Here is a 914854-nt window from a genome sequence, read left to right on the forward strand (position 1 = left end):
GAGGGTGACGCTCGGATCAGCGGTGACCGCGAGGTCGAAGGTCCCCTGAAGCCAAGCCAGTTCGAAAGGCTCGTCGTAGTAGATGACGCCTCCGACATCCAACGCAATCGCACTGTGTCCAGTCATAGCAACCCGCTCCCGTATTTCACATACGTCGCGCCGAGAGTATTGCACGCGTTTCACCGGGGTCGTCGTCCGAAGGCCGGGGAATCGCCTTCGGCGGCCAGAGTCTAGTCAATTCACTATTCTCCGGCTAAAGGCGATGCCCTATTCCGGGAAGGAACGTATCGTACTCGTCGAATACCTGACGAAAGGAGCCGCCGTATGGGGGCCGTGGAAACCGTGATCGACGAGGAGCTCGTCGCAGCCTTCCGGGACGACGGATTCGCATCGCTGCCGCGGCTCGTGGACGACGCGGAGCTGGAGTGGCTGCGCGGGGTCTACGACCGTCTGTTCTCCGAGCACGCCGACTTCGCGACGGGCGACTACTTCGACATCGCCGCCCGCCAGGATTCCGACGGGCCGGCCCGGCTGCCGCAGATCGTGCGCCCCGAGAAATTCGCGCCCGAACTGGTCGAGAGCGAGCACTTCAAGCGCTGCCGGGCGATCGCCGCGCGGCTGCTGGACGTTCCCGAGGACGAGCTCGACTTCTACGGGCACGCCATCCTGAAGCCGCCGCACTACGGCGCCGAGACGCCCTGGCACCAGGACGAGGGCTACATGGACCCGCGCTGGCACCGGCGCGGGCTCAGCGTGTGGACCACGCTGGACGAGGCCACGGTGGAGAGCGGCTGCCTGCACTACCTGCCCGGCGGCCACCTGGGCCCCGTCCTGCCGCACCGGCACATCGACGACGACGACCGCATCCGCGGGCTGGTGACCGACGCCGTGGACCCCGCCGCCGGGGTGGCCGTCCCGCTCGCCGCGGGCGAGGCCGTGGTGCACACCCTGCGGGCCCCGCACTACGCGGGCCCCAACGGCACCGGCCAGACCCGCCGGGCGTACGTGCTCGTCTTCATGGGCCCGGTCGAAGAGGTGGCCGACCCCGAGCCGCGCCCCTGGCTGGACACGCACTGACGACGTGCCGGGGTCCGGGCGGCGCACCCGCTCCGGACCCCGGCACCTCACTTCCAGGTCACCCCGGAGAGCAGCCTGCGGTACTGCTCCACATACCGTCCGGCGATCTCCACGTGGCCCCACAGCCGGACCGCCTCGCGCCGGACCTCGTCGGGCGACGGCAGCCCGTCCAGCACCCGGCGGGCCTCCTCGGGCGTGAAGTCCGTCCCGTAGGCCACGACCTCGCCGACCGACGGCACGATCTCCGCCAGGCAGCCGTTGCGCGTGCCCACGACGGGGGTGCCGCTCACCGCGGCCTCGGAGACCACCGTGGCGCCCGGTTCGCACCAGATGCCGCCCCACGGCCCCTCGACCGCCTGGGACATGGCGAGCACCGCGTGCGCGGAGGCGAGCAGGTCGAGCCGCCGTTCGGCGCCCACCTCCCCGATCACCTCGACGGTCGAGCCGTACCGGGAGGTGATCTCCGCGAAGTAGTCGGGCTCCCAGGCCGGCCCGGCCAGCACCAGGCGCCGGCCGCTCGCCGCCGCGAACGCGGCGGCCTCCAGCGCCCCCTTGTGCGGCGAGATCCGGCCCATGAAGAGCAGGAAGTCCTCCTTGGGCACCGCGTCCGCGGCCGACCGGTAGCGGGCCGGGTCGACGGGGATCGGGATGACGGGCGCGTCGTCGCCGCCCCCGCAGTGCGCGCGCTGCGCCCGGGAACTGTAGGTGCAGCCCGCTGGGTTGACCGCCCGGGTGGTGAAGTGGTGCGAGCTGATGAACGCGGTGCCGGGACGCAGCCCGGCCGGGCCGATCAGGCCGCCGCTGTGGTCGTGGACCACGTCGACGTCCGACTCCCGCAGCCACCGCTGGATCTCCTCCGGCTCGCCGACCGGCACGACGGTCAGTCCCGGGGCCCCCGCCGGGCTGCCCGGGGCGCCCAGCAGGAAGACCTCGTGGCCGAGTTCGAGCAGCCCGTCCATCAGGTTGGCGACGACCCACTGGATCCCGCCGTACCCCTGCGGCGGCACGGTGATCCACTCGTCGCTCCCCGGGACCCGGAGCGGGATGTTGACCAGCGCGACCTTCAACGGCCTCATCGGGAAGCCCCCTTCGCGCCCCGGGCCCGCAGCGCGCGGTGGCTCCGGCGCCGGGACCGCATGGTCGGCACCCGGCCGGCGAGCCAGCGCAGCGCCTCGGCCGTCTCCCGCGCCCCCGTCGCGGCCGGCACGCGGCCGACGACGCTGTGGCCCCTGAGGTCCGCCACCAGCCAGCGCCCGGCCAGCCGGGCGGCCTTCGCCGGATGCCAGTCGATGTCCGTCAGGAGGTAGTAGTAGCGGTTGCGCCGCATGTGGACCCGGCTGTACTCGCTGGGGACGGCGGCGCCTCCGCCGCCCCGGTGCTGGATGCCCAGGTCCAGGTGGAGCGCCACCCGCCAGCCCGCCCAGCGGGCCCGGCGGCACAGGTCGGTCTCCTCGTAGTAGGTGTGCAGCACCTCGTCGAAGAGCCCGGTCTCGCGGAGCATCGCGGTCCGGGCGAACAGCGCCGAACCCTGGACGTAGGCGTGCTCCAGCGTGCGCGGGGCCCGGCCCTCGGCGGGGCCGGCGGTGGAGGGGTGGGCGATCCCGTCGCCGGCGAAGGCGTGCTGCTCGCCCAGCCACAGGACCGTGTGCGTCCAGTCGTTGAACTCGTCGAGCGCCGTGGAGTCGGCGTCGTAGCGGTACTGGAGCGGGCCGAGGATGCCGTACTCCGGCCACTCCTCGGCCACTTCGGTGAGGCCGCGCACCAGGCCGGGCGGGGTCCAGGTGTCGGGGTTCACGAGGAACACGTAGTCCGCGCCGGACTCCAGCGCGCGGCGCATGCCGACGTTGTTCGCCCCGGCGAAGCCCAGGTTGCGGTCGTTGCGGATGACCGTCGCCCGGGGGTACTTCTCCCGCACGTGCTCGACGCTGCCGTCCGCCGAGTCGTTGTCGACGTAGCAGACCTCCAGGTCGATGCCGGTGGTGTCGCTGTCCAGCAGGGAACCGAGGCACCGGTCCAGCCAGCGCAGCTCGTTGGTCCCGACGGTGATCGTCACGACCTTCGGCCGGCGCTCGGCGTCCATCTTCTCTCCCGTTCTCGTCACGGCCCGGTCCCGTCCGGTCACTTCAGGACGGCGCGGATCGCGTCGGTCAGCTGGTCCCCGTTGGGCAGCAGCGCCTGGTCGAGCACCAGCGCGTAGGGGATGACCGCGCCGTCCGGCCGGGTCACCCGGCGGGGCGGGGCCACCAGGTCGAACTGCTCGGCGGCGGTGGCCAGGACCTCGCCGGCGAAGCCGCTCATCCGGTTGGCGTCGTCGATCACGACGAGCCGGCCCGTCTTCCCGGCCGACGCCCGGATCGTCTCCCAGTCCACCGGGTAGATGGTGCGCGGGTCCACGACCTCGATCGACGCCTCGCCGGCCATCGCCTCCGCGACGGCCAGGGCGGTGTGCACGCACTGGCCGGTGGCGACGACGGTCACGTCCTCGCCCGCGCGGTGGATCCGGGCGGAGCCGAGCGGTACCGGGCCGAGCTCGCCGGTCACCTCCTCGACCGTGCCCATCAGCGCGCTCGGCGCGAAGACGGCCACCGGGTCGGGGTCGCGCAGCGCGGAGAGGAGCAGGCCGTAGGCGTCCGAGGCGGTGGCGGGCAGCACGGTCTTGATGCCGACGTGCGCGAACAGGCTGTAGGGGTGGTCGGAGTGCTGGCCGGCCATGCCGGAGCGCGAACCGGAGCCCGGCACCAGGTAGGTGACGGGGACCTCCACCTGCCCGCCGGTCATCAGCGAGAACTTGTGCGCCTGGTTGGCGATCTGCTCGAAGACCAGGTACAGCAGCGACGGGATCTGGTACTCCACGACCGGGCGCTGCCCCGCCATCGCCGCGCCGGTGGCCAGGCTGGTGAACGCCTGCTCCGACAGCGGCGTGTCCACGACGCGCCCGTCGCCGAAGCGCTCGTGCAGGCCCTTGGTGGTCTGGGTCAGCCCGATCCGCACGTCTTCGCCGAAGACGCAGACGCGGTCGTCCCGCGCCATCTCGTCGTGGAGCGCCTGGTTCAGCGCGGTGATGTACGCAAGTGCACCCATCAGATCATCACTCCGGGCCGTGTCGTCGTGCCGTCGGCATACAGGTGGTCCAGCGCCTCGTGGGGCTCGGGGGCCCGGCCCGCGCGGGCGAACTCCACGGCCTCGTCGATGAGCGCGGTGATCTCGGCGTCGACCGTGCGGACGGTCGCGGCGTCCACCCGGGTGCTCTGGGTGCGCAGCGGGTCGCGGGCCCGCCAGTCGCCGACCTCGGCGTCGTCCCGGTAGTTGAGCGCCACCTGCTCCTCGTAGGAGTGGTGGCCGTGGAACCGGTACGTCCGGCACTCCAGGTAGGCCGGGCCGCCGCCCGCGCGGCAGCGCTCGACGGCCTGGGCGGCCGCGTCGGCGACGGCCTCGGCGTCCATCCCGTCCACCGCGCGCGCCGCCAGGCCGAACGCGGCCGCCCGCTCCACCGGGTCGCCGGCCAGCGCCCGGCCGACCGGCAGGCTGGTCGCGTAGCCGTTGTTCTCGCAGACGAACACCACCGGGAGCCGCCACAGGGCCGCGAGGTTGAACGCCTCCAGCACCACGCCCTGGCTGAGCGCGCCGTCGCCGAAGAAGGCGACCGCCACCCGGTCCTCGCCGCGCTGCTGGAAGGACCAGGCCGCGCCGGCGGCGATGGGCGCACCCGCGCCGACGATGCCGTTGGCGCCGTAGACGCCGAGGCCGACGTCGGCGGCGTGCATCGAGCCGCCGCGGCCCCGGTTGAGGCCGTCGGTGGTGCCGAGCAGCTCGGCCAGCATCCGCTTGGGGTCGGCCCCCTTGGCGAGGACGTGGCCGTGCCCGCGGTGGGTGCTGGCGACGACGTCGTCCTTGGTGAGCGCCGCGCAGACGCCGGCGGCCACCGCCTCCTGGCCGATGTAGGGGTGGATGCCGCCGACGATCTCGCCGGTGAGCGACATCGCCAGGCAGCGTTCCTCGAATTCTCTGATCAGGCGCATCGTCCGGTAGAGCCGGACGGCACGTGACTCGGCGCCCATCGCCGGTCCCCCTTCTCTCGTGGTCATCGGCTGAGCGTGGTCATCGGCTGAGCGTCCGGTAGCGGCGCACCGACAGCGGCATGAAGATCACGAGCAGCAGTACGGGCCAGGCGACGGCCAGGGCCACGGCGTGGTCGGTGACCCAGGAGTCGCCTCCGACGCCCGGGTTGCCGAACAGCTCACGGCAGGCGGACACCGTGGACGACAGCGGGTTCCACTCCGCGATGTGGCCCAGCCAGCCGGGCATCTTCTCGGGCGATACGAAGGTGTTCGCCAGCATCGTCAGGGGCAGGAGCGGCACGTACGCCGCGCCCGCGGCGTCCGGGGGCAGCAGCAGGCCCAGGTAGATCCCGACCCAGATGAGCGAGTAGCGCCAGAGCAGCAGCAGGCCGAGCGCGGCCAGCGCCTTGCCGGGGCCCTCGTGCCAGCGCCAGCCGACCAGCAGTCCGCAGACGAGGAGGATCGTCAGCTCGATCAGCGAGCTGAACATGTCGGCGAAGCTGCGGCCCAGGGCGACGCCCGACTGGGCCATCGGCATCGAGCGGAACCGGTCGGTCACCCCCCGGGAGACCGCGCTGGTGACGGCCAGCATGCTGGTCACGACGCCGAACATCATCGCCTGCCCGAACAGGCCCGGCATCAGGAAGGCGCGGTAGTCCCCGCCGCCCTCGACCGACATGGCGCTGCCGAAGACGTAGCCGAAGACCACCGTCATGATCGGGAACATCATGCAGTAGAAGATGAGTCCGGGGTTGCGGCGCCAGTTGATCATGTTGGCGCGGCCGACCACCCAGCCATCGGTGACGGCCCACCGGGCCCTTCCCAGCGCGGCCATCATCCGACCGGCTCCTTCCTTCGACCGGCACGGTTGGTCACGTGCAGGAACACGTCGTCGAGCGTCGGGCGGCGCAGCGACACGTCCGCCACCTCGTGGCCGCGGTCGCGCAGCGTCCCCACGATCTCCACGAGGTCCCCGACCCGGTCCCGTACCGCCGCGTCGACGCGGCGGGTGTCGGCGTCCACCTCGGGCTCGGTGTCCGTGAGGCGGGCGACCTCGGCCGCGGCGGCCGCGAGGTCCGCGCCGGGGGCCAGGGTCACCACGATCCGGTCGCCGCCGACGAGGGACTTCAGGGTCTCGGGCGTGCCCTCGACGACCCCGCGTCCCGAGTCGATGACCGAGATGTGGTCGGCGAGCCGGTCGGCCTCCTCCAGGTACTGCGTGGTGAGGAGCACGGTCGTGCCCTGGTCGACCATCGAACGGACCATCTTCCAGACCTCGTTGCGGTTGCGCGGGTCGAGGCCGGTGGTGGGCTCGTCCAGGAAGAGGACCTTGGGGACGGTGAAGAACCCGGCGGCCAGGTCGAGCCGGCGCCGCATACCGCCCGAGTAGTGCTTGAGCCGCTTGTCGGCGGCGTCCGTCAGGTCGAACTGCTCCAGCAGCTCGTCCGCGCGGCGCCGGGCCTCCTTGCGGCCCACGTGGTACAGGCGGCCCCACATCTCCAGGTTCTCGCGGCCGGTCAGGATCTCCTCGACCGCCGGGTACTGGCCGGTGACCCCGATGTTCCGGCGCACCTCGGCGGGCTCGCGGGACACGTCGTGGCCGGCCACCACGGCCCGGCCGCCGTCCGGCTTGAGCAGGGTGCTGAGGATGCGCACCGCGGTCGTCTTGCCCGCGCCGTTGGGGCCGAGCAGGGCGCAGACGGTGCCCTCGGGCACGACGAGGTCGAACCCGTCCAGCGCCGTCCCGGTCGGGTAGGTCTTGCGCAGGCCCTCGGCGACCAGGGCGGCGTTCGCCGACCCGCTCATGCTCCTCCTTCGGAGATCAGTTGGGACGGGTCGGCGGCGTTCATGAACGCGCTCAGCGCCCGCAGGTGCTTGGCGGGCTTGGCCCAGTCCAGGCTGTCGCACCACTCGGCCAGGTCGGCCAGCTCGACGGTCGCCCGCCGCTTCTCCTCGTCCGGGAGGTTGGCGACGGAGTAGTCGTCGGGCCACTGCACGACGTTGGCGAGGTCCGCGTCGAGGCCCTCCTCGCGGGCGAAGTGCAGCAGGTCCCGCAGCCCCCACAGGTTGAGCCGCTGGGGCGCGACCTGGAGCCAGAGGTTCACCTCGGTCTTGGCCCGGCGGACGTTGGCGACGAACACGTCCCATTTCGCGGGCTGCCGGATGCGCTCGAAGACCTCGCCGACGCCGTCGCAGGAGGCGCCGATCCCGACGCTCTTGAAGTGCGGGAAGCGGTCGAAGACCTTCTCCGGGAGCACCGTGAGGTTGGAGTTGTAGACGATGTCGACGTTGCCCGCGTTGCCGGTCTCGATCAGCAGGTCGAGCATCGCGAAGTGGCCCGGCTGCATGAACGGTTCACCGCCGGCGAAGTACAGCCGGCGGATGAGGTGGGCGTTCTCGCGGAGCGTCGCCCACAGCTCCTCGTCCTCGCGGTACGGGTCGATCACCGCGGACGACCACGACGGCCGCTTCTTGGCGCCCCAGCCGGAGCTGACCGGGTAGGCGCACATCACGCACCGCAGGTTGCAGGTGTTGCCGAACCGGATGTCCAGGAAGAACGGGAACTCGTCGAACGAGCCGTCGGGGGCGGTCCGTTCGGCCAGGTCGGCGAAGTCCACCGTGTCGGCGAACCGCTCGTTGATGCTCTGCCGGTACGAGGTCGCGCCCCGGTCCTCGCGGTGGTAGCAGTAGTCGCACGCGGACACCCGCTCGCCGGCCAGCATCTTCAGCCGGGTGCGCCGCATGTTGGGGCTGTTGAACGCCTCCGTCAGCCCGCGTACCTCGTCCGGGTTGTCCTTGGCGTAGCGGGAGTTGGGCGCGCAGCCGACGGCGTCGGCGTTGAGCTTGAAGACCGGCTCGTCCACGGACTCGTACAGCTCGTTGTGGTACATGGAGTCGTCCACGCAGCACCGGCCGTAGACGCCGTCGATGGAGGCGCACATGTGGATCCACGGCAGCACGCACATGGTGGGGCTGGGCGGGGGCTGGGTCATTTCGCGTCCCTCTCCGGCGTCTCCGGTGCGCTCGGCTTGGTGGCGGTCAGCAGGATGTCCAGGTAGAAGGGCTCGGCCGGGCCCTCGACGCGTCCCAGACCGCCGAAGACGCGGTCCAGGTAGTCGTCGACGAGGCGCGGGCGCAGCCGGTCGGCCAGCGTCAGGGTGCGCAGCAGCAGTCCCACCGGCCCGCCGGCCGGCCAGCCGTGCTGCCGGCCGTGGTAGCGCAGCAGGAGCAGCAGGCCGCGGGGGCCGCAGGTGAGCTTGACCGCGCGGTCCACCGTGAACCCGGACCGCTCGGCCTGGGCCGCGAGCCCGTCGGCCGTCCAGCGCCACAGGTCCTGGCCGCCGTGCTCCTCCCACACCCCGTGCGTGGACAGCACCAGCTTGCCGCCGGGCCGCAGCAGCCGGAGGGCCTCCCGCAGGTGGGTGTCCGGGTCCGTCACGTGCTCCAGGACCTGGGTGGAGAGGATCCCGTCGAACGAGCCGTCCGGCAGGGCGCTCAGGCCGTCCGCGTCCAGCTCGTGGTCGGCGGTCAGGTCCTCGCCGCCGCGCATCTCGGCGGTCTCCAGCTCGGCGCCCGGGAGCAGGCCGCGGTAGGGCGACGTGCCGGCGCCGAAGTCGAGCCAGCGGCCGGACGCCCCGCGGAGCTCCTCGGCCAGCGCGTCGCGGAGGTCGAGCAGGTGGGCGTAGGCCCAGTCGCCGGGGCGCGGGTCGGTCCGCTCGCGGTAGCGCTCGGCGACGATCTCGTCGTGGGTGGGTTCGCGGCGCGGGCGGGCCGGGGCTCCGGTGAGGGCCCCCACCAGCGGCAGCCGGTTCAGCAGGCTCACCACCGCCAGTACTCCTCGTGCGGGAACCGCAGGCCGGAGATGGCGGGGGACTCGTCCCACAGCCGGTACTGCTCCGCCGGGCGGTACGCGAAGGGCTCCTCGCCCCGGTGCTCCTCGGCCGCGGCCCGCTGCTCCAGGCAGGAGCGCAGCACCTGCTGCTTGAGCCCCACGTACTCGGGGGTGTGCGGGCCGAGTTGGCGCTCCACCTCGCCGGGCCGGTACTCGTAGTAGACGACCCGGCGCTGCTTGCCGACCACCGCGGGGGCGCCGTGCAGGGTGAGGATGTTGTGGAACAGGGCGTCGCCCGGCTCCATCACGGCGGGGACTGCCCCGGTCGTGTCCCACTCGGTGGCGTTCATCCGGTCGGCGGTCTCGGTGATCCGCTCGTCGTCCCAGTAGTTGGACTGCGGGATGGCCCAGACGCAGTTGTCCTCGGGCGCCGGGTCCAGGTAGACGCCCACGTCGATGACCCGGCCGCCGCCGGTGACGGCGACGGCGTCGCGGTACATCTGGCCGTCGCGGTGCCAGGCCAGCCGGGGCGCGCCCGCCGGGGTCTTGAACACCATGCTGTCCCAGGTCGGGATGAAGTTGGGGCCGACCAGCGACTCCATGGCGCCCAGCAGCAGCGGGTGGCCGGCGAGCCGGGCCAGTACCGGGGACTTGTCCATGACGTACTCGATGCGGACCGGGGCAGCGTCGGGGTCGTCGGGCTCCAGCGTCCAGATGGTGTCGTGCGGGGACCGGGTGCGCCAGGCGTCGTCGATCAGGCCGGCCGCCGCCTCCTGCGCCGCCTCCAGTTCGGCGGGGGTCAGCAGGCCGCGCACGGCCAGCACGCCCTCGCGCCGGAAGGCGGTGATGTGCTCGGGGAGCAGGCCGGTCTTCCGGATGTGGCATTCGGGGACCGCGGGGGAGGGGCGGGAGGGGGCGGGTGTGTCGGTCACGACGGATGCACTACTCCTCGTGGGAACGGGTGGGCAGGGGCCCGCGGGCGGCGACGAAGTACCACTGGGTGCGCAGCTCGGCGGCGAAGGCGGCCCGGTCGAGGCCCGGCTCCGCGGCCAGCCAGCCCGCGAGGGTGTGGATCGTGTAGCCGAGGTCGTCGACCAGCAGGGCCCACAGGTCGTCGCTGGTGGTGCCGTAGTCGCGCATCGCGTGGTCGCCGCCGTGCTCGAAGACCACGACGGGGGACTGCCGGCGCAGCAGCTCGGCCGCCCCGCGCAGGGCGCCCACCTCGCCGCCCTCCACGTCCACCTTCACCAGGTCGACGCGGGCGTCGGCCGGGACGACGTCGTCGAGGCGGACGGTGTCCACCGCGATCTCCACGAGCGTCTCGTCGGCGCGGTCGTACGGCCGGCGGCGCAGGCCGCTGTAGCCGGGATTGGAGACGACGTGGACGAAGCTGTCCCGGCCCTGGGCGTCGGCCGCGGCGGCCTGCCACACCGTGACCTCGGGGAAGTCCCGGCGCAGCCCCTCCGCGTAGTGCGGCAGCGGCTCGACCGCGAAGTGCCGGCCCTCGGGGGCGGCCCGGCGCATGTGCGCGAGGATCTCGCCGCCTCCGGCGCCGATGTCCAGGCAGCCGGAGTCGGGGGCGCAGACCCGCTCGATGATCTCGACGGTGAGCTCGTCGTACCACTCGTTGAGCCGGTCGACGGGTATCGGCTCAGCCACCGCGGACCGTCCTCTCCGAGCGCGCGAGCGGGGTAAGGGACTTCACGCGGTCGCCCCTTCGTCGTCCCTGCGCAGGGTGAGGAAGCAGACGCCGCCCTGGTCCACCAGCGACCCGGGGACGGGCGTCAGCCCGGCCTCCGCCGCGAGCTTGCCGACCACGTCGCTGCCGAGCCAGGACATGAAGCCCTTCACGGCCACCGGGTGGGCGCCCGGGTAGCTCGCCACGTACTCGTGGAACTGCGGCCTGGTGACGTCGCCGAAGTCCAGGTAGTTGAAGAGGAACCGGCCGCCGGGGCGCAGCACCCGGCGGATCTCGCGCAGGTAGAGGTAGACCTCGAAGGCGTTCAGGTGGATGAACACGTTCAGCGCGAACCCGGCGTCGAACGAGGCGTCCGGCAGCCCGGCCAGGTAGTCGTTCCGAATGTGGTGGTACTCGACGTTCGGGACGCCCGCGCAGGTGGCGCGGGTCTTGTCCAGGAACGACTGGCTGACGTCCGCGCAGAGCAGGCTGTTGACCCGGGGCGCCAGCTCGCGGGCCATGACGCCCTCGCCACTGCCGATCTCGAACAGGTCGACGCCCTGGTGCAGGGACAGCGCCTCCGTCAACTGGCCGATCCGCTCGGCGCGGTCGCGCAGGTACTCGTCGCGCGGCTGGTAGCCGGCGAGCCGCACCTGCATCCCCTCGGCGTCGTCCCACTCCCAGACGACGTTGAGGTCCTCGACGCTCCGCGGCATGCGCACGCCCTTGCCGGCCGGTGTCTCGCTGGTCATGCCGCCTCACTCCTGATGTCGCTCGTACCATGGGCGCCGTCGCGGGCCGTGTCCCGCGGGTAGGCGGTCTGCCACCAGTCGAGGGTGCGCTTGATGCCCTCGGCGAGCGGCACTTCGGGCTGCCAGCCCAGCTTCGTCCTGGCGGTCTCGATGTCGGGGCGGCGCCGGCCGGGCTCGTCCTCCGTGGGCGGCCGGTACTCGGTGCGCAGCTCCACGCCCGCGTGCGCGGCGATCGCCTCCGCGATCTCGCGGACGGTCATCTCGCCGGTCGCGCCGAGGTTGACCGGCCCCGGGAAGGACGACTCCATCAGCGCCATCAGCCCCCGCACGGTGTCCTCGACGTAGCACAGCGAACGGGTCTGCTCGCCGGTCCCGTTGATGGTGAGGGGCAGGCCGGCGAGTGCCTGGTCGATGAAGGTCGGCACCACCCGCCCGTCCTCGCGCCGCATCCGCGGGCCGTACGAGTTGAACAGCCGGGCGATGCCGGTGTCCGCGCCCAGCGTGCGGGCGTAGGCGGCGGTCAGCGCCTCGGTGAACCGCTTGGCCTCGTCGTACACCGACCGCGGGCCGATCGGGTTGACGTTGCCCCAGTAGCTCTCGGGCTGCGGGTGCTCCAGGGGGTCGCCGTAGACCTCCGAGGTGGAGGCGACCACGAAGCGGGCGCCGTGCTCGACCGCCAGCCGCAGCGCGTTCTCGGTCCCGGCCGAGCCGACGCGCAGCGTCTCCAGCGGCAGCGCCAGGTAGTCCAGGGGGGACGCCGGCGACGCCAGGTGGACGACGTGGTGGACCGGTCCCTCGACGGAGAACGGCTCGGTCACGTCGGCCCGCAGCAGCGTGAACCGCTCCTCGTCGGCCAGCGCCTCGACGTTGGAGGCCCTGCCGGTCGACAGGTTGTCCACGGCGATCACCGACAGGCCCCGCTCGACGAGCCGTTCGCACAGGTGGGAGCCGATGAAGCCGGCGCCCCCGGTGACGACGGCCCGCTGGCCCTTCTCGAGTCCGATCGTCACGCGACCCTCCGAACCTCGTTGGCGTTCCTGACGGTCTCGGCGACGTCCTCCGCCGTCAGCCCGCCGTCCGCCACCAGGCGCTCCAGCAGCCCGGCGACCGCGGCGGGCGAGGGCGCCCGCTCGACGCCGTCCCGGAGCTTCTCCGCCGCAAGGCGGTAGCGGTGGTCGAACAGCGCGCCGCGCAGCGCCTCGTCGATCTTCTCGGCGGTGGCCTCGAGGCCGGAGAGGGTCACCGTGGCGCCGGTGGGGTCGACGCGGCGGCCGCAGACCAGCGTGTCGTAGTTGAGGGCGAGGGAGAGCTGGGGGATCCCCGCCACGATGCCGTTCATGTAGCAGTTGGCGCTGCCGTGGTGGATGAGCAGGTCGCAGTAGGGGAGGATCAGCTCCAGCGGGCAGTTGCGCAGCAGCCGGACGCCGTCGGGCAGCGAGCCCAGCCGCTCCACCTGCTCCGGCGGCGCCGTGAGCACCACCTCGGCGCCCTGCGCCACCGCCGCGTCGATGGCGTGCCGCAGCGCGGGGACGTCGGAGCCGAAGATGCCCGACGCCGAGTTGCCCCAGACGACGCAGACGCGCTTGCCGCGGATCGGGCCCAGCTGCCAGGGGTCGGCCGACTGCGCGCCGTTGTACGGCACGTAGCGCATGGGCAGCCGCAGCGCGTCGCCGAGCGGCGGGATCGCCGAGTCCGGCGAGGGGTCCACCGCGTACCGGATCCGGTCGCGGCCCCAGTCGACCCCGTACTTCTCGAAGCACGACAGCGGGTCCGCCGAGACCAGGTCGAGGCCCGGCTCGGTCTCCACGGTCCCGATGAACCCGGGGGAGACGTAGACGCTGGGCACACCCCGGAGGGCGGCGACCAGGGCGCCCTCGACGGCCATGATGTCGTGCACCACGAGGTCGGGCTTCCAGTGGTCGCCGAAGCTCACCGCGTTGTCGTAGCTGCGCTGCACCGCGTCGATCGACTTCTGCCAGAAGTCCCGCAGGTCGGAGGCGTCGAAGTCGTTGAGCGACTCCATCGGCTCCCCGGTGAACGGGTGCAGCGGCAGCGGCCGCGGGCCGGACTGCGGCGGCGTGTACATGGCCTGCACGTAGAACGCCAGCCGCGCGCTCTCCATCATGTCCGGCGCGTCCAGCACCGGGACCGGCATCAGGCCGGCCGCGGCGACCCCGCGCACCTGCGACGGCGGGCACGCCACGCGGATCTCGTGCCCCGCGCCGCGCAGCGCCCAGGCCAGGGGCACCATGCACATGTAATGTCCCGCCCAGTTCGAGGCGGTGAACATAATCCTCATCCGAAAGACTCCCTGACCTGCCGTTCGATGTCTGCCTGGCCTGCGGCTCAGGGCGCCGGCGGTGCGGCCGGGTCGGCGTACTCGATGACGATGGTCCGCCGCCAGCGGCCGCCGGCGTTCGGGCCGGAACCGTGGACGAGCCGGACGTCGTGCACCACCACGTCGCCCTGGCTCACCGGGACCTGGACGACGGGCCCGGCGGCGCGGACCTCCGCCACCACGGCGTCGTCGGGGAGCAGGTGCGACCCCGGGACCGCCGTCAGGCAGCCGTTCTCCGGGCTCGCGTCGTCCAGGCAGATGCTCAGGTTGCAGACCGTGCGCGGGCCGACGTTGACGCGGTCGCGGTGCCAGGGCACCTCGGCGGCCCGGTACGGCTCCTTGAGGACGAGCGCGTAGGCGGTGGGGACGACCGGACCGTCCACGAACGCGGACGCCAGCGCGGCCAGCTCCTCGCGGTGCAGCAGGTCCCGCTCCGGCGCCCAGTCCTGCTTCTCCAGGTTGTGCACGCGGTAGAGGACGGGGCGCTCGTCACCCTCGACGGGGAAGTTCCAGTAGTCGTCGGAACGCAGGCCCTCGTCGGTGAAGCGGGCGATGAGCCGCTCGGCTCCCGCCTTGAGGCGCCCGATCGCGTCCGGGTCGAGGACCGGGCCCGCGTTCGCGAAGCCGTCCCGCCGGAACCGCTCGATCGCCTCGGCGCGGTCGTGTGTCGCCGTGGTCATGGGGTCATCCACTCCCTTTCGGTCCCTTCGCCTCGTCCTCGTCGTGTCACGGGCGGGGCACGCCGGGCTTGCGGGCGGCCGTGACGATGTTGCAGACCTCGGGGGTGACCCGCTCCTGGAGGACCTCGACGTCGGTGAAGCCCGCCCGCTCCAGGGCGCGCATCAGGGACGGCCGGTCCAGCCAGCGCACGTCGACGCTGAGGCCGCGGGCCTGCGGCTCGGGGTGGTCCTCGCGGACCGGGTGGAACGCGTAGCCGTCGACGACGTCCAGGCCCTCCGAGCTGCCCCAGTAGTGGGTGGAGAGGTAGAGGCAGTCGGAGACGGAGCCGATGTCCGCGAGCAGCTCCCAGGGACGCTGCACGTGGTAGAGGAGGCCCGCGCACAGCGTGGCGTCGAAGTGGCCGAGGGCGGCGAAGTCCATCGACTCCACGTCGGCGAGGCGCAGTTCGACGTTGGAGACGCCGTGCAGCTCCATGACGAACTCGGCGCGGCGCAGGTTCTCCTCGCGGCCCTCCAGGGCGAGGATCTCGACGCCCGGCTGCCCGGCCATCGCCAGGGTGTCCGCGCCCTCCAGCGCGCCCAGCTCCAGGACCCGCTTGGCCTGCGGGAACGCGCCGAAGAAGGCGTCGGCCCGGTCCTGCGGGGGCTGGCTCAGCAGGTAGTCGCGGGTGGACGCGGTGGCGTACCGGACCCCGTTGTAGACGAAGTCGTTCACCCACGGCTCGAGCTCGCGTACCCGACGCTGGATTTCAAGATCGTTCACTGCGGTGTTCCTCCACTATCAGGTGCGTTGCGGCGCGGGACGGGCTGGGGGCGGCCGGAAAAGGGGGGAAGGGGGAAGGAGGGGCGGGCTCAGCGGCCGGCGGCGCTGAGCCGGTCGGCCACGCACTGCGCCCACTCCGGGACGTGCTCCCCGCCGATCTCGATGTCGAACGAGGGGCTCAGCTCGGCGGGGCCGACGGAGGCGGCCCAGGCGGCGGTGCGGGCCAGGCCGTCCGCCAGCGGGGTGTCCGCCCAGTCGCCGAAGACCTCGCGGGCCTCCTCGGTGGCGGTGTAGGCGACCATCACCTCGTCGCGGGCCGGCAGGTGGGCGATGGGGTGGTCGGGGGCGCCGGCCGCCCGGCGCACGGCCTGGGCGAGCTCCAGCACGGTGTTGGTGCGGGACGAGCCGACGTTGAAGGCCCGGCCCCAGGCGGCCTCGGTCTCGGGGGCGCGGACGATGACGTCCACGATGTCCTTCACGTAGCTGAACGCCCGGACCTGGCCGCCGTCGCCGTACACGGAGATCGGCTCGCCGCGCAGGATCTGGTTGAAGAAGATGGCGACCGCGTTGCGGTACGGGTCGCGCATGTTCTGCCATTCGCCGTACACGTTGTGCATGCGGAAGGCCGTGAAGGGCAGGCCCTGGGTGCGCATGGTCGTTTCCAGCTCGCGCTCGACCGTGAGCTTGGCGTTGCCGTAGCTGTCGGCCGGGACCGGGATCGACGACTCCCGCATCGGGGTCTCGCCGTGGCCGTACACCGCGACCGAGGAGGCGAAGCAGAAGAAGGAGACCCCGTGGTGCAGGGCGGCGTTGATGAGGTTCACGCTGCCCATGACGTTGGTGCCGTAGTTGAGGCTCTTGACCGAGTGGCTGATGGCCTCGGCGGCGAACGCCGCGAAGTGGAAGACGCGGTCGAACCGCTGCTCGGCGAAGAGCTTGTCGACCAGCTCCGCGTCGGTCACCGAGCCGACGAACAGCTCCGCACCGTCGGGTACGCGCTCGGCGCTGCCGCCGCTGAGGTCGTCGAGGACCGACACCCGGTGCCCGAGGCCGAGCAGGGCCTCCGCCACGTGCGAGCCGATGAAGCCGGCTCCGCCGGTCACCAGACAGTGCGCCATCAAAAACTCCTGGATGTCACGCGAAATGGGGATTACGTCAGGGAAGGGGGACGCCGTGAGCGGCGCCCGGTGCGGCGGCTAGCCGACGACGGCCGGTGCCGCGGCCCCGGAACGGGCGCGCTCGTTGAGCGGCTCCCACCAGTCCCGGTTCTCGGCGTACCAGCGCACGGTGTCGGCCAGGCCCTGCTCGAAGGGCACCTGGGGCGTGTAGCCGAGTGCGCGGAGCCGGGCGTCGGAGAGCGAGTAGCGCCGGTCGTGGCCCTTGCGGTCGGCCACCCGCTCGACCCGGTCCCAGTCGGCGCCCAGCGCGTCCAGCAGGTGCCGGGTGAGCTCCAGGTTGGTCAACTCGGCGGTGCCCGCGATGTGGTAGACCTGCCCCGGCAGGCCGCGCTCGGCGACCAGCCGGATGCCGCGGACGTGGTCGGAGACGTGCACCCAGTCGCGGACGTTGCCGCCGTCGCCGTACAGCGGGATGCCGTGCCCGTCCAGCAGCCGGGTGGTGAACAGCGGGACGACCTTCTCCGGGAACTGGTAGGGCCCGTAGTTGTTGCCGCACCGCGTCACGCTCACCGGCAGCCCGTGGGTCCGGGCGTAGGCCAGGGCGACCATGTCGCCGCCCGCCTTGGAGGCCGCGTAGGGCGAGTTGGGCGCGATCAGCGCGTCCTCGTCCCAGGAGCCGGTCTCGATGCTGCCGTACACCTCGTCGGTGGAGACCTGCACGATCTTGCGCGTGCCGGCCTCCATGCACACCTGCATCAGGGCCTGGACGCCCAGCACGTTGGTGCGGATGAAGGGGGCCGCGTCGGCGATCGACCGGTCGACGTGCGACTCCGCCGCGAAGTTGACCACCAGGTCGTGGCCGGGGACGACGTCGGCGAGCAGCCCGGTGTCGCAGATGTCGCCGTGGACGAAGGTGTACCGGCCGGCGACCGGGTCCAGGTTGGCCGGGTTGCCGGCGTAGGTCAGCTTGTCCAGCACGGTCACCCGCGCCGGGCCGCCGTCCCGGATCAGTTCGCGCACGTAGTGGGAGCCGATGAAGCCCGCCCCGCCGATGACGAGGACGCTCCTGCCCCGCTCCGCGCCCGTGCCGCCGTCCCGCTCGTCCTCGCTGCCCGCCATCACCGTCGCGTCCCCCGTTTCCGCAATCCCGCTCAACAGCCGACCCGGACCCGGCTGTGGTCTCCCAGCACCAGGCGGTGCGCGGTCGACGTCCGGGGGGCGGCGTTCACCTCGGTCTCGCGGCCGATCACCGAGTCCTCGACCCGGGCGACGCCCTCGATCGAGGCGCCGCGCAGGACGATGGAGTACTGGATCTCGCTGTGCGTGATCCGGCAGTTCCCGTCGATGGAGGTGAAGGGGCCGACGTAGGAGTCCTGCACCACGGTGTCCGGGCCGATGACGGCGGGACCGACGATGCGGGATCCGGTGACCTTCGCCCCGGCCTCCACCACGACGCGGCCCACGAGCTCGCTGGCCTCGTCCACCTCGCCGTCGACGCGTCCCTCGACGGTCTCCAGCACGTGGCGGTTCATCTCCAGGACGTCGTCGACGCCGGCGATGTCCTTCCAGTAGCGGTCGATGACCGTGGAGCCGACCCGGTGCCCCTGGTCCACCAGCCACTGCACCGCGTCGGTGATCTCCAGCTCGTCGCGCCAGGAGGGCTTGATGCCGGCCACGGCCTCGTGCACCAGCGGGCTGAAGGCGTACACGCCGACGATCGCCAGGTCGCTCCGCGGGTCCTGGGGCTTCTCGACGACGGCGGTCACCCGGCCGTCGACGTCCAGTTCGGCCACGCCGAACCGGCGCGGGTCGTCGACGCGGGCGAGCATGACCTGCGCCGCGGCCTTGTCGCGGCGGAAGTCCTCGACGAAGTCGACGATGCCGTCCACGACGTAGTTGTCGCCCAGGTACATGACGAAGTCGTCGTCGCCCAGGAAGTCACGGGAGATGAGCACGGCGTCGGCCAGCCCGCGCGGGGCGTCCTGCTGGAGGTAGGTGACGTTCAGCCCGAACTGCGCGCCGTCCCCCACGGCGGCCCGGATCTCCGTGGCGGTGGCCCCGACGACCATTCCGACCTCGGATATCCCGGCCTCCTTGATGGAATTCAGCACATAGGAGAGAACGGGGATATTGGCCACCGGAATCAGCTGTTTGGCCGAGGTGTGCGTGATCGGGCGCAATCTCGAACCGACCCCGCCCACCAATATGAGCGCCTTCATATCCCGCACCTTACGATCAGCGTCGTTGGCTCGACTCGTTTCAAGGGAACTCCAGGTGGCATTGGCTTTCTCCGCTCAAGAACGATCGTAGTGGCGCGTCCTTCGGGTTTTCCCTAGGTTTCGGGGCCGATGGCGGCGGGGTATTCACCCCCGCCTCCATACCCCTTGGAGCACGTCGCACCGTTCGTGAATCAGGACGCCGGGACGTCCTCGGCCGGGACCTCGGCGAGCCGCTCGGTCAGGTGGTCGGCGATGTCGCGGATGGTGGGCAGCTTCCAGAAGACGTTGGCGGGCACGTCCCGGCCGACGCGCTTCTCCAGCCGGCGGCGGACGACCACCGTCATCACCGAGTCCAGCCCCTGCTCCACCAGCGGGCGGCGGACGTGCAGGTCCGCAGGGGCCAGCCGCATCTCCTGCGCGATCTGCGCGCGCACCTCGTCGAGCACCCGCTGCCGCAGCTCGTCCGGCGCCAGGCCCGCGAACGACACCGCGTCCGCGTCCGCCTCCCGGCCCGGCTCGTCGGCGGCCGGCGCGGCCGGCTGCTCGACCACCGGGTAGCGCAGGCCGCGCAGGCTCGCCACCGGGCGGCCGTCCCCGTCGGTGACCAGGGCGTGCACGGTGTCGGTGACGCCGGGATCGAGCACGACCTCGACCGTCGCCGCGTCCGGGGGCGTGCCGTGGACGGTGATCTCGTCCACCTGGACGACCATGCGGAGTTGGGGGAGGCCCATGAAGGCGGCGGGCGCGATGGACATCACGGCGTCCAGCAGCGGGGCCCAGGAACCGGTCTCCGGCGAGGCGACGCGGGCGTGCAGCACGCCGAAGCCGGCGGACAGGCTCTCCACGGTCCAGTCGAAACCGGTCGAGGGCACGCCCACCTCGGCCAGCCGCCGCGCGACCAGGCCGGGATCGGCGGGTTCGAGCCGGTGCTCGGCCGGGTCCAGCAGCGTGCGCGACGCCAGGGCGGCGAGATCCGGCGCGGCGGTGCCGGACGCGCAGTGGACGAGCCAGGCGGGGTTCGGCTCGGACGCGTCCGCGACCGTACGGGAGGCCAGCCGGACCACGTCGCCCTCGTGGACGACCTGGATCTGCCGCTGACCGGCCGTGAGCACCGGGTGGGTCATCGTCATGTCCCGCAGGGCGCGGGGTTCGCCGTCCTCGGCCGCCGCGGTCAGGAACGTGACCGCCAGCACGGCGGCCGGGACGATCTCCACGCCATTGAGGGCGTGGCTGCCCGGGTACGGGCGGCTGTCGTCGTCCAGCGTGCTGTGCCACAGCCTCAGTTCGCTGCCGGCCACGGCCGCGGGGGTGCCCAGCAGGGTGTGGGACGCGACGTCGTGGCCGCGTCCTGCCGTCCGCGACCCGGCGATGGAGCGCCAGAGCGAGCGGTGCTGCCAGGGGTACGGCGGCAGGGTCGCCAGGTCCCCGTTCGGCTGGAGCGCCGGCCAGTCCACGGTCACGCCGTGGCAGTGGGCCGCGCCCACGGCCGCGTCGAAGGTCCGCGCCTCGGGCTTGTCGCGCCGCAGCGTCGTGCCGACGAACACGTCCTCCACGCCGCGCTCGGCCAGCGTCTCGTGGACCGAGTGCGCGACCACGGGGTGCGGGGCCAGCTCGACGAACGCCCGGTGGCCGTCCTCGGCCGCCGCGGTGACCGCCGCGGCGAGCCGCACCGGGTTGCGCAGGTTGGCCGCCCAGTACGCGCCGTCGGCGGCCATCGCGGCCCGCGGGTCCGCGAGCGCCGTCGTGTAGAGGGGGGTGTGCGGGGTGCCCGGCCGCAGCTCGGCGCAGGCCGCGCGGAGCCGGTCGAGCAGCGGGTCCATGTGCGGGCTGTGGAAGGCCACGTCGGAGGCGACCCGCCGGACGACCAGCCCCTCGTCGGTCCAGCGGCCGACGACCTCGTCGACCGCCTCCGGGTCGCCCGAGACGACGGTGGACGACGTCGAGGACGCGATGGCGGCGACGACCGCGCCGTTCCCCGCGAGCCGCTCGGCGACCTCGTCGAAGGGCAGGTTCACCATGGCCATCGCCCCGCGCCCGGCGGCCTCGCGCAGCAGCAGCGACCGGCGGCAGATCAGCCGGGCCCCGTCGGCCGTGGTCAGTACGCCGGCGGTGACGGCGGCGGCGATCTCGCCGACCGAGTGGCCGATGACGGCGGCGGGCTCGACGCCCCGGGACCGCCACAGCGCGGCGAGTCCGAGCTGCATCGCGAAGATCATGGTCTGGGCGCGGTGGACCTCGGTGTGGTCGCCCTCCAGCAGCGTCTGCCGGGGCGAGAACCCGATCTCCTCCTTGAACACCGGCTCCAGCTCGTCGATCGCCGCGGCGAACACCGGCTCGGACTCCAGCAGTTCCCGGCCCATCCCGGCCCACTGGGAGCCGTGGCCCGAGAACACCCAGACGGGACGGGCGGTGTCCGGCAGCGCCGCCCCGGTGACGACGCCGGGCGCCGGCTCCCCGGCGGCCAGCGCGCGCAGCCCGGCGGCCAGTTCGCCGCGGTCGGCCGCCACGACGGCCGCCCGGTGGGCGAGCGGGGAACGCCGGTGGGCCAGGGTGTGCCCGAGCGCGGCGGGGTCCAGGCCCGCCTCGACCCGCTCGGCGAGCGCGCCGGCGCCCGCGCGGAGCGCCTCGGGGGAGGCGGCGGAGAGCGGGAACACGGTCCCGGCCGGCTCCGGCGCGGGACGGGCGGGCGTGGGGGGCGCCTGCTCCAGGACGACGTGGGCCACGGTGCCGCCGTAGCCGAAGCCGGAGACGGCGGCGCGGCGGGGGTGCGGGCGCTCGGGCCAGGGCACGGCCCCGGTGGCCAGCCGGATGGCGTGGCCGTCCCAGTCGATCTCGGGGTTGGGGTCGCCGTCCAGCAGGGTGGCCGGGATGTGGTCACGCCCCAGGGCGAGGACGGCCTTGATGACCCCGGCGACGCCCGCGGCGCCTTCCAGGTGGCCGATGTTGGACTTCACCGACCCGACCACGCACGGCTCGCCGCCGGCGCGGTCCGCTCCGTAGACGGCGCCGATCGCGCCGATCTCCATGGGGTCGCCGAGGCGGGTGCCGGTGCCGTGGGCCTCCACGAAGTCGACGGTGCCGGCGTCGACGCCCGCGGCCGCCAGGGCACGCCGCATGACGTGCTCCTGGGCCTGACCGCAGGGGGCCATGATGCCGTTGGTGCGCCCGTCCTGGTTGACCGCGCTGCCGCGCAGCACCGCCAGCACCCGGTCGCCGTCGCGTTCGGCGTCCGCCAGCAGCTTGAGGACCAGCACGCCGCAGCCCTCGCCCCGGCCGTAGCCGTCGGCGGACGCGGAGAACGGCTTGCTGCGGCCGTCGGGCGCCAGTGCGCCGGCCGTGCCCAGGGCGATCGTCTGGCCGGGCGACACCAGCAGGTTGACGCCGCCGGCCAGCGCCACGGAGCACTCGCCGAGCCGCAGGCTCTGCGCGGCGGTGTGCAGCGCCACCAGGGAGGCGGAGCAGGCGGTGTCGATGGAGAGGCTGGGTCCGCGCAGGTCGAGCGCGTGCGAGACGCGGTTCGACACGGCGCACACCGCCGCGCCGATCCCCGTCCAGGCGTCGATGCCCGGCAGGTCCTCCAGCCGGCCGGCGCCGTAGTCGTAGGTGCAGACGCCGGCGAACACACCGGTGTCGGTCCCCGCCAGGGTGTGCGGCGCGATGCCCGCGTGCTCCAGCGCCTGCCAGGACACCTCCAGCATGAGGCGCTGCTGCGGGTCCATCAGCTCGGCCTCGCGCGGGGAGATACCGAAGAACTCGGCGTCGAAGCCCGCGATGTCGCCGTCCAGGTAGCTGCCGGCGCGGATGGCCTTCCGCAGCGCCGCGTCGAAGCGCGGGCCGAAGTCCCGGTACTCCTCCCAGCGGTCGGTGGGCATGTCGCCGACGGTGTTGCGGCCGGCCGCCAGCAGGTCCCAGAACCCGTCGGGGGATTCGACGCCGCCGGGGAACCGGCAGCCGATCCCGACCACGGCCACCGGGGGAAGGGAGTCTGCCGGGTGTGCGAGGGGTGTCACGGGCGTGTTCCGTTCGTCGTTGCCGGTATTCGTCATGCGTCCCAGTCCGGCGATTCGAGAACCTGAAGGACGGCGCTGGACACCACGAGGCCGGGAGCGGTGGCGAGTTGCAGGACGTGGTCGCCGGGGGCGAGCTCACCGGTCCGTACGAGGTGTTCCATGGAGAGCAGGTGGTCGCTGGCCCCGCAGTGGCCGATGCCGCGGCCGAACTCCCAGGTCGAACGGGACAGCGGCAGCCCCCAGGCCGCCATGCAGCGCTGTTCGACCACTTCCCGGGAGTAGTTCATGAAGGAGACGCGGGCGACGTCCGCCATGCCGATGCCGGCCCCCGCCAGGGCGCGCTCGGCGATCTCGGTCATGTGGTCCTGGATGTCGGCCATCGCGAGGGAGGCGGGGCTCCGGGTGGCGAACTGCTGGCCGATGCGGGCGCTGAAGTCGGTCGGACGGCCCCGGGTGATGCTCGGCGGGAACAGCGGCTCGTCGCCCCGGTGCAGCGACTCGATCTCCGGCAGGCCCTTGGACGCCAGCGAGCACAGCCGGGCGAAGCCGGGCCGCTTGGTCAGCACCAGGGCCGACGCGGCGTCGCCGCCGATGAAGCCGGGACCCATCCGCCACCGGTCGACCAGCGGCGTGCCGTAGTTGTCGGCGGCGACGATCAGCGCGCTCGTGCGGTCCGGATCGGCCCGCAGGTAGGCGGCGGCGAGTTCCAGCGCGCTGAAGACGCCGTTGCAGCCCTGCCGGATCTCCAGGGCGAGCATGTCCCCGCCCACCAGGTGCCGCTGCAGGTACGCCTGCGGCGGCCAGCCGTCGGGGCCCTGGTGCCAGGTGCTCGCGTACAGCAGCAGATCGAATTCCTTCGGCGATCCGCCCCACCGTTTCACCGCCTGCTGCGCCGCCCGCAAGGCCATTTCCGGAGGGGGGATGTCGCCGGCGACGGCGACCCCGCCGAGTTCGTGCGCCTCGGCTTCCTCGGCCGGATAGAGGCCGCGTTCCACGGCCCATTCGACGCTCACCACGGGCGGTACGAATACGCCGAGAGCACCGATGTACAGGTCGGCTATCTGCACCAACCCACCTCCCTGTTTTCAGGTTTACTGGACCGGCGCGCACAGCAGGTCATTCCGTGCCGATCATAGTCAGCGACCCGTCGGCATTTTTGAAGGAATCACCTAGACCTCGCCCGGCAATTCGTGTTCTGAATTCGTTTTCCGCCGGGTCCCGTTCAGCGGGCCACGGCCGCCGCCTTCGCGGGAGCGGGCGCGGCGCGGCGCGCCTCCGCGCGGTCCAGCAGGTCGAGCAGCGGAGCGGTCATGACGGTGGCGCACAGGGTGACCACGACCAGCATGGTGAACAGCGCCGGCGACAGGACGCCGAGGTCGAGTCCGATGGTGAGGATCACCAGCTCGGTCAGCCCGCGGCAGTTCATGAGCACGCCGATGCGCAGGGCGTCGACGCGTTCCACCGACATCAGCGCCGCCGCGGCCGCGCTGCCCGTCAACTTCCCCGCGACGGCGACGAGGAGGGCGACACCGGCCCACACCCACAGGGCCCCGCCGCCGTCACCGAGCCGCAGCAGGTCGGTCTTCACCCCGACCGAGGCGAAGAACGGGGGCAGCAGCACGGCCGTGACGAGTTCCTGCAGTTTGCCGCGGGCGTTCTCCAGGACCGGCGTCGACTTCGGGCAGACGGCACCGAAGAGGAAGGCGCCGAAGATGAGGTGGATGCCGATCAGCTCGGTGGCGACCGCCGACAGCAGGACGCCCGGGATGATCAGGGTGAGTACACCGCCGTCGGCGAGCCGGCGCTCGGGCCGTTCCAGGAGGCGGCGCAGGGCGGGGCGGACGACCACCACCATGACGCCGAAGAAGGCCGCGGTCAGCGCGAGGGTGCGCAGCACGCCCAGCGGCGAACCGCCGCGCAGCAGCGCGACGACGCCCGCGAGCAGCAGCCAGCAGGCGAGGTCGGCGGTGGCCGCCCCCACGATGGCGTACGCGCCCGCCCGGGACTGCAGCATGCCGCGTTCCATCAGCAGCCGGGCCAGTACGGGGAAGGCGGTCACGCTCATGGCCAGGCCCAGGAACAGGGTGAACGGCAGGAAGCCGACGCCCTCCGGGGCGTAGCCGGTGTACAGCGCGTACCCCAGGCCGCAGCCGAGCCCGAACGACAGGCAGACGCCGACGAGTCCCACGGCGACGCCGGTGCGGCCCGTGTCCTCGTGCCGGGTCTCGCCGAACTCCATGCCGATCAGGAACATGAACAGCGCCAGCCCGATCTGGGCGACGAGGTTGAGGTACGCGTGGAGGGCGGCGGGGAAGAGGGCGTCGTAGGCGCGGGGGGCGACGAGGCCGAGCACCGAGGGGCCCAGGACGATCCCGGAGACCATCTCGCCCACCACGCGCGGCTGCCCCAGGTACCGGCTCGCCAGCGTCCCGAGGCCCCGCGCGACGGCCACCACCACGGCGAGGGCGAGCAGCAACCGCCACGCCTCGACGGGGGGTCCGCCCCGCGCGGCGCCCCCGGACCCGGAGTGCCCGCCGCCCTTGCCCGCGGCGCCGTGCCACAGCAGCAGGCCCGCGGCCAGCAGCGGCAGCACCGACAGCAGGCAGATGGCGAGCGGGCGGGCGCCGCGCGTTCTCATCCCCGGCACCGCGTCACACCACTTCCAGGGCGGGCAGCGGGAAGACCAGGTTGCCGCCGGCCGCCAGGAAGTCGCGTTCCCGGGCGACCATCGCGTCCCGGTAGATCCACGGGAGGACCAGGAACCGGTCCGGCTCCAGCGCCCGGGCCTCCTTCTCGGAGACGATCGGGATGTCCGTGCCGGGCGTGAAGCAGCCGAACTTGTCCTCGTTCACCTCGGCGATGCACGGCAGGAGCGTCTCGTCCAGGCCGCAGTACTGGAGGATGACGTTGCCCTTGGTGGAGGCGCCGTACCCGAGGGTGCGCAGCCCCTTGTCCCGCGAGGTGGTGAGGAAGTCCACGAGCCGGTCGCGGGATTCCTCGGTCCGCCGGGCGAACTCGGCGTAGGGCAGGTCCGTCTCGCCGGCGCGGATCCGGGCCAGGGCCGGCTCGTTGACCTCGCGCGGGGAGTCGCGCCGGGCCAGGACGAGCGAGAGGCTGCCGCCGTAGACGGGGGTCAGCTCGGCGTCCACGACCTTCAGGCCGGTGCGTTCGGCCATCCACTCGATCTGGCGGAGCCCGTAGTAGTCCAGGTGCTCGTGGCAGACGACGTCGTAGGCGGCGGCGTGCAGCATCGACGGCAGGTAGCTCTGCTCGGTCACCCAGATCCCGTCGTCCGTCAGGACGCGGCGGATCTCGCGCATGAAGTCCATGGGACGGGGCAGGTCGTAGAACATCGCGATCGAGGTGACGACCTTGGCGCGGCGCTCGCCGAGCAGTTCGGCGGCGAAGAAGTCGGGGATCAGCTCGGCGCCCGGCGGGTAGGTCTCGGCGAAGACGGAGGCGGCGGGGTCCACGCCGACCAGGGCGGGGCCGCCCGCGGGGTAGGCCGACAGCAGGGTGCCGTCGTTGCTGCCGATGTCCAGGACCAGGTCGCCGGGGCCGAGGTCGACCAGCCGGGTGATGGCGGCGACCTTGCCGCGCAGGTGGTCCGCCATGGAGCGGTTGAGGCTGGACCGGTAGCCGTAGCCCTCGCCGTACATGAGGTCGAAGTCGGCGGTGTGCCGGAGCTGCACCAGCTCGCAGCCGGCGGGCGAGCAGCGCACCAGCTCCAGCGGGACGTACGGGACGTCCTCGCCGCGGGTCCGCGGGAACACCCCGGTGAGTGCCTGCGGACCGAGGTCGAGCACGGGCAGCAACTCGGTGTTGTCGCAGATCCGGCAACGGTCGATCACCGTCGAGTGACCGGTCGTGGTCATGATTCTCCAGTCAGTGCTCTGCTACGGGCCCCGAGCCAGCCGATGACATCCGCGGCGTCCGGCCAGTCGGGCCGGCTGACCAGGGGGAACTGGTCGTCCTTCCGTGTGCCGGCGAAGACCGAGCGCGAGCCGACCGCGTCCCTGATCTCCCGCAGGCTGACCGTCGTCCGCGCGCCCACTTCCCACAGGCCCTCGGCGTCGAGGTGGGACGCGATCCAGCGGCCGCACCAGTCGACCGGCGCGAAGCTCTGCCGCGAATCGCCGTGCGCGTAGACCGGCTGGTCCCCGAGGAAGTCCATGAGGACGCCCTTGGTGTTGGCGTCGCCGTACATCGGACCCAGGCGGACGATCAGGTGGTCCGCGCAGAGTTCCTCGGCCTCGGCCCGGTTCCTGCCGTAGGGGGTGTCCGGTTGGGTGCGCGCGGAGATGGTGCTGATCTGCACGAAGCGGCCCCACTCCCAGTCGCGGAGGAGCGCCCGGGTCTTGTCGACGGTCTCGCGGCGGTCCTCGTCGGGGTGCTGCCGGGCCCAGTAGCGCCGGGACGGGCAGGCCGTGTTGACGAGGACGTCGAAGGGGCCGCTGCGGCGGGCCTCCTCGTAGGTCGCACGGGTCACGGGGACCGCCGCGGATCCCAGCGCCCGGGTGATGGCGGTGCCGACGAAGCCGCCGGCGCCGACCACCGCGACCCTCACCTGCGCTCCAGGGTGTGCGGCAGCGGCTCGACCTGGACCAGCGGCGGGTCGCACTCGTCCCAGGGCTTGGTGAGCATGGCGATGAACGTCAGCGGCGTGATGGCGTGGACGGCGTGCATGATCCCCGCGGGCGTCCTGGTGCAGATGCCGCGCGAGACGTGGATGAACTCTTCCTCGCAGTTCGGGTCGTCGGCGTCGTCCTTGGTGACCAGCACGCCCGAGCCCTCGACGAAGAGCAGGTATTCGACGAAGTGCGGGTGGTAGTGCAGACCGCGCACCTTTCCCGGGTACAGGTGCAGCATATTGAATTCCAGGATGGGCTCCGGGGGAACCCAGGTGAAAATTCCGCCGCGACCGTCCCGCACCGTGTCCAGGTTGCAGGTCGGTTGGAGCACCTCGATTTTCATGCCGTCTCCCCTCGTTCCGCCACAGATTCGCAGGCGTTGAGGATAAGGCGTACATGTATGAGGAATTTGCTAGTCCTGCGGGCCGGCGGCCCCGGGTCCGGCCGTCGGCCCGCTGCGGGCGCCGCGTGCACCCGGATGCCCTACCGCCCCGTTACCTGGGGTTATGCGGCCAGAACGGACATGTGGCGGTGTGGGTCGCGGGCGGTGCGCCCCGTCGGTCGTATGAGTGTGGGATGCCGGAATACATCCCATTTGCTCGAACAATCCAATATCGGAGAACGGCGGCTTCCACTTGTACAAAAGTCCACTACTCGCCGTGTTGAACTTGTGGGTAGAAATGGACCCGCCGCCGGCCCCGGGGTCCGCCGGGCGCTCTTCCCTCTCAGCGCTTGCCCGGGTCCGTCTTCGGCACTCCACCCTTCTCGGCACTCTTCCCCTCAGGGAGTACCAGGTGACCACTGCACCCATGACGTTATCCACGCTGGACGCCAAGATCATGGAGCGCATCGCCGCAGGTGAGCGCACCACGTGCATCGCAAACAAGCTCTACCTCAGCCGGCAGGGTGTCGAGTATCACGTCAGTAAGATGATGGACCGCTTCCGGGTGCCCAACCGCACCGCGCTCGTCGCCAAGGCGTACGCGCTGGGAATCCTGGGATCGGAGGCGTGGCCCCCCAGGGTTCTGCAGGATCGCATCAATTGAGCCGCCGCCGCGGGCGATAGCGGGCGGCTTCGTAGCCGAGGTGGACAAAACGCGCATACGGCCGATGTGAGTTTGTCGAAACCGGCTTTGATGCCGCCCGCTGCCGCAGTGGCGCAGGACGGGCGTGAAGTCCCCTTCCTGGCAACGGAATTGTCGCCGACCCACAGGGTGCAAGCCGCCTTGTCCGACGCGCCGGCCCACCCCGCGCATATCGGTTGGCAACACCAAGGAACCTGGCCGTGGATGCGATAAGATGATCCGAGTGGGTTATGTCCAGGGTCATTCGTCGCTTAGGTGGTAGTGCGGCGCGACTTCATTGTGCGGCGGTGGCCTTTCGGTGCCGCGGTACGTGATGCGTCGGATGCTCTCAGGGGATGCAAGGACCACAGGCTCATACGGGGGGCCACTTTGCTGTATTCCGAATGCGACACGGGTCATTCCGTCGGCGATGTCGGGGACGCCGGCGATGCCGACGACCGAGTCCTCGACGAGGAGCGGTTTCCCTGGCTGGAAGGGCTGGGCCAGGTGCATCTGCTCTCCGAGCGCGAGCTCCAGGTCTTCTCCCTGCTGAGCCATGGCTACTCCAACCGCGAGATCGCGGCGTTCCTCGGGGTCACCGAGCGCACCGTCAAGGCGCATATGGCGCAGATCCTCGCGAAACTCAGGGTCGAGTCCCGCCTGCAGGCCGGACTGGTCGCCTTCGCCCACGGGCTCACGGGCTCGCCGACGCCTCCGCCGCCCCACCGTGGCGCTGTCTCCGGCGGTGCCGTCTCCGGTGTCCTGCCGGGGTCAACCTCCCTGCACGGTAAGGGAGTCGGCCGCTAGACCCGCGCCAGCCCGGGCACCAGCTCCTCGACCTTGCGCCGGAAGGCGGCCGCGAGCAGATCGTGCCCCTCCTGGTTGAAGTGCAGCGGGTCGAGGTGCCTCGGCTCCACGTACAGGTGGGCGGTCTCGGGGCCGGCGAGGCTCGGACCGTGGACGTAGTGGAGGTTCTCGTCGCCGTCCGCGCGCAGCAGCTCGACCACCTCGCGGGTCTGCTCCCGGACCTCCACCAGCGACAGGTACCCGTCCCCCTTCAGCGGGTCGTGCCACGGGGAGTGGTGGTGCGACGCGATGAGCAGGGGCGTCGAGGGGTGCCGCTCCCGGATGATCCGGATCATGCCGATCAGGTTGGGCCGGTAGGTGAACTGGTTGAGGGCCCGGGTCCCGTAGATGTTGATGCCGACCATGCACGTGATCAGATCGGCGGGCAGATCACGGAGCAGTGTCGCGAAGAGCGGCTGGAGGTAGCAGCCCGCCCCGATCGCCAGTGACGTGAGATCCAGGCCGAGTTCCGTGGCGACGGTCGCGGTCCAGTTCCGGCTGGGCGACAGGGCCCCCCGGCCCTGGGACTCGGAGGAGCCGTAGTGGACCCAGCGGGGCGCGCTGGTGGTGTCCGCGCTCACCTCGGCGTCCGCCGGCACCTCCACCCCGTGCAGGGTGAACTGGTTCAGACAGGGCAGCCACAGCTCCACGAGACGGCCGGCGCCGGCGCCCGGCAGGGATCCGACGTGGCAGGTGTGGATCCCCTGGTCGGTCACCAGCGGGAGACTGGCGACCGGCTTGCCGTCCACGCGCACGTCCACCTGCGGGTTCTCGGGCGGACCCGGCATCTCGTGGGCGGGCCGGGCGGCGTACCGGAAGGCGAACCCCGCCGCGTCCGTGCGGAAAGTGATCCGTACCCCCGACGGCATCGCGGCGCGCCCCACGCTGCCCTCGGGAAAGAACAGATGCCGTTCCTGAAAAGGTATTCGCCAGGGCAGTATTCCGCCGTCGACCTCCTGGAGGGAGACCGCACCGCGATAGGTCAGTACCGGGTCGTCCGCCCGAATGAGGCGCCCCGCTTCCAACATCCGTCACCTGTCCAGTCGTTCCGTGGCCGACGCACCGAACACTAACAGCAGCCAATGCAGTCAGGGCCGTTGATTCTCTAGTGCATTTCTTAGAAAGCGGTTCCTACAATGAATCCCGATACCGGCACTCCCCAGTGCCCCTCCAACGGAACGCAGCCATACCTGGAGTGACTGTGGACAAGAAAGAGACCGCGGACCGGGGCACTCCCGGGCAGCGTCCCATGGTGGTGGCGGTCTGTGCCTTCCGTCTGGAGAACGTGCGCCGGCATCTGCGGCACAACCTCGACCAGTTGAACGGCGACGAATACCTGGTCCTGCTGGACCGGCCGGTCACCCCGGAGGCCGAGAAGGTCGCCGCCCAGGTGAACGAGGGCGGCGGGACGATGCGCGTCCTCGGCGCCACGAACGGGCTGTCGGCGTCCCGCAACACGGTGCTGCGCGAGTACGCCGGGCGGCACATCCTGTTCGTCGACGACGACGTGCGCCTCGACGCCTCCGCCGTGGACGCCGTCCGCGCCGCGTTCCGCGCCGGGGCGCACGTGGTCGGGGCCCGGCTGCGACCGCCGCACGACATCGGCCGGCTGCCCTGGTTCCTGTCCTCCGGCCAGTACCACCTCGTCGGCTGGCACCGAGCCCGCGGTCCCGTCAAGATCTGGGGCGCCTGCATGGGCGTCGACGCCGACTTCGCCCACCGCCGGGGCCTCACCTTCGACCTGGGCCTCAGCCGCACGGGCGGCAACCTGCAGTCCGGCGAGGACACCACCTTCATCGCGCTGATGAAGGAGGCGGGCGCCGTGGAGCGCCTGCTGCCCGAGCACGCGGTCGTCCACGACATCGACCCCGGCCGGCTGACCCTCCGCTACCTCCTGCGCAGGGCCTACTGGCAGGGGCACTCGGAGGCGCGGCGCCACCAGTCCGTCGCGGGTCTCCGCAAGGAGCTGGACCGGCACCGCACCGCCCCCGAGTCCCGCTGCACCCCCCTGCTGTTCTGCCTGTACGGCGCCGCCACCGCGATCGGTGTCGGCCACGGCCTCCTGCTGCGCCTGCGCGGCAAGTGACGCCCCGGCGGGCGGCGGACCGGGGGCCCTGACGACCCCCGGCCCGCCGGGTCAGGCCCGCTGCCGGACGGGCGAGCCGGAGCGGACCCAGTCGTAGGTGGCGGCGATGCCCTTCTCCAGCGGGACGGACGCGGTCCAGCCCAGGTCGGCGGCGGCGCGGGAGACGTCCAGCGTGCTGTGCTGGATCTCGCCCGGCCGGCGGGGCGCGAAGCGGGGACGCAGCTCGCGGCCCGAGGCGGCGGCGATGTGGTCGAGGACCTCCAGCACCGTGCTCCCCTTGCCCGTGCCGATGTTCCAGACGCCGGGCGCGGGATGCCGGAGGGCGGCGAGGAACGCCTCGGCGACGTCGCCGACGTACACGTAGTCGCGGGTCTGCGTACCGTCGCCGAACACGGTGGGCACCTCGCCGTCGCGGGCCAGCCCGCAGTGGATGGCGATGACGCCCGCCTCTCCGCCCGGGCTCTGCCGGGGCCCGTACACATTGCCGAGCCGCAGCACGCTGTGCCGCGTTCCGTGCAGCCGGTTGAAGAGGCCGACGTACTGCTCCGCGCAGTACTTGGCGGTGCCGTAGGGGGCGCCCGGACCGGGCAGCGTGTCCTCGCCGGTCGGGACCGGGACGCCCTCCCCGTAGAGGGCCCCGCCGGTGGAGGCGAACACCACCCGCGCCCCGACGGCCCGGGCCGCCTCCAGCACGTTGATCGTCCCCTCCACGTTGACCCGCGCGTCGGCGGCCGGGTCGGCCACCGAGACCCGGACGTCGATCTGCGCCGCGAGGTGGCAGACGGCGTCGGGGCGTACGGACCGCACCGCCTCGCCGAGGGCGGCGGCGTCGGCCACGTCGACGCGGCGCAGCTCCGCCCGCGGGTCCAGCCGCTCCGGATCGCCGGTGGTCAGGTCGTCCAGGACGGTGACCTCGGCCCCGGCCTCCAGAAGGGCGTCGACGAGGTGCGAGCCGATGAAGCCCGCCCCTCCGGTCACCAGCAGACGCGTTCCGTCCGGGAACCCCGGGAACATGGACATGGCCGCCCTTCCTCGCAACTACAGCATCGGAGAGCGCCGATCCTAAGGCGGGACGCGTTCGGGAAAACCTCAGAGATTCCGCCCGGACACCGACCCGGCAACCCCGTTTCACCTGGGACGATGGACATCCCGGACGCGCCGGTGCCGTGCGGGCGCCGGTGGCGGCGGCGGGCTTCGCCGGGCGCGGCATATGATCGCAGAAGGGCCGCGACGGAGGCGGTTCCGAGTTGCTGGGAGTGGACAGGTGAGTTCGTACCGCCACGCCGTCGAGCGGAGCGACAGCTCCGATCTCGCCTGCGGCGTCGTGCTCCACTCCGCGCCGGGCTACCCCGCCTTCCCCGTCCGCCTGGCGACCGAGATCTTCCTGCGGGCGCAGGCCAGGCTCCCCGACGACGGCCCGGTGACGCTGTGGGACCCGTGCTGCGGCAGCGGCTACCTCCTGACGGTGCTGGGGCTGCTGCACCGCCGCGCGCTGCGGCGGGTGATCGCCTCCGACGTGGACCCCGCCCCGCTGGAACTCGCGGCCAAGAACCTCGCCCTGCTCTCCCCCGGGGGACTGGCCGCGCGCGAGGCCGAGCGGCGTGAGCAGAGCGAGCGCTTCGCCAAGCCCGCGTACCAGGAGTCCGCGGATGCCGCCCGCAGGCTGCGGGACCGCCTGGAGGCGGACGGCGGCGCGCTGCCGTACGCCGTCGGCGCCGCGGACGTCTTCGATCCGCGTTCGCTGTCCGCCGTCGTGGCCGGGGCCGCGCCCGACGTCGTCCTGACCGACCTGCCGTACGGCGAGCGGACGCACTGGGACGGCGCGGTGCCCGGGCAGCCGGTGACCGGCATGCTGCGCTCGCTCGCGTCGGTGCTCCCCGCGCACGCGGTGATCGCCGTCACCGACCGCAGCCGGAAGATCCCGGTGGCTCCGGTGCCCGCTCTGGAGCGGCTGAAGATCGGGACGCGGTCGGCCGTGCTGGTCCGGGCGGCCGACGTGCTGGACGCCTGCCCCTGAGCGCCGGGCGGGAACGGCGTGCCGGGTCCCGAACGGTCTGAGGCGCTGGGATTTTCCCCAGTTCCTTTTCCCTAGACTCACCACGCCAGGATGGCTTCACGTGTGTTCTTGGGAGGGCGGAATGGCGGGAGCCCGGGTGCTCATAGCCGGGAATTTCCATTGGCAGGCGGGGTTCAGCCAGACCGTCGCCGCCTATGTGGAAGCGGCGGGTGAGGCGGGCTGCGAGGTCCGGGTCAGCGGTCCCCTTTCGCGAATGGACGAGCAGATCCCGCGACACCTGCCGGTGGAGCCGGACGTGCGGTGGGGAACGCACCTGGTGTTCATGTTCGAGGCCCGGCAATACCTCTCCGACGAGCAGATCGAACTCGCCGGCTCCATTCCCCGCCACCGGCGCCTGATCATCGATTTCGACGGCCACTGGGGCGGTGTCGCCACCGCCGGCGACAGTTCCGTCGGCACCCACCCGGTCGAGCAGTGGCAGCGGCTCTACTCCACGCTCGGCGATCTCGTCCTCCAGCCCAAGGCGGGCCCCCTGCCGGACGGGGCGGAGTTCTTCCCGTGTTTCGGAATGCCCCGCCTGGTACGGCACCCCCTGGAACTCGGCCGCGAGCGGGACTGCGACCTCCAGTACATCGGCAGCAACTGGGGGCGGTGGGAGCCGTTCCTCGAGGTCGTGGAGGCCGCCCGGCGGGCCCGGCTGCGGCGGATCCGGGTCTGCGGACGGTGGTGGGACGGGGAGACCTGCCCCGGGTTCGAGGACATCACCTCCGCCGAGCCGGAACGGCTGGCCGGCGTCGACGTCCGGCCGCCGGTGCCGTTCGGGCACGTCGTCACGGAGATGGGCCGGTCGGTGATCACGCCGGTGCTGGTCAGCCCGCTCGTCGCCGACACCGGGCTGCTCACGGCCCGGGCCTTCGAGACCCTCGCGTCCGGCTCGCTGCCGGTGCTGCCGGCCGCGGCGGAATTCATGTCCTTCCTGTACGGCGGGGGAGCCGAACCCCTGATGCTGGGCCCGGACCCCGCCGCGACGCTGGGCCGGCTGGCGGGCGAGTTCGAGCGGCACGCGGAACTCGTGGGACGGATCCAGGAGCAGGCGCGCGCCCGCTACAACTACCCTCGGCTGCTGGGGGAGTTGCTGGCCTTCTTCCGCTGACCGATCCGCTGCCGGACGGTCTCGTAGAGGACCGCGGTCGCGGCGTTCGCGGCGTTCAGCGAGCTCGCGGAGCCGGTCATCGGGATGCTGACCGTGTGGTCGCACAGCCCGCGCCAGGTGTTGCTGAGCCCGGCCGTCTCGTTGCCGACCAGCAGCAGGGTCGGCTGGGTGAAGTCGAAGTCGAAGACGTCGCACTCGCCGTCCTCGTCCGTGCCGACCAGCACGATCGGCGTCCCGCCGGCCCGGCGGGCCTCCACCCACTCCATCACCTCGGCCGGCGACGGCACCCGGACGGCGGGCAGGGAGAACAGCGAGCCGGTGCTCGACCGGACCGACTTGGGGTCGTAGACGTCGGCGGCGTGCCCGGCCACGATCAGGCCGTGGGCGCCCAGGGCGTCGGCCGAGCGGATGATGCTGCCGATGTTCCCCGGGCTGGTCGGCCGGTCGAAGAGCACGCCCAGGAAGTCCTCCCGGACCGGGATCCGGCCCAGGTCGTCGGCGGGCATCTCCACGACGGCGATGACCTCGGGCGGGGCCTCGCTCTTCTCGCCCAGCTCCATCATCAGGTCCGAGGCCATCGCGACCTGCTCGGTCCGCACCGTGCGGAGGAGTTCCTTCGCCCACTTCGAGAGCTGCCGCTGCCCGTCGAAGAGGAGCGTGTGCACGGGCCAGCCCTGCTCCACCGCGAGCGAGATCGGGCGGACGCCCGTCACCAGGAACTCACCGGCACGCGTCCGCTTGTTGCGGTTGCCGAGCAGCGCCTGCCACTGCTGGAAGCGAGCGTTGCGTGAGGTGATCCGCCGAGCCGCCGGCATCCGCACTCCCTGTGATCTTGCCGTTTTCGCGCGAGCTTATAGCCCGGCCGCCCACCGGCCGAGCCCGGCCCACGCCGCGCCGGGCGCTACAGAAAATCCCAGGCCAGAGACTCTGGCCTGGGATTCTTTGGAGCCGCCTGCGGGATTTGAACCCGCGACCTACGCATTACGAGTGCGTTGCTCTGGCCAACTGAGCTAAGGCGGCAAGCTGCCGGGCCGAAGACTGGCATCAGCAGCGGAACTCAGTCTACACAGGTCCGGAGGGTGCTCCGTACCAGGTGGTCCTATGGGCCGATGAGCGGGCCGGGGCGGGCCGGTCGCGGGGCGGGGGCGGACGGGGTCAGGAGCAGCGGAGGCCGGAGCGTGGGGCGGTGCCGTTGAGGAGGTACGAGTTGATCGCGGAGTCCACGCAGGCGCTGCCGCGGGTGTACGCGGTGTGGCCGTCGCCCTCGTAGGTGAGGAGGCGGCCGGAGGAGAGCTGGGAGGCGAGGGAGCGGGCCCAGGGGTAGGGGGTCGCGGGGTCGCGGGTGGTGCCGACGACGAGGATGGGGGCGGCGCCGCGGGCCGTGATGCGGTGCGGGTGGCCGGTGGGGTGCGTGGGCCAGTAGGCGCAGCTCAGGGAGGCCCAGGCGAGGGCTTCGCCGAGCACCGGGGAGGCTTTGCGGAACGCCGGGAGGGCGTGGCGGACGTCGTCCGGGCCGTGGAAGGCGGACGGCGCGTCCAGGCAGTTCACGGCGGCGTTGGCGGCCATGAGGTTGGAGTACGAGCCGTTCGCGTTCCGCTCGTAGTAGGCGTCGGAGAGGGCGAGGAGCACGGAGCCGTCGCCGGCGGCGGCCAGGGCCAGGGCCTTGCGGAGGACGGGCCAGCCGGCCTCGTCGTACATGGCCGCGATCACCCCCGTCGTCGCCAGCCCCTCGGTCAGCCGGCGGGACTGGCCGGTGGGGAGCGGACGGGCGTCGACCCGCTCCAGGAACGACCGCAGGCGGTTCCCGGCGTCCGTCGGCCCGGAGGTGCCCAGCGGGCAGTCCGCGTGCCGCGCGCAGTCGCGGGCGAAGGCGGTGAACGCGGTCTGGAAGCCGGCCGTCTGCTCGCGGTTGACGCGCTCCGCGTCGAGCGACGGGTCCAGCGCGCCGTCCAGTACCAGCCGGCCGACGCGGGAGGGGAAGAGCTCCGCGTAGGTGGCGCCGAGGAAGGTGCCGTACGAGGCGCCGACGTAGTGCAGCCTGTCGTCGCCGAGCAGGGCCCGCAGGACGTCCATGTCCCGGGCCGCCTCGACGGTGGAGACGTGCCGCAGCATCCTGCCGGAGCGGGAGGCGCAGCCGTTGGCGAACTTCTTCAGGTTGGCCACGAAACGGCGGGTCTCCGTGGCGTTCCTGGGGGTGGGGTCGGACTGGGCGTAGGCGTCCATCTCGCCGTCCGACAGACAGGTGACGGGGGCGCTGCGGCCCACTCCGCGCGGGTCCACGGCGACGAGGTCGTAGCGGGCGCGGACGGACGACGGGTACTTGGCGGCGGCGTGCCCTTGGAGGTAGCCGATCGCGGACCCGCCCGGCCCGCCTGGGTTGACCAGCAGCGATCCCAGGCGTTTGCCGGGCCCGGCGGCCTTTTTGCGGGAGACGGCGAGGGTGATGTCCCCGCCGCGGGGGAGGTGGTAGTCCAGCGGGACCTTCATGCCCGCGCACTCGAACGCGGCGCTCTTCCCGCCGCCGCAGGAGCGCCAGCGGAGCTTCTGGGCGTAGTACGGGCGCAGGGGGTCCGCGAGGGCGGCGAGGTCGGTGTCGGCGGTGGCGGGTGCGGCCTCGGTGGCCCCGATGGCGGCTGCCGGGGCGGACGCGCCCGGTTCGTCGCGGTCTCTCGGCGCGGCGGCGGCCGGGCCGGGCCCGCCGGCGGCCAGTGCGGAGAGCAGGAGGGCCGCGGTGGCGGCCAGGGTGCCGGAGGTACGGAGCATGCGGCTGGTGTCCATCGGCAGGTCCCTCTGTGTGGCAGACAGGTGGGCGTGCGGCGTACGGCGTGCGGCGACCACCGGGGATGCGGTGGTTCTGGCCGCTTACAGGCGGATTCGCGTGGTTGCGCGAGCCGTACCGGGCCGGGCACGGGTGTACGGAGCGTATCCGGACGCATACCGGAAAGGGGTCGTATGAACGGTCAGGTCGGCTCGTACGAGTGAGGATTCACTCGGGTTGTGGTGCCCGCGGGCCTCCTGTGCTGGGCCGGTCGGCGGGGGCGGGCGGAGGAGGGGTGCCGATTTCGCGAACCTCTTGACTCCGGGCGTATAGGGAGCAAACTGGTCATACACCAGCCAACGGTGAGAGCCGCACCGTCGATGGAGACGTCCATCGGCCCGAGTGACCCCCATCTCGTCGACTGGCCAGGCCCCCGGGAGGGTTCCTGCCGGGATCGGTGCAGCGGGCGACGGCCCGGGTACGCGGTCCGGCGTGGAGCACCGGGGGCTGTCGTCTGCCCCGGGGCAAGGGGAATCTTTTCTTCCGTCGGAGAGGCTGTCCACCCGCCCTCTCGGCACTCTCAAGTGGCCTCCGCTTACCGTTCGTTGGCGGCGTGCGCGGGCAGGGTGCCGCCCCCCGTCGGAGCCCTGGCCGCGGCTCCGCATAATGGCGCGGTCGGTGACAGCGGGACCCGGACGGCACCTTGCCGCCGGGCGGGGCGCCGACGCGATATCGGGGGGAACATGTCACGCGATCACGTCATCGCGCCGCACCGCCATGCCGCCGGACCGGAGGGCGGGTACGGCGTGCCCGGTCCCGAGGGCCGCCTCACCGCGGCCATCGCGCTGGAAGGCGTCGGCAAGTCCTACAACACCACCGGCGCCTCACCCGCCGTCCGCGCCCTCGACGACGTCTCCGTGACGTTCGGGCGGGCCACGTTCACCGCCGTCATGGGCCCGTCCGGTTCCGGCAAGAGCACGCTGCTTCAGTGCGCCGCCGGATTGGACCGGCCGGACGCCGGCCGGGTCCGGGTGGACGGCACCGAGCTGGGGCCGCTCTCCGAAAAGGAGCTGACAGAGTTCCGGCGCGAACGGATCGGTTTCGTCTTCCAGGCGTTCAACCTCCTCGGCTCCCTCACCGCCGCCCAGAACGTCGGCCTCCCGCTCCGGCTCGCCGGCCGCCGCCCCGACCGGCGGGCGGTGCGCGAGGCCCTGGCACAGGTCGGGCTGGCGGGGCGGGAGGAGCACCTGCCCTCCCAGATGTCGGGCGGACAGCAGCAGCGCGTCGCCATCGCCCGCGCCCTGATCGCCAAGCCGCAGGTCGTGTTCGCGGACGAGCCCACGGGCGCCCTCGACAGCGGCAGCGGCCGGACCGTCCTCGAACAGCTCCGCACCCTCGTCGACGTCCAGGGCCGTACGGTCGTCATGGTGACCCACGACCCGGGGGCCGCCTCCTGGGCGGACCGGGTCCTCTTCCTCGCCGACGGGCGCATCCGCGACGAACTCCACGGCGCCGGCGCGCAGCGGATCGCGGAACGCATGGCCGCTCTCGAACCGGCGCGCGCCCACGGCACGCCCGAGCGGCCCGCCGCCGACGGCACGGGGAGCCCCCGTTGAGCGGCGGCAACGGCTTCCGCCGTACGGACGCGCCCCACGACACGGCCGGTGCGCCGCGCGGGCTGCCCTTCGCCCTGCTGCTGCCCGTCGCCGCCGCCTCGCTGCGCAAGCGGTGGACCGCCTTCGCCGGCTCGTTCGCCGCGCTCGCCCTCGGCGTCGCCCTGATCGGCGCCACCGGCCTGCTCACCGAGGCCGCCGCGGACATCGAGAGCCCCGACCCGGCCGCCCCTTCGCTGAAGAAGCTGCTCACCTTCACGGCGGGCGTCTCCGGCTTCGTCTCGGTCTTCGTCGTCGCCTCCACGTTCGCGTTCGCGGTGGCCGCCCGCCGTCGCGAGACCGCTCTGCTGCGGGCCGTCGGGGCCACGCCCCGGCAGGTCGGCGGGCTGGTGCTGGGCGAGGCGCTGCTGGTCGCGCTGGTGGCGTCCGGCTGCGGCGCCCTGCTGGCGCCGGTCCTCGCACCGCTCCTCGCCGACTGGCTCGTCCGGCGCGGCGTCGCCCCCGGCGGCTTCTCCGCGCCCACGACGCCCGGACCCCTGCTGACCGCGGTGGCCGTCGAGGTCGTCGTCGCCCTGCTGGGCGCCTGGGCCGCGGCCCGGCGCGCGGGGCGCGTGCGCCCCACCGAGGCGCTCGGCCAGGCGGCCGTGGACCGGGGGCGCACGACCGTCGGCCGGATGCTGTGGGCCGTCCTCGCCCTCGCGGTCGCGGTCACCGTCCCGCTGCTGCTGGCCGCGATGCCCGAACCGCTGCGCCGCGACCCCCAGTTGCGCGATCCGCGCAACCTTCCCGACTGGGCCCTGGTCTGCGACCTGCTGGCCATCACCACGGTGGCCCTGCTGGCCCCGCTGCTGGTCCCGCCGCTCGTGCGGCTCCTCACCCTGCCGGTGCGGCTGTCCGCCGGCGCGGTCGGCCTGCTCGCGCGGCAGAACGCGCTCACGGCCGTCCGCCGGACCGTCTCCACGGCCACGCCCGTCTTCCTCGTCGTCGCCCTCGCCGGCAGCGTCGTGGGCTCCACCGCCGCGTTCGCCGAGGCGCGCGACGAGCAGACGCGGGCGGCGCTGCGGGCCGAGTACGTCCTGGAGGCGGACGGGCCGAACGGCATCCCGCCCGAGTTCCCCGTCCCGGCGACCGAGGACGACCGCGACGAGGACGCGGACGCGACCGGAGGGGTCGCGGGGAAGGGCGGGAGCGGCCGGGCGGACGGCGGCCGGCTGGGCGCGTTCGGCCGGATGGGCGGCCACGACCGGATGGGCCTGTACGTCAGCGCCGTGGCCGACACCCCGCTGACCGGGCTCGACGGGGGTACCGGGGACGCGGCGGCGGGCGCGGCGGTCACCACCGCCACGGTGGTCGACGGCGACATCACCCGGGCCTGGGAGCTGCCGGCCGAGGCCGGCTCGCTCGCCGACCTCAGGGGGCCCGGGACGGTCGCGGTCTCCGCCGGGCTCGCCAAGAGCCGGCACTGGCGGCTCGGCGACCGCCTGACCGCCGGTCTCGCCGACGGCACGAAGGCCACCCTGCGGGTGGTCGCCGTCGTCCGTACGCCGCTGAGCCTGTCCGAAGTCCTCGTCCCCTACGCGGCGGTGGCGGACCACGACCGGTCCCTGCGTGCCAATACGGCCTACGTGGCCACCGATGCGCGGGCGTCCGTCTCGTTCGCCTTCGAGGCGGGCTCCGGCGGGAAAGGCGCCGGTGGTGTGCGGGTGACGCCCGCCGAGGAGTGGACGGGCGGCAACGACAGCCCGCAGAACCGCTACTTGTGGATCGCCCTGGCCGCCATCCTCGGGCCGGCCGTGCTCTATGCCCTCATCGCCGTCGTCAACACGATGGTCATGTCCACCGCCGACCGCCTCCGCGACTTCGCGACCCTGCGGCTCACCGGCGGCAGCGACCGCCAGGTCCTCGGGATGGTGGCCGGGGAAGCGGTCCTCACGACGGCGACGGCGGCGGCTCTCGGGCTGCTGGTCACGCTGGTCACCCAGGCGACGACGGCGTGGCTCTACAACCGGTGGATCGACGGCGCGGCCGTCCCCGCCCTCCGCCTCCCCTGGACGGTGACCTGCGCCGCCGCCGGTACGTGCCTCGCCCTCGCCCTGCTGGCCTCGCTCGTCCCGGCCCGGCTCGCCCTGCGCGGGCGGGCGTTGGACGCGGCCGGCGGGCGGGAGTGACGCCTCCGGGATGATGCCGGTACCGCACTCGAAACCGCACGTCGGGAGGAAATGGCCGCAGGTGTCCCCGGGCGTGGCCGTGGGCCATGGGGCGGATGGGGGCGCGGGGACCGGCGCACCGGCGCACGGTCGGAATGCCGGCCACCGGCCCCGGGCAGACCGGCGGGACGGCGCCCGAAAGCTCCGGCAGCGCCGCGAGAGGAGCTCACCATGCAGCGCGTCCCCCACGTCCTCCGTGCCCTCGGCGGCCCGCGCGGCATCCGCGTCCGCCGTGTGCTGACGACGGCCGCCGCCACCGCTCTGCTCGGCCTGAGCGGCGTCGCCCTCGCGGCTCCGGCCCAGGCCGAGGCCGACGTGCACCTCTTGGGCGGTGTCGCCGACGCGGTCATGAACGGAACCCTCACCGCGCAGGTGCTGCGGACCGACGTCCTGCATGTGATCAACCCGTTGCAGGGCATCATCTGATGCGGCCGGGCCGGCCGGCGACGCCGGCCGGATTCCCCTCCCTCCCGTTGCCGGGCGCTCCCTCCTTCGCGATGATCACGTTTCGCAGCGATTCGATCACGCAGAGGACTGGAGATCGGACATGGCATTCCGCATCGCGCTCCGCACCGCCGCCCCCGCCCTGGCGGCCGTCGCGCTGAGCCTCGCCGTCGCCCAGGGCGCCCCGGCGTCCGCGACGGAGCACGGGGCCATACCGGCGCCCACGGCCCCGAGCGCGGCCCCCGCGCACCCGTCGGCGAGGCAGACCGCTCCGGCCGACGACAACCCGTTCCGCGCCATGGAGTTGGACGGCCTGAAGGCGGAGTTCCGCTTCATGTGCCCGGCCGGGCGCTGTGTGGGCTACTGGTCGCTCGCCCTCACCGAGGACCGGCTCAAGCGGCACTACCAGGGCGGGGAGTTCTTCGCCTACGCGCCCGCGAAGGGCGAGTTCGGCTTCTTCCTCGACACCGACGTCGCCTACCGCACGGTCAAGGACCCGCGGCGGGTCCGGCTGGTCGACAGCGACTTCACCCGCCGGAACCCGCGCGTCGAGATCCGCTACGGCGACCCGGACCGGCCCCGCGCGGCGGAGGTCGTCGCCACGGCCACGACGTGGATGTGACGCGACCGCGAACCACCGGGACGGGCCCCGCCCCGCGACCGCGAACCACCGGGTGAGAGCCCGCCCCGCGCCCCAGACCCGCCCTTACCCCTCCCGGGCGGCGAACGCGCCGCCGGCGCCGAAGACCCGCTCGGCGAAGCGCTCGCCGATGCGGCGGTGCCCGGCGTCGTCCGGGTGGATACCGTCCGGCAGCGGCACCTCGGCGAAGTCGGCCTCGCCGTAGAGCGCGAGGCCGTCCAGGTAGTGCAGGTGCGGATCCTCGGCCGCCCGCTGCGCGGCGATACGGGCGAGCTCCTCCCGGATGACGGTCAGCGTCAGCCGGGTGGGGTCGGACGGGTCGCCGAGGGCCCGGAAGGTCATCCGGTTCCCCTCGAACTCGGGCATGAGCGGCCCGGGGGTGTGCTCCTGGACCGGGCAGAGGATCGGGGACACCAGCAGCAACGGCACATCCGGGTGCCCGTCGCGGATGGTGTCGAGGAAGCCGTGGACGGCCGGGGCGAAGGCGCGCAGCCGCATCAGGTCGGTGTTGGCCACATTGATCCCGATCTTGACGCTGATCAGGTCCGCGGGCACGTCCCGCATCGTGCGCGCCATGAACGGGTCGAGCAGGGCGTTGCCGCCCAGCCCGAGGTTGACCAGCTCCACCCCGCCCCGGGCCGCGGCCAGCGCCGGCCAGGTCGCGGTCGGTTCCGTGGCGGCGGAGCCGTGGCTGACGGAACTGCCGTGGTGCAGCCACACCCTGCGGCCCCGGTCGGGAACGGGCTCCACCGGCGCGTCCGTGCGGAGGGCGACGAGTTCCGTCGTCTCGTCGTGCGGCAGCCAGATCTCGACGTCCTTCGGCTCCCCCGGCAGCCCGTCGAACCGGAGGGTGTCGGACGGGCCGGGGGTGACGGTGGCGGGCCCGGACATCATGTCGACCGTCCGCACGTCGCCGCCTTCCGCGCTCGCCCGCCCGGCCGGACGGCCGTCGACGAGCAGGACGTACGTCCCGGAGGGGCGCGGCGGCAGCCCCGGGTACACGGTCTTCGTGGGCAGCACGTCCAGTTCGACGGCGGTGGCGGCGGTCCGGAAGGCCAGCCGGACGCCGGAGGGCTGGGACTCCATCGTCAACAGGCGGTCGTCCGGGAACCGCTGCCGGACTCCGGCCGGCAACCGGTGCGGCAGCAGCCCGCGTTCGGTGCGTTCCAGCTCCAGGGCACCGCGCAGGATGCGGGCGTCGATCGGGGTGGTGATCCAGTCGGTCACTTCAAATCTCCTCACGGGGCGTCACTGCGCGGGGCCGCCTTCCTGAAAGGGGCGTGCGGCCGGCCCGCCCCTCCGCCCGCCCTCCGGTCGCGGAGAGTAGGACGTCATCACCCTAAGCGGCCCCACTGACATCGCCCGGCCGCCCGGCCGCCGCGCGCTGCGCGGCCTTGATCCGCGGCTCCGCCCAGTCCAGCCAGCCCAGGTACCACTCGGCGAAGGTGAGGCGGTCGGCCCCGCGCCGCCGCATGCGCACCAGCCCCTCCCCGATCGCGCGCACGTCCTCCCACATCAGGCCGCGCTCCTCGCCGGTCACGACGAGCAACGAGTAGTAGCCGCAGCCCTGGTGGCTCACGGTCAGCGAACCCCAGGTCAGCTCGGCGTCGAGCTCGTCCCACCGCGCGTCCCAGGCGTGCCAGGACCGCCAGAACGTCTCGTCGTCGGCGTACGCCTCCCGCCGCGGCTCGTTCTCCTCGTGCTCGTCGAGCAGTTCCTGGACCGGCCCGGGCCGGAAGGGCCGGGCCAGGCGGGGCGCCTCGTCCGGCGCCGCGCCCCGCTCACCGGTCAGTTGGGCGCTCAGCGGGAACACGCCGTAATCGGGGCCTGCGCCGCTCGCCCCCACCTCCAGGAGGAACGAGCGGTAGTCCGCGGGGAAGGTGACGTTCAGGCGCTCCTCGGCGCGCGCCAGTTCGGCCTCGGTGAGGGGCGGCGCCAGCTCGAAGCGGTGGCCGCCGTCGAGCCAGACGGCCCCGAAGACCTGGTCCATCACCTCCGGCGTCGACCGGAGGGCCAGCACCCTCTCCCGTACGCCCGCCCATATGTCCGTCATGCCGGCCGACGTTACCGGGCCCCGTGCGTCCTTCACATCCCGGTTTCGCCGGGTGTGGACCCGACGCCTCCCGCGCTCCGCTTCCCGCCCGGGACGGTCCCGGCGTGCTCGGCCAGGAACTCTTCCCAGGTGCGGGTGCCGAACGACGCCCCCTCCAGGGACAGGTTCTCGGCCGCGCGGTAGGCGCGTCCGACCTTCCCGGGCAGGCGTACCGGCAGCATCGGCCGCCGCTTGCCCCGCGCCCGGAGGTAGCCGCGGGCGAGTTCGCCCATGCTGTGGACGGCCGGGCCGGCGAGGTCGGGTACCAGTCCGGCGGGCTCGCCGAGGGCCAGTTCCACGAGCCGCGCGGCCACCTCGCGGGCGTCGACGGGCTGCATCCGGATGCCTCCGGGTACGGGCACCACCGGCATCTTCGTCATCGTGCGCACCGCCTTCAGCACCAGGTCGTGGAACTGCGCCGCCCGCAGCGTCGTCCACGGCAGGCCCGACTCCGCCACGGCCCGCTCGGCGCCCAGCTTGGACCGGAAGTAGCCCAGTGGGACCCGGTCCGCGCCGATCACCGAGATGTACACGAAGTGCCGCACCCCGGCCGCCGCGGCGGCCCGGACGAGGTTGCGGGTCGCGATGTCGTCGCCCTTCGGGCCGCCGGCGAGGTGGAGGACGGTCTCGACGCCCTCCAGCGCCGCGCCGAGCGCCCGGTCGCCGTCCCGGGCGAGCAGGTCGCAGGCGACGTACTCGACCCCGTCCGCCGACTCGCGGGCGTGCCTGCTCAGTACGCGCACCTCACGGCCCGCCCGCCGCAGGAGGGGCAGGACGTGGCCGCCCAGCGTGCCCGTGCCGCCGGTGACGAGGATGGGTGACGTCATGACTGCTCCACTGTGCTCGGACCCGGAAGCGGAACCCCCGGGCGCGTCCGCCGGTTTCGGTGATCTACTTCTCTGACCCGCGGGGGAAAGGGAATGTGACAGGTGGACGAGAGCGATTTCTCAGCCGTCCGGTTCGAGGAGCACCGGAGCCGGCTGCGCGCGGTGGCGTACCGCGTGCTGGGCTCCGTGAGCGAGGCCGACGACGCCGTTCAGGAGGCGTGGCTGCGCTTCGACCGGACGGACGTGAGCGAGGTGGAGAACCTCGGCGGATGGCTGACGACCGTCGTCGCGCGCGTCTGCCTCAACGTCCTGCGCGCCCGCGAACACCGCCGTGAGGACCCGCTCGACGCCGTACCGCACCAGCCCGATCCGCTCATCGGTCGGGAGGACGCGCCCGACCCCGAGCAGGAGGCGCTGCTGGCCGACTCGGTGGGGCTGGCGATGATGGTGGTGCTGGAGTCGCTGGCGCCGGCGGAACGGCTGGCGTTCGTCCTGCACGACATGTTCGCCGTGCCCTTCGACGAGATCGCGCCGTTGCTGGAACGTTCCGCCGCGGCGACGCGCCAACTGGCCAGCCGGGCCCGCCGACGCGTCCGGGGCCAGGCGCCGGCGCCCGACCGGGACCTCGCGCACCAGCGCAAGGCGGTCGACGCGTTCTTCGCCGCGGCACGCGACGGCGACTTCGACGCCCTCGTCGCCGTCCTCCACCCCGACGTCGTCCTGCGCTCCGACGGCGGCGCCGCCCGGGCCGGCCGGACGACCGTCCTGCACGGCGCCCGCACGGTCGCCTCGCAGGCGGTCACCTTCTCGAAGCTCTCGCCGTTCGTCCGCCCGGTGCTGGTCAACGGCACCGCCGGTGTCGTGGTCGTCATGAAGGGGCGGCTGCTGTCGGTCATGGCGTTCACGGTGGTCGACGGGCGGATCGCGGCCGTGGACGTGCTGATGGACCCCGAGCGGCTGGCCGGGCTCGACGTGCCCGAGGTGGGCGACGAGCGGGGCGCCCCGCCCGTCGGCTAGCCCGCGCTCGACGGATTCGGCAGCTCCGTCCACAGGTCGCCCGGCGCGCCTGTGGACAGCCGCATGGCCGTCAGGGCCTTCGCCGGGAGGGGGGCCGTCCGGAGGGCGTGGACCTCCGGGCCCGGGGGGAGGTCCCGGGTCGCGGCGTCCAGGAGCGCCGCGAGGGCGGGGGTGTCACCGGCCAGGGGGGCCAGGGCGCCGGTGACGAGGCAGCCGACGACCTTGCGGCGGAGGACGGCCGCGTCGTCGGTCAGCAGGCGTCCGGTCAGCGGGGGAGCCGGGATGCCGTGCCGGGCCAGCCGTGCGGGGCTGATGCGGATGTCGGCCAGGTCGCGGTAGACGAGGCGCAGCGGGCGGTCGTCCCGGTCGAGGACGACGAGGAGGTTCTGGCCGTGCGCCTCCAGGGCCACCCCGGTGTCGAGCAGGTCCAGGCAGACGCCGAGCGCCAGGCGGGCGAAGGCGGCGGCCCGCGCCGGACGTTCACCGGCCGGCCGGGAAGCCAGCAGCGCCGGCAGGACGGCCACCGGGACGACGCGTTCGCCGGCCGCCGCGTCCCCGTACCCGTACGGCGACTCGCGCAGCACCGCCGCCAGGTCGGCCGTGCCCGCCCCGGCCGCCGCGAGCGTACGGGCGATGTGCAGCCGGCCGTCCAGCCGGCGGGCGACGCGATCGGTGAAGTCCGAGGTGGCGAGGGCATGCGTGACGGAGTAGGGCGAGATGTCCCGTACCGCCGAGGTCAGTTGGGTGGTGACCGCCGTCTTGACGTGCACGTCCCCGCCGATGTCGAGCGTGCGCAGGGACAGCAGGGGGTGTGCCGCCGGGCCCGGACGCGACGGCCGGCCTCCGAGGACGTGCTCGGTCTGCCAGGGATGGGTGGGTATCAACAGGTCGGTCCCGTCCCGCAGTTCGCTCGGCCAGGCCCCCGTCACCGTCCCGTCCGCCACGGCCGTCAGGCGCAGCTCCACCACCGGCCGGTGCTCCGGCGCGTACGCCAGCTGTTCGGCGGCGGAGAAGCCGGGGCGCGCGCGGCAGGCCGGGTGGTAGGGGTGGCCGTCCGTCGGCCACTGCTCCCATTCCCAGGGGGACCGGACGGCGAACGGCGTGCCTCGTCGGTCGCGCGCGGCGCGGGAGAGGGCCAAGGAGGCGGCGCTGTGGTCGAGTTCGGCGGCGAGGCGCGGCCCGTGCGGCAGGCCGAGTGCCGCCGACACGTCGGCCATGAGCTCCGCCGGGTGGTCGTGGTGGGCTCCGCCCAGCTCCAGCGCGGTGACAGTGGTGGCGGTCGACCAGGGGTCGGAAGGCGGGCCGTGCAGCCGCCGTCCGTCGGACAGGCGCAGGGTGACGCCGTCGGGGCCGTCCGCGCGGGCCGTGACCCAGGGCAGGGGCTCGTGGACGAGGCCGCGCCACAGGCGGGTCAGTACGGACGCCCGCGCTCCGGGCAGGAACGCGCCGTACGCGGACGCCAGGTCGGGCGCGGCGACGGCGAGTTCACTGGCGAGTAATCGCTCGGCGGAGGTCCGGCACACGCGCATGTCCTACCGCAGGGGAACACCCTCCACACATACTGATGGCCGATGAATGCACTCACCCGGGCCGCTGACGCGCTGGCCGTGACGCCACTGCTCAACTGTCTGCTCAGAGAAGCCGCCGAGCCGGTCGGCCTGCCCGAACCGGCCGGAACCGCCGCTTCCCCGGCCGTGCCGCCGGGCGAGGGCACGGACGCGGTGGCCGGGCCGGGCGTGCCGGTGCCCCCGGCCCCCGCCGGTCCCCTGCCTGCCACGGTCCCGGCGGCCCACACCACCCGAAGAGCGGCCCTCACGGCACCGGCGCCGCTCGTACCCGCCGCTCTTCCCTTCCTGTCCGCCCCGCACGCCGTGTACCGACTCCGCGCCACCGGACGCCTGTTGCGCGTCCGCGCCGGCCACCGTCCGTCCGCGCCCGAGCTGTGGACCGGACGCGGCTGGCGGCTCCTGCCCCACGCCGCGCTGGTGTCCCTCGCGGCCCAGGAGATGCGCGCCGCCACCGGTACGCCGAACCGCTCGCTGCCCGCCGAAATGACCGCGAGCAGGGCCGCGGTGGAGGCGGTCCTGGCCGCCCGGGCGCACGCGGCGCCGCCCGAGGATCCATGGTTGCGGTCCGAGCAAGCGCTCGTCATGGGGCATCCCTTCCATCCGGCGCCGAAGGCGCGCAGCGGTGGCGGCCCGCCCGCCGCCTGGCTGCGGTACGCGCCGGAGGCGTACGCCCGCTTCCCGCTCGTCCTGCTCGGCGTCCGGGAGGACGCGGTCGTGGAGGACGGCGACACCCGTGCGCTGGACGTCCTGGGCGCGGCGCCGCCCGGTTACCGGCTGCTTCCCGCCCACCCCTGGCAGTTCGAACTCGCCGCCGGACGCCCCGAGATGCGGGCGGCGTTCGCCGACGGGCGGCTGGTCCGCCTCGGCCACACGGTCCGGCAGGGGCGTCCCACGGCCTCGGTGCGCACGGTGTACGTGCCGGGGGAGCCCCCGGGCGGGGCCGGGGCGCGGCGCCGGCCGGACGGACACCGCCTCCCGAGCGCCCCGCATCCCGCGCCCGGCCCCCCGGCGACCGCCGGGGACCTGTTCCTGAAGTTCAGCCTGGACGTCCAGATCACCAACGACGTCCGCCGCATGCGCCGCCACGAGCTCCGCCACGTCCGCCGCACCGATCCCCTGGTCACCGCCGCCTTCGCGGCGATGGACGGCCCGGCGGCCTGGCTCAGCGAACGCTGCTACCGCACCGTCGACGGCCTCTTCGAGACCTGCGCCGTCCTCGTCCGGGACGGGCTCTCCCGGCACCTGCTCCCGGGCACGACCGCCGTCCTGGCCGCGGCGCTCGCCGAGGGCTTCGACGGCAACCCCCTGGACCGGATCACGGATCCGCTGCCCTGGTGGGCCGCGTACGTGCGGTGCGTGGTGCCGCCCGTGCTGGAGGCGTTCGCGCGGTACGGCGTCGTGGTGGAGTGCCACCTGCAGAACACGCTGATCGCCGTGGACGCGGCGGGCACCCCCGTGCAGTCGGTCTTCCGGGACGCGGAAGGGGCCAAGGTGCTCACCGAGATGCCGCGGGCTCCGGCGTGGCGGCGGCTCGCCTACTGCCTGGTCGTGAACAACCTCAGCGATGTGGCGGGTGCGCTCGCCCAGCGGTTCCCGCGCAGCGGCGCGGAGTTGTGGGCCGTGGCCCGGGAGGAGTTCGAGCGCTGCGACGCCCTGCCGGGCCTTCCCGTCCTCCCCGAACTCGGCGCGCTGCTCGCGTCGCCCACCCTTCCCGGCAAGGCCAACCTGCTCTCCCGCTGGATCGGCGCGGACGGTACCGACCCCCGCTACCTCCCCGTCCCCAACCCGCTCGTCCCGCACTCGGGTACCGCACTGAGTCCGGCGCGCGCCGCCTCGCGCGGCCGTCCGCCGTCGTCCGCTCCCTGACTCCAACCAGGCGTAGGTGCAAGGGATTCGCACCTGATCAGCGGTGGTACGACGGTGGTGGCTGCGATCGAATCCACGTGCCATGGTGGGCCCCATGGCACGCTCTCACGCTCACGCGCACGGCCATGACCACCCGCCCCACGGCCGTCCGTCGCCCGGCCGAGTCCCGCTCGCCGACCGCGTCCGGCGAGCGCGGCACCGGGCCGCCCACGTCCTCGCCCCCCACCACCACGACGCCGCGGACAAGGTCGACCCGGCGATGGAGGCGTCCCGCGAGGGGATGCGCACGCTGTGGTGGTCGCTGGCGGTCCTGGGCGTGACATCGCTGGTCCAGGGGGCGGTCGCGGCCGTGTCCGGGTCCGTGGCGCTGTTCGGCGACGCGGTCCACAACGGGGCCGACGCGCTGACCGCCGTCCCGCTGGGCATCGCCTTCCTCCTCGGGCGGCGGGCGGCGAACCGGCGCTACACCTACGGCTACGGCCGTGCCGAGGACCTGGCGGGCGTCGCGATCGTCCTCACCGTCGCCGCGTCGTCGGCGCTCGCCGCCTACCAGGCGGTCGAACGGCTGCTGAGTCCGCGGCCCCTCGACCATCCGTGGGCCGTGGCGGCGGCGGCCCTGGTGGGGTTCGCCGGCAACGAGGGCGTGGCCCGGTACCGCGTCCGCACCGGGCGGAGAATCGGTTCGGCGGCCCTGGTCGCCGACGGGCTGCACGCCCGGACCGACGGCTTCACCTCCCTGGCCGTCCTGTTCGGCGCCGCCGGCACCGCTCTCGGGTGGCCCGCGGCGGACCCGGTGGTCGGGCTGCTGATCACCGTCGCGATCCTCCTCGTCCTGCGGGACGCGGCCCGCGAGGTGTTCCGGCGGCTGATGGACTCCGTCGACCCGGAGCTGGTGGACGGCGCGACGCGCGCCCTCCGGGCGGTGGAAGGGGTGCGCGAGGTCGGGCAGGTGCGCATGCGGTGGGTCGGGCACGCCCTGCGCGCCGAGGTGGACATCGTCGTGGACGCCGAGCTGAGCGTGGTGCGGGCCCACGAGCGCGCGGTCGCGGCCGAGCACGCCCTCCTGCACGCCGTGCCCCGGCTGGTCGCCGCGACCGTGCACATCGACCACACCACCCCCGGCGCCGGGGCGGACGCCGCCGTCGCCGACCCGCACGCCGCCCTGGCCCACCACCTCACGGCGTAGGGCCGCCGGCTCCGGTTCGGTTCCGGACGTGCCACGTGGCCGGGGCGCCCCCGGAGCGCCATTGGCGCTTGAGGCGCCGGTACGCCTCGGGGTGCCCATGGCGCGCTCGTGGCGCACCTCCGCACAACCCCTCCGGCGGGAGGGGAAGACGTGTGCGAGGGGAAGGTTCGTCACTAGAGGTTCACGTACCGTAATCGACCGATGATGGAGGACGGCCATGGCCCTGATCCCTGTTCCCGGCTCGAAGCAGAGCCCGCGGCAAAGCCCGGCGCCAAGCCCGCGCCAGGAGTCGAGCCCGAGCCCGGGGCCGCGTGGCGCCCACCTCAGCGTGGTGGGCCCTCCCGCCGCCCTCGTGCCCGTGCGGGGCGGCGTCGCGGCCGGGCCCGACCGGGGGCCGTCCCGGGTCCGCCCGGGCCCGGCACGCCGGGCGAGCCCGCCCCCGAGGCCGGGCCCCGGGCCTCTTCCGTCCCCCGGAATCAGGCGCTCGGGCGCCCGCGTGCGACCGGTGGGGCGCGGTGTGACGATGGTGATCGGGGGTGTGTCCGGAGTGAGTTCATGCTGAGCGGCTGGAAGAGGGTGCTCCCATGACCGGCATGAAGAGCTGGAACGTACAGATCAGCATCAAGGAGAACGCCGAGACGGTGAACGCGGAGGCGCGGCTGAGCGGAGCCGCCGCCGGCACGATGGTCGGCGAGGGGGTGGCCCGCTGCAACCCCGCCGACGAGAACGTGCCGGAAATCGGTGACGAGCTCGCCGTGGCCCGCGCCATGTCGTCGCTGTCCCACCAGTTGCTGAACACGGCGGCCACGGACATCGAACGCCACACCCACAAGCCGGTCCGGGGGCTCGGCGTCTGAAGGCCGGTGCCGCGAACGGGCGCCGCACCACCGGAGTGCCGCGGATCCCGGCGTGCGGGGGCCACGGCCGCGTGCCAGTCTGACGACTCGGGGCGGGCAGGGGAGGGACACGGGAGGGGGCACGCAGGAGCAGGCGGCAGAAAGGCCGGCGCATGAGTGGCACCAAGTCCTGGACCGTGAACATCAGCATCAGCGAGCACGACCACGTCGTCACCGCCGAGGCCCGCCTCTCCGGCAAGCCCCCGGGCCCGATGGTCGGCGAGGGCACGGCCCGCTGCCATCCCGCGGACGAGAACGTGCCCGACATCGGCGACGAGCTGGCCGCCTCCCGGGCCCTGCACGTACTGGCGGACCAGCTGCTCGACATCGCCGTCAAGGACATCGAGCGGCACACACACGAACGCGTACGGGGAATCGAACCCTGACCGCTGTTCTCCCGCCGAGGGCGCGCACCGCGCCTCCTTCCGCGCGCCCCCGCCCCACCCCCGCGAGGCTTCGGCGAGGGGTCACCTACTTGGGTGAACAGCTCTGGTGCGTTCGACAGAGACCTGTTTCATTTACACGGGTAAGTCCACAAATCGAGTGAATCATCCGGGTATAGGTGTGGCGTGCTTGCCCCTGCGGAATCGGTCTGTAGATATCGGCGCGCCGCCAAGGCCGTGCCCTTGGGTATGGGGAGTGCTTCGCATGACCACTGAGGAATCCGAACGGACGTGTCCCTTCCGTCACGATGAAGCGCTGGAACCTGACCCGTTCATGGAGCGGATGCGGACCGAGGCCCCGGTCGCCAAGGTCCGCATGCCGTACGGCGAGGGTGAGTGCTGGCTGGTGACGCGGTACGAGGACGTTCGTACGGTCACCCAGGACCGTCGCTTCAGCCGGGCCGCGCTGATCGGGAAGGACTTTCCGCGCATCACACCGGCGCCGATCGCCCAGTCGGAGGCGATCAACCTGATGGACCCGCCGGCGCTGAGCAGGCTGCGCCGCCTGGTGACCACCGGGTTCAGCAACAAGCAGGTGGAGGAGCTGCGGCCGAAGACGCAGCAACTCGTCGACAAGCTGCTGGACGCCATGGAGGACGAGGGCTCACCCGCCGACGTCGCCCACCACCTGGCGGGGAAGCTGCCGCTGATGACCATCTGCGAGCTGCTGGCCGTCCCCATGGAGGACCGGCCGCAGCTGCGCGCCTGGGCCATGGCCATGATGTCCATGAAGCCCGCGGACAAGGAGGCGGCGGCCGAGGCCAAGGCCGGCCTCCGGCGGTACTTCGCCGGCCTGACGGCCGAGCGGCGCCGCAACCCCGGCAGCGACCTGCTGAGTTCGCTGGCCACGGCGCGGGTGGGCGACGAGATGCTGGACGAGAAGGAGCTCGCCGTCATGGGCATGCTCCTGCTGGTCACCGGCCACGACACCAGCACCTACGAGATCTGCAACATCATCTACACGCTCCTGACCCACCCGAAGCACCTCGCACAGCTCCGGGAGCGGCCCGAGATCATGCCGCGGGCCCTGGAGGAGCTGCTGCGGTACATCCCGTTCCGCCAGGGCGTCGGCATCCCCCGGGTGGCACTGGAGGACGTCACGTTCAACGGCGTGACGATCCCGGCCGGGGACGTCGTGCACGTCTCGTACCTGTGCGCCAACCGCGACGAATCGGTCTACGAACGCGCGGACGAGCTGGACTTCGACCGTGAGGACCCGGTGCCGCACATGACCTTCGGCCACGGCTCCCACCACTGCCTCGGAGCCCACCTGGCCCGGATGGAGCTCCAGATCGCCATCGGCACGCTCATCAACCGTTTCCCCGAACTGCGCTTGGCCGTACCGGCGGAGGAGGTGCAGTGGAACACCGTGTCGATCTGGCGTTATCCGCTCACCCTGCCGGTCGCCTGGTGAGGAGGCCGACCATGGCGACTCTGTGCAGACCGGCCATCGCCGTCCCCGAGCACATCATCACCAGGGAAGAGACCCTGGAACTGGCGCGCACCCTGCACGCGGACCACCCGCAGCTGGAGCTGGCGCTGCGGCTCATCGGCAACACCGGGGTCCAGACCCGGCACCTGGTGCAGCCGATCGAGGCCACCCTCAAGCATCCGGGCTTCACCGCCCGGAACAACCTCTACGAGGCGGAGGCCAAGGCGCGGGTGCCCGATGTGGTGAACCGGGCGCTGGAGCACGCGGAACTGACCGTCCGGGACATCGACATGATCGTGTACGTGTCCTGTACGGGCTTCATGATGCCCTCGATGACCGCGTGGCTCATCAACACCATGGGTTTCAGGAGCGAGACCCGCCAACTGCCCATCGCCCAGCTCGGATGCGCGGCGGGAGGGGCGGCGGTCAACCGCGCCCATGACTTCTGCAGCGCCTACCCCGGGTCCAATGTGCTCATCGTGGCGTGTGAGTTCTGCTCCCTGCTCTACCAGCCCACCGACCTCGGAGTCGGCAACCTGCTCTCCAACGGCCTGTTCGGCGACGCCATCGCCTCCGCCGTGGTCCGCGGGGACGGCGGTACGGGAGTGAAGCTCGAGCGCAACGGTTCGCACTTGGTGCCGGACACCGAGGAGTGGATCTCCTACGGGGTGAAGGACACCGGGTTCCACTTCATCCTGGACAAACGGGTGCCGGGCACGATGGCCATGCTGGCCCCGGCGATGCGGGAGATGGCCGAACCGTACGAGTGGGACGTCTCCGAGCTGGACTTCTACATCGTGCACGCGGGCGGTCCCCGCATCCTCGACGACCTCGGCAAGTACCTGCGGCTGGAGCAGTCGATGTTCCGCTACAGCCGGCAGACGCTGGTCGAGCGGGGAAACATCGCCAGCGCGGTCGTCTTCGACGCGCTGGAACGGCTGTTCCAGGACGGCGGCGCCGAGCACGCGGCGCGCGGTGTGATCGCCGGCTTCGGGCCGGGCATCACCGCCGAGATCGCCCTGGGCACCTGGTCGGGCGCGGTCACCGGCAACGGCCACCGCGCCCGCAAGACGTCCGCCGACCGGAACTCTTCCGTGACACTGCCGGCCTGAGCGGACGCGGGAGCGCGGGTCACCTTCCCTCTCGGTGCCCCGCGCTCCTCGCTGTGCCGACGGCTCAGAGGTCGAACTCGGAGGGCGCGATGCCCACGGCGAAGCACGCCTCGCGCACGACGGCCTGCTCCTCCTTGTCGAAGTCGCCGTCCGCGCCGCCGATGACGATGCCGATCTGGATGACGGCACGCGCCTCGGTGGGCTTCTTCTGGACCTTGCCGATGGTCTGGAGCAGGCTCACCTTGCCGAAGTCGAAGTCGGCGGCCAGCTTCTGGCAGTAGTCCGTGAACTTCGCGTGCAGGTCGTCCGCGGGGAAGTTCTGCAGCACCTCGTTGGTGGCGATCAGCGAGGCGACGCGCTGCCGCTCCGAGGCGTCCACCGAACCGTCGGCCGCCGCCACCAGCGCGCACATCGCCATGCTCGCGTCGCGGAACGCACCGCTCTTGAGGTCGTTCTTCTTCGCGACCAGCTGGCCCTGCATCGTCGTGGCCGATTCCTTGAGCCGGTCCCAGAGCGCCATGTGCGTTTCTCTCCTTGTGAAAACGGGGGTAGCACTGGCAGAACTGACCGGAAGGCAGAGAAGTTCCCCCCGGGACGACGCGTCCCCGCCGTGGCGCCCTCGGCGCCCTCGGCGCCCTCGACGGGCCCCGTCACCCCTTGCGCGGACCGCCGGCCGTCACCCCGCCGCCAGCGGATCCAGCACCATCGGCTTGACCTTCCCCTCCATCATCGCCCCCAGCCCCAGCACCGAGCAGTGGTCCGGGTTGGCCGCGATGTGCACGGTCATGCCCGTCGCGTCCTCGATCATCGTGTCGAGCCCCGGCATCAGCGCGCTGCCGCCGGCCAGCATCACCCCGCGCGTCCCCAGGTCCGCGACCAGGTCCGGTGGGCAGTCCCGCAGGACGCGCCCTATGGCGTCCAGCACGACGGTGAGCGGTGTGCGCACCGCCTCGCGCACATGCGCCGTGCTCACCAGGACGGTACGGGACAGACCCGTCGCCACGTCCCGGCCGCGGACCTCCGTCTCGGTGCCGCCGCCCAGCCGGTCCGCGCGGAGCGCCATGTGCAGGGGGTACAGGCCCTGGGTCGGCAGCATCAACTGGTGCTCGCCGCGCAGGTGCTGGACGATCGCGTAGTCGATGGCGTCCCCGCCGACCTGCACCTTCTCGGCCGCCACGATGGAGCCGAGGGAGAGCACGGCCACCTGGGTCGAGGCCGCGCCGCAGACGATGATCATCGTGGCCTCGGGCAGCTCGACCGGCAGTCCGCAGCCGACGGCCGCCGCGACCAGCGTGTCCACCAGCTCGACCCGGCGGGCCCCGAGGCCGGTCAGCGTCTCGATGGCCGCGCGCTGCGCGATCGGCTCGGCGTCGTGCGGCAGGCAGACCGCGGCCCGCAGCAGCGGCCTGCGCCGCCAGGCGCGCCGGAGCTTGTCGCTGATCAGGTGGCGCAGCATGCGCTGGGCCATGTCGATGTCCACGACCGTGCCGCCGGAGACCGGGCGGACGACGCGGATGTGGGCCGGCGTCCGCCCGGCCATGCCCTCGGCGAGGGCCCCGACGGCGATGAGCGAGCCCGTCCTGGTGTTGACCGCGGCGATGCTCGGCTCGTCGACGATCAGGCCGGTGTCGCGGGCGTAGACGCGCGTGCGGGACGCGCCGAGGTCGACGGCGATGGTGCAGCGGCTCAGCTGGGCGAGGCTGAGGGTCATCACGGGCTCATCTCCCCGGCGGCGGTGCGGTGGCGCGGGACCGCCGAACGGCGGCCCTCACGGCCCATCGTGCGGTGTGGCACGGCGCGTCGCCCGCCGGAGTGCGCCACTCGGAGGAGCGGCCCCGCCGCGGGCGGGCGCACCGGGGCACACGGAGGTGAACACCCCCGTCGCCCACCTCCGCGGCCCCGGTGCGAAGAAGTCTGCCAGGGGGGTCTGACAACGCGTCCGACCTGCGGTTCCAGTAGGGCAGGGCGGTTTCGGGCCGGATCGTGGCCGAGGCGCCGTTCCGGCGCGCGCCCGGCCCCCGTCCGTCCTACGCTCGGAGCATGAGCGCGTCGAAGAAGGAACCGGGGGGTCCGACGGCGTGGCAGGTCGCCGCCGACGTCGAGGGCCGCCCCGCGGACCGCACCTGCGGCCACCTGGCGCAGATCCGCCCGGTGACCCCCAACACCCCGGAAGGCTGCGAGGAGTGCCTGCGCATCGGGAGTACCTGGGTGCACCTGCGCGAGTGCCTCGTCTGCGGGCACGTGGGCTGCTGCGACAGCTCGCCGCACCGGCACGCGAGCGCGCACGCGCACGGCACGCCCGGTCACGACCTCGCGCGCTCCATCGAGCCGGGTGAGGACTGGGCCTGGTGCTACGCGGACGAGCTGCTGCTCCTCCCGTCGTAGCTGACGGCTTTGTAGAGGGCGCGTCGGCACAGGCAGCGAACGACGGCCAGGTCGCGGAGTACGGACCGTCCTCGGGGCCCCCGCACCTCATCGTTAATGAAAACCATTTCCACATGCTACCCCTGGCCATGCCCGTCCCGGATGGGTGCGTACCGGACAAATGGCCGAGAGGTGCCATTGTGGGCGGAACGCTCCGTCTTCGACAATCGGTACGCGGCGGACGCTCGGGCGGGTCCGCCGGGGACGGGGGCGGCATGGACACCGAGGTGAGCGTCATCGGCCTGGGGGCCCTGGGGTCCGCACTGGCCGGCGCGTTCCTGGCGGCGGGTCACTCGACGGCGGTCTGGAACCGGACGCGTGCCAAGGCGCTGCCGCTCGTCGCGCGGGGCGCGGTGGAGGCCGCGTCGCCCGAAGCGGCCGTCGGCGCCGGGCCGCTGGTCGTCGTCTGCCTGCCCACGTACGACGTCGTGCGTGAGGTGCTGTCGCCGTGTGCCGCCGGGCTCGTGGGCCGGACGCTGGTCAACCTCACCTCCGGCTCGCCGGCGCACGCGCGCGACGCCGCCGGCCGGGCGCGCGAGCTGGGCGTCCGCTACCTCGACGGCGCCGCCCTGGCCGCGCCGTCCTGGGTGGGCCGGCCGGACTCCCTCCAGCTCTACGGCGGGCCGCGCCCGGTCTTCGAGGCGCACCGCGGCGTGCTGGCCGCCCTCGGCGACCCGGTGTACCTGGGCGACGACCCGGCCCTGCCCGCCGTCCACGACATCGCGCTGCTCGGCCTGCTGTGGTCCGCGCTCACCGGCTGGCTGCACGGCGTGGCGCTCACGGGCGCGGACGGGCCGGGCGGCGGGGTGTCCGCGACGGCCTACACGGCGGTCGTCGGCCGCTGGATGCCGACCGTCGGCCGGCTGATGGGCGAGTACGCCCGGCAGGTCGACGCGGGCGCCTACCCGGCCGGGGGGTTCCCGCTGGACCAGCACCTGATGCTGATGGGGCTGCTGGAGCACGCCGGGGAGCTGCGAGGGGTGGAATCCGGTCTTCCGCAGGCGTTCCTCGGGCTGGCCGGGCGCGCGGTGGAGGACGGGCACGGCGCCGACGGATACGCCCGCCTCATCGAGTACGTCCGGGGGCGCGCCGGCCGTTGACGGCCGCGGGTCGCCCTGACCCCCGTCGGCGCGTACGGGTGTCGGCCCGGGCACCCTTCCGGTCCACGAGCCCGGCTCCTCCCGAACCCCCCTTCCGGAAAAGGCCGTTCCGTACCCCTCGAATACGGCCGGGAAGAGGACGGAACGTGGTCGCGATACGGAAGTGACGCGCGGCGACGCGAAAGGGGCGGGCCGGAGGGGGAGGCGCCGGAAAGGGCCGGCCGCCGGATGAATCACGCGCCGCGGCGTTCCGCGCGCTATCCGGAGGATTTGCGTCAATGACCGCCGCGACAGCGGCAATTGTCCCGGGCAAGCGGAAATGGGCAGCGGAAATCGGCCTCGCGACGTAGTGGTGGCGCCACCCTCAGTGCACGTGCATCTGCTCGTGCCGGGGAATGTGAACCGCGGCTATGATCCGAAGAAGTTGCCATCCCCGTAAACGAATGGGGATGCCCCCTGCGGCGATCCGGGAGACTCCAGTGCCACACGTCTACAACGGCATGGTTGCATCGGGCATCGATGGAGTCGTCTGGCGGAAGAGCCGGCACTCCAACTCACAGGGCTCCTGTGTGGAGTTCGCGAAGTTGCCGGGTGGCGGGGTTGCCGTTCGCAACTCCCGCCACCCGGATGGCCCCGCTCTCATCTACACCCCCGCGGAGATCGAGGCCATGCTGTTGGGCGTCAAGGACGGTGAATTCGACTACCTGGTGGGCGAGTGACCGCGGAATGCGGTTATTCGCGCGGCAGCCGGAACAGCGCCCAGACGACCTTGCCGTGCAGTGCGCCCGCCAGGGGGTGCCAGCCCCAGGCGTCGCTGAACGAATCCACCAGCAGCAGTCCGCGCCCGTGCTCGTCGCCGGGGGCCGCTTCCCCCGCGAGCGGCCCCTCCTCGCTCGGATCGCGTACCGCGCATACCAGCCGCGTCGTCCACCGCATCAGGTGCAGGCGTACGGGGGGCTCATACCCCCCGTCGACGTGGGCGGTCGGTGTGGCGTAGCGCAGGGAATTGGTCACCAGTTCGGAGACCACCAGCGCCACGTTGTCGAAGATGTGCTGGACCCCCCACTGCGACAGGGTGATTCCGGTGAACCGCCGCGCCGTACGGACGGCTTCGAAGCGTGGCGGCAGGGCGCAGGAGGCGGAGTTCGACACCGCGGATGAGTCGAACCGGGGCAGCCCCCGCCAGACGGGGGAGAGCACAGTCGATCCTTCGGTACCCATCCGAGGCACTCCTGCAATCGTGGACGTGACGTGCACGTGTGCGGGCTCCATCGTTTCCGATGCGCAGGGCGGATGCAAGGGCAGATGCACGTGCACGTGGGGGATTTGGGGGCGCACAAGGGGATTGGGGGGCAATTATTCCTACGCCCCTCGCCGTAGCGTGTCCGTCGTTGGCCGGTATCCGTAACCGGATGTGCACACAACGATGCCCAGGGGTGGCAGACTTCGGCGCCGAGGGGGGAGCGGGGGTCACCCTCGGAAGGGTGAGCGGCACGGCGGACAGGCAGTCCGGACCAGACCGGAAGGAAGGGTCGACGAGATGACCACGAGCGAGTCGAGCGGTTCCGTGGTGCGCCGCATACTCCTCGGCTCCCAGCTGAGGAAGTTGCGCGAGTCCCGGGGGATCACCCGCGAGGCGGCCGGGTACTCGATCCGCGCGTCCGAGTCGAAGATCAGCCGCATGGAACTGGGCCGGGTGAGCTTCAAGACGCGGGACGTGGAGGACCTCCTCACCCTCTACGGCATCCACCGGGAGACCGAGCGCGAGGCGCTGCTCGGCCTGGCCAGGGAGGCCAACGTCGCCGGCTGGTGGCACAGCTACGGCGATGTACTGCCCAGCTGGTTCCAGACCTACGTCGGCCTGGAGGGCGCCGCCTCGCACATCGGGATCTACGAGGTGCAGTTCGTCCACGGCCTGCTCCAGACCGAGGGCTACGCGCACGCCGTCGTCGTCCGGGGCCAGCCCACGGCCGACCCGGCCGAGGTCGAGCGCCGGGTGTCGCTGCGCATGGAGCGGCAGAAGCTGCTGTTCTCCGAGCGGGCGCCGCACTTCCACGCCGTTCTCGACGAGGCCGCGCTGCACCGCCCGTACGGCGACGCGGACGTGATGCGCGGACAGTTGCAGCACCTCATCGACCTCTCCGAGCAGCCCAACGTGACCCTCCAGGTGATGCCCTTCCGGCACGGTGGTCACGCTGGTGAGAGCGGGGCGTTCACGGTGCTCCGCTTCCCCGAGTCCGACCTGCCGGACGTGGTGTACCTGGAGCACCTCACGGGCGCCCTCTACCTGGACAAGCCGGACGAGGTCGCCCAGTACGAGCGCGTCATGGGCCGGCTGCGCGCGGACAGCCTCTCCCCGTCGGGAACGCGCAACCTCATGCGGCGGATGCTCCAACTCGCTTAGCTCGTCAGTACGATGACGGGCAATCAGCAAGTCTGAACCAGCCCGGCCGGACGGCCGGGCTCCGGCAGACAGGGATGACGCATGTCGTACTCCGCCGCGTTCAAGGACCTCGCGTACCAGTACATCGACGGCCGCTGGCGGCCCGGTACGGGATCGTGGGACATCGTCGACTTCAACCCGTACGACGGGGAGAAGCTCGCCTCCATCACAGTGGCCGGCGTGGACGAGGTCGACGAGGCGTACCGGGCGGCCGAGCGCGCCCAGGCGGCGTGGGGGAGCACCAACCCGTACACCCGGCGGCTCGTCTTCGAGCGCGCGCTGCGGATCATCGACGACCACGAGGACGAACTCGCCTCGGTGATCATGGCGGAGTGCGGCGGGACGGCCCTGAAGGCCGGCTTCGAGCTCCACCTGGCCCGGGAGTTCCTGCGGGACGCGATCCAGATCGCGCTGCGCCCCGAGGGCCGCATCCTGCCCTCGCCGGACGACACCCGCGAGAACCGGCTCTACCGGCTGCCGGTCGGGGTCGTCGGCGTGATCAGCCCGTTCAACTTCCCGTTCCTGCTGTCGCTGAAGTCCGTCGCCCCCGCCCTGGCGCTCGGCAACGCGGTGGTGCTCAAGCCGCACCAGAACACGCCCGTGTGCGGCGGCGGGCTGCTCGCCAAGGTGCTGGAGGACGCGGGGCTGCCGCCCGGGGTGCTGAACGTCCTGGTCACCGACATCGCGGAGATCGGGGACGCGCTGATCGAGCACCCGGTGCCCAAGGTGCTGTCGTTCACCGGCTCCGACAAGGTCGGCCGGCACGTGGCGACCGTCGCCGCCTCGCACTTCAAGCGGGTGGTGCTCGAACTGGGCGGCAACAGCGCACTGGTCGTCCTCGACGACGCGGACGTGGACTATGCCGTGGACGCGGCGGTCTTCAGCCGGTTCATCCACCAGGGGCAGGTCTGCATGGCGGCCAACCGGGTGCTGGTGGACCGCTCCGTGCTGGACGAGTTCACCGAGAAGTTCGTGGCGAGAGTGAAGTCCCTCAAGGTCGGCGACCCCTCCGACCCCGCCACGCACATCGGCCCCCTGATCAACTCCGGCCAGGCGGAGGCGATCACGTCCCTCGTGGAACAGACCGTCGCGGACGGTGCCACCGCCCTCGTCCGGGGCCGCACGGTCGGCACCCTGGTGGAGCCGAGCGTCCTCACCGACCTCCCCGAGGACTCCCCCGTCCTCCGCCAGGAGATCTTCGGGCCCGTCGCGCTGATCATCCCGTTCTCCGGCGAGGAGGAGGCCCTGCGGATCGCCAACGCCACCCCGTACGGGCTGAGCGGCGCCGTCCACACCAAGGACGTCGAACGCGGTGTCCGCTTCGCCCAGCGGGTGGAGACCGGCATGATCCACGTCAACGACGGCACCGTGCACGACGAGGCGATCGTGCCCTTCGGCGGCGAGAAGCACTCGGGCCTCGGGCGCCTCAACGGCGACGCCATGGTGGACGCGTTCACGACCACGAAGTGGATCTCCGTGCAGCACGGGCGCAGCGCGTTCCCGTTCTGAGCACCCCAAGGCCGCCAGTAGGTCAGTGGTTGACCTACTAGCGGCCTACTGTTGTTCCGTCAGCGCGAAGCGACGGAAGGATCGGTGGGGTCCCATGCCTACTCATGTGATCGAGAAGGACGTCAGTGACGAGCGAGGCACTCTGCTGGCCTTCGTGGACGCCCAGCGCGGCGGCGTCCGGCGGGCGCTCCTCGGCCTGACGGAGGAGCAGGCCCGCTCCCGTCCCAGCGCCAGCGAGATGTCCCTGATCGGCCTGCTCAAGCACGTCATGGTCGCGGAACGGGGCTGGCTGGAGCTCGCGAGCGGCACGGGCGACCCCGACCCCGACAAGGCGGAGAAGCGCTTCGTGGCGGCCTGGCACCCGGACGAGAGCGAGACGGTCGCCGCGCTTCTGGCCGCCTGGGAGGAGCAGGCCGCCGAGGTGGAGCGGTTCGTCCGCGCCCTGCCCACCCTGGAGGACACCTTCGCCCTCCCGCCGGCCCCCTGGTTCCCCAAGGACGCCCGGGTGTCCATGCGGTGGTTCCTGCTGCACCTGGTCGAGGAGATCGGCCGGCACGCCGGGCACGCGGACATCATCCGCGAGTCGATCGACGGCAGGACGGCGTTCGAGCTGGTGGACGCGGAGCGGCGGCAGGCGGACTGACGCCCGCGGAACGGCCGGGGCGCCCGCGCCCGCCCGCGCCCCGGCCCGCCGCCTAACCTGGGACGGCAGGTGCGGCGGAGACGGTGGAGAGGGGCGGGGCGGGATGTCGGCGATCCGGCTGCTGGTGTTGGGGGCGGTCCGGCGGCACGGCCGCGCCCACGGTTACCAGGTGCGCGCCTCCCTGGAGTTCTGGGGAGCGCACGAATGGTCCCAGGCGAAACCGGGGTCGATCTACCACGCGCTGAAGGCCATGGCCGGACAGGGCCTGCTGACCGCGCACGACGCCGCCCCGAGCGAGGCGGGCGGCCCGCCGCGCACCGAGTACGAGCTGACGGAGACGGGCGAGGCCGAGTACTTCCGCCTGCTGCGGCACGCGCTGTCCGACCACGACCGGAAGATCGACCACCTGACGGCCGGGGTGGGCTTCCTCGTCGACCTCCCGCGCGACGAGGCGATCGCCCTGCTCCGGCGGCGCGTGGCCGCGCTCGAAGCCTGGCGCACGGAGATCCACCGGCACTGGCCCGCGCCCGGCCAGGGCCACCTCGCCGAGGTCCGGGGCCTCTGGCTGCACACGGTGGCGACGGGCGAGGAATGGGCCCGCGACCTGATCGAGCGCCTGGAGGCGGGCGCGTACGTGATGGCGGGCGAGGGCGACCCGTGGGCGGGGGTCGCCACCTCGCCGGAGTGAGGCGCGCGGCGGCGCCTCCCGCACGGCCCGAGCCGGCCGGCGGACGTCGGGCTTGCACCTCACGCCACGTGACCCCGCACCGTGGAACACGTACGGCAGAAGGAGCGCGGACGTGAGCTACAGCGTGGGACAGGTCGCCGCCGTCGCCGGCGTGACCAAGCGGACACTGCACCACTACGACGAGATCGGGCTGCTCGTGCCGAGCGGGCGCAGCCACGCGGGGCACCGGCGGTACGAGGACGCCGATCTCGACCGGTTGCAGCGGATCCTGTTCTACCGGGAGCTCGGGTTCCCGCTCGACGAGGTGGCGGAACTCCTGGACGACCCGGGCACCGACCCGATGGCGCACCTGCGGCGCCAGCACGGGCTGCTCACCGAGCGGATCGCCCGGCTCCGGAAGATGGCCGCCGCCGTCGAACAGGCCATGGAGGCACGGAAGATGGGCATCAGGCTGACCCCCGAGGAGAAGTTCGAGGTCTTCGGCGACGTCGACCCCGACGCACACGCGGCCGAGGCGGAACGCCGCTGGGGCGGTGGCGACCCCTACCGCGAGTCGCGGCGGCGCACCGCCGCGTACGGCAAGGAGGACTGGCTGCGGATCAAGGGGGAGACGGACGAGCTCAACGCCCGGATCGCCGCGCTGCAGGCCGAGGGCGCCTCCCCGGAGTCCGAGGCGGCCATGGACCTGGCCGAGGAGCACCGGCGGTTGATCGGCCGGTACTTCTACGAGTGCTCCTACGAGATCCACACCGGGCTGGCGGAGATGTACGTCGCGGACGAGCGGTTCGCGGCGACGTACGAGGCGATCCGGCCGGGGATGGCGGCCTTCCTCAGGGACGCGATCCTCGCCAACGCGGTCCGGAGGATCTGAGCGGAGGGCACGGGCGGGGGCGGGGCCGCCGAGCTCCGGCGCCCTCGCCCGCCGCGGGGGCCCCGGCCCGTCACGAATGCGGAGCGATCACCACCGCCGTGCCGTACGCGCACACCTCCGTGCCGACGTCCGCCGCCTCGGTGACGTCGAAACGGAACATCAGCACCGCGTTGGCGCCCCGGGCCCTGGCCTGCTCGACCAGGCGCTCCATCGCCTGGTTCCGGGTCTGGACCAGGGTCTTGGTGAGGCCCTTGAGCTCACCGCCGATCAGCGACTTCAAGCCGGCGCCGATCTGGCTGCCGACGTGCCGGGAACGCACCGTGAGGCCGAAGACCTCACCGATCACGCGCTCGACCCGGTAACCCGGCACGTCGTTCGTCGTGACCACGAGCACATCGGCCTGCTCGTGCTGACCGCCGCCATACTCGTCGATCCCCATCCCTGCCCACCTTCGTCCGTTCGGTCCGTACGGAGATTCTTCCGTCTGACGGGCGGGACGCACCCCGGCGGCGCGGGGTTGCCCCGACCGGGCGAAGCGCGGCGGCCGGCGGGGGCGCGGGCCCTGAGGGGCGAGCGGGGGGAGTGCGGGCGGTGACGACTGGAACCGGAGGGTTCCCGGTCGCGTTGCTACCGTTGAGCGGCACGCCTTCTCCCCCCGCCTGTGCCCGGGCCTCGCACGAGCCTGCGCCCTCGACCCAGGAGCCTGTCACCGTGACCCCCGTGACCACACTCGCGCTCGGCCCCCAGTGGCTGGACGCGGACTACCTGATCGGCCAGTTCGGCCTGCTCGGTGTGCTGGCGATCGTCTTCGCCGAGTCCGGCCTGCTGATCGGTTTCTTCCTCCCGGGCGACTCGCTCCTCTTCACCACGGGTCTGCTGGTCACCACGGGCAAGCTGGACGACTACCCGCTGTGGGCGGTGTGCGCCATGGTCGTGCTGGCGGCCGTCCTCGGCGACCAGGCGGGTTACCTCTTCGGACGGAAGGTGGGCCCCGCCCTCTTCCGGCGCCCGGACTCCAGGCTCTTCAAGCAGGAGAACGTCGAGAAGGCCCACGACTTCTTCGAGAAGTACGGCCCGAAGTCCCTGGTCCTGGCCCGGTTCGTGCCGATCATCCGCACCTTCACGCCGATCATCGCCGGCGTGAGCCGGATGAACTACCGCTCGTTCCTGATCTTCAACATCATCGGCGGCACCCTGTGGGGCGCCGGTGTGACGCTGCTGGGCGCGGTGCTCGGCAAGATCGAGTTCGTGCGGACCAACATCGAGATGATGCTGGTCGCGATCGTGCTGGTGTCGGTTGTGCCCGTGGCGATCGAGTTGCTGCGCGCCCGGTCGAAGTCGCGCGAGGAGGGCCCGGCGCCCGACGCCGACGGGGTGCCCAGCGGGCCGCAGCCGCCCCGCCAGTACACCGAGGTGCCGCCGCACTACCAGGACGTGCAGCCGTATCCGCTGCCGCAGTCCGAGCAGCAGGGGAAGCGGCAGCAGCGGCAGTCGGGGAAGCGGCAGCCCGCGCCGGAGCCGGGGTCCGCGCCGCAGCCGGGGTCCGCGCCGCGGCCGGGATCCGCACCGCGGCCGGGGGCGGCCCCGCAGCCGGGGGCGGCGCCGTGGTCCGGGGCGACTCCGCAGCCGGGAGCCGCTCCGCAGCCCGGGCCCGCGTCGAGGCCCGGCCAGGCGCCGGGGCCCGCGCCCCGGCCCGGCCAGGCGCCGGACGCCGCGCATGACGTACGGCCCCCGCAGGCGGCCCCGTACCCGCAGCAGCCGGGTCCGTACCCGCCGGCCCAGTACCCGCAGCAGCCGGGTACGTACCCGCCGGCCCAGTACCCGCAGGCTCCGCAGCCTCAGCAGAATCCGCAGCCCGGGCAGTACCCCTACACGCCGGCCGCGCACACGGCACCCGCCCCGCAGAGCCCGCAGGCCGGGCAGTACCCCTACGCGCCGGCCGCGCAGGCGGCGCCCGCCCCGCAGAGCCCGCAGGGCCTCCACACCCCTGCGTACTCCCCCTACCCTGAGCCCCACCAGCCCGCGCAGCCGCAGCAGCCCCTTTATGGAGGCCAGCCGCAGCACGCGGAAGACCCCCGGTACTCCCAGCCTCCACAGGACACGCGGGGCGCGCAGCCCTCCCAGGACGCGCACGACCCGCACGACCCGCAGGACCCGCACCGGGGCCCCCGCGGCCGGCACGCGCGCCGCTGACACCCCGTCCCGCCGCCTCCCCGGGCGTTCCCCTGACCGTCCCCTGACCGCCCCTGCCCGTCCACCCGCGAGGGTCCGCTCACCCACACACCCACCGAACTTCACACGCGTCTCTCCACCCCCACTGGGCACTCGTACTCCTGATCGGGCATGGTTGACCTGGGCAGGAGGCGTGGAGGAGCGCGTGGTGGCTGATCGGCAGCGGGGCGGCGGCCCACCGGATCCGGGCGAGGACCGCAAACCGCAGAGCGATGAGGCGCACAGCGCGTTCACCCCGCCCCTCGGGGTGCCCGTGCCCGCGCCGCCGGAAGACGAGCACCCGACGTCGGAGTTCGCCGTCCCCGACGGCGTGGCCGAACCGGAGGACCGACGTCCGGAGGGATCGGCCTTCAGCCGGCCCGCCTCCCTCTCGTACCCGGAGATCACCCCGCCGCTCGGCACCCCCCTCGTCAGCCTCACCAAGGACGCGCCCTGGCAGGACCGGATGCGGACCATGGTCCGGATGCCGGTCGGCGAGCGGCCGCTGCCGGAGCGCGCGGTCAAGGAGGAGGAGACCGGGCCGGCCGTCCCGCGTGTGCTCGACCTGACCCTGCGCATCGGCGAGCTGCTGCTCGCGGGCGGCGAGGGCGCCGAGGACGTCGAGGCGGCGATGTACGGCGTCGCGCACGCGTACGGGCTGCACCGGTGCGAGCCGAACGTGACGTTCACCTTGCTGTCCGTCAGCTACCAGCCGCCCCTCGTGGACGATCCCGTCACCGCGAGCCGCACGGTGCGCAGGCGTGGCACCGACTACACCCGTCTCTCGGCCGTCTTCCGTCTCGTCCACGACATCACGTCCCAGGGGCTCACCCTGGAGGAGGCGTACCGCGGCCTCGCCGAGATCCGCCGCAACCGGCACCCGTACCCCGGCTGGGGGCTGACGCTGTCCGCCGGGCTGCTCGCCGGCGCGGCGAGCATGCTGGTCGGCGGCGGGGTCGTGGTGTTCCTCGCGGCGGCGATGGGCGCCATGCTGGGCGACCGGCTGGCGTGGCTGGCCTCGGGGCGCGGGCTGCCGGAGTTCTACCAGTTCGTGGTGGCCGCGATGCCGCCGGCGGCGATGGGCGTCGCGCTCAGCACCGCCCAGAACCACGTGCACGTACAGGCGTCCGCCGTGATCACCGGTGGGCTGTTCGCGCTGATCCCGGGGCGGGCGCTGGTCGCGGGCGTCCAGGACGGCCTGACCGGCTTCTACATCACCGCCTCGGCCCGGCTGCTGGAAGTGGGCTACCTGATCGTCGGCATCGTCTGCGGCGTGATGATGGTGCTCTACGGCGGTGTGCGGATCGGCGGCACCACACTCGACCCGGAGGCGGCGCTCCAGCGCCAGGAGCGGCCCGTCGTGCAGATCGTCGCGTCGATGCTGCTGGCCTTCTCGTTCGCCGTCCTGCTCCAGCAGGAACGTCACACCGTGCTGTACGCGACGCTCAACGGCGGTGTCGCCTGGGTGGTGTACGGGGCGCTCGCCGACACCGGCCGTCTCGACCCGGTGCCCGCCACGGCCATCGCCGCCGGGCTGGTGGGCCTCTTCGGCCAGCTGCTCGCGCGGTACCAGTACACGTCGGCGCTGCCGTACGTCACGGCGGCGATCGGGCCGCTGCTGCCCGGTAGCGCGGTGTACTTCGCGCTGCTGAACTTCGCCAAGAACGAGCTGGACACCGGCATGGCCAGCCTCACCAAGGCCGCGGCCCTGGCCCTGGCCATCGCCATCGGGGTGAACCTGGGGTCGGAGGTGGCCCGGATGTTCCTCGTGGTGCCGGGCGGGGCGGCGTCGCGGCGCGCGGCGAAGCGGACGCGCGGTTTCTGACCCCGGGGCGCCCCGGAAACGCGGACGCGCGGCCTCCGAGGAGCCCTCCGGGGCCCTCAGGAGCCGCGCGTTCCGTATCGGCGCGTCAGATCACCACGGATCAGTGGTGCGAGCCGCCCGCGGCCTCCAGGCGCTTGTAGGACGCCTCGATCTCGGCCTCGGCCTCCGCGCGGCCGACCCACTCGGCGCCCTCGACCGACTTGCCCGGCTCCAGGTCCTTGTAGACCTCGAAGAAGTGCTGGATCTCCAGGCGGTCGAACTCCGACACGTGGTGGATGTCGCGCAGGTGCTCGACGCGCGGGTCGTTGGCCGGGACGCAGAGCAGCTTGTCGTCGCCGCCCGCCTCGTCCGTCATGCGGAACATGCCGATGGCGCGGCAGGTGATGAGGCAGCCCGGGAAGGTGGGCTCGTCCAGGATGACGAGGGCGTCCAGCGGGTCGCCGTCCTCGCCGAGGGTGTTCTCGACGAAGCCGTAGTCGGCGGGGTAGCTGGTGGAGGTGAAGAGACGGCGGTCCAGACGGATGCGACCGGTCTCGTGGTCCACCTCGTACTTGTTCCGCGAACCCTTCGGAATCTCGATGGTGACGTCGAACTCCACGAGTGGCTCCTTCATGATCAACACATACGTCTGGTGATTAAGTGTCCCCTACGCAGGTGTGTGGTGGCGAAAGGGGCTGGTCCGTCATGCCCGGGAGCGTCCGTCGGCAGGTCCGGTGGTGGCCTGCCGCCTTGCCGCCGCGGTCCGGTACCGGGCGGTTCGTCGCCGCCGCCACCGCGGTGGGACTGCTCGCCGCGGCCGGGGCGGTGGCCGCCGCCGGCCCCTGGGACGGCGGACAGCGTACGGCCGAACGGGTACGCGCCGCAGCCGCCGACCGGGGGGCGTACGCCCGGGGCGCCCCCTACGGGTCCTCCCTGGCCGGGCCGGTGCTCGCGGGGGTGCCGGAGGCGCCTTCCGGTGGGCCCGGCGAGGCGCGTGGGGTCGGCGGGGCCGGCGGTTCCGGCGGGGCGCCCGCCGCGGCCGGTCTCGCCGCCGCGCTGGAGCCGCTGCTCGCCGACGCCGCGCTGGGCCCCCGCGTCTCGGCCTCCGTCGTCGACGCGGCCACCGGCGAGCGGCTGTTCGGCTCGAACGAGGCCGCGGCGGTCACTCCCGCCTCCACCGTCAAACTCGCCACCTCCGCCGCGGCGCTCTCCGCGCTCGGCGCGGATCACCGCATCGAGACCGCGGTGACGCTCGGGGCTGACGGGATCGTGCTCGTCGGCGGCGGCGATCCCACCCTCACCGCCCGCCCCGCCCCTCCCGGCCGGGAGCCCACCGGCCTCCCCGCCCTGGCCGACGCCACGGCCCGCGCGCTGAAGGCGCTCGGCACGGACCACACGGCGCTCCGGTACGACGTCTCCCGCTACACCGGGCCCGTACCGCACCCGATCGGCCCCAACGAGAACCTCGCGCCGGTCAGCGCCCTCATGGTGGACGAGGGCCGGCTGGACGACAGCGACCACGGCCCCGCGGACCGGACGGACGACCCCGCCGGGGACGCCGCACGGAAGTTCGCCGCCCTGCTGGGGGAGCGGGGGGTACGCGTCGAGGGCGAGCCCGCCGAGGGCCGCTCGCCCGCCGGCGCCCGGCGGCTGGCCGCCGTCTCCTCCGCCCCGCTCGCCGACCTCGTCGAGCGGGCCCTGACCCAGAGCGACAACGACATCGCCGAGGCACTGGCCCGGCAGACCGCCCTCGCCGACGGACAGCCGGCGAGCTTCGAGGGCGCGGGGCGGGCGGTGGCCGCCCGGCTGGCGCGGCTCGGCCTGCCGATGGCGGGCACCCGCTTCGCCGACGGCAGCGGCCTGGACCGGGGTGACCGGGTATCCGCCGACCTCCTGGCCCGGCTGCTGGCCCGCGCCGGTGATCGGGGGGCGCCCGAGTTGCGGGCGGTGCTCACGGGGCTGCCGGTGGCGGGGTTCAGTGGGACGCTTCAAGGTCGCGTGGCCGGCGGCCGGGGGGTGGTGCGGGCCAAGACGGGCACGTTGACCGGGGTGAACGCGCTGGCCGGGACGGCGGTCGCCGGCGGCGGGCGGTTGCTGACCTTTGCCTTCCTGGCCGATGGGACAGCGGATTCGGAGGGGGCGCAGCGGGCGTTGGACGGGTTGGCGGCGGCGGTGGCCGCCGCCCGGTGAGGAGGCCCCGGTCCCGCCCTTCCACCGTTTCTCGCGGGGGCCGCGCCCCCGCACCCCCGGACGGGCTGAAATCAGCCCGTCCGGTGTTTGAGGACGAGCGGCGAAGCCGCGAAAAGCGGGGTCTGGGGCGCAGCCCCAGGAAGCGGCGAAGGGGTGGGGCCGGGGCATCCACCCCCCTCCGCAACCGCGCCGCACCACGTACCGTGAACCCATGACGAGCATCGGTGGTGCGGAGATGGTCGACTGGAAGCTCGCGGTGGCGACCGCGACGCGGCTCGTGCGGCCGGGGCCGGAGGTGAGCCGGGACGAGGCCCGCGCGGTGGTCGCGGAGTTGCGGCGGCACGCCAAGGCGTCGGAGGAGCACGTCCGGGAGTTCACCGGGATGACGCCGTCGGGCGCCGGATCGGATACCCCGGTGCTGGTGGTGGACCGGGCGGGCTGGATCCGGGCGAACGTCGCCGGGTTCCGGGCGGTGCTCGGACCGCTGCTGGAGAAGATGGAGAAGCGCCGGGGCGGCCTGCCGGGCGGCGCGGTGCTGGGCGCGGTCGGCGGCAAGGTCACCGGCGTGGAACTGGGCATGCTGCTGTCGTTCCTGGCCTCGCGGGTGCTGGGCCAGTACGAGACGTTCGTGCCGCCCACCCGGGACCTGCCGGGCGGTGCCGGCGGCGGCCGGCTGCTGCTGGTGGCGCCGAACATCGTGCACGTGGAGCGCGAACTGGAGGTCGACCCGCACGACTTCCGGCTGTGGGTCTGCCTGCACGAGGAGACGCACCGCACCCAGTTCACGGGCGTGCCGTGGCTGCGCGACCACATCGAGGGCGAGGTCCAGGCGTTCCTCGCCGAGACCGACATCGACCCGGCCACCCTGCTGGAGCGGCTCCGCGAGGCGCTCCAGGCGCTGGCCGGCGGGCGTCCGCCGGAGGACGAGGGGGAGCGGGGCGGGCGCAGCATCGTCGAGCTGGTGCAGACCTCCGCCCAGCGGGAGGTGCTGGGGCGGCTGACGGCGGTGATGTCCCTGCTGGAGGGGCACGCGGACTACGTCATGGACGGGGTGGGGCCGCGGGTCGTGCCGTCCGTGACCGAGATCCGGGAGAAGTTCCAGCAGCGGCGGGCCAGCGGCGCGGGCCGGCTCGACCAGGCGCTGCGCAAGCTGCTGGGTCTGGACGCCAAGCTGCGGCAGTACCGTGATGGCGAGCGGTTCGTCCGGGCGGTGGTGGACCAGGTCGGCATGGAGGGCTTCAACAGGGTCTGGACCTCGCCGAACACCCTGCCGACCAAGGCCGAGATCGCCAAACCCGCGGACTGGGTCGCCCGGGTGCACAGCCGGTCCGACGGCTGACGCGTCCACGCCCCTGACGGACGAACGCTCCCGTAATCACCCGTCCGAGGGACCGTGTGCCAGGGGTGGGCGTGCGATGCTCGGGTAAAGGCTCGTCTCTGTCACCATCTACGCACACAGCGTGACGGCGCAGCCCGCACGTCCCCACAACCCCTTCCCGTCAGCTCCTCGTTGGAACGATTGGACACTCGGACATGGGTCCACACCCCGCGGTCGCGGCGATACGCCTGGCGGTCCGCCGCGTTCTCCACGACGTCCTCACCCTCGCTCCGTCCGAAACCGCAACCGGAAGCGCCCCCGGCGGCTCCAGGCCCCCGCTCGTCCTGGCCGCCTGCTCAGGCGGCGCCGACTCCATGGCGCTCGCCTCCGCCCTCGCCTTCGAGGCCCCCCGGCTCGGCCTCCGCGCCGGCGGCGTCACCGTCGACCACGGCCTCCAGGAGGGCTCCGACCTCCGCGCCGCCGAGGTGGTGAGCCGCCTCCTCGCCCTCGGCCTCGACCCCGTCGAGGCGCTCCCCGTGACCGTCGGCCGGGAGGGCGGGCCCGAGGCCGCCGCCCGCGACGCCCGCTACGCCGCCCTCGACGAGGCCGCCGAACGGCACGGCGCCGCGGCCGTGCTCCTCGGCCACACCCGCGACGACCAGGCCGAGACCGTCCTCCTGGGGCTGGCCCGCGGCTCCGGCACCCGCTCGCTGTCCGGGATGGCCGTGGCCTCCGGGGTCGGGGGCCGCTACCGCAGGCCGTTCCTGGGGCTCGACCGGCAGACCGCCCGCAAGGCGTGCATGGTGCAGTCGCTGCCGGTCTGGGACGACCCGCACAACGCCGACCCGGCCTACACCCGCTCCCGGGTCCGCCACGAGGCACTGCCGGTCCTGGAGAAAGCGCTGGGCAAGGGCGTCGTCGAGGCGCTGGCCCGGACCGCCCAGCTGTCCCGGGACGACGCGGACGCCCTCGACTCCTGGGCCGTCGCCGTGGAGCCGTCCGTCCGGGACGACACGGGCGCGCTGGAGGTCGCCAAGCTCTACGCGCTGCCCCCCGCCGTCCGCCGCCGGGTGCTGCGCCGGGCGGCCATCGAGGCCGGTTCCCCGGCTGGTTCGCTCTTCGCCCGGCACATCGAGGAGGTCGACCGGCTGATCACCGGCTGGCGCGGCCAGCGGGCCATCAACCTCCCCGGGCGCGTCGCGGTCCACCGGCATGGTGGCAGACTGGTCCTTCGGCAGGGCTGAATCGAACGACCGTGAGTGACCGCGGGCAGGCCCGGCCGGACCCTGGCCGGGCGGCAGGCGCCCGGACGGCCGGATGAGCCCCAATCGAACGAGAGTGGCGCGGGTGGACGAGAAGGACATGGGCACCGACCTCAAGTCGGTGCTCATCACCAAGGAAGAGATCGACGCGAAGCTGGCCGAGCTGGCCGCGAAGATCGACGCGGAGTACGCGGGCAAGGACCTGCTCATCGTCGGTGTCCTCAAGGGCGCCGTGATGGTGATGGCGGACCTGGCGCGCGCGCTGTCCAACCCCGTCACCATGGACTGGATGGCCGTGTCCTCCTACGGCGCGGGCACCCAGTCCTCCGGCGTGGTCCGGATCCTCAAGGACCTCGACACCGACATCAAGGGCAAGCACGTCCTGATCGTCGAGGACATCATCGACTCCGGCCTGACGCTGTCCTGGCTGCTGTCGAACCTCGGCTCCCGCGAGCCGGCGTCCCTCAACGTCGTCACCCTGCTGCGCAAGCCGGAGGCGGCCAAGGTCGCCATCGACGTGAAGTGGGTCGGCTTCGACATCCCGAACGAGTTCGTCGTCGGTTACGGTCTCGACTTCGCGGAGAAGTACCGCAACCTGCCCTTCGTCGGCACCCTCGCGCCGCACGTCTACGGCGGCTGACCACCCCCGACCAGGGCGGACGGCATTCCCCCCGAAGGGCCCGGCGGTCGCCGGGCCACCGGGAACCCCTCACGGTTTTCCGCCGTTGGAGGAGGGGAAGACGGATTTGTTGACCGTCTGCGGCGGCGTCGGGTGACAATGCTGGGGTACCGTCCGAAGGTCAGTCTTTTCAAGCATTCTTTAGCAAGCACCGCAAGCAAGTACTGCAAGGTCGAGCAGAACACCGTACGCACAGGCACCCCGACCGAGGGGCACCGTGCCTCACTGTGGCAGGAGGGACGGGGCGCTCGCGCCCCGTATGGATGGACGTGAAGCGCTACTTCCGTGGGCCGGTCATGTGGATCGTGCTGGCCGTCCTCGCCGTGGTCGTGTTGATGCAGGTCGTCGGCTCGTCCGGCGGCTACAAGTCGGTGGACACCAGTCAGGTTGTCGCGGCCATCCGTGACAACAGGGTGAAATCGGCCGAGCTGACCACGGGCGACGAAAACAAGATCAAGGTCGAGCTCAAGAGCGGCCAGAAGATCAAGGGCAGCAGCAAGGTCCAGGCGAACTACATCGGCGACCAGGGCGTCCAGCTGTCCGCGATGCTCCAGAAGGCCGTCGACCAGAAGGACAAGGACGTCCTGCCCGAGGGCTACAACGTGGCGACGTCCAAGCAGAACCCGTTCATCGGGGTGCTGCTGTCCCTGCTGCCCTTCGTCCTCATCGTCGTCGTCTTCCTGTTCCTGATGAACCAGATGCAGGGCGGCGGCTCCCGGGTGATGAACTTCGGGAAGTCCAAGGCCAAGCTGATCACCAAGGACACTCCGAAGACGACCTTCGCCGACGTGGCCGGGTCCGACGAGGCCGTCGAGGAGCTCCACGAGATCAAGGAGTTCCTCCAGGAGCCCGCCAAGTTCCAGGCCGTGGGCGCCAAGATCCCGAAGGGTGTGCTGCTCTACGGCCCGCCCGGTACCGGCAAGACGCTGCTGGCGCGCGCCGTCGCGGGCGAGGCCGGTGTCCCGTTCTACTCGATCTCCGGTTCCGACTTCGTCGAGATGTTCGTCGGTGTCGGTGCCTCCCGGGTCCGCGACCTGTTCGAGCAGGCCAAGGCCAACGCTCCGGCCATCGTCTTCGTCGACGAGATCGACGCCGTCGGCCGGCACCGCGGCGCGGGCCTCGGCGGCGGCCACGACGAGCGCGAGCAGACGCTCAACCAGCTGCTCGTCGAGATGGACGGCTTCGACGTCAAGGGCGGCGTCATCCTGATCGCGGCCACCAACCGGCCCGACATCCTCGACCCCGCGCTGCTCCGCCCGGGCCGCTTCGACCGGCAGATCGCCGTCGACCGCCCGGACATGCAGGGCCGCCTGGAGATCCTCAAGGTCCACCAGAAGGGCAAGCCGGTCGCCCCGGACGTCGACCTCGCGGCCGTCGCCCGCCGGACCCCCGGCTTCACCGGTGCCGATCTCTCCAACGTGCTGAACGAGGCCGCCCTGCTGACGGCCCGCAGCGACAAGAAGCTGATCGACAACCACATGCTGGACGAGGCGATCGACCGCGTCGTGGCCGGCCCGCAGAAGCGGACCCGGATCATGAGCGACAAGGAGAAGAAGATCACCGCGTACCACGAGGGCGGTCACGCCCTGGTCGCGGCGGCCTCGCCCAACTCCGACCCGGTCCACAAGATCACCATCCTGTCCCGGGGCCGTGCGCTCGGCTACACCATGGTGCTGCCGGACGAGGACAAGTACTCGACCACGCGCAACGAGATGCTCGACCAGCTGGCCTACATGCTGGGCGGCCGCGCGGCCGAGGAGCTGGTCTTCCACGACCCGACCACGGGCGCCGCGAACGACATCGAGAAGGCCACCGCCACGGCCCGCGCGATGGTCACCCAGTACGGCATGACCGAGCGGCTCGGCGCGATCAAGTTCGGCTCCGACAACTCCGAGCCCTTCCTGGGCCGCGAGATGTCGCACCAGCGCGACTACTCGGAAGAGGTCGCCGCGCTGGTCGACGAAGAGGTCAAGAAGCTGATCGAGACCGCGCACAACGAGGCGTGGGAGATCCTGGTCGAGAACCGCGACATCCTCGACAACCTCGTTCTGGCCCTCCTGGAGAAGGAGACGCTGAACAAGGAGGAGATCGCCGAGATCTTCAAGCACGTCGTGAAGCGCCCGGCCCGCCCGGCGTGGACCGGCTCCTCGCGCCGTACGCCGTCCAGCCGCCCGCCGGTGCTCTCCCCCAAGGAGCTCGCCCCGAGCAGCAACGGCGCCGCCGGCACCACCGGCGTCGACTCGGTCGAGCTGCCGGAGGACCTCCGCCCGGAGTGAACCGCGCCGCAGGGCCCGGAATGGATGCCGCGTCTCCCAGGTTCTAGCCTGGGGGCGCGGCATCGCGCATGTGTGCGCGCTCCTCCGGCCGGGTGAAGGGCCGAGTGGACGGGGGAGGGCCGCCGAACGGCGCGTACGCACGAGAGAACGAGGCAACATGATCGATCCGGTGACCCTGGACGGCGAGCGAGCCATCGGGCCGTTCGACGAGAAGCGGGCCGAGCAGGCGGTCCGCGAGCTGCTGATCGCCGTCGGCGAGGACCCGGACCGCGAGGGTCTGCGGGAGACCCCCGCCCGTGTGGCGCGCGCGTACAAGGAGATATTCGCCGGCCTGCGGCAGGAGCCGGCCGACGTGCTGACCACCACCTTCGACCTGGGCCACGACGAGATGGTGCTGGTCCGGGACATCGAGGTCTACAGCACCTGCGAGCACCACCTCGTCCCGTTCCACGGCGTGGCGCACATCGGCTACATCCCCGCGACCAGCGGCAAGATCACCGGTCTGTCGAAGCTGGCCCGCCTGGTGGACGTCTACGCCCGCCGTCCGCAGGTGCAGGAGCGGCTCACCACGCAGATCGCGGACTCCCTGGTGGAGATCCTGGAGGCGCGCGGCGTCGTCGTGGTGATCGAGTGCGAGCACATGTGCATGTCGATGCGGGGGATCCGGAAGCCCGGCGCGAAGACGATCACGTCCGCGGTCCGGGGCCAGCTGCGGGACCCCGCGTCCCGCGCGGAGGCGATGAGCCTCATCATGTCGGCGCGCTGAGCCGGCGTCCCCGGAAACACGAAGGCCGCCCGCTGTGCCGCGGGCGGCCCGGAAGAGGCTTCGGGGACGGATCAGGCGCTGAGGCGGCTGCCCATCCACTGGAGGGTGCCGGGGATCTCACGGCGCCAGGTGTTGAAGTTGTGACCGCCGCTCTCCAGGATCATCGAGGAGACCCGGGTGGGGTGCTTCGCGGCGAGGTCGATGAACTTCATCGTGTCCTTGTAGTTGTGCTCGCCCTGCTTGCTGCTGGTGACCAGCATCGAGATCTTGGGCAGCGGCTTGTTCTTCAGCCGCCAGATCAGGTTGTTCTCCTGCTCCAGCTTCTTGCTGCCGCCGAAGAGGGAACCGGTCGTGGGGTCCTGCGGGGCCTTGTAGTAGCCGGACAGCGCGGCGGCGGCGCCGTACGCCTCCGGGTGGCGCATCGCGAGCTTCAGCGCGCAGTAGCCGCCGGTCGAGTCGCCGATCATGCCCCAGTTGGCGGCCTTGGTGCCGATCCGGTACTGCTGCGCCATGGCCTTGCGCAGGTCCTTGGTGAAGAACGTCTCGGTCTTGGGGCCGTCGGGTATGTCCATGCACTCCGTGTCCCGGGGCGGGGCGACGGTCGGCCGCATCATCACCAGGATGGTGGGCTGCATCTTCTTCTCTTTGGCCAGCTTGTGCGCCGTCTGCGGGTAGTGCAGGCCCTTGATCAGCGCCTCGGCGGTGCCCGGGTAGCCGGTCAGCACGACGGAGGCCGGAAAGGTGCGCTTGGCGAACTCGGGCTGGAAGTACTCCGGCGGCAGGTACACGAAGGCCGGGCTGGCGATCCGCGACTCGGGCCCCTGGATGTTCACCTTCTCGATCCGGCCGGCCACCCGGGGGACGGAGGCCCGGGGCACGTTCACCTGCTGGGTGCCGACCACCTGGACCCGGTGGGCGCCCGAGCTGTGGTCCACCACCACGCCCTGGTCCTGCTCCTGGCCGAAGAGGTCGGCCCAGGAGGCGTAGAAGCCGAACGAGTAGTTCGCGTAGAGGCCGATGGCGGCGAACAGGGACAGCTGGGTGACGAGCAGCATGCCGACGCGGCCCAGGATGGAACCCACGCTCTTCTTGCCGAGCCGCGGCCAGAGCCAGACGGTACACGCGAAGAGCACTACCGCCAGCACGGCGGCCAACAGCAGAACTGTCTTGCTGGTGAGACCCATGAGGTGCTTTCTGCCGAGCGACCCGGCAACGGGTCGCGGAATGGTTACTTCTATCCGGGCCCGCCGCCGGCGGAACCTCCGCCCCTGAACCGTCGTCCTACAGGGCGCACATTGTCCGGAGCGGTACGGCCAGATGCCGTATGCCCACTCGACATGGACGACGGGAAGAGATGTCTGTCAGGGAAGATGGCAAAAAGTCCGATGGGGTTCCTTCGGGTCCGAAGTGGCTGTCGGTGCTTGCCCGCATGGCCAAGGGGCCTCGGCCGGAGCGTGTTCCGGCCGTCGTAGGCACGGTCGCGGCGGTCATCGGTCTGATGGACATCGCCGCCGGCGTCATCCCGCGCTTCCGCTTCAGCAAGATCCACACCTTGGCGGAGGTGCTGCCGGGTGCCGTCACCCAGCTGGCCGCCGCCGCGTCGATCGTCGTCGGCATCCTGCTGCTGATGCTCGCCCACGGCCTCAAGCGCGCGAAGTCCCGTGCCTGGTGGGCCGCGGTCATCGTGCTGCCGGTGGGCGCCGCCGCGCACCTTATTTACCGCCACTCCATCGTGGGCGCGGTCTTCTCGCTGCTGCTCTTCGCCTACCTGGTGCGGCACCGGAACGCGTTCACCGCGCTGCCCGACCCGCGCAGCCGCTGGAAGGCGCTGGCCAACTTCATCCTGATGGGTGGCGCCAGCTTCGCCCTCGGCTGGGTGATCGTCGGCTCGCACCCCGACCAGATGGTCGGCGACCCGCCGGTGCTGGAGCAGATCGAGCACGTCCTGTGGGGTCTGTTCGGCTTCGAGGGCTCGATCCGCTACACCGGCGGCGTGGACTACGTCGTCGGCTACTCCCTCGGCGCCCTCGGCCTGCTGACCGTCGCCACCACCGCGTTCCTGGCCTTCCGGCCGGAGTACCCGGCGGCCGTCCTCACCGAGGAGGACGAGGACCGGCTGCGCGAACTGCTGGCCAAGCACGGTGACCGCGACTCGCTCGGCCACTTCGCGCTCCGCCGCGACAAGAGCGTCGTCTTCTCCCCGTCCGGCAAGGCCGCCGTCTCCTACCGGGTGGTCTCCGGCGTCATGCTCGCCAGTGGCGACCCGATCGGCGACGTCGAGGCGTGGCCGGGCGCGATCGAGAAGTTCATGGAACTGGCCAAGCGCCACTCCTGGACCCCCGCCGTCAACGGGTGCAGCGAGACCGGCGGCGAGGTCTGGACCCGCGAGACGGGTCTGGACGCCCTGGAGATGGGCGACGAGGCCATCGTCGAGGTCGCCGACTTCAGCCTCAGCGGCCGGGCCATGCGCAACGTCCGCCAGATGGTCAAGCGCATCGAGCGCAACGGCTACAGCACCAAGGTCCGCCGCGTCGGTGACCTGAGCCCCGAGGAGCTCGCGGTCGTCCAGCAGGCCGCCAACGCCTGGCGCGACACCGAGGAGGAGCGCGGCTTCTCCATGGCGCTCGGCCGGATCGGCGACCCCAAGGACCTGGACGCGATCATCGCCACCGCCCACAAGGACGTCGAGGAGGGCGAGAACGCGCCCTTCGGCGACCTGCGGGCCATGCAGCACTACGTGCCGTGGGGCAAGGACGGCAGCTCCCTGGAGCTGATGCGGCGCGACCGCAGCGCCGACCCGGGCATGAACGAGCTGCTGATCGTCGCCTTCCTCCAGGCCGCGCCCGAGCTGAAGATCAAGCGCCTGTCGCTGAACTTCGCGTTCTTCCGCTCCGCCCTGGAGCGCGGCAGCAAGCTGGGCGCCGGACCGGTGGTCCGGATCCAGCGCGGGGTGCTGATCTTCCTGTCGCGCTGGTTCCAGATCGAGTCGCTGTACAAGTTCAACGAGAAGTTCCGGCCGCGCTGGGAGCCGCGCTTCATCGTCTTCCCGAACAGCCGCGACCTGCCGCGCATCGGCTTCGCGATGATGCAGGCGGAGGGCTTCCTGGAGCTGCCGCGGCTGCTGCGCCGCCGCCCGGCGCCGCCCAAGCCGAGCTTCGACGAGGACGCGTCGGTGGAGCAGGCGGAGGTCACGCGCGCCGCGTGAGCCGCGCCCGCCGGACCCTGTGAGAGCCCTTCCCGGAACCGCTTCCGGGGAGGGCTCTCGCCGTGTCGGCCGGTCGTCGCCGCCGGGGACCCACGGCCTACGCTGGTGGGCATGAGTACCTTGCACGCTCGTATCGGGCCCGTCGGTCTGCCGCGGTGGGACCGCTGTGCGGTGATGGGCGTGGTCAACGTGACGCCCGACTCGTTCTCCGACGGCGGCCGCTGGTTCGACACCGCCGAGGCGGTCAAGCGGGGCCTGGACCTCGTCGCGGGCGGTGCCGACCTGGTCGACGTGGGCGGTGAGTCCACCCGGCCGGGGGCGCTGCGGGTGGACGAGGCCGAGGAGCGGCGCCGGGTGGTCCCGGTCGTCCGGGAGCTGGCCGGGGAGGGCGTCGTGGTCTCGGTCGACACGATGCGGGCCTCGGTCGCGGAGGCCGCCCTGGAGGCCGGTGCCGGGCTGGTCAACGATGTGAGCGGCGGGCTGGCCGACCCGGCGATGGTCCCGATGGCGGCGCAGGCCCGGGTGCCGTTCGTGGTCATGCACTGGCGCGGCTTCAGTGAGGACATGAACAGCCGGGCGGTCTACGGTGACGTGGTCGGCGAGGTGGTCGACGAGCTGCGGCGGCGGGTGGACGCGGTGGTCGCGGCCGGGATCGAGCCGGAGCGGCTGGTGATCGACCCCGGTCTGGGCTTCGCCAAGAACGCCGGGCACGACCTGGCCCTGGTCGCCCGGCTGGACCGGTTGCGGGCGGAGCTGGGGCTGCCGCTGCTGGTCGCGGCGTCGCGCAAGCGCTTCCTGGGCCGGGTGCTGGCGGGCCCGGACGGCACCCCGCCGCCGGCCCGTGAACGGGACGCGGCGACCGCGGCGGTCTCGGTGCTGGCGGCGCGCGAGGGCGCGTGGGCGGTGCGCGTGCACGAGGTGGGCGCGAGCGCGGACGCCGTGCGCGTGGTGAGCGCCGTGGACGCCGCGCGCGCCGGAGCCCCCGAGGGGGCGGTGTGAGCTCGGCGCGCACGGACGCCGAGCGGGTCGAGCTCGCCAACACGGCCCTGTACGAGGCGGTGGAGCGCGGCGACACCGAGGCGATGCGGCGGATGTGGCTGGACGACCCCGGTACCGAGGTGTCCTGTGTCCATCCGGGCTGGCCGGTGCTGCGCGGCCGGGGCGAGGTGCTCCGCTCCTACGCGCTGATCATGGCGAGCACCGACTACATCCAGTTCTTCCTGACCGACGTCGAGGTGTCGGTGGCCGGTGACACGGCCCTGGTGACCTGTACCGAGAACATCCTCAGCGGGGCGCCCGCGGAGTCCGAGGGCGAGCTGGGGCCGCTGGTCGGCCAGCTGGTCGTGGCGACCAATGTGTTCCGGCGGGTGGGGTCGGAGTGGAAGGTGTGGTCGCACCACGGGTCGCCGGTGCTGGCGGGCCGGGAGGACGAGGAGTACGGGGAGCGCGAGGAGGGCCCGGAGGATCTGGACGGGGGGCCCGGGCCGGTCGGGCCGCTGAGCTGAGGGGGCCGGCAGGTCGGCCTTCTCCGGTGCGGAGGGGCCCGGCGCGTCATCGCCGCGCGTCAGTGTGATGGATCCGTGACCACTCGTTCGAGCTGCTTCCCGGACGGGTATGGGTGCTCATACGCCGGCCGGGGAACGCGGCGGACGCCGGTGACCAGCGTCACAGCCGTTCCCGGGCCGGGGCACCCGCGCCCGGGCGCTGTCGGTGCTCGCAGGTAGATTCGAGGTTGGGTATCCCGGTCGAAGGCCGGGGACGGGTGACGTTCCGGCCGCCGCCGGACGTCCCTCCCCCGTGGCCGCGAGGGCACGGGAGGTACCCGTCACCGACGACCAGCAGGAGTGATTCGTGTGGACCGTGTCGCGCTGCGCGGCTTGAAGGCTCGCGGGCACCATGGGGTCTTTCCCCGAGAACGCGAGGAAGGCCAGACCTTCGTCGTGGATCTCGTGCTGAGCCTGGACACCCGGCCCGCCGCGGCCGGCGACGACCTCACGAAGACCGTCCACTACGGCATCGTGGCCGAGGAGGTCGTCGGCATCGTGCAGGGCGAGCCGGTCGACCTGATCGAGACCCTCGCCGAGCGGATCGCCGCGCAGTGCCTGAAGCACGACCCGGTGCGGGAGGTCGAGGTGGTCGTGCACAAGCCGGACGCCCCGATCACCGTGCCCTTCGACGACGTGACCGTAACGATCACCCGGAGCCGAGTATGAGCAGCAGCGACCCGACCGTGCAGCCGGTGCCCGCCTCCGTGGTGGAGCAGGTGGACGCCGCCGATGTGACCCTGAGCAATCCGCAGTGGGCCGTGCTGTCGCTCGGCAGCAACCTGGGCAACCGCCTGGAGACGCTGCAGGGAGCCGTCGACGCCCTGGAGGACACGCCCGGCCTGCGGGTGAAGGCGGTCTCCCCGGTCTACGAGACCGAGCCCTGGGGCGTCGAGCCCGGCTCCCAGCCGTCCTACTTCAACGCGGTGGTGCTGGTGAAGACCACTCTCCCGCCGGCCTCGCTGCTGGAGCGCGGGCACGCCATCGAGGAGGCGTTCGAGCGCGTCCGCGACGAGCGCTGGGGGCCGCGGACCATCGACGTGGACATCGTCACCTATCAGGACGTGATTTCCGACGATCCGCTGCTGACGCTTCCCCATCCGCGCGCCCACGAGCGTGCCTTTGTGCTGGTTCCGTGGTACGACGTGGATCCGGATGCTGTTGTTCCGGGGCGTGGGCCGGTCGCCGACCTGCTGGCCGGGCTCGCCCGCGAGGGCGTACGGCCGCGGGTGGACCTGGAACTCCGGCTGCCGGAATAGCCGTTGGGCGAGTGGCGGCACGGGCGCCATGGAATGGGTACGGCTGGCTGTGTATGACGACGACGAGGGGCTGACGGCTCGGTGAAGCAACTTCGGATCGGGGTGCTGCTCGGCCTGTTCGCCGCGGCCGGAGTGCTGTCCTGGGCCGGTGCCCGGCTCTGGGACGCCTTCGGCACGTTGCCGAGCGTGCCGGTCGCGGCGCCGATCGTGCTGGCCGTCATCGCCGTCGTCCTCTTCGCGACGGCCGTCTCGCTCCGCGCCCGGCTGCGCGCGCAGCGCGAGCGGCGCCCCGGCGCCAAGGGCGTCGACCCGCTGCTGGCGGCCCGGGCCGTGGTGTTCGGCCAGGCCAGCGCCCTGGTCGCGGCGCTGGTGTCCGGCGCGTACGGCGGGGTGGGGGTCTTCCTGCTGCTGGACGGCATGGAGACCGACGCCCGGCGGGAGCAGACGATCTACGCCGGGGCCTCGGTGCTGGCCGGGGCCTGTGTGGTGGCCGCGGCGTTCTTCATGGAGCGGGTCTGCAAGCTGCCGGAGGACGACGACGAGGGGCCGGGGGAGGGGAAGCCCGCCTAGGCCCTGCCGGGCCGGGTCGCCCCGCCGCTCAGCTCGCGGTCGCCCGCAGGTCCCCGCCGGGCGGCTCCGTCCGGTCGGCCCGCCGTGCGTCGTCCCCGACCGAGCGGCGCAGGGCCCCGTGCAGGCTTGTCGGGGTGAGGACGCCGAGGAAGTGGTCCCTGCGGTCGCCGTCGAGCACGGCGATCCACCCGGCGTCGTGCTGCAGCATGGTGCTGAACGCCTGCTTCAGCGACGCGCCCACGGGCAGCCACGCCTCCATGCGCCGGGCGTGGTCCCGCACGGTGCCGCCGTTCGCGTGGACGATCGAGTCCGCGGCCACCCAGCCGTGCAGCTTGTCGCCGTCGTCGAGGACGACGGCCCAGTCGGCGTTCTCGCCGGCGAGGACGCTGAGGGCGGCCTCCACCGGGTCGTCCAGGTGGACGACGGGGGGCTGCTCCAGGTCGTCGCGTTCGATCGGGGTGACGGAGAGCCGCTTCAGTCCGCGGTCGGCACCGACGAAGTCGGCGACGTAGGGCGTGGCGGGGGCGCCGAGCACCACCGAGGGCGCGTCGAGCTGCTCGATGCGGCCGTGGCCGTAGACGGCGATGCGATCCCCCAGCCGGACGGCCTCCTCGATGTCATGGGTGACGAAGAGCACGGTCTTGCGCACCTGTGACTGAAGTCGCAGGAATTCGTTCTGCAGCCGTTCGCGGACGACCGGGTCGACGGCGCCGAACGGCTCGTCCATCAGGAGGACGGGCGGATCGGCGGCGAGGGCGCGGGCGACGCCCACGCGCTGCCGCTGGCCGCCGGAGAGCTGGTCGGGGTAGCGGCCGCCGTGCACGGCGGGGTCGAGGCCGACGAGCTCCAGCAGCTCCGCGGCGCGGTCCCGGGCCTTCTTCCGCTGCCACCCGAGCAGGTGCGGCACGGTCGCGGTGTTGTCGAGCACCGTCCTGTGCGGGAACAGCCCGACCTGCTGGATCACATAGCCGATGCGCCGGCGCAGGGCGACCGGGTCGGTCTCCGCGATGTCCGCGCCGTCCAGCAGGATCCGGCCCTCGGTGGGCTCGATCAGCCGGTTGACCATCTTCATCGTGGTGGTCTTGCCGCAGCCGGACGGTCCGACGAGCGTGACCAGCTCGCCCTCCGCCACTTCGAAGGACAGGTCGTCCACGGCGGTCGTGCCATCGGCGTAGCGCTTGGTGACGTGCTCGAATCGGATCACGCCCCCCATTGTTGCCACATCCTTCCCCGTCATGACGTGCCGGAGCCCTGGCTGTGCGACGGCCCACAGGCGATTGTCAGTGGTGGGCGTTAGGGTCGCCAGTAACCGTCGGTGAAGGCCAAGGGGGAGGTGAGCGCGCATGGCGGGGCAGGGCGGCAATTGCCTGATCGACAACGACTGGATCTGCGGCGAGTACGTGCGGACGCGGAGCCATGAGCTCGTGGACGCGACCCTGCAGCACATCGGCATCACGCTGGCGTCCGTCGGCATCGGGCTGCTCGTCGCGTTCCCGCTGGCGCTGGCGGCCCGCCGCTGGCGCGGGGTGGCGGGCCCGGTGCTCGGGCTCACCACGGTGCTCTACACGGTGCCGTCGCTGGCGATGTTCTCGCTGCTGGTGCCGGTCTTCGGGCTCTCGGCGGCCGTGGTGGTCACCGGTCTGGTGCTCTACTCGCTGACGATCCTGGTGCGGAACATCCTGGCCGGGCTGGCCGCCGTGCCGGAGGAGGCCCGTGAGGCGGCGCGCGGCATGGGGTACGGGCCGATACGGCTGCTGTTCGGGGTGGAGCTGCCGCTCGCCCTGCCGGCGGTGATGGCGGGGGTCCGGATCGCCACCGTGTCCACGGTCTCGCTGACCACCGTCGGCGCGCTCACCGGGTACGGAGGGCTGGGCAACCTGATCTACGAGGGGCTGCACAGCGTCTTCAAGGCCCAGGTCCTGACCGCCTCGGTGCTCTGTGTCCTGCTGGCCGTCGTGGCGGACGTGCTGCTGCTGGGGCTCCAGCGGCTGCTGACGCCTTGGGCGAGGAAGCCGCGGGCGCGCCGGGGAGCCGGTAGGTCCGGGGGAGCCGGGGAAGCGCGGCCTGCGCGCAATGAGCGGAAGAAGGCGGTGGCCTGATGGACGTCGTCTCCAGGACGTGGACGTGGCTCGCCACCGGATCGCACTGGTCCGGACCGGACGGGGTCTGGCACCGGCTCGCCGAGCACCTCGAACTGACCGTGGTGTGCCTGGCCCTCTCCTGCGCCGTCGCCCTGCCCCTCGCCGTCGTGCTGGGGCACACCGGCCGGGGCGGCGCCCTCGCCGTCAACCTCTCCAACGCGGGCCGGGCCGTGCCCACGTTCGCGGTGCTGGTCCTGCTGACCCTGGGCCCGCTGGGTACCTACGACTCATGGCCCACCGTCATCGCCCTCGTCCTCTTCGCGATACCCCCGCTGCTGACCAACGCCTATGTGGGCATGCGCGAGGTGGACCGCGACGTGGTGGAGGCGGCGCGGGGGATGGGGATGTCGGGCCGGCAGGTCATCGGCCGGGTCGAACTGCCCTTGGCCATGCCGCTGGTGATGACCGGGGTGCGGTCGGCGGCCGTGCAGGTGGTCGCGACGGTCTCCATCGCCGCGATCGTCGGCGGCGGCGGACTGGGGCGGATCATCACCGCGGGCTTCCGGCTCACCGACACCCCGCAGGTGGTGGCCGGTGCCGTATTGGTGGCCGCCCTCGCGCTGGTGGTGGAAGGGGCGTTCGTACTGCTGGAGCGCTGGCTGGGACGTCGGCGGCGGCGTGGGACCGCCGGGGCGGACCGGATACCCGGCGCGCCCGGTGCCGACGCCGGACCGGTCACCGCGAGTGCCGCCTGAGCGGGAACGGCGTGGCCGGGCGAGAGTTGACGGCCCGTCAGCTGATGCAACGTCATAAACGGGACGCCCGGGCATGCCGGGTGACGGCCGCGCCGGGCGTCCGCCGACATGGATGGAGTGCCGCATGACCAGCACCACCCCGCGCCGTGCGCGGACCGCCCGCGCCGCGCTGGCGGCGGCGGGAGTCGCCGCCCTGACGGCGGGCCTGGCCGCGTGCGGCGGGGACAGCCTGGAGAAGTCCGGGGGCGGTGACGGGGGATCCAGTGCGTCGGGCCGGGGGTCCCTCGTGATCGGATCCGCTTCGTTCACCGAGTCGAAGGTGCTCGCGGAAATATACGCGGGCCTGTTGAAGGACGCCGGATATTCCACCTCGATCAAGACGGTGGACGCGCGTGAGCTGTATGAACCGGCGTTGGAGAAGGGCCAGATCGATGTCGTCCCGGAGTACGCGGCGACGCTCGCGGAATTCCTGAACAAGAAGCAGAACGGGAAGGACGCCCCGCAGGTCGCCTCCGCCGACTCGGACACCACGGTGAAGGCGCTGCGGAAACTCGCCGAACCGCGGGGACTCAAGGTGCTGGACGCCGGCCGTGCCGTGGACCAGAACGCGTTCGCCGTGTCGGCCGAGTTCGCGGGGAAACACCAGCTCAAGACGCTTTCGGACCTGGGCGCGTCGAAGGAGTCGGTCAAGCTCGCGGCGGGCGACGAGTGCACCGAGCGGCCGTTCTGCAAACCGGGTCTGGAGAAGACCTACGGCATCCGCGTCGCGGGCATAGACCCCTTGGAGGTCGGCAGCACCCAGGCCAAGCAGGCGGTGAAGAACGGCAAGGACCAGATGGTCCTCACGACCACCACGGACGCCACGCTGGAACAGTTCGGTCTTGTCGTGCTCAAGGACGACAAGAAACTGCAGAACTCCGACAACGTGCTGCCGGTGGTGAATGCGCGGAAGGCCGGTTCACCGCAGGTCGTGGAAGCGCTCGGCAAACTCAACAAGGTGCTGACCACGGAGGACCTCACCGAACTCAACAAGAAGGTGGACGCCGAGCGGCTCAAGCCGGCGGATGTGGCCGCGCAGTACCTCAAGGACAAGGGGCTGCTGGGGAAGTAGGGGCCAACCGGGAGGCGAGTAGGGGACAAGTAAGATCAAGGGAACGGTTTGGTGCCGGAGTCACACTTTCGTCGCAACGCACGGTAAGTTTCTGGCCATGCCACGAGGACGCCACCGCCATTCCACATCCCTGCACCGGCTTCTTCCCTCTTCGCTGGTCGCCGCGACCTCGGTCGCCTGCGCGGCCGGAGCCTGGACAGTGGGCGAAACGGTCGTCATACGCGGCCTCGCCGCGGGTGCCGCCGTGGCGGCCGTGGTCGGCTCGGTGCTGATGCGCCGTTGGGACCGGTCGGCGGGCAAGCGGGTCGCCCAGCTCACCGCGGCCCGCGCCCGCGACGAGTGGAAGACGGACGAGCGCCTCGCCGAGCTCGAGACGGACCTCGAGGAGACCCGCCAGGCCAGTGCCCGCCTGGAGGCCAAGCTCCGCGGCAAGCGCGCCGAACTGGCCCGGCTCCGGACCGAGCACGCCGACCTGCTCCGTCGTTACGCCACCGCCGAGACCGAGCGGGCCAGCGCCCTTGAGGGGCGCCGGCTGCTGGAGACCGAGCGCTCCGCGACCGGGACCGCCGGTGGTGACGACGAGAAGGCCGGGGTGCCGAAGGCCGCGCGGGCGCTGGAGACCGCCATGCAGGCCCGTTCCCTGGTGCAGGCCCGGTCGGACGGGCGGGTCGGGGAGCGCGCGTACCGCCGGGCGGCGGACGCGCTGCGGGATCTGGCGCGGAACGGTGCTGTGCAGCGGGAGGCTGAGGAGCGGGCTTCCGCTTCGGCCTCTGCCTCTGCTTCCGCCTCTGCTTCTCCTTCTGCCTCCGTTTCGGGTCCTGTGGTGAGCGCGGCGGCTGCTTCCGGGGCGGCTGCTCCCGCGCCGACGACTTCCGGGTCTGTTGCTTCCGCTCCGGCCGTTCCGGCGCCGGCTGTTCCGGAGCCCGCCGCGCCCGCCGCCGCCGCGCCCGCCGCCGCCGCGCCCGCCGCTGCCACGCCCGCCGCCACGCCCGCCGCCACGCCCGCCGCCGCGCCCGCCGCCGAGGGCGGCGCGGCCCTGGCCGTGCGCGACGCCCGGCCGGCCATGCCCGTGCGGCGGCCCGCGCCTCCCGTGCAGCGGCCCACGGGTGGGTTCGACTTCTTCGGGGCGCGGCGTCCGGCGAAGCGGGTCGCCGCTGTCGCGGCGGAGGTCGCCGTGGAGGAGCAGGACCTCGCCGACGTGGTGGGCGAGGAGGCGTTGGCCGCCGGGCGGGTGGCCGACGAGCGGGTCATCGATCTGACGGCTCATGACGAGACCGAGCAGATCGATGTGGCGGAGCTGCGCGACGCGATCTGAGGGGCGAGGGGGCGGGTGAGCGGGCGGGTGCGCCTGCGGCGGGCTGTGCCCCTGTCCCGCCCTTTCACCGTTTCGTGCGGGGGGGCAAGCCCCTCCCACACCCCCCGCAGCGCGCTGCGCGCGCTGTCCTCAAACGCCGGACGGGCTGGACGGCCCCTACTTGTCGATGTCCCCCACCACGAAGAACAGCGACCCCAGAATCGCCACCATGTCCGCCACCAGCGTCCCGGGCAGCAGCTCCACCAGCGCCTGGATGTTGTTGTACGAGGCGGACCGCAGCTTCAAGCGGTACGGCGTCTTCTCGCCCTTGGAGACGAGGTAGTACCCGTTCAGCCCGAGCGGGTTCTCCGTCCACGCGTACGTGGCGCCCTCCGGAGCCTTGAGGACCTTGGGGAGGCGCTGGTTGACCGGGCCGGGCGGGAGGTCGGACAGGCGGTCGAGGCAGGCGTCGGCCAGGGCGAGGGAGTTGTGCGTCTGGTCGAGCAGGCACTCGAAGCGCGCCAGGCAGTCGCCCTCCTCGCGGGTGACGACCTTCAGGACGTCGGCCAGCTCCCCGTAGGCCAGGTACGGCTCGTCGCGCCGCAGGTCGAAGTCGACGCCGGAGGCCCGGGCGATGGGGCCGCTCACGCCGTACGCGTGCACGGTCTCGCGGGACAGGACGCCGACGCCGCGCGTCCGGCCGCGGAAGATCTCGTTGCCGAGCACCAGGCGGTCGTGGACGTCCATGCGGGAGCGGACCTCGGCGATCGCCTGCCGGGCGCGGCCGGTCCAGCCGGCGGGCAGGTCCTCCTTGAGGCCGCCGACGCGGTTGAACATGTAGTGCATCCGGCCGCCGGAGACCTCCTCCAGCACCGCCTGGAGCACCTCGCGCTCGCGGAAGGCGTGGAAGACGGGGGTGATGCCGCCGAGCTCCAGCGGATAGGAGCCCAGGAACATCAGGTGGTTGAGGATCCGGTTCAGCTCGGCGAGCAGGGTGCGGAGCCACACCGCGCGCTCGGGCACCTCCATGCCCAGCATGCGCTCGACGGCCATGACGACGCCGAGCTCGTTGGAGAACGCGGACAGCCAGTCGTGGCGGTTGGCGAGCATGACGATCTGGCGGTAGTCGCGGGCCTCGAAGAGCTTCTCCGCGCCGCGGTGCATATAGCCGATCACCGGCTCGGCGCTGCGGACGCGCTCCCCGTCGAGGACGAGGCGCAGCCGCAGCACTCCGTGGGTGGAGGGGTGCTGCGGGCCGATGTTGAGCACCATGTCCGTGCTCTCCGCCGCGCCGCCGATGCCGACTGTCGTCTCCGTCATGGGAACAGTTTCTCAGCCGGGCCAGGGCGGTCGCGCGCTCGTGTCCTCCGTGAGGAGCTCCGCGCACTCCGGGCCGACGGGCTGGAGGAGCCAGCGGAAGCCGCCCATGCCGCCCGGTGAGGTCAGTTCGCCGGCCTCGCTCGCCGCGCCCAGGGCCCGGACGTAGGCGGCCGGGTCGGAGGAGGCGAGGGCGAGCGGCGGCCGGCGGCCGTCCACGCCGAGGGCCCGGAGCGCGGCGCGCTGGCTGAGCAGCGTCGCGCCGGGCCCGGCGCAGGCGTCGAGGGCCACGTGGGCGGTGATGTCGCAGCTCCCGTCGGGTACCGGGCGGACCTCCCGGCCCTCCCGGAAGCCGGTGAGGCTGCCGAACGGCGGGCGGGTGGCGCTCTCGTGGGCGTAGTCGGCGGCGACCGCCAGGCCGGACCGCAGGGTGCCGACCGCGCGGGACCACGCCTCGTCCCGCGTCCGGCCGATCTCCGCGCGACTGCCCGGCGGCGCGCCCTCCAGCGGCCACCAGCGGGCCAGCCAGTCAGCGTCGGCGCCCGACACCGGGTCGCCCGGCAGCTCCTCGCCGTCCTCCTGGACGAGCACCAGGCGCGGGGTGCCGCCGCCGTCCGTCTCGACGACGTCCACCGGGACGTTGTCCAGCCACTCGTTGGCGAAGAGGAGCCCGGTCACCCCTTCGGGTGGCGCGTCCCGCCAGACGACACGCCCGTCGAGGCCGTCCGGGCGGTCGGCACGGTCCACGGCGTACGGGCGGAGCCGGCCGGCCAGCGCGGGCGGGCACTGCGCGAGCACCCCGGTGATCAGCTCGCCGCGCCCGGCGCCCATGTCGACGAAGGCGAGCTCCTCAGGCGACCCCAGGGCGCTGTCGACCCTCCGCAGCAGCTCGGCGATCGCGCCCGCGTAGAGCGGGGAGGCGTGCACGGCGGTGCGGAAGTGGCCGGCGGGGCCCTCAGGGCGCCGGTAGAAGCCATGGGGGCCGTAGAGGGCGGCTTCCGCCGCCGCCCGCCAGGTGCGCGTCCCGGATGTCATGTCCCCACGCTATGCGCCTTCGGCGGTCGGCAGCCCGCCGCTCCCCGCCGTATCCCCGTCGTCCCGCCGCGTCCCTCCACCTTGGGGAGTAGGCGGAGCGGACCGGGATCGATCGCCGGAGGGACCCCGGCACACGGGCGGGGTGCCTACGCTGGGTGACGTGCACCGCCTCTACGAATTCCTCCGCAGACACCCCACAGGTGTGGACAGCTTCTGGGCCGTGTTGCTGCTGGGGCTGTGCGCCCTGACGCTGACCGAGAACGCGATGCGGAGCCCGGGGGAGCGGGTCGCCGCGGTCGGCGTGTCGCTGCTCATGTGCACGGTGGTGGCGCTGCGCCGCCGGATGCCGGAGAAGATGCTGATCCTGGCGATCGTCGTCGGGCTGGCCCAGCTCGCGTTCGACGTCGAGGTGAACCTCTACGACGTCCCGATGCTGGTGATCGTCTACACGGTGGCGTCCGGCCCCTGCCGCTGGGCCTCCCGGGTGGCGCTGGTGGGCGGCGTGCTGGCGCCCGTGCTGTATTTCTGGCGCTGGCCCGACACGACGAGCGATTCCCTCACTCATGACCTCTTCGGTCTCGCCTTCGGCGCCTTCCCCTTCCTCCTCTCCTGGGTCCTCGGCGACCGGATGCGGACCCGCCGCGCCTACTGGGACCAGCTGGAGGAGCGCGCCGCGCGGCTGGAGAAGGAGCGCGAGCAGCAGGCGAAGATGGCGGTGACCGCCGAGCGCGCCCGGATCGCCCGCGAGCTGCACGACGTCGTCGCGCACAACGTGTCCGTCATGGTGGTGCAGGCGGACGGCGCCGCCTACGTCCTCGACTCCTCGCCCGAGCAGGCCAAACAGGCGCTGGAGACCATCTCGGGCACCGGCCGCCAGGCGCTCGCCGAGATGCGCCGGCTGCTGGGCGTGCTGCGTACCGAGGACGGCTCCGCGCCGGCCGGCGAGTACGTTCCGCAGCCCGACGTCGAGCAGATCGAGGAACTCGTCGAGCAGGTGCGCGGCGCCGGCCTGCCGGTCGACTACCGGGTCGAGGGCAGCGCCCGGCCGCTGCCGAGCGGCGTCGAGCTGACCGCCTACCGCATCGTGCAGGAGGCGCTGACCAACACCCGCAAGCACGGCGGCCCCGACGCCGGCGCCAGCGTCCGGCTCACCTACTTCGACGACGGGCTCGGGCTGCTCGTCGAGGACGACGGGCGGGGCGCGCAGCACGAGCTGTACGAGTCGGGCGGCGCCGACGGCATGGGTCACGGGCTGATCGGGATGCGGGAGCGCGTCGGCATGGTCGGGGGCACGCTGGACGCGGGGCCGCGTCCCGGCGGAGGATTCCGGATCAGTGTGCTCCTGCCCGCCAAACCGGGCCGCTGACCACGCCCACCGGTGCGTTTGCGAGAGTTCGGTGGGACAGTTCATTTGGGGAAAGGGAACCTCCGCATGGCGATCCGCGTGATGCTCGTCGACGACCAGGTGCTGTTGCGCACCGGCTTCCGCATGGTGCTGGCCGCGCAGCCCGACATGGAGGTCGTCGCCGAGGCGGGTGACGGCGTGGAGGCCCTGGAGGTGCTGGCGGGCACCGAGGTGGACGTGGTGCTGATGGACGTCCGGATGCCGCGGATGGACGGGGTGGAGGCCACCCGCCGCATCTGCGCCCCCGAGGACCGCGAGCGGGCGCCCAAGGTGCTGATCCTCACCACCTTCGACCTCGACGAGTACGCGTTCTCGGCGCTCAAGGTCGGGGCCAGCGGCTTCATGCTCAAGGACGTGCCGCCCGCCGAACTGCTGGGCGCGATCCGCTCGGTGTACAGCGGCGACGCGGTGGTGGCCCCCAGCACCACCCGCCGCCTGCTGGACCGCTTCACCCCCATGCTCCCGGGCAGCGCCCGCGAGCCCGCCAACTCGGAGATCGACCGCCTGACGGGCCGTGAGCGCGAGGTGATGCTGCTCGTCGCCCAAGGGCTCTCGAACGGCGAGATCGCGGCGCGCCTGGTGCTCTCGGAGGCCACGGTCAAGACGCACGTCGGACGCATCCTCACCAAGCTGGGGCTGCGGGACCGGGTGCAGGTGGTGGTGATGGCCTACGAGAGCGGCCTGGTACGGGCCGGGGGCGGCGCGGGCTGAGGCACGCCGCCGGACCGCGGGCTCACCGCCCGGCCCTCACCGCCCGGCCGCCGCAGGACCCGCCGCGTCACGGATGTCGCTCACACCGCGGGGAACGCGTCCCCGCTCACCAGTTCCTTCACCGCCACCACCAGGTCGGGTGTGCTGGGATGCGTGGGCTGCGCGGGGTGGGCGAGGTACACGGTGGCCGGCCGTGCGTCGGCGATCCGGACGAAGCGCACCCCGGGGTGGGTGTGGCTCTCGGCGGTGCCCGCGGCGGCGACACCGATGCTGTCGCCGACGGAGATGACATTCAGCCACTCGTCGACGTCCCGCACCGCGGCCCCTGTCGCCGGCCGCCGCGTGTCCTCCCACAGGGCCGGCCCGGAGGTGCTGTCCTCGCGCCACAGAGTCAGCGTCTCGCCGGAGAGCTCGGCGAGGGTGACCTCCGGCCGGGTGGCCAGCGGGTGGTTGTCGGGGAGGGCGGCGAAACGGTCCTCCGTGTAGAGGGGGAGGACGCTCAGCCGCGGGTCGCCGGGGTCGGCGCGGACCACGGCCGCGTCGGTCTCGCCGGTGGCCAGCCCGGCGGTGCCCCCGTCCCGGCGGCGGAGCTCCAGCGGGACGTGCGGGTGGTCGCGCCGCCAGGACCGCAGCAGCGGGACGGTGGACCGGCCGAGCACCGCGCACGAGTAGCCCAGGCGCAGCGGGCGGGAGACGGCGGCGGTGTCGGCGAGGGCCGCGTCGACGTGCGCGAGGATCGCCCGGCCGTGGTCGTACAGCGTGCGCCCGGCCGGGGTGAGGGCGAGCCGGCGGGAGGAGCGGTCGACCAGGGTCACGCCGACGTGGTGCTCCAGCCGGGCGAGCGTGCGGGACAGGGCCGGCTGCGTCAGATGCAGCCGGGCGGCGGCGGCCGTGACCGTGCCCTCGTCGGCGATGGTCACGAGGGCCCGCAGATGACGCAGTTCCACATCCATGCGTGTGGAGCATAGTGCCTGCCCAGACGGCATTTCCGGGCGTGTGGCGGGGTCCGTACGGTCGGGTGCGGCAGCCAGTCCGCATCTCATGACCCCAGGGAAGAGAGTCCCCGTGAAGATCCTCCTCGTCGGTGCCTCCGGCACCATCGGCCGCGCCGTCCACACCGTCCTGACCGGGCGCGGCCACCAGGTGGTGACCGTCGGCCGCACCGGCGGCGACCTGCGCGCCGACGTCTCCGACCCCGCCGCCGTCACGCGGCTCTACGAGCAGGTGGACGGGCTGGACGCGGTCGCCGTCGCCGCCGGTGACGCCGTCTTCGCGCCGCTCGGCGGGCTGACGTACGACGACCTCGCCGCCACGCTCCGCACCAAGGCGCTGAGCCAGCTCGAACTGGTCCGGCAGGGCGCCCGCCATATCGCCCCCGACGGCTCGTTCACGCTGGTCACCGGCATACTCACGCACGATCCCATCCCCGCGGGCGCGGCCGCCGCGGCGGCCAACGGTGCCGTCGACGCCTTCGTCCGAGCGGCGGCGGTGGAACTGGCGCCGCAGCGGGTGAACGCCGTGAGCCCGGGCGTCGTCGCGGAGTCGGCGGACGCGTACGACAGCGCGTTCCCCGGCATGGAGACCGTGCCGGCCGAGCGGGTGGCGCGGGCGTACGTGCGGTCGATCGAGGGGCGGCTGACGGGGCGGACGTTCCGGGTCGGGTACTGACCGGGCGGATCGCCTAGCGCAGGACCCCCTCCAGGAAGTCGCTCCCCAGCCGTGCCACCGTCGTCAGGTCCAGCTGGTGCAGGACGTACCGGCCCCGCCGCCGGGTGGTGATCAGGCCCGCCTTCTTCAGCACCTTGATGTGCCGCGACGCCTCCGGCGCGCTGATGTTGTGCTCGGCGGCGAGCTCGCCGGTGGTGCAGGCGCTGCGCGCCAGCCACCGGCACATCCGCAGCCGCATGGGGTGCGCCAGGGCCTCCAGCCGGCGTTCGATCAGCTCCAGGGAGGCGGGGCCGGCCGCCTCCGGGGAACCGATCGGGTAGAAGATCACCGGGCGCCACGCGGGGGCGTAGAGCACCAGGAGGTGGGGCCAGCCGAGGGTGGTCGGCAGCAGGGTGAGGCCGGCGCCGACACCGGCCGCCGGGCCGAGGGCCGTGGCCCGGCCGGACGTCAGCTTGTCCACGTGGATACGGGCGCCGGTCGCGTCCTCCTCCAGCGTGACGGCGGGGGACACCTCGGCCAGCGCCTCGCGCAGTCCCTTGCGCCGCAGGATCTCCGACTTGTGCCGGGCGTCGGCCGCGAGCGTGAGGGCGCCCCGGCGCCAGACGTCCGCGAAGAACGCCTCCTCGCAGTCCTCGAACAGCCGGCGCAGCCAGGTCCGGACGCCCTGCGGGTCGTCCAGGGTGCGGCGGGCGAACTCCAGTTGGCGCGGGCCGCGGGCCGCCGCCCGTTCCAGGGCCCGGCCGCGGGCCGCCGCGTCGCGCAGCGGTGACGCGCTGCCCGGGGAGTAGTAGTTGGAGCAGGTGAGTTCCAGCGCCGCCGAGACGTACTGCTCGTCGTCGAGCCGGTCGAGCAGGTCCAGCTCGTCCTTGAGGGTGGCGCCCGGGCGGCCCCCGGTGTCCGGCAGGGCGGCGAAGGCTCCGAAGATGTCGGAGATCACCGTCGTCCACAGGAAGTCCGCCTCGCAGAGCCGGTCCGCGAGGTCCGGCTTGAGGCCGGCCAGGGTGGCCGTCACCCAGCCGTGCAGGCCGGGGTGGTGCCGGGGCTCCCGCAGGGCGTGCAGGGCGTGCCCCAGTTCGGCGAGGGGCGACGCGGCGAAGACGACACGCTCGGGCGGCAGGCCCGTGACGTCGATCAACAGGCTCATGCCCCTCATTCTGGGCGCTCCGCGAGGCGGTTCCCGATCGATTGACGGTCCGCGTCAATCGACGCGCACCGGGGCGGGGTCGCGTCGCACCGTGGAGGCATGGACGCGACACAGCAGCAGATGTTCGACAGCTACCGCGCGGCCCGGCGGGGCGAGGCCGCCCCGCCCGCGCCGGGGACGTACGAGATGGAGACCGTCCGGCAGATCCGGTTGTGGCGGGAGTTCCTGGCCGTACTGGACGGGCGGGTGAAGCGGGTGAAGCGGAGGAGACGGGGGCGGGCGGCGCGGCGGCCCGCCGACGCGGCGGTGCCCCGGGTGCAGGCGGGGTGCCGGGGGTCCGTGGGGTGCTGAGCCCGCCGTGAGGGGGCGGGCGTGGACGGCCGTGGACGGGCGCGGCGCCGTACGGGCGGCGGGCCGGGCCCCCGACGGCAGCCGCGAGGCGGCACCGGTGCGCGTCGCGCCGCGTGCCCATCCCAGCCCCGTCCCGGCCCACCGCGGAGCGTCTCGGCTCCGGCCGTCCCGGCGCGCATCCCGGACCGCCTCGGCCCTGACCGCCCCGGCCCACCCCGGAGCGTCTCGGCCCCGGCCGTCCCCTCGCGTACCCCGGACCGCCTCGGCTCCGGCCGTCCCACCCCAAAGCGTCTCGGCTCCTACCGTCCCTTCGCGCACTCCGGAGCGCATCAGCCCCGGCCGTCCCCGCCTTCCCCGGAGCGTCTCGGCTCCGGCCGTCCCGGCGTGCCCGGGAGCGTTCCGGCCGGGCCGCCCCGGACCGCCCCGGCGGACGTCCGATCCGGTCCCGAGGGCGGCCCCGAACGCTCCCTCACCGGCCCGCCGCCGTCCTCCTCGCGACCGATCGGGAGCGCGTAGCATGACAGCGGAATCGTCCGGTACCCCCGCGGACTGGAACGGAAGGCACCCCGCCGCGTGAACGCACAACCAACCCCCGACCGGCCGAGCCCGCAGGACCGGCCCGCCCGCCTGACGGTCGGCGTCGTCGGCGCGGGCCGGGTGGGCCCCGCCCTCGCCGCGTCGCTCCAGCTCGCCGGGCACCGTCCCGTCGCCGTCTCGGGCGTCTCCGACGCCTCGCTGCGGCGCGCGGCCGAGATCCTGCCGGGCGTCCCGGTCGTCCCGCCCGCCGAGGTGCTGGCGCGGGCCGAACTGGTCCTGCTCACCGTCCCGGACGACGTCCTCCCGGGGCTCGTCGCCGGGCTGGCCGAGACCGGGGCCGTCCGCCCCGGACAGCTGCTCGCGCACACCTCGGGACGGCACGGCGCGGCCGTGCTCGACCCCGCGACCAGGGCGGGAGCCCTGCCGCTCGCCCTGCATCCCGCGATGACCTTCACCGGTACGCCGGTGGACGTCCAGCGGCTGGCCGGCTGCTCGTTCGGCGTCACCGCTCCCGAGGAGCTGCGGCTCGCCGCCGAGGCGCTGGTGATCGAGATGGGCGGCGAGCCGGAGTGGATCGACGAGGCCGCCCGGCCGCTGTACCACGCGGCCCTGGCCATCGGCGCGAACCACCTGGTCACCCTGGTGGCCCAGGCCATGGAGCTGCTGTCCGCGGCCGGCGTCGGCAACCCGTCCCGGATGCTCGGCCCGCTGCTCGGCGCGGCCCTCGACAACGCCCTCCGCAGCGGTGACGCCGCGCTGACCGGCCCGGTCGCACGCGGTGACGCGGGCACCGTGGCCGCCCACGTCACGGAGTTGCGCCGGCACGCGCCGCAGGCGGTCGCCGGGTATCTGGCGATGGCCAGAACGACCGCGGACCGCGCTCTCGCGCACGGCCTGCTCAAGCCGGAGCTGGCGGAAGACCTGCTCGGCGTCCTCGCCGACGAGGCGAACGCGGCGGGCGGCACGGGTGGGGCAGGCGGGACGAACGGCCCGGACGGAACGGCCGGTTCCGGCCCGGTGGACGGAGGAGAGCAGTGACCATGGGGACCATCCGGCTCGTACGGGACACCGCGGAGCTCCAGGCCCTCCCGCGCGACCCCGCGGCCCGCCGCGCCGTCGTCATGACCATGGGCGCCCTCCACGAGGGCCACGCCACCCTGATCCGCGAGGCCCGCCGGCTCGCCGGGCCCGACGGCCAGGTCGTCGTCACGGTCTTCGTCAACCCGCTCCAGTTCGGCCCGAACGAGGACCTGGACCGCTACCCCCGCACGCTCGACGCCGACGTCGCGCTCGCCGCCGAGTCGGGCGCGGACGCCGTGTTCGCGCCTTCCGTCGCCGAGGTCTACCCGGGCGGCGAGCCCGAGGTGCGGATCAGCGCCGGGCCCATGGGCGAACGCCTCGAAGGCGCCCACCGCCCGGGCCACTTCGACGGCGTGCTGACGGTCGTCGCCAAGCTGCTGCACCTCAGCCGGCCGGACACCGCCCTCTTCGGGCAGAAGGACGCCCAGCAGCTCGCGATGATCCGCCGCATGGTCCGGGACCTCAACTTCCCGGTGGAGATCGTCGGCGTGCCGACCGTCCGCGAGGCCGACGGTCTGGCCCTGTCCAGCCGCAACCGCTACCTCTCGGCCGCCGACCGGACCTCCGCCCTGGCCCTTTCGCGGGCCCTGTCCGCCGCGGCCGACGCCGCCGACCGCGGCCCGTCCGCCGTCCGCGAGGCCGCCCGCGCGGTCCTGGACGGCGCGGCGACCCTGGAGCCCCCGGTCGTCCTCGACTACCTGGCGCTCGTCGATCCGGCCGACTTCACCGAGGTGCCCGCCGGCTTCACGGGCGAGGCGGTCCTCGCGGTCGCCGCCCGGGTCGGCACCACCCGCCTCATCGACAACATCGTGCTGGACTTCACCCTGGGGGAACGGTCATGACCGGTATACGACTCGCGGCTCCGCGGCCCGGCTGGTCCGTCGACGCGGACGTCGTCGTCATCGGGTCGGGCGTCGCCGGACTCACCGTCGCGCTGCGCAGCGCGGCCGCCGGCGCGCGGGTCGTGATCGTCACCAAGGCCCGCCTCGACGCCGGTTCCACCCGCTGGGCCCAGGGCGGTATCGCCGCCGCCCTCGACGAGGGCGACACCCCCGCGCAGCACCTCGACGACACGCTCGTCGCCGGCGTCGGCCTCTGCGACGAGCAGGCCGTCCGCACGCTCGTCACCGAGGGCCCGGACGCCGTCCGCCGGCTGATGGCCACCGGCGCCCGCTTCGACGCCGACCCCGCCACCGGCGAGGTCCAGCTGACCCGTGAGGGCGGCCACCACCGCCGCCGCATCGTGCACGCGGGCGGCGACGCGACCGGCGCCGAGGTCTCGCGCGCGCTGGTCGCGGCCGTCCGGGCGGCGGACATCCGGATCATCGAGCACGCCCTCGTCCTCGACCTCCTCAAGGACGCCGCCGGCCGGGCCGCCGGCGTCTCCCTGCACGTCATGGGCGAGGGGCGGCACGACGGCGTCGGCGCCGTCCGCGCCCGGGCCGTCGTGCTCGCGACCGGCGGCATGGGCCAGGTGTTCGCCGCGACCACCAACCCCGCCGTCTCCACCGGCGACGGCGTCGCCCTCGCGCTGCGCGCCGGCGCCGAGGTCTCCGACCTGGAGTTCGTCCAGTTCCACCCCACCGTGCTCTGGCTCGGCCCGGACGCCGAGGGCCAGCTGCCGCTGGTCTCCGAGGCGGTCCGCGGCGAGGGCGCCCACCTGGTCGACGCCGACGGCGTCCGCTTCATGCTCGGGCAGCACGAACTCGCCGAGCTGGCGCCGCGCGACATCGTCGCCAAGGGCATCATGCGCCGGATGCGGGAGACCGGCGCCGACCACATGTTCCTGGACGGCCGGCACTTCGGCGCCGTCATGTGGGCCGAGCGCTTCCCGACCATCCTGGCCGCCTGCCGCTCGCACGGCATCGACCCGGTGACCGAGCCGATCCCGATCGCCCCCGCCGCGCACTACGCGTCCGGCGGCGTCCGCACCGACGCGCACGGACGGACGACCGTGCCCGGCCTGTACGCGTGCGGCGAGGTCGCCTGCACCGGCGTGCACGGCGCGAACCGGCTGGCGTCCAACTCGCTGCTGGAGGGCCTGGTCTTCGCCGAGCGCATCGCGGCGGCCGTGGCCGCCGACGAGACCGTGCCCGGCGAGCCCGTACCGGCGGACGGCCCCGGCGAACCGCTCGTCGCCCCCGAGGACCGCCACACGATCCAGCGGATCATGACCCGGGGCGCCGGGGTCCTGCGCTCCGCCGCCGGCCTCGCCGAGGCGGCGGACCGCCTCGACGCCGTCCGCCGCGCCGTGCACACCGACGGCAAGAGCGCCGAGCCCGGCACCGAGGCGTGGGAGGCCACCAACCTCCTGCTGGTCGCCCGCGTCCTGGTCGCCGCCGCGCTGCGCCGCGAGGAGACCCGCGGCAGCCACTGGCGCGAGGACCGCCCCGACCGCGACGACGACCGGTGGCGCCGCCACCTCCTCGTCACCCTCCGCCCGGACCGTACGCTTGCGGTCTCCACCACGGAGACGGCCGCCTTCCCCCCGGTTTCCCCCGCTTCCCCCTCTTCCCCGCATCCCGCACCGAGGAGCACCGCGTGACCACGCCCGACGACCTCCAGTACCGGCTCACCACCCTGACCGACGAACCGGGCTGCGGCGGCGACTGCGCCTGCGGCGAGGGGGCCTCCGCCTACGAGTGCGGGCTCGACAGCGGGCTCGCGGCGCTGCTCGCGGACGCCGGTCTCGACCCGCTGCTGGTCGAGGAGATCGCGCACATGACCGTCGAGGAGGACCTCGACGGCGGCGTGGACGTCACCTCGGTGGCCACCATCCCCGAGGACGCCGTCGCCACCGGCGACTTCACCGCCCGCGAGGCCGGCACGGTGGCCGGGCTGCGCGTCGCCGAGGCGATCCTCTCCGTCGTCTGTACCGACGACTTCGAGGTCGAGCGGCACGTCGAGGACGGCGACCGGGTCGAGGCCGGGCAGCGCCTGCTGTCCGTCACCACCCGCACCCGCGACCTGCTCACCGCCGAGCGCGGCATGCTCAACCTGCTCTGCCGCCTCTCCGGCATCGCCACCGCCACCCGGCTCTGGGCCGACGTGCTGGAGGGCACCGGCGCGGAGGTCCGCGACACCCGGAAGACGACGCCCGGCCTGCGCGCCCTGGAGAAGTACGCGGTCCGCTGCGGCGGCGGCGTCAACCACCGGATGTCGCTCTCGGACGCCGCGCTGGTCAAGGACAACCACGTGATCGCGGCGGGCGGCGTCGCCCAGGCGTTCCGGGCCGTCCGCGAGCGGTTCCCCGAGCTGCCGATCGAGGTCGAGGTCGACCACCTGGAGCAGATCCCGCCGGTTCTCGCCGAGGGCGCCGACCTGATCCTGCTCGACAACTTCACCGTCGAGCGGACCCGCGAGGCCGTCGCCCTCGTCGCCGGCCGCGCCCGGCTGGAGTCCTCCGGCCGGCTCACCCTGGCCAACGCGCGCGAGTACGCGACCACCGGTGTGGACTACCTGGCCGTCGGCTCGCTCACGCACTCCTCGCCGATCCTCGACATCGGCCTGGACCTGCGGCAGCAGGAGGGTGCTGCCTGATGCTGCTCACCATCGACGTCGGCAACACCCAGACCGTCCTCGGCCTCTTCGACGGCGACGAGATCGTGGAGCACTGGCGGATCTCCACCGACCCCCGGCGCACCGCCGACGAGCTGGCCGTCCTCTTCCAGGGCCTGATGGGCCGCCACCCGCTGCTCGGGGACGACCTGGGCGACGGCATCGAGGGCATCGCCATCTGCTCCACCGTCCCGTCGGTGCTGCACGAGATGCGCGAGGTGACCCGCCGCTACTACGGCGACGTCCCGGCCGTCCTCGTCGAGCCGGGCGTGAAGACCGGCGTGCCGATCCTCATGGACAACCCCAAGGAGGTCGGCGCGGACCGCATCATCAACGCGGTCGCGGCGGTCGAGCTCTACGACGGCCCCGCCATCGTGGTCGACTTCGGCACGGCCACCACCTTCGACGCGGTGAGCGCCCGCGGCGAGTACGTGGGCGGGGTGATCGCGCCGGGCATCGAGATCTCCGTCGAGGCGCTGGGCGTCAAGGGCGCCCAGCTCCGCAAGATCGAACTGGCCCGGCCGCGCAGCGTGATCGGCAAGAACACCGTCGAGGCGATGCAGTCCGGCATCATCCACGGCTTCGCCGGCCAGGTGGACGGCGTCGTCAACCGGATGGCGCGGGAGCTCGCGGACGACCCCGACGACGTCACCGTCATCGCCACCGGCGGCCTGGCGCCGCTGGTGCTCGGCGAGGCCACGGTGATCGACGAGCACGAGCCCTGGCTGACGCTGGTCGGCCTGCGGCTGGTGTACGAGCGGAACGTGGCGCGGGCGTAAGACGGGCCGGAACGGGCGGGGGCGTGTTCGAGCCACGCCGCAGGGGCCGCGCTAAGCGAAAATTGTCCGTTTAGCACTTAAAGTCGGCCCATGCCTACGCCCTATGGATCCCACGGCGGCATGGCGTTCAGCGCCGACGAGCTGCGCGTGCTCCGCCGTGCCCTCGCCATCGCCCTCCAGCCCCGCACCGAGAACGCCGAGAAGCAGAGCTGCCTCCGGCTCGCGCAGGCCGTGGACGAAGCGGCCAGGGAAGGCGGCAGGCTGCGCGCCTTCCTCCGCGCGGACCTCGCCCGCTACCGCGCCGCCCTCCCCGGCACCGCGCCCGGCTACGTGGAACGCCTCCAGGACGCCCTCGCGGCCGGCCACCGCCCCGGGGCGGAGGACCTGGCCGCCCTGCGCGCCCTGTGCGCCGCCCCGGCCGGCGCCGCCGAGACGGGCCGCCGCCGGTCCCTCCTCCAGCGCTGCGAGCGGCTCGCGGAGACCGCGGTGCGGACCCGGCTCGCCGACTGCACGGCTCCCGGCCCCCGCGCCGCCGCGAGCGCCGTCCTGGACGCCCCCGCCGCCGTACCGGCCGTACCGGCCGCCCGGCCGCGGAGGGGCGCGCACGACGCGCTGCCGCCCGAGGCCGGCCCGGAGGGGCCAAAGCCGGGCGCCCGGCCGGCCGCGAAGCCCGGTCCGGCGCCGGGCCCGGCGCCCGGTTCCGAGCGGCCGAAGACTCCCCCGGCACCTCCTCCCAAGGCCCCGCGGCCCGGCGGCCGTCCCATCCCGACCCCCGGTGAGGTCTTCCCGCCGCGCCGCAAGCCGGCGCCGCCCCCCGAAGCGGCCGGTCACCGGGGTGCCGGGTGCCGGGCGGAGGTCCCCGGCGGGTCGCCTTCGGCGCGCGCGTAATCTGGACGGGGCGCCCGGCCGCGTCCGGGCCCTCCGGGCGCAGCGCGCCCTTCCAGACCCCTCCCACCCAGAAGGAGCCGACGGCCATGGACTATGTCGCCGCGCTCGTCCCGCCCGTGGTGATGGCGATCGCCTTCACCGCGCTGGTCGTGACGATCGTCAAGAGCCAGGGCGGTGCGAACAAGGCCAAGGAAGACGCCATCGTCGACGCCATGGCCCGCGCCGAGGCCGCCGGCGGTTCCACGGAGGCGAAGACCGCGGGAGCGTGAACCGCGCCGGAAACCCGGCGGTGGACAGGGCGTGCGGCCCGGGGAGTATTTCCCGGGCCGCACGCCCTTTTCGCGGGCCTCTTCTCCGTCGGCTTCCCGGCCGCGCGGGCCGGAGCCCGATAAACCGGCATTCGAGACATCTCCCACTATTATTCGCGTGTGGTTCGACGCCTCGGTGATCTGGAAGACGCCGTCATGACGCGCGTGTGGGAGTGGAACCGGCCGGTCACTGTTCGAGAAGTCCTCGAAGACCTTCAGCAGGAACGGTCGATCGCCTACACCACCGTCATGACCGTAATGGACAACCTGTATCAGAAGGGCTGGCTGCGCCGGGAAGCCGAAGGCCGGGCCTATCGATATGAGGCGGTGTCCAACCGGGCCGCCTACTCGGCCGCACTGATGAACGAAGCCTGGTCCGTGAGTGACAACCCCGCGGCCGCTCTCGTCGCCTTCTTCGGCATGATGTCGGCCGAACAACGGGAAGCCCTCCGGGACGCGATCCGCGTCGTCCAACTCGGTCGGCCCGGCGAGGAGGAGCCGCCGCCGGGGCGATAGCGTCCGCTTATGCCCGCAGCTTCCGAACCGGCTTCCGGCCGGCCCGCCCCGGCAAAAGTCCTCACCGTCCGCAGGGCGCGGACCTCCGATGTGCCCGCCGTGCGCCGGCTCATCAACACCTACGCCCGCGACCGCATCCTCCTCGACAAAGCCACGGTGACCCTTTACGAGGACATCCAGGAGTTCTGGGTCGCCGAACGCGACGAAGACGGTACCGTCATCGGATGCGGCGCACTGCACGTGATGTGGGAAGACCTCGCCGAGGTCCGCACGCTGGCCGTCGACCCCACGGTCAAGGGCGGCGGTGTCGGGCACGCGGTACTCGACAAGCTGCTGCAGACGGCGCGCTGGCTGGGGGTGCGGCGCATTTTCTGCCTCACCTTCGAAGTCGAGTTCTTCGCCAAGCACGGCTTCGTCGAGATCGGTGAGACCCCGGTGGACGGTGATGTCTACAGCGAGCTGCTGCGCTCCTATGACGAGGGTGTTGCCGAGTTCCTGGGTCTCGAACGGGTGAAGCCGAACACCCTTGGCAACAGCCGGATGCTTCTGCATCTGTGATCGCCGGTCCCTATGTCCGAATCGCGCCCCTATCGTGCCGTCCTGGAAGCCGTGGTTCCCGTGCGGAAGGGCGACTGAACCTTCCCCGGGGGTTTGTGTTTTTCCGGGAAAGGCGGTTTGCTATTCCTCCGTAATCCCTTTTCTGCTGATGAAAGGAATCCCCCCGTGGCGCAGAAGGTTCAGGTCCTTCTTGTCGACGACCTCGACGGCGGCGAGGCGGACGAGACGGTGACGTTCGCTCTGGACGGCAAGACGTACGAGATCGACCTCACCACCGCCAACGCCGACAAGCTGCGCGGGCTGCTGGAGCCGTACGCCAAGAACGGCCGTCGTACCGGCGGTCGCTCGGCGGGCCGCAGCCGTGGTGGCCGCGCCGCCTCCGCTGGGGCGAGCCAGGACACCGCGAAGATCCGCGCGTGGGCCAAGGAGAACGGTTACAACGTCAACGACCGGGGCCGTGTCCCCGCCGAGATCCGTGAGGCGTACGAGAAGGCCAACGGCTGATCCCCCGTCGGCCCCCTGCGCGACCGTCCGGCGCGCAGCAGCCGGGCTCGGTGGCACTCCGTGGCCGCCGCGCTCACCAGCCGTACGTAATCGGGGGCGAGCCTGCCGCCCCCGAGGCCGGTCACCGGAAGTGTCGGCTCCAGCTCGCGACCAGGCCGGGGAGGCCGCAACCATACGGCCTCCCGCGGATCGGAAGGGCCCCTTTCCCGGGGTTTCCCCTCTCCCGGGGTTTCCGGGTATTCCCGGCTTTCCCGGGCCGCGCGGTTTTCGCGGTCCTCATGGGCCACCGGGGCATCCCGGTCCGGTCGGGCCGTCGCATCGGTTCCCTTGGTCCCACCGGCTCCGTCGGTTCCGCCGGCTCCGCTGGGTCCGCTGGTACGCGACCGGGGAAACCGGGCGCCCACGGGTGCCGGCGCGGGGATCCGGCCGCCGGAGCCCAGCGCCGTGAGGTCCAGGGCGATGCCGTCCCACTCCAGCCAGCGCAGCAGCTCGGGCAGTTCGTCCGCGCTGCCCACGGCGGTCAGGAACCACAGCGTCCCGGCCCGCCGGTCGAGCGCCACGGGCCCGGTGGGGCGCACCCGCGCCAGCACCGCCACGCCCGCGTCCGCGGGGAGGCCCAGGGCGTCGAAGCGCAGCCCGGTCGGCAGCCCGAGCGGTTCGCCGTCGGTCGTGGGCCAGCCGAGCTCGCGCTCGTACCAGCGCCGCCGGCGGTCCGCCGGGAGGATGCCGGTGAGGTCTTCGGCGACGCCGTCGGTGGCGTCTCCGCGGCGGGGTTTCGGCAGGGCAGGGGCCATGAACGGTGCAACTGAGCCGACCCCTTGAGGTTACGCGCTGTCCGTAATTGGGCACTCTCCGTACAGGAGGAGCGGGGCGCACAAGCGCTCCGGGTAGCGCGAGGGTGTTCGCCCGTAGCGGAGTGCGCCGGCCCGCGCCGCATGGAGCGTGCGCCCCTGGGGGTAGGGATCCCACCATGGGGAGAGGCGGTACCGCAGGGCTCGAGGCGCGTCCGCCGGGAAGATCCGGGGGTGCGGCCGGTCCTGCCGGACCAGGGGTGCGTTCGCCATCGGCGTAGTGGCGGTGGGCGTATATGCCTGGCCTGCGGGAACATCGTCTCCCACCATCGGGTTGGAGGAGTTGTCGGCTGTTCGGCAGCAGGTTTCCCCGTCGACGCGGGGGTGATCCGGACGGATGTCGGCAGTTGGAATGAGCTGTCCCGTCCCGCGGGACTAGCATGCGGAAGGACAGGGAGGGGACCGACCCCTTACTGCCTGACCGCTCTGAGGAGCGATTAACGATGTTCGAGAGGTTCACCGACCGTGCGCGGCGGGTTGTCGTCCTGGCTCAGGAAGAAGCCCGGATGCTCAACCACAACTACATCGGCACCGAGCACATCCTCCTGGGCCTGATCCACGAGGGTGAGGGTGTCGCCGCTAAGGCCCTGGAGAGCCTCGGGATTTCGCTCGAGGCGGTCCGCCAGCAGGTGGAGGAGATCATCGGCCAGGGCCAGCAGGCCCCGTCCGGGCACATCCCCTTCACCCCCCGTGCCAAGAAGGTCCTGGAGCTGTCGCTCCGCGAGGCCCTCCAGCTCGGCCACAACTACATCGGTACGGAGCACATCCTGCTCGGCCTGATCCGCGAGGGCGAGGGCGTCGCCGCCCAGGTCCTCGTGAAGCTGGGCGCCGATCTGAACCGGGTGCGGCAGCAGGTCATCCAGCTGCTCTCCGGCTACCAGGGCAAGGAGGCCGCCACCGCCGGCGGTCCGGCCGAGGGCACGCCCTCGACCTCGCTCGTCCTGGACCAGTTCGGCCGCAACCTCACGCAGGCCGCCCGCGAGTCCAAGCTCGACCCGGTCATCGGGCGCGAGAAGGAGATCGAGCGGGTCATGCAGGTGCTGTCCCGCCGTACCAAGAACAACCCCGTCCTCATCGGCGAGCCCGGCGTCGGCAAGACCGCCGTCGTCGAGGGACTGGCCCAGGCCATCGTCAAGGGCGAGGTGCCCGAGACCCTCAAGGACAAGCACCTCTACACCCTGGACCTGGGCGCCCTGGTGGCGGGCTCCCGCTACCGCGGTGACTTCGAGGAGCGCCTGAAGAAGGTCCTCAAGGAGATCCGCACTCGCGGCGACATCATCCTGTTCATCGACGAGCTCCACACGCTCGTCGGCGCGGGTGCCGCCGAGGGCGCGATCGACGCCGCCTCGATCCTCAAGCCGATGCTGGCCCGCGGCGAGCTGCAGACCATCGGTGCCACGACGCTCGACGAGTACCGCAAGCACCTGGAGAAGGACGCCGCGCTGGAGCGCCGCTTCCAGCCCATCCAGGTCGCGGAGCCGTCGCTGCCGCACACGATCGAGATCCTCAAGGGTCTCCGCGACCGGTACGAGGCGCACCACCGCGTCTCCATCACCGACGAGGCCCTGGTCCAGGCCGCCACCCTGGCCGACCGCTACATCTCCGACCGCTTCCTGCCGGACAAGGCGATCGACCTGATCGACGAGGCCGGTTCCCGGATGCGCATCCGCCGGATGACCGCGCCGCCGGACCTCCGCGAGTTCGACGAGAAGATCGCCGACGTGCGCCGGGAGAAGGAGTCCGCGATCGACTCGCAGGACTTCGAGAAGGCCGCTTCCCTCCGCGACAAGGAGAAGCAGCTGCTGGCCGCCAAGGCCAAGCGGGAGAAGGAGTGGAAGGCCGGCGACATGGACGTCGTCGCCGAGGTCGACGGCGAGCTGATCGCCGAGGTCCTGGCCACCGCCACCGGCATTCCGGTCTTCAAGCTGACCGAGGAGGAGTCCTCGCGGCTGCTGCGCATGGAGGACGAGCTCCACAAGCGCGTCATCGGCCAGAAGGACGCCATCAAGGCGCTCTCCCAGGCCATCCGGCGCACCCGTGCGGGTCTGAAGGACCCGAAGCGTCCGGGCGGATCGTTCATCTTCGCCGGCCCCTCGGGCGTCGGTAAGACCGAGCTGTCCAAGACGCTCGCCGAGTTCCTCTTCGGCGACGAGGACGCGCTGATCTCCCTCGACATGTCGGAGTTCAGCGAGAAGCACACGGTCTCGCGCCTCTTCGGTTCGCCCCCCGGTTACGTGGGCTACGAAGAGGGCGGCCAGCTGACCGAGAAGGTGCGGCGCAAGCCGTTCTCGGTGGTCCTCTTCGACGAGGTGGAGAAGGCCCACCCGGACATCTTCAACTCGCTGCTGCAGATCCTGGAGGACGGTCGCCTGACCGACTCCCAGGGCCGGGTCGTGGACTTCAAGAACACGGTCATCATCATGACGACCAACCTCGGCACCCGGGACATCTCCAAGGGCTTCAACCTGGGCTTCGCCGCCCAGGGCGACGTCAAGACCGGCTACGAGCGGATGAAGGCCAAGGTCAACGAGGAGCTCAAGCAGCACTTCCGGCCCGAGTTCCTCAACCGCGTCGACGACACGGTGGTCTTCCACCAGCTCTCGCAGGAAGACATCATCCAGATCGTCGACCTGATGATCGCCAAGGTGGACGAGCGGCTGCGCGACCGCGACATGGGCATCGAGCTGAGCGGCGACGCGAAGCAGCTGCTCGCGAAGCGCGGCTACGACCCGATCCTGGGCGCCCGCCCGCTGCGCCGGACGATCCAGCGCGAGATCGAGGACATCCTCTCCGAGAAGATCCTCTTCGGTGAGCTCCGGCCCGGCCACATCGTGGTCGTCGGCACCGAGGGTGAGGGCGAGGAGAAGAAGTTCACCTTCCGCGGCGAGGAGAAGTCGGCCCTGCCGGACACCCCGCCGGTGGAGCAGGCGGCCGGCGGCGCCGGTCCGAACCTGTCGAAGGACGCGTGAGGCGGCGCGTAGCGCCTGCTTAACGCCTAGTAGGGCTGCCGGCCCCGGGACCGTGTGAACGGTTCCGGGGCCGGTGGCTTTATGCGGCGGGCCGGCCGTTGACGGTCAGGCGGTCGCCGAAGCGGTGGGGGTCGAGGACGGTCGGATGGCCCTTGAGGCTTGCGACCTCGATTTCGAGGTCCGGTTCGCCGAGCAATGCCGAGAGGTCGAGAGCCTGCTCGGCGTCGTCCCGCTCGTCTTCGATGCGAACCTTCCGCAGCTCTGGGAAGCGACGACGAAGATCGGGCGCCAGGGCGGGTTTGTCCATTACCAGGGTGAGTAACTGGATGCCGGGCAGGCAGTCCCTCTCGTCCAGATCGTCGAGGGTCTTCTCCAGTAGTCCCAGTTCGGTCAGGTGCGGCCGTTCACGCAGGTGTTGGAGTGCGCGTGACTCTGCCGGTTCCGCGTAGAGGAACAGACCCTTCAAGTTCGGCGGGATCACAAGACTGCCGAGCCGCAGCGCGTTGGACGAGAACACGGTCAGATGCTCAAGACCGGGCGGCAGGTCCGGGAAACGCCCGTCGTTGTCGGCAAGGTGGTCGAGCGACAGGGTGCGGAGGCCGACGAGACTCGGAAGCACGGTCAACGCGGTGGAGGGCAAACGGTGGTTGACCAAAACCAGTTCCGCCAGGTTCAGCTCGGCCAGCGCTGACAGATCTTTCACCATGGGGCAGTACCGGATCGACAGCTCTTCGATCTCCGGATGGTCACGCAGCAGGTCGAGGTCGGCGAGTGAGTTGTTGCGGCTGAGCGAGAGCTGTCGCATGGTGCATCCCCGCAGGGCCGTCCGGAGGCTTTCCGTGTCGTAATCCCCGGAGATGAACAGCCTGTCGATGCGACCGAGGCGCGGCAGGTGGACGAGCTGGGAACGGCGGAAGACGCGCACGCCCATGTCGTCGAATCGCATGCCCGCGAGGACCTCTTCCGCGAACTGCGGCGTGTCCAGATAGGGCCACGACGCGACGATTTCCGCGCGGACGTCCCGGGCGCCGAGTCGGCCGTAGCGCGCCAGGTGGGAAAGTCCGGCGTCGCCGAGCTGCCTCAGCACCTGTACATATCCGACGGCCTCCGCCGAATCCAGGCCCTCCGGCTCGGGAATCACGGCCAGGGCGTCCGGACCCAGCGAGGCCAAGTGGATGACCTCCACATCGGTGCGGGGAGCGCCCATCGTCCTCAGCCTTTCCCACACCACGTCGTGCAGGCTGTCGTCGAGCGCCCCCGCGCTCATCGCGCACTCCACGGCGAGGGTGCGCAGTGCGAACTGGGCCTCCCGTTGCCCGGCGGCTTCACCGGCGGCCACGAGCCCCGAGATCACCGCTTCGGTCTCACGGCGGTTGCAGTGCCCGATGACCAGCCGGATGACGTCCTGCCACTGTTCCTCCGCGGCGTGGTCGAGCAATTCCTTCAGGCAGTCGGAATCCTGGAATTCCTTGGCCGCGAGGAAGTCCTGGAACGTCCGGTGGATGAACTGGATGGAATCCGGTGACCGTTCCTGCAAGAGGCCGCTGCGATTCAGCAAATGACCCATCAGGGCGTCTGCCGTGTACGACCTGACCTGTCGCAGGCTGCGCATGGCCAATTCGATCTGCCGGGCGCCCTGTTTGCGGGTGAGTTCCGTCTGCCGGTTGCGGACGAGCCAGATGGCGATGTGCTGGAGGAGCTGCTGGGCGTCCTCGGCCTCCAGTTCGATGCCCTCCGGGGCGCCGATGCCCCGGCGGGCGTCGCGGTTGCCGAGGAGCATGGCGAGGGCCGAGTGGTAGAGGGTCCAGCGGGTGTGCGGGAGGAGTCCGCTGCGGCGGCGGTGGAGGGCGCATATGACGGCGCAGAGGAGAGGGGTGCGGGCGAGGTCGCTGAGGGTCTTGTTGCGCTGGAACTCGGAGGCGAGCTTGCGTTCCAGGTCGTCCAGTCGGGTGCGTTCCTCGCCGTGCTTGCCCAGGCGCGCCGCGTTGTGCCAGGCCCTCACGAACTCCTGGATGTCGCCGTCGCTCATCGGCAGCATCCGCAGCTCCTGGAAGTCCTGCCACTCCAGCCAGCCGTCCTCCACGGCGCGCGGGCGGACGGTGACCAGGCAGCGGGTCAGCGGGTAGCGGCGCAGGAACTCGTCGAGCCACTGGCGGGCGGGTGCGCGGTGCTCGCGGGGGAGTTCGTCCAGGCCGTCGACCAGGAGCAGGACCCGGTTGGCGTCGAGCATGCGGCCCGCCCAGCCGTCGGGCATGCCGTCCTCCTGGATGGCGATGCCGGGCAGCTGGGCGGGGGAGGGGCTGGTGATGCCGAGGGCGGCCAGGCGGCGCATGGGGACGACGAAGGGGACGAGCCCGTTCAGGGCGGCCAGCTTCCTCGGCAGGGTCTGGCACGCCGCGTGCGAGGCGAGCCACCACACGAGCGTCGTCTTGCCCGCGCCGGCCTCGCCGCGCAGGATCGCGCGCGGGTGCAGCGCCAGCAGGTCCTCGACGCGGCGGGGCTCCTGCGGGGCCCGGACGCCGTCCCGGCCCGGGGCGGCCTCCGCCTGGAGGCTGAGGTACGCCGTGTCCAGGTCCCAGCGCCTCTCGTGCTCGCCCAGATCGTCGAGGCCGAACACCTCCAGCTGCCCGTAGCGGGCCTTGACCGCCTTCGCGTAGCGCGCCTCGAACGCGAAGTCGTCGACGCGCGGGTGATGCAGCGGGACGGGGGCGGGGGCGTCGGGCCAGTGCTCGGCCAGGGCCGCGGCGAAGCCCGGTTCGCCGAGGATGCGGAACAGGGGGACGGACTCGATGGCGGAGTGCTGCCAGCCCTCCCGGTCCTCCGCCACCACGCCGACGAGCAGCGGCCCGGCGTACACCGGGCCGCCGGAGAGGCCCGACCAGGGCGATGTGCCCGGGCGGGACGGAGCCGGCGGGTGGTGGTCGGTGCGGAGGACGCACCGGCCGCGTATCCGGGCCGCGCCCGGGGTGAGCGTCCCCGGGACCTGGGCGATGTCCAGGTCGCCGAGCGCGGACCGTTCCACGTCCGGGAAGCCCAGGACCTGGCAGCCCGGCACCGGCTCCCGGGTGGAGAGGACGCCCCAGCGCAGCGGCGGCAGCGCTTCCGCGTCCACCAGCGGGCGGCGGGTCCGGAGCAGGGCCGCGTCGCCGGCGTCGGGAGTGCCGCGCCAGAGGACGTCGCAGGGTGTCGGCGCGGCGTTGCCCAGGGCGACGGCTTCCACCGGGGTGTCGCCGTCCAGGACGTGCGCGCTGGTCAGGACGAGGTCCGGCGTGAGCAGCACGCCGCTGCCCTGCCGCGCCCCCAGGACCGCGACGACGCGGTCCTCCGGCGTCACTGCCCCGGCTCCACCGTCCCGAAGTGGGACACCCCGCCCGGCCGCTGGTTGCCGACCTTCCAGCCGGTGCCGGTGCGCATGTCCTTCGGGGTGAGGGTGAAGGTGACCTTGTGGGTGCGGGAGGAGCCGCGGGTGGCGTCGGTGCCCGCGTCGACGACCCAGGCGCGGACCTTGCCGGAGCCCTTGAGCTCGCGGCGCATCTCGATGCCGAACTCCATGGTGATGTCGCCGACCTCGAAGCCCAGGTCCTTGCCCTCGCCGGTCGCCGCGGCGCTGGTCAGGCCGGTGCGGATGGCCTCGACGGCCTCGGCCAGTTCGATGCCGTCGAAAGGTGATGCGTCGGTCATGTCGTGAGTCCCCGGGGCGTCGCGGTGCGTGGGCGTTTGCTGACCGGGAGCGTACCGGCGGCCGGGGGGCTTTGGTCCCGAAACGGACGAGTTGGTGGTGCCGCTCCGGTGACAAGGCACACAGGCCAATTCGGGAGTACTACGCGCTTTAGCAGGAAAGAAGGCTCCGGAATTGCGGGAAGCGTGCCCGGTATTCCGGGGGATGGGGGGCCGGACGACTTTTCGGTTTCTACTAGGGGTGGTCGTAGAAAGGCCACTTGGAGCGGTTGGGAAGCGGCGGCTATCAAGGTAGGGCGATCCCGGTCCGCAGCCGGGATCGATTCCTGTCCTGGAGGTTTTTCTTTATGTCGAAGCGCAACGTTTTCCGTACCCGCCGCACCGCCACCACTCTGGCCGTCGGCCTGGGCGCGTCGCTGGCACTGGGTGCGGGCGTGGCGCTGGCCGCGGAGCCCGTCGTCCACGGGGTCTCCGTGCTGTCCGCCGACTCCGCGACCGCCTTCGGCGAGTCGCTGAAGGCGCAGGCCGAGACGCAGAAGAAGGTCGCCGACAAGGAGCGCGCCGAGAAGGCCGCCAAGGCCGAGCAGGCCAAGCGCGCGGCCGACAAGGAGCGGGCCGACCGGTCCCAGGTCCGGAACCTGGCCGATGCCTGGGTGAAGCCGGTGGACGAGTACGTCATCGGTCAGCCGTTCGGCAAGGACGGCAACATGTGGGCCAACAAGCACAGCGGCCAGGACCTGGTCGTGCCCAGCGGCACCGCCGTGAAGGCCGTGCACAAGGGTGTCGTGGTGAAGGCCGGTGCGAACGGCGGCGGTGACGGTGCCGCGTACGGCAACGCCATCGTGATCAAGCATGACGACAACACGTACTCCCAGTACGCGCACCTGTCGTCCGTCGCCGTCCAGGTCGGCCAGAGCGTGACCGCCGGCCAGCAGATCGGCCTGTCCGGCTCCACCGGCAACTCGTCCGGTCCGCACCTGCACTTCGAGATCCGGACGACCCCGAACTACGGCTCCTCCGTCGAGCCGCTCGGCTTCCTGAGCGGCCACGGCGAGAAGCTCTGACGGACGGCGCGACGCCGACGGGCGGGGAACCCCACTTCACGGGGTTCCCCGCCCTTTCCGCGTGTCAGGGGGCTGTCGTCGCCGTGGTCAGGGTCTTGGCCGGGCCGCCGCCCGCCCGCGCCTCCAGCTCCCGCAGGACCGCCAGCTCGACGACGTCGATCCCGCCCTCGGGGCGGACCACCGCGACGCCGCGGGCCTCGGCGGTCGTGAGGAGGCCGTGCACCACCGCCGGGCTGCCGAGCAGGAACGCGAGTGGGTACAGGCTCGCCTCGCAGCTCTTCTTCCGGCCGAGCGCGCCCCGGTAGACGATCTCCCCGGGGACGAGCACGTTCTGGACCGTGCCCGTCTCGTCCGCGCCGCGCAGGCGGCGGAAGAGGAGGGTGGTGAGGGCCTCCGCGACCCGGTCCAGGACCCAGTCGCGGCCGGGGACGGCGATCAGGACGCGCCGCACGCCTTCGAAGGCGCCGTCGATGACGTCCTTGGTCAGCGAGCGGTAGCCGCCGACCATGCGGATCTCGACGACCTTGTCCCAGGGGATGTCATCGCCGTCGAAGCCGACGGAGTCGGGGCCCACGCACACCGCGCCGAACCGGTCGAGGAGCCGGAGCGGCTTCGCCAGCGCCGCCGGGACCAGCGGGTGGCTGCCGATCAGGGTGCCCAGGGACACCTTCCAGGGCCGGGTGGCCGGGGCGTCCGGGGCGCCGAGGCGTTCCAGGGCCTCCATGACCCAGTCGCCGCCGGCGGCCAGCCGGTCCCGGCCCGCGTCCGCCGCCGTCCGGCCCGCCGTCGCGGAGCGGCCGGCCGCCTCCCGCCCGGCCGCCGCGGCGCGCTCGGCCGCGGCCTTCCCGGCGCTCGCCGCCTGGGTCAGCGCTCCGCCGACGTTTCCGAGCCGTCCCTTGATGCCCATCAGTTCCCCCTGGTGGTGCGGCGCCCGTCCGTCCGGCGCCCTCGGTTCAGCCCGCAACTGTAATGGCGATCATGAGCGGGACGACCCGTACCCCTGGTGACACCCACGGGGGCGGACGATCAGTCCGGCACCCGGATGATCGGGAACGTCCCCGTGCTCGTCGGCGACGACTCCGGCAGCCACAGCACCGCGATCGCCCCGCCGCCGCCCGCCGCCTCCGGGTCCGCGTTGCGGAAGGTGAGGCGGGCGCCGAGCACCCGGGCCTGGCCCGCCGCGATCGTCAGACCGAGGCCGTGGCCCTTGCCGGCCCGGTCCTCGCTGCCGGTGCGGAAGCGGCTCGGGCCCTCCCGCAGCAGGTCCTCGGGGAAGCCCGGGCCGTGGTCGCGGACGCGCAGCACGCGGCCCTCCACGGTGACCTCGATGGGGCCGCGGCCGTGTTTGGCGGCGTTGGCGAGCAGGTTGCCGAGGATGCGCTCCAGCCGCCGGGGGTCGGTGTTGACGTAGGCGTGGCGGACGACGGTGACCCGTGCCTCCGGCGAGAAAGTCCGCACCCGGCGCACCACGAACTCGCCGAGTTCGATCTCCTGCATCTCGGCCCGTTCGGCGAAGCCGTCCAGCCGGGCCACCTCGAGGACGTCCTCGACGAGGGTCCGCATGGCCTGGGCGCGGTCCCTGACCAGTTCGGTGGGGCGGCCCGGGGGCAGCAGTTCGGCGGCCGTCAGCAGGCCGGTGACGGGGGTGCGCAGTTCGTGGGCGATGTCGGCGGTGACCCGCCGTTCCGCCTCCAGGCGGTCCTGGAGGGCCTGGGCCATGCCGTCGACGGCGCGGGCGAGGTCGTCCGTCTCGTCGCGCACCCGGCCGCCGATGGCCTCCCGCACCCGGACGTCGCGGTCGCCGTCGGCGAGCTTGCGGGCGGCGGCGGACGCCTTGCGGAGCCGGCGGGAGAGCTGGCCGCCGATGAGGATGCCGAGCGCGCAGCCGCCGAGGACGACCGAGACCGAGCCGATGATCAGGGCCCGGTCCATCTCGTCGAGGATCTTCAGCCGGTCCTGGAACGGCTGGTGCATGGAGAGGATCTTGCCGTTGGCCAGCGGGACCGACGCCCAGACCTGCGGGGCGGAGCCGCCGCTGTCCTGGACGAAGGTGGCGCGCTGCCCGAGGGCGGCGGCCTCCCGCAGCTGTTCGGGCAGCGCGGGGTCGTCGACCTTGGCGTGCAGCGTGGTCCGGCCCTGGCTGGTCCGGTAGTAGCGCTCGGCCAGCTGGATGCGCTGGTCCATCACGTCCCGGCTGCTGTTGATCATGGAGGCGCGGGCGGCGTTGTGCACGACCAGGCTGAGCGCGACGGCGATCAGCGCGCCGACGCCGGCGATGGCGAGGCTGACCTTCCAGCGCAGTCCGCTGCGGAGGGTGAGGTTCACCATGGCGCGCGGGGCTCCTCGGGGACCGCGTCCATGCGGAGGGGCGCGACGCGGAGGGGTGCGACCTGGTGGGGGCGGGTCACGAAAGCTCAGCCTCTGAGTTTGTAGCCGAAACCGCGGACCGTCTCGATACGGTCCTGACCGATCTTGCCCCGCAGCCGCTGCACATGGACGTCCACCACGCGGGTGTCGCCACCCCAGCCGTAGTCCCAGACGCGCTCCAGCAGCCGGTCACGGGACAGCACGGTCCCCGGGGCCGACGAGAACTCCAGCAGCAGCCGCATCTCGGTCGGGGTGAGGGCGACGGGCGCGCCGCCCTTGCGGACCTCCATGCCCTCCGTGTCGACCTCCAGGTCGCCGAAGCGCAGCAGGCCGCCGCCCTCGATGCCGCCGTGCTCGTCCCCTCCCGAGGCCCCCGCCGCGCCGCTGGCGTGGCCGAAGCGGCGCAGCACCGCGCGTATCCGGGCGACCAGGACGGCGCCGTCGAAGGGCTTGGTCACGTAGTCGTCCGCGCCGGCCTCCAGGCCGAGGACGACGTCGATGCTGTCGGCGCGCGCCGACAGCATGATGACGGGGACGGTGGACTCGTCGCGGATGCGCCGGCAGAGGCTGACGCCGTCCAGGCCGGGGACCATCACGTCGAGCAGGGCGATGTCGGGCCGCCGCTCCCGGAACCGCTCCAGGCCCTGGAGCCCGTCGGGCACGGCGGTGACGACGAAGCCGTCCCGTTCGAGGGCGAGCTGCGTCGCTTCGCGGATCACATCGTCGTCCTCGACGAAGAGCACATGCGTATCGGCCACGCCGCTCCCAGCCCTCCTAGCCCGAATTCTCGCTCTTGCCCGTGCTGCCGCCGACCTTGCTGAAGTCGGTGTGCGTGCGTCCGGTCTCCCGGAACCTGCCGTCCGACCAGTGGTAGGTCACCTCGTCCTCGCCCGAGGGGTCGGCGACCGGGTCGCCCGACCCGTAGATCTGCGAGGTGATCAGCAGGTCCCCGCGGTCGATGTCGGCGTAGACGGGCGACTGCTCGGACGAGAACACATTCTCGTACGAGTCTCCCTTGGCACGGTACACATAGGAACCGATGCCGATGGCGTCGCCGCAGGTCAGGATGTTCACGACGACGTCGTCCCGGGAGCCGCCGGTCAGCTGCCCGTAGATGACGTCGACCGGGTACTGGTCCTTCACGCACGGCTTGAAGTTCTTCTTGACCGCTTCGCTGATCTTCGGATCGGATTTGATCAGCGCGGCGGCGTCGATCTTCCGCCGGGTGGGCGGCGCGGACGGCGTCGTGGTGCGCGTCTCCGCCTTCGCCGCCGACTGCGGCTGGGCGGGGCCCTCCTTGCGGACGCCCTCGCTGCTGGTGTTGCAGCCCGCGAGCAGCAGTCCGGCGACCGCCGCGAACGCCGTGACCGTCCCGCCGGCGATCAGTGCGGGACGGGTGGGTCGCGTGGCCGGATCGGTCCGGCCGGCCTTGTCGCCGATCGCCTTTCTCAGGCCGCGCACCGTTCCTGCCCCCGCTCGTGACGATCGAGGGCGTGGAAGTCCAGGTCCCGGTTCTCCAGCTCCTGGCGCAGCCTGGCCAGCGCCCGGTGCAGGGTGCTCTTGACCGTGCCGGTCGACATGCCGAGCGCCTCCGCCGTCTCCTCGGTGCTCATCTGCTCCCAGTGTCGCAGGACGACGACGCTGCGCTGCTTGGGCGCCAGGACCCCGAGGACGTCCATCAGCAGCGCGCGGTCGGCGTGCTGCTCGGTACCGTCCTCGACGCTCGCGTCGGGAAGCTGCTCGGTGGGCACCTCGTCGAGCTTACGGGCCCGCCACCACTCCGTACGAGTGTTGATCATGACACGGCGGAGGTAGGCGTCCGCGAGCGACTTGTCCGCTATCCCGTCCCAGCGGCCGTAGGTGCGGACCAGCGCGGTCTGGAGCAGGTCCTGAGCGTCGATGGGGTCCGGGACGAGCCGCCGCGCACTCCGCAGGAGAGCGTCCTGACGGTTGCGTACGTACTCCTCGAAGTCCAGAACCTTGCCGCTGCTGGCCATACTCGCAGCCTCCATTCCGCTTGCGTCCCCGTGCCTGCTGGTGCGCGCCGGACGGTCCTCCAGCACGGAGAGGACGCTACGGAGGAGCTGTTGCGACGCGATGTGCAGCAGCACTGCGGCTGGTGCACAGCTGTCCATAGGTTGTGTAACAGGAGGGGGGTAAGGGCAGCTCTGTCCGATTCACAGGGGGGCGGAGACGGGCTCCGCTACGTCAGCGGCAGCCGGTAGGTGCCGTCCTCCAGCGGTTCCACCAGCCCGTCCGCCACCAGCCCGTCCAGGGCCCGGGCCCGCTGCACGGGCTCGTCCCAGACGGCGTCCAGCGCCTCCTGCGGCACGGGGGCCACCGCCTCCCGCAGCACCGCCAGCAGCTTGCCGCGCACCTGGCGGTCGGTGCCCGCGTACGTCTGGCCGCGGCGCGGCGGCCCGTCGTGCTCGGGGGAGCCGGCGGCGCGCCAGGCGCAGCGGTCGGCGATCGGGCAGCGCCCGCACACCGGCGTGCGGGCCGTGCACACCAGCGCGCCCAGCTCCATGGACGCCGCCGCCCAGCGGGCGGCCACCGCCTCCTCGCCGGGCAGCAGCTCCTGGGCCAGCCGGCGCTCGGCGGCGGTGGTCGCGTTCGGCGGGTACTGGACGCCGGTGACCGCCCGGGCGAGGACCCGGCGCACGTTGGTGTCCAGGACGGCGTGGCGCCGCCCGTACGCGAAGGACGCCACGGCGGCGGCCGTGTACTCGCCGACGCCCGGCAGGGCCAGCAGCTCGGCGTGGTCGTCCGGCACCACGCCGCCGTGCCGCTCGGTGATCGCCGTCGCCGCGGCGTGCAGCCGCAGTGCCCGGCGCGGGTAGCCGAGCCGGCCCCAGGCGCGGACGGCCTCACCCGGCGGCTCGGCGGCCAGGTCGGCGGGGCGCGGCCAGCGGGCGAGCCACTCCTCGTACACCGGCAGGACGCGGTTGACGGGCGTCTGCTGGAGCATGAACTCGCTGACCATCACGCCCCAGGGGCCGGCCTCCGGGCGCCGCCAGGGGAGGTCCCGGGCGTGGGCCTCGAACCAGGCGATCACCGGGAGGTGCAGGGCGGATTCGGAGGCGGTGGTTCCGGGGCCGGGGGCCGGCTTGGGCGGGGCGGGAGTCGTAGTCATGGCGTTCCGATCCTGGCACGGGGGCGCGCGGGGTGAGAAAACGCCGACTTCAGGGGGTGCTCCGGGGTTTGGTGAGGGGGAGGGGTGGAACGGGGCGGGCGCGGGGGTCTCGTACGGGTGATCCCTGGCGGCCCGGGGCCCGCCGGACGGTCCGGCCGCCGACCATGGAGCCGTGGAAGGCCGCCGTGAAGCCCCGCCCCTGGTCCGCTGCCGCGCGTGCGCGAACCCGCTGTGGTGGGACATGACGCCTGTCCCCGGCCTGGCGCCGGGCTGGTACTGCTCCGCCTGCAAACACCCGCCGGAGCGCTACCGCAACACGGCCGCCGCCGCTCCGCTCTGCCCCGAGGGGTGCCCGAGCGCGATCGTCGAGACGACGGCGAGCGGGAGCCGGCGCTTCATCTGCCACCGGTCGTAACGGGGTGTGACGGGGGCGGGTCGGTTCGGGTCCGTGCCGGTGGGGGGCCGGGCGGGTCCGGCGGTGGGGGCCGGGTCGGTTCGGGTCCGGCGGTGGGGCTCGGCCGGTCTGCGGCGGCGGGGGCGGATGGGGTCCATGACGGAGACTGGGCCCATGACGGAGACGCACACCGGTCCGGTCGCCGGCCCGCCGCCGGAGATCCGCGCGGCCCTCGACGCGCACACCACGCTCACCCTCGCCTATGGCGACGACGACGGTCCGCAGGCGTGCGCGGTGCTCTACGCGGTGCGCAACCCGCCGCCGTACGAGCCCGGTTCGCCCGGTGAAGACCGCGGAGAGGACGAGATCTCCCTCGTCTTCGTCACCTCCACCACCACCCGCCACGGCCGTGCCCTCGCGTCCGGGAACGCCCGCGTCGCGTTCACCGCGCAGCGCGACGGCCAGGAATGGACCGCCCTCACCGGCGTCCAGGGGCACGGCTCCTGCCGCCTCCTCGCCGGCGCCGAACGCGCGGCGGCCTGGGACGCGTACCGCACCCGCTTCCCCTACGTGGAGCGTTCGGAACGGCTGCGGCAGGCGATGGACCGGGCCGAACTCTGGGAGCTGCGCCCCGACTGGCTCCGACTCGTCGACAACGGACGGGGGTTCGGGCACCGGACGGAATGGCGCCGGCAGGACCCCCGCGACTGAAGGGGCGTGAGATTTGCGGCGTGAAACGACAGAAAGGCGTGCCCTGTCGGTCGGATGATGAGAAAAGTAAGCACTCATACGGCGGGTACGGGGTGGAGCCCGGCCGGATCTCTCGTAGAGTTTTCGCGTGGGATCACTGCGCAATCCGATCGGGCCGCTTCCCTCCTCCATCTACTGGCGCCGGAGGGGAGTTGCGCTTGCCGTGCTCGGCCTCCTGGCCCTCCTGGTGGTGTGGCTGCTCACACTCGGCGGCGAGGACGGGTCGTCCGACGGCAAGAACGGCGCGTCCAAGGGCGGCAGCGACTCGGGCGGTGCCACCATCACGCCCGGACCGACCCCTTCCGGGCCGCATTACAGCCAACGGCCGGGCGGCCGTGACGAGTCGAACGGCGCCGGCGGCACGGGAAGCAGCGGTGGCAGCGGTGGTTCCGGCCAGGACCAGAGCGGCAGCGTCGGCGGTCTCGGCTCCGTCGGCGGCGGCAGCGGCGGCGGGGCCGGTGGTACGGGCGGTGGCTCGGGCGGCGGCGCCGGTTCCGCGGGTGGTGCCGGTGGTTCCGGTGGTACGGGCGGGGGCTTCGGTGCGGGACCGGCCGCGGGCGTGCTGGGGGCCGGTGACGCCAAGGTGCTGGCCAAGGGCGCCTCGGTGCCTGACTGCACGTCAGGCTCGTTCCACGTGACGGTACGCAGCGTCAAGGGCTCCTACGGCCCCGGCGAGCGGCCGAAGTTCGAGATCGTGCTCAAGAACACCGGCAGCGGCGCCTGCAAGGTCGACATCGGCTCGCCGACCGCCGTCCTCAAGATCACCGACCCGGCCGGGACGCAGCACGTCTGGGCCTCCGACGACTGCCCGCGCGGCCGCGGTGAGGTGCTGGTGGAGGTGCCCGGCTCGGGCGAGACCAAGCGCACCCTGGAATGGGACCGCAAGCGCAGCGCCCCGCAGTGCGCCGTCCCGTCGGCCGGCGCGCCGGCCGCGGCGGGTACGTACCGGGTCGAGGTCAAGATCGGGGGCGTGGTCGACCGCGGGCAGTTCGTCCTGGACAAGGGCTGAGCGTCCCGGGCAGGGGCTGAGCGTCCCGGGCAAGGGCGGCGCGTTCCTACGGCGAGAGGGGGGTCCCGGCCGGGACCCCCCTCTCGCCGTCGTGTCTCAGGTCCTACACGTACCGCTCGAGGATCGACGACTCCGCCAGGCGGGACAGCCCCTCGCGGACCGAGCGGGCGCGGGCCTCGCCGACGCCCTCCACGGCCTGGAGGTCGTCCACGCTCGCGGCCAGCAGCTTCTGCAGCCCGCCGAAGTGCTCCACCAGCCGCTCGATGATCGCGCCGGGCAGCCGCGGCACCTTCGCCAGCAGACGGTAGCCGCGCGGCGAGACGGCCGAGTCCAGCGTCTCCGGCGAGCCGCTGTAGCCCAGGGCCCGCGCCACGATGGGCAGTTCGAGGAGCTCGGTGTGGGTGAGCGAATCGAGCTCGGTGAGCGCCTCGGGGACCGTGCGGGTGCGCTTGGCGGTCGGCTCGGGAACGTAGTCCCGGACGACCAGCTCGCGCTCCGGCTCCACGCCCGCGATCAACTCGTCGAGCTGGAGGGAGAGCAGACGCCCGTCGGTGCCCAGTTCGACGACGTACTCGGCGATCTCCGTGGCGATGCGCCGCACCATCTCCAGGCGCTGCGAGACCGCGGTGACGTCCCGGACCGTGACCAGGTCCTCGATCTCCAGGGCGGAGAGCGTGCCGGCCACCTCGTCCAGCCGGAGCTTGTACCGCTCCAGGGTGGCCAGCGCCTGGTTGGCGCGGGACAGGATCGCGCCGGACTCCTCCAGCACGCGCCGCTCCCCGTCCACGTACAGCGCGATCAGCCGCATGGACTGGCTCACGGAGACGACGGGGAAGCCGCACTGGATGGAGACCCGCTGCGCCGTGCGGTGCCGGGTGCCGGTCTCCTCCGTCGGGATCGACGCGTCCGGCACGAGCTGCACACCCGCCCGGACGATCTTGGTGATGTCCTTGTCGAGGATCAGCGCCCCGTCGAGCTTGCACAGCTCGCGGAGCCTGGTCGCGGTGAACTCCACGTCGAGGACGAAACCGCCGGTGCACATCGAGTCGACGGTCTTGTCCATGCCGAGGACGATGAGCCCGCCCGTATTGCCGCGAAGAACGCGCTCAAGCCCGTCGCGCAGGGCCGTGCCGGGCGCGACGGCGCTCAGCGAGGCGCGCATCAGCCCGTCGGCATGGGAGCCACCGGAGCCGCCCCCGGCCCTGCCGGGGCCCGATGCCCGGTCGTTGGCTGCCACTGCACTCCTCCGGTCGCATGGTCAACGGTGGCCGCGGGCCGCCCCCGCGCCCCCGTTTCCGGTCGCGTGCTGGGGGAGGGCGGGACCAGGGGAAAGTCTACTGGCGCCGAGCCGATTGAAGAGGGGCGTCCTCCGGCCGGGCCCGCGACGCGGTCTTCCCGCCGCCGTCGCCCCCGCCGCCGTCCGCGCCGTCACCTCCGCCGGACCGGCGCCGGCCGCGGGGGAGTACCCGCAGCGCATCGCCTATGTCGGCGACCTCCAGCACCCGCATCCCGGCGGGCACCTTGCCCGGATCCGACGGCACCAGGGCGTGGGTGAAACCGAGCCGGTGCGCCTCCGCCAGCCGGCGCTGGACGCCCGTGACCCGCCTGACCTCGCCCGCCAGCCCCACCTCGCCGATGGCCACCAGGTTCTTGGGCAGCGGGGTGTCGCTCGCGGCGCTGGCCAGGGCCAGGGCGACGGCCAGGTCGGCGGCCGGCTCGGACAGCTTCACGCCGCCGACGGTCGCGCTGTAGATGTCCCGTTTGCCCAGGGCGCTGATGCGGCCCCGCTGTTCGAGCACCGCCAGCATCATCGAGACGCGGGACGTCTCCAGGCCCGAGGTGGTGCGGCGGGGCGACGGGATCTGCGAGTCCACCGTGAGCGCCTGCACCTCGGCCACCAGCGGGCGGCGGCCCTCCAGAGTGACCGTCAGGCACGTGCCCGGCACCGGCTCCGCCCGGCGGGTGAGGAACAGACCGCTCGGGTCGGCCAGGCCGATGATGCCCTCGTCGTGCAGCTCGAAGCAGCCGACCTCGTCCGTCGCCCCGTAGCGGTTCTTCACGCCCCGGACCAGGCGCAGCCGGGCGTGCCGGTCGCCCTCGAAGTGCAGGACGACGTCCACCAGGTGCTCCAGCAGCCGGGGCCCGGCGATCGCGCCGTCCTTCGTCACATGGCCGACGAGGAGCGTTGACATCCCGCGCTCCTTCGAGGCGCGGATGAGAGCGCCGGCCACCTCGCGCACCTGGGCCATGCCGCCGGGGGCGCCGTCGATCTCCGGGGAGGCGACGGTCTGCACCGAGTCGAGGATCAGCAGCGACGGCTTGACGGAGTCCAGGTGGGCGAGGACGGCCGACAGGTCCGTCTCGGCCGCCAGGTACAGGTGCTCCGAGAGCGCGCCGATGCGGTCCGCCCGCAGCCGCACCTGGCTCGCCGACTCCTCACCCGTCACGTACAGCGTCCGGTGCTCGTCGGACGCCGACTTCGCCGCGACGTCCAGCAGCAGCGTCGACTTGCCCACGCCCGGCTCGCCCGCCAGCAGCACCACCGCCCCCGGCACCAGCCCGCCGCCCAGCACCCGGTCGAGCTCAGGGACGCCCGTACCGCGCGCGGTGGCCTGCCGGCCGTCCACCTGGCCGATGGGCAGCGCGGCGGACGTGACCCGCCCGGGCGCGGTCGTCCGCACGGCGGGCGCGCCGTACTCCTCGACCGTCCCCCACGCCTGGCACTCCGGACAGCGGCCGAGCCACTTCGCGGTGGTCCAGCCGCACTCGGTGCAGCGGTAGGAGGGTCGGTCCTTGGCGGACGAACGAGAGGTACGGGCAGCCATGCGAGTCACCGTAGCGGCAACCACTGACAACGCTCCGGCGCTCTGTTGTTCGGTGCGGGGGCGTGGGGGGTGATCCGGGGGCTGTGGGCGGGGGCGGGGGGCGTCCCGCGTGGCCTGTGGGCGGGGGTGGACGGGGCGTCCCGCGTGGCCTGTGGGCAGGAGCGGGCGGCGCGTCCCGCGTGGCCTTCCGTGGCCCGTGCGGTCGCCTGCCGGCGTCCCCCGCCACCCGCCCGAACCGGCTCATGCCGCACGCGCCCGGCGCACCCCGCCGTCCCCGCGCATCCGCCCCGCCCCGGCGTGCCCCGGCGCGCTCCGCGCCGTCGAGTCGCCCGGAACGTACCGATACAGCGGCCCTTCTCAGGATGAGCTCCCCCGTACGGGGTAAACCCGACCGAGCGCCGCGAAGCGCCCATCCGGGTCCCCCTACGGTCGCCGGAATGATGACGAGCAGGTATGAGCAGCCCCCGCACGCCCCCGGCGGGTCCCGGCCGCCCCACCGCGCGGCGGACTCCCCGCGGCCCTCGGTCGTCACTCCCGACCCGGACGACCCGCCGCCACCCGTGGTGCCCCACCTCCACCTCTCCCGCGTGGCCCCCTACCTCAACGGCCTCTACACGTACTGCCTGTTCCTCCTCCGCGAACCCGACACGGCGACCTGCGCGCTCGCCGAGGCCCTGGCCCTGGCCGAACGCCGCGCCGACCGCGCCCCCTACGGCCCGGCCAGACCCTGGCTGTACGCCCTGGCCCGCTGGGCCTGTCGGCGGCGGCTCGCCGCCGGCCCGGCGGCGCCCCGGTGGGCCCCCGAGTCCGACCCCCTGGCCTGGCCGGAGGCGGCGGGGACCGACACGGTGCAGCGCGAGGCCCTGGAGCTGTCCGTGCGGCACGGTCTGCCGTCCGACGCCGTCGCCGCCGTGCTGCGCCTCGAACCGGAGATGGCGCGGGCCCTGCTCGCCGGTGCCGCCTGCGAGGTCGAACGCACCCGCACCGCCCTCGCCGTCGCCGCCGCGGGCCGCTGCCCGGCCGTCGCCCGCTTCGCCGGCGGAGGGGGCGCCCGGGTTCCGCTCGGTCCGGCCGCCCGCCGCGAACTGGTCCGGCACGTGGACGAGTGCCCCGGCTGCCGGCGTACGGCGGAGCGGGTGACCGCGGGCGCCCCCTGGCCGGGCACCACCGCGTCCCGCGCGGAACTCCCCCTGTTCGAGGCCCCCCTGGCCGCTCTCCAGGCCGCCCTGCGGCACGCCCGCGCCACCCGCCCCGGCAGCCCGCGCTACGACCGCGAGGGCTTCCCGCTGCCGCCCGCCGACCGGTCGGGCCGCCGCAACCGGCTGCGGCACCGCGCGGTCACCACCACCGTCGTGGCGACGGTCGCCGCCGCGCCCGCCCTGGCGCTGTGGGCCGCCTACCGGGAGACGCCGTCGGGCGGCCGGCCCGGCGCGGAATCGGGAGAGGGCGCCGTCACGGCCGACGACGCGCCCGCCGACGATCCCGAGCGCCCCTCCCGGGCGCCCGCCGACGACGCGGAACGTCCCCCGCGCGAGCCCGTCGCCGGTCCGGGCGACGGTGGTCGGGAGGCGGGGCGCGCCGAATCCCAGGAGTTCGGTGATTCCGGCGTTACGGGTGCCACAAGATCCGTCGGCGGCAACAGCGGCAACAGCGGTACTGGCAGCGGCGCTGATGCCGCTCGCGGCTTCGACAGCTCCGGCAAGCCCGATATCGCCGGGCCCCCCGGAGCCCCCGCTCAGTCCGCGGCCTTCGCCACCTCAGGCGCCACGGACGCGACCGTCTTCACCGCCAGGACCGCTGCCGCCGACGCGACCGCCTCAGGCAGCGTCACCGCCCCGGCCTCCGTCACGCCACCGCCCGCCGCACGCGGCGTCGCGCCTACGGACCGGGCCCCTTCGGCCGTCACTCCCGCGGCACCGCGCCGCGCCGCCGCCCGCCCGGCACCGTCCGCCAGGCCCGCCCCGCCCGGCTCGTCCGCGCCGTCCGGCCCCTGGCCCGGCTTCGGGCGGCTGACCGTGGCGGCCCAGCCGAGCGGTCAGGACACGCTCGTCACGGTCACGGCCGTCGGCGGAGAGGTGCACTGGGCGGCCACGCCCGGCGCGGCCTGGCTGCGCCTCGGCCGGACGGGCGGTGTGCTCCTGCCCGGCCGCTCCCTGACCTTCACGGTCGCCACCGACCCCGACCGGGAACCGGCCGACCCCTGGCGGACCCAGGTCCGCCTGGCCCCGGGCCCCGCCACGGTGCCGGTCGACGGACCGGGACGGCTCCGCCGGACCGAGACCATGTAGACCGAGACGTGCGAACCGAGGCCGGGTGAGAAGCGCCAGGGGGCGGCAGCCGCCGCCCCCTTCCGGCGGGCACCCGGCCCGGCAGCGGCACGCGCCCCGCGCGAGGCCACCCGCCCGCGCACGCCGGGCGGACCTTGACGCGGGGCCCCGCTCAGCCCCGCCCGGCCGTCGATCAGTCGATCGGCGGCTCCCACCAACCCGCCCCCGCCCCCGGCAAGCGCCGGCGCCTCACCCCACCGGATCCGCCGGGTGCGGAGCCATCGGCAGCAGCGAAGCCATCCGCTCCTCGCACAGCTCCACCAGCCGCGCGTACCCCTTCTTCCCCATCAGTTCCACCAGCTCCGCCCGGTAGCTGACGTACACCGGCTCACCGGCCCCGTGCGCCGAGCGCGCGGAGGTGCACCACCAGTGGAGGTCGTGGCCGCCGGGACCCCAGCCCCGTCGGTCGTACTCACCGATGGTGACCTGGAGGACCTGGGTGTCGTCGGGCCGGTCGATCCAGTCGTACGTCCGCCGGACCGGCAGCTGCCAGCACACGTCCGGCTTGGTCTCCAGCGGTTCCCGGCCCTCCTTCAGAGCGAGGAGGTGCAGCGCGCAGCCGGCGCCGCCCGCGAAGCCGGGGCGGTTCTGGAAGATGCAGGAGCCTTTCCACCGGCGCGTCTGCCGTTCGCCGTCCTCGTCGAGCTGCGTCCAGCCGGCCGCCGAGGTGCCCTCGCCGTGGAACTGCCAGACGTCGGGGGTGAGCCGCGCCACGTGGCCGGCCACCCGCCGCTCGTCGTCCTCGTCGGAGAAGTGCGCGCCCAGGGTGCAGCAGCCGTCGTCCGCCCGGCCCGCCTTGATGCCTTGGCAACCGCTGCCGAAGACGCAGGTCCAGCGGGACGTCAGCCAGGTCAGGTCGCAGCGGAAGACCTGTTCGTCGTCGGCCGGGTCCGGGAACTCGACCCAGGCACGGGCGAAGTCGAGCCCGACCTCGTCGGGGACGCTCTGCTGCTTGGCGGCGGGCTTCGCCTTCTTCGTCTTTGCCACACCTCAAGCCTATGTGTCCCCACCGGTCCCAGTAGCGTGCACGACATGAGACTCGGTGTCCTGGACGTGGGATCGAACACGGTCCACCTGCTGGTGGTGGACGCGCACCCCGGCGCCCGCCCCCTGCCCGCCCACTCGCACAAGGCCGAGCTGCGCCTCGCGGAACTCCTCGACGGCTCCGGGGCGGTCACCGACGCCGGCGTCGAGCGGCTCGTGGACGTCGTCCGGGACGCGCTGCGGGCGGCCGAGGACAAGGGCGTCGAGGAGGTCCTGCCGTTCGCCACCTCCGCCGTCCGCGAGGCGCCCAACGCCGACGCCGTCCTCGCCCGCGTCCACGAGGAGACCGGCGTCCGGCTGTCGGTGCTCTCCGGGGAGGAGGAGGCGCGGCTCACCTTCCTCGCCGTCCGCCGCTGGTTCGGCTGGTCGTCCGGCAAGCTGCTGGTCCTGGACATCGGCGGCGGCTCCCTGGAGATCGCCTCCGGGCAGGACGAGGATCCCGACGCCGCCGTCTCCCTCCCCCTCGGCGCGGGCCGCCTCACCTCCTCCCACCTCCCCGACCCGCTGCCCGCGCCCGAGGACGTCCGGGAGCTGCGCCGCCACGTCCGCGCGGAGATCGCCCGGACGGTCGGCGAGTTCGCCCGGCTGGGCGCCCCCGACCACGCGGTCGCCACCTCCAAGACGTTCAAGCAGCTCGCCCGCATCGCCGGAGCCCCGGGCTCCGGCGCCGGCCTGCTCGCCCAGCGCGTCCTCACCCGCAAGGCGCTGGAGGAGTGGGTCCCCCGGCTGGCCGCCATGACCCCCGAGGAGCGGGCCGCGCTGCCCGGCGTCTCGGCGGGCAGGGCCGCGCAGCTGCCGGCCGGGGCGCTGGTCGCGGAGGCCGCGATGGACCTGTTCGGGGTGGACGAGGTCGAGCTGTGCCCGTGGGCGCTGCGGGAGGGCGTCATCCTGCGGCGCCTGGACCACCTGCCCACCGTGTGACGCCTGGACCACCTGCCCGCCGTGTGGCAGGCGGAGCGCTCGCACGTCGTGTGACGGCTCGAGATCACCTGTGTCCGCCGTGTGACAGCTGGACCACCTGCCCGCCGCGTGACGGGCGGTCGTACGCTGTCCTTCGTGACAGAGCCAGTGGTGCGCATCCCGGATGCGAAGGTCGCCCTGTCCACGGCCTCGGTCTACCCGGAGTCCACGGCGACGGCCTTCGAGATCGCCGCCCGTCTGGGCTACGACGGTGTCGAGGTCATGGTCTGGACCGACCCGGTCAGCCAGGACATCGACGCCCTGCGCCGGCTCTCGGACTACCACCGGATGCCGATCCTCGCCGTCCACGCGCCCTGCCTGCTGATCACCCAGCGCGTCTGGTCGACGGACCCCTGGGTCAAGCTCCAGCGGGCGAAGGCCGCGGCCGAACGGCTCGGCGCGAGCACGGTCGTCGTCCACCCGCCGTTCCGCTGGCAGCGCTCCTACGCCCGGGAGTTCGTGCGCGGCGTCTGGCGGATGGCCGACGAGACGGACGTCCGCTTCGCCGTGGAGAACATGTACCCGTGGCGCTACCGCGACCGCGAGCTCCTCGCCTACGCGCCCGACTGGGACGTCACCAAGGACGACTACCGGCACTTCACCGTCGACCTCTCGCACACCGCGACGGCCCGTACGGAGGCGCTCGACATGATCGCCCGAATGGGTGACCGGCTCGCGCACGTCCACCTCGCGGACGGCAACGGCTCCAACAAGGACGAGCACCTGGTCCCCGGGCGCGGCAAGCAGCCCTGCGCCGAGCTGCTGGAGCGGCTGGCGGTCAGCGGCTTCGACGGCCACATCGTCGTCGAGGTCAACACCCGGCGGGCCATGTCGGCCGCCGAGCGGGAGGCGGACCTGGCGGAGGCGCTGGCCTTCACCCGGCTGCACCTCGCCTCGCCGACGGGCGCGGCCCGGCCGTGACCGAGTCCTCACCCCCGCCCAGACGGCGCGGCCGGCCGCCCCGCGCGGAGGCCGGGAACGGTCCCGGCGCCCGGGAGCGCATCGTCGCCGCCGCCCGCGCGGAGTTCGCCGAGCGCGGCTACGACAAGGCGTCCATCCGGGCCATCGCGCGGGGCGCGGACGTCGACCCCGCCCTCGTCCACCACTACTTCGGCCCCAAGGAGCAGGTGTTCGCGGCGGCCGTGGAGGTCGCCTTCGCGCCCGCCCTGCCCGCGCCGGACGTCCTCCTCGAAGGCGACCGGGAGCACGCGGGCGAACGCATCACCCGCTTCATCCTCGGCGTCTGGGAGAACCCCGTCACGCGCGAGCCGGTCCTCGCCATCCTCCGCTCGGCCGTCGCCAACGAGACGGCCGCCGGTGTCTTCCGCGACCTCGTCACGCACCGGCTGATGCTGCGGATCGCCGGGGGGCTGGGCATCCCGGACGCGCAGTTGCGCTCCGAGATCGCGACGGCGCACCTGGTGGGGGTGGTGATGCTGCGGCATGTGATCAAGGTGGAGCCGCTGGCGTCGGCGAACTTCGAGGATGTGGTGCGGATGGTGGCACCGGCGGTGCAGCGGCATCTGGACGGGGGGTAGGCCGCGCTCCCTCCGGCCGGCCCGCCGGGGGTGCCCTCGCCGGGGGAGGGACCGGGGCGCATCTCACATCCCGGAAACCGTGTCCGGATCACGGATCCCCCACGTACCCTCGAACCCACACCACGACGAGCGGAGCGAACATGCCCGAGCTGAGGTCCCGTACCGTCACCCACGGCCGCAACATGGCGGGCGCCCGAGCCCTTCTGCGCGCCGCGGGTGTAGCGCGCGAGGACTTCGGCAAGCCGATCATCGCGGTGGCGAACAGCTTCACGGAGTTCGTGCCGGGGCACACCCACCTCCAGCCGGTCGGCCGGATCGTCTCGGAGGCGATCAAGGCGGCGGGCGGCGTGCCGCGCGAGTTCAACACCATCGCCGTGGACGACGGCATCGCCATGGGCCACGGCGGCATGCTCTACTCCCTCCCCTCCCGCGACCTGATCGCCGACTCGGTCGAGTACATGACCGAAGCGCACTGCGCGGACGCGCTGATCTGCATCTCCAACTGCGACAAGATCACGCCGGGCATGCTGATGGCCGCCCTCCGCCTGAACATCCCCACGGTCTTCGTCTCCGGCGGCCCCATGGAGGCCGGCAAGACGACGCTCGTCGACGGCACGGTCCGCACCAACCTCGACCTGATCAGCGCGATGTCGGAGGCCGTCTCCGAGTCCGTCTCGGACGAGGACCTGGCCCGCATCGAGGAGGCCGCCTGCCCCACCTGCGGCTCCTGCTCCGGCATGTTCACCGCCAACTCCATGAACTGCCTGGTCGAGGCGCTGGGCCTGGCCCTCCCCGGCAACGGCTCCGTCCTCGCCACGCACACCGCCCGCAAGGAGCTGTACGAGGCCGCCGGCCGCACGGTCGTCGAGATCACCCGCCGCTGGTACGAGCGGGACGACGCGACGGTCCTGCCGCGTTCCGTCGCCTCCCTCGCCGCCTTCGAGAACGCGATGGCCCTCGACGTCGCGATGGGCGGCTCCACCAACACCGTCCTGCACCTGCTGGCCGCCGCCCAGGAGGCCGGACTCGACTTCGACATGGCCCGCATCGACGCCGTCTCGCGCCGCGTCCCGTGCGTCTGCAAGGTCGCGCCCAACGGCTCGTACCACATGGAGGACGTGCACCGGGCCGGTGGCATCCCCGCCATCCTCGGCGAGCTGCACCGCGCCGGGCACCTGCACGAGGACGTGCACAGCGTGCACGCCGACTCGCTCGCCGAGTGGCTCAAGCGCTGGGACGTGCGCGGGGGTTCGCCCGCGCCCGAGGCCGTCGAGATGTTCCACGCCGCCCCCGGCTGCGTCCGCTCGGCCGAGGCGTTCTCGCAGTCCGAGCGCTGGGAGACGCTCGACCTCGACGCCGCGAACGGCTGCGTCCGCGACATCGCCCACGCCTACTCCGCCGACGGCGGCCTCGCCGTCCTCTACGGCAACCTCGCCGAGGACGGCTGCGTCGTGAAGACCGCCGGTGTCGACGAGTCGATCTGGACGTTCGAGGGCCCGGCCGTCGTCGTCGAGTCCCAGGAGGAGGCGGTCGACGCCATCCTCACCAAGCGCGTCAAGGAGGGCGACGTGGTCGTCGTCCGCTACGAGGGCCCCAAGGGCGGCCCCGGCATGCAGGAGATGCTCTACCCCACCTCGTTCCTCAAGGGCCGCGGCCTGGGCGCCAAGTGCGCGCTGATCACCGACGGCCGCTTCTCCGGCGGCACCTCGGGCCTGAGCATCGGCCACGCCTCGCCCGAGGCGGCGTCCGGCGGCACGATCGCCCTCGTCGAGGACGGCGACCGCATCCGCATCGACATCCCGTCCCGGAGCATCGAACTGCTGGTGTCCGACGAGGACTTGGCGGCCCGCCGCGCGGCCCTCGGCGGCGTCTACGCGCCCCGGAACCGCGAGCGCAAGGTGTCGCAGGCGCTCCGGGCGTACGCGGCGATGGCGACCAGCGCGGACAAGGGCGCGGTGCGGGACATCACCAAGCTGGGCTGACCGGCCCGTCCTCCGTGTACCGCGCACGCGGGTGATCCGCGCGGGTGACGGGACATGGAGGACGGCCGCCGGGCAAAACGTTCACGCATGGCACCGAGTGGACGCGACCAGGACCGTACGGACGACAACCCCTCCCGTTGCGCACGACCGCCGCGCCGCGTCGCCCCGCTGGCCGTCTGCGGCGCGGCCGCGGCCGGCCTGCTCCTCGCCGGGTGCGGGGACGACGGCGGGAAGGCCGCCTCCCCATCGGCCGCCGGCTCGCCGTCCGGCTCCCGGGCGCCGACGGTGACGGGCCCGAGCCCCGCCCCCGAACGGCCGCTCACCACGGACCAGGCCGAGCGCAAGGCGCTGGTCCCGGCCGCGAAGGCCGACTGGGAGCAGGCCGCCCGGGCCGCGACCGGCGACGTCACGGGCGGCAAGCTTCTCGCCGTCGAACTGAAACGAGCCCCGGACGGCGGGCCCGAGTGGCACGCCGAGGTCGCGACGGCCGACGGGACGTCCCACTCCGTCGTCGTCGACGGCGTCACGGGCAAGGTCGTGAAGTCGTCCGCCGACACCGACCAGGACAGCGACGACAAACACGAACGCGCCGACCACCTCAAGGCCGCCCGCGTCACCCCGCGGGACGCGGCCACGACGGCCACCGGCCGGAGGAAGGGGACGGTCACCACGCTCGAACTCGAGACGAGCGACGAGAAGACCGGAGGAGGCGGGAAACTGATCTGGAAGGTGGACGTCGTGACCCCGAACGACTGGAACAAGACCACATACGACATCGACGCGGCCGACCGGGCGGTCCTGCGGGAACACGTCGACCACGACTGACGCACCGGGTCGGGCCGCGCGGCGCGGGAACGCACGCTGCCGGGCTGCCGGTGCCGGGCTGACCGCGCCGGACCGGGCCCGCCGGGCATAGACGGCGGCGCACCGGCCATGTCACGACTGCCGGCACCGCCGCGCGGGGACCATCGGCGCCGCCCACCGACCGCCGACGCCGCGCACCGACCGCCGGCACCGCGCGGCGACCGGCCCGCCGCGACCGGTGGGCCCGCTGCCGTACCTCCGGCGACGACCGCCGCTGGCGGACCTCCCGACGCCGTACGTCCGGCGACCGGCCGCCGCGACAGCCGCCGCGGACCGGCCTTCCGACGGCGGCCCCTCAACGCCAGTGCTCCGGCTCCCGCCCGTTCAGCGCGAACACCGTTCCGTCGGGCGCGGAGCCGTACACCTTCCCGCGCGCCGCGACCGGCGGCGGCAGCACCCCCGGGAAGCCCTGCCCGGCCTTGGCGAGCCGCGGCTTCGTCTGGCCGAGCAGTTCGCCCCCGAGCGCGTCCACCGCTATCAGCCGGCCGTCCGCCGCCGAGAAGTACACCCTGCGGTGGTCGGCCACCAGGGCCGACGCGTTGGCCACCGACGTCTCCGTCCGCCACAACTGCAGCCCCCGCTCGGTGTCCACCGAGGTCAGCCCGCCGTCGTTCGACAGCACGTAGACGGCGTCCCGCCGCGCCACCGCGCTCGCCGCGATCACCGGCGCGCTCAGCAGCACCCGGCGCTCGCGCCGCGCCGCCGGGTCGTAGCGCACCACGGCGGAGACCCGGTTGTCCGTGTCGGAGGCGGTCAGGTAGAGCCCGCCGTCCCACCGGGCGCCGACGACCGACAGGTTGCCGTTCGCCGTCCACTGCCACAGTGTCTTGCCGGTGAGCGGGTCGAGGGCGACGACCCGCGTGGACCGGCCGTTGTCCGACGGCGTGACGGCGTAGGCCGGGCCGGTGCCGTAGGAGGAGAAGACCGGGGTGCGGAAGCCGGGGACGCCGTGCCGCCAGCGCTCCTTGTGGGTCCGTGCGTCGAGCGCGGTGACCGTGCCGTCCTCGGCGACCAGCAGGACCGTGTCCTCCGCGAAGAAGACCCGTCCCCGGTACCGCGACACGTCACCGGCCCAGCGCTGCCGCCCCGAGGCGGCGTCGAGGGCGAGCAGCCGGCGGCCGTCGGCGGACAGGACGTGCACCAGGCCGCCGGCGACGACGGGGGCCGCCAACGCGTCCGCCCGCCGACCCGTCTCCTCACGCCGCCACGCCACCGTGCCGTCGTAGCTGTTGATCCGGACGGCGAGGAGCCCGGGAGCGGAGCAGTACAGAGCGTCCTCGGAGTGGTCGCAGAAGGCCGGACGGGCCTCGCCCGGCTTCCCGGGCGGCTTTCCCGGCAGCGGGACCTGCCACGGCTGCCAGACGGTGCTCGCGGCGGTGGCCCGGGTCTGGAGCGGCTCGTCCTCGCCGTCGGCCTGCCGGACGGCCCATCCGGCGCCCACGCCGAGCGCGACGGTCGCCAGCGCCCCCACCGCGAACCAGGTGACGCGCCGCCACCGGGGCCGCGCCGCCGGTGGCTCCTCGTCCGTGCCGCGCGCCGCGCCCTGGGCGGGAAGGCGGGCGGAGTGGGTGACGGGAGTGTCCGACCGCGGGGGCCGCGCCTCCGCCCGGGGCGGTCGCAGGGCGCGGCGGGGAGGCCGGGGCGGCGGCTTGTACGGGACGTCGGGCAGCCGGGGCGCGACCTCCGGCAGCCAGGAGGGAGCGAGCCGACCGCCCGGCGCGGGCTCCGGCAGCCGGGACATGATGACGTCCGGCGTCGGCCGCAGCCCGGGATCCTTCGCCAGGCAGTCCCTGAGCAGCGGTACGAGGTCCTCGGGCACCCCCTCCAGCTCCGGCTCGTCGTGCACCACCTGGTACGCGACGAGGTACGGGCTGTCGGACGCGAACGGCCCGCGCCCGGTCGCCGCGTGGACGAGCACCGACGCGAGCGCGAACACGTCGGCCGCCGGCCCCACTTCACGCGGCCGCTGGAACTGCTCGGGCGCCATGAACGGTGGGGTGCCGACCAGCTTCCCCGTCTCCGTCCGCAACTCGCTGTCGTACGGCCGGGAGATACCGAAGTCGATGACCTTCGGCCCGTCCTCGGAGAGGAGGACGTTGCTGGGCTTCAGATCGCGGTGGACGACCCCGGCCCGGTGGATGTCGCGCAGCGCCTCCGCGAGCCCCGCCGCCAGCCTGCGCACCTCGTCCGGGGGCAGCGGGCCGTTCCGCTTGATGTACGCGGCGAGGGTCGGCCCGGCGATGCACAGCGTCGCCATCCACGGCCGGTCGCAGTCCGGGTCGGCGTCCACGACCGGCGCGGTGAACGCGCCGCTGACCCGTCGGGCCGCCGCCACCTCCTGCCGGAAGCGCGCCCTGAACTCCGGGTCCGCCGCGTACTCGGCGTGCACGACCTTGACGGCGAGCCGCAGCCCCGAGGGCGAGTGCGCCAGGTGGACGACGCCCATGCCGCCCGCGCCGAGCCGACCCTCCAGGCGGTACCGGCCCGCGTACTCCGGATCCTCCGCTTCCGGGCCGTTCCCGGTATCGCGCAGCGGCGGCATTCCCCACCCCCGTGTCGTGTCGGCCGCATAGGCGGCTTGCGGAGCCTAATCGATGGGGCACCTGTTGCCCGGGAGGACGTGCCCGACCTTGCTAGCCTGCGCATGTCATCGGCCCGTCAACAACAGTCTTTTGACGGTCATTTCGAAACAGGGGAGGGCCCACTATGGCCAGCGAAGAGATCGTCGAGGAGCGGGCCCGAAGCACGGCCGAGGACGGGACGGTCGTCACCGAGGCATCGTCCGCTTCATCCATACCGTCCGTCCAGGCCGCGGCGGAGGCCGTTTTCTATCCGCTGGCCCCCGGATACCAGGTGAACGTGCGGAGCGGCCCCAGCACCAGCAGCCGGTTGGTCAAGATCCTCCCTCAGAACACCAGCGTCGCCATCCGCTGCCAGACGCGCGGCGAGACCGTCTCGGGCCCCTGCGGTACGACGAACATCTGGGACAACATCGCGCCGGGTCAGTATGTATCCGACGCCTATGTGAAAACCGGAAGCAGCGACTTCGTGACGGTCCGGTGCGCGTGACGATCGATATTGATCGACACGGACGCGGGGTCCCAGCAGGTCAATAATCGGCGCATGAGCACCCAGAAGCGGACAACACCCTCCGCCGGCCCGCCGGAGCCCGAGCCCATCCGGTTCTTCGGAACGACCTGGGTCGAGCACGGCGGCGGCTACGCCTGGCGCCGCGCCGCCGTCGCCGTCGGCGGACTGGCGGCGGCCGTGGCGGGCGCCCTGCTCCTGCGCCTCGGCTACCAGGGCCTCGCCATCGCCAAGGTGGGCGGCCTGGTGAACGTGATCGTGGTGGTCGGGGTGGCCGTCTGTACGGCACTCGCCTTCCGGCGCACATGGGAGGGGTTCGTGCGGGGTGGGGAGAGGCGAGGGGGAAGTGGGGCTGGGGGCCGGGCGGGGAGTGGGGAGTCGACCCAGTCTCTGATGGTGATCGGCTTCATCGGCGTCTTCCTGGCCTGGTCCCTCCGGGCACTCCAAGAGGCCCCTGGGGAGAACCTGCACCGGCGGGAGTACGAGGAGCGGGTGCGGCGCGCGGGCGGGAAGCGGTCCGTGAGGGGCGGGAAGTAGTAGGGACAGCGGCGGGGGCGTGGGGGCGCATGGGAGTGCGTGGGAGCGGGTGGGGGGTGGCTGGGGGGTGGCACGAGCACTCCTGAACCTCGTGTAGAGTTCTTCGAGTTGCCACGGCGTCCGCGAGGAAGCCGGGGCGGCGCTTCACGCCACTCGGCGGGATCCACTACTGCACGGCCCCTGAACGGGATGGATTTCGGCATGCCGGAATTCGTTTCGATTCAGGCCCGGGGCTCCGATTAGGAGCCGCGGGGGAAATCCGGTAAAGTAGTGATCACGCCGCAAGGCGAGAAACAAACCCCGCCAACAGGGGATCGGATTTCGAATCCGGGCCGGAAACGGAACGGAAAAGGATCTGGTAAGGTTGGAAACACCGAAGGGAAGCGCCCGGAGGAAAGCCTGAGAGAGTCTCTCGGGTGAGTACAAAGGAAGCGTCCGTTCCTTGAGAACTCAACAGCGTGCCAAAAGTCAACGCCAGACTATAAAACAACCCCGTCCACGGATCCTTGTGGTCCTGGATGAGGTTCCTTTGAAAAACACAGCGAGGACGCTGTGAACGACCGGGCCTATTCCGCCTGGTCGTTCCGCTCTCGTGTGTGTGCACCGGATTACCGGTAAACATTCACGGAGAGTTTGATCCTGGCTCAGGACGAACGCTGGCGGCGTGCTTAACACATGCAAGTCGAACGATGAACCTCCTTCGGGAGGGGATTAGTGGCGAACGGGTGAGTAACACGTGGGCAATCTGCCCTGCACTCTGGGACAAGCCCTGGAAACGGGGTCTAATACCGGATATGACTGCTGAGCGCATGCTCGGTGGTGGAAAGCTCCGGCGGTGCAGGATGAGCCCGCGGCCTATCAGCTTGTTGGTGGGGTGATGGCCTACCAAGGCGACGACGGGTAGCCGGCCTGAGAGGGCGACCGGCCACACTGGGACTGAGACACGGCCCAGACTCCTACGGGAGGCAGCAGTGGGGAATATTGCACAATGGGCGAAAGCCTGATGCAGCGACGCCGCGTGAGGGATGACGGCCTTCGGGTTGTAAACCTCTTTCAGCAGGGAAGAAGCGAAAGTGACGGTACCTGCAGAAGAAGCGCCGGCTAACTACGTGCCAGCAGCCGCGGTAATACGTAGGGCGCAAGCGTTGTCCGGAATTATTGGGCGTAAAGAGCTCGTAGGCGGCTTGTCGCGTCGGATGTGAAAGCCCGGGGCTTAACCCCGGGTCTGCATTCGATACGGGCAGGCTAGAGTTCGGTAGGGGAGATCGGAATTCCTGGTGTAGCGGTGAAATGCGCAGATATCAGGAGGAACACCGGTGGCGAAGGCGGATCTCTGGGCCGATACTGACGCTGAGGAGCGAAAGCGTGGGGAGCGAACAGGATTAGATACCCTGGTAGTCCACGCCGTAAACGTTGGGAACTAGGTGTGGGCGACATTCCACGTCGTCCGTGCCGCAGCTAACGCATTAAGTTCCCCGCCTGGGGAGTACGGCCGCAAGGCTAAAACTCAAAGGAATTGACGGGGGCCCGCACAAGCAGCGGAGCATGTGGCTTAATTCGACGCAACGCGAAGAACCTTACCAAGGCTTGACATACACCGGAAACATCCAGAGATGGGTGCCCCCTTGTGGTCGGTGTACAGGTGGTGCATGGCTGTCGTCAGCTCGTGTCGTGAGATGTTGGGTTAAGTCCCGCAACGAGCGCAACCCTTGTTCTGTGTTGCCAGCATGCCTTTCGGGGTGATGGGGACTCACAGGAGACTGCCGGGGTCAACTCGGAGGAAGGTGGGGACGACGTCAAGTCATCATGCCCCTTATGTCTTGGGCTGCACACGTGCTACAATGGCCGGTACAATGAGCTGCGATACCGCGAGGTGGAGCGAATCTCAAAAAGCCGGTCTCAGTTCGGATTGGGGTCTGCAACTCGACCCCATGAAGTTGGAGTTGCTAGTAATCGCAGATCAGCATTGCTGCGGTGAATACGTTCCCGGGCCTTGTACACACCGCCCGTCACGTCACGAAAGTCGGTAACACCCGAAGCCGGTGGCCCAACCCTTGTGGAGGGAGCCGTCGAAGGTGGGACTGGCGATTGGGACGAAGTCGTAACAAGGTAGCCGTACCGGAAGGTGCGGCTGGATCACCTCCTTTCTAAGGAGCACATAGCCGACTACGAGCGAATGTCTCGTACGGTTGCTCATGGGTGGAACGTTGACTATTCGGCACAGTTTCAAAGGACTTGTTAGTACTGCTTCGGCGTGGAACACAGGGTCTTGCGAGGCTGGGTCGGGCACGCTGTTGGGTGTCTGAGGGTGCGAGCGTGAGCTTGTTGCCTTCTGCCGGCCCCGGTAAAGGTCCGCCTGTTGGTGGGTTGTGACGGGTGGCTGGTCGTTGTTTGAGAACTGCACAGTGGACGCGAGCATCTGTGGCCAAGTTTTTAAGGGCGCACGGTGGATGCCTTGGCACCAGGAACCGATGAAGGACGTGGGAGGCCGCGATAGGCCCCGGGGAGCTGTCAACCGAGCTGTGATCCGGGGGTGTCCGAATGGGGAAACCCGGCAGTCGTCATGGGCTGTCACCCGCTGCTGAACACATAGGCAGTGTGGAGGGAACGCGGGGAAGTGAAACATCTCAGTACCCGCAGGAAGAGAAAACAACCGTGATTCCGGGAGTAGTGGCGAGCGAAACCGGATGAGGCCAAACCGTTTGCGTGTGATACCCGGCAGGGGTTGCGCATGCGGGGTTGTGGGATCTCTCTTCTGTCGTCTGCCGGCGACGGGACGAGTCAGAAACCGTAGTGATAGGCGAAGGACATGCGAAAGGTCCGGCGTAGAGGGTAAGACCCCCGTAGCTGAAATCATTGCGGCTCGTTTGAGAGACACCCAAGTAGCACGGGGCCCGAGAAATCCCGTGTGAATCTGGCGGGACCACCCGCTAAGCCTAAATATTCCCTGGTGACCGATAGCGGATAGTACCGTGAGGGAATGGTGAAAAGTACCGCGGGAGCGGAGTGAAATAGTACCTGAAACCGTGTGCCTACAAGCCGTGGGAGCGTCGCACAGGGAGCTTGCTTCTTGTGTCGTGACTGCGTGCCTTTTGAAGAATGAGCCTGCGAGTTTGCGGTGTGTTGCGAGGTTAACCCGTGTGGGGAAGCCGTAGCGAAAGCGAGTCCGAATAGGGCGATTGAGTAGCGCGCCCAAGACCCGAAGCGGAGTGATCTAGCCATGGGCAGGTTGAAGCGGAGGTAAGACTTCGTGGAGGACCGAACCCACCAGGGTTGAAAACCTGGGGGATGACCTGTGGTTAGGGGTGAAAGGCCAATCAAACTCCGTGATAGCTGGTTCTCCCCGAAATGCATTTAGGTGCAGCGTCGTGTGTTTCTTGCCGGAGGTAGAGCACTGGATAGGCGATGGGCCCTACCGGGTTACTGACCTTAGCCAAACTCCGAATGCCGGTAAGTGAGAGCGCGGCAGTGAGACTGTGGGGGATAAGCTCCATGGTCGAGAGGGAAACAGCCCAGAGCATCGACTAAGGCCCCTAAGCGTACGCTAAGTGGGAAAGGATGTGGAGTCGCAGAGACAACCAGGAGGTTGGCTTAGAAGCAGCCACCCTTGAAAGAGTGCGTAATAGCTCACTGGTCAAGTGATTCCGCGCCGACAATGTAGCGGGGCTCAAGCGTACCGCCGAAGTCGTGTCATTGCAGTACGTACCTCTAACGGGGACTGTGATGGGTAGGGGAGCGTCGTGTGCCGGGTGAAGCAGCCGCGGAAGCGAGTTGTGGACGGTTCACGAGTGAGAATGCAGGCATGAGTAGCGATACACACGTGGGAAACGTGTGCGCCGATTGACTAAGGGTTCCTGGGTCAAGCTGATCTGCCCAGGGTAAGTCGGGACCTAAGGCGAGGCCGACAGGCGTAGTCGATGGACAACCGGTTGATATTCCGGTACCCGCTTTGAAACGCCCAATATCGAATCAGGCGATGCTAAGTCCGTGAAGCCGTTCCGGACCCTTCGGGGAATGGAAAGTGGTGGAGCCGACGATCCAGACTTGTAGTAGGTAAGCGATGGGGTGACGCAGGAAGGTAGTCCAGCCCGGGCGGTGGTTGTCCCGGGGTAAGGGTGTAGGCCGTGTGGTAGGCAAATCCGTCACACGTTAAGGCTGAGACCTGATGCCGAGCCGATTGTGGTGAAGTGGATGATCCTATGCTGTCGAGAAAAGCCTCTAGCGAGTTTCACGGCGGCCCGTACCCTAAACCGACTCAGGTGGTCAGGTAGAGAATACCGAGGCGTTCGGGTGAACTATGGTTAAGGAACTCGGCAAAATGCCCCCGTAACTTCGGGAGAAGGGGGGCCATGTCCGGTGATGGGATTTACTCCTTGAGCTGGGTGTGGCCGCAGAGACCAGCGAGAAGCGACTGTTTACTAAAAACACAGGTCCGTGCGAAGCCGTAAGGCGATGTATACGGACTGACGCCTGCCCGGTGCTGGAACGTTAAGGGGACCGGTTAGCTTGGATTCGTCCAGGCGAAGCTGAGAACTTAAGCGCCAGTAAACGGCGGTGGTAACTATAACCATCCTAAGGTAGCGAAATTCCTTGTCGGGTAAGTTCCGACCTGCACGAATGGCGTAACGACTTCTCGACTGTCTCAACCATAGGCCCGGTGAAATTGCACTACGAGTAAAGATGCTCGTTTCGCGCAGCAGGACGGAAAGACCCCGGGACCTTTACTATAGCTTGATATTGGTGTTCGGTTCGGCTTGTGTAGGATAGGTGGGAGACTGTGAAGCATGCACGCCAGTGTGTGTGGAGTCGTCGTTGAAATACCACTCTGGTCGTGCTGGATGTCTAACCTGGGTCCGTGATCCGGATCAGGGACAGTGTCTGGTGGGTAGTTTAACTGGGGCGGTTGCCTCCTAAAGGGTAACGGAGGCGCCCAAAGGTTCCCTCAGCCTGGTTGGCAATCAGGTGTTGAGTGTAAGTGCACAAGGGAGCTTGACTGTGAGACCGACGGGTCGAGCAGGGACGAAAGTCGGGACTAGTGATCCGGCGGTGGCTTGTGGAAGCGCCGTCGCTCAACGGATAAAAGGTACCCCGGGGATAACAGGCTGATCTTCCCCAAGAGTCCATATCGACGGGATGGTTTGGCACCTCGATGTCGGCTCGTCGCATCCTGGGGCTGGAGTCGGTCCCAAGGGTTGGGCTGTTCGCCCATTAAAGCGGTACGCGAGCTGGGTTTAGAACGTCGTGAGACAGTTCGGTCCCTATCCGCTGTGCGCGTAGGAGTCTTGAGAAGGGCTGTCCCTAGTACGAGAGGACCGGGACGGACGAACCTCTGGTGTGCCAGTTGTTCTGCCAAGGGCATGGCTGGTTGGCTACGTTCGGGAGGGATAACCGCTGAAAGCATCTAAGCGGGAAGCCTGCTTCGAGATGAGGACTCCCACCCACTTGATGGGGTAAGGCTCCCAGTAGACGACTGGGTTGATAGGCCAGGTGTGGAAGACCGGTAACGGTTGGAGCTGACTGGTACTAATAGGCCGAGGGCTTGTCCTCAGTTGCTCGCGTCCACTGTGTTGGTTCTGAAACCACGAACAACCAATATGCCGGTTGTTGATATGTTTCATAGTGTTTCGGTGGTCATAGCGTTAGGGAAACGCCCGGTTACATTCCGAACCCGGAAGCTAAGCCTTTCAGCGCCGATGGTACTGCATGGGGGACCGTGTGGGAGAGTAGGACGCCGCCGAACTAAATGTGAAGAAGAGCCTCGGGCTCGGATTGTGAAAGCAATCCGGCCCGGGGCTCTTCTGCGTTTCCGGCGCCATTTCCGGCGCCCTATTCCGTTCGTCACGCCATCCGCGCCCATTCCTCTCGCCGTATCGCCCCCAGCAACGGCTCGCCCCGCGCCAGCCGCCCCACCTCGTCCACCGCGAACGCGCCCAGCCGCCGGACTTCGTCCCCCTGACAGCCGGCGATATGCGGCGTGAGGAAGACGTTCGGGAGGGTGAGCAACGCATGGCCGGCGGGCAGGGGTTCGGGGTCCGTGACATCGAGGAAGGCGTCCAGGCGGCCCGACGCGCATTCCCGTACCAGCGCGTCCGTATCGACGAGCGTGCCCCGCGCCGTATTCACCACAGTGGCGCCGTCCGGCATCAGGGCGAGGCGCTCGGCGTTCAGCAGACGCCGCGTTTCGGGGAGTTCAGGGGCGTGCAGCGTGACGATCGAGCTGGTCGCACACAGGGTGTGGATATCGGTGAGCTCGGCGCCCAGCCGCTTGGCGTCCACGGCGGAGACGTATGGGTCGTACAACAGGATCCGGTATCCCGCCTCCGAACCGTGCAGCCGGGACAGCACGCGCCGGCCGATCCGTGACGCCCCCACGACCCCCACCGTCCGGCCGTCCGCCCCCTCCCGCGCCCCGAACGCCGGCCACCACCCCGCGCGGTAGCCCGCCGCGGTGCCGAGGGCCCGCTTCGCCGCCAAAGCGATCTGGGCGTACGCGAACTCGGCGACAGGGCCGGCGTTGACGTCGGCGGCCGAGGAGACGGTGAGTCCCCGCTCCCACACCGCGGAGGTGACGATCGTCCGCACCGAGCCCCCCGTGTGCACCAGTGCCCGCAGGCGGGGCGCCGCCGCAAGCGTCTCCTCGTCCAGGACCAGGGTCGTGCCCCAGCCGGTGACGACGACGTCCGCGTCCGCCAGGGACTCGACGGGCGTCGCCCAGGCCGCGAGCCGCTCCAGCAGCTGCGGAGGCAGTATGGCGGCGCCGTGCCGCTTGCCCATCGCCACCCATACGCGTAGTTCCGTCGCCACCGTCACCTAGCGCGCTCTGCCCGCCCCTCCTGTGGGGGAAACGTCTGCCGTGGTTCCAGAGGGTGAGAACCCGCCATCGTCTTCGTATCGGCTCAGCCGGTCAGGGTGCGGCGGGGCCAGCGGGTGCGGGCCTGTTCCTCGGAGCGCATCAGGGCCAGGGTGGGCAGGCCGAGTTCGGCGCCGTCCTCCAGGAGGTCCGGGAGGAGGGGCAGCGGGGCGACGGCCGCCACGTCGTCCAGGACCAGGGTGAGTGGTGGGTCGAGCCGACCGGAAGGTGACCGTTCGGCCACGCCCCGGCCGCGCTCGACCACGTGCGCGGTGAGTGCGGTCAGCAAGGGCATCGCACCCGGGCGGGTGCGGGGATCCTCAATCGCCTCACCCACCACGTAGAGCGTTCCCATCTCCGCGGCGAATGATTCCAGCGCGAGCACATCCGACCGATTTGGATTGCACGCGTCGCGAATGTGGACCGAAGACAGCGCATTGAGGGCGCGGGCTGTCAACTCCTGTGCCATGTCTCTTCGTTCCGGGTGTCCGGTCAGCGCGGACTCCAGTTCGCCCGCCGAACCGGCCGCCGCCTTGGGGCTGGTGCGGAGGATCCGTACGGGTTCGTGGGCCGAGGTGCCCTGGGCCCAGCGGTGCACCTGCCGGAACGGGCGGCCGTCCACGGCCGCCGCGTGCAGCCAGCAGCCCAGCAGTGTCTCCGCCGTCTCGGCAGTCAGTGAGTCCAGGGCGCTCAACGGGCGGACGGGCGCGAGGAGCGCGTTCGCGCGGGCGGCGGCCGTGGCGCGGGACTCGCAGCCGGCGGACGGGTTCCAGCGGAGCCGGTCGGGAGTGTCGAGGAGGTGTCCCGGGTCGAAGACGTGGACCGGGCCGAGCTTCGCCCGGGAGTCCTTGGTGTCCGCCCACAGTTCGGGATCGCTGGTGGTGACCAGCACCGGTCCGGCGGCCTCCAGGATGGCCCGGGCCGCCGTGGACCGCCGGTCCGTGCCGTAGACGAGGCGTGGGGGTGTGGCGGGCGGGCGCGGGGAGGGGACGTGGGGAGGGTGGTTGTTCGTGAGGGCGTCGCTGCTGGTGGGCGGCGCGGGGAGGGGTGTTGGCGCGGATTCCGGGGAGGCCGGAGCTGCCGGTGCGGTCTCCGTGGGCGTGGGCGGCTGCGGTGCCGTCGGTGCCGCGGGCGCCGGGGCCTGTTGGGATGTCGTTGCCGTGGGTGTCCGCCGGGGTCCCGCCGGCCGGGGCTCCGCCGTGGGCGGCGCCTCTGCGGTCACCGGCGTGGCCGCCGCCTCCGCGTGCCCCGGGGCGCCGCCCCCTGCTCGTACCGCCGCGTCCTGCTGGGCACGCCGGTCCCGTCGGACGCGGCGCCAGCGGGTCAGTGTGCCGAGCGCGAACACCAGCAGCACCACGGCCACCAGCGCTTCGCTGATCACGATGCCCCAGAACAGCCCGTACCCCGACAGCTCGTCCGGCGGGGTGTCCGGCCAGGCGGCGGACAGGTCGCGCGGGTCGGACATCAGGTGCCGTAGCGCCAGGGGCGTGCGGGTGAGGGTGACGGCCTCGGGCCAGCGGCCGTGCGTGAAGAAGCCCGCCAGGCCGGTCGCCGACCACAGCAGCACCGTTATCCCCAGCAGGAAGGCGAAGGCGCCGACCAGCAGGCCGTCCGGCACCCCGCCGGTGCCCCGCTCCCCCGGGGGCCGCGAACCCTGCGCCACGGTCAGGCCACCGTCGACCGGGGCGTCGTGCCAAACACCTCGTCCGGGTCCGGATACCGTTCGCGCGCCGTCGCCGCGCGGTCCGCCGCCGCCCGTTCGGGGGCCGGGCCGCGGTCGATGACGCCGTCCTCGGTCATGGCGCGGTCGGTGTAGACGAGCGGGCGTTCGGCGTCCGTGATCAGGTGTTTGACGACCTGGACATTGCCGTTGACGTCCCAGACGGCGATGCCGGGGGTGAGGGTGGGGATGATCTCGACGGCCCAGCGGGGGAGGCCGAGGACCCGGCCGGTGGCGCGGGCCTCGTCCGCCTTCTGGGCGTAGATCGTCCGGGTGGAGGCCATCTTGAGGATGGCCGCCGCCTCCTTGGCGGCCGCGCCGTCGACGACGTCGGAGAGGTGGTGCACCACGGCGACGAACGACAGGCCGAGTCGGCGGCCGAACTTCAGGAGCCGCTGGAAGAGTTGGGCGACGAAAGGGGAGTTGATGATGTGCCAGGCTTCCTCGACGAGGAAGATGCGCTTCTTGCGGTCCGGGCGGATCCAGGTGTGTTCGAGCCAGACGCCCACGATCGCCATGAGGATGGGCATGGCGATGGAGTTGCGGTCGATGTGGGAGAGGTCGAAGACGATCAGCGGGGCGTCGAGATCGATGCCGGCGGTCGTCGGCCCGTCGAACATGCCGCGGAGGTCGCCGTCGACCAGGCGGTCGAGGACGAGCGCGACATCCAGGCCCCAGGCCCGTACGTCGTCTATGTCGACGTTCATGGACTCCGCCGACTCGGCCTCCGGATGGCGGAGTTGTTCGACGATGTCCGTCAGCACCGGTTGCCGGTCGGTCACCGATTCGTTGACATAGGCGTGGGCGACCTTGAGCGCGAAGCCGGAGCGTTCGTCGAGGCCGCGGCCCATGGCGACCTCGATGATCGTGCGCAGCAGGGCGAGCTGGCCGGTGGTGGTGATGGACGGGTCGAGCGGGTTGAGCCGGATGCCGCCGTCGAGGGCGGCCATGGGGTCGAGCCGGATCGGGGTTATGCCGAGCTGCTGTGCGATGAGGTTCCACTCGCCGACGCCGTCCTCGCCCTGGGCGTCGAGGACGACGACCTGCCGGTCGCGGAACCGGAGCTGCCGCAGGACGTACGTCTTCTCCAGCGCCGACTTGCCGTTGCCGGACTCGCCGAGCACCAGCCAGTGCGGCGCGGGCAGTTGCTGGCCGTACAGCTGGAACGGGTCGTAGATGTAGCCCTTGCCGGAGTACACCTCGCGCCCGATGATCACGCCGGAGTCGCCCAGGCCGGGCGCCGCGGTGGGGAGGTAGACGGCCTGCGCCTGCCCGGTGGAGGTGCGGACGGGCAGGCGGGTCGTCTCCACCTTCCCGAAGAGGAAGCTGGTGAAGGCGTTGGTGATGGCGGAGAGCGGATCGAGCACGGCGGTCGCCCCTAGGTCTAGCGTCGTCTGCGGCGTCTGGCGTTCATGGGCCGGTCGTGCCGGTGGTGCCGGTGGTTCTGGAGGTCCCGGTGGTCCTGGTGGTGGCGGTCTCGCCGGTTTCGCCGGTTCTTCCGGGCGTATCGGTCATCGTCGGATGCCGGTCGCGAACGGCAGCGTGTTGACGAAGGCCCGGTGGTGTTCGCGGTCGCACCACTCCAGCTTGAGGTAGCTCTTGCCGGCCGACGCTCTTATGGTCCGCTTGTCGCGGGCCAGTTCCTCGGGAGAGCGGGACGAGACGGTGATGTACCCGACGAGGTTGACGCCGGCGGCGCCGCTGGCCAGGTCCTCGCCGCGCTGGTCGACGCGGGAGTGGTGGGCGACGTCCCGCGGGTCGACGACGCGGTTCATCTTGGCGGCGCGGGAGGCGTCCGCGTCGTCGTTCGTCTTCTCCGTGAGCATCCGCTCGATGGCCACGTCGGTGGGCTCCAGATCCATGCAGACGGCGACGGTGCGGATCACATCCGGGGTGTGGACGAGCAGCGGGGCGAGGAAGTTGACGCCCACCGGGGTCATCGGCCACTCCTTGATCCACGCGGTGGCGTGGCACCACGGCTCGCGCGTCGACGACTCGCGGGTCTTCGCCTGGAGGTACGTCGGCTGCATGGCGTCGAGCTCGGCCGGCCAGGCGTTGCGCTGGGTCATGGCCTGGATGTGGTCGATGGGGTGGTCGGGGTCGTACATGGAGTGCACCAGCGACGACAGCCGGCTCTGGCCGAGCGGCTGGCGGACGCGGATGTCGGCCTCGGCGAGCCGGGCGCAGATGTCCGTCAGCTCGCGGGCCATGACGACGGCGAGGCCGCCGTCCCGGTCCAGCTTCCGCTTGCCGCCGCCGTGCCGGGAGGCGCGGGCGATGGCCTGGGCCTCGGCGGAGAGGTCGCGGGTGTAGTGCATGCAGGCGACGAGGTAGGCGCGGTGCTGCTCGGAGGAGGTCGAGACCATCGACTGCAGCTGGTCGTAGGACTCCTTGAGCCACTCCGGCGACTTGTCGTCACCGCGCCGCTCGACGTCCTTGGCGTGCGCGTCGGGGTCGGCGGGCAGGGTGCGGGCCAGCATCTGGAGGCGGGTGACGTAGCCGTCCCCGTTGGCGACGTGCTTGAGCAGCGTGCCGAACCGTTCGACCAGGGCCTCCTGGTCCTCCGAGTCGCGCAGACCGACGCCGGGGCCCTCGATCTCGATCGCGGCGGTGACGGTACGGCGGTCGGCGTGCAGCAGGACGGCGATCTCGTCCGGGCCGAAGGGGGCGGACAGCCAGTTGATCCGGCCGATGCCGGGCGGCGGGCCGACCTCGACCTCCCGCCCGTCGAGCCGGGTGCCGGCCTCGACGGCGGCGGAGCGGTAGGTGACGCCGCGGCGCAGGGTGCGCTTGTAGCTGCGGTTGATTTCAAACCATTTGTAGAAGGTGCGCTGCTTGTAGGGCACGTAGACGGCGGCGAGCGCGAGCGCGGGGAAGCCGGTGAGCGTGAGGATCCGCAGCGGCAGGATGGGGACCAGCAGGCCGCACATCATGCCGAGGAAGGCCCCCGCGATGATCAGTCCGATCTCACCGGTCTCCCGGTTCTTGCCGACGACCGCGTTGGGCCGGGCCCGGCCGATCAGATACGTACGGCGGGCCGCGACCGGCGGGGACTGCGCCTCGATCGTCAACTCCGCTCACCTCCAGAGGTATTGCCGTTGTTCTGTGCCCGCGGTGCCGGGGCGGCGGGGGCCGCGGGGGCGCCGCCGGCCGGTGCTCCGCCGCCCGCGCTCGGTGGGCGGCGGGCGCTGTGCGCGGCGACGCCGCCGGAGACGGGGTTGGCCGGACGGGCGGCCTGGGTGCCGCCTCCGCCCCCGCCCCCGCCCCCGCCTCCGCCGCCGCGGGCGCTGTGGGTGGTGATGCCCTGCTTGACCAGGGTGGCGGGGGAGGAGATCACTGCCGCCGCCTGGCGGGACGCGGCGTCCCTGCTGGCGTTGCGGCTGCTGATGATCTCGTCGCCGAAGCCGGGGACGAAGCGGTAGATCATCGCGCTCGAGAAGATGGCGAGGATGATGATCGCGAGGCCGGAGACGACGGCGGAGAGTTCCTTCGGGCCCTGCCCGGAGGAGAGCGCTCCGGCGAGTGCCAGCACGATCACGATGATCGGCTTCACCAGGATCACCGCGATCATGATGCCCGCCCAGCGGCGGACGTGCCCCCACATGTTCTTGTCGACGAGTCCCGAGTAGACCGCCGTGCCGAGCAGCGCGCCCGCGTAGAGCAGCGCCGCCCTGATCACCAACTCCAGCCAGAGCACGCCGGCGGCGAGCACGGAGACGAGGGAGACGACGATCAGCATGATCGGTCCGCCGCCGATGCCGTTGCCTTGCTTGAGCGCTTGTGAGAACGCGTTGAAGAACTGGTCGTTCTTCGCGCCGGTGCCCGAGGCGATGGCCTCCGTCACGGCGTCCGTGGCCTGTACGACGGTGTAGAGGATCAGCGGGGTGAAGGCGGAGGCCAGCACCGTCAGCCACAGGAAGCCCACCGCTTCCGTCACGGCCTCGGTGAACGGCACGCCGCGCACGGCGCGCTTGGCGACGGCCAGGAGCCAGAGGACGAGCGTCAGGATCGTCGACGCGGCGAAGACGACGGCGTACTGGCGGAGGAAGGTGCTGTTCGTGAAGTCCACGTTGCTCGTGTTCTTCACGGCTTCCGAGAGCTTCTCGACCGTCCACTGCGCGGCTTCGGCACAGCCTTTGGCCAGGGCGGCGGCGGGGTCGAGGGCGGTGGCGGTGTCGGGGGGGCCTTTGGGGGCCTTGTCGGTGGGGGATTGGCAGTATTGGCGGGCGGGGCCGCGGATGAGATCACACGGATCGGATCCCGCGCTCGCTGAGGGAGAGCCGCTGGCACCCGGGCTGGGGGTCATGCTGCCGCCGGGACTCGGTGTTGCGCTGGTGCCCGGCTTGGGCGACGTGGTGCTGCCCGGCGTCGGTGTGGGAGTGGGGGCGGCGAATGCCCTCGCCGAAACCAGCACGGCGGTCGTCTGCACGCCGGCGAGAAGGGCGGTGAGCGACAGGGCGCGGCGGTGACGGCTAGCGCGCATAGGTGAGTCCCCCGAATCCCTTCACCGCATCCGACATCTCCTCTGCGGAGGAGGCGGTCTGGTCACGCCCGACAGGTGCTGGACCGTCCTTCTGGGTGAAGTCAGTGATCTTCCAGTCCTTGCCGGTCCAGCTGAATTCGAAGGTGTTGGTGTACCAACTCTCGGCAACGGGGGTCTTCGACCCCTCGCCGGCGATGCCGAACAGCGCCGAGTACCAGACGGCGACGCTCGCTCTGTCGCCTTCGTACTTGACGATCCGGGTGCCCACCGGGTTCGCGCGGGAGATGAAGGTCATCCCCTTCGGCGGGTTGGCATTGGAGTCGAGCCCGATGCGCTTGAGGAACGCTTCGTCCGCGTAGAGCTTGTCGAGCGGGCCGCGTCGCTTCTCCGCCACATCGGGCGTGTATACGGCGTCGAGGATCCGGAGGCGCGAATCGCTCTTGTACATGTCGGTGGAATTCAGGGCCACGGCGAAGTTCGCCGCGGCGGACTGCACGCCCTGTTCGTCGTGCGCGAACCCCGACGGAATCCCCCCGTTCTTCTCCTCCACCGGCTTCACCCCCGACGGTGCCGTCGCGCTGCTGCCGCCCTTCGCCGAGTTCTCGTCGTCGCCATGCGACGACTTGTCGCCGCCCCGGTTGGCGAAGGCGATGGCGGCGACGAGGAGGACGACCACCGCGACGATGGTGATGAGGTTCCGGCTGGGGCGTACCGGGCGGCGTTGGGGGGCGTAGGGGTCGACCTCGCCCTCGGGCAGCCGGGTGCGGGTCAGATGGTGGTCGTCGGCGTCGTACCCGCCGTAACCCCCGCCGTCGCCGCCGGAGCCCTGACCGCTTCGGTAGCCGTCGTCACCGAGACTCATCGCGTGCCTGCTCCCTCATGCGTCGTCGCGGGCCTGCCGCCATGAGACGACGGTAGCGGTGCGGACGGTTTCCGGGGGGAGGGCGTGAGGGAGTGAGGGGGCATCAGGAAGCAGCCTTGGGTGGGGGGACCCGCGGGTGAGCGGGTTCGCGCGGGGTGGAGACGCCGTACGGGCGCGCCGGGGCGGGGGCGCGCCGGGTGTCCGCCGGCCGGGGCGGCCGGGTCCGGCGGACACCGGATCACACGGCCATGCCGTAGACGATCGTGAACAGCGTGCCGAGCGAGCCGATGATGAACACACCGGTCAGCCCCGCGACGATGAGGCCCTTGCCCTGTTCCGCGCTGAAGGTGTCGCGGAGCGCCGTCGCGCCGATGCGCTGCTTCGCCGCGCCCCAGATCGCGATGGCGAGGCAGAGCAGGATCGATACGGCCATGATGACCTCGATCATCACCCGGGCCTCGCGGCCCAGGCTGCCGAAAGGCCCCCAGTTTGGGGCGATTCCGCCGATAATGGTGTTGATGTCGCCTTTTCCGGCTGCCAAGAACATTCGTAACTCACCGCCCCTAGAGGGTAGTTGCGCCGCCCCTGCCGCACGGCAAAGGTCGGTACCTATCTTCGCTGACGATGCCGCACTTGTATGTCGACTTGGCGGCATTTTTTGACGGAACCCGCATATGCCTGCGGCATCTCCGGTCGGCGTGGCCGCCCGGCTCGGCGGCCGTTGTCAGTGGGTAGCTCTATGGTGACTCTGTGTATCACGCATGCCCACGGCGGGCAATGGGCGTGAGGGCGGGGGGTGTACGGATGTTCGGGGATCCGCTGGTGTGGTCGGTAGGCTGTGGGGGCCGCTCTCGCACGCGCCGCAGGGGGCGGTCGCGGGGCTGGTTCATCGCGTTCATCGCACTCATCGCATGGTTCGTGGGGTGCGTCGAGTTCAAGGGTGGTAGGGGTGCTGGTTGCCGAACGCTACCGGCTGGGGGAGCTGCTCGGCCGGGGCGGTATGGGCGAAGTCTGGCGCGGCCAGGACGAAGTGCTGGGCCGTCAGGTCGCGGTCAAGCTGCTCCTTGGCGACGACGGAGACGACTCCGCTGCCCAGCGTTTCCGGCTGGAGGCCCAGACGGCGGCCCGGCTGAATCACCCTCAAGTGGTGTCGGTCTACGACTTCGGCTCCTGGGACGGCCGCTTCTACCTGGTGATGGAGTTGGTGAACGGCCCCAGCCTGGCCCAGCAGCTGGCCGCCCGCGGTCCGCTCTCGCCGGCCGGGGTGGCCGACGTCGCCGCGCAGGCCGCGGCGGGGCTGGCGGCCGCCCACCAGCAGGGCGTCGTCCACCGCGACGTGAAGCCGGGCAACCTCATGCTCGACCGCAGCGGCACCGTGAAGATCGGCGACTTCGGCATCGCCCGCTTCGTCGACGAGACGTCGGCCGGGCTGACCCGGGCCGGCCAGATCGTCGGCACGAGCACCTACCTCGCGCCCGAGCGTGCGCTGGGGCGCGTGGCGGGTCCGGCGTCGGACGTCTACGCGCTGGGGTGCGTTCTCTACCACTTGTTGGTCGGGCAGCCGCCGTTCTGGGCCGAGAGCCCCACCGCGCTCCTCTACCTCCATGTCGACACCCCGCCCACGCCGCCGAGGGAGCACCGGGCCGACGTGTCCCAGGCCCTGGACGGTTACCTCCTGCGCATGCTCGCCAAGGAGCCGGAGGAGCGGCCTTCGGCGCGGGAGGTGGCCGACTGGTTCGCGAGCGGCGCCTGGCGGAGCGACCGGCAGCCGCCGGTCCAGGAGCAGCCGCCGCTGCCCGCGGGGGTGCCTGTGGGGATGCCCGTGGGCGCCACGTCCTCGCCACCGCCGGCGCCTGCAGCCCCGCCGTACGTGCCCCCGGCGGGTCCGCCCGCCGGGCCTCCGCCGGGCATGCCCGGCTCCGGCCACGACCCGATGCTCCACCAGGAGAGCGTGACGACGTACGCCCTCCCCGGCTCCCCGGCGACGCGCTCGACTACCGCCTTGTCCGGGCACCGCCGGGCCGACGCCGGCCGGTCCCGGACGGGGCACGGGACGCGCGGCGGCAAGGGTCTGCGCAGTCCGAAAGCCGTGGCCGGTGCGGTGGCGGGCGTGGTGGCCTTCGTCGTGGCGGCGGTCATCGGGGCGTCCCTGTTCGCCTCCGACGGCGGCGACGACAACGGGGTCCGCCCGGGCGGCGGGCAGACCGGGGAGATGAGCGAGGGACTGCCGCAGGACGGCGGTGCCGCGGACAAGACCCGGCATGTGACGCCGGCCGCGACACCGGCACGGGAGCCGCGGAGCGAGGGGAGCGAGGCGAAGAAAGGGAAGAAGGGGGGCCACCACGGCTCGGCCCGGCACGACCGGCACGATCTTCGCGGCAGTGGCGCGGATGGCGCGGATGGTGAGGACGACGCGGATGACGGGGACGACGGCGACTGACGCCCCGGGGGACGGGGGCGACGGCGCCTGACGACGGGGATGGCCGGTGGCGACGGCGACCCGCGACGGGGGTGACGCGGGCAGCGAGGGCTGACGTTCGGGGCGGCGGGCCTGACACCGGGCGCTGCCCGGGCGCTGCCCGGGCGCTGCTCCGACGCCGGCCGGGTGCTCAGACGTCCTCGACGAAGTGGTCGAACTCGCCGGCCCGCACGCCCAGGACGAACGCCTCCCACTTGCGTTCCGTGGTGATGACCACCTTCTCCGGCGTGAGGTTCTCGCGGAGGTAGACCTGTCCCTCGCCATCGAACGCGACCTCGAGGTACGTGGTGTCCGTCGGGTCGTCGGTGGCCGGGATCCAGTTCAGGCCGTCCGGTACGCGCTGCGGCACGATGTCCCCACTCCCTCGTTCCTGGTGCGACGCTGACGTCCGCTCACCATAGAGGAGTTGGGGGAGGGGGAGGGTCAACGGAGGCCGGCCGGTTCGCGGTCTGCGGCGGGAGCGGGGCAGCTCTGTGCCCGGCCCCTGAGCCGGCGGAGCATCCGGGCGTCCTGGAAGCCGACGGCGCGGGCCGCCGATTCCACCGTCGAGCCCTGGGCGATGAGGTGTTCGGCGTGCTCGACGCGGAGTTCCTGTTGGTACCGGAGGGGCGTTAGCCCGGTGGCGTGGGTGAAGTGACGGGTGAGCGAGCGCTCGCTGAGCCCGACGGACGACGCCAGCTCGGAGAGGCGGAGGGCGGAGGTGTAGCGGGCGTCGATGAGGTCCTGCGCGTGGTGGACCGCGTCGCTGAGGTGCGCGCGGTGCCGCAGCATCGCGCTGTGCTGCTGGTCGTCGCCGTTCCGCCGGGCGAAGACGACCATCTCCCGGGCGACCCGAGCCGCGACGGCCGCGCCGTGCCGGAGGGCGACGAGGTGGAGGGCGAGATCGATGCCGCTGGCGATTCCCGCTGAGGTGATCACCCGTCCGTCGGTCACGTACAGCACGTCCCGCACCACGTGCGCCTTCGGGTAGCGCCGCGCGAGTTCGTCCTGGACGTCGTGGTGCGTGGTGCAGCGCCGGCCGTCCAGGAGGCCGGCGCGGCCCAGGGCGTCCGCCCCCGCGCAGATGCTGGCCACCGTGCCGCCCGCGTCGTGGTGTTCGACGAGGCGGTCGAGCAGCGCCCGGGGGACGTCCACCCGTTCCCGGAGGCCCTTGGTGCGCCAGCCGGGGACCACCACCAGGTCGTCGGGCGTCAGCTCCGGCCACTCGGTGCCGGCGCGCAAGGTGATGCCCTGGGCCGTCGGGACGTCTTCCCGCTCGCTCACGTACGTGATCCCGTAGGAGTGCCCGAGATCGTCGGCCGTGGAGAAGACCTGAGCGGGTCCCGCGAGGTCCAGCAGGTGGAGCCGCGGCACGAGCAGGAAGACGACGCGGGTCACGATCCGGTCAGCTCCTCGGTCAGCTCGTCGACGGTGGCGATCCGCGCGAACCGGCCCGCCAGGACGTACTCGGTGCGCGCCACGATCGCGTCGGTCTGCAGCGTACGCGGGTCCGCGAGGATCTCCTCCAGCGTGCGGCCCTCCGGGGCGTCCGGGTGCTCGATCGGGTGCGTGGCCGTCGCGTCCGTCACGAACGTCACGTCGTACCCCAGGTCCGACGCCACCCGGGCCGTCGTCTCGCAGCACTGCTCCGTGCGGATGCCGGTGATCAGGACCTCCCGCACGCCCTGCTGGGTGAGGTACTGCTGGAGGTTGGTGGTGGTGAAGGCGTTATGCGACGTCTTGACCAGCACGGGCTCGCCCTCCGCCGGCTCCAGCCCCTCGATCGGCCGGTTGAAGCCGCGCTCGGGGTCGAAGACGGTGCCGGAGCCCGGCTCGGAGTGCAGGATCCAGACGACCCCCTCGCCCTTGGCCCGCTGGGCCGCCAGCAGGCGGTTGATCTTCTCGACGATGTCGGGGTTGTGGGTGGCGGCCCAGTTGGCCCGCTGCCGGAAGGATTCCTGGACGTCGATCACGATGAGTGCGCTGTTCATGGCTTCATCCTGCGGCGCGACCGCCTGCCGGCTGAAGGCTTGATCGGGTCCGGACCCGGAACGATCCGGTCACCGTCCGCTGGGGCTGTCCAGGTGCCCGCTCCGGGCCCGGGCGAGGAGGGAGCGGAGGGCGGCGGGGGTGAGGATGAGGACGGTTCCGGGCTCGTCGCTTTCACGGAGGCGGAGGGTGCTTGCTCCGCTGGCCGCTATCTCTACGCAATCGTGATTGCCTTGGCCGCTGCTGAAGCTTGACTTTGTCCATGGCGAACCTGACACGTGCCTCTCCTCACAGGGCATACAGCAGGTGCTGGATAAGACCGAACGAGTCGCGCTCGGCATAGGACTTGCGTTCGAGGGTGAGGGTAACGGGTGGCAGCGCCGTTGACGCCAATCGATCGAACGCCTGGGTGTACTGAGCCAGATGTGATTCCTGTGTGAGGAAGGAAGACGTCACCGGGTGCTCGACACAGACTGTGCTCAATTCGGGCACTCCGGCCTGGAGAATGATGAACGGCGTGCCGGGGAAGGCTGGTGACAACGCGGCGTGAAATGGCAGCAGTTGGACCGTCACGTTGGGTAGTTGAGCCATTTCGGCAAGGTGGATGAGCTGGTCGCGCATCACCTCCGCCGGCGCGAACCTCATGTGCAGGGCCGTCTCGTGGATCACAGCGTGGAACCGCAGCAAACCTGACCGAACGGCATCCTGCCGTCGCAACCGGAATTCGACGTACTTTTGGAGGAGCGTCGGATCGGTGTCCTGCTCTACGCCTTCAATGAGTCCCTGGGCGTAGTCGGGTGTCTGTAGCAAGCCAGGCACGTACAGCCATTGGAAGGAGCGGCACGACACAGAGGTGGACTCCATCTCGGCCAGATCGCGTGCGTGCACGCTGTGGCTCTGCTTGAACTCCGACCACCAGCCGCGGCCCGTGGCGCGGTTCATCTCCACGAGGGCTTCGCGGTAGGGATCGCTAGTGCAACCGTAAAGCGTCAGCAAGGTGCACAGCTTGTCCTCGGGAATGGCTGTTCTACCGGTCTCGATGTGGCTCATGTGGGCGCGACCCAGCCCGGCGTGGCTGCCGGCCTCGGTGGCGGACAGGCCGCTGGCTTCACGCAGCTTGCGCAGTTCCTCGCCCAGGCGGCGCTGGCGTTGGCTCGGGTTGGCGCGTAGGCCCATGGGTTCGTTCCCCTTCGCGATCACGCGAAGTCTGCCGCGCCCGGCGGGCGTTGGTCCACTCGTTGGGGCGAATGTGCGTGATCTGGTTGAGCAAGCTAAACCCCGTCCTCTAGCTTCGTCGCGACCGCCCTTCCCGCCGCCGTAAGCCGGAAGCGCACCGTCGAGCGGAGCCATGTGCGTCGACGGCAATGCCACCGCATGAGACGGACGGGCACCGGTGAACCCAAGGAGTCACGCATGTGTCCCATCACCACCCTGGCCCCGGCCGCCGACCCGCACCCGCCCCTCCGGCCCCGTACCGACTTCTCCCTCGCGTTCCCGCCCGCCCCGGCGTGGGTGGGCGTCGCGCGGGAGGCGGTCCGGACGGCGATCGGGGACGTGCACACGCCGGAACTGACGGAAATGGCCATGCTGCTGACGTCCGAGTTGGTCACCAACGCGATCGACGCCTGCCGCCGCACGGGATGTCCGGCGCCGGTCGGGCTGCATGTGGAGTGGGCGACGGGTGGGGTGCGGGTGCTGGTGCGGGACGACGCACCGGGTTTGCCGGTGCCGGTGCCGCCCCGGCGGTGGGAGCCGGACGAGCGGCCGGAGCGCGGCAACGGCATGCTGATCGTCGGGGCGTGCGCCACGGACTGGGGGGTCTGCCGGCATGGGCCGGGGACCGGGAAGACGGTCTGGTTCCAGCTCGGTTCCTGACTCGGTTCCCGAGGGGCCCGCGCGGCGTGTGTGATCTTCGTCCACGGTGTTCTCCCGACCCCTCCCGGGGCGCCCCGCCTGTGGCAGAGTCTGGCGCGTGGATCCCCTGCGCCCTCACGACCCCCCGACCATCGGCCCGCACACGCTCCTCGCCAGGCTCGGCAGCGGTGGCATGGGACAGGTGTACCTGGGCAGGTCGCCCGGCGGCCGGCAGTTGGCGATCAAGGTGATCCGGGAGGACTTCGCCCAGTCCGGGGACGCGGCGGCGCGCTTCCGGCGCGAGGTGGAGACGGTACGGGCGGTGCGCAGCGCGTACACGGCGAACCTGGTGGACGCCTCGTTGGAGTCGGCGCCGTACTGGCTGGCCACCGAGTACGTCCCGGGCCCGACGCTGACGCGGGTGACGGGCGAGCGGGGGCCGCTGCCGGCGGAGACGTGCTTCCGGCTGTTCGCGGCGCTCGCGGAGGCGCTGGCGCAGGTGCACGAGCACGGGATCACCCACCGGGACCTGAAGCCGCACAACATCATCCTGTCGCCGGTCGGGCCGAAGCTGATCGATTTCGGGATCGCTCGGGGTGCGGAGCAGACGGCTCTCACGCGGACCGGTGTCGCGGCGGGTACCCCTGGTTACACCGCGCCTGAGGTCATCACCCGGAACGAAGTGACGTTCGCCGCCGATGTGTTCGCGCTCGGCGCGACGATCGCCTGCGCGGCGACGGGGCGGCCGCCGTACGGCGAGGGTTCGCTGGAGTCCGTCGTGTACCGGGTCGTGCACGGGGAGGTCGACGTCGACGGGGTCGAGCCCCGGCTGGCCGAGCTCGTCCGGGCCTGTACGGCGGCGGATCCGGGGGCGCGGCCGGCGCTCTCCGAGGTGATCGGGCGGTGCGGTGTGACGTCGTCGCTCGTCGACGATCCGGTGTACCGGGGGTTCGCCGAGCTCGGGGAGCGGGCGCCGGAGGACGTGTCGGCGGCGGTGGCGGCGGGCCTGATACCTCAGCGGCCCGTGGGGGCCGCGGGGGCGGCGGGGGGCGCGTACACGCCCACCTACGCCCCGACGTACGTACCGCCGCAGCCCCCCGAGCCGTCCCGGCGCCGCTCCCGGCGGGGGTTGTGGATCGGCGCGGGGGCGGGTTCGGTGGCGCTCGGGGTGGTCATCGGGCTGGTGGTCGCCCTGCCGGACGACGGCGACCGCAAGCCGGAGGCCGGCGCGGGTCCGTCCGGGCAGCCGGCCGCCGTGTCCTCCGGGCTGCCCGCCGGTACCCCCGGACCGGCCGGGAAGCCGAGTGGCGCGCCGCGGAGCTCCTCGTCCGCGAGCGCCCCGCCCACGGGTGCCGCGCCGCCCGCGGGGCCCAAGGAGGAGCCGAAATACATCGAGGCCACGAATCCGAACCGGGACTTCTGGAGCCCGGCCGGCGGATCAGGCATGGGCAGTTGCAACATGCCGTCCGAGGAGCGGAGCGAGTACTTCCAGGCGGGGATCCCGGCCATCGCCAACCCGGCCGAAGGGCCGGTGGTGACCGCCGACGGCGGGGGGATCTCGTTCCGCCTCAAGTACGCGGATCCGAAGCTGGAAAGGCCGTATTACGTGTCGGTGGCGGTGAAGCCGCCGCATGAGATCGATCCATCGACCGGTAAGGCGTCCCGGTTCACCAACCTCGGTATGGGATACACCAGTACCCCCGTCGACCTGTTCGCCGGTGGCGACCCGACGAAGGGCGTCGAGCTGAAGTACCCGGACGACTTCCGGGGCATGCGGGACGGCAAGCCCTCCGCTCCGGCCGTGCCGTTCCACGCCGACCCGGGCGACTGGACGGTGATCTTCTACCACGTCAAGGGGCCGAAGGAGTACGCCAGCGTGATGTGCCGGGGATTCACGGTGCGGTAGCGCACGACTGCCCTCCGCTGCCTTCCACTGCCCTCCGCGCGCACCGGCTCACGCCGGTCCCGTACGGACGGGACGAACGCGCTCCTCCGTTCTGTACCTTCGGCCAAAGCCTCGCGAACCGCGGGTATATGACGCCGCGCTGGGGGAGTATTGCCGGGTGCGTAAGTGGTGGGTGGGCATCGGTATCGGTATCGGGCTGGGCATGAGCCTCCTCGGGCTGCTCTTCTTCGCGACGTTCACCATTGCCGGCAACATCGCGGGTGGGGCCCGGGGCGCCGTGGGCCTGGCCAAGGGCGCGGTTCCCGTGGAGTACCAACCGCTGATCGAGAAATGGGGCAATCTCTGCCCCGCCATTTCGCCGCCGCTGCTCGCGGCCCAGCTCTACACCGAGAGCAACTGGAATCCGAAGGCGCGGAGTCCCGCCGGTGCGCTGGGGATCGCCCAGTTCATTCCCGAGACCTGGGCGCAGTACGGGGTGGACGCCAACGGCGATGGAAACCGGGACATATGGGAACCGGCCGACGCCATCGCCTCGGCCGCGACCTACGACTGCGCCCTGGCGAAGGACGTCAAGGGCATCCCGGGCGACGCCACGAACAACATGCTGGCCGCGTACAACGCCGGCGCCTACCGCGTCATCAAGGCCGCGGGCGTCCCCGCGATCAGCGAGACCCAGGGCTACGTCAGATCCATCCGCGACCTCGAGAAGAGCTTCGCACGGCCCGTAGGCCGTGTGGCTCCCTCGCAGCAGGCCGCCGGGGCGATCTACTTCGCGCAGGAGCAGCTGGGGAAGCCGTACCTGTGGGGCGGGGAGGGGACCGCCGCGGACGGGGGGCGGTTCGACTGTTCGGGGTTGACGAAGGCGGCTTACGCGTCCGTCGGGATCGAGTTGCCGCGGGTCGCGAACGACCAGTGGAACGCCGGGCCGCACCCGAAGCGGGACGAGCTGATGCCGGGGGACCTCGTCTTCTTCGCGCACAATCTGAACGACCCGCGATCCATCCATCACGTGGGGCTGTACGTGGGCGGCGGTTACATGATCAACGCGCCGCACACGGGTGCCGTGAACCGGTTCGACAAAATCGACACGCCGGATTACATCGGTGCCACGCGCGTGACGGACGCGGGGGCGAAGGCGTTGCCCAGGGCGAACGGCGTGTGAACCCTGGGCCTCCTGCTCCGCCCCTGGTCACCCTTGGATAACGTCCTGGTGATCATTGAGTGGAGAGCGGAACGCCGGGTCGGACGGGCGCGTTCCATGGGGGTGGGCGAGCCGCGCCCCACCATGGGCGCACGGACCACGGGGGTTTGGCAGCTGCACCGAGCTACAGGCGACAGATAAGGGGGCACCACATGCCCGGACACGAGGCGGTCCATCCCCTGGCGGAGGCCAAGGGAGGCTCGTCGGGCCCCGACGTCAGCCTGCTGTACGACATCAACGGGCTGGCCAAGGACGCCCCGGGCTGGTTCGACCACACGATGGAGTTCGTCGGCGAGTACGGAATCGTCATCGGACTCGGCTTACTGATGGTCTGTGCGTGGTGGAGCGTGCGCCGCGGCCCGGACGCCCCCGGGGGCGTCGCCGCGCTGCTGTGGGCGCCCCTGGCGGCCGGTCTGGCGCTGCTGGTCAACGTGCCGATCCGCGGCTTCGTGCGGCGACCCCGCCCGTTCCTGGAGCACCAGGGGCTCGACGTGCTGGTCAAGGGCAAGACGGACTTCTCGTTCGTCAGTGATCACGCCACGCTCACCATGGCGCTGGGCGTCGGGCTGTTCGTGGCGCACCGCCGGTACGGGCTGGTCGGGATCGGCCTCGCCTTCCTGGAGGGGTTCTGCCGGGTGTTCATGGGGGTGCACTACCCCACGGACGTGATCGGCGGCCTGGCGCTCGGCACCGCCGTGGTGCTGCTGCTGGCGCCGCTGGCGATGATGCTGCTGACGCCGCTGGCCGGGTGGGTCGCCGCGTCGCGGGCCGGGTGGCTCGTACGGTCGCGGAGCGCGCCCGCGCCGGTGGCGCTCCCGGAGGAGCCGGACGGTGCCGGGGTCACGGGGCGTCAGCCGCAGCGGCACGACAAGGGGTTGGCCGCGTAGGCGGCCCGTACGGGCGCGGCCCCGGACCGCTGAGGAACAGCGGTCCGGGGCCGCGCCCGTCTCACAGCGCCTGCGGGAAGTCGAACACGCGCTGCGGGTCGTACTGCCGCTTCAGCTTCGTCAGGCGGTCCGCCGCGTCCCCGTAGTAGGCCCGGCGCCAGTCCTTCAGGCCCGCGTCCGCGTAGTTCTGGTAGGCGGCGCCGGACGCGTACCGGCGCATCGCCGTGTGGACGCCGTCCAGCCAGGCGACCTGCGGGCCGCCGGACGCCGAGGCGCCCCACGAGGTGAGGTACTGGGCCAGGAACCGCGAGCGGCGGTGCACGAACGCCGTGTCCAGCGGCTTGACGCGGTTGACCGCGCCGCCGAGCGCCGTGAGCTGGATCGATCCGCCGCCGCCCCCGCCCTTGCGGCCGAACCGCTCGGTCTGGTCGAGGAGGGTGCGGATGCCGGCCGCGTTCAGCGAGCGGTCGTAGAAGTCGGAGCGCGCGGCGTACGTCTCGCGGCCGAGCTTGCCGGCCTTGTCGCGGCCCGGGGTGCGGCCGGGCAGGTGGGACTGGGCGAGAGTGAGGTCGGCGACGCCCGCGTAGCGGCGCATGGCGTCCAGGTACGAGCGGCTGCGCACCGAGATGCTCGCCTTGCCGCCGCCGACCTTGGCGGCCAGCTTGTCCAGCGCGTTGGCGAGGCCGCTCTTGGTACCGAGGGAGAAGGCGGCGACGGCGATGCGCGGGGTGCGGCCGGGGGTGACGGACAGGTCGCAGGCGGACCAGATCTCGTCGGGCTGGGTCGGCCCCCACTCCTGCCAGGCGCGGAGGACGTCGGCGGCCTTGGCCCAGGGCCAGGAGACGTAGCCGGTGACGCCGTCGCCCACCCGGCGGGTGCGGAAGCGGAGTTCGGTGACGACGCCGAAGTTGCCGTTGCCGGCGCCGCGCAGGGCCCAGAAGAGGTCGGGGTTGCGCTTGGCGTCGCACTCGACGGTCTTGCCGTCGGCGGTGACGAGGGTGGCGCCGGTGAGGCTGTCGCAGGTCAGGCCGTACGCCCGGGAGAGGACGCCGTGGCCGCCGCCGAGGGTGAGGCCGGAGACGCCGACCGTGGGGCAGGAGCCCGCGGGGATGGTGACGCCGCTCGCCGCCAGGCCGGTGTAGACGTCGATGAGCTTGGCGCCGGCGCCGATGGCGGCGGAGGACGAGGTGGGGGTGCGGATGGTCCTCAGCCGCGAGACGTCGAGCACGAGCCGCCCGTCGCCGCCCGACCAACCCGCGTAGCTGTGGCCGCCGTTGCGTATGGACACCGGTATGGAGAAGCGGCGGGCGAAGGAGAGGCAGGCGGCTATGTCCTGGGTGCCCGCGACGTAGGCGACGCCGGCCGGGCGCTGCCCGTCGTAGCGGGTGTTGTACAGCTGCCGGGCGGTGACGTAGTCGGCGTCGTCCGGGCGGATGATGCCGCCCTTGAGGCCCTTGCCGAGGGCCGTCCAGTCGGCCGCCCGCACCTTGGCGGAGCGGGCGGTGGTGCGGGCCGCGGTGGCCGTCGGGGCCGCGGTCGCGGTGCCGCCCGCGAGGGCGGGCGCGGCCCAGGCCGCCGCCGTCAGTCCCGTCGCCGCCGTCAGCAGTGTGCGCCTGTCCATGGTGCGTTCGCCCCCGTTGTTCCCGTGTGCCCTGATCCCCGTTCCGACGTAAGGAACAGATGATCAGGGCGGGGGAACGGTTCCCGGGCGGGGGCGAGGGGGTCAGTGGCCGGTCTGTGCCAGGTGGCCGTCGGCGTCGGTGCGGGCCTGGGAACGGGCCCGGCGGGCCGGGCCGAGCCAGCCGCAGGTGCAGCGGGCCGAGCAGAAGGCGCCGCGTTCGCTGGTGCTGACGTGGTGTTCTGGGGCGGCGGGGGACGGTATGGAGGGCCGCGCGGAGCGCTGTGCTGGGTGCGTCTCGGACACACCACCACGCTACCGGTCGGGCCGGCCCCCGTCCGCCGCCTTCCGCGACCGTGACGGCGGCCGGGACGCGGTCGTTGGAAGAGAACAGGTTCCACCAGCGCGCGGCAGGGAGCTGACGGTCATGGCGGTGCAGGGGCACGGACGCGGGGCCGCGGTGGCCACGGCGGTGGCGGGCGGCCTCGCCCTCGGTCTGCTGGTGACGGGCTGCGCCGAACTGGAGCCGGGCGACGGGTCGCGGGACGCCCTCGGCGTCGGGCACGGCGGCGTCGGGCGGGCGGTGCGGACGGCCGACGAGGCCCGGCCGGGAGGGGCGGTCGAGGCGCTGCGCGGGGTACCGGAGGCGCTGGCCGCGGCGGGCGGCGCCCGGGTCCGTACCGTCATGGAGACGGAGAGCGGCGGGACGCGGCTGACGATCCGGGGCGTCGGCGTCTACGACTTCGCGCGGCCGGCCGGGAGGTTGACGGTGCTGGTGCCCGAGGACGCCCGGGGGGACGCCGAGCACCGGCCGATCACCGAGGTGTTCACGCCGGGCGCGCTGTACATGCGGAACCGGGGCGCGGGCGTCCCGGCCGACAAGTGGGTCCGCCTCGACACGGGTGCCCTCGCCGACGGCGACCTCCTCACCAGCGGGGCCACGGATCCGCTCGCGGCGGGCGAACTGCTCGGTGGCGCGCGGGAGGTCGCGTACACGCGCGACGAGGGCGTGGACGGCGCCCCCGTGCGGCACTACTGGGGGAAGGTCGACCTGGCGGAGGCGGCGCGCCGGGCGCCGGCCCGCGACCGGGCGGCGCTGGCCGCGGCGGCGAAAGGGTTCTCCTCGGGGACCGTGGCCTTCGACGCCTTCCTCGACGACGCGGGCCGGGCGCGCGTCCTGCGGTACCGGTTCAGCGTGGCGGAGGAGGCGGAGCGGGCCGCCCGGCCCTCGTCCGGGCCGTCGTCTCCCGGCGCCGGCGGGCCGATGACGGTGGTCTCCACCGTCGAACTCACCTCGTACGGATTCGCATCCGACATCCGTCTCCCGGCGCCCGCCGATATTTATGCGGGGACGGTCGCCTCACCCCGCAAATAGCGGAGCCGGAGCCGGTTGGCCATGGAAATGGTCCTTCTGTGCCATGCGCGGCGTGTGTACCGATCACTAATCTGGAAACCGGACCCTCGTAAGACGCCCGGCCGGTTCGGCCGGCCGGAGGCCAGTGAGTTACTCCCGTACCAGACACGCAAGGCCCGAGGAGGTGAATCACGTGGTTTCGCGGCGCGGTTCGGCACCCGGTCCGGATCCCGTGGCCCTCATCGAGATCGACCTCTACGGCGAGTTGATGATCGCCGCCACGGGCGCGGCCGAGGATCGGCTGAGTCCGGACCGGATCGACGAGGTGCTCAGAGTCGTACGGCCCCGGTCCCGGCGGTCGGCGCCGCCGGGGGACGCGGACGGCTGAGACGGGGGGCGCTTCGGGGCGGCGCTTCGGAGCGATGGCGTTCCGGGGTGGCGGCTCGTACGCCCCCGGCTCCGGCCGCGAGCCACCCCGCCCGGGCGGGGCTCAGGACCGCAGTAGCCGCGCGATGGCCGCCGTCGCCTCGGCGACCTTGGTGTCGATCTCGTCGCCGCCCTTGACCGCCGCGTCGGCGACGCAGTGCCGCAGGTGCTCCTGGAGCAGCTGGAGGGCGAAGGACTGCAGCGCCTTGGTGCCCGCGGAGACCTGGGTGAGTATGTCGATGCAGTAGACGTCCTCCTCGACCATGCGCTGGAGGCCGCGGATCTGGCCCTCGATCCTGCGCAGTCGCTTGAGGTGCTGGTCCTTCTGGTGGCTGTAGCCGTGGGGGCCGTGGTGCGTCCCGGCGCTGTGAGCATTGTCGCTTCCGGTGGCCCCGGCGGCTCCGGTGGTCTCCGCGGCGGGAGCGGGTCCGCCGTGGCAGGACGCCGCGGCCGGTTCGCCGGTGCCGGCCGCTGTCGTTCCCGTGGTGGTCATGGCGTCCTCCGTTGTCCCGCGCGTTCCGCGCCGTCGGGCGGCACGTCACCGTCCGTTCGGGGGCGGTGCCGCGGTGCGTCCCGTGTGGCTGTCCGGCTTATACCCCATGTGCATACCCCTACCGGGTATATGTTACCGAAATCCCCGGCGCACGGCCGTGGAGAGGGTGGTACCGGCTTGGTGTGCACTCTGCCCGATGGGCGACACTGAGGGAATGCCAGTTAGCTGTGGCCGGATGATGCGCCTAGCATCAACGAGACCGAATCCGCTGCACCCCGAGGATCCCACGTGCGCTTTCGTCTGACCCCCAGGGAGACGAGCTTCTACGACATGTTCGCCGCGTCCGCGGACAACATCGTCACGGGCTCCAAGCTCCTGATGGAACTGCTCGGTGCGGAGCCGTCCGCCCGGGCCGAGATCGCCGAGCGGATGCGGGCAGCGGAGCACGCCGGGGACGACGCGACCCACGCGATCTTCCACCAGCTGAACTCCTCGTTCATCACGCCGTTCGACCGCGAGGACATCTACTCCCTCGCGTCCTCGCTCGACGACATCATGGACTTCATGGAAGAGGCGGTCGACCTGGTCGTCCTCTACCAGATCGAGGAACTGCCGAAGGGCGTCGAGCAGCAGATCGAGGTCCTCGCGCGAGCCGCCGAGCTCACCGCCGAGGCCATGCCGAACCTGCGCACGATGACCAACCTCACCGAGTACTGGATCGAGGTCAACCGCCTGGAGAACCAGGCCGACCAGATCCACCGCAAGCTGCTCGCCCACCTCTTCAACGGCAAGTACGACGCCATCGAGGTGCTCAAGCTGAAGCAGGTGGTGGACGTACTGGAAGAGGCGGCGGACGCGTTCGAGCACGTCGCGAACACGGTCGAGACCATCGCGGTCAAGGAGTCCTGACCTCCGGTGGATACGTTCGCACTTGTCGTGACCATCGCGGTCGCGCTCGGATTCACCTATACCAACGGCTTTCACGACTCCGCGAACGCCATCGCCACCTCGGTCTCCACGCGGGCGCTGACCCCGCGCGCGGCCCTGGCGATGGCGGCGGTCATGAACCTCGCCGGTGCCTTCCTGGGCAGCGGTGTCGCCAAGACCGTCAGCAAGGGCCTGATCGAGACGCCGGTCGGCGACAAGGGGATGGGCATCCTCTTCGCCGCACTGGTCGGCGCGGTCGTCTGGAACCTGGTGACCTGGTACTTCGGTCTGCCGTCGTCGTCCAGTCACGCGCTGTTCGGCGGCATGGTGGGCGCGGCGCTCGCGGGCGGGACGACCGTCATCTGGTCGGGCGTCGTCGAGAAGGTCGTCATCCCGATGTTCCTCTCGCCGTTCGTCGGCCTGGTCATCGGCTATCTGGTGATGGTCGTGATCATGTGGATGTTCCGGAAGGCCAACCCGCACAAGGCGAAGCGGGGCTTCCGGATCGCCCAGACCGTCTCCGCGGCGGGCATGGCCCTGGGGCACGGTCTGCAGGATGCCCAGAAGACGATGGGCATCGTGGTGATGGCCCTCGTCATCGGTGACGTCCAGGACAAGGACGCCGCGATTCCGCTCTGGGTCAAGCTGGTCTGCGCGATCACGCTGTCGCTGGGGACGTACGCGGGTGGCTGGCGCATCATGCGGACGCTGGGGCGGCGGATCATCGAGCTGGACCCGCCGCAGGGGTTCGCCGCCGAGACGACGGCCGCTTCCGTGATGTACACGGCCTCGTTCATGTTCCACGCGCCGATCTCCACGACGCATGTGATCACTTCCGCGATCATGGGTGTCGGGTCCACTAAGGGGCCGCGGGCCGTGCGGTGGGGTGTCGCGAAGAACATCGTGATGGGCTGGTTCATCACCATGCCGGCCGCGGCGATCGTCGCCGCGCTGAGCTATTGGATCGTGCAGCTCGCCTTCGGGTGATCTCCGCTGTCGAACGGATCGGGCCCGCCCCCTGCCACCCAGGGGGCGGGCCCTTTTCGCTCCGCGGCGGCACCGCCATGCAGCGCCGCGGGGCGAGTCGGTGGGGTTGCCCCGGGCCCGCCCTTTCGCCGTTTCCCTGGGGGCTGCGCCCCCAGACCCCCCTTTTCGCGGCTTCGCCGCTCGTCCTCAATCGCCGGACGGGCTGAACAGTCAGCCCGTCCGGCGATTGAGGACGAGCGCGCGGAGCGCGGTTTCGGGGGTGCGGGGGCTTGCCCCCGCGAGAAACGGTGAAAGGGCGGGACCGGGGCACCAGCCGCCCGCAGGGCCTACCCGAAGCGCCCCGAGATGTAGTCCTCCGTCGCCTGCACCGACGGGTTGGAGAAGATCCGCTCCGTGTCGTCGATCTCGACGAGCTTGCCGGGCTGGCCCACGCCCGCCAGGTTGAAGAAGGCCGTGCGGTCGGAGACGCGCGCCGCCTGCTGCATGTTGTGGGTCACGATGACGATCGTGAACCGTTCCTTCAGCTCGCCGATGAGGTCCTCGATGGCGAGGGTGGAGATCGGGTCGAGGGCCGAGCAGGGTTCGTCCATCAGCAGGACCTGGGGTTCGACGGCGATGGCGCGGGCGATGCAGAGGCGCTGCTGCTGGCCGCCGGAGAGGCCGGCGCCGGGCTTGCCGAGGCGGTCCTTGACCTCCTTCCAGAGGTTGGCGCCCTGGAGGGACTTCTCGACGATCGCGTCCAGTTCGGACTTGCGGACCCGGCCGCCGTTGAGGCGGATGCCGGCGGCGACGTTCTCGTAGATGGACATGGTCGGGAACGGGTTGGGGCGCTGGAAGACCATGCCGACCGTGCGGCGGACGGAGACGGGGTCGACGCCGGAGCCGTAGAGGTTCTCGTCGTCGAGCATCACCTTGCCCTCTACGCGTCCGCCCGGGGTCACCTCGTGCATTCGGTTGAGGGTGCGCAGGAAGGTGGACTTGCCGCAGCCGGAGGGGCCGATGAAGGCGGTCACCGAGCGGGGTTCGACGGTCATGGAGATGTCGTCGATGGCCTTGTGGGCGCCGTAGTAGGCGGAGAGGCCGCTGACGTCGATGCGCTTGGCCATGGGATCACTTCTGCTTTCGGTATGGCGGTGCGGTGGGGCGGGAGGAAGACGGTCAGCGACCGGCCTTGGGGGCCTTCCAGCGGGCGATGCCCCGGGCCACCAGGTTGAGGATCATGACGAAGGCGATCAGGACGAGGGCCGCTCCCCAGGCGCGGTCGTAGCTGGCGTCGTTCCCGGCCGCCCACTGCTCGTAGATGTAGTACGGCAGCGAGGACTGCGCCCCCTCGAACGGGTTGTTGTTGATCGCCTGGGAGCCGAAGACCAGCAACACGATGGGCGCGGACTCGCCGGCGACGCGGGCGACGGCGAGCATGACGCCGGTGGCGATGCCGCCGATGGCCGTCGGGAGGACGACCTTGAGGATCGTCCGCCACTTGGGCACGCCCAGGGCGAGGGACGCCTCGCGGAGCTCGTTGGGGACGAGCTTGAGCATCTCCTCGGTGGAGCGCACCACCACGGGCATCATCAGGATCGCCAGGGCCATCGAGCCGGCGAAGCCGGAGTACCCGTTGTCCATCATGATGATCCAGAAGCTGAGGATGAACAGGCCGGCGACGATCGACGGGACGCCGGTCATCACGTCCACGAAGAACGTCACGGCCCGCGCGAGCCGGCCGCGGCCGTACTCCACCAGGTAGACGGCGGTCAGCAGGCCCACCGGCGCGGCGATGGCGGTGGCGATGCCGACCTGCTCCAGGGTGCCGATGATCGCGTGGTAGACGCCGCCGCCGGGCTGGATGGTGAGCACGCCGGCCATGGAGTGCGAGAGGAAGCCGCCGTCGAGGACCTTGGAGCCGCGGGCGATGGTCTCCCAGATCAGCGAGACCAGCGGGACGACGGCGATCAGGAAGCACATCCAGACCAGGCTGGTGGCGAGCCGGTCCTTGGCCTGCCGGCGGCCCTCTACCCGGGCGGTGAAGCCGTAGGTCAGGGCGACGTAGAGCACGGCGGCGATCAGGCCCCACTGCACCTTGCTGTCCATCCCGGCGCCGAGGCCGATGCCGCAGCCGATGGCGAGGGCGAGGGCGGCCAGGGCGGCGGGGGCCCAGCGCGGCAGCCGGGGCCGGTGCAGGCCGGGGGTCGGCTCGGACGCGTCGTCGGCGGTCGCGGGACGGTTCATGGTCACGTCGCTCACGAGAACTCCTTGCGGCGGGCGATGATCATCCGGGCCGCGCCGTTGACCAGCAGGGTGAGGAGGAACAGGACGAGGCCGGAGGCGATGAGCGCGTCCTTGCCGGTCTCGCCGGACTCCTTGAAGCTGCTCGCGATGTTCTGGGCGAAGGTGCCGCCGCCCGGGTCGAGGAGGCTCGTGGAGATCAGGAAGCTGGGGGAGAGGACGGTCGCGACGGCCATCGTCTCGCCGAGGGCGCGGCCGAGGCCGAGCATCGAGGCGCTGATGACGCCGGAGCGGCCGAAGGGCAGGACCGCGGTCCTGATGACCTCCCAGCGGGTGGCGCCGAGGGCCAGGGCGGCCTCCTCGTGCATCTTCGGCGCTTGGAGGAAGACCTCACGGCTGACGCTGGTGACGATCGGCAGGATCATGATCGCCAGCAGGATGCCGATGGTGAACAGCGAGCGCGCGGCGCCGTCGTGGTACGCGAGGACGCCGGTCCAGCCGAAGTACTCGTCCAGCCAGCCGTAGAGCCCGCCGAGGTGCGGCACGAGGAACAGGGCGCCCCACAGGCCGTACACGATCGACGGCACGGCGGCCAGCAGGTCGATGACGTACGACAGCGGCGCGGCCAGCTTGCGCGGCGCGTAGTGCGAGATGAACAGCGCGATGCCGACGGCCACGGGGACGGCGAGGACCATCGCGATCAGCGAGCTGACCACGGTGCCGAAGGCGAGGACCGCGATGCCGAAGACCGGCGGGTCGGCGTTGGCCTTCCAGTCGAACGTGGTGAGGAAGTTGCCCTCGTCGACGGAGAGCGCGTGGGCGGCGCGGACGGTGAGGAAGACCGCGATGGCGGCCATGATCACCAGGAGGAGGACGCCGGAGCCGCGGGAGAGCCCGAGGAAGATCCGGTCGCCGGGGCGGACCGTGCTCTTCGACTTCTTCGTCCTGGTCCCCTGCGCGGGGGCGGGCTCGGCCGCCGAGGGGTCGGGGGAGGCCGGGCCGGGTGGCCGGTCGGCCGGTGCCGGGTTGGTTATGTCCATGTCCTTCACGGAATTCTCCGGTCTGCGGGGCCGGACGCGCTGTGCGTCCGGCCCGTGGCGCGGCGGTGCACCGGATCGTGCGAACGCCCGCGGGGGAGCGGTCGCACGGGGGTTCAGGAGAGGCTCGCGACGTTCTCGCGGACCTTCTTGGCGATCTCGGCGGGCAGCGGCGCGTAGCCGAGCTGCTTCAGCACGGACTGGCCGTCCTCACTGGCGATGTAGGTGAGGAAGGACTTGGCGGCCGGCAGCGTCTCGGCCTTGTTGCCCTTGTCGCCGATGATCTCGTAGGTCACCAGGGTGAGCGGGTAGGCGCCCTCGGCCTTGGTGGTGTAGTTGAGCTTGAGCGCCAGGTCCTTGCCGGTGCCGGTGATCTTGGCCTCGGCGATGGCCTTGGACGCGTTGTCCGGCGTGGCCTCGACCGGGGCGGAGGCGCCGGTGTTGAGCTTCACCGTCTTGATGCTGCTGGCGGTGGCGTAGGACAGCTCGAAGTACGAGATGGCGCCCTGCACCTGCTTGACCTGCGAGGAGACACCGGCCGAACCGTCCGCCGCCTGGCCGCCCTTGGGGGCCCACGCCTTGGCGGGCGCGTACGGCCACGAGTTGCCGGCCGCGGCCTTGAGGTACTTGGTGAAGTTGTCGGTGGTGCCCGACTCGTCCGAGCGGTGGAACGCCTGGATCTTGATGTCCGGGAGCTTGGCGTCCTTGTTGAGCTTGGCGATCGCCTCGTCGTTCCACTTCTCGATCTTGCCGTCGAAGATCTTGGCGAGGGTGTCGGCGTCGAGGACCAGGTTGTCCACGCCCGGCAGGTTGTAGCCGACGGCGATGGGGCCGCCCACCATGGGCAGGTTGATGCCCTGACCGCCCTTGACGACGTCCTTGGACTTGGCGACCTCCTCCGGCTTCAGCGGCGAGTCGGAGCCCGCGAAGGCGGTCTTGCCCTGGAGGAACTCCTGGATGCCGGCGCCGGATCCGGTGGCCTTGTAGTTGATCTGGATGTCCTTGCAGGCGGACATGAAGTTCTTGACCCACAGGTCCATCGCGTTCTTCTGCGCGGACGAGCCGGAGGCCAGGAGCTGGCCCTTGCCCTCGCACTTGACGTTCGACGCGGTCTTGGCGGTGCCGTTGCCCCCCTGGCCGCTGTCGCTGTTGTCGTCCGAGCCGCACGCCGTGAGGACCAGGGCGCCGGAGACGGCGATGGCGCCGAAGGCGACGGCCCGGAGCCGGTTCTTGCGCTGAAGCTTCACTTTCGGGTGTTCCTTCCGGGAGCCGCCGCTGGGGCGGCGTGCGAGAGGTATGTGGTGCGGTGTCGGGATTCTGCGGTGTCCGGTCGTGGGTGCGGAGTGGCCGCACACGGGTGGCGACCGCCCAGCCCCTGTTCTACGGCCGAAATTAAGCAGATCAGGTGAAGCCGTCGAAGGAGCGAGGTGAACGAGGGGTGAACCTCGGCCGTCAGGGCGGTGGCAGCGGGCGGGGCCACGGGACCGCGGGATTCGGGGCGGCGGCACCGAATGAATCGCGCCAGCGCGGGATTCCGGACAACTGTGACGCAGATCTCTGTCGGTTGGGCCGCCCCCGTGACACGATCCGTTCCGCGCGTTGCGGCATGTGAGGACGTGGCGTTCGAGTCGCGGAGGTATCCGGTGGGGCGGAACGGCGGAGCCGTTGGTGGCGTGGGCAGGGACGTCGCGGGAGGCGCGCGGACCGGCAGACCCGAGCACCGGACGCCGGTGTTCCGCAGAGTGGTCGTCGCGACGGCCGTCGTCTGCGCCGCCGTGACCGCCGGCGCCGCGCTCCCGCAGGCCGCCTGGGCCGACCCGGCGCCGCCCACGAAGAGCCTGGAAGAGGTCCACCAGGAGGTGGAGGCCCTCTACCGCAAGGCCGAGTCGGCCACGGACGCGTACAACGCGGCGGACGAGCAGAGCCGGCTCCAGGAGAAGAACGTCGGCGACCTCACCAAGCAGGTCTCCGCCGCCCAGGAGCGGGTGCGCGAGCTCAAGGACCGGGTCGGCGAGCTGGCCCGCACCCAGTACCGCACCGGCGGGCTGGCGCCGTCCACGCGGCTGTTCCTGGCCCGCTCGCCCGAGGAGTTCCTCGACGCGCTCGACACCACCCGCCGGGGCCAGGACGCCACCCGCCGGCTGCTGACCGAGACGGAGTCGGCCAAGGCCGAGCTGGAGAAGTACGTCAAGGCCGCCGACGAGCGGTGGAAGCGGCTCAAGGACGAGCGGAAGAAGAAGGACGAGGCGAAGAAGGAGATCGAGGCCCGCCTCGACGCCGCGAAGAAGCTGGAATCGCGCCTGGAGGAGAAGGAGCGCGAGCGGCTGCGGCAGATCGAGGAGGAGAAGGCCCGCCAGGCGCAGCGGACGTGGCTCGCCTCCGACGCCCTCAAGGGCGTCTCCCTCAAGGACGCCGGGTCGGCCACCGAGATCGGCCGCCGCGCGGTCGCGTTCGCCACCGCGCAGATAGGCAAGGACTACGTCTGGGGCGCCGTGGGCCCGGACACCTACGACTGCTCCGGCCTCACCTCCCGCGCCTGGGCGACGGCCGGCCTCGGGATACCGCGCACCTCGCAGGAGCAGTGGCGGCAGCTCCCCAAGGTCGACGTCCGGGACATGCGCCCCGGCGACCTCATCATCTACTTCTCGGACGCCAGCCACGTCGCGATGTACGTCGGCGACGGGATGATGGTGCACGCGCCGCGGCCCGGCCGGCAGGTGACGATGGCGGGGGCGGGGTCGATGCCGATCCTCGGAGTGGTGCGGCCGGGGGCGTGAGGTCGGGGGGTGCGTAACGGCGGTCACGTAACGCCCGTCACCTAACGGGGGGCATGTAGCGGTCGTCACGTAACGCCCGTCACGTATCGGCAATCACGTAGCGGTCGTCACGTAACTCCCGTCACGTAACGGCGATCACGTAATGGCCGTCACGTAACTCCCGTCACACGAGCGGCAGCACGTGAGGCGGGCCACGTAACCCACGTCACCCGGCGCCCGTTTCGCGCTCCAGAGCGGGCTTCGCACGGACTTCGGGCGACCGTGTGGCCCGTTCTCGTACGTACGTGTGCGACGTGACGTTTCTCATGACGTTTTCCTCCCGGCCCGCCCCAAAAGCGGTGTTGGCGACGGCATATGACGGAGGCGGGTGGCTCCGTACCATTCCGTTCGCCCGCGGCCTGCCGCTACTGTCGCGTCGGGCGCCGCCGACCTGCTGCGGCGTCGCCCTCGGGGGTGGGGCGCCTCCCGGCGATCGCCGGGGGAGGAAGGAAACCGACGTGATGCCCGTATCCGCACCCGGCCCGGTGGTGCCCGCCACCGGACCGTCCGACGGCGGGCTGACCCTGCTCGTGATCGAGGACGACCCGGCGGGGTCGCTCTCCATGCCCGAGCTGGCCGACATGACCGTGGTGGCCGGCAAACCGGTCCGCATCCGCACCGCCCGCAACCTCACCGAGGCGGAGCGGCTGCTCACCCACGACGTCCAGTGCATCCTCCTCGACCTCGCCCTGCCCGCCGGGGACCCGGCCGGCGGCGACCCCGACGCGCCCCGCGACGAGCTGGAGACCCTGCGCCGGGTGCTGCGGCTCGCCCCACGGCACGCCGTCCTCGCCCTGACCTCGGAGAACGACGCCGAGCGGGCCGCCGAGGCGGTACGGGTCGGCGCGCAGGACTACCTCTTCCGCGACGAACTGGACGGCCGGGTGCTCAGCCGCGCCATCCGCTACGCCGTCGAGCGCAAGCGCGCCGACCTGGCCCAGCACCAGCTCACCGAGTCCCGGCTGCGCGCCCAGGAGAACGCCCGGCTGGAGCGCGGCCTGCTGCCCCACCCGCTGCTCGCCGGATCCGACCTGCGGTTCGCCGCCCGCTATCGGCCGGGGCGCAGCCGCGCCCTGCTCGGCGGTGACTTCTACGACACCGTCCGGACGCCCGACGGCACCGTCCACGCGATGATCGGCGACGTCTGCGGGCACGGCCCCGACGAGGCGGCGCTGGGCGCCGAACTCCGGATAGCCTGGCGGGCGTTGACGCTGGCCGGGCTGCACGGCGCCGAGCTGCTCGGCGTCCTCCAGGAGGTCCTGGAGCACGAGCGCGCCGACGAGGAGATCTTCGCGACCCTCTGCACGCTGGACATCGCGCCCGACGGCCGCTCGGCCGCCCTCCACCTGGCCGGACACCCGGCCCCGCTGCTGGCCCGCCCCGGCGAGCCGCCCTGCCTGCTGCCGCAGGACGACGGCGGTCCGGCCCTCGGCCTGCTGCCGTCCGCGCGCTGGCCGCGGCTGGAGGTGGCGCTCGGCGACGCCTGGAGCCTGCTGATGTACACCGACGGCCTGATAGAGGGCCGGGTGGGCGGCCCGGAGGGCGGGGCGCGGCGGCTCGGGCAGGAGGGGATGATCGAGATGATCGCCCGGCAGATGAAGGAGGGGCTGTCGGGCGAGGAGCTGCTGGACGCGGCGGTCACCGAGGTGCGGGCCCTGAACGGCGAGGAACTGACGGACGACCTGGCGGTGTTGCTGCTGGACCGCCTCGGCGGCTGAGGGCTCCGGACGCGGTCAGCGGCCGCCGTTGAACGGCCCGTACGGCCCGTCGGAGCTGGAGCCCCGGCGGCGCGGGCCGCGGCCGGTGACCTGCTTCAGGGCCGGGCGGACGTCGACGAAGTAGACGATCGTGGCGACCAGGCCCAGGATCGGCAGGAAGCCCCACACGCCCAGGAACAGGTTCACGGCGACGGCGATGCCGAGGATGATCAGCCAGAAGCCCTTGTTCTGCTTGTCGGCGGCCCGGTAGGCGTCCTCGCGGTGGAAGGCCGCGTTCACGAAGGCGGCCACGGCGAAGACCAGCAGGCCCAGGGACACGAAGGCCCAGATCGTGTTGAAGCTCTGCACCAGCATTGCCGCCCACCTCTTGTCCGTCCGTGCGCTGCCTGACGTCGCCCGTGCTGCCCACCGTACTCGGGGAACGGCCGGAAGGCGGGGGAGGTGCCCGGATCTCCCGGCCGTTCTCCCGGCCGTTCGCGCGCGCCGCTACCGACCGTGCCGGCCCGTCACGCGTCGGACTTGGCGTCCCCGGCGTCGTCGGCCTTCTTGGCGGCGGCGGTGCGCTTGGTGCCGCTCCGGCGGGCGGCGGGCTTGGCGTCCTTGTCCGCGGCGGCCGTGTCGGCCTTCGCCTCCTCCTTGCCGGACGCATCGCCCTTGCCGGACGCCTCCGCCTCGTCGGACGGCTCGGTGGCCACCGGGATCTCCGCGACGTCGGCGGGCTGCTCGCCGCGCCACACCCGTACGGCCTCCCGGCCGCGCTCGGCCAGCTTCTCGAAGGTCTCGCCGCCCCGGGCGGCCAGCCCGACGGCCTGTCCGACGCCCTGGAGCGCCAGGTCCTGCGCGGTCTGCCCGAGCTTCTTCAGATCGCCGTCGAGCGACCCGACGAGCCCGGTGACCTTGGCCGTGACCTGCGCCTGAGCGTCCTTGGCCTGCTTGCTCACCCGGCCGCCCAGCTCCTTCGGGTCGGTCTTCCGCAACTGCTCGAGCCGCCCGGGGGCCTCGGCGACCACCTGCCCGAGCTTCTCGGCGGCGAGGTCCGCGGCACCGGCCGCGGCGTAGGCCGTGTCGGTGGCGGCCTTGCGGATGTCCTGGGTGGTGATGGCCATGCGATGGGTCTCCCGTCTCGCGATACGGCCGCCCCGGAAGGGGTCAGCCGGAGGGCTTGCTGTCGTCGTCTTCCGCCGGACCGTTCTCCTTGCGGAACGAGTCGTAGATGTCCAGCAGCACCTGCTTCTGCCGCTCGGTGATCGAGGGGTCGGCGAGGATCGCACTGCGCACCTCCGCCTCCTCCCGGGCCCGCTCGTCGAGGATCCCGGCCTGCACGTACAGCGTCTCCGCGGAGATCCGCAGCGCCTTCGCGAGCTGCTGCAGGATCTCCGCGCTCGGCTTCCGCAGGCCGCGCTCGATCTGGCTGAGGTAGGGGTTGGACACCCCTGCCGCGTCGGCGAGCTGACGCAGCGTCAGCTGCGCGCTGCGCCGCTGCTCGCGCAGGTACGCGCCGAGGTTGCCGACGTTGAGCGATGCCATGCGGCCGATGCTGCCGCATCTTGCTAACTTTTGCAAGCGACCTGCTTGCAGGTGTTGTCCGTCGCGGACGCCCTCGTGCGGCTACACGGAAGCGCGGTGGTGGTGATCCGTCCCGCTGAGGGCGGTTAGGCCGCCGGTCCAGGACCATCTGATCGCGTCCCGATCAGGCCGGGAGTTGGCCGTGGCCCTGGAGGGCGAAGCGTCGACCGTCAACGGCGGTGGTGACAGTGACGGATATGGCGGGCGATGCCGGCGCGTCCGCGGTTGCTGTCGTGAGCTGACCGCATCCCTTGTGAGGTGCGATGGCTTGCGGTGGTTGCCCTCCCGCACCCGCGCGGCGTCGGCGACGGCCGGGCCGGCCGGCATCGGGCCGCGGCGGACGGCCACCCCCGCGGCCCGGAGACCGCCGCGGCGGCAGTGCCGCGGCCGATGATCACGTCGTGCCGTCCGGGGGCGTGCGCCCCGGTCTCGTGGTGGCCGGCGGATCCGCCACGCTTTACCCAGCCGCCACCCGGCTCTCGGCCGATCGCCCGGAGCGTCCGTGCGGGTCTCAGGGCCCGCGCCTCGGCCGGGCGGGCGACGCCGTCTCAGCGTCCGCCCAGGCTGCTCCCCCCGTCGACGTCGAGGACGTGGCCGGTGATGAACCCCGCATCGTCGGAGAGCAGGAACGCCACGGCCGCCGCGACCTCGTCGGGAGTGCCCAGGCGTCCCAGCGGAACCGACGCGATCGCCCTCCGCTCGCCCTCACTGCCGGCCGGCCGCGCCCGGCGGAACAACTCCGTGGCCGTCGGGCCGGGCGACACCGCGTTGGACGTGATGCCGTCCGGGGCCAGCTCCAGCGCCCACGACCGCGTGCACCCCACGAGAGCGCTCTTGGCCGCGGCGTAGGACGTACGGTCCTTCGCCCCGTACGTCGCCCGCGAAGTGATGTTCACGATCCGGCCGAAGCGCTCCGCGCGCATCCCGGGCACGAGCGCCTGGACGATCTGGACCGAGGCGCGCAGGTTCAGGTCCATCACCTGCCGCATCACCGCCAGGTCCAGTTCTTCGATGGGCTGGGGGTGGGCCGTGCCCGCGTTGTTGACCACTCGGCACACCGTGCGCCCCCGGGTGACCTCCTCCAGCATGCGCGCGGTGTCCTCGGCGTCGGAGAGGTCGCACCGCAGGAACGTGCCGGGGAACTCCTCCTCGGGCGCGCTCCGCGCCACACCGATGACCCCGTACCCCGCATCCGCCAAACGCCGGGAAACCGCCCACCCGATGCCCTTGCTCGCGCCGGTGACCAGAACGTCCTTCATGCCGCCGCTCCTCAAACGCCCGCAGTTTTCCGGCCGCCGCTCGTCCTGCCCCCTCGTCGACGGCCACGTACACCACGGCCCCCCACCCGACGCTCCTCCCGGCCGACGGTGTGGGCGGTGGCCGCGGTGATCGATTCCGAGCATAGGGCGGGCGTCGGACGGCCCGTCAATCGCCGGGCACCGACGCGGCGGTCAGGCCGCCGGGCCTTCGGCGGGCGCCGGGACCAGCCTGCGGACGGTCAGCGGCTCCGCGAGGATCTCGTCCAGCACCTCGACCACATGCCGGAAGTGCGGGGTGGCGAAGTGCTCGTCGAGCGCCTCCTGGCTCGTCCACTGCTCGACGATCACCATGCGGGCGGGGTCGTTCGGGTCGGCGTAGGGGCGGTAGGCGAGGCAGCCGGGTTCGTCGAGGGACGGCTCGATCATGGCTTCCAGGGCGGTGCGGAGCCGGTCCTCCTTCCCGGGGGCGGCCAGGCATTCGGCGACGACGAAGAGGGTCATGTCAGGTCTCCCAACCATGGAAGGTGTTCGGAACGATCAAAGACGATCGGGTGAGGTCACGGGCGGGCGGGTCCGGTGCCCGCGCCGGTCGTGGTGATGGCGGTGGCGATCTCCTCCAGGTCCGCCGCCGTCAGCCGCAGCGACGCCCCGCCGATCCAGCCGTCGATCTGGCCGGGCGTGCGCGCCCCGGCGATGGCACCGGTGATGCCGGGCCAGGCCAGCACCCAGGCGAGGGCGGTCTCGGCGACGGTGGCGCCGTGCCGCGCGGCCACCGGCCGCAGCGCGTCGGCGAGCCGGAGGTTGGCGGCGAGGCCGGTGGTGAAGTCGTGGTGGTCGGCCCGCCAGTCGTCGGCGGGGAGGCGTGCGGCGCGTTCGGCGGAGAAGGCGCCGGTGAGCAGGCCGGACTGGAGCGGGGAGTAGGCGATCACGCCCGTTCCGTGGGCCTGCGCCCAGACGATCTCGTCCGCCGCGGAGCGGTTGATCGCGGAGAACGGCGGCTGGACGACGTCGACGTGGGCGATCCGCTCGGCGGCGGCCAACTGCTCGGCCGAGTGGTTGGACAGGCCGATCGCCCGGACCTTGCCCTCGGCCTTCAGATCGGCCATGACCTGCCAGTACTCCTCCAGCGGGGTGGCGTTCGGCGAGACGGCGCCGAAGCCGCCGCCCGCGTACTCCAGCGACTCGCCGGTGTCCGGGTAGTGCACCTGGTAGAGGTCGATGTGCTCGACGCCGAGCCGGCGCAGCGAGCCTTCCAGCTCCCGGCGGACACTGGCCGGCTCCATGACCCGGCGGGGCGCGGCCTCCGGGTGTTCCGGGTCCCAGACCAGGCCGGCCTTGGTGAAGAGGTACGGGCGGTCGGCCGCGGGCAGGCCGGCGACGGCCTTGCCGACCAGCTCCTCGGCGTGGCCGAGGCCGTAGACGGCGGCGGTGTCGATCCAGTTGACGCCGGAGGCGACCGCGTGCCGGATCGCGGCGACCGACTCGGCGTCGTCGGTGGCGCCCCAGGCGAAGCGCCAGCCGGCGCCGGCCACGACCCAGGAGCCGAAGCCGAGGCGGGTGATCTCCATGCCGGTGGTACCCAGGGGGAGGGTGGGGAGCGGGGTGCTGGTCATGTCAGGGCTCCTCGTTGGAGTGGCGGTGCGGGCCGGGGTGTGTCCCGGTGGCCCTCACTCTCGCCGCGCGACGGCGGCCCACCCAGTGGCAGCCGGTGCCTGGGCACGGCGTGACCAGGCTCGGCCGGCGACAACGGGCGGACGGAATGGCGATACTCGGCGCATGGCACTGGACAGACGGGCGGAGTTGGGCGAGTTCCTGCGGTCCCGGCGGGCACGGTTGCGCCCGGCGGAGCTGGGGCTTCCGGACTACGGGGGGCGGCGCCGCGTCCCCGGTCTGCGCAGGGAGGAACTGGCCCGGCTGGCCGGGGTCAGCGTCGATCACTACGTCCGCCTGGAGCAGGGGCGCACCCTCCACTTCTCCGAGGCGGTCCTGGACGCGGTCGCCCGCGCCCTGCGCCTGGACGCGGTCGAGCGCGAGCACCTGTACCGGCTGGCCCGACCCTGGTCGGACGCCGACCGGCCGGACGGGTCCGCGCCCGCCCAGCGGGTACGACCGGGGCTGCGCCGGCTGCTGGACTCGGTGGCGGACGTGCCGGCGTACATCGTCGGGCGCAACACCGACGTCCTGGCGTGGAACCGGCTCGCGGCGGCCCTCATCACGGACTTCGGCGCCCTGCCGCCCCGGCAGCGGAACCTGGCCCGGCTGGTGTTCCTGGACGAGGGGGTGCGCGGCCTGTACGCCGACTGGCGCGGCAAGGCGAGCGACGTCGCCGCGTACCTCAGGCTCGACGCGGGGCGGCACCCGGACGATCCGGAGACGGCGGCCCTGATCGCCGAACTGTCCGCCGCGAGCCCGGAGTTCAGGGAGGCGTGGGCCGAGCACCGGCTCAAGGACAAGACGCACGGCCGGTACCTCTACCGGCATCCGGCGGTCGGCGAACTGGACCTGGGATTCGAGGCGTTGCGGTTGCCCGACGATCCGGACCAGGCGCTGGTCGCCCACACGGTCGAGGAGGGATCGCCGTCCCAGACGGCGCTGCGGCTGCTGGCGGTGTGGACTCCGGAGGGGATGTCCACCGGGCGGTGAATTCGCCACGACGCGCGGTGGACTCGGTACGAGGCCCGGTCACGCCGTCGCCGCCAGCGCGAGCGAGGCGGCGGCGAGCGCGAAGTAGGTGCCGGGGAACGCGATGTTGTGGAAGACGCGGGCGCGAACGTGTGTGATCAGGGCGCCCGCGTAGAACAGGACGAGTCCGACGGCGGCCGCGAACCCCAGCGGGCGGACGCCGAGGAGGCCCAGGAGGAGGCCGGCGGCGCCCGCGGCCTTCAGGGTGGCGAGCACGGGGACCCACGACCGCGGGACGTGCACCTCGGCCGAGTTGGCGAGGACGAAGTCGAGCTTGGCGTAGTCGCCCGCGGCGATGGCGGCGTTGGCGGCGATCGTGAGGACGGTGACGACGACGTATGCGGTGACCATGCGGATGCGGTTCCGTTCGGGGGAGGCGGGGCGAGGGCGGCGCCGGCCCTCCCAGCGTCCGTCGCGGTTCCGGTTGGCGTCCAATACCCGCGTCCATAACCTGACGGAATGGATGTCGACACCCGTCTGCTCCGCTCCTTCGTCGCCGTCGCGGAGGAAGGGGGCGTCACCCGCGCCGCCGAACGGCTGTACGTCTCCCAGCCGGCGCTCACCAAGCAGATCAAGCAGCTGGAGCGGCGGCTCGGGACGCCGCTGTTCACCCGTTCCCGCGCGGGCATGACGCTCACCGGGCCCGGGCGCGTCCTCGCCGAGCGGGCGCCCGAGCTGCTGGCCCGCTGGGACGCGGCGGCGCGCGAGACCCGGCGGGCGGCCGGGCGGGCCGCCCGCGTGCTGCGCGTCGGCTTCCTGGCCAGCGCCGCCAACGAGGCGACCCCGCGCATCGTCGCGGAGTTCGCCCGCCGGCGGCCGGGCTGGCGCGCCGACATGCGGCAGGCCGCCTGGTCGGACCCGTCCGCCGGGCTCATCGACGGCGACGTCGACGTGGCCCTGCTGCGGCTGCCCTTCCCCGGGCAGGAGGCTTTGTGCGTCGAGGAGTTGTTCGACGAGCCGCGCTGTGTGGCCCTCGCCGCGGGGCATCCGCTCGCCGCGCGGGAGCGGATCGCCTTCCGCGAGCTGTGGGACGAACCGTTCGTCGCCGCGCCGCCGGAGACCGGTCCCTGGCGGGATCACTGGCTGGCCGCCGACGAGCGGGAGGGCCGGCCCGTTCGGGTCGGCGCGGTCACGGATCAGCCGGACGAGTGGCTCAGCGCGATCGCCCACGGGTACGGCGTCGCGCTGGCGCCCGAGTCGGCGGCGCGGTTCTACGCGCGGCCCGGGGTGGTGTACCGGGCGGTGAGCGGGGTGAGTCCCAGCCGGGTGGGGGTGGCGTGGGGGATGGGGGAGGAGGGGGATTCGGTGGTGGGGGAGTTCGTTCGGTGCTGCTTGGAGGTGGGTGGGTGAGGGGTGCCCCCTCCGGGGGAGTTTGAGGTCATCGCCCGAAGGGCGCTTCGGGGGTGCGGGGGCTCGCCCCCGCAAGAAACGGCGAAAGGGCGGGGCCGGGGCATCCTCCCCCCGGGAGGAGCGGCGCATCACGCCCAGTGCCACGACGAGCACCACCCCCGACAGCACGGCCACGCCGACAAGCACCCCGTACAACCCCTGCGTCACCGCCTCCCCGACCGCCCCCCGCACACTCGCGGGCAGCTCCGCCAGGGACGCGGGAGAGAGCCCGTCCCCGCCGGTCAGCCGGTCGGCCGCCGGAGCGCCGAGGCGGGTGGCGAGTTCGTCGCTCATGCGGCTCGTGTAGACGGCGCCCAGGACGGCCGTGCCGAGGGTGCCGCCGATGGTGCGCAGGAGCGTGACCGTTCCGGCGGCGGCGCCCATGTCGCGCGGGGGCGCGCTGCGCAGGGTGGTGAGGGTGGCGCTCTGCGAGACCGTGCCCAGCCCCAGCCCGAGGATGGCCGTCAGCGCCGAGGCGACGGGCGTCGGGGTGCCGGCGTCGAGGGTGAACAGCAGCAGCGCTCCGGCGGACATCAGGACGCCGCCCACGATCGGGACCAGGTGCCGGCGGCGGAGCCGCCCGTCGAGCCGGCCGACCGTGAGCTGCGCGGTGAGCATGCCGAGCATCAGGGGCAGCAGCAGCGTGCCGCCCGACGTGGACGAGGCGCCCCGCGCGAGTTGCAGGTACTGCGGGAGGTAGCTGATGACGGCGAGCAGGGCGGCGCCGCCGAGGAAGCTGAGGATCTGCGCCGAGAGGAAGGCCCGGCTGTGGAACAGCCGTGGCGGGATGACGGGTTCGGCCGCCCGCCGCTCCGCCCGCACGAACCCGGCGAGGGCCGCCGCGGCGACCGCGCCGAGGGCGGCGGTCTGCGGGGACAGCCAGGCGTAACGGGTGCCGCCCCAGCTGCCGAGCAGGGTGAGGGCGAGGATGGCGAGGGTCAGCAGCGTGATGCCGGCGACGTCGACGCGGGCCTTGATCCGTTCGGCGGGCAGCCGGACCCCGGCCACGGTCGCCACGAGGACCACCGCGCCCACGGGCAGGTTGACGTAGAAGGCCCAGCGCCAGCCGACGTGGTCGGTGAGGAACCCGCCGAGCAACGGGCCGCCGACGAAGGCGACCGGCATCATCACACCGACCACGGACTGCGAACGGCCCCGGTCCTCCGGGGCGACCAGGACGCCGATGACGGACAGCGCCCCGACCATCAGGCCCCCGCCGCCCAGCCCCTGGACCGCGCGGAAGGCGATCAACTGCCCCATGTCAGCCGCCAGTCCGGACAGCGCGGAGCCGGCCAGGAAGAGGACCACGGAGGCCAGGAACGCGCCCTTCCGGCCGTAGAGGTCGCCGAGTTTGCCCCAGAGCGGGGTGGCGACGGAGGCGGTGAGCAGGTAGGCGGTGACCACCCAGGAGAGGTGGTCGACGCCGCCGAGGTCGCCGACGACCGTGGGGAGCGCGGCGCTGAGGATCTGGCCGTCGAGCGCCGCCAGGAAGATGCCGAGCATCAGCCCGAAGACGCCGAGGCGGGGGAACGGCCGGGGCGCGGTCCCCGGTCCGTCCGCTGGAGTGGTGGTCATGGGTTCCCCCCGAGTGGTTGACGGTGGTGCCCGCGGGGCGGGCGGGGCTCAGGCGGCGGTCGCGGCGTAGGGCGCGGCCCGTCGCGCGGCCCGCAACGCGTGGGCCCACCAGGCCAGTCGGTCGAGCTGGGACGCGGCCGCGGCCTCGGCGCGGCGGTCGGTGAGGCGGCCGTCGGCGTCGAACGGGCCGTCGGCGAGGTGGAAGGAGACCGTGTCGCGCAGGGTGGCCGCGTCGAGTTCGGCCAGGACCGGCCGCAGTTGTTCGACGGCGCGCAGGCCGCCGGACCGGCCTCCGTAGGAGACGAAGGTGACCGGCTTGGCCTGCCATTCCCGGTGGTGCCAGTCGATGGCGTTCTTCAGGGAGGCCGGGAAGCTGCGGTTGTACTCCGGCGTGACGATGACGAAGCCGTCCGCCGTCGCCAGCCGGGGCGAGACGGCGGCGAGCAGTTCCGCGGTGCCTTCGGGGGCGGGTCCGCCGAAGGCGGGGAAGACGGTGGGCAGCGGGGTCTCGACGAGATCGACGAGATCGGCGTCCATGTCGTCCCGTTCGGCGAGGCGGCTCATCACCCAGCGGGCCACCACGGGGCCGAAGCGCCCTTCCCGGGTGCTGCCGTTGAGGACGGCGATGCGCAGGGGTTCGGCGGAGCTGTCTGTGTACGTCGTATCCATGGGCGTACAACGTACACATCGATGTGTACGGCGTCTACTGTTGATACGCTGTACGCGACATGCGGCGGCAGGTCACGGAGCGCCGCCACGACGAAGGAGCGGCGAATGGCGGACGCGAGCGGTGCCGACGGCGCCCCCAGCCTGTGGGAACGGCTCGAACGGCCCGCGCCCGCGCCGCGTCCGGCCGCGCTCACCCCCCGGCGCATCGCCGCCGCCGCGGTCGCCATCGCCGACGCGGAGGGGCTGGAGGCCGTCACCATGCGCCGGCTCGCCGCCGACCTCGGCGTGGCCCCCATGGCCGCGTACCGCTACGTGTCGGGCAAGGACGAACTCATCGCCCTCATGGTCGACTTCGTCCACGGCGAGCTGGAGCTGCCGGACGCCGGGGACGACTGGCGGACGGTCGTGCGCGCGGTCGCCCTGCGCACCCGCGCCCTGACGCTGAAGCACCCGTGGACGGCGCGGGCCGACCACCTCTCGCTCACGCCCAACCAGTTCGCCGTCTCCGAGCGCGTCCTCGCCGCCCTGGAGGGCCTCGGCCTGGACGCCGACACGAGGATGGCCGTCTACCGCACGGCCTCCGCGTATGTGCGCGGCGCCGTCGACTCCGAGATCGGCCTGTCGCTGATGATGCGCAAACGGGGCTGGAACACGGGCGACGAGGCCCGGGAGGGGCTGGCCCCCGAGATGACCTGGCTCATGGGCACCGGGCGCTACCCCGCGACCCACCGCTACTTGGCGGAGGCCCAGCGCAAGGACGACGCGGAGTGGCGGTTCGAACTCGGCCTGGACTGCGTGCTCGACGGCATCGCGGCCCGGCTGGGCATCTGAGGGACCGGGACCGCGCGGCCGACCTGACAGTCTCGCGGACGGTCGCCGGACCACCCCTCCCGCCGGCGCTACGATGCCGCCGCATGATCATGCGCAGACAGGACGGGTACGAACTCTCGACCGATCCCGACCGCCTTGACGTCGGTCTCGTCCACCACTGGCTGTCCACCGACGCGTTCTGGGCGATCGGCCGCAGCCGGGAGACCGTCGAGAAGGCCGTCGCCGCCTCCCTCAACTTCGGCGTGTACGACCCCGAGGGCCGGCAGGCGGGGTACGCGCGGGTGGTCACCGACCTGGCGACCTTCGGCTGGCTCTGCGACGTCTACGTCTCTCCCGGCCACCGCGGCCTCGGCCTCGGCGCCTGGCTGGCGACGGCGGTCCGCGACCACCTCGCCCCGTACCGGCTGAAGCGCCTGCTGCTCACCACCAAGGACGCCCACGGGCTGTACGCCCAGGTGGGGTTCGTGCCCGTCCACGACCCGGACGGGCTGATGATGATGAGCTTCGAGAACGACCCGCTCCCGGGCGCCGCCGGCTGACGCCCGGCCGGGGTCAGGCCGCCGAGTCCGCCGACGCGTCCGGGGGCAGCATGCGGCGGACGGCCCAGGCGCCCAGCGGGGCGAGGGCGGCGTACAGCTCGTGCCCGTCCTCGGTGAGCGAGTAGTCGACCTTGGGGGGCACGGCGTCGTGCACCCGCCGGCGCACGATGCCGTCCGCCTCCAGCTCGCGGAGCTGCTGCGTGAGGACCTTCTCGCTCACGCCCGGGAGGGACCTGCGCAGGGCGCCGAACCGGCGCGGCTCTTCCCGGAGTTCCCAGAGGATGAGCACCTTCCACTTGCCTTCGATCACATGCATGGCGGCGTCGATCGGACAGTGGTACGGCATCAGCTTGGTCATGGGTCCATCGTGCCGCAACGCTCCCGCTCCACGCGCCGGTCAGACGGTGTACGGGCGGGCCTCCCGGGCCTCCCGGAGCGAGACGGCCCACCAGGTGAGCTGGTCGAGGAGCACCTTGGCCGCCCCGGCGGCCCGGTTCCCCGCCTCCTCGTCGAGGTGGCGGCCGGAGGCGTCGAACGCGCCCCACGGGCTGTGGAAACTGACGGTCTCGCGGATGGTGACGGCGTGCAGCTCCGCCAGGACCGGCCGCAGGTGCTCGACCGCCCGCAGGCCGCCGGACAGCCCGCCGTAGGAGACGAACGCCACCGGCTTGGCCCGCCACGGGGTCGCGTGCCAGTCGATCAGGGTCTTCAGCGAGGCCGGGTAACTGTGGTTGTACTCGGGCGTGATGATGACGAACGCGTCGGCCCGCTCCAGCCGCGGCGACACCGCGCCGAGCAGCGCCGCGTCGTCCGCGTCCGGCTGGGGGCTGAGCCGGGCCGGGAGCGGGAGTTCGGCGAGGTCGACGACGTCCGCGTCGATGTCGTCGCGCTCGGCGAGGTGGGTGCCGAGCCAGTCGGCGACGGTCGGGCCGAAGCGGCCGTCGCGGGTGGAGGCGACGATCACGGCGAGGCGGTAGGGGGCGTGCGACATGGCGGTTCCTCGGGTCGGTGGGAGCGGACGGTGGTGCGGCCCGGCGCCGTGGGTACCGCGGGGGCGACGGGGCGACGAGGACGAGCTTGAAGCCTCAAGTTCGCTTGAGGTCAAGCCGTGTGCCTGCCGTCCCGTCCTCCGGTCAGAAGATGTCGGGGCACCACGGGCGGCGCGGCGTCCGCAGCAGCAGATCCGCCCGCGCGGCGGCCCCCGGCCGCTCCTCGGTGACGGACCCGGCCGCCACCAGCCGTACGGCCGACTCGTCGCCGAGGTACAGGGAGCCCAACGCGCCCGCCCCGAGCGTGAGATCGGCGTCCCGCGACGTGGCCGAGCAGACGGCCCCCTCCGGCCCGGCCTCCAGCAGGTACCGTCCGGCGGCGTACCCGTCCGGGTCGGTGACCTTCAGGACGAGGGAGCCCTCGGCGGCGTACGTCCGCGCCTCGAGCAGCGCCGGCACGTCGAGCGGGCGCAGCCAGAGGAGGTCCGCCTGGGTGGTGAGCCGGGCGGCGCGGGGGTCCGGCAGCAGCAGCGGCATGAGGTCGTCGGGCGCGCGGTCGCGGGTGGTGACGGTGGTGATCCAGTCGACCGAGAAGAGGTAGTGCCACAGGGCGCGTTCGGCGGCCGGGGAGACGGCGATGAGGTCGCGCACGACGGCCTTGTTCTCCGGCTGCATGGCGGTCCACTGATCCTCGACGCCGTAGGTGAGCAGGCCGTCCACGCGCCCCTCCGGGGACCGGTACAGCACATGGAACGGCTCCTTCCAGCCCATGGGGCTGGGGAGGTCGCCGGTGGCGAACCGCCACCACCGTTCGGTGCGGTCGACCACGCCGTGGCGCTGGGCGCGCAGCCGTTCGTGCAGGCCCGGGCCGTGTTCGCGGACGGTGGCGCCGTCCGCGAAGTCCACCCGCCCGCCGCACTCCGGGCCCGCGTACCGCCGGTCCAGCGCGCTGCGGGTGATGTGCACCTCCCAGGCGGCGGAGGTGGTGGCGGGGCCGAAGCCGAACCGCCCGTAGATCGGGTACTCGGCGGCGACCAGGGTCGCGGCGGCGTCCCCGCGCTCCTTGGCGGCGGCTAGGTCGCGCGCCATCATCCGGCTGAGCACGCCACGCCTGCGGTGCGTGGGGGAGACGGTGACGTTGGTGATCGCGTTCACGGCGGGCTGCGCGCCGCCGGGCACCGTCAGCCGCTGCGGGTGGCTGCGGAACGTGCCGACGCAGCGCCCGTCGTCGAAGGCGCCCTGGGTGCGCGCGAGGTCCATGCCGGCCGCGCGGACCTCCACCTCCTCCTTGTCGGGCGTGGGGGCGGTGAGGAAACCCGTGCGCATGGCGGTGACCCAGGAGGTCAGGTCGCCGTCGTCGATCGTCCGTATCTCAAGTGCCATACGGCGTACGGTAGGCGGGTGCTGCGGGGGAGCGCCCCTGAATTTCGGGGGCGCCACACCGGCCTCAGGAGCGCCATATCGACTCTCTGGGGCCCCTGGGCCACGCATGCCTCAGGGGCGCCCAGCGGCCTCACCGCAGGCGCTCAGAACGCCGCGCGGATCTCCCCGACGCGTTCGCCGCCGCCCAGCAGCGGCGCGTCGGCGATCCGGGCGAGGACGGGCGCCTCGACGCCCGCCAGCTCCAGCGCGCGGGCCAGCACCGGGCCGAGGGCCCGCAGCGAACCGTCGTCGATCTTGAACGCCAGTGCCCGGCCGTCCGGCAGGGCCACCGCCTGGACCGCCTCCGCGCCCATCTTCGACAGCGCGCCCGGCACCTCGCGCATCAGCCAGGTGTCGGGGCGGCGGGTGCCGGCCACGTACTCCGGGTGGGCGCGCATCGCGTCCGCCACCCGCCGCTCCGGCGAACCGGGCTCGGCGAGCACGAAGTGGCGGAAGGCGCGGGCGAGACCGGTGAGGGAGACGGCCATCAGGGGCGCCCCGCAGCCGTCCGTGCCGACGTGCGCGACGCGCTCGCCGCTCGCCTCCTCGACGGCGGCCAGGGCGAGCCGCTGGAGGGGGTGCTCGGGATCCAGGTACGAGTCCACCGGCCAGCCGTTGGCGGCGGACGCGGCGATCATGGCGGCGTGCTTGCCGGAGCAGTTCATGGTGACCCGGTCCCTGACCCGGCCCGCGGCCAGGTACGCCTCCGCCTCGGCGGGGTCCAGCGGCAGGTCGGGCGGGGTCTGGAGGTCGCCCTCGGTGAGCCCGAACTCGTCCAGCATGGTGCGGACCAGCTCCAGGTGGAACGTTTCGCCCGAATGGCTCGCCGCCGCGAGGGCCAGCCGCTCCCCGGAGAGTTCCAGACCGGCCCGGAGGACGGCGGCGGCCTGCATCGGCTTGTTGGCGGAGCGCGGGAAGACCGGCGCGGAGGGGTCGCCGAGCGCCAGCTCCACACCGCCGTCCGCCCCCAGCACCACCAGCGAGCCGCGGTGCCGGCCCTCGACGAAACCGGACCGGACGACCTCGGCGAGGACCGGGCGTATCGCGACGTCGTCCGGCGCGGATATCGCGGGCAGGGAAGGAGTGGAGGTGCTCATGGGCCGGGCCTTCCGGGGGCGGGGACCGCCCCCGGGTGTCACGGGAGCAGGTCGTCTACTTGCGCTTCTCCTTCACGGTACCTGCGCGCGATCTCCGCACCGCAATCGTCCGCCGTGCGCTGGAGCTGCCGGCGCCGCTCGGAGACGTGCCGCTCGTAGGCCGCGAGCCGGGCCAGCCCCGCCCGCAGCTCGGCGTCCGTCCGGGCGGCCAGGTCCGACAGGGCGACCTCGCCCAGCATGTCCTCGGCCAGCCGCCGGTACTCCTCGGCGTGCGGCGTCCCCAGCGTCACGTGGCGGGCGGAGGAGCGGTGGGCGGACGGATCGTCCGTGAGGATCTCCGTCAGCCGGTCCACCAGCAGCCGGCGGTCGGACGACGGGGTGCCCGGCGCCGCCCGGCGCTCCAGCTCGGCCCGCAGGATGTCGATACGGCCCTGGAGCAGCCGCCGGACGTAGCTGAGGTCCGCCTCCTCCCGCCGGGCCTCCTTGCGCACCGCCCGCAGCTCCGCGAGCCGCAGCTCGCCGAGCTGCCGCACGGGAACGTCCGCGAGCCGCCCGGACCGCTGGCTCGGCGGCCTCGCGTGCAGACTGTCCACGGCGTCCCCGGCTTCCGATGCCTTCGCCCTGAGCGCCTCAAGTGTCTTCTCGAGCGTCTTGGGCGTCTTCTCGGGTGTCTTGAGGTGGTGCTCGATCGGTGTGGTCATGCGGCTCCGTCCCCTCGCGCCGGGTGCGTACGGAACGCTGTGCCCGCATATCGCACCGCCTGCACGCATCGTGCCACTGTGCCCCGCCCGGCCGCAGGCCGTCTCCACCCGAACGGCCCTGAAGGGGGCGGCCCGACGGCGCCCGGCATCATGGACGGCATGCGTGCTGTGGTGCAGAGGGTGAACGGGGCGTCCGTCGTCGTGGACGGCCGGACGGTCGGCGAGATCGTGGGCGAGGGGCTGTGCGTGCTGGTCGGGGTGACCCACGACGACACCCCGGAGAAGGCGGCCCAGCTCGCCCGGAAGCTGTGGTCCGTCCGGATCCTCGCCGACGAGAAGTCCTGCTCCGACGTGGGCGCGCCGCTGCTCGTGGTCTCCCAGTTCACGCTTTACGGTGACGCGCGGAAGGGGCGGCGGCCCACCTGGAACGCGGCTGCTCCGGGCCGCGTGGCCGAGCCTCTGGTGGATGAGGTGGTGGCTCGGTTGCGGGAGTTGGGGGCGTCGGTGGAGACGGGGGTGTTCGGCGCCGACATGAAGGTGTCGTTGACGAACGACGGGCCGTTCACGGTGCTCTTGGAGGTGTGAGGGGGGAGGGCCCGCCGGACGGGCCGGATACAGCCCGTCCGGCGTTTGAGGACGAGCGGCGGAGCCGCGAAGGGGGGTCTGGGGGCTTGCCCCCAGGAAACGGTGAAAGGGCGGGTCCGGGGCACCCTACGGCTCGACCACGACCTCCTGCGCCGCCGCCGTCCCCTCGCCCACGACCAGCGCCGCGTCCACGGGAACATTCCGTTTCACGAGGGCGAGCGCGATCGGCCCCAGCTCGTAATGCCGCACGGCAGTGGTCACGAAGCCGAGCTGCCGCCCGTCAGGCCCGTCCGAGGCCAGCCGCACCGGCGCCCCGTGCCCCGGCAGGTGGACCTCGCTCCCGTCGAGGTGCAGGAAGACGAGCCGCCGCGGCGGCTTCCCCAGGTTCTGGACGCGGGCGACGGTCTCCTGGCCTCGATAACAACCCTTTTGCAAATGAACAGCCGTGCCGATGAGGCCGAGCTCGTGCGGGATCGTCCGGTGGTCCGTCTCCCGGCCGAGCCGCGGGCGGTGGGCCTCGACGCGGAGGGCCTCCAGGGCGAGGACGCCGGCGGCGGGACCGTGTTCCGCCGCGAAGGACTCCAGCCGCTCGCGCGGCAGGAACAGGTCGCGCCCGTGCGGCGTCTCGCGGACGACGACGCCGTCGGGGGCCTCGGCGATGGAGCCGGCCGGCAGGTGGACGACGGCGATCTCGTCGGTGCGGTCGGCGACCTCCACCCGGTAGAAGAACTTCATGCTCTCCAGGTAGGCGAGCAGCGCCTCCTGGGTGCCGGGTTCCACGTGGGCCCAGACGGTCGTGCCGTCGTCGACGAGGGAGAGGGCGTGTTCGATGTGGCCGTTGGCGGTGAGGATCAGCGCCTCGGTGGCCTGCCCGGGCGGCAGCTCGCTGACGTGCTGGGTGAGCAGCAGGTGCAGCCAGCTCAGCCGGTCGTCGCCGGAGACGGCGATCACTCCCCGGTGGGAGAGGTCGACGAAGCCGGACCCGTCGGCGAGCGCGCGCTGCTCGCGGAACGGGTCGCCGTAGTGCGCGGCGACGCCTTCGTCCGGGCCCTCGGCGGGGACGGCGCCGGGCAGCGACAGCAGAGGGCTCTTGGATTGACGCAGCATGGGCCCAGCCTACGACTCGCGCGGGCGGGGGCCGAGGCCCGTACGGTCCGCCCTAGGAACCGGCCGGTGCCTTGCCCGAGGCGCAGGCCCGGCACCGTCCGAAGATCGCGAAGTGCTTCATGTCCGTCTCGAAGCCGAACTCCGCGCGCAGCCGCTCCGTGAAGTCGGCGGCCACCGGCAGACCCGCCTCGATCACCCCGGTGCAGTCCCGGCAGACCAGGTGTATGTGGTCGTGCCGGTCCGCGAGGTGGTACGTGGGGGCGCCGTGGCCGAGGTGGGCGTGGCTGACCAGGCCGAGCTCCTCCAGGAGCTCCAGCGTCCGGTAGACGGTGGAGATGTTGATGCCGCCGGCCGTCTTGCGGACCTCGGTGAGGATGTCGTCCGGCGTCGCGTGCTCCAGCCGGTCCACCGCTTCCAGCACGAGCTGACGCTGGGGCGTCAGCCGGTAGCCGCGCTTGCGGAGATCGCTCTGCCAGTCGGTGTCCACCACACCTCCAGTCTAGGCGGGTCAGTCTTCCCCGACCCCCTTCAGGTAGCCGGCCAGGGCCGCGATGGCGTCCGGGTTGCGCGGGCTCTCCACGAGGTCCACGTAGTCGAGGACGAAGATCCGCTTGTTCTTCACGGCGGGGACGTCGGCCAGCGGCGGGTAGGAGAGCAGGAACTTCCGCTTCTCCTCGGCGGTGACGTCTCCGTAGTTGTTGATGACGATGACGTCGGGCCGCCGGTCGACCACCGTCTCCCAGCCGACGGTGGTCCAGGTGTCCTTCAGGTCGCTCATCACGTGGTCGCCGCCGGCCTTGGTGATGATGTCGTGCGGGCCCGCGTAGGCGCCCGCGGTCACCGGCTTGTCGCGGCCGTCGTCGTAGAGGAAGACCTTGGGCCGCTTGCCGTCGGCCGGGATCGCGGCCTGCGCGTCCGCGACCTTCTTCTTGAACCCGGCGACGAGCTTCGCCGCCCGGTCCTCGACGTCGAAGATCTTCCCCAGGGTGGTGAGGTCGGTGTAGAGCGCCTCCAGCGGCGGCATCACGCCGCGCTGCTTGCCGCTGCCGCTGCGGCAGGACTCGGTGAGCACGTACGAGCCGATACCCAGCTTCCTCAGCGTGGCGGGCGTGAAGCCGTCGCCCTCGCCGAAGCCGTAGTTCCAGCCGGCGAAGACGAGGTCGGCCTTGGCGTCGAGGACCATCTCCTTGTTGATCTGCTTGGTGGACAGCCGCTTGACCTTGTCGTAGCCGTCCTTCCAGGGGATGTCGTCCTTGCGGCTGGTCTTGTAGTCCGGCGCCACGTAGCCGGCCATGTGGTCCTCCAGGCCGAGCGCGAACATGATCTCGGCGATGCCCACGTCGTTGGTCACCACCCGGCGCGGCGCCTTGTCGTACACCGTCTTCACACCGCAGTTCTCGATGGTGACGGGGTAATGGCCGGACGCCGGGGCCTTCTTGGCGTCGTCGGTCTTCTCGTCCACCTGCGCGCCGCAGCCCGCCAGGGCGAGGGCGGCGGTCAGGCAGACGAGGACGCGGGGGGTGCGCATGGCTCGCATGGCGGGGCTCCTGAGGACGAGGGATTACCGGGGGAGGCGGTCGAAGAGGAGTTGCGGGACGCCGGACACCGGGTGGGGCACCCGGTGCGCCCGGACGCCGAAGACGTCGGCCAGCAGCCCGGCCGTCAGCACCTCGTCCGGCGGCCCGGACGCGACGAGCCGCCCGCCGTGGACGACGTACAGGACGTCACAGTGGGTCGCGGCCAGGTTGAGGTCGTGCAGCGCGGCGAGCACGGTGAGCCCGGAGTCCCGTACCAGCGCGAGGACTTCGAGCTGCTGGCTGATGTCCAGGTGGTTGGTCGGCTCGTCCAGGACCAGCACCCGCGGCTGCTGGGCGAGGGCGCGCGCGATCAGGACGCGCTGCTTCTCGCCGCCGGAGAGGGTCAGGAAGCCGCGGTCCGCGAGGTGCCCGGCGCCGACCCGCGCCAGGGCCGCCGCGCAGACCTCGGTGTCCTCGCGGGAGGTGCGGCCGGCCGCCCGCTGGTGCGGCAGCCGGCCCATCGCGACGACCTCGGCGACCGTGAAGTCGAACTCGCCGCCCGACTCCTGCGGCAGCGCCGCCAGCCGCCGGGCGCCCTCGCGGGCGGTGAGACCGTGCAGGTCGTCGCCGTCCAGCAGCACCCGGCCGTACGTCGGCCGCAGTGCGCGGTAGACGCACCGCAGCAGCGTCGACTTGCCGCTGCCGTTGGGGCCGACGACGCCGACGAACTGCCCGCTCTCCGCCCGCAGTTCCACGTCCCGGACGAGCCGGGCGCCGGCCACCTCGACCGACAGGTCCTCGATGTCGACCCGCATCAGGCCCCTCCGAAGGTGTAGCCGCGCCGGCGCATCAGCAGGATGAAGCAGGGCACGCCGATCAACGCCGTGATCACCCCGACCGGCAGTTCGACGGGCGCGAGCAGCAGCCGCGAGACGACGTCCACCCACACCAGCAGCACCGCGCCCAGCAGTGGCGCGACGGCGAGGACGCGGCGGTGGTCGGCGCCGACCAGCATCCGGGTGGCGTGCGGGACCATCAGCCCGACGAAGCCGATGGCGCCGCTGACGGCCACCACGGCACCGGTGACGGCCGCCACCACGACGAACAGCACCCGGCGCCGCCGCTCGGGGTCCACGCCGAGCGCGGACGACGTCTCGTCGCCCATGGCCAGCACGTTCAGGCCGCGCGCCGACCACAGCAGGTAGCCCAGGCCCAGCAGCACGGCCCCGGCGGCGATCGGCACGGACTGCCAGCTCGCGCCGCCCAGGCTGCCGAGCAGCCACATCATCGCGGAGCGGGCGGCGTCCCCGCGGTCCGCGCTGAAGACCATCAGGGTGGTGATCGCGGAGAAGCCGTAGTACATGGCCGTCCCGACCAGCACCAGCCGCAGCGGGGTCAGCCCGTGCCCGGTGCCGCGGGCCGCCGCGTAGACCAGGGCCATCGAGGCGAGCGCGGAGAGGAACGCGGCGCTGGACAGCGCCCAGACGCCCAGCGAGCCGAGCACGCCGAAGAGGAGCACCGCGTTGGCGCCGACGGCGGCGCCGGAGGAGATGCCGAGCACGAACGGGTCGGCGAGGGCGTTGCGGACCAGCGCCTGGGTGGCCACGCCGACGGCGGCGAGCCCGGCGCCGACCACCGCCGCCAGCAGGGCGCGCGGGAAGCGCAGCTCCCAGACGATGGTGTAGGCGGAGACCTCGTCCGCCCCGATCCTGCCCCCGGTCAGCCCCGCCCCCAGGTAGCGCAGCACCCGCCCCCAGCCGATGCCGGAGGAGCCGAGGGCGACGCAGCAGAGCAGGGAGCCGAGGAAGACCACGGTCAGCCCGGCGAGCAGGGGTGGCAGCGGGATCCGCCGTGCCGGTGCGGGTGCGGTGGTGCCGGGCGGGGCGTGCGCGGTGGTCGCCAAGGGGGACGCCTTCGGCTCGGGCCGTGGGCCCGGGCACGCGTGCCCGTAGGAGCCCCACCGCGCCGCGGGGGGCCTCCCCTCGCAGTCCACGGCGAGTTGTCAGGAGCTGACACCGCCGCGGGTGATCGGGCTCGCGGAGCACTCCTCAGTGCTCCGCCTACCGTTGCGGGTCAGCGCCGGACTTCGACCGGACTTCCCCCGCGGGGCGCTTCGTACGGCAGCCTGGGCTTACGGCTGCTCGGGGTTGTAGGGGGTGCCGTCCGGGCGGAAGAAGGAGACGCCGTCCGGCAGGTCGTCCGGCAGGTTCCGCGCCCACTCCTCCAGAGCGGCCACGTCGGCGGTCTTCTTCAGCTGCGCGGACATGTACGGCCGCAGCGGCACCTCGGGGGTGGCCTTCTCGCCGACCCACATCAGGTCGCCCTTGACGTACCCGTAGAGGCGCTTGCCGCCGGAGTACGGGCCGGACGCGGCGGTCCGTGCGACCGCGTCCGTGACGATGTCGATCTGCGGCTTCTTGTCGGCGAGCTCGCCGTACCAGACCTCGACGACGCCCTGGTCGCGGATCATGACGACCTCGACCTGGCGGTTCTTGTCGATCCGCCAGTAGCCGCTCTCGGTCTCCAGCGGACGGACCTTGTTCCCCTCGGCGTCGAGCACCCAGCTGCGCGAGACGTACTCCAGGAAGTCCCGGCCGTCGTGGGTGAAGGTGACTTCCTGCCCGAAGTTGCACTTCTCGGCGCCCGGGAAGTCGGCGACGCCCGCCCCCTCCCACTTGCCGAGGAGGAAGACGAGGGGCACCAGGTCCCGGTGGAGGTCGGACGGAATCTCGATCATGGGCTCAGCTCAGACGATCTGTAGGGGGTGGTCAGGGAGGCTCAGCGCTGGCCCTGGTACAGCTTCTTCCAGGTCAGCCCGGCGAACGCGAGGACGCCGACGGCGACCAGGACCAGCAGGGTGGTGAAGACTGCCTCAAGCACGAGCGCGCTCCTCGGTCGGAGTGAGGGGTTACGGACCTGCGACGAGTCTAGTCGGCCCGCTGCGGATCGGCGGTGTGAGGTGGTACGGCCCCGGGACGGCCCGGTCGTGGGGCGCCCGGCCTACAGTGATCCCATGCGGAAGAAGCTCGTGATCAAGGTGACGGCGGGCGCGGACGCGCCCGAGCGGTGCTCGCAGGCGTTCACGGTGGCGGCCGTCGCCGTGGCGAGCGGCGTCGAGGTCTCGCTGTGGCTGACCGGGGAGTCGTCCTGGTTCGCCCTGCCGGGGCGGGCGGCGGAGTTCGAACTGCCGCACGCGGCGCCGCTGCCCGAGCTGATCGACGGCATCCGGGCGGGCGGCGGCATGATCACCGTCTGCACGCAGTGCGCGGCGCGGCGGGACATCGAGGAGAAGGACCTGATCGAGGGCGCGCGCATCGCGGGGGCCCAGGTCTTCGTCGGCGAGGCCATGGCGGACGGGGTGCAGGCGCTGGTCTACTGACCGTCCGGCCGGTCGTCTACTGGCCGTCGCGTTGGTCGTCGCGCCCGCGCCGGTCGTCCAGCTCGTTCCACCAGCGGTCGGACTCGGGGTCGCCCGTCTCCTCGTCCCACCAGCGGTCGTCGGGGCCCCTGCGGTTGGCCACGATGGCCGCCACCGGGGGGATGACCATCGCGAACAGGCACATGCCGATGGCGGCGGGCACGGACCACAGCCGTACGACGGCCCAGGCCAGGACGAACATCCCGACGCACGTGCCCATCATGGCGAAGTACAGGTGACGCCGCCGCGCGTACATGCTTCAACGGTACGGCGGGGGCCGGGCGCCGTACAGCGCGCGCGGCCCGTCCGGGGGCGCGCGGGCGGGAGAGCGTGCCGGAGGGCCGCACTCCGCCATCAGGTCGTCCAAACCCCGGGGTGCGGCCCTCCGGCCGTCCGGCGCGCGGGGCGCCGTGCTTTATGCGGCGCGCCCGCTCAGACGGCGATCGCCACCTCCGCCAGCCCACCGGGCTGCGCGACGACCGTACGGTCGGCGGTCGCGCCCGGGACGAGGGCGCGGACCGTCCAGGTGCCCTCGGCCGCGTAGAAGCGGAACTGCCCGGTCGCGGAGGTGGGGACCTCCGCGGTGAACTCGCCGTCGCTGTCCAGCAGGCGCACGTAACCGGCGACGGGCACGCCGTCACGGGTCACGGAACCCTGGATGGTCGTCTCGCCCTGCTTGGCCGTCGAGGCGTCGGGGCCGCCGGCCTTGGCTCCACACATGCTGCGTACCTTTCCTCGTTCGTGCTGTCGTCGGGCGGGTCAGTTGGCGCCGAGCTCGATCGGCACGCCGACGAGGGAGCCGTACTCGGTCCACGAGCCGTCGTAGTTGCGGACGTTGGGCTGCCCGAGCAGCTCGTGCAGGACGAACCAGGTGTGCGCCGACCGCTCGCCGATCCGGCAGTACGCGATGGTGTCCTTCGTCAGGTCCACGCCCGCGCCCTCGTAGACGGCCCGGAGTTTGTCGTCCGACTTGAACGTGCCGTCGTCGTTGGCCGCCTTGGACCAGGGGATGTTGCGCGCCGTCGGCACGTGGCCCGGGCGCTGCGACTGCTCCTGCGGGAGGTGGGCGGGGGCGAGCAGCTTGCCGCTGAACTCGTCGGGGGACCGGACGTCCACCAGGTTCAGGTTGCCGATAGCGGCCACCACGTCGTCCCGGAACGCGCGGATCGAGGCGTCCTGCGGCTTGGCCTTGTACTCGGTGCGGGGCCGCTGCGGGACCTCGGCGACCAGGTCGCGGGAGTCCAGCTCCCACTTCTTGCGGCCGCCGTCGAGGAGGCGGACGTCCTGGTGGCCGTAGAGCTTGAAGTACCAGTAGGCGTAGGCGGCGAACCAGTTGTTGTTGCCGCCGTAGAGGACGACCGTGTCGTCGTTGGCGATGCCCTTCTCGGACAGCAGCTTCTCGAAGCCCGCCTGGTCGACGAAGTCGCGGCGGACCGGGTCCTGGAGGTCCGTCCGCCAGTCGATCCGGATGGCGGACTTGATGTGGTTCTTGTCGTAGGCCGAGGTGTCCTCGTCGACCTCGACGATGACGGTCTTGGGGTCGCCTGCGTCGATGCGGGCCTGGAGCCAGTCGGCATCCACCAGGACGTCATTGCGGCTCATGCTGTTCTCCTCCGGGGCAGTTGCTGAGGTACGCCAAGGGCGTGCCGGGCGCCGGCACATGGCGGTGATGCGGGAGGGGGGCCGGAGCGGCCGGCCGAAGAGGGGGCGGAGCCCCGTCAGGCACGACGACACAGCATGGCGGCCACACGGCACAGGTCGACTGCCCGCCGCTTGGTGAGATCCGCCTGTCGCCTCATGGTGCGATCGTAGGGAGGGTGGGGGAGGGGTGTCACCGGTGTGTCGGTATATGAGACGGACCGTCTCATTTTTCGTCCGTCCGGCACTTGAGGACGAGCGGCGAAGCCGCGGAACGGGGGTGTGGGGCGTCAGTCCCGGGAAACGGCGAAGGGGTGGGGCCGGGGCTCATCCCGCCAGCCGGACACCCGTCCCACCGAGCGTGATCTCCACACCCTTCTCATTGGTCTCGACCTTCTCCAGCTTGATCCCCCGGGGCAACCCGGTGATCTCCCGCTCGAAATCCGTCTTCGAGCGGATCAGCCCCTCCAGCCCCGGCAGATCCGAAGGCACCTTCTCCGCGTGCACCCGCACCCGCGTGTCCCCCGCCAGGCTCACCGTGGACACCACACTCCGCTTCACCACGCCCATCGGCAGCGGGATGCTGCCCGTCACCTTGACCCGGCTGGTGCCGGACGCGTCCTTGCCGCCGTAGCCGACAGTGATGCCCTGCCCGGCGATGCGGCTGAGGTCCTCGTACGAGATGTGGGCCGTGCCGGTGGCCCGGTCGGCGACGGCGGAGGTGAAGCTGCTGTCGACGCGGACACCGTGCAGGGTCGCGTCGAAGTCGCTGACCCGGATCGACTTGTCGCCCGTGCCGGCCGTGACACCGCCGTCGAGCGAGACCTCGACCTCGTCCAGCTTGGAGTCCGCCACCTGGGTCAGGAACGGGAAGCCCTTGATGGAGACGTCGGGCTTGCCCGACATGTTCTGGCTGCTCTGTATCTTGCCCGCCGCCTCGTCCTCCACGTACCAGACCGCCACACGGTCGGCGGCGACGAAGAGGCCGCCCAGGATCACGACGACGATCAGCAGGGTGCGTATGGCGCGCATCGGGTGACGTTCCCCCAGGGTCGGTTCGGGCCTTGCCGTTCCGGCGAGCCTACCCAGCCGGTCGTCGGGCAACGGTGGTCCTGACGACCATGGAGACGGCGAAGGGCCGCCCCCGGTTCTCCGGGGACGGCCCACCGTGACGGGTCACACGGCCCGCCGAACCCTTCGGGGCGCGTCAGAAGAGCGCCCGGCCCATGACGTAGACCGCCGGGGCGGCGAGCGCCAGCGGCAGGGCGACACCCGCGGTCATGTGCACGAAGCGCGACGGGTAGTCGTAGCTCGCCACCCGCAGGCCGACCAGCGCACAGACGCCGGCCGCCAGGCCCAGGAGGGCCGCGGAGCCTCCGGTGTGCGTCAGCTGACCGCCGAGCACGCCCGCGCCCGCCGCCGCGAGCAGCGCGACGACCGGGGAGGCCATGGACGGCAGCGGCAGCGCCCGGGCCAGGACCGTGACGGCCACGGCGATGCCGCCGACCACCACCGCGTCCCGGTCCGCGGCCAGGTGACCGGCCGCGAGGACCGCGAGGACGGTCGAACCGCCGGCCGTCGTCAGCCCGTACAGCCGCTCGTCCGGCGAGGCGTGGCTGCGGAGCTGGAGCATGACCACCAGCAGCAGCCAGACGCCGAGGGTGCCGAGGACCACCGTGGGGGCCCGCTCGGCCTTGACGGCCAGCAGCCCGGCGTCGGCGACCAGGCCGCCCAGGAACGCCAGCGCGATGCCCTGGCGGGCGGGCCACATCCCGTTGAGCCGGAACCAGCCCGCCGCGGTCACCGCCTGGAGCAGCACCACCGGGACGGCCAGGGCCGCCTGGCCCAGGGGCGCGGCGAGCGCCACCAGCGCGGCCAGGACGGCCGTCAGCAGCGCGGGCTGGAGGCCGGGCGACAGGATCTGCGGCCGGCCCTCCGCCTTGGCCTTCTCCGCGGCCGTCATCGGCCGCTCCGGTTTTCCGGCGACGGCCGGCACCGGCGCGGGCACCGCTCCCGGCCCGCCGTCGGTATCCGTCGCGTACGCGGTGGCCGGCGCGGACCGCCGGTGCTGCGGCCAGGCCGCGGCGTCGGCGTCCGGTCCGGCGGCACCGGCCCAGGCGGGGGCGTGGGCGGGGTTGTGGGCATGGTCGTGGGCAGAGGAAGGTGCGGCGGGCTGGGACCCGTACGACGGCTCGGCCACCGGCAGCTGCTGCTGCCATGCCTGCGTCTCCCAGGTCTGGGCCTGCCAGGTCTGCGTCGGCTGGTCGTCGGCGGGCGCCCAGCCCTGCTGCCCGCCGGCCGTGGGCCAGGCCGTCCCGCCCTGCTGCTGCGCCTGGGCGTGCTGGTGCGGGTGCTGATGCTGAGGGGCCTGCTGGTGCATCTGCGGATGCTGCGCCTGGGGGTGCTGTGGCTGCGGGTGCTGCGGCTGCTGCTGGGGGTACGCGTAGCCGTACGCGCCGCCGTCCGTCGAGCCGTCGGCGGCTCGCGGGTCGTAGGCGGCGTAACCGTCGTGCCCGGTGCCGCCCTGGTGCGCGCCGTCCCGGTGGCCGTTTCCGTCGTACTCGCCGTACCCGGCGTACGGGTCCCGTGGCTGGTACGGGTCGTGGTACTGGTCGCTCATCGTGCCCTCATCGTGCCGGTGTCACCCTCCTGCGAAGGGCGGGAGCACTTCGACCGTGCCGCCCTCGGCCAGCTGGACCGTGGTGTGCGCGCGGGTGCCGACCGGGTCGCCGTCCACGAGGAAGGAGCAGCGCGCGAGGACCCGCGCGAACTCCGGGCGCTCCGCGTGCCGCTCCCGGGCGGCGGCCAGCGCGTCGGCGAGCGTCGGTGCCGCGTAGGGCTCCTCGGCCGTGCCGGCGGCGGCCTTCGCCGCGGCCCAGTACCGGATCGTGCCCGTCGGCACCGTCCGGCCGGGGGGCCCCGGTCGTGCCGTGTCTGCGGTCGCCACGGCCACCCCGCTTTCACGTCTCGGTTCCATGTGCAATCGGCTGCGTCGTCGCCGCTTCTTCCGCCTCCATGATGACGGGTACCGGGCCGCCCCCGGCCCCCGGCCGCGAAATCCGGACGGAATCCCGGCGAGAACCCGGAGGTAATGGCGGTGGATTCCCTTGGGGCGGCTGGGAATCCGGGGGAAACGGCGGGCGAAAACCGGGGGATCGGACGAACGGCGTTCGCATAGGCTGCTCGTGTGCTGGTACGCCTACTCCGAGTCCGAATGAAGCGCTACTCCCGCCCCTTGGCGCTGGTGGTGCTCCTTCAGCTCGTCCAAACCCTCGCGACGCTCTATCTGCCCACGCTCAACGCCGACATCATCGACAAGGGCGTGGTGAAGGGCGATACCGGCTACATCCTCGGCACCGGCGGGGTGATGGCGGCGGTGGCCCTCGTCCAGCTCGTGTGCTCGCTCGGCGCGGTCTACGTCGGCGCGCGGATCGCCATGGGCATCGGCCGGGACCTGCGCGAGGAGGTCTTCGACCGGGTGCAGTCCTTCTCGGCCCGCGAGGTGGGCAGGTTCGGGGCGCCCTCGCTGATCACGCGTACCACCAATGACGTCCAGCAGGTCCAGATGCTGGTCCTGATGTCGTTCACGCTGATGGTGGGCGCGCCCATCATGTGCTTCGGCGGCATCGTGATGGCCCTCAAGCAGGACGTGCCGCTGTCCGGCCTGCTGCTGGCCATCGTGCCCGTGCTCGGCGTCGTCATCGCGCTGACTGTCCGGCGGCTGCGCCCGATGTTCAAGGACGTGCAGGAGCGGGTCGACACCGTCAACCGCGTCCTCCGCGAGCAGATCGCCGGCATCCGCGTCATCCGCGCGTTCGTCCGCGACAAGCACGAGCGCCGGCGCTTCCGCGCGGCCAACACCGCGCTGATGGACGTCTCGCTGCGCTCCGGGCGGCTGGCGGCCGTCATGTTCCCGGCCGTGATGCTGATCGTGAACGCGGCCTCGGTCGCGGTGCTGTGGTTCGGCGGGCACCGCATCGACAGCGGCGACATGGAGATCGGCGCCCTCACCGCGTTCCTCAGCTATCTGATGCAGATCCTGATGGCGGTCATGATGGCCACCTTCATGTTCATGATGGTGCCGCGCGCGGAGGTCTGCGCCGAGCGGATCCACGAGGTCCTGAGCACCGACACCAGCGTGGTGCCGGCCGCCGCGCCGGTCACCGAGCTGCGCGCGCACGGCCACCTCGAACTGCGCGGCGCCGGCTTCCGCTACCCCGGCGCCGAGGAGCCCGTCCTGCGAAACGTCTCCCTGGTCGCGCGCCCGGGCGAGGTCACCGCCGTCATCGGCTCCACCGGCAGCGGCAAGTCGACGCTGCTCGGGCTGATCCCGCGGCTCTTCGACGCCACCGAGGGCGAGGTCCTGATCGGCGGCGTGGACGTCCGCGAGGCCGATCCCACCCTCATCGCCCGCACGGTGGGACTCGTCCCGCAGAAGCCCTACCTCTTCTCCGGCACGATCGCCTCCAACCTCCGCTACGGGCGGCCCGACGCGACCGACGAGGAGCTGTGGGCGGCCCTGGAGACCGCGCAGGCCCGGGAGTTCGTCGAGGCCATGGAGGAGGGGCTGGAGGCCCCCATCGCGCAGGGCGGCTCCAACGTCTCCGGTGGCCAGCGCCAGCGCCTGGCCATCGCCCGCACCCTGGTGCGCAAACCTGAGATCTACCTGTTCGACGACTCCTTCTCCGCGCTCGACTACGCCACCGACGCCCGGCTGCGGGCGGCGCTGTCCCGGGAGACCGGGGACGCCACCGTCCTCGTCGTGGCCCAGCGCGTCTCCACCATCCGCGACGCCGACCGGATCGTCGTCCTGGACGAGGGCCGCGTCGTCGGCACCGGAACCCACACCGAGCTGATGGCCTCGAACGAGACCTACCGGGAGATCGTGCTGTCCCAGCTCACCGAGGAGGAGGCCGCGTGAGCACTCCGGCGAAGTCCCAGCGGTCGACGGGGCCCGAGCGGCCCGGACCGCCGACCCCCGAGGACTCCGGACCGGCTTCCGCCGCCGGATCCGCCTCCGCTACCGGACCGGCTTCCGCCGCGGGACCGGCGGAGTCGGGCGGGCACCAGGAGCCGGGCGGGCAGCCCGCGAAGCAACCGGGGAAGCAGCCCGGGAAGACCGCTCCGGCCCGGCGGGGGCCCGCGCCCGCTTCCGGCATCGCCCGCTTCATGGGCGGCCAGCCGACCGAGAAGTCCGCCGATTTCAAGGGCTCCGGCCGTCGCCTGTTCGCCCGCATGGGCCCCGAGAAGCACATGCTCTGGGCCGTGCTGCTGCTCGCGGTGGCCAGCGTCGCGATGTCGGTGACCGGCCCCAAGGTCCTCGGCCACGCCACCGACCTCATCTTCGCCGGTGTCGTCGGACAGCAGATGCCGGCGGGCACCACCAAGGACCAGGCCCTCGAGGGGCTGCGCCACAGCGGTCACGGCAACATCGCGGACGTCCTGTCCGGCGTCGACTTCACCCCCGGCCAGGGCATCGACTTCGGTGCCGTCGGCACGGTGCTGCTGTGGGTGCTGCTGATCTACATCGCCGCGTCCCTGTTCGGTTTCCTCCAGGCGCGGGTCGTCACCGTCGCCATCCAGCGCACCGTCTTCCGGCTGCGCCAGGACGTCGAGGAGAAGCTGGGGCGGCTGCCGCTGAGCTACTTCGACAAGCAGCAGCGCGGCGAGATCCTCTCCCGGGCCACCAACGACATCGACAACATCGCCCAGACCTTCCAGCAGACCCTGAGCCAGATGATGGCCTCGGTACTGACCATGGTCGGCGTGCTCGCGGTGATGTTCTGGATCTCCTGGCTGCTGGCCGTCGTCGCGCTGATCACCGTCCCCGTCTCGGTGTACGTCGCCACGGCCGTCGGCAAGCGCGCACAGCCGCAGTTCGTCTCCCAGTGGGCGTCGACCGGCCGGCTCAGCGCCCATGTCGAGGAGATGTACACGGCCCACTCGCTGGTGAAGGTCTTCGGCCGGCAGGAGGAGTCCGCGGCGGTCTTCCGCAAGGAGAACGAGGAGCTCTACCGGGCCAGTTTCAAGGCGCAGTTCATATCCGGCATCATCCAGCCCGCGATGATGTTCGTCGGCAACCTCAACTACGTGCTCGTCGCCGTCGTCGGCGGGCTGCGGGTGGCGAGCGGTTCGCTGTCGATCGGCGACGTCCAGGCGTTCGTCCAGTACTCGCGCCAGTTCAGCCAGCCGCTGATGCAGGTCGCCTCCATGGCCAACCTCGTCCAGTCCGGCGTCGCCTCCGCCGAGCGCGTCTTCGAGCTCCTCGACGCCGAGGAGCAGTCCCCGGACGACGACGAGCGGAAGCTCGGCCGGGTCCGCGGCGAGGTCGCGTTCGAGAACGTCTCCTTCCGCTACGACCCCGACAAGCCGCTCATCGAGGACCTCTCCCTCACCGTCCGCCCCGGCCAGACCGTCGCCATCGTCGGCCCCACGGGTGCCGGCAAGACCACCCTGGTCAATCTGCTGATGCGGTTCTACGAGGTGAACGGCGGCCGGATCACCCTCGACGGCACCGACGTCGCGACCCTCTCCCGCGAGGAACTGCGTTCCCACATCGGCATGGTCCTCCAGGACACCTGGCTGTTCGGCGGCACGATCGCCGACAACATCGCCTACGGTGCCGACGGGGCCACGACCGAGCGGATCGTCGAGGCGGCCAAGGCCACCCACGTCGACCGCTTCGTCCGGACGCTGCCCGACGGCTACGACACGGTGATCGACGAGGAGGGCGGCAACGTCAGCGTCGGCGAGAAGCAGCTGATCACCATCGCGCGGGCGTTCCTCGCAGAGCCCGAGATCCTCATCCTGGACGAGGCCACCAGCTCGGTGGACACCCGCACCGAGGTGCTCATCCAGCAGGCCATGGCCGAACTCCGCTCGGGCCGCACCAGCTTCGTGATCGCCCACCGGCTGTCCACGATCCGCGACGCGGACGTGATCCTCGTGATGGAGTCCGGGCGGATCGTGGAACAGGGCGATCACGAGTCGCTGCTGGCGGCGGACGGCGCCTACGCGCGGCTGTACGCGGCGCAGTTCGCCCAGCCGGTGGCGGAGGACGCGTAGGGGCCGCGCCCCGGGATCCGCACTCGCGGGGGAGAGGGCGTGGCCGGAGCCCGCTACCCCGCGGCCACCCACCGGGCGATCCGCCGTAGCAACGGCATCGGCGCGGCCGTCTCCGCATGACCGAACCCGGGTTCGATCCACAGCTCGGTACTCGCCGGATCCCCGGCCGCCGCGAGTGCCCGCGGGTGATCGAGGGGGAAGTACGGGTCCCGGTCCCCGTGCACGATCAGCAGCCGACGAGGGGCGATCGACGGCACCGCCCCCACCGGCGGCACCGGCACCGGATCCCACTCCCCGGAGTGCACCCGTGTCCGCAGCGCCCAGCGGGCCACCGCCCGGCCCGCCGGGCGGGTGACCGCCCAGTGCAGCCGCCGCATCGGGGCCGTGCCCCGGTAGAACCAGCGGGCGGGCGCGCTCACCGACACCACCATGTCGGCGTGTGCCCCCGTGCGCCCCTCGTGCTTTCGGCCGGTCTCCGGGAGGTACAGGCCACCGTGGCGCAGTGCCACGGATCCGCCCATCGAGAAGCCGACCGTCGCCACCCGCTCGTACCCCAGCCGCCGGGCCCAGCCGACGGCCGCGGCCAGGTCCAGCACCTCCCGGTCGCCGACGGTGGAGTGGCCACCCGAACGGCCGTGTCCCCGGAACGAGAACGTGATCACGCCCGTGTACTGGGCGAACACCCCGGCCGCCCGGCGCAGCGCGGGCCGGTCGAGGGCCCCTGTGAAGCCGTGCGCGAGCACGACGGCCGGGGGCCGGGGGCCCTTCCCGGACAGCGGCGGTCCGGGCTGGTGGGCGGCCTCCACCCGGACTCCGTCGGCTGTCAAGAGGACGATGCGATGACCACCCGAAGTGATCGACGAAACACAAGGTCGGGCAAAGTCGTCGGCGCCCGGGAAAGTCATGTGGGCTATTCTGCTGCGCAGAGAGGATCCGGGCAGAGTCGCCCCCGGGTCCTTTTGTGCATTCGGACGTGCGCGCCCCGCGGACGACCGGGCGCACGCGTGCTTCCGGGCGCGCACCCGCACACTCCCCCAGCACCACGCCTGGGTGGTACCCCCGTCGCAGGGACCGAGGAGGAACCGACGCCATGGGCGAGCGAAGCGCGCAGGACAGGAACGGCAGGACCGACGCCAGGCCGGGGGAGAGGACGGACAGCGGGGCGGGTGACCGTCGATGAGCTCCCTGCTGCTGCTGACCAACGCCCTCCAGCCCTCCGCCGAGGTGCTGCCCGCGCTCGGGCTGCTGCTGCACAGCGTCCGGGTCGCCCCCGCCGAGGGCCCCGCGCTGGTGGACGTGCCGGGGGCCGACGTCATACTGATCGACGGCCGGCGGGACCTTCCGCACATCCGCAGCCTCTGCCAGCTGCTGCGCTCCACCGGCCCGGGCTGTCCGCTGCTCCTCGTCGTCACCGAGGGCGGCCTGGCCGCCGTCACCGCCGACTGGGGCGTGGACGACGTCCTCCTCGACACCGCCGGTCCCGCCGAGGTGGAGGCCCGGCTGCGGCTGGCCATGGGCCGGCAGCAGATCTCGACGGACGACAGCCCCATGGAGATCCGTACCGGCGACCTGTCCGTGGACGAGGCGACGTACAGCGCCAAGCTCAAGGGGCAGGTGCTGGACCTCACCTTCAAGGAGTTCGAGCTGCTGAAGTACCTGGCCCAGCACCCGGGCCGGGTCTTCACCAGGGCGCAGCTGCTCCAGGAGGTGTGGGGCTACGACTACTTCGGCGGCACCCGGACCGTGGACGTCCATGTGCGGCGGCTGCGGGCGAAGCTGGGGCCCGAACACGAGTCGTTGATCGGGACCGTCCGGAACGTCGGCTACCGGTTCGTGCTGCCGGAGAAACCGGACAAGAGCGAGAAGGCGGACGCCTCCGCTCCGGCGGCCGAACGGGCGGCGGAGCCGCCGGCGAGGACCCCCGACCCGGAGGCGCCGGCCCCCGGCCGAACAAAGAGTCCGCGACCGGCCAAACGGTAGGTGGACCCGCGTAGACTGCCGCGCGTGGCCAAGGTGACGCGGGACGATGTGGCGAGACTGGCGGGGACATCCACCGCGGTGGTCAGCTACGTCATCAACAATGGACCGCGCCCGGTGGCACCGGCGACGCGGGAGCGGGTGCTGGCCGCGATCAAGGAGCTCGGCTACCGGCCAGACCGGGTGGCCCAGGCGATGGCCTCCCGTCGGACGGACCTCATAGGTCTGATCGTCCCGGACGCCCGCCAGCCCTTCTTCGCGGAGATGGCGCACGCGGTCGAACAGGCCGCGGCCGAGCGCGGCAAGATGGTCCTCGTCGGAAACTCCGACTACCTCGACGAACGCGAAGTGCACTACCTGCGGGCCTTCCTGGGCATGCGGGTCTCCGGCCTCATCCTGATCAGCCAGGGCCCGAGCGAGCACGCCGCCATAGAGATCGACGCGTGGGACGCCCGCGTGGTCCTCATGCACCGCCGTCCCGACGCGATCGACGACGTGGCCGTGGTGACGGACGACATCGGCGGCGCCCAGCTCGCCACCCGGCACCTCCTGGAGCACGGCCACCCCTACGTCGCCTGCCTCGGCGGCACCGAGCACACCCCGGCCGTCGGCGACCCGGTCACCGACCACGTCGAGGGCTGGCGCCGGGCCATGCGCGAGGCCGGCCGGTCCACCGAGGGCCGGCTCTTCCACGCCCCCTACAACCGTTACGACGCCTACAAGGTGGCCCTGGACCTGCTGTCCGGCCCCGACCGCCCGCCCGCCGTCGTCTGCGCCACCGACGACCAGGCCATCGGCGTGCTGCGCGCGGCCCGGGAGCTGCGCATCGACGTCCCCGGCGAGCTGGCCGTCGCCGGCTTCGACGACGTCAAGGAAGCCGCGCTCACCGACCCGCCGCTGACCACCGTGGCCTCCGACCGGCAGGCGATGGCCCGCTCGGCCGTCGACCTGGTGCTCGACGACGGCCTGCGGTTCGCGGGCACGCGGCGGGAGCGGCTCAAGCAGTTCCCCTCGGCGCTGGTCGTCCGGCGGTCGTGCGGGTGCGGCGGGGAGTAGCGGACCGCCGGGCCCCCGGCACCGCCGCGGCCACCACGGGCCGCGCCATCGCTTCCACCGATCTCGCAGGCTCCGTCGGCCCTCTCGGCCGCGCCGTCCGCGGGGCTCCCGCCCCCACGGTCGTCGGCGCCCCCCGCCCGTACCGTTCACGGCCGCAGCCGTGTCTGGACGAGGGCCTGCGAGCCGTCCGTGCGCCAGTCCGGCCGTGCGGCGTCCAGCCGGTCCACGGTCTCCTTCGGGAGGCCCACGGCCACCTCGGACTTCAGGGTGCGGAGCGCGACGAGCGAGCCGGGCACACCGGCCACGGCGTCGTCGAACGGGCGGTCCGCCGGCCAGGCGCGGTCGCCCACCAGGCGCCGGTAGTTGAGGTCGCCCTTGTACACGCACAGGCCGGCCTGGGCGAGGCCGGCGCGGAGGTCGGCGGGCATGTCGGCGAATTCGACGGGTGAGCAGAAGAAGGCATGGGTGGCCTGCCGGAGCCGGCCGGTGGCGGCGGCCTCCCGGAGGCGCCCGGCCGCCCGGCCCGCCTCGCCGCGGAAGGCGGCCATGCGCGTCAGGCAGTCCCGGACGTCCGAGGCCGTGGCGTCGGAGACGTAGTACGGCCGCGGCTTGACGTGCAGCACCACGGACGTCGCGCGTCCGGTCGTCAGCAGGTGGTCCATGAGGAGGAGGTCGGCGAGGAGCTCCCGGCCCGCGTTGTCGAGGATCACGTGGACGTCACCCGGCGGGCGTCGGCTGACGTGCTTCCACAGCGCCTCGGCGTCGTCCGCGAGCAAGGGGGCACCGGAGGCCCCCGGGCCGTCCGCCACCGGATCGCCGCCCGTGGGGTCACCGCCCGTGGGGTCACCGCCCGTGGGGTCACCGCCCGTGGGGTCACCGCCCGTGGGGTCGCCGTCCGTGGGGTCGCCGTCCGTGGGGGTGGTGACCGCCTGGACCAGCTGGAACCCGAGGTCGGCGCGGTTGCCGTAGAGGGAGGCCAGGACCAGCGCGCGGAACGCCTCGTCGGGTGGCGCGCCGGCGAGTCCGTCGAGCCAGGCGGTGTCGGATTCCAGCGCGGGATCGGTCAGTTCGGCATTCTTCATGGGTGCGAACGGATCGACGCCCTGCCATGGCCCGGGGGAGAAGTGGTCGACGCACTCCAGCAGGCGCAGGTAGAAGTAGCTCTCCGCCCACAGGAACGGCACCTCGCTCCACGGCCGGCCGAAGTAGCGCCGGTCCCGGGCCGCCCAGGGGGCGGCCGCGGCCGTCTCCGGTGCCGGCGGCCGGACCCTGCCCGTGCGGGACTCGTCCAGCAGGGCGTCCAGCCGCGCACGCTGCTCCGGCCCGTACGGATTGCCCTCGCACAGCCGCCGGACGAGGGCGGGGTGCCGCTCGTGGAAGACTCCCCAGCCGTAGGCGCCGGGATCGGCGATGCCGTGGGTGGGGGCTGGGGCGTGGGCGGGAGCCGTGCCGTTCGCTTTCGTCGACGTCATCGCTTTCATCGCCTTCATCGACTTCGTTGCCATCATCGTCCTCACTCCTCGAACACGTCGAACACTCCGAGCGCGCTTCCGGGCCCGTCCCGGGCGCTGCGGGGAAACCGAACGGGTGGGGAGGAGCGGGGAAGAGGACCCGCTGCTCCCGGAGCCGTCCCTGCCCCTCCGCACCATCAGGATGCCCACCGGAAAGCGCCGTATCGCCCGTTCGGACCATGACGGAACCCTGTCAGGGGCGCTCAGGGTCGCCCGTGCGCCCCACGGCCGTGCGGGCCGTGCCGGACTCGTTCCGGGGTGGTGCCGGGGCGATGCCGGAGTGGTGACAGCGCATCCTTCTGGCGAGCTTTTCAGCGCTCACTCAGACTGTTCTCATGAACAGGGAGGACAGTCATACATATGACGACGGAGAACCCCCGCCCGAGCGGTCACCAGCACCCTGAGTCCCCCCGCGCCTACCCCGCCCCGCCGGCCCGGCCGCCGCAGGGCCCGGTGAGCACGCCGGACGGTTCCACCGTCTGGCCCGGCGGCGCCATGGGAAGCGGCGCCGACGGGAGCGGTGCCCACGGCGGCGGCGCGTACGCCAACGCCACCGGCGTGCACCGAAGCGGGCCGTACGCTCCCTTCGGCCCCGCGAGTCCCACCCCCGACGGCTACAGCGGTGGCCACAGCGGCCACAGCGGCCACGGCGGTGACGGCGGCCACGGCGGCTACGCCACCTTCGGCGCCCCCGCCCCCGCCCCCGAGCCGCCCCGTCGCCGCCGAGGTGCCCGTACCCTCGTCGCCACCTGCGCCCTCGTCGCCGCCCTGGTCGGCGGCGGGTCCGCCGCGCTGGTCTCCGGTCTGACCGGCGGCGGGAGCGACACCGGCCGGCCCACCCCGGTGCAGAACGCGGCCAGCCGCAGCGCGGGGGTCAGCGCCGTGGCCCAGGCCGTCAGCCCCAGCATCGTGGAGATCAAGGCGGCCACCTCCGGCGGCCGGTCCACCGGCTCCGGCGTGATCGTCAGCGCGAGCGGTGAGGTGATCACCAACAACCACGTCATCGCCGGCGCGGACACCGTCCAGGTCACCCTCCACGACGGCACCACCAAGAGCGCCAAGGTCGTCGGCACCGACCCCGGCAAGGACCTCGCCCTGATCAAGATCGAGGGGGCGAACGGCCTCAAGCCCGCCAAGCTCGGCGACTCGAGCAAGCTCCAGGTCGGCGACCAGGTCGTCGCGATCGGTTCGCCCGAGGGCCTCACCGGCACCGTCACCAGCGGCATCGTCTCCGCCCTCAACCGCGAGGTCACCGTGCCCAAGGAGCAGGGCGGCGGTGGCCGGCAGCGCGACAACGGCCCCCAGTGGCCGTTCGAGTTCGGCGGCGAGCAGTACAACGGCGACACCGGTTCGTCCAAGACCACCTACAAGGCGATCCAGACCGACGCCTCCCTCAACCCGGGCAACTCCGGCGGCGCGCTCATCAACATGAACGGCGAGATCGTGGGCATCAACTCGGCCATGTTCGCGCCCGGTTCCGGAGGCGGCGGCTCGTCCGACTCCGCGGGCAGCGTCGGCCTCGGCTTCGCCATCCCGGTCAATGACGTCAAGGCCGACCTGGCCGGCCTCCGCGCGGGCGGCAGCGGCGACTGAGCGGTGGCTACTGTGCGGCGGCGACTGAGCAGCAGTGACTGATCGGCGGTGACCGAGCAGCAGCGGCTGACCAGCGGGTCCCGAGCCGCAGACAGCCGCATGGGTAGCTGGGATACCGGCGGACCGGCCGCCGGCCGCCCGGGCGACCGCCGAGACGCCCGCCGAGCCGAGGCGCTTGCCGGAACCGGAAGGAGCCTCAAGCGCCCGCCGGAGGAAGCCGTGGCGAGCGCCGGCAGAACCCGACCCGAGGCGACCGCCGAAAGAACACGTGAGGAACGTCGATGAGCTCCGCCGACCCGTCCGCGTCCACGACCGCGCCCACCCGCATCCTGGTCGTGGACGACGAGCCCGCCGTCCGCGAGGCGCTGCGCCGCAGCCTCGCCTTCGAGGGGTACGGCACCGAACTGGCCGTCGACGGCCTGGACGCGCTCGCCAAGGTCGCCGCGTACGAGCCCGAACTGATCGTCCTCGACGTGCTGATGCCCCGCATGGACGGCCTCACCGCCGCCCGCCGGCTGCGCGCCGCCGGCGTCACCACCCCCATCCTCATGCTCACCGCCCGCGACACCGTCGGCGACCGCGTCACCGGCCTCGACGCCGGCGCGGACGACTACCTCGTCAAGCCGTTCGAACTCGACGAGCTGTTCGCCCGCATCCGCGCCCTGCTCCGCCGCAGCGCGTACGCCGCGCCCGCCGCGCCCGAGGAGACGCACGTCCTCGCCTTCGCCGACCTGCGCATGGACCTCGACACCCGGGAGGTCACCCGCGGCGCCCGCCATGTGGAGCTGACGCGCACGGAGTTCACCCTCCTCGAACTCTTCCTCGCCCACCCCCGTCAGGTGCTCACCCGCGAGCAGATCCTCAAGCACGTCTGGGGCTTCGAGTTCGAGCCGTCGTCCAACTCCCTCGACGTGTACGTGATGTACCTGCGCCGCAAGACCGAGGCCGGCGGTGAGCCGCGCCTCGTCCACACCGTGCGCGGCGTCGGCTACGTCCTCCGGGCGGACGGGGCGCATAGTACGGATGGCGCGCCTGGCGCCCACGGTACGGACGGCGCGGAACGACCGGGCGGCACCGAATGATCAAGCGTTTCCGCCGGCTGCCCCTCCGCTCCCGGCTCGCCCTGCTGACGGCCGCGGCCGTCGCCGTCGCCGTCGCGGTGGCCGCCGGGGCCTGCTGGATACTGACCAAGGAGCAGCTCGAACAGCAGCGGGACACCACGCTGAGCCGCCAGAAGGTCGCCGACGACTACGTCCAGGGGCTGCTCGACCGGTGCGGCACCCGCGTCCCCGACAAGCTCGTCTCCCCGTCCCCGTACACGATCCAGGCGGTCACGGCCGACGGCGTCGCCTGCACCGAGCTCGGCCGGTCCCCGGTCCGCGTCGGCGTCGAGGACCTGGCCGTCGCCACCGGGCGGCTGGACGACACCCTGCACGACGCGCGGGCCGACGACGGCACCGAGATGCGCGTCGCCACGTCCCGGGTGACGCCCGGGATCGCCGTGATGATCGCCCAGCCCGTGAGCGACATCGACCGGCCCATGAACGCGCTCGCCATCGTCCTCGTCGTCACCGCGGGCATCGGCGTGCTCGGCGCGGCGGCCATCGGCCTCGTCATCGCCCGCGCGGCCCTCCGCCCGGTGGACCAGCTCACCGGTGCCGTCGAACACATCGCCCGCACCGAGGACCTGGCCGTCCGCATCCCCGCGGAGGGTGAGGACGAGATCGCGCGGCTCTCCCGCTCCTTCAACTCCATGACGGCCGCGCTCGCCTCCTCCCGGGTCCGCCAGCAGCAGCTCATCGCCGACGCCGGCCACGAGCTGCGCACCCCGCTCACCTCCCTGCGCACCAACATCGACCTGCTCGTCCGCAGCGAGGAGACCGGCCGGGCCATCCCGCCCGAGGACCGCAAGGCGCTGCTCGGCAGCGTCAAGGCGCAGATGACCGAACTGGCCGATCTCATCGGCGATCTCCAGGAGCTCTCCCGGCCCGACAGCGCCCCGGGCTCCGCTCCCGTCCAGGTCGTCGGGCTGCACGAGGCGGCGGCGCGCGCCGTCGAACGCGCCCGGTTGCGCGCCACCGGGCTTACGGTGACGGCGGAGCTCGACCCCTGGTACGTACGTGCCGAGGCGCCCGCGCTGGAGCGCGCGATCGTCAATCTGCTCGACAACGCGGTGAAGTTCAGCCCGCCCGGCGGGGAGATCGAGGTCCGGCTGTCCGGCGGCGAGCTCACCGTCCGGGACCACGGGCCGGGCATCCCCGCCGAGGAACTCCCGCACGTCTTCGACCGCTTCTGGCGCTCCCCGTCCGCACGCGGCCTCCCCGGGAGCGGGCTCGGCCTGTCCATCGTCGCCCGTACCGTCCGCCGCGCCGGCGGCGAGGTGGGCCTCCGGCCGGCGGAGGGCGGCGGCACGGTGGCCGTCGTCCGACTGCCCGGGGCGGCGGTGGAGCCGCCCGCGGACGTACCGGGGGCGTAGACCGCCAGGGCCGCGGGCAGGGCCGGCGGTCTACGCCGACGAGATCCGCCGCCGGGCCGACGACTCCTTCGGCGCCGGCGCCTTCCTGTTCCTGCGCCCGGGCTACACGGAGAACCAAGGCGCTGACGGCGGCCGTACACGAGGCCCAGGGCCGCCACTTGAGCCACCCAGGGGCGCGCGGCGCCGCTCGTTCTCCCGCCGGGCGGCGCTTCGGCATGCGCCGTGCGCCGTGGCGAATGGGGAAGAACGCGAGTTCGCAAGGGAACAGTTGACCGCGCCAGGGATCGAATGAGTGATCGCCAGCCGAAGACGGCACGCGCCGCACACGGCGGTCCTACGTTCGGCTCATGGTCACATCGCAACACGAGGCATCGCACAGGATCTTCCAGGAGCGGCCACCTCTCCTGGCGCCGGTCTTCCGGCTCCTGGGCGTCCGTATGCCTCCTGAGAGGTCCGTGGAGATCCTGTCACCCGACCTCACGGAGATCAGACCGCTGGAGCGGCGCGTGGACAGCCTGCTGCGCGTCGAACCGAGCGACGGCAGCGGCACCTTCCTGGTGGCGATCGAATCGCAGGGGCGCAAGGACGCGGACAAGGTGGTGAGCTGGGCCTACTACCTGGCGTTCCTGAAGGCGAAGTACACCTGTCCGGTGGTGCTCCTCGTGTCCTGTCAGGACAAGGCGACCGCGGACTGGGCCGCCGGGCCGTTCCACCTGGGGCCGGAGAGCTGGCGCTCGCTCTCGGTGCGTCCGCTGGTCCTGGGGCCGGGGAACGTTCCGAAGATCCTCGACGCGGAGGAGGCGGCGCGCGACCTGACGCTCGCGACATTCTCCGCGATGACGCACGCGCGGGACCCCGGGATCCCGGACATACTGAAGGCACTGGCAAGCGCCCTGGGGTCGGCCGACCGGGCTGTCGCCCCCTACTACGTGGAGCTGTTGGACGTCGCCCTGGGAGACACCAAGGCGAGGGAGACCTGGAGGAAGCTCATGACCATCCGCACCTACTTTCCCGGACGCGGGACCATCATCGAGGAGACGCTCCAGGAGGGCATGGCCAGGGGCCGGGCCGAGGAGCGCGCAGAGCGAGCCCAGGAGCGCGCCGAGACGGTGCTGCGCATGCTGGAGATCCGTGGGATCACCGTGCCGTCGGAGGTCCGGGAACGCGTCCTCGGCTGCTCCGACTTGGAGGTGCTGGGCACGTGGGTGGATCGCGCCTGCACCGTCTCCCGGGCCGAGGAGGTCTTCGGCGGCCAGGAGTGAGGGTGGCCGTGTGCCGTCGGGACGGAGGCACCCGATGGCTTTGATTCCGGAAGACTGGGCCTGAGGGCCCACTGACGTCGCCCCGCGCCGGAAGGATCCGCCGCGGGGCGACGTCACGGACGGTGCCGTCGTCCGGCGGCTACTTCACGACCGTGATCCGGTCCGCCCGAGGCGGGGAGAGCGGGCTGGTCTTGGACGAGTGCGCGCCCAGGTAGGCGAGGAAGACGTCCAGGTCCGACGCGCCGACGCGCTTGTTCTTCGCCTCCTTGAAGGTGACGAAGCCGTCACCGCCGCCCATCAGGAACTCGTTCGCGGCGACGCGGTACGTCTTCGCCGGGTCGATCGCCGTGCCGTTCAGCTTCACGGACGAGGCGACGACGCGGTCGGCGCCGGTCTTCGTCAGGTCCAGGGTGTAGGTCAGGCCCTTGCTGATCTGCAGGATCTTCGGCTGGGGGCCGTTGACCGCGCCGCTGACCTGCTGTTGGAGGACCGAGATGATCTGCGCGCCGGTGAGGTCGGCGGTCTGCATCATGTTGGTGAACGGCTGGACGGTGAACGCCTTGCCGTAGGTGACGACGCCGTCGCCCTCGCCGCCCGCCGCCTTGTAGGCGAGGTCGGAGCGGATGCCGCCGGGGTTCATGAAGGCGATCTGGGCGCCGCCCTTGTCGGCCGGGGCCAGGGCTTCCAGCTGGGAGTCGGCGATGACGTCGCCGAGCGGCTTCTCGTACGCCTCGGAGCCGCGGCCGTTGATGTCGGCGCTGATGTAGCCGACGGGCCGGTTCGCGATCGGGGCGGCGAGCGCGTTCCAGCGGGCGATGAGGGAGGTCATGTCCGCGGCCTTGGGCCGGTCGCGGTCGACGACGTGGTTGGTGGCGTGCGGCCGGGTGACCGGGGTGCGGACGATGTCACGGGTACGGCGGTCGTACGTCAGCGTGGTGTCCGTGTACAGCCGGCCGAAGGACGCGGCCGAGGTGACCGTGCGCGGGTTGCCCGCCGGGTCGGGGATGGTGCAGGCGTACGCCTGGTGCGTGTGGCCGGTGATGAAGGCGTCGACCTTCGGCGTGACCTTCTTGGCGATGTCGACGATCGGGCCGGAGATGCCGGCACCGGCGCCCGGGCTGTCGCAGTCGTCGTTGTACGCGCCCGAGGCGGGCATGCCGCCCTCGTGGACGAGGGTGACGATCGCCTTGACGCCCTGGCGGTCGAGCTCCTTGGCGTACTTGTCGATGGTCGCGACCTCGTCGGCGAACTTCAGGCCCTTGACGCCCTCGGCCGTGACGACGTCGGGGGTGCCCTTGAGGGTGAGGCCGATGATGCCGATCCGCACACCCTTGTGCCGCCAGATCGTGTACGGCTTGAGGATGGGCTTGCCGGTCTTCTCGTCGGTGACGTTCGCGGCGAGGTAGGGGAAGTCCGCGCCCCGGAACTTCTTGCCCTTCTCGAAGCAGCCGTCCTTGGGGTGGCAGCCGCCGCGCTGCATCCGCAGCAGCTCGGCCCGGCCCTCGTCGAACTCGTGGTTGCCGACCGAGGTGACGTCGAGCTTCAGCTTGTTGAGCGCCTCGATGGTGGGCTCGTCGTGGAAGAGGCCGGACATCAGCGGGCTGGCGCCGATCATGTCGCCGGCCGCGGCGGTGATCGAGTACTCGTGCCCCTTGCGGGCAGTGCGGAGCGCGTCGGCCAGGTACTCCATACCGCCCGCGGGTATGACCTTCTTCGTCCCGTCCTGCTGCTTCTCGGTGACGGTGCCGGACGAGCCCTGCGGCGGCTCCAGGTTGCCGTGCAGGTCGTTGAAGGACAGCAGCTGGACGTCGACGGTCCGGCCGTGGCCGTGGCCATGACGGTGGCCGTGGCCGTGCGGGGCCGCCGCCCCGGCGGGCGCGGCGGCGAGGACACCGGCGGTGGCGGCGAGGACGGCGGCGCTGGCGGTCAGCCGTCTCGCGAGGCGCTTCCGTGGCGGCGTCGCGTGCATGGGTTCCCCTTTGTGGATGTTCGTGCCGGTTTGGCGGATGCCGGGTGATGCGGTCTGCCGCAGCCTACGGTCAACGCGCGTAGTGCGCAGGAGGCTTGAGGTGACGAATCGGTAGCGCCCGGGCGTTTCCTCCGTGCCGTACGCCTCGGGCGCCCGGCCCTGCATCCCGCCGCACCCCCGCCACGCACCCCCCGCCACGCACCCCCCGCCACGCACCCCCGCCCCGGTGCCGGCCGCGGCATAGGCTCGGTGCCATGACTGACGAGTGGAAAGACGACAGCGGGCGGCGCCGGATCGAGGTGCTGGACGAGCCGGCGCCCGAGCTCGCGCGGGACGTGCTGCGGCTGATCGCGGAGGCCGCCGCGGCCGACGGCCGGCAGGCCGTCTCCGAGCAGGGCCGGCTCCAGCTGAAGGGCGGCCGGCCGGGCGTCCGGCACCTGCTGCTGCACGAGGTGACCGATGGCGCCGAGGTCCTCGCCGGATACGCGCAACTGGAGGACACCGACCCCGTCGAGGCGCCCGCCGGCGAGCTCGTGGTGCACCCGGACCACCGGGGGCGCGGCCACGGCCGGGCGCTGGGCAACGCGCTGCTGCGGGAGTCCGGCAAGCGGCTGCGGGTCTGGGCGCACGGCGGCCACCCGGCCGCACGCCACCTCGCGCAGGTACTGGGGATGAGCCTGTTCCGCGAGTTGCGGCAGATGCGGCGTCCGCTGGGCGACCTGGACCTCCCCGACCCCCGGCTCCCCGAGGGCGTGACCGTCCGCACCTTCCGGCCCGGGGACGACGACGCGGCCTGGCTCGCCGTCAACGCCGAGGCGTTCGCCCACCATCCGGAACAGGGCTCGCTCACCCAGCGCGATCTGGACGACCGCAAGGCCGAGGGCTGGTTCGACCCCGAGGGCTTCTTCCTCGCCGAACGCGACGGCGCGATCGTCGGCTTCCACTGGACGAAGGTGCACGCCGAGGAGGGCCTCGGCGAGGTGTACGTCGTCGGCATCCGGCCCGGCGCCCAGGGCGGCGGGCTCGGCAAGGCCCTGACCACCATCGGCCTCCGCCACCTCGCCGCCGCCGGTCTGCCGACGGCGATGCTCTACGTGGACGCGGACAACGGGCCGGCCGTGGCGGTGTACGAGCGGCTGGGGTTCACGGTCCACGAGACGGACCTGATGTACCGCACGGAGTCCTGACCGATGTACCGCACGGAGTCCTGACCGCGATCCGGGCCACGGCCCCGACCGTCATCGGGACCGCGGTCCGAGACGTGTGTTGACGAAGGAAGCGGAGTGACGTCATCCTGCTTTCACTAGGCATTTAGTGGAATAAGTCAGTGGAAGCAGGGTGAGGGCGTGGTCGAGTTCCGCATCGACCGCCGCAGCGGCGTCGCTCCCTACGTCCAGATCGCCCGGCAGGTCGAACAAGCGCTACGGCTGGGGCTGCTGATGCCGGGTGACCAGCTCCCCACCGCCCGCGAGGTCGTGGCGGCCACCGCCATCAACCCCAACACCGTCCTGAAGGCGTACCGCGAACTCGACCGCGCGGGCCTGGTCGAGGCGCGCCCCGGGCTCGGCACGTTCGTCCGGCGCTCCCTCGCCCGGCCGGGCGCCGCCGCGGACTCGCCACTCCGCGCCGAGCTGGCCGGCTGGGCCGAGCGGGCCCGCGCGGCGGGGCTCGACCGGGACGACGTCTCCGCCCTGGTGACGTCCGTCCTGGACGAGTGCTTCGGCGGAGCGCCCCCCGGCGGCCCGTACGCCACCCACTCCACCGGCAACGCCACCCACCACGCGAACACCACCGACCACATCCACCACGCCGACGAGGGGACCGGATGACCGACCTGACCTACGTCCCCGGCGGGACCGCCGTCGAGGCGGCCGGGCTGGGGGTGAAGTACCGGCGTTCCTGGGCGCTGCGGGACTGCTCCTTCCGGGTGCCCACGGGACGGGTCTGCGCGCTCGTCGGCCCCAACGGCGCCGGGAAGTCGACCCTGCTCTCCGTCATCGCGGGGCTGGGGCGGCCGGAGTCCGGGCGGCTGGAGGTGCTGGGCGGACCGGTGGGGCACCGGGGGACGCGGCCCCGGGTGGCGTACCTGCCGCAGGACAAGCCGCTGTACCCGCGGTTCACCGTCGCGGACACGCTGAGCATGGGCCGCGAGCTCAACCCCGGCCGCTGGGACCAGGCGGCGGCGGAGCGCCTGGTGCGGGCGGGGAACCTGCCGCCGCACGCCCGCGTGGGCGCGCTCTCCGCGGGCCAGCGCACCCGCGTCGCGCTCGCCCTGGCCTTCGGCAAGCGCCCCGACCTGCTGCTGCTGGACGAGCCGATGGCCGATCTGGACCCGCTGGTGCGGCACGAGATGACGGCGGCCCTGATGGCCGAGGCCGCCGAGCACGCCACCACGATCGTGCTGGCCTCGCACGTCCTCGCCGAGCTCGACGGCGTCTGCGACTACCTGTTGCTGCTGGGCGGCGGCCGGATCCGGCTGGCGGGCGAGGTCGAGGACCTGGTCGGCGTCCACCGGGTCGTCGTGGGCCGCCATGAGGGCCCGGGGCTGCCCAAGGCGTTCGAGGCGCACACCGTCGTCTCGGCGCGGATGACGGGTCGTCAGCTCACCGCCGTCGTCCGCCCGGAGGGCCCGATCGCGGGCCGCTGGGAGACGTCGGAACCCACTCTGGAGGACCTGCTCCTCGCCCACCTCCGCGCCCCCGACGTCCCCCCGCTGCTCACCCCGAGCGCCGAACCCCGGTCCGGGAGGGCCGCCGCGTGACCACCACTGTGTCCCCCGCCTCCTCACCCGTACCCGCCGCCTCCCCCGCACCGGAGGCCGGACGCGGCGGGTTCCGCCCGCGCGGTTTCGTCTGGCTCGTCCTGCGCCAGCACCGGCCGACCCTGGTCGTCCTGGCGCTGTTGCTGGTCGCCGAGCTGGTGCAACTGGCGCTGCTGGGGTACTTGTTGCGGAAGGACGCGGACGTCCGCGCCCTCGCCGACCTCTGTGCCGGCGATGCTCGGGAGTGCGCGGAACGCTGGTCCCCGGCCGCCGATTTCCGTGCCGGATACGGTGACGCGCTGCACTTCAATGGGCTGCTGGTGCAGTATGTGCCACTGCTGGCGGGCTTGTTCACCGCCGGTCCGATGGTCGCCCGGGAGTTGGAGAGCGGTACCTGGCGGCTGGCGTGGACCCAGTCCCTCCCGCCGGCCCGCTGGCTCGCGGCCAAACTCGCGGTGCCCGCGGTGCTGGTGCTCGTCGGGGTGTCGCTGATGTCGGCGCTCTACACCTGGTGCTGGACCGCCGTACCCACCGAACTGCTGCCCGGCCAGCGCTGGTACGACTCGTTCGAGATGCTCGGGCCGATGCCGGTCGCCAACGCCCTGTGCGGCGTGGCGTTCGGCGCGCTCGCGGCGCTGGCGACCCGGCGTACAGTGCCGGCGATGGCCGTGACCCTGGTGGGATACGGAGCCGTGCGCTCCGTGTTGGGTTACGTCCGCCCCCATCTGTGGCCCCCCACCCGGACGGTCTCGCTCGGCATGCCGGGATACCCGAACGACGGCACCTGGGTGCTCGGTCGCGGCATGCTCACTCGTTCGGGGGAACGCATCTCGGATGACGCGTGCGGCATCGGGGTCTCCCCTGAACGCTGTCTGGCCTCGCACAACGCCGACCGCTGGTACCTCGACCACCACCCGCCGGGGGACCACTGGCCCCTGGCGTGGCTGGAGGCGGGCGTCCTCGCCGCACTGACCGCGGTCGCCGCCTGGGCCGCGCTGCGGTGGGTACGGCACGTCGTGCCGTAGGGACCGTCCGCCCTTGAGGCGCCCGGTCACCCCCGGGAGGCTCCCGGGTTCCCCGCACGCCATGTGGGCGTTACCCGTGATTCAACCGCGGTTGCCAGTCTTGCGGAATGCAGCCGGTCGCCCCCCACGCACGACAACGCAGGCCACGCGCCGCCGCGGTCGCCGCCGTGCCCGCCCTCCCGGACGAGCGGAACAATGGGGGTATGGCAGATCCTCCGGCGTTCTCGCGCCCCCAGGAGGCGGAGCGGCCGTCCGGCGACCGGTACGCGGGCCCGCGCCCCGGCGGCTTCCCGGCCGCCGCGCACCGGCCGGGCCCGGTCGCGCCGGACATCCCCGAACCGGAGCCCGACCTGGACGCCGACCTCGACGGATACGGCGAGTACGACGCGTACGACGGCCACGGGCCCGCCCCCTACGCGGAGGCCCGCCCGGCGGACGCCGGGATCGACTACGCGGACGGCTACGACGACCGCGAGGAGGACGCGGACCGCGACGGCGAGCCGCTGCCCGAGAACCGCTTCCTGGACCGCGAACGAAGCTGGCTGGCGTTCAACGAACGAGTGCTGGAGCTGGCCGAGGATCCGGCCACCCCGCTCCTCGAACGCGCCAACTTCCTGGCGATCTTCGCGAGCAACCTCGACGAGTTCTTCATGGTCCGCGTCGCCGGCCTCAAGCGCCGCATCGCCACCGGCGTCGCCACCCGCTCCGCGTCCGGCCTCCAGCCGCGCGAGGTGCTGGAGCTGATCTGGACCCGCTCCCGGGAGCTCATGGCCCGGCACGCCGCCTGCTACCAGCAGGACGTCGCCCCCGAGCTGGCCGAGCGGGGCATCCACCTGATCCGCTGGTCCGAGCTGACCGAGAAGGAGCAGGCCCGCCTCTTCACCCTCTTCCGGCGGCGGATCTTCCCCGTCCTCACCCCGCTCGCCGTCGACCCGGCGCACCCCTTCCCGTACATCTCCGGGCTGTCGCTCAACCTGGCCGTGGTCGTCCGCAACCCGGTCAGCGGGCACGAGCACTTCGCGCGGGTGAAGGTGCCGCCGCTGCTGTCGCGGTTCCTGGAGGCGTCGCCGCAGCGGTACGTGCCGCTGGAGGACGTGATCGCGGCGCATCTGGAGGAGCTGTTCCCGGGGATGGAGGTGCTGGGGCACCACATGTTCCGGGTGACGCGCAACGAGGACCTGGAGGTCGAGGAGGACGACGCCGAGAACCTGCTCCAGGCGCTGGAGAAGGAGCTGATGCGCCGCCGCTTCGGCCCGCCGGTGCGGCTGGAGGTCGAGGAGTCCATCGACCCGTACGTCCTCGACCTGCTCGTCCGCGAGCTGAAGATCTCCGACGCGGAGGTGTACCCGCTGCCGGGGCCGCTCGACCTCACCGCGCTGTTCCACATCGCGGCCCTGGACCGGCCGGAGCTGAAGTACCCCACGTTCGTCGCCGGGACGCACCGTGACCTGGCCGAGGTGGAGTCCGCGACGGCACCGGACGTGTTCGCCGCCCTGCGCGAGCGGGACGTGCTGCTCCACCATCCGTACGACTCGTTCTCCACCTCCGTCCAGTCCTTCCTCGAACAGGCCGCGGCCGATCCGGACGTTCTCGCCATCAAGCAGACGCTGTACCGGACGTCCGGCGACTCGCCGATCGTCGACGCGCTGATAGACGCCGCGGAGTCCGGCAAGCAGGTGCTCGTCCTGGTCGAGATCAAGGCGCGTTTCGACGAGCAGGCGAACATCAAGTGGGCGCGGAAGCTGGAGGAGGCCGGCTGCCACGTCGTCTACGGGCTCGTCGGCCTGAAGACGCACTGCAAGCTGTCGCTGGTGGTACGGCAGGAGGGCGACACCCTCCGACGGTATTCGCATGTGGGAACAGGCAACTACCACCCGAAGACCGCCCGGCTCTACGAGGACCTGGGGCTGCTCACCGCCGACCCCCAGGTGGGCGCCGACCTGTCCGACCTCTTCAACCGGCTCTCCGGCTACTCCCGCCGGCAGACCTACCGGCGGCTGCTCGTCGCCCCCCGCTCGCTCCGCGACGGCCTGGTCGCCCGCATCGCCCGGGAGGTCGCCCACCGCCGGGACGGGCGGCCGGCCTCCATCCGGATCAAGGTCAACGCGATGGTGGACGAGGCGGTGATCGACGCCCTCTACCGCGCCTCGCGCGCCGGGGTCCCGGTGGACGTGTGGGTGCGCGGCATCTGCGCGCTGCGGCCCGGGGTGGTCGGCCTGTCCGAGAACATCCGGGTGCGCAGCGTCCTCGGCCGGTTCCTGGAGCACTCTCGGGTCTTCGCCTTCGCGAACGGGGGTGAGCCCGAGGTGTGGCTCGGCAGCGCCGACATGATGCACCGCAACCTCGACCGGCGCATCGAGACGCTCGTCCGGGTCACCGACCCCGCGCACCGCGCCTCGCTCAGCCGGCTGCTGGAACTCGGCATGTCCGACCGGACCGCGTCCTGGCACCTCGGCCCGGACGGCGGCTGGACCCGGCACGCGACCGACGCCGACGGCCGGCCGCTGCGCAACGTCCAGGAAATCCTCATCGACGCCCGGAGGCGCCGGCGTGGCACAGCGACCCCGTGACACCTCGGGCGCCCTCACCGCGGCCGGGGGGCGGACCGACACGACGACGGACCCGGTCGGCGCGCCGCCGCCCCAAGCGCGCCGCGCGCCGGACGGCGGGGGCCGGCCCCCGCACGGCACCGGCAGCGCCGCCGACGTCCTCGCCCGCTACCTCCACCAGCAGGCGACGGAGTTCCTGCGCGGCCTGCGGCTGCACGGCGACAGCGGGCACGGCTCCGGAACCGCGGCGGAGGAGGCGGCCGAGGCCGTCCGGCTGCTGCGCGGCGCCGCCCGCCGCATCGCGGGGGCGCTCCAGGTCTTCCGCCCGCTGACCGAGGTGCCCTGGACCGATCAGTTCCGGTCCGAACTCGGCTGGCTGACCGAGACCTTGGGGCGCGAGTACGCCTGTGCGGCGCGGCTCGCCCGGCTGCGGGGCGCGCTGCACCGGCTGTCCGGCGCGGCCGAGGCCGGGAGCGCCGCCGCACCCGCCGTGGGCGCCGCGCGCGCCGGCGCGCTGCTGGAACGCCAGCTCACGCTGGCCCGGACGCGCGCCCACTCGGCGGCGCTCCAGGCGCTCGGCTCTACGCGCTTCCACGCGGTCGCCGACGCCGTCGCCGTCCTGTCGACCGACCCGCCGCTCGACTCCGCCGCCCACGACCTGCGGGCCCCGGAGGCCCTGCCGCTGCTCGCCGAGCAGAGCCACCGGCTGCTCCTGGAAGCGGTCGACGCCCTGCCACTGGCCGCCGCCGGCCTGCCCTACAACGCCGAGGCCCTCTCCCACGGCCTCGCCGACGCGGGCGTGCCCGCGGCCGAGGGCCGGCAGGACGCCCCCTGGCACCAGGTGCGGCTGCTGGTGCGGCTGCGCCGGTACGCGCAGGAGGTGCTCGACGAGCAGCACCAGACGGAAGTGGAACCCGGCCTCACCATAAGGCTGTTGAGCGCCGGCCAGGCCCTCGACCGCCACCGCGACGCGGCCGAGGCCGCCGCCTACGCCGCTGCCGCCGCCCGCACCCCCCGCATCGCCCCGGCCACCGCGTACGCCCTGGGCGTGCTCCACGCGGACCAGCGGTACGAGGTGGAGGCCGCGCGCTTCGCCTTCGGCCGGGTCTGGCAGCGGATGGGGGTGCCTTCCCGGTGAAGCCCGTACGGCCGCCCGCCGGGGCGGAGGACGCGGTGGTCCGCGCGGCGGGCTGCGTCCTGTGGCGGCGGACCCCCGGGGGCGGCGTCGAGCTCGCCCTCGTCCACCGGCCGAAGTACCTGGACTGGTCGTTCCCGAAGGGCAAGCTGAAGCGCCGGGAGGACGCGCGGGCGGGGGCGCTGCGGGAGGTCCGCGAGGAGACGGGGATGGACTGCGTCCTCGGGCCGCCCCTCCCGACGTCCCGCTATCCGGTCGCGGACGGGCGCCTCAAGGAGGTCCGGTACTGGGCGGCGCAGCCTGCCGGCGGCGCTTTCGCTCCCAACCGGGAGGTGGACCGGCTGGCCTGGCTCAGCCCTGACGAGGCGCGGAACCGTCTGACGCACGACCGGGACCGGGGGTTGGTGGACGCGCTGCTGGCGGCCCTGGGGGCGGAGTAGTCCTCGAGTGGCTGCGAAGCCGCGGTACCGGGTCTCCGGTGACCCGCGCCTTCGCAGCTGTGTTCACCGGATGCCCACCGGCTCATCCGTGACGCCGGACCGCCGATCTCACTTGGCCGCCCACGACTGGCTGGGAGAGCCTACGCACTCCCACACCACGAGGGGGACGCCGTTGCCGCCGACCCCCATGGCCGAGTCGATGCACAGGCCGGAGGCGTTTCTGATGGCTGACGGCGCGCTGGTGTTGAGGGTCCAGTTCTGGCTGGGCGACCCGTTGCAGTCCCAGAGGACGACCCGCGTGCCGTGGGTCCTGGCACCCGTGGCGCCGCCCGCGACGTCCAGGCACTTGCCGCCGATGGTCAGAGTGCCGGATCCGGTACTGCTCCACTTCTGGTTCGCACCGCCGTTGCAGTCCCAGAGGGCGACCTGGGTTCCGTTGGTGGTGACGTAGCCGGGGTCGTCCATACAGCGGCCGGATACGCCGGACACCAGGGTGAACGGTGAGGCGACCGCTGCTTTCGCCTGCCCTTGGGCGCCGTTGCCGACCGCGGCGGCGGGCAGGGTTCCGCATGCCAGCGCGGCCACGCCGAGCGCTGTTGCGACGATGAACCCGCGGGCTTTTGCCTGAGAGGTGAGGTTCACGACAGTCACTCCTTCTCCGAGGAGTCCCCTGTTTGCACGGGGAGTGATTTCACAACAGCGCATTCCGGTTACTGCAAACAGGGGGCAAGCGCGCGTTTCACCCGAACGGTGCATCAGTGCGCTTATATGTGCCGTTTCGCGAGGGACGGCCAAGCGTCCGGAGCGCGCACCCGCCAGGCCCCCGCCGAGGGACGGACCGGGGCACCTCACCCCCGCGGGGCCACCGCCTCCCACCGCACCGTGACCTCCCCCTGCCGCCACCGCCGCACCCCGTCGGCCACCGGCCAGTCCCCGGCGAGGGACGACACCGACCTGATCCACCGCTGCCGGGCCCCCAGCGAAGCGTAGGGAGCGGCAGCGGCCCAAGCCCGATCGAAATCGCGCAGAAAAGCATGCACGGGTTCCCCCGGCACGTTCCGGTGGATGAGCGCCTTGGGCAGCCGCTCCGCCAGATCCGACGGAGCGCCCAGCGACCCGAGCCGGGTCGCGAACGTGACCGTCCGCGGCCCCTCCGGGCCGAGCGCGACCCACACGTGCCGCCGCCCGATCTCGTCGCAGGTGCCCTCGACGAGCAGCCCGTCCGGGGCGAGCCGGGCGCACAGCCGCGCCCAGACGGCGGCGACCGAGTCCTCGTCGTACTGCCGCAGCACGTTCGCGGCCCGGATGATCAGCGGTCGGCGGCCGGCCGCGAGGGGCACCTCGAAGCCGCCGTGGGCGAAGGCCAGCCCGTCCCGTTCGTAGGGCACGGCCGCGGCCACCCGCGCCGGGTCGATCTCGACGCCGACCACCCGGGCGTCGGCGCGCACCCGGCGCAGCCGGTCCAGCAGCTCGACGGCGGTCCAGGGGGCGGCTCCGTAGCCGAGGTCGACGGCGACGGGGTCGGCGGCGCGGCGCAGGGCGGCGGCGTGGGTGGCGGTGATCCAGCGGTCCATCCGGCGCAACCGGTTCGGGTTGGTCGTGCCGCGGGTGGCCGTCCCGACGGGGCGGTGCGGCGGGGCGGGGGCGGGTCGGGCGGCGGCCATGTACCGAGCGTAAGCGCTTCCGCTTCGGCGCCGGTCCGTGAGGGTCGCATCACTCTTTGGTAAAGGAGGGAAGGGGAATCCCCGGCCCCGTGTTCGAAGGGTTGACCCCTGCATCAGGCCCCCTGGATCAAGCCCCCTGACGCATCAGACCCACGCACGCCCCCCACAGGCGGACGGAGGACCCGAACGGTGAGCCAGTACGCACCCCGGCGCGGCACGCGCCGCACCCGTACGCATGGCAGCCCCTTCTCCCGGCCCCAGCAGTTCCTGCGCCGCGCGCAGGGCCGGCTGCCGCGCCGCGTCGCGATGCTCAGCGTCCACACGTCGCCGCTGCACCAGCCCGGCACGGGCGACGCGGGCGGCATGAACGTCTACATCGTCGAGCTCGCCAAGCGGCTCGCCGCGCTCGGCATCGAGGTGGAGGTCTTCACCCGGGCGACCACCGGGCAGCTGCCGCCCGCCGTGGAGCTGGCGCCCGGCGTCCTCGTCCGGCACATCGACGCGGGCCCGTACGAGGGGCTGGCGAAGGAGGAGCTGCCGGCCCAGCTGTGCGCCTTCACGCACGGGGTGACGCAGGCGTGGGCGGGCCACCGGCCGGGCTACTACGACCTCGTCCACTCGCACTACTGGCTGTCCGGCCACGTCGGCTGGCTGGCGGCCGACCGCTGGGGCGTGCCGCTGGTGCACGCGATGCACACGATGGCCAAGGTGAAGAACGCGGCGCTGGCCGAGGGCGACACCCCGGAGCCGCAGGCCCGGGTGATCGGCGAGACGCAGATCGTCCGCGCGGCCGACCGGCTGATCGCCAACACGGAGGGGGAGGCGGAGGAGCTGATCCGGCACTACGACGCGGACCCGGACAAGGTCGCCGTCGTCCACCCGGGCGTCAACCTGGAGCGGTTCCGGGAGGCCGACGGCCGGGCCGCCGCCCGCGAGCGGCTGGGGCTGCCGCAGGACGCGCTGGTCCCGCTGTTCGCCGGCCGGATCCAGCCGCTGAAGGCGCCCGACGTGCTGCTGCGCGCGGTGGCCGAGCTGCTGGACCGCCGGCCCGCGCTGCGGTCCCGGATCGTCGTCCCGGTGGTCGGCGGTCCGAGCGGCAGCGGCCTGGCGAAGCCGGAGGAGCTCCAGAAGCTGGCCGCCCGGCTGGGCATCGCGGACGTGGTCAGATTCCGTCCGCCGGTCGACCAGGAGCGGCTCGCGATGTGGTACCGCGCGGCATCCGTGCTGGTGATGCCCTCGTACAGCGAGTCGTTCGGTCTGGTGGCGGTGGAGGCGCAGGCGTGCGGCACGCCGGTCGTCGCGGCGGCGGTGGGCGGGCTCCCGGTGGCGGTCCGGGACGGGACCAGCGGTTTCCTGGTGGACGGGCACGACCCCGTCGACTACGCGCGGGCGCTCGAACGCTTCGCGGACGCGCCGGAGCTCGCGGACACGATGGGCGCCGCGGCGGCGGCGCACGCCCGGTCCTTCGGCTGGGACACGGCCGCCGCCGCCACGGCCGCCGTGTACACCGAGGCGATCGGCGAACGGCGGCGTCGCCTACGCTCGTCGCATGTCTGAACGGCACATGTCCGACGCGAGGACCGTCATCGAGCGCACGCTCGCCGAGGCCGCGATCGAGTGGGAGAGCCCGGCCGACGGCACGTACGTCGTGAAGCTGCCCGGTACCCGCAAGCTGTCGACGACCGTGTCGCTGGTCGTCGGCAACCACTCCCTCTCCGTCAACGCCTTCGTGGTGCGCCGCCCCGACGAGAACCACGAGGCGGTGCACCGCTGGCTGCTGGAGCGCAACACCCGGCTGTACGGCGTCGCCTACGCGGTCGACCACCTCGGTGACGTCTACCTCGTCGGGCGGCTGCCGCTGGCGGCCGTGACGCCGGAGGAGGTCGACCGGATCCTCGGCGTGGTGCTGGAGAACGCGGACGGCAGCTTCAACACCTTGCTGGAGATGGGGTTCGCGAGCGCGATCCGCAAGGAGTACGCGTGGCGCACCGCGCGGGGCGAGTCCACGCGCAACCTGGAGGCGTTCGGGCGGCTGACGGGGGAGGGGCGCACGGAGGCTGACGGCCCGTCGGCCTGACGCCCCCTCAGGCGGACTGCGGCGCGGGCCGTTCCTCCCGGTTCGCGCCTCCCGCGTACACCGCGTCCATGGCGCCCTCCTCCGGCAGGTTCCGGGTCAGCAGCCAGTAGCCGGCCGCCGCGAAGGTGCCGATCACCGCGCACCCGGCCCAGAGCACGTCGGCGCCGAACTCCTCGATGACCGCGCCGCCCGTCAGCGGCGCGACCAGGGCCGACAGCGTCCAGGACAGCGAGAACACACCCTGGTAGCGGCCCCGGGCGTGGCGCGGCGAGAAGCGCACCACCATGCCGGACTGGGTGGGGGCGTTGACGATCTCGGCGAGCGTCCAGACGGCGATGGTCAGCGCGAAGAAGCCGACCGAGCCGGCGAACGCGGTCAGGCCGAAGCCGTACCCGGCGAGCAGGGCGGAGAAGACCAGCAGCATCCGGGGGTCGCGGCGTTCGATGAGGCGGGTCACCGGGATCTGGAGGGCGACGATCATGATGCCGTTGACGGCCATGACCATGCCGTAGTCCTGGGTGGAGAGCCCCGCCCGGCCCATCGCCACCGGCAGCGCGACCGAGCTCTGCGTGAAGAGGAGCGCGACCAGGAAGGCCAGGCCGGTGACGCCCATGAACCGCCCGTCGCGCAGGACCGTGCCCAGCCCCACGGCGGGCGCCGCCTCGCCGGCGGCCGACGGCGCGGCCGGCTCGGGCCGCGACTCGGGGAGCGTGAAGTAGGCCAGGACGGCGCAGGCCAGCGTGATCGCGGCCTCGCCGAGGAAGCCGGCCAGGTAGCTGTACTCGGCGACGAACCCGGCCGCCGTGGAGGAGATCGCGAAGCCGAGGTTGATCGCCCAGTAGTTGATCGAGTACGCCCGCAGCCGGTCCTCGGGCCGGACGATGTCGGCCATCATCGCGGTGACGGCGGGCCGCGAGGAGTTGCTCGCCAGTCCCACCAGGAAGGCGGCGCCGGAGATCGACACGGGGTCGTGCACGAAGCCGAGCAGCGCCACCGAGGCGGCCGTCCCGACCTGGGCGATCATCAGGGTGGGCCGCCGTCCCAGCCGGTCGGTCAGCACCCCCGCCCCGACCGAGGCGATCACCCCGCCGAGGCCGTGCAGGGCGGCGACCAGCCCGGCGAAGAACGCGGAGTAGCCGCGCTCCAGCGTCAGGTACAGGGCGAGGAAGGTGGCGACGAACGAGCCCAGCCGGTTGACCAGCGTGCAGAGCCACAGCCACCAGAACGCGCGGGGGAGTCCCGCCACGCTTTCCCTCGCCGCTCTGCCCATCCGCGTCATCACGCGTCCGCCCCCCTGTGGTAAGTGTCCTCTCGGTGCTCCGCACATTACGAGCGTCTGGCGTGGGCACGCCATTCAATTGACGGGGTGCGTCAAATGACGCCGTGAGCGGCACCCCGGGCCCGTCGATTACGCTCAAGGGCATGGCCGACGCACCGTACAAGCTCATCCTCCTCCGCCACGGCGAGAGCGAGTGGAACGCGAAGAACCTGTTCACCGGCTGGGTGGACGTCAACCTGAACGAGAAGGGCGAGAAGGAGGCCGTCCGCGGCGGAGAACTGCTCAAGGACGCCGGCCTGCTCCCTGACGTGGTCCACACCTCCCTCCAGAAGCGCGCCATCCGCACCGCGCAGCTGGCCCTGGAGGCGGCCGACCGCCACTGGATCCCCGTCCACCGCTCCTGGCGCCTGAACGAGCGCCACTACGGCGCCCTCCAGGGCAAGGACAAGGCCCAGACCCTGGCGGAGTTCGGCGAGGAGCAGTTCATGCTCTGGCGCCGCTCCTACGACACTCCGCCGCCCGTCCTGGAGGACGGCTCCGAGTTCTCCCAGAGCGACGACCCGCGCTACGCCTCCATCCCCCCGGAGCTGCGCCCCCGCACCGAGTGCCTCAAGGACGTCGTCGTCCGCATGCTGCCGTACTGGTACGACGGCATCGTCCCGGACCTGCTGGCCGGCCGCACCGTCCTCGTCGCCGCCCACGGCAACTCGCTGCGCGCCCTGGTCAAGCACCTGGACGGCATCTCCGACGCCGACATCGCGGGCCTGAACATCCCCACCGGCATCCCGCTCGCCTACGAGCTCGACGCCGACTTCCGCCCGGTCGTCCCCGGCGGCACCTACCTCGACCCGGAGGCCGCCAAGGCCGCGATCGAGGCCGTGAAGAACCAGGGCAAGAAGAAGTAGCCCGGCGGCCGGAAGCATCCCGGTGCGGGCAAGGGCCCCCGAGGCGGCGTCGGCCGCCCGGGGGCCCTTCCCGTGAGTGACGTGGACGAGGCGTGTCAGCCGCAGCCTCCGCCGCACTGGCAGGAGCCGCCCTGCTGGCAGCCGCAACTGCAGCTCGGACCGCACTGGCATCCGCTCATCGCGGGTGCTGCGGGGGCCACGCGCTCAGGGATGTTCGCGAGAGAACCGGTCATGCGGTACCTCCTCGATGGTGGTCTGCCACAGACCACTCAACGCTCACCCGGCGTCCGTCGTCAATGCGCTCGGTGTACGAGTGTGTGGGCGCACCGGGTGCGTCAGGGGGCGTACGGGCGCACGCGGGGTATCACGAACTCTCCCCCGCGCCGGGGGCGCCCGCCGTCTGGTTGAGCTCGTCGGCGTGCTCCCCGGTGACCAGGTAGACGACGCGTTTGGCGACCGAGACGGCGTGGTCGGCGAACCGCTCGTAGTAGCGGCCCAGCAGGGTCACGTCCACGGCCGTCTCGATGCCGTGCTGCCAGCGGTCGTCCATCAGGTGCTGGAAGAGGGCGCGGTGCAGCAGGTCCATGGCGTCGTCGTCCTGCTCCAGCTGGAGCGCGAGGTCCACGTCCTTGGTGATCAGCACCTCGCCCGCCTTGGCCATCAGCCGCTGGGCGAGCTGGCCCATCTCCAGCACCGTGGAGTGCAGGTCGCGCGGGACCGCCGTGTCCGGGAAGCGCAGCCGGGCGAGCTTCGCGACGTGCTGCGCGAGGTCGCCGGAGCGCTCCAGGTCGGCGCTCATCCGCAGGGACGTGACCACGATCCGCAGGTCGGTGGCGACCGGTTGCTGCCGGGCCAGCAGCGCGATGGCCCGCGCCTCCAGGTCCCGCTGGAGGTCGTCCACCTTGCTGTCGCCGGCGATCACGGCCTCCGCGAGCTTGAGGTCCGCGTCCAGGATCGCCGTCGTGGCACGCCCTATGGCGGAGCCGACGAGCCGCGCCATTTCGACCAGCCCGTCGCCTATCGAGTCCAGCTCCTCGTGGTACGCGTCCCGCATCGTGTCCTTCTCTCGCTTCGAGTGGTGCGGCGGCCGGGCCGTGCGTTCGGTGATTCTCGGGCCGCCCGGTACCACGATCCGGCCGGAACGCGACGGGTGTCGACCCCCGGAGTGAACCACCGCCGACCTCAAGGTGAACTCTCGGCAACGTGTGTTCGAGGCGCCCCCCATTTGGCTGTGGGGCTGTCGGTGCCCCCGCATAACCTGGAGGCATGAACGTGGACGCGGCCGTCGCCGCAGCGGCAGCCCTCGCCGGCCTGTGCACCGGTGTGATCGCCATGCTGGCGTTCCGCTGGAGCGAGCGCGACCAGGCGCGCCCCAGCCGCAGCTCGCTGCACACCGACGCGGTCCTGCCGCCCGGTGTCGACACCGTCCTGTCCGTGCTGCGGTCCTCCGCCGTCGTCCTCGACGAGGGCGACGCGGTCGTCAAGGCCAGCTCGGCGGCGTACGCCCTCGGCCTGGTGCGCGGCGGCCGGCTCGCCGTGGACGCCATGCTCCAGATGGCCCGCGACACCCGCCGCGACGGGGAGATACGCCAGGTCGAGCTGGACCTGCCGCGCCGCGGCACCGGCCGGGGGGAGGCCCTCGCGGTCTCCGCGCGGGTGGCGCCGCTGGGCTCCCGCCTGGTCCTGCTGCTGGTCGAGGACCTCACGGAGGCGCGCCGCATCGAGGCCGTCCGCCGGGACTTCGTCGCCAACGTCAGCCACGAGCTCAAGACCCCGGTCGGCGCGCTGTCCCTGCTCTCCGAGGCCGTGATGGACGCCAGCGACGACCCCGAGGCCGTCACCCGCTTCGCCGGCCGGATGCAGATCGAGGCCACCCGGCTGACCAACCTGGTCCAGGAGCTGATCGACCTCTCCCGGGTGCAGAACGACGACCCCCTGGAGGACGCCGAGCCCGTCCGCGTGGACGAGCTCGTCGCCGAGGCCGTCGACCGCTGCCGCCACCAGGCCGGCACCAAGCAGATCACCATGGCCTCGGGAGGCGCCGCCGGCCTGCACGTCTGGGGCAACCGGGGCCAGCTCGCAGCGGCCCTCGGCAACCTCGTCGAGAACGCCGTCAACTACAGCCCCGCCCGCACCCGCGTGGGCATCGCCGCCCGCCGGGTGGCCGCGCCCGGCGGCGATCTGATCGAGATAGCCGTCACCGACCAGGGCATCGGCATATCCGAGAAGGACCGCGAGCGGGTCTTCGAGCGCTTCTACCGCGTCGACCCCGCCCGCTCCCGCGCCACCGGCGGCACCGGGCTCGGCCTGTCGATCGTCAAGCACGTGGCCGCGTCGCACGGCGGCGAGGTCACCGTCTGGAGCGCAGAGGGCCAGGGCTCCACCTTCACCCTCCGCCTCCCGGAGGCGGGCGTCGGCCGCGACCGGCTTCGCCTGCGCCGCCTGGACACCGACGATCCCCAGGACGCGGCCGAGGCGACGGGCCACCTCCACGGCCTCGCCACGCCGGAACCGCACCGGTGAGTCACCCGCGCCCCGCGCGCCCCGCCGTCTTCTTCCGCCCGCACCGCCAGAACGAGATCCGACCGGAGGTCGCCCCGTGACCCGAGTGCTCGTCGTCGAGGACGAAGAGTCCTTCAGCGACGCGTTGTCCTACATGCTGCGCAAGGAGGGGTTCGAGGTCGCCGTCGCGGCCACCGGCCCCGAGGGCCTGGAGGAGTTCGAGCGCAACGGCGCCGACCTCGTCCTGCTCGACCTGATGCTGCCGGGCCTGCCCGGCACCGAGGTCTGCCGGCAGCTGCGGGGACGCTCCAACGTGCCCGTCATCATGGTCACCGCGAAGGACAGCGAGATCGACAAGGTCGTGGGCCTGGAGATAGGGGCCGACGACTACGTCACCAAGCCCTTCTCCTCGCGCGAACTGGTCGCCCGCATCCGCGCGGTGCTGCGCCGCAGGGGCGAGCCGGAGGAGGTCGCGCCCGCGGCGCTGGAGGCGGGCCCGGTGCGGATGGACGTGGACCGGCACGTCGTCACCGTCGGCGGTGCCAAGGTCGACCTGCCGCTGAAGGAGTTCGACCTGCTGGAGATGCTGCTGCGGAACGCCGGGCGGGTGCTGACCCGGATGCAGCTCATCGACCGGGTGTGGGGCGCCGACTACGTGGGCGACACCAAGACGCTCGACGTCCACGTCAAGCGGCTGCGCGCCAAGATCGAGCCGGATCCGGGGGCCCCGCGCTACCTGGTGACCGTGCGCGGTCTCGGCTACAAGTTCGAACCGTAGGCCGCGGGCTCACGCGGACCGGCGGGCGGGGCCCGGAGCCGACGGCTCCCGGGCCCCGCCCGCGTTCACGACCGTGTCCGACGGGCCGGGCCGGCTCAGTGCTCGGCGTCGGGCGCCGCCGGGGTCTGGCGTTTCTTGTCGGCCTTGTCGCCCTTGTTCTGGTCGCCGGTCTCCGGCTTCCCGTCCTTCTTGGACTTGTCCTCGGCCTTGCCGGACGCCGGGGCGGTGGCGCCCGCCGGCTTGCCCTGCTTGCCGCCGCCCGGCTTGCCCGGCTGCGGGGACTGCGAGGTCTGCGGGGACTGGGAGGGCTCCGCCGGGCCCCAGTCCTTGAAGTAGCTGGTGGCCGGGACGACGAAGGCGCCGACCCGCACGTCACCGGTGCGGCTGAAGACGAACGACAGCTGCTGCTGCGCGCCGTCCTTGAGGCTCTCGCGGCCGTTCGGCAGGACGGCGGAGGCGTTGCCCTTGCCGCCCAGCGTCACCGAGCCCCCGGCCGGGACGACGACCGGGCCGCTGCCCTTGGCGCCGGTGAGCTGCACCGTGGCGTTCTTGCCGGGCAGCTTGACGGCGGTCAGCGTCTGGTCCTGGGTCCCGTTGTTGAACACCTGGCCCGTGATCACGGCCGGGCCGGTGGCGGTCTGCCCCGGCTGGGTGACCACGTTGACGTTCTGGAGCTTGATGTCACCGACGGAGGCGGCGGCGTTGTCCGGCTTGACCTGCAGCGTCTGCGCGCTGTTCCCCGCCCCGCAGGCGGAGAGCGAGACGATCGAGAGCGCGAGGACGGTGGCGGCGAGAGCGCCGCGTCGAAGGCTGCTGCTCACGGCGGCGGCATCTCCTTGGACGAAGTAAGAGGTGTGTCAGCGCGCTTAGGTTACCGAGCCGTCGCGTGGCCCCCGCACCCGACCCGCCCCTCAAGGTCCACTCGGCCGCCGAGCGTCCTACCACCGGCTTATCGGAGGAGCAGCCCGATGGATTATCGGTAAGGAATGTGAGTGGTGAGGGGGAACGAGTTACGGAATTGATCAAGTTCGGCTTGATCAATTCCGTAATGCGCGCGCGGAACCTCCCGCCGCCCCGAACGGAGTACCGGAACTGCCGCGACCGGACCCCGGCAAAACGGGACGTTCGACCGCTCGCGAGCCCGTCCCGGTACGTGTAACGTGCCCGTTTCGCTTGCCCCGGACAACCGCTCCGACCTGCGAATACCTGCTTCCGGAACCCCCGCGCAGCACGTCCCGGCCGTTGTTGTCAAGCCCCGAGATATGCCCTGACCTGCGGAAACGCCATTCAGAACGAACACTTCCCGTGTTAGACTGGATAGCCACGGAAGGGGTACCTGTCACATGACGTTCAAGGTTGGCGACACCGTGGTCTATCCCCATCACGGGGCCGCGCTGATCGAGGCCATCGAAACTCGCCAGATCAAAGGCGTGGACAAGACCTACTTGGTGCTGAAGGTCGCCCAGGGTGACCTGACGGTTCGGGTGCCGGCGGACAATGCGGAGTTCGTCGGTGTTCGCGATGTGGTCGGCCAGGACGGGCTCGACCGGGTCTTCGAGGTCCTTCGGGCGCCGTACGCCGAAGAGCCCACGAACTGGTCCCGCCGCTACAAGGCGAACCTCGAGAAGCTCGCCTCCGGCGATGTGATCAAGGTCGCCGAGGTCGTGCGCGACCTGTGGCGCCGGGAGCGCGAGCGCGGTCTGTCCGCCGGTGAGAAGCGCATGCTCGCCAAGGCCCGCCAGATCCTGGTCAGCGAGCTCGCCCTCGCGGAGAACACGAACGAGGACAAGGCCGAGGCCCTGCTCGACGAGGTCCTCGCGTCCTGACGCACACCTGACGCTCAGGTGCCGGCTCCCCGCCGCACAGCAGAAGTGCGACGCAGAGGTCGCGACGTGGAAGTGCCGCGGTGCCCGCCGACGAACGAAAGCTCGTCCGACGGGCGCTGCGGCATCTCTGCTCCGGCCGGGGCCGGTGTTTCCCGCCCGTGCCACCCATGGTCCGTACCATCGCGCCGAAGGCCCGGTGCGCGGACGCCGGTGGGCGAGCGGCCGGACCAGTCGTTCACGGAAGGGGCTGGTCACGGTGAGCGCCCGGCACGTTCCCGAGCCCTGCGCGCTCGGGGTTCCCCCAGGCCATACCCAACTCGGCCGAGGAAGCAAACCTGAACGCCAACGCGATGTCTGATCGAGCCACTGTTCCCGACGGTCCGGAGCCGTACGGCGCCCCCGAGGCCCCCGCGCCCCGCACCGCCGCGGTGATCCCCGCGGCCGGACGCGGCGTCCGGCTCGGCCCCGGCGCGCCCAAGGCGCTGCGCGCCCTCAGCGGCACCCCCATGCTGGTCCGCGCCGTCCGCGCCATGACCGCCTCCCGGGCGGTCTCCCTGGTCGTGGTCGTCGCCCCGCCGGACGGCGAGGCCGAGGTGCGGTCCCTGCTCGACGACTTCCCGCTCGCGGGCGACCGCACCGAGGTCGTGGTCGTCCCCGGTGGCGCGACCCGGCAGGAGTCCGTGGGCCTGGGCCTGAAGGCGCTGCCCGACGACGTCGGGACCGTCCTCGTCCACGACGCGGCCCGGCCGCTCGTCCCCGTCGACACGGTCGACTCCGTCGTCGCCGCCGTCCGCGCCGGTCACCCGGCCGTGGTGCCGGCCCTGCCGCTGGCCGACACGGTCAAGCAGGTCGCCCCGCGGGACGCGGCGGACGCGACGGCTCCGGAGACGGTCACCGGCACCCCCGAGCGCGCGCTGCTGCGCGCCGTGCAGACCCCCCAGGGCTTCGACCGGCGCACCCTGGACGCGGCCCACGCGACGTTCGAGACGGCCGCCCGCGAGGGCGACGGCGCCACCGACGACGCCGGGATGGTCGAACGGCTGGGCGTCCCCGTCGTGGTCGTCCCCGGCCACGAGGAGGCGTTCAAGGTGACCAGGCCGCTGGACCTGGTGCTGGCCGAGGCAGTGATCGCCCGGAGGAGGGCCAATGACGGTTTTTAGCCCGGGGACCCTGCCCCTGGTGGGCATCGGCACGGATGTGCACGCCTTCGAAGAGGGCCGCGAGCTGTGGTGCGCGGGTCTGCTCTGGGAGGACGCGACGCATGGCCTCGCCGGCCACTCCGACGGTGATGTCGCCGCGCACGCGGCCTGCGACGCGCTGTTCTCCGCCGCGGGCGTCGGCGACCTGGGTGCCCACTTCGGCACCGACCGGCCCGAGTGGTCCGGTGCCTCCGGCGTGACCCTGCTGGCCGAGGCGGCCCGCATCGTCCGTGCCGAGGGCTTCGAGATCGGCAATGTGGCGGTGCAGGTCATCGGCGTCCGCCCGAAGATCGGCAAGCGGCGGGCCGAGGCGCAGCGCGCGCTGTCCGAGGCGGTGGGCGCGCCGGTGTCCGTCTCCGGGACGACCTCCGACGGGCTCGGCCTGACCGGCCGCGCGGAGGGTCTGGCGGCGGTGGCGACGGCGCTGGTGTTCCCGCGCTGAGCGGTTGGGGCGTCACGCCCCGGTACGACGCCGCACTGGCATACCGTGATCCGGTACCCACACTCCGTCGCGCGCGCGCCCGCCCGGCGCGCGCCCGTCTCTCGAGGGAAGGGCCCCGGATGCTCTCGGACGACCTGAAGCAGTACCTGGACGACAATCCCGCCTTCGTCACCGTCGCGACCGTCCAGCCGGACGGCAGCCCGCAGCTGTCCGTCACCTGGGTCAAGCGGGACGGCGACGACCTGCTGATCTCCACGACCGTCGGGCGCCGGAAGGAGAAGAACCTCCGCCGCGACCCGCGGGTCACCGTCCTGGTGAACCCGCCGAACGCCCCCTACACCTACGCCGAGGTCCGCGGTACCGCGGAGCTGACCACCGAGGGCGGTCAGCAGCTCATCGACGAGCTGTCCCGGAAGTACACGGGCAAGGCGTACGCGGACTTCAACCCGGACGCGAAGAACGACGCCCAGCGGGTCGTCGTGCGGGTCACGCCCCGCAAGGTGGTCGGCAATCTCTGAGCGGCCCTGCGCGCCCGCCGGGGAACGGCGGGCGCGTCCGCGTGTCCGTCAGCCGCCGTCGCCCGTCCCGGCGCCCACGCGGCCGGACTCGGCCGGTTCGAAGGGCTTGGGGTGGCGGGGCTCCTGGAGGATGGTCAGGCCGCTCTGCGGGTCGGGTGTGCGGAGGGCGGGGACGGTGGAGTTGCGGCGCATCTCCTCCATGCCCTGCTGCATCGCGCGCCGCAGGCGTTTGCCCACCGGGCGTTCGACGCACCGGTGGATCAGCCAGGCGGCCGTCAGCATCACCGCGATCAGGCCGGCCACCAGCGGGTACGGCGGGATGTGCGAGCGCAGACCGTGGATGACGGTCATGCCGATGTACTGGTGGATGAGGTACAGCGGGTAGGTGAGCGCGCCGGCGGTGGTGAGCCAGCGCCACTGGATCCGGTCGAAGTAGCCCAGCGCGATCAGCGCCATGATCACGAAGGCCGCGAACACCATCAGCTTGGCCGGCCAGGTGGGGATGCTGTTGTTGGTGTTGTCGGCGACCCGCTTCGGCACCCCGTGCAGCGCGATCAGCAGGGAGACCGTGACGATGGCCCACAGCAGTGCCGTGGGCTTGAAGCGGTGCATCAGGTAGAAGGCGATGCCGGCGACGAAGTAGGGCGTGTAGAGCGTCGGGGCCCACATCTCCAGCAGCTTGCTGCCGGACTGCGGGGCGACGACCGCCGCGACGGTCCAGACGCCGCAGAACAGGACGCACTTGCGGTACGTGACGCCGGTGGCCACCACGATCGCGAAGAGGACGTAGAACTTCAGCTCGATGAACAGCGTCCAGTAGACGCCGTCCACGTCCCACACCCCGAACGCCTCCTGGACCATCGTGAGGTTGGTGAGGACGACGTCCCAGTTCTCCACGCTGCGCACCTGCGGCCACAGCGTGATCACCCCGGCGGTGAGGAGGACCGCGAACCAGTAGGCGGGGTAGATCCGGGAGACCCGGGAGACCACGAAGTCGCCGAGCGACCGCCCCCAGGTGCTCATGCAGATGACGAATCCGCTGATCAGGAAGAAGACCTCGACCCCGACGAAGCCGTAGCGGGTGACCGTCCGCAGGACGGGGAAGACCTTGTCCGGGTGCTGGTCCCAGCCGCCGCGCAGGGCGGTGTAGTGGAAGACCACGACCATGAGGGCCGCCACCAGACGGAGCCCGTCCAGTACGGCGAGCCGGGGTGCCGGGCGCCGGACGGCGAGTGGGGCGCCGTCGAGTTCACCTCGCCTGGCGAAGCGCATGTCGTCCTCTTCCGTGGGCTAGTCGGATCGTCATACAGAGCGGGGGTGTGCGGGAATGCTGACACAGAGGACGTGCGCATGGCTGCGACCGTGGTCTCCTGTCTCTGTTTTTCTCCACCGTCTCCCCTGGATGGTGGTATTCATCCACGCCCCTCGCCGACGGTTCGGTGACGGCCGGGTGACCGGACGGTGCCGGTGGCACCCGGCGGCCCGGCTCCCCGTCGTACGGCGGCGCGCCGGAGCGCGTCGCCGAGCCGGCGGGCCAGCGGGCGCTCGATCACCCTGTGCACCAGCCAGGCGGCCGTCAGCGCCCCCGCCAGCAGGAGGGGGAGCAGCACAAGGCGCGGAAGGTGTCCGTCCGCGTGCCGGATGACCACCCACCCGACGCGCTCGTGGAGCAGGTAGAGGGGATAGGTCAGCGCACCCGCGGTGGACAGCCAACGCCAGTCGAGCCGCCGTGTCCACCCCAGTGCGACCGCCATCACGGAGAGGTAGAACACGGCGACCAGGGCGAGGGTGGGCCAGTGGGGCACCCGGTGGCCCATGTACGCCTCCGCGCGGCGCTCCGCGACCAGCAGGTCGTGCTGGGCGATCAGGAAGGTGCCGCCCACGATCAGCCAGAGGAGCGGGGCCGGGCGGAAGCGGTACATCAGGTAGAAGGCGATGCCCGCGATGAAGTACCAGCAGTCGTAGGGCAGCAGGACGCGTTCGAGCAGCGGGTCGCCGGTGGCCCGGGCGACGACCGCCCCGGCGCCCCAGAGCCCGCAGAAGGCCACGACGCGCCGGTAGTCGAGCCCCTTGTGGACGACGAGCGCGAACAGCAGGTAGAAGCGGACCTCGATCCAGAGGGTCCAGTACACGCCGTCGACCGGTTCCACTCCCAGGGGGTCCTGGAGCATCGTGAGGTTGACGGCGACGTCCTGGAGGGCGGTCGGGGAGTTGACCACCGGCCACAGCCGGACGACGAGGGCGACCAGCAGCACCGCGAACCAGTAGGCGGGGAAGAGGCGGGTGATCCGGGAGACGGCGAACTGCCCGACGCCCTTGCCCCAGCCGCTCATGCAGATCACGAACCCGCTGATCAGGAAGAAGAGCTGGACGCCCAGCCAGCCGTAGGAGGCCGGCAGGTACGCGGTGGGGAAGAGGGCGCGGGCGGAGCGGTGGCCCCAGGCGCCGCTGTCGAAGGCGATCCAGTGGTAGGCGACGACCATCAGCGCCGCGCACAGCCGCAGCCCGTCCAGGGCGGCCAGCCGGCCCGGGCGGCGCGCGGGGGGTGCCGGTGGCCGCTCCCGGGGTTGGGGGTGGTCCTGCTGTACCGGCAGAGTGGAGTGCAACGCCCCTCCTGGTGTCCGCGGCGCTCCGGTCCCGAGGTGTGCCCGGGAAGTTACCACGCGGAATTGCATTTTTGCCGCAAAACATTAAATAGCGGGCAAAGCGTGCCGGAGGGTCGCGCGCGGACCGCTCCGCGCCCGGCCGCGCACGCCCCCGAGGGCACTCGGGGTCCGGATCAGGGTCCGATCCGGGTGCCGGGCGCCCGGGGCACTGCCGCGGGCCCACTACCCTGGTTCCGTGACTATTCGCCTGTACGACACCAGCGCCCGGCAGATCCGTGACTTCTCCCCGCTCGTCCCGGGCTGCGTCTCGATCTACCTGTGTGGCGCGACCGTGCAGGCCGCGCCGCACATCGGCCACATCCGGTCGGGGCTGAACTTCGACATCATGCGCCGCTGGTTCGCCTACCGCGGCTACGACGTGACGTTCGTCCGCAACGTGACCGACATCGACGACAAGATCATCAAGAAGGCCGCCGAGCAGAACCGCCCCTGGTGGGCGATCGGCTACGAGAACGAGCGCGCGTTCAACGCCGGCTACGACGCCCTGGGCTGCCTGCCCCCCACCGTCGAGCCGCGGGCCACGGGCCACGTGCCCGAGATGATCGAGATGATGCGCGGGCTGATCGAGCGCGGTCACGCCTACGCCGCGGACGGCAACGTCTACTTCGACGTCCGTTCCTACGCCGACTACCTCCGCCTCTCCAACCAAGAGCTGGAGAACCTGCTCCAGCCGTCCGGCGAGGGCGAGACCGGCAAGCGCGACCCGCGCGACTTCGCCATGTGGAAGGCGGCCAAGGAGGGCGAGCCCAGCTGGGAGACGCCCTGGGGCCGCGGCCGTCCGGGCTGGCACCTGGAGTGCTCGGCCATGGCGCACAAGTACCTGGGCACCGCCTTCGACATCCACGGCGGCGGCCTCGACCTGATCTTCCCGCACCACGAGAACGAGATCGCCCAGGCCAGGGCCTTCGGCGACGACTTCGCCGCCTACTGGGTGCACAACGCCTGGGTCACCATGAGCGGCGAGAAGATGTCCAAGTCGCTGGGCAACTCGGTGCTGGTCTCGGAGATGGTCAAGGAGTGGCGCCCGATCGTCCTCCGCTACTACCTGGGCACCCCGCACTACCGCTCGATGATCGAGTACAGCCCGGAGGCGCTGCGCGAGGCCGAGTCGGCGTTCGCGCGGATCGAGGGGTTCGTGCAGCGGGTCGTCGAGAAGGCGGGTCCGGTGGAGCCCGCGACCGAGGTGCCGCCCGCGTTCGCCGAGGCGATGGACGACGACTTCGGCGTCCCGCAGGCGCTGGCCGTGGTGCACACCACCGTCCGGCAGGGCAACGCGGCCCTCACCGCCGACGACAAGGAGGGCGCCGTCGCCCGCCTTGCCGAGGTGCGGGCGATGCTCGGCGTCCTGGGCCTGGACCCGCTGGACGAGCGCTGGTCCGGCGGGGACCGCGGCGACGACCTGCACGGCGTGGTCGACTCGCTGGTCCGGATGGTGCTGGAGCAGCGCCAGGCGGCCCGCGTCCGCAAGGACTACGCCACCGCCGACGCCCTCCGCGACCAGCTCCAGCAGTCCGGTCTCGCGATCGAGGACACCCCGTCCGGCCCGCGCTGGTCGCTGTCCTGAGCGCCGGTCGCCGTCCTGAGCGACACTTTTCGTACGTACGTCTACTGAGCCGCGGCCAGCGGCTCTGGCAGTGAAGAAACAGGTGACCCCATGGCCGGCAACAGCCAGCGCAGGAACCGCCGCACGTCCAACAAGAAGGGCGCGACGGTCGGCAGCGGCGGCCAGCGGCGCCGGGGGCTGGAGGGTAAGGGCCCGACCCCGCCCGCGCACATGCGCAAGGGCCACAAGAAGAACCGCGTCGCCAACGCCCAGGCCAAGCAGGCGGCCCGCCGCCCGGCCCCGCGCCGCGGCGGCCCCAAGGGCACCAACGAACTGGTCGTCGGCCGCAACTCGGTGGTCGAGGCGCTGCGCGAGGGCGTCCCCGCGACCACGCTCTACGTCCAGCAGTACCTGGACAACGACGAGCGCGTCCGCGAGGCGCTCCAGCTCGCCACGGACAAGGGCCTCAACCTCATGGAGGCCCCGCGCCCGGAGCTCGACCGGATGACCAACGGGCTCAACCACCAGGGCCTGGTCCTCTCGGTGCCGCCGTACGACTACGCGCACCCCGAGGACCTCACCGCGGCGGCGCGGGCCGACGGCGAGGACCCGCTGATCGTCGCCCTCGACGGCATCACCGACCCGCGCAACCTCGGCGCCGTCGTCCGCTCCGTCTCCGCCTTCGGCGGGCACGGCGTGGTCGTGCCCGAGCGCCGCGCGGCCGGTATGACGGCCAGCGCGTGGAAGACCTCGGCCGGCACCGCCGCCCGGACGCCCGTGGCCCGCGCCACCAACATGACGCGGATGCTGGAGGCGTACCAGAAGGAGGGCCTGATGGTCGTCGGCCTGGCCGCCGACGGCGATGTCGAGCTGCACGAGCTGGACGCCCTGGAGGGCCCGGTCGTGATCGTCGTGGGCAGCGAGGGCAAGGGCCTCTCCCGACTCGTCGGCGAGACCTGCGACTTCCGGGTGCGGATCCCGATGCCGGGTGGCGCCGAGTCGCTGAACGCCGGTGTCGCGGCGGGCGTCGTGCTGTACGAGGCGGCGCGCCGCCGGGCGTGACGCCGCGGTCGCGGTAGCGCGTCGTCCGCACGGGCCGGACGGGCCGGGATTCCGCCCGTCCGGCCCTTGCGGGCGCGCTTGTTGTCCGCCTTGACGGGTCTCGGACACCCGTGTCGGTCAAGGCAGTGTCCTAAGCTCCGGTCACTCGGTTAGATGAGCGTGGACACCAGAACACCCCGCACACCTACGGGGGGAAGCTCTTCCGGGTACGACGACCAGCCCGCGCTGAGTACGGTGAAAGTCCCGTCCGACCCCGCGCAGGTCTCCGGCAACCACCTGAGCTTCCGCGTGCAGCTCGCGCGTCCCCCGCACGCCGCCGCCCGGCACTACGCCGGAGTCGCCGCCGACACGGCGCAGCTGCCCACCGTCAAGGGCCCGGCCAGGCGCCGGGCCCCCGTGGTGTGGAGCGGGCGGGCCGAGCCCGGTGACGCGGCGCCGACCCGGCTCCTCGACGCCGTACGGGAGTCCGGGGCCGCCCGTACCGCCGGCGGCGGCGAGGCCGGGGCCACCCAGGTCCTGCCGCGGATCGGCGTCGACGACGCCCCGACCACCGTCATCGGCCCCCGTGGACCGCTGGAGCCGGGTGAGCCGCTGCTCAGCGGCATCCGCCCGACCCATGGCGCGTTCGACGAACAGCCGTACGGCCACGGCGAGTTCGACGTCGGCGAGGACGGCTGGTCCGACGAGGACGACGGGGAGGACCGGGACTCCAGGAACGACGGCCGCGACGCCCTGCTGCACGCCTACTACCCCGGGCGCCGGATGAACCTGGGCGTCGTCCTGCTGCCGCTGCGCGTCTTCCTCGGGCTGATCTCCGTCTACGCCGGCATGGGCAAGCTCTGCGACCCCGTCTACTTCGACGGCGGCAAACGCGGCTCCATGGTCACCTGGCTGACCTCCCTGCACCCCTGGCCCGCCGCCGCCCCGCTCCGGGAGCTGGCGCTGGCCCACCCGGTGGGCGCGGGCCTGACCGTGGCCTTCCTCCAGATCATCGTCGGCGTCCTCACCATCTTCGGCCTCTGGCAGCGCCTCGCCGCCGCCATCGGCGTCCTGCTCTCGGCCACCCTGCTGGTCACGGTGAGCTGGCGGACCGTGCCGGTCTACGACGCGCCGGACATCATCTACCTGGCCGCCTGGAGCCCGTTGGTGATCGCGGGCGCCCCGGTGTACTCCGTCGACGGCCGGCTCGCCGGCGAGGCGTGGCGGCGGCTGGGTCCGCGGGCCGGGATCGGGCAGCTGCGGCGGCGGGTGCTGCGCCGCGGCACGGTCATGGCGACGGTGCTCATCGGCCTTTCCCTGCTGGTCGGTTCGACGCTCGGCGGGGCCGTCCGCTCCTCGCGGCCGGCGCCGGCGCCGGGTCCGTCCGCCCCGCCGGTCAACAACCTGCCCGGCTCGCCGCTTCCGCAGCGTCCGTCGGCCGGCTCCTCCCCGCGCGGCGGGGCGCACGGCTCCGCGACGCCGGGGACGCCCCGGCCGAGCGCCACGGGCCGGAAGTCCCCGTCGCCGAGCGCGAAGCCGGCCGTCCCCGGTTCGGTCAAGACACCGACCGGAGCGGCGACTTCAGGCCATGCGGAGGCCGGCACCGGCGGTCCCCGCCCCGCGACCCGGACGCCCCACCAGCGTCCCGCCGCCCCGGCGGCACCGCACAGCCCCTCGGGCGCCGCGACCACCGGCGGTTCGGGCGGCGGTGGGACGACGTCGGGCGGCACGGGAACGTCCGGCGGCTCGACGGGCGGGGGCGGCGCCCTCGGCGGTCTCCTGGGCTGACACCGGTATCGCGCGCCGCGGCCCCGCACCCACTCGGGTGCGGGGCCGCGGCGCGTGGTGCGGGCGTCAGCCGGCGAGTTCCCGGGCCGCCTCCGTCAGGTCCTTGGCGGTGTCGATGGCCCGCCAGTAGGCGCCGTGCGGCAACGGGTAGCCGGCCAGCCGCCGTTCCCGGGCCAGGCGGGGGAAGGTGGTGCGCTCGTGGTCGCCGCGCTCGGGCAGCAGCTCGGCGAAGCCCGCCGAGAAGACGTAGACGCCCGCGTTGATCAGGTAGGGCGAGGGCGGGGCCTCGATGAAGTCCAGGACGTGCCCGAACTCGTCGGTCTCGACCGCGCCCCAGGGGATCCGGGGCCGGGCCAGGGCGAGGGTCGCGGTGGCGTCCCGCTCGTGGTGGAAGGCGGCCATCTCGCGGAGCGAGAACCGCGTCCAGATGTCCCCGTTGGTGGCGTACCAGGGCCGGTCCGGGTGGGGGAGCGAGGCGGCGGCGTGCCTGAGGCCGCCGCCGCGGCCGAGCGGCTCCTTCTCGACCACCGTCGTCACCCGCAGCGGGAGGTCGGCCGACGCGAGCCACGCCTGGAGCACCTCGGCGAGGTGGCCGCAGGAGACGACGGCGTCGGTGACGCCCTCGGCGGCCAGCCAGGCCAGTTGGTGGCCGATGATCGGCATGCCGGTGCCGGGGATCTCGACCATCGGCTTGGGGCGGTCGTCGGTGTAAGGGCGAAGCCGTGACCCCTGGCCTCCGGCCAGGATCACGGCTTGCGCGGGTGTGGGGACGGGGTGCGTGCCGGTCATGCCCCGCACGATATGCCGTGCCGCGGGGTGCGGTGCGACCGGCCGCCGCCGGGGGCGGGAGGGCCGTCAGTGGCCCTGGGCCACCCCGGAGGCGTACGAGGTGTCGCAGACCGGGCGCGAGTACGCCTGGGCCTTCTTCGCGGAGTGGTACTTGGCGACGGCGGCCTGGCCGAGGACGCGGGCGATGTCGACGCAGTAACGGGCCAGCGAGGGACGGCCGTTGGTGGCGACCTGGAGGTGGGTCAGGGCCACTCCGGGGTTCTTCTCCTGGAGCTCCGTGAGCAGCTTGTCGCGCAGCACCTCATGCGGGGCGCGGGCCCTGGCCTGGCTGGAGGCGGCGTCCGAGGACGCGGTGAGCACCTGCGACTCGGCGTTGGGCGCCGCCCACGGGACCCGGGTGACGGCGAGGGTCCCGGAGAGCACCATGACGACGGGGAGGACGAGGGCGAGGGTTCTGCCGATGCGGCGGGCGGCCTGGTTCATGCCGCAGATGGTAGCGAGGCGTAATGAGACCGCGACATTTAGTCACCCGATCGGGTGGCATTACCTCGGCCCTTCGGTGGGAAGGGTTGACGCCCGGGCGGCCGGACCTGGGGCGGGCGGCCCGAAATCGGTGACGCGTCCGGTTGACGGGCCGTGAGGGCCGCCGTGCCGCCCGCGCCGGGGCGGCACGACGGCGTGAATCAATCGCTCAGCCGCTCGCCCGACGAGGTCGAGAACACGTGCAGCTCGCCCGGGCGGGGGACGACGTGCAGGGCCGAGCCCTTCTCCGGCACCCGCCGGCCGTTGACGCGGACCACCAGGTCCTTCTGCTCGCCGCCGACCTCCGCCGTGCCGTACACGTAGCCGTCGGCGCCCAGCTCCTCGACCACGTTGACCGTGACGGCCAGGCCGGCGGGGGCGTCGGCGGCCTCCTTGCTCAGCGTCCGGGCCGTGTCGCCGTTCTGCTCCACGACGTCGAAGTGCTCGGGCCGGACGCCGACGGTGACCGTCCGGTCGCCCCGGTCGGCCGCGGCGGCCAGCGCCTCCCGGGAGACCGGCACCACGCTGTTGCCGAACTTGACGCCGCCGTCGGTGATCGGCACCTCGACCAGGTTCATGGCCGGGGAGCCGATGAAACCCGCGACGAAGAGGTTGGCCGGGCGGTCGTACATATTGCGCGGCGAGTCGATCTGCTGGAGCAGCCCGTCCTTGAGCACCGCCACCCGGTCGCCCATCGTCATGGCCTCGACCTGGTCGTGGGTGACGTAGACGGTGGTGATGCCCAGGCGCCGCTGGAGGCCGGCGATCTGGGTGCGGGTCTGCACGCGCAGCTTGGCGTCCAGGTTGGACAGCGGCTCGTCCATCAGGAACACCTGCGGCTCGCGGACGATCGCCCGGCCCATCGCCACGCGCTGCCGCTGGCCGCCCGAGAGCGCCTTCGGCTTGCGGCCCAGGTACTCGGTGAGGTCCAGGATGCGCGCCGCGTCCTCGACCTTCTGCCGGATCTCCGCCTTGGGCACGCCCGCGATCTTCAGGGCGAAGCCCATGTTGTCGGCGACGGTCATGTGCGGGTAGAGCGCGTAGTTCTGGAACACCATGGCGATGTCCCGGTCCTTCGGCGGCAGGTTGGTGACGTCGCGGTCGCCGATGCGGATGGAGCCGCCGTTGACGTCCTCCAGCCCCGCGAGCATCCGCAGCGAGGTGGACTTTCCGCAGCCCGACGGGCCGACCAGGACGAGGAACTCGCCGTCCTCGATCTCGATGTCGAGCTGGTCGACGGCGGGCTTGTCGGCGCCCGGATAGATCCGGGTCGCCTTGTCGTACGTGACCGTGGCCATGGTGGTGGGTCCCTTCACCGGCAGGAACGTGCCGGACGATCCGAGTAGAGGGAGCGGTGCTGAGTGGTCCAGTCCAATGTGGACGGGATGCGGTGACGGTACCTGGGGAGCGGGCCGTTGTCAGCAGGTCGCGGTCGCGAAAATTGGGGGGAGCGGCGGGGCTGTCTCCGGTTAGACTGCTTCCGCGCGCTGCCGCGTGCCGCCTTAGCTCAGCTGGCCAGAGCACCTGTCTTGTAAACAGGGGGTCGTCGGTTCGAATCCGACAGGCGGCTTCTTGCCGCGCACAGCACGAAGCCCGGGCCTTGGCCCGGGCTTTGTTGTGCCCCGGTCCCGCCCTTTCACCGTTTCTTGCGGGGGCAAGCCCCCGCACCCCCGAAGCGCCCTGCGGGCTCTCCCAGAGGGGCCTGGGGGCGCAGCCCCCAGGAAACGGCGAAAGGGTGGGAAGGGGGCGGAACTACCGCCGACCGGAGTACGAGGCGTGGTCCTCGTACGAGTCCGTGCCGGCGTAGGGGGTCGGCTCCGCCTGACGCGGAGCGTCCTGGTGGCCCGGCCACCACGCCTTGTGCCCGAGCAGCGACGTGACCGTCGGCACGAGCAGCATGGCCATCACGAACGCGGTGAGCAGGATGCCGAAGGCGACCGCGAAGCCCATCTGCTGGAGCATGGAGTTCTCGGCGAGCAGCAGCACACCGAACGTACCGGCGAGGATGATCGCCGCGGAGGCGACCGTCGGGGCCGACTGGGCGACCGCGGTGCGGATGGCCTCGCGCGGGGCCACGCCCTTGCGGACCTCCTCACGGAGGCGGGCGACCATCAGGATGTTGTAGTCCGTGCCGATCGCCACCACGAAGAGGTAGATGATGATCGGCAGCATGAACAGCATGCCGTCCTCGCCCTTGAGGTCCTGGAACAGCCAGACCGTGGAGCCGAGGGTGGCGCCGAAGCCGAGGGCGACGGCGATCATCAGGTACAGCGGGGCGACCAGGCTGCGCAGCAGCAGGCCCAGGATCAGCATGATCGCCAGGCCGGCGACCGGGAAGACGACCTTGTAGTCGTGCTGGACGGCGTTCTCGATGTCGGTGAGGACCGCCGAGGTGCCGCCCACCAGGGCCTCGCTGCCCTTCGGGGCCGCCTGGTGCGCCGTGTCGCGCAGCTCGCCGCCGACGAGCTTGATGGCCTCGTCGTGGTTGGGCTTGGCCTTGGTGACCACGCTGAACTGGACGACGGACCCGTCCTTGCTGGGGACGGCCGGACTGACCTTGTCCACGCCCTTGACGGCCGCGAGCTTGCCGCGGAACGCCTCCAGCTCGCCCTTGTCGAGCCGTGCCCCGTCCTTCGCCTTGACGAACACCATGGCCGGGTCGGCCTGGCCGGCGGAGAAGCCCTTCTGGAGGTCCTTCATCGCCTGGACGGACTCCAGCTTGTCGGGCAGCTGGCTGTCCATGTCCCACTGCGACTTGAAGCCGAAGGCGCCGACCGCGAGGACGGCGAGCACCACCGTGGAGAGCGCCGCCACGATGCCCGGGCGCCGGGAGACCAGGCCGCCGACCGCGTTGGCCGTGCGGTTCTTCGGGGTCTTCTTCCACGCCTTGGACGGCCAGAACGCCTTGGTGCCGAGCAGCGAGAAGACGGCGGGGACCAGCGTCAGGGCGGCGATCAGGGTCACGCCCACGGCGATCGCCAGGGACGGGCCCAGGGCCTTCATCATGCCCATCGTGGACAGCAGCAGGGCCAGGAACGAGGCGATGACCGCGCCGGCGGCGGAGGCGATGGTCTCGCCCACCCGCGCGACCGCCTCGGCCAGGGCCGTCTTGGGCTCCTCACCCTTGCGCAGCAGCTCGCGGTAGCGGAACAGCAGGAAGAGGATGTAGTCGGTGCCCACGCCGAAGAGCACCACGATGAGGATCGGGGTGACGCTGGCGTCGGCCTTCAGCCCGCCGACGTCGGCCGCCGTGCCGATGAGGCCGTTGGCCACCGAGGTGACGAGCAGGATGATCAGGACCGGCAGGATGGCGATGAGCGGGCTGCGGAAGATGGCCAGCAGCAGCACGATGATGAGGACCAGCGTGGCCATCATGATCATGCCGTCGGTGTCGCCGGACTGCTCCTTGGAGTCGAGGTTGGACGCCGCCGAGCCGGTGACGCCCAGCTTCAACTGGGTGCCCTTCAGCAAGGGTTTGGCGTCCTTGCGGAGGGACTTGATCGACTCCATGACGGTGTCGTCCGACCAGTTCTTCTCACCGGAGTAGATGTTGGCCAGGGCTATCTCGCCGTTGGGCGAGACCGCTTCCGGCCCGGTCGTCACCTTGGATATCTTCTTGTAGTGCTTGTCCTGGAGGGCGGCGGCGACCTTCGCCACGTCCTGCTTGTCCTGGGCGGTGAGCTTCCCCCCGTCGGAACGCTTGAAGACGCCCACGGCCGCGGCCTGTTCGTCCTGGGGGAACGCCTTCTCCTGGACCTTGCCCGCCTGCACGGACTCGTAGTGGGACGGAAGGAACTCCGCCTGGTCCGTGGTGGACTTCAGACCCGGCGCCAGGACACCGAGGGCCACGGCTGCCACGACCCAGGCCAGGATCGTGAGCCAGGGCCGGTGGACGGCGAACCGCCCGACTCGTCGGAACATGGTGTGGAGCTCCCCCTTGGAATTGCGTGGATCTATCGGAACACTGAGTGGATACTGATCGGGTGGTGCACGGGTTCGACGCGGCCCGGCGGAGGGTACGGATGTCCGAACGGGCATCCCTACGCTAGGGATGCTCTTTACCTGGGTCCAACGATTACTCGAGGAATCAGGGGAAAATCGGTCCTGGGGTGGGGTCGTCTCCTCCCCTCGGAGGAGAGGCGTCTCACCCGTGGGGTAGAGATCACCTGCCGAACGCCTCCACCCGGATTACGCTGCCCCCATGGCGATCACGTCGATGGAAGCGTCCTCCCGCCCGCTGGGCCCGGAGCACTACGCGGCCCGGATGGAGCGCGCGGCCCGCTCCGCCGCCCAGGCCGGCATGGCCGGACTGATCATCGCGCCCGGCCCCGACCTGGCCTGGCTCTGCGGCTACCACCCGCCCGTCACCGAACGTCTCACCGCGCTGGTGGTGACCCCCGGCCGCAGGACGCTGCTGCTGGTCCCCGAGCTGGAGCGGCCCGACGCGGAAAAGGCGCCCGGCGCCCCGGCGTTGACCGTCGTCGGCTGGCGGGACGCCGAGAACCCCTACGACGCGCTCGCCGCGCACCTCGAACCGCAAGGCCGCTACGGGGTGTCCGACAACACCTGGGCGCTGCACCTGCTGGCCTTCCAGCGGCTGCGCCCCGGCGGGGCCCACGCCGCCCTGACCGAGGCGCTGCCCATGCTGCGCGCGGTCAAGGACGGGTACGAGGTCGAGCGGCTGGCGGCGGCGGGCGCGGCGGCCGACGCCACGTACGAGGAGATCGTCCGGCTGCCGTTCGCCGGGCGGCGGGAGCGCGAGGTGGCCGCCGACCTGGACCGGCTGCTGCGCGAGCACGGCCACCAGCAGGTGGACTTCACCATCGTCGGCTCGGGTCCCAACGGCGCCAATCCGCACCACGAGGCGGGGGACCGGGTGATCCAGGACGGCGACATGGTCGTGATGGACTTCGGCGGCCTGATGGACGGTTACGGCTCCGACACCACCCGTACGGTGCACGTCGGGGAGCCGGGTGCCGAGGAGCGCAAGGTCCACGACCTGGTCCGGGAGGCGCAGCAGGCGGCGTTCGAGGCCGTCCGGCCGGGGGCCGCCTGCCAGGACGTCGACCGGGCCGCCCGCCAGGTGATCGCGCGCAACGGCTACGGCGAGTACTTCGTCCACCGGACGGGCCACGGGATCGGCGTCACCACGCACGAGCCGCCGTACATGGTCGAGGGCGAGCACCTGACGCTGGTGCCGGGGATGTGCTTCTCGATCGAGCCCGGGATCTATCTGCCGGGCCGGTTCGGGGTGCGGATCGAGGACATCGTGGTCTGCACGGAGGACGGCGGGCGGCGGCTGAACACGACGGGCCGGGAGCTGCTCGTCGTGGCGTGACGCCGGTCCTACGGGCGGGTCCGGCGCGGCTCCCGTTCCGTCCGGGTCCCGCGGGGGCCGCCCTCCGGCGCCCGGTCGCCGTGGCGCGGGGCCGGGGCCGTGATCACCAGCCAGGCCACCGCCGAGGCGGCCAGCATGATCACCGAGGCCCAGGCCAGCCCGACGTGGAAGCCGTGCACCACCCCGTCCTTGACGATCGCCGAGCGCGCCGCCGGTGTCACCGGCCCGGTGGCCGCCGCCGATTTCAGGTGCGCGGCGACGTACGAGCCGGTGGTGGCGGTCGCGATGGTGTTGAGCAGCGCGGTGCCGATCGAACCGCCCACTTGCTGGCAGGTGTTGACGGTGGCGGAGGTGACGCCGGAGTCGTTCGGGTCGACGCCCTTCGTCGCGGTGTCCATCACCGCCACGAAGATCAGGCCCAGGCCCAGGCCGAAGAGGATCGTCGACGGCAGGACGTGCACCGCGTAGTCCGCCCGCACCGGCAGGGACGTCAGCAGGAACAGCGCGACGGCCGCCAGCAGCGTCCCCGGCGTGATCAGCAGCCGAGGCGGCAGCCGGTGCAGCAGCCGGGAGGCGATCTGGGTGCTGGTGACGATGATCGTGGCGGACATCGGCAGGAACGCCAGGCCGGCCTCGACCGGCCGGTAGCCGAGGACGAGCTGGAAGTAGTACGTCATGTACAGGAACATCCCGAACATGGCGATCACGGCCAGGCCCAGCGTCAGGAACGCCCCCGCCCGGTTGCGGTCGCGGACGACGCGCGGCGGCAGCAGCGGGTGGCGGGCCCGGGTCTGCCACCAGCCGAACAGCGCCAGCAGCGCCACGCCGCCGACCAGCAGGGTGAGCACCCGGGGGCTGTCCCAGCCGTGCGGTTCGGCCTCGCTGCACCCGTAGACGACGGCGACCAGGCCCGTACAGGCCAGGAGGACGCCGCGCAGGTCCAGCCGGGTGCGCCGTTCGGGGCGGTGGTCGTGCAGGGCCCACAGGCCGCCGGCGAAGGCGATGAGGGCGATCGGGGCGTTGACGTACATGCACCAGCGCCAGTCCAGGTACTCGGTGAGCAGACCGCCCGCGAGCAGTCCGACGGCCGAGCCCGCGCCCGCGATGCCGCTGTACACGCCGAACGCCTTGCCGCGCTCGCGCGGGTCGGTGAACGTCGTCGTGAGCAGGGAGAGCGCGGAGGGCGCCAGCAGGGCGGCGAAGACGCCTTGCAGCGCCCGCGCGCCGAAGAGCTGCCAGTCCGTGTGCGCGGCGCCGCCCAGTGCCGAGGCGACGGCGAAGCCGATCAGCCCCGCGAGGAAGGTCCGCTTCCGGCCGACCAGGTCCGCGATCCGGCCGCCGAGCAGCAGCAGCCCGCCGAAGGCCAGGGTGTACGCCGTGATCACCCACTGCCGGTTGGTGTCCGACATCGACAGGTCGCGCTGGGCGGACGGGAGGGCGATGTTCACGATCGTCGCGTCGAGGACGACCATCAGCTGGGCGAGGCCGATGAACACCAGGCCCCACCAGCGGCGGGGGTCGGTGGCGGGGGAGGCGGCGGTGATCGGTTCGGATGTGGGGCTCATCGCGGAACCTCGCGGCCATGGGGTGCGGAAGCTCTCGGATCAGCCTAGGCGCTGGGGGTGCCGGCCGCCTCTTGAGGCACCTGGGCCCCATGGGACCCGCCGGTCGTCACCCGCGCGTCACACGCGCGGGAAGCGGCTCTGGAGCGTCCAGACGACCGGGTTGTCCGCCAGGCCCTCGTGCATGTCGGAGAGGTCGGCGATCAGGTCGTGCAGGAAGTCCCGGGCCTCCCGGCGGAGCGCCCGGTGGTCGAGGACGAGCGGGGGCTCGTCGGCGGGGACCCAGTCCGCGGTGACCTCCACCCAGCCGAAGCGCCGCTCGAAGAGCAGGCGGTCGCTGGACTCGGTGAAGTCCAGTTCGGCGTACTGCGGGGCGGCCGACCGGGAGCCGCGCGGGTCGCGGTCCAGCTCCTCGACGATGTCGCACAGCGCCCAGGCGAAGTCCAGCACCGGCACCCATCCCCAGGCTGTGGACAGCTCCCGGTCCTCCTTGGTGTCGGCGAGGTAGACGTCGCCGCAGAAGAGGTCGTGCCGCAGGGCCCGGACGTCGGCGGTGCGGTAGTCCGTCTGCGGCGGGTCGGGGAAGCGGCGGGAGAGCGAGTAGCCGAGGTCGATCACGTCCCCGATGGTGTCACGACGCCCGTGCCCCCGGCGCGGCGGCCGGGGGCACGGGATGCGGTCCGATCGTGCGGTGGGACTACTTGACGTTGATGGCGGACCAGGCCGCCGCCACCGCCTTGTACTCCGCGCTGTTGTTGCCGTAGAGCGACGCGGCGGCGTTCAGGGTGCCGGTGCGCGCCTTGGCGTAGTTGGTGTTCGAGGTGAACTGCGTGGTCAGCGCCTTGTACCAGATCTTCTGGGCCTTGTCCCGGCCGATGCCGGTGACCTTGGACCCGTCGGCGGTCGGGCTGTCGTAGTCCACGCCGTTGATCGTCTTCTTCCCGCTGCCCTCGGAGAGCAGGTAGAAGAAGTGGTTGGCCGGGCCGGACGAGTAGTGGACGTCCACCCCGCCGATGCCGGAGTACCAGCTGTCCTTGGACTTGCCGTCCTTGCTCGGCTTGTCCATGTAGCGCAGCGGCTTGCCGTCGCCGTAGATGTTGATCTTCTCGCCGATGAGGTAGTCGCCCACGTCGGTCTTGTTGTTGGCGTAGAACTCGACGGCGGTGCCGAAGATGTCGCTGGTCGCCTCGTTGAGGCCGCCCGACTCGCCGCTGTACACGAGCTTGGCCGTGGCGGCGGTGACGCCGTGGCTCATCTCGTGGGCCGCCACGTCGAGGGCGGTGAGCGGGTTCTTGTTGTTCTGGCCGTCGCCGTAGGTCATGCAGAAGCAGGAGTCGGACCAGAAGGCGTTCACGTAGCTGTTGCCGTAGTGGACGCGGGAGTAGGCGGCCTTGCCGTCGTTGCGGATGCCGTTGCGGCCGAAGACGTTCTTGTAGAAGTCCCAGGTCACGGCCGCGCCGTAGTGCGCGTCGACACCGGCCGTCTGCCGGCCGCCGCCCCAGGTGTCGGTGCTGTTGGTGAACAGCGAACCGGTGCCGGACGTCCCCTGGTTGAGGTCGTACGTCTTGTGGCCGCCGCGCGCGCCGTCGTTGAGCTGGTACTGGGAGCCCGACTTGGTGGTGGTCAGCGGCACGGTGCCGCTGTAGGTGCTGGTGCCGGTACCGGTCTCGATGGCCTCGTACTGGTACAGCTTCTTGCCGGACGCCGCGTCGGTGATCACGTGCAGCTCGCTCGGGGTGCCGTCCTTCTGCACGCCCGTGACCACGGTCTCGTACGCCAGGACCGGCTTGCCCTGCGCGGCCCAGACGACCTTGCGCGGCGCCTGGCCGTCCGCCTTGGCGGTCTTCTGGTCGGCGGCGGCGCTCAGCGCCGACTTCTTCGCCGCGGCCGGGGCCAGGGAGGCGTCGGTCGAGGGCAGGGCTATGGTCGCGTCGTTCGCCTTGGTGACCGAGCGTCCGGCCTTCGCCTCGTGGACGATCAGGTCGCCGCCGAGCACGGGCAGCCCGTCGTAGGTGCGCTCGTAGCGCGTGTGGACGGTGCCGTCGGCGTCCTTGACGACGTCGCGGGCGATCAGCTTCTCCTTGCCGCTCAGGCCGATCTTGGCGGCGGTCGCCGACGCGCCGCTCTGGGCCTCCTGGATGGCGGCGGTGCGCTGGCTCGCGGAGAGCGTCAGTGGCAGCCCTCCGCTGTCACGGTCACCCGAGGCGCTCGCGCTGCCCGTCTGCACGCCGACGACGACCATGGCCGCGGAGGCGACGAGGGCGGCGGCACGCAGGGCCGTGGTGCGGGGGGTGGCGGTGAGTCTCAACTCTGTCTCCTCTGAGGGGGGTTGCGGGCGGCACGGGGTGTGAGCGGCCCGCTGGTGGTGAGAGGTGCAGGAGCGAATGGAGGAGAGCGTGCCAGCAACTGACCGTTTTTGACAGGGGCGCAACAAGGATGTGATCTGCTGTTATCTAAAAGGGGTCAGTTCCGGTCGGAGTTCAGAGTTTGGGTTTAGAAAAGGCAGAGTTGGGGCTGTAGTGGCGCGAGTGACACCTGTGACGTGTCGCGAAGCCCCGCCGGGGAAGGGGAGTTCGGGGGGATTTCGCCCCACCTGCCGAGCCCCTGCCGGATGGCTCGGCGGCGCCGCGGGGACGACCGCGGCCGGGCCCGGACGAAGGAGGCGGAGTGCAGGTCAGGACCTACGCGGAGGGGTGCGTTCCGGCGGAGTTGGCCGCCCGGGCGGACGCGCTGCGCGCCCAGGTGTGGGCCGGCGGCGGACCGCCCGACCCGGCGCTGCGCCCGGTCGCGATGCTCCTCGTCTCACCCGAGGGCGAGGTGGCGGCGGCGCTCGACGTCCTGACGAAGGAGATCGAGCACGAGGGCGCGCGCTACCGCGCCGCCGGGCTGAGCGCGGTCGTCACCGACCGGGCCCGGCGGGGCCGTGGGCACGGGCGGCGGCTGGTGGCCGCCGCCCGGGAGTGGATCGCCGCGGACGGGGCGGACATCGGGCTGTTCACCTGCGACCGGCCGCTGCGGCCCTTCTACGAGAGCGCGGGCTGGGAGGCGCTGGAGGGCACCGTCCTCGTCGGCGGGACACCGGGTGATCCGTTCCCGAGCGATGGTCCGGGATTCGACAAAGTCACCATGGCCGGATTCTTCACCGCCCGGGCGCGGCGGGCGGCGGGGTCGTTCCGGGGGCGCCGGATCGGTTTGTACCCCGGGGAGATCGACCGGTTGTGGTGAGCGCGTTCGCTGGTGAGCGCGTTCGTTGGTGAGCGCGTCCATACACGCACGCACCGGACGGGCGTGATCGGCCCGTCCGGTGCGTGCGTGTACGGGGGAGGGAGCGGCGGGGCGCCCTACGGCTGCCCGTCCGTGGGCGGCCGGTTGCCCAGCTGCTCGTCGATCTTCCGCTGGGCGGCGTCGACTTGGCTCTGGTACTTGTTCCCGGTCTTGGCATCGAAGGCGTCACCGGCCTTGTCGACACCCTGCCGGGCGGTGTCCTCGTGGCCCTTGAGCAGACCCTTGAGCTTGTCGAGCATGGACATGGGCGTCCTCCTTACGCATGCCTGACCTACCCAGGATCACCGCATTCGCCCCGGTCCGCACTCCGGCGGCGGTGGCGGGCGCCGTATCCGTCGGGCCCGTCCGTCCCGTGTCCGCCGCCCGCGTCCGTCAGCGCCCGCCCCAGGGCACGTCGCCCGACCGGTCCTCGGGTCCGATCGTCGGGTCGAGGAGCGACTCGTACGACCCCGTTCCCCGGCAGTGCCGGCACTGGCCCGTGCGGTGCACGGTGTCGGCCGGGCCGCGGAACGGGTCGGGGCCGGGGTTGTGGGCGAGCACGCGGGGGACGAAGCCGGATCCCTGGCACCAGTGGCAGACCGGGTGCGGACGGTGGCCGTCCGCGTCGTCGTCGCCGGGCTCGGGGGCGGGCTCCTGGGGTTCCTCGCTGTCGGCCATCGCGTCCGATGATGACGCCGGGGGGCCCGGCCGTCCCGGGAAGGGGAGGCGTTTCATCCGTACGGGGAGCCGCGGGGACGGCCCGGACTGCCGTGAAGAGGGCCGCAGGCACCGCGCCTCAGTGGAACTGCCCGGGCTCGTAGTCACCGGCCGGCTGCCGGGTGATGATGTTCAGCCGGTTCACCGAGTTCATGAAGGAGACCAGCACGGCCAGGGCGGTGAGCTGTTCCTCGTCGTAGTGCTCGGCGGCCTTCGCCCACACCGCGTCGCTGACGCCCGTGGCGGCGTCCGCGACCCGGGTCCCTTCCTCCGCCAGCTCCAGCGCGGCCCGTTCGGCCTCGGTGAAGACCGTCGCCTCCCGCCATGCCGCGACCAGGTTCAGCCGCACCGGAGCCGCACCCGCGGCGGCGGCCTCCTTGGTGTGCATGTCGATGCAGACGGCGCAGCCGTTGATCTGGCTCACGCGCAGCGCCACCAGCTCCTGCGTCTCGGCGGGCAGCGGCGAGTCCTTGAGCGCCCGGCCCACCGCCATGAACTGCTTCATGATCTTTCCGGCGGTCGGGCTGGCGAAGTAGTCCAGTCGCGCGTTCATGGCGTGCTCCTCCGTCGTCGTCGGTGACTTCACCCTTGGTGACTTCACCCTTGAGACGAGGCGGCCGGGCACCCTGTGACACGAGCGGATGTGATCCACGCCCCACGCCCCGCTGCCGCCGAGCGGTTCCGGGGGGGTGCCCCTATCTGTTTCGTCAACCCTGGCGGGGCTGGTTCGTAGGGGTTCGTGCTGGTTTTCGGGAACGTCCCGCGAAGCGGGATGTTCCCGGCGGCTCGGGTGCGGTGCGGGCAGGGCGGTGGCCGGCGTGGCGGGGGTGGCCGTGCCGGTGACGGGATGGAGCGGGCTGGAAGAGGCAGGGGGTGGGGTGGGTGTCAGGCAGCGAGGTCGAGGGCGCGGGGTTCGTAGAGGGTGCCGTTGCGGATCATCGCGTGGATGACGTTCACGCGTTGCCGGGCCAGGCGGAGGATCGCCTGGGTGTGAGTCTTGCCGCGGGTTCGCTGGCGGTCGTAGTAGATCCGCGAGGACGGGTCGCTCTTGCAGCCGGTCGCGGCGAACGCGGCCTGGAACAGGGCGCGTTTGAGGAGCCGGTTGCCGCGGTGGGGAGCGTGCTCGCCGCGGATGGAGGTGCCCGAGGACTTCGTTGCGGGGGCGAGTCCGGCGTAGGAGGCGAGGTGTCCGGCGGTGGGGAAGCCGGTGCCGTCACCGATCGCGACGATCACCGCGGCGGTGGTCCTGACGCCCATGCCGGGCAGGGACGTCAGGAGGTGGAAAAGAGGGAGGGCCTCCAGCAGGGCGGCGATCTCCTGCTCGGTGGCCTGTCGCTGGGTGTGGGCGGCGGCGAGCTGAGCGGCCAGGCCCGGAACGATCAGCGCGGACGCCTCGGTGCCGGGAACGACGAGAGTCTGCTCGGCCAGCGCGTCGGAGATCTCCCCGGCCAGCTGCTTCGCCTTGCGCGAGCCGTGCGCTTTGAGCAGGGCCTCGCAGCGGGCCCGGCCGAGTCTCTTCAGCTTCGCCGGGGAGCCGTGCCGGGCCAGGAGGGCTTGGACGTAGGGGTAGGCCAGGCGCGGGCCGAGCACGCGTTCCAGGGAGGGGTGGATCTGGGAGAGCAGGCCGCGCAGCCGGTTGGTGGTGCGGTTCACCTCGCCGGCCAGGTCGTTGTCGTAGCCGGTGAGCATGGTCAGCTCGGCCAGTACCTCGTCGTCACGGTCCACCGCGCGCAAGGTGTGCGGCATGGTCCGGGCGGTCTCGGCGATCACGAACGCGTCGCGGGCGTCTGTCTTGGCCTCACCGGGATGCAGGTCGGCGGCCCGCCGCATCGACAGTCCCGGCAGGTAGGCCACCCGGCACCCGCTCGCGCGGGCCACCGTCAGCGGCAGCGCGCCGATGTTGGCGACCTGGTCCACGATCACCAGGACGGTACCGAACTTCGCCACCAGCTTGGTGAACAGCTCCAGCAGTTTCGGCTCGGTGTTGGGCAGCCGCTTGTCGTGCACGGTCCTGCCGTCCCCGGTCCGGCCGTGGGCGTGGTGGAACTCCTTGCCCAGGTCCAGGCCGAGGAAGAGATCTGTCGCGGTCGTGTCGACCATGTGCGCGTGCCCCTCGCCACTCGTCTCCCCAACTCCCGGCCGTCCCTGCGGCACCACACGCCGGCAACCACGTTACGCAGACATGCCACCCGTGAAGCGGTCCGGCATTGCGCCGAACCAGAGTGGTCGTCAGGCCCCTCATCAGCGGTCAAGCGGTGCCCCGAAGCCCGGCGGCAACACCCCCCAGGTCATGTACTTCGACAGGGGGCACACAGCCATACCGAGCCCGGGGGCCAGGCGCCCCGTTGCGGGGCCACGGAAAAGGTAACGGGTGCCTCTATGTCTTTCGTCAAGCGAGGCGGGGGGTTCGGGGTTCGTAGAAGGTGCCGTCGCGGAGCATCGCGAAGAGCACGCTGATGCGGTGCCGAGCGAGGCGGAGAAGGGCCTGTGTGTGGGTCTTCCCTCTGGCCCGGCACTTGTCGTAGTAGGTGCGGGAGGAGTGGTCGTGCAGGGCGGCGAAGGCGGATAAGAACATCGCGCGTTTGAGCTGGCGGTTGCCGCCTCTGGGCGCGTGTTCGCCGTGGATCGAGGTGCCCGACTGCTTCGTGGCGGGGGCGAGGCCGGCGTAGGAGGCGAGGTGGGCGGCGGTGGGGAAGCTGGTGCCGTCGCCGACGGTGACCAGCAAGGTGGCGGCGGTCCTGACCGCGATCCCCGGCATCGAGGTCAGGACCTTTGAAAGAGGGTGGGCCTCCAGCAGGGTGCTGATCTGGGCTTCCAACGCCCGGCGCTGTTCGTGGACGGCGGCCAGGGAGCGGGCCAGGGACGGGAGCACGACGTCGAGGGTGCCGGTCCCGGGAACGACGACGGTTTGTTCGTCGAGTGCGTCGAAGACCTCGTTGATCAGCCGCTCGGCCATGCGCGGGGCCTTGGGTCGCACCAGCTCGACGAGCCTGCGGCGTCCGGCTTTCCGCAGGGCCTGCGGGGAGCCGTAGCGTTCGAGCAGCCAGGTGACGGCCTGGTGGTCGAGCCGGGGCCCGAGGACTCGTTCCAGGGACGGGTGGAACTGGGTGAGCAGGCCGCGGATCCGGTTGGAGGTGCGCGTGGCCTCGGCGGCGAGATCCTGGTCGAAACCCACCAGCACGGTGAGCTCGGCGGTGACCTCATCCGTCAGCTCCAGCGAGCGCAGGGTGTGCGCCATCGTGCGGGCGGCGTCCGCGATCACCGCGGCGTCCTTCGCGTCGGTCTTCGCCTCGCCCGGGTAGAGGTCGGCGATCCGCCGCATCGCGAGTCCGGGCAGGTAGGCGACCTTGCAGCCGGTGTCGCGGGCGACTGTCAGAGGAAGGGCTCCGATGGAGGCGGGCTGGTCCACGATCACCAGGACGGTGCCGAACTTCGCGGCGAGCTTGTCGAAGACGGCCCGCAGTCTGGGTTCGTTGTTGGGCAGTTGTTTGTCGAAGACTTTCTTGCCGGCCGGGGTGAGCCCGTGGCCGTGATGGGCGCTCTTGCCGACGTCCAGGCCGAGGAAGACGCCCACGTCTTCGGTGTCGATCACCGTGCCCCCACTCGTCGTTGCGGTGCCGGCCTGTGCGTCGGGGCCGTTCTCGCGCATCCACGTTATGCAGACCTGCCGCCCGCGAACGATCGGGCATTGCGCCTGATCAGGCGGTGGTCGGGCCTCTCATCAGCGTCTCCGACGGCACCCCTCGGGCCCGGTGACACCACCCCCCAGGTCATCGACTTCGACAGGGGGCAACAGTCATGCCGGGCCCGGAGGCCAGCGGCCCTCTTGCAGGACCAGGGAGAACATAACGGGGCGGGCGCGGAGCGCGAAGCCCCCTCCGGCGGAAGGGGGGCTTGGGTTCTAGTGGTCGTCGCAACACCCCAGCTCAGGGGATGCGATGGACTTCAAGATCCGTGAGAGCCGCAGGGAACAGGGCCCACGGAAGCTGCACCGGGAACGGGAGGAATACTTCCGGCTCGTGCAGCTGGGATTCGGTAACGCGGAGGCGAGCCGACGCGTAGGTGTCAACCCTCGGACCGGCCGTGAGTGGCGCAACGGCCGGCCCGAGGGCCGCAGGAAGCCGCCGAGGCTGCCCGCACACGCTGTGCGGGCGCCCTCGCTGTCGTCCCGGTACCTGACCGAGACCGACCGGATCCACATCGCCGACCGGCTGCGGGAGAAGGCATCGGTGCGGGCGATCGCGGCCGAGCTGGGCCGCAGCCCCTCCACGGTCAGCCGCGAGATCCGCCGCAACCGCCACCCCGTGGGCGGGCAGTACCGTCCCCACGCTGCCCAGGCCCGCGCCGATGCCCGCCGGCCCCGCCCCAAGCAGGGGAAGATCGCCCGCAACCCGGCACTCCGGGACTTCATCCAGCGCCACCTGAGACGGCGGTGGAGCCCGGAACAGATCTGCAACGCTCTGCGGGCACAGTTCCCGAACCGGCCGGAGATGCACGTGGTCCACGAAACCGTCTACCAGGCCCTCTACATCCAAGGACGCGGCGAACTGCGCCGCGAAGTGGCCCGCTCCCTGCGAAGCGGCCGGGCCATGCGCAGGCCACAGCGCCAGGCCGCCTCGCGCCAGCCGCGCTTCACCCACCCCATGGTCATGATCAGCGAACGCCCCGCCGAGGCCGAGGACCGGGCGGTGCCCGGCCACTGGGAAGGCGACCTGATCATCGGCAAGGACAGCGGTTCCGCGATCGGCACCCTGGTCGAGCGCGCCACCCGCTACGTGATGCTGGTCCATCTGCCGGACGGCCGCGGTGCCGAGCAGGTCCGCGACGCGCTCCAGGAGACCGTGCAGCGGCTTCCCACCCACCTGAAACGGTCCCTGACCTGGGACCAGGGCAGCGAGATGGCCGCCCACCACGCTTTCACCATCGCCACTGATGTCCCGGTCTACTTCTGCGATCCCGCCAGCCCCTGGCAGCGCGGCTCGAACGAGAACACCAACGGCCTCCTGCGGCAGTACTTCCCCAAGGGCACCGACCTGTCCGCCCACAGCCGTGAAGACCTCGACGCCGTCGCAGCCGAGCTCAACGGCCGCCCACGCAAAACGCTCGGCTGGGAAACCCCAGCCGAGCGCCTGCATAAACTGCTTGCGGCCTGATCAACACGACCACGTGTTGCAACGACCCCTAGAAACCGCCGGGGCCGGAGGGGGCTTCGTACGCGTACGGCGGCTCAGCGGCGAGCGGGTCCTCAGACGTTGACGCCGAAGTCCTGGGCGATGCCCTGGAGGCCGGACGCGTAACCCTGGCCGACGGCGCGGAACTTCCACTCGGCGCCGTTGCGGTAGAGCTCGCCGAAGACCATGGCCGTCTCGGTGGCCGCGTCCTCGCTCAGGTCGTAGCGGGCGATCTCGGCGCCGCCGGCCTGGTTGATGATGCGGATGTAGGCGTTGCGCACCTGGCCGAAGTTCTGCGAGCGCGCGGTGGCGTCGTAGATGGAGACCGGGAAGACGATCTTGTCGACGTCGGCCGGGAGAGCGGCCAGGTTGACGTTGATCTGCTCGTCGTCGCCCTCGCCGGCGCCGGTGGTGTTGTCACCGGTGTGCACGATGGACTGGTCCGGAGTCTGCTTGTTGTTGAAGAAGACGAAGTGGGCGTCCGAGTAGACCTTGCCGCTGGGGTTCACCGCAATCGCGCTCGCGTCGAGGTCGAAGTCCGTGCCCGTGGTGGTGCGGACGTCCCAGCCGAGGCCGACGGTGACGGCGGTCAGGCCCGGGGCCTCCTTGGTGAGGGAGACGTTGCCGCCCTTGGACAGGCTTACAGGCATGGGGGTGATCCCTTTCTCGTCGACTCGCGGACCGCGTGCTGCTGCCACGCGGTCCCGTCACCCGGGATAACGCCGACGACGGGGGGCGGGGTTCCATCCCGCTTTACTTTCTTTACCACTTTCTGACGACGGGTCGGGGCGGCGGCCCCCGCCCATGGCGCGGAGCGGGGCAAATCGAGGTGACGCGGGCGGACCGGGCGGGGGACGATGGGGGCATGTCCGGTCCCCACGTCATCCGCGGTGCCGTCAGCCTGCCCGAGGCGGAACTCGTCTGGCGCTTCTCGCGCTCCTCCGGGCCGGGCGGGCAGCACGTCAACACCAGCGACAGCCAGGTGGAGCTGCGCTTCGACCTCGCCGCCACCGAGGCCCTGCCCGCGGTGTGGAAGGAGCGCGCCCTGGAGCGGCTCGCGGGCCGGCTGGTGGGCGGGGTGGTGACCGTACGGGCGTCGGAGCACCGTTCGCAGTGGCGCAACCGGGAGGCGGCGGCCGTCCGGCTGGCCGCGCTGCTGGCCGAGGCCACCGCGCCGCCGCCGAAGCCGCGGAAGCCGACGCGCATACCGCGCGGCATCAACGAGCGGCGGCTGCGGGAGAAGAAGCAGCGCGCGGAGACGAAGCGGGGGCGCTCCGCGCGGGACTGGCGCTGACGTCCGCGCGGGACTGGCACTGACGTCCGCGCGGGACTGGCACTGACGTCCGCGTCGGGCGCGACCCGGCGCGCGCTCACGACAGGTGCCGGTACCGCCCCTTGAAGTACGTCAGCGGCCCGCTCTCCGTCGTCGAGGCGGCGGCCTTCAGGACGCGCCCGATGAAGAGGGTGTGGTCGCCCGCGACCACTCGCTGTTCCGTCCGGCACTCCAGGACCGCGAGGGCGCCCCGGACGAGCGGGGAGCCGGAGAGCTCGCCGCGGTCGTGCGGGAGGTCCTCGAAGAGGAGCCGGTCGCTGACCCGTCCCTTCATCGCGAACCGTCCGGCGACCTGCCGCTGGCCTTCGGCGAGCAGGGACACCGCCCAGAGGGGCTGTCGGGCGAGCAACTCCTCCATCCGGGAGTCGTTGCGAACGCTCACCATCACGAGGGGTGGGTCCAGGGATACGGAGAGGAACGCCGTCGCCGTCATGCCGACGTCCTCGCCGCGCGGGCCGTCGTCGGGGTCGTGCGCGGTCACCAGGACCACGCCCGCCGCCAGGCGGGCGAGGGCGGCGCGGAATTCCTCGGCGGTCACACCGTCAGCATGCGGTATGCGGGCCTCGGTGGGCGAAGTCGTCTGCAACACACGACGCACGCTAGCCGCCCGTGACGAACCACTGCATCGGGCTGCGGGACCAGGACCCTCTTGGTAATGGGGACTAGGCCCTCCGTAGTCCCGCGGACATCGGGACGGTTTCCCGGCTCGCTGCTCGTTCACGTGTTCGCACCGCCTCTGACCTCGTCGATCTCCTCACGAAATCCCGGATTGGGTGCCGAAAAACGCGGCAGGCTCTGCCTTATTTGCGGACCAGAAACGTAGGACGACTGCGAACGCAAGGTAAGGGGCGTCGTTACGCACTGTGACATGAGTCACAGAAGGCCCTATTTGTTGACCCTGTGTACCGAGTTGTCAGCTCCCTGTGATTCAGTGGCCGTGTAATCGGACGACAAGAAAATCTGGAGAGTCGCTGTCGAGGTCTCGGGGGAGAGCGAGCTATGGACACCGAGTCGGAGCCGTATGTGCGTCTGACGACCCTGCGGCAGGTTCACCAGGCGGTGGCGGATCTGAACACCGCCCGCAGCCTCGCGGACACCTTGCAGACCGTCGCGGAGGGCGTGGTGAACGGGCTCGGCTACGAGCTCGCGGCGGTCAACCTGGTCCGCCCGGACGGTGACCTCGTGGTCGCCGCCGTCGCCGGGAGCGCGAGTGCCGAGGCGTTCCTGTCCGGCCGGGTCGGTTCGCGGGTGTCCTGGGAGCGCCGGCTCAGCATGGGCGAGCGCTGGGGCGAGCTGCGCTTCATCCCGTACACCGAGGGCTGGGTCCTCGACGACGACGACGTCCCGCAGTGGCGCACCACCGGCCCCGCGCCGCGCTTCCCCGACGAGTGGCACCCCATGGACCGCCTCCTCGCGCCCATGTACTCGGCCGGTTCGGCCGGCGGCGAGCTGCTCGGCGTGATCTCCGTCGACCGGCCGCGCAACGGCCGCCGCCCCGGCGCCTGGGGCCGCGAGGCGCTGCAGATGTACGCGTTCCAGTCCGCGATCGCGATCAGCAACGCCAAGCTGCGCGCCAACATGCAGCGCGCCCTCGTCCGCCTGGAGCGCGAGCAGCAGGCGCTGCGCGCCAGCGAGGAGAGCTTCCGGCAGGCGTTCGAGTACGCGCCCAGCGGCATGGCCATCGCCGAGCTCGGCGGCGACCAGCACGGGCGGCTGCACCGCGCCAACGACGCCCTCTGCCGGCTGCTGGGCCGGTCGGCCTCGCAGATGCGCCGCTACTCGTTCTCCGACCTCGTCCACCCCGAGGACATCGGCACGCTGCTCCGCACCTCCGCCGAGGGCGGCCGGGCCGAGCTGCGGCTGCGCCGCCGGGACGACACGTTCGTCTGGGTCTCGCTGCGCAACTCGGTGGTCGCCGACGCCGCCGAGGGGCCGCGCTACCTGCTCACCCACGTCGAGGACATCGAGGACCGCAAGCGGCACGAGCTCCAGCTCGCCCACCGCGCCAGCCACGACTCCCTCACCGGCCTCCCCAACAGCGCCGAGTTGCGCGCCCGGCTCAGCAGCCGGCTGTGCAGCCGGCCGCCCGGCAGCGAGCCGCAGCACGCCACGGCCGACCACGGGCCGTTCGGGCGGCTGGAGGGCTTCGACGAGGTCGTGGGCGTCGGGGACCCCTTCGGAGGCCCGTTCGGCGAGCCGCTGGGCATACCGGGCGGCATACCGGGCGGCCCGGGGAGCGTCCCGGGCGGTGACGGCGCGTACGGGCACGACCGCGCCCCGGACCCGCTCGCCGACGAGCGACCACCCGGCGGCTACCGGCCGGGCGACTACGCCGTCGGGGACTACGGCATGGCCGACTACCCGGCGGGGGCGGGGGCGGGCGACTACGGAGCGGCTTACTCCGGCTCCGGCGGCTACGACCACCGCGACCACCACGTGCACACCGTCCCGCTCGACGAGGACAGCGACGAGAGCGAGAAGGGCCTCGCCGTCCTCTTCTGCGACCTGGACGGCTTCAAGTCGATCAACGACCGCTTCGGGCACCACACCGGCGACGCGGTCCTGATCGAGGTCGCCCGGCGGCTCAGCAGCGGCGTCCGCGACGGCGACACCGTGGCCCGGATGGGCGGCGACGAGTTCGTCGTCCTCGCCGACGGCCTCGGCCGCGCCGACGCGGAGGACCTGGCGGTCCGGCTGCGCAACGCGATCATCCCGCCCATCCGGGTCGACGGCCGGGCGGTGCGCGTGGGGGCGAGTTTCGGCATCGGCTGGGCGGGCTGCGGAATGTCCGCCGACGAGGTGCTGCGCTCCGCCGACCAGCGGATGTACGTCGAGAAGCGGTCCCGCGCCCGGGCCGGTCGGCGGGCCGGGTGACCGGCCGGTAGCCCCCGCGCCAGGGCGTGCCCCTTGCCGCACGGGGTAGGCTGCGCCGATGCGGCACCGCCGCCGGACCGTGGTGGCCGAACCGGCCTCGACAGCCGCGGATCCGGTACACGAACGTGGGTGCCGGACGGCACATTCACGTGGGGAGTGACAGGGGATGACGGCCGGTAACAACGGCAACGGCAAGCCGGAGGACGAGGACCCGTTCGGTTACCTGTACCGCTCGGAGGGCGGCGACCAGGGCACCGACGCGGCTGCGTCCGCACCGCAGCCCGGCGTCCCCCGCACGTCGTACAACCAGGTCCGGCCGGTCGGCTCACGCCAGTACACGCCGCAGCAGGGCGGCGGTACGTACGGCGCGGGCATGCCCGCCCCCCAGCAGCCCACCCCGCACTACGCCGCCCCGGAAACCCTCCCCGGCGGCGCCCCCCGCCACCCGGGCCCCCCGCCCGGCGCTCCCGGCCCGCAGCGCCCGAAGCGGCGCGGCCTGCTCATAGCCGCGATAGCCGTGGTGGTCGTGGTCGCCGGCGGCATCGGCGCGGCGGTGTACGCGAACCAGGGCGACGGGGACGACGGCAAGAACAACACGGCGCAGCAGACGCCGTCGGGCAAGCCGTCGGAGAGGCCGGAGAAGAAGGACGGTAAGGACGACGAGAAGAAGCCGTCCAACAAGCCCGTCCTGGACCTCGACCGGTCCGCCGCGTCCCTGCGTCTGGGCGGTGGCGCGTCCACGGCCAAGAGCGTGAAGGGGGCGCCGTCGGAGGGGGGCGTCTACGTCGTCATGAAGCCGGGTGCTTCGATCGAGTGGAACGACGTGACGGTCAATGGCGAGGGCCGCTACACGGTATGGCTCGACTACGGCGCGCCTGGCGGGGACGTGGCCGGCACGCTGTGGATCAATGGGGAGAAGCTGACCACCGCGAAGCTGAAGAGCTGGTCCGGAACCGACTGGTCGCACACCTTCAACTGGGTTTCGTTGAAGGGCGGCAAGAACGACATCAAGCTGACGTGCGACTCGGGGAACTGCAACGCCAACGTTGCCCGGATCAGGGTGTTCCCGGGAGAGGTTTCGAAGGCTCCTTAGCCGCACCCGGAACTTGGTGGCATCGTGCGTCGCGGTCAGGCTTCTTTGAGCAGGCGGTTGATGAAGTCGCGGGATGTGGCTATATCGAGGGCCTGCTCGCGGAGGTAGTTGAACGCCGTGTCGTAGCGCACGGTGTGCGTGTCCTCCTCCAGGTAGAAGGACGTCGTCAGCGGTTCGATCGCCACGACCGGCTGTCCCTCGTCGAAGTGGAAGACGGTGTAAGCGCCGCTGACACTAGTGTGTGCGCCAGCGGCGAACGGGATGACGCGGACCTCTACGTTCGGCATCTCCGAAGCATCCAGCACTCGCTTGAGCTGCTCACGGAGTACTCCGGCTGCTCCCACTCGGCGCCTCAGGCATGCCTCGTCGAGCACGCAGCGCATCATGAGCGGCGGCACGGACGCGTCGCCGGACCGGCGTTGTACCAGGACCTGCTGCCGCTTCATGCGCAGCTCGGCGAAGGTTCTCTCCTGGCGGGCGGTGTACCAAGCGCAACTGCTCTCGATGACGGCGCAGGCGTAATCCCTTGTCTGGAGCAAGTCCGGAACAGTCAGTGCTGCGTAGGCGTCGGCCTGGCTCGCCAGGTCTTCGAGCTCGATGAGGTCGGCGAGAGAGTCGTGGATGACATCACCGTATTGAGTGAACAAGCCCTTCCGGCGGTTCGCCTCGGCCAGCTTCTCAAGTTTCCGGAGCTCCGCGATCCGCGCTTCGTCCTCAATGCCGTACACGCTGAGGAATTTGTCGAGGTTGGCGCGTAGCTTGCCGTTCTCGATCTTGCTCAGGCTCGGTGAACCCGAGATGCCGAGCAACTTGACGGCTTGCGCGAGGCTCAGGCCGGCCCGGATCCGCATGGTCCGCAGCTCCGCCCCGAGTCGTCGACGCATCAGGGTGGGCGTGGCGTCCGTCAAATGATCACCTCCCGATTCACGGCGCCCGACGATACGGCAACCGTCAGCCTCTGTACGCCAATTCACTCTTTGGGGCCAAGTGTGAAAATGCAACGTTGCAGCGGGGATGTGCGGTACCCCAAGGTGGTTCTCAGGCGCAGGTTCAAGCCACCTGGGGGTGTGCGCAGTGACATACAGAGCAGGCAGCTACATGGTCGACGTCCGCGACGGCCGGCTGGCTCAGGTGGCGGAGGCCGCCGACGGCCTGGTCCGCGTACGGAGCCTGAACGGCGGCGGGGAGCCGTGGACCGTCCCGCCCACCGCCCTCCGCCTCGCGACCCGGGAGGAGCGGCAAGCGGCCGGGCTGCGCCCGTACCAGACCGGGTGCGACGAGTGCGCCGCGCTCGACGTGGTCAGGAAGGCGGCCGGGGGCGGGGACGCCACCGCCGCCGTGTACACGCACTGGATCGTGGCGCACTCCGCGTCCGCGATGGGGAGGGGCAACTGATGCGAGCCGTAGGACGCTTGATCCGCCACTGCGGGCACCGCTCCGGCTGGGAGCGGGCCGCAGGCGAGGAGCGCTGTCGCGACTGCGGTGCCCGCCGCTTCACGGACTACGCCGCGCTGCTGATGCCGGAACGCCCGGTGGCGGCGGCCACCCCACCACCCCGCGACCCGACCCGCGCGGACCGCGCGGCCGCGGCCCTCATCGCGCACGGGCTGCACCGCCTGAGCCGCTGGGGCACCAGCGCGGCCACCTGGCGGCTGGCCGTCTGACAGCGTCGCGGCGGGCGAATACGGGCCGGGTGATCAAGGCCACATCGGCTGACCCGGGTGCCGTACGATCGCTGTGCTGCGGCATTGATGCGGCAGGGCGATTGGAAGCGCACGCGCTGGAGTGGTATCAGGAGCGGGAAGGGCGTAGTTGGTGAGCTACGCGTACCGCGTCGCGTAGACCCCTGAGGCGCGTGCCGATCTCGTCAAGCTGGATGAACAGCTTGCGAAGACCGGCAGTGCCGGGATTTCCGCCGAGATCGCCCCTGCCCCTTACGGGGGCTTGTCAGTGCCACGGCCCATGGGCGGGGGTGAGTGGGACCGAACGGCTTTGGTCGCCATGTCGGCCGTTCGCTATGTCGTTTCGGATGGGGAGGGCGTCGACCCGCCGACCATCACCATCGTGCGCGTCATCAACCGGGGAGCGTCCTGACCTTCAGGCTGCGGTGCGTGGCCCGGCCAGAGCGTGCAGGAACCGCTCCACCGTCGCCGCCATCGCCTCCCGCGCGGGAGCGAGGTAGCGGCGGGGGTCGACCGTCGACGGGTGCGCCTCCAGGAAGGCGCGGACGGCGCCGGTGAAGGCGGTGTTGAGGGCCGTGCCGACGTTTACCTTTCGGATGCCCGATGCCACCGCGCGGCGGAGTTCGGCGTCCGGGACGCCTGAGGAGCCGTGGAGGACGAGGGGGACGGGGACGGCATCGCGGAGTTCCGTGATCAGCGGGTGGTCCAGGGTCGCCGTGCGGGTCGTCATCGCGTGGGTGCTGCCGACCGCCACCGCCAGGGCGTCCACGCCCGTGTCGGCGACGAACGCCGCCGCTTCCGTCGGGTCCGTGCGGACGCCGGGGGTGTGGGCGTCGCCCGGTTTGCCGCCCACGCGGCCCAGTTCGGCTTCCAGCCAGAGGCCGCGCGCGTGCGCCCAACGCGCCGCTTCCGAAGTCGCCTTGACGTTGTCCGCGTAGGGGAGCGCCGACGCGTCGTACATGACCGACGAGAAGTCGTGCGCGCTCGCCGCGTGCAGGAGGTCCACCGATTCGACGTGGTCGAGGTGGAGGGCCAGTGGGACGGCGGAGGCGCGGGCGACGGCCGCGGTGGCGGAGGCGATCGGGGCGAGGGCGCCGCCGTGGAACTTCACGGCGTTCTCGGAGAGCTGGAGGACGGCCGGGCGCCCGGCCGCCTCCGCGCCGGCGGCGATGGCCTCCGCGTGCTCGACGGTGATGACGTTGAACGCGGCGACGGCCGCGCTCGCGGCGCCTGCGGCGCCGGGGGCGAGGAGGTCGGCGGTACGGGCCAGGGGCATCGGCTCAACTCCCGTGCGCGAGCGGGCGCGGGCCGCCACGACGTCCCGTCGTCCTGTCTGCTGGTGGGTGGGGCGCTGTCGATGGGGGCGGGGGTGCGTGGTCCGTTCGGGGCGTCGGAACCGTCGCGCGGGCGCGGGCGTCGCGGACGGCCGTCCCGCCCCGCACGAGACTCACACCGTCACCACCTTCACCAGCGGCAGCGCCGCCTCGTACGCGTCCGCGTCGAACTCGCCCGCCACCGGGGCCCGGACCGTCGCCGCCGAGACGGCGATCGCGCGGCGGAGGCGGTCGGGCCAGGGGAGGCCCTCCAGCCAGGCGGACAGGAGGCCGGCCACGGCGGAGTCGCCGGCGCCCGTCGGGTTGCCCTTGAGGCGGGCGGGTGGGGTGGCGCGCCAGGTGCCGTCGGGGGTGATGGCGAGCATGCCGTCGGTGCCGAGGGACGCGGCGACGGCGTGGGCGCCCCGGCGGCGGGCGTCGAGGGCCGCGCGGACGGGGTCGGTGGAGCCGGTGAGGGCGGCGAGTTCGGCGGCGTTCGGCTTGACGATGTCGGGGCGGGCCGCGACGCCGCGTCGCAGGGGTTCGCCGGAGGTGTCCAGGAGGACGGGGATGTCGCGGGTGCGCGCCTGGCGGATCAACTGCGCGTAGGCGCCCACCGGGACGCCCGGCGGGAGGCTGCCGCACAGGGCCACTGCCCGGGCGTCGTCCAGGAGTTGGGCGTAACGAGCCGTGAAGGCCGCCCACTCCGCCGCGGTGATCGCCGGGCCGGTCTCGTTGAGCTGGGTGGTGTCGCCGGTGCTCGCGTCCACGACGCCGACCGTGCGGCGGGTGGAGCCGGCGATCGGGACGAGGGCGTCGGTCAGGCGGCCCGCCGTGTCGGCGGCCGTCGTGGCCAGGAGCGTGCGGAGGGTCTCGCCGGTCGGGCCGCCCGCGAAGCCCGTGACCGTGGTGGCGTGGCCCAGCCGGGCCAGCACCCGGGAGACGTTCAGGCCCTTGCCGCCCGGCCGTTCGACCGCCTCGGCGACGCGATGGGAGGTGTGGGGACGCAGCCGGGGGACCCGGTAGGTCAGGTCGAGCGCGGCGTTGAGCGTGACCGTGAGGATCATCGGCGCCTCTCTCGGACCGGTCCGCGGGGACCCAGTGGGGACACGATTGCGCGAGCGATCATGCCAAAACAGCGGCGGCAGGCCCAGTCCCCGGACCTGCCGCCGTTCCCCAAGGAGAGGACGAATCAGCGCACTTCGGGGCGGACCAGCCATTCGCCCTTGCGCATGACGCCGACGAGTTCGAACGCGCCGTCGAGGACGACGAGGTCGGCGTCCTTGCCCGGTTCCAGGGAACCGACGCGGTCGGCGACGCCCAGCAGCCGGGCCGGGTTGGCGGACAGGGCGGCGACCGCGTCCTCGACCGGCAGCCGGTCGACGGTCACCGCGCGGCGGAACGCCGTGTCCAGGGTGAGGGTCGAGCCGGCGATCGAACCGGCCGTCGGGCCGTCCGCGATGCGCGCGACCGCGTCCTTCACCTCCACCCGCATCGGCCCCAGCGCGTACATGCCGTCGCTCATGCCCGCCGCGCCCATCGCGTCCGTCACGAACGCGACCCGGTCGGCGCCCGCGCGGGCGAACGCCAGCTCCAGGACGGCCGGGTGCAGGTGCGTCCCGTCGTTGATCAGCTCGACGGTGACCCGCTCGTCCTCCAGCAGCGCCGCGATCGGCCCGGGCGCGCGGTGCAGCAGCGTGGGCATGGCGTTGAAGAGGTGGGTGGCGACGGTCGCGCCCGCCTCGATGGCGTCGAGCGTCGCCTCGTACGTCGAGTCCGTGTGGCCGACGGCCGCGACGACGCCCAGGTCCGCGAGCATCCGGACGGACTCCAGGCCGCCGGGCAGCTCGGGGGCGAGGGTCATCATCCGGGCCGTGCCGTGCGCCGCGTCGACGAGCTTGCGGACGTCGGCCGGGTCCGGGTCGCGCAGCAGCTCCGGCTGGTGGGCGCCGCAGCGGTGCGGGGAGATGAACGGGCCCTCGAAGTGGACGCCCGCCAGGTCGCCCTGCTGGGTCAGCTCCGCGAGGACGGCCGCCTGCCGGGCGAGGTCGTCCAGGTCGCCGGTGACGGTGGAGGCCACCATCGTCGTCGTGCCGTGCGCGCGGTGCGCGCGGACCGCCGTCAGGGCCTCCTCCGGGTCGCCGGACGAGAACGAGGCGCCGCCGCCGCCGTGGACGTGCATGTCCACGAAGCCGGGGACGATCCAGTGGCCGGTCAGGTCCCAGGTCGGCGCCTCCTCGGCGGCGTCCGCGACGACGCGGGTGCCCTCCACGGTGACGCGGCCGTGCTCCACCACCCCGGTCGGCAGCACGACACGGGCGCCGTCGAGAACCGTTCGTTCGACCATCAGGCGGATACCTCCGTGGATTCCGTGGGTGCCGTGGATGTTGTGGCTGCCCGGGCGGCCAGCAGGTCCCGGGCGAGCAGGCCCGCGCCCAGGCAGCCGGCGGTGGCCCCGAGGGCCGCCGGGACGATGAGGGGGAGTTTCTGGAACGTGAGGCGCTCCGCGACGGCGGCGCGCAGCGGGCCGAACAGCGTTTCGCCCGATTCGGCCAGCCCGCCGCCGACGATCAGCGTACGGGGGTCGAGCAGCGTCAGCCCGACGACGAGGCCGTCGGCGAGCGCGTCCACCGCCTCCTGCCAGACGCGGTGGGCGCGGGGGTCGCCGGCCTCGACGGCGCGGGCGCAGGCGGCGGCGTCGGCCGCCGGGTCGCCGCTCGCGGCGGCCCAGGCGCGGCCCACGGCGGCGGCCGACGCGAGCGTCTCCAGGCAGCCGCGGCCGCCGCAGCCGCATTCCGGGGCGTCCGGGCCGCGGCGTACGGCGATGTGGCCGATCTCCCCGGCCGAGCCGTTCGCGCCCTCCTCGACACGGCCCTGGATGCCGATCGCGCCCGCTATGCCGGTGCCGAGGGCCACGAAGAGGAAGCGGTCCGCGCCGCGGCCGGCGCCGAGCCTGCCCTCGGCGAGGCCGCCCGTCCTGACGTCGTGGCCCAGGGCCACGGGGGTGCCGCCGAGGCGGCGGCTCAGGAGGTCGCGGAGGGGGAGGTCGCGCCAGCCCAGGTTGGCGGCGTAGACGGCTGTGCCGGTGGTCGTGTCCACTACGCCCGGGACGGCTATGCCTGCCGCTGCCGGGGGCTCGCCGAACTCCTTCTCGGCCCGGTCGCGGAGTTCTTCGGCCAGGTCGAGGATGCGGGTGACCACCGCGTCCGGGCCCTGGTCGCGGTCTGTGGGGCGGAGGGTTTCGTGGACGAGGGTGGTGTCCGCGCCCATGAGGGCGGCTTTTATCCCGGTGCCGCCCACGTCGAGGGCGATGACATGTTTCACCCGGACAGTTTCGCGCGTGGGGGTGGGAAAGGTCTAGTCCACTGTTCGACGGGTGCGGGATGGGGGCGCCTGCGGCGGGCTGTGCCCCGGTCCCGCCCTTTCACCGTTTCGTGCGGGGGCGAGCCCCCGCACCCCCGAAACCGCGCTCCGCGCGGTTGTCCTCAAACGCCGGACGGGCTGGATAGTCAGCCCGTCCGGCGTTTGAGGACGAGCGGCGGAGCCGCGAAAGGGGGGTCTGGGGCGGCAGCCCCAGGAAACGGCGAAAGGGCGGGACCGGGGCACCCTCAAACGCCGAGCACCACACTCCGGGTCAGCCCCCGCGGCCGGTCCGGGTCCAGCCCCCGCGCCTCCGCCACCGCCACCGCGACCCGCTGCGCCCGGACGAGCTCGGCCAGTGGGTCACTCGGCGCGTGGACGAACGTTCCGCCGGCCGCCGTCACGGCCTCCTCCAAACCACCCGGCACCGGCCCGAAACCCCACGTCACCCGCCCCGCACCGGCGATGGCCACCGGCCCGTGCCGGTACTCCATCGCCGGATACGCCTCCGTCCAGGCCCCCGCCGCCTCGCGCATCTTCAGCGCCGCCTCCTGGGCCACGCCGTACGCCCAGCCCCGCCCCAGGAACGACCACTGCGAAGCGGAGAGCAGCGCGGCGGGCAGCGGCTCCGCGACGGCGGTGGCCGCCTCGTCGGCGGCCCGCAGCACCGCTTCCCTCCCGCCGGGGAGGGCGGCCCGCAGCAGGGCCAGGGCGGTCGTCGCGAACCTCGTCTGGACGACGGACTCCTCGTCCGCCCAGTCCAGCACCGCGAGCGCGTCGGCCGCGTCCCGCACCGGCGTGGCCGGGTCGGCGGTGAGCGCCAGCAGCGGCGCGGTGCCGCGGAGGGCGGCGAGCAGGTCCAGGACCTCCGTCGTGGTGCCGGAGCGGGTGATCGCCACCACCCGGTCGTAGCGGCGGGCCGTGGGGAACTCGGACGCGGCGAACGCGTCCGTCTCGCCCTCGCCCGCCGCCTCGCGCAGGGCCGCGTACGCCTGCGCCATGAACCAGCTCGTGCCGCAGCCGGTGACGGCGACGCGCTCGCCGGGCCGGGGCAGTCCCTCCGTGGCCGGGACGGCGTCCGCGGCCCGGCGCCAGCAGGCGGGCTGGGTGGCGAGTTCCGCCGCAGTGCGCGAGGTGGTGGGTGGTACGGCCATGACCTGGGCTCCTTACGGTGTGCGTGAGCGATCCGTGAGTGATCCGTCCGTGTCCCACCGTGGATAGCAGCCCGCCGCCCGGAGGGGGAAGGGCGAGGCCGGAGCGAGCCCCTGTTCGAAGAGCCTTTAAGGTGGCGCGGGAGAACGTGCGGAGCCTGTGGCTCCCGCGGCCCCCACCGGGCAGGCCGTCCGCATCACGGCCGGGGACGCGCGCAGGGGCACGGCACGGGCACGGCACGGTCACACGGGTCACAATCACAAGGGCGGAAAGCAAGTGCAGCGGCGGCGGTTCTTGAGTCTCTCGGCGGCGGGTGCCGCGACGGCGGCGATGGTGCCCGCACTCTCGGCGTGCGGGAGCGGAGGTCCCGGGGGCGGCAAGAAGACGCTGCGCCTGGTCGCCGCCGAGTACGGCGACGGCAAGCCGGAGAACAGCTCCAAGAAGTACTGGGACTCGGTCGCCCGGACCTTCATGGGTGACCACAAGGGCGTCAAGGTCGAGGTCGAGGTCTACAGCTGGACCGAGGTCGACAAGAAGGTCGCCGACATGGTCGCCCAGGGCAACGCCCCGGACGTCGCGCAGATCGGCGCGTACGCCGACTTCGCCGCCGCCGGCAAGCTCTACAGCGCCGACCAGCTGCTCTCCATATCCACCCAGGCCGACTTCATCGCGTCGATCGCCCGCGCGGGCGAGGTGCACCGGACGCAGTACGGCCTGCCGTTCGTCTCCTCCACCCGACTGCTCTTCTGCAACGAGACGCTGTTCCGCAAGGCCGGGATCATCAAGAAGCCCGAGAGCTGGGCCGAGGTCCAGACCGCCGCGACGAAGCTGAAGGCCGCCGGGGTGAAGATCCCGTTCGGGCTGCCGCTGGGTCCCGAGGAGGCGCCCGCCGAGACCATGCTGTGGATGCTGGGCGGCGGCGGTGGCTACACCGACAAGAACGGCAGCTACACCATCCGCTCGCAGCAGAACGTCCGGACGTTCGAGTGGCTGCGCGACGAGCTCGTCGGCAAGGAACTCACCGGCCCCGGCAACCCCGCCCGTACCAACCGCCAGGACCTCTTCGACGCCTTCTGCAAGGGCCAGGTCGGCATGCTCCACGGCCACCCCAGCCTGATGCAGCAGGCGGAGGCGGCCGACATCAAGTACGAGATGATCCCGCTCCCCGGTATCGACGGCAAGGCGAAGTCGACGATGGGTGTCGCCGACTGGGTCATGGCCTTCAAGACCGCACCCCGCAAGGAGGTCGGCCTCTTCCTGGACTTCCTCTACGGCACCCAGACCGTGCTCGACTTCACCGGCAAGTACGACCTGCTGCCGGTGACCACGTCCGCCTCCCGGCAGATGCGCAAGGACGACTCGAAGCGGTCGAAGAAGCTGCGGCCGTTCCTGGACCCGCTGCCCCAGGCCGAGTTCTACCCCGCCGACAAGACCTCCTGGGCCAAGGTCAGCAAGACCATCAAGGAGAAGATCGGCGGCGTCGTGCAGAAGGGCGCCGACGTGGCCGGCATCCTCGACGAGATCCAGCGCGAGGCCGACTCCACGGACGGCGTGGCGCGCTAGGTACGGAGGCGGGCGGGGCCTGGGGGACGGAGGCCGTCCGGGCCCTTCCCGCCGTCGCCTACGCTGGACCGCATGGAAGACAGGCCCCTCTCCGAGCGGGACGTGGCCGTGCTCGCCCTCGAACGGCGGTCGTGGCCCGGCCCCGGCGCCAAGGAACGGGTCGTGCGGGAGCGGCTCGGCATCACGCCCACCCGCTACTACCAGCTCCTCAACGCCCTGCTCGACGATCCCCGGGCCCTGGCCCACGACCCCGTCACGGTCAACCGGCTGCGCCGGCTGCGCGAGGCCCGGCGGGCCCGCCGCTGACCGGCGGACGTACGTCCCGCCCGGAACCCCACTTCGTGAACCCCTGAGGAAATCGGGAAGCGCCCGACTCGACGGCGCGCGCCTGGGTAGGGTCGTCGGCATGGGCAGCCACCCCCTTCCGGAACCCGTGACGTCCGCCGGGCGCGAGGGCCTCGCCGCGCTCCTCGCCCGGCCCCGCCGCGCGATCGTCGCGCTGGACTTCGACGGGACGCTCGCCGAGATCGTCCCCGACCCCGAACGCGCCCGGGCGCACCCCGCGGCCGTCCCCGCCCTCGCCCGGCTCGCGCCGCACCTCGACTCGGTGGCGGTGATCACCGGCAGACCCGCCGGGGTCGCCGTCCGCTACGGCGGCTTCGCCGGGGTGCCGGGCCTCGAACGCATGGCCGTGCTCGGCCACTACGGCGCCGAACGCTGGGACGCGGCCACCGGCACCGTCCGCTCACCGGCCCCGCACCCGGGCATCGCCGCCGTCCAGGCCGAACTGCCCGGCGTGCTCGACGCGTCCGGCGCCTGGCACGGCACCTGGGTCGAGACCGCGCCCATCGAGAACAAGGGCGGCCGGGCCGTCGCCGTCCACACCCGCCGCGCCCCCGACCCGCAGGGCGCCTTCCGGGCGTTGGAGAAGCCGCTGGCCGAACTCGCCGCGCGGCACGGGCTGATCGTCGAGCCCGGGCGGCTGGTGCTGGAGCTGCGCCCGCCGGGCATGGACAAGGGCGTCGCCCTCGCCGACCACGTCCGCGCCACCGGCGCCGACTGCGTCCTCTACGCCGGGGACGACCTCGGCGACCTGGCCGCCTTCGACGCGGTGGAGCGGCTGCGCGCCGACGGCCTGACCGGCGTCCTGGTGTGCAGCGGCAGCACGGAGGTCACCGAACTGGCCGAGCGGGCGGACCTGGTGGTGGACGGTCCCAAGGGTGTGGTGGCGCTGCTGGAGGCGCTGGCGGACGCGGTGACGGGTGAGGCGGGCGGCGGGACGGGCGGGGCCGAGGACTGACGCGTCCGCGGACCCGTTCCCTTTCCCTCGTGCGCTCACGCCCTCGTACCTGTCCCGACCCCCGTCCGTCCGCTCGGCACCGTCCGCCGGGGCGTCCTCTCAGCCGTCGTCCGCGTCGGCCCCCTCCCGGCGCCCCTTCCCGTCGTCCTTGACGCCGACCGCCGCCAGCGCGGTCGTCCAGTCCCGGGCGATGGCCTGCTGCGCCTTCCGCAGGTCCGCCTTGCCCGAGCAGATCGCGTTCTTCAGTTTGGTCTCGACGACGTCCTTGGGGTTGTTGGGGCCCGCGCCGTCCTTGTGGCCGGGGGAGGGCGGCTCGACCCACAGGTTGCGCGGGTCGTTGGGGTCGCCGCCGAGCTGGAGGCTGATGAGGTGGTCGTACTCGGCCTCGCGCAGCGACTTCTTGTAGCCGTAGGAGGCGGCGTTGGCGGTCTTCTCGCGATTCGTGATGTTCGTGGGCGGCCTGATGTCCTTGGTGTAACCGGCGCGGCAGATCGTCGTCTTCAACGTGTCCGGGGTGACCTTGGGATTGGTCGCCCCGGGGGTGCACTTGGGGTCGGGCAGCGGCTCCTTGGCCGCGGTGTAGCGGTAGGCGCACGTACCGGGAGCGGGCTGCTTCTGCACGGTGTACGAGGACTGGGGGCCCGGCCCGGCCGGCACCGACCCGTCGCCGGACCCGGCGGAAGGGGCCGGTCCGCCGGGCGCGGCGGACCCGGAGGGCGAGGCCGTGGCGGAGGCCGCGGCCCCCTTGTCGGCCTTGGCGTCCGACTTCCCGTCGTCGGAATCGGACGAACAACCGGTCGTGGTCACGGCGAGGACGGCGGCCGTGGCCGCCGCCAGGGCGGCCCAGCGCGGTGCGATCGACATGCCCCATGACTACCCGCCCGCACCGCTCGTCAGCCGGGCGGCCGAAGCACACCGGCGCGCACGGGAGTCCGCCACACGCCCCGCAGCCCCTCCCGCCCCTGCCCTCCGGCGCTACAACGCCCGCAGCGCGTCCAGCTGTTCGACGAACCAGCGCGCCGGCGGCAGCGCCGTCGCCGCCGCGGCCAGCCGCTTCGACCGGTCGGCGCGCTGCCCGGGGTCCATCAGCAGCGCCTCGTGCAGGGCGCGGGCGGTGGCCTCGACGTCGTACGGATTGACGACGATCGCGTCCGCGCCCAGCTCCGCCGCGGCCCCCGCCTCCCGCGAGAGCACCAGCGCGCAGCCGTCGTCGGAGACGACCGGCACCTCCTTGGCGACCAGGTTCATCCCGTCGCGGATCGGGTTGACCAGGGCGACGTCCGCCATCCGGTACGCCGCGAGGGAGCGTGCGAAGTCGTCCTTGACGTGCAGGGCGACCGGCCGCCACCCGGGCGTCCCGAACTCCTCGTTGATCCGCTCGGCGACGCGCTCGACCTCCGCCGTGTAGTCGCGGTAGACGGCCAGGTCCTGCCGGGACGGGTACGCGAACGCGATGTGCACGACGCGCTCGTGCCACTGCGGGTGGTCCTCCAGGAGCCGCCGGAAGGCGTGCAGGCCGCGGACGATGTTCTTCGACAGCTCGGTGCGGTCCACGCGGACGATCGTCCGGCGGCCGGGCCCGACCTGCTCGCGCAGCGCGGCCATCCGCTCCTCGACGTCCGGGCGGTGGGCGCGCTCACGCAGGAAGGCGGCGTCCGCGCCGAGGCCGTGGACGCCGAGCAGGGTCGTCCGCCCGTCGAGGCGCACGGCCGCCGCCGTCCCGTCGTCCGCGCGGACGATCTCCGCGCCGAGGACGTCCGCGCAGCAGGCGGCGAACGCGTCGGCCCAGCGGCGGGTGAGGAACGCCGCGCGGTCGCCGCCCAGGACGCCGCGCAGCACCTGCGCGGCCACGTCGTCGGGGAGCAGCCGGTAGTACTCCGGCGGCGCCCAGGGGGTGTGCGAGAAGTGGCCGATGCGCAGGTCGGGGCGGCGCTCGCGGAGCAGGGCCGGGACCAGCGTCAGGTGGTAGTCCTGGACGAGCACCACGGCGCCCTCGGCGGCCTCCTCGGCGAGCGCGTCCGCGAAGGCGGCGTTGTACGTCTCGTAGGCGGCCCACTGCTCGCGGAACCCGGCGTCGAAGACGGGCTCCAGGGGCGTCTGGTAGAGCAGGTGGTGGACGAACCACAGCACCGAGTTGGCGATGCCGTTGTACGCGGCGGCGAAGGTCTCGGCCGGGACGTCGAGCATCCGCACGCCGTATCCGCCGGTGTCGGCCGGGTCGAGCCGGCGGCCCGCGCGGCGGGCGGCGAGCCGGTCGCCCTCGCCGAGCGCGGCGCAGACCCACACCGCGCCGGAGTCCGTACCGATGGCGCTGAGGCCGGAGACCAGGCCACCGCCGCCCCGGCCGGAGGTCAGGGTGCCGTCCTCGGCGACCCGGTAGGAGACCGGGCCGCGGTTGGACGCGACGACGATGGGGGCGTTCTGCACGTGCTCAGCGACCATGACGCGAGCCTTGCCACGCCGCCATCCGCTCAAACGTACGCCTCCCCCTGTCCGCGTACCCGTACCCCTACGCCGCGCGGTGCCGCGCGTACTCCGGGACCTGGGTCATCGGCGGGCGCTCCTCGGTGTCCACCGGGTACGTCCGCGGGACGAAGCCCTCCGCCGTGCGCTCGAACTGGGTCAGCTCCGGGCGGACCAGCGGCTCGCGGCCCAGCCGCAGCTGGGCGGTGCGGTAGATGGCGGCGGCCATCCGGCCCAGCGCCCGTCCGTCCTGGTGGCGGTGCTTGCGCACCCCGACGTCGACCTGGGCCAGCGCGTCCAGGCCCACCGTGTGCAGCGCGTCGACGAGCAGGCCGAGCTCCACCCCGTAGCCGACGGGGAACGGCAGCCGCTCCAGCAGCGAGCGCCGGGCCGCGTACTCGCCGCCCAGGGGCTGCACGAAACCGGCCAGTCGCGGCCAGTGCAGGTTGAGCAGCGGGCGGGCCACCAGCTCCGTCACCCGGCCGCCCTGGCCCGCCGCCTCGCCCAGCGGGCGGTCGTACATCGCCTTGACGAAGTCCACGTCCGGGTCGGTCAGCAGCGGGCCGACGATCCCGGAGACGAAGGCGGACGAGAAGTCGCGCAGGTCGGCGTCGATGAAGCAGACGACGTCGCCGGAGGTCACCAGCAGGGACCGCCACAGCACCTCGCCCTTGCCGGGGACGGCGGGCAGGCCGGGGAGCACGGCGTCCCGGTGCTCGACCCGGGCGCCGGCCGCGGCGGCGACCCGGGCCGTGCCGTCCGTCGAACCGGAGTCGAGCACCACCAGCTCGTCGACGAGCGGCACCTCGTCCGTCATGAGGTCGCGGCGGATCGCGGCGGCGATGTCCCCGACCGTGGCCTCCTCGTTCAGCGCGGGCAGGACGACGCTGACCGTGGTGCCCGTCGCGCGCTTCGCGGCGAGCAGCCGGTCGAGCGGGCGGTCCGCCGCGGTCCAGGACCGCCGGGACAGCCAGCGCTCCACCTCTTCCAGCACGTGAACGACTCCTCGCTTGTCACCGGTGTGTTGGTCCGTCTCGCGGTGCGGACCGGCCCTCTCGCCGTGCCGCACCTTCCGATACAGTCTTGAACAACGCGGAGCGCGCCCGTATGTCGGGGGTGCCGCGCGCACAAACGCCTGGGCCCCGCCCAGTGCCATACCGCTCATCCAGAGGGGCAGAGGGACACGGCCCGTTGAAGCCCCGGCAACCCTCCAGCCGGTCTCCTAGTGAGGCTCCCGGCGGGGAAGGTGCCAATTCCGTCTCGTGGCGAGGTTCGCCACGGGGAAGATGAGGAGAAAGGGCCTCGCCTCCATGGCTGTGCAAGCCGTCGAACGCGCTACTTCCTTCGGTCCCGCCGTCGCGCTGTCCTGCCGCGAGTGCGGCGAGCGCGTCCCCCTCGGACCGGTCTTCGCCTGCACCTCCTGCTTCGGCCCGCTGGAGGTCGCCTACGAGCTGCCGCTCGGCGACCCCGAGGGCCTGCGGCGGCGCATCGAGTCCGGCCCCGCGAACATCTGGCGGTACGCGCCGCTGCTGCCCGTCCCCGCCGACGTCGCCTCCCGGCCCAACCTCCGGCCCGGCTTCACCCAGCTGGTCCGGGCCGACAACCTCGCCCGCGAGCTGGGCGTGACGGGTGAACTGCACGTCAAGGACGACTCCGGCAACCCCACCCACTCCTTCAAGGACCGCGTCGTCGCGGTCGCGGTGGAGGCGGCGCGCGCCTTCGGCTTCACCACCCTCTCGTGCTCCTCGACCGGCAACCTGGCCGGCGCGGTGGGCGCGGCGGCCGCCCGCGCCGGGCTCCGGTCCTGCGTCTTCATCCCACACGACCTGGAGGCCGGCAAGGTCGTCATGGCCGCCGTCTACGGCGGCGACCTCGTCGGCATCGAGGGGACGTACGACGACGTCAACCGCTTCTGCTCGGAGCTCATCGGCGACCCGCTGGGCGAGGGCTGGGGCTTCGTCAACGTCAACCTGCGCCCCTATTACGGCGAGGGTTCCAAGACCCTCGCCTACGAGATCTGCGAACAGCTCGGCTGGCGGCTGCCCGACCAGCTCGTCGTCCCCATCGCCTCCGGCTCCCAGCTCACGAAGATCGACAAGGGGCTGCGGGAGCTGATCGCCCTCGGGCTGGTGGAGGACCGCCCGTACCGGATCTTCGGCGCCCAGGCGGAGGGCTGCTCCCCGGTCTCCCGCGCCTTCAAGGACGGCCAGGACGTGGTGCGCCCGGTCAAGCCCGACACGATCGCGAAGTCCCTGGCCATCGGCAACCCGGCCGACGGGCCGTACGTGCTCGACATCGCGCGGCGCACGGGCGGTGCCGTCGAGGACGTCACGGACCCGGAGATCGTGGACGCGATCCGGCTGCTCGCCCGTACGGAGGGCATCTTCGCGGAGACGGCCGGGGGCGTGACGGTGGGCGTGACGCGGAAGCTGCTGGAGGCGGGGGTGCTGGATCCCTCGCTGACGACCGTGGTGCTGAACACCGGGGACGGGCTGAAGACGCTGGACGCGGTGGCGGCGGGGCCGTCGGTGACGATCCGGCCGAGCCTGGGGGCTTTCCGGGAGGCGGGGCTGGGGTAGGGGGAGCGGCCCCGGTCCCTCCCCCCAGAGGAGGCGCCCCCAACGGGCTGAATCGTGCACCCACGCACCACACCACTCACAAGAAAGCAGAGCACCCCCATGAGCGTCACCGTCCGCATCCCCACCATCCTCCGCACCTACACCGACGGCCGCGCCGAAGTCCCCGCCCAGGGATCCACCCTTTCCGAGGTGATCGGCGACCTGGAGAAGAACCACCCGGGCATCGCCGCCCGCCTCCTCGACGACGCCGGCAAACTGCGCCGCTTCGTCAACGTCTATGTCAACGACGACGACGTCCGCTTCGAGGGCGGTCTGACGGCGGCGACCCCGGACGGCGCGGGCGTTTCGATCATCCCGGCGGTGGCGGGCGGCTGAGCGTCCGGGAGGCAGGAGTCGCGCAGAACCGGGAATCGCCCCGACCGCTAAGCGGACGGGGCGATTCCGTCTGTTGAAGCGCGATACAGTTGTGGCGTTCCCCCTCCGGTGTCAGAGCCGAACGCATATGAGAACCCGTCAAGTTGCGCGCGAATTACGCGCGCGAATTGTCGGGTTGGCTGGCCTATGTCCGGCCCGACTTGCCCTGGAACATCCCCTGTTGGGTGGTTATCGACGCTCGGCGACGCCGGTATTTCTCGTCCGTCTGACCTGTTGCAGACGGCATCCGTGCAGATACATTCAGCCGCGGTCGACGCGTTCCGGCGCACACCCCTCGGTGTCACAAGGGGTGAGGTCTGACCCGGGTCCGCGAAGTGCGGTCCTGCGCAAGGGCCAGTAATAGGGGAGTTAGGCATGGCTCAGGGCACCGTCAAGTGGTTCAACGCGGAGAAGGGGTACGGCTTCATCGCGGTCGACGGTGGTGCGGATGTTTTCGTCCACTACAGCGCGATTCAGATGGACGGCTACCGCACCCTGGAAGAGGGGCAGCGGGTCGAGTTCGAGATCTCGCAGGGCCAGAAGGGACCTCAGGCCGACATGGTGAAGGTGACCGCCTGACCGCGGCGCATCGACCACCGATCGCTCAGTCTGCCGAAGGGGTCCGCACCGGGAGGTGCGGACCCCTTCGTCGTGCCCGGCCGTGACGTCCGGCCTTGCCGTGCCCGGCTTCGTCGCGTCCGGTCGTCCGGTCACCCGACCGGGCCGGCGGCGCGGGGAGTGCGCCCGGGTCCGACGGGGAAGGGTCTCCGGGGTGCCTCCGGGATGACCTCCGGGACGACCCGGAGGAGTCTCCGGAATCCGTTCGAAACAAGGCCCGGAACCCCTCCGGGACGGTGTCCGGGACCACCCCGGTCTTCGGAGGGACGCTTGCACTCGGAGGTGCCGAGTGCTAATCATTGGCTTAGCACTCTCCGAGTGAGAGTGACAGACTTGGACCGTCGGTGAGGTCCACGAGCCCGGCGGGGCAAGGAACCGCCGAGCGTGTGGACCGTCCGTCGCGGGCGCCTGCGCGGTCCGGAGCAATCCACCCCCAGTCCGGGAGGACCACTTCACATGGCCAAGATCATCGCGTTCGACGAGGAGGCGCGGCGCGGCCTTGAGCGCGGTATGAACCAGCTCGCCGACGCCGTCAAGGTCACCCTCGGCCCCAAGGGCCGCAACGTCGTCCTTGAGAAGAAGTGGGGCGCCCCCACGATCACCAACGATGGTGTCTCCATCGCCAAGGAGATCGAGCTGGAGGACCCGTACGAGAAGATCGGCGCCGAGCTGGTCAAGGAGGTCGCGAAGAAGACGGACGACGTCGCCGGTGACGGCACGACGACCGCGACCGTCCTCGCCCAGGCGCTGGTCCGCGAGGGTCTGCGCAACGTGGCCGCCGGCGCCAACCCCATGGCCCTGAAGCGCGGTATCGAGAAGGCCGTCGAGGCCGTCTCCGCCGCCCTCCTGGAGCAGGCGAAGGACGTGGAGACCAAGGAGCAGATCGCCTCCACGGCCTCCATCTCCGCCGCCGACACGCAGATCGGCGAGCTCATCGCCGAGGCGATGGACAAGGTCGGCAAGGAAGGCGTCATCACCGTCGAGGAGTCCCAGACCTTCGGTCTGGAGCTGGAGCTCACCGAGGGTATGCGCTTCGACAAGGGCTACATCTCGGCGTACTTCGCCACCGACATGGAGCGTATGGAGGCGTCCCTCGACGACCCGTACATCCTGATCGTCAACTCGAAGATCAGCTCGGTCAAGGACCTGCTGCCGCTCCTCGAGAAGGTCATGCAGTCCGGCAAGCCGCTGCTGATCATCGCCGAGGACGTCGAGGGCGAGGCCCTGTCGACCCTGGTCGTCAACAAGATCCGCGGCACCTTCAAGTCCGTCGCCGTCAAGGCCCCGGGCTTCGGCGACCGCCGCAAGGCCATGCTCGGCGACATCGCCATCCTCACCGGTGGCACGGTCATCTCGGAGGAGGTCGGCCTCAAGCTGGAGAACGCCGGTCTCGACCTGCTCGGCCGCGCCCGCAAGGTCGTCATCACCAAGGACGAGACGACCATCGTCGACGGTGCCGGTGACAGCGACCAGGTCCAGGGCCGCGTCAACCAGATCCGCGCCGAGATCGAGAACAGCGACTCGGACTACGACCGCGAGAAGCTCCAGGAGCGCCTCGCGAAGCTGGCCGGCGGCGTGGCCGTCATCAAGGCCGGTGCCGCGACCGAGGTCGAGCTCAAGGAGCGCAAGCACCGCATCGAGGACGCCGTTCGCAACGCGAAGGCGGCCGTCGAGGAGGGCATCGTCGCCGGTGGTGGCGTGGCCCTGCTCCAGGCCTCCCAGGTGTTCGAGAAGCTGGAGCTCGAGGGCGACGAGGCCACCGGTGCCAACGCCGTCAAGCTGGCCCTGGAGGCCCCGCTCAAGCAGATCGCCGTCAACGGTGGTCTCGAGGGCGGCGTCGTCGTGGAGAAGGTCCGCAACCTGACCGTCGGCCACGGCCTCAACGCCGCGACCGGCGAGTACGTCGACATGATCGCCGAGGGCATCATCGACCCGGCGAAGGTCACCCGCTCCGCCCTGCAGAACGCCGCCTCCATCGCGGCGCTCTTCCTCACCACCGAGGCCGTCATCGCCGACAAGCCGGAGAAGGCCGCCGCGGCCGCTCCGGGCGGCATGCCCGGTGGCGAGATGGACTTCTGAGCCGACCCGGCTCACCAGTCCCGAGGCAGACGGACCGAGGGCGGCATCCCCATCACGGGGATGCCGCCCTCGGGCGTTTCCTGGGGAAGCCGAAGAAGTACGTGGCGAGGAAGCCGGCCGCGTACCCGACCAACAGCCCCGCCGCGTACACCACTACCGCCTCGACCGGCCCTTGGTCCCCTCTCAGCAGTGGGAACAACGCCCAGCCGGAGGGTCCGATCGCCGTGGCGCCCACCGTGCCGCCCCCGCCCTGCGCCATGAAGCCCACGAACCCGCCGCCGAAGGCGCCTCCCACACAGGCCGTCGCGAAGGGCCGCCCCAGCGGCAGCGAGACCCCGTAGACCAGCGGCTCGCCGACGCCCAGCAGCCCGGCCGGAAGGGCCGAACGCACCGTGCGCCGCACCGAGATGTCATCCGGCAGCCGCAGGTAGACAGCGACCGCCGCTCCCACCTGGCCCGCGCCCGCCATGGCGAGGATCGGCAGCAGGACCGTGCTGCCCCGCTCGGCGATCAGGGTGGCGTGGACCGGGATCAGCGCCTGATGCAGCCCCAGCATCACCAGCGGCAGGAACAGCCCGCCGAGCACGAACCCGGCCACGGCACCCCCGTGCGACAGCAGCCAGTCCGCGAACCACCCCACCGCGCTTGACGCTTCACCCGCCGCCCACATCAGCCCGTACAGCGTCGCCAGTCCCGGCAGCAGCACGGTGAGCGTGGGAGTGACCAGGACGTCCAGCGCCTCGGGCACGACGCGCCGGCACCCCCGCTCCACGGCCACCGCCAGCAGCGCCGCGGCCAGCGCCCCGAGGACTCCGCCCTGCCCGGGCGTCAACCCCCGTCCGAACACCTCCACTTGCGCCAGCCCGGGCCAGACGGCCACGGCCGCGACGGCGCCGCCGAGGACCGGCGTGCCGCCGAACTCCTTCGCCGTCCGGTACCCGACGAAGACGCCGATCAGCGACATGAACCCGGACGCGACGGCGTTCAACGCCGGCACGAGGGCGGGCGCCCACCGGAGGTTGGCGAGCAGGCCGGCGAGGCCGGCGATGACGCCGCAGCCGATCAGGGCGGGGATGAGGGGGACGAAGATCCGGGTGACGCGGCGGAGGGTTTGCCTGGTGGGGGCGGCGGTCCGCGCCTGGCGTTCGGCACGGAGGGCCGCGGCCACCCGGGTGACCGTCCCCGGGCCCAGGACCACCTGGACGGCCGTGCCGTCCATGACCACTCCGAGGACGCCGGGTGTGGCCCGGAGTTCCGCCGACCGGACGAGGGCGGGGTCCACGACGTCCACGCGGAGGCGGGTCATGCAGTGGGTGACGGAGCGGAGGTTGGCGGGGCCGCCTAGGAGGGGGAGGAGGAGGGTGGGGGTGAGGTGGGGGTGCTCGGTGGGCATGGGGGATGTGTGCCACGTGGCGGTGCCGTTTGTAACGGGTGGGGTGCCCCGGTCCCGCCCTTTCACCGTTTCTTGCGGGGGCCGGCCCCCGCACCCCCTGAAACCGCGCTCCGCGCGGTTGTCCTCAAACGCCGGACGGGCTGATTCCAGCCCGTCCGGCGTTTGAGGACGAGCGGCGGAGCCGCGACAAGCGGGGTCTGGGGCGGCAGCCCCAGGAAACGGCGAAAGGGCGGGACCGGGGCTCACCTCTCCCGCGCCGCCTCCAGCGCCGCCCGCAGATGACCCCCGGCCTCTTCCAGCAGCCGGCCGGCGGTGGCGGCGTCCACCCCACTCAGCAGCACCAGGATCGCGTGCTTCACCTCTCCGCCCGTGGCCGTCAGCGCCGCCTCGATCTCGGCGTCGTCCGCCCCCGTCGCGAGCGCGACGATGTGCCGGGAACGAGCCCGCAGCTTCGCGTTCGAGGCGCGGAGGTCGACCATCAGGTTCCCGTACGTCTTGCCGAGGCGGATCATGGTGATGGTCGAGATCATGTTGAGGACGAGCTTCTGGGCGGTGCCGGCCTTGAGGCGGGTGGAGCCGGTGAGGAGCTCGGGGCCGACGACGACCTCGATGGGGTGGTCGGCGGCGGCGCCCAGCGCGGAGTTCTCGTTGCAGGAGAGGCCGACGGTGAGGGCGCCGGCCGCGCGGGCCCGGGTGACCGCGGTGACGGCGTACGGGGTGCGGCCGGAGGCGGAGACGCCGACGACCGTGTCGTCGGGGGTGAGGCCGAGCGCGGCGAGGTCGGCGGCGGCGGCCTCCGCGTCGTCCTCCGCGCCCTCGACGGCCGTCAGCAGCGCCTCCGGGCCGCCGGCGATCAGTCCGACCACCCGGCCGGGCTCGGTGGCGAACGTCGGCGGGCACTCGCTGGCGTCCAGCACCCCGAGCCGTCCCGCCGTGCCCGCGCCCGCGTAGACCAGCCGGCCGCCGCGGGCCATCCGTTCGGCGGTCGCGTCGATGGCGGCGGCGATGGCGGGCAGCCGGCCGGCGACGGCGGCGGCGACCGTCGCGTCGTCGGCGTTCATGACGGTCGCGATGTCCAGGGTCGGCAGCCGGTCGATGTCCGCCAGCTCGGGGCGGAACGCCTCCGTGGTGAGGTGCGCGAGCTGGGCGCGGAGGGCGTCCAGGGCGGGGGTCGACGGCATGGTGGCCTCGCTCGGTCTCGGTCAGCGCGGGTCGGGCCGCGCGGCGTGGCGGTGGACGAGTGCCTCGTAGGAGGCGGAGAGGGCGGGCGCGGCCCGCTCGTAGGTCCGCTGCGCGACGCCGATGAACAGGCAGTCCACGACCAGCAGCTGGCTGGTCCGGCTGGACATGGCCGCCGGGCGCAGTTCGCTCTCCCGGGCCGTGGACGTGGCGAGGACGTGGTCGGCGTACTGGCCGATGCCGCCGGCCGGGTCGCCGGTGACGGCGACGGTGGTGGCGCCGTGCTCGAAGGCGACCCGCAGCGGTTCGACGACGTCGGTCGTCCGGCCGGAGTGGGTGATGGCGATGGCGACGTCGCCGGAGCGGAGCTGGACGGCGTTGGTGACGGCGAGGTGCGGGTCGGCGGGGGCGTGCGCGATCACGCCGATGCGCAGCAGCTTCTGGACGAGGTCCTGGCCGACGAGGTTGGACGCGCCGATGCCGTAGACGTCGACGCGCCGGGCGGCGGCGACCGCGGCCACCGCCGCCTCCAGGGCGGTGGTGTCGAGCCCGGCCGCCGTGTCGGCCAGGCACTGGGCCTCGTCGTGCGCGAGCTTGGCGACCACGCTCGGCAGCGGATCGTCCACGGCGATGTCCGCGGTGACCGCCGGGGCGCGGCCCGCCGCCCGCTCCGCGGCCAGGGCGGCGAGCGCGAGGCGCAGCTGGCGGTAGCCGGGGTAGCCGAGCACGCGGGCGGTGCGGACGACGGTGGCCTCGCTGGTGCCGGTGCGCTGGGCGAGTCCGGTGACGGTCAGGGCGGCGGAGCCCGCCGGGTCGGCGACGAGGGCGTCGGCGACCCGCCGCATGGAGCGGGTCATGGTCGGCGCGAGCGTACGGGCCTTGGCGGCGAGCGCGCCGGGAACGGGCGGGGTGACGGGCCTGTGCAGCGGCGGTGGGAGACGGCGTTCGGCGCTTTCCTTCGGATCGCTGCTCACCCGTTGAAAGGTATTTTCAGCCGGATGTGCCGTCAACCTTTCGCGTCCCGGACAATGGTGCACATGGAGCTCGAACAAGCACTGCACGCGGCCCGGGCGCTCGTCCTCGACGACCTGACCGCCGGGGGCGTGGCCGAGCCGGACGTGGTCTCGCTGGTCGAGGACGCGGTGGCCGGCCGGCGGTGGTGGGTCGAGCAGTGGCCGGAGGGCGTGTCGTTCGTCGCCGGGCTGATCGCCCAGGACGTCCAGGACGCGCTGCTGGAGCGGCATGGCCGCTGGCCGCTGTGCCCGGTCTGCACGGACTCCGGGGACCCGCACGCCCTGGAGGTCGAACCGGAGCTGGGCCCGGACCCGCACTGGGCCTGTACGAAGCAGGCGGTGATCGTGGCGCCCGTCGGGCATCTGGCGTCGGCCCTGCGCGGCTGACGGCGGCCCGGCCGGGACGGCGGAGCGTGGAATCGAAGGCGATCGGGTGACGCTTTACATCGACCCGCCGCAGTGGCCGGGGCACGGCCGTATGTGGTCGCACCTGGTGAGCGACGTCAGCTTCGACGAGCTGCACGCCTTCGCCGCCCGCATGGGCCTGCCCGGGCGGGCCTTCGACGGCGACCACTACGACGTGGCGGCGTCCTCGTACGCGGAGGCGGTGCGGCTCGGCGCGGTGGAGGTGCGGAGCCGGGACGTGGTGCGGCTGCTGAGGGCGGCGGGGCTGCGGAGGCGGAAGCGGCCGGGGGCGCGTCCGGGGTGAGTCCGATGGGGTGAGGGGGCGTGCCCGGGCTGAGGTCCGGCCGGGGGAGGGGCGCGCCCGGTGCGGGCCCGCGCTACGTGGTGAGCAGCGCGAGCTCCGTCGTGAGGTTGTGCCGGGCGGCGCGCTCCCACCGCTCGTACCCCCGCGGGGTGCGGAACAGCCGCGGCAGGTCGAGCAGTTGGCGCAGGACGGCCGCGCGGCCGGCCCGGAACGCCTCGTCCGGTACGAAGCCGTACTCCTGGCGCACCTCCGCCGCGTAGGTCGCGTACGCCTCGGGCGAGCCGCCCAGGACGGCGAGATCGGCGTCGCACAGCAGCTCGCCGTTGCGGTCGCCGGGGGCCGGGTCGTGGCCGACGGTCAGCAGGACGAGCCGGACGACCTCGGCGGTGACGTCCTCGGGCATCCCCAGTTCCGCCAGGGCGCGGCCCGCGAGCCGGGCGCTGCGCTCCTCGTTGGTGGAGCGTTCGGGCAGGTAGACGGCGTCGTGGAACCAGGCGGCGAGCCGGACGGCGGCGAGGTCGCGGTCCGTTTCCGCATGCTCGGCGAGTTCGTCGACGCGGTCGAGGACGGCGGTGAGGTGGGCGGTGGTGTGGTAGCGGCGCTGCGGCTCCGACCAGCGGGTGAGCAGGTCGGCGGCGTAGCGGGCGGGGTCCGGGCCGCCGGATTCCGGATGGTGGGTTTCGGGGCCGTCGGAATCCGGGTGGTCGGACTCTGGGCCGCGGGCCGTGCGGACGGCGTCGGCCCAGCGGGCTTCGAGGGACGGGTCGGCGGAGGTGGCCATGGGGCCATTGTGGGGGAATCGAGGGGTCTGCTTCCTCGGCGGGCGCCGGTGTGGCACCCTTGTTACATGTCTAGACCAATTCTCGAAGTGATCGCGCTGGACGCGGCGGACGCGGTGGCGGCGCGGACCGGTGGGGCCGACCGGTTGGAACTGGTCAGCGACATGGCGGCCGACGGCCTGACCCCCTCGCTGGAGACCTTCGCGCGGGTGCGGGAGGCCGTCGACATCCCCGTCCGCGTGATGCTGCGGTCCTCCGACGGCTTCGGGGCCGGCGGCGCGGCGGAGCTCGACGCGCTGTGCGCCGCGGCGGGGGCGCTGCGGGCGGAGGGCGCCGAGGAGTTCGTCCTCGGGTTCCTCGGCGAGGACGGGCGGGCGGACCTCGCCGCCGTCGACGCGCTGTGCGACGTGATCGGGCCGGACGCCCGGTGGACGTTCCACCGGGCCATCGACCGGGCCGCGGATCGGGACGCGCTGCGGAAGCAGCTGGCCGATCGGCCCGGTCTCGACACGTATCTGACCGCCGGGTCTCCTTCCGGTGTGGACGACGGGCTCGCCACGCTGCTGGCCGAGGCGGCGCGGGGGGACGAGCCCGGGTACGAGCCGCGGATCCTCGTGGGCGGCGGGCTCAAGTTGAAGCATGTGCCGGTGCTGTTGGAGGCCGGTATCGACGGGTTCCACATCGGTGGGGCGTCCCGGCCGGGGGGTTGGGACGCGCCGGTGGATGTGGCGGCGGTGCGGGCTTGGCGTGAGGTGCTCGGGGGGTAGGCGGGGTGGGGGTGCCCCGGCCCCTCCCCCAGAGGGGGGCACCCCCACTTCGCCGTTCCCTGGGGCTGCGCCCCAGCCCCCTGAGCGCGGCTTCGCCGCTCGTCCTCACACGCCGGACGGGCTGACCAGCCGCGTTTCCTCCGCGGCCTGCGGGCGGGGCGGCCGCCGGACCGTCCCCAGCGTGACGGCCACCGCGCCCGCCATCGCCACCACCGACACCACGGGGAACCACCGCCCCCCGAGCACGTCGATCGCCGTGCTCCCCACCACTCCCGCCGCCGCCAGCCCGAGGTAGAGCGCGCTGCTGTTCAGCGACATCAGCAGGGGTGCGCTCGGCGGATCGACGGAGACCAGGCGGTGCGGCAGGGCGACGGCCATCGACCAGCCGACGAGCGGGCTGACGGCGGCGTAGCAGAGTGCCCCGGGCATCGAGCCGGAGAGCAGCGGCAGGGCCCCGTACGCGAGCGCCCCGAGGACACCACCGGTGAGCAGGACCGCGCGGACGCCCAGCCGGTCGACGAGCCGGCCGCCCAGCCAGTTGCCCGCCATCGATGCGAGGCCGGACACCAGCAGGATCAGCGAGAGCCGGTCCTGGTCGCCGCCCGTGGCCGGGCGGACCGCCGTCGCCAGGTAGATGTAGACGGAGTTGACGGCGACGAAGACGAGGAACGTCGTGAACGTCCCCGCGATCACTTGGCGGTTGCGAAGCGGCGCCAGGCGTTCCCGTATGCCGGGTGCGGCCGTCGCGGTGGGCAGGTCGCGCAGCAGCGCGGCGAGGCCGGCGAGCGCGGCGCCGCCCAGGGCGGTGACCAGCCACATCGTCCAGCGCCAGTCGGCGCGTCCGAGGTAGGCGCCCAGGGGGACGCCGAGCACGGTGGCCACGGTCATGCCGCCGAGCACGGTGGCGATGGCGCGCCCGCGCCGCTCCGGCGGGACGAGGGTGGTGGCGACGGCGTTGGCCGTCGGGGTGTAGAGCGCGGCGCCGGCGGCGGCGAGGATCCGGGTGGCGAGCAGTGTTCCGTAGCCCGGGGCGAGCGCGCTGAGCGCGTTCGCCAGCGTGAAGACCGCGAGCGCGGTGAACAGCACCCGCCGCCGGTCCCAGCGCGCGGTCACCGTGGCGAGGACGGGCGCGAGGAGCGCGTAGGCCAGGCCGAAGACGGTGACGAGCTGTCCGGCGGCGGCGAGGGAGGTGTCCAGGTCGTCGGCGATGCCGTCGAGGATGCCGGTCATGACCATGGAGTCGGTGCCGACGGCGAACGCGCCGAGGGCGAGCAGGAACAGGCGGAGACGCACGGGAGTCCTTCCGGGCAGTTCCGGGCAGGTAAGGTTGGACGTGCGTCAAACAATAGAGATTGTTGGATGACTGTCAAACGGAAATGGCGGCCGGGCGGGCCTCAACTCCTGTGAAGCGGCGCCCCTGTGACGGAAGGTGGGAACGGTGACGACTGTGGAGGGAGAGCTGCTGCCGCAGCCCGACGCCGAGGACATCCGGCTGGAGAAGGTCCTCAACGCGCTGGGGGACCCCGTCCGCCTGCACCTGTTCCGCGCCTTCGCCACCGACGAGCAGTGCGACTGCGACGGCGCCCGTCTCGGCCTCGGCCACCTGCACAAGTCGACGCTCTCGCACCACATGCGCGTCCTGCGCGAGGCCGGAGTCACCTCTACGCGCGCGGTCGGCCGCAACCGCCACGTCGCCCTGCGCCGCGCGGACCTCGACGCGCGCTTCCCGGGGCTGGTCGACGCGTTGCTGGCGGCGGGCGGGGAGGGCGGCGGCGCGGCGGACACCGGAGCCGGTGGCGAGGCGGGCGCCGGGGCCGGCGGAGCCGGGTGACGGCTGCCGGCCCGGGTGCGCCGCCCCCGCCGCCTACTCGGGCCGCCCGTCCTGGGCGACGGCGGCGATCAGGCCCTGGATCGGGTCCTCGCCGTCCTCGCCCCCGCCGATCGCGGCGGCCTCGGCGCTGCGCGGGAACATGGCCCGCTCGTACGCGGTGAGCGCGGCCTCGACGTCGCCCGGGTGCGCGGCGAGAGCCTGGCCCAGCTCGGCGCCGTCGAGCATCGCCAGGTTGGCGCCCTCGCCGTTCGGAACCGCGAGGTGGGCGGCGTCACCGAGCAGGGTCACCCCCGGCACCCGCTCCCAGCGGTGTTCGGCCCGCAGGGCGTAGAGGGGGCGCAGGACCGGCGCGACGTCGCTGTCCGTGATCAGCGCGGTGAGCTCCGGCGCCCAGCCGTCGAACTCCCGCGCGATCCGCTCGGTGGCCGCGGCGGCGTCGGTGAAGTCGATGCCGGCGAACCACTCCAGCGGCTCGACCACGCCCACGTAGGCGTGCAGCGTGTCGCCCTTCTCCCGGTGCGCGAAGATCTCCCGGCCCGGCTTGGCCGCCATCATCGACCCGCCGCCGACCGTCTTCGCGACGGCGGCGTGCCGGGTGTCGGCGTCGTACAGGTAGGTCTCGACGACCGACCGGCCGCTGTACTCCGGTTCGGCGGCGGAGAGCAGCGGGCGGATTCGCGACCACGCGCCGTCCGCGCCGACCAGCAGGCTCGTCACGACGGTACGGCCGTCGGCGAACGTCACCTCGTGCCGGCCGTCGCCGAGCGTACGGGCGCCGGTGACCTTGTGCCCCCACCGGACGGTCCCGGCCGGGAGCGAGTCGAGCAGCATCCGCCGCAACTCGCCGCGCTGCACCTCGGGGCGGCCGCCCGTGCCGTCGTCGACCTTGTCGAACAGCACGGTCCCGTCCGGCGCGAGCACCCGCATGGCCTGGCGGCCCTCCAGGACGAGCCCCCGGAACTCGTCCGTCAACCCGGCCGCCTCAAGGGCGATCTGACCGTTGTAGTCGTGGATGTCGAGCATTCCGCCCTGCGAACGCGCGGCCGGGGAGGACTCCGCCTCGTAGACCGCCGACGGTATGCCGTGGACGTGCAGGACGCGGGCGAGCGCGAGTCCGCCGAGACCGGCGCCGATGATCGTCACTTCGGTAGCCATGGGGATGCCTTCCTGATCGTGACCCGCCGGGCGGACTCCCCGGCGCATCACGCCGGGAGCGCCGCCCCGGTGGGCCGGGACGCTGTGATGCTGGTGACCGGCGCCGATGACGACCGGCTCCGACCGCTCCAATGTCCCTTCGCCCACCGACAGACGGCCGACAGCCCACCGACCGCCACCGGTCGCCCCCGACAATCGGCCGACGGGGGGAACGGACGGGTTTGTCGGTGCGGCACGCTCGACGCGGTGCGCCCGGGCGGGCGGTGCGGGGGCCGCGCGTGAGGGGGCGTCACTCAAGGACGGCGCCCGGGTGCGTCACCCGGCCGCGTCGCCGGGGCGGGGCCGCGCGGGCGCGTCAGCCGGGTGCGCCAGCCGGGCGCTTGACCCCGGGCCCGTCATCTGGGCGGGTCCGCGCGAGTGCGTCAGCCGGGCGGGTCACGCGGGCCCGTCGCCCGGGCCCTCGCCTCGGGCCCTGCGCCCGGGCGCGCTACCTGAACGCGCCAGCCGGGCGCTTCAGCCGGCCGCGTCACCCGAGTGCGTCAGCCGGGCAGGTCCCCGCGAACGCGTCAGCCGGGCGCCTCACCCCGGTCCCGTCACCCGGCCGCGCCGCCCGAGTGCGTCAGTCGGGCAGGTCCCCGCGAACGCGTCAGCCGGGCGGTTCATCCTGGGCCCGCCACCCGAGTGCGTCAGCCGGGCGGCGCCCGGGTGCGTCACCCCAAAGCCGTCGGCAGCGGCTGCGCGTGCAGCACTGTCAGGCCGGAGACCGCTCGGGTGAGGGCCACGTACAGCCGTCGCAGGCCGGTGCGTTCGTCCGGTTCGCCGGTGACGATGGCGGTGGGCTCGTCGAGGACGACGTGGTCGTACTCCAGGCCCTTGGCGAGGGAGGCCGGTACGAGGGTGAGGCGGGCGTCGGCGGTGGTCTCCTCGCCCGGGGCGAGGTGGGGGAGGCCGGCGTCGGCGAGGGCCGTGGCCAGGGCGGGGATCCGGGCGTCCGCCGCGATCAGGCCGATGGAGCCCTCGCGGCGGAGCGCGGCGCGGCAGGCGGCGACGACCGCGTCGTCCAACGCGTCGGGCCCGGCGACGGCGCGTACCGCGAAGTCGCCGGCGGCCTCGCGCACCGACGTCGCCTCGGACAGGCCGGGGGCGATGGCGGGCAGCAGCCGCGACGCGTAGGCGATCACCTCGCGGGGGACGCGGAAGCCCTGCGTCAGCTCCTCGACGGCCGCGTCCGGCTTGCCCAGATGGGCGAGCGCCTCGCGCCAACTCGCCGTCGCCCACGGGGTGGTGCCCTGCGCGATGTCGCCGAGGACGGTCGCCGAACCGGTGGTGCAGCGGCGGCCGACCGCCCGGTACTGCATGGGGGACAGGTCCTGCGCCTCGTCCAGCACCACATGCCCGAGCGACGGCGTCCGCTGGACGAGGTCCGCCGCCTCGTCGATCAGCACCGCGTCCGCCGCCGACCACTTGGCCGTCCGCACGCTCCGCGCGGGCTTCGCCCACAGCACGGCCCGCTGTTCGTCCTCCGTCAGCAGGCCCGCCGCGTGCTCGGCGAGGAACTCCGGCTCGGACAGCAGCCGCAGCACCAGCTTCGCCGGGTCGACGGCCGGCCAGACGGCCTTGACCGCCGCCTTCACGGCGGGGTTGCGGGCCACCGCGTCCTGCACCCGGTCGTCCGGCGCCTCGCCCGCCTGCTCCATCCGGACGAGCACGGCGTGCGCGATGCGCTGCGGCAGGGCCTCGCGGGCGGCGCCGTAGCGGATGTCGCGGGCGAGGAGTTCACGGACGATCTCCTCCACCTCGTACGCCGGGACGCGCCAGCGCCGCGAGCCGCGCACGACGACCACCGGGTCCACCGGCATCGTCACGCCCGAGCGGACCGCGCGCCGCAGTACCTCCGCCATCCGGGCGTCGCCCTTGACCGTCGCCGCCTCGGCGGAGTCCGTCCCGCGCACCTCCACGTGCGCGACGAGGTCGTCCACCGTGGCCTGCGCGACGTTCAACTCGCCCAGGGCGGGCAGTACTTGCTCGATGTAGCGGAGGAAGGACCGGTTCGGCCCGACGACCAGCGTGCCGGTGCGGGCGAGCCGCTCGCGGTGGGCGTAGAGCAGGTACGCGACGCGGTGCAGGCCCACCGCCGTCTTCCCGGTGCCGGGCGCCCCCTGGACGCACACCGTGCCGCCGATCCCGGCGCGGACGATCTCGTCCTGTTCCGGCTGGATCGTCGCGACGATGTCCCGCATCGGTCCGACGCGCGGGCGCTCGATCTCCGCCTGGAGCAGCGCGCTCGCCCGCTCGGTGCCCGACGCGTCCGTCAGGTCCTCGTCCTCGTACGCCGTCAACTCGCCGCCGGTGTACCCGAAGCGGCGCCGCCGCCCGACGCCCAGCGGCTCCTTCTTCGACGCCCGGTAGAACGGCTGCGAGACGGGTGCGCGCCAGTCGACGACCATGGGATCGCCGTGCGCGTCGTGCACGTGCCGCCGCCCGATGTAGAACCGCTCCTCGCCGCCGCCTTCCCCCGTCGCGTCGGCCGGCGCCTCCTCGTAGTCGAGCCGCCCGAAGAAGAGGGGGGCGTGCGCGAGATCGGCGAGCGCCGTGATGCGCTCCTCGATCTGGCGGTTCAGGACCTCCGCGTTGACCCAGTTGGCCGTGACGTCCTTGATGTCGAGCGCCTCGACGTCCTCCCGCATCGCGCGCAACGCGGCCCGGGAGGCCGCGAGATGGGCCCGCTCACGGGCGAGCGGGTCTTCGTGACGGCTGTCGGACTGCTGGTCGGGGGCGTGCGCGGGCACGGCATGGCCTCCAGGGCGGGGGGCGGTGGGCGTACGGTACGAGCGAGGAGGCCGGCCGGTTTCCGTCCGGGCGGCGGCGCTCCCGGGACACGCGGCGGGAGGCGGAAGTCCGCGATTCTACGGACGGGGGCGGGGCGGCGCCAATGAATTTCCGCGCGCCCCTGATGCGCTCCCGGGGTGCCCCCGAGGTACCCCGGGGCGGTTCTCAGGGTCGGAGTCCGTCTCCCGTAGGGGTCGGCATGATCCCTGAGTCGTACGGCGGGCCGCCCGCGTTTACACCGCCAGAGCGATGTCCGGCGGACCCGCGGAACCCATCATGGACACATGACCACCGCAGGGATCACCTCAGCCGCCCAGGGCGCCGAGCACGGCGCCTCCACCGCCCTCTCCCACGCCTTCCGCGCCCTCAAGGTGTTCGCCGGCACGGCCGTCAGCGTCGTCCTCCTCGGCCGCTTCGAGGGGGAGGAAGCGCTGGTCAAGCGCTGACGGGCGGCGTCTCAGTCCTCCACCAGGAGGATGTCCGCGTCGTCGGGGATGCGCAGCGCGACCAGCAGCAGCCGCCCGCGGGACACCATGTACTCCGCGACGATCCGCGAGGTGAGACGGATCTCCCGGTCCTGCTCGCCGGCCCCGACGGGACGGGACAGCTCGGTGTAGGGGACCCTCGCCAGTAGATCCACGGCCTTCTCGAAGGAGGCCCTGCGCGCCGGGTCGAGACGGTCCCGCTCGCGCGCCGCCTGTTCGGTGTACAGCACCTCGTGGAGGTCCTGGTGGGGCACTGTTCCCTCCGCGCCTCGACCGATGCTGCGGCCAGGCTACCGAGCGGAGCCCCGTCTTCGGGCGTACTCGCCTGAGTACCGCTACCCCCGCGGATTGAGTACCCGACCCGATCCGCCGGCCGCCGCCCGCCGATGGAATGGCGGTATGACAACCACCACCACACGAACCCCTTCAGCCGCCCCCGCCACCGGCCGGTTCCGCCGGCTGGCACACCGGACCGACCGGCGGCTCGGCGCGCGGGACGAACACTGGGCGAAGGGCCCCGCCGTCGTCTCCCTCCTCGCTCTCCCCGCGCTGCTGTGGTACGCGTTCGGCGACGGGTTCCTGATCTTCGACGACGGTCCGCTGGCGGCCGTGCTGTTCGCCGGAGCCCTCGCCCTGGCGGTGGCGTGGCTGCTGCCGCACCGGGAGTCGATGCGGTCCGCGCGCCTCACCTTCGCGGTCACCGCGGTCACCCTGATCGTGCTGCCGGTCGTGCTGACCGTCGTCACGGTGGTGGTCGTGGTCTTCGGCTTCGCCCTCGCCTCGGGGCCCGCCTGACGCCTGCCCCGCCGGAGCCTCAGGCGTCGTCCCCCGCCAGCAGCTCGTCCGCGTCCACGATCCGGTACGCGTACCCCTGCTCCGCCAGGAACCGCTGCCGGTGGGCCGCGAAGTCCTGGTCGATCGTGTCGCGGGCGACGACCGAGTAGAAGCGCGCCTCGTGCCCGTCCGCCTTCGGGCGGAGGACGCGGCCGAGCCGCTGGGCCTCCTCCTGGCGGGAGCCGAACGTGCCGGAGACCTGGATGGCGACGGTCGCCTCCGGCAGGTCGATGGAGAAGTTCGCGACCTTCGACACGACGAGCACCGAGATCTCGCCCTGCCGGAACGCGTCGAACAGCTTCTCGCGCTGCGCGTTGCTCGTCTCGCCCTTGATGACCGGCGCGCCCAGGTGCTCGCCCAGCTCGTCGAGCTGGTCGATGTACTGGCCGATGACCAGCGTCTGCTCACCCGCGTGCCGCCGCACCAGCGCCTCGGTGACCTTCCGCTTCGTGGCCGTCGTCGCGCAGAAGCGGTACTTCTCCTCCGCCTCGGCCGTCGCGTACGCCAGCCGCTCCCCGTCCGTGAGGTTGACGCGGACCTCGACGCAGTCCGCGGGCGCGATGTACCCCTGCGCCTCGATCTCCTTCCACGGCGCGTCGAACCGCTTCGGCCCGATCAGCGAGAACACGTCCGACTCCCGCCCGTCCTCCCGGACGAGCGTCGCCGTCAGCCCGAGCCGCCGCCGGGCCTGGAGGTCGGCGGTGAACTTGAAGACCGGCGCGGGCAGCAGGTGCACCTCGTCGTAGACGACCAGGCCCCAGTCGCGGGAGTCGAACAGCTCCAGGTGGGGATAGATCCCCTTCCGCTTGGTGGTCAGCACCTGGTACGTGGCGATGGTGACCGGGCGGATCTCCTTCCGCGTCCCGCTGTACTCGCCGATCTCGTCCTCGGTGAGCGACGTCCGCTTCACCAGCTCGTGCTTCCACTGCCGGGCGGAGACCGTGTTCGTGACGAGGATCAGCGTCGTCGCCTTGGCCTCGGCCATCGCCCCGGCCCCGACCAGCGTCTTCCCCGCGCCGCAGGGCAGTACGACGACGCCGGAGCCGCCGTGCCAGAAGCCGTCGACGGCCTGCCGCTGGTACGGGCGCAGCGCCCAGCCGTCCTCGCGCAGTTCGATCGGGTGCGCCTCGCCGTCCACGTACCCGGCCAGGTCCTCGGCGGGCCAGCCCAGCTTCAGCAGCGCCTGCTTGATCTGGCCGCGCTCGGACGGGTGCACGGCGACGGTGTCGGGGTCGATCCGGGTGCCGACGAGCGGCTTGATCTTCTTCGACCGCAGGATCTCCTCCAGCACCGGCCGGTCCGTGGTCTCCAGGACCAGCCCGTGCACGGGGTGCTTCACCAGCCTCAGCCGGCCGTAGCGCGCCATCGTCTCGGCGACGTCCACGAGCAGCGCGTGCGGCACGGGGTAGCGGGAGTGGCTGACGAGCGCGTCGACGACCTGCTCGGCGTCGTGCCCGGCCGCCCGCGCGTTCCACAGGCCGAGCGGCGTCACCCGGTAGGTGTGCACGTGCTCGGGGGCGCGCTCCAGCTCGGCGAAGGGCGCGATCGCCCGGCGGCAGGCTTCGGCCTGCTCGTGGTCGACCTCCAGGAGGAGCGTCTTGTCCGACTGGACGATCAGCGGTCCGTTCACGTACGTGTCCGTCCTTCCGTGGGGCCGTCCGTCCTTCTGTGCGGCCAAACGTCCAGTGTGCCTCATCCGCCGGGGGCGGCGGGGGGTGGCGGGAGAGGCCCCGGACCCCGCTTGTCGCGGCTTCGCCGCTCGTCCTCAAACGCCGGACGGGCTTGATTTCGCGCCCGGGCGCACGATTCAGCCCGTCCGGCGTTTGAGGACAACCGCGCGGAGCGCGGTTTCGGGGGTGCGGGGGCTTGCCCCCGCAAGAAACGGTGAATGGGGGTGCCCCCTCTGGGGGAGGGGCTGGGGCACCCTTCCCCCACCATCCCTAGCTTGCTAGCATCCTAGCCATGCCCGCCGACCGCCAGGTGAAGCAGTTCAACGTCTACCTGCCCACCGACCTCATCCGAGAGGTCAAACACCACGCCGTCGACACCGAACGATCGCTCTCCTCGATCGTCGAGACGGCCCTGACCGAGTACTTCCGGCGCCTCACGGACGCGGACGCGGACGCCGGGGAGGGGGATGCGCGATGACGACCGACGGGATCGAGGGGTTCCTCGTCGAGACCCGCAACTACGGGGCGACCGCCGCGTTCTGGAAGTCGCTGGGCTTCGAGAGCGTGCTGGAGACCGATCACGGCTCCGGGCAGTGGCGGCACCCGGCCGGAGGGCCGTACGTGTTCATCGTCGAGCAGCACGAACGGGAGCTGGTGACAAGGCCCGTGCTCACCGTCGCGGACGCCGACGCGTTCGCGCCCGCGCGTACGCCGGAGTTCGCCCAGCCGTTCACGCCGACGCACTGGGGCGTGCGGCAGGCGCTGGTCCTCGACCCCGACGGGCGGGCCGTCGCTCTTGAAGCGCCGCTCCCGGACGGCCACGGAGAGCACCATGGGTGAGCCGCGGCGCGCCGTCCCCGACCACACCGCCGTTCGCGTCGCCCTCTGGCGCGCCCTGCACGTGCGGGCCGACGCGCCGCCGCATGTGCTCGGCGACGAGATCGGGCTGGAGCTCGCCGACCCCGGGCCCGGCTGGCGGGAGCGCGGCGACATGACCATGCCGGGCGTCGCGGGCGTCCGCGCGTCCGTCGTCGCCCGTGCCCGGTTCGTCGAGGACCTCGTCGCCGAGCGCGTCGCCGAAGGCGGAGTGACGCAGTACGTCATCCTCGGCGCGGGCCTGGACACCTTCGCCCAGCGGCGCCCCGAACCGGGCGCGTCGATCAGGGTGTTCGAGGTGGACCAGCCGGGCACGCAGATGTGGAAGCGGCGGCGCCTGGCCGAGCTCGGATACGCGACGCCGCCCTGGCTGACCTTCGTGCCCGTCGACTTCGAGGCCGGCGACTCGTGGTGGGAGCGGCTCACGGCCGCCGGGTTCGACCGGGGCGCGCCGGCGGTCGTCGCGTCGACCGGCGTCAGCATGTACCTCAGCCACGAGGCCAACGTCGCGACGCTCCGGCAGGCCGCCGCGCTCGCGCCGGGTTCCGCGTTCGCGTCGACCTTCCTCCCGCCGCTCGACCTGCTCGAACCGGAACAGCGGCAGGTCCAGGAGATGTCCATGCGCAACGCCGCCGCGTCGGGCACCCCGTTCGTCAGCCTCTACGCGCCCGAGGAGATGCGGCGGGCGGCCCTGGAGGCCGGGTTCGCGAAGGCCGCCCACGTCTCGCCGGACGAACTGGCCGAACGGTACTTCGCCGGCCGCCCCGACGGTCTGCGCCCGCCCCGGGCCGAGCAGTTCCTCGTCGCGGAGGTGTGACCCGCCGGCCGGTCACACGGCGTGCTCCTCCGCCAGCTCCGCCACCCCCGTGACCCGGTGCAGCGCGAACGTCCGCACCTCGTCCGTCGTGTGGTCGTACGCCGTGACGTAACCGCCCTCCACCCGTACGGGCGCGATCACCCGCTGGCTCGCCGCGCCCTCCGCGTTGACGTAGCCCATCCACACGGCCGCGCCGGTCAGGACGGCCGCCTGCATGGTGGCCAGGGTTTCGGCGGGCGTGGTGCGGGGCAGGGCGGCGGCGCCCGTCGCGGCCGGGGCCCGGTCCTCTGCGGCGGGGGACGGCTTGCGTTCTGCGGTCGCGGCGCGGTCGCCGGCGCGGACGGCCCGGACGGCGGCGGCGAGCAGGGTGTCGTCGGGCGCGGGCGGGCCGTCGGGGACGGGCGCCGGGGGCGTACGCGGCGGGGTGCGGTGCGCGTCGGCGCGCGTGACCAGGACGTCGCCCTCCGCCGACTCCGCCGCCGGCGCGTACCCCATCGCCCGCAACCCCTCCAGCAGCGCGTCCGGCGCGGCCTGGGCCGCGAGCACGGTCGGCGCGAGGCGGCGCAGCCGCAGGGCGGCCGAGCGGCGGTCGGCGAGGATCTCGGCGAGCGTCGCCTCGTCGTCGCAGCGCAGGTACGACGAGGCCGCGCCGACGCGCAGCCGGCCGTGGCGGCGGGCCACGTCCTCGACGAGGTAGACGAGCGGCTGGGGCAGCGGGGTGCGGGAGTGCTCGGTGAGGAAGGCGAGGATGTCGGACGCCGACTGCCCGGCGTCCAGCGCCCGCCGCACCGAGTCCGGCGTGAAGCGGTACACCGTGGCGCCGCCCTTGGACTCGATGTCCGCGAGCACGGCGAGCCGCTGGGCGAGCGGGCGGTGCAGCGGGCCGGGTGCGACGGCGGTGAGGTCGGCCTGGACGAGGACGTGGTCGAGCGGTTCGGGGAGGAGCGGCGCGAGGGCGGCGGCGGCCGCGCTCTCGGCACTCTCCCCGCGGGCGGCGGTGGCGTCGGCCGGGCGGGTGCCCGCGCCAGGCGAGGGGGTCGCCGCTGTTTTCGACAGCAGGACGCGGCCGGGGGTGGAGAGGGCGCCGCGGCCGGTGACGCCGAGGAGTTCGGCCTCGGCGAGTGCCCAGCGGGCGAGCCGGGACCGCAGGTTCTCGTGGGCGGTGCCAGAGGGGTTGGCGGGGCCGGATGACGTTGCCGGGCCGGTTGAGCCCGCAGCGCCTGCCGGACGGGCCGGTCCCGCGAAACCCGCCGACTCGGTCGATCCGGCGGGGCCGGCGGCCCCCGGCGCACCGGGGGAGCGCGGCGGGCGCTCCCACGCCAGGCGCGCGAGCAGCGCGTCGGCGGGGACGGCCGCCCCCGCCGGAAGGTCGGCGAGCAGCGTGAGGACGCGGCGCCGCACCTCGGGCGCGGGTGACCGGTCGAGGTCCGGCCCGAGCGCCGACAGGGTGCGCCCCTTGGCGTCCCTGGTGCCCGCGAGGCCGGGGGTACGGGTGGTGGCGAGCCACGCGCCGGCCAGCCACGCCCAGCGCTCGGCGGCGGGCAGGTCCAGCCACTCGTCGTACGCGGGCGTGGGGACGTACCGTTCGTCCACGTCCCCATCGGAGGCCAACAGGCCCGCCGCATAGGCGAGTTCGACCCAGAACGCGGCGACGGGACCCGGCACGTCGAGGACGGTCGACGCCCGCTTGAGGTCGCGGACGCTGAGCCCGCCCGCGCGCAGCACCAGCGGGCCGGCCGTCTCCCAGTCCGACAGCAGTTCCTCGACGGCGGCCGGTGCGCCGAACGCCTGCCCGGCCGCCGTCGCGTCCACCGTTTCCGGCGCGTACGCGGTGACGGGCGCCGGCGCGGGCGCCTCCGGCTCGGGCGTGCGGTGCGCGCGCCCGCCGCGCAGGTGCAGCGCCGCCTCCCGGGGCAGGACGACGCCGCCGGGCCCGGTCGGCAGGAGCAGCCCCCGGTCCAGCAGCCAGCGCAGGTGGGGGGCCGGTTCGGCGGTCACCGTGCCGTACGGCGGCCCCCAGGCGAGTCGTTCGAGGACGGCCCGCGCGCCCTCGGGCGCCCGCGCCAGCAACGCCGCCATCCGGGCGCGGTCCTCGAACAGCTCCGTCAGCGCGGCGACCGCCGTCACCGGATCGTGGGTGGTGGGCAGCCCGGCCGCCTCGATGATCTTTTGCAGCCGTCCGGGTGACATCCCGGCCGTGGCCTCGGCGACGGTCGGGCCCAGCCCGGTGGCGGAAGGCCGGCTCGCGGACGGTGCCAGCAGCTCGCGGGCCGTACGGACCAGGCGGAGCCGGTCGTCCCCGCCCCACACCAGCGCCTGCCGCCGCAGCTCCGCGACGGCACGCGGCAGCTCGGCCGCGACGCGCGGATCCGTCGGTTCGTCGCCGGTCATGAGGCCGGCCAGCCGCTCGTAGGGGCACGGGTCCGGCGCCACGGCCAGCGCCTCCGCGACCTGGAGCACGAACCGGTCCAGCCGGTCCAGCGCCCGCGCCACGGACGCGCGCGTCGCCGCCCGCGTGGCGAGCTGGGTGAGGTCCCCCGGCACCGGGTTCACCAGGTCGGGCCGCGCCCGCAACAGCTCCGCCAGCGCCTCGTCGGGCCGCGCCCGCAGCTCCTCGGCGAGGGTGCGCGGTCCTCCGCCGGCCCTGCCGCCGCCGCTGCCGGTCTCCCGAGAAGTGGTCATTCTGCTAACGGTACCGGGTGGAGGCGGCGGGGGCGGTGGGCTGCGGTCGCCTCTTCGACGCGCGTGTGTGCGTGCGTGCGGCGTGGGTGGTTTCCACGGCTTCCGCCGTGCTGCCGGGGAGCGGGTGGGCCGGTCCGCTCGTGGCGGTCGCGTCCTGCTGGTCCTGCCGGTCCTGCTGGTCCTGCTGGTCCTGCTGGTCCTGCCGGTCCTGCCGGTTCTGCCGGTTCTGCCGGTTCTGCCGGTCCTTCCGGCCGGTGGGCGAGGCCGTCCGAGTGGTGGGGAGCCGGGATGGGGGCGACGCCGTTCTCGGCGGCAGCGGTCGGACGGTGGCGTGCCGCTGCCGCGCGGTGTGCGCGACCGGGACCGAACGGAGCTCGCCCCCCGCCGTTCGCCCACCCGGGCGCCCCCGGCCGTTCTCGCGGACAGCCGGGGGAGGACCGGGTACCGTCGTTCGGGCAGCGGCGAGGCGTCGGAGGTCATCGGGGAGCTTGGGGGACGTGGTGGGGATCGAGAGCGATCAGCTCGTCTACGACTACCTCAGCAAGGTGGGCGACATAGCCCAGCGGCGGTCCCTCACGTCCGGGGACCGGATGCGTCTGGTCACCCGGCTGCGTACGGAGATCGAACGGCGGCGGGCGGTCGAGGGCGCCGACACACCGGCCGCCGTGCGCCGCATCCTCGACGGGCTGGGCACGCCCGACGAGGCGGTGACCGGCGCGGGCGGCACCGGTGGTGCGGACGGGGCAGAGGCAGGGCGCGCGGGCCGTGTCCCCGCGCAGCGCGGTGAGTCGGGCGCGGGCGCGGGAGCCGGCGCGGGAGCCGGCGCGGGGGCGCACACGGCCGCCGGGACGGGCGCGGTGCGCTTCCCCGACGCGGGAGCGCCCCCGCACCTCGCCACGGAGGAGGAGCTGCGGGGCCCGTCCACTCCCGCCGGCGCGGCGGACGAGTGGTGGTGGGTGGAGCGGAGCCCCTTCGACGCGGTCGGCGGAGGGGCGGGGACCGGCGGAACGGGGACGACCCACGGTTTCACGGGCGGCATAGAGATCCCGGACATGCTCAAGCCGCCGCCCGGCCCTGAGGAACTCGCCCGGCAGCAGGCGGAGGCGGCGGCCGGTGAGCGTTCCGGCGACGCCCTCCGGCCGCCGGCCGGCGTCGGCGAGCAGGCACCGGCCGGGCCGGGGTCCGGGCCGGGCGCCGCCGGAACCCGCCGCCGTTTCCCGTTCCGCCGCGCGGGCGGTACGGCGGGCGCGGGAGGCGTGCCCGCCGCGGAGGGCACCGGCGCGGCGGGGGGTGCCGCGGGCACCATCCCGATCAGCCCGATGCTCGCCCTCGTGGCGATCCTGCTCGTCGCCGGCGCGGTGCTCGGGCAGTTGCTCGTCATGGCCGCCGGCTGGGCCCTCGCCTACATCACGCGCAGGCTCACCCAGGCCGAGTCCAAGTGGGCCGTGATGGGCGTCCCCGGCCTGGCGGCGGGCGCCGCCCTGGTCTGGCTCTGGGGGCGCCTCGAACACCGCTGGGGCGACCCGATAGCCCAGGGCGAACTGGGCGCCGCCCTGGCCGACACCTTCCCGGTCGTCGTCCGGGTGGCCGCCGTCGGCTCGGCGCTGTTCGTCCTGTGGCGGGCCCGCCGCCCGGGGTGACGCGAGCCGTCCCGACGGCGCCGTGGCTACGGCTACGGGTGTTGGGGCGGACGGGCGTCGGTGCGACGGGAGTTGGGGCCGGTCCGGGTGGCGTCGCGGCTTCCGCCCCCGGACGCAACGGGCGACAGCGGCCTGCCGGGCCGCTGGAACCACGCCGACGGACGTCGAGCCGGGGGAGCCGATCCGGCCCGTCACCCTCACGCCGAGGGATGCGGCGCCCGGTGCCGTAGGGCGGGAGCGTCCGCGCGCCCCGGTGCGGGCGTTCCGGGCCGGATCCGCCGACCGCTTCCTCCGTGCTTCTCAAGGAGCGTTCCTCTCCCCCACGCGGGTGAGCCGTTCCGTCCTCGGGACGGACGTGCCGCCCCCGCCCCCACGGGGATCTTCGAACCGTCCGGGCACCGCCACCGCATCGGCGGTCAGCGTACGGCCAGATCAGGAGGATCCCCATGACTGCTCGCGCCCGCAGGGCGGGACCGCACGGCCGGACGGCGGCGGGCGTACCCCGCTGGGCCGTGTGGGCCGCGTACGCGACCTCGTTGACGGCTCTGCCCGCCGGGCTCTGGCGGATCCTGAGCGTCGATTTCCGCGTGCCGCTGATGGAGGTCGCGCCGGACGCCGACCCGCCGCCGGCCTGGTTCGGCGGCGAGTGGTGGTACGTCATCGCGTTGAGCGCGGTCAGCGAGGCCCTCGCCTTCCTGGCGGTCGGCCTGGTCAGCGAGTGGGGCGAGCGGTGGCCGCGATGGATCCCGCGGCTGGGCGGCCGCCGGATACCGATCCTCGCGGCGGTCGTCCCCGCCGGCCTGGGCGCGACGGTGAACACCCTGCTCTGGCCGTACGCGATGACGATGATCAGCCTCGGCCACAAGGTCGACGGGTCCGGGGCCGCGGGCTTCGGCACGCACGGCTGGCGGGAGGCCGTCTTCTACGGTGCGTACTGGCCGCTCGCCGCGTGGGGGCCGCTGCTCGGGATCCTCACCGTGCACTACTACCGACGGCGCCGGGCCGCCGAGTCCGTCGGAACGGAACCCGTCATGACCGGTCAGTGTCAGGGCGACCGGCAGCCGAGCCGGATGATGCGAGCGGGCCACACGGTGAAGACGCCGAGGTAGCGGACGCGGCCGCGCGCTACGTCCCTCCCTCAGGACGCGTTCGGGTCCCTCCGCATGCACCAGGTGCGGGGGCCGTCGTCCGGTAGGCGTACGTCGGCCGTCACCCTGAATCCGAGCCGCTGGTAGAAGCGGACGTTCCGTTCGGTGGAGGTCTCCAAGTACGCGGGGTGTCCGGCGCGTTCGGCGGCCTCCAGGCCGGGGGACAGGACGGCGGCGCCGATTCCGCGGCCCTGATGGGCGGGGTCCACGCCGACGGTGGCCAGGAACCAGGCGGGCCCCTGCGGCCGGTGCGGTTCCAGCGCGCGTTCGGCGGACTCGAAGGCGGCGGCGCGGTCACCCGCCAACTCGGCGGCAGCGGGAGCCACTTCGGCGAAGGCGGGTCCGGGGTCCCGCTCGGGCGTGGTCCACACCGCGACGGCGACGGCACCCTCGCCTCCCGCCTCCTCCGTCACCCACACCCGCCCGTACGCCATGCCCACCCGCTCCAGGAAGAGGCTCTGGAAGCGACGGATCCGGTCCTCGTGATCGTCGGCGGCGACGATGTGCCGGGTGAAGGGGTAGTCGGCGAACGCGCGGGTGAGAGTTCGGACGGACGAGGGCACGTCCCGCGAGGTGGCGGGGCGTACGAGGCGAGTGGGCTGTGTGTGGTGTGACATGTCCGGGGAACGGCCGGGAAGCGACGGACCGTTCCCGTGAAGTGAGGGATTCCCGCGGTCCGCTCTCCGCTTGGCGCGCGGTGAGGACGCGCGGACGCGGCGGGTGTCCGACGGGTCCGGGTCCGGTACCGGCCAACTCCCGTACCGCACTGGGGGACCGCCGCATCGGCGACTAGCGTCGGCTCGCGCAACGACCAACCCGGCATCCAGGCAAGGGAGGAACCATGAACATCCGCCCCCGTGTCGCGGTCGTCACCGCCTCACTGGCCCTCGCGGGCGGAGCGGTGGCAGGGTTCGCGGCACCCGCGTCCGCGTCGGTCGTGGAGGCCGCCGCGACGCCCGCCGCGACCGTCCCTTCCGCCACCGGCGGATCGGGCTTCACCTGCGCCACCTGGCGGTACCTGCGGGGCGACATCGGCCATGGCGCGTCGATCACGTGCTACGGCAAGTCGTTCACCTCGTACGTCGTCTGCCACCGCGCCGACGGGATCGACTACCTCCGCTTCGGCGACCGCGTCCGCTCCGGCCGTACGTCGACCGCGTGGTGCGACCTGAACGGCGAGGTCATCGACGCCGGGGCGATCCCCGGCTGAGGAGGCGATCCACCACTGACGCGGTGATCGACCGCTGAGCGTTCACGTCTCGCCGTCCACCCCGTCGACCTCTCCGTCGACGCCGACGAGCACGGCGCCCTCCCGGCAGTCGCGGCAGAGGGTGGGGTGGGCGGCCCGAACGGCGCGATCACAGCCGTCGCAGGTCTGGAGGGGGAGGGGGAGGGGAGCGGGCGGGGTGGACGGTCCGGTCTGCGGGACCCCGAAATCCGGCGCGTCCCAGGGAGCGAGCCCCGGCGGCGCGTCTCTGGGTGCCTCCAGGGGCTCCAGGGGCTCCAGCGGCCCGGTGGGCAGGGCGGGCGGCAGCCAGTGGGTGAGCCGATGACGGAGGAGGCGCGCGGGCCAGGAGATGCGGCCGATGGGCAGTTCGGCGGTCAGCGTGCGGACGATCTGCCGGGGCCCGACGCCGCGTTCGAGCCAGGCCCGGACGGCGGGCGACAGCTCCCGCACGTCCTTCTCGGAGAGCAGGAGGCGGGGATCGTGCCGGCGGAGCCCGGCGAGGAGGTCGGCGGCGGGGCCGTCGGGTGGGGGCGGGGGCGAGGCAAACGGCTCGGGCGCCGGGGGCCGCTCCGGCGGTGAGGGCTCCGGCCGCGACGGCGAGAGCTCCGACCGTGCCGGTTCGGGCGGCTGCTGCAACGGCCTTTCCGGCCGGGCTGGTGCGGGCTGCTGCAACAGTCGCTTCGACTGAGCCGGTTCCGCCAGCCGCTGCAACGGCCGCCCCGGCCAAGCCGGTTCGGTCTGCCGCTGCAACAGTTGCTTCGGCCGATCCGGGTCCGACTCCCCCTCCGACTCCCCCTCCGACCGCCACTCCGGCCGCGTCGGTGCCGACTGCCGCTGCGACCACTCCGGCCGCCCCGGTTCGGTCTGCCGCTGCAACAGCCGATCCGACCGCGAGGGCTCCGGCTGCCACTCCAACCGCTGCTCCAGCCTTGACGGCTCGGGCTCCGGCCGCTGCCCCAGCTCTGACGGCTCGGACCCCGACGGCGCAGGCCGTGACCGCTCCAGCCCGGACGGCTCCAGCTGCGACGGCTCCATCCCCGACGGCGCAGGCTGCGACTGCTCCAGTCTCGGCGGCTCCAGCTGCGACCGGCCCGGCCCCGACGGCGCAGGCCGCGACCGCTCCAGCCCCCACGGCTCAGGCTGCGACCGGCCCTGCCCCGACGGCTCGGACTGCGACTGCCCCGGCCCCGCCCCCTTCCCCCGCCCCCGCCGCCGGGCGAGGGCGACCGGCGGCGTCCCCCTACCGGAGTGGTCAACCACTGCCCCCGCCCCAGGCCGTTCATGCCAGCTCGTGACGGTGACGACGCGCCCCTCCTTCGTCCGCACCCGCTCCCGCCGCAGGTAACCGGCCTGCTCCAGCTCGCGCAGCCCGCGTCCGATGGTGATCTCGCCTTCCCGGAACCGCCTGGTCAGATCCTTGATCCCGACGCTCGCGCCATCCGGCAGGGACTGCACGTACACACCGATCCCGATCGCGACCAGCGACAACTCCCGATGCTGGGCGAGGTGGTTGCCGACCACCGTGAAGTGCGAGGTGTGCCGGTGCCGGACGTGCACCACTCCGGCGAGTGACGGTGCGGCTTGCGGCGCCACGGCGCACGCTCCCGCGTGCGCGCTAAACTGCGTCTCAGTCATGGGGAAGGGTCTGCTTCCTTGATGATCAGGCCCTCGCCCGGGATGGCTGTCCCGGCGGGGGCCGTCGTCATTTTCCCGACGTCTCATCGGGTGAGCGCGACGCTACCGTGCCGATCGAGGCGCTTTCCACCGCGTCACCCGATGGGGTGACAAGGGTGGGTTGGGTGGGAAAGAGTTCTTCCCATCGAGTCTTCAACCGGACGTCCCCCGTTACCGGTTCGCGGTCATCCGCCCCCCGACGCACCGGGTCCCGGAACCCTCGATCCGGTATCTCCGGCGGTTCCCCGTCCACCGGTGGACGTCGTCGTCGCCGGCGACGGCCCTCGCGAGCCACGAGAGGACCGCCCGGCCGCGTACACGCGTGGATCCCCGGTGTAGACGTCGCACCAGTCGTCGGTGAGGGCGCGGAAACCGTCCGGCGTGCAGCCGGTGAGCAGGCGGAATTCACGGATGAGATGGGACTGGTCGGTATAGCCGCACGTCGCGGCGGCTTCGGCCCAGGAGGGCGGACGAGTGCCGCGCATGAGCGCCATGACGCGCTGTAGGCGGGCGATACGGGCCAGGGGCTTGGGCGCCAGTCCGACCTCCCGGTGGAAGCGGTCGGTCAAGTGCTGTCTCGACCAGCCGACTTCGTCGGCCAGGGTACCGATCGACGTCGCCCCCGTGCCCATGAGCCGTCTCCAGACGTGGTCGACCTGGGGAGGCAGTTCCGGCCCCGCGCCGATCCGTGTCAGCAGGAACTCGTCACAGATCCGGAATCGCGCGGCCCAGTCCGGAGCCTCGGCGAGCCGTTCGGCATACCGACGGCCCACGGGGGTCAGGAGGTCGGTGAGGCGCACGGTCGTGTGGGCCAGTTCCCGCAGGGGAAAGCCGAACAGCGCTCGGGCGCCCAGAGGCGTCAGGAGCAGCACCATGCCGTGCTCCCGTCCGGACTGCCGGATCGTCAGCGGACGATCGCACAGGCCGGTCACCGGGGAGAGCAGGGACGCCCCCGTCGGGGCCGGTCCGGCCGCGTCGGTGACGAGATGCCGGACCGGCGCCTCGAAGTCGATGACGACCATCACCGCCGCCAGCGCTGTCACCCGTCGGAGCCGTGGTCGGGGGAGCGAGAAATCCTGCCCTGTGTAGCCCAGAACGTGGCTGGTCAGCAACGGATGCGGGGTGCCGTAGGCCAGGCGTGCCGAATCGGCCTTCTGCACGACGGCCGCCGTTGTCCGGACCCCCACGGACCCCGCTCCTCCCGGAAGCCCGTGCGCGGATTGCCGTCGGGCGATCCGCCATTCTTCCAATCCCGTCCCCCAGACGGGAGATTAGCGTCGGCCACGCCGCTGTCACGCGGCATACGCGGGCCCGCGGGGATCACTCCGACGGGGGTGAAGTGGTCCCCGCGGGCCCTCGCGGCGCAGCTGGGAGATGGGGGCTCTGTTGCGAGCAGGTCAGGTGGCCCGGGCGCCTCTCAGAGCACGGGCCGCTTCGGTGACGAGGCGGTGTTCATGGGGGCTGACGCCCTCGGCGATGCCCGGGTAGTCCACGAACGCGAAGGCTGCGATGTCGGACCGCGCGCCGGGCAGTTTGATGCGCGCGATGTCATCGGCGTGCAGGGGCGTGCATGCGAACAGGTGGGCGGTGGAGCGGCTTTCGTGGATCAGCTCCATGCCGAGCACAAAACGCGGCTCGATGCGGATGTGCAGGTCGCGGCGGGTGTAGTAAGCCATCGCGTTCCGGGCCGTCTCCTCTCGGAGGGCAGGCCCGCCGGGAAGCCGCCACTTTCCGGCGCCGGACTTGAACATGAGGAGTCGGCCGTCGGTGTCGGTGATATGCGCGAGGCCATAGATGAGTGGTGTGGGGGGCATGGCGACGAGTCCTTACGCCGGGAGCGTCGAGAGTGCCGAGGTGCGGTGTGAGGCGGCAGCGACTTCATGCGGAGGTGCCGCCACGACACCGCGTGGCACAGACTGGACCGGTTTACCGGTCCAGTCAAATCAACGTCCCGCGCTCATGGGGTAGTTGTCCACTCGTTCCCAGAGGTCGGACGGCGTCACGCCTTCCTCACAGACCAATGCGTTCCCTGCCGCATCACAGGCAACATGCAGGTCGACCGCCACGGCGAGCGGCTGCTCGCGTGCCAACCGCGCCGCCTCTTCCGCCGTGGCAAGCCGGACCGTCGTGACGTCACTGCCTTTGACCGGGCGCCGCCCGGTCTCGCGGGCCACGTAGTTGGTCGTGCCCTCGGTGATGGGCCCTTTCTGTGCGAGGCGGGGGCATCGGTCGGCCACCTCGTGCGGGAACCACGCGCTCACCAGCGACAGCGGCGAGCCGTCGTCCAGCAGGACGAGCCGGTCACGCCGCAAGGCCGTCTCCTCGGTCCGGAGGTCGAGGGCACCGCGGATTCGCTCGGGCGGCAACTCCCAGGCCGGAACGCCGAGTCGGCGGAACGGCCGGCCGTCGGACGTCCGGGCGGTGTCGACGCGGCGCCCTCCGGCCGGCCTGGCCAGCGGGACGTCCGTGACCAGGAAGCCGAGCCCTTGCCGTGAGACCACCACGCCATCCGCGCGCAGCATCTCGAACGCCTTGTTGACGGTCGCCCGCGAGACGCCCCACTGCTCGCACAGGTCCCGACCGGACGGCAGGAGGTCGCCGGGGCCGAACTCCCCCTCGGTGATGCGCCGACGAAGCGAGTCGGCGATCTGTTCGTACTTCAGCACTGGCATGCCCACACTCCCACCCTCTGGACAGGTTGACCGGTCAAGGGACAGCATGCTCTCCATGACGCAGCCGCCCGAGGTCGCACCCGAAATCATCGCGTTCTACACCGACGGGTACGACGAGGCAACGCGGTTGACGTCGTCCGCCGACGGCAGGCTCGAACTGGTGCGTACGCAGGAGTTGCTGCGCCGGCACCTGCCGCCCGTGCCCGCAGTGGTCCTGGATGTCGGGGGCGGCCCCGGCGTGCACGCGCGGTGGCTGGCGGCCGATGGGTACGACGTGCGGCTGGTCGATCCTGTGCCGCGACACGTCGAGGCGGCGCGGGAAGCCGGTTGCCGGGCCGAGATCGGGGATGCGCGAAGCCTCACGGTGGACGATCGGTCCTGCGACGCCGTACTGCTTCTCGGGCCGCTCTACCATCTGCTGGAACAGGAAGACCGGCTGCGGGCGCTGGCCGAAGCCCGGCGTGTCCTCAAGCCCGGCGGCCTGCTCGCCGCCGCGGCGATCAGCCGTTACGCCTCCTTGTTCGAGCACACGGCCACCACCTGGCTCGACCGTGGAGGCGTGCGCGAAGCGGTCGTGGACATCCTCGCCACCGGGCGGCATGAAGCCGGGCGCAAGGGGTTCACGGCCGCCTACTTCCACACCGCCGACGAGCTGTCGGACGAACTGAGCCTGGCCGGGTTCCGGGGCGTGCGTCTGTACGGGGTCGAGGGTCCGGCCTGGGGACTGTTGAAGGCCGTGGAGCTGCACACAGGGGAGCGGCTCGGCGAATCGGCCATGTTCCGGGCGGCACTTGACGCGGCGCGGATGGCTGAGGCGTACCCGGAACTTCTCGCCGCCGGGTCCCACCTGCTCGCCGTCGCGCGGGTCTGAAGCCCCCGGCTCAGACGGAGTCGGCGCGGCCCGGTGCCGGGGGCCCCGGGACGATCAGGGGGCCGCCGGTGACCGGGTCCGGGACGACCACCGACTCCAGGCCGAAGACGTCGCGGACGAGGTCCGCCGTCACCACGTCCGCCGGGCGGCCCTGGGCGACGACGCGGCCGTTCTTCATGGCGACGAGGTGATCGGCGTAGCGGGCGGCCTGGTTGAGGTCGTGGAGGACGGCGACGACCGTGCGGCCGCGGTCGGTGTTGAGGCGGCGGACGAGGTCGAGGACCTCGACCTGGTGGGCGATGTCGAGGTAGGTCGTCGGCTCGTCGAGGAGGAGCAGATCGGTCTCCTGGGCGAGGGCCATGGCGATCCAGACGCGCTGCCGCTGGCCGCCGGAGAGTTCGTCGACCGGGCGGTCGGCGAGCGCCGCGACGTCCGTGCGCCGCATCGCCTCGGCGACGGCGCGTTCGTCGGCCTCCGACCACTGCTGCCACCAGCGCTGGTGCGGCTGCCGGCCGCGTGCGACGAGGTCGGCGACCGTGATCGCCTCGGGGGCCACCGGGGTCTGCGGCAGCAGGCCCAGGCGGGTGGCCAGTCGCCGGGTGGGGACGCGGGTCAGTTCCTCACCGTCCAGGAGGACCGCACCGGACGCCGGCTTCAACAGCCGTCCCAGGGCGCGCAGCAGCGTCGACTTGCCGCAGGCGTTCGGGCCGATGATCACGGTGACCTCGCCGTCCGGCACATCGAGGTCGAGGCCCTCCACGACCGTGCGCTGCTCGTAGGCGAGGGTGAGGGAGCGGGCGCGCAGCCGTGCGGAGGCCGTGCGGGTCGCCAGGGGGGCCGTTTCCTGCGTCATGCCGACTTTCCTCCCGTGCGGCCGCGGATGATCAGCCGGATCAGGTACGGCGCGCCGACCGCGGCCGTGAGGACGCCCACCGGGAGCTGGGTGGGTTCGAAGAGCTTGCGGGCCAGCAGGTCCGCCAGGACGACGATCAACGCGCCCGTCAGGGCGGAGCAGACGAGCGGGATCCGGTCCGTCCGCGTCGTACGGCGGGCGATCTGCGGGGCGAGCAGCGCGACGAAGTCCACCGGGCCCGCCGCGCCCGTCGCCACGGAGGCGAGGACGACGCCGAGCAGGACGAGCCCCGCCCGCACCCGGTTCAGGCGGACGCCCAGCGCGGTGGCCGTGGCGTCGTCCAGCGCGACCGTGCGCTGTGCCCGCGCGGCCCAGCACAGCGGGACGGCGAGCACCAGCAGCGTCCACGCCACCGGCGCCGCCGCGTCCCAGCCGGCGCCGTTGAGCGAACCGGTCATCCACACCTTCGCCTGCTGGGCGACCAGGTAGTCGCCCTTGGTCAGGAACAACTGCGTGACCGCCCGCAGCGCGATGGCGAAACCGATGCCGATGAGCACGAACCGGCCCGCGTGCAGTCCGCCGCGCCACGCGAAGACGTAGACGAGGGCGGCGGCGAGCAGCCCGCCCGCCGTGGAGACGTAGGGGAGCGTCGCGTACGAGGTGACGCCGAACGTCATCGCCCCGACCGTCAGCGCCCCCGCGCCCTGCGACACCCCGATGATGTCCGGGCTGGCGAGCGGGTTGCGGGCCACTGTCTGGATGAGCGCCCCCGCGATGCCGAACGCGGCGCCCACCAGCAGGCCGACGGTCATGCGCGGCAGCCGGAAGGTGCCGACGACCAGTTCGTCGGGGGACGGCCGGCCGAGGAGGACGTCCACGACCGAGCCCGGCGCCACGAAGGTGTCGCCCACGCACAGGTAGGCGAGGCAGGCGGCGGCCAGTGCCGCCGCCAGGCAGAGGGCGACGGCCGCGCTCCGGCGGTGCAGGAGGAAGGAGGCCCGGCCGGAGCGGGTGCGGAGGAGCGTGTAGCCGGTGGGGCGGGACGGGCGGGACGGGTTCCCGGTGGTTTCCGTACGTCGGGAGGGGGATCCGGTGGTTCCCGTACGTCCGGGGGACGGCGCCGTCATGCCGCCACCTTCCTGCGGCGGGCGAGCCCGACGAGGAACGGGAGGCCGATGAGGGCCGTCATCACACCCGCCGGAACCTCGCTGTCCGCGTAGATCACCCGTCCGACGACGTCGGAGAGGAGCAGGACGACCGGCCCGAGCAGCGCCGCCATCGGCAGCAGCCGGCGGTGGTCGCCGCCGACGAGCGCCCGGGCGATGTGCGGCACCGCCAGGCCGACGAACGCGATCGGGCCGGCGGCCGCGACCCCCACGCCGGTGAGCACGGTGGCGCCGGTGCCGGCCGCGATCCGCACGGCCGCGACATTGCGGCCGAGGCCGCGCGCCACGTCCTCGCCGAGCGCGAGCGCGTCGAGACCGCGCGCCACGGACACCACCAGCACCGTCCCCGCCAGCAGGAACGGCCACATCTGGCCCACGATCGCCTGGTCCCGGCCGGCCAGCGAGCCGATCTGCCAGAACCGGAACTCCTCCAGCGCCGACGCCCGGGTGGTCAGCACGCCGGAGATCACCGAGACCAGCAGCGCGTTGATCGCCGCCCCGGCGAGCGCCAGCTTGACGGGCGACGCGCCGCCGCGACCGCGCGAGGCGATCGCGTACACCGCGACGGACGCCACCGCCGCGCCCGCGAACGCGAACCACACCTGCCCCGCCAGCGTGTGCACCCCGGCGGCGGCGATGGCGAGGACGACGCCCAGCGAGGCGCCCTGGCTGACGCCGAGGATCCCCGGATCGGCGATCGGGTTGCGGGTGACGCCCTGCATCACCACCCCGGCCATGGCGAGGGCGGCCCCCGTCATCAGGCCGATCAGCGTCCGCGGCAGCCGCAGCGAGCGGACGACGCCGGCCGTCGTGTCGTCCCCGCCGTGCAACAGGGCGTCGAGGACGCGGTCCGGCGGGATCGTCCGGCTGCCCACGGCCAGGCTGAGCAGCACCGCGGCCAGCAGCGCCACGACGGCGGCGGCCGTCCAGCCGACGCGACGGCGGAGGGCGACGGGACCGGGATTGGGGGTGGACGGTGGTGGCGGGGTGGGGGAGCCGACCGGGTCGGGTGGGGCGGGTATGGCTTCCACGGCGCGGGTTCCGGCGGCTCTCTCGGTGGGGCGGGCGGGGGACGGCGTCGAGTCGGGGACGGGTGGGGCGTCGGGACGTACGGCGAGGGCTCGTGCGCGGGCGCCACGCGGACACGGCGGCGCGCACGACCGCTCTGACCGATTGGCCCGAGTTAGGTCAGGCTAAGTCTACGGCGGGGGCCCGCCGCCGAGGAGGGGCGGGTACGCGGGGCACGTACGCGGGCCAGGGTGCGTAGGGGTCCCTCGCGCGCCCGCCGGCTCCACCGTTCCGTCGCGCGCCACCGCTGTACCGACCCCGCCCGCGCGGTGGTCCGGTCCCCGCGCGCACAATGAGCCGCATGACCACGCAGCCCCGCGCCGCCGTACCGGCAGCCCCCTTCACCGTCGGCTTCGACCTGGACATGACGCTGATCGACTCCCGGCCGGGGATCCGGACGACCTACGAGGCCCTGGCCGCCGAGACCGGTGTGTTCATCGACGCCGAGCTGGCGGTCAGCCGGCTCGGGCCGCCGCTGTTCCAGGAGTTGCGGGAGTGGTTCCCGGAGGCGGACGTGCCGCGGGTGGCCGATCGCTACCGCGCCCTGTACCGGGAGCTCGCGATCACCGGCTCGCTCGCGATGCCAGGCGCCCGGGAGGCCCTCGCCGCCGTACGGGAACTGGGCGGCCGGTCGATCGTCGTCACCGCCAAGCACGGCGGGAACGCCCGGCTCCACCTCGACCACCTGGGCCTGGAGCCGGACGCGCTGATCGGCGACCTGTGGGCCGAGCAGAAGGCGGTCGCCCTCCGCGAGCACGGCGCCGGCGTCTACGTCGGTGACCACACCGGCGACGTCCGGGGCGCCCACGCCGCGGGCGCCCTGTCGGTCGCCGTCCCCACCGGCCCCTGCCCGGCCGGCGAACTGAGCGCCGCCGGCGCGGACGTCGTCCTCGACGGGCTCGCGGACTTCCCCCGCTGGCTCCGGGCGCACCGGGCGGCGGTGGCGGAGGGGGCGGCGACTTCGGCCTGACCGGCCTGACCGGCCTGAAAGCCCGGCCGCCCGCCCCGGATCAGCGCGCCGCCGACGCCTCCCGTGCGCGCCGCCGCTGGTCGGCGGCGGTGCGCAGGACGCCGGCCGCCGCGATCACGAAGCCGACGCCCATGAGCATGCACACGAAGTAGGCGGCCGACGGCAGTGGGTCGGCGCCCAGGAAGAGCGGGGCGACGGTGGCCATGGTGGCCACTGCGCCCACGAGGAAGACGATCGCGCCAGCGCGCACCAGCAGATCCCCGGCCTGGGGCGTTTCGTTGCTCACCCGAGCAGGGTAGTTGCCTTGTGGCGGGCGTGCGCCCGCGGCTGCCCGGCAGGGCTGTGACCAGGAGCGGCGCGGAGGGACCGCCCGGCGGCGGGGCGGGAGCGGACACCACCGGAGGCGCGCCGGACGCGCAGAGGTACGACCTGAGGACGTCTTGTCACCGGGCCCGGGACCATTAGCCTTGGTTCTGGCTTCGGTTCAGCGGGTTTCGCGACCCGCTGCCGTGCTATCCGGAGCCGTTTTTACTTGCTTTCAGATGTTTCGATAACTTCCCACACTTACCGACCGTTTCCGATACATTCCGACCGTTTCCGATTTCCGACGAGTACGAGGACGAGGACAGACGTGCCTACCGGCAAGGTCAAGTGGTTCAACAGCGAGAAGGGCTTCGGCTTTCTCTCCCGCGACGACGGCGGAGACGTCTTCGTGCACTCCTCGGTGCTCCCGGACGGGGTCGACGCCCTCAAGCCAGGCCAGCGCGTGGAGTTCGGCGTCGTCGCCGGGCAGCGCGGTGACCAGGCGCTCTCCGTGACGGTTCTGGACCCCACCCCCTCCGTGGCGGCGGCGCAGCGCCGCAAGCCCGACGAGCTGGCCTCGATCGTCCAGGACCTGACCACCCTCCTGGAGAACGTCACCCAGCAGCTGGAGCGGGGCCGTTACCCCGACAAGGCGTCGGGCTCCAAGATCGCCAACATGCTGCGGGCGGTGGCGGACCAGCTCGACGTCTGACCGTCGGGTGACCGGTCCGGGACGCCCGCCGGACGCACCGTACGGAGACCGGGCGCGCGTCAGACGAACCTGAGCGCGTCCGGTCCCACGGCCGGTACCAGTCCCTCCGCCGCCGCCCGGGTCAGCAGGCCGCGGACCGCCGCGTAGCCGCTCTCCCCGAGGTCGGCGGTGAACTCGTTGACGTACAGCCCGATGTGCTGGTCGGTGACGGCCGGGTCCATCTCCTGAGCGTGCTCCAGCACATACGGACGGGACGCCTCCGGGTCGTCCCAGGCCATCCGCACGGACGTCCGGGCCGCCTCGGCCAGCCGCGTCAGCATCTCCGCGCCCAGCGAGCGCCTGGCGACGATCGCGCCCAGCGGGATGGGCAGGCCGGTGGTGGCCTCCCAGTGCTCGCCCATGTCGGCGAGGCGGGTGAGCCCGTAGTTCCCGTACGTGAACCGGGCCTCGTGGATCACCAGACCGGCGTCCACCTTGCCGTCCCGCACCGCCGGCATGATCTCGTGGAACGGCAGGACGACGATCTCGCCCACCCCGCCCGGCACCTCGGCCGCCGCCCACAGGCGGAACAGCAGGTAGGCGGTCGAGCGCTCGCTCGGCACCGCGACCGTCCGGCCCGCCAGCTCCGCCGGGTCGGCGATCCCGCCGGCGGTCAGCACCAGCGGCCCGCAACCGCGCCCCAGCGCGCCGCCGCAGGGCAGCAGCGCGTACTCGTCCAGCACCCACGGGAGCACCGCGTACGACACCTTGAGCACGTCGAGCTCGCCGCGCTCCGCCATGCCGTTGGTGACGTCGATGTCCGCGAACGTCACGTCCAGCGGCGGCGCGCCGGGGATCCGGCCGTGCGCCCAGGCGTCGAAGACGAACGTGTCGTTGGGGCAGGGGGAGTAGGCGATGCGGATCGGCTGGTCCACGGGCGTCCGGTCCATCAGTCTCGGCGGCCTTCCTCGGTGATGTCCTCTGGGGTGACGGAGGGAGTGACGGCGGAGGTGGCGGCGGGAGTGGCGGCGGAGGCTTCGGCAGGTCGTATCGCTTCCGTCGCCGTCGCCGTCGCCGTCGCCGTCGCCGTCGCCGTCGCCGTCGCCGTCGCCGTCGCCGTCGCCGTCGCCGTCGCCGTCGCCGTCGCCGTCGCCGTCGCCGACGGCTCCGCTCCCGCGGCCCGGAACGCCTCCGTCAAGGCCGGGCCCAGCGCCCGGAACGCCTCCGTCAGGGCGGCGAGCGCGTCCCCGATGCGCCAGGCGGCCCGGTCGCGGGGGCCGACCGCGTTGGAGACGGCCCGCAGTTCCAGCACCGGCACGCCGTGCGCCGCCGCTGCCTCGGCCACGCCGAAGCCCTCCATGGCCTCGGCCAGGGCGTCCGGGTGCGCGGTGGCCAGTTCGGCGGCGCGGGCCGCCGTGCCGGTCACGGTGGAGACGGTCAGTACGGCCCCGGGCCGGGCGCCCGTCGCCGCGCCGACCGCGCGGACGAGCGCGTCGTCCACCGGGTGCGCGTCGACGCCGAAGCCCAGCTCGGTGACGGGCAGGAAGCCCTCCGACGTGGCCGCGCCCAGGTCGGCGGCGACGATGCGGCGCGCGACGACGAGCCCGCCGAGCGGCGCCCCGGGGGCGAAGCCGCCGCCGATGCCCGCCGAGACCGCCAGGTCGTACGGGGCGCCGGCGAGCGCCGCCGCCGTCAGGGCCGTGGCCGTGCCGGCCGCCGCCGCGGCGGGGCCCACCCCGGCCGCCAGCACGTCGTACGTCACGCCGGACGCCGTCGTCCGGTGCAGGACGGCGCCGCCGGGCAGCGCTGTTTCCGCGGGCGCGGGATCCTCGGGACCCGCCGGACCGGCGGCGGCCGTCACGGACGACCGCTCGGCGGCGACGGCGGTGACGACGAGGACGCGCATCGTCAGCTGTCGTTCTTGAGCGTGTAGTTCCACACGCCGTACGGCTTGCCTTCGCCGTACATGACGATGGTGACCCTGGCCTCCTCCATGCCGGACTGGAGGTAGTTCCGGACCGGGATGGTGCGGTACGTCTTCGACCACGGGCCGGTCGGGCGGTTGTTGATGATGGCCGTCCAGCCCTTCTTGGCGACCTTGGGGTCGACGCCGATGTGGAGGTCGTCGTCGACGTTCACCTTGACGGTCTTGCCGCTCTCCTTGGCGCAGTCCTCGAAGTCCTTCTCGGAGATGCCCTGCTTGCCGTTGTAGCAGGCGGCCTCGGAGTGGACCTCGGACTTGCCGACGGTCAGCGTCGTCAGCGGAGTGGGCTTGTCGCAGGCGGAGAGGGCGACGACACCGAAGGTCACGGCCCCGAGTGCGGCAGCGGCGCGGCGGCTTCTGCCCCGGAAAAACGCAGCGGTCATGCGGGCAGGCTATCTGGCCACGTCAATCCCGTGACGCGCGGGTGCGGCGAGCCGTGTCGGACCGCCGTGGATCATGCCGTGGCCCGTGGCCCGTGGCCCGTGGCCCGTAGCCCGTAGCGCCGGTGTGCCGCCGCGGCGAGCCGTGCCCGGCCGCCGGGGCGCACCGGCGGCCGCCGCCCGTCACGCGACCCGCGGATGCGGTGTGCCCCGCCGGGCGGCCGTCAGCAGGCCCCGGACGGCCGTCGCCACGCCCAGCGCCAGGAACCCGGCGGCCACCGCCATGCCGAGGACGCCGTTGAGCGGCAGCAGGATGCCGATGCCGCCGCCGAGCACCCACGACATCTGGAGCAGGGTCTCGGACCGGGCGAACGCGGACGTCCGGACCTCCTCCGGGACGTCCCGCTGGATCAGCGAGTCCAGCGACTGCTTGCCCAGCGCCTGCGAGATGCCCGCGACCGCCGCGACGAGGACGATGAAGAACGCGTTGGTGAGCACCGCCGCGACGACCGTCGAGGCCAGCGCCGCGGTGAGGACGACGGCGATCGTCTTCTCCGGGCCGCGGGAGCGCAGCAGCGCGCCGATCGCCGTGCCGAGGGCGTTCCCGCCGCCGGCCGCCACCGCGACCATGCCCAGCGAGAACGCCGGGCTGAGTCCGTCCAGCGGGTGGACGCGGAGCAGGAACGCCAGGAAAAAGGTGAGGAAACCGGACAGCATGCGGAGCGCGCTGTTCGCCTGGAGCGCGTGCAGTACCGAGCGGCCGACGGTACGGAGCCCGGGCTTGGGACGGCGTTCCCGGAGCGCCCGCCGCTCCCGCCACGCCCGCCACGGGCCGGGCCCGCGCCGGCCGGCGGCGGACCGCCGCGGCAGGGCGGGAGGCCGGTCGTGCCGGTGCAGGTGGGGCCGGTGGCGCCGGTGCTCGTCGGACGCGAGGCGGGCGCGGGCCTCGCCCTTCGCCGAGTCGACCACGTGCGGCAGGGACAGCGACAGGTAGGCGCCGAGCAGGAAGACGACGCACGCGCCGTACAGCGGCCAGGCCGGCCCCAGGTGGTGCAGCCCCGCTCCGAGCGGGGCCGCCACTCCCGTGGCCAGCAGTCCCCCCAGTGTCACCCGGGAATTCGCCTTCACCAGCGAGATCCGTGGTGGCAGCAGCCGTGGCACGACGGCCGACCGCACCACCCCGTACGCCTTGGAGGCCACCAGCACGCCGAGGGCCGCCGGGTAGAGCTCCAGGCCGCCGGTGGCGACCGCGCCCGTCATGGTCAGCGCCAGGACCACCCGGGTGATCATCGCCGCGGCCATGGCGGCCCGCCGCCCGTGCGGGAGCCGGTCCAGCAGCGGGCCGATCACCGGGGCCAGAAGGGTGAACGGCGCCATGGTGATCGCCAGGTAGAGCGCCACCCGGCCGCGGGCCTGGTCGGTGGGGACGGAGAAGAAGACGGTCGAGGCCAGCGCGATGGTGATGAGCATGTCGCCCGCGGAGTGCACCGCGTGCAGCTCGATCAGCTTGGCCAGGCCCGACTCGCCCGCGCCGTGCGCGTGCGTCGCCTTGCGGATGCCGCGCGCCGCGAACGCGACGGGCGCGCGCAGGGCGCGGCCGACGCTCCGGCCGCCCCGGCGGAGCGGACCGCCATGTGCTGACCGGATGACACCCACGACGTCATCTTGCCCCACCTGGAGCGGAGTACGGCACACTCGGCCGGGTCGCTTCTCCCGGGGGCTCCCGGGGGCGTACCGGAGCGACGCGGGGAGCTCACCGAAACCCGGGTATCCCCCGGGTGGCCACCCGGGGTAGCGTGCCCCACGCGCCACCAGCGGTCGTTCTTGGCCGCGCGCCGAGTCTCGATCCCGCAGAATGGACATGACCAGGTGCGCCCGAGGCCGTTCGGGCGCGGACGTCGACGCGGTCCTCCGGTCCGCTCCGTCCGCCGGCCCGGCCGCTCGGCTGGCGCACTCGTGAGACGGCGTGGAAGAGAGAATCGATTCTTGTGAGTGCTGCGATGCGAAGCCGTACCCCGGACCGCCTGTGCGCCGAGGCGGTCGAACTGGCCCGTACGGCGGCCGAGGAGGCCGCGCACCCCGGGCAGGTCGGTGACCACGTCGAGGTCGTCGCCGACGGGGACCGCGTCGTCACGCACTACTTCCGCTGCCTCGACCCCGGCTACCGCGGGTGGCGCTGGGCCGTCACCGTCGCCCGCGCCTCCCGCGCCAAGAACGTCACGCTCGACGAGACGGTTCTGCTGCCCGGCCCCGACGCCCTCCTCGCGCCCGAATGGGTGCCCTGGAGCGAGCGGCTGCGCCCCGGCGACCTCGGCCCCGGCGACCTGCTGCCCACCGAGGCCGACGACCTGCGGCTGGAGCCGGGCTGGACGGGCGCCGAGGAGCCGCCGCCGAACTCCGTCGTCGCCCCCGAGGGCCTCTCCCACGAGCTGGCCGACCTCGCCGACGCGGAGGACGCCGAGGTGGCGCCCGGCCCGCCCGCCGCCCAGCCGACCGCCCCGGCGCGCGGCTCCCTCACCTCCCTCGCCGAAGAACTCGGCATGCGCCGCGCCCGCGTCCTGTCCCGCTACGGCCTGCACATCGCCGCCGACCGCTGGGACGAGTCGCACGGCGCCAAGACGCCCATGGCCCAGGCCGCCCCCGCCTCCTGCGTCAGCTGCGGCTTCCTCATCCCCATCGGCGGCTCCCTCGGCCAGGCCTTCGGCATCTGCGGCAACGAGTTCGGCGCCGCCGACGGCCACGTCGTCTCCCTCTCCTACGGCTGCGGCGGCCACTCCGAGGCCGCCGTCATGCCCAAGCCGCCGCGCCCGGCGCCACCCGTCATCGACGAGACGGTCGTGGACGTGCTGCCGATGGGCGACGCGGCCCGCGACTCCGGCGCCGCGGCGGGCGACGAGGACCTGGGGCACGCGTAGCCGCTCGCGCGGCGCGCCGGACCGGGCGACGGCCCGGCCGCCGGGACGCGCCGCGCCGCTCGGCGGCCACGGTGGCCACGGCGGCCGGGGCCGTGTCCGGTTTCCGGGCGGCACGGCGCGTTGTGCCCGGGGTACACGCGGGTCGTACGCGGGGGTGGCCGCCCGCCGGTGGTGCCGTCGGCGTTCCCGGACGGAACCGAGCGAACGGCCGGCGTACGCCTCGTCGCTCGGTGCGGCGGTGCCGACACCGGCGCCCCCGGCGACCGCCCTGCCCCCGGCGCGGCCCGCTCTCAGGTGACCGTCACCGTCGCCCTCATGTCCGGGTGGATGTCGCAGTGGTACGGGAACGTCCCGCTCTGCCTGAAGGTGTGGGTGAAGGAAGCGCCCGGACCGAAGGGGCCCGAGTCGAAGGAGCCGTCGTCGGCCGTCACCGTGTGGTCGGTGCCGTCGTCGTTGGTCCAGGTGACCGAGTCGTCGGCGACGACCGTCAACTGGCTGGGGATGAAGGAGAAATCGCGGATGGAGACAGTGGCCATGGGGATCTCCTCTCGTCCTCGGGGAGTGCGACCCGCCGGACGAGGGCATCTGCCCCGCCGTCGCCCGCTCCAACCGGCCTGTCATCCTTACGAGTCCGGCGGTGGGGCCCTGCCGCTCCCGCGGGGCGCCCGTGGGTGACGGGCGCCGGTGCTGCGGCCCGCCCGCGCCCCGGGCCACCCCACTCCGCCACCCCGCGAACACCCGCACGGTACGTTCACCCTTGCAAGGCCCACCCCGTGGGCAAGGCTCCACGCAGAGGAGACGAGACGACGTGAGCGGCACAGCGACGGACCCGTTCGGTACCGGCCGCCTCCGCCGGGGGGTGCTGGACGCCTGGACGGCGTCGGCGGCCCGGTTCCGGGAGGACGCCAACGCCGAGGAGGACCTGGCGCTCGGCGGCTACCGCGACCGTCTCGTCGTCGAGCTGGCGCAGAACGCCGCCGACGCCGCCGCCCGCGCGGGCGTCCCGGGCCGGCTGCGGCTGACGCTGCACCCGGCGCACGCCGACGGCCCGGCGGTGCTCGCGGCGGCGAACACCGGGGCGCCGCTGGACGCGGCGGGAGTCGAGTCGCTGGCGACGCTGCGCGCGTCGGCCAAGCGGGAGGAGACGGGCGCGGCGGGCCGCTTCGGCGTCGGCTTCGCGGCCGTCCTCGCCGTCAGCGACGAGCCCGCGGTGATCAGTCGTTCGGGTGGTGTCCGCTGGTCGCTGGCCGAGGCGCGCGGCCTGGCGGAGCAGGCCGCGGCCGGAGCGCCCGCGCTCGGCGACGAACTGCGCCGCCGCGAGGGCCACGTCCCGCTGCTCCGGCTGCCGCTGCCCGCCGAGGGCACGGCGCCCGAGGGCTACGACACCGTCGTCGTGCTGCCGCTGCGCGACGGCGCCGCGCAGGACCTCGCCGAGCGGCTGCTCGCGGGCGTGGACGACGCCCTCCTGCTCGCCCTCCCCGGGCTGCGGGAACTCGTCGTCGAGCTGCCGGGCGCCGCACCACGCATCCTGACGGCGCATCAGGAGGCCGGGCACGTCGTCGTCGAGGACAGCGCGGGGGAGACCACCCGCTGGCGCGTCGAGCGGGCCGGCGGGCGGCTGGACCCGGCGCTGCTCGCCGACCGCCCGGTCGAGGAGCGGCTGCGCCCCGACTGGGCGCTGACCTGGGCCGTCCCCGTGGGCCCGGACGGCGCGCCCGCCCGCCCGCGGACCGCGCCGGTGCTGCACGCCCCGACCCCCACCGACGAGCCGCTGGGCCTGCCCGCCCTGCTGATCGCCACGTTCCCGATGGATCCGACGCGCCGGCACGCCGCGCCCGGCCCGCTCACCGACTTCCTCGTGGGCCGCGCCGCCGAGGCGTACACCGCGCTGCTGCGCGACTGGCGGCCGGTGACGGCCGGCATCCTCGACCTCGTCCCGTCGCCGCTGGCGCAGAGCCCGCTCGACGCGGAGCTGCGCAGCCTGGTGCTGGAGCGGCTGCCGAGGGTGGCGTTCCTGCCGAGCGCGTCCGCCGCGCCGGAGGGCGAGGAGCCGTACGCGCTGCGGCCCGCCGAGGCGGAGATCGTGGAGGGCGCGAGCGCGGCCACCGTCGCGGTGCTCGGCGAGCTGTTCCGCAGCCTGCTGCCGGCGGGGCTGGAGCGCCGCCAGGAGCTGCGCGCGCTCGGTGTGGCACGGGTCTCGCTGGGGGAGACGATCGACCGGCTCGCGGGCGTCGAGCGGACGGCGGAGTGGTGGTGGCGGCTGTACGACAGCCTCGCCGGGGTGGACCCGGACCGGCTGAGCGGCCTGCCCGTCCCCCTCGCCGACGGCAGCCGCACCGCGATCGGCCCCCGCCAGGTGCTGCTGCCGCCCGCCGACGCCGAGGCGGCGTCCGGCGCGGAGCGGCTGTCCCGGCTCGGCCTGAAGATCGCCCACCCGGCGGCGGCCCACCCGCTGCTGGAGAAGCTCGGCGCCACGCCGTCCTCGCCGCGCGCGGTGCTCACCACCCCGCAGGTGCGGGCCGCGGTGGCGCACTCGCTCGACGCGGCCGAGTCGTGGGACGAGGACGCCCTCGACCCCGACGAACTGGCCGACACCGTCCTCGCGCTCGTCCGCGACGCGAACCTCGCGCCCGGCGACGAGCCGTGGCTCGCCGCGCTCGCCCTCCCCGACGAGGACGGCGAACTCGCCCCCGCCGGCGAACTCGTCCTCCCCGGCAGCCCGTTCGAGCAGGTCATCCGCCCCGGCGAACTCGCCGCCTGCGACGCCGCGCTCGCCGAGCGCTGGGGCGGGCAGCCGCTCACCGCCGTCGGCGTCCTGGCCGACTTCGCCCTCGTCCGGGCCACCGACGTCGTCCTCGACCCGGACGAACTGGAGCCGCGCGACGGTGACTTCCCCGAGCCCGAGGACGCCGGGCTGCTGGACGCCGTCGACGTGTGGTGCGAGGACGTCCTCGACGGGCTTCCCGAGACGCCCGTGCCGCCCGTGGCGACCGAACTCACCGCCGTCCGCGACCTCGACCTGGTCGCCGACGACGCCTGGCCGCGGGCCCTCGCCATGCTGTCCCGGCCGCCGCTGCGCGACGCGCTCACCGCGCCCGTCCGCGTCCTGCTGCCGGACGGCACGACGGAGAGCGTCCGCCCGTACACCGCCTGGTGGCTGCGTGGCCACCCGGTCCTGGACGGCCGCCGCCCCGCCGGGCTGCGCGCCGCCGGCGGCGACCCGCTGCTGGAGGGCCTGTACGAGGAGGCGGACGCGACCGGGTTCGCGGACGAGCAGGTGCTGCGCGCCCTCGGCGTCCGCACCACCGCCGCGGCCCTGCTCGACGAACCGGGCGGCGCCGCCGAGCTGCTGGCCCGCCTCGCGGACCCCGAGCGGCCGGTACGCGCCGACCGGCTGCACGCCCTCTACGGCCTGCTGGCCGCGCTCGACCCCGAGGAGGTGACCCTCCCCGACGAGCTGCGGGCCGTCGTCGACGGCGAGGTGCGGGTCGTCGACGCGGCGGACGCGCTGGTCGCGGACGCTCCCGACCTCCTCCCGCTCGCCGCGGGCCTGCCGCTGCTGCCCGTCCGCCCGGACCGCGCCGCCGACCTCGCGGAGCTGTTGCAGGTGCGACGGCTGAGCGAGGCGGTACCCGCGGTGGTGGAGGCGAGCGCGGGGGAACTCCGCGAGGTCCCCGACGGCGTCCGCGTCCTGCTCCCCGACGCGCCGACGACGTACGTCGAGCACGAGGAACTGCACGTCGGGGACGTGGAGTTGGACTGGCGCCTCGGCCCGGACGGCGTCCTGCACGCCACCACGCTGGAGGGCGTGGCCGCCGGCCTCGCCTGGGCGGCCGGCCACTGGTCCCGCCGCTTCGAGGCCGCGGCGCTGCTGGAGGACCCGTCGCGGACGACGGAACTCGCGCGGGACCGGTGGTTCGACTGACGCGTCGTCACGGTCAACGGCAGGGAGTGGAAGGGCCGTTCTGACGGATGAGGCTGTCGTTGGACATCCGGCCCGCGGCGCTCGTGCCGGCCGCGCGGGCGTAGGTCCAGGTGTGGCCGTACGCGTTGACGGCGGAACGGTGGTAGCAGGGCTTCGCGCCCGACGCGGCGAGGGAGACGGCCGGGTACTCCTGGTACGGCCCGGTGACTGCCGGACGTAGCCGTACGTGCCCGGGTCGGGGTCCCGGCTCGCGGAGGTGGGGCTGGGCTTGCCCTTCGGGGTGGCGGAGGCGGACGGCTTCGGAAGGTGCGCCCGGGGCCGCAGGCGGGGGCGGCCCGGCGCTTCGGCGTTACGCTGCCCCGGTACCTGATCGGACACACGGGGGTGCCACATGCCGGAGATACTGCTGCCCAGGGACGGCGAATGGCGCGTCCTCACGCCGGAGGCGCGGGACGCCGCCGAACGCCAGGAGCTCGGGCAACCGGTCGACGTGTACGCGCTGACGAGCGGCCTGTCGCGCAGGAAGATCAACCGGGTCTACGAGTTCGCGCGCGGCGTCGTCCGCCAGGACCACGGCGGGCCGGCGGAGGTGTTCCGCCTCGCCGACATGACGGAGGTGACCGCGCGGGTCGCCGACCGTACGTACAACGGCCGTTACGACGCGACGTACTTCACCTTCACCATCGCCTGCGCGCACGGCGGGCCGCTGCGGATCAGCGCCTACTACAAGAGCCGGGGCGATCACGGGTACCGGTACTTCGGGCTCGGCGAGGCGATCCGCGAACACGTCGCCACCCGCCGGCTGCCGGCCGCCCGGGAGCGGCTGCGGCAGGGATATGAAGTCTCCTTCGGGGACTTCGGCCTCAGCCGGGACGGCCTGATCTGGAAGGGGAAGCGGCCGGTGCCGTGGGAGTACGTCGGCCCGGCCAGGACCAAGGAAGGCTGGCTCACGGTGGAACTGTCCGACGGTCGGCCGAAGAAGTGCGAGCGGGAGCTCGCGGTCATCCCCGACTACGGCCTCTTCCTGACCCTCCTCGCCGAACTCCGCGAGTCACCGCCGCGCGTGGGCTGAGGCGGGCGCCCGGGTGGCGGGTGCCGACCACGGGCCGTTCCGTGTGAGGGCCGCCGTCAACGCCGCTGTACCGTCTTCGGGCAGGAGATCACTGGCAGGGGGGGCGGTGGTGGTCCGGCTCCACGGGGAGGACGGCTACAAGGCGAAGTGGGTTCGGCACCCGTTCCCCGTCGCCGCGCTGCAGGACCTCCGTCGGCTGCACCTGCGGTACGACAACTGCGAACGCCGGCACGGCGGGCCGGCCTCCTGGACCTCGGGTGGACGCAAGCGTGCTCGTCGTCCTGACTGAGGGTCGGCCGAGAGCGGCTGCGGAAGCCGTGGGCATGGGGTGAGGGGTCTCAGCGGCGTGCGAAGGCTGTGACAGCTTGGCGGAGCTGTTCGAGGAAGTGGATCAGGGTTGGTGCGGACACCTCGAAGTCGTCGAACCAGGATGCCGTGGTGGACCGGTGCACTCTTCTCCGTTGTCGGCGGGCGGAGCGGTCCGCCGGCTGGTTCGTCGACCGGCGTCGGTGGCGAGGGTCCTGCTGAGGTCGAATGCCGACCAGGATCCGGCGTTCTACGGGGTCCGGGTGAGCCTGGACTGTTGCAGTGATCCATTTTTCCAGGGCGGCGAGCCGTTCGTCGCGCGGTGGCAGGGTGCCTGTGGCGACGAGGATGCCGCGAAGGTGAGCAGGCACCTTGCCGGGAGGCAGTCCGTCGAAGACCTCGTGGGTGACGGCGCGTTCGTCGCGTCCGCGGACCATGCCGGTCGAGCAACCTGTACGGATCCCAGGCGTTTCCCATCGTCGGCAGCCGACCGGATCCGGGCAGGGTGAAGCTCCTCGGATCGGGCGGAACCGTCCGGTTGCCGTGATCGTCTCCACGCCCGGAACCGACCCGGAACCGAACCGTCCCCTCCCCTCCGTCAGGAGACACCGCCTCATGCGCGCTCCCCGCCCCAACCGCCGCAGGCTCGCCTCCGCCGCCTTGGCCGCCGCCGTGACGTTCGGCGCCGCCTCCGCCGCCTCCGCGGCCCCCACTTCCCGTGCGGCCGGCCGGGCTGCCGCGCCGGCCGTCGCCGAGGTGGCGTACACGGCGAAGGAGCGCCGGCAGGCGCTCGCCTACTGGACGCCGGAGCGGATGCGGAAGACCGGCCTCGCCGTGGACCTCGGCAGGACCGGCCCGCTGGCGAAACCCTGGAAGGGCCCGCGGATGAAGACCGTCGGGCGGCTGTTCTTCGTCAACGCCAACGGCGACGACACCTGGTGCACCGCCACCGCCGTCCGCAGCGGCAACCGTTCCGTGGTGATGGCGGCCGCGCACTGCGTCCGCCGTCCGGCCTCGCCCGTCAACACGTACACGGACCTCGTGTTCGTGCCCGGCTATGACAAGGGGGAGCGCCCGTACGGCGTCTTCCCGGTCGCCGCGACCGTGACGCCCGCGTCCTGGGCGAAGGACGCGGTCGGTGACGTCGCCGCGCTGACCGTCGACCCGGTCAAGGGCCGGAGGCTGACGGACGCGGTCGGCGGCCAGTCGATCGCGTTCGACCGGAAGCCCGGTGCGAAGGTGACGTCCTTCGGCTACCCGGCGTCCCGCCCGCAGCGCGGCGAGGAGTTGCTGGCCTGCACGGGGACGACCAAGGCGGGACCCGACGACGAGGTGGTCATCCCCTGCGACATGGCGGGCGGGTCGAGCGGCGGCCCCTGGCTGGCCGATTTCGACGCCAAGTCCGGTCTGGGGACGCTGGTATCGGTCAACAGCCACGGTGACTCCCCGGACGGCAGCCGGACGATGTCCGGCCCCCGCTTCGGCGCGGTCGCGAAGGCCGTCTACGAGCGGGCGCTGAGCCGCTGAGCCGGGACCTCACCGGATGCCGAGCCGGGACCCGACCGGACGCGCCCGCCGCGCTCGTCCCCCGCGAACGCCTCCTCCGCGAACGCGCGGAAGTCGCGCGGCTCGCGCCCCGTCACCCGCCGCACCTCGTCCGTCACCCGGTCCTCCACCCCCGCCGCGATGTCCTCGTCGAGCCGTGCGAGCAGCGCCGCGAACGGCTCGGGGAGACCGTCCGCGACCAGCCGTTCGCGCAGTACGGGCGCGGGGACGGGCCGGTGGCGGGCCGGGCGGCCGGTGACGTCCATGAAGACCGCCGCCACCTCGGCGTAGCCGAGGGCACGCGGGCCGGTGAGGACGAGGTCGCGGCAGGGGGCCACCGGGTCCGTGAGGGCGCGGGCGGCGACCGCCGCGATGTCGTCCGCGTCGATGAAGGCGACGCGCCCGTCGCCGGTCGCCGTCACCAGTTCCCCGTGTTCGCGGAGGCTCCGGGCGTGCGCGTGGCCGCCGCGGAAGTTCTGCATGAACCAGGACGGGCGGAGCACCGCCCACTCCGCGAACAGGCCGTCCGCCAGCGCCGCGTGGACCTTCCCGGCGCCCGGTCCGCCGGCGGGCAGCGCGGACGAACTCAGCAGCACGGCGCGCCGCACGCCCGCCGCGCGGGCGCGTTCGAGGAAGGGCAGCATCACGGCGGCGGGGTCGGACGCGGCGACGGGCGGGACGAGGTAGAGGCGGTCGACGCCGCGCAGGGCGGCCTCGTGGCCGGCGGGGTCGTACCAGTCGAAGCCGTACCGATCGACGCCGTGCGACCCGTCCGCGGGCGTCCGGGACGCCGCCCGCACCGGCTGCCCGAGCGCGGTCAGCCGGGCGGTCAGCCGGCTGCCGGTGGTCCCCGTGGCGCCGGTGACGAGGATCGTGCCGGCGGTCATGCCGCGTCCGCCGGGACGGAGGGGACGGAGGGGACGGAAGGGACGGAGGGAACGGTCGGGACGGATGGGACGGACTTGGCGTCGAGCGTGGAACCGGGCAGGGCGAGCGGGTTCCAGTAGTCCCGGTAGCGGACGAAGCGCCCGTCCCGGACGGTCACGACGGCGATGTAGTCCATGACGTACGGCTCGCCGGTGGCGACCGTCCGCCCGGTGGCCCGCATCTCGACGATCACGGTCTCCGGCGCGGTGGTCCGGTGGATCTCGACGGAGGGGAACGCGTGGAGGTCGATGTGGTCCGTGTAGTCGGCCACGTACTCCTCGACGGCCGCCCGGCCGTCCAGCCGGCGCGGGTAGCCGGGCGGGGCGAAGGGGAACTCGACGACCGCGTCGTCGTGGCAGAGGGCGGCCCAGCCGCCCATGTCCTTCGCCAGCAGCAGGTCCAGGCCGCGGCGGACGACGGCGGCGGCGTCGTCGTCCGGGGACGCGTCTGTGAGGCGGGGTGGGGTCATGGCGGTGTCCTCCCTAGGATGGGGAACCAAAAGATGCGGACCAGCGGTCCGTTTCAACGTAACGGACCGTCGGTCCGCTTAGCAAGGCTTCCGTGCCCGGGGCACGGAGACAGGAGCCGGAGACCCATGACCGCACGCAGTCCCCGCGCGGACGCCGTCCGCAACCGGGAGGCCGTCCTCGCCGCCGCCGACGCCCTCTTCGCCCGCTCCGAGAGCCCCCGGAGCGTCTCGATGGACGACATCGCCGCGGCGGCGGGGGTGGGCAAGGGGACGCTCTTCCGGCGGTTCGGCGACCGTACGGGCCTGATCAAGGCTGTCGTCGAGGCCCGGACCGGCGCACTGCGGGAAGCGGTGGAGGCCGGCCCGCCGCCGCTCGGCCCGGGCACCCCGCCGCGCGACCGCGTCCCCGCCCTGCTCGACGCCGTGCTCCGCTTCAAGCTGGACCACCGCCACCTCGCCCTCGCGCTGGAGGAGGCGGGCGCCGGCAGCCCCTACGCGGTGGCCCACTACGGGTGGTGGCACGACGTCCTCACGGACGCGCTGCGCCGGCTGTCGGTCGGGGCCGGTGACGACGACGTGTCCTTCACCGCCCACGCGCTGCTGGCGGCCGTCCGCGCCGACCTCGTCGAGCACCTCGTCGGCGAGCGCGGCCAGGACCCGGAGCGGCTGCGCGCGGCGCTGGCCGCCCACGTCCGGCGGTTGCTCGGCGACTGAGGCGCGCTTCGGCCGCGTCCTGCGCCGCGTCCTGCGCCGCGTCCTGCGCCGCGTCCTGCGCCGCGTCCTACGCTGGGAAGTACCGATCCGGTTCGTTCGGGACCCGGGAGGCCGAGATGACCAGGAAAGTGGCGGACTGCCGCAAGTACCCCAGCGAGTCGCACTGCACGCTCACCATCTCCGGCGAGGAGGACGAGGTCCTGCGGGCCGCGGCCGAGCACGCCGTCTCCGTGCACCGGCACGAGGACACGCCGGAGCTGCGCGAGAAGCTGCGGGACTTCCTGGAGGACGAGCAGCCGTCCGCCTGAGATCGCTGTCGACCGTCAGCCGGCGGGCACCGGCCCCGGTCGCCCGCCGCGTATCTTCCCCCTGCGCCTGAAACGGCCGCGTCACCTCCCCTTGCGCCTGAAACGGCCGCGTCACCTCCCCTTGCGCCTGAAACGGCCGCGTCACTTCCCCTTGCGCCCGAAACGGCGGCGTTACTTCCCCCGCCCGAAGCGGCCGCGTCACTCCCGCTCACGCCCGGAACGGCCGCTCACGCCGGAATGCGCCGGGTCACTCCCGCTTACTCCACTCACGCCGGGAACCGCCGTCCCACCCACCGCCACGCCACCTCCAGCACCGCCGCCGCCACCGCCGCGATGCCCACCGCCGCCCACGGCAGCGTCGCCCCCACCAGCTTCAGGGCGAAGAACCGCTGCAGCCACGGCACGGCGAGGACCACCAGGAACGCCACCCCCATCGCGACGACCAGCAGCACCCGCCACCAGGTGTACGGCCGGGCGATGATCGCCAGCACCCACATGGAGATCAGGAACAGGGTGAGCGTCGCCGCGCTGGTCTCCGCGTCGAGGGAGCCGGCGCCCGTGTAGTAGTGCCGGGCGAGCAGGTAGGTGGCGAAGGTCGCGAGGCCCGCGATCAGCCCGGCCGGGACGGAGTACCGCATCACGCGCCGGACGAAGTGCGGTTTGGCGCGCTCCTTGTTGGGCGCCAGGGCCAGGAAGAAGGCGGGGACGCCGATCGTCAGGGTGGACAGCAGCGTCAGGTGCCGGGGCAGGAACGGGTACGGGACGCGGGTGCAGACGACGAGGATGGCGAGCAGCACCGAGTAGACGGTTTTGGTCAGGAACAGCGTGGCCACCCGCGTGATGTTGCCGATGACCCTGCGCCCCTCGGCGACCACCGAGGGCAGTGAGGCGAAGCTGTTGTTGAGGAGCACGATCTGGGCGACGGCCCGCGTCGCCTCCGAGCCGGCGCCCATGGCGACGCCGATGTCCGCGTCCTTCAGCGCCAGTACGTCGTTGACACCGTCGCCGGTCATCGCGACCGTGTGCCCGCGCGCCTGGAGCGCCCCGACCATGTCCCGCTTCTGCTGCGGGGTGACGCGGCCGAAAACCGACCCCTCGTCGAGCGCCTTGCCCATGTCCTCGCGCTCGGCGGGCAGCTTGCGCGCGTCGACGGGCGACTCCGCGCGCGGCAGCCCGAGCTTGGCGGCGACCGCGCCGACGGAGACCGCGTTGTCGCCGGAGATGACCTTCGCGGCGACCTTCTGCTCGTCGAAGTAGCGCAGGGTGTCGGCCGCGTCGGGCCGCAGCCGCTGTTCGAGGACGACGAGGGCGGCCGGGCTGACGTCCTCGGCGACGCGCGGGTCGTCCAGGTCGCGGCCGGCGCGGGCGAGCAGCAGCACGCGCAGGCCCTGGGAGTTGAGCTCCTCGACCTCGCCGAGGGCCCGGTCGCCCTCCTTGAGGAGCACGTCGGGCGCGCCCAGCAGCCAGGTGGCCACCTCGCCGTCGGGGGAGTGGAGTTCGGCGCCGCTGTACTTGCGCGCGGAGGAGAACGGGAGCGCCTCGGCGCAGCGCCAGCCCTCGCCGTCGGGGTAGGCGTCGACGATCGCCTGGAGGCTGGCGTTGGGGCGCGGGTCGGAGTCGCCGAGGGCGCCGAGCACCTGGCGGACGTACGCCTCCTCCGCGTCGGAGAGCAGCCGCAGGTCGGAGACGTCCATGCCGCCCTCGGTGAGGGTGCCGGTCTTGTCGAGGCAGACGACGTCGACGCGGGCGAGGCCCTCGATCGCGGGCAGCTCCTGCACCAGGCACTGCTTGTTGCCCAGCCGGATGACGCCGATCGCGAAGGCGACGGAGGTCAGCAGCACCAGCCCCTCGGGGACCATGGGTACGATCCCGGCGATCATCCGCCGGACCGCCTCCCGCCAGTCGTGGTCCTGCACGACGAGCTGGCTGATGACGAGGCCGACGGCGGTGGGGACCATCATCCACGTCACGTACTTGAGGATCCGGCTGATGCCGGTGCGGAGTTCGGAGTGGACGAGGGTGAAGCGGGACGCCTCCTCGGCGAGCTGCGCCGCGTACGCCTCGCGGCCGACCTTGGTGGCGGCGAAGGCGCCGCCGCCCGCGACCACGAACGACCCCGACATGATCTTGTCGCCCGGCTTCTTCAGCACCGGGTCGGCCTCACCGGTCAGCAGCGACTCGTCGATCTCCAGGCCGTCGCTCTCCAGTACCTCGCCGTCGACGACGCACTTGTCGCCGGGGCCGAGTTCGATCACGTCGCCGAGGACGATCTCGCCGGTGGCGAGGGAGACGGGCGTGCCGTCGCGGCGGACGGTGGGCTTGGACTCGCCGATGACCGCGAGCGAGTCCAGGGTCTTCTTGGCGCGCAGCTCCTGGAGGATGCCGATCGCGGTGTTGGCGACGATGACGAAGCCGAAGAGGCCGTCCTGGAGCGGGCCGACGACCAGGATGATCAGGAAGAGGACGCCGATGATCGCGTTGAACCGGGTGAAGACGTTGGCCCGGACGATCTCCCCCACCGACCGCGAGGAGCGCACCGGGACGTCGTTGACCTCGCCCCGGGAGACGCGCTCGGCGACCTCCGCGGCGGTCAGCCCGGGGTGCCGGTGCGGGTGCGGCGGTCGGGCGGGAGCCCCGCGTGCGGCCTGGTCCGCGGTCTCACCCGCGGTCTGCGCCGGATCGCTCATGCATCCGACGGTACGGGCGTTCAGCCCGTTTCACCTTCCGAAGGAACGCTTTCGGCCGCATCGCGCTCCCGTTCCCGCGCCGCCGCGTGCCGCTTGATCGCGGCGTCCCGCTTGCGGACGTACCAGACGCCGACGAGGCCGAGCCCGCCGCCGGCCAGGCAGGTCCACAGCCACCACAGGTGGCCGCCGTCGGAGAGCCGGCCGTAGAAGGGGAGCTGCACCAGGAAGAGGACGAACCACACGATCGTGCCGCCGGTGATGGTGGCGACGACATTGCCCTCCAGGGGCTCCGGCGCCTCGTGCCTGGGTGTCCACTTCGTCATGGCCGCCAGCCTAGTCCGTCCTGAGTCGACGATCTTGGCCGGATCCCCGGGGCTTATAGGGGTCTACGCGCGGAGATAGCAATTCGAGGCTTGTTTATTCATACTGAAACGAGTCGGGTCTGATCGGTTTCTTTTGTATGAACATCCATACCTCTCCATGTCCGGTCCGATCCGGCCCCTTCCCAGCAACCGCTCCGTGGGCCTCGGCCCCCGTCCCGTACGTCTGAGGTCCCGCATGTCCTCCTCGGCCACCACACCGGTCGACGCCCAGCAGCCGTCCCCGACGCCGTCCGGCGGTCCGCTCGACCGCTACTTCCGGATCACTGAGCGGGGTTCGTCCGTCGCCCGCGAACTGCGCGGCGGTCTCGCCACGTTCTTCGCGATGGCGTACATCATCATCCTGAACCCGATCATCCTCGGGGCCGGTCAGGACAAGTTCGGGCACCAGCTCGACAACGCCCAACTGGTCACCGCCACCGCGCTGATGGCCGGCCTCAGCACCGTCCTCATGGGCGCCATCGGCAACGTCCCCATCGCCTGCGCCGCCGGCCTCGGCATCAACGCCGTCGTCTCGCTCCAGCTCGCCCCCAAGATGAGCTGGCCGGACGCGATGGGGATGGTCGTCCTGGCCGGCCTGGTGCTGATGATCCTGGTGGCGTCGGGTCTGCGGCAGCGGGTCATGGACGCCATCCCCAACGGCCTCCGGCGGGCCATCGCCATCGGCATCGGCCTGTTCATCTCGCTGATCGGCCTGGTCGACTCGGGCTTCGTCACCCGCAACCCGGACGCCGCCCACACCACCGTCCCCATGGGCCTCGGCCAGGGCGGCCAGCTGCACGGCTGGCCGGTGCTGGTCTTCGCGGCGGGCCTGGCGCTGACCTTCATCCTGCTCGTCCGCAAGACGCCCGGGGCGATCCTGATCGGCATCGTCGTGATGACCTTCGTGGCGATCGTGATCAACGAACTGGCCGTGATCCCGGACGCCAACTGGGGCCTCAGCGTTCCCCGCATCCCCGACAGCGTCGTCGCCACCCCCGACTTCGGCCTCGTCGGGAACATCAGCCTCTTCGGCGGCTTCCACGAGGTGGGCCTGCTCACCGGCTGCCTGTTCGTCTTCACCGTGCTGCTGTCCGGGTTCTTCGACGCGATGGGCACGATCATCGGCGTCGGCGAGGAGGCCGGGCTCACCGACGAGAACGGCCAGCTGCCCAACATGGGCAAGATCCTGATGGTGGACGGCGTCGCCGTCGCCGCCGGCGGCCTCGGCTCCGCCTCCGCCAACACCTGCTTCGTCGAGTCCACCGCCGGCGTCGGCGAGGGCGCCCGCACCGGCCTCGCCAACCTCATGACGGGCGGCCTCTTCCTCCTCGCCCTGATCTTCACCCCGCTGGCGACCGTCGTCCCGTCCCAGGCCGCGACCCCGGCCCTGCTCGTCGTCGGCTTCCTGATCATGGCGGCCAACGTCAAGGAGATCGACTGGAGCGACTTCACGATCGCGATCCCCGCGTTCCTGACGATCGTCTCCATGCCGTTCACCTACTCCATCACCAACGGCATCGGCATCGGCGTCCTGGCCTTCATCCTCCTCCGCGTCGCCGACCGCCGGGCCCGCGAGATCCCCTGGCTCCTCAACGTGGTGGGCGCCTGCTTCCTCGTCTACTTCATGCTCGACCCGATCGAACGCGCCCTCGGCGTGAAGTAGCCGCCTCCCGACGGTGCTCTCGGCGGGTGGGTTCTCAGGAACCCACCCGCCGTCGCGTTCCGGCCCGCTACGATCCGACAAGTCGGAAGATCCGTTCGCGCGGGGGATGTGATGGGCTGTCTGCCGGAACCGGATCCGGTCACCGGGCTGCTGCCGCCCGGTCGTCACACAGCTGACCTCGGACAACTGCGAGCGGCCTTCGTAGATGCCCCATGTTTTTCCGACGCCGACGAGCGCAAGCTGCTCTGGGACGAGTGGGAGTGCCATCGGGGTGCCTTGGAAGCCGTGGCGGGTGAGATCAGCCGGTTGTGGGTAGCCGGCAGCTTCGTCAGCGCCAAGGAAGATCCCGGCGACATCGACGTGACCTATCTGCTGAGGGCCGAGGTGCACGACCGGCTCGACCGGGAAGCGCTGGGCATGCTCGACGACCTCACTGACAGAGGGTGGTGTGCGGACCACGGCATGCGCGTTGATGCGTCCGTCCTCAGGCTGCCTGAGGACATGCCTGTCTGGCGAATGGCACGCGATACCCTTCCATCCCCGGCAAACGACTCGTTCCGGGACATAGGTCTCTACGATGAGATATGGCAGCGCACCAGGTCGCCAAAGGGCGTCGAAGGGGAAGTGTGGTCGCTGCGCCGAGGTTATGTGGAGGTCCTGCTGTGACGACCCCCGCACGTTTTCCAGATCCGCACGACAAGGACGCCGTACGTCAATGGATGCGGGAGCACGGACGGCGCGGCGCGGACCGGATGGGCCCGGAATCTCCGGCGGAGTTCGCCGCCCTGCAACGGCGACGGCTGCTGGAACGCCTCGGAGCCCCCGAGAGTCGGTCCCCCCGCACGCTGCTGGACGTGGCTCTCACGGGCGCTCCGACGGAACAGCACACCGTCGGCATCTCGGTGCTCGGCTCCTTCCTGGTCAATCTTCAGGAGTCGATCTCCGCAATCGCACAGGCGCGAACGGGACGTCCCACGAGACACGCACCTATCCCCAGGACCATAAGGGACATCACGGCACTAAGCGCGGCAGCCGTCTTTCCGTCGTCCTTCGGACTGACTCTGCGCGGGCCCGAGGGAGACGGTGATCTCTTCACTGGGGTCTCGGGAAGTCCCGCCACCATTCTCGAAGACGCGGTAGACGTGGTCTTCGAGGTCGCCGAACTCTCAGAAGGGGCGGGGCGGTCCGACGACCTTCTGGCCGAGCACCTTGTGCCGTTGGGGCAACGTGCCATGAAGCACCTAGGGGCCCTGGCCGCCGGACTCGCGGATGACGGGCTTGGGCTGCGGATGTCCTGGCAGGGACGCGGCGGCCGTACCAGGCGTAGTGAGTGGACCCGGGAGGGTGCCCAGCGGGTCCGCGCTCTTTGTGAGCAGAGCGATTTCGGAGAACCCGAGACCACGACGATTGTCGGCTGGCTGGGCAGCGCGAGCGAGCTGCGAGGAACCGTGGAGATCCGGACCGACGCGGGAGAGATCATCCGGGCGAGGACGGACGCGGAGGTCACGGCTCAGCTGCGCGGATGTTTCGGGAACCGGGTCGAGGCCGACCTTGAGGTGGCGACAGTGCGTTCCGCTGGAGGTCGGGAACGCAAGGTATACGTGGTCCTGGCATTGCGAAACGCCTGATCCGAATGCAGTTCGGCTTGTTGCTCGGTACGGGCCCTAGGTGGACTGCGTCGTGGACGGGGAAGCCTCCTTCCTTGCCGTTTACCCGCCGCCGGGCGTGTCTCTCATGGGCGACGCGCCCGGCGCGGGCCGGTTCCGGTCGCGCTGGAAAGGCCCGTATGCGCTCCGCTCGAGAATTCGGGCCCTTGCGGGGCTGGCAGGGCGCGCTTCCGCCGCTGCGCTCCCCTTCGTGACCCGTCCCTGGGACCCCGCTGCTCCCGTGCGCCCGTCCGTGCACACTTTCCTTAGGTGAAATAATGAGTTAATCTAATGAACATGCCGGACCTGTCCCGCACCTCTTCCCCCGAGGTCCCCGATCCCGCACAGCAGCCCTCGGACACCGCCGGTACCGGTACCGGTACCGATCCCGACACGGACGCCGTCAACGCGTTGCGTTCCGGTGTCATGCGGCTGTCCCGGAGGCTCAAGCACCAGCGGGTCGACGAATCGCTCAGCCCGGCCGAGATGTCCGTCCTGGGCACCCTGGCCCGGTGCGGTTCGGCCACCCCGGGGGAGCTGGCGCGCAAGGAGCACGTCCAGCCGCCGTCGATGACCCGCATCGTCGCGCTGCTGGAGAGCAAGGACCTGGTCCGGCTGGAACCGCACCCCGAGGACCGCCGGCAGAAGGTGGTCACACAGACCGAGCGGGCCGAGGCCATGCTCGAAGAGAGCCGGCGCAAGCGCAACGCCTGGCTGGCCGAGCTGGCCGGGCGACTGGACGAGGACGAGTGGGCGACGCTGCGCGCCGCCGCACCGGTACTGGAGAAACTCGCGCACTTGTAGCCCGAGCAAAGGAGGCGAACCCACTTTGAGTACGGGACCCGGAGCAGACTCCGCACCCGCACCGAACCGCCACGACGACGCACGCACCACCCCCCTCACCCGCAAGGGGGGCATGTTCAGCTCACTCAGGATCCGCAACTACCGGCTCTTCGCCGCGGGCCAGGTCGTGTCGAACACCGGCACCTGGATGCAGCGAATAGCCCAGGACTGGCTGGTCCTCGGCCTCACGGGTTCCTCCGCCGCGGTGGGTATCACCACCGCCCTGCAGTTCCTGCCGATGCTGTTCCTCGGCCTGTACGGCGGCGTCATCGCCGACCGGTGCCCCAAGCGCCTCCTGCTCCTCATCACCCAGGCGGCGAGCGGGCTGACGGGCCTCGCGCTCGCGGCCCTCACCCTCTCCGGCCACGTCCAGGTGTGGCACGTCTACCTCACCGCCCTGGCCCTCGGCCTCGTCACCGTCGTCGACAACCCCGCCCGGCAGGCGTTCGTCCACGAGATGGTCGGCCCCGCCGACCTCGGCAACGCCGTCAGCCTCAACTCCGCCAACTTCCAGACCGCCCGGCTCGTCGGCCCCGCCGTCGCCGGTGTGCTGATCACCGCCGTCGGCAGCGGCGCCGCGTTCCTCTTCAACGGGCTGTCCTACGTGGCCCCCATCGCCGGTCTGCTGCTGATGCGCACCTCGGAGCTGCACAAGGCCGAGACCGCCCCGCGCGGCAAGGGCCAGCTCCGCGAAGGGCTGCGGCACGTCCGCGAGCAGCCCGACCTGCTGTGGCCGATCATCCTCGTCGGCTTCGTCGGCACCTTCGGCTTCAACTTCCCCATCTGGCTCACGGCGTTCGTCAACGACGTCCACCACGCCGGCGCGGGCACCTACGGCCTCCTCAACACCCTGATGGCGGCCGGCTCCCTGGCCGGCGCCCTGCTCTCCGCCCGGCGCGGCAGCTCGCGGCGGCGCGTCATGGTCGGCGCGGCCGTCGCCTTCGGACTGCTGGAGGTCGCCGCCGCCCTGTCGCCGACGTTCTGGCTGTTCGCCGTGCTCCTGGTGCCCATCGGGATGTTCGGCCTGACGATCAACGTCACCGCCAACTCCAGCGTGCAGCTGGCCGTCGCCCCCGCCATGCGCGGCCGGGTGCTCAGCCTCTACATGATGGTCTTCATGGGCGGCACCCCGATCGGCGCGCCCCTCGTCGGCTGGATCACCGACACCTGCGGCGCCCGCGTCGGCTTCGCGGCCGGCGGAGTGATCTCCGTCCTCGCGGCGGCCGGCATCGGCGTCGGCCTGGCCCGCGCCGCCGGCCTGCGGCTCCAGGTCGACCTGCGGCACGGCCGCCGGCCGGTGCGCTTCGTACCGCGCCGCCCGGCGGCGGGGGAGCGGCAGGAGGCGGGGGCGCTGACGACGGCGGCGTGAGGGGAGGTGAGGTTGCGGGGGGACGCGGGCCCCTCACCCCACCCGTCGCTCCAGCACCTGCCCCGGCCAGTCGCCCACGCGGAACGTTTCCGTCGGTACGAACCCCTGGCCCCGGTAGTACGCGACCAGCCGCCCGTCGTCGCCCGCGTAGCAGTCCACCCGGAGCAGGTCCACGCCCTGCCGCCGGGTCTCCCGCGCCGCGTGCGCGAGGAGCGCCGCGCCGACGCCCGGGACCGCGCGGCGGCGGTCGGTGATGAGCAGCCGGACGAACACCTCGGGCTCCCCGGCCGGTTCGACGTACTCGGACGGCCGGGGGGCCAGGGTCAGGGTGCCGACGGGTATCCCGTCGTACTCGGCGATCCGGACGGTGGTCGACGCCAGGTTCCCGCGGACCTTGCCGACGCTCGCCGGCCGCGTCGAGAACGGTTCGGTGCCCCACTGGCCCGGACGGCCCCGGGCCGTCAGCCACGCGACGGCGCTGTCGAGCATCGCGAGGACCACGGGGAGGTCCTCGACCCCGCCCTTCCTGATGGCCAGTCGGCCGTCTTCCCGCTGCGAGATCTCCATCCGCGGGACACTAATCGGCATGCGCCTCTTTGTCGCCGTCGTTCCTCCCCCGCCCGCCCTGTCCCAACTCCAGTCTGCTGTCGCCGGGTTGCACTCCCTCCCCGACAGCGGGCGGCTGCGCTGGGCCGACCCCGCGACCTGGCACTTCACCCTCGCTTTCCTGGGCGAGGTGGACGAAGCGGTGCTGCCGGACCTCACCGAGCGCCTGGGCCGGGCCGCCCACCGCCATCCCGCGCACGAACTCCGGCTGGCGGGCGGCGGCCGGTTCGGCGACCGCGTCCTGTGGGCCGGCGCGGACGGCGACGTCGCGACCCTCCGCGCCCTCGCCCGCTCCACCGGCGCGGCGGCCCGGCGCGCGGGCGTGCCCGTGGACGAGTCCCGCCCGTTCCACGCGCACCTCACGCTCGCCCGTGCGGGTGGGGGCGTCGCCCTCCGGCCGTTCGCGGAAGCGCTCTCGGACTTCCGGGGCTCGCCCTGGACCGCCGAGCGACTGGAACTGGTCCGCAGCCGGCTCCCGGGATCGGGGGTGCCGGGGGAGCGGCCGCGGTACGAGACGGTGCGGTCCTGGGAGCTGGGGGGCTGAGGGGGTGCTGAGGGGGTTCGTTACCCTTCCAAGGTGGACCCGAAGACCAGAAACCGGATCATGACCGGGGCGCTGGCCCTGATGCTCGTCATTGTGGCTGTGGTGGCTGCTGTGCGCTGATCCGCTCGCGGCGGGGAGGGGCCGGGGCGGCAACCGCCTACCAGGCGAAAGCCTCCGGCGTTTCCCCCGGCCCCGGGAAGATCCCGTCCAACGACACCAGCAACTCGTCCGGCAGCTCCAGCTCCACCGCCTTGAGCGCGGAGCCCAGCTGCTCCACCGTCCGGGGCCCGACGATCGGCCCGGTGACCCCGGGCCGGGTCAGCAGCCACGCGAGGGCCACCTCGCCGGGGACGAGCCCGTGCGCGTCGACGACGTCCTCGTACGCCTGGATGCGGTCCCGCACGGACGTGTTCGCCAGTGCCTCCGCCGTCCGGCCCGTCTCGGCCGCGCGGCGGATCGCCCCGCCCAGCAGCCCGCCGCCCAGCGGCGACCAGGGGATGACCCCGAGCCCGTACGCCCGCGCCGCCGGGACGACCTCCATCTCGGCCCGCCGCTCGACCAGGTTGTACAGGCACTGCTCGCTGACCAGCCCGTACGAGCCGAGCCTGCGCGCGGTCTCGTTGGCCTGGGCGATGTGCCAGCCGGCGTGGTTGGACGAACCGGCGTAGAGGATCTTGCCCTGCTGGACCAGGACGTCGACCGCCTGCCAGATCTCCTCCCAGGGCGTCTCCCGGTCCACGTGGTGGAACTGGTAGAGGTCGATGTGGTCGGTGCGGAGCCGCCGGAGGCTGGCCTCCACGGACCGCCGGATGTTGAGCGCCGACAGCCGCGACCGGTTGGGCCACTCGCCCTCGGCCCCCGGTTCCGTCGCGCCGTACCCCTTGGTGGCCAGCACCACCTTGTCCCGCCGGCCGCCGCCCTTGGCGAACCAGTCGCCGATGATGGTCTCGGTCCGGCCGCGGTCGTCGTGGCCCCCGTAGGTGTTGGCCGTGTCGAAGAAGTTGACGCCCGCGGTGAGGGCGGCGTCCATGATCGCGTGGCTGTCGGCCTGGTCGGTCCGCGGTCCGAAGTTCATCGTCCCGAGAACGATCCGGCTGACACTGAGTCCCGTGCGCCCGAGCTGCGTGTACTCCATGCGCCCAGCCAACGCCTTGGGGCGGGCGGGAATCAAGGGTGACCCTTTCGAGGGCGCGGCGGGCGGGGGGCTCGAAGCCCGGCCTGTGGCCGAACGTCCTGGCCTGGCAGTCGCTGCCGTTCGCCGCCTACCTGGCGGCGGCGTTGCTCTACTGGCGCCGGACGGACGACCTGCCGCTCTGGAAGGCGGTCTGCTGGTCTCCCGCCGTGGCGGTGAGCCTGTACCTGAGCTTCGCCGCCGGCTGGCGCGCCCTGTGGCAGATCGTCACCCGGCGCGGGCACTGGACCAAGACCGAACGCGCGGTGGAGGAGCCTGTCACCGGCGGGACGCCCGTTCCCGAGAAGCGGACGGTCGAGGACGCCCGGTCCACGGAGTACGGGTAGGGAGGCGGCCGGGTCCCGTTCGCTCGCCGGGACCCGGCCCGCTCGGCCCAGCCAGGGGGCGGGCGCCGCCCGGAGCGAGCCGGGCGGGGGACGCTCGCGCACGGCCGCGGGGGCCCGCGGTGTCCGGGGCGCCGGAGGCGGAGCCCGTTCCACCGGTCGGCGCCCGGTCACGCGATCACGGTGCCGTTCTGCCGTGCCGTCACGGTGCCTTTCCGCCGTGTGGTCACGGCGCCGATCCGTCGCCCGGCGGGATCGCCTCGTCGGTGCCGTGGCAGGCCGAGGTCTTCTCGGTCGTTCTCCGACCGGCCGACCCGCCGGGCCGGCCGGCAGCCTTCGTCACCGCCGCCCCGTCACCCCGCGCCGCCCGGGCGGCGCCAGTGCCTGTACCTCCGCGTAGGAGGGCGCCGGAAGGCGGTGGTCCGTGGGCCGGCCGTCGCGTACGGCGGTGGCGACGGACACGGCCGCCGCCAGGGCCGTCCGGTAGGGCAGCGAACCGAGGCTCACCCGGCGCACGCCCAGGGCCGCGAGCTCGGCGAGGGTGGGACCGTCCGGCGTGTGCAGGACGTTCAGCGGGACGAGCAGGCCGGCGACCAGCGCGGCGATGCCCTCCGGGTCCGTGAGCCCCGGCGCGAACACGCCGTCGGCGCCCGCCTGTTCGTACAGCGCCAGGCGCGCCGCCGTCTCCTCCCGGCGGACGCCGAGCCAGTGGGTGTCGGTGCGGGCGTTCACGAACAGGCCGGGTACGGCGGCCTTCACGGCGGTGATCTTCGCGGCGTGCAGGTCGGCGGGGGTGAGGGTGCCGTCCGGGCGGCCGTCCTCCAGGTTGATCCCGGCGGCCCCGGCCGCGTGGAGTTCCCGGGCCAGCCGGGCCACCTCGTCCGGGTCGTCGCTGAACCCGCCTTCGGCGTCGACGCTGAGGAGGAACGGACCGCGCCCGAGCCGGCGGGCCAGTGCGAGGGTCTCCCCGGCGGTGGCGGCGGCCCCGTCCGGGAGCCCGGCCGCGGCGGCGACGCCCAGGCTCGTCGTGCCGACCGCCGGGAACCCTTCCGCGGCGAGCGCGGCGGCGGAGGCGTGGTCCCAGGCGTTCGGCAGGAGGAGCGGTGCGGTGCGGTGGTGCAGCCGGGCGAAGGGGGTCGACGGGCGGCCGAGCAGGCCCTCGGCCAGGGCGAGGGCGTGCTCCCGGCCGGGGCACACCCGGGGTTCCGCCCCGAAAGCGAGCGGTACGGGGTGGGTGCGGTGGGCGGCGGCGATGTCCAGGACGACCACGTCGCCCTCGGTGACCTCCCGTCCGGCGACGCGGGTGGCCCGGGTGGCCACTCGCCGCATGCCGCGCAGGGGTGTGTTCTCCCGGATCACCCGCGCCAACGGCTTGTCGCCGCCGGCCGCGGCTTCCACCAGGGCGCTGGTGGCGCAGGCTTGTACGAGGAGGCCGATGAGGTTGGCGGCTTCTTCCGGGTGGGGGGTGTGCCCCGGTCCGCCGTCGCCTGGGGCTGCGCCGAGCGCCGGACGGGCTGAATCCGGCCCGTCCGGCGTGTGAGGACGCGCGCCGCAGGCGCGCTCGGGGTGCGGGGGCTCGCCCCCGCAGGAAACGGTGACATGGGGGTGCCCCCTCTGGGGGAGGTGCCGGGGCACCCCCAACCGCGCCACCAGCCGCCCCACCGCCTCGTCCGCCGCCGGATCCTCCCCGCCGAAGTAGACCTCGGCCACGAGAACCACGTCCCGGGCGACTTCATCCGGCTCCGGCAGCCCCAGCGCCCCGGCGAGGGCGCGCACCACCCGAACCCGCACGTCGCCGCCGCCGTCTCCCAACGCCACCGCCCGCCGCAAGGCGTCGGGCTCCACGCGGGCCAGTTCGGCCTCGACCAGGGCCCGTCGGCGGCGGTGCGTCTCGCCGGAGGAGAAGCGGGCCACGGTGGCCCGCAGCCACGCGACGCTCGCCCCGGCGGGGCCCGGCGCGCAGGCCGGAAGTCCGGGGACGAGGGCGGGGTCGGCGAGGGCGGCCCGGATGTCGGCGGAAGCGCCGAGGACGTGCGTGTGCGTCGTCATGCCCCGACGCTACGGCGGGAACGGTTCGGCGCCCGCCGAACCGTTCCCGCGCCATCATGACGTCATGTCACCTCTCGCCGAGACCGCCGCGCTGCTCGCCGACCGCACCCGGGCCGCCTTCTGCCAGGCCCTGCTCGACGGCCGCGCCTGGACGGCGGGTGAGCTGGCCCGCCACGCGGGGGTACGGCCGTCCACCGCCAGCGAACAGCTCTCCCGCCTCGTCGAGGGCGGCCTGCTGGCCGAGGAACGCCAAGGGCGGCACCGGTACGTCCGGCTGGCGGGCCCGGAGGCGGCCGGACTGATCGAGGCCCTCGCCTCGTACGCCCCCGGCACGCCGCGCCCGGACGGCCTGCGCGCGTCCGGCCGGCTCGGTGCCGAGGCCCGGGCCCGGACCTGTTACGACCACCTGGCCGGCCGGCTGGGCGTGATCCTGGCCGACGCGATGCTCGCCCGGGGCCTGGTGGCCGCCGACGCTGGGCTCGCCGTCACCCCGGCGGGCCGCGCCTGGCTGGCCGACGCCCTGGCCTTCGAACACCCCGCGGGCAGCCGCCGCCCCCTGGTCCGGAGCTGTCTCGACTGGACCGAACGCCGCCACCACCTCGCCGGAGCCCTGGGCGCCGCCCTCTGCGCCACGGCGCTCGACCGCGCCTGGGTGCGGCGCGTCGGATCCGGGCGGGCGGTGAAGGTCACGCCGGAGGGGGCGGAGGCGTTCCGCGAACTGCTGGGGGTGCACGCGGACGCGTAGGCTGCCCCGACGTCCGCGGGCCACCCCGGATGTCACAGGCGGCGCCGCCGTCTCGTCGTAGGGGGAGCGGAGCATTCTCGATCATGGGGGTACGGCGGTGACGGCGGTGACGGCGATGACAGCGGGGGCAGCGGGGGCAGCGGGGGCGACGACCGCGGAGCACGCACCGGAGCGCGGTGGCACGAGCAGGACCGACGACTTCGAGGAACTGCGCCCCCTCCTCTTCTCGATCGCCTACCGCCTCCTGGGCAGCGTGAGCGAGGCCGAGGACGCCGTCCAGGAGACCTGGCTCCGCTTCGCCGCCACTCCGACGCGGCCCCGCTCGGTCAGGGCCTTCCTCTCGACCACGGTCACCCGGATCGCCATCGACGTGCTGCGCTCGGCCCGCGTCCGGCGGGAGGCGTACGTCGGGCCGTGGTTCCCCGAGCCGTTGCTCGCCGACCCCTACGAGGACCCGGAGCGCTCGGCGGAGCTGGCCGACTCCGTCTCGATGGCCGCCCTGTTGCTGCTGGAGCGGCTGAGTCCGGCGGAGCGGGCGGTGTTCGTGCTGCGGGAGGTGTTCGACTTCGGCTTCCCCGAGGTCGCGGCGGCCGTGGGACGCTCCGAGGCGGCCTGCCGCCAGCTCGCCGTCCGGGCCCGGCGCCACATGGCCGACGGCCGCCCGCGCTTCGAGGCGCCCCGCGAGGAGCGCGAGGAGCTGGCGGCACGGTTCTTCGGCGCCCTGCGCGAGGGCGACGTCACCGGCCTGCGCGACCTCCTCGCCACCGACGCGTCGGTGGTCGGGGACGGCGGCGGGAAGACCCCGCAGCTGGCCAGGGCCGTCATCGGCGGCGGGAAGGTGGCCCGGCTGCTCGCCGCCTTCTTCCCGCGCCTGGCGCACGCCGACGTGACGTACGAGCGCACGGAGGTCAACGGGCAGGAGGGTGCCGTCTTCCGCGACCGGGACGGCAAGGTGCTCCAGGTCATGGCGCTCGACGTGCACGACGGGCGGATCCACGCCATCCGCATCGTGCTCAACCCCGACAAGCTCGGGCACGTCGGACCGGTGGCGGACGCCTGGGCCATCCACCACGAGCTGCGCCGCACGCCGAGGGGCGCGGACTGAGGGGCGCCCGGCTGAGGCACACGGACTGATGCGCGGGCTGCGTTACGCGGACGACGCGCGGACTGACGCGCGGGCTGACACGCGGGCTGAGGCGCGCCGGCCGAGGCAGGCGGGCCGACGGGAGCGGGTCTAGGCAGGCGAGGTCGACGAAAGCGGGTCGAGGCAGGCGGGGCCGACGGGGGTGGGTCGAGGCAGGCGGCTTCCCGTCGCCTCCCGCTTCCCACCCGCTACTCCCGCGGTCGCCCGTCCCACCGCCACCGCGTGACCCGTTCCCGGCCCGGGAGTTCGCCGCGGCCCGTGGCCCACAGCAGGGTGGCCCACGGGTCGGTGTCCGCCGGCGCGTCGGGAAACAGGCGGGTGCGCACGCGGGCGCACACGTCGGCGGGCGGGTTCCAGGCCAGGCCGAGGCCGGCCGCGAGGTCGTGGGTGTGGAGGAGCGCCTCGACGGTGCCCATGGCGGCGAAGCCGGCCGGGTCGGACGCGCCGAAGACGTGGTGCGCCCGCACGTCCGGCGGCGCCGTCCTGACCATGGCGACCAGCAGCGCGCCGCACGCTTCCAGCACGTGGAGGAGTCCGTCCGGGCCCGCCGCGCGGTCCGCGTGGATGACGTTCGCCGGCCCGCCCGGACGCCGGCTCTCCCATACGAACGGAACCTCGCCGTCCTGCGGCGGCCGGCGCGGGCCCAACTGGGCGGCGTAGGCGAAGAAGTCGTCGCTCAGGTGCTCGACGGTCTCCCAGCACGTCCACTCCAGGCCACCCGCCGGGCGGTCCCAGGCGGACGGGTCGGCCTGCCGGAGGGCGTCCGACGCGAGCCGTACGACGAGGGCCAGATCGTCGGCGGCGGAACCGGAGGCGACGGAACCGGGCGAGGCGACGGAAGCGGAAGGGGAAGAGGAGGCGGCGGCGGAGGAGGACGTACGGCCGGGAGACGGCGGAGGAGTCACCATGCGGCGAACGTACTGTGCGCACCAAGGCCCCCGACAGCGCGTTTCGCACGCGCGAGCGCGTACCTCGGCACCCCCAGGGCACCCGGGGAAAGGGAGGGCGCCGTCCCGCCCCCACGCGGGACGGTGCCCTTCCGCTTCGTCCAGGCATGCCCCCCAGCAAGCCCTGCCGTCCCCCCAAGAGTCGGCAGAACCGCCTGGACGGCGCCGCGTCGGCGGCGCCCGGGCCGATGTGGAGGCGGCCCGCCTCGGGAGTGTGGGACAAGCGGAACCGCGCCCGCAAAGCCCTTCGGCCCTGGCCGAATACCGGAACCCACGGGGGGCCGGACGATGGATCCCGGGCGTGCTTAACATAAGCGGACGAACGAACCCCTTCGTCCCGTACGTACCCATGCGTGCCATGCGTTCCGTGCGGTCCCATGCGTTCCGCTATGGGGGCGTCCGTGCGTTCAGGCGCCGGCGGGGCCGAGGGGCCCGCTCGTGCCCGTGTCCCCGCACAGCGACCGGAGGGAGGTCGGCCATGACCCTGCGCCTGCACTTCGAGGCGGAGGACCTCGCCCGGGTCCGCGTCACGCCCGTGCCCGACCCGCTCGCGGAGGCCACGTTCAGCCTGCCGCTGCTGCAGAGCCCCGGCCTGGGCGCTACCGCGTTCGACGGCTGGCGGGAGCGGTCGCTGCGCCGGCTCACCCCGGCCGTCCGGCCGCTGCTGGAACTGGCGCCGGCGGGGCTGGACGAGTACGTGCCCGAGGCGTTCATCCGGGTCCGCGGCTCGGCCTCGCTCGACGACAGCCTGCGGGCCACCTGGAGCATGCCGCGCCGGATCTGGACGGCCGACCTGTCCGTCACCGAGGAGTGGCGGCCCGTCGTCCCCCGCTGGGTCGGCGACCTGCACACCGGCGACCGCGAGGCCGCCCGGCTCGTCGACCGGGGGTTCCGCGCCTACTACGACGCCGCCATCGCGCCCTACTGGCCCCAGCTCGCCGCCGCCGCCCACGCGGACCGCACCCACCGCGCCCGCATCCTCGCCGACCACGGCGTCGAGCGGCTGCTCGCCGACCTCCACCCCACCCTGCGCTGGGAGTCGCCGGTCCTGCACGCGCCCTGCACGCTGGACATCGACCTGCGCCTCGGCGGCCGGGGCGTGCTGCTCACCCCGACCTTCTTCCTCACCGCGCCGGTGCTCCGCCTGGACAGCGCCGACCCCGACGCGCCCCTGGAGATCCGCTACCCGATCGCCCGCGAAACGGCCGCCCACCTCTCCGTCCTCACCCCGCCCACCGGCAACGGACGCCCCGGTGAACTCGCCCACCTGGAGGCGCTGATGGGCCGCACTCGGGCCCGCGTCCTCGCCGCCGCCGCGACCGGCGGCAGCACCGCGGAACTCGCCCGGTCCGCCGGCGTCTCCCCGGCCTCCGCCAGTGAACACGCCACCGTGCTGCGGACGGCGGGCCTCATCACGACCCGCCGCACCGGCCCGTCGGTGCGGCACGCGCTGACACCGCTGGGGCGGGCGCTGCTGGAGAACGGGCCGGGGTGAACGGTGCGGGGGACGACGGGCGGGGCGAACGCGCCGGGGCCGACGGGCGGGAGTGAACGTGCCGGGGACAGCGGACCGGGACAGCGGACCGGGGATGAACGGGCCCGCCCGAGAGCGGAGTCACGTCACCCCTCCGCCCATCACCCCTCCGCCCGCTCCACGATCACCAACGTCCCCTGACTGCCCGGCAGTACCGCGTGCGGAGTGCCCGCGGGCACGGTGTACAGCGCACCCGGCCCGACGTCCACCGGGCGCCCGTCGACGGCCAGCCGGAGCAGACCGTCGAGGACGAGCAGCGCCTCGGCCGCCTCGTGCCGCTCCTCCGGCACCGTACGCCCGTCCATCCGCAGCACTTTGATCTGCGCGGTCCCCACCCGCCCCACGACCACCGAACTCCAGGCTTCGGGCAGCCCGGCGGATATACCGGCCATATCGATCGAACCCGCGGATTTCTCAGCGCACATGGGCACACGTCTCCTCCGCGGCCGGCACGGATACGTACACCGGCCGCCGCCGTGGTGATCAGGGATGACGGGAGCGTATGCGCACCGGGTCGTCGACTGGTCGACCGTTGGGCAAAGATCCGGGGGAGGAGCGGACGCGCCCGCGTCCCGGGCGGGTGCCGGTGACGACCGTGGCGTTCCGTTCGTCGCAGACCGCCAGGCGCGGCACCAGCCCCGAGGCGGCGAACAGGGCCATCGACCGCACCGCCTGCCGCTCGCTCGTCTCCATCAGCAGCAGGCCGCCCGGCGCCAGCCACCGGACGGCCTCCGCTGCCACGCGGCGCTGTACGTCCAGGCCGTCCGCACCGCCGTCGAGCGTCACCAGGGGCTCGTGGTCGCGCGCCTCGGGAGGCAGCAGGGGGATCTCGCCGGTGGGGACGTAGGGGGCATTGGCCACCAGGACGTCCACCCGGCCCTTGAGGTGGGCGGGAAGCGGGGCGTAGAGGTCGCCCTCGTACACCCGGGCCGCCGGCCCGAGGTTGCGCCGGGCGTAGTGGACGGCGGCCGGTTCGACGTCGGCGGCGTGCAGTTCGACGGTGCCCAGGGCCGCGGCCACCGCCGCGCCCACCGCGCCGGAACCGCAGCACAGATCGAGGACGACCGCGCCGGGACGGGCCGCCGCGACGGCCCGCTCGACCAGGAACTCGGTACGGCGGCGGGGGACGAACACCCCGGGGCCCACGGCGACGCGCAGCCCGGCGAACTCGGCCCAGCCCACCACGTGTTCCAGGGGGACGCCGGAGACCCGCCGTTCCACGAGGGCGTCGAGCGCGGCGGCGGAGTCCGCCGCGGAACTCGCGGCCGAGCGGAGCAACTCGGCCTCCTCCTCCGCGAAGACGCACCCCGCGGCACGCAGCCTGGTGACGACGGAGGAAAGGGAGGAAAGGGAGGAGGGGGAGGAGAGGGAGGGAATCGAGGAAAGGGGGGATGGTATCGACATGAGAGCCTTCCGGGGAATCAGAAGGGCACTCCCGTACGCCGTGTCGCCTACGCGGCGACCGCACTCTTCCGGAGGGGGAGCACCCGACCTGCCACTGCGGTGATCGGTCCCACCTCCTCGGGTCGTACGTGGTCCTGGCCGGCGTCACTGTACCCGACCCGCTGCCTGACGGGCCGTCCGGTGGCCGGCCGGCCCTCCGGGAGTGCTGCCCAGGGGGCCGGAACGCCCTCGTCCACCGGTCCTTCAGGGCAGTTCGCGCCGGACGAGCGCCCGCGCGAACGGCTCACCGGTCCGGCGGGCGTACGTCATGCGCTCCCGGACCTCGAAGAGGGTGCGCGGACGGTAGCCGGGGCCCTCGTCGCAGCAGTCCGTATGGAATCGGATGCCCGCGTTCAGGAGAACGGAGAGGGTGCGCCAGCCCGCCGCGTCCCGGCGGCGCGGCGGCTGGAACGCGGCCCCCGCCTCGATCATCGGCTCCGCGCAGCGCGGACAGCGCCGCGCCGGCTCCGCGGGCCCGAGTCGCGCCTGCTTGAAGGAGGCCCGGCAGGGGAGGCAGACGTGTGAGGTCTTCGCGGGAGGCGTGGGGAGGAGGGTAGGCGTGGTCGCGCGGCGGGCGCCAACGCTTTGGCGGCGGGCGGTGGTTGCGGGCGGCCGGTCAGCCCAGGGTGCCGCGCAGGGCCGCGAGCGTCGCCCCCGCGCCCTCGTCGTTCTCGGCGGCTTCCTCCAGGGCGGCGGTGAGGGTGGCCTCGTACGTCGCGGTGGCGGCGGCGTGCCGTGCGCGGCCGGCCTCCTCAAGGACGGTGTAGACGCCGCGCTTGTCGTCCGGGCAGACGTCGCGGTACGTGAAGCCGGCCGCGTGCAGCCGGCCGACCAGGCGGGTCACGGAGCTCTGGTTGAGCCCCAGCCGGTCGGCCAGTTCCTGCATGCGGAGTTCGCTCCGGGGCGCGGCGGCGAGGAAGCCCAGCGCCCGGTACTCGGAGAGGCCGAGGCCGTGGTGGCGCTGGAGCGCGGTGCTCAGCCGGTGCTCGACGTGGGCGTGGAGGGCGAGGAAGCGGTGCCACATCCGGACGTCCGCCGAGGGCACGGGCGGTGAGGCGGGACCGGCCGGACGTACGGACTCGGAAGCCTTGGCGGACCCGGAAGCCTTGGTGGACTTGACGGGCGCGGTGGACGCGGCGGACTTGACTGACTCGGCGGACTCGGTGGGCCTGGCGGTCGGTGCGGGCATCTGCGGCTCCGGAGCGGTGAGGGCGGTGGGGACGGCTCGATGGGGACGGCTGTGGCGGCTGTGGGGTGACGGCGGTCGGCGACAGGGCAGCGTTGACACAAGGTTACTTGCACATGCATGCTTCTGCCTGTCCCCAAGAGCATGCACGTACATGCAACTACACGCGTCGGTCATTCGCCAACGCCCGGAGGAGCCGGAACCATGGCCTGGATCTACCTGCTCATCGCGTCCGTCTTCGAGGTCGTCTTCGCCCTCGCCACCAACGCCACCGAGGGCTTCACCCGGTTGGGGCCCTCGCTGCTCACCGCCGGGGCCGCCGCGGGCGGCATCTTCTTCCTGAGCCTGGCGCTCCGGACGCTGGACGTCGGCGTGGGCTACACCGTCTGGACGGGCATCGGGTCCGTCGGCACGGTCGTCCTCGGCTCGGTGATCTTCGACGAGGCGGTCAACGCCTGGAAGGTGCTCGCCTTCGCCCTGATCATCGGCGGGGTGCTCGGACTCAAGCTCGCCGACGGGTTCGGCGGGTCCGGAGAAGCGGGCGCGGGCGGGGAAGCGGACGCGGGCGGCGAGGACGCGTCCGCCACCCGGCGTCGTACCCCGGCCTCCGCCTGACCTCGCCCGACCCACCCGCCCCTCACCCACCCCCCCCGTAAAGGAGCGCCGTCATGGCCTGGGTCTTCCTCGCCGTCGCCATCGTCTTCGAGATCGCCTTCGCGCTGGGCACCAACGCCACCAAGGGCTTCACCCGGCTCTGGCCGTCCGTCTTCACGATCCTCGCCGCCGCCGGCGGCATCTTCACCCTCAGCCAGGCGCTCAGGACCCTCGACGTGGGCGTCGGCTACACGATCTGGACGGGCATCGGCTCCATCGGCACCGTCGTCCTCGGCGCCGTCCTCTACAAGGAGAAGATCACGCTGCCGAAGCTGCTCTCCTTCGCGGCGATCATCGCCGGGGCCGTCACGCTCAAGCTCGCGGCCGGCGCCTGAGCCCCGGCGTACGGGGTGTGACCTGCGCCCCTGTGCTGTATGAAGATCTCGAAAACACTTGTCGATGGCCGAAAAGCGTACCTAGGGTCGCGGAACCGAGCTCCGTGCCGAAGAGGCGGCACGGCTCGTCGGCACGGATCGAGAAGGGTTCTGTTGCATGCAGCCACCGACAACGGGCGGGACGACGCCCGCCGAGCCCGTGGACGCCGTTCCCGGCAAGGGCGGCGCGGGGATCGCGGAGCAGGCCGGGCCGGCCGGGCACGGCGCGGAGGCGGCCGGCGGGGCCGCGACCGCGGAGGGCTACAAGCGCGGACTCGGCACCCGGCAGATCCAGATGATCGCCATCGGCGGCACCATCGGCACGGGCCTGTTCCTGGGCGCCGGAACGGCCATATCCCAGGCCGGACCCAGCCTGATCATCTGGTACGCGGTGGCCGGCGCCGTCCTGTTCCTGGTGATGCGCGCGCTCGGCGAACTCCTCACCCACCGCCCGGTGTCCGGCAGTTTCGCCGAGTACGCCCGGGAGTTCCTCGGCCCGTTCTGGGGGTACGCGACCGCGTGGACCTACTGGATCATGTGGGTCACCACCGGCATGGCCGAGATCACCGCTGCGGGGCAGTACGTCAAGTACTGGTTCCCCGGGGTGGAGCAGTGGCAGACGGCCCTGGTGTCGCTGGTGGTGCTGCTGGCCGTGAACATGATCTCGGTGAAGGCTTTCGGCGAGCTGGAGTTCTGGTTCGCGCTCATCAAGGTCGTCGCCATCGTCGCGATGATCCTCGTCGGCCTCGCCGTCCTGGTCGTCGGCTTCGGCGACGTCGGTGACACCGCCTCCGTGACCCACCTGTGGAAGGACGGCGGCGTCGCGCCGCACGGCGTCCACGACTCGCTGATGACGCTTCAGATCGTCCTCTTCGCCTACCTCGGCGTCGAACTCGTCGGCGTCACCGCCGGCGAGGCGGAGGACCCGCAGAAGAACATCCCCCGGGCCATCAACAGCCTCCCGGTGCGCTTCGGCCTCTTCTACATCGGCACCCTGATCGTCATCCTCTCCGTGGTGAGCTGGGCCGAGTTCAGCCCGGGTGTGAGCCCCTTCGTCGCCGCCTTCGCCAAGATCGGCATTCCGGCCGCGGCGGGCATCGTCAACTTCATCGTGCTCACCTCCGCACTGTCCTCCTGCAACGCGGGCGGCCTCTACTCGACGGCCCGCATGCTGCGCACCGCCTCCGTCAACGGCCACGCGCCCAAGGCCCTCTCCCGGCTCACCGGCCGCGGCGTCCCGGCCCCCGCCCTGTGGGTGTCGGCGGTCGTCATGGGACTCGGCGTCCTCATCAACGCCCTCGACCCGGAGCACGCGTTCGCCTACATCACCTCGGTCTCGACGGGCGGCGCCATCCTCGTCTGGAGCGTCATCCTCGTCACCCACCTCCGCTACCGCCGGGCGGTCGCGGCGGGAGCGGCGGAACCCTCCCCGTACCGCCTCCCCGGTGCCCCCTACACCAACGTCCTGGCGCTGGCCTTCTTCGCGTTCGTGACCGTCCTCATCGCCTGGAGCGCGGACACCCGCATCGCCCTCTACGTGATGGGCGTCTGGATCGTCCTGCTGCTCCTGGGCTGGGCGGTCCTGCGGCGGGGGAGGACGACGACCCGGGCCTGAGTGCGCGCCGGACACCCGTCCGCCCGCGGGCGCGTCCGGCCTCGTGCGCCCCGGCACCCATGCCGGGGCGCACGGCGTTCACGCCCAGCGCCACACGGACGCCGCACTCGCCGTGGACGTCCTGCAACAGCGCGCCGGCCACGGCCGGTTGGCCACAACGCAGCAGTACTGCCGCAGTCAACCGGAGGAACGCGAAACGAAGAACCCATGGCGGCGCGCGCAGCCGACCGGCAGCTGATCAGCCGACTGGACACGAGCCGCTCACCGCGGCCGACGAGGGGGGCGGCGGGACGGCGATCACGCCGGGGCCCACCGGACTCACCGGGACGCCTCGGGGCCCACCGCGCTCACCGGACTCACACGCCCGTAACCCCGTCCACCGCCTCCCGGAGCAGATCCGCGTGCCCGTTGTGCCGCGCGTACTCCTCTATCAGGTGGATGAGGATCCAGCGCAGGGACACCTCCTGCGAACCCAGCCACTTCCCCTCATCCGGCGACAGCCGCCCCACGTCGTCCAGCGACGCGTCCGCGATCAGCTCCCGGCCCACCGCGATCTCGGCCCGCCAGGCGGCCAGGGCCTCGTCCAGCCCCTGCGCGGGATCGAGACCGAAGCCGGCGTCCGCCGGGAACTCCGGCACCGTCCGGCCGGCGAACACCCGCTGGAACCAGTTCCGTTCCACCAGCTCCATGTGGCGGACCAGGCCCAGCAGGGACATCGTGGAAGGCGTGACGGAGGTGCGGCGCACCTGCTCGTCGTCGAGACCCCGGCACTTGGTCTCGAGCGTCGCGCGCTGGAAGTCGAGCCAGCTTTCCAGCGTCTCGCGCTCACCGGCGAGCGGGGGCGGAACAGGGCGGCCATCGGGTGTCGTCGTCATGACGTCACCTTCCCACGCCCCACTGACAATCGGCCGATCCGTCCGCCTCCCCGAACGTCCCCGCAGGTCAAGGCGTTACAGCCGCTCCACGACGTAGTCGACGCACGCCGTCAGCGCCTCGACGTCCGCCGGGTCGATCGCCGGGAACATGGCCACGCGGAGCTGGTTGCGGCCCAGCTTGCGGTACGGCTCGGTGTCGACGACGCCGTTGGCGCGCAGCACCTTGGCCACGGCCGCCGCGTCGACGTCGTCCGAGAAGTCGATCGTGCCGATGACCTGCGACCGCTTGGCCGGGTCGGTGACGAACGGGGTGGCGTGCTTGGACGCCTCCGCCCAGCCGTAGAGGGCGCGGGCCGAGGTGGCGGTGCGGCGGACGGCGAAGTCCAGCCCGCCCTGGCCGTTCAGCCACTTCAGCTGCTCGTCGAGGAGGAACAGGGTGGCGAGCGACGGGGTGTTGTATGTCTGGTTCTTCAGCGAGTTGTCGATCGCGGTGGGCAGCGAGAAGAACTCGGGGACGTGCCGGCCGGAGGCGTGCACCCGGGCGGCGCGCTCCAGCGCGGCGGGGGAGAAGACGCCGATCCACAGCCCGCCGTCGGAGGCGAAGGACTTCTGCGGAGCGAAGTAGTAGACGTCCGTCTCGGCGATGTCCACGGGCAGGCCGCCCGCGCCGGAGGTGGCGTCCACCAGGACGAGCGCCCCCTCGTCCGCCCCCGCCACGCGCCGGATCGGCATGGCGACGCCGGTGGACGTCTCGTTGTGGGTGAGCGCGTAGACGTCGGTGCCGGGCTCGGCGTGCGCCTCGGGGTGGGTGCCGGGGTCGGCGGAGACGACGGTCGGCTCCGCGAGCCAGGGCGCGAGCTTCGCGGCCTTGGCGAACTTCGACGAGAACTCGCCGAACGAGAGGTGCTGCGACTTGGACTCGATCAGGCCGTGGGTGGCGATGTCCCAGAACGCGGTGGACCCGCCGTTGCCGAGGATCACCTCGTAGCCGTCGGGGAGTGAGAACAGCGCGCTGATGCCGTCGCGGACCGATCCGACGAGGTTCTTCACCGGCGCCTGGCGGTGGGACGTACCGAGCAGGGAGGATCCGGTGGCCGCCAGGGCGGCGAGCGCCTCCGGGCGCACCTTGGACGGGCCGGCGCCGAAACGGCCGTCGGCGGGCTTGATGTCGGCGGGGATCTGGATGTCAGCCACGGGGGCAGCCTAATCCGTCGAACGGCCGCGGGTGGAGGAATGTCCAGCGGCTGAGACGTGCGTTCGGGCAGGTGTGGACGCGTGGTTGAGGGAGGTGAGGGGCGGCGAGGGGTGGTGTGAAGGGCGGGGCCGGAACCCGGTGCGGAGCACCTGCCCCGAGCGCGGAGCGCGCACCCTGACCTATTCTCATTCTCGCAATAGTCGCGAATCCCGATAAGACGAGGAGGCCCGGTCCCCTTGGCGACGCCCCAGGCGGCCTGGACGCGCGCGGTGCTCACCCTGTGCCTGCTCGGCGTCCTGGACCGCGAGGGTCCGAGCTACGGCTACGCGCTGCTCGGCCGGCTGCACGCGGCCGGTCTCGACGCGGTGAAGCCGGCCACGCTCTACCCCGCGCTGACCCGCCTGGCGGAGGAAGGCGCCGTCGACGTTCGGTGGACGGCGGGCGAACAGGGGCCCGGCCGCAAGTACTACGGCCTCACCGACGAGGGCCGGCGCCGTCTCGCCGAGCAGCGCGCCGCGTGGACCGCCTTCCACGGCACGGTGACGCGACTGGCGGGAGAAGGCGGGGGAGAGGGACCGGCAGCGGAGCCGGAGCCGGAGACGGAGCCGGGACCGGGAGAGGAACCGGAAGGGGACGAGGCATGACGGCGACCGCGGACATCCGATGGGAGCGGAAGGACGACGAGGACTGGGCCGCCGCGTTCGAGTTCCACCTGGTGATGAGGCACCTCCCGCCGCGGGAGGTGACCGAGCGGGCCCTCGCCGACGTCCACGAGGCGGTGCGTGAGGCGGGCGGCTCGGTGCGGGAGCTGTTCGGCGACCCGTCCGAGTACGCCGACGCGATCGCGGGCGAGGCCGCCGGTACGTCGCCGGCCCGGGCCGGCCTCGACGGCGTGACGGCGGGCGAACGGTTCGCCCACACCCTCCTGGTGGGCGCGCTCGTCGGCGGCGGCCTCGCCGCGCTGTGCTGGTTCGAGGACGGGCTGTGGCTCGGCTTCTCCTGGGCCTCGCTGACGGCCGTCGTCACCGTCGCCACCGCCGTGCTGCTGGTCTGCGGCGCGGTCGCGCTCCGGACGGCGGGTCGGATACGGGCCGTGTGGGCGGCGCTCGCCGGGTCCGTGGCGGTCGTCGCGGGCGGCTCGTTCGCGATGTCCGTCCTGCCGGAGCGGCATCTGTTCACGCTGCCGGCGCCGCTGCTCGTCGCGGCCTGCGCCGCGCTGGCGGCGGGCGCGCACCGCCTGTCCGCGGACCGATTCGACACCTGGTTCGCCCCGCCCCGGCCGCGCGGCGCCGAGGCGTGGCTCCGCCGCCTGGAGGGACTGCTGCGGGGGCGGCACGGGATGTCCCGCGGGGAGGCGTACGAGCATGTGGCCGAGGCCCGTTCGCACATCGGCGAAAACCCGGTCGCGCTGCGGGAGTTCGAAGACGTCGAGGCGTACGCGGCGGCCCTCGCCGCCGGCCCGCGCCGGGCCCACCGGGCGGAACGCCGCAAGGCCCTCGGCGCCGTCGGCTTCGCCGTGGCCGTCGGCCTCGGGAGCTTCGACATCCTGCGCGCGGCGGACGTGTCGTCGTTCTGGTTCTGGTCGGCGGCGGTGGCGCTGGGCTTCGCGGTCGCGGAGGCGGTCGTCTCCTTGCGGAGAGCGGCCCGCGGCCGTCGCGGACGGGCGTGAGGGCGCCGCACCCACCCACGGATCCCCCTCCCTGCCGACCGACGCGCCCCGCTACGGTCTCCGGATGACCGAACCCGACGCCCTCTCCACCACCCGCGAGGCATACGACGACATCGCCGCCACCTACGCGGACCTCTTCCGCGACCATCTGCGCGAACGCCCCCTGGAACGCGCCCTCCTGAGCGCCTTCGCCGAGCTGGTGCGGACGAACGGCGACGGCCCGGTCGCCGACCTCGGCTGCGGGCCCGGCCACATCACGGCCCACCTCCACGAGCTGGGCCTGCACGCCTTCGGTGTCGACGCCTCGCCCACGATGATCGAGCTGGCCCGTGAGGCGAGCCCCGCCCTGCGGTTCGAGATCGGCCTGATGGCCGCCCTGGACATCGAGGACGGCACGCTCGGCGGCATCCTCTCGCGCTGGTCCGTCATCCACACCCCGCCCCGGGACCTGCCCGCCGTCCTGGCCGAGTTCGGCCGGGTCCTGGCCCCCGGCGGACACCTCCTGATCTCCTTCCCCGCGACGGACGCCCCGGACGACGAACCGCAGCCCTACGACCACAGGGTGGCGACGGCCTACCGCTGGTCCCCGGACCGCTTCTCCGCCCTCCTCCGCGAGCACGGCCTGACGGAATCCTCCCGCCTGCTGATCGAACCGGAACCCACGGACCGCCGGCAGTTCCGCGAGGTCCAACTCCTGGCGCGGAAGGCGTAGCCGGCTGTCACGGCAGCCCACGGACGAGCGAAGGCCGCCGACGCGATCGAGGATGTCGAAGGCTGGAGCGAAACCGCGCTTGCCGTGGCCATGGTGCGCGCCGGCGTGCCCGGCGACATCGCCGCCGAGCTCGCCAAGGCCATCATGATGGTCGCTGTGTGATCGGGAAACGCTCTTCGGCGGCACCCTGGCTTCAGGGGCCGGGGCGCCGTTCGCGGGTCTCGTCGGTGGAAGGAGAGAGCGGTGGACGACAGCCCTCAGGCCGATGACGACATCACCTGGGCTTCCCTCTCCGGGTGGGATAAAGCCGTGGCCGCTTTCGGAATGATCGGTCTGGCCTTCGGGGTCGGCACCGCCCTCCTCGCCGTTCTGCTGCTTGTTCTCCTCGCCGTCGCCGCCGCGTCGTTCCGCTTGGTGGAAGCCGACGGGACCGGCACCCTGTTCTGGGGAGTGGCGCTGCTGCTGCCGTGCAACGTCCTCGCGGCGCTGTTCACTTGCCCCCTGCGGTGGGGGATCCGGCTCACCGCTCTCGCCACGCGAACCAAGAAGGCGGCGGAGGCCGTGCTTTCCATGGTGACGACCTTCCTCGCCGTCTTGTTCACCGTGCACGTCACTCCTGGCCTGCGGGTGCACCGGCCGTGGCTCCCGGCGCTGCTGACCGCCTTGCTCGTGGCCCTGGCCAACGTGGGAACCAGGGCAATGGAGAAGCGCGCGGGGAAAAGGGTCCCCTGAGTCACGGCCACCGGGCAGACCTCAGCGGCGGGGGGCGGATTCCGCCGAGCCGCCCCGGGGCAGCGCCCACAGCAGGAAGCCGAGGAGGCTGAACCCGGCCCCCAGCGCGCACACCGCCCCCCAGCCCGCCGCCGCGTAGAGGGAAGTGGCGGCGAGGGCGCCGACAGCGCTGCCGATCGAGTAGAAGACCATGTATCCGCCGATCAGCCGGCTGCCCGCGTCCGGGTGGAGCGCGTAGATCAGGGTCTGGTTGGTGACGTGGACCGCCTGCACGGCGAGGTCGAGGAGGACCACCCCGACGACCAGCGCCCAGAACGAGTGGCGGGTGAGGGCCAGGGGCAGCCAGGAGGCGGTGAGCAGGGCCAGGGCGATGCCGGTGGTCCGCCGGGAGAGGCCGCGATCGTTGAGGCGCCCGGCCACGCTCGCGGCGAGGGCACCGGCGACACCGATCAGGCCCAGCGCCCCGATCGCGCTGTGGGACAGGTGGTACGGGGCCTCGCTGAGCGGCAGCGCGACGCTGCTCCACAGGGTGCTGAAGGAAGCGAACACCAGCAGACAGAACGCGGCCCGGAGCCGCAGGAGCCGTTCCCGGGCGAAGAGGGTGAGGGTGGAGCGCAGGAGCGGCCCGTAGCGCAGGGGCGTCGGCGGGGTGGCGCCGCGGCGCGGCAGCACGCGGTGCAGGACGAGGGCGAGCAGTGCGGTCAGTGACGCCGACGCGACGTAGACCGAGCGCCAGCCCGCGAGGTCGGCGAGGAGGCCCGACGCGGTGCGCGCGAGCAGGATCCCGACGACCACACCGCTGGTGACCAGACCGACGACCCGCCCGCGCCCGGCGGGTGGGGCGAGGGAGGCCGCGAACGCCACCAGCGTCTGGGTGACGACGGCGAGCAGCCCCGTCGCGGCCATGCCCGCCAGCAGCACCGCCGCCGAGCGCGCGGCGGCCACCAGGGCCAGCGCCCCGACCAGGAGCAGCAGTTGGGCGACGATGAGCCGTCGGCGGTCGGCGATGTCGCCCAGCGGCACGAGGAAGAACAGCCCCAGCCCGTACCCGGTCTGCGTGAGCGTGACGACGCTGCCGACGAGCGCCGGGCTCATGGCGAGGTCGTGGCCCATGGTCACCAGGAGCGGCTGGGAGAAGTAGACGTTGGCCACGGCCGCGCCGCAGGCCACGGCGAAGAGGAGGACGAGGCCGCGGGAGAGGACGAAGGCGGGTTCGTCGCGGGATCGGGACTCGGTTCGTCGTGTCGCGGCTTCGCTGTTACCGGGCATCGGCCCCCCTTGAGGCGACTGGTTGCAAGTTACTACCGGCGTGACGCTAGCCCGCTTGGTAGCATGTTGCAACCGGATTGGATGTGCCGGTCTGAGAGAGTCCGCCCGAGAGCGCCGACGTGAGAGCGCCGGCCTGAGAATGAGGGACGCCATGGTCACCAGGACCCGCTTCGACGACAGCGAATGCCCCGTCGCCCGCTCGGTGGACGCGATCGGCGACTGGTGGTCCCTGCTGATCGTCCGCGACGCCTTCGACGGGAGCCGGCGCTTCGGTGAGTTCCAGCGCAGCCTCGGCGTCGCGAAGAACATCCTCACCGCCCGGCTCCGCACCCTCGTCGCCGGCGGCATCCTGGAATCCGTCCCCGCGTCCGACGGCAGCGCCTACCGCGAGTACGTCCTGACCCCGAAGGGCAAGGCGCTCTTCCCCGTCATCGTCGCGCTGCGGCAGTGGGGCGAACAGCACTTCTTCGCCCCCGGCGAGCCCCACTCGGAGCTCCTCGACCGCCGCCGGGAACGCCCGCTGCGCCCGCTGGAGGTGCTGTCCGCGGACGGCCGCAGGGTGGACCCCGACGACACCGTCGTCCACAAACTGCCCGCCTCGTGACCTGAGCCGGGGTGGAGGCGGGCAGGACGGCTGCCGGGTCGGGATTCGGTCGAGGGCCCCCCCGGGGGAGGCCCTCGACTCACACGCCTACGCCGGCCACCCGCCGTACGGGACGGTGATGAGCTCCGTGGCGTGCCCCGACGGATCCATGAAGTACACGCCGCGACCGCCGTCGTTGTGGGACGACGCACGAGCGAGCCCGTCGAAAAAAGGAGTTGATCGAGGCGGTGCCTTGCGGCTACGTTCATGGCGGACCGCGAAGCCGTCGTATGGAGGTGAGACCCGTGAACGCAATAACCCGTGGGTGCTCCCTCATTCCGTCACGGTCCGGCGGCTGACGTTCGGCGTCGCCAGGAGCGCCTGAGACCGAGGCACTCCTGAGGAGACTCCGATGAACACAACACCTTCCCCCTCCCGCCTGAGCGAGAACGCGGTGGTGATCACCCGCGTCGCCGACAGGCAATGGCACGCCCTGGACGACGACCTGGTGGTCGGCCGCGGATACGCGGAACGCCGGGCCGACGGGCGCCTGTTCGCCGGCATCGACGCCTGGCACGCATCCGTCTTCGACCGGCTCGCCGCGGCGATGCTGCCGGAACTTCCCACTCCGCTGTACACGGTCGTCGACGAAGCCGACACCGGACTGACGGCGGCATGGCAGCGGGCCGGGTTCACGATCCGGCGCCGCGAGTGGGAGTACACCGTGCCGACCGACCCGCGGACCACCGGGCTCGGAACGGTCCCGCCGCCCGCGGGGGTGACGATCGTGCCCGCCGGGCAGGCCGACGAGGGCCTGCTGCGGGCGGTGGACCGCGCGATCCGCGACGAGGTCGAGGCGACCGTCGGGTGGCGGTCGATGCCCGCGGAGGTGATTCCCCGTCCCGCAGACGACACCATCGTCGACCCGTCGAAGTACGCGGTGGCGGCGACCCCCGACCGCTACCTGGGCCTGATCCGGGTGGTGACGGTGAACCGGCCGCGCATCGGCCTGCTCGCCGTCCGGTCCGACGAGCGGCGGCGCGGCGTCGCGCGGGCGCTGCTGGCCCATGCGCTGGAGACGCTGCACCACTCCGGGTACGCCGAAGCCTGGACGGAAGTCCAGGAGTCCAACGCGGCGGCGACGGCGCTCTTCGAGAGCGTCGGCGCCCGGCCGATGAGCAGCAACCTGGAGCTGGAGCTCGGATCGGAGCTGGGCCGATGACGAGGAACAAGAACGTGATCGAGGTCGAGGGCAGGGTCGTCGAGTGCCTGCGCAGCGCCATGTTCACGGTGCGCCTCGACAACGGCCACCAGGTGCTCGCCCACATCAGCGGGAAGATCCGCAAGAACTACATCAAGATCATGCTGGAGGACCGCGTACTGGTGGAGCTCCCGCCGTACGACCTGACCCGCGGCCGGATCGTGTTCCGCTACCGGAACTGACCGCAGCCGGCGGTCGTCCGCACGTCCTCCACCCTCCCCGGTAGCCGGTCCCGGCCCGGCCGCGGCGCGTCCGCGGCCGGACCGGGCGGACTGGGCCGTCGCCTCCTCGGATCGTCCGTCAGCCCGAGTTCCGACCCTGCCGCCTGCGCCAAACGGCCACCGTCGCGCAGCCTGCCGCGCCCGCGAGGCCCGTCAGGAGGACCGGGTTGACGGCGGTGGGGATGAAGTCGACCGGAGCGTGAACGTCGGAGACGCAGCGGCTCCTCAGCGGGAACCAGCTGGTTTCCGTACGGGGGTGAGGGGGCGCGGCCGACGGGTCGGGGTCGCCGGAGAACTTCACCACTGGGCACCAGTCGGGCCACGGGGACAGGAACATGGCCCCCACCCCCACCCCGTACGCCAGCACCGCGCAGCACAGCAGCCAGCTCGCCGCTTCGGCCCAGGCGGCGGCGCCCCTTCTGCGGGTCAGCCGCCGGCTCACCACGACGCGCACGGTCTTCACGAGCAGCACGCAACCGATGACCGGCACGGAGAGGAGAAGCGCCACGATCAGGACAATCACGCGATCACCATGCCATATGGCCTGTTCAGGAGCGTTGGCCCAGGTTACCGCCGTCGTCATGGACGCAGAAGCTCAGCGGTCCACTCCGAGGCGGCTCGCGGAAGGCCGACCGGCAGCCCTTCGACTTGCGATTTCGGGGTGGCCGAGGCTCACTGACTGCCATGGTCGACGACGGGAACACCGGTTTCGCGCTGCCGAGGGGAGCGACGGGCTTCTTCCGGCCGCAGGAGGGCCCGCTCCCGCGGACCGACGCGCGGTCCTTCCGCGCCGCTCTGTACGCCGCCGCCCGCCTCGCCGGAGGCACAGTGGGTGAGGTGGAGGAACAGGCGTACCCCCGGACGTTCCACACCGCCACCGTCGTCGGAGACGTGGGCGGGAACGTCGTCCTGTGCCACACCCATCACCCCTGGATCGCCTTCGCCGGGACGCGTGAGGACTGGCGCCGGGAGCGCTTCCTCGCGCCGCCCTCGTGGGCGCGGACCTTCACCGACGCGGGCTTCACCGTCCTGAGCGGCGAACGGCTCGCCACGCCGCTCTCCGACGTGGACACGTCGGTGCTCGGGCCGGGTGAGTGGCGCGAGGTCCGCTTCTACGGCGTCACGACGTTGGGCGGTGTCCTCTTCAACGCGTGGGATCGAAAGGCGATCGGCGCACTACGCACCGGGGCCCGCCCGGCGTGCCCGGACGCGTCCCAGGAGGGGTCCGCCGTAGGCGGCGGCGACGGGTGCGAGGAACCACATGACGTAGGCGTAGGGGAGCACCCAGGCGAGACCGCCGCTGAGGACGAACCAGAGGCCCACGGCCCAGGAGGCGTCGGCCTGGTGGCGGATGGTGGCGGGGGAGGCGACGGCCAGGCCGGCGGCGACGGAGATCTCCTTCACGGTCGCCTCGCAGCAGACCATGGCGGCCATCGTGCCCGCGAACAGGGTCTGCGCCATCGGATTGCCGATCGAGGCGCCGATGACGGCGGTCGGGAACGGCAGGAACGCCACCAGGAGCAGGAACGGCGCGTGCCAGAACGCGAACGCTTTGGACAGCCGTCGGACGCGGTCCATCAGCTCGTGGTGGCGGCGCCACACCGACCAGAGGAGCACGAACGCCAACGCGACGCCAGGTAGGCGTTCCGCTGCTCGACCAGGAAGCCCCACAGAGCGCGACCGGAGGCGAGCTGCCTGTCGCCCGGGTGTTTCAGCTCCACCGCCAGCAGGGTCATCGCGATCGCGAAGATCGCATCGGTGAAGAAGGCCGGCCTCTCCGGCGAGAGTCCGGCTTCGAGCCGCGCGTCGGTGCTCATGAGCACTCCCTGTCATCGGGAACTACGGCATGGTCGGCGGGAGTCGTGGGGAGAGATGAGGAGGCGGGGGCGTCTCAAAGAGCCGGCGCGAGCCGGTCGTGCGGGCGCTGGTGCAGGTCGTGGCGCCCGCCGGCTGTGGGACATGGTGCGGAGCGCGGGGACTCGGAGGACAAGGACTCGTCACGGAAGAGGAGTTTCACGGCAGACCCCCACCTCCGGGACGGAACGGGCACGTCTCGCTCTACCCACACGTGCCGGACGTCAACCGGAGCGTACGGCTGAGAGGCAACCGGTGATGTGGCTGCCGGGCTCGTCCCATACTGCGCGCGTGTGCGGCCCGTTGAGTCTCTGAGAGGGCGGTACGGGCACGGCCCGCCCAGCCGCCGCATGCGCGCGGACACGGGCACCCGCCCGCTGCCTCGCCGGGCCGGTCGCCACCGAGCAGTACGGCTCTGCGAGCACGGCGGACGGTACGGCGTGCTCCCCGTGGTCTTCGCTCAGGACACGAGGAGGGCCAGGGCCGTGGGCGTAGCCGTGTGCAGGGCGGTGTTGCGGTGGCGGGCCGTTGTGACGAGTCCGGCCGAGCGCAGCACCGATGTGTGCTCGCTGGCGCTCGCGGGAGAGATGCCGACGCGGCGGGCGATCTCCGTCGTGGTGCGGCCCGTACCGTCGGCGATCGTCAGCAGCACCGCGGCGCGGGTGCGGCCCAGCAGCGCCTCCAGGGCGGCCGCCGAGCCGCCCGCCGGTGCCCCGCCCGGCCCGGCGACGGCGGCCTCGCGGTGGGCCGGGTAGGTGAGGAATGGCTGCGGCTCGGCATTGGGGTCGAGCAGCGGCAGCCGGCACCCGAACCATGACGGGATCAACAGCAGCCCGCGCCCGTCGAGATGCAGATCGATACGGCGGCTGATCGTCCCGGTGACCTCCAGGACCGGAGGCTTCCACGTGATGTGGCCCGGGTGCAGTCCCGCCAGTACCCGTTCCATGCCGCCGGCGGCGAAGTCCCGTGCGCGCAGGGCCCGGTCGGCTTCCAGGCAGGCGCGGATCCGGGGCCAGTACGGCGCGAGGGCCTGGTCGTAGACGTGCTGGAGGCCGTCGAAGAGCCGCCGCCGCAGCCGGACGTCGTCGTGGAGGTGTGCCGCCCAGCGTGGATGTCTCTGCCGTTCCGCGATGAAGGCCATCTGCTCCTCCACCGTCTTCCTCGGCGTCGCGCGCGCCCGTTCCAGGGCCTCCTGCGCGTCGCCCGAGGAAGGCAAGGGGTGCAGGAAACTCGGCGCCCAGCCGCGTGGGGATTGAGCTCCAGCAGCAGACCGGCCCGGTTCGCGTCCAGCCGGCCGCGCACCTCCCGGCGCCACGCTCCTATGGCCGGGCCGCCGCGTGCCTCCTGGAGCATCCGCGCCGAGATCGTCACTTCCAGCAGCGGATGCGGCTCTGCGGCTATCCGCGTGCGTGCCATGTCCTGCGCGGTGAAGTGGATCCGGTGCTTCATCACCCTGCGTCCGCCTCCCCCTGACGGCTGTATGGCCGTTACGGGTGCACCCTACGGACGGCGGTTGTTTCGGCTGAGACCGAAACAGGACGACGTGAGCGGCGGGACGGTAGCAGGCTGTTCGGGCACGGGGGGACGCACCGGCACTCCCGCATCGGCGGGAGTGCCGCCCCGGCCCGGAGACGAAGGGAGACAATCGTCATGGAGCGCATGCGCAAGCTGGCCCTGGCACTGACCGCGGTGGGTGCCGTCGGCCTGCCGATGACCACGGCGACGACGGCACACGCGGACATTCCGTCCGTGCAGGTCGCGATCTCGACGTACTACTCGGACTGGGTCCGCGTCTGTGGCTGGAACCAGTACGACAACAAGGTCTGCTACAACCACCTCGACACACCCGGGTCGGGCTACACCAAGCTGAGCGGTTGGTGGTGGCAGAAGGACAGCACCGTCACCATCACCGGCACCAACAGCAACACCGGCGCGGTCCGCAACATGTCCTGCTACATCCCCAAGAACACCGGCAACCCGTACTACTGCGACGGCCGGAGCCGCAAGGAACTGTAACGGCCGGAGTCGCAAGGAACGGCAGCTCCGGGGTCCGCCTGACGGACGGCTCGGCGGCGAGCCCGGGAGGGCGACGGCACGAGCCGCGCGGGGATCGTCGTCGTTACGGGCTGCCCGGACGCGGGGCCTTCGTGCTCTCCTGGGATGCGGGCCCGCTAGGGGCCTGGCGTCCGGACACCGTGCCAGGGATGTCGTGTTGGCGGGTGGCCGCATCCCACAGCTGTACGCCGTCCGGGACCGGTCGAGTTCGACGGCCACATCCAGACACCGGCCTCACGACCGGCCCGGCGGCGCCGACGATCTGTGTCGAACCGACTCGCGTCGGCAGAGTGACCCTGGGCGGTGGCGTCGAGGTGGGCGGGCGCGCAACGCGTCGGCATCGCGGCCGTCAGCAGGATCCTTGTTGTGTACGACCAATCAGGATGCGCGCACTCGCCGATACGGCGCTCAGTCCTGCCGCGAGTTCGCCCGCTTGATCCCGTTGTCGGCGACGTACCGCACAGCGTCCGGCATCACGCGGTGGCGGTAGCCTCCCGGCCGCCCGCGTTCGATCCGCGCCCGGGCTTCGAGACGCCGAGTCGGTAGACGACTAACTCTCGGCGTACGCGCGGGAGTTGCACTCCTCCGTCGCGCATCCGCGGCACGACGGCGTCTCCGTGGCCGGGCTGACGGCCGCAAGCCTGCCGCCCGGCGCCAGAGGGGTGGCGCGACGCGGTGCGGGGAATGACGGTCTGCCCGTGAACGCGTGGGTGTCCCTTGGTGGCGGTACGTGACGTCTAATGTCCGTCCGGTGCTCTCAAGGCCGTCGCCGCGCCGGTGATGAGGAGGTGTTCGTGCGGGCTGACGGTCTCGGCGATGCCGGGGTAGTCGACGAACGCGTAGGCGGTGATGTCTGCTGTGCCGCTCGGGAGTTGGATGCGGGCGATGTCGTCCTCTTGGAGGTTGTCACACGCGAACAGGTAGGCGGTGGAGCCGGTGCCCACGATGGGCTCCATGCCGAGGACGAACCGGGGTTCGACCCTGATGTGCAGGTCCCGGCGTACGTGGTAGGCCATCGCGTTCCGCGCCGATTCGTCGGGGAGCGCCGGGCCGCCCGGCAGCCGCCAACTGCCGTCCGCCGTCTTGAGCATGAGGAGACGCCCTGCGGCGTCGGTGAGGTGCGCGAGGCCGGCGATGTGGGGTGTGGGCGGCATGGGTCTCCTTACGCTTAAGTGGTGCGCTGAGTGGAGCGGGGTGCGCATGGGTTTCGCCCCGGACGGCGAAAGTCGGCGCCTCGCGGAGTGCTTGGCGCGAGTGTCGACGGAGTGCGAGGCGAGGCGATTCGTGCGCACGGGACGTCCTTGTGGCCCGCGTCTGGTCGCCGGGAGTGGCGGTGCAGAGCGAAGATAGCGCCGCGTACGAGCCTGTATCAATCGTGAGACGTCTAACGAGTGAGACTGGCATATTCGTTCCCCTGGAACGGCGCGACCCCCTCGCTCGACCGAGTGAGGGGGTCATGTTCGTTGACGCTCAAGAGGGGGTGTCGAACGTGTTCTCGACCGCGTCCGTGATGAACGCGCGTAGCTTGTCTGGGCTCGTTCTGATGACGACACTAGGGTCGTCGCTTTCCCGTATGAGTATGTCCTCCCCAAGTCGGGACACCTCCAGACAATTTCCTTCACTGTCCGTCGACTTGGAGGACTTCTGCCATGTGATGGTCTTTTCCATGCCCCACGCCTTCACAGTTGCCGTGCCGTCTCCAGAATGAAGTCACGCGATTGATCGGGGGCGAGTGACCTCTCTTCGACCCGGTCCAGGACGGCCCTGTAATTCGCGAGACGTGTCTCCGCGTCCAGGAAAGCGCTGCCGTTCGGGGTGTCCGTCTGCACCGTGTCTAGCTGCGGCACCGGCCCTCCCACGTAGAGTGTCGAACTTCCCGCGTTCGGGAAACCGCCCGCGCTGAACGGGATGATCCTGACGGTCACGTTGTCCCGTTCGGACTGTTCAAGAAGGTGGAACAGCTGGGTGGTGGCCACCTTCCGGCTGCCGAACCGCAGGCGGAGTGCGGCCTCGTGAATCAGGAATGTGCAGACAGGCGGGTCGTGTCTGTCGAGGACATCGCGGCGTCGCAGCCGGTGGGAGAGGCGCCGTCGGAGAACCGCCGGGCTGACCGGGGGAACCGCCTCTTCGAAAACCGCGCGAGCGTAATCCTCGGTCTGGAGCAGCCCCGGCATATGCATGATCTGAACCGCGCGAAGCGTGCGAGCGTGATGTTCCAGTTCCGCAAGGTCCAGAACTCCGGCGGACAGGTCGTTTCGGTAGTCCTCCCACCATCCCCTCCCGCGTTCCTCGGCCATGCCGGCGAGAGCATCGATATACGCGGGGTCGGGACAGCCGTAATGGCTCGCCCAGGTGCGGACGCGCTGCCCGCTGACACCGAACCGTCCACTCTCGGTGTTGCTGATACCGGTGCGGTCCGTGCTGAGCAGCGTTGCGGCTTCGCCGAGTGTCAATCCTGCGTGCTCACGCATTTTCCGCAGCTCTGAGCCCAGTCGCCGCTGGCGAGCCGTAGGAACCTTCCTCGGTGGCATCGGCCTCCCCTCCTGTTGCGCCACAGTGTGGCCGGTGTCCCTACCGGGTTCCACTTGGTAACACTATCGAGTTGAATCCGTACAACTGGTGATACGCACCCGCTACTGTCTGCCCGACACCGCACCGCATGGCGGCGACACCCGAAGTGCGGCTGCGTGCATGCCCATTGGGCTCCCCAGAAGAGGGCCGAGCCACGGACGGCGTCAGATGGCGGTGGCGGCATCGAGTAGAAGGCGTCCGGTTGAAGGCGACCCGGTCGAGACCTTGTTCCGGAGGCGGCTTGGCCGTGCTTTGCGGGTCCGTAGGGAGTCGGCCAGGCCCAACGACCGCTTGCGCAGAAGTGATTCGCGCAGGCGACGTCGGTGTTCGGCTCGGTCCCCGGTCGGCCGAGTGCACCCGGGGCTGTCCGGGGGGTGCCCCTATCTGTTTCGTCAACCCTGGCGGGGCTGGTTCGTAGGGGTTCGTGCTGGTTTTCGGGAACGTCCCGCGAAGCGGGATGTTCCCGGCGGCTCGGGTGCGGTGCGGGCAGGGCGGTGGCCGGCGTGGCGGGGGTGGCCGTGCCGGTGACGGGATGGAGCGGGCTGGAAGAGGCAGGGGGTGGGGTGGGTGTCAGGCAGCGAGGTCGAGGGCGCGGGGTTCGTAGAGGGTGCCGTTGCGGATCATCGCGTGGATGACGTTCACGCGTTGCCGGGCCAGGCGGAGGATCGCCTGGGTGTGAGTCTTGCCGCGGGTTCGCTGGCGGTCGTAGTAGATCCGCGAGGACGGGTCGCTCTTGCAGCCGGTCGCGGCGAACGCGGCCTGGAACAGGGCGCGTTTGAGGAGCCGGTTGCCGCGGTGGGGAGCGTGCTCGCCGCGGATGGAGGTGCCCGAGGACTTCGTTGCGGGGGCGAGTCCGGCGTAGGAGGCGAGGTGTCCGGCGGTGGGGAAGCCGGTGCCGTCACCGATCGCGACGATCACCGCGGCGGTGGTCCTGACGCCCATGCCGGGCAGGGACGTCAGGAGGTGGAAAAGAGGGAGGGCCTCCAGCAGGGCGGCGATCTCCTGCTCGGTGGCCTGTCGCTGGGTGTGGGCGGCGGCGAGCTGAGCGGCCAGGCCCGGAACGATCAGCGCGGACGCCTCGGTGCCGGGAACGACGAGAGTCTGCTCGGCCAGCGCGTCGGAGATCTCCCCGGCCAGCTGCTTCGCCTTGCGCGAGCCGTGCGCTTTGAGCAGGGCCTCGCAGCGGGCCCGGCCGAGTCTCTTCAGCTTCGCCGGGGAGCCGTGCCGGGCCAGGAGGGCTTGGACGTAGGGGTAGGCCAGGCGCGGGCCGAGCACGCGTTCCAGGGAGGGGTGGATCTGGGAGAGCAGGCCGCGCAGCCGGTTGGTGGTGCGGTTCACCTCGCCGGCCAGGTCGTTGTCGTAGCCGGTGAGCATGGTCAGCTCGGCCAGTACCTCGTCGTCACGGTCCACCGCGCGCAAGGTGTGCGGCATGGTCCGGGCGGTCTCGGCGATCACGAACGCGTCGCGGGCGTCTGTCTTGGCCTCACCGGGATGCAGGTCGGCGGCCCGCCGCATCGACAGTCCCGGCAGGTAGGCCACCCGGCACCCGCTCGCGCGGGCCACCGTCAGCGGCAGCGCGCCGATGTTGGCGACCTGGTCCACGATCACCAGGACGGTACCGAACTTCGCCACCAGCTTGGTGAACAGCTCCAGCAGTTTCGGCTCGGTGTTGGGCAGCCGCTTGTCGTGCACGGTCCTGCCGTCCCCGGTCCGGCCGTGGGCGTGGTGGAACTCCTTGCCCAGGTCCAGGCCGAGGAAGAGATCTGTCGCGGTCGTGTCGACCATGTGCGCGTGCCCCTCGCCACTCGTCTCCCCAACTCCCGGCCGTCCCTGCGGCACCACACGCCGGCAACCACGTTACGCAGACATGCCACCCGTGAAGCGGTCCGGCATTGCGCCGAACCAGAGTGGTCGTCAGGCCCCTCATCAGCGGTCAAGCGGTGCCCCGAAGCCCGGCGGCAACACCCCCCAGGTCATGTACTTCGACAGGGGGCACACAGCCATACCGAGCCCGGGGGCCAGGCGCCCCGTTGCGGGGCCACGGAAAAGGTAACGGGGCGACGTTGGTCGGCCGCCGGACATCGCGCAGCGACGGCGACGGACTCCTCGCACAGGGGAGCGTTCCTCGGCCTCCGCGCCCGGGGGCGCCTCGCAACTGGCTGGTCCGGGAAGGGCGCTCGTGATCAACACATCGCCCCTTTGACGCGTATCTGAGCCACACCCCAGTAGGCGGTGCGCTTTCCGGAAGACGTCACATTCCTCTGCCCGCGCGGGTGTTCAAGTCCCCGCCCCTGCTCAGGGCGCACGCTGGACTCATCACCTCCATCAGCGAAGGAACCACACGCATGACCGAAAACGCCTCAACAGCGCCGGTGGGCCCCGACGAGACCGAGCGCGTGCGCCTGGCCGTCTACCGCGGATTCGCCCGCACCGGACACGCACCGAGCGTGCCGGAGCTCTCCGCGCTCACCGCACTCGCCCCCGACCGCGTACGCCAGGAGATGCGCACCCTCCACGAACGCCACGACCTGGTCCTGGATCCGCAGGACGAAGACCAGGTCGTGATGGCCCACCCCTTCGCCTCCCTACCGCTCGGCTTCTCCGTCATGGGAGCGCGCACCCTGTGGTGGGGCGGTTGCGCCTGGGATTCCTTCGCCCTGCCCCACCTGCTCAAGAACGAGCCCGACGTCCTGGTCGCCACCCGTTGCCCGGCCTGCGACACCCCGCACGCCTGGGTCGTCGGCCGCCAGGCGCCCCCGAAGGGCGACCAGGTGGCCCACTTCCTCACCCCCATGAGCCGGGCCTGGGACGACGTCATGCACACCTGCGGCAACCAGCGCCTTTTCTGCTCCACCGACTGCGTCGACACCTGGCTGCACAAGACGGGGCACGAACGCGGCTACGTCATGGACCTGCCCACCCTGTGGCGCTTCGCCGGCGGCTGGTACACCGGACGCTTGGATGCGGGCTATGTTCGCCGGGACCCCGCCGCCGCGGCCTCCTACTTCGCCGAAGTCGGCCTGCACGGCCCCTTCTGGGGCCTGCCCGAATGAGATCCGAGCGCCGCTCGGCGCGAAGCAGGGCCGGCACTCGACTGCCTGTCTGTCGTCAAACGATGGCGGCCTCGAACGGTCAGTGCATCACCGCTGGTCAGGAGCTCTGAGTAGACCTCTGCGGGGGTCCGGTGGCCGTGCGACTCGCGGGGCCGGTTGTTCAGCTCGGCGGCGGCGCGGTCACCGAGCGGCGGTGGCGACCGCGCTCGTCCGCCCGCGCCGACCGCACCGCCGGGGCGCCTGGGCGGTTCCCTCGCGTGTCTCGCCCGCGTGAGAACGGCACGGGGGCGGGGCGGCCGGTGGCCCACCTGAACACAGCTCCGCCCACCACTTCATCCCGCCCATCAGAGGGCGGCTCTGCAAGCCGAACACCCCGACGTGCGGCGGCGGGGATGGCGACGATTGCGGGCGGCCGGGGCGGCCGGGGCGGCCGGGGCGGCCGGGGCGGCCGGGGCAGGCGCCCGGCGCGTGCCCCGGCGCATGGCGGCCGGAGCGCGCCCCCACGGCCGTGCCCGGTCGATCACGTCCGCTCATCGACCGGCCCCCCCGGTTCCGGACGCCGACAGGATGAGCACGGACGACGCCTCCTGCGGCGCTCCTGCCGAAGGAGTGGCGGGCGCCGTCCGGCCCCCGCTGAGCATCGACGCCCGGAATCGGCCACGTTGCCAGAGCAGTTGCCATCCCGGGAGCGTCCTCCTGGACGCCCCCACCGGCGCATCCGCGCGCCAAGGCCGGAGGCCGGAAACCGAGCAAGCATGCTTGCTTGTTTCGCGGGTCGCTGCGACGCTCCCCCACGTGCTGAGGATCGGGAACGCCTCCGGCTTCTACGGTGACCGTTTCGACGCGATGGAGGAGATGCTCACCGGCGGCCCCCTGGACGTGCTCACCGGGGACTACCTCGCCGAACTGACCATGCTCGTCCTCGGCCGGGACCGGCTGAAGGACCCGGAGCGGGGGTACGCCCGCACGTTTCTGCGCCAGTTGGAGTCGTGCCTCGGGCTCGCCGCCGAGCGCCAGGTGCGGATCGTCGCCAACGCGGGCGGGCTCAACCCGGCCGGACTCGCCGACCGGATAGGTGAGTTGGCCGGTCGGCTCGGTACCGGCACCCGCGTCGCGTACGTCACCGGTGACGACCTGCTCCCCACCCGCGACTGGGGGCCCGGCGTGCTCACCGCCAACGCCTATCTCGGCGGGGCCGGGATCGCCGCCTGTCTGCGGGCCGGTGCGGATGTCGTCGTCACCGGCAGGGTCACGGACGCGGCGCTGGTCAGCGGGGTGGCGGCGGCCCACTACGGGTGGGAGCCGGGGGCGTACGACGCCCTCGCGGGCGCGGTCGTCGCCGGGCATGTGCTGGAGTGCGGGGCGCAGGCGACCGGCGGGAACTACGCGTTCTTCCGGGAACACGACGTCCGTCACCCCGGCTTTCCGATCGCAGAACTGCACCCTGACGGCAGCTCGTCGATCACCAAACACCCCGGCACCGGCGGCGCCGTCACCGTCGGGACCGTCACCGCCCAACTGCTGTACGAGACGCAGGGCGCCCGCTACCCGGGCCCGGACGTGACGGCACGCCTCGACACCGTCCGGCTGACGCAGGACGGACCGGACCGCGTGCGGATCGACGGCGTCCGGGGCGAGCCGCCGCCGGCGACGCTCAAAGCGGGGCTGACGCGCCTGGGCGGGCTGCGCAACGAGGTGGTGTTCGTCCTCACCGGCCTGGACATCGAGGCCAAGGCGCGGCTCGTCCGTGCCCAGATGGAGGCCGCGCTGGCCCGCCGCCGGCCCGCGTCCGTCCGCTGGACCCTGGCCCGTACGGACCATCCGGACGCGGACGTCCAGGAGGAGGCGAGCGCGCTCCTGAGGCTGGTGGTGCACGATCCCGATCCCGAGACCGTCGGGAGGGCGATCGGCGCGGCGGCCGTCGAGCTGGCCCTGGCGAGCGTTCCGGGGCTGCATCTCACCGCGCCGCCGGGTCCGGGTTCCCCCTACGGGACGTTCGAGTCCGTGCCGGTGGACCCCGAGTCCGTACGGCACGTCGCCGTCCTGCCGGACGGGACCCGCGTTCCCGTCCTCCCGCCGCCCGCACGGACGGAGGGCCCACCGCCACCCCTGCCCGATCCCGACCCCGCGCTCCCGGAACCGCTGCCCGCCGGGCCCGTGCGCCGCGCGCCCCTCGGGCGCGTCGCGGGCGCCCGCAGCGGCGACAAGGGCGCCGGCGTCAACGTCGGCGTCTGGGCGCGGGACGAGGACGGCTGGCGGTGGCTCGCGCACGCGCTCACCGTCGACCGCTTCCGACAACTCCTGCCCGAAACCGCCGGGATGGAGGTCACACGGCACGTCCTGCCCAACCTCCGCGCCCTCGACTTCGTCGTCGACGGCCTCCTCGGGCGCGGCGTCGCCGAGAACGTCCGCTTCGACCCGCAGGGCAAGGGCGTGGGCGAGTGGCTGCGCGCCCGGTGCATGGAGATACCGGAGGTGCTGCTGTGACCGTCTTGGCCTCCCGGCTCGACATCGCCGGGCCCGACTACGCGGCCAACCGGGCCGCCATGCTCGACCGCCTCGCCGAGGTCGAGGCCGCGCACGGGCAGGCCGTCGCGGGCGGCGGCGAGAAGTACGCGGCCCGGCACCGCGCCCGGGGGAAGCTCCTGCCGCGCGAACGCGTCGAGTTGCTGCTCGACCCGGACACACCGTTCCTGGAACTCTCGCCGCTGGCCGCCTGGGGCACCGAGTACCCGGTGGGCGCGTCGCTCGTCACCGGCATCGGCACGGTCTCCGGCGTCACCTGCCTGATCAGCGCCAACGACCCGACCGTGCGCGGCGGCGCGAGCAACCCGTGGACGCTGCGGAAGGCGCTCCGCGCGCACGAGATCGCCCGCGCCGACCGGCTGCCGGTGATCAGCCTGGTGGAGTCCGGCGGCGCGGACCTCACCGGGCAGAAGGAGATCTTCGTCCCGGGCGGCGCGCTCTTCCGCGACCTCACCCGCCTCTCCGCCGCGGGCATCCCCACCATCGCCGTCGTCTTCGGCAACTCCACGGCCGGCGGCGCGTACGTCCCGGGCATGTCCGACCACGTCGTCATGGTCAAGGAGCGCGCCAAGGTGTTCCTCGGCGGCCCGCCGCTCGTGCGGATGGCCACCGGCGAGGAGGCCGACGACGAGTCGCTCGGCGGCGCGGACATGCACGCGCGCGTCTCCGGCCTCGCCGACCACTTCGCCGTCGACGAGTACGACGCCCTCCGGCAGGCCCGCCGCATCGTCGCCCGCCTCCATCACGCGCCCGCACCGGCCGCCCCCTGGCCGTCCGAACCGCCCCGGTACGACCAGGACGAGCTGCTGGGCATCGTCCCCGGTGACCTCCGGGTTCCGTTCGACCCGCTCGAAGTCGTCGCCCGCGTCGTCGACGGCTCGGACTTCGACGCGTTCAAACCGCTGTACGGCGCCGGGCTGACCGTCGGCTGGGCGCGGCTGCACGGCCGGCCGGTCGGGATCCTCGCCAACGCGCAGGGGGTCCTGTTCAGCGCCGAGTCGCAGAAGGCCGCCCAGTTCGTCCAGCTCGCCAACCAGCGGGACATCCCGCTCGTCTTCCTGCACAACACCACCGGCTACATGGTCGGGCGTGCCTACGAACGCGGCGGCATCATCAAGCACGGCGCCATGATGATCAACGCGGTGGCGAACTCCCGGGTGCCGCACCTCTCCGTCCTCCTCGGCGCCTCCTACGGCGCCGGCCACTACGGGATGTGCGGGCGCGCGTACGACCCCCGGTTCCTCTTCACCTGGCCCAGCGCCCGCGCCGCCGTCATGGGGCCGAAGCAGCTCGCCGGCGTCCTGTCGATCGTCGCCCGCGCGTCGGCGGCCGAGAAGGGGCTGCCGTACGACGAGGAGGCCGACGCCGGACTGCGCGAGGCGGTGGAACGGCAGGTGGAGGCGGAGTCGCTGCCACTGTTCCTCTCCGGGCGGCTGTACGACGACGGGGTCATCGACCCGCGCGACACCCGGACCGTGCTCGGGCTGTGCCTGGACGCGGTGTACGGCGCGCCGGTGGAGGGGGTCCGGGGCGGCTTCGGCGTCTTCCGCATGTGATCCATCCGAGGGGACCCGATGGGGGGGGACCGTGATCGAGACCGTGCTCGTCGCCAACCGGGGCGAGATCGCCTGCCGCGTCGTCCGTACCTGCCGCGCGCTCGGCGTCGCGACGGTCGCCGTCCACTCGGACGCGGACGCCGGGGCGCTGCACGTCCGCGCGGCGGACACGGCCGTCCGCCTGCCGGGTACCGCCTCCGCCGACACGTATCTGCGGGCGGACTCGCTCGTCCGGGCCGCCGTCGCGGCGGGGGCGGACGCGGTGCATCCGGGGTACGGGTTCCTGTCGGAGAGCGCCGCGTTCGCGCGGGCCGTGCGGGCGGCGGGACTGGTGTGGATCGGGCCGCCGCCCGAGGCGATGGAGGCCATGGCGTCGAAGACCCGCGCCAAGGAGATCGCGGCCGACGCCGGCGTCCCGGTGCTCGCGCCCCTCGAACCGGCCGCCGTCCGCCCCGCCGACCTGCCCGTCCTCGTCAAGGCGGCGGCGGGCGGAGGCGGCCGGGGCATGCGGGTGGTGCGCGAACACGGCGCTCTGAATGCGGCGTTGACGTCGGCCCGGGCGGAGGCTGCCGCCGCGTTCGGTGACGGAACCGTGTTCGTCGAGCCGTATGTGGCGGGCGGACGCCACGTCGAGGTGCAGGTCCTGGCGGACGCGCACGGCACGGTATGGACCCTCGGCACCCGCGACTGCTCCCTCCAGCGCCGCCACCAGAAGATCGTCGAGGAGGCGCCCGCGCCGGGGCTGCCCGCCGCCCTGGAGGACGCGCTGTGCGCGCACGCGGCCGACCTCGCGCGGGCGGTCGGCTACGAGGGGGCCGGGACGGTGGAGTTCCTGGTCGGGGACGACGGACGGCCGTGGTTCCTGGAGATGAACACCCGGCTCCAGGTGGAACATCCGGTCACGGAGTGCGTGTACGGGGTGGACCTGGTGGCCCTGCAACTGCGTGTCGCGGAGGGGGGACGCCTGGAGGGCGAGCCTCCAGTGCCGCGCGGGCACGCGGTCGAGGCGCGGCTGTACGCGGAGGATCCGGCGCGGGAGTGGCGGCCGTGGGCGGGTGTGGTGCGTGAGGTGAGGTTCGAGGGGGTGGCGGCGGGGAGTGCCGGGGGCGGGACGGGAGGTGCGGGTGCGGGCCCTGGGCCCGGGGGTGAGGGCGGCCCGCGCGCGGGCTCCGGCGCCGGCCCCCGGGGCGTGGGCGGCCCGTGCGCGCACGGCAGCTTGCCGTCCGGCGGCTTCGGCGGTGGGGGGCTTCGCGTCGACCTCGGCGTCGAGGCCGGTGACGACGTCAGCCCTTACTACGACGGGCTGCTCGCCAAGGTCGTCGCCCACGCGGTCGACCGCCCGGCGGCCCTCCGGCTCCTCGCCCGTTCTCTCGAACGCGCCCGGATCCACGGCCCGGTCACCAACCGCGACCTCCTCGTCCGCTCGCTCCGCCACCCGGAGTTCGCCGCCGGGGGCGCGGGGACGGACTTCTACGATCGCCGACTTCCCGAACTCACGCATATGGACGCCGTTTTGCGCGAGCGTGACGCCCGATGCGCGGCCCTCGCCGCCGCTCTGGCCGACGCGTCGGGGCGGTCGCCGTTCGGCGGGTGGCGGAACGTGCCGTCCGGGCCGCAGGTGAAACGGTTCCGCTCCGAGCCGGACGGGACGGAGTACGAGATCCGGTACCGCGTCGGCCGCGATGGCGGACTGGTCGAACCGTCCGGGCCGGAGGCGCCGCGGCTGTGCGCGGTGGAGGGCCTTCCGGCGGATCTGCCGGGGGACGTCGACGGCCGCGGGGCCCGAGTGGTCCTGGAGACGCCCGATGGCGTCCGACGGCCGTACGCCGTCGCGTTCCACGACGGCTCGGCGTACGTGGACGGGCCCGCGGGCGCCTGGTCGTTCACCGTCCTGCCCCGCTTCCCCGAACCGACCCCGGCCGTGGAACCCGGCTCGCTGCACGCGCCCATGCCGGGCACGGTCGCGCGCGTCGCCGACGGCGTCGCCCCAGGCCGGGAGGTGGCGGCCGGACAACCGCTGCTCTGGCTGGAGGCCATGAAGATGGAACACCGCATCACGGCCCCCACTGACGGCATCCTCACCGCTCTGCACGCGACCCCCGGCCGCCAGGTCTCCACCGGCGACCTGCTCGCCGTCGTCACACCGACGCCGGGACTGCCGACGCCTCCGGATAGCGGCACGTCTGCGCCGGACAGCGGTACGTCCGCGCCGGATATCGACACGTCCATGCCGGACAAGCGCACGTCCACACCGGACAAGTCGGCGTTCGTGCCAGACAAGTCGGCGTCCACACCGGACAAGTCGGCGTCCGCGCCGGACCGGATCGCGCCCGTACCGGACAAGCGCGTGGCGCCACCGGGCAAGTCGCCACTCGTACCGGACAAGTCCACGCCGCCACCGGGCAAGCCAACGCCCGTACCGGACAAGTCCGCGCCGCTACCGGGCAAGCCAACGCCCGTACCGGACAAGTCCACGCCGCCACCGGGCAAGCCAACGCCCGTACCGGACAAGTCCGCGCCGCTACCGGGCAAGCCGACGCCCCTACCGGACAAGGCCAAAGCCGCACCGGTCAACCCCGTACCCGAACCGGACAAGTCCCCGTCCAGTTCCCCGACACCCCCACCCCCGCACGCCCCCCACGAGGAGGCAAAGCCATGACCACCGCCCCGCACGGCGCCACCGCCCCTCAAACCCCCCGACCCCCTAAAACCCCTCGAAACCCTCACGCCCCGCACGGCACCGTCGAGCAGCAAGCGCTGCGCGCCGCCGTCGCCGCCCTCGGGGCGCGGAGGCTCTCCCCGGACCAGCTCTGGGCGGAGGCCGGCAAGCTCGGTTACCTCGGGGTGAACCTGCCCGAGGAGTACGGGGGCGGCGGCGCCGGCATCGTCGAACTCGCCATCGTGCTGGAGGAACTGGCGGCCGCCGGCAACCCGCCCCTCCTCATGGTGGTGTCGCCCGCCATCTGCGGCACGGTCATCGCCCGCTTCGGCACCGACGGGCAGAAGCGGCGCTGGCTCCCGGGCCTCGCGTCCGGCACCACGCGCATGGCCTTCGGGATCACCGAGCCCGACGCCGGGTCCAACTCCCACCGCATCACCACCACCGCCCGCCGCGAGAAGGCCGACAAGGGCGACAAGGGCGGCGACTGGGTGCTCACCGGCCGCAAGGTCTTCGTCTCCGGCGTGGACGTCGCCGACGCGACCCTGATCGTGGGGCGCACCGAGGACGCCAGGACCGGCCGGCTCAAGCCCTGCCTCTTCGTCGTCGACCGCGAGGCGCCCGGCTTCCACCGCAATCCGATCCCCATGGAACTCTCGGGTGACATCCGCCAGTTCGAGCTCGTCCTCGACGACGTACGGCTGCCGGCCGACGCGCTGGTCGGCGACGAGGACGCGGGGCTGCTCCAGCTCTTCGCCGGGCTGAACCCGGAGCGCGTCATGACCGCCGCGTTCGCCCTCGGCCTGGCGCGGTACGCGCTCCGCGAGGCCGTCGAGTACGCCCGCGTCCGGCAGGTGTGGGACCGGCCCATCGGCGCCCACCAGGCCGTCGCCCACCCGCTCGCGGACGCCCACATCGGCATCGAACTGGCCCGGCTGATGACGTACCGGGCCGCCGGGCTCTACGACGCGGGCGAGGACGAAGCGGCGGGCGAGGCCGCGAACATGGCGAAGTACGCGGCGGCCGAGGTCGCCGTCCGCACGGTGGACCGGGCCGTGCACACGCTCGGCGGCAACGGCCTCACCAAGGAGTACGGCCTCGCCGCGCTCCTCACGGCGGTGCGCGTGGCGCGCGTGGCCCCGGTGAGCCGGGAGATGATCCTCAACTACGTTTCCCACCGATCCCTCGGTCTGCCCAAGTCGTACTGAAACCCGTACCGTTCGTCCGGACTACCCGGGGCAGTACCGGGAGACTGCCGGGAGACTGGAGAGGCCATGCCCGTACACCTCGGAACCGCCACCGGCGTCACCACCCTCACCCTCGACCGTCCCGAGCGCCGCAATGCCCTCTCCGCCACCCTGATCGACCGGCTGCGTGCCGGCCTCGCCCGCGCGGCGGCGGACGCGGACACCCGGGCGGTCGTCCTCACGCACACCGGCGGCACCTTCTGCGCGGGCGCCGACCTGGAGGAACCCCCAGGCGCGGCCGAACTCGCGGCGCTGTTACGGGAGATCGTCGAGCTGCCGAAACCGGTGGTCGCACGCGTCGACGGGCACGTACGGGCCGGCGGTCTCGGCCTCATCGGCGCCTGCGACATCGCCGTCGCGGGGGAGGGCGCCACGTTCGCCTTCACCGAGGCGCGGCTCGGCCTCGCCCCGGCGGTGATCTCGCTCCCGCTGCTGCCCCGGCTCGACCCGCGCGCCGCCGGCCGCTACTACCTCACCGGCGAGACGTTCGACGCCCGCGAAGCCGTACGCGTCGGCCTGGTGACGTCGGCGGCGCCGGATGTCGACGTGGCCCTGGACGCCGTCCTCGACGGGCTGCGCGCGGCGTCCCCCCAGGGCGTCGCGGAGTCGAAAAGCCTGGTCACCGCGGACGTCCGGGCCGCTTTCGAGCGCGATACGGAACGGCTGGTGGCGCTGTCGGAGCGACTGTTCACGACGGACGAGGCGCGCGAGGGCATCGCCGCCTTCCTGGAGCGGAGGCGGCCCGCGTGGCGACAGTGACCACCGATGCCGGAGACACCGGACAGCGCCGCGGCCGGGCCACCCGCCGCCGCGTGATGGACGCCGCCGTGGACTGCCTGGCCGAGTACGGCTGGGCGGGCTCGACGGTCACCGTGGTGGCCGAACGGGCGGGCGTCTCGCGCGGTGCTCTCCAGCACCACTTCCCCACCCGCGAGGACCTGTTCACCTCGGCCGTCGAGTACGTCGCCGAGCAGCAGTCGGCGGCCCTCCGCGCGCTCGTCGAGAGCGCTGCGCCGATCGTCGGCCCGGCCCGCCGGTACCTCGCCGTCACCGAACTGGTGGACCTCTACACCGGCCCCCTCTTCCGCGCCGCCCTCCACCTCTGGGTGGCCGCGGCGACCGAGGAGCCGCTGCGCCCGCGCGTCGTCGAACTGGAGGCGCGCATCGGCCGCGAGGCGCACCGCATGGCCGTCGACCTGCTCGGCGCGAACGAGAAGGAGCCGGGCGTCCGGGAGACCGTCCAGGGCCTGCTCGACATGGCCCGCGGCCTGGGCCTCGCCTCCCTCCTCACGGACGACGGGGCGCGGCGGCGCCGGGTCGTGGAGCAGTGGATGGCGATCCTGGACGACGTCCTGTAGGGGCCGGGGTCCCCGGCCCCCCACGGATGGCTCAGCGCTCCTGGTAGCCGGGGATCTCCCGCGGGTCGCGCGGGCCGGGGCCGACGTACTTGGCCGACGGCCGGACCAGGCGGCCGGTGCGCTTCTGCTCCAGGATGTGCGCGCTCCACCCGGCCGTCCGGGCGCAGGTGAACATCGACGTGAACATGTGCGCCGGAACCTCGGCGAAGTCGAGGACGATCGCCGCCCAGAACTCGACGTTGGTGGCGAGCACCCGGTCGGGACGGCGGTTGTGCAGCTCCTCCAGGGCCGCCTTCTCCAGCGCCTCGGCGACCTCGAAGCGGGGCGCGCCCAGCTCCTTGGCCGTGCGCCGCAGCACCCGGGCGCGCGGGTCCTCGGCGCGGTAGACGCGGTGGCCGAAGCCCATCAGGCGCTCGCCCTTGTCCAGCGCCTGCTTGACGTAGGCGGTGGCGTCGCCGGTGCGCTCGATTTCCTCGATCATGCCGAGGACGCGGGACGGCGCGCCGCCGTGCAGCGGCCCGGACATGGCGCCGACCGCGCCGGACAGCGCCGCGGCGACGTCCGCGCCGGTGGACGCGATGACGCGGGCGGTGAACGTGGAGGCGTTCATGCCGTGTTCGGCGGCCGACGTCCAGTAGGCGTCGACGGCGGCGACGTGCTTGGGGTCGGGCTCGCCGCGCCAGCGCTTCATGAACCGCTCGACGACGGTCTCCGCCTTGTCGATCTCCCGCTGCGGCACCATCGGCAGGCCCTGGCCGCGCGCCGACTGGGCGACGTAGGAGAGGGCCATGACGGCGGCGCGGGCGAGGTTGTCGCGCGCGGTCGCCTCGTCGATGTCGAGCAGCGGCTTCAGGCCCCACACGGGGGCGAGCATGGCGAGCGCGGACTGGACGTCGACGCGGATGTCACCGGAGTGGACGGGGATGGGGAACGGCTCGGCGGGCGGCAGCCCGGGGTTGAACGAGCCGTCGACCAGCAGGCCCCAGACGTTCCCGAAGGAGACGTGGCCGACCAAGTCCTCGATGTCGACGCCTCGGTAGCGGAGTGCGCCGCCCTCCTTGTCGGGTTCGGCGATCTCCGTCTCGAACGCGACGACTCCTTCGAGTCCGGGTACGAAGTCGGACATCAGGCGGCTCCTCGTGATGTGTTCGACAAGCGGCTGCCGACCGTGGCGGTGTCCCCGGCCGGTGGTCAGCGGAAGTCTGGTGCGTGTGCGGTGTCTGCTGGTGCTGCTGCGGCTGTCCCTGCCCCCGGGCCCGTCCCGGACGCCGACGGGGCGGTGCGGGGCGGGTGCCGGCCGGATGCGCGGCCGTGGCTCGCGCTCCGTGGTGTGTTCCTCGGGTCGTGCTCGGGTGGTGCTCGGGTGGTGCTCGGGGTTCCTGCTCAGGGGTCGTGCTCGGCTCGGTCTCGGCTCGTTTCCACCGGTCGTGCTGTCCGCCGGTCGTGTTCTCCACCGGTCATGCCCCGTGCGGGAGCACTTCACCCGGCACTTCACCCGTCTCCTCGGGAAGCCGGGCCAGGGCGGAAACGATAGCCGGTGCTGTGGGGGGTCCACAGCCTTCCACCTGGCGATTTTGGTGGGTTCGCCACATGCGGGGAAGGGTGATGTCCGGCACACCGTGCATTTCACCACGGGAAGGGTTGAGGGGAGCGGTGACGGGGCAGGATGAGTGGTTCCTTCGTGCGAAGACCGTTCTTTCTGTCGGCCGGTCGGCCGTTCTGTCTGTCGGCCGGTTGCCGCGTAGGGGCGGGGGGCGGTGGTCGGCGCCGGCGTCCGGGGCGGACCCGGTCCGCGGTCGCGCGGGTGCTGCGGACGCCCCCGCGTGTGCTGCAAGATGAGCGGATGTCTCACGTCTCCCCCGTCCCGCCGGCCGAGGACCCCGACAGCCCGCTGGACCCCGCCGTCATGCGCGCCCAGTACCGCACCTCCGGCCTGCGGGAACAGGACCTGGCCGAGGACCCGTACCGGCAGTTCGCCCGGTGGTTCGCCGAGGTGACGGCGAGCGGGCTGGAGGAGCCCAACGCCATGGTCGTCTCCACGGCGGACGCGGACGGGCGGCCGAGTTCGCGGACGGTGCTGCTGAAGGCGTACGACGAGCGCGGGTTCGTGTTCTTCACCAACTACGGCTCGCGCAAGGGCCTGGAGATCGCGGCCAATCCGTATGTGTCGCTGCTGTTCCCGTGGCATCCGCTGGCCCGCCAGGTCATCGTCGCGGGCCGCGCGGAACGCGTGGCTCCGGAGGAGACGGCGGCGTACTTCCACTCCCGTCCGCACGGTTCGCAGGTCGGCGCCCTGGCGAGCGCCCAGTCCACGGTGGTCGGCTCCCGGGAGGAGATCGACGCGGCGTACGCGCGGCTGGCGGCGCGCTACCCGGAGGGCACGGAGGTACCGGTGCCGACGGAGTGGGGCGGCCTGCGGGTGGTGCCGGAGAGCGTGGAGTTCTGGCAGGGGCGGGAGAACCGGCTGCACGACCGGCTGCGGTTCGTCCGGGCGGCGGGCCCCGGGCAGGGGGAGGAGTGGCGGGTGGAGCGGCTGTGTCCGTAGAGGCGGGTGGGGGCGGGTACGCCGCGTCCGCTCGGCTCGTCTGTCTGTCGCGTCCGCTCGGCGCGCCTGTCCGCCTGGGGCGTTGGGCTCGATCGTTCGGCGTGCTCGTCCGGTGCGGTCGTTCGATGCGATCGCTCGGCCGCTCGGCCCGGTCGTCCGGACGGTAGTTCGGCGCGGTTGTTCATGTCGGCCGTTCGTACCGGCCGTGAAACGCCCTGAAACGCAGGCGATCCGTGGGCCGCTGACCGTCGCGCCTCGTGGCGCGGCGGTGCCGAGCGGACGACTCGGCGGCCCACGGATCGGGTGACTGCTGGGAATTGGGCCGGCTTCCCCGGGGCCCGTCAGGACCCGGAAGACCCGGCGCTGCGCTCTGCGCGACGACGGGCGCTAGCCCGCAGTCACCTCACGCGTCCGGACTGAAACCATCTGTCCGATCACCTCCCTTCTCGTGTGCCCCACACAGTAGGCAGCCCCCGGGAGGGTCACAACCCAATTTCCGCGAGCACCGATTTCGCCGAAGACGGTGTGGTGTCCGGCGGGGTCGAGTTGAATGGCCCGTCGTGCAGGACATGCGGACGCGTCCAGCAGGGGGTATCTCGTGACCGCTCCACACCACTCCGGTCCCGCTCGCCACGAGGCCCGGCCGGCGGCGGGGGAGACCGACGCCGCCGACCCCGGACCCGTCCCCGGCGCCGGCCGTGACGCCGACGGCCGCGGGTCCCCCTCCGACGGCGAGGACCACGACCTCCTCGCCGCCCTCCTCGACGGCATGGACGCCGCGCTCTGCGCGTTCGACGCCGAGGGCACCGTGACCCACTGGAACCGCGAGGCCGAACGCATCCTCGGCTGGACGGCGCGGGAGGCGGTGGGCCGGCAGGGCCTCGCCGGCTGGGCGGTGCGCGAGGCGGACGCGGCGGCGCTCGACGCCCGGCTGGCGGAGGCGATGGGCGGCAACGGGCGGCAGGTGGACGAGTTCGCGCTGCTCACCAAGGACGGCGGCCGGGTCCTGGTCCGTACCCAGACATCGGCCGTGCCCGGTCCCGACGGCGAGCCGGCCGGCGTGTACTGCGCGTTCAGCGAGGTCCACACCCAGATCGACCTGGAGCGCTCGGTGGCGCTCAGCGAGGCCCTGTTCGGGGACGCGTCCTGGGGCGTCCTGCTGATCGACGCCGACCTGCGGCCCGCCCTGGCCAACGCGCACGCGGCGCGTGCCCTGCGGTGCAGCCGCTCCGGACTGCTCGGCCGCCCGCTCGGCGACCTGCTCGACCAGGGGCTGGAGGACGTCGAGAGCGCGCTCCAGCACGTCCTGGCGACCGGCGCGCCGCCCGCCCCCACCGAGCTGTGGGTCACCGTCCGGGGCGGCGCCGACGCCGCGTCGGACGGCCGCGCGGCGGGCGCACCCGAGCGGCGCTGCTGGCGGAGCGGGTTCCTCCGGCTGGCCACACCGCTGGCCGAGGAACCGGTGCCGCTGGGCGTGGCCTGGCTCTTCCTCGACGTCACCAAGGCCCGGCTGGCCGAGCAGGAGAGCGCCCGGCTGCGGTTCCGCGGCAGCCAGCTGCACCGCGCGGGCCGGGCGGTCGCCGAGTGCGAGGACCCCATGGAGGCCGCCGCCCTCTACATGGACTTCGCCCTCGCCGGCTTCGCCGACCACGCCCTGATCGACCTGCTCCCCGAGCCCGAGCCGGAGCCCGAGCACCCGATCCGGCTGCTCCGCGCGGCGGCCACCCCGGCGGGAGCGACGGGCGGGAGCGGCACGGCCTCCGTCCGCGGCTGCCTCCCGGTGCCGTACGGGGAGGGGCACCCGGCCCTCCAGGCGGTCGAGCGCTGCGGTTCCGTCCGGGCCGTCTCCGACCGCACCCGCGACTGGGCCGCCGCCCGCAAATGGCCCGCCGGCACCCAGCACGCCCTCTCCACCGCGCTGCGCAGCCGCGGGCGCACGGTGGGAGTGGTCACGTTCCTGCGCGGGCCGTCCCGCCGGCCGTTCGACCGCGCGGACGCGACGTACGCGGAGGACATCGCGACGCGAGTGGCGGCGGCGGTGGACCTGGCGGCGGCGACGGCGGGGTAGGGGCTGCCGGGCTCGGGGCCGGCGGGTCGGGGCCGGCGGCCTGTGCCGGACCCGTACTGGTGCCGGCAGAAGATCCGGCCCGGTGCTCTAGTGCCGGAAGAAGATCCGGTCCCGGTATTCGGCAAGCACCCGGCCGTTCCACTCGTGCCCGCCGTCCACGTTCCCGGACCGCAGCATCGGCGGCTCGATCCCGCGCGCGGCCAGCTCCCCGGCGGCCGAGGCGATCACGGCCTGCATCAGGGCGCTGGTGACGACGGTGGAGGCGGGCGCGAAGGGCGCGGCGATGCCGTCGGCCGTCAACTCCGCGTCGCCGATGCCGATCTTGCTGTCGACGACGACGTCGCAGTGGTCCTTCAGGAACGTGCCGGACACGTGCCGGGACTTGGTGTGCTCGGCGTAGGCGAGCGACGTGACGCCGACGACCTTGAGGCCGAGCGCGCGGGCGTTCATCGCCATCTCGACGGGCAGCGAGTTGCGGCCGGAGAGGGAGATCACCACGAGGACGTCGCCCGCCTGCACGGGACTGGTGTCGAGCACCGCGCCCGCGAGCCCGTCCACCCGCTCCAGGGCGCTGCCGAGGGTCGCGGGAGTGACGTCGACGCCGACCGTGCCGGGCACGGCCAGCAGGTTGACCAGGGCCAGGCCGCCGGCGCGGTAGACGACGTCCTGGGCGGCGATGGACGAGTGGCCGGCGCCGAAGACGAAGATCCGTCCGCCGTCCGCGACCGTGTCGGCGATCAGGGCCGCCGCGTCGGCGATGTGCTCCGCCTCCTCGTCGCGGGCGCGCCGGAGCAGCTCGATCGCGGCGTCGAAGAACTGGCCGGCCAGCTTGTTCCCGCTCATCGCCATGGGCTCCTCGGCATCTCTGTCGGCGTCGTCGGCGTCAGGTCAGGTCGCCCGCGCGGCGGCCACCGGCGGCGCCGGCGTGCTGCCGGCGGCGCGGGGCCGTCGTGGTGGCGCGGCTCACGTTGCGCGTTTGACCTGCGCCCTGTCAATACGGCGGTCCCTGGGCGGGCGGTACACGCCCGGCTTGTCAGTGGTATGCGTCAGAATTGGTGCCAGGGCCAGCGCACGACTTATCGAGGGGCACGCATGTCCGGACTGATCGACACCACGGAGATGTATCTCCGCACCATCCTGGAGCTGGAAGAGGAAGGTGTGGTCCCGATGCGTGCGCGCATTGCGGAGCGGCTGGACCAGAGCGGTCCGACGGTGAGCCAGACGGTCGCGCGCATGGAGCGCGACGGCCTGGTCACGGTCGCCGGCGACCGCCACCTGGAGCTCACCGAGGAGGGCCGCCGGCTGGCGACGCGCGTCATGCGCAAGCACCGGCTCGCCGAGTGCCTGCTGGTCGACGTGATCGGCCTGGAGTGGGAGCAGGTCCACGAGGAGGCGTGCCGCTGGGAGCACGTGATGAGCGAGGCCGTCGAGCGGCGCGTGCTGGAGCTGCTGCGCCACCCCACCGAGTCGCCGTACGGCAACCCCATCCCCGGGCTGGAGGAGCTCGGCGAGAAGGCCGAGGCCGACCCCTACCTGAACGAGGACATGGTCAGCCTGCTCGACCTGACGCCCGGGACGGACGGCAAGACCGTCGTCGTGCGGCGCATCGGCGAGCCGATCCAGAGCGACGCGCAGCTGATGCACACCCTGCGTCGCGTGGGGGTGCAGCCGGGTGCCGTGGTCAGCGTGACGGAGTCGCCCGGTGGGGTGATGGTCGGCAGCAGCGGCGAGTCCGCCGAGCTGGCTTCGGAGATCGCCTCGCACGTCTTCGTCGCCAAGCGCTGACCCAGGGGTTCTCCCCGGGGGCTTCCTCCGGGCCTCTCCCCGCGGTGACCGGCACTGACCGGTGCTGACCGGTGGGTTTACCCTCCGCACGCCGGTTCGCCGTCGGCTCGCCGCCGGTTTCGCCGTCGGTCGTACAGCGGTCGTGCGACGCCCGTCCGCGCGGCCCGCACGGCCCACGCGCGCCGGCCCCGCGCCGCCGCGCGGGCCCACGCGCCTCTCCCGGCGGGGTGCCGGCGGGGCCCGCGGTGTGGTCAACTACCCATTCCCCGGCCGGAGTCGGCGGAAGTCGACGGATCGCGTACAGACGCCCCCGGGGCGTGTCACGCTGGCGTAGTGGCATATGCGCTCGCGCCGCCGACCAGGGAGGGGAGCCGATGAGGCACGGGGTGCTCCACACGCGGCCCGCGTCTCCTGAGGCGCGTGCGCCGCTTGCGGTTTCCGCCGGGATGGCAGGCACGGCGCCCGCCCTGGCAGCGGCCCGCGTAGCCGGCGGGACCGTCTCCGTCCGGTTCCTCGCGGCACGCAGGCCCTCGTCCCCGCGCCCGGCCAAGGGGCGGTCACGGCGTACGCAGGCCCCGACCGGGGCGCCGGCCACGAGTACGGGTGGGCGGGACTGCTCGGCGGGAGCGTGGCACGTGATCGTGCCCGCCTGCGCGGTACGGGCGCCGCACGGGGTGGTGGCGTCCGTCGGGGCGCTGATCGAGGGTGTGTCCGCCCGTCCGATGGCTGCGCGGACCGCCATCCTGCCCGTCTGCTCGGTACGGGCGTCGTACGGAGTGGTGGTGTCGGTCGGCCCGCTGGTCGAGGGCGGGTCCGCCCGTCCGGTGGGGGTGCCGCGCGCGACTGCCCCCGCGCGCTCGGCGCGCACGCCGCATGGGACACGGGTATTGGCGGGTGCGCTGCGGGCAGGCCGGCCTGCCCGCCACGCGCAAGCGCTGCGCGCGACCGCTCCCGGGTGGCCGGCGGGGGGCCCGCGCGGGGTGCGAGAGGCGGGCGGTGCGTTATGCGGCGGCGCGTCGACGCGGCCCGCAGGGGCGCCGCTCACCGGACCACCGCGCCCCGCGGGGCCGCCAAGCATGACAAGGGCCCCGGCGCCCTCGCGGGCGGCCGGGGCCCCGCCTCCCCGTATTCCCCCTCTGGCGACCCGGGGCCCCGAGCTCCCAGGGTGCGCCTCGCGGACCTGTTTCCCCGAGCGGTCCGCGCCCGAGTCGATTTCTCCCCTTGGCGACGACGGTCAACCCTCGGCCCCGGTCACTCGAACGAGGGGTGTTGAGCGCGAGAACCGTCCCACTCGAAAGGGGGTTCCATAAAGTGCAGCTGTCCGGGGGTGAAGTGGGGATGCCAGGAGTGATGGCGCGGCGTATCGATGTCAGTGGGAGCGGTGGAGTGCGGCTCGCCGCCTGGGAGTTCGCCGACCGGACGCGGACGGTCGACGCGCTGGGCGGCGCGCCGGTGCACACGGTGCCGGCCGTGGCCCGGGGACGGGAGCCCGGCGCGGGCGGGGTCCTGCTGCTGCACGGGCTGATGGGCCGCGCGGCGCACTGGGCCGAGACGGCCCGTTGGCTCTCCGCCCGGTACCGCGTGGTGGCCCTCGATCAGCGAGGGCACGGGCGCAGCGAGAAGCCCGTCGGGGGCCCGTACGTGCTGGACGCGTACGTCTCCGACGCCGAGGCGGTCGTCGAGCGGCTGGGGCTCGCCCCGGTCACCCTCATCGGCCACGCGATGGGCGCCCTCACGGCCTGGCGGCTGGCGGCGCGCAGGCCCGACCTCGTCCGGGCCCTCGTCATCTGCGACATGCGCGCCTCCGCGCTGGGCGCCGCCACCCAGCGCCGCTGGGGCGAGTGGTTCAAGTCCTGGCCGGTGCCCTTCGCCACGCTGGCGGACGTCCGCCACTGGTTCGGCCAGGAAGATCCGACCCTGGACCGTCCGGCTCCCGCCCGCGGCGACTTCTACGCCGAGGTGATGGCCGAACGCGCGGACGGCTGGCGCCCGCTCTTCTTCCGCCGCCAGATGCTCATGGCCCGCGAGGCGTACGCCCACGACGCCCACTGGGAGGAGCTGGCCCTCGTCGAGTGCCCCGCCCTCGTCGTCCGCGGCCTGGACGGCGAACTCGGGCGTGCCGAGGCCCAGGAGATGGTCCGCGTCCTCCCTCAGGGCCGCTACGCCGAGGTGGCCGACGCCGGCCACTTCCTCCACTACGACCAGCCGGCCGCCTGGCGCCGCGCGGCCGAGCCCTTCCTCCGCGCGGCGGTACCGGTGTAACGGCGGCGCGAGGCTCCGGCCTCGCCCCGCCCCCCACGCCCGTGACCTGCCGAAACGTCTGCCGAAGGAGACGCCTCGAAAGGGCCGCGTCCGCACGCCCCGAAATAATTCAACGGGCGTTGACATTCCTCCGCCCGAGGTGTGCACTGGAAGGGAACAGGTCGTAGGAACACCGGCCATAGGAGGCCGTCATGTCCGCTCGTGCCAACCCCTCCGCCCCCTCCACTCGGTCCGCCCGCACCGAGCCCTCCGCGGACGTCCTCGTCGTCGGGGCCGGCCCCACCGGCCTGCTGCTGGCCGGTGATCTCGCCGCCTCGGGCGTGAACGTCGTGCTGCTGGAGCGGCGGAGTACGGAGTCCAACCTCACCCGGGCCTTCGCCGTACACGCCAGGACCCTTGAGGTGTTCGACGCGCGGGGCCTCGCCGAAGCGCTGATCGCCACGGGACACCTGATCGACGGCGTCCGCCTCTTCGGGCGGATGGCCATCGACCTCACCCGGCTGGAAACCCGCTTCCCGGGCGTGCTGATGACCCCGCAGTACCACGTCGAACGCCTCCTCGAGGAGCGCGCCGTGGCGGCGGGCGCCGACATCCGGCGCGGCGTGCGCTGCACCGGACTGCGGCAGGACGCCGACGGGGTCGAGCTGGACGTCGAGGAGGCGGACGGCACCGCGCGCACCCTGCGGGCGCGGTACGCGGTCGGCACCGACGGCGTGCACAGCACCGTCCGGCGGGCGCTCGGCATGCCGTTCCCGGGGCGGGCGGTGCTCGACTCCGTGATGCTCGCCGACGTACGGCTGGCCGCCGCGCCGCGCGAACTGCCCGCGTTCCGGGGCGGCGCCGAGGGGTTCGCGTTCGTCGTCCCGTTCGGCGACGGCTGGTTCCGGATCATCGCCTGGCGGCGCGGCACCCGGCTGCCCACCGACGCCCCCGTCGACCTGGAAGACCTCAAGGGCGTCACGCGCGCCCTCTTCGGCACCGACTTCGGCGTCCACGACGCCCGTTGGACCTCCCGCTTCCACAGCGACGAGCGCCAGGTGCCCCGCTACCGCGACGGCCGGGTGTTCCTGGCCGGCGACGCCGCCCACGTCCACTCGCCCGCCGGCGGCCTGGGCATGAACGCCGGCATCCAGGACGCCGCCAACCTGGGCTGGAAACTCGCGGCCGTCCTCCAGGGCCGGGCCGGGGAAGCCCTGTTGGACAGCTACCACGACGAGCGCCACCCCGTCGGCACCCAGGTGCTGCGCGTCAGCGGCGCCATCGTCCGCGCGGTGCTGTTCGACTCCCCGCTGATCCGGGGCGTGCGCGACGTCGCCACCCGTGTCCTCCCCTTCGCTCCCGCGGTGGGACGCCGCATGGCCCGTACGGTGTCCGGACTCGCGGTCGCCTATCCCGCACCCCCCGGATCCCACCCGCTCACCGGCCGGCGCGTGCCCGACCTGCCGCTCGTCGAGGCCGGTGACGGACCCACCCGCCTCTACGAGGCACTGCGCGCCGGCACCCACCTCCGCGTCCTGCCGCGCGACACCGGCCCCGACGTCCCGCCGGCCCCGCCCGGCGCCCTCACCGTCACCCGCGCCGACGCCGAGCGGACGGCCCTGCTCGTCCGCCCCGACGGCTATGTGGAGTCGGCGGAGGAACTGCCGCCGAGCTGGTCCCTGCCGGAGGCGGGGACAGGCGCGGAGGCAGGTGCGGGGGGAACGGTGGAAGCGGGAGAGGAGCCGACGGCGTCCGCCGGACCGGAGGCGGCGGAACGGAACGCCGTCGTGGCGTGACCGCTCTGCGGCGCGCGGCCGGAGTGAGCGGCCGTATCCGGTGCCGCCGGCCGCGGGCCGGGCACCGCACCGGTACGCCGCCTCACGGCCTCACGAAAGGAAGCCGACCACTCCGAACCCCGGCATCCGGCCCGCCGCCCGCATCCAGCCGACGCACTCCTCGATCACCTCCATCGTCATGGGGTCCACGGCCCGCCGCTGCTCCTCCGTGGTGGCCTCCCACTGCGCCAGGCCCTTGGCGCACTCCTCCGCCGTCCACTCGCCGTAGCCGGGCAGGTCGGTGAACGGCAGCGGGTCGGGGAGGGAGTAGGTGAGCTCGGACACGGAGACGGCGGTGATGCCCAGGCCCGCCATCGCCTCGTCGAGAACGGGCAGCCACGAGGCGCGTATGGGACAGAAGTTGTTGTTGGGCAGGCGGTAACCGGTGAGTTCGCAGAGCCGCTTGTACGCGTAGCCGTACTGGGAGGCGAATCCCTCGTCGAACGGACCGCCATTGACCACCGCCTCCAGGGCCTGGTACGCGGTGGGGGCGCCCCGGCGTATCTCACTGCTGAAGTAGGAGTCGTCGGCGGCCAGATCGGCGCCGAAGTTGTCACGGACGGCGTGCAGCAGCCCCTCGTCGCGGCAGCCGATGAAGGCGCGCGCGGCGGCGAGGTCGAGCAGCGTGAAGGACATCGCGGAACTCATGGAACCACCGTAGACCCGGGCACTGACAACGCCCCGGGCCCACGGTGGCACCCCTGCCGAGCATCCCTGCGAGCAGCCCTGCCGAGCCGCCCCGCCGCTCCTGCACTTCGCTCACTACGCCTCGCTCACTACGCCTTGCTCACCGCCTCCAGGATCTCCGGCAGCCGCCGCGTCATCCGCGTCGCGGCGAACCGCAGCCCGGCCCAGGCGACCAGCGGCCCGTACACGATGCCCAGCGGCAGCACGGTCCACAGCAGCCCGTGCCCGTCCGCCAGATGCAGACCGATCGTCAGCCCGATCAGGGGCGCGCACACCGCCATGCCGACCAGCGACCAGAGCGTGCCGAGCCAGGCGATGCCGGACTGGCCGGGGGCGATGTTCTTGAAGGCGTGGTCCTGCGGCACGGAGTACGGGAACCGCACCGAGGCGATGGCGCCCGTCCCCAGGAACGCCCCCAGTGCCGCCAGGCTCAGACCCAGCACCTCCGGGCACTGGTCCCATCTGCCGGTGATCACGGCCATCACCAGGACGAGCGCGACGAGATAGGGCACCGAGACCAGCGTCAGCGCCAGCGCGCGCCCCCGCAGCTCGGCGAGCGCGTCACGCGGCGAGCCGATCGTCTGCAGGACCATCCAGAAGGCCGGGCCGTCCAGACCGAGCTGGTTGTACATCAGACCGGTCAGCATAAGGACCGGAACCGTAATGAAGTACAGATTGTGCGAGCCCTGCACGATGTTGATCAGCGGGATCGCGACGCCGATGCCCAGCGTCGACCCCCAGGTCGTCTTGATCTTCGGATCGCGCCAGGCGTAGCGCAGCTGCCGCTGCGCGGCCGTGCCCACGCGGCCGGCGGGCAGCAGGCGGGCGAGGCCCGCGCCGGCCCCGCGCGCCTTCTCCGGCTTCGCCGCGGAGACGAGGGTGGAGGAGTCCGGCGAGGTCATGACCTTGGTGAGGGTGCGCTGCCACCAGAGCAGCAGGACGGCGAGCAGAGCGGCGGTCAGGGCCAGCTCCGCGGCGACGAGACCGTACTCGCCCTCGCCCGCGGCCCGTACGGCGTCCAGCGCCGAGCCCGGCGGGATCCAGCGCGTCACATCGGCCACCGGCTCCAGCCTGGCCAGTCCGGCCTCGCTCAGCTTCTGCACCGCCAGGTTGACGAGCTGTGCCCCGACGCCGACGATCACGCCGCTGAGCAGCGCGAGATCCTTGCCCTTGCGGCTGGACAGCAGCTGGACGTTGGCGGTGGCGACGGCCCGGGTCAGGGCCACGCACACCAGCAGTGTCAGCAGCACCGCGGGCACCGCGACCGCGAACGCCGCGGCCCCGTGCGCCGTCGCGATCACCGAGCCGATCAGGATCAGCAGGGTGAACGCCGGGCCGATGCCGATCAGCGAACTGACCAGCAGGGCGGCGATCAGCGGCGCGGGCCGCAGCGGCAGCATCACCAGCCGTGTCGGGTCCAGGGTCTCGTCGCCGCCGGGGAAGAACAGCGGCATCACCGCCCAGCCGAGCGCGACCAGCACCGCCAGCGGCACGGTGAACGCCGCCGCGTGCTCGGTGCCGCGCAGGGCCGCCAGGCCGAGCAGCTGGAGCGCGCCGAACAGGCCGACGAGGACGATGGACGCGATGAAGACGGCCTTGCGCTTGTTCGACTGCCGCAGGCCGTTGCGCAGCAGCGTCAGCTTCAGGCGGGCGAAGAGCGGGGTCAGTGAGAGCAGAGGGGCGGGGGAGGCGGCCGCGGTGGTCATCGGACGCCGCCCAGCCAGTCGAGCTCCTGGCCGTCGCTCGTCCCGCGGGCGCCCACGAGGTCGAGGAACGCGGCCTGGAGCGTCGGCGCCTCCCCCCGAACCTCCTCCAGGGTGCCGTGCGCGCGGATGCGGCCCGCGGCGAGGACGGCGACCCAGGAGCAGAGGGACTCCACCAGCTCCATCACATGGCTGGAGAAGACGACCGTGGCGCCGGAGGCGGTGTAACGTTCCAGCACCCGGCGGATGGACTGCGCCGAGACCGGGTCGACACCCTCGAACGGCTCGTCGAGGAACAGGACTTCGGGGTTGTGCAGCAGTGCCGCGGCCAGCCCGATCTTCTTGCGCATGCCGGTCGAGTAGTCGACGACGAGCTTGTGCTGCGCGCCCGCGAGGTCGAGCACGTCGAGGAGCTGGGTGGCCCGCTGGTCCACCTCGTCGCCGGGCAGGCCCCGCAGCCGCCCGGTGTAGGCCAGGAGTTCGCGTCCCGACAGCCGCTCGAACATCCGCAGCCCCTCGGGCAGCACGCCGATCACGGACTTGGCGGCGGCGGGGTCCTCCCAGACGTCGCGTCCGGCGATCTCCACGCGCCCGGAGTCGGGCCGCAGCAGACCGGTGACCATCGACAGCGTGGTGGTCTTGCCCGCCCCGTTCGGCCCGACGAGCCCGATGAACCGGCCGGCGGGTATCTCCAGGTCGATGCCGGCCACCGCCACCTGTTCGCCGAACCGCTTCCAGAGTCCCTCGACGCGTACGGCCGCGGATGTCGCTTCCCGTGCCACTGCCATCCCTCGTTCCTGGTGGTGCCCGGGGGCGGCAGGCCCCGCCCCCGTCCTCAGCGTAGGGGCGGCCGGGGACGGAAGCAGGTGACAAACGTCAGGGACTTCCGGACGCGGCGGGTCCCGGTCCGGAAGCGCTCCGGGGCACCGGCCGCTACCGGCCCCGCGCCTCCGCGGACTGTCCGCCGCACGCGTAGGCGAGCGCGCTGACCAGCTCCTCCGCGTCCGGCAGCCAGCGGTTGGCGGCGGTGGGCTGGCGCGCCCACTGCACGGCGCCGCGGTTGCCCACCCGGCTCGGCGGTGCCACCACGTAGTCGCCCTCGCCCCGTGCCACCAGGTCCAGCGAGGAGGGGCGCCAGCCCAGCTTGCGCGCCGCGTCCGCGACCTTGAGCGCCCCGCCCGGGAGGACGAAGAAGAGCATCCGGCGGAACGGGGTGCTGGTGATCGGCCCCAGCTCGATGCCCATCCGCTCCATGCGGGCCAGCGCCAGGCAGCCCGCGGACTCGGAGACGTCCAGGGCGTCGAACGTCCGCCCCGTCGGCAGCAGGACCGCGGCGCCCGGGTGTTTCGCCCACATCCGGCGCGCGCCGACCGCGCTCCCGGTGGCCTGCGTGGCCCAGTCCGGCCGGGCCGGGTGGACGCCGGGGGCGGGGCAGTCGAGATCGCCGCAGGAGCAGCGTTCCCGGCCGTCCACGGCCTCCAGCCAGGTCCCGGCGAAAACGTCCCAGTGCCGCTCCTCCGCGTACCGCACCGCGGCGTCGAGGACGCGCTCGCCGCGTTGTTGGGGAATGCGCGGGGTCCCTACTCCGATCGTCTCTTCCACGTTCATCACAACTCCCCTTGTCACCAGGGGTTACGGGCCGTGTCGGGGGTGCATGGGGGCAGCGGGGATCAGCACACGGGGCGCACGGATGCATGTGCGGGGGCGCAGAGGCGGCTTCGCCCCGGGAGGGGGGTAGCCACCTGCGAGGCGGAAGCCGGCACAGCCGACGCATTCATCAACGCTCTGGCATCAATACGGGAAAGTCCGGCATTCTCAGGACATTGGGGGGAAAGATCGCAGAGGAAGGCGCTCTCAGCTGTCCCAGCTTCTCCGTATCTCGCGGGGCCCTTCGCGAGTTCCTTCGTGAAGGACTCCGTACCCGGCCCCGCGAAGAGCTCCGCGAAGTCCTTCGCGAACGCATAGCAGTCTCAGGGGGTACAGATGGCCGCACGGCCACTCGTCACGCGGCAGCCGAACGAACGGCTGCAGGCGCTCATCCAGGAGGCCGGCTGCTCCAACGCCGGCCTGGCGCGCCGCGTCAACATGTGCGGCGCCGAACACGGCCTTGATCTCCGTTACGACAAGACGTCCGTCGCCCGCTGGCTGCGCGGTCAGCAGCCCCGCGGCCGCGCCCCGGCCGTCATCGCCGAGGCGCTCGGCCGCAAGCTGGGCCGGACGGTCACCATCGACGAGATCGGCATGGCCAACGGCAAGAACCTCGCCTCGGGCGTGGGCCTGCAGTTCTCCCCGACCGTCATGGGGGCGATCGAGCAGGTCTGCGAACTGTGGCGGAGCGACGTCGGCCGGCGCGACTTCCTCAGTGGCACCTCGGTGGCCTCGTCCGCGCTGGTGGAGCCCAGCCGCGACTGGCTGATCACCGGCGCCGACCCGCAGGTCGCGCGGAGCGCGGGCGCCCGGGTCGGGGTGTCGGACGTGGAGGCGGTCCGCGCCACCACGGAGGCGCTGGTCGAGCTCGACCACCGGTACGGGAGCGGGCACGTCCGCCCGGTCGTCGTCCACTACCTCAACAGCGTCGTCTCCGGGCTGCTCGCCGGCTCGTACCGGGAGGCGGTCGGGCGCGAACTCTTCGCCGCCGTCGCACGGCTGACCGAACTCGCGGGCTACATGGCCGTCGACACCGGACAGCCGGGACTCGCCCAGCGCTACTACATCCAGGCCCTGCGGCTCGCGCAGGCCGCGGGCGACCGCGGGTACGGCGGCTACGTGCTCGCCGCCAGCATGAGCCACCTCGCCGCGTCGCTCGGCAACCCGCGGGAGATCGCCCAGCTCGCGAAGGCGGCGCAGGAGGGCGCCCGGGGGCAGGTCACGCCACGGGTCGAGGCGATGTTCTACGCGGCGGAGGCCCGCGGGCACGCGCTCCTCGGCGACGCCCGGTCCTGCCAGACGGTCGCGGCCAAGGCCGTCACCAAGCTCGAACAGGCCGACGGAGGCATCGACTCCGGCGACGACCCGTCGTGGATCCGGCACTTCGACCGCGCGTACCTCTCGGACGAACTGGCCCACTGCCACCGCGACCTGGGCCAGTCCGAACCGGCCCGCCGGCACGCGGAGGACGCCCTGGCCAACCACTCCGAGGGCCGCGTCCGCCGCCGCGCCATCGGCCTCCTGCTGCTCGCCACCGCACATGTGCAGCAGCGTGAGGTCGAGGAGGCGTGCGCGACGGGCACCCGGGCCCTGGAGCTCCTCGGCACCCTGCGGTCCAACCGCGGCGCGGAGTACCTGGAGGACTTCCAGCAACGCCTCCAGCCGTTCCGGGACGAGCCCGCGGTACGGGACTTCGGGGCGCGGATGGAGATGCAGGCGGCCTAGCGGCTCAGTGGCTCAGCGGCTTGGCGGAAGGGGGGGCCGAACCGCCGGGCGGGCCGAACGCGGCCCGCCCGGCGTTCGAGGACGACCGCGCGCAGCGCGGTTCCGGGGGCCGGGGCAGCGCCCCGGGAATCGGCGGAGGGGTGGGACCGGGGCCTCACCCCCCTCAGGCCCGCCACGTGGCCTGCCGTCAAGTCACCGGGTAGCGTGAGCCGCCGTTCCGTACCCGTACAGCATGAGGAGTCCCGGTGACGCAGAGCGGACAGGGAAACGAGCCGCAATTCCCTGCGACCCCGCCGGGCGGGCAACGGACGCCGCTGCCACCCGAGATGCCTCCGCCCGGCGCCGGCGCGGCGTCCCGAATACCCGGCGCGCCGGTTCCCCCGCAGGGTCTGGGACCGGCGGCGCGCGCCTTCGACCCCGTACCGCCGCCGCTGCCGGGACGCGCCCCGGCGCCCGAGTACCTGCCGCCCGTGGCGGGCGCGGGCGTCGGCGGTGCCGAGGGGGAGCCGGCCACGCAGTACTTCCCGCCCCTCCAGGAGCCGTCGGCCTCCGGGCCGGCAGGCGACGGGGAGGCGACGCGCTACCTGCCTCCGGTCACTCCTTCCAGCGGAGTCGCTTCGGACTCCGCCGCCACGCAGTACCTCCCCCCGATCCCCGGCGGGCCCCCGGCCGGCCCGCCGTCGGACGCGGCGTCGGCCGCCACGCAGTTCCTGCCGCCGGTTCCCGGCGCGCCGAACGCCGGTCCGTCCGCCGGTGAGGCGGCCACGCAGTACCTCCCGCCGGTCCCCGGCCCGTCCGCCGCCGGTTCGCCCGCCGGGGAAGCGGCGACCCAGTACCTGCCGCCGGTGCCGGGCGGTCCCGTCGGCGCCGGGCCCGACGCGGCGTCGGCCGCCACGCAGTTCCTGCCGCCCGTCCAGGGGGGCGCGGGGAACGCCGCCGCTTCCGGAGACTCGTCCGCCGCCACGCAGTACCTCCCGCCGGTCGCTCCCGGAGCGGCGGGCGCGGCGGGCACGGGCGCCCCCACCCCCGCCCAGGCCGCCGGCGACCGCAGCTCTCCGCCCGCCGAGTTCGACACCCTCTTCCGTCAGTCGGCCGCCGCCTTCCGCGAGACGCCCGCACAGCCCGGCCCAGCGGCAGCCGCCGCGGCGACGCCGTCCGGCCCCGCGGGCCCCCGCGTGCCCGCCGCCGCCCAAGCCGGCCGGCCGGGCCCCGGCGGCCCGCGCGTCCCCGGCCCGCCGCCCGGAGCCGCCGCCGGCTACGCGCCCCCGCCCGCCCCGGCGAAGCCGGCCCGCTCGGGCCGGGGCCGGAGCGTGGCCGTGATCGGCGGCGTCGTGGCCGGCTGCGCCGTCGCGGGCCTCGCCACCGGCGCGTTCTTCTGGGGCGGGGGCGACGACAAGGACAAGGGGCAGGAGCCCCAGAAGGCCGCCTCGGTCACGACGGAACCGAGCGCCCCGGCCACCCCCGACGGCACCAAGAGCAAGAAGCCCAAGCCCGCGGACCCGGCGGAGGGCCAGGCCAAGGCGCTGGACGCGCTGCTCCAGGACAGCGGCAGCAGCCGGGGCGCCGTCGTCCAGGCCGTCGACGCCACCCGGAACTGCAAGGACCTCGGCAAGTCGGCCGGTGACCTCCGCGACGCCGCGAAGGACCGGAACGGCCTGGTCGACCGGCTGCGCAAGACGCCCGTGGACAAGCTGCCCGGCCACGGCGACCTCACCGCGCAGCTGACCAAGGCGTGGCAGTCGTCCGCGTCCGCCGACACCCACTACGCGGCCTGGGCCGATCAGGTCGGCGGCAAACACGGCTGCCACAAGGGCCATGCCCGTCCCAGCAAGGAGGCCATCGCCGGCGACCGGGCCAGCGGTGAGGCGACGGCCGCCAAGAAGCGGGCGGCCGACCTGTGGAATCCGATCGCGAAGAAGTACGGGCTGCCGCAGCGTCAGTGGACGCAGCTCTGACGCCGTCCGGCACCCGGGGACACGATGCCGGAGCGGGAACGTACGATCGATCGCTGTGCAAGGTTCGGAGAAGTCTTCCCGTCGCGGCCGTCGCTCGACCACCATGGACGGCATGCCGCTCAATGACATGCCATGGTGGCGCTGGCGGGCGAACGTCCGCTCGGCGCTGCACATGCTCTCGGACCCGGCCTTCCAGCAGGAGTGCTGGCTGACCGGGCGTGAAGGGTACGGAGACGTGACGGACGCCGTCTACCGCCTGGTCGAGGACACCTGGCTGGACAACTGGTCGGCTGAGAAATACGTCGGAACGGTGTTCCGCGACTCGGGCGAGGCCGCCCTGGTGGACGTGGCGGTGCTGCGCGTCCTGCGGATCATGCACCAGGTCGGCGCCGACGCGCCGGTCTCGGCCTACCTGGAGCACCACGGCTGGCCCGAGGCCGTCCGGGCGGCCCGCGAGGCGCACGTCCGGCTGGCGGCGGGGGACGGGGACGACCCGGACGTGCCGCCGCGGTCCCTGCCCGTCCTGGCCGTCCTGACGAAGGTCTGACCCGGGCGGCGCGCCCGGCGGGGGCCGGACGCGCCGCGTCGGCCCCCCGCGGAACCGGGTGGTCCGGGGGAGCCCCGCGGGTGTGCGACGCTATTGGGCTATGAACGCCTCGCAGCCGGCGCCGCCCGCGCGGACCGCACAGCCCGACCAGTACGTCCTCACCCTCTCCTGCCCGGACAAGCAGGGCATCGTCCACGCGGTGTCCAGCTACCTCTTCATGACCGGTTGCAACATCGAGGACAGCCAGCAGTTCGGCGACCACGACACCGGGCTGTTCTTCATGCGGGTGCACTTCGGCGCGGAGGCCCCGGTGACGCTGGAGAAGCTGCGGGCCAGCTTCGCGGCCATCGGCGACGCGTTCCACATGGACTGGCAGATCCACCGCGCCGACGAGAAGATGCGCATCGTCCTGATGGTGTCCAAGTTCGGGCACTGCCTCAACGACCTGCTCTTCCGCTCCCGGATCGGCGCCCTGCCGGTGGAGATCGCGGCGGTCGTCTCCAACCACACCGACTTCGCCGAGCTCGTCGGCTCCTACGGCATCCCCTTCCACCACATTCCGGTGACGAAGGACACCAAGCAGGAGGCCGAGGCGCGGCTGCTGGAGATCGTCCGGGACGAGAAGGTCGAACTGGTCGTCCTGGCCCGCTATATGCAGGTGCTCTCCGACGACCTGTGCAAGGAGCTGTCGGGCCGGATCATCAACATCCACCACTCCTTCCTGCCGAGTTTCAAGGGCGCGAAGCCGTACCACCAAGCGCACGCCCGCGGTGTGAAGCTGATCGGTGCCACCGCGCACTACGTCACCGCCGACCTCGACGAGGGCCCGATCATCGAGCAGGAGGTCGAGCGGGTCGGTCACGAGGTGACCCCCGAGCAGCTCGTCGCCATCGGCCGGGACGTGGAGTGCCAGGCCCTGGCCCGCGCGGTGAAGTGGCACAGCGAGCACCGGGTGCTGCTGAACGGCCGCCGCACGGTCGTCTTCGCGTAAGGCCGACTCACGGCGGCCCCGGGCCCGCCCGCGTTCGCGGGCCCGGGGCCGTCCCTCTTTCCCGCCGCTACGGGCGTCTGCCTCCCGCCGCTACAGCCGTGACAGCGAGGCCGTGGCGAAGAGGACGTCCCGGATGGCCTCCGGATCCCCGTCCTGCCCGGCAGCGGCCTCCCGCGGCTCTATCCGCCCGGCGGCGAGCCGGCAGAACTCCAGCCCTTCCAGCACCACATGGGCCACTTCCGTCCTCGGTGAGGCGTGGGCGGTGGGGGAGTCCAGGGCGATGTACCAGTGGCCGCCGCCACTGCCCTCCACCTCCAGGTGCAGCGCGCGCCCCGGGGCTCCGGCGGAGGCCAGCACGTGCGGGGGCGGGGCCAGTCCGGCCCGGCGGCGGCCGGCGATCGCGCCCGGCAGCATCCGGGCCGCCAGGTCGATCATGCGGTGCAGATGGGACGGCGCCGGCGGCTCGTACGGGTACGCGACCGCGTCGGCGACGTCCTCCGCGTGCACCCAGCACTCGAAGGCGCGGTCGAGGAAGGCGTCGCGCAGCGGGAGGCTGAACGGGCCGTACTCGACGCTCGTGGCGGCTGTGGGCGCTGTGACCTCGGCGTTCCCACCGCTCTCGGCGCTCCCACCATTCTCGGCGTTCCCACCGCTCCCACTGCTTCCCGCGGCGAAGGACGCGCTCCTTATCAGGGCGCGGCTCTGGTCGCGCCAGGCCGCGTGGGCGCTGCCGGAGGGCCGGCCCTCCTCGGCCGTCCAGAGGGCCTCGGTGCGTCCGTCCGGTGTCACCGGGACGCGGCCGGCGGGCGCCTCCGCCGCTCCGCCGCCGGACAGGACGGCCACCGCGGCGGCCGGCGCCGGCACCGGGTCGGGCAGACCGAGCGAGCCCGCGACGAGGCCGTCCACCGCCGTGAGGTGACTGATCACGGCGGCCACGCTGACCTCCCGTTCGGCGGACCGGCGCCCGTCGAACCAGGCGAGCCGCACCGGCGCCCGCCAGTCCTGCTCGCCGATGTCCCGCAGCAGGGCGTCGAGGCGGGCCGTCTCCGCCTCGTACGGCGCGGCCCAGCCGGGCACCGGGATCCGGGCCGGGCGGCGGCCGAGGCAGTGCGCGAGCACCCGGGAGCGCAGGGACGGGTCGAGGTCCAGACTGTCCTCGGGGTGGAGTAAAGCGACCGCGTCCCGCAGCCGGACGGCCTCCTCGGCGCGGGATGCGGCCGGGTGGGCCGGGACGGACCGGACGGCCGGAGCGGGTGCCCGGTCATCGCGGGCCTCCGCCGGAGGAGGGCGGCGGGCCGGCCGCGCGATGGCCCGGTCGGCGGGGTCCGTGGGCGGTGGAGAGCAGCTGGAGCCCCAGGCGCAGCCGGCGGCGCGCCTCGTCCTCGGTGACGCCCAGGCCGGCGGCGGCCCGGCGGTAGTCGAGGCGGCGGGTGTAGGCGAGGTCGAGGGCCTCGCGCAGGGGTGCGGGCATGGAGCCGACGATGTAGTCGGCGCGGGCGGCGGCGGAGGCCGCGCGGACGCGTTCGTCGATCTCCTCGGGGGTGGCCGGCCCGCCGGGGCCGTCGCTCTCGGCGCGGCGCAGCCGGGCGACGGCCTGCCGGTGGGTGAGGTCGGCGAGCCAGGAGCGCAGCGGGCCCTGCCGGGGGTCCCACTCGCCGGGATGCTCCCAGACGTGGCCGAAGACGTCGCGCGTGACCCGGTCGGCGCCGGCCTCGTCGCCGAGGACGCGGTGGGCGAGGCCGTGCACGAGGGAGGCGAAGCGGTCGTACAGCTCGCCGAGCGCTGCCGCCTCGCCGTGCGCGAGCCGCTGCTGCATCCTCCGGTCCCACCGTGGTGGTGCGTCCGTCGTCATCCGCCCCTCCTCCCGTGCGTCGTCTCGACGCCTGCACTTCGCAATGTAACGGGAGGGTCCGACAACGGGCGCTCGTTCGGACGGAAATCCGGGCAACTCCGGGGAAGATCGGGGAAGCGCGGGCGCGGGGCCGCCGTGGGTGGTAGGGCTTGACGAGCCGGGGGCACGGCCGGCCGCCGGCCCGGGGTCCCGGGTGGCCCGGCCCGTCTCCGCAGGTGGTGCGGGGGACGGCGATGGTCCGTCGGCCGTCCACCGGGCGTTCGGTGTTTGACCGGACATGCTCGAATGTGCCGATGTGTTATGCGGGTGTGACCGGATCCGGGGGGAGGAAGGGTTCGGGCTGGGCATAGGGTCAGGGCGGTGGTTTATGCCAGGCGGCAATTCGCGGCGGATCCGGCTACCGGATGCCCGAGGGTCGTACGACCGTCGCGGAGCGCACGGGACGGCGGCCACACCGCGGAAGGGCTCAGTCCGGAATTGCGCCGGAAAGCGCGAACAGCCGGCGGACCGAGTGGAAGGGCTCGAACGCGTGACGTTGAAGGTGTGGGAGCGCGACCAGGGGAACTGGGCCGTGCTCCAGGTCAGCGGCGAGATGGATCTGGTGACCTCCCCGGCGGTCCGGCAGCGCGTGCACGACGCGGTGGCGGAGGGCCGGCGGAGTCTGGTGCTCGACCTCGGCGAGGTGCGGTTCTGCGACTCCAGCGGGGTCGGCGTGCTGATCGCCGCCCGGCGTCTGATGCGCTCCTGCCAAGGACGGCTGCGGTTGATCCTGCCCGCCCAGGGGGCGGTCGAGGGATCACACGTCAACAGGGTGCTCGCCGCGCTCGGCGTGCGGCGCCTCTTCGAGGTCTACCCGGACCTGGCGAGCGCCACCGCCGAGACCGACCCCCTCTCGGCCTGAAACGGCCCGCCGCGTCACGGCCGAACAGCCACCCCACGCCGCCCGGCGCCGGGGCGGACGGGCACGCCCGGAAACGGCGAACGCGACGCACGCGACCGGCCATAGGCCACGGTCCGTACGACATACGACCGCTCCGCCGGGCCGTACGGTGACCAGCGCCCGGCGCCCAACGGTGATCAGCGCCCGGCGCCGAACGGTCACCGGCTCCGGGGCTGTACGGTCACCGGCTCCCGGGCCGTACGGTGACCAGTGCCCGGGCCGTACGGTGATCAGCGCCCGGCGCCGAACGGCCGCCGGCGCGCGGTAGCGGACCGTCGCCACCGCGCGGCAGCACACGGCCACCCGGTGGGGCAGTCACCCGCTCGACCTCCCGCGGCAGCCGCACCTCATCCCCCGGTGGCAGCCACCGCACGCCCCCAGCGGCACCCACCGCACGTCCCCCCAGCCCGGACGTCGCACGTCACCCCCCTTCTCGGCAGCGCCCCTCACCCCCTCGCGGCAGCGCCCCTCACCCCCCGCGCGGAAAGCGCGCCCGCACCACGAATCCGTCGTCCTCCGTCCGTGACGCCTCCAGCGTGCCGCCGAGGCTCTGTGCGCGCTCCCGTAGTCCCACCAGGCCGTGGCCCCCGCCGGGCAGCCCGGGGGCCGGGGCGGTGGCGTCGGCGGGGCCGTTGCGTACCTCGACGCGGAGTCCGCCGTCGGGATCGTCCACCCGTACCCGCACCTTCGCCCCGGGCGCGTGCTTGCGCACGTTCGTCAGCGCCTCCTGCACGGTGCGGAAGGCGGCCCGTTCGACCGCGTCCGAGCGTTCGGCGGCCGGGTCGTACGCGGCCTCGTACGTGACGTCGAGCGCGCTCAGTTCGATCAGCCGCGGCAGGTCGGCGAGCTTCGGCTGGGGCGTCAGCTCCTCGGTGTCCGCGCCCGCCGCCCGCAGGATGCCGACCATGTGGCGCAGTTCGTCCAGCGTGCGCACGGACAGCTCGCGGATGGTCCGCGCCCCGGCACGGGCCTGGGTGTCGGCCGTGCTGACCTGCACGGCCCCCGCCTGAAGGCTGATCAGGCTCACCTGATGGGCGACGACGTCGTGCATCTCGCGGGCGAGCCGGGCGCGCTCGGTGGCGAGGACCCGGTCGGCGAGCAGCCGGTCCTCGCGGGCCCGGCTGCGGGTCAGTTCTTCCAGCCGGGCGGCCAGTTCGCGGCGGGTCCGGGAGAGGAGCCCCATCGCGATCGGCGCCGCCGCGATGACGACCGCGTTGATCGCGTCCAGTGCCAGCCCGCGCGGATCCCCGACGGGGAGGTCGGAGACGGGGTAGGGGAGGAAGTGGACGACGGCGAAGAGCAGCCCGGTGACGCCCAGCAGGCGCCGGTCGGGCCGGCGCGCGGCCGCCACCGTGTAGAGCGCGATCAGCGGCGCGAACCAGATGTAGCCGACGTAGAAGCCCGGCAGAACGACCAGGAAGACGGCCACGGGGAAGCGCCGCCGCCACAGCAGGGCCACGGCGGCCACCAGGGAGAGCGACAGGGCGAGCCCCGGTGTCACCCCGTTGACCAGGAGGGCGTCGGCGACGGCCAGCGCCACGGGCGCGACGAGCGGCACCCAGGCGGGCCGGCTCCGCGCCCGGGGGCTCACCGGATGCCGTCCCCGGGCCGTGGCACGGGCACCAGCCCCGCGCGGTCGGCCACGACGGCCGCCTGCACCCGGTTGATCCCGCCGAGCTTGCCGAGGACCGCGCGGACGTGGTCCTTCACCGTGCTGGGCGCCAGGCCCATGCGCTCGGCGATCTGCGGGTTCGCCAGTCCGGCGCCGACGTGGGCCAGGACCTCGCGCTCGCGCGGGGTCAGGCTGCGTACCGCCTCGGCGGCCGACGCCCCGGCGCCCGCCGCGAGGTAGCCGCCGATCACGGTCCTGGTCACCCCGGGGTCGAGCACGCTGCCCCCGGCGGCGAGCGTCCGCACGGCCCGGACGAGCTGGTCGGGGTCGGTGTCCTTGAGCAGGAACCCGGCCGCGCCGCCGCGCAGCGCGGCGGCCAGGTACTCGTCGGCGTCGAAGGTGGTGAGCATGGCGACGGCGGGCGGCTCCGGCGCGGCCCGCAGGGCGCGCAGCACGGTCAGCCCGGAGACGTCCGGCATCCGCACGTCGAGGAGGACGACGTCGGGCGTGCGGGCGAGCACGGTGGCCACGGCGTCGCCGCCCCCGCAGTCCGCGACGACGTCGATGTCCGGGGCCGTGCCCAGGATCATCCGCAGTCCGGACCGGACCAGCTGCTCGTCGTCCACCACAGCGACACGGATCAACGCCCGCTCCCTCGTCCCTTTCACACCAGGAGCCCCGGAGGACTCCCGGCACCTTCCAGCCTGCCGTACCGGCGCGGGGAAAGCGGAATTCAATACTCCACCGGCCGACCGCGACCGGCGGACCGGGTGGATTTCCCTCCCGGTCTGCCGTCCGGCAGAGTGCTGCCCATGCTGCACCATGCCGGGTCCGGCCCTCGTCCGCCGTCCCGCGCACGGTACGTCCGTATTCTGCCCGCGGCGCTGGCCTGCGCCTTCCTGGCCACGGCCTGCGGTGGCGGAGGCGGCGGCGGGCGGCCGGACGACGGCCCGGCCCCCCGCCCGGGCGGCGGGGTGACCGTCTCCTACCGGGCGGCCGACAGCGGAGACGCGGAGCACCTGGCCTTCCTGCGCCGCCGCCGGCTCGCCGAGCGGGTCGCGGACGACCTGAACGCCACGCTCCGGCTGCCCCGGCGGATCGCCGTCGTCGGCCGCTCCTGCGCGGAGGACGACGTCCCCGAGTACGACCCGGAGACCGGGCGGGTCGGCCTCTGCTACGGCTACGTCGGCGAGGTCCGCGCGATGTTCCGCGCGGCCCACGACCCGGACGTGCCCGGCCGCACCGCCGGAGTGATCACCGAGACCCTGTACCACGAGGTCGCCCACGCCCTCATCGACCGGCTGGACCTGCGGTTCACCGGCCGCGAGGAGGACGTCGCCGACCAGTTCGCCGCCTACCGCCTGCTCGCCCAGGGCGCCGAGGGCCGGGCCGCGCTGCGGGCCGCCGCCGACAACTACGCCCAGTACGCCGCCGACGACCCCCCGGACGGCGACCCCAGCGACGAGCACGCCCCCGACGCCGTCCGCAGCGCCAACTACCTCTGCTACCTCCACGGTTCCGCGGGCGGCCGCGAGCCCGTCGACGGCAGACGGCTCACCCGCGAACGGGCCGAGCAGTGCGCGGACGAGTACAGCGCCCTGCGCCGCGGCTGGGACGCGCTGTTGAAGCCGTACGCCGTACGCGGCGAGTGATCAGCTCGTCCGGCGTTCGCGACCCCTCCGGGCCCCGACCCGGTCACTCCCGGTCACCCGCACGGCCGCCGCAGCGGTACCGGCGGTGCCGGGCCCAGCGTCGTCGTACCGGGCGCGGCCCGGTGGCCGAGCCCCGTCCGGTAGGCGTTCAGCGCCGCCTCCGTGCGTCCCGTCCGCCGCAGCAGGTCCCCGAGCAGCCGGCACAGGTCCGCCAGGTCGCCGGCCGCGCCGGTGCGTTCCAGCAGCGACAGGGCCGCGCAATAGTGCTCCTCCGCCGATTCGGTGTCGCCCCGGTCCTCCGCCATCAGGCCGAGCAGCCGGTGCGCCCCGCCCGCGTGCACGGCGCCCCGTTCGTCGCCCAGCGCGGCCGGGGTCAGCAGCGGGGCCAGCAGAGCGGCCGCCTCGTCGGCCTTGCCGCGCCGCCGCAGCACGTCCGCGAGTTCCACCTCCACCTGCACGGTGAACAGGGGTGCCCGCTTGGCGGCCAGCATCGCGCGGGCCGTGCGCAGTTCGCGCTCCGCGGCGCCCAGCCGCCCGTCCTGGGCGTGGACGTAGCCGTGCGCCCGGTGGCAGTGTGCCAGTTCGGTGCGGATCCGCCGGCTCCGGCACAGCTCCCGGGCCCTGGCCAACGCGGTGCCGGCCTCGGCGAACCGCCCCTCGACGACGAGCGTCCTGGCGGCGCCCCGCAGGGCGCCCGCCACCAGTACCGGATCGTCCACCTCCGCCGTGAGCGCCAGCGCGAGCTCCGCGGCGCGCGCGGCCCGCACGTACGCCCCGAGGTCGACGTACGGCGCGATGGCCGTGGTGTGCAGGGCGAGCAGTGCCCGTGGGTCCCCCGCGCCCGCGGTGCCCGGCTCGTTCAGCTCGTCCAGCGCGGTCTCCAGCAGATGGCAGCAGTACCGCAGTTCGCCCGCCAGCAGGTGCGCGGTGGCGCGCCCCCGGCGCGCGGGCGCCCGGCACGCCGGGGGCGCGTCCGCGAGCAGCAGCTCCGCCTCCGCGAAGTGGTCGCGCGCCTCGCTCAGTTCCCCGGCCTCCAGGGCGCAGTCCCCGAGCCCGACGAGCGCCGCCGCCCGCTCGGTGACGAGACCGAGCCGGGCGGCCTCCTCCTGTAGTACGCGAAAGATCTCGGCGGCCTCCGCCGCCGCTCCCCAGTGCAGGACGTCCCGGGCCTCGGCGAGGCGCGGGACGATGTCGTCCGGCTCGTGGGCCGGTATCCCCTTCGTGCTGTTCTCGGCCACTTCAACCCCCCGGTACATGACGCCGTCGTCCAGGTGGCGGGTTGCGTCCGCACAGGGTCATCCATGCCCGGAACGGGACCGCCGCACGGCGATCCGCCCTATTTCGCCAACTCCCGTTCCAGGGGCGCGCGGAACCGGGGGGTGACGCGTACGTCGCCGATCCACGCGGTCAGCCGTTCCGCCTCGGCCCCGACGGCGGCGACCGCCTCCCGGCCCACGTCGGCGAGCAGCCGCCACACCACCTCGCCGTCCGCGCGCTGCGCCCACGCGCCCACCACGCGGCCGTTCCACCAGACGGTGGGGCCCGCGTTGCCGGCGCGGTCGAAGAGGGCGGGGACGTGCTCGGGCGACAGGTACCAGTCGCGTTGGCGCCAGCCCATGGTCGTCGGGTCCAGGCCGGGCAGCAGGGCGGCCCACGGCTCGGCCGGGGGCGCCTCCTCCTCCAGCTGGCCGGGCAGCGCGCGGCCGGGCCCGCAGTCCAGCTCCACGTCCACCGCGCCCGCGTCGGCGAGGGCCTTCCGGGTGTCGCCGAGCGACCAGCCGGTCCACCACTTGAGGTCCGTCTCGGTCCCCGGCCCGAACGAGTCGAGCCAGCGGCGCGCCACTTCGGCCTTGGACTCCCGCACGGGCGGCTCGGGGAGCGGTGCCACGGCGGCCCAGGGGAACATGCTGCTCGTCCAGGAGCCGCGCGGCCGGGCGCGGCGGATGTGGCCGTCGGCGGCCAGCAACCGCAGGACGCGGCTGCCGACGCTCTGCCGCGCGGCGTAGGGCTTGTCCGGGGACGTCAGGAGCGTCTCCCGCAGCGCGGGCACGTCCTTGTTGAGCTCGGCCGTCGTCGCCTCGCCGCGGACCGCGAGCGCTTCGAGGGCGGCGCGTTCGGCTGCCGCGAGCCGGTCCTCGTCCCAAGGCGCTCCCTCCTCGATGTTTTCGCGGAGGTGTTTCACCAATTGCGCGCGCTCGCGGGCGGCGATGACCCGTGCGGTCGACGAACCGACGTACGGGGCGAGTTCGGTGGTGACGGCGAAGAGGGTGCGCCGCATGGAGAGCAGCTTCACCAGCGTGACGTCCTCGTACAGCGCCCGGTCCACCTCGTCCGCCGTGGGCTTCGCCAGCCGGGCGCAGACGGACAGGTACACGGTCGCCGGGTCCGTCGCGTGCAGGGCCACGACGGCGTCGGCGACCTCCTCGGCCGAACCGGCCCGGCAGGTGGGTGCCAGGAGGTGGCGGCGTCCGATGCGGGCACGGCGCCGGTCGTCGCCGAAGCGGGGGCGGGGGCTGCTCATGGCCGCAGGGTAGAGGGCATGTAGGTCGAATGCCGACCTACTTCGGCGGGCGTCCGGCCGGTGGGGCCGGACGGGAGCGGACGCACCGGGCGGCCTCGGCACCGCGTCGGACGGTCCGGCGACCCCACGGGACCACGCCGTGGGGCAAGATGTCGCCCATGGGGAGTTTCGCTGCACACGACGGCGTGATCGCGGGGCGCTATCGGCTGGAGCGGCGGATCGGGCGCGGTGGCATGGGCACGGTCTGGCGTGCCACCGACGAACTGCTGGGCCGCGAGGTGGCCGTCAAGGAACTGCACACGGACGACGCCGCGTCCGTCGGGGCCGCCCTGTCGTCCCAGGAGCGCACCCTGCGCGAGGCCCGGGCGGTGGCCCTCATCAAGCACCCGAACGTCATCGTGCTGCACGACATCGTGGAGCAGGACGGCCGGCCCTGGATCGTCATGGAGCTGGTGGACGGCCGGTCGCTGGCCGACCGGCTGGCGGCGGACGGCCCGGTGGACGCGCGCGAGGCGGCCCGGATCGGGCTCGCGATGCTGGGCGCGCTGCGCGCCGCCCACGAACGGGGAGTCCTGCACCGGGACATCAAGCCCCCGAACGTCCTCCTGGAGGCGGGCAGCGGGCGCGTGGTGCTCACCGACTTCGGCATCGCCCGGGTGTCGGGCGCCACGACGATCACCGAGACCGGGGCGTTCGTCGGATCGCCCGAGTACACCGCGCCCGAGCGGATGGCCGGCGGCCAGGCGGGCCCGGAGTCGGACCTGTGGTCGCTGGGGGTGCTGCTCTGCACGGTGCTCAGCGGCGAATCGCCGTTCCACCGCGACTCGCTGGGCGGCATCCTGCACGCGGTGGTCTACGACGAGATCCGGCCGCCGACGTCCGCGGGACCGCTGCTGCCGGTCGTCCGCGGCCTGCTGGAGCGCGACCCGGCCCGGCGCATGGGCGCGGACGAGGCCGAACGGCTGCTGCGCGGCTACCTGGACACCGGACGCACCCCTGCCGCCTCCCTGCACTACACGCCCACCCAGCGCGGCGTCCCCACGCCGACGCCCGCCGCACCGGCCGACCCGCGCGTCCCGGCGCCGGCCCCGGGGGCCTCGAACGCCGCACCCGCCGCACCCTCGCCCTCCGGTCCGCCGACTCCGCCCACCCCGGCGGCAACCGCCGAGGCACGGCCGGAACCGCCCGCCGCGCACCCCGCGACGCCCCCGGGCACGCCGCCCGCGACGCCCCCCGCGGCGTTCGTCCCGCCCCCCGGGCCGTCCGCGCCCCGCCGTACCGTGCGGATCCGTACCGCGGTGCTGGCCGGCGTCGCCGTGGTCACCCTGGCCGGGCTGGGGGCCGGGGTGGCGGCCTGGCTGATGCTGCGCGGCGACGGGGAGCGGGACGACGCCCGCGGGCCCGCCGTGGTCCGCCCGGCCCGTCCGTCCGCCGCGGGGTCCGCCGCCGCGTCCGCGCGCCCAGGGCCGCACGGGCCCGCCGCGGGCGCCTCCGCCGGGACGCCCGCCACGGGACCGGCCGCGAGCGCCGGGTCCGAGACCCCGCCGCCCGGCTCGCCGACCCCGCCCGCGTCCCCGGCGGCGGGCAAGGCCCCGGAGGGCTACCACGTCGTCCGGGACCCGATGGGCTTCACCCTCGCCGTCCCCGACGGCTACACCCGCTCGCTCGAACCGCCGCGCGTCTTCTACTACTCGCCGGACAAGGAGTTCCGCATCGGGGTGCTGATCTCCGACCCCAAGGACGGCGGTCCGATCGGCTTCATGCGCGACTCCGCCTCCCAGGCGCCGGACCACTACCCCGGCTACCGCGACGGCCGTGTCACCCGCACCACGCACAACGGGAACCAGGCCGCCTCCTGGGAGTTCACCTGGGACGGCTTCGAGGACACGGCCGGTCCGCGGCACACCGAGGACGTCTGCTGGAACGAGGGCGGCAAGATGTACGACGTGTGGGTGTCCGCCCCGGCCGCCCGGTCCGCCGAGGGGCGCCGGCAGTTCGACACCGTCCTCAGGAGCTTCGGCCGGTCCGGGTGACCCCCGCCCGGCCCTCCGGAGCCACTCCGCAAACTGCGCCATCAACCACTGGCGGGATTGTGGATGACCGGTGAAAACAAGCTACTTGCGGGTATCCAAAAGGCCGCGCCCCCGCCTACGCTCGCCCTCATGACGGACTCGCGGCACAGCACAGCAGTGGCGGCGCAGGCCCCGGCGGCCCCCGGGGGCAACCCCGTCGCCCCGGCCAAGGACACCCGGACGGCGGCCGACGTGGTCACCCCGGAGCTCGTCGCCCGCCTCACCCGCGGGGTGACCGGTTCCGGCACCACCGCCAACCACACCCCGTTCACCGAGGAGGAGCTGGCCCGGCTGCCGGAGGCGACGCCCGAGGACGTCGCGACGGCCTTCGCGCGGGCGCGCGAGGCGCAGCGCCGGTGGGCGGACGTACCGGTGCGCCGGCGCGCGGACGTCCTCCTGCGCTTCCACGACCTCCTGTTGAGCCGGCAGTCGGAGGTCCTGGACCTCATCCAGCTGGAGACCGGCAAGGCCCGTCTGCACGCGCACGAGGAGGTGCAGGCCGTCGCCGTCGCCGCCCGGCACTACGGCCGCGGCGCCCCCGCCTACCTGCGGCCGAAGGCGCACACGGGAGTGCTGCCGCTGCTCACCAAGGTCACCGAACTGCGCCGTCCCCGGGGCGTGGTGGGCCAGATAGCCCCCTGGAACTACCCGCTGGAGCTGTCGGTCGGCGACGCCCTCCCGGCGTTCGCCGCCGGCAACGCGGTGGTCATGAAGCCGGACACCGAGACGGCCCTCACCGCGCTGTGGGCCCGTGACCTGCTGATCGAGGCGGGGCTCCCGGAGGAGCTCTGGCAGGTGGTCCTGGGCGAGGGCCCGGTCGTCGGCCCCGAGGTCGTGGCCCACGCCGACTACGTGACGTTCACCGGTTCCACCCGCACCGGCCGCGACGTCGCCCAGCGCGCCGCGGCCCGGCTGGTCGGCGCCTCGCTGGAGCTCGGCGGCAAGAACGCCATGCTGGTCCTGCGCGACGCGGACGTGGAGAAGGCCGCCGCCGGCGCGGTCCGCGGCTGCTTCTCCACCGCCGGCCAACTGTGCATCTCCATCGAGCGGTTGTACGTCCACCGCGCGGTCGCCGACGCCTTCCTGGAGCGCTTCACCGCCCGCACCCGCGCCCTGCGGCTCGGCACCTCCCTGGCGTACGGCGCCGACATGGGCTCGCTGACCTCCCGGCGGCAGCTGGAGACGGTGGTCCGGCACGTCGAGGAGGCCGTCGCCAAGGGGGCCACGGTCCTCGCCGGCGGACGCCCCCGCCCGGACATCGGCCCCCTCTTCCACGAGCCCACCGTCCTGGAGGGCGTCGAACCCCCGATGGCCGTCTGCGCCGAGGAGACGTTCGGCCCGGTCGTCTCCGTCTACCGCTTCGACGACGAGGACGAGGCCGTGCGCCTCGCCAACGCCACGCCGTACGGCCTCAACGCCAGCGTCTGGACCCGGGACGGCCGGCGCGGCCGGGAGATGGCCGGCCGGCTCCGGGCGGGCACGGTCAACGTCAACGAGGCGTACGCCGCCGCCTACGGCAGCGCCGCCGCGCCCATGGGCGGCATGGGGGAGTCCGGCATCGGCCGCCGGCACGGCGCCGAGGGCATCCTCAAGTTCACCGAGGCGCAGACCGTCGCCCACCAGCGGCTGGTGCCGCTCGCGCCGTCCTTCGGGCTGGACGACGCGGCGTACGCGCGGCTGATGACCGGCGGCCTGCGCGCGCTGAAGGCCCTCCGCCTGCGCTGACGCACCGGCCGCGCCGCCCCGCACACCCCGACCCCTACACGGAGGTACTGGTGGCACAGTTCGACTACGACGTCATCGTCGTGGGATCCGGTTTCGGCGGCGCGGTGGCGGCCCTCCGGCTGTCGGAGAAGGGCTACCGCGTCGGGGTGCTGGAGGCCGGCCGGCGCTTCACCCGCGACTCCCTGCCGAAGACGTCCTGGGACCTGCGGAACTTCCTGTGGGCACCGGCCCTCGGCCTCTACGGCATCCAGCGCATCCATCTGCTGGGCCACGTCATGGTCCTCGCGGGCGCCGGCGTCGGCGGCGGCTCGCTCAACTACGGCAACACCCTCTACGTTCCGCCGCCGTCGTTCTTCACCGACCCGCAGTGGGCGGACATCACCGACTGGCGCAAGGAGTTGGAGCCATACTACGAGCAGGCGCGACGAATGCTCGGCGTCCGGCTCAACCCGACGACGACGCCGTCCGACGTCCACCTCAAGGCCGCCGCGGACCGGATGGGCTACGGCCACACCTTCCAGGCCGCCCCGGTCGGCGTCTTCTTCGGCGACGGGCGGGACGGGGAGGGCAACGCCCCGGTCGCGCCCGGGACCGAGGTGCCCGACCCCTACTTCGGCGGCGCCGGGCCGGCGCGCACCGCCTGCACCGAGTGCGGCGAGTGCATGACCGGCTGCCGGCGCGGCGCGAAGAACACCCTCAACGAGAACTACCTCCACCTCGCCGAACGGGCCGGCGCCGTGATCCACCCGCTGACCAAGGTGGTGGCGCTGAGCGAACTCCGCGACGGCGGCTGCCGCGTGGTCACCGTCCCCACCGACCGGCGGCGCGCCGCCCCGCCCCGGGTGCTGCGCGCGGAACACGTGGTGGTCGCCGCCGGCACGTACGGCACCCAAACCCTGCTGCACACCATGCGCGACCGCGGCCTGCTGCCCCGGCTCTCGCCCCGCCTCGGCCACTTGACCAGGACGAACTCCGAGGCGCTGTTCGGCGCGCAGACCACCGACCGCCGCTACCGCGCGGTGCACGGCACCGGCGTCGACTTCACCCGCGGCGTGGCCATCACCTCGTCGGCGTACCCCAACGACAACACGCACATCGAGCCCGTCCGCTACGGCAAGGGGTCGAACGCGATGGGCTTCCTGTCGATCCCGCTGGTCCCGCTCGCCGGCCGGGCGGTACCGCGCGTCCTGGGCTTCGCCGCGACCTGCGCGCGGCACCCGACGGTCCTGCTGCGGTCGTTCTCCAAGCGGCGCTGGTCCGAGCGGACCATCATCGGCCTGGTGATGCAGTCCGTGGACAACTCCCTCACCACGTACCGCCGCAGGAGGGGGCCGGGGAAGGGGCTGCTGACCGCGCGGCAGGGGCACGGCGCGCCCAACCCGGTGCAGATCCCGGAGGCGGTGGAGGCGGCGACCAGGATCGCCGAGGAGATCGGCGGGTTCGCCGGCAGCAACGTGGGCGAGCTCATGGGCACCCCGCTGACGGCCCACTTCCTGGGCGGCTGCACGATCGGTTCCGGTCCCGACCGGGGCGTGATCGATCCGTACCACCGCGTCTACGGTCATCCGTCGATCTCGGTGGTCGACGGCTCCGCGGTCACCGCGAACCTCGGCGTCAACCCGTCGCTGACCATCACGGCCCAGGCCGAGCGGGCCATGTCCTTCTGGCCCAACAAGGGCGAGGCCGACCCGCGGCCCGAGCAGGGCGGCGCGTACGAGCGGGTGGCCGCCGTGGAACCGCGCGAACCGGCGGTGCCGAAGGACGCGTTCGGGGCGCTGCGGCTGCCGTTCCTGCCCGTCCCGCCGGTACCGCGCGCGCCCCGGGAGTGAGCGCGGGGCGTCCGCACGGGCGGCGTGCGCCGCGCGGCCGGTCGCGCACGGCGCACGGCAGGCGAAGGGCCCCGGACCGTCTACGCGGGGGCGTGCGGACGGCCACGGGGCCCTTGAAGCCGGCACCGGTGGAACAGGGCGGCCCGGTGCCGCGGTACGGCGCCGGGGGGAGCGCCGTGGTCTTCGGGTGGTGCGGGGCGCGCTTCCGGTGGTCCGACCAATGGCGGTGCGCTCCAAGGGAATTCGCGCCCTCTTGGCATCGTGGGGTATGAACCGCGTCGAACGCAACCGTTCGGGGTGGATACGGTCGGTTCCAGGCGTCCCCGGAACCGACCGTTCCTTGGTGGCGGCCGGGCTGCTGTCCCCTGCCGACCGGCCGCCGTACCACCGGAGTGAGGTCCCACGACGCGCGTCGGCGCGCGTCTCACACTCCGGTGGAATCCGCCCTGTCGTTGCCGGGCGCCCAGGTGAACAGGGGCGGAGACCACGCGTGGATTCAGGTGGGCCGCTCCTGGCTGGCGCGGACACCGACTCCAACGAAGGCGGCTCGCGCCCGGTCACGCGCCGTACGGGTGACGGGGCGGGCGGCGGGTTTCCGCCGCGCCGGCGGCGCCGTCCGGCCGCCGGCCCGAGGGGGTTCAGACGCGGCCCCGGCAGAGGTCCAGCAGGGTCATCGCGAGGACGGTGCCGTTCTTCCCCAGCCGGTCGCTGTAGTGGGTGAGGATCTCCATCTCGCGGGAGAGGTTGACACGGCGCCCGCCGGAGGCGATGCGCTCGCGCTGGATCTCCTCCGAGACGGCCATCCGCTCCTGGACGAGGCCGATGATCCTGCCGTCGAGTTCGTCGATGCGCTCCCGGGCGCCGGTGATCAGGCGGGCGGCCTCGTCGGTGCGGGCGCCGGTGTCGGTGGTGGCGGGGGTGACGGGTGCGGTGGTCGTGGTCATGTCCGGTGTTCTCCTCGGGTGGGGGCCCGGCGCCGGCGCGGCCCTGAGGGGAAACGCGCGAGCGCCCCGGGCCTTGGCCGGCCCGGGGCGCTCGTGGAAGTCGCTGTTCTATCGCTGAGCAGCACGACCATGGCAGCCGGACGGGCCGGTGCCATAGGTAAAGACGAAGGTCGAGTGCTCGCGCATGGCGGACAGTATGGCCCTCGGGGGGCCCCGGAGCCAACCGCATTCGGATGGTGAGACAAAAGCGGCCACCCCCGTCCCGGTAGAATCGACAAATAGAGACCCCCACCCTCGACCGCCGGAAGGGCCGCTCCCGTGTCAGCAGCACCACCCCCCGCCGCCCACGACAACACCGCGGAGCCGGTCCTCGTCGTCGACTTCGGCGCGCAGTACGCCCAGCTCATCGCCCGCCGCGTCCGTGAGGCGCGGGTCTACAGCGAGGTCGTCCCGTCCACCACTCCGGTGTCCGAGATCCTGGCCCGCAAGCCGAAGGCGATCATCCTCTCCGGCGGCCCCTCGTCCGTCTACGAAGAGGGCGCCCCGACGCTCGACCGCGAGATCTTCGAGGCCGGCGTCCCCGTCTTCGGCATGTGCTACGGCTTCCAGCTGATGGCCACGACCCTCGGCGGCACGGTCGACAACACCGGCGCCCGCGAGTACGGCCGCACCCCGCTGACCGTCTCCCGGCCGTCCTCCACCCTCTTCGAGGGCACCCCGGCCGAGCAGCCGGTGTGGATGTCGCACGGCGACGCCTGCTCCGCCGCGCCCGAGGGCTTCACCGTCACCGCGTCCACGGACCTGGTGCCGGTCGCCGCCTTCGAGAACGACGAGAAGAAGCTGTACGGCGTGCAGTACCACCCCGAGGTGATGCACTCCACGCACGGCCAGCAGGTCCTGGAGCACTTCCTCTACCGGGGCGCGGGCATCGAGCCCACCTGGACCACGGGCAATGTGATCGAGGAGCAGGTCGCGGCCATCCGCGAGCAGGTCGGCACCAAGCGCGCCATCTGCGGCCTGTCCGGCGGTGTGGACTCCGCGGTCGCCGCGGCCCTCGTCCAGAAGGCCATCGGCTCCCAGCTGACCTGCGTCTACGTCGACCACGGGCTGATGCGCAAGGGCGAGACCGAGCAGGTCGAGAAGGACTTCGTCGCCGCGACCGGCGTCAAGCTGAAGGTCGTGGACGCGCAGGAGCGCTTCCTGGCCGCCCTCGCCGGCGTCTCCGACCCGGAGGAGAAGCGGAAGATCATCGGCCGGGAGTTCATCCGGGTCTTCGAGCAGGCCCAGGCCGAGATCGTCGCCGAGGCCCCGGACGACCAGCCCGTCGAGTTCCTGGTCCAGGGCACGCTCTACCCCGACGTCGTCGAGTCCGGCGGCGGCACGGGCACCGCGAACATCAAGTCCCACCACAACGTGGGCGGCCTCCCCGAGGACCTGGAGTTCAAGCTCGTCGAGCCGCTGCGCCAGCTGTTCAAGGACGAGGTCCGCATGGTCGGCAAGGAGCTCGGCCTCCCGGACGAGATCGTCCAGCGCCAGCCGTTCCCGGGCCCCGGCCTCGGCATCCGCATCGTCGGCGAGGTCACCAAGGAGCGCCTCGACCTGCTGCGCGAGGCCGACGCCATCGCCCGCGAGGAGCTGACGGCCGCCGGTCTCGACCGTGAGATCTGGCAGTGCCCCGTGGTCCTGCTGGCCGACGTCCGCTCGGTGGGCGTCCAGGGCGACGGCCGCACCTACGGCCACCCGATCGTGCTCCGCCCGGTCTCCTCCGAGGACGCGATGACCGCCGACTGGTCGCGCCTGCCCTACGAGACCCTGGCGAAGATCTCCACCCGCATCACCAACGAGGTGCGCGACGTCAACCGCGTCGTCCTCGACGTGACCAGCAAGCCGCCGGGGACGATCGAGTGGGAGTGACCGCTCCCTGAGCCCCGGCCGTGCCGCCCTTCGTCCACAGCTGTGGACGAAGGGCGGCACGGCCTTTTCCCGGCCGCCCGCGCCCGGGGGGCCGTCCGCTTCGCCGCGGTGGTGCGTAGGGTCGGGGGACGTACGACGCATGACCGGGGCGCGGGCGGCCGGGAAGAGAAGCCGTGCCGTCCGGGCCGGGAAGCGAGAGGAGCGGTGGACGGCATGACACTCCTGGGACGAGGGGAAACGTTGAGCGGCGGTACGGGACGACGTCCTTCGGCCTCGCTGTACGCGCTGCTGCCGCTGCGGCTGTTCCTCGGCGTCACCTTCCTCTACGCGGGGCTCGACAAGCTCACCGACGGGGCGTTCCTCGCGAGCGACGGCCCTGGCTCGCTCGGGGAGCTGATGCGCTCCTGCCGGGACAGCGCCGGCGCTCCCTGGCTCGTCGACCTGGGGCTGCACAGCCCGGTCGGCTTCGGCTGGGCGATCGGGCTCGGAGAGGTGGCCGTGGGCGCGGCCACGCTGCTCGGACTCTTCGCCCGCGTGGCGGCGGCCGGCGGCGCACTGATCTCGCTCTGCCTCTGGCTGACGGTCAGTTGGTCCTCGACCCCCTACTACTACGGCAACGACCTCGTCTATCTGATGGCCTGGCTCCCGCTGGCCATCGCGGGGGCTCCCCTGCTGTCCCTGGACGCCGTGCGCCCCCGCCGCCGGGCCCGCGCCCGGCGGGGCGCCTTGTTCACTTGAGCGTTCACCTGAGCCCGGCGTTCACCTGAGCCCGGCGTTCACCTGAGCCCGGCGGGCGCCCGGGACCGGCGGGCGGCTCACTCCCGCTCTGCCCGGCCGAGCGCACGGGCCGCCCGGTGCCGGCGCACGAGGAACCCGATGGACGAGGCGGCCCCCGCCAGACAGAGCCCCCCGACCAGGGCGGGCAGCAGCGCGAAGGCGGGGAAGCGCCAGCGGCCGACCGCCGCCGCGAGGTAGGCCAGCCCACCGCCCACCAGCACCAGGCCGATGACGAGCTTGCCGGGCTCGAACTCATGGCGTCGCACGGGTCACCTCCACCTCACCGATACCTGCCTTCAGCCGCAGCTCCAGCGTGCCGCGCGAGGCGTGCCCCGGCAGCGGGTCCACGGTCACCCGCTTGTTCTGGCGGGGTTTGACGTCCACGTCGTCACGGCCGCTGCCGGGCAGCTTGATGTATCCGATCCCCACCTCCATCGTCAGCTTCGCCGTGACGTCGTCGGGGATGACGACCGTCAGCCGTCCGGCACCCGCCTCGGCGCGGGTGGCCAGGGGCTTCGCGCCCTGCCCGCCCGCCGGCCAGGAGAGGTGGGACAGGTCGAGGGTGCCCACGCCCGTGCCGACCTCGTACGCGGGCCGGAGCTCCGCCGCGCTCGCCGGCCGCCAGGTCACCCGGCGCCACTCCGTGGTGACCGACTTCGGCAGGGCGGCCGCCCCCATCAGCAGCAGCCCGGTCAGCACGGCCGCGGTGACCGTCCCGCCGCCGGTGCGGCCGTAGCGGGAGCTGACGGCTATGCCCAGCCCGTAGACGGCCAGCGCGCATGCCAGACCCGTCTCCAAGGAGGTGCCCAGGGGCCGCCCGTGCCAGGTGAGGGCCGTGCCGGCCGAGAACGCCACGAGGGCCAGCAGGGCCGTCCAGCCGCCGAGCTGCCGCCCGTCCCGCGCCGGGCGCTCCGGCCGCGCCTCCCGCCGGGCCGTGGCGTCGGCCGGGCCGCCGTCGTCGTCCGGCCCCCACAGATAACCGGTGCCGTGGTACGGCAGGCCGGCCACCTCCACGTGGAGGACCGGATCCCGCCACCACGACGGTACGGCCGGCGGCGGGGGCGCCTGGGTCTCGGGCGGCGCGTCCACCTGCGCCTTCGCCGGCCTCCCGGCGCCCGGCACCGAGGCCGCCTCCTCGCCGGCGTCGGGCGTCCGGCGCCGCTGCGACCAGTACGCCGTCCCCACCAGGGCCACGGTCAGCAGCAGGGAGAACGACATGGCACCGCTGTTGTTGAGCATGGACAGGAACAGTCCGCAGCCCACCAGCGCGCACAGCACTGCCGTCAGCGCCGGGCCGTCCACCCGGCCCGACAGCATCCGGCGCCCCTCGTTCTCCTCCTCGCCCTCCAGGGGGATCAGCAGCCACGCGAAGCCGTACACGATCAGCCCGAAGCCGCCGGTGACCGCCAGGACCCCGAGGACCACCCGGAAGATCACCGGGTCCAGGTCGAAGAAGCGGCCCAGCCCCCCGCACACGCCGGAGAGCACCTTGTGGTCGCGGCTGCGCCGCAGCGGGGGCCCGGACGCGGCGGGTGGCGCGTCCCGGTGCTGCGGGTTCTCGGCGGGCGGTGCGTCGGTCATGAGCACATGGTGTCAACCGCGGCCGCCGAGCGGCATCCGTGATGACCCTGGCCCTTCCCTGAGATCGACCCTGAGATCAAGACGGTTAGGGTGGCGCATCGAACAGGCAATCGTCATTCGGAGGGGCGTGCGGTGTCCGAGTCAGTGTCCGGTGCGCCGGGCGGGGTGCCCGGCCCGGCCTCCGGCCGCCTGCTCGCCGGCCGGTACCGGCTGCTCCGGCGCATCGGCCGCGGCGGCATGGGCACCGTGTGGCTCGCCGAGGACGAACTGCTGGGCCGCCGCGTCGCGGTCAAACAGCTCCACGTGCCCCACGGGCTGGACGAGGAGGACCTCGCCACCCTCTACGAGCGGACCCGCCGGGAGGCGCGCAGCGCGGCGCGGATCAGCCACCCGAACGTGGTCGTCGTCCACGACGTGGTCGAGGACGACGAGGGGCTGCCGTGCATCGTGATGGAGCACGTGCCGTCGAAGACCCTCGGCGAGGTGCTGAAACAGGGGCCTCTGGCGCCGGAGGAGGCGGCCCGGATCGGACGCGGGATGATCGCCGCGCTGCGCGCCGCCCACGCGGCCGACGTCCTGCACCGCGACGTCAAGCCGGGGAACGTGCTGCTCGGCGACGACGGCCGGGTCGTGCTCACCGACTTCGGCATCGCGCACCTGGCCGGGAACTCCACCCTCACCAAGACCGGCGAGATGGTCGGTTCGATCGACTACATCGCCCCCGAGCGCGTCCGGGGCGCCCGGCCGGGCCCGGCCTCGGACCTGTGGGCGCTGGGCGCCACGCTGTACGAGGCGGTCGAGGGCCGGACGCCGTACCAGCGGCCCACGCCCGTCGAGACGGCGTACGCCATCGCCGTGGACCCGTTGGAACCCCCGTTGCGCGCCGGGTCGCTGACCCGGTTGATCGAGACCCTGCTGTCCCGGGACCCGGACCTGAGGCCCCCCGCCGACCTGGTCGAGCAGATCCTGCGCGAGCCGGCCGCCGAGCCGGGGACGGCCCGTCACCCCGCGCCGGGAGCGGACGGGTTCGAGCGGTCCGAGGCCACCACCGCCGTGACGCCGCCCCACGCCGCACCCGCCGCGGAGCCGTCCGCTCCGGTGCCGGGTACGGTTCCGGCGCCGGATGCCACGCCGGCATCGGCCCCTGTCCCGGCACCGGATCCCGTTCCCGTAGCGGATCTCGCGCCGGCTCCCGGTCGGCGGCCGACCGCGCCCACCGCCGTCGCGCCCGCTCAGCCCGCACCACCCGCGCCCGCTTTCGTTTCCGCCCCCACTTCCGCTTCCGCCGGGCGGCCGGTGACCGAGCGCCCGTCCGGCGGGCGGCGGCGGATCGTCAAGTGGGTGGCGGTGGCGGTCGTTCCGGGGATCGTGGCCGCGGTCGCCGCCTTCTTCCTCCTTCCGGGGGAGAAGAAGGACGACGCCGCGCCGCCGGCGCCGGAACACTCGTCGTCCTCGCCGGCACCCACGCCCACCCCCTCCTCGCCGCCGCCCGTACCGCCCGGCTACCGCTTGGTGACCGAGAAGGACCTCGGGGTCGCCTTCCCCGTGCCGAAGGGCTGGAGCCGGAAGGAGAAGTCGGCCGTCGAGGTGGACTACATCGACCCCACCGGCCTCGTCGACCTCAAGGTCAACGTCCTGGACCTGGCGAACCCCGATCCGCTGAACCACTGGCAGGACGTCGAACAGCAGGTGAGGACGAAGGTCGACGCCTACCGGCGGCTGCGCATGCAGGCCACCGCCTACCGGGGCGACCCGGCCGCCGTCTGGGAGTTCGTCTTCAAGGGCCGCGTCCGCGAGTTCCGCGCCATCGACCTGGGCTTCGGCCGCGCCGGCGGCGACGAGTACGCCGTGTACCTCTCCGCGCCCTCGGCCGACTGGGACCGCCATCGACCGGTCTTCGACGCGGTCCGGGACGGGTTCCGGGTGCTCCCGCGCTGACCGGTGCCGTGCCGGCCGGGGCAGCTTGACGGGCCGTGGCGGGAACCGGTGTAAGGGGCGGCGACGGGGTTCCCTCGGGGGAACAGATCGGGGTCCGATCAGGGACGACCCCGATACCGCGGGGCGCCACGGCGTGTGACGATCGTGCCATGACCGGCGCATCGACGACGCAGCCCCGAGCCGGCGGTGCCTACGCGCCCGCCGCCCCCGACCCCGTGCCCCTGCGCAAGCTCTACCGCAGCGCCGAGGGCCGGATGCTCGGCGGCGTGGCGCGCGGCCTCGCCGGTCACCTGGGGGTGCCGGTCTCCTGGGTGCGGCTGGTCTTCCTCGCCCTGCTCATGGCCCAGGGCATGGGCGCGCTGCTCTACGCGGTCTTCTGGTTCGTCGTGCCGCTGGGTGTGGGCGGTGTCGAGGCACGCCGGCCGGACGAGGAGGTGGCGCCGGACGGCCGGAGGCACCTGTTCGCCCGCAAGCCGGACCGGGGGCAGGTCTTCGCGTTCATCGCGCTCATCGTGGGCGCCGCGATCTTCTTGGACCGGCTGCACCTCGGCCGCGCCAATGTCTACGTCTGGCCGCTGGTCCTGATCGGAGCCGGTGTCGCCCTGGTGTGGCGGCAGGCGGACAACGCCCGGCGGGCCCACTGGGTGGAGGTGAGCCGGCGCAAGCGGGTCCTGCCGCTCGCCCGGGGCGCGGCCGGCGTCCTGCTGGTCGGCGCCGGGGTGACCGGCATCGTCGTGCTCCAGGGCTCCGCCGAGCATCTGGGCACCGTGCTGCAGGCGTCGCTCGCGGTCCTGGTCGGCATAGCCCTGCTGGCGGGTCCGTCCGTCGTGCGTATGACGCAGGATCTCTCCGCCGAGCGCACCATGCGCATCCGCGCCCAGGAACGGGCCGAAGTCGCCGCGCACGTCCATGACTCGGTCCTGCATACGCTCACTCTGATCCAGCGCAACGCGGAGGACTCCAGGGAGGTGGCCCGCCTCGCCCGGGCCCAGGAGCGCGAGTTGCGGGCCTGGCTCTACAACCCCGAGGGCCACGGCAAGGACGAGTCCGACGAGCCCGAGACCCTGGCGGAGGCCGTACGCGCCAACGCCGCCGAGGTCGAGGACCACCACGGCGTCCCCCTGGAGGTGGTCGTGGTCGGCGACTGCCCGCTCGACGAACGCCTGCGGGCACAGATGCAGGCCGCGCGCGAGGCCATGGTCAACGCCGCGAAATACGGTGGTGAGGGCGGGGCGGTTCAGGTCTACGCCGAGGTCGAAGGGCGTACGGTCTTCGTCTCGGTGCGCGACAGGGGACCGGGCTTCGACCCGGACGCCGTGCCCGACGACCGGATGGGGGTCCGGGAGTCGATCATCGGCAGAATGCAGCGCAACGGTGGCACCGCGCGCCTGCGCTCCGTTCCCGACGGGGGGACGGAAGTGGAGCTGGAGATGGAGAGGGCGGAAGAGACATCATGACGAACGGGACGACGACCGAGCCGGTGGACCGGCGGGTCCGGGTGGTGCTGGTGGACGACCACCGGATGTTCCGCACCGGGGTGCAGGCCGAGATCGGGGTCACCGACCGTACGGGTGTCGAGGTCGTCGGCGAGGCCGCCGACGTCGATCAGGCCGTCACCGTCATCACCGCCTCCCGCCCCGAGGTCGTCCTGCTGGACGTGCACCTGCCCGGTGGCGGCGGGGCGGAGGTGCTGCGCCGCTGCGCCGGGATGCTCGCCTCGACCGAGGCGCCGATCCGGTTCCTCGCGCTGTCCGTGTCCGACGCCGCGGAGGACGTCATAGGAGTCATCCGTGGTGGCGCGCGGGGCTATGTGACCAAGACGATCACGGGCTCGGACCTGATCGACGCGATCTTCCGGGTGCGGGATGGGGACGCCGTGTTCTCCCCGCGGCTGGCCGGGTTCGTCCTCGACGCCTTCTCCTCCACCGCGGCCCCGCCCGTCGACGAGGACCTCGACCGGCTCACCCAGCGTGAGCGCGAGGTACTGCGGCTGATCGCGCGGGGCTACGCCTACAAGGAGATCGCCAAGCAGCTGTTCATCTCCGTGAAGACCGTCGAGTCCCATGTCTCGGCCGTGCTGCGCAAGCTCCAGCTGTCCAACCGGCACGAGCTGACGCGGTGGGCGACGGCCCGGCGCCTGGTGTGAGAGACGGCACCTTCCGTCACCGCGCGGAACCGTAGTCACCCGCCGCCCCTCTGCAGAGGGTGAGTGGCTCTCGAGAAGCAGGGCCCGGGCCCGCCGGGCCTGACACCGGAACGAGAGCCGCTGACTCGATGAGCCTGATGGGAACGCCCTTCTTCGTGACCACGATCGCCCTGGTCGTGGTGGCGCTCGTCCTGCCGTTGCTGGTGTGGAGCAGGATCCCGGGCCCGAAGTTCGTCCGGTTCGCGACGCGGCTGCTGATGCTGCTCTTCGCCCAGGCGGCCGCGATCACCGCGGTCTTCGTGGTCGTCAACGACGACAACGACCTGTACGACAACTGGGACGACCTGCTCGGCACGGGCAACCACGTCACCTCGGCCGCCTACTTGGGAGCGGACGGCACCGGTGGCAAGAAGCTGAAGGACCTGCCGAAGGTCGTCCAGAAGTTCACGGCCGTCACCGACTCGCTCATGGGGGAGGGCGTCCGGCGGACGCAGCTCAAGGGCGCCGTCTCGGGCGTGAGCGGGGAGGTCTACGTCTGGACCCCGCCCCAGTACGACGATCCCCGGTTCAAGGACAAGAAGTTCCCCGTGGTGGAGGTGCTGCCCGGCTTCCCCGGTTCGGCGAAGGCGTGGTTCGGCTCCCTGAAGGTCAACGAGCAGCTCAAGCCCATGATGGAGCGGGGCGAGATCCAGCCCTTCGTCATCGTCGCGCCCCGCACCACCCTCCTCGGCGGCAACGTGGACACCGGCTGCGCCAACACTCCCGGCAAGATCAACGCCGACACCTGGCTCAGCTTCGACGTCCGCAAGATGGTCGTCGACAACTTCCGCGTCAGCGACAAGCCCAAGGCATGGGGTGTCGCCGGCTACTCGGCGGGCGCGCACTGCGCCGCCAAGCTCACCATCGCCCACCCCGACCGCTTCCACGCCGGAGTGAGCCTCTCCGGCTACAACGACCCCGCCGGTGTGCCCTCCTCGCTCACGGCCCGGACCCCCGACCTCCGCCGCGCCAACAACCCGCAGCGGATGCTCGAGGGGGCCAGGACGCCGCCGCACGTGGCGCTGTTCTTCTCGGGCGGCGAGCTGGACGGCTACCGGGCCGGTATGGACGTCAAGAAGGTGGCGAAGCCGCCGACCACCGTGGTGGTCAAGAAGATCCCGGCCGCCGCCGGCGGCCACAACACGGCCGTCTGGAAGGAGCAGGTCCCCGAGGTCTTCCGGTGGCTCACCAAGCAGCTCGCCCCGTGACACCTCCGGCCCTGACCCCGCGGCCCGCTACGCGGGTCTGACCGCGCCGGCGAAGGGCATCGAGTCCACCGGCGCGATGCTGACGGGCGCCCCCGGATGCGGGGCGTGGATCATCTTCCCGTCGCCGATGTAGAGACCCACGTGGCTCACGCCGGAGTAGAAGAACACCAGGTCACCCGGGGCCAGTCGGGACCTGGTGACCCGGTGGCCGGAGTTGATCTGGGTGTAGGTGGTGCGCGGCAGCGAGACGCCGGCCGCCCGCCAGGCCGCCTGTGTCAGCCCCGAGCAGTCGTAGCCGGACGGCCCGGTGGCCCCCCAGACGTAGGGCTTGCCCAGCGCCCCGTAGGCGAAGGCCACGGCCTGCGCTGCGCGGCCCGTCGCCGGAACGTGTGCCGCCGCCGCGGGCTGCGGCGCAGCCTCGGTGGGCGCCGAGCGTCCGGCCGCGTGACCGGCCCCGGTGACGTCCTGTCCGTCGTCGGCGGGCCGGGCGGCGGGCGGCAGGGTACGGAGCAGGTCGCGCGCGGCGGCGAGCTTGGCCTCGATGGTCCGGCGGTGCCTCGCGAGCGTGTTCCGCTCGGCCTCCAGCTCCCGCAGCTTGCCCTCGGCCGTGGTCCTGACCTGCCGTACCTGCCGGAGTTCCTCCCGTACCCGGGCCACCTCGGTGGCCTCGCGGGCCCCGGTGCGCTCGGCCATCGACGCCCGGTCCAGGAAGTGCCGGGGCGAGGACGAGAGCAGCAGCCGCACCGAGGAGGGGATGCCCCCGGCGCGGTACTGGGCAGTGGCGTACGACCCGAGGGCGTCGCGGGCGGTGTTGAGCCGCTCCGTCCGGCGGGCGGCCTCGTCCTGGAGGCCGTCGAGCACGGCCCGGGCCCGGTCGGTGCGCTCCTTCGCCCCGTTGTACCGCTCCGTCGCCACCTCGGCCTGCCGGTAGTAGCGCGCGACCTGTGCCTTCACCTCGTCCGGGGTCCGCTGGGGCGCCGCGTGGCCGGTACCGGCCGGCACGGTGGCGGTGGCGGCGCCCGCCAGGGCGAGGCCGGCCGCCGTCCGGGCGGTGCCACTGAGGAGCGGGTGGTGCTTGGGCTTGCGGTGCGACGCCACGGTGGCCGTCACTTCCTTCCTGTCCGGCGGCAGGCTGGGGGCTCAGGCGGCGGCCCGTCCGAGGGGGGAGGAGGGCGGGCCACCGCCGTCTGGGGCAGGACGCTAAACCGCGAGATCCGCCGGTAACGCGCATGACTGTTAATGGCCGGAACCGGTGGTGAAACGACCGGTGCGGGCCGGTAACTCCTCGGCCCCACGGAAGGTTTCAATCCAGGACTGACCGAATCGATGATCTTTGCCCGGTTACGGGGGAGTTGGTGCTACGGAACCCGATTTATTCGGAGCTCGACCCTCCGGCTAAGGTCGGCCCCCATGGACCCTCTGATTCACGCCATGATCGGCCTGCACGTCATCGGCATCGCCGCCCTGCTCGGCGGCTTTCTGACCCAGATGAAGGCCATGGGCAAGGGGGAAGCCCGGATGGTCCCCTCGATGCTGCACGGCGCCCTCACCATGCTGGTCACCGGCATGGCGCTGGTCGGTCTGCACCGTGCGCAGGGCGACGCGGTGAACACCTTCAAGATCGGCCTGAAACTGTCCCTGCTGGTCGTGGTCCTCGCCCTCGTGTACCTGAACCGGGACCAAGAGGAGGGGGAACGGGTCGGAACCGCCGCCTTCGGCACGGTCGGGGCGCTGACCACGGCCGACGTCTTCATCGCCGTCCTCTGGACGTGACCCGTGCCACAGCCCGCCTCCCCGGCCCCCGGGGAACGGGGAGGGACGGGTTGTCAGTGGGGCCGCCTAGACTCGGATGACGATGAGCAGCCTCTTTGACGACAGCTTCCTGGCGGATCTCGTCCCTTCCGACGAGGAGCCGCCTCCTCCTCCGGAGGACTCGGCCCCCGAGCCGCTGCCGGACGACCTCTTCGGCGGCGCCTTCGACGCGCCCGTCCCCCGGGAGGCGTACTACCGCGACGGCGCCCCGCGGCCCGTCGTGGACCCCGCCGCGCTGCTGGAGGGCATGAACGACCAGCAGCGCGCCGCCGTGGTGCACTCCGGCTCGCCGCTGCTCATCGTCGCCGGCGCCGGTTCGGGCAAGACCCGCGTCCTCACCCACCGCATCGCCCACCTCCTCGGCGCCCGGGGCGTCCACCCCGGGCAGATCCTCGCGATCACCTTCACCAACAAGGCCGCGGGCGAGATGAAGGAACGCGTCGAGCAGCTCGTCGGCCCCCGGGCCAACGCGATGTGGGTGATGACGTTCCACAGCGCGTGCGTCCGGATCCTGCGCCGGGAGAGCAAGAAGCTCGGCTTCACGTCGTCCTTCTCGATCTACGACGCCGCCGACTCCAAGCGGCTCATGGCCCTGGTCTGCCGCGACCTGGACCTCGACCCGAAGAAGTTCCCGCCGAAGTCCTTCAGCGCGAAGATCTCCAACCTCAAGAACGAGCTCGTCGACGAGGAGGCGTTCGCCGCGCAGGCTGCCGACGGCTTTGAGAAGACCCTCGCCGAGGCCTACGCGATGTACCAGTCGAGGCTGCGCGAGGCCAACGCGCTCGACTTCGACGACATCATCATGACCACGGTCCACCTGCTCCAGGCGTTCCCGGACGTCGCCGAGCACTACCGGCGGCGCTTCCGGCACGTTCTGGTCGACGAGTACCAGGACACCAACCACGCCCAGTACACGCTCATCCGCGAGCTGGTGGGCACCCCCGCGACGGCGGGCGAGGAGGGCCCCGGCGAGCTCTGCGTCGTGGGCGACGCCGACCAGTCCATCTACGCCTTCCGCGGCGCCACCATCCGCAACATCCTCCAGTTCGAGGAGGATTACCCGGACGCCACGACGATCCTGCTGGAGCAGAACTACCGCTCCACGCAGACGATCCTGAGCGCCGCCAACGCGGTCATCGAGCGCAACGAGAACCGCCGCCCGAAGAACCTGTGGACCGAGGCCGGCGCCGGCTCCGCGATCACCGGTTACGTGGCCGACACCGAGCACGACGAGGCCCAGTTCGTCGCCGACGAGATCGACCGGCTGACCGACGCCGGCGACGCCAAGGCCGGTGACGTCGCGGTCTTCTACCGGACCAACGCCCAGTCCCGCGTCTTCGAAGAGATCTTCATCCGCGTCGGCCTGCCCTACAAGGTCGTCGGCGGCGTGCGCTTCTACGAGCGCAAGGAGGTCCGGGACGTCCTGGCCTACCTGCGCGTCCTGGCCAACCCCGAGGACACCGTGCCGCTGCGCCGGATCCTCAACGTGCCCAAGCGCGGCATCGGCGAGCGCGCCGAAGCCATGATCGACGCGCTGTCGCTGCGCGAGAAGATCAGCTTCGCGCAGGCGCTGCGTCGCGTGGACGACGCCTACGGCATGGCCGCGCGCTCGGCCAACGCCGTCAAGCGCTTCAACGTCCTGATGGACGAGCTCCGCACGATCGTCGAGTCCGGCGCCGGACCGGCCACCGTCCTGGAGGCGGTCCTGGAACGCACCGGCTACCTGGCCGAACTCCAGGCGTCCACCGACCCGCAGGACGAGACCCGCATCGAGAACCTCCAGGAACTCGCGGCCGTGGCGCTGGAGTTCGAACAGGAGCGGACCGAGGACGAGCCCGGCACCCTCGCGGAGTTCCTGGAGAAGGTCGCCCTGGTCGCCGACTCCGACCAGATCCCCGACGAGGACACCGAGGGCACCGGCGTCATCACGCTGATGACCCTGCACACCGCCAAGGGCCTGGAGTTCCCGGTCGTCTTCCTCACCGGCATGGAGGACGGCGTCTTCCCGCACATGCGCGCCCTCGGCCAGACCAAGGAGCTGGAGGAGGAGCGGCGGCTCGCCTACGTGGGCATCACCCGGGCCCGCGAGCGGCTCTACCTGACCCGGTCGAGCATGCGCAGCGCCTGGGGCCAGCCCGCCTACAACCCGCCGTCCCGCTTCCTGGAGGAGATCCCGGACCGGTACGTCGAGTGGCGCCGCACCGGGCCCGCCACGCCGTCGGCGTCGGTGTCCGGGATGGCCTCGGGCCGGTCGTCGTCCTCGGCGTTCTCGTCGTCTTCGCATATCGGCGGCCGGGGCGCGGCGGGGCCGAGCGGTTTCGCCACGCGGCGGGCCAAGGACCGTCCGGTGGTGTCGCTGGCGATCGGCGACCGGGTCACCCACGACTCGTTCGGCCTGGGCACGGTCGTCGGCGTCAAGGGCAGTGGGGACAACGCCGAGGCCACGATCGACTTCGGCCAGGAGAAGCCCAAGCGCCTGCTGCTGCGCTACGCGCCGGTCGAGAAGCTGTAGCCGGGGGCCGGGGGCGGCGCCGGTCGGCGGCCGCCCCCGGGCCGGTCAGGTCGGGTCGAGGTCGTGGGCGCGCAGCCACGGCAGCGGGTCGACGGCCGAACCGCCGGGCCGCACCTCGAAGTGCAGGTGCGGGCCGGTGGAGTTGCCCGAGTTGCCGGAGTAGGCGATCACGTCGCCGGCCTTGACCTGCCCGGACCGCACCCGGGTGCTGCTGAGGTGGCAGTACCAGGTCTCGGTCCCGTCCGGGGAGGTCACTATGGCCATGTTGCCGTAGGCGACGTTGTACTGGGTGCGGACCGTGCCGTCGGTGGCCGCCATCACGGGGGTGCCGTAACTGACGGGGAAGTCGATGCCGGTGTGCACGGACATCCAGTTGACGCCCGCCTGCCCGTAGTACGCGCTGAGTCCGTGCTGGGCGACGGGCAGGGCGAACTTGGGCCGCTCGGCCTCCTTACGGGCGGCCTCCTCGGCCTTCCGCTTGCGCTCTTCCTCCTGGCGCAGCCGCAGGTCGATGCGTTCCTGCGTCCGGTTGGCGCGCGTGGCGAAGTCGTCCGCCCCCCGGCTCAGCCCGGCGAGCTGGGTGTCCAGCGTGTTGTTGGCGGCGGAGAGCTTGACGGTGGACGCGTCGGGGGCGGACGCGGCCTGGGTCTGCTGCGCCTCGTGCCCACCGCTGGACGCGACGGTCGCGGCGGCCACACCGGCCACACCCATCACGGCGACCGAGGGCACGGCCACCGTGAGGAGGGCCTTGCGGCGGGGGCGGTAACCGGAGCGGGGGGCGCCGCCCTTGCGCCGGTTGCGGACCGGGCGGTCGCCCGCGGCGGGCGCCTCGGCGTCGTGCCGGTCGTCGTCACCGGTGGCCCGGTCGTCCGGGACGGATCCGTCCACCGCGAGGTCGCTCGCCGAGAGGTCGTCCCGGGCGAGACCGTCCGGGGTGAGGCCCTCCGCGGGCATGGCGAAGACGGCGTGCATGGTCCGCGTGTCGGCGTCGGTCGCCGGTGCGGGGGTGGGCGGTACGGGTTCCGTGCCGAGGCCGGGGACGACGGCCATCAGGGTCGGGTCGTGCGGCGGAGCGGGTTCCGCGGCCTCCGCCCAGGCACTGGCGTCCCAGGTCTGCGTCTCCGCGGTGTGGGTGCCGCCCCAGGGATCGGCGGGCTGGGCCCAGGCCGAGGTGTCCCAGGTCTGGGTCATGGCGTGGTCGACGGGCTGCTGTGGGGTCTGCTGCGGGGAGCCGTAGCCACTGGTGTCCCACTGGCCCGACGTGTCCCACTGGGCGGAGTGCCCGGTGTGCCACTGGCCCGAGGTGTCGCTCCAGCCGTCACCAGGAAGGTTTCCCCACCCGGTCGAACCCGGCGTCTCCCACTGCCACTGACCGGCGGGTCCGCTGCCGGAGCCGGTGGCCCAGGTGCCGTCCTGGGCCTGTCCCCAGCCGGTCTGCCCTCCGGTGTCACAGGCGCTGAAATCCCAGACCTGGGTGTGACCGGAGTTGTTCCACTGATGGGTGGTGTCCCACTGGCCGGTGTCGTGTCCGGTCCAGCCGTAGGCGGTGGACTGCTGGGGGGACGGGTGGTGTCCGAATGCTGCATCGGGAGCGGGAACGGACGGGTCCGGGGCCGCCGATGGGTGACGGTCGTTCACCACCACTTCCATTTCGCCTTGGGAGCAGGAGAAGTAGCGGCGACTGTACCCGGCGGTATGCGACGGCCACAATCTTCCTCACGTTTCGCGGCCCGGGAGCCTGGGCATTTGGCCGCCTTTTGGTGGACGGGACGCCTCCGAGTCGCTTCGGCGTTCGAAAATCGTTCGACATTAATCGGGCAAGTGGAGTGCGATAAAAGGTTGACCGACGGCTTCCACGCATCACACGAAGGGGCGCCGGGCGTCCCGCCGACGCGACGCCGGAGTCACGCCACGGAGACCCGCCCGGCGTCGTCGCCGCTCTCGTCCCGCGACGCCAGTGCCTGCCGGATGCCCGCCACCACGGTCGGGTGCACCGGGAGGGCGAGATGCCCGACGCCGCTGACGCGGATGTTCCGCACCACCAGGTCCGGATGGTCGAGACGGGCCGTCTCCACGGGGACCATCACCTGGTCCAGATCGCTCCAGAAGGCGACGAAGCGCGTCCGGCAGCCGGGGGCCGGCGCGGTCAGCTCCCTGAGGAGCTCGGAACCCGGGCGCATCTGCCGTACCAGAGGGTGCGCCGACATCGGCGGCGCCACCAGGGTGCCGCCGTGCGGCGTGCCGAGCGTGATCACCCGGCGGACCAGGGCGTCACCTCCCAGCCGCTGGACGTGGTAGCGGGCCACCAGTCCGCCCAGGCTGTGCCCGACGACATCGATCCGCGCGGCGCCCGTGCGGGCCCGGAACTCCTCGACGTACCGGCTCAACGCCGCGGCGGCGGTGCGGATGTCGCGGGTGAGGAGCGAGTGGTTGAGGGAGGCCACGTGCCGCCAGCCGTGGCGGAGCAGCGAACGGCGCAGCAGGACGAACACCGAACGGTTGTCGGCGAATCCATGGAGGAGGAGCACGGGAACCCGGTCGTTCGCGATGCCGTTCCCCTCGGGTGCCAGGGGCGTGGCGAGGGGCGGCGGACGGCGTTCCTGGGTGACGCCCGTCGGATACAGCAGCGTGTGGCAGGCCAGGATGACCAGCTCCAGCGCCGTGGACCGGACCAGCGCGGCCGACGGCCGGGTGGTGCCGGAACCGGTGGATGGCGAGGCTCCGGAGACCAGAGCCCCGGAGACGAGGGATAAGGCGGGCAAGGCCCCCATGGCCGACCTCCGAACGGCACACAGGCCGATGCCCTGTCCCCCGTGTGCCCTCATGGGCAGCTGTGCGCCGGCTGCCGGGCCACCGCCGCCGTGCGGCTGACGGCGGCGGTGCGGCAGACCTCCTCGCGGCTCCCCTTCGCGGCCCGCTCCACGCTCCGCCGTGCCACGGCCGGGCGGCTGTACGGCGCGTGGCGGGCGGGAGAGGGGTGCGAGTCGCGGCGAACGTGGTGTCCCACGTGTGATTTCCCCCTCCCTCCGCACCGCGAAACGACCGCTTGCGGGATGCTGTAGATAACGTTCGTTCACACCCGGGCCCGTTCGGCACGGGATCCTCGCGGCCGGCTGACGGCAGTCGTACATGGAGGCAGTGATGGGAGTGACCGGTCCGATCCGTGTGGTGGTGGCCAAGCCGGGGCTCGACGGACACGATCGCGGGGCCAAGGTCATCGCACGTGCGCTGCGGGACGCCGGCATGGAGGTCATCTACACCGGGCTTCACCAGACCCCCGAGCAGATCGTCGACACCGCGATCCAGGAGGACGCCGACGCGATCGGACTGTCCATCCTGTCCGGCGCGCACAACACCCTGTTCGCCAAGGTGATCGAGCTGCTGAGGGAGCGCGACGCCGAGGACATCAAGGTGTTCGGCGGCGGCATCATCCCGGAGGCCGACATCCCGCCGCTCAAGGAGCTGGGGGTCGCGGCGATCTTCACGCCGGGGGCGACGACGACGTCGATCGTCGAGTGGGTCAACGCCAACGTCCGTCAGGCGGCGGGTGCCTGAGCGGACGTTCCCCTTCGGCGGGGCGGGCCGGGTGCGCGTCACCCCGCCAGCTCCGCCCGCATGACGGCGCGCAGCCGGAGCGTTCCGGCCAGCCGCTGGAACGCCTCCGCCCAGTAACCCGCCGCCCCCGGCGGGGCGGCGTCCTCGCGCGGAGCGTCGTCCGCACCGGCCGGCGCGGCCAACACGGCCAGCCGGTCGGCCTGGTCCGGGTCGAGGCAGCGTTCGGCCAGGCCCATGACGCCGCTGAAGCTCCAGGGATAGCCACCCGTGTCCCGGGCGATCTCCAGGGCGTCCACCACGGCCCGCCCGAGCGGCTCGGCCCAGGGCACCGCGCAGACCCCGATCGGCCGGAACGCGTCGGACAGCCCGTGGGCGGCGACGAACCGCGCCACCCAGTCGGCCCGTTCGGCCGCGGGGAGGACGGTGAGCAGCCGGGCCGGATCCCGCCCCGGTGAGCCCTCAGGGGCCGGGGGTGTCGTGGGCGGGCCGAGCAGGGCCCGGGCCCAGGCGGCGTCCCGCTGCCGGACGGCGGCGCGGCACCAGGCCGCGTGCAGGTCCGGCCGCCAGCCGTCGGCGACGGGCAGCGCCACCGCCTCGGCGGCGCCCGGGACCCCCAGCCGGTCCGGCCAGACGGACAGCGGTGTGGCCTCCACGATCCCGCTCAGCCACCACGACCGCGCGCCGCGCCCCGACGGGGGTTTGGCCGAGATGCCGTCCCGCCGCATCCCGTCGTCGCACTCGTGCGGGGCCTCGACCACGACGACGCCCTGGTCGAGCGCGACGCAGGTGCGGGCCCGCGCGGCCATCCGGGCGGTCAGGGCGGAACCGGGCAGAACGGCGAGGAGTTCGGCGGCCAGGGACCGGACGGAGCGGCCCCGGTCGGACAGGGCAGCTTCGAGGAACGGCTCGTCGTCCGGGGAGAGCCCATCGCGCAGCGCGCCGAGGAACGCCTGCCGGTCCTCGGCCCGTTCGGTGGCCCAGGTGCCGGCCAGCAGCTCGCGCCCGGCCGCCGCGTCGTGCCGCCGAACCGCGGTGAGGGCGGCCAGACGTTCGGCGAACAGGCCCTCCCGCCACACGCGTCGCAGCCCGTCGAGGCCGGTGGCGTCCGGTGGGCCGGAGGAGGCCGGGGAGACCGGGGAGGCCGCCCCCGGCCCCGGCGGATGGGAGCGGAGCGCGTACGCCCACTGCGGGTTGAGACCGGCCAGCCACCGCCCGCGGGGTCCGGCGAAGGCCAGCGCCTCGGGACGGAGGTCGGTGCGGGCCCGCGCGGCGTCGAGGAGACCGGGCAGCAGGGCGTCCGGCGGACGGTAGCCGCGTGCGTTGGCGGCGGTCAGCCACTGGGGGAGCAGCTCGACGAGGTCGGGGGCCGCCGTCCGGCGCCGGTCACCGCCGCCGGCCCGCTCGCCGAGGAGCAGCGCCAGCCGTCGCCGGGCGGCCTCGGGCAGCGGCGGGCGGGGATCGGGGGGCGCGGGCTCGGGGCGTCTCCCCGCGGCGACGGGCAGGGCGGCGGCGCGACGCCGCACGGTGTGCAGGGCGGCGGCGTCCAGCAGGGCGAGGGCGGGGTCCTGCCCGGGGCGTGGCGCGGTCGGCGCGCCGCGTCGGCCGGTGCCGATCAGGGCGGCGGTGACGAGGTCGTCCCAGGGGACGTCCAGGGGCGGGGCCGTGTGGCCGGGTGCGTTCATGGGTGGCCTTTCGAGGGTGGCGTCGCAGGAGTGAGGGGGATGCGCGTGGTCAGCGCCGGAGGGGCGTCAACTCCGGTGCCCAGACGGCCAGGGGCGTGAACCCGCGATGGCCGTACTCGCCGAAGACCCGTACCGGCCCGCCCGCGGACACCGCCACCAGCCGCCACCAGCCCGATTCGCCGGTACGGCTCGTGTCGACCGCCAGTGCCGCACCGCCGTCCGCGTCGGCCAGCCGGCGGCCGGGGCGGGCATCGGGGCCGGGTATGGGGACCACCCCGTCGAGGACCACCGGCCACGCGTCGAGCCACGGATCGTCGCGCAACGCCGTCCCGTAGGCGGCGAGGGCGGCCTCGACGCCCACGCCGGGCGGCGGCCCGGCGGCGGGCTCCGGTTCGCCGTGGCGCGCTCCGAGGACGGCGCGCAGCGGCACGGCGGCGGGGTGGAAGACCAGGTCGGCGTCGAAGGAGCAGCCGACCGGGAGCGAGAGTTCGGGTGCCCGGCCGGCCGCTCCGTAGGACAGCAGCAGCGCCGCGCGCCCGGTGCGTCTCCCGAAGAGGCGGATGCGCCGAGTGGTGAGGGCGCTGTCGGAGACGTCGTCGTCCTGGGAGAGGACCAGCCAGTCGTCCCGGACGGGTGGTGTGGAGGCCAGGAGCGCGGCCGAGTCCACGGTGATCCCGACGCGGGCGCGTACGGTCGCGGCCAGCCCGGCGGGCAGCCGGTCGACGCGCGCGTACGCGCGGTTGAGCGTGTGCAGGAGGGCGCACTCCTCCAGCAGCCGCGACGCCCAGTCCAGGCCCGCTGCGGACAGCGAACCCAACTCGCGGGTGAGCGCGGCGAGTCCGGGCGCCTGGGCGTCGACCATGCGGGCGGCGGCCCGGTCCCACTCCTCTCGCGCACCACCACCGGAACCGGCGAGACCGCCGTGCACCAGATCGGTCAGCCGCCGCTCCAACTCCTCGGCGCCGGCGGCGATCCGTCGCGCCCGGTCCGCCGCCCGTCGGTCGGCCGACGCCGACGCGGCGGGCGGGCGGTCGGCCGGCGGTGCGGCCCGTCGTCTCCGACGCGCCTCCAGCCACTCGGCGACCCACGCCGGTGGCTCCTCCGCCGGCCGGACGGAATCTCCGTCCGCCGCCCACAGCAGCAGCAACCCCACCGCGTGCTTGCACGGCACCTTGCGACTCGGACAACTGCAGGTGAATCCAGGGCGGTTGGCGTCCGAGGCGTCCACGGCGGTCCGGTAGGTCCGGCCGCCGCCGCCCGCGCACTCCCCCCACACCGAGTCCGGGCGCGCTCCCGTTCCCGACCACGATCCCGGCGTCGCGAGCCTGCCGCCCGCCGTGCGCGACGCGGAGTCAGGCGCCAGCGCGAGCACCTGATCCGCCGTCCAGCGTTCCCCCTGCGGATTCATGTCACCGACAGTAGGGCCCACCACTGACAATCGCGCTGACCTGCACGTTCGTTGCCGCCGAGGGTGATTGTCAGTGGGGTGGTGCAGGGTGGAGTCACATCCCGGAACGCACGACGAGGGGGACTTGTGACCGTGCCCGGAAACCGCTTCGTACCTACCGACGCGCCTGTCACCACCGACGCGCCAGTCGCCACCAACACACTTGTCACCAGCGGCGCGTCCTCCGCCAACGACGCGTCCATCACCCACGACACACCCGCCGCCCCCGCCCGCTCCGCCCCACCGCCCGGCGGTCCCGACGCCTCCACCGACGTCATCCGCCCGCACGCGGAAGCGGCGTTCGCGGGCGAGCTGACGGCCCTGGCGGCGGCGGACGACCGGCCCCGGCCCGAGCGCTGGCGGCTGTCACCGTGGGCCGTCGCCACCTACCTGCTCGGCGGCGTGCTGCCCGACGGCACCGTGATCACCCCGAAGTACGTGGGGCCGCGGCGGGTCGTCGAGGTCGCCGTCACCACCCTCGCCACGGACCGGGCACTGCTGCTCCTCGGTGTCCCCGGCACCGCCAAGACCTGGGTATCCGAGCACCTGGCCGCCGCCGTCAGCGGAGACTCCACCCTCCTCGTCCAGGGCACGGCCGGCACGGCCGAGGAAGCCGTCCGCTACGGCTGGGACTACGCCCGGCTGCTGGCGCACGGGCCCAGCCGCGACGCCCTCGTGCCCAGCCCCGTCATGCGGGCCATGGCCCAGGGCATGACCGCCCGCGTCGAGGAACTGACCCGCATCCCCGCCGATGTGCAGGACTCGCTGATCACGGTGCTGTCCGAGAAGACCCTGCCGATCCCCGAGCTCGGCGAGGAGGTCCAGGCCGTGCGCGGCTTCAACCTCATCGCCACGGCCAACGACCGCGACCGGGGCGTCAACGAGCTGTCCAGCGCCCTGCGCCGCCGCTTCAACACCGTGGTCCTGCCGCTCCCCGCCACGCACGAGGACGAGGTCGACATCGTCGTCCGGCGCGTCGACCAGCTCGGCCGCTCCCTCGACCTGCCGGCCGCCCCGAGCGGCACGGACGAGATCCGCCGCGTCGTCACCGTCTTCCGCGAACTGCGCGACGGGGTGACCGCGGACGGCCGGACCAGACTCAAATCCCCTTCCGGGACGCTCTCCACGGCCGAGGCGATCTCCGTCGTCACCGGCGGTCTGGCGCTGGCCGCGCACTTCGGCGACGGCGTGCTGCGCGCCGGGGACGTCGCGGCCGGGATCCTCGGCGCGGTCGTCCGCGACCCGGCGTCGGACCGTACGGTCTGGCACGAGTACCTGGAGACGGTCGTCCGGGAGCGGGACGGCTGGCAGGACTTCTACCGCGCCTGCCGCGAGGTGTCGGTATGAACGCGCCCGCCCTGCTGGGCGTTCGCCACCACGGACCCGGTTCCGCGCGGGCCGTACGCGCCGCCCTGGAGTGGCTCCGGCCCCGCGCGGTGCTCGTCGAGGGGCCGTCCGAGGCCGACAAGATCGTCCACTGTGCGGCGGACCAGGGCATGCGGCCCCCGGTCGCCCTGCTCGCCCACGCCGCCGAAGATCCTGGCCGGGCCGCGTTCTGGCCGTTCGCCGCCTTCTCACCGGAGTGGGCCGCCATCCGCTGGGCGCTCGCCCACGGTGCCGAGGTGCGGTTCATCGACCTGCCCGCCGCCCACACCCTCGCCGCGCCGGGAACGGCCGGCCGGGACGGGCCGGACGGCGCGGCCGGGCCGCCCCCCGATCCGCTCGCGCTGCTGGCCGGAGCCGCGGGCCACGACGATCCCGAACGCTGGTGGGAGGACGCCGTCGAGCACCGCGACGGCGGCCGGCCCGGCGACGGCGGGCCCGACGACGACCCCCTCGGACCCTTCCGGGCCGTCGCCGAGGCCATGGCCGCGCTGCGTTCCGCGCCGGAGGGCGGGCCGGCGGGCGACGAGACGTCACCGGCGGACGCCGGCCCGCCGGACCCGCGCGACGACGCCGTGCGCGAGGCCCATATGCGGCTGCGGCTGCGCGAGGCGGTCAAGGAGTTCGGACACGAGGTCGCCGTCGTCTGCGGCGCCTGGCACGTCCCCGCCCTCGCGGTCCGGCGCCACCTCGCCGCCGACCGGCGGACGCTCAAGGGGCTGCCGAAGGTCAGGACGGAGATCTCCTGGGTGCCCTGGACCCACCGCCGCCTCGCCCGGAGCAGCGGTTACGGCGCGGGGATCGCCGCGCCCGGCTGGTACGCCCATCTCTACGCGGCCCCGGACCGCCCGGTCGAACGCTGGCTGGCCACGGTCGCCCGAATGCTGCGCGAGGAGGGCCGGCCGGTCTCGTCCGCGCACGTCATCGAGTCGGTCCGGCTCGCCGAAACGCTCGCCGCCCTCCGCGGCCGGCCGCTCCCCGGCCTCACCGAGACCACCGACGCCGTACGCGCGGTGATGTGCGACGGCTCGGACGTGCCGCTCGCCCTGGTGCGCGACCGGCTCGTCATCGGCGACGACCTCGGCGAGGTCCCCGACACCGCACCCGCCACACCACTCCAACGCGACCTCGCGCGCCTCCAACGTGCCCTGCGCCTCAAGCCCGAAGCGGGCGTGCAGGACAAGGAGTTGGACCTCCGCAAGAACACCGACGCCGAGCGGAGCCGGCTGCTGCACCGCCTCCGGCTCCTCGACGTCGACTGGGGCGCACCTCGCGCCTCGCGCACCGGCCTCGGCACCTTCCGTGAGGCGTGGCGCCTCTCCTGGCGGCCGGAACTGGCCGTCCGGCTCGCCGAAGCGGGCGTCTGGGGCACGACCGTCGAAGCCGCCGCGACCGCCCGGGCGGAGGCCGCCGCCCGCGAGGCGGACCGCCTCGCCGACCTCACCACCCTGGCGGAACGGTGCCTGCTCGCCGCGCTGCCGACCGCCCTCCCCGTCGTCCTGGGCGCCCTCGCCGACCGCGCCGCCCTCGACACCGACGTCGGCCACCTCGCCGAGGCCCTGCCCGCGCTGGTCCGCTCGGTGCGCTACGGGGATGTGCGCCGCACGGACACCGCGGCCCTCGACGACGTGGCCGCCGGCCTCGCCGACCGGATCTTCGTCGGCCTCCCCACCGCCTGCGCCGGTCTCGACCGCGACGCCGCACGGGAGATGAGGGGCCACGTGGACGCCGTGCACCGGGCGGTGGCCCTCCTGGACCGCCCCGGCGTCGGCGACCGCTGGACGGCGGTGCTCACCACCCTCGCCGAACGCGAACACCTCCCCGGGGAGGTCCGCGGCCGGGTGGCCCGGCTCCTCCTCGACGAGGGCACGCTGACCGCCGACCGGACCGCCCGGCTCCTGGGCCGCGCCCTCTCGCCCGCCGTGGCACCCGCCGACGCGGCGGCCTGGATCGAGGGGTTCACCGGCGGCACCGAGCCCGGCGGCGGACTGCTGCTCCTCCACGACGAGCGGCTGTTCGGCCTGATCGACACCTGGCTCAACGGCATCACCGCCGACGCGTTCACCGACGTCCTGCCCCTGCTCCGCCGCACCTTCTCGGACTACGAGCCGGCCCTCCGCCGCGCGATCGGCGAACGCGTCGCCAACGGCCCGGCCACCGGACCGACCCGGGTAGACACCGGCCCGGCCTGGGACCCGGAGCGCGCGGCGGCCGTCCTGCCCACGATGCGGCTGCTCCTGGGCCCGGACGACGAGGGTGAGGAGGAGCGCGCCATCCAACCTACTGCTGCTGCAAGGCAGTTGATGGACATTCGGCCGGACTTCACCGGGGGAGGAGCGCGATGACCTCGACGACCACTTCCACGCCGTCACCCTGCCCCACGGATCCGCCGCCACCCGATTCCGCCGACGAACGGCTGCGCCGCTGGCGGCTCGTGCTCGGCGGGGAGGCGGGCGAGGACGGCACCGGGCGGGTGCTCTCCGGCCGTGACGCCGCCGTGGACCGGACGCTGGAAGCGCTCTACGGTGCGGGGTCCCGCCCGCCCGGTGCGGGTGCGGGTGTGAGCGCGGGCCCCGGTGCCGGCCGGCGGAGCGGTGGTCTCGGAGCCTCCGCGCCGCGGGTCGCCCGCTGGCTGGGGGACATCCGGTCGTATTTTCCGGCGTCCGTCGTTCAGGTGATGCAGCGGGACGCCCTGGACCGGCTCGGCCTGACCGCCCTCCTCCTCGAACCCGAGCTCCTGGAAGCGGTCGAAGCGGACGTCCACCTGGTCGGGACCCTGCTGTCGCTCGGCAAGGCGATGCCGGAGGAGACGAAGGCCACCGCCCGCGAGGTCGTCCGCAAGGTGGTCGAGGACCTGGAGCGGCGCCTGGCGTCCCGCACCCGGGCCACGCTCACCGGAGCGCTCGACCGGTCGGCGAGGGCGGCCCGGCCCCGCCACCGGGACATCGACTGGAACCGCACCGTCCGGGCGAATCTCAAGAACTACCTGCCCGAGCACCGCACGGTCGTGCCGGAACGGCTCGTCGGCTACGCCCGTGCGGCGCGCTCGGTGCGGAAGGAGGTGATCCTCTGCATCGACCAGTCCGGCTCGATGGCGGCGTCCGTCGTCCACGCCTCCGTCTTCGGCGCCGTCCTGGCCTCTATACGTGCCCTCGACACCCGACTGGTCGCCTTCGACACCTCCGTCGTGGACCTCACCGACCAACTGGCGGACCCGGTGGACGTGCTGTTCGGCGTCCAGCTCGGCGGGGGCACCGACATCAACCGGGCGCTGTCCTACTGCCAGTCGCGGATCACCCGCCCGGCGGACACCGTCGTCGTCCTGATCAGCGATCTGTACGAGGGCGGCGTACGCGAGGGGATGCTCGAACGGGTCGCGGCCATGCGGGCGTCCGGAGTGCGGTTCGTCACCCTGCTGGCCCTCTCCGACGAGGGCGCCCCGGCGTACGACCGGGAGAACGCGGCGGCCCTCGCCGAGCTCGGCGCACCGGCCTTCGCCTGCACGCCCGACCACTTCCCGGAGGTGATGGCGGCGGCCCTGGAGCAGCGGCCCCTGCCCGTACCCGAGCCAGGGTCCGGAACCTGACGGAGAGGGGGAAATCCGCCACCGGGAGAGGGAGATGGCGGCGAGGAGAAGGGACGGGAGGGCGCGAGGGGGCTGACCTGAGGCGTCGGCCGGCGGCGTGCGGGCCGGGAGGCCGGGGGCGGCCCCGGCACGGCGGCTGCGCGTACCGGCGGGCCGCGACCGGGCGGCGTACGCTCGGTCGCGATGCGTGCGGGGTTTGTGCGCGATCTGTGAGCGTAATCACGGCCTGAGTGTGATCTGCGATTTAGGGACCTCCGGCCCTCGGGGATAACCTGCGAGACGGACATGCCGCGTATTCGGCGCACGTGTGCCGCCCTCGTCATAGATCGCGTCCTCACGCTGCCACCGCGGCACGCCCGCGCAGACAACGAACCGCGATATCCATGGAAAAGGGACGGACGCGCGTGGACCTGTTCGAGTACCAGGCGAGGGACCTCTTCGCCAAGCACGGTGTACCGGTGCTGGCCGGTGAAGTCATCGACACGCCTGAGGCGGCGCGCGAGGCGACCGAGCGTCTGGGCGGCCGTTCGGTCGTCAAGGCGCAGGTGAAGGTCGGTGGCCGCGGCAAGGCCGGCGGCGTCAAGCTGGCCGCCACCCCGGACGAGGCCGTCGCTCGCGCGACGGACATCCTCGGCATGGACATCAAGGGCCACACGGTCCACAAGGTGATGATCGCCGAGACCGCTCCGGAGATCGCCGAGGAGTACTACGTCTCGTACCTCCTCGACCGCACCAACCGCACCTTCCTCGCCATGGCGTCCGTCGCCGGCGGCATGGACATCGAGGAGGTCGCCGCGACGACCCCCGAGAAGCTCGCCAAGGTGCCGGTCGACGCCAACGAGGGCGTCACCATCGAGAAGGCCCGCGAGATCGTCGCCCAGGCGAAGTTCCCGGCCGAGGTCGCCGACCAGGTCGCCGACGTCCTCGTCACCCTGTGGAAGACCTTCATCGCCGAGGACGCCCTCCTCGTCGAGGTCAACCCGCTCGCCAAGGTCGCCGACGGCCGCGTCATCGCGCTCGACGGCAAGGTGTCCCTGGACGCCAACGCCGCGTTCCGCCAGCCGGAGCACGAGGCGCTGGAGGACAAGGCCGCCGCCGACCCGCTGGAGGCCGCCGCCAAGGCCAAGGGCCTCAACTACGTCAAGCTCGACGGCCAGGTCGGCATCATCGGCAACGGCGCGGGTCTCGTCATGAGCACCCTGGACGTCGTCGCCTACGCCGGTGAGAACCACGGTGGCGTCAAGCCCGCCAACTTCCTCGACATCGGTGGCGGTGCCTCCGCCGAGGTGATGGCCAACGGTCTCGAGATCATCCTCGGCGACCCGGACGTCAAGTCCGTCTTCGTCAACGTCTTCGGTGGCATCACCGCCTGTGACGCGGTCGCCAACGGCATCGTCCAGGCCCTGAAGCTCCTTGAGGACAAGGGCGAGAAGGTCGAGAAGCCGCTGGTCGTGCGCCTCGACGGCAACAACGCGGAGCTGGGTCGCAAGATCCTGAACGACGCCGACCACCCGCTGGTGCAGCAGGTGGACACCATGGACGGCGCCGCCGAGCGCGCCGCCGAGCTGGCTGCGAAGTAAGGAACGAGGTCACTAGAACACCATGGCTATCTTCCTCACCAAGGACAGCAAGGTCATCGTCCAGGGCATGACCGGCTCCGAGGGCCAGAAGCACACCAAGCGCATGCTGGCTTCCGGCACCAACATCGTCGGCGGCGTCAACCCGCGCAAGGCCGGCACCACCGTCGACTTCGACGGCACCGAGGTCCCGGTCTTCGGCTCCGTCAAGGACGCGATGGAGAAGACGGGTGCCGACGTCACCGTCATCTTCGTCCCGGAGAAGTTCACCAAGGACGCGGTCGTCGAGGCCATCGAGGCCGAGATCCCGCTGGCCGTCGTGATCACCGAGGGCGTCGCGGTGCACGACACCGCCTCGTTCTGGGCGCTCGCCCAGGCCAAGGGCAACAAGACCCGCATCATCGGCCCCAACTGCCCCGGCCTCATCAGCCCCGGCCAGTCCAACGCGGGCATCATCCCGGCCGACATCACCAAGCCCGGCCGCATCGGTCTCGTGTCCAAGTCCGGCACGCTGACCTACCAGATGATGTACGAGCTGCGTGACCTGGGCTTCTCGTCCTGCGTCGGCATCGGCGGCGACCCGATCATCGGCACCACGCACATCGACGCCCTCAAGGCGTTCGAGGCCGACCCCGACACCGACCTGATCGTCATGATCGGCGAGATCGGCGGCGACGCCGAGGAGCGTGCGGCGGACTTCATCAAGGAGCACGTCACCAAGCCGGTCGTCGGCTACGTGGCCGGTTTCACCGCGCCCGAGGGCAAGACGATGGGCCACGCCGGTGCGATCGTGTCCGGTTCGTCCGGCACCGCGCAGGCCAAGAAGGAGGCCCTGGAGGCCGCGGGCGTGAAGGTCGGCAAGACCCCGTCCGAGACCGCCCGCCTGGCGCGCGCCGCGCTGAGCGCCTGAACGGTCGCGGGATCGGCGGCCTGATCGGCCGTTCGATCTGATCCCGGCCCCTCGCGGGCCGGGGGACGTGTGGGCCCGTACCTCTCCGGGGGTACGGGCCCACACGCGTCCCACGCCGCTTTTCGCCCCGGTGAGAGGAGCGGCCGGCGCCCGCGCCCGTTCGCCCCGCCCGAGGGAGCCCGCCGCCCTCTCGGGCGTGCCGCCCTGAACACGACACGACGGTCATTTGTCGCTACCCGCCCGAAAGGCGCGTTGTTGGCAGCATGGCCCTTGTGACCCCATATGCCCACAGCGGTCCGCCGCTGCCGTCGCACCCCCGATCCGCGGCGCGTCACAAGCCGGGGGCGGGCAGGGCCTTCCTGGGCGGGGCGGTCGCCGCCGGACTGGGACTCGGGGCGTTCGCCACGCTCGTCCTGGTGCTGTGGATCGTGTCGCCCTACCCGGACAGCGGGCCCGCCGGAGCGCTGCACATCGCCGCCGGCCTCTGGCTGCTGGCCCACGGCGCCGACCTCGTCCGCACCGAGACCCTCTCCGGGAGCACCGCGCCGGTCGGGCTGACGCCGTTGCTGTTCTCCGTCGTGCCCTGCCTGCTCATCCACCGGGCCGCGCGGCAGGCGCCGATGCCGCCGGACGACGCGGAGCACCTCGACGAAGCCGATGAAGCCGACGAAATCGACGAGGTGTGGGAAACGGGTGATGCGAACGAGGCGGTGGCGGAAGGTTTCCCCACCGCCGCGTCCGTACCGTCCGACAGGTCGCCGGTGCCCTGGGAGGTGCCACTCCTCCCCACGCGCCTTCCGGCTCCGCCGCTGCCGCCGCGCACCGCGTTCACCGCGCTGCTCGGCGGATACCTGCTGGTGAGCGCCGCAGCCGTGCTCTACGCGTCGTCCGGACCGATCCGCGTCGACCCCCTGAGCGCGTTGATCCACGTCCCGCTCGTCGCCGCGGTCCCGGCCGCGGCCGGAGTGTGGATGGCGGTGGGCTGCCCGCCTTGGACGCCGTCGGCGCGGGTGCGCCGGGTGTGCCGGGTGGTGCCGGGGTTCGTACGCCGCTGGTTCACGGCGCCGCACATCGTGGCGGTCGCCCGGGCCGCCGCGGCCGGTACGGCGATGCTGTTCGGCGGTGCGGCGCTGCTGCTGGCGGCGTCGCTGGCCGTGCACGCCGGTGCCGTACGGGACGCGGTGGACCACCTCACGGTGGGCTGGCCGGGGCAGTTGGGGGTGGCGCTGCTGAGCGTGGCGCTGCTGCCCAACGCGGTGGTCTGGACGGCCGCCTACGGGCTGGGGCCCGGGTTCGCGGCCGGCGTCGACGGGCTCGTCGCCCCGCTGGCGCTGCCCGTGCTCGGTTCGCCCGACCGCTCTCCGCTCCCGCCGTTCCCGCTGCTCGCCGCGCTGCCCGCGCCCGGTGAGGCCGAACCGGTGGGGCTGGCGGGCGCCGCCGCCCTGGTGGCGGCCGTCGGGGTCGCGGTGGCGGCCGCGGCCGTGCCGCGCCGGCCCGCGGCCGTGGGGCGGCGCGAGACGGTCGCCGTCGCCTCCCTGGCCGCGCTGGTCTGCGCCGCCGTCGCCGCCCTGCTCGCCTACGCCGCCGGCGGGCCGCTCGGCGTCGGGGCCCTGTCCCGCTTCGGTCCCTCGTGGCGCCTCACCGGGCTGGCGTGCCTGGCCTGGACGCTGGTCATCGGCGTACCGGGGTCGCTGGTCGTCCGCCGGATCCGCAAGGAGGAAAAGGCCGTGGCGGCACCCGACGCGGCCCGGCCGCGCGGCTGGGGGTGGAGAGCGCGGCAGGTCCTCGGACTGCGGACCGCCAAGGCGGTTGCCACGGATGGCGCCGATGGCACGGATGGTGCGGTGAGCGTCGGGAAGGGTGCGGCGACGGCTATGGACGAGATGGACGCGTCGGGCGGGATGGATGTGTCCGGCGGTGTGGACGCGCCGGACGGGTCGTACGTATCAGGAGGGGCCGACGCGCCAGGCGGAACGGATGCCTCCATCGGCACCGACACGTCGTCGGCCGCGGGGCCGTCCGCTCCGCGGCGCGTACGGGTCCGCGGCCCGCTGTCCTGGTGGCGGGGGCTGGCCCGCTGGCTGGGCTTCGCCGTGGGCGGCGAAGGGGCGGACACCGGCCCGGCGGCCCCGGCGGCCTCTGCGACGCCGGGACAGCGGCGGACGACGGATCGCGACCAGCGGCGGGCGGCGGACCGCTCGTCGGGTGCGGACGGCGGTACGCGGCTCGGAACGCCCGACGGCGCGTGGGACGGCTCACGGGACGGCTCACGGAATGGTGCCCCGGCCGCCGGGGGCGGCGGGGAAGGCGGGGAAGGCGGGGAAACGGTCGGCGCGGCGGGGGCCGGAGCGGGCCGGAATCCGGCTGGGGGAGCGGACGGTGGCCTGGGCGGCGGTGACCAGAGCCGCGGGGGCCGGGCCGACGAACCGGACGGCCCCCGGGCGTCCACGCCGCCGCGACAGCACCCGACCCAGCCAACCCAGCCGACCCGACCAACCCGACCTGAACAGCCGACCGAACCGGAGCACCCGGGTCACCGGCCCCCCGGGCACCCGGTGAACCCCGTCTCCTACGCCCCCGAGAGCCTGCCCCTCCTGCCCGTGCACGGCATCGTCCTCGGGGCCGACGGGCGGGCGGAACCCCCGCGGCGCAGGCACCGTGGCGGCCGGGTGTCCCGAGCGGAGCGCGCCGCCCGGCGCGAGGCGGCGCGGACCGCCCGGCGGGAGGCGAAACAGGCGGCGCGCAGGGCGCGGAAGGCGCGGAAGTCACCGATGCCGCCCGTTCCGGACCCGGCGCCCGCCGGCCGTGCCGACGGCGACTGGCACGACACCCATGTGCGCCAGGCGCGCTGGGCGGCGCTGAAGGACTCGGGCGGCGGGCTGATGCCGGACTTCGAACCCCGCGACCCGGCACGGTTGCTCGACGAGCGGTGGGGCGAGGGGTGACGCCGTCCCGCAGGTCCCACGCGTCCCCGCACGCCCCACCCGTCCCCGCCGGCTTCCGTCAGTCGTTCACGCTCAGCAGCGGCCGCAGCGGCTTCGGCAGGTGGTTCTCGCAGGACTGGCGGGACGTCTGTGTCAGCGCGTCGTCCACACAGGTGTAGTAGTCCCGGTAGATGAGCTGGAACGAGAACGTGGACACCACGATGACCAGCGCCAGCCCGCCCATCACCAGCCCGCTCACGGCCGCCGTCGTCTGCGGGCGGAAGCCGCCGGGCTGCGGCGCGGGCGCCGGGGCCGACCCGTCGCCGTTCCGCCGGCCGCCGCTCTTGGCGCGCAGCGAGCTGACCGCCCAGTAGACCGAGAGCGCCCCCAGCAGCAGGGCGATCTCGGGGAGGCTGAACAGCGCGAAGAAGAAGCCCCAGAGCCCGGCGAGGAGGGCGTAGCGGGCGCGGCGCTGGGCCGGGTCGGTGGGGTCCCAGCGCGGGCCGCCGCCCTGGCCGCCGTTGGCGGGGTCCTGGCCGCCGCCCTGCGGGCCGCCGAACCCGCCGCTGTGGCGGCCCGGCTGCCGGCTGCTCCACTGGCTGCCCCAGGCGGGCGGCTGCCCGGACCCGTCCCGGCCGTCGGAGCCGTCCGAACCGTCGGATCCGCTTCCGTGCCGTGGCTCACGCGGTCGCCACGGCTGGTCCGGCCGGCCCGCGGGCGGCGCGGCGAAGGGGTTGTCGGCGTCGTTCGAACCGGGCCCGCGACCGTCGTTCGCGTTCCGAGCGTCCTCGTCCCGGCCGTTACCGTCCCGCTCCGAGTCCTCCCACCCCTGCCGCTCCGGCGACCGCCGCTCGCGGAAGGCCGGCGAACCCGGCCGAGGGCCGGAGGAGGCCGCGGCGGCCGACGCGAAGCCGAAACCGGGGGAACCAGGGGAACCAGGGGAACCAACGGGACCAAGGGGATCAAGGGGACCAAGAGAAGGGGCCATCGGGGCCACCGAGGCCGTCGAAGTCATCGAGGCCACGCGGTCGCTCGACGCCGTCTCCACGGCGAACGGCCGCGTCCCGGCGGACACGGCGGACAGCGGAAGGGGGCGGTGAACCGCGGGGCGGCGTCGGTCCGGCATGTGGAGTGTGTCTTCCCCTGGTGTCGTCTGTGTCGCGTCCTGCTGGGTCGCGCTCCACGGTCCCGCGCTCTGCCGAGCGGCGTCCCGCCGGCCGGCTTCCCGTAGTCCCGCGTCCTGCTGTGTCGCGTCCTGCACCTCGAGCGTACGGCCGTGAGCCCGGTTTCCCGGAGCCGATCCCGTGCCGCGTCGGGCCCACCGGACGCCTGGTGGACGCCGGGTGAACACCTGAGGAGCGCCTGGCGGACGCCGTCCACAGACGCTACCTTCCGCGCGCGCCCCCGTCCCGCGGGGGCCGTCGGGTGTGCCGGTATCGTTGCTGGCGGTCGGCGGCTTCGTAGGGTCCCCCGGATTCGGGGACCCCTCTGTCTCGTACGACCATACAAACCGCACCGCGCGCGAGAAAGGGCCCGCTGTGGCGTCCCCGGCCCCCCAGGCTCACCCCGCCCACTCCGACCGTTCCGGCGACCTCGCTCGTCCGGCCCGTCTCGTCGTCCTCGTCTCCGGCTCCGGTACGAACCTCCAGGCGCTGCTGGACGCGATCGCCGCCGACCCCGCGGGGTACGGCGCCCGGATCGTGGCCGTCGGCGCCGACCGGGACGGCGTCGCGGGTCTCGAACGCGCCGAGCGCGCCGGGATCCCGGTCTTCGTCGAGCGCGTGAAGGACCACGCCTCCCGCGCCGACTGGGACCGCGCCCTGGCCGAGGCCACCGCCGCGTACGCCCCGGACCTGGTGGTCTCCGCGGGCTTCATGAAGATCCTGGGGAAGGAATTCCTCGCGCGCTTCGGCGGGCGGACGGTCAACACGCACCCCGCCCTGCTGCCCAGCTTTCCCGGTGCCCACGGCGTGCGCGACGCGCTCGCGTACGGGGTGAAGGTCACCGGGTGCACCGTCCACTTCGTCGACGACGGCGTCGACACCGGACCGATCATCGCCCAGGGTGTGGTCGAGGTCCGGGAGGAGGACGACGAAGCCGCTCTGCACGAGCGGATCAAGGAAGTCGAGCGACAGCTGCTCGTCGAGGTCGTGGGGCGTCTGGCCCGGCACGGCTACCGCATTGAGGGACGAAAGGTACGGATCTCGTGACCGCCGAAGGTACGAAGCGGCCCATCCGCCGGGCGCTGATCAGCGTCTACGACAAGACGGGGCTGGAGGAGCTCGCCCGCGGGCTGCACGAGGCCGGCGTCGAGCTCGTCTCGACCGGTTCGACGGCCGGCCGGATCGCCGCCGCCGGGGTGCCGGTCACCCCGGTCGAGGAGCTGACGGGCTTCCCCGAGTGCCTGGACGGCCGGGTCAAGACGCTGCACCCGCGCGTCCACGCCGGCATCCTGGCCGACCAGCGCCTCGACGCCCACCGCGCGCAGCTCGGCGAACTGGGCGTGCGCCCCTTCGAGCTGGTGGTCGTCAACCTCTACCCGTTCCGCGAGACCGTCGCCTCCGGCGCGACGCCGGACGAGTGCGTGGAGCAGATCGACATCGGCGGCCCCTCCATGGTCCGTGCCGCCGCGAAGAACCACCCCTCCGTGGCCGTCGTCGTCAGCCCCGGCCGCTACGCGGACGTCCTGAAGGCCGCCGCCGAGGGCGGGTTCGACCTGGACGCGCGCAAGCGGCTCGCCGCCGAGGCGTTCCAGCACACGGCCGCCTACGACGTGGCGGTGGCCAACTGGTTCGCCGCCGGCTACGCCGCGGACGAGGGCCCCTGGCCGGACTTCATCGGCGTCACCTACACCCGCCAGCAGGCCCTGCGCTACGGCGAGAACCCGCACCAGCCCGCCGCCCTCTACACCGACGGCACGGGCAAGGGCCTCGCCCACGCCGAGCAGTTGCACGGCAAGGAGATGTCGTACAACAACTTCGTCGACACCGAGGCCGCCCGCCGCGCCGCGTACGACCACGCCGAGCCCTGCGTCGCGATCATCAAGCACGCCAACCCCTGCGGTATCGCCGTCGGTACGGACGTCGCCGAGGCGCACCGCAAGGCGCACGCCTGCGACTCGCTGTCGGCCTTCGGCGGTGTGATCGCCGTCAACCGCGCGGTGTCGGTGGCCATGGCGGAGCAGGTCGCGGAGATCTTCACTGAGGTCATCGTCGCGCCGGCCTACGAGGACGGCGCGGTCGAGGTCCTGGCGCGGAAGAAGAACATCCGGGTGCTGCGCTGCGCCGACGCCCCCGAGGCCGGCGGCGAGTCGCGGTCGATCGAGGGCGGAGTGCTCCTCCAGGCCAAGGACCGGCTCCAGGCCGAGGGCGACGACGCGGCGCGCTGGACGCTCGCTTCCGGCGAGGCGCTGTCCGACGCGGAGCTGGCCGAGCTGGCGTTCGCGTGGCGCGCCTGCCGCGCGGTGAAGTCCAACGCGATCCTGCTGGCCAAGGACGGTGCCACCGTCGGTGTCGGCATGGGCCAGGTCAACCGCGTCGACTCCGCGAAGCTGGCCGTCCAGCGGGCGGGGGAGGAGCGGGCCCGCGGCTCGTACGCGGCCTCGGACGCCTTCTTCCCCTTCCCCGACGGCTTCCAGGTGCTGGCCGACGCGGGCGTCAAGGCCGTTGCCCAGCCGGGCGGTTCGGTCCGTGACGCGGAGGTGGTGGAGGCGGCGAAGGCGGCCGGGGTGACGATGTACTTCACGGGTACGCGGCACTTCTTCCACTGACCGGTGCGCGGAACGGCCGGAGGCCGCACCCTCGGTGAGGATGCGGCCTCCGGACCGGCCGGTCGGCGTCGCTCGGCGGCGCGGACGCGATCAGTGGCGCGGGCGTGCTCAGTAGCGCGGGCGCTGAAACCATTCGGCGGACGCGCGCTTGGCGCAGAAGACGATGGTCAGGATCGCCATGACCAGCGTCAGCAGGCCCAGGCCGTAGGCGGGGGCGGTGAACAGGCCGCTGATGATGGCGAACGACGCGTAGACGATGGAGCCGACGCGGACGCCGTTGCCGCCCTTGGCGTAACGGATGGCGAGGATGATGCCGATGATCGCGAAGACCAAGGCCAGGATGGCGAGGAAGGCCAGCAGGCCCCGGGCGAAGCCGAAGGCGGTCTCGGCGTCGACGGTGTCGCCGTTGCGCGTGGTGACCGTCTCGCCGGTGTGCTTCCCCTCCTCGTCCTTGACCGCCGCGTAGCCCGCGATCATGACCCCGGCCACGGCCACGTGCACGGCGGCGATGACCCACATGAAGATCCGCGCCGCTTTGGTGAGGCCCGGCATCTCCGCCGGCACCGGGGGCATCCCGTGGTACCCGCCCTGCTGCGGGAACGGCGCGTACGGCTGTCCCGGGTACGGGGCCTGCTGCGGGTAGGCGTAGCCGGGCTGCTGCTGCGGCGGGCCGTACGGGTTGTTCTGCTGACCGAAGCTCATGGTCGGGGGATTCCTCCGTTGCTCGTGCGGGGACGGACGCGGACTTCCGGAGGACTGGCTGAGCGGTACACCCCCCGTCACCGCCCGCGGCACTGGCGATTCATCGTGGTAGGGCTCTTGACATTTGTCCAGCCGATACCCTCTGCGTTGTTCAAGCGCCGCGTGACCGTGATCTCTACGTGAACGTGAACCGAACGACGGTTCACCAGTGAACACAGGGTGGCGCGCCCTCCTGATTGGAAGGGCCGCCGCCGGATCCAGGAGTATGGAGCCATGACCGCTCAGATTCTCGATGGCAAGGCCACCGCGGCCGCGATCAAGTCCGAACTCTCCACGCGCGTGGAAGCCCTCAAGGCCAAGGGCGTCACCCCCGGCCTGGGCACGCTCCTGGTCGGTGACGACCCGGGCAGCAAGTGGTACGTGGCGGGCAAGCACCGCGACTGCGCCCAGGTCGGCATCGGATCCATCCAGCGCGAGCTGCCGGCGACCGCGACGCAGGAGGAGATCGAGGCGGTCGTCCGGGAACTCAACGAGAACCCCGACTGCACCGGCTACATCGTCCAACTCCCGCTCCCCAAGCACATCGACACCAACCGGGTGCTGGAGCTGATGGACCCGGCCAAGGACGCCGACGGCCTCCACCCGATGAGCCTGGGCCGCCTGGTGCTCAACGAGACCGCGCCGCTGCCCTGCACCCCGAACGGGATCATCGAGCTGCTGCGCCGCCACGGCGTGGAGATCAACGGCGCGCACGTGGTCGTCGTCGGGCGCGGCATCACCGTCGGCCGGTCGATCGGCCTGCTGCTCACCCGCCGGTCGGAGAACGCCACGGTCACCCTCTGCCACACCGGCACCCGTGACCTCTCCTCCCACCTGCGGCAGGCGGACATCATCGTCGCGGCGGCCGGTGTCGGGCACCTGATCAAGCCGGAGGACGTCAAGCCGGGCGCCGCCGTGCTCGACGTCGGCGTCAGCCGGGACGGCGAGGGCAAGATCATGGGCGATGTGGATCCCGGGGTCGCCGAGGTCGCCGGCTGGATCTCCCCCAACCCGGGCGGCGTCGGGCCGATGACCCGCGCCATGCTGCTCGTCAACGTCGTCGAGGCGGCGGAGCTCGCCGCGGGTGTCTCCGGCGACGAGGCCGAGGGAAGCGTCGATGCCGGCTGAGACGGGCAAGGCGGCGGGCTCCGGGCGGTCCCGGGTGTCGCGCCGCTTCCCCCAGTTCACCCGCGACACCGCGCGGCCGGAGGGTGGCGGGCGTGCCGCCCCCGGGGGCGCGCCCGCTCCGGCCCGGCAGTGGCCGCTGCTGGTGGTGCTGGGACTGACGGGGCTGGGGCTGCTGATCGTCGCCCTGGACGGCTTCCGGATCGGGACGATACTGATCGGCATCGCCATGATCGGCGGTGCGGTGCTGCGCTGGGCGCTGCCCTCCGTGGGCATGCTCGCCGTGCGGTCGCGGTTCACGGACATGTTCACGTACGGCGGGCTGGGGCTGGCGATCCTGCTGCTGGCGATGCTCGCGCAGCCGCACGCGTGGCTGAAGATCCCTTTCCTGGACGACATTCTGCACTTCACGGTCTGAGCGGCGTAGCGGTCCGGGCTGTCCGGACGGTCCTACGGTTTGGGCGGACCGTCCTCTCCCCCGTAAGAGGACGGTCCGGCCGGGAGACGGCCGGCCGGCGCGGGGTGGACCGCGCCGACCGGCTCGCTGCACTGACTGTGATGCGCCACATCCCCACCTGCCAAGAGTTCCCGGCCGGTTGGGCCGTCGTGGGATGTCCCACGCTCCCAACTGCGGTGACGCCCGCGCTCATGAGGCCGCGGTGGGACGCTCCGGTGCCACCACCGCTGGCCGGAAACCTGCGTGTCGTTTGAAGGCAGGGGAAAACACCGTCCGGCGTCGCCATCATGTGCGACACAGGAGGCTCATGCCTCGGGGGACCATGTGACGGTGTGGGGTGGAACATGCCGCGTTGGAAGGAACTGCCGGCGTCGCTCGACCAACGGGTGAGCCAGTTCGTCGTACAACTCCGCAGGCTCAAGGACCGCAGCGGACTCAGCCTCGCCGCGCTGGCGGCCAAGACGTCGTACAGCCGTTCCTCCTGGGAGCGCTACCTCAACGGGCGGCAACTGCCGCCGCGCGGAGCCGTGGAGGAGCTGGCCCGGGTGTGCGGGGCGGATCCGGCCCGCCTGCTGGTGCTGCACGAGATAGCGGAGGAGGCGTGGCCGTCCGCTGCGTCCGCTGCGTCCGCCTCGCTCGCCACCTCTGCCGCGTCCGGCACGTCCCCCACGCCCGCTTCGCCGCCGGACGCCGTGGGGCTCCAGGAGGCCAGGCGGCGCCTGTGGCTGTACGTCGCGGCGGTGGCCGTGCTCGTCGTCGCGCTGGCGGCGGCGCTGCTGGCCGCCCGCCCCTGGAAGGACGACGACGCCCAACCGAAGGCCGACGCGCCGTCGGCCGTGGGCTCCCCGTCCCCGTTCGTCTTCGTGCAGGGACGTTCCCGCCCGTGCCGGGTCGAGCGCCGAGGAGGTGAACTGTGGGCCGGGTACAGCCCGACCCGCACGGTGCTGATGGACCTCAAGAGCAGCGGCTGGGAGGTGCTGGAGGCCCAGTGCCTGCTCAAGTACCACGGCTTCGACCCCGGACTGACCGACGGGTCCTTCGGTCCTCGGAGCAAGGCGGCGGCGGAGCGGTTCCAGAAGGCCAAGGGCCTGGTCGTGGACGGGATCGTGGGCCCCGACACCTGGAAGGAGTTGCGCCGGTGAGCGGCGGACCCCCGCTGCCCGCGGAGTGTGCCCGGCTGGCCGCCGCGCTGCGGGAGTTGAGGGAACGCACCGGACTGAGCCTGGCCGCGCTCGGCGGGCGGACGGCGTTCAGCAAGTCGTCCTGGGAGCGGTACCTCAACGGCAAGAAGCTGCCGCCGCGCGAGGCCGTCGAGGCGCTGTGCGCGCTGGCGGACGAGCCGCCCGGCCGGCCGCTCGCCCTGTGGGAGCTGGCGGAGCAGCGGTGGACCGGACGGGCCGCGTCCGCTCCCGGGGCCGCCGGTGGGGGAGCGGAGGGCACGCCGGCACCACCCCCCGAACCCGACACCGGGCGGCGGCCCGGCCGGCGCGTCCCCGGGTGGTCCCTCGCCGTCGGAGCGGTGGCGCTGGCGGCGGCCGTCCCGCTGGCCCTGGTGCTGCTGTCGGACGAGGACGCGGCGACCGGGACGGCCGCCGGGCCCGGTGCGCCGGGTTCCGCCTCCGTGCCGTCCTACGCCCAGTCCTTCGAGCCCGGCTGCCACGGTGAGGACTGCGAAGGGGCCGACGCCCAGGCGATGGGGTGCGGTGCGCAGGGGCTGCCCGCCACCCTCGCCACCCGGCGGTCGGCGGGCGGGCAGCGGATCGAGATCCGGTACGCGGAGAAGTGCGGCGCCGTCTGGGCCAAGGCCACCGGCCTGCGGCTCGGCGACCGGGTGGAGCTGACGCTGCCCGGCGCCGACGCCAAGGAGGTCAGGGCCGCGAGCCGCCGTGACACCGAGATCTATCTGTCGACCGCGATGACGGCGACCGACGATCCGCGCCGGGCCCGGGTCTGCCTGCGCCCGGCCGAGGGGGCGGCCGAGTGCTTCGCCGCGCCTGGCGGGTGAGGTGCGGGGGAGGGGGCAGAGAGGGGGCGGACGCGGCCGGTCCTCCACCCCCGTGGGAGGACCGGCCGGACGTCCTCCCCGAGCATCCAGACGGCGGCATTCCGGTTCAAGGCGAGGCCGGGTCTTGTGACGCGGAAGAGATCATTCCGCTACGAGGTCACCGTTCTGTACCGGAATGGCGTCATGTCGTATGGGAAGAGTTCGTGTCCCGAAGGGTGGTTCAGGAGCACGACGGGCGAGGGGGGCGTGCGCCCCGGTGCGTTGATCAACCCGGAACGCCCCTATGCGCCCGCCGACAGGGAACTTGGAGGCTGCGTCGCGGCATCCCCTGGGTAGCACCGCGGTACGCAGGTGACTAGGGGGAGGGCCATGCCTCGTTGGAGAGTGCTGTCGGACGAACTCGATCCGCAGGTGCGCGAGTTCGTGGAACAGTTGCGCCGGATCGTCGAGCGCAACGGGATGAGCGTCGGCGCGGTCGCGGACCGCACCGGTTACAGCAAGACCTCCTGGGAGCGGTACCTCAACGGCCGGTTGCTGCCGCCGCGCGGCGCCACCGAGGCGCTCGCGGAGGCGACGGGCACGGACGTCGGACACCTGCTGACCATCTGGGAACTGGCCGAACGCGCCTGGAGCCGGTCCGAGCTGCGGCACGACGTGACGATGGAGGGCCTCCGGGTCGAGGCGGCGCGCGCCGCGCTGGCCGAGTACGCGCCGCCGGCCGCCTCGGGGAAGCGGGGGTGGACGCTCCGCAGGGGGAGGGCGAAGGAGCCGGAGGCGGGCGACGGGGTCGTCGGTGAGGGTGGGCCGACGGAAGCGACGGGTGGGGGAACGCCGGGAGTGGCGGCGGGCGTAGCGCCCGGGGGGACGGTCGGTGCGGCTCCTGACATGGCCCCTGCCACGGCGCCGGAGACGACGGAGTCGCGGCGGGAGCAAGGCGGGCGTGACGAGCATGACAGGGGCGAAGGGGCGGGCCGGCCCGCCCGGTTCCGCACCGGCCTTCCCTCCGCGCGGGCGGCCGGTCTGGACGCCCGCGCGCAGGCGATCCCTCTGACGGACCCGACGGGGGACTCGCCTGCCGACCCGTTCACCACTCCCTCAGGTCTCTCGGCTCCCTCCGTCAACCCGTCCACCGACGCCTCCGCGGGCCCGCCCGTCGGCCCGGCCGCCGGTCCGCCGAAGCGGCCCTCGGGCAACCGGCGCCCGTACCCCCGTCCGCACCCCCGTTCCCAGCCGCGCCCGAAGCGCCGCGCGGCGCTGCTGTTCACGGTGGGGGCGGTCGGCGCGCTGCTCATGGTCGTCGCGGCCGTCCTGCTGCTCGGGTACGGGCCGGGCGGCGGCGCTCGGAAGGCCCCGCCGCCGGCCGCCGCGCCGGAAACCGGCGGCCCGGCCGGCCTCCCGGCGGGCGTGAAGTGCGCGGGCGGCGCGTGCACCGGCAAGGACCCGGAGAGCATGGGGTGCGGCGGCCGGCGGGCGACGACGGCGGGTTCGGCGACCGTCGGCAGCACCTACGTGGAGGTGCGCTACAGCGAGACGTGCAAGGCGGCCTGGGCCCGGATGACGCAGGGCGGCCCCGGCGACACGCTGCGGGTCAGCGCGGCCTCCCGCACCGGCGAGGGCCGGATAGAGCGCGGGACGGACGGCCACAGCACCATGGTCGCGGTCGCCGCTCCGGGCGAGGCCAGGGCCTGTGTGGTGCTCAGCTCCGGACGCCAGGGCTGCACGCTCCCCAGGAAGCCGGGGGCAGCCGGATCGGCTGGGACTGACGGTGTGAAGGGGGCCGCCGGGCGCTCTGGTGCCTCAGGGGCGGAGGAGGCGTCCGAAGCGTCACAGGAGGTGCCATAGGCCCAGGTGAGGCGTCCCACACCGGTTCGGGGGTTCCGGGCCTGCGCGGTCGGATAGCCTGACGCCGGATCTCTTGATACCAAGAGAGGTCCGTACAACAGGGGCAGGGACACCCACCGCCAGTTTCGCAGCAGGAGATCGCCATGACCCGCACTCCCGTCAATGTCACCGTCACCGGCGCGGCCGGTCAGATCGGCTACGCGCTGCTCTTCCGCATCGCCTCCGGTCACCTCCTCGGCGCCGACGTGCCGGTCAAGCTGCGACTTCTGGAGATCCCGCAGGGTCTCAAGGCCGCCGAGGGCACCGCCATGGAGCTCGACGACTGCGCGTTCCCGCTGCTGCGCGGCATCGAGATCACCGACGACCCGAACGTGGCCTTCGACGGCGCCAACGTCGCGCTGCTCGTCGGCGCCCGCCCCCGCACCAAGGGCATGGAGCGCGGTGACCTCCTGGAGGCCAACGGCGGCATCTTCAAGCCGCAGGGCAAGGCCATCAACGACCACGCCGCGGACGACATCAAGGTCCTGGTCGTCGGCAACCCGGCCAACACCAACGCCCTCATCGCCCAGGCCGCCGCGCCGGACGTGCCGGCCGAGCGCTTCACCGCGATGACCCGCCTGGACCACAACCGCGCCATCTCGCAGCTCGCGAAGAAGACCGGCGTCGCCGTCTCGGACATCAAGAAGCTGACGATCTGGGGCAACCACTCCGCCACCCAGTACCCGGACATCTTCCACGCCGAGGTCGCGGGCAAGAACGCCGCCGAGGTCGTCAACGACGAGGCGTGGCTGGCCGACACCTTCATCCCGACCGTCGCCAAGCGCGGCGCCGCCATCATCGAGGCGCGCGGCGCCTCCTCGGCCGCCTCCGCCGCCAACGCCGCCATCGACCACGTCCACACCTGGGTCAACGGCACCGCCGCGGGCGACTGGACCTCCATGGGCATCCCCTCGGACGGCTCCTACGGCGTTCCGGAGGGCCTCATCTCCTCCTTCCCGGTCACCTGCAAGGACGGCAAGTACGAGATCGTCCAGGGCCTGGAGATCAACGACTTCTCCCGCGCCCGCATCGACGCCTCCGTCAAGGAGCTGGAGGAGGAGCGGACCGCGGTGCGCGAGCTCGGTCTCCTCTGATCGCGAACTCATCTCATCTCATCTCATCTCATCTGATCCTGACCTGGTCCTGGCCCGGATCCGACGGATCGGATCGGACGGGCGGTCCTGCCGCCGGTGACCCCGTGTCGCCGGTGGGGCAGGGCTGCCCGTCCGCGTGAGAGGGCGTCACACTGCGGCGGGGTCCCCGGAGCGCGTACCTCCGGTCACGTGCCGCGCAGGGCGGCGCGTACGGCGGCGGCACCCCGGACGGCGGCCCCCCGCGCGGCCTCCGCCTGGGCGTGCGCCCGTTCCATCCGGCAGTCGCGGCACCACGGTTCGTCGCCCAGGGGCCGGAAGAGGAGCGGCTGCGTGTGATCGCCCTGGCACTCGCGCATGCTCTTGGCCTTCGGGCGCGGTGGCTCGGGGCGCGGCGGGGCGGCGATCGGCGGAGCGTCCGGCAGCTTGCGCAGCAGCCGATTGCGGAGGAGAGCCGCCGCGTGATGGATCCGCTCCGGCAGCCCGACGCTCAACTCCTCGCGCAGCTGCGCCGCCTTCACCCCGCGCAGCAACCAGTCCGCCGCCAGCGGCGCTAGCTCCTTGACCTCCCGGCCGGTCAGCCGCAGCCGCGGTTCGCCGTGCGAGACGGAGGCCAGGATCAGCGCGCCGTGTTCGAGAAGTGGCTCAGGCAGGCACGCCGGGGGAGTCGGGCGGGGCCCGGGCGGTGGCGGAGGCGGCGGCTCCTCCGGTGGCGCGATCAGCGGGGCGGGCGGAAGGGACGTGTTGCTCCCCGTCTTGTCCGTAGGGTGACCACCGACCACCCGGGGCCCCGGCTCACCGACGGCCGGTTTCCCGGCACCCGGTACGCCGGGCAGCGCCTCGCCGTCCCGTACGGCCCGGGCCTCCTCGGCGCTCAACGGCACCGAGGTCACCAACTGCGTCGTGACCCACCGCCCGTCGGCCCCCTGCCGCCGCCACTCGTGCGCGTAACCGGCCTCCTTGAGCTGTGCCTTGGCGCGCTGAAACGCCCCGTTCTTGATCCCGGCCCGCCGCGCGACGTCGGAAAAGGAGACGTCGGAGGTTTCGGCGAGCGACAGCAGCCAGACGAGAAGGCGTACGGCGTCCGAAGAAAGGTCCGGGTGCCGGACGATGTCGTTCGGTACTTGGGTGAAGCGACGCTGGGGCGCGCTAACATGGCGCATCATCTCGGGGTCTCCTTCTTCAGACCTCGGCGGTGTAGGCCCTCGCGGCGTCCTGCCAGACGTGCGGGGGCTGCTCCGTTTGTGGGGTTCGAGTAGTGCCCGAGCGTATAGGCAACTACGTGCCGTCGACGCCTCGTTGGGGCTGGATACCGGTCCAGTTGTTGCTTGGCCGACAGCGGAGGCGCGTGAGTTTCGCTGCGCGCCCCCGCGTACCCGCGTGCGCGCCGTTGACCCGGGTGCGTCTGCGCGGGCAAGGTCATGCAAAGCGGAGCAACCACTCGCAAGGGAGGCTGTCGTGGCGTTGCACTTGGTGGGTGTCGACCCCGAAAGCGGAGGCGGTAACTGCCCCACGGTCTGGGTGGACCAGGACACGCGCGACCTCGTCATCCAGGGGTGGAAGGCCGATGAACACACCACCCGGGACTGCCTGCAGACGGGGACGATCCCCGCGACGGAAGCGGTGGTCCGGATCCCGGCCCGCATGGTGCCGATGATGAGGGAGGCATGCGATGCCGCAAAGCGTCCCCAGCTTTGACGAACTGCTGGATTCGGCGAGGAGTTCGGCTCTGCACCTGGAGATGCGTGACGTTTACGCGGTGGCCGGAGAACGGGCTTCGTTCGCCGCCTGGCGCCGAGGCGAGCGGGTCGACGATCCCGAGTCGGCCCTGTGGCGTGATTGGGTGGCGCTCGTCCGGCGCACTGTCGGACGGGGCGTGCGAATGCGCCGCGCGCGGATCGTCTCGGTGCCCGTTACCGATTACATTCGGTACGAACACGCGGGGACGTCGGTCATTGTGGACGCGGGGGAGCAAGTCCGCTGGCTGGAAAGGCCGGAGGCATCCGACATCGCGCTGCCGGGCAACGACTTCTGGTTGATCGACGGCCGAGCGGTCCGGTTCAATGTCTTCACAGGGGACGGCGTGCCGGCGGAGCCCCAGTTCAGCGAGGACGCCCGTGTGACCCGCCTGTGCGCTGCCGCTTTCGAGGAAGTGTGGCAGCGCGCTGTGCCGCACGAGGACTACAAGGTCGGCTAGCCCCGGTAACCGGACGGCCAGTTCATGTCAGAGCCCAGGCCCAGTACCGTCCAGCAGGCCCGCGACTCCCTCGCGGCCCGGCTCAGGGACATCCGGTTGGACGCGGGGCTCAATGGGCGTGAACTGGCTCGCCGGTGCGGGTGGAGCGAGTCGAAGACCTCGCGGATCGAAAACGCCCGAACTCCGCCTTCGGACGCGGATATCCGCAAGTGGTGCGCGGCGTGCCAAGCGGAGGAACGAGCGCTCGACCTGATTGCCGCGAACCGTGCGGCCGACACCATGTACGTGCAGTGGAAACGGCTCCATCGCACGGGCATCCGTCGCCATCAGGAATCGGTCATCCCGCTGTACGAGCGGACACGCGAGTTTCGCGTGTACTGCTCCAACGTGATCCCCGGCCTGGTGCAGACGGAGGGGTACGCCATGGCGCTGTTGTCCACGATCAGCGAATTCCAAGGCACCCCGAACGACGCTCCGGAAGCCGCCGCCGCCCGGGTCGAACGCTCCCAGGTCATTCGCCGAGGGAACCACCGCTTCGCGCTGCTCATCGAAGAGGACGTCTTGTACCGCTCGCACGGTGGGCCGGAAGTGATGGCAGGACAACTGGGTTACCTACTCGCCGTCATGGCGCTGCCATCGGTTTCGCTGGGGATCGTTCCGCGGACCGCTCATCGGCGCATGTGGGGCCTGGAAACGTTCATGGTCTTCGACGACCACGAGGTCCAGGTCGAACTGCTGACCGCCGAAGTGAAGATCACTGAGCCGAGTGAAATCGCCGCGTATCGCAAGGCGTTCGGGCGTCTGTCGGCCATGGCCGTCCACGGGACGGAGGCGCGGTGCCTGATCGGCGGGGCCATTACCGCTCTCGGGTAAGTGGGCTGCAAATGCGTGCAAGGACGTGGCTGCCGTGACCGTGGCGCGCCTACGGTCCCTCGCATGGAGCTGACTGACCAATCAACCGGGGCGCACGTCTGGCGCGTGGAACTCACTCCCTTCCGTCGGCCATACCTGGACGCGGACGGCACCATCTGCGTCCCCCTGTGGCTGTGCAGAGATGGTGAGCACGTCACGGACACCGACTTGCGTCTCCGTCCGTCGGAAGCGGTCCCGTTCCGGGAACACATCGGTCGTGTGCTTGACGACGCGGGCCCCGTAGAGGGAAGGAGCCGGGCGTGAAGAGCACCGTCGCGGAGGACGGCACCCGGCTCGTCACCGTCTACAAGCGCGAACCCGGTGTCACGCCCGACAAGGCGCGGACGAAGCAGGTGCCGATCCAGGAGCTCGGCAGGCTGCGGGGGGAGTGGGTGGTGTGCAGGTGTCCGCTGTGCTGGGCGTGAGGCGGCAGGTCATCGCGGGGGTGTCGAGTGAGAAGTGGCCCATGTTTCCTGGGAGGAAGTGGACCAGTCCCCTGGGACGGTCGGCCCCTAGGCTGATCGACGAGCGGCGCGAACGTGCCGCCCGAACAGGGGGAACGCCACCATGGCCAGCACCGGCACCGACTTCGCCGCCGTCCTCACCCGGGCCGCCGGCGCCGAGACGGCGAGCGACCCGAGCAGTGTGATGACGCTGCTGGCGGACTCCGACACCACCGGTGGCCTGCTCACCAGTTACCGCTCGACCTTCGCCGAGGGGGCCGTCGGGGCGCCGGCGCACTTCCACACGCGTGCCGCCGAGATGTTCTTCGTCATCGACGGCTCGCTCCGCGTGCTGGTGGGCGAGGAGATCGAGGTGCTGAACGGCGGGGATTTCCTCCTCGTTCCGCCGAACACCCCGCACGCCTTCGCCGCCGCCCCGGGGTGCACGGCCGACGTCCTGTTCGCCTTCACGCCCGGGATGGCGCGTTTCGACTACCTGCGGCTGCTGGGGCGGGTCATGCGCGGCGAGGCCGGGCCCGAGGAGATCAGGGAGTCCGCGGAGCGCTTCGACAACCACTACGTGGACAGCCCGGCCTGGAACGCCGCGCTCGGCGCGTGACGCGTCAGTCCTTCGGCTGGGTGAAGCGGATGCGGTTGCCGAAGGGGTCGCGCAGGCCGCAGTCCGTGCCGTACGGGCGCTCGGTCGGTTCCTCGGTGAACTCGACGCCCTGAGCCAGCAGGGTCTCGTACGTCTTGCGGCAGTCGTCGGTGGTGAGGATGAGCCAGCCGCCCATCGCGCCCTTGGTGACCAGGTCGCGGACCTGGGCGGCGGTCTCCTCGGACATGGCCGGGGCGCCCGGCTTCTCCAGCAGGATCTGGCGGTCGGGGTGGCCGGGGACCTGGACGGTGAGCCAGCGCATGAAGCCCATGTCGACGTCGGCGCCGACCTCCAGGCCGAGCTTGCCGACGTAGAAGTCGAGGGCCTCGTCCTGGTCGAGAACGAATATCTGCGAGTGCGTGATGGCGGTGAACATGCGCCTTACGTTAGTGAGCGCGCCGGGCGAAAACTTATCCGAAACTGCTCTGTTCCCACGTACCCACGTTCCCGCCGGCGCCCGCCGGTTCAGGCGCTCGGGCGCGTCCAGGCCATCGCGAAGCACGTGGGCACGCCCGCGGCCGTCGCCTCCTTGCGGTACGCGCGCGGGGAGCGGCCGACGATGTCGCGGAAGGTGCGGCTGAAGGTGCCCGGGCTGCCGAAGCCGACCTCGAAGCAGATGTCCGTCACGCTGCGGTCGGTGTCGCGCAGCAGGGACATGGCGCGTTCGACGCGGCGGCGCTGCAGGTAGCGGTGGGGCGTCTCGCCGAACGTGGCCCGGAAGACGCGGATGAAGTGCGCCTCCGAGACATGGGCGATCCGGGCCAGCGCCGGGACGTCCAGCGGCTGCGCGTAGGCGCGGTCCATGGCGTCCCGGGCGCGGAGCATCCGGCGGTTGGTCTCTTCGGTGGCGCGGCTCACGGACGTATCCCACCACGCCCCTCCGCGGCCGGGGGCGCGGCCCCACACACCCCCGGCGGCCGGGGCCCGGCTCAGCGCACCGTCACGGGGTAGGTGACCGACCGGGCGAGCTCCGGGGAGTAGCAGCCCGACGTGCGGTCGGTGCCGCAGCGGTTGGTGAGGACGATGCGCGTGGTGCCGGTGCCCACGGCCTCGAACGTGAAGTACAGGGCGTGGCTGGAGCCGATCAACTCCTTCTCCCGCGCCGTCTGGTAGCTGCTGGTACCGGCGGGGCGGGCGACGTCGCGGTCGGGGCCCGGGGTGGAGAGGCTCCAGTTGAGGCGCGCGGACGCGCTCTCGCGCATCGCGATCGTGAAGCGCTCCCCGTGCCGGACGGTGAGCGTGCCCTCGGTGCGGTCGCGCGGGTTCGGCCGCGCCGGGTCGTACGGCGGCATCCGGTCCTCGTGGACCGTGCCGAGGCCGGTGGGACGCTGCCGGTCGTGATCCCCGCCTCCGACCTCGCGGTCTCCCTTGCCGTTGCCTTTTTCGGCGCCGTGGTCCCCGCCACCGCCCCCGCAGGCGGTCAGGGCGAGCGCCAGCAGGGCCGCTCCCAGGGGCAGGAGGGCGGCGCGTCCGGAGGGTCTCTTCGTTCTGTTCACGCGGTCATGTTCGCGGGTGTGGACGGAAGATGGCCATCCGGATCCGCGGGGACGGGCGATGTCAGTGGGTGGCCCTAACGTGCTGCCATGACGTCGTTCTTCACGCGCTACGCGCGGCAGGGTGAGCACGAGCAGGTCTGGCACGAGCTGCGCGGGCTCGGGCCGGTGCCCGGGGAGCTCCGGGAGGATGTGGAGGCGGTGGCCACGGCCACCATGGAGCGGGTGGCCCGGCATGTGGTGCGGCTCGCGGAGGCGCTGCCCGAGCTGGGGTTCGTCCCGGCCACGGAGGGCATAGCGCCGCACCGGCCGCCCACGGAGGGCACCCCGGCCCTCGTGCGCGCCATGGAGGAGACCGTCGGCGTCCTGCCCGCCGCGCTCAAGGCGAGCTTCCTGACCGTGGGCGACGTGTCCTTCCTCGGCGACTGCCCGGCGCTCGGGTTGCACTACCACGAGGGCCCCCTGCCCCGGACGGGCCCGCCCGGCGCCGGCTACCCCGATCCGCTGGACGTCGCGGGCGCCGAGCACCTGCGGTACGAGTGGGAGGCGTACACAGAGGAGGACGAGGATGAGGACGCCGAGTTCCTCTTCTCCCTCGCCCCCGACGAGTACCACAAGGCCAACATCAGCGGCGGCACCCACGACGTCGTCCTCCCCGACCCCCGCGCCGATCCCGAGGTGTACGGGGTGATCGGCCGCAAGGGGATCACGCTCGTCGAGTACCTGAGGACGTCCATAGCCTGGGGCGGGCTCCCGGGGTGGGAGTTCGCCCCGGGCCCGGCGCCGGAGGCGCTCGGCCGGCTGGCCGTCCGCCCCGACTTCTGACCTGCCCGGATGAGCCGCCGGGGAAGGGAACCGACCCGAATGAAACAGAGGTGGTTGCAGTGACTTAGGTCACTCTATGTGCAAAAAGAGGCATGGGCGGCCCGCATTCGGTTAGGCGCGCCCCGTTGACGGCCGAGCTCTGTGCTCCGGGCCCCGCACTCCGGGCCTGCTCCGGCCGTCGACGGGACCGCACGGAGACCGGAAGCAGAGGAAGAACATGTCGGCAGTCGAGACGATCCACGTGAACGGGAGGTGGCGTGCCGCCGCCTCCGGCGCTCAGCGGGAGGTGCTCGACCCGGCCGACGCCAAGGTCCTCGCCGTGGTCTCCGAAGGGGGGACGGAGGACACGGACGCCGCCGTGGCCGCCGCCCGGGACGCGTTCGACGACGGCCCCTGGCCGCGCACGCCCGTCGCCGAGCGCGCCGCGCTGCTGCGCCGCGTCGCGGACCTGCTCCAGCGGGACCGCGAGGAGATCGCGCTCATCGAGAGCCGCGACACCGGCAAGACGCTGGAGGAGGGCCGGGTCGACGTCGACGACGTCACCAACGCCTTCCGCTACTTCGCCGACCTCGTGGTGAACGAGAGCGGCGGCCGGGTCGTCGACGCGGGCAGCCCCGAGGTGCACAGCGTGGTCGTGCACGAGCCGGTCGGCGTCTGCGCGCTGATCACGCCGTGGAACTACCCGCTGCTCCAGGCCAGTTGGAAGATCGCCCCGGCGCTGGCCGCAGGCAACACCTTCGTGATCAAGCCCAGCGAGGTCACGCCGCTCTCGACGGTGCACCTGATCCGCCTCCTCGTGGAGGCCGGGCTGCCCGCCGGCGCGGCCAACATCGTGACCGGCGCGGGCGACCCGGTCGGCGCCCGGCTGTCCGAGCACCCCGACGTCGACCTGGTCTCCTTCACCGGCGGCCTGGCCAGCGGCACCCGCGTGATGCGCGCCGCCGCCCCCACGGTGAAGAAGGTCGCGCTCGAACTCGGCGGCAAGAACCCCAACGTCGTCTTCGCCGACGCCTGCGCCACCGACGAGGGCTTCGACACCGCCGTCGACCAGGCCCTCAACGCCGCCTTCATCCACAGCGGCCAGGTCTGCTCGGCCGGCTCCCGGCTGATCATCGAAGCGTCCGTCCGCGAACGCTTCGTCGCCGAACTCGCCCGCCGCGCCGAGCGGATCCGCCTCGGCCGCGGCACCGAGCCGGGCGTCGAGTGCGGGCCGCTCGTCTCCGCCGCGCAGCTGGAGAAGACCGAGGCGTACGTCGCCTCCGCGCTCGCGGAAGGCGCGGTCCTGCGCTGCGGCGGTGCCCGCCCCGAGCCCAGCGACGTCCGGCCCGCCACCGGCTACTTCTACGAGCCGACCGTCCTCGACCGCTGCACGCGCGGCATGAAGGTCGTCCGCGAGGAGACCTTCGGCCCCATCCTCACCGTCGAGACCTTCCGCACCGAGGACGAGGCCGTCGCGCTCGCCAACGACACCGAGTACGGGCTCGCCGGCGCCGTCTGGACCCGGGACGCGGGCCGCGCCCGCCGGGTCGCCGGACGGCTGCGGCACGGCACGGTGTGGATCAACGACTACCACCCCTACCTGCCGCAGGCGGAGTGGGGCGGCTTCGGCAAGTCCGGCATCGGCCGCGAACTGGGGCCCTCCGGGCTCGCCGAGTACCGGGAGGTCAAGCACATCTACCAGAACCTCGCCCCCGCGCCCGTGCGCTGGTTCGCCGGCTGATCCCGGCACCGCGCACGTCGCGGCCGAGCGGCGCCCGGGCGCCGTACCCCCGCCACACCCCGGCGGGGCACGCGCCCGGACGCCGACGGGCCCGGCAGGAATGACAGGGCAGACAGAGCCGACAAGGCCGGCAAGCCCGGACCCCGCCCCGCGCGACGGAGACGCACCACCACCGGAGCGCGGGCCCGGCCCGTCACACCCCGGTACGGCCTGACGGGCACCGCGTATCCCGCTGTCGCGTACCCGCCCGCCCACCCCCGACATCCGACCCACCCGCCTCTCACTCCCCACCCAAGCCACGCACACAGCACGACCCAGCGCAGTACCTTCCGCGACCACTCCACCCCAGAGGAGCACCCCGCATGCCCCCCGCAGTTGAGAAGATCACGGCTGACTACGTCGTCGTCGGCGGCGGAACCGCCGGCTCGGTCATCGCGTCCCGGCTCGTCGAGGACCCCGGCACGAGCGTCGTCGTCATCGAGGGCGGTCCCACGGACATCGACCGCCCCGACGTCCTCACCCTGCGCCGCTGGCTCGGTCTGCTCGGCGGCGACCTCGACTACGACTACCCCACCGTCGAGCAGCCGCGCGGCAATTCGCACATCCGCCACAGCCGCGCCCGCGTCCTCGGCGGGTGCTCCTCGCACAACACCCTGATCTCCTTCAAGCCGCTGCCCGGTGACTGGGACGAGTGGGCCGCCGCCGGTGCCGAGGGCTGGGACTGGGCGTCCATGGACCCCTACTTCGAGCGGCTGCGGAACAACATCGTCCCGGTCGACGAGAAGGACCGGAACGCCATCGCCCGCGACTTCGTCGAAGCCGCCCAGCGGGCCGCCGGCGTGCCGCGTGTCGAGGGCTTCAACAAGAAGCCGTTCCACGAGGGCGTCGGCTTCTTCGACCTCGCGTACCACCCCGAGAACAACAAGCGTTCCTCCGCGTCCGTCGCCTACCTCCACCCCCACATCGAGGCCGGTGACCGCCCCAACCTCCGCATCCTGCTGGAGACCTGGGCGCACAAGCTGGAGCTGGACGGCACCCGGGCGACCGGCGTCCGCGCCCGGACCAAGGCCGGGCAGGAGCTGCTGGTCGAGGCCGGCCGCGAGGTGATCCTCTGCGCGGGCGCGGTCGACACCCCGCGGCTGCTGATGCACTCCGGCGTCGGCCCCAAGGCGGATCTGGAGGCGCTGGGCATCCCGGTGGTGCACGACCTGCCGGGCGTCGGCGAGAACCTGCTCGACCACCCCGAGTCGGTGATCGTCTGGGAGACGAACGGGCCGATCCCCGAGAACTCGGCGATGGACTCCGACGCGGGCCTCTTCGTCCGCCGCGACCCGGAGGCCGACGGGCCTGACCTGATGTTCCACTTCTACCAGATCCCGTTCACCGACAACCCCGAGCGGCTGGGCTACGAGAAGCCCGCGCACGGCGTGTCGATGACCCCCAACATCCCCAAGCCGCGCAGCCGCGGCCGCCTCTACCTCACCAGTGCCGACCCCGAGGTCAAGCCGGCCCTGGACTTCCGGTACTTCACCGACGAGGAGGACTACGACGCGCGCACGCTCGTCGACGGCATCCGCCTCGCCCGCGAGATCGCGAAGACCGAGCCGCTGGCCGGCTGGCTCAAGCGCGAGGTCTGCCCCGGCCCGGAGATCACCTCCGACGAGGAGCTCAGCGAGTACGCCCGCAAGGTCGCCCACACCGTCTACCACCCGGCCGGCACCTGCCGGATGGGCGCGGTGACCGACGACCGGGCCGTCGTCGACCCCGAGCTGCGGATCCGCGGCCTGGAGGGCGTACGGATCGCCGACGCGTCGGTCTTCCCGACCATGACCGCGGTCAATCCCATGATCGGCGTGCTGATGGTGGGGGAGAAGTGCGCGGAGCTGCTTGTATCGGGCCCGGCCGAAAGGGGTGACGGCCAGTGAGCGGAACCGACACCGTCGATCGCATGCCCGAGACGCCCGAGACGCCCGAGACGCCGGACAACGCTTCCAGGCGATCCGCGGACGCGAAGTCCTCGCGGACCGCCACCGGGGCCGAGCGCCCCGCCGACGCGAAGTCCTCGCGGACCGCCGATGCCGAGCCCGCCCGCTCGGCCGACGCCCCGGCCACCACCGCCGAGCGCGCTCCGGAGCCCGACCGCGCCACCGAATCCGGCGGCACCGCCGCCCCCGTCTTCTCCGTCCGCAACCTGTGGAAGGTCTTCGGCCACCGCCCCGAGCGCGTCCCGGGCAGCGACCTGGCCGACCTCAGCCCCGAGGAGCTGCGCGAGCAGGCCGGCTGCACCGTCGCCGTCAGGGACGTGTCGTTCGACGTCCGCCCGGGCGAGGTCTTCGTCGTCATGGGCCTCTCCGGCTCCGGCAAGTCCACCCTCGTCCGGTGCCTCACCCGCCTCATCGAGCCCACCAGCGGCAGCATCGCCATCGACGGCGAGGACGTCCGCTCGATGGACAAGAACGCCCTGCGCGAGCTGCGCCGCCACCGCGCCGCCATGGTCTTCCAGCACTTCGGCCTGCTGCCGCACCGCACCGTGCTCGACAACGTCGCCTACGGCCTGGAGATCCAGGGCATGGCCAAGGCCGAACGCCGCGCCCGTGCCGCCGAGATGGTCGACAAGGTCGGCCTGGCGGGCATGGAGGCCCGCCGCCCCGGCCAGCTCTCCGGCGGCCAGCAGCAGCGCGTCGGCCTCGCCCGCGCCCTCGCCGCCGACCCCGAAGTCCTGCTGTTCGACGAGCCGTTCAGCGCCCTCGACCCGCTGATCCGCCGCGACATGCAGGAGGAGGTCGTCCGGCTGCACCGGGACGAGGGCCGGACCATGGTCTTCATCACCCACGACCTGTCCGAGGCGCTGCGCATCGGCGACCGCATCGCGCTGATGCGCGGCGGACGGGTCGTGCAGTGCGGCACCCCCGAGGAGATCGTCGGCTCCCCGGCCGACGACTACGTCCGCGACTTCGTCCAGGACGTCCCCCGGGAGCAGGTCCTCACCGTCCGGCGCGCCATGCGCCCCGCCACCCTCGGCGAGGCACGCGGGGACACCGGGCCCACCGTGACCGCCGGGACGACCGTGGCCGAGGCCATCGACGTCGTCGCCCGCGACGGCAAGCCCGCCCGCGTCCTGGACGGCGGACGCTGCGTGGGGATCGTCGACTTCAAGTGCCTCCTGAACGTCGTCGCGGGACTTGACGGTCCACAGCGCGGCGGACGCCTGGAGAAAGCGGCCGCATGAGCACCACCAGCACCACCCCCACCCTCGCCACGGCCCCGGACACCGCCCGGTTCCGGGCGCTCCTCCGCCGCCCGGCCGCGCGCAAGGTCCTGGCCCTGGCCGTGGCCGGGCTGGTCCTCGCCCCCTTCGCCCACGCGGCGTGGGGGAGCGGCGGCTGGCCGCACGCGCTGACCGTCTCGCTCGACGGGCCGCTGCGCTCGGTCGGCGACTGGATCGTGGACAACCGTGACAGCCACTGGCTGTTCCTGTACTTCTTCGGCCACATCAGCAACGTCATCATTGGCGCCGTGCACGCCGTCTACGTCGTGCTGCTCGCCCTCGGCTGGGCCGGTGTGACGGCCGGTGCCGCGCTGGTGGCCTGGCGCGCCGCGGGCGTCCGGGCCGCCGTGACGGCCGTGGCGTCGTTCGCCGTCTGCGGCCTGCTGGACATGTGGGTGCCGACGATGCGGACGCTCGCGCTGATGGCCGTCGCCGTCGCCGCGTCCGTCCTCGTCGGCGCGCTCCTCGGCCTCGCGGCCGGGCTGTCCGACCGGACGTTCCGCGTCCTGCGGCCCGTCCTGGACACCATGCAGGCGCTGCCCGCTTTCGCCTACCTGCTGCCCGTCGTCCTCGTCTTCGGCATCGGCGTGGCCCCGGCCGTCCTCGCGACCGTCGTCTACGCGGCGCCGCCGATGGCCCGGCTCACCGCGCTCGGCCTGCGCTCCACCGACCCCGGCGTCATGGAGGCCGTGGAGTCGCTGGGCGCGACCGGCTGGCAGCGGCTGGTCACGGCACGCCTGCCGATGGCCCGCAAGCAGCTGCTGCTGGGCCTCAACCAGACGATCATGATGGCGCTGTCGATGGCCGTCATCGCCTCCGTCATCGGCGCGGACGGCCTCGGCGACCGCGTCTACCAGGCACTCTCCACCGTCGACGTGGGCGCCGCGCTGGCCGCCGGCATCCCGATCGTGCTGCTGGCGATCGTCCTCGACCGCACCACCTCGGGAGGCTCCGACGGCACCCCCGTCCGCCGGGGCCACCCCGCGGTCGGCTGGGCGCTCGCCGCGGCGGCCGTCGCCGGGTTCGTCCTGACCCGCTCGCACGACTGGCCGCGCGGCTGGACCGTCGCCGTCACCGAGCCCGTCAACCGGGCGAAGGACTGGATGGTCGACCACCTCTACTCCGGCATCCCGGGCATCGGCGGCACCGCCGACTGGGCGGCCCACTACACCGGCTGGGTCCTCGACCCGCTGCGCGACGGCCTCCAGGCGCTGCCCTGGTGGGGCGCCGTGCTGCTGGTCGCCGCCCTGGCCTGGGCCATCGGCACCTGGCGCACCACCCTGACGGCCGTCCTGTCGCTCTCCGCGATCGGCGTGCTCGGCCGCTGGGACAGCGCCATGGACACCCTCTCGCAGGTGCTCGCCGCCGTCGCCGTGACGCTCGTCCTCGGCTTCGCCGTCGCCGTCGCGGTGGCCCGCAGCCGCCGCACCGAGCGGCTGCTGCGGCCGGTGCTGGACGTGTTCCAGACCATGCCGCAGTTCGTCTACCTGATCCCGGTGGTCGCCCTGTTCGGCGTGGGCCGGGCGCCCGCCGCCGCGGCGGCCGTCGTCTACGCGCTGCCCGCCGTCATCCGCATCGCGGGCGAGGGGCTGCGGCAGGCCGACCCGCGGGCCATGGAGTCGTCGACGTCCATGGGCGCGACCGGCCGGCAGCAGTTGCTCCAGGTCCAGTTCCCGCTGGCGCGCAACGAGTTGCTGCTCGCCGTCAACCAGGCCGTGGTGCTCGTCCTGTCCGTCGTCATCATCGGCGCCCTGGTGGGCGGTGGCGGCCTCGGCTACGAGGTGGTCTTCGGCCTCGCCCGCGGCGATCTCGCCACCGGCCTCGTCGCCGGCGCCTCGATCGCCTGCCTGGGGCTGATGCTCGACCGGGTCACCCAGCCGACGAAGGGAGCGCGTGATGCGCGGTAAGTGGATCGCCGGTGCGGCGGCCCTCGGCCTCCTGACCCTCACCGGTTGCGGCGCGGCCGACATGACCAAGCAGGGCTCGCCGTACGCCAACGCGGCCGGCACGAAGTCCGTGACGCTCTCCGTGCAGTCCTGGGTCGGCGCCCGCGCCAACACGGCTGTCGCCCAGTACCTGCTGGAGCACGAGCTCGGCTACCGCGTCGACACCGTCCAGGTCGACGAGGTCCCCGCCTGGGACGCGCTCAGCCAGGGCCGGGTGGACGCCATCATGGAGGACTGGGGCCACCCCGAGCAGGAGAAGCGTTACGTCAGCGACAAGAAGACCGTCGCGGACGGCGGCGACCTCGGGGTCACCGGCCACATCGGCTGGTGGGTCCCCAAGTACTTCGCCGACGCCCACCCCGACGTCACCGACTGGCGGAACCTCAACAAGTACGCGTCGCAGCTCAAGACCCCGGAGAGCCGCGGCAAGGGCCAGCTCCTCGACGGCTCGCCGTCGTACGTCACCCACGACAAGGCGCTGGTGAACAACCTGAAGCTCGACTACCAGGTCGTCTTCGCCGGTTCGGAGGCGGCGCAGATCACCCAGATCAAGCAGTTCGCCAAGGACCGCAAGCCGTTCCTGACGTACTGGTACGAGCCGCAGTGGCTGTTCAACGAGGTGCCGATGGTGGAGGTCAAGCTTCCGCCGTACTCGGACGCCTGCGGGACGAAGGGCGAGTCGGACCCCGACTCCGTCGACTGCGCCTACCCGACCACCCCGCTGAAGAAGTTCCTCAACGCCGACTTCGCCCGCAAGGGCGGCGACGCGGCCCGCTTCCTGAAGAACTTCCGCTGGACGAAGCGGGACCAGAACGAGGTCGCCCAGCTGATGGCCGAGGACAAGCTGCCGGCCGACAAGGCGGCGGCGAAGTGGGTGAAGGCGCACCCGGAGGTGTGGAAGAAGTGGCTCTGACGCTCAGCTGATGCTCATGGTGAGGAGCCCGGCCACGTGGTCGTACATCCCCACCAGCCACTCCGGATCACCGTGGTCGCGCCCCCAGAGCGCGGCCTGAACGCAGCGCAACTGTGCCCAGCGGACCGTCCGTTCGCGGTCCAGCTCCGCCGCCTCGGCGAACACCGCGAGGCGGCGGAGCAGCGCCGTGCCCAGGTCCGGGGCGGTGAGCAGGTCGGCGGCCCGGCTCCGCAGGAGCGTGAACGCGTCGTAGGCCGGATCGCCGGCGAAGCCCTTGGGGTCGATGGCGAGCCACGGCTCGCGGTCGCCGCGCAGCACGTTGGCGGCGTGGAGGTCGCCGTGGACGAGGGTGTCGGGCTGTACGGGGGCCAGCTCGCGGGCGGTCGCGAGAGCGGCGTCCAGGACGGCGGAGGGCAGCGGGTGTCCGAGCCGTTCGGCGTCCTTGCCCAGGCCCTCCTCCCACTCCTGGGCCCGGTCGCGCAGCCGGGGAAGGCCGGGCGGGGCGGGCACGGCCAGGCGGCGGGCGAGCCGGCCGGCGACCGCCATGGCCTCGTCGGCGTCGGGGAGTTCGGCGAGCGCGCCGGTGCCCGCCCGCTCCAGCAGCATCGCGAAGCGCTCGTCGTCGCGTTCGAGGAGGCGGACGGCGCCGCGGCCGTCCCAGACGGCGAACGCGTCGGGTTCGTGGACGTTCCCGGGGTGGGGGAAGGAGACCTTCAGCACGGCGGGAGTGCCGTCGCCCCGGCGGACGGGGACGACTGTGCCGACCTGGCCGTGGGTGACGGGTCCGTCCGGTACGCACGCCCAGCGCCGGAGCAGGTCCCCGGCCAGCGCGGGCAGCCGGGTGAGCCAGGCGCGCCCCGCGTCGCCCTCGCGGGTGATGGTCAGCCGGGCAAATCCCTCTGGAATCACGAGCATTGGGCCACCGTAACGGACCGGTCTCCAGGGTTGATTCTCGGCCATGATCAACCGAACAGTACCTTCCGGTTGGGATTTGCGCGCATAGTCGGGCAGACGGCCCGGGCGCAAGTGGTCCACACGTGGATTTCAAGCCATTTCCGGATGGCCCGCCCGCGCGTCACCGCGCGTCCGTTCCGGTACGTCCTGCGTGATCCGTTCCATGCCGCCGGCGACCTGTTCGGCCTCTGGTGCGGTCCCGGCGGCGCCGTGAAGAATCCGCCGTATGCGAATTCGGAAACCGGAAAAGGAAAAACGGCGGCACGGTTCGGCCGGACTTGCCGCCACCGCCGTGGCATTCGCCGCGGCGATGACGTTTTCGTCCGCTTCGCCGGCCTCGGCGGGGACCCGGTACGACTGGGACATCTGCAGTTCCAATGTCGCCGCCTGCATGGGTTACTTCTACTACGGCAAGAACAACGGCGGCGAGATCATCAGCCCCTGCTACCTCACCAACCGCTCCATGGTGGACCACTGGGGCCGCGTCGAGGGCGATGAAACGATCCGCTATGAATTCCGGAACCAGCCCAACGGCAACATCATAAAATTCCGCCTCGGAATCAACACCAAGTGCATGCCGCAGTACTACGGGAGCGGTCAGGCGCTGAAGAACGCGGCCGCGGCTGCCGCCAACCAGGACTGGGTGCCCCACGAGACCTATTACAACTCTTATTTCGAGGGGTACGTGGATCGCATGGAGAACGGGACGGTGTACAACCTCCTTCCGGCGGTCCGCAACAACAACGCCTCCAGCCGGCGGATGGGATGAGGCACATGACCGGTCGCACGCCCGTGAAGATCACCTCCTCGGCGCTGCTCGTCGCCGCCGTCGCCGGGCTCGCCTGGTACGGCTCGGAGCACCTTGCCGACCAGGCCCCGCACACCCCCGTCGCCGCGGCGGCCGACGCCGTGGCGCCGGACCCGACCATCCGGCAGGGCCTGCTCAGAAGCCGGGAGCTCCCGGTGGAGCAGTACCTGGTCTCCTTCAAGGACGCCACCGCGGAGCGGGCCGCCGTCCTGCGGAACGTGCAGGCGTGCATGGCCCGTTACGGACTCACCTACGACCCGCCCGTCCGGCCGGAGAGTTACACGGCGATATCCGACAACACCGCGAACCTGGAGCGCCGTTACGGACTCTCCGACCGCGCCACCGCGGAGAAGTGGGGCTACGCCTGGCCGAGCGCCCAGGGCGAACCGCCCCGATGGGATCCGACCTCCGCGCAGATGGACGCCCTTTACGGGAAGAACGGCGACGGCGAGGTCCTGGGGTCCATCGGCGGCGTACCCGTGCCCAAAGGCGGCTGCAACGCCGAGGCCCGGGAGAAAGCCGGCGCCCAGGACGACTCCGCCGCACGGGAGATCGGCAGTGACAGTTTCACCCGGGCGATGAAGGACCCGGCGGTACAGCAGGGCTTCGACGCCTGGTCCGCCTGCATGAAGACCAAGGGATACGCGTACAAGAACCCGTTCGAGATCACCCAGGGTCCGAAAGCGGACGACTGGGCCACCAGCCCCGAGACCAAGAAGATCGCCGTCGCCGAGGTCGACTGCAAACAGTCCACCGGGCTGCTCGACGTGTGGTTCGCCACCGAGGCCAAGCTCCAGGAAAAGGGGATAGCCGCCAAGAAGACCCGGCTCGACGCGGCCCGGCAGCACAACCGCTCCGTCGTCCGGCGCAGCCTGGCCGCGCTCAAGTAGCACACACCGCGGCCGGCCGGGGCCCCGCCCCCGGTCGGCCGCGTCATGAACGACGGTCAGCCGACGTGGAGTTCCGCTGCGATCGCCCCCGCCGCCGTCATGGACCGCAGGAACATCCCCTTCCCGAAGGTGATCCGGTCCGCGCCCAGCCGGCCCAGCCGGTGCGGAGCCGAACTCTCCGGCTTGGCCATGGCGTTGACCGGTAGGCCGGCGGCCGCGCCGATCGCGGCCAGGGCACCCTCCGGGGCGAGGATCGGGTACACGCAGTCCGCGCCCGCCGCCGCGTACAGCCGGGCCCGCTCCCGCGCGTCCTCGTCGGAAGCGCCGCGCAGCCAGCTGTCGATCCGGGCGTTGAGGAACAGGGCGTCGCCGGCCTCCGCCCGGACGTCGGCCAGCCGGTCGGCCTGCTCGCGCGGGTCCAGGAGCCGTCCGGTGGTCCGGTCGGTGTCCTCCAGGTTGCAGCCGACCGCACCGGTCTCCAGGATGCGTTCGACCAGTTCCCGGGCCGGGAGCCCGTAGCCGTCCTCCAGGTCGGCGGAGACGGGTACGTCCACCGCCCGTACGACGCGGGCGACCGCCGCGAACATCTCCGCGGCCGGAACGTCGCCGTCCGCCACGCCCAGCGACGCCGCCACCGCCGCGCTGGGCGTGGCCAGCGCGGCGAAACCGGCGTCGGCGAAGGCCCGGGCGCTGCCCGCGTCCCATGGGCCGGCCAGGACCAGCGGATCGCCGGCCGGCCGCCCGTGGTGCAGGGCGCGGAACGCCGCGGCCGTCATCAACGGGCCTGGTAGGCGCCGGGCACCGCGCGGGTGGTCACGGCGAACCGGTTCCACGCGTTGATCGCGACGATCACCGCGATGAGCTGGGCCAGCTCCTTCTCGTCGAAGGCGTCGGCGGCCTCGTCCCAGACCTCGTCCGGCACGAAGCCGTCGGTGATGACGGTGACGGCCTCGGTGAGGGCGAGCGCCGCCTGCTCCTTCTCGGTGTAGTAGCCGGTCGCCTCCCGCCACGCGCTCAGCAGGTAGATGCGGTCCTCGGACTCGCCGGCCTTGCGGGCGTCCTTGGTGTGCATGTCGAGGCAGAACGCGCAGTGGTTGAGCTGCGAGGCGCGGATCTTGACCAGTTCGACGAGGGTGTGGTCCAGGCCCTCGATGGCGGCCCGCTCCAGGGCGTACATGGCCTTGTAGACGTCGGGGGCGGCCTGCGCGTACTCCATGCGCGGGCCGTGCTGGTGGGTGCCGGTGTGCCCGGTGGACGTGGCGTTCTTCGTGGTCTCGGTCATGTCTCCGACCCTACGGCCGGGGCGGCCCACAGGTATGGTCCACTTTCATGGAGAAATCGTGGGCCACTTCCGCCGCCGCAGGTACCACTGGCGCCCCGGCCGCTTCCGGGCGCGGCGGGACCGTCTCCGGGGCCGATCTGCACCTCGACCTCTCCGGGCCGGGCGGGGTGCGGGCCGCGCTGGTCAGGGCGTTGCGGGACGCCGTGCGCTCCGGTCGGCTCGCCCCCGGCACCCGGCTGCCGTCCTCCCGCTCCCTCGCCGGCGACCTCGGCATGGCCCGCAACACCGTCGCCGACGCGTACGGGGAGCTGGTGGCCGAGGGCTGGCTCACCGCCCGGCAGGGCTCGGGCACCCGGGTGGCCCAGGCGCCCGCCGGCCGGTCGGCGGCGGGCCGGTCCACGTCCGCCGGGGGGCCCGTACGCCCGCCCGCGCGCCCCCTGCACGACCTGCGCACCGGCACCGCGGACATCGCCTCCTTCCCGCGCACCGCCTGGGCCGCCGCGGCCCGGCGCGCGCTCACCGCCGCGCCCAACGAGGCGTTCGGGTACGGCGACGTGCGCGGCCGCGTCGAACTGCGCACCGCCCTCGCCGACTACCTGGCGCGGGCCCGGGGCGTACGCGCCGACCCCGAACGGATCGTCGTCTGCGCGGGCTTCATGCAGGGCCTCGCGCTCCTCGGGGACGTCCTGCGGCGGCGGGGGACGCGCGCCACGGCGGTCGAGTCGTACGGCTTCTGGCAGCACCACGACGTGTTCGCGCGGGCGGGCCTGCGGCTGGTGCCGCTCCCGGTCGACGGCCGCGGCGCCGACGTGACCGGGCTGGACGGGCGACGGGACGTCGGCGCGGTCCTCCTCACCCCCGCCCACCAGTTCCCCACCGGCGTCCCCCTCCACCCCGACCGCCGGACCGCCGTCGTGGAGTGGGCCGGGCGCACCGGCGGCCTGGTCGTGGAGGACGACTACGACGGCGAGTTCCGGTACGACGGACGGCAGGTCGGCGCGCTCCAGGGCCTGGCCCCGGACCGCGTCGTCTACTGCGGCACCACGAGCAAGTCGCTCTCGCCCGCCCTGCGGCTGTCCTGGATGGTGCTGCCGGAGGACCTGGCCGACGAGGTCGTGCGGGCCAAATCGACGGGGGAGTGGCGCACGAGCACCCTGGAACAGCTCACGCTCGCCGAGTTCATCACCTCCGGCGCGTACGACCGCCACGTCCGATCGATGCGGCTGCGCTACCGGCGCCGCCGCGACCGGCTCGTCGCCGCCCTCGCCGAGCACGCCCCGCACATCCGGGTCACCGGCATCGCCGCGGGGCTGCACGTCGTCCTCGAACTCCCGCCCGGCACCGAGCGGTCCACCCTCCAGGCGGCCCACTGGCAGGGGCTGGCCCTGGAAGGGCTGAGCCGCTACCGCCACTCCGCCGCGCCGCCTCTCCCGCCCGGCGGCCCCGACGGCGTGATCGTCGCCTATGGGACACCGGCCGACCACACCTTCCCCGGCGTCCTGGAGGCGCTGCTGCGGTCCCTGCCGCCGCCGGACTGAGGGTGTCCGGGGCGTTGTCGGTGCCCGGGTCTATCGTGGAACGGACAGCCGGACACACGGTTGTACGACGGGGGAAAGAAGAATGGGACAGAACGCCTCACGGCGCAGACTCCGGTCCAGCACGGTCGTCCTGGGCGGCATGGGCGTCCTCGCCGCCGCCCTCACCTCGTGCGGGTCCGAGCCGGACAAACGCTGCGTCGATCCGAACAGTTACGACGTATCGCGCGGCTATCGCGTGCTGGACTCGAAGGCGTGCAAAAGCACGTCCTCGTCGGGTTCCTCGGGCTCGTCGGGCACCTCCGGCACGCCCTCGGCCCGCTGGTACTACGGTGCCGACCGCAAGTCCGGCGGCTATGCCGACAGCGGCACGTTCAGCAAGAGCCAGGCGGTCGACCGGGGCGGCTTCGGCTGCTCCTCCGGCTCCGGAGGCGGGTGACCGCCGTGCGCCGCCACCGCACCACCCCGCGCCCCGGCTGGCAGGAGACCGTCGAGGAACAGGGCCTGATCTACCCGCTCACCCGCCACCCCGACGGCGAACTGCGCCCCTACTGGGACGAGAGCGCCTACTACTCCTTCACCCTGCCCGAGGTCGAGGCACTGGAGGAGACCGTCGCCGAGCTGCACGCCATGTGCCTGGCCGCCGCCGCGCACATCGTGGACACCGGCCGCTTCGCCGACCTGGGGATCACCGACCCCCGGCTGACCGAAGCGATAGCCGAGTCCTGGCGCCGACGGGGCGAACTGCCGTCCCTGTACGGCCGATTCGACCTCCGCTACGACGGCACCGGCCCCGCCAGGCTGCTCGAGTACAACGCCGACACCCCCACCTCCCTGGTGGAGGCCGCCGGCCCGCAGTGGTTCTGGATGGAGGAGCGCTTCGCCGGCGTCCCCGGCGCCGACCAGTGGAACTCCCTGCACGAACGCCTCGTCGACGCCTGGCGCCGGCAGTCCGCCCTGCTGCCGCCCGGCACACCGGTCCACTTCGCCCACTCCGCCGGCGACGAGATCGGCGAGGACCTGATGACCGTCGCCTACCTCCGCGAGACCGCCGACCAGGCCGGCCTGGAGACCCGCGCCATCTCCATGGAGAACATCGGCTGGGACCGCGTATCCCACCGCTTCGTCGACGAGCGCTACGGCTTCCTCCGCGCCTGCTTCAAGCTCTACCCCTGGGAATGGCTGGTCTCCGACGACTTCGGCCCCCACGTCCTGGACACCCTCGACAACGGCGGCGGCACGGGGTCCACGCTGTGGATCGAGCCCGCGTGGAAGATGCTGCTGTCCAACAAGGCGTTGCTGGCGGTGCTGTGGGAGCTCCACCCCGGGCATCCGAACCTGCTCCCGGCGTACGTGGACGGCCCGCGCGAGCTGTCCCGCACCACGGGCTACGTCGCGAAGCCGCTGCTCGGGCGGGAGGGCGCGGGGGTGACGGTCCACCCGCCGAGCGACGCGGCCCCGGCACTCCGGGACGAACCCTGCTGCTACCAGGAGCTGGCCCCGCTGCCCGCGTTCGACGGCAACCACGTGGTGCTGGGCGCGTGGGTCGTCGAGGACGAACCGGCGGGCCTCGGCATACGGGAGTCCTCCGGCCTGGTGACGGACGGCTACGCGCGCTTCCTGCCGCATGTGATCCTCTAGCGCGCGGTTACCACGTCTGGCGGGGCCCGGACTTGCTCCGGGCGACCTCCCGGGCGCGTTCCATGAGCGGTTTGACGGACCGGGCCGACGCGTGCGGCCGGATCCGGCGGCGCATGATGTCGACATGCTCGTCGCCCCGTGCCGTCGAGAGCTGGACGTAGTCGTCGAGGAACCGGTGCCAGGTGGCACACGCGGCGTCCAGATGTCCGAGTTCGAACTGCCGCTGCGCCAGCAGCCCATGGGAGTGCGCACGGCCCTGGCGCTCCTGGCGTGGCTGGAGCTTCAGGCACTCCTCCATCGCGCGGATCGATCCGGTGAGGTCCTTGAGCTCGTACAGCACGTGCGAGACGTGGAACTGATAGGCGCTGGTGTCGTAGCCGCCGATGGCCTCACGCCGGGAATCGGCCTTCGAGAGGGCGCTTTCCGTTTCCCGGAGCCGGGCGAAGGCGGTGTGCCGGTCCCCGGTCATGGACGCGGCGTGGGCCTGTTGCCCGGCGAGGAACGCCCGAAGGCGCGGCCCTGCCTTCGGTGACGCTTCGGCGGCCGCGTCGGCGAGCTGCAGGGCCTTGGTGCCGTGACCCAGGTTCGAGGCCTGGAGGCTCATGCCCCGCAGGGTGCGGCAGTACGTGACGTGGTCCTCGGCGGCACCGGCCAGCTTGAGGGCCTTGGTGTAGTAGCGCTGCCCGAGGCCGTGCTGACGCTCGTACATCGCCATCCAGCCCGTCAGGTAGACGAGGTCGGAGGCGGCGGCGAGCATGCCCTTGCGTACACGTTCGGTACCCGCGGCCTGGAGGTAGGGGGCCACCGTGTTGACCAGGAAGGCCGCCGCCATGGGGCGGGCGTGGCCTCCCCCGAGCTCGTCGAGGATGTCGGCGATCTTCTCGGTCATGGTCCGGACGGTCGCCACCTCGGCTTCGCCGATCCGTGTGGTCCTGCCGGTGGCGGCATGGGCCGGACGGCCCGCGAGCTCCGGGAACATCGGTACGGCCAATACGGCCGAGTACACGCCGGCGGCGAGAACACCTCTGCGCGACGGGTCCATGTCGGCCCGCCCGATGTCGAGCAGCTCCTCGACAGTGCTCCCGCCGTCGTCCTCCGCGTCCGGGCGGGTCAGTCCGGCCTCGTCGTAGGCGACAGGCCGTTCGAGGCGCCGAGCGAAGGCTTCGAGGATGACGGGCCTGACCTGGGCCCGTGGCATCGTCCCGGACAGCCAGTGCGACACCGCCGACTGGTCGTAGCGCAGCGACAACCCGATTTCGTTACCGATGCGGTTGACTGCCATGGCGAGTTGACCGCGTGACCATCGCGCCTGGTCGAGCAGGGCGCTCAAACCGGTGTTCGGAGTGCGTGGGCTGCTCGCCATGTTCTCAACTCCTGCCGGATTTCATGGCTTTCACGTTCACGCTCCCTCCACACAGTACCGGGAAGGCCGATCGGTGGAGTTACCTCGCTGTGCGAACCGTACTCAGGAAGGGATCAGAACCGTGACGCGGCAGGACCTCATCGATGTCATCGGCCGTGCGCTCATGCCCACGGCCGTGCTCCCCCGAGCCGAGGAGGTCCGGGAGCTGACCGAACGGCTGCGTGACCACGTGACGCGATTGGCGCGGGAGGTCGAGGACCGTACCGGAGCCATGACTCCCTCCACCGACGAGAGGCGGCATGCGACGTCGGCCGTGGAGGACGCGCGCCGCGAACTCGGCGCCGGCCCGGGTCCGGGCCTGCGCTCGGCCGTTGCCCATATGCAGAACCTCGCGCGCGTCTGCCAGAGGCTGCGCTGTCACTCGTCGTCCGGGGCGGCTCGGTCCGCCGAGCCGAGACGGACGTCACCGCGTGCCAGGAACGGCCAGGACCAGGCCCCGCCCGTGTCGGGCAGCGGCACGTGCCGGAACGGCATGTGACGATGTTGCCCGAGAACGTCTCCCGCACTGCGGCGCACCTCACTCTGCCCGCCACCGAGCGCGCGCCCGCAACGGCCCGCGTCTACGCCCGGAAGGCCGTCGAACACGCCGTGTCCGACCCGGACGACGAGTACGCGTTCGCCGTCATGCTGGTCGTGTCCGAGCTCGTGACCAACGCGGTTCGCTACGGCAGCGAGCCGGGTGACCACCTGCGCGTCATCGTCCACGCCACCGACACCCGCACCCGTATCCAGGTCCACGACCCCGTGCGCCGTGAGCCGCGGTTGAGACCCGAGAGCGACGAGCGATGCCGGGGCCGCGGCCTCTACATCGTCGACGCCCTGGCCACATGGGGGAGCACCCGCAGGCCGTTCGGCAAGGCAGTGTGGGCAGAGGTGAAGTCCCAGTGACGGTACGGATCACGCCCAGCCTCGGATTGCTCACCGGCCTCACCTACAGCCACGGAATCCACCACGCCGACACCGGCCTGGTCGCCCACCTCCTGCTGACTCACGAACCGCCCCGGCGGCTCGGCGAAACCGTGGAGTGGATCGAGGCCGGAATGCGCGCCCTGTCCTTCTGCCTGGGGCTGGGGCCCATCGAGGAGGGACCCCGCTATGTCGGATCGCGCATATCGCTGCACCACGGCACCGTCCGTCTCGACTACGGGGACGATTGGTGGGAACTCCGCATCCCCGGCACCGGACGGGAATGGCAGAAGCACGTCGCCGTCGGAGGCCCTGTGCGCCTGACCCTCTCGTTCGAGCCGACCCCCGTCGGCCGCGCTCGACAAGACCTCTTCCGGTTCATCGAGGCCGGTGCCCAGGCCGGCACGGTCCGATGGGGCACCACCCGCGCGCGCCCACGCTCCCGCCTCACCGTACGAATGAGCCACCCCGGAGTCTGATCGCCCCGGACCGACCCACCTGCCGCTCGCTCCTACCGGGCGCATCTCCGCCCTACCCGCCGACGGCAGCAACGCCATAGGGCCGTGGCGGTGCATCACCGCACAGTCCTGTCCGTCTCCGTCTCCGAAACGGAAAGGCACGTGATGTTCGACTACGCCGACCGATTCCCCACCGGAACCCCGCTCCCACAGGGGCACCGGACCCCCACCCCGTGGGCGCTGCGCCGCATCGCCCCGTACCCCCGGCCGAGGTGCATCAGTACGCTCACATCGAGTTGCACGCCGACACGCAGACGGCCCGCTACCTCGACGCTTTCGGTGCCGTCGTGATGGTGCCGGGGCACGGCACGTCGTCCGGCACCAATCCGCCAACGGGTACGACCGGCCAGGGCGACCGCAACAGCGACTCCCCCGACAGCGACACGGGGAACGACACCGACCAGTGACCGACCCCCGCCCGGTCGCGGTCGTGACCAACCTCGACGACCCGACCGCCGATCTCGTCATCGCCGAGCTGCACGACCGGGGAGTCCCGGTCGTGCGGTTCGACTCCGGTGACTTCCCCGCCACTCTCGCGTGTTCCGCCTTTATCGGCGGCAAGGCCCAGCAGTGGCACGGAAGCGTGCAAACTCCGACCCGCACCGCCGAACTCGGCACTGTCCGGTCCTTGTACTACCGGCGCCCCTCCGGGTTCGCCTTTCCCCACCTCGACGTCAGGGACGCCCGGTTCGCCGTCGCTCAAGCCCGTTACGGCCTCGGCGGCGTCCTCGCCTCGCTCCCCGGCTGCCTGTACGTCAACCACCCCCACCGCATCGGCGACGCCGAGTACAAACCCGCCGGCCTGGCCGCCGCCGCGCACCTTTTCCAAGCACAGGTGGACAAGGCCGCGGACGTCCACGTGACCGTGGTCGGGGAGCGAGTTTTCGCGGTGCGCGTCGACTCCGGACTGCTCGACTGGCGCATCGACTACAGCACCCACACGTACACCCCTGTCGTCCCGCCGCCGGACGTCCGAAGCGCGCTCTTCGCTTACCTTCGGCACTTCGGGCTCGTCTTCGGCGCATTCGACTTCGCGCTCACCCCCTCGGGCGAGTGGACGTTCATCGAGTGCAACCCCTCCGGGCAATGGGCATGGATGGAACCCCCCACGGGACTCCCATGACCACAGCCGTCGCCGATCTTCTGGAACGAGGCACGCATGGCACCTGACGTCGAATCCATCGCAACCAAGCTGCGGCAACAGCTCGCGGCCGGGCTCGCCGACGACGGTTGGCTGCGCACCCCGGGATGGCGCGCGGCCGTCGAGGGCGTTCCCCGGCACGAGTTCGTCCGGTGCTTCTACCGCGAGACCGACGCTCCCGGCCTGACGACGTGGACGCCCGTCACGGCCGGCATCGTCGGTGTCGAGGAATGGCTGCGGCAGGCGTACGCCGACGAAACCCTCGTCACACAGTTCGACGGCCAAGAGATCGACTGGAGTGATCCCCGGCCCATCCAGGGCGCGCACCCGACGTCGTCCTCGACCCTGCCGGCGCTCGTCGTGCACATGCTGGAAGAACTCCAGGTGCACGACGGTATGAGCGTGATGGAGGTCGGTACCGGCACCGGATACTCGGCCGCGCTCATGTGCCACCGACTGGGCCCGGAACGGGTCACCTCGGTCGAGACCGATCCCGACGTCGCAGCACGCGCCCGCGCCGCGCTCGGCCGCTGTGGGTACGCTCCCCGGCTCATCGTCGGCGACGGCATGGCCGGGGCTCCCGGGGGCGCCCCCTACGACCGGACGATCGCCACCTGCGGTGTGCGCCACGTCCCCTGCACCTGGGTGCGGCAGACCCGCTCCGGCGGGCTCGTCCTCGCCACCCTCCGCGGCTGGATGCGCTCACTCGGGCTGGTCCGCCTCACCGTGGACCGCGAGGGGTGCGCCGAGGGCCGGTTCATCGACGGCGACGCGAGTTTCATGATTGCCCGGCAGCAGGACGCCCCCGGAAACCTCGGCGTGATTCCCGCACCGGACGACGGCACTCCGCGCAGTACCCGCTATGGACCCGACACGCTGACCACGGCCGGCAGCGGGTTCATGGCGCAACTCGCCATGCCAGGCGCCCGCTTCTTCTCCATGCCGGCCGACGACGGCACGCCCTGCACGTATGTGCTCGATGCCACGGACGCATCCTTCGCCGTCCTCACGCCCAAGGGCGACGACGCGTGGAACGTCCGCCAAGGCGGCCCCGTCGCTCTGTGGGACATGCTGGAAAACGCGCTCGACACCTGGCGTGCGGCCGATTCCCCGATGCCGACGGAGTTCGGCGTCACCGTCACGGAAAAGAGTCAGTGGGCGTGGCTCGGCGCACCGGACGGGCCGAGCTGGCGCCTGCCGACAACCAGCCCGTCCGGCGTCCGAGGGCAACCGCGCGGAGCGGTTCGTACCCCCGCTCGCTAACCCGCGAGTACCGCCCGCAGTCGCTCCAACCCCCAGTCCAGGTCCTCCTTGGAGATCACGAGCGGCGGTGCGATCCGGATCGTCGATCCGTGGGTGTCCTTCACCAGTACCCCCCGCTCCATGAGCCGCTCGGAGACCTCGCGGGCGGTGCCGAGCGACGGGGCGATGTCGACGCCGGCCCAGAGGCCCCGGCCGCGGACCGCCTCCACGGCGCCCGTGCCGACGAGCAGGCCCAGCTCGTGGTGGAGGTGCTCGCCGAGGCGGGTGGCGCGCTCCTGGTATTCACCCGTCTTGAGGATGGCGATGACCTCCAGGGCGACGGCGCAGGCGAGCGGGTTGCCGCCGAAGGTGGAGCCGTGCTCGCCGGGACGGAAGACGCCGAGGACGTCACGGTCGGCGACGACGGCCGAGACGGGGACGACGCCACCGCCGAGGGCCTTGCCCAGGACGTACACGTCGGGCACGACGTCCTCGTGTTCGCAGGCGAACGTGCTGCCGGTGCGCCCGAGGGCGGACTGGATCTCGTCGGCGACGAACAGCACGTTCCGCTCGGCGGTCAGCCGCCGCACCCCGGACAGGTAGCCGGGCGGCGGGACGAGCACGCCCGCCTCGCCCTGGATCGGCTCCAGGAGCACCGCCACCGTGTTCTCGTCCACGGCCGCCTCCAGGGCGGCCAGGTCCCCGTAGGGCACGATCTCGAAGCCGGGGGTGTAGGGGCCGTAGTCGGCCCTGGCCTCGGGGTCGGTGGAGAAGCTGACGATGGTGGTGGTGCGGCCGTGGAAGTTGTTGTCGGCCACGATGATCTTCGCCCGGCCGTCCGGCACACCCTTGACCCGGTACCCCCACTTCCGGGCGGTCTTGACGGCGGTCTCGATCGCCTCCGCGCCGGTGTTCATCGGCAGCACCATGTCCTTGCCGCAGAGCGCGGCGAGCTCGGTACAGAACTCGGCATACCGGTCGTGGTGGAACGCCCGGGACGTGAGGGTCACCCGTTCGAGCTGTGCCTTGGCGGCGTCGAGGAGACGGCGGTTGCCGTGGCCGAAATTGAGTGCCGAGTACCCGGCGAGCATGTCGAGGTAGCGGCGTCCCTCGACGTCGGTCATCCACGCGCCCTCCGCGGTCGCCACCACGACCGGCAGGGGGTGGTAGTTGTGCGCGCCATGGGCCTCGGCGGCGGCGATGCTGCGTTCGGTGGCGTTCAACGTGTGCTCCGTTCGGGTCGGGGCATGCGGTTGTCCGCCTTTCTAACACCGACGCAGCCACCGCCGGACCGAGTCGGCGCCGGTACCTGAGAGAATGTGCGCATGGCCCTTGATCGTCCGCGCGCCCTGTCCGGTATCCAGCCCACCGCCGGCTCCTTCCACCTCGGCAACTACCTCGGTGCCATCCGGCAGTACGTGGCGCTGCAGGAGACGCACGACGCGTTCTACATGGTCGTCGACCTGCACGCGATCACCGTCCCGCAGGACCCCGCGGAGCTGCGCGCCAACACCCGCGTCGCCGCCGCCCAACTGCTCGCCGCCGGCCTCGACCCGGAGCGCTGCACGCTGTTCATCCAGAGCCACGTCCCCGAGCACGCGCAGCTCGGCTGGGTGATGAACTGCCTCACCGGTTTCGGCGAGGCGTCCCGGATGACCCAGTTCAAGGACAAGTCGGCCAAGCAGGGCGCCGACCGGACGACGGTCGGCCTCTTCACGTACCCGATCCTCCAGGTCGCCGACATCCTGCTCTACCAGGCGGACGCCGTCCCGGTCGGCGAGGACCAGCGCCAGCACATCGAGCTGACCCGCGACCTCGCCGAGCGCTTCAACGGCCGGTTCGGGGACACCTTCACGCTGCCCGCCGCGCACATCGTCCGCGAGACGGCGAAGATCTACGACCTCCAGGACCCGACCGCCAAGATGAGCAAGTCGGCGTCCACCACCAAGGGCCTGATCAACCTGCTCGACGAGCCCAAGGTCTCCGCGAAGAAGATCAAGAGCGCCGTCACCGATACCGACACGGTGATCCGCTTCGACCCCGAGGAGAAGCCGGGCGTCAGCAACCTGCTCACGATCTACTCCACGCTCACCGGGACGGGAATCGCGGAACTGGAGCAGAAGTACGAGGGCAAGGGCTACGGTGCGCTCAAGACCGACCTCGCCGAGGTGATGGTGGAGTGGGTGACGCCGTTCCGTGCCCGTACACAGGAATATCTGGACGACCCGGAGACGCTGGACTCTGTCCTGGCCAAGGGCGCCGAGAAGGCCCGCGCGGTCGCGGCCGAGACCCTCGCCCAGGCGTACGACAAGGTGGGCTTCCTGCCCGCCAAGCACTGAGCCGCACGGCACCGAGCCGCACCGGCACCGGACGGCGCCGGCGTGAGAAGTCCGTCACACCGGACAAGTCCGGACGGCCCGAAGGCGCAGGGAGGACGGCCGTCCTCCCGCGCCCGGGACCAGGACACCTGGCAGGGGACGCGGCGCAGCCGCCACACTGACCACGGGGACCTACAGGCGCACAGGAGGGAGAACTCGATGGGGACCGTAACGCTCGGCGTTTCGATCGCGGTCCCGGAGCCGTACGGCAGCTTCCTCCAGAAGCGCCGCGAGGGCTTCGGGGACCCCCACGCGCACGGCATCCCCACCCACGTCACCCTCCTGCCACCCACCGAGGTCGAGGCGTCGTCGCTCCCCGTGATCGAGGCGTATCTCGCCGAGGTCGCCGCGGCCGGCCGCCCGTTCCCCATGCGGCTGTCCGGGACGGGCACCTTCCGCCCGCTCTCGCCGGTGGTCTTCGTCAACGTGGTGGAGGGCTCCTCCGCCTGCTCCTGGCTGCAGAAGCGGATCCGGGACGCGGCCGGCCCGCTGGCCCGCGAGCTCCAGTTCCCGTACCACCCGCACGTGACCGTCGCCCACGGCATCTCCGAGGAGGCCATGGACCGGGCCTACGAGGAACTGGCGGACTACGAGGCGGCCTGGACGATCGACGGCTTCGCCCTGTACGAGCAGGGGGCCGACGGCGTCTGGCGGCTGGACCGCGAGTACCCCTTCGGCCGGCCCGGCCCCGTCCCGGCCGCCCTGCCCCGCCAGACGGGCGCGTCCCGGCCGCCGGCCGCCTCCCGCTGAGCGCCGTGGGCGCGTGCGCGGGGGAGCGCACCCCCTCAGGGCGGTGAGCGACGCCCGCACGGGGTAGACGTGGATCATGGACTGGTTGATCCGGCTGCCGGTGGTGGGGCCCGCCGCGGCCCGGCTGACGCGGACGCACGCGTGGCGCTCGTACGAGACCCTGGACCGCGTGAAGTGGACGCGGCTCGCCGCGGCGATCACCTTCACCAGTTTCGTCGCCCTGTTCCCGCTGCTCACCCTGGGCGCCGCCGTCGCCGCCTCGATACTCAGCGACAAGCAGGTGCAGGACCTGGAGCGGAAGCTCGCCGAGCAGGTGCCCGGCATCTCCAACGCGCTCGACATCGGCTCGCTGGTGGACAACGCCGGCACCGTCGGCGTCGTGGCCGGTGCCCTGCTGCTGTTCACCGGCGTCAACTGGATCGGCACGCTCCGCGAGTGCCTGCGGGCCGTGTGGGAGCTGGAGGAGAGTCCGGGCAACCCGTTCCTGCTGCGGCTGAGGGACGCGGGGGTGCTGCTCGGCCTCGGCGGGGCGACCCTGCTGTCCCTCGGCTGCTCGACGTTCGCCACGACGGCCGTCACCTGGTCGGCGGACAAGACCGGGCTGCCCACCGCCGGTGCCGGCGGAGCCCTGCTGACCGCCGCCGGGTTCTGCGCCGCCGTGCTCGCCGACTTCCTCCTGCTGCTCTACGTCCTCACCCGGCTGCCCCGCGTCCAGCCCCGCCCCCGCACCCTGCTGGTCGCCGCGCTGCTCGGCGCGGTCGGCCTGGAGGTGCTCAAGCTGGTGATCGGCGGCTATCTGAGCGGTGTGGCGGCCAAGAGCATGTACGGCGCGTTCGGCACCCCGATCGCCCTGCTGCTGTGGATCAACTTCATAGCGAAGCTGCTGCTGTTCTGCGCCGCCTGGACGGCCACCACGCGGCACGACAAGTCCGACGCGGACCTGCTGGCGGAGGACGCGAAGAAGTGACGGCCGGGCGCCTCCGGCGCGGGGAGGCGCCCGGCCACCGGAACGGTCCCCTCAGGACCGACCGGGAAGCCGGTGGAGCCCGCTCAGGACCGGCCGCCCCGCCGCTTGGCCAGGTCCGGCAGCGGCCACCGGCGGTGCACCACGTACGCCGCCGCGGCCAGCGCCACCACCGAGGCGCCGGTGATCCCCACGGCCGTCCACATCCCGCCGCCGCCCGAGCCGGACGACCCGGCGACCGACGCCTGCGCCTTGTCCCCGGCCTGGCCCCCGGACTTCCCGCCGTCCTTCCCGGGCGCGTTCAGCGGCGCGACGAGCGTGCCGACCGGCTTGACGTGGCCGGTCGCCTCGAAGCCCCAGTCCAGCAGGTGCGCCGCCTCCTTGTAGACCTCGTTGGGCTCCTTGGTCTCCGGGTTCATCACGGTCACCAGGAGCTTGCGGTCACCGTGCTGGGCGACGCCGGTGAAGGTGTTCCCGGCGTTGGTCGTGGACCCGTTCTTCACCCCCGCGATGCCCTTGTAGAAGGGCACGCCCTGGCCGGTGAGCAGCCGGTTGGTGTTCTGGATGCCGAAGGTCTCCCGCTTCCCGTCCTTCCGCTCCTCGCCGGGGAACTGGGCGGTGGCGGTCGAGCAGTACTTCCGGAAGTCCGGCTTCTGGAGGCCGGAGCGGGCGAACAGCGTGAGGTCGTACGCGCTGGAGACCTGCCCGTCGGCGTCGTAGCCGTCGGGGGTGACGACGTGGGTGTCGTTCGCCTGGAGCTCCTCGGCGTGCGCCTGCATGTCCCGGACGGTCTGCTGCACACCGCCGTTCATGGCGGACAGCACGTGCACCGCGTCGTTGCCCGAGCGGAGGAAGACCCCGAGCCAGAGCTCCTCGACCGAGTAGGTCGAGTCCTCCTTGAGCCCGACCTGGCTGCTGCCCTCGCCCATGCCCTCCAGATCGGCCGGCACCACCTTGTGCCGCTGCTCCTTGGGGAACTTGGGCAGCAGGGTGTCGGCGAAGAGCATCTTCAGCGTGGAGGCCGGGGCCAGCCGCCAGTGGGCGTTCTTCGCCGCCAGGACCTCGCCGGACTCGGCGTCGGCGATCAGCCAGGCGTCCCCGCTCAGGTCCTTCGGCAGCTCGGGCGCGCCCGGCCGCGGCAGCACCTGGACACCCGGTTTGCCCAGCAGCTCGCCGCCGACCTCGGACATCTTCGCGGGGGGCTGTTTGGGCGGCCGGCCCTTGCCGTCGGCCGGCGTCCCGCTCGGCTTCCCGCTGGGCGTCCCTCCGGGGGACGCGCCGGGGCCGGTCCTCGGGCTCCCGGGAGCGGACGGGGTATGGCTGGCGGAAGGGGCGGGCGGGGCCGCGAGCGCCGGGGCCGCGGCGGCCAGGGGGAGTAGGAACGAGGCGGAGGCGGCCGCCAGGGCCGCGCCACGGCGGCGGGCCGTCGCTGAGCGCGTCGCGTTCGGTGATGTCGTCATCGGCACGCCGGTGAACGTACCGTTCCGCCCGCTCCCCGAGGGCGAGCCGGTGGCCCGGGCTTCCGCCGAGGACCCGATAGGACCAGTGCGTACTCCGGATCGCATACTGAAACCCATGGTGAAACCCTCCGGCTCGACAGCCCCTCGCACCCCCGCGTCCCTCTCCCGCCCCGTCTCCTGGTTCCTGCTCGCCTTCGGCGTATGGAGCTGGTTCATCTGGATCACTTTCGCAAAGAATCTGTGGAAGGACGGGAGCGGGCTCGCCTTCGACGACGCGGGGGAGCCGACCGCGTACTTCTGGGTGCATCTGCTGCTGGCGGTCACCTCTTTTCTTCTGGGGACGGTCATCGGCCTCATCGGGTTGCGTGGAGTCAGGGCGTTGCGGCGCACCTCATAGCGGTTCCCCGAGTACGGCCCCTGACAGCCTGTCGGCCCCGGAAGTCGATCACTTGGCCGATTCCCCGGACGTACGCGCGCCGGTGTGTTTAGGTGAGGCGCGTCACGGAAAGGGGGCGCAGCCATGCGTGGGGTCCGGAGGCGAAGCCGCAGCAAGGTCGTTGTGGCGGCGTTGGCGCTGATGTCGGTGGGGCTGAGCGGTTGTTCGAGCCTGTCGTCGGACGACGGGGACGAGAAGCCGATCGTCGTGGGGACGACGGATTCGGCCATGGGACTGGATCCGGCCGGCGTCTACGACGTCGGATCGTGGTCGCTTTTCGGCAACGTCTACCAGACGTTGCTGACGTTCACGCCGGGCACCGACAAGCCGACGCCCGACGCCGCCAAGAGCTGCGGCTTCAAGGATGTCGAACGGCGGACGTACAGCTGCACCCTGCGGTCCGGGCTGAAGTTCGCCAACGGGCACGATCTCACCGCCCAGGACGTCAAGTTCTCCTTCGACCGGATCCTGCGCATCAAGTCCGACCAGGGGCCCGCGGTGCTGCTGGAGACGCTGGAGTCGGTGCGCACCGAGGGGAACGACACGGTGGTCTTCCGGCTGCGCACGCCGGACGCCACCTTCCCGTCCAAGATCGCTTCCGGGGTGGGGTCGATCGTGGACAGCCGTACCTACCCGGCCGACAAGGTGCGGACGGGCAACGAACTGGACGGTTCCGGTCCGTACCGGCTGATGGACTTCCAGCCGGACGGCAAGGTCGAGTTGAGGCCCAACCCGCACTACAAGGGCGCCAACCGGACGTCCGGAAACCCGGTCACCGTACGGTACTTCGGCAAGCCCAAGGACCTCATGGCCGCCTGGAAGCGGCAGGACATCGACGTCGCCTCCCGCGATCTGCCGGCCGCCGACGTCGCCGAACTCTCCCTGGGGGACAACGACTTCAGGGTCACCGAGAACGCCTCGGCGAGCACCCGTTTCCTGGTCTTCAACCTGAAGAGCAAGTCCCCGGTGAAGGACGTCGCCGTCCGGCGCGCGGTCGCGTCCGTCCTGGACCGGGTGGCGGTGGCGCGGGACGTCCACCACCGGACGGTCGAACCGCTCTACTCCCTCATCCCGCAGGGCCTCTTCGGGCATACGACGTCCTTCTTCGACCGCTATCCGCGCCCGGACGCGGAGGCCGCCGCCCGGCTGCTGCGGTCGGCGGGCGTGACGGCGCCGGTGCGCTTCAAGCTGGCCTATTCCAAGGGTGTCTCCACGGACGAGGAGACGGCGCTGATCAAGAAGCAACTGGAGTCCACGGGCCTGTTCCGGATCGACACGGAACACGTGGAGTGGTCGCGGTTCCAGCAGGGCCGGGCCAAGGGCGAGTACGACGCGTACCTCCTGGGGTGGGTCGCGGACTACCCGGACGCCGACACGTTCACCAGCCCGCTCGTGGGCACCGGGAACACGCTCTACTCGGGCTACTCCAACGACCGGATCGACAAGCTGATCCGGGACGCCCAGCGGAACGGCCGGCGGGACGGGAGCACGGACGACTACCGGACCATCCAGAAGATCATCGCGGAGGATGTGCCGCTGCTGCCGCTGTGGCAGAGGAAGGAGTTCGTGGTGAGCAAGGAGTCCATCTCGGGGGCGCAGTACCTGAGGGACGGCTCGGGGCTGTGGCGGCTGTGGCGCCTGGACAGGATCTGACCGGCCGGTCCCTCCCCGGCTCGACCTGACAGACTCCGCCGCCGGCCCGCGGTTCGCGCGCCGGCGGCGGACCGCTTCCCTCCGGTCACCGGGCCCCGCACCCGGAACCCAAGCCTCCGCGCCGCCCGTCCGACCGCCTTGACCTCGACCGGAGTTGAGGTTGTTGAGTGGTGGGCATCGGCCCGGACGGGCCGGGGCTCGGAACAAGGCAAGGAAAGCGGTATTCACCATGGCAACGACCAGCGAATTCCACGATGTCGTCCCCGCCGATGTCGCCATCGCCGTACGCGACGTCGTCCGCTCGCTCCAGGACGCGTTCAACGCCAAGGACGCGACGGCCCTGGCCGACTGCTACGCCCGGAACGCCACCTGGACCAACGCCATGGGGAAGCGCCTCACCGGCCGCGAGGAGATCACCGAGCTGTCCCGGAAGGTGTTCCCCGTCCTGCCGGACCAGCCGGTCCGCTACGACGTCGTCCGGATGTTCGCCATCCGGCCCGAGGTGATCGCCGTCAACGTCGTCCAGACGCCGGTCTCCCCGGCGGGCGACCCCGTCGAGGGCGCCAAGGGCGCGCCGCTCTACGTCATATCCAAGGAGGAGGACGGCTGGAAGATCATCGCCGGGATGAACGGCTTCCTCACCGACCCGGCGACGGACTGAAGCGTCCCTTGGGCCTCCTGACGCCGGTCGCTTGACTTCGAGTGTGCTCGAACTCCTAACGTCTGAGACGACAGCGCAGCACAACCGCCCCAGGAGGCACCGGTTATGACCAGCATTCCCACCCGACGGCTCGGCGGACTCACGGTCGGCGCCCAGGGCCTCGGCTGCATGGGCATGAGCCACGCGTACGGCGCGTCGGACGACGCCCAGTCGATCGCCACCCTGCACCGAGCCCTGGACCTGGGCGTCACCCTCCTCGACACCTCCGACTTCTACGGCAAGGGCGACAACGAGGAGCTGATCGGCCGGGCCCTCGCCGCCCCCGGGCGGCGCGAACAGGCGGTCGTGGCCACCAAGTTCGGCTTCGCCAACCGGCTGGGCGAGCCCACGGTGATCCGTGGTGACGCGGCGTACGTCCGGCAGGCGTGCGAGGCGTCGCTGCGCCGGCTCGGCCTCGACCACATCGACCTCTACTACGTGCACCGGGTCGACCGGAACGTGCCCATCGAGGAGACCGTCGGGGCGATGGCCGAGCTGGTGGCGGAGGGCAAGGTGCGCCACCTCGGCCTCTCCGAGGCGAGCGCCGCCACCATCCGGCGGGCGCACGCCGTCCACCCGATCGCCGCGCTGCAGAGCGAGTGGTCGCTCTGGACCCGCGACATCGAGGCCGAGGTGCTGCCCGTCTGCCGCGAACTCGGCATCGGAATCGTCCCGTTCTCGCCCCTCGGCCGGGGCTTCCTCACCGGCCGCTACACCTCGCTCGACGCCCTGGAGCAGACGGACATGCGCCGCACCCAGCCGCGCTTCGCCGACGGCAACCTGGAGAAGAACCTGGCCATCGTCGAGCGGCTGGAGGCGCTGGCCGCGGAGAAGGGCGTCACCGCCGGCCAGCTCGCCCTCGCCTGGGTCCAGCACCGCGGCGACGACGTCGTCCCGATCCCGGGCACCCGCCGCGAGAAGTACCTGACGGAGAACGTCGCCGCCGCGTCCCTGGAGCTGTCCGCGGACGACCTCGCCGCCATCGACGCGGCGGCCCCGGCCGAGGCGGTCGCCGGCTCGCGCTACGACGAGACGAGCCTGACCTTCGTCAACGCCTGACCCCGGGCCCGGCGGCCGCGTCCCGGCGCGGCCGCCGCCGGAGGGCCATCGCCGCCCCGGCGAGGGCCGCCGCCACCACGACGGCGCCCGTCCAGCCCAGCGCGGTGACGTCGGCCCCGTTCGCCAGCAGCCGCGAACCGCCCCATGAACCCGCCGCGTTGCCCAGGTTGAAGGCGGAGGTGTTGGCGGCCACGGCCAGCGCCGACCCGCCGCCGGCCGCGCCGAGTACCCAGGACTGCAGCGGTGGCACCAGGGCGCCGGACGCGGCCCCGATCAGCAGGATCGCCACCGGGACGGCGGCCTTCGCCTCGGCGACGGCACTGACCAGCGCGAGCGCCCCGGCGAGCACCGTGAGCGAGACCACCAGGGTGCCGCGCAGCGACCGGTCCGCGTACCGCCCGCCGACCGCGTTGCCCGCGAACCCGCCCAGGCCGAAGAGGAACAGCAGGACGGTCGTGGCGGTCGCGCCGTACCCCGTCGTGTCCCGCAGCAGCGGAGCGACGTAGCTGTAGAGCAGGAACCAGCCCGCCTGTGAGACGGCGGTGACGCCCAGGGCGCAGATCACCTGAGGCCGTGCCAGCACCCGGGCACCGGCGGTCCGCGCTCCCGCCGGGCCCCGGGTGACCGAGCGCGGCACCAGAGTCACCAGGGCCGTGAGCGCCACCGCCGCCGCGGCCGTCACGCACCAGAACGTCGCGCGCCAGCCCCACTGCTGCCCGACGGCCGTGCCGACCGGCCCGCCGAGGACCGTCGCCAGCCCCAGCCCGCCGGACACCCAGGCGATGGCGGTCCCCTGGCGGCCGGGGGGCGACATGCGGACGGCGATGAGCACGCAGACCGCGGCGAAGGTGCTGTGCGTCAGGGCGCCCAGTGTCCGCGCGGCCATGAGCAGCGGGAACGAGGGGGCGATCGCGCCCAGGACGTTGGCCGCGGCGAAGACGGCCAGCAGCGCCGCCGCCAGGGTCCGCGGCGCCACCCGGGCGGTGAGGGCCGTGACGACCGGGCCGCCGACGGCGACGACCAGGGCGTACGCGCTGAGCAACTGCCCGGCCGTCGCCACCGGGACGCGCAGGTCCCGGGAGACGTCCAGCAGCAGCCCGACGAGCGCGAACTCGGCGGAGCAGAGGGCGAAGGCGGCGAACGCGAGCGCCGCCAGGGCCGCGACCGGGACGGTCGCGGGCGGTGGTGGCGGCGCCGGGTCACGGTCGTGCGGGGCGGTGGTGGACGAGGACGCCGAGGCGGATGACAACGGTGGTGCTCCCTCCCTGATTAGGTCGAAACGCTGTATGTCGAAACGACCTATCTCGGAGTCTAGGGATATGCTCTCTGTTCATGTCAAGCCTGTTGGACCTCGCCATCCTGGGCTTCCTCCACGAGGAACCCCTGCACGGCTATGAGTTGCGCACCCGTATCGCCCGTCTCACCGGGCACGTCAAGGCGATCAGCCACGGCACCCTCTACCCGGCGATCAAGCGCATGGAGGCGGCCGGGCTGCTCGTCCGGGAGGCGCAACAGGGAGCGGTGGCGGCGCCGCGGCACGTGCTCAGCCTGACCGAGGAGGGCCGGCGGACGTTCCTGGAGCGGCTGCGGCGGCCCGAGGAGCCGTTCGTCACCGACGAGAACCGGTGGTTCGTGCTGCTCGCCTTCCTGCGCCACCTGCCGGACCGGCAGGCGCAGGCGGACGTCCTCCGCAGGCGGCTGGCGTTCCTTCGTGAACCGAGCAGCTTCTTCTACGACGGCGACCGGCCGCTGGGCGTCGAGGACGTGGACGACCCCTTCCGGCGCGGCGTCCTCGCCATCGCCCGCGCCACCTCACGGGCCGAACTCGCCTGGCTGGAGGAGACGATCGCCGAGCTGGAACGGCCGGCGTGAACGCCGAAGGGCCCCCGCTTCCGGGAGGAAGCGGGGGCCCTTCGTACGGCTGGGGGGATCAGAAGCGGCGCGTGATCAGCGCCCGCTTGACCTCCTGGATCGCCTTCGTCACCTCGATGCCGCGCGGGCAGGCGTCGGTGCAGTTGAAGGTGGTCCGGCAGCGCCAGACGCCGTCCTTGTCGTTCAGGATCTCCAGCCGCTGCTCGCCGGCCTCGTCACGCGAGTCGAAGATGAAGCGGTGGGCGTTGACGATCGCCGCCGGGCCGAAGTACTGGCCGTCGTTCCAGAACACCGGGCACGAGGACGTGCACGCGGCGCACAGGATGCACTTGGTGGTGTCGTCGAAGCGCTCGCGGTCCTCGGCGGACTGCAGGCGCTCGCGCGTCGGCTCGTTGCCCTTGGTGATCAGGAACGGCATCACGTCCCGGTACGCCTGGAAGAAGGGCTCCATGTCGACCACGAGGTCCTTCAGGACCGTGAGGCCCTTGATGGGCTCCACCGTGATCGGCTTGTCCGGGTTGATGTCCTTGATCAGGGTCTTGCACGCGAGGCGGTTGCGGCCGTTGATGCGCATGGCGTCGGAGCCGCAGATGCCGTGGGCGCAGGACCGGCGGAAGGTCAGCGAACCGTCCAGGTCCCACTTGATCTTGTGCAGACCGTCGAGCACGCGCTCCTTCGGGTCGATCTCGACCTCGAAGTCCTGCCAGGTCGCCTCGGCGGAGACCTCCGGGTTGAACCGGCGGACGCGGAAGGTGACCGTGATGTAGGGGGAGGCCTTGCTCGCGGCCTCCACCTTGTCTTCGATCGCGGTGCTCATCAGTACTTACGCTCCATGGGCTGGTAGCGGGTCTGCACGACCGGCTTGTAGTCGAGCCGGATCGAATCCCTGCCGTCCGCGTCGACCTCGCGGTACGCCATGGTGTGGCGCATGAAGTTGACGTCGTCGCGGTTGGGGTAGTCCTCGCGGTAGTGACCACCGCGGGACTCCTTGCGCGCGAGCGCGGAGACCGCCATGACCTCGGCCAGGTCGAGCAGGTTGCCCAGCTCGATGGCCTCCAGCAGGTCGGTGTTGAAGCGCTTGCCCTTGTCCTGGATGGACACGTTCTTGTAGCGCTTGCGCAGCTCGGCGATCTTCTCGACGGCCGTCTTGATGGTCTGCTCGGTGCGGAAGACCATGACGTTGGCGTCCATGGTCTCCTGCAGCTCCTTGCGGAGCTCGGCGACCCGCTCGGTGCCCGTGGACTCGCGCAGCCGCTCGACCTGCTCCCGGACGAACGCGGCCGGGTCCTCCGGCAGCTCGACGAAGTCCGCCTTGTGGGCGTACTCCGCGGCGGCGATGCCCGCGCGCTTGCCGAAGACGTTGATGTCCAGCAGCGAGTTGGTGCCCAGGCGGTTGGCGCCGTGGACGGAGACGCAGGCGACCTCGCCGGCGGCGTACAGGCCCGGGACGACGGTGTCGTTGTCGGCCAGCACCTCGCCCTCGACGTTGGTCGGGATGCCGCCCATCGCGTAGTGCGCGGTGGGCTGGATCGGGATCGGGTCCGTGTAGGGCTCGATGCCGAGGTAGGTGCGCGCGAACTCGGTGATGTCCGGCAGCTTGGCGTCCAGCTGCTCCGGCGGCAGGTGCGTCAGGTCGAGGTAGACGTGGTCGCCCTCGGGACCGCAGCCGCGGCCCTCGCGGATCTCCGTGTAGATGGAGCGCGAGACGACGTCACGGGACGCGAGGTCCTTCATGACCGGCGCGTACTTCTCCATGAAGCGCTCGCCGTCCTTGTTGCGGAGGATGCCGCCCTCACCGCGGGCGCCCTCCGTCAGCAGGATGCCCATGCGCCAGATGCCCGTCGGGTGGAACTGGAAGAACTCCATGTCCTCCAGCGGCAGGCCGCGCCGGTAGCAGGCGGCCTGGCCGTCACCGGTCAGGGTGTGCGCGTTGGAGGTCACCTTGAAGAACTTGCCGGTGCCGCCGGAGGCGTAGATGACCGACTTGGCCTGGAAGACGTGGATCTCGCCGGTGGCCAGCTCGTAGGCGACCACACCGGCGGACTTCTTGACGCCGTCCACCTCGGTGATCAGCTGGTCGAGGACGTAGAACTCGTTGAAGAACTCCACGCCCTCCTTGACGCAGTTCTGGTACAGCGTCTGGAGGATCATGTGGCCGGTGCGGTCCGCGGCGTAGCAGGACCGGCGGACCGGGGCCTCGCCGTGGTTGCGCGAGTGACCGCCGAAGCGGCGCTGGTCGATGGTGCCGTCCGGGGTGCGGTTGAACGGCAGGCCCATCTTCTCCAGGTCGAGGACCGCGTCGATGGCCTCCTTCGCCAGGATCTCGGCGGCGTCCTGGTCGACCAGGTAGTCACCGCCCTTGACCGTGTCGAAGGTGTGCCACTCCCAGTTGTCCTCCTCGACGTTGGCGAGGGCGGCGGCCATGCCGCCCTGGGCCGCGCCGGTGTGGGAGCGGGTGGGGTACAGCTTGGTGAGCACCGCGGTGCGGCTGCGCTTGGTCGACTCGATGGCCGCGCGCATGCCGGCGCCACCGGCGCCGACGATGACGGTGTCGTACTTGTGGATCTTCATGGTCGCGTCAGCCCCGGGCTCTAGCGGATGTTCGGGTCGAAGGTGAAGATCACCAGCGTGCCCAGCAGGACGGTGAACACCGTGGCGGTGTACAGCAGCATCTTCAGCCAGAAGCGGGTGGTGTCCCGCTCCGCGTAGTCGTTGATGACCGTACGGAGGCCGTTGGCGCCGTGCAGCATGGCGAGCCACAGCATGATCAGGTCCCACGCCTGCCAGAACGGCGAGGCCCAGCGGCCGGCCACGAAGGCGAAGCCGATCTTGGTGACGCCGCCGTCCAGCACCAGCTGGATCAGCAGGTGGCCCAGGACCAGGACGACGAGCACGATGCCGGACAGCCGCATGAACAGCCAGCCGTACAGCTCGAAGTTGGTGCGGGTCGCCTTCGGCGTCTTCTTGGTGCGCTTGCGGGGCGCCTCGATGACCGGCGCCGGGTTGTCGACGTCGTAGAGGGAGACGCCTTCGGCGGTCGCGGGGGTGGTTTCAGCGGACATGTCTTGCGTCAGCTCCCGAACAGCGTGTGCAGCGTGTGGCTGAGCACGGGGTAGAAGGCGCCGGCCATCAGGACGACCCAGACGCCCACGACGGTCCACAGCATCTGCTTCTGGTACCGCGGGCCCTTGGACCAGAAGTCCACCGCGATGACGCGGAGGCCGTTGAGCGCGTGGAAGAGGATGGCGGCGACGAGGCCGTACTCCATCACGTTGACGACGGGTGTCTTGTACGTCGCGACGACGTTGTCGTACGCCTCCGGGGAGACGCGGACGAGAGCGGTGTCCAGGACGTGCACGAACAGGAAGAAGAAAATGAGGACGCCGGTGACTCGGTGAGCCACCCAGGACCACATGCCTTCCCGACCGCGGTACAGCGTTCCAGCCGGCACGGAAAACCCTCCGGGAGCGGGGATTGGGGCCTGCCGGCTTCACTGTCGGTCGGGCCCGGCCGGGTACGGTCCACCGGCCCTGGCCATCGTAGCGACGCCTTGTCGGTTCGGTCGCGCGGGGTCGGTCAGGTGTGATCAAACTGGCATGTACGGGTCGGCGGTGGTGGACGAGAGCCGCGTGGGGCGCCATGGTTGGCCGAATGGCCCTGGATCGCTGCCGGAAATTCACCTATACGGGGGAATTGTCGGGTGGGTATTCGAGGTCGTCGGCGGCGGAAAGAACTATCTTTTCCGCGATTGGGAGGTTTTGCTCCATGGGACTGCCTGTCAGAATCACCCGTATCGCCCGTGTCGACCTTTTCGGGCGGCGTAGGCGTGTCGCGCCGCGCCGGCCGTACGCCGTCCTCGCGCTCCTCGCCGCCGCGCTCGCCCTGCCGGTCGCCGCCGGCTGCGCCCACGACGGCGGGGCGGCCTCCGGGTCCTCCGGCCGGACCGCCGGCGACGACGACCGCTCCACCCAGGCGGCGGCGCCCTCCTCCGCCACTCGGATCACACCGGTCACCGGCACTCCGCGGACCGTCCCGGCCGTCCGCTCCTTCACCGCCCGCGGCGGCCCCGGCTGGCGGCCCTCCTCCGCCGTCCGCGTCGTCACCGACACCGACGGGCCCCTCGCCGACGAGGCCCGGCTGCTGGCGGGCGAGCTCAAGGTCACCATCGCCCCCGGGCCGGCCCGCGCCGGCGACGTCGAACTCGCGCTCCGCCCCGGCCAGCGCGGCGGCCCCGAGAGCTACGAGCTGACCACCCGCGACGGCCGGGTCCTCATCACCGCCCCCGACGAGGCCGGCGTCTTCTACGGCACCCGCACCCTCGTCCAGTCCGTCCGCTCCGGCGGCGGCGTCCCCGAGGGCGTCATCGCCGACGCCCCCGACCGGCCGCAGCGCGGACTCCACCTCGACATCGCGCGCAAGCACTTCACCGCCGAGTGGATCGAGGCCCGGCTGCGCGAGATGGCCGACCTCAAGCTCAACCAGCTCGGCCTGCACTTCTCCGACGACCAGGGCTTCCGGATCGAGAGCGCGAGCCACCCGGAGATCGTCTCCCCGGAGCACCTCACCAAGGCCGAGGTCCGCCGCATCGTCGCCCTCGCCACGTCGCTCCACATCACCGTCATCCCCGAGATCGACTCGCCGGGCCACCTCGGCGCCGTCCTCAAGGCACACCCGGACCTCCAGCTCAGGGACGCCACCGGCACCCCCTCCCGGGGCGCCGTCGACATCTCCCTGCCGGGCGCGGCGGGGATCGTCGACGACCTGCTGCGCGAGTTCACCCCCCTCTTCCCCGGCCCGTACTGGCACCTGGGCAGCGACGAGTACCGCGCGCTGATGGCCCGCGACCCGCAGGGGTCCTACCCGCACCTCGCCGACCTCGCCCGGCAGCGCTACGGCTCGCAGGGCCGGGTGCAGGACCTGGCCACCGCCTGGCTCAACGACCGGGCCGCGGTCGTGCGCTCCCTCGGCAAGAAGGCCAAGGCGTGGAACGACGGCTTCTTCCGCGGCGGCCTCGTCGCCCCCGACCAGGCCATCGAGGTCGAGTACTGGACCGGCCGCGAGCTCGGCGCCCGGGACCCGCAGGAATACCTGAACGAGGGACGCACGGTCGTCAACCTCAACGACCAATACCTCTACTACGTGCTCGGGGAACCGAACGAGTTCCGCTACCCCACCGGCGAGCTGATCTACAAGGAGTGGTCCCCGGCCGTGCTGCGCGGCACCGCCCCCGTGGCCGCCGGGACGGCGGACCCGCGCCGGGTGCCGGGCGGCCGGTTCGCCGTCTGGTGCGACCACCCCGACGCCCAGACCCCCGACCAGGTGGCAAACGGAATCCGGCTGCCGCTGGCCGCCGTCGCGCAGCGGCTGTGGGACCCGCGCCCGCCGAAGCTGCCCTGGCAGGACTTCGCGGCCCTGTACACCGCCGTCCGAGGGGGCTGAAGTCCCGCTACCGAGTGGGCTTTCGACCGGTTTGCCGGGCCTTGGGGGCGCCCTGAGGGCGGGCGCTCCCCACACACCTCCAAAGCGGGCTAGCCTCCGGGTTGAACCATGCGCGGCGTCCGGTCGTTGTCCAACCGGAAGGCATCGGCCGGTGCGCGGCGCAGCTGTCCACGGCGGACGTGCGCGCTCGCGCGCCCATCGCACTGAACGAGGGCCCGGATGAAGATCGAATTCCTGCTGCACAATGCGTACGGCATCGGCGGAACCATCCGTTCGACCGTCAACCTCGCCACCGCCCTCGCCGACCGGCACGAGGTCCGCATCATCAGCGTCAACCGGCCCGTGGACGAGCCCGAGCTCACGATCGACCCGCGCGTCCGGCTGACCCCCCTCGTCGACATGCGCGAGGGCACCGACGGCGACGAGTACGGGGCGCCCCTCAACCAGCGGCCCAGCGAGATCTTCCGCGACGAGCGCATCGACAACGGCCGGATGGCCGCCACCGCCCTCACCGACGAGCGCGTCGCCGCCCACCTCGCGGCCACCGACGCGGACGTCGTGATCGCCACCCGCCCCAAGCTCATCGGCTACCTCGCCCGTTACGGCAGCGACCGCTACCTCCGCCTCGGCCAGGAGCACCTCACCCACGAGGCCCACGTCCCCGAGCTGCACGCCGTCATGGACCCGGCCATCGCCGCCCTCGACGCCTTCGTCACCGTCTCCGAGGCCGACGCCGGCCACTACCGCGACGCCCTGCCCGCCGACCGCCGCGCGCGGGTGCTGTCCGTCCCCAACGCCGTCCCCGCCCCCGCCGCCGCGCCCTCCGACGGCACCTCGAAGATCATCGTCTCGGCCGGGCGGCTCGTCGGCGTCAAACGCTACGACCGGCTCATCAACGCCTTCGCGAAGATCGCCGACGAGCGCCCCGACTGGCAGCTCCGCATCTACGGCCGCGGCACCTCCAAGGCCAAGCTGCGCCGCCAGATCGAGGAGATGGGCCTCTACGAGCGGATCACCCTCATGGGCGCCCGCTCGCCCATCGAGACCGAGTGGGCCAAGGGCGCCGTCGCCGCCGTCGCCTCCGACGCCGAGTCCTTCGGCATGACCATCGTCGAGGCCATGCACGCCGGACTCCCGGTGATCGCCACCGACTGCCCGTACGGCCCCCGCGAGATCCTCAACGACGGCACCGACGGCATCCTCGTCCCGCTCTCCCCGCAGAGCGAGGCCGACAGCGTCGACGCCTACGCGGAGGCGCTGCTCAAGCTCACCGGCGACGACGGACTCCGCGCCCGGCTCGGCGCCGCGGCCCGCGCCGCCGCCCACCGCTACGAACCCGACGCCATCGCCCGCCGCTACGAGCAGCTCTTCGAGGAACTCCGCCCCGGCTCGACCGCCCCCGCGAAGAAGGGCGGCCTGCTGCGCGGCCTGTTCGGCGGCGGCCGCAAGCAGCAGTCCGCCCCCGCCGCCCCCGCGCCCACCGAGACGGCCAACCCGGAGGCGCGCTGCGCCGTGGCCGCCGACGGCTCCCTCGTCTTCCGGGTGCGCGCCGCGCAGCTCACCGCCGACGACTCCCACCTGCTGCTCCGGCACCGCGGCAGCAAGGGCAAGGAGGCCGTCCGCGTCCCGCTGCGGCGCACCCCGGGCGCCGACTGGGCCGAGGCCCGCGTCGAGCGCGCCGCGCACACCCTGCCCGAGGGCCGCTGGGACAGCTACGCCGAGCGCAAGGCCGACAAGTCGCGGCGCCGGCTGACCGCCGTCCTCGTCGAGCAGCAGGCCCTGCTCGGGCTGGGGCTTCAGACCGGTCCGTCCGGCGTCGCGCCCTGGATCCCGTACGAGACCAGCGACGGCTTCCTGGCCGTCCGCACCTGGCTGCGGGAGCGGCACGCCGAGGTGACGGACGCCCGGGTGGGCTCCGCCGAGGAAGGCGTGGTCACCCTCACGGTCGCCGCTCATGGCGTCGAGCTGCGCGACGGCGCCGAGCTGATCGCCCGGCTGCGCGGCGGCGACGGCGAGGTGGCCGACGTCCGCGCGCCGCTGGAGGGCGGCACGGGCCGGCTGCCGTACGAGCCGATGTGGCGGCGCCGGGGCGAGGAGCAGGACCTGTGGGACCTGTACGTACGCCCCGCCGCGGGCGCCGCTCCGGTCCGGCTCGGCCGGCTGACCGGCGACTTCGCGGACCGCAAGGGCGTCGACACCTTCCCCGCGGCGGACCGGGACGGGGTGCGGCTGCGGCCCTTCTTCACGGTGACGAACGACCTGACGATCTCGGTCAAGGACATCGCCGGGGAGGAGTGACGCGGGCTCCGGGCCCGGGTGCGGGCGAGGAGACGGCCGGGCCACCACCCCCCACAGGAGAGGCCGCGGCCGTCGCCCGCCACGCGCCTGGGTGAGGCGCGCACTTCTCTCAGCGCCGAACGGCCGGATTCCGTCACACCCCGCGCGCGGGGCCGGGGCGCCGACCGGTCCCGGCCGGGGGCGGGGGCCGGCCGGGGTCCCTTCCGGACGCTTTTCGGGCGCCTTCCCGGTGCCTCGGGTGGCCGGTTCCCTCCGGTCGCCCGCTTCGGTCCGGCCCCTCCTGGACGGGAGCGGTCCGTTGCCCGTAACGTGCGGGCCGCGTCGCCCGGTGCGTACGCGACGGCCCGTCGGCCGCCGCCCCGCCCGTCAGGCCGGCGCCGACGAGCAGTCGACTCAACGGCGCCGATCCGCCGGTGCCGTTCCGGCGTTCCGTGGGGGGACAAAGAGATGTATCCGTGCGGTCGTTGCCGTGCCGCCGCCGTGGGGCCGGACGGCCGCTGTGCGGCGTGCGGCGCCGAGCAGCGGGGACCGGAGGGGGCCGCGACGCCGGCCGGGCGGCCCGAGCCGCCGCCTCGCCCGACGCATGCGCCTCCGGTGCCGCCTGTGCCTCCGATGACGCCCGCCGCTCAGGTGCCGTCTGCCACTCCGCAGCCGTCTGCCACGCCGCTGCCGCCCGTCACTCCGCTGCCGTCCGACGGGGGAACGCCGTTCGCCACCGGGGCGCCCGGGCCCGAGCCGCTCGGCGGGGTCGATCTGCGCCGCGGGGTACGGATCTCGCTCACCACCGTCCTGACCCTGGCGCTGCTCGGCCTGCTGCTGCTCGCCGCCGCCCGGTTCCAGCAGCGCGGCGCGCTCGGCGACGTGCTGGCGGAGGGCGCGGTGCTCGGCGACGAGACGGCCGACAAGGCGAACCAGGCGGACACCTTCTTCGCGTCGGTCTCCCTGGTGGCCGCCGTGCTCGGGCTGGGCACGGCCGGGCTGTGGGCGGTCTGGTTCCGGCGGGTGCGGCTCAACGCCGAGGCGCTCGCGCCCGGTACGCACCGCTTCGGGAGCGGCTGGGCGGCGGGTGCCTGGTTCACCCCGGTGGTCAACCTGTGGTTCCCCAAGCAGATCGCCAACGACATCTACCGCGCGTCCGCCCCCGCCGGCCCGCAGGGTGCTCCGAAGGGGCTGCTCAACGCGTGGTGGGTGAGCGGGCTCGTGGCCGGTGCCCTCACGGGGGCGAGCGCTTTCGGCTACGCGCTGACCGAGGCGAAGATGCGCCGCGACTTCCGGCTCGAGCGGTTCGACGCCTGGGAGGCCGACGTCCGCAACCTGAGGACGCTGGCCGGAGCGAGTGCCTTCGGGTACCTGCTGTGTGCCGTCGCGGGCGCACTGGCGCTGCTGGTGGTGCGGCAGTTGACGCGGATGCAGGAGGAACGGGCGCTGGAGCGGATGGGGTTCGAGGGTTTCGCCGGTGCCGGTGGCCCGTACACGGCCGGTGGTCCGTACCCGGTCGCCGACCCGTATGCGGCCTCCGGTCCGTACGCCGCGCCTTGGCCGTACCCCCCGCCTCACTCAACTCCCGCGCCCTACGGTGATCCTGGTGTGTACGGGACGCCTGGTGTGCCCGGGGCGCCATCGCCCGGTCCTTATCCGGCCGCCGGGCCGTACGCTTCCTACCCGCCCCCGGGCCAGGGCCCGTTGCCCGGGGCGCCGGTCGGCCCGTACGGTCCTTCGTACGGGCCGTCGTACGGCGCGCCGAACGGTTCGCCGTACGGTCCTCCGCCCGGCGCGGGCAGTTCCGTGCCGAACCCCTACAACGGTGAGCCCGACGGCGGACCCGCGCATTAACGATTCATGAGTTCTGCAAGTGATGCAGGATGTGGGTGTGCAGGGGGATGACGCTGAGCTGACCGTCGCGGTACGCGCGGCGCAGAGCGGGGACGAGACGGCCTTCCGCGCGGTCTACCGGTCCGTCCAGCCCCGCCTGCTCGGGTACGTGCGCACGCTCGTCGGCGAGACCGACGCCGAGGACGTGGCATCCGAGACCTGGCTCCAAATCGCCCGCGACCTCGACCGGTTCACCGGCGACGCCGACCGCTTCCGCGGCTGGGCCGCCCGTATCGCCCGCAACCGCGCCCTCGACCACATACGGATGCGCGGCCGGCGGCCCGTGATCGGCGGCGACGACAGCGAACTCGCCGGCCGCGCCGGGGACGCCGACACCGCGGGCGAGGCGCTGGAATCCCTGGGGACCGCACGGGTCCTCTCGCTCGTCGCCCGGCTGCCCCAGGATCAGGCGGAGGCCGTGGTCCTCCGCGTGGTCGTCGGCCTCGACGCCGCCACGGCCGCGGAGGTGCTGGGCAAGCGGCCCGGCGCCGTCCGCACGGCGGCCCACCGCGGCCTCCGCAGACTCGCCGGGATGATGAACGGAACGGACCTGACGGGACGGGAAGGAGGGGCCGGAGGGACGGGAGGGGGCGGAGAGGGGGGAGTCGGGGTGAACGGACAGCCGGGGTCGGAGGGCATCCCCGGACAGCGCAGATCACCCACCGGTCCGGGACCTTCCCGCGGTGTGACGCGATCGGGCGCGCGGACGCAGAAGGACATGTGATGGCGGACGACCACGAGCACGACTGGTTGCGGCACGACGACCGGTTGGACGGAACGGCGCTCGCGTCCTGCGCCGCGTGCGGCTCCTGTGCTTCCTGTGCCTCCCACACGCCGGCCCCCGACCCCGAACAGGCGGACTCCGCTCTCGCCGCACTCCGCACCCTGGCCGCCCCCGCCCCGGCGCCGGACCGCCCCCTCCCGGGCGAGGACGCCGCCGTCGCCGCCTTCCTCGCCGCTCGGCGCGAAGCGTCCCCCGAAGGGGCGCGCGGCGAAGGGGAGTCGGCCTCGCCGCGGCACCCGGCCGTCCGCTCGGACGCCGTGACCGCCCCCGCACCGGATGATGACGGCATGGCCCGGGAGACCGGCCACCCGCACCCGGCCGGGAAGCCGGGCAGGCGGTGGGCGCGGGCCGGACGCGCCGGAGGGGACGGCACGCGCGGCAACGGGGCCGGACCGGGCGGCACCGGCACCGGGCCGCGCGGCCGGATCGCCGATCGCGGCGGCCGGCGGGAAACGCGCTCCCTGCCGCGCCGCCGCCCCGCCCGGGCGGTCCTGGTCGCGGCCCTGGCCGCGTGCGCGCTGAGCGGCGTGGCCGTGCTCTCCGGTGTCGTCACCGTGCCCACCCCGTTCACCGCCGCCCACCGTGGGCCGGCCGCGGTGGACGACCGGGCGGGCACCGTGGGCGGAGGCGGTCCGCACACCGCCCGGCCGCGTCCCCAGGGTTCCGCGTCGGACGGCCCGGCCGACGGCCGCGCCGAGGGAGGACGCGACGGGAAGGACGCGGGCGGGCACCTCCTCCCTTCCCCCCACGGCCCCTCGCCCTCCGGCCGTGGTACGCCCCGCCCGGGTGAACGGCCCACCGCCGGGCCCGGCACGGGCGCCGACCGGGGCGAGGGGACGGCCTCTCCGTACCAGGGCGACGCCGACGGCGACCTCGAACAGGCCGTCGGCCTCTGCCGCGACTACCTCACCCGGGGGAAGTGGCGCGAACAGGCGGACGAGGACGCCGTCCACGCCCTCGAACGCCGCGCCGGCGGCCCGGTCGGCGTCCGCGCCTACTGCACCCGCCTCGTCCACGACCACGACCGGATCGCCGGCGACGGGAACGGGAACGGCGGCGACGAGAACGAGGACGACGAGGAGGGCGAAGACGAAGGGGACGGCGGAGAGCACGAGGACGACAGAGGAAGCGACGAGGGGGGCGCTCACCGGGCCGGAGACGCCCGCGACGGCCGCGGCGGTCAGGGGAGCCACGACGACCGCGACGACCGCGACGACCACGGCGACCATGGCGGACAGGCCGACCGGTAATGGCGCGGCGGCGCCGGTGAAACGTGCGCCGGACGAGGCGGGGGCCGGGGCGACAGGCGCGGCGGTGACGCGACGCGCGGCCCGTCGGCCCGACTCCCCCCGGACTCGGCCACCTGGCTCCGCGCCCCGGCCACCGCCCTGCCACGGCGAGGGACCCCCGGCCGGTACGCCGAGTGTGACGCTTTCCGGGGCCACGGCGCTGTAGGGAGTGGGCCGACTGGTCATCGGCCGCGCGGAAGCCGCAGTTCCCCCCATGCCGCCGGCTCCGCGCAACAGCGCGGGCGGGGTACGTCCCCCCGGCCCTGCCCGCGCTCCTCCTCCCTTGCCGGCCGTCCCGGCCCTTCCGGCCCCTTCCACCGTTCCCACCTTCTTCCCCCCTTCTTCCCCCCTTCTTCCCCTCTGACGTCCCGCCCCTGCCCCGGCCCTGCGCGTCCCCTGACAGTGCCGCCCGGCCGTCGCTACAGTCCGGTTTCTCGTAACAGTCCGGTGTCTCGCAAGCGAGGTCGGCGGGAGGCGTCAGCCATGGCACAGGAGCCGGAAACCACCCGGAGCACCGAGTCGGGCCTCGGCGTCCGGCCCGTCTACGGGCCCGAGGCCCTCGAGGGCTGGGACCCCGCGGCCCGGCTCGGCGAACCCGGCGCGTACCCCTTCACCCGCGGCATCCACCCCACCATGTACACCGGGCGGCCCTGGACCATGCGGCAGTACGCGGGGTTCGGCACCGCGGCCGAGTCCAACGCCCGCTACCGGCAGCTCATCGCCCACGGCGGCCACGGCCTGTCCGTCGCCTTCGACCTGCCCACCCAGATGGGTCACGACTCCGACGCGCCCGAGGCCCGGGGCGAGGTCGGCAAGGTCGGCGTCGCCGTGGACTCCGTCGAGGACATGCGCGTCCTCTTCGACGGCATCCCCCTGGACCGGGTCTCCACCTCCATGACCATCAACGCCCCGGCTGCCCTGCTGCTGCTGATGTACCAAATCGTGGCCGAGGAACAGGGCGTGCCCGCGGACCGGCTGACCGGGACCGTCCAGAACGACGTCCTCAAGGAGTACATCGCCCGGGGCACCTACATCTTCCCGCCCGCCCCCACCTTGCGTCTCACCTCCGACATCTTCCGCTACTGCCACACCGCGATCCCCCGGTGGAACACCATCTCCATCTCCGGCTACCACATGGCCGAGGCAGGCGCCTCACCCGCGCAGGAGATCGCCTTCACGCTGACCAACGGCATCGAGTACGTCCGCACCGCCGTCGCCGCCGGTATGGACGTCGACGACTTCGCCCCCCGGCTCTCCTTTTTCTTCGTCGCCCGCACCACCCTCCTCGAAGAGATCGCCAAGTTCCGCGCGGCCCGCCGGATCTGGGCCGGTGTGATGCGCGACCGGTTCGGCGCCCGCAACCCCCGCTCGCTGATGCTGCGGTTCCACACCCAGACGGCCGGCGTCCAACTCACCGCCCAGCAGCCGGAGCTGAACCTGGTCCGGGTGACCGTCCAGGCCCTCGCGGCCGTCCTCGGCGGCACCCAGTCCCTGCACACCAACTCCTACGACGAGGCCATCGCCCTCCCCACCGACAAGGCCGCCCGCCTCGCCCTGCGCACCCAGCAGGTCCTCGCCCACGAGACGGACGTGACCGCGACGGTCGACCCGTTCGCCGGCTCGTACGCCGTCGAGTCCCTCACCGACGACCTGGAACAGGCCGTCCTCGACCTGATGACCCGGATCGACGACCTGGGCGGCGCGGTGTCCGCCATCGAACGCGGCTTCCAGAAGGCCGAGATCGAACGCAACGCCTACCGCATCGCCAGGGAGACCGACGACGGCGACCGCGTGGTCGTCGGCGTCAACCGCTTCCGGCTCGACGAGGAGGAGCCGTACGAACCCCTCCGCGTCGACCCCGCCATCGAGGCCCGGCAGTGCGAACGGCTCGCCGCCCTGCGCGCGGACCGCGACCGGCGGGCGGTGGACGGCGCCCTCGCCCGGCTGCGGGAGGCGGCCTCCGGCACGTCGGAGAACGTCCTCCCCCCGATGAAGGAGGCCCTGCGCGCCCGCGCCACGGTAGGCGAGGTGTGCGGGGCACTCCGTGAGGTCTGGGGTTCCCACGTGCCCGACGAGAGTTTCTGACCAGTCCCTCCCCGTCCGGTGGATTTGCGACACTGGACCGATGTCCGCACCCCGCCGCACCTGCCCCGTCTGCTCCCGCGAGATCGCCGTCGTGGGCGGTCGCTACGCCCGCCACGATCCGCCCGGCCGCAGAGTCTCCTACGAACTGGTCTCCTGCCCCGGCTCTCGCCGCTCGGCGCCCCTCCTGGCCACCGAGCCCCGGCTGTTCGACCCGGAGGAGCCGCCGATGGAGGGACAGGGACAGTTGTTCTGACGGGACCGGCGGGCAGCGAGGGGGCACCGGCCATGGTCAGCGGGCGCAGAGCACATCCTTCTCGGGGCGCTCCCCGGTGCGGAGGAAGTCGGTGACCTTCCGGTCCCCGCAGGCGTTCCCGGTGCCCAGGTACGCACCGTGCCCCCCGCTGTCCACCGATATCATCCGGGCCCGCCGCCCCAGCGCCTCCCGCATCTTCAGCGCTCCGAAGTACGGTGTCGCGGGGTCGCGCAGGTTCTGGATCATCAGGACGTTCGACGGTCCGTCGGAGGTGATCCGGGCGGGTTCCTCGGCGGGGGCCCACTTCCAGAAGGCGCACGGGAAGACACCGACCGGCATGCCTCCGGTGAGCGGGTACCGCGCGCGGTCGGCGGCCACGTCCCGCGCGGTCGCCGGCAGCGAACGCCGCGGCCAGCGGACATCGTTGCATATGGTCGAGACCGTCACGGCCGCCTCGTGCTCGGGCACGGAACCGGCCAGCGCGGCCGGCAGGGCCGGCGTCGCCCGCGGGTCACCGGCGTCCTTGATCAGCCGCGCGGTGCCGGCGAAGACCGTGTCGCCGTACATCGCCAGTTGCAGGGCCTGCCGCAGCCGGTTGCCGGTGAGCGGTCTGCCGGGCGTCGTCGTCGGCTTCGGGTGGCGGTCGAGCCGCTCCGCCAGGGCGACGACCATCGGGCGGACGTCCTCGGCGCGCCGGGCGAGGCGGAGCCCGCCCCCGCCCTCGGGGCCGTCCTTCTCACGGGCCGGGTCGGCGGCCCACCGGGCGAAGTCGGGGAACCGCTGCTCCATGGCCGGCGACAGGTTCGCCGACCAGCCGCGCGCCACCCGTTCCGGGTCGGGGTCGCCGTTGCTGTCGAGCACCCAGCGGTCGGTGCGGTCCGGGTACTTCTGCGCGTACTGCGCGGCGACGTAGGTGCCGTACGACGTCGCGAACGCGGAGAGCTTCTCCTCGCCCAGCGCCGAGCGGAAGGAGTCGATGTCGCGGGCCTCGTTGGCCGTGCTCATGCTGCGCAGCAGCGGGCCGCCCTCGCGGGCGCAGGCGTCGGCGACGCGGCGGGCGCGGCGCACGCTGTCCGCGATGTCGCCATCCGGCCCGGGCCACGGGCGGAGGTTGACGAGATCCCGGTCCTCGTCGCTCAGGCCGCAGCCGGTGCGGTCGCTGCCGCCGATCCCCCGCGGGTCCAGGGCGACCAGGTCGTAGGCGCCTCCCAGCTCCTTCTGCAGCGCCTTCCCCTTCTGGGCCAGCCGCTGCGTCCCCGAACCGCCGGGCCCGCCCGGAATGACGATCAGCGTGCCCCGCCGGGCCTCGGGCCGGTCGCTCGGCACCCGGGACACCCCGAGCCGGGTGCGGGGCCCCTCCGGATCACCGTAGTCGAGCGGCACGGAGAGCTCGGCGCACTCCTGCCGGTCCGGCCCGCCCTCCTGCGCGCAGGGTCTCCAGCGGAGCTCCGGAGACGAAGAGCCGGCCGCCTGCGCGGGCACGGCCGACAGGGTGGCGGCTACGGCGGAAACGGACAGGGCGAGGAGGAGGCCCGAGCGGGCACGCTTCTTCATGTCCACAAGGCTCGTCGAAGCGGCGGGCCCGGACCATCAGGGAAGCCCCCCAATTGCGGGTAGGGGAACCCTTCCTGGAAGTGTTCGAGTCCGGGCCCGCGCCGGTCGCCATCCGGGCCGCGACGTCGGCCGATCGTCAACGCGCGGCGGTCGGACAGGCGTTACTCCGTCACGAAAAGGAACGCACGACCTGGATCGTTCCGACGATATGCGCGTTGAAGAGATCCAGCTCCTCGGCCGGGACCCAGAGTTCGAGAATGGTCCGGCCGCCGGCCTGGCGCACCGGGTACCGGGTCAGGAATTCCGTGTCCACCTCGAAGCGGGTCACATATCCGGCCCCGTCGTGGCGGACGTTCCAGTCCCGGGCGATCCTGATCGCGTAGTCCTCGTTGAGCACCGGATAGAAGATCGGCTGCTCCGGAAGCCGCGGCGGCCAGGCCCGCCAGTCGAGCTCCTCCAGCAGGGCGAGCTCCGCGGGCCCGACGGGGCGCCAGAGCGTGGTGGTGGCAGGGGCGGTGCGACTGATCATGGTCCGGTTCCGGTTTCGCTATCGGTCCGCACCGCGCAACCACGGCGGGCGGTTTCGGGGACTTTACCGAGAAGGACGGAAACCGGCGACGGAATTGCCGGGCCACGCGCCCCCTGAAGCGCCATCCGTGTGACGCAACTCTCCTCTTCCGCGGGCTCGTCCCGTCCGGATACGCGCGCCTACCGTGAGAGGGGACGGTCCGGCGGGGAAGGGGCTTGCGGTGGCGCGCTACGGGAGCTGTGAGTCGAACGGGGCTGTGGGGTTGGGGCGTGCGTTGGCGCAAGGTGAGGTGTCGGCACGGGAGTTGGCACAAGAGGCGCTGCGACGGATAGAAGTGACGCAAGGGACGCTGAACGCCTTCCGGTGGGTGCGTGGCGAGGATGCCCTGCGCGACGCCGACGCGGCCGACCGGCGGCTGCGGGCGGGGGAGCGGGGAGCGCTGCTCGGTGTGCCCGTGGCCGTCAAGGACGACATGGACATGGCCGGTCTGCCCACCGCCTTCGGCTGCCCCGGTGACTTCCCGGTGAAGCGGGCCGACAGTGAGGCCGTGCGCCGGCTCCGCGCCGCCGGGGCCGTGATCGTCGGGAAGACCAACACGCCCGAGCTGGGGCAGTGGCCGGTGACCGAGGGGCCCGCGTTCGGGGTGACACGGAACCCGTGGAACACCGCGTACACCCCCGGCGGTTCGTCCGGCGGCTCGGCGGCGGCCGTCGCCGCCGGGATCGTTCCCGCGGCCCTCGGCTCGGACGGCGCCGGATCCGTCCGCATTCCGGCCGCCTGGACCCACCTGGTCGGGATCAAACCGCAGCGGGGACGGATCTCCGCGTGGCCGGAGCGCGAGGCGTTCCGCGGGCTGACCTGCGGCGGAGTGCTGGCACGGACGGTCGCCGACGCGGCGCTGCTGCTGGCCGCCGCGAGCGGCTCGCACGCCGGCGACCTGCACCGGCCCGCGGCGGTCGACGTCGTGGCCGCCCTGGAGCGCACCCCGCGGCGACTGCGGATCGCCCTCTCGCTGCGGCCGGCGTTCGCCGCGGTACGGCACCGGCTCGACCCTCGGGTGCGGGCCGCGACCCTGCGGACGGCGGAGCGGCTGGAGGCGCTGGGGCATGAAGTGGTGCCCGAGGAACCGCGGTTCGGGCCGGTGGGGCTGACGTTCGTCCCCCGGTCCATGTCCGGGGTGCGCGAGTGGGCGGGCAGGGTGCCCGAACGGCGGCTGCTCGACGGGCGGACGCACCTCAACGCGCGCGGCGGACTGGTGCTCGGCGGCGCCGTCCTGCGCGCGGCGCGCGCGGCGGAAGCACCCCTGCGGGGGCGGATGAACGCCCTGTTCGGCCGCTACGACGCACTGCTCACGCCGACCACGGCCGCGCCGCCGCTGCCCGTCGGGGCGCTGGACGGGCTCTCCGGCCGGGAGACGAACTCCCTGATGATCACGGCGTGTCCGTACGCCTGGCCGTGGAACGTCCTGGGCTGGCCCGCCGTGAACGTCCCCGCCGGGTTCACCGAGAACGGCCTGCCGCTCGGCTCGCAACTGCTGGGCCCGGCCGGCGCCGAGCCGCTGCTGGTCTCCCTCGCCGCGCAACTGGAAGAGGAGGAGCGGTGGTTCGAGCGCCGGCCGGTCGCCGACTGGGGCGTGGGGCGGGCCGTGGCGTAGGGCACCGGGTGACGGGACCTGAACTCCCTTGAGGGGGAAGGTTTCTTCTTTCGGCACCGCGACAGGAAGGGTGGTTTCTTCCTGTAAATCCCTATTATTTCCCGGCCTTGCGCCCGACATGCCGTAGATGCCCAATCCGGGCCCAGACGCAACCCGTCCGAGTGAGTCGTCGAGTGATGCCGTGCTCGCGATACGTATCGGGCGCTAGCCTCCTTGCGGGATGGCGGGGCCAGAGAGGTCCCCGTCGGCGTGCCGGGCAGCGGTGCCTGGCGGTCGGTGGGACTGGATGGAACGGCGCCGTCCGGAGGGAGGGATGACGATGAGAACCGCTGTGACCTTCGGGGAGCTCGCCGCGCTCCAGGGCGAGGTGCTGCCGCCTCGTACGGTCCTGTCGAGCCTGCCGGCGGGGAGCGCGGATCCGTCGTTGTACCCCATGCTGGTCAGATCCGAGCACGGTACGACCGTCGTCTACGCCTGCCAGTACCGGCAGGACGCGGGTAGTCCCGGGCTCCTGGCGGCGCTGGGGCTCGCGCCCAGCACCCCGGGGCACACGGTCACCTGCATCCCCGCGGGGATCTCCACGCGCTGATCGCACCCGGAAGCACCGCGCACCACACCGCATCACCCGCACCGCACCGAAACCGACGAAGACCTTCCGCCCCGACATCGGCGACGTCACCGTACGCGGCGCGGCGGTGTTGCCCGCTTCCACCCAGATATCCAAGGTCTCATCCCCGGAGACCGTCCGGCCGGGGATGGAGCACTCGGTCCCGTCGGTCCGGCGGCCGGGTGCGGAGGCCCGGCGAGTGCGGTCCATCAGGGCATTCCCAGGGCATCCAGTACGTCCCAGGGCATCCGGTACGTCCCACGTCCAGAGAAAGGGAACGGAATGGACAACCTCATCAGCTTCGAAGAGCTCGCCGGAGTCTCCGGCGAGGTGCTGCCCGAGCGTACGGTCATGGGCATCATGGCCGTCCCGTTCGGCCCCGGCGACGGCGGTGCCGGCAGCGCCGCCGGCAGCCTGTCCAGCGCGTCGGCCAACGGCGGCGGCGACCACGGCACCACGGTGCTGTCGTCCTGCCAGTCCCTCGACCACCCGCAGACCGCGGGCCTGCTCGGGTCGCTCGGCCTCCCGTCCCAGAACACGACCACCAGCGTCACCTGCACCCCCGCGGCCATCTCCAGCCACTGATCGCTCCCGGGCCACCGGCCCGGTAGCGGAGCGCCGCACTCGCCCGGTGGGGGAGGGCCGTGTGTCCTCGGCCTTCCCCCGCTGTGCCAGGGGAACCGTCGCCCGACACCCTTTCGGAGAGCATCCATGACCCTGCCCTTCGTCCCGGGCGCCGGCCGCGCGGGATCCCCGCCGGGGCGGCGGCCGCTCCCGGACCGGCGGGCGGCCGGAGAACCCCGGTTGGTACCCGGCACCGAGCTCGTCGGCGAGTTCGAGGGGTCCGGCTACCGCGACCCGCCGCAGCTGGTCTGCCGCCCCGACGGGCAACTGGTGCGGCTGCCCGGGCTGTTGTACCAGGTCGTACGCGCCCTGGACGGCCGCGGCGACGGTCGCCGTGATCAGCGTTCGTCGGAGCGGCCTCCGGACGAGGACGCTCCGAAGGGCGAGACGAAGGCTCCGGACGGCGACCCCGTCCTGGCGCGCGTGGCGGACGAGCTGAGCCGGGAGACCGGACGGCGGTTCACCGCCGAACACATCGCGTACCTCATCGACGAGAAGCTCGCCCCCCTCGCCGTCACCACCTACAGCGACGGCTCCCCGCCCCCGCCGGCCCGCCGGAGCGACCCCTTTCTCGCCTTCCGGTTCCGGCTCGCGGTGCTGCCCGAGCGCGTCACCTGGTTCGTCTCCGGCCTCTTCGCCTGGCTCTTCCACCCCTTCCTGGTGTACCTCGCGGTCTGCGTCTTCGTGGTCGGTGAGACATGGGTGTGGATGTCCCCGGAGACCGTGACCGCCCTCCAGGCGGTGCTCACCGCCCCGGGCAGCGTCCTCCTCGTGGTGTTCCTGGCCATAGCCTCCTGCGTCTTCCACGAGTGGGGGCACGGCGCGGCGTGCCGGTACGGAGGGGTGCGGCCCGGCGCCATGGGCTGCGGCATCTACCTCGTCTGGCCCGCCTTCTACACCGACATCACCAACTCCTACCGCCTGGGGCGGGCCGGGCGGATCCGGGCCGACCTGGGCGGTGTCTACTTCAACGCGCTGTTCGTCCTCGGTCTGCTGGGCCTCTACGCGGCCACGGGATTCCAGCCGCTCCTGGTCGCGATCGTCGCCGTCAACCTGGAGATCGTCCAACAGCTGCTCCCCACGCTGCGGTTCGACGGCTACTACATCGTCGCCGACCTCGTCGGCATCCCCGACCTCTTCTCCTACATCGGGCCCATCCTCAAGCGCGTGCTGCTCCGGCGCCCCGCGGACGAGCGGCTCCGCGCCCTCAAGCGATGGCCTCAGGCCGTGGTCGCGTGCTGGGTGCTGTGTCTGATCCCGGTGCTCGCGCTCCAGGTCGGCATCCTCCTGCTCAATCTGCCCCAACTCCTCGCCGCCGACTGGCACAAGGCGCGGTGGCTGCTGGAGAACGCGGGCGCGTCCGGCCACCAGGTCCTCGGCATGGTCTCGGCCTGCCTGCAGATCGTGCTGCTCGCCCTGCCGATCGCCGGACTGCTGCTCGCCCTGGTGCGGCCGGCGCGCTCGCTCGTCCGGTTCCTCGGCCGCAAGGCGGGGCGGAGCGGCCGGAAGACGGGACGGCACGGGGGAGCGGCCACCCGGAAGGCGCGCCGGGCGGGCCGCCACGCCGCGAAGTGACGCCGGGCGGCCCGCCGCGCGGGGGGCTACGGCGCCAGGATGTCCAGCTCGGCCATCGCGCCCGTCGCGATCTCCCGGGTGAGCGCCTCCGCGCGCTCGGCGTCGTGCAGCCGGACCGCCTCGGCCACCTGTACGTGGAGGGTGACCGCGGCCGGATCCGGGTCGGTGAACATCACCTGATGCCGGGTCCGGCCGGTGAGCACCTCGGCGACGACATCGCCGAGGCGGGCGAACATCTCATTGCCCGAGGCGCGCAGCACGACCCGGTGGAACGCGATGTCGTGCAGCAGATAGGCGTCCAGTTGCTGGCCTCGTGAGGTGGCGACCATCCCGAGCGCGTGCTCGGTGAGTTCGGCGCACTGCTCCGGGGTGGCCAGGCGGGCGGCGAGGCCCGCCGCGACGGGTTCCACGGCCGAGCGGAGCACGGTCAGCGACCGCAGCTGCCGGGGCCGGTCCGGGCCGGCCAGCCGCCAGCGGATGACCTGCGGGTCGTAGACGTTCCACTCCTCGGGCGGCAGCACCGTCACGCCGACCCGCCGCCGCGAGCTGACCAGGTGCATGGACTCCAGGACGCGTATCACCTCGCGGACGACCGTGCGCGAGACCCGGAAGCGCTCCTCCAGCTCGTCCGTGCGCAGCACGCTCCCCGACGGGTATGCGCCCGCCGTGATCGCGGGTCCCAGGGACTCCAGCACCCGTGCGTGCGGTCCCTGCCCATGGTTGGCCATGGGACCAGCCTACGTGTCCATGGCGACCCCGATTAAGTATGACGTTTGGGTCACAGAGGCTTGATACGTCGTACTTCATCAGGTTCAGTGGAGCGGCAGCCGGCGCCGAGGAAGACGCCGGAGACAGTGAGGTGCACATGACCACCGCCGACAGCGGAGCCGCCCCCGGCGACGGGGCGTCCGGCGCCCGCACACCTCCGGCGGCCTCTCGGGTCGTCGTCGTGATGGGCGTCGCCGGTACCGGCAAGACCACCGTCGGCCCCCTCGTGGCGGACGCCCTGGGCGTTCCCTACGCCGAGGGCGACGACTTCCACCCGCCCGCGAACATCGCCAAGATGTCGTCCGGCGTCCCCTTGGACGACGCCGACCGGGCCCCCTGGCTCGACGCCATCGGCGCCTGGGCGCGCGACCGGACGGACCGGGGCGGAGTGGTCAGCTGCTCCGCGCTCAAGCGCGCGTACCGCGACCGGCTCCGGGCCGCCGCGCCGGGCGTCGTGTTCCTGCACCTCACCGGCGGCCGGGAGCTGATCGCCGGCCGGATGGCCGCCCGCAAGGGGCACTTCATGACCACCCGGCTGCTGGACTCGCAGTTCGCGACGCTGGAACCGTTGGGCGCGGACGAGGCGGGTGTCGCCGTGGATGTCGCCCCGGAGGCGGCCGTCATCGCCGAGCGCGCGGTCGCCGCCTTGCGGCACGTGTGACGCGGGTACGGCGGTACGCCGGAACGGCGGGCCGGCCGCGCCGGTAGGCACCGGAGGGCGGACACCCCGGGCCGCCGCGGCCGGACGGGAACGGGCCGATCCTGAACGGACCGTGACGGTACGACGGGCGGGGCGCCCCCGGCGTCGTACACCCGCGCGACTGCCGCCGCACCCGCGCGACCGCGTCGTACCCGCGCGACCGCACCGCCCGCGGCGACCGCACCACCCGCACCGTTCGCGGCGACCGCACCACCGCCACCCCGCGCCGCCCCCACCGCTACCCAACGTCCCACCCGGCACCCGAGCCCCAAGCGCCACCGCGCCCCGCCGCGGGCCCTGGCCCCCGGGCCCTGGCCCCCGCCCCCAGACCCGGACCCGGAACCCGGACCCGGAACCCGGACCCGGAGCCCGGCCACCCCGCCCCGGCGGGGCCCGCACCCCCGCGGCCCCCGCCGTGCCCCCAACACACCCAAGGAAGCCCCGTGAGCACTCTCAGCGTCGAGATGCTGGCCGCGGCCCCCGCCGAACCGATCACCTCGGCGGGCCACGCACAGCTGGGCATCGCCGTCCTCGCCGGCATCGCCGTCATCGTCCTTCTCATCACCCGCCTCAGGCTCCACGCCTTCCTGGCGCTGACCATCGGTTCGCTGGTGCTCGGCGCCGCCGCCGGGGCACCGCTGGACAAGGCCATCGCCAGCTTCAGCGCCGGTCTGGGCTCCACGGTCGCCGGGGTCGGCGTCCTCATCGCCCTCGGCGCGATACTCGGCAAGCTGCTGGCCGACTCCGGCGGCGCCGACCAGATCGTGGACACGATCCTGGCCAGGGCGAGTGCCCGGTCGATGCCCTGGGCCGTGGTCCTCATCGCCGGGGTCATCGGACTGCCGCTGTTCTTCGAGGTGGGGATCGTGCTGCTGATCCCCGTGGTGCTGCTGGTGGCCAAGCGCGGTGGGTTCTCCCTGATGCGCATCGGCATCCCGGCCCTGGCCGGTCTGTCCGTGATGCACGGCATGGTCCCGCCGCACCCGGGGCCGCTGGCCGCGATCGACGCGATCGGGGCCGACCTCGGGGTGACCCTCGCGCTCGGCGCGCTGATCGCCGTGCCGACCGCGGTGATCGCCGGGCCGCTGTTCTCCCGCTTCGCCGCCCGCTGGGTGGACGTGCCGCCGCCCGAGAAGCTGATGCCCCAGCGCCCGTCCGAGGACCTGGAGCGCCGCCCGGGCTTCGGCGTCACCGTGGCCACCGTCCTGCTGCCGGTGGTGCTGATGCTGGTCAAGGCGCTCGTGGACGTCGTCGTGGACGATCCGAAGGACCACGTCCAGCGGGTCGCGGACGTCGTCGGCTCCCCGCTGATCGCGCTGCTCGCGGCCGTTCTCGTCGGCATGGTGACCCTCGGCCGGGCCGCCGGCTTCGGCCGCGACCGGCTGGCCTCGACCGTCGAGAAGTCCCTGGCCCCGATCGCCGGCATCCTGCTGATCGTCGGCGCGGGCGGCGGTTTCAAGCAGACGCTGATCGACGTCGGCGTCGGCCGGATGATCCTCGACTTCTCCAAGGACTGGTCCGTCTCGGCCCTGCTCCTGGCCTGGCTGATCGCGGTCGGCATCCGGCTCGCGACCGGCTCCGCCACCGTGGCCACCATCTCGGCCGCGGGGCTGGTGGCGCCGCTCGCGGCCGACATGAGCACCACCCACACCGCCCTCCTCGTCCTGTCCGTCGGTGCCGGCTCGGTCTTCTTCAGCCATGTGAACGACGCGGGCTTCTGGATGGTGAAGGAGTACTTCGGCCTGGAGGTCGGGCAGACGCTCAAGACCTGGTCGGTGATGGAGACGATCATCTCCGTGGTGGGGCTGGGGTTCGTGATGTTGCTGTCGCTGGTGATCTAAGGCTGTCGCTGGTGATCTAAGAGCGGCGGGCGAGGGGTGGGGGCGGCGGGCCCCCACCCCTCGCCCGTCTCCGAGGACTACGCCCCGGCCACCTCGGCCAGGTACTTCCGCACCTCCGCCGCGTCCTCCGCGGCCAGCCCGATGTAGCCGTCCGGCCGGATCAGGAACAGCCCCGGCCCGTAGGCCCGCGCCAGGTGCCCGTCCACGTCCGTCAGACGCGCGATCCGCACCAGCGGCCCGGCGACGTCCGCCGGAACCTCGTCCTCCGCCGCGCGGCCGACCGCGAGCAGGGTGTAGTGCCCGCTCCCGAACAGGTCGAAGAGGCGCACCGGTTCGCCGGGCTCCGTCGCGCACGGCGCGTCCGGCGCCCGGTCGCCCGCGCGCGGCGCGTCGTCGGCGAGGCCGGTGCGTGTCTCGCGGCTGAGCGGGCTCTCGCGGTAGTGCAGGTCGAGCTGGTGCGCGTCGCGGCCGCGGCGCGTGGTCAGCTTCAGCCCTTCCTTCCCGGGGCCCCGGTGGATGCGGGTGCTCAGGCCGAGCACGCCCGCCGCGACGGGCAGCCGCTCCGCCTCGTACGAGTCGAGCAGCGCGTCCGGCGCGCCGTGCCGCACCACGTGTCCCAGCTTCCAGCCCAGGTTGAACGCGTCCTGGACGCTGGTGTTGAGCCCCTGGGCCCCGGCGGGGGAGTGCACGTGGGCGGCGTCCCCGGCGAGGAACACCCGGCCGTCGTGGAACCGTTCCGCCATGGCCGCCCGGGCGCGGAAGACCGAGGCCCAGTCCACCGCCCCGGCCGTCAGCCCGGTCCGTTCCGCGATCAGCGCCCGGACGCCGTCCGGCGACGGGTCCGGCTCGCCGTCCCGGAAGGCGGCGATCAGCTGGAAGGCGTCCGTCGCGTGCAGCGGGCAGATGCCCACCATGCCGGCGGGGTGGTCCGGCCAGGTGTGCCAGTGCGTCCGCGGCAGCCCCTCCAGGTGGACGTCGGCCACCAGCATCGGCGTGGGGTCGACCGTCTCGCCGGTGAACGGGGTGCCCAGCAGGGTCCGCACGGTGCTGCGCCCGCCGTCCGTGCCGACGAGCCAGGAGGCGCGGACGGTGGACGACGCGCCGTCCGCGGTCTCCAGGTGCGCGGTGACGCCGTCCCCGTCCTGCGCCAGCCCGATGAGCCGGGTGCCGAACTCGACCCTGCCGCCGAGTTCGCCGAGTCGTTCCCGCAGGAGCTCCTGGGTGCGCCACTGCGGCAGCAGCAATGGTTGGCCGTAGGGCGCGTCGGGCGTCGGCTCGACCCGGGTGAACATGTCCCACTCGGCGACCATCTCCCCGTCCCGCCAGCTGCTCATCATCGGCGCGGGGCCGCCGTCCGCGAGGAAGCGGTCGACGACGCCGAGCGTCCCGAGGAGCTCCAGCGTCCGCGGCTGGATGCCCTTGCCGCGCGATCCGACGAACCCCTGCTCGCCCGCGTCGACCAGGCGGAACGGGACGCCCTGCTCGGCGAGGACGCAGGCCAGGACCAGGCCGGACGGCCCGGCGCCGACGATCAGCACCTCCGGGGCCTCGGCAGGCGTGACGGGCGTAACAGATGTAACGGACATGGTGGAGCCCCCTTAACGGCGTTCAATTTAACGTTGTTAAGCATCGACTGAACGGCGTTAAGCTGTCAAGGTGGCAAATCGACTGGACCGCGACCAAGTGGTGAGCACCGCACTGGAGCTGCTGAACGACGTGGGTCTGGAAGGGCTGACCCTGCGCCGCATCGGCAAGGAGCTCGACGTCCAGGCGCCCGCGCTCTACTGGCACTTCAAGAACAAGCAGGACCTGCTGGACGCCATGGCCACGGAGATGCTGCGCCGGATGACCGCCCTCCAGGAGGTGGAGGGCGGATTCGCACCCGCGACGTGGCAGGAGATGCTGGCCGGCAGCCACCGGGCGCTGCGGCGGGTGCTGCTCACCTACCGCGACGGCGCGAAGGTCTACAGCGGCACCCGCTTCACCGACACGTCGTACGCCGTTCCGATGGAGCGGTACCTCGCGTCGCTGGTCGGCGCCGGCTTCACGCCGGGAGAGGCCGCGCGCGCGTACTACACCGTGTACTGCTTCACGATCGGGTATGTCATCGAGGAGCAGTCGGCGGCGGACGATCCGGAGCGGGGCGTCAAGGGCATCGATGTGACCGAACGCGCCGAACGGCTGGCGGAGTTCCCGCTCGCCGCCGCGGCGGGACCGGAACTCTTCGGGGACGCGGACGCCGGGTTCGAGGCGGGGCTGGCCGCGATCGTCGCGGGGATCGCGGCGACGCGGGGGCGGGCGGGCTGACGGGGGCGGGCGTCAGCGGCTGTCCGTCGCCTGAGGTGTCGCTTCCAGTCCGCGCCGCAACAGGGGTGTCAGGCGCCGCTCCACTCCCACGTGCAGCACCCAGGCCAGGGCCAGCATCAGCCCCACGGTCAGCACCAGCACCCCGTACGACGGGATCCCCAGCCTCCGGTGCAGCACCTGCACCACGAGCCACCCCAGGTGCTCGTGGACCAGGTAGAAGGGGTACGTCAGCGCCCCCGCGACCGTCAGCCACCGCCAGGACGGCCACCGGGCGCCCCGCACCGCCACGGCCGCGACCGCCGCGTACCCCAGGGCGAGCACCGCGATGATCACGACGGGGGAGCGGTACGAGAAGTGGTGCGGGCCCGGCGGGTGCCACAGGCCCGCCACCGCGTAGTGCTGGCCGACCAGGAAGCTCACCGCGACGATGCCCCAGGCCGTCAGCGAGTGGCCGTACCGGTGGACGAGGTAGAGGCCGATGCCGCCGATGAAGAACGACGACTCCTCCGGCATCACCACCACCTTGAGCGCCTCGGCGTGCGCGGCCGTGGTGAGCGCCGACGCGAGCGTCCACACCGCGCAGAAGAGGACGACGCGGTGCCGGGTCGCGCCCGGCAGGACGACGAAGAGCGCGAACAGCGCGTAGAAGCGGACCTCCACCCAGAGCGTCCAGCACACGCCGAGGACCCGCTCCGCGCCGACGGGCTGTTGCAGCATCGTCAGGTTGACGAGGATGTCGCTGGTGGACACCGAGCCGCCGTAATGCCGGGCGAGCGGGAGCGCGAAGGCGGCGGTGACCAGCAGGATCGCCGCCCAGTAGGCGGGGTAGAGGCGGGCGGCGCGGGAGGCGGTGAAGGAGCGGAGGGAGCGGCCCCAGCCGCTCATGCAGATGACGAAGCCGCTGATGACGAAGAAGAGTTGGACGCCTAGGCAGCCGTAGGCGAACGCTTGTGACAGGTGGGGGAATTGGTGGCGTGGGGAGCTTCCCCACGCTGTGGTGATCTGGCCGCCTCGGCCGCCGTAGTGGTAGAGGGCGACCATGAGGGCGGCGATGAGGCGGAGGGCGTCGAGGGCGGTGAGGCGGGGGTGGTGGCGGGGGGTGGAGTGCCCCGGCCCCACCCCTTCGCCGCTTCCTGGGGCTGCGCCCCAGACCCCCTTGTCGCGGCTCCGCCGCTCGTCCTCGAACGCCGGACGGGCTGAATCGTGCGCCCGGGCGCGATATCCAGCCCGTCCGGCGCTTGAGGACAGCACCCGCAGGGCGCTTCGGGGGTGCGGGGGCTCGCCTCCGGTCGTCACTTGCGACCCTTCCCGTGCAGCCTCCGCCGCACCGCCCGGGCCCGGCGCGCCAGCCGGCGGACCGCCGAGTTGCGCGGGAGGAAGGCGAGGCGGGCGGGAAGACCGCCGGGCAGGGCAAGGGCCGTGAGGCGGCGCCGCTTGAAATAACGGCGAGTACGAGCGGTCAGCTGGTGCGCGAGGTAGCGCTCCGCAGCCGGTCGCAGGTCGGGGCGGATGCGTGGCTGCATCGCGTAACCCACGGCCGACAGCAGGGCGTTGAGTTCGGACGCGTCCGGCGGCGCCGCGCCGCCGTCCGCCGCCTCCTCCAGCGCGGGCAGCAGCGCGTCGACGATCGTCACCGGCACCCGGTTGCTGTTCTCGTACGGTGAGAGCCGGTCGAGCAGCAGGTCCGTGCCGGTCCGGGCGGCCGGGAGGCCGTAGAAGGCGCGCGCCGTGACGAGCGCGGTCGAGAAGCAGCCGGCCACCAGGGCGGGCCGCAGCCGCTGGAACAGCGCCTCCGCCAGCGCGGTGCCGTCCAGCACTGTGAGGTGGACGCCGAGCCGGCCGGCCTCGTCCTCCAGCAGCCGCGACCAGCGGGCGGGGGCCGTCGGGTGCGGTTTGAAGACGACGTCCCGGTGGCCGCGCCCGGCCGCGCCCCGCAGCATGCGGACGTGCAGCCGCTCCTCTTCCTCGGGCGTGAGGATGCCCAGCGCCGAGAGGTACTGGCCGAGCAGCAGCGCGGCGCCCTCCGGGGCGGGCGGCAGCGGGGTGGCGTCGGCCAGTTCGGCCAGCACCTTGGTGACGACGTCGCCGGGGACGATCTCCGGTCGGACCCCGAACTCCCGCAGCAGCAGCGGGCGCAGGCCCGGAACGAGGTCGAGGTGGAGCAGCCGGCGCACCCGGGTGCCGACGAGCGGGTCGAGCTTGTCGCGCGTGGGGCCGTAGCTCATCAGCCCGTCCGCGTAGACGTCCAGCGGGGCGTCGGGGAAGATCCGGGCGATCGCGAGGGCCGGGTCGACCTGGAGGGACTCGAGGACGAGCGAGACGTCGTCCGTCCCCAGGTCCCACAGCAGCCGCAGGTGCCGCTCCCACAGCGGGGCGTCATCGGGGCGCGGGGACCAGCCGCCGGGGTGGAGCGGGCTGATCGCGTCGTTCCAGGAGAGGACGTCGTCGAAGCGGGTGCGCAGCCGGTCGAAGCCGGGCGCCCGGTCGAGGCCGGGGCTGGTCTCGGGGACGGCGGCGTTGTTGGCGACGAGCAGCAGCCGGCGGCCGGCGGTGGGGAAGAGGCCGGCGTCGAGGGCGGCGGCGAGGGTCGCGGCGCCGTAGAGGGTGGAGGCCAGGAAGATCTGGGCCGTACGCGGGTGGCCGGGCATCAGGTGGGCACCCCCGCGCGGGGCGCGGGGACGGGCCGGCGGCGCAGCCTGCGCAGTCGGCCCGCCCGGTCGGCGTCCATGGCGTTCAGGGCGTCGTTCAGCAATGCCGGGGGCATCCGTTTCATCGCGGCGGCACTCATCGACCGCAGGGTGCGGGCGACTTCGGGTTCGAAGCGTTCGATGGAACCGAGGTGGTGGGAAATGATCGCGCAATAGGTGCGCACGGCTTTCGGCAGCAGCGCGTCGGCGTCGCGGTCCCGGCGTGTTTCGTCGAGCACCTGATCGAACGCGCGCAGAAAATCGAGTTGCCGCACATCGCCGATCTGGGTGAGCGAGGAGGTCACTCCGCGGCGGTAGAAGACACCGAGCAGTCCGGTGATCGCGAAACTGCGGGCCTCGCGGTGCAGCCGCCAGATCCAGGGCCGGTCCTCGGCGGTGCGCAGGCCGTGCGGGAAATGCAGCAGTCCGTCGTCCAGCAGCCTGCGGTGGTAGATGCCGGCCCAGGCGTACGGGTAGTCGACGGAGGTGGAGCGGTCGGCGGGGAGTATCGCGTCGCGCGGATCGAGGACGACCCCGCGGCGGCCGTCCGGGACGCGTTGGAGGGTGCGGTTCCGGCCCGTGCAGCTGACGTGGTCGGTGCGCACGAAATCCACCCCCAGATCCTCGATGACCTGCACCAACCGCGCGTAGTAGCCGGGTGCGAGCCAGTCGTCGCCGTCCAGGAAGGTCACGTACTCGCCGCGGGCGGCGTCGAGTCCGGTGTTCCGGGCGGTGGCCAGGCCGCCGTTCCGTTCGTGGCGCTTCAGCACCACCCCGGGGATGTCGTCCCGGGCTCGTTCCAGAAGCGCGGACGTACCGTCGGTCGAACAATCGTCGACGAAAATGAATTCGAAATCCTCGCGGGAGTTCGCATTCAGGCTGCGCAGCGCGTCCGAGGCATACGTCTGCACATTGAAGAACGGCACGATGACGGAGAGCTTGACCACCCGCGTCACGTTAGGTGACGCCCCGGCATTCGTTCTGTCCGTCGCCGTAATCCGGGATGAACGAAGTGCGGCGGAACGATGAACCGGGTGCGCGCGTCAACCGCTTCGCCGGGTGTCGGTGCGCTGTTTACCGAGTGTTGCGCTCGCGTTGGTCAGCCAAACCGGATCCATTCCTATCGTCGGTTCCGTGCCTTCAGCGCCCTCCGCTCACGCAGCGCCCCCGCATTCCGCTTCCCCGCCGCGCGTCGCCGTGCTCGCGGACTCCGACACCCGGTGGAAATGGGGAGCGCTCACCGCGCACCGGCTCGCCCCCGGCGCCGGGCTGGACGGCTTCCTGCTGCGCGGGCGGGCCACTCCCACCCGCCGCCAGCTCACCGAAGTCGGCGTGCGGGCCGACGCGTTGCGCGAGGTGACGGCCGCCGAGTTCACGGCCGCGGCCGGCCGGCCCCCGTACGACGTCGTGCTCCTCGCCTGTGTCGGCGGCACCGTCCAGGCGATGCTGCACGCGCTCGCCCGGGCCTGGACCGGCGCCGAGCGGCGGCCGGTCGTCGTGACCGGGTACGTCGGCGTCGTCTACGAAAAGCTTGCCGACGGACTGCTGTTGCGGCACGGCGCCGACGTCGTCCTCGCCAACTCCCGGCATGACGCGGAGCGTTTCCGCGCGGTCTATGAGGGGGTCGGCGCCCCGGCGGACGGCGTCACGGAGTGCGCCCTGCCGTTCCTCGGGGGGCGCCCGTACGAGCCCGCGCCCCGCGAAGTGCGCCCGTACACCGTCGTGTTCGCCGCCCAGCCGTCCGTCCCGGAGAGCAGGGCGGACCGGTTGTACCTGCTCCGCAGGGCCGCCGGGCACGCCCGCGCGCACCCCGGCCGCGATGTGCTGATCAAGCTGCGCAGCAAGCCCGGCGAGCACACGACGCACATCGAGGAGCACCCGTACCAGAAGCTCGCCACCCGGCTGCCCGGCGGCCTGCCCGCCAACTGCCGCCTGGTGTACGGCAACATGGGCGCGGTCCTGGACCGCACCGACCTGCTGGTCACCGTCAGCTCCACCGCCGCCCTGGAAGCCCTGCACCGGGCGGTCCCCACGGCCGTCCTCACCGACCTCGGCATCCGCGAACGGCTCGGCAACCACCACTTCCTGGGCTCTGGCTGCCTCACCTCCTGGGACCACCTGGACGCCGGACGGCTACCGAAGGCCGAGCCGGAGTGGCTGGCCCGGCAGGGCGTGGCCGCCGACCGGCCGTACGAGCGGGCGTTCGACGCCGCCCGGCGGCGCGTCGCCGACCTCGTCGCCCGCGACCGGCTGCCGCCCCCGAGCCCGTACTACACACCCGAGACGGCCCCCGGCTACCTTCCCGCCGTCCTCGCCCGCCACGGCTTCGCCCCCGACGGGCGCCCGCTGCCGGGCCGCGCCGCGCCCCCGCCCGGCCGGAGCGCCCTGCGCCGCGCCGGCCGCGACGTCCTGCGCGGGGCGGCCCGCGGGGCGTACCGGCACGGGGTGCAGCGGGTGGCGCCCGTCATCCGGCGGATGGGAGAGCTGTGAGCACACCGGCCGGAGCACCCGAACCCGAGGAGTCCCCGATGCCCTCCGTCCTCGCCGTCGTCCCCGCCCGCGGCGGGTCCAAGGGGGTGCCGGGCAAGAACCTGGCGCCCGTCGGCGGGATACCGCTCGTCGCCCGCGCGGTCCGCGCCTGCCGGGCCGCCGCGCTCGTCACCGACGTCGTCGTCTCGACCGACGACCCCGCCGTCGCCGCCGCGGCCCGCGCGGCCGGCGCGGAGGTCGTCGAACGGCCCGCGGCGCTGGCCGGCGACACGGCCACCAGCGAGGCCGCGGTGCTGCACGCCCTGGACGCGTACGAAGCGGAGTCCGGACAGGCGGTGGACACCGTCCTCCTCGTGCAGTGCACCAGCCCGTTCGTCACCGCAGGCGACATCGACGGCGTCGCCGCGCCCGTCCTGCGGCGGGAGGCGGACTGCGCGGTGACGGTGGCGCCGTTCCACGGCTTCCTGTGGCGCGAGGCGCCCGCACCCGCCGGCGCCCGGGGCGTCAACCACGACGCGTCCCACCGCCCCCGCCGCCAGGACCGCCCGCAGGACCTGCTGGAGACCGGCGCCGCCTACGCCATGCGCGCCGACGGGTTCCGCGCCGCGCGGCACCGCTTCTTCGGCCGCGTCGAACCGGTCCGCACCGACCCCGCGCGCGTCCTGGAAGTGGACGATCCCGCCGACCTGGCGCGCGCCCGTGCCCTCGCGCCCCTCCTGGACGCGGACGCGCCCGCGCGGCAGCCCGCCACCGGTGGTTCCGACGGCTTCCCCGGGCGTGCCGACATCGACGCCGTCGTCCTCGACTTCGACGGCACGCAGACCGACGACCGGGTCCTGGTCGACGCCGACGGCCGCGAGTTCGTCGCCGTGCACCGCGGGGACGGCCTCGGCGTCGCCGCGCTGCGGCGCGCGGGGCTGGCGGTGCTGATCCTCTCCACCGAGGCGAACGGCGTCGTCGCCGCCCGCGCCCGCAAGCTGCGGGTGCCCGTCGTGCACGGCACCGACCACAAGGACGCCGCGCTCAAGGAGTGGTGCGCGGAGGAGGGCATCGCCCCCGAGCGCGTGCTGTACGCCGGCAACGACGTCAACGACCTGCCCTGCCTCCGCCTTGTCGGCTGGCCCGTGGCCGTCGCGGACGCCCACCCCGCCGTACGCGCCGCGGCCCGCGCGGTGACGCGTACGCCCGGGGGAGCGGGCGCGGTCCGCGAGCTGGCGGGACGGATCCTGGGCCCGGAGCTCTGACCCACGCCGCGACGCCCCGCCACCGCCACCCAGTGGATACCCCGCCGAGCACCCGCGCCCCTCGCCGCGAGCAAGCACCCCGGCGCCGACCCTGCCCCGACGCCCGACGCCCGACGCCCGACGCCCGACGCCCGACGCCCGACGCCCGACGCCCGACGCCACCGGACAACCCAGCGCTCACCCTGCCCCCGGCCTCTTCCGGACGCCACCCGAACACCCCGTACGACCGCGCGGACACCGCACCCGGCACACCCCGTACCGCCCCCAGGAGGTCCGCACTCCGCACCCGTCCCGTACCGCCCGCGGGTCCGTGCTCGGCGCGGTCCGGACACCACCCGCGGGCCCAGCGCCCAGCGCCCCGCACCACCGTCCCCACACGAAGGAAACCCTCCCCATGGCCTCCACCGCCCCCCTCACCAGCCCCGCCGCCCGCACCCGTCACCTCGGTGACCGCCCCGTCGGCCCTGGTCACCCCGTCTACATCACCGGCGAGATCGGCATCAACCACAACGGTGACCTCGGTACCGCGCTCGCCCTCGTCGACGCCGCGGCGGACGCGGGCTGTGACGCGGTCAAGTTCCAGAAGCGGACCCCGGAGGTCTGCACTCCGCGCAGTCAATGGGAACTCGAACGGGACACCCCCTGGGGCCGGATGACGTACATCGACTACCGCCACCGGGTGGAGTTCGGGGAGGACGAATACCGCAGGATCGACGAGCACTGCCGGGAGCGCGGCATCGCCTGGTTCGCCTCGCCGTGGGACGTCGAATCCGTCGCCTTCCTGGAGAAGTTCGACCTCCCGGCGCACAAGGTCGCCTCCGCCTCGCTCACCGACGACGAACTCCTGCGCACCCTGCGCGCCACGGGCCGCACGATCGTGCTGTCCACCGGGATGTCCACCCCGAAGCAGATCCGGCACGCGGTCGAGGTGCTGGGCAGCGAGAACATCGTTCTCTGCCACGCCACTTCCACCTACCCGGCGCGGGCGGCCGAGCTCAACCTCCGGGTCATCCACACCCTCCAGGCCGAGTACCCCAACGTCCCCATCGGCTACTCCGGTCACGAGACCGGCCTCCAGACCACGCTGGCCGCCGTGGCCCTCGGCGCCGCCTTCGTCGAGCGGCACATCACCCTCGACCGCGCCATGTGGGGCTCCGATCAGGCCGCCTCCGTCGAACCGGGCGGTCTGCAGCGGCTGGTGCGCGACATCCGGGTGGTCGAGGAGTCCCTGGGGGACGGAGTGAAGCGGGTGTACGAGAGCGAACTGGCCCCGATGCGGAAGCTCCGACGGGTGCCGGGCGTCGTCGCGCAGGCGGACGAACGGGCCGAACGAGCCGAACGGGGCGAGCCGGCCGAAGAGGCCGCAGGGGCCCGCGGCAGCGACCGGTCCGACTCCGCCGGTGACCGCGAACCGGCCGCGGTCTGACGGGCGCCGGCCGATGACCGAACCCGCCGACGACGCGGTGGACCCGGAGCGCCCCCGGCGGCGCGGAGATCCGGCCGGCGAACGGGACTCCGGCCCGGCCGAGACCCTGGCCTTCGTCGAGAGCCCCGTCCAGCTCCTCAACGTCCTGGAGTGGGCGCACGCACGCGCGAGTGCGCCTCCCGCGCCGCCCCCCGCGCCGCCACCGTCCCCCACCGGCCTGCTCAGCGTCGGCGTCCCCCGCCAGACCGACCGCCACACCGCCGACCGCCACACCGCCGACCGGCGCCCCACCGACGGCACCGACACCACCCCGGGCGCCGACACCACCCCGGGCACCGACACCACCCCCGGCGCCCACAGCACGTACGGCCCGCCCCCCACGCACGACACCGTCATCGTCGTCCTCGCCCCCCACGACCCCATGACCCGCGGTCAGCTTCGTCGCATGGCCGAGCTGGCCCGTGCGCAGGGGTACCGGCTGCGCTGGGAGGAGGCGCGCGGCGGTGCCGGGGCGCCGGTGCAGACGATCGGCGGGCTGGCCGGGCCGCTGCGCGCCGCCCGCCGCGTCGTCATCGGGGACCCGTTCTCCCGCTATGTGCAGCTGCTGCTGACCCTCACCCGGGCCAGGGAGCTGGTGGTGGTCGACGACGGCACGGCCACCATGGAGTTCGTCGGCCAACTCGCGCGCGGGGAACGGTTCGTACGCTGGCACCGCTACCGGGGCGGACGGGGTGGATGGGGAGCGCGTGACGTCGTCTTCGCGCCGGTCTCCGCTTCGGCGCGCCGGATGCTCACTCCGAACAACCGCCGAAGTGTGGAGTTGTTCACGTCGATGCCGGTCGAACCACCCCCGGGAGTGGCCGTCACGGCCAACGCCTTCGCGTGGACCCGCGCGGCCTTCGGCCCGCCGCGCCTCACCCGGAGCACGGACCTGGTGGGAACGTCCCTGGTCGAGACGGGGATCGTGGACGCGGAGCGCTATCTGGAGGCCGTCACCGCGCTGGCCGGGGAGCACGGCGCCACCCGGTACTTCGCGCATCGCCGCGAGAACACCGACAAGCTGCGCCTCATATCCGGACGGCTCGGCCTGGAGGTCGTCCGGCCCGAGTTGCCCCTGGAACTGATCGCCCGCCGCGGACCGATAGGGCGCACGGTGCTGAGCTTCCCGTCCACCGTCGTGCACACGCTGCCGCTCGCGCTGGCGGGCACCGGGGTGACCGTCGCCGTCTGCGACGTCGACCCCGGCTGGCTCACCGCCCACGCCTCGCCGCGCGCCGAGGGCTTCCTCTCCCGGGTCACCGGCAGCGCCCGCGGTGTGCACCGCCTACCGCGGATGTCCGCCCGGGCGAGTACCACCTGACGGTGTCTCGCAAAGGTACGCCGTAAATACGGGTCATACCCCCCTCGTGACCCATCCATGCGGCTGAACTTTTCATGATCGGAGGGCAGTTGCCCTGTGAAGGGCTCTACTCTTCAAAGGGTGAATCACCTGATGCCCTGTGAAGCCGCACCCGAAACCTCCGTCGACGATCTTGAAGGCGACCTGGCCGGCGCGCTGCCCGGCCGTCTTCCGGCCGAGCTGCGCGCCGAACTCATCGCCTTCCGGCGGGACTTGCACATGCACCCGGAGCTGGGGCACCGAGAGTTCCGTACCACCGCGGCGCTCAGGGCCAGACTGGAGAAGGCCGGGCTGCGGCCCCGGACCCTGGCCTCCGGCACCGGGCTGATCTGCGACATCGGGCGCTCCCGGCCGGGCGCCTCGCGCCGCCCGGTGCTGGCCTTCCGGGCCGACCTGGACGCGCTGCCCATCCCCGACACCAAGCAGGTCCCGTACCGCTCCACCGTCCCCGGCGCGGCCCACGCCTGCGGGCACGACGTGCACACCACCGTCGTCCTCGGCGCCGGTCTGGTGCTGGCCGCGCTGGCCGAGGAGGGGCTGCTGCCGCACCCCGTCCGGCTGATCTTCCAGCCCTCCGAGGAGGTGCTGCCCGGCGGCGCCCTGGACGCGATCGAGGACGGCGCCCTGGACGGCGTCGGCAGGATCGTGGCGGTGCACTGCGACCCCAAGGTCGAGGTCGGCCGGATCGGGCTGCGGACCGGGCCCATCACCTCCGCCTGCGACAAGCTGGAGGTCGCGCTGGACGGCCCCGGCGGCCACACCGCCCGCCCCCACCTGACCACCGACCTGGTGACCGCCGCGGCCAAGGTGGCCACCGAGGTGCCCGCGCTGCTCGCGCGCCGGATCGACACCCGGGCGGGCCTCGCCGTCACCTGGGGACGGCTGGAGGCCGGGCACGCGGCCAACGTCATCCCGCAGCGCGCCGAGCTCTCCGGGACCGTGCGCTGCCTGGACATCGACGCCTGGCGGGACGCCCCCGACCTGGTGCACGCCGCCGTGGACGAGGTGGCCGCCATGCACCGCGCCAAGTCGCAGATCACCTACATCCGCGGCGTCCCCCCGGTGGTCAACGACGGGGAGATCGCCGGGCTGCTGGGCCGGGCCATGACGGCGCGGCGCGGCGCGGACGCGGTGGAGGACACCCAGCAGAGCCTGGGCGGGGAGGACTTCTCCTGGTACCTGGAGCGGGTGCCCGGGGCCATGGCCCGGCTGGGCGTCCGCCCGGTGGGCGACTCGAAGGCCCGTGATCTGCACCGCGGTGACTTCGACGTCGACGAGGGGGCCATCCAGGTCGGAGTGGAGCTGTTCACGGCGGCCGCTTTGCTTGATCGCAATCAAATGTAGGTTTCGTGGTCGTTTCGCGAACGAGTTCGGTTCGCGACGATCCGATAACGGCTTGGGACTAGCCCTTTTCAGGCCATCTACGCGCGTTACGATCCCTCCGAACCAGCGCCAATGGAGGCGCTTCGAGTGAAGGGGCCCTCGTGCGCCGGGTATCCACCATCACTGTCGCGGGCATTGCCACCGCGGCTCTCGCATTCACCCTCACCGCCTGTGGCGAGTCCTCGACCGAGTCGAGCGGCAAGAAGGACAAGGGTCTCGGTCTCGCCTTCGACGTCGGCGGCCGTGACGACCACTCCTTCAACGAGTCCGCCGCCCGTGGCGCCGACAAGGCCGAGAAGGAGTTGGGCGTCCCGAACCGCCTGATGACGGCCAAGAACGGCGAGACGGAGGCCGAGCGCGAGCAGCGGCTGAACTCGCTGGCCGAGGCCGGGTACAACCCCGTCATCGGCGTCGGCTTCAACTACCAGAAGTCGATCGAGAAGGTCGCGAAGGACCACCCGGACACCACCTTCGCCGTGATCGACTCGGTTGCCCAGGGCAAGAACGTCGCGAGCATCACCTTCGGCGAGCACGAGGGCTCCTACCTCGCGGGTGTCGCCGCCGCCCTGAAGTCCAAGACCCACAAGGTCGGCTTCATCGGCGGTGTGAACAACGCCCTCATCCAGAAGTTCCAGGCGGGCTTCGAGCAGGGCGTCCGGGACACCGACCCCAAGGCGCAGATCACTTCGCAGTACCTGTACCCGAACAACGACAAGGGCTTCAACGACCCGGCCGCCGCCAAGGACAAGGCCAAGGGCATGCTCGACTCGGGCATCGACGTGATCTACACCGCGGCCGGCCTCTCCGGCAACGGCTCGATCGAGGCCGTCGCGGGTCAGAAGGACGCCTGGGCGATCGGCGTGGACTCCGACCAGTACCAGCTCCCGGGCCTGGCCAAGTACAAGGACCACATCCTCACCTCCGTGGTGAAGAACGTGGACGTGGCCGTGTTCGACCTGGTCAAGAGCGTCAAGGACGGCAAGCCGCTGACCGGCCAGAAGACCTACCTGCTCAAGGACGGCGGCGTCTCGCTGGTGACCTCGGGCGGCTTCATCGACGACATCAAGGACAAGATCGAGGCCGCGAAGAAGAAGATCGCGGACGGTCAGGTCAAGGTCAAGGACAAGCCGTAACCCACGGCCGGCTCCGGCCGGCCGTCCGGCTGACCGGGCCCGGCGGGGAACACCCTCGCCGGGCCCGCACATACGCGCCAACGCTACGCGCGTAGCGTGCAGTTGTCGCGTGTAGCGTCACCCCCGCCCGTCCGGAGATCTCCACCGTGCCCCCACCCGGTGGACACCCCGGTGTCACCCCCGCTCCCTTTCCCCGAGGAGAGTGCGCCATCAAAGCGTCCAGCAAAGAGTCCAGCAGCGGCACCGCTCCCGCGGTGGAACTGCAAGGCATCACCAAGCGGTTCCCGGGCGTCGTGGCCAACCACGACATCTGCCTCACGGTCCGCCGCGGCACCGTCCACGCCCTCTGCGGCGAGAACGGCGCCGGCAAGTCCACCCTGATGAAGATCCTCTACGGCATGCAGAAGCCGGACGAGGGCACCATCACCCTCGACGGCGAGCAGGTCAGCCTGCACAGCCCGGCCGACGCCATCGCGCGCGGCATCGGCATGGTGCACCAGCACTTCATGCTCGCCGACAACCTGACCGTCCTGGAGAACGTCGTCCTCGGCGCCGAGAAGCTCCACGGCATCGGCGGCAGGGCCCGCAAGAAGATCAAGGAGATCTCCGACGCGTACGGCCTCGGCGTCCGCCCCGACGTCCTCGTGGAGGACCTCGGCGTCGCCGACCGCCAGCGCGTGGAGATCCTCAAGGTTCTCTACCGGGGCGCGCGCACGCTGATCCTCGACGAGCCGACCGCCGTCCTGGTCCCGCAGGAGGTCGACGCGCTCTTCGACAACCTGCGCGAGCTCAAGGCCGAGGGCCTGACGGTCATCTTCATCTCGCACAAGCTCGGCGAGGTGCTCTCCGTCGCGGACGACATCACCGTCATCCGCCGCGGCACCACCGTCGGCACCGCGGTCCCCAGCGAGACCACGCCCAAGCAGCTCGCCGAGCTGATGGTCGGCGAGGAGCTGCCGTCGCCGGAGACCCGCGAGTCCACGGTCACCGATACGCCGATGCTCACCGTCGAGGGCCTGCACCTGTCGGCCACCGACTCCGACGGCGTCGTCCGGACCGTCCTCGACGGCATCGGCTTCACCATCCACAAGGGCGAGGTCCTGGGCCTCGCGGGTGTGGAGGGCAACGGCCAGGCCGAACTGGTCGAGACGATCATGGGCATGCGCGACCCGGACCGCGGCACCGTCACCCTCGACGGCGCCGAGATCACCCACACGCCGACCCGCAAGCGGCGTGAGGGCGGCATCGGCTACATCCCCGAGGACCGGCACCGCCACGGCCTGCTGCTGGAAGCCCCGCTGTGGGAGAACCGCATCCTGGGCCACGTCACGGAGAAGCCCAACAGCAAGGGCGCGCTCCTCGACAACAAGGCCGCGCGGGCCGACACCGAGCGCATCGTCCGCGAGTTCGACGTCCGCACGCCCGGCATCGAGGTCACCGCGGCCTCGCTGTCCGGCGGCAACCAGCAGAAGCTGATCGTCGGCCGCGAGATGAGCCACAAGCCGAAGCTGCTCATCGCCGCCCACCCCACCCGCGGTGTGGACGTCGGCGCGCAGGCGCAGATCTGGGACCAGATCCGCGAGGCGCGCCGCGAGGGACTCGCGGTGCTGCTGATCTCTGCCGACCTGGACGAGCTCATCGGGCTCTCCGACACCCTGCGGGTGATGTTCCGCGGCCGCCTGGTCGCCGACGCGGACCCCGCCACCATCACCCCGGAGGAGTTGGGCTCGGCCATGACCGGCGCCGCGACCGGGCACCTCGAGCACGACGAGAACCCCGAGACCCCCGAAGAGCCGCCGGCCCCGGCCGACGGCACCAACGACGACAGCGACAGCGCGGAAGGAGGCGACTCCAAGTGAAGAAGTTCGACAAGAACAAGATCATCCTGGGGATCGCCGCGCCCCTGCTGGCGATCGTGGCGGCCGTCGCGATCACCTCGGTCATCATCGCGGCCACCGGCAAGGACCCGTTCCACGCCTACCAGGTGATGGTGGACTTCGGCTCGAAGAGCGACAGCCAGGTCTGGATCATCAACAAGGCGACCCCGTACTACCTGTCCGCGCTGGCCGTCGCCATCGGCTTCCGGATGAATCTCTTCAACATCGGCGTCGACGGCCAGTACCGCATCGCGGCCTTCTTCGCCGCCGTCGTCGGTGGCGCGCTCACGCTGCCCGGCATCATCCAGATCCCGATCATCATCATCGTGGCGATGGCGGTCGGCGCCGTCTGGGCGGGCATCGCGGGTCTGCTGAAGACCACCCGCGGCGTCAACGAGGTGATCAGCACGATCATGCTGAACGCCATCGGCGCCTCGGTGATCGGCTACTTCCTCCAGGACGGCCGGCTGGCGAAGAAGGAGGGCAACCTGATCCACACGCCCTACCTGCCGGACTCGGCGCACTTCTTCGAGATCCCGACCACGCCCAAGCCGATCTACGGCTTCGTGATCGTCGCGGCCGTCGCGGGCCTGGCCTACTGGTTCATCCTGGGCCGCACCCGCTTCGGCTTCGACCTGCGCACCGTCGGCCAGTCCGAGTCGGCCGCCCAGGCCAGCGGCGTCAGCGTCAAGCGCATGATCATCACCTCGATGCTGCTCTCCGGCGCCGTCGCCGGCCTCGTCGGCATGCCGACCCTGCTCGGCGTCTCGTACAACTACGGCACCGACTTCCCCACGGGCATCGGCTTCACCGGCATCGCCATCGCCCTGCTCGGCCGCAACCACCCCATCGGCATGGCGCTCGGCGCCCTGCTCTGGGGCTTCCTGGACCGCACCGGCACGCAGCTCGAGTTCGAGGGCTACGCCCAGGAGATCGTCGGCGTGATCCAGGGCGTCATCGTCCTCTGCGTCGTCATCGCCTACGAGATCGTGCGGCGCTACGGCCTCAAGACCCAGCAGCGCAAGGTCGGCGAGGAGCTCGCCGCCCAGGCCCGCAAGAGCGACAAGGCGGAGGTTTCCGCGTGAGTACCACCTTCACCTCCGGGCTCGCCGACCGGCTGAGCGGGAAGAACAAGGGCGACGGCGGAAAGCGGAAGCTCTCCTACCCCGTCATCATGCTGGGCGTGGCGGGCGCGCTGATCCTGCTCTCCGCGCTCCGCGCGATCACCGGTGCCAACGACCTGACCGGTTCCGGCCAGTTCGGCTCGGCGCTCGCGGCGGCGGTGCCGATCGGCCTCGCGGGCCTCGGCGGCCTCTGGTCCGAGCGGGCCGGCGTGGTCAACATCGGCCTCGAGGGCATGATGATGCTGGGCGCCTTCTCGGCCGGCTGGATGGGCTGGCAGCACGGCCCCTGGGTCGCGGCCGCGGCCGGTGTCGTCGGCGGCGCGCTGGGCGGTCTGCTGCACGCGATCGCCACCGTCACCTTCAACGTGGACCACATCATCTCCGGTGTGGCCATGAACATCCTGGCGCTGGGCATCACCCAGTACTTCGCCAAGCTGTGGTTCGGCGCCGAGGGCAGCGCCGCCCAGCAGGCGGGCGGCAACGACAAGCAGTCGCCCGTCATGAGCAACATGGGCGACTTCTCCATCCCCGGTCTCGCCGACTGGCTCCACGACGTGGAGAAGCACCACTGGTTCCTCGTCTCGGACGCCGCAGGCATCGTGCGCGGCTTCGTCTCCGAGGTGGACTGGCTGACGATCGTCGCCGCGCTGCTCTTCGTCGGCACCTTCTTCGTGCTGTGGCGCTCGGCCTTCGGCCTGCGCCTGCGCTCCTGCGGCGAGAGCCCGGTGGCCGCCGAGTCGCTCGGCGTCAACGTCTACACGTACAAGTACGCGGCGGTCGTCGTCTCCGGCGCCCTCGCCGGCCTCGGCGGCGCGTTCCTCGCCATCGGCACCCACATGTACTCCGACGGCCAGACCGGCGGCCGTGGCTACATCGGCCTCGCCACGATGATCTCCGGCAACTGGCGGCCGGGCGGCGTGGCCATGAGCGCCGGCCTGTTCGGCTTCATGGACAGCCTCCAGCTGCGCTCGGGCGGCCCGACCGTCCACGCGCTGCTGCTGCTGATCGCCGTGCTCCTGGTGGGCCTCGCGGTCTTCCGGTACCGGGGCGGCAAGGTCAAGGCGGCCGGTGTCGCGGCGGTCGTGGCCGTGGCCCTGTTCGTCTGGTTCTCCCTGACGGACACCGTGCCGCTGGAGTTCGTGGACGCCACGCCGTACGTGGTCACGCTGCTGGTGCTGTCCCTGTTCTCGCAACGGCTGCGGATGCCGAAGGCGGACGGCAAGCCCTATCGAAAGGGTCAAGGAAAGTGACCTCTCCCGCTCTCTGGGCGGATCTGCGTGCGCAGGCCCGGGACGCCATGTCCCGGGCCTACGCCCCGTACTCCGGCTTCCCCGTCGGTGCCGCGGCCGTCGTCGACGACGGCCGCGTGGTCACCGGCTGCAATGTGGAGAACGCCGCCTACGGCGTCGCCCTGTGCGCCGAGTGCGGTCTGATCTCCGCCCTCGTCTCCTCCGGCGGCGGCCGGCTCACCGCCTTCACCTGCTGCGACCGCAACGGCGACGTCCTGATGCCGTGCGGCCGCTGCCGCCAGCTCCTCTGGGAGCACGGCGGCCCTGAGCTGGCCGTGGACACGGCCTCCGGGATCCGCCCGCTGGCCGAGCTCCTCCCGGACGCGTTTGGGCCCGCCGACCTCGATCGTTGAAGATGTCCTCAAGCGCCGGACGGGTTGCTGACGCAGCCCGTCCGGGTCACTTTCCGGCCCCGGGAAGACCTGAGGACGCACGAACTTAAGGAAAATGTGCTGATGGACGCCATTTCCGTCATCCGCGCCAAGCGCGACCGCGGCCGTCTGACCGACGAGCAGATCGACTGGATGATCGACGCCTACACGCGGGGCGAGGTCGCCGACGAGCAGATGTCCGCGCTCGCCATGGCGATCCTGCTGAACGGCATGGACCGTGCGGAGATCGCCCGCTGGACGGCGGCGATGATCAAGTCCGGCGAGCGCATGGACTTCTCCTCGCTGCCCGTGCCCACCGCCGACAAGCACTCCACCGGCGGCGTCGGCGACAAGATCACGCTGCCGCTGGCCCCCCTCGTCGCCGCCTGCGGCGCGGCCGTCCCGCAGCTCTCCGGCCGCGGCCTCGGCCACACCGGCGGCACCCTCGACAAGCTGGAGTCCATCCCCGGCTGGCGGGCGCTGCTCTCCAACGACGAGATGATGGACGTCCTCCGGAACGTCGGCTCCGTCATCTGCGCGGCGGGCGACGGCCTCGCCCCCGCCGACAAGAAGCTCTACGCGCTGCGCGACGTCACGGGCACGGTCGAGGCGATCCCGCTGATCGCCAGCTCGATCATGTCGAAGAAGATCGCCGAGGGTACGGGCTCGCTCGTCCTCGACGTCAAGGTCGGCTCCGGCGCGTTCATGAAGAACATTGAGGACGCGCGCGAGCTCGCCTCCACGATGGTCGGCCTCGGCACCGACCACGGCGTCAAGACCGTCGCCCTGCTCACCGACATGTCGACCCCGCTCGGCCTCACCGCGGGCAACGCCCTCGAGGTCCGCGAGTCCGTCGAGGTGCTGGCGGGCGGCGGCCCGGCCGACGTCGTCGAGCTGACCCTCGCCCTCGCCCGCGAGATGCTCGCCGCGGCCGGCCTGCCCGACGCGGACCCGGCCAAGGCGCTCGCCGACGGCTCCGCCATGGACCACTGGCGCCGCATGATCATCGCGCAGGGCGGCGACCCGGACGCGGCCCTCCCGGTCGCCCGAGAGCAGCACGTCGTCACCGCGACCGCGTCCGGCGTCCTGACGACGCTCGACGCCTACGCCGTCGGCGTCTCCGCCTGGCGCCTCGGCGCGGGCCGCGCCCGCAAGGAGGACCCGGTGCAGGCCGGCGCCGGCATCGAGATGCACGCCAAGCCGGGCGACACGGTCACGGCGGGCCAGCCGCTGCTGACCCTGCACACGGACACCCCCGAGAAGTTCGACTACGCCCTCGCGGCCCTGGACGGCGGCATCGAGATCGCCGCGCCCGGCACGGACTTCACGCCGAACCCGATCGTGCTGGACCGCATCGCCTGACCTGCGGACGCCTTGAACGGGTGAACGGGGCCGGTGGCTTGCCACCGGCCCCGTTGCCGTATCCGGCGGTTCACACGAACGGGCGATCGCTGCCCGGCCCGGCTTTCGGGAACGCCGGCTCGACGGAGCGCAGGAGGCCGACGAGGTCGTCCACGGTGAGACCGCAGTACGCGGCGCGGTGGACAGCCGCCAGGAGCAGGTGGGCGACCGTCTGCTGGTCCGTCTCCTCGTCGATCCACTCTGCGGGCTTCTCGATCCCCGCGTCGTTCAGCAGCACCCCGTGCCGGCTCGCGACCTCCGCCGCGACCTCCGTGATGGCGTGGAAGAGGGTGGGCGCCTCCCGGGTGCCGGTGACGCCGGGGTAGTGGTCCCAGGTCCGGTCCGAGTACGTGAACCCGGCGGGTGGGTCGGCGGCCAGCGCGGCGAAGTGATCCGCCTTCTTCTTCGGCCAGTTGTCGTGGAGGAGCGTCACTTCGTGATGGGTCATGCGCAGATGGTGACAGGGGGGTCTGACATCGGGGTGTCGATCACCGCCCCGAAGGTGAGCGGAGCTTGCGCCGCAGGCGCGCTCGGGGGTGCGGGGGCTCGCCCCCGCAAGAAACGGGAAGGGGCGGGTCCGGGGCACCCCACACGAAGGGGCCGCCCCCGCCAGGACAGGTGGCGGGAAGGCGGCCCCTTCGGGCGCGGGGAGGACGGGGTCAGGCCCTGGCCGACAAGCGCCGCGCGGCCACCCGCCGTTCCACGAGAGCCTTGCGCGTCGCGTACAGCGTGATCGACGCCGCCGCCACCATCGCGACGAGGCCGAGGACGATGACGCCGTCCCAGCCCCCGGCGCGGAACGCGAGCGCGCCGACCGTGCCGCCCACCGAGCTGCCCAGGTAGTAGGCGGTCTGGTACAGGGCGGACGCCTGGGCGCGGCCCGTGGTCGCGGTGCGGCTGACCGAGGACGAGGCGACCGCGTGGCCCGCGAAGAAGCCGGCGGTGATCAGGACGAGGCCGAGGAGGACGGCCGTCAGGGAGGACGTCAGGGTCAGCAGCAGGCCGAGGGACGTGGTGCCCATGGCCAGGTAGAGGGCACCGCGCCGGCCCAGCCGGCCGACCAGCTTGCCGGCCGCGGCCGAGGAGACCGTGCCCACCAGGTAGACGAGGAAGACCGAGCCGACGAGCCCCTGCGGCAGCGAGAACGGCGCCGCGGCCAGCCGGTAGCCGATGACGGTGTAGACCGCGCCGAAGACGGTCATGAAGAGCGCGCCGATCAGGTACAGCCGGACCAGCAGCGGGTCGGACAGGTGCCGCCCGAGCGTACGGGCCAGGTCGCGCGGCGCCACGGAACCCGGGCTGAAGTGCCGGGCCTTGGGGATCAGCAGCCGGAACGCCACCGTGCACACCACCGCGAGCACACCGACCGAGGCCAGCCCCGCGCGCCAGTCCCACGCCTGGGCCACCCAGCCGGCGAGGATGCGGCCGGACATGCCGCCGATCGCGTTGCCCGCCACGAACAGCCCGACCGCGCCGACCAGGGCCCGCGGACGGACCTCCTCCGCCAGGTAGGCCATCGCCGACGCCGGCACACCCGCCAGCGCCGCGCCCTGCGCCACGCGCAGCCCGGTCAGCCAGCCGAGGTCCGGGGCGAACGGCACCAGCAGCCCCAGCAGCGCCGCGACACACAGGGCGGTGGTCATCATGGCCCGTCGGCCGAACCGTTCGGAGAGGGCGCTGAGCGGGACGACGGCGAGGGCGAGACCGGCCGTCGCGCCGGAGACCGTCCAGCTGGCCTGGTCCGCGCTCACCCCGAGGCCGTCGGAGACCGCGGGGAGCAGGGCCTGGGTGGAGTAGAGGAGCGCGAACGTGGCGACGCCCGCCGCGAAGAGGGCGAAACTCATCCGGCGGTAGCCGGGGTCGCCGGGCGCGATCCGGGAGTCCTCGGGAGGGGCGGAGGCGGAAGAAGAGGCACCCGCGCGCGCTATGACGGCGGATGCCCCGGTATCGGCAGGAGGCATGTCCAAACCGTATGCAGGCTGCATCTGATGCGTCCAATGCACAGAATGGCCATAATCCATCCCGTGAAGCATGAACGCAGGTCAGAGCGGCGTCTGTCACCGGGCGGCAACAGAAAAGACATCCCTGTTACTGGCGCGTCCTTGACGCCCGTCACCCCGGCGGCAGCCGCGGGCCCCGCGCCGAGCGCGGACGTCGAGCCGGACTCCTGGGCGGTGACGCTCACTCCGCGGCTCGCCCAGTTCGTCGCCGTGGCCCGGTACGAGCACGTCACCCGCGCCGCCCAGCGGCTCGGCATGCCGCAGTCGACGCTCAGCCGCTCCATGGCCCGGCTCGAACACGACCTGGGTGTCGCCCTGTTCGCCCGCCACGGCCGCACCGTCTCGCTCACCGCCGCCGGGCGCACCTTCCTCACCACGGTCGAGCGGGCGCTCGGCGAGGTGGACCGGGCCGCCGAGTCCGTCCGGGCGGACGCCGACCCCGCCGCCGGCAAGGTCGCGTTCGGCTTCCTGCACACCATGGGCTCCGAGACCGTACCCGAGCTGATCCGCGCGTTCCGCGCCGACCACCCCCGCGTCCGCTTCCAACTCGTCCAGAACTACGGCGAGGCGATGATCGAGCGGCTCCGCGACGGCGACCTCGACCTCTGCCTCACCTCGCCGGTCCCGGACGCGCCCGACCTCGTCGCCCGCCGCCTCGACGAGCAGAAGCTGCGGCTGGTCGTCCCCGACGACCACCCGCTGGCCGCCCGGAAGCGGATCCGCCTCGCGGAGGCGTCCGCCGAGCTGTTCGTCACCCTCGAACCCGGCTACGGACTGCGGCGCATCACCGACGCCCTCTGCGCCGAGGCCGGGTTCACCCCGAAGATCGCCTTCGAGGGCGAGGACCCCGAGACCCTGCGCGGCCTGGTCGCCGCCGGGCTCGGCGTCGCCCTGCTCCCGCCGCCCGCCGTGCCGCGCCCCGGCGTGGTGGAGCTGACCGTCACCGCGCCGCGCGCGGTACGCGAGATCGGCGTGGCCTGGCTGGACGGCCATCCCGACACCCCGCCGGTGGCGGCCTTCAAGCGCTTCCTGCTGTCGCGCCGGGGCCGACTGCTGCTGCACCGCTGACCGTCAGTGGCCCAGTGTCTCGCCGAAACCGCAGGCCAGCGGCATCCGCAGGCCCAGCGGGGGAGGAGCGGCGAGGGCGTCGGCCAACGGCCGGGCGCAGGGGTGGCCGAAGAGCGTGCCCCGGACGAAGTCCGCGGTGAGGGCGAGAACTTCGGCGCGGTGCTGCCGCAACCCGTGCCCGTCCGAGTGGACTTCGAACCGGCACACCTCCCGGTTGATCTTCTTGGCCCGCTCGGCGAGCCGGTAGGACAGGTCCGGGTCGGTGCGCTCGTCATTGGTCCCGTGCACCAGCAGCACCCGGCGCCCGACCAGCTGCCGCACCGGCTCGGGGTCCAGGACGGCCTCCGGGTCGGGCAGCCAGAGGGCGATCGCCACCGCGCAGGTCACCGCCGGATGGCCCGCCGCCCGCAGCGCGGCCCGGCCGCCCAGGTCCGTACCGACCAGGCAGACCGGCACGTCGCCGTACCGCCGCACCACCTCGTCCGCCGCCCAGAGGGCGTCCTCCACCGGATGCGCCGCCGCGCCGTTCCAGCCCCGGTGCCGGTACCGGACGACGTGGGTGGCCAGCCCCTCGCCGGCACCCGCGCGGGTCAGTCGGCGGGCCAGCCGGCCCTGGGCGGCCGGGATCCGGGCCGGCGGGCGCCGCCGCCCCACGGCCGGGCCGCCCGGCAGCAGCAGCGCCACCCCGGTGACCGCCTCCCCGGCCCGGGCCGCCCCGAACGGCCTGCTCAGCGCGGGCTCGACGGACTTCCGGCGCTCCTGAGGCCCCTGAGGTTCGTGTGATCCATGCGATCCCGGCGGGGACCCTTCCGGCCCCAGCGGATCCGGTTGCGGCAGCGCTTGCTGAACCATGGCAGACAACGATGGCAGAACGACGGGCGGTGTCCACCCCGCCGACGGGTCACCGTTCCGTATCGTTCGGGTGCATCTACGCGCGTAGGGGCTAGAGTGCCGAAATGACGAGCGACACCACCGCACTCCCGACCCCCGAACAGATCCGCCGCGCCCCCAAGGTGCTGCTCCACGACCACCTGGACGGCGGCCTGCGCCCCGCCACGGTCGTCGACCTGGCCCGGGAGACCGGGTACGACCGCCTCCCCGAGACCGACCCCGAGAAGCTGGGCGTCTGGTTCCGCGAGGCCGCCGACTCCGGGTCGCTGGAGCGCTACCTGGAGACCTTCGCCCACACCTGCGCCGTCATGCAGACCCGTGAGGCCCTGGTCCGGGTGGCCGCCGAGTGCGCCGAGGACCTCGCCGCCGACGGCGTCGTCTACGCCGAGGTCCGCTACGCCCCCGAGCAGCACCTGGAGGCCGGACTCACCCTCGAAGAGGTCGTCGAGGCCGTCAACGAGGGCTTCCGCGAGGGCGAGCGGCGGGCCAAGGAGGCCGGCCACCGCATCCGCGTCGGCGCCCTGCTGACCGCCATGCGGCACGCCGCCCGCGCCCTGGAGATCGCCGAACTCGCCAACCGCTACCGCGACTCCGGCGTCGTCGGCTTCGACATCGCGGGCGCCGAGGCGGGCTTCCCCCCCACCCGTCACCTCGACGCGTTCGAGTACCTCAAGCGCGAGAACAACCACTTCACCATCCACGCCGGCGAGGCGTTCGGCCTGCCCTCCATCTGGCAGGCCCTGCAGTGGTGCGGCGCCGACCGGCTCGGCCACGGGGTGCGGATCATCGACGACATCGAGGTCGCCGAGGACGGCACGGTCAAGCTCGGCCGCCTCGCCTCCTACGTCCGGGACAAGCGCATCCCGCTGGAGATGTGCCCGACCTCCAACCTCCAGACGGCGGCGGCCACCTCGTACGAGGAGCACCCGATCGGCCTGCTCCGCAAGCTGCATTTCCGGGCGACGGTGAACACCGACAATCGTCTGATGAGCGGAACCAGCATGAGCCGCGAATTCGAGCACCTGGTCAAGGCGTTCGGCTACACGCTCGACGACATGCAGTGGTTCACCGTCAATGCGATGAAGTCCGCCTTCATTCCCTTCGACGAGCGCCTGGCCATGATCAACGACGTGATCAAGCCCGGATACGCCGAGCTCAAGTCGGAGTGGCTGTTCCGCTAGGAGCGACGGAGACCGTCGGTGCCGCGCATGCGCAGGCAATACGACTGACGGTCAATCGTCCCTGAATACGACTGATACGGCCGGGAATTCAAACGTCCCGGCCGTGTCATTCGGTACGGGCCGGTCGTTCTCGTGACAGGTTGCAAAGCCTCCGGGAAATTACCCTCCACCGTCACGAGGACAGATTTCACATGAAGCAGGGAACCATCAAGACCATCGGTGCGGCCGCCCTCGGCGCTGCCATCGCCGTCACCGCGGCGGGCACCGCGTCGGCCGCGGCTCCCACGGGCCCGCTGGAGAGGGCCACCAACCTGGCCGCCCGCACCAGCAAGCAGCTGCCCATCGAGGACCTCGCCCCGGTGCTCCCCGGCGGACCGGTGATCAGCGCCACCAACCGCGCGCTGGGCTCCTCCGCCCTGCAGACCACGGCCGGGGCCCTGGACCGCGCGGTGTTCCCGCAGAAGGGCCCGGTGGCGCAGGAAGGCCCGGGCGACAACAAGGGCAACGCCGGCCTCCTGGGACTCGTCCCGGAGGGCGCTCTGCCCAAGGGCCTCTCGACCGGCAACCTGTCCAGCGGGCACCACTGAGACCGCCTGAGACCCACGCCCCGGCGGGCGGCACCGACGCCCGCACCCGGCACCACGTCCGCACACCGGCCGCGCACCCCGCCAGGGGGCGCGGCCGGTGTGCGGACGCGGCACCGACGGGCCGCCCCGGGGGCGGCCGGCCGTCACCAGGACTCGGACGAGCGGTGGCCGCCCTCGTTGGGCAGCAGCACCCACAGCGCCAGATAGACCAGGAACTGCGGGCCGGGCAGCAGGCAGGACACCAGGAAGATCACCCGCATCGTGGTGGGCGTGGTGCCGAAGCGGCGGGCGAGTCCCGCGCAGACACCGGCGATCATCCGGTGGTCACGCGGGCGGACCAGGGCGGCGGACATGGCGGAGCCTCCTCGCGTACGGGCGTGAGGGCCGTACGAGCCGACGAGCGGACGAGTGGACGCCCCGGGCCGTGGGCCCGGGACCGGGAGGAGCGCCTCCCGATGACTCCACGCTAGGACCGGGCGCCCGGCAGGGCGTCACTCCACGGGGCGACTCCGACCCTGGGGATCGTCGGGGTCGAACCCTGAGACGCCCCCTCCTCCCGGAGGAGGGGACGCGGAGGGCGGGCCGCGGCGTCCCGGTCGGCGGCGTCGTCCCGGCGGTCCCGCCGGCGCAGCCGGGCCCGGGCCGCGGGCACCACGGCCAGGTGGGTGACCGTGACCCCGGTGACGTTGAGCAGCAGCGCGTCCAGGTCCAGCACCTGCCCCACCACGCCGCCCCTGACCACCTGGAGGACCAGGGAGAGCATGGCGGAGGTGAAGACCGTACGGGCCAGCGAGCCGAGCGGCGACGCGTCGAGCCGGCCGCCCGCCCAGGGCAGCAGCACCCCCAGCGGCGCGAACGGGAGCAGCCCCCCGGAGATCGCCCGCGTCGCGTCCCAGGGCCCGAGCGCCAGGTCGGCCCGGAGCGTGGCGAACGGCTCCAGATGCGCGGCGGAGACCCAGGGAGCGGTCAGCGGCCGCATGGCCAGCCAGCCCACCACGACCAGGTGGGCGGCGAGGAGGACGCAGCCCGCGACGCGGTAGCGGTGTCGGAGGGCGGCCGTACCGCCGTAACCATGACGCTGCACGCACCACAGGACGCGGGGCGCGGGGCGCGCGGTTCCGGCCGCGTCAGCGCGGTACCGGCGCGGACGCGTCGACGGCGCCGCGCCGGAGCGTTCAGTCGCCCTGGAGGTTCTCCGGGTGGGCCCGGGTGTCGTCCGTGCACACATAGCTCCGGGGCGCCTCCCCGCCGGGCCCGCCGAGCAGCACCGAGCGCCGCCCCTCGGCCGCCGGGGTGCCCGCGAACGTACAGACGATCTGCGCCAGGCCGAGCTGCGGGAGCTCGTCCGGCGGGGTGCTCAGCCGGAGCGTGCCGGCCGGATCGTCGCGGCGCGGGCCGGCGACGGTGAGCCGCTGCGGCACGTCGGTGGACAGGCCCGTCGCCTCCTCGGCGGACGAGGGCTGGCGGCGCAGCTCCTCCAGCAGTGCCCGTGCCGCGTCGACGGTGCGCTCCGCCCCGGGGCCGGTGCGCTGCCGGATCACCGGCGTCAGCTGGGAGGCGCACACCAGTTGCACGGTGACCGTCTGGGTCTTGGGCCGGGGCGTGGCCGGGGCCGGCGCCGGCCGGGTGAGGCAGGACGCCCGCGAGGGCGCGCTACCCGCGTCGACGGGGACGGCGGTGCCGCGGATCCCGCAGCCGGCGGCGAGGGCGCACAGGGCGGCGGTGAGCGCGGCAGCCCGCGCTGTGCGCCTCACTTCGCGCCCCCTTGAGCCGGACCGCGGCCGTCCTTGTCGCCGTTCCCGGTCTCCTTGGCGTTCGCCTTCGTACCCTTCGTGTCCGCCTTCGTTCCCTTGGTGTCCGCCTTCTTGCCCTTCCCGTCCGCCTTCTTGGCGTTGGTGTCCTTGGCGTCCGTCGCGTCCTTGGCGGCGTCCCCGTCCTCGTCCCCGTCGCCGGTCGCGGACACGTCCCGAGGCAGCGTCAGCGTGAAAACCGCGCCGCCCTCCGGCGAGTTGGCGGCCGTGATCTCGCCGCCGTGGATGTGGGCGTTCTCCAGTGCGATGGACAGGCCCAGGCCGCTGCCCTCGGAGCGCGGGCGCGAGGCGCTGGCCTTGTAGAAGCGGTCGAAGACGTGGGGCAGCACGTCCTCGGGGATGCCGGGGCCGTGGTCGCGCACCTCGATGATCAGCTCATGGTCCACCGGGCGCACCCGGACCCGCACCGGCGAGCCGCCGTGCTTGAGCGCGTTGCCGATCAGGTTCGCCAGGATGACGTCCAGGCGGCGCGGATCGAGCCGCGCCATGATGCCGCGCTCGGCGTCCAGTTCGACGGCGTCCAGCCAGGCGCGGGCGTCGATGCAGGCGGTCACCTGATCGGCGACGTCCACGTCGTCCAGGACGAGCCGGGCCGTGCCCGCGTCGAAGCGGGTGACCTCCATCAGATTCTCCACCAGGTCGTTCAGCCGCCGGGTCTCGCTCACCACGAGCTGCACCGCGGGCGCGATCATCGGATCGAGGGAGTCCGCCTCGTCCTCCAGCACCTCCGTCACCGCCGTGATGGCGGTCAGCGGAGTGCGCAGCTCGTGCGACATGTCGGCGACGAACCGCCGGCTCGCCGCCTCGCGGGCGCTGAGCTCCTCGACCCGCTGCTCCAGCGACGCGGCGGCCCGGTTGAAGGTCCGCGACAGCTCCGCCAGTTCGTCCGTGCCCGAGACCTGGAGCCGGGTGTCCAGCTTGCCCTCGCCCAGCCGGCTCGCCGCCTCGCCGAGCCGCTGCACCGGCCGCAGCACCGTCGACGCCGCCGCCTGCGCGAGCAGGGCGGAGCCGATCAGGGCCAGGCCGGTGGCGATCCCCAGCGACCAGGCGAGCGAGTTGAGGTCCGCGCGCTCGTTCTCCAGCGACTTCAGCAGATAGCCGGTGGGTCCGCCGCCGATCACCTTGGCGCCGCCCACCAGGTACGGCTTGCCGTCGAGGGTGATCCGCTGCCAGTACAGGTGGTACGGGTACGGGTTCGAGTCGTCGACCTTGCGTTCCCGGTTGACCGCCGTGACCAGCGTCTTCGGCACCGTCTCCAGCGTGAACAGGTCGCGGTCGGAGGGCGCCGCGCAGCTGCCGCCGCCCTTGACCTTCCCGATCAGCAGGACCGCGTACTTCTGCGAGGTCCCGGCCATCCGGTCGGCGGCGTCCTGGAGTTCGGGACAGGTCGGCGACAGCGGCAGCGAGCCGGTGTTGTCCTGGAGCGACTTGCGGAAGTCGTCCAGCGCCGCGTTCTGGGTCCGGGTGAGGACCGCGTCGCGGTTCAGCCAGTAGGCGATGGCCGACGCGGACACCGCCGCCGCCAGCGCCACCAGGGCGAAGACCAGCATCAGCCGCAGCCGCAGGCTGATCCACCGCATGCTGATCCTCATCAGGCTCCCGGCGGCCCGGCCTCGGCCGGTCTCTTCCGTCACTGCGCTCTCTCTGTCCGTATGTGTCGAACTCTGCCCGTGTGGTGTCACGGCCCGGAGGCCGCGCGTGTCACGCGGCCCTCTGTGTCGCGGCCTCTCTTTACGCCGCGTGTGCCACGGCTCCGGTCACTGCGGTGAGTCGAGCCGGTAGCCGACGCCGCGGACCGTACGGATGAGGGTGGGGGAGGACGGCACGTCCTCGACCTTGGCGCGCAGCCGCTGCACACAGGCGTCCACCAGCCGCGAGTCGCCGAGGTAGTCGTGCTCCCAGACCAGCCGCAGCAGTTGCTGGCGGGAGAGGGCCTGCCCCGGGCGGCGGCTGAGCTCCAGCAGCAGCCGCAGCTCGGTCGGGGTGAGCTGGAGGTCCTCGCCGTTCTTGGTGACCGTCATCGCCGAGCGGTCGATCACCAGCGAGCCGAACGTGGCGGAGTCGTTCGACTCCCGCTCGCCCCGGCGCAGCACCGCGCGGATCCGGGCGTCCAGCACCCGGCCCTGCACCGGCTTGACCACGTAGTCGTCCGCGCCCGACTCCAGGCCGACCACCACGTCGATGTCGTCGTTCCGGGCGGTGAGCAGGATGATCGGCAGCTGATCGGTGCGGCGGATGCGGCGGCAGACCTCGAAACCGTCGATCCCCGGCAGCATCACGTCCAGCACGATCAGGTCCGGCCGCTGCTCGCGCAGCAGCTTCAGGCCGTCCTCGCCGGACGCCGCCGTCACCACGCGGTGACCCTGGCGGGACAGGGAGAACTCAAGGGCCGTACGGATGGCGTCGTCGTCCTCGATCAGCAACAGGAAAGGCACAGTGGTCATTCTGGCCTACCGCAGGGCGGTAGTTCGACTTCCGCTCCCACGGCCCGCCGCCGCCCGCCGGTCCGCGGCCCCGCACGGCTCGTCACCGAAGCCCCGGCCGCTGTTGCACGCCTGTGACAGTCGGCGGACAACGCCATGAAACTGGCCCACCAAGCTTGTGGTCACCGGGCGAGAAGCAGTCCGGAACCACACCGGACCCAGCTGGCTCCACCGACGGGGGGCGCGACATGAACACACTGCACAGCACCACCACCAGCGCAGTTCGCACGCGCCTTCACGACGCCGGGCGGAGCTCCGAGAAGTCCGGTGCCGCGGGCGTACGGGGGTGTGCCCGCGGCACCGGACGCCGGACGCCGGGGATGTACCTGACGGCCATCGACGCCGCCGTGTACGGCGAGCCGGCCGCGCCGCGGGACGGCGAGGGCGCACCGGAGGCCACCGGCACCAAGGCGTCCCGGGCGGAGGCGGAGTTCACCGCCTACGTCCAGGAGCGCCGGGCCTCCCTCTACGCGACCGCCTACCACCTCACCGGCGACCGCTACGAGGCCGAGGACCTGCTGCAGAGCGCGCTGTTCTCCACCTACCGCGCCTGGGACCGGATCACGGACAAGGCGGCGGTCGGCGGTTACCTGCGCCGCACCATGACCAACCTGCACATCAGCGCCTGGCGCCGGCGCAAGCTCAACGAGTACCCGACCGAGGAGCTGCCGGAGACGGCGGGCGACCAGGACGCGATGCGCGGCACCGAGCTGCGCGCGGTCCTCTGGCAGGCGCTCGCCCGGCTGCCCGAGCTCCAGCGGACGATGCTGGTCCTGCGCTACTACGAGGGCCGTACGGACCCGGAGATCGCGGAGATCCTGGACATCAGCGTCGGCACGGTCAAGAGCAGCATCTGGCGCTCGCTGCGCCGGCTGCGCGAGGACGAGGCCATCGGCTCCGGCCGTGGCGTCGAGGAGTCGTTCGGCGAGCTCGTGGCCTAGGACGACTCGGGGGGAACGGGGGAGCTACGGGGGAATCGAGGGGGGAGAAAAGGGGGGATAGAGGGGGGAACGGGGGAACCACGGGGGAAAGTGGAGCGGGCGGACGGCCGGGGGGTCTGTCCGCCCGCTTCCGCGTTCGCCTGGGCGGACGGTCCTCGCCTCAGGCCGTCGCGCCCGGTCCCCGCCTCAGGCCGTCGCGCCCGGTCCCCGCCTCAGACCGTCGCGCCCGGCCGCTCCGCCCGCTCCGGCGCGCCCACCTTCTCGCAGTGGCCGGCCGCCGCCGCCGCGATCCGGCCCATCGCCGTGTCCCGGCCGCAGGCGAACGCGCCGAGCGCGGTGTGCCGGGCCACGATCCCCCGCTCGTCGCGCATCAGCCGCAGCCCCCGGCGGATCAGGTACAGGGCCGGCTTGCGGGCCTCGCGCAGGTCGCGCAGCAGCCGCCGGCGGAAGGTCGTCGAGGGGCGGCCGCGCAGGCACAGCGCGTCGGCCAGCACGCCCAGGTCGCGGCAGCGGTCGATGATGTCGGCGGCGAAGATCCCCTCCGCCACGAACAGCGGGGTGCGGCCGATGTCCAGCGTGGTCTCGCCGGTCCGGGAGCTGGTGGAGATGTCGTACAGCGGGACACCGGTGCGCCGGGTCCGGCAGAGCGCCTCGATCGCGGCGACCGCCGCGTCCGCGTCCCAGGACAGCGGGGAGTCCCAGTCCGGGCCCCCGCCGTCGGGGAGCTGGGGGAGCGTGGGGTCCGTGCCCTCCTTGTAGAAGTCGTCGAGGTTGAGCACGGGCAGCCCGGTGCGGGCGGCCAGGGACGACTTGCCGGAGCCGGAAGGGCCGGTCAGCAGGATCACGCGGGCGCACGGCGCCTGGGGCGGGAGGGCAGTCACGGAACACCAGTGTGACGCATTGGGCCGGAAGGGGGACCCCCCTGGGTCGCCGGATGCGCCGAGAGTGACGATTAAACTACGCTGCGTGGCTGAATGGTTCCGGTTCCCGGCTCGGCAGGTGGTCATGGCCTCGCACGCACGTCACGCGTTCCGTCCGTCCTCACGTCTCGCGCGCCCCCTGGTCCGGACGGGGCTGACGCTCACCGCGGGGGCCGCCATCGCCGTCACGGGGGCGACCGAGGCGAGCGCCCGGCCGTCCGTCCATCCGTCCGGCCGTCACGCCGCCCGTCCGGGCAGCACGGCGCAGGCCCAGCTCGGGCCGATCGATCTGGCCGCCGCGGCGGAGGGGGCGCGGATCGGCCTCCAGAAGTCGGTGGAGCCGCTGATCCCGGTACTGCGGATGCTGCCCGTCAACCCGCTCGCGCGGACGGGCTCGGACCCGCTGAACAACGCGATCGGCACGCAGGTGGGGGACTTCAAGCCGATCAGCACCCGGGCGGTGACGGGCTCCCTGTCGGACGGCGGGAAGGTGCAGGACCTTCCGGGGCTGAACATGCTGCCGCGCTGAGACGGTACGGAGGAGCCGCGAAGAGGGCGGGACCGTGACGGTCCCGCCCTCTCGGCGTCTCAGTACCTCTCGGTGCCTCAGTACGAGGAGCCGCCCGCGCCCAGCGACCCCGTCGGGTGCCAGACGGTCTTGGTCTCCAGGAACGCCATCAGCCGCTTGGTGCCCGGCGTCGCCGCCCAGTCCACAGCCTGTGGACGGAGGACACGCTTCAGGTTGTCCGCCGCGGCCGCCTCCAGCTCCGTCGCGAGCTCCGCGCCCGCCCCGGCCAGGTCGATCGCGTTGACGTCCTGGTGCGCGGCCAGCGACGGCATGATCTCCGCCGCGCGGCCGGACAGGATGTTGACGACGCCGCCCGGCACGTCGGAGGTGGCCAGCACCTCGCCGAGGGAGAGCGCCGGCAGCGGCGCCTTCTCGGACGCGACCACGACGACCGTGTTGCCGGCCGCGATCACCGGAGCGATCACCGAGACCAGGCCGAGGAACGACGAGTCCTGCGGCGCGACCACGGCCACGACGCCCGTCGGCTCGGGGGACGAGACGTTGAAGAACGGCCCGGCCACCGGGTTGGTGCCGCCCGCGATCTGGGCGATCTTGTCCGTCCAGCCGGCGTACCAGACCCAGCGGTCGATCGCGGCGTCCACCTGCGCGGCGGCCTTGGCCTTGGACAGGCCCTCCGCGTCGGCGACTTCGGCGACGAACTGGTCCCGGCGGCCCTCCAGCATCTCCGCGACGCGGTAGAGGATCTGGCCGCAGTTGTAGGCGGTCGCGCCGGACCAGGCGGAGAACGCCTTGCGCGCGGCCACGACGGCGTCACGGCCGTCCTTGCGGGACGACAGGGGCGCGTTGGCGAGCCAGTTGCCCTTGGAGTCGGTCACCTCGTACACCCGCCCGCTCTCGGACCGGGGGAACTTGCCCCCGACGAACAGCTTGTACGTCTTGAAGACGCTCAGACGCTCAGACATCGAGGTACGCCTCCAGACCGTGTCGGCCACCCTCGCGACCGAAGCCCGACTCCTTGTACCCGCCGAAGGGCGAAGTCGGATCGAACTTGTTGAACGTGTTGGCCCAGACGACGCCGGCCCGCAGCTTGCTCGCGACGGCGAGCATGCGCGATCCCTTCTCCGTCCAGATGCCGGCCGACAGCCCGTACTGGGAGTTGTTGGCCTTGGCGACGGCCTCCGCCGGGGTGCGGAAGGTCAGCACGGACAGCACCGGGCCGAAGATCTCCTCGCGGGCGATCCGGTGGGCCTGGGTGACGTTGGTGAACACCGTCGGCGCGAACCAGTAGCCGGACGAGGGCAGTTCGCAGGCCGGGGCCCAGCGCTCGGCGCCCTCCGCGACACCGCTGTCGGCCAGCTCGGTGATCCGGGCGAGCTGCTCGGCGGAGTTGATCGCGCCGACGTCGGTGTTCTTGTCCAGCGGGTCGCCGACGCGCAGCGTCGCCATCCGGCGCTTCAGGGCGTCCATCAGCTCGTCCTGGATCGACTCCTGCACCAGCAGGCGCGAACCGGCGCAGCAGACCTGCCCCTGGTTGAAGAAGATGCCGTTGACGATGCCCTCGACGGCCTGGTCGACCGGGGCGTCGTCGAAGACGATGTTGGCGCCCTTGCCGCCCAGTTCGAGGGTGAGCTTCTTGCCCGTGCCGGCGACGGTCCGGGCGATGGCCTTGCCGACGGCGGTGGAGCCGGTGAAGGCGACCTTGTCGATGCCGTCGTGGCCCACCAGCGCGGCACCCGTCGTGCCGTCACCGGTCAGGATGTTGACGACGCCCTTGGGCAGCCCGGCCTGGCGGCAGATGTCCGCGAAGAACAGGGCCGACAGGGGCGTGGTCTCGGCCGGCTTGAGGACGACCGTGTTGCCCGCGGCCAGCGCCGGGGCGATCTTCCACGCCAGCATCAGCAGCGGGAAGTTCCACGGGATGACCTGGCCCGCGACGCCCAGCGGCCTCGGGTCCGGGCCGAAGCCCGCGTGCTCCAGCTTGTCGGCCCAGCCCGCGTAGTAGAAGAAGTGCGCGGCGACCAGCGGGAGGTCCGCGTCGCGGGTCTCCTTGATCGGCTTGCCGTTGTCCAGCGTCTCCAGGACGGCCAGTTCGCGGGAGCGCTCCTGGATGATGCGGGCGATGCGGAAGAGGTACTTGGCGCGCTCGGAGCCGGGCAGCGCGGACCACTTCTCGAACGCCTTGCGGGCGGCCTTCACGGCCGCGTCCACGTCGGCGTCGGTGGCCTGGGCGACCTCGGAGAGGACCTCCTCGGTCGACGGGGAGACGGTCTTGAAGACCTTGCCGTCGGACGCCTCGCGGAACTCGCCGTCGATGAACAGGCCGTAGGAGGGGGCGATGTCGACGACGGCGCGCGACTCGGGCGCCGGTGCGTAATCGAAAGCCATGGTCAGTCCACCGTCACGTAGTCGGGACCGGAGTAGCGGCCGGTGCTGAGCTTCTGCCGCTGCATCAGCAGGTCGTTGAGCAGGCTGGAGGCACCGAAACGGAACCACTCGTTCGTCAGCCACTCCTCGCCGACGGTCTCGTTCACCAGCACCAGGAACTTGAGCGCGTCCTTGGTGGTGCGGATGCCGCCGGCGGGCTTGACGCCGACCTGCACGCCGGTCAGCGCGCGGAAGTCGCGGACGGCCTCCAGCATCAGCAGCGTGTTGGCGGGGGTGGCGTTGACGGCGACCTTGCCGGTCGAGGTCTTGATGAAGTCGGCGCCGGCCAGCATGCCGAGCCAGGAGGCGCGGCGGATGTTGTCGTACGTCGACAGCTCGCCGGTCTCGAAGATGACCTTCAGGCGGGCGGCGGTGCCGTCCTCGCGGCGGCACGCCTCCTTGACGGCCTTGATCTCCTCGAAGACCTTCAGGTAGCCCCCGGCCAGGAACGCACCGCGGTCGATCACCATGTCGATCTCGTGCGCGCCGGCGGCGACGGCGTCCTTGGTGTCCGCCAGCTTCACCGGCAGGGCCGCCCGGCCCGCGGGGAAGGCGGTGGCGACGGACGCGACCTTCACGTCCGAGCCGCGCACAGCCTCGGCCGCGGTGGCCACCATGTCGGGGTAGACGCAGACGGCGGCGGTCCGCGGGGTGCCGCGGTCCGTCGGGTCCGGGTTGAGGGCCTTGGCGCACAGCGCCCGGACCTTGCCCGGGGTGTCCGCGCCCTCCAGGGTCGTCAGGTCGATCATCGAGATCGCCAGGTCGATGGCGTACGCCTTCGCCGTCGTCTTGATCGAGCGGGTGCCGAGCGCGGCGGCGCGGCCCTCCAGCCCGACCGGGTCGACGCCCGGGAGGCCGTGCAGGAAGCGGCGCAGCGCACCGTCGGAGGCGGTCACGTCCGCCATAGACGCCAGTCGCTCCGCGGCTTCTTTGCCGTGGGAAGGAACAGTGGGCATGGTCACCCGATGAGCATATCTACGCGCGTAGCGCGTGTCACCCCCTGCACGGTGTGGAAGCGCTCAGTCCGCCTGTTGTCGACGGCCGGTGACATAGGAAAGACGGTGCGATGACACACGCTCCGTAGATTCATTCCCAGCAGCACCGCCCGACTCACCGGCCCCACACCTTGAGGAAAGCGGCATGCGGATCGTCTACCCGCCGTCCAGCGCTCGTCACCAGGAGCCACGCATGTCCCGTCGCCGTCACACCCTGCGCATCGCCCTCGCCTCCGCCGCCGTCGCGGGGGCCGTGCTCGCCCCGGTCTCCACCGCGTTCGCCGCGCCCCACACCCCTGCCGCGGCGGCGAAGTCCTCGCCGGTGCGGACCGTCAAGCTGCTCGACGGCAGCGTCGCCAAGGTCTACAAGGACGCCAAGGGCCGCGAGTACCGCGCCGAGCTCCTCAGTTCGAAGGGCGCCAAGCTCGGGGTGCTGGACGCCGAGCGGCCGTATGTCCTCCGCGGCGACATCCTCATCGAGATCGACGTCATGACCGGCAAGGTCGGCTCGCTGCGCGCCAAGGACATCGGTCTCGGCACGGACCGCGGCCACCACAACGCCCGCGGCGGCACGCAGGTCGGAATCACCGCCCTGCCCGGCGGCAAGGACAACCGCGCCGTCGTCTACCAGCACTCGCGCTACGAGCACACGGCGTTCGTCGTCTGGAACGGCAACCTCGCGGCGGTCCTGGACGCCAAGCACCCGCAGAAGCCCGTCGGCAAGGGCGGCGACTACCTGGTCAAGCTGAATGCCCGCAACGGAAAGGTGACGGCGGTCAAGGACAAGGGCCACCGTGGCCCGTCCCTCCCGTCCGGCAAGTGCGTCGCGCAGAAGGAGCAGAGCATCGGCGCGGGCGCGATGGCGTCCCTGTACAACACCCCGCGCGGCCCGGAGGCGTGGCTGCACACGGCGGACGACAACGGCCGTCCCGCGTACTTCGCCCACCTGGACCGCAAGCACCCCTCCCTCCCCAAGGACGCGGGCATCATCGCGAAGATCACCAACCTCGGCAGCGCCCAGCCGAAGTTCGTGTTCCAGACGCAGGGCGGTCCCGGCAGCCACCCGGCCACCGCGCTGTTCCCGAAGCTGCCCAAGGGCTGCGTCGTGGTGAACCACGTCAAGTAACACCCGGAATCACCCTGTGCACCGGGGCGGGCCGTCGTCACCAGCGGCCCGCCCCGGTGTCGTCGTTTCCCTCCTCATGTGTGCGTTCCCGCTGGTACGGGCGGTACGGCGTTGCCGTACTGCAACGTCCGGGAGGCTCGTGGTCCGGCAGAATCGGGCCATGACGAGTTCACCGGAAGCGCCGGAGTTCGCCGAGCGCCGCTACCGCTCCGCCGCAGGCATCGCGAGCGGCGTCCTGCTGCTCGCGCTGGCCGCCTGGCTGGGCGGCGACGCGATCGTGCGGGGCACCGGCCGGACGCCGTGGCTGGCGCTGGCGGGGCTGTTGTTCCTGGTGCCGCTGGTCATCGCGTTCACCGTGCGCCCCGCGGTCTGGGCCTCCGAGGACCGCCTCCTGGTCCGCAACCCCTTCCGGACGATCAGCCTGCCGTGGTCCCGCGTCGCCACCGTCCGCGCCGGATACTCCAGCGAGGTGCTGACCGAGACCGCGAAGTACCAGCTCTGGGCCATCCCCGTCTCCCTCCGCCAGCGCAAGCGGGCCGCCGGCCGCCAGCAGCGCGCGGCGGCGGAGGGCATCAGCGACCGGGCCACCCTCCGCCCGTCCGACACCCCTGACCGCTCCCCCTCCGACCAGGCCATCGAGGACCTCCGCGAACTCGCCGAGCGCTGCGCCCGCCGGGAGGGCGCGCAGGGGGAGACGGCGGTCCGGTGGGCGTACGAGCTGATCGTGCCGTCGCTGGTGGGGCTGGTGTTGTGCGTGGTGCTGTACGCGGTGATCTGACCGACGTACGGAGACCGGGTGGTGGGCGGGGCGGACGGCGCGTTCACCGCGGCCGCGGGGCCGTGCGCCCTTCCGCCTCCCGCTGCCGGGACACGCCCGTGGACCCCGTGCCGTCGCCGTCCGATGCCACCCGGGACCGTCGGTCGACGAGGGCCTGGAAGGCGCCCGGGTCGCCGATGACTTCCTCGGCGCGGTCCCGCCGCCGATGCAGGGCGAAGTACCTGGCCCCGATGGCGTCGGGGTCCGTCTCGCCGCCCGGGACGATGCCGGAGGCGATCGTCACCGTGGCGACGTGGACCCCCTCCGGCCGGAGTTCGGTGCGCAGGGCATGCGCCCAGTTCCGGAGGCCGGCCATGGCCATGCCGACGTTGGCGAGGAAGGGCGCCGGGACCGTCGAGGAGACGCCGGTGGTCAGGAGCAGCGTGCCGCTGCCCCGGGCCCGCATCGTCGGCAGCACGTGCCGCACGGCGCTCACGGCCCCCAGCACATGCAGCTCGAACTGCGCCGTCACCGACTCGACCGTGGTCTGCGCGGCGTGGGTGATCGGCCCGGTCGGGCTGGGGCTGAACTCCAGGACGTCGACCGGCCCCAGAGCACCCTCCGCCGAGGCGAGGGCCGCGGTGAGGGATCCGCGGTCGCGGATGTCGGCGGAGAAGGCGGCGGCGGTGATGCCCTCCCCGGCCAGTTCGTCGACCAGGACGTCGAGCTTCGCCCGGGTGCGCGCGATCAGCCCGACCCGGAAGCCGCGACGGCCGAACGCGCGGGCCACTCCCATCCCCAGCCCGGGCCCGGCACCGACGACCACCAGCGTCTTCTCCATGAAGTCCCCTCCTCGCGGCAATACTTACTCTTTGTTCGCAGCCTCATGCTTCGTCACTACGGTGAGGGGGACAAGACGGCACATCGCTGTCGGCGACGCACACGGAGGTAACCGTTGTCCCGTATCCCGAACGTGTCGGCGGCCGAGACCGGCGAGTCCGAGGAGGACGTGTGCCGGCAGATCCTGCGGATCCTCGGCGTGATCGGCGACAAGTGGAGCATCCTGGTCGTCGGGACACTCCGCGACCGTACGCTCCGCTTCGGCGAACTCCACCGCGCCGTCACCGGCATCTCGCAGCGGATGCTCACGCTGACGCTGCGGCAGCTCGAACGCGACGGCCTGCTGACCCGAACGGTCCACGCCAGCGTGCCTCCCCGCGTGGAGTACACGCTGACCGAGCTCGGCTCGACACTGTTGACCGCCGCCACGGCCCTGGGCGACTGGGCCGCCGCCCACCGAAACGAGATCGAGAACAACCGGCGGCACTACGACGAGGCGCACCCGCCACGGGCGCGGCGCTGATGCGTCTGCGGGCCCCGGCCCGGCTTGGCGCCCGGTTCACCCTTACTCCACCGTGACGGCCTCCCCCCGGCAGTCGCGGCAGAGCGCGCCGGGGTGGGCGGCGCGGATGGCGCGGTCGCAGCCGTCGCAGTTGCGGAGGGGGAGGGGTTTCGGCGTGGCCGCCGGTGCGGTTCCGGGCGGTTGGAGCGGCCCGTCGGGCAGCGCGGGCGGCAGCCCCCGGACGAGCCGGTGCCGCAGCAGCCGTACGGGCCGGGCGATCCGGCCGACGGGCAGGTCGGTGGTCAGCGCCCGGACGACGTGGACGGGCCCGACGTCCCGGTCCAGCCAGGCCCGCACGGCGGGGGCGAGCTCACGGACGTCGTCGGCGGAGAGCAGCAGGCGGGGGTCGTACCGGCGGAGGGCGGCGAGGACGTCGGCGGCGGCTTGGTCGGGGGGCGTGGGCCGGGGCCTGCCGCCGGGGTGGGTGCCGGGCTGCTCGCCCGGGCGATCGGCGTACGGCTCACGGGTGTTCGGCCCGGCGGCCTGCTGCGGGGCGTGGTCGGCGGTGGAGGTGGGCGCGGGTGCTCGGGCGGGGGAGGGGGCTGCCGGCGGAACTACTGGCGGGACTTTTGACGCAACCCTCGACGAATCCGTTGGCGGAGGGCCTGACGGAGCCCCCGACGAAGTCGCTGACGGGACCGAGCCCGACGACCGGACCGAGCCCGACGACCGGATCGAGCCCGACGACCGGACCGGGGCCGCCGTCGGCCCCGCGGCCGACGTCGGGTCCGGCTGCGGTCGGCGTGGGTCGGGCCCGGAGGACGCCTGCCGAGCACCTGGGGTCCCTTGCCGAGCGGCGACGACCTCACGGCACGCACCGCCGACCGGCTCCGGTGGGCGGCCGGTGGGTCGTGCCTGTGCCCACTCGCCGTCGGCGGGGGACGTCTGCCGAGCGGCGATGGCCTCGTGGCAGATGCCGCTGACCGGTTCCGGCGGGCGGCCGGTGGGTCGTGCCTGTGCCCACCCGCCGTCGGCGGGGGACGTCTGCCGAGCGGCGACGGCCTCGTGGCAGGTGCCGCCGGCCGGTTCCGGTGGGCGGCCGGTGGGTCGTGCCCGTGTCCACTCGCCGTTGGCGGCCGGGGCGCCACCCCGGGCCCGTGCGCCGGGCGCCGCCCCTCGCGCGTCGCGGGACACGCCGCCGACTTCCCGTCGCACCGGCTCCGGTGCGGCGGGGAAGGGGCCACCCGCGCCCGCACGCGGGTGCTCGTTCCAGCGCGTGACGGTGACGACCTGGCCGCCCTCCGTCCGGACGCGCCGCCGCTCCAGGTACCCGGCGGCCTCCAGCTCGCGCAGACCGCGCCCGATCACCACTTCGCCCTCGCGGAAGCGGCGGGCGAGGTCCTTGATGCCGATGTGAACACCGTCGGGCAGCGACTGCACGTACACCCCGATCCCGATCGCGACCAGCGACAGGTCGCGGTGCTGCGGGAGGTGGTTGCCGACGACGGTGAAGTGACTCGTGTGCCGGTGCCGCAGGTGGGTCACTCCACCGTACGGACGCCCGGTGCGCGTGGACGCACGGGCGCTAGACTGCGCCTCAGTCATGGGGAAGGGTTTCGCTTCCTTGATGATCAGGCCCTCGTCCGGGATGCCAGTCCCGGCGGGGGCCGTCCGTGTTTGTGGGGTGCTTCGCCGCGACCGTACCGCGCCGCTCGCCGCCCGATCCACCGCGTCACCCGATGGGGTGACGGGGAGGGTTTGGTTGGGTGTGGCTTTCCCAACTTCCTTTGCTTTCAGGGGTCCGGGCGCGCCGGGAGGCGGTCCGCCGGGTCGTGACGAGCCCGATCCGGTGCGGACTTCCTGCGCCGCCCTCAGGCGAATAATCGCGAATCTCAGCCGAGTGCGGGGGGCTTCGCCTGCATGCTGGAAACGTTGTGCCTCCGAACAGTGAGGGGAACGGTGTGGCAAGGCGGTTGCGCGTTCTGGGAAGCACGTCGGGTATCGGTGATTGTCCGACCTTGTACGAGGACGTGGACACCGGTGCGGTGGTGGTGCAGGGTGACGCGGTGACTGACCCGACGGACATCGCACAGCTCCAACACGTCAAGGACGGCGAAGCGTTTGTCGTCGTACCTCGGTCGTTGCTGGTCGACTTCTCTCCTCGGGAGGCGAACACCGTGCCGGAGTTCGTGCCACAGCGGCGCATCAGCGAATTCATCAACGACGGCTTCGAGCACACGGCTTGGCGTCTGGAGACGCGTACGGGTTACGCGTCGGATCAGGCCATGCCGTCCTATGGCGAGTTCCTCCGTAGCGGCGACACGGCGGGCGAGGTGGGACATCCGTGGTTCGACAACGTGCGGCGCATGGTCCGATCGGGTAAGCGGTTCGAGCGCGTTCGGCTGGTTGACAACCCGCCCAGCGAAAACCAGCGTTATCTGCTGGCCTGTGCCCGCACAAATGTGGCGGCGGGTGAGGACATCCGCTACCTGTGGCGCGATGACGCCGAGCGGTACGGGGTGAACCTGTCGGACTTCTGGCTGTTCGACTCGCGCACGGTGGCACGCTTCCACTTCGACGGCGAGCGCACAGTGGGCATGGAGCTGATCACGGAACCTGCTGAAGTGCTGCGGGCGTGCCAGGTCCGCGACGCGGCGTGGCATCACGCGGTCCCGTATGGAGAATTCAGGAGCCGGGTACCTTCCGCTGGGTGAGCACAGATTTCCAGTATGCGCGGGTGTCCCTCGGTGCGCTGCTCCGTGAGCTGCGCACCGAGTCCGGCCTGACAGGCCGCGAACTTGCCGCGCGGTTGGGGTGGACGCAGTCCAAGGTCAGCAAGCTGGAGAACGGCAGGCAGACGCCGACTGTGCACGATCTCACCGCCTGGGCCCGGGAGACCGGGTGTCCGGACCTGGCACCGGAACTGGTCGGACGGTTGCGCGGACTGGAGACGCGGTATCGGTCGTGGCGACGGCAGCTCGCCGGTGGGTACCGATCAGTACAGGACGTTCATGGAGCGCAGGCCAGAAGGACTCTCAGGCGCCGCAGCTTCGATCCGACCCTGATTCCGGGCCTCCTTCAGACGCCGGAGTACGCCCACAACGTTCTTGTGCGGTACTCGGCCCTCCATTCGGCTCCGCGTGACATTGACGCGGCCGTCCGTTCCAGGGTGGAGCGTCAGAGCGTTCTGAACGACGGCGAACGGCGCTTCCACTTCTTGATTTGGGAGGGTGCGCTCCACGCACGGCCTTGCCCTTCGCCTGTCATGTCCCGGCAACTCGAACGAGTGGCGGAGATGTTGGGCCGGAAGCGGGTACGCATCGGCATCCTGCCGATTTCCGCAGAGCTGCGGGTGCCGATAGGCGTGGGCTTCTCGATTCACGACGACCGGTTGGTGATCACTGAGACGTGGCATGCCGAGATGTGGCTGGACGACGCTGAGGACGTCGCCGTCCATGTTCGAGCCTGGGAAACCCTTGAGCGCGACGCGCTTTACGATGCCGCAGCGCATGCGCTGATTGTCCGAGCCAGACGCGCTCTGGGAACGTGAGAATTTTCGGGAATCTCCCAGCCCGACTGGTTGCGCGGGCCTCTAGCGTTCCGTCCATGGAATTCGGAGAACAGCTTCCGCAGCCGGGCCAGGCTCCCTACGCCGTAGAGGCAACGGCTGCTGCCCGCCCGGCACTTGACCCCATGCTGACCGGCGACATCGAACCCATCGACCTCGTCTCCGTCCGGGCCACCGTCCGCCGGGCCCTCCAGGTGCGGGCGCGGCCACCCCGGGTGGCGGAAGTGCGGGAGATCACCGGGGCGTTGCGGGGGCACCTGCGGCGGATGCTGCGGGTGGCGCGGAGTCGGGTGGAGGAGGTCGAGCGGGGGACGACGGCGTGGATCCAGTGGACCGCGTTGATCCACCGGGCGCAGGACGATCTGGACCGCGTCGCCGGGAGCGGGAGCTTCGCGGCGGCGGTGTACATGGACGACCTCGGGCGCACCTGCCGACGGCTCGCCGACTGTCTCGACGAGTGAGGCGCCGGCGCGGACCGGCTGCGAAGCCGGGGCGCGCGAGCCGGACGCCGGCGGCGGCTCGGCGCGCAGCCCTGCCCCACCCCGTACTACGCTGGCAGCAGGGCATGACGGTGCCCGTGGAGTCGCCATGACCGGCACAGTCACCAGATGGTTCTTCGAGCCGGGGCATACCGGCGTCCAGTTCCGGGCGCGGCACATGATGGTCACCTATGTGCGCGGACACATCAAGGACGTGCACGGTTCGCTCGTGTGTGATCCCGAGGACCCCGAACGCGCGCGGGTCGAGGCGACGATCGACGCCACGCAGGTCTGGACGGGGCAGCCGCAGCGCGACGCGCACTTGCGAAGCGCGGACTTCTTCGACGTCGAGCACCATCCGACGTGGACGTTCGTGAGTACGGACGTGCGGCGGCTGAGCTCCACCGAGTTCGCGCTCGACGGGGACCTCACCGTGCGGGGCGTGACGCGGCCGGTGTCGCTCGACGTGACCTACCTCGGCCAGTGGGACACGCCCTGGTGGGAGGACGGCCGGGACCTCGGGCCGCGGCGGCGGGCAGGGTTCACCGGGCGGACGCGGATCAACCGGCAGGACTTCGGCGTCAGTTGGAACGACACCGTCGACCGGGGCGGCGTCGTGGTCAGCGACCTGATCGACGTCCGGGTGGACGTCGAGGCCGTGCTCGACACGGCCGCGGCCGAGGGCGCCGTTCCGTAGCGCGCGGACGGGGTGGAGGGGGGGCGAGCGGGGGACGGTGGCGTGGATCCGGTGGACCGCGTTGATCCACCGGGCTCAGGACGGTCTGGACCGCGTCGCCGGGAGCGGGAGCTTCGCGGCGGCTGTACATGGACGACCTCGGGCGGACCTGCCGGGGGTTCGCCGACTGCCTTGACGAGTGAGGCGCCGGTCGGCCGCTGTACCTCACCGGCGCGGCAACCGACCGGTTCACACCGCGATGAGCCGGATCCGGTCTCCGCACAGTTTGGTCATGTCGTCGACGCCCGAGGTCAGCATTACGACCGGTCGCCGCTGCCGGAGGGCCGTCTCGGCCACGGCCGCGTCGATGGCGTACTTGTGGCCGTGCAGACCGGCGGACATCAGCAGTGCCGAGGCGGTCTTCGCCTCCTCGTCGCCCACGGCGACCGGACGTCCGCGCGGGGCAGGAGGTAGCGCCGCATGCCCTCCCGGCAGGACGCGAGCTTCGCGCGCTGCGCCGTGACCATGCGGTAGGTGAGCGTCTTGAGGTCCGGCTCGGCGCGGTAGTGCGTCGTGGGCGTGCCGTTCACCTTCTCGTCGCCCACTTTCCTGGCGGACGGCAGTATCGCCACCTGGCGGAGGCTCCGCCCCCGGTCTCCCCGGGGACGGGGCCTCACAAGGCGCTGAGCAGCGGCGTCAGATGCCCGCCGCCTCCGCCAGGTCCTTCTTGACCGCGGCGAGGGTGTCCGCCGCGCGGCGCCGCGCGCCGGGCAGGTCCGCCGCGGAGCCGACCGGGACCACGACCTCCAGGTAGCACTTGAGCTTGGGCTCGGTGCCGCTCGGACGGACGATCACCCGGGCGGCCGAGACGGTGCCCTCGGCGTCACCCGAAAGGTGGTACCGCAGACCGTCGGTCGGCGGCAGCGCCTCGGAGCCCTCCGCGAGGTCCTCCGCCGACGCGACCGCGAGACCGGCCAGGGCCGTCGGCGGCTGCTCGCGCAGGCGGCGCATGGCGGCGGCGATCAGGGACAGGTCCTGGACGCGGACCGAGAGCTGGTCCGTGGCGTGCAGGCCGTGCTCGACCGCCAGGTCGTCGAGGAGGTCGGTCAGGGACCGGCCCCGCTCCTTGAGCCCGGCGGCCAACTCGGCGACCAGCAGGGCGGCGGTGATGCCGTCCTTGTCCCGGACGCCCGCCGGGTCCACGCAGTAGCCCAGCGCCTCCTCGTAGGCGTAGCGCAGGCCGTCGACGCGGGCCAGCCACTTGAAGCCGGTGAGGGTCTCGGTGTAGTCGACGCCCTCGCTCGCCCCGGCGATGCGGGAGAGCAGCGACGAGGAGACGATCGTCGTCGCGAAGGTGCCGGTCGCGTCCTTCCGGCCCAGGTGCGCGGCCAGCAGCGCGCCCACCTCGTCGCCGCGCAGCATCCGCCAGCCCGCCTCGGCGGACGGGTCGGGGACGGCGACGGCGCAGCGGTCGGCGTCCGGGTCGTTGGCGATGACGATGTCCGGCGCCTCGCCCCGGGCCGCCGCGTCGCGGGCCGTGGCGAACGCCAGGTCCATCGCGCCCGGCTCCTCCGGGTTGGGGAACGCGACCGTCGGGAAGTCCGGGTCCGGCTCGGCCTGCTCGGCGACGACGACCGGGGCCGGGAAGCCGGCGCGGGCGAAGGCCGCGGTCAGGACGGTTCGGCCGACGCCGTGCATCGGCGTGTAGACCACGCGCACGTCGCGCGCCGAGCCCTCGGTGAGGACGGCGTCGGTGCGCTTCAGGTACGCCTCGACGACCGCGTCGTCCAGCGTCTCCCAGCCCGACTCGGGGCGCGGGACGTCGTCCAGGCTCGCCACGGCGGCGATCTCGGCGGCGATGCCCGCGTCGGCCGGCGGCACGATCTGCGAACCGTCGCCCAGGTAGACCTTGTAGCCGTTGTCGCGCGGCGGGTTGTGGCTCGCGGTCACCTCGACACCGGCCACGGCGCCCAGATGGCGGATGGCGAAGGCCAGGACCGGGGTGGGCAGCGGACGCGGCAGCAGCGCCGCCTTCAGGCCCGCGCCGACCATGACGGCCGCGGTGTCGCGCGCGAAGTCCGCGCTCTTGTGACGGGCGTCGTAGCCGATGACGACGGTGCCGTTGGGGTGGCCCTGCTTCTTGAGGTACGCGGCGAGGCCCGCCGCCGCCCGGATGACGACCGCGCGGTTCATCCGCATCGGGCCCGCGCCCAGCTCGCCGCGGAGGCCGGCGGTGCCGAACTGCAGGGTGCCGGCGAAGCGGGACGCCAGCTCGGGCAGGTTCTCGGCGTCGACGAGCGCGGCGAGCTCCGCGCGGGTCTCGGGGTCGGGGTCCTCGGCGAGCCAGGTCCGGGCTCGGGTGAGGAGGTCGTCTCGCTCCTGCTCCACGATGTTCCTCCGGGGGGTTGTCTGGGTGCGGGCCGCTGCGCGGTGCGGGGCCGGGCGGCGCGGGATGTGCGGATGTGGGTGGGCGGCACGCCGCGGTGCGGCTGTTACCGGTGTTCCCCGAAACGGCGGAAAGGCCGCCCGGGTGCCGTATGCCGCGCGACGCGCCGGAGGCGCGGGCCCGCCCACGGCGGCCCGCCGTGGATGGATCCGCGCCTCCGGACGGCGGCGACCGTCACGCCCGTCACGGGCGTGACGTCACAGGCGGGGCAGCACCTGGGCCAGCAGCGAGCCCATACGGGCGGCCGAGTCACGGCCGGCCTGGAGCACCTCTTCGTGGTTGAGGGGCTCGCCGGTCATGCCCGCGGCCAGGTTGGTGACGAGGGAGATGCCGAGCACCTCGGCACCCGCCTCGCGGGCCGCGATGGCCTCGAGGGTGGTGGACATGCCCACCAGGTCGGCGCCCAGCAGGCGCGCCATGCGGACCTCGGCCGGGGTCTCGTAGTGCGGGCCGGGGAACTGGGCGTAGACGCCCTCCTCCAGGGTCTCGTCGACCTCCTTGCACAGGGCGCGCAGGCGGGACGAGTACAGGTCCGTGAGGTCGACGAAGTTCGCGCCGACGATCGGCGAGGTCGCCGTGAGGTTCAGGTGGTCGCTGATCAGCACCGGCTGGCCGGGGCGCATGCCGTCGCGGAGACCGCCGCAGCCGTTCGTCAGGACGACGGTCTTGCAGCCGGCGGCGACGGAGGTGCGGACGCCGTGCACGACGGCGGCGACGCCGCGGCCCTCGTAGTAGTGCGTGCGGCCGAGGAAGACCAGCGCGCGCTTGTCGTTGATCTTGTACGAGCGCACGGTGCCCGCGTGGCCGGCGACGGCGGCGGCGGAGAAGCCGGGGAGCTCGGTGACCGGGAACTCGGTCTCGGGGGTGCCGAGCGCCTCGGTCGCGGGAACCCAGCCGGAGCCCATGACCAGGGCGACGTCGTGGGTCTCGGCGCCCGTGAGCTCGCGCAGTCGGGCGGCGGCGGCGTCGGCCGCGGCGTACGGGTCGGCCTGGATGTCCGGAGTAACTGATGCGTTCACGCGGACGAGGGTAACCGGTCGGCGCCTACGCGCGTAGATGTCGCAGGTTACGGTCTTGCGACTGTTGCTTTGTCGCTTCTCACGAAGCGGGCCGGGGTGGCCTGCGGGGGCGCCCCGGACCCGCCGAAACCGCGCTCCGCGCGGTTGTCCTCAAACGCCGGACGGGCTGGAAGGTGCGCCGGACGGGCCGGCACAGCTCAGCACGGCCGCTTCCTGATCTCCATCACATAGTCGTGCGGCGCCCCCGCCGACTCCGCCGCGTCCGCGATCTCGCCCAGGTAGCGGGCGGAGGGGAGGCCGCCCTCGTAGCCGTTGAGGACGTAGATCCAGGCGGTCTCGTCACCCTCCAGGGTGTGCACCCGGACCCGCATCCGCCGGTAGATGCCGAGGCCGACGCCCTCCCAGCGGTCCATCGACTCCTCGTCCATCGGGGCGATGTCGTAGAGGGCGACGAAGACCTGCGACCGCGGCTCCTCCACCACGGTGGCCAAGGCGCCCTCCCAGCCCATCTGCTCCCCGCCGAAGGTCAGGCGCCAGTCGGCGAGCCAGCCCGTGCCGCGCAGCGGCGAGTGGGGGGCGCGGCGCGTCATCAGCCGCGCGTCGAGGTTGCCGGCGTACGCGGCGTAGAGCGACATGGTTCTGAGGGTACGGGAGTGAGGCGGGACCGCATTTGGGATGGCAGTCTCGTAGGGACCGCCTGCTTCCGGTTCCGGCGCCGCGTCCGGAGGCGTCGGAACCAGCGGAGGCCCCGGAAGGAGTCGCTTTGATGGGTGCGGGACAATGGAGTACGTGACTCGGATCGTGATCATCGGTGGCGGACCCGGCGGCTATGAGGCGGCGCTCGTCGCCGCGCAGCTCGGTGCGGAGGTGACCGTCGTCGACTGCGACGGTCTGGGCGGGGCGTCGGTGCTCACCGACTGCGTGCCCTCGAAGACGCTCATAGCGACGGCGGAGGTGATGACCTCCTTCGACTCCTCGTACGAGGAGCTGGGCATCACCGTCGACGACGGGGCCGTCATCGGGGTGGACCTGGGGAAGGTCAACCGCCGGGTGAAGCGGCTGGCGCTGGCCCAGTCGCACGACATCACCGCCTCCGTGACCCGCGCCGGCGGCCGGGTGCTGCGCGGCCGGGGCCGGCTGGACCCGGTGCGGGAGGCCGACGGCAGCCGCCGGGTGATCGTGCGGACGGCCGACGGCGAGGAGACGCTGACCGCGGACGCCGTCCTGATCGCCACCGGCGCCCACCCCCGGGAGATCCCGGACGCGCTGCCCGACGGCGAGCGGATCCTCAACTGGACCCAGGTCTACGACCTGGAGGAGCTGCCCGAGGAACTGATCGTGGTGGGCTCGGGCGTCACCGGCGCCGAGTTCGCCGGCGCCTACCAGGCGCTGGGCTCGGAGGTCACCCTGGTCTCCTCGCGCGACCGGGTGCTGCCGGGCGAGGACCCCGACGCCGCCGCCGTGCTGGAGGACGTCTTCCGCCGCCGTGGCATGAACGTCATGGCCCGCTCGCGGGCGCAGGCCGCCAAGCGGGTGGGCGACCGGGTGGAGGTCACCCTCGCCGACGGACGCGTCATCAGCGGTACGCACTGCCTGATGGCCGTCGGTTCGATCCCCAACACGGCCGACATGGGCCTGGAGGAATCCGGCGTCCGGCTGACGGAGTCGGGCCACATCCGGACGGACAAGGTCTCGCGCACCAGCGCCCCGGGCGTCTACGCGGCCGGCGACTGCACCGGTGTGCTGGCGCTCGCCTCGGTCGCCGCCATGCAGGGCCGGATCGCGATGTACCACTTCCTGGGTGACGCGGTGGCGCCGCTCAATCTCAAGGCTGTATCCGCGAACGTATTTACGGATCCGGAGATTGCTACGGTCGGGTATTCGCAGGCGGACGTCGACAAGGGTCTGATTGACGCCCGGGTCGTCAAGTTGCCGCTGCTGCGCAATCCCCGCGCGAAGATGCAGGGAATCCGGGACGGGTTCGTCAAGCTGTTCTGCCGTCCGGGGACGGGGATCGTGGTCGGCGGCGTGGTCGTCGCGCCGCGGGCCAGCGAGCTGATTCATCCGATCTCGATCGCGGTCGACAACAATCTGACCGTCGAACAGATCGCGAACGCGTTCACGGTGTACCCGTCCCTGTCCGGGTCTGTCGCGGAAGTGGCGCGTCAGCTGCACACGCGGAAGGCCCAGCGGGAAGGCTGAGGCTCGCCGGGGCCCCGGGGGACCGGAGGGGGTGGCTCTCCTTCCGGTTCCCTATACCACTTCTTGGGGTGCTCGGCGAACAACTTCCGTTAGTTGGTGCAACCTGCTGAAAGCAGATGGTCGTTGGCGTTACTGTCGGTTTCGTGTTCGCTGCAGAACGTCGTCAATTGATCCTCGAAATGGTGCGCGCCAACGGAGCGGTATCGCTGCGTGAGCTCGCCCGTGTCGTCCAGACCTCCGAAGTGACCGTACGGCGTGACGTACGGGCGCTCGAAGCCGAAGGGCTGCTCGACCGCCGGCACGGCGGTGCGGTGCTGCCCGGAGGTTTCACCAGGGAGTCCGGCTTCCCGCAGAAATCCCATCTAGCGACCGCGGAGAAGACGGCCATCGCCGATCTCGCGGCGAGCTTCGTCGAGGAGGGCGAGGCCGTCGTCGTCGGCGCCGGTACCACCACACAGGAGCTGGCCCGCCGGCTCGCGCGGGTGCCGGGGCTCACCGTGGTGACCAACTCCCTGCTCGTCGCCCAGGCGCTCGCCCACGCCAACCGGGTCGAGGTCGTGATGACCGGTGGCACCCTGCGCGGCTCCAACTACGCGCTGGTCGGCAGCGGCGCCGAGCAGTCCCTCCAGGGGCTGCGGGTCTCCCGGGCGTTCCTCTCCGGGAGCGGTCTGACCGCCGAACGCGGCCTGTCCACCTCCAACATGCTCTCGGCCAGCGTCGACCGGGCCCTGGTACAGGCGGCGGCCGAGGTCGTGGTCCTCGCGGACCACGGCAAGCTGGGCACCGACACCATGTTCCAGACGGTCCCGACGGACGTGATCACCAGACTCGTGACCGACGAGCCGCCGCCGCACGACGAGCGGGCGGCGACGGAGCTCCAGGCGCTCGCCGACCAGGGGGTGCACATCTCCGTCGCGGGCCCCGGCGTGCAGCCGGGCCCCCACGGCGAGCCGGGCCCGCCCGCCCGCCGCCGGGAAGGGCCGCCGCTGCCCGGGCAGCGGCGCGCCCACCCGCTGGGCGGCGAGGGTGCCCGGCACGGCGCCCACGGCAACCCGCACGGCCAGCCCTATCCGGGGCCCGCGCAGGGCGGCCCGCCGGGGATGCAGGCGCAGCTCCGGAGCGCCGGGCCGCTGGGCGAGCAGCCGCCGGCCCGTGTCGCGGACCTGGCACCGCGGCGGCGCTGAGCGGTCGCAGAACCGCCCGTTCGGGTGAAAGCCGAATGGTGGTCGCGGGAGAGGGGAAGGGCCGGGCCCCGCGTCCGCTCAGCCCGCGGAGTCCGCTCGGTCCGGACAGCGCTCGGGCCGGATGCCCCGCAGCGTCAGCGTGAGCAGGCGGTCGGCCAACTCCGGGTCCTCCGGGGTCTGTTCGACCGCCAGCGCGATGGCGTTGGTCAACTGCAGCAGATCGGTCACGCTCACGTCCGCGCGGACCGCCCCGGCCCGCTGCGCCCGGGCGAGCAGCGTGCCGCCCGCCTCCCGCATCGGCAGACTGCACCGGGCGAGCGCGGACGCCTCGTCGGACTGGGCGGCCATCAGGGCCCGGGCCAGCCCCCGGTAGGTGCTGGCGTGCGCGATGACGGCGCGCAGCCAGTCGACGAGCGCCCGGCACGGCTCGGGCGCGGCCAGCAGCTCCCGCGAGCGCGCCAGCAGCCCGTCGACCTCCCCCTGGAAGACCGCGCACATCAGCGCCGTGCGGTTGGGGAAGTGCCGGTAGAGCGTCCCGATCCCCACCCCGGCCCGCCGGGCGACGTCCTCCAGCGAGGCGTCCGTACCGTGCGCGGTGAAGGCGGTCCGCGCCTCCGCGAGCAGCCGCTCGTAGTTGCGCCGGGCGTCCGCCCGCATGGGTCGTGCTGACGTCCGTGCCGTCTCGGTCGTCATGTCCGTCCGTCCCTCCGGTCGCTCCCCGCGGTGTCAAGGATGTCATGGGGGTGGCGACGGCCGGGTGTCACGCCTGGGGTGCGGACGCGCGCGGGCCCCGGCCGTGGGGGACGGCCGGGGCCCGCGCGCGTCGTGTCCGGCGTCAGTCCTTGATCTCGCAGATCACCGCGCCCGACGACACCGAGCCGCCGATCTCCGCGGTGATGCCCTTGACCGTGCCCGCGCGGTGCGCGTTGATGGGCTGTTCCATCTTCATGGCCTCCAGGACCACGATCAGGTCACCCGCGTCGACCTGCTGGCCCTCCTCGACCGCCACCTTGACGATCGTGCCCTGCATGGGCGAGGTCAGCGCGTCGCCGGAGGCGGCCGAGCCGGCCTTCTTGGCGGCGCGGCGCTTGGGGCGGGCGCCGCCGGCCGCGGCGGTGCGGGCGATGGTCATGCCCAGCGAGGACGGGAGGGAGACCTCCAGGCGCTTGCCGCCGACCTCGACCACGACGGTCTCGCGGCCGGGCGCCTCGTCCTCGTCCTCGGCGGCGGTGCCGGCGAACGGCGGGATCGTGTTCTGGAACTCGGTCTCGATCCAGCGCGTGTGCACCTTGAACGGCGTGCCGTCGGTGGGGGCGAACGCCGGGTCGGCGACGACCGCGCGGTGGAACGGGATGGCCGTGGCCATGCCCTCGACCTGGAACTCGCCGAGCGCGCGGGCCGCCCGCTGAAGGGCCTGCTCGCGGGTGGCGCCGGTGACGATCAGCTTCGCCAGCAGGGAGTCCCACGCCGGGCCGATGACGCTGCCGGCCTCGACGCCCGCGTCCAGCCGGACGCCCGGGCCGGACGGCGCGTCGAAGCGGGTGACGGTGCCCGGGGCGGGCAGGAAGTTGCGGCCCGGGTCCTCGCCGTTGATACGGAACTCGAACGAGTGACCCCGCAGCGGCGGGTCGTCGTAGCCGAGCTCCTCGCCGTCGGCGATGCGGAACATCTCGCGGACCAGGTCGATGCCGGAGACCTCCTCGGTGACCGGGTGCTCGACCTGGAGCCGGGTGTTGACCTCCAGGAAGGAGATCGTGCCGTCCTGGCCCACCAGGAACTCACAGGTGCCGGCGCCCTCGTAGCCCGCCTCGCGGAGGATGGCCTTGGACGCGCGGTAGAGCTCGGCGTTCTGCTCGTCGCTCAGGAACGGCGCGGGCGCCTCCTCGACGAGCTTCTGGTGCCGGCGCTGGAGGGAGCAGTCGCGGGTGGAGACCACGACGACGTTGCCGTGCTTGTCGGCCAGGCACTGGGTCTCGACGTGCCGGGGGCGGTCCAGGTAGCGCTCGACGAAGCACTCGCCGCGGCCGAAGGCGGCGACCGCCTCGCGGACGGCGGAGTCGTAGAGCTCCGGCACCTCCTCCAGCGTGCGGGCGACCTTCAGACCGCGCCCGCCACCGCCGAAGGCGGCCTTGATGGCGATCGGCAGGCCGTGCTCCTCGGCGAAGGCGACGACCTCGTCGGCGCCCGCGACCGGGTCGGCCGTACCGGCCACCAGCGGCGCGCCGGCGCGCTGGGCGATGTGACGGGCCGCCACCTTGTCACCCAGGTCGCGGATGGCCTGCGGCGGCGGGCCGATCCAGGTCAGGCCCGCGTCGATGACGGCCTGCGCGAACTCGGCGTTCTCGGAGAGGAAGCCGTAACCGGGGTGGATCGCGTCCGCCCCGGACTCCGCCGCGGCGGCGAGCACCTTGGCCATGTCGAGGTAGCTGGCCGCGGGAGTGTCACCACCCAGCGCGTACGCCTCATCGGCCACCCGGACGTGCAGGGCGTCCCGGTCCGGATCCGCGTAGACCGCCACACTTGCGATCCCGGCGTCCCGGCACGCACGAGCAACGCGGACAGCGATTTCGCCACGATTGGCGATGAGCACCTTGCGCACGATGGCTCCCTCCTTGAAACAAGGTGAGTTTAGGTACTGGCGACACTCTGTGCCGACCCGACGTCGAGGGTGACCTTGCCCACACGGAGCGTGAAGCGCGCGTTCCGCACACCACGGAAACCCTTGATGTCCCACGGTACGCCGCCTGTAGCGCGGTGACGGGTGAAACGGGATGTGGTCAAGGTCTCGACGATCATCCGGGTGCGCCGGGGCGCGATCTTTGTGGGGTCCCTACGAACGGACGGCGGAAAGTTTGCGATACGGCCCGCTCGGGGCGCGCGGCTTCCGGGGCGGGTGAGGGAGGACGTGAAGGGATACGAGGGGAGGGGTCGCGTGGTGCCGGAGTGACGTCCGAGGGGGTCGGCGCGGGGCGTTCAGAAGTGGTGCGGCTGATGTTCAACTGCCGTTTCCGCGACGCGAGTCCGGGACGGTCTCGTGGTGTGCGCGGGTCGTACACAGGCGGGGGAGGTCTGAAGTGCGTGCGATTTCCGGGGTGTTCCCCGGGGGCGACGGGGCGTGGGGGCGCTCGGGGCAGTGACCGATATGGCATGACATCGTTGAAGAAGTCATGATCAAGCGCATCGCAGCAGCCGCCGCCCTGGCCGGGGCCGCCCTCTCCGTGACCACCGCCGCGTCCGCCGCACCGCTGCCGCTGCCGCAGCCGAAGGAGCCGACGGCGAGCGCGGGCGACGTCACGGCGCCGGCGTCCGCCGCCCCGCACCGGACGGCCACCGCGCAGCACACGCAGAAGGCGCAGCAGCCGCGGAAGGCGCGGGACGCGGCTTCCGGACAGCGGGCGACCGCCACGGAGAAGGCGGCCTCGGCGCAGAAGGCGGCGGGAGCGGCGAAGGCGGCCGGGGCCGCCAAGACGACCCGGGCGGCGAAGAAGACCGGTGCCGTGAAGGCGACCGGAGCCGCGAAGGCGACCCCCGCGCGGCCGGCCGCCGGCCCGCGGCACGCCGCCGGCGCGCGTCATGCGGCGGGTCCGCGGCACGCGGCCGGTCCCCGTCACGCCGCGGGCCCGCGGCACGCGGCCGGGCGGCAGCGGCCGGGGGCGCCGCAGCAGACGCCGACGTCGCCGCAGACCGCGATGGGGCCTCAGACGTCGATGTCGCCTCAGGCGCCCACGGCGCAGGCTCAGCCCCAGCAGTCGATGCAGCCTCAGGCGCCCACCCCGCCGAAGCAGCCCCCGGCGCCCACGCCGCCCCAGTCCACCGAGATGCCGCAGAACCCGCCGACCAGCATCTACCCGGACGCGGTCAACGAACTGGGCAAGCTCAGCCAGATCAGCCAGCTGAAGAAGGTCGGTCAGGCCACCAAGCAGCTTCCGCTCTGACCGCTCCACTCGCTCCGGTCACACCCGTCCCACCACACCCGTCCCACCACACCCGGGCCACCCGGCCCCCCAGGACGCCGCGCCGACACGCGGTACGGGCATCACGCCCACAGATCGGTGATCGCCGTCCCCACTTCCGCCAGCAGCTTGCGGAGGAGCGGCAGCGACAGGCCGATCACATTGCCCGGGTCGCCGTCGATCCCCTCGACGAAGGGGGCCGACCGGCCGTCCAGGGTGAAGGCTCCGGCCACGTACAACGGTTCGCCGGACGCCACGTAGGCGGCGATCTCGGCGTCGGTCGGCTCACCGAAGCGGACGGTCGTCGAGGCGGTCGCCGAGGTGCGCCGGCCGGTCGCCGTGTCGATCACACAGTGACCGGTCCGCAGCACGCCGGACCGCCCCCGCATCGACTTCCAGCGGGCCGTGGCGTCCTCCGCGTCCGCCGGCTTGCCGAGCGCCCGGCCGTCCAGCTCCAGCACCGAGTCACAGCCGATCACCAGCGCCCCCGCCGCCTCCGGGCGGGCGGCCACCGCCGCGGCCTTGGCCTCGGCCAGCACCAGCGCCAGCGCGCCCGGGTCGGGCGCGGTCAGCGCGTCCTCGTCCACTCCGCTGACGATCACCTCGGGGGCGAGTCCGGCCTGGCGCAGCAGGCCGAGGCGGGCGGGGGACTGGGAGGCCAGGACGAGGCGGCGCGCCGGTGCGGGGGTAGCGGCTTCGGAGGGTGTGGCAGTCATACGGGCCAGGCTAAGGGAGGCGCCGGGCGGCTCTCCTCCGCCCGCCCGGGCGGGGCGCGCGGCCCCTACTTCTTGAGCACCGCCTGCATGATCTTCTTGGCGATGGGCCCCGCGAGCCCGCCGCCCGAGACGTCCTCGCGGTCGACCCCCGAGTCCTTCGGGTCGATGAAGACGGCCACGGCGACCGGCGAGCCGTCCGCCTGCTTGGCGTAGGAGACGAACCAGGCGTACGGGATCTCGCTGTTGCCGACGCCGTGCTGCGCGGTGCCCGTCTTCCCGCCGACCGTTACCCCGTCGATCAGCGCGGCCTTGCCGGTGCCCTCCCGCGCGGTGAACTCCATCATCTCCTGGACCTTGCGGGCCGTGTCCGCCGAGACCGCCTGGGACATCTCCTCCGGCTTGTGCCGCTCGACCGTGGACAGGTCGGGCGAGCGCAGGCTGTCGACCAGGTACGGCTTCATCAGCTTGCCGTCGTTGGCGAGGGCGGCGGTCATCATCGCGACCTGGAGCGGGGTGGCGGCGAGGCTGCCCTGGCCGATGCCGGTGAGGGCGGTCTGCGGCCGGTTCATCTCCTTCGGGTAGACGCTCTTGACCGTCGCCACGGGCATGAAGAGGTCCTGGTTGAAGCCGAACTTCTCGGCCGTCTCCCGCATCTTGTCCTTGCCCAGCTCGGCGGCGATCTTGGCGAAGACGTTGTTGCACGAGTACTGCATCGCGACCTTGAGGGAGGCGTTGCGGCAGGGCGCGTTCTCGTTCTCGTTCTTCATCGGCGTGACCGTGTCCGGCAGGTTCCAGGGGTACGGCGAGTCGGTCGGGGTGTCGACGTCGTGGTAGAGGCCGTGGTCCAGGGCGGCCGCGGCGGTGAGGATCTTGAAGGTGGAGCCCGCCGGGTACAGCTCCTTGATCGCCCGGTTGGAGAGCGGCTTGTCCTTGTCCTTCTCCAGTGCCTGCCAGGCCCGGGCGTCCTTGTCGCGCTCCCCGGAGAAGACCGACGGGTCGTACGACGGCGTCGAGACCAGGGCGAGGATCTTCCCGGTTCCGGGCTCGATGGCCACGGCGGCGCCCTTGTACTTCGCCAGCCCCTCGTAGGCGGCCCGCTGGGCCTGGGGGTCGATGGTCGTGACCACGTCACCGCCCTCGGGCTTCTTCCCGGTCAGCGCCCGGGTGGTGTTCCGGAGGAACAGCCGGTCGTCGTCACCGGTGAGGAAGCGGTCGTAGACGTGTTCGAGCTGGCTGTTGGCGTAGATCTGCGACGAGTAACCGGTCACGGGTGCGTACATCGGCCCGTTCTTGTACGTGCGTTTGTACTTCAGATCGCCCGCGGACGTCGGCGTGGAGCCGGTGACCGGGCTGCCGCCGACGATGATGTCGCCGCGCGGCTGCGCGTAGGCGGCGATCTTCACCCGCCGGTTCTTGTCGTGGTGCGCGAGCTCGTCGGCCTGGACGAACTGCACCCATGTGCTGCGCACCAGCAGTGCCAGGACCAGCAGGCCGGTGAAGATCGCTATATGTCGCACGGGCTTGTTCAAGGTGTGACCACTCCCCGGTTCGCGGTGGATCCCCCAGGGGAGGATGCGGAACCGGAGCGGCCTGGTTGCAAAAGGGGAGAAACCTGTGAGGCTCCTGTGAAACGGGGCAATGTCCGCCCAACGCCTCGAAAGGGCCGCACGGGTCTCGCGGACCTCATCGGTCTCACGGGTGAGGCCCTCATGGCGTCCCGAGCAGCACGAACAGCACCACCATCCCGACCGCCAGCAGCAGCCCGGCCCGCCGCAGCATGGCCTGGGCCTCGCGCAGCTCGTCGGGCGGTTCGTCGGACGGGTCGGACCACAGCACACCCTTATGGTCCGGCGCACGGTCCCGTCCGGCCTGAGTACGGGTACTCAGGCCGGGATGTGAACCGGGTCTCCCGGGCTCAGGCGGGCCAGTAGGACGTGCGCCACGCCCGCGGTCCGGGCGCCGGCGCCCGCCGGGTCCTGGCCAGCCGGGCCGGGCTGGCCCACTCGGGGCGGACGACCTCGTCCGGCGCGGCGGCGTTCGCCCGGGCCGCCGCGCGGGCCTGGACCACCGCCAGTGCGGCGGCCAGCTCCTCCGGCGTGGGGTTGCCGCGTACCACCTTGATCACCTGACGCTCCCTTCCCGTGCTCCCGTGCCGTACCGCTGTCCACGGCTGCCCGCCGCGCGTCCCTCCACACCGCGTACCGCCGGGACGGACCACGGCGCCCTCTTCGTACAGCCGACCGCTACAGCGGGATGTTCCCGTGCTTCTTGGGCGGCAACACCTCGCGCTTGTCCCGCAGGGTGCGCAGGCCCCGGACGATGTGCCGGCGGGTGTCGGACGGCATGATCACCGCGTCCACGTAGCCGCGCTCGGCCGCCGTGTACGGGTTGAGGAGCGTGTCCTCGTAGTCGGCGATCAGCCGGGCGCGCAGCTCCTCGCGCTCCTCGTCCGACGCGACGGCCGCCAGCGCCCGGCGGTGCAGGATGTTGACCGCGCCCTGGGCGCCCATGACGGCGATCTGGGCGGTCGGCCAGGCGAGGTTCAGGTCCGCGCCGAGGTGCTTGGAGCCCATCACGTCGTACGCCCCGCCGAACGCCTTGCGGGTGATCACCGTGATCAGCGGGACGGTGGCCTCCGCGTAGGCGTAGATCAGCTTGGCGCCGCGCCGGATGATGCCGTTGTACTCCTGGTCGGTGCCGGGCAGGAAGCCGGGGACGTCGACGAAGGTGATCACCGGGACGTTGAACGCGTCGCAGGTGCGGACGAAACGTGCCGCCTTCTCGCTCGCGTCGATGTCCAGGCAGCCGGCGAACTGCATCGGCTGGTTGGCGACGATGCCCACCGGGTGGCCCTCGACCCGGCCGAAGCCGGTGATGATGTTCGGCGCGAACAGGGCCTGGGTCTCCAGGAACTCGCCGTCGTCCAGCACGTGCTCGATCGCCGTGTGCATGTCGTACGGCTGGTTCGCCGAGTCCGGGATGAGGGTGTCCAGCTCCCGGTCGGTGTCCGAGACCTCCAGGTCGGCCTCCTCGGGGAAGGCGGGCGGTTCGGAGAGGTTGTTGGACGGCAGGTAGGAGAGCAGCGCCTTGACGTACTCGATGGCCTCCTTCTCGTCGCCCGCCATGTGGTGGGCCACGCCGGAGGTCGCGTTGTGGGTGCGCGCGCCGCCCAGTTCCTCGAAGCCGACGTCCTCGCCGGTGACGGTCTTGATGACGTCCGGACCGGTGATGAACATGTGCGACGTCTGGTCGACCATCACCGTGAAGTCGGTGATCGCGGGGGAGTAGACCGCGCCGCCCGCGCAGGGGCCGACGATCAGGGAGATCTGCGGGATCACCCCGGAGCCGTGCACATTGCGCCGGAAGATCTCGGCGAACAGGCCGAGCGCGACCACGCCTTCCTGAATCCGGGCGCCGCCGCCGTCGTTGATGCCGACGACCGGGCAGCCGGTCTTCAGGGCGAAGTCCATCACCTTGACGATCTTCTCGCCGTAGACCTCGCCCAGCGAGCCGCCGAAGATGGTGAAGTCCTGCGAGTACACGCAGACCGTGCGGCCGTCGACCGTGCCGTAGCCGGTGACGACGCCGTCGCCGTAGGGGCGGTTCTTCTCGATGCCGAAGTTGGTGGAGCGGTGCCGCGCGAACTCGTCGAGCTCGACGAACGACCCCTCGTCCAGCAGCAGCTCGATCCGCTCGCGGGCGGTCAGCTTGCCCTTGGCGTGCTGCTTCTCCACCGCCCGCGCGGATCCGGCGTGCGTCGCCTCGTCGATCCTGCGGCGCAGGTCGGCGAGTTTGCCCGCGGTCGTGTGGATGTCGATCCCCTCGGTGCCCGCGGCACCTTCCGCGCCGGACGGGCCGGCGGCGTCGGGACGGCGGGCGGCGGGCTGGGCTGCTGACTCGGACATCGGGCTGCGGCTCCTGTGTGTCCTGAGATGGGCGGTGGTCCGGAGAAGTGGGGGGCGGGAGGCTGCGGGAAGTTGACGGCGGCGGGGGACGGAGTGCTGGTCGACCTGCTGCGGGCGTGCCGGATCCGGCCGCCGGAACGGCCCGCATCAGGGCTACCGGGTCGTAGCGTATCGGCGCGACCGCCTTCCGGGAGTGCGGCGTTGGCCACACCTCGTGAGGTCGGTGGGGCTTGGGGCGTCGGGGGTTTTGGGGTGGTGGCGGACGGGGTAGACGAGGCGGCCGTCGGTGCGGGCGGCGACCGGCCAGGGTTGTCCGGTCGGGGTGAGCCGGGATGTCCGGCCCCGGGTTGTCCGGCCGGGGGAGTCGGGATGTTTGGCCGGGGATGTCCGGGCTGGGGCGAGCGGCCGGGGATGTCCGGCAGGGATGTTCGGACTGGGCTGAGCGGCCGGGGATGTCCGGGCTGGGATGTGCGGCCGAGGATGTCCGGCCGGGATGTTCGGACTGCGGGTCCGGACTGGGGTGAGCGGCCCGGGTTGTCCGGCCGGGACGTTTGGCCGGGATGTCCGAGGTGACGGATATCCAAGGCGGCGGCACGGATGTCTAAGGTGACGGCATGACTCCGCCCGACACCCCCGGAAGCCGCTGGTCCGACCTGGACCGGCCCCCGCTGAACGCCCCCGCGCTCCGGCGCGCGCTGCTGCGGCCCGGAGGGCTGTGGACCTCGCTGGACGTGGTCGCGAACACCGGGTCGACCAACACCGATCTCGCCGCGGCCGACGGGCCCGAGGGCGCCGTGCTCGTCGCGGAGGAGCAGTCGGCGGGCCGGGGCCGGCTGGACCGCACCTGGTCCGCGCCCGCACGGTCCGGGCTGTTCCTCTCCGTCCGGCTCACCCCCGGGCCCGGCGTGCCCGTCCGGCGCTGGGGCTGGCTGCCGCTGCTGACCGGCGTCGCCACCGCCTCCGCGCTGTCCCGGGCGGCGGGCGTCGACACCGCGCTGAAGTGGCCCAACGACCTCCTCGTGACCGTCGAAGGACGGGAACGCAAGGCCGGCGGCATCCTCGCCGAGCGGTCCGGCGACTCCGTCGTCGTCGGCATCGGCGTCAACGTCTCCCTGCGCGCCGACGAACTCCCGGTGCCCACCGCGGGCTCGCTGGCCCTGGCCGGCGCCGGGCGACTGGACCGCGACCCGCTGCTGCGGGCCGTGCTCCGCTCGCTGGAGGACTGGTACACGGCCTGGCGCGACGCCGACGGCGACCCGGCGGCCTGCCGGCTCCAGGAGGCGTACGCGGCCGGCTGCGCCACGCTCGGCCGGACCGTACGGGCCGAACTGCCGGGCGACCGGCGGCTGGTCGGGGAGGCCGTGGCGGTCGACGGCGACGGCCGGCTGGTGCTCGCCACCGAGCACGGGGTGCAGCGGCCGGTGGACGCGGGCGACATCGTTCATCTGCGTCCGGCGTCGTCAGGAGAGTGAGCTAGGGCACACCTGCCGTATCGTTGTGCCCGGAAAGCGAGCGAGCGGCGATCGGCAGGGCAGTGCGCACGGATCGGACAGGGGGCGGGCGGTGACCGCCGACGGTGGGGGTACCCCCCGTTCCGTAGAGGCCGGGGAGGTCTCGGGGGCCGACGGGGCCGACAAGGGGAGCCGGACCGAGCGGGGGACGGGCGTCCCGGACGGCACGGCGGAACGGGCCGGTGGGCCCGCGGAGCTCGACTCCGCCGCCGACGAGGGCGGCGACCCTCTCGCGCTCCGGCTGGAGGCGCTGATCCTCGGCGCAGAGCGGCGCTACACCCCGTTCCAGGCCGCCCGCGCGGCCGGTGTGTCCATGGACCTCGCGGCCCGCTTCTGGCGCGCCATGGGCTTCGCCGACATCGGCCAGGCCAAGGCGCTCACGGAGGCGGACGTCCTGGCCCTGCGGCGGCTGGCCGGCCTCGTCGAGGCGGGGCTGCTGAGCGAGCCGATGGCCGTCCAGGTGGCCCGCTCCACCGGCCAGACCACGGCCCGGCTCGCCGACTGGCAGATCGACTCCTTCCTGGAGGGCCTGACCGAGCCTCAGGAACCGGGCCTCACCCGGGCGGAGATCACCTATCCGCTCGTCGAACTGCTCCTGCCGGAGCTGGAGGAGTTCCTCATCTACGTCTGGCGGCGCCAGCTCGCCGCCGCGACCGGCCGCGTGGTGCAGGCCCAGGACGACGCGGAGATGGTCGACCGGCGGCTGGCCGTCGGCTTCGCCGACCTGGTGGGGTTCACCCGGCTCACCCGGCGGCTGGAGGAGGAGGAGCTCGGCGAGCTCGTCGAGGCGTTCGAGACCACGGCCGCCGACCTGGTGGCCGCGCACGGCGGCCGCCTGATCAAGACCCTCGGCGACGAGGTCCTCTACGCGGCCGACGACGCGGGCACGGCCGCGGAGATCGGCATCCGCCTGATCGAGACCCTCAGCCACGACGAGACCATGCCCGAACTGCGCGTCGGCATCGCCTTCGGCACGGTGACGACGCGCATGGGCGACGTCTTCGGCACGACCGTCAACCTGGCCAGCCGGCTGACGTCGATAGCGCCGAAGGACGCGGTGCTGGTGGACGGCGCCCTGGCGGAGGAGCTGCTGCGCAGCGGGGACGCCCCGAAGTCGGAGGCGGAGGTGGCGGCGGCCGTGGCCGCGGCGGAGGCGGAGGGCAGGCCCGCCTCGGCGGTCAAGTACCGCTTCGCACTGCAACCGATGTGGCAGCGGCCGGTGCGGGGACTGGGCGTCGTGGAGCCGTGGCTGCTCACGCGGCGGGAGCAGGGGTGAACGGGGCCGGTGCGGCCGGTCTTTGGCGGATGGGGCCCTGAACGGCCGCCCGCCCGCGACCCGGTGTCGTGCCGAGCCGGCAACCCGCGGGTCAGAGGCGGTTGTCAGTGGCGGGTGCCATCATCGCCCTTGTGAACGGACACGTTGAGGATCTGTCGGAGCCCGGCCGCTCCACCCGGCCGTCCCGCTCGCCGAGCGGCTTCGACGCCCGTCGCCCGCGGCACGGCGTGGAGGCGGCGCGGCCGATCGCACAGGGCGTGGGGACGACGCCGGGCACGGAACGGGCGCGCCTGCGGGTGCCGCTGGAGGCGGGTGGCGCGCGGCAGCCGTTCGCGCGGGTGCGCGTGCCCGCCGGGGAGGCGGTTCCGGTGTGAGGGCGGGGGCGGGGCTCGTCTCCTGACATCATCGGAGGCATGCTCGATCGCATCATCGCCGCTTGTGACGGCGCTTCGAAGGGGAACCCCGGGCCGGCCGCCTGGGCGTGGGTGGCGGCCGACGCCGAGGGACGGCCGGAGCGCTGGGAGGCCGGTCCGCTGGGCCGGGCGACCAACAACATCGCCGAGCTCACCGCTCTGCGACGGCTGTTGGAGGCCACCGACCCGGCCGTGCCGGTCGAGGTGCGGCTCGACTCGCAGTACGCGATGAACGCGGTCACCAAGTGGCTGCCGGGATGGAAGCGGAACGGCTGGAAGACGGCGGCCGGGAAGCCGGTCGCCAACCAGGACCTGGTCCGGAGCATCGACGCGCTGCTGACCGGGCGCGAGGTCGAGTTCCGGTACGTGCCGGCGCACCAGCAGGGCGGTGACCCGCTCAACGCGATCGCCGACCAGGCCGCCAGCGACGCCGCCGTCTCCCAGCGCGCGGCGGGCACGGCCCACGGCGACGCCGGGTTCCCCGTCCCGGACGCGTCCCGCGCGACGGCCCCGCCGCGCCCCCGGCGGACCGGCGGCACGCCGGGCGGCTCCGCCGCGTCGGGGGCGAAGGGCGCCCGCTCCCGGGGCACCCTCAAGGCGAAGTTCCCGGGCCGGTGCGTGTGCGGCAAGTCCTACGCGGCGGGGGAGCAGATCGCCAAGAACCAGCAGGGCTGGGGCCATGCGGCGTGCAGGACGGACTCGGGATCCGGCCCGTCCGGCGCTTGAGGACGGCGTGCCGCGGGCGCGGTCGGGGGGTGCGGGGGCGGAACCCCTGCGGGAGACGGTGAAAGGGCGGGATGCGGGCCACCCCAGCGGGCGCCGGCCCGCGGGGCAAGCCCCCCACGGGTATGGCACCGCCACGACGGTCAGTGCATGATCGTGGCCACAGCCGAAGAGAGGGTAATCGCGTGAGCGAACAGCGCTTTGGTGAGTGGATCGCCATCCGCACACACGAAGACGGCCGGGTAGCCGAGCTCGTACTCGACCGCCCGAAGGCCATGAACGCCGTCTCCACCGAACTGGGCCGCTCGATCGCCGAGGCGACCGCCGCGCTCTCCGCCGACCGGACCGTCCGCGCCGTCGTTCTGACGAGCACGCACGAGCGGGCGTTCTGCGTCGGCGCCGACCTCAAGGAGCGCAACTCCTTCACGGACGCGGACCTCTCGCGTCAGCGCCCGCACGCCCGCGCCGCCTACACCGGCGTCCTGGAGCTGCCGGTGCCGGCCATCGCCGCCGTGCACGGCTTCGCCCTCGGCGGCGGCTTCGAACTCGCCCTGTCCTGCGACATCATCGTCGCGGACGAGACCGCCGTGGTGGGGCTCCCCGAGGTGTCCGTGGGCGTGATCCCGGGCGGGGGCGGCACCCAGCTGCTGCCGCGCCGGGTCGGCGCGGCCCGCGCCGCCGAGCTGATCTTCAGCGCGCGGCGGGTGGCGGCGGCGGAGGCCCGGGAGCTGGGCCTGGTCGACCGGTTGGTGCCCGCCGGGCAGGACCGCGACGAGGCGCTGGCCCTCGCCGCCCGGATCGCCGCGAACTCGCCCGTCGGCCTGCGGGCGGCCAAGCGCGCCCTGCGCCTCGGGCACGGTCTGGACCTGCGGGCCGGACTGGAGGTCGAGGACGCGGCCTGGCGCACGGTGGCCTTCTCCGGAGACCGTGCGGAGGGCGTGGCCGCGTTCAACGAGAAGCGGACCCCGGACTGGCCGGGCGAGTGACGGCACCGGGGGCCGGCCGGCCCCCGGCCACGAGCGGATCGTCGACGGCGAAACGGAATGACCTGGGATGAAGCGGGAAGTCGCGGAACCCTCAAGGTCGCGGAACCCTCACAAGGCGGAATGAGCGCACCGTTCCTACGCTGGAGTGCGAGGGCTGCGCGCAGCGGTGGAATGTGAGGCTCTGGTGGCTGGTGACGCGGATCGTGACGACCGCCTGTCCGCCGTGGTGGAGCTGGCGCAGGCGATGGCGGCGACGCAGTCCCTCCTCGACGGGGTGGCCGCCGCCGCGGAGGGCGCCCTGCGGGCCCTGAACGGCTCCTTCGCCGCCGTCTCCGTCTGGGAGCGGGAGAGCGGCCGGCTGCGGGTCCTCGTCAACGAGGGGGAGCGCGCTCCCGACGAGGAGCGGTTCCCCGCCGACGAGACGTATCCGGTGCACAACTTCCCGGAGGTCGCCGAGTTCCTGCACGAGGAGTGGGTGGGCGGACGGCCGCACGCCTGGGTGGAGAACCTGGACGACGACCAGGGCGGTGCGAACGGGCCGGGCCTCCTCCCCGTAGGCCACCGCGTCGAGGTGCTGCGCCGCCGACGCCGGGGCAGTTGCGTGATCGCCCCCATCGTGCTGCACGGGCGCGCCTGGGGCGAGCTGTACGTGGCGCGGCCCCTGGGCGCCCCCCGCTTCGGACGCGCCGACGCGGACTTCGCGGCCGTCCTGGCCGCCGTCACGGCCGCCGGCATCGTCCAGACCGAGCGGCTGGAGGAGGCCCGCAGACTGGCCTACACCGACCCGCTGACCGGCCTGGGGAACCGCCGCGCCGTCGACGCGCGGCTCGACGAGGCCATCGAACGGCACCTGGCGGAGGGCGTCGTCGTCAGCCTGGTCGTCTGCGACCTCAACGGCCTGAAGCGGGTCAACGACACCCTGGGGCACGCGCAGGGCGACCGGTTGCTGGAACGATTCGGCTCGCTGCTGTCGCTGTGCGGCGCACGGCTGCCGGGCGCGCTCGCCGCCCGGCTCGGGGGCGACGAGTTCTGCCTGCTCACGGTGGGGGCCCCGGCCGACGAGGTGGTGCGGGCGGCCGAGGAACTGTGCCTGCGGGCCCGGCGGTTGGAGCTGGGCGAGGGGGTCGCCTGCGGGATCGCGTCGACGGGCGATCCGATCGGGCCCGTGCGCACCGCGCGCCGCCTGTTCCGGCTCGCCGACGCGGCCCAGTACCGGGCCAAGGCGGCGGGCGCGGAGAAACCGGTGGTCGCGGGGCGGGAGGGGGGCCGGGACGACCCGGTCGTACGGCTCGCGGACCGGCCGCCGGCGCCGCCTCGCGCGGAGCGCCGGAGGTTCCGGGGGCGGAAGGCGTGAGGTTCCGCGGTGCCCCTGTTCTTCCCTGGCGGGGGCACCGCGTTCTTCCTTGGCGGGGGCACCGCCACCTCCCGTTCCTCCGGGGCGCGGCATGCTCGCGGCCCGCGCGGTGTTGTACAGGGCAGTTCCCCTAGTGACAGACCGCGATTCAGACCCTAGGGTGCCTGAATATGGATATGCAGACGCACGTGGACACCGACGTGGTGGTGGGAAGCTCCGGAACGACCGCGAACGACGTGATCGCCGTGGCGCGCCACGACGCACGCGTCGTCGTGTCCCCCGAGGCCCTGGCCGCCGTCGCCGCCTCCCGGCAGGTCATCGAGGACCTGGCGGCCAAGCCGGACCCGGTCTACGGCGTCTCCACCGGCTTCGGCGCCCTCGCCGTCCGCCACATCAGCCCCGAGCTGCGCGCCCAGCTCCAGCGCAACATCGTGCGCTCGCACGCCGCCGGCATGGGACCGCGCGTGGAGCGCGAGGTCGTGCGCGCGCTGATGTTCCTGCGCCTCAAGACCCTCGCCTCCGGCCGCACCGGCGTCCGGCCCGTCGTCGTCGAGACGATGGCCGCCCTGCTCAACGCGGGGATCACCCCCGTCGTCCACGAGTACGGCTCCCTCGGCTGCTCCGGCGACCTGGCGCCGCTCTCGCACTGCGCCCTCACGCTCATGGGCGAGGGCGAGGCGGAGGGCCCCGACGGCGTCCTCGCGCCCGCCGCCGAACTGCTCGCCGCGCACGGCATCGAGCCCGTCGAACTCCGCGAGAAGGAGGGGCTCGCGCTCCTCAACGGCACCGACGGCATGCTCGGCATGCTCGTCATGGCCTGCTCCGACCTCGCCCGCCTGATCACCTCCGCCGACGTCACGGCCGCGCTCTCCCTGGAGGCCCTGCTCGGCTCCGAGAAGGTCCTCGCCCCCGAACTGCACGCCATCCGCCCGCACCCCGGCCAGGGGACCAGCGCCGACAACATGCTGCGCGTGCTGGCCGGTTCGGGCATGACCGGGCACCACCAGGACGACGCGCCCCGCGTCCAGGACGCGTACTCGATCCGCTGCGCGCCCCAGGTCGCGGGCGCCGGGCGCGACACCCTCGCGCACGCCCGGCTGGTCGCCGACCGCGAGCTGGCCGCCGCCGTCGACAACCCGGTCGTCCTGCCCGACGGACGCGTCGAGTCCAACGGCAACTTCCATGGCGCGCCCGTCGCGTACGTCCTCGACTTCCTGGCCATCGCCGCAGCCGACCTGGCGTCCATCGCCGAGCGGCGCACCGACCGGCTGCTCGACAAGAACCGTTCGCACGGCCTGCCGCCGTTCCTCGCGGACGACCCCGGGGTCGACTCCGGCCTCATGATCGCCCAGTACACGCAGGCGGCCCTGGTCAGCGAGATGAAGCGGCTCGCCGCGCCCGCGTCGGTGGACTCCATCCCGTCCTCCGCCATGCAGGAGGACCACGTCTCGATGGGCTGGTCCGCGGCGCGCAAGCTGCGGACCTCGCTGGACGCTCTCGCCCGGGTGATCGCCGTGGAGCTCGTCGCCGCCACGCGCGCCGTCGAGCTGCGGGGCGGGCTGACGCCTTCGCCGGCCACGGCCGCTGTGCTGCGGGCCGTCCGGGAGGCCGGGGTGGAGGGGCCGGGGGCGGATCGGTTCCTCGCGCCGGATCTCGCGGCGGCGGAGGCTTTCGTTCGGTCCGGGGGGCTGGTGGAGGCCGTGGAGGCCGTGGTCGGAAGCCTGGGGTGATTCCGGGCTGGGGCCCGGGGGCGTGCCCCTGTCCCACCCCTTCCCGTTTCGTGCGGGGGCTCTGCCCCCGCACCCCCGGAACCGCGCTCCGCGCGGTCGTCCTCAAACGCCGGACGGGCTGGACGGGGTGGCGTTCCGCGAGCGGCGGACCGCCAGCGTGACCAAGGCGCCCCCCACCGCCACGAAGCCCACGCCCCCGTACACGTACGGCGTGGTGTCCACGCTGCCCGAGTCGGCCAGGCGGCGGCCGTCGGGCGGTGCCGGTGCCGACGGGTGGGCGGAGGGGTGCGCGGGCGTCGCGTTCGCCGTGGGGACCAGCCAGCCCGCGCACAGCAGCACCCCGGCGGCGACGGCGGTCAGCAGCGGGCGGCGCGTGGTCACGGCGGGGCATCCCCTCGACGGAGCGGTGGACGTCGAACTGATGGTAGTGACACGCGTGCGCGGTACGGAAGGCGCGGGCTTTCCGGCCTCCTGACCACCCGGCTTGGGCGCAGGCGCCCCGAGGGTCTTTACTGGCGTGGTCTTCCCCACACTTTGCGCGTGGGTGGAACGGGCGAATCGGGTCAGGCGTTCCCTAAGCAGTAACCGGGACCAGTGGGCGCGCGTGGGCGTCCCGCCGTCCCGGTGAAGGCCGAGGGGCCGGATCGTGCCCTCGTGGCCCGGTCCGGGGATTTTCGGGGTTCAGAGCGATGGAGATGCGTGTGATGAAGGACGGCAAGCGCCGCAAGGGCCTGGTGGCCGCGGCCGCCGTGCTCGGTGGGGTGCTCACCCTCGCCGCCTGCGGCGGTGGCGACGACGGCGACAACAAGGGCGGCGGCTCCGGCAAGGAGAAGTCCCAGCAGAACGTCGACGCGGCAGCCGCCAAGGACGCCTCCACGGCGCAGATCAAGATCACGCCCAAGGGCGGCACCACCAATGCCGGCACCGCGGTGGACGCCGTTCAGGTCACGGTCAGCGACGGTGAGCTCACGAGCGTCAAGATGACGGACGAGAAGGGTCGCCCGGTCGAGGGTTCCCTCGCGCCGGACAAGAAGAGCTGGAAGCTCAAGAACCCGCTGGAGCGGTCCTCCAAGTACAAGATCGTCGCCGAGGCGAAGGACGACAAGGACCGTCGCGCCACGGAGAACTCCTCGTTCTCCACGGTTTCGCCGAACAACAGCTTCATCGGCAGCTTCACCCCGGAGAACGGTCAGACCGTCGGCGTCGGCATGCCGGTCTCGATCAACTTCGACAAGCCGATCAAGAACCGCAAGGCCGTCCAGTCCCACCTGAAGGTGACCTCCAGCAGCGGCCAGCAGGTCGTCGGCCACTGGTTCAACGACCAGCGCCTCGACTTCCGCCCGCAGGAGTACTGGAAGGCCAACTCCGAGGTCACCCTCAAGATGGAGCTCGGCGACGTCGAGGCCGCGCCCGGCATCAAGGGCCTGCAGAACAAGACCGTCAAGTTCCGGATCGGCCACTCCCAGGTCTCCACGGTGGACGCCAAGACCCACCAGATGACCGTGGTGCGCGACGGCAAGGTCCTCAAGACCATCCCGATCTCGGCCGGCAGCCCGTCCAACCCCACCTACAACGGCAAGATGGTGATCTCGGAGAAGTTCACCGAGACCCGCATGGACGGCTCCACCGTGGGCTTCTCCAAGGCCGACGGCAAGGGCGAGTACGACATCAAGGACGTCCCGCACGCCATGCGGCTGTCCACGTCGGGCACGTTCATCCACGGCAACTACTGGGGCAGCGGCATCTTCGGCGTCGAGAACACCAGCCACGGCTGCGTCGGCCTGCAGGACAAGCAGGGCGCCGACGACCCGAACACGCCGGGCGCCTGGTTCTTCAAGAACTCCCAGATCGGCGACGTCGTCGTGGTGAAGAACTCCGACGACAAGACGATCGCCCCGGACAACGGCCTCAACGGCTGGAACATGAGCTGGCAGGACTGGGTCAAGGGCAGCGCCACCGGCGCCTGATCCCGACCCCGTCCCGCCGCCGGGCGGCGGCCGCACCGCGCGGCTGCCGCCCGGCGGTTTTGCGCGACGTACGAAGGAGGAACCCCCGTGGGCAAGCGCCGGGACCGTGAGCGGCCCGAGGAGGCCGCCGGGCCGCGGCCCGCCGTCGAGGCGGCCGTGCGCCGGCTCCGCGCGCTCCCCGCGGCCGCCGCCGAGGACGCGGCCGACGCCGACGCCTCCGTCCTCGCCGCCGCGCCCGCCGGGCCGGCGGCCGTCGGACGCGCCCTGCTCGCCACCGCCGAGGCGGAGCTCCGGCGCGCCTGGGAGCGCGGCTGGCAGCCCGCCGACGTCGTCCGGCTGGCCCGCCGCGACGCCACCGGCCCCGGCCTCCGCTTCGTCCTCGCGGCCGTGGCCGCCGAGGCCCGCCGGTATCCGCCCGGCACGCTGCCCCCGCGCTGGGCCGGGCAGCTCCGCGACCTGGACGCGGTGGTGTGGTGGCCGGACGACGACGCGTTCCTGGACGGCTTCGCGCGCCGCGAGCGCCTCAGCCGCTTCGAGACCGTCGCCGCCGCGCTCCTCGCCCTGCGCCTCGTCGCCTCCCTGCCGCACATCGGCCTCGCGGGTCCGCTCCCCGGGACCGCCGGATCCCGGCCGTCCACGCCGGGCGGCCGGGCCGCCGCCGTCGAGCCGAAGACGCTCGCCCGGATCCGGGCCCTGCTGGCCAAGGCCGAGTCGACGGACTTCCCCGACGAGGCCGAGGCGTTTTCCGCCAAGGCGCAGGAGCTCATGGCGCGCCACTCGCTCGACGACGCGCTCCTCGCCGCCGCCGCCGCCGCGGACGCCTCCGCCGCCGACGGGCCGGACGTCTGCCGGCTCGGCGTCGAGGGGCCGTACGAGTCCGCGAAGGCCCTGCTGCTCAGCGCTGTCGCCGAGGCCAACCACTGCCACGCGGTGTGGTCCGGCGAGTACGGGTTCTCGACGGTCGTCGGCTTCGAGGCCGATCTGGAACTCGTCGAGTTGATGTACACCTCGCTGCTGGTGCAGGCGGACGCGGCGATGATCCGCGCCGCCGACGCGCACCACCGCGGTACGAACGGGCACGGCCCGAACGAGCGCGGTGCGCGCGCCCGTTCGGGCCGTCGGACGCGCGACTTCCGCGAGTCCTTCCTGATCGCCTACGCCGCTCGGATCGGCGACCGGCTGTCCGCCGCCGCCCGGGACGCGACCGAGCACGCCGCCCGCCCCGAGGCCCTGCCCGTGCTCGCCGCCCGCGACGTCGCCGTCGGCGAGACGGCCGGGCGCCTCTTCCCCGAGACCACCTCGCACCGGCTCAGGGGCCGCGACGCGGAGGGCTGGGCCCGGGGCACGGAGGCCGCCGACGCGGCCCGGCTGGGGCGGCGGCGCCCGGCGGGGTGACGGCGGCTGGTGGGGTGAGGGCGCCCGGCGAGGTGAGGGCGCCCGGTGGGGTGACGGCACACGGCGGGGTGCGGGCACCCGGCGGAGTGCGGGCGTCTCACCCGCCCCTTACGCGTACTCCCACCACCGCCGCACCTCCTCGTCGGTGACCTCCTCGGCCTCCGCCACCGCGCCCAGCGCCTCCACCTCGACCTCGGCCGCGCGCGCGTAGTGCGCGGCGACCTCGTCCGTCAGCAGCTCCCGGGCCAGGGCGCCGGCGCGGAACCGGTCCAGGGCCTCCGCCAGGCCGGCAGGGACCGGGGGCGCGTCCTGCCCGTAGGCGCTGCCGGTGACGGCGGGCGGGGGTTCGAGGGTGTGGTCGAGGCCGTGCCGGATCGCGGCCAGCGCGGCGGTGAGGGCCAGGTACGGGTTGGCGTCCGCGCCCGGCAGCCGGATCTCCAGATGGAGGCCCCGGCCCCGGCCGACGACCCGGACCGCACACGTCCGGTTGTCGAAGCCCCAGGTGAAGGCGGTCGGCGCGAAGCTCTCCGACACATAGCGGCGGTAGGAGTTGACGTTCGGCGCGTACAGGGGCGTCAGCTCCGGCAGCGCGGCGAGCAGGCCCGCCACGGCGTGCCGGCCCGTCGCCGACAGTCCGCCGTCGGCGTCCGGCACCACCGGCTCGTCGCCCGACCACAGCGACAGGTGCAGGTGCAGCCCGCTGCCCACCCCGGGCGCCGGGACCGCCATGAACGTCGGCGCCAGGCCCGCCCGCGTCCCCAAGTGCCGGACGGCGTGCTTGAAGAGGACGTGCCCGTCGCACGCCGCCAGCGCCTCCCCGTACGGGAAGGTGATCTCGACCTGGCCGGGGCCGGCCTCCGTCTTGGCCGCCTCCAGCGGCAGCCCCGCCCCGCGCAGCGCCGCCCCGAGCCCGCGCAGGAACGTATCCGTCCGGTCGTCGTGGTCGAGGGCGAGGTCCCGATTGCGGCCGGTGACGGGCCGCAGCCCGGCGCGTCCGGCCGCCACCGCGTCGTACGACCCCTCGTAGAGGGCGAACTCGGTCTCCAGCCCCGTCCGGACGCCCAGCCCGCGCTCCGCGAGCAGGCCGAGTTCGCGGCGCAGCATCTCCCGGGGGGCCACGGCCACCGGCCGCCCGTCGATCGTCGCGTCCGCGTGCGCCAGCGCGGTCCCCGGCCACCAGGGGAGCACCCGGAGGGTGTCCGGGTCGGGGGTCAGGTTCAGGTCGCCGTAGCCGGTGTCCCAGGAGGAGAGGGCGTAGCCGGGCAGCGGGCGCATGTCGACGTCGGTGGCGAGCGCGTAGGCGCACATCTGCGAGCCGCCGTCGACGACCTTCTCGACGAAGTGCCCGGCGTCGTAGCGCTTGCCCTTCAGCCGGCCCTGCATGTCGACCAGGGCCAGCGCCACGGTCTCGACGCGGCCGAGCCGGACCTCCTCGCGCAGTTCGTCCGGGGTGAGCCGGCCGTTCCGGGGGGTGGGGGCGTCCATCAGACGATGTCCTCCATGAGCTGGGTGCCGCGGGACGAGGTGTCGTATGTGGGCGTGGTGAGGGAGCTCTTGGCGAACGGCCACCAGGCGGTGGCCAGCAGCAGCGCGGCGGCCAGGGCGATGGCGGCGTAGTTCATGGTCTCCGTGGTGACCGGGCTGGTCTGCGGCAGGCAGAACAGGACGGTCGCGAACGCCACCCAGCCCACGGCTATCCAGCCGACCGGCCGGCTCCAGCGGCCCAGGGTCCACGGTCCCGGGCTGAACCGCTCGGGGTGCCGCAGCCGCAGGAACACGGGGATGACGTACGACGGCGTGATCCCGATGACGTTGATGGCGGTGACGGCGTTGTAGGCGGTGGTCGAGTACAGCGACGGCAGGGCGAGGACGAAGGGGCCCACGACCGCCAGCCACACCGCCGGGTACGGGGTCTGCGTCTTGCTGCTGACCCGCCGCCACAGCCGGGAGCCCGGCAGCGCGCCGTCGCGGCTGAACGCGAACGTCATCCGGCTCGCCGACGCGATGCCCGCGTTGGCGCAGAACAGCTGCGCGCCGATGACGATCAGCAGCAGGAACGTCGCGCCGTTGGTCCCCACGGCGTCGAGGAAGATCTGCGCGGGCGGCACCCCCGCCTCGGCCGTCGTCGTGTAGTCGCTGATGGCGAAGGTCAGACCGGCCAGCAGGACGAAGCCCGCGATCCACGACACCCAGATCGAACGCACCATTCCGCGGGCCGAGGCCACCGAGGCGTTGGCGGTCTCCTCGGACAGGTGCGCCGACGCGTCGTAGCCGGTGAACGTGTACTGGGCGAGCAGCAGGCCGAGCGCCGTCACGTACAGCGGGTTGTCCCAGCCGGTGTTGTTCACGAACTTGGTGAAGACGAACGACGGCGACTGGTGGCCGTCCGGCGCGATCCACAGCACGCCGACGATGATCGCCACGCCCAGCAGGTGCCACCAGACGCTGACCGAGTTGAGGAACCCGACCATCCGCACGCCGAAGAGGTTCAGTACGCCGAAGACGAGGAGGATGCCGCCGAAGATCAGCAGGGTCGACTCCGGGGTCGGCGCGTGTCCGAACCGCAGCTCGATGAGCGCGCCGATGAACTGGGCCGCGCCGTAGCCGCTGCCCGCGATGCTGCCCAGCAGGCCCAGCAGGTTGACCCAGCCGGTGTAGTAGCCCCAGCGACGGCCGCCGAGCCGGTTGGCCATGTAGAACATGGCGCCGGAGGTGGGGTAGGCACTGGTGACCTCGGCCAGCGCCATGCCGATGAAGAGCACCATCAGGCCGACGCCGGCCCAGCCCCACATCATCACCGACGGGCCGCCGGTGTTCAGGCCGAAGCCGTAGAGGGTCATGCAGCCGGACAGCACCGAGATGATGCTGAAGCTGATGGCGAAGTTGCCGAAACCGCCCATGCGCCGCGCCAGCACCGGCTGGTAGCCGAGGTCCCGCAGCCGCTCGCTCTCGTCCGGCAGCCGCATGGAGTGGTCCGGGCCCACTCCTGCTCGTGGTCTCGACGTAAAGGACACAGGACTTACCTCCGAAGCGCTGAACGGGAAGGGGGAGAAGGGGGTTTGTTCGGGGACGGTCTGTTGTGCGACGTGGGATGCGGACGGGTGACGGGGGTGGTGCCGAACGGATGTGTGGTGCCGGTCGGGTGTGCGGTGCAGGACGCGGGCGTGGTGCCGGTCCGGCGTGCGGTGCCGGGGCCGGACCTAGCGGTGGCTCACCGGTGGCTCACCGGCGCGGCCCCTCGGCCGCCGCCTCGCACTGGCCGCGGGCCCGGATGATCCACTCGGCCGCCACCTCCTCGGCGGGGCGGCGGTCGTGGGCGTCGGCGCGGTGGATCCAGGGCCGGGTGGCGGCACACGGACCCATCGCCGCGAACACCCGGGCCGCCTCCGTGAACCGGTGGGCCGCCCATAAGGCGTGGGCGAGATGGCTCAGGTCGAGGATCGAGAGGTCGGGCGAGCCCACCGCGTCCGGGCCTGCGGCGTGCGGGCCTTCCGCGCCGAATCCCGTCGCGCCGAATCCCGTCGCGCCGAATCCCGTCGCGTCGAAACCCGCCGCGTCGAAACCCGCCGCGTCGCGACCCGCCGCCCCGAATCCCGTCGCGTCGAACCAGCCCCACAAGGCGCGTTCCGCGTCCTGGACGGCGTACTCGCCGGCCCAGTACATGTCCAGCTCCCGACCGGGCCCGTGCCGGTCGCGCCACAGCCCCACGCGCACGTACAGCGGCAGGACCAGCAGCGGCGAGCCGTGCGGCGTCCGGTCGAGCACCCACCGGACGAACTGGTGCGCCTGCCCCCAGGAGCCGTCCGCCCGGGTGGCCAGCAGCGTCGTCATCCGGTGGTACGCCTCGCGGTTGCCCGGATGGCGCCGCTCGACCTCGCCCAGCAGGTTCCACGGACCGGGGGCCAGCAGCGGGTCCGGGGCGGGCACCCGGTGCTCGGGGAGCCGCTGGTGCTCGTCCAGCGGGGCCAGGGCGAGCAGGCAGATCCAGGGCACCGGGTCGTCCGGGGACGCGTACGCCGCGATGCGGCACGCCTCCACCGCCTCGTCCCACAGCCGCCCGGCGTCCGGGTGCCCGACGCGGTGCGCGCGCACGGTCCGTTCCACCGCCACCCGGGCGTGCATCACGGTCGCGGCGACACTGTCCGGCTCCTCCGCCCGCCACACCCGCACCACGTCCGTTCCGGCGGCGGCCGCGCCCAGCACCTGGGTGCGGCTCGCCCACCGGCCCCAGTCGCGGGCGCCGACGGTCCGGTCCAGCAGGGTCCGCATCGACAGCCAGCGCCCGGCGGGCAGGTCGGGCAGCACCATGCGCAGCTCGTCGTCGAGGCCGGCGGGGTCGAAGCGGGGCCGGAACTCGCCCCGGCCGGCGGCCCCTCGGGTGATCGGCGCCATCAGGACGCCACTTCCCCGGGCCGCTCCGCCCGGCTCTCCCGGGGCTCCTCCTCGGCGCGGGCCCTGCGCGCCCTGCCGAGCGCCCGCCGCAGCGCGTCCGGACGCGTGGGCGGGCGGGGCGCGGCCGGGACGACGTGCCAGTGCAGGCCGGGCGGCCGGACGCGGTCGGCGGACGGGACGAGGACGTGGCAGCGCGCCCCGAGCGGCACCGTGCCCGGCTCCTCCCAGCGGGCCGCCGTGCCCACCGGGACGAGGAAGTACATCCGGGGCTCGGGCCCTTCGGGGTCCAGCACCACCGGGCCGACCGGTTCGCCGGCCTCCCGGAGGAACGCGACCGCCCGCCGGCCGACGGCCTCCCCGACGCGTACGGCGTCCCACCGCTCGCCCGCCGCGCACAGGTGCGGCCCGTCGCCGACGGGCACCCAGCGCGGGGGGAGGGGCCTGGCGGCCGGACGGGCGCTGGACATCGAACGGTCTCCTCTTCCACAACGTGAGGCCGACCATTCCATTCACCGGGCGTTCGCGTGCGGACAGATTGTCCGCGCGTCCTCCGGCGCGGCCCCTTGACACCGCCGTCAGGTGGCCCCAACCCCCGCCCAACTGCCGAACCGCACCAGCTCATTGGGCGGGCTCGCGTCCATCCGCAGCAGCGCGGCCGACGTCTCGCGTACGGACGGGTGGAACCGCGTGTGGTTCGGCGCCAGTTTGCGCGCCCGCTTCAGGGCGGCGAACGCGCCGGTCCTGTCCCCGGCGGCGAGTCGGGCGGAGGCCAGGTCGATGAAGTGGTGGCTCGACCGCTCACCGGCCGTTCCGGCGGGGGGAGTCCACTCCCCGCCCGGGACCGGCGACCACCGCGCCGGCAGCGCGAGCGCCCGTTCCGTATCGCCCGTGACCAGCGCTGTGTGCAGCTCGTGGATGCGGATGTTCGTCGGGCCGAACGACATCTCGTACGCGAGGGAGTCGCGGTTCCGGGCCGCCCGGGCCACGTCCTCCGCCTCCCGCAGCCGGTCCCGCGCCCGTTCGGGGGCGTTCTCGCGCGCTTCCAGCACCGCGAGCTTCAGCAGGACCGCTCCGTGGACGGCGAGCACGTCGTCCTGTGTGGCCGCGGGGCGCATCCCCGCCAGCTCGGCGCGGAGCGCGCGGAGTTGGCGGCGCGCCGGGGCGTACGCGCCGTGGCGGAGCATCGCACCGGCGACCAGGTACCCGGCGGTGATCGGCAGCAACGGGTCGCCGGAGCGGCCGGCGGCCCACCGGACCCGTTCCAGGGCGGTGTGCGACAGATCGTGATGGCCTGTCTTGTGTGCCAGGGAGTTGACCGCCCGGTAGCAGCGGGCCAGCTGGCGGAATGCCTCGTACCGGTCGGACTCCCGGCCGTCCAGGGCGATATGCGTCAACTCCGTGATGACCGGCGCCAGAAGGGGACCCATGGGCACGTACCGGGCGTCCCGCCGGAGGGCCGCCACCTGGTCGACCTCCGAGGCCAGCACCGGCAGCGGGCGGGGAGGCATGGGCAGGTCGTCGGGGCTGTCGTAGCACAGCAGGGCCCTGCGGAGCTCGGGCAGCACGGCGTACACCCCGTCGTCGGATTCCGGTTCGCCGTAGTGCGGCTGCCCGGTGAGGGCTTCGGGGCCGAGGTGCAGCGCCTTCGCGAGGGCCAGGACGAGTGCGGGCGACGGCTTCCGCTTTCCCGACTCCAACTTCTGGACGTAGCTGGGGGAGATGGCGACCTTCTGCGCCAACTGGGCGGCGGACAGCCCGCGCGCCCGACGGGCGATGCGCAGGCGGTCCCCCGTCGTGAGCCGGTGGCGCGACGGCGGGCTGGTCTCGTCGTGATCAAGCACCCGGCCGAGACTACTGAACTGGGGTTCGAGTGCTACCGTTCTCGCGCCCGAAACCGCCGTCGTTCGCCGGTATTTCACGGTCTGTTCGGTGCCGGGTCGCCGACGGGAGGAGCGGCGCGGGTGACCCTGCCGGGGGGGCGGCGGTTGCCGGCCGTCCGGTCAGGTGAGCAGGTGTACCAGCTGCCACCCGATGACACCGTGGGCGAACGCGCACGTCGTCCAGCCGGTGGCCCCGCGCGCCCCGCGCCGCACGACCTCCGTCCAGCCGACGGCGAGAAGGACGGCGGACAGGCCCCAGAAGACCCAGGCGATGACGTACCAGACGGTGGACGGATCGGTGAGGGCCGTCAGGCAGACGGTCGGGACGACCGCCAGGAGCGGGAGCCCCCAGGTGCCTTCGCTCGCCTTGCCTTCCGACATCTCCTGATCACCGGCCGGGGGTGTCATGGCTTGCCGTCGCCTCCTCGGGTCGTCCGCCTCATGATGCCGTGAGCCGGGGCGGCCGGGCCGCGAGACCGCCGCGGCCGCCCCGTTCCGTCAGGCGCCGGCGGGCACCTTCGAGTCCGGTGCGTAACCGCCGTTGTGGAAGTGCCAGTAGATGTCGTAGAGCGAGTAGCCCACCGTCAGGGACCTGAACGCGGCCCTGACCGGCCAGGGCAGTCCGAAGTACCAGTTCCTGAACGACTTGTAGGTGCCGGCGACGGCTTTGCCCCAGCCGCCGATCTTCTTCATCAGCTTCAGGATCTTCGCCCAATTCGCCTTGAACTCCTGGGGGGCCTGTCCGTCGGCGACGGCCCGCAGGTCGGCCAGTTCCTCGGGGTCGAGGGACGCCACCAGCTCCTGGGCCTCCCGCTCGTCGCTGGCGAGCAGCGACCGCGCGGCCTCCTGGGCCTCGTCCAGGGTGACGGCGTGCAGGTCCTCCTCGGTGGGATCGTCGAGACCGGCGACGGCCGCGGGCCGGGTGTCCTCGGTCGCGGCCAGGGCGGCGGGGGCCGCGACGCCGATGGTGACGGCGGCCAGTGCGATGACGCCCGCCGAGCGTAGGGTCGTGCGCTTCACGTACACTCCTCCTGTGGTATGCCGGGGAAGAGGGCATGCGGGCGTTCCGGTGAGGATTGCAGCCGATTCGGGACGCGTGCGGCCCTCTTCCCCGTCTTCATATCCGGCCATAACTGGGGGACTTGGTGTGGCCGGATGGGGTGCTGTGACGCTAGCTCACTCCTGTGGCGATACCCCAGGGCGTGGCGTCGTGGCAAAGGTCACGGAACGCGAGGTGGCCGCCAACTGTCCGCCCCGCACGAACAGTTGCATTGCCGACGCATCTCAATGAGCATGCACATAGGGCGAGTTGGTGTGACGTCGCGGTTCGTCGCCGTGTGCGTCGCGGCGGGGCACCGCCCGGGCCGGCCGACGCCCGCCGGACGCCCCGGGCGCGCGCGGACATCCCCGGGGTGCGGTCGGCGACCGCCGTCGCGCGGCATACTGCGCACCATGCGAGTGGCGTTGATGACGGCGGGATCGCGAGGCGACGTGGCGCCCTTCACCGGGCTGGGACGCGGCCTGGCCCGCGCCGGGCACGAGGTCACCCTGGTCACCCACGGGTGTTTCGCGCCGGCGGCCGAGGCCGCGGGGCTGCGCTTCCACGCCCTGCCCGTGGACCCGCAGGCGGAGATGCACACCGAACAGGGCCGGGCCCTGCAGGAGAGCGCCACGGGCATCGGACAACTGATCCGGGTGGGGGTCATGGCCCGGGACGCCCTGGACCGGATGCTCGACGAGCTGCTGCGGGCGGCCGAGGCGGCGGACGTGCTGCTCGTGTCGAGCGGGCTCGGCACGCTGGGGCACACCATCGCCACCGGGCTCGGCCTGCCGAGCATGGGCGTCTACCTGCAGCCGCACGCCCCCTCGGCGACGTTCGCGCCCCCGCTGCTCGTCTCCGGATCCTGGGGCGCCACCGCGAACCGGCTGGCCGGACGCGCCGTGAACGCCGCCGTGGACAGCATCTTCGTGCCCGCCGCGCGCACCGTACGCGCCCGGCTCGGCCTGCCGCCCCTCGGCTCGCGCGCCGCCCGCCGGATCCGGGAACGCCAGTGCTGGCCCGTGCGCCACGGCTTCAGCCCCCTCGTCGTACCGCGCCCCGCCGACTGGCACCCCGGCCTCACCGTCGACGGCTACTGGTGGCCGTACTCCGCGCCCGACGCGCGACTGCCCGCACCGGTCCGGGACTTCCTCGCGGCCGGCCCGCCGCCGGTCTTCGTGGGGATGGGCAGCGCGACCCTGCCGCACTCCGACCGCCTCGCCGCGACGTTCGTACGGGCCCTGCGCGCGGCCGGCCTGCGGGGCATCGTCCAGCGGGGCTGGACCGGGCTGGCGGCCGACGGCGACGACCTGCTCACCGTCGGCGAACTGCCGCACGACGTCCTGTTCCCGCACCTGGCGGCCGTGGTGCACCACGCGGGCGCGGGGACCACGGCCGCCGGCCTGCGCGCGGGGGTGCCCGCCGTGCCCGTGCCCGTCCAGTTCGACGCCCACTTCTGGTCCGGCCGGCTGGCCGCCCTCGGCGTCTCCCCCGGTCCCGTCCCCCTCCGCCGCCTCACCGCCCCCGCCCTCACCGCCGCCCTCCGAGCGGCCACCACCGACCCCGGCTACCGCGACCGCGCCCGCACCCTGGCGGCCCGGCTCCGCGAGGAGGACGGCACGGCACCGGTGGTGGCGGCGGTGAACCGGCTCGCGGGGGCATGAGGAGGGTGCGCCACGGCGGTGGCGCCGGGGTCACGCGTCCGGACGACGGGGTTCACGCCTGCCGTTGCCGGACGCCTCCCTGATACACCTCGGAGCGAAATGGTCGCCGCGACACGGAGAGGGTGAGGAACAGTGGTGCTCCTCGATCTTCAGGTGATGGAAGCCGAGGCGGAGGCACGGGCCCGCAAGCCGGGAGAGGAACCCGAGACGGCCTCCATCCTCGGTCCGGACACCAGTAACTTGAGCCTCCTCCTCTGCGGCTTTTAGCTCTCTGCCGGTGGCCGAGGACGAGGAGAGGGGCGCCACCGGTCACGTCCTCGGCCCCCGCGACGTCACTCCCCGGTGGGCGCGACCCCGATCGGGCAGCTCACGCCCGTCCCGCCGATGCCGCAGTAGCCGCCGGGGTTCTTGTCGAGGTACTGCTGGTGGTAGTCCTCGGCCCAGTAGAAGGGGCCCGCCGCGGCGATCTCGGTGGTGATGTCGCCGTGGCCGGAGGCGCGGAGGACGGCCTGGTAGGCGTCGCGGGAGGACTCGGCGGCGTGCTGCTGGGCGGGGGAGTGGGTGTAGATCGCGGAGCGGTACTGGGTGCCGCGGTCGTTGCCCTGGCGGAAGCCCTGGGTGGGGTCGTGGGACTCCCAGAAGACCTTGAGCAGCGACTCGTAGGAGACGACGGCCGGGTCGTAGACCACCCGGACCGCCTCGGTGTGCCCGGTCAGGCCGCTGCACACCTCGTCGTACGTCGGGTTCGGGGTGATGCCGCCCTGGTAGCCGACGAGGGTCGTCCACACGCCGGGCGTCTGCCAGAAGCGGCGTTCGGCGCCCCAGAAGCAGCCCAGGCCGAAGTCGGCGACGGCCAGGCCCTCGGGGTAGGGGCCGGCCAGCGGGTTGCCGAGGACGGTGTGGTGGCCGGTGAGCGGAAAGGCCGGTTCGGGGCGGCCCTTGAGGGCCTCCTGCTCGGTGGGCAGGCGGTGGTCGTGGCGGAGGTGGGGGAAGAGCATCACGACTCCAGGGCGGCGGCGACGGACGGTGCGGAGAGGAGAACGCGCGGCCCGGGGCCGGAATTCCCGACGCCCCTGCCGTCACCTCTCGACCGTCCCCCGAGGTCCCCCGCCCTGCGGCCGTCCCCCGGTCAGTACCCCGACACCGCCCGCGCCCGGTACGCCGTGTACACCGCGACCGGGTCCTGCTCGTACGTCCACGGGATCGCGCCGATGTGGCCGTCCACCGCCCGCAGGTGCTCCAGGGCCTCGGCGTACCGTCCCGCGTTGACCAGGAACCAGACCAGCAGGTGCCGTACGTGCGGCAGGACGGGATGGTCGGCGGGGGCGTGGAGGACCGCGTACTGGGCCGCCTCGATCGCGTCCCGGACCACGACGCTGTCGTACAGGCCGCGCACCAGGTTGACGTCGGGCAGGTGGTCGTGGACCGCGAAGAGCGGCAGCGCGGGCAGCAGGCTGCCCTGAGGGGCCGCCGCGGCGGCGCGCCGGGCGAAGGCGTCGGCCTGTTCCTGCGAGCCGTGCCACTTCGCGCTCCAGTAGCGCAGCGCCACGAGATGCGCCCCCATGTGCCCCGGCGCGCGGGAGAGCACGGTCTCCCAGACGGACTGGAACTCCGGCTCGCTCGCCCCGAGCCCCCGCTCGACGTTCAGCCGGACGATGTACGGGACGGGGTCGCCCGGCGCGAGCAGCGCGGCCTCGGCGCAGACCGTCCGGGCCTCCTCGAGGATCATGCGGTAGTCCTGCGACGAGGGGTCGCGCATCGCCTGCTGCACCAGGAACTCGGCCTGGACGGCCGCCCCGCCCGCGTCCTTGGGGGCCACCACGCGCCAGTGGCGCAGCCACATGCCGCCGGTGCCGGGCGTCTCGGCCAGCTCCCGCGCGGCCGCCCCGGCCAGCGTCTGCACGCGCTGCCAACGCAGCTCGGCGGAGCCGTCCGCCGGAGTGCGGGCCAGCAGCTCGGCGGCCGGCTTCCAGTCCTGGGTGCGGCGGGCCTCCTCGACGGCGGCCAGCAGCTCGGGGTCCGGGCCCGGCAGGCGCACGTCCAGCCGCTCGGCGGGGACGAAGCCGTGCCCGTGGGCCGGGTCGACGGCCGCGCCGGCGCCCCGCAGCACGTCCTGGGCCGCGCGCCGGCGGCGCAGCGCGGGCGCGACGACGACGCCGCAGACGACGACGAGGGCGAGCAGGATGAACAGAAACTCCATGAGCTGTCCTGGGTGGGAGGGAGGGAGTGCGAGGGTGCCGACGACGTTAGGACGAGGCAGTGCGCCCGATCGTTCCTGGCCTGCGATTCCACGGCCCGGACGATCGTTCATCCGCCGGTTACAAGTGAACAGGAGTATTCCGGTAAGGCGGGTACTACTCTCGGAACAATGAGCGACCAGCAGCAGCAATCCTTCGAGACCCTCGCCATCCACGCCGGGCAGGAGGCGGACCCGCTGACCGGGGCCGTCGTGCCGCCCATCTACCAAGTCTCGACCTACAAGCAGGACGGCGTGGGGGGCCTGCGCGGCGGGTACGAGTACAGCCGGAGCGCCAACCCGACCCGTACCGCCCTGGAGGAGAACCTGGCGGCCCTGGAGGGCGGCGTCCGGGGCCTGGCCTTCGCCTCCGGCCTGGCCGCCGAGGACTGCCTGCTGCGCACGCTGCTGGCCCCCGGCGACCACGTCGTCATCCCGAACGACGCCTACGGCGGAACGTTCCGGCTGTTCGCCAAGGTCGTCGGCCGCTGGGGCGTCGAGTGGTCCGTCGCCGACACCTCGGACCCCGCCGCCGTCCGCGCCGCGATCACCGACCGCACCAAGGCCGTCTGGGTCGAGACCCCCTCGAACCCGCTGCTCGGCATCACGGACATCGCCGCCGTCGCCCAGGTGGCGCACGAGGGCGGGGCGAAGCTGGTGGTGGACAACACCTTCGCCAGCCCCTACCTCCAGCAGCCGCTGGCGCTCGGCGCGGACGTCGTCGTGCACTCGACCACCAAGTACATGGGCGGCCACTCCGACGTCGTCGGCGGCGCCCTGATCACCTCCGACGCGGCGCTCGGCGACGAGCTCGCCTACCACCAGAACGCCATGGGCGCCGTCGCCGGCCCCTTCGACTCCTGGCTGACGCTGCGCGGCATCAAGACCCTCGCCGTCCGCATGGACCGGCACAGCGCCAACGCCGAGCGCGTGGCCGAGCTGCTGCTCTCGCACCCCAAGGTCACCCGGGTCTACTACCCGGGCCTGCCCGAGCACCCGCTGCACGAGGTCGCGGCCAAGCAGATGCGCGCCTTCGGCGGCATGGTCTCGTTCCGCGTCGAGGGCGGCGAGGAGGCGGCGGTCGAGGTCTGCAACCGCGCCAAGCTGTTCACCCTCGGCGAGTCCCTCGGCGGCGTCGAGTCGCTGATCGAGCACCCGGGGCGGATGACCCACGCCTCCGTGGCCGGCTCGGCCCTGGAGGTTCCGGCGGACCTCGTCCGCCTGTCCGTGGGCATCGAGTCGGTGGACGACCTGCTGGCGGACATCAAGCAGGCGCTGGGCTGAGCTTCGTCCAGCCCGTCCGGCGTTTGAGGACAGCGCGCGCAGCGCGCTTCGGGGGTCTGGGGGCTTGGCCCCCAGGAATCGGTGAAGGGGCGGGACTGGGGGCATCCCTCCGCCGGACACCCGGGCGCCGCACGGAAGATGACACCGGCGGCGCCCGCGCGGCGAGCGCAAGCACCGCGCGGGCGCCATCAAGAAGCCGGCGGCACCTGCGGCAAGGAGCTGTGCACCTCGGACAGCGCGGAGTTGAAGCGCGTGAGCAACGTGCAGAACACCGCCCGCTCCTCCTCCGTCCACCCCTCCGTGCACAGCGCCATCAGCTGTCGGCGCGAAGCGCGGACCTCGTCCAGCCGCGCCTTGCCGCGCGGCGAGAGCTGGAGGACGACGGCCCGGCCGTCCTCGGGGTGCGAGGTGCGCTTGACCAGGCCGGTGTCGACGAGGGGCGCCACCTGGCGGGTGACGGTCGACGAGTCGATGCCCATGCCCGCGGCGAGTGCCTTGACGCCCATCGGGCCTTCCTGGTCGAGGCGGTTGAGCAGCAGGTAGGCGGCGCGGTCCATCGAGTTGTGGACCCGGCCGACGCCGCCGAGCCGGGTCTGTTCTGCGCGACGGGCGAAGACGGCAACCTGGTGCTGGAGAGTGTCGAGGACACCTGGTGCGAGGTCGGTCGTCATGTCCGGAGGGGTGGGCATGGCTGGGGACTCACTTCGTGCGGCGGGCTGGAATTGCTCGGGAATGGGGGACAGAGTACGCGGCCGGACGGGCGCGCGTGCCGTTGCCGGGCAAACCGGTCGGTTCGTATGCTCGCGGGATCCCGTTCGTTCGGATGGCGGCCCCACGGCGGGGCCCGGGCTGCGAGACTGGCGGTATGGCTGCACGAGTGGGCGGCGGTGACCGTCCGGCGCGCGTTCCGCCCGGTTCGCCCGGTCCGTCGGCGTCCTCGGTCCCGGCGCCCGGCCGTCCCGGCGGTCCCGGTACGAGCGGAGAGTCCCTTTCGGACTCCTCTCACCCCTCCGATCCCTCCGGCATCTCCGACCTTCCCGTCACGCTGGACGCCATCCGCCAGGCGCAGAAGACGCTGTCCGGCGTCGCCCGGGTCACCGCGCTGGAGGGCAGCCGGCACCTGTCCGGACTGATCGGTTCCCCGGTGCACCTCAAGTGCGAGAACCTCCAGCGGACCGGCTCGTTCAAGGTCCGCGGCGCGTACGTCCGGATCGCCGGCCTCTCGGTGGCGGAGCGCGCGGCCGGTGTGGTCGCGGCGAGCGCGGGCAACCACGCCCAGGGCGTGGCCCTCGCGGCGTCCCTGCTCGGGGTGCGGTCCACGGTGTTCATGCCGGAGGGCGCGCCGCTGCCGAAGGTCGTCGCCACCCGCGAGTACGGAGCCGAAGTGCGGTTGCGCGGACAGGTGGTGGACGACGCGCTGTGCGCCGCCCGCGAGCACGCGCGGCGCACGGGCGCGGTCCTCATCCACCCCTTCGACCACCCGGACGTCATCGCGGGCCAGGGGACCGTGGGGCTGGAGATCCTGGAGCAGTGCCCCGAGGTGCGCACCGTCGTGGTGGGCATGGGCGGCGGCGGGCTCGCGGCCGGGATCGCCGTGGCGCTCAAGGCGTTGCGGCCGGACGTGCGGGTCGTCGGCGTCCAGGCGGCGGACGCGGCGGCCTACCCGCGGTCGCTGGCCGCCGGCCGTCCGGTGGCCGTGGAGGCACCGGCCACGATGGCCGACGGCATCAAGGTCGCGCGGCCCGGCGACGTACCGTTCCGGATCGTCCGGCGGCTGGTGGACGAGGTCCGCACCGTCTCCGAGGACCAGTTGGCGAGCGCGCTGCTGCTCTGCCTGGAGCGGGCGAAGCTGCTGGTGGAGCCGGCCGGGGCGAGTCCGGTGGCCGCGCTGCTGGCCGCTCCGCACGCGTTCGAGGGGCCCGTCGTCGCGGTGCTGTCCGGCGGGAACGTCGATCCCCTGCTGCTCCAGGGCGTCCTGCGGCACGGCATGGCAGCCGCCGGTCGCTACCTCTCGCTGCGGCTGCGGCTCACCGACCGGCCGGGGGCGCTCGCCGCCCTGCTGGAGGTGCTGTGCGCGGCGGACGTCAACATCCTCGACATCGGTCACGTCCGCACCGATCCCCGGCTGCGGCTGACGGAGGCGGAGGTCGAACTGCATCTGGAGACGAAGGGGCACGAGCACTGCGCCGCCGTGCGCACGATGCTGCGGGAGGCGGGCTATCCGGTGCTGTCCTGAGCGGCTCCGGCTGCCCCGCCACACTCGGCGCGCTCGGGAATATCCGGAATTTCCGTTCACAGAGCGAAATGCGACCTGTGACCGTAAAATCCTTTACTACGTCCCTGCGTCCCTCTGTCTCCGGTCCCACATCAACCTCTCAAGACCCATGCGTCCGTATGACGCGACCGATTCGACCGATCTGCTGTATGACGTCACCGATCCGTATGACGCCACCGAACGGGGAGAAGCTCCATGCCGGGAGCGATTCACGCCGAGGGTCTGGTCAAGACGTTCGGCGAGGTAAGGGCTCTGGACGGCGTCGACCTCGACGTCCCGGAGGGGACGGTCCTGGGGCTGCTCGGGCCCAACGGCGCCGGGAAGACCACAGCCGTACGCGTTCTGACGACCCTCGTCCAACCCGACCGCGGCACGGCCTCGGTGGCGGGCGTCGACGTGCTGCGGCGGCCCGACGAGGTCCGCCGCAGCATCGGCCTGTCCGGCCAGTTCGCCGCCGTCGACGAGTACCTGACCGGCCGTGAGAACCTGCGGATGGTCGGCAGGCTCTACCAGTTGAGCGGACGCGAGGCCAAACGCCGGGCCGGCGAACTCCTGGACCGCTTCCACCTCGCCGACGCCGCCGACCGCCCCGCCAAGACGTACTCCGGCGGGATGCGCCGCCGCCTCGACCTGGCGGCGGCCCTGGTCGTCAGGCCGCCCGTGATGTTCATGGACGAACCGACGACCGGCCTCGACCCCCGCAACCGGCAGCAGTTGTGGGAGGTCATCCAGGAACTGGTCGCCGGCGGAACGACGTTGCTGCTCACCACGCAGTACCTGGAGGAGGCCGACCACCTCGCGCACGACATCGCCGTCGTCGACCACGGCCGGGTGATCGCGCGCGGCACGTCCGACCAGCTCAAGGCCCGGACCGGCGGGGAGCGCGTGGAGGTCGTCGTGCACCGGCCCGAGCACATCCCCGTCGCCGACGCCGTCCTGAGGGGCTTCGGCGACGGCGGCTCCGCCGTCGAACCGCACACGCGGCGGATCACGGTCCCGGTCTCCGGCGGCGCCCGGTTACTCGCCGAGATCATCCGCGAACTCGACGCCCGGGACGTCGGCATCGACGACATCGGGCTGCGCCGTCCCACTCTGGACGACGTGTTCATCTCGCTGACCGGACACGCCGCGGAGGGCGCGGGCGAGCCGGACGGGCGGTCGGAACAGCAGCGGGAACGGCAACAAGGGCGTCAACCAGGACGCCGACAGGGGCGCCCACAAGGAGGGGACTCGCCATGACCGCCGTCGATCGCGCCGCGCCCAGGGGGGCGGCGGCCGGGCGGGGCCGCGTCGGCCGGTCCGTCCACGACTCCCTGGTCGTCGCCCAGCGGAACCTCATCCGCATGATCCGCATCCCCGAGGTGGTCGTCTTCGGACTGGTCCAGCCGATCATGTTCGTGGTGCTGTTCAGCTACGTCTTCGGCGGATCGATCGCGGTCGGCGGCAGCACGGAGCCGTCGCTCTACCGCGAGTTCCTCATGGCGGGCATCTTCGCCCAGACGGTCACCTTCGCCACCGCGGGGGCGGGGGCGGGGATCGCCGACGACATGCACAAGGGCCTCATCGACCGCTTCCGTTCCCTGCCGATGGCCCGGGGCGCCGTCCTGACCGGGCGCACGCTCGCGGACCTCGTGCAGACCGCGCTGACGCTGGTGGTGCTGGCGATCGTCGCCGCCATCGTGGGCTGGCGGATCCACGAAGGCGTGCCGAAGGCGCTGGCGGGCTTCGCCCTGCTGCTCCTGCTGGGGTACGCGTTCTCGTGGATCGGCGCGCTGATCGGGCTCTCCGTGCGGACGCCGGAGGCGGCCACCTCGGGCGGGCTCATCTGGCTGTTCCCGCTGACGTTCATCTCGAACGCGTTCGTGCCGGCCGACAACATGCCGACCGTCCTGCGGGTGATCGCCGAGTGGAACCCCTTCAGCGCCACCGTCCAGGCGGCCCGGGAGCTCTTCGGCAACCTGCCGCCCGGCTACCCGGTGCCCGCGGCCTGGCCTATGCAGCACCCGGTGTGGGCGTCGCTGATCTGGTCGGCCCTGATCATCCTGGTGTTCCGGTGGCTGGCGGTACGGAAGTACCGGTCCGCCACTCGGTGAGGGCGGGGGTGCGACCACCGGGTGCGGGACGGGCGTGGTGGGGCCGTCCCGCCGCGGCCTGCCCCGCCCTGCCCGACCCTGCCCAGGCAAAGCTCCGGCCCTGGACCGTCGTGGGCGGTCCGGGGCCGGGAAGCGGGGTACTGCGGCGCGCCTCGTGACGCGCCTCCGGGCGTGCCTGCGCGGCGCGCCTCGAGGGGCTCAGCCCTGGTACGGCGTGGCATCCATGATGCGGACCTTCGCCTTGCGGCCGTTCGGCAGCTCGTACTCGGCGTCCTCGCCGACCTTCTTGCCGTTGACGCCGGTGCCCAGCGGGGACTGGGGGGAGTACGTCTCGATGTCGGAGCTCGCGTACTCGCGGGAGGCGAGCAGGAAGGTCAGGGTGTCGTCCGGGTCGCCGTCGAAGGCGATGGTGACGACCATGCCGGGGGCGACCACGCCGGTGGCGGCCGGGGCCTCGCCGACCTTCGCGTGCTCGAGCAGCTGCGTCAGCTGGCGCACACGGAGCTCCTGCTTGCCCTGCTCCTCCTTGGCCGCGTGGTACCCGCCGTTCTCTCGCAGGTCACCTTCCTCGCGCGCCGCGGCGATCTTGGCCGCGATCTCGGTGCGAGCGGGACCAGACAGGTACTCCAGCTCGGCCTTGAGCTGGTCGTACGCCTCCTGAGTCAGCCAGGTGACGCTGTCGCTGGTCTGGGTCACAGGTGCTCCTCGTCGGTGCTGGGAAAAACTTCGGGGTCACGGATACAAATGAACGCCCTACTCAGAAGGGTGCACCTCCAAAGGCGGGCGAAACCACGAGCCTAACAATTACGTCCGGAATGGGGGAAGAAGTCGCGGGACGAAATCCCGCAAGGATCGCGTCGCCGCTGGTCAGCGAGGTGATCGGCGGACCTTCCCGGCTGCGGCGCCGCTCGCACGTCCGTTCGCCGCTCGACGTTCGACACTCGCCGTTCGCCGTTCGCCGCTCGTCGTTCGCCGTTCGTCTCGGTCGTCGGTCGTCCGCGCCGTCAGCCGCGGTCGGTGGTCCGGCAGCCTTCCAGCTCGGTGATGCGGGCGGGAGCGGTGGTTCGGAGGGTGACGAACTCGGTGAAGTGCGTCTCACGGCGGTCGAGGGAGACGTCCTTGCGGGCGACCTCGGACCCGTCCTCGCCGAGCGAGCGGAGGGTGCACACGCCGCTGTCGTTCTTCTCCTTGCGGACCTCGATGACCGCCTGCACCGACGTGTCGGAGACCTTCTTCGACCGGATGAGCTGGCCGCTGACATCCGATTTGGTGACATAGTGCACACCGGCCCACGCGACGAACGCGAGCAGCACCGCGAACAGCGCCCCACCGACGATCTTCAGCTTGCGGTTCGCGCGCTCGTCCGCCGAGCGGCCGTAACGCCCCTCGGGCAGGGCCTCGCGCTGCGCAGCCATGATCATCGCCTCCCGACGCCGATTTGTGAACGCGGAATGAAACGGCTCCCGCTTCGGTCACTATAGGAGGCGTCTGCCGAGACGAGTGACTGAGGATCGAGCCTTGACTGAGCAGCTGCGAATGATGGCCGTTCACGCCCACCCCGACGATGAGTCGAGCAAGGGCGCGGCCACGATGGCCAAGTACGTGTCCGAGGGGGTGGACGTGCTGGTCGCCACCTGCACGGGTGGGGAGCGCGGTTCCATCCTCAACCCCAAGCTCCAGGGGGACCCCTACATCGAGGAGCACATCCACGAGGTCCGGGCCAAGGAGATGGCCGAGGCCCGGGACATCCTGGGCGTCAAGCAGGAATGGCTGGGCTATGTGGACTCCGGCCTCCCCGAGGGCGACCCGCTGCCCCCGCTGCCCGAAGGCTGCTTCGCGCTCCAGGACGTCGACGAGGCGGCCGGGACGCTGGTCAAGCTGATTCGCGAGTTCAAGCCGCACGTGATCACCACGTACGACGAGAACGGTGGCTACCCGCACCCCGACCACATCATGACCCACAAGATCTCGATGGTGGCCTTCGAGGCGGCCGGCGACCCCTCGCGCTACCCCGAGGCCGGCGAGCCCTGGCAGCCGCTGAAGCTCTACTACAACCAGGGCTTCAACCGGCCGCGCACCCAGGCGCTGCACGACGCGCTGCTGGAGCGCGGCATGGAGTCGCCCTACGGCGAGTGGCTGGAGCGCTGGGATTCGATGGGCCGGGAGCGCAACCTCACGACCTTCGTCCCCTGCGGCGACTTCTTCGAGATCCGTGACAAGGCGCTGATCGCCCACGCCACGCAGATCGACCCGGACGGCGGCTGGTTCAAGGTGCCGCTGGACCTCCAGCGCGAGGTGTGGCCCACCGAGGAGTACGAACTCGCCAAGTCGCTCGTCGGCACGTCCCTCCCCGAGGACGACCTCTTCGCGGGCATCCGCAACAATTGAGTCCATGATGAGCGCGACTGCCTCCTTCGCCGCCACCCACTTGGTGCCGCTCGCCGCCGCCGGGGACGACCTCGACAAGAGCAAGGTCACCCCCGGTGTCCTGGGCTTCATCGTCTTCGCCGTCATCGGTGCCGCCGTGTGGCTGCTGATGAAGAGCATGACGAAGCACATGAAGCGGGTGTCCTTCGAGGAGGCGCCGGAGGGCGCCGCCCCGGCGCCCGCCGCCGTGTCCGCCACCACCAACGCCGCTGACGGCGCGGCACCGGCGGCGGACGGCAAGCCCTCCGCCTGATCCACGGCGGGACCCACTGCGGGTCCACGTCGGGACCGAACCGCGCGGCCGCCCGTCGCGCGGGCCTCCGGACGCTCCGGACCCGCACGGCAGGCCGACGCCGACGCGGTGGCGAACCCTTGCCGCCGCGGCTGCGCGGTCTCGCGGGCAGCACCAGCCCGACGCGCCGTCGCGCCCGCCCGCCGTCAACGCGGGAGCACGGCCATCACCTCCCGTGCCCGCCGTCCCGGCACCATGCCCAGGCGCCACGCCTGCCAGCCGGCCTCCGGCTCCACCCCGCGCTCCAGCACCAGCGCGTATGCCTCCGCGTACTGCTCCAGCGCCGGGTCCACCGCCCAGTCCGCACCCCGCAGCTCGCGCCGCAGGCGGGCCAGGTCCTCGCCGGCCACGGCCGCGCCCACCACCGAGCCACCCGGTGACACGAACGGCAGCAAGGTGCAGCGCAGGAAACGCGCCCAGCTCTCGCCACGCCGGTCGCCGAACCCGGTGAACAGCCGCTCCGCCTCGTCCGTCAGCTCCAGCGCCTGCTCCAGCCTGCCGTTGCCCGCGTCGATCACCGCCAGCTCCAGGCATGACCACGCCTCGCCGTGCGCCACCCCTACCCGCTGGAAGTCCAGCCGGGCGTCCTGGAGCAACTGCCGGGCGAACCCGCTGTTCCGCAGGCTCCCCGTCTGGGCCGCCCGCTGGTCGCGGGTGACCCGCGCCGAGTGGTGGCGGGCACAGGCCAGCCCGTAGACGTCACGCATCCGGTTGAACATCGTCCGGGCCCGCTCCAGCTCCCGCAGCGCGGCCGGCAGATCGCCCAGTTCCTCCAGGGCCTGGCCCAGATAGAACAGGGTCCACGCCTCACCCCGCGCGTCCTCGTGCTCCCGGTGCCGGGAGACGGCCTGCCGGAGACCCTCCACGGCCGCCGCCGCGTCCCCGGCTATCAGCCGGCCGCGCGCCAGCTGGGTCAGGGCCCAGGCCGCGCCCCGCCCGTCCTGCGTCCGCCCGTACAGCTCCAGCGCCTGGCGCAGCTCGGCCTCCGCCGGCTCGGGGCGGCCCATGCGCAGCCGTACCTGGCCCAGCTGGAAGTGCGCCCACGCCTGGCCGTGCAGGCTCTCGCTCTCCCGGTGCAGCTCCAGCGCGACGGCCAGCAGGTCCAGAGCCTCCGCCAGCCGGCCGCGGTCGCGCTCCACCGCGGCCAGCGCGTGCATCGTCCACGCCCGGTCACCGCTCAGCTCGGGGGCCGCCTGCAGCTCCAGCGCCTCTCGCAGCTTCGCCGCGGCCTCCTTGAGGTTCCCCTGGTGCTGGAGGGTGATGCCCAGGTCGCGCAGGGCCCGTGCCGCGCCGGCGTGGTGCTGGGCGTCGAGGTACAGGTCCACCACCGATGTCAGCGTCGTCCGCGAGGTGTCCAACTCGCCGAGCTGCCGGGCCGCCACACCCGTGCGCCACTGCACGGAGCGGGTCAGCAGCTCCCGGTCCGTGGCCTGAGTCAGCTCGCTCAGCTCACCGAGCCGGTAGAGGTCCCCGCGGAGCAGGCAGTAGTCGCACAGGGCGCCCAGCAGGTGCAGCACCGCCGACTGGTCGACACCCTCCGCGTGCCGGAGCGCGGCCGTGATGAAGCTCGACTCGTCGTCCAGCCAGCGCAGGGCCGCGTCCAGCGACGGGAAGCCGTGGCCTCCGGCCGCGCCTTCGGAGAACATGTCCGCGCGGGTCGACGTCTTGCCGTCCACCATGCGGATGACCGTGTCGGCGAGCTCCGCGTAACTGCGGATCAGCCGCTCCTGGGCCGCTCCCCGCTCCCCGGGGTCCTCTTCCTCGTGCAGCCGGGCGTGCGCGAAGTCCCGCACCAGATCGTGCATCCGGTAGCGCCCGGGGCGCACCGGCTCGATCAGCCCGGCCCGCGCCAGCTCCGTCAGCCGTTGCGTCGCCTCCTGGCCGTCGGCCGCTATCAGGGCCGCCGCGGCGGCCGCGCCCAGTGACGCCCGCCCGGCCAGCGCGAGCCGCCGCAACAGCCGCCGGGCGTCCTCCGCCTGGTCCATGTAGCGCAGCCACAGGGCCCGTTCCACCGGGCCGTCCTGGCCCGCGGCCTCCAGCTCCACGGCCAGCGCGCGCGGCGTCCGCGAGCCCAGCGAGGACCCGGCCACCCGCAAGGCCAGCGGCAGTCCGCCGCACAACTCCCTTACCCGCGTGAGCGACTGCGCGTCGTAGAGCTCGTCCGACCGCCCCGCGCCGTCCTCCCGCTCCTCGTCCGGCCCGGCGACCGAGCGCAGCAGTTCCTCCGCGCCCGCCTCGTCCAGCGGGCCGACCTCCAGCCGGTGCACCCACGCCTCCAGCTCCGGTGGCAGCTCCAGCGGCTCACGGGAGGTGACCAGCACCAGGCTCTCCGACCGGTCGGGCACCAGGGCGCGCACCTGCTCCGCGTCCGACGCGTCGTCCAGCACGATCGTCACCGGCAGCCGGGCGAGGTGCTTGTGGTACACCTCGGACAGCCGTCTGAGGTGCTGCTCGCGCGAGGAGCGCTCCCGGAAGAGCAACTGGTCGCGAGGTGCGCCGAGTCGGTTGAGCAGGTGCAGCAGCGCGTCGCGGGTCGACAGCGGCGGCTCCTCCTGGCTCTCGCCCCGCAGATCCACCAGGCAGGCGCCCCGGAACTGATCCCGCAGCTGGTGCGCCGCGCGCAGCGCCAGCGCGGACCGGCCGACGCCCGGCGGGCCGTGCAACACCACGACCGTCGGCCGCGTCTCCGTACTCGCCCGGGCCTGGCGCACCCACTGGGCGATCCGCTCCACCTGTGCCTTCCGCCCGGCGAACACGCCGTCGCCCTGCGGAAGATCGTCGAAGGAACGGGCGAGGAGACTGCGCTGCCGGGCGAACGCGCTGCGATCGCCACCGCGCAGCTGCGGCCCTCGGGACGCACCACCCGCCGCCGGCTTGCCCACCACCGGGCCTTTGCCGTTGTGCGCTCCTTGAAGCATCCGCTGCCGATCGAGGAACGGCCGTATCCCCCGCACCTCCACCGCCGTCCGCCACTGCAGCCTCAGCTGCTGGGCTCCGCCCGGCTGTCCGCGCAACCCGGCCCGCCGGTGACGGGCCGGCCAGTGCCCGGCCGTCAGTTTCGCGAGCGTCGCCACCGCTCCCGCGAGCGCCACCGCGACCGCCGTGCTGACAGCGGTGCCCGTGGACGTCCCGTACCCCAGATCGGCCCCGAGGGCCGTCACCGCCGTCACGGCCGTCACCAGCATGGGCGTACCGAGCGCGCCTCCCGACAAACGCGCGGACAACGGCCCTACGGCCGCCTCCTCCTCGTCCAGCGCCCGGACGTACGCCGCGTACTCCTCGGCCGCGGCCCCGGCCAGCGCGTCCAACTCTTCCCGCGCCCGCCGCAGCAACACGTCACCATCGACACGCCCACCCGACCGCCGCACCTCCTCCCCGACCGCCTGCTCCAGCAGGCCCTCGACTTCCGCGCGGTGATCCTGCCGCAGCGCGGGCAGCGAGCTCTGCATCTGCCGTCCCCCTTCGACCAGCGAACGCTCAAGGCGTCCCAGTCTTCCGCGTCGACGAGGATTCCGGCAGACCTGTGGATAACCCCCTGTGGAAAACCCGGCCGAACGGTCTCAGGGAAAGGGCCGGGACGTATCGGGGTGCTGTCAGGGGGAAGCCGGGGGAGAGTCGGGGTGCCGAATGAGACGGCCGGGGCTCCCGTTGGGGAAGGATGGAGGCATGCCGAACCGCCTGGCGCACGAGACGTCCCCTTACCTCCTCCAGCACGCCGACAACCCGGTCGACTGGTGGCCCTGGTCACCCGAGGCCTTCGCGGAAGCCCGGCGTCGGGACGTCCCCGTGCTGCTGAGCGTCGGCTATTCCAGTTGCCACTGGTGCCATGTGATGGCCGGCGAGAGTTTCGAGGACGAGGAGACCGCCGCTTACCTCAACGAGCACTTCGTCTCCGTCAAGGTCGACCGCGAGGAGCGGCCCGACATCGACGCCGTCTATATGGAAGCGGTGCAGGCGGCCACCGGGCAGGGCGGCTGGCCCATGACCGTCTTTCTGACGCCCGACGCCGAACCGTTCTACTTCGGCACCTACTTTCCGCCCGCTCCCCGGCACGGGATGCCCTCCTTCCGGCAGGTGCTGGAGGGAGTGGCGGCCGCGTGGCGGGACCGGCGGGAGGAGGTGGGCGAGGTGGCCGGGAGGATCGTCCAGGATCTCGCGCGGCGGCCCCTCACCGCCGCCGTCGGCGGGCAGCCGCCCGCCGCCGACGAGCTGCACATGGCGCTGATGGCGTTGACCCGTGAGTTCGACGCGGTGCGCGGCGGGTTCGGCGGGGCGCCGAAGTTCCCGCCGTCCATGGTGCTGGAGTTCCTGCTCCGCCACCACGTCCGTACGGGATCCGCCGCCGCTCTCGACATGGTGACGGCCACCTGCGAGGCCATGGCCCGCGGAGGGATCCACGACCAGCTCGGCGGTGGCTTCGCCCGGTACTCCGTGGACAACGGGTGGGTCGTGCCGCACTTCGAGAAGATGCTGTACGACAACGCGCTGCTGTGCCGCGTCTACGCGCACCTGTGGCGGGCCACCGGTTCCGGCCTCGCCCGGCGGGTGGCGCTGGACACCGCCGACTTCCTGGTCCGCGAGATGCGCACCGACCAGGGCGGTTTCGCCTCCGCCCTGGACGCGGACAGCGACGACGGGCAGGGCCGGCACCGCGAGGGCGCCTACTACGTGTGGACCCCCGAGCAGTTCCGGGAGGTGCTCGGCGAGGCGGATGCCGAGCTGGCCGCCGACTACTTCGGCGTCACCGAGGAGGGGACCTTCGAGGAGGGGGCCTCGGTCCTCCAACTGCCGGACAGCGAGCGGCTGGTGGACGCGGAGCGGATCGCGTCGGTCCGGGAGCGGCTGCTGGCCGCCCGCGCCCGGCGGCCCCGGCCGGGGCGGGACGACAAGGTCGTGGCGGGGTGGAACGGCCTGGCCATCGCGGCACTGGCCGAGACCGGCGCCTACTTCGACCGCCCCGACCTGGTCCAGGCCGCGACCGACGCCGCCGACCTGCTCGTCCGCACCCACATGGACTGGAACGCGCGCCTCTTCCGCACCTCCCTGGACGGCGTCGCCGGCGGTCACGCGGGCGTGCTGGAGGACTACGCGGACGTGGCCGAGGGCTTCCTCGCCCTGTCCGCCGTCACCGGCGAGGGCGTGTGGGTGGACTTCGCGGGACTGCTGCTGGACACCGTCCTGATCCGGTTCCGCGACGAGGAGGGCGCCCTTTTCGACACGGCGGACGACGCCGAGACGCTCATCCGCCGCCCGCAGGACCCGACGGACAACGCCACCCCGTCGGGCTGGAGCGCGGCCGCCGGTGCCCTGCTGACGTACGCGGCGCTCACGGGGAGCGCGCCGCACCGGGAGGCGGCCGAACGGGCGCTCGGTGTGGTGCGGGCCCTCGGGCCCAAGGCGCCGCGCTTCATCGGCTGGGGCCTGGCGGTGGCCGAGGCGCTGCTCGACGGGCCCTACGAGGTCGCCGTCGTCGGGCCGCACGACGACCCGGCCACCCGGGAGTTGCACCGCACCGCCCTGCTCTCCCAGCGGCCCGGGCTCGCCGTCGCCCTGGGGGAGCCGGCCTCCGCCACGGCCGCCGAAGTACCGCTGCTGGCGGACCGGCCGCTGCTGGCCGGCCGCCCGGCCGCGTATGTGTGCCGCGGCTTCACCTGCGACGCACCGACCTCCGACCCCGAGGAACTGGCCGCGAAACTGCGGGGGAGGTGAATCCGCCCCGGTGGGCCGGGGCGGGGCTCAGAGGGTGAGGCCCCGCTCCAGTACGTCCAGCGCACGCTGCAGGTAGTCGAGCGGATCGCCGGCCTGGCCCTCGTCCACCCACACCATCACGGCCTCCTGCATGGCGGTCAGCACCGCGGTCGTCACGACGCGCAGTTCGAGATCGTCCGCCGGGCGGCCGGTGCGCTCGGCCAGGACGGAGCGCAGGAGGCGCGCCGACTCGACCATGCCCTCACCGGCGCGGGCCCGCAGGCTGGGGACGTCCCGGATCAGCCGGTTGCGCATCCGCATCTCGGGGCTGGCGGTGCCGAGGACGTCCCGCAGGCTCACCAGGACGGTGTTGCGGATGGCCTGTAGTGGAGGCTCGTCGGCCGGCCGGGCCCGGAGCGCCGCCTGCAGGACAGGGTCGTACTCGTCCGTGAGGACGATGTCCTCCTTGGTCGGGAAGTACCGGAAGACGGTGCTGGGCGAGACGTCGGCGGCCTCCGCGATCTGGTCGACCGGCGTCGCGTCGTACCCCTGCTCCTCGAAGAGCCGGTAGGCGGCGGCGCGGATCGCCTGGCGGGTCTGGATCTTCTTCCGTTCGCGCAGCCCGAGCCGGGGGCCCGGCTGGGCAGCGGGGGAGGTTTGTGCGGAGGCCATGACCGTCATTGTCGGGCATGCGATGTTTCCGCGGCCACAGCGGTGGACGGCGTGACCACCCGTGCGCGAGTGCCGGGCAGGAAGGCGGCGACCAGGAGGGCCGCCGCGAAGGCGATGCCGCAGCAGGCCAGCAGGGCCAAGTCCATGCCGTGCAGGTAGGCGGCGTCCGCCGAGCGGGTCAGGGCGGCGTCGCCGAGCCCGGCCGCCACCCGGTGGGCCCCCATGACCGACTCCTCGGCCGCCTCCGCGGCGGCGGCCGGCACCCGCGGCGTCTCCAGGTGCGCGCGGTACGCGGCGGTGAGCATGCTGCCGAGGATCGCGACGCCGGTCGCCCCCGCGACCTGACGCAGGGTCATGAGCAGCCCGGAACCGACCCCCACCCGGTCGCGGGGCAGCGCGCCCAGGGCGCTGTCCATGGCGGGGATCAGCGCGATTCCGACGCCGGTACCGGCCAGGACGAGCCAGGTCGCGGTGAACGCGTAGCCGTCGCCGACGGAGGTCCGGCTGCCGAGCAGCGCGCCGAGACCGAGCAGGACGAGCCCGGCGGGGATGACGACGCGTACTCCCGCGCGGCGGGTCAGCGGCGGAGCGAGCCGGGAGGCGATCAGCATGCCGACCGGCATGGGGATCATGCGCAGACCGGTGCCGAAGGCATCGTTGCCGCGCACGGTCTGGAGGTAGGAGGGCAGGAAGAACAGCAGGCCGGTGAAGACGAACATCGCCAGGGCGGCGGCGATGGTGTTCCACAGGAAGCCGCGGTGCCGGAGCAGCGGCAGGTCGAGCATCGGCCGTGTCTGTCGGCGTGACCGCAGGGTCAGCAGGGTGAGCAGGACGACGGCGGCGGTGAGCGTGCCGAGGACGGCCGGGGAGGTCCAGCCGCGGTCGGGCCCCTCGGTGACGCCGTAGACGAGAGCCCCGAGGCCGCCGACGGTGAGCAGGGTGGCGAGCGCGTCGACGGCGGGGGCCGCCGGGTCCTTCAGCTCCGGGAGCAGGAAGCGGCAGGCGACGACGGCCACGCCGACGAGCGGCACGTTGACCAGGAAGACCGAGCCCCACCAGAAGTGGTCGAGCAGCAGTCCGCCGATGATCGGTCCCAGCGGCAGGCCGAGCGCGGAGGCGCCGGATACCGCCCCGATGGCCTTGCCGCGCTCGTCGGGTGTGAAGAGGGCGGGGAGCACGGACATCGCGAGCGGCATGACGAAGGCCGCGCCGACTCCCATGACCGCGCGGGCGGCGATGGCGGTGCCCGCGTCCTGGGCGAAGGTGCCGACGAGCGAGCCGGCGAGGAAGACGGCGAGGCCGGCGACGAGCGTGCGGCGGCGGCCGAAGCGGTCGCCCAGCAGGCCCGCGGGGAGCATCAGCGCCGCGAAGACGACGAGGTACGAGTCGGCTATCCACTGCAGAGTGCCCGCGTCGGCGTCGAGTTCGGTGGCCATGGTCGGCAGGGCGACGTTCAGGATCGTGCCGTCGAATCCCAGGACGAGCATGCAGGCGACGATCGCGGCCAGGGCCCACCAGCGGCGGGGGTCGGGGTGGGGGCCCGCGCCGGGCGGGGACAGGGTGGGCGTGGTCGTCACGGCACTCCTCGGGCAGAGATGACTGTTCAGTGCTTTTGATAGTAGCTCTCAAAAGATTGGGACAGTCAATTCTTGACGCCCTCCTTGCCGTCCTCTGACGCGGCGCTGATTGTCAGTGGGGTGTGTCACGCTGTGTACAGGGAAGGGGAGCGGTCGGTAAGAGACCGAACGGGAGGGGTGATCCCTGATGGGTGCCGTGATGAACGCCGGCGCCGTGCTGATCGCGGCGCTGAGCGTGGGTGCGTACCTGGTCGCCGGTGAGGCGGCGGTGGTGGCCGTGGTGCTGGCCGGCGTCACGGGTCTGGCGTGGCGAGTGGCCGTGACCTCGCGGCCGCGGCCGGCGCGGGCGACGCGCCGGGAACGCAACGCGCCCCGGCCGCTGCCCGACGGCCGGTGGGACGGGCCGTCGGGCGGGCGGAGCGGGGCGCGAATAGCGGAGGCGGGCGGGTCAGGCGTGCGAATAGGCCACCAAAGAGATGCCGACGTAGTGCACGACGAACGCCGCCAGCGTCAGTGAGTGGAAGACCTCGTGGAAGCCGAACCAACGAGGTGACGGATTCGGGCGCTTGATGCCGTAGATGACACCGCCCGCGCTGTAGAGGAGGCCGCCGACGATCACCAGCACGAGCACGGCGATGCCGCCCTTGCGCAGGAAGTCCGGCAGGAAGAAGACGGCCGCCCAGCCCATCGCGATGTAGCAGGGGGTGTAGAGCCAGCGCGGCGCGCCGACCCAGAAGACCCGGAAGGCGATGCCGGCCGCGGCCGCGGCCCAGACCGCCCAGAGCAGCAACTGGCCGCGGCCGCCCGGGATGAGGAGCATGGTCAGCGGCGTGTAGGTGCCGGCGATGATCAGGAAGATGTTGGCGTGGTCGAGGCGGCGGAGCACGGCCGTGACCCGTGGGCTCCAGTCGCCGCGGTGGTAGAGGGCGCTGATGCCGAACAGCAGGCAGGCGCTGAGGACGTAGACGGCGCAGGCGATCCGGCCGCGGGTGCTGTCCGCGAGCGCGGTCAGGAAGACGCCGGCGATCAGGACGGCGGGGAACATCCCCGCGTGCAGCCAGCCGCGAAGCCGCGGCTTGACGACTGCCGACAGGGGTTCGGGGCAAGAGGTGGAAGGCGCGGTGGTCGCGGCACCGGCGGGAGTTGCGGGCGCGACGGGCGCCGCGTCGGACGCGGGTGTCATGGCGCAATGCTACCTACGCAACCGTAGGTTACGGAGCGGTATCACGTGGCGATGGTCACGGGAGTGCCCCCTGGACAGAACCGAAACGGAGTCGGATGATCAAATGAGTGCGGGCGGCACCGGATGAGCGGTCACGAAGCGTCTGGGTCGCAGCCCCCAAGGGGCGAATGTGCAGAAACGGACCAACTGCCGGGTCAGGCAAGCGGATGGTCCGTTCCACCCTCAACATGCGACGCCGGGCCCCTCCTGGGTTCCCGGCGGGACGGAGCGATCGTGGCGCGCGCAAATGCGGCTCCCACCACCCCCACCAACCACCAGGAACTGATCTCCTGGGTCGATGAGATCGCCGCCCTCACCCAGCCGGACCGGGTCGTCTGGTGCGACGGCTCCGAGGCCGAGTACGAGCGCCTGTGCGAGGAGCTCGTCGCCAAGGGCACCTTCCGGAAGCTCGACCCGGTCAAGCGCCCCAACTCGTACTACGCCGCCTCCGACCCCACGGACGTGGCGCGCGTCGAGGACCGTACGTTCATCTGCTCCGCCAAGGAGGAGGACGCCGGTCCGACCAACCACTGGAAGGACCCCGCCGAGATGCGGGAGATCTTCCAGGGCGAGCAGGGTGTCTTCCGCGGCTCGATGCGCGGTCGCACCATGTACGTCGTGCCCTTCTGCATGGGCCCGCTCGGCTCGCCGCTCTCCGCGATCGGCGTCGAGATCACGGACTCCGCGTACGTCGCCGTCTCCATGCGCACCATGACCCGCATGGGACAGCCCGTCCTCGACGAGCTGGGCAGCGACGGCTTCTTCGTCAAGGCCGTCCACACCCTCGGCGCCCCGCTGGCCGAGGGCGAGACCGACGTCCCCTGGCCGTGCAACTCCACCAAGTACATCTCGCACTTCCCCGAGGACCGCGAGATCTGGTCCTACGGCTCCGGCTACGGCGGCAACGCCCTGCTGGGCAAGAAGTGCTACGCCCTGCGCATCGCCTCCGTCATGGCCCGTGACGAGGGCTGGCTCGCCGAGCACATGCTCATCCTCAAGCTCACCCCGCCGCAGGGCGAGGCCAAGTACGTCGCCGCCGCCTTCCCGTCCGCCTGCGGCAAGACCAACCTCGCCATGCTGGAGCCCACCGTCTCCGGCTGGACGGTGGAGACCATCGGCGACGACATCGCCTGGATGCGCTTCGGCGAGGACGGCCGGCTCTACGCGATCAACCCCGAGGCGGGCTTCTTCGGCGTCGCCCCCGGCACCGGTGAGCACACCAACGCCAACGCCATGAAGACCCTCTGGGGCAACGCGGTCTTCACCAACGTCGCCCTGACCGACGACAACGACGTGTGGTGGGAGGGCATGACCGAGGAGCCGCCCGCCCACCTCACCGACTGGAAGGGCAACGACTGGACGCCGGAGTCCGGCACCCCGGCCGCCCACCCCAACGCCCGCTTCACCGTCCCCGCCTCCCAGTGCCCGATCATCGCGCCCGAGTGGGAGGACCCCAAGGGCGTGCCGATCTCGGCCATCCTCTTCGGCGGCCGCCGGGCGTCGGCGGTGCCGCTGGTCACCGAGTCCTTCAGCTGGCAGCACGGCGTCTTCATCGGCGCCAACGTCGCCTCCGAGAAGACCGCCGCCGCCGAGGGCAAGGTCGGCGAACTGCGCCGCGACCCCTTCGCCATGCTGCCGTTCTGCGGCTACAACATGGGCGACTACATGGGCCACTGGATCAAGGTCGGCCAGGCCGCCGCCGAGCGGGGCGACGAGGCGAAGCTGCCCAAGATCTACTACGTCAACTGGTTCCGCAAGGACGCGGACGGCCGCTTCGTGTGGCCGGGCTTCGGCGAGAACGGCCGGGTGCTCAAGTGGATCGTCGAGCGCCTGGAGGGCAAGGCGGACGGCGTCGAGACGCCGATCGGCGTCCTGCCGACGCGTGAGGCGCTGGACACCGACGGCCTGGACATCGCCGACGCCGACCTCGACCTGCTGCTCTCGGTCGACAAGGAGGTCTGGCGCGAGGAGGCCGCGCTGGTGCCGGAGCACCTCAACACCTTCGGCGAGCACACGCCGAAGGAGCTGTGGGACGAGTACCGGGCGCTGGTGAAGCGCCTGGGCTGAGGTGACGGGGCGTGGACCGGGAGGTTGTCCGGTCCCGCCCTGCCGTGTTTTCCGGGCCGGAAAGGGGGCGGGCCGGAAGCGGATCGGAAGTCGGTCGGGCCGGAAGTGGTCGGGCCGGAGCGGATCGGATCGGGAGCCGGTCGGGCTGGAAGTGGTCGGACCTGAAGCGGATCGGATCGGGAGTCGGTCGGACCGGACGCTTCCGGCTCGGTCGCGTCCGGCTCAGTCGTCGTCGGTGATCCCCAGTGCCGCCGCGTGCGCCCGCAGCCGTCCCTCGGCCAGGGCCGCCCCGGCGGCGTCGCCGCGCGAGCCGGCGACCACCAGGGCCTGGCCGGCCAGCATGTGCGCTCGCTGATGCAGCGCGTGCACGCGGGCCGGGCCGCCGTCGGCCACCGTGGGCACCGCCCGCAGCGGAGCGTGGCCGCCGCGCAGCCGCTCGACGCGGGCGGCCAGCCGCCGGGCCGCGTCGTCCAGCTCGGCGGACGGGGTCAGGGCCCGCAGCTCGTCGGTCACCGTGAGCAGCGCGGTCAGGTGTCCCGCGAGCCGGATGTCGAGCTCCTGACCCCGCGAGCGGCGCGGCCCGTGGCCGCCGCGCACGGGTTCGGCCATGGTGTGGACCGACTTGGTGCGGATCGGTTCGTACATGGATGGCCTCCTGTCCTGCTAAGAAGGCCATCCTAACTTAGATTCTGTCTAAAGTTGTGTTCTGTACGGAGACGGGATTCCCGGGCGGGCGGGCAAGGCGTCGGGGAGCGGGGGAGGCGTCAGGGCTGGCTGTACCCGTCGAGGAAGGTGCCGATCCGGGTGACCGCGTCCGCCATGTCCTTGGCGTTCGGCAGGGTGACCAGGCGGAAGTGGTCCGGCTCCGGCCAGTTGAAGCCCGTGCCGTGCACCACCATGATCTTCTCGGCGCGCAGCAGGTCGAGCACCATCTGCCGGTCGTCCTTGATCTTGTAGACCTTGGGGTCGAGCCGTGGGAACGCGTACAGCGCACCCTTCGGCTTCACGCACGTCACGCCGGGGATTCGCGTCAGCAGCTCATGTGCCACGTCGCGCTGCTCCAGCAGCCGGCCGCCCGGCAGGACCAGCTCGTTGATCGACTGCCGGCCGCCGAGGGCGGTCGCCACCGCGTGCTGTGCGGGCATGTTGGCGCACAGCCGCATGTTGGCCAGGATCGTCAGACCCTCGATATAGCTGTCCGCGTGCGCCTTCGGGCCGCACACCGCCATCCAGCCGCTGCGGTAACCGGCGACCCGGTACGCCTTGGACAGCCCGTTGAAGGTGAGGGTCAGCAGGTCGGGGGCGATGGCGGCGGTCGGGGTGTGGGTGACGCCGTCGTAGAGGATCTTGTCGTAGATCTCGTCGGAGCAGACGATCAGGTTGTGCCGGCGGGCGATCTCCGTCAGGCCGCGCAGCATCTCGTCGTCGTAGACGGCACCCGTGGGGTTGTTGGGATTGATGATGACGAGCGCCTTGGTGCGGTCGGTGACCTTGCGCTCGATGTCGGCCAGGTCCGGCATCCAGTCCGACTGCTCGTCGCAGCGGTAGTGCACCGCCGTACCGCCCGCCAGCGAGACCGACGCCGTCCACAGCGGGTAGTCCGGCGCCGGGACGAGTACCTCGTCGCCGTCGTCGAGCAGCGCCTGCATCGACATCTGGATCAGCTCCGAGACGCCGTTGCCCAGGTACACGTCCTCGACGGACAGCTCGATGCCCTTGGTCTCGTAGTGCTGCACCACCGCGCGCCGGGCCGAGAGCAGACCCTTGGCGTCGCCGTAGCCGTGCGCGTCGCCGACGTTGCGCAGCATGTCCTCCAGGATCTCCGGAGGGCACTCGAAGCCGAAGATCGCCGGGTTGCCGGTGTTGAGCTTGAGGATGCGATGGCCCGCCGCCTCCAGCCGCATCGCCTCCTCCAGCACCGGACCACGGATCTCGTAGCAGACATTGGCGAGTTTCGTTGACTGGATCACCTGCATGACGGCCACCATACGGGGGCGCGCGACGCCGTGCGCCGGCTTTCCGGGCGCGTCAGGCGCGTGCGATCGGCGCTGTTCAGGGCGGTTCAGGGCGCCGGGGCACGCCGGACGGCGCGGCCCGCCAGAACGTCCGTCCGGCGTCCGTCTTCCATCACAAAGCGTCCGGCAATCAGGACATAAGGAATGCCGGTCGGAAGGCGCCGAGGATCTTCGAAAGTGGCGCCGGCGGCGACTGTCTCCGGATCGAAGAGCACCAGATCGGCGCGGCGCCCGACCCGGACGAGACCTCGGTCGGACAGCCCGAGACGGGCCGCGGGACGGGACGTGAGATGCGCCACGCACTTCTCCAGGGAGAGGATCCCCAGCTCGCGGACGTAGCGCCCGAGGTAGTGCGGGAACGTGCCGTACGCCCGTGGATGCGGCTTGGCGCCGTGCAGGATGCCGTCGCTCCCGCCGGTGTGCGCCGGGTGGCGCATGATCGCCCGGACGTTCTCCTCATGCCCGACGTGCAGCAGGACCGTCGTCCCGAGCCGGTCCTCCACCAGCAGCCGGCGCGCCGTCTCCCAGGGCTCCTCGCCACGCTCCCGGGCCAGCCCGGCGATCGTCCTGCCCGCGTACCCGGGCGCCCGACGCGCGTCCGCGACCCCCGACACCTCGACCGCCGCCCAGTCGACCGGCAGGCCGTGGCACCCGTCCGAACCTGCCACCTCCAGGTCGTGCCGGATCCGGGCGGCCGTCGCGTCGTCGCACAGCCGGGCCAGTACCGCGTCGGGTCCCCCTTCGGCCGTCCAGCTCGGGAGCAGCGATACGAGCGTGGTGCAGCCGGGGGTGTAGGGATAACTGTCGAGCGTGAGATCCACGCCCTCGGCGCGCGTGGCGTCGAGCAGGCGCAGCAGTTCCGGTGCGCGCCCCTCGTTTCCCGCGAAGTTCAGGACCGTGTGCGCGAGATGCAGCGCGCAGCCGGCGTCCCGCGCCACCTCGATCATCTCCGCGTACGCCCGCAGGGCGTGCGCGCCGTACGAACGGTGGTGCGGGCAGAAGTACCCGCCGTATCGCGCGACCACCCGGCACAGTTCGGTCAGCTCGGCGTCGTCCGCGTACATGCCCGGCGGGTAGGTGAGACCCGCCGACAGACCCACGGCACCCTGCTCCAGCCCCTCCGCAACCAGCCGCCGCATCCGTCCCAGCTCGGCGTCCGTGGCGGAACGGTTCTCCCAGCCGACCTCCAGCATCCGGACCGTCCCGTGTGGCACGAGGTACGCGGCGTCGACCGCGATGCCCTCGCCGCCGAAGCCGTGGTCGAGCCGGTCCAGGTACTCGCCCGTCGTGCGCCAGGTGAAGTCGACATCCCGGCCGTCACCGTTCCAGCCGGTGATCTGCGCCCGCACCCCGGCGAGCGTCCGGTCGTCCACGGGCGCGTACGACAGCCCGTCCTGCCCGAGCACCTCCAGCGTCACGCCCTGCGCGACCTTGGCCTCGTGCCCGGGATCGCGCAGCAGGGCCAGGTCGCTGTGCGCGTGCATGTCGACGAAGCCGGGGGAGAGGGCGAGGCCGTGCGCGTCGACGGTCCGCCGCCCGGTCGGGCGGCTCCCCGTGCCCTCGCGGACGATCACGGCGATCCGGCCGCCGTCCACACCGACGTCGGCGCGGAAGGACGGACCGCCGCCACCGTCGACGAGCCGGACGTCCCGGAAGACCGTGTCCATGGCAACCGCCTTTCGCCGGCGCCGGACCGGCGGGGGCCGTGCGTCGGCGCCGGACCGGCAGGGACGGTGATCGGGGCCGGACCGGCGAGGAGCCTGGACCGGCGTCCGACCGGCGGGCACTGCGGACCGGCGTCGGACTGCCACGGCCCGCCGCCCGCCCCTGGAGGCGTCCGGCGCTCCTCCGGCACGGCTCACCCGGACGATACGTCCGCGAGTCCGCTTCCGACAGACCCCGACGGCGGCTGCGGCCGAGGTCGGTGAGGCTCCTGCGGCTTCCGTGAGTCCCGAGACTCCCGATGCTCAACTAGCGGGGAGCGAGGGCCCGTCGGACGTCAGAAGAACGTCCGCACGTACTCCGTCACCGTCCCGCCCGCGTCCACCACCGGGATCATCGGCCACTTGTCGAACGCCGTGCAGGGGTGCGAGATGCCCAGACCCACCCAGTCGCCCACCTCCAGCGGGTCGTCATCGGGCAGGGTGACGAAGGCGTGCTGGTCGGCGAGGCCCGTGACCGTCATGCGGTCGGCCGGGCGCTCGGCACCGTCGCGGCCGGAACGGACCACCTGCGCCTCGGGGAAACCGAGGTCGTACGGGGCGTCCCGCTTGCCCGCGTTGAGGTAGGCGCGGCCCGGTTCCGGGCGGGAGACACACTGGGTCCAGAGCCGGAAGGCCGGCCGCAGGGCGCCCTCGGCGGGGTGGCGTGCGAAGGGGGTCTTGCGGCGGTACTGCCCGTCGTCATGCGTGACGTACGCGCCGGAGCGCAGCAGCTTGAGCACCGGCGCGGACAGCTCCGGAAGCTCTCCGAAGACCTCGGCCACCGCGTCGAACCACGAGCTGCCGCCCGCGCTGACCACGATCTCCTCGACGCCCGCGAACCGCCCGGCCGCGTCGAACTCCACGGCCAGCGACGTCAGATCGCGCACCCAGGCGCGGATCCGCGCCTCGTCGGCGTCCGGGATCTCCGCCTCGTACCCGGCGACACCCACCAGCCGCAACGTTTCCGCACCCGCCACCGCGTCCGCGACGAGCCCGGCGTCCGCCGCCGTCCGCACGCCCGTCCGGCCGCCCGTGGCGCCGAGTTCGACGACGACGTCCAGCGGCCGGCCGGCTCCGGCGCCGCGCAGGGCCGCGTCCATCAGCTCGACGCCGCGTACGGAGTCCACATAGACGACGACGCGGAAGTCGGGGTCGGCGGCCAGCTCGCCGGCCAGCCAGCGCAGCGCGGCGGCGTCCACCACCTGGTTGGCGAGGAAGATCCGCCGCACCCCGAAGGCCCGGTAGACGCGTACCTGGCCGGGCATGGCGGCGGTGATCCCCCAGGCCCCGTGGGCCAGCTGCCGGGCGAACAGGCTCGGGGCCATCGACGTCTTGCCGTGCGGCGCGAAGGCGAGGCCGTGCCCCGCGGACCAGCGCTCCATCAGCGCGAGGTTGTGGTCCAGCGCCTCGGCCGACAGGGTCAGTACCGGCGTCGTGAAGCCACCGGTGAACAAGGAGCGCCGCTGGGCCGTGAGGGCGCCGACGGTCAGGCCCTCCGCGTCCGGGGGCAGCCCCTTGAAACGGTGGTCCACCGGCTCGTCGGCGAGCCGGGCCAGGGCGTCGTCGGCGACGGCCATCGAGCCTCCTCGTTCTGCGGGTCCGATGCGGCATCCACCGTGCGCACCGCTCGCGGCTGTCTAACATCCGACGGAACGCCTGGTCAACGACGGTCACCGGGATCTCGCGGAGTGAGAGTGCGCAGCGGACGGAGCACACCGGGCGGGCGGCCCGCCGTGGCCCGCCCGCCCGTGCCCCGTCTCCGGCGGTCTCCTACCGCTTCGCGCAGTACTGCTGCTCCTTGCCGATCGACCGATACATGCAGTCCGCGTTCTCCAGCAACTGGAGTACCGCGTCCCGGTTGCGTGCCGTCTCCCGGTCGATCACCGAGGCCGGCGGGTAGAAGCCGCCGCCGCCCGCGCCCGTGGGGTACATCTCGAAGGTGTAGGCGAAGATCTTCTGCGCGCCCCACAGCCAGTCGTCGATGGTGCCGTCGGTGATGTAGAGGTCGCTCGACTGCTCGGCGGTGTAGCCGTTGCTGTCCGCCATCGCCTTGCCCACCTTGGCGAACGCGTCGTGGTCGTCCTGCGTCATGCCGGACGCGGTGTCGTCGTACGTCCAGCCGAACGGCCACATCACCAGTTCGCTGTAGGTGTGGAAGTCGATCGCGGCCGTGATGCGCTGCTTCCCGCCGACGACCCGGCCGCGGACGAAGTCGGCGACGACCTTGACCTCGGGCGCCGACTCCGCGGCCCGGCCGCGGTAGGTCTCCGACCCGGTGCTGCCGGAGGAGCCGCCGCAGCAGCCCCACTTGTAACCCCAGTTGCGGTTGAGGTCGGTGCCGACGTTCGAGGAACCGGAGTTGGGCTGCCGGTTCTTGCGCCAGTTGCGGTACGTGCCGGTGGCGATGTCGTATTCGCCCCCGTCGGGGTTGACATCGGGGACGATCCAGATCACCCGCTCGTCGACCATCTTGGTGACCCGGGGATCGGTGCCGTAGCCGTTGCCGAACTCCTTCAGCAGGTACAGGGCCATCTCGACGGTCAGGTGCTCGCGCGCGTGCTGGTGGTGGGTGAAGAGGACCTCCGGCTTGGCGTCGTCGGGCTTCGCCCCGGAGCTGATCCGGACGGCGACGATGTCGCGGCCCTCATGGCTCTTGCCGATGACCCGCTTGCTCATGATCGCGGGGTGGGCGGCGACGTCCGCGTCGATCTCCGTCGTCGCCTCGCGGTAGTTGTGGTACTTGGCGTCGCGGGACGGGAAGTCGTGCGGGACGGGCCGTTCGCCCGCGGAGCGGTCCGGTGGGCCGGGCAGTTCGGTCACGCGGTGGCCCAGCCGGCGGACCCGCTCGGCCTGGGCCGCGTTCGCCGTGATGACCACGGTGTTCCCGTGGACGGCGTCGACGGAAGCGCCGGTCGCGGCGACCGCGGTGCGCTGGGCGGCGGTGCGCGGGCCCGTCACCTCGTAGGAGTGGGTCGCCGCGGCCGCGGAGTGCGGTGCGGATTCCCCCGCGGGAGAGACCGCGGGAGAGACCGCTGAGGAGACGGCGGACGAGACGGCGGGTGAGGCCAGGGCGAGGGAGGCGAGAGAGAAGGCGGTGACGAGGGCGGCTGCCCGGCCGCCGGATGAACGCGGTCGCATGACGGCCTCCTGGAGGCTCCGGTGTGTGCGACGGGTGGGGGGTTGGGCGAGGCCAGTGTCAAGAGAATGACATGCGCAGGTCAAGGACTGCGGTGCGAGGGGTTCCGGCCAACTTCGCCGTCACTCGGGTCCGATTGATTGCGCGTGACCTCAAGGCCACCAACAATGCACATGCCAAATCGGAACGCATTCCGTCCGGAGAGGACCACCCCCCATGAGACGACCTCTCGTCGGCGTACTCACCACCCTGCTGCTCGGCGGCGCGGCCGCGACCGGCATCGCCGCCGCCCCCGCGAGCGCCGCGCCCCAGACGGCCGACGCCCCGCGGGCGTCCGCGCCGCAAGCCGAGGTCGCGGCGAAGGCCGGGGCTACGGCGCAGACCAAGCCCAAGGCCGTCGACTTCGCCGGCACCGTCGCCCTCAGCAACTGCTCGGGATCGCTGATACGCCTCCCCAACTCCGCCGATGGCGACCCGGCCCTCGTGCTCACCAACGGGCACTGCCTGGAGACCGGCATGCCGGGCCCCGGTGACGTCATCGTCGACCAGGCGTCGTCCCGTACGTTCAGCCTGCTCAACTCCACCGCGGGCAAGGCCGCCACGCTCCGCGCGAGCAAGGTCGCCTACGCGACCATGACCGACACCGACGTCACCCTCTACCAGCTCACCACCACCTACGCGCAGATCAAGAAGAACTACGGGATCAACGCCCTCAGCCTCTCCGCCGACCACCCCGCCGCCGGCACACCGATCAAGGTCGTCTCGGGCTACTGGAAGCGGATCTACTCCTGCAACGTGGACGGCTTCGTCCACGAGCTCCGCGAGGGCGACTGGACCTGGAAGGACTCGCTGCGCTACACGCCCTCCTGCAACACCATCGGGGGAACCTCCGGTTCGCCGGTCATCGACGTCAACACCGGCAAGGTGATCGCCGTCAACAACACCGGCAACGAGAACGGCGAGCGGTGCACGGAGAACAACCCGTGCGAGGTGGACGAGAATGGGAACGTCACCGTCCGGCGCGGCATCAACTACGCCGAGCAGACCTACGGCATCGCCAAGTGTGTGGCGGCCGGCAACAGGATCGACCTGAGCCTGCCGGGCTGCACGCTGCCCAAGCCGTGACGGCGGCGGTGTGAAGCGGGGCCCGCCGGGGGATCCGGCGGGCCCTCGTCGCGCGGTCGCGCGGAATCGTTACGGCAGCCCGTGGACGTGCGGGCCGACCGCGTTGGACCAGGCGTTGCCGTTGCTCGCGTCCCAGTTCGTCGACCAGGTCATCGCCCCGCGGATGCCCGGGTAGGTCTTCGCGGGTTTGAACGAGCCGCAGCCGGTGCCCTTGGCCAGGCAGTCCAGGGCGCTGTTCACCACGGACGGGTCGACATAGCCGCTGCCGGCGCCACGCGGGGAGGCGGGCAGGCCCAGGCCGACCTGTGAGGGCGCGAGCCCGCCCTCCAGTTGGATGCAGGCCAGGGCCGTGAGGAAGTCGACCGACCCCTGCGCGTACACCTTGCCGTCGCAGCCCAGCATGGAACCGCTGTTGTAGAACTGCGTGTTGACGACGGTCAGGATGTCCTTGATGTTCAGCGCCGTCTTGAAGTAGCTCGCCGACGTCGACTGCATGTCGAGCGTCTGCGGCGCCATGGTGATCACGAGTTTGTCACCGGCCTTCGCCGACAGGGCGCGCAGGGCCTGCGTCATGTACGTCGGGTCGAGGCCGTTCTCCAGGTCGATGTCGACGCCGTCGAAGCCGTACTTCTGCATCAGCCGGTAGACGCTGTCCGCGAAGTTGGCGGCCGACGCGGCGTCGTTGACGCGCACGCTGCCGCGCTCGCCGCCGACGGATATCACCACCGACTTGCCGGCCGCCCGCTTGGCCGCGATGTCGGCCTTGAAGTCCGCCTCGCTGTAGCGCAGTCCGGGGTCGAGGGTGAAGTCCACGGCGCCGGGCGTCGCGGTGGCGTCGGCGAACGCGACGGCGATGATGTCGTACTGCGCCTGGACGTCGCTGATCCGCTGGACCTTGGCGCCGTTGTCGAAGTTCTGCCAGTAGCCGGTCACCGCGTGCTTGGGTGTCGAGGGCTGGCCTCCGCCTGCCGCCGTCGTGACGCTGATCTCGGTGGAACGGGGGGATTCCCCGGCCGCGTTGACCGCCGTGACCTGGAAGCGGTACGTGGTGGAGGGCGCGAGCCCGGTGACGGTGGCCGAGGCGCCGGTGACCGGCTGCGCCTTCGTGCCGTCGCGGTAGACCTGGTAGCCGGTGGCGCCGGTGACCGGGCTCCAGGACAGGTCGACGGACGAGGAGGTGGTCCGGCCGGCCGTCAGCCCACCGGGGGCGGAGGGTATGGGGTCGCCGGGATCGCCCGGGTCGCCGCCCGGGCCGGAGAGGCTGATGTCGTCGGCGAGGTAGGGGCTCTGGCCGTACCAGCCGTGGGTGTAGACGGTGACGGAGGTGGTGTTGGGGCCGGTGGTGAAGGAGGTGGTGAGTTGCTTCCAGTCGGTGCCCGTGCCCGGTGTCCAGGTGGAGACGTCGGTGGTGCCGGTGCCACTCGCGCCCAGGTACACGTACGAGCCCTGTACCCAGGCGCTCAGCGTGTAGGCGGAGCCGGGTCTGACGGCGACGGTCTGCGCGCAGCGGGCGTTGTCGAGTCCGCTCGGCGCGGCCTTGAGGGCGGCGGTGCCGGAGTGGGCGGGGGTGCCGGTGGTGCCGCTGTCGGCGGAGCAGGACCAGGGGGACAGGCCGTTTTCGAAGCCGGCGTTTTTGAGGAGGTTGGGCTCGGCTTTCGGGGTGACGGCCGAGGTGGTGGGGGCGTGTGCGGTGGCGCGGGGAGCGGCGTGCGCCGGACCGGCGCCGGTGGCGGCCGCGCCCGCGGCTGCAAGGGCGACGGCGGTGACGAGGCCGCCGAGGCGGTGGCGCTTTCCGCCTCTGCTCCTGCCCTTGCTTCTGCTTCCGCCTTCGCCGCGGGTCGGGCCGGGGCGCGCGTTATGACATGGGTGGTCCGGGCGATTCACTACTGCCTCCGGTGGGGGGAGAGTTGAAACGGTGAGTGGGGGGTATCGCTGTGAAGGAGGGGGGTGCCGGCCGGTGCGCTGAGGATGGTCCAGACCAATCCATCCGTCAAGGGGAGGCGCGGAGGGGGCTGGTCGCGTGTGGCTGCGGCGCGTTTCCGTTCGGAAACGGGTGCGCGGCAGATCTCGGTCCGGAGAAGGGGCGGGCGGCGGGTTCCCGCCCGGAAGCGGGCGTTCGTCGGGCCCCCGTTCGGGAAACGGCGCCCGGCGGGCCTCCATTCGGACAAGGTGCGCGGCGGGTCCCGTTCGGAGAACGGGCATGCGGCAGGTCTCCGTTCGGAAAGGGACCGGGGGGACTGGAGGGGCGGGAAGCGAGGCGGACCGGGCGGGTTCGAAGGAACTGTTCCGAGCCGCTCCGTTCGTGGATAAAGTGCGGGGCGCCGGCGTGTGCGGGGCACCGGCGCCGAGCAGGGTCGATCCATGGCCGCCGGGGCGCCGGAGGCAGGAGTGGACGGGGATTCGGACGTGCCGATTGCGATAGCCGTCACCAGCCCCGACCTGGTGCTGCCCGCCCCCGACGGCCCGGCGCCGACCGCGGCCGTCCTCCAGCCGCCCGAGGCGCAGCCGCTGGAGACCGCGGTGGCCCAGGCGTCCGTCCTGCTCGACCAGTGCGGCCACCTGGTCGTCGTCCACTCCGACGCCCTGCCCGCCGCGTACGTCCGCCGGCTGCACACCGTCCGCGCGGTCCTGGAGAGCGAACGGATCGCCCTGCTGCCCGTCGCCCTGCCGCCGCTGGCGGTCGGCGTCCTGGCCCGCCAGTTACGCCAGCTGTCCCTCTCCGACCTGGGCCCCGGAGTCCTCGCCTCCGCCACCCGCCTCCTCGCCCACTACATCTACGCCGGCGCCCAACTGGCCAGCGTCGCCCGCTTCGACCGGGTGCCGGTCGGCCTCGGTCCGCACCTCACCTCACTGCTCCCCGGCGTCCGCTTCGGCGTCCTCGTCAACCCGGCGCCCCGCCTCGTCCGCCCTGGTGGTGACGGCGTTCCCGGCCCCGCCTACCCGACCCGGCTGACCGTGGCCCGCGAGGGCCCCCGCCGGGCCGAGGACTGGGTGACGGACGTCCTCGCCCCGGAGTGGCGCGTCGAAGGGGTCCAGGAGGTGTCACCACTGCCCGCGGAGTCCGTCCACTGGTGGGGCACCCGGCGCGCGGTGGAGTTCGCCGCAGCCATCCCCGACCCGTCGATCCTCTACCAACTGATCTCCTCTGTCCGGCGGGAGGAGTGCCGGTGGTGCGGGCTCGAACTCATCGGCGACCGATGCGGGTTCTGTGCGGCCGGTGGGGAGGCTGTGGCGTGAGGGGCCGGTTCCGAGGGTCTTCTGAGATCGCTCGAAGGGGCGCGTCCCGCCGGAACGTCCCACTCCGGGCCGTCCATCGGCGTACCGTCGCAGCCCCGGGACCAGGCGCCGCCCGCCCGCCGGATCCGCCGGGGACGCGTGGTACGCCGGGGGATCCGGCGCCGCACGGGACCACCGGCGCGTACGCACCGCCCTCCGCTCAGGGAACGGCCGGCGGTGGGCGGCCCCCTGGCCCACCGGCCGTCGCCGCTTCCGTGGAACCGCCGAGCCGCCGCACCCCAACCGAGCCAGTGAGGTCCGCCGCACCATGAACTCACGCCAGCGACGCGGGATCATCCTCCTGCTCCTGTCGGTCCTCTGCGCCGTGGGAGCGGCCGCCGGGGTGTACGCGGTCGTGGACGACGCCGAGTCGAAGGTCGGTCCGGAGGTCACCGCCTACCGGCTGCGGTTCGACGTCGCTGCCTACCGGGCGCTGGACGAGGGACAGTTCGAGAAGGTGTCGATGCCCAGACGGTGGCTGCCCGCCACGGCCGTCACACATCTCGCCGAGGTGCGCGGCAAGATCGCCGTGACTCCGCTCCGCAGGGGATCGCTGCTGCAGAGCGACATGATCGTCAACCGGCCCGCCCTCGCCCCCGGGCAGCAGGAGATCGCCATCATGATCGACGCGGCCACCGGTGTGGCCGGCAAGATCACGCCCGGCTCGAAGGTCAACATCTACGCCACCTTCGACGGAAGGAGCGGGACGGCCGGCGGCACCGGCAAGGACGCCAAGGACGCGAACCCCCAGCCGGTGTCGAAGGTCATCGTCAGCGGCGCCCAGGTCATCGAGGTCGGCAGGCTCACCCCTCTCGACGGCCGGAGCGGCGGCGCCCGGACCGGCGCGTCCGGCACCCGGCAGGCGGGCGACGCCGTGCCGATCACCTTCGCCCTGGACACGAAGGACGCGCAACGCGTCGCGTACGCCGAGTCGTTCGCGACCCATGTGCGGCTGGCCCTGGTGGCGCCGGGCGACGACACCGGCGTCAGCGGCTCCGACCGCACGTACACCCTCGACGGCGACAAGTAGACGGGGGACGTTCCCGGTGACCATCCGCATCCTCCCGGCCCTCGCGGACCCGGAGACCGCCCGGACCGTCGGCGGGCTCCTCGCCCAGCTCCCCGGCGTCGAACCGCTGCGTACCGTCGGGGACTCGACGGCCCTCCTCGACGCCCTCGCCGTACTGGGTGCCGCCTCGGTCTCCGGCCTTCCCGAGGTCGTCCTCGTCCACGAACGGCTGGGGCCCGCCCCCGCCCTCGAAGTCGTCCGGGAGGTGGCCCTCCGCTTCCCCGCCACCGGCGTCGTCCTCCTCTCCGCCGACGCCGGGCCCGCGCTGTACGCCGCCGCCATGGACTGCGGCGCCCGCGGCCTCGCCGCGCTCCCACCCTCCCCCGACGAACTCGGCGCCCGCGTCCAGGCCGCCGCCCACTGGGCCACCGGCGTCCGCCGCCATCTGGACGCGGGCCCGGGCGGTCCGGCGGGCGGCGGGGCCGGGGCCGACGGGCGGCTCGTCGCCGTCGTCGGCGCCAAGGGGGGCGTCGGGACGACCGTCGTGGCCGTGCAACTCGCCCTCGCCGCACGGTCCGCCGGGCACGAGGTGGCCCTCGTCGACATGGACCTCCAGTCCGGCGACGTCGCCTCCTATCTGGACGTCCGCTTCCGGCGGTCCGTCGCCGACCTGGCCGGCATCAGCGACATCTCGCCCCGCGTCCTCGAGGACGCCGTCTTCCCGCACCCCACCGGGCTCGGCCTGCTCCTCGCCCCGGCCGAGGGCGAACGCGGCGAGGAGATAGGCGACCCCGCCTCCCGCCAGATCACGGCGGCACTGCGCCGCCGCTACCCGCTCGTCGTCGCCGACTGCGGTACGCAGATCACGGCGGCGGGCGCGGCCGTCATCGAGACGGCCGACCTCGCCCTGCTGGTCACCACGCCCGACGTGGTGTCCGTACGGGCCGCCAAACGCATGGTCCGGCTGTGGGACCGGCTCCGGATCCGCAAGGCGGAGGACACCATGACCGTCGTCAACCGGCACACCCGCGGCGCCGAGGTGCAGCCGCCGCTCGTCGCCCGGACCACGGGGACGCGGGTGGCCCGTACCGTCGTCCCGGCCGCGTACAAGGAGTTGCGGGCGGCCGTCGACTCCGGCCGGATGCAGGACCTGGACGCCCGGTCGGGGGTCCGGCAGGCGCTGTGGGCGCTCGCCGGCGAACTCGGACTGGCCGCGCCCGCGCCTGGGGCCCGGCCCGGCGGCCCGCGCCGGCACCGGGCGCTGGGGGCGGGGGATTCCGTGACGGGAGGTTCCGTGACGGGTGGGTCTGTGGCGGGAGGGCCTGTCACGGGAGGGCCTGGAGGTACGGCTGCTACCGGAGGGGCGGTCGGTTCCGAGGCGGCGACGGGCGGGGGGACGGGCCCGGACCGGCTCACCCCCGTCCCCGCGCCCTCACCGTTCCGACGGTTCCGCAGGTGGGGAGGGGACCGGGGGCAGGTCGCCGTCGAGTTCGCCGGGATCTTCCCTATGATCCTCGTCGCCCTGGCGGTGGTCTGGCAGTGCGTGCTGGTCGGCTACACCTACTCCCTCGCCGGGCACGCCGCGGACCGCGCGGCCCGCGCCGGAGCGGTGGGCCGCGACTGCGCGGAAGCCGCCCGCGCCGACCTGCCGGGGGAGTGGCGCACCGGCTCGATCGACTGCGGCCGGGAGGGCGACGTCTACAAGGCGACGGTGAAGCTGAAGGTGCCCGTGCTGGTACCGGACGCGGTCGACTGGCCGTGGGCGGTGGGCGGCACGGCGGGCGTGGCGCGGGAGGACTGAACGGTGGCGGGGGGCATCGGGGTGTGGGCGATGCCGTTTTCGCGGTATTGGGGGGAGCCGGACCGCTTCCGGGCGCGGGTGTGCGTGTGGGCGCGGGCGCAAGTGTGCGTGTGGGCGCAGGCGCGGGCCGGGGCCGTGCGGGCCTTCCGGGGTGGGACGGCGGGAGAGTGGGCAGGCTTCCGGGCCGGGGCGGTGCGTGGCCCCTCCCGGGTGGGGGCAGCGCGTGGCCCCTCCCGAATCGGGCCGGTGCGTGGCTCCTCCCGAATCGGGCCGGTGCGTGGCTCCTCCCGGGCCGGGGCGGCGCGCGGTCCCCGCCGGCCGGCAGCCGACCGCGGCTCCGCCGCCGTCGAGTTCATCGGTTTTCTGCCTGTCCTCCTCCTCGTGGGTCTGGCCGCGATCCAACTCGGCCTGGCGGCGTTCGCCGCCCAGCAGGCCGGAACCGGCGCCCGCGCCGCCGCCCGCACGGCGACACTCGACGAACCCCGCACCACCCCGGAAGCCGCCGCCAGAGCCGCCATGACCGACTGGGTCGCCCGGCGTGCCGACACCGTCCAGGCGCCCCCCTGCGCGCCAGGCACCACCGAAGTGACCGCCACGGTGGACGTCGCCGTCCCCGGCCTCCTCCCCGGCACCGGCTTCCACGTCACCCGGCACGCCACCATGCGCTGCCCGGATGACACGCGCGCCCCCGGCGGCGTGCCGGCCGGGCTTTCCGCGTCCCAAGAGCCCCATGCACTTCCTGAGCCCCCCGTACCCCCTGCACTCCCTCAGAAGGGCCGCACATGAGCCTCCGGGCCCGCGTCGCCAGCCCCGAACCGCCCGGCGCGGGGCGGGAGTCGGACCACCTCGTCCCCGTCTACCGCGCCAAGCTGCTGGAGGAGATCGACCTCGCGGAGATGTCCGCCCTCGCCGCCGCCGAGCGGCGGACGCGGCTGGAACGCGTGCTGGGCCACATCATCAGCCGTGAGGGCCCGGTCCTCTCCACCGCCGAACGCGACCGCCTCATCCGCCGGGTCGTGGACGAGGCCCTGGGCCTGGGCATTCTCGAACCCCTCCTGGAGGACCCGACCGTCACCGAGATCATGGTCAACGGCCCGGACCAGGTGTTCGTCGAGCGCGCCGGCCGCGTCGAGGCCGTCCCCGTGCGGTTCGCCTCCCACGAGCAGCTGATGCAGACCATCGAACGCATCGTCTCCACCGTCAATCGCCGCGTGGACGAGTCCAATCCCATGGTCGACGCCCGGCTCCCCAGCGGCGAACGCGTCAACGTCATCATCCCGCCCCTCGCCCTCAACGGCGCCACCCTCACCATCCGTCGCTTCCCGCGCGTCTACACGCTGCGGGAACTCGTCGGCATCGGCACGCTGGACGAACCGACGGTGATGCTGCTCGCGGGTTTGGTCCGGGCGAAGTTCAACATCGTCATCTCCGGGCCCACCGGCTCCGGCAAGACCACACTGCTCAATGCCCTCTCCGGCCTCATCCCGGACGGCGAGCGCGTCATCACCGTCGAGGACGCCGCCGAACTGCAGCTCCAGCAGCCGCATGTGATCCGCCTCGAATCCCGCCCGCCCAACGTGGAGGGCAAGGGCCGGATCACCATCCGGGACCTGGTGCGCAACTCCCTGCGCATGCGTCCCGACCGCATCATCGTCGGCGAGGTCCGGGGCGGCGAGACCCTCGACATGCTCCAGGCCATGTCCACCGGCCACGACGGCTCCCTCGCCACCGTCCACGCCAACAGCGCCGAGGACGCGCTGATGCGGCTGCGCACGCTGGCCTCCATGTCGGAGGTCAAGATCCCCTATGAGGCGCTGCGCGACCAGATCGACAGCGCGGTGGACTGCGTCGTCCAGCTCACCCGCACCGCCGACGGGGCGCGTCGCATCAGCGAGGTGGCGCTCCTGGACGCGTACGCGCCCCAGGGGCGGCCCGGTGCTCTCGCCGAGCGGGCCGCCGCCGGGGCGCGGACCGCCGTCGGACACCGTCTCTCCACCGTGGTCCGCTTCGACGCGCTGCCCATGGGCCCGGACCGCGTCGTCCGCGGCACGTTCGCCCACTTCCCGCTGCCCGAGCGGGCCGTCGGCCGGCTGCGCCTGGCCAACGAGCCGGTTCCCCAGGCGTTCGGAGTCGCCGCGCCGCCCGGCACCGCCACCGGACCACGCGCCGCGGGCCGCCACGCCGGACGGCCCGCGGCCGGCGAAGGGGTCCCGGCCGGTGAGGAAGGCGCGTACGGCGCGGGGGCTGCCTACGGAGCGAAGGCTGCCTACGGCGAAGTGGCCGGGTACGGGGAGGGGCCCGGGTACGGGGAGGGGGCCGCGGAAGCCGAACGGAACCCCTAGTGGGGCGATCTCCGGGACGCGTCCGGGCCGTCTCAGGGTTCGCCCGAGGCCGCCTCTTGGGAAGACCCACCAGGACACCGGCGACGACCGCCGCCGCACCCACGACCGTACGGACCAACGGCCATGGAAGGTCAAGGAAGGCCATGGAAGGCGACCGCACATGAACGACACCCTCACGCTCCTCACCCTGGGCATCACCCTGTTGTGCGGCACACTCGCCGTCGCCGGAGTACGGACGTACCTGGCCGGCCGGGAGCGGCAGGCCGCACTCGCCGAACGCCTCGCCGATCCAGGGGAGCCGTCCCGCTCCACCGCCCGTTCCCGGCCCTTACGCCGCTTCGACCGCGCGGTGCGCGGGACCCGCCCGGGCAGACGGCTGGAGCGGCGCATCGCCGCCACCGGGCTCGGTATCGCGCCGGGCGACTTCCTGCTGTGGACCGGCGCCGCGGCCGTCGTCCTGTGGGCCGTGGCAGCTCTCGCCCTGGCCCCGTTCTTCGGGCCGCTCGCCGCGGTGGTGGCCGTCTGGACGGCGTTCGCCTTCCTGGGGCGGCAACGCCGCAAACGCATCGAGAAGTTCATCAACCAGCTCCCCGAGCTGGCCCGCATCCTCGCCAACGCCACCCAGGCGGGCCTCGCCCTGCGCACGGCGCTCGGCATGGCGGCGGAGGAGATGGACGCTCCCGCGCGGGAGGAACTGTCCGCCGTGGCCGACCGGTTGGCCGTCGGCCACTCCGTCGACGAGGCCCTCGCCGAACTCGCCGACCGGCTGCCCTCCCGTGAGCTCGGCGTGCTCGTCACCACGCTGGTCCTCTCCCATCACGCGGGCGGATCGGTCGTCCGCTCCCTGCGCAACCTCACCGAGACGCTGGAGGAACGGAAGGAGACCCGACGGGAGGTCCGGACCCAGCTGTCCCAGGTGACCGCCACGGCATACGTCGTCCCCCTGATGGGCGTCGGCACGCTCTTCCTCCTGGACCGCATCGCTCCCGGCTCCATCGACCGTATGACGGGCACCGCTCTCGGACAGCTCACGGTGATCGGCGCCTTCGCGCTCTACGGCGTCGGCTTCTTCCTCATACGCCGCATGTCCCGCATCGACATCTGAGCCCCACCCGCCTTCACCTCCCACTCAACGCACACCGAAGTCCCTCCGCATCCCCGCCCACCTGCCGCCCCACTCCGGCCCACCCAGCCCCACCCACTCCCCACGCGCACGCACCATCCACCACGCCCCCCCACGACCCGAGGAGACGGACATGGGCCTGCTGATCGCTCTCCTGGCCGGCGCGTCCGTGACCGGCCTCTGTTACGGCGTCGCCCTCTGGCGCAGCGAGGCCAGACTTCCCCCGGACCTCGCCGTCGCCCTGGAGGTCGGAGCCACCCGCACCACCGCCGTCGGATCGGCCGTCGACCGCCTCGGCATGCGGTGGGCCCCGCTCGTGCTGCGGCTGATGGGACCGCGCCGCGTGGCCCGGATCCGTACGCGGATCGACCGCGCGGGCAACCCGGGCGGCCTCACCGTCGACCGCTACGCGGCCCGCCGCGCGGTGTACGGGGCCCTGGGGTTCGGTGGCGCGCTTGTCATGCTGGTCGAGGGGCGGCTGCTGATAGCCGCGTTGCTCGTCGCCTTCGGGCTGTTCTGGATCGAGGTGGGCATCTGGGCCGCCGTCCGGGAGCGACGGACCGCGATCGAACGTACGCTCCCCGACTTCCTCGACGTCCTCGCGGTCGTCGTCAGCGCCGGGCTGAGTTTCCGGCAGGCCCTCGACCGGGTCGCCGAACGGTACGAGGGCCCGTGGGCGGACGAACTGCGCATCGCGCTGCGGCAGATGGACATGGGCGTCAGTCGCCGGGACGCCTTCGACGGGCTGCGCCGGCGGAACGACTCCGAACAGGTCGCCCAGTTCGTGTCGGCCCTCCAGCAGGGCGAGGAACTGGGCTCGCCCATCGTGGACACGCTCATGGACATAGCCGCCGACATGCGCCGCACCGACGCACAGAACGCCCGCCGCAGGGCGGCCCGCGCGGTCCCCAAGGCCACGGTCGTCATCACCACGTTCATGGTCCCCGGCACGCTGGCGCTGATGATCGCCGGGTTCTTCCTCGGCTCGGGCGTGGACTTCGGAACGGTGTCGGGCCGATGAGACCGGTGCGGTGGGTGGGAGGCCGGGCGGGGGCCCGTGCGGAGGAGTTCCGCCAATTCTCTTCGCTTCTGCAACCGACTGTGGGACAGTCATCGCCCGAAGGCACCTCGACAGTGGGACGCGGAGCTGGACGGGAGTGGTGCGCGTGACGCCGGCGAATGCCCAACTCCCCTGCGAAAGAGGGAATAAGAGGCACGCACACTGTCCCGCGTCCGGTGTTCGGGCGTACGTTTCCCCTGCGACGACCGGCCGGTCCGGACGCCACCCGCAGCGCCCGGCCACGCGTGGAGGGGATGGGAATGGGGAAGCGCTTCTGGGAGGACGACCGGGGGCAGACCTCGGTGGAGTACCTGGGCATCATCGCCGTCGTGGTGGCGATCGTGCTCGTCCTCACGACGACGGACTTCGGCACGGTGATCGCAAAAGCGATCATGGATCAGATCCAAAAAATTGCCAAGTGACCCAGGGGTCCGCACCGTTCGGCCCGCCGGTCGGCGGACGCGACGCGGGCCAGGCGTTCCCCCTGTACATCGTGGCGATCGCCGGGTTCCTGTTCGTCGCCCTCGCCGTCTTCGCCGTCGGCATGGCGGGAGCCGCCAGGAACGGCACCCGGTCCGCCGCCGACGCCGCGGCCCTCGCCGCCGCCCAGGACTACCGGGAGCAGTCCTACACCGGCTTCCTCCGGGACCTCGTCGCCCGGCCGGGCGGCGACTGGCGGCGCTGGTTCGACGGTCGCGGCGACGCCCCCGCCACCGCCTGCCGCGAAGCGGAACGCCTCGCCCGCGACAACGCCGCCGGTCTCACCGGCCCCGGCTGCGCAGCGGCCCCCGGGCCCGACCCCACGACGCTCGCCTTCGACGTCACCGTCACTACCCGCGACGGCATCGGCATGTCCGTCGTCCCCGGCACCGAAGACGTCCACCCCACCGTCAGCTCCCGCGCCGTCGTCACCCCCCGCTGCCGCCCCGCCCCGGGCGGGGACGCCGGCGCCCCGTACGCCCGGTTCGACTGCGACGACGGACCGCTGACCGTCGACCCCGCCCACCCCGACCCCCGGCTCACGGCACGCACCCTCTTCGCCGTCCGCCTCGCCGCCACCGACCGATGACCCCACGAGCGGAGGAACGCCACCCATGAGCACAGGGCGCCGAAACCCCCGGGCCGTGCTGCCGGTGTCGCTCGCCATCGCCGCGGTGCTCGCCCTCTCCGGCTGCGGAGGCGACGGCGACGGCGGTGGCGACGAGCGGAACGCGTCGGGCCGGCCGACCGCCGCGGACACCGGAGAACCCGAGCCCGAAAGCCAGGCGAAATCCTCGTCGTCCCGACCACTGGGGGAAATGCGCAACGGCGACGGAATCGTCGTGACCATCACCTCCGCCGCCCGGGAGGGCGGCGGGTTCGTCACCGTCCAGGGAACCGTCACCAACCACGGCACCAAAATGTTCAACGCCTTGGAATGGCGGTCCAAGGAAACCGACGTGAGATCCCAGTCCGCCGTCTCGGGCGCCACCCTCGTCGACACCAAGGGAAAGAAGCGCTACCTCGTCCTCCGGGACACCGACGGCCAGTGCCTGTGCAGCACCGGCCTGACAGGGATCAAACCGCAGGAGTCCCGGCCCCTTTTCGCCCAGTTCCCCGCGCCACCCGCCGACGTCTCCCAGGTCGACTTCCAGATCCCCACCATGCCCACCGTCCGCATCGCGCTCTCGGGATGAGCCGTGACCCGCCCTCAGCCGACACCGCCCGCCCGCCGCCACCGGCCGATCGCCGCGGCCGTCCTCACGGCGGCCGCCCTCCTCGCCGCCACACCGGCCCCCGCCCACGCCGCCGGCCCCGGCGACCCGGCCCGCAGCGAACCCCCCGTCAAGTTGGACGCCCACGCCCCCGGACTCAAACTGCGCAAGGGGGCGAAGCTCGCCCCCGGCCGCGTCCTCGACATCAAATCCGTCATCGAGACCGGCAACGGCAGCGAACGCCGCGTGGACACCAATGTGAACGTCACCTTCGCCCTCCAGGCCGAAGTCCTCTTCGACAAGGACAGTTCGTCTCTCAACAGCGCCGCCGCCCAACGCATAAAGACCATCGCCGACGAAGCACGCAACCAACACGCCACCACCCTGCGCGTCTTCGGATTCACCGACAACCTGGGATCCGCCGACCACGGAATAGCCCTGTCCAAAGAACGCGCCAACGCCGTACAGCGCCAACTCGCCAAAGAACTCGGCTCCTCCTCGATCTCCTACCAGATCCGCGGCTACGGCGAGGACTACCCCATCGCCGACAACGCCACGGAGGACGGCCGCCGCAAAAACCGCAGGGTCGAGGTCAGCTTCCCCCGCCAAGGACGGTGAACACCCCGCACCACGACCCCGCACCGAGATCATTCCTCTGAGGCGCGGATCACTGCCCCACCCTCCCCGGAACCACCGCGTCCGCCACTAGGTTGACCGATACCGCCTGACAGCGCCGACAGTCCCCGAGGAGGCCGCATGACCCGCGCCCGCACCGCCGACCTCCTCGACACCCAGGCCCGCGCCTGCGCCGAAATGGACTCCCCCCTCTACGCCACACTCCTCACCCGCGCCGCCCAGGACGTCCGCGACGGCGGACCCTGCGCTGACGCCGTGGCCCCTCTGGAAGGCGCGCCGGGCCCGGCCGCCGTCGGACTCCGCCTGATGGGCGCGGTCCACGCGCTCGTCCTGCTCGGCGAAGCACCGGACCTGGCCGCCCACTACTCCACGGCGGGCGGCACCGCCGACGACCCCGACGCGGCGTGGGAACCGTTCCGGCGCGCCGTCGCCGACCACCCCGAGCACATCACCGCCTGGATGCGCCGCCCACCCCAGACCAACGAGGTCGGCCGCGCGAACATGCTGATCAGCGGCCTGCTCGTCACGGTCACCGCCCTCGCGACCCCCGAACCACCCCCCGTCCGGCTGCTCGAACTCGGCACCAGCGGCGGCCTGAACCTCCGCGCCGACCGCTTCCGCGTCACCGCCGGCGACCCGGCGACACCCCGCTTCTCCTGGGGAGACCCCGACTCGCCCGTCGTCCTCGACGGCGCCTGGAGGGACGGCACCCCGCCACCCCGGATCGCCGACGCCGCGGCCCGTGTCCCCGCCCTGGACGTCGTCGAACGCCTCGGCTGCGACGTCGACCCGCTGGACCCCCTCGACCCCGCCGACGCCCTCGCCCTCCGCGCCTACGTCTGGCCCGACCACCCGGCCCGCCCCACCCGGCTCTCCGGGGCCATCGACCTGGCCCGACGGCTGCCCGCCCGCGTCCTCGGCCAGGCCGCGGCCGACTTCCTGGCCGGCACCGACCTCCGCCCCGGCACCCTCACCGTCGTCTGGCACTCCGTGATGCGCCAGTACGTACCACCCGCGGAATGGGCCCGGGTGGAGACGGAGCTCGCCCGGCTGCGCACGGCCGCGACCGGGCCGCAGACGGGCTGGTTCGCCCACCTCGCGTTCGAACCGCGGCGCATCGGGGACACCCACCGGTTCGTCCTCACCGCACGCCTCGGCGACGGCCCGGAAGAGGTCCTGGCCGAGGCCCATCCCTGGGGCCTCGACGCCCGCGCCTGCGAGGTCACCTCCCTCACCCCCTGAAACCGCCCCGTCGGGATCTCGCCAACCACCGCCGCCACGCGGCAGGATGGGACTTTCGAAAGCCCTGGTGGCGAATGAGGGGGGCGGTACGTGACGGGCGGTACGAGGCGGTCGGCACGGAAGGGGACCCGCGCCCTGCGACTGGCCCTCGCCGGGGGAGCGCTCGTCACGCCGATGGCCCCCGCGGCCGCCGCACCCGCCGGGACGGGAAGCGCCGGACCGCCGGCCGCCTACCGGACGGCCCCCGACGCACAGGAGATCCACGGAGCACTAACCACCACGGCCACCCCACCCCTCGTACCGAGCGGCCGCACGGCGACGGACACCATCGCCCCGGGCGAGCGCAAGTTCTACGCCGTCCGCCTGGACGGCACCTCCGACGCCTACGTCTCCGCGGTCGCCGCCCCCCGCCCGGGCGGCACCCCCGGACTCCGCGACGGCATCGACGTATCGCTGCGACGCGCCGACGGCATCCCCTGCGGACCCTCCCGCCACCGCTCCTTCCTCGCCGAGGGCGGTGCCTACCCCCTCGCCGACCACGCCGAACGCCTCGCGGGAACGGGCGGCCCCTGCGCGGCGGCCGGCACCTACCACTTCGTCGTGGCCCGGGGCGACGCCGACGGCGGTGACTCCACACCCGTCGCCCTGGAACTCACCGCCGTCACCCACCACCCGCCGGTCACACCCAACTTCACGGCACCGCCGGGCACATGGGCCTCCGAACCTCCGTCGGAACCTGCCGGACCGGCGAAGGGCATCACCGGAGGCCGCGGATTCAACGACGCGGCCGACGTCCGGACGGGCACCTGGAAGGACACGATCCGCCCGGGGGAGACCCGCTTCTACCGGACCCCGGTCACCACCGGCCACCAGCTGTTCGCGAAAGCGACGTTCGGCGACGCCCCGGGACACGTCCCCTATGTCGCCAACGGCGTCCGCATGGGCCTGAACGACGCCGCGCGCGGCCATGTGACGAACCGGACGGACGGCTACCAGGGCCGCGCCGTCACCGTCCCCCTCGCCGCACCGCCGCCGGGACGGGACACGGGACCCGAAGGCTGGTACTACCTCCAGGTCAGCCTGAACGGCAAAGCGGGGCAAGGGAGGTCGGAAGCGGTGCCCATCACGCTCGTGGTCACCACGGCCCCGGCCCGGAGCGCGCCGACGGGCCCGCCCGGCCCCCGCACCCACCGCGCCCCCGACGGCGCGGCCCTCCGCACCGCTGCCGCCTCCCCGGAACCGGACGGACGCTTGAAAGCCGTCGGCTACGCGGGCGTCGGCACAGGAACGGCACTCCTCCTGGGCCTCGGCGGCTGGTACCTGGCGGCCCGCCGACCGGAGCCTCGCAGACCGGAGCCTCGCAGACCGGTGGTGTGAGCCGCGAACCGCCCTACCCGGGCCCGGATACGACGGGTCGAATCCGCACGCGCGCCCCTGCGCGCAGCCCCCATCGCGCCATGGCCCCGGCCGCCGACTCCAGCACATGGCGGGCCGTCGGCCGGGGTCGGCCCAGACGGTGCGGAGACATGGTGCGCACGGCGAGCACCCGCATGTCCCGGCTCAGGTATGCGACGTCGATCGGGAACCGCATCCCGAAGGTGTGCACCGAACCGGCCGGGGTGAGCAGCATGACGCCCTCGATCCCGTCCCGCCCGAGCAACCCGCGCGTCCGCGCCCGATAGGAGGCGGCAACCTCCACCGGAACCGCCGGGGCCCCGCACTCCGCGGATTCGACGGTGAGGTGAGTGAAGCCGTCCATCCATGCTGGCACCGCAACGCCCCTCCGCCTGGGCAGAACTCGACCAATCAGCCTTCCGGGTAGCCAAGTTATCCACATTCGACGGGGCGTCCACAGCTTTCGCGGGGATCGCCCCATCTTCTCGCCGGGCTCCGTAATCTCGCCGCATGAACTGGTTGTTGATCGCGCTGGTGGCATCGGCCACCCTCTACGGAACCCTGGCCGGCACGCTGGTGCCCGGCGCCCGCTACCGGCTGTCGGTCGAACCGGACGAGCCCTGGCGGACAGCCGCTCCCTGCGGCCACGCGCTCGGCGGTGGAATCGGGCGGGGGTGGTGTGCGGCGTGCGGGAGGACGAGATACGGCCCGGGGGCGCTGTGGCAGGTCGGAGCGACGGCCATGGTGTGCGCGGCGACGGCCGCGGCGGTCGGCCCACGACCCGAACTCTGTGTCTGGCTGCTGGCGATACCGGTGGGCGTGGTGCTCACGGGAGTGGACTGGGCGGTGCACCGGTTACCGGACGTCCTGACGCTGCCCCTGGCCGCGGGCACCGCCGCACTGCTCGGAGTGGCCGCCCTGTTGCCGGCGTCCGCCGGCAGCTGGACCGGATCCCTGCTCGGGGGCCTGACGCTCGGCGGCGCCTACCTCCTGCTGTTCCTGGCACACCCGGCCGGGATGGGGTTCGGCGACGTCAAACTCGCCGCGGGCCTGGGCTGCGCTCTGGGCTGGTACGGCTGGGGTGTGCTGATACTCGGCGGCCTCGCGGGGCTGCTGCTCGGTTCGGTGTACGGCATCGCGCTGATGCTCACCCGCGGCGCGGGACGCGGCACGACCATGCCCCTAGGCCCCTTCCTGCTCGCCGGAGCCTGGCTGGCCCTCCTGGCGGGCGGATGGTCGGCGCGGCCCTGAGGGGGAGAGGCGGGAGGGGGACGGGGAGGGAGGGTGGGGGGAGGGGGACCCCCCGAGGGGGCGTGGGACGGCGATCGGCGTGATCGTCCCGCGACCGCTCACCCGCCTCCACCCGTCCCCACCCGCCCCCCCCGACACCCGAACGGCCGCCCCACCCCCCATTCGGCCCACCCCCGTCAAGTCGGCGACGAGTTTGTGCAACATTTCGATGAAGGTGACGGACGGCACTCTGGGCAGGTGATCACTTGGCTGGTTCTACACCGTAGCCCCAGTGCTGACATGGAGGAACGGGGGTCGTGTGACCCCGGCCGCCGAGGCTTACAAGATCAACAACCGTGCCGAAAGTCAGCGCGCCACGCTATGTCACCCCCGCTGATGCGCGATGCACCCCCTCCGACCGGTTATGGTGGAAACCCCCCCTCGGGCCGGTCCGTATCCCCCCCACGGACCGGCCCGTTTTTCATGGGGCGATGTCACTCTCCGTATGGATTCGTGCTACTCCGGGCAGTTGTGATCCGGATCCGGTGGAATTCAGGCGCCCCAAGGGCGCCGGAATCACCCACGATTCATGCACAAATCATTCGCGAAGCGTCTACGCGATGCGTATCCGACGCCCGCCGGACACGTGCGGCCGACGCGCGCGGGCCGGTGCCCTGGCCGGCGGGCGAACCGGCGGGCGATCCGGCCCGCGCCCGCCCCCGGGTCGCCACACTGTCCTGCCCGGCCCGCCCGCCCCGCCCACGCCGAAGGCTCATCCGCGGCGCCCGGCCCCACCGGGGCCTCCAGGCCCCCGCCATCCACGCCGGCCGTGCCATCCATACCGTGCCGCCCCCGGGCTCAGCGGGCTCTCCCGAGCTCCGCAAGCGCCGCCGGCCCCTACGAGCCGCCCCGATTCGCCCAGATGTTGACCCCTTCCGCGCTGACCGCGAAGGAATCGATCTCAGCCAGCTCCTCCCCGGTCAATTCCGGTCCGTCCAGCGCCGCCACGTTCGCCTCCAACTGCTGCACGCTGGAGGCGCCGATCAGCGCGGAGGTCATCCGCTCGTCCCGCAGCACCCAGCGCAGCGCCAGCTGCGCCAGGGACTGCCCGCGGCGCCGCGCGATCCCGTCCAGGCCGCGCAGCCGGCGCAGCATGTCCTCGGTGAGCAGCGTCGGGTCCAGCGACGTCCCCTTGGCGGCCCGCGACCCCGCCGGGACCTCCCCGCCCAGGTACTTGTCCGTGAGCAGCCCCTGGGCCAGCGGCGCGAAGGAGATGCAGCCCATGCCCTCGTCCTCCAGGGCGTCGAGCAGCCCGTCGTCCTCCGTCCAGCGGTTGATCATGGAGTACGAGGGCTGGTGGATCAGCGCGGGGACGCCCATCTCGCGCAGCAGCCGTGCGGCCTCCCTGGTCTGCTCCGCCGTGTACGAGGAGACGCCGACGTAGAGGGCCTTCCCCTGCCGGACGGCGGACGCGAGGGCGCCCATCGTCTCCTCCAGCGGGGTGTGCGGGTCGAAGCGGTGCGAGTAGAAGATATCGACGTAATCGACACCCATTCGGACCAGCGACGCGTCGAGGGACGAGAGCAGGTATTTCCGCGAACCCCATTCGCCGTACGGGCCGGGGTGCATCAGATAGCCGGCCTTGGTGGAGATGAGCAGTTCGTCGCGGTAGGGCCGGAAGTCCTGGGCGAAGAGCTTGCCGAAGTTCAGCTCGGCGGAACCGGGCGGCGGGCCGTAGTTGTTGGCCAGATCGAAGTGGGTGACGCCCAGGTCGAAGGCGCGCCGGAGAATGGCGCGCTGCGAGGCCAGGGTGCGGTCGTCCCCGAAGTTGTGCCACAGTCCGAGGGAGATGGCGGGCAGTTTGAGCCCGCTGCGGCCGCTTCGCCGGTACTCCATGGAGTCGTAGCGAGTTTCGGCCGCGCGGTAGTGCGAATCGGTCATGTCGCCACTGACTATCACGGCCCGGTGACCGGCCGAGTTGGGTCCTCGCGACACGCTGGCAGTAATGTGGCGCTCTCGGGTGCCCGCAGTGGCGGGGAACCGCAGTGGCATGGAGGGGCTGGAAACGTGAAGTTGCGCGACCTGGTGTACAGGCTCTACGCACACCGGGTGGAAGGCCGCCTCGATCACGCCCAGGTGCCCAAGCACATCGGCGTCATCCTGGACGGCAACCGCCGCTGGGCCCGGGCCGACGGGCGGACCCCGGAGCAGGGTCACCAGGCCGGCGCGGACAAGATCCAGGAGCTCCTGGGCTGGTGCGACGAGACGGACGTCGAGGTCGTCACCCTGTGGATGCTCTCGACGGACAACCTGGATCGGCCGGCGAAGGAGCTGAAGCCGCTCCTCGGCATCATCGAGAACACCGTTCGCGGGCTGGCGGCTGACGGCCGCTGGCGCGTCCACCACGTGGGGCAGCTCGACCTGCTCCCGGCCGAGACGCAGACCGTCCTGAAAGAGGCCGAGCAGGCCACGCTGGACGTCAAGGGAATACTCGTCAACGTGGCCGTCGGCTACGGCGGCCGGCAGGAAATCGCGGACGCCGTCCGCTCCCTGATCCTGGAAGCCGCCGAGAACGGCACGTCGTTCGAGGAACTGGCCGAGTCCGTCGACATCGACCACATCACCAAGCATCTCTACACGCGCGGCCAGCCCGATCCGGACCTCATCATCCGCACCAGCGGCGAGCAGCGGCTGTCCGGCTTCATGCTCTGGCAGAGCGCGCATTCCGAGTACTACTTCTGCGAGGTTTTCTGGCCGGCCTTCCGCAAGGTCGACTTCCTTCGCGCGCTGCGTGATTATGCGGCGCGCCACCGGCGTTACGGATACTGAGCGGGCGTACCGGGCGCGGGGCGCCGGGAGTCCGCCGTACGGGTCGTCACGGCCCTTGTCCCGCATGTGCGCTGGGCGATTGCCCGATGCCGCAGCGTTGCCGCCCGGGCCGCCGTAGCGGTCCGGTGATCGGTCGTTCACCTGCTCGTCGCATATGCCGTTGCATGGTCAAGCGCTTCGGCGGGAATATCCCCCACAGGCCGGCGGTCGCCCCAATGACCGTCGCTCTGCCAGCGGGCGGCATGGGGCCGCCCGCCCGGGAGGCCCTTTGCGACGGACGAAGCCCGCGACGGCTGAGCGGTGCAGGCGGATCCTGCCGCCCCTGCGGGCCGCGCGGAGGACGTGGAGGGCCGTCGACCGGCCCTCGAAGGGCGTGGACCCGGCCCCTTCCCCGCGACCCAGGTCGCGTCCAGACCTCTCCCCGAGGGGGTTCGTGCACCCGTGGTGACCAGCAAGAAGCGCCGTGAGAACGACCGGCGCACCTATGTCCTCGACACCAGCGTCCTGCTGGCGGATCCAGGCGCCATGTGCCGCTTCGAGGAGCACGAGGTGGTGCTGCCCGTCGTGGTGGTCACGGAGTTGGAGGCCAAGCGGCACCATCCGGAGCTCGGTTACTTCGCCCGGAAGGCGCTGCGCCGACTCGACGAGTACCGGGTGCAGTTCGGCCGGCTCGACGCGCCGATCCCCATCGGGGAGCTCGGCGGCAGCCTGCGGGTCGAGCTGAACCACTCCGATCCGGCCATACTCCCGGTCGGCTTCCGCCTGGGGGACAACGACTCGCGCATCCTCGCGGTCGCCCGCAACCTCCAGGCGGAGGGGTACGACGTCACGGTGGTCTCCAAGGACCTTCCGCTGCGCATCAAGGCGTCGTCGGTGGGCCTGCTGGCCGAGGAGTACCGGGCGGAGCTGGCCATCACCGACTCGGGCTGGACGGGGATGGCGGAGCTGTCCGTCACCGCCGAGCAGGTGGACGAACTGTTCGCCGCGGAACGGGCATACATCCCGGAAGCGGTCGAACTGCCCGTCCACACCGGTCTGGTGCTCCAGTCGCCGCGGGGCAAGGCGCTGGGCCGGATGACGGCCGACGGCGCGGTGCGTCTGGTCCGCGGCGACCGGGAGGCGTTCGGCATCCACGGGCGCAGCGCCGAGCAGCGCGTCGCGCTCGACCTGCTGCTCGACCCGGACGTGGGCATCGTCTCGCTGGGCGGCCGGGCCGGTACGGGCAAGTCGGCGCTGGCGCTCTGCGCCGGTCTGGAGGCGGTGCTGGAGCGGCGGCAGCACCGGAAGGTGATGGTGTTCCGTCCGTTGTACGCGGTCGGGGGCCAGGAGTTGGGCTATCTGCCCGGCAGCGAGTCGGAGAAGATGAGCCCTTGGGCCCAGGCGGTCTTCGACACGCTCTCGGCGGTGACCACGGCCGAGGTGATCGAGGAGGTCGTGGGGCGCGGGATGCTGGAGGTGCTGCCGCTGACGCACATCCGCGGCCGGTCGCTGCACGACGCGTTCGTCGTCGTGGACGAGGCGCAGTCGCTGGAGCGCAATGTGCTGCTCACCGTGCTCTCCCGCATCGGCGCCAACTCCCGTGTCGTCCTCACCCATGACGTGGCGCAGCGCGACAACCTGCGGGTCGGGCGGTACGACGGGGTGGCGGCGGTGGTGGAGAAGCTGAAGGGGCACCCGTTGTTCTCGCATGTGACCCTGACGCGATCGGAGCGGTCGCCGATCGCGGCGCTGGTCACGGAGATGCTGGAGGACGGCCGCATCTGACGGACAGCCGGGCGCGGCCCGCTCGGCGGCGCCCGGTGACGACGGCGGCCGGTGCAGGCGTCCGAGCCGACCTCCGGTGGCGACGCCCGATGCCGGCACCCGATGACAGGGCCGAGCGGCAAGGCCGGCGACAAGCCCAAGTCACGAGGCCAAGGCGCAAAGCCAAGTCACGAGGCCGACTGCCCGGACCGGGTGACGAGGCCGAGAGGCAACGGACAACGCGCGGCAAAGCCTGGGAGCTTAGCCGCGCGTTGTGCTGCCGCGCCGCCATTCCCGGAATTCCGGTGCGCCGAACATGGTGTGACGTTTCCCACGCAACGCGGAATTGCCTCCGAGCGTGCGCGTCGGGCAAAGTCTGGTTCCTGTCAGGCCCCGCATACGGCACTTGCACCTCGGGCTCCCCAGGGAGCGCGCGTTCACCACTACGTGATTCGAGCGGTGAACGGACAACTGAACAGCGTCGCCGTATGCCGCCCGAGCGCCGTACGGACCTCTCGCAGAGGGGGGTTCGCCGACGGTCCTCCGGGCCAGTGCCTCCAGTGACCGGCCGGTCCCGTGATGCCGCGGTTCCGTACCAGCAGAGGCCAGTGTCAGGGGCGCGATCGCGTCCGCGAGGGTCATGTGCGCGGGCGATGCTGGAAGGAAAGCGTGTGAGCCGGATCTCGGTCCGGGGATTCGCCGTGGCCTCCGCCACCGCGGTCACCACCGTCGGCGCCGTCGTGGGCGTCGCCCAGGGCGACGAGCAGGGTAAGACGACGACCGGCGGAGTGCAGGCCGCCGCGGCCGACACGACGCTTCTCGCGGAACTTCCCGCCGGGCAGAAAGCCGTCCAGACCGCTTCGCTGACGGAGCAGGCGGACACCCAGGTCGGCGTCGCCCAGACGATCGCCAAGAAGGAAGCCGAGGAGGCCGCCCGCAAGCAGGCCGCCGAGGACGCCAGCGCCAAGAAGGAAGCCGCCGAGGCCGCCGCCAAGAAGGAGGCGGAGGAGAAGGCCAAGGAGAAGGCGGAGAAGGACCGGGAGAAGAAGGAGAAGGACGAGGTCGCGAGCCGTTCGGCGACGCGCGACTCGGTCGACATCCCGGTCAAGGGCTCCTACAGCACCGCCGAGGTGCAGGCGATAGCCCGGCAGATCGTTCCCGCCGACCAGTTCCAGTGCTTCAGCAACATCGTGAACAACGAGAGCAGCTGGGACTACACGGCCACCAACGCCTCCTCCGGTGCCTACGGTCTCGTCCAGGCGCTCCCCGGCGAGAAGATGTCCTCCGCGGGTGCGGACTGGCGGACCAACCCCGCCACCCAGATCAAGTGGGGCCTCAGCTACATGAACGAGCGGTACCACAGCCCGTGTGGCGCGTGGTCCTTCTGGCAGGCCAACAACTGGTACTAGGCCCTCCGGCCGGTATCAGGCTCTCCGGCGCGCGCCGCGCAACGCTTCCACGAGCCCCCGACCTCAACCGGTCGGGGGCTTTGTGGGTCTTCCGGAGGGAACGCGGGCACTCACGGGCGGAAACCTTTCGTCTCCGACCCATGGGGCCCAGGTAACGTTCATGCCGGATGGCCGCGGGGGATGTGGGGGTAGAGGAAGAGAAATGTCCAGATTGCCACAATGGCTCGGCAGTGTCGGCTCGGGCCTGACGCGGCTCTCCCACCGGCTGGAGGAGCGCAAGGCGCGCACCGACCCGGACGGCGTGCCCGCCTGGGCGCGGCCGCCGGCCGGCGAGCCCGCCCCCGGGCGACCGGTCCGCGAACCGGCGGACGGGGGAACCGCCGCACCCGGACCCGTAGGACCCGCCGCGCCCGAATCCGCCGCGCCCTCCCGAACCGCATCCGCCGAATCCACAGGACCCGCCGGATCCTCCGAACCGTCCGCCGCCGCGCCCGACGCGGATCCCACCCAGACCCAGACCCCGGCCCCGGCCCCGGCCGAGCGGACCCCGCCGACACCGCCGCCCCCGCCCCCCTCCGCCGCGGCCGTCCTCGCCGAACCGCCGCGCCCCGACCCCGTGGCCGCCGTGCCCTGGGGAGTCCGCGTCGCCGCCGAGGCCGGCTGGCGACTGCTGGTGCTCGCGGGAACGCTGTGGGTGTTGATGCGCGTCATCAGCGCGGTGCAACTGGTGGTACTGGCATTCGTCGCGGGTCTGCTGATCACGGCGTTGCTCCAGCCGACCGTCGCCACACTCGTCCGCCGGGGCCTCCCGAGGGGGCTCGCGGCGGCCCTGACCTTCATCTCGGGCTTCGTGATCATGGGACTGGTCGGCTGGTTCGTGGTCTGGCAGGTGATGGACAACGCCGACGACCTCTCCGGAAAGCTGGAGACGGGCCTCCACGACCTGAAGGAATGGCTGCGGACCAGTCCGTTCCATGTCACCCAGGACCAGATCGACAACATCACCGACAACCTGACCAAGGCGCTCCGGTCCAACACGGACGAGATCACCTCGGCGGGCATACAGGGCGTCCAGGTCATCATCGAGACGCTGACCGGCATCGTCCTGGCGATGTTCACCACCCTCTTCCTGCTCTACGACGGGCCGCGGATCTGGCGCTGGGTGCTCAGGCTCGTCCCGAGCGCGGCCCGCGAGGGTGTCGCCGGGGCGGGGCCGCGCGCGTGGGCGACCCTCACGGCGTATGTGCGGGGCACGGTGATAGTGGCCATGATCGACGCGATCTGCATCGGCATCGGCCTCTACTTCCTCAAGGTGCCGATGGCCGTGCCGCTGGCCGTCTTCATCTTCCTCTTCGCCTTCATCCCGCTCGTCGGCGCCGTGGTCTCCGGAGCGCTGGCGGTCGTGGTGGCGCTGGTCACCCAGGGCGTCTTCACGGCGACGATGGTGCTGGTGGTCGTCCTGGCCGTGCAGCAGATAGAGGGCCACGTCCTCCAGCCGTTCATCCTCGGCCGGGCGGTCCGCGTCCATCCGCTCGCGGTCGTGCTCTCCGTGGCGGCCGGCTCGATGATCGCCGGGATCGGCGGTGCGGTGGTGGCGGTGCCGCTGGTGGCGGTGACCAATACGGTCGTCGGCTATCTGAAGGCGTACTCGCGCGGCGAAGTCCCCGGCGAACGCCTGGAGTGAACCGGTCCCGGACGCCGAGGCCCTGGACCTGACGTGGCCCGGGCCTGACGTGGCTCGGGCCTGACGTGGCCCGGGCCTGACGTGGCTCGGGCCTGACGTGGCCCGGACCCGACGAGGCTCGGGACCTGACGTGGCCCGGACCCGACGAGGCTCGGGACCTGACGAGGCCCGGACCTGACGAGGTCCGGGCCCGACCCAGGCCCCCGGCCGAACGGCCAGGCCCCCGGCCGAACGGCCAGGCCCCGGCAACGACCAAGCCCCGAACACAACGACGGCGGCCCGCCGACCAGAAGGTCGGCGGGCCGCCGTGCGTACTACGGGAGTGCTCAGCCGTTGAGAACGGCCTCGGCGTCGAGCGTGGCGCCGACGGCCTGGAGCACGGAGGCGATCTTGAACGCCTCCTGGATCGTCTCGCGCGCCACACCGGCCTTGCGCAGCACCTGCTCGTGCGAGTCGAGGCACATGCCGCAGCCGTTGATGGCGGAGACGGCCAGGGACCACAGCTCGAAGTCGACCTTCTCCACGCCCGGGTTGCCGATGACGTTCATCCGCAGACCGGCGCGCAGGTTGCCGTACTCCGGGTCCGACAGCAGGTGCCGGGTGCGGTAGTAGACGTTGTTCATCGCCATGATGGCGGCGGCGGCCTTGGCGGCGGTGTACGCCTCCGGGGACAGGTTCGCCTTCGCCTCGGGCTCCAGCTCGCGCAGGACGATCGGCGAGCGGGTCGCGATCGCGCAGGCCAGGACCGTGCCCCACAGCTGCTGCTGCGGGAGGTCGGAGTTGCCGATGACCGAGCCGAGGTTCAGCTTCAGGTCCTTGGCGTAGTCCGGTATGGCGGACTTCAGTTCATCGAGAGCCATGAGGGATCAGCTCACTCGCCCGCGAGGAGCGCGACCGGGTCGAGGGTCTCGTCGCCCTTGCTCCAGTTGCAGGGGCACAGCTCGTCGGTCTGCAGGGCGTCGAGGACCCGCAGGACCTCCTTGGGGTTACGGCCGACGGAGCCGGCGGTCACCATGACGAACTGGATCTCGTTGTTCTGGTCGACGATGAAGACGGCGCGCTGGGCGTAGCCGTCCTCGCCCTCGACGCCGCACGCGCGCATCAGCTCGTGCTTGGCGTCGGCCAGCATCGGGAAGGGCAGGTCACGCAGGTCGGCGTGGTCCTTGCGCCAGGCGTGGTGGACGAACTCCGAGTCACCGGAGACACCGAGGATCTGGGCGTCACGGTCGGCGAACTCGTCGTTCAGCTTGCCGAACGCGGCGATCTCGGTCGGGCAGACGAAGGTGAAGTCCTTCGGCCAGAAGAAGACGACCTTCCACTTGCCCTCGTAGGTCTTGTGGTCGATCTGCGCGAAAGCCTTGTCCGCGTCGAGGTCCACACAGGCGGTCAGGTCGAACTCGGGGAACTTGTCACCGACAGTGAGCACGCGCTCTCCTTGCAGCGAAGAAAGTCCCTGGTTGCGGACTTTCTGCGGGGTTGGACGTGATCCACCCTGCCACAGGAGGCATTGATAGCGGAAATAGTTAGACTGATTGGTGTTGATCGGAGGTGGTTATCGATGGGGTCGACGGAATCGTCCATACCGCGGAACCGGGCCGCCCGGGGCACCGAGTCCCCGGAGCCGGCCGGTCGCCCGGGCGGCGCCAAGGCGGCGGCCGGCCGGCCTCGCCAGCCCAGCCTGGCCCAGCTCAGGGCGTTCGCGGCGGTCGCCGAGCACCTGCACTTCCGGGACGCCGCCACGGCCATCTCGATGAGCCAGCCGGCGCTCTCGGGCGCCGTCTCGGCGCTGGAGGAGTCGCTCGGAATTCAGCTCTTCGAGCGTACGACGCGGAGAGTACTGCTCAGCCCGGCGGGTGAACGGCTGGCCGCGCGGGCCCGGACGGTGCTGGACGCCGTCGGCGACTTCATGGAGGAGGCCGAGGCCGCCCGGGCGCCCTTCACCGGCGTGCTGCGGCTGGGCGTGATCCCCACCGTGGCGCCGTACCTGCTGCCCGCCGTGCTCCGGCTGGTCCAGGAGGTCTATCCCGACCTCGACCTCCAGGTGCACGAGGAGCAGACCTCGTCCCTCCTCGACGGCCTCACCCAGGGCCGGCTGGACCTGCTGCTGCTCGCCGTGCCGCTCGGCGCCCCCGGGGTCACCGAAATGCCGCTGTTCGACGAGGACTTCGTCCTGGTCACCCCCTGCGACCACGAACTGGCCGGGCGCACGGACGTCCCGCGCAGCGCGCTGCGCGACCTCGACCTGCTGCTCCTGGACGAGGGCCACTGCCTGCGCGACCAGGCCCTCGACGTCTGCCGCGAGGCCGGCCGCGCCCCCGGCGCACCCGTGGCGACCAGCGCCTCCGGCCTGTCGACGCTGGTCCAGCTGGTCGGCGGCGGGCTCGGCGTCACGCTGCTGCCCCGGACGGCCGTCCGCGTCGAGGCCGCCCGCAGCGACCGCCTCGCCACCAGCTGCTTCGCCGCGCCCCCGCCCTCCCGCCGGATCGCCCTGGCCATGCGCTCGGGCGCGGCGCGGCAGAGCGAGTTCGAGGAGTTCGCGGACGCGCTGCGGGACGCGCTGAGTTCGCTGCCGGTTCGTATCGTGGGCTGAGCGGCGGTCAGCCCGATAACGGTGGTCAGCTCCGGCGGCCGGCCTTCTTGAGGACGGCGTTGACGTCGAGCTCGATCGTCGCGCCGATGGATTCCGGGAGTTCGGCGCGCTCGCCTGGCGCGTAGACGCGGTGGTCGCGGTACTCGTTGGCGAACGGGTCCGTGAGGACGTGCAGCCGCTGCTTCTTCCGGTCGACGATGACGTAGACCGGGATCTTGGCGATCGCGTAGGCGGCGACCTTGGTCCGCACGTCCTGGGCATAGTTGGACGAGGTGACTTCGAGGACCAGGCGGAAGACGGCGGGGTCGTAATAGGTCGACTCGACGGCGTGCTCGTCCGCGTCGCCGTCGACGACGGACAGGTCGGGAATGGCGTAGTCGTACGGTCCGTCGGGGAGCCAGACGGCCACGCCTGGACTACGGACGTCTCCTCCGTGTGTGCTGCCTTGAGGGCGTAGGTCAGGTCGGTCAGGGAGAGGGCGTGAAACGCGTCGGGCGGTGGTGTGACCGTGATCTGTCCCCCCCCAGAATCTCGACTCGGTAGCCGGGATTCCGTTCCGCGAGTCGCTCGGCCTCCTCCAGCAAGGTCGGCTCCTCGCGATCGCGGGGGCGCTCGGTTGCTGCGACGGGCATCGTGTTCCTCCTGGCGGCCGGTGTCGAGCCCAGATCGTCGTAGGCCGCTACAGCCCTTCCGATCCCTTGCACAGGTGTTCACTCGCAGGGGCTAACGCACCCGAAAAGCAACCTGACCTGTGGTGAAAGCCCCCGCTACTCCGTCCGCAGCCCCTCCGGCCGCGTCATCCGGAGCAGCGCCGGCAGCGTGGCGAGGGTGACGACGGCGATGAGGCCCACGCCCGCGCCCGTCACCGGCAGGAACGCCCACCAGTCCGCCACCCGCGCGTCCGTCAGCCGCAGGACGGCCCAGCCGAGGCCCAGGCCGCCGGCCATGGCGACGGCCATGCCCAGCAGCACCGGGATCGCCGTCTGCCACAGCACCGACCAGGCCAGGGTGCGGCGGGGCGTGCCGACGGCCACGAGGGCGGCCAGCATGCGCCGCCGTTCGCGGAGCTGCTCCAGCGTGGTGACGAGCAGGCTCGCGCCGATCAGGGCCAGCATGCCCGCGGCGCCGAGCAGCAGGCCGCGGTGGACCAGCGGGTAGTTGTCGTCCTTCACCACGCCGCCCAGCCGCTCGATGCGCAGGGTGGGGTGGATGCCGGCCGCGGTGTTGCGGACCCTTTCGATGGCGTCGGGGTCGCCCGGCTCGGTCCGTACGGACAGCCGGGTCCTGGCGTCGGGCAGGACGGACGCGTCGACGGCCGACGGCGTGGCCAGGACGCCGTCGGGGTGCTCGCCCGTCGGACCGGGCCGGGTGCGCACCACGCGCGCGGAGTCCGGGACGGTCCACCGGTACGGGCGCGCCGCGTCGTCGGTATAAGGGTCGGCGACGACCTTGGTGCCCGGCCCGAACGCGTCGGCGTGGCCGGGGTCCTCGGAGCGGCCGAGGAAGACGTCGCCGTCCCGGCAGGAGCCGATGTCGGCGAGTTCGGCGAGGGTGGCGCAGTCGCCGATGACGACGCTGGTGACGGTGTCCGGCTCGCCGTCCTTCTCGATGTAGCGCTCCACGTACCCGTCCGCCGCCCGGACGCCCGGGGTGCGCCGGAGCCGGTCCACCCAGTCGTGCACCTGCCGCGGGGAGCCGACCGTGTGCGAGCCGACGAGCTGAGAGTGGGTCGCGAGCGCCTCGGGCGAGGTGTCGAAGTCGCCGCGCACGCCCGTGAAGACCGTCTGGACGGCGATGGCCCCGGCCACCGCGACGGTGATGCCGCTGATCGCCCGTGCCGCCGGTCCGCTGTTCAACTGGAGTCTCCGCACGGCCAGTTGCCAGGACGGCGGGCCGCCGCGCAGCCGGGCGACGAACGCTTCGACGGCCCACGGCAGCAGCGCCGTGACGCCCAGCAGCAGCAGCGCGGCGCCGGTGGCCACCTGCCAGGCGTCCATCGGCACGCCCGGCAGTTCCCCGGCCGCCCGGCCGAACGCGGGGGTGAGCAGGGCGGCGCCCAGCGCGGGCACCAGCAGCCGCCACCACAGCCGGCGCCGCCGGGGCGCCGCGCCGCGCACGACCCCCAGCGGTTCGACGGCGACGCCGCGCAGGGTGAACAGGGCGACCGCGACCGCGCACACCGGCACGGCGACGGTGATCAGCGCCATCGTCCAGGGCGTCGGCAGGACGTCGGACGGGAAGACCCCGGTGTCGCGGATGGTGAGGTCGCGGGCGTACGTGCGCAGCCACAGGAAGAGGGCCGCGCCGGCGCCCAGGCCGAGCACCGCGCCGGTCAGCGCCTCGCCCGCCGCGATCCGGCGGACCGTCCGCAGGTCGGCGCCGATCAGCCGCAGCGCGGCCAGCCTGCGGTCGCGCCCCGCGCCGCCGAACCGGACGGAGGTGCCGATGAAGACGGCGACCGGCGTCAGCAGCACCACACACGTGAGGACGGTGAGGACGATGAGGACCGGGCTCATCGGCTGGTCCGGCTCGTCGTGCCCGAACCGGTCGACGCGCTTGGCGCCCGTCGCCGGGCCGATGCGGTCGCTGCCCGCGTAGTAGAGGAGCTCGTCGGGCCCGACGAGTCCGGCGTCGCCGATGGTCCCGACGGTCCGGTAGGCGGCGAACCGGTCGCGGAGCAGCGCTCCCCGGTCCGACGCCAGCAGTCCGGCGAGCGCGGGGGAGACCACCATCTCGCCGGGCTCCGGGAGCCGGTCGACGCCGGGCGGGCGGGGCGCGTCCGGGCCGTCCGCGGTCAGCAGCCCGCCGGTGACGGGCTTGTCGCGGAAGTCGGTACGGACCTCCTGGTAGAGCAGGGTGCCCGGGCCGGGCCGGGCGTCCCGCTCGGCCGGGTCGCGGAACTCGCCGGTGACGCCCACCGAGCGGGACGTCTCCCGGGCGTGCCGGGCCGCCAGCGTCGACGGCACCGACGCGACGAGCAGCAGCAGCGCCACGCCGAGCCCGACGCCCACCGCCGTGAGCGTGGTCCGCAGCAGCCCCTCCCGGCCGCCGGCGACGGCGTACCGGGCACCGAAGCGCAGATCGCGGAGCCAACGGGCGGGGCCGCGGGGGCCGGTGGGGCGGGCGGTACGGGCCGGCGCGGGGCGCACGTCGCGCGGGTGCCCGCCGTCGTCCGGATCCCGGTCCACCGCGCGGACGTCCCCGCCGGTCACAGCACCCCCGTCATGTCCCGCACCCTGCCGTCGCGGACGATGACCTCGCGGTCGGAGTAGGCGGCGACCCGCGACTCGTGGGTGACGAGGACGACGGCCGCGCGCGTCTCCCGGGCGGCAGCGGTGAGGAGCTCCATCACCCGCTCGCCGTTGAGGGAGTCGAGGGCGCCGGTCGGCTCGTCGGCGAAGATCACACGCGGTGTGGTGACGAGCGCGCGGGCGACGGCGACGCGCTGGCCCTGGCCGCCGGACACCTCGCCGGGCCGCTGGTCGCGGACGTCGGCGACGTCCAGCCGCTCCAGCCAGTCCAGTGCCCTGGCCTCGGCCTCCTTGCGCCGGAGGCCGGCCAGCCGCAGCGGCAGGGCCGTGTTCTCCACGCACGTCAGCTCCGGCACCAGCCGGCCGAACTGGAAGACGAAGCCGAACTCCCCGCGCCGCAGGGCGCTCCGCTCGGCGTCCGGCAGGTCCGTCAGGCGCCGGCCGTCGTAGGTGACGACGCCCTCGTCCGGCCGCACGATGCCGGCCAGACAGTGCAGCAGCGTGGACTTGCCGGAGCCCGAGGGCCCCATGACGGCGACGACCTCGCCCGGGTGGACGGAGAAGTCGGCGCCGTCGAGGGCGCGCGTCGGGCCGTAGGACTTGCGCAGGCCGACGGCGCTCAGCAGGGAGCCGGCGGGTATCAAGCGCCCACCGCCTCGGCGAGTCGGCCGAGCCGGGTGGCGGTCACTTCCAGCCACCGCAGGTCGGCTTCGAGGTGGAACAGGGCGTGGTCGCAGATCAGCTGGTCGGCCAGGTCGCCGGAGCGCTTGCGCTCGGTCAGTCCGCGCATCATCCGCAGGTGCTCCGCGCGCTGGGCGTCGAGCAGACCGGTCGCGTTCCGCCCGGTCAGCAGGGCGAGGACGATCTTGGTGTAGAGCGTCGACTGGAGGTACGGCTCGGGCTTCTCGGGCCGGGCGAGCCACCGGCCGACGTCGTCGACGCCGGCCTCCGTGATCGCGTAGCGCTTGCGGTCCGGGCCGCCGCCCTGCTCGATCCCGTCGACCTCGACGAGCCCGTTCTTCAGCAGCCGCGACATCGTCGCGTACACCTGGCCGTAGTGCAGCGGCCGGTCCTGGCCGAAGTGGGCGTCGAAGGCCCGCTTCAGGTCGTAACCGTGCCGGGGGCCGGATTCCAGCAGGCCGAGCAGAGTGTGTCCGATCGACATGCCGCGACTGTACAACAGGTCTATACCTTGGGTGTATAGACGCGGTGTACAGCCGGTTTCCTTCCTTGGCGGCCGGTCCCTCCTGGGGCGGGCGGCCGGTGCCTCCTGAGGCGTGCGGCCGGTCCCTCCTGGGGCGGGCGGCCGGTGCCTCAGGAGGTGCGCGGCCGGTCCCTCCGGACGCGGGTGGCCGGTCCCTCCGGAGGGATGCGGCCAAGCATCCGGAAGCGCCGGTACCGCCTCTGACGACCCAGACGCCTCAGCCCCGGCCTTCGGTTCCCCGCTTTCCGTCCCGAGGTTCCTCCTGCCGCTCCTCCGACGCGGCCGGGCGCCCGGGCCGGCGGATCGCGCCGACATTCCGGGGCAGCCGGCCGGCTTCGGCCAGCGCCTTGCGCAGCAGGAACTCGATCTGCGCGTTGGCGCTGCGCAGCTCCTCGGCGGCCCAGCGCGAGAGCGCGTCGTGGACCAGTGGATCCAGCCGCAGCAGCACCTGCTTGCGCTGCCGCGGCCGTCCTTGCGGTGCCAGGTCGTCCGTCACTGGTACAGGGTGCCGGTGTTGAGGACGGGCTGTGCGGCCCGGTCCCCGCACAGCACCACCATCAGGTTGCTCACCATCGCCGCCTTCCGCTCCTCGTCCAGCTCCACGATGCCCTGCTCGCTGATGCGGGCCAGGGCCTGCTCGACCATGCCGACCGCGCCCTCGACGATCATCTGCCGGGCGGCCACGACCGCGCCGGCCTGCTGCCGCTGGAGCATCGCGGAGGCGATCTCCGGAGCGTAGGCGAGGTGCGTGAACCGCGACTCGACGATCCGGACGCCCGCCGCCGCCACCCGGGCGTGCAGCTCGACGGCCAGCTTCTCGGTGATCTCCTCGGCGTTGCCGCGCAGCGACAGCGCGGCCTCGTCGTGGGCGTCGTAGGGGTACTCGATGGCGATGTGCCGGACGGCCGCCTCGGTCTGGACGGCCACGAACTCCTGGAAGTCCTCCACCGCGAACCGCGCCTGCGCGGTGTCCTCGACCTGCCACACCACGACCGCCGCCAGCTCGATCGGGTTGCCGTAGGCGTCGTTCACCTTCAGCACGGCCGTCTCGTGGTTGCGCACCCGGGTGGAGATCTTCTCCCGGCTGGTGAACGGGTTGACCCAGCGCAGGCCCTCGGTGCGGATGGTGCCGCGGTAGCGGCCGAAGAGCTGGACGACGCGGGTCTCACCGGGGGCGATGGTGTTCAGCCCGCACATGGCGATGATCGCGCCGAGTCCGACGACCACCCCGGACGCGACGAGTCCGCCGGCCGCGCCCTTGTTCCCGTCCGCACCGAAGCCCGCGCCCAGCACCACCAGTCCCACGCCGGCGAGCAGTCCCAGCAGGCCCAGCAGCAGGGCGAGTCCGCCGCCGATGTCCTTGGCCGGCTTCTCGCGGACGGGCGGTGCGGGCGCCTTGGCCGGGAGTGCGGCGGTGGCGGTGTCGAGCGGTGCTTCGGGCATGGGGGTCCCCCTGGGTGGTGTCTAGCAAACTGATATCAGTTTACCGCCCTGTACGGTTTCCCGCATCGCGCCGCACCCGGGTTCCGTCCTCCGGGGTGCTATATGTCACGTGCGCCAAACCCTTGATCGATGGGCCTTTGGTCACACTTGCGGTGTTAGCTTCGTGAGCTGGTTGGGGGCGGACAGAGTGGAGCTACGGGAGAGATGGGTCGAGCCGAAGCACGACGGGCGCAGAAGGGCAGTGCCCGCAGCGCCAAGGGCAAAAAGCCCAAAAAGACCGGTATACGCCGCTTTTTCACCTGGAAGAAGCTGCTCGCCTACTTCTTCGGGCTGATAGCCCTGGGCGTGGGCGCCTTCGTGGCGCTGTACCTGTACGTGGACGTGCCGACCGACGGCAAGCACGCCGCGATGGCGCAGGCCACGGTCTACAAAATGCCCGACGGCAGGGTCATCAAGCGGGACGGCGAGTTCAACCGCGAGATGGTCGACTTCTCGAAGATCCCGAAGAACGTGCAGAACGCCGTCATCGCGGCGGAGAACAAGGACTTCTGGGACGACTCGGGCGTGGACCTCATGGGCACCACGCGCGGCATCCTCAAGACGGTCATGGGCGAGGGCAAGCAGGGTGGTTCGACGATCACCCAGCAGTACGTCAAGAACTACTACCTCGACCAGCGACAGACCGTCAGCCGCAAGGTCACCGAGCTGATCATCTCGCTGAAGCTCAAGAACAAGATGTCCAAGGAGAAGATCCTCGAGGGCTATCTGAACACGAGCTACTTCGGCCGCAACTCCTACGGCATCCAGGCCGCTTCCCACGCGTACTTCAACAAGGACCTCGACAAGCTCACCGTCGAGGAGTCGGCCTACCTCGCCGCCCTGCTCCAGGCGCCGAGCCAGTACGACGTCGTCACGGGGACCGAGACGGGCAAGAAGCTCGCCAAGCAGCGCTGGGGCTACGTCCTCGACAAGATGGTCGAGAAGAACTGGCTGGCGAAGGACAAGCGCCAGACGATGAAGTTCCCCGACGTGAAGAAGCCCAAGCCGCTCACCGGCCTCAAGGGCCAGGACGGGTACCTCTACAAGCTGGCCGAGGACCAGGCTTCGGAGATCCTCAAGAAAAAGGGCATGGACATCGGTGCCGGTGGCTACACGATCACCCTGAGCATCGACCCGAAGAAGCAGAAGCAGCTGGAGAACGCGGTCAAGACCGAGCTCTGGGACAAGCTGAGCCCCAAGGCCCGCAAGGTCGACAACTACGTCCAGCCGGGCGCCGTCTCCGTGGATCCGAAAACCGGCAAGATCGTCGCCATGTACGGTGGCAAGGAGTGGGCCACGCACCAGATCTCCAACGCCACCCGTGAGGACTACCAGCCGGGCTCCACGTTCAAGCCGCTGATCTACGCCTCCGCCCTGGAGAACGGGTCGACGACCCAGGACGGCAAGCCGATCAACGCCAACACCATCTACAACGGCGACAACGAGCGCATGGTGGTCGGCCCCAACGGCCCCACGGGTTACCACCCGGAGAACGAGGACCAGCAGTCCTACGGACCGCAGACCGTCGAAGAGTCGATGATGAAGTCCGTCAACTCGGTCTTCGCGCAGATGGCCGTGGACGTCGGCCTGCAGAAGGTCAAGAAGACCGCGACGGACCTCGGCATGAACGGCGACGCCAGGGACTTCGGCGCCCACGCCTCCATGGCCCTCGGCGCCATGAGCCAGAGCCCGCTCCACATGGCCGCGGCCTACGCCTCGCTGGACGCCCACGGCAAGAAGGTCACGCCGACCATCATCAAGTCCATCAGCCGGAACGGCCAGAACATCGACCTGGACAGCGCGGTCAGCGGTGACGCGATCTCCCGGGGCGCCGCGGACGGCGTCACGGCGATCCTGAAGAGCGTGGTGCAGAAGGACGGTACCGGCAAGGTCGTCCGGAGCGACCGCTACCAGATCGCGGGCAAGACCGGTACCTCGGACGAGGACCGCTCGGCCTGGTTCGCGGCCTACACCCCGGACCTCGTCACCACGGTCGGCGTCTTCGGCGAGGAGCCCAACGGCAACCACGCCAAGCTCTACGGAGCCGGTGGCGAGGAGCGCGTCAACGGCAGCGGCTTCCCGGCGAAGATCTGGGACGCCTACATGTCCGAGGCGCTCGGCGACAACCCGACCGCCGAGTTCGACCTCGACACCAAGAACGGTGCCGCCACCGCGGAAGCCCCGCCGCCGGCCACCACGGCGCCCCCCGTGACGACGGCCCCGACGACGCCGCCGCCCACCACGCGCGCGCCGTCCACCCCGCCGCCGACCAAGTCGACGCCGAACAAGCCGACGACGCCGTCGGACAAGGAGACGAAGCACACGCCGCCGCCGAAGCCGCCCACGAAGCCGCCGCACAGCAACCACCCGACCCCGCCGGACACCGGCGGTCCGGGCAACCCGGGTGGCCCGGGAGGTCCGGGCGGCGACGACGGGGGGCTGAACCTCCCGTAGCGGTCGGCCGTCCCGCGGACCCGAGCCGTCCCCGCGGACCTGACACGACAAGGGCCGTTCCCCTCACTCCCGTAGTGAGGGGAACGGCCCTTCGTCGTACGCGCGCCCGGGGCCTCAGCCCCCGTTCACCCGCGCCGCGATGCGGTCCCCGGTCGCCTTGTCGATGTTGCGCCAGTACTGGAGCGCGCGGCTCAGCACCGGGGCGCTCACCCCGTTGAGGAGGTGTCCGGACACCGTGGCGACCAGGCGGTCGCGGGCCGCGTCGTCGAAGACCTGGCGGACGAGGGTGCCCGCCTGCCCCCAGTCGTCGTCCTCGCGGTGCAGCCGGTACGCCTCGCGGACCATCTCGCCGGAGGCGTGCCAGCCGGCGACGTCCCCGAACCGGGCGGTGTCGGCGGCCGGGCCGCCGTACGAGTTGGGGGCGTACGGACGGGCCGTGCGCGACGGCTCGTAGCGCATCGGGCCGTCCTTCGCGTACGAGTTCACGCCGGAGTGCGGGCGGTTGGGCGGGAGCTGGGCGTAGTTGGGGCCGACGCGGTAGCGGTGGGCGTCGGGGTAGGAGAAGAGCCGGCCGAGGAGCATCTTGTCCGGCGACGGGCCGATGCCGGGGACCAGGTTGGACGGTTCGAAGGCGGCCTGCTCGATGTGGACGAAGAAGTCTTCCGGGTTGCGGTCCAGGGTGAGGCGGCCCACCTCGATCAGCGGGTAGTCGCCGTGCGGCCACACCTTGGTGAGGTCGAAGGGGTTGAAGCGGTAGTCCGGGGCGTCGTCGAAGGGCATCACCTGGACGTGCAGCGTCCACGAGGGGGCGTCCCCGCCCTCGATCGCCTGCCAGAGGTCGCGGCGGTGCCGGTCCGGGTCCTCGCCGGCGAGGTGGTCGGCCTCCTCCTGGGTGAGGCACTCGATGCCCTGGTCGGTCTTGAAGTGGTACTTGACCCAGAACTTCTCGCCGCCGCCGTTGACCCACAGATAGGTGTGGGATCCGTAGCCGTTCATGTGCCGCCAGGTGCGCGGCACGCCCCGGTCGCCCATCAGCCAGGTGACCTGGTGGGCCGACTCGGGGGAGAGCGTCCAGAAGTCCCACTGCATGTCGTTGTCGCGCAGCCCGTTGTCGGGACGGCGCTTCTGCGAGCGGATGAAGTCCTGGAACTTCTGCGGGTCGCGGACGAAGAAGACCGGGGTGTTGTTGCCGACGAGGTCGTAGTTGCCGTGCTCGGTGTAGAACTTGACGGCGAAGCCGCGCGGGTCGCGCCACGTGTCCGGGGAGCCCTGCTCGCCCGCCACCGTGGAGAAGCGGGCCAGCGTCTCGGTCGTGGTCCCCGGCTGGAAGACCGCCGCCTTGGTGAACCGGCTGACGTCGTTGGTCACCCGGAAGGTGCCGTAGGCGCCGCCGCCCTTGGCGTGGACCACCCGCTCGGGGACCCGCTCCCGGTTGAACTGGGCCATCTTCTCGATCAGGTAGTGGTCCTGGAGAAGGATGGGGCCGGTGTCGCCGATGGTGAGCGAGTGCTCGTCGCTCGCCACCGGGATGCCCACGTTGTTCGTCGTGTACGGAGTGTTCTGCGCCGAGTCGGTCATGGAAGACGCCTCCTGCCGCGGACGAAGGAAGGCGTCGTCGTTGACGCCTTCCGCACCGGGCAAGTCAACCGCCGCCGACAGGGCGTCGACAACACGGCCTCCGGGCCCCGTCCGACCTTGGCCGGAAAGTGCGGTCAGTGCCCCTGGGCGGACGGACCGGGCAGCCCCAGCTCGAACCACACCACCTTCCCCGTGCTCAGCCGCGTCGCACCCCATCGCCGGGCCAGCTTGTTCACCAGGTACAGCCCGCGCCCGCCCTCGTCCGACGGCCGGGCCTGCCGCAGCCGCGGCAGTTGCGGCACGTCGTCGCCGACCTCGCAGCGGAGCACGTCCGTCCGCAACAGGCGCAGCGTGATCGGCCGTTCCGCGTACCGGACGGCGTTGGTGATCACCTCGCTGACCAGCAGCTCCACCGCGTCCGTCAGCTCGGTCAGGCCCCAGCGGTCCAGCGCTCGGCGGGCCAGCCGGCGCGCCTGGCGGGCGGTCTGCGGGCGCGGGTCGAGGAACCAGTACGCGACGTCGCTGGGCGCTATGCCCTCGAAGCGGGCGGCGAGCAGGGCGATGTCGTCGTCCCGGTCGCCCGGGCCGAGCATGCCCAGCACCTCGTCGCAGAGCGGCTCCAGCGGCGGCGGGTTGGGGCCGGTGAGACGCGCGGTGTCGATGAGGCGCTCGCGGAGCTGCTCTATGCCCGTCCACACGTCCCGGATCCGCGACTCGACGAGCCCGTCCGTGTAGAGGAGCAGCGTGGCCCCGGCGGGCGCGTCCAGCTCGACGGCCTCGAAGTCCACCCCGCCGACGCCGATCGGCGCGCCCGGCGGCACCCGCAGCACCTCGGCACGGCCGCCGCGGTGCAGCATGATGGGCGGCGGATGGCCCGCGTTGGCGATCACGATGCGGTGCGAGACCGGGTCGTAGACCGCGTAGAGGCAGGTCGCCATCCGGTCCGAACCCAGCCGCTGGGCCTGCTCGTCGAGGTGGTGCAGCACCTCCTGCGGTGGCAGGTCCAGGCCCGCCAGGGTCTGCGCGGTGGTGCGCAGCTGGCCCATGATCGCGGCGGACGTCATGGAGTGGCCCATCACGTCGCCGACGACCAGCGCGATCCGGTTGCCGGGCAGCGGGATCGCGTCGTACCAGTCGCCGCCCACCCGGGCGGTCTCCGCGGCCGGGAGGTAGCGGCTGGCAAGCCGGACACCGGTGGGCTGCGGGAGGGAGTCGGGGAGCATGGTGCGCTGGAGCTCGTCCGCGATGTACACCTCGCGGCCGTAGAGCACGGCCTTGTCCACACCGAGCGCGGTGTGGGTGGCGAGCTGCGCGGCCACCAGCAGGTCGTCGCCCTCGAACGCCGCCCGGTCGGGGCGGCGGATGAAGACCGCGGCGCCGATCACCCGGCGGCGGCCGCGCAGCGGCGCCAGGATCGTCCGTCGCCGCTGCGGTACGTGCCGGTCCTCGCCCAGCAGTTCGGGCAGGGCCGCCCGCGCGGCCGAGGAGTCCCCGAAGACCGGCCGGACACCCCGCAGCACCTCCGCGAGCGGCCCGCCTATGCGCACCTCGCAGCGCTCGGCCGCCTCGTCGGCGAGCTCCAGGCCCAGGCCGGGGGAGCCGGCCGTGGCGGGGCGGGCGCCGCCCTCCGGCGCCCCGGGCGCCTCCGGCGGCCAGACGCTGTCCGTGCCCATGCCGCGCGCGTACTCGGGGAGCCGGTCCGTGCGCCGCAGCCGCAGCACGACGGGGCCGACGGGCCGCTCGTCGCCCACCGGCAGCGGGTCGCGCAGGTAGACGAGGATGGCGTCGGCGAAGGTCGGCACGGTGGCCCGGCAGAGGCCCAGCACGATCTCGTCCAGGTCGATGCCGCGGGCGATCCGGCGGGTGGCCGCGCCGACGAAGCGCAACCGCTCCCCGCCGCCGGGGTGCTGTCCGGCCGCGGGTCCCGTGCCGCCGGGCGGTCCGGCCGCCTCGGAGGCGCTCACGACGGGCCGTACGGGCCGCGCCCCGCGCGGCAGCGGCAGGCCGTCGTCGGGCCGGTCGCCTGGGGCGTCGCCGGTGGTGCCGCCGGGGCGGGGGCGTGGCGCTTCGGCCGAGGCGTGCGCCGGCGCGGGGGCCGGCGGGGGCGTCGGCACGGGGCTATGCCGGACTGCGGCATTCCGCTGTCCTCCGTGGGAGTCGGTCTGCTCCGTCACGCGTGGGGTTCCATCCGTCGGGGCGTCGAGCCCGGTCGCACAGGGCGCACCATGGTCAGGCGGCGCGTCGCAGATTGAGGAAGAGCTGGATCTCGGGCGGGACGTCCGTGCTCAGCGGGGCGTAGGCCAGCGAGTTCTCCCCGACGATCTCGAACCCCGCCTCGCGGACGACCTCCCGCAACTCGTCGCGCAGGTAACCCGATACCCGAATCGTGTTACCGAGGAACGGTATCGCATAGTCGTCCACGTCCGCCTCCACCATCGAGAGAGCCATCAGCCCCCCGGGTCTCAGCAGTCCGTACAGCATCCGCAGCGCGTGCGGTATCTCCGGACGCGGCAGCATCAGCAGTGCGAAGAAGGCCGCGACGCCGTCGAAGGTGCCCAGCCGCCCGTCCCGCAGGTCGGCCAGGTCGGCCTGGTGGAACTCCGCGCCGGGGACGTGGGCGCGGGCCAGGTCGAGCATTCCGGCGGACAGGTCGACGCCCACCACCTCGTGCCCGGCCTCCACCAGCTGCCGGGCCGTCGGAAGGCCGGTGCCGCAGCCGATGTCGAGGATCCGGGAGCCGGCCGGCAGCGACTCCGCGAGCCACGCCCCGGACGCGAGCTGGCCCTCCTTGTGCGGGAACGCCTCGTCGTACCGGTCGCCGATGGCGTCGAACGCCTCGGCCTGCCCGCTGCGGTCCAGGCCCGCGGGGGCGTAGCCGTCGTAGGCCCGCCGGATGTGGTCACCGCTCACCGCTCCGCCCTTCCGCCTGCTGCCTGTGCGAATACCTGACTGCCCGGGTAACAGCTGACTGACTGTCACATCTGCTGTCGCGCCTGGTGCGTTGCCTGTCGGCGACGCGCACGGGGGCGCGGAGGACGATCCTACGGTTGCCCCGCGGGGCGACGGCAAGCGCTTCACGCCCGCGTGGGCGCCGGAGTGCGCCCCCAGTCGTCCGGAAGCTCCGGCACCGGCCACGCGGGGTCGGGCCGCCAGTGCTCCCAGCCGGAGGCGAACGGGGCGCCCCACGCCTGGATCCGCTCGACCGCCGCGTGCCCGGCGGCCCGCACCTCCTCGGCCCGGGCGGCTGACATCAGGCCCACCCGCTGCGCCTGCGCGAACTCGTCCTCGTCCTTCCACTCCCAACTGCGGTCCGGATACACGGCGATGTCCAGGAAGTGGTCCTCGGAGTCGACCCCGCCGGCCCAGCGCGCGAGCGGTTCCTCAAGATTCACGTACCAGTTTCTGAACCTCCAGTCGAGGTCCCAGAAGAGCCAGACCGACCAGGGCTCACCGGGCCGGGCCAGCTTGAGCACGCCCGTCCCGGACCAGGCGTCGACGCTCGTGGTACGCGGCTTGGTGTAGCGGGTCGCCAGGGGCTCCTGGTACGGGGGTCTGCCGTCGGCGAGCACGGGACGGACGCACGCCGTCCCCGGCGCCACCCAGACGGCGAGCAGGTCCGCGGTGTCCTGGACGACCGTCACCGGCCGGCAGATGTGCACCCGGTCCTCGGCATTGGCGCGGTACCGCCAGAGGATCCGGTCGCCGGGCGCCCAGAAACCGCCCGCGGAGCCTGCCGTGGTCCTGGTGTCCGCTGTCTCCGCTGCCATGCGCAGATCTTAGGGGGCGGGGCCGGGCCCGTGCCGTGATGTGTACCGCACGGGCAACGGCCGTTCGGATCCCGCGTTACGGCCGCGTCATCCGCAGGACGTCCAGGGCCTCATCGAGCTGGTCCATGGTCAGCAGCCCGCGCTCGACGTACCCCTCGTCGAGCACCACCTGACGGATCGTCTTCCGCTCCGCCAGCGACTTCTTGGCGACCTTCGCCGCCTCCTCGTACCCGATGTACCGGTTGAGCGGCGTGACCACCGAGGGGGACGACTCGGCGTACTCCCGCGCCCGCTCCACGTTCGCCGTGATCCCGTCGACCGTCCGGTCGGCCAGCAGCCGCGCCGCGTTGCCGAGCAGCCGCACCGACTCCAGCAGGTTCTTGGCCATCACCGGCAGCATCACGTTGAGCTCGAAGTTGCCCGCCGCGCCCGCCGTGGCCACCGTCGCGTCGTTGCCGATCACCTGGGCGGCGACCATCAGCACGGCCTCCGGGATCACCGGGTTGACCTTGCCCGGCATGATCGAGGAGCCCGGCTGGAGGTCGGGAAGGCTGATCTCGGCCAGACCCGTGCGCGGCCCCGAGGACATCCAGCGCAGATCGTTGGCGATCTTCGTGAGGCCGACGGCGATGGTCCGCAGCTGGCCGCTGGTCTCCACCAGGCCGTCGCGCGCGCCCTGCGCCTCGAAGTGGTCGCGGGCCTCGGTGAGCGGCAGCCCGGTGGCCCGCGCGACCTCGGCGATGACGGCGGCGGAGAAGCCGGCCGGGGTGTTGATGCCGGTGCCCACCGCCGTTCCGCCCAGCGGGAGTTCGGCCAGCCGCGGCAGCGAGGCGCGCAGCCGCTCGACGCCGTACCGGACCTGCGCCGCGTAGCCGCCGAACTCCTGGCCGAGCGTCACGGGCGTGGCGTCCATCAGGTGCGTCCGGCCCGACTTGACGACCTCGGCGAACTCCTCGGCCTTGCGCTCCAGCGCCGCCGCCAGGTGCTCCAGCGCCGGGATCAGCTCGCGGGTGACGGCGGCCGTGGCGGCGATGTGGATCGAGGACGGGAAGACGTCGTTGGACGACTGGCTGGCGTTGACGTGGTCGTTGGGGTGCACGTCCCGGCCCAGGCGCTCGCTCGCGAGGGTGGCGACGACCTCGTTGGTATTCATGTTGGAGGACGTGCCGGAACCGGTCTGGAAGACGTCGACCGGGAAGTGCTCGTCCCAGCGCCCCTCGGCGACCTCGGCCGCGGCGGCGGCGATCGCCTCCGCCACCTCCTCGTCGACCACGCCCAGCTCGGCGTTGACCTTGGCGGCGGCCGCCTTGATCCGGGCCAGCGCCTCGATGTGCGCCCGCTCCAGCCGCTGCCCGCTGACCGGGAAGTTCTCCACGGCCCGCTGGGTCTGCGCCCGCCACTTGGCGTGTGCGGGGACGCGCACCTCACCCATCGAGTCGTGCTCGATCCGGTACTGATCGCTCTCGGTCATCGTCACTTACCTCCTGTGGAGTACAGCGTTTGGCCGGTTCACCGTGTTCCCGAAGGCCACTACCAGCCAGTAAATACCGCGAGTAACAACAGAAATCGGGGAGGCTCCATGACACGCAGACCCACCCTGCGCTGTTCTCTCGCGGCCGTCGCCGCCTTCGCGGCCGTTTTCGGAGGAACGACCGGAACCATGGCCACCGGTGCCACGGCCCACGCCGCCACCGCCGCCACGGGCGCCACGCCGCTCTCGCCGGAGCTGGAGAAGATCCGGGCCGCCGAAGCCGTCAAGCTCTACGGCGACGCAGCCGAACGCCCGCTCGCCGAACGCAAGACCTCCCTGCTGTCCCTCGGCGACAGCGAGATATCCGGCGAGGGCGTCGGCACCTACGAACCCGGCACCAGCGGACCGGACAACTGGTGCCACCGCTCGCCCGAGGCCGCCATCCACCGCACGGCCATCCCCGCCGACGTCACCTACAACGTCGCCTGCTCCGGTGCCACCACCGCCAACATCCGCATCGGCGGCACCAAGCAGTACGCGGACGAACTGGTCCAGAGCGACAACCTCGCCGTCAAGGCCCGCAACACCCGCGTCAAGATGGTCCTCCTCGTCGCCGGCGCCAACGACGACCTCCAGTTCGGCCCGGTCATGACCGACTGCGTCACCCGCTACCTCACCCTCCAGGGCACCTGCGAGCCGAAGTACGACCCCGGCTGGCAGGCCCGCGTCGACGGCCTGGTCCCCAAGGTCGAACAGACCGTCCGCGACCTGCGCACGGTGATGCGCGACGCCGGCTACGCCGACGGCGACTACAAACTCGTCGTCATGGGCTACCCGAGCCCCATCGGCCCCGACATCGAGGACAACCCGAACTACCCCGGCAAGCTCCCAGGTGGCTGCGTCGGCTACACCTCGGACGCGGCCTGGGGCCGCAACACCGCCGTCCCCGCCTTCGAACGCGGCATGCGCCGGGCCGCCCGCGAGAGCGGCGCCTCCTACCTGGACAACTCGCGCCTGTTCCACGGCCACGAGGTGTGCATGGACGACGCCTGGGCCCGCGGGCTGTACATCGACCTCTCCAACCCCGTCCCCCCGGACTCCAACTCCGTCCGCCAGTCCTTCCACCCCAACACCCGCGGCCACGCCGCCTTCGCCGCCTGCCTGACCGCGTTCTACGCCTCCGACCGCCGCGAGGCCGGCTGCGCCGACCCGGCGAGCACCGGGAAGCCCGAGCTGTACGGCGGCGCCTGGGACGACGCGTACCGGCCGCTGCGCAACGACGCGACCGGCACCTGCGTCGACGCGTACGGCGCTTCGTCGCGCAACGGGACGACCGTCGGCGGCTGGGACTGCACCGGCAACCGCAACCAGGAGTGGTGGTACGACGGGGGGCGCGGGTCGTTGCGGACCGCCCTCTCCCACGACCGGTGCGTCGACGTCCCGGGCGGCAAATACGCGGCCGGCACCGCCGTCGCCCTGTGGAACTGCCACGGCGGCGACAACCAGCGCTTCACCCGCACCGGCGGAACGTTCCGCCCGACGGCGGCCCCGGACCTGTGCCTGACGCTCGCGTCGGCGAAGGACCCGGTACGCCTCCAGCGGTGCGACGGCTCGCGGAGCCAGAGCTTCGCCTGAGGGCGGGGGGGGAGCCCCGGTCCCGCCCTTTCACCGTTTCTTGCGGGGAGGGCCCCGCACCCCCGAAGCGCGCTGCGCGCGCTGTCCTCAAACGCCGGACGGGCTATATCAGCCCGTCCGGCGTTTGAGGACGAGCGGCGAAGCCGCGACAAGCGGGGTCTGGGGCGGCAGCCCCAGGAAACTGGGGGCACCTCCCAGCGGTAGCTGGGGGAGAAAGGGCGGGGCTGGGGCAACCCCCGCTACAGCCCCGGCCCCCGCACGGGGATCGACGTGAACGTAGGCTGCGCCGGCGCCGGATCCTGGAAGAAGTCGTTCCCCTTGTCGTCCACCACGATGAACGCCGGGAAGTCCTCCACCTCGATCTTCCAGACCGCCTCCATCCCGAGCTCCTCGTACTCGACGACCTCGACCTTCTTGATGCAGTCCTGGGCGAGCCGGGCCGCCGGCCCGCCGATCGACCCGAGGTAGAAGCCGCCATGGGCGGCACACGCGTCGGTGACCTGCTTCGACCGGTTGCCCTTCGCGAGCATCACCTTGGAGCCGCCCGCCGCCTGGAACTGCTCGACGTACGAGTCCATGCGGCCCGCGGTGGTCGGCCCGAAGGAGCCCGAGGCGTACCCCTCGGGCGTCTTCGCCGGCCCGGCGTAGTAGACGGGGTGGTCACGCAGGTACTGCGGCATCTCCTCGCCCGCGTCCAGCCGCTCCTTGATCTTCGCGTGCGCGATGTCCCGCGCCACGACCAGCGGCCCGCTCAGCGACAGCCGCGTCTTGACCGGGTACTTCGCCAGCTCGGCGAGGATCTCGTCCATCGGCCGGTTGAGGTCGACCTTCACCACGTCGTCGTCCGACAGGTGCTCGTCGGTCGTCTCCGGCAGGAACCGCGCCGGGTCCGTCTCCAGCTGCTCCAGGAAGACGCCCTCGGCGGTGATCTTCGCGACGGCCTGCCGGTCGGCCGAGCAGGACACGGCGATGGCCACCGGGCAGGACGCGCCGTGCCGCGGCAGCCGCACCACGCGCACGTCGTGGCAGAAGTACTTGCCGCCGAACTGCGCGCCGATGCCGATCTTCTGCGTCAGCTCGAAGACCTTCTCCTCCAGCTCCTTGTCACGGAAGCCGTGACCGAGCGGGGAGCCCTCCTCGGGCAGCTCGTCGAGGTAGTGCGCGGAGGCGTACTTGGCGGTCTTCAGCGCGTACTCGGCGCTCGTACCGCCCACCACGATCGCCAGGTGGTACGGCGGACACGCGGCCGTCCCCAGCGAACGGATCTTCTCCTCCAGGAACTTCATCATGCTCGCCTCGTTGAGCACGGCCTTCGTCTCCTGGTAGAGGAAGGACTTGTTGGCCGAGCCGCCGCCCTTGGCCATGAAGAGGAACTTGTAGGCGCCGCCGTCGGTCGCGTACAGCTCGATCTGCGCCGGGAGGTTGGAGCCGGTGTTCTTCTCCTCCCACATGGTGAGCGGCGCCATCTGCGAGTACCGCAGGTTGAGCTTGGTGTAGGCGTCGAAGATGCCGAGCGAGAGCGCCTCCTCGTCCCGGCCCTCGGTGAGGACGTTCTGGCCGCGCTTGCCCATGACGATCGCCGTGCCGGTGTCCTGGCACATGGGGAGCACGCCCGCGGCGGCGATGTTGGCGTTCTTCAGCAGGTCGAGGGCGACGAACTTGTCGTTGGACGACGCCTCGGGGTCGTCGACGATCTTCCGCAGCTGGGCGAGGTGCGCGGGGCGCAGGTAGTGCTGGATGTCGTGGATCGCCTCTTCCGCGAGCCGGCGCAGCGCCGCGGGCTCCACCTTGAGGAACGTGCGTCCGTCCGCCTCGAACGTCGACACGCCCTCGGAGGTGATCAGTCGGTACGGCGTCTCGTCCTCGCCCAGGGGCAGCAGATCCGTGTAGGCGAACCCTGGGGGGACTGACCGGTCAGACATCGCGGCGATTCCTCACTCACTCTGCGGGTTGGGTGTGCCGGACGGGTCCGGGGGGACCGTCGGCGTCTCTCAGGGTAGGCCGCCGGACGGGCGCCGGGCCGGTGAGGTTGCCCTCACAAGCGACGGTCCGCGGCTCTGCGGCCCGTACCCCTGTCGCGATCTATCGCGAGTCGGTAGGCTGGTGTCCGTGGACGAGTCATCGCTGGAGAAGCGCCGAGTGCCCCTGACCAAGACCCCCGCCGCGGCACCGGTCGCGCCCGCCGCGCCCGCCGGGTCGGCCCTGCGCGCGTCCGACGCGGACCGCGACCGGATGGCGGACATCCTGCGCGAGGCGCTGGCGGAGGGCCGGCTCACCCCGGACGAGCACGCCGACCGCGTCGACGCCGTGTACCGGGCGCGTACGGTCGGCGAGTTGGAGCCGCTGGTCCGGGATCTGCCGGCCGGCGCCGCCCGGCCCGCCGCCGCCCACCGCCCGTTCCCGGCGGACCCTTACGCGGCGACCGCCCCCGCGGAGAACCTGATAGCCGTCTTCGGCGGCGCCGGCCGCCGGGGCCGCTGGCGCGCGGGCGCCAGGCTGAACGCGTTCGCGCTGTTCGGCGGTGTGGAGATCGACCTCACGGAGGCGCTCTTCGAACAGCGGACGGTGGTCGTCAACAGCTGGGCCCTCTTCGGCGGTGTGGAGATCAAGGTCCCCGAGAACGTCTCGCTGCGCTGCACCGGCACGGGTGTCTTCGGCGGCTTCGACGTCGACGGCCACGAGTCGCCCGACGAGGGCGCCCCGGTGGTCGTGGTGACCGGCTGGGCGCTGTTCGGCGGGGTCGTGGCCAAGGCCCGTCCCGGCAAGCGCGTCAAGGACCTCCGCGCGGCCGGCTGACCGCGCCGCGCCCGGTCGCGGGCGAGGCGCGGGCGGCTGGAGGCGGGACGGGGGTGACGGACGGGATTCCGCTCATGGCAACGGTGTGAATAAGCACGCGCACAGCGGGTAAAGCTTGGTGCATCGTCTCTCGTACGGCCGCGGGTGCGACTGTCCGACAGGGGCCGTGCAGGGTGAGACGGGCAAGGGTGACTCAACCGGCCGAGCAAAGCCGTCGTCAGGAGTGGACCGTGCTGCTACCGCATCAGCCCCTGCAGGAAGCCGCCGTACCGTCGCCGCGGATGTCCGCGCGGGATCAGGCCGGCCCCTGGCATTCGGAGGCGGTGTGCCGCCGGGACGAAGCCGGTCTGTTCTTCGCACCGTCGAAGGAGCCCACGGCGGCACGTCTGTCCCGCGAGGAAGCCGCCAAACGCGTCTGCGCGCGCTGCCCCGTGATGGTCGAGTGCCGGGAGCACGCGCTGCTCCAGCCCGAGCCGTACGGCGTGTGGGGCGGCCTCACCGCCGCCGAGCGCCGCGTCGTGCTGGCCCGCCGGCGGCGCCGGGACGCGGAGCTGCAGCGCTCCACCCGGGTGGCCGCGGCGGGATAGCGGACGCCCCGGGGTTCCCGGACGCCGGACGGGCCGGCCGTGACCGATGGCACGCGGCTCCGCCCGTCCGGCGTCCGGGGACGGGCGGCGAGCCGCTTCCCGGGGCCGTGTGAGGACCGGCCGGGCTGTTCGCGCCGGCCGGCCCGCTCCGCTCAGCTGGGGCGCTCGAAGTCGATCGCGCTGTACGCCCGGAGCTTCGACAGCCGGTGCACCGAGTCGATCTGCCGGATCGTCCCGGACTTGGACCGCATGACCAGCGACTGCGTGGTCGCCGTCTCCGCGCGGTAGCGCACCCCGCGCAGCAGGTCGCCGTCGGTGATGCCGGTCGCGACGAAGAACACGTTGTCCCCGCTGACCAGGTCGTCGGTGCAGAGCACCCGGTCCAGGTCGTGCCCGGCGTCGAGCGCCCGCTGCCGCTCGGCGTCGTCCTTGGGCCACAGCTTCGTCTGGATGGTGCCGCCGAGGCACTTGATGGCACAGGCGGCGATGATGCCCTCGGGCGTACCGCCGATGCCCAGCAGCAGGTCGACGCCGGTGCCCTCGCGCGCCGCCATGATCGCGCCGGCCACGTCGCCGTCGGAGATGAACTTGATGCGGGCTCCCGCCTCGCGGATCTCCTTGACGATGCCGTCGTGGCGCGGCCGGTCGAGCACGACGACCGTGACGTCCTCGGGGGAGGAACGCTTCGCCTTCGCGATCCGGCGGATGTTCACGGCCACCGGGGCGTTGATGTCGACGAAGTCCGCGGCCTCGGGGCCGGTGACCAGCTTGTCCATGTAGAAGACGGCCGAGGGGTCGAACATCGAGCCGCGGTCGGCGACGGCGAGCACGGAGACGGCGTTGGCCATGCCCTTGGCGGTCAGCGTGGTGCCGTCCACCGGGTCCACGGCCACGTCGCACTCCGGGCCGGTCCCGTCGCCGACGCGCTCACCGTTGTAGAGCATCGGGGCGTTGTCCTTCTCGCCCTCGCCGATGACGACGACGCCGTTCATCGACACGGTGTGGATGAGCGCGCGCATGGCGCGGACGGCGGCGCCGTCGGCGCCGTTCTTGTCTCCGCGGCCGACCCAGCGGCCCGAGGCCATGGCGCCCGCCTCGGTCACCCGGACCAGCTCCAGGGCGAGGTTGCGGTCCGGGGCCTCCGGGCTGACCTCAAGCTGGGACGGGAGATGGTGATCGGTCATCGGGCGCACCTTTCTGTACGGCGGTCGGCCGTGGGTCCCTCCTGCCGGGTGGGCCAGGAGAGTGAGGGTGTCCATGACTTTATCCGCTGATTTCGAGAATGAGCAGGGCGCCCCACGCATGAGCGGCGTCAAGGCCCCGCCGCCCGCCGCGGCGCGTCCGGCCCCCCTCCGCCGTGATGATCGCGGGAGCCATGGGGGACGATGGGGGCGTGGCAGGCAGGAACGGGAAGAACAAGACGGTACGGAACATGCTGCTGTCGCTGGCGGTGACGGTTCCGGTGGCGGGCACGGGCTACCTGGTGCTCCCGCACGAGGGCAGCGGTCGCGACCCGGTGAAGACGGTCGAGTACCGGGTGGAGACCGCCTCCGCCCGGCGCGCGGCGCCGTACCCGGTGCTGGCCCCCGAGGGGCTCGGCGCCGACTGGCGGGCGACCTCGGTCTGGTACCGCCAGCAGCGCGGCGAGGGCAAGGTGTGGCACCTGGGCTTCATCGACCCGGACACCGAGTACGTCCAGATCGAGCAGAGCGACGGCCCGGCGGACGACTTCATCGCGGACTCCACGCAGCACGCGGAGCCGACCAAGCGGACGCAGCGGGTGGGCGGCACCGTCTGGCAGCGCTACGAGGGTGACAAGTACAACGCCCTGGTGCGGACGGAGCACGGGGCGACGACGGTGATCGCGGGGACCGCGTCCGACCGCCGGCTCGCGGAGATGGCCGCCGCGCTCCGGGACGGGAAGGCGGACCCGAAGGCGAACGAGAAGGCGGACCCGAAGCCGGACGGGAAGCCGAGCGGCAAGGCGCAGGACTGACCGGCGGGGGCGCGACCGCCCCCTGACATGCCGAAGGGGCCCACGAGGGGCCCCTGGCGGACTGCGGCGGTTCGCCCGTCAGACGACCGACACGACCTGGTCGTAGGCCAGACGCGGGGAGCGTGGACGGTAGGCGTCCTCCGACGGCTTGCCGATGTTGACGACGAGCATCGGGGTGTGGTCGCCGTCCAGGAACTCCTTGCGGATGCCCTCGGCGTCGAAGCCGGTCATCGGGCCGGCGGCCAGGCCGGCGGCGCGGACGCCCAGGATGAAGTAGCCGGCCTGCAGCGCGGCGTTCAGCTCGGCGGACTTCTCACGGACCGGGCGCTCGCCGAAGAAGACGTCCTTGGCCTGCGGGAAGTGCGGGAACAGCGCCGGGAGCTCCTCGTGGAACTCGTTGTCGGCGGCCAGGATCGCGACCAGCGGCGCCGCCTTGGTCTTGGCCTGGTTGCCCTCGGACATGTGGGCGACGAGGCGCTCGCGGGCCTCCTCGGAGCGGACCAGGACGATGCGCAGCGGCGACTGGTTGAACGCCGTGGGGGCGTACTTGATCAGGTCGTAGAGCGCCTGCATCTGCTCGTCGGTGACGGGCGCGTCGGTGAACGCGTTGGCCGTGTGGGCCTCGCGGAAGAGCAGGTCCTGCGCGGCGGAGTCCAGGGCGAGAGTCATGAGAGCGACCTTCTTTGCTGTGCTGGGGGTGTTCGTCGGCCGTTCTCGACTGTAGGCCAAACTGTGTGAACTTTCAACTGAAACTTAAACTAAAGCGGTGGAGGTCGGCGCCGCCGACCGCGCGGACCCGGGGATTCAGCCCCCGTCGGCCCCCGATTCCCCCTCCGTCGCCTCGGGCGCGGAGAGCGCCGCGTCCAGCCGCGCCCGCGCCCCCTCCAGCCAGTGCCGGCACACCCGGGCCAGCGCCTCGCCGCGCTCCCACAGGGCCAGCGACTCCTCCAGCGTCTGGCCGCCGGTCTCCAGCCTCCGGACGACCTCGATCAGCTCGTCCCGTGCCTGCTCGTAGCCGAGCGCGCTCAGCTCCTCGTCCGCGCCGGTACCGGTGCCGGACTCACCCGTTTTCGCCATGCCGCCCAGCGTAGGGCCTGCCGGCGAGGGCGCGGCGGCTCAGTCGGCCGGCCCCTCGGCGCGTACGGTGAACGTCCCCTCGGCGACCCGCGCCCGCAGCTCCTCGCCCGCCGCCACCTCGTCCGCGGCCCGGACCACCGAACCGTCGGTGTGCTGCAGGACGGCGTAGCCGCGCCGCAGCGTCGCGGCGGGGGAGAGCGCCACCACCCGGGCGTGGGTGTGCGTCAGCTCCGAGTCGGCACGGTCCAGCAGATGCCCGAACGTCCGCCGCGCCCGCCCCAGCAGCCCCTCCACCTGCTCCTCGCGCTCCTCCACCATCCGCTGCGGACGCTCCATGCACGGCCGCGCCCTTACGGCCGCCAGCCCGCGCTCCTCCCGGTCCAGCAGCGTCGTCACCGCGCGCAGCGCCCGGCCTCCCAGCTGCTCGACGCGCGCCAGTTCCTCGCCCACGTCCGGGACGACGCGCTTGGCCGCGTCGGTGGGCGTCGAGGCCCGCAGGTCGGCGACCAGGTCGAGGAGCGGCGAGTCCGGCTCGTGCCCGATCGCCGACACCACCGGCGTCCGGCACGCGGCCACCGCCCGGACCAACTGCTCGTCCGAGAACGGCAGCAGGTCCTCCACGCTGCCGCCGCCGCGCGCGACGATGATCACGTCCACCTCGTCGAGCGCGTCCAGCTCCTGGACCGCCTCGACCACCTTCGGCACCGCGTGCACCCCCTGCACCGGCACATTCCGCACCTCGAAGCGGACGGCCGGCCACCGGTGCCGGGCGTTCTCCAGCACGTCCCGCTCGGCGGCCGACGCCCGCCCGCAGACCAGGCCGATCAACTGCGGCAGGAACGGCAGCGGCCGCTTCCGCCCGGCATCGAACAGCCCCTCCCGCGCCAACGACTTCCTCAGCTGCTCCAGCCGCGCCAGCAGCTCCCCGACCCCCACCGGCCGGATCTCCGCCGCCCGCAGCGACAACGACCCGCGCGGCGCGTACCACTCCGGCTTCGCGTGCACCACGACCCGCGCACCCTCGGTCACGACGTCCGCGACCCGGTCGAACACCGCGCGGTAGCAGGTCACCGAGAGCGAGATGTCGTGCGACGGGTCCCGCAGCGTCAGGAACACCACCCCCGCCCCCGGCCGCCGCGACAACTGCGTGATCTGCCCCTCGACCCAGACGGCACCGAGCCGGTCGATCCATCCCCCGATGAGGCGGGAGACCTGGCCGACGGGGAGGGGGGCGTCGGGGGAGGTGGTGAGGGCCATGCGGTCGAGGGTATCGGGGGTGGTCGCGCCCCTGTCCCGCCCTTTCGCGGTTTCGGGGGTGCGGGGGCCTGCCCCCGCAGACCAGGGCACCTCACCGCGCCCCGCGCGCCCCCGCACCCTGAACCGCGAGCACCGCCACCCCCACCCCCAACCACACCGCTCCCACCACCTGGGCCGCTGCCGCCGCCCGCACCAGCACCGCGACCACCACAGCCAACCCGACCAGCGGCACAAGCACGTCCCGAACGATGCCGCACCGCATCCGCCGCCGTACCGCGAACCACCCGATGACCGACAAATGCAACAACCCAAAAGCCACCAACGCCCCCACATCCACCACCGACACCAACCGATCCAGCCCGTCCCCCCGCCGAGCCGCCCACACCGCCGCGACCAGCGTCACGACGGCAGCACCCAGCACCGCCCGCCGCGGCACCCCCGTACCCCGGTCGACGACCGCCAGAGCGCCCGGCAGCCGCCGATCCCGAGCCATCGCGAACAGCAGACGTCCGGCGGCCGCCTGCCCGGACAGAGCGGCGAAAGCGGCGCCGCCCGCCTTGCTCGCCGCGACGAGATCGTGCAGCCACCGCCCGGTCGAGGCGTCCACCGTGTCGTAGAAGGCCGTACCCTGCCGAGCCGGGTCGGCGCCCAGCTCCGCCGCGGACAGCGGTACGAGCAGCGCCGCCAGATACGTCTGGACGAGGAAAAGGACGCCCGCCGCCACCAGACAGGTGAGCACCGCGCGGGCCACCCGCCCCGGCCCTCCCGCCGCCTCCTCCGCGAACGCGGCGATCGCGTCGAACCCCAGGTACGACAGCACCGCCACCGACACCGCCGTGAGCACGGCACCCTTGTCGAAGGCGCCCTCGCCGGTCAGCGGTGTGAGCCAGCCGCGCCGCGGCCCGTCCGCGGCCAGCGCCCAGGCCGCCGCGGCCACGAAGACGCACAGCACCGCGATCTCCACCGCCAGCACCACGAACCCCGCCAGTGCCGCGACCCGTACGCCCGACAGGTTGAGTCCGGTCGTCACCACGACCGCGAGCGCCGTCCACACCCACGGGTGCACGGCCGGCACCAGGGCGTTCATCGCGATCCCCGAGAACAGATAGGCCACCGCGGGGATCAGCAGGTAGTCGAGCAGCGCCATCCACCCCGCGGCGAACCCGGGCCCCTCGCCCAGCCCCACCCGCGCGTAGGCGTACACCGAACCGGCCCGCGGCACCACCCGCACCATCCGCGCGTAGGAGTACGCGGTGAACCCCATCGCGGCCGTCGCCACCAGGTACACCGCGGCGACCGCGCCGTGCGCCTTCGCCACCAGCGTGCCGAAGACGCCGACCGGCGCCATCGGGGCGATGAACAGCAGCCCGTAGACGACGAGGTCCCGGAGGGCCAGCGTGCGGCGGAGCGCGCCGTCCCGGCCGGCGCCGGACTCCGGGAAGGGGGGTGCTGAAGGTGCCGGCATACGGGTGGGCTCCCCTGCGGTCGGTCGGACGGGGGTGCGGACTCGGTCGGGCGGGTGCGGGCTTGAGGCGGAAGGGCGCGGGCTTGGGCGGAAGGATGCCGTCCGGCCAGTATTCGGCCCGGCCCGGAGGAGGGCACCGGGACGCGCCGCCGATGTCGGTGGCGGCCCGTACGATGGACCGCATGACTGCAACCAGCGCTCGAAAGGTCCTGCTCGCCGCCCCCCGTGGCTACTGCGCGGGTGTGGACCGTGCCGTGATCGCCGTCGAGAAGGCCCTGGAGCAGTACGGCGCGCCGGTGTATGTGCGCCATGAGATCGTCCACAACACATACGTGGTGAAGACCCTGGAGAAGAAGGGCGCGATCTTCGTCGACGAGACGTTCGAGGTGCCCGAGGGCAACATCGTCATCTTCTCCGCCCACGGCGTCGCCCCGGTCGTCCACGAGGAAGCCGCACGCGGGAAGCTGGCCACCATCGACGCGACCTGCCCGCTGGTGACCAAGGTCCACAAGGAGGCCGTGCGCTACGCGCGCGAGGACTACGACATCCTCCTGATCGGCCACGAGGGCCACGAGGAGGTCATCGGCACCTCCGGCGAGGCCCCCGACCACATCCAGCTCGTCGACGGCCCCGAGGACGTGGCGAACGTCGAGGTCCGAAACCCGGACAAGGTCGTCTGGCTCTCCCAGACCACCCTCTCCGTCGACGAGACCATGGAGACCGTCGGCGCCCTGAAGAACAAGTTCCCCAACCTGCTCTCCCCGCCCTCGGACGACATCTGCTACGCCACGCAGAACCGGCAGACCGCGGTGAAGAAGATGGGCGCAGAGGCCGACCTCGTCATCGTCGTCGGCTCCAAGAACTCCTCCAACTCCGTCCGCCTGGTCGAGGTCGCCCTCGGCGCCGGCGCCCGCGCCGCCCACCTGGTCGACTACGCCGAGGAGATCGACGAGGCGTGGCTGGAGGGCGTGTCCACCGTGGGCGTCACCTCCGGCGCCTCCGTCCCCGAGATCCTCGTCGAAGGCGTCCTCGAATGGCTCGCCGCCCGCGGCTACGAGGACGTCGAGACCGTCAAGGCCGCCGAGGAGTCCATCACCTTCTCCCTCCCCAAGGAACTCCGCCGCGACCTCCGCGCCGAGGCTGCGGCGGCCGTCGCGGGCTCGCCCACCGCCTCGGGAGACGCGACGGAGGGGTGACGACGGCCTTCCACCCGTAGCGTGGTCGCCATGGACGCATTCGGTGTGGACATCGGCGGATCGGGCATCAAGGGCGCTCCGGTCGATCTGACCCGCGGGGTACTGGCGGTGGAGCGCCACAAGGTGCTCACCCCGCACCCGGCCACCCCCGACGCGGTCGCCGACCGTGTCAAGGAGGTCCTGGACCACTTCGGCTGGTCCGGAGGCCCGGTCGGGGCCACCTTCCCCGGCGTGGTCACCGGCGGTGTCACCAGGACCGCCGCCAACGTCGACAAGGGCTGGATCGGCCGGGACGCCGCCGCCCTGCTCGGCGCGAGGATCGGCGCCCCGGTGACGGTGCTGAACGACGCGGACGCGGCCGGCGTCGCCGAGATGACCTTCGGCGCCGGGAGGGGCCGCACGGGCACCGTCATCGTGCTCACCTTCGGCACCGGCATCGGCAGCGCCGTCTTCACCGGCGGCCGGCTCGTCCCCAACACCGAACTCGGCCACCTGGAGCTCGACGGCCACGACGCCGAGACGCGGGCGTCCAGCCGGGCCAAGGAGGAGGGCGACCTCGGCTGGCACCACTGGGCACGCCGGGTGCAGAAGTACCTGCGGCACGTCGAGGCGCTGTTCTCGCCCGAGCTCTTCGTCATCGGCGGGGGCGTCAGCCGCAAGGCGGACCGGTTCCTGCCGCTGATCGAGGGCGTCAGTGCCGAGATCGTGCCCGCTGAGCTGGAGAACGACGCGGGGATCGTGGGGGCCGCGATGGCCGCCGCCGGGTCTGTGCCCGCCCCTCCGCCCGCCGCCGCCTGACCAGCAGCACCCGGCGGCCGAGGACGATCAGCGCGGCGAGCAGCGTCCCGCCGTACAGCCAGCCGGCCTGCAGCGACAGGAAGCCGACCAGCGCCATCACCCGGCCGCCGAGCCCGCCGGAACCGGCGGTGGCGGCCGTGACGGGCAGCGCGCCCGCGGCGAACGCGATGGGCGCGCTCACCGGCGCGGCCACCAGCTCGGCCGGCCGCACCCCCAGCGCGCAGACCGCGCAGCAGAGCGTGAAGAGAACCCCGTAGGCGACGGGGGAACCGGCGCCCAGCCGGGCGACCACCGTCCCCGCGACCAGCATCGCCACCACGGCCAGGAGCCCGCTGCCCAGGCCGGTCAGCCGGACCGGCTGGTCCCGCTGCTGCCGCTGGTCCCGCCGGAGCGCGCGCAGCAGCGGCGGCGGGGTGCGGCCCGCCCGCTCCCGCCCGACCGGCGCCCCTCTGCCCTGCCCCACCGGGGCGGCCGGGCGGGGCACCGGGGCCGTGCGACGGGTCCTGTGCTGGGTGATGCGTGCGCCGGGTTGCTCCACCCGTCCAAACTAGGTCGCGGACCGCCGCGAACCCGGCGTTGGACACGTTCTCCACCCCCCGTCGGCCGTTCGTTCGACCCGGGGGGCCGTCCGCCCCGGCCGGTGCCCGGCGCGGACCCGTAGACTGGTGGACCGGCCCGGACCGGGCCCCCTTGCTGCCTTTGTTCGCCCTGGGCCCTCACTATCAGGAAGTCGCCACGTGTCGCTCACGATCGGAATCGTCGGTCTGCCCAACGTCGGCAAGTCGACGCTGTTCAACGCCCTGACCAAGAACGACGTGCTGGCGGCCAACTACCCGTTCGCCACCATCGAGCCCAATGTGGGCGTCGTCGGCGTCCCCGACGCCCGGCTGACCAAGCTGGCGGAGATCTTCGGCTCGCAAAAGATCCTCCCCGCCACCGTCGACTTCGTCGACATCGCCGGCATCGTGCGCGGCGCCTCCGAGGGCGAGGGCCTGGGCAACAAGTTCCTCGCGAACATCCGCGAGTCCGACGCGATCTGCCAGGTCATCCGCGCCTTCAAGGACGAGAACGTCGTCCACGTCGACGGCAAGGTCTCGCCCAAGGACGACATCGAGACCATCAACACCGAGCTGATCCTCGCGGACCTCCAGACCATCGAGAAGGTACTGCCGCGCCTGCAGAAGGAGTCGCGGATCAAGAAGGACGTCGCCCCCAAGGTGGCGGCGGTCGAGGCGGCCAAGGCCATCCTGGAGGAGGGGAACACCCTCTTCTCCGCCGGCATCGTCCAGGGCTCGGAGAAGGCGGAGCTCCTGCACGACCTGCACCTCCTCACCACCAAGCCGTTCCTCTACGTCTTCAACGTGGACGAGGACGAGCTGACGGACGACGCCTTCAAGGCCGAGCAGCGCGCCCTGGTCGCCCCCGCCGAGGCCATCTTCCTCAACGCCAAGCTGGAGGCGGACCTCGCCGAGCTCGACGAGGAGGACGCCATGGAGCTCCTCCAGTCCGTCGGCGCCGAGGAACCCGGCCTCGCCACCCTCGCCCGCGTCGGCTTCGACACCCTCGGCCTCCAGACCTACCTGACGGCCGGCCCCAAGGAATCCCGCGCCTGGACCATCAAGAAGGGCGCCACCGCCCCCGAGGCCGCCGGCGTCATCCACACGGACTTCCAGAAGGGCTTCATCAAGGCCGAGGTCATCTCCTTCGACGACCTCGTCACCTGCGGCTCGGTAGCCGAGGCCCGCTCGGCGGGCAAGGCCCGAATGGAGGGCAAGGACTATGTGATGGCGGACGGGGACGTGGTGGAGTTCCGCTTCAACGTCTGAGCTGGTGAATTGGCACCACGTCGCTGACGTGGCAAACGTGCAGGTCAGAAGGGGTCGGCTCCGTCCGGAGTCGGCCCCTTGTGGTTTTCCGTGCTGGGATGGTGCTGGGAAACCTGACCACCCGTTAGCTGTTCGACCCGGTCGGAGGGCATCGAGAGTGGTACGTTATTAGGTACCACTTGAGGGATGGGGAGATGGGGTCAGGCCATGTCCATAACCGCCAGCGAAGCCCGCAAGGAACTCTTTCCGCTGATCAAGAAGGTCAACGAGAATCACGAGGCCATCGAGATCGTCTCGAAGCACGGCAACGCCGTGCTCGTCTCGGCCGAGGACTATGCGGCGCTGCGCGAGGGGTCGTACCTGTTGCGCTCCCCGGTGAACGCCCGCCGGCTGCTCAAGGCGTATGAGAACGCCCTGACGAACATCAATGTGTCGGAGCGCGAGCTGATCGATCCGGACTCGGCGGACGCGGATGCGGGTGCCGCTTGAGGCTCGTCTTCGAGGATCAGGGCTGGGAGGACTACACGTCCTGGCTCAAGAACGACCGCAAGATGCTCGCCCGGATCAACAAGCTCATCGAGGACGTCAGGCGTGACCCGTTCTCAGGGATCGGCAAGCCCGAACCTTTGAAATACCACCTGCCCGGCGCGTGGTCGCGGCGGATCGACGACGAGCATCGCCTCGTCTACTTGGTGACGGAGAAGGAGATCATCATCCTTGCGGCTCGGTACCACTACTGACCGCCCGTGCTGGGATGGTGCTGGGGGCCCTCCGAAATGACGTTTCCGCAGGTCGCAGCTCTGCACTCGACGTTCCGCTTCAACGTGTGAGCGGGTGAGGCAACACCACTCGCTGACGCTGCAAACATACAGGTCAGAAGGGGTCGGGCTCATGGGAGCCCGACCCCTTCGTCGATCCCGTGCTGGATCGGTGCTGGATGCTCTGACTTGGCGTCAGGAGCGTTCAGACGTCGTGATGGTGGAGCGGTGTCCGACGTGTACCACCCACACCACCAGCTCGCCATTGTCGATCGTGTAGATCACGCGATAGTCGCCCACACGCAGGCGACGGCGGTCGGGCTGGGAGACGAGGGCTGTGGTGTTGAACCCCAGTGGGTCGTTCTCCAACTCGGTCAGCTTGGCCAGAATGCGGAGGGCCGTGTCTCGCGGGACCTTGCGTAGCTCGGCCTGAGCCTCGGGCCGGAAGACGGTGCGGTACTCACTCACTGCGCGCCAGCGTCTCCCTCATGATGTCCTCGATCGGGATGCCGGGCGCTGGGTTGGCCATACGCTCGTCGATGATCCGGTTGATCTCGCGCTCGTCCCACTCCTGGTACTTGCGCAGCACCTCGATGGAGACGACGGCGGCGACCTGCTTGCCGCGTCGGGTGATCACGGTGGGTACGTCGTCCCGGTCGGCTCGCTCCACGACCTCGGCCAGATGCGCCCGGACATCGCGGATGGACTCTATGGGCAGTGGCTGTGTCATGCGCCCAAGGGTACCGAGTGTCCCATGTGTACACAATGGCTCACGGTTGTCGGGTCGCATGCTCTCGCCGGTCGCTCCTCTCCGCGTGGCCGCGGCTAGGGCGTCGCCGGTTTGCCCGTGGTGTAGAGCCACTTCTGGAAGAGCGGTGTCAGGTCCTTGCCCGCCAGCTTGGTGCACAGGTTCGTGAAGTCCGTGGTGCGGGCGTTGGCGTGGCGGTGGTCTGTGGCCCAGGTCTGGAGGATCGAGGTGAAGGTGGTGTCGCCTACCGTTTCGCGGAGTTTTTGGAGGGTCATCGCGCCGCGGTAGTAGACGGGGTCGCCGGAGACGTCCTCGGCGGATGGGGGGTTCGCGGGTGGGAACGACCAGAGGTCGTCCGTTTTCGGGAGGGCGTAGTACTCGGCGAAGGTGTCCGCGGCCGTGGGGCCCGCGTGTTGTTCCTGCCAGAGCCATTCCGCGTAGGTGGCGAAGCCCTCGTTGAGCCACATGTCCTGCCAGGAGCCGGGGGTGACGGAGTCGCCGAACCACTGGTGGGCGATCTCGTGGACGAGGGAGATCTGGTCGGGGGCGTGGTTGAAGTAGGGGCGGGTCTGGGTCTCCAGGGCGTAGTCGATGGACGGGCCCGAGCCGATCGTGGCGCCGGTGGAGGAGAAGGGGTACGGGCCGAAGAGGCGGGTGCCCCAGTCGGTGGCGGAGGCGACCCAGGCCGGGACGTCCGCGGCCCGCTTCGCCTGGGCGGTGTGGATGGCCACGGTCTGCGGGACGGTGCCGGCGGCGGTGCGGTCGAGGGTGAAGGAGCCGATGGCGACGGTCGCCAGGTAGCTGGCCATCGGTTCGGCGGTGTGCCAGGTGAAGGACGTCCGGCCGTTCGCCGTCTCCTGTTTGCTCAGTTCGCCGTTGGAAACGGCTGTCATGCCTTCGGGGACGCTGACGGTCAGGTCGTAGGCGGCCTTGTCGGAGGGGTGGTGGTTGCCGGGGAACCAGGTCATGGAGCCGTTGGGCTCGCCGAGGGCCACGGCGCCGTCGGGGGTCTTCAGCCAGCCCTCCTGGGAGCCGTCGGGGTCGGTGAGCGCCTCGGGGACGCCGTGGTAGGCGATGGTGGCGGTGAAGGCGGTGTCGGAGGCGAGGTCGTGCGCGGGGGTCAGGCGTAGGGCGTCCCCGGTCCGGGTGACGCCGGCGGGGGCGCCGTCGACCGTCGCCCGGTCCACCTGGAGGCCGTGGAAGTCGAGGCTGAACGACGACAGGGCCCGGTCGGTGCGGGCGCCGATCTCCGCGGTGGCGGTGACGCTGCCGTCCGCCGGCTCGTAGGAGAGGGACAGGCCGTAGTGCTCCACCTGGTAGCCGCCGTTGCCCATGGTGGGGAACAGGGGGTCGCCCACGCCCTTGGCGCCGGCCGTCGCGGGGTCCGCCGGGCGGACGGTCGTCCGTGCGGGGGCGCAGGCCGGCAGCAGGAGGCACAGGAGGGCGCAGAGCGGAAGGCGGCGGCGCACGTGGGGCTCCTTAGAGAGTCACCGGCAGGGGGTCACCGGTTTCCTGGATGTCCCGAAGGTCCGGCGCCGCCCCCTGTCAGCCGGTCCTTCCGAAGATCACTGGGATCGTGCGCATCGTCGCAGATGTGCCGTCGGAGAGTGCGGATTGCACGTGCGTCAGGGTGGCGCTCACACCCTTCTGAGCTGCAATTCACCACATCTAGTGATTCCTTGGCCCTCAGTTGCGGATCGCCACGGTGAGTTGCCAAGCTGTTGCGGAAAGTCAACCTTGGGAGTGGACGTGGCATTCGGTGACCAGCCCGCATACCTCCGCGTCGCCGGCGATCTCCGTCAGAAGATCGTCGCAGGCGAGCTGCCGCCGCACACCCGCCTCCCCTCCCAGGCCCGCATCCGCGAGCAGTACGGCGTCTCGGACACGGTCGCCCTGGAGGCCCGCAAGGTGCTGATGGCCGAGGGGCTGGTGGAGGGCCGGTCCGGGTCGGGCACCTACGTCCGGGAGCGGCCCGAGCGGCGTGCCGTGGTGCGCACCGGCTATCGGGGGGTGGGGGAGTCCTCGTCCTTCCGCCAGGAGCAGGCCGATCCCCGGGTCAAGGGCACCTGGGAGGCGCGCAGCGAGCAGCTCGCCGCGCCGGCCGCGGTCGCCGAGCGGCTGCGGATCGCGCCCGGCGACCGGGTGATGCGCACCGACTACCTGTTCCGCTGCGCCGGGGAGCCGGCGATGCTCTCCACCTCCTGGGAGCCGCTCGCCGTCACCGGGCGGACGCCGGTGATGCTGCCCGAGGAGGGCCCGCTGGCCGGTCGCGGGGTGGTCGAGCGGATGGCCGCCATCGACCTCGTCGTGGACAACGTCACCGAGGAGATCAGCGCCCGCCCGGGGCTGGCGCAGGAGACGCTGGCGCTGGGCGGGGTGCCGGGCCACTGCGTGCTGGTGGTCTCGCGGACGTACTTCGCCGGCGGGCGCGCGGTGGAGACGGCGGACGTGGTGATGCTCGCCGAGCGGCACCGCGTGGCGTACCACCTTCCGGTGAAGTAGCCGGGGTCGGTAGTCGGGGTCACAGGGGGGGTGAGGGGAACCGGGTGGGCCGCGTTTTGCGTACCACCTGACGGTGAAGGCGGCATGTCGTCCTCGTGAACGCTTCCGACATCCGGTGGAACTGACTCGCCAGTCAGGAGCGTGGCCGGAAAGAGCCCCTTACCCGCACTCCTTACCCGAGGGTAGGAACTGTGTCGTGTGCCCCGGTATGCCCCTATATAAAGCCCCGGTTCCCGATGTTGCAAAACTCACAGAGGCCCAGCTCAGGGGCTTTTGGCAGAACCAACTCGGCCAAATCGCTCGTACGATGGCGCGGTTTGTGTCCTGCTGTGGGGGAGTAGAAAGAAAAGGAGAGCCGGGGCTTGAGTACCGAACAGGGTTCCCACTCCAATTACCGCCGGACCCTCGGTCCGGTGGCCCTGACGGCCGTCGGCCTCGGGTCGATCATCGGCTCCGGCTGGCTCTTCGGCGCCCAGCGGGCCGCCGGTATCGCCGGTCCGGCCGCGATCCTGGCCTGGGTCATCGGCGCCGTCGTCGCGCTGACCATCGCCCTGACGTACAGCGAGCTGGGTGCGATGTTCCCCAAGGCCGGCGGCATGGTCCGCTACGGCCAGTACTCGCACGGCTCGCTCGCCGGCTACCTCGCCGCATGGGCCAACTGGATCGCGATCGTCTCCGTCATCCCCGGCGAGGCGACCGCGTCCGTCCAGTACATGAGCTCCTGGAAGTGGCAGTGGGCCAAGGAGCTGTACGACGGCAAGGAGCTCACCGGCGCCGGTGTGGGCCTCGCCAGCGTCCTGCTGGTCTTCTACTTCTTCCTGAACTGGTTCGCGATCACCCTGTTCGCGAAGACCAACAACCTGATCACGATCTTTAAGGTCGTCGTTCCGATCCTGACCGCCGGCGCCCTGATGTGGTCGCACTTCGACACGCACAACATCAAGGTGGCGGGTGGCTTCACGCCCAACGGCTGGAACGCCGTCTTCACCGCCGTGGCCACCTCCGGCATCGTCTGGGCCTACAACGGCTTCCAGTCCCCGCTGAACATGGCCGGGGAGGCCCGCAACCCGGGCAAGTCGCTGCCGAAGGCCGTCATCGGCTCCATCCTGATCGCGCTGGTCATCTACATCGCGCTGCAGGTCGCCTTCCTGATGGCCGTCCCCTCCGGCGACCTCGGCGACGGCTGGAGCGCCCTCACCTACAAGTCCCCGCTGGCCGACCTGGCCATCGCCTGGGGCCTGAACTGGCTGGCGATCGTCCTCTACGCGGACGCCTTCATCTCCCCCTCCGGCACCGGCATGATCTACGCCGCGACCACCTCGCGCATGATCCACGGCGTGCAGGAGAACGGCCACCTGCCGGGCATCTTCGGCAAGGTCGACCCGAAGACCGGCGTGCCGCGTCCGGCCCTGCTGCTCAACCTGGTCATCGCCTTCCTCTTCCTCGCGGTCTTCCGCGGCTGGGGCTCGCTGGCCGAGATCGTCTCCATCGCGACCGTCATCTCGTACATCACCGGCCCCGTCGCCGTGATGTCGCTGCGCCGCATCGCCCCGGGCATCACCCGCCCGGTGAAGCTGCGCGCGATGCCCGTCATCGCGCCCATCGCGATGGTCTTCGGCTCGCTCGTCCTCTACTGGGGCAAGTGGCCGCTCACCGGCAAGGTCATCCTGATCATGGCGGTCGGTCTGCCGATCTGGGCCTGGTACGAGCTGCGCAAGCCGTGGGACGAGCTCAAGCCGCACCTCAAGGCCGGCGCCTGGATGGTGACCTACCTGCTGGTCATGGCCTTCGTCTCGTGGGCCGGCGGCAAGGACTACGGTGGCAAGGGCTACCTGGGCGAGGGCTGGGACCTGCTGGTCGTCGCCCTGATCGGCCTGGCGTTCTACGTGTGGGGCGTGCAGAGCGCCTGGCGCAACCCCACGCTCGTCGCCACCGAGAAGGAGATCGAGGAGATCGAGCGCGCCGAGCGGGCGAGCGGGTCCGAGGACGCCGTTCCGTCGGCCTCCAAGGCGTAACACCGCGCGTACGCGTGGCCGAATGCGCACCTCTTCGTGAAAACCCGTATCCGCTGCGTAAAGGTCGGGCGTACGCTCGGGCATATGCGGACTGCGGTTTCTTCCCGAAGGGTGCGACGGCGGAGGGGCAGGGGCGATGAGTGAGAGCGAACCGGTCCTGCCCTGGCTGGTGATCCGCCAGGACGACAACGGCAATCGCTACCGCGTCGGGCGGTACGCCACCAGGCTGGAGGCCGAGCGCGTGGCCGACCGCCTGGACGAGAGCCTGGAGTCGCCGGACAAGGCGACGGGCAAGGCCCCGGACAGGTCCCCGGACAAGAGGGGCCGTCGGCAGCTCTACATAGTCGAACGCGTACGGGTGGCCCCCTGACCGGGGGGCCACCCGTGGCCGTTCCGGGCCTCGGCCCCTTCTTTTCGCACTCTGCACCACCCTCACACCAGTCCCTCCTGCCCCGCCGACGCGTCGTGACCCGTCGTAATCCGACTGCGGGCCGGGGCGATACACCGACCCTCATACCGGGTATGTGCTGATTATTGGTCCCAAGCCGGGCATTCCGGCTGGGTCGCGTCGGAGCGGGCTGGGAAGTGGTCGGCGTGAGCGACAGCGCACTGGCATCGACGCCGGGGTTCGCCGAATGGAGCTTCCCCGCCGAGGCCGGTGCGGTGCGCACCGCCCGGACGCTCGTCCGCGACACCCTGCTGGCCTGGGGCCTGGCGGACGTCAGCGACGTCACCGTCCTCCTCGTGAGCGAGCTCGTCACCAACTCCCTGCGGCACGCCACCGGCCCCATCGGCGTCCGGATGTACTCCCGCGCCGGCCGTGTGCTGCAGGTCGAGGTCTCCGATCCGCTGCCCGACCCGCCCCGCGAACGTGTGGCCGAAGCCGACGACGAGGGCGGGCGCGGACTGCAACTCGTCGCACTGGCGTCCCGTCGCTGGGGTACCCGCCGGGGTGACAACGGCAAGACGGTGTGGTTCGAACTGAGCTTGCCAGGTTAGGAACCCGGGGAAGACCCATTGCGGGTCGAGACCGTGCTGTGATCGTGAAGTCCGTGTTCCGAGGGCCTCCCGTGCTGGATACTCGGCCTTCTGATGCCGGTGCGAGCACATGAGCCGGAGGGGACGGGCACGTGAGCGAAAAGCCAGCGGGCGCCGAGGCGGGCGGCCCAGAGGGTAAGGACACGACCTCGATGTGGCAGAACAGCCCGCCCGGATCCCTCTACGACTACATCCGCGTGGCGTCGTTCTCGCTGGGGCCCGACGGCCGGATCGAGCAGTGGAGCGAGCGCGCCACCGAGCTCTTCGGAATAACTCCGGGTCAGGCGGTCGGCCGGGATCCCCAGGACGTGTTCGCCGCCGCGCAGCAAGGGGTCCTCTTTTCGGGCGACCTGGGCGACCTCGGCGAGCCGGGCGGCCTGCCGCTCGCGGACGGGCCGGACGCCCGCGCCAGGACCGGCCTCGTCCCGTACCAGCGCGACGGGCGGCAACAGGGCCTCGCCGAGGTCTACGTGATGCCCAGCCGGAACGAGCGCGGCGAGCGCGCCGCCCTCTGCGTGGCCGTCGACGTCCGGGCGCTCCAGGGAATAGAGACCGACATCGCGGCGTCGGAAGCCGTTTTCGGCCAATCTCCCCTGGGGTTCTTCTTCTTCGGAACGGACCTGCGGCTGCTCCGCGTCAACGAGAGCTTCGCCCAGGCACTCGGCCGTCCCGTCGCCTGGCACCGGGGCCGCAGGCCGCACGAGTTCCTGCCCCGCACCGAGGCCGAACGGCTGACGCTCGCGCTCCGCCAGGTCCTCGACACGGGCCGGCCGGTGGCCGATCTCCAGCTGATGGGACCGGTGCCCGGCAAGGCCGAACGCCGCCGCTGGTCGGTGTCGCTCTACCGGCTGCACGGCGGCAGCGGGCGGCCCATCGGCGTGGCCGCCATCGCCACCGACGTCACCGGCCGCCGCCGTGCCGAACGGGAGGCCGCCGGGGTCCGGCGCAACCTGGCGCTGCTCAACGAGGCGAGCGCCCGCATCGGCACCTCCCTCGACCTGGAGACCACCGCCCGCGAGCTGCTGGACGTGGCCGTCCCGCAGTTCTGCGACCTCGCCTCCGTCGACCTCTACCAGGGGCTGCTGGCGGGGGACGAGGCGCCGCCCGGCCTGGCCGACGGCAGCGCCGAGCTGCGCCGCGTCGCCTTCGCCAGCGCCGTGTCGGGCGCGCCGGTCGCCTCCGACGAGCCCGACGAGAAGGCCATCCAGGTCGGCGAGGTGCACCGGTACCCGTTCCACTCGCCGTGCGCCGGCGCCCTGCGCACCGCCCAGGTGCAGGCCGTTCCCGGCGCCGGCCGGGAGGGCGCCGAACCGCCCGAGCCGGGCATGTCGGCGCAGTGCACGCTGGCCGTGCCGATGGTGGCCCGGGACACGGTGATGGGGCTCGTCCAGTTCACCCGCACCAAGGGCAGCGAGCCGTTCGGCGAGCGGGAGACGGCCGTGGCCGTGGAGCTGGCCTCGCGGGCGGCGGTCTGCATCGACAACGCCCGTCTCTACCGGCGCGAGCACGAGCGGGCCCTCATCCTCCAGCGCAGTCTGCTGCCCCCGGTCGACCCCGAGGCCGCCGGGCTGGAGATCGCCTGCCGCTATCTGCCCGGCAACGCGGCGACCGAGGTGGGCGGCGACTGGTTCGACGTCATCGAACTGCCCGGCCACCGTACGGCCCTGGTCGTCGGCGACGTCATGGGCCGCGGCCTGCGGGCCGCCGTCGCCATGGGCGAACTCCGCACCGCCGTACGGACCCTGGCCATGCTGGACATGGAGCCGGCCGAGGTGCTGTCCGCCCTCGACGAGATCGCCCACGGCCTCGGCCGCCCCGGCGGCAAGCAGTCCGCCTCGCGCGGTGTGCGGGGGAGCGTGCGTCCGGCCGATCTGTCCGAGGTCTACCTGGCGACGTGCGTCTACGCGGTGTACGACCCGGTCACCCGGCGCTGCACGGTGGCCAACGCCGGGCACCTGCCGCCCGTCCTGGTCGAGGAGGGCAAGCCGGCGCGGCTGCTGGAGGTGCAGCCGGGAATGCCGCTCGGGGTGGGCGGTGAGCTGTTCGAGGAGACCGTCCTCGAGCTGCCCGACGGGGCGTTGCTGGCGTTGTACACGGACGGTCTGGTCGAGTCGCGTGATCATCCGCTGGACGAGGGGTTGCAGGCGTTCCGTGACGCCCTCACGGATCCGGCCCGGCCGTTGGAGGACGTCTGCGATCACGTCCTGTCCGCTCTGGACACCCACCACGGCGAGGACGACATCGCCCTGCTGATGGCCCGGCTCCGGGGGCTGCCGCCCGGGCACGTCGGCGACTGGACGCTGCCGCCCGAGCCGCGCTCCGTCGCCCGGGCGCGGGAGCTGGCCCGGGAGATGCTGCCGCAGTGGGGGCTGGAGAGCCTGGTGGACACGACCGAGTTGTTGGTGAGTGAGCTGGTCACCAATGCGCTGCGGTACGGGGAGGGCGACATCCGGCTGCGGCTGCTGCTGGACCGGACGCTGGTGTGCGAGGTGTGGGACGCGGGGTCGGTGCAGCCTCGGCGGCGGCGGGCCCGGGATACGGATGAGGGGGGGCGTGGCCTGCAGCTGGTCGGGTTGCTCAGTGCTGCTTGGGGGAGTCGGCGGATTCCTCCGCAGGGGAAGACGGTGTGGTTTGAACTGGCGTTGCCGGATGGGGAGGCGGGGGCGCCTGATGCGGTGGAGGCTCTGATGAGCCTCTATTGAGGCTCGGGGGAGTTGCCCCGGTCCCGCCCTTTCGCCGTTTCTCGCAGGGGCTGCGCCCCCGCACCCCCGAAACCGCGCTCCGCGCGGTTGTCCTCAAACGCCGGACGGGCTGGCCCCTCACCGCTCCGGCGCCGCCAGGCGCCCCCGCGTCGCGCCGCCGCCGAACGTCGCCGGGAGCAGGCCGGCGAGGACGATGCCACCGAGGAGGGCGCCGCCGAGCGCCCGCGCCGGTCGCGTCGTGTCGGGCGCGGAGTGGGCGACGCCGTAGACGCCGACGTCCCGTTCGGCGGCGGTCCGGGCCTGGAGGGCGAGCGTCTCCGCGCGCGTGGCCTCGGTCGCGTCGCGCCGGGCCAGTGCCAGGTGCCGCTCGGCCTCCGCGAGCCGTGTGCGGGCGCGGGCGCCCACGGCGCCGCGGTGGGTGGTGATGAAGTCGCGGGCGCCCGAGACCCGGGCCCGGGCGGCGAGGAGGGCGCGGCCGGTCCGGGCGTGGGAGCGGGCGGCGCGGCCGGGGTCGTCGGGGGGCAGGAGGTCGTCGAAGGCGGCGGCGGCCTCGTCGATGCGGCGGAGGACGGCCCGCGGGTCGGTCCGTTCGCAGGCGGCCTCCCGGCGGACGGCGGTGAGCAGGTCGAAGGCGGCGCCCTCCGTGCGGCCCGCGGCGGCGGCCTCCGCGTCCGCCAGGGCGGCGGCCAGCCGGCGGGCGGAGCCGTTGAGTTCGTGGGCGTGGCGCAGGGCGGCGGCGGCCAGGGTGCGGACCTGGGACAGCGCGGCCTCGGCCGCGCGGACCGAGACCGCGGCCCGGTCCCGGTCGCCCTCGGCGAGGCCGGTGTGCGCGTCCTCCAGGGCGGCGCCCGCGAAGGCGAGGCGGTCGCGGGCCTCGGCCGGGTACCGCCAGACGGGGGCGAGCGCGTCCTCGGTGCACCGGCGGCGGAGGGCGAACAGGGCGTTCTCGGCGGTGTCGATGCGCGGTTCGAGGGCCCGGGCGGCGTCCTCCGCGCGGGCGAGGACGACGGCAGCGTTGGCCTTCAGGGCGCGCAGCCGGTCGAAGGCGGCCGCCTCGGCGTCCAGCCGCCGGTTGGCGCTGGTGCAGCGGGAGCAGATCTCGTCGAGGGCGTGCCGGCGGAAGTCGTCGTCGTGGGCGGGCGCGTCGTCGAGCCGCTGCCGCAGCCGGAACGCGGCGGCCAGCTCGCTCCGCGCGTATCCGACGGCCTCGGCGAACGGCAGTGTCGCCGCCTCGCCGAGCTGGGCGACGGCGAAGGACAGCTCCTCGGCGCTGGTGCGGACGGCGTCGTCGGTGGCGACGAGGTTGAGCGACGCCTCCGTCTCCAGGTCGGGCAGCGGGGTGAGCGGCTGGGCCATCCGGGCGAGGCCCGGCTCGGTGGAGGCGGAGACGGTGACGGGCGCTACAGGGGTACGGAACGGGACGACGGTGACCCGCCGGCGGGCCCGGCGGCGCCGCTGCCGGCGCAGCAGCAGCCCGGCCAGGCAGAGCAGCGCCCCGGTCGCCACCGGCGCCCAGAACCGCCGGTCGCCGGGGAGCAGCCCGCTGCCCCCGGGGTCGCTGCTGCCGGGGACGATGACGGGCGGCCGGACGGCCTGGCCCGCCAGGACGGACCGGTAGCCGTCGGCGGCCCCGATCGCGGCCCCGGCCCAGTCGTGCGCCTTCAGGGCGGGGGCGATGGCGACGGTGGCGACCTGCCGGAGCTGGTCGGCGCGGAAGCCGGAGTCCTGGGCGGCGGAGACGGCGAACCGCCGGGGGGAGGTGGCGACGGCGAGCAGGACGTCGTGCGGGCCCAGGCCGTTGCGGTCGGCGGTGGCGTCGGCCCACTCGCGGCCGGTGCGGCCGGAGAAGTCGTGCACGTAGGTGACGTACAGCTGGACGTCCCGGCCGGCCAGCCGGGCGAGGGCGGCCTCGACCTGGGGCCGGCGGCGGCCGAGCGCGCCGACCGTGTCGGTGATGTGCCCCGTGGCGTCCAGGTCGAGCGGGGTCTCGGCACGGGCGACGGACGGCGCCGGGAGGAGGAGGACGCACAGCGCGAAGAGGGCGCCGACGATGGCCGGGCCCGGCGCCCCGGGCCCGTACCGCCTCAAAAGCCGCGTCACACTTCGGAGGGTATGACCGGTTTGCCGGAGCCGCTACCGGGAGGGTGTGTGGTATTACGTTCCGTGCCCGGCGCCCCGGCGGCGGATCTTGCTGCCCAGCCAGACCAGCGGGTCGTAGGAGCGGTCGACGACCCGCTCCTTCAGCGGGATCAGCGCGTTGTCGGTGATTTTGATGTGCTCGGGGCAGACCTCCGTGCAGCACTTGGTGATGTTGCAGTAGCCGAGCCCGTGGTCCTCGCGGGCCGCCGCCTTGCGGTCGACGCCCGCCTCGGCGGCGGCGTCCAGCGGGTGCATGTCCAGCTCGGCGACGCGCATCAGGAAGCGCGGCCCGGCGAACGCGGGCTTGTTCTCCTCGTGGTCACGCACCACATGGCAGGTGTTCTGGCACAGGAAGCACTCGATGCACTTGCGGAACTCCTGCAACCGGTCCACGTCCTGCTGCCGCATCCGGTACTCGCCCGGCTTCAGGTCCGGCGGCGGGGCGAACGAGGCCACGTCCCGCGCCTTGGCGTAGTTGTACGACACGTCCGTCACCAGGTCCCGGACGACCGGGAACGCCCGCATCGGCGTCACCGTGACCGTCTCCGCCGGGTCGAACACCGACATCCGCGTCATGCACATCAGCCGCGGCCGGCCGTTGATCTCCGCGCTGCACGAACCGCACTTGCCCGCCTTGCAGTTCCAGCGGACGGCGAGGTCCGGCGCGGCCGTGGCCTGCAGCCGGTGGATGATGTCGAGGACGACCTCACCCTCGTTGACGGCGACCTCGTAGTCCGTGAGGCCGCCGCCGCCGGCGTCACCCCGCCACACCTTGAAGCGGGCCTGATAACTCATCGGGTGAGCTCCTCGTCCGTCAGGTACTTCTTCAGCTCGTCCTTCTCGAACAGCTCCAGCAGGTCGGGGCGCATCGCGGGCGGCTCCTGCCGCTCCAGCCGGATGCGGCCCAGCGCCGGGTCCTCGGCGGCCGGTTCGGTGCTGTCGTCGGCCAGCCGGCAGACCAGCCGCGCCTTGCGCCAGCGGCGGTCCATGCCCGGGTGGTCGTCCCGGGTGTGCCCGCCCCGGCTCTCCGTCCGCTCCAGCGCCGCCCGCGCCACGCACTCGCTGACCAGCAGCATGTTCCGCAGGTCAAGCGCCAGGTGCCAGCCCGGGTTGAACTGCCGGTGCCCCTCGACCCCGGCCCGCCGGGCGCGGGCCCGCAGCCCGGACAGCCGGCGCAGCGCCTCCTCCATCTCGGGCGCCTTCCGGATGATCCCCACCAGGTCGTTCATCGACTGCTGGAGCTCCTGGTGCAGGGCGTACGGGTTCTCGGCGGCGCCGCCGGTGCTCTCCTCGGCGCCGAACGGCCGCAGCGCCTCCGCCTCCGCCGAGGCCACGTCCGCGTCGGAGACCGCCGGCCGCTCCGCCGCGACCAGCCCGGCCGCGTACCGGGCCGCGTACAGGCCCGCGCGCCGCCCGAACACCAGCAGATCGGAGAGGGAGTTGCCGCCGAGCCGGTTGGATCCGTGCAGTCCGCCCGCCACCTCGCCGGCCGCGAACAGGCCCGGCACCCCGACCGCCGCCGCGGTGTCCGGGTCGACCTCGACGCCGCCCATCACGTAGTGGCAGGTCGGGCCGACCTCCATGGCCTCCGCGGTGATGTCCACGTCCGCCAGCTCCTTGAACTGGTGGTGCATGGACGGCAGTTTGCGGCGGATGACGTCGGCCGGCATCCGCGTCGAGACGTCCAGGAACACCCCGCCGTGCGGCGAGCCGCGGCCCGCCTTCACCTCGGAGTTGATGGCCCGCGCCACCTCGTCGCGCGGCAGCAGCTCCGGCGGCCTGCGGTGGTGCTCGGGGTCCGTGTACCAGCCGTCGGCCTCGTCCTCGGTCTCCGCGTACTTCTCCTTGAAGACGTCCGGGACGTAGTCGAACATGAACCGCTTGCCGTCGCTGTTGCGCAGCACCCCGCCGTCGCCGCGGACCGACTCGGTGACGAGGATGCCCTTCACGGACGGCGGCCAGACCATGCCGGTCGGATGGAACTGGACGAACTCCATGTTCACCAGCCGGGCCCCGGCGAGCAGCGCCAGGGCGTGTCCGTCGCCGGTGTACTCCCAGGAGTTGGAGGTCACCTTGAACGACTTGCCGATGCCGCCGGTGGCCAGCACCACGGCCGGCGCCTCCAGGACGAGGAACCGCCCGGACTCGCGCTCGTAGCCGAAGACGCCGGAGACCCGGGCGGCGCCGGAGACGCCGTCGCGGTCGCGGAGCACCCGGGTGACCGTGCACTCCTGGAACACCTTCAGCCGGGCCTCGTGGTCCCCGTGCCGCCGGAAGTCCTCCTGCTGGAGGGCGACGACCTTCTGCTGGAGCGTGCGGATCAGCTCCAGGCCGGTCCGGTCGCCGACGTGCGCGAGGCGCGGGTACTCGTGCCCGCCGAAGTTCCGCTGCGAGATCCGCCCGTCCGGCGTCCGGTCGAAGACCGCCCCCCAGGTCTCCAGCTCCCACACCCGGTCCGGGGCCTCCCGCGCCAGCAGTTCGGCCATCCGCCAGTCGTTGAGGAACTTGCCCCCGCGCAGCGTGTCGCGGAAGTGCACCTGCCAGTTGTCGTTCGCGTTCACATTGCCCATGCAGGCGGCGATGCCGCCCTCGGCCATCACCGTGTGCGCCTTGCCGAACAGCGATTTGCAGATCACCGCGCAGCGCAGCCCCTGCTCACGGGCCTCGATCGCGGCACGCAGCCCGGCGCCCCCCGCGCCCACCACGACCACGTCCCAGGACTGCCGGTCCACCCGAGTCATCAGTAGGTCTCTCCTAGAAGAAGCGCGGGTCGTCGAACACGCCGCCGGCGACCAGGTACACGTACAGGTCCGCCAGCGCGACACTCGCCAGGGACGCCCAGGCGAGCACCATGTGACGGGCGTTCAGCCGGCTCACCACACCCCACATGCGGTACCGCACGGGGTGCTTGGAGAAGGTGCGCAGGCGCCCGCCGACGATGTGCCGGCACGAGTGGCAGGAGAGCGTGTACGCCCAGATCAGGCCGATGTTGGCGAGCATGACGAGGGTGCCGAGACCCATGTGGCCCCAGGCGCCGTGCTCGTCGCGGAAGGCGAGGACGGCGTCGTAGGTGAGGATGCCCGCGACGATCACCGCGAAGTAGAAGAAGTACCGGTGGATGTTCTGCAGGATCAGCGGGAAGCGGGTCTCCCCGGTGTACTTCGCGTGCGGCTCGGCGACCGCGCAGGCCGGGGGAGAGGCCCAGAACCCGCGGTAGTACGCCTTGCGGTAGTAGTAGCAGGTGAGCCGGAAGCCCAGCGGGAAGATCAGGATCAGCAGCGCGGGCGACAGGGCCCACCAGGAGCCGAAGACCTCCCAGTCGGCGCCGTCCTTCATGGGGACGCAGCGCTCGGCGAGGCAGGGCGAGTAGAACGGCGAGACGTAGGGCGCGGCGTAGTAGCGCTCGTCGGCGAACGCCCGCCAGGTGGAGTAGACGACGAACGCCAGCAGCCCGGCCGCCGTGGCCGCGGGCGGCAGCCACCAGCGGTCGCGGCGCAGGTGGCGGGGGGCGATCGAGGCCCGTGAGGAGTGGTGGACGCCGCCGCGCGCCGGGGAGCCGGCGGCGGCGGACGGTCTGGGGTCGGTGCCAGTGGACAAAGGGACTCCGTCGAGGAGCGGGGGTGTGGGGACGCCGGGCGCGGGGCGGGGTGACCGGGGGGCCGCCGGCGGCGCTAGGGGGCGCGGGAGCCGATGCCCTCCTCGTCGGCGTCCCGCCACAGCGCGGGGTCGTACGGGGTGTCGGGGATCTGCACCATGGCCGGGCGGGGGCGCTCCGGGGGCTGGGACTCGCACAGGAGCGTCAGGCTCTCGCGCAGGTGGCCGGCGTCGGAACGCATCCGCCGCAGCTCCGGGCCGCCGCTGCCCAGCCGGAGCTCCAGCCGGCCGAGGGCGCGGTCGAGCTCGCCGAGGCAGCGCTGAACCGCTGTCAGGTCGTCGTTCAGGGACACGGATCTGCCCTCACTTCCGCGGAACGGGCGGTTGCGGGTGGCGACTGCGATGCGACAGAGAGTGTCGCGCGTCACACCCCTTCAGGGGAAGATAGCGGCCTCGATTGCACCTTCGCGGGAGCGCATTCCTTGCGAGCCCTGCCGCTGCCCAAACGTTCGTCCAGGCGGGTGGCGTGCGCCGGGGAGGCGCCGTGTCGGCACCCCGTTCGCGCGGGCCGTCGCTTTCAGTGGTCGGCAGTAGATCCGATCAACGGCTCATGCGACCGGCTGGTCGGCTCCCTGATCGTGGACCCGGACCCCGTACGGCGGAGGTTGTCGCCCGTGTTCCCCCTCTCGACGAGCAAGCGGCCCCGCGCCCGCCGCCTCCGCCGCACCCGCCGTTCCGCCGCCCTGCTCGCCGCGGGCGCGCTCCTGCCGCTGCCCGCCCTGGCCGGCTGCGGCGGCTCCGGGGAGAGCGCCGAACCACCGCCCGGCATCCAGGACGTGGCCGCCGCACCGCGCGCGAAGGTCGCCGACAAGGGCACGCTGACCTGGGCCGTCGACGCGCTGCCGGCCACCTACAACACCTTCCAGTCGGACGCCGACGCGGCCACCCGGCAGGTGGCGGGCGCGGTGCTGCCCGCCTTGTTCACCCTCGACGGCCGCGGGCGCCCGCAGCGCAACCCCGACTACCTGCTCTCCGCCGAGGTGGTGGCGCGCGAGCCCCGGCAGGTCGTCGTCTACCGGCTGAACCCGGGCGCGGTGTGGAACGACGGCACGCCGATCACCGCCGCCGACTTCGAGGCGCAGTGGAAGGCGCTGCGCGGCCGGGACAGCGCGTTCTGGTCGACGGGCAACGCCGGCTACGACCGGATCGAGAAGGTCGAACGCGGCGCGGACACCCGCGAAGTGAAGATCACTTTTGCGAAGCCGTACGTGGACTGGGTCTCCCTCTTCACCCCGCTCTACCCCCGGGCGGCGATGGCCACCGGCAACGCCTTCAACGACTCGATGCGCAAGGAGCTCAAGTTCGCGGCCGGCCCCTTCCAGGTGGGCGAGCGCAACGACGGGCAGGGCACGCTGACGCTCGTCCGCAACCCGCGCTGGTGGGGCGACCGGGCCAAGCTCGACCGGCTGGTGCTCCGCGCGGTGCCGCGCGGCGAACGGGCCGACGCGCTGGCCAACGGCGGCGTCGACCTCGCCGACGTCACCCCGGCGGCGGCCGGACGGATCGACCGGGCCAACGCCCCGGCGAAGAAGGCCGACGACGCCAACAAGCCGGAGGCTGCGGCAGGGCTGCGCGACCTCGTCGTCCACCGCGCGCTGGAGCCGGTGTGGACGCAGCTCGCCCTCAACGGCACCTCCGGCCCGCTGGCCGACGAGCGGGTGCGGCGGGCCGTCGCCCGGGCCGTCGACCGCAAGGAGCTCGCCCGGTACGTCCTCGGCACCCTCGGGCTGCCGGCCGACCCGCTGGGCAGCCATGTACTCGTCGCCGGGCAGCCCGGCTACGAGGACAACAGCGACGCCGTCGGGCCCACCGACCCGGGCGCGGCCCGGGACCTGCTCGCCGACGCCGGCTGGAAGGAGGGCCGGGGCGAGCCGGCCGGGCGGGGGCCGGCGCGGGCCGACGGGGCGGGGGCGCGGCATGGTCGGGATGACAAGGCCGAGCCGCATGGGGCTCTGGACCCGGCGTCCCTGGGGATTCCGACCTCACCGGCTCCCGGGTCGGCTCCGGAGCCGGCGGCCGGGGTGCCGGCCGACAAGCCCGAGAACCTGCCGGAGCCGGGGGACGCGGGGGAGGAGGACGGGCCCGGGGGCGGTGCCGGGGTCGGCGACGACAAGAGCGTCCGGGACGCCGGGGGCGGCAAGGGGAGCGCGGCGAAGACCGTGCCGGTCCGGTTCAAGGACGGCAAGCGGCTGGCGCTCCGGTTCGTCCTGCCCAAGGGCACGGGCGCGGAGCCGCTGCGGCAGGTCGGGGAGCGGATCGCCCGGCAGCTCGACGCCGTCGGCATCCACACGGACCTTGTCACCGTCGACGACGCGGGCTTCTTCCGCGACCACATCGCCTCCGGCGACTTCGACCTCGCCCTCTACTCCTGGCCCGCCAGCGCCTTCCCCGCCACCGACGCCCGGCCCATCTTCGCCAAGCCGCGCCCTGCGGCGGACGGGTCGCTCCAGGTGGAGCAGAACTACACCCGGGTCGGCACCGACCAGATCGACCGGCTCTTCGAGCAGGCGTCGACGGAGCTGGACGCGGAGGCCTCGCGGGATCTGGTGGTGCGGGCCGATGCCCGGATCTGGGCGGCGGCGGGGTCCGTGCCGCTGTACCAGCGGCCGGAGCTGGTCGCCTCGCGGCGGGCGTTGGCGAATGCCGGGGCCTTCGGGCTGGCCACGCCGCGGTATCAGGACATGGGGTTCCTGCGGTAGGGGTACCCCGGTCCCTCCCTTTCTCCGTTTCCTGGGGACCGCGGCCCCAGACCCCCCTTGATCGCGGCTTCACCGCTCGTCCCCAAGCGCCGGACGGGCTGAGTGGTGCGGGTGAACCCGCAGGTCAGCCCGGTCGGCGCCCTCCCCGGGCAGCCCCGCCCCGCGGTTCCCCGTACCATGGAGTAAAGGCCGTGGCTCGATCGCCCGGCAGGCCCGCGTACCGGACCGGACGCGCGGGCATCCACGATCCCGGGAGAAGCGCCGCAAGTATGCCCACGCGCCACGACATCCGTAACGTCGCCATCGTCGCCCACGTCGACCACGGCAAGACGACCATCGTCGACGCCATGCTCAAGCAGGCCGGCGCCTTCGCCGCCCACCAGCTGGACTCCGTTGACGACCGCGTCATGGACTCGAACGACCTGGAGCGTGAGAAGGGCATCACGATCCTCGCCAAGAACACGGCGGTGAAGTACCACCCCAAGGACGGCGGGGCCCCGATCACCATCAACATCATCGACACTCCCGGCCACGCCGACTTCGGTGGTGAGGTCGAGCGCGGTCTGTCGATGGTGGACGCGGTCGTGTTGCTGGTCGACGCCTCCGAGGGCCCGCTGCCGCAGACCCGCTTCGTGCTCCGCAAGGCCCTGCAGGCCCGGATGCCGGTCATCCTGTGCATCAACAAGACCGACCGGCCGGACTCCCGCATCGACGAGGTCGTCAACGAGACGTACGACCTCTTCCTGGACCTGGACGCGGACGAGGACCAGATCGAGTTCCCGATCGTCTACGCCTGCGGCCGTGACGGCATCGCCTCGCTGACCAAGCCGGAGGACGGCACCGTCCCGGCGGACAGCACCAACCTGGAGCCGTTCTTCTCCACCATCCTGGAGCACGTCCCGGCCCCGACGTACGAGGAGGACGCGCCGCTCCAGGCCCACGTCACCAACCTCGACGCCGACAACTTCCTCGGCCGTATCGCGCTGCTCCGCGTCGAGCAGGGCGAGCTGCGCAAGGGTCAGACGGTCGCGTGGATCAAGCGCGACGGCACCATGCAGAACGTCCGCATCACCGAGCTGATGATGACCGAGGCGCTCACCCGCAAGCCGGCCGAGGTGGCCGGCCCCGGTGACATCTGCGCCGTCGCCGGTATTCCGAACATCATGATCGGCGAGACCCTGGCCGACCCGGAGAACCCGGTCGCGCTGCCGCTGATCACGGTCGACGAGCCGGCGATCTCCATGACCATCGGCACGAACACCTCGCCGCTGGTCGGCCGTGGCGGCACGGGCAAGGGCGCGGACGCCAAGGCCGCGGTCAAGGACCGCAAGGTCACCGCCCGCCAGGTCAAGGACCGCCTGGACCGCGAGCTGATCGGCAACGTGTCGCTCCGCGTCCTGGACACCGACCGCCCCGACGCCTGGGAGGTCCAGGGCCGCGGCGAGCTGGCGCTGGCCATCCTCGTGGAGCAGATGCGCCGCGAGGGCTTCGAGATGACCATCGGCAAGCCGCAGGTCGTCACCAAGCAGGTCGACGGCAAGACCTACGAGCCGGTCGAGCGCATCACCATCGACGTGCCCGAGGAGCACATGGGCGCGGTCACGCAGCTCATGGGCACCCGCAAGGGCCGGATGGACAACATGTCCAACCACGGCTCCGGCTGGGTCCGGATGGAGTTCGTCGTGCCGTCCCGCGGTCTGATCGGCTTCCGTACGGAGTTCCTGACCAACACCCGCGGCACGGGCATCGCCCACTCCATCCACGAGGGCCACGAGCCGTGGTTCGGCGAGCTGAAGACCCGCAACAACGGTTCTCTGGTCGCCGACCGCGCCGGTGCCGTCACCGCGTTCGCGATGACGAACCTCCAGGAGCGCGGCGTGCTCTTCGTCGAGCCGGGCACCGAGGTGTACGAGGGCATGATCGTCGGTGAGAACTCCCGCTCCGACGACATGGACGTCAACATCACCAAGGAGAAGAAGCTCACCAACATGCGCTCCTCCTCCGCCGACTCCTTCGAGGCGATCGTCCCGCCGCGCAAGCTGTCGCTGGAGCAGTCCCTGGAGTTCTGCCGCGACGACGAGTGCGTCGAGGTCACCCCGGAGGCGGTCCGCATCCGCAAGGTCGTCCTCGACCAGAAGGAGCGCGGCCGCTCCGCGTCGCGCGCCAAGCACGGCTGAGTCGCGCCGAGCACGGCTGAGTCGCGCCGAGCACGGCCGAGTGGCTCCGAGCACGGCTGAGTCGCGTCAAGGGGCGCTGACTTGACGTCAGTTCGCCGCTGACCCGGACCGGTGACGCAGAGGCCCGGCACCCCGCGAGGGGTGCCGGGCCTCTCGGCGTTTTCCGGCCACGGTGCACGAGTCGTCCGGATAACGGACGCTCCCCTCCCGATGTGGCGTCAACAGCCCGTTTCGTACGTGTCTGTCTGGGCCGTCTTTGTCCGTATTTCGGGCATGTGGCAGTGATCGATGTGACCAAAGCGAGACCCAGTAAGTGTGGTTTAAGGAGCGGCGGTGCTCAATAGTGGGGCCATTAGCTCGGGTCAATGGGTCACGCGCTGTGGGGAGTGCGGGGGCTCACGAGCACATTCGGGGGTTCCGGTTCCTGTTTCCGCTGTCAGGGGTGTCAGCGTATGGGGACCGGTTCCTCCTATCTGGTGACAGTGGACTCCTGAGGAGGGATACCCATGCGCGGTGCCAAGAGCGCCAAGTGGGTCGTGGGTGCGATAGTCGTCGCGATGGCGGCGACTGCCTGTGGCGGCGGCAACAAGGACGATGACGAGGGCAGCGCGGCCGTTGACCCCAACGGCGTGTTCAGCTACTACAACACCGAGCCGCAGCGCGGACTCATCCCGACCAACACCAACGAGGTCGGCGGCCACTACATGATGGCCAACATGTTCCGCGGCCTGGTCTCCTTCGACATCGACAACAAGCTGCAGATGGCGCAGGCGCAGAGCGTCGACACCACTGACAACCAGCACTACACGGTCAAGCTGAAGCCGGGCTGGAAGTTCCACAACGGCGAGACCGTCACCGCGAACTCCTTCGTCAAGGCGTGGAACTGGGCCGCCAACGCCAAGAACGCGCAGCTCAACTCCTCCTGGTACGAGTCCATCAAGGGTTACGAGGACGTCCACCCGGAGAAGGGTGACCCCAAGGCCGACACGATGTCGGGTCTGAAGGTCGTCAACGACAACGAGTTCACCATCGAACTCTCGCGTCCGGTCTCCACCTTCAAGCAGCGGCTCTACTACGACGCCTTCTTCCCGCTGCCCGAGGCGTTCTACAAGGACCCCAAGGCCTTCGGTGAGCACCCCATCGGCAACGGCCCGTACAAGATGGAGGGCTCCTGGGCCCACAAGGTCGAGCTGAAGGTCCGCAAGTTCGCCGACTACAAGGGCGACGACAAGCCCAAGAACGGCGGCATCGACTTCAAGTTCTACAGCAAGGACGACGCGGCCTACGCGGACCTGCTGTCGGACAAGATCGACATCATGTACCAGGTGCCCAACTCCCAGGTGGGCAAGTTCCAGCAGGACCTCGGCAAGCGCGCCATCAGCCAGGCGTACGGCGGCAACACCAACATCGGCTTCCCGCTGTACGACAAGGAGTGGGGCAAGCCGGAGAAGGCCAAGGTCCGTCAGGGCCTGTCCATGGCGATCGACCGCGAGACCATCGCCAAGACCGCGCTCAAGGGCAGCAAGGACGCCGCCACCGGCTTCACGCCGAAGGGCATCCCGGGCTGGCAGGACGGTGCCTGCGGCGAGTTCTGCAAGTTCGACCCGGCCAAGGCCAAGGACCTCATCAAGCAGGGCGGCGGCGTCCCCGGCAACAAGGTGACCATCACCTACAACGCCGACGGCGCCAACAAGGAGTGGGTGGACGCGGTCTGCAACGACATCCGGCAGAACGCCGGCGTCGAGTGCGTGACCGACGCGAAGTCCACCTTCCAGGAGTCGCGTGACCTGATCACCGAGAAGAAGCTCAGCAACCCGTTCCGTATGGCGTGGGTGATGGACTTCCCGAACATCGCGAACTTCGTCACCGAGCAGTTCCGTACCGGTGCCGGCGCGAACGACATGGGCTACAGCAACAAGGACGTCGACGCCCTGATGAACAAGGCGGACGAGGCCAAGACGCCCGAAGAGGCCAACAAGGGCTACTTCGAGGCGGAGAAGAAGCTCATGGAGGACATGCCGGCCATCCCCCTCTTCACCGACCACACCGTCGCCGGCTACTCCAAGCGCGTGCAGAACGTGAAGATCGACTACCAGCGCCAGGCCATCTGGACTGAGGTCGAGGTCAAGAAGTAACCGGGACGTTTGCAGTGACGCAGGCCCAGTGGCCGTCCGCCTCCCACGAGGAACAGGCGGCGGCCGCTGGGCCCGTCGGCGACAGGAGGAACGATGGGGCGCTTTGTCGCGAGGCGACTGCTCCAGATGATCCCGGTGTTCATCGGGACCACGCTGCTTATTTTCTTGATGGTGTATTCGCTGCCGGGCGACCCCGTCAAGGCGATGTTCGGCACGAAGGCGGCCGATCCGGCGACAGTTGCGAAACTGCGCCATGACTACGGGCTGGACAAACCCCTGATCCAGCAGTACTGGGACTACATCAGCGGTCTTTTCCAGGGCGACTTCGGGCAGAGCTTCACCGGCCGGCCCGTGGCCGACCTGCTGGCGGACGCCTTCCCGGTGACCATCCGGCTGGCGCTGTTCGCCTTCGTCATCGAGCTGGTCTTCGGTATCGGCCTCGGTGTGCTCACGGGCCTGCGGCGCGGCAAGTTCCTGGACCAGGCGGTCCTGATCTTCACGCTGATCGTGGTCTCCATCCCGGTCTTCGTGCTCGGCAACATGGCCCAGTTCCTGATCGGTGTGAAATGGAAGCTGGTGTCACCGACCGTCAGGGACTCGGAGGACCTCACCCAGCTGATCCTCCCGGCGGTCGTGCTCGCCCTGCTGTCGCTGGCGTACGTCACCCGGCTGACCCGGACGACCGTGGCGGAGAACCTCCGCGCCGACTACATCCGCACCGCGGTGGCCAAGGGCCTGCCCCGGCGCCGCGTCGTCGGGGTGCACCTGATGCGCAACTCCCTCATTCCTGTCGTCACGTTCCTCGGCACCGACCTCGGCATGCTCATGGGCGGTGCGATCGTCACCGAGGGCATCTTCAACGTGCCCGGCGTGGGCAACACGCTCTACCAGGCCGTCATCACCAGTGAGGGCCCCACCGTGGTGGGCGTCGTGACGGTGCTGGTGCTCGTCTACCTCGTGAGCAGCCTGGTCGTCGACCTGCTCTACGCAGTCCTGGACCCGAGGATCCGCTATGCCTGACAACAAGACCCCCGAGGTGACCCCCAGCAGCGTCATGGGCGCCGGCCCGAACCTGTCCGGCGGCTCCGACACCGCCGCCGCGAGCGTGGCGGCCGCCGCAACACTCGCCTCCATGGCCGACAAGCAGACGTCGTCCGAGAAGCCCCGCAGCCTCGGTCAGGACGCCTGGCGCGAGCTGCGCGGCAGCTGGCTGTTCTGGGCGTCGAGCGTCCTGCTGGTCCTGCTCGTCCTCATGGCCGCGTTCCCGACGCTGTTCACCGACGTGGACCCGCGCCAGGCCGACCTGCGCAACCACTACCTCACCGGGCCGAACTGGTCGCACTTCTTCCAGGCGGACTGGTTCGGTTACAACGTCCAGGGGCAGAGTGTCTACGCGCGTACCGTCCACGGCGCCCGGGCCTCGATCATCGTCGGTGTCTGTGTGACCCTCGCGGTCACCGTCGTCGGCGGCATCATCGGGATGCTCGCCGGGTACTTCGGCGGCTGGCTCGACACCGTCCTCTCCCGCATCACCGACGTCTTCTTCGGCATCCCGCTGCTCCTCGGCGGACTGGTGCTGCTCCAGGCGTTCACCAACCGCACCGTGTGGACGGTGACCTTCGCCCTGACCGCCTTCGGCTGGATGCAGATCGCCCGTGTCATGCGCGGTGCCGTCATCACCCAGAAGCAGGCGGACTTCGTCACCGCCGCCCGGGCGCTCGGCGCGGGGACGGGCCGGATCCTCTTCCGGCACATCCTGCCGAACGTGCTCGGCCCGGTGATCGTGGTCGCCACCATCGCGCTCGGCGGCTACATCGCCACCGAGGCGACGCTGTCCTACCTGGGCATCGGACTGAAGGACCCGACGGTCTCCTGGGGTGTGGACATCTCCGCCAGCCAGAAGGACCTGCGCGACGGTCCCCACGCCCTGCTCATGCCGGCCGGCTTCCTCAGCCTCACCGTGCTCGCGTTCATCCTGCTCGGCGACGCGGTGCGCGACGCCCTCGACCCCAAGCTGCGCTGAGGGAGGCGTACGTGACCACCATCGAGAAGACCGCGGACGCCCCCGAGCGGAAGGGCCCGGACGCCGGGCCGCTGCTGGAAGTCCGCGACCTGCACGTCGAGTTCCACACCCGGGACGGCGTGGCCAAGGCCGTCAACGGCGTCAACTACTCGGTCAGCGCCGGTGAGACGCTCGCCGTCCTCGGCGAGTCCGGCTCCGGCAAGTCCGTGACGGCACAGGCCATCATGGGCATCCTCGACATGCCGCCCGCGAAGATCCCCAAGGGGGAGATCCTCTTCCGCGGCCAGGACATGCTGAAGATGTCCGCCGAGGAGCGCCGCAAGCTCCGGGGCGCGAAGATCGCCATGATCTTCCAGGACGCGCTGTCCTCCCTGAACCCGGTGCTCTCCGTGGGCTACCAGCTCGGCGAGATGTTCCGCATCCACCAGGGGCTGTCGAAGAAGGACGCCAAGGCCAAGGCCATCGAGCTGATGGACCGCGTCCGGATCCCGGCGGCCAAGGACCGGGTCGGGGACTACCCGCACCAGTTCTCCGGCGGTATGCGGCAGCGCATCATGATCGCGATGGCGCTGGCCCTGGAGCCGGACCTGATCATCGCCGACGAGCCGACCACCGCCCTGGACGTCACCGTCCAGGCACAGGTGATGGACCTCCTGGCCGAACTCCAGCGGGAGTTCAACATGGGGCTCATCCTCATCACCCACGACCTGGGTGTCGTCGCCGACGTCGCCGACAAGATCGCGGTGATGTACGCGGGCCGGATCGTCGAGACCGCGCCCGTCCACGAGCTGTACAAGCGCCCGGCCCACCCGTACACCCGGGGCCTGCTCGACTCGATCCCGCGCCTGGACCAGAAGGGCCAGGAGCTCTACGCGATCAAGGGCCTGCCGCCCAACCTGCTGCACATCCCCGCGGGTTGCGCCTTCAGCCCGCGCTGCCCCAAGGCGCAGGACATCTGCCGTACGGAGATCCCGGCGCTGCACGACGTGGCGGAGGCGGACGGCGCGGCACTGCCGGGCCGGCGGAGCGCCTGCCACTTCTGGAAGGAGACGATCCATGGCTGAGACCGGCAAGAAGCCCGGCGCGAAGTCCGCCGAGCAGGACGCGGCCGTGGACGCGACGCCCAACGTCTCCGACGTGCACGTGGCCGACGCGAGCACGACCGCCGAGGTGGAGGCCGTCCTCGAAGCGCCCGTCGAGCGCGGCGAGCCGATCCTCCAGGTGCGCAACCTCGTCAAGCACTTCCCGCTGACGCAGGGCATCCTGTTCAAGAAGCAGGTCGGCGCGGTCAAGGCCGTGGACGGGGTCTCGTTCGACCTCTACCAGGGCGAGACGCTGGGCATCGTCGGCGAGTCCGGCTGCGGCAAGTCCACCGTGGCCAAGCTGCTGATGACGCTGGAGCGGGCCACCGCGGGCGAGGTCTTCTACAAGGGCCAGGACATCACCAAGCTGTCGGGGCGGGCGCTGAAGGCCGTGCGCCGCAACATCCAGATGGTGTTCCAGGACCCGTACACCTCGCTGAACCCCCGGATGACCGTCGGCGACATCATCGGAGAGCCCTTCGACATCCACCCCGAGGTGGCCCCCAAGGGCGACCGCCGGAAGCGGGTCCGCGAGCTGCTGGACGTCGTCGGCCTCAACCCGGAGTACATCAACCGGTACCCGCACCAGTTCTCGGGCGGCCAGCGGCAGCGCATCGGCATCGCGCGCGGGCTGGCGCTGAACCCCGAGATCATCATCTGCGACGAGCCGGTGTCCGCGCTGGACGTGTCGGTGCAGGCGCAGGTCGTCAACCTGATGGAGAAGCTCCAGGACGAGTTCAACCTCTCCTACATCTTCATCGCCCACGACCTGTCGATCGTCCGGCACATCTCCGACCGGGTCGGCGTGATGTACCTGGGGAAGATGGCCGAGATCGGCACCGACGTGCAGATCTACGACCACCCGACCCACCCGTACACGCAGGCGCTGCTGTCGGCCGTCCCGGTGCCCGACCCGGACGCGCGGGAGGGTCGCGAGCGGATCATCCTGTCCGGTGACGTCCCGTCGCCGGCCAACCCGCCGTCCGGTTGCCGGTTCCGCACCCGCTGCTGGAAGGCACAGGACAAGTGCGCCGAGGAGGTGCCGCTGCTGGCGGTGCCGGAGGTCTTCGCGGGCAAGGAGATCCCGGCGGCCCACGAGTCGGCGTGCCACTTCGCCGAGGAGAAGCAGGTGGTGGGCGCGGCGTAACCGCGCCGTCCGCCCGTCGCGTTCGTCAGGGGCTTCCCGGCCGGTCCGGGGAGCCCCTGACGCGTGTCAGCGACTGACGGCGACCGGGAGGGTGAGGAAGCCGCGGAGCGTGGGATGGGGTTCGCGGAGGCCCGGGCGGGCGGGGGTGGCGTCGGGGTGGGCGGCGGCGAACTCGGTGAGGAGGACGCGCGCTTCGAGGAGGGCCAGGGGGACGCCGAGGCACGCGTGGGGGCCGAGGCCGAAGGCGAAGTGCGGGTTCGGGGTGCGGGAGAGGTCCAGCAGGTCGGGGTGCGGGAACACCTCGGGGTCCCGGTGGGCGGAGCCCAGCAGGACCCGGACCCGGTCGCCGGCGGCCAGGCGGCGTCCACCGAGCGTCGTCGCGGACGTCACCGCCCGGTCCTGGGCCTGGAACGGGCTGTCGTAGCGGATGAGTTCGTCCAGCGCGGCCGTCAGCCGGGGGCCGTTCACGGTGGCGAGGCGGGGGAGGGACCCGGGGGTGCGGACGAGGGCGTTCAGGGCGTTGCCGAGCAGGCGCGGGCCCGAGTTGAGCGCGGCGAAGAGCAGCGCGCACAGCGCTCCGGTCAGCGCTTCGAGGGCGACCGCGCGCTCGGCCTCGTGCAGCCGCAGGTAGCGCAGGACGCCGCCGCGGCGGTCGCTGCCGCCGTGCGCGTACCGGTACTCGGCGCGCAGCATCTGGCCCAGCAGGGCCCGGGCGCGCAGTCCGGCCTCGGCCTCCTCGGGCGTGGCCCCGGCCGTCATGCCGCGGGCGGCGTCCCGGCAGGTGTCGAGGAAGCCGTCCCGCCGGGCGAGGCCGCCGCCGAACAGCGCCCCGGCGGCGTAGGAGGCGACGGGTACGGCGAGGTCGGCCACGAATTGCGTCTCCGTCCGGCCTTCCCGCGCCGTGAGCAGGTGCCGGGTGAACTCCCGTACGTCCGCGGCGAGCTGGCCGAAGTCCTGCGCCCGGAAGGCGTCGGTCAGCAGCTCCCGCACCGGCGCCCGGTCCTCCGGCGCGAGCGTGCCGGAGCGCTCCGGCACGAGCGCTCCGGCGTCCCGCAGCCGGCGCGGATCGGCGGTGAACAGCGCGTCGTCCCGGAGCACGGCCAGGCAGTCCTCGTAGCGGGATATCACCCAGAGCCCGGTTTCCGGATGGCGGTGTACCGGGTCCTCTTGCCGCAGCTTGGTATAGACCTGATAGGGGTCCTGGAGAAAGGCCGGGGAAAGCGGGTCGAAAAGCGCGCCGTCGGGTGCGGGTGACCCCGCGCAATTCCCGGGCACGGGGGATTCCCTGGTACACATCCGCCCCGTCCCCGGATGCCGTGGTTCCGGCTCGCTCATCCGTCTTCCTCCTCGTCGTCCGCGACCGCCGAACTGCGCTGCAACCGACGGGGGTTGGTAATTGAATGCGAGACGACGCATCGTACTGAGGGGGCGGGGCCCGGGGACAGGGAAAGGGCCGAACGGAATCGGAGGAATGGTCGCCGGATTTCTCCCGGCTCAGTTCACCAGCAGCGCCATGTCCCAGCCGGCGTGCGCCCGGCCGCCGTTGGCGTAGGCGTCGAGGGCGAGGGCGGTGCCGGCGGCGCCGTCGAGGAAGCCGGGGACGTCGGCGCCCTCCGGGGCGTTCCGGACGGAGGCGCGGAAGCCGAAGCGGTTCTCCTCGCGGAAGTGCCCGAGCGTCATGGCCGCGAGTTCGTCGACGACGGTGTCGAGACGCTCGTCGTCGATGTGCTCCCGGAGCAGCCCCAGGACGTGCAGCGCGCCGCCGGTGCCGTGGCACAGCCCGGCGTCCTCCAGCCCCCAGGCGGGCAGCGGACGGTCGAGGAGGGGGAGCAGGGCGCGACGGGCCAGCTCGTGCCAGTCCGGCCGGCCCAGGGCGAGGGCGGCGAGCTGGACGGCGCGCGCGATGCCCGGGGAGCCGTAGCACCAGGAGGGCCGCTGCCGGGGCGGCGCCGGTGCGCCGGGCCCGGCGGCCCAGTCGTCCGCGGTGAGGTACGGCGGCCACCGCAGCCCCTCGCCGTCGGGCACGGCCCACGTCTCCAGCAGCCCGACGAGGGCCTCGACGGCCTCCTCCTGCCCCTCGACGGTCACGCCGGCCCGCCAGGCCAGCGAGAGCAGGGCGAGCGGCCCGCTCACGCCGTGCGAGAGGCCGAGGTTGAGGTGGCCGTCCGGGAGTTCCGCCTCCTGGCCCGCCCTGGGCGCGGCCCGCGTCCACCAGTGCGGAACCGTGTGCCCCCGCCGGGTGATCCCGCCCAGCGCCATGGCGGTCAGGTACCCCAGCACCGCACGGGTCTCCTCCGCGGCGCTCTCGCCCCGGGCGAGGAGGTGCCGGCCCAGGCCGCTCATGCCGCGGATCAGCTCGAACTCGGCGTTGTCGGCGACGGGTTCGTCCGGTACCGGGGGGAGCGCCTCCCGGACCAGGTCCCGGTGGTAGGCGTCCAGGCGGGCGAGCGCCTCGCGGTAGCCGCCGGTGGCGCGATGGGCGATCAGCAGGGCGTAGGCCGCGGCGCTCGTGGTGGCGTAGAGGCCGCCGGGCGGGTTGTCCCCCGAGGCCACCGCCGCCAGCGACCGCCGCAGGTGGGCGTGGGCGTGCGCGACGTGCGAGGGGTGGCGCTCGGTGGCGCCGCTGAAGGCGAGCGAGACGGCGGGGAAGCCGTTGGCCAGGGACAGGGGGACCCAGAGACCGTCGGCTTCCGTGCCCGGACCGGCCGGAAGGTCCGGATAGCCCGTGCCGGCCTCGACGGCCTCCGGGTCCGTGAGCCGGCCGAGGACCCGCGCGGCCACGGCACGGGCCTCGTCGGCATGGCGTGGTGCCCGCACGTCAGACGTCCTTTCGGGGGCTGGTGCCGGTGTGGCGGCGGCGTCCGAGGTGGTCGCGTGCGATGCCGCGGAGGACGGCGTACCCCCGCTCCTCGCCGTCCCGGTCGATGCCGAACAGCCGGTTGTGCTGCATGTGGAGCAGACCGAGGAGGGCGGCGGTGTCGTGCGGCACCACCAGCGGCCCGTAGGCCCGGCCCGCCGGGGCACCGGCCCACAGCTCCTCCAGGTGGGGCGCGCCCAGGAGGGCGGCGAGGCCGGTGGCCGCCCGGCCCGGCAGGACGGCCTCCCTGGCCGCCGCGCGGTGCCGCTGGAACGCGCTGTGCTCCGCGCCCTTGGAGAAGACGGCATCCACCCAGCCGCACCAGTCCCAGTCGCCCAGCGATTCCAGCAGGGCGGCGTGGTTGGCGGCGGCCAGGACCTCGTCCGGCGGCCGGGGGCCGCCCCGCGCGCGCAGGGCGAGTTGGCCGAGCGCCGAGCGGCTGTCCAGGTGGAAGAGGCGCTCGGCGTGCGGCAGCGCGTCGGGGCCGCCGTAGCGGCCGGTCTCCGGCTCGTAGGTGTCCAGGACCAGCCGGCGGAGCAGCCCGGCGTCCTGCCAGGACCGGGCGTGCCGGGCGAGCGCGGGCAGGAGGCGGCCGTGCAGCGTCCCGGGGTCGCCGTGGAAGCGGAGCCGCAGGTGCGGGTCCGGGTCCCGGTACCGGAGGAAGAACCACCGGTCGGCGTCCTCGCCGGCGTCCCGCACGAGGCGGGGGAGCCACCGGCCGAGGAGTTCGGCGTGGGCGTCCTCCGCGGCGTACAGCTTGGCGTAGAGCCAGTCCTCGCCGGGGAGGTGCCGTCCGGCGCGGGGGGACGGCGCGACGGTCCCGGGCGCGGCGGGTTCCGGCCCGGCGGGCTCGGGGCGGTGGACCAGCGGGACCACCACCTCGGTCCGGTGCCCGTGGGCCCAGCCCAGTCCGGTGCCGTCGGCCGACGGGTCCTCGGTGACGAGGAAGGGGACGGCGGTGCGGACCTCGTGCCGCAGCACCGTGCGGTGCCAGGGGTCGTCGAGGTCGAGGCCGTGGCCCCGGTCGTCGAGGACGAGCTGGACGTGGCGCGGTATCCCGTGGCGGTCCCGCCAGGCGGCCACCGCGGTGTCCCAGCGGCCGGGGTCGGCCGCCGCCGCGCGCAGGTGCCGGTCCGGCTTCCAGCGGCGCGGGCAGAGGGTGACCCGGCCGAAGGTCACCCGGGGGAGGGCGGGCAGGTCCTCCAGCCCGTACCAGTCCCAGCCGGTCCACGGCCGCCCCCGCCCGTGACCGATGTCGATCAGCAACCGGGCCGGGCCGGGGGCCAGTTTGTGCGGGTTGACCATGTGGGGGACGACCGGCAGGACCGTCCGGCCGGTCGCGGGGTCCGTCAGCCGCAGCCCCGAGGCGTCGACGCCGACGAGCAGCCGGCGCCAGTCGAGGTGGCCCGGCAGGGCGGGATCGGCGTACACCCCGACCGGGATGCGGTGCGGCACCAGCGCGGGGACGCGCATCGGGTTGAGCGCGCGCGGGTCGTGCGGGCGGAAGACGACCTGGGCGGGCAGGGCCCGGCCGTCGTCGAGCCGGCCGAGCAGCCGGGCCAGGTCCTCGGTGGCACCGGTGACCCCGGCGAACCGGGCGACGGTGGCACCCGCGGTCCACGAACCCGTGTGCGGGCCCGCGATCAGCCGGAACTCGCCCCGGTCCAGGGCCTGGAGGTCGTCGGCGAGCAGGTGGAAGCAGAGGTCCAGCGACTGCGGCGGTGCCGTCCGCCGCTCCGCCTCCGACGGTTCGTCCTGCGCCAGCAGGGCCAGCACATCGGACGTCAGCCGCAGTTCGCCGTCGTGTGCGGACATGGCCTCCTGCACCAGCTCGGCCAGCAGCAGGCGGCGCCGGCGGGCGGTGTCGTCCCGGGGGTCGTGCGGAGGCGGCGCGGCGTCGGGGTCGCGGTAGGCGGCGGGCAGGCCGAGGCCGCGGTGCGGGTCCGTCAACTCGCCGAGCGGGACCAGGCCGGTCGTGCCGTAGCGGTCGACGAACGCGTCCTGGTAGTCCCGCAGATGTGGCAGGGCCGCCCAACGGGGCGAGAGCGTCCACATCATGGAGGCGTACCGCCGGACCTCCTCGGCGACGGCCTCGGGCAGGCGGACGTCGGCGACCGCGCCCAGGTCGACCTGGACGGGCGGGGTGCCCGCCGGGCGGTCGGGGGAGAGGGCCGCCACGGCGGTCCGCCATGCCGTCTCCCCGGCCCCCGGGTCCACCCGTTCGTACGCCGCGAGGGCGGCCCGGGCGCCGCGCAGTTCGGCGACGGCGTCCGGCAGTCCGGCCACGGCCTCCTCGACCCGGTCGAGGAGCCGGCCGTCGACGTCCGGCTCGCCCAGCGAGCACAGCAGGAAGCCGTGCCGGAGCAGTTGGGCCAGGGCGCCGTCGACGCGCTCGGCCGGCACCTCCGGGAACGCCGCGGCCGCCTTCGCGATCAGTTCGCCGTACGGGACCGGGGCGGCGGCGGTCTCGCGGGCCCAGTCGACCAGGGCGTTGCGGCGCACGGAGGTCTCGCCCCGCCCGGCCGCCAGCAGCAGGCGGTCGCCGCGGACGCGGCAGAGGTCGTTGGCGGCCACGGAGATCCGGTGCCGGACCTCCGGGACCGTCAGCCACCGCCGGACGCGTCCCTCCAGCCAGGTGCCGTCGACCCGGACGGACTTCCGGCCCGGTCCGGTGACCTCCGCCCGCGCGGGTCCCGTTCCGGCGACGGCCACCCCGGCGAAGAGGCCGAACGGGGTGGGACGGCCACTGTGGCGCAACGCGTACCGGGTGAGGGACAGTGCGGTGCGGGTGAGGTTTTTGGGGCTCAGCCGCTCTCCGGCGTTCAGCCGGTCGAGGGCGTCGGCGAGGCTGCCGCTGGCGACGCGTACCGCCTCGCGCAGCAGCGGGTCGGAGGCGAGCCGGCGGATGTGTGCCCACGGGTCCGTCTCCCCGGTGGGGAGGTACCGGGTGCGGGGAGCGCCGGCCATGCGGACGAACAGCGGCCCGGCGGTTTCGTAGTGGTCGTACGGCAAGCCATGCCCCCTTGTGTGCGGTCGACTGCGGCCGGACGCGAGCCGGGGGCGGCCGAAGCCGCCCCCGGTGCCGGTGGGAGCCGGTCGTCAGTTGCAGTTCCAACAGCGGCTGAAGTGGCCGCCCCAGCTGTTGCAGGTGCTGGTGCTGGTGGCGTACCGGGTGACGGTGAAGTCCGTCTCCGGGACGTTGACATCGAAGTCGAGGTCGGTGACGTCCAGGTAATCCTGGGCGGCGTCGATGGAGTCCATGTTCGGCATAGAAATCTCCTGACGAGTCGTCGCGCGGCCGAGGCCCCGCGAGTCGAAATGTGAGTTCGACGAACTGCCGGTGACCTTAGACATGGGAAATGGTGGCGATCAAGAGATGGCCGGGAATCGTTTCCGGAAACCGGTGTCCGCCTTGTCGTGGCCGTCGTGTATTCGCGTGCGATGTCCCGTGCGATGTGCCACGCAAAGCTCCCGGTGGAGTGCGCAGGGTTATGGCGCGAGGGGGGTGGACCGGTAAAGAGGTGGAAAACAGAACCGGAGCATCCGGGTCCCGGGAATGAGTGTGTCAAGTTCATGCCGCGCACCCCGTGGCGGTGCGCTTTCCGGGCGGGATTCCGGCGGGCGGGGGCCGTCGGCGGTCCCTCCGCTCCGCCCGACGCGTCCCGGGCCCGCCGCCCCGCCGATCCCGCATCCGGGCGGTTTCTCCCCGCCGAGGCGCGCGTTCGGCGCCTGTGGGAGTGCACCAAGTGATCCGATTGGTGATATTTGTCCCTGCGTCGGCGTCCGTCGTGCCCGGCCCCGACCGGTTTCCCGGCATCCGAGGAGGCAGTCCATGCGAGGAGGCGTACGGAGCCGGGCCGGGGCGGCCCTGTGCGTCGTCGGGCTCGTCGCGACGGCCGCCGCCGGGTGCGGGGGCGGGGTGGACCAGCGGGCGGTGGGGGTGGTGCGGGCGTCGTGGGGAGATCCGCAGAACGCGCTGGAGCCGGCCAACACCAACGAGGTGCAGGGCGGGAAGGTGCTGGACCTGATTTTCCGGGGGCTCAAGCGGTACGACCCCAGGACCGGCGCCGCCGAGAACATGCTGGCCGAGAAGATCGAGTCGGACGACGCCCAGAATTTCACCGTCCATCTCAAGGACGGCTGGGCGTTCAGCAACGGGGAGAAGGTCACCGCGCAGTCCTTCGTGGACGCGTGGAATTACGCGGCGCTGGTGGACAACCGGCAGAAGAACGCCGCTTTCTTCGCCTACGTCGACGGTTACGAGAAAGTGCATCCCGTTCGCGGGGAAGCGACCGCGAAAACGCTTTCCGGGCTCGCGGTGAAAGACCCCAGGACGTTCACCGTCAAGCTCCGCACCAAGTTCTCCACCTGGCCCGACACCCTCGGCTACCCGGCTTTCGCCCCGCTGCCCCGGGCCTTCTTCGAGGACCACGAGAGGTGGCTGCGGAAGCCCGTCGGCAACGGTCCGTACGCCATCGACGCGTACACCCGGGGGTCCGTCATGCGGCTCAGCCGGTGGGACGGCTACCCGGGCCCGGACAAGGCCGAGAACACCGGTGTGGAACTGCGCGTCTACACCGACAACAACACCGCCTACACCGACCTCCAGGCCGGCAACATCGACCTCGTCGACGACATTCCCAGCACCCAGCTGAGAAACGTCAGGAAGGACCTCGGAAACCGCTACATCAACCAGCCGGCCGGCATCATCCAGACGCTCGTCTTCCCGCTGTACGACGAGCGGTGGTCGAAGCCCGGGATGGAGAAGGTCCGGCGCGGGCTGTCCATGGCGATCGACCGGGAGCAGATCACCCGGCGCATCTACCGCGGCACCAGGACGCCGGCGGGCGACTGGACGTCACCCGTGCTCGGGGAGAAGGGCGGCTACCAGGCCGGGCTGTGCGGCGAGGTCTGCACCTACGACCCCGGCCGCGCCAAGCAGTTGATCCGCGAGGGCGGCGGGCTGCCCGGCGGGCGGGTCACCCTCACCTCGAACGTCGACACCGGGTCCCACCGCGTCTGGATGGACGCCGTGTGCAACAGCGTCAACAACGCCCTCGGCGACGACCACGCGTGCACCGTCAACCCCGTCGGCACCTTCGCCGACTTCCGCAACAAGATCACCCAGCAGCGGGTGACCGGCCTGTTCCGCTCCGGCTGGCAGATGGACTACCCGCTCATCCAGAACTTCCTCCAGCCCACCTACTACACCGACGCGTCGTCCAACTACGGCAAGTTCAGCGACGCCCGCTTCGACCGGCTCGTCGACGAGGCCAACGCCGAATCCGACACCGGCAAGGCGGTGGCCAAGTTCCGGGACGCCGAGCGGGTCCTCACCGCGCTGATGCCGGCGATCCCGCTCTGGTACCAGAACGGGAACGCCGGCTACACCGGCGACCTCTCCGACGTGACGCTCAACCAGTTCAGCGTGCCCGTGTACGAGCGGATCAAGGTCAAGTGATCCCCGTCTCCACCGCACCACGAGGAGGGGTCCCATGGGACGGTACGTGATCCGCCGGCTGCTCCAGATGATCCCGGTGTTCATCGGCAGCACGTTCCTCATCTTCTTCATGGTCTACGCCCTCGGCGACCCCGTCGCCGCCCTCTTCGGCGACAAGGCGCCCGACCCGGCCGTCGCCGCCCGCATCCGCGCCGAGCTCTACCTCGACCAGCCGCTGTGGAAGCAGTACCTGCACTACATGGGCCAGATCCTCACCGGGGACTTCGGCACCGCCTTCACCGGGCAGCCCGTCCTGGAGCTGATGGGCGACGCCTTCCCGGTGACCCTGCGGCTGACGATCGTCGCCGTGGCCTTCGAGGTCGTCGTCGGCATCGTCCTCGGCGTCGTCAGCGGGCTGCGGCGCGGCCGGGCCGCCGACACCTCCGTGCTGATGGTGACCCTGATCGTCGTCTCGATCCCCACCTTCGTCAGCGGCTACCTCCTCCAGTACCTCTTCGGCGTGAAGTGGGCCGTCGTCTCCCCGTCCGTCCCGCCCGAGGCGACCTTCGCCGAACTGCTGCTGCCCGGCGCCGTCCTGGGCCTGGTGTCGCTTGCCTACGTCACCCGGCTGACCCGCACCTCGCTCGCCGAGAACGCCCGCGCGGACTACATCCGCACCGCCGTCGCCAAGGGCCTCCCGCGCCACCGCATCGTCGTCCGGCACCTGCTGCGCAACTCGCTGATCCCCGTGATCACCTTCATCGGCGCGGACATCGGCGCGCTGATGGGCGGCGCCATCGTCACCGAGCGGATCTTCAACATCCACGGCGTCGGCTACCAGCTCTACCAGGGCATCCTCCGGCAGAACTCGCCGACCGTGGTCGGCTTCGTGACCGTCCTCGTCCTCGTCTTCCTCCTCGCCAACCTGATCGTCGACCTCCTCTACGCCGTGCTCGACCCGAGGATCCGCCATGTCTGAGCCCCCGTTCCCGCAGCCGCCGGAGGGAGCGGTTCCCGTCGGTGCCGTCAGCCCCGGTGACGGCGGCGCCGCGCGGCTGGCCTCCCGCGAGGCGGAGAGCCTGGAGCGGCCGGCCGGGACGCCGCCCTCCGAACCGGCCCGGAAAGCGCGCGAGAAGACGCGCAGCCTGTGGTCCGACGCCTGGCACGACCTGCGCCGCAACCCCGTCTTCCTGCTCTCCGCGCTGGTCATCGCCTTCCTGCTGCTGATCGCCGTCTGGCCGGGGCTGGTGGCGAGCGGCAACCCGCTCCAGTGCGACCTCTCCAAGTCCCAGGAGGGATCCCAGCCCGGCCACCCCTTCGGCTTCGACGCCCAGGGCTGCGACGTCTTCACCCGCACCATCCACGGCGCCCGCGCCTCCATCACCGTCGGCGTCTGCGCCACCACCGGCGCCACGCTGCTCGGCAGCGTCCTCGGCGGCCTCGCCGGGTACTACGGGGGCTGGTGGGACGGGCTGCTCTCGCGGCTCGCCGACGTCTTCTTCGGCATCCCCATCATCCTCGGCGGCCTCGTCTTCCTCTCCGTCGTCACCGGCGGCTCCGTCTGGCCGGTGGTCGGCTTCATCGTCCTGCTGGGCTGGCCGCAGATCTCCCGGATCGCCCGCGGCGCGGTCGTCGCCGCCAAGCAGCACGACTACGTCCAGGCCGCCCGCGCCCTCGGCGCCGGCGACCGGCGGCTGCTGCTGCGGCACATCGCGCCCAACGCGGTGGCCCCCGTCATCGTCGTCGCCACCATCGCCCTCGGCACCTACATCGCCCTGGAGGCCACCCTGTCGTTCATCGGCGTCGGCCTCAAACCGCCCACCGTCTCCTGGGGGATCGACATCTCCAACGCCTCCAACCAGATCCGCAACGCCCCCCACATGCTGCTCTGGCCGGCCGGGTTCCTCAGCGTGACGGTGCTCGCGTTCATCATGCTCGGCGACGCGGTGCGCGACGCCCTCGACCCCAAACTGCGCTGAGGAGGCGGCCGTGAGCGACGCCCTGCTGGAAGTCCGCGACCTGCACGTCGAGTTCCGCACCCGGGACGGCGTGGCCAAGGCCGTCAACGGCGTCAGCTGCTCGGTGGACGCCGGGGAGACGCTGGCCGTGCTCGGCGAGTCGGGATCGGGCAAGTCGGTGACCGCGCAGGCCGTCATGGGCATCCTGGACTCGCCGCCCGGCCGCGTCACCGGCGGCCAGGTCCTCTTCCGCGGCCAGGACCTGCTCACCATGGGCGCCGAACACCGGCGCCGGCTGCGCGGCGACCGGCTGGCGATGATCTTCCAGGACGCCCTCTCGGCGCTCAACCCGGTGCTCACCGTGGGCGCCCAGCTCGCCGAGATGTACGAGGTCCACCAGGGCATGACCCGCAGGGACGCGCGGGCCCGCGCGGTCGCGCTGATGGACCGGGTACGGATCCCGGCGGCCAAGGACCGCGCCGGCGACTACCCGCACCAGTTCTCGGGCGGCATGCGGCAGCGCATCATGATCGCCATGGCGCTGGCGCTGGAGCCGGACCTGATCATCGCCGACGAGCCGACGACCGCGCTGGACGTGACCGTGCAGGCCCAGGTGATGGACCTCCTCGCGGAACTCCAGCGGGAGTTCACCATGGGCCTCATCCTCATCACCCACGACCTGGGCGTCGTCGCGGACGTCGCCGACCGGATCGCGGTGATGTACGCGGGACGCGTCGTCGAGAACGCCCCCGTCCGCGACCTCTACGCCGCCCCCGCCCACCCCTACACCCAGGGCCTGCTGGAGTCCGTCCCGCGCCTGGACCGCAAGGGCCGGGAGCTGCACGCGATCAAGGGCCTGCCGCCCAGCCTCGTCGACATCCCGCCCGGCTGCCCCTTCCACCCCCGCTGCCCCAGGGCCCGGGACGTCTGCCGCACCGACCGGCCGCCCCTCTTCCCCGTCGCCCCCGGCCGCAGCAGCGCCTGCCACTTCTGGCAGGAGACCCTCGACGCGGGCCGGGGAGGCTCCTGATGCGCGCGGACGGCGGGGCGGTCCTGGAGGTACGCGACCTGGTCAAGCACTACCCGCTGACCCGCGGCGTCCTCGTCCGCCGGCAGGTCGGCGCCGTTCGGGCCGTCGACGGCGTCTCCTTCGACCTGCGGCGCGGCGAGACCCTCGGCGTCGTCGGCGAGTCCGGCTGCGGCAAGTCCACCCTGGCCCGGCTGCTCGTCAACCTCGAACGGCCCACCGCCGGGCGGATCCTGTACAAGGGCGAGGACATCACCCGGCTCTCCGGGCGGGCGCTGAAGTCCGTCCGGCGCAACATCCAGATGGTGTTCCAGGACCCGTACACCTCGCTGAACCCCCGGATGACCGTCGGCGACATCATCGGCGAACCCTTCGACATCCATCCCGAGGTGGCCCCGAAGGGCGACCGGCGGCGCCGGGTACGGGAGTTGCTGGAGGTCGTCGGCCTCAGCCCCGAGCACGTCAACCGCTATCCGCACCAGTTCTCGGGCGGTCAGCGGCAGCGCATCGGCATCGCGCGGGGGCTCGCCCTGCGCCCCGAGATCATCGTCGCCGACGAGCCCGTCTCGGCGCTCGACGTCTCCGTACAGGCCCAGGTCGTCAACCTGCTGGAACGGCTCCAGGACGAGTTCGAGCTGTCGTACGTCTTCATCGCCCACGACCTGTCCGTCGTCCGGCACATCTCGGACCGGGTGGCCGTGATGTACCTGGGGCGCCTGGTGGAGGCGGGCACCGGCGCCCAGATCTACGAGCACCCCACGCACCCCTACACCCAGGCGCTGCTGTCGGCCGTACCGGTGCCCGACCCGTCCGTCCGCACCCGCCGCGACCGCATCCTGCTGATGGGCGACGTCCCCTCGCCGGCGAACCCGCCGTCCGGCTGCCGCTTCCGCACCCGCTGCTGGAAGGCGCGGCGCCGCTGCGCCGAGGTCGTGCCGCCGCTGGAGGTCCCCGAGGCGTTCCGGGAGAGCGGCGGCCCGGCGGCGCACGTCTCCGCCTGCCACTACGCGGGGGAGCGGCGGGTGGTGCCGACGGGAGACGCGGCGGACTGAGCGCGGTGTCTCGCGAACGCCCTCTCCGCCGGCCGACAAGTACGGTCCGAGGGCCGCCGACGGACGCGGCCGGGGAGGGGGGTCGGTGGAAACCGACGACGAGCTGCTGGTGCGCTCGGCAGGGGAGGCGCGGGCCTTCGAGCCGCTGGTCGGGCGGCACGCGACCGCGCTGCACGGCTACTTCGCGCGCCGGGCGCCCGGGGCGGCGGACGACCTGCTGGCGGAGGCATGGCTCCAGGCGTTCACGGCGCGGGGTACGTACGACCCGGCGCGCGGCACGGCGCGCGCCTGGCTGTTCGGGGTGGCCCGGAACGTCCTGGCGGCGCACTGGCGCGGGGAGGCCCGGCAGCGCCGGGAGGTACGGGCGGACGAGCCGAGCAGCGACCCCTGGTACGCGGTCGACCGGCGGCTGGACGCGGCGGCGGTCGCGCCGCTGATCCGCGAGACGATGGCGGAGCTGCCGCACGTGGAAAGAGAGTTGATGCTCCTCGTCGCCTGGGAGCAGCTGTCCCCGACCGAGGCCGCCGCCGTGGTCGGCATCCCGGCCGGTACGGCCCGCTCCCGGCTGCACCGGGCGCGCGCCAGGCTGCGCGCGGCCCTCGCACCCTCCGGAACGCTGCCCCTGACAGGAGACCTCACATGAGCGGGAACGGACGCAAGGACGGCACGGAGCAGGACTACCTCGACTTCACCGGCGCCGCCCGGCTGCGCGCGGCCGGGCGCGTCGAGCCGCCTCCGGCGGACGTCGTCGCGGCGGCCCTCGACGCGGTCCGGGCGGCGGCGCGCGCCGAGGAGGGCCATACGCCGGAGGGCACTCCGGCGGCGCCCGCCGCGCGCGTACCGGAAGCCTCCGGCGCCGTACCCCTCCGCGCCCGGTGGCGCCGCCGCGCGCCGGCCCTCGTCTCCGCCGCCGCGGTGGTGGCGGTCGCCGTGGGGGCGGCGGTCTGGGCCGGACCGGGGTTCGGCGGGGGCGACGGGGGGCGGGTCCGGGTGGCGAAGACGGCGACGACGCCGTCGGAGGGGCCCGGCCCGTTCTTCGAGGTGCGGACCGACGAGATGTCCAGGGGCCTGCGGGGTACCGAGGAGAGGTCCACGAAGACCGTCTGGCTGGGCCGGACGGAGGTCCGGTCCCGGTCCGGCGACGGGCCCGTCTACCAGGAGCCGCGTTCGGCGGACGGCGCGAGCCTGGCCTTCGAGGTGAACAGCAGGGAGGTCCGGTGGGACGATCTCGACAAGCTGCCCACCGACCGCGAGGCGCTGCGCGCGAAGCTCACCGCCAAGGTGCCCGGGATGGGCGACCCCTCGCCGGAGGGGCTGTTCAACGGCATCGAGGAACTGCTCGCGCGGTCGCCCGCTTCCCCGCGGCTGCGGGCCGCGCTGTACGACCTGCTGCCCGACATCCTCGGGGTGCGGACGGTGGGTGCGGTCCGCGACGCCGGCGGACGGACCGGCATGGCCTTCGATCTCACGGGCGACGACCGGCGGTCCCGCCTGGTGATCGACCCCCGGACGCACCGGGTGCTGGAGACGGTCACCTTCCTGGTGGGCGACGCTGACCCCCGGCATCCGATCTTCGGTGGTCTCAAGGACGGTGCCGTGGTCAACCGCACCACCTACCTGGTCACGCGGCCCGTCCCGGAGGCGCCGTCCGCCAAGCCGCGTCCCAGGATGACGTCTTTCCCGCTGCCGGGGTCCACGGCGGACTGAGGCTCACCTCTCCGGCGAAGCCACCGGCTCCGGGAAATGACAAGCCGACACATGCCCCTCCCCGCTCCCCTCCGCCCGGACCAGCGGCGGCTCCTCCACCGCGCACTTCTCCGCCGCCTTCCAGCAGCGGGTGCGGAAGCGGCAGCCGGAGGGCGGGGAGACCGGGGAGGGGACGTCGCCGGTGAGGCGGATGCGCTCCTGGGGAGGCGCCTCCACCGGGTCGCCCGGCCGCGGGACCTCGGGGACGGCGGAGAGCAGCGCGTGGGTGTACGGGTGCCGGGGCCGCCCGTAGATGGCGTCGCGCGGTCCCACCTCCACGATCCGCCCCAGGTACATCACCGCCACCCGCTGCGAGAAGTGCCGGACGACGGCGAGGTCGTGGGCGATGAACAGGAAGGCGATGCCCAGTTCCCGCCGCAGCGTCTTCAGCAGGTTGACGACCTGGGCCTGGATGGACACGTCCAGGGCGGACACCGGCTCGTCCGCGATGATGACCTTGGGGTCGAGAGCGAGCGCGCGGGCGATGCCGACGCGCTGCCGCTGCCCGCCGCTGAACTCGTGCGGGAAGCGGTTGTAGTGCTCGGGGTTGAGGCCGACGATGTCCAGCAGTTCGCGCACCCGGGCCTCCCGGCCGCCGGGCGGGCGGATGCCGTTGACCTCCATCGGGCCGGCGATGATCCGGCCGACCGTCTGCCGGGGGTTGAGCGACGAGTACGGGTCCTGGAAGATCATCTGGATCTGCGAGCGGACGGGCGCGAGCTGCCGGCGGCCCGCGTGGGTGATGTCCTCGCCCTGATAGGTGATCCGGCCGGCGGTCGGTTCCAGCAGCCGGGTGAGCAGCCGTCCGGTGGTGGACTTCCCGCAGCCGGACTCGCCGACCAGCCCGAAGCCCTCCCCGGCCCGGACGGCCAGGTCGACGCCGTCCACGGCCCGTACCGCGCCCACCCGGCGCCGGATGGGGAAGCCGCCCAGGACGGGGAAGTGCTTGGTCAGCCCCTCGGCGACCAGGATGTCGTCGCTCATGCCTCGCTCCTCGGGCCCGTCGGCGGATCGATGCTCCTCGGGCCCGCCGGCGGATCGATGCTGCTCGGGCCCGTCGGCGGATCGATGCTGCTCGGGCCCGTCGGCGGATCGATGTTTCCCGGACCTGCCGGTGCATCGACGCTTCCCGGGCCCGCCGCCGGATCAATGCTCTTCGGGACGGTCGGCGGATCGATGAAGAGGGGGTGCCGCCGGCCGGGCGGCAGGTGGCAGGCCGCGCCGCGGCCGGCGGGCAGCTCCGGGCGTTCGGTGGCGCAGCGGTCGCCCGGCACCTCCCCGGTCCAGGCGCAGCGCGGGTGGAACGGGCAGCCGGGCGGCGGCGCCAGCAGACTGGGCGGCGCGCCCGGTACGGGCACCAGCGGCGCGTCCGGGTCGGTGGTCAGCCGGGGCATCGAGCCCAGCAGGCCCCAGGTGTAGGGGTGGCGGGGGTCGCCCAGCACCTCGCGGACGGTGCCGCGCTCCACGGCCCGCCCCGCGTACATCACCAGCACGTCGTCGGCCGTACGGGCCACCACGCCGAGGTCGTGGGTGATGAGCACGATCGCCGAACCGGTCTCCCGCTGGAGCTCCTTGAGCAGGTCGAGGATCTGCGCCTGGACGGTGACGTCGAGGGCGGTGGTCGGTTCGTCGGCGATCAGCAGCTCGGGGTCGCAGACCAACGCCATGGCGATCATGGCGCGTTGGCGCATGCCGCCGGAGAACTGGTGCGGATAGTCGTCGACGCGCCGCGCCGCGTGCGGGATGCCGACCCGGTCCAGCATCTCGACCGCCCGCCGCCGGGCCGCCTGCCGGGAGGCGCCGGTGTGCTTGCGGTACGGCTCGGCGATCTGCCGGCCGACCGTGTAGTACGGGGAGAGAGCGGTCAGCGAGTCCTGGAAGACCATCGCCGCCTTGGCGCCGCGCAGCCGCTCCAGCACCGGCTCGGGCGCGCTCGTCACCTCCTGCCCGTCCAGCAGCACCCGCCCGGTGACCTCGGTGGTGCGCGGGTCGTGCAGGCCGAGCACGGTGAGGGCGGTGACGGACTTGCCCGAGCCGGACTCCCCGACGATGCCGAGCGTGCGCCCGCGCTCCAGGGCGAGGGAGAGCCCGTCGACGGCCTTGACGACGCCGTCCTCGGTGCGGAAGCGGACGCGCAGGTCGTGGACGGACAGGAAGGGGGAGGTGGCGGGGGGCGGCTGCGCCGCCGCGGGACCGGGGGGCGGGGCGACGTCCGTCGGGGTCATCCGGGAACTCCTTGCGGGCGGGGCGGGGCGGGGCGGGCTGGGCCGGGGCGGCGCGGGGCAGGGGCGCGGTGAGCGGGACCGGGCGGTCAGCCGAGCCGCACCCGCGGGTCGATCACCGCGTACGCCGCGTCCACGACGATGTTGGCGACGACGATCGCCGTACAGGCGACGAGCATCACGGCCATCAGCGTGGGCAGGTCGGTCTCGCTCACCGAGGAGACGGCGAGCCGGCCGAGTCCGTGCAGGCTGAAGGTGAACTCGGTGACGATCGCCCCGCCGAACAGCGACCCCAGGTCGATGCCGAAGAGGGTGACGATCGGCGTCATCGCCCCCCGCCAGGCGTAGCGGAAGAAGACCGTGCGGCGGCCGAGGCCCTTGGCGCGGGCGGTACGGACGTGGTCCTCGGCGAGCTGCTCGATCATCTGGGAGCGCGTCATCCGGCTGTAGTTGGCGATGAAGATGATCGACAGCACCAGCCAGGGAATGATCATCCCGGTGAACCACTTCACGGGGTCCTCGGTGATCGGGTAGTACGCCGGGTTGTCGAACCAGTGCAGTCCGCTGACGAACACGGCGAGCGCGACGACGCCCACGAAGTAGATCTGCAGCGAGTTGCCGATCAGCGACAGCGAGCTGAAGAACTTGTCGATCCAGGTGCCCCGGAAGGCGGCGGCGATCATGCCGATGCCGACGCCCACGACGAGGAAGACGACGGCCCCGCCCAGGGCGATCGACAGGGTGGTCGGGAAGCGGTCCACGATGGTGTCCCAGACCGGCTGCTGGTTGGAGAAGGAGTAGCCGAGGCAGGGCGCCGGGCAGTGGCCCACCGAGAAGTCGCGGCCGGTGAAGATGCCGGTCATGTAGTGCCAGTACTGGACGGGGACCGGCTCGTCCAGGCCCAGGTTCTTGTTGATGACGGCCAGCGCGTCGGGCGTGCAGTTCTTCCCGCAGGACATCAGGGCGGGCTCGGAGGGCAGCGCGAAGAAGAGGAAGAAGGTGATCGCGCTGATCAGCAGGACGATGACGATCGCGCCGAGGAACCGGCGGAGGAGGAATCTCAGCATGGCTGCGCGCTCTTCACGGGTCGCTGTCCGGCTTGGAGGGGGCGGCGCCGGTACGGGCGGGGGAGCGGACGGGTGCCCCCGCCCGTACGGCCGGTGTCACTTCACGAACACGCCGGTCGGGTCGACCGTCCCGTACACCGGGTGGTACTTGACCCCGCCGAGCCCCGAACCCCACAGCGAGAACAGCCGGTTGTAGAACGTGGGCACGCCCGGCACGTCGTCGGTGAGGATCCGGTCGGCCAGCTTCTGCCACTCGGCGCCCGCCTGCTTCACGTCCGTGATCCGCGTGATGCGGTCGATCTCCGCGTTGACCTTGGGGTCGTCGAGGTGGCCGTAGTTCTGCGCGCCGTCGGCGATCTGCCGGCCGTCGTACAGCGGCGGGACGACGGTGGAGGAGACGGGCCAGTCGGCGCCCCAGGAGGTGCGGTAGATGTCGAACTTGTTGCCCACCTCGGAGATGGAGGTCCGCCAGGTGTTGGAGTCGATCTCCTTCTTCTGCACCTTGAAACCCGCCCGTTCCAGGGCCTGGGTGACGACGACGGAGACCTTCTGCTGTACGTCCGTGTTGGCGTACGCGTAGACGATCTCCTGACCCTCCTTCCCCGCCTCCTTCAGCAGGGCCCGGGCCTTCTCCGGGTCGCCTGCGGGTTTGTCCTTCTTCCCGTAGGGGTCGGTCGGCCGGTAGCCGTCCATGGCGGGGGAGAGGTAGTTGGTGGCCACGACACCGGCCGACGCCCCGCCGTTCTGCTGGAGGATCTGCCCGTTGGGCATGGCGTACGCGAGGGCCTTGCGGACCTTGACGTCCTTGAGCCGGGTGGTGTTGAAGGAGATGTAGTCGACGTACGGCTGGACCTCCAGCAGCCGGCGCGCCTTGGTGTCCTGCTGGCCGAGGACCTTCTCGGTCATCTCGGGCGCCACGCCGTTGCTGAAGGAGAGCGCGTTCTTGTCCCCGCCCTGGTCGGCGAGGAAGCGCCGGGTGGAGTCGGCGAACTGGTGGCCGAAACCGATCTCGAACCGGTCGGCGTACTGGTGCCGGATCGGGTCGGTCTTCGGGTCCCAGTGCTCGTTCCGCACCAGGGTCAGCGACTTGCCGACCTTGTAACTGCCCACCTTGTACGGCCCGGAGGAGAAGGGCGCGTTGTCGTACTTGCGCTGCCCGTCCTTCTCCGCCTTCACCGCCCCGATGTTGGGCATGGCCGTCGCGTACGGGGTGTCCGCGTGCGGCGCCTGGAAGTGGAAGACGATCGTCTTGTCGTCGGGGGTGTCCAGGACGGACGACGGCAGGTGCTTGCCCTGGTACGGGCCGTCGGGCAGCGCCTTGCGGAAGGCGTTGCCGTCCCCGTTGAGCCACTGCGGGATGTACAGCGGCCCGTCGGTCTCGAACGGGGCGTAGAGCCGCTCGATGCCCCACCGCACGTCCTTGGACGTGATCGGGGACCCGTCCTCGAACTTCAGCCCGTCCTTGAGGGTGAACTTCCAGGTCTTGCCGCCGTCGGACGAGGTCCCGGAGTCCGTCGCGAGGTCGCCGACGACCTTCACCCGCCCCTTTTCGTCGATCTTGTACGAGGTGAGGGAGCGGTTGTAGAGCATCTGACTGGTCAGGACGTCGGAGAAGTAGATCTGGCCCGGGTCCAGGTGGTTGAAGGCGTCCCGCTGGAGGACGGTGACCGTGCCGCCCTTCTTCGCGCCCGGGAGCTCGGGGGCCGGACCGGCGGCATCGGCGGCGCTCCCGATCGAGTAGTTGGCGGAGACGGTCTTGTCCTCGCCGGGGCCCTCGCTCTTCCCGTCCCCTCCGCCGCCCCCGCCTCCTCCGCCGCTGCTGCACGCGGAGACCACCAATGCCCCGGCGGCCAGGGCCACGGCGTACGGGGCCCTGCGGTCGTGTCTCCTCATGGGTGCACCTGCCTGTCCGTGTGGTGACATTGACGTGCCGTGCCGTTGTCTTGCCTTGGACGCCCGTTCAGCGCTGGGTCCGGGGGTCGAACGCGTCCCGGACGGAGTCCCCGAGGAGGTTGAAGGCCACCACGAAGACGATCATCGCTATCCCGGGGAAGAAGATGTAGGTGATGTCGCTCTCGTAGTACTTGGCGCCGTTGGCGAACATCCGCCCCCAGTCCGGGGTGGGCTCCACGATGCCCACGCCGATGAAGGAGAGCCCCGCCTCAGCGGTGACCAGGGCGGGGAGCATCAGGGTGGACTGGACGAGGATCGGCGTCCACAGGTTGGGCAGCAGCTCGCGGGTGATGATCCGCCACGGCGACGCACCCGTCACCTTGGCCGCCTCCACGAACTCCCGCTCCCGCAGGCTCAGTACCTGCCCGCGCAGCAGCCGGGCCAACCCCATCCAGCCCAGCGCCCACAGCACCACGATCAGGGTCACCACCCGGAGGTAGGTCGGGGTCTCCTTCTCCGGGCTGACGAACAGCGCGTAGACGACCGGGGTGAACGCGACGAACGACAACTGCTGCGGAAAGGCCAGCAGCAGATCGATGAACCGGCCCAGGAAGTAGTCCGTCCGCCCGCCGACGTACCCGGCCGTCACGCCGATCAGCACCCCCGTCACCACGCACAGGACGGTGGCCGCTGCGGCGATCAGCAGCGAGGTACGGATGCCGTAGACGAGCTGCGTCAGCACGTCCCGGCCGAGCGTCGGCTCGATGCCGAACCAGAACCGGCCGGAGATCCCCCCGTTGGGGGCGATCGGGTAGCCGTACTCGTTGAGCAGACCGGTCTCGTCCAGGCCGTACGTCGCCGTCGGCGTCTTCCCGTACAGCTTCGAGATCAGCGGGGCCGCCGCCGCGACGGCGAAGAAGAACACCACGACGCAGGCGGAGACGACGCCGGCGCGGTCGCGCCGGAAGCGCAGCCACATGAGGCGGCCGGGCGAGCGGCCCGTCAGCTCCGGGGCGGGAAGCGTCAGGGTAGGACTCGTCATCGTGCGGCCCCCGCTGTGTCGTCGAGTTTCGACCCGCCGGCGTGATCGGGCTCACACGCCGGTTGGACGGGACTGTGGCAATGGGGTTACCGCGCAGTCAAGAGGGCTGCGGAGGGTGGTGCGGAATCGTGCCCCTGCCCCGCCCCTCCCCGTTTCTTCCAGGGCTGCCCCCCGGACCCCGGCATCGCGGCTTCGCCACGAGGTCCTCAATCGCCGGACGGGCTGAAATCAGCGCGTCCGGGGGGTGCGGGGGCGCCCTCCCCGCAAGAAACGGTGAATGGGGGTGCCCCCTCTGGGGGAGGGTCCGGGGCAAACCTCACCCGCCCAGCGACCGCCGCAGGAAGTCCACCTGCAACAGCAGCAGATTCTCGGCCACCCGCTCCTGCGGCGTCATGTGCGTCACCCCGGACAGCGGCAGCACCTCGTGCGGCCGCCCGTCCGCGAGCAGCGCGGACGACAGCCGCAGAGCGTGCGCGACCACCACGTTGTCGTCGGCCAGCCCGTGGATGACCATCAGCGGCCGGTGCTCGGGAGCGGCTCCCGACAACCCCCGCTCGCCCACGAGCGAGTTCCGCTCGTACACCTCCGGCCGCTCCTCCGGCAGCCCGAGGTACCGCTCGGTGTAGTGCGTGTCGTACAGCCGCCAGTCGGTGACCGGGGCGCCGGCGATGCCCGCGTGGAAGACGTCGGGGCGGCGGAGGACGGCGAGGGCGGCGAGGTAGCCGCCGTAGGACCAGCCGCGGACGGCGACCCGGCCGAGGTCGAGGGGGAAGCGGCCGGCGAGACCGTGGAGGGCGGCGACCTGGTCGTCGAGGGTGACGCCCGCGAAGTCGTCGCGGATCGCCTTCTCCCAGGCGGGGGAGGTGTGCGGGGTGCCCCGGCCGTCGGCGACGATCACCGCGAAGCCCTGGTCGGCGAACCACTGGGACGTGAGGTGCGCGTTGTGCGCGGCGACCACCCGGGGGCCATGGGGTCCCCCGTAGGGGTCCATCAGGACGGGCAGCGGGCCGTCGCCCTCCTGGTACCCGGTCGGCAGCAGCACGGCACACGGGATCCCGCGATCCCCCGACCGGGTGAACCGGGGGCGCGCGGAGAGCACGGGGGTCTCGGCGAACGACGCCACGGTGGCCACCGGCTTGCCGTCGCGCAGGACGACGGCCTCGCTGCCGGGCCGGTCCGGCACGGCCGAGACCAGGACGGTGACCGCCCCGGAGCGTACGGCGGAGTGCCGCCCGTGCCGCTCGGAGAGCCGTTCCGCGCCCCCCTCGCCGATCCGCCAGACGTGCGCCGCACCCGGCTCCGGATCGTCGGCCGCGGCCCCGGCGGACGCGCTGACCAGCACCGACTCCTCGGCGACGTCGAGCACCGCGTGGACGAACAACTCGGGCCCGGTGAGCACCCGTTCGCCGACGACCAGGGCACGCGCCCCGTCGGTGTCCGCGATCCGCACCAGCCGGCCGTCGGGCGTCCACGCGGGCACGCCGGGGAACAGATCCAGCCAATTCACCGGGTCCTCCTCGGTGAGGAGCGCACGCGTGGCGCCGGTGGCGGTGTTCACCTCCAGGACCGTCTGCGTGCGCTGGTCGCGAGCCTGCACCAGCAGCAGCGGCGGGCCGCCCGCCGACCAGTGCACCCGGGCCAGGTACGGGAAGCGGGCCCGGTCCCACGTCACGTCCCTGCGGGAGCCGTCCAGCCCCAGCAGGGCCAGCGAGACCTCCGCGTTCGGGGTGCCGGCGGCGGGGTAGGCGATCTCGGCCGGGGCCTCGGCGGGCCGCGCGGGGTCGGCGATCCACCAGCGGCGCACGGGCGACTCGTCCACCCGGGCCGCCAGCAGGGCCGTACCGTCCGGGGACCACCAGAAGCCGCGCGAGCGGTCCATCTCCTCCGCCGCGATGAACTCCGCGAGCCCCCAGGTGACGTCCGCCGACTCCGGCTCCGCCAGCGGCCGGTCCTGGCCGCCGTCCGCCTCCACCACCCGCAGCGCCCCGTCGGCGACGTACGCGACGTGCCGGCCGTCGGGCGACGGCCGCGGGTCCGCGACCGGTCCCGGCACGGGGAGTTCGACGGCACTCCCGCCCTGGAGCTCGGCGACGAAGAGCCGCCCCGACAGGGCGAAGGCCGCCAACTCGGCCGCGCCGTCCACCGCGTAGCCCACGATGCCCGCCGAGCCCTCGCGCGCCCGCTCGCGCCGCGCGCGCTCCTCGGGCGACAACTCCTCCTCCGCGCCGCCCAGCAGGGCCGCCGGATCGCCCGCCGGGTACTCCCTGCCGTCGTCGAGATCGAGCACCCACAGCACATGGGAGCGGTCGGTGCCCGAACGGGAGCGCAGGAAGACGACGCGTGAGCCGTCCGGTGCCACGGTGAACGCGCGGGGAGCGCCCAGGGTGTAGCGCTGCGTCCGGGCGTACTGGCGGGGGAACGAGAGCTGTCCGGTCATGCGGCCGAGCCTAGGGCCGGCCGGTGCCGCGCGGCGAGAAGTCACCGTGCGCCCCGGGCGCGCTCCTGTGCACCGAGTCACGAGAGCAGTGCGGATAGTTATGATCCTTCACGCGGAGGGGCGACGCCCCGCGTCCCGCCGCGTGCCCCCACGGGCCCGTGCGCGCCGTTTCGATCTGCCGTCCGTCTGCCGTCCGTTCGACCGCGTATCTGGAGGTGAACCGCTGTGGCGCTCTCGATTTCGGCGGTGGTGCTGCTGGCGATCATCGTGATCCTGCTGTGCCGGAAGTCGGGGCTGAAGGCGGGCCACGCCGCGATCTGCGTGCTGCTGGGGTTCTACCTCGCGAGCTCGACCGTCGCCCCCACCCTCCATCAGCTGACGAAGAGCGTCACCGCGATGATCGGCGGTATCAAGTTCTGACCGCTCCGACGGGTTGCCGGCCGCTCCGGCGGGTCCCGGGCGCCCGCGCGGCGCCGCGGTCGGCTGCCGCGCCGCGCCGTCCGGCTCGTAGGCTGTTCCCATGACCGACCTTCCCGGCCGCCGGCTGCTCCTGGTGCACGCGCACCCGGACGACGAATCGATCAACAACGGCGCGACCATGGCCAAGTACGCGGCCGAGGGTGCCCACGTCACCCTGGTGACCTGCACCCTCGGCGAGGAGGGCGAGGTGATCCCGCCGGGCCTCGCGCACCTCGCGGCCGACCGGGAGGACGTCCTCGGCGCCCACCGCGCCGGTGAACTGGCCGCCGCGATGAAGGAGCTCGGCGTCGCCGACCACCGCTTCCTCGGCGGCCGGGGCCGCTACCGGGACTCCGGGATGATGGGCGCCCCGCAGAACGACCGGCCCGGCAGCTTCTGGAGAGCGGACGTCGACGAGGCCGCCGCTTACCTCGTCGAGGTGATCCGCGAGGTGCGTCCGCAGGTGCTGGTCACCTACGACGCGCACGGCGGCTACGGCCACCCCGACCACATCCAGGCGCACCGGGTGGCCATGCGCGCGGTGGAGCTGGCGGCGGAGCCCGCGTTCCGCCGCGACCTCGGCGAGCCGCACGAGGTGGCGAAGGTCTACTGGAACTGCGTACCGCGCTCGGTCGTCGAGGCGGGCTTCGCGCGGCTGCGCGAGGCGGGCACGGGGGACGCCCGGCCGTTCCCCGGTGTCGCCGCGCTCGACGACGTGCCGGGCGTCGTCCCGGACGACGAGGTGACGGCCGCCCCGCACACGGCTCCGTACGTCTCCGCGAAGGCGGCGGCCATGCGGGCGCACGCGACCCAGATCGTGGTGGAGGGTCGTTTCTTCGCCCTCTCCAACGGACTGGGCCAGCCGCTCCTCGCGGACGAGTACTACCGGCTCGTCCGCGGCAAGGCGGTGGCCGTCCGGGAGGACGACCTGTTCGCCGGGATCGAGGGTGCGGAAGGGGCGGATGCGGCGTGCTGACCGGCACTCTGACGGCCGGGAAGGTCGTCTCCCATCTGGGCCTGCTCGTCCTCGGCTTCCTGGTCGGCGTCGCGGGCGCGCTGGTGCAAGGCGCCTGGTTCCCCGGCGGGTTGCTGCTCGCCCTGCTCGCCGTCGGCGGCCTCTGTTACGGCGGACGGGTGTTGACCGGCGGCCGGACGGGTGCCGCCGTGGGCGGCGTCGGCTGGCTGCTCGCCGTGCTGCTGCTCGCCCTCAACCGCCCCGAGGGGGACTTCCTGTTCGAGGCCGGAATCGGGGCGAACGTCTTCATGCTGGGCGGAATGGTCGTGGTTGTGATCTGCGCCACGCTGGTGCGGAATCCGCAACCGAACGGGCGCGACAGCCGACTTGGCTCGTGAGGCGACTGTTTTGTCCGGCGTTTCGCCTGACTTTTCCTTGATGTCGCCCGCCCCCGTGCGGGCCGCGACGGCGCGTATCGCCGGTGGGCGGCCTGGGTATCCGGCGCTCGTCAAGTGCGCGCCCGCGGTGCCCAGTATGGTGGTGGCGCCGCCGAGCCCCCCTGACCTTGGGCATGGGCGACCCCGGAGAGGTCGGAGGGCGGCGGAGAATAACCGGGAGAACCTGCTTTGAGCCGAGAATCTGACAGTCCGTCCTCCGGTCCCCAGGGCCGCGGTGGCGCCGCGTATCCGTCGGGGACTCAGCCCTACGGGTCCGCGGGCGACGGCGGGCCGGCCACCGGACGCAAGCCGGACGCGCCGAAGACCGAGACCACGCTGACCACGCGGATCCGTATCAACATCCCGGGTTCGCGTCCCATCCCGCCGGTGGTCATGCGCACGCCCGTGGGCGACGAGGCGCAGGCCGGCGAGACCGCCGAGGCGTCCGAGGCCGCGCGGGGCGCCGCGCGGCAGCGCGAGGCGGACGAGCGTCCGCAGGCCGCCGCGTCCGCCCGGCGGCCCGAGCCGCCCACCGCCGCCCCGGCCCCCGAGCCGGAGCGCCCGGCCGAGAAGACCAGCGACTGGTTCGCGCCCCGCAAGCCGGCCGGCGGTTCCACGCCGCCCGGCGGCTCCCCCGCGGCCGGCGCCAACGGCCTGCCCCGCCGCAACCCGGCGCCGCGTGGCGCGGTGCCCGGTACGGGTGCCGACGCCGGTACGGGCGCGGTGCCCGGCATACCGCGCGACCTCGCCGGCGGCGGTGCCGCCCCGCACCCGCCGCTGCCCGGCGACCCGTCGACGACGGGTGCCGTGCCGCGCGCGGGCGCCCCGGGCGCGCCCGGCGTCCACGGCGGGCAGGGCGGACGGAACGGCCGGCCCGGCCAGAACGGCCAGAACGGCCAGGCCGGCCAGGGCGGTCAGGGCGGTCAGGGCGGTCAGGGCGGTCAGGGCGGTAGCCCGTGGCCCGGCGGCCCCGGCACGTCCGGCGACCCCTTCGGTGGCGCCCCGTCCCCGTACCCGCAGGGCCGGCAGTCGCAGCAGCCCCAGCAGTCGCACCCGACGCAGCAGATGCAGCAGATGCCCGGGGGCGGCAACGCCTCCTGGCCGGGTGACCCCGCGACGACCGGTGCCGGGCCCGTCCCCGGCGACCCGTTCGCGAGTCCGGCGCAGGCCCAGGGGGCGCACCCGGGCATGGGCGGCGGCCACCAGGCCCAGGGGGGCCTCCCCGGTCAGGCGTACGGCCAGGGCCCCGGCCAGGGCGGCGCGCCGTGGCCCGGCGGCCCGGAGACCACGGGTGCCATGCCCGTACCCGGCGACCCGTCCGTCACCGGCGCCACGCCGCTGCCCAACGACCCCTTCGACACCACCCCGGCCACCGGGGGAGCGCCCTGGACCGCCGACGCGCTGACCGGCAACGCCCCGTCGCGCCCCGGCGGCCCCCAGGCCCCCGGCGGTACGCCGTGGAGCGGGCCCGGCGCCGCCGCGCCGAACGGACCCGGCGCCCCGGAGACCACCCAGCAGTTCCCGGCACCGCCGTTCCCCGGCCAGGGCCAGGCCGGTCCGGGGAGCCAGGCCGGTCAGGGGCAGGGCCCCCGCCTGCCGTTCCCCGTCGGCAACCGGACGGACACCCCGCACGAGGGCTTCCCCGTGGTGCCGCCGCCCGTGGGGCAGTCCCCGGTCGTGCCGCCGCCCGGGCCCGGGTCCGCGCAGCAGCAGAAGAAGCAGAACCAGAAGCAGGGCAAGAAGAAGAAGGGCGCCAAGGGCGCTCCTCCGGCGGGTCAGCAGTTCGGCCGGCAGCCCGGCGGGCAGCACCCGGGCCCGCAGGTGCCGCCGCCCGGCGTCCCGGGCTCCGTCCCGCCGCCGCCCGGCGCCATGCGCCCGAACCCGGCCGCGGAGACGCTGGTCAGCGGCATGCCGCCGGTCCCCGCGCCGGGCGGGCACAACGCGCCGGGCGGGCACAACGCGCCGGGCGGGCACAACGCGCCCGGTGGCCACAACGCGCCGGGCGGGCAGAACGCCCCCGGCGGCCCCAAGGCCCCCGGTGGGCAGAACGCCCCGGGCGGCCGGAAGAAGCCGGCCGGGCAGCAGTCCCAGGGCAGCGGCCCCAAGGCCCCGGCCGGGCAGCAGGCCCAGGGTGCCCCCAAGGCCCCCGGCGGCCCGAAGCCGCCGCTCGACAGCGGCGCGCCCCGCGTCGCCGTGCCCAAGCCGCCGGTCGACAGCGGTGCCCCGCGCATCGCCGTGCCGAAGCCCAAGACGGGCGCGGCGGCGGCCGGCCAGGGCGGCCCGTCGGTGCCCGGGCCCGGCGGCGGCCCCGCCGTGCCCAAGCCCGGTGGTCCGTCGGTCCCCAAGCCGCCGGGCGTGGTCCAGGGCACTCCGCCGAGCGCCCCGAAGCCCCCCGCCAAGGCCGCCGCGAAGAGTGCGCCCAAGAAGCCCAAGAAGAAGGGCCGCAACAAGCTGGTGCTGCTGGCCGGCGGCGTGGTCGTGCTCGCCGGTGTCGCCTACGGCGCCGGCCTGGTGATGAACCACTCCGACGTCCCCCAGGGCACCACCGTCCTCGGCGTCGACATCGGCGGCAGCTCCAAGGAGCAGGCCGTGCAGAAGCTCGACGCCAAGGTCGGCGACCGCGCCACCGCGCCGCTGAAGGTGACCATCGGCGACAAGAAGGTGGACCTGAAGCCGTCCGTGGCCGGGCTGTCCATCGACACCCAGGAGACCGTCCGCTCGGTCTCCGGCCGGGACTACAACCCCGTCACCGTCGTCGGCTCCCTCGTGGGCAGCGGCAAGACGGCCCGGCCGACGGTGACCGTCGACGAGGAGAAGGTCGCCGCCGCGCTCAGGACCCTCGCGGGCGAGACCGGCGGCGCCAAGGACGGAACGATCCGCTTCGTCCCCGGCAAGGCCGTCCCGGTCTACGGCAAGCCGTACCAGGGCGTGGACGTCGACAAGGGCGTCCAGGCCGTGGCCGACGCGTACCGTCAGCGCGTCGAGACCGGCAAGGACGTCCCCGTGACGCTGCCGACCACCAGCCGGCAGCCGAAGGTGTCCAACGCCGAGGTCGACCGGATGATGAAGGAGTTCGCCGAGCCGGCGATGTCCGACCGGGTCACCATCCAGACCGACCCGGCGCACCGCGTCCAGTTCGGCCCGGCCTTCTCGCTGCCGAAGATCCTCACGGTCAAGGAGGTCGGCGGCAAGCTGGTCGAGAACTACAACCTCGAAGCGATCAAGTCGCTGTACGGCAAGAGCTTCGACGGCGTGCTGATCATGCGGGGCAACGGAAGCAGGACGCCGGTCACCCCGCAGGACGTCGCCGGGGCGCTCGGCAAGGCGCTGCGCGGCAAGACGCCGGCCGAGCGGCTGGTCGTCATCAAGACGAACGTCGGCTGACACCCGGCACGTCGTCAGGGGTCCCCGTTCCGGTCACCGGCACGGGGGCCCCTTCCCATATCGCCCGTACCGCGCCTCCCCCGGGTAAGGCGGGGACATGACATCTGTCATGCCGAGCGCACGACGCCCGACACTGCCCCGCGCGCCGCCGCCCGGCCAGGATGGTCCCATGACCATCACCGCAGGGACGTTCACGGGGGACAGCCGGCGCGCGGGAGCCGTTCCCGCCGTCAGCTTCACGAACGTCAACAAGAGCTACGGCGCCGTACGGGCCGTGGCCGATCTCGATCTCCAGCTCTACCCGGGCGAGACCGTCGCCCTCCTCGGCCCCAACGGCGCCGGCAAGTCCACCACCCTGGACCTCCTCCTCGGCCTGGGCCAGCCCGACTCCGGCACGGTCGAGCTCTTCGGCACCACCCCGCAGCGCGCGCTCGAACAGGGCAAGGTCGGCGCGATGCTGCAGAGCGGCGGCCTGATGGAGGACGTCCGCGTCCGGGAGCTGGTGCGGCTCGCCTGCGACCTGCACCCGCGCGCGTACCCGGTCGACCGGGTCATGGAGCAGGCGGGCATCACCGAGATCGCGGACCGGCTGGTCAACAAGCTCTCCGGCGGCCAGGAGCAGCGGGTGCGCTTCGCACTCGCGACGGCCGGCGAGAACGACCTGATCGTCCTCGACGAGCCGACGACGGGCATGGACGTCACCTCCCGCCAGACGTTCTGGGGCGCCATGCGCCGCCAGGCAGACGAGGGCCGGGCCGTCCTCTTCGCCACCCACTACCTGGAGGAGGCCGACGCGATCGCCGACCGCGTCATCGTCCTCCACCGCGGCCGGATCCTCGCGGACGGCTCCGCGGCCGAGATCAAGGCCAAGGCCGGCGCCCGCCGGATCGTCTTCGACCTCGACGGACAGATCCCCCAGGACGCCCTGCGCTCCCTGCCGATGCTGGCCGCCCTGGAGGTCTCCGGCCGCACCGTCCGGATCCAGTCCCACGACGCCGACGCCACCGTGCACGCGCTGTACGGGCTCGGGCTCTACCCGCGCAACCTGGAGGTCGCGGGCCTCGGCCTGGAGCAGGCATTCATCGCCATCACCGACGCCGCCACCGCCGGGGAGGCGGTCTCCGCATGAACACCCTGATCCGGCTGGAAGTCTCGCGCACCCTGCGCAACAAGAAGTTCATGTTCTTCTCCGTCCTCTACCCGGCGGCGCTCTACCTGCTGATCGCGTCCGGGGCGAAGAGTGACGAGAAGCTGGGCGACACCGGGCTGACCTTCCCGGTGCTGTACATGGTCTCCATGGCCACCTTCGGCGCCATCACGGCCGTCCTGATCGGCAACGCCGAGCGCATCGCCAAGGAGCGCGAGAAGGGCTGGGTGCGCCAGCTGCGGCTGACCTCGCTGCCGGGCCGCGGCTATGTGACCGCGAAGATCGCCTCGGCCGCCGTGGTCTCCCTGCCGGGCATCCTCGTGGTGTTCGCCATCGCCGCCGCGGCCAAGGGCGTCCGCCTGGAGCCCTGGCAGTGGCTCGCCCTGACCGGTTCCATCTGGGCCGGCAGCTGCGTCTTCGCGGCGCTCGGCGTGGCCATCGGCTACCTGGCCACCGGTGACGCCGTCCGTCCCATCGTGATGATCGTCTACTTCGGCCTGGCCGCCCTCGGCGGTCTGTGGATGCCGTCCGCGACCTTCCCGCACTGGCTGCAGAAGATCGCCGAGTACGTCCCGACCCACGCCTACGCCGGTCTCGGCCAGGCCATCGAGCGCGGCGACGCGCCGGGCGCCCGGGACGTCCTGCTGCTCGTCGGCTACCTGGTGCTGTTCAGCGGCGCCGCGGCCTGGCTGTACCGCAAGGACACCCACAAGGCGTGAGCGGGCACGGACCCCCGGGCCCCCGGGGGTCCTGCGGCAGACTCGAGGGCATGGACGGAAACGGTGACATGATGATCGGCAGGGCCCCGGAGAACCGGCGGCAGTTCCTGGTCAAGTCGTGCTGGACCGTCTTGTACCTCACCTATCTGGTGTACGCGGTCGCCGACCTCACCGGCGGCCGGCACTCGCCCACCGCCATGGCGTTCGGCTGGTGCGGGCTCTCCGTCTTCCTCGCCGGCTACCTCTACCTGCTCTTCGGCCCCCGGTCGGGCGACGGCCCCCACCGGGGGCGGCTGGGCGTCCTGGCCGGGCTGTACGTCCTGTCCCTGCTCATGGTGGTGACGCTCGGCGGCCCCTGGCTCACCCTGCTGGTCTACGTCTCCATCTCCAGCGCCGTCATGCTGCCGGTCCGCCAGGCGGCCCGGGCCATCGCCGTGAACGCCGCCACCGTCCTGGGCCTCGGCCTGCTCGGCGGCCACGCGGACAGCGGCCTGTTCATGGTGCTGACGGCCACCCTGCTCGGCGGCGGGGCGATGACGGCCGTCGTCCAGATGGGCCGCACCATGCGCGAGCTCCGCGAGGCCCGGGCCGCCGTCGCCCAGCTCGCCGCCAACGAGGAGCGCCTCCGCCTCGCCCGCGACCTGCACGACCTGCTCGGCCACTCCCTCTCCCTCATCACCCTCAAGAGCGAGCTCGCCGGCCGGATGCTGCCGGACCGCCCCGAGCAGGCCGCCCAGCAGGTCGCCGACATCGAACGCGTCAGCCGGCAGGCCCTCGTCGACGTCCGCGAGGCCGTCACCGGCTTCCGCCGTCCCACCCTGGAGGGCGAACTCGCCGGTGCCCGCACGGCCCTCGCCGCCGCCGGCATCACCGTCGACCTCACCCGGGCCGGCACCGGCCACCCCGACCTCGCCCCCGACGCCGAGGGCGCCCTGGCCTGGGCGCTCCGCGAGGCCGTCACCAACACCGTCCGGCACAGCGGCGCCCACCGCTGCGAGGTCTCCCTCGCCGAGAGCGGCGACGAACTCCGCCTCACCGTCACCGACGACGGCCGGGGCCCCCAATGCCCGCACGGCAACGGCCTCACCGGCCTCGCCGAACGCCTCGCCCTCGCCGACGGCCGCCTGGAGACCGGCCCCGGCCCCCGCGGCGGCTTCCGCCTCAGCGCCTGCGTCCCTTTGGTCCGTGCGGAGTCGAAAACCGAGGGCCCGGCGGAGCGGCCGGACAGCGCCTCCCCCGTGGCCGGCTCCCACCCGTGAGCCGCCCCTAACCTGCACCGACGCACCGCGCGCCCCCGGCCGCCCCCTACCCTGACGGCATGAGCGAAACCTCCGCCGAGCCGTCCGTCCCCCGGGTCCGCGTCCTCCTCGCCGAGGAGGAGTAACCCCTTGCGGACCTAGGGTCTGACCTGCGCCTTTCTGATGTGGGAACCGTTGCGCTCTAGGCGCCCCCAAGGGGATACGCCTACCGGGAGCACGAATCATGTCTGTTGAGCACGTCTGCACTATCTGCGGGAAGAGCGAGCCGAACGCTGTAGACCTCTACACGCGCAAGTCGAAGCGCTTGAGGGAAGATGACCACCGCCGCGAGCAAAGCACCGACGCACAGTGTGAGCAGGGGCATCGCTGGGCGCACCGCAACGGGTACGCGGTGCGGAAGGTCTGGCGGGACATCCAGAGCGCGTTCAAGGACGTCAAGCGGTCCGACTTCGACCGTGCGCTGCGCGCCCTGGCCAACGGCGAGGTTCCGGCGCTGTGGGCGTACGCGATCGACCGGTTCAGCCGCAAGGGAGCCGATGACCTTCTGAAGGTCATCGGCAAGGCACGCGTCATCTTCGACATGGATGGTCTCGACTCCAACGAGACGCGTGACCGTCGCTGGATCATCAACCGGGCCGAAGAGGCACGGGAGAGCAGCGAGAACCTTTCCAAGCGGGTCAGGGACACCAAGGAAGCACAGCGCGACGCTGGGCTTTGGGTGGCCGGTCGCGCCCCGTTCGGATACGTCGTCTCCCGCGATCGCGTCCTGACGCCGGACGAAGAGCCGTACATCTGCCACGTGGCGACGCGGACGGAGTGGACCCGTGCCGCACTTCTGCGGGAGATGTTCCGCAGGATTGCGGAGGACGGCGACTCTACGCGTGAGGTCTGCCGCTGGCTCGACGGCATGGGCGTCCCGTCCCCCGGCGGAAGCTCCTGGGGGTACGCGTACGTCCACCGCATGACCCGGAACCCTGCCTTCTCCGGGTGGCAAGTGATTCAGATTCGCCCGGGGCATCCGGAGGCCTATCGCAACAGCAAGGGCCAGAAGGTTCGCCTCAAGGGCAAGGCTCTGGTCACCTCCGAGATGCAGCGCAAGGCGCAAGAGACGCTGACGGGCGGCAATCTCATCCCGCTTGCCCACCGGGCCCGGGATACACGGCGCAAGCACCTGCTTACGGACCTGATGCGGTGCGAGGGGTGCGGCCGGTCGATGTCCATGGGTGGCGCGTCGTACAAGTGCCAGGCCGCAACGGGAGGCACCGGATGCAAAGCAATCGCCTCCGTCAAGGTCGAGGCCATTGAGAACTTCGTCTTCAACGCCTGGTTGGCACGGCTGACCAACGCCGCTGAAGACGACCCGATCGTGATCGCCGTCTCCGAGCGCTGGACGGCCCGCGTGAGGCCGGAGGAGACGGCAGAAGAGCAGACCGCTCGCGCTGCTCTGCGCACCGCTGAGGCCGGTTTGAAGCGGCTCCTCGACGACCGGCAGGCAGGCGTCTACGACGGCGCGGCAGCGCGGTACTTTGGCCCTCTGCTGCGGGATGCGAACAAGGCTGTCGAAGCCGCCCGAGAAGAGGTCAATCACTACTCGCACGGGGGCACTGTCACGTTGCCGTTTGAAAGTGTGGAACACGAGACCCTCACGGCCACATGGGATGCGGCGGACCTGCCCAAGAAGCGTGACCTCCTCCGCCTTGCCATAGAGCGCATAACGGTCCGCAAGGCTCCGCGCCAGGGCGCCCGTTTCAACGGTCACGAACGGCTGGTCATCGAGTGGGCTCAGCCTGCCCAGCAAGAGGACTTCGCAGAGGCCGCGTAAGCCCGCCTGAGCGCCTATCAGCCCCACCTCTCCACTCCCGGAGGGGTGGGGCTTTTCGTATGCCTACAGCAGCCCATGCGGGGCAGGAAGGGCCTACCGGTAGCCAAGCCACCCGAGGGGCCCGCTGTCAGCGGAGAGAGCGTGACGAAGCACGATAGCCCTCGCCGATCCGCCAAGCCGATGACCTGCTAGAAGTGGCGAAGTGACGTTTTAGAGGTAGGTCCATGTATCCCCATAGAGCGCCTATAGGGAAAACAAGGCTCGCCTTCAAACCGCCACTTCGCCACCCTGGCAGCCACACAGGGGCGCGCGACAGTGCGAGGGTCCCGATCTGCGAAACCTGACGGTATGACGGTTTGGAACCCCGCTTTGGTTTCCCCTGTAGAACCTGTAGGGGAAAACGAGAACGGCCTTCGTTCCGTCATTTCGTCAGGGTGCAGCTATCCGTCAGGCGTCAACGTCCAGACGTGACCGACATCACGGCCACGCGGGCGACGCGTGGACCGACGGCAGAGAACCCTTGCGCTCCAGTAGCCATGGGGGCGCCGCATAGGGGCCAACCCGCCGACGGCGATCGGAGTGCGGTGGAACGGTGATTCTTGGCTTTTTCTGGAATGCCTTAAGAAACCTATAGGGAAAACAGAATCGCCCTCCGAATCGCCGTTTCACCGCACCGTGACGGGCATCACTCGGTGGGATGCGGAAAGCGATGGAAACGGTGCCGCTCCAGGCAACCCTCACGCTCTAGCAAGGGCAGAGAGCGGAGTATGATCACCGCATCATGTGATGCGGTGCCCCTCCTAGCTGTCGCGGCATTCGAGCCCGACGCTATAAGGCAGTTGACGCCCGTGCAGGGGCGACCCTTGATCCTTCGGCGAATCACATTGAGCGCACTTCGATACCGCCCAATTCGTCGAACCGTCCCCCTTACCGTTACGTGCTGCACCACGTTCCGGTAAGGGGGATTTCTCGTACCTAGAATCAGGAGGTGCCAGGCTTGACAGGGATTCGTACAACCAACTTGAAGACGCTTCAGGCTCATTGCGCCGAAGTCAAGAGGATCGAGCATCGCATTGCCGCCGCCCGAAAGTGCCGCCGCGAACTCATCGAAACGTACGGCACTGGCACCGTAGACGCCCGCGAAGGTGGCCGCCCCCTCACCATACAAATCCGTGAGGACGCTAAGAAGCTGGGTGACGTGTGGGACAAGTTCTTCGAGGGCATGTAATGCCAGACAACGACCCGGGAAGTCTCAACGCCGCCCAACTCGCTGCGCAGCATTCACCGGAAGAGCTCGCCCGCATGGTCGTCAGCCATCGGCGCCAGGCAGTATCGGCCCGACAGCATGCGCGCCGGGAGCAAGACAAGGCGTTGGCGGCAATGAAGGACGCGGCGGAGCAGTCCGCAAAGGCTGCCGGTCTGACCAGCAGGGGAAGTCAACGCCCGCCCAGCCCAAAGGAGTTGGCGGCAGAGATCCGGTTGCACGTATTCAACGAACTGCCCGTGCCGGACGACCTGAAGCGCATGTTCTCTCGACTTCAGCTCGCGCAGATGAGCCCACAGCAACGCGCCGACTACGAGGCCGGACGCCAGCGTTAACCACGACAGAAAGGGCTACCCATGACTAATAAGATTCAGATTGACCAGGTAGCAACTGCCGCCCTGGGGCTGCTTTCGTACCAGTCCGTGCTTGGTGCCACTGTCCACCGTGACGCCGAAGCGGAGTTTGAAGGTGGCCGAGGATCGGTTGTAGGTGTTCGCCTGCCGAAGCAGCGGACCGCTAAGAACTACACGGGCACCACCGAGTACGTTGACGTAGAGGAAGGCATCGCGCACGTCAAGCTGACCGACGAGCCGACCGACGCCGCAAAGCTTGGCACTCGCGATCTGTCCCTTGATATCCGCGACTTTGGCGGACAGGTCCTCATGCCACAGCTCGACGCGGTTTCTCGCTACATCGAGAAGAACCTGGCCACGCTCATGAACACGCAGAGCGAATCGGCGGATGCTGTGGTCATTGACCCGGCCGCCCCACTCAAGGCAATTGCCGCAGCCTCTGCCGAGTTCGTCCGGCGCGAGATCGACCCGGGGGACCGTTTCCTAGCTGTAGGCCCTGACGTGTACGGGGCCCTGCTGGACGTCGAACAGCTTCAGCGCGTGGACGCGTCGGGAGATGATTCGATGCTTTCGCGCGCCGAGATCGGGACGCTGTTCAACTTCCGCGTCATCGTCTCGCCCCTTCTGACGGGGGCCATCGCTTACCACACGACGGCTTTTGCGCTGGCGAATCGGTCACCGAACGCCAACGAGGGTGCAGGCAAGTCGAGTTCGCAGACGTTCAACGGTTACGCAATTCGTGCGACGCTCGATTACTCCGCTGACGTCAAGTCGGATGTTTCTATCGTTGACTCGCTTTGTGGTTCAACGATTCTTGATCCGAATCGGATGATTGCGTTCAAGCTCAAGGCGAGCAAGCGCTAAGCCGCTCACTCAAAGCGCATTCGGTATTTTCCGTTCGCTGAGGGTGGGCACTGACCCCCTGCGGCTCCGACCCGAGCCGGGGGCCAATAGCGCGCCCGTCCGTGTACGGGTCTGGGGTTTTTCGTCCTGGCCCCTCGCGGGGCGGGGTACGGGAGGGCCTGAGCGCGAGCAGGGCCAGCCCGCCTGCGTATCAAAGGTGACCCCTTCGCCGGCTCGGGGTGCCTGACGTCCAACTCCCATGCCAGAACAGGGGAGTTGACCTCCTTCGGTTCCATGGCCCCGCACCTTCCCCTGTCAGGGTGGATGCGGGGCCTTCTGCGTGTCCGGGACTGCTGGCCGGGCGTACGCTGGATGGACGAGAGCACGACACCACACGCATTAGGCGGGGATCATGAGCGCTCTAGGGGAGAACGTCAGGAAGCACCGGCGGCTACGGGGTCTGACTCAGGAACAGTTGGCCTACGCGGCTGGCCTCGCTCCCTCCACCGTCGCCAAGCTGGAACAGGGCGGAAACGTCCGCATCGAAACCCTTCACATTCTGGCTCGCGCGCTGCATGTGAAGACCTCTCAACTCATGGCGTCCGACACGCCGGAACCTGTCCGAGGCGAAGACTCGACGCGCGTTGGACTCGCCGAATTGCGGAGCGCCCTTACTCCGCCCCTGGGAATCATCAACAGTGGGAGCGAAAGGCCCAACGAGGAACCAAACCTCCCCGCACTGCTGGACGTGATCCGTACCGGGTCGGCGGCATACGATTCAGATAACTTCGGTTCTGTGGCTGGCAAGATGCCTCAGATCATCCGAGACGCCAATTCCGCTGTCGCCTACTTCGACAACGGAGAGGAGCGCACAGAGGCGTTGTCTGCCCGTGCAGAGGCGTACTTGTTGGGCGGCCGGTACCTCACGCAAGTTCGGCAATATGACCTCGCCTATCACGCGCTGTCCGGGGCCATTCAGGACGCACAAGCAGTACGAGACATGGATACCGCTGGCTATGCCGTGGTGATCATGTCGTGGCTTCTGTTGAGGCAAGGGCGTTTCGATGACGCGGAGCGCGCTGCCATTGAAACGGCGGATCACCTGGAGCCGCGAATCTCGAAAGCTCCCCCGGAAAGGCTCGCAGTCTGGGGCTGGCTTGCCCTGCAAGCGGCTGCCGCTGCTGTTCGCAACAACCGTCCCGACGACAGTGCGGAAGCTCGCCGGATTGCCGAGTCTGCCGCTGCTGCCCTGGGAAGGCATCCCGACACTCGTCACCGATTCGGACGGTTCGACACCACCGTTGCCGGAATGAAGGGGCTGGAGGATGAGTTGATCTCGGAGAACGGCGACCCTTACCGCGTGATTGACGAATCCACCGGAAAGGCCCGGTTCTCGGATCACGCCATGAAGGCGGCCCGCATTGCTGAGACGGACAAGGAATGGAACAGGCATCGGCTCACAGTGGCGACGGCGTTCGTCAAGGTCGGTGAACACGACAAGGCGCTCGACCGGCTGACGGCCGTGGACTACGCCAACCCGCAGTGGCTCCGCCATCAGCGCATGGCACAGGACGTGATGACGGCAATCGTCCAGCGCCGTAAGCGCAGGCTCACCGCCGAGATGCGTGCCATGGCCGCCCACCTGGGCGTGCTGGGTTAGCTACTGCGGAGCGCGGTAGTTCCGGGCGATCAAGCCTCCAACTACCGTGCTGCGACGCTGGATTGACTCGTTCTGTGGCCATAGCTTCGCGGTATCCCGAAGTCGAGCAGGCCAGGGGTCAAGATGGTTCACAGAACGGAAGCCGATCATCAGCGCAGGCGCGACCTCGCCGACGATGTGGCGGGGGTTGCGCGCTTGCTGCCCTGGGTGACGGATGACGGTCGACCCTGCTACCTCGCGACCGATGGCGCGGGGTGGCTGTCGGCGCTGGCCGACAACACGGAAGCCGTACAACTCGCCTTGGGTGCCGAGTTGTTGGAGCGCGTCAACGCGACGATGGGCGCCCCGAAGCTGTCGGACGGGGAACTGCGTTACCTGGTGGCCCGCCTGTACGAGGCTCTCGGCGACGCGCTGAGGGTCGCCGAGAGCCGGGGCAAACGTCTGCCGGGGGTGGACGCTGACGGCGGCGGGGAGGGGCAAGCATGACCTTGGAGCCTGCCCCCGTGGAGGGATGCAAGGTCTGCGCACACTGCGCGAACTGGCGTAGGGCGTACCGTACGGGGGTCGGTACTTCTGACGGGTACGCGAACCTCTCGGCGGCGTCTGACTGCAACATGGAGATCCGCAACCACCCCCACCAGCCGCGCAAGGTCGCGCTCCCGATCAGGCCCCCGGCGGTGACCGCGTGAGCCGACAGACGTTCAAGTTCGCCGACTGGACGACTACCCCGGACCCGAAGGCGTCCGCCACGTACTCCGTCTTCTGCCGGGACAGCCTGAACGGGGCCGACGACGACCGCAACGAGGACGCCGAGCCGTGTGGGTGGTCGTTCAGCGTTCTGGACGACAAGGCCGAGGCCGACAAGCAGCAAAAGGCCCACGTTGAGGATGCGGGACACCGGTTCTTCGTGGAGGTCTCCACGTGCCCCACGGTCGTCACGCCCCCGCCGGGATCGGTCCTGGCGGGCCGCCTCGCCCGGCTGGAACGGGCGACCCGGTGACGGCACCGGTAATCGTCCGCAGAGGCCATCGACGGCCGACCTAGACCCCCGCTTGGCCGCACGCCCCTCATTCCCGTGAAGCGGAGACGGCCGGACGGGTTATCCCAGCACCATCGACAACGGAGGTACGACATGCAAAAGCACGCGTGGTGGCTGACCATGGCCGATGGCAACCCGCAGGACGACAGCGACTCGGGCAACAAGCACGGCGGGGGCGGTTCGGACGAGGGTGGCAACACCAACGACGGCAAGGACCCGGCGGACGGCAAGTGACCGAGCGCACCGCGAAGGAGGTGGGCCCTCAGGGGCTCGCCTCCGTGCTCATGGAAAAGGGAGCCCTCACGAGCGCTTGGCTCCCTGCGTTCGAGGCGGTACCGCGTCACGCGTTCATGCCGAATGCGATCTGGCCCGGTCGCGCTGGCATGAACCGGCAGAGTGACCGCGTGATCCGCAGCGAGGAACCTGACGTGTGGTGGGAGGCCGTCTACCGGGACGCGCCGATCACGACGCAATGGGATGACGGCGCGTACACCGGAACCGGCAAGGGCAAGTCCCCTACCTCTTCCAACTCCATGCCCACGATGGTGTTTTCGATGCTGGACGCGCTCAGCGTCGAGGACGGGAACACCGTGTTGGAGGTCGGCACCGGTACCGGGTGGAACGCTGCCCTGCTGTCTCACCGGCTGGGCGCTGAGAACGTCGTCAGCGTCGAGGTGGACGAGGCCAGCGCGGAGGACGCGCGTACCCGCCTGAACCTCGCGGGGCTCCGTCCGCTGGTGCACGTCGGCGACGGGGCGCAGGGGTACCCGGAGCGGGCCCCGTACGACCGGCTGATCGCTACGTGCTCCATCGGCAGCGTGCCCCCGGCATGGCGGGAGCAGGTGAAGCCAGGCGGGGTGATCGTGACCCCGTGGGGGCCGACGTACGGCGGGGAGGCGGTAGCGCGTCTCACGGTCGCTGAGGACGGTTCGGCGTCCGGCCCGTTCGTGGGGTCGTCGGCGTTCATGCGGATGCGTGCTCAGCGGGTCCAGCGTCAGCACGTCCGTGAGTACCTGGGCGGGCGGAAGTGGCCAGCGGACGGCGTGCAGTCCATGACATCACTGTCCCCGGACGACGTGGGTGACTGGCACGTCATGTTCGCGATCGGGGTACAGGTGCCCGACGCGTTCCCGTGGATGGAGTCGTACGACGACGGCTCTTACACGCTGTGGCTGCGGGACACGGCCGTCACGTCGTGGGCGACCGCTGACTACGTGCCGGGGAAGGACGAGTTCGAGGTCTACCAGTCCGGTCCCCGGAACCTCTGGGATGAGGTGCTGGTGGCCTACCGCTGGTGGGACAAGCAGGGGCAGCCCGGGTTCGAGCGGTTCGGGCTGACCGTGGACGGCGACGGCGAGCGCGTGTGGCTCGACTCTCCGGACAACCCCGTGTCGGCACCGTAGCCGCGCAGGCGTGCGACCGTGCCCCCTCGGCCCCGCCTGTGCGCTGTACCGATGCGCATGGGCGGGGCTTCGCCGTGTCTACCCTGGCCCGTATGACTGACGCCCCCGACCAGCCGCCCGTAAGATGTGTAAGAGTCCTCCTCGCCGAGGACCAGTCCATGGTCCGCGAGGCGCTCGCGGCGCTGCTGGACCTGGAGGGCGACATCGAGGTCGTCGCGCAGGTGGCGCGGGGGGACGAGGTGGTGGAGGCGGCCCGGCGGGCGCGGCCCGACGTGGCGCTGCTGGACATCGAGATGCCCGGGATGACGGGCCTGGAGGCGGCGGCGCTGCTGGGGCGGGAGGTGCCGGAGGTACGGATCGTCATCCTCACGACGTTCGGCCGCCCCGGCTATCTGCGCCGGGCGATGGAGGCGGGCGCGTCCGCCTTCCTGGTCAAGGACGCCCCGGCGGCCCAGCTGGCGGACGCCGTGCGCCGGGTGCTGCGCGGCGAGCGCGTCATCGACCCGGCCCTCGCGGCGGCGGCCCTCGCCGCGGGGGCGGACCCGCTGACCGAGCGCGAACGGTCGGTGCTGCGCGCCTCTGCCGACGGTTCGACCAACGCCGAACTGGCGAAGCGGCTCCACCTGTCGCACGGGACCGTCCGCAACTACCTGTCGACGGCGATCCAGAAGACGGGCGCGCGGAACCGGGCCGACGCGGTGCGCATCGCGCGGGAGAAGGGGTGGCTCTGAGCGCGTGATACGCACCGCCGCGGCCGTCAGTTGAGCAGCGCCCGCGCCGCCAGCGCCTGCCGGCGCACCGCCTCCGCCGTCTCCGGCTCCACCGGGGCGATCACCTCGGCGTACTCCTCCAGTTCCCGCGCCCCGCGCGCGAACTCCCCGCGCTCGACCAGGAGTTCGGCGTGCTCGTGGCGGAGTCGCGCCGGGTGGCTGGGGAGCAGCAGGGAGAGTTCCACGGCCCAGAGCCGGACGCCGCCGCGCTCGGGGCGGGCCGCCGCCCAGGCGCGGATGTTGTTGAGGACGCGGAGGACGATCTCCAGCGGCTCGGCCGGCGAGAACGCGGCGGGCGGTACCGGGGTGCCGGTGGCGCCGGCGACGAGCAGCCCCGCCTCCTCCTCTGACAGCGTCCGACCGCCCTCGAACGGGTCGGCGAGCACATGCCGCCCTTCCGGGGTGCCGAAGCCGACGACGAAGTGGCCGGGCAGCGCCACCCCGTACACCGGCGCCCCGGCCCGCCGGGCCACCTCCAGCCACACCACGGACAGCAGGATCGGCAGCCCCCGGCGCCGCTCCAGCACCGAGGTGAGGAGGGAGGACTCCAGCCGCCGGTAGTCGGCGGGCGTCCCGTGGAAGCCGCAGCGTTCGCCGAGCAGCTCCGCGAGGGCCGCCGCCCAGCGCTCCGGCTCGGCGTGCCGGCCGAGCGCCGGCAGCATTCCGGCGAGGCGGTCCAGCTCCATCTGGGCCGCGTCGAGCTCCCGTTCGCCGAGCCCGGGATCGGCCTCGGCGGCGATGAGCAGGCACAGCAGCGCCAGGTCGGGCCGCTCGTCACGGGCCGCTTCGGCGAACCGCCGCCGGCCGCTGGTCTCGGTCATTCCGGCCTTCCCCAGGTCATGAGGGCCGGCCGCGCGGTGTCCGCGCGCCGCCCGCCGCCCTCCACGCTTCCCATGGTGATCCCTCCGCGGCGGCCCCCGCACGCCCGCCGCTCACCGCTCCGGCTCGCGACGGTAGTGGTAGGCGTGGTGCGTCGTGAAGCCGAGCCGGTCGTAGAGCGCCAGCGCGCCCGCGTTGCCGGTCTCGACCTGGAGGTACGCGGCCGAGGCGCCCTCGTCCAGCGCCCGCCGCGCCAGCGCGGCCATCACCAGCGTCGCCAGCCCCTGCCGCCGGTGCTCGGGGGAGACCTCCAGGGCGGCGAACCCGGCCCACCGGCCGTCCACCACACAGCGCCCGATGGCGGCGCCGGGGACGCTCGCGCACCACACGGACGGCCCGCCGGCCAGCACCGCGCGGGCGGCGTCGGGGTTCTCGACGCGCCCGTACGCGTCCAGCCACGCCTCGTCGGGCTCGCGGCCGAGCAGCACCCGGTCGACGTCCGCCACCGCGTCCGCGACCGGCGCCAGGGCGGCCGTCCGCATCAGGGCGTACCGCTCGCCGGTCCAGCCGCGCGCGGCCAGCTCGGCGTCGAGCCGTTCGTCCTCCGCCGGGTCGCCGGTGGTGACCTGGACGCGCGCCGGGAGGCCGCGCTCGTGGTACCAGGCGGTGACCCGGTCCAGCGCCTCCGGCAGCGGCAGCCCGGAACGGCCCAGGGGGAGCGCCGAGTTGGCGCGGGCGGTGAAGCCGCCGGCCGCGCGGAGCGTCCAGTCGCCCAGCCGCCCGGTCTCGAGGGCCGGCCAGCCGCGCGCGGCGACCTCCTGGAGCTCGCGCAGGGTCGCGGCCGGGCCGCGCCGCCGCGCGGGAGCGGCCGGGACGACCTTGCCCGCGACGAGCGCGTCCTCCGCGACCTCGACCGTCCGCCCGTCGCGACGTGTGATCCGCAACACACCGTCCGCCCAGGAGTCGAGCGTTCCGACGGCGTCGGCGAACCGTTCCGGGGAACGGGTACGGTCGTTCAGCGCCCGCACCGAGACCCTTTTTCCCACATCTTCGGAACTGATCCGTATTTCCAGCCGTCCGCCCGTGGTGAATTCCACAGCTCTCCCAGCCCCTCCTGTTCGTGATGAGCCCCGGAACGGAGATACTAGGTGTGGGCATCGACGACGCCGCGCTCCCGCGCGAGATGACCCCTACCGAGGAGGAACGACAGCGTGACCTACGTCATCGCGCAGCCTTGTGTCGACGTGAAGGACAAGGCGTGCATCGAGGAGTGCCCCGTCGACTGCATCTACGAGGGCTCCCGGTCCTTGTACATCCACCCGGACGAATGTGTCGACTGTGGCGCCTGTGAGCCGGTCTGCCCGGTGGAAGCGATCTTCTACGAGGACGACACCCCGGACGAGTGGAAGGACTACTACAAGGCGAACGTCGAGTTCTTCGACGAGCTCGGCTCGCCGGGCGGCGCCTCCAAGCTGGGGCTGATCGAGCGGGACCACCCGTTCATCGCCGCGCTGCCGCCGCAGAACCAGTGAGCTGCCCCTAGGCACCGCACCCGGCCCCGTACAGCCCGCCGCCGTACGGGGCCGCGGCATTCCCGTTTCCCGCCCGTTTCAAGGACCACCCCCAGCGCAAGAGAGCGAGCAGCCCAGCGTGACCGCAGTCTCCTCCCGCCTCCCCGTCTTCCCCTGGGACCGCCTGGAGCCCTACAAGGCCACGGCCGCCGCGCACCCCGACGGCATCGTGGACCTCTCCGTGGGCACGCCGGTGGACCCGGTCCCGGCCCTGGTCCGCCGGGCCCTCGCCGAGGCGGCGGACAGCCCCGGCTATCCGACGGTCTGGGGCACGGCCGCGCTGCGCGACGCGCTCACCGGCTGGACGGAGCGTCGGCTGGGCGCCCGCGGGATGGCGCACGAGAACGTGCTGCCGGTGGTCGGCTCCAAGGAACTGGTCGCCTGGCTGCCCACCCAGCTCGGCCTCGGGGCGGGCGACAAGGTCGCGTACCCGCGGCTCGCCTACCCGACGTACGAGGTGGGCGCGCGGCTGGTGGGCGCCGAGCCGGTGGTCTACGACGCCGGGACCTTCACGTCCGACGCCGCCGTCGCGGAGCTCGACCCGGCCGGCCTCAGGCTGCTCTGGCTGAACTCGCCGTCGAACCCCACCGGCCGTGTCATGTCGGCCGACGAACTGCGCCGCGCGGTCGCCTGGGCCCGCGAGCACGGCGTCCTGCTCGTCAGTGACGAGTGCTACCTGGAGCTGGGCTGGGAGACCGAGCCGGTCTCCGTCCTCCACCCGGACGTCTGCGGGGGCTCGTACGACGGGATCGTCGCCGTCCACTCGCTGTCCAAGCGCTCCAACCTGGCCGGCTACCGGGCCGCGTTCCTCGCCGGTGACGCGGGCGTGCTCGGCGAGCTGCTGCGGATCCGCAAGCACGGCGGGATGATGGTCGCCGCCCCGGTGCAGGCCGCCACGGTGGCCGCGCTCGGCGACACCGCGCACGTCACCGAGCAGCGGGCGCGCTACGCCCGCCGCCGGGCCGCCCTGCGGGCCGCCTTCGAGGGCGCGGGGTTCCGCATCGAGCACAGCGAGGCGTCGCTGTACCTGTGGGCCACCCGGGACGAGCCGTGCTGGGACACCGTCGGGGACCTGTCGAAGCTCGGCATTCTCGTGGCGCCCGGTGAGTTCTACGGCGCGGCGGGCGAGCGCTTCGTGCGGATCGCCTTCACCGCGACCGACGAGCGGGTGGAGGCGGCCGTCCGCCGCCTGGCGGGCTGACCCGCCGGCCGCCGCACGCGCGAAGGGCCCGGGAGGTCTCCCGGGCCCTTCGCGTGCCGGACGGACGGCCGGCGGTGGTGCCGTCCGGTCCGCGGGCCGGTGGACGCGGCCCCGGACCGGAGCGGCGACCGGGTCGCCGCGTACGGTCCGGCAGGTTCAGCCGCCGAGCGGCAGGGACTTGGTCACGCCGCCGCCGAGCTGGTCGGTGGGCAGGCCCTTGCCGACCGCGCCGCCCTTGCCCACGGTCTTGGCCGCGCCGCCGACCGTCGAACCGGCGGTGCCCGCCAGGTGGCCCGCGGTCTTCTGGCCGGACTTCAGGGTGGCCTTGCCGGTGGTGCTGGTGGTGCCCAGCGCCTTCTTGGCGGCGGGCAGGGCGGTGTGCACGACCTTGTTGCCCGCGTCCGTCGTCACCCCGTCGGCCGTCTTGGAGACCGTGTCGACGTGGTTGCCCACCTGGGTGGCGTCCACCGCGGTCAGACCGCCCAGCTCGGGGGCCTTGAGCGCGTCCGCGCTCGCCGCGCCGGCCGCGCCGACGACGGGGGCGGTGCCCGCCGCGACGAGCAGGGCGACCTGGGCGATCCGACGCGTGAGGGGGAGGGACATGTTGCTCCTTCGACGGTGTGCTTCGACGGGTGTGACTGTCGTTCGCTGTCCGGCGTGCGGACGCAGTGACTACCGCCCGAGCCCTCCGAAGGTTGCGGTGGCCAAGCGTAAAGAGTTGGTAATGCGTCGCATTATCAGTTCTGTGAACAATCGGGCAAACCAGTCGGCCTTCCGGGGGCGGGAAAAGACCGACGATCCTCTGTTCACCAGCGGCGCGACGCGGAATCGACGCGTCGGGCGGCGGCGTATACCCCGCCCTCCCGGGCGACAACCTTCCGTTCCGGCGGATGCCCCCGACGGGGGCACGCTCGTACTGCTGAGCGGTCTACTGGGCGGTGGTGATCCGGACGGCCGACGAGCCCTCGCCGGCGCGGCCCGTCTCCGTACGCCAGCCGGCCCGGGACTCCTCGGCGGTCCACACCCGGCCGTCGAACGCCACCCGGGTGACGCGCAGCTCGGCCGCGTTCGCCACCGCCCAGGACGCCAGCTCCCAGCCGCGCCGCCGCGGCCCGTCCTCCGTCGCCGCCGTCCGCACCGGCCGGGGCGGGACGGTCACCGTGTGGGACGCCGCGGCGCCCCGCCGCCCGGCGGTCTCCGCGGCCGGCAGCACCTCCGCGCCGAAGTCCCGCCGCAGCTTCGCCCGGAGCGCCGCGGGGTCGCCGGGCTTGCCGTCGCTGGGGCTGGTCGCGCAGCTGAACGCGGCCGGGATCCGCCCGGTCAGCGCCGCCGCCAGCAGCGAGGCCCCCGGCTCGTGCTTCGCGTACGCCTGCGGGAACCCGCTGCGCTGCACCTTCTGCGCCGCCACCGTGAGCGGCAGCCGCGAGTAGCCCGGCACCTGGACGAGGTGCTCGTAGAAGGAACCCGACGCGTAGACCGGATCGGTGATCTGACGGGCCGTGCCCCAGCCCTGCGTCGGCCGCTGCTGGAACAGGCCCTGTGAATCCCGGTCGCCGTGGTGGATGTTGCGCAGCCCCGACTCCTGCATCGCGGTGGCCAGGGCGATCGTCACGGCCCGCTCCGGCAGCCCGCGCGAGGTGCCCACGGCGGTGATGGCCGAGGCGTTGCCGGCCTGCTCCGGGTCGAGCGAGTACGACTCCCCGTCCACGCGCACGGTGCAGCGGGGGGCGCCCGGGCCGGCCGTCAGGTAGTGCGCCACCAGGTATCCGGCCAGCGCCAGCAGCACTCCGCAGGCGGCCCCGACGCGCAGCAGTCGGCCGCGGCGGACAGCGAAGATCGGGGGCATGCGGCCCACGTTACTTGACGGGACGGGTGGCGGGCCGCTTCGCCCGGACGCGGTGTCAGGGCGGACGGGCCACGGACGGAGGGGACGATTCCGGTGCGGGCCGGTTCCGGGCGGGCGGTCCGCCCGGGCCGGGCCGGTCCCCGGGGCTCCGGGTTAGAGTCGCCTGCATGGACCACGCCGCCGCACTCGACCTGTCCCTCGACGCCGCCGCGCTCACCGCGCGCCTCGTCGACTTCCCGTCGGTCAGCGGTACGGAGGGACCGCTCGCCGACGCCATCGAGCGGGCCCTGCGCGACCTCCCGCACCTCACCGTGGACCGGCACGGAAACAACGTCGTCGCCCGCACCAACCTCGGCCGCGCCGAACGCGTCGTCCTCGCCGGGCACATCGACACCGTGCCCATCGCCGACAACGTCCCGTCCCGGCTGGACGATGACGGTGTGCTCTGGGGCTGCGGCACCAGCGACATGAAGTCCGGCGTCGCGGTCCAGCTGCGCATCGCGGCGACCGTCCCCGAACCCAACCGCGACCTCACCTTCGTCTTCTACGACAACGAGGAGGTCTCCGCCGACCTCAACGGCCTCGGGCACGTCGCCAAGGCCCACCCGGACTGGCTGGCGGGCGACTTCGCCGTCCTCCTCGAACCCTCCGACGGCGAGGTGGAGGGCGGCTGCCAGGGCACCCTGCGGGTGATCCTGCGCGTCCAGGGCGAGCGCGCCCACTCCGCGCGGAGCTGGATGGGCTCCAACGCGATCCACGCCGCCGCGCCGATCCTGGCCCGGCTGGCCTCCTACGAGCCGCGCCGGCCCGTCATCGACGGCCTCCAGTACCACGAGGGCCTCAACGCCGTCCGCATCGGCGGCGGGGTGGCCAACAACGTGATCCCCGACGAGTGCACCGTGACGGTGAACTACCGCTACGCGCCGGACCGCACCGAGCACGAGGCGATCGCGCACGTCCTTGAGGTGTTCGAGGGCTGCGGCGTCACCGAGGTGACGATCGACGACCACTCGGGCGGCGCCCTGCCCGGCCTCTCGCACCCGGCCGCGGCGGCCTTCATGGAGGCGGTGGGCGGCCGGGCGCGGCCCAAGTTCGGCTGGACCGACGTGTCCCGGTTCGCCGCCCTCGGGGTGCCCGCCGTCAACTACGGTCCCGGCGACCCGTTGTACGCGCACAAGCGGGACGAGCACGTGGCGGTGGCACGGATCCACCAGTGCGAGGAGCGGCTGCGGGCCTGGCTCACGGCCTGATCCCACGCCGCCGGGGCACCCCGCTCGTCGCCCGTTGGGCCTACGCTGAACTGCACCAACGGCAGCGGAGGGAGCACGGAATGGTCAATTCCGACGGGGCGCGCACGCGGCGGGAGCAGCGCCGGGGGCCGGTGCTGCGACGCCATGGGCAGATGCAGCAGGGCACCACGGACCAGCACCTGCTGGACACCCGGGGGACGGCGGACTGGGTGCACGAGGACCCGTTCCGGGTGCTGCGCATCCAGTCCGAGTTCGTCGAGGGCTTCGGCGCCCTCGCCGAACTGCCCCCGGCGATCAGTGTGTTCGGTTCCGCCCGGACCCGGCGGGACTCGCCGGAGTACGAGGCCGCGACCGCGATCGGCCGGGGCCTGGTCGAGGCCGGCTTCGCCGTGATCACCGGCGGCGGGCCCGGCGCGATGGAGGCGGCGAACAAGGGCGCGATGGAGGCGGGCGGCGTCTCCGTCGGCCTCGGCATCGAGCTGCCCTTCGAACAGGGCATCAACCCCTATGTGAACCTGGGGGTCGACTTCCGCTACTTCTTCGTCCGCAAGACGATGTTCGTGAAGTACGCGAGCGGCTTCGTGGTGCTGCCGGGCGGGCTGGGGACGCTGGACGAGCTGTTCGAGGCGCTCACCCTGGTGCAGACGAAGAAGGTGACGCGGTTCCCGATCGTCCTCTTCGGCTCGGAGTACTGGAGCGGTCTGGTGCGGTGGATCGAGGACACGCTGGTGGCGGGGGGCAAGGTGGGGGCGCACGACCTCCAGCTGTTCCATGTGACGGACGACGTGGAGGAGGCCATCGCGCTGGTGACGAAGGAGGCGGGGGCGTAGGGGCCGGTGAGCAGGGGGCGCGGCCCTTCCGGTCCCGCGCCCCCGCCCCGCTCCGCGTGCTCCGCTACGCCGGCCCGCGGCGGCCTTTGCGCCGGTCCGCGCCGGCCGCTACGCCAATCTGTGCCGTCCTCTACGCCGGCCCGCGGCCGTCCTCTACGCCAGCCCGCGCCGGGCGACCGCCGGCTCCCGGTGGCCGGCGATGGACGCGACCATGTCCAGCACCTGCCGGGTCTCGGCCACCTCGTGCACCCGGTACACCTGGGCGCCGAGCCAGGCGGACACCGCGGTCGTGGCGAGCGTCCCGATGAGCCGCTCCTTGACCGGGCGGTCCAGGGTCTCGCCGACGAAGTCCTTGTTGGACAGCGAGACCAGCACCGGCCAGCCGGTCTCCGTCATCTCGCCCAGCCGCCGGGTGGCCTCCAGCGAGTGGCGGGTGTTCTTCCCGAAGTCGTGCCCGGGGTCGATCAGGATGCCGTCGCGCCGCACGCCGAGGGCGGCGGCTCGTTCGGCCAGTCCCACGGTGACCCGCAGGATGTCCGCCATCACGTCCTCGTACGCGGTCCGGTGCGGCCGGGTGCGCGGCGCGACGCCGCCCGCATGGGTGCAGACCAGACCGGCGCCGTACCGGGCGGCGACCTCGGCCAGCCGGGGGTCGAACCCGCCCCACGCGTCGTTCAGCAGGTCCGCACCGGCCTCGCAGACCGCCTCGCCGACCTCGTGCCGCCAGGTGTCCACGCTGATCACGACATCCGGGTGGCGGCGGCGCACCTCGGCGACGAAGCCGACGGTCCGCCGGGCCTCCTCCTCGGCCGTCACCTCCTCGCCGGGACCGGCCTTCACCCCGCCGATGTCGATGATCGCGGCGCCCTCGGCCACCGCCTGCTCGACCCGGGCCAGCGCGGGCTCGTCCTGGAAGGTGGCCCCCCGGTCGTAGAACGAGTCCGGCGTCCGGTTGACGATTGCCATGATCACCGGCTCGTGGGCCCCGAACTCGCGTCGTCCCAGCCGCAGCATTCTTCCCGCACTCCCTCTCCGTGGTCCGTGAGCGACCTTAACCGTCGGTGGGGCCGTAGTGGACATGGCACGATCGGGGAGGACGGGTCGACCGACGGAATCCGTCCGCAGGCACCCCGGGGAGAGGCTCGTGTTCTGGTTCTTGCTCATCGCGCTGGTCGTGGTGGTCGCCGCGGTCACGCTCGCCGTGCTGAGCGGCCACGACGGCGTGCTGCCCGAGGCGGAGCCGGACCGCACCGCCTGGGCGCTGCCCCCGGACCGGCCGCTGGCCCGCGCGGACGTCGACGGCCTGCGGCTCCCGGTGGCCGTGCGCGGCTACCGCATGACCGACACCGACGACGTCCTGGACCGCCTCGCCGCCGAACTGGCGGAGCGCGACGCGCGCATCGCCGAACTGGAGGCGGCCCTGGCGGGGACCCGCGCGGAGGCGCGGGGCGCGGTCAGGGACAGGCCGGTCGCGGACAAGACGGTCGTCGCGGACAAGGCGGTCACGGACGGGCCTGTCGCGGACGCGCCTGTCACGGACGGGGCGGAAGGCCGGACGACGGCCGGGAACGACGAGGGGGAGCGGCCGTGACCGACGGCGTGGTGATCGGGCCGGACGGCCAGGCGCGGTGCCCGTGGGGGCTGGAGGACGCGTCCCGGGAGGACTACCGCCGCTACCACGACACCGAATGGGGTGTTCCGGTCCGCGGCGACGACGCCCTGTTCGAACGGATATGCCTGGAAGCGTTCCAGTCCGGCCTCTCCTGGCTGACGATCCTCCGCCGCCGCGAGGGCTTCCGCGCCGCCTTCGCCGGCTTCTCCATCGCCAAGGTCGCGGCCTTCACGGAAGCGGACGCGGAACGGCTGCTCGCCGACCCCAGGATCATCCGCAACCGCGCCAAGATCGGCGCCGCGCTGGCGAACGCGAAGGTGGCCGCGGAGTGGGCGCCCGGCGAGCTGACCTCGCTGGTCTGGTCCTTCGCCCCGGACGCCGGGACCCGCCCCGTACCCCACACGGCGGCGGACGTGCCACCGCTGACACCGGAGTCGACGGCGCTGTCGAAGGAACTCAAGAGGCGGGGGTTCCGGTTCGTGGGGCCGACGACGGCCTATGCGCTGATGCAGGCGTGCGGGCTGGTGAACGATCACTTGGCCGGGTGCCATGTGAGGGGGTGAGGGGGGTGCCCCGGTCCCGCCCTTTCGCCGTTTCCTGAGGGCTGCGCCCCCGGCCCCCTTTTCGCGGCTTCGCCGCTCGTCCTCAAGCGCCGGACGGGCTGCAAGTCAGTCCGTCCGGCGCTTGAGGACAACCGCGCGGAGCGCGGTTTCGGGGGTGCGGGGGCTTGCCCCCCCGCAGAAACGGTGAAAGGGCGGGACCGGGGAACCCTCACCGCCCCACGAACCGGGGCCGCTCCTTCCGGAGAAACGCCTCCACCGCGGCCCGGTGATCCTCCGACCCGCCCACCCGGGTCTGGAGGACCTCCTCCACCGCCAACGTCTCCGCGAGCGAGTGATCCGCCCCGAACGCCAACGCCTGCTTGATCGCGGCGAACGTCAGCGTCGGCCCCTCCGCCAGCCGCCGCGCGACGGCGGTCGCCTCGGCGAGCAGTTCGCCGGGGGGCACCACCTTGTGCGCGATCCCCAGCTCGAGCGCCTCAGCCGCGGAAACGTTCCGCGGGAAAAGCAGGAGGTCCATGGCCCGGCTGTGCCCCACCAGACGCGGCAGCGTCCAGGAGACCCCGGAGTCCCCGGTGAGGGCCACCCCGGCGAAGGCGGTGTTGAAGGAGGCCGTGTCGGCGACGATCCGGTAGTCGGCGGCGAAGGCGAAGCCCGCGCCGGCCCCGGCGGCGACCCCGTTCACCCCGGCGACGACCGGCTTGGGCATCTCGGCGAGGGCGAGGGTGATGGGGGAGTAGTGCTCCTTGACCGTCTCCCACGTCCGCGCGGTGCCGTGCTCCCGGTCGGCGGCCAGCGAGGCGGTGTGCTCCTTGAGGTCCTGGCCCACGCAGAAGGCGCGGCCGGAGCCGGTGAGCAGGACGGCGCGGACGGCGTCGTCCTCGGCAGCCCGCCGGACGGCGTCGCGGAGGGCCACCTTGGTGGCGGTGTCCAGCGCGTTCATGGCGTCGGGCCGGTTCACGGTGATCGTCGCGAGCCCGTCGGCCACCTCGTACAGCACGGTGTCGGCCATGGTGCGTCCCTCCCTCGGAATGACTGCGGTCAGCGGTCAGCTTGCCGCAGACGGCCGTGAAGCACAGGGGGCCGGCATGTGACCTGCGTCAAAGAAGTCAAGGAATCGTTCCTCTGTGCGGGTGCGCAGGTACCGAGCAGGCACCGGGCAATCGCCGAATTGGGTGGTTTTGCCGGAGCGTGTTGCCGAAGGGATGCCGACCGATGTTGGTCATTGGGTCGCGCGATGCGGGATAATGGCCTGGAAGCAATGTGTTCGATGCCGGTGACACGTGCCCTTCGGAGGGGTCGTCGGCTGACGATGAGCTGGTTTCAGGAAGGGGAACGAGCATGGCGGCCATGAAGCCGCGGACGGGCGACGGCCCGCTCGAGGTGACCAAGGAGGGGCGGGGCATCGTCATGCGGGTTCCGCTCGAAGGCGGCGGTCGTCTCGTCGTCGAGCTGACCCCGGACGAGGCGGCGGCTCTTGCCGACGCCCTGAAGAACGTCGTCGTCTGACACCCGGACCGCGGGTCTTTCGCTGACTTCCCCTGCCCCGGCAGCCGGTACGCCCGGCCGTCGGGGCAGGGTCTTCTCATATTCCGGACAGTTTCCGGACGAATTCCGGAGGTCCTCGATCCGGCCGACCGCCGATGGCCGGAAAGCGGCGGTCGACGCGTCGGGGGAGCCGCCGGCCGGACTGCCGGACCGTCGTGCGATCCGCCGGACCGCCGCGCGGACCGGCGGTCACCCCGAGGGCCCCGTCAGCCCCGCCGGGCGGCGCACAGCAGCCCGTCGCCCACCGGCAGCAGCGACGGCAGCAGCACCGCCGACTCCCGGACCACCCTCAGCAGTTCGCGCAGCCGCAGCACCTCCGCCGGCTGGGCGGCCGAGTCCACCGTCCGGCCGTCCGCGAAGACGCCCTCGAAGCAGACCACCCCGCCGGGGCGCAGCAGGCGCAACGATTCCGCTAGGTAGTCGAGGTACTCCAGCCGGTCGCCGTCGCAGAACACCAGGTCGTACCCGCCGTCCGCCAGTCGCGGCAGCACCTCCAGCGCGCGGCCGGGGATGAACCGGGCGCGGTTGCCCGCGAAGCCGGCGGCGCGGAACGCCTGCCGGGCGAACTGCTGGCACTCGGGATCGCTGTCCACGGTGGTGAGGACGCCGTCCGGCCGCATGCCGTGCAGGAGGTGCAGGCCGGAGACGCCGGTGCCGGTGCCGATCTCCGCGACGGCCTTGGCGTCCACCGCGGCGGCCAGCAGGCGCAGCGCGGAGCCGGTGCCGGACGACACCGAGCGGAGCCCCGCCTCGTGGGCCCGGTCGCGTGCCCAGAGCAGTGCCGGGTCCTCGATGTGCTCGACGCCGTACGCATCGGCGAACGCCCAGCTCGTCTGCCGGTTGCCGGTAATGGCCCTCTCCTGTCCCCATGTGTCGACGCAACGGTGACTGTATCCGCTGCTGTCGGGAACCCGCAGATGGGACCATGCGTTGACGGGGTGTGAGGCGGTGCGGGAGGAGGGGAGTGGGCGGTCGGCGACCTCGGGTGGGGGGCCGGACCGCGGACCAATCCCAAAAGCAGGTCAAAATTCCTTATCCGGAGCTAACGGGCGAGGTGGATATGGTAGGGGCTCCACTGGACACCACCAGAGCCGACAGGGGAGGTGCGGCTTCGAACGGTGACCGCCGGGGAGTGCTGAGGCGCTTCCGCCGGTCCGCCGCGGAGCCGAAATCCGTGACCGACACCGCTGACCGTTCCGCCGCCCGCAAGACCGCGACCGCGACGTTCGCCACCGACGCGGACGCGCCGGCGTGGACTCCGCCCACCTGGGAGGAGATCGTCAGCACGCACAGCGCACGGGTCTACCGCCTCGCCTACCGTCTGACGGGGAATCAGCACGACGCCGAGGACCTGACCCAGGAGGTCTTCGTCCGGGTCTTCCGTTCGCTGTCCACGTACACGCCGGGGACGTTCGAGGGCTGGCTGCACCGCATCACCACCAACCTGTTCCTCGACATGGTCCGCCGCCGCCAGCGCATCCGGTTCGACGCCCTGGGCGACGACGCGGCCGAGCGGCTCCCCAGCCGCGAGCCCTCTCCTCAGCAGCACTTCAACGACACGCACTTCGACGCGGACGTACAGCAGGCGCTGGACACGCTGGCGCCCGAGTTCCGCGCCGCGGTGGTCCTCTGCGACATCGAGGGCCTCTCCTACGAGGAGATCGCGGCGACCCTCGGGGTGAAGCTCGGCACCGTCCGCAGCCGCATCCACCGTGGCCGTTCTCATCTGCGCAAGGCGCTGCGGCACCGCTCGCCCTCCGCCCGCGCCGAGCAGCGGGCCCTGGCCGGGGCGGCCCCCGGCGCCCGGCTGAGTGGGGAGGTCGGGATCGCGTGACCGGTTCAGGCGGTCAGTCCCCCGCCGAGATCCATCTCGGCGACCGCCTCGCGGCCCTGGTCGACGGGGAGTTGGGACACGATGCGCGGGAGCGGGTGCTCGCCCACCTGGCCACCTGCTGGACCTGCAAGGCGGAGGCCGACGCTCAGCGTCGGCTCAAAAGCGTGTTCGCGGAGGCGGCGCCGCCGCAGCTCTCGGAGGGGCTGCTGGCCCGGCTCCAGAGCCTGCCGGCGATGGGCCCGGACGGCCCCGCGGGACCGCGTCAGCCGGGGGCGCCGACGGACGGCGGCCCCGGTGGCACCGACCGCGAGGACGGCCTCGGCCCGCGGGCGGACGCGTTCGCCCTCCTGCCGACGGGCGCCCTGACGGCCCGTGACCGCGGCTTCCGCGTCCACGAGGTGGGACGGAGCCCGTCGCGCGGCCGGCGGTTCGCCTTTGCGGCGGCCGGGGCCGTCACGATAGCCGCCTTCGCCCTGGTCGGCGCCGAGCCGCTGCGGACCGCCGTGGAGGCGCCGCGGGCCCGACCCGAGAACCCCAGAGTGTCCCACCCGCTCAACCCGCTCGCCCTGTCCGCGCCCGGCGGCGCCGGTGAGGGCCGCCGGGCGGACCGGGGCCGCTCGGGCGGTCCCCGCCCGCCCGCGCCGGACTCCGGGCGCGCGGGGGCCGCCCGGCCGCCCGCGACCCGGGCCGCGCTGGTGATACCGCCCGCCCTGCCCGTCGCCGTCCCCTTCCGGATGCCCCGGCAGGCGGTCGGTAACCCCGGGTACGCCCGCTGATGCGCACCTGACAGGCCGGGTACCCTGCTCGCGCCCATCGGCACCTGGTTGAATCGCCGGTGGGCCGGGCATCCCGCTGGATGCCACGGCTCGTGGACGCATCGTGGGGGGAGCAGAGATGAACGAGGGCAAGGCGGGCGAGGCACCGGTGCCGCCGACCGGCCGGGACGGCTCCCCGACGGACGCGACCGGGCACCCGGCGCGAGCCGGCACGCCGCTGCACGACCCGGACCCGTACGGGACGCCCCCCTACGGCCGCCCGGGCCCCTGGGCCCCGGCCCCGCCGGTCCAGCACCCCACGGGCGCCACCCCGCCCCCGGCCACGGCCGCCTGGCCGTACTCGACCCTCGACGGCCAGCCCCAGGCCCGGTGCACGCCCCCGGCAGGCATCGCGGTGCCGCCCGCGGGCTACCCGGCGGGCGCGCCGCAGGACGCCGTGCCCCCGGGCTACGCCGCGCCCCAGCCCGCGCGACCCGCGTCACAGCCTTCCTCGGCCGCCCCGGCCCCGAGCCAGGACGCCTCCCACTCCCCGGCGGCCCCCGGCCCGACCGGACCCCCCGCCACCCGCCCGCCGGCCCCCGCGCCCACCCCGGGCACGAACGAGAACCCGCCCATGCCTGCCTCCCCGCCTCCGGGCACCACCCCGGAGGACCGCTCGTACGAGTCCGGCCCCGCCGCGCCCGACGACCGAACGCCGCCGTCCGCCTCCGCCCCGCAGGCCCCCGCCGTACCCGGCCGTCCGGCCGCCGTCGCGGCGCCGTCGGGCGACGTCCCGGCTGCCCCCGCCCCGGCGGACCGCCCGTCCGAGCCCAGCTCCGGCGCGCCCGACGACCGAACGCCGCCGTCCGCCTCCGCCCCGCAGGCCCCCGCCGTACCCGGCCGTCCGGCCGCCGTCGCGGCGCCGTCGGGCGACGCCCCGGCTGCCCCCGCCCCGGCGGACCGCCCGTCCGAGCCCAGCTCCGGCGCGCCCGACTCGTACGCCCTGAGGCCGCCCGCCAGGCCCGAGCGAGCCGCGAGCCTGCCCGGGGACGGTGCGCGGCACCGTTCCGCGCCGGCGACGGACGTGTCCGAGCCCGACCCGGCGACCGGCGCGGCCGGCCGGTCCGCCGCGGCTCAGCTGCCGCACATCCCGGCCGAACCGGCCTCGCCCGCCCCGACGGCACCCGGCCCGGCCGGAACCGTGCCGGGCGCCTCGGAGCCGTCCACCGCGGCCCCCCAGGCGCCGGACCGGTCCGCCCCCGGTGCGCGGCCCTCCCGTCCCGTGGAAGGCGCCCCCGCGCCCTCCTCGTCGGCGAACGACGACCCTCACACGACCACCACGGCGGGCCACGTGACCGAACCCGCGTCCGGCGGGCAGCCGTCGGCCGACCGGGGCCGTCCCTCCGGGGACGCGCCGGATGTGGACGCGTGGGGCGGCAGTGACGCGCGGCGTTCGGCCGCGCCCGCGCCGGGCGAGCAGGCGTCCGTCCCGGGCCAGCAGGGTGCCGGCCCGCAGGTCGGCGGGGAGGCGCGGTATCCGCACCCGTACGCCCCGGTGGCCGCCGAGGCCGCTGCCGGGCAGCAGCCCGGCGGGGGTGTGCCGCATCCGCCTGGGCCCGCCCAGGGCGGCGCCCCCGCCGCGCCACACCCGTACGCCCCCGCGCCCGCCCCCCTCGGGTACGGGCCCGGAGCGCCGGCGGGGCCCGTCGGGCCCTGGCAGTACGACCCGTGGGCCGGCGGCGCTGCCGGGAGCCGACCGCCGGAGGGGACGGCGGCCGGGAAGCCGGTCAGCCGGTCCCGGCTGGTCGCCGGCGCGCTCGTCGTGGCACTCGTGGCCGGTGGGATCGGCGGCGGGATCGGGGCGTGGCTGGAGCGGGACGGCGGCCCGGGGCACCGGGTGACGCTGCCCCAGGCGCCCGCCGACAAGTCCGACCGCGACCCGGGAAGCATCGCGGGTATCGCCGCCCGCGCCCTGCCCGGCGTCGTCACCCTGCATGTGCGCGGCAGCGGCGGCCAGGGCACCGGCACCGGCTTCGTCCTGGACGGCAAGGGCCACATCCTCACCAACAACCACGTCGTCGAGCCCGCCGGCAGCGGCGGCGAGATACAGGTGACGTTCAACGGCGGCCAGACCGCCAAGGCCACCGTCGTCGGCCGGGACAGCGGCTACGACCTGGCCGTCGTCAAGGTCAAGGGCGTCTCCGGGCTCACCCCGCTGCCGCTGGGCAACTCGGACTCGGTGCACGTCGGCGACTCGGTCGTCGCCATCGGCGCCCCCTTCGACCTGGCCGGCACCGTCACCACCGGCATCATCAGCGCCAAGGCGCGCCCGATCACCGCCGGCGGCAAGAAGGGGGACGGCACCGACGTCAGCTACGTCGACGCCCTCCAGACGGACGCCCCGATCAACCCGGGCAACTCCGGTGGCCCCCTCGTGGACTCCCGCGGCCGGGTCATCGGCATCAACAGCGCCATCCGCTCGGCCGGCGGCTCGTCGGAGTCGGGCGGCCAGGGCGGGAGCATAGGTCTCGGCTTCGCCATCCCGATCAACCAGGCCAAGCGGGTCGCCGAGGAGCTGATCAACACCGGCCGGGCCACCCACCCGGTGATAGGTGTGTCACTCGACATGGAGTACCAGGGTGACGGCGCCCGGGTGAACCCCAAGGGCGGCAACGGCACCCCCGTGACCCCGGGCGGCCCGGCCGACAAGGCGGGCATCGCGCCCGGCGACGTCATCAAAAAGGTCGACGACGTGCCCGTCCGCAGTGGTCAGGAACTCATCGTCAAGATCCGCAGCCACCGTCCGGGCGACCGCCTCACCCTCACCGTCGAGCGCGACGGCAAGGAGCGGACGGTCCGGATGACCCTCGGGACGGCCAGTTCGAGCTGACCCTTGGCCCGATGTTGGCCCGGCCGTCTCCCGCGGTGCCCGCCGGGCCAGGTACCGTGAGAGGCGGCCTGAACCCCTGGGCCGCCCACGCATCAAGGAGCTGCAGGTGCTCGACATAGGACTTCCCGAGCTGATCGCGCTCGTCGTCCTCGCTCTGCTCATTTTCGGTCCGGACAAACTGCCGAAGATGATCCAGGACGTGTCGCGCACCCTGCGCAAGCTGCGGCAGTTCTCGGAGAGCGCCAAGGAGGACATCCGGTCCGAGTTGGGGCCCGAGTTCAAGGACTTCGAGTTCGAGGACCTCAACCCGCGCACCTTCGTCCGCAAGCACGTCCTCGACAAGGACGAGCTCGGGCTGAAGGAGATCCGCAACGGCTTCGACTTCCGCTCGGAGATGTCCGAGCTGTCCGGGGTCACCGACCCCGAGCCGGCCGCCCCGCACTCCTCCGGCGGCCCGGACCTGGTCAAGAAGCCGGACCTGCTCAAGAAGGGGCCCATCCAGCCGGGCGAGCGACCTCCGTTCGACTCCGACGCCACCTGAGCCACGCCTGCGGTGCCCCATTGACGCGGGTGGCTATCCTCCCCTTGTCCGGGTCGACGGCGCTCGCCGGAGCGGCAGGCCGGGCACGACGGGGCAACGAGGAGGCGCCGCGCAGATGGAGACCACCAGTCGGGCAGTGACGGCCGGAGCGCCCGCCGGGGAGGCCCTCCCCGGGGGACCGGACGAGCCGGAGCGGGCACCCGGCGACCGGCGACCGCTCGACGGCTACCTCCAGGCGGCGTTCCCCTGGTACGGGCTGGACGCCACGTTCACCGGACGGCGCTGGCTGCTGCAGGTCGGCACGGCCGCCGACGGCACGGTGGAGCACGGCGCGACGGGCCACGGCGCGGAGCCCACACTGCGCTCGGGACGCCCCGGGCGGCCCACCAAACCCGACCGGTTCGACAAGGCCGGCACCCTCTCCGACGGACAGCGCTTCGCGGTCGTCGTGACCGTCGCCAGCCGCCCGGTGCGCCGCAGCGCCGACGGCACGGGCGTGCTGGAGGCCACCTCCGTCTCCTCGGCGGCCTGGCTCGCCGGCGCCGGTCTCCTCGCCTGCACCTGGCCCGCCCGCATGGAGCGGGCCCTGCGGCAGAACTGGCTCGACCAGCAGACGGCCCTCGCCTGGGAGCTGGCCGACCACCTGGACGAGGCCCCCTGGACCACGCTCTCGCTGCCGGTCGACGGGGTCTCCGCCGACTTCCGCTACCGCGAGTCCGAGTACGGCTGGGTCCTCGCCGGCTCCGCCCCGCACGCCTGCGGCCACGGTGGCGACGGCGGCTCCTGCGGAACCGGGGGCTGCGCCGGCGGGGTGCACATCGGCGCGTACGGGCGCGGGATGAGCGCCTACGGCATGGGCTTCGCGGTCATCGAGGACATCGCGTCGTACACGGACTGAGGCCCGGTACGGACCGCCGTCCGGGCGGGCGCCCGCACCCGCCCCGACCGCCCGCCGGCCCGCCCGCGAAGGAGCCGCCGCTCAGAACTTGTTGCGCGGCGTGATCCCCAGCGACAGCCCCGACAGCCCCCGCTGCCGCCCGCCCAGCTTGCCCGCGATGGCGCGCAGCGCGCTGCCGGCCGGCGAGTCGGGGTCGGACAGGACGACGGGCTTGCCCTCGTCGCCGCCCTCGCGCAGCCGGACGTCGATCGGGATCGAGCCCAGCACGGGAACGGTGGCACCGGTGGTGCGGGTGAGGCCGTCGGCGACGAGCTGCCCGCCGCCGGTGCCGAAGACGTCGACCATCTCGTCGCAGTGCGGACAGGGCAGCCCGGACATGTTCTCCACGACGCCGACGATCTTCTGATGGGTCTGGACGGCGATGGAACCGGCCCGCTCGGCGACCTCGGCGGCGGCCTGCTGAGGCGTCGTCACCACCAGGATCTCCGCGTTGGGCACCAGCTGGGCGACCGAGATGGCGATGTCGCCGGTGCCCGGCGGCAGGTCGAGGAGGAGGACGTCGAGGTCGCCCCAGTAGACGTCGGCGAGGAACTGCTGGAGCGCGCGGTGCAGCATCGGGCCGCGCCAGACGACCGGTGCGTTGCCGGGCGTGAACATGCCGATGGAGATGACCTTCACACCGTTCGCCGACGGCGGCATGATCATGTTCTCGACCTGGGTGGGGCGGCCCTCGGCGCCCAGCATGCGCGGGACGGAGTGGCCGTAGATGTCCGCGTCCACGACGCCGACCTTCAGCCCGTCGGCCGCCATCGCCGCCGCCAGGTTGACCGTCACGGAGGACTTGCCGACGCCGCCCTTGCCGGACGCCACCGCGTAGACCCGGGTCAGCGAGCCGGGCTTGGCGAACGGCACCTCGCGCTCCGCGACCCCGCCGCGCAGCGTGGCGGCCAGCTCGCGCCGCTGCTCGTCGCCCATCACGTCCAGCTCGACCGTCACACTGGTGACACCCGCCACACCCGCGACCGCCGTACGCACGTTCTCCGTGATCGTCTCCCGCATCGGGCAGCCGGCCACCGTCAGGTAGACCGCCACCGCGACCGAGCCGTCCGCCGCGATGTCGACGGATTTCACCATGCCCAGGTCGGTGATGGGCCGGTGGATCTCGGGGTCGTTCACCGTCGCGAGCGCGGCGCGCACCGCCTCTTCGGCGGGGACGGTGACAGGGGTCTCGGTAGCCATGTCCTGATGGTACGGCGGACCACCGACAGCGGGGTAAGGCCGTCAGCGGTCGCGTTCCTCACTCTCCTCCGGGAATACCCGGCGCTGTTCCAGCTCCTTGATCAGGTCCTGGAACTCCGAGCGGATCCAGTCCCGCGTCGCCACCTCGCCGAGCCCCATCCGCAGCGCGGCGATCTCCCGCGTCAGGTACTCGGTGTCGGCGATGGACCGCTCGTTCTGCTCCCGGTCCTGTTCGAGGTTGACGCGGTCGCGGTCGTCCTGCCGGTTCTGCGCCAGCAGGATCAGCGGGGCGGCGTAGGACGCCTGGAGGGAGAGCATCAGGGTGAGGAAGATGAACGGGTAGCGGTCGAAGCGCAGATGGCCGGGGGCGGTGGTGTTCCACACCACCCACAGCACGATGACGACCGACATCCAGACGATGAACCGGCCGGTGCCCAGGAAGCGGGCGATCTCCTCCGAGGTCCGGCCGAACGCCTCCGGGTCGTACTCCGGCAGCCAGCGGCGCCGCTTCTGCTGCGGCTGGTCCAGCCGGACGCGCTGGGCCGCGGGAGCGGCGGCGGATCGTTCCTTCGCCCGCTCGCGCGACGGACCGTGCTCACGGCCCCGGTCACTTCCCATCCCTCGCCTCCCCCGGCTCGTTCGTTCCGCCCGACGCGTCCGTCTCCTCCATCGCGCTCATACCCAGGGCCCCCTGGTGCAGTTCCGTCTCCCGCCAGTCGTCCGGCAGCAGATGGTCCAGCACGTCGTCCACGGTGACCGCGCCCAGCAGCGAGCCGCCGGCGTCCACCACGGGCGCCGCCACCATGTTGTACGTCGCCAGGTAGCTGGTCACGGCGGGCAGCGGGGTGTCCGGCGGCAGCGGGCGCAGATCCGTGTCGGTGATCGAGCCGACGAGCGTGAACGGCGGGTCGCGCAGCAGCCGCTGGAAGTGGACGGTCCCCAGGTACTTGCCGGTGGGCGTCTCGTCGGGCGGCCGGCAGACGTACACCTGCGCGGCGAGCGCGGGGGAGAGGTCGGGGTTGCGGACCCGGGCGAGGGCGTCCGCGACGGTGGCGTCCGGCCGCAGCACGATCGGCTCGGTCGTCATCAGACCGCCCGCCGTCCGCTCCTCGTACGCCAGCAGCCGGCGCACGTCCGCCGCGTCCCCCGGCTGCATCAGGGTGAGCAGCCGCTCCTTGTCCTCCTCGGGCAGCTCGGAGAGCAGGTCGGCGGCGTCGTCGGGGTCCATCGCCTCCAGGACGTCGGCCGCGCGCTCCTCCTTCAGCTTGCCGAGGATCTCGATCTGGTCGTCCTCCGGCAGCTCCTCCAGGACGTCCGCGAGCCGGTCGTCGTCGAGGGCGGCGGCCACCTCGGCGCGCCGTTTGGGGGACAGGTGGTGCAGGACGCTGGCGAGGTCGGCGGGGCGCAGCTGCTCGAAGGTGGCCAGCAGGCTGGCGGCGCCCTGCCCGTGCTCCTCCAGGGAGAAGCCGCTGACGGCCGACCACTCGACGGTCAGGGTCTCCCCCTTCCGGCGCAGCGCCCCGCCCTTGCCCCGGCGGACGAAGACCTTGTCGATCTCCCACTCGCGGCGGGCGTGGAGCTGGGTGATCGACACGTCGAGGACGGTGACCTCGTCCCCGGTGGCGACGAGCCGCACCCGGCGGTCCAGCAGCTCGCCCAGGACCAGGGTCTCGGTGGGACGCTGTTCGAAGCGCCGCATGTTGACGACGCCGGTGGTGACGACCTGGCCGGACTCCACGCCCGTCACCCGGGTCATCGGCAGGAAGATGACGCGCCGGCTGACGACCTCGACGACCAGCCCCAGCACGCGCGGCGGGCGGGCGCCGACCCGGAGCATCGCCACCACGTCGCGGACCCGGCCGACCCGGTCGCCGTTCGGGTCGAAGACGGCCACGCCGGACAGGTGCGACACGAACACGCGGACGCTCGCCGCCACGCCGCACACCTCCTCCACCGGCCGCCCCCGGCCGCTGTCCGGTTCAGGCTAACGTGACCGGCCGCGCCGTGCCGCTCCGCGCCGGGGGAGGGGTCCGGGACGCGAGGGGCGCGAGTACGCTGCCGTATCCGGCGCTGACAGGAGGCAGGAGCAGGTGCGAACCCGGAACGCGGCTCTCGTGGGGGCCCTGTGCGTGGGGCTGTCCATGGGCCTGGTGGCCTGCGGAGGCGAGGAGGACCCGGACGCGGGCACCAACGGCGTGGGCAAGCTCAAGGCGGCGGCGATCCAGGAGCGGGCCCGGGACGCCGCCCGCGGCGCCGGCGCCGTCCACCTGTCCGGCAACGTCGTCAGCCAGGGCCGCACCTACCGGATCGACGTCCGGCTGAAACAGGACGGCGGCAGCGGCAAGGTCACCTCCGGGGACGTCGCCTTCGAACTGCTGCGCGTCGGCGAGGAGCTGTTCGTCAAGGGGGACGCGGCGTTCTGGGCCCGCGGCGGAACGGGCGCCCGCCCCGGCGGCGGCGCGGACCCGGTCCCGGCGCCGGGTGCCGGGGCCTCCGGCAAGAAGGGCAAGGGCGACCTCGTGACGGCGGCCCAGAAACTCAACGGCAAGTACGTCAAGGTCCCCTCCGGCGACCCCGCCTACCGGCAACTGCGCGGCTTCACCGACAAGAACACCCTGCTCGACGGCCTCCTCGGCCTCCACGGCAAGCTCCTCCGCGGGGACCACGGAACGGTCGGGAGCACACGCTCCATCCGCCTCACGGCGGGTGACGCGCAGGGTTCCGGCGGCGTCCTGGACGTCTCCCTCGACGGGACGCCGTATCCGTTGCGCCTCCGCCGGGCGGGGGGCGCGGGGGAGGTGGACTTCGCGGAGTGGGGGAAGGAGTTCCCGCTGCGGGTGCCGGAGAAGGGGCAGACGCTGGATTACGGGAAGCGGCTGCCTGCCGGGGGGTGAGGTGCCCCGGTCCCGCCCTTTCGCCGTTTCCTGGGGCTGCGCCCCAGACCCCGCTTTTCGCGGCTTCGCCGCTCGCCCTCAAGCGCCGGACGGGCTGAATATCAGCCCGTCCGGCGCTCGGGGGTGCGGGGGCTGGCCCCCGCAAGAAACGGTGAAAGGGCGGGACCGGGGCAAAGCCCCCCGCAGGGGCCTCAGCCGCGGCGCCCCCGCCGCAGCAGCCGCGGCAACCCCGCCGGCATCGCCCGCCGCGTGGTGGCGGGAGTGGGCAGCGGCACGGCCGCGAGCGAACCGTCGGGGAGGGAAGCGGTCGCCCCCGTGGGGAGCAGGCGGAGCACCCGGCACTCCCGCGCCCACCGCTCGGCGATCGTCTCCGCGTCCGGCGCGTTCAGCCGCTTGCCCTTGAGTTCGCCGACCGCGGCGGTCCACTCCTCGCCGTCGGGGGCGAGTTCGGTGACCGCGGCGGTCCATTCGACGAGCCGGCCGCCCTTGTCCTTGCTGCGGACCGTCACCGAGGCGGTGCCGCCGTCGACCAGGCCGAGGCCGTCGAGCGGCTGCTCGCCGGGGCCGCCGACGACGAGGGCCGCGCCCTCGTGCCAGACGTGCCACAGGGCCCGGCTGGGCCCGGTGGGGCCCTGCACCCAGATCAGGCCCGACTTCTTGGCAGCCTCTTCGATCAGCGCCCGCGTCTCCGTCATGCGCCCAACTCTAGGGCCACGCGCCGGTTCGTCCCTCCGTGCGCCGATAATGACGGTTACCCTGAGCGATGTTGCGGCCTAGGCTTGGGGCGTGAGCGATTCCTGCACCGAGCGGTCGGCCCCCACCGCGGTCGACACGACACCGCTTCCTGCGGCGCGGCCCGCCACCGCGCGGGCGGCAGCGTCCCTGATGTCCCTCGACCTGGTCCTGCTGCTGGTCGCCGTCGCCGGGCTCGCCCTGTCCGCGCCGCTGATCGCCCACATCACGGCCGTCCCCGCGCTCGCCATCGCCTTCTGGCGCAACGCCATGGCGGTGAGCGTGCTCACCCCGGTCGCCCTGCTGCGGCACCGCGCCGCGCTGCGCGCCATGAACCGCCGGGCGGTGCTGCTGTCCGTCGCCGCCGGGGCCCTGCTCGCGCTGCACTTCGGCGTGTGGCTGCCGAGCCTCGGCATGACCTCGGTCGCCTCTTCGACCGCGCTGGTCACCACCACCCCGATATGGACGATGATCCTGCTCCGGCTGCGCGGCCGGCGGCAGCCCGCCGTGGCGTGGGCGGGCACGGCCCTGGCCTTCCTCGGCGTCGTGATACTCACCGGCGTGGACCTCTCCAGTTCGCCGCGCGCCCTGGCCGGGGACGGCCTCGCGCTGGCGGGCGGCATGGCGGCGGCGGGGTACGTCCTGCTGGGCGCGGAGGTGCGGCGGACGGTGGCCACCGTCCCGTACACCCTCGTCTGCTACGCGACGACGACCGTCGCCCTGCTCGCGGCCTGCCTGATATCCGGCGCCTCCCTCGGCCCGTACGACGGCGGGGCCTGGACGCAGCTGGTGCTGCTGACGGTCACCGCGCAGCTGCTCGGCCACTCGCTGATCAACCGGGTGGTGAAGAGCCTCGGTCCGTCCGTCACCTCGACCGCGATCCTGCTGGAGACCCCGGGCGCGGCGCTGATCGCGGCGCTCTGGCTGGGGCAGCTGCCGCCGGCCGCGTCCTACCCGGCGCTCGCGGTGATCCTGGCGGGCCTGGCCCTGGTGATCGTCGCCGAGCGCGCGGAACGGGGGGAGCGGCGGCCGGCTAGAGCCAGCCGTTCCGCTTGAAGCCGCGGTGGATCGACACACAGATCGCGACGGTGACGATCATGACCATGGGGTAGCCGTACTTCCACTTCAGCTCCGGCATGTGGGTGAAGTTCATGCCGTAGATACCCGCGATCATCGTCGGCACCGCGAAGATCGCCGCCCAGGACGTGATCTTGCGCATGTCCTCGTTCTGCGCGACGGACGCCTGCGCGAGGTTGGCCTGGAGGATCGAGTTGAGCAGGTCGTCGAAGGCCACCACCTGCTCGTGCACCCGGGCGAGGTGGTCGGCGACGTCCCGGAAGTACTTCTGGATGTCCGGGTCGACCAGCCGCATCGGCCGCTCGCTCAGCAGCTGCATCGGCCGCATCAGCGGGGTCACCGCCCGCTTGAACTCCAGTACCTCCCGCTTCAGCTGGTAGATCCGGCCCGCGTCACCGCCTCGCGAGGAGCCCTTGCTGGGGGCGGAGAAGACGTCGATCTCGACCTCGTCGATGTCGTCCTGCACCGCGTCCGCGACCGCTATGTAGCCGTCCACGACCTGGTCGGCGATGGCGTGCAGCACCGCCGAGGGGCCCTTGGCCAGCAGCGGCGGGTCCTGCTCCAGCCGGTGCCGCAGGGCGCGCAACGAGCCCTGGCCGCCGTGCCGGACGGTGATGATGAAGTCCTCGCCGGTGAAGCACATCACCTCACCGGTCTCCACCACCTCGCTGGTCGCGGTGAGTTCGGCGTGCTCGACGTAGTGGATCGTCTTGAAGACGGTGAACAGGGTGTCGTCGTACCGCTCCAGCTTGGGCCGCTGGTGGGCGTGGACGGCGTCCTCCACCGCGAGCGGGTGCAGGTTGAACTCGCGCGCGATGCCCGCGAACTCCTGCTCCGTCGGCTCGTGCAGGCCGATCCAGGCGAAACCGCCCTCGGCGCGGACGCGCCGCATGGCCTCGGCGGGGCCGCAGGGGGCGCTGGCCCGCATCCCCTCGCGGTAGACGGCGCAGTCCACCACGGCGGTGCTGCTGGACGCGTCGCGGGTGGCGTCGTACTCGTACGGGGTCCCGCCGCGGCGCAGGGCGGGGCGGACGGCGGCGCGCAGGTCACGGATCATCGACATGGCTGGCTCCATTCACGGGCCGGCCGCCGGTCGGGGCGCGGGGGCAACACAGCCCGGAACGGGGACGTGAGGGCCTGTGGAGACGGGGTACGGACACAGGCGTACGTCCACGAAGCGGGCCGCGCTTCGCGCGCCGCGCGAGAACGGCGGCAGTTCGCGGAGAACTTCGCTGAAGACTTGCAGGAGGGCGTAAGGCAGCGTTCTTCCGCCAAGAGCCGCGGGCGCGAAGGGACTTCCGGCAGCCGGTACGGGAATCCGGCGGTGGAAGGCGTCAGATCACACGGATCACAGGACGCGCGTCCGGAGCGGAGAGACGGGAGAACTGTCGGTACTGCACGGTCGACTAGGATCCACCGCAGCCCCACCTCCTCCGGCCGGTCCCCGCTGAGGGACGGACGTAACTCCCTGACCAGAGGCCAAGGCTAGCAGGCGCCCGGGACGTCAAGCCCCCGCTTTGCCTGTTCGATACGCGTTCTATGCTCGGCGCATGTCAGACGTTCTCGCCCGGGTCGAGGCCGGACTCCGCTCCGCCTTCGGGGAACCGGACGCCCGCGCCGCGGTGACCTTCCTCGGCGCCGACCGCATCGAGGTCCTCCGCTTCCCGGTCCCGGCCGCCGACGGCGCCGACGCCGTCCGGTACGCCACCCTCGGCATGTCCGCCCAGCCCATGGCCGACCCGACGTCCCCGCTCGCCGATCCGGTGCGCGGGCCGCGCGCCGAGCTGCTCCTCACCGTCCGCCCCGGCCGCGCCGACACCGACAAGGTGCTCCGCCCGCTCGCCGTCCTCGCCGCCTCCCCGCAGGTGGAGGGCCTGGTCGTGGCCCCGGGCGCGTCCCTGGACACCGGCGGGCCGCTGTGGCCGGGCGCCCCCTTCACCGCCGTCCTCGTCGGCGAGCCCGGCGGACTGGTCGCGGACCTGGCGCTCGACGAGCCGATGGACCCCGTCCGCTTCCTCCCGCTGCTGCCCATGACGCCCAACGAGGCCGCCTGGAAGCGCGTCCACGGCGCGGGGGCCCTCCAGGAGCGCTGGCTGCGGCACGGTACGGACCTGCGGGACCCGCTGCGCAAGGGCGTTCCGCTCGACTGAGGCGGCCCCCGCAGGGCGGCACTCCGGAAGGGTGATCGTCCTTGACGCGACGGCGCCCTCGGAGGACCGTTGGAACCTATGAGGGGCGAACCCAGTTGCCCGAAGTGCGGTGGCCGGGTGCGTGCGCCCGGTCTCTTCGCCGACTCCTGGCAATGCGCAGTGCACGGCAGTGTGCACCCTCTGCAACCCGTGGTCCCGCCGAGCGTCGAGGCGCTGGCCGTCGTCGTCGGCCGGGCTCGGGTCCCCGTCTGGATGCCCTGGCCGCTGCCGGTCGGCTGGCTGTTCACCGGCGTCGTCTGCGCCGGTGACGACCGCAGCGGCGGCCGGGCCACCGCCGTCGCCTGCTCGGGGCCCGGCCCGCTCGGCGGCCCCGGCGAGCTGCTGCTGGTCGCCGAGGAACTGGGTGTCGGGCTGGGCGCCCGGTACGCCGGCATCGACGGCCCCGACCCCGGCACCCGGCTGAGCGTCGACGGGCCCCCGGCCGCCAAGGTCCTCGCGGCGGGCCGCCCCACCCCCCTGTGGCACGTCTCCGGCGTCCCCGGCGACCGGGCCGTCTTCGCCGGCGAGGCGTGCGGGCTCTGGCTGTGGGCCATCGTCTGGCCCGAGCGGTCGGGGCTGCTGATGTACGACGAACTGGTCCTCACCGACCTGCGGGACGCCGGCGCGGAGGTGGACCTGCTGCCCTGCGGGGCGCTCTCCCCTTGGATCGTCTCGCCCTGAGCGGGAGCCGCGCTCCCTGGGAGCCGTGCTGCCTGAAAGCCGTGCTTCTCGAGAGCCGCGCTTCCTGAGAACCGCAGTTCGCGAGGGCCTCGCTCCGCGAGATTCGCACCCCTTCCGAGAGCCGCACTGGACAAACCGTCGCGTCCACCGCTCCCGGGGTTCCGGATCGGACCGGCCGGTGGGTGAGCGGACGCCCGTTATCCTGAACCGGTTCCGTCCGTAGCTTGATGCTGACCGGTTCGCTCCGTTCAGTTCTCGTCCGTTCGCTGGGAGGCCCGAGTCGTGCGCATCGACCTGCACACCCACTCGACGGCCTCCGACGGTACGGACACCCCCGCCGAGCTGGTGCGCAACGCCGTCGCGGCGGGTCTGGACGTCGTCGCGCTGACCGACCACGACGGCGTCGGCGGGCACGCGGAGGCCATCGCGGCGCTCCCGCCGGGCCTCACCCTCGTCACCGGCGCGGAGCTCTCCTGCCGCCTCGGCGGCGCCGACGGCGTCGGGGTGCACATGCTGGCGTACCTCTTCGACCCGGCGGAGCCGGAGTTCGCCGCCGCGCGCGAGCTGGTCCGCGACGGGCGCGAGCCCCGCGCCCGCGCCATGGTGGCCCGGCTGCGCGAACTCGGCGTGCCGATCACCTGGGAGCGGGTCGCCGAACTGGCCCAGGGCGCCGTCGGACGGCCGCACGTGGCGACGGCCATGGTCGAGCTCGGGGTGATCGACACCGTCTCGGACGCGTTCACGCCCGAGTGGATCGGCAACGGCGGGCGCGCCTACGCGGACAAGCACGAGTTCGACCCGTTCGACGCGGTCCGCCTGGTCAAGGCCGCCGGCGGGGTCACCGTCCTCGCCCACCCGATGGCCGTCAAGCGGGGCGTCTGCGTCCCCGAGGACGCGATAGCCGAGCTGGCCGCGGCCGGACTCGACGGCATCGAGGTCGACCACATGGACCACGACGCCCCCACCCGCGCCCGGCTGCGCGGCCTCGCCGCCGACCTCTCCCTGCTGCCCACGGGTTCCAGCGACTACCACGGCCGCAACAAGACCTGTGAACTCGGCGAGTTCACCACCGATCCCGAGATCTACGGCGAGATCACGCGCCGCGCGACGGGCGCGTTCCCCGTCCCGGGCGCGGGCGGCTGAGCCCACACCACCCCGGAAGGCCCTCCGCGCGGGCCGGGCGCTCCTGACGGCGCCCGGGCTTCCGCGCGCATCCGTGCGCCGTACGACGTCGGCGCGCCACCATCCTCCCTTCCACGCGCCGCCCTTTCGTCCCCTTCGCTTCTGCGACGACCCCCTTCCGCCCCCCGCGACGGCCGCCCGCGCGTCGCCCTGTTCCCTCCGACCGGCACCACACCGCAAGGCCCTCACTGTGTTCGACTTCGCTGTCTTCGGCTCGCTCTTCCTCACCCTGTTCGTGATCATGGATCCGCCCGGGATCACGCCGATCTTCCTCGCCCTGTCCTCGGGCCGGCCCGCCAAGGTCCAGCGCCGGATGGCCTGGCAGGCGGCGGCGGTGGCCTTCGGCGTCATCACCGTCTTCGGCCTCTGCGGCCAGCAGATCCTGGACTACCTGCACATCACCACCCCGGCCCTGATGATCGCGGGCGGTCTGCTCCTGCTGCTCATCGCGCTCGACCTGCTCACCGGGAAGTCGGAGGAGCCCACGCAGACCAAGGACGTCAACGTCGCGCTGGTGCCGCTGGGCATGCCGCTGCTGGCCGGGCCCGGTGCGATCGTCTCGGTGATCCTCGCCGTGCAGCACGCCGACTCGTTCGCCGCCCAGGTCTCGGTGTGGACCGCCATCGCCGCCATGCACGTGGTGCTGTGGCTGGTGATGCGCTACTCGCTGCTGATCATCAAGGTGATCAAGGACGGCGGTGTGGTGCTCGTCACCCGGCTCGCGGGCATGATGCTCTCCGCGCTCGCCGTGCAGCAGATCATCAACGGCGTCTCCCAGGTGATCCACAACTGGTGACCGACCCGGCGGCCCCCCTCCCGTGAACCCCCGCGCGGGCGGCCGGAGTACGCCCCTGTGAACGCGAAGCGCCCCCGTACGGACGGTCCGTGCGGGGGCGTTCCGCGTCCGGCGGCTGCCGGACGTGCGTACTCTTCAGCCTGTCACCGGGTCGCGGTGTCGGCCGGGCGGATGTAGATGCGCTGGCCGATCGAGGCGGCCTGCTGCACGATCCGGTTGACGGAGGCGGCGTCCACGACGGTGCTGTCGAGGGCGGTGCCGTCGACGTCGTCCAGGCGCATGATCTCGAAGCGCACAGGCTTCTCCCTTCGTCTGATCCTCCTGAGGAGAACTTGCGAGAACAGGAAGCGGCGCCGCCACTCTGCGGCGCGTTCCGAAACTGTCCAACGAGGTGCTGTCTGCAAACATTCCCTACGCTAAAGAAATTTTTATCATGACTAATTACCGACCGGTAGTGCTTTAGAGCGAGCGAGCCCCCCACATGACCGAAGAACGCCCCGAAGCGCCCGGCCTGACCGAGGTCGTCGCCGGTATCGAGCGCACCAACGAACTGCTCACCCGCGTCCTCGCCGAGGTCGCCACCACCCCCGCCACCCACGCCGTCTTCGTCGACGCCGGCTACGCCTACGCCGCCGCCGGCCGCCTCGTCGTCGGCAGCGAGGACCGGCGCGCCATCGAGCTCGACGCCGAGGGCCTGATCGAGGCGTTCATCGACAAGGCGCGGACGATCTTCCCGGACAGCCGGCTGCTGCGCGTCTACTGGTACGACGGCGCCCGCCGCCGCATCCACACCACCGAGCAGCAGGCCATCGCCGAGCTCCCCGACGTCAAGGTCCGGCTCGGCAACCTCAACGCCCACAACCAGCAGAAGGGCGTCGACTCCCTGATCCGCACCGACCTGGAGACCCTGGCCCGGCACCGCGCGATCAGCGACGCCGTGCTCGTCGGCGGCGACGAGGACCTGGTCTCCGCCGTCGAGGCCGCGCAGGGATACGGCGCCCGCGTCCACCTCTGGGGCATCGAGGCCCCGGGCGGACGCAACCAGGCGGACCCGCTGCTCTGGGAGGTCGACAGCCGGCGCACCTTCGACCGGGACTTCTGCGAGCCCTATGTGACCCGGCGGACCGCCCCCGAGCCGCCCGTCGAGGCCCCGGCGCACCGGGGGACGGTCCCGGACCGCGACGAGGTGCGGTTCGTCGGCGCCCGGGTTGCCTCCGAGTGGCTCGGCGCGCGGGGGCCGGACGCCCTGGCCGAGCTCCTCCCCGGCCACCCCTACCTTCCCGGCGCCGTCGACCAGGAGCTGCTGGTGGCCGCGGAGGCGCTGCTCGGCCTGTCCCTCCGCGGCCACGCGGACCTGCGCCGGGCGCTGCGCGACGGCTTCTGGGACCACCTCCAGATGAGGTTCTGAGGCACGGATGAAGCGGACGGGGATGGAGTGACGGAACGGGGGCATACGCCGGGGGGAAGAACTGCGCGTGGGACGCGCGTGCCGGAATGCGCACCGGAGGACCGAGTGGAACCCTTGCTACGGGTGGGTCGCGGCCCGACGCGCGCCGGCCGCCCGTCACCGCTGGAGTACCGGACAAGAGAAACGAGGCGATCGGCCATGTCGGCTTCCGAGCGCGCGGGGCCGGGGACGCCCTGCTGGGTGAGCCTGTTGACCGGCGACCTCGGCGCGGCGCAGCGGTTCTACGGCGCGGTGCTCGGCTGGACCTTCCGGCAGGGTTCGCTGGGCGAGGACTTCTGCGTGGCGCTCTCCGGCGGCCGGCCGGTCGCCGGGCTGGGCAACGTCGCCCGCCGGATGGGCGTCGCCGTCCACTGGAGCAGCTACTTCGCCGTGGACGACGCGGACACGGCCGCCGCGCGGGTCCGCGAGCGCGGCGGCACCGTCGCCGTCGGCCCGCTCGCCTTCGGCGGCGGCCGGGCCGTGCTGGCCGCCGACCCGGACGGCGCCGTCTTCGGCTTCTGGGAAGGGCGGGTCCTGCGCGACTGGAGCATCGGCAGCGGCGCCGCCCCCGCCTGGCTGGAGCTGCGCACCCGCGACTGTTTCGACGCCGCCCTCTTCTACGGCGGCGTCTTCCAGTGGGACAGCCAGGAGACGGACGTGCGCTACGAGGACGACGTGGTGATGATCCGGGTGGCCGGCCAGACGGTGGCCTGCCTGCGCGGCGGCGCCGTCGAGGCGGCCCCCGACCCGAAGGTCCGGCCGCGCTGGCACGTCTACTTCCGGGTGGACAACGTGGAGAAGGCCGTCGCCGCCGCCCAGGCGGCCGGCGGCTCGGTCGTCGCGGAGCCGGGCGTCTCCCGGGTCGGGCCCGAGGCGACCCTCTGCGACCCGGAGGGCGGCATCTTCACGGTCACCGAGGCGGCTCGGGGCTGCTGACCGCTGATGGGGCGGTCGCCGACGCGGAAGTGGGCGAGAGGGAGGACCAGAACTCCAGGAGCCGGGCGGCCGTGGCCCCCGGCTCCTCCGCGTTCGGCGAGTGCCCCGCGCCCGCGATCCGCACACGCCGCGCGGACAGCTCCTCCGCCATGGCGTCCAGCTCCGGCACCGGCCAGGCGTAGTCCTCCGCGCCGGAGACCACGCACAGCGGGAGCGGCAGCCGGGCCAGCTCCGCGACCCGGTCCGGCTCCTCCATCAACTGCCGTGCGGTCGTGGTCAGTTGGACGGGGTGGGTGGCCAGCCAGCGGCGGTGCAGGAAAGCGCCGTGCTCCGTCGGCAGGATGCTCTCCTCCGGATCGCCGCCCTGCTCGGCGTCGAGCCGCCGCATCTCCCGCCACACCTCCTCCATGCTCATCCCCAGCCCCTCGAGAGCGTGGATCAGCAGCCGGGTGCGCTCCTGCTGCCCGGCGGAGACCGGCCCCCGGCCGCTGCTCATCAGCGTGAGCGAACGGAACGGGCGCGGGTCGCGGAGCGCGGCCGCCCGGACGATCAGCCCGCCGAGGGAGTGGCCGAGCAGATGCACCGGGCCGTCGCCGAGCGCGGCGGCCTGCGCCAGCACGTCGAGCGCCAGCTCCTCCCGCCCGTAGGCCGACGCGTCGTCGGGCCCGGGAGACTCGAACTGCCCCCGCCCGTCCACCGCGACGGCCCGCAACCCGCCCTCGGCGAGGGGCTCCAGCAGCGCGATGAAGTCCTCCTTGCTCCCCGTGAACCCCGGCACCAGCAGCACCGTTCCGCGGTGCGTGCCCGCCGGCCGGGCGTCGTGGACGGCGAACTCCCCGCGCGCGGTGGCGAGCCGGTACGCGCGGGCACCGGGGGGCAAGGTGAGGAACGGTGGCCTGCTCATGGTCCGAGGCTAATGCGACGTCCGATGGCCGCCGGTCCCGGGCATCTTGGACGAAGAAGATCGAACCATGCAGAACACAGTGAACAACGCAGTCGTTCCCGGCGAGTTCGACGGCCAGGCCGTCCTCGTCACCGGCGGCGGCAGGGGCATCGGCCGCGCCGTCGTCCTCCGGCTGGCGGCGGGCGGCGCGGACGTCGCCTTGACCTACCTGTCCGACGAGCGGGCCGCGGCCGACGTCGTCGCCGACGTGAAGGCACTCGGCCGACGCGCCCTCGCCCTCCGCGCCGACGCGGCGGACGCCACGGCGGTACGCGGCGCGGTGGACGCGGTCGTCTCGGAGTTCGGACGGCTCGACGTCCTCGTCAACAACGCGGGCGTGGGCGCTCTCGGCCCGATCGGCGAGCTGACCGAGGAGGACGTCGACCGGGTCCTGTCCGTGAACGTCCGCGGGGTCTACCTGGCCACCCAGGCGGCCGTCCGGCACCTCGGCGCGGGTGGGCGCGTCATCATGATCGGAAGCTGTATGACACAGCACGTGCCGTTCCCCGGCGGCACGCTCTACGCCACCAGCAAGGCGGCTCTCATCGGGCTCACCAAGTCCCTGGCCAGGGAGCTCGGCCCTGCCGGGGTCACCGTCAACATCGTCCACCCCGGTCCTGTCGACACCGACATGAATCCGGCGGACGGGCCGTTCGCCGAGGCGCAGGCGGGGGCGACGGCTCTTGGCAGGTACGCGCGGCCGGAGGAGGTCGCGGCGACGGTCGCCCACCTGGCGGCGCCTTCGGCCGGGTACGTGACGGGGGCGTCGGTGGCGGTGGACGGGGGGCTGGCGGCGTAGCGAGCGCGCCTGCGGCGGGCTGTGCCCCGGTCCCGCCCCTTCGCCGATTCCTGGGGCTGCGCCCCCAGACCCCCCCTTTTCGCGGCTTCGCCGCTCGTCCTCAAACGCCGGACGGGCTGAATTCAGCCCGTCCGGCGTTTGAGGACAGCGCCCGCAGGGCGCTTCGGGGGTGCGGGGGCTCGCCCCCGCAAGAAACGGTGAATGGGGGTGCCCCCTCTGGGGGAGGGTCCGGGGCGAACCCCTTAGCCCACGACCTCCGCCTCGGACACCGCCACGGCGGCGGCCTTCTTGGTCGTGCGGGTCCGCTTCGGCTTCACCTCGGCCTCACCCTCCGCCGCGGGAGCGGCGACAGCCTTCCTGGCCGTCCGCGTCCGCTTCGGCTTGGCCTCGGCCTCGGTCTCGGCCTCCGCGACCGGCGCCGCGGCAGCCTTCTTGGTGGCGCGAGCCCGCTTCGGCTTGGCCTCCGCTCCGGCCTCGCCTTCGACGACCGGCGCGGCAGCGGCCTTCTTCGCCGTCCGCGTCCGCTTCGGCTTGGCCGGCTCCTCCGCCGCGGCGGTCTGCTCCGGCTCGGCGGCCGCGGTGTCGACGGCCTTCACCGCACGCTTGCGCGTCCGCTTGACGGGTGCGGCCGCCGCCTCGTCCTCCGCCGGTACGGCGGCGGTCTTCTTGGCGACGCGCGTGCGCTTCACGGGCGCGGCGGCCTCAGCGGTCTCCGCGGCCTCAGCGGTCTCGACGGCCGCTTCGGCGCGCTTGACGGTCCGGCGCGTGCGCTTCACGGGCGCGGCGGCCTCAGGGGCCTCCGCGGCCTCAGGGGCCTCCGCGGCCTCAGCGGTCTCGACGGCCGGAGCCGCCTCCGCGCGCTTGACGGTCCGACGGGCCCGCTTCACCGGCGCGGCGGCTTCGGCGACCTCGGCCGCCTCGGCGGCCGGTGCCTCCGGCGCGTCCGCGCCCAGGGTGGTGACGGCCCGCTTGGCGACCCGTCGAGTGCGCTTCGCCGGCGCGGCCGGCGCGTCATCGACGGTCGGTGCCGCCGGAGCGGTGGTCTGCTCCACCGCCGGGGCGGCCTCCGCGCCGAGCGTGGTGACGGACCGCGTGGCGACGCGTCGAGTGCGCTTCGCCGGGGCGGCCGGCGCGGCCGGTGCCTCGGCGACCGGCTCGGCGACCGGCTCCGCCGCCGGGGCGGCGTCCGCGCCGAGGGAGGTGACCGTGCGGGTGACGATCCGCCGGGCCCGCTTCGCGGGAGCGGCCTCCGTGCCGGCGGCCGGGGCCTGCTCCGCGGCACGCTCCTGGCGCGCCGGAGCCGTGGCCGCCGGCACCTCGACCGGCGCGGCGGAAACCGCGGCCTTGGCCTTGGCCTTCGCCTCGGCGGCGGCCCGAGCGGCCGCCTGGACGCGCAGCAGGGCGGTCTCGACGGTCTCGAACTCGCCTTCCGGCACGGCCGTGGCCGGTGCCGCGTAACGCGGACGCGCGGTACGGCCGGCCCCCGCGGACACGGCCTGCGACGGCAGCGACGTGCCCTCCTGCCGGGGCGCGGCGGACCGGGTACGGCGGCGCGGCCGGGCCGGGGCCTCCGGCTCGGGGGCCGGAGCCGTGGCCACGGATGCCTTGGAAACCGTCGCGGTGGACGCCTTGGCCACAGAAGCCGTCTCGACCGCGGGAGCCGCCGGAGCCGTCTTGGTGGCCGCCGGAGTCTCCGCCGCGGCCTGCCGGTTCTCCACGGGAGCCACCGGGGCCGTTGCGGCGGCCGGAGCGGCGGCCGGAGCGGCCTGGGCCGCCGACGCCGCCGCCGGGGCCGCGCCGCGCGTACGGCGACGGCGGCGCGGACGCGCGGGCGTCTCGGGAGCCGTCGTGGCCGGAGCCGTCACGGAAACGGGGCTCTCCGGCACGGCCGCCTCTGCGGCCTCTGCGGCCTCCGGGGCGACGAAAGTCGGCGCGGTGGCCGTCGCCGCGGCCTCCACCGCCGCGCCCGAGCGTGTCCGGCGGCGCTGGCGCGGCGTACGGGTGCGCTCGGCGCGCTCGTCGGCGGCCTCCCGCTCGCCACGGTCACCACGGTCACCGCGGGAGCCACGGCCGTCCCGGCCGTCGCGGTCGCCCCGGGCGTCCTTGGAGCCGCGGCCCCGGCCCGCCCCGCGGCCGCCCGTCTCGCCGAGGTCCTCGATCTCCTCGGCCTCCAGACCGGCCAGGGTCCGCTGCGAACGCGGCAGGATGCCCTTGGTGCCGGCGGGGATGCCCAGCGCCTCGTAGAGGTGCGCGGAGGTGGAGTACGTCTCCTCCGGCTCGTCGAAGGGCAGCTCGAGCGCCTTGTTGATGAGCTTCCAGCGCGGGACGTCGTCCCAGTCGACCAGCGTCACGGCCGTACCGGACTTGCCCGCGCGGCCGGTGCGGCCGACGCGGTGCAGGTAGGTCTTCTCGTCCTCGGGCGTCTGGTAGTTGACGACGTGCGTGACGTTGTCGACGTCGATGCCGCGCGCGGCGACGTCGGTGCAGACCAGCACGTCGACCTTGCCGTTGCGGAACGCGCGCAGCGCCTGCTCGCGGGCGCCCTGGCCGAGGTCGCCGTGGACCGCGCCGGCGGCGAAGCCGCGGCGGGTGAGCTGCTCGGAGATGTCGGCGGCGGTCCGCTTCGTCCGGCAGAAGATCATCGCGCGGTCGCGGCCCTCCGCCTGGAGGATGCGGGCGACCATCTCCGGCTTGTCCATGTTGTGGGCGCGGAAGACGTGCTGCGCGATGTTGGCGTGCGTCTGGCGGCCGTCGTCGTCCGGCGAGGTGGCGCGGATGTGCGTGGGCTGCGACATGTAGCGGCGGGCCAGCGAGATGACCGCGCCCGGCATGGTCGCCGAGAAGAGCATGGTCTGCCGCTTGGCCGGCAGCATGGTGATGATGCGCTCGACGTCGGGCAGGAAGCCCAGGTCGAGCATCTCGTCGGCCTCGTCCAGCACCAGCGCCTTGACGTGCGCCAGGCTCAGCTTCTTCTGGCCGGCGAGGTCGAGGAGCCGCCCGGGGGTGCCGACGACGACGTCGCAGCCGGCCTTGAGCGCCTCGACCTGCGGCTCGTACGCCCGGCCGCCGTAGATCGCCTGGACGCGCACATTGCGCACCTTGCCGGCGGTGAGCAGGTCGTTGGTGACCTGCTGGCAGAGCTCACGGGTGGGGACGACGACGAGGGCCTGCGGGGCGTCGGTCAGCTGCTCGGGCTTGGCCCGGCCCGCCTCGACGTCGGCGGGGACGACGACGCGCTCCAGCAGGGGGAGGCCGAAACCGAGGGTCTTGCCCGTGCCGGTCTTGGCCTGGCCGATGACGTCGGAGCCGGAGAGGGCGACCGGGAGCGTCATCTCCTGGATCGGGAAGGGGTGGAGGATGCCGACGGCGTCGAGCGCCTCGGCGGTCTCGGGGAGGATCCCGAGTTCTCGGAACGTGGTCTTCTGGGTGTCCGGGGTATTCAGGGTGCTGCCTCTTCTGTGAGACGCGGCACGCGGCGGCGAAGGGGGTCGTACGAGGAGTCCGTACGTACCGCGCCGTCGTACTCGTTCCGGCGGGGAGCCGGATGGCGCGGGACCACTGCCTTCGCGCGAGCACACGTGCTGCGAGCGGATCCCTCCTGGTGTGCGGACGACTCGTTCGCACCGCGTGGAGGGCGGTCGGTCGGGTGGAAGCCGATCGGGCCACCGACCGGGCATCCGCTGGCGCTCCGAGGACTCACTCCCGGAGGAACCTGCATGGAGACGGCCAGTCGAACGCACGCCATGCTCGGCGTACTCGGCGGGCCGTATAGCACTCTACCCCGGAACCGCGCATACGCGCCCGGGCCATTCGTCCCTGACCTCGTGGACGCCTGGCTGACCAGGGGCTTCCGTCTCCGGCGGAGCGGGCTAAGGTTCCGTTCATGGAGACGTCCGACAAGGCAGCGGCGGCCATGGGCCCCGCCGAGGAACTCACCGGAATCGCCGCCCAGGACTGGGCCCAGGCATCCGCCGACCCCCGTTACCGGGCCGCGGTCGTGGACCTGCTCGGGGCGCTCGCCTACGGCGAGCTGGCCGCCTTCGAGCGGCTGGCGGAGGACGCCAAGCTGGCGCCGACGCTGGGTGACAAGGCGGAGCTGGCCAAGATGGCCGCCGCCGAGTTCCAGCACTTCCAGCGGCTGCGCGACCGGCTCGCGGCGATCGACGTCGAGCCGACCGCGGCGATGGAGCCGTTCGCCGCCGCGCTGGACGAGTTCCACGGCCAGACGGCCCCCTCCGACTGGCTGGAGGGCCTGGTCAAGGCGTACGTGGGCGACTCGATCGCCAGCGACTTCTACCGGGAGGTCGCGGCCCGGCTGGACTCCGACACCCGGGCGCTGGTGCTGACCGTCCTGGACGACACCGGGCACGCCACGTTCGCGGTCGAGAAGGTGCGCGCCGCGATCGAGGCCGAACCGCGGGTCGGCGGCCGGCTGGCGCTGTGGGCCCGGCGGCTGATGGGGGAGGCGCTGTCGCAGGCGCAGCGGGTCGTCGCCGACCGTGACGCCCTGTCGACGATGCTGGTCGGCGGGGTGGCCGACGGCTTCGACCTCGCGGAGGTCGGGAAGATGTTCTCCCGGATCACCGAGGCGCACACCAAGCGGATGGCCGCGCTGGGGCTGGCCGCGTAGGCGAGGCGGTCGGCACACGGCACACCGTCCCGTGACACCGGGGGCTCCGTCCGGCGGCCCGGCTCAGGCCGTGGCTGACCGGCGGGGCGGCCCGGCGGGACGCAGCAGCAGGGACAGCAGCGCGACCGCCACCACGAGCGAGGCCGCGAGCGTCGCGAGGACGTGACCGGGGCCCAGCACCGAGCGGGCCAGCAGCCCGCCGAACAGGCCGGCCACCGGCCCGGTGCCCAGCGTCAGGGTGCGGGAGCGGAACCGCCCGAAGCGGGCGGGCAGCCAGCGCAGGGCCCCGAGGGAGACGGCGAGGCCGATGAGGACCGAGCCGAGCGCTTCCCAGAGGATCATCGTCGTTACCCCTCCCGTGCCACCGGTGGGCGGCAGGTGCAAATCGGTCGTAGCGGTCCTACCCCGGGGCCGCCCGCGGCAACCCTCGGGGCGGATCTCCCGTGGTGCTCCCGGGAGCGACTCCCATGGTTCTCCCCCGGAGCGCGCGGGGCGGTTCCCGACACGCTGACCGCCCCGCAGGGCGGCCGGGTACGACGACGGGCGGGACCCCGGTGCCCGCGCACCGGGACCCCGCCCGCGCCTGGTGAATCAGATGGTGGTGAAGCCGACCCGCCGGGTGGCGGGCTGGCCGATCTCCACGTAGGCCAGCCGGTCGGACGGGACCAGGACCTTGCGGCCGTGCTCGTCCGTCAGGCTGAGCAGCTGTGCCTTCCCGGCCAGCGCGTCGGCCACCGCGCGCTCGACCTCCTCGGCGGACTGACCGCTCTCCAGAACGATCTCGCGGGGCGCGTGCTGCACGCCGATCTTGACCTCCACGGCTACTGTCCCTCCGAAGGTGTGCGTCCCCCACGGCGTAGCCCCAGGGGAGGGGTGCGCGGACGCGCCGCGCCGTACGGTCCACACATTAGCCCGGCACGGGGGCGCGCCGGGCCCGCGCCCGCACGCTGGCAGCGAACACGCGCCCCGGCGGCGACGCGGAGGTCAGTGCTCGTTCTTCGGGAAACCGGCGATGCCGCGCCACGCCAGCGAGGTCAGCAGCTGGACCGCGGTGCCGCGCGGGACCGTGCTGCCGCTGGAGAGCCAGTAGCGGGCCACCACCTGGGAGACGCCGCCGAGGCCGACGGCCAGCAGCATGGCCTCCTCCTTGGCGAGGCCGGTGTCCTCGGCGATGACCTCGCTGATGGCCTCGGCGCAGGCCAGCGAGACCCGGTCGACGCGCTCGCGCACCGCGGGCTCGTTGGTGAGGTCGGACTCGAAGACCAGCCGGAAGGCGCCGCCCTCGTCCTCGACGTAGGCGAAGTAGGCGTCCATGGTGGCCGCCACCCGCTGCTTGTTGTCGGACGTCGACGCCAGCGCCGTGCGCACCGCCTGGAGCAGGTTGTCGCAGTGCTGGTCCAGCAGGGCCAGGTAGAGGTCCAGCTTGCCGGGGAAGTGCTGGTAGAGCACCGGCTTGCTGACGCCCGCGCGCTCGGCGATGTCGTCCATGGCCGCGGCGTGGTAGCCCTGGGCCACGAAGACCTCCTGGGCGGCGCCCAGGAGCTGGTTGCGTCGGGCTCGGCGCGGCAGGCGCGTGCCTCGCGGGCGCGCCTCGGTCTGCTCGATGGCTGTCACGCCGCCTCCCATGGTTGTTCCTGCACGGTGTGCACCGCGCCCGCCATCGTACTTTTGGGTAACCGCGCCGTGCGTGGCCGGAGGGGAGAATTTCACCAGACGGACGCTGTGGGAAGCCCACAAATGTCCGACAAATCGTGCGTTGCGGCGGTGGCGCGCGGCCGTCTCACGGCGCGGACGGCGCCCGGCGGGGCCTCGCGCGCCGCTCGCGCACGCGCCGGTCCGGGGCGCGCCCGTCCGAGGCGTACCGGTACGAAGCGCGCCGGTCCGGAGCGCCCCGGCGGCCGTCCTCGGTTCACCGGTAGTCGTCCTCGTCCAGCTCCACGACGCGGGCCTGCTCCGCGCGGTCCGCCTCGTTCGCGGTGCCCGGGTCGATCGCGGTCAGCGGCTCGTCGCGCGCCGGGGCGAGGTCGGCGTGCTGCTCGGCGGCGTCCGCCTCCGGGGCCTCGACGCCGATCTCGGTCGCCACCGCCGCTTCGGTGTCGTCGAAGTCCTCGAAGGTGTCCGGGTTCGTCGGGTCGACAGGCATGCGGAAGGTCTCCTTCGTCCTCGTCCTCCGGGCGGTCCGCCCGGGGCCCGGCCTTCGCCGGCGTACCGGAACTCCTTCCCGTGGGAGCCGTCGCAAGTCCCTTCTTCCGAGCGTAGGAGACGCGGCTGTCCGCCGCCAGGCGATCCTGTGACGGCTGCCACAGACGATTCCGGCGTGATGCTCTCGTAACATTGCCCGCATGTCGGAGACCGAGTCGCCGGTGGCACCGGGTGCCCCCGCCGTTCCCGTGGTGCCGCCCTCGCCCCTTCCGCCGTTCGGCGCGGGGGAGCGGCTGCGCACGGTGACCCTGCCCGGAGCGACGCTGACGGTGCGCTCCCGGCCGCCCGCCGTCTCGGACGGGCCGGCTCCGCCACCCGCCCTCTTCGTGCACGGCCTCGGCGGCTCCTCGCGGAACTGGTCCCCGCTGATGGCCCTGCTCGCGGACGCCGTCGACGGCGAGGCGCTCGACCTCCCCGGCTTCGGCGACTCGCCGCCCCCGGACGACGGCGACCACTCGGTCACGGCCTGCGCCCGGGTGGTCATCCGCTACCTCGACGCCGCCGCCCGCGGCCCGGTGCACCTGTTCGGCAACTCGCTGGGCGGCGCGATCGTCACCCGCGTCGCGGCGGTCCGCCCCGACCTCGTCCGCACCCTGACGCTCGTCTCCCCCGCCCTGCCGGAGCTGCGCCCGCAGCGCACCGCGCTGCCCACCGGGCTGCTGGCCGTGCCGGGCGCTGTCTCCCTCTTCGCCCGCCTGACCAGGGACTGGACGGCCGAGGACCGCACGCGCGGCCTCCTCGCCCTCTGCTACGGGGACCCCGGGCGGGTGTCGCCGGAGGGGTTCGCCATGGCGGTCGAGGAGTTCGAGCGCCGGCTGGAGCTCCCCTACTTCTGGGACGTGATGGCGTGCTCGACCCGCGGCGTCGTGGACGCGTACACCCTCGGCGGGCAGCATTCGCTGTGGCGTCAGGCCGAGCGCGTCCTTGCCCCTACCCTGCTGGTGTACGGAACGAGCGACCGGCTCGTCTCGTACCGCATGGCCCGCCGGGCGAGCAAGGCGTTCCGCGACTCGCGGCTGCTGACGCTGCTGGGCACCGGCCATGTGGCGATGATGGAGGATCCGGACGCGGTGGCCCGTGCCTTCCGCGAACTCCTGGCGGACACCCTCACGACGTCGGAACGGAGCGCCACGCCCCGTGGGTAAACACAGCGCACGTGCCCCCCAGGCCCCTCAGGCCACCTCCGGGGGGCGTACGGAGGAGGCGCCGGAGGTCCCCGGCGCCCGGGAGGCCGTCCGGACCGCCGAGCGGCCCCTCGGCGGGGAGGACGACGGGCCGTCCGGTCGGCCGGAGCCCGTCGTGCGGTCCGCGCCGCGGGGTCCGGCCATCGGCTGGGGGGTCATCGGGCGGCAGGGCGGCCGGTCGGGGACCTCGGGTTCGTCGGGCGCCTCGGGTTCCGCGGGTGCTTCGGGTGCCTCTCGTCCGGCCGGGCGGTCCCGGACGGGCGGCGCGCGGCCGAAGGCGGCGCGGGTGCCGGAGCCGCGCCGGGGGAGCGGCGGGCGCGGGGACGCGCCCGGCGGCGGCGCGCACCGGGCCGCCGGCGGCAGAGGCCGCGCGGTCACCGGAGTGGCCGCGGCGGTGGTGACGGCCGTGCTGGCCGTCTTCGTGGCCGGACAGGTCGAGGACGGTACGGAGAGCCGGGCGCAGGCGCAGACCCCGGACGCGCGGAACGGCGCGGGCGCCGCCTCGCGGTCCGACAGCCGGCCGACGCCCCGGCCCCCCGCTGCGCCGGTGACGTACGAGCAGAAGATGGCGAAGAAGTACCCCCTGGACCAGCGGATGCCGGCCTCGGGTGAATTCATGACCGTCGGAGGGCACGACAAAGCCCCCGGTAAGGGTGAAGTTCTTCGTTACCGCGTTGACGTCGAGAAGGGGCTGCCGCTTGACGGCGGGCTCTTCGCCACCGCCGTGCACCGGACCCTCAACGACGACCGCAGCTGGGGCCACGGCGGCACCCGCACCTTCGAGCGGGTCTCCTCGGGCCGCGCGGACTTCGTGGTGACCCTGGCCAGCCCGGCGACCACCGCGAAGTGGTGTGCCAAGTCGGACCTGGACATCACCGTGGACAACGTCTCCTGCGACTCCGCGGCCACCGACCGCGTGATGATCAACGCCTACCGGTGGGCGCAGGGCGCCGAGACCTATGGCGACCGGATGTACGAGTACCGGCAGATGCTCATCAACCACGAGGTCGGCCACCGCCTCGGCCACAACCACGAGTCCTGCGGCAAGGCGGGCGCCCCGGCGCCGGTGATGATGCAGCAGACCAAGTTCCTCACCACGGACGGGGTGACCTGCAAGCCGAACGCCTGGCCGTTCCCCAAGTGATCATCTTCTCGGCATTCGGGACGTTCCGTCTCTGCCTGTGAGACGGCTTTGCCGTCACTCGAAAGTTCGTCCAGTCTTCTGCGCATGCCGCACCACCACACCTCCGCGAGCGCCGCCTTCGAGCTGGCGCTGATCGGTGTGGCCGTGCACGCGGTCGCCGACATCAGCTGTCGCTGACACCGTCCCCCTCACCCCGCGCACTCCGCGCGACGCAGGCCGCGTCGCGCCCGCCGGGGGCGGTTCCGCGGCGCCGTGCGCCTTTTCCCACCGCCTTCCACGGGTGCCTCCGGTCCTGGATCCCCCCTCCGCACCCCTTTTCGAGCGCCCCCGTGAAAGGCCCGTCTGCCATGCGTCCATCCTCCGTACCCCGCCGCCGCGTCGCCGTGGCCGCCCTCGTCGTAGCCGTCGTCACCGGGGCGGCGGCCTGCGGTCCCGAGAAGAAGGACGAGGCCGGGGGCTCCGACGGCGCGCCGGGCAAGGGCGGCACGCTCACCGTCCTCAACCGGCAGCCGCAGAAGCAGTTCGACCCGGCCCGGCTCTACACCTCCGGCGGTGGCAACATCCCGTCCCTCGTCTTCCGCACCCTCACCACCCGCCACCGGGCCGGCGGCGCCGAGGGCACCAAGGTCGTCCCCGACCTCGCCACCGACACCGGCAGGCCCAGCGACGACGCCAAGGTGTGGACGTTCACGCTGAAGGACGGGCTCACGTACGAGGACGGCACGCCGATCACCAGCGCCGACGTCAAGTACGGCGTCGAGCGCTCGTTCGCCGCCGAACTCTCCGGCGGCGGGCCCTACTTGCGTGACTGGCTGGTCGGCGGGGACCACTACCAGGGCCCCTACAAGGAGAAGAAGGGCCTCGACTCCATCGAGACGCCCGACGCCAAGACGATCGTCTTCCACCTCCGCAAGTCCGAGGGCGACTTCCCCTACCTGGCCACCTCCACCCAGTTCGCGCCCGTCCCCAAGGCCAAGGACACCGGCACCAAGTACGCCGAACACCCGGTCTCCTCCGGCCCGTACAAGGTCGTCAGCAACATCAACGACGGCCAGCGGATGCGGCTGGAGCGCAACCCCCACTGGTCGGAGGCCACCGACAAGGAGCGGCACGCCTACCCGGACGCCATCGACGTCCAGTCCGGGCTCGCCCCGGCGGTGATCAACCAGCGGCTGGCGACCGGCTCGGGAGCCGACGCCGCCGCCGTCACCACCGACACCAACCTGGGCCCGGCCGAACTCTCCCGGGTGAGCGGCGACAAGGCACTCGCCGGCCGCGTCGGCACCGGCCACTTCGGCTACACGAACTACCTGGCCTTCAACCCCGAGGCCAAGCCCTTCGACGACCCCAAGGTGCGCCAGGCCGTCGCGTACGCCGTCAACCGGACGAGCGTGATCAACGCGGTCGGCGGCTCCTCGCTTGCCGAGCCGGCCACCACCTTCCTGCCGAACCAGAAGGCGTTCGGGTACACCCCGAGCGACCCCTTCCCGGCCGGCGCCACCGGCGATCCCGAGAAGGCCAAGGCCCTCCTGAAGGAGGCCGGGCACGCGGACGGGCTGGAGATCACCCTCACCCACTCCACCGCCCAGGGCGGCGACAGCGGCCCGGAGATCGCCACCGCCGTCCAGGAGGCCCTGGGCAAGGCCGGCATCAAGGTCAAGCTGGAGGGCCTGGAGGACAACGACTACGAGGACCGCACGCACAACGTCGACAAGCAGCCGGCCCTCTTCCTCGGCCACTGGGGAGCGGACTGGCCGTCCGGCGGCCCGTTCCTCGCGCCGGTCTTCGACGGCCGGCAGATCGTCAAGGACGGCTACAACTTCAACTCCGGCCGCCTGGACGACGCCAAGGTCAACGACGAGATCGACGCCATCAACAAGATCACGGACCACTCCGCCGCCGCCGCGCGCTGGGGCGCCCTGGACCGGACGATCGGCGAACGGGCCCTCACCGTCCCGCTGTTCCACCCCGTCTACAAGCGCCTCTACGGCAAGGACGTGAAGAACGTCGTCATCAGCGACTGGACCGGCGTCCTCGACACCTCCCAGGTCGCGGTCAAGTGACGGAGCTCCTCACCGCCGCCGCGCCGCCCGGGGCCACCGCCCCGGGCGACCCGGCTCGTACCGTCACCGGCGCCCGCCGGGTCTGGCGACGGCTGCGCGCCCACCGGGCCGCGCTGCCGGCCGCCGCCGTGCTGGCCCTGCTCGTCCTCCTCGCCCTCGCCGCGCCGCTGCTCGCCGCGCTGGAGGGCCAGGACGCCACCACGTACCACGACGGCCTCGTCGACTCCGCGCGCGGCGGCGTGCCGCTCGGCCCGTTCGGCGGCATCAGCGCCGACCACTGGCTCGGCGTCGAACCCGGCACCGGCCGCGACCTGTTCGTCCGGCTCCTCTACGGCGCCCGGGTCTCGCTGGCCGTCGCCGTCGGCGCGACGCTGGTCCAGGTCCTCGTCGGCGTCGCCGTGGGGCTGGCGGCCGCGCTCGGCAACCGCGTCGTGGACGGCATCCTCGGCCACCTCACCGACGTGATGGTCGCGTTGCCGATGCTGGTGTTCGCCATCGCGCTGACGGCCGTCGTCCCCGCCGGCTTCCCCCGGCCCGCGCTGCTCGTCCTCGTCATCGGGCTGATCGCCTGGGGCGGGCTGGCCCGTGTCGTCCGCGCGCAGGCGCTGGCCCTGAAGAAGTTCGACCACGTCGCCGCCGCCCGGCTGACCGGCGCGTCGGAGTGGCGGATCGCCCGGCGGGAACTGCTGCCCGCGCTGGCCGCGCCCGTCATCACCTACGCGGCGATCCTGCTTCCCGCCAACATGATCATGGAGGCGGGCATGTCCTTCCTCGGCGTCGGCATCACCCCGCCGACCCCCTCGTGGGGGCAGATGCTGTCCGCCGCGCAGACCTGGTTCCGCACCGATCCCCTCTACGTGGTCCTCCCCGCTCTGATGCTCTTCGTCACCACCTTCGCGTTCACCGTGCTCGGCGACGCGCTGCGCGGCGCGCTCGACCCGCGCCAGGCGTCCCGGCTGCGCGTCGGCCGCCGCGGGCGCGCGGCCCGGACGGGCTCCGGGACGGGCTCCGGGACGGGCTCCCAGGCGGACGTCCGGACGGGCGGTGCCGCGTGACCGCCTACGTCCTGCGGCGCCTCCTCGGCGTGTTCGTCGTCCTCCTCGTCCTCTCCGCCGTCGTCTACGCGACCTTCTACCTCGCGCCCGGCGACCCCGCCCAGCTCGCCTGCGGCCCGCGCTGCGACCCCGCGCAGGTGCGGCAGGTGCGGGAGCAACTCGGCCTGGACGCGCCGCTGTACACCCAGTACTGGCACTTCCTCCAGGGGATCGTCACCGGCCACGACTACTCCACCGGCTCCGGTGTGCTGCACTGCGAGGCGCCCTGCCTGGGGCTGTCGTACCAGAGCGACCAGCAGGTCACCGACCTCATCGCCCGCGGCCTGCCCGCCACGGCGTCCCTCGCCACCGGCGCCATGGTGCTGTGGCTGCTGATCGGCGTCGGCACCGGGCTGCTGTCCGTCGTCCGCCGCGGTGGCGCCGTCGAACGGCTGCTGACCTGGCTGACGCTGGCCGGGACCGCGACGCCCGTCTTCATCACCGGACTCGGGCTGCTGATGCTGTTCTGCGCCTACCTGGAGTGGCTGCCGTTCCCCTCCTACGTACCGCTGACCGACGACCCCGAGCAGTGGGCCTGGAACATGCTGCTGCCCTGGCTGGCGCTGGCCCTGCTGGAGGCCGCCAAGTACGCGCGGATGACCAGGAGTTCCATGCTGGAGACGCTGGCCGAGGACCACGTCCGCACCTTCCGCGCCTACGGCGTCGCCGAGCGGGCGATCGTCGGACGGCACGCGCTGCGCGGCGCGCTGGCGCCCGTCATCGCGCTCACGGCCGCCGACTTCGGGTCGATGTTCGGCAACGCCATGCTGACCGAGGCGATGTTCGGGCTGCCCGGGATCGGCAAGCTGCTGGTGGACGCCACCAAGACGATCGACCTCCCGGTCGTCGTCGGCCTGGTGATGGTCACCGGCGCCGCCGTCGCGCTCGCCAACGTCGCGGCCGACCTGCTCTACGCCGTCGCCGACCGGAGGGTGGCCCTGCGATGACCGTACGATCCGAAACCGCCGCGGACGCGCCACTGGTGTCCGTCGACCGCCTGTCCGTGGAGTTCCCCGCCGAGAACGGTCCCGTACGCGCCGTCCACGAGCTGTCCTTCACCCTGCCGCCCGGCGGCGCGCTCGGCATCGTCGGCGAGTCCGGCTCGGGCAAGAGCACCGCCGCGTACGCGCTCCTCGGCCTGCACCACGGGACGGGCGCCCGGCTCACCGGCTCGGTACGGGTCGCCGGGCACGACGTCACGGCGGCCGGTGAGGCGGAACTGCGGCGGTTGCGCGGCGCCACGGCCGCCATGGTCTTCCAGGACCCGCTCTCCTCCCTCGACCCCTACCAGGCCGTCGGCGACCAGATCGCCGAGGTCTACCGCGTCCACCACCGGAACGCCTCCCGACGGGCCGCGCGGGCGCGGGCCGTGGAGGTGCTCGACCGGGTGGGCATCCCGGACGCCGCCCGCCGCGCGCGCTCCCGGCCGCACGAGTTCAGCGGCGGCCAGCGGCAGCGCGCCCTGATCGCCATGGCCGTGGCCTGCGGGCCCCGGCTGCTGGTCGCCGACGAGCCGACGACCGCCCTCGACGTCACCGTCCAGGCGCAGATCCTCGCCCTGCTGCGGGAGCTGCGCGAGGAGACGGGCATGGGGCTCGTCCTCGTCACCCACGACCTGGGGGTGGCGGCGGGCGGCGTCGACGAGCTGCTGGTGATGAAGGACGGCCGCGCGGTCGAGCACGGGCCGGTGCGTACCGTCCTGGACACGCCGCGCGAGCCGTACACGCGCGCCCTGCTGGACGCCGTGCCGCGCGTGGAGGTACGGCGTGCGCCGGTGCCGCGTGAGGAACCGCCGGGGGACGACTCCGTGCTGCTCGAAGCGGTCGGGCTGCGGCAGGAGTTCGGGCGCGGGCGGCGGGCCGTCACCGCCCTGGACGACGTGTCGCTGACCGTCCGGGCGGGGGAGACCGTCGGCGTCGTCGGCGAGTCCGGCAGCGGCAAGACGACGCTCGGCCGGGCGCTGGTCCGGCTGCTCGCCCCCACCGCGGGCGAGATCCGCTACCGGGGGCGGGACATCGGTGCCCTGAACGACCGCGCGCTGCGGCCGTTCCGCAGTGAACTCCAGATGGTCTTCCAGGATCCCGTCTCCTCCCTCAACCCGCGCCGCAGCATCGGCGAGTCCATCGCCGACCCGCTGCGCGCGGCCGGCCGGCTGACGGACGCGCGGATCGTCGCCCGGGTACGGGACCTGCTCGACCGGGTGGGCCTCGACCCGGACGCCTACCACCGCTACCCGCACGAGTTCAGCGGCGGCCAGCGGCAGCGCGTGGGCATCGCCCGGGCCCTGGCGCCGGAACCCCGGCTGATCGTCTGCGACGAGCCGGTCTCGGCGCTGGACGTCACCACCCAGGCGCAGGTCGTCGCCCTGCTGGGCGAGTTGCAGCGCGAACTGGGCATCGCCCTCGTCTTCATCGCCCACGACCTCGCCGTCGTCCGGCAGGTCAGCGACCGCCTGGTGGTGATGCGCCACGGGGCGATCGTGGAGGAGGGCCCGGCGGACGCCGTGTACGACCGGCCGGAACACCCGTACACGCGGGGGTTGCTGGCGGCGGTGCCTCGGGTGGACGCGGTGGCCCGTACCAGCCCGGCCGGCGTTTGAGGCCGCCGAGCGGCGCGGGGAGCAGTGGCCGATCTCAGCGTGGCCTGCGTTTGATGCCGAGCGGCGCAGCCGCGACGAAGCGGGGGCGCGCGGGGGCGCAGCCCCTGCGAGAAACGGGAAGTGGGGTCCCCCCTCTGGGGGAGGGGCAGGGGCACAGCTCCGCAGGACAGCCCCCGGGGACCCGCGCTGCCGGACGCTCGGGGCCTGGGCCTCGCGCTGCCGGACGCTCGGGGCCCGGACCCCGCGCTGCCGGACGCCCGGGGCCCCGGACGCGACCACCCGCCCCACCAGGGCGAGAACCGTTCGCCCCGGCCAAGCGCCCATAACGTCCCCCAAAGAGGAAGGTCACGCCCGTTCACCCCTTCCGGTGGTGCGACGGACAACCGTCCGTCGCACCACCTCCGCGCCCCCATAGCGTGCTCCCGGCTGCCGGACGACTGAGGGATCGGGGGTGCGCTCGTGCGCGTGGGACTGCTGACCGAGGGTGGGTACCCGTACGCCGCTGGTGAGGGCGGGGAGTGGTGCGACCGGCTCGTCCGCGGGCTCCCCCGGCACGAGTTCGAGGTGTACGCGCTGAGCCGCAGCGCCCGCCAGGAGGACGGCGGTTGGTACGCGTTGCCCGGCAACGTCCGCCGGATCCGGGCCGCCCCGCTGTGGGGCGGACCCGCGCCCGGCGGGGCGGCGCGCGCCCACGGCGCGTACGGCCGGCGCGAACGCCAGCGCTTCACCGCCCACTTCGGCGACCTGGCCGCCGCCCTCACCACACCCGGCGACCAGGCGTACCGTTTCGCCGAGGGCCTCTACGGACTCGCCGGCCTGGCCCGCGACGAGGGCGGCCTCGTCGCCGCGCTCCGCTCCGAACTCGCCCTGCGCGCCCTGGAGACGGCCTGTCGCGCCCCCGAAGCGCATCCCGGCGCGCAGGGCGTCCGCGTCGCCGACCTCCTCGTCGTCGCCGGCCTCCTGGAACGGGCCCTGCGCCCGCTCTCCCTCGACTGGTACGGGGCCCCGGACGGCGACCTCGGCCTGGCCGGCGTCGACCTGTGCCACGCCGCGTCCGCCGGTCCGGCCGCCCTGCCGGGGCTGCTCGCCCGGCGCTTCTTCGGCACACCCCTGCTCGTCACCGAGTACGGCGTCCGGCTGCGCGAGCACTACCTCACCGAACCGACGGGCCTCTCCGTACCCGTCCGCACCCTGCTGTCCGCCTTCCACCGGCTGCTGGCCGGCGAGACGTACGCCCGCGCCTCACTGATCACCCCCGGCGACGCGCAGGTCCGCCGCTGGCAGGAGCGCTGCGGCGCCGACCGCGGCCGGCTGCGCACCGTCCCGCCGGGGGTGGACGCGAGTCTGTACGAGGCCGTCGGCGAGGTCCGTCCCGAGCGGCGGGGGGAGGGGCCGGTGCTGCTCCTCGCCGGGGGCCCGCCCGAACCCTGGCTCTGGGAGGCGACCACCGTCCTCACCCTGACCCGGCCGGACGTCCGGCTGCGCGTCACCGGCGTCCCGGAGGGCGGGCCGCTGCCCGAGGGCGTCACCCGGGTCGCCGCGTGCGGCCCCGAGGACTACGCCGACGCGGACGTCATCGTCGTCGCCTCCTCCGGCGAGGGCTTTCCCGTCCCGCTGGCCGAGGCCATGTTCTGCGGCCGGGCCACCGTCGTCCCCGACACGGCGACGGCCCGCGAAGTCGTGGGCGGCACCGGCCTGGTGGTGCCCGCGCACGACCCGCACGCCCTCGCCGAGGGCTGCCTCACCCTGCTCGACGACCCCGCCCGCGCGGAGCGGCTCGGCGCCGCCGCCCGGGCCCGCGCCCTGGAACTCTTCACCGTGGAACAGAACATCGCCACCTTCGGCGGCATCTATCTGGAGCTGCTGTCGGCCGCCCCGGCGCGGCAGGACGTCGCCGCCCCGCGCGACGCGGCGTCCCTCGCCGCCGCCGGACGCCCGCGCGGCCTCGCCTGGTCCGCCCGTCCCGCCTCGCCGTCGTGGGCGGGCCGCCGGTGACGCGCGCCGCGGCAGCGGCCGCCGATCCCGTAGCCGACCTCGATTGCGGGGGGACCGCGATCCCCGCGCAGGCGGGTTCGCGCCGGACGGGTCCGGGGCCCGCGGGTCCCGCGCCGGCCGTCGGCATACCTGCCGCTCACGGGCGCCCCGGGGCGGCCCCCGACCCCGTTCGCGCCCTCCTGCTCCGGCACCACGCGGTGTGCGCCGACGCCGTCGACCCGTGGGAACTCGCCGCGCGGCTGGAGGCGCGGGGCGTCACCGACCGCGCGGCGGCGGCCTGCGGACACCAGGACGTCTTCTCGCTGGCGGAGGAGCTCCACGCGCGCGTGGGCGCGACGGCCCGCGCGGATGGGGTACGGGCTGCCGGGAACGGGAGGCGGAGGTCCGACGAGGTCGAGTGGCCGCAGTTCCGGACGCGGGACTGGGGGCGGTACGGGACGCCGGGCGCCTCCGGTGCGGAGGGGGCGCCGGCGCCCGGCGGGGGAGCGGACCTCGGCTCCCGCGCGGCCGGACGACCCTCGCGCGCCGCCGACCTCGTCGGTGCTTCGCGCGACGTCTACGCCGCTGTCGAAGTATCGCGAGCCTCGGGGGGCTCCGAAGTGCCCTGGGGCTCAGGGGCCTTCGGGGCTTCCGCACCCTCGGGAGCCTCTGGAGCCCCTGAGGACACAAGCGACCCTCGCATGGCGCGAGACCCGTACGCCCCGCACCCGTCCGACGCCCACGGCCTGTGCCCCGCCCGCCCCCGCCGTGCCCGACGGACCGTCGTCGGGGCGCTGGCCTGGGCCTGGCTGCTCGCCTACGGGTGCGTCGGCGACCGGCTGCTCGACGCGCTGCTGCACGGTCACGGACGGCCCGGCCCTCGCGCCCTGGCCTTCGCGGCGGCACCCACCGCCCTCGGGCTGGCCTGCGCCGTCGCGCCCGCCGCGTGGTGCGCGCACGCCTTCGCCGGGTACGCCCGGCGGCGGCTGGCCGACAGCCGCACGCTGACCGCGTTCCGCGTACGGGCCCGGTGCGCCCTGCCGGCGATCCTCGCCGTCGTCCTGGGCGCCCTCTTCCTGTCCGTGTGGACCGCCCGGTCCGCCCTCCCCGGGCTCGGGCACCCGACGTCCGTCCCTGCGCTCGCCGCCGTCGCCCTCGGCTTCCTGCTCTTCCTCGACCGGCTCTGCGCCGCCCACGGCCTGGCCCGGCCGGCCGCCGCGGCCGTCCTCGCGGCCTGCGCCGCCGAGGCGCTGCCGCCGGTGCTGCTGCTCGCCGCGCGGCTGCCCGGCTGCGCCGCCCTGGGCTGGCCGGTCACCAGGCTGCCCGGTCCCCTCGGGCCGTCCGCCCCCGGGCTCGTCGCCTGCGCCGGGGCGGCCCTCGTCCTGACCGCGCGGGCCTTCGCGGTCCTGCCGCACGCGGCCGTCCACGGACTCGGCGGACCGGACGCGGCGGGCGTGCCGGGCGTGCCGGGCGTGCCGGGCACGACAGTGGCGGCGGGACCGGCCCACCTGCCACCGAGCCACGCCGACCGTTCCGACTCGTCGTTCGGTTGCCCCGGCCGGTCATCCGGCCCCCTCGGCCCGTCGTCCGGCGACCTCGGTCAGTCGTCCGGCGACCCCGGCCCCTCATCCGGCCGCCCCGACCCCTCGCCCGGCCGCCTCCCCGGATCCTCCCTCCGCCCCGGCGGGGCCGGGCCCTCCGTACACCCCCGTCAGAGGAGCACCCACCATGACCGTTGATCCGACCGTCCCCGGCCCCACCAGTCCGGCCGGAACCGGCACGGACATCGACACAGGCGCCGACACCGGCACCGAAACCGGCGTCCCCGCCGGCCGTCGCGGCGGACGAGAGCGAGGAGGAGAACGATGAGGGTCCTGTTGCTCGGTGCCAACGGCTACCTCGGCCGCTTCGTCGCCGACCGCCTGCTCGCCGATCCCGCCGTCCAGCTCACCGCCCTCGGCCGGGGCGACGACGCCGACGTCCGCTTCGACCTGGCCACCGGCAGCCCCGGTGCGCTCACCCGGTTCCTCAACGCCGTCCATCCCGGCGTCGTCATCAACTGCGCGGGCGCCACCCGCGGCGGCGCCCGCGACCTGACCCGGCACAACACCGTGGCCGTCGCCACGGTCTGCGAGTCGCTGCGCCGCAGCGGCTGCGGGGCGCGGCTCGTGCAGGTGGGCTGCTCCTCGGAGTACGGGCCCTCGCAGCCCGGTTCGTCCACGGCCGAGGACGCGGTGCCGCGCCCCGGCGGCCCGTACGGCGTCAGCAAGCTCGCCGCCACCGAACTCGTCCTGGGCTCCGGCCTGGACGCGATCGTGCTGCGCGTCTTCTCGCCGGTCGGCCCGGGGACCCCGGCCGGTTCGCCGCTGGGCCGCCTCGCCGAGGCGATGCGGCGGGCCATGCAGAACGGCGACAACGAGCTCAAGCTCACCGGACTCGGCGTCCAGCGCGACTTCGTGGACGTCCGCGACATCGCGCGGGCCGTGCACGCCGCGTCGCTCTCCGCCGCCCAGGGCGCCGTCAACATCGGCACCGGCCGGGCCACCCGGCTGCGGGAGGCCGCCTCGCTGCTCGCCCGTGTGGCCGGCTTCGGCGGCGCCCTGCATGAACTCGACGACCCGCACTTGGGCGCCACGCCCGTCTACCCGTACCCGGACGGCTGCGGCGCCTGGCAGCAGGCCGACGTGCGCACCGCCCGCGACCGGCTCGGCTGGCGGCCCCGGATCGGCCTGGAGGAGTCGCTGGCCGACATCTGGATGGAGGCCGCGTGTCGTATCTGACCTCGTCCGGCAACCGCCGCCCGCTCCCCGCGGCCAAGACGCCGCTGCGGCTCGGCGTCCCCGGATTCGCCCACCCGCTCGTCGCGCCCGTCGAGTGGGGGCGGCTCTGCCGCGCGGACCTCCCGCTGGACTGGACGGTGCTCGGCAGCGCCTCCGGCGGGCCCGGCAGCCGCCCGGACCCGTACTGCACGGCCGCCGCGGCACCGCTGCGCGAGGCCGGCGTCCGGGTCCTCGGCCATCTCGACGCCGCCTTCGGCGCCCGGCCGTTCGGCGAACTCCTCTCCGACGCGCAGCGGTTCCTCAACTGGTACCGGGTGGACGGCTTCGCGGTGGCCCGCTGCCCGGCCGACACCGGCGCGCTCGCGGACGTCCGCCGCGTCACCGGCGCCCTGCGCACCCTCCACGACCGGGCGTACCTCGTGCTCCTGCACGGCAGCCACCCGGTCGCCGGATACGCGGCGCTCGCCGACCAGTTGGTGACGTTCACCGGCCCCTGGAACCGCTACCGCTGGTCCCGCCCCGCCGACTGGACGGCCGACCACCCGCCCGGCCGCTTCTGCCACCTCGTCCACAGCGTCCCCCGCGCCCACCTGGAGGAAGCGCTGCTCATCACCCGCCGGCAGGGCGCCGGCACCGTCTACATGACCGACCGCACCGACCGCGACGGACTGGACCCCTGGGAGTCCATGCCCGGGTACTGGGACGATTTCATCTCGAACATCGGACCGGGTGTCTCGGAATGAGCCGGGGCGTGGCAGTGTTACCGGGGAAGTACAGAACGCTGCCTCTACCTTCCCCGCTCCCGTGGGGATGACCCTGGAGACCCCGTGTCGCTGCCACCCCTGGTCGAGCCGGCTTCCGAGCTCACCGTCGACGAGGTCCGTCGGTACTCGCGCCACCTGATCATCCCGGACGTCGGGATGGACGGGCAGAAGCGCCTGAAGAACGCGAAGGTGCTCTGCGTGGGCGCCGGCGGCCTCGGCTCGCCCGCCCTGATGTACCTGGCCGCCGCCGGCGTGGGCACGCTCGGCATCGTGGAGTTCGACGAGGTCGACGAGTCCAACCTCCAGCGGCAGATCATCCACAGCCAGTCCGACATCGGCCGCTCGAAGGCCGAGTCCGCGCGGGACTCGGTGCTCGGCATCAACCCGTACGTGAACGTCGTCCTCCACCAGGAGCGCCTGGAGGCGGAGAACGTCAAGGAGATCTTCTCCCAGTACGACCTGATCGTCGACGGCACGGACAACTTCGCCACGCGCTACCTGGTCAACGACGCGTGCGTGCTGCTGAACAAGCCGTACGTCTGGGGCTCGATCTACCGCTTCGACGGCCAGGCGTCCGTCTTCTGGAGCGAGCACGGCCCCTGCTACCGCTGCCTCTACCCCGAGCCCCCGCCGCCGGGCATGGTCCCCTCCTGCGCCGAGGGCGGCGTGCTCGGCGTGCTCTGCGCGTCGATCGGCTCCATCCAGGTCACCGAGGCGATCAAGCTGCTGGCCGGGATCGGCGAGCCGCTGGTCGGCCGCCTGATGATCTACGACGCCCTGGAGATGTCGTACCGCCAGGTCAAGGTCCGCAAGGACCCCGAGTGCGCGGTCTGCGGCGAGAACCCGACCGTCACCGAGCTGATCGACTACGAGGCGTTCTGCGGCGTCGTCTCGGAGGAGGCCCAGGAGGCCGCCGCCGGCTCCACGATCACTCCCAAGCAGCTCAAGGAGTGGATGGACGACGGCGAGAACATCGACGTCATCGACGTCCGCGAGCCCAACGAGTACGAGATCGTCTCGATCCCCGGCGCCCGCCTCGTCCCCAAGAACGAGTTCCTGATGGGCACCGCCCTCCAGGACCTCCCCCAGGACAAGCGCATCGTCCTGCATTGCAAGACGGGCGTCCGCTCCGCGGAAGTCCTCGCCGTCCTCAAGTCCGCCGGCTTCGCGGACGCGGTCCACGTCGGCGGCGGCGTCATCGGCTGGGTCAACCAAATCGAACCGCACAAGCCGGTGTACTGAGCGCGGGAGCACTGGTCGGGGAGAAGCCCTCACCGCTACCCTCTCCTCACGGCCCTCCGGGGTCGTGAGGAGCGTCGGCGACGTGTCCGATGGGGGACGGCGCTCCCACCCGCATCCGGGCAACCGAGCACCACCGAGCCTTCAATCGTCGCGGAGTCTCAGCAGACCATCCACAGGGTGGTCGGGCTGAGGCACGCCTGCCGACAGGTCGACCACCTTCCGGTGAAGGGACCGACCGATGCGACCGACGTTCTCCGTCCAAGCGCTCCTGATGCTTCTGGCCTTCGTCTCCGCACTGCTGATCGCCGTCGTCGCGGGCGTGCTCTCTCACAGCAACGGCGTCCGCGCGGCGGGCGCGGTGCTGTACGGCGGCGGCGCGTTCATCGCCTGGATGACACTGTGCGTCTCCGTGCTCACCGCCCTCGGTCTGCTCGGGGGAGCGGGGGGTGCGGGGCGTGACGACTGACTGCGGTCGACAAGGGTGCAGCCGCTACCGTGAGCCCCTCCGGACGAGGGGGGAGACGGTGTCAGACCAGCAGTGGGAGAGCGAGTCCGCCAGGTATCTGGTTCCGCGCGGACACGGGCGGCCCGACGCGTGGGCTGAAGAGGCCGCCGAGCGGAGGGGCCGGGGCAGGCAGCGGCTGCTGGAGGCCGGGGTCGTCGAGGCGTCGGATGACGTGGCGCGGGCCCTTGAACTCGCCGACGGCGAGCGTGCGGTGGTCCGGCGGCGGCTGGTGTTGCTGGACGACGCGCCCGTCGAGATCGTGACCTCTTACTACCCCGGCCGCATCGCGGAGGGGACGCCGCTCGCCGAGGGAGGCAAGGTTCCCGGCGGCGCGGTCACCTTCCTGGCCGGACCTGGGTACCTCGCGAAGAAGGTGGAGGAAGGCGTCAGTTGCCGTATGCCCACGGCTGAGGAGCGGCAGCTGCTCCTCCTCGGTGAGCACGAGCCTGTGCTCGTCGTCTCGCGGCTCGTGCTCGCCGACGGTGACGTGCCCGTGGAAGTCTGCGCGATGGTCATGAACGCCCGAGACAGGATCGTGCGTTACCGGATGCGGATGGGCTGACCATGGCGCGCTGGAAGGACCCCCGCCCCGCCTACCAGCAGAATCGCGGCGCGCATCCGGGACCAGATCATGTCGGGGCACCTGGATCCCGGAAGCAAGCTGCCGTCCACGCAGCAGCTCATGGACGAGTACGGCGTCGTCGGCACTACCGTGCAGAAGGCGTTGCAACTGCTCAAGGCCGAGGGCATCGTGGTCGGCCGGTCCGGGAAGGGCGTGTTCGTCCGCGAGGAGCCGAACCACGTCATCGCGCCCGCCTCGTCGATGCCGCCCTCCGCTCACGGGCGGCCGATCGAGGCGACCGTCATGACCAAGGCCGGGCACCTGTACGAGATGGAGTACCGGCTGCCGGTGGGCTGACGGCTGGCGGCGGGGCTACGAGCAGGTCGTGCCCTCCTTCGGGACCTTGCCGTCGAGGAGGTACGCGTCGACGAGACGCGTCATGCAGGCGTTGCCGCTGTTGTACGCGCCGTGGCCCTCGCCCCGGTAGGTGACGCCGACGCCGACGCCCTTGCCGAGGCGTTCGGTCATGGTGCGGGCGCCCTCGTAGGGGGTGGCGGGGTCGCCGGTGTTGCCGATGACGACGATGGGGGCGGAGCCGTCCGCTCGGACGTCGGGGGTCTTCCAAGCGCCCTTGACGGGCCAGTCGGTGCACTGGAGGAGGGCCCAGGCGGCGGATTCGCCGAAGACCGGGGAGGCCGCGCGGAAGGCGGGGAGGCGGGACGTGATGTCGTCGGCGGTGTAGCGCTGCTCCGCGTCCGCGCAGGAGATCGCGCGGTTGGCGGCCTGGAGGTTGCTGTAGTGGCCGTCGGGGGAGCGGCCCGCCAGGGAGTCGGAGAGGAGCTGGAGGGTGGTGCCGGTGCCCTTGGTGCCGGCTTCGCGGAGGGCGGCCGTGAGGTACTTCCAGGTGTCCTCGGAGTAGAGGGCGGCGGCGATGCCGTTCACCGCCTGGTCCTGGGTGAGGGCGCGGCCCTTCTGGGCGGTGGGGAGGGGGTGGGCGTCGAGGCGCTTGAGGAGGGTGGTGATGCTTTCCTCGGTGGGGCAGGAGCGCGCCGCCGCTCCCTTGGCGCAGTCCTTGAGGTAGTCGCCGAGCGCCAGTTGGAACCCCTTGGCCTGGGCCAGGGAGCCCTCGGCGGGGTCCTGGGAGGGGTCGACGACGGCGTCCAGGACGGCGCGTCCGACCCGCTTGGGGAACAAGTGGGCGTAGACGCCGCCGAGTTCCGTCCCGTAGGAGATGCCGAAGTAGTTGAGTTTCTCGTCGCCGAGCGCGGCGCGCAGCCGGTCCAGGTCGCGGGCCGCGTCCGTGGTGCCCACGTGCGGGAGCACCTTGCCGGAGTTCCGGGCGCACGCCTGGACGTAGCGCTTGTTCTGGGCGAGGGCGGCGGCGGTCTCGCCGGCGTCGTCGGGCGTCGCGTCCGTCGCGTCGGCGGCGTCCAGCTCGCGGTCGTCCAGGCAGCGCACGCCCGCGCTCTCGCCGACGCCGCGCGGGTCGAAGCTCACCAGGTCGTAGCGGGCGCGCAGCCCGGCGTAGCTCTTGGCGAGCTCGGGCAGCGTCGCCACCCCGGAGCCGCCCGGGCCGCCGAAGTTGAACACGAGCGAGCCGACGCGGTGGGCGGAGTCCGTGGCCCGGGCGCGGATCAGGGCGAGGTCGATCTTCGGGCCGTCCGGTCGCGCATAGTCCAGCGGGACGGGCAGCTTCGTGCACTCCCAGTCCTTGCCGGGGGCCTTGCCGCCGCCCTGGAGCGCCGTGGGCGCGGCGCACGGCTTCCAGTCGCCGAGGGTCCCCTGCCGGGCCGCCCGGTCCTTTCCGCTGTCGCCGCCGTCGCCGTCGCTGCCGGACCCGCCCCCGGACCCGCAGCCGGCGGTGGTGAGGACGAGCGCGAGGGCGGCGCCTGCGAGGGCGAGGGCCCTCGGCCGTGATGGACTCATGCCACGACTCTACGGTGGGGGTCGGACACTCGGCGGGCGAACGCTCCGGGGCTCCGGGGGCCACCGGGGGCGTCCGAGAGCCGTACCGCGCGCGTCCGGGCCCGCGCCGTACGCCGTGGTGCCGCGTCGCGCGCCTCACGGCCTGCGGGGCGCGGCCTCCGGGGGTATCGCGCGCACCGGGCGCTCCGCGCCGGGCCCGTACTCGGGCCCGAACCCGTCCCGCGCCGGCGCCGACGCGTCGCCCGAGGGCCGCGGCGTCGCCGGGGTCGGTGGTACGGGGGTGCCGTCCGGCCCGACCATCGGGGCCGACTGCGTCTGCCAGAGCGCCACCAGCGCGGCCAGTAAGGCCGTGACGGCCAGGGCGCCGGTGAAGCGCCGCGCGTGCCGGCCGGACTCCGGATCCGGCCCGGAGCACGAACCCGGCCCTGACCCCGGTCCCGACCCCGGTCCTGGCCTCGATCCCGGCCGTGGCCCCGGCCCTGAGGGCTCGTCCCGCATGTCACCCCTCCCCTCGCCCGTGAAACGGCCCGCCCGTGCGGACGGCCGTGTCGTCCCTCGACGCGGCACCCCTCCGACCGACCGGCCGACTCGTGTGCGAGCGATCGTAGTGCGGGCCACTGACATTCGAGAGAGCGGAATTCGCCGTACGGTGTGATCTGCTATGGGTGCTATGAGCACACCGTGCCGCGCCCCGGCACAGTACCGTCCAGGAGATAGGCGTCGACGGCCTTCTTGACGCAGGAATTGCCGCTGTCGTAGGCCCCGTGGCCCTGCCCCCGGTACGTCATCTCGACGCCGACCCCGTCGCCCAGCGCTCGCGCCATCCTCTGCGCTCCCTCATAAGGAGTGGCCGGGTCACCGGTGTTGCCGACCACGAGGATGGGCGCCGAGCCCTTGGCGGTCACGTCGGGCGTCCGCCACTCGCCCTTCACCGGCCAGCCGGTGCACTGGGTCAGCCCCCAGGCCATGAACGCGCCGAACACCGGGGACGCCTTCCGGAACCGGGGAACCTGCCCGGCGATATCCGCGGCCGTGTACCGCTGGGAGAAGTCCGCGCAGGTGATCGCCGCCAGTGACGCCTGGAGGGAGCTGTAATGCCCGTCCTGGCCACGCCCGTTCATGGCGTCGCCGAGGGCCATCAGGATCTTGCCGTCGCCGTTCTCGGCGTCCTCCAGCCCCTCGGTGAGGTAGTCCCAGAACTCCTTGGAGTACAGCGACTGGGCGATGCCGGTGGTCGCGAGGGACTGGGTGAGCTGCCGCCCCTCGGCGCCGGGTACGGGCTTCTCGCCGAGCCGGTCCAGCAGGGACACGATCTGCCGCTCGGTGGGGCAGTTGTCGTGCGTGGCGGCGCACGCGGTGAGGTAGTTGCCGAGGGCCAGCTCGAAGCCGCGGGCCTGGGCGAGGGCGCTCTCCACCGGGTCGGTCGTGGGGTCGACGACGGCGTCGAACAGGGCACGCCCCACCTTCTTGGGGAACAAGTGGGCGTACACGCCGCCCAGTTCGGTGCCGTACGAGACGCCGAAGTAGTGGAGCTTGTCGTCGCCCAGGGCCTGGCGCATCAGGTCCATGTCCCGGGCGGCGTTGGCCGTCCCCACGTACGGCAGCACCTTCCCGGAGTGCCGCCGGCACGCGTCCGCGTACTTCTCCACCCGCCCGATCAGGGCCTTCTGCTCCTCGGTGGTGCGCGGCATCGAACCGGCCGCGTAGTACGCGTCCAGCTCCTTGTCGTCCAGGCAGGTCACCCCGCCGCTGCGGCCGACCCCGCGCGGGTCGAAGCTCACCAGGTCGTAGCGGCGGCGCAGGTCCCGGTAGTCCTCGGCGAAGGCCGGCAGGGTGGCCACGCCCGAGCCGCCCGGGCCGCCGAAGTTGAACACGAGCGAGCCGATCCGGTGCGCGGGATCCGTGGCGCGGGCCCGGATCAGCGCGATGCCCAGGGTGTCGCCGTCCGGGTGCGCGTGGTCGAGGGGGACGCGCAGGGTCGCGCACTCCCACTCGTCACCCGGCGCCCTGGCCGGAACGCCTTCCTTGCTGCTGGGCGCCGGACACGACTTCCAGTCCAGCGAGGGACGGGACGGCGAGGCCGAACCGGGTGCCCCCTCCGCGGCGGCCCCCCTCTCCCCGCCGGTGCACCCCGCGACGGCCAGCATCCCCGCGGCGAGCAGGCAACCGGCCCGTGTGCGTCTGGACACCGCTGCTCCCGGGAGTGAGGGGTCGAAGGGTGCGAACGTCCTCATCGTCCGGGCGGTGTACGGAGTGCGCGCGTAGTGCGGGGCGTACGGGTGGAAAGAGGGGCGCGCGGGCGGCGGGGTGCGTCGAGGGGGCGGGGGAGGGGTACGGGAGGGGGCTGCTCGGAGGCTTCCGGCGGGCGCCCGGGTGAGTGCGGTGCCGGCTCGGCTGCTCCTCCGCGGACCGGGCGGCACCGGACGTACGGCTGAGGTGCGTTCCGACGGCCCGCGGTCTCGGCGAGGACCGGAGCCCCGCGACCGGGTCGCGGAGCCCCGCGACCGGGTCGCACCATGCCCCGGAGCGCCCGCCGGGGCCGGACGCCGCCGGCGCCGGCGTCAGAGCGGGACGAACGTCACCGCCGCCGCCCGTACGCCCACCCACACCCGCGCGCCTTCCACCGGGCGGAGCTCCGCCGCGGCCCGGGGCGGGAGTTCGGCGACGGCGTCGGGCCCGTCGGCGCCGCCCCCGACCAGGACGCGCAGCCGCCCGCCCTGCGCGGAGACCTCCCGGACCGTGCCGGACCACACGTTCCCGCGTTCCGGCCCGCCCTCCGGCGGGCGGGACGCGGAGAGGGTGACGGCCTCCGGACCGGCGACCGCCAGGGCGGCCGTCGCGCCTTCCGGCGGGGGAGCGGCGGCGGTCAGCTCGGTGCCGGCGTCCAGCCGCAGCGTGCCCTCGGCGGTGACCTTGCCCGGCCAGGCGTTGTGCCCCAGCATCCGGGCGACCCACGGGGAGCGCGGGAGGCGGGCCAGTTCGTCCGGCGCCGCGTACTGCACGGCCCCGCCGTCCTCCAGGACGAGGACGCGGTCGGCGAGCGACACGGCCTCCACCGGATCGTGCGTCACCAACAGGCAGACGCCCCCGAAACCGGCGAGCCGCCGCCGCAGTGCCTGCCGTACGGACGCCTTGGCCGACTGGTCGAGCGCGGCCAGCGGTTCGTCCATCAGCAGCAGCCGGGGGCGCGCGGCCAGGGCGCGCGCCAGGGCCACGCGCTGGGCCTGTCCGCCGCTGAGCTCGTGCGGCCTGCGGTGCGCCAGGTGGCCGATGCCGAGTTCGTCGAGGCCGGCCCGGGCCTCCCGGCGCGCCTCGGCCCGGGGCACGCCCTGGGCGCGCAGGCCGTAGGCCGTGTTGGCGAGCGCGGTCAGATGCGGGAAGAGGGCGCCGTCCTGCGGCACCCAGGCGATCCGCCGCCGGTGCGCGGGCGCGGCCGACAGGTCCCCGCCGCCGAGGTCGAGCGGACGCGCCGCGGCCCGCCGGGTGAGCCCGAGCAGCGCGCGCAGGAGCGTGGTCTTCCCGGCGCCGTTGGGGCCGACGACGGCCACGGTGGTGCCGGGCGGCACGTCGAGGACGGCACGGGTGGCGCCGGTGACGTGCGCGTAGAGGGGGTACGCGGCAGGGGTGGCGTCGGTACCGGGGTCGGGGTCGGTACAGGAGCCGGGACCGGTACCGGGGGCCGGATCGACGCCGGGGCGGGTGACGGCGCCAGGGCGGGCGTCGCCTTCGGTGCGGGTTTCGGCGCACTCGGTACGGGTATCGGTGCGCGCGTCGGCGGGGAGCGGACGTCGAGGAACGCCTTTCGCCTCCTTAGGAGGCGTGCCGCTGGAAACCTCCGAGGAACCCTCCGCGCACGACCGGACCGTCGCGCTGGAGCCGGCCGCGGTACGCGCTTCCGCCCCCGGGACCGTCGTCCCCGCCACGTCCGCAGCCCCTCCTCGCCCCCGCCGCGCCGCCGTTCCCCCTCCGCCCCCCAGCCACCGCCCCCGCAACGCGAGCAGCACCGCCGCGGCGATCGCGAGGAGCAGCAGGGACACGGCCGTCGCGCCCTCGGGATCGTCCTGGAGCAGCAGGTAGACCTGCAACGGCAGGGTCTGCGTCTCTCCCGGCAGGTTGCCCGCGAACGTGATCGTCGCCCCGAACTCGCCCAGGGCGCGCGCCCAGCACAGTGCCGCGCCCGCGACGAGCCCCGGGGCGACCATGGGCAGGGTGACGGTGCGGAAGACGCGCAGCGGGGCCGCTCCGAGCGAGACGGCCGTCTCCTCGTACTGCGGGTGCAGCCCGGCCAGCGCGCCCTCCAGGCTGATGACGAGGAACGGCATCGCCACGAACGCCGAGGCGACGACCGCGCCCGCCGTCGAGAACGGCAGCGTGACCCCGAACCACTCCTCCAGCCAGGGCCCGGCGACGCCCCGCCGCCCGTACCCCTGGAGCAGCGCCACCCCCGCGACCGTCGGCGGCAGCACCATCGGCAGCATCACCAGGCAGCGCACCAGCGCCTTCCCCGGGAAGTCGACGCGGGCGAGCAGCCAGGCCAGCGGGACGCCGAGGACGAGGGAGAGCAGCAGGGCCCAGCCGGAGACGGCCAGGGAGAGGGTCAGCGCCTGCCGGACCTCGTGCGAGCCGACGCGGGACGGGAGCGAACCCCACGGTGTCCGGGCGAGTACGCCCGCCAGCGGCACCAGCAGGAACACCACCGCGAGCCCCGCGGGTACGCCGAGCGCCAGGGGCGTACGCCCCCGGCCGCGCAGGCCCGCCGCGCTCCCTCTCATCGGTGCGCCCGCCCTACGGCCGCTGGAAGCCGGCCGCGCCCAGCAGCCCCTGCGCCTCGGAGGACGCCAGCCAGCGCACGAACGCGCCCGCCTCCTCCGGGTGCTTGGAGCCCTTGAGCGTGGCGGCCGGGTAGGCGGCGACCGCGTTCTGCGCGTCCGGTACGGCGACCGTGGCCACCTTCCCCTTGGCGGCCGTCGCGTCCGTGACGTACACGATCCCGGCGTCCGCCTCCCCGAGGGACACCTTGCTCAGCACCGCCCGCACGTTCGGCTCCTGCGAGACGGGCTTCACGTCCACGTGCTGCTGCTCCAGGACCTTCCTGCTGTACCGGCCGACCGGCACCTCCGGCGCGGCCAGCACCACCTTGAGGTCCTTCCGCGCCAGGTCGGCGAGGTCCTTGACGTGCTTCGGGTTGCCCTGCGCGGTGGCGATCGTCAGCCGGTTCCGCGCGATGACGACGGGCTTGCCGGTCTCCCCGGAGAGCCCGTCCATCGTCTTCGTGTCGGCCGTCACCAGGGCGTCCGCCGGAACCCCCTGCCGGACCTGCGAGGCCAGCTCCTGGGAGCCCGCGAACGAGAACGTGACCTTCGTCCCCGGGTGCGTCTTCTCGTAGGCGTCCCCGGCCCGCTTGAAGACGTCGGTGAGGGACGCTGCCGCGAGCACGGTGAGCGTGGTGCCCTTCTTGCCGTCACCGCCGTCGGCGGACCCGCCGTCCGACGAGTCGTCGCAGGCGGCGGCCAGGGGCAGGAGCAGGGCGGTGGCGAGGGCGGCGAGACGGACGGACGTACGGCGCATGGGTTCTCCGTGGGGTGCCGGGCGGGGCGGACGGTACGCGGGGGCAGAGACCGGGTCAGAGGAGGTCGACGTGCACGTTGGTGGCCTTGACCCGGGCCACGGCCTCCATGCCCACGGCCAGCCCCAGCTCCTCCACGGCCTCGCGCGTCAGCAGGGAGACGAGGCGGTGCGGCCCGGCCTGCACCTCCACCTGGGCGGCGACGTCGCCGAGTTTCACGGCGGTGATGATCCCCGGGAAGGCGTTGCGCGCGCTGGAGTACGCCTCCTCGCCGTCCTCGTTCGCCTCGGCGGCGAGCGTCACGGAGAACGCGGCGAGGTCCGCCCCGTCGATCTCCCGCTTGCCGTGCTCGTCCCGCCGGGTGGGGATGCGCCCGGCGTCCGCCCAGCGGCGGACGGTGTCGGGGCTGACGCCGAGCAGCCGGGCCGCCCGGCCGATGGTGTAGGAGCGCATGTGCGGCACGGTAGAGCCGTTCGCCCGGCATGTGCAAGGGAGGAGGCTGGGGAAGGCGGGCAGATGCGAGGAGCGTGCTCCTACGCCGCGGCCCCCTGCGGGTCCAGCCGCAGCATGGCCGCCTCGTCCGTGCTGCCGGGCTCGGCCTGGTAGACGACGAGACGCTGGCCGTCCGTCCCGGACAGCGGCATCACCTCGTAGACGAGGGTCATCGCCCCGACCTTCGGGTGGCTGAACGTCTTGGTGCCGCCGACGCGCTCCTTCACGTCGTACCGCTCCCACAACTTGGCGAACTCGGGCGACTTCAGCAGCAGTTCCCCGACCAGCGCGGCCAGCCGGGGCGAGTCCGGATCGACGCCGGCGATCGCGCGGAGGTGGGCCACCGACTTGGCGACGGTCTCCTCCCAGGGGTCGTAGAGGGTGCGCCCCACGGGGTGCAGGAACAGGTACCGGCTCACATTGCGCTGCTCCGGCGGCCAGTCCCAGAGACCGGGCATGAGCCGCCGCCCCGGGGGGTTCGCGGCCAGCATGTCGCCGTACCGGCTCACGACGTACGCCGGCAGCGGCCGCACGGCCTCCAGCATCCGCAGGACCGACGCGCGCACGGTCTCCCCGGCGCCGGACGCCGGCCCGGCGGGGGTGCGCGGCTCGGGGACCCGGCCCGAGGCGAGTTCGGCCAGCTCGTGGAGGCGCTGGTGGGCGTCCCCGTTCAGCCGCAGCGCGCGGGCGAGGGCGTCGATGACGGCCGGTGAGGGGTTCCGCTCCCGGCCGCGCTCCAGGCGGGTGTAATAGTCGACGCTCACTCCGGCGAGCGTCGCCAGCTCCTCCCGGCGCAGGCCCGGCGTCCGGCGCAGTCCGGTGCCCGCGGGCAGCCCGACGTCCTCGGGGGTGATCCGCGCCCGTCGCGCTTTCAGGTATCTGCCCAGTTCGGTGCCGCTGTCGGTCATCCCGCCATTGTCGCCGGAGGCCCTGTGCGGTGGGGGGCCGTGTCAGGGCCAGGAACGCCGCGGCCTGCCGCCGGGCGGAACGGCGCGCCAAGCTGGTCCTGTTGCGGGCGGCCGACGGCCGTGGTGCGGGGAGGCGTACGACGTCGTGCCCCGACGCGGTGGGAGCCGCCCGCACGACGGCCGCCGGGCGGCTCCCGGCCGGACGGCTCCGGCGGGGACCGCCCGCGGCGGCGCGCCCTGCCGGGAACATCCGGTATTACCCGGAAACGTCCGGCACCCCCTTGCTTCACCCGCCGTTCCGCCCCTCCTCCCCGGAAGCGACCTCACATGCCCAGGACCATCGCCCGACGCCCACCCACTGTCAGCACCCGCCCGGCCGACTCCCCCACCCCCGCCTCCCCGGTCGCGCTGATCGCCTCCCTCCTCGGCTTCGCCGTCATCACCATCGACGTCTCGGCCGTCAACATCGCGCTGCCCGCCATCCGTTCGTCCCTCCACGGCGGGATGTCCGGCCTCCAGTGGGTCGTCGACGCGTACACGCTGATGTTCGCCGCCCTGATGATGTCCGCGGGGGCGCTCGCCGACCGGTCCGGGGCGCGCCGGGCGTACGCCTGGGGGATCGCCCTCTTCACCCTCGCCTCCCTCGGCTGCGCCCTGGCGCCCGGGATCGGCGTGCTCATCGCGGCGCGGCTGGCGCAGGGCGCGGCGGCGGCCGTCGTCATGCCCGCCTCGCTCGCCCTGATCCGGCAGGCGTACGACGACCCGGCGCGCCGGGCGCGGGCCATCGCGCTGTGGACGGTGGGCGGTTCGGTGTCCATGGCGGCCGGGCCGGTGCTCGGCGGCATCCTCGCCGAACACGCGGGCTGGCGCGCCGTGTTCCTGCTCAACCTTCCGGTGGGCGCCGTGATCCTCGCCCTGCTGGCCCGTACCGCGCCGTCCCCGCGCCGGCCGGCCCCCCTCGACCCGGCGGGGCAGACCACCGCCGTCCTCGCCCTCGCCGGCCTGGCGTACGCCGTCATCGAGGGAGGCCACCACGGCTGGACGTCCGTGCCGGTGCTCGCCGCGTCGGCCGTCGCGGCCGGGGCCGCCGTCGCGTTCCTCGCCGTGGAGAAGCGGCACCGCGCGCCCATGGTCCCGCTGGGCATGCTGCGCGAACGCCGGGTCGCCGTCTCCCTGGCGGCCGGCTTCGCCGCCAACGCGGCCTTCTACGGCCTGGTCTTCCTGCTCGGCCTCTACTACCAGCAGGCGCGCGGCATGACGGCGACGGAGGCGGGGCTGATGTTCGTGCCGCTGTCGGCCGTCATCACCACCGCGAACCTGGTCTCCCCGCGGCTGGCGGAACGCGTCGGCCGCCGCGCCGTCATCGTCCTGGGACAGGCGGTCCTGGCACTGGCGATGGCCGCGCTGCTGCCGCTGTCGGCGGACACCCCGCTGTGGCTGGTGCTGCTCCTGCTCGTGCCCACCGGTCTGGGCGGCGCGCTGGCGGTCCCCGCGCTGACGGCGCTGCTGATGGACGCCGTCCCGGGGCACCGGGCGGGTACGGCCTCGGGCCTGTTCAACGCCGTCCGCCAGACGGGCGGCGCGCTGGCCGTCGCCGTGTCCGGCGCCCTGATAGCGGACGGGGGCGCGGGGGACGGGTTCTCACTCGGGGGCATGCGGGAGAGCCTGTACGCCGCCGGGGGCCTGCTGTGCCTGACGACGGCGCTCACGGCGTGGCTGCTGCGCCGGGAGCGGACGGCGTGACGGGAGCGGGCCGCGTGACGGGAACCTGCGCCGGGAGCCGACGGCGTGACGGGAAGGGGACGCGCCGGGAGCGGACCGCGTGACGGGAGAGGCCGCGCCGGGAGCCGACGGGGAGGCGGCCCGCAACGGGAGGGGACCGCGCCGGACGGCGCCGGGAGCCGGGCGAAGGCGGCCCGAGCCCGAACCCGTCCACTCCCCTCTCAGACTCAGATCGCACCCTTCCGCGTCAACTGGTTGAAGCACAGCCACCCCGGCAGCACCGGCAGCCAGAACGTCAGCAGCCGGTACAGCAGCACCGAGGGCGTCGCGATCTCCGCGGGCAGCCCGGCCAGCGTCAGCGCGCCGATGAGGACGCCCTCGACGGCCCCGACGCCGCCGGGCGTCGGCGCCGCCGAGCCCAGCGCGTTGCCGGCCAGGTAGATCACCGCGACGCTGGCGAAGCTCATGTCGCCGCCGAACGCCCGGATCGACGTGTCGAGGCAGAACACGAAGGCGGCGGTCAGCAGCAGCATGCCGCCGATGCCGTTGACCAGCTTCCGCGGCCGCTGGAGCAGGTCCAGCATGCGCGGCACGACGCCCGCGAACAGCGAGCGCACCCGCGTCGAGACGAACTTCCGCAGGAACGGGATGGCCGTCACGACGAGCACCAGCACCGCGGCCGTCAGCAGCCCGCCGATGACCGTACGGGACGGCGGAAGGGGCGACTCCGTCCGTTCGGTGCCGGTGATGTAGCCGAAGGTCAGCAGCAGCAGGATGTGCGCGGCCAGGCCGAACAGCTCCGACGCGCCGACGCTGGCCACCGCCAGCCCCGGACGGATCCCGGCCCGCTGCAGGAAGCGGCTGTTCAGGGCCACGCCGCCGACCGCCGCCGGGGCCACGAGCTTCACGAACGAGCCGGCGACCTGCGCCATGACCGTCCGCAGGTACGGCACCTTCTCCGGGACGAAGCCCAGCAGCCGCGTGGCCGCCGCGAAGTAGGAGAGCGCGGAGAAGGCCGCGGCGACCGCCACCCAGCCCCAGTTGGCATGATCGATGATCTTGTCGAGTTCGACGTGCGAGAGCTGCGAGAGCAGGAAGTACGCGGCGATCGCGCCCGCGATGGAGCTGATCAGCGTGCGCGGCCGGATGCGCTCCAGCCGGACCGGCTCTATCGGCGCCTGCGGCCGGATCAGCAGCACCTGACGCCGGATCTGTGCCAGCAGGTCCTCCTCGCGGGCCTCCTCGGCCGCGACGTCCAGCGCCTGCTTCTCCGCCTTCTTCTCGGCCTTGAGCGCCCGGCGGTCGTCCGCCGGGCCCGACCCCTTCTCCGCCCGCTCCCTGGCCCGCTCCTCCTTGGCGATCCGGGACGCCTCCAGCACCGCGTCCCGTTCGCGCTGCGCGCGCTCGCGCGCGAGCCGGCGCAGGGTGGCGCGGCTGGCGCGGGTCAGGGCAATCGGCTGGAGCAGCGGCAGGCTGTCCGCGACCGCGTCCGGGCCGAGCACGGCGACGGCCGAGGCCACCGCCCGTTCCGCGCCGACCCGCAGACCCAGCGTGGTGAGGAGCTGGGCGACGTCCATCCGCAGCACCAGGTCGCCGGCGGCGATCTCGCCACCGCGCAGATCGGTCAGGACGACGTTGCCGGAACGATCCACCAGGAGCGCGTCGCCGTCCAGGCGCCGGTGTGCGATCCGGCGCGACTGCAGGGCGCGCACCTGCCGCCACGCGCCGTCCACCAGCTCGTCGGTGATCTCCTCGTCGGCCAGGGTGTCCAGGGTCCGGCCGCCGACGTGCTCGTACACCAGCATCACGGCGTCCGGGCCGAGTTCGCTGGTGGCGATCAGCTTGGGGGCGTTGGCGCCGGCGGCGATGGCCGCGTAGGCGAGCAGCGCCTCCTGCTCCAGCGCCTGCCGGAGCGACTGGAGGCTGCGCCGCTGGGTGATGCCGCGCAGCGCGAGCCGCTGCCACAGCCGGTAGAAGAAGCCCTGCGCCTGTTGCTCGCGGTCGACGACCGTGACGTCCAGCGGCGGGCCGTCCTCCAGCGTGACGACGTAGCGCCGGCCCCGGTCGTGCGCGGTGCCCCGGGCCGGTTCGGCGTCCGGCACCTCCTCCGTGCGCAGCGCGCTCACCGGCTTGAAGCCGACGCGGCGCAGGCCGTGCAGGAGGTGCTGGCCGGTGGGGCGGACGTTGGGGGAGCCGACGGCGTAGAGGGTGCCGTAGGCGACCGTCCAGCCGATGAGCACGGTGGTGGCGATCGAGAACGGCGTCGAGTAGCCGTTGACCAGCACGGCGAACGCGTCGAGCAGCAGCACCGCCCACATGGCGACCCGCCAGCGCGGGCGCCGCGACATCCCGACGGCCGTCATATAGGCGATCACGGGGGCGAGGTAGCCGTGGACGGGATCGGTCAGTTCATGGGTCGGCGTGATCCGGGTGAGCGCCTCCCTGATGGACTCCGGGGCGGCCTCGGCGACCCAGAGCGCGGCGCCGAGCGAGACGCCGTGCGCCAGGACGGCCGCGAGGACGCCGTCGGCGATGCGCAGGCCGTCCCGCTTGACCAGCCGTTCGACGGCGAACGCCACCGGCACGATGAAGATCGCGACATTGGCCGTGAGGCCGGCGATGTTGGCCAGCGTCTGCGGGGCGTGTCCGGCGCTCTCCTTGATGTCGCTGGCGAGGCCGGTGGTGGTGCCGTGCGCGAACGCCGCCAGGGCGAGGACGACGGCGATGCCGACGATGCCCAGGAGCATGCGCACCAGGTCGGCGGGGCGGTGGACGCGGGCGGGGAGCAGGGGCTCGTCGCCGGAGACCTTGTCGATGTGGACCTCGCCGTCCTTCGTGTCGCACGCGTACGACGAGCCGTCCGGGGTGCCGGGGCGAGGCCCCTCGGCGTCCCCGCCGCTCCCGGGCAGCGCCCGGCGGACGCCGGCCCCCTCAGGAGGTCCCGCGCCCTGCTCGTCGTCCGTGTCTTCCTGGTCTTCTCGTTCTCGTATCACCAGTCACCGCCCGGAAGATGGTGGCATGGCCCTGCCGGGCAAGGGTGTATCAGGGTGCATTTCGGGGGCGCGGACCTCGGATCGTACGCCCTGTAGTCCGATCCCGCACTCTGGGTGATCTTCCGGAATTCGAACCTCCGGACGGCGGCCCCGGAGCGCGCGGCGCCTGCGGCAGTATGGACCGGGTGACCGACGCATCGCCGCCGTCCGGGCCGCACCGGCTGCCGGAGGACCCCGCGGACTCCGCCTCCGAGGCCCCGGAAGCCCCCAAAGCCTCCGAGGCCCCTGAGGCCCCCGAAGCCCCTGAGGCCCCCGAGGTGCCCGAGCTTCCCGCGTACGCGGAACGCGTCCTGACCGTCGCCGAGACCATCCCGCCGGGCCGCGTGATGACCTACGGCGACGTGGCCGAGTGGCTCGGCGAGGGCGGCCCGCGCCAGGTCGGCCGGGTGATGGCGCTGTACGGCGGCGCCGTGCCGTGGTGGCGCGTCGTGCGGTCGGACGGCGTCCTCCTGCCCGGCCGCGAGCGGGCGGCGCTCGGCCACTACCGCGAGGAGGGCACACCGCTCCGGACGGCCGGGCCCGCCGCCGACGGACACGTGCCGCGGATCGCGATGGCGCGGGCTCGCTGGGACGGGCTGCCGCTCGGGGGAGGGGCGGCTGAAGGTGGCGCCGGGGCCGACGCGACCGGGGAGCCCGCTGAGGTTGGAGAGACCGCTGAGACCGGAGGTCCCCCGGGTGCCAACGGTGCTCCGCGCTCCGGCGTGAGGGGCGCGCGCGGCGGCGCGTCGCGTGTGAAACGCGCCACCTGATCCGCCCGTCCGCCGGGCAACCCGAACGGGTGAGGTGCCCGAACGCCCCCCACGCCCCCGGGAACGCCCTGCGCCCCACCCGCCTCCTGGCGTAGCGTCGAGGGCCGCCCCACCCCCGCGCCCCGACGGCGCGCGGAGATCCGCACCCGACCCGCAGGACCGGCACCTCACGTGAGTTCCACCCCCTTCTCCGGCATCCCCGGCTCGTCCGGCGCTTCCGGCCCGCTCGCTCCGGCGCGCCCGGAGGACCCGGAGCGCCGGCGGGCTCCCCGGCCCGCGCCGGGCGCGTACCGCCTGGTGCGCACGCCCCCGGGGCCCGTGGTCCCCCCGGAGCTGGACGCGGCACAGCGCGCGGTGGTTGAGCACGGGCAGGGCCCGCTGCTGGTCCTGGCCGGCCCGGGGACCGGCAAGACCACCACGCTCGTGGAGGCCGTCGCCGAGCGGGTGCGGCGCGGCGCCGACCCGGAGCGGATGCTCGTCCTGACCTTCAGCCGCAAGGCGGCGGCGGAGCTGCGCGACCGCGTGGCGGCCCGGCTGGGGGAGCGCGCCCTGGCGGCGCGGGCGCCGCAGGCCACCACCTTCCACTCCTACTGCTACGCCCTGGTCCGCGCCCACCAGGAGGCCGACCTGTTCGCCGAGCCGCTGCGGCTGCTGTCCGGCCCGGAACAGGACGTCGCCGTCCGGGAGCTGCTCGCCGGCCAGACCGAACTGGAGCGCGCGGGCCGCGCCACCGTGCGCTGGCCGGACGACCTGCGCGCCTGCCTCACCACCCGCGGCTTCGCCGACGAGGTGCGCGCGGTCCTCGCCCGCAGCCGGGAACTCGGCCTCGGCCCGGAGTCGCTGGCGGCCTTCGCGGAGCGGACCGGGCGCGGCGACTGGTCCGCGGCGGCGGCCTTCCTCGCCGAGTACCTGGACGTACTCGACGCGCGCGGCGTCGTCGACTACGCGGAACTGGTCCACCGCGCGGTCCTGCTGGCCGAGCGGCCGGAGCTCGCGGCGGAGCTCGCCGGGCGGTACGACGCGGTGTTCGTCGACGAGTACCAGGACACCGACGCCGCCCAGGCGCGGCTGCTGCGCGCGCTGGCGGGCGGCGGGCGCACGCTGGTCGCGTTCGGCGACCCCGACCAGTCCATCTACGCCTTCCGCGGCGCCGACGTGGGCGGCATCCTCGACTTCCCGACGGCCTTCCCGCGCCGGGACGGCTCGCCCGCACCGGTCCGCGTCCTGACCACCTCCCGCCGCTCGGGCGCGGCCCTCCTCGCCGCCACCCGCCTCCTCACCCGCCGGATGCCGCTCGGCCGCCTCCCGTCCGACGCCGTCCGCGCCCACCGCGACCTGGCGGCCGTCCGCCCCGGCGGCCACGTGGAGGCGTACACCTACCCGACGCCCGGCGCCGAGACCGACAACATCGCGGACATCCTCCGCCGCGCCCACCTGGAGGACGGCGTCCCCTGGGGCGCCATGGCCGTCCTCGTCCGCGCCGGCTCCCGCTCCATACCGACCCTCCGCCGCGCCCTGACCTCGGCCGGCGTACCGGTGGAGGTCGACGGCGACGACATCCCCCTCCGCCACGAACCGGCGGTCGCCCCACTGCTGACGGCACTGCGGGTGGTGGCGGAGTGGGCGACGGCGCCCGGCCCGGGCGGTGACGCCTCCGACGAGGCCGGGGGGGACGTTCGCGTACCCGAGGGTGCCCTCGCCGTTCCCGCCCCCGCGGGCGGGCGGGGACGTGCTCTCGCGTCCGAGCGGGCGGTGACGCCTGGACCGGGCCGGGACGCTCCGGACGAGCCCGGGGGCGACGCCGGCGTGTCCGAGGGCACCTTTGAGCCCGCGGATGACGTTCCCGACGCCGAGCCGAGGGCCGATGCTCCCACCCTCGCGGGCGGGCGGGGACGCGCCGCCGTGGCCCCGCCGGACGGGGGCGGCCTCGCCGGAGACGAAGACACCGGCACGGGCCCGGAGGACGACATCACCGGGACCGGGCGCGCGCACGCTTCCACGTCCGCACGCGAGCCCGGTGCCGCGCCGGAGGCCGGCCTCGGCACGGCCGGCGAACCCGCTTCCGCCCGGACGCCCGGCTCGGCCACGCCGCCCGGCACCGGCGCGTCGCCGGAGCCCGAGCGCGAAGCCGCGCCCGACGGCCGGCCAGGGCCCGGCCCGGCGCACGAGGGCGTGGAGGAGGAGCGCCCGGCCGAGCCCATCCCCGCTCACCCCGCCGCCGCGGGCGCGCTCGCCCCCGAGACCGCCCTGACCCTCCTCACCTCCCCGCTCGGCGGCATGGACGGCGCCGACCTGCGCCGCCTCGGCCGGGCGCTGCGGGAGGAGGAGCGGGCCGCCGGCCGGACCACGCCGCGGCCCTCGGACGTCCTCATCGCCGAGGCGCTCGCCGCGCCGGAGCGCCTGGTGGCGCACGATCCGGCGTACGCGCGGGGCGCGCAGCGCCTGGCCGCGCTGCTGAGTGCCGCCCGGGGCCAGCTCCAGGCCGGCGGCACCGCCGAGGACGCCCTCTGGACGCTCTGGAACGGCACCCCCCGGCACCCCGCCCCCTGGCCGGACCGGCTGCGCCGCGCCGCGCACCGCGGCGGTGCCGCCGGCCGCAACGCGGACCGTGACCTCGACGCCGTCTGCGCCCTGTTCGAGACGGCGGCCCGCGCCGAGGAGCGCGTCGGCGGCCGCGACGTACTCGGCTTCCTGGACGAGCTGGAGGCCCAGGACATCGCCGCCGACACGCTCACCCGCCGCGCCGTGCGCCCCGACGCCGTCCGCCTGATGACCGCGCACCGTTCCAAGGGCCTGGAGTGGCGGCTCGTCGTCGTCGCCGGGGTGCAGGAGGGACTCTGGCCCGACCTGCGCCGCCGCGGCTCGCTGCTGGAGGCGGACCGCATCGGCCGCGACGGCCTCGCCGAGCCCCTCCCGCCCGGCGCGCTGCTGGCCGAGGAGCGCCGGCTGTTCTACGTGGCGGCGACCCGCGCCCGCGAACGCCTGGTGGTGACGGCGGTCAAGGCCGCCGCCGAGGACGGCGACCAGCCGTCCCGCTTCCTCACCGAACTCGGCGTCGAACCGGTCGACGTCACCCAGCGTCCGCGCCGCCCCCTCGCCGTCGCGGCGCTCGTCGCCGAGCTGCGGGCCACCACCGTGGACCCCACCGCGTCGGACGCGCTCCGGGCCGCCGCGGCCGACCGGCTCGCCCGCCTCGCCGGCCTGCGCGACGACGAGGACCGGCCGCTCGTCCCGGCCGCCGATCCCGACCGCTGGTGGGGCCTGTACGAGCCGACGCACAGCGCGGTGCCGCTCCGCGACCGGGACCAGCCGGTCGCCCTGTCCGGCTCCGCCGTCGGCCAGCTCGTGGACACCTGCTCGCTCCAGTGGTTCCTGGGACGCGAGGTACGCGCCGAGGCGCCCGCCGGAACGGCCCAGGGCTTCGGCAACGTCGTGCACGTCCTCGCCGACGAGGTCGCCTCCGGCCGTACCCCGGCGGACCTCGCCGTCCTCATGGAGCGCCTGGAGACCGTCTGGGACGCGCTCGCCTTCGACGCGCCCTGGAAGTCCCGGCAGGAGAAGGAGAACGCCCGGGCCGCCCTGGAGCGCTTCCTCCGCTGGCACGTCATGGAACGCGGCCGCACGCCCGTCGCCACCGAGCACCCCTTCGACGTCACCCTCACCGCGGGCGGCCGGCTCGTCCGCGTCCGCGGCTCCATGGACCGTGTGGAGCGGGACGCCGCCGGCCACGCCTACGTCGTCGACTTCAAGACGGGCAAGACCCCGGCGACCGCCGCCGAGGTGGCCCGCCATCCCCAGCTCGCCGTCTACCAGCTCGCGGTCCGGCACGGCGCCGTCGACGACGTCTTCGACGGCGTACGCCCGCGCCCCGGCGGCGCGGAACTCGTCCAGCTCCGGCAGGGCGCCGCCAAGAAGGAGGGCGGCGACGCCCTGCCCAAGGTGCAGGCGCAGGAACCGCCGGCGGACGGCGGCGAGGACGGCGCCGACTGGATCGGCGACCTCCTCGCCACCGCCGCCGGCCGCGTCCTGGACGAACGGTTCTCCCCACGCCCCGGCACGCACTGCGCGCACTGCGCCTTCCGCTCCTCCTGCTCGGCCCGCCCGGAGGGCCGCCAGATCGTCGAATGACGGCCGGGACGCCCGGCCGGTCCGCACAAGACCGGTCCGCACAAGACCGGCCCGGCCGAGACCGGCCCGGACAAGATCAGGAAGGCCGGTTGTCAGTGCTTGTCAGTGCCCCCGGTTACGGTTTGTGACGTGACCCCGCGCCTGACCGACCCCGAGCAGCTCAAGGAGCTCCTCGGCATCCCCTTCACCCCGGAGCAGACGGCCTGCATCACCGCGCCGCCCGCCCCGCAGGTCATCGTGGCCGGGGCCGGCTCGGGCAAGACGACGGTGATGGCCGCCCGCGTCGTCTGGCTGGTGGGCACCGGCCAGGTCGCCCCCGAGCGCGTCCTCGGCCTCACCTTCACCAACAAGGCCGCCGGTGAGCTCGCCGAGCGCGTCCGCAAGGCGCTCGCCGCCGCCGGGGTGACGGCCGGCGAGGCCACGGAGGAAGAGGGCCCGGGCGAGCCGCGGATCTCCACGTACCACGCGTTCGCCGGCCGCCTCCTCAAGGAGCACGGCCTGCGCATCGGACTGGAGCCCACCGCCCGCCTCCTCGCCGACGCCACCCGCTACCAGCTCGCCGCCCGCGTCCTGCGCACCTCCCCGGGCCCGCACCCGGCCCTCACCCGCCCGTTCGGCGACCTCGTCGCCGACCTCCTCGCCCTCGACGCCGAGCTCGCCGAGCACCTGGTCGAGCCGGAGGAGCTGCTGGCGCACGACGAGGCCCTCCTCAAGGACCTCGACGGCGCCCGCCTCACCAACGCCGACCTGCGCAAGGTCCCCGAGACCGCCCGCGCCCGGCGTGAACTCACCGGCCTGGTCGCCGCGTACCGCGCGGAGAAGCGCCGCCGCGACCTCCTCGACTTCGGCGACCAGATCGCCCTCTCCGCCGAGCTCGCCCGCACCCGGCCCGAGGTCGGCCGGATCCTCCGCGACGAGTTCTCCGTCGTCCTCCTCGACGAGTACCAGGACACCTCGGTCGCCCAACGCCTGCTGCTCGCCGGCCTGTTCGGCGGCGGCACGGGCCACGCGGTCACCGCCGTCGGCGACCCCTGCCAGGCCATCTACGGCTGGCGCGGGGCCTCCGTCGCCAACCTGGACGAGTTCCCCCGCCACTTCCCGCACGCCGACGGCCGCCCCGCCGCCCGCCACTCCCTCAGCGAGAACCGGCGCAGTGGCGGCCGGCTCCTCCGCCTCGCCAACGGCCTCGCCGCACCCCTGCGCGCCCTTCACGAGGGCGTCGAGGCGCTGCGGCCCGCTCCCGGCGCCGAGCGGGACGGGTACGTGCGCTGCGCCCTGCTGCCCACCCAGGCCGAGGAGCTGGCCTGGCTCGCCGACTCCATCGCGCACCACGTGCGCACCGGCACCCGCCCCGGTGACGTCGCCGTGCTGTGCCGCACGGCGGCGGACTTCGCGCGGATCCAGGCCGCGCTGGTCGAACGGGACGTGCCGGTCGAGGTCGTCGGCCTCTCCGGGCTGCTCCACCTGCCCGAGATCGCCGACCTCGTCGCCGTCTGCGAGGTCCTCCAGGACCCCACCGCCAACGCGTCCCTCGTCCGCCTGCTGACCGGCCCCCGCTGGCGCATCGGCCCCCGCGACCTCGCCCTCCTCGGTCGTCGCGCCCGCACCCTGGTGCCCTACGGCAGCGCGGGCACCGACCCCGAGCGGCGGCTCGCCGAGGCCGTCGAGGGCCGCGACCCGGCCGAGGTGATCTCCCTCGCCGACGCGCTCGACACCTTCCTGACCGGTGACGCGCCCGACGACGGCCTGCCCTTCTCCGCCGAGGCCCGGATCCGCTTCGCCCGCCTCGCCACCGAACTCCGCGACCTGCGGCGCGGCCTGGCCGACCCCCTGATGGACGTCCTGCACCGGGTGCTCGCCACCACCGGCCTGGAGGTCGAGCTCTCCGCCTCGCCGCACGCGCTGGCGGCCCGCCGCCGCGAGACCCTGAACCGGTTCCTGGACATCGCCGCCGGCTTCGCCGGCCTGGACGGCGACGCCGGCCTGCTCGCCTTCCTCGGCTTCCTGCGCACCGCCGTCCAGTACGAGAAGGGGCTCGACAGCTCCCTCCCCGGCTCCGAGGACACGGTCAAGGTCCTGACCGCCCACAAGTCCAAGGGCCTGGAGTGGGACGTCGTCGCCGTCCCCGGCCTCGTCGCCAAGACCTTCCCCAGCGAGCAGGCCCGCGACGCGTGGACCTCCCAGGCCCGCGTCCTCCCGCACACCCTGCGCGGGGACGCCGACACCCTCCCCGAGGTCCCGGCCTGGGACGGCAAGGGCATCGCCGCCTTCAAGGCCGCGATGAGGGACCACCAGGCCACCGAGGAACTGCGCCTCGGCTACGTCACGTTCACCCGCCCCCGCTCCCTCCTCCTCGCCTCCGGCCACTGGTGGGGCCCCGAGCAGAAGCGGCCGCGCGGCCCGTCCGCCTTCCTCCACGCCCTGCGCGAACACTGCGAGGCCGGGCACGGCGAGATCGAGGCGTGGGCGGACCCCCCGGAAGAGGGCGCCACCAACCCCGCCCTCGACGCCGCCGAGACCGACCGCGCCTGGCCGCTCCCCCTGGACCCCGGCTCCCTCGCCCTGCGCCGCGAGGCGGCCGACGCCGTCCGCGCCCGCCTGGGCCGCCTTCCCGGCCTCACCCCGGCGCCGATGGCCGCCCACGACCCGGAGTGGCCCCCTCCGCCGGAGGAGGACGGCGAGGCGTACCCGTACGCCGACTCGGCGTACGAGGAGGAGTACGGAGACGCCGCGGCCCACGGAGAGGAGCCCGAACGCGACGCAGCCGCGTACGAGGACCTCGCCCACGAGGACGACGCCGCCTTGGCGGACTGGGACGCCCTGCCCACCACCCGCCCGACGGCGACCGCGCCCGACGGCACCCGCGCCGCCGAGCAGACCGGCAGCCCCGCGCCGGTGGCGCCCCAGCCGCAGGCACTCACCGTCGTCCCGCCCCCCCGGCACGAGCGGACTCCGGCTGCCCCCAGGGAGCCCTCCGCCCCGAGCGCGGCGCCCCGCGTCGGCCTCACCCCCGAAGAGAGCCGCCTGGTCGCCTCCTGGGACCGCGACCTGGACGCGCTCGCGGGCGAGCTCCGCAGGGCGCGGGCGAGCGTGCACGAGGTGCCGCTGCCCGCGTCGCTGACCGCGTCGCAGCTCGTCCGGCTCGCCGCCGACCCCGACGCGTTCGCGGCCGAGCTGGCCCGGCCCATGCCCCGCCCGCCACGGCCCGCCGCCCGCCGCGGCACCCGTTTCCACGCCTGGGTGGAGTCCCGCTTCGAGGCGCTGACCCTGCCGTTCACCGTCCCGGACGGGCTGCCCGGCGGCGTGGACGACGACGAGAGGGACGAGACCGACGACTCCGGGATCGCCGACGAGCGGGACCTCGCCGAGCTCAAGGCGGCGTTCGAGCGCACGCCGTACGCCCACCGCACGCCCTACCGGGTGGAGGCGCCGTTCCGGATCACCCTCGCGGGCCGGGTGATCCGCGGCCGGATCGACGCCGTCTACCGGACCGGGGAGGAAGTCGACGGCACCGGCGCCGCCTACGAGATCGTCGACTGGAAGACGGGCCGGGACGGCACCGCCGACCCCCTCCAGCTCGCCGTCTACCGCCTCGCCTGGGCCGAGCGGCACGGCCTGCCGCCGTCGGCCGTCTCCGCCGCCTTCGTCCACGTCCGCGACGGCCGCGTGGTCCGTCCGACCGCGCTGCCGGACCGGGCGGGGCTGGAGAGGATCCTGCTCGGAGGGGGTGCCGGGGAGGGTGAGTGAGGCAAACCCGGTCCCGGTCACGGCCCGTGTCCGGCTAGGCTCGACGTCATGAGCGACACCCCGGACAGTGCCGTCCGCGCGTACATCCAGCAGCACCGCGCCGCCTTCCTCGACGACCTCGCCGAGTGGCTGCGCATCCCCTCCGTGTCGGCCGACCCCGGCCACGCGGACGATGTGCGCCGCAGCGCGGACTGGCTGGCGGACCGGCTCAGGGCGACCGGCTTCCCGGTCGCCGAGGTCTGGGAGACCGCCGGCGCCCCGGCCGTCTTCGCCGAGTGGCCCTCCGGCGACGAGGGCGCGCCGACGGTGCTCGTCTACGGCCACCACGACGTCCAGCCGGCCACCCGGGAGGACGGCTGGCACACCGAGCCGTTCGAGCCGGTCGTCAAGGACGGCCGGATGTACGCCCGCGGCGCCGCCGACGACAAGGGCCAGGTGTTCTTCCACACCCTCGGCGTCCGCGCCCACCTGGCGGCCACCGGCCGGACCGCCCCCGCCGTCAACCTCAAGCTGATCATCGAGGGCGAGGAGGAGTTCGGCTCGCCGAACTTCCCGGACCTGCTCCGCGCGCACGCGGACCGCCTCGCCTGTGACGCGGTGATCGTCTCCGACACCGGCATGTGGGCCGAGGACACCCCGACCGTCTGCACCGGCCTGCGCGGCCTGGTCGAGTGCCAGGTCGACCTGTACGGCCCGGACCAGGACATCCACTCCGGCGCGTTCGGCGGCGCCGTGCCCAACCCGGCCACCGAGGCGGCCCGGCTGGCCGCCGCGCTGCACGACGAGGACCGCCGCGTGGCGATCCGCGGCTTCTACGACGGCATCCTCGAGCTCACCGACCGCGAGCGTGAGCTCTTCGCGGAGCTGCCGTTCGACGAGAAGCGCTGGACGCGCGGGGCGCACTCGCACGCCACCCTCGGCGAGGCCGGCTACAGCACGCTGGAGCGCGTCTGGGCCCGCCCGACAGCCGAGGTCAACGGCATCTCCGGCGGCTACCAGGGCCCCGGCGGCAAGACGATCGTCCCGTCCTCGGCGCAGCTGAAGCTCTCCTTCCGCCTGGTCGCGGGCCAGGACACCGACCGCGTCCAGGAAGCGGTCCGGGAGTGGATCGCCGGCCGCCTCCCGGCCGGCATCCGCCACGAGCTCACGTTCACGGGCGCCACCCGCCCCTGCCTGACGCCGCTCGACCACCCGGCGCTCCAGGCCGTCGCCCGCGCCATGGGCCGCGCCTTCGGGCAGCAGGTCCGCTTCACCCGCGAGGGCGGCTCCGGACCGGCCGCCGACCTCCAGGACGTCCTCGGCGTCCCGGTCCTGTTCCTCGGCATCTCCGTGCCCTCCGACGGCTGGCACGCGCCGAACGAGAAGGTCGAGCTCGACCTCCTCATGAAGGGCGTGGAGACCGCCGCCCACCTCTGGGACGACCTCGCCACCGGCGACACGTCCTGGACGCGCCGCGCGCACTGACCGACCGGGCCCGTGACGCCGTGACGCACAAGACGCACCACCGCCATCACCACCAGGGGGAGTTGGAAGCAGCCGTGACCACCAGGACCGATTTCGCCGCCGACCGCATCACGCTCAGCGGATCGAGCGGCATCGACCGCGCCGCGCACCACCGGCTGGACGAGGCGTGGCTGTCGGCGGCGTGGAGCCACCCGTCGACCCGCGTGTTCGTGGTCTCCGGCGGCCAGGCGCTGATCGACGACACCCCCGACGGCCGTACGGAACTGGTGATGACCCCGGCGTTCGACGCGCCGCCCACCGAGACGCACCGCTACTTCCTCGGCCAGGACGAGGACGGGGTGGCCTACTTCGCCCTCCAGAAGGACAGCCTGCCCGGCCGCATGGACCAGTCCGCGCGCCCCGCCGGCCTCCGCGAGGCGGGCCTGCTGCTCTCCCCGCGCGACGCCGGCCTGCTGGTCCACGCCGTCGCCCTGGAGAACTGGCAGCGCCTCCACCGCTTCTGCTCGCGCTGCGGCGAGCGCACGGTCATCGCCGCCGCCGGCCACATCCGCCGCTGCCCGGCCTGCGGCGCCGAGCACTACCCCCGCACCGACCCCGCGGTGATCATGCTGGTCACCGACGACCAGGACCGCGCCCTGCTCGGCCGCCAGATGCACTGGCCCGAGGGCCGCTTCTCGACCCTCGCCGGCTTCGTCGAGCCGGGCGAGTCCATCGAGCAGGCCGTCCGCCGGGAGGTCGCCGAGGAGGCCGGCGTCGTCGTCGGCGACGTCGAGTACGTCGCCAGCCAGCCCTGGCCCTTCCCCTCCAGCCTCATGCTCGGCTTCATGGCCCGCGCCACCTCCCCGGAGATCCAGGTCGACGGCGAGGAGATCCACGAGGCCCGCTGGTTCTCCCGGGAAGACCTCCGCGCCGCCTTCGCCTCCGGCGAGGTCCTGCCCCCCACCGGCATCTCCATCGCCGCCCGCCTCGTCGAGCTCTGGTACGGCGAACCGCTGCCGTAGGCCGTCCGGCCCGGAGCATGGGAAAGCCCCCGCCGCGGCGGGGGCTTTCCCATGGGCCCGGTGCGGGCGTTTCCCGGCGGTCAGGCGCCGATCTTGGCCTTGACCTGGGCCAGGGAGGGGTTGGTCAGCGTCGAGCCGTCGGGGAACAGGACGGTCGGGACCGTCTGGTTGCCGTTGTTGGCCTTCTCCACGAAGGCGGCGGACTCGGGGTCCTGCTCGATGTTCACCTCGGTGTACGCGATTCCCTCGCGGTCCATCTGGCTCTTCAGACGGCGGCAGTAGCCGCACCAGGTGGTGCTGTACATCGTCACGGCGGACATCGGGACTCCTTCTGCAGGCGAGCTGGGGGAGCGAGGCTCCGGTGGTAGAACGTGCGCCCCTCTCTTACCATTCCCGCCCCGCACGCGCGCCCGCGCCGGGCAGTCGCCGGGGTGATGGTATGACCGCAGGGCCTCGCCTGTGGACAACGTTCCCGGTCGCCTCCGCGGACCTGGCAGCATGGCTGCGTGACAGCAGCAACGCACTCCTCCCTTTTCCCTCAGGTGCCGGAGACCGCCGACGCCGTGCTCGACGGGCTCGACCCGGAGCAGCGCGCGGTGGCAACGGCCCTGGGCGGGCCGGTGTGCGTGCTGGCCGGTGCCGGTACGGGCAAGACGCGCGCGATCACCCACCGGATCGCGTACGGCGTACGGTCCGGGGTGTTCCAGCCCACGAGCGTGCTCGCCGTCACCTTCACCAACCGGGCGGCCGGCGAGATGCGCGGCCGGCTGCGGCAGCTCGGCGCGGCGGGGGTGCAGGCCCGGACGTTCCACTCGGCCGCGCTGCGTCAGCTGCAGTACTTCTGGCCCAAGGCCGTGGGCGGCGAGCTGCCCCGGCTGGCCGAGCGCAAGGTGCAGATCGTCGCGGAGGCGGCGGCCCGCTGCCGGATCCGGCTGGACCGCAACGAGCTGCGGGACGTGACGTCCGAGATCGAATGGTCCAAGGTCACCCAGACCGTCCCCGAGGACTACCCCGCCGCCATCGTCAAGGCCGGCCGCGACGCCCCCCGCGACCCGGCGGAGACCGCCAAGATCTACGGCATCTACGAGCAGCTCAAACGCGAGCGCGGCGTGATCGACTTCGAGGACGTGCTGCTGCTCACCGTGGCCGTCCTCCAGGACCGGCAGGACATCGCCGAGACCGTCCGCCGGCAGTACCAGCACTTCGTGGTGGACGAGTACCAGGACGTCAGCCCCCTCCAGCAACGCCTGCTGGACCTGTGGCTGGGGGACAGGGACAGCCTCTGCGTGGTCGGCGACGCCAGCCAGACCATCTACTCCTTCACCGGCGCCACCCCGGACCACCTGCTGAACTTCCGCTCCCGCCACCCCCGGGCCACGGTCGTCCGGCTCGTCCGCGACTACCGCTCCACCCCGCAGGTGGTCCACCTGGCCAACGGGCTGCTCGCCCAGGCCCGCGGCAAGGCCGCGGAGCACCGCCTGGAGCTCGTCTCCCAGCGCGAGCGCGGCCCCGAGCCCGCCTTCGCCGAGTACGCCGACGAGCCGGCCGAGGCGGAGGGCGTCGCCCGCCGGGTCCGCGACCTCATCGCCTCCGGGGTGCCCGCGAGCGAGATCGCGGTGCTGTACCGGATCAACGCCCAGTCCGAGGTCTACGAGCAGGCCCTCGCGGACGTCGGCGTGCCGTACCAGCTGCGCGGGGCCGAGCGGTTCTTCGAACGGCCCGAGGTGCGCGAGGCCCAGATCCTGCTGCGGGGCGCCGCGCGGGCGGGCGGCGGCACCGATCCGCAGCTGGCCGGCGCCGAGGACCTGCCCGACCAGGTGCGGGCCGTGTTCTCGACCCGGGGCTGGACCGCGGAGCCGCCCGCCGGATCGGGCGCGGTCCGCGACCGCTGGGAATCCCTCGCCGCCCTGGTACGGCTCGCCGAGGACTTCGCCGCCGCCCGCCCGGACGCCGGCCTCGCCGACCTGGTCACCGAGCTCCAGGAGCGGACGGAGGCCCAGCACGCCCCCACGGTCGAGGGTGTGACGCTCGCCTCACTGCACGCCGCCAAGGGCCTGGAGTGGGACGCCGTCTTCCTGGTCGGGCTCACCGAGGGCATGATGCCGATCACCTACGCCAAGACGGACGAGCAGTTGGAGGAGGAGCGCCGCCTCCTCTACGTCGGCGTCACCCGGGCGCGCCGGCACCTGACCCTGTCGTGGGCCCTCTCCCGCGCGCCCGGCGGCCGCCCCTCCCGGCGCCCCAGCCGGTTCCTCAACGGCCTGCGGCCCGGCTCCCCGGCGTCCGGTCCGGGCGCCACCGGCTCGTCGGCCGCCCGCGGCCACGTCTCGTTCGGGTCCGGCTTCGGGGCCGACCCCGCTGACGGCGGTGCCCGGCCGGCCGCCGGGTCGCGCGGCGGCGCCTCACGGGCGCGCCGGCCCGCACGGTGCCGGGTCTGCGGCCGGACGCTGACCGACGCGGGCGAGATCAAACTGCTGCGCTGCGAGGACTGCCCCAGCGACCTCGACGAGGGGCTGCACGAGCGGCTCCGCGACTGGCGGGCCGACCAGGCCCGGCGGCTCGGCCAGCCCGCCTTCTGCGTCTTCACCGACAAGACGCTGCTGGCCATCGCCGAGGCCGTGCCGGAAACGGAGGGGGAGCTCGCCGCCATCTCCGGGGTGGGGGCCCGCAAGCTGGGACGGTTCGGGGCCGACGTCCTGGCCCTCTGTGCCGGCCGTGAGCCGGAGCGGCGCGAGGGCCTGGAGAATTCTCCGGAAAAATAGTTTGCGTGCGTGGACGGCCTACCCATAGCCTTCCGAGCAGGAAAGCAACGGCCCCTCGCGGGATCCGTTGGTTCCGTGCTGTACTGCTGTACTCAAACCGAACATGACGGGCCCCGGCCCGTCCCGAGACGCCGAGAGGAGGCGAGACCAATGATCAGCTTCATCACCAGCAGCAAAATGACCGATCGCCCGGTCTTCGCCACGCGTTCCCTCGGCATCGAGGCCGGCATCAGCGCCGTGCCGTCGTTCGGTTCCGTCCAGGGCACCGGTCTGTCCCTCGCCAAGCTGCCGCTCTCGGAGTCGGTGCTGGGCAATGAGCGACCGACCAAGGCGCCTGAGGTGGCGGAAGCGGCAGCAGTGGCACGAGTCCGTGTCATCGCGGCGGAGACCGACGGCGCCGGATCCCGGACCAAGCAGTACCAGCACCACACGATGTGGGCCTTCCGTGGGCTCGAACCCTGGAGAGATCCAGCCTGATCGGCAGATCAGGTCGGCACCTTCCAGGGCCGCGGAACCCACACCGGGATCCGCGGCCCTTTTGTTTGCCCCCCGGCAGGGGGAACCAGCCCGGCCACCAGCCGGAACAACACAGACGAGGAACACACACCGTGCACATCAAGGCACACACCCCGTCAGTAGCCACCGACCTGATCCCCCCGCCCGTCCCCACGGAGGACTCCTTGACCCCCCTCGCTCCGCTCACCGCGCTCACCGACCTCGACGACGCGATCGAGAACCTCGGCACCCCCGTGCCGTGCCGCACCTACGACCCCGAGGTCTTCTTCGCCGAGTCCCCGGCCGACGTCGAGTACGCCAAGTCGCTCTGCCAGACCTGCCCGCTGCGTGAGGCCTGCCTCGCCGGCGCGAAGGACCGCCGCGAGCCCTGGGGCGTCTGGGGCGGAGAGCTCTTCGTCCAGGGCGTCGTCGTGGCCCGCAAGCGTCCCCGTGGTCGCCCGCGCAAGAACCCGGTCGCCGCATGAACCTCCACGGCACCATCGACCGCCCCGTGACGCACGACCCCCAGAAGCAGGACCCGACGATGCAGCGCCCGTCCCCCGAGCCGGCCGGCTCCGCCCTCTCCGTCCGTGATACCTCCGGCGCGATCGTCTCGCGTCAGAACAGGAACCTCGAAATGCAACTCATCCCAGAAATCCTGGCCCGTGCGCATATGCACGAGCGCCTCCGCGAGGCCGAGTCGGAACGCACGGCCGTCCGCCTCGCCACGGCCCGCCGCATGCAGCGCCGCGCCGAGCGCGCCTCGCTGCGCGCCCGCAGGGCCTTGGCCATGGCCGTCATGCAGTAGGCGGCCGGGCAACGCTTGGTGAACCGAGGGGCCGGTCCGAACGGACCGGCCCCTCGGTGCGTCGGGGTGCGTCGCCCCGTCACCGGCCGTTCACGGGGATATCGTCTGGGAGTGGACCAGAAGACGCCTGACGCAGCGCAGTTGGACCCCGAGAATCCCGGCCCCATCACATGTGCCCGGTGCGGCACCACCGCCGACGGCCCCCCGCCGACCTGGACCTGCTCCGTCGAGAACGGCGCCCGCCGCTACTTCTGCGACGACTGCGCCCGGGCCAACATCAGAGCGATCGAGGGCCGCCTCGACTCCTCCTGGTGGTGATCGCCGGAGCCCGTCCCGCACGGGCCCCGGCACCAGCCCGGGGACCCGTGTCAGGCGGGGGTCTCCTGACTCCGGCTTTCGGCCGCGAACCCCGGGACCCACGCCTCCATCTCGTCACGCAGCCGCACGGTCGCGCCCAGTTGGCAGAGCACCCCTATGGTGCTGGTGGTGACCCGGTGGATCAGCAGATACGCCGGCGGCAGATTGAGCTGACGGGCCAACTGGTAGGCGGGGGAGCGCGGGTCGGCGATCCGCGTCGCCTGCGCGCGCATCCAGTCGCGGGTGAAGGTGAACTCCTCCACCTGCGCCGGCTCGATGATCGGCAGCAGATAGTCGAGCACCGCGCCCGGGTCGAGGTCGATCCCCGGCTTGACGAACCCCTCGTCCCGCAGCAACTCGTGGACCGCCTCCGCGTCGCCCTCCAGCGTCAGCCGCAGTGCCGTCCCGATCTCCGGCGGCAGTCCCTGCGGCAGCCGGTCCACCGTGCCGAAGTCCAGCACGCCCAGTCGCCACTTCTCGGGCGGGCCGTCGGGCGCGCTTCCGGTCAGCAGCCGGAAGTTCCCCGGGTGCGGATCGGCGTGCAGCAGCCCGGTGCGGGCCGCTCCGGAGAACAGGAAGCGCGCCAGCAACTGCCCGGCCCGGTCCCGCTGCTCACGGGTGCCGTCCGCTATCACCTCGGACAACGGCACCCCCTCCAGCCACTCGGTCACCAGCACTTGATCGGTGTGGTGCACGACGTCCGGGACGACGACGTCCACGTCCTCGGTGAACTCCCGGGCGTGGGCGGCCTGGGCGCGCGCCTCCAGCCCGTAGTCCAGCTCCTCGGAGACCCGGTCGCGCAACTCGGCGATCAGGGGCTTGATGTCCATGCCCGGGACCAGCGGCCCCAGCAGCCGGGCGAACCGGCCGAGTTGGGTGAGGTCGGACAGCAGCGCCTCCCCGGCACCCGGGTACTGCACCTTGACCGCGACCTCACGCCCGTCGTGCCAGACCGCCCGGTGCACCTGCCCGATCGACGCCGCCGCGGCCGGCTTGTCGTCGAACTCCTCGAACAGGTCTCGCCAGTCCTCCCCCAGCCGCTCCGCCAGCGCCGCGTGCACCGACTTCACCGGCATCGGGGGCGCCGCCTCCTGAAGCTTGGTCAGCGCCGCCCGATAGGGGCCCGCGACCTGCTCCGGGAGCGCCGACTCGAAGACGGACAGCGCCTGACCGAGCTTCATCGCCCCGCCCTTGAGCTGACCCAGCGTGGCGAACAACTGCTCGGCGGTGCGCTGCTGCAACTCCGCGGCGATCATCTCCGCCGGCCGTCCGCCGATGCGTTTGCCGAGCCCGAGCGCGGTGCGTCCGGCGAACCCCAAGGGCAGCGCGGCCAACTTGGCGGTACGAGCGACCGCCTTGCGCGGTAGATCAGACATGCGCCCCTCCAACTGCTGAACGGCCACGCCGCGGACGGCGGTTACCCGGGCATTGTCCCGTGCGGGGCCCCCGCCGCCCGGGCGCGACCCCCCTCGGGGGACCGTGCCGCGCCGCACGGACACCGCGGATGCGGCTCGACCGGGCGCGAGGACCAGTCCGGACCCGGCAGAGCCAGTTCCAGGCGCGCCCCCACGCCCGCGGCGGACCCACCGTCGAGGAACGCGAGCGCCCACGACACGGTCAGTCCCGCCACGACCGTGGCCAGTGCCATGTCGCAAGACGGTACCTCCGCCCGTCGGCCGGACTTCCACTGGGCGACCATCCGGGGCCAGGCCGCGTCCCGCTCCGCCCGGCCCAGCGCCAGGCACTCGGCACACGCCGACCGGCCCGGCAGCACCAGCGGCCCGACCACCCCCGTGGCCTCCGCCACCCCCGCGTACAGATGGGGCGCCCCCGCCGCCATCGCCTCCCGGGCGCCCGCCGGGTCGGGCGCCCACACCGCGACCCCGTCCCGGGGCGCGAACACCGTCAGGGCCAGCGGCGGCGCGAACTCCCCGGCCCCGGCCTCGTCCTCCCGCGCCCGCGTCCTCGGCCGGGGCAGCGGCGCCGCCTCCCGCACCACCCGCCGCGCCGCCGCGTCCCGGCGCTCGCCCGTCCGCTCCACGCCCACGCCGCAGGGGCTCACGTCCCAGGGCTCTACGTATCCGCCGTCGAGCACGTCCACCTGCCCCACCCCGGACGCCGACAGCAGGGCGGCCACCGCGGCACCCACCCGGCCCGCGCCCCGCACCTGCACCCGTCTCGCCTGTCGAGCGGCCATCAGCCCCAGCGCCGCCCCCGGCGCTGGATGCAGTACGGACAGGGAGGCCAGGTCGGGCCGCAGCCGCTCCAGGGCGGGGCCGCGGCTCCGCAGCGCGGCGCCTCCCCGGCCTCCGCCGCGCGCGTCGTCCAGCACCCCGGCCCGGGTCAGCCGCTCCACCAGCGCGTCCGCCCGGCCCTCCGGGAGCCCCATGGCCGCCGCCTCCGCCCGGAGCAGCGGCAGTCCGCGGGTGCCGTCGAGCAGGCCCAGGAACGACGCCGTCGCCGTGTCCACCGGACCCACCACCCTCGCGTGGGCCCGCGTCATCCCGAGCTGGAGGACGTCCCGGCGGCGCCAGGCCCGCCGCAGGGCGGGCTTCACCACCGGATGCGCCCCCGCGGCCCCGCCCGCGCCCCCGACCACCGCGTCCCCGGGCCCGTCCGTGCGTCCTCGGTCCTTCAGGCTCTCCAGCACCGCGGCCCCGCACCCGCCGTCCGTCCCCACCATGACTCCCCCTCGTCGCCCGGCACACGCCGCCTCACACCGCCTCGCACCGGCGGCGGAGCCACCGTCCGCCGCCGGTGGACCCAGCATGCACGGCGGCGCCGATGCGCGTCCGAAGTTGTCCACAGGCACGGGCTGTTAGTCGTACTAGTGCCGTGATGTGGTGGGGAATCACCGACGGCAGGGCGACGGCGGGACTTCCCGCGCCGCCGACGGGGTAACGTCGTGGCGTGCCCGTCGACCCCCTGCACAGTGCCGCACGACCACCGCGCGGCGGGCCGAGTCCGCTCGGCCCGCCCTTCCTGGGGACGGAGGAGTTCCCGGCGGCCGAGACCCGCCCGGTGGAGGTCCGCCGGAGCGCACGCCGGCGCAGAACCGTCTCCGCCTACCGCGAGGCCGACCGCACGGTGGTCCTCATCCCGGCCCGTATGTCGGACGCCGAGGAGAAGCGGTGGGTGTCCGTGATGCTCGACCGGCTCGCGGCCCAGGAGAGCAAGCGGATACTCGGCGACGCCGAGCTCGCGGAACGGGCGGAGCGCCTCTCCGGGCAGTACCTCGGCGGCCGGGCCCGGCCCGACAGCGTCCGCTGGGTCACCAACCAGAACACCCGCTGGGGCTCCTGCACCCCCGCCGAGGGCAGCATCCGCCTCTCGCACCGCCTGCAGGGCATGCCCGAGTACGTCGTGGACTACGTCCTCCTGCACGAGCTGGCGCACCTGCTCGTCCCCGGGCACGGGCCCGCCTTCTGGCGGCTCCTGGAGGCGTACCCGCGCACCGAACGGGCGCGGGGATACCTGGAGGGCGTCGTCGCCGCCGGCCGGCTCCCGCACCTTCCCGCCGCCCGCGGCGAGTGAGCCCCCGGGCGGCGGGAGGAGCGGGGGAGCCGTGGAGCAGCGGAACCGCGGCGGTGCCTCCCGCTCCGGCGGCGAGCGCCTACACCAGCGCCCGCACCCGCTCCACCAGCCGTACCACCGACGTATCGGCCACCGAGGCCACCTCGTCGTAGCCGAACCACCGCAGGTCCAGCGACTCGTCGCTGATCGCCGCCTCGGCGCCCTCCGGCGCCAGCGCCGCGTACTGCACGTCCAGGTGCCAGGCGCAGGGCGTGTGGTGCCGGTCCAGCCGGACCGGGCCGCCCGGCAGCAGGGTCAGCCCGCTCGCGATGCCCGACTCCTCCGTCGCCTCGCGCAGCGCGGCCGCCGCCAGCGTGGCGTCCTCCGGCTCGCAGTGGCCGCCCATCTGCAACCACATCCCCAGCTTGCGGTGGAGCGTCAGCAGCACCCGGCCGCGGGACGGGTCCACCACCAGGGCGCTGGCCGTGACGTGGCCGTCCCGGCACGCCTTCCACATACCGTCCGGGTGGTCGGCCAGATGGTCCAGGTACGCGAGCCGCAGCGCTTCCTGCCCCGCCTCACCGGACGGAGCGGGCCACTCCTTGAGCACCCGCTCCGCGTCCTCGCGAAGGCTCACGCGCCGTCCTCGGGGCTGTCACCTTCGGAACCCTCGGAACCCTTGGACCCCTTGGCGTCCTCGGACCCCTTGGAGCCGGCCGAGCCCTCGGAGCCCTCGGAGCCCTTCCCCAGATCCGGCTTGCCCTGGCCGCCGCCCCCGGCGGCCTCGCCGAGCATCTTGTCGAGCTCGGAGAAGTCCAGGTGCTCGCGGTGGACGAAACCGTCCGGGTCGTCCAGGTCCCCGGCGGTCGGCAGCATGTCCGGGTGCTCCCACAGCGCGTCGCGGCCATCGGCGCCGCGCGCGTCGGTGAGGGAGGCCCACAGCCGCGACGCGTCGCGCAGCCGGCGCGGACGGAGCTCCAGGCCGATCAGCGTGGCGAAGGTCTGCTCGGCGGGACCGCCGGTCGCCCGGCGGCGGCGCAGCGTCTCCCGCAGCGCCCCGGCGGACGGCAGGTGCGGCGCCGCGGCGGCGTGCACGACCGCGTCCACCCAGCCCTCGACCAGCGCCAGCGCGGTCTCCAGCCGGGCCAGGGCCGCCTTCTGCTCCGGCGAGTCCTCCGGCTGGAACATGCCCTGCTGGAGCGCCTCCTGCATCTCTTCGGGGCGCGTGGGGTCGAGCCGGCCGACGACGTCCTCCAGCTTGGAGGTGTCCACCTTGATGCCCCGGGCGTAGCCCTCGACGGCGCCGAAGAGGTGCGAGCGCAGCCACGGCACGTGCGCGAACAGGCGCTGGTGGGCGGCCTCGCGCAGCGCCAGGTACAGGCGCACCTCCTCCTGCGGCACCCCGAGACCGGCGCCGAACGCCTCGACGTTCACGGGCAGCAGGGCCGCCTTGCCGGCCGGGCCCAGCGGCAGACCGATGTCGGTGGAGCCCACGACCTCGCCCGCCAGCACGCCGACGGCCTGGCCGATCTGCGTACCGAACATGGCGCCGCCCATACTGCGCATCATGCCCAGCAGCGGGCCTGCCATGGCCTGCATCTCCTCGGGCAGCACGTCGCCCATGGCGGAGCCGACGCGCTCGGCGACCGGGTCGACCAGCTCCCGCCACACCGGCAGGGTCGCCTCGACCCACTCCGCGCGGCTCCACGCCACGGCGGTGCCGGAGCCCGACGGGAGCGAGGTCACGCCGTCCAGCCAGAGGTCGGCCAGCCGGACGGCCTCCTCGACCGCGGCCCGCTCGCCGGCCGAGACGCTGGCGTCCTTGGAGCCGTCGGCGGTGCCCTGGGCGACGGTCTGCCGCGCGATGTCCTTGGCCATGTCCCAGTTCACCGGGCCGCCCTCGTACGAGAGCATCTGGCCGAGCTGCTGGAAGGCGGCGCCCAGGTCGCCGGGGTTCATGCCCCCGAAGGCCGGGTTCCCGCCGCCGCCGAACAGCGCGGCGAAGGGATTGTCCGCGCCGCCCGCTCCGGAACCGAATCCGAACGGGTTCGCCGGACCCTGGCCACGGCCACCCTGGTCACCGCCCTTCTTCTTGCCGTTGTCGCCGTCCTCCGGCTCCTCCGGCGGAAGATTGAATCCGAATGGGGTGTCACTCACGGGTTTCCTCGGCTCCTAGGGCCGCCGGCGATGGCCGACGGCGAATGCCCGACAACACCACCCAGCGTAGACACCTCCCCGGTATCGGGGCTTGGTGCTCCACCGGCTCGGGGCCTGCGGCAGGATGGACGTCACCTGGTACGTACGGGTCATGACACAGGTGATGACACATACGTACTGAAGACAACCGCTGGAGACGCCCGGTGAGTTCCCCCGACCGAGAAGTTCGCGCAGCGCGAAACGGTTCCGCGCGAGACAGTACGAGCCCGACCGGCCGACGGCCCGTGGTCGCGGTCACCGGCGCCGCCCGCGGCGTCGGTGCGCTGCTCACCCGGCGGCTCGCCGCGTCCGAGGAGGTCAAGCACGTCCTCGCCATCGACGAGCGCCGCGGCGACGTCAGCGAGGCGCAGTGGCACGTCCTGGACGTCCGCGACCCGGCGATCGCGGAGAAGCTGCGGGGCGCCGACGTCGTCGTCCACCTCGCGCTCGACCTGGACCTGGAGACCGACCCGGCCGCCCGCACCGCCTACAACGTGCGCGGCACCCAGACCGTGCTGACGGCCGCCGCCGCGGCCGGGGTGCACCGCGTGGTGCTGTGCACGTCGGCGATGGTCTACGGCGCGCACCCCGACAACGACGTGCCCCTCGACGAGGACGCCGAGCTGCGGGCGACCGCCGAGGCCACCGGCGTCGGCGATCTGCTGGAGATCGAGCGGCTGGCCCGCCGCGCGCCCCGCGCGCACCCGGGGCTCAACGTCACCGTGCTGCGGCCGGCCGTCCTCGTCGGCGGCACGGATACGGCTCTGACCCGTTACTTCGAGTCGCCGCGGCTGCTGGTGGTGGCCGGGTCCCGGCCGGTGTGGCAGTTCTGCCACGTGGAGGACCTGGTGAGCGCCCTGGAGTTCGCCGCCCTGGAGAAGGCCGAGGGCGAGCTGGCGGTGGGCTGCGACGGCTGGCTGGAGCAGGAGGAGGTCGAGGAGCTCACCGGCATCCGGCGCATGGAGCTGCCGTCGGCCGTGGCGCTGGGGGCGGCCTCGCGGCTGCACCGCCTGGGCCTGACGCCGTCCCCCGCGGGCGACCTCGAGTACACGATGCACCCCTGGGTGGTCAGCGGCCACCGGCTGCACGCCGCCGGCTGGCGGCCGCGCTGGACCAACGAGGAGGTCCTGGCCGAACTGCTGGAGGAGGTCGCCGGACGGCACACGGTCGCCGGCCGGCGGCTCGGCCGCAAGGACGCGACGGCGGCCGGCGCCGCCGGTGCCACCGTGGCGCTGCTGGGCACGGCGGCGCTGGTCCGGCGGGCGCGCAAGGCCCGGCGGCGGGTGTAGCGGGTCTGTGCCGGTACGCGCCGGCGCCCTCCGGGAGCGGGCGCCGGTACGAATATCGCGGCCCGGCCCGGCCGGAGAGCGGGCGGCGTACGGCACGATGGGGCGCATGTCCCGTACGTACGAAGATCCCTCCGGGCCCGCCGTCCCCGATCCGGGCCCCCTGCGTCTCGTGGCGATCCGCGAGACCCCGCTCTCCCTGGACGAGGTCTTCGCCGCGGTGGGCGACCCCGCCGCCGGCGGCACCGCGCTCTTCGTGGGCACGGTGCGCGATCACGACGGCGGGGCCTCGGTCGCCGGGCTCGGCTACTCGGCGCACCCCACGGCCGAGGAGGCGCTGCGGCGGGTCGCCGAGAAGGTGGCGGCGGACTTCCCGGTGCGGGCGCTGGCCGCGGTGCACCGGGTCGGCGAGCTGACCATCGGGGATCTGGCCGTCGTCGTCGCCGTCTCCTGCCCGCACCGCGCGGAGGCGTTCGGGGCCTGCCGCCGCCTCATCGACGACCTCAAGCGCGAGGTGCCGATCTGGAAGCACCAGGTCTTCTCCGACGGAACCGAAGAATGGGTCGGCGCGTAGCGCCGTCGTCGAGGGGTGGTGGTCGGGTGACGGGTGGGCGGGTCGGCGCGCGGAGGGGGCGCCAGGTGCCCGGAACGGGCCACCCGAGTTGCGTAACCGCCGCCCTGACGTGAGCGTTGAGACGGCAGACGATTAATGTGCTCATCGTAAGTCGCGAGGAGTAAGAGGTCGGAGGCCGTTATGGCGGCGCTCGCTTGGTTGCTGATCCCGGTTGCCGCGGCCGTGGCCGCCGCCCTGTGGGGAAGCTGGGCGGCCCGGAACCGCAAGGCAGGCGATGTCTCCGAGCTCGCGGGATACGCGAAGTTCCGCGAGGCGATGGAGCGTTCGGACTCCGGGGCCGGATCCGCTTAACGCGGATCCGCAGGGCTCGGGGGCCGGAATCCCGCGTGACGTGGGCCCCGGCAGGCACTTCTGCCCCGTACGGACCGCCCCGGAAGTGGACTGTCAGACCTGTCCCGTACTGTCGTTCCATGCCCCGCCGCACTGCGACGATGCTCGCCTCCCTGCTGACCCTGATCGCGCTGCTCTGCGTCGGCGTGCTGATCCCCGTGCCGTACGCGGAGATGTCGCCGGGGCCGACGGTGAACACCCTGGGCGACCACGACGGGGAGCCGGTGCTCCAGATCTCGGGGCACAAGACGTATCCGACCAGTGGGCACCTCAACATGACCACGGTCCGGGTCACCGGCTCGCAGTACCGGATGAACATGATCGAGGCGGTCTACGGCTGGCTGGACCACGACAAGCTGGTGGTCCCGCACAGCACGCTCTACCCGGACGACAAGTCCCCGGACCAGCTCAACCAGGAGACCGCCGAGGAGTTCAGCCAGTCCCAGGAGAGCGCCAAGGTGGCGGCGCTCAAGCAGCTGGACATCCCCGTCCCCACGCGGGTCGTGGTCTCCTCCGTCGTCAAGGCGAGCCCCGCCGAGGGCGCCTTGCACGCGGGCGACGTGATCAAGGCGGTGGACGGCTCGGAGGTCCGGCAGCCCGGCGACGTCGCGAAGTTCGTCACCCGGCACAAGCCCGGCGAGAAGGTCGCCTTCACGGTCGTCCCGGCCAAGGAGGCCGCCGCCGCGGAGAAGGAGAAGCGGCAGCCGCGCGGGACGGAGTCCGTCACCGTGGTGACGCGGGAGGCGCCCGGTGACAAGCGGGCCATCGTCGGCATCCAGGCGGGCACGGCGCACACCTTCCCGTTCCCGATCAACATCAAGCTGGCCGACGTCGGCGGGCCGAGCGCCGGCCTCATGTTCGCCCTGGGGATAGTCGACAAGTTGACACCGGACGACCTGACCGGCGGGAAGTTCGTCGCCGGCACCGGGACGATCGACGACGACGGCAAGGTCGGGCCGATCGGCGGCATCGAGATGAAGACGGTCGGCGCCCGGAACAAGGGGGCCCGGTTCTTCCTGACCCCCAAGGACAACTGCGCGGCCGCCGCCAAGGACACCCCGTCCGGGCTGACGCTCGTCAAGGTCGAGACGATAGGCGACGCGCTGAAGTCCCTGGAGAAGATCCGCAAGGGGGACGCGGCCGGCCTGCCGCGCTGCACGGCAGGCTAGCCACCCCGTCCCGGAAGTCGCTCGGGGCGGCTCAGTCCGCGAAGGTCGCGGCCAGCGCCTCGGCCAGCCCGGGCACCAGGTCGGGGCCGGTGAGCACCTCGGTCGGCGAGTCCTTCTCGCGCAGCCGGACGGCGGACTCCCGGGCCCCGTCCCGCAGTACGGCGACCGTCATCCGCACCTCCTGCCGCTCCGGGTGCTTGGCGACCCACTTGGCGAGCTGCTTCTCGCTCATCCCGTGGGGCACGGACCCCTCGGCGGACGGCGGGAGCATCAGCCGCTCCACGGTCAGGGCGCAGCCCGTCACCGCGGACGGCCAGGCGATGGTGGCGAGGAACTCGTCGAGGGCGGTGCCCGCGGGCAGTTCGTCCTGCTCGATGGGCGTGTAGGAGGGGACGGACGCGCCGGGGGCCGCGTCGTCGAGGCCGAGCTGGGCGGCCAGGGCGGGCTCCTGTGTGCGGAGCTTCGCGGTGTCGACGAGGGCGAAGAGCCGGGCGGGCTGGTCCCAGCCGAGGCCGGAGGCGTACTCGTCGATCTCGAGGACGGCGCGGGTCAGCGGGCTGGCGGCCATCGGGGGCGTGCCCGCTTCGGGGCGATCGGGGTGGCTCGGGGAGCCGGCGTTGCTGGACATGCCCAATATCGTGCCCTGAGAGGGGCCGAAATCGGGAACCGAGTAAAGCCTCGGTAAGTTGCCACACTGGGTCCTACTATCGCCAGGGCCTGATCGACAGCTCCCTTACAGCGAACTTCGAGGTGCGCACCTTGGCTTTCCAGATGCCGGACCGCGGCGGAGGCCCGACAGGGCCACGGATCAGAGTCGGCCGACCGTCCCGGCGCGTCCGGACCCTGCTGATGACCCTGGGTGTGCTGGCTGCGCTGGCCATGCTCTTCGTCATGTTCGCGGGGTTCTGGACCGACTGGCTCTGGTACCGCTCGGTGCATTATTCGTCGGTCTTCACCACCACCCTCGGCACCAAGATCGGCCTGTTCGCCGTCTTCGGCCTGCTGATGGCCGCGGCGGTGGGGTTCAACATCTGGCTGGCGCACCGGTTGCGCCCGCCGCTGAGCGCGATGTCGGCCGAGCAGCAGAGTCTCGACCGCTACCGGATGAGCATCGCGCCGTACAAGAAGTGGGTGCTGCTGGCGGTCACCGCGCTGGTCGGCCTGGTGGCGGGCGCCTCCGCGGCCGGGCAGTGGCGCACCTGGCTCCAGTGGGTCAACGGCGTCTCCTTCCACCAGAAGGACCCGCAGTTCCACAAGGACATCTCCTTCTACACGTTCGACCTCCCCTGGTACCGCTTCCTGCTGAGCTTCGGCTTCGCGGCGGCCGTGCTGTCGCTGATCGCGGCGGCCCTGGTGCACTACCTCTACGGCGGTCTGCGGCTGACCAGCCCGGGCCACCGGGCCACCGCGGCGGCCACCGGGCACCTGTCCGTGCTGCTGGGCCTGTTCGTCGCGCTCAAGGCCGTGGCGTACTGGCTGGACCGGTACGGGCTGGCCGTGAAGTCCAGCGGGCTGCGGTCGGCGGACGGCTGGACGGGTCTGCGCTACGTGGACGCCAACGCCTATCTGCCGGCCAAGACGATCCTCTTCATCATCGCCCTGATCTGCGCGGTGCTGTTCTTCGCGACGCTCTGGCGGCGCACCTGGCAGCTGCCGGTCATCGGCTTCGGCCTGATGGTGCTCTCGGCGATACTGATCGGCGGGCTCTACCCGGCCATCGTGCAGAAGTTCCAGGTCTCGCCGAACGAGCAGACCAAGGAAGCGCCGTACATCGCCAAGAACATCAAGGCGACGCGGGCGGCGTACGGGATCGACGACACCAAGGTCGACGACCGGTATCCGGGCAAGAGCGACGCCGGCGGCAAGGACAAGAACAAGCTGCGCGAGATGGCGAACTCCACCGCGAGCCTGCGGCTGCTGGACCCGAACATCGTCTCGCCGGCCTTCCAGCAGGAGCGCCAGGACCGCGGCTACTACCAGTTCCCGTCCACCCTGGACGTCGACCGCTACACGGTGCAGGGCAAGGAGCAGGACACCGTCATCGGCCTGCGTGAGCTCAACATCAAGGGCATTCCCGAGCGGAACTGGATCAACGACCACTTCAAGTACACGCACGGTTACGGCGCCGTGACGGCCAAGGGCACGTCCGTGCCCAAGGGCGGCGGCCCGGACTTCCAGTCGGACGCCGCCCTGGGCCCGTACGAGCCGCGTGTGTACTACGGGGAGAAGACCACCCAGTACTCCATCGTCGGCGGGCCGCAGAAGGAGATCGACAAGCCCGGTGACGAGGGCAAGGAGAGCTTCGGCTACGACGGCAAGGGCGGCGTCGCGCTGTCCAACCCGGTCAACCGCGCGGCCTACGCCGTGGCGTTCGGCGAGCCGAAGATCCTCTACTCGGGCGCCATCGGCAAGGGCTCCAAGATCCTCTACAACCGGACGCCGAAGGAGCGCGTCGAGGCGGTGGCCCCCTGGCTGACCATCGACGGCGACGCCTACCCGGCCGTGGTGAACCACCGCATCCAGTGGATCGTGGACGCCTATACGACGACCAACGGCTATCCGTACGCCTCCCGCACCACACTGGGCGACACCACCACCGACTCGTTGACGACCGGTCAACGCGCCGTTGTCGCACAGCAGAACCAGGTCAACTACATCCGCAACTCGGTGAAGGCGACCGTCGACGCCTACGACGGCACGGTCAAGCTCTACCAGTGGGACACCGAGGACCCGGTGCTCAAGACCTGGATGAAGGCGTTCCCTGGGACGGTCAAGCCGAAGGGCGAGATCAGCACGGACCTGAAGGCGCATCTGCGCTACCCGCAGGACCTGTTCAAGGTCCAGCGCGAGCTGCTGGCCCGCTACCACGTCACCGACCCGGCGGCGTTCTACACGGGCAGCCAGCGCTGGCAGGTGCCGGACGACCCGACCAACAAGGGCAACGCGGTGCCGCCGTACTACCTGAGCATGCGGATGCCGGACCAGAAGGACCAGACGTTCTCGCTGACGACGACCTTCACGCCCAAGAACCGCCCCAACCTGGGCGCGTTCATGGCGGTCGACGCGGACGCGAAGAGCGACGGCTACGGCCGGATCAGAATCCTCGAGCCCAAGGGCGCGGTCTGGGGTCCGGAGCAGGCGCAGAGCAATTTCAACAGCAATTCGGATGTCGCCAGCCTGATCAGGCTTCTCAAGGGCGGTGATTCCGAGGTCGAGTACGGAAATCTGCTGACGGTGCCCCTGGACGGCGGTTTCCTGTACGTGGAACCCGTGTACGTCCGCGGCGCCAGGGCGAATTACCCGCTGTTGCGGAAGGTGCTCGTCAACTACGGCGAGAAGATCGCCTTCCGGGACACCCTCGGCGAGGCCCTGGACGAGGTCTTCGGCAAGCAGCAGGGCGAGACCGGCAAGCAGCCGCCGGACACCTCGCGTCCGTCCACCGCCAACCCCACGGTCAAGCAGGCGGTCAAGGACGCGCAGGACGCCTGGGCCGCCGGCCAGAAGGCGCTGGAGCAGAAGGACTTGGAGGCGTACGGCAAGGCGCAGAAGAGTCTGAAGGACGCCCTCGACCGGCTGGCCAAGGCCGAGGAGGGGGCCGAGAAGAAGGCGGACGGCAAGCCCGCCGGCAAGCAGGACGAGGGGAAGCGGACCGACGGTTAGCCGATGCCCCGCCCCGCGCCGTGGTACGGTTGTTCCACAACAGCGCGGGGTGGAGCAGCTCGGTAGCTCGCTGGGCTCATAACCCAGAGGTCGCAGGTTCAAATCCTGTCCCCGCTACTGAAGACAAGGCCCGGAGTTTCGAACTCCGGGCCTTGTCGTGCGTTCGGGGCGGTGGTAGGGACCGCGCTCCATGGCCGGCCGGCGGGGGACCACCGTTCGCATCCGGCGCCACGCTGGTCTGTGCGGGTTATGTGCGGGGCTTTTGATTAGAGTTTGGGGCATCGCTGTGTCGGGAAGTCGGGAAGTCGACAAAACGCTGAAGTGACCTCACTGGCTGCGGCATTCCAGGTGTACACAGGTTGCGGGAGTGCGACGATGGGACGTATGGGGGACAAGGCGAGGCTGGTGGAGACACGTCGGCTGGTAGAGGCTCCCGTCCGGGGGAGTGAGCAGGGGACCGACCGGGGGAACGCCCCGGACGGACAAGGCGGGCAGGTCCCGTCCCAGACGTCCGCCGGCGCCTCGGCGGACGCCGCCGACCTGGAGCTCGAAACCGCCCGCCGCCGCGCCGAATCCGGCGACCCCGCCGCCCTGAGCACCCTCGGCGCCCTGCTGCTGCGCCGCGGCGACCTGGACGCCGCCGAGCGCTGCCTGCGCGCCGCCACCGCCGAGGGCGACCGCTCCGCCGCCAACAACCTGGGCGTCCTGCTGCACCAGCGCGGCTACCCCGACGAGGCCGCCGGCTGGTGGCGGGTCGCCGCCGTCGCCGGTTCCGCCGCCGCCGCGCACGCCCTGGGCCGCTACCACCGCGAGCGCGGCGACGAGCCCGCCGCCGAGTACTGGCTGCGGCAGTCCGCCGAGTCCGGGCACGCCCTCGGCGCCTACGCCCTCGCCGACCTGCTGGAACACCGCAGCGACGTGGGCGCGGAGCGCTGGTTCCGGTCCGCCGCCGAGCGGGGCCACCGCGAGGCGGCGTACCGCCTCGCCCGCATCCTCGACGGCCGCGCCCCCGGCTCCGCCGCGAACCGCCCCGGCGTCCTGCCCGGCCCGGCCCCGACGGCGGCCGGCCGGCGCACCCCCGTCGGCGGCGGGGACACCTCGGTGCGCGACCTGCGCGCCGCCGCGGCCGTCGGCAAGGAGCGCGGGCCCGCCGCGGAGGCCGAGCAGTGGTACCGCCAGGCCGCCGCCCGCGGTCACCGCCGCGCCGCCCTGCACCTGGGCACCCTGCTGGAGGCGCGCGGCGAGATCCAGGAGGCGGCCCGCTGGTACCTGACCTCCGCCAAGGACGGCGAGTCCCGTGCCGCCTGCGCCCTCGGCTTCCTGCTGCGCGACGCCGGCGACAACGACAGCGCCGCCGTCTGGTGGCGCCGGGCCGCCCAGGACGGCGACGGCAACGCGGCCAACGCCCTGGGCGCCCTGCACGCCGACCGCGGCGAGGCCCAGCAGGCCGAGCGCTGGTACCGCGCCGCCCTGGACGCGGGCGACGTCAACGGCGCGTACAACCTCGCCCTGCTCTGCGCCGAGCAGGGCCGCACCGCCCAGGCCGAGCAGTGGTACCGGCGCGCCGCCTACGCGGGCCACCGGGAGGCCGCCAACGCCCTGGCCGTTCTCCTGCTCCAGGCCGGCGACCCGGCGGGCGCCGAGCCCTGGTTCTCCAAGGCGGCCGAGGCCGGCAGCGTCGACGCCGCGTTCAACCTGGGCATCCTCTACGCAGGGAGGCACGACGAGCGGGAGGCGCTGCGCTGGTACGAGCGCGCCGCCGCGGCCGGCCACACCGAGGCCGCCCTCCAGGTCGCCATGGCCCTGCTGCGGGACGGCGATCAGGAGAGCGCCGAGGAGGCCGAGCGCCACCTGCGCGTCGCGGCCCGCGGCGGCAGCGCCGAGGCCGCGTTCCGGCTCGCGAGCCTGCTGGACCGGGAGGACCGCGGCGAGGGCGCTGCGGCCGAGTGCGAGGAGTGGTACGACCGCGCCGCCCGCCAGGGCCACCGGAGGGCCCAGGTGCGGCTCGGGATGATCGTGGCGGCCCGTGGCGACGTCGTCCGGGCCGCCCGCTGGTACCGCGAGGCGGCGGAGGCGGGCAGCCGCAACGGCGCGTTCAACCTCGGGCTGCTGCTGGCCCGCGAGGGCAGTGAGCCGGAGGCCGCGCTGTGGTGGACCCGGGCCGCCGAGGCCGGGCACGGCCGCGCGGCCCTCCGGCTGGCCCTGCTGGCCGCCCGGCACGGCGACCTGACGGAGGCCCAGCTCTGGTGCGCGCAGGCGGTCGAGTACGGCCCGGCCGAGGTCGCCGAGCGGGCGGCGCGGCTGCGGGACGCCCTCCAGCAGGAGCTCTCGGCGTGAGGGCCCGGCCCCGGCGGGCCGGGCCGCGTACGGCGGCGGAACGGCGGCGCGCCGGAGCGGAACGTGCCGCCGCCGGCGGTCGGGGATCACCCGTTTGCATGGAACGCCTTGACCGGGTTACAGTTGACCTACCGACGCGGGGTGGAGCAGCTCGGTAGCTCGCTGGGCTCATAACCCAGAGGTCGCAGGTTCAAATCCTGTCCCCGCTACTCCTGACGAAGGCCCGGATCCCGAGGATCCGGGCCTTCGTGCTGTGTTCCCGGGCCGGTGAGCCGAGCGAACGCCCCCCGGCGCCCGCCGTCACGCTCCCGAGCAGCCCGGGCACAGTCCGCGATAGGTCACCTCGACCGCGGACACCTGGAAGCCGAAGCGCTCCTCCGTCGGCAGTCCGGCGAGCAGGTCCCCCGAGGGGTGCACGTCGCGGATGGTGCCGCAGCGGGAGCACACCAGGTGCTGGTGCGCGTGGTGGGCGTTCGGGTCGTAGCGTTTCGCCCGGCCGTCGGTGCTCACCTCGATGATCTCGCCGAGGGACACCAGTTCGCCGAGTGTGTTGTAGACCGTCGCCCGGGAGATCTCCGGGAGCAGTTCGGTCGCCTTGGCGTGCACTTCGTCGGCGGTGTAGTGCACATGGTCCCCGTCGAGCACCTCGGCGACGACGCGCCGCTGCGCGGTCAGCCGCCAGCCACGTCCCCGGAGCCGTTCCAGCAGGTCACTCATGCCATTCACCCATCAGTCAGATAGGACCAGCCTAGCAGCGGCAGGCGTCTACCACTGGATCCGGTTTTTATGTCAGCTCCATCTTGACTTAGACAAAGTCCAATGTAAGGATCGGTCTCGCCGCGGGGCCGAAGAGGACCGGCCGAGCGGGCAGGACCGAGAAGACGGAGGCGTACGTGACGGTTCAGGACGAGGCCATGACCACGACGGGCCCGCTGACCACGGAGTCCGGAGCTCCGGTCGCGGACAACCAGAACAGCGAGACCGCGGGCATCGGTGGCCCCGTCCTGGTGCAGGACCAGCTGCTGCTGGAGAAGCTCGCCCACTTCAACCGGGAGCGGATCCCGGAGCGCGTGGTGCACGCCCGCGGCGCCGGCGCCTACGGCACCTTCACCGTGACCCAGGACGTCACCCGGTGGACCCGGGCGAAGTTCCTGTCCCAGGTGGGCAAGCAGACGGAAACGTTCCTCCGCTTCTCCACCGTCGCGGGCAACCTCGGCTCGGCGGACGCGGTGCGCGACCCCCGCGGCTTCGCGCTGAAGTTCTACACCGAAGAGGGCAACTACGACCTCGTCGGCAACAACACCCCCATCTTCTTCATCCGCGACGCCATCAAGTTCCCCGACTTCATCCACACCCAGAAGCGCGACCCGTACACCGGCTCGCAGGAGGCGGACAACGTCTGGGACTTCTGGGGCCTGTCGCCCGAGGCCACCCACCAGGTGACCTGGCTATTCGGCGACCGCGGCATCCCCGCCTCGTACCGCCACATGGACGGCTTCGGCTCGCACACCTACCAGTGGAACAACGAGGCCGGCGAGGTCTTCTGGGTCAAGTACCACTTCAAGACCGACCAGGGCATCAAGAACCTCACGCAGGAGGAGGCCAACCGGCTCGCCGGCGAGGACCCCGACTCCCACCAGCGCGACCTGCGCGAGGCCATCGAGCGCGGCGACTTCCCGAGCTGGACGGTGTCCGTCCAGATCATGCCGGCGGACGAGGCGGCGACGTACCGCTTCAACCCCTTCGACCTGACCAAGGTCTGGCCGCACGCGGACTACCCGCTGCACGAGATCGGCAAGCTGGAGCTCAACCGCAACCCGGACAACGTCTTCGCCGAGGTCGAGCAGTCGGCGTTCTCGCCGTCGCACTTCGTGCCCGGCATCGGCCCGTCCCCGGACAAGATGCTCCAGGGCCGGCTGTTCGCCTACGCCGACGCCCACCGCTACCGCGTCGGCATCAACGCCGACCAGCTGCCGGTGAACCGTCCGCACGCCACCACGGCCCGCACCTACGGCCGGGACGGCTACGCCTACGACGGCCGCCACGGCCGGGCGAAGAACTACGAGCCGAACAGCTTCGGCGGCCCCGCCGAGACCGGCCGGCCGCTGTGGCAGCCGGTCCCCGTCACCGGGGCCACCGGCAACATCGCGAATCCCGCGCACGCCGAGGACAACGACTTCGTCCAGGCGGGCAACCTCTACCGGCTGATGACGGAGGAGGAGAAGGAGCGCCTGATCGCCAACCTCGCGGGCTTCATCGCCAAGGTGTCGCGCGACGACATCGCGGAGCGGGCGATCAACAACTTCCGCCAGGCGGACCCCGACTACGGCAAGCGGCTGGAGGCCGCGGTCCAGGCCCTGCGCGGCTAGGGCGCTTGCCGTAAGAAACCGGAGAGGCCGGACGCCATGGGGCTCCGGCCTCTCCGGCTGTCCGCCGGCGGGAGGCCGCGCGCCGTGGGCGAAAAGGGTCACGCCGTCAGCGCCGTCCCGTCCCGCCGTGGCACCCCGTGCGCCACCCAGCAGCGGATGACGTCGCGTACCGAGACCACGCCCACGGTCTCCTGGCCGTCCAGCACGATCAGATGCCGGAACTCGCCGCGCGACATGGCGGTGGCGGCCTCCTCCAGCGTCCACTCGGGCGCCGCGAAGACCACGTCGGAAGTGGTGTGGCGGTGGGCGGTCTCCCGGTCCGGGTCGCAGCCGGCGCCGAGCGCCTTGAGGACGTCGCGTTCGGTGAGGATGCCGAGGCCGCTGGTGTCGGGATCGAGGACGACGGCCGCGCCGACCCGCCGCGCGGACATCAGCCGGGCGGCCTGCCGGAGGGTGTGGGCGGGGCCGATGGTGAGGACGATCGTGCTCATGGCGTCGCGGACGAGCATGGGCGTGCCACCTCCTGCGGGGCGCTTTCACGCATTCACAAGCCGTTCCTCAGCGTGACACGCGACGCCCCGGCGGGGAAGAGGACGACGACCGGCCGCTTTGCCGATTTTTTACGCCGTCTTTGAGGTTTCGAGCGGCCGAACGGGCTGTGACGTTCCTGCCGCCACCCCGCTCGCCGCCGGAGCCCCTCAGGTGCGCAGGTACCCCAGCAGCTCGTCGTGCAGCAGCCCGTTCGACGCGGCGGCGTTCCCGCTGTGCGGCCCCCGTCGCCCGTCCAGGCCCGTGAACCGGCCGCCGGCCTCCTCCACGATGACGACGTTCGCCGCCATGTCCCACAGCGACAGCTCGGGCTCCGCGCAGATGTCCACCGAGCCCTCGGCGACCATCATGTACGGCCAGAAATCGCCGTAGCCGCGCGTCCGCCAGCAGTCCCGCGTCAGGTCCAGGAAGCGCGGCAGCAGCCCGCGTTCCTCCCAGCCCGACAGCGAGGAGTACGCGAACGAGGCGTCCGCCATGCGCTCGACCTTGGAGACCGTCAGCCGGCTCGCGGACGACAGGCTGCGCCCGGTGTACGCGCCCGACCCCTTCGCCGCCCACCACCGCCGGCCCAGCGCCGGGGCCGACACCACGCCGACGACCGGCTGGTAGTCGACGGTGCCCTCGTGCTCCGTCTGGACCATCAGGGAGATCAGCGTCGCCCAGACGGGCACCCCGCGCACATAGTTCTTGGTGCCGTCGATCGGGTCGATGACCCAGCGGCGCGGGCCGAGGCCCTCGCCGCCGAACTCCTCGCCGAGCACGGCGTCGCGGGGCCGCGCCCGCTGGAGGTGACCGCGGATCAGCTCCTCGGCGGCCTTGTCGGCCTCGCTCACCGGGGTCATGTCCGGTTTGGTCTCGACCTTGAGGTCGAGGGCCTTGAACCGTTCCATGGTCGCCGCGTCGGCGGCGTCCGCCAGGACATGGGCCAAGCGCAGATCATCGTGGTAGTCGGACATAACAGGAACACTACCCGCGGCCCCCGTCCGCGCACGTGCGGCCCGCCCGGGCTCTTGACACCGTCTGGTGGTGCGTCAATTCTGTGGCCACAACCGTCGTGCGGCCGCAAGGCCCGGGAGGCGACGATGCCCGCGGCACGAGAGCTCCTGCTGGACGCGGCCTACACGGCGCTCGGCATCCGGCCCTGGCACGGGGTCCGGATGGTCGACGTGGCGGCCGCCGCCGGGGTGTCCCGGCAGACCCTGTACAACGAGTTCGGCAGCAAGGACGGCCTGGCCCGGGCCCTGGTCCGGCGCGAGGCGGAGTCCTTCCTGGCCGGTGTGGAACGCTCGCTGGCCGACGCCGTCGAGCGGGAGGACGCCGACGCCGGCGACTGCTGCGCGGCCGCGGCCGTCTGGACGCTGCGCACCGCGCGGGCCAACCCGCTGGTGCGCGCGGCCCTCACCGGCTGCCGCGGCGAGCGGCTGCCCGCCCAGGCGGCCCCCGCCGTACCGGCGCCGCGCACCCCGCCGCCGCCCATGACGGCCCGGAGCGCCCCCACGCCCGCCGCCCTGGTGGAACGCATCACCGGGAGCGCGGCCGGGGCGGCCGGCGAGGCCACCGCCAGGACCGGCCGCCCGCCGGATCCGGACGCGCTGCGCCGGGCCTGCGAGGCCGCGGTCCGGATGACCCTGTCATACGTGGTCGCCCCGGCGGGCTCCGACACCGAGGCGGCCGAGGAGGTGGCCGGTGTGGTCAGGACGCTGCTCGGCGGCGGGCGGGAGTGATCCCCGGGGTCGGCGCGCTCAGTGCGCGGAGCCCGACAGCTGGAGCCCGATCACCCCGATGATCACGAACGCGATCGAGACCAGCTTCAGCGTGGAGACCAGGTCGTCCAGGAAGACCATGCCGTAGATCGCCGTCCCGGCCGCGCCGATGCCCGTCCACACCGCGTAGGCCGGGCCCACGTCCAGCTTCCGGAGGGAGAGCGTCAGCAGGCCGAAGCTGCCGAGGGCGAAGCAGGCGAAGGCGATCGTCGGCCACAGGCGGGTGAAGCCGTGCGAGAGTTTGAGACAGACGGCGAAGCCGGTTTCCAGAAGTCCTGCGACCACGACCAGCAGCCACGCCATCAGTTTCGCCTCCCGTGTCGTCGACCGCCCCGTCCGTCCCGGTGCTGTTGCACTTGCCATCGGCGGTCATGCGCAAACGTAGGCGATCAGTCGCCTTCGCGCCGCTCCCGGGTGGCGAGAAGCCGCCGCAGCGAGTACAGCCGCTGCGGGTCGGCGTGCCCGTCCGCGACCCACTGGTCCAGCGCGCAGTCCGGCTCGTCGTGGCTGCACGCGCGCGGGCAGCCCTCGGTGCCCGGCTCCAGGTCCGGGAAGGCGTGGATGACGCGCGAGGGGTCGATGTGGTTCAGCCCGAACGACCGGACGCCCGGGGTGTCGATCACCCAGCCCGAGCCTCCGGGCAGCGGCAGGGCCAGCGCCGACGTGGTGGTGTGCCGGCCGCGGCCGGTGACCGCGTTGACGTGCCCGGTGGCCCGCTGCCGGTCCGGGACCAGGGCGTTGACGAGCGTGGTCTTGCCGACGCCGGAGTGCCCGACGAACGCGGTGACCCGGCCGTTCAGCCGCTCCCGCACCCGCTCCGCGGCCTCGCCGGCGGCCAGTTCCTCACGGTTGGTGACCACGTACGGCAGGCCCAGCGCGCCGTAGGACTCCATCAGCTTCGCGGCCGGGGCCAGGTCCGACTTGGTCAGCACGAGCAGCGGCTCGAGACCCGCGTCGTACGCCGCGACCAGGCAGCGGTCGATCAGCCGGGGGCGCGGCTCGGGGTCGGCCAGGGCGGTGACGATGGCCAGCTGGTCGGCGTTGGCGACCACGACCCGCTCGAACGGGTCGGTGTCGTCGGCCGTCCTGCGCAGCACCGAACGGCGCTCCTCGACCCGGACGATCCGGGCCAGGGTGTCCTTCTTGCCGCTGAGGTCGCCGACGACCGCCACCTGGTCTCCGACGACGACGCCCTTGCGGCCCAGCTCCCGGGCCTTCATGGCCATGATCACCCGGTCCTCGACGAGGACCGTCAGCCGGCCCCGGTCGACGGTGAGGACGAAGCCCTCGGCGGCGTCCTCGTGCTTGGGGCGGATGCTGGTCCGCGGCCGGTTGCCCTTGCGGTTGGGGCGGACGCGGACGTCGTCCTCGTCGGTGTTCTTGCCGTAGCGGCGCATGGTGGTCCGGTTCCCTCAGGCTCTCGGCACCGTCGTCGCCCCCGCGACGGATCCGAGCATGCCGTGCCAGAGCTCCGGGAAGTCGGGGAGGGTCTTGGCGGTGGTCGCCACGTTCTCCACCTCGACGCCCGGGACGGTGAGGCCGAGCACCGCCGCGGCGGTGGCCAGCCGGTGGTCCTCGTAGGTGTGGAAGACGCCGCCGTGCAGCGGGCGCGGACGGATGCGCAGGCCGTCGGCGGTCTCGGTGACGTCGCCGCCGAGTTCGTTGATCTCCTTGGCCAGCGCGGCCAGCCGGTCCGTCTCGTGCAGCCGCAGGTGGGCGATGCCGCGCAGCTCGGACTCGGAGTCGGCGAGCGCGGCCACCGCGGCGATCACCGGGGTGAGCTCGCCGACCTCGTGCAGGTCCGCGTCGATGCCGGTGATCCGGCCGGTGCCGGTGAACGTCAGGCCCGCGTCGGTCAGTTCGCAGGAACCGCCCATGGCGGTGAAGATGTCGCGCAGCGCGTCACCCGGCTGCGTGGTGCGCTCGGGCCAGTCCGGGATGGTGACCCGGCCGCCGGTGACCAGGGCCGCCGCCAGGAACGGCGCCGCGTTCGACAGGTCGGGCTCGACCACCAGGTCGCGGCCGAGGAGGGCGCTGGGGGAAACCCGCCAGACGTTCGGCTCGCCGCCCGACTCGGGGGTGTCCACCTGGGCGCCGGCGGCGCGCAGCATCTCGACCGTCATCCGGATGTGCGGCAGCGAGGGCAGCGCCGAGCCGACGTGCCGTACCTCCACGCCCTGGTTGAAGCGCGGGCCGGAGAGCAGCAGCGCGCTCACGAACTGGGAGGACGACGAGGCGTCGATCTCGACCGGACCGCCCTCCAGCGCCCCGGCGCCGTGCACGGTCAGCGGCAGCGCGCCGCGGTCGTTGTCGTCGATCCGGGCGCCCAGGGCGCGCAGCGCGTCGATCACGCCGTGCAGCGGGCGCTCGTAGCTGCGCGGGTCGCCGTCGAAGCGGACCGGGCCGTCGGAGAGCGCCGCGACCGGCGGCAGGAAGCGCATGACCGTGCCCGCGTTGCCGACGTCGACCGAGGCCGGGCCGTGCAGCCGGGCCGGGATGATCCGCCACGCCTCGCCGGAGCCGTCCCGGTCGCCCTCGGAGCTGGAGGAGACGGTCTCCTCGATGCCGACGCCCATGGCGCGCAGCGCCTCCGCCATCAGCAGGGTGTCGCGCGAGCGCAGCGGGCGGCGCAGCCAGCCCGGCTCGGCGGCGAGGGCGGCGAGGACGAGGCCGCGGTTGGTGACCGACTTGGAGCCGGGCACGGTGACGGTCGCGTCGACGGCCCCGGTGGCGGTGGGAGCGGGCCAGAGGTCGGTGGGCGCGGGGCTCTCGGTCATGCCCTAACCTTACGGCCTCGCCGGGGGCGGTGACCGGGGCCTACGGCCGCGCAGGCCCCGCCGTCGCGCGCCCGGGCGACCGCCGGTTCACCCCCGGAGCAGCAGGTTGCCGCCGGCCAGCAGCGCGGCCAGGGCGACCACGTGGAAGAAGAGCAGCCACAGCACCGGCGTCACACCGGTCAGCCGGCCGAGCTGGTCGGCGTCGGAGTCCGCCGCCGCCCCGAACCGGCGCTTGCGCTGGAGCTCGAAGGACGGCCGCACGCCCCCCAGCAGCAGGAACCACACCACCCCGTAGGCGAACGCCGCCCGCACCTCCGGGCCGGCCAGCCAGGAGACCAGGACGAAGGCCGCGCCGGTGAGCACCACCGTCAGCGCGCCGTACGCGTTGCGGATCATCACCAGCATCGCGGCCAGCAGCGCCGCCGCCACCCACAGCAGGGCCGTGACGTGCCCGGTGGACAGCGCCCAGGCGCCGGCCAGGCCGAGCAGCGAGGGCGCGGGGTAGCCGGCCGCCGCGGTGAGGACCATGCCGAAGCCGGTCGGTCGGCCGCGCGAGACGGTGAGGCCCGAGGTGTCCGAGTGCAGCCTGATGCCGTCCAGGGTCCGCCCGCCGAGGAGCGCCACCAGGCCGTGGCCGCCCTCGTGGGCGATGGTGATCGCGTTGCGCGTCACCCGCCAGACCCGGGGCGGGAGGATCATCGCCAGGGCGACCAGCCCGGTGCCGACGACGGTCCACACCGAGGGCCCGGACTGGCTGCCGGCCAGACGGTCCCACAGGTCGGTGGCGGTGGTGCTGTCCATGTAGGGGCCGCTCCTTGCGCGTTCGTGGTCCGTGCTGAGGGACGGCCGGGGCCGCGCGGTGGTTCCTCGGGCCGGGCGGCCGTTGTCGGACGGTGTCCGACCCATGCGGCAGCATGGTCGGCGGCAGACGTGCGAGGGAACCGAGGGGCGGTCGGACATGTGCGGGCGGTACGCGGCGAGCCGGGGGCCGGAGGATCTGGCCGGGCTCTTCGACGTGGAGGTGTGGGAGCCGGAGGAGACCCTGGCGCCGGACTGGAACGTGGCGCCCACCAAAGAGGTGTACGCCGTCCTGGAGCGCCCGCTCAAGGGCGCGCCGGACCGGCGCCCGGTCCGCCAGCTGCGCGCCCTGAAGTGGGGGCTCGTCCCCTCCTGGGCGAAGTCGCCGGAGGGCGCAGCGCGCATGATCAACGCCCGGGCGGAGACGGTGCACGAGAAGCCGTCCTACCGGCGGGCGTTCGCGGAGCGGCGCTGCCTGCTCCCGGCGGACGGCTACTACGAGTGGGTCACCGGCGCACAGGAGCGCGAGCTGGAGGTGCAGGGGCGCCGCAAGCGCCCCCGGAAGCAGCCCTATTTCGTGACGCCCGCCGACGGATCGGTCATGGCGATGGCCGGCCTCTATGAGTTCTGGCGCGACCGCACCCTCCCGGACGACCACCCGGCGGCCTGGTGGGCCACCTGCTCGGTGATAACCACCGAGGCCGACGACCGGCCGTTCGCCGGCGGCGGCACCGAGGGCGGCCCGCGTTCCCTGGCGGAGATCCACCCCCGGATGCCGCTGGTCCTGCCGCCCGACCGGTGGGCCGCCTGGCTCGACCCGGCGCGCACGGACCCGGAGGAGCTGCGCTCCCTGCTCGCCCCGCCCCCGCCCGGGCTGGTGCGCGCGTACCCGGTGGCGACGGCGGTCAGCGACGTGCGCAACAACGGGCCGGAGCTGGTGGCGGAGCTGCCGGCGCCGGAGGAGACCACGCTGTTCTGACGGCGCCGCCGCTCCGGGGGGTTCCGACGACGTCGCGTACCGTCGCCGCGGCACCGGGACGGCAGGATGGCCGCGTGACGACGAAGAAGCCGCAGACAGAGAGCGTGGACACCCCGGCGGGCGAGGCCCGGATCCACTGGTACCGCGCGCCGGAGCCCCGCCTGGTGCTCGCCCTCGGCCACGGCGCCGGCGGCGGCGTGGAGGCCCGTGACCTCCAGGCCCTGGCCGCCGCCCTGCCCGCGCACGGGGTGACCGTGGCGCTCGTGGAGCAGCCCTGGCGGGTGGCCGGCCGGAAGGTGGCCCCGGCGCCCCGCGCCCTCGACACCGCCTGGCGCGCCCTGTGGCCCGCGCTCGCCGCGCCCGGGCTGCCCGTCGTCGCGGGCGGCCGGAGCGCGGGGGCGCGTGTGGCCTGCCGGACGGCGGCGGAGCTGGGCGCGGTCGCGGTGGTCGCGCTGAGCTTCCCCCTCCACCCGCCGGGCCGGCCCGAGAAGTCCCGCGCCGAGGAGCTGCTCGGCGCCGGGGTGCCGGTCCTGGTCGTCCAGGGCGCCCGCGATCCGTTCGGCCGCCCCGAGGAGTTCCCGCCCGGCGTCGCGCCGGTCGCCGTGCCCGGCGGGGACCACGGGTTCGCGGTGCCGAAGAGCGCCGCGAAGAACGGCGGCGTCACCCAGGAGGACGCACTGGCGGTGATCATCGACGCTGTCGCGGGCCGGCTGGCGGGGACGCCGGGCGGCTGAGGCGGGCGCCGGGCCGCCGCGACCGGGTGGCGACGGGCGAAGGAGAGCGGGGACGAGCGGGAATGGCACGGGCGCCGTCGATGTTGAGCACCACGTACGTACGACACGCACCGGCACATGACAAAGGATTGGGAGACCCGCCCCATGGGTTCGATCGCATGCCTGTCCCGCCCCGGCACCGCAGACCGGAGCCGGCCGGTCGTCGTGGGCGGCCTGGCCGCCGCGGCCGGAACGGCGGGTTCGGCAGGTCATCGTCTATTCTCCGAATCGAGCGGGTCCGCCCAGGGCTCGTCCACGTTTTCGGAGGAGGTGGGTCCGGTCGTGGGTACCGACGCGGGGACGCACGGCGAGGAGCACCCCCCTGCCCAGGCCGCGGAGAGCGCGGCGGAGCGCAGCGCCCGCTTCGAGCGCGACGCGCTGACCTTCCTCGACCAGATGTACTCGGCCGCCCTGCGGATGACCCGCAATCCGGCGGACGCCGAGGACCTGGTCCAGGAGACGTACGCGAAGGCGTACGCGTCCTTCCACCAGTTCCGTGACGGCACGAACCTCAAGGCGTGGCTCTACCGCATCCTGACCAACACCTTCATCAACTCGTACCGCAAGAAGCAGCGTGAGCCGCTGCGCAGCGCGTCCGAGGAGATCGAGGACTGGCAGCTGGCGCGTGCCGAGTCGCACATGTCCCAGGGGCTGCGGTCCGCCGAGTCGCAGGCGCTCGACCACCTGCCGGACTCCGATGTCAAGGAGGCCCTTCAGGCCATTCCCGAGGAATTCCGCATAGCGGTCTATCTCGCGGACGTCGAGGGGTTTGCCTACAAGGAGATCGCGGACATCATGGGTACCCCCATCGGCACGGTGATGTCCCGCCTCCACCGGGGCCGACGGCAGCTGCGCGGTCTGCTGGAGGACTACGCCCGCGAGCGTGGCCTGGTCCCGGCCGGGGCCGCCGCGCCGCACGGTTCCGACGCGTCGCACAATGGGAAGGGCTCGGACTCATGAGCTGCGGAGAGCCGCACGAGACGGACTGCTCTGAAGTCCTCGACCACCTTTACGAGTACCTCGACCGCGAGATGCCGGACGGCGACTGCGCCAAGTTCGAGGTGCACATCGACGAGTGCTCTCCCTGCCTGGAGAAGTACGGGCTGGAGCAGGCGGTCAAGAAGCTGGTGAAGCGCTGCTGCGGACACGACGACGTCCCCGCCGACCTGCGCTCCAAGGTGATGGGCCGGATCGAGCTCATCCGCTCCGGCCAGTCCGTGCCGGAGCAGGACGTGGTGGCCGAGGCCCGCGCGGCCGAGGCCGACGCCCGGAGCGTCCCGCAGGACTGAGCGGGGCGTCCCGGGGCCGGGCGGGCGCCCGGCCGGGCCGTCGCGAACGGCCCCTGAACGCGCATCAAAACGGCCGCCCGGCGAACGTCACCCGAACGGACGGCGGTTCCGGCCGATCCGGCCGTGAGCGCCGCCCGTAAGCCTATTCTCCCCATCCCGACAGCGAGTCCGGATGGGGAGGACATGTCATGGAGGCAGTCCCGGCGGCGGCGCGCGCCTGGATCTCCGGTGCCGTGGGCGCGGCGGTCCTGAGCGCGTCGCCCGCCGTGCGGGACCCCGCCGCCGTCCCCTGGGCGACGACCGCCCTCCTGGCGGCCGTGGGCGCGCTCGGCGGTCTCCGCCCGCGCCGCGCCCCGGTGCCGCCGGCGCTGCTGCTGGCCGTGGTGCTGCTGCCGCCGGCCGCCGCCGCGCTGGCCGCCCTCCCGGGCGGCCTCCTCTCCCCGGCCCGCCCCCCGGGCCGTGAACTTCCGGGCGGATGGCGCCGGTTGGGGCGGGCCGCGCTCCTCGCGCTCGCCGCGGCGGCCGCCACCCTGTTCTTCGACGCGGCCCGCGCCGCCCTGCCCGCCGGCCCGCTGGGCGCGCTGCCCGCCGTGCTGGCCGCTGCCCTCGTCCTCGCCCTGGTGAGCACGGTGAGCCCGGTGAGCACGACCTTGGACGGCCTCCTCCGCGCGGGGTGCCGCCCGGCCGCCCGGCGGCCCGCCCTCCTGGGGCCCGCGCTGGGCTTCGCGCTGCTCCACGGGCCGGCCGCGCTCCTCGCCGCGGAACTGTGGCGCAGCGTCTACGGGCCGGTGGCCGCCCTGTTGGTGCTGCTGCCGCACACCGTGCCCGCCCGCCCCGGGGCCACGCGGGAGCGCGCCGACCGCGGCGCGACCGTCCGGGCGCTGGTCGAGGCCGTCGACCTCAAGGACCACTACACGCGCGGCCACGGCGAGCGGGTCGGGCTGCTCTCCGTACGGATCGGCCGTGAACTCGGCGTGGCCGGCGACCGGCTGGAGGCCCTGCGCATCGCCGGCACCCTGCACGACCTGGGCAAACTCGGCGTCCCCACCCGGGTGTTGCGCAAGGACGGCCCGCTCACCGGCGAGGAGCGCCGCGTCGTCCGGCTGCACCCCGAGTACGGGGACGAGCTGGTGCGCGGGGTCGCGATCCCCGACGAGGCGCGGGAGGCGATCCTCCACCACCACGAGCGGCTGGACGGCAGCGGCTACCCCCACGGCCTGACGGGTTGCCGGATCCCGGAGGCGGCCCGGATCGTGGCCGTCGCCGACGCCTTCGACGCCATGACCTCCACCCGCACCTACAGCCGCGCCCGGCCGGTCCCCGCCGCGCTCGCGGAACTCCGCCGCTGCGCCGGGACCCAGTTCGATCCGCGCATGGTCGAGGCGCTCGCACGGGCCCTGGAACGGGACGGTCTGCCGAGGGTCCCGGCACGGGACGAAACCGCCGTTCCCGATTGCGGAAACGTCCCTGTTGATCAACGCGCCACACCGTCAGGGCGCACGGCCCCGCCCGAGCGCGGCCACGGCGGAGCCCCGATCCTCCCGTCCGGCCCCCGCCCACCCGAGGGGCCCCCGGACGAGGGCCGGTACGCAGGCGCCTCCGGCCGGCCCCCGACCGCCTCGCGCCCGGACCGTCCGTCCGTCCCGCGCCCGCCGGAGGAGCCCGGGGCCGAACCGCCGTACGGACACCTCCCTTGGCGCGATCAGCTCGTCCCGGACCGCTCCCCGGACCGGCGCCCCGGGCCCACCGCCCCCGTACCGCCCCCCGGAGCCCCCCGGTGACCGCCGCGTCCGGCGCCCGGCTGGTGCGTACCGTCCATCTGCTGACCGGCGGGGCAGCCCTGTTCGCGCTGGCCTGGACGGCGCTCCACGGGGTCCAGCAGCCGCGGACCGCCTGTGCGTACGGGCTGCTCATCGCCCTCGGCGAGGCCGCGGGGCGGCGGCCCGAGCCGCTCGGGGCGCGTGGCGTGGCCCCGGTCGGTGCCGCGGGATCCCTGGCCTACGCCCTGCTCGGGGACGGCGGAGTGCCGCAGGCCGTCGCCCTGGTGTTCGGCTCGACCCTGGTCGGCCGCGCCGGTGCCGCCGGCGGGCCGGACCGGCGGGACCGGCTGGCCCGCCGCCTCGCCGCCACGGCCCTCGTCGCCGGCTGCCGCGCCGCGCTCCCCGGCGCCGGACCGGCGGCCGCCGCCCCCGGGCCCGCGCAGGGGCCGTCCCACGCCGTGTCGCTGCTGCTGCTCCTCGTCCTGGCCGCCCTCGCCGACGCCGTCCTCGCGGCGGCCCTCGCCCGGGCCCGTACCGGCTGCCGCCACCCGGCGGCGCTCCGGGCCGAGCTGCGCGCCCTCTCCGCCACCGCCCCGCCGATCTGCGCCACCGCGGTGGTGGCCGCCCTGGCTCCGGCCGTCGCCGGGCCGTGGGTGCTGCCCGTCTGCTGCCTGCCGCTGTTCGCGCTGCGGCTCGCCGGGGCGCGCGGGGAGGCGCCCGGGCGCTGTCCGCCCGCCGTCGCCTCGCTCGCCCGCGCGACCGACCTCGCGGGATGCACCCCCGCCGGTCACGCACGGCGCGTAGCCGCCCTCAGCCGTGCCGTCGGCCGCGAGCTCGGTATGGCGGAGCGCGACCTCGCCGTCGTCGAGTACGCGGCGCTGATGCACGACGTGGGTCAGCTCTCACTCGTCGACCCGGTGCCCGCCGGGGCGACCGAGCCGCTGCCCGCCGAGGAGCGGCGCTGGCTGGCCCGGCTGGGCGGCAGCGTGGCGCGGCTGGCCCCGCTGGACGCCGCCGTCGCGCCGGTCGTCGCGGACGCCGTGGCACGCCAGGCCGACCCCTACCGCGAGCAGCCGCTCGCCGCCCGCGTCGTCCGGACCGCCAACGCCTACGACGAGCTCACGACCCCCGGTGGCCCCGGTGATCCCGCACGCGGCGGGCGCGGGGAATCGGCGCGCGCCCTGGAGCGGCTCCGCCGGGCGACCGCGTACGACCACGAGCCCCGGGTGGTGGAGGCGCTGGCGCGGGTGCTCGCGCGCGGGGCGCCGGTGTGCCCGGACCCGTGAGACGCCCGCCGCGTCCCGAGTAGCACGACTAACCCACGGGTAATGAGCGGGCGTCCGACGGGGCATGGTTGGATGCGAAGAGAAGGACGCGGCGTACGCAGGGAACGCGGAGCACGCAGAAGACGAACGACCGAGAATCGTGACGGGAAAGCGGGATCGGGGGGTGTCATGAGCGCTGTTGCGGCGTATGCGTCGTGGAGGGCACGGTTCCCCGGTACGGCGGCCCGGCCCGCGGGCGGGACCGTCAGCAAGGCGTGGCGGGCGGCCGTCGGGGAGGACGGCGCCGGTCACCAGAGCTCTCCGGCGTGGGTGCACGCGGGACGTCGAGAAATCAGCAGGCGGACATCGTGAGGATCTTCGGCAGGGTACGGCACCGGCCTTCCGCCTCGTGGCGGCAGGCCACCGACCGTGCCTTCACGCTCATCGGCGACGGCCGGTACGAGGACGCCGGCGCGCTCCTGACGCGCGCCGCGGACATGGAGCCGTGGCTGTCCGAGTCCTGGTTCAACCTGGCCCTGCTGCACAAGTTCCGGCACGACTGGGAGCAGGCCCGGGCCGCCGGTCTCCGCGCGGTGGCGCTGCTGGACCGCGACGCGGGCGCCCCCGACTGGTGGAACGTGGGCATCGCCGCCACCGCCCTCCAGGACTGGCCGCTGGCCCGCCGTGCCTGGCAGGCGTACGGCCTGCGGGTGCCCGGCGACGGCGGCCCGGCCGGCGAGCCGCTCGGCATGGAGCTGGGCAGCGCGGCCGTGCGGCTGTCCCCCGAGGGCGAGGCCGAGGTGGTCTGGGGCCGCCGGCTCGACCCGGCGCGCATGGAGGTGCTCTCCATCCCGCTGCCGTCCTCCGGCCGCCGCTGGGGCGAGGTGGTGCTGCACGACGGCGTCCCGCACGGCGAGCGGGTGACCGCCGCGGGCCCGTCGTACCCGGTGTTCGACGAGATCGAGCTGTGGGCCCCCTCGCCGGTGCCGACCTGGGTCGTCCTGCTGGAGGCCGCCACCGAGGCCGACCGGGACGCGCTGGAGCGGCTGGCGGCCGACGCAGGGTTCGCCGCCGAGGACTGGTCCTCCTCCGTGCGGCTGCTGTGCCGCACCTGCTCGGAGAGCCGGATGCCCAGCGACGAGGGCGACGGCGAGCACCTGGACCCGCACGACCACAGCGAGCCCGGCCACCCCGGCCCGCTCGGCCACCGCACGGCCGGCTCCGGCCTGCTGTGGGTGCCCGAGCGCGAGTGCGGCATCGCGGCCCCCGCCGGCCTGGTCCGCGGGCTGCTGGACGGCTGGGTCGCGGACAGCCCGGACACCCGCGAGTGGCGGGATCTGGAAGAGGTCTGCTGAGCCCCGGGCCCGGTCCGCTTACCCTGGATGGGCCCTGGGCTCCGGGGCGTGACAGTGCATTCGGGTTGTGAGAGAGGCATACGGCGGCGATGGCGCAGCAAGAGACCGATCAGCCGGTGAACGACGAGTTCATCGTGGACACCGAGGACTGCGAGGCGCGGGAGACCGCGCACCGCGAGCGCGGCACGTCCCGTCCGATCACCGTGGTCGGCAACCCCGTCCTGCACAAGGAGTGCAAGGACGTCACGGAGTTCGACGAGAAGCTGGCGCAGCTCATCGACGACATGTTCGCCAGCCAGCGGACCGCCGAGGGCGTCGGCCTGGCCGCCAACCAGATCGGCGTCGACCTCAAGGTGTTCGTCTACGACTGCATGGACGACGAGGGCGTCCGGCACGTGGGCCACGTCTGCAACCCGGTCCTGGACGAGCTCCCGGCCGACCGCCGGAACCTCGACGACTCCAACGAGGGCTGCCTGTCCGTCCCGACGGCGTACGCCCCGCTGGCCCGCCCCGACTACGCGGTGGTGCGCGGCCAGGACATGAAGGGCAATCCGATCGCCGTCCAGGGCACCGGCTACTTCGCCCGCTGCCTCCAGCACGAGACGGACCACCTGTACGGCTACCTGTACATCGACCGCCTCTCCAAGCGCGACCGCAAGGACGCGCTCCGGCAGATGGCCGAGGGCACGCCCCGCTACCCGGTCGTCCCCAACGACTGACCCGCCGCCCCGGGGCCGGGCCGCCCGCGGAGCCCGGCCCGGCCCGGTGTCACACCAGGCCGCCCCGCCCCCGGGCCTCCTCGCGCAGCGCCTGCTCGCGGGCGGCCTCCTCGGGCGGGAGGACGTCGGAGGGGAAGTCGGCCGGCTCGAAGATCCGCCGGAGTTCGACGACGCCCTCTTGGAAGGGGATCCGGGTCGCCCACTCCCGGGCCTGGTCCATCGAGTCCACCCGGATGACCCAGTAGCCGGCGATCAGCTCGCCGATCTCGTCGAACGGCCCGTCGATCACACTGGGCTTCCCGCCCGCGAACACCACCCGGGCGCCCTCCGAGGACGCCCACAGCCCGTCGGCGGCGAGCAGCGCGCCCGCCTTGGCCAGGGCCTCGTTGTACCGCTGCATGTCGGCGACCTGTTCCCGGGTCGGCAGCACGCCGGCCTCGGACTCCTCGGTCGCCTTGACGATCATCATGACGCGCATCAGGTGTTTCTCCTGTCCCGTTGCTGCCCCCTGACGACCAGCCTCCCCGCAGGCGCGGACGGTACGGGCGCCCCGGCCGCCGTGTCGCGGTTTTTCGCGAGGGTGCCGCACAAACGGGAGCGGGCCCTCCCGGAGAACTCCGGAAGGGCCCGCTCGGGAACCGTGGCCTAGAACTCGTCGTCGAACGCGACCGTGCCCTCGACCGCCACCTGGTACGCGGAGGCGCGGCGCTCGAAGAAGTTGGTCAGCTCCTGCACGTTCTGCAGCTCCATGAAGGAGAACGGGTTCTCCGAGCCGTAGACCGGGGCGAAGCCGAGGCGCTGGAGGCGCTGGTCGGCGACGCACTGCAGGTACTCGCGCATGGACTCGGTGTTCATGCCCGGCAGGCCCTCGCCGCACAGGTCGCGGCCGAACTGCAGCTCCGCCTCGACGGCCTCCTTCAGCATGTCGGTGACCTGCTGCTGGAGCTCGTCGTCGAAGAGGTCGGGCTCCTCCTGGCGGACGGTGTCCACGACCTCGAACGCGAAGTTCATGTGCATCGTCTCGTCACGGAACACCCAGTTGGTGCCGGTGGCGAGACCGTGCAGCAGACCTCGCGAGCGGAACCAGTACACGTACGCGAACGCGCCGTAGAAGAACAGGCCCTCGATGCACGCGGCGAAGCAGATCAGGTTGAGCAGGAAGCGGCGGCGGTCGGCCTTCGACTCCAGCTTGTCGATCTTCTCGACCGAGTCCATCCACTTGAAGCAGAACTGCGCCTTGTCGCGGATGGAGGGGATGTTCTCCACGGCCGCGAACGCCGCGGCGCGCTCCTCCGGGTCGGGCAGGTAGGTGTCGAGCAGCGTCAGGTAGAACTGGACGTGCACGGCCTCCTCGAAGAGCTGCCGCGACAGGTACAGCCGCGCCTCGGGGGAGTTGATGTGCTTGTACAGCGTCAGCACGAGGTTGTTGGCCACGATCGAGTCGCCGGTCGCGAAGAACGCGACGAGGCGGCCGATCATGTGCTGCTCACCCGGGGAGAGCTTGGCCAGGTCGGCCACGTCGGAGTGGAGGTCGACCTCCTCCACGGTCCAGGTGTTCTTGATCGCGTCGCGGTAGCGGTCGTAGAAGTCCGGGTACCGCATCGGACGCAGGGTCAGCTCGAAGCCCGGGTCGAGCAGGTTCTTCTGGCGGTCGGGTGCCGTGGTCATTACTGGCATGCCTCGCAGGACTCGGGGTTCTCAAGGGAGCAGGCGATGGCGTCCGCGTCGGGCGCGGCCTGCTGGACGGGGACGGTGGCGGGGGCGCTCGAGGAAGCGGCGGCGCCGCCGGACGCCGCGCGGGCGATCCGGGTGGCCGGGCGCGAGCGCAGGTAGTACGTGGTCTTGATGCCCTGCTTCCAGGCGTACGCGTACATCGAGCTGAGCTTGCCGATGGTGGGCGAGGCCATGAACAGGTTGAGCGACTGGCTCTGGTCCAGGTACGGGGTGCGGGCCGCGGCCATGTCGATCAGGGCGCGCTGCGGGATCTCCCAGGCGGTGCGGTAGAGGTCGCGCACCTCCTGCGGGATCCACGCCATGTCCTGGATCGAGCCGTTGGCGTCGGTCATCGCGTCGCGCGTGGCGCGGTCCCACACGCCGAGCTTCTTCAGGTCCTCCACCAGGTAGGTGTTGACCTGGAGGAACTCACCGCTGAGCGTCTCGCGCTTGAACAGGTTCGACACCTGCGGCTCGATGCACTCGTAGACGCCGGCGATGGACGCGATCGTCGCGGTCGGCGCGATGGCCAGCAGCAGCGAGTTGCGCATGCCGACGGAGGCGATCCGGGCGCGCAGTGCGTCCCAGCGCTCGGCCCAGGTCGGCTCGGTGTTCGGGTAGTGGTCCGGGTGCAGCACGCCGCGCGCGGTGCGGGTCGCGGACCAGGCCGGGTGCGGGCCGTGCCGCTCGGCGAGGTCGGCGGACGCCTCGTACGCCGCGAGCATGATCCGCTCGGAGATCCGGGTGGACAGCGCCTTCGCCTCGGGGGAGTCGAAGGGCAGCCGCAGCCGGAAGAACACGTCCTGGAGGCCCATCAGACCCAGACCCACCGGACGCCAGCGGGAGTTGGAGCTCCCCGCCTGCTCGGTCGGATAGAAGTTGATGTCCACGACGCGGTCGAGGAAGGTGACGGCCGTGCGGACCGTGCGGTCCAGCTTCTCCCAGTCCATCTCCCCGTCGGCGCCCAGGTGGGCGGCGAGGTTGACGGAGCCGAGGTTGCAGACCGCGGTCTCGCCGTCGTTGGTGACCTCCAGGATCTCCGTGCAGAGGTTGGAGGAGTGGACGACCTGGCCGGGCTCGGCGGTCTGGTTGGCGGTGCGGTTGGCGGCGTCCTTGAACGTCATCCAGCCGTTGCCGGTCTGCGCGAGGGTGCGCATCATCCGGGCGTAGAGCACCCGCGCGGGGATGGTCTTGACGGCCTTGCCCTCGGCCTCGTACCGGCGGTACGCGGCGTCGAACTCGTCGCCGTAGAGGTCGACCAGGTCCGGGGTGTCGGCCGGGGAGAACAGCGACCAGTCGGCGTCCGCCTCGACCCGGCGCATGAACTCGTCCGGGATCCAGTGCGCGATGTTGAGGTTGTGCGTGCGGCGGGCCTCTTCGCCGGTGTTGTCGCGGAGCTCCAGGAACTCCTCGATGTCCGCGTGCCAGGTCTCCAGGTAGACGCAGGCCGCGCCCTTGCGCCGGCCGCCCTGGTTGACGGCGGCGACGGAGGCGTCGAGCGTCCGCAGGAACGGCACGATGCCGTTGGAGTGCCCGTTGGTGCCGCGGATCAGCGAACCGCGGGAGCGGATGCGGGAGTAGGACAGGCCGATGCCGCCCGCGTGCTTCGACAGCCGCGCGACCTGGTGGTACCGGTCGTAGATGGAGTCCAGCTCGTCCAGCGGCGAGTCCAGCAGGTAGCAGGACGACATCTGCGGGTGGCGCGTGCCGGAGTTGAAGAGCGTGGGGGAGGACGGGAGGTACGAGAGGGTGCTGGTGAGGCGGTAGAGCTCGGCCACGTCCTCCAGGGCGCGGACGCTGTGGTCCTCGGCCAGACCGCAGGCGACGCGCAGCAGGAAGTGCTGCGGCGTCTCGATCACGTTCCGGGTGATCGGGTGGCGGAGCAGGTAGCGGCTGTGCAGCGTGCGCAGGCCGAAGTAGCCGAAGCGGTCGTCGGCGCCGTCGGCGAGGGCGGCGTCCACCAGCGCGTCCAGCCGCTCGGCGTGCTCGCGCACGAACGCGGCGGTGTCGTCGGCGATCAGGCCCTCGCGGTGGCCGGTGGCGACGGACGCGGAGAAGGAGACCGCGCCCTGCCCGGCCGCCTCCTCGGCGATGGCGAGCGTCAGGAGCCGTGCGGCGAGCCGCGAGTACTCGGGCTCCTCGGAGATCAGCCCGGCCGCGGCCTCGGTGGCCAGCGAGCGCAGTTCGGCCTCGTCCGACCCGGGGTGCCGGCCGCGCAGCGCGGCGGCGGCGACCTTGCCGGGGTCGGTGGCGGGCAGATCGGCGGTGAGCTCCGTCAGGGTGCGCAGGAGCGCGGTCCCGGGGCCGCCGGTCGTGTCCGCCTCGGGTGCGGAGACCGGACCTGAAACAGGTTCCGCGGGCGCGATCGTCACGTGTGGCTCTCCCTCGCTCGGCTGGGGGCCGTGGCGGGAGGGCAGGGGGGCGCGCACGCGCAGGCGGCGGCGTACGGAAGCCGTACGAAGCGTGCGCGCGGGCGTCCACCGGCCCAACCCGCGAGGCCCGGACGTGTTCAGACGCCGTACCGGGCGGGCCCGGCGATGGCGTGCTGTCGGCAGGTCCTCGGACTGCGGAACGGGCGGATTGGACCCGTACGTACACCGTTGCGGGACAGTTCCGGATTTCCACCGGATTCCCCTGCGGCGACAGCGAGGACGAGCATACATCTAGTGCCGACGGTCGCGCGTGCCCCCACATGTTGTGTCGTCCCGTCATGAGGCGGTCGCGGAATGTGCTATCGGGAGGGCGCTTCGGGGCCTCCGTTCACGGAAGCGATCGCCGTTCGCCGGACGGGGGGCGGCGGGGGCGTCCGGGCTTCACGAAAGCGTAGGGAGCGGTCTCGGCCGCCGGGCCCGCCGGTCGGGGCCCGACCGACCCCGGACGCTCGTACGATCCGGTGATGGCGAACGGGAGATCGATCACAGGCGGGCCCGAGCCTGCTGTCGTGACGGCCCTGCCCCGGGCCGTGCCGGGGATCCGGGTGTGCGTGCGGCTCAACCTCGGGGGGTGCGGACCGTACGCGCACATCGTCGCGGACGTCGAGCCGCCCGGCCCGGGCGGTGGGCTGGAGTTGGTCAGCGCCGTGCCGGAGGAGCTGCTGCCCCGGGAGCACCTCCCGGCGCTGCGGGAGGGGCTGCTGGAGGGGCTCGACGGGGTGGCGGCCGCCGTCCTGGTCACGGGCGGCCACTACCACGACGTCGACTCCTGCGACCTCGGCTACCTGATCGCCGGCAGACAGGCCGGCCGCGCCGCGCTCGTCGGCGCGGGGCTCCTGCCGCCCGGGGAGGCGGAGACGCTGCGCTGGGCGAGTTGGCCCGGCCGGCCGCGGCCGCGCCGGGGGCGTACGGACCGGCGGCCGTAGCCGGCCGGCGGGTCAGTGGCCGCCCGGCGCTCCCGCCGTCGCCGGCGGCAGTTCGACCTGGACGCCGGGGTCGCCCGCGTCCGCCGTGTAGTCGGACGCCTTGGTCTGGTCCACGCCGTCCGGTGTGCCGAGCGCCTTGAACACAAAGGTCAGCACGACCGCCACGAGCACATTCAGCGCGAAGGCCGTCAGCCCGATGTACCCCTTCTCCCCGATGAAGGGGATGAGGTTGGTGTTACCGAAGTGGTCCTGGGTGGCACTCGGGGTGTCGTAGGCGCGCCAGGTGCCGTAGACCATGCCGACCGCCCAGCCCGCCAGCAGCGCCCAGCGGTGGAACCAGCGGGTGAACAGGCCGCCGACCAGGGCGGGGACGGTCTGGAGGATCCAGATGCCGCCGAGCAGCTGGAAGTTGATGGCGACCGTCTTGTCCATGGTGAGGACGAAGACGAGCGCGCCCACCTTCACCAGCAGGGACGCCAGCTTGGAGACCTTCGCCTCGTGCGCGGGCGAGGCGTCCGGCCGCAGGAAGTCCTTGTAGATGTTGCGGGTGAAGAGGTTGGCGGCGGCGATCGACATGATGGCCGCCGGGACCAGGGCGCCGATGCCGATCGCCGCGAAGGCGACGCCGGTGAACCAGTCCGGGAACATGTCCTCGAAGAGCTGCGGGATGGCCAGCTGCCCGTTCTTCACCTTGATCCCGGCCGCCACCGCCATAAAGCCGAGCATCGCCAGCAGCCCCAGCATCAGCGAGTACAGCGGCAGGATGGTGGTGTTGCGGCGGATGACGTTGCGGTTCTTGCTGGAGAGCACCGCCGTCACCGAGTGCGGGTAGAGGAACAGCGCCATCGCCGACCCGAGCGCCAGGGTCGCGTACGCCCACTGCGCGTCCGGCCCGGTCGCCAGGGCGCCGCGCGGCTTGCCCGTGTCCGGGTTCTTGGCGGAGAACGCCTCGCCCGCCTTGGCGAAGATGTGGTCGAACCCGCCGAGCCGCATGGGGATGTAGATGATGGCGACCGCGATGACGATGTAGATCAGCGCGTCCTTGACGAACGCGATCAGGGCCGGGGCCCGCAGCCCGGACGAGTAGGTGTAGGCCGCCAGCACGCCGAAGGCGATGAGCAGCGGTAGGTCCTTCATGAACCAGTTGGAGCCGCCGCCGATCCCCATCACGTCCAGCACGGCCTGGATGCCGACCAGTTGGAGGGCGATGTAGGGCATCGTGGCGAGGATGCCGGTGAGCGCGAGCGCCAGCGAGAGCCCCCGGGACCCGAAGCGGCCCCGCACGAAGTCGGACGAGGTGACGTAACCGTGCTTGTGCGACACCGACCACAGCCGGGGCAGGAAGGTGAAGACCAGCGGGTAGCAGAGGATCGTGTACGGCACGGCGAAGAACCCGGCCGCGCCGCCCGCGTAGACGGCCGCCGGCACGGCGACGAAGGTGTACGCCGTGTACAGGTCGCCGCCGAGCAGGAACCAGGTGATCCAGGTGCCGAACGAGCGCCCGCCCAGCCCCCATTCGTCGAGGTTGTCGGCATTCTCGGCCCGACGCCACCGCGCGGCGTAGAAGCCCATGACCGTGACGCCCAGGAAGAAGATGATGAAGACGGTGAGCGCGACACCGTTGACGCCGTCCTTCACGCCCGCCCACCCCGCTTCCGCTCCCGTTCCTGCCGGCGCACGAGCACGTACGCGACGGTCGTCAGCGCCGTGGATATGAACACCCAGAGCATCTGGTACCAGTAGAAGAACGGGATGCCGATGAACGCGGGCTTCAGCCGCGCGTAGGAGTCGACCCAGAGCATCGCGCCGAACGGCAGGGCGAGGCAGACGCCCGCGACGACCATCGGGAGGGTCACGACCGGCTTGCGGCGGCCGTCGGCGGCGTCGGGTGGTGCGGAAGCGGGTGGTTCGGACATGCGACGGCTCCGTCCCCGTGCGGTCGGCGGCATGGCGCGACGGTCGCGGCGCGATTCCCTCGCGGTGCGATCATTCGCGTAATGCGCACGAAATCTAGGTGAGGGAGCCTCCGGTCGTCACCCCCTGTCCGGATATCGGTATGGCAACATCAACTTCCCCGCCTGCCGGGGCGCTGGGCGCGCGCCCCGGGCGCCCCGCCCGCGACCGAACACGCCCCCGCGCATAGGCTGAACGGCATGCGCGAGAAGCCCGGGTTCGCGGTGCCGGAGGGCAACGCGGCGGTGCGGAACGGTCCTTGTCGGGGTCCCTGGTGTCTGTAATGATCATCGGATGGTGAGCATCGGGTCGCTGGTCCTGGGCGTCGACGACATGGAGCGGGCCGCGGGGTTCTGGAGCCGGGCGCTCGGCTGCGTGCCGCGCGACGGTGCGGTCGACGCGTCCTTCACCGTCCTGGTGCCCTCCGCCGGGGGCTCCGGCGTCCAACTGGCGCTGATGCGGAGCGAGACGGCGGCCGAGCGGTATCCGCGGGTCCACCTGGACCTGTACGCCGCCGACGCGGCCGAGCAGGCGGCGGAGGTGGAGCGGCTGGTGGGGCTCGGGGCCGAGCGGGTCGAGTGGGACCGCTATCCGGAGGACCCGGACTTCGTCGTCCTCGCGGACCCGGAGGGGAACCGCTTCTGCGTGATCGACACGAGCCACGACTGAGGGGTCGGGGGCGGTTGCGTCGGGCGTTACAGGAAGTCCGCGTGCAGCGTGGACGGCACCTCGGCCGCGTACGCCCCCAGCGCGTCATCCAGCGCGACGCGCCCGTCGAGCAGCAGCTCCAGCAGCTCGTTCTGCGGCCGGTAGGAGCAGGATCCGCACAGTGCGGTGGTCCGCGGGTCCGTGGCCTGCCAGGCGGTACGGGCGGCGCCGGCCAGGACGTCCGGCCAGCCGTCGGTGGCGACGTCGCCGAGGCCGTAGCGGGGGTCGGGGCTCACCCGGGGGCAGGGGGAGAGGCGTCCGCCGGAGTCGACGGCGACGGTGAAGCGGCTGTAGTGGCAGCGGCGGAAGCGGGCTTCGCCGGTGTCGCCGTCCGGGTCGTCGGCGGGCCGCGGCAGCCGGACCTCGAACGCGTCGTCCTCCAGCAGGGCGGCCTGGCGCAGGGCCGGTGCGGTGCCCGCGCGGTACGCGTACGGGCCGGTGTCGAAGCGTATGTAGTGGGCACCCGACTCCCGGGCCGCGTGGGCGGCGGCCAGGATCTCCCCGCGGTTGCGTTCGGTGATCACATAGTGGAAGCCGATGCGGAAGTCCGGGTCGATGGCGGACTGGCGCAGGTTGCCGACGTCGTCGAGGAGCGACGCCAACGTCGTCCGGCCGGCCTCGCGACCGCCGGTGCGGAAGGTGGCCTCGGTGCCCGCCGGGAGGGTGACGCGCACCCAGGTGTGGGTGGAGGCCACGCATTCGGCCGTGTCCGGGCGGCCGAGCCGGGAGCCGTCGGTGACCAGCCCGAGGCGGAGCCCGGCCTCGTGCCCCGCGTCGCACACGGCCGGATATCCGGGGTGGCGGGTGGTTTCCCGGATGCCGTGGAAGGTCACCGCCCGGCCGCCGGAAGCCGCGAATCCGCGGAGCAGGGAGGCGGCCTTCGCCGTCGGGAGGGCGCTTTCCGAGGGGGAATTCCCCGTGTCCCGTCCGACGGCGTCCGTTCCGTCGCGGCTTTCCGGCGGGGAAATCGCGGAAGGCCCCGTGATGTCCAGCCGGACATGCACCGGACGGATTTCCCGCCCTTCGACGAACCGGCGCAGCAACTCGCCGTGGGCGAGCACTTTCCGCGGGGAATGCGCCGGTTCCAGGCCGGGCGCGGGACACCGTCGGCCGTCCTGCCGAGCGGTTCCGTCGTGGCTCCGCACGCCCGCGGTGTCGTCCATGATCGTCCTCTCGCGAGGCAGCGGTCGGGCGCCGGTGACACTATGAGCCGCCGAGATGACCGTCAATAGGAATGGACCATGAGGGGCCGTTTCCCGTGGAAGACCGTTCCCGTGGAATCGTCCTCGTCGCCCTTCCCGGAAGACCGGACGATTCCACGGCGCGCGCCTATTCCGACGCGGGCCGCCGCAATCGGGCGACGAACTTGTAGCGGTCCCCGCGGTAGACCGAACGCACCCACTCCACCGGCGCGCCGTCCGCGTCCAGCGAGTGGCGGGAGAGCAGCAGCATGGGGAGGCCCACGTCGGTGCCGAGCAGCCCGGCCTCGCGCGGGGTGGCGAGCGAGGTCTCGATGGTCTCCTCGGCCTCGGCCAGGTGCACGCCGTAGACCTCGGCGAGCGCCGTGTACAGCGAGGTGTACTTGACGAGGTTGCGGCGCAGCGCGGGGAAGCGCTTCGCGGAGAGGTGGGTGGTCTCGATGGCCATGGGCTCGCCGCTGGCCAGCCGCAGCCGTTCGATGCGCAGCACCCGGCCGCCGGGGGTGATGTCGAGCAGACCGGCGAGGCGGTCGTCCGCTGTGACGTAGCCGATGTCGAGGAGCTGTGAGGTGGGTTCCAGGCCCTGGGCCTTCATGTCCTCCGTGTAGGAGGTGAGTTGCAGCGCCTGGGAGACCTTGGGCTTGGCGACGAAGGTGCCCTTGCCCTGGATGCGTTCCAGGCGGCCCTCGACGACCAGCTCCTGGAGCGCCTGGCGCACGGTGGTGCGCGAGGTGTCGAACTCCGCGGCGAGGGTGCGTTCGGGTGGCACCGGCGTGCCGGGGGGCAAGGTTTCGGTCATTCCCAACAGATGACGTTTGAGCCGGTAGTACTTGGGAACGCGGGCCGTCCGCACGCCGCCGGCGGTGCTGCCGTTCTCCGCTGTCCCGCCCTCGGTTGCCATGGCGTGCCTTCCCGACTCCGATCCTGCTGCCGTCACCGGCTCCTCCGTCTATCGCGGTCACATGGTGGCACGGGCAGTGCCCGAGGGGACCGGAGACGCCCAGGTCGGCCCTCAGGTGTCGGTCCGGTAACGGAGCCGACAGCGACTCTTATACACCCTTGACACCCCAAAAGGTCTAGGCCAAGCTGCGGGCACTGGTCTAAACCATTAAAGACCACTTTTCGGTCCTGAGGAGAGTGCTGTGAAGCGTGGGCTCATAGCGGCGACGGGTGTCGCGGCCTTGTTGGTGAGTGTGGCTGCTTGTGGGTCCGACGGCGGCGACAAGGACTCCGGTTCCGGATCCGGGGACTCCAAGGGCAAGACCCTCACCGTCTGGTTCATGGACGGCTCGAATCCGCCCAAGTGGACCGAGGCCGTGAAGTCCGAGTTCGAGCAGAAGACCGGCGCCAAGCTGGATGTCCAGATCCAGAAGTGGGACAACATCCAGCAGAAGCTCACCACCGCGCTCTCCGAGTCCACGCCGCCCGACGTCTTCGAGATCGGCAACACCCAGACGCCCTCCTACGCCGCGACCGGCGGCCTCGCCGACCTCTCCGACCTGAAGAAGGAGATCGGCAAGGACTGGACCGAATCCCTCAACAAGCCGTCCGTGTTCGAGGGGACGCAGTACGCGGCGCCGTGGTGGGCCGCCAACCGCGTCGTCATCTACAACAAGAAGGTCTGGGCCGACGCCGGCGTCAAGGACATCCCCAAGACCCGCGCCGATCTCTTCAAGGCGTTCGAGGCCATCCAGAAGAAGGGCGACGCCGAGCCCCTCTACCTGCCCGGCCAGAACTGGTACTTCTTCGACGGCCTGACCATCGGCGCCGGCGCCGACCTGGTGAAGAAGGACGGCAACAAGTACGTCTCCAACCTCGCCGACCCCAAGGTCGGCAAGGCGATGGAGGTCTACAAGCAGTACCAGGCGTTCAGCAAGGCGCCGAAGGACAAGGACGAGGCCACCCCGCAGCAGGCCGACGTCTTCGCCAAGGGCAAGACCGGCGCCTTCATCGGCATGGGCTGGGAGGCCAAGACCGCGGTCAAGGCCAACCCGGCGATCGAGAAGGACCTCGGCTACTTCACCATCCCCGGTGAGACCGCCGACAAGCCCGAGGGCGTCTTCCTCGGCGGCTCCAACCTCGCGATCGCCGAGCGGAGCAAGAAGAAGGACCTCGCCGAGGAGTTCCTGAAGATCGCGCTGTCCGACAAGAACGAGGGCGCGCTCGCCCACGAGGTCGGCTCGATCCCCAACAAGGAGTCGCTGCTCCCCCAGGTGAAGGGCAACCCGGCCGGTGAGGCCGCGGCCCCGGCGGCCAAGGGCGGCGGCACCACCCCGCTGATCGCCGAGTGGGCGGCCGTCGAGAACGCCCCCAACCCGATCAAGGCATACATGACCGCCGTGCTCAACGGCAAGTCGCCCGAGGACGCGGCCAAGCAGGTCGAGGGCGAGATGAACAAGCGCCTCAGCCAGAAGCAGTGACCCGCCCGCCCGGCACCACGCACCACCGTTGTACAGGGGAGAAGGCGGACGACGATGTCAGCGCAGACCGAAGAGGCGGCGGCCCGGCCCGCCTCCCGGACCGGCAAGGGCGGCGCGCCGCCGGCTCCCGGGACGCCCAAGCGGGCCGGCAGGACGGTCCCGTACCTGCTGATCCTGCCCGCGGCCGTCTTCACGGTGCTCCTGCTCGGCTGGATCATGGTCAAGAACGGCCTGCTGTCGTTCCAGAACCTCAACCGGCGGCAGCTCATCCGGCGCACCACCGAGTGGATCGGCTTCGACAACTACGCGGACTCGCTGGGGAGCGAGGAGTTCTGGCGCGTCACCCTCCGGTCCGTCGTCTTCACCGCGGTCAACGTCACCCTGGTCATGGTCGTCGGCTGCCTGATCGGCCTGCTGCTGGCGCGGCTCGGCAAGCGGACCCGGCTGCTGCTCTCCCTGGGCCTGGTGCTGGCCTGGGCCATGCCCGTGGTCGCGGCCACCACGGTTTTCCAGTGGCTGTTCGCCCAGCGCTTCGGCGTCGTCAACTACATGCTGGACCGGCTCGGCTGGCACTCCATGGCCGACTACAACTGGACCAGCGGGCAGTTCTCCACCTTCTTCGTGATCACCGTGCTGCTGGTGTGGCAGTCCGTCCCGTTCGTCGCGATCAACCTCTACGCGGCGACGACCACGATCCCCAAGGAGCTCTACGAGGCCGCCGCGCTCGACGGCGCCGGCGTGTGGAAGCGGTTCACCTCGGTGACCTTCCCCTTCCTCAAGCCGTTCTTCTACGCCACGACCTTCCTCGAAGTCATCTGGATCTTCAAGGCGTTCACCCAGGTCTTCGTCATCAACGAGGGCGGCCCGGACCGCCTCACCGAGACCCTGCCGGTGTACGCCTTCGTCGAGGGCATGAACAACCAGCACTTCGGCATGGGCGCCGCGATCTCCATCCTGACCATCGCCATCCTGCTCGCCCTGACCGCCTACTACCTGCGCCTGGTGCTCAAGCAAGAGGAGGACGAGCTGTGAAGCGCTCTTTGATCGGCCGGGTCTGGCCGGGGGCGACGGCGGTCGTCCTGTTCCTCGGCTTCGTCTTCCCCGTCTACTGGATGTTCGCCACGGCCTTCAAGGCCAACAAGGACATCGTCGGCGACACCCCGGTCTGGTTCCCCACCAGCCCGACCCTCGAACACTTCGAGAAGGCCGTGGACGCCGAGGGCTTCTGGACCTTCGTGGCCAACTCCTTCATCACCACGGGCGTCGCCGTCCTGCTGTCGCTGGTGATCGCGCTGCTGGCCTCCTTCGCCATCGCCCGGATGCGCTTCCGGGGCCGGCGGAGCTTCATCCTGGTGATGATGATGGCCCAGATGGCGCCCTGGGAGGTCATGGTCATCGCGTACTACATGATCGTGCGCGACGCCGACATGCTGAACAGCCTGCTGCCGCTCATCGGCATCTACACCCTGATGGTGCTGCCCTTCACCATCCTGACGCTCCGCGGCTACGTCGCCGCTGTGCCGAAGGAACTGGAGGAGTCCGCCATGGTCGACGGCTGCACCCGCGCCCAGGCGTTCCGCCGGGTGATCTTCCCGCTGCTGGCACCCGGCCTGATGGCCACCTCCCTCTTCGGCTTCATCACCGTGTGGAACGAGTTCCCCTACGTGCTCATCCTGAGCAAGGACCCCTCCGCGCAGACGCTGCCGCTCTGGCTCACCGGTTTCCGGACCACCTTCGGCGACGACTGGGGTGCCACCATGGCCGCCTCCTCCCTCTTCGCCGTCCCCATCCTCATCCTGTTCGTCTTCCTGCAGCGCAGGGCCGTCGGAGGACTGACCTCCGGCGCGGTGAAGGGCTAGCACTGCACTCATGGACACGCTGACCCGAGACGCGCTCACCGTTCTCCAGCCCGGCTTCACCGGGACCACCCCGCCCGACTGGGTGCTGCGCCGGCTCGGCGAAGGACTCGCCGCCGTCGGGCTGTTCGGCCGCAACGTCGCCACGCCGGAACAACTCGCCGCCCTCACCGCCCGGCTGCGCGCCGAGCGGGACGACGTGCTCGTCGCGATCGACGAGGAGGGCGGCGACGTCACCCGGCTGGAGGTCCGCACCGGCTCCTCCTTCCCCGGCAACCTCGCGCTCGGCGCGGTCGACGACCCGGACCTGACCCGGTCCGTCGCCCGCGAACTGGGCCGCCGGCTCGCCGAGTGCGGGATCAACCTCAACTGGGCGCCCTCCGCCGACGTCAACTCCGACCCCGACAACCCCGTCATCGGCGTACGGTCCTTCGGCGCCGACCCGGAACTCGTCGCCCGGCACACCGCCGCCTACGTCGAGGGCCTCCAGGCGGCGGGCGTGGCCGCCTGCACCAAGCACTTCCCCGGCCACGGCGACACCTCCGTCGACTCCCACGACGACATGCCCCGGGTGGGCGTCGACCTGCCGACGCTCCGGGCGCGGGACCTGCCGCCCTTCCACGCGGCCGTCGCGGCCGGCACCAAGGCCGTGATGAGCGCGCACATCCTGCTGCCCGCCCTCGACCCCCGGCTGCCGGCCACCCTCAGCCCCGACGTCCTGCACGGCCTGCTCCGGGCCCCCGTCGAGCGGGGCGGCCTCGGCTTCGACGGCCTGATCGTCACCGACGGCATCGAGATGCGGGCCATCTCCGCCGCCTGGGGCATCGAACGCGGCGGCGTCCTGGCCCTGGCCGCGGGCTGCGACGCCATCTGCGTCGGCGGCGGGCATTCCGACGAGGGCACCGTCCTGCGGCTGCGCGACGCCATCGTCGACGCCGTCCGCTCGGGCGAACTCCCCGAGGAACGGCTCTCCGACGCCGCCACCCGCGTCCGCGCGCTCGCCCGCTGGGCCTCGAAGGCGGGGGAGGGCGCGCGGGAGGGGAGCGCGCCCACCCCCGACATCGGCCTCACCGCCGCCCGCCGAGCCCTGCGCGTCACGGCTCCGACCGGCCGCGGCGCGTCCGGCGGTGGGGCCGACGGCCCCGCTCGGGAGGGTCCGGTCCACGTGGCCGCGTACACCCCGTCGGCCAACTTCGCCGTGGGCGACGAGACCCCCTGGGGGATCGCCGCCGACCTGGCCCGCCTGCTCCCGGGCACGTCGACCGGCAACTACGGTCCGGCCACCGCGGATGCCGATGCCGTGCTGCGGGACGCCGACGGGCGACCGGTCGTCGCGGTGGTACGGGACGTCCACCGCCACCCGTGGATGGCCACCGCCCTGGCTGCCCTGGTCGCCGCCCGGCCCGACACCGTCGTGGTCGAGATGGGCCTGCCTCAGGCCCCGCCCACCGGCGCCCTGCACATCGCCACCCATGGCGCGGCCCGCGTATGCGGCACGGCCGCCGCCGAGGCCATCGCGGGCCGCATCGCCGGCTGAGACGGGCCGGGCCGAGTCGCCGACCCGGCCCGGCCCGGTCGTCGACCGGTCCGCGATGGCCACCGCACCACGTTCGGTTCGCCCGGGCGGGGGTGATCCGCCGTACGTCCTGCGGGGCCAGGGCGGTCCCCGTCGAAGCCGTGCGCCCGCCGGTTGGGGCAGGCCCCCGGACCGGCAGGGCCTCCTCCGGCCCGGCCGGATCCACCCGGCCTGGTTGGATCCACCCGGCCTGGTCGGACCCACCCGGCCCGACCGGGCCCGCCGGCCGGCCGGAGTCCGTCGCGGTTCCCGGCCGCCCGGTGCCGGCCTTACAGCCCCTGCCAGCTCGGGTGCCGGCCTTACAGCCCCTGCCAGCTCGGCTTCGCAGCGTACGTGGCGCGGAAGTAGTCGGCGAGCCGGAGCCGCGAGGCCGCCGCCTCGTCGACGACCACGGTCGCGTGCGGGTGCAGCTGGAGGGCGGACGCCGGCACCAGCGCGGAGACCGGGCCTTCCACGGTCTGGGCCACCGCCTCCGCCTTGCCCTCCCCGGTGGCCAACAGCACCAGGTGCCGCGCCTCCAGGATGGTGCCGATGCCCTGGGTGATGACGTGGTGGGGGACCTCGTCGATGCTGTCGAAGAACCGGGCGTTGTCCTGCCGGGTCTGCTCGGTCAGCGTCTTGATCCGGGTGCGGGAGGCGAGGGACGAGCACGGCTCGTTGAACCCGATGTGCCCGTCGGTGCCGATGCCGAGCAACTGGAGGTCCACACCGCCCGCCTCGGACAGCGCGCGGTCGTACGCGTCGCACGCTCCCTGGACGTCCTCGGCGGTGCCGTCCGGGCCCATGAACGAGGACTCGGTCAGCCCGAGCGGCTCCACCACCTGGCGCAGCACCGTCGACCGGTACGACTCCGGGTGGTCGGCGGGCAGGCCGACGTACTCGTCCAACTGGCAGATGCGGGCGCGCGAGGCGTCCAGGGAACCGGAGCGGACCATGTCCGCCAGGGCGTCATAGATGGGCAGCGGCGTCGAGCCGGTGGCAACGCCGAGCAGAGCGTCGGGCTTGCGGCTCAGCAGGGCGGCGATGGCCTCCGCGATGAGAGCGCCGCCTGCCTTGGCGTCCGGGACGATGACAACTTCCACGCTGGGCCTGCCGATCTTGGGATTGGGGTGGTATAGACCAATCTAACAGAGCCCGGCCCAGGGAGAAGGTCACCCGCGCGTCACAGCAGAGAGCCTCCCGTCGCGTCGATCCACTGCCCTGTTACCCACCGCCCCTCGGGTGAGGCCAGAAAGCCCACCACATCGGCTATGTCCCGCGGCTCCCCGATCCGCCGGAAGGGCGAGAGGTCGGCCATGGCCTCCCAGGCCGCCTTGTTCTCCTCGCCTCGCAGCCAGCCGGCGTTCATGTCCGTGTCGATCACGCCGGGAGCCACGGCGTTGACCGTGATGCCGCGCGCGCCCACCTCCTTGGCGAGCGTCATGGTGAACACGTCGAGGGCGCCCTTGGTCATCGCGTACGCGATGAGCTCCGTCATGCCCGCCCGTCGGGACAGCCCCGTCGACACGTTCACGACCCGGCCGCCGTCCCGCATCCGCTCCAGCCCGAGCTTGGTGATGAAGAAGGGGGCCTTGGTGTTGAGCGCGAAGACGTCGTCGAACTCCTCCGGCGTCGTCTCGCCGATCGGCTTGCGCGCCCCGTCCGTCCCGGCGTTGTTGACCAGGACGTCCACCCCGTCCGCCTGCTCGTCGTACGCCGCCCACAGTTCCTCGGCGTCGCCCGGTACACCCAATCGTGCCCGCACCGTGAAGGCGGAACCGCCCGCGGCCGTGATCGCCGCGACCGTCTCCGCGGCCGCCCGCTCGTCCCGCCCGTAGTGCACGGCCACCCGCGCGCCGTCCCGTGCCAGTCGTTCGGAGATCGCCCTGCCGATGCCCCGGCTGCCGCCCGTCACCAGTGCCGTCCTGCCCGTGAGCGCGCCCATGGGAGCCGCCCCCCCCTCTTTCCCTAGGGATCGTTACAGAAATAAGGTAGCAGGGATTCTTGAGTGAGCGCTATAAAATTTCGGCATGGCGACGAAACAGCGCGGCCGTCCCCGGTCCTTCGACCGGGCCACGGCCCTGGAGCAGGCGATCATGGCCTTCTGGGAGCATGGCTACGAGGCCACCTCCATCGCGGACCTCACGCGCAGCATGGGCATCGGCGCCCCCAGCCTCTACGCCGCGTTCGGTGACAAGAAGGCCCTGTTCAGCGCGGCCGTCGAGGAGTACGGCCACACGTACGGCGCGTTCCTCGGCCGCGCTCTCGACGAGGAGCCGACCGCGCGCCGGGGGGTCGCGCGGATGCTGCGCGAGGCCGCCGCCGAGTACACCGCCCCCGGTCGCCCGCCCGGCTGCCTGATCATCACGGCCGCCGTCAACGCGACGGAGGCGTCGGCGGATGTGGTCGCGTCCCTGCGTGAGCAGCGGGAGGCGAACGTCCACGCCATGGAGCAGGCCATCGAGGCCGACAAGGCCGTCGGGGAGCTGCCCGAAGACACCGACCCGCGCGCCCTCGCTCGCTTCACGGCCGTCGTCATCCAGGGCATGTCGCAGCAGGCGCGCGACGGCGCGAGCCGTGAGGAGCTCGAGGCGGTGGCGGAGTTGGCCCTCCGTGCCTGGCCGGACGGCGGTCCGGGCGACCGCTGACGGGGTGAGGCGCGTCCGGGTGGACGCTCCGGGAGAAGGCGGACGCCTCGGGATAAGACGGACGCCTCGGGAGAGGGCGGCGACGCGGCTGCGCCACGGGCCGCGGCGCCTGACGGGGACCCTCGACCCCGCCGGCACCGCAGCCCGGAGCTGATATCGGCCGGACCGGACACCGCGGGGTGTGCGAGCCCCGCGTCCGGAGCGGCCGACCGGAGGCCGTGGCGCGGTCAGGGCAGAGAGCGCCGGGCCTCGTGCCGCCCTCCTGTGCGGGGAGGGCGGGGCTTTACCCGTTCATTGTGGACTAGACCATTCGCCCTGTCCATGCCCGCGCGCCGAACTCCGCGTGTCCCGGCGGCGAATGACCGGTGTCGCGCCGTGCGGGCGGCTCCGTCGGCACACTGCGCGCCCGCGCCCGCGCCGCCCGCTCCACCGAGCCGCAAAAAGGAATTAGGCTCACAGCCGTGCCCTCCATGAACGATCTCGTACGCCAGCACACCGCTCTCGACGGCTCCGACCTCGAATGGCTCCACCTGCTGGTCTCGGAGTGGCAGTTGCTCTCCGACCTCTCCTTCGCCGACCTCGTGCTGTGGATTCCCACACTCGACGGCACCCGGTATGTCTCGGTCGCCCAGATGCGCCCCAATACCGGCCCCACCTCGTACCAGGACGACATGGTCGGCCACCTCGTCCCGCGCGGGCGCCGGCCCATGCTCGACGCGGCGCTCGACGAGGGGCGGATCGTGCGCGAGGGCGATCCCGAGTGGCGCGAAGAGGTGCCGGTCCGGGTGGAGTCCATCCCGGTCCGCCGCGAAGGGCGCGTCCTCGGTGTCATCGCCCGGAACACCAACCTGCTCACCGTGCGGACGCCGAGCCGGCTGGAGCTCACCTATCTGCAGAGCGCCTCCGACCTCGCCCAGATGATCGCCGCCGGAACGTTCCCCTTCCCTGGGCAACAAGTCGACATGGACGCCTCGCCGCGCGCCGGCGACGGCCTGGTCCGGCTGGACGCGGACGGCGTCGTCCAGTACGCGAGTCCGAACGCGCTCTCCGCCTACCACCGACTCGGCCTCGCCGCCGACCTCGTCGGACACCATCTGGGCGAGACCACCGCTCAGTTGGCACCGTCGCGCGGCCCGGTGGACGAGGGCCTGGCGAAGCTCGCCAGCGGCTGGGCGCCGCGCGAGTTCGAGGTCGAGGCCAACGGCGGTGTCATCCAGCTGCGGGTCATCCCGCTCAAACCCAAGGGCACGCACATCGGTTCGCTCGTCCTGCTCCGCGACGTCACCGAACTGCGTCGCCGCGAGCGTGAGTTGATCACCAAGGACGCCACCATCCGGGAGATCCACCACCGGGTGAAGAACAACCTCCAGACCGTCGCCGCCCTGCTGCGGCTGCAGGCCCGCCGCATCGGCTCGGCGGAGGGGCGCGAGGCCCTGGAGGAGGCCGTCCGCCGGGTCGGCTCGATCGCGATCGTCCACGAGACGCTCTCCCAGAACCTCGACGAACGGGTGGAATTCGACGAGATCGCCGACCGGGTGCTCGCCATGGTCGCCGAGATCTCGCCGGGACGTGTCCACACCCGCAGGACCGGGCGGTTCGGAGTGCTCGACGCCGAGGTCGCGACTCCGCTCTCCATGGTTCTGACCGAGCTGCTGCAGAACGCGCTGGAGCACGGGTTCGGCCCGGGGGAGCAGGGGACGGTCGAGGTGACGGCGGTGCGCGGGGGCACCCGGGCCGACGCCCGGCTGCTGATCTCGGTCCAGGACGACGGGCGCGGGCTGCCCGAGGGATTCGACCCGCACCAGGCCGGGAACCTCGGCCTGCAGATCGTCCGCACCTTGGTCGAGGGCGAACTCGGCGGCAGGTTCGACATGGTGCCCGCCTCCGAGCGAGGTACCCGAGTCGTCCTCGACCTCCCCGTCCGGCCGGAAAAGCCCTGACCAGACCGGTTTCGCTCAGCGGCGGCGCGGCATCGGGCCGCGTCGCGCCGGGCACAGCACTGAGCCCCGGACCGTGGCCGGTCCGGGGCTCAAAGCTTCACTGTGCGGTGCTGGTGGGCGCCCCCGATACGTCAGGGGCACTGCGCGCTGCGGCTCGGGGGCCGAGGGGGCGTCGTCAGGCGGTCGCGTTGCGAGCCCGGTTGCGGGCGGCGCGGCGCTTCATCGCGCGGCGCTCGTCCTCGCTGAGGCCACCCCAGACGCCGGAGTCCTGGCCGGACTCGAGCGCCCACTGCAGGCACTGCTCCATCACGGGGCAGCGGCGGCAGACGGCCTTGGCTTCCTCGATCTGCAGCAGCGCAGGACCGGTGTTGCCGATGGGGAAGAACAGCTCGGGGTCTTCCTCGCGGCAAACGGCGTTGTGACGCCAGTCCATGGCTGCTCCATCTCCTCGTTATTGCGGCTACGTGGCTTGTGAATGTGAACGCTTTCACGAATCCCCCCGCAAGGGAAGGGCCGTTACCCAGTCGAGACTGGCTGCGGTCCAGGAAAGAGAGAGGGGGTTCGGGCAATCCGGGAAGGCCGAGATGAGCGGCTGTCCCGTTCGCCATGAAGAGACTCGCAAACCTCGGCGGCGGACACAACCCCTTCTGGAAAGTTTTTTTTGATTCCTCGGTGTCAGCTAGGTCACAGCCGTACTTCCAGGGGGTGGAACCCAGGCTAAACGTTCGAGTGGAAGGACTTTAGGCCCTCACACTCACACAATCACACGCAGTGCACGGCGAACGCCTGTGAACGTCACGCTCGTACGCAATCCGAGGTGGTCACCGTCCATCTGAAACGGGAGTGGGGCCTGCGAATGCAAGGTGAAGGAACTCTGGTCATGGAGTGACACAGCGTGTCTACCCTCGGGTCCGCGCTCCGGTGTCGACGTCAGCAGCCGGGTGATGTGGCGGCCGGCCGTGAGGGTCGAGAGCCTGGTGAGTCCCAGCACGTCAAGGCCGGTGTCGAAGGACGCGCGGGGCAGTGCGTAGATCGGCCGGTTGCCGAAGTACGTCCACGGCGACGTGTTGCAGATTATCGACATGACGAGATTCGCGAGTGGCTCCTCGCCAGGTCGTTCGAGGGTGATCGTCCCGTGTCGGCGGTTGGGCTCGCCGACAAACTGACGCATGAACTGTCGCACGTACAGGGAATGCGTCGAACGTTTGCCGCGCTCCCGCTGCTGCTCCACCCGGCCGACGACACCGGCGTCGAAGCCGAGCCCGGCGCAGAAGGTGAACCAGCGGCCGGGGGCTCCTTCGTCCTCGCTGCCCGGGGTGCCGGCCGCGTGCCCCAGGCCGATGATCCGCTCGTCACCGTCGCGCAGCGCCTCCAGCAGGGCACCCGCGGCCTCGACGGGATCGTTCGGCAGCCCCAGCGCGCGGGCGAACACATTGGTCGAGCCGCCGGGCACCACCGCCAGACGCGGCAGGCGCTCGGGGTCGGGGCCGTGGTGCAGCAGACCGTTGACGACCTCGTTGACCGTTCCGTCCCCGCCCAGGGCGACCACCAGCTCGGTGTTGCCGCTCTCCGCGGCCGCCCGCGCCAGGTCTCGCGCGTGCCCCCGGTACTCGGTGGTGGCGACCTCGAGCTTGAGGTCGCTGGCGAGCGCGTGCACCAGGACATCGCGCGTACGGGCACTGGTGGTGGTGGCCGACGGGTTGACCACGAGAAGCGCACGCATGCGCGCCAGCCTACCTACCTGTCGGTACACGACCCACCTCAGGTCTCGCCGTCCCGGCCTTCCGCGTCGCGGGATCGCCCGGGGGCGACCGGTCGGGACGGGGCGGGGCTACCCTGCTGGGGTGAGCAGCAAGCAGTCCGCGTCGAAGTCCGCCCGTAAGAGCGCCGAGGCCGCCCGAAAGAGCGCAGCCCCCGAGCGCGACGGAAGCAAGGCACCCGACGTCCCGGAGCCGGCCGGTCCGCGGCCTGCCCGGTTGACGGCCGCCGCCGCGCTGGCCGGCCTGGAGGGGCTGGCCCTGCTGATCGGCGGACTGTACATCCTGGTCATGGGGCTGCTGGGGAAGCCGGACAGCCCACGGCAGGCGGTGACGGGCGGAGCGACCATGGTCGCCCTGGCCCTGCTGCCGCTGGCGGCGGCCCGCGGCCTGCTGCTGCGCCGCCGCTGGAGCCGGGGGCCCGCGCTCATCACCCAGCTCGTGGCGTTCCCCGTCGCCTGGTCGCTGATCAACGGGGGTGGCGGTCTGGTCGCCGCGGGCGTGGTGCTGGCGCTCGCCGCCGTGCTCACCCTGGGGCTGCTGGTGAACCCGACGGCCACCGAGGCGCTGGGCATCGGCCCACGGGAGTCCTGAGCCGCCGGTCCCGAGCGGGCCGCGGCGCCCCCGGACGTCGGGCTCGATCTCCCCGACGTCCTCCCGTGACGGCCGCTTCCCGACGAGGCGGCTACTCCTCGACGAGCAGTCGCTCGCGGAGCTGGGCGAGGGTGCGGGCGAGCAGTCGCGAGACGTGCATCTGGGAGATGCCGACCTCCTGGGCGATCTGCGACTGTGTCATGTTGCCGAAGAACCGCAGCAGAAGGATCTTCTTCTCGCGCGGTGGCAGGTCCTCCAGCAGGGGCTTGAGGGACTCGCGGTACTCGACGCCCTCCAGGGCCTCGTCCTCCGCGCCGAGGGTGTCGGCCACGGCGGGCGACTCGTCGTCCGTGTCCGGCACGTCGAGGGAGAGCGTGCTGTACGCGTTGGCCGACTCCAGGCCCTCCAGCACCTCCTCCTCCGAGATGCCGAGGTGTTCGGCCAGCTCATGGACCGTGGGCGCGCGGCCGTGCCGCTGGGAGAGCTCCGCGGTGGCGGTGGTCAGCGACAGCCGCAGCTCCTGGAGCCGGCGCGGCACCCGGACCGCCCATCCCTTGTCCCGGAAGTGCCGCTTGATCTCGCCGACGACCGTGGGAGTGGCGTAGGTGGAGAACTCCACACCCCGGTCAGGATCGAAGCGGTCCACGGACTTGATCAGGCCGATGGTGGCGACCTGGGTCAGGTCGTCGAGCGGCTCGCCGCGGTTGCGGAACCGCCGCGCCAGATGCTCCACCAGCGGCAGATGCATCCGCACCAGGTGATTGCGCAGCTCCGCCCGCTCCGGGGAGCCGTCGGGAAGCGACCGCAACCGGGTGAACAGGGCGCGCGCTCCACTGCGATCCTGCGGCTGGGAGAGCAACCGCCGCTGCTGGTCCTGCTGATCCATGTGGTCCGCCCGCTCCGGTCGGTCACTCGCCTCGTCCGGCTCCAGAGCCGCCGCGTTCCCCGGATGGTGCCGGGCGGACTGATGCGGGATGGCCGGGGTGCGTACTTCCCGCGACGATGCAGTACTCACGGAGCCCCCTCTTCCGTCACGGCTGCCCGGGGCCGGCGCCGCGCTTCTTGTGCAGGCTGATGCTGACCGTGCGGTCGTCCGCGACGGTGGAGTCCACCTCGCCGGCCAGGGCGGAGAGCACCGTCCAGGCGAAGGTGTCGCGCTCGGGCGCGCGGCCGTCCGTCGTGGGTGCCGAGACCGTCACCCGGAGCGCGTCGCCGACGAGGCGGAAGACGCAGCTCAGTACGGATCCGGGCACGGCCTGTTGCAGGAGGATCGCGCACGCCTCGTCCACGGCGATGCGCAGATCCTCGATTTCGTCGAGGGTGAAGTCCAGTCGGGCCGCGAGACCGGCTGTCGCCGTCCGCAGGACCGACAAGTAGGCACCCGCAGCGGGCAGCCGGACTTCCACGAAGTCCTGGGTCGCCCCGGACTCGCCTGCGATGGGGGACACCCTCACCTCCAAGGTGACACAAGCTTCTTGAGCTTTGACGGGCGTCGGCCGTGCACCCTCCGGGAGAGGATGGCACAAGGCCGCCGCGGCACATTTCCGGCTGCGACGCTATCGCGATCTGGAGGTCCGCGCCGCAGGCCCACGACTGTCACTCATGGTAAACCCATGAGCACGGAAAGTGGCTAGGGGCTTGCGGTCTCAAATCGAAAGAGGAGTCGCCCTGTTGGGATTTTCGTCACTCTGCGCGAGTGCCGCAAGGGCGTGGAGCGGTTCGCCCGATATCCGGTGCACCGTCCATTCGTCCATGGGCTCCGCGCCGAGCGACGCGTAGAAGCGGATCGACGGTTCGTTCCAGTCCAGTACTGACCATTCGAAACGCTGGTAGCCGCGCTCCACGCAGACGCGGGCCAGTTCGGCGAGCAACGCCCGGCCGTATCCCGCGCCCCGCGCCGTGGGCCGCACGTAGAGGTCCTCCAGGTAAACACCGTGCGTGCCCGTCCAGGTGGAGAAGTTGCGGAACCACAGCGCGAAACCCACCGGTTCGCCCGCCGGGGCCGCGCTGCCCTCCGTAACCCCCGCTTCAGTGCCGTCACTCTCCGCTATCAAGGCGAAGACCGCGGGGTGCGCTCCGAAAAGCGCCTCGCGCAGCTGCTCCTCGGTCGCCCGCGCGGAGCCCAGCGCCCTTTCGTACGCCGCGAGTTCACGAATCATCGCGTGGAGGACGGGAACGTCGGCGGGCGTCGCGGATCGGATCATGCCTGCATGCTAGCGGGCGGCACCGACAGCGCCCCGGGCGCCGACCCGGCTCCGGGGCGGAAAGTCAGGGACGCTTCGGGGTCGGATCAGGGGGACGTTCGAATGGCCGCCGGGGAGGATCAGGTCAGCAGGCGCCGGTCGACGTAGCACCAGCGCCAGGACTCGCCCGGCTCGAAGCTGCGCATCACCGCGTGGCCGGTCTCCTCGTAGTGGGCGGTGGCATGCCGGTGCGGCGACGAGTCGCAGCATCCGACGTGCCCGCACACCAGGCACAACCGGAGCTGGACGGGGTGGCTGCCGGCCGCCGCGCACTCGGTGCAGGTCTCGCTCAGCGGGGCGGGCTCGGGGCGCGGCAGCTCGGCGCAGTGCGGGCACTCGATCATGATGGCCAGATTAGAAGGTGAGGACGGGATGGACATGGGTGGGCACCGATGGACGTGATGCCACTGCTGGTACTGGTGGCCGGGAGCGCCGCCGTCGCGGGCGCCGCCCGCAGGACACCCGTGTCCGCACCCCTGCTGCTGGTCGCGGCGGGGCTCGCCGCGTCGTATCTGCCGGGCGTGCCGGACTACACCCTCGACCCGGACATCGTGCTGCCGCTGGTACTGCCACCGCTGCTGCACACCGCCGCGCTCGACAGCTCGTACCTCGACCTGCGCGCCAACGCCCGCCCGGTGGCGCTGCTCTCGGTCGGCTATGTGCTCTTCGCCGCGCTCGCCGTCGGCTGTACCGCCTTTCTGGTGGTGCCCGGCCTGCCGTTGACGGCGGCGCTGGTCCTCGGCGCCGTCGTGGCCCCGCCCGACGCGGTCGCCGCGACCGCCATCGCCCGCCGGCTGGGGCTGCCCTCGCGCATCACCACGATCCTCCAAGGCGAGTCCCTGGTGAACGACGCCACCGCCATCACCGCGTACAAGGTGGCGCTGGCCGCCGCGGTCGGCGAGGGCGCCACCTGGGCGGGCGGCATACGGGAGTTCGCGGTGGCGGCGCTGGGCGGTGTCGGGGTCGGCCTGGTTCTCATGGTGCCGCTGCACTGGCTGCGGAAGCGGCTGCGGGATCCGCTGCTGCAGAACACCCTCTCCCTCCTCATCCCCTTCGTCGCCTACACCGCCGCCGAGCAGGTGGAGGCGTCCGGTGTGCTCGCGGTCGTGGTGGTCGGCCTCTACCTCGGACACCGCTCCTGGCAGGTGGACTTCGCCACCCGGCTCCAGGAAGCGGCCGTGTGGAAGATGGTCGCCTTCGTCCTGGAGTCCGCCGTCTTCGCCCTGATCGGTCTTCAACTCCGACTGGTGATCGGCGGAGTGGGGGAGTACGGGTCTGGCGAGGCGGCCTGGTACGCCCTGGCCGTCTTCCTCGCCGTGGTCGTCGCCCGCTTCCTCTGGGTCTACCCGGCCACGTTCCTGCCGCGGCTGCTGTCCGCGCGGATCCGCGAACGGGAGCGGGAGACCACCGCCCGCGGCACCTTCGTCGTGGGCTGGGCGGGGATGCGCGGGGTCGTCTCGCTGGCCATCGCCTTCTCGATTCCCGTCACCACCCATGACGGGAGCGCCTTTCCGGCGCGCGACCTGGTGCTGTTCCTCACCTTCACCACGGTGATCGGCACGCTCGTGGTGCAGGGCCTCACCCTGCCTCCGCTGATCCGGGCGCTGCGGCTGCCGGGCCGCGATCCGCGCTCGGCCACCCTCGCCGAGGCGCAGGCCCAGAGCGAGGCGTCCGCCGCCGCGGAGCGCCGGCTCGACGAGCTCCTCGCCGACGACCGCAACGCCTTGCCCCAGCCGCTCGCCGACCGGCTGCGCGCCGTGCTGGAGCGCCGCCGCAACGCGGTGTGGGAGCGGCTCGGCGCCGTGCACGAGACCACCGGGGAGTCGGCGGACGACACCTACCGCCGGCTGACCAGGGAGGTCATCGAGGCCGAGCGCGAGGTCTTCGTGTCCCTGCGGGACGCGCGGCGGATCGACGACGAGATGCTGCGGACGCTGTTGCGGCGGCTGGACCTGGAGGAGGCCGCGGCGTACCGGGAGGAGGCGACGGAATGAACGGCGTACCGTACGGACGACGGCCCGGTTCCACCGGGCGTCCGGGATCCACCGGCCGTCTCCGACTCACCGGCCGCTCCCGATCCAGCAGCTGTCCCCGATCTACCGGCTGCCCCGGATCCACCGGCCGTCCCGGACCCGCCGGGCGTCCAAGACCCACCGGGCGTGCGACGGCGCGGGCAAGGCCGAGCGTCACCCGCCTCCGCCGTCGGCTCCTACCCCTGGCCCGGCTCGGCCTCCGGATCGGGCTCGGGCTCCGGCTCCGGATCGGGTCCGCCCGTGATGACGGCGGCGATCGTCGTACCCGGTGCGAACGCCCCTTCCTCGGCAAGTGTCGTCAGGCCGTACAACGCCTTGGCCACGTACAGCCGTTCCGGTGGCAGTCCGTGGCGGGCGGCGAAGTCGTCGGCGAAGGCGTCCAGCTCCGGGGTGGTGCGGGCGTAACCGCCGCCGTGGAAGCGGTCGTCCAGCGACCAGTCGCCCCGACGGCCGCCGAACGCCGCGGTCTGCAGCCGCTCGACCTCCGTGCCCAGGAAGCCGCCTTTGAGCACCGGGAAGCCGAGGGCCCGCGTCCCCTCGCCGAGCCCGGCGGCCAGCCCGGCGAGCGTCCCGCCGGTACCGCAGGCGACGGCGGCGACGTCTCCCGGTCCGAGGACGTCGGCCAGTTCGCGGCCGAGCACCGCGCAGCCGTGGACGGCGGCGGCGTTGCTGCCTCCCTCGGGGACGACATGGCAGCCGTCCGCCCCGAGCGCGGCCAGCACCTCGGGCTCGGTCTTGCGGCGGTAGGTGGCCCGGTCGACGAAGCGCAGGCGCATGCCGTCGGCCGCGCAGCGCGCCAGCGACCAGTTCAGCGGCCGATCCGCGAGCTCGTCACCGCGGACGACGCCGATGGTGGCGAAGCCGAGCAGACGGCCGGCGGCGGCGGTGGCCCGCAGATGGTTGGAGTAGGCACCGCCGAAGGTGAGCAGGGTGGACCGGCCGGAGGCCGCGGCGGCCCGCAGGTTGGGCTCCAGCTTGCGCCACTTGTTGCCGGGCAGCCGGGGGTGTATCAGATCGTCCCGCTTGAGCAGCAGCCGTACGCCCCGGCGGGCGAACCGCTCGTCGGCCAGTTCGACGACGGGGGACGGCAGCCTGGGCCGCAGGGCGGCGAGGTCCAGGGGTGCGGGGGAGGAAAGGGGGGACGGGCCGGTCACCCTCCCATTGTCGGCGAGATCCGTGGGAGGCCCACCCGCGGAGCCCGACGGAGGGGGCTGCCAGGCCGGCCGTCACGCGAGCCGGTCGCGGACGCGGGCCCGCAACCGGTCCATGGTGAAGCCGCGGGGATCGATCTTCCCCGGCCGCCACTCCAGATGCCCGATGACGGATCGCTCGGTCCAGCCGTGGTGCCGGCAGAGCGCCGCCGCCGCCCGTTCCACCGCTTCCAGTTGCGCTTCCGGCCAGGGGTCCGTCCCATTGCCCAGGTTCACGCACTCGAAGCCGTAGAAGAAGGTGTTCCCGTCGGCGTCGAAGCGCCGCGGGGGCGGTGTGCGCCGCTCCTCGATGACGGCCCGCAGGACGTCCGGGTCGCCGCCCCCGGCGTGGTTGGCGCGCCCGCAGCCGACGAGGTGGACCCGGGCGTCCTTGCCCACGACCCCGTGGCACAGGGGGCCGGGCAGGGAGTCGGTGCCCTCCCAGCAGATACGGACGGTGTTCTCTGTGCCGGCGGTGGCCGTGTGATGGATGATGATTCCGTGGACCGGGCCCCACGGCCCGTGGCCGGCCCGGTTGTGGGTGCGCCAGCCGGGCACCTCGACGACGGTGGAGCCCTCCGCTCTCAAGACGGTGAGCAGTGTCTCGGCGGACATGGGTGCGGCCACAGCCTGTGCTCCTCGACGGTTCCGATGGCGCACGCCCTGTCGTATACGCCTGAATGGCCCTGTTCTACCGAAAAGTTCGCAGGTTATCGGGGTGTTCGGATATCGTGCGAGCCGATTCGGCCGCAGGCCGGATGTCGCACGTTCGTACGGAGACAGAAAGCGCACGCCAGTGGACTACCAGGCCGTCCTCGAAGAGGTAGCCGCGTTCGCGCGCCCGCTGGTGGGCCGCGGTCAGGCGGCCCAGTACATTCCGGCCCTGGCGGGGATGGACACCGGCCAGTTCGGCATGGCGGTCGCCGATGTCTCGGGGGGCGTCTACGGCGTGGGGGACTGGCAGCGGCCGTTCTCCGTGCAGTCGATCTCCAAGGCCTTCGGGCTGGCGCTCGTCCTGGCCGAGGGCGGGGACAAGATCTGGGAGCGGGTCGGAACGGAACCGTCCGGAAATGCCTTCAACTCCCTCGTGCAGCTCGAATACGAGAACGGCATTCCACGCAATCCGTTCATCAACGCGGGAGCGTTGGTCGTCACCGACCGGCTGCAGACGCTGACGGGCGACGCCAGCACCACGATGCTGGAGTTCCTGCGCGCCGAGAGCGGCAATCCGGAGGTGTCCTTCGATCCCGCGGTGGCGAGGTCGGAGTCCGAGCACGGCGACCGGAACGCGGCCCTCGCCCACTTCATGGCCAGCTACGACAACCTCGACAACCCCGTGCCCACGGTCCTGGAACACTACTTCTGGCAGTGCTCCATCGAGATGAGCTGCCGGGACCTGGCCCTGGCGAGCGGCTTCCTGGCCCGCCACGGGCTGCGGGCCGACGGCACCCGGCTGCTGCCGCGCCGGGAGGCGAAGCAGATCAACGCCGTGATGCTGACCTGCGGCACCTACGACGCCGCCGGCGATTTCGCCTACCGGGTGGGTCTGCCGGGCAAGAGCGGAGTGGGCGGCGGCATCATCGCCGTCATACCCGGGCGCTGCACGCTCTGCGTCTGGAGCCCGGGGCTGGACGCGCGGGGGAACTCGGTGGCGGGCGTCGCCGCGCTGGACCACTTCACCACGCTGACGGGCTGGTCGGTGTTCTGAGGGCGGCTCCCGGCATCGGTGGCGGCCGCACGGTGTCCGGCGCATCGTGGAGCACGGGGAGCACCAGGAGGAGGGCGTATGGAACACGAGTTGCGCGCCGAATACGCGGACGGCAGCTCGCCGGACGACATCGACCCCGCGGTCAAGACGTGGCACGTGGTCCGTGAGGGCGACGGCCTGACCGGGATGTGCGGCCACGAGCTCGACCCGGGCGCGGCCGTCCGCTCCGTCGATCTCTGGGGCACCGGCAAGGTTCCCATCTGCCACTCCTGCGGAGCGCTCTACCTGCGGGAATCGCCCTAGCGCCCGACTCGTCGGCGACCCGTCGCGACCGCGCGGCGGACCGGGGTCACCGCGTCACGGGCAGCGGATGACCTGGCCCGCGTACGAGAGGTTGCCGCCGAAGCCGAAGAGCAGCACCGGTGCGCCGGACGGGATGGCGCCGCGTTCGACGAGCTTGGAGAGGGCGAGCGGGATGCTCGCGGCCGAGGTGTTGCCGGACTCGGTGACGTCGGTGGCGATCACGGCGTTGACGGCGCCGATGCGGCGGGCGACGGGTTCGATGATCCGCAGGTTGGCCTGGTGGAGGACGACCGCCGCCAGCTCCTCCGGGGTGACCCCGGCCCGTTCGCAGACGGACCGGGCGATCGGCGGCAGCTGCGTGGTGGCCCACCGGTAGACGGACTGGCCCTCCTGGGCGAACCGGGAGGGGGTGCCCTCGATGCGCACGGCGTGCCCCATGTCCGGCACCGAGCCCCAGACCACCGGGCCGATGCCGGGCTCCTCCGAGGCGGAGACCACGGCGGCGCCCGCGCCGTCGCCGACGAGGACGCAGGTCGAGCGGTCGGTCCAGTCCACCACGTCCGTGAACTTCTCCACCCCGACGACCAGGGCGTTCGTCGCCGCACCGGCGCGGATGGCGTGGTCGGCGGAGGCCAGGGCGTGGGTGAAGCCCGAGCAGACCACGTTGACGTCCATCACGGCCGGGGAGGCGAGCCCCAGCCGGGCCGCCACACGGGCGGCCGTGTTCGGGCTGCGGTCGACGGCGGTGCAGGTGGCGACGAGAACGAGGTCGATGGCGGCCGGGTCGAGGCCGCTCAGGGCGAGGGCCTTGGCAGCGGCCTCGCCGGCCATGGCGTCCACGGTCTCGTCCGGTCCGGCGATCCGCCGGGTGCGGATGCCCACGCGGGAGCGGATCCACTCGTCGCTCGTGTCCACCATCGCCGCCAGCTCGTCGTTGGTGAGCACCTTGGCGGGCTGATAGTGACCGAGGGCGATGACGCGCGACCCGGACATCGGTGGTTCCTCCTGCGGGCGAATGATCCGAACCCCCAGTGTTGACCGCGCCCGCCCCCGGAGCGATGAGCATTCCACCAACGTTCCGGCGGGATAACTGGCACAACCCACAGGAGAGCCCGTGGGGCCCGGCCTCCGGGTTCCTCCGGTCGGCCGGGCCCCACGGGACCGGTGGTCAGCCAGGGCCGGCCCGGCGGCCGGCCCGGGTGATCAGCGCAGGGAGAGCGCCGTGCGGATGGTGGTGAAGAGCTCGGTCTGGTCGGTCACGCCCAGGACGCGCTCGGCCAGCGGCCCCTGGGCCGCGATCCGGACCTCGGTGCCGGTGTGCTCCTGGGACTTCCCCGGGGTGTTGGTCGAGTAGTTGACCTTGAGCTGCTGCCCCTCGTCGGTGACGAGCGTCGAGGACAGGCCGGGCGGGGTGGCCTCCAGCGGCACGATCTGGCTGGTGTGGCCGTGGTCGGCGGTGGTGACGACCAGAGTGTCGGGGTGCCGGTCCGCGTAGGCGCGGGCGACCTTCACCGCGCGGTCCAGCGCGGCCGTCTCGCCGATCTGGCCGCACGGGTCGGCCGAGTGGTCGCGCTTGTCGATCGAAGCGCCCTCGACCTGCAGGAAGAAGCCCTTCTTGCCGTGCTGCTTCTGCTCCAGGAGCTGGAGCGCCTTCTTGGTCTTCTCCTCCAGGGTGGGCGTGCCGGCGGTGCGCTCCGGGTTGTTCGTCACACAGCGCTGCGGCGCGGTGCCGCCCTGGGCGGCGGGCTTGCCGGTCCACTCGACCGGGACGTTGCCCGGGGCGAACAGGCCGAGCACGGGCTTGTCGGCCCGCGCCTTGCCGAGGCCCTTGGCGTCGGTGACGACCTGGTAGCCGAGCTTCCGGGCCTGCTCGGTGACGGTCAGCCCCTTGTAGCGGCCCTCGGTGATCTTCTGGTCGAAGCGCTGCTTGCCGCCGCCGAGGAGGACGTCCACCTTGTGGTTGACGCTCTGCTCGGCGATCGAGCCGGGGCCGCCCTTGGCGATCCGGTCGTTCGGGCACTCCTTCATGTCGGCCGGGCCCTGGCAGCTGCGGTCGGTGGCGTGCGAGGCGAGGACGGCCGGGGTGGCGTCGGTGAGCTCCGCGGTGGTGACGCTGCCGGTGGCGAGCCCGTTGCGCTGCGCGAGCTCCAGGATCGTGGTCATCGGCTTGTCGGTGCCGGGCGTCTTGGATATCCGGCCGTTGACGGTCTTGTGGCCGGTCGCCCAGCCGGTGCCGCTCGCCGCCGAGTCGGTGACGTAGTCCGGCTTGCCGTTCTTGTCCACGGAGAAGGTGGTGTAGGCGCCGGTCATGGGGAACTTGTCCATGTTCAGCCGGCCCGCCGCGCCCACGGTGTAGTCCCGGGCGAGGGTGATCTCGGAGTCGCCCATGCCGTCACCGATGAGCAGGATGACGTTCTTGGCCTTCTTCGGGCCGTGGGCCTGGGCGGCGACGGCCGACTCGGCCGTCCGGTCCGTGCGGCCGGCGTCGGAGGCGGAGGCCGCGGCCGGCACCGCGACACCGGCGACGAGCAGTGCGGCGGCGCCCCAGGCGAGACGACGCCCGTACGGACGAGAACCCATGGTGTTTTCCTTCCTCGTGGGCCGGCGGTGTGCCCGGCCGGAGGAAGCTCACCAAGTGAGGGTGTACGGCAGCGCAATACGAGGTGACGCCGAGGTCAGCGGGAGCTTTCGACCGTGGTGGGGATGACGGGGTTGGTGCTGCCGCCCGGTGTGGAGGCGGCCTCGGTGGCGGCGGACCCCGTGGCGGCGGCCCCGGGCGCCGAGTCCTCCTTCATGGCCTTGGCCTCGCTCTTGAGGATGCGCGCGGACTTGCCGAGCGCACGCGCCATGTCGGGCAGCTTCTTCGAGCCGAAGAGCACGACGAGGACGAGCACCACGATGATGAGGTGCCAGGGTTCGAGGGCGTTGCGCAGCACGTCGGCCACCTGCTTTCTCTGCGTTCTCCGTCGCCGCGGTCTAGCGGTCCTCCGCGGCCCACTCACTTTACTTGCAGCTTTGCGCAACCGGGCAACCAGAGGTGACTTCCGTCCGTCTTTGGGGATGAGTCTTCGAGGGACATCAAGAACGCGCCCTTGAGAGGCGGGGGCGTGGAGGGGCTGGGGGGCTCGGGATGGGCGGAGGGGGCGGCGGCCGGGAGCGGCGGCGCGGCCGGACGTTCGGCGGCGCGTCGCTGGCGCTGCTGATACTGCTGCTGGCCGCTGCCGGCTGGACGTACCTGCGGCTCGACGGCAACCTCGGCGTCTTCGACGCGGACGGCATCGCCCGGGACCGTCCCGGCTCCGCCGCCGGCGACAACGTCCTCGTCATAGGCTCCGACTCGCGCGCCGGCGGCAACCGGCACCTGGGCGGCGGCACCGGACGCGTCGGCCGTTCGGACACGGCCTTCCTGCTGCACGTGTACGGGGACGGGGAGCGGGCCGCCGTCGTCTCCATCCCCCGGGACACCCTCGTCGAGATCCCGCCCTGCCGGCTGCCCGACGGGAGCTGGACCGCCGCGCGCGACAGGGCGATGTTCAACTCGGCCTTCTCGGTCGGCGGTACGGCCGGGGGCAACCCCGCCTGCACGCAGAACACCGTCGAACGGCTCACCGGACTGCGCGTGGACCACACCGTCGTCGTGGACTTCGCCGGCTTCGCCGCGCTGACCGACGCCGTGGGCGGCGTCGAGGTCTGCATGCCGCAGGACGTCTACGAGGGCGACCTCGACCCGAACCGCGGCGGCCGGGGTGACCTCCTCTTCAGGAAGGGGCGGCAGACCGTGTCGGGGCGGAAGGCGCTGGACTACGTGCGGGTGCGGCACGGGCTCGGCGACGGTTCCGACATCGGGCGCATCCGCCGCCAGCAGGCGTTCGTCGCCGCCCTGATCAAGAAGGTGCGGTCCCGGGGGCTCGATCCGGCGACGCTGCTCCCGCTGGCGGACGCCGCCACCAAATCCCTCACCGTGGACCCGGGGCTGGGCTCCGTGGAGAAGCTGGTGTCCTTCGCGCGGTCGCTCAAGGGCATCGACCAGGACGACATCGCGTTCGTGACGATGCCGTGGCGGTACGAGGGCGACCGGGTGGCGGTCGTCCAGCCGGAGGCGGACGCGCTGTGGGCGGCGCTGCGGGACGACCGGGCGGTGGGGGACAAGGGATCACCCGGAAGCTCCGGGGGCTCTGCGGACCCGAAGGCCGGGGGAGGCGCGAAAGGCGCGCCGGGGGACGGGGAGGGCGCGGGCGTCCGGGTCTCCCTCGCCGACGCGACGCACGCGGACGGACTGGCCGCCCGCGCCGCCGCGCTCCTCCGGCGGCACGGTTACACGGTCACGGGCCCGCGGACGGCCGAGGCCGGCGACGCGGGCACCACGGTGATCGAGTTCGGCCCGGGGCAGGCGGGCCGCGCCCGTACGCTGGCCCGGCTCTTCCCCGGCGCGTTCGTGCGCGGCACCGCCGATTCCGGCATCTCCGTCACCCTGGGGCGGGACTTCGGCACGGCGGCGGAGGGGGCGGCGGCGCCGGTCGCGGCGGATCCGCCGCGCGGGTCCACGGGCGTGTCCACGGACGTCTCCGCCGTGAGCCCGGCGGACGACAAGCCCTGCCCCGGTCTGTCCTATGGGTGACATCGGGGTGCCATGACGGTGCCGGAGGAGCTGCCAGGGGAACCGAGTGCCCGAATGGCCCGTTGTTTCAGTGAACGCGGAGTAAGTTCGAGATTCCGGCGAAGTGCCGCCGCGTCGGCCGTCACCCGGTCCGCCACGTATACGTCCGTTCCGTACGCCTCTCCGAGGAGCACCGTCATGTCCGCCACTCCCAGGGCCCTTCCCCGGCCCCTGCCGGCCCTCTTCGCGGGGCTCGTCGCGGCGCTGCTGCTGGTGGCCGGCGGCGCGGCCCTCGCCCCGCCCGCCCACGCCGCCACCGGTCTGAACGAGGTGGCCGAGGGGCTCAAGAAGAGCCCCGTCTACGTCGACCCCCGGGCGTCCTCCCAGCTCTCCTCGGCCGACGCCGACGCCCTGGCCAAGAAGATCAAGGACGCGGACAAGCCGGTGTTCGTCGCCGTCCTGCCGAACACGCCGGACTTCCCCCAGGCGACCGTCCTGGGAGACCTGCGGGGGAAGGTCGGCATCAGCGGCGTCTACGCCATCCGGCTCGGCGACAAGTTCAACGCCGGCGCCGACCGGCGCGTGATGTCCAACAACGCCGTCGCCAACCTGCGCGACTCGGTCCGCCGCAACGACAACGCCAACGCGAGCACCGAGCTCAACGCGTTCGTCGACGGCGCGATCAAGACCGCCCGGGGGCACGCCCCCGACTCGTGGGGCGGCTCGGGCTCCGGGGGCGGCTCCACCGGCCTGATCGTCATCGGTGCGATCGTCGTCGCCGGCGCGGGCGGCGCCTACGCGTTCTACCGGCGCGCGAAGAAGAAGCGCGAGGAGCGCGAGCGCGCCGAACTGGACGCCCTGCGCGTCGTCGTCGACGAGGACATCACCGCGTTCGGCGAGGAGCTCGACCGCCTCGACTTCTCGCCGTCGGAGCCCGGCGCCACGGACGCCATGCGGCACGACTACGAACAGGCCCTCGACGCCTACGAGGAGGCCAAGCGCCGGATCGCGGCGGCGGCCAGGCCCCAGGAGGTCACGGCCGTCACCGAGGCCCTGGACAACGGCCGGTTCGCCCTCGCCACCCTCGCCGCCCGCCGCACCGGCGCGCCGCTGCCCGAGCGCCGGCTGCCCTGCTTCTTCGACCCGCGCCACGGCCCGTCCGTCGAGGACGTCCAGTGGGCGCCCCCGGGCGGCGCGCCGCGTACCGTCCCCGCCTGCCGGGCCGACGCGACGCGCGTCGCCGACGGCGAGGACCCCGCGTCCCGCACGGTCCAGACCGCCCAGGGCCCGCAGCCGTACTGGAACGCCGGCCCCGCCTACGCCCCGTGGGCCGGCGGCTACTTCGGCGGCGGCATCCTGCCCGGTCTGCTCGTGGGCACGATGCTCGGCAGCATGCTCAGCGGTCCCGCCTACGCGTCCGACTTCGGCGGCGTTCCCACGGACACCGGCCCCGAAGGGGGCGACTTCTCCGGCAGCGACTTCAACTCCGGTGACTTCGGTGGCGGTTGGGGCGACGGCGGTGGCTTCGGTGGCGGAGGGGACGGGGGTGGTTTCGGGGGCGGGGACTGGTGAGCGCGCCTTCCGCGCCCCCGCACCCCCTGTCCGGGACCGCTCCGTACCGCGCCCCGCTCACCCCCCGACCCGCCGCCCGTACCGGTTCCGCGCGACGGTGAGCGCCGCGCCGTACGCGGTCAGGACGGTGGCGAGGAGGACGTAGGACAGCGGCGGCAGCCCGGTCATGGCCAGGAGCGGGCCCAGCGGCGACAGCGGCAGGAGCAGCCCCACGACCGCCAGGGCGGTGGTGGCGAGCCGTACGGCACCGGGGGGACGGCCCTCGGCCAGGTGCCGGCCGGACCGCAGGACGAACATCACCATCGCCTGCGTCAGCAGGTTCTCGGTGAACCACCCGGCGTGGAACGCCTCCTGGCCGCCGTCGTCCCCCAGCGACCGTACGGCGAACGCCAGGACGGCGAACGTGGCGAGGTCGGCGGCGGCGTTGAGGAGGCCGAAGACCGTGACGAACCGCAGCAGGTCGCGCGGGCGCAGCCGGGTCGGCCGGCGCAGCGCCGCGGGGGCGGGGCGGTCGAAGGCCAGGGCGAGCTGGGCCGCGTCGAAGCAGAGGTTCTGCACCAGCACCTGGGCGGGGAGCATCGGCAGGAACGGCAGGAGCAGCCCGGCGGCCAGCATGGCGATGACGTTCCCGAAGTTGGACGAGAGCGTGATCCGCAGGTAGGCGGCGATGTTGCCGGTGCTGCGCCGGCCCGCGGTCACCGCCCGGTCGAGGGCCGTGAGGTCCTTGGAGGCGAGGACGACGTCCGCCGCCTCGCGCGCGACGTCGACGCCCGCGCGGGGGCAGACGCCGACGTCGGCGGCGTGCAGGGCGGCCAGGTCGTTGACCCCGTCGCCGAGGAAGCCGGTGGTGCGGCCGCTCGCGCGCAGGGCGCGGACGATGCGGGCCTTGTGCTCGGGGGAGCAGCGCGCGAAGACCGTCGTCCGGTCGGCGAGCCCGGCCAGTTCGGCGTCGGTGAGGCCGTCGACGCGGTCGGCGGTCACCACCTCGCCCGGGTCCAGGCCGAGGTCGCGGCAGACACGGGCGGCCGTGCCCGGGTGGTCGCCGGTGAGGACCCGGACGGCTATGCCCCGGTCCGCGAGGACGGCCAGCGCCTCGGCGGCGGTGGGGGCGAGGGCGTCGTGCAGCGCCAGGAAACCGGTGAACTCCAGGCCGTGCTCGTCGGCGGGGCCGTAGGGGCGGGGGCGGGACTGGCGTTCGGCGCGGGCCACGGCGAGCACGCGCAGCCCGTCCGCCGCCAGGTCCGCCGCCCGCCGGGACAGGCGGTCGCGCTCCGCCGGTTCGAGGGCGCAGCGCTCCAGGACGTCCTCCGGGGCGCCCTTGACGACGAGCACGTGTACCCCCGCGAGGCCGAACCGCGGGTCACCGGCGCGCCGGACGACGGCGGTGGACAGGGGGCGCCCGGGAGCGCAGGGGAGCGCGGCGATCCCCTCGTACTCCTCCTCGGCGGCCAGCAGGGCGTCCTCGCCCGCCGCGTCGAGGACGGCCTCGTCCAGGGCGTCGGGTACCGGGAGTTCGGCGAGGTGCAGCGTCCACAGGGCGTTGACCGCCGCCCAGCGCAGCGCCTCCTCGCCGTCGCGCCCGTACGCGTCCTCGGCGTGGTGGAGGACGGGCCGGTCCTGGGTGAGGGTGCCCGTCTTGTCCACGCACAGCACGTCCACGGCGCCCAGGTCGTGGAGGGCGGGGAGGCGCCGCACGATCACCTCGCCGCCGCGCGCCAGACCGGCGGCGCCGCGCGCCAGCGCCGCCGTCACGACGACGGGCAGCATCTCGGGCGTCAGCCCGACGGCCACCGCCACGGCGAACGGCAGCGTCTCCATCCCCCGGCCGCGCAGCAGCGCGCTCGCGACCAGCACCAGGGGCGCGGTCAGCAGCATGAACCGGATCAGCGTCCAGGCGATCCCGTTGACGGACCGGTCGAACGGCGTGACCCGGCGCCCGCCGTTCCCGGCCGCGGCACCCGGGAGGGCCCCGGAGAGCCGGGTGGCGGCCCCGGTCGCGACGACGACGGCGGTGGCGGTGCCGGAGAGGACGCTGCTGCCCTGGAAGCAGAGGTGGGCGGGGTCGGGGCCGGGGGCGTCCCGTTCGGTGGCGGGCACGGACCGGAGCGCGCCCGCCGCCAGGTCCGGGGCCCGTTTCTCCGCCGGCGTCGACTCGCCCGTCAGGACGGCCTCGTGCACCGTCAGGCCGGTGGTGCGGAGCAGGCGCAGGTCGGCCGGGACGAGGTCGCCGGGGGAGAGGACGACGACGTCGCCGGGGACGAGTTCGCCGACGGGCAGCTCCCGGTGGGCCGGGGGCGCGTCGGGCGCGGGGCGGCGGCGGACGGTGGCGGTGGTGGGGACGAGGTCCCGCAACGCCGCCGCCGCGCGTTCCGCGCGGTGTTCGCCGACGGTCCTGAGGGCGCAGCTGACGGTGACGAGGACGCTGATCACACAGGCGGTGCCCCAGGAGGCGACCGCGGCGGAGACCAGGCCGAGGCAGAGGAGGACGGCGGTGAACGGGTCGCGCAGGCCGTGCACGAACCGCCGGACGGCACCGGGCGGGCGGCGGCCGGGCAGCACGTTCTCGCCGGCTTCGGCCAGCCGGCGGGCGGCCTCGTCCTCAGTCAGACCGCGCGGGCCGCTGCCCAGCTCCCGCAGCGCGTGAAGGGTGGGGCCGGCCTGGCCGACCTCAGGCGCCCAGGCCACGGAGGCGTCCGGAACCGGCGCCGGACCGGGACCGGGGCGCCGGTTCGGCCCGGCGGTCGGAGAGATGGTCGACCATGAGGTGGACGATGGTCACCACGTGTGGGTCGTCCACCAGGTAGACGACCCGGCGCCCTTCGCGGCGGGACCGCACCAGCCCGGCGAGCTTCAGCTTGGCGAGGTGCTGGCTGATGGCGGGCAGCGCGCCGCCGACCCGTTCGGCCAGCCCGGTCACGTCGCTCTCGCCCTGGGCGAGGGCCCACACGAGGTGCAGCCGGGCGGGGGAGGCGAGCAGCCCGAATGCGGCGGCGGCCTCGCCCAATACGTCCGCCGACGGGTCGGCGGCGCTCCGTTCGACGGCCCCCTCGGGGCTCTCGAATCTGCCGACGCCTGCCGTCACTGTCGCTCTCCCGTCCCTGCCGGGCGTCGTCACGCCCGAGAGGAACAGTCTAGGCAGAGGGGCGGCCGGCTCCCCAGTAGCCCGCGGGCGGCCGGGCTCAGGACAGCTTGCCGTCGTAGTCGGGGAGCTTGACCGTGAGTTCCGCGTGACCGCCGGAGAGGTCGGTGGTGTTGTTGCCGATATTGGCGATGATCTTGTAGCCCTTGGCCTCGATCTTCGCGCGCTCGGCGGTCTTGTAGGCGCTCACGTCGCGGAACAGGTCGGGGAGGCGGCGTACGGAGAGGCCGTCCACCGGGTAGCCGACGCGCTTGAGGTTGTCCTCCGTGAGCGAGCCCAGGAGGCGGGGGCGCGCGGTGACGAAGAAGACGGCGGCGCCGCGCTCGTGCGCGTACCGGACCAGTTCGCGGACGGGGGCGACGGCCGGCGTCGGGTACGTCCAGTGGAAGTCGGTCTCCAGCGAGGTGTTGTCGATGTCCAGGACCACGGCCTGCTTCTCGGCGCGGGCCTGCGCGGTGCGCTCGCGGACGTACGGCGCCGCCCGGTCGACGGCGGCCTGTACGTCCCGCTGCCAGGCGGCGTAGTCGACGCCCTTGAGACCGGCGGTGCCGGAGGTGTGCGCGGGGGACGCGGTGGCCTGGGCGGCGTCCTGCACGGGAGCGGCGGTGGCCGTCGTGGTCGTGCCCAGCGTGGCGAGGGCGGCGGCGGTCGCGGAAACGGCGACGGCCGTGCGGCGGGCCCGGATCGATGCGGTCATGCCGGGAACGATCACGGGGTTGTGTGACGGGGGAGGAACGTGGGGTTGTCCGGCGGGTGATGGTTGGGTTCTGTGTGCGGGGTGTGGTGGTGGGGGTGCGGGTGGCGGATGTGATCCCCCGCCCGGTGCGGGACGGGCCGGTCGGGGAGCCGCCTTGGGGCCGAGGTGCCGCCGTCCCCTTCGCGGCGGCAGCCCCGGGGCTTCCCCTCGTGCGCCGGCCCGTGGACCGCCGGCGGGGTCACTCCAGACGCCGGTCTCCCAGGTGTACCAGCAGGACGCGCAGGGCCTCCGCGACGCGGTCGCACTCCTCGCGACTGAGGGCGGAGAGGATCCGCTCGCCGTTCGCGGCGTGGAGGGCGATCAGTTCGTCCATGAGGCGGTAGCCGTGTTCGGTGAGCCGGATGCGGACGGTGCGGCGGTCGGTGGTGTCGCGGACGCGCTCGACCAGGCCCTTGGCCTCCATGCGGTCCACGCGGTTGGTGATCGCGCCCGAGGTGACCATGGTCGCGCTGGTGATGGCGCCCGCCGTCCGCTCGTAGGGCGGGCCGCAGCGGCGGAGCGTCGACAGGACGTCGAACTCCCAGACCTCCAGGTCGTGCTGGGCGAAGAACGCCTTGAGCTCCTTGTCGAGGAGGCGCGAGAGGCGCTGCACCCGGCTGATCACTCCGGTCGGCCAGACGTCCACGTCGGGGCGTTCGCGTGCCCACTGCTCGATCACGCTGTCCACTGCGTCGATGGCCATGGATGTCTCTCCCTTGAAAATCTCAACGTTCAGATAGTTGACGTTCATTGAAGTTGCGTGTTGTTATTTCAACGTTGAGATTATCAATGAGGGGAGAACGGCATGCAGGGGACCACGTACGTACCGGCGGGCATGAGCGGAGCGACCGGCGCCTCCGGAACTCCCGGCGCGGACCGGGCGAGCGGTCGCGGCACCGCCGCCAAGGGGCCCGCCGCCGGGTCGGACGTCAAGGACCTGCTGCTCACGGCGCTGGCACCCGCCAGTTGGGCCACCGTCTATTCGGTGACCGCCGCGCTGCTCCCCGACAACCGCCCGATGCTCGCCGCCACCCTGCGCGCGCTGCCCGCCGGACTCGTCCTGCTGGCGTACAACCGCAAGCTGCCGCACGGCTCGTGGTGGTGGAAGTCGACCGTGCTGGCGATCCTCAACTTCGGCGCCTTCCTCCCGCTCGTCTTCTTCGCCGCCTACCGGCTCCCCGGCGGGGTGGCCGCCACGATCGGTGCCGTGCAGCCGCTGATGGTGGCCGGTTTCTCGCTCCTCGTCCTCCGGGTCCGCACCTCGCCGCCCGTCCTGCTGGCGGCCGTCGCCGGGGTCGGGGGCGTGGCCCTGATGACGCTCACCGGCAGGGCCGCGCTCGATCCGCTCGGCGTCGCGGCGGCCCTGCTCGCGGTGGGGCTGATCGGCCTGTCCATCGTGCTCACCAAGAAGTGGGGCAGCGGTGAGAGTCCCCTGGTCATGACCGGCTGGCAGCTCACCGTCGCCAGCGTGCTCCTGAAGCCCTTCACGCTGTTGGGCGAGGGACTTCCGTCGCACCTGACCGGTGCCAACATCGCCGGCTACGCCTACATCGGCGTCGTGGCCACCGCCGCCGCCTACCCCCTCTTCTTCCGTGGCATCGGACGGCTCGCCCCGACCTCGGTCTCCCTGCTCAGCCTCGTCGGGCCGCCGGTCGCCGCGGTCATCGGCGTGGTGGCGATGGACCAGGTCCTCACCGTCTGGCAGGTCGTCGGCCTCGTCGTCGCCCTCGCGGCGGTGGTCGCCGGTCAGGCGCTCGGCCGCAAGAGCTGACGGGGGGCGGCGGAGAGGCAGCCGACAGCGCGGCACAGGAGCTACCGGGAGGCTCCGGCAGGGACGGCCCGCGGGTCCGAACGGACCGGCGGGCCGCCGGCGTGTCGCCACGCGGCGTACCGGGGAACGCCGCCACCGGCACGGCCCGCGAGCCCGGCACGTGGCGGCCACGGCGTCACGACCACCGCTTCGGCACGCCAAGCCGCACCGCCACCCCATCAGCACGCAGACGCACGCGCCTCAGCTTCCTCCTCCACCTCCCCCGAACGCCCCCAACGCCCCTTCCCCGCGCCCCCCGAACGCCCCCAACGCCCCTTCCCCGCGCCCCCCGCCGCCCCCAACGGCACCACCGCCGCCGCGGCCAGCAGCCCTCCCAGCCACAGGGCGGCGGGCACGGACACCGCGTCCACCGCCCGGCCGCCCAGCAGCGCGCCCAGCGCGATGGCCACGTTGAACACCGCCACGAACAGCGCGGACACCGTCTCCCCGGCCTCCGGTGCGACGGCCGACAGCCAGGTCTGCGTGCCGACCGAGACACCCCCGTACGCGAGCCCCCACACCACGAGCAGCGCGGCCGCCCCCGCCGTCCCGCCGGCCGTCAGGGACACGGCGGGTATCACCGCCCCCAGGGTCACCGCGACGACCGCCAGGACGCGGCGAGGGTGCCGTACGGCCGCCGTGCCGGCCAGGAAGTTGCCCGCCACCCCCGCGACGCCGTACGCGAGCATGAGGCCGCCGACCGTCCCCGCGCCCGTGCCCGGGATCCGTTCCAGCGCGGGGCGGACGAAGGTGTAGCCTGCGAAGTGCCCGCACACCAGCAGCAGGACGACCAGCAGCGCCGCGCGGACCCGGCGGGCGCGCAGGAGCGCCGGCAGGACGTGCGACGGTGCCGCGCCCCGGGGTGGCAGCGGCGGCAGGACCACCGCCAGGGCGGCCGTGGCCAGCAACGCCACCGCCCCCATCACGAGGAAGGCCGCCCGCCAGCCGGCCCGGCCGCCCACCAGCGTGCCCGCGGGAACGCCGAGTACGGAGGCCACGGCGATCCCGCTGAAGATCACCGAGGTGGCGCGGCCGGCGGCGCGGGACGGGACGAGGCGCGGGCCCAGCCCGGCCGCGATGGCCCACACCCCGCCGATGCACACACCCACCAGCACCCGCAGTCCCAGCAGCACCTCGATCCCCGGCGCGGCGGCGGAGAGCAGGTCGGCCGCGGTGAGCAGGCCCATCAGCGTCAGCAGCAGGACGCGCCGGTCCAGCCGTCCCGCGCACACCGTGAGCACGGGCGCGGCCGCGGCGGCCACCAGGCCGGGGAGTGTCATGGTCAGTCCGGCCGTCCCGTCCGATACCCCCAGTCCCGCCCCGATCGGGCTGAGCAGCCCGACGGGCAGCATCTCGGTGGTGACCACCGAGAACGTGCTCGCCGCCACGGCAGCCACGGCCGGCCACCCTCCCGCGTTCCTGATCTTCGCCATGCCCCCAGCCTCCGCACGGGCCGGGCCGGGAACAACGGCCGGTCCCTCACCGCTCCATGAGCGGGACTCATCGATGACGGCGGTGGGAGACGGCATGCGGGAGGACGCGGTGGGCGGACTGGACCTGAGGGAGCTGGAGTGCTTCCTCGCCCTTGCCGAGGAGCTGCACTTCGGGCGCGCGGGCGAGCGGCTGTTCGTCTCGCAGAGCAGGGTCAGCCAGTTGCTGCGCGCGCTGGAACGCCGCGTCGGCGCGCGCCTCGTCGACCGCA

Annotated in this window: 826 protein-coding genes, 4 tRNA genes, 3 rRNA genes, 8 pseudogenes and 3 riboswitches (2 of these 844 only partly in view); of the genes and pseudogenes, 456 read left to right on the forward strand and 385 right to left on the reverse strand. The window is 72.8% G+C overall.

Annotated features, from left to right (window positions below; translation table 11 throughout):
- Positions 1-126: the 5' portion of an HAD family hydrolase gene (locus J7W19_RS17635; RefSeq protein WP_233478121.1), read on the reverse strand. 600 nt of this gene lie to the left of the window's left edge; the window shows 126 of its 726 coding nt (coding positions 1-126); its start codon is at positions 124-126; the stop codon falls past the left edge of the window.
- A 198-nt stretch (positions 127-324) separates the two neighbouring features.
- Here J7W19_RS17635 and J7W19_RS17640 point away from each other — a divergent pair, with 198 nt between their 5' ends.
- On the forward strand, positions 325-1077 hold the full coding sequence (locus J7W19_RS17640; RefSeq protein WP_004940245.1) for a phytanoyl-CoA dioxygenase family protein: 753 nt from the start codon (positions 325-327) through the stop codon (positions 1075-1077).
- A gap of 47 nt (positions 1078-1124) precedes the next feature.
- Here J7W19_RS17640 and J7W19_RS17645 read toward each other — a convergent pair whose 3' ends face one another.
- From J7W19_RS17645 to J7W19_RS17760, 24 genes are all read right to left on the reverse strand, one after another.
- Positions 1125-2153, reverse strand: a complete 1029-nt coding sequence (locus tag J7W19_RS17645) for a glycosyltransferase (RefSeq protein WP_233478122.1) — start codon at positions 2151-2153, stop codon at positions 1125-1127.
- Positions 2150-3178, reverse strand: a complete 1029-nt coding sequence (locus J7W19_RS17650; protein ID WP_233478123.1) for a glycosyltransferase family 2 protein — start codon at positions 3176-3178, stop codon at positions 2150-2152. Before J7W19_RS17650 ends, J7W19_RS17645 begins: the two co-directional genes overlap by 4 nt.
- 17 nt (positions 3179-3195) lie before the next feature.
- Positions 3196-4158, reverse strand: a complete 963-nt coding sequence (locus tag J7W19_RS17655; RefSeq protein WP_004940254.1) for an alpha-ketoacid dehydrogenase subunit beta — start codon at positions 4156-4158, stop codon at positions 3196-3198.
- Positions 4158-5162: a thiamine pyrophosphate-dependent dehydrogenase E1 component subunit alpha gene (locus tag J7W19_RS17660; protein WP_106429520.1), complete on the reverse strand. Its 1005-nt coding sequence runs from the start codon at positions 5160-5162 to the stop codon at positions 4158-4160. Before J7W19_RS17660 ends, J7W19_RS17655 begins: the two co-directional genes overlap by 1 nt.
- Before the next feature lie 13 nt (positions 5163-5175).
- Positions 5176-5973 carry an ABC transporter permease gene (locus J7W19_RS17665; RefSeq protein WP_004940266.1) on the reverse strand — a complete coding sequence of 266 codons (798 nt, stop codon included), beginning with the start codon at positions 5971-5973 and terminating at the stop codon, positions 5176-5178.
- Entirely contained in the window at positions 5970-6941 is a 972-nt protein-coding gene (locus J7W19_RS17670; protein ID WP_004940267.1) for a daunorubicin resistance protein DrrA family ABC transporter ATP-binding protein, read from the reverse strand. The genes J7W19_RS17665 and J7W19_RS17670 overlap by 4 nt, the downstream gene beginning before the upstream one ends.
- A complete protein-coding gene (locus J7W19_RS17675; RefSeq protein ID WP_004940268.1) occupies positions 6938-8128 on the reverse strand; it encodes a twitch domain-containing radical SAM protein in 1191 nt (396 codons plus the stop codon). The genes J7W19_RS17670 and J7W19_RS17675 overlap by 4 nt, the downstream gene beginning before the upstream one ends.
- Complete coding sequence (locus J7W19_RS17680; protein ID WP_233478124.1) at positions 8125-8958, reverse strand: class I SAM-dependent methyltransferase; 834 nt, start codon at positions 8956-8958, stop codon at positions 8125-8127. The genes J7W19_RS17675 and J7W19_RS17680 overlap by 4 nt, the downstream gene beginning before the upstream one ends.
- Positions 8955-9899: a phytanoyl-CoA dioxygenase family protein gene (locus J7W19_RS17685; protein WP_004940270.1), complete on the reverse strand. Its 945-nt coding sequence runs from the start codon at positions 9897-9899 to the stop codon at positions 8955-8957. Before J7W19_RS17685 ends, J7W19_RS17680 begins: the two co-directional genes overlap by 4 nt.
- A gap of 10 nt (positions 9900-9909) precedes the next feature.
- Positions 9910-10626: an FkbM family methyltransferase gene (locus J7W19_RS17690; RefSeq protein WP_004940271.1), complete on the reverse strand. Its 717-nt coding sequence runs from the start codon at positions 10624-10626 to the stop codon at positions 9910-9912.
- 42 nt (positions 10627-10668) lie between these two features.
- Positions 10669-11397: a class I SAM-dependent methyltransferase gene (locus J7W19_RS17695; protein WP_004940272.1), complete on the reverse strand. Its 729-nt coding sequence runs from the start codon at positions 11395-11397 to the stop codon at positions 10669-10671.
- Complete coding sequence (locus J7W19_RS17700; protein ID WP_004940274.1) at positions 11394-12407, reverse strand: SDR family NAD(P)-dependent oxidoreductase; 1014 nt, start codon at positions 12405-12407, stop codon at positions 11394-11396. Before J7W19_RS17700 ends, J7W19_RS17695 begins: the two co-directional genes overlap by 4 nt.
- A complete protein-coding gene (locus tag J7W19_RS17705) occupies positions 12404-13654 on the reverse strand; it encodes a nucleotide disphospho-sugar-binding domain-containing protein (protein ID WP_233478125.1) in 1251 nt (416 codons plus the stop codon). Before J7W19_RS17705 ends, J7W19_RS17700 begins: the two co-directional genes overlap by 4 nt.
- Before the next feature lie 89 nt (positions 13655-13743).
- Positions 13744-14415, reverse strand: coding sequence for a phytanoyl-CoA dioxygenase family protein (locus tag J7W19_RS17710; RefSeq protein WP_004940279.1), 672 nt, complete (start codon positions 14413-14415; stop codon positions 13744-13746).
- Between the two features lie 46 nt (positions 14416-14461).
- Positions 14462-15178, reverse strand: coding sequence for a class I SAM-dependent methyltransferase (locus tag J7W19_RS17715; RefSeq protein ID WP_004940281.1), 717 nt, complete (start codon positions 15176-15178; stop codon positions 14462-14464).
- An 89-nt stretch (positions 15179-15267) separates the two neighbouring features.
- Positions 15268-16296, reverse strand: coding sequence for an NAD-dependent epimerase/dehydratase family protein (locus tag J7W19_RS17720; protein WP_004940283.1), 1029 nt, complete (start codon positions 16294-16296; stop codon positions 15268-15270).
- A gap of 78 nt (positions 16297-16374) precedes the next feature.
- Positions 16375-17415, reverse strand: a complete 1041-nt coding sequence (rfbB, locus tag J7W19_RS17725; RefSeq protein WP_004940284.1) for a dTDP-glucose 4,6-dehydratase — start codon at positions 17413-17415, stop codon at positions 16375-16377.
- A gap of 32 nt (positions 17416-17447) precedes the next feature.
- Positions 17448-18515 carry a glucose-1-phosphate thymidylyltransferase gene (locus tag J7W19_RS17730; protein WP_040888103.1) on the reverse strand — a complete coding sequence of 356 codons (1068 nt, stop codon included), beginning with the start codon at positions 18513-18515 and terminating at the stop codon, positions 17448-17450.
- 191 nt (positions 18516-18706) lie between these two features.
- Positions 18707-22525 carry a type I polyketide synthase gene (locus J7W19_RS17735; RefSeq protein WP_233478126.1) on the reverse strand — a complete coding sequence of 1273 codons (3819 nt, stop codon included), beginning with the start codon at positions 22523-22525 and terminating at the stop codon, positions 18707-18709.
- Positions 22526-22557: 32 nt separating this feature from the next.
- On the reverse strand, positions 22558-23592 hold the full coding sequence (locus tag J7W19_RS17740; RefSeq protein ID WP_004940288.1) for a ketoacyl-ACP synthase III family protein: 1035 nt from the start codon (positions 23590-23592) through the stop codon (positions 22558-22560).
- A gap of 155 nt (positions 23593-23747) precedes the next feature.
- Entirely contained in the window at positions 23748-25163 is a 1416-nt protein-coding gene (locus tag J7W19_RS17745) for a cation:proton antiporter domain-containing protein (protein ID WP_004940289.1), read from the reverse strand.
- A gap of 13 nt (positions 25164-25176) precedes the next feature.
- On the reverse strand, positions 25177-26400 hold the full coding sequence (locus J7W19_RS17750; RefSeq protein WP_004940291.1) for a class I SAM-dependent methyltransferase: 1224 nt from the start codon (positions 26398-26400) through the stop codon (positions 25177-25179).
- Entirely contained in the window at positions 26397-27092 is a 696-nt protein-coding gene (locus J7W19_RS17755) for an NAD-dependent epimerase/dehydratase family protein (RefSeq protein ID WP_106429523.1), read from the reverse strand. The genes J7W19_RS17750 and J7W19_RS17755 overlap by 4 nt, the downstream gene beginning before the upstream one ends.
- Positions 27089-27499, reverse strand: coding sequence for a cupin domain-containing protein (locus J7W19_RS17760; RefSeq protein ID WP_004940293.1), 411 nt, complete (start codon positions 27497-27499; stop codon positions 27089-27091). Before J7W19_RS17760 ends, J7W19_RS17755 begins: the two co-directional genes overlap by 4 nt.
- A 451-nt stretch (positions 27500-27950) precedes the next feature.
- Here J7W19_RS17760 and J7W19_RS17765 point away from each other — a divergent pair, with 451 nt between their 5' ends.
- Positions 27951-28202 carry a LuxR C-terminal-related transcriptional regulator gene (locus tag J7W19_RS17765; RefSeq protein WP_106429524.1) on the forward strand — a complete coding sequence of 84 codons (252 nt, stop codon included), beginning with the start codon at positions 27951-27953 and terminating at the stop codon, positions 28200-28202.
- A 408-nt stretch (positions 28203-28610) separates the two neighbouring features.
- Positions 28611-29027, forward strand: coding sequence for a response regulator transcription factor (locus tag J7W19_RS17770; RefSeq protein ID WP_051072482.1), 417 nt, complete (start codon positions 28611-28613; stop codon positions 29025-29027).
- Here the strand turns inward: J7W19_RS17770 and J7W19_RS17775 are convergent.
- Entirely contained in the window at positions 29024-30094 is a 1071-nt protein-coding gene (locus J7W19_RS17775) for a GDSL-type esterase/lipase family protein (protein ID WP_051072483.1), read from the reverse strand. The two genes, J7W19_RS17770 and J7W19_RS17775, sit on opposite strands and share 4 nt — an antisense overlap.
- 173 nt (positions 30095-30267) lie before the next feature.
- Between J7W19_RS17775 and J7W19_RS17780 the strand changes: the two genes are divergently transcribed.
- Positions 30268-31152, forward strand: coding sequence for a glycosyltransferase (locus J7W19_RS17780; RefSeq protein WP_233478127.1), 885 nt, complete (start codon positions 30268-30270; stop codon positions 31150-31152).
- A gap of 51 nt (positions 31153-31203) precedes the next feature.
- Here the strand turns inward: J7W19_RS17780 and J7W19_RS17785 are convergent, their stop codons facing one another.
- Entirely contained in the window at positions 31204-32172 is a 969-nt protein-coding gene (locus tag J7W19_RS17785) for an NAD-dependent epimerase/dehydratase family protein (protein WP_004940298.1), read from the reverse strand.
- 244 nt (positions 32173-32416) lie between these two features.
- Here J7W19_RS17785 and J7W19_RS17790 point away from each other — a divergent pair, with 244 nt between their 5' ends.
- Both J7W19_RS17790 and J7W19_RS17795 read left to right on the forward strand, forming a co-directional pair.
- The gene (locus J7W19_RS17790; protein ID WP_004940299.1) at positions 32417-33169 is read left to right on the forward strand and encodes a hypothetical protein; all 753 of its coding nucleotides are present in this window, start codon (positions 32417-32419) and stop codon (positions 33167-33169) included.
- A gap of 253 nt (positions 33170-33422) precedes the next feature.
- Positions 33423-34322, forward strand: coding sequence for a hypothetical protein (locus J7W19_RS17795; RefSeq protein ID WP_004940300.1), 900 nt, complete (start codon positions 33423-33425; stop codon positions 34320-34322).
- Here J7W19_RS17795 and J7W19_RS17800 read toward each other — a convergent pair.
- The 3 genes from J7W19_RS17800 to J7W19_RS17810 all read right to left on the reverse strand — a co-directional run bounded on the left by J7W19_RS17800 (position 34280) and on the right by J7W19_RS17810 (position 37100).
- Positions 34280-35137: an RNA methyltransferase gene (locus J7W19_RS17800; protein ID WP_004940302.1), complete on the reverse strand. Its 858-nt coding sequence runs from the start codon at positions 35135-35137 to the stop codon at positions 34280-34282. The two genes, J7W19_RS17795 and J7W19_RS17800, sit on opposite strands and share 43 nt — an antisense overlap.
- A 128-nt stretch (positions 35138-35265) precedes the next feature.
- A tRNA-Thr gene (locus J7W19_RS17805) sits at positions 35266-35342 on the reverse strand.
- Between the two features lie 135 nt (positions 35343-35477).
- A complete protein-coding gene (locus J7W19_RS17810; RefSeq protein WP_004940305.1) occupies positions 35478-37100 on the reverse strand; it encodes an alpha/beta hydrolase in 1623 nt (540 codons plus the stop codon).
- A 723-nt stretch (positions 37101-37823) separates the two neighbouring features.
- On the opposite strand from J7W19_RS17810, the gene J7W19_RS17815 reads away from it, so the two are divergent.
- The 4 genes from J7W19_RS17815 (at position 37824) to J7W19_RS17830 (ending at position 41966) form a co-directional block, all read left to right on the forward strand.
- A complete protein-coding gene (locus J7W19_RS17815; RefSeq protein ID WP_004940306.1) occupies positions 37824-38696 on the forward strand; it encodes an ABC transporter ATP-binding protein in 873 nt (290 codons plus the stop codon).
- Positions 38693-40861 (forward strand): FtsX-like permease family protein, encoded by a 2169-nt coding sequence (locus tag J7W19_RS17820; protein ID WP_004940308.1) that lies wholly within the window; start codon positions 38693-38695, stop codon positions 40859-40861. Before J7W19_RS17815 ends, J7W19_RS17820 begins: the two co-directional genes overlap by 4 nt.
- Positions 40862-41071: 210 nt before the next feature.
- A complete protein-coding gene (locus J7W19_RS17825) occupies positions 41072-41326 on the forward strand; it encodes a hypothetical protein (protein WP_004940314.1) in 255 nt (84 codons plus the stop codon).
- Positions 41327-41447: 121 nt separating this feature from the next.
- Positions 41448-41966, forward strand: a complete 519-nt coding sequence (locus tag J7W19_RS17830; protein ID WP_004940315.1) for a hypothetical protein — start codon at positions 41448-41450, stop codon at positions 41964-41966.
- Between the two features lie 84 nt (positions 41967-42050).
- On the opposite strand, the gene J7W19_RS17835 is transcribed toward J7W19_RS17830, so the two are convergent.
- From J7W19_RS17835 to J7W19_RS17845, 3 genes are all read right to left on the reverse strand, one after another.
- The gene (locus tag J7W19_RS17835) at positions 42051-43211 is read right to left on the reverse strand and encodes a GDSL-type esterase/lipase family protein (RefSeq protein ID WP_004940316.1); all 1161 of its coding nucleotides are present in this window, start codon (positions 43209-43211) and stop codon (positions 42051-42053) included.
- 112 nt (positions 43212-43323) lie between these two features.
- On the reverse strand, positions 43324-44037 hold the full coding sequence (locus tag J7W19_RS17840) for an SMI1/KNR4 family protein (RefSeq protein WP_051072484.1): 714 nt from the start codon (positions 44035-44037) through the stop codon (positions 43324-43326).
- 32 nt (positions 44038-44069) lie between these two features.
- Positions 44070-44903, reverse strand: coding sequence for an SDR family oxidoreductase (locus J7W19_RS17845; protein WP_004940321.1), 834 nt, complete (start codon positions 44901-44903; stop codon positions 44070-44072).
- 102 nt (positions 44904-45005) lie between these two features.
- Here J7W19_RS17845 and J7W19_RS17850 point away from each other — a divergent pair, with 102 nt between their 5' ends.
- Positions 45006-45920 carry a sigma-70 family RNA polymerase sigma factor gene (locus J7W19_RS17850; protein WP_004940323.1) on the forward strand — a complete coding sequence of 305 codons (915 nt, stop codon included), beginning with the start codon at positions 45006-45008 and terminating at the stop codon, positions 45918-45920.
- Here the strand turns inward: J7W19_RS17850 and J7W19_RS17855 are convergent.
- Complete coding sequence (locus J7W19_RS17855) at positions 45917-47449, reverse strand: IucA/IucC family protein (RefSeq protein WP_004940324.1); 1533 nt, start codon at positions 47447-47449, stop codon at positions 45917-45919. The two genes, J7W19_RS17850 and J7W19_RS17855, sit on opposite strands and share 4 nt — an antisense overlap.
- Positions 47450-47491: 42 nt before the next feature.
- Between J7W19_RS17855 and J7W19_RS17860 the strand changes: the two genes are divergently transcribed.
- The 6 genes from J7W19_RS17860 (at position 47492) to J7W19_RS17885 (ending at position 54423) form a co-directional block, all read left to right on the forward strand.
- Positions 47492-49354 carry an IucA/IucC family protein gene (locus J7W19_RS17860; protein WP_004940325.1) on the forward strand — a complete coding sequence of 621 codons (1863 nt, stop codon included), beginning with the start codon at positions 47492-47494 and terminating at the stop codon, positions 49352-49354.
- Between the two features lie 94 nt (positions 49355-49448).
- Positions 49449-50540, forward strand: coding sequence for a cation diffusion facilitator family transporter (locus tag J7W19_RS17865; protein ID WP_004940326.1), 1092 nt, complete (start codon positions 49449-49451; stop codon positions 50538-50540).
- Between the two features lie 584 nt (positions 50541-51124).
- Positions 51125-51397 carry a DUF1876 domain-containing protein gene (locus tag J7W19_RS17870; RefSeq protein WP_004940331.1) on the forward strand — a complete coding sequence of 91 codons (273 nt, stop codon included), beginning with the start codon at positions 51125-51127 and terminating at the stop codon, positions 51395-51397.
- Positions 51398-51549: 152 nt separating this feature from the next.
- Positions 51550-51822 (forward strand): DUF1876 domain-containing protein, encoded by a 273-nt coding sequence (locus J7W19_RS17875; protein ID WP_004940332.1) that lies wholly within the window; start codon positions 51550-51552, stop codon positions 51820-51822.
- A gap of 262 nt (positions 51823-52084) precedes the next feature.
- The gene (locus tag J7W19_RS17880; RefSeq protein WP_004940333.1) at positions 52085-53293 is read left to right on the forward strand and encodes a cytochrome P450; all 1209 of its coding nucleotides are present in this window, start codon (positions 52085-52087) and stop codon (positions 53291-53293) included.
- Positions 53294-53304: 11 nt separating this feature from the next.
- Positions 53305-54423, forward strand: a complete 1119-nt coding sequence (locus J7W19_RS17885) for a type III polyketide synthase (RefSeq protein ID WP_004940334.1) — start codon at positions 53305-53307, stop codon at positions 54421-54423.
- A gap of 64 nt (positions 54424-54487) precedes the next feature.
- Here the strand turns inward: J7W19_RS17885 and J7W19_RS17890 are convergent, their stop codons facing one another.
- Both J7W19_RS17890 and J7W19_RS17895 read right to left on the reverse strand, forming a co-directional pair.
- On the reverse strand, positions 54488-54943 hold the full coding sequence (locus tag J7W19_RS17890; protein WP_004940336.1) for a tellurite resistance TerB family protein: 456 nt from the start codon (positions 54941-54943) through the stop codon (positions 54488-54490).
- A 156-nt stretch (positions 54944-55099) separates the two neighbouring features.
- Positions 55100-56134, reverse strand: a complete 1035-nt coding sequence (locus tag J7W19_RS17895) for a rod shape-determining protein (RefSeq protein WP_004940337.1) — start codon at positions 56132-56134, stop codon at positions 55100-55102.
- A gap of 329 nt (positions 56135-56463) precedes the next feature.
- On the opposite strand from J7W19_RS17895, the gene J7W19_RS17900 reads away from it, so the two are divergent.
- The 3 genes from J7W19_RS17900 to J7W19_RS17910 all read left to right on the forward strand — a co-directional run bounded on the left by J7W19_RS17900 (position 56464) and on the right by J7W19_RS17910 (position 58666).
- Positions 56464-56808: a UBP-type zinc finger domain-containing protein gene (locus tag J7W19_RS17900; protein ID WP_004940338.1), complete on the forward strand. Its 345-nt coding sequence runs from the start codon at positions 56464-56466 to the stop codon at positions 56806-56808.
- A gap of 254 nt (positions 56809-57062) precedes the next feature.
- A complete protein-coding gene (locus J7W19_RS17905; RefSeq protein ID WP_004940339.1) occupies positions 57063-57947 on the forward strand; it encodes an NAD(P)-dependent oxidoreductase in 885 nt (294 codons plus the stop codon).
- Positions 57948-58426: 479 nt separating this feature from the next.
- Positions 58427-58666: a DUF397 domain-containing protein gene (locus J7W19_RS17910; protein ID WP_040888156.1), complete on the forward strand. Its 240-nt coding sequence runs from the start codon at positions 58427-58429 to the stop codon at positions 58664-58666.
- A gap of 13 nt (positions 58667-58679) precedes the next feature.
- Here J7W19_RS17910 and J7W19_RS17915 read toward each other — a convergent pair whose 3' ends face one another.
- Positions 58680-59168: an ATP-binding protein gene (locus J7W19_RS17915; protein ID WP_051072485.1), complete on the reverse strand. Its 489-nt coding sequence runs from the start codon at positions 59166-59168 to the stop codon at positions 58680-58682.
- 319 nt (positions 59169-59487) lie between these two features.
- Here J7W19_RS17915 and J7W19_RS17920 point away from each other — a divergent pair, with 319 nt between their 5' ends.
- The 5 genes from J7W19_RS17920 (at position 59488) to J7W19_RS17940 (ending at position 64101) form a co-directional block, all read left to right on the forward strand.
- Positions 59488-60351, forward strand: coding sequence for a helix-turn-helix domain-containing protein (locus J7W19_RS17920; protein ID WP_004940348.1), 864 nt, complete (start codon positions 59488-59490; stop codon positions 60349-60351).
- An 81-nt stretch (positions 60352-60432) separates the two neighbouring features.
- Entirely contained in the window at positions 60433-61899 is a 1467-nt protein-coding gene (locus J7W19_RS17925; RefSeq protein WP_004940349.1) for an aldehyde dehydrogenase family protein, read from the forward strand.
- 94 nt (positions 61900-61993) lie between these two features.
- Positions 61994-62542 carry a DinB family protein gene (locus J7W19_RS17930; RefSeq protein ID WP_040888110.1) on the forward strand — a complete coding sequence of 183 codons (549 nt, stop codon included), beginning with the start codon at positions 61994-61996 and terminating at the stop codon, positions 62540-62542.
- Between the two features lie 103 nt (positions 62543-62645).
- Positions 62646-63230, forward strand: coding sequence for a PadR family transcriptional regulator (locus tag J7W19_RS17935; RefSeq protein ID WP_004940353.1), 585 nt, complete (start codon positions 62646-62648; stop codon positions 63228-63230).
- Between the two features lie 112 nt (positions 63231-63342).
- Positions 63343-64101: a MerR family transcriptional regulator gene (locus J7W19_RS17940; protein ID WP_004940355.1), complete on the forward strand. Its 759-nt coding sequence runs from the start codon at positions 63343-63345 to the stop codon at positions 64099-64101.
- A 70-nt stretch (positions 64102-64171) separates the two neighbouring features.
- On the opposite strand, the gene J7W19_RS17945 is transcribed toward J7W19_RS17940, so the two are convergent.
- Positions 64172-64540 carry a YbjQ family protein gene (locus J7W19_RS17945; protein WP_004940357.1) on the reverse strand — a complete coding sequence of 123 codons (369 nt, stop codon included), beginning with the start codon at positions 64538-64540 and terminating at the stop codon, positions 64172-64174.
- A 281-nt stretch (positions 64541-64821) separates the two neighbouring features.
- Here J7W19_RS17945 and J7W19_RS33005 point away from each other — a divergent pair, with 281 nt between their 5' ends.
- Positions 64822-66294: a DedA family protein gene (locus J7W19_RS33005; RefSeq protein ID WP_040888159.1), complete on the forward strand. Its 1473-nt coding sequence runs from the start codon at positions 64822-64824 to the stop codon at positions 66292-66294.
- Between the two features lie 184 nt (positions 66295-66478).
- Positions 66479-68137 (forward strand): threonine/serine exporter family protein, encoded by a 1659-nt coding sequence (locus J7W19_RS17955; protein ID WP_040888162.1) that lies wholly within the window; start codon positions 66479-66481, stop codon positions 68135-68137.
- 100 nt (positions 68138-68237) lie between these two features.
- On the opposite strand, the gene J7W19_RS17960 is transcribed toward J7W19_RS17955, so the two are convergent.
- Entirely contained in the window at positions 68238-68735 is a 498-nt protein-coding gene (locus J7W19_RS17960; RefSeq protein WP_004940362.1) for an inorganic diphosphatase, read from the reverse strand.
- A gap of 86 nt (positions 68736-68821) precedes the next feature.
- On the opposite strand from J7W19_RS17960, the gene dacB reads away from it, so the two are divergent.
- From dacB to folE, 6 genes are all read left to right on the forward strand, one after another.
- On the forward strand, positions 68822-70306 hold the full coding sequence (gene dacB / locus J7W19_RS17965) for a D-alanyl-D-alanine carboxypeptidase/D-alanyl-D-alanine endopeptidase (protein WP_078587742.1): 1485 nt from the start codon (positions 68822-68824) through the stop codon (positions 70304-70306).
- 211 nt (positions 70307-70517) lie between these two features.
- The gene (locus J7W19_RS17970; RefSeq protein WP_004940372.1) at positions 70518-71645 is read left to right on the forward strand and encodes a zinc-dependent metalloprotease; all 1128 of its coding nucleotides are present in this window, start codon (positions 70518-70520) and stop codon (positions 71643-71645) included.
- A 194-nt stretch (positions 71646-71839) separates the two neighbouring features.
- The gene (gene tilS, locus J7W19_RS17975; RefSeq protein WP_004940374.1) at positions 71840-72868 is read left to right on the forward strand and encodes a tRNA lysidine(34) synthetase TilS; all 1029 of its coding nucleotides are present in this window, start codon (positions 71840-71842) and stop codon (positions 72866-72868) included.
- Between the two features lie 118 nt (positions 72869-72986).
- Positions 72987-73526 carry a hypoxanthine phosphoribosyltransferase gene (gene hpt, locus J7W19_RS17980; RefSeq protein WP_004940393.1) on the forward strand — a complete coding sequence of 180 codons (540 nt, stop codon included), beginning with the start codon at positions 72987-72989 and terminating at the stop codon, positions 73524-73526.
- A 302-nt stretch (positions 73527-73828) separates the two neighbouring features.
- On the forward strand, positions 73829-75841 hold the full coding sequence (gene ftsH / locus J7W19_RS17985) for an ATP-dependent zinc metalloprotease FtsH (protein ID WP_004940395.1): 2013 nt from the start codon (positions 73829-73831) through the stop codon (positions 75839-75841).
- A gap of 157 nt (positions 75842-75998) precedes the next feature.
- Positions 75999-76607, forward strand: a complete 609-nt coding sequence (gene folE / locus J7W19_RS17990) for a GTP cyclohydrolase I FolE (protein WP_004940397.1) — start codon at positions 75999-76001, stop codon at positions 76605-76607.
- Positions 76608-76678: 71 nt separating this feature from the next.
- Here folE and J7W19_RS17995 read toward each other — a convergent pair whose 3' ends face one another.
- Entirely contained in the window at positions 76679-77791 is a 1113-nt protein-coding gene (locus tag J7W19_RS17995; RefSeq protein ID WP_004940398.1) for an alpha/beta hydrolase, read from the reverse strand.
- 170 nt (positions 77792-77961) lie between these two features.
- On the opposite strand from J7W19_RS17995, the gene J7W19_RS18000 reads away from it, so the two are divergent.
- The 6 genes from J7W19_RS18000 (at position 77962) to J7W19_RS18025 (ending at position 83185) form a co-directional block, all read left to right on the forward strand.
- The gene (locus J7W19_RS18000; protein WP_040888116.1) at positions 77962-79812 is read left to right on the forward strand and encodes a phosphatidylglycerol lysyltransferase domain-containing protein; all 1851 of its coding nucleotides are present in this window, start codon (positions 77962-77964) and stop codon (positions 79810-79812) included.
- Positions 79813-79923: 111 nt separating this feature from the next.
- Positions 79924-80811 carry a dihydropteroate synthase gene (gene folP / locus J7W19_RS18005; protein ID WP_078587744.1) on the forward strand — a complete coding sequence of 296 codons (888 nt, stop codon included), beginning with the start codon at positions 79924-79926 and terminating at the stop codon, positions 80809-80811.
- The gene (locus J7W19_RS18010) at positions 80808-81317 is read left to right on the forward strand and encodes a nuclear transport factor 2 family protein (RefSeq protein WP_004940401.1); all 510 of its coding nucleotides are present in this window, start codon (positions 80808-80810) and stop codon (positions 81315-81317) included. Before folP (J7W19_RS18005) ends, J7W19_RS18010 begins: the two co-directional genes overlap by 4 nt.
- Positions 81318-81665: 348 nt before the next feature.
- A complete protein-coding gene (gene folB, locus J7W19_RS18015; protein ID WP_004940402.1) occupies positions 81666-82025 on the forward strand; it encodes a dihydroneopterin aldolase in 360 nt (119 codons plus the stop codon).
- Positions 82022-82615 carry a 2-amino-4-hydroxy-6-hydroxymethyldihydropteridine diphosphokinase gene (gene folK, locus J7W19_RS18020; RefSeq protein ID WP_004940404.1) on the forward strand — a complete coding sequence of 198 codons (594 nt, stop codon included), beginning with the start codon at positions 82022-82024 and terminating at the stop codon, positions 82613-82615. Before folB ends, folK begins: the two co-directional genes overlap by 4 nt.
- Positions 82616-82696: 81 nt before the next feature.
- Entirely contained in the window at positions 82697-83185 is a 489-nt protein-coding gene (locus tag J7W19_RS18025; protein WP_040888119.1) for a DUF3180 domain-containing protein, read from the forward strand.
- Between the two features lie 28 nt (positions 83186-83213).
- Here J7W19_RS18025 and J7W19_RS18030 read toward each other — a convergent pair whose 3' ends face one another.
- A complete protein-coding gene (locus tag J7W19_RS18030) occupies positions 83214-84389 on the reverse strand; it encodes an ABC transporter ATP-binding protein (RefSeq protein WP_051072489.1) in 1176 nt (391 codons plus the stop codon).
- Between the two features lie 139 nt (positions 84390-84528).
- On the opposite strand from J7W19_RS18030, the gene J7W19_RS18035 reads away from it, so the two are divergent.
- The 4 genes from J7W19_RS18035 (at position 84529) to J7W19_RS18050 (ending at position 88447) form a co-directional block, all read left to right on the forward strand.
- A complete protein-coding gene (locus J7W19_RS18035; RefSeq protein WP_004940410.1) occupies positions 84529-85284 on the forward strand; it encodes an ABC transporter permease in 756 nt (251 codons plus the stop codon).
- Positions 85284-86021 carry an ABC transporter permease gene (locus J7W19_RS18040; RefSeq protein ID WP_004940413.1) on the forward strand — a complete coding sequence of 246 codons (738 nt, stop codon included), beginning with the start codon at positions 85284-85286 and terminating at the stop codon, positions 86019-86021. Before J7W19_RS18035 ends, J7W19_RS18040 begins: the two co-directional genes overlap by 1 nt.
- A 124-nt stretch (positions 86022-86145) precedes the next feature.
- Positions 86146-87132 (forward strand): ABC transporter substrate-binding protein, encoded by a 987-nt coding sequence (locus J7W19_RS18045; RefSeq protein WP_004940415.1) that lies wholly within the window; start codon positions 86146-86148, stop codon positions 87130-87132.
- Between the two features lie 97 nt (positions 87133-87229).
- A complete protein-coding gene (locus J7W19_RS18050; RefSeq protein ID WP_158688730.1) occupies positions 87230-88447 on the forward strand; it encodes a hypothetical protein in 1218 nt (405 codons plus the stop codon).
- A gap of 156 nt (positions 88448-88603) precedes the next feature.
- On the opposite strand, the gene J7W19_RS18055 is transcribed toward J7W19_RS18050, so the two are convergent.
- Positions 88604-89746 (reverse strand): NADH-quinone oxidoreductase subunit D, encoded by a 1143-nt coding sequence (locus J7W19_RS18055; RefSeq protein ID WP_004940421.1) that lies wholly within the window; start codon positions 89744-89746, stop codon positions 88604-88606.
- A gap of 12 nt (positions 89747-89758) precedes the next feature.
- Positions 89759-90778 (reverse strand): SAM-dependent methyltransferase, encoded by a 1020-nt coding sequence (locus J7W19_RS18060; protein WP_004940422.1) that lies wholly within the window; start codon positions 90776-90778, stop codon positions 89759-89761.
- Between the two features lie 160 nt (positions 90779-90938).
- Between J7W19_RS18060 and J7W19_RS18065 the strand changes: the two genes are divergently transcribed.
- Both J7W19_RS18065 and J7W19_RS18070 read left to right on the forward strand, forming a co-directional pair.
- Positions 90939-92144, forward strand: coding sequence for a sensor histidine kinase (locus J7W19_RS18065; protein WP_004940424.1), 1206 nt, complete (start codon positions 90939-90941; stop codon positions 92142-92144).
- 66 nt (positions 92145-92210) lie between these two features.
- Positions 92211-92894: a response regulator gene (locus tag J7W19_RS18070; RefSeq protein WP_004940427.1), complete on the forward strand. Its 684-nt coding sequence runs from the start codon at positions 92211-92213 to the stop codon at positions 92892-92894.
- A gap of 80 nt (positions 92895-92974) precedes the next feature.
- On the opposite strand, the gene J7W19_RS18075 is transcribed toward J7W19_RS18070, so the two are convergent.
- Positions 92975-93847: a LysR family transcriptional regulator gene (locus J7W19_RS18075; protein WP_004940431.1), complete on the reverse strand. Its 873-nt coding sequence runs from the start codon at positions 93845-93847 to the stop codon at positions 92975-92977.
- Between the two features lie 112 nt (positions 93848-93959).
- Here J7W19_RS18075 and J7W19_RS18080 point away from each other — a divergent pair, with 112 nt between their 5' ends.
- Entirely contained in the window at positions 93960-94562 is a 603-nt protein-coding gene (locus J7W19_RS18080) for a short chain dehydrogenase (RefSeq protein ID WP_004940436.1), read from the forward strand.
- A gap of 13 nt (positions 94563-94575) precedes the next feature.
- On the opposite strand, the gene J7W19_RS18085 is transcribed toward J7W19_RS18080, so the two are convergent.
- Positions 94576-95706 (reverse strand): DUF5937 family protein, encoded by a 1131-nt coding sequence (locus J7W19_RS18085; protein ID WP_004940439.1) that lies wholly within the window; start codon positions 95704-95706, stop codon positions 94576-94578.
- Between the two features lie 99 nt (positions 95707-95805).
- On the opposite strand from J7W19_RS18085, the gene J7W19_RS18090 reads away from it, so the two are divergent.
- From J7W19_RS18090 to J7W19_RS18140, 11 genes are all read left to right on the forward strand, one after another.
- Positions 95806-96057 carry a hypothetical protein gene (locus J7W19_RS18090; protein ID WP_004940443.1) on the forward strand — a complete coding sequence of 84 codons (252 nt, stop codon included), beginning with the start codon at positions 95806-95808 and terminating at the stop codon, positions 96055-96057.
- Between the two features lie 573 nt (positions 96058-96630).
- Positions 96631-97632 carry a Rossmann-like and DUF2520 domain-containing protein gene (locus J7W19_RS18095; RefSeq protein ID WP_004940448.1) on the forward strand — a complete coding sequence of 334 codons (1002 nt, stop codon included), beginning with the start codon at positions 96631-96633 and terminating at the stop codon, positions 97630-97632.
- A 2-nt stretch (positions 97633-97634) separates the two neighbouring features.
- Complete coding sequence (panC, locus tag J7W19_RS18100; RefSeq protein ID WP_040888123.1) at positions 97635-98516, forward strand: pantoate--beta-alanine ligase; 882 nt, start codon at positions 97635-97637, stop codon at positions 98514-98516.
- Positions 98513-100219: an L-aspartate oxidase gene (locus J7W19_RS18105; RefSeq protein WP_004940452.1), complete on the forward strand. Its 1707-nt coding sequence runs from the start codon at positions 98513-98515 to the stop codon at positions 100217-100219. Before panC ends, J7W19_RS18105 begins: the two co-directional genes overlap by 4 nt.
- A complete protein-coding gene (gene nadC, locus J7W19_RS18110; RefSeq protein WP_004940454.1) occupies positions 100216-101214 on the forward strand; it encodes a carboxylating nicotinate-nucleotide diphosphorylase in 999 nt (332 codons plus the stop codon). The genes J7W19_RS18105 and nadC overlap by 4 nt, the downstream gene beginning before the upstream one ends.
- Positions 101214-102011, forward strand: coding sequence for a type III pantothenate kinase (locus J7W19_RS18115; protein ID WP_004940456.1), 798 nt, complete (start codon positions 101214-101216; stop codon positions 102009-102011). Before nadC ends, J7W19_RS18115 begins: the two co-directional genes overlap by 1 nt.
- A gap of 90 nt (positions 102012-102101) precedes the next feature.
- Complete coding sequence (locus J7W19_RS18120) at positions 102102-102899, forward strand: hypothetical protein (RefSeq protein ID WP_233478129.1); 798 nt, start codon at positions 102102-102104, stop codon at positions 102897-102899.
- An 86-nt stretch (positions 102900-102985) separates the two neighbouring features.
- The gene (locus J7W19_RS18125) at positions 102986-103168 is read left to right on the forward strand and encodes a hypothetical protein (protein WP_152263239.1); all 183 of its coding nucleotides are present in this window, start codon (positions 102986-102988) and stop codon (positions 103166-103168) included.
- 159 nt (positions 103169-103327) lie between these two features.
- Positions 103328-103723, forward strand: a complete 396-nt coding sequence (locus J7W19_RS18130; protein ID WP_078588143.1) for a BlaI/MecI/CopY family transcriptional regulator — start codon at positions 103328-103330, stop codon at positions 103721-103723.
- Between the two features lie 9 nt (positions 103724-103732).
- The gene (locus tag J7W19_RS18135) at positions 103733-104281 is read left to right on the forward strand and encodes an amino-acid N-acetyltransferase (RefSeq protein WP_078588144.1); all 549 of its coding nucleotides are present in this window, start codon (positions 103733-103735) and stop codon (positions 104279-104281) included.
- A 165-nt stretch (positions 104282-104446) separates the two neighbouring features.
- Positions 104447-104785 carry a histone-like nucleoid-structuring protein Lsr2 gene (locus J7W19_RS18140; protein ID WP_004949517.1) on the forward strand — a complete coding sequence of 113 codons (339 nt, stop codon included), beginning with the start codon at positions 104447-104449 and terminating at the stop codon, positions 104783-104785.
- Here the strand turns inward: J7W19_RS18140 and J7W19_RS18145 are convergent.
- Positions 104716-105579 (reverse strand): SCO3374 family protein, encoded by an 864-nt coding sequence (locus tag J7W19_RS18145; protein WP_051072672.1) that lies wholly within the window; start codon positions 105577-105579, stop codon positions 104716-104718. The two genes, J7W19_RS18140 and J7W19_RS18145, sit on opposite strands and share 70 nt — an antisense overlap.
- Before the next feature lie 500 nt (positions 105580-106079).
- On the opposite strand from J7W19_RS18145, the gene J7W19_RS18150 reads away from it, so the two are divergent.
- Positions 106080-108605: an ATP-dependent Clp protease ATP-binding subunit gene (locus tag J7W19_RS18150; RefSeq protein WP_004949520.1), complete on the forward strand. Its 2526-nt coding sequence runs from the start codon at positions 106080-106082 to the stop codon at positions 108603-108605.
- Positions 108606-108684: 79 nt separating this feature from the next.
- Here J7W19_RS18150 and J7W19_RS18155 read toward each other — a convergent pair whose 3' ends face one another.
- On the reverse strand, positions 108685-111939 hold the full coding sequence (locus J7W19_RS18155; RefSeq protein WP_004949523.1) for an NACHT domain-containing protein: 3255 nt from the start codon (positions 111937-111939) through the stop codon (positions 108685-108687).
- Positions 111936-112286: a trypco2 family protein gene (locus J7W19_RS18160; RefSeq protein ID WP_004949527.1), complete on the reverse strand. Its 351-nt coding sequence runs from the start codon at positions 112284-112286 to the stop codon at positions 111936-111938. The genes J7W19_RS18155 and J7W19_RS18160 overlap by 4 nt, the downstream gene beginning before the upstream one ends.
- Before the next feature lie 344 nt (positions 112287-112630).
- On the opposite strand from J7W19_RS18160, the gene J7W19_RS18165 reads away from it, so the two are divergent.
- Complete coding sequence (locus J7W19_RS18165) at positions 112631-113347, forward strand: M23 family metallopeptidase (RefSeq protein ID WP_004949531.1); 717 nt, start codon at positions 112631-112633, stop codon at positions 113345-113347.
- Positions 113348-113411: 64 nt separating this feature from the next.
- Here the strand turns inward: J7W19_RS18165 and J7W19_RS18170 are convergent, their stop codons facing one another.
- The 6 genes from J7W19_RS18170 to J7W19_RS18195 form a co-directional block, all read right to left on the reverse strand.
- Complete coding sequence (locus J7W19_RS18170; protein WP_004949534.1) at positions 113412-114254, reverse strand: hypothetical protein; 843 nt, start codon at positions 114252-114254, stop codon at positions 113412-113414.
- 119 nt (positions 114255-114373) lie between these two features.
- Positions 114374-115675, reverse strand: a complete 1302-nt coding sequence (cseC, locus tag J7W19_RS18175; RefSeq protein WP_004949537.1) for a two-component system sensor histidine kinase CseC — start codon at positions 115673-115675, stop codon at positions 114374-114376.
- An 86-nt stretch (positions 115676-115761) separates the two neighbouring features.
- The gene (gene cseB / locus J7W19_RS18180) at positions 115762-116472 is read right to left on the reverse strand and encodes a two-component system response regulator CseB (RefSeq protein WP_004949540.1); all 711 of its coding nucleotides are present in this window, start codon (positions 116470-116472) and stop codon (positions 115762-115764) included.
- A 16-nt stretch (positions 116473-116488) separates the two neighbouring features.
- Complete coding sequence (locus J7W19_RS18185; protein WP_004949544.1) at positions 116489-117175, reverse strand: hypothetical protein; 687 nt, start codon at positions 117173-117175, stop codon at positions 116489-116491.
- On the reverse strand, positions 117163-117711 hold the full coding sequence (locus J7W19_RS18190; protein ID WP_004949546.1) for a SigE family RNA polymerase sigma factor: 549 nt from the start codon (positions 117709-117711) through the stop codon (positions 117163-117165). The genes J7W19_RS18185 and J7W19_RS18190 overlap by 13 nt, the downstream gene beginning before the upstream one ends.
- 206 nt (positions 117712-117917) lie before the next feature.
- On the reverse strand, positions 117918-118847 hold the full coding sequence (locus tag J7W19_RS18195) for an HhH-GPD family protein (protein WP_004949550.1): 930 nt from the start codon (positions 118845-118847) through the stop codon (positions 117918-117920).
- A 172-nt stretch (positions 118848-119019) separates the two neighbouring features.
- On the opposite strand from J7W19_RS18195, the gene J7W19_RS18200 reads away from it, so the two are divergent.
- The 3 genes from J7W19_RS18200 (at position 119020) to J7W19_RS18210 (ending at position 121000) form a co-directional block, all read left to right on the forward strand.
- A complete protein-coding gene (locus J7W19_RS18200) occupies positions 119020-119262 on the forward strand; it encodes a hypothetical protein (RefSeq protein ID WP_152263243.1) in 243 nt (80 codons plus the stop codon).
- Positions 119263-119415: 153 nt separating this feature from the next.
- Positions 119416-119952 (forward strand): hypothetical protein, encoded by a 537-nt coding sequence (locus J7W19_RS18205; protein WP_004949555.1) that lies wholly within the window; start codon positions 119416-119418, stop codon positions 119950-119952.
- Positions 119953-120154: 202 nt separating this feature from the next.
- Positions 120155-121000, forward strand: coding sequence for a hypothetical protein (locus J7W19_RS18210; protein WP_004949558.1), 846 nt, complete (start codon positions 120155-120157; stop codon positions 120998-121000).
- A gap of 103 nt (positions 121001-121103) precedes the next feature.
- Here the strand turns inward: J7W19_RS18210 and disA are convergent, their stop codons facing one another.
- Both disA and radA read right to left on the reverse strand, forming a co-directional pair.
- On the reverse strand, positions 121104-122237 hold the full coding sequence (gene disA, locus J7W19_RS18215; protein WP_004949561.1) for a DNA integrity scanning diadenylate cyclase DisA: 1134 nt from the start codon (positions 122235-122237) through the stop codon (positions 121104-121106).
- 97 nt (positions 122238-122334) lie between these two features.
- Positions 122335-123825 (reverse strand): DNA repair protein RadA, encoded by a 1491-nt coding sequence (radA, locus tag J7W19_RS18220; protein ID WP_078588147.1) that lies wholly within the window; start codon positions 123823-123825, stop codon positions 122335-122337.
- 437 nt (positions 123826-124262) lie between these two features.
- Here radA and J7W19_RS18225 point away from each other — a divergent pair, with 437 nt between their 5' ends.
- Positions 124263-126113: a hypothetical protein gene (locus J7W19_RS18225; protein ID WP_051072673.1), complete on the forward strand. Its 1851-nt coding sequence runs from the start codon at positions 124263-124265 to the stop codon at positions 126111-126113.
- A gap of 228 nt (positions 126114-126341) precedes the next feature.
- Here the strand turns inward: J7W19_RS18225 and J7W19_RS18230 are convergent, their stop codons facing one another.
- Positions 126342-127139, reverse strand: a complete 798-nt coding sequence (locus tag J7W19_RS18230; protein WP_004949571.1) for a hypothetical protein — start codon at positions 127137-127139, stop codon at positions 126342-126344.
- Between the two features lie 45 nt (positions 127140-127184).
- On the opposite strand from J7W19_RS18230, the gene J7W19_RS18235 reads away from it, so the two are divergent.
- The 5 genes from J7W19_RS18235 (at position 127185) to J7W19_RS18255 (ending at position 132501) form a co-directional block, all read left to right on the forward strand.
- Positions 127185-128117, forward strand: a complete 933-nt coding sequence (locus J7W19_RS18235; protein WP_004949574.1) for a Ppx/GppA family phosphatase — start codon at positions 127185-127187, stop codon at positions 128115-128117.
- Positions 128118-128252: 135 nt separating this feature from the next.
- On the forward strand, positions 128253-129077 hold the full coding sequence (locus tag J7W19_RS18240) for a sugar phosphate isomerase/epimerase family protein (RefSeq protein ID WP_078588148.1): 825 nt from the start codon (positions 128253-128255) through the stop codon (positions 129075-129077).
- Entirely contained in the window at positions 129074-129694 is a 621-nt protein-coding gene (locus J7W19_RS18245; RefSeq protein ID WP_004949583.1) for a TetR/AcrR family transcriptional regulator, read from the forward strand. Before J7W19_RS18240 ends, J7W19_RS18245 begins: the two co-directional genes overlap by 4 nt.
- Positions 129695-129834: 140 nt before the next feature.
- On the forward strand, positions 129835-131676 hold the full coding sequence (gene ilvD, locus J7W19_RS18250; protein ID WP_004949585.1) for a dihydroxy-acid dehydratase: 1842 nt from the start codon (positions 129835-129837) through the stop codon (positions 131674-131676).
- Between the two features lie 87 nt (positions 131677-131763).
- A complete protein-coding gene (locus J7W19_RS18255; RefSeq protein WP_004949588.1) occupies positions 131764-132501 on the forward strand; it encodes a PepSY domain-containing protein in 738 nt (245 codons plus the stop codon).
- A 334-nt stretch (positions 132502-132835) separates the two neighbouring features.
- On the opposite strand, the gene J7W19_RS18260 is transcribed toward J7W19_RS18255, so the two are convergent.
- Positions 132836-135082: a serine/threonine-protein kinase gene (locus J7W19_RS18260; protein WP_004949592.1), complete on the reverse strand. Its 2247-nt coding sequence runs from the start codon at positions 135080-135082 to the stop codon at positions 132836-132838.
- A gap of 164 nt (positions 135083-135246) precedes the next feature.
- On the opposite strand from J7W19_RS18260, the gene J7W19_RS18265 reads away from it, so the two are divergent.
- From J7W19_RS18265 to rrf, 5 genes are all read left to right on the forward strand, one after another.
- Positions 135247-135609, forward strand: a complete 363-nt coding sequence (locus tag J7W19_RS18265; protein WP_004949596.1) for an SH3 domain-containing protein — start codon at positions 135247-135249, stop codon at positions 135607-135609.
- A gap of 54 nt (positions 135610-135663) precedes the next feature.
- Positions 135664-136164 carry a hypothetical protein gene (locus J7W19_RS18270; protein WP_040891254.1) on the forward strand — a complete coding sequence of 167 codons (501 nt, stop codon included), beginning with the start codon at positions 135664-135666 and terminating at the stop codon, positions 136162-136164.
- Between the two features lie 621 nt (positions 136165-136785).
- A 16S ribosomal RNA gene (locus J7W19_RS18275) occupies positions 136786-138311 on the forward strand.
- A 276-nt stretch (positions 138312-138587) separates the two neighbouring features.
- Positions 138588-141711, forward strand: a 23S ribosomal RNA gene (locus J7W19_RS18280).
- A gap of 76 nt (positions 141712-141787) precedes the next feature.
- Positions 141788-141904, forward strand: a 5S ribosomal RNA gene (gene rrf, locus J7W19_RS18285).
- The 16S, 23S and 5S rRNA genes sit together here, the layout of an rRNA operon.
- A 98-nt stretch (positions 141905-142002) precedes the next feature.
- Here the strand turns inward: rrf and J7W19_RS18290 are convergent.
- From J7W19_RS18290 to J7W19_RS18320, 7 genes are all read right to left on the reverse strand, one after another.
- Positions 142003-142974, reverse strand: a complete 972-nt coding sequence (locus tag J7W19_RS18290) for a hydroxyacid dehydrogenase (RefSeq protein WP_233478130.1) — start codon at positions 142972-142974, stop codon at positions 142003-142005.
- An 86-nt stretch (positions 142975-143060) separates the two neighbouring features.
- Positions 143061-144677 carry a type VI secretion protein gene (locus tag J7W19_RS18295; RefSeq protein ID WP_201768270.1) on the reverse strand — a complete coding sequence of 539 codons (1617 nt, stop codon included), beginning with the start codon at positions 144675-144677 and terminating at the stop codon, positions 143061-143063.
- Positions 144678-144679: 2 nt separating this feature from the next.
- Positions 144680-146101: an ATP-binding protein gene (locus J7W19_RS18300; protein WP_004955141.1), complete on the reverse strand. Its 1422-nt coding sequence runs from the start codon at positions 146099-146101 to the stop codon at positions 144680-144682.
- A 144-nt stretch (positions 146102-146245) separates the two neighbouring features.
- Complete coding sequence (locus J7W19_RS18305) at positions 146246-147799, reverse strand: SCO6880 family protein (RefSeq protein WP_086025304.1); 1554 nt, start codon at positions 147797-147799, stop codon at positions 146246-146248.
- Between the two features lie 2 nt (positions 147800-147801).
- Positions 147802-149217 (reverse strand): hypothetical protein, encoded by a 1416-nt coding sequence (locus J7W19_RS18310; RefSeq protein WP_051072776.1) that lies wholly within the window; start codon positions 149215-149217, stop codon positions 147802-147804.
- On the reverse strand, positions 149207-150079 hold the full coding sequence (locus J7W19_RS18315; RefSeq protein ID WP_004955152.1) for a hypothetical protein: 873 nt from the start codon (positions 150077-150079) through the stop codon (positions 149207-149209). The genes J7W19_RS18310 and J7W19_RS18315 overlap by 11 nt, the downstream gene beginning before the upstream one ends.
- A 238-nt stretch (positions 150080-150317) precedes the next feature.
- Positions 150318-150626 carry a hypothetical protein gene (locus tag J7W19_RS18320; RefSeq protein WP_004955155.1) on the reverse strand — a complete coding sequence of 103 codons (309 nt, stop codon included), beginning with the start codon at positions 150624-150626 and terminating at the stop codon, positions 150318-150320.
- Positions 150627-151028: 402 nt separating this feature from the next.
- Here J7W19_RS18320 and J7W19_RS18325 point away from each other — a divergent pair, with 402 nt between their 5' ends.
- Positions 151029-152519, forward strand: coding sequence for a serine/threonine-protein kinase (locus J7W19_RS18325; protein WP_210455345.1), 1491 nt, complete (start codon positions 151029-151031; stop codon positions 152517-152519).
- Between the two features lie 169 nt (positions 152520-152688).
- Here the strand turns inward: J7W19_RS18325 and J7W19_RS18330 are convergent, their stop codons facing one another.
- The 5 genes from J7W19_RS18330 to J7W19_RS18350 form a co-directional block, all read right to left on the reverse strand.
- The gene (locus J7W19_RS18330) at positions 152689-152907 is read right to left on the reverse strand and encodes a DUF397 domain-containing protein (protein WP_004955360.1); all 219 of its coding nucleotides are present in this window, start codon (positions 152905-152907) and stop codon (positions 152689-152691) included.
- Between the two features lie 74 nt (positions 152908-152981).
- Entirely contained in the window at positions 152982-153935 is a 954-nt protein-coding gene (locus J7W19_RS18335) for a GlxA family transcriptional regulator (protein ID WP_004955358.1), read from the reverse strand.
- Entirely contained in the window at positions 153932-154528 is a 597-nt protein-coding gene (locus J7W19_RS18340; protein WP_004955356.1) for a cysteine hydrolase family protein, read from the reverse strand. Before J7W19_RS18340 ends, J7W19_RS18335 begins: the two co-directional genes overlap by 4 nt.
- Positions 154529-154597: 69 nt before the next feature.
- Positions 154598-154867, reverse strand: a complete 270-nt coding sequence (locus J7W19_RS18345; protein ID WP_325176062.1) for a DUF397 domain-containing protein — start codon at positions 154865-154867, stop codon at positions 154598-154600.
- Positions 154815-155726 (reverse strand): helix-turn-helix domain-containing protein, encoded by a 912-nt coding sequence (locus J7W19_RS18350; protein ID WP_233478131.1) that lies wholly within the window; start codon positions 155724-155726, stop codon positions 154815-154817. Before J7W19_RS18350 ends, J7W19_RS18345 begins: the two co-directional genes overlap by 53 nt.
- Before the next feature lie 213 nt (positions 155727-155939).
- Between J7W19_RS18350 and J7W19_RS18355 the strand changes: the two genes are divergently transcribed.
- From J7W19_RS18355 to J7W19_RS18370, 4 genes are all read left to right on the forward strand, one after another.
- A complete protein-coding gene (locus J7W19_RS18355; protein WP_004955351.1) occupies positions 155940-156401 on the forward strand; it encodes an ATP-binding protein in 462 nt (153 codons plus the stop codon).
- A 97-nt stretch (positions 156402-156498) separates the two neighbouring features.
- Positions 156499-158286: a serine/threonine-protein kinase gene (locus J7W19_RS18360; protein ID WP_004955347.1), complete on the forward strand. Its 1788-nt coding sequence runs from the start codon at positions 156499-156501 to the stop codon at positions 158284-158286.
- A 157-nt stretch (positions 158287-158443) separates the two neighbouring features.
- A complete protein-coding gene (locus J7W19_RS18365) occupies positions 158444-159448 on the forward strand; it encodes a bifunctional lytic transglycosylase/C40 family peptidase (RefSeq protein ID WP_004955344.1) in 1005 nt (334 codons plus the stop codon).
- Positions 159449-159639: 191 nt separating this feature from the next.
- Entirely contained in the window at positions 159640-160374 is a 735-nt protein-coding gene (locus tag J7W19_RS18370) for a phosphatase PAP2 family protein (protein ID WP_210455347.1), read from the forward strand.
- Between the two features lie 61 nt (positions 160375-160435).
- Here the strand turns inward: J7W19_RS18370 and J7W19_RS18375 are convergent, their stop codons facing one another.
- Both J7W19_RS18375 and J7W19_RS18380 read right to left on the reverse strand, forming a co-directional pair.
- The gene (locus J7W19_RS18375) at positions 160436-161995 is read right to left on the reverse strand and encodes an FAD-binding oxidoreductase (RefSeq protein ID WP_004953624.1); all 1560 of its coding nucleotides are present in this window, start codon (positions 161993-161995) and stop codon (positions 160436-160438) included.
- A 102-nt stretch (positions 161996-162097) separates the two neighbouring features.
- Positions 162098-162298, reverse strand: a complete 201-nt coding sequence (locus tag J7W19_RS18380) for a hypothetical protein (protein WP_040892338.1) — start codon at positions 162296-162298, stop codon at positions 162098-162100.
- 121 nt (positions 162299-162419) lie between these two features.
- Here J7W19_RS18380 and J7W19_RS18385 point away from each other — a divergent pair, with 121 nt between their 5' ends.
- Both J7W19_RS18385 and J7W19_RS18390 read left to right on the forward strand, forming a co-directional pair.
- Entirely contained in the window at positions 162420-163367 is a 948-nt protein-coding gene (locus J7W19_RS18385) for a hypothetical protein (protein ID WP_004953621.1), read from the forward strand.
- 172 nt (positions 163368-163539) lie between these two features.
- Positions 163540-163734 (forward strand): hypothetical protein, encoded by a 195-nt coding sequence (locus J7W19_RS18390; protein ID WP_004953618.1) that lies wholly within the window; start codon positions 163540-163542, stop codon positions 163732-163734.
- Between the two features lie 102 nt (positions 163735-163836).
- On the opposite strand, the gene J7W19_RS18395 is transcribed toward J7W19_RS18390, so the two are convergent.
- Entirely contained in the window at positions 163837-164265 is a 429-nt protein-coding gene (locus tag J7W19_RS18395; RefSeq protein WP_004953615.1) for a metal-sensitive transcriptional regulator, read from the reverse strand.
- A 288-nt stretch (positions 164266-164553) separates the two neighbouring features.
- On the opposite strand from J7W19_RS18395, the gene J7W19_RS18400 reads away from it, so the two are divergent.
- On the forward strand, positions 164554-165174 hold the full coding sequence (locus J7W19_RS18400; RefSeq protein ID WP_004953610.1) for a DUF47 domain-containing protein: 621 nt from the start codon (positions 164554-164556) through the stop codon (positions 165172-165174).
- Positions 165175-165180: 6 nt separating this feature from the next.
- Positions 165181-166179, forward strand: a complete 999-nt coding sequence (locus tag J7W19_RS18405; protein ID WP_004953608.1) for an inorganic phosphate transporter — start codon at positions 165181-165183, stop codon at positions 166177-166179.
- A gap of 326 nt (positions 166180-166505) precedes the next feature.
- Here the strand turns inward: J7W19_RS18405 and pstB are convergent, their stop codons facing one another.
- The 4 genes from pstB to pstS all read right to left on the reverse strand — a co-directional run bounded on the left by pstB (position 166506) and on the right by pstS (position 170686).
- Positions 166506-167285 carry a phosphate ABC transporter ATP-binding protein PstB gene (gene pstB / locus J7W19_RS18410; protein ID WP_004949219.1) on the reverse strand — a complete coding sequence of 260 codons (780 nt, stop codon included), beginning with the start codon at positions 167283-167285 and terminating at the stop codon, positions 166506-166508.
- Between the two features lie 52 nt (positions 167286-167337).
- Positions 167338-168405 carry a phosphate ABC transporter permease PstA gene (gene pstA / locus J7W19_RS18415; protein WP_040891110.1) on the reverse strand — a complete coding sequence of 356 codons (1068 nt, stop codon included), beginning with the start codon at positions 168403-168405 and terminating at the stop codon, positions 167338-167340.
- A gap of 11 nt (positions 168406-168416) precedes the next feature.
- Positions 168417-169442 (reverse strand): phosphate ABC transporter permease subunit PstC, encoded by a 1026-nt coding sequence (pstC, locus tag J7W19_RS18420; protein ID WP_004949216.1) that lies wholly within the window; start codon positions 169440-169442, stop codon positions 168417-168419.
- A gap of 113 nt (positions 169443-169555) precedes the next feature.
- Positions 169556-170686, reverse strand: a complete 1131-nt coding sequence (gene pstS / locus J7W19_RS18425) for a phosphate ABC transporter substrate-binding protein PstS (protein ID WP_004949214.1) — start codon at positions 170684-170686, stop codon at positions 169556-169558.
- 426 nt (positions 170687-171112) lie between these two features.
- On the opposite strand from pstS, the gene J7W19_RS18430 reads away from it, so the two are divergent.
- Together J7W19_RS18430 and J7W19_RS18435 are read left to right on the forward strand one after the other, a co-directional pair.
- Positions 171113-172216 carry a C40 family peptidase gene (locus tag J7W19_RS18430; RefSeq protein WP_004949212.1) on the forward strand — a complete coding sequence of 368 codons (1104 nt, stop codon included), beginning with the start codon at positions 171113-171115 and terminating at the stop codon, positions 172214-172216.
- A 500-nt stretch (positions 172217-172716) separates the two neighbouring features.
- Positions 172717-173973, forward strand: a complete 1257-nt coding sequence (locus J7W19_RS18435) for a PP2C family protein-serine/threonine phosphatase (protein ID WP_004949210.1) — start codon at positions 172717-172719, stop codon at positions 173971-173973.
- Positions 173974-173988: 15 nt separating this feature from the next.
- On the opposite strand, the gene J7W19_RS18440 is transcribed toward J7W19_RS18435, so the two are convergent.
- The 6 genes from J7W19_RS18440 to J7W19_RS18465 form a co-directional block, all read right to left on the reverse strand.
- Positions 173989-174327: a DUF2516 family protein gene (locus tag J7W19_RS18440; RefSeq protein WP_004949207.1), complete on the reverse strand. Its 339-nt coding sequence runs from the start codon at positions 174325-174327 to the stop codon at positions 173989-173991.
- Positions 174328-174479: 152 nt separating this feature from the next.
- Positions 174480-175079: a hypothetical protein gene (locus tag J7W19_RS18445; protein ID WP_004949206.1), complete on the reverse strand. Its 600-nt coding sequence runs from the start codon at positions 175077-175079 to the stop codon at positions 174480-174482.
- Positions 175080-175122: 43 nt separating this feature from the next.
- On the reverse strand, positions 175123-175500 hold the full coding sequence (locus J7W19_RS18450) for a helix-turn-helix domain-containing protein (RefSeq protein WP_004949204.1): 378 nt from the start codon (positions 175498-175500) through the stop codon (positions 175123-175125).
- 587 nt (positions 175501-176087) lie between these two features.
- Positions 176088-176798: an SDR family oxidoreductase gene (locus J7W19_RS18455; RefSeq protein ID WP_004949202.1), complete on the reverse strand. Its 711-nt coding sequence runs from the start codon at positions 176796-176798 to the stop codon at positions 176088-176090.
- 192 nt (positions 176799-176990) lie between these two features.
- Positions 176991-177299 carry a putative quinol monooxygenase gene (locus J7W19_RS18460; protein WP_004949200.1) on the reverse strand — a complete coding sequence of 103 codons (309 nt, stop codon included), beginning with the start codon at positions 177297-177299 and terminating at the stop codon, positions 176991-176993.
- Positions 177300-177355: 56 nt separating this feature from the next.
- Positions 177356-178411 (reverse strand): aldo/keto reductase, encoded by a 1056-nt coding sequence (locus J7W19_RS18465; protein ID WP_004949198.1) that lies wholly within the window; start codon positions 178409-178411, stop codon positions 177356-177358.
- A gap of 163 nt (positions 178412-178574) precedes the next feature.
- On the opposite strand from J7W19_RS18465, the gene J7W19_RS18470 reads away from it, so the two are divergent.
- The gene (locus J7W19_RS18470; protein ID WP_004949196.1) at positions 178575-179441 is read left to right on the forward strand and encodes a helix-turn-helix transcriptional regulator; all 867 of its coding nucleotides are present in this window, start codon (positions 178575-178577) and stop codon (positions 179439-179441) included.
- A 39-nt stretch (positions 179442-179480) separates the two neighbouring features.
- On the opposite strand, the gene J7W19_RS18475 is transcribed toward J7W19_RS18470, so the two are convergent.
- Complete coding sequence (locus tag J7W19_RS18475) at positions 179481-179831, reverse strand: DoxX family protein (RefSeq protein ID WP_078588135.1); 351 nt, start codon at positions 179829-179831, stop codon at positions 179481-179483.
- Positions 179832-179939: 108 nt separating this feature from the next.
- Between J7W19_RS18475 and J7W19_RS18480 the strand changes: the two genes are divergently transcribed.
- Positions 179940-180830, forward strand: a complete 891-nt coding sequence (locus tag J7W19_RS18480; protein ID WP_078588134.1) for a LysR family transcriptional regulator — start codon at positions 179940-179942, stop codon at positions 180828-180830.
- Positions 180831-181133: 303 nt separating this feature from the next.
- Here J7W19_RS18480 and J7W19_RS18485 read toward each other — a convergent pair.
- A pseudogene (locus tag J7W19_RS18485) lies at positions 181134-182444 on the reverse strand (DHA2 family efflux MFS transporter permease subunit); the annotation flags it as partial.
- Between the two features lie 48 nt (positions 182445-182492).
- Positions 182493-183113, reverse strand: coding sequence for an NADPH-dependent FMN reductase (locus J7W19_RS18490; protein WP_004949192.1), 621 nt, complete (start codon positions 183111-183113; stop codon positions 182493-182495).
- A 105-nt stretch (positions 183114-183218) separates the two neighbouring features.
- Between J7W19_RS18490 and J7W19_RS18495 the strand changes: the two genes are divergently transcribed.
- Together J7W19_RS18495 and J7W19_RS18500 are read left to right on the forward strand one after the other, a co-directional pair.
- Positions 183219-183944, forward strand: coding sequence for a TetR/AcrR family transcriptional regulator (locus J7W19_RS18495; RefSeq protein WP_004949190.1), 726 nt, complete (start codon positions 183219-183221; stop codon positions 183942-183944).
- A gap of 83 nt (positions 183945-184027) precedes the next feature.
- Complete coding sequence (locus tag J7W19_RS18500; RefSeq protein ID WP_004949188.1) at positions 184028-184483, forward strand: GNAT family N-acetyltransferase; 456 nt, start codon at positions 184028-184030, stop codon at positions 184481-184483.
- A 13-nt stretch (positions 184484-184496) separates the two neighbouring features.
- Here J7W19_RS18500 and J7W19_RS18505 read toward each other — a convergent pair whose 3' ends face one another.
- The 5 genes from J7W19_RS18505 to J7W19_RS18525 form a co-directional block, all read right to left on the reverse strand.
- Positions 184497-184841, reverse strand: coding sequence for a winged helix-turn-helix transcriptional regulator (locus J7W19_RS18505; RefSeq protein WP_004949186.1), 345 nt, complete (start codon positions 184839-184841; stop codon positions 184497-184499).
- A gap of 39 nt (positions 184842-184880) precedes the next feature.
- On the reverse strand, positions 184881-185474 hold the full coding sequence (locus tag J7W19_RS18510) for an NADPH-dependent FMN reductase (protein ID WP_004949184.1): 594 nt from the start codon (positions 185472-185474) through the stop codon (positions 184881-184883).
- Between the two features lie 142 nt (positions 185475-185616).
- On the reverse strand, positions 185617-186855 hold the full coding sequence (locus tag J7W19_RS18515; RefSeq protein WP_004949183.1) for a GNAT family N-acetyltransferase: 1239 nt from the start codon (positions 186853-186855) through the stop codon (positions 185617-185619).
- Positions 186856-186998: 143 nt separating this feature from the next.
- A complete protein-coding gene (locus J7W19_RS18520; protein WP_004949181.1) occupies positions 186999-187991 on the reverse strand; it encodes an asparaginase in 993 nt (330 codons plus the stop codon).
- 38 nt (positions 187992-188029) lie between these two features.
- Positions 188030-188692, reverse strand: coding sequence for an RsiG family protein (locus tag J7W19_RS18525; protein ID WP_004949179.1), 663 nt, complete (start codon positions 188690-188692; stop codon positions 188030-188032).
- A gap of 159 nt (positions 188693-188851) precedes the next feature.
- Here J7W19_RS18525 and dtd point away from each other — a divergent pair, with 159 nt between their 5' ends.
- The gene (gene dtd / locus J7W19_RS18530) at positions 188852-189277 is read left to right on the forward strand and encodes a D-aminoacyl-tRNA deacylase (protein ID WP_004949176.1); all 426 of its coding nucleotides are present in this window, start codon (positions 188852-188854) and stop codon (positions 189275-189277) included.
- Positions 189278-189403: 126 nt separating this feature from the next.
- Here dtd and ygfZ read toward each other — a convergent pair whose 3' ends face one another.
- From ygfZ to J7W19_RS18560, 6 genes are all read right to left on the reverse strand, one after another.
- On the reverse strand, positions 189404-190384 hold the full coding sequence (ygfZ, locus tag J7W19_RS18535; protein ID WP_004949174.1) for a CAF17-like 4Fe-4S cluster assembly/insertion protein YgfZ: 981 nt from the start codon (positions 190382-190384) through the stop codon (positions 189404-189406).
- Between the two features lie 52 nt (positions 190385-190436).
- A complete protein-coding gene (locus tag J7W19_RS18540) occupies positions 190437-190874 on the reverse strand; it encodes a Fur family transcriptional regulator (RefSeq protein ID WP_004949173.1) in 438 nt (145 codons plus the stop codon).
- A gap of 18 nt (positions 190875-190892) precedes the next feature.
- On the reverse strand, positions 190893-191912 hold the full coding sequence (locus J7W19_RS18545) for an ABC transporter substrate-binding protein (protein WP_004949171.1): 1020 nt from the start codon (positions 191910-191912) through the stop codon (positions 190893-190895).
- A gap of 33 nt (positions 191913-191945) precedes the next feature.
- Positions 191946-192716 carry an ABC transporter ATP-binding protein gene (locus tag J7W19_RS18550; RefSeq protein WP_004949169.1) on the reverse strand — a complete coding sequence of 257 codons (771 nt, stop codon included), beginning with the start codon at positions 192714-192716 and terminating at the stop codon, positions 191946-191948.
- Positions 192716-193804 carry a FecCD family ABC transporter permease gene (locus J7W19_RS18555; RefSeq protein WP_004949167.1) on the reverse strand — a complete coding sequence of 363 codons (1089 nt, stop codon included), beginning with the start codon at positions 193802-193804 and terminating at the stop codon, positions 192716-192718. The genes J7W19_RS18550 and J7W19_RS18555 overlap by 1 nt, the downstream gene beginning before the upstream one ends.
- Positions 193805-193903: 99 nt before the next feature.
- Positions 193904-194039, reverse strand: a riboswitch (cobalamin riboswitch).
- Positions 194033-194638, reverse strand: a complete 606-nt coding sequence (locus tag J7W19_RS18560; RefSeq protein ID WP_004949165.1) for a heme-binding beta-barrel domain-containing protein — start codon at positions 194636-194638, stop codon at positions 194033-194035. (Overlaps the previous riboswitch by 7 nt.)
- Before the next feature lie 276 nt (positions 194639-194914).
- On the opposite strand from J7W19_RS18560, the gene J7W19_RS18565 reads away from it, so the two are divergent.
- Positions 194915-195280 carry a DsrE family protein gene (locus J7W19_RS18565; RefSeq protein WP_004949161.1) on the forward strand — a complete coding sequence of 122 codons (366 nt, stop codon included), beginning with the start codon at positions 194915-194917 and terminating at the stop codon, positions 195278-195280.
- A gap of 16 nt (positions 195281-195296) precedes the next feature.
- Here the strand turns inward: J7W19_RS18565 and J7W19_RS18570 are convergent, their stop codons facing one another.
- From J7W19_RS18570 to J7W19_RS18595, 7 genes are all read right to left on the reverse strand, one after another.
- Positions 195297-195575, reverse strand: coding sequence for a DUF3099 domain-containing protein (locus J7W19_RS18570; protein WP_004949158.1), 279 nt, complete (start codon positions 195573-195575; stop codon positions 195297-195299).
- Positions 195576-195751: 176 nt separating this feature from the next.
- A complete protein-coding gene (locus J7W19_RS18575; protein ID WP_004949157.1) occupies positions 195752-196039 on the reverse strand; it encodes a DUF1416 domain-containing protein in 288 nt (95 codons plus the stop codon).
- A gap of 39 nt (positions 196040-196078) precedes the next feature.
- A complete protein-coding gene (locus J7W19_RS18580) occupies positions 196079-196921 on the reverse strand; it encodes a sulfurtransferase (RefSeq protein ID WP_004949155.1) in 843 nt (280 codons plus the stop codon).
- 116 nt (positions 196922-197037) lie between these two features.
- Positions 197038-197187, reverse strand: a complete 150-nt coding sequence (locus J7W19_RS33835) for a putative leader peptide (protein ID WP_411848839.1) — start codon at positions 197185-197187, stop codon at positions 197038-197040.
- Between the two features lie 97 nt (positions 197188-197284).
- Entirely contained in the window at positions 197285-197989 is a 705-nt protein-coding gene (locus J7W19_RS18585; RefSeq protein ID WP_004949154.1) for an LmeA family phospholipid-binding protein, read from the reverse strand.
- A 175-nt stretch (positions 197990-198164) separates the two neighbouring features.
- A complete protein-coding gene (locus J7W19_RS18590; protein ID WP_004949152.1) occupies positions 198165-199577 on the reverse strand; it encodes a hypothetical protein in 1413 nt (470 codons plus the stop codon).
- A gap of 21 nt (positions 199578-199598) precedes the next feature.
- Complete coding sequence (locus J7W19_RS18595) at positions 199599-199859, reverse strand: MoaD/ThiS family protein (RefSeq protein ID WP_040891105.1); 261 nt, start codon at positions 199857-199859, stop codon at positions 199599-199601.
- 285 nt (positions 199860-200144) lie between these two features.
- On the opposite strand from J7W19_RS18595, the gene J7W19_RS18600 reads away from it, so the two are divergent.
- Positions 200145-201878, forward strand: coding sequence for an ABC transporter ATP-binding protein (locus tag J7W19_RS18600; protein ID WP_210455349.1), 1734 nt, complete (start codon positions 200145-200147; stop codon positions 201876-201878).
- Positions 201879-202126: 248 nt separating this feature from the next.
- On the forward strand, positions 202127-204022 hold the full coding sequence (locus J7W19_RS18605) for an ABC transporter ATP-binding protein (protein WP_040889515.1): 1896 nt from the start codon (positions 202127-202129) through the stop codon (positions 204020-204022).
- A gap of 53 nt (positions 204023-204075) precedes the next feature.
- Here the strand turns inward: J7W19_RS18605 and J7W19_RS18610 are convergent, their stop codons facing one another.
- The gene (locus tag J7W19_RS18610; RefSeq protein WP_158688771.1) at positions 204076-204927 is read right to left on the reverse strand and encodes an alpha/beta hydrolase family protein; all 852 of its coding nucleotides are present in this window, start codon (positions 204925-204927) and stop codon (positions 204076-204078) included.
- 271 nt (positions 204928-205198) lie between these two features.
- Between J7W19_RS18610 and J7W19_RS18615 the strand changes: the two genes are divergently transcribed.
- Both J7W19_RS18615 and J7W19_RS18620 read left to right on the forward strand, forming a co-directional pair.
- On the forward strand, positions 205199-206002 hold the full coding sequence (locus tag J7W19_RS18615) for a response regulator transcription factor (protein ID WP_004943904.1): 804 nt from the start codon (positions 205199-205201) through the stop codon (positions 206000-206002).
- Between the two features lie 24 nt (positions 206003-206026).
- A complete protein-coding gene (locus J7W19_RS18620; protein ID WP_004943907.1) occupies positions 206027-207055 on the forward strand; it encodes a LacI family DNA-binding transcriptional regulator in 1029 nt (342 codons plus the stop codon).
- A 146-nt stretch (positions 207056-207201) separates the two neighbouring features.
- Here the strand turns inward: J7W19_RS18620 and J7W19_RS18625 are convergent, their stop codons facing one another.
- Positions 207202-208527: a damage-control phosphatase ARMT1 family protein gene (locus J7W19_RS18625; RefSeq protein ID WP_210455351.1), complete on the reverse strand. Its 1326-nt coding sequence runs from the start codon at positions 208525-208527 to the stop codon at positions 207202-207204.
- Between the two features lie 399 nt (positions 208528-208926).
- Here J7W19_RS18625 and J7W19_RS18630 point away from each other — a divergent pair, with 399 nt between their 5' ends.
- From J7W19_RS18630 to J7W19_RS18645, 4 genes are all read left to right on the forward strand, one after another.
- On the forward strand, positions 208927-210159 hold the full coding sequence (locus tag J7W19_RS18630) for a S1C family serine protease (protein WP_004943912.1): 1233 nt from the start codon (positions 208927-208929) through the stop codon (positions 210157-210159).
- 281 nt (positions 210160-210440) lie between these two features.
- Entirely contained in the window at positions 210441-211241 is an 801-nt protein-coding gene (locus J7W19_RS18635) for a response regulator transcription factor (RefSeq protein ID WP_004943915.1), read from the forward strand.
- Positions 211238-212635 (forward strand): sensor histidine kinase, encoded by a 1398-nt coding sequence (locus tag J7W19_RS18640; protein ID WP_004943918.1) that lies wholly within the window; start codon positions 211238-211240, stop codon positions 212633-212635. Before J7W19_RS18635 ends, J7W19_RS18640 begins: the two co-directional genes overlap by 4 nt.
- 347 nt (positions 212636-212982) lie before the next feature.
- Positions 212983-213897, forward strand: coding sequence for an RpnC/YadD family protein (locus J7W19_RS18645; RefSeq protein ID WP_040889508.1), 915 nt, complete (start codon positions 212983-212985; stop codon positions 213895-213897).
- A 139-nt stretch (positions 213898-214036) separates the two neighbouring features.
- On the opposite strand, the gene J7W19_RS18650 is transcribed toward J7W19_RS18645, so the two are convergent.
- Positions 214037-215866 carry a bifunctional metallophosphatase/5'-nucleotidase gene (locus J7W19_RS18650; RefSeq protein WP_004943922.1) on the reverse strand — a complete coding sequence of 610 codons (1830 nt, stop codon included), beginning with the start codon at positions 215864-215866 and terminating at the stop codon, positions 214037-214039.
- Between the two features lie 254 nt (positions 215867-216120).
- Here J7W19_RS18650 and mshD point away from each other — a divergent pair, with 254 nt between their 5' ends.
- The 7 genes from mshD (at position 216121) to J7W19_RS18685 (ending at position 223776) form a co-directional block, all read left to right on the forward strand.
- Entirely contained in the window at positions 216121-217053 is a 933-nt protein-coding gene (mshD, locus tag J7W19_RS18655) for a mycothiol synthase (RefSeq protein ID WP_004943925.1), read from the forward strand.
- A 159-nt stretch (positions 217054-217212) separates the two neighbouring features.
- On the forward strand, positions 217213-217695 hold the full coding sequence (locus tag J7W19_RS18660; RefSeq protein ID WP_004943927.1) for a GntR family transcriptional regulator: 483 nt from the start codon (positions 217213-217215) through the stop codon (positions 217693-217695).
- Complete coding sequence (locus tag J7W19_RS18665; protein WP_004943930.1) at positions 217692-218627, forward strand: ABC transporter ATP-binding protein; 936 nt, start codon at positions 217692-217694, stop codon at positions 218625-218627. Before J7W19_RS18660 ends, J7W19_RS18665 begins: the two co-directional genes overlap by 4 nt.
- Positions 218624-219652 (forward strand): ABC transporter permease, encoded by a 1029-nt coding sequence (locus tag J7W19_RS18670; protein WP_004943934.1) that lies wholly within the window; start codon positions 218624-218626, stop codon positions 219650-219652. Before J7W19_RS18665 ends, J7W19_RS18670 begins: the two co-directional genes overlap by 4 nt.
- A gap of 203 nt (positions 219653-219855) precedes the next feature.
- Positions 219856-222222: an RNA degradosome polyphosphate kinase gene (locus tag J7W19_RS18675; protein ID WP_004943935.1), complete on the forward strand. Its 2367-nt coding sequence runs from the start codon at positions 219856-219858 to the stop codon at positions 222220-222222.
- Positions 222203-223339 (forward strand): CHAD domain-containing protein, encoded by a 1137-nt coding sequence (locus tag J7W19_RS18680; RefSeq protein WP_004943938.1) that lies wholly within the window; start codon positions 222203-222205, stop codon positions 223337-223339. The genes J7W19_RS18675 and J7W19_RS18680 overlap by 20 nt, the downstream gene beginning before the upstream one ends.
- Positions 223336-223776 carry an NUDIX hydrolase gene (locus J7W19_RS18685; protein WP_004943940.1) on the forward strand — a complete coding sequence of 147 codons (441 nt, stop codon included), beginning with the start codon at positions 223336-223338 and terminating at the stop codon, positions 223774-223776. The genes J7W19_RS18680 and J7W19_RS18685 overlap by 4 nt, the downstream gene beginning before the upstream one ends.
- A 108-nt stretch (positions 223777-223884) precedes the next feature.
- On the opposite strand, the gene J7W19_RS18690 is transcribed toward J7W19_RS18685, so the two are convergent.
- A complete protein-coding gene (locus tag J7W19_RS18690) occupies positions 223885-224418 on the reverse strand; it encodes an RICIN domain-containing protein (RefSeq protein ID WP_004943942.1) in 534 nt (177 codons plus the stop codon).
- Positions 224419-224624: 206 nt separating this feature from the next.
- Entirely contained in the window at positions 224625-225440 is an 816-nt protein-coding gene (locus J7W19_RS18695) for a hypothetical protein (protein ID WP_004943945.1), read from the reverse strand.
- A 189-nt stretch (positions 225441-225629) separates the two neighbouring features.
- Between J7W19_RS18695 and mshA the strand changes: the two genes are divergently transcribed.
- On the forward strand, positions 225630-226997 hold the full coding sequence (mshA, locus tag J7W19_RS18700; RefSeq protein ID WP_004943947.1) for a D-inositol-3-phosphate glycosyltransferase: 1368 nt from the start codon (positions 225630-225632) through the stop codon (positions 226995-226997).
- Positions 226990-227517: a type III secretion system chaperone family protein gene (locus J7W19_RS18705; protein ID WP_233478132.1), complete on the forward strand. Its 528-nt coding sequence runs from the start codon at positions 226990-226992 to the stop codon at positions 227515-227517. The genes mshA and J7W19_RS18705 overlap by 8 nt, the downstream gene beginning before the upstream one ends.
- A 7-nt stretch (positions 227518-227524) precedes the next feature.
- Here J7W19_RS18705 and J7W19_RS18710 read toward each other — a convergent pair whose 3' ends face one another.
- Positions 227525-228796, reverse strand: a complete 1272-nt coding sequence (locus J7W19_RS18710) for an MDR family MFS transporter (protein WP_040889510.1) — start codon at positions 228794-228796, stop codon at positions 227525-227527.
- Positions 228797-228939: 143 nt separating this feature from the next.
- On the opposite strand from J7W19_RS18710, the gene J7W19_RS18715 reads away from it, so the two are divergent.
- The gene (locus J7W19_RS18715) at positions 228940-229701 is read left to right on the forward strand and encodes a phosphoglyceromutase (protein ID WP_004943955.1); all 762 of its coding nucleotides are present in this window, start codon (positions 228940-228942) and stop codon (positions 229699-229701) included.
- A gap of 364 nt (positions 229702-230065) precedes the next feature.
- Here J7W19_RS18715 and phoU read toward each other — a convergent pair whose 3' ends face one another.
- Positions 230066-230755 (reverse strand): phosphate signaling complex protein PhoU, encoded by a 690-nt coding sequence (gene phoU / locus J7W19_RS18720; RefSeq protein ID WP_004943958.1) that lies wholly within the window; start codon positions 230753-230755, stop codon positions 230066-230068.
- Positions 230756-230967: 212 nt separating this feature from the next.
- On the opposite strand from phoU, the gene J7W19_RS18725 reads away from it, so the two are divergent.
- Both J7W19_RS18725 and J7W19_RS18730 read left to right on the forward strand, forming a co-directional pair.
- Positions 230968-232224, forward strand: a complete 1257-nt coding sequence (locus J7W19_RS18725) for a sensor histidine kinase (RefSeq protein ID WP_004943961.1) — start codon at positions 230968-230970, stop codon at positions 232222-232224.
- 76 nt (positions 232225-232300) lie between these two features.
- Complete coding sequence (locus J7W19_RS18730; RefSeq protein ID WP_004943962.1) at positions 232301-232981, forward strand: response regulator transcription factor; 681 nt, start codon at positions 232301-232303, stop codon at positions 232979-232981.
- A 95-nt stretch (positions 232982-233076) separates the two neighbouring features.
- On the opposite strand, the gene J7W19_RS18735 is transcribed toward J7W19_RS18730, so the two are convergent.
- A complete protein-coding gene (locus J7W19_RS18735) occupies positions 233077-233802 on the reverse strand; it encodes a copper chaperone PCu(A)C (RefSeq protein ID WP_004943966.1) in 726 nt (241 codons plus the stop codon).
- 522 nt (positions 233803-234324) lie between these two features.
- Here J7W19_RS18735 and J7W19_RS18740 point away from each other — a divergent pair.
- From J7W19_RS18740 to J7W19_RS18755, 4 genes are all read left to right on the forward strand, one after another.
- The gene (locus tag J7W19_RS18740) at positions 234325-234807 is read left to right on the forward strand and encodes a CarD family transcriptional regulator (protein ID WP_003953493.1); all 483 of its coding nucleotides are present in this window, start codon (positions 234325-234327) and stop codon (positions 234805-234807) included.
- Between the two features lie 350 nt (positions 234808-235157).
- Positions 235158-235967 (forward strand): 2-C-methyl-D-erythritol 4-phosphate cytidylyltransferase, encoded by an 810-nt coding sequence (gene ispD / locus J7W19_RS18745; RefSeq protein ID WP_004943970.1) that lies wholly within the window; start codon positions 235158-235160, stop codon positions 235965-235967.
- Positions 235954-236448 (forward strand): 2-C-methyl-D-erythritol 2,4-cyclodiphosphate synthase, encoded by a 495-nt coding sequence (gene ispF, locus J7W19_RS18750; RefSeq protein WP_040889512.1) that lies wholly within the window; start codon positions 235954-235956, stop codon positions 236446-236448. Before ispD ends, ispF begins: the two co-directional genes overlap by 14 nt.
- A gap of 119 nt (positions 236449-236567) precedes the next feature.
- A complete protein-coding gene (locus J7W19_RS18755) occupies positions 236568-236966 on the forward strand; it encodes a PPOX class F420-dependent oxidoreductase (protein ID WP_004943975.1) in 399 nt (132 codons plus the stop codon).
- Positions 236967-237014: 48 nt separating this feature from the next.
- On the opposite strand, the gene J7W19_RS18760 is transcribed toward J7W19_RS18755, so the two are convergent.
- Entirely contained in the window at positions 237015-238238 is a 1224-nt protein-coding gene (locus J7W19_RS18760; protein WP_004943977.1) for an acyltransferase family protein, read from the reverse strand.
- A gap of 140 nt (positions 238239-238378) precedes the next feature.
- Positions 238379-239572, reverse strand: coding sequence for an acyltransferase family protein (locus J7W19_RS18765; protein WP_004943980.1), 1194 nt, complete (start codon positions 239570-239572; stop codon positions 238379-238381).
- Positions 239573-239807: 235 nt separating this feature from the next.
- Between J7W19_RS18765 and cysS the strand changes: the two genes are divergently transcribed.
- The 3 genes from cysS (at position 239808) to J7W19_RS18780 (ending at position 244004) form a co-directional block, all read left to right on the forward strand.
- Positions 239808-241196, forward strand: a complete 1389-nt coding sequence (gene cysS, locus J7W19_RS18770; protein WP_004943983.1) for a cysteine--tRNA ligase — start codon at positions 239808-239810, stop codon at positions 241194-241196.
- Between the two features lie 90 nt (positions 241197-241286).
- Entirely contained in the window at positions 241287-242237 is a 951-nt protein-coding gene (gene rlmB / locus J7W19_RS18775) for a 23S rRNA (guanosine(2251)-2'-O)-methyltransferase RlmB (protein ID WP_004943986.1), read from the forward strand.
- A gap of 153 nt (positions 242238-242390) precedes the next feature.
- Positions 242391-244004, forward strand: a complete 1614-nt coding sequence (locus J7W19_RS18780; RefSeq protein WP_078587983.1) for a DoxX family protein — start codon at positions 242391-242393, stop codon at positions 244002-244004.
- A 66-nt stretch (positions 244005-244070) separates the two neighbouring features.
- Here the strand turns inward: J7W19_RS18780 and J7W19_RS18785 are convergent, their stop codons facing one another.
- From J7W19_RS18785 to J7W19_RS18795, 3 genes are all read right to left on the reverse strand, one after another.
- Entirely contained in the window at positions 244071-244793 is a 723-nt protein-coding gene (locus tag J7W19_RS18785) for a nucleotidyltransferase family protein (RefSeq protein ID WP_078587985.1), read from the reverse strand.
- 66 nt (positions 244794-244859) lie between these two features.
- Entirely contained in the window at positions 244860-245276 is a 417-nt protein-coding gene (locus J7W19_RS18790) for a hypothetical protein (protein WP_004943993.1), read from the reverse strand.
- Positions 245277-245476: 200 nt separating this feature from the next.
- A complete protein-coding gene (locus tag J7W19_RS18795) occupies positions 245477-246613 on the reverse strand; it encodes an ABC transporter ATP-binding protein (RefSeq protein ID WP_004943997.1) in 1137 nt (378 codons plus the stop codon).
- Positions 246614-246811: 198 nt separating this feature from the next.
- Between J7W19_RS18795 and J7W19_RS18800 the strand changes: the two genes are divergently transcribed.
- Positions 246812-246885: transfer RNA gene (locus J7W19_RS18800), tRNA-Thr, on the forward strand.
- 182 nt (positions 246886-247067) lie between these two features.
- On the opposite strand, the gene J7W19_RS18805 is transcribed toward J7W19_RS18800, so the two are convergent.
- Entirely contained in the window at positions 247068-249236 is a 2169-nt protein-coding gene (locus J7W19_RS18805; RefSeq protein ID WP_004944000.1) for an MMPL family transporter, read from the reverse strand.
- Positions 249237-249516: 280 nt separating this feature from the next.
- Between J7W19_RS18805 and J7W19_RS18810 the strand changes: the two genes are divergently transcribed.
- A complete protein-coding gene (locus J7W19_RS18810; RefSeq protein WP_004944004.1) occupies positions 249517-250653 on the forward strand; it encodes an aminopeptidase P family protein in 1137 nt (378 codons plus the stop codon).
- Positions 250654-250661: 8 nt separating this feature from the next.
- Here J7W19_RS18810 and J7W19_RS18815 read toward each other — a convergent pair whose 3' ends face one another.
- The 3 genes from J7W19_RS18815 to J7W19_RS18825 form a co-directional block, all read right to left on the reverse strand.
- Complete coding sequence (locus J7W19_RS18815) at positions 250662-252218, reverse strand: MFS transporter (RefSeq protein ID WP_004944007.1); 1557 nt, start codon at positions 252216-252218, stop codon at positions 250662-250664.
- A gap of 117 nt (positions 252219-252335) precedes the next feature.
- The gene (locus J7W19_RS18820) at positions 252336-252833 is read right to left on the reverse strand and encodes a hypothetical protein (protein WP_004944011.1); all 498 of its coding nucleotides are present in this window, start codon (positions 252831-252833) and stop codon (positions 252336-252338) included.
- Between the two features lie 79 nt (positions 252834-252912).
- A complete protein-coding gene (locus J7W19_RS18825) occupies positions 252913-254457 on the reverse strand; it encodes a M4 family metallopeptidase (protein WP_078587997.1) in 1545 nt (514 codons plus the stop codon).
- A 425-nt stretch (positions 254458-254882) separates the two neighbouring features.
- Between J7W19_RS18825 and J7W19_RS18830 the strand changes: the two genes are divergently transcribed.
- The gene (locus tag J7W19_RS18830) at positions 254883-255440 is read left to right on the forward strand and encodes a GNAT family N-acetyltransferase (RefSeq protein ID WP_004944018.1); all 558 of its coding nucleotides are present in this window, start codon (positions 254883-254885) and stop codon (positions 255438-255440) included.
- Between the two features lie 116 nt (positions 255441-255556).
- On the opposite strand, the gene J7W19_RS18835 is transcribed toward J7W19_RS18830, so the two are convergent.
- The 5 genes from J7W19_RS18835 to J7W19_RS18855 all read right to left on the reverse strand — a co-directional run bounded on the left by J7W19_RS18835 (position 255557) and on the right by J7W19_RS18855 (position 259788).
- A complete protein-coding gene (locus J7W19_RS18835) occupies positions 255557-255745 on the reverse strand; it encodes an antitoxin (protein WP_004944021.1) in 189 nt (62 codons plus the stop codon).
- 127 nt (positions 255746-255872) lie between these two features.
- Positions 255873-256157: a hypothetical protein gene (locus J7W19_RS18840; protein ID WP_004944022.1), complete on the reverse strand. Its 285-nt coding sequence runs from the start codon at positions 256155-256157 to the stop codon at positions 255873-255875.
- 118 nt (positions 256158-256275) lie between these two features.
- Positions 256276-256749 (reverse strand): carboxymuconolactone decarboxylase family protein, encoded by a 474-nt coding sequence (locus J7W19_RS18845; protein WP_004944025.1) that lies wholly within the window; start codon positions 256747-256749, stop codon positions 256276-256278.
- A gap of 332 nt (positions 256750-257081) precedes the next feature.
- On the reverse strand, positions 257082-258296 hold the full coding sequence (locus tag J7W19_RS18850) for an IS110 family RNA-guided transposase (RefSeq protein WP_004956465.1): 1215 nt from the start codon (positions 258294-258296) through the stop codon (positions 257082-257084).
- A gap of 289 nt (positions 258297-258585) precedes the next feature.
- A complete protein-coding gene (locus tag J7W19_RS18855) occupies positions 258586-259788 on the reverse strand; it encodes an IS110 family RNA-guided transposase (protein ID WP_004956478.1) in 1203 nt (400 codons plus the stop codon).
- Between the two features lie 346 nt (positions 259789-260134).
- Between J7W19_RS18855 and J7W19_RS18860 the strand changes: the two genes are divergently transcribed.
- Entirely contained in the window at positions 260135-261349 is a 1215-nt protein-coding gene (locus J7W19_RS18860) for an IS30 family transposase (RefSeq protein WP_233478113.1), read from the forward strand.
- A 92-nt stretch (positions 261350-261441) separates the two neighbouring features.
- Here the strand turns inward: J7W19_RS18860 and J7W19_RS18865 are convergent, their stop codons facing one another.
- On the reverse strand, positions 261442-262017 hold the full coding sequence (locus tag J7W19_RS18865) for a TerD family protein (protein WP_004954569.1): 576 nt from the start codon (positions 262015-262017) through the stop codon (positions 261442-261444).
- A gap of 215 nt (positions 262018-262232) precedes the next feature.
- Here J7W19_RS18865 and arfB point away from each other — a divergent pair, with 215 nt between their 5' ends.
- Entirely contained in the window at positions 262233-262661 is a 429-nt protein-coding gene (gene arfB, locus J7W19_RS18870; protein WP_004954565.1) for an alternative ribosome rescue aminoacyl-tRNA hydrolase ArfB, read from the forward strand.
- A 76-nt stretch (positions 262662-262737) separates the two neighbouring features.
- On the opposite strand, the gene J7W19_RS18875 is transcribed toward arfB, so the two are convergent.
- Positions 262738-263289 carry a flavin reductase family protein gene (locus J7W19_RS18875; RefSeq protein ID WP_106429779.1) on the reverse strand — a complete coding sequence of 184 codons (552 nt, stop codon included), beginning with the start codon at positions 263287-263289 and terminating at the stop codon, positions 262738-262740.
- 410 nt (positions 263290-263699) lie between these two features.
- On the opposite strand from J7W19_RS18875, the gene cdgB reads away from it, so the two are divergent.
- Positions 263700-265574: a diguanylate cyclase CdgB gene (gene cdgB / locus J7W19_RS18880; protein ID WP_004954557.1), complete on the forward strand. Its 1875-nt coding sequence runs from the start codon at positions 263700-263702 to the stop codon at positions 265572-265574.
- Positions 265575-265740: 166 nt separating this feature from the next.
- On the forward strand, positions 265741-266667 hold the full coding sequence (locus J7W19_RS18885) for a carbohydrate-binding protein (RefSeq protein WP_004954555.1): 927 nt from the start codon (positions 265741-265743) through the stop codon (positions 266665-266667).
- Between the two features lie 35 nt (positions 266668-266702).
- Here the strand turns inward: J7W19_RS18885 and J7W19_RS18890 are convergent, their stop codons facing one another.
- Positions 266703-267575, reverse strand: a complete 873-nt coding sequence (locus J7W19_RS18890) for a helix-turn-helix domain-containing protein (protein ID WP_004954553.1) — start codon at positions 267573-267575, stop codon at positions 266703-266705.
- Positions 267576-267741: 166 nt separating this feature from the next.
- Between J7W19_RS18890 and J7W19_RS18895 the strand changes: the two genes are divergently transcribed.
- Together J7W19_RS18895 and J7W19_RS18900 are read left to right on the forward strand one after the other, a co-directional pair.
- Positions 267742-268062 carry a hypothetical protein gene (locus tag J7W19_RS18895; protein ID WP_201768268.1) on the forward strand — a complete coding sequence of 107 codons (321 nt, stop codon included), beginning with the start codon at positions 267742-267744 and terminating at the stop codon, positions 268060-268062.
- Positions 268062-268331 carry a DUF6255 family natural product biosynthesis protein gene (locus tag J7W19_RS18900; RefSeq protein WP_004954549.1) on the forward strand — a complete coding sequence of 90 codons (270 nt, stop codon included), beginning with the start codon at positions 268062-268064 and terminating at the stop codon, positions 268329-268331. The genes J7W19_RS18895 and J7W19_RS18900 overlap by 1 nt, the downstream gene beginning before the upstream one ends.
- 433 nt (positions 268332-268764) lie before the next feature.
- Here J7W19_RS18900 and J7W19_RS18905 read toward each other — a convergent pair whose 3' ends face one another.
- The 5 genes from J7W19_RS18905 to J7W19_RS18925 form a co-directional block, all read right to left on the reverse strand.
- Entirely contained in the window at positions 268765-269625 is an 861-nt protein-coding gene (locus tag J7W19_RS18905) for a class II fructose-bisphosphate aldolase (protein ID WP_004954546.1), read from the reverse strand.
- 171 nt (positions 269626-269796) lie between these two features.
- A complete protein-coding gene (locus J7W19_RS18910; protein WP_004954543.1) occupies positions 269797-270729 on the reverse strand; it encodes a 1-phosphofructokinase family hexose kinase in 933 nt (310 codons plus the stop codon).
- A gap of 125 nt (positions 270730-270854) precedes the next feature.
- Entirely contained in the window at positions 270855-272009 is a 1155-nt protein-coding gene (nagA, locus tag J7W19_RS18915) for an N-acetylglucosamine-6-phosphate deacetylase (RefSeq protein ID WP_004954541.1), read from the reverse strand.
- The gene (locus J7W19_RS18920) at positions 272009-272986 is read right to left on the reverse strand and encodes an ROK family protein (protein ID WP_040892564.1); all 978 of its coding nucleotides are present in this window, start codon (positions 272984-272986) and stop codon (positions 272009-272011) included. Before J7W19_RS18920 ends, nagA begins: the two co-directional genes overlap by 1 nt.
- 284 nt (positions 272987-273270) lie before the next feature.
- Positions 273271-274176, reverse strand: coding sequence for an SIS domain-containing protein (locus J7W19_RS18925; protein ID WP_004954179.1), 906 nt, complete (start codon positions 274174-274176; stop codon positions 273271-273273).
- A gap of 274 nt (positions 274177-274450) precedes the next feature.
- Here J7W19_RS18925 and J7W19_RS18930 point away from each other — a divergent pair, with 274 nt between their 5' ends.
- The 3 genes from J7W19_RS18930 to otsB all read left to right on the forward strand — a co-directional run bounded on the left by J7W19_RS18930 (position 274451) and on the right by otsB (position 277037).
- A complete protein-coding gene (locus J7W19_RS18930; protein WP_004954176.1) occupies positions 274451-275737 on the forward strand; it encodes an extracellular solute-binding protein in 1287 nt (428 codons plus the stop codon).
- Between the two features lie 72 nt (positions 275738-275809).
- On the forward strand, positions 275810-276043 hold the full coding sequence (locus tag J7W19_RS18935; RefSeq protein ID WP_004954174.1) for a DUF3263 domain-containing protein: 234 nt from the start codon (positions 275810-275812) through the stop codon (positions 276041-276043).
- Positions 276044-276143: 100 nt separating this feature from the next.
- On the forward strand, positions 276144-277037 hold the full coding sequence (gene otsB, locus J7W19_RS18940) for a trehalose-phosphatase (protein ID WP_004954172.1): 894 nt from the start codon (positions 276144-276146) through the stop codon (positions 277035-277037).
- A 99-nt stretch (positions 277038-277136) separates the two neighbouring features.
- Here the strand turns inward: otsB and J7W19_RS18945 are convergent, their stop codons facing one another.
- The 3 genes from J7W19_RS18945 to J7W19_RS18955 form a co-directional block, all read right to left on the reverse strand.
- Entirely contained in the window at positions 277137-277901 is a 765-nt protein-coding gene (locus J7W19_RS18945) for a hypothetical protein (protein ID WP_004954170.1), read from the reverse strand.
- Positions 277902-278012: 111 nt separating this feature from the next.
- Positions 278013-279479 (reverse strand): alpha,alpha-trehalose-phosphate synthase (UDP-forming), encoded by a 1467-nt coding sequence (locus J7W19_RS18950; RefSeq protein ID WP_004954168.1) that lies wholly within the window; start codon positions 279477-279479, stop codon positions 278013-278015.
- 67 nt (positions 279480-279546) lie between these two features.
- Complete coding sequence (locus J7W19_RS18955) at positions 279547-280494, reverse strand: glucosyl-3-phosphoglycerate synthase (protein WP_004954166.1); 948 nt, start codon at positions 280492-280494, stop codon at positions 279547-279549.
- A 164-nt stretch (positions 280495-280658) separates the two neighbouring features.
- Positions 280659-280793: riboswitch (SAM riboswitch) on the forward strand.
- Between the two features lie 17 nt (positions 280794-280810).
- Here J7W19_RS18955 and thrC point away from each other — a divergent pair.
- From thrC to groL, 4 genes are all read left to right on the forward strand, one after another.
- Positions 280811-282079 (forward strand): threonine synthase, encoded by a 1269-nt coding sequence (gene thrC / locus J7W19_RS18960; protein WP_004954163.1) that lies wholly within the window; start codon positions 280811-280813, stop codon positions 282077-282079.
- A 99-nt stretch (positions 282080-282178) separates the two neighbouring features.
- Positions 282179-282454, forward strand: coding sequence for a MoaD/ThiS family protein (locus J7W19_RS18965; protein WP_004954160.1), 276 nt, complete (start codon positions 282179-282181; stop codon positions 282452-282454).
- A gap of 414 nt (positions 282455-282868) precedes the next feature.
- Positions 282869-283072, forward strand: coding sequence for a cold-shock protein (locus tag J7W19_RS18970; RefSeq protein WP_004954158.1), 204 nt, complete (start codon positions 282869-282871; stop codon positions 283070-283072).
- A gap of 495 nt (positions 283073-283567) precedes the next feature.
- Positions 283568-285190 carry a chaperonin GroEL gene (groL, locus tag J7W19_RS18975; protein WP_004954155.1) on the forward strand — a complete coding sequence of 541 codons (1623 nt, stop codon included), beginning with the start codon at positions 283568-283570 and terminating at the stop codon, positions 285188-285190.
- A gap of 52 nt (positions 285191-285242) precedes the next feature.
- Here groL and J7W19_RS18980 read toward each other — a convergent pair whose 3' ends face one another.
- The 3 genes from J7W19_RS18980 to J7W19_RS18990 all read right to left on the reverse strand — a co-directional run bounded on the left by J7W19_RS18980 (position 285243) and on the right by J7W19_RS18990 (position 288736).
- Entirely contained in the window at positions 285243-286583 is a 1341-nt protein-coding gene (locus J7W19_RS18980; RefSeq protein WP_004954152.1) for a PTS transporter subunit EIIC, read from the reverse strand.
- Between the two features lie 242 nt (positions 286584-286825).
- Positions 286826-287764, reverse strand: a complete 939-nt coding sequence (murQ, locus tag J7W19_RS18985; RefSeq protein WP_004945027.1) for an N-acetylmuramic acid 6-phosphate etherase — start codon at positions 287762-287764, stop codon at positions 286826-286828.
- A gap of 21 nt (positions 287765-287785) precedes the next feature.
- Complete coding sequence (locus J7W19_RS18990) at positions 287786-288736, reverse strand: MurR/RpiR family transcriptional regulator (protein WP_004945030.1); 951 nt, start codon at positions 288734-288736, stop codon at positions 287786-287788.
- Positions 288737-288799: 63 nt separating this feature from the next.
- Between J7W19_RS18990 and J7W19_RS18995 the strand changes: the two genes are divergently transcribed.
- Both J7W19_RS18995 and J7W19_RS19000 read left to right on the forward strand, forming a co-directional pair.
- Positions 288800-289162: a hypothetical protein gene (locus tag J7W19_RS18995; protein ID WP_004945032.1), complete on the forward strand. Its 363-nt coding sequence runs from the start codon at positions 288800-288802 to the stop codon at positions 289160-289162.
- A gap of 46 nt (positions 289163-289208) precedes the next feature.
- Positions 289209-289484: a DUF4031 domain-containing protein gene (locus J7W19_RS19000; protein WP_040889837.1), complete on the forward strand. Its 276-nt coding sequence runs from the start codon at positions 289209-289211 to the stop codon at positions 289482-289484.
- 73 nt (positions 289485-289557) lie between these two features.
- Here the strand turns inward: J7W19_RS19000 and J7W19_RS19005 are convergent, their stop codons facing one another.
- The gene (locus J7W19_RS19005; RefSeq protein WP_004945037.1) at positions 289558-290265 is read right to left on the reverse strand and encodes an HD domain-containing protein; all 708 of its coding nucleotides are present in this window, start codon (positions 290263-290265) and stop codon (positions 289558-289560) included.
- Between the two features lie 66 nt (positions 290266-290331).
- Between J7W19_RS19005 and J7W19_RS19010 the strand changes: the two genes are divergently transcribed.
- Positions 290332-291030 (forward strand): copper homeostasis protein CutC, encoded by a 699-nt coding sequence (locus tag J7W19_RS19010; protein WP_040889860.1) that lies wholly within the window; start codon positions 290332-290334, stop codon positions 291028-291030.
- Between the two features lie 105 nt (positions 291031-291135).
- Here J7W19_RS19010 and J7W19_RS19015 read toward each other — a convergent pair whose 3' ends face one another.
- Positions 291136-292323: an MFS transporter gene (locus J7W19_RS19015; RefSeq protein WP_004945043.1), complete on the reverse strand. Its 1188-nt coding sequence runs from the start codon at positions 292321-292323 to the stop codon at positions 291136-291138.
- 145 nt (positions 292324-292468) lie between these two features.
- Between J7W19_RS19015 and J7W19_RS19020 the strand changes: the two genes are divergently transcribed.
- Positions 292469-292861 carry an ArsR/SmtB family transcription factor gene (locus J7W19_RS19020; RefSeq protein ID WP_201768220.1) on the forward strand — a complete coding sequence of 131 codons (393 nt, stop codon included), beginning with the start codon at positions 292469-292471 and terminating at the stop codon, positions 292859-292861.
- A 33-nt stretch (positions 292862-292894) separates the two neighbouring features.
- On the opposite strand, the gene J7W19_RS19025 is transcribed toward J7W19_RS19020, so the two are convergent.
- Together J7W19_RS19025 and J7W19_RS19030 are read right to left on the reverse strand one after the other, a co-directional pair.
- Positions 292895-294016, reverse strand: coding sequence for an FAD-dependent oxidoreductase (locus tag J7W19_RS19025; RefSeq protein ID WP_040889842.1), 1122 nt, complete (start codon positions 294014-294016; stop codon positions 292895-292897).
- A gap of 710 nt (positions 294017-294726) precedes the next feature.
- Positions 294727-296805: a HelD family protein gene (locus tag J7W19_RS19030; protein ID WP_004945050.1), complete on the reverse strand. Its 2079-nt coding sequence runs from the start codon at positions 296803-296805 to the stop codon at positions 294727-294729.
- A gap of 324 nt (positions 296806-297129) precedes the next feature.
- Here J7W19_RS19030 and J7W19_RS19035 point away from each other — a divergent pair, with 324 nt between their 5' ends.
- The gene (locus tag J7W19_RS19035; RefSeq protein ID WP_154080443.1) at positions 297130-297291 is read left to right on the forward strand and encodes a hypothetical protein; all 162 of its coding nucleotides are present in this window, start codon (positions 297130-297132) and stop codon (positions 297289-297291) included.
- A gap of 11 nt (positions 297292-297302) precedes the next feature.
- On the opposite strand, the gene J7W19_RS19040 is transcribed toward J7W19_RS19035, so the two are convergent.
- On the reverse strand, positions 297303-297584 hold the full coding sequence (locus J7W19_RS19040; protein WP_004945051.1) for a hypothetical protein: 282 nt from the start codon (positions 297582-297584) through the stop codon (positions 297303-297305).
- Between the two features lie 145 nt (positions 297585-297729).
- On the opposite strand from J7W19_RS19040, the gene J7W19_RS19045 reads away from it, so the two are divergent.
- Positions 297730-298125, forward strand: coding sequence for a hypothetical protein (locus J7W19_RS19045; protein ID WP_004945054.1), 396 nt, complete (start codon positions 297730-297732; stop codon positions 298123-298125).
- A 19-nt stretch (positions 298126-298144) separates the two neighbouring features.
- On the opposite strand, the gene J7W19_RS19050 is transcribed toward J7W19_RS19045, so the two are convergent.
- Complete coding sequence (locus J7W19_RS19050) at positions 298145-299794, reverse strand: DNA repair helicase XPB (protein ID WP_004945057.1); 1650 nt, start codon at positions 299792-299794, stop codon at positions 298145-298147.
- Positions 299795-300126: 332 nt separating this feature from the next.
- On the opposite strand from J7W19_RS19050, the gene J7W19_RS19055 reads away from it, so the two are divergent.
- From J7W19_RS19055 to J7W19_RS19065, 3 genes are read left to right on the forward strand one after another with little or no spacing between them, the layout of a single operon-like run.
- Positions 300127-300312, forward strand: a complete 186-nt coding sequence (locus tag J7W19_RS19055) for a ribbon-helix-helix protein, CopG family (RefSeq protein ID WP_004945059.1) — start codon at positions 300127-300129, stop codon at positions 300310-300312.
- Positions 300309-300674: a VOC family protein gene (locus J7W19_RS19060; RefSeq protein ID WP_004945062.1), complete on the forward strand. Its 366-nt coding sequence runs from the start codon at positions 300309-300311 to the stop codon at positions 300672-300674. Before J7W19_RS19055 ends, J7W19_RS19060 begins: the two co-directional genes overlap by 4 nt.
- Positions 300667-301527, forward strand: coding sequence for a class I SAM-dependent methyltransferase (locus J7W19_RS19065; RefSeq protein ID WP_004945066.1), 861 nt, complete (start codon positions 300667-300669; stop codon positions 301525-301527). Before J7W19_RS19060 ends, J7W19_RS19065 begins: the two co-directional genes overlap by 8 nt.
- A 12-nt stretch (positions 301528-301539) precedes the next feature.
- Here the strand turns inward: J7W19_RS19065 and J7W19_RS19070 are convergent, their stop codons facing one another.
- Positions 301540-304209, reverse strand: coding sequence for a helicase-associated domain-containing protein (locus J7W19_RS19070; RefSeq protein ID WP_004945069.1), 2670 nt, complete (start codon positions 304207-304209; stop codon positions 301540-301542).
- Between the two features lie 497 nt (positions 304210-304706).
- Here J7W19_RS19070 and J7W19_RS19075 point away from each other — a divergent pair, with 497 nt between their 5' ends.
- Positions 304707-305849 (forward strand): hypothetical protein, encoded by a 1143-nt coding sequence (locus tag J7W19_RS19075; RefSeq protein ID WP_004945072.1) that lies wholly within the window; start codon positions 304707-304709, stop codon positions 305847-305849.
- A gap of 446 nt (positions 305850-306295) precedes the next feature.
- Complete coding sequence (locus J7W19_RS19080; RefSeq protein ID WP_004945075.1) at positions 306296-306958, forward strand: hypothetical protein; 663 nt, start codon at positions 306296-306298, stop codon at positions 306956-306958.
- Positions 306959-306987: 29 nt separating this feature from the next.
- Here the strand turns inward: J7W19_RS19080 and J7W19_RS19085 are convergent, their stop codons facing one another.
- A complete protein-coding gene (locus tag J7W19_RS19085) occupies positions 306988-307614 on the reverse strand; it encodes a GNAT family N-acetyltransferase (protein ID WP_040889844.1) in 627 nt (208 codons plus the stop codon).
- A gap of 224 nt (positions 307615-307838) precedes the next feature.
- On the opposite strand from J7W19_RS19085, the gene J7W19_RS19090 reads away from it, so the two are divergent.
- Positions 307839-308207 (forward strand): hypothetical protein, encoded by a 369-nt coding sequence (locus J7W19_RS19090; RefSeq protein WP_004945079.1) that lies wholly within the window; start codon positions 307839-307841, stop codon positions 308205-308207.
- 42 nt (positions 308208-308249) lie between these two features.
- On the opposite strand, the gene J7W19_RS33675 is transcribed toward J7W19_RS19090, so the two are convergent.
- The 4 genes from J7W19_RS33675 to J7W19_RS19110 all read right to left on the reverse strand — a co-directional run bounded on the left by J7W19_RS33675 (position 308250) and on the right by J7W19_RS19110 (position 312571).
- The gene (locus J7W19_RS33675) at positions 308250-309818 is read right to left on the reverse strand and encodes a hypothetical protein (protein ID WP_158688774.1); all 1569 of its coding nucleotides are present in this window, start codon (positions 309816-309818) and stop codon (positions 308250-308252) included.
- Positions 309819-310084: 266 nt separating this feature from the next.
- The gene (locus J7W19_RS19100; protein WP_004945084.1) at positions 310085-311086 is read right to left on the reverse strand and encodes a helix-turn-helix domain-containing protein; all 1002 of its coding nucleotides are present in this window, start codon (positions 311084-311086) and stop codon (positions 310085-310087) included.
- Positions 311087-311296: 210 nt separating this feature from the next.
- A complete protein-coding gene (locus tag J7W19_RS19105) occupies positions 311297-311713 on the reverse strand; it encodes an NUDIX hydrolase (protein WP_004945087.1) in 417 nt (138 codons plus the stop codon).
- 129 nt (positions 311714-311842) lie between these two features.
- Positions 311843-312571, reverse strand: a complete 729-nt coding sequence (locus J7W19_RS19110; protein WP_040889877.1) for a GntR family transcriptional regulator — start codon at positions 312569-312571, stop codon at positions 311843-311845.
- Positions 312572-312626: 55 nt separating this feature from the next.
- Here J7W19_RS19110 and J7W19_RS19115 point away from each other — a divergent pair, with 55 nt between their 5' ends.
- Positions 312627-313442: a class I SAM-dependent methyltransferase gene (locus J7W19_RS19115; RefSeq protein ID WP_040889879.1), complete on the forward strand. Its 816-nt coding sequence runs from the start codon at positions 312627-312629 to the stop codon at positions 313440-313442.
- A 10-nt stretch (positions 313443-313452) separates the two neighbouring features.
- Here J7W19_RS19115 and J7W19_RS19120 read toward each other — a convergent pair whose 3' ends face one another.
- The 3 genes from J7W19_RS19120 to J7W19_RS19130 are packed head-to-tail and all read right to left on the reverse strand — an operon-like array spanning position 313453 to position 316492.
- Positions 313453-314295 (reverse strand): ABC transporter ATP-binding protein, encoded by an 843-nt coding sequence (locus J7W19_RS19120; RefSeq protein ID WP_004945095.1) that lies wholly within the window; start codon positions 314293-314295, stop codon positions 313453-313455.
- Positions 314292-315422, reverse strand: coding sequence for a FecCD family ABC transporter permease (locus J7W19_RS19125; RefSeq protein WP_004945099.1), 1131 nt, complete (start codon positions 315420-315422; stop codon positions 314292-314294). Before J7W19_RS19125 ends, J7W19_RS19120 begins: the two co-directional genes overlap by 4 nt.
- Entirely contained in the window at positions 315419-316492 is a 1074-nt protein-coding gene (locus J7W19_RS19130; protein WP_004945102.1) for a FecCD family ABC transporter permease, read from the reverse strand. Before J7W19_RS19130 ends, J7W19_RS19125 begins: the two co-directional genes overlap by 4 nt.
- Positions 316493-316830: 338 nt before the next feature.
- Between J7W19_RS19130 and J7W19_RS19135 the strand changes: the two genes are divergently transcribed.
- Positions 316831-317499 carry an HAD family hydrolase gene (locus J7W19_RS19135; RefSeq protein WP_004945105.1) on the forward strand — a complete coding sequence of 223 codons (669 nt, stop codon included), beginning with the start codon at positions 316831-316833 and terminating at the stop codon, positions 317497-317499.
- Between the two features lie 40 nt (positions 317500-317539).
- Here the strand turns inward: J7W19_RS19135 and J7W19_RS19140 are convergent, their stop codons facing one another.
- Positions 317540-317785 carry a hypothetical protein gene (locus tag J7W19_RS19140; RefSeq protein ID WP_004945108.1) on the reverse strand — a complete coding sequence of 82 codons (246 nt, stop codon included), beginning with the start codon at positions 317783-317785 and terminating at the stop codon, positions 317540-317542.
- A 345-nt stretch (positions 317786-318130) separates the two neighbouring features.
- Between J7W19_RS19140 and J7W19_RS33680 the strand changes: the two genes are divergently transcribed.
- Complete coding sequence (locus J7W19_RS33680; RefSeq protein ID WP_004945111.1) at positions 318131-318514, forward strand: cold-shock protein; 384 nt, start codon at positions 318131-318133, stop codon at positions 318512-318514.
- Positions 318515-318573: 59 nt separating this feature from the next.
- On the opposite strand, the gene J7W19_RS19150 is transcribed toward J7W19_RS33680, so the two are convergent.
- The 4 genes and pseudogenes from J7W19_RS19150 to J7W19_RS19165 all read right to left on the reverse strand — a co-directional run bounded on the left by J7W19_RS19150 (position 318574) and on the right by J7W19_RS19165 (position 322513).
- Complete coding sequence (locus J7W19_RS19150; protein WP_004945114.1) at positions 318574-319443, reverse strand: 1,4-dihydroxy-6-naphthoate synthase; 870 nt, start codon at positions 319441-319443, stop codon at positions 318574-318576.
- 245 nt (positions 319444-319688) lie between these two features.
- Positions 319689-320399: pseudogene (locus J7W19_RS19155) on the reverse strand (futalosine hydrolase); the annotation flags it as partial.
- 2 nt (positions 320400-320401) lie between these two features.
- Complete coding sequence (locus J7W19_RS19160) at positions 320402-320860, reverse strand: hypothetical protein (protein ID WP_040889846.1); 459 nt, start codon at positions 320858-320860, stop codon at positions 320402-320404.
- A 180-nt stretch (positions 320861-321040) separates the two neighbouring features.
- Entirely contained in the window at positions 321041-322513 is a 1473-nt protein-coding gene (locus tag J7W19_RS19165; protein WP_004945119.1) for an MFS transporter, read from the reverse strand.
- Positions 322514-322857: 344 nt separating this feature from the next.
- On the opposite strand from J7W19_RS19165, the gene J7W19_RS19170 reads away from it, so the two are divergent.
- Complete coding sequence (locus J7W19_RS19170) at positions 322858-323772, forward strand: DUF3027 domain-containing protein (protein WP_004945121.1); 915 nt, start codon at positions 322858-322860, stop codon at positions 323770-323772.
- A gap of 290 nt (positions 323773-324062) precedes the next feature.
- On the opposite strand, the gene J7W19_RS19175 is transcribed toward J7W19_RS19170, so the two are convergent.
- On the reverse strand, positions 324063-324314 hold the full coding sequence (locus J7W19_RS19175; RefSeq protein WP_411848860.1) for a cupredoxin domain-containing protein: 252 nt from the start codon (positions 324312-324314) through the stop codon (positions 324063-324065).
- 266 nt (positions 324315-324580) lie between these two features.
- Between J7W19_RS19175 and J7W19_RS19180 the strand changes: the two genes are divergently transcribed.
- Positions 324581-327697: a sacsin N-terminal ATP-binding-like domain-containing protein gene (locus tag J7W19_RS19180; protein ID WP_004945127.1), complete on the forward strand. Its 3117-nt coding sequence runs from the start codon at positions 324581-324583 to the stop codon at positions 327695-327697.
- A 391-nt stretch (positions 327698-328088) separates the two neighbouring features.
- Positions 328089-328769: a DUF6585 family protein gene (locus J7W19_RS19185; RefSeq protein WP_004945130.1), complete on the forward strand. Its 681-nt coding sequence runs from the start codon at positions 328089-328091 to the stop codon at positions 328767-328769.
- 338 nt (positions 328770-329107) lie between these two features.
- Here J7W19_RS19185 and J7W19_RS19190 read toward each other — a convergent pair whose 3' ends face one another.
- Positions 329108-329512 (reverse strand): hypothetical protein, encoded by a 405-nt coding sequence (locus tag J7W19_RS19190; RefSeq protein ID WP_201768221.1) that lies wholly within the window; start codon positions 329510-329512, stop codon positions 329108-329110.
- A 178-nt stretch (positions 329513-329690) separates the two neighbouring features.
- On the opposite strand from J7W19_RS19190, the gene J7W19_RS19195 reads away from it, so the two are divergent.
- Positions 329691-330602, forward strand: a complete 912-nt coding sequence (locus J7W19_RS19195; RefSeq protein WP_004945137.1) for a trypsin-like serine peptidase — start codon at positions 329691-329693, stop codon at positions 330600-330602.
- Here the strand turns inward: J7W19_RS19195 and J7W19_RS19200 are convergent.
- A complete protein-coding gene (locus J7W19_RS19200; RefSeq protein ID WP_004945140.1) occupies positions 330578-331507 on the reverse strand; it encodes an NAD(P)H-binding protein in 930 nt (309 codons plus the stop codon). The genes J7W19_RS19195 and J7W19_RS19200 overlap by 25 nt on opposite strands.
- Positions 331504-332016, reverse strand: a complete 513-nt coding sequence (locus J7W19_RS19205) for a nuclear transport factor 2 family protein (protein WP_004945142.1) — start codon at positions 332014-332016, stop codon at positions 331504-331506. The genes J7W19_RS19200 and J7W19_RS19205 overlap by 4 nt, the downstream gene beginning before the upstream one ends.
- A 126-nt stretch (positions 332017-332142) precedes the next feature.
- On the opposite strand from J7W19_RS19205, the gene J7W19_RS19210 reads away from it, so the two are divergent.
- The gene (locus tag J7W19_RS19210) at positions 332143-332730 is read left to right on the forward strand and encodes a TetR/AcrR family transcriptional regulator (RefSeq protein WP_004945144.1); all 588 of its coding nucleotides are present in this window, start codon (positions 332143-332145) and stop codon (positions 332728-332730) included.
- Between the two features lie 116 nt (positions 332731-332846).
- Positions 332847-333038, forward strand: a complete 192-nt coding sequence (locus tag J7W19_RS19215) for a DUF1059 domain-containing protein (RefSeq protein ID WP_040889854.1) — start codon at positions 332847-332849, stop codon at positions 333036-333038.
- A gap of 266 nt (positions 333039-333304) precedes the next feature.
- Here the strand turns inward: J7W19_RS19215 and J7W19_RS19220 are convergent, their stop codons facing one another.
- Entirely contained in the window at positions 333305-335725 is a 2421-nt protein-coding gene (locus J7W19_RS19220; RefSeq protein WP_004945149.1) for an HAD-IC family P-type ATPase, read from the reverse strand.
- A 20-nt stretch (positions 335726-335745) separates the two neighbouring features.
- On the reverse strand, positions 335746-336048 hold the full coding sequence (locus tag J7W19_RS19225) for a DUF2530 domain-containing protein (protein ID WP_004945151.1): 303 nt from the start codon (positions 336046-336048) through the stop codon (positions 335746-335748).
- 235 nt (positions 336049-336283) lie between these two features.
- Here J7W19_RS19225 and J7W19_RS19230 point away from each other — a divergent pair, with 235 nt between their 5' ends.
- The 5 genes from J7W19_RS19230 to J7W19_RS19250 all read left to right on the forward strand — a co-directional run bounded on the left by J7W19_RS19230 (position 336284) and on the right by J7W19_RS19250 (position 341608).
- The gene (locus J7W19_RS19230) at positions 336284-337750 is read left to right on the forward strand and encodes an NCS2 family permease (RefSeq protein ID WP_004945154.1); all 1467 of its coding nucleotides are present in this window, start codon (positions 336284-336286) and stop codon (positions 337748-337750) included.
- 111 nt (positions 337751-337861) lie between these two features.
- Complete coding sequence (locus J7W19_RS19235; protein ID WP_210455355.1) at positions 337862-338416, forward strand: DUF6932 family protein; 555 nt, start codon at positions 337862-337864, stop codon at positions 338414-338416.
- A gap of 188 nt (positions 338417-338604) precedes the next feature.
- Positions 338605-339378: a hypothetical protein gene (locus J7W19_RS19240; RefSeq protein ID WP_233478135.1), complete on the forward strand. Its 774-nt coding sequence runs from the start codon at positions 338605-338607 to the stop codon at positions 339376-339378.
- Between the two features lie 444 nt (positions 339379-339822).
- Positions 339823-340200, forward strand: a complete 378-nt coding sequence (locus J7W19_RS19245) for a MarR family winged helix-turn-helix transcriptional regulator (protein ID WP_185941661.1) — start codon at positions 339823-339825, stop codon at positions 340198-340200.
- A gap of 25 nt (positions 340201-340225) precedes the next feature.
- Positions 340226-341608: an MFS transporter gene (locus J7W19_RS19250; RefSeq protein ID WP_040892717.1), complete on the forward strand. Its 1383-nt coding sequence runs from the start codon at positions 340226-340228 to the stop codon at positions 341606-341608.
- A gap of 33 nt (positions 341609-341641) precedes the next feature.
- Here J7W19_RS19250 and J7W19_RS19255 read toward each other — a convergent pair whose 3' ends face one another.
- A complete protein-coding gene (locus J7W19_RS19255; protein ID WP_004955394.1) occupies positions 341642-342175 on the reverse strand; it encodes a GNAT family N-acetyltransferase in 534 nt (177 codons plus the stop codon).
- A gap of 19 nt (positions 342176-342194) precedes the next feature.
- Here J7W19_RS19255 and thpR point away from each other — a divergent pair, with 19 nt between their 5' ends.
- Positions 342195-342758, forward strand: coding sequence for an RNA 2',3'-cyclic phosphodiesterase (gene thpR / locus J7W19_RS19260; protein WP_040892719.1), 564 nt, complete (start codon positions 342195-342197; stop codon positions 342756-342758).
- A 157-nt stretch (positions 342759-342915) separates the two neighbouring features.
- Here the strand turns inward: thpR and J7W19_RS19265 are convergent, their stop codons facing one another.
- Entirely contained in the window at positions 342916-343893 is a 978-nt protein-coding gene (locus tag J7W19_RS19265; protein ID WP_004955397.1) for an aldo/keto reductase, read from the reverse strand.
- Positions 343894-343931: 38 nt separating this feature from the next.
- Here J7W19_RS19265 and J7W19_RS19270 point away from each other — a divergent pair, with 38 nt between their 5' ends.
- The gene (locus J7W19_RS19270; RefSeq protein WP_004955398.1) at positions 343932-344276 is read left to right on the forward strand and encodes a hypothetical protein; all 345 of its coding nucleotides are present in this window, start codon (positions 343932-343934) and stop codon (positions 344274-344276) included.
- A gap of 336 nt (positions 344277-344612) precedes the next feature.
- On the opposite strand, the gene J7W19_RS33025 is transcribed toward J7W19_RS19270, so the two are convergent.
- A complete protein-coding gene (locus J7W19_RS33025; protein ID WP_004955400.1) occupies positions 344613-346322 on the reverse strand; it encodes an isocitrate lyase/phosphoenolpyruvate mutase family protein in 1710 nt (569 codons plus the stop codon).
- A 64-nt stretch (positions 346323-346386) separates the two neighbouring features.
- Here J7W19_RS33025 and J7W19_RS19285 point away from each other — a divergent pair, with 64 nt between their 5' ends.
- Positions 346387-347067: an ArsR/SmtB family transcription factor gene (locus J7W19_RS19285; protein WP_040892648.1), complete on the forward strand. Its 681-nt coding sequence runs from the start codon at positions 346387-346389 to the stop codon at positions 347065-347067.
- A gap of 115 nt (positions 347068-347182) precedes the next feature.
- Positions 347183-348172, forward strand: coding sequence for an RNA polymerase sigma-70 factor (locus tag J7W19_RS19290; RefSeq protein WP_078588280.1), 990 nt, complete (start codon positions 347183-347185; stop codon positions 348170-348172).
- A gap of 227 nt (positions 348173-348399) precedes the next feature.
- Here J7W19_RS19290 and J7W19_RS19295 read toward each other — a convergent pair whose 3' ends face one another.
- On the reverse strand, positions 348400-349119 hold the full coding sequence (locus J7W19_RS19295; RefSeq protein WP_004955035.1) for a maleylpyruvate isomerase N-terminal domain-containing protein: 720 nt from the start codon (positions 349117-349119) through the stop codon (positions 348400-348402).
- A gap of 517 nt (positions 349120-349636) precedes the next feature.
- On the opposite strand from J7W19_RS19295, the gene J7W19_RS19300 reads away from it, so the two are divergent.
- Positions 349637-350653, forward strand: coding sequence for a helix-turn-helix domain-containing protein (locus tag J7W19_RS19300; RefSeq protein WP_004955034.1), 1017 nt, complete (start codon positions 349637-349639; stop codon positions 350651-350653).
- 140 nt (positions 350654-350793) lie between these two features.
- On the opposite strand, the gene J7W19_RS19305 is transcribed toward J7W19_RS19300, so the two are convergent.
- The 4 genes and pseudogenes from J7W19_RS19305 to J7W19_RS19320 all read right to left on the reverse strand — a co-directional run bounded on the left by J7W19_RS19305 (position 350794) and on the right by J7W19_RS19320 (position 353324).
- Positions 350794-351084, reverse strand: coding sequence for a cupin domain-containing protein (locus J7W19_RS19305; RefSeq protein WP_233478136.1), 291 nt, complete (start codon positions 351082-351084; stop codon positions 350794-350796).
- Between the two features lie 91 nt (positions 351085-351175).
- A complete protein-coding gene (locus J7W19_RS19310) occupies positions 351176-352096 on the reverse strand; it encodes a putative protein N(5)-glutamine methyltransferase (RefSeq protein ID WP_078588279.1) in 921 nt (306 codons plus the stop codon).
- Positions 352097-352339: 243 nt separating this feature from the next.
- A pseudogene (locus J7W19_RS19315) lies at positions 352340-352669 on the reverse strand (deoxyxylulose-5-phosphate synthase); the annotation flags it as partial.
- Between the two features lie 82 nt (positions 352670-352751).
- Entirely contained in the window at positions 352752-353324 is a 573-nt protein-coding gene (locus J7W19_RS19320; RefSeq protein WP_004955027.1) for a MarR family winged helix-turn-helix transcriptional regulator, read from the reverse strand.
- A 201-nt stretch (positions 353325-353525) separates the two neighbouring features.
- Between J7W19_RS19320 and J7W19_RS19325 the strand changes: the two genes are divergently transcribed.
- From J7W19_RS19325 to J7W19_RS19335, 3 genes are all read left to right on the forward strand, one after another.
- Positions 353526-353936 carry a DMT family transporter gene (locus J7W19_RS19325; protein WP_004955023.1) on the forward strand — a complete coding sequence of 137 codons (411 nt, stop codon included), beginning with the start codon at positions 353526-353528 and terminating at the stop codon, positions 353934-353936.
- 53 nt (positions 353937-353989) lie between these two features.
- Positions 353990-354310, forward strand: a complete 321-nt coding sequence (locus tag J7W19_RS19330; protein ID WP_004955019.1) for a DMT family transporter — start codon at positions 353990-353992, stop codon at positions 354308-354310.
- A 157-nt stretch (positions 354311-354467) separates the two neighbouring features.
- A complete protein-coding gene (locus tag J7W19_RS19335) occupies positions 354468-355964 on the forward strand; it encodes an amino acid permease (protein ID WP_078588278.1) in 1497 nt (498 codons plus the stop codon).
- Positions 355965-356320: 356 nt separating this feature from the next.
- On the opposite strand, the gene J7W19_RS19340 is transcribed toward J7W19_RS19335, so the two are convergent.
- Entirely contained in the window at positions 356321-356839 is a 519-nt protein-coding gene (locus tag J7W19_RS19340; RefSeq protein WP_004953477.1) for a DinB family protein, read from the reverse strand.
- A 75-nt stretch (positions 356840-356914) separates the two neighbouring features.
- Positions 356915-358033, reverse strand: coding sequence for a phosphoserine transaminase (serC, locus tag J7W19_RS19345; RefSeq protein WP_004953478.1), 1119 nt, complete (start codon positions 358031-358033; stop codon positions 356915-356917).
- Between the two features lie 237 nt (positions 358034-358270).
- Between serC and J7W19_RS19350 the strand changes: the two genes are divergently transcribed.
- From J7W19_RS19350 to J7W19_RS19365, 4 genes are all read left to right on the forward strand, one after another.
- Complete coding sequence (locus tag J7W19_RS19350; RefSeq protein ID WP_004953480.1) at positions 358271-358678, forward strand: PadR family transcriptional regulator; 408 nt, start codon at positions 358271-358273, stop codon at positions 358676-358678.
- Entirely contained in the window at positions 358675-359703 is a 1029-nt protein-coding gene (locus J7W19_RS19355) for a hypothetical protein (RefSeq protein WP_004953481.1), read from the forward strand. The genes J7W19_RS19350 and J7W19_RS19355 overlap by 4 nt, the downstream gene beginning before the upstream one ends.
- 64 nt (positions 359704-359767) lie before the next feature.
- Positions 359768-360415, forward strand: a complete 648-nt coding sequence (locus tag J7W19_RS19360) for a class I SAM-dependent DNA methyltransferase (RefSeq protein ID WP_004953483.1) — start codon at positions 359768-359770, stop codon at positions 360413-360415.
- Between the two features lie 243 nt (positions 360416-360658).
- Positions 360659-361147: a hypothetical protein gene (locus tag J7W19_RS19365; RefSeq protein ID WP_004953486.1), complete on the forward strand. Its 489-nt coding sequence runs from the start codon at positions 360659-360661 to the stop codon at positions 361145-361147.
- 21 nt (positions 361148-361168) lie between these two features.
- Here the strand turns inward: J7W19_RS19365 and J7W19_RS19370 are convergent, their stop codons facing one another.
- The gene (locus J7W19_RS19370; RefSeq protein ID WP_004953491.1) at positions 361169-362416 is read right to left on the reverse strand and encodes an MFS transporter; all 1248 of its coding nucleotides are present in this window, start codon (positions 362414-362416) and stop codon (positions 361169-361171) included.
- Positions 362417-362567: 151 nt separating this feature from the next.
- Here J7W19_RS19370 and J7W19_RS19375 point away from each other — a divergent pair, with 151 nt between their 5' ends.
- A complete protein-coding gene (locus J7W19_RS19375; protein WP_004953493.1) occupies positions 362568-363020 on the forward strand; it encodes a winged helix-turn-helix transcriptional regulator in 453 nt (150 codons plus the stop codon).
- Between the two features lie 87 nt (positions 363021-363107).
- Here J7W19_RS19375 and J7W19_RS33030 read toward each other — a convergent pair.
- Positions 363108-363203 (reverse strand): annotated as a pseudogene (locus tag J7W19_RS33030) (VOC family protein); the annotation flags it as partial.
- 208 nt (positions 363204-363411) lie between these two features.
- Here J7W19_RS33030 and J7W19_RS19380 point away from each other — a divergent pair.
- Both J7W19_RS19380 and infA read left to right on the forward strand, forming a co-directional pair.
- Positions 363412-364221, forward strand: a complete 810-nt coding sequence (locus tag J7W19_RS19380; protein WP_004953500.1) for a GNAT family N-acetyltransferase — start codon at positions 363412-363414, stop codon at positions 364219-364221.
- The gene (gene infA / locus J7W19_RS19385) at positions 364218-364442 is read left to right on the forward strand and encodes a translation initiation factor IF-1 (protein WP_004953503.1); all 225 of its coding nucleotides are present in this window, start codon (positions 364218-364220) and stop codon (positions 364440-364442) included. The genes J7W19_RS19380 and infA overlap by 4 nt, the downstream gene beginning before the upstream one ends.
- A 118-nt stretch (positions 364443-364560) precedes the next feature.
- On the opposite strand, the gene J7W19_RS19390 is transcribed toward infA, so the two are convergent.
- From J7W19_RS19390 to J7W19_RS19405, 4 genes are all read right to left on the reverse strand, one after another.
- Positions 364561-365004: a hypothetical protein gene (locus J7W19_RS19390; RefSeq protein WP_004953507.1), complete on the reverse strand. Its 444-nt coding sequence runs from the start codon at positions 365002-365004 to the stop codon at positions 364561-364563.
- A gap of 653 nt (positions 365005-365657) precedes the next feature.
- Positions 365658-366098 carry a TMEM175 family protein gene (locus J7W19_RS33515; protein ID WP_078588249.1) on the reverse strand — a complete coding sequence of 147 codons (441 nt, stop codon included), beginning with the start codon at positions 366096-366098 and terminating at the stop codon, positions 365658-365660.
- Positions 366059-366298 carry a TMEM175 family protein gene (locus J7W19_RS19400; RefSeq protein ID WP_051072753.1) on the reverse strand — a complete coding sequence of 80 codons (240 nt, stop codon included), beginning with the start codon at positions 366296-366298 and terminating at the stop codon, positions 366059-366061. The genes J7W19_RS33515 and J7W19_RS19400 overlap by 40 nt, the downstream gene beginning before the upstream one ends.
- A 497-nt stretch (positions 366299-366795) precedes the next feature.
- The gene (locus tag J7W19_RS19405; RefSeq protein ID WP_233478137.1) at positions 366796-367551 is read right to left on the reverse strand and encodes an ArsR/SmtB family transcription factor; all 756 of its coding nucleotides are present in this window, start codon (positions 367549-367551) and stop codon (positions 366796-366798) included.
- 434 nt (positions 367552-367985) lie between these two features.
- Between J7W19_RS19405 and J7W19_RS19410 the strand changes: the two genes are divergently transcribed.
- On the forward strand, positions 367986-368351 hold the full coding sequence (locus J7W19_RS19410; protein WP_004953518.1) for a hypothetical protein: 366 nt from the start codon (positions 367986-367988) through the stop codon (positions 368349-368351).
- 776 nt (positions 368352-369127) lie between these two features.
- On the opposite strand, the gene J7W19_RS19415 is transcribed toward J7W19_RS19410, so the two are convergent.
- The 4 genes from J7W19_RS19415 to J7W19_RS19430 form a co-directional block, all read right to left on the reverse strand.
- Complete coding sequence (locus tag J7W19_RS19415; RefSeq protein ID WP_004953520.1) at positions 369128-369544, reverse strand: NUDIX hydrolase; 417 nt, start codon at positions 369542-369544, stop codon at positions 369128-369130.
- A 316-nt stretch (positions 369545-369860) separates the two neighbouring features.
- Entirely contained in the window at positions 369861-370058 is a 198-nt protein-coding gene (locus J7W19_RS19420) for a DUF397 domain-containing protein (RefSeq protein WP_040892293.1), read from the reverse strand.
- An 11-nt stretch (positions 370059-370069) separates the two neighbouring features.
- A complete protein-coding gene (locus J7W19_RS19425) occupies positions 370070-370921 on the reverse strand; it encodes a Scr1 family TA system antitoxin-like transcriptional regulator (RefSeq protein ID WP_040892286.1) in 852 nt (283 codons plus the stop codon).
- Positions 370922-371531: 610 nt separating this feature from the next.
- Complete coding sequence (locus tag J7W19_RS19430; protein ID WP_004956465.1) at positions 371532-372746, reverse strand: IS110 family RNA-guided transposase; 1215 nt, start codon at positions 372744-372746, stop codon at positions 371532-371534.
- A 560-nt stretch (positions 372747-373306) separates the two neighbouring features.
- Between J7W19_RS19430 and merB the strand changes: the two genes are divergently transcribed.
- From merB to J7W19_RS19465, 7 genes and pseudogenes are all read left to right on the forward strand, one after another.
- Entirely contained in the window at positions 373307-374014 is a 708-nt protein-coding gene (gene merB / locus J7W19_RS19435) for an organomercurial lyase (protein WP_004946083.1), read from the forward strand.
- 795 nt (positions 374015-374809) lie between these two features.
- Positions 374810-376501, forward strand: a complete 1692-nt coding sequence (locus J7W19_RS19440) for an acyclic terpene utilization AtuA family protein (RefSeq protein ID WP_004946086.1) — start codon at positions 374810-374812, stop codon at positions 376499-376501.
- Positions 376498-378096, forward strand: coding sequence for an acyl-CoA carboxylase subunit beta (locus J7W19_RS19445; RefSeq protein ID WP_004946090.1), 1599 nt, complete (start codon positions 376498-376500; stop codon positions 378094-378096). Before J7W19_RS19440 ends, J7W19_RS19445 begins: the two co-directional genes overlap by 4 nt.
- Before the next feature lie 31 nt (positions 378097-378127).
- Positions 378128-380236 (forward strand): annotated as a pseudogene (locus J7W19_RS19450) (ATP-binding protein); the annotation flags it as partial.
- 515 nt (positions 380237-380751) lie between these two features.
- The gene (locus tag J7W19_RS19455; RefSeq protein ID WP_004946095.1) at positions 380752-381963 is read left to right on the forward strand and encodes an acyl-CoA dehydrogenase family protein; all 1212 of its coding nucleotides are present in this window, start codon (positions 380752-380754) and stop codon (positions 381961-381963) included.
- Between the two features lie 66 nt (positions 381964-382029).
- The gene (locus tag J7W19_RS19460) at positions 382030-382761 is read left to right on the forward strand and encodes an enoyl-CoA hydratase family protein (protein WP_004946097.1); all 732 of its coding nucleotides are present in this window, start codon (positions 382030-382032) and stop codon (positions 382759-382761) included.
- Entirely contained in the window at positions 382749-383360 is a 612-nt protein-coding gene (locus J7W19_RS19465; RefSeq protein WP_411848840.1) for a TetR/AcrR family transcriptional regulator, read from the forward strand. Before J7W19_RS19460 ends, J7W19_RS19465 begins: the two co-directional genes overlap by 13 nt.
- Before the next feature lie 31 nt (positions 383361-383391).
- Here the strand turns inward: J7W19_RS19465 and J7W19_RS19470 are convergent, their stop codons facing one another.
- Positions 383392-384486, reverse strand: coding sequence for a citrate synthase 2 (locus J7W19_RS19470; protein ID WP_004946103.1), 1095 nt, complete (start codon positions 384484-384486; stop codon positions 383392-383394).
- A gap of 717 nt (positions 384487-385203) precedes the next feature.
- Here J7W19_RS19470 and pdxH point away from each other — a divergent pair.
- Together pdxH and J7W19_RS19480 are read left to right on the forward strand one after the other, a co-directional pair.
- On the forward strand, positions 385204-385905 hold the full coding sequence (gene pdxH, locus J7W19_RS19475) for a pyridoxamine 5'-phosphate oxidase (RefSeq protein ID WP_004946105.1): 702 nt from the start codon (positions 385204-385206) through the stop codon (positions 385903-385905).
- Between the two features lie 550 nt (positions 385906-386455).
- The gene (locus tag J7W19_RS19480) at positions 386456-387973 is read left to right on the forward strand and encodes a PAS domain-containing protein (protein WP_078588057.1); all 1518 of its coding nucleotides are present in this window, start codon (positions 386456-386458) and stop codon (positions 387971-387973) included.
- Between the two features lie 87 nt (positions 387974-388060).
- On the opposite strand, the gene J7W19_RS19485 is transcribed toward J7W19_RS19480, so the two are convergent.
- Positions 388061-388816, reverse strand: coding sequence for an SIS domain-containing protein (locus J7W19_RS19485; RefSeq protein WP_004946110.1), 756 nt, complete (start codon positions 388814-388816; stop codon positions 388061-388063).
- Positions 388817-389065: 249 nt separating this feature from the next.
- On the opposite strand from J7W19_RS19485, the gene J7W19_RS19490 reads away from it, so the two are divergent.
- The 3 genes from J7W19_RS19490 to J7W19_RS19500 all read left to right on the forward strand — a co-directional run bounded on the left by J7W19_RS19490 (position 389066) and on the right by J7W19_RS19500 (position 393795).
- Positions 389066-389758: a metal-dependent transcriptional regulator gene (locus J7W19_RS19490; RefSeq protein ID WP_004946113.1), complete on the forward strand. Its 693-nt coding sequence runs from the start codon at positions 389066-389068 to the stop codon at positions 389756-389758.
- Between the two features lie 1350 nt (positions 389759-391108).
- On the forward strand, positions 391109-392020 hold the full coding sequence (locus J7W19_RS19495) for an alpha/beta fold hydrolase (protein WP_040890127.1): 912 nt from the start codon (positions 391109-391111) through the stop codon (positions 392018-392020).
- 191 nt (positions 392021-392211) lie between these two features.
- The gene (locus J7W19_RS19500; protein ID WP_004946117.1) at positions 392212-393795 is read left to right on the forward strand and encodes an FAD-dependent monooxygenase; all 1584 of its coding nucleotides are present in this window, start codon (positions 392212-392214) and stop codon (positions 393793-393795) included.
- A 90-nt stretch (positions 393796-393885) separates the two neighbouring features.
- Here the strand turns inward: J7W19_RS19500 and J7W19_RS19505 are convergent, their stop codons facing one another.
- From J7W19_RS19505 to J7W19_RS19520, 4 genes are all read right to left on the reverse strand, one after another.
- Complete coding sequence (locus J7W19_RS19505; protein WP_040890131.1) at positions 393886-394482, reverse strand: DUF7691 family protein; 597 nt, start codon at positions 394480-394482, stop codon at positions 393886-393888.
- Between the two features lie 128 nt (positions 394483-394610).
- On the reverse strand, positions 394611-396227 hold the full coding sequence (locus J7W19_RS19510) for a hypothetical protein (RefSeq protein ID WP_004946124.1): 1617 nt from the start codon (positions 396225-396227) through the stop codon (positions 394611-394613).
- The gene (locus J7W19_RS19515) at positions 396224-397012 is read right to left on the reverse strand and encodes an ABC transporter ATP-binding protein (protein ID WP_040890134.1); all 789 of its coding nucleotides are present in this window, start codon (positions 397010-397012) and stop codon (positions 396224-396226) included. Before J7W19_RS19515 ends, J7W19_RS19510 begins: the two co-directional genes overlap by 4 nt.
- Positions 397013-397157: 145 nt before the next feature.
- The gene (locus J7W19_RS19520) at positions 397158-397832 is read right to left on the reverse strand and encodes a bifunctional DNA primase/polymerase (protein ID WP_004946130.1); all 675 of its coding nucleotides are present in this window, start codon (positions 397830-397832) and stop codon (positions 397158-397160) included.
- Positions 397833-398207: 375 nt separating this feature from the next.
- Between J7W19_RS19520 and J7W19_RS19525 the strand changes: the two genes are divergently transcribed.
- From J7W19_RS19525 to purU, 4 genes are all read left to right on the forward strand, one after another.
- Positions 398208-399596 (forward strand): hypothetical protein, encoded by a 1389-nt coding sequence (locus J7W19_RS19525; protein WP_004946132.1) that lies wholly within the window; start codon positions 398208-398210, stop codon positions 399594-399596.
- 326 nt (positions 399597-399922) lie between these two features.
- Positions 399923-401551, forward strand: a complete 1629-nt coding sequence (locus J7W19_RS19530; RefSeq protein WP_004946134.1) for a hypothetical protein — start codon at positions 399923-399925, stop codon at positions 401549-401551.
- Positions 401552-401654: 103 nt separating this feature from the next.
- Positions 401655-402098: an SCO4402 family protein gene (locus J7W19_RS19535; RefSeq protein ID WP_040890138.1), complete on the forward strand. Its 444-nt coding sequence runs from the start codon at positions 401655-401657 to the stop codon at positions 402096-402098.
- A 100-nt stretch (positions 402099-402198) separates the two neighbouring features.
- Positions 402199-403089 (forward strand): formyltetrahydrofolate deformylase, encoded by an 891-nt coding sequence (purU, locus tag J7W19_RS19540; protein WP_004946139.1) that lies wholly within the window; start codon positions 402199-402201, stop codon positions 403087-403089.
- Positions 403090-403179: 90 nt separating this feature from the next.
- Here purU and J7W19_RS19545 read toward each other — a convergent pair whose 3' ends face one another.
- Entirely contained in the window at positions 403180-404397 is a 1218-nt protein-coding gene (locus J7W19_RS19545; RefSeq protein WP_233478286.1) for a hypothetical protein, read from the reverse strand.
- A complete protein-coding gene (locus J7W19_RS19550) occupies positions 404351-404941 on the reverse strand; it encodes a sigma factor (protein WP_040890141.1) in 591 nt (196 codons plus the stop codon). Before J7W19_RS19550 ends, J7W19_RS19545 begins: the two co-directional genes overlap by 47 nt.
- 529 nt (positions 404942-405470) lie before the next feature.
- Between J7W19_RS19550 and J7W19_RS19555 the strand changes: the two genes are divergently transcribed.
- Positions 405471-405842 carry an STAS domain-containing protein gene (locus J7W19_RS19555; protein ID WP_040890171.1) on the forward strand — a complete coding sequence of 124 codons (372 nt, stop codon included), beginning with the start codon at positions 405471-405473 and terminating at the stop codon, positions 405840-405842.
- A gap of 508 nt (positions 405843-406350) precedes the next feature.
- Here J7W19_RS19555 and J7W19_RS19560 read toward each other — a convergent pair.
- Positions 406351-407472, reverse strand: a complete 1122-nt coding sequence (locus tag J7W19_RS19560) for a sensor histidine kinase (protein WP_004946151.1) — start codon at positions 407470-407472, stop codon at positions 406351-406353.
- Positions 407469-408137 (reverse strand): response regulator, encoded by a 669-nt coding sequence (locus J7W19_RS19565; protein WP_040890145.1) that lies wholly within the window; start codon positions 408135-408137, stop codon positions 407469-407471. Before J7W19_RS19565 ends, J7W19_RS19560 begins: the two co-directional genes overlap by 4 nt.
- Before the next feature lie 168 nt (positions 408138-408305).
- Here J7W19_RS19565 and J7W19_RS19570 point away from each other — a divergent pair, with 168 nt between their 5' ends.
- Entirely contained in the window at positions 408306-409145 is an 840-nt protein-coding gene (locus tag J7W19_RS19570; protein ID WP_004946156.1) for a DUF4344 domain-containing metallopeptidase, read from the forward strand.
- Between the two features lie 53 nt (positions 409146-409198).
- On the opposite strand, the gene J7W19_RS19575 is transcribed toward J7W19_RS19570, so the two are convergent.
- Together J7W19_RS19575 and J7W19_RS19580 are read right to left on the reverse strand one after the other, a co-directional pair.
- Positions 409199-410383 (reverse strand): ATP-binding protein, encoded by a 1185-nt coding sequence (locus J7W19_RS19575; protein WP_004946158.1) that lies wholly within the window; start codon positions 410381-410383, stop codon positions 409199-409201.
- Between the two features lie 98 nt (positions 410384-410481).
- On the reverse strand, positions 410482-411666 hold the full coding sequence (locus tag J7W19_RS19580; RefSeq protein WP_004946162.1) for a winged helix DNA-binding domain-containing protein: 1185 nt from the start codon (positions 411664-411666) through the stop codon (positions 410482-410484).
- Between the two features lie 158 nt (positions 411667-411824).
- On the opposite strand from J7W19_RS19580, the gene J7W19_RS19585 reads away from it, so the two are divergent.
- The 3 genes from J7W19_RS19585 (at position 411825) to J7W19_RS19595 (ending at position 417292) form a co-directional block, all read left to right on the forward strand.
- Complete coding sequence (locus tag J7W19_RS19585) at positions 411825-413699, forward strand: serine/threonine-protein kinase (protein WP_040890150.1); 1875 nt, start codon at positions 411825-411827, stop codon at positions 413697-413699.
- A gap of 129 nt (positions 413700-413828) precedes the next feature.
- The gene (locus J7W19_RS19590; protein WP_040890153.1) at positions 413829-415463 is read left to right on the forward strand and encodes a succinic semialdehyde dehydrogenase; all 1635 of its coding nucleotides are present in this window, start codon (positions 413829-413831) and stop codon (positions 415461-415463) included.
- Between the two features lie 50 nt (positions 415464-415513).
- Positions 415514-417292, forward strand: coding sequence for a GMC oxidoreductase (locus tag J7W19_RS19595; protein ID WP_004946170.1), 1779 nt, complete (start codon positions 415514-415516; stop codon positions 417290-417292).
- A gap of 638 nt (positions 417293-417930) precedes the next feature.
- On the opposite strand, the gene J7W19_RS19600 is transcribed toward J7W19_RS19595, so the two are convergent.
- A complete protein-coding gene (locus J7W19_RS19600; RefSeq protein ID WP_004946172.1) occupies positions 417931-418236 on the reverse strand; it encodes a chorismate mutase in 306 nt (101 codons plus the stop codon).
- 318 nt (positions 418237-418554) lie between these two features.
- On the opposite strand from J7W19_RS19600, the gene guaA reads away from it, so the two are divergent.
- Both guaA and J7W19_RS19610 read left to right on the forward strand, forming a co-directional pair.
- Positions 418555-420150 (forward strand): glutamine-hydrolyzing GMP synthase, encoded by a 1596-nt coding sequence (gene guaA / locus J7W19_RS19605; RefSeq protein WP_004946175.1) that lies wholly within the window; start codon positions 418555-418557, stop codon positions 420148-420150.
- 213 nt (positions 420151-420363) lie between these two features.
- On the forward strand, positions 420364-420888 hold the full coding sequence (locus tag J7W19_RS19610; RefSeq protein ID WP_040889989.1) for a DoxX family protein: 525 nt from the start codon (positions 420364-420366) through the stop codon (positions 420886-420888).
- A 77-nt stretch (positions 420889-420965) separates the two neighbouring features.
- Here the strand turns inward: J7W19_RS19610 and J7W19_RS19615 are convergent, their stop codons facing one another.
- Together J7W19_RS19615 and J7W19_RS19620 are read right to left on the reverse strand one after the other, a co-directional pair.
- On the reverse strand, positions 420966-421193 hold the full coding sequence (locus J7W19_RS19615) for a hypothetical protein (RefSeq protein ID WP_004945584.1): 228 nt from the start codon (positions 421191-421193) through the stop codon (positions 420966-420968).
- A complete protein-coding gene (locus tag J7W19_RS19620; RefSeq protein ID WP_040889975.1) occupies positions 421180-422508 on the reverse strand; it encodes a PspC domain-containing protein in 1329 nt (442 codons plus the stop codon). The genes J7W19_RS19615 and J7W19_RS19620 overlap by 14 nt, the downstream gene beginning before the upstream one ends.
- A gap of 132 nt (positions 422509-422640) precedes the next feature.
- Here J7W19_RS19620 and J7W19_RS19625 point away from each other — a divergent pair, with 132 nt between their 5' ends.
- The 4 genes from J7W19_RS19625 (at position 422641) to J7W19_RS19640 (ending at position 427839) form a co-directional block, all read left to right on the forward strand.
- Positions 422641-424446, forward strand: coding sequence for a serine/threonine-protein kinase (locus J7W19_RS19625; protein WP_004945589.1), 1806 nt, complete (start codon positions 422641-422643; stop codon positions 424444-424446).
- Between the two features lie 149 nt (positions 424447-424595).
- A complete protein-coding gene (locus tag J7W19_RS19630) occupies positions 424596-425903 on the forward strand; it encodes a PspC domain-containing protein (protein WP_004945592.1) in 1308 nt (435 codons plus the stop codon).
- Positions 425900-426592 carry a LuxR C-terminal-related transcriptional regulator gene (locus tag J7W19_RS19635; protein ID WP_004945595.1) on the forward strand — a complete coding sequence of 231 codons (693 nt, stop codon included), beginning with the start codon at positions 425900-425902 and terminating at the stop codon, positions 426590-426592. Before J7W19_RS19630 ends, J7W19_RS19635 begins: the two co-directional genes overlap by 4 nt.
- 128 nt (positions 426593-426720) lie before the next feature.
- A complete protein-coding gene (locus J7W19_RS19640) occupies positions 426721-427839 on the forward strand; it encodes an alpha/beta hydrolase (RefSeq protein ID WP_040889982.1) in 1119 nt (372 codons plus the stop codon).
- Between the two features lie 27 nt (positions 427840-427866).
- Here the strand turns inward: J7W19_RS19640 and J7W19_RS19645 are convergent, their stop codons facing one another.
- Positions 427867-428937 (reverse strand): C40 family peptidase, encoded by a 1071-nt coding sequence (locus J7W19_RS19645; protein ID WP_040889990.1) that lies wholly within the window; start codon positions 428935-428937, stop codon positions 427867-427869.
- A 312-nt stretch (positions 428938-429249) separates the two neighbouring features.
- On the opposite strand from J7W19_RS19645, the gene J7W19_RS19650 reads away from it, so the two are divergent.
- Both J7W19_RS19650 and pcrA read left to right on the forward strand, forming a co-directional pair.
- Positions 429250-429612 (forward strand): hypothetical protein, encoded by a 363-nt coding sequence (locus J7W19_RS19650; protein ID WP_004945602.1) that lies wholly within the window; start codon positions 429250-429252, stop codon positions 429610-429612.
- Positions 429613-429694: 82 nt separating this feature from the next.
- A complete protein-coding gene (gene pcrA, locus J7W19_RS19655; protein ID WP_004945606.1) occupies positions 429695-432163 on the forward strand; it encodes a DNA helicase PcrA in 2469 nt (822 codons plus the stop codon).
- 45 nt (positions 432164-432208) lie between these two features.
- Here pcrA and J7W19_RS19660 read toward each other — a convergent pair whose 3' ends face one another.
- The 3 genes from J7W19_RS19660 to J7W19_RS19670 form a co-directional block, all read right to left on the reverse strand.
- A complete protein-coding gene (locus tag J7W19_RS19660) occupies positions 432209-433801 on the reverse strand; it encodes a M23 family metallopeptidase (RefSeq protein ID WP_040889985.1) in 1593 nt (530 codons plus the stop codon).
- A gap of 266 nt (positions 433802-434067) precedes the next feature.
- Positions 434068-434934: an esterase/lipase family protein gene (locus J7W19_RS19665; RefSeq protein ID WP_004945612.1), complete on the reverse strand. Its 867-nt coding sequence runs from the start codon at positions 434932-434934 to the stop codon at positions 434068-434070.
- Between the two features lie 50 nt (positions 434935-434984).
- On the reverse strand, positions 434985-435170 hold the full coding sequence (locus J7W19_RS19670) for a hypothetical protein (protein WP_152262135.1): 186 nt from the start codon (positions 435168-435170) through the stop codon (positions 434985-434987).
- A gap of 134 nt (positions 435171-435304) precedes the next feature.
- On the opposite strand from J7W19_RS19670, the gene J7W19_RS19675 reads away from it, so the two are divergent.
- Positions 435305-435718 (forward strand): cobalamin B12-binding domain-containing protein, encoded by a 414-nt coding sequence (locus J7W19_RS19675; protein WP_004945617.1) that lies wholly within the window; start codon positions 435305-435307, stop codon positions 435716-435718.
- A 38-nt stretch (positions 435719-435756) separates the two neighbouring features.
- Here the strand turns inward: J7W19_RS19675 and J7W19_RS19680 are convergent, their stop codons facing one another.
- Complete coding sequence (locus J7W19_RS19680; RefSeq protein ID WP_004945619.1) at positions 435757-437400, reverse strand: DUF5691 domain-containing protein; 1644 nt, start codon at positions 437398-437400, stop codon at positions 435757-435759.
- A 49-nt stretch (positions 437401-437449) separates the two neighbouring features.
- Positions 437450-438808 (reverse strand): SWIM zinc finger family protein, encoded by a 1359-nt coding sequence (locus J7W19_RS19685; RefSeq protein WP_040889986.1) that lies wholly within the window; start codon positions 438806-438808, stop codon positions 437450-437452.
- 126 nt (positions 438809-438934) lie between these two features.
- Between J7W19_RS19685 and J7W19_RS19690 the strand changes: the two genes are divergently transcribed.
- The 6 genes from J7W19_RS19690 (at position 438935) to J7W19_RS33040 (ending at position 449248) form a co-directional block, all read left to right on the forward strand.
- Positions 438935-440194: an ATP-binding protein gene (locus tag J7W19_RS19690; RefSeq protein ID WP_004945625.1), complete on the forward strand. Its 1260-nt coding sequence runs from the start codon at positions 438935-438937 to the stop codon at positions 440192-440194.
- Complete coding sequence (locus J7W19_RS19695) at positions 440191-442575, forward strand: DUF5682 family protein (RefSeq protein WP_004945628.1); 2385 nt, start codon at positions 440191-440193, stop codon at positions 442573-442575. Before J7W19_RS19690 ends, J7W19_RS19695 begins: the two co-directional genes overlap by 4 nt.
- The gene (locus J7W19_RS19700) at positions 442572-443816 is read left to right on the forward strand and encodes a VWA domain-containing protein (RefSeq protein ID WP_004945631.1); all 1245 of its coding nucleotides are present in this window, start codon (positions 442572-442574) and stop codon (positions 443814-443816) included. Before J7W19_RS19695 ends, J7W19_RS19700 begins: the two co-directional genes overlap by 4 nt.
- Positions 443817-444220: 404 nt before the next feature.
- Positions 444221-445396: an ADP-forming succinate--CoA ligase subunit beta gene (gene sucC, locus J7W19_RS19705; protein ID WP_004945633.1), complete on the forward strand. Its 1176-nt coding sequence runs from the start codon at positions 444221-444223 to the stop codon at positions 445394-445396.
- A gap of 22 nt (positions 445397-445418) precedes the next feature.
- Positions 445419-446303 carry a succinate--CoA ligase subunit alpha gene (gene sucD, locus J7W19_RS19710; RefSeq protein WP_004945635.1) on the forward strand — a complete coding sequence of 295 codons (885 nt, stop codon included), beginning with the start codon at positions 445419-445421 and terminating at the stop codon, positions 446301-446303.
- Positions 446304-446566: 263 nt separating this feature from the next.
- Positions 446567-449248 carry a cell division protein PerM gene (locus tag J7W19_RS33040; protein ID WP_004945638.1) on the forward strand — a complete coding sequence of 894 codons (2682 nt, stop codon included), beginning with the start codon at positions 446567-446569 and terminating at the stop codon, positions 449246-449248.
- Positions 449249-449306: 58 nt separating this feature from the next.
- Here J7W19_RS33040 and J7W19_RS19720 read toward each other — a convergent pair whose 3' ends face one another.
- Positions 449307-450302: a hypothetical protein gene (locus tag J7W19_RS19720; RefSeq protein ID WP_325176063.1), complete on the reverse strand. Its 996-nt coding sequence runs from the start codon at positions 450300-450302 to the stop codon at positions 449307-449309.
- A 463-nt stretch (positions 450303-450765) separates the two neighbouring features.
- On the opposite strand from J7W19_RS19720, the gene purN reads away from it, so the two are divergent.
- Both purN and purH read left to right on the forward strand, forming a co-directional pair.
- A complete protein-coding gene (purN, locus tag J7W19_RS19725; protein WP_004945642.1) occupies positions 450766-451437 on the forward strand; it encodes a phosphoribosylglycinamide formyltransferase in 672 nt (223 codons plus the stop codon).
- Positions 451434-452996, forward strand: coding sequence for a bifunctional phosphoribosylaminoimidazolecarboxamide formyltransferase/IMP cyclohydrolase (purH, locus tag J7W19_RS19730; protein WP_004945645.1), 1563 nt, complete (start codon positions 451434-451436; stop codon positions 452994-452996). Before purN ends, purH begins: the two co-directional genes overlap by 4 nt.
- 108 nt (positions 452997-453104) lie before the next feature.
- On the opposite strand, the gene J7W19_RS19735 is transcribed toward purH, so the two are convergent.
- Positions 453105-453698, reverse strand: coding sequence for a hypothetical protein (locus tag J7W19_RS19735; protein WP_004945648.1), 594 nt, complete (start codon positions 453696-453698; stop codon positions 453105-453107).
- 273 nt (positions 453699-453971) lie between these two features.
- On the opposite strand from J7W19_RS19735, the gene J7W19_RS19740 reads away from it, so the two are divergent.
- The 6 genes from J7W19_RS19740 (at position 453972) to J7W19_RS19765 (ending at position 460299) form a co-directional block, all read left to right on the forward strand.
- The gene (locus J7W19_RS19740; RefSeq protein WP_004945653.1) at positions 453972-454865 is read left to right on the forward strand and encodes a bifunctional methylenetetrahydrofolate dehydrogenase/methenyltetrahydrofolate cyclohydrolase; all 894 of its coding nucleotides are present in this window, start codon (positions 453972-453974) and stop codon (positions 454863-454865) included.
- Positions 454855-455280, forward strand: coding sequence for a DUF3017 domain-containing protein (locus tag J7W19_RS19745; RefSeq protein WP_004945658.1), 426 nt, complete (start codon positions 454855-454857; stop codon positions 455278-455280). The genes J7W19_RS19740 and J7W19_RS19745 overlap by 11 nt, the downstream gene beginning before the upstream one ends.
- Before the next feature lie 383 nt (positions 455281-455663).
- Positions 455664-456461, forward strand: a complete 798-nt coding sequence (locus J7W19_RS19750) for a helix-turn-helix domain-containing protein (protein ID WP_040889996.1) — start codon at positions 455664-455666, stop codon at positions 456459-456461.
- Positions 456458-457324: a helix-turn-helix domain-containing protein gene (locus J7W19_RS19755; protein WP_004945663.1), complete on the forward strand. Its 867-nt coding sequence runs from the start codon at positions 456458-456460 to the stop codon at positions 457322-457324. The genes J7W19_RS19750 and J7W19_RS19755 overlap by 4 nt, the downstream gene beginning before the upstream one ends.
- Before the next feature lie 369 nt (positions 457325-457693).
- Positions 457694-459166 carry a helix-turn-helix domain-containing protein gene (locus J7W19_RS19760; RefSeq protein WP_078588047.1) on the forward strand — a complete coding sequence of 491 codons (1473 nt, stop codon included), beginning with the start codon at positions 457694-457696 and terminating at the stop codon, positions 459164-459166.
- A 143-nt stretch (positions 459167-459309) separates the two neighbouring features.
- Positions 459310-460299: a malate dehydrogenase gene (locus J7W19_RS19765; protein ID WP_004945668.1), complete on the forward strand. Its 990-nt coding sequence runs from the start codon at positions 459310-459312 to the stop codon at positions 460297-460299.
- Positions 460300-460484: 185 nt separating this feature from the next.
- Here J7W19_RS19765 and J7W19_RS19770 read toward each other — a convergent pair whose 3' ends face one another.
- On the reverse strand, positions 460485-461462 hold the full coding sequence (locus J7W19_RS19770) for a hypothetical protein (RefSeq protein ID WP_004945671.1): 978 nt from the start codon (positions 461460-461462) through the stop codon (positions 460485-460487).
- A 292-nt stretch (positions 461463-461754) separates the two neighbouring features.
- Here J7W19_RS19770 and J7W19_RS19775 point away from each other — a divergent pair, with 292 nt between their 5' ends.
- From J7W19_RS19775 to J7W19_RS19795, 5 genes are all read left to right on the forward strand, one after another.
- Positions 461755-461994 (forward strand): hypothetical protein, encoded by a 240-nt coding sequence (locus J7W19_RS19775; RefSeq protein ID WP_004945674.1) that lies wholly within the window; start codon positions 461755-461757, stop codon positions 461992-461994.
- Positions 461969-462493: a DUF6879 family protein gene (locus tag J7W19_RS19780; RefSeq protein ID WP_004945677.1), complete on the forward strand. Its 525-nt coding sequence runs from the start codon at positions 461969-461971 to the stop codon at positions 462491-462493. The genes J7W19_RS19775 and J7W19_RS19780 overlap by 26 nt, the downstream gene beginning before the upstream one ends.
- 24 nt (positions 462494-462517) lie before the next feature.
- Positions 462518-463366, forward strand: a complete 849-nt coding sequence (locus J7W19_RS19785) for a helix-turn-helix domain-containing protein (protein ID WP_004945680.1) — start codon at positions 462518-462520, stop codon at positions 463364-463366.
- A gap of 299 nt (positions 463367-463665) precedes the next feature.
- Positions 463666-463830, forward strand: coding sequence for a hypothetical protein (locus tag J7W19_RS19790; protein ID WP_158688783.1), 165 nt, complete (start codon positions 463666-463668; stop codon positions 463828-463830).
- Positions 463831-463972: 142 nt separating this feature from the next.
- Positions 463973-464467, forward strand: coding sequence for a cupin domain-containing protein (locus tag J7W19_RS19795; protein WP_004945686.1), 495 nt, complete (start codon positions 463973-463975; stop codon positions 464465-464467).
- Between the two features lie 4 nt (positions 464468-464471).
- Here the strand turns inward: J7W19_RS19795 and J7W19_RS19800 are convergent, their stop codons facing one another.
- The 3 genes from J7W19_RS19800 to J7W19_RS19810 form a co-directional block, all read right to left on the reverse strand.
- Positions 464472-464882 carry a VOC family protein gene (locus J7W19_RS19800; RefSeq protein WP_004945689.1) on the reverse strand — a complete coding sequence of 137 codons (411 nt, stop codon included), beginning with the start codon at positions 464880-464882 and terminating at the stop codon, positions 464472-464474.
- Positions 464883-464971: 89 nt separating this feature from the next.
- Entirely contained in the window at positions 464972-465364 is a 393-nt protein-coding gene (locus J7W19_RS19805) for a helix-turn-helix domain-containing protein (protein WP_004945690.1), read from the reverse strand.
- Positions 465365-465435: 71 nt separating this feature from the next.
- Positions 465436-466002, reverse strand: a complete 567-nt coding sequence (locus J7W19_RS19810) for a protease inhibitor I42 family protein (protein WP_004945695.1) — start codon at positions 466000-466002, stop codon at positions 465436-465438.
- A gap of 87 nt (positions 466003-466089) precedes the next feature.
- Between J7W19_RS19810 and J7W19_RS19815 the strand changes: the two genes are divergently transcribed.
- The 6 genes from J7W19_RS19815 to J7W19_RS19840 all read left to right on the forward strand — a co-directional run bounded on the left by J7W19_RS19815 (position 466090) and on the right by J7W19_RS19840 (position 474671).
- On the forward strand, positions 466090-466824 hold the full coding sequence (locus J7W19_RS19815) for a hypothetical protein (RefSeq protein WP_004945698.1): 735 nt from the start codon (positions 466090-466092) through the stop codon (positions 466822-466824).
- Between the two features lie 217 nt (positions 466825-467041).
- Positions 467042-468544: an aldehyde dehydrogenase family protein gene (locus J7W19_RS19820; protein ID WP_004945700.1), complete on the forward strand. Its 1503-nt coding sequence runs from the start codon at positions 467042-467044 to the stop codon at positions 468542-468544.
- A 362-nt stretch (positions 468545-468906) separates the two neighbouring features.
- Positions 468907-470469: a GMC family oxidoreductase gene (locus J7W19_RS19825; RefSeq protein ID WP_210455357.1), complete on the forward strand. Its 1563-nt coding sequence runs from the start codon at positions 468907-468909 to the stop codon at positions 470467-470469.
- A 23-nt stretch (positions 470470-470492) separates the two neighbouring features.
- On the forward strand, positions 470493-471773 hold the full coding sequence (locus J7W19_RS19830; protein ID WP_233478138.1) for a quaternary amine ABC transporter ATP-binding protein: 1281 nt from the start codon (positions 470493-470495) through the stop codon (positions 471771-471773).
- Entirely contained in the window at positions 471770-473719 is a 1950-nt protein-coding gene (locus J7W19_RS19835; protein ID WP_004944632.1) for an ABC transporter permease, read from the forward strand. Before J7W19_RS19830 ends, J7W19_RS19835 begins: the two co-directional genes overlap by 4 nt.
- Complete coding sequence (locus J7W19_RS19840; RefSeq protein ID WP_004944629.1) at positions 473709-474671, forward strand: ABC transporter substrate-binding protein; 963 nt, start codon at positions 473709-473711, stop codon at positions 474669-474671. Before J7W19_RS19835 ends, J7W19_RS19840 begins: the two co-directional genes overlap by 11 nt.
- Before the next feature lie 3 nt (positions 474672-474674).
- On the opposite strand, the gene J7W19_RS19845 is transcribed toward J7W19_RS19840, so the two are convergent.
- Positions 474675-475586 carry an aminoglycoside phosphotransferase family protein gene (locus J7W19_RS19845; protein ID WP_004944627.1) on the reverse strand — a complete coding sequence of 304 codons (912 nt, stop codon included), beginning with the start codon at positions 475584-475586 and terminating at the stop codon, positions 474675-474677.
- Between the two features lie 129 nt (positions 475587-475715).
- Positions 475716-476018: a hypothetical protein gene (locus J7W19_RS19850; RefSeq protein WP_004944624.1), complete on the reverse strand. Its 303-nt coding sequence runs from the start codon at positions 476016-476018 to the stop codon at positions 475716-475718.
- Between J7W19_RS19850 and J7W19_RS19855 the strand changes: the two genes are divergently transcribed.
- Complete coding sequence (locus J7W19_RS19855) at positions 476017-476394, forward strand: hypothetical protein (RefSeq protein WP_004944620.1); 378 nt, start codon at positions 476017-476019, stop codon at positions 476392-476394. The genes J7W19_RS19850 and J7W19_RS19855 overlap by 2 nt on opposite strands.
- Before the next feature lie 5 nt (positions 476395-476399).
- The gene (locus tag J7W19_RS19860) at positions 476400-477323 is read left to right on the forward strand and encodes a hypothetical protein (protein WP_004944616.1); all 924 of its coding nucleotides are present in this window, start codon (positions 476400-476402) and stop codon (positions 477321-477323) included.
- A gap of 56 nt (positions 477324-477379) precedes the next feature.
- Here J7W19_RS19860 and J7W19_RS19865 read toward each other — a convergent pair whose 3' ends face one another.
- Entirely contained in the window at positions 477380-478099 is a 720-nt protein-coding gene (locus tag J7W19_RS19865; protein WP_004944613.1) for an isocitrate lyase/PEP mutase family protein, read from the reverse strand.
- Positions 478099-478605 carry a carboxymuconolactone decarboxylase family protein gene (locus J7W19_RS19870; RefSeq protein ID WP_004944610.1) on the reverse strand — a complete coding sequence of 169 codons (507 nt, stop codon included), beginning with the start codon at positions 478603-478605 and terminating at the stop codon, positions 478099-478101. Before J7W19_RS19870 ends, J7W19_RS19865 begins: the two co-directional genes overlap by 1 nt.
- A gap of 47 nt (positions 478606-478652) precedes the next feature.
- On the opposite strand from J7W19_RS19870, the gene pdxR reads away from it, so the two are divergent.
- From pdxR to J7W19_RS19885, 3 genes are all read left to right on the forward strand, one after another.
- Entirely contained in the window at positions 478653-480143 is a 1491-nt protein-coding gene (gene pdxR / locus J7W19_RS19875) for a MocR-like pyridoxine biosynthesis transcription factor PdxR (protein WP_004944608.1), read from the forward strand.
- Positions 480144-480225: 82 nt separating this feature from the next.
- Positions 480226-480579, forward strand: a complete 354-nt coding sequence (locus J7W19_RS19880) for a hypothetical protein (RefSeq protein ID WP_004944606.1) — start codon at positions 480226-480228, stop codon at positions 480577-480579.
- A 5-nt stretch (positions 480580-480584) separates the two neighbouring features.
- Positions 480585-481781 carry a glutathionylspermidine synthase family protein gene (locus J7W19_RS19885; protein WP_004944603.1) on the forward strand — a complete coding sequence of 399 codons (1197 nt, stop codon included), beginning with the start codon at positions 480585-480587 and terminating at the stop codon, positions 481779-481781.
- Positions 481782-481788: 7 nt separating this feature from the next.
- Here the strand turns inward: J7W19_RS19885 and J7W19_RS19890 are convergent, their stop codons facing one another.
- A complete protein-coding gene (locus tag J7W19_RS19890) occupies positions 481789-483144 on the reverse strand; it encodes a tetratricopeptide repeat protein (RefSeq protein ID WP_040889720.1) in 1356 nt (451 codons plus the stop codon).
- Positions 483145-483265: 121 nt separating this feature from the next.
- Here J7W19_RS19890 and J7W19_RS19895 point away from each other — a divergent pair, with 121 nt between their 5' ends.
- The 6 genes and pseudogenes from J7W19_RS19895 (at position 483266) to tgmC (ending at position 487032) form a co-directional block, all read left to right on the forward strand.
- Positions 483266-483682 (forward strand): DUF6415 family natural product biosynthesis protein, encoded by a 417-nt coding sequence (locus tag J7W19_RS19895; RefSeq protein ID WP_004944597.1) that lies wholly within the window; start codon positions 483266-483268, stop codon positions 483680-483682.
- A gap of 2 nt (positions 483683-483684) precedes the next feature.
- On the forward strand, positions 483685-484092 hold the full coding sequence (locus J7W19_RS19900; protein ID WP_063825791.1) for an ATP-binding protein: 408 nt from the start codon (positions 483685-483687) through the stop codon (positions 484090-484092).
- Positions 484089-484589 carry a hypothetical protein gene (locus J7W19_RS19905; protein WP_004944590.1) on the forward strand — a complete coding sequence of 167 codons (501 nt, stop codon included), beginning with the start codon at positions 484089-484091 and terminating at the stop codon, positions 484587-484589. Before J7W19_RS19900 ends, J7W19_RS19905 begins: the two co-directional genes overlap by 4 nt.
- 251 nt (positions 484590-484840) lie before the next feature.
- A complete protein-coding gene (locus J7W19_RS33045; RefSeq protein ID WP_051072591.1) occupies positions 484841-485035 on the forward strand; it encodes a putative ATP-grasp-modified RiPP in 195 nt (64 codons plus the stop codon).
- Positions 485032-485798 (forward strand): annotated as a pseudogene (locus tag J7W19_RS19915) (MvdC/MvdD family ATP grasp protein). The gene J7W19_RS33045 and the pseudogene J7W19_RS19915 overlap by 4 nt, the downstream one beginning before the upstream one ends.
- Positions 485788-487032 carry an ATP-grasp peptide maturase system methyltransferase gene (tgmC, locus tag J7W19_RS19920; protein ID WP_004944581.1) on the forward strand — a complete coding sequence of 415 codons (1245 nt, stop codon included), beginning with the start codon at positions 485788-485790 and terminating at the stop codon, positions 487030-487032. The pseudogene J7W19_RS19915 and the gene tgmC overlap by 11 nt, the downstream one beginning before the upstream one ends.
- Here tgmC and rocD read toward each other — a convergent pair.
- Positions 487029-488234 (reverse strand): ornithine--oxo-acid transaminase, encoded by a 1206-nt coding sequence (gene rocD / locus J7W19_RS19925; RefSeq protein ID WP_004944577.1) that lies wholly within the window; start codon positions 488232-488234, stop codon positions 487029-487031. The genes tgmC and rocD overlap by 4 nt on opposite strands.
- Positions 488235-488336: 102 nt before the next feature.
- Between rocD and trpS the strand changes: the two genes are divergently transcribed.
- The 3 genes from trpS (at position 488337) to J7W19_RS19940 (ending at position 491106) form a co-directional block, all read left to right on the forward strand.
- Positions 488337-489350, forward strand: a complete 1014-nt coding sequence (gene trpS / locus J7W19_RS19930) for a tryptophan--tRNA ligase (protein ID WP_004944573.1) — start codon at positions 488337-488339, stop codon at positions 489348-489350.
- Between the two features lie 198 nt (positions 489351-489548).
- Positions 489549-490139, forward strand: coding sequence for a 2'-5' RNA ligase family protein (locus J7W19_RS19935; protein ID WP_004944570.1), 591 nt, complete (start codon positions 489549-489551; stop codon positions 490137-490139).
- Between the two features lie 76 nt (positions 490140-490215).
- Positions 490216-491106, forward strand: a complete 891-nt coding sequence (locus J7W19_RS19940; protein ID WP_004944567.1) for a YihY/virulence factor BrkB family protein — start codon at positions 490216-490218, stop codon at positions 491104-491106.
- A gap of 83 nt (positions 491107-491189) precedes the next feature.
- Here the strand turns inward: J7W19_RS19940 and J7W19_RS19945 are convergent, their stop codons facing one another.
- Positions 491190-492563 (reverse strand): D-alanyl-D-alanine carboxypeptidase family protein, encoded by a 1374-nt coding sequence (locus tag J7W19_RS19945; RefSeq protein ID WP_236647193.1) that lies wholly within the window; start codon positions 492561-492563, stop codon positions 491190-491192.
- 115 nt (positions 492564-492678) lie between these two features.
- Here J7W19_RS19945 and J7W19_RS33050 point away from each other — a divergent pair, with 115 nt between their 5' ends.
- The 4 genes from J7W19_RS33050 (at position 492679) to J7W19_RS19960 (ending at position 496411) form a co-directional block, all read left to right on the forward strand.
- Positions 492679-492960 (forward strand): SCO4848 family membrane protein, encoded by a 282-nt coding sequence (locus tag J7W19_RS33050; RefSeq protein ID WP_051072590.1) that lies wholly within the window; start codon positions 492679-492681, stop codon positions 492958-492960.
- A 123-nt stretch (positions 492961-493083) separates the two neighbouring features.
- Positions 493084-494652, forward strand: a complete 1569-nt coding sequence (locus J7W19_RS19950; RefSeq protein ID WP_040889717.1) for an ABC transporter substrate-binding protein — start codon at positions 493084-493086, stop codon at positions 494650-494652.
- A gap of 229 nt (positions 494653-494881) precedes the next feature.
- Complete coding sequence (locus J7W19_RS19955) at positions 494882-495313, forward strand: SgcJ/EcaC family oxidoreductase (protein WP_004944555.1); 432 nt, start codon at positions 494882-494884, stop codon at positions 495311-495313.
- Between the two features lie 105 nt (positions 495314-495418).
- Positions 495419-496411, forward strand: a complete 993-nt coding sequence (locus J7W19_RS19960; protein WP_004944551.1) for an aldo/keto reductase — start codon at positions 495419-495421, stop codon at positions 496409-496411.
- Here the strand turns inward: J7W19_RS19960 and J7W19_RS19965 are convergent.
- Positions 496401-497660 (reverse strand): MFS transporter, encoded by a 1260-nt coding sequence (locus J7W19_RS19965; protein ID WP_004944548.1) that lies wholly within the window; start codon positions 497658-497660, stop codon positions 496401-496403. The genes J7W19_RS19960 and J7W19_RS19965 overlap by 11 nt on opposite strands.
- 92 nt (positions 497661-497752) lie before the next feature.
- Here J7W19_RS19965 and J7W19_RS19970 point away from each other — a divergent pair, with 92 nt between their 5' ends.
- The gene (locus J7W19_RS19970) at positions 497753-498283 is read left to right on the forward strand and encodes a PadR family transcriptional regulator (protein WP_040889732.1); all 531 of its coding nucleotides are present in this window, start codon (positions 497753-497755) and stop codon (positions 498281-498283) included.
- Between the two features lie 58 nt (positions 498284-498341).
- Here J7W19_RS19970 and J7W19_RS19975 read toward each other — a convergent pair whose 3' ends face one another.
- The 4 genes from J7W19_RS19975 to sdhC are packed head-to-tail and all read right to left on the reverse strand — an operon-like array spanning position 498342 to position 501734.
- The gene (locus J7W19_RS19975; RefSeq protein WP_004944544.1) at positions 498342-499100 is read right to left on the reverse strand and encodes a succinate dehydrogenase iron-sulfur subunit; all 759 of its coding nucleotides are present in this window, start codon (positions 499098-499100) and stop codon (positions 498342-498344) included.
- Positions 499100-500854 (reverse strand): succinate dehydrogenase flavoprotein subunit, encoded by a 1755-nt coding sequence (gene sdhA, locus J7W19_RS19980; RefSeq protein WP_004944542.1) that lies wholly within the window; start codon positions 500852-500854, stop codon positions 499100-499102. Before sdhA ends, J7W19_RS19975 begins: the two co-directional genes overlap by 1 nt.
- Before the next feature lie 20 nt (positions 500855-500874).
- Complete coding sequence (locus J7W19_RS19985; protein ID WP_004944539.1) at positions 500875-501345, reverse strand: succinate dehydrogenase hydrophobic membrane anchor subunit; 471 nt, start codon at positions 501343-501345, stop codon at positions 500875-500877.
- An 8-nt stretch (positions 501346-501353) separates the two neighbouring features.
- The gene (gene sdhC, locus J7W19_RS19990; RefSeq protein ID WP_004944536.1) at positions 501354-501734 is read right to left on the reverse strand and encodes a succinate dehydrogenase, cytochrome b556 subunit; all 381 of its coding nucleotides are present in this window, start codon (positions 501732-501734) and stop codon (positions 501354-501356) included.
- 314 nt (positions 501735-502048) lie between these two features.
- Between sdhC and J7W19_RS19995 the strand changes: the two genes are divergently transcribed.
- The 7 genes from J7W19_RS19995 (at position 502049) to J7W19_RS20025 (ending at position 512303) form a co-directional block, all read left to right on the forward strand.
- Positions 502049-503722: a beta-N-acetylhexosaminidase gene (locus J7W19_RS19995; RefSeq protein WP_004944533.1), complete on the forward strand. Its 1674-nt coding sequence runs from the start codon at positions 502049-502051 to the stop codon at positions 503720-503722.
- Between the two features lie 219 nt (positions 503723-503941).
- Complete coding sequence (locus J7W19_RS20000; protein ID WP_004944531.1) at positions 503942-506020, forward strand: glycosyltransferase; 2079 nt, start codon at positions 503942-503944, stop codon at positions 506018-506020.
- 612 nt (positions 506021-506632) lie between these two features.
- Positions 506633-507853 carry a DUF4328 domain-containing protein gene (locus J7W19_RS33055; RefSeq protein WP_051072587.1) on the forward strand — a complete coding sequence of 407 codons (1221 nt, stop codon included), beginning with the start codon at positions 506633-506635 and terminating at the stop codon, positions 507851-507853.
- A 37-nt stretch (positions 507854-507890) separates the two neighbouring features.
- Positions 507891-508616, forward strand: coding sequence for an RNA polymerase sigma factor (locus J7W19_RS20010; RefSeq protein ID WP_040889714.1), 726 nt, complete (start codon positions 507891-507893; stop codon positions 508614-508616).
- Positions 508616-509926, forward strand: coding sequence for a hypothetical protein (locus J7W19_RS20015; RefSeq protein WP_004944523.1), 1311 nt, complete (start codon positions 508616-508618; stop codon positions 509924-509926). Before J7W19_RS20010 ends, J7W19_RS20015 begins: the two co-directional genes overlap by 1 nt.
- A gap of 522 nt (positions 509927-510448) precedes the next feature.
- Entirely contained in the window at positions 510449-512050 is a 1602-nt protein-coding gene (locus J7W19_RS20020) for an acyl-CoA mutase large subunit family protein (RefSeq protein ID WP_004944520.1), read from the forward strand.
- Positions 512051-512090: 40 nt separating this feature from the next.
- Positions 512091-512303, forward strand: a complete 213-nt coding sequence (locus J7W19_RS20025) for a hypothetical protein (RefSeq protein ID WP_004944516.1) — start codon at positions 512091-512093, stop codon at positions 512301-512303.
- A 36-nt stretch (positions 512304-512339) separates the two neighbouring features.
- Here the strand turns inward: J7W19_RS20025 and J7W19_RS20030 are convergent, their stop codons facing one another.
- Both J7W19_RS20030 and J7W19_RS20035 read right to left on the reverse strand, forming a co-directional pair.
- Positions 512340-513857, reverse strand: a complete 1518-nt coding sequence (locus tag J7W19_RS20030) for an alpha/beta hydrolase (RefSeq protein ID WP_004944513.1) — start codon at positions 513855-513857, stop codon at positions 512340-512342.
- A 169-nt stretch (positions 513858-514026) separates the two neighbouring features.
- Positions 514027-514386 (reverse strand): hypothetical protein, encoded by a 360-nt coding sequence (locus J7W19_RS20035; protein ID WP_004944510.1) that lies wholly within the window; start codon positions 514384-514386, stop codon positions 514027-514029.
- A 220-nt stretch (positions 514387-514606) separates the two neighbouring features.
- Between J7W19_RS20035 and J7W19_RS20040 the strand changes: the two genes are divergently transcribed.
- The 4 genes from J7W19_RS20040 to J7W19_RS20055 all read left to right on the forward strand — a co-directional run bounded on the left by J7W19_RS20040 (position 514607) and on the right by J7W19_RS20055 (position 518846).
- The gene (locus J7W19_RS20040; protein ID WP_078588015.1) at positions 514607-516040 is read left to right on the forward strand and encodes an amidase; all 1434 of its coding nucleotides are present in this window, start codon (positions 514607-514609) and stop codon (positions 516038-516040) included.
- Positions 516041-516359: 319 nt separating this feature from the next.
- Positions 516360-516629, forward strand: coding sequence for a hypothetical protein (locus J7W19_RS20045; protein WP_152262171.1), 270 nt, complete (start codon positions 516360-516362; stop codon positions 516627-516629).
- 300 nt (positions 516630-516929) lie between these two features.
- Positions 516930-517232, forward strand: a complete 303-nt coding sequence (locus J7W19_RS20050) for a hypothetical protein (RefSeq protein ID WP_004944499.1) — start codon at positions 516930-516932, stop codon at positions 517230-517232.
- A 126-nt stretch (positions 517233-517358) separates the two neighbouring features.
- On the forward strand, positions 517359-518846 hold the full coding sequence (locus J7W19_RS20055; protein WP_004944496.1) for a zinc metalloprotease: 1488 nt from the start codon (positions 517359-517361) through the stop codon (positions 518844-518846).
- A 26-nt stretch (positions 518847-518872) separates the two neighbouring features.
- Here the strand turns inward: J7W19_RS20055 and J7W19_RS20060 are convergent, their stop codons facing one another.
- A complete protein-coding gene (locus J7W19_RS20060) occupies positions 518873-519574 on the reverse strand; it encodes a FadR/GntR family transcriptional regulator (protein ID WP_004944493.1) in 702 nt (233 codons plus the stop codon).
- A gap of 137 nt (positions 519575-519711) precedes the next feature.
- Here J7W19_RS20060 and J7W19_RS20065 point away from each other — a divergent pair, with 137 nt between their 5' ends.
- Complete coding sequence (locus J7W19_RS20065; protein WP_004944490.1) at positions 519712-520275, forward strand: gluconokinase; 564 nt, start codon at positions 519712-519714, stop codon at positions 520273-520275.
- 482 nt (positions 520276-520757) lie between these two features.
- Positions 520758-522155 carry a GntT/GntP/DsdX family permease gene (locus J7W19_RS20070; RefSeq protein ID WP_004944488.1) on the forward strand — a complete coding sequence of 466 codons (1398 nt, stop codon included), beginning with the start codon at positions 520758-520760 and terminating at the stop codon, positions 522153-522155.
- A gap of 77 nt (positions 522156-522232) precedes the next feature.
- On the opposite strand, the gene J7W19_RS20075 is transcribed toward J7W19_RS20070, so the two are convergent.
- Positions 522233-523741: an FAD-dependent monooxygenase gene (locus J7W19_RS20075; protein WP_040892879.1), complete on the reverse strand. Its 1509-nt coding sequence runs from the start codon at positions 523739-523741 to the stop codon at positions 522233-522235.
- Between the two features lie 70 nt (positions 523742-523811).
- Here J7W19_RS20075 and J7W19_RS20080 point away from each other — a divergent pair, with 70 nt between their 5' ends.
- Positions 523812-524462: a TetR/AcrR family transcriptional regulator C-terminal domain-containing protein gene (locus J7W19_RS20080; protein ID WP_040892880.1), complete on the forward strand. Its 651-nt coding sequence runs from the start codon at positions 523812-523814 to the stop codon at positions 524460-524462.
- A gap of 12 nt (positions 524463-524474) precedes the next feature.
- Here J7W19_RS20080 and J7W19_RS20085 read toward each other — a convergent pair whose 3' ends face one another.
- The 3 genes from J7W19_RS20085 to J7W19_RS20095 all read right to left on the reverse strand — a co-directional run bounded on the left by J7W19_RS20085 (position 524475) and on the right by J7W19_RS20095 (position 528096).
- The gene (locus tag J7W19_RS20085) at positions 524475-525581 is read right to left on the reverse strand and encodes an acyltransferase family protein (RefSeq protein WP_210455359.1); all 1107 of its coding nucleotides are present in this window, start codon (positions 525579-525581) and stop codon (positions 524475-524477) included.
- A 173-nt stretch (positions 525582-525754) separates the two neighbouring features.
- Positions 525755-527110 carry a polysialyltransferase family glycosyltransferase gene (locus tag J7W19_RS20090; protein ID WP_004943746.1) on the reverse strand — a complete coding sequence of 452 codons (1356 nt, stop codon included), beginning with the start codon at positions 527108-527110 and terminating at the stop codon, positions 525755-525757.
- Positions 527110-528096, reverse strand: coding sequence for a glycosyltransferase family 2 protein (locus J7W19_RS20095; RefSeq protein ID WP_040889480.1), 987 nt, complete (start codon positions 528094-528096; stop codon positions 527110-527112). Before J7W19_RS20095 ends, J7W19_RS20090 begins: the two co-directional genes overlap by 1 nt.
- A 187-nt stretch (positions 528097-528283) precedes the next feature.
- Here J7W19_RS20095 and J7W19_RS20100 point away from each other — a divergent pair, with 187 nt between their 5' ends.
- From J7W19_RS20100 to J7W19_RS20145, 11 genes are all read left to right on the forward strand, one after another.
- Complete coding sequence (locus tag J7W19_RS20100) at positions 528284-529639, forward strand: DUF6716 putative glycosyltransferase (protein ID WP_233478140.1); 1356 nt, start codon at positions 528284-528286, stop codon at positions 529637-529639.
- 38 nt (positions 529640-529677) lie between these two features.
- Positions 529678-530883, forward strand: a complete 1206-nt coding sequence (locus tag J7W19_RS20105; protein WP_004943755.1) for an acylneuraminate cytidylyltransferase — start codon at positions 529678-529680, stop codon at positions 530881-530883.
- 394 nt (positions 530884-531277) lie between these two features.
- On the forward strand, positions 531278-532309 hold the full coding sequence (locus J7W19_RS20110) for an N-acetylneuraminate synthase family protein (protein WP_004943758.1): 1032 nt from the start codon (positions 531278-531280) through the stop codon (positions 532307-532309).
- A gap of 13 nt (positions 532310-532322) precedes the next feature.
- Positions 532323-533669 carry a hypothetical protein gene (locus J7W19_RS20115; protein WP_004943761.1) on the forward strand — a complete coding sequence of 449 codons (1347 nt, stop codon included), beginning with the start codon at positions 532323-532325 and terminating at the stop codon, positions 533667-533669.
- A gap of 132 nt (positions 533670-533801) precedes the next feature.
- On the forward strand, positions 533802-535052 hold the full coding sequence (locus tag J7W19_RS20120; RefSeq protein ID WP_004943763.1) for an amidohydrolase: 1251 nt from the start codon (positions 533802-533804) through the stop codon (positions 535050-535052).
- 140 nt (positions 535053-535192) lie between these two features.
- On the forward strand, positions 535193-536224 hold the full coding sequence (locus J7W19_RS20125; protein ID WP_004943765.1) for a BMP family lipoprotein: 1032 nt from the start codon (positions 535193-535195) through the stop codon (positions 536222-536224).
- A gap of 254 nt (positions 536225-536478) precedes the next feature.
- Positions 536479-538083, forward strand: coding sequence for an ABC transporter ATP-binding protein (locus J7W19_RS20130; RefSeq protein ID WP_004943768.1), 1605 nt, complete (start codon positions 536479-536481; stop codon positions 538081-538083).
- Positions 538080-539186: an ABC transporter permease gene (locus J7W19_RS20135; protein ID WP_004943771.1), complete on the forward strand. Its 1107-nt coding sequence runs from the start codon at positions 538080-538082 to the stop codon at positions 539184-539186. Before J7W19_RS20130 ends, J7W19_RS20135 begins: the two co-directional genes overlap by 4 nt.
- Positions 539183-540475 (forward strand): ABC transporter permease, encoded by a 1293-nt coding sequence (locus tag J7W19_RS33060; RefSeq protein ID WP_004943775.1) that lies wholly within the window; start codon positions 539183-539185, stop codon positions 540473-540475. The genes J7W19_RS20135 and J7W19_RS33060 overlap by 4 nt, the downstream gene beginning before the upstream one ends.
- A complete protein-coding gene (locus J7W19_RS33065; RefSeq protein WP_004943778.1) occupies positions 540472-540867 on the forward strand; it encodes a cytidine deaminase in 396 nt (131 codons plus the stop codon). Before J7W19_RS33060 ends, J7W19_RS33065 begins: the two co-directional genes overlap by 4 nt.
- Positions 540868-540963: 96 nt before the next feature.
- A complete protein-coding gene (locus tag J7W19_RS20145; RefSeq protein WP_040889462.1) occupies positions 540964-542247 on the forward strand; it encodes a thymidine phosphorylase in 1284 nt (427 codons plus the stop codon).
- A 70-nt stretch (positions 542248-542317) separates the two neighbouring features.
- Here J7W19_RS20145 and J7W19_RS20150 read toward each other — a convergent pair whose 3' ends face one another.
- Positions 542318-542734 (reverse strand): hypothetical protein, encoded by a 417-nt coding sequence (locus J7W19_RS20150; protein ID WP_158688770.1) that lies wholly within the window; start codon positions 542732-542734, stop codon positions 542318-542320.
- A gap of 211 nt (positions 542735-542945) precedes the next feature.
- Positions 542946-544247 (reverse strand): MFS transporter, encoded by a 1302-nt coding sequence (locus tag J7W19_RS20155; RefSeq protein WP_040889464.1) that lies wholly within the window; start codon positions 544245-544247, stop codon positions 542946-542948.
- 45 nt (positions 544248-544292) lie between these two features.
- Between J7W19_RS20155 and J7W19_RS20160 the strand changes: the two genes are divergently transcribed.
- Positions 544293-545354, forward strand: a complete 1062-nt coding sequence (locus J7W19_RS20160) for a LysR family transcriptional regulator (protein WP_078587970.1) — start codon at positions 544293-544295, stop codon at positions 545352-545354.
- 3 nt (positions 545355-545357) lie between these two features.
- Here J7W19_RS20160 and J7W19_RS20165 read toward each other — a convergent pair whose 3' ends face one another.
- Positions 545358-546038: an alpha/beta hydrolase family protein gene (locus J7W19_RS20165; protein WP_004943792.1), complete on the reverse strand. Its 681-nt coding sequence runs from the start codon at positions 546036-546038 to the stop codon at positions 545358-545360.
- A 272-nt stretch (positions 546039-546310) separates the two neighbouring features.
- On the opposite strand from J7W19_RS20165, the gene J7W19_RS20170 reads away from it, so the two are divergent.
- The gene (locus J7W19_RS20170) at positions 546311-547426 is read left to right on the forward strand and encodes an adenosine deaminase (protein ID WP_004943795.1); all 1116 of its coding nucleotides are present in this window, start codon (positions 546311-546313) and stop codon (positions 547424-547426) included.
- A 191-nt stretch (positions 547427-547617) separates the two neighbouring features.
- Positions 547618-548013 carry a hypothetical protein gene (locus J7W19_RS20175; protein ID WP_004943798.1) on the forward strand — a complete coding sequence of 132 codons (396 nt, stop codon included), beginning with the start codon at positions 547618-547620 and terminating at the stop codon, positions 548011-548013.
- Positions 548014-548156: 143 nt separating this feature from the next.
- On the opposite strand, the gene J7W19_RS20180 is transcribed toward J7W19_RS20175, so the two are convergent.
- The 5 genes from J7W19_RS20180 to afsQ1 all read right to left on the reverse strand — a co-directional run bounded on the left by J7W19_RS20180 (position 548157) and on the right by afsQ1 (position 552259).
- Positions 548157-548366 (reverse strand): PspC domain-containing protein, encoded by a 210-nt coding sequence (locus J7W19_RS20180; RefSeq protein WP_004943800.1) that lies wholly within the window; start codon positions 548364-548366, stop codon positions 548157-548159.
- 113 nt (positions 548367-548479) lie between these two features.
- Positions 548480-549097: a VanZ family protein gene (locus tag J7W19_RS20185; RefSeq protein WP_004943803.1), complete on the reverse strand. Its 618-nt coding sequence runs from the start codon at positions 549095-549097 to the stop codon at positions 548480-548482.
- Positions 549098-549188: 91 nt separating this feature from the next.
- Positions 549189-549767, reverse strand: coding sequence for a hypothetical protein (locus tag J7W19_RS20190; protein ID WP_004943806.1), 579 nt, complete (start codon positions 549765-549767; stop codon positions 549189-549191).
- Entirely contained in the window at positions 549764-551416 is a 1653-nt protein-coding gene (locus J7W19_RS20195) for a sensor histidine kinase (RefSeq protein WP_106429600.1), read from the reverse strand. The genes J7W19_RS20190 and J7W19_RS20195 overlap by 4 nt, the downstream gene beginning before the upstream one ends.
- 165 nt (positions 551417-551581) lie before the next feature.
- Positions 551582-552259 (reverse strand): two-component system response regulator AfsQ1, encoded by a 678-nt coding sequence (afsQ1, locus tag J7W19_RS20200; RefSeq protein WP_004943811.1) that lies wholly within the window; start codon positions 552257-552259, stop codon positions 551582-551584.
- A gap of 236 nt (positions 552260-552495) precedes the next feature.
- On the opposite strand from afsQ1, the gene J7W19_RS20205 reads away from it, so the two are divergent.
- Entirely contained in the window at positions 552496-553248 is a 753-nt protein-coding gene (locus J7W19_RS20205) for a SigE family RNA polymerase sigma factor (RefSeq protein ID WP_040889472.1), read from the forward strand.
- A 212-nt stretch (positions 553249-553460) separates the two neighbouring features.
- On the opposite strand, the gene J7W19_RS20210 is transcribed toward J7W19_RS20205, so the two are convergent.
- Positions 553461-554129 carry an ATP-binding protein gene (locus J7W19_RS20210; protein WP_233478143.1) on the reverse strand — a complete coding sequence of 223 codons (669 nt, stop codon included), beginning with the start codon at positions 554127-554129 and terminating at the stop codon, positions 553461-553463.
- 85 nt (positions 554130-554214) lie between these two features.
- On the opposite strand from J7W19_RS20210, the gene J7W19_RS20215 reads away from it, so the two are divergent.
- Positions 554215-554697: a hypothetical protein gene (locus J7W19_RS20215; RefSeq protein WP_233478144.1), complete on the forward strand. Its 483-nt coding sequence runs from the start codon at positions 554215-554217 to the stop codon at positions 554695-554697.
- 77 nt (positions 554698-554774) lie between these two features.
- On the opposite strand, the gene J7W19_RS20220 is transcribed toward J7W19_RS20215, so the two are convergent.
- From J7W19_RS20220 to deoC, 3 genes are read right to left on the reverse strand one after another with little or no spacing between them, the layout of a single operon-like run.
- Positions 554775-555659, reverse strand: a complete 885-nt coding sequence (locus tag J7W19_RS20220; RefSeq protein WP_040889496.1) for an aldehyde dehydrogenase family protein — start codon at positions 555657-555659, stop codon at positions 554775-554777.
- Positions 555652-557082 (reverse strand): aldehyde dehydrogenase family protein, encoded by a 1431-nt coding sequence (locus tag J7W19_RS20225; protein ID WP_004943823.1) that lies wholly within the window; start codon positions 557080-557082, stop codon positions 555652-555654. Before J7W19_RS20225 ends, J7W19_RS20220 begins: the two co-directional genes overlap by 8 nt.
- 2 nt (positions 557083-557084) lie before the next feature.
- The gene (gene deoC / locus J7W19_RS20230; RefSeq protein WP_040889497.1) at positions 557085-558077 is read right to left on the reverse strand and encodes a deoxyribose-phosphate aldolase; all 993 of its coding nucleotides are present in this window, start codon (positions 558075-558077) and stop codon (positions 557085-557087) included.
- Between the two features lie 232 nt (positions 558078-558309).
- Here deoC and J7W19_RS20235 point away from each other — a divergent pair, with 232 nt between their 5' ends.
- Entirely contained in the window at positions 558310-559242 is a 933-nt protein-coding gene (locus J7W19_RS20235; RefSeq protein ID WP_004943828.1) for a hypothetical protein, read from the forward strand.
- A 160-nt stretch (positions 559243-559402) separates the two neighbouring features.
- Positions 559403-560020, forward strand: a complete 618-nt coding sequence (locus J7W19_RS20240; protein WP_004943830.1) for a PH domain-containing protein — start codon at positions 559403-559405, stop codon at positions 560018-560020.
- A gap of 43 nt (positions 560021-560063) precedes the next feature.
- Here J7W19_RS20240 and J7W19_RS20245 read toward each other — a convergent pair whose 3' ends face one another.
- Positions 560064-560840: an SDR family NAD(P)-dependent oxidoreductase gene (locus J7W19_RS20245; RefSeq protein ID WP_004943834.1), complete on the reverse strand. Its 777-nt coding sequence runs from the start codon at positions 560838-560840 to the stop codon at positions 560064-560066.
- Between the two features lie 114 nt (positions 560841-560954).
- On the opposite strand from J7W19_RS20245, the gene J7W19_RS20250 reads away from it, so the two are divergent.
- The gene (locus J7W19_RS20250) at positions 560955-561362 is read left to right on the forward strand and encodes a winged helix-turn-helix transcriptional regulator (protein WP_004943836.1); all 408 of its coding nucleotides are present in this window, start codon (positions 560955-560957) and stop codon (positions 561360-561362) included.
- 42 nt (positions 561363-561404) lie between these two features.
- Here J7W19_RS20250 and J7W19_RS20255 read toward each other — a convergent pair whose 3' ends face one another.
- Entirely contained in the window at positions 561405-562886 is a 1482-nt protein-coding gene (locus tag J7W19_RS20255; protein ID WP_004943838.1) for a hypothetical protein, read from the reverse strand.
- A 416-nt stretch (positions 562887-563302) separates the two neighbouring features.
- Between J7W19_RS20255 and J7W19_RS20260 the strand changes: the two genes are divergently transcribed.
- From J7W19_RS20260 to J7W19_RS20275, 4 genes are all read left to right on the forward strand, one after another.
- On the forward strand, positions 563303-564055 hold the full coding sequence (locus J7W19_RS20260) for a DUF6879 family protein (protein WP_004943841.1): 753 nt from the start codon (positions 563303-563305) through the stop codon (positions 564053-564055).
- Positions 564052-564891, forward strand: a complete 840-nt coding sequence (locus tag J7W19_RS20265) for a helix-turn-helix domain-containing protein (protein WP_004943843.1) — start codon at positions 564052-564054, stop codon at positions 564889-564891. The genes J7W19_RS20260 and J7W19_RS20265 overlap by 4 nt, the downstream gene beginning before the upstream one ends.
- Before the next feature lie 143 nt (positions 564892-565034).
- Entirely contained in the window at positions 565035-565370 is a 336-nt protein-coding gene (locus J7W19_RS20270; protein ID WP_004943846.1) for a DUF6415 family natural product biosynthesis protein, read from the forward strand.
- Positions 565371-565497: 127 nt separating this feature from the next.
- Positions 565498-566085, forward strand: a complete 588-nt coding sequence (locus tag J7W19_RS20275) for a YceI family protein (protein ID WP_004943848.1) — start codon at positions 565498-565500, stop codon at positions 566083-566085.
- A 228-nt stretch (positions 566086-566313) separates the two neighbouring features.
- Here the strand turns inward: J7W19_RS20275 and J7W19_RS20280 are convergent.
- From J7W19_RS20280 to J7W19_RS20300, 5 genes and pseudogenes are all read right to left on the reverse strand, one after another.
- A pseudogene (locus tag J7W19_RS20280) lies at positions 566314-566517 on the reverse strand (DNA-binding protein); the annotation flags it as partial.
- Complete coding sequence (locus J7W19_RS20285; protein ID WP_004943855.1) at positions 566466-566696, reverse strand: hypothetical protein; 231 nt, start codon at positions 566694-566696, stop codon at positions 566466-566468. The gene J7W19_RS20285 and the pseudogene J7W19_RS20280, both read right to left, overlap by 52 nt.
- A gap of 64 nt (positions 566697-566760) precedes the next feature.
- The gene (locus tag J7W19_RS20290) at positions 566761-568452 is read right to left on the reverse strand and encodes a phospho-sugar mutase (protein ID WP_004943858.1); all 1692 of its coding nucleotides are present in this window, start codon (positions 568450-568452) and stop codon (positions 566761-566763) included.
- 255 nt (positions 568453-568707) lie between these two features.
- The gene (locus J7W19_RS20295) at positions 568708-569529 is read right to left on the reverse strand and encodes a purine-nucleoside phosphorylase (RefSeq protein ID WP_004943861.1); all 822 of its coding nucleotides are present in this window, start codon (positions 569527-569529) and stop codon (positions 568708-568710) included.
- Positions 569530-569726: 197 nt separating this feature from the next.
- Positions 569727-570164 (reverse strand): gamma-glutamylcyclotransferase, encoded by a 438-nt coding sequence (locus J7W19_RS20300; protein ID WP_004943863.1) that lies wholly within the window; start codon positions 570162-570164, stop codon positions 569727-569729.
- 145 nt (positions 570165-570309) lie between these two features.
- Between J7W19_RS20300 and J7W19_RS20305 the strand changes: the two genes are divergently transcribed.
- Together J7W19_RS20305 and J7W19_RS20310 are read left to right on the forward strand one after the other, a co-directional pair.
- Positions 570310-571731, forward strand: coding sequence for an NAD(P)H-quinone dehydrogenase (locus J7W19_RS20305; protein ID WP_004943867.1), 1422 nt, complete (start codon positions 570310-570312; stop codon positions 571729-571731).
- Between the two features lie 116 nt (positions 571732-571847).
- Positions 571848-572915 (forward strand): DeoR/GlpR family DNA-binding transcription regulator, encoded by a 1068-nt coding sequence (locus J7W19_RS20310; RefSeq protein WP_078587974.1) that lies wholly within the window; start codon positions 571848-571850, stop codon positions 572913-572915.
- Between the two features lie 78 nt (positions 572916-572993).
- On the opposite strand, the gene J7W19_RS20315 is transcribed toward J7W19_RS20310, so the two are convergent.
- Together J7W19_RS20315 and J7W19_RS20320 are read right to left on the reverse strand one after the other, a co-directional pair.
- Positions 572994-573608 carry a TetR/AcrR family transcriptional regulator gene (locus tag J7W19_RS20315; RefSeq protein WP_051072571.1) on the reverse strand — a complete coding sequence of 205 codons (615 nt, stop codon included), beginning with the start codon at positions 573606-573608 and terminating at the stop codon, positions 572994-572996.
- 142 nt (positions 573609-573750) lie between these two features.
- Positions 573751-575514: an acetyl/propionyl/methylcrotonyl-CoA carboxylase subunit alpha gene (locus tag J7W19_RS20320; RefSeq protein ID WP_004949078.1), complete on the reverse strand. Its 1764-nt coding sequence runs from the start codon at positions 575512-575514 to the stop codon at positions 573751-573753.
- A 568-nt stretch (positions 575515-576082) separates the two neighbouring features.
- On the opposite strand from J7W19_RS20320, the gene J7W19_RS20325 reads away from it, so the two are divergent.
- On the forward strand, positions 576083-576850 hold the full coding sequence (locus J7W19_RS20325; protein WP_004949080.1) for a hypothetical protein: 768 nt from the start codon (positions 576083-576085) through the stop codon (positions 576848-576850).
- A gap of 101 nt (positions 576851-576951) precedes the next feature.
- Here J7W19_RS20325 and J7W19_RS20330 read toward each other — a convergent pair whose 3' ends face one another.
- From J7W19_RS20330 to J7W19_RS20345, 5 genes are all read right to left on the reverse strand, one after another.
- Positions 576952-577584, reverse strand: a complete 633-nt coding sequence (locus J7W19_RS20330) for a Maf family protein (RefSeq protein WP_004949081.1) — start codon at positions 577582-577584, stop codon at positions 576952-576954.
- Between the two features lie 65 nt (positions 577585-577649).
- Entirely contained in the window at positions 577650-579113 is a 1464-nt protein-coding gene (locus J7W19_RS20335) for a peptidoglycan D,D-transpeptidase FtsI family protein (RefSeq protein WP_004949085.1), read from the reverse strand.
- A gap of 178 nt (positions 579114-579291) precedes the next feature.
- Positions 579292-579420 (reverse strand): morphogenic membrane protein MmpB, encoded by a 129-nt coding sequence (gene mmpB / locus J7W19_RS33520; RefSeq protein WP_004949086.1) that lies wholly within the window; start codon positions 579418-579420, stop codon positions 579292-579294.
- Positions 579421-579499: 79 nt separating this feature from the next.
- The gene (locus tag J7W19_RS20340; protein ID WP_004949088.1) at positions 579500-579709 is read right to left on the reverse strand and encodes an acyl-CoA carboxylase epsilon subunit; all 210 of its coding nucleotides are present in this window, start codon (positions 579707-579709) and stop codon (positions 579500-579502) included.
- A 118-nt stretch (positions 579710-579827) separates the two neighbouring features.
- Entirely contained in the window at positions 579828-581489 is a 1662-nt protein-coding gene (locus tag J7W19_RS20345; protein WP_004949090.1) for an acyl-CoA carboxylase subunit beta, read from the reverse strand.
- Positions 581490-582103: 614 nt separating this feature from the next.
- On the opposite strand from J7W19_RS20345, the gene J7W19_RS20350 reads away from it, so the two are divergent.
- The 7 genes from J7W19_RS20350 to hutH all read left to right on the forward strand — a co-directional run bounded on the left by J7W19_RS20350 (position 582104) and on the right by hutH (position 589482).
- Positions 582104-582961: a biotin--[acetyl-CoA-carboxylase] ligase gene (locus J7W19_RS20350; RefSeq protein ID WP_004949092.1), complete on the forward strand. Its 858-nt coding sequence runs from the start codon at positions 582104-582106 to the stop codon at positions 582959-582961.
- 91 nt (positions 582962-583052) lie between these two features.
- Positions 583053-584276 (forward strand): adenylate/guanylate cyclase domain-containing protein, encoded by a 1224-nt coding sequence (locus J7W19_RS20355; protein WP_004949094.1) that lies wholly within the window; start codon positions 583053-583055, stop codon positions 584274-584276.
- A gap of 131 nt (positions 584277-584407) precedes the next feature.
- The gene (locus J7W19_RS20360; RefSeq protein ID WP_158688804.1) at positions 584408-584650 is read left to right on the forward strand and encodes a hypothetical protein; all 243 of its coding nucleotides are present in this window, start codon (positions 584408-584410) and stop codon (positions 584648-584650) included.
- 39 nt (positions 584651-584689) lie between these two features.
- A complete protein-coding gene (locus J7W19_RS20365) occupies positions 584690-585415 on the forward strand; it encodes a ribonuclease H family protein (RefSeq protein ID WP_004949098.1) in 726 nt (241 codons plus the stop codon).
- 182 nt (positions 585416-585597) lie between these two features.
- A complete protein-coding gene (locus tag J7W19_RS20370; protein ID WP_004949100.1) occupies positions 585598-586398 on the forward strand; it encodes an enoyl-CoA hydratase/isomerase family protein in 801 nt (266 codons plus the stop codon).
- Between the two features lie 244 nt (positions 586399-586642).
- Complete coding sequence (locus tag J7W19_RS20375; protein WP_051072670.1) at positions 586643-587752, forward strand: GGDEF domain-containing protein; 1110 nt, start codon at positions 586643-586645, stop codon at positions 587750-587752.
- Between the two features lie 170 nt (positions 587753-587922).
- Complete coding sequence (gene hutH / locus J7W19_RS20380) at positions 587923-589482, forward strand: histidine ammonia-lyase (protein ID WP_040891082.1); 1560 nt, start codon at positions 587923-587925, stop codon at positions 589480-589482.
- A 102-nt stretch (positions 589483-589584) separates the two neighbouring features.
- On the opposite strand, the gene J7W19_RS20385 is transcribed toward hutH, so the two are convergent.
- Positions 589585-589863: a hypothetical protein gene (locus J7W19_RS20385; RefSeq protein WP_004949105.1), complete on the reverse strand. Its 279-nt coding sequence runs from the start codon at positions 589861-589863 to the stop codon at positions 589585-589587.
- Between the two features lie 308 nt (positions 589864-590171).
- Between J7W19_RS20385 and J7W19_RS20390 the strand changes: the two genes are divergently transcribed.
- Together J7W19_RS20390 and J7W19_RS33525 are read left to right on the forward strand one after the other, a co-directional pair.
- Positions 590172-591449 carry a L,D-transpeptidase gene (locus tag J7W19_RS20390; protein ID WP_040891084.1) on the forward strand — a complete coding sequence of 426 codons (1278 nt, stop codon included), beginning with the start codon at positions 590172-590174 and terminating at the stop codon, positions 591447-591449.
- A gap of 87 nt (positions 591450-591536) precedes the next feature.
- Positions 591537-592844: a DUF2786 domain-containing protein gene (locus tag J7W19_RS33525; RefSeq protein ID WP_004949109.1), complete on the forward strand. Its 1308-nt coding sequence runs from the start codon at positions 591537-591539 to the stop codon at positions 592842-592844.
- 108 nt (positions 592845-592952) lie between these two features.
- Here J7W19_RS33525 and J7W19_RS20400 read toward each other — a convergent pair whose 3' ends face one another.
- From J7W19_RS20400 to J7W19_RS20430, 7 genes are all read right to left on the reverse strand, one after another.
- Positions 592953-594329, reverse strand: coding sequence for a glutamine synthetase family protein (locus J7W19_RS20400; protein ID WP_004949111.1), 1377 nt, complete (start codon positions 594327-594329; stop codon positions 592953-592955).
- Entirely contained in the window at positions 594329-595810 is a 1482-nt protein-coding gene (locus tag J7W19_RS20405) for an amino acid permease (protein ID WP_004949112.1), read from the reverse strand. The genes J7W19_RS20400 and J7W19_RS20405 overlap by 1 nt, the downstream gene beginning before the upstream one ends.
- A 256-nt stretch (positions 595811-596066) precedes the next feature.
- Positions 596067-597236 (reverse strand): hypothetical protein, encoded by a 1170-nt coding sequence (locus J7W19_RS20410; protein ID WP_004949114.1) that lies wholly within the window; start codon positions 597234-597236, stop codon positions 596067-596069.
- Positions 597236-597703, reverse strand: coding sequence for a hypothetical protein (locus J7W19_RS20415; protein ID WP_004949117.1), 468 nt, complete (start codon positions 597701-597703; stop codon positions 597236-597238). Before J7W19_RS20415 ends, J7W19_RS20410 begins: the two co-directional genes overlap by 1 nt.
- 108 nt (positions 597704-597811) lie before the next feature.
- The gene (locus J7W19_RS20420; protein ID WP_004949119.1) at positions 597812-599077 is read right to left on the reverse strand and encodes a helix-turn-helix domain-containing protein; all 1266 of its coding nucleotides are present in this window, start codon (positions 599075-599077) and stop codon (positions 597812-597814) included.
- A gap of 159 nt (positions 599078-599236) precedes the next feature.
- On the reverse strand, positions 599237-599524 hold the full coding sequence (locus J7W19_RS20425; protein ID WP_004949120.1) for a hypothetical protein: 288 nt from the start codon (positions 599522-599524) through the stop codon (positions 599237-599239).
- A 90-nt stretch (positions 599525-599614) separates the two neighbouring features.
- On the reverse strand, positions 599615-600136 hold the full coding sequence (locus J7W19_RS20430; RefSeq protein ID WP_004949123.1) for a hypothetical protein: 522 nt from the start codon (positions 600134-600136) through the stop codon (positions 599615-599617).
- Positions 600137-600568: 432 nt separating this feature from the next.
- On the opposite strand from J7W19_RS20430, the gene J7W19_RS20435 reads away from it, so the two are divergent.
- Both J7W19_RS20435 and J7W19_RS33840 read left to right on the forward strand, forming a co-directional pair.
- Positions 600569-601819, forward strand: a complete 1251-nt coding sequence (locus tag J7W19_RS20435) for a glycosyltransferase (protein WP_233478145.1) — start codon at positions 600569-600571, stop codon at positions 601817-601819.
- 135 nt (positions 601820-601954) lie between these two features.
- On the forward strand, positions 601955-602086 hold the full coding sequence (locus J7W19_RS33840; protein WP_106429681.1) for a SapB/AmfS family lanthipeptide: 132 nt from the start codon (positions 601955-601957) through the stop codon (positions 602084-602086).
- 65 nt (positions 602087-602151) lie between these two features.
- Here the strand turns inward: J7W19_RS33840 and msrA are convergent, their stop codons facing one another.
- Together msrA and J7W19_RS20450 are read right to left on the reverse strand one after the other, a co-directional pair.
- The gene (msrA, locus tag J7W19_RS20445; RefSeq protein WP_004949127.1) at positions 602152-602817 is read right to left on the reverse strand and encodes a peptide-methionine (S)-S-oxide reductase MsrA; all 666 of its coding nucleotides are present in this window, start codon (positions 602815-602817) and stop codon (positions 602152-602154) included.
- A gap of 131 nt (positions 602818-602948) precedes the next feature.
- On the reverse strand, positions 602949-604019 hold the full coding sequence (locus J7W19_RS20450; RefSeq protein ID WP_004949129.1) for a hypothetical protein: 1071 nt from the start codon (positions 604017-604019) through the stop codon (positions 602949-602951).
- A 168-nt stretch (positions 604020-604187) separates the two neighbouring features.
- Here J7W19_RS20450 and J7W19_RS20455 point away from each other — a divergent pair, with 168 nt between their 5' ends.
- The gene (locus J7W19_RS20455) at positions 604188-605339 is read left to right on the forward strand and encodes a cystathionine gamma-synthase (RefSeq protein ID WP_004949131.1); all 1152 of its coding nucleotides are present in this window, start codon (positions 604188-604190) and stop codon (positions 605337-605339) included.
- A gap of 188 nt (positions 605340-605527) precedes the next feature.
- Here the strand turns inward: J7W19_RS20455 and J7W19_RS20460 are convergent, their stop codons facing one another.
- Complete coding sequence (locus J7W19_RS20460) at positions 605528-606028, reverse strand: MarR family winged helix-turn-helix transcriptional regulator (RefSeq protein WP_004949133.1); 501 nt, start codon at positions 606026-606028, stop codon at positions 605528-605530.
- Positions 606029-606204: 176 nt separating this feature from the next.
- Here J7W19_RS20460 and ilvA point away from each other — a divergent pair, with 176 nt between their 5' ends.
- The 3 genes from ilvA (at position 606205) to J7W19_RS20475 (ending at position 609707) form a co-directional block, all read left to right on the forward strand.
- Positions 606205-607575, forward strand: a complete 1371-nt coding sequence (gene ilvA, locus J7W19_RS20465) for a threonine ammonia-lyase (RefSeq protein ID WP_078588133.1) — start codon at positions 606205-606207, stop codon at positions 607573-607575.
- A gap of 234 nt (positions 607576-607809) precedes the next feature.
- Positions 607810-608853: an ATP-binding cassette domain-containing protein gene (locus J7W19_RS20470; RefSeq protein WP_152262228.1), complete on the forward strand. Its 1044-nt coding sequence runs from the start codon at positions 607810-607812 to the stop codon at positions 608851-608853.
- Positions 608850-609707: an ABC transporter permease gene (locus tag J7W19_RS20475; RefSeq protein WP_004947988.1), complete on the forward strand. Its 858-nt coding sequence runs from the start codon at positions 608850-608852 to the stop codon at positions 609705-609707. Before J7W19_RS20470 ends, J7W19_RS20475 begins: the two co-directional genes overlap by 4 nt.
- A gap of 198 nt (positions 609708-609905) precedes the next feature.
- Here the strand turns inward: J7W19_RS20475 and greA are convergent, their stop codons facing one another.
- Together greA and J7W19_RS20485 are read right to left on the reverse strand one after the other, a co-directional pair.
- Complete coding sequence (gene greA / locus J7W19_RS20480) at positions 609906-610403, reverse strand: transcription elongation factor GreA (RefSeq protein WP_004947986.1); 498 nt, start codon at positions 610401-610403, stop codon at positions 609906-609908.
- Positions 610404-610711: 308 nt separating this feature from the next.
- Positions 610712-611122 (reverse strand): DUF4307 domain-containing protein, encoded by a 411-nt coding sequence (locus tag J7W19_RS20485; protein WP_040890749.1) that lies wholly within the window; start codon positions 611120-611122, stop codon positions 610712-610714.
- A 103-nt stretch (positions 611123-611225) separates the two neighbouring features.
- Here J7W19_RS20485 and mca point away from each other — a divergent pair, with 103 nt between their 5' ends.
- Positions 611226-612095 (forward strand): mycothiol conjugate amidase Mca, encoded by an 870-nt coding sequence (mca, locus tag J7W19_RS20490; RefSeq protein WP_004947982.1) that lies wholly within the window; start codon positions 611226-611228, stop codon positions 612093-612095.
- A 7-nt stretch (positions 612096-612102) separates the two neighbouring features.
- Positions 612103-612387 carry an RAMP4 family protein gene (locus J7W19_RS20495; protein WP_004947980.1) on the forward strand — a complete coding sequence of 95 codons (285 nt, stop codon included), beginning with the start codon at positions 612103-612105 and terminating at the stop codon, positions 612385-612387.
- Positions 612388-612572: 185 nt separating this feature from the next.
- On the opposite strand, the gene J7W19_RS20500 is transcribed toward J7W19_RS20495, so the two are convergent.
- Positions 612573-615875 carry a tetratricopeptide repeat protein gene (locus tag J7W19_RS20500; protein WP_004947976.1) on the reverse strand — a complete coding sequence of 1101 codons (3303 nt, stop codon included), beginning with the start codon at positions 615873-615875 and terminating at the stop codon, positions 612573-612575.
- Positions 615876-616092: 217 nt separating this feature from the next.
- Here J7W19_RS20500 and J7W19_RS20505 point away from each other — a divergent pair, with 217 nt between their 5' ends.
- The gene (locus tag J7W19_RS20505) at positions 616093-618135 is read left to right on the forward strand and encodes a thioredoxin domain-containing protein (RefSeq protein ID WP_004947974.1); all 2043 of its coding nucleotides are present in this window, start codon (positions 616093-616095) and stop codon (positions 618133-618135) included.
- Positions 618136-618162: 27 nt separating this feature from the next.
- On the opposite strand, the gene J7W19_RS20510 is transcribed toward J7W19_RS20505, so the two are convergent.
- The 3 genes from J7W19_RS20510 to trhA all read right to left on the reverse strand — a co-directional run bounded on the left by J7W19_RS20510 (position 618163) and on the right by trhA (position 621546).
- Positions 618163-618795: a TetR/AcrR family transcriptional regulator gene (locus J7W19_RS20510; protein WP_004947972.1), complete on the reverse strand. Its 633-nt coding sequence runs from the start codon at positions 618793-618795 to the stop codon at positions 618163-618165.
- Positions 618792-620363, reverse strand: a complete 1572-nt coding sequence (locus J7W19_RS20515) for an MFS transporter (RefSeq protein WP_004947969.1) — start codon at positions 620361-620363, stop codon at positions 618792-618794. Before J7W19_RS20515 ends, J7W19_RS20510 begins: the two co-directional genes overlap by 4 nt.
- Before the next feature lie 448 nt (positions 620364-620811).
- Positions 620812-621546 (reverse strand): PAQR family membrane homeostasis protein TrhA, encoded by a 735-nt coding sequence (gene trhA / locus J7W19_RS20520; RefSeq protein ID WP_078588102.1) that lies wholly within the window; start codon positions 621544-621546, stop codon positions 620812-620814.
- A gap of 273 nt (positions 621547-621819) precedes the next feature.
- On the opposite strand from trhA, the gene J7W19_RS20525 reads away from it, so the two are divergent.
- On the forward strand, positions 621820-623652 hold the full coding sequence (locus tag J7W19_RS20525) for a phosphoenolpyruvate carboxykinase (GTP) (protein WP_004947965.1): 1833 nt from the start codon (positions 621820-621822) through the stop codon (positions 623650-623652).
- 222 nt (positions 623653-623874) lie between these two features.
- On the opposite strand, the gene J7W19_RS20530 is transcribed toward J7W19_RS20525, so the two are convergent.
- From J7W19_RS20530 to J7W19_RS20550, 5 genes are all read right to left on the reverse strand, one after another.
- Complete coding sequence (locus J7W19_RS20530; RefSeq protein WP_004947964.1) at positions 623875-624297, reverse strand: SCO4983 family protein; 423 nt, start codon at positions 624295-624297, stop codon at positions 623875-623877.
- 119 nt (positions 624298-624416) lie between these two features.
- Positions 624417-625628, reverse strand: coding sequence for a pyridoxal phosphate-dependent aminotransferase (locus tag J7W19_RS20535; protein ID WP_004947961.1), 1212 nt, complete (start codon positions 625626-625628; stop codon positions 624417-624419).
- 86 nt (positions 625629-625714) lie between these two features.
- A complete protein-coding gene (locus J7W19_RS20540) occupies positions 625715-627334 on the reverse strand; it encodes an N-acyl-D-amino-acid deacylase family protein (RefSeq protein WP_004947958.1) in 1620 nt (539 codons plus the stop codon).
- Positions 627335-627666: 332 nt separating this feature from the next.
- Positions 627667-628947, reverse strand: a complete 1281-nt coding sequence (locus J7W19_RS20545) for an amino acid deaminase (protein WP_004947955.1) — start codon at positions 628945-628947, stop codon at positions 627667-627669.
- A gap of 193 nt (positions 628948-629140) precedes the next feature.
- On the reverse strand, positions 629141-630508 hold the full coding sequence (locus J7W19_RS20550; RefSeq protein WP_004947951.1) for a M14 family metallopeptidase: 1368 nt from the start codon (positions 630506-630508) through the stop codon (positions 629141-629143).
- A 214-nt stretch (positions 630509-630722) separates the two neighbouring features.
- Between J7W19_RS20550 and J7W19_RS20555 the strand changes: the two genes are divergently transcribed.
- Positions 630723-631631 (forward strand): trypsin-like serine peptidase, encoded by a 909-nt coding sequence (locus J7W19_RS20555; protein ID WP_004947948.1) that lies wholly within the window; start codon positions 630723-630725, stop codon positions 631629-631631.
- Between the two features lie 69 nt (positions 631632-631700).
- On the opposite strand, the gene J7W19_RS20560 is transcribed toward J7W19_RS20555, so the two are convergent.
- Positions 631701-633515, reverse strand: a complete 1815-nt coding sequence (locus tag J7W19_RS20560; protein WP_004947946.1) for a chitinase — start codon at positions 633513-633515, stop codon at positions 631701-631703.
- Between the two features lie 522 nt (positions 633516-634037).
- Here J7W19_RS20560 and J7W19_RS20565 point away from each other — a divergent pair.
- The 13 genes from J7W19_RS20565 (at position 634038) to J7W19_RS20625 (ending at position 647191) form a co-directional block, all read left to right on the forward strand.
- Positions 634038-634868, forward strand: coding sequence for a hypothetical protein (locus J7W19_RS20565; RefSeq protein ID WP_233478148.1), 831 nt, complete (start codon positions 634038-634040; stop codon positions 634866-634868).
- 307 nt (positions 634869-635175) lie between these two features.
- Entirely contained in the window at positions 635176-635937 is a 762-nt protein-coding gene (gene cpaB / locus J7W19_RS20570; protein ID WP_004947941.1) for a Flp pilus assembly protein CpaB, read from the forward strand.
- A gap of 16 nt (positions 635938-635953) precedes the next feature.
- Positions 635954-637717, forward strand: a complete 1764-nt coding sequence (locus tag J7W19_RS20575) for an AAA family ATPase (protein WP_004947939.1) — start codon at positions 635954-635956, stop codon at positions 637715-637717.
- Between the two features lie 273 nt (positions 637718-637990).
- Positions 637991-638503: a TadE family protein gene (locus tag J7W19_RS20580; RefSeq protein ID WP_004947937.1), complete on the forward strand. Its 513-nt coding sequence runs from the start codon at positions 637991-637993 to the stop codon at positions 638501-638503.
- On the forward strand, positions 638500-640059 hold the full coding sequence (locus J7W19_RS20585) for a CpaF family protein (RefSeq protein ID WP_004947934.1): 1560 nt from the start codon (positions 638500-638502) through the stop codon (positions 640057-640059). Before J7W19_RS20580 ends, J7W19_RS20585 begins: the two co-directional genes overlap by 4 nt.
- A 160-nt stretch (positions 640060-640219) precedes the next feature.
- Complete coding sequence (locus tag J7W19_RS20590) at positions 640220-641164, forward strand: type II secretion system F family protein (RefSeq protein ID WP_004947930.1); 945 nt, start codon at positions 640220-640222, stop codon at positions 641162-641164.
- Between the two features lie 151 nt (positions 641165-641315).
- Complete coding sequence (locus tag J7W19_RS20595) at positions 641316-642203, forward strand: DUF5936 domain-containing protein (protein WP_004947928.1); 888 nt, start codon at positions 641316-641318, stop codon at positions 642201-642203.
- Positions 642204-642502: 299 nt separating this feature from the next.
- Positions 642503-642664, forward strand: a complete 162-nt coding sequence (locus J7W19_RS20600) for a Flp family type IVb pilin (protein ID WP_004947925.1) — start codon at positions 642503-642505, stop codon at positions 642662-642664.
- Positions 642661-643311, forward strand: coding sequence for a pilus assembly protein TadG-related protein (locus J7W19_RS20605; protein WP_004947922.1), 651 nt, complete (start codon positions 642661-642663; stop codon positions 643309-643311). Before J7W19_RS20600 ends, J7W19_RS20605 begins: the two co-directional genes overlap by 4 nt.
- A 25-nt stretch (positions 643312-643336) precedes the next feature.
- Positions 643337-643918 (forward strand): hypothetical protein, encoded by a 582-nt coding sequence (locus J7W19_RS20610; protein ID WP_004947919.1) that lies wholly within the window; start codon positions 643337-643339, stop codon positions 643916-643918.
- 3 nt (positions 643919-643921) lie between these two features.
- Positions 643922-644554 carry an OmpA family protein gene (locus tag J7W19_RS20615; RefSeq protein ID WP_004947916.1) on the forward strand — a complete coding sequence of 211 codons (633 nt, stop codon included), beginning with the start codon at positions 643922-643924 and terminating at the stop codon, positions 644552-644554.
- A gap of 138 nt (positions 644555-644692) precedes the next feature.
- Positions 644693-645814 carry a DUF2332 domain-containing protein gene (locus J7W19_RS20620; RefSeq protein WP_004947913.1) on the forward strand — a complete coding sequence of 374 codons (1122 nt, stop codon included), beginning with the start codon at positions 644693-644695 and terminating at the stop codon, positions 645812-645814.
- A gap of 90 nt (positions 645815-645904) precedes the next feature.
- Positions 645905-647191, forward strand: a complete 1287-nt coding sequence (locus tag J7W19_RS20625) for a hypothetical protein (protein ID WP_158688797.1) — start codon at positions 645905-645907, stop codon at positions 647189-647191.
- A 13-nt stretch (positions 647192-647204) separates the two neighbouring features.
- On the opposite strand, the gene J7W19_RS20630 is transcribed toward J7W19_RS20625, so the two are convergent.
- On the reverse strand, positions 647205-647573 hold the full coding sequence (locus J7W19_RS20630) for a DUF192 domain-containing protein (protein ID WP_004947907.1): 369 nt from the start codon (positions 647571-647573) through the stop codon (positions 647205-647207).
- Positions 647574-647719: 146 nt separating this feature from the next.
- Here J7W19_RS20630 and J7W19_RS20635 point away from each other — a divergent pair, with 146 nt between their 5' ends.
- Complete coding sequence (locus J7W19_RS20635; protein WP_040890715.1) at positions 647720-648460, forward strand: prepilin peptidase; 741 nt, start codon at positions 647720-647722, stop codon at positions 648458-648460.
- An 876-nt stretch (positions 648461-649336) separates the two neighbouring features.
- Here the strand turns inward: J7W19_RS20635 and mgrA are convergent.
- On the reverse strand, positions 649337-650380 hold the full coding sequence (gene mgrA, locus J7W19_RS20640; protein ID WP_004941965.1) for an L-glyceraldehyde 3-phosphate reductase: 1044 nt from the start codon (positions 650378-650380) through the stop codon (positions 649337-649339).
- 126 nt (positions 650381-650506) lie between these two features.
- On the opposite strand from mgrA, the gene J7W19_RS20645 reads away from it, so the two are divergent.
- The 4 genes from J7W19_RS20645 (at position 650507) to J7W19_RS20660 (ending at position 656104) form a co-directional block, all read left to right on the forward strand.
- The gene (locus J7W19_RS20645) at positions 650507-651268 is read left to right on the forward strand and encodes an isoprenyl transferase (protein ID WP_004941964.1); all 762 of its coding nucleotides are present in this window, start codon (positions 650507-650509) and stop codon (positions 651266-651268) included.
- A 441-nt stretch (positions 651269-651709) separates the two neighbouring features.
- A complete protein-coding gene (locus tag J7W19_RS20650) occupies positions 651710-653032 on the forward strand; it encodes a PhoH family protein (RefSeq protein WP_004941962.1) in 1323 nt (440 codons plus the stop codon).
- A 650-nt stretch (positions 653033-653682) separates the two neighbouring features.
- Positions 653683-654420 carry an aggregation-promoting factor C-terminal-like domain-containing protein gene (locus J7W19_RS20655; RefSeq protein ID WP_004941961.1) on the forward strand — a complete coding sequence of 246 codons (738 nt, stop codon included), beginning with the start codon at positions 653683-653685 and terminating at the stop codon, positions 654418-654420.
- A 202-nt stretch (positions 654421-654622) separates the two neighbouring features.
- Complete coding sequence (locus tag J7W19_RS20660; protein WP_040888772.1) at positions 654623-656104, forward strand: AI-2E family transporter; 1482 nt, start codon at positions 654623-654625, stop codon at positions 656102-656104.
- Positions 656105-656430: 326 nt separating this feature from the next.
- On the opposite strand, the gene J7W19_RS20665 is transcribed toward J7W19_RS20660, so the two are convergent.
- Positions 656431-656964 (reverse strand): alkyl hydroperoxide reductase, encoded by a 534-nt coding sequence (locus J7W19_RS20665; RefSeq protein ID WP_004941958.1) that lies wholly within the window; start codon positions 656962-656964, stop codon positions 656431-656433.
- Positions 656965-656975: 11 nt separating this feature from the next.
- The gene (locus tag J7W19_RS20670; RefSeq protein ID WP_004941956.1) at positions 656976-657530 is read right to left on the reverse strand and encodes a peroxiredoxin; all 555 of its coding nucleotides are present in this window, start codon (positions 657528-657530) and stop codon (positions 656976-656978) included.
- A 132-nt stretch (positions 657531-657662) separates the two neighbouring features.
- On the opposite strand from J7W19_RS20670, the gene J7W19_RS20675 reads away from it, so the two are divergent.
- Positions 657663-658694 carry a LysR substrate-binding domain-containing protein gene (locus J7W19_RS20675; RefSeq protein WP_004941954.1) on the forward strand — a complete coding sequence of 344 codons (1032 nt, stop codon included), beginning with the start codon at positions 657663-657665 and terminating at the stop codon, positions 658692-658694.
- Between the two features lie 25 nt (positions 658695-658719).
- Here J7W19_RS20675 and J7W19_RS20680 read toward each other — a convergent pair.
- From J7W19_RS20680 to J7W19_RS20705, 6 genes and pseudogenes are all read right to left on the reverse strand, one after another.
- A pseudogene (locus J7W19_RS20680) lies at positions 658720-659326 on the reverse strand (Uma2 family endonuclease).
- A 135-nt stretch (positions 659327-659461) separates the two neighbouring features.
- A complete protein-coding gene (locus tag J7W19_RS20685; protein ID WP_004941950.1) occupies positions 659462-661906 on the reverse strand; it encodes an ABC transporter permease in 2445 nt (814 codons plus the stop codon).
- On the reverse strand, positions 661903-662589 hold the full coding sequence (locus J7W19_RS20690) for an ABC transporter ATP-binding protein (protein WP_004941948.1): 687 nt from the start codon (positions 662587-662589) through the stop codon (positions 661903-661905). The genes J7W19_RS20685 and J7W19_RS20690 overlap by 4 nt, the downstream gene beginning before the upstream one ends.
- Positions 662586-663110, reverse strand: coding sequence for a PadR family transcriptional regulator (locus tag J7W19_RS20695; protein ID WP_004941947.1), 525 nt, complete (start codon positions 663108-663110; stop codon positions 662586-662588). The genes J7W19_RS20690 and J7W19_RS20695 overlap by 4 nt, the downstream gene beginning before the upstream one ends.
- A gap of 256 nt (positions 663111-663366) precedes the next feature.
- Positions 663367-663645 (reverse strand): type II toxin-antitoxin system antitoxin, encoded by a 279-nt coding sequence (locus tag J7W19_RS20700; protein ID WP_063825773.1) that lies wholly within the window; start codon positions 663643-663645, stop codon positions 663367-663369.
- Entirely contained in the window at positions 663642-664592 is a 951-nt protein-coding gene (locus J7W19_RS20705; protein WP_004941943.1) for an SPFH domain-containing protein, read from the reverse strand. The genes J7W19_RS20700 and J7W19_RS20705 overlap by 4 nt, the downstream gene beginning before the upstream one ends.
- Positions 664593-664796: 204 nt before the next feature.
- Here J7W19_RS20705 and J7W19_RS20710 point away from each other — a divergent pair, with 204 nt between their 5' ends.
- On the forward strand, positions 664797-667085 hold the full coding sequence (locus J7W19_RS20710; RefSeq protein WP_004941941.1) for a transglycosylase domain-containing protein: 2289 nt from the start codon (positions 664797-664799) through the stop codon (positions 667083-667085).
- A 114-nt stretch (positions 667086-667199) separates the two neighbouring features.
- Here the strand turns inward: J7W19_RS20710 and J7W19_RS20715 are convergent, their stop codons facing one another.
- The 5 genes from J7W19_RS20715 to J7W19_RS20735 all read right to left on the reverse strand — a co-directional run bounded on the left by J7W19_RS20715 (position 667200) and on the right by J7W19_RS20735 (position 673901).
- On the reverse strand, positions 667200-668663 hold the full coding sequence (locus J7W19_RS20715; RefSeq protein WP_004941939.1) for a catalase: 1464 nt from the start codon (positions 668661-668663) through the stop codon (positions 667200-667202).
- A gap of 134 nt (positions 668664-668797) precedes the next feature.
- Positions 668798-670912, reverse strand: coding sequence for a SpoIIE family protein phosphatase (locus tag J7W19_RS20720; RefSeq protein ID WP_086025222.1), 2115 nt, complete (start codon positions 670910-670912; stop codon positions 668798-668800).
- The gene (locus J7W19_RS20725; protein ID WP_004941934.1) at positions 670893-671573 is read right to left on the reverse strand and encodes a class I SAM-dependent DNA methyltransferase; all 681 of its coding nucleotides are present in this window, start codon (positions 671571-671573) and stop codon (positions 670893-670895) included. The genes J7W19_RS20720 and J7W19_RS20725 overlap by 20 nt, the downstream gene beginning before the upstream one ends.
- 164 nt (positions 671574-671737) lie before the next feature.
- The gene (gene fomD, locus J7W19_RS20730) at positions 671738-672430 is read right to left on the reverse strand and encodes a cytidylyl-2-hydroxypropylphosphonate hydrolase (protein WP_004941932.1); all 693 of its coding nucleotides are present in this window, start codon (positions 672428-672430) and stop codon (positions 671738-671740) included.
- Between the two features lie 76 nt (positions 672431-672506).
- The gene (locus J7W19_RS20735) at positions 672507-673901 is read right to left on the reverse strand and encodes a class II fumarate hydratase (RefSeq protein ID WP_004941930.1); all 1395 of its coding nucleotides are present in this window, start codon (positions 673899-673901) and stop codon (positions 672507-672509) included.
- Positions 673902-674009: 108 nt separating this feature from the next.
- Here J7W19_RS20735 and J7W19_RS20740 point away from each other — a divergent pair, with 108 nt between their 5' ends.
- Positions 674010-675536, forward strand: a complete 1527-nt coding sequence (locus J7W19_RS20740; RefSeq protein ID WP_040888769.1) for a ricin-type beta-trefoil lectin domain protein — start codon at positions 674010-674012, stop codon at positions 675534-675536.
- A gap of 239 nt (positions 675537-675775) precedes the next feature.
- Here J7W19_RS20740 and J7W19_RS20745 read toward each other — a convergent pair whose 3' ends face one another.
- Positions 675776-677458: a fumarate hydratase gene (locus J7W19_RS20745; protein WP_004941926.1), complete on the reverse strand. Its 1683-nt coding sequence runs from the start codon at positions 677456-677458 to the stop codon at positions 675776-675778.
- Positions 677459-677675: 217 nt separating this feature from the next.
- Between J7W19_RS20745 and J7W19_RS20750 the strand changes: the two genes are divergently transcribed.
- Together J7W19_RS20750 and J7W19_RS20755 are read left to right on the forward strand one after the other, a co-directional pair.
- The gene (locus J7W19_RS20750) at positions 677676-678332 is read left to right on the forward strand and encodes a DUF1707 SHOCT-like domain-containing protein (RefSeq protein WP_004941924.1); all 657 of its coding nucleotides are present in this window, start codon (positions 677676-677678) and stop codon (positions 678330-678332) included.
- A gap of 281 nt (positions 678333-678613) precedes the next feature.
- Positions 678614-678919 (forward strand): WhiB family transcriptional regulator, encoded by a 306-nt coding sequence (locus J7W19_RS20755; protein ID WP_004941922.1) that lies wholly within the window; start codon positions 678614-678616, stop codon positions 678917-678919.
- Positions 678920-679071: 152 nt separating this feature from the next.
- Here the strand turns inward: J7W19_RS20755 and glpX are convergent, their stop codons facing one another.
- Positions 679072-680103, reverse strand: coding sequence for a class II fructose-bisphosphatase (glpX, locus tag J7W19_RS20760; RefSeq protein WP_004941920.1), 1032 nt, complete (start codon positions 680101-680103; stop codon positions 679072-679074).
- A gap of 209 nt (positions 680104-680312) precedes the next feature.
- Between glpX and J7W19_RS20765 the strand changes: the two genes are divergently transcribed.
- Positions 680313-680915, forward strand: a complete 603-nt coding sequence (locus tag J7W19_RS20765) for a DUF4245 domain-containing protein (RefSeq protein ID WP_051072535.1) — start codon at positions 680313-680315, stop codon at positions 680913-680915.
- Positions 680916-680993: 78 nt separating this feature from the next.
- On the opposite strand, the gene J7W19_RS20770 is transcribed toward J7W19_RS20765, so the two are convergent.
- From J7W19_RS20770 to J7W19_RS20785, 4 genes are all read right to left on the reverse strand, one after another.
- Positions 680994-681584, reverse strand: coding sequence for a malonic semialdehyde reductase (locus J7W19_RS20770; RefSeq protein ID WP_004941916.1), 591 nt, complete (start codon positions 681582-681584; stop codon positions 680994-680996).
- Positions 681585-681719: 135 nt separating this feature from the next.
- The gene (locus tag J7W19_RS20775; protein WP_004941914.1) at positions 681720-681992 is read right to left on the reverse strand and encodes an exodeoxyribonuclease VII small subunit; all 273 of its coding nucleotides are present in this window, start codon (positions 681990-681992) and stop codon (positions 681720-681722) included.
- A 39-nt stretch (positions 681993-682031) separates the two neighbouring features.
- Entirely contained in the window at positions 682032-683249 is a 1218-nt protein-coding gene (xseA, locus tag J7W19_RS20780; RefSeq protein WP_004941910.1) for an exodeoxyribonuclease VII large subunit, read from the reverse strand.
- A 91-nt stretch (positions 683250-683340) separates the two neighbouring features.
- Positions 683341-684714: an APC family permease gene (locus tag J7W19_RS20785; protein ID WP_004941908.1), complete on the reverse strand. Its 1374-nt coding sequence runs from the start codon at positions 684712-684714 to the stop codon at positions 683341-683343.
- 173 nt (positions 684715-684887) lie between these two features.
- Here J7W19_RS20785 and J7W19_RS20790 point away from each other — a divergent pair, with 173 nt between their 5' ends.
- Positions 684888-685910, forward strand: a complete 1023-nt coding sequence (locus tag J7W19_RS20790; protein ID WP_210455361.1) for a 4-hydroxy-3-methylbut-2-enyl diphosphate reductase — start codon at positions 684888-684890, stop codon at positions 685908-685910.
- Between the two features lie 30 nt (positions 685911-685940).
- Positions 685941-686708 carry a polyphosphate--glucose phosphotransferase gene (gene ppgK, locus J7W19_RS20795; RefSeq protein WP_040888781.1) on the forward strand — a complete coding sequence of 256 codons (768 nt, stop codon included), beginning with the start codon at positions 685941-685943 and terminating at the stop codon, positions 686706-686708.
- Here ppgK and J7W19_RS20800 read toward each other — a convergent pair.
- Positions 686602-687246, reverse strand: coding sequence for a DUF6542 domain-containing protein (locus J7W19_RS20800; protein ID WP_004941903.1), 645 nt, complete (start codon positions 687244-687246; stop codon positions 686602-686604). The two genes, ppgK and J7W19_RS20800, sit on opposite strands and share 107 nt — an antisense overlap.
- Before the next feature lie 199 nt (positions 687247-687445).
- Here J7W19_RS20800 and ychF point away from each other — a divergent pair, with 199 nt between their 5' ends.
- The 3 genes from ychF to J7W19_RS20815 all read left to right on the forward strand — a co-directional run bounded on the left by ychF (position 687446) and on the right by J7W19_RS20815 (position 689274).
- The gene (ychF, locus tag J7W19_RS20805) at positions 687446-688534 is read left to right on the forward strand and encodes a redox-regulated ATPase YchF (RefSeq protein WP_004941901.1); all 1089 of its coding nucleotides are present in this window, start codon (positions 687446-687448) and stop codon (positions 688532-688534) included.
- Positions 688535-688741: 207 nt separating this feature from the next.
- Positions 688742-689023, forward strand: a complete 282-nt coding sequence (locus tag J7W19_RS20810; protein WP_004941899.1) for a type II toxin-antitoxin system Phd/YefM family antitoxin — start codon at positions 688742-688744, stop codon at positions 689021-689023.
- Positions 689020-689274 carry a Txe/YoeB family addiction module toxin gene (locus J7W19_RS20815; RefSeq protein ID WP_004941897.1) on the forward strand — a complete coding sequence of 85 codons (255 nt, stop codon included), beginning with the start codon at positions 689020-689022 and terminating at the stop codon, positions 689272-689274. The genes J7W19_RS20810 and J7W19_RS20815 overlap by 4 nt, the downstream gene beginning before the upstream one ends.
- Positions 689275-689487: 213 nt before the next feature.
- On the opposite strand, the gene J7W19_RS20820 is transcribed toward J7W19_RS20815, so the two are convergent.
- The 3 genes from J7W19_RS20820 to J7W19_RS33530 form a co-directional block, all read right to left on the reverse strand.
- A complete protein-coding gene (locus J7W19_RS20820) occupies positions 689488-689760 on the reverse strand; it encodes a type II toxin-antitoxin system RelE family toxin (protein WP_004941893.1) in 273 nt (90 codons plus the stop codon).
- The gene (locus J7W19_RS20825; RefSeq protein ID WP_004941890.1) at positions 689753-690022 is read right to left on the reverse strand and encodes a type II toxin-antitoxin system Phd/YefM family antitoxin; all 270 of its coding nucleotides are present in this window, start codon (positions 690020-690022) and stop codon (positions 689753-689755) included. Before J7W19_RS20825 ends, J7W19_RS20820 begins: the two co-directional genes overlap by 8 nt.
- A gap of 95 nt (positions 690023-690117) precedes the next feature.
- Positions 690118-691509: a M1 family metallopeptidase gene (locus J7W19_RS33530; RefSeq protein ID WP_004941887.1), complete on the reverse strand. Its 1392-nt coding sequence runs from the start codon at positions 691507-691509 to the stop codon at positions 690118-690120.
- Positions 691510-691789: 280 nt separating this feature from the next.
- Between J7W19_RS33530 and J7W19_RS20835 the strand changes: the two genes are divergently transcribed.
- The 5 genes from J7W19_RS20835 to J7W19_RS20855 all read left to right on the forward strand — a co-directional run bounded on the left by J7W19_RS20835 (position 691790) and on the right by J7W19_RS20855 (position 698297).
- Positions 691790-692542, forward strand: coding sequence for a GntR family transcriptional regulator (locus J7W19_RS20835; RefSeq protein ID WP_004941884.1), 753 nt, complete (start codon positions 691790-691792; stop codon positions 692540-692542).
- 362 nt (positions 692543-692904) lie between these two features.
- The gene (locus J7W19_RS20840) at positions 692905-694557 is read left to right on the forward strand and encodes an APC family permease (RefSeq protein ID WP_004941878.1); all 1653 of its coding nucleotides are present in this window, start codon (positions 692905-692907) and stop codon (positions 694555-694557) included.
- 136 nt (positions 694558-694693) lie between these two features.
- Positions 694694-694927, forward strand: a complete 234-nt coding sequence (locus tag J7W19_RS20845) for a hypothetical protein (protein ID WP_004941875.1) — start codon at positions 694694-694696, stop codon at positions 694925-694927.
- 215 nt (positions 694928-695142) lie between these two features.
- Complete coding sequence (locus tag J7W19_RS20850) at positions 695143-695556, forward strand: ATP-binding protein (protein ID WP_004941872.1); 414 nt, start codon at positions 695143-695145, stop codon at positions 695554-695556.
- A 191-nt stretch (positions 695557-695747) separates the two neighbouring features.
- A complete protein-coding gene (locus J7W19_RS20855) occupies positions 695748-698297 on the forward strand; it encodes a SpoIIE family protein phosphatase (RefSeq protein ID WP_004941869.1) in 2550 nt (849 codons plus the stop codon).
- 117 nt (positions 698298-698414) lie between these two features.
- On the opposite strand, the gene J7W19_RS20860 is transcribed toward J7W19_RS20855, so the two are convergent.
- The 5 genes from J7W19_RS20860 to J7W19_RS20880 form a co-directional block, all read right to left on the reverse strand.
- Positions 698415-700397: a TPM domain-containing protein gene (locus J7W19_RS20860; protein ID WP_078587844.1), complete on the reverse strand. Its 1983-nt coding sequence runs from the start codon at positions 700395-700397 to the stop codon at positions 698415-698417.
- A 54-nt stretch (positions 700398-700451) separates the two neighbouring features.
- The gene (locus J7W19_RS20865) at positions 700452-701231 is read right to left on the reverse strand and encodes a succinate dehydrogenase/fumarate reductase iron-sulfur subunit (RefSeq protein WP_004941864.1); all 780 of its coding nucleotides are present in this window, start codon (positions 701229-701231) and stop codon (positions 700452-700454) included.
- Positions 701228-703177: a fumarate reductase/succinate dehydrogenase flavoprotein subunit gene (locus J7W19_RS20870; protein ID WP_004941862.1), complete on the reverse strand. Its 1950-nt coding sequence runs from the start codon at positions 703175-703177 to the stop codon at positions 701228-701230. The genes J7W19_RS20865 and J7W19_RS20870 overlap by 4 nt, the downstream gene beginning before the upstream one ends.
- A 13-nt stretch (positions 703178-703190) precedes the next feature.
- Complete coding sequence (locus J7W19_RS20875; RefSeq protein ID WP_004941859.1) at positions 703191-704033, reverse strand: hypothetical protein; 843 nt, start codon at positions 704031-704033, stop codon at positions 703191-703193.
- Positions 704034-704107: 74 nt separating this feature from the next.
- Complete coding sequence (locus J7W19_RS20880; protein WP_004941856.1) at positions 704108-704383, reverse strand: hypothetical protein; 276 nt, start codon at positions 704381-704383, stop codon at positions 704108-704110.
- 321 nt (positions 704384-704704) lie between these two features.
- Here J7W19_RS20880 and J7W19_RS20885 point away from each other — a divergent pair, with 321 nt between their 5' ends.
- The 7 genes from J7W19_RS20885 to J7W19_RS20915 all read left to right on the forward strand — a co-directional run bounded on the left by J7W19_RS20885 (position 704705) and on the right by J7W19_RS20915 (position 715353).
- The gene (locus J7W19_RS20885; RefSeq protein ID WP_004941852.1) at positions 704705-706789 is read left to right on the forward strand and encodes an ABC transporter family substrate-binding protein; all 2085 of its coding nucleotides are present in this window, start codon (positions 704705-704707) and stop codon (positions 706787-706789) included.
- 269 nt (positions 706790-707058) lie between these two features.
- The gene (typA, locus tag J7W19_RS20890) at positions 707059-708966 is read left to right on the forward strand and encodes a translational GTPase TypA (protein WP_004941850.1); all 1908 of its coding nucleotides are present in this window, start codon (positions 707059-707061) and stop codon (positions 708964-708966) included.
- A gap of 506 nt (positions 708967-709472) precedes the next feature.
- Positions 709473-711101 (forward strand): peptide ABC transporter substrate-binding protein, encoded by a 1629-nt coding sequence (locus J7W19_RS20895; RefSeq protein WP_004941846.1) that lies wholly within the window; start codon positions 709473-709475, stop codon positions 711099-711101.
- A gap of 93 nt (positions 711102-711194) precedes the next feature.
- Positions 711195-712121, forward strand: a complete 927-nt coding sequence (locus J7W19_RS20900) for an ABC transporter permease (protein ID WP_004941843.1) — start codon at positions 711195-711197, stop codon at positions 712119-712121.
- On the forward strand, positions 712114-713124 hold the full coding sequence (locus J7W19_RS20905; RefSeq protein WP_004941840.1) for an ABC transporter permease: 1011 nt from the start codon (positions 712114-712116) through the stop codon (positions 713122-713124). Before J7W19_RS20900 ends, J7W19_RS20905 begins: the two co-directional genes overlap by 8 nt.
- A gap of 11 nt (positions 713125-713135) precedes the next feature.
- Positions 713136-714188, forward strand: a complete 1053-nt coding sequence (locus J7W19_RS20910) for an ABC transporter ATP-binding protein (RefSeq protein WP_004941835.1) — start codon at positions 713136-713138, stop codon at positions 714186-714188.
- Positions 714181-715353: an ABC transporter ATP-binding protein gene (locus J7W19_RS20915; RefSeq protein WP_004941832.1), complete on the forward strand. Its 1173-nt coding sequence runs from the start codon at positions 714181-714183 to the stop codon at positions 715351-715353. Before J7W19_RS20910 ends, J7W19_RS20915 begins: the two co-directional genes overlap by 8 nt.
- Before the next feature lie 66 nt (positions 715354-715419).
- Here the strand turns inward: J7W19_RS20915 and J7W19_RS20920 are convergent, their stop codons facing one another.
- The 4 genes from J7W19_RS20920 to J7W19_RS20935 all read right to left on the reverse strand — a co-directional run bounded on the left by J7W19_RS20920 (position 715420) and on the right by J7W19_RS20935 (position 721480).
- Positions 715420-716481 (reverse strand): cytochrome P450, encoded by a 1062-nt coding sequence (locus J7W19_RS20920; RefSeq protein ID WP_040888758.1) that lies wholly within the window; start codon positions 716479-716481, stop codon positions 715420-715422.
- A gap of 366 nt (positions 716482-716847) precedes the next feature.
- Complete coding sequence (locus tag J7W19_RS20925; RefSeq protein WP_051072533.1) at positions 716848-718170, reverse strand: lanthionine synthetase C family protein; 1323 nt, start codon at positions 718168-718170, stop codon at positions 716848-716850.
- Position 718171: 1 nt separating this feature from the next.
- Positions 718172-721222: a lantibiotic dehydratase gene (locus J7W19_RS20930; RefSeq protein WP_004941823.1), complete on the reverse strand. Its 3051-nt coding sequence runs from the start codon at positions 721220-721222 to the stop codon at positions 718172-718174.
- 87 nt (positions 721223-721309) lie between these two features.
- The gene (locus tag J7W19_RS20935; protein WP_154080448.1) at positions 721310-721480 is read right to left on the reverse strand and encodes a hypothetical protein; all 171 of its coding nucleotides are present in this window, start codon (positions 721478-721480) and stop codon (positions 721310-721312) included.
- Positions 721481-722042: 562 nt separating this feature from the next.
- On the opposite strand from J7W19_RS20935, the gene J7W19_RS20940 reads away from it, so the two are divergent.
- From J7W19_RS20940 to J7W19_RS20970, 7 genes are all read left to right on the forward strand, one after another.
- Entirely contained in the window at positions 722043-723671 is a 1629-nt protein-coding gene (locus J7W19_RS20940) for a peptide ABC transporter substrate-binding protein (RefSeq protein WP_004941820.1), read from the forward strand.
- 34 nt (positions 723672-723705) lie between these two features.
- On the forward strand, positions 723706-724629 hold the full coding sequence (locus J7W19_RS20945; protein ID WP_004941817.1) for an ABC transporter permease: 924 nt from the start codon (positions 723706-723708) through the stop codon (positions 724627-724629).
- Positions 724622-725629 carry an ABC transporter permease gene (locus J7W19_RS20950; protein ID WP_004941815.1) on the forward strand — a complete coding sequence of 336 codons (1008 nt, stop codon included), beginning with the start codon at positions 724622-724624 and terminating at the stop codon, positions 725627-725629. Before J7W19_RS20945 ends, J7W19_RS20950 begins: the two co-directional genes overlap by 8 nt.
- A gap of 10 nt (positions 725630-725639) precedes the next feature.
- A complete protein-coding gene (locus J7W19_RS20955; protein ID WP_004941811.1) occupies positions 725640-726638 on the forward strand; it encodes an ABC transporter ATP-binding protein in 999 nt (332 codons plus the stop codon).
- Positions 726638-727687 (forward strand): ABC transporter ATP-binding protein, encoded by a 1050-nt coding sequence (locus J7W19_RS20960; protein WP_152262295.1) that lies wholly within the window; start codon positions 726638-726640, stop codon positions 727685-727687. The genes J7W19_RS20955 and J7W19_RS20960 overlap by 1 nt, the downstream gene beginning before the upstream one ends.
- A gap of 85 nt (positions 727688-727772) precedes the next feature.
- On the forward strand, positions 727773-728330 hold the full coding sequence (locus tag J7W19_RS20965; protein ID WP_004954496.1) for an RNA polymerase sigma factor: 558 nt from the start codon (positions 727773-727775) through the stop codon (positions 728328-728330).
- Positions 728327-729394 carry a hypothetical protein gene (locus J7W19_RS20970; protein WP_004954500.1) on the forward strand — a complete coding sequence of 356 codons (1068 nt, stop codon included), beginning with the start codon at positions 728327-728329 and terminating at the stop codon, positions 729392-729394. Before J7W19_RS20965 ends, J7W19_RS20970 begins: the two co-directional genes overlap by 4 nt.
- Positions 729395-729397: 3 nt before the next feature.
- On the opposite strand, the gene J7W19_RS20975 is transcribed toward J7W19_RS20970, so the two are convergent.
- The 6 genes from J7W19_RS20975 to J7W19_RS21000 all read right to left on the reverse strand — a co-directional run bounded on the left by J7W19_RS20975 (position 729398) and on the right by J7W19_RS21000 (position 738094).
- A complete protein-coding gene (locus J7W19_RS20975) occupies positions 729398-730417 on the reverse strand; it encodes an ABC transporter ATP-binding protein (RefSeq protein WP_004954504.1) in 1020 nt (339 codons plus the stop codon).
- The gene (locus tag J7W19_RS20980) at positions 730414-731658 is read right to left on the reverse strand and encodes an ABC transporter ATP-binding protein (protein WP_004954507.1); all 1245 of its coding nucleotides are present in this window, start codon (positions 731656-731658) and stop codon (positions 730414-730416) included. Before J7W19_RS20980 ends, J7W19_RS20975 begins: the two co-directional genes overlap by 4 nt.
- A gap of 86 nt (positions 731659-731744) precedes the next feature.
- A complete protein-coding gene (locus tag J7W19_RS20985) occupies positions 731745-732722 on the reverse strand; it encodes an ABC transporter permease (RefSeq protein WP_004954511.1) in 978 nt (325 codons plus the stop codon).
- A gap of 96 nt (positions 732723-732818) precedes the next feature.
- On the reverse strand, positions 732819-734615 hold the full coding sequence (locus J7W19_RS20990) for an ABC transporter substrate-binding protein (protein WP_004954516.1): 1797 nt from the start codon (positions 734613-734615) through the stop codon (positions 732819-732821).
- A 67-nt stretch (positions 734616-734682) separates the two neighbouring features.
- A complete protein-coding gene (locus J7W19_RS20995; protein WP_004954518.1) occupies positions 734683-735657 on the reverse strand; it encodes an ABC transporter permease in 975 nt (324 codons plus the stop codon).
- A 316-nt stretch (positions 735658-735973) separates the two neighbouring features.
- Complete coding sequence (locus J7W19_RS21000; RefSeq protein ID WP_004954521.1) at positions 735974-738094, reverse strand: alpha/beta fold hydrolase; 2121 nt, start codon at positions 738092-738094, stop codon at positions 735974-735976.
- A 225-nt stretch (positions 738095-738319) separates the two neighbouring features.
- On the opposite strand from J7W19_RS21000, the gene J7W19_RS21005 reads away from it, so the two are divergent.
- From J7W19_RS21005 to J7W19_RS21085, 17 genes are all read left to right on the forward strand, one after another.
- A complete protein-coding gene (locus tag J7W19_RS21005; protein ID WP_004954526.1) occupies positions 738320-738514 on the forward strand; it encodes a hypothetical protein in 195 nt (64 codons plus the stop codon).
- Positions 738515-738614: 100 nt separating this feature from the next.
- Positions 738615-739529 carry an N-acetyl-1-D-myo-inositol-2-amino-2-deoxy-alpha-D-glucopyranoside deacetylase gene (mshB, locus tag J7W19_RS21010; RefSeq protein WP_210455363.1) on the forward strand — a complete coding sequence of 305 codons (915 nt, stop codon included), beginning with the start codon at positions 738615-738617 and terminating at the stop codon, positions 739527-739529.
- A complete protein-coding gene (locus tag J7W19_RS21015; protein WP_004950208.1) occupies positions 739523-739906 on the forward strand; it encodes a DUF6113 family protein in 384 nt (127 codons plus the stop codon). Before mshB ends, J7W19_RS21015 begins: the two co-directional genes overlap by 7 nt.
- Positions 739907-740134: 228 nt before the next feature.
- Positions 740135-743329: a peptidoglycan binding domain-containing protein gene (locus J7W19_RS21020; protein ID WP_004950211.1), complete on the forward strand. Its 3195-nt coding sequence runs from the start codon at positions 740135-740137 to the stop codon at positions 743327-743329.
- Between the two features lie 169 nt (positions 743330-743498).
- Complete coding sequence (locus J7W19_RS21025) at positions 743499-744458, forward strand: ABC transporter ATP-binding protein (RefSeq protein ID WP_004950213.1); 960 nt, start codon at positions 743499-743501, stop codon at positions 744456-744458.
- Positions 744455-745195, forward strand: a complete 741-nt coding sequence (locus tag J7W19_RS21030; RefSeq protein ID WP_004950215.1) for an ABC transporter permease — start codon at positions 744455-744457, stop codon at positions 745193-745195. Before J7W19_RS21025 ends, J7W19_RS21030 begins: the two co-directional genes overlap by 4 nt.
- 50 nt (positions 745196-745245) lie before the next feature.
- Positions 745246-746454, forward strand: a complete 1209-nt coding sequence (locus tag J7W19_RS21035; protein ID WP_106429701.1) for a sensor histidine kinase — start codon at positions 745246-745248, stop codon at positions 746452-746454.
- Between the two features lie 223 nt (positions 746455-746677).
- Positions 746678-748276 (forward strand): recombinase family protein, encoded by a 1599-nt coding sequence (locus J7W19_RS21040; RefSeq protein WP_004950219.1) that lies wholly within the window; start codon positions 746678-746680, stop codon positions 748274-748276.
- Between the two features lie 988 nt (positions 748277-749264).
- Entirely contained in the window at positions 749265-749504 is a 240-nt protein-coding gene (locus J7W19_RS21045; RefSeq protein WP_158688811.1) for a hypothetical protein, read from the forward strand.
- Positions 749504-749875, forward strand: coding sequence for a hypothetical protein (locus J7W19_RS21050; protein ID WP_158688812.1), 372 nt, complete (start codon positions 749504-749506; stop codon positions 749873-749875). Before J7W19_RS21045 ends, J7W19_RS21050 begins: the two co-directional genes overlap by 1 nt.
- A gap of 21 nt (positions 749876-749896) precedes the next feature.
- Positions 749897-750757 carry a P22 phage major capsid protein family protein gene (locus tag J7W19_RS21055; RefSeq protein WP_004950227.1) on the forward strand — a complete coding sequence of 287 codons (861 nt, stop codon included), beginning with the start codon at positions 749897-749899 and terminating at the stop codon, positions 750755-750757.
- A gap of 391 nt (positions 750758-751148) precedes the next feature.
- Complete coding sequence (locus tag J7W19_RS21060) at positions 751149-752396, forward strand: helix-turn-helix domain-containing protein (protein ID WP_040891442.1); 1248 nt, start codon at positions 751149-751151, stop codon at positions 752394-752396.
- A gap of 123 nt (positions 752397-752519) precedes the next feature.
- Positions 752520-752882, forward strand: a complete 363-nt coding sequence (locus tag J7W19_RS21065; RefSeq protein ID WP_004950233.1) for a hypothetical protein — start codon at positions 752520-752522, stop codon at positions 752880-752882.
- A 199-nt stretch (positions 752883-753081) separates the two neighbouring features.
- On the forward strand, positions 753082-753396 hold the full coding sequence (locus tag J7W19_RS21070; protein WP_004950239.1) for a DUF7848 domain-containing protein: 315 nt from the start codon (positions 753082-753084) through the stop codon (positions 753394-753396).
- Positions 753397-753528: 132 nt separating this feature from the next.
- Positions 753529-753669, forward strand: coding sequence for a hypothetical protein (locus tag J7W19_RS21075; RefSeq protein WP_158688813.1), 141 nt, complete (start codon positions 753529-753531; stop codon positions 753667-753669).
- On the forward strand, positions 753666-754838 hold the full coding sequence (locus J7W19_RS21080; RefSeq protein WP_004950242.1) for a methyltransferase domain-containing protein: 1173 nt from the start codon (positions 753666-753668) through the stop codon (positions 754836-754838). The genes J7W19_RS21075 and J7W19_RS21080 overlap by 4 nt, the downstream gene beginning before the upstream one ends.
- 92 nt (positions 754839-754930) lie before the next feature.
- Positions 754931-755569, forward strand: a complete 639-nt coding sequence (locus J7W19_RS21085; RefSeq protein ID WP_040891444.1) for a response regulator transcription factor — start codon at positions 754931-754933, stop codon at positions 755567-755569.
- Positions 755570-755595: 26 nt separating this feature from the next.
- Here the strand turns inward: J7W19_RS21085 and J7W19_RS21090 are convergent, their stop codons facing one another.
- Positions 755596-756429: a transglutaminase-like domain-containing protein gene (locus J7W19_RS21090; protein ID WP_004950246.1), complete on the reverse strand. Its 834-nt coding sequence runs from the start codon at positions 756427-756429 to the stop codon at positions 755596-755598.
- A gap of 111 nt (positions 756430-756540) precedes the next feature.
- Positions 756541-757524 (reverse strand): GNAT family N-acetyltransferase, encoded by a 984-nt coding sequence (locus J7W19_RS21095; protein WP_040891446.1) that lies wholly within the window; start codon positions 757522-757524, stop codon positions 756541-756543.
- A 114-nt stretch (positions 757525-757638) separates the two neighbouring features.
- Between J7W19_RS21095 and fdxA the strand changes: the two genes are divergently transcribed.
- Together fdxA and dapC are read left to right on the forward strand one after the other, a co-directional pair.
- Entirely contained in the window at positions 757639-757959 is a 321-nt protein-coding gene (gene fdxA / locus J7W19_RS21100; protein ID WP_004950253.1) for a ferredoxin, read from the forward strand.
- A 118-nt stretch (positions 757960-758077) separates the two neighbouring features.
- Positions 758078-759199: a succinyldiaminopimelate transaminase gene (dapC, locus tag J7W19_RS21105; protein ID WP_004950256.1), complete on the forward strand. Its 1122-nt coding sequence runs from the start codon at positions 758078-758080 to the stop codon at positions 759197-759199.
- A 156-nt stretch (positions 759200-759355) separates the two neighbouring features.
- On the opposite strand, the gene J7W19_RS21110 is transcribed toward dapC, so the two are convergent.
- Positions 759356-759802 (reverse strand): hypothetical protein, encoded by a 447-nt coding sequence (locus J7W19_RS21110; RefSeq protein WP_004950257.1) that lies wholly within the window; start codon positions 759800-759802, stop codon positions 759356-759358.
- Positions 759803-760127: 325 nt separating this feature from the next.
- Positions 760128-761045, reverse strand: coding sequence for a hypothetical protein (locus tag J7W19_RS21115; protein WP_004950260.1), 918 nt, complete (start codon positions 761043-761045; stop codon positions 760128-760130).
- A gap of 167 nt (positions 761046-761212) precedes the next feature.
- Between J7W19_RS21115 and dapE the strand changes: the two genes are divergently transcribed.
- Both dapE and J7W19_RS21125 read left to right on the forward strand, forming a co-directional pair.
- Positions 761213-762295 (forward strand): succinyl-diaminopimelate desuccinylase, encoded by a 1083-nt coding sequence (dapE, locus tag J7W19_RS21120; RefSeq protein ID WP_004950262.1) that lies wholly within the window; start codon positions 761213-761215, stop codon positions 762293-762295.
- Between the two features lie 80 nt (positions 762296-762375).
- Entirely contained in the window at positions 762376-763125 is a 750-nt protein-coding gene (locus tag J7W19_RS21125; protein WP_004950266.1) for an LOG family protein, read from the forward strand.
- A 153-nt stretch (positions 763126-763278) separates the two neighbouring features.
- Here the strand turns inward: J7W19_RS21125 and folP (J7W19_RS21130) are convergent, their stop codons facing one another.
- Positions 763279-764139 carry a dihydropteroate synthase gene (gene folP / locus J7W19_RS21130; RefSeq protein WP_004950269.1) on the reverse strand — a complete coding sequence of 287 codons (861 nt, stop codon included), beginning with the start codon at positions 764137-764139 and terminating at the stop codon, positions 763279-763281.
- A gap of 130 nt (positions 764140-764269) precedes the next feature.
- Between folP (J7W19_RS21130) and J7W19_RS33090 the strand changes: the two genes are divergently transcribed.
- Positions 764270-764716 carry a hypothetical protein gene (locus J7W19_RS33090; RefSeq protein ID WP_004950271.1) on the forward strand — a complete coding sequence of 149 codons (447 nt, stop codon included), beginning with the start codon at positions 764270-764272 and terminating at the stop codon, positions 764714-764716.
- Positions 764713-765300 (forward strand): DNA-3-methyladenine glycosylase I, encoded by a 588-nt coding sequence (locus J7W19_RS21140; RefSeq protein ID WP_004950276.1) that lies wholly within the window; start codon positions 764713-764715, stop codon positions 765298-765300. The genes J7W19_RS33090 and J7W19_RS21140 overlap by 4 nt, the downstream gene beginning before the upstream one ends.
- A gap of 208 nt (positions 765301-765508) precedes the next feature.
- On the opposite strand, the gene chcB is transcribed toward J7W19_RS21140, so the two are convergent.
- On the reverse strand, positions 765509-766309 hold the full coding sequence (chcB, locus tag J7W19_RS21145; protein WP_004950281.1) for a 2-cyclohexenylcarbonyl CoA isomerase: 801 nt from the start codon (positions 766307-766309) through the stop codon (positions 765509-765511).
- Between the two features lie 329 nt (positions 766310-766638).
- On the opposite strand from chcB, the gene J7W19_RS21150 reads away from it, so the two are divergent.
- On the forward strand, positions 766639-766806 hold the full coding sequence (locus J7W19_RS21150; RefSeq protein WP_004950282.1) for a DUF3117 domain-containing protein: 168 nt from the start codon (positions 766639-766641) through the stop codon (positions 766804-766806).
- A 245-nt stretch (positions 766807-767051) separates the two neighbouring features.
- Here the strand turns inward: J7W19_RS21150 and J7W19_RS21155 are convergent, their stop codons facing one another.
- On the reverse strand, positions 767052-767762 hold the full coding sequence (locus tag J7W19_RS21155) for an O-methyltransferase (protein WP_078588175.1): 711 nt from the start codon (positions 767760-767762) through the stop codon (positions 767052-767054).
- 143 nt (positions 767763-767905) lie between these two features.
- Between J7W19_RS21155 and sigE the strand changes: the two genes are divergently transcribed.
- From sigE to J7W19_RS21180, 5 genes are all read left to right on the forward strand, one after another.
- Positions 767906-768679, forward strand: a complete 774-nt coding sequence (sigE, locus tag J7W19_RS21160; protein ID WP_078588176.1) for an RNA polymerase sigma factor SigE — start codon at positions 767906-767908, stop codon at positions 768677-768679.
- Positions 768676-769455: a zf-HC2 domain-containing protein gene (locus tag J7W19_RS21165; protein WP_004950291.1), complete on the forward strand. Its 780-nt coding sequence runs from the start codon at positions 768676-768678 to the stop codon at positions 769453-769455. Before sigE ends, J7W19_RS21165 begins: the two co-directional genes overlap by 4 nt.
- Before the next feature lie 1330 nt (positions 769456-770785).
- A complete protein-coding gene (locus tag J7W19_RS33845; protein ID WP_411848861.1) occupies positions 770786-772324 on the forward strand; it encodes a S1C family serine protease in 1539 nt (512 codons plus the stop codon).
- 106 nt (positions 772325-772430) lie between these two features.
- Positions 772431-772865: a sec-independent translocase gene (locus J7W19_RS21175; RefSeq protein WP_004955721.1), complete on the forward strand. Its 435-nt coding sequence runs from the start codon at positions 772431-772433 to the stop codon at positions 772863-772865.
- A gap of 115 nt (positions 772866-772980) precedes the next feature.
- Positions 772981-773763 (forward strand): hypothetical protein, encoded by a 783-nt coding sequence (locus tag J7W19_RS21180; protein WP_004955717.1) that lies wholly within the window; start codon positions 772981-772983, stop codon positions 773761-773763.
- Positions 773764-773844: 81 nt separating this feature from the next.
- Here J7W19_RS21180 and J7W19_RS21185 read toward each other — a convergent pair whose 3' ends face one another.
- The 3 genes from J7W19_RS21185 to J7W19_RS21195 are packed head-to-tail and all read right to left on the reverse strand — an operon-like array spanning position 773845 to position 776938.
- Positions 773845-775002 carry an Mrp/NBP35 family ATP-binding protein gene (locus J7W19_RS21185; protein WP_040892771.1) on the reverse strand — a complete coding sequence of 386 codons (1158 nt, stop codon included), beginning with the start codon at positions 775000-775002 and terminating at the stop codon, positions 773845-773847.
- A 42-nt stretch (positions 775003-775044) separates the two neighbouring features.
- Positions 775045-775620 carry a DUF1003 domain-containing protein gene (locus J7W19_RS21190; protein WP_004955709.1) on the reverse strand — a complete coding sequence of 192 codons (576 nt, stop codon included), beginning with the start codon at positions 775618-775620 and terminating at the stop codon, positions 775045-775047.
- Positions 775610-776938 (reverse strand): magnesium transporter MgtE N-terminal domain-containing protein, encoded by a 1329-nt coding sequence (locus J7W19_RS21195; RefSeq protein WP_004955706.1) that lies wholly within the window; start codon positions 776936-776938, stop codon positions 775610-775612. Before J7W19_RS21195 ends, J7W19_RS21190 begins: the two co-directional genes overlap by 11 nt.
- Positions 776939-777092: 154 nt before the next feature.
- Here J7W19_RS21195 and J7W19_RS21200 point away from each other — a divergent pair, with 154 nt between their 5' ends.
- Positions 777093-777896, forward strand: coding sequence for a hypothetical protein (locus tag J7W19_RS21200; protein ID WP_004955703.1), 804 nt, complete (start codon positions 777093-777095; stop codon positions 777894-777896).
- A 191-nt stretch (positions 777897-778087) separates the two neighbouring features.
- Here J7W19_RS21200 and J7W19_RS21205 read toward each other — a convergent pair whose 3' ends face one another.
- Entirely contained in the window at positions 778088-778591 is a 504-nt protein-coding gene (locus J7W19_RS21205) for a hypothetical protein (protein WP_004945565.1), read from the reverse strand.
- Positions 778592-778781: 190 nt separating this feature from the next.
- Between J7W19_RS21205 and J7W19_RS21210 the strand changes: the two genes are divergently transcribed.
- Positions 778782-779684: a DMT family transporter gene (locus J7W19_RS21210; RefSeq protein WP_004945563.1), complete on the forward strand. Its 903-nt coding sequence runs from the start codon at positions 778782-778784 to the stop codon at positions 779682-779684.
- Here J7W19_RS21210 and J7W19_RS21215 read toward each other — a convergent pair.
- Complete coding sequence (locus tag J7W19_RS21215) at positions 779662-780768, reverse strand: magnesium and cobalt transport protein CorA (RefSeq protein WP_004945560.1); 1107 nt, start codon at positions 780766-780768, stop codon at positions 779662-779664. The genes J7W19_RS21210 and J7W19_RS21215 overlap by 23 nt on opposite strands.
- A 487-nt stretch (positions 780769-781255) precedes the next feature.
- Between J7W19_RS21215 and J7W19_RS21220 the strand changes: the two genes are divergently transcribed.
- The 4 genes from J7W19_RS21220 (at position 781256) to J7W19_RS21235 (ending at position 784553) form a co-directional block, all read left to right on the forward strand.
- Positions 781256-781855 carry a suppressor of fused domain protein gene (locus J7W19_RS21220; protein WP_004945558.1) on the forward strand — a complete coding sequence of 200 codons (600 nt, stop codon included), beginning with the start codon at positions 781256-781258 and terminating at the stop codon, positions 781853-781855.
- 78 nt (positions 781856-781933) lie between these two features.
- Entirely contained in the window at positions 781934-782575 is a 642-nt protein-coding gene (locus tag J7W19_RS21225; protein ID WP_004945555.1) for a DUF6758 family protein, read from the forward strand.
- Positions 782576-782857: 282 nt separating this feature from the next.
- Positions 782858-783718: a PHP domain-containing protein gene (locus J7W19_RS21230; protein ID WP_004945553.1), complete on the forward strand. Its 861-nt coding sequence runs from the start codon at positions 782858-782860 to the stop codon at positions 783716-783718.
- 229 nt (positions 783719-783947) lie between these two features.
- Positions 783948-784553, forward strand: coding sequence for a MarC family protein (locus J7W19_RS21235; RefSeq protein WP_004945551.1), 606 nt, complete (start codon positions 783948-783950; stop codon positions 784551-784553).
- 143 nt (positions 784554-784696) lie between these two features.
- On the opposite strand, the gene J7W19_RS21240 is transcribed toward J7W19_RS21235, so the two are convergent.
- Positions 784697-784849, reverse strand: a complete 153-nt coding sequence (locus tag J7W19_RS21240) for a hypothetical protein (protein ID WP_004945549.1) — start codon at positions 784847-784849, stop codon at positions 784697-784699.
- Between the two features lie 185 nt (positions 784850-785034).
- Between J7W19_RS21240 and J7W19_RS21245 the strand changes: the two genes are divergently transcribed.
- Both J7W19_RS21245 and J7W19_RS21250 read left to right on the forward strand, forming a co-directional pair.
- The gene (locus tag J7W19_RS21245) at positions 785035-785961 is read left to right on the forward strand and encodes an NYN domain-containing protein (protein WP_004945546.1); all 927 of its coding nucleotides are present in this window, start codon (positions 785035-785037) and stop codon (positions 785959-785961) included.
- Between the two features lie 198 nt (positions 785962-786159).
- Positions 786160-786936: a VOC family protein gene (locus tag J7W19_RS21250; protein WP_040889942.1), complete on the forward strand. Its 777-nt coding sequence runs from the start codon at positions 786160-786162 to the stop codon at positions 786934-786936.
- On the opposite strand, the gene J7W19_RS21255 is transcribed toward J7W19_RS21250, so the two are convergent.
- Positions 786911-787840, reverse strand: coding sequence for an alpha/beta fold hydrolase (locus J7W19_RS21255; RefSeq protein ID WP_040889940.1), 930 nt, complete (start codon positions 787838-787840; stop codon positions 786911-786913). The two genes, J7W19_RS21250 and J7W19_RS21255, sit on opposite strands and share 26 nt — an antisense overlap.
- Positions 787841-787907: 67 nt before the next feature.
- Between J7W19_RS21255 and J7W19_RS21260 the strand changes: the two genes are divergently transcribed.
- Positions 787908-788678, forward strand: coding sequence for an SDR family oxidoreductase (locus J7W19_RS21260; RefSeq protein WP_004945538.1), 771 nt, complete (start codon positions 787908-787910; stop codon positions 788676-788678).
- A gap of 242 nt (positions 788679-788920) precedes the next feature.
- Here J7W19_RS21260 and J7W19_RS21265 read toward each other — a convergent pair whose 3' ends face one another.
- The gene (locus J7W19_RS21265) at positions 788921-792010 is read right to left on the reverse strand and encodes a DEAD/DEAH box helicase (protein ID WP_004937364.1); all 3090 of its coding nucleotides are present in this window, start codon (positions 792008-792010) and stop codon (positions 788921-788923) included.
- A 551-nt stretch (positions 792011-792561) separates the two neighbouring features.
- Here J7W19_RS21265 and J7W19_RS21270 point away from each other — a divergent pair.
- Positions 792562-793308, forward strand: coding sequence for a ferritin-like fold-containing protein (locus J7W19_RS21270; protein ID WP_004937366.1), 747 nt, complete (start codon positions 792562-792564; stop codon positions 793306-793308).
- Between the two features lie 63 nt (positions 793309-793371).
- Here J7W19_RS21270 and J7W19_RS21275 read toward each other — a convergent pair whose 3' ends face one another.
- The 4 genes from J7W19_RS21275 to J7W19_RS21290 form a co-directional block, all read right to left on the reverse strand.
- Positions 793372-793650 carry a hypothetical protein gene (locus J7W19_RS21275; RefSeq protein WP_004937368.1) on the reverse strand — a complete coding sequence of 93 codons (279 nt, stop codon included), beginning with the start codon at positions 793648-793650 and terminating at the stop codon, positions 793372-793374.
- Between the two features lie 249 nt (positions 793651-793899).
- Complete coding sequence (locus tag J7W19_RS21280) at positions 793900-794127, reverse strand: DUF3107 domain-containing protein (protein ID WP_004937370.1); 228 nt, start codon at positions 794125-794127, stop codon at positions 793900-793902.
- A gap of 165 nt (positions 794128-794292) precedes the next feature.
- Positions 794293-794922, reverse strand: a complete 630-nt coding sequence (locus tag J7W19_RS21285) for a TetR/AcrR family transcriptional regulator (RefSeq protein ID WP_040887389.1) — start codon at positions 794920-794922, stop codon at positions 794293-794295.
- A gap of 295 nt (positions 794923-795217) precedes the next feature.
- Positions 795218-795451, reverse strand: coding sequence for a hypothetical protein (locus J7W19_RS21290; RefSeq protein WP_004937373.1), 234 nt, complete (start codon positions 795449-795451; stop codon positions 795218-795220).
- Between the two features lie 199 nt (positions 795452-795650).
- Between J7W19_RS21290 and J7W19_RS21295 the strand changes: the two genes are divergently transcribed.
- The 15 genes from J7W19_RS21295 to J7W19_RS21360 all read left to right on the forward strand — a co-directional run bounded on the left by J7W19_RS21295 (position 795651) and on the right by J7W19_RS21360 (position 811778).
- Positions 795651-796655, forward strand: coding sequence for an alpha/beta fold hydrolase (locus J7W19_RS21295; protein WP_004937375.1), 1005 nt, complete (start codon positions 795651-795653; stop codon positions 796653-796655).
- 325 nt (positions 796656-796980) lie between these two features.
- Positions 796981-797838: a DUF3152 domain-containing protein gene (locus J7W19_RS21300; RefSeq protein ID WP_325176064.1), complete on the forward strand. Its 858-nt coding sequence runs from the start codon at positions 796981-796983 to the stop codon at positions 797836-797838.
- A gap of 84 nt (positions 797839-797922) precedes the next feature.
- Positions 797923-798015 carry an Ms4533A family Cys-rich leader peptide gene (locus J7W19_RS33685; protein ID WP_313772143.1) on the forward strand — a complete coding sequence of 31 codons (93 nt, stop codon included), beginning with the start codon at positions 797923-797925 and terminating at the stop codon, positions 798013-798015.
- Positions 798016-798185: 170 nt separating this feature from the next.
- Entirely contained in the window at positions 798186-799901 is a 1716-nt protein-coding gene (locus J7W19_RS21305; RefSeq protein WP_004937380.1) for an ABC transporter substrate-binding protein, read from the forward strand.
- Entirely contained in the window at positions 799898-800956 is a 1059-nt protein-coding gene (locus J7W19_RS21310; protein WP_004937382.1) for an ABC transporter permease, read from the forward strand. Before J7W19_RS21305 ends, J7W19_RS21310 begins: the two co-directional genes overlap by 4 nt.
- The gene (locus tag J7W19_RS21315) at positions 800953-801942 is read left to right on the forward strand and encodes an ABC transporter permease (protein ID WP_004937384.1); all 990 of its coding nucleotides are present in this window, start codon (positions 800953-800955) and stop codon (positions 801940-801942) included. The genes J7W19_RS21310 and J7W19_RS21315 overlap by 4 nt, the downstream gene beginning before the upstream one ends.
- Positions 801939-803594 (forward strand): dipeptide ABC transporter ATP-binding protein, encoded by a 1656-nt coding sequence (locus tag J7W19_RS21320; protein ID WP_004937385.1) that lies wholly within the window; start codon positions 801939-801941, stop codon positions 803592-803594. Before J7W19_RS21315 ends, J7W19_RS21320 begins: the two co-directional genes overlap by 4 nt.
- A gap of 465 nt (positions 803595-804059) precedes the next feature.
- Entirely contained in the window at positions 804060-805589 is a 1530-nt protein-coding gene (locus J7W19_RS21325) for a DUF3492 domain-containing protein (protein WP_411848841.1), read from the forward strand.
- Between the two features lie 680 nt (positions 805590-806269).
- On the forward strand, positions 806270-807307 hold the full coding sequence (locus tag J7W19_RS21330; protein ID WP_004937389.1) for a hypothetical protein: 1038 nt from the start codon (positions 806270-806272) through the stop codon (positions 807305-807307).
- 126 nt (positions 807308-807433) lie between these two features.
- Complete coding sequence (locus tag J7W19_RS21335) at positions 807434-808348, forward strand: NAD-dependent epimerase/dehydratase family protein (RefSeq protein ID WP_004937390.1); 915 nt, start codon at positions 807434-807436, stop codon at positions 808346-808348.
- Entirely contained in the window at positions 808336-809091 is a 756-nt protein-coding gene (locus tag J7W19_RS21340; RefSeq protein WP_004937392.1) for a spherulation-specific family 4 protein, read from the forward strand. The genes J7W19_RS21335 and J7W19_RS21340 overlap by 13 nt, the downstream gene beginning before the upstream one ends.
- A gap of 84 nt (positions 809092-809175) precedes the next feature.
- Positions 809176-810354, forward strand: coding sequence for an adenylyltransferase/sulfurtransferase MoeZ (gene moeZ, locus J7W19_RS21345; RefSeq protein ID WP_004937393.1), 1179 nt, complete (start codon positions 809176-809178; stop codon positions 810352-810354).
- Between the two features lie 238 nt (positions 810355-810592).
- Positions 810593-810820, forward strand: a complete 228-nt coding sequence (locus J7W19_RS21350; RefSeq protein WP_004937395.1) for a hypothetical protein — start codon at positions 810593-810595, stop codon at positions 810818-810820.
- A 58-nt stretch (positions 810821-810878) separates the two neighbouring features.
- The gene (locus J7W19_RS21355; RefSeq protein WP_004937398.1) at positions 810879-811421 is read left to right on the forward strand and encodes a UTRA domain-containing protein; all 543 of its coding nucleotides are present in this window, start codon (positions 810879-810881) and stop codon (positions 811419-811421) included.
- A 42-nt stretch (positions 811422-811463) separates the two neighbouring features.
- Complete coding sequence (locus J7W19_RS21360; protein WP_267939177.1) at positions 811464-811778, forward strand: winged helix-turn-helix domain-containing protein; 315 nt, start codon at positions 811464-811466, stop codon at positions 811776-811778.
- A 15-nt stretch (positions 811779-811793) separates the two neighbouring features.
- Here J7W19_RS21360 and J7W19_RS21365 read toward each other — a convergent pair whose 3' ends face one another.
- From J7W19_RS21365 to J7W19_RS21390, 6 genes are all read right to left on the reverse strand, one after another.
- Entirely contained in the window at positions 811794-813347 is a 1554-nt protein-coding gene (locus tag J7W19_RS21365) for an alpha/beta hydrolase (protein WP_004937406.1), read from the reverse strand.
- A gap of 668 nt (positions 813348-814015) precedes the next feature.
- Positions 814016-815581 carry an alpha/beta hydrolase gene (locus J7W19_RS21370; RefSeq protein ID WP_051072435.1) on the reverse strand — a complete coding sequence of 522 codons (1566 nt, stop codon included), beginning with the start codon at positions 815579-815581 and terminating at the stop codon, positions 814016-814018.
- A gap of 327 nt (positions 815582-815908) precedes the next feature.
- Positions 815909-818119 (reverse strand): ABC transporter permease, encoded by a 2211-nt coding sequence (locus tag J7W19_RS21375; RefSeq protein WP_004937413.1) that lies wholly within the window; start codon positions 818117-818119, stop codon positions 815909-815911.
- Between the two features lie 13 nt (positions 818120-818132).
- Positions 818133-818915, reverse strand: coding sequence for a molybdate ABC transporter substrate-binding protein (modA, locus tag J7W19_RS21380; RefSeq protein WP_004937416.1), 783 nt, complete (start codon positions 818913-818915; stop codon positions 818133-818135).
- Between the two features lie 55 nt (positions 818916-818970).
- Positions 818971-819366, reverse strand: a complete 396-nt coding sequence (locus J7W19_RS21385; RefSeq protein WP_004937419.1) for a TOBE domain-containing protein — start codon at positions 819364-819366, stop codon at positions 818971-818973.
- 80 nt (positions 819367-819446) lie between these two features.
- Positions 819447-820313 (reverse strand): helix-turn-helix domain-containing protein, encoded by an 867-nt coding sequence (locus J7W19_RS21390; RefSeq protein WP_004937421.1) that lies wholly within the window; start codon positions 820311-820313, stop codon positions 819447-819449.
- Between the two features lie 327 nt (positions 820314-820640).
- Between J7W19_RS21390 and J7W19_RS21395 the strand changes: the two genes are divergently transcribed.
- Complete coding sequence (locus tag J7W19_RS21395) at positions 820641-822056, forward strand: MFS transporter (protein WP_004937424.1); 1416 nt, start codon at positions 820641-820643, stop codon at positions 822054-822056.
- A gap of 206 nt (positions 822057-822262) precedes the next feature.
- Here J7W19_RS21395 and J7W19_RS21400 read toward each other — a convergent pair whose 3' ends face one another.
- The gene (locus J7W19_RS21400) at positions 822263-825028 is read right to left on the reverse strand and encodes a flippase-like domain-containing protein (RefSeq protein WP_004937425.1); all 2766 of its coding nucleotides are present in this window, start codon (positions 825026-825028) and stop codon (positions 822263-822265) included.
- Positions 825029-825204: 176 nt separating this feature from the next.
- Between J7W19_RS21400 and J7W19_RS21405 the strand changes: the two genes are divergently transcribed.
- The 5 genes from J7W19_RS21405 (at position 825205) to nudC (ending at position 836177) form a co-directional block, all read left to right on the forward strand.
- Positions 825205-825837 carry an MGMT family protein gene (locus tag J7W19_RS21405; protein WP_004937428.1) on the forward strand — a complete coding sequence of 211 codons (633 nt, stop codon included), beginning with the start codon at positions 825205-825207 and terminating at the stop codon, positions 825835-825837.
- Between the two features lie 318 nt (positions 825838-826155).
- A complete protein-coding gene (locus J7W19_RS21410) occupies positions 826156-829965 on the forward strand; it encodes a UvrD-helicase domain-containing protein (protein ID WP_040887398.1) in 3810 nt (1269 codons plus the stop codon).
- Positions 829966-830094: 129 nt separating this feature from the next.
- Positions 830095-833712 (forward strand): UvrD-helicase domain-containing protein, encoded by a 3618-nt coding sequence (locus tag J7W19_RS21415; RefSeq protein ID WP_004937434.1) that lies wholly within the window; start codon positions 830095-830097, stop codon positions 833710-833712.
- A gap of 48 nt (positions 833713-833760) precedes the next feature.
- Positions 833761-835176, forward strand: a complete 1416-nt coding sequence (locus J7W19_RS21420; RefSeq protein ID WP_004937437.1) for a dipeptidase — start codon at positions 833761-833763, stop codon at positions 835174-835176.
- Positions 835177-835250: 74 nt separating this feature from the next.
- Positions 835251-836177: an NAD(+) diphosphatase gene (nudC, locus tag J7W19_RS21425; protein ID WP_004937439.1), complete on the forward strand. Its 927-nt coding sequence runs from the start codon at positions 835251-835253 to the stop codon at positions 836175-836177.
- 80 nt (positions 836178-836257) lie between these two features.
- Here nudC and J7W19_RS21430 read toward each other — a convergent pair whose 3' ends face one another.
- On the reverse strand, positions 836258-836497 hold the full coding sequence (locus J7W19_RS21430; protein ID WP_004937444.1) for a mycoredoxin: 240 nt from the start codon (positions 836495-836497) through the stop codon (positions 836258-836260).
- Between the two features lie 186 nt (positions 836498-836683).
- Between J7W19_RS21430 and J7W19_RS21435 the strand changes: the two genes are divergently transcribed.
- The 5 genes from J7W19_RS21435 to J7W19_RS21455 all read left to right on the forward strand — a co-directional run bounded on the left by J7W19_RS21435 (position 836684) and on the right by J7W19_RS21455 (position 840560).
- Complete coding sequence (locus tag J7W19_RS21435; RefSeq protein WP_040887358.1) at positions 836684-838939, forward strand: ATP-dependent DNA helicase UvrD2; 2256 nt, start codon at positions 836684-836686, stop codon at positions 838937-838939.
- A 150-nt stretch (positions 838940-839089) separates the two neighbouring features.
- Entirely contained in the window at positions 839090-839416 is a 327-nt protein-coding gene (locus J7W19_RS21440) for a hypothetical protein (protein WP_004937449.1), read from the forward strand.
- Positions 839417-839547: 131 nt separating this feature from the next.
- On the forward strand, positions 839548-839919 hold the full coding sequence (locus J7W19_RS21445; protein ID WP_004937453.1) for a WhiB family transcriptional regulator: 372 nt from the start codon (positions 839548-839550) through the stop codon (positions 839917-839919).
- A complete protein-coding gene (locus J7W19_RS21450; RefSeq protein ID WP_004937457.1) occupies positions 839916-840242 on the forward strand; it encodes a hypothetical protein in 327 nt (108 codons plus the stop codon). The genes J7W19_RS21445 and J7W19_RS21450 overlap by 4 nt, the downstream gene beginning before the upstream one ends.
- Before the next feature lie 111 nt (positions 840243-840353).
- Positions 840354-840560 (forward strand): hypothetical protein, encoded by a 207-nt coding sequence (locus J7W19_RS21455; protein ID WP_040887360.1) that lies wholly within the window; start codon positions 840354-840356, stop codon positions 840558-840560.
- A gap of 50 nt (positions 840561-840610) precedes the next feature.
- Here J7W19_RS21455 and J7W19_RS21460 read toward each other — a convergent pair whose 3' ends face one another.
- Positions 840611-841975, reverse strand: coding sequence for an ABC1 kinase family protein (locus J7W19_RS21460; RefSeq protein ID WP_040887361.1), 1365 nt, complete (start codon positions 841973-841975; stop codon positions 840611-840613).
- 41 nt (positions 841976-842016) lie between these two features.
- A complete protein-coding gene (locus J7W19_RS21465; RefSeq protein ID WP_004937466.1) occupies positions 842017-843282 on the reverse strand; it encodes a ThiF family adenylyltransferase in 1266 nt (421 codons plus the stop codon).
- Positions 843283-843509: 227 nt separating this feature from the next.
- On the opposite strand from J7W19_RS21465, the gene J7W19_RS21470 reads away from it, so the two are divergent.
- Positions 843510-844133 carry a M48 metallopeptidase family protein gene (locus J7W19_RS21470; RefSeq protein ID WP_004937470.1) on the forward strand — a complete coding sequence of 208 codons (624 nt, stop codon included), beginning with the start codon at positions 843510-843512 and terminating at the stop codon, positions 844131-844133.
- 79 nt (positions 844134-844212) lie between these two features.
- On the opposite strand, the gene J7W19_RS21475 is transcribed toward J7W19_RS21470, so the two are convergent.
- On the reverse strand, positions 844213-844749 hold the full coding sequence (locus tag J7W19_RS21475) for an NUDIX hydrolase (protein ID WP_004937473.1): 537 nt from the start codon (positions 844747-844749) through the stop codon (positions 844213-844215).
- Positions 844746-846269: a zinc-dependent metalloprotease gene (locus J7W19_RS21480; protein ID WP_004937475.1), complete on the reverse strand. Its 1524-nt coding sequence runs from the start codon at positions 846267-846269 to the stop codon at positions 844746-844748. The genes J7W19_RS21475 and J7W19_RS21480 overlap by 4 nt, the downstream gene beginning before the upstream one ends.
- Before the next feature lie 203 nt (positions 846270-846472).
- On the opposite strand from J7W19_RS21480, the gene J7W19_RS21485 reads away from it, so the two are divergent.
- The 3 genes from J7W19_RS21485 (at position 846473) to J7W19_RS21495 (ending at position 849727) form a co-directional block, all read left to right on the forward strand.
- The gene (locus tag J7W19_RS21485; protein ID WP_040887362.1) at positions 846473-847597 is read left to right on the forward strand and encodes an SDR family oxidoreductase; all 1125 of its coding nucleotides are present in this window, start codon (positions 846473-846475) and stop codon (positions 847595-847597) included.
- Positions 847598-847694: 97 nt separating this feature from the next.
- On the forward strand, positions 847695-848168 hold the full coding sequence (locus tag J7W19_RS21490) for a molybdenum cofactor biosynthesis protein MoaE (RefSeq protein WP_040887363.1): 474 nt from the start codon (positions 847695-847697) through the stop codon (positions 848166-848168).
- 470 nt (positions 848169-848638) lie between these two features.
- Complete coding sequence (locus J7W19_RS21495; RefSeq protein ID WP_004937483.1) at positions 848639-849727, forward strand: YlbL family protein; 1089 nt, start codon at positions 848639-848641, stop codon at positions 849725-849727.
- A gap of 31 nt (positions 849728-849758) precedes the next feature.
- Here J7W19_RS21495 and J7W19_RS21500 read toward each other — a convergent pair whose 3' ends face one another.
- Positions 849759-850355: a PPA1309 family protein gene (locus J7W19_RS21500; protein ID WP_078587562.1), complete on the reverse strand. Its 597-nt coding sequence runs from the start codon at positions 850353-850355 to the stop codon at positions 849759-849761.
- Positions 850356-850498: 143 nt separating this feature from the next.
- On the opposite strand from J7W19_RS21500, the gene J7W19_RS21505 reads away from it, so the two are divergent.
- The 4 genes from J7W19_RS21505 (at position 850499) to J7W19_RS21520 (ending at position 855933) form a co-directional block, all read left to right on the forward strand.
- Positions 850499-853387 carry a UPF0182 family membrane protein gene (locus J7W19_RS21505; RefSeq protein ID WP_051072436.1) on the forward strand — a complete coding sequence of 963 codons (2889 nt, stop codon included), beginning with the start codon at positions 850499-850501 and terminating at the stop codon, positions 853385-853387.
- Between the two features lie 43 nt (positions 853388-853430).
- A tRNA-Met gene (locus J7W19_RS21510) sits at positions 853431-853504 on the forward strand.
- 267 nt (positions 853505-853771) lie between these two features.
- Complete coding sequence (locus tag J7W19_RS21515) at positions 853772-855724, forward strand: tetratricopeptide repeat protein (RefSeq protein ID WP_004937493.1); 1953 nt, start codon at positions 853772-853774, stop codon at positions 855722-855724.
- A 135-nt stretch (positions 855725-855859) separates the two neighbouring features.
- Positions 855860-855933: transfer RNA gene (locus tag J7W19_RS21520), tRNA-Met, on the forward strand.
- Positions 855934-856024: 91 nt separating this feature from the next.
- On the opposite strand, the gene J7W19_RS21525 is transcribed toward J7W19_RS21520, so the two are convergent.
- The gene (locus J7W19_RS21525) at positions 856025-856441 is read right to left on the reverse strand and encodes a Fur family transcriptional regulator (protein WP_004937498.1); all 417 of its coding nucleotides are present in this window, start codon (positions 856439-856441) and stop codon (positions 856025-856027) included.
- A gap of 197 nt (positions 856442-856638) precedes the next feature.
- Between J7W19_RS21525 and J7W19_RS21530 the strand changes: the two genes are divergently transcribed.
- Positions 856639-858093, forward strand: a complete 1455-nt coding sequence (locus tag J7W19_RS21530) for a catalase (protein WP_040887400.1) — start codon at positions 856639-856641, stop codon at positions 858091-858093.
- Positions 858094-858191: 98 nt separating this feature from the next.
- On the opposite strand, the gene J7W19_RS21535 is transcribed toward J7W19_RS21530, so the two are convergent.
- Together J7W19_RS21535 and hisN are read right to left on the reverse strand one after the other, a co-directional pair.
- Complete coding sequence (locus J7W19_RS21535; RefSeq protein ID WP_004937501.1) at positions 858192-858602, reverse strand: CBS domain-containing protein; 411 nt, start codon at positions 858600-858602, stop codon at positions 858192-858194.
- A 189-nt stretch (positions 858603-858791) separates the two neighbouring features.
- Positions 858792-859598, reverse strand: coding sequence for a histidinol-phosphatase (gene hisN, locus J7W19_RS21540; RefSeq protein WP_004937503.1), 807 nt, complete (start codon positions 859596-859598; stop codon positions 858792-858794).
- A 126-nt stretch (positions 859599-859724) separates the two neighbouring features.
- On the opposite strand from hisN, the gene J7W19_RS21545 reads away from it, so the two are divergent.
- A complete protein-coding gene (locus J7W19_RS21545; protein WP_004937506.1) occupies positions 859725-860366 on the forward strand; it encodes a TetR family transcriptional regulator in 642 nt (213 codons plus the stop codon).
- An 18-nt stretch (positions 860367-860384) separates the two neighbouring features.
- On the opposite strand, the gene J7W19_RS21550 is transcribed toward J7W19_RS21545, so the two are convergent.
- From J7W19_RS21550 to J7W19_RS21565, 4 genes are all read right to left on the reverse strand, one after another.
- Positions 860385-860708 carry a DMT family transporter gene (locus J7W19_RS21550; RefSeq protein ID WP_004937508.1) on the reverse strand — a complete coding sequence of 108 codons (324 nt, stop codon included), beginning with the start codon at positions 860706-860708 and terminating at the stop codon, positions 860385-860387.
- Between the two features lie 86 nt (positions 860709-860794).
- Positions 860795-861802 carry a ribosome small subunit-dependent GTPase A gene (rsgA, locus tag J7W19_RS21555; protein WP_004937511.1) on the reverse strand — a complete coding sequence of 336 codons (1008 nt, stop codon included), beginning with the start codon at positions 861800-861802 and terminating at the stop codon, positions 860795-860797.
- Between the two features lie 15 nt (positions 861803-861817).
- Positions 861818-863182, reverse strand: coding sequence for a 3-phosphoshikimate 1-carboxyvinyltransferase (gene aroA, locus J7W19_RS21560; protein ID WP_004937513.1), 1365 nt, complete (start codon positions 863180-863182; stop codon positions 861818-861820).
- Positions 863183-863269: 87 nt separating this feature from the next.
- On the reverse strand, positions 863270-863983 hold the full coding sequence (locus tag J7W19_RS21565; RefSeq protein ID WP_004937516.1) for a M50 family metallopeptidase: 714 nt from the start codon (positions 863981-863983) through the stop codon (positions 863270-863272).
- Between the two features lie 157 nt (positions 863984-864140).
- Between J7W19_RS21565 and J7W19_RS21570 the strand changes: the two genes are divergently transcribed.
- From J7W19_RS21570 to def, 8 genes are all read left to right on the forward strand, one after another.
- Positions 864141-864959: an SOS response-associated peptidase gene (locus J7W19_RS21570; protein WP_004937519.1), complete on the forward strand. Its 819-nt coding sequence runs from the start codon at positions 864141-864143 to the stop codon at positions 864957-864959.
- Between the two features lie 74 nt (positions 864960-865033).
- A complete protein-coding gene (locus tag J7W19_RS21575; RefSeq protein WP_040887367.1) occupies positions 865034-865693 on the forward strand; it encodes an alpha/beta hydrolase family protein in 660 nt (219 codons plus the stop codon).
- A 309-nt stretch (positions 865694-866002) separates the two neighbouring features.
- A complete protein-coding gene (locus J7W19_RS21580) occupies positions 866003-866692 on the forward strand; it encodes a sigma-70 family RNA polymerase sigma factor (protein ID WP_040887368.1) in 690 nt (229 codons plus the stop codon).
- Positions 866689-867021 (forward strand): mycothiol system anti-sigma-R factor, encoded by a 333-nt coding sequence (gene rsrA, locus J7W19_RS21585; RefSeq protein WP_004937530.1) that lies wholly within the window; start codon positions 866689-866691, stop codon positions 867019-867021. Before J7W19_RS21580 ends, rsrA begins: the two co-directional genes overlap by 4 nt.
- 188 nt (positions 867022-867209) lie before the next feature.
- A complete protein-coding gene (locus tag J7W19_RS21590; protein WP_004937533.1) occupies positions 867210-868802 on the forward strand; it encodes an HD-GYP domain-containing protein in 1593 nt (530 codons plus the stop codon).
- Positions 868799-870067, forward strand: coding sequence for an HD-GYP domain-containing protein (locus tag J7W19_RS21595; RefSeq protein WP_004937536.1), 1269 nt, complete (start codon positions 868799-868801; stop codon positions 870065-870067). The genes J7W19_RS21590 and J7W19_RS21595 overlap by 4 nt, the downstream gene beginning before the upstream one ends.
- 347 nt (positions 870068-870414) lie before the next feature.
- On the forward strand, positions 870415-871401 hold the full coding sequence (locus J7W19_RS21600) for a tetratricopeptide repeat protein (protein WP_004937538.1): 987 nt from the start codon (positions 870415-870417) through the stop codon (positions 871399-871401).
- 89 nt (positions 871402-871490) lie between these two features.
- The gene (gene def, locus J7W19_RS21605; protein WP_004937540.1) at positions 871491-872120 is read left to right on the forward strand and encodes a peptide deformylase; all 630 of its coding nucleotides are present in this window, start codon (positions 871491-871493) and stop codon (positions 872118-872120) included.
- A gap of 49 nt (positions 872121-872169) precedes the next feature.
- Here the strand turns inward: def and J7W19_RS21610 are convergent, their stop codons facing one another.
- The 3 genes from J7W19_RS21610 to J7W19_RS21620 all read right to left on the reverse strand — a co-directional run bounded on the left by J7W19_RS21610 (position 872170) and on the right by J7W19_RS21620 (position 876205).
- On the reverse strand, positions 872170-872598 hold the full coding sequence (locus J7W19_RS21610; RefSeq protein ID WP_004937542.1) for a YciI family protein: 429 nt from the start codon (positions 872596-872598) through the stop codon (positions 872170-872172).
- 167 nt (positions 872599-872765) lie between these two features.
- Positions 872766-873788, reverse strand: coding sequence for a ribonucleotide-diphosphate reductase subunit beta (locus tag J7W19_RS21615; protein WP_004937545.1), 1023 nt, complete (start codon positions 873786-873788; stop codon positions 872766-872768).
- Positions 873788-876205 carry a ribonucleoside-diphosphate reductase subunit alpha gene (locus J7W19_RS21620; RefSeq protein WP_004937547.1) on the reverse strand — a complete coding sequence of 806 codons (2418 nt, stop codon included), beginning with the start codon at positions 876203-876205 and terminating at the stop codon, positions 873788-873790. The genes J7W19_RS21615 and J7W19_RS21620 overlap by 1 nt, the downstream gene beginning before the upstream one ends.
- 173 nt (positions 876206-876378) lie before the next feature.
- A riboswitch (adenosylcobalamin-variant (AdoCbl-variant) riboswitch) is annotated at positions 876379-876479 on the reverse strand.
- Between the two features lie 250 nt (positions 876480-876729).
- On the opposite strand from J7W19_RS21620, the gene J7W19_RS21625 reads away from it, so the two are divergent.
- Positions 876730-877191, forward strand: a complete 462-nt coding sequence (locus J7W19_RS21625) for a hypothetical protein (protein ID WP_078587566.1) — start codon at positions 876730-876732, stop codon at positions 877189-877191.
- Positions 877192-877203: 12 nt separating this feature from the next.
- Here J7W19_RS21625 and mctP read toward each other — a convergent pair whose 3' ends face one another.
- A complete protein-coding gene (gene mctP / locus J7W19_RS21630) occupies positions 877204-878829 on the reverse strand; it encodes a monocarboxylate uptake permease MctP (protein WP_004937553.1) in 1626 nt (541 codons plus the stop codon).
- Positions 878826-879107, reverse strand: coding sequence for a DUF3311 domain-containing protein (locus tag J7W19_RS21635; protein ID WP_004937555.1), 282 nt, complete (start codon positions 879105-879107; stop codon positions 878826-878828). Before J7W19_RS21635 ends, mctP begins: the two co-directional genes overlap by 4 nt.
- Positions 879108-879438: 331 nt before the next feature.
- Here J7W19_RS21635 and J7W19_RS21640 point away from each other — a divergent pair, with 331 nt between their 5' ends.
- Positions 879439-879813: a VOC family protein gene (locus J7W19_RS21640; protein WP_004937557.1), complete on the forward strand. Its 375-nt coding sequence runs from the start codon at positions 879439-879441 to the stop codon at positions 879811-879813.
- 26 nt (positions 879814-879839) lie between these two features.
- On the opposite strand, the gene J7W19_RS21645 is transcribed toward J7W19_RS21640, so the two are convergent.
- Both J7W19_RS21645 and J7W19_RS21650 read right to left on the reverse strand, forming a co-directional pair.
- Entirely contained in the window at positions 879840-881015 is a 1176-nt protein-coding gene (locus J7W19_RS21645; RefSeq protein WP_004937559.1) for an SPASM domain-containing protein, read from the reverse strand.
- A gap of 166 nt (positions 881016-881181) precedes the next feature.
- Complete coding sequence (locus J7W19_RS21650; RefSeq protein WP_004937563.1) at positions 881182-881952, reverse strand: GntR family transcriptional regulator; 771 nt, start codon at positions 881950-881952, stop codon at positions 881182-881184.
- Between the two features lie 241 nt (positions 881953-882193).
- Here J7W19_RS21650 and J7W19_RS21655 point away from each other — a divergent pair, with 241 nt between their 5' ends.
- Genes J7W19_RS21655 through J7W19_RS21670 form a run of 4 tightly spaced genes read left to right on the forward strand, consistent with a single transcriptional unit; the run spans position 882194 to position 886864 of the window.
- A complete protein-coding gene (locus J7W19_RS21655; protein WP_040887370.1) occupies positions 882194-883471 on the forward strand; it encodes an extracellular solute-binding protein in 1278 nt (425 codons plus the stop codon).
- A 54-nt stretch (positions 883472-883525) separates the two neighbouring features.
- Entirely contained in the window at positions 883526-884503 is a 978-nt protein-coding gene (locus J7W19_RS21660) for a carbohydrate ABC transporter permease (RefSeq protein ID WP_004937571.1), read from the forward strand.
- A complete protein-coding gene (locus tag J7W19_RS21665; RefSeq protein ID WP_004937574.1) occupies positions 884500-885330 on the forward strand; it encodes a carbohydrate ABC transporter permease in 831 nt (276 codons plus the stop codon). Before J7W19_RS21660 ends, J7W19_RS21665 begins: the two co-directional genes overlap by 4 nt.
- A 10-nt stretch (positions 885331-885340) precedes the next feature.
- A complete protein-coding gene (locus J7W19_RS21670; RefSeq protein ID WP_004937578.1) occupies positions 885341-886864 on the forward strand; it encodes a glycoside hydrolase family 3 protein in 1524 nt (507 codons plus the stop codon).
- Between the two features lie 338 nt (positions 886865-887202).
- Here J7W19_RS21670 and nagB read toward each other — a convergent pair whose 3' ends face one another.
- Both nagB and J7W19_RS21680 read right to left on the reverse strand, forming a co-directional pair.
- Positions 887203-887985 (reverse strand): glucosamine-6-phosphate deaminase, encoded by a 783-nt coding sequence (nagB, locus tag J7W19_RS21675; protein ID WP_004937580.1) that lies wholly within the window; start codon positions 887983-887985, stop codon positions 887203-887205.
- A gap of 80 nt (positions 887986-888065) precedes the next feature.
- A complete protein-coding gene (locus J7W19_RS21680; RefSeq protein ID WP_004937581.1) occupies positions 888066-888827 on the reverse strand; it encodes an SDR family oxidoreductase in 762 nt (253 codons plus the stop codon).
- Between the two features lie 85 nt (positions 888828-888912).
- Between J7W19_RS21680 and J7W19_RS21685 the strand changes: the two genes are divergently transcribed.
- Positions 888913-889530 (forward strand): TetR/AcrR family transcriptional regulator, encoded by a 618-nt coding sequence (locus J7W19_RS21685; RefSeq protein ID WP_004937583.1) that lies wholly within the window; start codon positions 888913-888915, stop codon positions 889528-889530.
- A 470-nt stretch (positions 889531-890000) separates the two neighbouring features.
- Positions 890001-891470 (forward strand): sensor histidine kinase, encoded by a 1470-nt coding sequence (locus tag J7W19_RS21690; RefSeq protein ID WP_040887371.1) that lies wholly within the window; start codon positions 890001-890003, stop codon positions 891468-891470.
- 175 nt (positions 891471-891645) lie between these two features.
- Here J7W19_RS21690 and J7W19_RS21695 read toward each other — a convergent pair whose 3' ends face one another.
- Positions 891646-891903 carry a WhiB family transcriptional regulator gene (locus tag J7W19_RS21695; RefSeq protein ID WP_004937597.1) on the reverse strand — a complete coding sequence of 86 codons (258 nt, stop codon included), beginning with the start codon at positions 891901-891903 and terminating at the stop codon, positions 891646-891648.
- Positions 891904-892224: 321 nt separating this feature from the next.
- Positions 892225-893193, reverse strand: coding sequence for a diacylglycerol/lipid kinase family protein (locus J7W19_RS21700; RefSeq protein WP_004937602.1), 969 nt, complete (start codon positions 893191-893193; stop codon positions 892225-892227).
- A gap of 121 nt (positions 893194-893314) precedes the next feature.
- Here J7W19_RS21700 and J7W19_RS21705 point away from each other — a divergent pair, with 121 nt between their 5' ends.
- Positions 893315-893821: a hypothetical protein gene (locus tag J7W19_RS21705; RefSeq protein ID WP_004937604.1), complete on the forward strand. Its 507-nt coding sequence runs from the start codon at positions 893315-893317 to the stop codon at positions 893819-893821.
- 91 nt (positions 893822-893912) lie between these two features.
- Here the strand turns inward: J7W19_RS21705 and J7W19_RS21710 are convergent, their stop codons facing one another.
- The 4 genes from J7W19_RS21710 to J7W19_RS21725 form a co-directional block, all read right to left on the reverse strand.
- Positions 893913-894836 (reverse strand): RNA polymerase sigma factor SigF, encoded by a 924-nt coding sequence (locus J7W19_RS21710; protein WP_040887374.1) that lies wholly within the window; start codon positions 894834-894836, stop codon positions 893913-893915.
- A gap of 16 nt (positions 894837-894852) precedes the next feature.
- On the reverse strand, positions 894853-895269 hold the full coding sequence (locus tag J7W19_RS21715; protein ID WP_004937609.1) for an ATP-binding protein: 417 nt from the start codon (positions 895267-895269) through the stop codon (positions 894853-894855).
- 198 nt (positions 895270-895467) lie between these two features.
- A complete protein-coding gene (locus J7W19_RS21720; protein WP_004937613.1) occupies positions 895468-896025 on the reverse strand; it encodes a GNAT family N-acetyltransferase in 558 nt (185 codons plus the stop codon).
- Between the two features lie 119 nt (positions 896026-896144).
- Positions 896145-896408, reverse strand: coding sequence for a UBP-type zinc finger domain-containing protein (locus tag J7W19_RS21725; RefSeq protein WP_004937616.1), 264 nt, complete (start codon positions 896406-896408; stop codon positions 896145-896147).
- 48 nt (positions 896409-896456) lie between these two features.
- Here J7W19_RS21725 and J7W19_RS21730 point away from each other — a divergent pair, with 48 nt between their 5' ends.
- A complete protein-coding gene (locus J7W19_RS21730) occupies positions 896457-898058 on the forward strand; it encodes a Na+/H+ antiporter (protein ID WP_004937619.1) in 1602 nt (533 codons plus the stop codon).
- 215 nt (positions 898059-898273) lie between these two features.
- Here the strand turns inward: J7W19_RS21730 and J7W19_RS21735 are convergent, their stop codons facing one another.
- Entirely contained in the window at positions 898274-899251 is a 978-nt protein-coding gene (locus J7W19_RS21735) for a 1-aminocyclopropane-1-carboxylate deaminase/D-cysteine desulfhydrase (RefSeq protein WP_004937622.1), read from the reverse strand.
- A 72-nt stretch (positions 899252-899323) separates the two neighbouring features.
- A complete protein-coding gene (locus J7W19_RS21740) occupies positions 899324-899902 on the reverse strand; it encodes an N-acetylmuramoyl-L-alanine amidase (RefSeq protein ID WP_004937624.1) in 579 nt (192 codons plus the stop codon).
- Positions 899903-900083: 181 nt separating this feature from the next.
- On the opposite strand from J7W19_RS21740, the gene J7W19_RS21745 reads away from it, so the two are divergent.
- Together J7W19_RS21745 and J7W19_RS21750 are read left to right on the forward strand one after the other, a co-directional pair.
- Positions 900084-900995: a glutaminase gene (locus J7W19_RS21745; protein ID WP_004937626.1), complete on the forward strand. Its 912-nt coding sequence runs from the start codon at positions 900084-900086 to the stop codon at positions 900993-900995.
- 78 nt (positions 900996-901073) lie between these two features.
- Complete coding sequence (locus J7W19_RS21750; protein ID WP_004937631.1) at positions 901074-901298, forward strand: hypothetical protein; 225 nt, start codon at positions 901074-901076, stop codon at positions 901296-901298.
- Between the two features lie 54 nt (positions 901299-901352).
- Here the strand turns inward: J7W19_RS21750 and J7W19_RS21755 are convergent, their stop codons facing one another.
- The 3 genes from J7W19_RS21755 to tatA all read right to left on the reverse strand — a co-directional run bounded on the left by J7W19_RS21755 (position 901353) and on the right by tatA (position 904234).
- On the reverse strand, positions 901353-902291 hold the full coding sequence (locus J7W19_RS21755; protein WP_004937635.1) for a beta-ketoacyl-ACP synthase III: 939 nt from the start codon (positions 902289-902291) through the stop codon (positions 901353-901355).
- Positions 902292-902501: 210 nt separating this feature from the next.
- Positions 902502-903878, reverse strand: a complete 1377-nt coding sequence (locus tag J7W19_RS21760; RefSeq protein ID WP_004937638.1) for an alkaline phosphatase — start codon at positions 903876-903878, stop codon at positions 902502-902504.
- A gap of 95 nt (positions 903879-903973) precedes the next feature.
- Positions 903974-904234: a Sec-independent protein translocase subunit TatA gene (tatA, locus tag J7W19_RS21765; RefSeq protein WP_040887405.1), complete on the reverse strand. Its 261-nt coding sequence runs from the start codon at positions 904232-904234 to the stop codon at positions 903974-903976.
- Positions 904235-904428: 194 nt separating this feature from the next.
- Here tatA and J7W19_RS21770 point away from each other — a divergent pair, with 194 nt between their 5' ends.
- Both J7W19_RS21770 and J7W19_RS21775 read left to right on the forward strand, forming a co-directional pair.
- On the forward strand, positions 904429-905916 hold the full coding sequence (locus tag J7W19_RS21770) for an LCP family protein (protein ID WP_004937642.1): 1488 nt from the start codon (positions 904429-904431) through the stop codon (positions 905914-905916).
- 177 nt (positions 905917-906093) lie between these two features.
- Positions 906094-907467 (forward strand): hypothetical protein, encoded by a 1374-nt coding sequence (locus J7W19_RS21775; protein WP_004937645.1) that lies wholly within the window; start codon positions 906094-906096, stop codon positions 907465-907467.
- A 57-nt stretch (positions 907468-907524) separates the two neighbouring features.
- On the opposite strand, the gene mgtA is transcribed toward J7W19_RS21775, so the two are convergent.
- The 4 genes from mgtA to J7W19_RS21795 all read right to left on the reverse strand — a co-directional run bounded on the left by mgtA (position 907525) and on the right by J7W19_RS21795 (position 912045).
- Entirely contained in the window at positions 907525-910152 is a 2628-nt protein-coding gene (mgtA, locus tag J7W19_RS21780; RefSeq protein WP_004937648.1) for a magnesium-translocating P-type ATPase, read from the reverse strand.
- Positions 910136-910549 carry an ArsR/SmtB family transcription factor gene (locus J7W19_RS21785; RefSeq protein ID WP_004937652.1) on the reverse strand — a complete coding sequence of 138 codons (414 nt, stop codon included), beginning with the start codon at positions 910547-910549 and terminating at the stop codon, positions 910136-910138. The genes mgtA and J7W19_RS21785 overlap by 17 nt, the downstream gene beginning before the upstream one ends.
- Before the next feature lie 97 nt (positions 910550-910646).
- Positions 910647-911303 (reverse strand): HAD family acid phosphatase, encoded by a 657-nt coding sequence (locus J7W19_RS21790; RefSeq protein ID WP_004937654.1) that lies wholly within the window; start codon positions 911301-911303, stop codon positions 910647-910649.
- Positions 911304-911541: 238 nt separating this feature from the next.
- The gene (locus J7W19_RS21795; RefSeq protein WP_004937655.1) at positions 911542-912045 is read right to left on the reverse strand and encodes a MarR family winged helix-turn-helix transcriptional regulator; all 504 of its coding nucleotides are present in this window, start codon (positions 912043-912045) and stop codon (positions 911542-911544) included.
- A gap of 102 nt (positions 912046-912147) precedes the next feature.
- Here J7W19_RS21795 and J7W19_RS21800 point away from each other — a divergent pair, with 102 nt between their 5' ends.
- The gene (locus J7W19_RS21800; RefSeq protein ID WP_004937657.1) at positions 912148-913113 is read left to right on the forward strand and encodes an EamA family transporter; all 966 of its coding nucleotides are present in this window, start codon (positions 912148-912150) and stop codon (positions 913111-913113) included.
- Between the two features lie 218 nt (positions 913114-913331).
- Here the strand turns inward: J7W19_RS21800 and J7W19_RS21805 are convergent, their stop codons facing one another.
- Positions 913332-914585, reverse strand: a complete 1254-nt coding sequence (locus J7W19_RS21805; protein WP_004937660.1) for an MFS transporter — start codon at positions 914583-914585, stop codon at positions 913332-913334.
- A gap of 73 nt (positions 914586-914658) precedes the next feature.
- Here J7W19_RS21805 and J7W19_RS21810 point away from each other — a divergent pair, with 73 nt between their 5' ends.
- Positions 914659-914854, forward strand: partial view of a LysR family transcriptional regulator gene (locus J7W19_RS21810; RefSeq protein WP_004937662.1) — the beginning only. The gene runs 734 nt beyond the window's last position; only the first 196 of its 930 coding nucleotides appear in the window; its start codon is at positions 914659-914661; the stop codon falls past the right edge of the window.

The sequence above is a fragment of the Streptomyces mobaraensis NBRC 13819 = DSM 40847 genome, assembly GCF_017916255.1.
GTDB lineage: Bacteria > Actinomycetota > Actinomycetes > Streptomycetales > Streptomycetaceae > Streptomyces > Streptomyces mobaraensis.

What these genes read in the sequence shown, in the direction of transcription:
- J7W19_RS20220 (WP_040889496.1), bottom strand. Translation starts at nt 555,659, where the DNA reads ATGTCTGAGCGTCTGAGCGTCTTCAAGACGTACAAGCTGTTCGTCGGG.
- J7W19_RS21750 (WP_004937631.1), top strand. Translation starts at nt 901,074, where the DNA reads ATGGAACACGAGTTGCGCGCCGAATACGCGGACGGCAGCTCGCCGGAC.
- J7W19_RS20180 (WP_004943800.1), bottom strand. Translation starts at nt 548,366, where the DNA reads ATGTCCGCCGCCCTGGTCCGCCCGCGTGACCACCGGATGATCGCCGGT.
- cdgB (WP_004954557.1), top strand. Translation starts at nt 263,700, where the DNA reads ATGGACACCGAGTCGGAGCCGTATGTGCGTCTGACGACCCTGCGGCAG.
- J7W19_RS21295 (WP_004937375.1), top strand. Translation starts at nt 795,651, where the DNA reads ATGTCGGAGACCGAGTCGCCGGTGGCACCGGGTGCCCCCGCCGTTCCC.
- J7W19_RS18860 (WP_233478113.1), top strand. Translation starts at nt 260,135, where the DNA reads ATGGACTTCAAGATCCGTGAGAGCCGCAGGGAACAGGGCCCACGGAAG.
- J7W19_RS20550 (WP_004947951.1), bottom strand. Translation starts at nt 630,508, where the DNA reads ATGCGACCGCGTTCATCCGGCGGCCGGGCAGCCGCCCTCGTCACCGCC.
- J7W19_RS19865 (WP_004944613.1), bottom strand. Translation starts at nt 478,099, where the DNA reads ATGACGGCCGCGGCGTTCCGCGCCCTGCACCACGGGCGGCCGGCCGGC.
- J7W19_RS19830 (WP_233478138.1), top strand. Translation starts at nt 470,493, where the DNA reads ATGCCCGAGACGCCCGAGACGCCCGAGACGCCGGACAACGCTTCCAGG.
- J7W19_RS17925 (WP_004940349.1), top strand. Translation starts at nt 60,433, where the DNA reads ATGTCGTACTCCGCCGCGTTCAAGGACCTCGCGTACCAGTACATCGAC.
- J7W19_RS18120 (WP_233478129.1), top strand. Translation starts at nt 102,102, where the DNA reads ATGCCTACGCCCTATGGATCCCACGGCGGCATGGCGTTCAGCGCCGAC.
- J7W19_RS20845 (WP_004941875.1), top strand. Translation starts at nt 694,694, where the DNA reads ATGAGTGAGAGCGAACCGGTCCTGCCCTGGCTGGTGATCCGCCAGGAC.
- J7W19_RS17745 (WP_004940289.1), bottom strand. Translation starts at nt 25,163, where the DNA reads ATGAGAACGCGCGGCGCCCGCCCGCTCGCCATCTGCCTGCTGTCGGTG.
- J7W19_RS20405 (WP_004949112.1), bottom strand. Translation starts at nt 595,810, where the DNA reads ATGCGGCTGCCGGACGAGAGCGAGCGGCTGCGGGACCTCGGCTACCAG.
- J7W19_RS19745 (WP_004945658.1), top strand. Translation starts at nt 454,855, where the DNA reads ATGCCGGCTGAGACGGGCAAGGCGGCGGGCTCCGGGCGGTCCCGGGTG.
- J7W19_RS19005 (WP_004945037.1), bottom strand. Translation starts at nt 290,265, where the DNA reads ATGGCCACCTCCGCCGACCCGTCCCTCGAAGCCCGCTGGGCCGACGCC.
- J7W19_RS21700 (WP_004937602.1), bottom strand. Translation starts at nt 893,193, where the DNA reads ATGCGTGCGCTTCTCGTGGTCAACCCGTCGGCCACCACCACCAGTGCC.
- J7W19_RS18190 (WP_004949546.1), bottom strand. Translation starts at nt 117,711, where the DNA reads ATGGCCAGCAGCGGCAAGGTTCTGGACTTCGAGGAGTACGTACGCAAC.
- J7W19_RS20825 (WP_004941890.1), bottom strand. Translation starts at nt 690,022, where the DNA reads ATGACACAGCCACTGCCCATAGAGTCCATCCGCGATGTCCGGGCGCAT.
- rlmB (WP_004943986.1), top strand. Translation starts at nt 241,287, where the DNA reads ATGGCCGGCAACAGCCAGCGCAGGAACCGCCGCACGTCCAACAAGAAG.
- J7W19_RS18145 (WP_051072672.1), bottom strand. Translation starts at nt 105,579, where the DNA reads ATGGCCCCTGCCCTGCCGAAACCCCGCCGCGGAGACGCCACCGACGGC.
- sdhA (WP_004944542.1), bottom strand. Translation starts at nt 500,854, where the DNA reads ATGAAGATCCACAAGTACGACACCGTCATCGTCGGCGCCGGTGGCGCC.
- J7W19_RS19370 (WP_004953491.1), bottom strand. Translation starts at nt 362,416, where the DNA reads ATGCCCGGTAACAGCGAAGCCGCGACACGACGAACCGAGTCCCGATCC.
- dacB (WP_078587742.1), top strand. Translation starts at nt 68,822, where the DNA reads ATGCCCGGGAGCGTCCGTCGGCAGGTCCGGTGGTGGCCTGCCGCCTTG.
- J7W19_RS19305 (WP_233478136.1), bottom strand. Translation starts at nt 351,084, where the DNA reads ATGGCCGGTATATCCGCCGGGCTGCCCGAAGCCTGGAGTTCGGTGGTC.
- J7W19_RS21565 (WP_004937516.1), bottom strand. Translation starts at nt 863,983, where the DNA reads ATGGACAGCACCACCGCCACCGACCTGTGGGACCGTCTGGCCGGCAGC.
- J7W19_RS19995 (WP_004944533.1), top strand. Translation starts at nt 502,049, where the DNA reads ATGGGACTGCCTGTCAGAATCACCCGTATCGCCCGTGTCGACCTTTTC.
- J7W19_RS20240 (WP_004943830.1), top strand. Translation starts at nt 559,403, where the DNA reads ATGACGAGTTCACCGGAAGCGCCGGAGTTCGCCGAGCGCCGCTACCGC.
- J7W19_RS20330 (WP_004949081.1), bottom strand. Translation starts at nt 577,584, where the DNA reads ATGACTGCCACACCCTCCGAAGCCGCTACCCCCGCACCGGCGCGCCGC.
- J7W19_RS21370 (WP_051072435.1), bottom strand. Translation starts at nt 815,581, where the DNA reads ATGAGGACGTTCGCACCCTTCGACCCCTCACTCCCGGGAGCAGCGGTG.
- J7W19_RS19505 (WP_040890131.1), bottom strand. Translation starts at nt 394,482, where the DNA reads ATGAGTTCCGCGATGTCCTTCACGCTGCTCGACCTCGCCGCCGCGCGC.
- folP (WP_078587744.1), top strand. Translation starts at nt 79,924, where the DNA reads ATGAGTACCTTGCACGCTCGTATCGGGCCCGTCGGTCTGCCGCGGTGG.
- J7W19_RS17825 (WP_004940314.1), top strand. Translation starts at nt 41,072, where the DNA reads ATGCAGCGCGTCCCCCACGTCCTCCGTGCCCTCGGCGGCCCGCGCGGC.
- J7W19_RS19085 (WP_040889844.1), bottom strand. Translation starts at nt 307,614, where the DNA reads ATGTCACACCACACACAGCCCACTCGCCTCGTACGCCCCGCCACCTCG.
- J7W19_RS19375 (WP_004953493.1), top strand. Translation starts at nt 362,568, where the DNA reads ATGGTCACCAGGACCCGCTTCGACGACAGCGAATGCCCCGTCGCCCGC.
- J7W19_RS20585 (WP_004947934.1), top strand. Translation starts at nt 638,500, where the DNA reads ATGAGCCTCCGGGCCCGCGTCGCCAGCCCCGAACCGCCCGGCGCGGGG.
- ppgK (WP_040888781.1), top strand. Translation starts at nt 685,941, where the DNA reads ATGGACGCATTCGGTGTGGACATCGGCGGATCGGGCATCAAGGGCGCT.
- J7W19_RS19700 (WP_004945631.1), top strand. Translation starts at nt 442,572, where the DNA reads ATGACCTCGACGACCACTTCCACGCCGTCACCCTGCCCCACGGATCCG.
- J7W19_RS19740 (WP_004945653.1), top strand. Translation starts at nt 453,972, where the DNA reads ATGACCGCTCAGATTCTCGATGGCAAGGCCACCGCGGCCGCGATCAAG.
- J7W19_RS18515 (WP_004949183.1), bottom strand. Translation starts at nt 186,855, where the DNA reads ATGGCACTTGAGATACGGACGATCGACGACGGCGACCTGACCTCCTGG.
- J7W19_RS21330 (WP_004937389.1), top strand. Translation starts at nt 806,270, where the DNA reads ATGGCGCGAGACCCGTACGCCCCGCACCCGTCCGACGCCCACGGCCTG.
- J7W19_RS19870 (WP_004944610.1), bottom strand. Translation starts at nt 478,605, where the DNA reads ATGACCGAGACCACGAAGAACGCCACGTCCACCGGGCACACCGGCACC.
- J7W19_RS21065 (WP_004950233.1), top strand. Translation starts at nt 752,520, where the DNA reads ATGGTTCACAGAACGGAAGCCGATCATCAGCGCAGGCGCGACCTCGCC.
- J7W19_RS19640 (WP_040889982.1), top strand. Translation starts at nt 426,721, where the DNA reads ATGAGCCTGATGGGAACGCCCTTCTTCGTGACCACGATCGCCCTGGTC.
- J7W19_RS18640 (WP_004943918.1), top strand. Translation starts at nt 211,238, where the DNA reads ATGATCAAGCGTTTCCGCCGGCTGCCCCTCCGCTCCCGGCTCGCCCTG.
- J7W19_RS21545 (WP_004937506.1), top strand. Translation starts at nt 859,725, where the DNA reads ATGCCCGCGGCACGAGAGCTCCTGCTGGACGCGGCCTACACGGCGCTC.
- J7W19_RS18090 (WP_004940443.1), top strand. Translation starts at nt 95,806, where the DNA reads ATGGACGCGACACAGCAGCAGATGTTCGACAGCTACCGCGCGGCCCGG.
- J7W19_RS19425 (WP_040892286.1), bottom strand. Translation starts at nt 370,921, where the DNA reads ATGCCACCGAGGAAGGTTCCTACGGCTCGCCAGCGGCGACTGGGCTCA.
- J7W19_RS18570 (WP_004949158.1), bottom strand. Translation starts at nt 195,575, where the DNA reads ATGTACGCGCGGCGGCGTCACCTGTACTTCGCCATGATGGGCACGTGC.
- J7W19_RS19265 (WP_004955397.1), bottom strand. Translation starts at nt 343,893, where the DNA reads ATGGAGTACACGCAGCTCGGGCGCACGGGACTCAGTGTCAGCCGGATC.
- J7W19_RS19380 (WP_004953500.1), top strand. Translation starts at nt 363,412, where the DNA reads ATGAACACAACACCTTCCCCCTCCCGCCTGAGCGAGAACGCGGTGGTG.
- J7W19_RS20475 (WP_004947988.1), top strand. Translation starts at nt 608,850, where the DNA reads ATGACCGCCGTCGATCGCGCCGCGCCCAGGGGGGCGGCGGCCGGGCGG.
- J7W19_RS21690 (WP_040887371.1), top strand. Translation starts at nt 890,001, where the DNA reads ATGAACGATCTCGTACGCCAGCACACCGCTCTCGACGGCTCCGACCTC.
- J7W19_RS19225 (WP_004945151.1), bottom strand. Translation starts at nt 336,048, where the DNA reads ATGACGAAGTGGACACCCAGGCACGAGGCGCCGGAGCCCCTGGAGGGC.
- J7W19_RS20990 (WP_004954516.1), bottom strand. Translation starts at nt 734,615, where the DNA reads ATGAGGAGACACGACCGCAGGGCCCCGTACGCCGTGGCCCTGGCCGCC.
- J7W19_RS19170 (WP_004945121.1), top strand. Translation starts at nt 322,858, where the DNA reads ATGCGAAGCCGTACCCCGGACCGCCTGTGCGCCGAGGCGGTCGAACTG.
- ilvA (WP_078588133.1), top strand. Translation starts at nt 606,205, where the DNA reads ATGGCTGCACGAGTGGGCGGCGGTGACCGTCCGGCGCGCGTTCCGCCC.
- J7W19_RS20045 (WP_152262171.1), top strand. Translation starts at nt 516,360, where the DNA reads ATGAGAACCGCTGTGACCTTCGGGGAGCTCGCCGCGCTCCAGGGCGAG.
- J7W19_RS18265 (WP_004949596.1), top strand. Translation starts at nt 135,247, where the DNA reads ATGGCCAGCGAAGAGATCGTCGAGGAGCGGGCCCGAAGCACGGCCGAG.
- J7W19_RS19900 (WP_063825791.1), top strand. Translation starts at nt 483,685, where the DNA reads ATGTTGCCCGAGAACGTCTCCCGCACTGCGGCGCACCTCACTCTGCCC.
- J7W19_RS20225 (WP_004943823.1), bottom strand. Translation starts at nt 557,082, where the DNA reads ATGGCTTTCGATTACGCACCGGCGCCCGAGTCGCGCGCCGTCGTCGAC.
- J7W19_RS17870 (WP_004940331.1), top strand. Translation starts at nt 51,125, where the DNA reads ATGACCGGCATGAAGAGCTGGAACGTACAGATCAGCATCAAGGAGAAC.
- J7W19_RS33040 (WP_004945638.1), top strand. Translation starts at nt 446,567, where the DNA reads ATGGCCCTTGTGACCCCATATGCCCACAGCGGTCCGCCGCTGCCGTCG.
- hpt (WP_004940393.1), top strand. Translation starts at nt 72,987, where the DNA reads ATGGGCACCGACCTCAAGTCGGTGCTCATCACCAAGGAAGAGATCGAC.
- J7W19_RS19760 (WP_078588047.1), top strand. Translation starts at nt 457,694, where the DNA reads ATGCCTCGTTGGAGAGTGCTGTCGGACGAACTCGATCCGCAGGTGCGC.
- J7W19_RS21050 (WP_158688812.1), top strand. Translation starts at nt 749,504, where the DNA reads ATGCCAGACAACGACCCGGGAAGTCTCAACGCCGCCCAACTCGCTGCG.
- J7W19_RS21125 (WP_004950266.1), top strand. Translation starts at nt 762,376, where the DNA reads ATGGTCAATTCCGACGGGGCGCGCACGCGGCGGGAGCAGCGCCGGGGG.
- J7W19_RS21225 (WP_004945555.1), top strand. Translation starts at nt 781,934, where the DNA reads ATGAGGGGCGAACCCAGTTGCCCGAAGTGCGGTGGCCGGGTGCGTGCG.
- J7W19_RS19665 (WP_004945612.1), bottom strand. Translation starts at nt 434,934, where the DNA reads ATGGGGGCCTTGCCCGCCTTATCCCTCGTCTCCGGGGCTCTGGTCTCC.
- J7W19_RS18630 (WP_004943912.1), top strand. Translation starts at nt 208,927, where the DNA reads ATGACGACGGAGAACCCCCGCCCGAGCGGTCACCAGCACCCTGAGTCC.
- rsgA (WP_004937511.1), bottom strand. Translation starts at nt 861,802, where the DNA reads ATGCGCCGCTACGGCAAGAACACCGACGAGGACGACGTCCGCGTCCGC.
- J7W19_RS18835 (WP_004944021.1), bottom strand. Translation starts at nt 255,745, where the DNA reads ATGTCCATGCTCGACAAGCTCAAGGGTCTGCTCAAGGGCCACGAGGAC.
- J7W19_RS18905 (WP_004954546.1), bottom strand. Translation starts at nt 269,625, where the DNA reads ATGCCCCTGGCCCGTACCGCCGACCTCCTCGCCCCCGGCGCCGCAGGC.
- J7W19_RS18705 (WP_233478132.1), top strand. Translation starts at nt 226,990, where the DNA reads ATGTCTGAACGGCACATGTCCGACGCGAGGACCGTCATCGAGCGCACG.
- J7W19_RS19185 (WP_004945130.1), top strand. Translation starts at nt 328,089, where the DNA reads ATGCCGGAGATACTGCTGCCCAGGGACGGCGAATGGCGCGTCCTCACG.
- J7W19_RS19780 (WP_004945677.1), top strand. Translation starts at nt 461,969, where the DNA reads ATGCCGCAAAGCGTCCCCAGCTTTGACGAACTGCTGGATTCGGCGAGG.
- J7W19_RS17645 (WP_233478122.1), bottom strand. Translation starts at nt 2,153, where the DNA reads ATGAGGCCGTTGAAGGTCGCGCTGGTCAACATCCCGCTCCGGGTCCCG.
- J7W19_RS18105 (WP_004940452.1), top strand. Translation starts at nt 98,513, where the DNA reads ATGACCGGTATACGACTCGCGGCTCCGCGGCCCGGCTGGTCCGTCGAC.
- J7W19_RS19150 (WP_004945114.1), bottom strand. Translation starts at nt 319,443, where the DNA reads ATGGACCGGACGCCCGTGGACCAGCCGATCCGCATCGCCTACTCCCCC.
- J7W19_RS20105 (WP_004943755.1), top strand. Translation starts at nt 529,678, where the DNA reads ATGCCCTCCGTCCTCGCCGTCGTCCCCGCCCGCGGCGGGTCCAAGGGG.
- J7W19_RS17655 (WP_004940254.1), bottom strand. Translation starts at nt 4,158, where the DNA reads ATGGGTGCACTTGCGTACATCACCGCGCTGAACCAGGCGCTCCACGAC.
- mshD (WP_004943925.1), top strand. Translation starts at nt 216,121, where the DNA reads ATGACTGACGAGTGGAAAGACGACAGCGGGCGGCGCCGGATCGAGGTG.
- J7W19_RS20495 (WP_004947980.1), top strand. Translation starts at nt 612,103, where the DNA reads ATGAGCGCGACTGCCTCCTTCGCCGCCACCCACTTGGTGCCGCTCGCC.
- J7W19_RS20455 (WP_004949131.1), top strand. Translation starts at nt 604,188, where the DNA reads ATGAGCGACCAGCAGCAGCAATCCTTCGAGACCCTCGCCATCCACGCC.
- J7W19_RS17840 (WP_051072484.1), bottom strand. Translation starts at nt 44,037, where the DNA reads ATGACGGACATATGGGCGGGCGTACGGGAGAGGGTGCTGGCCCTCCGG.
- J7W19_RS19255 (WP_004955394.1), bottom strand. Translation starts at nt 342,175, where the DNA reads ATGGAGATCTCGCAGCGGGAAGACGGCCGACTGGCCATCAGGAAGGGC.
- J7W19_RS19310 (WP_078588279.1), bottom strand. Translation starts at nt 352,096, where the DNA reads ATGTCGATACCATCCCCCCTTTCCTCGATTCCCTCCCTCTCCTCCCCC.
- J7W19_RS19825 (WP_210455357.1), top strand. Translation starts at nt 468,907, where the DNA reads ATGCCCCCCGCAGTTGAGAAGATCACGGCTGACTACGTCGTCGTCGGC.
- J7W19_RS20785 (WP_004941908.1), bottom strand. Translation starts at nt 684,714, where the DNA reads ATGCCGGCACCTTCAGCACCCCCCTTCCCGGAGTCCGGCGCCGGCCGG.
- pstA (WP_040891110.1), bottom strand. Translation starts at nt 168,405, where the DNA reads ATGAACCGTCCCGCGACCGCCGACGACGCGTCCGAGCCGACCCCCGGC.
- J7W19_RS20775 (WP_004941914.1), bottom strand. Translation starts at nt 681,992, where the DNA reads ATGGCGAAAACGGGTGAGTCCGGCACCGGTACCGGCGCGGACGAGGAG.
- J7W19_RS19230 (WP_004945154.1), top strand. Translation starts at nt 336,284, where the DNA reads ATGTCCTCCTCGGCCACCACACCGGTCGACGCCCAGCAGCCGTCCCCG.
- J7W19_RS18205 (WP_004949555.1), top strand. Translation starts at nt 119,416, where the DNA reads ATGACGGAGACGCACACCGGTCCGGTCGCCGGCCCGCCGCCGGAGATC.
- J7W19_RS20870 (WP_004941862.1), bottom strand. Translation starts at nt 703,177, where the DNA reads ATGACTCGGGTGGACCGGCAGTCCTGGGACGTGGTCGTGGTGGGCGCG.
- msrA (WP_004949127.1), bottom strand. Translation starts at nt 602,817, where the DNA reads ATGCTCTTCCCCCACCTCCGCCACGACCACCGCCTGCCCACCGAGCAG.
- J7W19_RS19400 (WP_051072753.1), bottom strand. Translation starts at nt 366,298, where the DNA reads ATGAGCACCGACGCGCGGCTCGAAGCCGGACTCTCGCCGGAGAGGCCG.
- J7W19_RS18150 (WP_004949520.1), top strand. Translation starts at nt 106,080, where the DNA reads ATGTTCGAGAGGTTCACCGACCGTGCGCGGCGGGTTGTCGTCCTGGCT.
- J7W19_RS19630 (WP_004945592.1), top strand. Translation starts at nt 424,596, where the DNA reads ATGACCGGCGCATCGACGACGCAGCCCCGAGCCGGCGGTGCCTACGCG.
- J7W19_RS20855 (WP_004941869.1), top strand. Translation starts at nt 695,748, where the DNA reads ATGTGGCAGAACAGCCCGCCCGGATCCCTCTACGACTACATCCGCGTG.
- J7W19_RS18435 (WP_004949210.1), top strand. Translation starts at nt 172,717, where the DNA reads ATGCCCGTATCCGCACCCGGCCCGGTGGTGCCCGCCACCGGACCGTCC.
- J7W19_RS21805 (WP_004937660.1), bottom strand. Translation starts at nt 914,585, where the DNA reads ATGGCGAAGATCAGGAACGCGGGAGGGTGGCCGGCCGTGGCTGCCGTG.
- sigE (WP_078588176.1), top strand. Translation starts at nt 767,906, where the DNA reads ATGGTAGGGGCTCCACTGGACACCACCAGAGCCGACAGGGGAGGTGCG.
- J7W19_RS17795 (WP_004940300.1), top strand. Translation starts at nt 33,423, where the DNA reads ATGGACGAGCAGATCCCGCGACACCTGCCGGTGGAGCCGGACGTGCGG.
- J7W19_RS20970 (WP_004954500.1), top strand. Translation starts at nt 728,327, where the DNA reads ATGAGCGGGAACGGACGCAAGGACGGCACGGAGCAGGACTACCTCGAC.
- J7W19_RS21490 (WP_040887363.1), top strand. Translation starts at nt 847,695, where the DNA reads ATGGGGCGCATGTCCCGTACGTACGAAGATCCCTCCGGGCCCGCCGTC.
- J7W19_RS18810 (WP_004944004.1), top strand. Translation starts at nt 249,517, where the DNA reads ATGGCGATCACGTCGATGGAAGCGTCCTCCCGCCCGCTGGGCCCGGAG.
- J7W19_RS17900 (WP_004940338.1), top strand. Translation starts at nt 56,464, where the DNA reads ATGAGCGCGTCGAAGAAGGAACCGGGGGGTCCGACGGCGTGGCAGGTC.
- J7W19_RS19210 (WP_004945144.1), top strand. Translation starts at nt 332,143, where the DNA reads ATGACCGCACGCAGTCCCCGCGCGGACGCCGTCCGCAACCGGGAGGCC.
- J7W19_RS18035 (WP_004940410.1), top strand. Translation starts at nt 84,529, where the DNA reads ATGGCGGGGCAGGGCGGCAATTGCCTGATCGACAACGACTGGATCTGC.
- J7W19_RS21350 (WP_004937395.1), top strand. Translation starts at nt 810,593, where the DNA reads ATGCGACCGACGTTCTCCGTCCAAGCGCTCCTGATGCTTCTGGCCTTC.
- J7W19_RS20535 (WP_004947961.1), bottom strand. Translation starts at nt 625,628, where the DNA reads ATGCAGGTGATCCAGTCAACGAAACTCGCCAATGTCTGCTACGAGATC.
- fomD (WP_004941932.1), bottom strand. Translation starts at nt 672,430, where the DNA reads ATGGCAGCGGAGACAGCGGACACCAGGACCACGGCAGGCTCCGCGGGC.
- J7W19_RS20050 (WP_004944499.1), top strand. Translation starts at nt 516,930, where the DNA reads ATGGACAACCTCATCAGCTTCGAAGAGCTCGCCGGAGTCTCCGGCGAG.
- J7W19_RS18000 (WP_040888116.1), top strand. Translation starts at nt 77,962, where the DNA reads ATGTCTGTCAGGGAAGATGGCAAAAAGTCCGATGGGGTTCCTTCGGGT.
- J7W19_RS18085 (WP_004940439.1), bottom strand. Translation starts at nt 95,706, where the DNA reads ATGAGCCTGTTGATCGACGTCACGGGCCTGCCGCCCGAGCGTGTCGTC.
- J7W19_RS19205 (WP_004945142.1), bottom strand. Translation starts at nt 332,016, where the DNA reads ATGACCCCACCCCGCCTCACAGACGCGTCCCCGGACGACGACGCCGCC.
- J7W19_RS19300 (WP_004955034.1), top strand. Translation starts at nt 349,637, where the DNA reads ATGACCCTGCGCCTGCACTTCGAGGCGGAGGACCTCGCCCGGGTCCGC.
- J7W19_RS18805 (WP_004944000.1), bottom strand. Translation starts at nt 249,236, where the DNA reads ATGTTCCGACGAGTCGGGCGGTTCGCCGTCCACCGGCCCTGGCTCACG.
- J7W19_RS18865 (WP_004954569.1), bottom strand. Translation starts at nt 262,017, where the DNA reads ATGCCTGTAAGCCTGTCCAAGGGCGGCAACGTCTCCCTCACCAAGGAG.
- J7W19_RS21060 (WP_040891442.1), top strand. Translation starts at nt 751,149, where the DNA reads ATGAGCGCTCTAGGGGAGAACGTCAGGAAGCACCGGCGGCTACGGGGT.
- J7W19_RS18625 (WP_210455351.1), bottom strand. Translation starts at nt 208,527, where the DNA reads ATGACGTCGACGAAAGCGAACGGCACGGCTCCCGCCCACGCCCCAGCC.
- J7W19_RS20665 (WP_004941958.1), bottom strand. Translation starts at nt 656,964, where the DNA reads ATGGCTCTCGATGAACTGAAGTCCGCCATACCGGACTACGCCAAGGAC.
- J7W19_RS19035 (WP_154080443.1), top strand. Translation starts at nt 297,130, where the DNA reads ATGACCACCGCAGGGATCACCTCAGCCGCCCAGGGCGCCGAGCACGGC.
- J7W19_RS21530 (WP_040887400.1), top strand. Translation starts at nt 856,639, where the DNA reads ATGACCACGACGGGCCCGCTGACCACGGAGTCCGGAGCTCCGGTCGCG.
- J7W19_RS20110 (WP_004943758.1), top strand. Translation starts at nt 531,278, where the DNA reads ATGGCCTCCACCGCCCCCCTCACCAGCCCCGCCGCCCGCACCCGTCAC.
- J7W19_RS20350 (WP_004949092.1), top strand. Translation starts at nt 582,104, where the DNA reads ATGACTCCGCCCGACACCCCCGGAAGCCGCTGGTCCGACCTGGACCGG.
- J7W19_RS18495 (WP_004949190.1), top strand. Translation starts at nt 183,219, where the DNA reads ATGGCGGACGCGAGCGGTGCCGACGGCGCCCCCAGCCTGTGGGAACGG.
- J7W19_RS17935 (WP_004940353.1), top strand. Translation starts at nt 62,646, where the DNA reads ATGTCGGCGATCCGGCTGCTGGTGTTGGGGGCGGTCCGGCGGCACGGC.
- J7W19_RS18675 (WP_004943935.1), top strand. Translation starts at nt 219,856, where the DNA reads ATGGCAGATCCTCCGGCGTTCTCGCGCCCCCAGGAGGCGGAGCGGCCG.
- J7W19_RS21795 (WP_004937655.1), bottom strand. Translation starts at nt 912,045, where the DNA reads ATGGCCATCGACGCAGTGGACAGCGTGATCGAGCAGTGGGCACGCGAA.
- J7W19_RS18665 (WP_004943930.1), top strand. Translation starts at nt 217,692, where the DNA reads ATGACCGACCTGACCTACGTCCCCGGCGGGACCGCCGTCGAGGCGGCC.
- J7W19_RS21090 (WP_004950246.1), bottom strand. Translation starts at nt 756,429, where the DNA reads ATGACCGAGACCAGCGGCCGGCGGCGGTTCGCCGAAGCGGCCCGTGAC.
- dapE (WP_004950262.1), top strand. Translation starts at nt 761,213, where the DNA reads ATGGACCACGCCGCCGCACTCGACCTGTCCCTCGACGCCGCCGCGCTC.
- J7W19_RS20915 (WP_004941832.1), top strand. Translation starts at nt 714,181, where the DNA reads ATGGCTGAGACCGGCAAGAAGCCCGGCGCGAAGTCCGCCGAGCAGGAC.
- J7W19_RS21035 (WP_106429701.1), top strand. Translation starts at nt 745,246, where the DNA reads ATGGACGGAAACGGTGACATGATGATCGGCAGGGCCCCGGAGAACCGG.
- J7W19_RS20305 (WP_004943867.1), top strand. Translation starts at nt 570,310, where the DNA reads ATGGAGTACGTGACTCGGATCGTGATCATCGGTGGCGGACCCGGCGGC.
- J7W19_RS17710 (WP_004940279.1), bottom strand. Translation starts at nt 14,415, where the DNA reads ATGACCACGGCGACACACGACCGCGCCGAGGCGATCGAGCGGTTCCGG.
- hisN (WP_004937503.1), bottom strand. Translation starts at nt 859,598, where the DNA reads ATGTCCGACTACCACGATGATCTGCGCTTGGCCCATGTCCTGGCGGAC.
- J7W19_RS19470 (WP_004946103.1), bottom strand. Translation starts at nt 384,486, where the DNA reads ATGTCCGACTTCGTACCCGGACTCGAAGGAGTCGTCGCGTTCGAGACG.
- thrC (WP_004954163.1), top strand. Translation starts at nt 280,811, where the DNA reads ATGGCTGTGCAAGCCGTCGAACGCGCTACTTCCTTCGGTCCCGCCGTC.
- J7W19_RS21625 (WP_078587566.1), top strand. Translation starts at nt 876,730, where the DNA reads ATGGCGAACGGGAGATCGATCACAGGCGGGCCCGAGCCTGCTGTCGTG.
- xseA (WP_004941910.1), bottom strand. Translation starts at nt 683,249, where the DNA reads ATGGCCCTCACCACCTCCCCCGACGCCCCCCTCCCCGTCGGCCAGGTC.
- J7W19_RS18950 (WP_004954168.1), bottom strand. Translation starts at nt 279,479, where the DNA reads ATGGTCGCTGAGCACGTGCAGAACGCCCCCATCGTCGTCGCGTCCAAC.
- J7W19_RS21640 (WP_004937557.1), top strand. Translation starts at nt 879,439, where the DNA reads ATGGTGAGCATCGGGTCGCTGGTCCTGGGCGTCGACGACATGGAGCGG.
- J7W19_RS18195 (WP_004949550.1), bottom strand. Translation starts at nt 118,847, where the DNA reads ATGACTACGACTCCCGCCCCGCCCAAGCCGGCCCCCGGCCCCGGAACC.
- J7W19_RS18475 (WP_078588135.1), bottom strand. Translation starts at nt 179,831, where the DNA reads ATGGTCACCGCATACGTCGTCGTCACCGTCCTCACGATCGCCGCCAAC.
- J7W19_RS18965 (WP_004954160.1), top strand. Translation starts at nt 282,179, where the DNA reads ATGAGCGTCACCGTCCGCATCCCCACCATCCTCCGCACCTACACCGAC.
- J7W19_RS18795 (WP_004943997.1), bottom strand. Translation starts at nt 246,613, where the DNA reads ATGGCCACGGTCACGTACGACAAGGCGACCCGGATCTATCCGGGCGCC.
- J7W19_RS20540 (WP_004947958.1), bottom strand. Translation starts at nt 627,334, where the DNA reads ATGGACACGGTCTTCCGGGACGTCCGGCTCGTCGACGGTGGCGGCGGT.
- J7W19_RS21680 (WP_004937581.1), bottom strand. Translation starts at nt 888,827, where the DNA reads ATGGGCGCGCTCACGGGCAGGACGGCACTGGTGACGGGCGGCAGCCGG.
- J7W19_RS20810 (WP_004941899.1), top strand. Translation starts at nt 688,742, where the DNA reads ATGTCCATAACCGCCAGCGAAGCCCGCAAGGAACTCTTTCCGCTGATC.
- J7W19_RS19590 (WP_040890153.1), top strand. Translation starts at nt 413,829, where the DNA reads ATGACGGACTCGCGGCACAGCACAGCAGTGGCGGCGCAGGCCCCGGCG.
- J7W19_RS21385 (WP_004937419.1), bottom strand. Translation starts at nt 819,366, where the DNA reads ATGCGCTCCTACACCATCGGCCGGGCGGCCCGGCTGCTCGGCGTCAGC.
- rsrA (WP_004937530.1), top strand. Translation starts at nt 866,689, where the DNA reads ATGAGCTGCGGAGAGCCGCACGAGACGGACTGCTCTGAAGTCCTCGAC.
- J7W19_RS17695 (WP_004940272.1), bottom strand. Translation starts at nt 11,397, where the DNA reads ATGACCAGCGAGACACCGGCCGGCAAGGGCGTGCGCATGCCGCGGAGC.
- J7W19_RS18580 (WP_004949155.1), bottom strand. Translation starts at nt 196,921, where the DNA reads ATGAGCCGCAATGACGTCCTGGTGGATGCCGACTGGCTCCAGGCCCGC.
- J7W19_RS17640 (WP_004940245.1), top strand. Translation starts at nt 325, where the DNA reads ATGGGGGCCGTGGAAACCGTGATCGACGAGGAGCTCGTCGCAGCCTTC.
- purU (WP_004946139.1), top strand. Translation starts at nt 402,199, where the DNA reads ATGAACGCCTCGCAGCCGGCGCCGCCCGCGCGGACCGCACAGCCCGAC.
- J7W19_RS20020 (WP_004944520.1), top strand. Translation starts at nt 510,449, where the DNA reads ATGGCACAGGAGCCGGAAACCACCCGGAGCACCGAGTCGGGCCTCGGC.
- J7W19_RS17810 (WP_004940305.1), bottom strand. Translation starts at nt 37,100, where the DNA reads ATGGACACCAGCCGCATGCTCCGTACCTCCGGCACCCTGGCCGCCACC.
- typA (WP_004941850.1), top strand. Translation starts at nt 707,059, where the DNA reads ATGCCCACGCGCCACGACATCCGTAACGTCGCCATCGTCGCCCACGTC.
- J7W19_RS18565 (WP_004949161.1), top strand. Translation starts at nt 194,915, where the DNA reads ATGCGGAAGAAGCTCGTGATCAAGGTGACGGCGGGCGCGGACGCGCCC.
- J7W19_RS18610 (WP_158688771.1), bottom strand. Translation starts at nt 204,927, where the DNA reads ATGACTTTCCCGGGCGCCGACGACTTTGCCCGACCTTGTGTTTCGTCG.
- J7W19_RS19285 (WP_040892648.1), top strand. Translation starts at nt 346,387, where the DNA reads ATGTCACCTCTCGCCGAGACCGCCGCGCTGCTCGCCGACCGCACCCGG.
- J7W19_RS18445 (WP_004949206.1), bottom strand. Translation starts at nt 175,079, where the DNA reads ATGGCCATCACCACCCAGGACATCCGCAAGGCCGCCACCGACACGGCC.
- J7W19_RS21395 (WP_004937424.1), top strand. Translation starts at nt 820,641, where the DNA reads ATGCCCAGGACCATCGCCCGACGCCCACCCACTGTCAGCACCCGCCCG.
- modA (WP_004937416.1), bottom strand. Translation starts at nt 818,915, where the DNA reads ATGCGCCGTACGTCCGTCCGTCTCGCCGCCCTCGCCACCGCCCTGCTC.
- J7W19_RS19115 (WP_040889879.1), top strand. Translation starts at nt 312,627, where the DNA reads ATGACGCAGCCGCCCGAGGTCGCACCCGAAATCATCGCGTTCTACACC.
- J7W19_RS33050 (WP_051072590.1), top strand. Translation starts at nt 492,679, where the DNA reads ATGGTGAAACCCTCCGGCTCGACAGCCCCTCGCACCCCCGCGTCCCTC.
- J7W19_RS21505 (WP_051072436.1), top strand. Translation starts at nt 850,499, where the DNA reads ATGCCGGACCGCGGCGGAGGCCCGACAGGGCCACGGATCAGAGTCGGC.
- J7W19_RS19675 (WP_004945617.1), top strand. Translation starts at nt 435,305, where the DNA reads ATGGGAGTGACCGGTCCGATCCGTGTGGTGGTGGCCAAGCCGGGGCTC.
- J7W19_RS20935 (WP_154080448.1), bottom strand. Translation starts at nt 721,480, where the DNA reads ATGCCGAACATGGACTCCATCGACGCCGCCCAGGATTACCTGGACGTC.
- J7W19_RS21220 (WP_004945558.1), top strand. Translation starts at nt 781,256, where the DNA reads ATGTCAGACGTTCTCGCCCGGGTCGAGGCCGGACTCCGCTCCGCCTTC.
- J7W19_RS18355 (WP_004955351.1), top strand. Translation starts at nt 155,940, where the DNA reads ATGTGTCCCATCACCACCCTGGCCCCGGCCGCCGACCCGCACCCGCCC.
- J7W19_RS20450 (WP_004949129.1), bottom strand. Translation starts at nt 604,019, where the DNA reads ATGGAGTTTCTGTTCATCCTGCTCGCCCTCGTCGTCGTCTGCGGCGTC.
- J7W19_RS21420 (WP_004937437.1), top strand. Translation starts at nt 833,761, where the DNA reads ATGAGCGACACCCCGGACAGTGCCGTCCGCGCGTACATCCAGCAGCAC.
- mgrA (WP_004941965.1), bottom strand. Translation starts at nt 650,380, where the DNA reads ATGACCGATTCGCACTACCGCGCGGCCGAAACTCGCTACGACTCCATG.
- J7W19_RS18710 (WP_040889510.1), bottom strand. Translation starts at nt 228,796, where the DNA reads ATGACGCGGATGGGCAGAGCGGCGAGGGAAAGCGTGGCGGGACTCCCC.
- J7W19_RS18115 (WP_004940456.1), top strand. Translation starts at nt 101,214, where the DNA reads ATGCTGCTCACCATCGACGTCGGCAACACCCAGACCGTCCTCGGCCTC.
- J7W19_RS19235 (WP_210455355.1), top strand. Translation starts at nt 337,862, where the DNA reads ATGGGCTGTCTGCCGGAACCGGATCCGGTCACCGGGCTGCTGCCGCCC.
- J7W19_RS17930 (WP_040888110.1), top strand. Translation starts at nt 61,994, where the DNA reads ATGCCTACTCATGTGATCGAGAAGGACGTCAGTGACGAGCGAGGCACT.
- J7W19_RS21650 (WP_004937563.1), bottom strand. Translation starts at nt 881,952, where the DNA reads ATGGCAACCGAGGGCGGGACAGCGGAGAACGGCAGCACCGCCGGCGGC.
- J7W19_RS19360 (WP_004953483.1), top strand. Translation starts at nt 359,768, where the DNA reads ATGACCGAACCCGACGCCCTCTCCACCACCCGCGAGGCATACGACGAC.
- J7W19_RS19840 (WP_004944629.1), top strand. Translation starts at nt 473,709, where the DNA reads ATGCGCGGTAAGTGGATCGCCGGTGCGGCGGCCCTCGGCCTCCTGACC.
- folP (WP_004950269.1), bottom strand. Translation starts at nt 764,139, where the DNA reads ATGCTGCGGCTGGGACGACGCGAGTTCGGGGCCCACGAGCCGGTGATC.
- J7W19_RS19110 (WP_040889877.1), bottom strand. Translation starts at nt 312,571, where the DNA reads ATGCCAGTGCTGAAGTACGAACAGATCGCCGACTCGCTTCGTCGGCGC.
- J7W19_RS18615 (WP_004943904.1), top strand. Translation starts at nt 205,199, where the DNA reads ATGAGCTCCCTGCTGCTGCTGACCAACGCCCTCCAGCCCTCCGCCGAG.
- J7W19_RS21375 (WP_004937413.1), bottom strand. Translation starts at nt 818,119, where the DNA reads ATGAGAGGGAGCGCGGCGGGCCTGCGCGGCCGGGGGCGTACGCCCCTG.
- J7W19_RS21570 (WP_004937519.1), top strand. Translation starts at nt 864,141, where the DNA reads ATGTGCGGGCGGTACGCGGCGAGCCGGGGGCCGGAGGATCTGGCCGGG.
- thpR (WP_040892719.1), top strand. Translation starts at nt 342,195, where the DNA reads ATGCGCCTCTTTGTCGCCGTCGTTCCTCCCCCGCCCGCCCTGTCCCAA.
- J7W19_RS21725 (WP_004937616.1), bottom strand. Translation starts at nt 896,408, where the DNA reads ATGATCGAGTGCCCGCACTGCGCCGAGCTGCCGCGCCCCGAGCCCGCC.
- J7W19_RS17785 (WP_004940298.1), bottom strand. Translation starts at nt 32,172, where the DNA reads ATGTCCATGTTCCCGGGGTTCCCGGACGGAACGCGTCTGCTGGTGACC.
- J7W19_RS20630 (WP_004947907.1), bottom strand. Translation starts at nt 647,573, where the DNA reads ATGGACGGCTTCACTCACCTCACCGTCGAATCCGCGGAGTGCGGGGCC.
- J7W19_RS19335 (WP_078588278.1), top strand. Translation starts at nt 354,468, where the DNA reads ATGCAGCCACCGACAACGGGCGGGACGACGCCCGCCGAGCCCGTGGAC.
- J7W19_RS18375 (WP_004953624.1), bottom strand. Translation starts at nt 161,995, where the DNA reads ATGGACAGGCGCACACTGCTGACGGCGGCGACGGGACTGACGGCGGCG.
- J7W19_RS19635 (WP_004945595.1), top strand. Translation starts at nt 425,900, where the DNA reads ATGACGAACGGGACGACGACCGAGCCGGTGGACCGGCGGGTCCGGGTG.
- J7W19_RS19415 (WP_004953520.1), bottom strand. Translation starts at nt 369,544, where the DNA reads ATGCCGCCCACACCCCACATCGCCGGCCTCGCGCACCTCACCGACGCC.
- merB (WP_004946083.1), top strand. Translation starts at nt 373,307, where the DNA reads ATGACCGAAAACGCCTCAACAGCGCCGGTGGGCCCCGACGAGACCGAG.
- J7W19_RS21770 (WP_004937642.1), top strand. Translation starts at nt 904,429, where the DNA reads ATGGGCGGAGGGGGCGGCGGCCGGGAGCGGCGGCGCGGCCGGACGTTC.
- J7W19_RS20980 (WP_004954507.1), bottom strand. Translation starts at nt 731,658, where the DNA reads ATGACCCCGACGGACGTCGCCCCGCCCCCCGGTCCCGCGGCGGCGCAG.
- J7W19_RS18055 (WP_004940421.1), bottom strand. Translation starts at nt 89,746, where the DNA reads ATGACGGAGACGACAGTCGGCATCGGCGGCGCGGCGGAGAGCACGGAC.
- J7W19_RS19500 (WP_004946117.1), top strand. Translation starts at nt 392,212, where the DNA reads ATGTCCGCTCGTGCCAACCCCTCCGCCCCCTCCACTCGGTCCGCCCGC.
- J7W19_RS18505 (WP_004949186.1), bottom strand. Translation starts at nt 184,841, where the DNA reads ATGACCAAGCTGATGCCGTACCACTGTCCGATCGACGCCGCCATGCAT.
- J7W19_RS18780 (WP_078587983.1), top strand. Translation starts at nt 242,391, where the DNA reads ATGAGCGTGGACACCAGAACACCCCGCACACCTACGGGGGGAAGCTCT.
- J7W19_RS18585 (WP_004949154.1), bottom strand. Translation starts at nt 197,989, where the DNA reads ATGCGCGCCATACGCACCCTGCTGATCGTCGTCGTGATCCTGGGCGGC.
- J7W19_RS17675 (WP_004940268.1), bottom strand. Translation starts at nt 8,128, where the DNA reads ATGACCCAGCCCCCGCCCAGCCCCACCATGTGCGTGCTGCCGTGGATC.
- J7W19_RS19890 (WP_040889720.1), bottom strand. Translation starts at nt 483,144, where the DNA reads ATGGCGAGCAGCCCACGCACTCCGAACACCGGTTTGAGCGCCCTGCTC.
- J7W19_RS19160 (WP_040889846.1), bottom strand. Translation starts at nt 320,860, where the DNA reads ATGACCGCTGCGTTTTTCCGGGGCAGAAGCCGCCGCGCCGCTGCCGCA.
- ygfZ (WP_004949174.1), bottom strand. Translation starts at nt 190,384, where the DNA reads ATGCTGCGTCAATCCAAGAGCCCTCTGCTGTCGCTGCCCGGCGCCGTC.
- J7W19_RS20270 (WP_004943846.1), top strand. Translation starts at nt 565,035, where the DNA reads ATGCTGACCGGCGACATCGAACCCATCGACCTCGTCTCCGTCCGGGCC.
- J7W19_RS20205 (WP_040889472.1), top strand. Translation starts at nt 552,496, where the DNA reads ATGAACACACTGCACAGCACCACCACCAGCGCAGTTCGCACGCGCCTT.
- J7W19_RS18840 (WP_004944022.1), bottom strand. Translation starts at nt 256,157, where the DNA reads ATGGCCGACAGCGAGGAACCCCAGGAGCCCGCCCCCGAGCCCGGCGAC.
- J7W19_RS21440 (WP_004937449.1), top strand. Translation starts at nt 839,090, where the DNA reads ATGATCAGCTTCATCACCAGCAGCAAAATGACCGATCGCCCGGTCTTC.
- J7W19_RS18980 (WP_004954152.1), bottom strand. Translation starts at nt 286,583, where the DNA reads ATGCCCACCGAGCACCCCCACCTCACCCCCACCCTCCTCCTCCCCCTC.
- J7W19_RS20275 (WP_004943848.1), top strand. Translation starts at nt 565,498, where the DNA reads ATGACCGGCACAGTCACCAGATGGTTCTTCGAGCCGGGGCATACCGGC.
- J7W19_RS20755 (WP_004941922.1), top strand. Translation starts at nt 678,614, where the DNA reads ATGTCCGCGCGGGATCAGGCCGGCCCCTGGCATTCGGAGGCGGTGTGC.
- J7W19_RS19935 (WP_004944570.1), top strand. Translation starts at nt 489,549, where the DNA reads ATGGGGACCGTAACGCTCGGCGTTTCGATCGCGGTCCCGGAGCCGTAC.
- J7W19_RS19070 (WP_004945069.1), bottom strand. Translation starts at nt 304,209, where the DNA reads ATGACCACTTCTCGGGAGACCGGCAGCGGCGGCGGCAGGGCCGGCGGA.
- J7W19_RS18790 (WP_004943993.1), bottom strand. Translation starts at nt 245,276, where the DNA reads ATGAACCAGGCCGCCCGCCGCATCGGCAGAACCCTCGCCCTCGTCCTC.
- J7W19_RS20555 (WP_004947948.1), top strand. Translation starts at nt 630,723, where the DNA reads ATGAGACGACCTCTCGTCGGCGTACTCACCACCCTGCTGCTCGGCGGC.
- J7W19_RS19765 (WP_004945668.1), top strand. Translation starts at nt 459,310, where the DNA reads ATGACCCGCACTCCCGTCAATGTCACCGTCACCGGCGCGGCCGGTCAG.
- J7W19_RS19610 (WP_040889989.1), top strand. Translation starts at nt 420,364, where the DNA reads ATGACACTCCTGGGACGAGGGGAAACGTTGAGCGGCGGTACGGGACGA.
- J7W19_RS17660 (WP_106429520.1), bottom strand. Translation starts at nt 5,162, where the DNA reads ATGACCACGAGAGAAGGGGGACCGGCGATGGGCGCCGAGTCACGTGCC.
- J7W19_RS20065 (WP_004944490.1), top strand. Translation starts at nt 519,712, where the DNA reads ATGACCACCGCCGACAGCGGAGCCGCCCCCGGCGACGGGGCGTCCGGC.
- phoU (WP_004943958.1), bottom strand. Translation starts at nt 230,755, where the DNA reads ATGCGGGACGCGTACCACGAGGAGCTGGACTCGATAGGCGACGGGCTG.
- J7W19_RS18460 (WP_004949200.1), bottom strand. Translation starts at nt 177,299, where the DNA reads ATGACCCTCTTCGTCGTCGCCGAATGCCTGGCCGCCCCCGGGAAGGAG.
- J7W19_RS20195 (WP_106429600.1), bottom strand. Translation starts at nt 551,416, where the DNA reads ATGAGGATCAGCATGCGGTGGATCAGCCTGCGGCTGCGGCTGATGCTG.
- J7W19_RS19880 (WP_004944606.1), top strand. Translation starts at nt 480,226, where the DNA reads ATGGGACAGAACGCCTCACGGCGCAGACTCCGGTCCAGCACGGTCGTC.
- J7W19_RS18465 (WP_004949198.1), bottom strand. Translation starts at nt 178,411, where the DNA reads ATGACCAGCACCCCGCTCCCCACCCTCCCCCTGGGTACCACCGGCATG.
- J7W19_RS20460 (WP_004949133.1), bottom strand. Translation starts at nt 606,028, where the DNA reads ATGCCCACCCCTCCGGACATGACGACCGACCTCGCACCAGGTGTCCTC.
- dtd (WP_004949176.1), top strand. Translation starts at nt 188,852, where the DNA reads ATGCGTGCTGTGGTGCAGAGGGTGAACGGGGCGTCCGTCGTCGTGGAC.
- J7W19_RS21030 (WP_004950215.1), top strand. Translation starts at nt 744,455, where the DNA reads ATGAACACCCTGATCCGGCTGGAAGTCTCGCGCACCCTGCGCAACAAG.
- J7W19_RS19460 (WP_004946097.1), top strand. Translation starts at nt 382,030, where the DNA reads ATGCCCGTACACCTCGGAACCGCCACCGGCGTCACCACCCTCACCCTC.
- J7W19_RS21150 (WP_004950282.1), top strand. Translation starts at nt 766,639, where the DNA reads ATGGCGGCCATGAAGCCGCGGACGGGCGACGGCCCGCTCGAGGTGACC.
- J7W19_RS20415 (WP_004949117.1), bottom strand. Translation starts at nt 597,703, where the DNA reads ATGTCCAGCGCCCGTCCGGCCGCCAGGCCCCTCCCCCCGCGCTGGGTG.
- J7W19_RS21185 (WP_040892771.1), bottom strand. Translation starts at nt 775,002, where the DNA reads ATGGCTACCGAGACCCCTGTCACCGTCCCCGCCGAAGAGGCGGTGCGC.
- J7W19_RS18970 (WP_004954158.1), top strand. Translation starts at nt 282,869, where the DNA reads ATGGCTCAGGGCACCGTCAAGTGGTTCAACGCGGAGAAGGGGTACGGC.
- radA (WP_078588147.1), bottom strand. Translation starts at nt 123,825, where the DNA reads ATGGCTGCCCGTACCTCTCGTTCGTCCGCCAAGGACCGACCCTCCTAC.
- J7W19_RS21405 (WP_004937428.1), top strand. Translation starts at nt 825,205, where the DNA reads ATGGACCGGGTGACCGACGCATCGCCGCCGTCCGGGCCGCACCGGCTG.
- aroA (WP_004937513.1), bottom strand. Translation starts at nt 863,182, where the DNA reads ATGACCGAGAGCCCCGCGCCCACCGACCTCTGGCCCGCTCCCACCGCC.
- J7W19_RS18395 (WP_004953615.1), bottom strand. Translation starts at nt 164,265, where the DNA reads ATGACCACCACGGGAACGACAGCGGCCGGCACCGGCGAACCGGCCGCG.
- J7W19_RS20115 (WP_004943761.1), top strand. Translation starts at nt 532,323, where the DNA reads ATGACCGAACCCGCCGACGACGCGGTGGACCCGGAGCGCCCCCGGCGG.
- J7W19_RS18650 (WP_004943922.1), bottom strand. Translation starts at nt 215,866, where the DNA reads ATGCACGCGACGCCGCCACGGAAGCGCCTCGCGAGACGGCTGACCGCC.
- J7W19_RS20400 (WP_004949111.1), bottom strand. Translation starts at nt 594,329, where the DNA reads ATGGACGCCCCCACCCCCCGGAACGGCCGGCTCACCCCGGACGAACTG.
- J7W19_RS18755 (WP_004943975.1), top strand. Translation starts at nt 236,568, where the DNA reads ATGCTCTCGGACGACCTGAAGCAGTACCTGGACGACAATCCCGCCTTC.
- J7W19_RS18310 (WP_051072776.1), bottom strand. Translation starts at nt 149,217, where the DNA reads ATGCGCGCTAGCCGTCACCGCCGCGCCCTGTCGCTCACCGCCCTTCTC.
- J7W19_RS18545 (WP_004949171.1), bottom strand. Translation starts at nt 191,912, where the DNA reads ATGCGCACCCCCCGCGTCCTCGTCTGCCTGACCGCCGCCCTCGCCCTG.
- J7W19_RS19940 (WP_004944567.1), top strand. Translation starts at nt 490,216, where the DNA reads ATGGACTGGTTGATCCGGCTGCCGGTGGTGGGGCCCGCCGCGGCCCGG.
- tgmC (WP_004944581.1), top strand. Translation starts at nt 485,788, where the DNA reads ATGGCACCTGACGTCGAATCCATCGCAACCAAGCTGCGGCAACAGCTC.
- J7W19_RS17730 (WP_040888103.1), bottom strand. Translation starts at nt 18,515, where the DNA reads ATGAAGGCGCTCATATTGGTGGGCGGGGTCGGTTCGAGATTGCGCCCG.
- J7W19_RS19490 (WP_004946113.1), top strand. Translation starts at nt 389,066, where the DNA reads ATGTCCGGACTGATCGACACCACGGAGATGTATCTCCGCACCATCCTG.
- J7W19_RS20940 (WP_004941820.1), top strand. Translation starts at nt 722,043, where the DNA reads ATGCGAGGAGGCGTACGGAGCCGGGCCGGGGCGGCCCTGTGCGTCGTC.
- J7W19_RS20620 (WP_004947913.1), top strand. Translation starts at nt 644,693, where the DNA reads ATGACCCGCGCCCGCACCGCCGACCTCCTCGACACCCAGGCCCGCGCC.
- J7W19_RS18740 (WP_003953493.1), top strand. Translation starts at nt 234,325, where the DNA reads ATGACGTTCAAGGTTGGCGACACCGTGGTCTATCCCCATCACGGGGCC.
- cseC (WP_004949537.1), bottom strand. Translation starts at nt 115,675, where the DNA reads ATGGTGAACCTCACCCTCCGCAGCGGACTGCGCTGGAAGGTCAGCCTC.
- J7W19_RS20590 (WP_004947930.1), top strand. Translation starts at nt 640,220, where the DNA reads ATGAACGACACCCTCACGCTCCTCACCCTGGGCATCACCCTGTTGTGC.
- J7W19_RS20995 (WP_004954518.1), bottom strand. Translation starts at nt 735,657, where the DNA reads ATGACGAGTCCTACCCTGACGCTTCCCGCCCCGGAGCTGACGGGCCGC.
- pstB (WP_004949219.1), bottom strand. Translation starts at nt 167,285, where the DNA reads ATGGCCAAGCGCATCGACGTCAGCGGCCTCTCCGCCTACTACGGCGCC.
- J7W19_RS19320 (WP_004955027.1), bottom strand. Translation starts at nt 353,324, where the DNA reads ATGCCCGCACCGACCGCCAGGCCCACCGAGTCCGCCGAGTCAGTCAAG.
- J7W19_RS19515 (WP_040890134.1), bottom strand. Translation starts at nt 397,012, where the DNA reads ATGGCAGTGGCACGGGAAGCGACATCCGCGGCCGTACGCGTCGAGGGA.
- J7W19_RS20120 (WP_004943763.1), top strand. Translation starts at nt 533,802, where the DNA reads ATGCCCTGTGAAGCCGCACCCGAAACCTCCGTCGACGATCTTGAAGGC.
- J7W19_RS19090 (WP_004945079.1), top strand. Translation starts at nt 307,839, where the DNA reads ATGAACATCCGCCCCCGTGTCGCGGTCGTCACCGCCTCACTGGCCCTC.
- J7W19_RS21110 (WP_004950257.1), bottom strand. Translation starts at nt 759,802, where the DNA reads ATGTCCCTCCCCCTCACGCGTCGGATCGCCCAGGTCGCCCTGCTCGTC.
- J7W19_RS21115 (WP_004950260.1), bottom strand. Translation starts at nt 761,045, where the DNA reads ATGCCCCCGATCTTCGCTGTCCGCCGCGGCCGACTGCTGCGCGTCGGG.
- J7W19_RS19190 (WP_201768221.1), bottom strand. Translation starts at nt 329,512, where the DNA reads ATGGTCCGCGGACGCGACGAACGCGCCGTCACCCACGAGGTCTTCGAC.
- deoC (WP_040889497.1), bottom strand. Translation starts at nt 558,077, where the DNA reads ATGCCCACTGTTCCTTCCCACGGCAAAGAAGCCGCGGAGCGACTGGCG.
- J7W19_RS18715 (WP_004943955.1), top strand. Translation starts at nt 228,940, where the DNA reads ATGGCCGACGCACCGTACAAGCTCATCCTCCTCCGCCACGGCGAGAGC.
- J7W19_RS21255 (WP_040889940.1), bottom strand. Translation starts at nt 787,840, where the DNA reads ATGAGCAGGCCACCGTTCCTCACCTTGCCCCCCGGTGCCCGCGCGTAC.
- J7W19_RS20175 (WP_004943798.1), top strand. Translation starts at nt 547,618, where the DNA reads ATGAAGCAGGGAACCATCAAGACCATCGGTGCGGCCGCCCTCGGCGCT.
- J7W19_RS21755 (WP_004937635.1), bottom strand. Translation starts at nt 902,291, where the DNA reads ATGTCCGGGTCGCGCGTCATCGCCCTCGGTCACTATCAGCCCGCCAAG.
- J7W19_RS20315 (WP_051072571.1), bottom strand. Translation starts at nt 573,608, where the DNA reads ATGACGACCGAGACGGCACGGACGTCAGCACGACCCATGCGGGCGGAC.
- J7W19_RS33055 (WP_051072587.1), top strand. Translation starts at nt 506,633, where the DNA reads ATGACGCCCGCCGCTCAGGTGCCGTCTGCCACTCCGCAGCCGTCTGCC.
- J7W19_RS19025 (WP_040889842.1), bottom strand. Translation starts at nt 294,016, where the DNA reads ATGGCTACCGAAGTGACGATCATCGGCGCCGGTCTCGGCGGACTCGCG.
- J7W19_RS19770 (WP_004945671.1), bottom strand. Translation starts at nt 461,462, where the DNA reads ATGATGCGCCATGTTAGCGCGCCCCAGCGTCGCTTCACCCAAGTACCG.
- J7W19_RS20160 (WP_078587970.1), top strand. Translation starts at nt 544,293, where the DNA reads ATGGCCATAATCCATCCCGTGAAGCATGAACGCAGGTCAGAGCGGCGT.
- J7W19_RS19420 (WP_040892293.1), bottom strand. Translation starts at nt 370,058, where the DNA reads ATGGAAAAGACCATCACATGGCAGAAGTCCTCCAAGTCGACGGACAGT.
- J7W19_RS19290 (WP_078588280.1), top strand. Translation starts at nt 347,183, where the DNA reads ATGACAGCGGGGGCAGCGGGGGCAGCGGGGGCGACGACCGCGGAGCAC.
- J7W19_RS17875 (WP_004940332.1), top strand. Translation starts at nt 51,550, where the DNA reads ATGAGTGGCACCAAGTCCTGGACCGTGAACATCAGCATCAGCGAGCAC.
- J7W19_RS20170 (WP_004943795.1), top strand. Translation starts at nt 546,311, where the DNA reads ATGACGAGCGACACCACCGCACTCCCGACCCCCGAACAGATCCGCCGC.
- J7W19_RS17800 (WP_004940302.1), bottom strand. Translation starts at nt 35,137, where the DNA reads ATGCCGGCGGCTCGGCGGATCACCTCACGCAACGCTCGCTTCCAGCAG.
- J7W19_RS17970 (WP_004940372.1), top strand. Translation starts at nt 70,518, where the DNA reads ATGACGAGCATCGGTGGTGCGGAGATGGTCGACTGGAAGCTCGCGGTG.
- J7W19_RS20705 (WP_004941943.1), bottom strand. Translation starts at nt 664,592, where the DNA reads ATGCCCGAAGCACCGCTCGACACCGCCACCGCCGCACTCCCGGCCAAG.
- J7W19_RS19795 (WP_004945686.1), top strand. Translation starts at nt 463,973, where the DNA reads ATGGCCAGCACCGGCACCGACTTCGCCGCCGTCCTCACCCGGGCCGCC.
- J7W19_RS20325 (WP_004949080.1), top strand. Translation starts at nt 576,083, where the DNA reads ATGATCAAGCGCATCGCAGCAGCCGCCGCCCTGGCCGGGGCCGCCCTC.
- J7W19_RS21550 (WP_004937508.1), bottom strand. Translation starts at nt 860,708, where the DNA reads ATGGCGTGGCTGCTGGTCGTGGTCGCAGGACTTCTGGAAACCGGCTTC.
- J7W19_RS17665 (WP_004940266.1), bottom strand. Translation starts at nt 5,973, where the DNA reads ATGATGGCCGCGCTGGGAAGGGCCCGGTGGGCCGTCACCGATGGCTGG.
- nagA (WP_004954541.1), bottom strand. Translation starts at nt 272,009, where the DNA reads ATGGTCGAACGAACGGTTCTCGACGGCGCCCGTGTCGTGCTGCCGACC.
- J7W19_RS21615 (WP_004937545.1), bottom strand. Translation starts at nt 873,788, where the DNA reads ATGACCACGGCACCCGACCGCCAGAAGAACCTGCTCGACCCGGGCTTC.
- J7W19_RS17845 (WP_004940321.1), bottom strand. Translation starts at nt 44,903, where the DNA reads ATGACGTCACCCATCCTCGTCACCGGCGGCACGGGCACGCTGGGCGGC.
- ispD (WP_004943970.1), top strand. Translation starts at nt 235,158, where the DNA reads ATGTCTGATCGAGCCACTGTTCCCGACGGTCCGGAGCCGTACGGCGCC.
- def (WP_004937540.1), top strand. Translation starts at nt 871,491, where the DNA reads ATGGCGCAGCAAGAGACCGATCAGCCGGTGAACGACGAGTTCATCGTG.
- J7W19_RS17815 (WP_004940306.1), top strand. Translation starts at nt 37,824, where the DNA reads ATGTCACGCGATCACGTCATCGCGCCGCACCGCCATGCCGCCGGACCG.
- J7W19_RS19480 (WP_078588057.1), top strand. Translation starts at nt 386,456, where the DNA reads ATGGCCCGTCGTGCAGGACATGCGGACGCGTCCAGCAGGGGGTATCTC.
- J7W19_RS21430 (WP_004937444.1), bottom strand. Translation starts at nt 836,497, where the DNA reads ATGTCCGCCGTGACGATGTACAGCACCACCTGGTGCGGCTACTGCCGC.
- J7W19_RS18315 (WP_004955152.1), bottom strand. Translation starts at nt 150,079, where the DNA reads ATGAGTCTCGGTGACGACGGCTACCGAAGCGGTCAGGGCTCCGGCGGC.
- J7W19_RS18760 (WP_004943977.1), bottom strand. Translation starts at nt 238,238, where the DNA reads ATGCGCTTCGCCAGGCGAGGTGAACTCGACGGCGCCCCACTCGCCGTC.
- J7W19_RS18590 (WP_004949152.1), bottom strand. Translation starts at nt 199,577, where the DNA reads ATGAGCGACCAGTACCACGACCCGTACCAGCCACGGGACCCGTACGCC.
- J7W19_RS19835 (WP_004944632.1), top strand. Translation starts at nt 471,770, where the DNA reads ATGAGCACCACCAGCACCACCCCCACCCTCGCCACGGCCCCGGACACC.
- J7W19_RS21695 (WP_004937597.1), bottom strand. Translation starts at nt 891,903, where the DNA reads ATGGACTGGCGTCACAACGCCGTTTGCCGCGAGGAAGACCCCGAGCTG.
- J7W19_RS18560 (WP_004949165.1), bottom strand. Translation starts at nt 194,638, where the DNA reads ATGATCGAGATTCCGTCCGACCTCCACCGGGACCTGGTGCCCCTCGTC.
- J7W19_RS17860 (WP_004940325.1), top strand. Translation starts at nt 47,492, where the DNA reads ATGAATGCACTCACCCGGGCCGCTGACGCGCTGGCCGTGACGCCACTG.
- J7W19_RS18050 (WP_158688730.1), top strand. Translation starts at nt 87,230, where the DNA reads ATGCCACGAGGACGCCACCGCCATTCCACATCCCTGCACCGGCTTCTT.
- J7W19_RS19495 (WP_040890127.1), top strand. Translation starts at nt 391,109, where the DNA reads ATGGCGCGGCGTATCGATGTCAGTGGGAGCGGTGGAGTGCGGCTCGCC.
- J7W19_RS18235 (WP_004949574.1), top strand. Translation starts at nt 127,185, where the DNA reads ATGAGACTCGGTGTCCTGGACGTGGGATCGAACACGGTCCACCTGCTG.
- J7W19_RS21180 (WP_004955717.1), top strand. Translation starts at nt 772,981, where the DNA reads ATGGAGACCACCAGTCGGGCAGTGACGGCCGGAGCGCCCGCCGGGGAG.
- ftsH (WP_004940395.1), top strand. Translation starts at nt 73,829, where the DNA reads ATGGACGTGAAGCGCTACTTCCGTGGGCCGGTCATGTGGATCGTGCTG.
- pdxH (WP_004946105.1), top strand. Translation starts at nt 385,204, where the DNA reads ATGTCTCACGTCTCCCCCGTCCCGCCGGCCGAGGACCCCGACAGCCCG.
- J7W19_RS18995 (WP_004945032.1), top strand. Translation starts at nt 288,800, where the DNA reads ATGGAGCTCGAACAAGCACTGCACGCGGCCCGGGCGCTCGTCCTCGAC.
- J7W19_RS21055 (WP_004950227.1), top strand. Translation starts at nt 749,897, where the DNA reads ATGACTAATAAGATTCAGATTGACCAGGTAGCAACTGCCGCCCTGGGG.
- J7W19_RS20975 (WP_004954504.1), bottom strand. Translation starts at nt 730,417, where the DNA reads ATGAGCGACGACATCCTGGTCGCCGAGGGGCTGACCAAGCACTTCCCC.
- J7W19_RS20545 (WP_004947955.1), bottom strand. Translation starts at nt 628,947, where the DNA reads ATGGCCGTCGCCGACGACGCCCTGGCCCGGCTCGCCGACGAGCCGGTG.
- J7W19_RS21365 (WP_004937406.1), bottom strand. Translation starts at nt 813,347, where the DNA reads ATGAGTCCATCACGGCCGAGGGCCCTCGCCCTCGCAGGCGCCGCCCTC.
- J7W19_RS18165 (WP_004949531.1), top strand. Translation starts at nt 112,631, where the DNA reads ATGTCGAAGCGCAACGTTTTCCGTACCCGCCGCACCGCCACCACTCTG.
- J7W19_RS21590 (WP_004937533.1), top strand. Translation starts at nt 867,210, where the DNA reads ATGGAGGCAGTCCCGGCGGCGGCGCGCGCCTGGATCTCCGGTGCCGTG.
- J7W19_RS20345 (WP_004949090.1), bottom strand. Translation starts at nt 581,489, where the DNA reads ATGTCCGAGTCAGCAGCCCAGCCCGCCGCCCGCCGTCCCGACGCCGCC.
- J7W19_RS20865 (WP_004941864.1), bottom strand. Translation starts at nt 701,231, where the DNA reads ATGAGTTATCAGGCCCGCTTCAAGGTGTGGCGGGGTGACGCCGGCGGC.
- J7W19_RS19195 (WP_004945137.1), top strand. Translation starts at nt 329,691, where the DNA reads ATGCGCGCTCCCCGCCCCAACCGCCGCAGGCTCGCCTCCGCCGCCTTG.
- J7W19_RS19855 (WP_004944620.1), top strand. Translation starts at nt 476,017, where the DNA reads ATGGGTTACTTCTACTACGGCAAGAACAACGGCGGCGAGATCATCAGC.
- J7W19_RS18925 (WP_004954179.1), bottom strand. Translation starts at nt 274,176, where the DNA reads ATGGCCGTACCACCCACCACCTCGCGCACTGCGGCGGAACTCGCCACC.
- J7W19_RS19650 (WP_004945602.1), top strand. Translation starts at nt 429,250, where the DNA reads ATGGACCCTCTGATTCACGCCATGATCGGCCTGCACGTCATCGGCATC.
- J7W19_RS20155 (WP_040889464.1), bottom strand. Translation starts at nt 544,247, where the DNA reads ATGCCTCCTGCCGATACCGGGGCATCCGCCGTCATAGCGCGCGCGGGT.
- J7W19_RS21670 (WP_004937578.1), top strand. Translation starts at nt 885,341, where the DNA reads ATGGACACGCTGACCCGAGACGCGCTCACCGTTCTCCAGCCCGGCTTC.
- J7W19_RS20300 (WP_004943863.1), bottom strand. Translation starts at nt 570,164, where the DNA reads ATGTCGCTCTACGCCGCGTACGCCGGCAACCTCGACGCGCGGCTGATG.
- J7W19_RS17855 (WP_004940324.1), bottom strand. Translation starts at nt 47,449, where the DNA reads ATGCGCGTGTGCCGGACCTCCGCCGAGCGATTACTCGCCAGTGAACTC.
- J7W19_RS21465 (WP_004937466.1), bottom strand. Translation starts at nt 843,282, where the DNA reads ATGGTGGGGACGGACGGCGGGTGCGGGGCCGCGGTGCTGGAGAGCCTG.
- pstC (WP_004949216.1), bottom strand. Translation starts at nt 169,442, where the DNA reads ATGGACATAACCAACCCGGCACCGGCCGACCGGCCACCCGGCCCGGCC.
- J7W19_RS18635 (WP_004943915.1), top strand. Translation starts at nt 210,441, where the DNA reads ATGAGCTCCGCCGACCCGTCCGCGTCCACGACCGCGCCCACCCGCATC.
- J7W19_RS19410 (WP_004953518.1), top strand. Translation starts at nt 367,986, where the DNA reads ATGGAGCGCATGCGCAAGCTGGCCCTGGCACTGACCGCGGTGGGTGCC.
- J7W19_RS21610 (WP_004937542.1), bottom strand. Translation starts at nt 872,598, where the DNA reads ATGCGCGTCATGATGATCGTCAAGGCGACCGAGGAGTCCGAGGCCGGC.
- J7W19_RS18885 (WP_004954555.1), top strand. Translation starts at nt 265,741, where the DNA reads ATGACGGCCGGTAACAACGGCAACGGCAAGCCGGAGGACGAGGACCCG.
- J7W19_RS21460 (WP_040887361.1), bottom strand. Translation starts at nt 841,975, where the DNA reads ATGTCTGATCTACCGCGCAAGGCGGTCGCTCGTACCGCCAAGTTGGCC.
- J7W19_RS21800 (WP_004937657.1), top strand. Translation starts at nt 912,148, where the DNA reads ATGCAGGGGACCACGTACGTACCGGCGGGCATGAGCGGAGCGACCGGC.
- J7W19_RS21265 (WP_004937364.1), bottom strand. Translation starts at nt 792,010, where the DNA reads ATGACGCTCCCGGTCGCCCTCTCCGGCTCCGACGTCATCGGCCAGGCC.
- J7W19_RS20150 (WP_158688770.1), bottom strand. Translation starts at nt 542,734, where the DNA reads ATGACCCATCACGAAGTGACGCTCCTCCACGACAACTGGCCGAAGAAG.
- J7W19_RS21685 (WP_004937583.1), top strand. Translation starts at nt 888,913, where the DNA reads ATGGCGACGAAACAGCGCGGCCGTCCCCGGTCCTTCGACCGGGCCACG.
- J7W19_RS18260 (WP_004949592.1), bottom strand. Translation starts at nt 135,082, where the DNA reads ATGCCGCCGCTGCGCGATACCGGGAACGGCCCGGAAGCGGAGGATCCG.
- J7W19_RS19220 (WP_004945149.1), bottom strand. Translation starts at nt 335,725, where the DNA reads ATGAGCGATCCGGCGCAGACCGCGGGTGAGACCGCGGACCAGGCCGCA.
- J7W19_RS18575 (WP_004949157.1), bottom strand. Translation starts at nt 196,039, where the DNA reads ATGTGTGGAGCCAAGGCCGGCGGCCCCGACGCCTCGACGGCCAAGCAG.
- J7W19_RS20390 (WP_040891084.1), top strand. Translation starts at nt 590,172, where the DNA reads ATGGAGATGCGTGTGATGAAGGACGGCAAGCGCCGCAAGGGCCTGGTG.
- J7W19_RS21525 (WP_004937498.1), bottom strand. Translation starts at nt 856,441, where the DNA reads ATGAGTGACCTGCTGGAACGGCTCCGGGGACGTGGCTGGCGGCTGACC.
- J7W19_RS20790 (WP_210455361.1), top strand. Translation starts at nt 684,888, where the DNA reads ATGGACCGCATGACTGCAACCAGCGCTCGAAAGGTCCTGCTCGCCGCC.
- J7W19_RS19105 (WP_004945087.1), bottom strand. Translation starts at nt 311,713, where the DNA reads ATGCCCCCCACACCACTCATCTATGGCCTCGCGCATATCACCGACACC.
- J7W19_RS20365 (WP_004949098.1), top strand. Translation starts at nt 584,690, where the DNA reads ATGCTCGATCGCATCATCGCCGCTTGTGACGGCGCTTCGAAGGGGAAC.
- J7W19_RS19330 (WP_004955019.1), top strand. Translation starts at nt 353,990, where the DNA reads ATGGCCTGGGTCTTCCTCGCCGTCGCCATCGTCTTCGAGATCGCCTTC.
- J7W19_RS18125 (WP_152263239.1), top strand. Translation starts at nt 102,986, where the DNA reads ATGGACTATGTCGCCGCGCTCGTCCCGCCCGTGGTGATGGCGATCGCC.
- J7W19_RS21515 (WP_004937493.1), top strand. Translation starts at nt 853,772, where the DNA reads ATGGGGGACAAGGCGAGGCTGGTGGAGACACGTCGGCTGGTAGAGGCT.
- J7W19_RS20770 (WP_004941916.1), bottom strand. Translation starts at nt 681,584, where the DNA reads ATGACTCTCGCCCTGGACTCCGCCGCGCAGGACCTGCTCTTCCGCGAG.
- sucD (WP_004945635.1), top strand. Translation starts at nt 445,419, where the DNA reads ATGGCTATCTTCCTCACCAAGGACAGCAAGGTCATCGTCCAGGGCATG.
- J7W19_RS21635 (WP_004937555.1), bottom strand. Translation starts at nt 879,107, where the DNA reads ATGTCCGAACCACCCGCTTCCGCACCACCCGACGCCGCCGACGGCCGC.
- panC (WP_040888123.1), top strand. Translation starts at nt 97,635, where the DNA reads ATGGGGACCATCCGGCTCGTACGGGACACCGCGGAGCTCCAGGCCCTC.
- J7W19_RS20595 (WP_004947928.1), top strand. Translation starts at nt 641,316, where the DNA reads ATGGGCCTGCTGATCGCTCTCCTGGCCGGCGCGTCCGTGACCGGCCTC.
- J7W19_RS20485 (WP_040890749.1), bottom strand. Translation starts at nt 611,122, where the DNA reads ATGGCTGCGCAGCGCGAGGCCCTGCCCGAGGGGCGTTACGGCCGCTCG.
- J7W19_RS21760 (WP_004937638.1), bottom strand. Translation starts at nt 903,878, where the DNA reads ATGGGTTCTCGTCCGTACGGGCGTCGTCTCGCCTGGGGCGCCGCCGCA.
- J7W19_RS19455 (WP_004946095.1), top strand. Translation starts at nt 380,752, where the DNA reads ATGACCACCGCCCCGCACGGCGCCACCGCCCCTCAAACCCCCCGACCC.
- J7W19_RS18060 (WP_004940422.1), bottom strand. Translation starts at nt 90,778, where the DNA reads ATGACATCCGGGACGCGCACCTGGCGGGCGGCGGCGGAAGCCGCCCTC.
- J7W19_RS17705 (WP_233478125.1), bottom strand. Translation starts at nt 13,654, where the DNA reads ATGTGCATGGTGCCCCTGGCCTGGGCGCTGCGCGGCGCGGGGCACGAG.
- J7W19_RS18270 (WP_040891254.1), top strand. Translation starts at nt 135,664, where the DNA reads ATGAGCACCCAGAAGCGGACAACACCCTCCGCCGGCCCGCCGGAGCCC.
- ilvD (WP_004949585.1), top strand. Translation starts at nt 129,835, where the DNA reads ATGCCCGAGCTGAGGTCCCGTACCGTCACCCACGGCCGCAACATGGCG.
- J7W19_RS21495 (WP_004937483.1), top strand. Translation starts at nt 848,639, where the DNA reads ATGCCCCGCCGCACTGCGACGATGCTCGCCTCCCTGCTGACCCTGATC.
- J7W19_RS20745 (WP_004941926.1), bottom strand. Translation starts at nt 677,458, where the DNA reads ATGTCTGACCGGTCAGTCCCCCCAGGGTTCGCCTACACGGATCTGCTG.
- J7W19_RS20945 (WP_004941817.1), top strand. Translation starts at nt 723,706, where the DNA reads ATGGGACGGTACGTGATCCGCCGGCTGCTCCAGATGATCCCGGTGTTC.
- J7W19_RS19585 (WP_040890150.1), top strand. Translation starts at nt 411,825, where the DNA reads ATGGGGAGTTTCGCTGCACACGACGGCGTGATCGCGGGGCGCTATCGG.
- folK (WP_004940404.1), top strand. Translation starts at nt 82,022, where the DNA reads ATGAGCAGCAGCGACCCGACCGTGCAGCCGGTGCCCGCCTCCGTGGTG.
- J7W19_RS20245 (WP_004943834.1), bottom strand. Translation starts at nt 560,840, where the DNA reads ATGGAGAAGACGCTGGTGGTCGTCGGTGCCGGGCCCGGGCTGGGGATG.
- J7W19_RS20025 (WP_004944516.1), top strand. Translation starts at nt 512,091, where the DNA reads ATGTCCGCACCCCGCCGCACCTGCCCCGTCTGCTCCCGCGAGATCGCC.
- J7W19_RS18500 (WP_004949188.1), top strand. Translation starts at nt 184,028, where the DNA reads ATGATCATGCGCAGACAGGACGGGTACGAACTCTCGACCGATCCCGAC.
- infA (WP_004953503.1), top strand. Translation starts at nt 364,218, where the DNA reads ATGACGAGGAACAAGAACGTGATCGAGGTCGAGGGCAGGGTCGTCGAG.
- arfB (WP_004954565.1), top strand. Translation starts at nt 262,233, where the DNA reads ATGTCCGGTCCCCACGTCATCCGCGGTGCCGTCAGCCTGCCCGAGGCG.
- J7W19_RS17945 (WP_004940357.1), bottom strand. Translation starts at nt 64,540, where the DNA reads ATGGGGATCGACGAGTATGGCGGCGGTCAGCACGAGCAGGCCGATGTG.
- J7W19_RS21775 (WP_004937645.1), top strand. Translation starts at nt 906,094, where the DNA reads ATGTCCGCCACTCCCAGGGCCCTTCCCCGGCCCCTGCCGGCCCTCTTC.
- J7W19_RS17995 (WP_004940398.1), bottom strand. Translation starts at nt 77,791, where the DNA reads ATGGGTCTCACCAGCAAGACAGTTCTGCTGTTGGCCGCCGTGCTGGCG.
- J7W19_RS19245 (WP_185941661.1), top strand. Translation starts at nt 339,823, where the DNA reads ATGCGGCTGTCCCGGAGGCTCAAGCACCAGCGGGTCGACGAATCGCTC.
- J7W19_RS20530 (WP_004947964.1), bottom strand. Translation starts at nt 624,297, where the DNA reads ATGTACGAACCGATCCGCACCAAGTCGGTCCACACCATGGCCGAACCC.
- J7W19_RS20660 (WP_040888772.1), top strand. Translation starts at nt 654,623, where the DNA reads ATGTCCAGATTGCCACAATGGCTCGGCAGTGTCGGCTCGGGCCTGACG.
- J7W19_RS19785 (WP_004945680.1), top strand. Translation starts at nt 462,518, where the DNA reads ATGTCAGAGCCCAGGCCCAGTACCGTCCAGCAGGCCCGCGACTCCCTC.
- trhA (WP_078588102.1), bottom strand. Translation starts at nt 621,546, where the DNA reads ATGACACCCGCGTCCGACGCGGCGCCCGTCGCGCCCGCAACTCCCGCC.
- J7W19_RS20055 (WP_004944496.1), top strand. Translation starts at nt 517,359, where the DNA reads ATGACCCTGCCCTTCGTCCCGGGCGCCGGCCGCGCGGGATCCCCGCCG.
- J7W19_RS20235 (WP_004943828.1), top strand. Translation starts at nt 558,310, where the DNA reads ATGTCCCGTCGCCGTCACACCCTGCGCATCGCCCTCGCCTCCGCCGCC.
- J7W19_RS19735 (WP_004945648.1), bottom strand. Translation starts at nt 453,698, where the DNA reads ATGAGCTTCGGTCAGCAGAACAACCCGTACGGCCCGCCGCAGCAGCAG.
- J7W19_RS18945 (WP_004954170.1), bottom strand. Translation starts at nt 277,901, where the DNA reads ATGTCGATCGCACCGCGCTGGGCCGCCCTGGCGGCGGCCACGGCCGCC.
- J7W19_RS17670 (WP_004940267.1), bottom strand. Translation starts at nt 6,941, where the DNA reads ATGAGCGGGTCGGCGAACGCCGCCCTGGTCGCCGAGGGCCTGCGCAAG.
- J7W19_RS21660 (WP_004937571.1), top strand. Translation starts at nt 883,526, where the DNA reads ATGTCAGCGCAGACCGAAGAGGCGGCGGCCCGGCCCGCCTCCCGGACC.
- J7W19_RS18070 (WP_004940427.1), top strand. Translation starts at nt 92,211, where the DNA reads ATGGCGATCCGCGTGATGCTCGTCGACGACCAGGTGCTGTTGCGCACC.
- J7W19_RS19985 (WP_004944539.1), bottom strand. Translation starts at nt 501,345, where the DNA reads ATGTCCGCTGAAACCACCCCCGCGACCGCCGAAGGCGTCTCCCTCTAC.
- J7W19_RS18170 (WP_004949534.1), bottom strand. Translation starts at nt 114,254, where the DNA reads ATGGGCATCAAGGGACGGCTCGGAAACGTCGGCGGAGCGCTGACCCAG.
- J7W19_RS18370 (WP_210455347.1), top strand. Translation starts at nt 159,640, where the DNA reads ATGCCCGGACACGAGGCGGTCCATCCCCTGGCGGAGGCCAAGGGAGGC.
- J7W19_RS18450 (WP_004949204.1), bottom strand. Translation starts at nt 175,500, where the DNA reads ATGGCATCGCTCAACGTCGGCAACCTCGGCGCGTACCTGCGCGAGCAG.
- J7W19_RS20710 (WP_004941941.1), top strand. Translation starts at nt 664,797, where the DNA reads ATGGGTCGAGCCGAAGCACGACGGGCGCAGAAGGGCAGTGCCCGCAGC.
- J7W19_RS19355 (WP_004953481.1), top strand. Translation starts at nt 358,675, where the DNA reads ATGACGGCGACCGCGGACATCCGATGGGAGCGGAAGGACGACGAGGAC.
- murQ (WP_004945027.1), bottom strand. Translation starts at nt 287,764, where the DNA reads ATGCCGTCGACCCCCGCCCTGGACGCCCTCCGCGCCCAGCTCGCGCAC.
- J7W19_RS17865 (WP_004940326.1), top strand. Translation starts at nt 49,449, where the DNA reads ATGGCACGCTCTCACGCTCACGCGCACGGCCATGACCACCCGCCCCAC.
- J7W19_RS21500 (WP_078587562.1), bottom strand. Translation starts at nt 850,355, where the DNA reads ATGTCCAGCAACGCCGGCTCCCCGAGCCACCCCGATCGCCCCGAAGCG.
- J7W19_RS20410 (WP_004949114.1), bottom strand. Translation starts at nt 597,236, where the DNA reads ATGGCGCCGATCACCCGAGGGGCCGCCGGCCGGGGCGAGTTCCGGCCC.
- J7W19_RS17885 (WP_004940334.1), top strand. Translation starts at nt 53,305, where the DNA reads ATGGCGACTCTGTGCAGACCGGCCATCGCCGTCCCCGAGCACATCATC.
- J7W19_RS17895 (WP_004940337.1), bottom strand. Translation starts at nt 56,134, where the DNA reads ATGACCCTCAGCCTCGCCCAGCTGAGCCGCTGCACCATCGCCGTCGAC.
- J7W19_RS21250 (WP_040889942.1), top strand. Translation starts at nt 786,160, where the DNA reads ATGTCGGCTTCCGAGCGCGCGGGGCCGGGGACGCCCTGCTGGGTGAGC.
- J7W19_RS18900 (WP_004954549.1), top strand. Translation starts at nt 268,062, where the DNA reads ATGCGAGCCGTAGGACGCTTGATCCGCCACTGCGGGCACCGCTCCGGC.
- J7W19_RS20610 (WP_004947919.1), top strand. Translation starts at nt 643,337, where the DNA reads ATGAGCACAGGGCGCCGAAACCCCCGGGCCGTGCTGCCGGTGTCGCTC.
- J7W19_RS19550 (WP_040890141.1), bottom strand. Translation starts at nt 404,941, where the DNA reads ATGACGACGGACGCACCACCACGGTGGGACCGGAGGATGCAGCAGCGG.
- J7W19_RS18785 (WP_078587985.1), bottom strand. Translation starts at nt 244,793, where the DNA reads ATGACCGGCACGCACCCCGTCCCCACACCCGCGCAAGCCGTGATCCTG.
- tilS (WP_004940374.1), top strand. Translation starts at nt 71,840, where the DNA reads ATGGGTCCACACCCCGCGGTCGCGGCGATACGCCTGGCGGTCCGCCGC.
- J7W19_RS20425 (WP_004949120.1), bottom strand. Translation starts at nt 599,524, where the DNA reads ATGACACCCCCGGCCGGTGATCAGGAGATGTCGGAAGGCAAGGCGAGC.
- J7W19_RS18605 (WP_040889515.1), top strand. Translation starts at nt 202,127, where the DNA reads ATGGGCGGCCAGCCGACCGAGAAGTCCGCCGATTTCAAGGGCTCCGGC.
- mshB (WP_210455363.1), top strand. Translation starts at nt 738,615, where the DNA reads ATGACCGACCTTCCCGGCCGCCGGCTGCTCCTGGTGCACGCGCACCCG.
- J7W19_RS19120 (WP_004945095.1), bottom strand. Translation starts at nt 314,295, where the DNA reads ATGACGCAGGAAACGGCCCCCCTGGCGACCCGCACGGCCTCCGCACGG.
- J7W19_RS18825 (WP_078587997.1), bottom strand. Translation starts at nt 254,457, where the DNA reads ATGGTCGTCGTCGGCGTGCAGACGGGCAGCGCGAGCGCCTCGGGTGAC.
- J7W19_RS18225 (WP_051072673.1), top strand. Translation starts at nt 124,263, where the DNA reads ATGATGACGAGCAGGTATGAGCAGCCCCCGCACGCCCCCGGCGGGTCC.
- J7W19_RS19485 (WP_004946110.1), bottom strand. Translation starts at nt 388,816, where the DNA reads ATGAGCGGGAACAAGCTGGCCGGCCAGTTCTTCGACGCCGCGATCGAG.
- J7W19_RS19055 (WP_004945059.1), top strand. Translation starts at nt 300,127, where the DNA reads ATGCCCGCCGACCGCCAGGTGAAGCAGTTCAACGTCTACCTGCCCACC.
- cpaB (WP_004947941.1), top strand. Translation starts at nt 635,176, where the DNA reads ATGAACTCACGCCAGCGACGCGGGATCATCCTCCTGCTCCTGTCGGTC.
- J7W19_RS20905 (WP_004941840.1), top strand. Translation starts at nt 712,114, where the DNA reads ATGCCTGACAACAAGACCCCCGAGGTGACCCCCAGCAGCGTCATGGGC.
- J7W19_RS21270 (WP_004937366.1), top strand. Translation starts at nt 792,562, where the DNA reads ATGGAGACGTCCGACAAGGCAGCGGCGGCCATGGGCCCCGCCGAGGAA.
- J7W19_RS20715 (WP_004941939.1), bottom strand. Translation starts at nt 668,663, where the DNA reads ATGACCGACTCGGCGCAGAACACTCCGTACACGACGAACAACGTGGGC.
- J7W19_RS18045 (WP_004940415.1), top strand. Translation starts at nt 86,146, where the DNA reads ATGACCAGCACCACCCCGCGCCGTGCGCGGACCGCCCGCGCCGCGCTG.
- J7W19_RS18645 (WP_040889508.1), top strand. Translation starts at nt 212,983, where the DNA reads ATGGTCACATCGCAACACGAGGCATCGCACAGGATCTTCCAGGAGCGG.
- J7W19_RS19685 (WP_040889986.1), bottom strand. Translation starts at nt 438,808, where the DNA reads ATGAATCCGCAGGGGGAACGCTGGACGGCGGATCAGGTGCTCGCGCTG.
- J7W19_RS19945 (WP_236647193.1), bottom strand. Translation starts at nt 492,563, where the DNA reads ATGACGACATCACCGAACGCGACGCGCTCAGCGACGGCCCGCCGCCGT.
- J7W19_RS18695 (WP_004943945.1), bottom strand. Translation starts at nt 225,440, where the DNA reads ATGGCCGCCGCCCGACCCGCCCCCGCCCCGCCGCACCGCCCCGTCGGG.
- pdxR (WP_004944608.1), top strand. Translation starts at nt 478,653, where the DNA reads ATGGAGAAATCGTGGGCCACTTCCGCCGCCGCAGGTACCACTGGCGCC.
- J7W19_RS18160 (WP_004949527.1), bottom strand. Translation starts at nt 112,286, where the DNA reads ATGACCGACGCATCACCTTTCGACGGCATCGAACTGGCCGAGGCCGTC.
- J7W19_RS20090 (WP_004943746.1), bottom strand. Translation starts at nt 527,110, where the DNA reads ATGCCCGGCCACCCGCGTACGGCCCAGATCTTCCTGGCCTCCACCCTC.
- glpX (WP_004941920.1), bottom strand. Translation starts at nt 680,103, where the DNA reads ATGACCGATCACCATCTCCCGTCCCAGCTTGAGGTCAGCCCGGAGGCC.
- J7W19_RS18725 (WP_004943961.1), top strand. Translation starts at nt 230,968, where the DNA reads ATGAACGTGGACGCGGCCGTCGCCGCAGCGGCAGCCCTCGCCGGCCTG.
- J7W19_RS18815 (WP_004944007.1), bottom strand. Translation starts at nt 252,218, where the DNA reads ATGAGCCCCACATCCGAACCGATCACCGCCGCCTCCCCCGCCACCGAC.
- J7W19_RS21245 (WP_004945546.1), top strand. Translation starts at nt 785,035, where the DNA reads ATGACCGAAGAACGCCCCGAAGCGCCCGGCCTGACCGAGGTCGTCGCC.
- J7W19_RS20895 (WP_004941846.1), top strand. Translation starts at nt 709,473, where the DNA reads ATGCGCGGTGCCAAGAGCGCCAAGTGGGTCGTGGGTGCGATAGTCGTC.
- groL (WP_004954155.1), top strand. Translation starts at nt 283,568, where the DNA reads ATGGCCAAGATCATCGCGTTCGACGAGGAGGCGCGGCGCGGCCTTGAG.
- J7W19_RS17760 (WP_004940293.1), bottom strand. Translation starts at nt 27,499, where the DNA reads ATGAAAATCGAGGTGCTCCAACCGACCTGCAACCTGGACACGGTGCGG.
- J7W19_RS19010 (WP_040889860.1), top strand. Translation starts at nt 290,332, where the DNA reads ATGTCTAGACCAATTCTCGAAGTGATCGCGCTGGACGCGGCGGACGCG.
- J7W19_RS19845 (WP_004944627.1), bottom strand. Translation starts at nt 475,586, where the DNA reads ATGCTCGTGATTCCAGAGGGATTTGCCCGGCTGACCATCACCCGCGAG.
- J7W19_RS21450 (WP_004937457.1), top strand. Translation starts at nt 839,916, where the DNA reads ATGAACCTCCACGGCACCATCGACCGCCCCGTGACGCACGACCCCCAG.
- J7W19_RS19750 (WP_040889996.1), top strand. Translation starts at nt 455,664, where the DNA reads ATGCCGCGTTGGAAGGAACTGCCGGCGTCGCTCGACCAACGGGTGAGC.
- J7W19_RS21740 (WP_004937624.1), bottom strand. Translation starts at nt 899,902, where the DNA reads ATGTCCGCCGAGACACTGCTCACCGTCTTGAGAGCGGAGGGCTCCACC.
- J7W19_RS21390 (WP_004937421.1), bottom strand. Translation starts at nt 820,313, where the DNA reads ATGACCGACAGCGGCACCGAACTGGGCAGATACCTGAAAGCGCGACGG.
- J7W19_RS21290 (WP_004937373.1), bottom strand. Translation starts at nt 795,451, where the DNA reads ATGCCTGTCGACCCGACGAACCCGGACACCTTCGAGGACTTCGACGAC.
- J7W19_RS18320 (WP_004955155.1), bottom strand. Translation starts at nt 150,626, where the DNA reads ATGTTCTTGGCAGCCGGAAAAGGCGACATCAACACCATTATCGGCGGA.
- J7W19_RS20310 (WP_078587974.1), top strand. Translation starts at nt 571,848, where the DNA reads ATGGTCGTTGGCGTTACTGTCGGTTTCGTGTTCGCTGCAGAACGTCGT.
- J7W19_RS21075 (WP_158688813.1), top strand. Translation starts at nt 753,529, where the DNA reads ATGCAAAAGCACGCGTGGTGGCTGACCATGGCCGATGGCAACCCGCAG.
- J7W19_RS21025 (WP_004950213.1), top strand. Translation starts at nt 743,499, where the DNA reads ATGACCATCACCGCAGGGACGTTCACGGGGGACAGCCGGCGCGCGGGA.
- otsB (WP_004954172.1), top strand. Translation starts at nt 276,144, where the DNA reads ATGGGCAGCCACCCCCTTCCGGAACCCGTGACGTCCGCCGGGCGCGAG.
- trpS (WP_004944573.1), top strand. Translation starts at nt 488,337, where the DNA reads ATGGCCCTTGATCGTCCGCGCGCCCTGTCCGGTATCCAGCCCACCGCC.
- J7W19_RS19060 (WP_004945062.1), top strand. Translation starts at nt 300,309, where the DNA reads ATGACGACCGACGGGATCGAGGGGTTCCTCGTCGAGACCCGCAACTAC.
- J7W19_RS18935 (WP_004954174.1), top strand. Translation starts at nt 275,810, where the DNA reads ATGGAAGACAGGCCCCTCTCCGAGCGGGACGTGGCCGTGCTCGCCCTC.
- J7W19_RS19125 (WP_004945099.1), bottom strand. Translation starts at nt 315,422, where the DNA reads ATGACGGCGCCGTCCCCCGGACGTACGGGAACCACCGGATCCCCCTCC.
- J7W19_RS18040 (WP_004940413.1), top strand. Translation starts at nt 85,284, where the DNA reads ATGGACGTCGTCTCCAGGACGTGGACGTGGCTCGCCACCGGATCGCAC.
- J7W19_RS20635 (WP_040890715.1), top strand. Translation starts at nt 647,720, where the DNA reads ATGAACTGGTTGTTGATCGCGCTGGTGGCATCGGCCACCCTCTACGGA.
- J7W19_RS21040 (WP_004950219.1), top strand. Translation starts at nt 746,678, where the DNA reads ATGTCTGTTGAGCACGTCTGCACTATCTGCGGGAAGAGCGAGCCGAAC.
- J7W19_RS19340 (WP_004953477.1), bottom strand. Translation starts at nt 356,839, where the DNA reads ATGACGACGACACCCGATGGCCGCCCTGTTCCGCCCCCGCTCGCCGGT.
- J7W19_RS19530 (WP_004946134.1), top strand. Translation starts at nt 399,923, where the DNA reads ATGCCTCCGCCCGGCGCCGGCGCGGCGTCCCGAATACCCGGCGCGCCG.
- J7W19_RS21305 (WP_004937380.1), top strand. Translation starts at nt 798,186, where the DNA reads ATGCGTCCATCCTCCGTACCCCGCCGCCGCGTCGCCGTGGCCGCCCTC.
- J7W19_RS20505 (WP_004947974.1), top strand. Translation starts at nt 616,093, where the DNA reads ATGCCGAACCGCCTGGCGCACGAGACGTCCCCTTACCTCCTCCAGCAC.
- J7W19_RS18550 (WP_004949169.1), bottom strand. Translation starts at nt 192,716, where the DNA reads ATGCGGGTCGACATCGAGGACCTGTCGGTCGAGGTGGCCGGCGCCCGG.
- J7W19_RS21275 (WP_004937368.1), bottom strand. Translation starts at nt 793,650, where the DNA reads ATGATCCTCTGGGAAGCGCTCGGCTCGGTCCTCATCGGCCTCGCCGTC.
- J7W19_RS20510 (WP_004947972.1), bottom strand. Translation starts at nt 618,795, where the DNA reads ATGACGGTCATGGCCTCCGCACAAACCTCCCCCGCTGCCCAGCCGGGC.
- J7W19_RS18525 (WP_004949179.1), bottom strand. Translation starts at nt 188,692, where the DNA reads ATGACCACACCGATCGAGCACCACCTCAAGACACCCGAGAAGACGCCC.
- J7W19_RS20735 (WP_004941930.1), bottom strand. Translation starts at nt 673,901, where the DNA reads ATGACCGAGAGCGATCAGTACCGGATCGAGCACGACTCGATGGGTGAG.
- J7W19_RS19570 (WP_004946156.1), top strand. Translation starts at nt 408,306, where the DNA reads ATGCTGCACCATGCCGGGTCCGGCCCTCGTCCGCCGTCCCGCGCACGG.
- J7W19_RS21730 (WP_004937619.1), top strand. Translation starts at nt 896,457, where the DNA reads ATGGACGTGATGCCACTGCTGGTACTGGTGGCCGGGAGCGCCGCCGTC.
- J7W19_RS19535 (WP_040890138.1), top strand. Translation starts at nt 401,655, where the DNA reads ATGGACGGCATGCCGCTCAATGACATGCCATGGTGGCGCTGGCGGGCG.
- J7W19_RS18340 (WP_004955356.1), bottom strand. Translation starts at nt 154,528, where the DNA reads ATGAACAGCGCACTCATCGTGATCGACGTCCAGGAATCCTTCCGGCAG.
- J7W19_RS18440 (WP_004949207.1), bottom strand. Translation starts at nt 174,327, where the DNA reads ATGCTGGTGCAGAGCTTCAACACGATCTGGGCCTTCGTGTCCCTGGGC.
- J7W19_RS20600 (WP_004947925.1), top strand. Translation starts at nt 642,503, where the DNA reads ATGGGGAAGCGCTTCTGGGAGGACGACCGGGGGCAGACCTCGGTGGAG.
- J7W19_RS18135 (WP_078588144.1), top strand. Translation starts at nt 103,733, where the DNA reads ATGCCCGCAGCTTCCGAACCGGCTTCCGGCCGGCCCGCCCCGGCAAAA.
- J7W19_RS18850 (WP_004956465.1), bottom strand. Translation starts at nt 258,296, where the DNA reads ATGGTCGACACGACCGCGACAGATCTCTTCCTCGGCCTGGACCTGGGC.
- ispF (WP_040889512.1), top strand. Translation starts at nt 235,954, where the DNA reads ATGACGGTTTTTAGCCCGGGGACCCTGCCCCTGGTGGGCATCGGCACG.
- J7W19_RS20985 (WP_004954511.1), bottom strand. Translation starts at nt 732,722, where the DNA reads ATGCTGAGATTCCTCCTCCGCCGGTTCCTCGGCGCGATCGTCATCGTC.
- J7W19_RS21190 (WP_004955709.1), bottom strand. Translation starts at nt 775,620, where the DNA reads ATGGGAAGTGACCGGGGCCGTGAGCACGGTCCGTCGCGCGAGCGGGCG.
- J7W19_RS33835 (WP_411848839.1), bottom strand. Translation starts at nt 197,187, where the DNA reads ATGAGACGGTCCGTCTCATATACCGACACACCGGTGACACCCCTCCCC.
- J7W19_RS19975 (WP_004944544.1), bottom strand. Translation starts at nt 499,100, where the DNA reads ATGAGCACCGCGATCGAAGACAAGGTGGAGGCCGCGAGCAAGGCCTCC.
- J7W19_RS19520 (WP_004946130.1), bottom strand. Translation starts at nt 397,832, where the DNA reads ATGAACGTGGAAGAGACGATCGGAGTAGGGACCCCGCGCATTCCCCAA.
- J7W19_RS20950 (WP_004941815.1), top strand. Translation starts at nt 724,622, where the DNA reads ATGTCTGAGCCCCCGTTCCCGCAGCCGCCGGAGGGAGCGGTTCCCGTC.
- J7W19_RS17830 (WP_004940315.1), top strand. Translation starts at nt 41,448, where the DNA reads ATGGCATTCCGCATCGCGCTCCGCACCGCCGCCCCCGCCCTGGCGGCC.
- J7W19_RS19135 (WP_004945105.1), top strand. Translation starts at nt 316,831, where the DNA reads ATGACCACGCAGCCCCGCGCCGCCGTACCGGCAGCCCCCTTCACCGTC.
- J7W19_RS19430 (WP_004956465.1), bottom strand. Translation starts at nt 372,746, where the DNA reads ATGGTCGACACGACCGCGACAGATCTCTTCCTCGGCCTGGACCTGGGC.
- J7W19_RS20075 (WP_040892879.1), bottom strand. Translation starts at nt 523,741, where the DNA reads ATGTCCGTTACATCTGTTACGCCCGTCACGCCTGCCGAGGCCCCGGAG.
- J7W19_RS33685 (WP_313772143.1), top strand. Translation starts at nt 797,923, where the DNA reads ATGCCGCACCACCACACCTCCGCGAGCGCCGCCTTCGAGCTGGCGCTG.
- J7W19_RS20740 (WP_040888769.1), top strand. Translation starts at nt 674,010, where the DNA reads ATGACACGCAGACCCACCCTGCGCTGTTCTCTCGCGGCCGTCGCCGCC.
- J7W19_RS18345 (WP_325176062.1), bottom strand. Translation starts at nt 154,867, where the DNA reads ATGCCGAGCGCGACTCGTTCGGTCTTATCCAGCACCTGCTGTATGCCC.
- J7W19_RS17890 (WP_004940336.1), bottom strand. Translation starts at nt 54,943, where the DNA reads ATGGCGCTCTGGGACCGGCTCAAGGAATCGGCCACGACGATGCAGGGC.
- J7W19_RS18845 (WP_004944025.1), bottom strand. Translation starts at nt 256,749, where the DNA reads ATGAACGCGCGACTGGACTACTTCGCCAGCCCGACCGCCGGAAAGATC.
- J7W19_RS20695 (WP_004941947.1), bottom strand. Translation starts at nt 663,110, where the DNA reads ATGTCGATCGGACACACTCTGCTCGGCCTGCTGGAATCCGGCCCCCGG.
- J7W19_RS19955 (WP_004944555.1), top strand. Translation starts at nt 494,882, where the DNA reads ATGGCAACGACCAGCGAATTCCACGATGTCGTCCCCGCCGATGTCGCC.
- J7W19_RS19600 (WP_004946172.1), bottom strand. Translation starts at nt 418,236, where the DNA reads ATGACCACGACCACCGCACCCGTCACCCCCGCCACCACCGACACCGGC.
- J7W19_RS18470 (WP_004949196.1), top strand. Translation starts at nt 178,575, where the DNA reads ATGGCACTGGACAGACGGGCGGAGTTGGGCGAGTTCCTGCGGTCCCGG.
- J7W19_RS18910 (WP_004954543.1), bottom strand. Translation starts at nt 270,729, where the DNA reads ATGATCCTCACGGTCACGCTCAACGCCGCGCTCGACCTGACCTACCGG.
- J7W19_RS19325 (WP_004955023.1), top strand. Translation starts at nt 353,526, where the DNA reads ATGGCCTGGATCTACCTGCTCATCGCGTCCGTCTTCGAGGTCGTCTTC.
- J7W19_RS19950 (WP_040889717.1), top strand. Translation starts at nt 493,084, where the DNA reads ATGCGTGGGGTCCGGAGGCGAAGCCGCAGCAAGGTCGTTGTGGCGGCG.
- J7W19_RS19525 (WP_004946132.1), top strand. Translation starts at nt 398,208, where the DNA reads ATGGCCGCACGGCCACTCGTCACGCGGCAGCCGAACGAACGGCTGCAG.
- J7W19_RS18490 (WP_004949192.1), bottom strand. Translation starts at nt 183,113, where the DNA reads ATGGATACGACGTACACAGACAGCTCCGCCGAACCCCTGCGCATCGCC.
- J7W19_RS20900 (WP_004941843.1), top strand. Translation starts at nt 711,195, where the DNA reads ATGGGGCGCTTTGTCGCGAGGCGACTGCTCCAGATGATCCCGGTGTTC.
- J7W19_RS21210 (WP_004945563.1), top strand. Translation starts at nt 778,782, where the DNA reads ATGTCCCTCGACCTGGTCCTGCTGCTGGTCGCCGTCGCCGGGCTCGCC.
- J7W19_RS20035 (WP_004944510.1), bottom strand. Translation starts at nt 514,386, where the DNA reads ATGATCAGTCGCACCGCCCCTGCCACCACCACGCTCTGGCGCCCCGTC.
- J7W19_RS17920 (WP_004940348.1), top strand. Translation starts at nt 59,488, where the DNA reads ATGACCACGAGCGAGTCGAGCGGTTCCGTGGTGCGCCGCATACTCCTC.
- J7W19_RS19510 (WP_004946124.1), bottom strand. Translation starts at nt 396,227, where the DNA reads ATGACCACCGCGGCCGCCTCCCCCGCCCCTCTGCTCTCACTGACCCCG.
- J7W19_RS19820 (WP_004945700.1), top strand. Translation starts at nt 467,042, where the DNA reads ATGTCGGCAGTCGAGACGATCCACGTGAACGGGAGGTGGCGTGCCGCC.
- J7W19_RS20675 (WP_004941954.1), top strand. Translation starts at nt 657,663, where the DNA reads ATGGGGTCGACGGAATCGTCCATACCGCGGAACCGGGCCGCCCGGGGC.
- J7W19_RS20470 (WP_152262228.1), top strand. Translation starts at nt 607,810, where the DNA reads ATGCCGGGAGCGATTCACGCCGAGGGTCTGGTCAAGACGTTCGGCGAG.
- J7W19_RS19960 (WP_004944551.1), top strand. Translation starts at nt 495,419, where the DNA reads ATGACCAGCATTCCCACCCGACGGCTCGGCGGACTCACGGTCGGCGCC.
- J7W19_RS19815 (WP_004945698.1), top strand. Translation starts at nt 466,090, where the DNA reads ATGACGTCGTTCTTCACGCGCTACGCGCGGCAGGGTGAGCACGAGCAG.
- J7W19_RS20015 (WP_004944523.1), top strand. Translation starts at nt 508,616, where the DNA reads ATGGCGGACGACCACGAGCACGACTGGTTGCGGCACGACGACCGGTTG.
- J7W19_RS17915 (WP_051072485.1), bottom strand. Translation starts at nt 59,168, where the DNA reads ATGGGTACCGAAGGATCGACTGTGCTCTCCCCCGTCTGGCGGGGGCTG.
- J7W19_RS18510 (WP_004949184.1), bottom strand. Translation starts at nt 185,474, where the DNA reads ATGTCGCACGCCCCCTACCGCCTCGCCGTGATCGTCGCCTCCACCCGC.
- J7W19_RS21535 (WP_004937501.1), bottom strand. Translation starts at nt 858,602, where the DNA reads ATGCTCGTCCGCGACGCCATGAGCACGATCGTCCTCACCATCGGCCCC.
- J7W19_RS33025 (WP_004955400.1), bottom strand. Translation starts at nt 346,322, where the DNA reads ATGACGACGCACACGCACGTCCTCGGCGCTTCCGCCGACATCCGGGCC.
- J7W19_RS21720 (WP_004937613.1), bottom strand. Translation starts at nt 896,025, where the DNA reads ATGATCCGATCCGCGACGCCCGCCGACGTTCCCGTCCTCCACGCGATG.
- J7W19_RS19065 (WP_004945066.1), top strand. Translation starts at nt 300,667, where the DNA reads ATGGGTGAGCCGCGGCGCGCCGTCCCCGACCACACCGCCGTTCGCGTC.
- J7W19_RS21320 (WP_004937385.1), top strand. Translation starts at nt 801,939, where the DNA reads ATGACCGTACGATCCGAAACCGCCGCGGACGCGCCACTGGTGTCCGTC.
- J7W19_RS21215 (WP_004945560.1), bottom strand. Translation starts at nt 780,768, where the DNA reads ATGTCGATGATCCGTGACCTGCGCGCCGCCGTCCGCCCCGCCCTGCGC.
- rfbB (WP_004940284.1), bottom strand. Translation starts at nt 17,415, where the DNA reads ATGGCGGGCAGCGAGGACGAGCGGGACGGCGGCACGGGCGCGGAGCGG.
- J7W19_RS19695 (WP_004945628.1), top strand. Translation starts at nt 440,191, where the DNA reads ATGAACGCGCCCGCCCTGCTGGGCGTTCGCCACCACGGACCCGGTTCC.
- pcrA (WP_004945606.1), top strand. Translation starts at nt 429,695, where the DNA reads ATGAGCAGCCTCTTTGACGACAGCTTCCTGGCGGATCTCGTCCCTTCC.
- J7W19_RS17905 (WP_004940339.1), top strand. Translation starts at nt 57,063, where the DNA reads ATGGACACCGAGGTGAGCGTCATCGGCCTGGGGGCCCTGGGGTCCGCA.
- J7W19_RS21260 (WP_004945538.1), top strand. Translation starts at nt 787,908, where the DNA reads ATGCAGAACACAGTGAACAACGCAGTCGTTCCCGGCGAGTTCGACGGC.
- J7W19_RS19080 (WP_004945075.1), top strand. Translation starts at nt 306,296, where the DNA reads ATGACTGCTCGCGCCCGCAGGGCGGGACCGCACGGCCGGACGGCGGCG.
- J7W19_RS19680 (WP_004945619.1), bottom strand. Translation starts at nt 437,400, where the DNA reads ATGAACGCACCCGGCCACACGGCCCCGCCCCTGGACGTCCCCTGGGAC.
- J7W19_RS19215 (WP_040889854.1), top strand. Translation starts at nt 332,847, where the DNA reads ATGACCAGGAAAGTGGCGGACTGCCGCAAGTACCCCAGCGAGTCGCAC.
- J7W19_RS19580 (WP_004946162.1), bottom strand. Translation starts at nt 411,666, where the DNA reads ATGAGCAGCCCCCGCCCCCGCTTCGGCGACGACCGGCGCCGTGCCCGC.
- J7W19_RS18255 (WP_004949588.1), top strand. Translation starts at nt 131,764, where the DNA reads ATGGCACCGAGTGGACGCGACCAGGACCGTACGGACGACAACCCCTCC.
- J7W19_RS21085 (WP_040891444.1), top strand. Translation starts at nt 754,931, where the DNA reads ATGACTGACGCCCCCGACCAGCCGCCCGTAAGATGTGTAAGAGTCCTC.
- J7W19_RS21205 (WP_004945565.1), bottom strand. Translation starts at nt 778,591, where the DNA reads ATGACGGAGACGCGGGCGCTGATCGAAGAGGCTGCCAAGAAGTCGGGC.
- J7W19_RS17775 (WP_051072483.1), bottom strand. Translation starts at nt 30,094, where the DNA reads ATGTTGGAAGCGGGGCGCCTCATTCGGGCGGACGACCCGGTACTGACC.
- J7W19_RS19620 (WP_040889975.1), bottom strand. Translation starts at nt 422,508, where the DNA reads ATGACCGACGCACCGCCCGCCGAGAACCCGCAGCACCGGGACGCGCCA.
- J7W19_RS21645 (WP_004937559.1), bottom strand. Translation starts at nt 881,015, where the DNA reads ATGGACGACACCGCGGGCGTGCGGAGCCACGACGGAACCGCTCGGCAG.
- J7W19_RS17880 (WP_004940333.1), top strand. Translation starts at nt 52,085, where the DNA reads ATGACCACTGAGGAATCCGAACGGACGTGTCCCTTCCGTCACGATGAA.
- J7W19_RS21335 (WP_004937390.1), top strand. Translation starts at nt 807,434, where the DNA reads ATGAGGGTCCTGTTGCTCGGTGCCAACGGCTACCTCGGCCGCTTCGTC.
- hutH (WP_040891082.1), top strand. Translation starts at nt 587,923, where the DNA reads ATGGATATGCAGACGCACGTGGACACCGACGTGGTGGTGGGAAGCTCC.
- J7W19_RS21790 (WP_004937654.1), bottom strand. Translation starts at nt 911,303, where the DNA reads ATGACCGCATCGATCCGGGCCCGCCGCACGGCCGTCGCCGTTTCCGCG.
- J7W19_RS18385 (WP_004953621.1), top strand. Translation starts at nt 162,420, where the DNA reads ATGGCGGTGCAGGGGCACGGACGCGGGGCCGCGGTGGCCACGGCGGTG.
- folE (WP_004940397.1), top strand. Translation starts at nt 75,999, where the DNA reads ATGATCGATCCGGTGACCCTGGACGGCGAGCGAGCCATCGGGCCGTTC.
- chcB (WP_004950281.1), bottom strand. Translation starts at nt 766,309, where the DNA reads ATGGCCGACACCGTGCTGTACGAGGTGGCCGACGGGCTCGCGACGATC.
- J7W19_RS19800 (WP_004945689.1), bottom strand. Translation starts at nt 464,882, where the DNA reads ATGTTCACCGCCATCACGCACTCGCAGATATTCGTTCTCGACCAGGAC.
- J7W19_RS19295 (WP_004955035.1), bottom strand. Translation starts at nt 349,119, where the DNA reads ATGGTGACTCCTCCGCCGTCTCCCGGCCGTACGTCCTCCTCCGCCGCC.
- J7W19_RS19860 (WP_004944616.1), top strand. Translation starts at nt 476,400, where the DNA reads ATGACCGGTCGCACGCCCGTGAAGATCACCTCCTCGGCGCTGCTCGTC.
- J7W19_RS20435 (WP_233478145.1), top strand. Translation starts at nt 600,569, where the DNA reads ATGCGAGTGGCGTTGATGACGGCGGGATCGCGAGGCGACGTGGCGCCC.
- J7W19_RS18075 (WP_004940431.1), bottom strand. Translation starts at nt 93,847, where the DNA reads ATGGATGTGGAACTGCGTCATCTGCGGGCCCTCGTGACCATCGCCGAC.
- J7W19_RS20030 (WP_004944513.1), bottom strand. Translation starts at nt 513,857, where the DNA reads ATGAAGAAGCGTGCCCGCTCGGGCCTCCTCCTCGCCCTGTCCGTTTCC.
- J7W19_RS20500 (WP_004947976.1), bottom strand. Translation starts at nt 615,875, where the DNA reads ATGCAGAGCTCGCTGCCCGCGCTGCGGCAGGATCACCGCGCGGAAGTC.
- J7W19_RS19200 (WP_004945140.1), bottom strand. Translation starts at nt 331,507, where the DNA reads ATGACCGCCGGCACGATCCTCGTCACCGGCGCCACGGGGACCACCGGC.
- J7W19_RS18520 (WP_004949181.1), bottom strand. Translation starts at nt 187,991, where the DNA reads ATGAGCACCTCCACTCCTTCCCTGCCCGCGATATCCGCGCCGGACGAC.
- J7W19_RS17720 (WP_004940283.1), bottom strand. Translation starts at nt 16,296, where the DNA reads ATGGCGCACTGTCTGGTGACCGGCGGAGCCGGCTTCATCGGCTCGCAC.
- J7W19_RS21000 (WP_004954521.1), bottom strand. Translation starts at nt 738,094, where the DNA reads ATGACCGGACAGCTCTCGTTCCCCCGCCAGTACGCCCGGACGCAGCGC.
- J7W19_RS19045 (WP_004945054.1), top strand. Translation starts at nt 297,730, where the DNA reads ATGACAACCACCACCACACGAACCCCTTCAGCCGCCCCCGCCACCGGC.
- J7W19_RS17750 (WP_004940291.1), bottom strand. Translation starts at nt 26,400, where the DNA reads ATGACCACGACCGGTCACTCGACGGTGATCGACCGTTGCCGGATCTGC.
- J7W19_RS20960 (WP_152262295.1), top strand. Translation starts at nt 726,638, where the DNA reads ATGCGCGCGGACGGCGGGGCGGTCCTGGAGGTACGCGACCTGGTCAAG.
- J7W19_RS20000 (WP_004944531.1), top strand. Translation starts at nt 503,942, where the DNA reads ATGAAGATCGAATTCCTGCTGCACAATGCGTACGGCATCGGCGGAACC.
- J7W19_RS18455 (WP_004949202.1), bottom strand. Translation starts at nt 176,798, where the DNA reads ATGAAGGACGTTCTGGTCACCGGCGCGAGCAAGGGCATCGGGTGGGCG.
- J7W19_RS18480 (WP_078588134.1), top strand. Translation starts at nt 179,940, where the DNA reads ATGGATGTCGACACCCGTCTGCTCCGCTCCTTCGTCGCCGTCGCGGAG.
- J7W19_RS19850 (WP_004944624.1), bottom strand. Translation starts at nt 476,018, where the DNA reads ATGCAGGCGGCGACATTGGAACTGCAGATGTCCCAGTCGTACCGGGTC.
- J7W19_RS20060 (WP_004944493.1), bottom strand. Translation starts at nt 519,574, where the DNA reads ATGGCCAACCATGGGCAGGGACCGCACGCACGGGTGCTGGAGTCCCTG.
- J7W19_RS20375 (WP_051072670.1), top strand. Translation starts at nt 586,643, where the DNA reads ATGGCGGCGACGCAGTCCCTCCTCGACGGGGTGGCCGCCGCCGCGGAG.